The 913,995-nt window shown below is 72.7% G+C and carries 814 protein-coding genes, 8 tRNA genes, 6 rRNA genes, 26 pseudogenes and 4 riboswitches (2 of these 858 running past the window's edge); of the genes and pseudogenes, 510 read left to right on the top strand and 344 right to left on the bottom strand.

Translation table 11 applies throughout. From position 1 onward, the window contains the following. Positions 1–939 carry the 5' end (the start) of a streptophobe family protein gene (locus F8R89_RS08170; protein ID WP_151783331.1) on the bottom strand. 1,023 nt of this gene lie to the left of the window's left edge, so the window shows 939 of its 1,962 coding nt (coding positions 1–939); its start codon is at positions 937–939; the stop codon falls past the left edge of the window. 239 nt (positions 940–1,178) lie between these two features. Between F8R89_RS08170 and F8R89_RS08165 the strand changes: the two genes are divergently transcribed. Continuing rightward, entirely contained in the window at positions 1,179–3,725 is a 2,547-nt protein-coding gene (locus F8R89_RS08165; RefSeq protein WP_192806069.1) for an FHA domain-containing protein, read from the top strand. Positions 3,726–3,827: 102 nt separating this feature from the next. On the opposite strand, the gene F8R89_RS08160 is transcribed toward F8R89_RS08165, so the two are convergent. The 3 genes from F8R89_RS08160 to F8R89_RS08150 form a co-directional block, all read right to left on the bottom strand. After that, a complete protein-coding gene (locus F8R89_RS08160; protein ID WP_151783329.1) occupies positions 3,828–4,598 on the bottom strand; it encodes a transglycosylase SLT domain-containing protein in 771 nt (256 codons plus the stop codon). Between the two features lie 298 nt (positions 4,599–4,896). After that, positions 4,897–6,006, bottom strand: coding sequence for an S-adenosylmethionine:tRNA ribosyltransferase-isomerase (locus F8R89_RS08155; RefSeq protein WP_413251243.1), 1,110 nt, complete (start codon positions 6,004–6,006; stop codon positions 4,897–4,899). Further along, positions 6,003–6,701: an SDR family NAD(P)-dependent oxidoreductase gene (locus F8R89_RS08150; RefSeq protein WP_151783328.1), complete on the bottom strand. Its 699-nt coding sequence runs from the start codon at positions 6,699–6,701 to the stop codon at positions 6,003–6,005. The genes F8R89_RS08155 and F8R89_RS08150 overlap by 4 nt, the downstream gene beginning before the upstream one ends. Positions 6,702–6,919: 218 nt before the next feature. On the opposite strand from F8R89_RS08150, the gene F8R89_RS08145 reads away from it, so the two are divergent. The 3 genes from F8R89_RS08145 (at position 6,920) to chpE (ending at position 9,111) form a co-directional block, all read left to right on the top strand. Continuing rightward, on the top strand, positions 6,920–8,065 hold the full coding sequence (locus F8R89_RS08145) for a GAF domain-containing sensor histidine kinase (protein ID WP_151783327.1): 1,146 nt from the start codon (positions 6,920–6,922) through the stop codon (positions 8,063–8,065). Continuing rightward, positions 8,058–8,699 carry a response regulator gene (locus F8R89_RS08140; RefSeq protein WP_151783326.1) on the top strand — a complete coding sequence of 214 codons (642 nt, stop codon included), beginning with the start codon at positions 8,058–8,060 and terminating at the stop codon, positions 8,697–8,699. The genes F8R89_RS08145 and F8R89_RS08140 overlap by 8 nt, the downstream gene beginning before the upstream one ends. A gap of 169 nt (positions 8,700–8,868) precedes the next feature. Continuing rightward, a complete protein-coding gene (gene chpE, locus F8R89_RS08135; protein WP_055621323.1) occupies positions 8,869–9,111 on the top strand; it encodes a chaplin ChpE in 243 nt (80 codons plus the stop codon). A 146-nt stretch (positions 9,112–9,257) separates the two neighbouring features. Here the strand turns inward: chpE and F8R89_RS08130 are convergent, their stop codons facing one another. Next, on the bottom strand, positions 9,258–10,040 hold the full coding sequence (locus F8R89_RS08130; protein ID WP_151783325.1) for a hypothetical protein: 783 nt from the start codon (positions 10,038–10,040) through the stop codon (positions 9,258–9,260). A gap of 137 nt (positions 10,041–10,177) precedes the next feature. Here F8R89_RS08130 and F8R89_RS08125 point away from each other — a divergent pair, with 137 nt between their 5' ends. The 3 genes from F8R89_RS08125 to F8R89_RS08115 all read left to right on the top strand — a co-directional run bounded on the left by F8R89_RS08125 (position 10,178) and on the right by F8R89_RS08115 (position 12,564). After that, positions 10,178–10,975, top strand: coding sequence for an ABC transporter ATP-binding protein (locus F8R89_RS08125; protein ID WP_151783324.1), 798 nt, complete (start codon positions 10,178–10,180; stop codon positions 10,973–10,975). A gap of 59 nt (positions 10,976–11,034) precedes the next feature. Then, on the top strand, positions 11,035–11,466 hold the full coding sequence (locus F8R89_RS08120) for an NfeD family protein (protein ID WP_192806068.1): 432 nt from the start codon (positions 11,035–11,037) through the stop codon (positions 11,464–11,466). 141 nt (positions 11,467–11,607) lie between these two features. Further along, positions 11,608–12,564: an SPFH domain-containing protein gene (locus F8R89_RS08115; protein WP_151783323.1), complete on the top strand. Its 957-nt coding sequence runs from the start codon at positions 11,608–11,610 to the stop codon at positions 12,562–12,564. 88 nt (positions 12,565–12,652) lie between these two features. Here F8R89_RS08115 and F8R89_RS08110 read toward each other — a convergent pair whose 3' ends face one another. The 3 genes from F8R89_RS08110 to F8R89_RS08100 all read right to left on the bottom strand — a co-directional run bounded on the left by F8R89_RS08110 (position 12,653) and on the right by F8R89_RS08100 (position 14,670). Beyond that, positions 12,653–13,159 (bottom strand): HNH endonuclease, encoded by a 507-nt coding sequence (locus tag F8R89_RS08110; protein WP_151783322.1) that lies wholly within the window; start codon positions 13,157–13,159, stop codon positions 12,653–12,655. Positions 13,160–13,304: 145 nt separating this feature from the next. Beyond that, complete coding sequence (locus tag F8R89_RS08105) at positions 13,305–13,844, bottom strand: YbhB/YbcL family Raf kinase inhibitor-like protein (RefSeq protein WP_151783321.1); 540 nt, start codon at positions 13,842–13,844, stop codon at positions 13,305–13,307. A gap of 43 nt (positions 13,845–13,887) precedes the next feature. Then, positions 13,888–14,670 carry a sporulation protein gene (locus F8R89_RS08100; RefSeq protein WP_151783320.1) on the bottom strand — a complete coding sequence of 261 codons (783 nt, stop codon included), beginning with the start codon at positions 14,668–14,670 and terminating at the stop codon, positions 13,888–13,890. A 201-nt stretch (positions 14,671–14,871) separates the two neighbouring features. Between F8R89_RS08100 and F8R89_RS08095 the strand changes: the two genes are divergently transcribed. The 6 genes from F8R89_RS08095 (at position 14,872) to F8R89_RS36130 (ending at position 23,108) form a co-directional block, all read left to right on the top strand. Continuing rightward, on the top strand, positions 14,872–15,486 hold the full coding sequence (locus F8R89_RS08095) for a DNA-3-methyladenine glycosylase (RefSeq protein ID WP_151783319.1): 615 nt from the start codon (positions 14,872–14,874) through the stop codon (positions 15,484–15,486). A 522-nt stretch (positions 15,487–16,008) separates the two neighbouring features. Further along, a 16S ribosomal RNA gene (locus tag F8R89_RS08085) occupies positions 16,009–17,534 on the top strand. Positions 17,535–17,844: 310 nt separating this feature from the next. Then, a 23S ribosomal RNA gene (locus tag F8R89_RS08080) occupies positions 17,845–20,968 on the top strand. A 106-nt stretch (positions 20,969–21,074) separates the two neighbouring features. After that, positions 21,075–21,191 (top strand): 5S ribosomal RNA (rrf, locus tag F8R89_RS08075). The 16S, 23S and 5S rRNA genes sit together here, the layout of an rRNA operon. A 160-nt stretch (positions 21,192–21,351) precedes the next feature. Beyond that, positions 21,352–22,476, top strand: coding sequence for a hypothetical protein (locus F8R89_RS36135; protein ID WP_192806418.1), 1,125 nt, complete (start codon positions 21,352–21,354; stop codon positions 22,474–22,476). Next, positions 22,368–23,108, top strand: a complete 741-nt coding sequence (locus F8R89_RS36130; RefSeq protein ID WP_192806347.1) for a tetratricopeptide repeat protein — start codon at positions 22,368–22,370, stop codon at positions 23,106–23,108. Before F8R89_RS36135 ends, F8R89_RS36130 begins: the two co-directional genes overlap by 109 nt. Positions 23,109–23,176: 68 nt before the next feature. Here the strand turns inward: F8R89_RS36130 and F8R89_RS08065 are convergent, their stop codons facing one another. After that, on the bottom strand, positions 23,177–24,469 hold the full coding sequence (locus F8R89_RS08065; protein ID WP_151783318.1) for a DUF1015 family protein: 1,293 nt from the start codon (positions 24,467–24,469) through the stop codon (positions 23,177–23,179). Between the two features lie 72 nt (positions 24,470–24,541). Between F8R89_RS08065 and F8R89_RS08060 the strand changes: the two genes are divergently transcribed. The 4 genes from F8R89_RS08060 to F8R89_RS08045 all read left to right on the top strand — a co-directional run bounded on the left by F8R89_RS08060 (position 24,542) and on the right by F8R89_RS08045 (position 28,623). Next, positions 24,542–25,570, top strand: a complete 1,029-nt coding sequence (locus F8R89_RS08060) for an HAD hydrolase-like protein (protein ID WP_151783317.1) — start codon at positions 24,542–24,544, stop codon at positions 25,568–25,570. A gap of 43 nt (positions 25,571–25,613) precedes the next feature. Further along, complete coding sequence (locus F8R89_RS08055) at positions 25,614–26,657, top strand: FecCD family ABC transporter permease (RefSeq protein ID WP_151783316.1); 1,044 nt, start codon at positions 25,614–25,616, stop codon at positions 26,655–26,657. A gap of 71 nt (positions 26,658–26,728) precedes the next feature. After that, the gene (locus F8R89_RS08050; RefSeq protein ID WP_225994621.1) at positions 26,729–27,748 is read left to right on the top strand and encodes a FecCD family ABC transporter permease; all 1,020 of its coding nucleotides are present in this window, start codon (positions 26,729–26,731) and stop codon (positions 27,746–27,748) included. Next, positions 27,745–28,623 carry an ABC transporter ATP-binding protein gene (locus F8R89_RS08045; protein WP_151783314.1) on the top strand — a complete coding sequence of 293 codons (879 nt, stop codon included), beginning with the start codon at positions 27,745–27,747 and terminating at the stop codon, positions 28,621–28,623. The genes F8R89_RS08050 and F8R89_RS08045 overlap by 4 nt, the downstream gene beginning before the upstream one ends. A 9-nt stretch (positions 28,624–28,632) precedes the next feature. On the opposite strand, the gene F8R89_RS08040 is transcribed toward F8R89_RS08045, so the two are convergent. Then, positions 28,633–28,980 carry a sterol-binding protein gene (locus F8R89_RS08040; protein ID WP_151783313.1) on the bottom strand — a complete coding sequence of 116 codons (348 nt, stop codon included), beginning with the start codon at positions 28,978–28,980 and terminating at the stop codon, positions 28,633–28,635. 42 nt (positions 28,981–29,022) lie between these two features. Here F8R89_RS08040 and F8R89_RS08035 point away from each other — a divergent pair, with 42 nt between their 5' ends. From F8R89_RS08035 to F8R89_RS08010, 6 genes are all read left to right on the top strand, one after another. Beyond that, positions 29,023–29,361, top strand: coding sequence for a hypothetical protein (locus F8R89_RS08035; RefSeq protein ID WP_225994347.1), 339 nt, complete (start codon positions 29,023–29,025; stop codon positions 29,359–29,361). A 7-nt stretch (positions 29,362–29,368) separates the two neighbouring features. Beyond that, complete coding sequence (locus tag F8R89_RS08030) at positions 29,369–30,184, top strand: TlyA family RNA methyltransferase (protein WP_151783312.1); 816 nt, start codon at positions 29,369–29,371, stop codon at positions 30,182–30,184. Then, positions 30,181–31,086 carry an NAD kinase gene (locus F8R89_RS08025; RefSeq protein ID WP_151783311.1) on the top strand — a complete coding sequence of 302 codons (906 nt, stop codon included), beginning with the start codon at positions 30,181–30,183 and terminating at the stop codon, positions 31,084–31,086. The genes F8R89_RS08030 and F8R89_RS08025 overlap by 4 nt, the downstream gene beginning before the upstream one ends. A 138-nt stretch (positions 31,087–31,224) precedes the next feature. Next, positions 31,225–32,943: a DNA repair protein RecN gene (gene recN / locus F8R89_RS08020; protein WP_151788032.1), complete on the top strand. Its 1,719-nt coding sequence runs from the start codon at positions 31,225–31,227 to the stop codon at positions 32,941–32,943. Positions 32,944–32,989: 46 nt separating this feature from the next. Beyond that, positions 32,990–33,754: a hypothetical protein gene (locus F8R89_RS08015; RefSeq protein ID WP_151783310.1), complete on the top strand. Its 765-nt coding sequence runs from the start codon at positions 32,990–32,992 to the stop codon at positions 33,752–33,754. A gap of 576 nt (positions 33,755–34,330) precedes the next feature. Next, entirely contained in the window at positions 34,331–35,467 is a 1,137-nt protein-coding gene (locus tag F8R89_RS08010; protein WP_151783309.1) for a glycosyltransferase family 4 protein, read from the top strand. A 12-nt stretch (positions 35,468–35,479) separates the two neighbouring features. Here F8R89_RS08010 and F8R89_RS08005 read toward each other — a convergent pair whose 3' ends face one another. From F8R89_RS08005 to F8R89_RS07995, 3 genes are all read right to left on the bottom strand, one after another. Next, a complete protein-coding gene (locus F8R89_RS08005; RefSeq protein WP_151783308.1) occupies positions 35,480–37,156 on the bottom strand; it encodes a PucR family transcriptional regulator in 1,677 nt (558 codons plus the stop codon). A 66-nt stretch (positions 37,157–37,222) separates the two neighbouring features. Then, a complete protein-coding gene (locus F8R89_RS08000; protein WP_151783307.1) occupies positions 37,223–38,602 on the bottom strand; it encodes an FAD-binding oxidoreductase in 1,380 nt (459 codons plus the stop codon). Between the two features lie 67 nt (positions 38,603–38,669). Further along, a complete protein-coding gene (locus F8R89_RS07995; RefSeq protein WP_151788031.1) occupies positions 38,670–40,472 on the bottom strand; it encodes a glycoside hydrolase family 15 protein in 1,803 nt (600 codons plus the stop codon). 501 nt (positions 40,473–40,973) lie between these two features. On the opposite strand from F8R89_RS07995, the gene F8R89_RS07990 reads away from it, so the two are divergent. The 12 genes from F8R89_RS07990 to F8R89_RS07935 all read left to right on the top strand — a co-directional run bounded on the left by F8R89_RS07990 (position 40,974) and on the right by F8R89_RS07935 (position 54,714). After that, positions 40,974–42,641 (top strand): CTP synthase, encoded by a 1,668-nt coding sequence (locus tag F8R89_RS07990; protein ID WP_151783306.1) that lies wholly within the window; start codon positions 40,974–40,976, stop codon positions 42,639–42,641. Between the two features lie 83 nt (positions 42,642–42,724). After that, entirely contained in the window at positions 42,725–43,351 is a 627-nt protein-coding gene (locus tag F8R89_RS07985) for an NUDIX domain-containing protein (RefSeq protein WP_151783305.1), read from the top strand. Positions 43,352–43,529: 178 nt separating this feature from the next. Then, positions 43,530–45,626: a tetratricopeptide repeat protein gene (locus tag F8R89_RS07980; protein ID WP_151783304.1), complete on the top strand. Its 2,097-nt coding sequence runs from the start codon at positions 43,530–43,532 to the stop codon at positions 45,624–45,626. Positions 45,627–45,761: 135 nt separating this feature from the next. Next, positions 45,762–46,886, top strand: a complete 1,125-nt coding sequence (ald, locus tag F8R89_RS07975) for an alanine dehydrogenase (protein WP_179199280.1) — start codon at positions 45,762–45,764, stop codon at positions 46,884–46,886. A 399-nt stretch (positions 46,887–47,285) separates the two neighbouring features. After that, positions 47,286–48,422 (top strand): ParA family protein, encoded by a 1,137-nt coding sequence (locus tag F8R89_RS07970; RefSeq protein ID WP_151783303.1) that lies wholly within the window; start codon positions 47,286–47,288, stop codon positions 48,420–48,422. Beyond that, the gene (locus F8R89_RS07965; RefSeq protein ID WP_151783302.1) at positions 48,407–48,991 is read left to right on the top strand and encodes a hypothetical protein; all 585 of its coding nucleotides are present in this window, start codon (positions 48,407–48,409) and stop codon (positions 48,989–48,991) included. Before F8R89_RS07970 ends, F8R89_RS07965 begins: the two co-directional genes overlap by 16 nt. 18 nt (positions 48,992–49,009) lie before the next feature. Beyond that, positions 49,010–50,164, top strand: a complete 1,155-nt coding sequence (locus F8R89_RS07960) for a segregation and condensation protein A (RefSeq protein WP_151783301.1) — start codon at positions 49,010–49,012, stop codon at positions 50,162–50,164. After that, the gene (gene scpB / locus F8R89_RS07955) at positions 50,161–50,811 is read left to right on the top strand and encodes an SMC-Scp complex subunit ScpB (RefSeq protein WP_151783300.1); all 651 of its coding nucleotides are present in this window, start codon (positions 50,161–50,163) and stop codon (positions 50,809–50,811) included. The genes F8R89_RS07960 and scpB overlap by 4 nt, the downstream gene beginning before the upstream one ends. Further along, complete coding sequence (locus F8R89_RS07950) at positions 50,811–51,926, top strand: pseudouridine synthase (protein ID WP_151783299.1); 1,116 nt, start codon at positions 50,811–50,813, stop codon at positions 51,924–51,926. The genes scpB and F8R89_RS07950 overlap by 1 nt, the downstream gene beginning before the upstream one ends. A 278-nt stretch (positions 51,927–52,204) precedes the next feature. Next, complete coding sequence (locus F8R89_RS07945; RefSeq protein ID WP_151783298.1) at positions 52,205–52,942, top strand: NUDIX hydrolase; 738 nt, start codon at positions 52,205–52,207, stop codon at positions 52,940–52,942. Beyond that, complete coding sequence (locus tag F8R89_RS07940) at positions 52,939–53,961, top strand: ADP-ribosylglycohydrolase family protein (protein WP_151783297.1); 1,023 nt, start codon at positions 52,939–52,941, stop codon at positions 53,959–53,961. The genes F8R89_RS07945 and F8R89_RS07940 overlap by 4 nt, the downstream gene beginning before the upstream one ends. Before the next feature lie 3 nt (positions 53,962–53,964). After that, on the top strand, positions 53,965–54,714 hold the full coding sequence (locus F8R89_RS07935; RefSeq protein ID WP_151783296.1) for a DNA polymerase beta superfamily protein: 750 nt from the start codon (positions 53,965–53,967) through the stop codon (positions 54,712–54,714). Here F8R89_RS07935 and F8R89_RS07930 read toward each other — a convergent pair. Beyond that, positions 54,640–55,383 carry a DNA polymerase beta superfamily protein gene (locus F8R89_RS07930; RefSeq protein ID WP_151783295.1) on the bottom strand — a complete coding sequence of 248 codons (744 nt, stop codon included), beginning with the start codon at positions 55,381–55,383 and terminating at the stop codon, positions 54,640–54,642. The genes F8R89_RS07935 and F8R89_RS07930 overlap by 75 nt on opposite strands. 22 nt (positions 55,384–55,405) lie before the next feature. Beyond that, the gene (locus tag F8R89_RS07925; protein WP_151783294.1) at positions 55,406–55,831 is read right to left on the bottom strand and encodes a Rieske (2Fe-2S) protein; all 426 of its coding nucleotides are present in this window, start codon (positions 55,829–55,831) and stop codon (positions 55,406–55,408) included. Between the two features lie 247 nt (positions 55,832–56,078). On the opposite strand from F8R89_RS07925, the gene aroH reads away from it, so the two are divergent. From aroH to der, 5 genes are all read left to right on the top strand, one after another. Further along, the gene (gene aroH / locus F8R89_RS07920; RefSeq protein ID WP_151783293.1) at positions 56,079–56,441 is read left to right on the top strand and encodes a chorismate mutase; all 363 of its coding nucleotides are present in this window, start codon (positions 56,079–56,081) and stop codon (positions 56,439–56,441) included. Next, complete coding sequence (locus F8R89_RS07915) at positions 56,438–57,523, top strand: prephenate dehydrogenase (protein ID WP_151783292.1); 1,086 nt, start codon at positions 56,438–56,440, stop codon at positions 57,521–57,523. The genes aroH and F8R89_RS07915 overlap by 4 nt, the downstream gene beginning before the upstream one ends. Positions 57,524–57,653: 130 nt before the next feature. Beyond that, on the top strand, positions 57,654–58,340 hold the full coding sequence (gene cmk, locus F8R89_RS07910; RefSeq protein ID WP_151783291.1) for a (d)CMP kinase: 687 nt from the start codon (positions 57,654–57,656) through the stop codon (positions 58,338–58,340). A 53-nt stretch (positions 58,341–58,393) separates the two neighbouring features. Beyond that, positions 58,394–58,981: a lysophospholipid acyltransferase family protein gene (locus tag F8R89_RS07905; RefSeq protein ID WP_225994620.1), complete on the top strand. Its 588-nt coding sequence runs from the start codon at positions 58,394–58,396 to the stop codon at positions 58,979–58,981. A gap of 75 nt (positions 58,982–59,056) precedes the next feature. Then, positions 59,057–60,535 (top strand): ribosome biogenesis GTPase Der, encoded by a 1,479-nt coding sequence (gene der / locus F8R89_RS07900; protein ID WP_151783289.1) that lies wholly within the window; start codon positions 59,057–59,059, stop codon positions 60,533–60,535. Between the two features lie 50 nt (positions 60,536–60,585). Here the strand turns inward: der and F8R89_RS07895 are convergent, their stop codons facing one another. Then, positions 60,586–60,936, bottom strand: a complete 351-nt coding sequence (locus F8R89_RS07895; RefSeq protein WP_151783288.1) for a hypothetical protein — start codon at positions 60,934–60,936, stop codon at positions 60,586–60,588. Between the two features lie 73 nt (positions 60,937–61,009). Further along, positions 61,010–61,792 carry a hypothetical protein gene (locus F8R89_RS07890; RefSeq protein ID WP_151783287.1) on the bottom strand — a complete coding sequence of 261 codons (783 nt, stop codon included), beginning with the start codon at positions 61,790–61,792 and terminating at the stop codon, positions 61,010–61,012. A gap of 545 nt (positions 61,793–62,337) precedes the next feature. Here F8R89_RS07890 and F8R89_RS07885 point away from each other — a divergent pair. Together F8R89_RS07885 and F8R89_RS37335 are read left to right on the top strand one after the other, a co-directional pair. Next, positions 62,338–63,000, top strand: coding sequence for a transglycosylase family protein (locus F8R89_RS07885; protein WP_151783286.1), 663 nt, complete (start codon positions 62,338–62,340; stop codon positions 62,998–63,000). 110 nt (positions 63,001–63,110) lie between these two features. Then, on the top strand, positions 63,111–63,995 hold the full coding sequence (locus F8R89_RS37335; RefSeq protein WP_413251242.1) for a transglycosylase family protein: 885 nt from the start codon (positions 63,111–63,113) through the stop codon (positions 63,993–63,995). Here the strand turns inward: F8R89_RS37335 and F8R89_RS07875 are convergent. From F8R89_RS07875 to F8R89_RS07865, 3 genes are read right to left on the bottom strand one after another with little or no spacing between them, the layout of a single operon-like run. Then, positions 63,925–64,605 (bottom strand): ATP-binding cassette domain-containing protein, encoded by a 681-nt coding sequence (locus F8R89_RS07875; protein WP_151783285.1) that lies wholly within the window; start codon positions 64,603–64,605, stop codon positions 63,925–63,927. The two genes, F8R89_RS37335 and F8R89_RS07875, sit on opposite strands and share 71 nt — an antisense overlap. Next, a complete protein-coding gene (locus tag F8R89_RS07870; protein ID WP_151783284.1) occupies positions 64,602–67,625 on the bottom strand; it encodes an ABC transporter permease subunit in 3,024 nt (1,007 codons plus the stop codon). Before F8R89_RS07870 ends, F8R89_RS07875 begins: the two co-directional genes overlap by 4 nt. Then, the gene (locus tag F8R89_RS07865) at positions 67,625–68,101 is read right to left on the bottom strand and encodes a hypothetical protein (RefSeq protein WP_151783283.1); all 477 of its coding nucleotides are present in this window, start codon (positions 68,099–68,101) and stop codon (positions 67,625–67,627) included. The genes F8R89_RS07870 and F8R89_RS07865 overlap by 1 nt, the downstream gene beginning before the upstream one ends. Positions 68,102–68,256: 155 nt before the next feature. Between F8R89_RS07865 and F8R89_RS07860 the strand changes: the two genes are divergently transcribed. Both F8R89_RS07860 and F8R89_RS07855 read left to right on the top strand, forming a co-directional pair. Then, positions 68,257–68,808, top strand: coding sequence for a hypothetical protein (locus F8R89_RS07860; RefSeq protein ID WP_151783282.1), 552 nt, complete (start codon positions 68,257–68,259; stop codon positions 68,806–68,808). Further along, positions 68,783–70,075: an ABC transporter substrate-binding protein gene (locus F8R89_RS07855; protein ID WP_151783281.1), complete on the top strand. Its 1,293-nt coding sequence runs from the start codon at positions 68,783–68,785 to the stop codon at positions 70,073–70,075. Before F8R89_RS07860 ends, F8R89_RS07855 begins: the two co-directional genes overlap by 26 nt. Before the next feature lie 429 nt (positions 70,076–70,504). Here the strand turns inward: F8R89_RS07855 and ctaD are convergent, their stop codons facing one another. Further along, positions 70,505–72,190 carry a cytochrome c oxidase subunit I gene (gene ctaD / locus F8R89_RS07845; RefSeq protein ID WP_151783280.1) on the bottom strand — a complete coding sequence of 562 codons (1,686 nt, stop codon included), beginning with the start codon at positions 72,188–72,190 and terminating at the stop codon, positions 70,505–70,507. A 469-nt stretch (positions 72,191–72,659) separates the two neighbouring features. Between ctaD and F8R89_RS07840 the strand changes: the two genes are divergently transcribed. Continuing rightward, entirely contained in the window at positions 72,660–72,875 is a 216-nt protein-coding gene (locus F8R89_RS07840; protein ID WP_062670700.1) for an I78 family peptidase inhibitor, read from the top strand. Between the two features lie 102 nt (positions 72,876–72,977). Here F8R89_RS07840 and F8R89_RS07835 read toward each other — a convergent pair whose 3' ends face one another. Further along, the gene (locus F8R89_RS07835; protein ID WP_151783279.1) at positions 72,978–74,000 is read right to left on the bottom strand and encodes a phosphatase PAP2 family protein; all 1,023 of its coding nucleotides are present in this window, start codon (positions 73,998–74,000) and stop codon (positions 72,978–72,980) included. 454 nt (positions 74,001–74,454) lie between these two features. Here F8R89_RS07835 and F8R89_RS07830 point away from each other — a divergent pair, with 454 nt between their 5' ends. Continuing rightward, a complete protein-coding gene (locus F8R89_RS07830) occupies positions 74,455–76,059 on the top strand; it encodes an MFS transporter (RefSeq protein WP_151783278.1) in 1,605 nt (534 codons plus the stop codon). A gap of 135 nt (positions 76,060–76,194) precedes the next feature. Then, positions 76,195–77,385, top strand: a complete 1,191-nt coding sequence (locus tag F8R89_RS07825) for an acyl-CoA dehydrogenase family protein (protein ID WP_151783277.1) — start codon at positions 76,195–76,197, stop codon at positions 77,383–77,385. Positions 77,386–77,421: 36 nt separating this feature from the next. Here F8R89_RS07825 and F8R89_RS07820 read toward each other — a convergent pair whose 3' ends face one another. Continuing rightward, positions 77,422–77,859 carry a cell division protein SepF gene (locus F8R89_RS07820; protein WP_151783276.1) on the bottom strand — a complete coding sequence of 146 codons (438 nt, stop codon included), beginning with the start codon at positions 77,857–77,859 and terminating at the stop codon, positions 77,422–77,424. A gap of 313 nt (positions 77,860–78,172) precedes the next feature. Between F8R89_RS07820 and F8R89_RS07815 the strand changes: the two genes are divergently transcribed. From F8R89_RS07815 to F8R89_RS07805, 3 genes are all read left to right on the top strand, one after another. Next, positions 78,173–79,411 carry a DUF5685 family protein gene (locus F8R89_RS07815; protein WP_192806067.1) on the top strand — a complete coding sequence of 413 codons (1,239 nt, stop codon included), beginning with the start codon at positions 78,173–78,175 and terminating at the stop codon, positions 79,409–79,411. 519 nt (positions 79,412–79,930) lie between these two features. Next, entirely contained in the window at positions 79,931–80,836 is a 906-nt protein-coding gene (locus F8R89_RS07810; protein ID WP_151783275.1) for a S1 family peptidase, read from the top strand. Positions 80,837–81,238: 402 nt separating this feature from the next. Next, positions 81,239–82,321 (top strand): S1 family peptidase, encoded by a 1,083-nt coding sequence (locus tag F8R89_RS07805; RefSeq protein ID WP_151783274.1) that lies wholly within the window; start codon positions 81,239–81,241, stop codon positions 82,319–82,321. A gap of 58 nt (positions 82,322–82,379) precedes the next feature. Here F8R89_RS07805 and F8R89_RS07800 read toward each other — a convergent pair whose 3' ends face one another. Further along, positions 82,380–83,423, bottom strand: coding sequence for a DUF3533 domain-containing protein (locus F8R89_RS07800; RefSeq protein ID WP_151783273.1), 1,044 nt, complete (start codon positions 83,421–83,423; stop codon positions 82,380–82,382). A gap of 156 nt (positions 83,424–83,579) precedes the next feature. Between F8R89_RS07800 and F8R89_RS07795 the strand changes: the two genes are divergently transcribed. Together F8R89_RS07795 and F8R89_RS07790 are read left to right on the top strand one after the other, a co-directional pair. Further along, positions 83,580–87,089, top strand: coding sequence for a DNA polymerase III subunit alpha (locus F8R89_RS07795; RefSeq protein WP_151783272.1), 3,510 nt, complete (start codon positions 83,580–83,582; stop codon positions 87,087–87,089). Then, positions 87,086–88,060, top strand: a complete 975-nt coding sequence (locus tag F8R89_RS07790) for a DNA polymerase thumb domain-containing protein (protein WP_151783271.1) — start codon at positions 87,086–87,088, stop codon at positions 88,058–88,060. Before F8R89_RS07795 ends, F8R89_RS07790 begins: the two co-directional genes overlap by 4 nt. 2 nt (positions 88,061–88,062) lie before the next feature. Here F8R89_RS07790 and F8R89_RS07785 read toward each other — a convergent pair whose 3' ends face one another. Next, complete coding sequence (locus F8R89_RS07785) at positions 88,063–88,437, bottom strand: cupin domain-containing protein (RefSeq protein ID WP_151788029.1); 375 nt, start codon at positions 88,435–88,437, stop codon at positions 88,063–88,065. Positions 88,438–88,521: 84 nt separating this feature from the next. On the opposite strand from F8R89_RS07785, the gene F8R89_RS07780 reads away from it, so the two are divergent. Continuing rightward, positions 88,522–88,968, top strand: coding sequence for a MarR family winged helix-turn-helix transcriptional regulator (locus F8R89_RS07780; RefSeq protein ID WP_151783270.1), 447 nt, complete (start codon positions 88,522–88,524; stop codon positions 88,966–88,968). A 178-nt stretch (positions 88,969–89,146) separates the two neighbouring features. After that, positions 89,147–90,013 carry an esterase/lipase family protein gene (locus F8R89_RS07775; RefSeq protein ID WP_151783269.1) on the top strand — a complete coding sequence of 289 codons (867 nt, stop codon included), beginning with the start codon at positions 89,147–89,149 and terminating at the stop codon, positions 90,011–90,013. Between the two features lie 74 nt (positions 90,014–90,087). Here the strand turns inward: F8R89_RS07775 and F8R89_RS07770 are convergent, their stop codons facing one another. Further along, positions 90,088–91,119, bottom strand: a complete 1,032-nt coding sequence (locus tag F8R89_RS07770; protein WP_151783268.1) for a lytic polysaccharide monooxygenase — start codon at positions 91,117–91,119, stop codon at positions 90,088–90,090. A 164-nt stretch (positions 91,120–91,283) separates the two neighbouring features. Here F8R89_RS07770 and F8R89_RS07765 point away from each other — a divergent pair, with 164 nt between their 5' ends. After that, positions 91,284–91,733, top strand: a complete 450-nt coding sequence (locus F8R89_RS07765; RefSeq protein ID WP_151783267.1) for a GNAT family N-acetyltransferase — start codon at positions 91,284–91,286, stop codon at positions 91,731–91,733. Between the two features lie 28 nt (positions 91,734–91,761). Here the strand turns inward: F8R89_RS07765 and F8R89_RS37090 are convergent, their stop codons facing one another. Next, positions 91,762–91,896 (bottom strand): hypothetical protein, encoded by a 135-nt coding sequence (locus F8R89_RS37090; protein WP_151783266.1) that lies wholly within the window; start codon positions 91,894–91,896, stop codon positions 91,762–91,764. 145 nt (positions 91,897–92,041) lie between these two features. Here F8R89_RS37090 and F8R89_RS07755 point away from each other — a divergent pair, with 145 nt between their 5' ends. Then, a complete protein-coding gene (locus tag F8R89_RS07755; protein ID WP_151783265.1) occupies positions 92,042–92,656 on the top strand; it encodes a class I SAM-dependent methyltransferase in 615 nt (204 codons plus the stop codon). Positions 92,657–92,660: 4 nt separating this feature from the next. Here the strand turns inward: F8R89_RS07755 and F8R89_RS07750 are convergent, their stop codons facing one another. Both F8R89_RS07750 and F8R89_RS07745 read right to left on the bottom strand, forming a co-directional pair. Continuing rightward, complete coding sequence (locus tag F8R89_RS07750; RefSeq protein WP_151783264.1) at positions 92,661–93,164, bottom strand: DUF402 domain-containing protein; 504 nt, start codon at positions 93,162–93,164, stop codon at positions 92,661–92,663. After that, positions 93,145–94,074 carry a GNAT family N-acetyltransferase gene (locus F8R89_RS07745; protein ID WP_151783263.1) on the bottom strand — a complete coding sequence of 310 codons (930 nt, stop codon included), beginning with the start codon at positions 94,072–94,074 and terminating at the stop codon, positions 93,145–93,147. Before F8R89_RS07745 ends, F8R89_RS07750 begins: the two co-directional genes overlap by 20 nt. Before the next feature lie 70 nt (positions 94,075–94,144). Here F8R89_RS07745 and F8R89_RS07740 point away from each other — a divergent pair, with 70 nt between their 5' ends. Beyond that, entirely contained in the window at positions 94,145–94,516 is a 372-nt protein-coding gene (locus F8R89_RS07740; protein WP_192806066.1) for a GntR family transcriptional regulator, read from the top strand. Here the strand turns inward: F8R89_RS07740 and F8R89_RS07735 are convergent. Further along, complete coding sequence (locus tag F8R89_RS07735) at positions 94,504–95,289, bottom strand: DUF72 domain-containing protein (protein WP_151783262.1); 786 nt, start codon at positions 95,287–95,289, stop codon at positions 94,504–94,506. The genes F8R89_RS07740 and F8R89_RS07735 overlap by 13 nt on opposite strands. A gap of 21 nt (positions 95,290–95,310) precedes the next feature. Continuing rightward, a complete protein-coding gene (locus tag F8R89_RS07730; protein ID WP_151783261.1) occupies positions 95,311–96,405 on the bottom strand; it encodes a DUF5925 domain-containing protein in 1,095 nt (364 codons plus the stop codon). 131 nt (positions 96,406–96,536) lie between these two features. On the opposite strand from F8R89_RS07730, the gene F8R89_RS07725 reads away from it, so the two are divergent. Further along, entirely contained in the window at positions 96,537–97,949 is a 1,413-nt protein-coding gene (locus tag F8R89_RS07725; RefSeq protein ID WP_151783260.1) for a GH39 family glycosyl hydrolase, read from the top strand. A gap of 24 nt (positions 97,950–97,973) precedes the next feature. On the opposite strand, the gene F8R89_RS07720 is transcribed toward F8R89_RS07725, so the two are convergent. From F8R89_RS07720 to F8R89_RS07690, 7 genes are all read right to left on the bottom strand, one after another. Continuing rightward, entirely contained in the window at positions 97,974–101,795 is a 3,822-nt protein-coding gene (locus F8R89_RS07720; protein ID WP_151783259.1) for a lipopolysaccharide biosynthesis protein, read from the bottom strand. Beyond that, positions 101,788–102,588 carry a polysaccharide deacetylase family protein gene (locus tag F8R89_RS07715; RefSeq protein WP_151783258.1) on the bottom strand — a complete coding sequence of 267 codons (801 nt, stop codon included), beginning with the start codon at positions 102,586–102,588 and terminating at the stop codon, positions 101,788–101,790. Before F8R89_RS07715 ends, F8R89_RS07720 begins: the two co-directional genes overlap by 8 nt. Further along, on the bottom strand, positions 102,585–103,589 hold the full coding sequence (locus tag F8R89_RS07710) for a glycosyltransferase family 2 protein (RefSeq protein WP_151783257.1): 1,005 nt from the start codon (positions 103,587–103,589) through the stop codon (positions 102,585–102,587). The genes F8R89_RS07715 and F8R89_RS07710 overlap by 4 nt, the downstream gene beginning before the upstream one ends. Next, entirely contained in the window at positions 103,586–104,428 is an 843-nt protein-coding gene (locus F8R89_RS07705; RefSeq protein ID WP_151783256.1) for a glycosyltransferase family 2 protein, read from the bottom strand. Before F8R89_RS07705 ends, F8R89_RS07710 begins: the two co-directional genes overlap by 4 nt. 371 nt (positions 104,429–104,799) lie before the next feature. Beyond that, the gene (locus F8R89_RS07700) at positions 104,800–105,897 is read right to left on the bottom strand and encodes a GNAT family N-acetyltransferase (protein ID WP_151783255.1); all 1,098 of its coding nucleotides are present in this window, start codon (positions 105,895–105,897) and stop codon (positions 104,800–104,802) included. Between the two features lies 1 nt (position 105,898). Next, complete coding sequence (locus tag F8R89_RS07695; RefSeq protein WP_225994346.1) at positions 105,899–106,324, bottom strand: hypothetical protein; 426 nt, start codon at positions 106,322–106,324, stop codon at positions 105,899–105,901. A gap of 175 nt (positions 106,325–106,499) precedes the next feature. Further along, positions 106,500–107,708: a S8 family peptidase gene (locus tag F8R89_RS07690; RefSeq protein WP_151783254.1), complete on the bottom strand. Its 1,209-nt coding sequence runs from the start codon at positions 107,706–107,708 to the stop codon at positions 106,500–106,502. 313 nt (positions 107,709–108,021) lie between these two features. On the opposite strand from F8R89_RS07690, the gene F8R89_RS07685 reads away from it, so the two are divergent. Further along, positions 108,022–108,831, top strand: a complete 810-nt coding sequence (locus F8R89_RS07685; protein ID WP_151783253.1) for an SGNH/GDSL hydrolase family protein — start codon at positions 108,022–108,024, stop codon at positions 108,829–108,831. 14 nt (positions 108,832–108,845) lie between these two features. On the opposite strand, the gene F8R89_RS07680 is transcribed toward F8R89_RS07685, so the two are convergent. The 4 genes from F8R89_RS07680 to F8R89_RS07665 all read right to left on the bottom strand — a co-directional run bounded on the left by F8R89_RS07680 (position 108,846) and on the right by F8R89_RS07665 (position 115,301). Beyond that, complete coding sequence (locus F8R89_RS07680; RefSeq protein ID WP_413251241.1) at positions 108,846–110,387, bottom strand: serine/threonine-protein kinase; 1,542 nt, start codon at positions 110,385–110,387, stop codon at positions 108,846–108,848. 120 nt (positions 110,388–110,507) lie between these two features. Then, complete coding sequence (locus F8R89_RS07675; RefSeq protein WP_151783252.1) at positions 110,508–112,166, bottom strand: nickel transporter; 1,659 nt, start codon at positions 112,164–112,166, stop codon at positions 110,508–110,510. Then, on the bottom strand, positions 112,163–113,650 hold the full coding sequence (locus F8R89_RS07670) for a tetratricopeptide repeat protein (RefSeq protein ID WP_151783251.1): 1,488 nt from the start codon (positions 113,648–113,650) through the stop codon (positions 112,163–112,165). The genes F8R89_RS07675 and F8R89_RS07670 overlap by 4 nt, the downstream gene beginning before the upstream one ends. A gap of 115 nt (positions 113,651–113,765) precedes the next feature. Continuing rightward, positions 113,766–115,301: a DUF4331 domain-containing protein gene (locus tag F8R89_RS07665; protein WP_151783250.1), complete on the bottom strand. Its 1,536-nt coding sequence runs from the start codon at positions 115,299–115,301 to the stop codon at positions 113,766–113,768. A gap of 209 nt (positions 115,302–115,510) precedes the next feature. On the opposite strand from F8R89_RS07665, the gene F8R89_RS07660 reads away from it, so the two are divergent. From F8R89_RS07660 to F8R89_RS07650, 3 genes are all read left to right on the top strand, one after another. Next, positions 115,511–116,053 (top strand): sigma-70 family RNA polymerase sigma factor, encoded by a 543-nt coding sequence (locus tag F8R89_RS07660; RefSeq protein ID WP_062670759.1) that lies wholly within the window; start codon positions 115,511–115,513, stop codon positions 116,051–116,053. Next, on the top strand, positions 116,050–116,862 hold the full coding sequence (locus tag F8R89_RS07655; RefSeq protein WP_151783249.1) for an anti-sigma factor domain-containing protein: 813 nt from the start codon (positions 116,050–116,052) through the stop codon (positions 116,860–116,862). Before F8R89_RS07660 ends, F8R89_RS07655 begins: the two co-directional genes overlap by 4 nt. A gap of 126 nt (positions 116,863–116,988) precedes the next feature. Continuing rightward, positions 116,989–117,258 carry a hypothetical protein gene (locus F8R89_RS07650; protein WP_151783248.1) on the top strand — a complete coding sequence of 90 codons (270 nt, stop codon included), beginning with the start codon at positions 116,989–116,991 and terminating at the stop codon, positions 117,256–117,258. Positions 117,259–117,505: 247 nt separating this feature from the next. Here the strand turns inward: F8R89_RS07650 and F8R89_RS07645 are convergent, their stop codons facing one another. After that, positions 117,506–118,288: an ABC transporter permease gene (locus F8R89_RS07645; RefSeq protein WP_151783247.1), complete on the bottom strand. Its 783-nt coding sequence runs from the start codon at positions 118,286–118,288 to the stop codon at positions 117,506–117,508. Beyond that, positions 118,285–119,223, bottom strand: a complete 939-nt coding sequence (locus F8R89_RS07640) for an ATP-binding cassette domain-containing protein (protein ID WP_151783246.1) — start codon at positions 119,221–119,223, stop codon at positions 118,285–118,287. Before F8R89_RS07640 ends, F8R89_RS07645 begins: the two co-directional genes overlap by 4 nt. Positions 119,224–119,286: 63 nt before the next feature. Here F8R89_RS07640 and F8R89_RS07635 point away from each other — a divergent pair, with 63 nt between their 5' ends. Further along, entirely contained in the window at positions 119,287–120,000 is a 714-nt protein-coding gene (locus F8R89_RS07635) for a TetR/AcrR family transcriptional regulator (protein ID WP_151783245.1), read from the top strand. Positions 120,001–120,004: 4 nt separating this feature from the next. Here the strand turns inward: F8R89_RS07635 and F8R89_RS07630 are convergent, their stop codons facing one another. From F8R89_RS07630 to hmgA, 3 genes are read right to left on the bottom strand one after another with little or no spacing between them, the layout of a single operon-like run. Next, a complete protein-coding gene (locus F8R89_RS07630; protein ID WP_151783244.1) occupies positions 120,005–121,147 on the bottom strand; it encodes a type ISP restriction/modification enzyme in 1,143 nt (380 codons plus the stop codon). 26 nt (positions 121,148–121,173) lie between these two features. Further along, positions 121,174–121,923: a GntR family transcriptional regulator gene (locus tag F8R89_RS07625; protein ID WP_151783243.1), complete on the bottom strand. Its 750-nt coding sequence runs from the start codon at positions 121,921–121,923 to the stop codon at positions 121,174–121,176. Between the two features lie 27 nt (positions 121,924–121,950). After that, on the bottom strand, positions 121,951–123,267 hold the full coding sequence (hmgA, locus tag F8R89_RS07620; RefSeq protein WP_151783242.1) for a homogentisate 1,2-dioxygenase: 1,317 nt from the start codon (positions 123,265–123,267) through the stop codon (positions 121,951–121,953). 183 nt (positions 123,268–123,450) lie between these two features. Between hmgA and F8R89_RS07615 the strand changes: the two genes are divergently transcribed. The 10 genes from F8R89_RS07615 to F8R89_RS07570 all read left to right on the top strand — a co-directional run bounded on the left by F8R89_RS07615 (position 123,451) and on the right by F8R89_RS07570 (position 135,969). Next, positions 123,451–123,975, top strand: coding sequence for a hypothetical protein (locus F8R89_RS07615; protein ID WP_151783241.1), 525 nt, complete (start codon positions 123,451–123,453; stop codon positions 123,973–123,975). Positions 123,976–124,040: 65 nt separating this feature from the next. After that, the gene (locus F8R89_RS07610; RefSeq protein ID WP_151783240.1) at positions 124,041–124,646 is read left to right on the top strand and encodes a TetR/AcrR family transcriptional regulator; all 606 of its coding nucleotides are present in this window, start codon (positions 124,041–124,043) and stop codon (positions 124,644–124,646) included. A 560-nt stretch (positions 124,647–125,206) separates the two neighbouring features. Further along, positions 125,207–127,459 (top strand): molybdopterin oxidoreductase family protein, encoded by a 2,253-nt coding sequence (locus tag F8R89_RS07605; RefSeq protein ID WP_151783239.1) that lies wholly within the window; start codon positions 125,207–125,209, stop codon positions 127,457–127,459. 99 nt (positions 127,460–127,558) lie between these two features. Beyond that, positions 127,559–128,983 carry a CitMHS family transporter gene (locus F8R89_RS07600; protein ID WP_383656859.1) on the top strand — a complete coding sequence of 475 codons (1,425 nt, stop codon included), beginning with the start codon at positions 127,559–127,561 and terminating at the stop codon, positions 128,981–128,983. A 24-nt stretch (positions 128,984–129,007) separates the two neighbouring features. Beyond that, on the top strand, positions 129,008–130,246 hold the full coding sequence (locus F8R89_RS07595; protein WP_151783237.1) for an MFS transporter: 1,239 nt from the start codon (positions 129,008–129,010) through the stop codon (positions 130,244–130,246). Positions 130,247–130,345: 99 nt separating this feature from the next. Beyond that, positions 130,346–130,960, top strand: coding sequence for a hypothetical protein (locus F8R89_RS07590; RefSeq protein WP_151783236.1), 615 nt, complete (start codon positions 130,346–130,348; stop codon positions 130,958–130,960). Beyond that, complete coding sequence (locus F8R89_RS07585; RefSeq protein WP_225994345.1) at positions 130,950–131,726, top strand: class F sortase; 777 nt, start codon at positions 130,950–130,952, stop codon at positions 131,724–131,726. The genes F8R89_RS07590 and F8R89_RS07585 overlap by 11 nt, the downstream gene beginning before the upstream one ends. A gap of 198 nt (positions 131,727–131,924) precedes the next feature. Next, positions 131,925–133,262, top strand: a complete 1,338-nt coding sequence (locus F8R89_RS07580) for an ABC transporter ATP-binding protein (protein WP_151783235.1) — start codon at positions 131,925–131,927, stop codon at positions 133,260–133,262. Positions 133,263–133,409: 147 nt separating this feature from the next. Beyond that, on the top strand, positions 133,410–134,798 hold the full coding sequence (locus tag F8R89_RS07575; protein ID WP_151783234.1) for an aldehyde dehydrogenase family protein: 1,389 nt from the start codon (positions 133,410–133,412) through the stop codon (positions 134,796–134,798). An 88-nt stretch (positions 134,799–134,886) separates the two neighbouring features. Next, positions 134,887–135,969 carry a Zn-dependent alcohol dehydrogenase gene (locus F8R89_RS07570; RefSeq protein ID WP_151783233.1) on the top strand — a complete coding sequence of 361 codons (1,083 nt, stop codon included), beginning with the start codon at positions 134,887–134,889 and terminating at the stop codon, positions 135,967–135,969. A gap of 24 nt (positions 135,970–135,993) precedes the next feature. Here the strand turns inward: F8R89_RS07570 and F8R89_RS07565 are convergent, their stop codons facing one another. The 3 genes from F8R89_RS07565 to F8R89_RS07555 all read right to left on the bottom strand — a co-directional run bounded on the left by F8R89_RS07565 (position 135,994) and on the right by F8R89_RS07555 (position 138,439). Further along, on the bottom strand, positions 135,994–136,944 hold the full coding sequence (locus F8R89_RS07565; RefSeq protein WP_151783232.1) for a DMT family transporter: 951 nt from the start codon (positions 136,942–136,944) through the stop codon (positions 135,994–135,996). A gap of 89 nt (positions 136,945–137,033) precedes the next feature. Continuing rightward, positions 137,034–137,744, bottom strand: a complete 711-nt coding sequence (locus tag F8R89_RS07560; protein WP_151783231.1) for an ArsR/SmtB family transcription factor — start codon at positions 137,742–137,744, stop codon at positions 137,034–137,036. Between the two features lie 53 nt (positions 137,745–137,797). Next, complete coding sequence (locus tag F8R89_RS07555) at positions 137,798–138,439, bottom strand: TetR/AcrR family transcriptional regulator (RefSeq protein WP_151783230.1); 642 nt, start codon at positions 138,437–138,439, stop codon at positions 137,798–137,800. 66 nt (positions 138,440–138,505) lie between these two features. Between F8R89_RS07555 and F8R89_RS07550 the strand changes: the two genes are divergently transcribed. From F8R89_RS07550 to F8R89_RS07540, 3 genes are all read left to right on the top strand, one after another. Further along, on the top strand, positions 138,506–139,657 hold the full coding sequence (locus F8R89_RS07550) for an acyl-CoA dehydrogenase family protein (protein ID WP_151783229.1): 1,152 nt from the start codon (positions 138,506–138,508) through the stop codon (positions 139,655–139,657). 89 nt (positions 139,658–139,746) lie between these two features. Beyond that, positions 139,747–139,995 carry a YiaA/YiaB family inner membrane protein gene (locus F8R89_RS07545; protein WP_151783228.1) on the top strand — a complete coding sequence of 83 codons (249 nt, stop codon included), beginning with the start codon at positions 139,747–139,749 and terminating at the stop codon, positions 139,993–139,995. A gap of 86 nt (positions 139,996–140,081) precedes the next feature. Next, positions 140,082–140,705: a TetR/AcrR family transcriptional regulator gene (locus tag F8R89_RS07540; protein WP_151783227.1), complete on the top strand. Its 624-nt coding sequence runs from the start codon at positions 140,082–140,084 to the stop codon at positions 140,703–140,705. Between the two features lie 19 nt (positions 140,706–140,724). On the opposite strand, the gene F8R89_RS07535 is transcribed toward F8R89_RS07540, so the two are convergent. Continuing rightward, positions 140,725–141,186, bottom strand: a complete 462-nt coding sequence (locus F8R89_RS07535) for a MaoC family dehydratase (RefSeq protein ID WP_151783226.1) — start codon at positions 141,184–141,186, stop codon at positions 140,725–140,727. Positions 141,187–141,304: 118 nt separating this feature from the next. Here F8R89_RS07535 and soxR point away from each other — a divergent pair, with 118 nt between their 5' ends. Then, positions 141,305–141,796, top strand: a complete 492-nt coding sequence (gene soxR / locus F8R89_RS07530; protein WP_108706126.1) for a redox-sensitive transcriptional activator SoxR — start codon at positions 141,305–141,307, stop codon at positions 141,794–141,796. 7 nt (positions 141,797–141,803) lie between these two features. On the opposite strand, the gene F8R89_RS07525 is transcribed toward soxR, so the two are convergent. Further along, the gene (locus tag F8R89_RS07525) at positions 141,804–142,532 is read right to left on the bottom strand and encodes a 3-keto-5-aminohexanoate cleavage protein (RefSeq protein ID WP_151783225.1); all 729 of its coding nucleotides are present in this window, start codon (positions 142,530–142,532) and stop codon (positions 141,804–141,806) included. A 122-nt stretch (positions 142,533–142,654) separates the two neighbouring features. Beyond that, on the bottom strand, positions 142,655–143,260 hold the full coding sequence (locus F8R89_RS07520) for a hypothetical protein (RefSeq protein ID WP_151783224.1): 606 nt from the start codon (positions 143,258–143,260) through the stop codon (positions 142,655–142,657). A gap of 233 nt (positions 143,261–143,493) precedes the next feature. Here F8R89_RS07520 and F8R89_RS07510 point away from each other — a divergent pair, with 233 nt between their 5' ends. Then, positions 143,494–146,292: a penicillin acylase family protein gene (locus F8R89_RS07510; protein WP_151783223.1), complete on the top strand. Its 2,799-nt coding sequence runs from the start codon at positions 143,494–143,496 to the stop codon at positions 146,290–146,292. Positions 146,293–146,336: 44 nt separating this feature from the next. Here F8R89_RS07510 and F8R89_RS07505 read toward each other — a convergent pair whose 3' ends face one another. After that, on the bottom strand, positions 146,337–147,575 hold the full coding sequence (locus F8R89_RS07505) for an exo-beta-N-acetylmuramidase NamZ domain-containing protein (RefSeq protein WP_151783222.1): 1,239 nt from the start codon (positions 147,573–147,575) through the stop codon (positions 146,337–146,339). Positions 147,576–147,711: 136 nt separating this feature from the next. Here F8R89_RS07505 and F8R89_RS07500 point away from each other — a divergent pair, with 136 nt between their 5' ends. The 3 genes from F8R89_RS07500 to F8R89_RS07490 are packed head-to-tail and all read left to right on the top strand — an operon-like array spanning position 147,712 to position 150,779. Beyond that, the gene (locus F8R89_RS07500) at positions 147,712–148,485 is read left to right on the top strand and encodes an SDR family oxidoreductase (RefSeq protein WP_151783221.1); all 774 of its coding nucleotides are present in this window, start codon (positions 147,712–147,714) and stop codon (positions 148,483–148,485) included. Further along, a complete protein-coding gene (locus F8R89_RS07495; RefSeq protein WP_151783220.1) occupies positions 148,482–150,146 on the top strand; it encodes a class I adenylate-forming enzyme family protein in 1,665 nt (554 codons plus the stop codon). The genes F8R89_RS07500 and F8R89_RS07495 overlap by 4 nt, the downstream gene beginning before the upstream one ends. 39 nt (positions 150,147–150,185) lie before the next feature. Further along, positions 150,186–150,779: a TetR/AcrR family transcriptional regulator gene (locus tag F8R89_RS07490; protein WP_151783219.1), complete on the top strand. Its 594-nt coding sequence runs from the start codon at positions 150,186–150,188 to the stop codon at positions 150,777–150,779. Positions 150,780–150,823: 44 nt separating this feature from the next. Here the strand turns inward: F8R89_RS07490 and F8R89_RS07485 are convergent, their stop codons facing one another. The 3 genes from F8R89_RS07485 to F8R89_RS07475 all read right to left on the bottom strand — a co-directional run bounded on the left by F8R89_RS07485 (position 150,824) and on the right by F8R89_RS07475 (position 153,540). Continuing rightward, entirely contained in the window at positions 150,824–152,038 is a 1,215-nt protein-coding gene (locus F8R89_RS07485) for an acyl-CoA dehydrogenase family protein (protein ID WP_151783218.1), read from the bottom strand. 5 nt (positions 152,039–152,043) lie between these two features. Beyond that, positions 152,044–153,078, bottom strand: coding sequence for a phosphotransferase family protein (locus F8R89_RS07480; RefSeq protein WP_151783217.1), 1,035 nt, complete (start codon positions 153,076–153,078; stop codon positions 152,044–152,046). 165 nt (positions 153,079–153,243) lie between these two features. Beyond that, positions 153,244–153,540 (bottom strand): hypothetical protein, encoded by a 297-nt coding sequence (locus tag F8R89_RS07475; RefSeq protein WP_151783216.1) that lies wholly within the window; start codon positions 153,538–153,540, stop codon positions 153,244–153,246. A gap of 113 nt (positions 153,541–153,653) precedes the next feature. On the opposite strand from F8R89_RS07475, the gene F8R89_RS07470 reads away from it, so the two are divergent. Next, positions 153,654–154,628, top strand: a complete 975-nt coding sequence (locus tag F8R89_RS07470) for an NADP-dependent oxidoreductase (protein ID WP_151783215.1) — start codon at positions 153,654–153,656, stop codon at positions 154,626–154,628. 214 nt (positions 154,629–154,842) lie between these two features. On the opposite strand, the gene F8R89_RS07465 is transcribed toward F8R89_RS07470, so the two are convergent. The 4 genes from F8R89_RS07465 to F8R89_RS07450 all read right to left on the bottom strand — a co-directional run bounded on the left by F8R89_RS07465 (position 154,843) and on the right by F8R89_RS07450 (position 157,108). Beyond that, a complete protein-coding gene (locus F8R89_RS07465; protein ID WP_151783214.1) occupies positions 154,843–155,175 on the bottom strand; it encodes a DUF202 domain-containing protein in 333 nt (110 codons plus the stop codon). Further along, complete coding sequence (locus F8R89_RS07460) at positions 155,172–155,564, bottom strand: YidH family protein (protein ID WP_151783213.1); 393 nt, start codon at positions 155,562–155,564, stop codon at positions 155,172–155,174. Before F8R89_RS07460 ends, F8R89_RS07465 begins: the two co-directional genes overlap by 4 nt. Before the next feature lie 70 nt (positions 155,565–155,634). Beyond that, entirely contained in the window at positions 155,635–156,150 is a 516-nt protein-coding gene (locus tag F8R89_RS07455) for an NUDIX hydrolase (protein WP_151783212.1), read from the bottom strand. Positions 156,151–156,205: 55 nt separating this feature from the next. Further along, positions 156,206–157,108 (bottom strand): DMT family transporter, encoded by a 903-nt coding sequence (locus F8R89_RS07450; RefSeq protein WP_151783211.1) that lies wholly within the window; start codon positions 157,106–157,108, stop codon positions 156,206–156,208. A gap of 308 nt (positions 157,109–157,416) precedes the next feature. Here F8R89_RS07450 and F8R89_RS07445 point away from each other — a divergent pair, with 308 nt between their 5' ends. The 4 genes from F8R89_RS07445 (at position 157,417) to F8R89_RS07430 (ending at position 161,425) form a co-directional block, all read left to right on the top strand. Further along, a complete protein-coding gene (locus tag F8R89_RS07445) occupies positions 157,417–158,367 on the top strand; it encodes a hypothetical protein (protein ID WP_151783210.1) in 951 nt (316 codons plus the stop codon). A gap of 62 nt (positions 158,368–158,429) precedes the next feature. Beyond that, a complete protein-coding gene (locus F8R89_RS07440; RefSeq protein WP_151783209.1) occupies positions 158,430–159,977 on the top strand; it encodes an APC family permease in 1,548 nt (515 codons plus the stop codon). A gap of 91 nt (positions 159,978–160,068) precedes the next feature. Then, positions 160,069–160,818 carry a molybdopterin-dependent oxidoreductase gene (locus F8R89_RS07435; RefSeq protein WP_151783208.1) on the top strand — a complete coding sequence of 250 codons (750 nt, stop codon included), beginning with the start codon at positions 160,069–160,071 and terminating at the stop codon, positions 160,816–160,818. Next, positions 160,802–161,425 carry a cytochrome b/b6 domain-containing protein gene (locus F8R89_RS07430; protein ID WP_151783207.1) on the top strand — a complete coding sequence of 208 codons (624 nt, stop codon included), beginning with the start codon at positions 160,802–160,804 and terminating at the stop codon, positions 161,423–161,425. The genes F8R89_RS07435 and F8R89_RS07430 overlap by 17 nt, the downstream gene beginning before the upstream one ends. Here the strand turns inward: F8R89_RS07430 and F8R89_RS37085 are convergent. The 3 genes from F8R89_RS37085 to F8R89_RS07415 all read right to left on the bottom strand — a co-directional run bounded on the left by F8R89_RS37085 (position 161,411) and on the right by F8R89_RS07415 (position 164,701). Then, positions 161,411–162,478, bottom strand: a complete 1,068-nt coding sequence (locus F8R89_RS37085) for a hypothetical protein (RefSeq protein ID WP_151783206.1) — start codon at positions 162,476–162,478, stop codon at positions 161,411–161,413. The two genes, F8R89_RS07430 and F8R89_RS37085, sit on opposite strands and share 15 nt — an antisense overlap. Before the next feature lie 269 nt (positions 162,479–162,747). Next, entirely contained in the window at positions 162,748–164,145 is a 1,398-nt protein-coding gene (locus F8R89_RS07420) for a GntP family permease (protein WP_151783205.1), read from the bottom strand. A 37-nt stretch (positions 164,146–164,182) separates the two neighbouring features. Beyond that, complete coding sequence (locus tag F8R89_RS07415) at positions 164,183–164,701, bottom strand: gluconokinase (protein WP_151783204.1); 519 nt, start codon at positions 164,699–164,701, stop codon at positions 164,183–164,185. A gap of 134 nt (positions 164,702–164,835) precedes the next feature. Here F8R89_RS07415 and F8R89_RS07410 point away from each other — a divergent pair, with 134 nt between their 5' ends. Further along, positions 164,836–165,537: a FadR/GntR family transcriptional regulator gene (locus tag F8R89_RS07410; RefSeq protein WP_151783203.1), complete on the top strand. Its 702-nt coding sequence runs from the start codon at positions 164,836–164,838 to the stop codon at positions 165,535–165,537. A 7-nt stretch (positions 165,538–165,544) separates the two neighbouring features. Here the strand turns inward: F8R89_RS07410 and F8R89_RS07405 are convergent, their stop codons facing one another. Together F8R89_RS07405 and F8R89_RS07400 are read right to left on the bottom strand one after the other, a co-directional pair. Next, a complete protein-coding gene (locus tag F8R89_RS07405; protein WP_192806064.1) occupies positions 165,545–165,964 on the bottom strand; it encodes a YchJ family metal-binding protein in 420 nt (139 codons plus the stop codon). An 80-nt stretch (positions 165,965–166,044) separates the two neighbouring features. After that, positions 166,045–166,129: transfer RNA gene (locus F8R89_RS07400), tRNA-Leu, on the bottom strand. A 189-nt stretch (positions 166,130–166,318) separates the two neighbouring features. On the opposite strand from F8R89_RS07400, the gene F8R89_RS07395 reads away from it, so the two are divergent. The 3 genes from F8R89_RS07395 to F8R89_RS07385 all read left to right on the top strand — a co-directional run bounded on the left by F8R89_RS07395 (position 166,319) and on the right by F8R89_RS07385 (position 169,068). After that, positions 166,319–167,644, top strand: coding sequence for a M20/M25/M40 family metallo-hydrolase (locus F8R89_RS07395; RefSeq protein ID WP_151783201.1), 1,326 nt, complete (start codon positions 166,319–166,321; stop codon positions 167,642–167,644). 128 nt (positions 167,645–167,772) lie between these two features. Continuing rightward, entirely contained in the window at positions 167,773–168,006 is a 234-nt protein-coding gene (gene chpH / locus F8R89_RS07390; RefSeq protein WP_086866356.1) for a chaplin ChpH, read from the top strand. Between the two features lie 144 nt (positions 168,007–168,150). Continuing rightward, entirely contained in the window at positions 168,151–169,068 is a 918-nt protein-coding gene (locus F8R89_RS07385) for a chaplin (protein WP_151783200.1), read from the top strand. 81 nt (positions 169,069–169,149) lie between these two features. Here the strand turns inward: F8R89_RS07385 and F8R89_RS07380 are convergent, their stop codons facing one another. Next, complete coding sequence (locus tag F8R89_RS07380) at positions 169,150–169,338, bottom strand: DUF5703 family protein (protein ID WP_005485166.1); 189 nt, start codon at positions 169,336–169,338, stop codon at positions 169,150–169,152. A 47-nt stretch (positions 169,339–169,385) separates the two neighbouring features. On the opposite strand from F8R89_RS07380, the gene F8R89_RS07375 reads away from it, so the two are divergent. Then, positions 169,386–170,111, top strand: a complete 726-nt coding sequence (locus F8R89_RS07375; protein WP_151783199.1) for a hypothetical protein — start codon at positions 169,386–169,388, stop codon at positions 170,109–170,111. 94 nt (positions 170,112–170,205) lie between these two features. Here F8R89_RS07375 and F8R89_RS07370 read toward each other — a convergent pair whose 3' ends face one another. Together F8R89_RS07370 and F8R89_RS07365 are read right to left on the bottom strand one after the other, a co-directional pair. After that, entirely contained in the window at positions 170,206–172,371 is a 2,166-nt protein-coding gene (locus tag F8R89_RS07370; protein ID WP_192806063.1) for a helix-hairpin-helix domain-containing protein, read from the bottom strand. Continuing rightward, a complete protein-coding gene (locus F8R89_RS07365) occupies positions 172,368–173,351 on the bottom strand; it encodes an aldo/keto reductase (protein ID WP_151783197.1) in 984 nt (327 codons plus the stop codon). The genes F8R89_RS07370 and F8R89_RS07365 overlap by 4 nt, the downstream gene beginning before the upstream one ends. A gap of 175 nt (positions 173,352–173,526) precedes the next feature. On the opposite strand from F8R89_RS07365, the gene F8R89_RS07360 reads away from it, so the two are divergent. Both F8R89_RS07360 and F8R89_RS07355 read left to right on the top strand, forming a co-directional pair. Further along, positions 173,527–174,582, top strand: a complete 1,056-nt coding sequence (locus F8R89_RS07360; protein ID WP_151783196.1) for an LLM class F420-dependent oxidoreductase — start codon at positions 173,527–173,529, stop codon at positions 174,580–174,582. A 243-nt stretch (positions 174,583–174,825) separates the two neighbouring features. Beyond that, a complete protein-coding gene (locus tag F8R89_RS07355; RefSeq protein WP_151783195.1) occupies positions 174,826–175,614 on the top strand; it encodes a ferritin-like domain-containing protein in 789 nt (262 codons plus the stop codon). A 51-nt stretch (positions 175,615–175,665) separates the two neighbouring features. Here F8R89_RS07355 and corA read toward each other — a convergent pair whose 3' ends face one another. Continuing rightward, on the bottom strand, positions 175,666–176,667 hold the full coding sequence (gene corA / locus F8R89_RS07350; RefSeq protein ID WP_151783194.1) for a magnesium/cobalt transporter CorA: 1,002 nt from the start codon (positions 176,665–176,667) through the stop codon (positions 175,666–175,668). 62 nt (positions 176,668–176,729) lie between these two features. On the opposite strand from corA, the gene F8R89_RS07345 reads away from it, so the two are divergent. The 4 genes from F8R89_RS07345 to mshC all read left to right on the top strand — a co-directional run bounded on the left by F8R89_RS07345 (position 176,730) and on the right by mshC (position 180,244). Continuing rightward, positions 176,730–177,428, top strand: coding sequence for a histidine phosphatase family protein (locus F8R89_RS07345; protein WP_151783193.1), 699 nt, complete (start codon positions 176,730–176,732; stop codon positions 177,426–177,428). Between the two features lie 99 nt (positions 177,429–177,527). Next, positions 177,528–178,118, top strand: a complete 591-nt coding sequence (locus tag F8R89_RS07340; protein ID WP_062670871.1) for a DUF3090 domain-containing protein — start codon at positions 177,528–177,530, stop codon at positions 178,116–178,118. Then, the gene (locus F8R89_RS07335) at positions 178,082–178,900 is read left to right on the top strand and encodes an SCO1664 family protein (protein WP_151783192.1); all 819 of its coding nucleotides are present in this window, start codon (positions 178,082–178,084) and stop codon (positions 178,898–178,900) included. The genes F8R89_RS07340 and F8R89_RS07335 overlap by 37 nt, the downstream gene beginning before the upstream one ends. A gap of 114 nt (positions 178,901–179,014) precedes the next feature. Then, a complete protein-coding gene (gene mshC, locus F8R89_RS07330; RefSeq protein WP_151783191.1) occupies positions 179,015–180,244 on the top strand; it encodes a cysteine--1-D-myo-inosityl 2-amino-2-deoxy-alpha-D-glucopyranoside ligase in 1,230 nt (409 codons plus the stop codon). An 85-nt stretch (positions 180,245–180,329) separates the two neighbouring features. Here the strand turns inward: mshC and F8R89_RS07325 are convergent, their stop codons facing one another. The 6 genes and pseudogenes from F8R89_RS07325 to F8R89_RS07300 form a co-directional block, all read right to left on the bottom strand. Beyond that, complete coding sequence (locus tag F8R89_RS07325; RefSeq protein ID WP_151783190.1) at positions 180,330–181,328, bottom strand: PAC2 family protein; 999 nt, start codon at positions 181,326–181,328, stop codon at positions 180,330–180,332. Positions 181,329–181,470: 142 nt separating this feature from the next. Continuing rightward, positions 181,471–181,914: pseudogene (locus tag F8R89_RS07320) on the bottom strand (FadR/GntR family transcriptional regulator); the annotation flags it as partial. A 252-nt stretch (positions 181,915–182,166) separates the two neighbouring features. Beyond that, entirely contained in the window at positions 182,167–183,783 is a 1,617-nt protein-coding gene (locus F8R89_RS07315) for a glycerol-3-phosphate dehydrogenase/oxidase (RefSeq protein WP_151783189.1), read from the bottom strand. A 48-nt stretch (positions 183,784–183,831) separates the two neighbouring features. Then, positions 183,832–185,373: a glycerol kinase GlpK gene (gene glpK, locus F8R89_RS07310; protein WP_151783188.1), complete on the bottom strand. Its 1,542-nt coding sequence runs from the start codon at positions 185,371–185,373 to the stop codon at positions 183,832–183,834. 95 nt (positions 185,374–185,468) lie between these two features. Then, positions 185,469–186,263 carry an MIP/aquaporin family protein gene (locus F8R89_RS07305; RefSeq protein WP_151783187.1) on the bottom strand — a complete coding sequence of 265 codons (795 nt, stop codon included), beginning with the start codon at positions 186,261–186,263 and terminating at the stop codon, positions 185,469–185,471. A 410-nt stretch (positions 186,264–186,673) separates the two neighbouring features. Beyond that, positions 186,674–187,447: an IclR family transcriptional regulator gene (locus F8R89_RS07300; protein WP_151783186.1), complete on the bottom strand. Its 774-nt coding sequence runs from the start codon at positions 187,445–187,447 to the stop codon at positions 186,674–186,676. 296 nt (positions 187,448–187,743) lie between these two features. On the opposite strand from F8R89_RS07300, the gene metH reads away from it, so the two are divergent. From metH to F8R89_RS07280, 4 genes are all read left to right on the top strand, one after another. Further along, on the top strand, positions 187,744–191,265 hold the full coding sequence (gene metH / locus F8R89_RS07295) for a methionine synthase (RefSeq protein ID WP_151783185.1): 3,522 nt from the start codon (positions 187,744–187,746) through the stop codon (positions 191,263–191,265). A 150-nt stretch (positions 191,266–191,415) separates the two neighbouring features. Next, positions 191,416–192,111: an HAD family hydrolase gene (locus F8R89_RS07290; protein ID WP_151783184.1), complete on the top strand. Its 696-nt coding sequence runs from the start codon at positions 191,416–191,418 to the stop codon at positions 192,109–192,111. 458 nt (positions 192,112–192,569) lie between these two features. After that, on the top strand, positions 192,570–194,174 hold the full coding sequence (locus tag F8R89_RS07285; RefSeq protein WP_151783183.1) for an ABC transporter substrate-binding protein: 1,605 nt from the start codon (positions 192,570–192,572) through the stop codon (positions 194,172–194,174). Positions 194,175–194,267: 93 nt separating this feature from the next. Next, positions 194,268–195,851: an ABC transporter substrate-binding protein gene (locus tag F8R89_RS07280; RefSeq protein WP_151783182.1), complete on the top strand. Its 1,584-nt coding sequence runs from the start codon at positions 194,268–194,270 to the stop codon at positions 195,849–195,851. 77 nt (positions 195,852–195,928) lie between these two features. Here the strand turns inward: F8R89_RS07280 and F8R89_RS07275 are convergent, their stop codons facing one another. After that, positions 195,929–196,600 (bottom strand): response regulator, encoded by a 672-nt coding sequence (locus tag F8R89_RS07275; protein ID WP_151783181.1) that lies wholly within the window; start codon positions 196,598–196,600, stop codon positions 195,929–195,931. 14 nt (positions 196,601–196,614) lie between these two features. Further along, the gene (locus F8R89_RS07270) at positions 196,615–197,634 is read right to left on the bottom strand and encodes a RecB family exonuclease (protein WP_151783180.1); all 1,020 of its coding nucleotides are present in this window, start codon (positions 197,632–197,634) and stop codon (positions 196,615–196,617) included. A 174-nt stretch (positions 197,635–197,808) separates the two neighbouring features. Here F8R89_RS07270 and F8R89_RS07265 point away from each other — a divergent pair, with 174 nt between their 5' ends. From F8R89_RS07265 to F8R89_RS07255, 3 genes are all read left to right on the top strand, one after another. Further along, complete coding sequence (locus F8R89_RS07265) at positions 197,809–199,269, top strand: site-2 protease family protein (RefSeq protein ID WP_151783179.1); 1,461 nt, start codon at positions 197,809–197,811, stop codon at positions 199,267–199,269. Between the two features lie 52 nt (positions 199,270–199,321). After that, a complete protein-coding gene (locus F8R89_RS07260; protein WP_055622871.1) occupies positions 199,322–200,224 on the top strand; it encodes a tRNA (adenine-N1)-methyltransferase in 903 nt (300 codons plus the stop codon). 230 nt (positions 200,225–200,454) lie between these two features. Next, entirely contained in the window at positions 200,455–201,033 is a 579-nt protein-coding gene (locus F8R89_RS07255) for a hypothetical protein (protein ID WP_151783178.1), read from the top strand. A 57-nt stretch (positions 201,034–201,090) separates the two neighbouring features. Here F8R89_RS07255 and F8R89_RS07250 read toward each other — a convergent pair whose 3' ends face one another. Then, complete coding sequence (locus tag F8R89_RS07250; protein ID WP_151783177.1) at positions 201,091–201,396, bottom strand: ferredoxin; 306 nt, start codon at positions 201,394–201,396, stop codon at positions 201,091–201,093. 245 nt (positions 201,397–201,641) lie between these two features. On the opposite strand from F8R89_RS07250, the gene arc reads away from it, so the two are divergent. The 6 genes from arc (at position 201,642) to prcA (ending at position 207,828) form a co-directional block, all read left to right on the top strand. Continuing rightward, entirely contained in the window at positions 201,642–203,408 is a 1,767-nt protein-coding gene (gene arc / locus F8R89_RS07240; protein ID WP_151783176.1) for a proteasome ATPase, read from the top strand. Positions 203,409–203,650: 242 nt separating this feature from the next. After that, the gene (gene dop, locus F8R89_RS07235) at positions 203,651–205,162 is read left to right on the top strand and encodes a depupylase/deamidase Dop (RefSeq protein WP_192806062.1); all 1,512 of its coding nucleotides are present in this window, start codon (positions 203,651–203,653) and stop codon (positions 205,160–205,162) included. A 199-nt stretch (positions 205,163–205,361) separates the two neighbouring features. Continuing rightward, positions 205,362–205,580, top strand: coding sequence for a ubiquitin-like protein Pup (locus tag F8R89_RS07230; RefSeq protein WP_151783175.1), 219 nt, complete (start codon positions 205,362–205,364; stop codon positions 205,578–205,580). Between the two features lie 32 nt (positions 205,581–205,612). Then, positions 205,613–206,206: an endonuclease VII domain-containing protein gene (locus F8R89_RS07225; RefSeq protein WP_151783174.1), complete on the top strand. Its 594-nt coding sequence runs from the start codon at positions 205,613–205,615 to the stop codon at positions 206,204–206,206. Next, the gene (prcB, locus tag F8R89_RS07220) at positions 206,158–207,003 is read left to right on the top strand and encodes a proteasome subunit beta (protein WP_086872523.1); all 846 of its coding nucleotides are present in this window, start codon (positions 206,158–206,160) and stop codon (positions 207,001–207,003) included. Before F8R89_RS07225 ends, prcB begins: the two co-directional genes overlap by 49 nt. Positions 207,004–207,063: 60 nt before the next feature. After that, positions 207,064–207,828 carry a proteasome subunit alpha gene (gene prcA / locus F8R89_RS07215; protein ID WP_151783173.1) on the top strand — a complete coding sequence of 255 codons (765 nt, stop codon included), beginning with the start codon at positions 207,064–207,066 and terminating at the stop codon, positions 207,826–207,828. A 73-nt stretch (positions 207,829–207,901) separates the two neighbouring features. Here the strand turns inward: prcA and F8R89_RS07210 are convergent, their stop codons facing one another. Further along, positions 207,902–208,918 (bottom strand): LacI family DNA-binding transcriptional regulator, encoded by a 1,017-nt coding sequence (locus F8R89_RS07210; RefSeq protein ID WP_192806061.1) that lies wholly within the window; start codon positions 208,916–208,918, stop codon positions 207,902–207,904. 100 nt (positions 208,919–209,018) lie between these two features. Here F8R89_RS07210 and F8R89_RS07205 point away from each other — a divergent pair, with 100 nt between their 5' ends. The 11 genes from F8R89_RS07205 to F8R89_RS07150 all read left to right on the top strand — a co-directional run bounded on the left by F8R89_RS07205 (position 209,019) and on the right by F8R89_RS07150 (position 220,599). After that, positions 209,019–210,278, top strand: a complete 1,260-nt coding sequence (locus F8R89_RS07205; RefSeq protein ID WP_151783171.1) for an MFS transporter — start codon at positions 209,019–209,021, stop codon at positions 210,276–210,278. Between the two features lie 9 nt (positions 210,279–210,287). Continuing rightward, positions 210,288–211,649 (top strand): Pup--protein ligase, encoded by a 1,362-nt coding sequence (gene pafA / locus F8R89_RS07200; protein WP_055622880.1) that lies wholly within the window; start codon positions 210,288–210,290, stop codon positions 211,647–211,649. A gap of 132 nt (positions 211,650–211,781) precedes the next feature. Beyond that, on the top strand, positions 211,782–212,783 hold the full coding sequence (locus F8R89_RS07195) for an FKBP-type peptidyl-prolyl cis-trans isomerase (RefSeq protein WP_151783170.1): 1,002 nt from the start codon (positions 211,782–211,784) through the stop codon (positions 212,781–212,783). Between the two features lie 64 nt (positions 212,784–212,847). Beyond that, a complete protein-coding gene (locus F8R89_RS07190; RefSeq protein ID WP_094055282.1) occupies positions 212,848–213,219 on the top strand; it encodes an FKBP-type peptidyl-prolyl cis-trans isomerase in 372 nt (123 codons plus the stop codon). 156 nt (positions 213,220–213,375) lie between these two features. Further along, positions 213,376–214,329 carry a helix-turn-helix transcriptional regulator gene (locus F8R89_RS07185; protein ID WP_151783169.1) on the top strand — a complete coding sequence of 318 codons (954 nt, stop codon included), beginning with the start codon at positions 213,376–213,378 and terminating at the stop codon, positions 214,327–214,329. A gap of 19 nt (positions 214,330–214,348) precedes the next feature. Continuing rightward, positions 214,349–215,365, top strand: a complete 1,017-nt coding sequence (locus tag F8R89_RS07180) for a helix-turn-helix transcriptional regulator (protein WP_151783168.1) — start codon at positions 214,349–214,351, stop codon at positions 215,363–215,365. 67 nt (positions 215,366–215,432) lie between these two features. After that, positions 215,433–215,723, top strand: a complete 291-nt coding sequence (locus tag F8R89_RS07175; RefSeq protein ID WP_151783167.1) for a hypothetical protein — start codon at positions 215,433–215,435, stop codon at positions 215,721–215,723. A 182-nt stretch (positions 215,724–215,905) separates the two neighbouring features. Then, the gene (locus tag F8R89_RS07165) at positions 215,906–216,100 is read left to right on the top strand and encodes a hypothetical protein (protein WP_151783166.1); all 195 of its coding nucleotides are present in this window, start codon (positions 215,906–215,908) and stop codon (positions 216,098–216,100) included. A 257-nt stretch (positions 216,101–216,357) separates the two neighbouring features. Then, a complete protein-coding gene (tatA, locus tag F8R89_RS07160; protein WP_151783165.1) occupies positions 216,358–216,648 on the top strand; it encodes a Sec-independent protein translocase subunit TatA in 291 nt (96 codons plus the stop codon). 92 nt (positions 216,649–216,740) lie between these two features. Next, positions 216,741–217,631 (top strand): twin-arginine translocase subunit TatC, encoded by an 891-nt coding sequence (gene tatC, locus F8R89_RS07155; RefSeq protein WP_151788023.1) that lies wholly within the window; start codon positions 216,741–216,743, stop codon positions 217,629–217,631. Between the two features lie 115 nt (positions 217,632–217,746). Further along, on the top strand, positions 217,747–220,599 hold the full coding sequence (locus F8R89_RS07150) for a DEAD/DEAH box helicase (protein ID WP_151783164.1): 2,853 nt from the start codon (positions 217,747–217,749) through the stop codon (positions 220,597–220,599). Positions 220,600–220,646: 47 nt separating this feature from the next. Here the strand turns inward: F8R89_RS07150 and helR are convergent, their stop codons facing one another. After that, a complete protein-coding gene (gene helR / locus F8R89_RS07145) occupies positions 220,647–222,830 on the bottom strand; it encodes an RNA polymerase recycling motor ATPase HelR (protein ID WP_151783163.1) in 2,184 nt (727 codons plus the stop codon). 581 nt (positions 222,831–223,411) lie between these two features. Here helR and F8R89_RS07140 point away from each other — a divergent pair. From F8R89_RS07140 to F8R89_RS07120, 5 genes are all read left to right on the top strand, one after another. Beyond that, on the top strand, positions 223,412–225,007 hold the full coding sequence (locus F8R89_RS07140; RefSeq protein ID WP_151783162.1) for a sensor histidine kinase: 1,596 nt from the start codon (positions 223,412–223,414) through the stop codon (positions 225,005–225,007). Continuing rightward, on the top strand, positions 225,004–225,411 hold the full coding sequence (locus tag F8R89_RS07135) for a roadblock/LC7 domain-containing protein (protein WP_062672133.1): 408 nt from the start codon (positions 225,004–225,006) through the stop codon (positions 225,409–225,411). Before F8R89_RS07140 ends, F8R89_RS07135 begins: the two co-directional genes overlap by 4 nt. Beyond that, a complete protein-coding gene (locus F8R89_RS07130; RefSeq protein ID WP_151783161.1) occupies positions 225,408–225,809 on the top strand; it encodes a DUF742 domain-containing protein in 402 nt (133 codons plus the stop codon). The genes F8R89_RS07135 and F8R89_RS07130 overlap by 4 nt, the downstream gene beginning before the upstream one ends. Continuing rightward, positions 225,790–226,410 (top strand): GTP-binding protein, encoded by a 621-nt coding sequence (locus tag F8R89_RS07125; RefSeq protein ID WP_151783160.1) that lies wholly within the window; start codon positions 225,790–225,792, stop codon positions 226,408–226,410. Before F8R89_RS07130 ends, F8R89_RS07125 begins: the two co-directional genes overlap by 20 nt. 133 nt (positions 226,411–226,543) lie before the next feature. After that, complete coding sequence (locus F8R89_RS07120) at positions 226,544–227,965, top strand: cytochrome P450 (protein WP_151783159.1); 1,422 nt, start codon at positions 226,544–226,546, stop codon at positions 227,963–227,965. Positions 227,966–227,982: 17 nt separating this feature from the next. Here the strand turns inward: F8R89_RS07120 and F8R89_RS07115 are convergent, their stop codons facing one another. The 4 genes from F8R89_RS07115 to F8R89_RS07100 form a co-directional block, all read right to left on the bottom strand. After that, a complete protein-coding gene (locus tag F8R89_RS07115) occupies positions 227,983–228,927 on the bottom strand; it encodes an RluA family pseudouridine synthase (protein WP_151783158.1) in 945 nt (314 codons plus the stop codon). A 21-nt stretch (positions 228,928–228,948) separates the two neighbouring features. Continuing rightward, positions 228,949–229,974, bottom strand: a complete 1,026-nt coding sequence (locus F8R89_RS07110; RefSeq protein ID WP_151783157.1) for a terpene synthase family protein — start codon at positions 229,972–229,974, stop codon at positions 228,949–228,951. A gap of 555 nt (positions 229,975–230,529) precedes the next feature. Beyond that, complete coding sequence (locus F8R89_RS07105) at positions 230,530–231,375, bottom strand: siderophore-interacting protein (protein ID WP_151783156.1); 846 nt, start codon at positions 231,373–231,375, stop codon at positions 230,530–230,532. A 174-nt stretch (positions 231,376–231,549) separates the two neighbouring features. Further along, entirely contained in the window at positions 231,550–232,455 is a 906-nt protein-coding gene (locus F8R89_RS07100) for a 5'-3' exonuclease (RefSeq protein ID WP_151788022.1), read from the bottom strand. A 208-nt stretch (positions 232,456–232,663) separates the two neighbouring features. Between F8R89_RS07100 and F8R89_RS07095 the strand changes: the two genes are divergently transcribed. The 4 genes from F8R89_RS07095 (at position 232,664) to F8R89_RS07080 (ending at position 237,357) form a co-directional block, all read left to right on the top strand. Beyond that, positions 232,664–233,740 (top strand): quaternary amine ABC transporter ATP-binding protein, encoded by a 1,077-nt coding sequence (locus F8R89_RS07095; protein ID WP_151783155.1) that lies wholly within the window; start codon positions 232,664–232,666, stop codon positions 233,738–233,740. Beyond that, positions 233,733–235,559 carry an ABC transporter permease/substrate binding protein gene (locus tag F8R89_RS07090; protein ID WP_151783154.1) on the top strand — a complete coding sequence of 609 codons (1,827 nt, stop codon included), beginning with the start codon at positions 233,733–233,735 and terminating at the stop codon, positions 235,557–235,559. The genes F8R89_RS07095 and F8R89_RS07090 overlap by 8 nt, the downstream gene beginning before the upstream one ends. A 509-nt stretch (positions 235,560–236,068) precedes the next feature. Then, entirely contained in the window at positions 236,069–236,638 is a 570-nt protein-coding gene (locus F8R89_RS07085; protein WP_151783153.1) for a helix-turn-helix domain-containing protein, read from the top strand. Next, entirely contained in the window at positions 236,638–237,357 is a 720-nt protein-coding gene (locus F8R89_RS07080; RefSeq protein ID WP_151783152.1) for a helical backbone metal receptor, read from the top strand. Before F8R89_RS07085 ends, F8R89_RS07080 begins: the two co-directional genes overlap by 1 nt. Here the strand turns inward: F8R89_RS07080 and F8R89_RS07075 are convergent. Then, positions 237,269–238,396, bottom strand: a complete 1,128-nt coding sequence (locus F8R89_RS07075) for a TDT family transporter (protein ID WP_151783151.1) — start codon at positions 238,394–238,396, stop codon at positions 237,269–237,271. The genes F8R89_RS07080 and F8R89_RS07075 overlap by 89 nt on opposite strands. Before the next feature lie 70 nt (positions 238,397–238,466). Between F8R89_RS07075 and F8R89_RS07070 the strand changes: the two genes are divergently transcribed. Beyond that, on the top strand, positions 238,467–239,390 hold the full coding sequence (locus F8R89_RS07070; protein WP_151783150.1) for a LysR family transcriptional regulator: 924 nt from the start codon (positions 238,467–238,469) through the stop codon (positions 239,388–239,390). A 105-nt stretch (positions 239,391–239,495) separates the two neighbouring features. Here the strand turns inward: F8R89_RS07070 and F8R89_RS07065 are convergent, their stop codons facing one another. From F8R89_RS07065 to F8R89_RS07055, 3 genes are all read right to left on the bottom strand, one after another. Beyond that, positions 239,496–240,167, bottom strand: coding sequence for a gamma-glutamyl-gamma-aminobutyrate hydrolase family protein (locus F8R89_RS07065; protein WP_192806345.1), 672 nt, complete (start codon positions 240,165–240,167; stop codon positions 239,496–239,498). A 33-nt stretch (positions 240,168–240,200) separates the two neighbouring features. Further along, on the bottom strand, positions 240,201–241,646 hold the full coding sequence (eat, locus tag F8R89_RS07060; RefSeq protein ID WP_151783148.1) for an ethanolamine permease: 1,446 nt from the start codon (positions 241,644–241,646) through the stop codon (positions 240,201–240,203). Between the two features lie 221 nt (positions 241,647–241,867). Next, entirely contained in the window at positions 241,868–242,614 is a 747-nt protein-coding gene (locus F8R89_RS07055) for a FadR/GntR family transcriptional regulator (protein WP_151783147.1), read from the bottom strand. Positions 242,615–242,700: 86 nt separating this feature from the next. On the opposite strand from F8R89_RS07055, the gene F8R89_RS07050 reads away from it, so the two are divergent. From F8R89_RS07050 to F8R89_RS07040, 3 genes are read left to right on the top strand one after another with little or no spacing between them, the layout of a single operon-like run. Beyond that, positions 242,701–244,059, top strand: coding sequence for a glutamine synthetase family protein (locus F8R89_RS07050; RefSeq protein ID WP_151783146.1), 1,359 nt, complete (start codon positions 242,701–242,703; stop codon positions 244,057–244,059). Positions 244,060–244,067: 8 nt separating this feature from the next. Continuing rightward, positions 244,068–245,441, top strand: coding sequence for an aldehyde dehydrogenase family protein (locus F8R89_RS07045; RefSeq protein WP_151783145.1), 1,374 nt, complete (start codon positions 244,068–244,070; stop codon positions 245,439–245,441). After that, positions 245,438–246,220, top strand: coding sequence for a 3-oxoacyl-ACP reductase (locus tag F8R89_RS07040; RefSeq protein WP_151783144.1), 783 nt, complete (start codon positions 245,438–245,440; stop codon positions 246,218–246,220). The genes F8R89_RS07045 and F8R89_RS07040 overlap by 4 nt, the downstream gene beginning before the upstream one ends. Positions 246,221–246,237: 17 nt before the next feature. Here F8R89_RS07040 and F8R89_RS07035 read toward each other — a convergent pair whose 3' ends face one another. Next, entirely contained in the window at positions 246,238–247,440 is a 1,203-nt protein-coding gene (locus tag F8R89_RS07035; protein WP_151783143.1) for an amino acid deaminase/aldolase, read from the bottom strand. A 1,099-nt stretch (positions 247,441–248,539) separates the two neighbouring features. Here F8R89_RS07035 and F8R89_RS36620 point away from each other — a divergent pair. Together F8R89_RS36620 and mycP are read left to right on the top strand one after the other, a co-directional pair. Next, positions 248,540–250,096 carry a hypothetical protein gene (locus F8R89_RS36620; protein ID WP_225994344.1) on the top strand — a complete coding sequence of 519 codons (1,557 nt, stop codon included), beginning with the start codon at positions 248,540–248,542 and terminating at the stop codon, positions 250,094–250,096. Next, complete coding sequence (mycP, locus tag F8R89_RS07025; protein WP_151783142.1) at positions 250,093–251,349, top strand: type VII secretion-associated serine protease mycosin; 1,257 nt, start codon at positions 250,093–250,095, stop codon at positions 251,347–251,349. The genes F8R89_RS36620 and mycP overlap by 4 nt, the downstream gene beginning before the upstream one ends. Before the next feature lie 3 nt (positions 251,350–251,352). On the opposite strand, the gene F8R89_RS07020 is transcribed toward mycP, so the two are convergent. Continuing rightward, positions 251,353–252,288, bottom strand: a complete 936-nt coding sequence (locus F8R89_RS07020; protein ID WP_151783141.1) for a serine hydrolase — start codon at positions 252,286–252,288, stop codon at positions 251,353–251,355. Positions 252,289–252,437: 149 nt separating this feature from the next. On the opposite strand from F8R89_RS07020, the gene F8R89_RS07015 reads away from it, so the two are divergent. Next, the gene (locus F8R89_RS07015; RefSeq protein WP_151783140.1) at positions 252,438–253,166 is read left to right on the top strand and encodes an SseB family protein; all 729 of its coding nucleotides are present in this window, start codon (positions 252,438–252,440) and stop codon (positions 253,164–253,166) included. Positions 253,167–253,183: 17 nt separating this feature from the next. Here the strand turns inward: F8R89_RS07015 and F8R89_RS07010 are convergent, their stop codons facing one another. Then, positions 253,184–253,561, bottom strand: a complete 378-nt coding sequence (locus F8R89_RS07010; protein ID WP_062671993.1) for a DUF1844 domain-containing protein — start codon at positions 253,559–253,561, stop codon at positions 253,184–253,186. 335 nt (positions 253,562–253,896) lie between these two features. On the opposite strand from F8R89_RS07010, the pseudogene infC reads away from it, so the two are divergent. The 10 genes and pseudogenes from infC (at position 253,897) to F8R89_RS06955 (ending at position 264,793) form a co-directional block, all read left to right on the top strand. Further along, a pseudogene (gene infC / locus F8R89_RS07000) lies at positions 253,897–254,578 on the top strand (translation initiation factor IF-3). 109 nt (positions 254,579–254,687) lie between these two features. Then, entirely contained in the window at positions 254,688–254,882 is a 195-nt protein-coding gene (rpmI, locus tag F8R89_RS06995) for a 50S ribosomal protein L35 (protein WP_004933563.1), read from the top strand. Between the two features lie 102 nt (positions 254,883–254,984). Beyond that, positions 254,985–255,368 (top strand): 50S ribosomal protein L20, encoded by a 384-nt coding sequence (rplT, locus tag F8R89_RS06990; protein WP_006141703.1) that lies wholly within the window; start codon positions 254,985–254,987, stop codon positions 255,366–255,368. 185 nt (positions 255,369–255,553) lie between these two features. After that, positions 255,554–256,402: a TrmH family RNA methyltransferase gene (locus F8R89_RS06985; RefSeq protein WP_151783139.1), complete on the top strand. Its 849-nt coding sequence runs from the start codon at positions 255,554–255,556 to the stop codon at positions 256,400–256,402. Between the two features lie 53 nt (positions 256,403–256,455). Continuing rightward, positions 256,456–257,580, top strand: a complete 1,125-nt coding sequence (locus F8R89_RS06980; RefSeq protein ID WP_151783138.1) for an ATP-binding protein — start codon at positions 256,456–256,458, stop codon at positions 257,578–257,580. A 146-nt stretch (positions 257,581–257,726) separates the two neighbouring features. After that, complete coding sequence (gene pheS, locus F8R89_RS06975; protein WP_151783137.1) at positions 257,727–258,848, top strand: phenylalanine--tRNA ligase subunit alpha; 1,122 nt, start codon at positions 257,727–257,729, stop codon at positions 258,846–258,848. Then, entirely contained in the window at positions 258,848–261,361 is a 2,514-nt protein-coding gene (gene pheT / locus F8R89_RS06970; RefSeq protein WP_151783136.1) for a phenylalanine--tRNA ligase subunit beta, read from the top strand. Before pheS ends, pheT begins: the two co-directional genes overlap by 1 nt. Positions 261,362–261,536: 175 nt before the next feature. Then, positions 261,537–262,559 carry a PP2C family protein-serine/threonine phosphatase gene (locus F8R89_RS06965; RefSeq protein ID WP_151783135.1) on the top strand — a complete coding sequence of 341 codons (1,023 nt, stop codon included), beginning with the start codon at positions 261,537–261,539 and terminating at the stop codon, positions 262,557–262,559. Positions 262,560–262,812: 253 nt separating this feature from the next. Continuing rightward, positions 262,813–264,153 (top strand): transcriptional regulator, encoded by a 1,341-nt coding sequence (locus tag F8R89_RS06960; protein ID WP_151783134.1) that lies wholly within the window; start codon positions 262,813–262,815, stop codon positions 264,151–264,153. Between the two features lie 76 nt (positions 264,154–264,229). Next, entirely contained in the window at positions 264,230–264,793 is a 564-nt protein-coding gene (locus F8R89_RS06955; protein ID WP_151783133.1) for an NUDIX hydrolase, read from the top strand. A gap of 7 nt (positions 264,794–264,800) precedes the next feature. Here F8R89_RS06955 and F8R89_RS06950 read toward each other — a convergent pair whose 3' ends face one another. Next, on the bottom strand, positions 264,801–265,058 hold the full coding sequence (locus tag F8R89_RS06950; protein ID WP_151783132.1) for a hypothetical protein: 258 nt from the start codon (positions 265,056–265,058) through the stop codon (positions 264,801–264,803). A gap of 192 nt (positions 265,059–265,250) precedes the next feature. Next, complete coding sequence (locus F8R89_RS06945; RefSeq protein ID WP_318841293.1) at positions 265,251–266,123, bottom strand: 3-hydroxybutyryl-CoA dehydrogenase; 873 nt, start codon at positions 266,121–266,123, stop codon at positions 265,251–265,253. Positions 266,124–266,323: 200 nt separating this feature from the next. Here F8R89_RS06945 and F8R89_RS06940 point away from each other — a divergent pair, with 200 nt between their 5' ends. Further along, positions 266,324–267,586, top strand: a complete 1,263-nt coding sequence (locus F8R89_RS06940) for a glycoside hydrolase family 10 protein (RefSeq protein ID WP_151783131.1) — start codon at positions 266,324–266,326, stop codon at positions 267,584–267,586. Between the two features lie 37 nt (positions 267,587–267,623). On the opposite strand, the gene F8R89_RS06935 is transcribed toward F8R89_RS06940, so the two are convergent. Both F8R89_RS06935 and F8R89_RS06930 read right to left on the bottom strand, forming a co-directional pair. Beyond that, on the bottom strand, positions 267,624–267,824 hold the full coding sequence (locus F8R89_RS06935; protein ID WP_151783130.1) for a DUF1918 domain-containing protein: 201 nt from the start codon (positions 267,822–267,824) through the stop codon (positions 267,624–267,626). A 94-nt stretch (positions 267,825–267,918) separates the two neighbouring features. Further along, positions 267,919–268,863: a DMT family transporter gene (locus F8R89_RS06930; RefSeq protein WP_151783129.1), complete on the bottom strand. Its 945-nt coding sequence runs from the start codon at positions 268,861–268,863 to the stop codon at positions 267,919–267,921. Here F8R89_RS06930 and F8R89_RS06925 point away from each other — a divergent pair. The 3 genes from F8R89_RS06925 (at position 268,862) to F8R89_RS06915 (ending at position 271,529) form a co-directional block, all read left to right on the top strand. Then, positions 268,862–270,304: a PLP-dependent aminotransferase family protein gene (locus tag F8R89_RS06925; RefSeq protein ID WP_151783128.1), complete on the top strand. Its 1,443-nt coding sequence runs from the start codon at positions 268,862–268,864 to the stop codon at positions 270,302–270,304. The genes F8R89_RS06930 and F8R89_RS06925 overlap by 2 nt on opposite strands. A 75-nt stretch (positions 270,305–270,379) precedes the next feature. Then, on the top strand, positions 270,380–270,814 hold the full coding sequence (locus F8R89_RS06920) for a GNAT family N-acetyltransferase (RefSeq protein ID WP_151783127.1): 435 nt from the start codon (positions 270,380–270,382) through the stop codon (positions 270,812–270,814). A 121-nt stretch (positions 270,815–270,935) separates the two neighbouring features. Continuing rightward, the gene (locus F8R89_RS06915; protein ID WP_151783126.1) at positions 270,936–271,529 is read left to right on the top strand and encodes a histidine phosphatase family protein; all 594 of its coding nucleotides are present in this window, start codon (positions 270,936–270,938) and stop codon (positions 271,527–271,529) included. On the opposite strand, the gene F8R89_RS06910 is transcribed toward F8R89_RS06915, so the two are convergent. Continuing rightward, positions 271,511–271,954 carry a DUF6314 family protein gene (locus F8R89_RS06910; RefSeq protein WP_151783125.1) on the bottom strand — a complete coding sequence of 148 codons (444 nt, stop codon included), beginning with the start codon at positions 271,952–271,954 and terminating at the stop codon, positions 271,511–271,513. The genes F8R89_RS06915 and F8R89_RS06910 overlap by 19 nt on opposite strands. A 122-nt stretch (positions 271,955–272,076) precedes the next feature. Between F8R89_RS06910 and F8R89_RS06905 the strand changes: the two genes are divergently transcribed. Then, positions 272,077–272,556, top strand: coding sequence for a RidA family protein (locus F8R89_RS06905; protein ID WP_225994343.1), 480 nt, complete (start codon positions 272,077–272,079; stop codon positions 272,554–272,556). Here F8R89_RS06905 and F8R89_RS06900 read toward each other — a convergent pair. Beyond that, positions 272,510–273,250 carry an MBL fold metallo-hydrolase gene (locus F8R89_RS06900; protein ID WP_225994342.1) on the bottom strand — a complete coding sequence of 247 codons (741 nt, stop codon included), beginning with the start codon at positions 273,248–273,250 and terminating at the stop codon, positions 272,510–272,512. The two genes, F8R89_RS06905 and F8R89_RS06900, sit on opposite strands and share 47 nt — an antisense overlap. Positions 273,251–273,524: 274 nt before the next feature. On the opposite strand from F8R89_RS06900, the gene F8R89_RS06895 reads away from it, so the two are divergent. The 6 genes from F8R89_RS06895 to F8R89_RS06870 all read left to right on the top strand — a co-directional run bounded on the left by F8R89_RS06895 (position 273,525) and on the right by F8R89_RS06870 (position 278,927). Next, complete coding sequence (locus tag F8R89_RS06895) at positions 273,525–273,923, top strand: MerR family transcriptional regulator (RefSeq protein ID WP_225994341.1); 399 nt, start codon at positions 273,525–273,527, stop codon at positions 273,921–273,923. Positions 273,924–274,063: 140 nt separating this feature from the next. Beyond that, a complete protein-coding gene (gene argC / locus F8R89_RS06890; RefSeq protein WP_151783123.1) occupies positions 274,064–275,092 on the top strand; it encodes an N-acetyl-gamma-glutamyl-phosphate reductase in 1,029 nt (342 codons plus the stop codon). Then, entirely contained in the window at positions 275,089–276,264 is a 1,176-nt protein-coding gene (gene argJ / locus F8R89_RS06885; RefSeq protein ID WP_151783122.1) for a bifunctional glutamate N-acetyltransferase/amino-acid acetyltransferase ArgJ, read from the top strand. Before argC ends, argJ begins: the two co-directional genes overlap by 4 nt. Next, the gene (gene argB / locus F8R89_RS06880) at positions 276,261–277,172 is read left to right on the top strand and encodes an acetylglutamate kinase (RefSeq protein ID WP_151783121.1); all 912 of its coding nucleotides are present in this window, start codon (positions 276,261–276,263) and stop codon (positions 277,170–277,172) included. Before argJ ends, argB begins: the two co-directional genes overlap by 4 nt. Beyond that, on the top strand, positions 277,169–278,365 hold the full coding sequence (locus F8R89_RS06875) for an acetylornithine transaminase (protein ID WP_151783120.1): 1,197 nt from the start codon (positions 277,169–277,171) through the stop codon (positions 278,363–278,365). Before argB ends, F8R89_RS06875 begins: the two co-directional genes overlap by 4 nt. Before the next feature lie 7 nt (positions 278,366–278,372). Continuing rightward, positions 278,373–278,927 carry an arginine repressor gene (locus F8R89_RS06870; protein ID WP_151783119.1) on the top strand — a complete coding sequence of 185 codons (555 nt, stop codon included), beginning with the start codon at positions 278,373–278,375 and terminating at the stop codon, positions 278,925–278,927. 17 nt (positions 278,928–278,944) lie between these two features. On the opposite strand, the gene F8R89_RS06865 is transcribed toward F8R89_RS06870, so the two are convergent. From F8R89_RS06865 to F8R89_RS06840, 6 genes and pseudogenes are all read right to left on the bottom strand, one after another. After that, entirely contained in the window at positions 278,945–279,685 is a 741-nt protein-coding gene (locus F8R89_RS06865; protein ID WP_225994340.1) for an FAD:protein FMN transferase, read from the bottom strand. A 55-nt stretch (positions 279,686–279,740) separates the two neighbouring features. After that, positions 279,741–280,514, bottom strand: a complete 774-nt coding sequence (locus tag F8R89_RS06860; protein WP_151783118.1) for an FMN-binding protein — start codon at positions 280,512–280,514, stop codon at positions 279,741–279,743. A gap of 46 nt (positions 280,515–280,560) precedes the next feature. Then, the gene (locus tag F8R89_RS06855; RefSeq protein ID WP_192806060.1) at positions 280,561–281,943 is read right to left on the bottom strand and encodes a ferric reductase-like transmembrane domain-containing protein; all 1,383 of its coding nucleotides are present in this window, start codon (positions 281,941–281,943) and stop codon (positions 280,561–280,563) included. A gap of 90 nt (positions 281,944–282,033) precedes the next feature. Then, positions 282,034–282,738: a L,D-transpeptidase family protein gene (locus F8R89_RS06850; protein ID WP_151783117.1), complete on the bottom strand. Its 705-nt coding sequence runs from the start codon at positions 282,736–282,738 to the stop codon at positions 282,034–282,036. A 3-nt stretch (positions 282,739–282,741) separates the two neighbouring features. Further along, positions 282,742–283,329 carry a pyridoxamine 5'-phosphate oxidase family protein gene (locus tag F8R89_RS06845; RefSeq protein ID WP_151783116.1) on the bottom strand — a complete coding sequence of 196 codons (588 nt, stop codon included), beginning with the start codon at positions 283,327–283,329 and terminating at the stop codon, positions 282,742–282,744. Positions 283,330–283,480: 151 nt separating this feature from the next. After that, a pseudogene (locus tag F8R89_RS06840) lies at positions 283,481–283,915 on the bottom strand (hypothetical protein); the annotation flags it as partial. A gap of 279 nt (positions 283,916–284,194) precedes the next feature. Between F8R89_RS06840 and argH the strand changes: the two are divergent. The 4 genes from argH to F8R89_RS06820 all read left to right on the top strand — a co-directional run bounded on the left by argH (position 284,195) and on the right by F8R89_RS06820 (position 288,837). Then, positions 284,195–285,625 (top strand): argininosuccinate lyase, encoded by a 1,431-nt coding sequence (gene argH / locus F8R89_RS06835; protein WP_151783114.1) that lies wholly within the window; start codon positions 284,195–284,197, stop codon positions 285,623–285,625. Between the two features lie 76 nt (positions 285,626–285,701). Further along, a complete protein-coding gene (locus tag F8R89_RS06830; protein WP_151783113.1) occupies positions 285,702–286,673 on the top strand; it encodes an aldo/keto reductase in 972 nt (323 codons plus the stop codon). 83 nt (positions 286,674–286,756) lie between these two features. Then, entirely contained in the window at positions 286,757–287,308 is a 552-nt protein-coding gene (locus F8R89_RS06825; protein WP_151783112.1) for a TetR/AcrR family transcriptional regulator, read from the top strand. Then, positions 287,305–288,837, top strand: a complete 1,533-nt coding sequence (locus tag F8R89_RS06820; protein ID WP_151783111.1) for an MFS transporter — start codon at positions 287,305–287,307, stop codon at positions 288,835–288,837. Before F8R89_RS06825 ends, F8R89_RS06820 begins: the two co-directional genes overlap by 4 nt. A gap of 10 nt (positions 288,838–288,847) precedes the next feature. On the opposite strand, the gene F8R89_RS06815 is transcribed toward F8R89_RS06820, so the two are convergent. Next, a complete protein-coding gene (locus F8R89_RS06815) occupies positions 288,848–289,522 on the bottom strand; it encodes a lysophospholipid acyltransferase family protein (protein WP_151788016.1) in 675 nt (224 codons plus the stop codon). Positions 289,523–289,886: 364 nt separating this feature from the next. On the opposite strand from F8R89_RS06815, the gene F8R89_RS06810 reads away from it, so the two are divergent. The 3 genes from F8R89_RS06810 to F8R89_RS06800 all read left to right on the top strand — a co-directional run bounded on the left by F8R89_RS06810 (position 289,887) and on the right by F8R89_RS06800 (position 292,201). Then, a complete protein-coding gene (locus F8R89_RS06810; protein ID WP_151783110.1) occupies positions 289,887–291,074 on the top strand; it encodes a glycerophosphodiester phosphodiesterase in 1,188 nt (395 codons plus the stop codon). A gap of 74 nt (positions 291,075–291,148) precedes the next feature. Next, positions 291,149–291,658, top strand: a complete 510-nt coding sequence (locus F8R89_RS06805; RefSeq protein WP_151783109.1) for an RNA polymerase sigma factor — start codon at positions 291,149–291,151, stop codon at positions 291,656–291,658. A gap of 45 nt (positions 291,659–291,703) precedes the next feature. Beyond that, positions 291,704–292,201 (top strand): GNAT family N-acetyltransferase, encoded by a 498-nt coding sequence (locus tag F8R89_RS06800; RefSeq protein ID WP_151788015.1) that lies wholly within the window; start codon positions 291,704–291,706, stop codon positions 292,199–292,201. Here the strand turns inward: F8R89_RS06800 and F8R89_RS06795 are convergent. Further along, positions 292,191–292,607 (bottom strand): hypothetical protein, encoded by a 417-nt coding sequence (locus F8R89_RS06795; RefSeq protein WP_151783108.1) that lies wholly within the window; start codon positions 292,605–292,607, stop codon positions 292,191–292,193. The two genes, F8R89_RS06800 and F8R89_RS06795, sit on opposite strands and share 11 nt — an antisense overlap. A 1-nt stretch (position 292,608) precedes the next feature. Then, positions 292,609–292,968: a hypothetical protein gene (locus tag F8R89_RS06790; RefSeq protein WP_151783107.1), complete on the bottom strand. Its 360-nt coding sequence runs from the start codon at positions 292,966–292,968 to the stop codon at positions 292,609–292,611. A gap of 71 nt (positions 292,969–293,039) precedes the next feature. Here F8R89_RS06790 and F8R89_RS06785 point away from each other — a divergent pair, with 71 nt between their 5' ends. The 9 genes from F8R89_RS06785 to F8R89_RS06745 all read left to right on the top strand — a co-directional run bounded on the left by F8R89_RS06785 (position 293,040) and on the right by F8R89_RS06745 (position 305,280). Continuing rightward, positions 293,040–293,687, top strand: a complete 648-nt coding sequence (locus F8R89_RS06785) for an HAD-IA family hydrolase (protein WP_151783106.1) — start codon at positions 293,040–293,042, stop codon at positions 293,685–293,687. Between the two features lie 368 nt (positions 293,688–294,055). Beyond that, the gene (locus tag F8R89_RS06780) at positions 294,056–295,093 is read left to right on the top strand and encodes a methionine ABC transporter ATP-binding protein (protein ID WP_151783105.1); all 1,038 of its coding nucleotides are present in this window, start codon (positions 294,056–294,058) and stop codon (positions 295,091–295,093) included. After that, positions 295,090–295,815 (top strand): methionine ABC transporter permease, encoded by a 726-nt coding sequence (locus F8R89_RS06775; RefSeq protein WP_151783104.1) that lies wholly within the window; start codon positions 295,090–295,092, stop codon positions 295,813–295,815. The genes F8R89_RS06780 and F8R89_RS06775 overlap by 4 nt, the downstream gene beginning before the upstream one ends. Before the next feature lie 75 nt (positions 295,816–295,890). Continuing rightward, complete coding sequence (locus F8R89_RS06770) at positions 295,891–296,724, top strand: MetQ/NlpA family ABC transporter substrate-binding protein (RefSeq protein ID WP_151783103.1); 834 nt, start codon at positions 295,891–295,893, stop codon at positions 296,722–296,724. Between the two features lie 161 nt (positions 296,725–296,885). Further along, positions 296,886–297,524 (top strand): GNAT family N-acetyltransferase, encoded by a 639-nt coding sequence (locus F8R89_RS06765; protein WP_151783102.1) that lies wholly within the window; start codon positions 296,886–296,888, stop codon positions 297,522–297,524. A gap of 115 nt (positions 297,525–297,639) precedes the next feature. Further along, positions 297,640–298,851 carry a precorrin-6y C5,15-methyltransferase (decarboxylating) subunit CbiE gene (gene cbiE, locus F8R89_RS06760; RefSeq protein WP_151783101.1) on the top strand — a complete coding sequence of 404 codons (1,212 nt, stop codon included), beginning with the start codon at positions 297,640–297,642 and terminating at the stop codon, positions 298,849–298,851. A gap of 368 nt (positions 298,852–299,219) precedes the next feature. Beyond that, positions 299,220–302,984 (top strand): nicotinate-nucleotide--dimethylbenzimidazole phosphoribosyltransferase, encoded by a 3,765-nt coding sequence (gene cobT, locus F8R89_RS06755; RefSeq protein ID WP_151783100.1) that lies wholly within the window; start codon positions 299,220–299,222, stop codon positions 302,982–302,984. A gap of 160 nt (positions 302,985–303,144) precedes the next feature. Beyond that, entirely contained in the window at positions 303,145–304,398 is a 1,254-nt protein-coding gene (gene cobA, locus F8R89_RS06750; RefSeq protein WP_151783099.1) for a uroporphyrinogen-III C-methyltransferase, read from the top strand. 63 nt (positions 304,399–304,461) lie between these two features. Beyond that, entirely contained in the window at positions 304,462–305,280 is an 819-nt protein-coding gene (locus F8R89_RS06745; protein WP_151783098.1) for a TrmH family RNA methyltransferase, read from the top strand. Positions 305,281–305,283: 3 nt separating this feature from the next. On the opposite strand, the gene F8R89_RS06740 is transcribed toward F8R89_RS06745, so the two are convergent. Continuing rightward, positions 305,284–306,690 (bottom strand): serine/threonine-protein kinase, encoded by a 1,407-nt coding sequence (locus F8R89_RS06740; protein WP_192806343.1) that lies wholly within the window; start codon positions 306,688–306,690, stop codon positions 305,284–305,286. 613 nt (positions 306,691–307,303) lie between these two features. On the opposite strand from F8R89_RS06740, the gene F8R89_RS06735 reads away from it, so the two are divergent. The 3 genes and pseudogenes from F8R89_RS06735 (at position 307,304) to F8R89_RS06725 (ending at position 309,013) form a co-directional block, all read left to right on the top strand. Further along, a complete protein-coding gene (locus F8R89_RS06735) occupies positions 307,304–307,501 on the top strand; it encodes a hypothetical protein (RefSeq protein WP_151783096.1) in 198 nt (65 codons plus the stop codon). 202 nt (positions 307,502–307,703) lie between these two features. Then, positions 307,704–308,644 (top strand): annotated as a pseudogene (locus F8R89_RS06730) (phosphotransferase family protein). Between the two features lie 81 nt (positions 308,645–308,725). Beyond that, on the top strand, positions 308,726–309,013 hold the full coding sequence (locus F8R89_RS06725; protein WP_151783095.1) for a zf-TFIIB domain-containing protein: 288 nt from the start codon (positions 308,726–308,728) through the stop codon (positions 309,011–309,013). A gap of 53 nt (positions 309,014–309,066) precedes the next feature. Here the strand turns inward: F8R89_RS06725 and F8R89_RS06720 are convergent. The 5 genes from F8R89_RS06720 to F8R89_RS06700 all read right to left on the bottom strand — a co-directional run bounded on the left by F8R89_RS06720 (position 309,067) and on the right by F8R89_RS06700 (position 309,541). Further along, a tRNA-Val gene (locus F8R89_RS06720) sits at positions 309,067–309,138 on the bottom strand. A 33-nt stretch (positions 309,139–309,171) separates the two neighbouring features. Further along, positions 309,172–309,243 (bottom strand) — tRNA-Val (locus F8R89_RS06715). 40 nt (positions 309,244–309,283) lie between these two features. Further along, positions 309,284–309,355, bottom strand: a tRNA-Val gene (locus tag F8R89_RS06710). Between the two features lies 1 nt (position 309,356). Beyond that, positions 309,357–309,430: transfer RNA gene (locus F8R89_RS06705), tRNA-Cys, on the bottom strand. 38 nt (positions 309,431–309,468) lie between these two features. Beyond that, positions 309,469–309,541: transfer RNA gene (locus F8R89_RS06700), tRNA-Gly, on the bottom strand. A gap of 179 nt (positions 309,542–309,720) precedes the next feature. Here F8R89_RS06700 and F8R89_RS06695 point away from each other — a divergent pair. The 3 genes from F8R89_RS06695 to F8R89_RS06685 are packed head-to-tail and all read left to right on the top strand — an operon-like array spanning position 309,721 to position 312,459. Then, a complete protein-coding gene (locus F8R89_RS06695; RefSeq protein WP_192806059.1) occupies positions 309,721–310,767 on the top strand; it encodes a chorismate-binding protein in 1,047 nt (348 codons plus the stop codon). Continuing rightward, positions 310,764–311,585, top strand: a complete 822-nt coding sequence (locus F8R89_RS06690; RefSeq protein WP_151783093.1) for an aminotransferase class IV — start codon at positions 310,764–310,766, stop codon at positions 311,583–311,585. The genes F8R89_RS06695 and F8R89_RS06690 overlap by 4 nt, the downstream gene beginning before the upstream one ends. A 49-nt stretch (positions 311,586–311,634) precedes the next feature. Then, positions 311,635–312,459 carry a GNAT family N-acetyltransferase gene (locus tag F8R89_RS06685; protein ID WP_151783092.1) on the top strand — a complete coding sequence of 275 codons (825 nt, stop codon included), beginning with the start codon at positions 311,635–311,637 and terminating at the stop codon, positions 312,457–312,459. A gap of 6 nt (positions 312,460–312,465) precedes the next feature. On the opposite strand, the gene F8R89_RS06680 is transcribed toward F8R89_RS06685, so the two are convergent. Continuing rightward, on the bottom strand, positions 312,466–312,990 hold the full coding sequence (locus F8R89_RS06680; protein ID WP_192806058.1) for a DsbA family protein: 525 nt from the start codon (positions 312,988–312,990) through the stop codon (positions 312,466–312,468). A gap of 179 nt (positions 312,991–313,169) precedes the next feature. Between F8R89_RS06680 and F8R89_RS06675 the strand changes: the two genes are divergently transcribed. Together F8R89_RS06675 and F8R89_RS06670 are read left to right on the top strand one after the other, a co-directional pair. Continuing rightward, the gene (locus tag F8R89_RS06675; RefSeq protein WP_151783090.1) at positions 313,170–313,613 is read left to right on the top strand and encodes a hypothetical protein; all 444 of its coding nucleotides are present in this window, start codon (positions 313,170–313,172) and stop codon (positions 313,611–313,613) included. Positions 313,614–313,742: 129 nt separating this feature from the next. Then, entirely contained in the window at positions 313,743–313,922 is a 180-nt protein-coding gene (locus F8R89_RS06670) for a hypothetical protein (protein WP_151783089.1), read from the top strand. Positions 313,923–313,983: 61 nt separating this feature from the next. Here F8R89_RS06670 and F8R89_RS06665 read toward each other — a convergent pair whose 3' ends face one another. Together F8R89_RS06665 and F8R89_RS06660 are read right to left on the bottom strand one after the other, a co-directional pair. Then, positions 313,984–314,544 carry a CGNR zinc finger domain-containing protein gene (locus tag F8R89_RS06665; RefSeq protein WP_151783088.1) on the bottom strand — a complete coding sequence of 187 codons (561 nt, stop codon included), beginning with the start codon at positions 314,542–314,544 and terminating at the stop codon, positions 313,984–313,986. Positions 314,545–314,867: 323 nt separating this feature from the next. Then, positions 314,868–315,281 carry an SsgA family sporulation/cell division regulator gene (locus F8R89_RS06660; RefSeq protein ID WP_004002642.1) on the bottom strand — a complete coding sequence of 138 codons (414 nt, stop codon included), beginning with the start codon at positions 315,279–315,281 and terminating at the stop codon, positions 314,868–314,870. 191 nt (positions 315,282–315,472) lie between these two features. Between F8R89_RS06660 and F8R89_RS06655 the strand changes: the two genes are divergently transcribed. Together F8R89_RS06655 and F8R89_RS06650 are read left to right on the top strand one after the other, a co-directional pair. Beyond that, complete coding sequence (locus F8R89_RS06655; protein ID WP_151783087.1) at positions 315,473–315,931, top strand: TIGR02611 family protein; 459 nt, start codon at positions 315,473–315,475, stop codon at positions 315,929–315,931. Positions 315,932–316,015: 84 nt separating this feature from the next. Then, positions 316,016–316,087: transfer RNA gene (locus tag F8R89_RS06650), tRNA-Val, on the top strand. A gap of 310 nt (positions 316,088–316,397) precedes the next feature. Here the strand turns inward: F8R89_RS06650 and F8R89_RS06640 are convergent. Next, positions 316,398–318,782, bottom strand: coding sequence for an SCO7613 C-terminal domain-containing membrane protein (locus F8R89_RS06640; RefSeq protein ID WP_192806057.1), 2,385 nt, complete (start codon positions 318,780–318,782; stop codon positions 316,398–316,400). A gap of 104 nt (positions 318,783–318,886) precedes the next feature. Here F8R89_RS06640 and F8R89_RS06635 point away from each other — a divergent pair, with 104 nt between their 5' ends. Both F8R89_RS06635 and F8R89_RS06630 read left to right on the top strand, forming a co-directional pair. Then, positions 318,887–319,345, top strand: a complete 459-nt coding sequence (locus F8R89_RS06635) for an SRPBCC family protein (protein WP_151783085.1) — start codon at positions 318,887–318,889, stop codon at positions 319,343–319,345. Positions 319,346–319,384: 39 nt separating this feature from the next. After that, positions 319,385–319,459, top strand: a tRNA-Val gene (locus F8R89_RS06630). A 226-nt stretch (positions 319,460–319,685) separates the two neighbouring features. Here the strand turns inward: F8R89_RS06630 and F8R89_RS06625 are convergent. Both F8R89_RS06625 and F8R89_RS06620 read right to left on the bottom strand, forming a co-directional pair. After that, entirely contained in the window at positions 319,686–320,414 is a 729-nt protein-coding gene (locus F8R89_RS06625) for a hypothetical protein (protein WP_151783084.1), read from the bottom strand. Positions 320,415–320,591: 177 nt separating this feature from the next. After that, on the bottom strand, positions 320,592–321,317 hold the full coding sequence (locus F8R89_RS06620) for a 3'-5' exonuclease (RefSeq protein WP_151788014.1): 726 nt from the start codon (positions 321,315–321,317) through the stop codon (positions 320,592–320,594). Positions 321,318–321,484: 167 nt separating this feature from the next. Between F8R89_RS06620 and F8R89_RS06615 the strand changes: the two genes are divergently transcribed. From F8R89_RS06615 to thrS, 3 genes are all read left to right on the top strand, one after another. Further along, a complete protein-coding gene (locus F8R89_RS06615; protein WP_151783083.1) occupies positions 321,485–322,051 on the top strand; it encodes a DUF4365 domain-containing protein in 567 nt (188 codons plus the stop codon). Continuing rightward, positions 322,048–323,277, top strand: coding sequence for a hypothetical protein (locus tag F8R89_RS06610; protein ID WP_151783082.1), 1,230 nt, complete (start codon positions 322,048–322,050; stop codon positions 323,275–323,277). Before F8R89_RS06615 ends, F8R89_RS06610 begins: the two co-directional genes overlap by 4 nt. Before the next feature lie 126 nt (positions 323,278–323,403). Beyond that, positions 323,404–325,380, top strand: a complete 1,977-nt coding sequence (thrS, locus tag F8R89_RS06605; RefSeq protein WP_151783081.1) for a threonine--tRNA ligase — start codon at positions 323,404–323,406, stop codon at positions 325,378–325,380. A gap of 29 nt (positions 325,381–325,409) precedes the next feature. Here thrS and F8R89_RS06600 read toward each other — a convergent pair whose 3' ends face one another. Then, positions 325,410–326,069 (bottom strand): potassium channel family protein, encoded by a 660-nt coding sequence (locus F8R89_RS06600; protein ID WP_151783080.1) that lies wholly within the window; start codon positions 326,067–326,069, stop codon positions 325,410–325,412. Positions 326,070–326,147: 78 nt separating this feature from the next. Between F8R89_RS06600 and F8R89_RS06595 the strand changes: the two genes are divergently transcribed. After that, positions 326,148–326,696 carry an HIT family protein gene (locus tag F8R89_RS06595; RefSeq protein WP_108705995.1) on the top strand — a complete coding sequence of 183 codons (549 nt, stop codon included), beginning with the start codon at positions 326,148–326,150 and terminating at the stop codon, positions 326,694–326,696. A 51-nt stretch (positions 326,697–326,747) separates the two neighbouring features. Here the strand turns inward: F8R89_RS06595 and F8R89_RS06590 are convergent, their stop codons facing one another. Beyond that, on the bottom strand, positions 326,748–328,409 hold the full coding sequence (locus F8R89_RS06590; protein WP_151783079.1) for a hypothetical protein: 1,662 nt from the start codon (positions 328,407–328,409) through the stop codon (positions 326,748–326,750). Between the two features lie 240 nt (positions 328,410–328,649). Continuing rightward, positions 328,650–330,848 (bottom strand): elongation factor G-like protein EF-G2, encoded by a 2,199-nt coding sequence (locus F8R89_RS06585; protein ID WP_151783078.1) that lies wholly within the window; start codon positions 330,846–330,848, stop codon positions 328,650–328,652. 304 nt (positions 330,849–331,152) lie between these two features. Between F8R89_RS06585 and pgsA the strand changes: the two genes are divergently transcribed. The 15 genes from pgsA to relA all read left to right on the top strand — a co-directional run bounded on the left by pgsA (position 331,153) and on the right by relA (position 346,919). Then, on the top strand, positions 331,153–331,839 hold the full coding sequence (pgsA, locus tag F8R89_RS06580) for a phosphatidylinositol phosphate synthase (RefSeq protein ID WP_151783077.1): 687 nt from the start codon (positions 331,153–331,155) through the stop codon (positions 331,837–331,839). Continuing rightward, on the top strand, positions 331,836–332,744 hold the full coding sequence (locus tag F8R89_RS06575) for a phosphatidylinositol mannoside acyltransferase (protein WP_151783076.1): 909 nt from the start codon (positions 331,836–331,838) through the stop codon (positions 332,742–332,744). Before pgsA ends, F8R89_RS06575 begins: the two co-directional genes overlap by 4 nt. After that, the gene (locus F8R89_RS06570; RefSeq protein WP_151783075.1) at positions 332,741–333,919 is read left to right on the top strand and encodes a glycosyltransferase family 4 protein; all 1,179 of its coding nucleotides are present in this window, start codon (positions 332,741–332,743) and stop codon (positions 333,917–333,919) included. Before F8R89_RS06575 ends, F8R89_RS06570 begins: the two co-directional genes overlap by 4 nt. A 664-nt stretch (positions 333,920–334,583) precedes the next feature. After that, positions 334,584–335,126 (top strand): hypothetical protein, encoded by a 543-nt coding sequence (locus tag F8R89_RS06565; protein WP_151783074.1) that lies wholly within the window; start codon positions 334,584–334,586, stop codon positions 335,124–335,126. Between the two features lie 128 nt (positions 335,127–335,254). Beyond that, positions 335,255–336,160: a pyridoxal 5'-phosphate synthase lyase subunit PdxS gene (pdxS, locus tag F8R89_RS06560; RefSeq protein WP_062674254.1), complete on the top strand. Its 906-nt coding sequence runs from the start codon at positions 335,255–335,257 to the stop codon at positions 336,158–336,160. Beyond that, a complete protein-coding gene (gene pdxT / locus F8R89_RS06555; protein ID WP_151783073.1) occupies positions 336,160–336,765 on the top strand; it encodes a pyridoxal 5'-phosphate synthase glutaminase subunit PdxT in 606 nt (201 codons plus the stop codon). The genes pdxS and pdxT overlap by 1 nt, the downstream gene beginning before the upstream one ends. 48 nt (positions 336,766–336,813) lie before the next feature. Further along, positions 336,814–337,566 carry a YebC/PmpR family DNA-binding transcriptional regulator gene (locus F8R89_RS06550; protein WP_151783072.1) on the top strand — a complete coding sequence of 251 codons (753 nt, stop codon included), beginning with the start codon at positions 336,814–336,816 and terminating at the stop codon, positions 337,564–337,566. A 118-nt stretch (positions 337,567–337,684) separates the two neighbouring features. Then, complete coding sequence (ruvC, locus tag F8R89_RS06545; protein ID WP_062674259.1) at positions 337,685–338,224, top strand: crossover junction endodeoxyribonuclease RuvC; 540 nt, start codon at positions 337,685–337,687, stop codon at positions 338,222–338,224. Then, on the top strand, positions 338,221–338,826 hold the full coding sequence (gene ruvA, locus F8R89_RS06540) for a Holliday junction branch migration protein RuvA (RefSeq protein ID WP_151783071.1): 606 nt from the start codon (positions 338,221–338,223) through the stop codon (positions 338,824–338,826). The genes ruvC and ruvA overlap by 4 nt, the downstream gene beginning before the upstream one ends. 73 nt (positions 338,827–338,899) lie before the next feature. Next, a complete protein-coding gene (gene ruvB / locus F8R89_RS06535; RefSeq protein WP_151783070.1) occupies positions 338,900–339,973 on the top strand; it encodes a Holliday junction branch migration DNA helicase RuvB in 1,074 nt (357 codons plus the stop codon). 175 nt (positions 339,974–340,148) lie between these two features. After that, positions 340,149–340,637, top strand: coding sequence for a preprotein translocase subunit YajC (gene yajC, locus F8R89_RS06530; RefSeq protein WP_151783069.1), 489 nt, complete (start codon positions 340,149–340,151; stop codon positions 340,635–340,637). 131 nt (positions 340,638–340,768) lie between these two features. After that, complete coding sequence (gene secD / locus F8R89_RS06525) at positions 340,769–342,487, top strand: protein translocase subunit SecD (protein ID WP_151783068.1); 1,719 nt, start codon at positions 340,769–340,771, stop codon at positions 342,485–342,487. A 1-nt stretch (position 342,488) separates the two neighbouring features. After that, positions 342,489–343,613: a protein translocase subunit SecF gene (gene secF, locus F8R89_RS06520; RefSeq protein WP_151783067.1), complete on the top strand. Its 1,125-nt coding sequence runs from the start codon at positions 342,489–342,491 to the stop codon at positions 343,611–343,613. Then, entirely contained in the window at positions 343,610–344,149 is a 540-nt protein-coding gene (locus F8R89_RS06515; RefSeq protein WP_151783066.1) for an adenine phosphoribosyltransferase, read from the top strand. Before secF ends, F8R89_RS06515 begins: the two co-directional genes overlap by 4 nt. Positions 344,150–344,387: 238 nt before the next feature. Then, a complete protein-coding gene (gene relA, locus F8R89_RS06505) occupies positions 344,388–346,919 on the top strand; it encodes a GTP pyrophosphokinase (protein ID WP_151783064.1) in 2,532 nt (843 codons plus the stop codon). 76 nt (positions 346,920–346,995) lie between these two features. Here relA and F8R89_RS06500 read toward each other — a convergent pair whose 3' ends face one another. Together F8R89_RS06500 and F8R89_RS06495 are read right to left on the bottom strand one after the other, a co-directional pair. After that, positions 346,996–348,225: a DUF349 domain-containing protein gene (locus F8R89_RS06500; protein WP_151783063.1), complete on the bottom strand. Its 1,230-nt coding sequence runs from the start codon at positions 348,223–348,225 to the stop codon at positions 346,996–346,998. A gap of 135 nt (positions 348,226–348,360) precedes the next feature. Beyond that, positions 348,361–349,185 carry a peptidylprolyl isomerase gene (locus F8R89_RS06495; RefSeq protein WP_151783062.1) on the bottom strand — a complete coding sequence of 275 codons (825 nt, stop codon included), beginning with the start codon at positions 349,183–349,185 and terminating at the stop codon, positions 348,361–348,363. 180 nt (positions 349,186–349,365) lie between these two features. On the opposite strand from F8R89_RS06495, the gene F8R89_RS06490 reads away from it, so the two are divergent. From F8R89_RS06490 to F8R89_RS06440, 11 genes are all read left to right on the top strand, one after another. Then, positions 349,366–350,079, top strand: a complete 714-nt coding sequence (locus F8R89_RS06490) for an MBL fold metallo-hydrolase (RefSeq protein WP_151783061.1) — start codon at positions 349,366–349,368, stop codon at positions 350,077–350,079. Positions 350,080–350,090: 11 nt separating this feature from the next. Continuing rightward, positions 350,091–351,353 carry a histidine--tRNA ligase gene (gene hisS, locus F8R89_RS06485; RefSeq protein WP_151783060.1) on the top strand — a complete coding sequence of 421 codons (1,263 nt, stop codon included), beginning with the start codon at positions 350,091–350,093 and terminating at the stop codon, positions 351,351–351,353. A gap of 197 nt (positions 351,354–351,550) precedes the next feature. Further along, positions 351,551–352,207, top strand: coding sequence for a vitamin K epoxide reductase family protein (locus tag F8R89_RS06480; protein ID WP_062674283.1), 657 nt, complete (start codon positions 351,551–351,553; stop codon positions 352,205–352,207). 43 nt (positions 352,208–352,250) lie between these two features. Next, complete coding sequence (locus F8R89_RS06475) at positions 352,251–353,606, top strand: replication-associated recombination protein A (RefSeq protein WP_151783059.1); 1,356 nt, start codon at positions 352,251–352,253, stop codon at positions 353,604–353,606. A 290-nt stretch (positions 353,607–353,896) separates the two neighbouring features. Then, on the top strand, positions 353,897–354,511 hold the full coding sequence (rpsD, locus tag F8R89_RS06470) for a 30S ribosomal protein S4 (protein WP_062674288.1): 615 nt from the start codon (positions 353,897–353,899) through the stop codon (positions 354,509–354,511). Positions 354,512–354,722: 211 nt separating this feature from the next. Continuing rightward, positions 354,723–355,166 (top strand): DUF948 domain-containing protein, encoded by a 444-nt coding sequence (locus F8R89_RS06465; RefSeq protein ID WP_192806056.1) that lies wholly within the window; start codon positions 354,723–354,725, stop codon positions 355,164–355,166. Positions 355,167–355,174: 8 nt separating this feature from the next. Further along, positions 355,175–355,525, top strand: a complete 351-nt coding sequence (locus F8R89_RS06460; protein WP_062674292.1) for a hypothetical protein — start codon at positions 355,175–355,177, stop codon at positions 355,523–355,525. Further along, entirely contained in the window at positions 355,525–358,197 is a 2,673-nt protein-coding gene (gene alaS, locus F8R89_RS06455) for an alanine--tRNA ligase (RefSeq protein ID WP_151783057.1), read from the top strand. Before F8R89_RS06460 ends, alaS begins: the two co-directional genes overlap by 1 nt. Positions 358,198–358,232: 35 nt before the next feature. Next, on the top strand, positions 358,233–358,697 hold the full coding sequence (ruvX, locus tag F8R89_RS06450) for a Holliday junction resolvase RuvX (RefSeq protein WP_055623832.1): 465 nt from the start codon (positions 358,233–358,235) through the stop codon (positions 358,695–358,697). Between the two features lie 542 nt (positions 358,698–359,239). After that, positions 359,240–360,985: an endolytic transglycosylase MltG gene (mltG, locus tag F8R89_RS06445; RefSeq protein WP_151783056.1), complete on the top strand. Its 1,746-nt coding sequence runs from the start codon at positions 359,240–359,242 to the stop codon at positions 360,983–360,985. Positions 360,986–361,013: 28 nt separating this feature from the next. Beyond that, the gene (locus F8R89_RS06440) at positions 361,014–361,850 is read left to right on the top strand and encodes a shikimate dehydrogenase (RefSeq protein WP_151788013.1); all 837 of its coding nucleotides are present in this window, start codon (positions 361,014–361,016) and stop codon (positions 361,848–361,850) included. Here the strand turns inward: F8R89_RS06440 and F8R89_RS06435 are convergent. Next, positions 361,847–362,656, bottom strand: a complete 810-nt coding sequence (locus tag F8R89_RS06435; protein ID WP_225994338.1) for a LysR family transcriptional regulator — start codon at positions 362,654–362,656, stop codon at positions 361,847–361,849. The genes F8R89_RS06440 and F8R89_RS06435 overlap by 4 nt on opposite strands. A 47-nt stretch (positions 362,657–362,703) precedes the next feature. On the opposite strand from F8R89_RS06435, the gene F8R89_RS06430 reads away from it, so the two are divergent. The 8 genes and pseudogenes from F8R89_RS06430 (at position 362,704) to nusB (ending at position 370,243) form a co-directional block, all read left to right on the top strand. Then, complete coding sequence (locus F8R89_RS06430) at positions 362,704–363,435, top strand: SDR family oxidoreductase (RefSeq protein WP_151783055.1); 732 nt, start codon at positions 362,704–362,706, stop codon at positions 363,433–363,435. Positions 363,436–363,802: 367 nt separating this feature from the next. Further along, a complete protein-coding gene (gene aroC, locus F8R89_RS06425; protein ID WP_151783054.1) occupies positions 363,803–364,987 on the top strand; it encodes a chorismate synthase in 1,185 nt (394 codons plus the stop codon). Continuing rightward, a complete protein-coding gene (locus F8R89_RS06420) occupies positions 364,984–365,502 on the top strand; it encodes a shikimate kinase (RefSeq protein ID WP_151783053.1) in 519 nt (172 codons plus the stop codon). Before aroC ends, F8R89_RS06420 begins: the two co-directional genes overlap by 4 nt. Further along, entirely contained in the window at positions 365,499–366,590 is a 1,092-nt protein-coding gene (aroB, locus tag F8R89_RS06415) for a 3-dehydroquinate synthase (protein WP_151783052.1), read from the top strand. Before F8R89_RS06420 ends, aroB begins: the two co-directional genes overlap by 4 nt. A 167-nt stretch (positions 366,591–366,757) precedes the next feature. Continuing rightward, positions 366,758–367,603 carry a Pro-rich N-terminal domain-containing protein gene (locus tag F8R89_RS06410; RefSeq protein ID WP_151783051.1) on the top strand — a complete coding sequence of 282 codons (846 nt, stop codon included), beginning with the start codon at positions 366,758–366,760 and terminating at the stop codon, positions 367,601–367,603. Positions 367,604–368,083: 480 nt separating this feature from the next. Further along, positions 368,084–369,188, top strand: a pseudogene (locus F8R89_RS06405) (aminopeptidase P family protein). A gap of 51 nt (positions 369,189–369,239) precedes the next feature. After that, positions 369,240–369,806 (top strand): elongation factor P, encoded by a 567-nt coding sequence (gene efp, locus F8R89_RS06400; protein WP_030048852.1) that lies wholly within the window; start codon positions 369,240–369,242, stop codon positions 369,804–369,806. A 2-nt stretch (positions 369,807–369,808) separates the two neighbouring features. After that, positions 369,809–370,243 carry a transcription antitermination factor NusB gene (gene nusB, locus F8R89_RS06395; protein WP_055623771.1) on the top strand — a complete coding sequence of 145 codons (435 nt, stop codon included), beginning with the start codon at positions 369,809–369,811 and terminating at the stop codon, positions 370,241–370,243. Between the two features lie 212 nt (positions 370,244–370,455). Here nusB and bldD read toward each other — a convergent pair whose 3' ends face one another. Then, positions 370,456–370,959 (bottom strand): transcriptional regulator BldD, encoded by a 504-nt coding sequence (gene bldD / locus F8R89_RS06390; RefSeq protein ID WP_004002691.1) that lies wholly within the window; start codon positions 370,957–370,959, stop codon positions 370,456–370,458. Between the two features lie 253 nt (positions 370,960–371,212). On the opposite strand from bldD, the gene pyrR reads away from it, so the two are divergent. The 14 genes from pyrR to F8R89_RS06320 all read left to right on the top strand — a co-directional run bounded on the left by pyrR (position 371,213) and on the right by F8R89_RS06320 (position 387,795). Continuing rightward, positions 371,213–371,785: a bifunctional pyr operon transcriptional regulator/uracil phosphoribosyltransferase PyrR gene (gene pyrR, locus F8R89_RS06385; RefSeq protein WP_108705968.1), complete on the top strand. Its 573-nt coding sequence runs from the start codon at positions 371,213–371,215 to the stop codon at positions 371,783–371,785. Between the two features lie 99 nt (positions 371,786–371,884). Continuing rightward, a complete protein-coding gene (locus F8R89_RS06380; RefSeq protein WP_062674313.1) occupies positions 371,885–372,862 on the top strand; it encodes an aspartate carbamoyltransferase catalytic subunit in 978 nt (325 codons plus the stop codon). 5 nt (positions 372,863–372,867) lie between these two features. After that, positions 372,868–374,154 (top strand): dihydroorotase, encoded by a 1,287-nt coding sequence (locus F8R89_RS06375; RefSeq protein WP_151783050.1) that lies wholly within the window; start codon positions 372,868–372,870, stop codon positions 374,152–374,154. Further along, entirely contained in the window at positions 374,151–374,732 is a 582-nt protein-coding gene (locus F8R89_RS06370) for a hypothetical protein (protein WP_151783049.1), read from the top strand. The genes F8R89_RS06375 and F8R89_RS06370 overlap by 4 nt, the downstream gene beginning before the upstream one ends. Beyond that, complete coding sequence (carA, locus tag F8R89_RS06365) at positions 374,729–375,871, top strand: glutamine-hydrolyzing carbamoyl-phosphate synthase small subunit (RefSeq protein WP_151783048.1); 1,143 nt, start codon at positions 374,729–374,731, stop codon at positions 375,869–375,871. The genes F8R89_RS06370 and carA overlap by 4 nt, the downstream gene beginning before the upstream one ends. Continuing rightward, the gene (gene carB / locus F8R89_RS06360; protein WP_151783047.1) at positions 375,864–379,172 is read left to right on the top strand and encodes a carbamoyl-phosphate synthase large subunit; all 3,309 of its coding nucleotides are present in this window, start codon (positions 375,864–375,866) and stop codon (positions 379,170–379,172) included. The genes carA and carB overlap by 8 nt, the downstream gene beginning before the upstream one ends. Positions 379,173–379,224: 52 nt before the next feature. Beyond that, positions 379,225–380,331: a quinone-dependent dihydroorotate dehydrogenase gene (locus F8R89_RS06355; protein ID WP_151783046.1), complete on the top strand. Its 1,107-nt coding sequence runs from the start codon at positions 379,225–379,227 to the stop codon at positions 380,329–380,331. After that, on the top strand, positions 380,328–381,167 hold the full coding sequence (gene pyrF, locus F8R89_RS06350; RefSeq protein WP_151783045.1) for an orotidine-5'-phosphate decarboxylase: 840 nt from the start codon (positions 380,328–380,330) through the stop codon (positions 381,165–381,167). Before F8R89_RS06355 ends, pyrF begins: the two co-directional genes overlap by 4 nt. A gap of 287 nt (positions 381,168–381,454) precedes the next feature. After that, positions 381,455–381,778 (top strand): integration host factor, encoded by a 324-nt coding sequence (locus F8R89_RS06345; protein WP_003977346.1) that lies wholly within the window; start codon positions 381,455–381,457, stop codon positions 381,776–381,778. A 60-nt stretch (positions 381,779–381,838) separates the two neighbouring features. Beyond that, a complete protein-coding gene (gene gmk / locus F8R89_RS06340) occupies positions 381,839–382,432 on the top strand; it encodes a guanylate kinase (protein ID WP_151783044.1) in 594 nt (197 codons plus the stop codon). A 50-nt stretch (positions 382,433–382,482) separates the two neighbouring features. Next, positions 382,483–382,755 (top strand): DNA-directed RNA polymerase subunit omega, encoded by a 273-nt coding sequence (gene rpoZ, locus F8R89_RS06335; protein ID WP_003988945.1) that lies wholly within the window; start codon positions 382,483–382,485, stop codon positions 382,753–382,755. Between the two features lie 105 nt (positions 382,756–382,860). Then, positions 382,861–384,072: a bifunctional phosphopantothenoylcysteine decarboxylase/phosphopantothenate--cysteine ligase CoaBC gene (gene coaBC / locus F8R89_RS06330; RefSeq protein ID WP_192806055.1), complete on the top strand. Its 1,212-nt coding sequence runs from the start codon at positions 382,861–382,863 to the stop codon at positions 384,070–384,072. 231 nt (positions 384,073–384,303) lie between these two features. Beyond that, a complete protein-coding gene (gene metK, locus F8R89_RS06325) occupies positions 384,304–385,512 on the top strand; it encodes a methionine adenosyltransferase (RefSeq protein WP_151783042.1) in 1,209 nt (402 codons plus the stop codon). A 132-nt stretch (positions 385,513–385,644) separates the two neighbouring features. Further along, positions 385,645–387,795 carry a primosomal protein N' gene (locus F8R89_RS06320; RefSeq protein ID WP_151783041.1) on the top strand — a complete coding sequence of 717 codons (2,151 nt, stop codon included), beginning with the start codon at positions 385,645–385,647 and terminating at the stop codon, positions 387,793–387,795. A gap of 645 nt (positions 387,796–388,440) precedes the next feature. Here the strand turns inward: F8R89_RS06320 and F8R89_RS06315 are convergent. Continuing rightward, entirely contained in the window at positions 388,441–388,983 is a 543-nt protein-coding gene (locus F8R89_RS06315) for a hypothetical protein (protein WP_151783040.1), read from the bottom strand. A 281-nt stretch (positions 388,984–389,264) separates the two neighbouring features. On the opposite strand from F8R89_RS06315, the gene fmt reads away from it, so the two are divergent. Both fmt and F8R89_RS06305 read left to right on the top strand, forming a co-directional pair. Next, positions 389,265–390,197 carry a methionyl-tRNA formyltransferase gene (gene fmt, locus F8R89_RS06310; RefSeq protein ID WP_151783039.1) on the top strand — a complete coding sequence of 311 codons (933 nt, stop codon included), beginning with the start codon at positions 389,265–389,267 and terminating at the stop codon, positions 390,195–390,197. Between the two features lie 74 nt (positions 390,198–390,271). Beyond that, complete coding sequence (locus F8R89_RS06305; RefSeq protein ID WP_151783038.1) at positions 390,272–391,690, top strand: RsmB/NOP family class I SAM-dependent RNA methyltransferase; 1,419 nt, start codon at positions 390,272–390,274, stop codon at positions 391,688–391,690. A gap of 29 nt (positions 391,691–391,719) precedes the next feature. On the opposite strand, the gene F8R89_RS06300 is transcribed toward F8R89_RS06305, so the two are convergent. Next, positions 391,720–393,825: an MMPL family transporter gene (locus F8R89_RS06300; RefSeq protein ID WP_151783037.1), complete on the bottom strand. Its 2,106-nt coding sequence runs from the start codon at positions 393,823–393,825 to the stop codon at positions 391,720–391,722. A 134-nt stretch (positions 393,826–393,959) separates the two neighbouring features. On the opposite strand from F8R89_RS06300, the gene rpe reads away from it, so the two are divergent. The 9 genes from rpe to F8R89_RS06255 all read left to right on the top strand — a co-directional run bounded on the left by rpe (position 393,960) and on the right by F8R89_RS06255 (position 403,999). Beyond that, the gene (gene rpe / locus F8R89_RS06295) at positions 393,960–394,646 is read left to right on the top strand and encodes a ribulose-phosphate 3-epimerase (protein WP_151783036.1); all 687 of its coding nucleotides are present in this window, start codon (positions 393,960–393,962) and stop codon (positions 394,644–394,646) included. Between the two features lie 79 nt (positions 394,647–394,725). After that, the gene (locus tag F8R89_RS06290; protein WP_062674343.1) at positions 394,726–395,769 is read left to right on the top strand and encodes a sugar-binding transcriptional regulator; all 1,044 of its coding nucleotides are present in this window, start codon (positions 394,726–394,728) and stop codon (positions 395,767–395,769) included. Positions 395,770–395,841: 72 nt separating this feature from the next. Further along, positions 395,842–396,159, top strand: a complete 318-nt coding sequence (locus F8R89_RS06285; RefSeq protein WP_151783035.1) for a barstar family protein — start codon at positions 395,842–395,844, stop codon at positions 396,157–396,159. Positions 396,160–396,287: 128 nt separating this feature from the next. Further along, positions 396,288–397,730 carry a GuaB1 family IMP dehydrogenase-related protein gene (locus F8R89_RS06280; protein WP_192806342.1) on the top strand — a complete coding sequence of 481 codons (1,443 nt, stop codon included), beginning with the start codon at positions 396,288–396,290 and terminating at the stop codon, positions 397,728–397,730. 305 nt (positions 397,731–398,035) lie between these two features. Continuing rightward, on the top strand, positions 398,036–399,508 hold the full coding sequence (locus F8R89_RS06275; protein WP_151783033.1) for an amino acid permease: 1,473 nt from the start codon (positions 398,036–398,038) through the stop codon (positions 399,506–399,508). A 10-nt stretch (positions 399,509–399,518) separates the two neighbouring features. After that, on the top strand, positions 399,519–399,971 hold the full coding sequence (locus tag F8R89_RS06270) for an Lrp/AsnC family transcriptional regulator (protein ID WP_151783032.1): 453 nt from the start codon (positions 399,519–399,521) through the stop codon (positions 399,969–399,971). 124 nt (positions 399,972–400,095) lie between these two features. Continuing rightward, positions 400,096–401,286 carry an MFS transporter gene (locus F8R89_RS06265; protein ID WP_151783031.1) on the top strand — a complete coding sequence of 397 codons (1,191 nt, stop codon included), beginning with the start codon at positions 400,096–400,098 and terminating at the stop codon, positions 401,284–401,286. Positions 401,287–401,466: 180 nt separating this feature from the next. Next, on the top strand, positions 401,467–402,255 hold the full coding sequence (locus F8R89_RS06260; RefSeq protein WP_151783030.1) for a carbon-nitrogen hydrolase family protein: 789 nt from the start codon (positions 401,467–401,469) through the stop codon (positions 402,253–402,255). A gap of 43 nt (positions 402,256–402,298) precedes the next feature. After that, the gene (locus F8R89_RS06255) at positions 402,299–403,999 is read left to right on the top strand and encodes a flavin monoamine oxidase family protein (RefSeq protein WP_151783029.1); all 1,701 of its coding nucleotides are present in this window, start codon (positions 402,299–402,301) and stop codon (positions 403,997–403,999) included. Positions 404,000–404,006: 7 nt separating this feature from the next. On the opposite strand, the gene F8R89_RS06250 is transcribed toward F8R89_RS06255, so the two are convergent. Further along, positions 404,007–404,936, bottom strand: a complete 930-nt coding sequence (locus tag F8R89_RS06250; RefSeq protein WP_151783028.1) for an LLM class F420-dependent oxidoreductase — start codon at positions 404,934–404,936, stop codon at positions 404,007–404,009. 80 nt (positions 404,937–405,016) lie between these two features. Further along, entirely contained in the window at positions 405,017–405,703 is a 687-nt protein-coding gene (locus tag F8R89_RS06245) for a DUF5995 family protein (protein WP_151783027.1), read from the bottom strand. 134 nt (positions 405,704–405,837) lie between these two features. Between F8R89_RS06245 and F8R89_RS06240 the strand changes: the two are divergent. Continuing rightward, positions 405,838–406,569 (top strand): annotated as a pseudogene (locus F8R89_RS06240) (glycoside hydrolase family 6 protein); the annotation flags it as partial. On the opposite strand, the gene F8R89_RS06235 reads toward F8R89_RS06240, so the two are convergent. Next, positions 406,551–407,957, bottom strand: coding sequence for a uracil-xanthine permease family protein (locus F8R89_RS06235; RefSeq protein ID WP_151783026.1), 1,407 nt, complete (start codon positions 407,955–407,957; stop codon positions 406,551–406,553). The pseudogene F8R89_RS06240 and the gene F8R89_RS06235 sit on opposite strands and share 19 nt — an antisense overlap. A 144-nt stretch (positions 407,958–408,101) precedes the next feature. On the opposite strand from F8R89_RS06235, the gene F8R89_RS06230 reads away from it, so the two are divergent. Continuing rightward, complete coding sequence (locus F8R89_RS06230; protein WP_151783025.1) at positions 408,102–408,560, top strand: acyl-CoA thioesterase; 459 nt, start codon at positions 408,102–408,104, stop codon at positions 408,558–408,560. Here the strand turns inward: F8R89_RS06230 and F8R89_RS06225 are convergent. After that, positions 408,520–409,740, bottom strand: coding sequence for an MFS transporter (locus tag F8R89_RS06225; RefSeq protein WP_151783024.1), 1,221 nt, complete (start codon positions 409,738–409,740; stop codon positions 408,520–408,522). The genes F8R89_RS06230 and F8R89_RS06225 overlap by 41 nt on opposite strands. A gap of 132 nt (positions 409,741–409,872) precedes the next feature. Between F8R89_RS06225 and F8R89_RS06220 the strand changes: the two genes are divergently transcribed. Continuing rightward, positions 409,873–411,054, top strand: a complete 1,182-nt coding sequence (locus F8R89_RS06220; protein WP_151783023.1) for an ROK family transcriptional regulator — start codon at positions 409,873–409,875, stop codon at positions 411,052–411,054. A 9-nt stretch (positions 411,055–411,063) separates the two neighbouring features. Here the strand turns inward: F8R89_RS06220 and F8R89_RS06215 are convergent, their stop codons facing one another. Beyond that, positions 411,064–411,807 (bottom strand): SDR family oxidoreductase, encoded by a 744-nt coding sequence (locus tag F8R89_RS06215; protein WP_151783022.1) that lies wholly within the window; start codon positions 411,805–411,807, stop codon positions 411,064–411,066. A 398-nt stretch (positions 411,808–412,205) separates the two neighbouring features. Then, positions 412,206–412,336, top strand: a riboswitch (FMN riboswitch). A gap of 146 nt (positions 412,337–412,482) precedes the next feature. On the opposite strand from F8R89_RS06215, the gene F8R89_RS06210 reads away from it, so the two are divergent. From F8R89_RS06210 to F8R89_RS06170, 9 genes are all read left to right on the top strand, one after another. Then, on the top strand, positions 412,483–413,100 hold the full coding sequence (locus tag F8R89_RS06210) for a riboflavin synthase (protein ID WP_151783021.1): 618 nt from the start codon (positions 412,483–412,485) through the stop codon (positions 413,098–413,100). Continuing rightward, positions 413,097–413,738 carry a nicotinamide mononucleotide transporter family protein gene (locus tag F8R89_RS06205; protein WP_151783020.1) on the top strand — a complete coding sequence of 214 codons (642 nt, stop codon included), beginning with the start codon at positions 413,097–413,099 and terminating at the stop codon, positions 413,736–413,738. The genes F8R89_RS06210 and F8R89_RS06205 overlap by 4 nt, the downstream gene beginning before the upstream one ends. Beyond that, a complete protein-coding gene (locus F8R89_RS06200; protein ID WP_151783019.1) occupies positions 413,735–415,099 on the top strand; it encodes a bifunctional 3,4-dihydroxy-2-butanone-4-phosphate synthase/GTP cyclohydrolase II in 1,365 nt (454 codons plus the stop codon). Before F8R89_RS06205 ends, F8R89_RS06200 begins: the two co-directional genes overlap by 4 nt. Positions 415,100–415,142: 43 nt before the next feature. Next, positions 415,143–415,628, top strand: a complete 486-nt coding sequence (gene ribH, locus F8R89_RS06195; protein WP_004002733.1) for a 6,7-dimethyl-8-ribityllumazine synthase — start codon at positions 415,143–415,145, stop codon at positions 415,626–415,628. Between the two features lie 34 nt (positions 415,629–415,662). Beyond that, entirely contained in the window at positions 415,663–415,935 is a 273-nt protein-coding gene (locus tag F8R89_RS06190) for a phosphoribosyl-ATP diphosphatase (protein WP_003988914.1), read from the top strand. 48 nt (positions 415,936–415,983) lie between these two features. Beyond that, positions 415,984–416,835: an ATP phosphoribosyltransferase gene (hisG, locus tag F8R89_RS06185; protein WP_151783018.1), complete on the top strand. Its 852-nt coding sequence runs from the start codon at positions 415,984–415,986 to the stop codon at positions 416,833–416,835. A gap of 32 nt (positions 416,836–416,867) precedes the next feature. Next, complete coding sequence (locus F8R89_RS06180; protein WP_151788011.1) at positions 416,868–417,323, top strand: PH domain-containing protein; 456 nt, start codon at positions 416,868–416,870, stop codon at positions 417,321–417,323. A gap of 222 nt (positions 417,324–417,545) precedes the next feature. Then, positions 417,546–418,871, top strand: coding sequence for a hemolysin family protein (locus F8R89_RS06175; RefSeq protein WP_151783017.1), 1,326 nt, complete (start codon positions 417,546–417,548; stop codon positions 418,869–418,871). Continuing rightward, positions 418,868–419,956, top strand: coding sequence for a hemolysin family protein (locus F8R89_RS06170; RefSeq protein ID WP_151783016.1), 1,089 nt, complete (start codon positions 418,868–418,870; stop codon positions 419,954–419,956). The genes F8R89_RS06175 and F8R89_RS06170 overlap by 4 nt, the downstream gene beginning before the upstream one ends. A 24-nt stretch (positions 419,957–419,980) precedes the next feature. Here the strand turns inward: F8R89_RS06170 and F8R89_RS06165 are convergent, their stop codons facing one another. Next, positions 419,981–421,840, bottom strand: a complete 1,860-nt coding sequence (locus F8R89_RS06165; protein WP_151783015.1) for an AAA family ATPase — start codon at positions 421,838–421,840, stop codon at positions 419,981–419,983. A 429-nt stretch (positions 421,841–422,269) separates the two neighbouring features. After that, positions 422,270–422,956, bottom strand: a complete 687-nt coding sequence (locus F8R89_RS06160) for a uridine kinase (RefSeq protein WP_151783014.1) — start codon at positions 422,954–422,956, stop codon at positions 422,270–422,272. Positions 422,957–423,151: 195 nt separating this feature from the next. Here F8R89_RS06160 and F8R89_RS06155 point away from each other — a divergent pair, with 195 nt between their 5' ends. The 5 genes from F8R89_RS06155 to F8R89_RS06135 all read left to right on the top strand — a co-directional run bounded on the left by F8R89_RS06155 (position 423,152) and on the right by F8R89_RS06135 (position 428,346). Beyond that, on the top strand, positions 423,152–424,105 hold the full coding sequence (locus tag F8R89_RS06155) for a hypothetical protein (RefSeq protein WP_192806054.1): 954 nt from the start codon (positions 423,152–423,154) through the stop codon (positions 424,103–424,105). Positions 424,106–424,230: 125 nt separating this feature from the next. Continuing rightward, positions 424,231–425,685 (top strand): amino acid permease, encoded by a 1,455-nt coding sequence (locus F8R89_RS06150; protein ID WP_192806341.1) that lies wholly within the window; start codon positions 424,231–424,233, stop codon positions 425,683–425,685. Positions 425,686–425,918: 233 nt separating this feature from the next. Continuing rightward, a complete protein-coding gene (locus tag F8R89_RS06145; RefSeq protein WP_151783012.1) occupies positions 425,919–427,295 on the top strand; it encodes a peptidase C39 family protein in 1,377 nt (458 codons plus the stop codon). 103 nt (positions 427,296–427,398) lie between these two features. After that, a complete protein-coding gene (locus tag F8R89_RS06140) occupies positions 427,399–427,539 on the top strand; it encodes an SCO1431 family membrane protein (protein WP_107115766.1) in 141 nt (46 codons plus the stop codon). 147 nt (positions 427,540–427,686) lie between these two features. Next, positions 427,687–428,346 carry a TetR/AcrR family transcriptional regulator gene (locus F8R89_RS06135; protein WP_151783011.1) on the top strand — a complete coding sequence of 220 codons (660 nt, stop codon included), beginning with the start codon at positions 427,687–427,689 and terminating at the stop codon, positions 428,344–428,346. Positions 428,347–428,428: 82 nt separating this feature from the next. Here the strand turns inward: F8R89_RS06135 and F8R89_RS06130 are convergent, their stop codons facing one another. Beyond that, a complete protein-coding gene (locus F8R89_RS06130) occupies positions 428,429–429,667 on the bottom strand; it encodes a glycoside hydrolase family 18 protein (RefSeq protein WP_151783010.1) in 1,239 nt (412 codons plus the stop codon). Positions 429,668–430,001: 334 nt separating this feature from the next. Here F8R89_RS06130 and F8R89_RS06125 point away from each other — a divergent pair, with 334 nt between their 5' ends. Continuing rightward, on the top strand, positions 430,002–431,174 hold the full coding sequence (locus F8R89_RS06125) for an acyl-CoA dehydrogenase family protein (protein ID WP_151783009.1): 1,173 nt from the start codon (positions 430,002–430,004) through the stop codon (positions 431,172–431,174). A 425-nt stretch (positions 431,175–431,599) separates the two neighbouring features. Here F8R89_RS06125 and F8R89_RS06115 read toward each other — a convergent pair whose 3' ends face one another. Next, positions 431,600–432,037, bottom strand: a complete 438-nt coding sequence (locus F8R89_RS06115) for a hypothetical protein (RefSeq protein WP_151783007.1) — start codon at positions 432,035–432,037, stop codon at positions 431,600–431,602. 266 nt (positions 432,038–432,303) lie between these two features. On the opposite strand from F8R89_RS06115, the gene F8R89_RS06110 reads away from it, so the two are divergent. From F8R89_RS06110 to fxsA, 4 genes are all read left to right on the top strand, one after another. After that, a complete protein-coding gene (locus F8R89_RS06110) occupies positions 432,304–432,744 on the top strand; it encodes an Lrp/AsnC family transcriptional regulator (RefSeq protein WP_004002750.1) in 441 nt (146 codons plus the stop codon). Between the two features lie 57 nt (positions 432,745–432,801). Then, positions 432,802–434,406 carry an amidohydrolase gene (locus tag F8R89_RS06105; protein ID WP_151783006.1) on the top strand — a complete coding sequence of 535 codons (1,605 nt, stop codon included), beginning with the start codon at positions 432,802–432,804 and terminating at the stop codon, positions 434,404–434,406. Positions 434,407–434,953: 547 nt separating this feature from the next. Continuing rightward, on the top strand, positions 434,954–435,769 hold the full coding sequence (locus tag F8R89_RS06100; protein WP_151783005.1) for a polyprenol monophosphomannose synthase: 816 nt from the start codon (positions 434,954–434,956) through the stop codon (positions 435,767–435,769). A gap of 67 nt (positions 435,770–435,836) precedes the next feature. Next, complete coding sequence (fxsA, locus tag F8R89_RS06095; protein ID WP_151783004.1) at positions 435,837–436,391, top strand: FxsA family membrane protein; 555 nt, start codon at positions 435,837–435,839, stop codon at positions 436,389–436,391. Between the two features lie 83 nt (positions 436,392–436,474). Here fxsA and F8R89_RS06090 read toward each other — a convergent pair whose 3' ends face one another. From F8R89_RS06090 to F8R89_RS06075, 4 genes are all read right to left on the bottom strand, one after another. Then, positions 436,475–436,849, bottom strand: coding sequence for an RNA polymerase-binding protein RbpA (locus tag F8R89_RS06090; RefSeq protein ID WP_003977404.1), 375 nt, complete (start codon positions 436,847–436,849; stop codon positions 436,475–436,477). A 278-nt stretch (positions 436,850–437,127) separates the two neighbouring features. Continuing rightward, complete coding sequence (locus tag F8R89_RS06085; protein ID WP_151783003.1) at positions 437,128–438,486, bottom strand: MFS transporter; 1,359 nt, start codon at positions 438,484–438,486, stop codon at positions 437,128–437,130. Positions 438,487–438,540: 54 nt separating this feature from the next. After that, entirely contained in the window at positions 438,541–439,311 is a 771-nt protein-coding gene (locus tag F8R89_RS06080) for a glycerophosphodiester phosphodiesterase (protein ID WP_151783002.1), read from the bottom strand. Next, positions 439,308–439,961, bottom strand: coding sequence for a YczE/YyaS/YitT family protein (locus F8R89_RS06075; RefSeq protein WP_151788009.1), 654 nt, complete (start codon positions 439,959–439,961; stop codon positions 439,308–439,310). Before F8R89_RS06075 ends, F8R89_RS06080 begins: the two co-directional genes overlap by 4 nt. Before the next feature lie 99 nt (positions 439,962–440,060). On the opposite strand from F8R89_RS06075, the gene F8R89_RS06070 reads away from it, so the two are divergent. Then, on the top strand, positions 440,061–441,560 hold the full coding sequence (locus F8R89_RS06070) for a PLP-dependent aminotransferase family protein (RefSeq protein ID WP_151783001.1): 1,500 nt from the start codon (positions 440,061–440,063) through the stop codon (positions 441,558–441,560). 27 nt (positions 441,561–441,587) lie between these two features. On the opposite strand, the gene F8R89_RS06065 is transcribed toward F8R89_RS06070, so the two are convergent. Both F8R89_RS06065 and F8R89_RS06060 read right to left on the bottom strand, forming a co-directional pair. Beyond that, positions 441,588–443,228 carry a hypothetical protein gene (locus tag F8R89_RS06065; RefSeq protein ID WP_151783000.1) on the bottom strand — a complete coding sequence of 547 codons (1,641 nt, stop codon included), beginning with the start codon at positions 443,226–443,228 and terminating at the stop codon, positions 441,588–441,590. Between the two features lie 41 nt (positions 443,229–443,269). Beyond that, complete coding sequence (locus F8R89_RS06060) at positions 443,270–443,464, bottom strand: hypothetical protein (protein ID WP_004002760.1); 195 nt, start codon at positions 443,462–443,464, stop codon at positions 443,270–443,272. Between the two features lie 311 nt (positions 443,465–443,775). Here F8R89_RS06060 and F8R89_RS06055 point away from each other — a divergent pair, with 311 nt between their 5' ends. After that, complete coding sequence (locus tag F8R89_RS06055; protein WP_151782999.1) at positions 443,776–444,168, top strand: ankyrin repeat domain-containing protein; 393 nt, start codon at positions 443,776–443,778, stop codon at positions 444,166–444,168. Positions 444,169–444,468: 300 nt separating this feature from the next. After that, a complete protein-coding gene (locus tag F8R89_RS06050; protein ID WP_151782998.1) occupies positions 444,469–445,887 on the top strand; it encodes a HEAT repeat domain-containing protein in 1,419 nt (472 codons plus the stop codon). A gap of 783 nt (positions 445,888–446,670) precedes the next feature. On the opposite strand, the gene F8R89_RS06045 is transcribed toward F8R89_RS06050, so the two are convergent. Genes F8R89_RS06045 through F8R89_RS06025 form a run of 5 tightly spaced genes read right to left on the bottom strand, consistent with a single transcriptional unit; the run spans position 446,671 to position 451,089 of the window. Continuing rightward, the gene (locus F8R89_RS06045; RefSeq protein WP_151782997.1) at positions 446,671–447,537 is read right to left on the bottom strand and encodes a biotin-dependent carboxyltransferase family protein; all 867 of its coding nucleotides are present in this window, start codon (positions 447,535–447,537) and stop codon (positions 446,671–446,673) included. After that, positions 447,534–448,151, bottom strand: a complete 618-nt coding sequence (locus F8R89_RS06040; protein WP_151782996.1) for a 5-oxoprolinase subunit B family protein — start codon at positions 448,149–448,151, stop codon at positions 447,534–447,536. Before F8R89_RS06040 ends, F8R89_RS06045 begins: the two co-directional genes overlap by 4 nt. Further along, positions 448,148–448,906: a LamB/YcsF family protein gene (locus F8R89_RS06035; RefSeq protein WP_151782995.1), complete on the bottom strand. Its 759-nt coding sequence runs from the start codon at positions 448,904–448,906 to the stop codon at positions 448,148–448,150. The genes F8R89_RS06040 and F8R89_RS06035 overlap by 4 nt, the downstream gene beginning before the upstream one ends. Before the next feature lie 27 nt (positions 448,907–448,933). After that, positions 448,934–449,773, bottom strand: coding sequence for a putative hydro-lyase (locus tag F8R89_RS06030; RefSeq protein ID WP_151782994.1), 840 nt, complete (start codon positions 449,771–449,773; stop codon positions 448,934–448,936). Then, positions 449,770–451,089 (bottom strand): MFS transporter, encoded by a 1,320-nt coding sequence (locus F8R89_RS06025; RefSeq protein WP_151782993.1) that lies wholly within the window; start codon positions 451,087–451,089, stop codon positions 449,770–449,772. The genes F8R89_RS06030 and F8R89_RS06025 overlap by 4 nt, the downstream gene beginning before the upstream one ends. A 233-nt stretch (positions 451,090–451,322) precedes the next feature. On the opposite strand from F8R89_RS06025, the gene F8R89_RS06020 reads away from it, so the two are divergent. From F8R89_RS06020 to F8R89_RS06005, 4 genes are all read left to right on the top strand, one after another. Beyond that, on the top strand, positions 451,323–452,027 hold the full coding sequence (locus F8R89_RS06020; RefSeq protein WP_151782992.1) for a GntR family transcriptional regulator: 705 nt from the start codon (positions 451,323–451,325) through the stop codon (positions 452,025–452,027). A gap of 276 nt (positions 452,028–452,303) precedes the next feature. Next, positions 452,304–453,830: a hypothetical protein gene (locus F8R89_RS06015; RefSeq protein WP_151782991.1), complete on the top strand. Its 1,527-nt coding sequence runs from the start codon at positions 452,304–452,306 to the stop codon at positions 453,828–453,830. 82 nt (positions 453,831–453,912) lie between these two features. After that, a complete protein-coding gene (locus F8R89_RS06010; protein WP_151782990.1) occupies positions 453,913–454,794 on the top strand; it encodes a hypothetical protein in 882 nt (293 codons plus the stop codon). Positions 454,795–454,841: 47 nt separating this feature from the next. After that, positions 454,842–459,503, top strand: coding sequence for a hypothetical protein (locus tag F8R89_RS06005; RefSeq protein WP_151782989.1), 4,662 nt, complete (start codon positions 454,842–454,844; stop codon positions 459,501–459,503). 154 nt (positions 459,504–459,657) lie between these two features. Here the strand turns inward: F8R89_RS06005 and F8R89_RS06000 are convergent, their stop codons facing one another. Continuing rightward, positions 459,658–460,182, bottom strand: coding sequence for a hypothetical protein (locus F8R89_RS06000; protein WP_225994337.1), 525 nt, complete (start codon positions 460,180–460,182; stop codon positions 459,658–459,660). Positions 460,183–460,602: 420 nt separating this feature from the next. Here F8R89_RS06000 and F8R89_RS05995 point away from each other — a divergent pair, with 420 nt between their 5' ends. Genes F8R89_RS05995 through F8R89_RS05975 form a run of 5 tightly spaced genes read left to right on the top strand, consistent with a single transcriptional unit; the run spans position 460,603 to position 468,579 of the window. Continuing rightward, positions 460,603–463,479 (top strand): nitrate- and nitrite sensing domain-containing protein, encoded by a 2,877-nt coding sequence (locus F8R89_RS05995; RefSeq protein ID WP_151782987.1) that lies wholly within the window; start codon positions 460,603–460,605, stop codon positions 463,477–463,479. Next, entirely contained in the window at positions 463,476–463,913 is a 438-nt protein-coding gene (locus tag F8R89_RS05990; protein WP_151782986.1) for a roadblock/LC7 domain-containing protein, read from the top strand. The genes F8R89_RS05995 and F8R89_RS05990 overlap by 4 nt, the downstream gene beginning before the upstream one ends. A 9-nt stretch (positions 463,914–463,922) precedes the next feature. Beyond that, positions 463,923–464,318, top strand: a complete 396-nt coding sequence (locus tag F8R89_RS05985; protein WP_151782985.1) for a DUF742 domain-containing protein — start codon at positions 463,923–463,925, stop codon at positions 464,316–464,318. 24 nt (positions 464,319–464,342) lie between these two features. Continuing rightward, positions 464,343–467,993 carry a hydantoinase B/oxoprolinase family protein gene (locus tag F8R89_RS05980; protein WP_151782984.1) on the top strand — a complete coding sequence of 1,217 codons (3,651 nt, stop codon included), beginning with the start codon at positions 464,343–464,345 and terminating at the stop codon, positions 467,991–467,993. After that, positions 467,974–468,579 (top strand): GTP-binding protein, encoded by a 606-nt coding sequence (locus F8R89_RS05975; protein ID WP_151782983.1) that lies wholly within the window; start codon positions 467,974–467,976, stop codon positions 468,577–468,579. Before F8R89_RS05980 ends, F8R89_RS05975 begins: the two co-directional genes overlap by 20 nt. A gap of 186 nt (positions 468,580–468,765) precedes the next feature. Here the strand turns inward: F8R89_RS05975 and glpK (F8R89_RS05970) are convergent, their stop codons facing one another. From glpK (F8R89_RS05970) to F8R89_RS05955, 4 genes and pseudogenes are all read right to left on the bottom strand, one after another. Next, positions 468,766–470,277 (bottom strand): glycerol kinase GlpK, encoded by a 1,512-nt coding sequence (gene glpK / locus F8R89_RS05970; RefSeq protein ID WP_151782982.1) that lies wholly within the window; start codon positions 470,275–470,277, stop codon positions 468,766–468,768. Positions 470,278–470,299: 22 nt separating this feature from the next. Continuing rightward, entirely contained in the window at positions 470,300–471,025 is a 726-nt protein-coding gene (locus tag F8R89_RS05965; RefSeq protein WP_151782981.1) for an MIP/aquaporin family protein, read from the bottom strand. A gap of 575 nt (positions 471,026–471,600) precedes the next feature. Further along, a pseudogene (locus tag F8R89_RS05960) lies at positions 471,601–472,413 on the bottom strand (beta-ketoacyl synthase N-terminal-like domain-containing protein). Continuing rightward, positions 472,410–472,836 (bottom strand): annotated as a pseudogene (locus tag F8R89_RS05955) (Zn-ribbon domain-containing OB-fold protein). Before F8R89_RS05955 ends, F8R89_RS05960 begins: the two co-directional pseudogenes overlap by 4 nt. 212 nt (positions 472,837–473,048) lie before the next feature. Between F8R89_RS05955 and F8R89_RS05950 the strand changes: the two are divergent. Then, complete coding sequence (locus F8R89_RS05950; protein ID WP_151782980.1) at positions 473,049–473,585, top strand: NUDIX domain-containing protein; 537 nt, start codon at positions 473,049–473,051, stop codon at positions 473,583–473,585. Here the strand turns inward: F8R89_RS05950 and F8R89_RS05945 are convergent. After that, positions 473,576–475,951 (bottom strand): TIM-barrel domain-containing protein, encoded by a 2,376-nt coding sequence (locus F8R89_RS05945; RefSeq protein WP_151782979.1) that lies wholly within the window; start codon positions 475,949–475,951, stop codon positions 473,576–473,578. The genes F8R89_RS05950 and F8R89_RS05945 overlap by 10 nt on opposite strands. Positions 475,952–476,162: 211 nt before the next feature. Here F8R89_RS05945 and F8R89_RS05940 point away from each other — a divergent pair, with 211 nt between their 5' ends. Continuing rightward, positions 476,163–478,130, top strand: a complete 1,968-nt coding sequence (locus F8R89_RS05940) for an acetoacetate--CoA ligase (protein ID WP_151782978.1) — start codon at positions 476,163–476,165, stop codon at positions 478,128–478,130. Positions 478,131–478,244: 114 nt separating this feature from the next. After that, positions 478,245–479,147 (top strand): hypothetical protein, encoded by a 903-nt coding sequence (locus F8R89_RS05935; RefSeq protein ID WP_151782977.1) that lies wholly within the window; start codon positions 478,245–478,247, stop codon positions 479,145–479,147. A gap of 60 nt (positions 479,148–479,207) precedes the next feature. Here the strand turns inward: F8R89_RS05935 and ptsP are convergent, their stop codons facing one another. Together ptsP and F8R89_RS05925 are read right to left on the bottom strand one after the other, a co-directional pair. Beyond that, positions 479,208–480,878: a phosphoenolpyruvate--protein phosphotransferase gene (ptsP, locus tag F8R89_RS05930; RefSeq protein WP_151782976.1), complete on the bottom strand. Its 1,671-nt coding sequence runs from the start codon at positions 480,876–480,878 to the stop codon at positions 479,208–479,210. Between the two features lie 86 nt (positions 480,879–480,964). After that, a complete protein-coding gene (locus F8R89_RS05925; protein WP_151782975.1) occupies positions 480,965–481,414 on the bottom strand; it encodes a PTS glucose transporter subunit IIA in 450 nt (149 codons plus the stop codon). A 548-nt stretch (positions 481,415–481,962) separates the two neighbouring features. On the opposite strand from F8R89_RS05925, the gene F8R89_RS05915 reads away from it, so the two are divergent. The 14 genes and pseudogenes from F8R89_RS05915 to F8R89_RS37330 form a co-directional block, all read left to right on the top strand. After that, a 16S ribosomal RNA gene (locus tag F8R89_RS05915) occupies positions 481,963–483,485 on the top strand. A gap of 307 nt (positions 483,486–483,792) precedes the next feature. Continuing rightward, positions 483,793–486,936, top strand: a 23S ribosomal RNA gene (locus F8R89_RS05910). Positions 486,937–487,020: 84 nt separating this feature from the next. After that, positions 487,021–487,137, top strand: a 5S ribosomal RNA gene (gene rrf, locus F8R89_RS05905). A gap of 110 nt (positions 487,138–487,247) precedes the next feature. After that, positions 487,248–487,859, top strand: coding sequence for a CDP-alcohol phosphatidyltransferase family protein (locus F8R89_RS05900; protein ID WP_062674484.1), 612 nt, complete (start codon positions 487,248–487,250; stop codon positions 487,857–487,859). A 114-nt stretch (positions 487,860–487,973) separates the two neighbouring features. Beyond that, positions 487,974–490,469 carry a mannose-1-phosphate guanyltransferase gene (locus tag F8R89_RS05895; RefSeq protein WP_151782974.1) on the top strand — a complete coding sequence of 832 codons (2,496 nt, stop codon included), beginning with the start codon at positions 487,974–487,976 and terminating at the stop codon, positions 490,467–490,469. Between the two features lie 98 nt (positions 490,470–490,567). Further along, entirely contained in the window at positions 490,568–491,479 is a 912-nt protein-coding gene (locus F8R89_RS05890) for a DUF881 domain-containing protein (protein ID WP_151782973.1), read from the top strand. Further along, complete coding sequence (locus tag F8R89_RS05885) at positions 491,476–491,808, top strand: small basic family protein (protein WP_003988855.1); 333 nt, start codon at positions 491,476–491,478, stop codon at positions 491,806–491,808. The genes F8R89_RS05890 and F8R89_RS05885 overlap by 4 nt, the downstream gene beginning before the upstream one ends. Before the next feature lie 5 nt (positions 491,809–491,813). Continuing rightward, positions 491,814–492,656 carry a DUF881 domain-containing protein gene (locus tag F8R89_RS05880; protein ID WP_151782972.1) on the top strand — a complete coding sequence of 281 codons (843 nt, stop codon included), beginning with the start codon at positions 491,814–491,816 and terminating at the stop codon, positions 492,654–492,656. Positions 492,657–493,080: 424 nt separating this feature from the next. Further along, positions 493,081–493,617 carry an FHA domain-containing protein gene (locus F8R89_RS37225; protein ID WP_283289697.1) on the top strand — a complete coding sequence of 179 codons (537 nt, stop codon included), beginning with the start codon at positions 493,081–493,083 and terminating at the stop codon, positions 493,615–493,617. A 39-nt stretch (positions 493,618–493,656) separates the two neighbouring features. Beyond that, positions 493,657–494,394, top strand: coding sequence for a MerR family transcriptional regulator (locus tag F8R89_RS05870; protein WP_151782970.1), 738 nt, complete (start codon positions 493,657–493,659; stop codon positions 494,392–494,394). Between the two features lie 85 nt (positions 494,395–494,479). Then, entirely contained in the window at positions 494,480–494,953 is a 474-nt protein-coding gene (locus F8R89_RS05865) for a bifunctional nuclease family protein (protein WP_004002801.1), read from the top strand. A gap of 424 nt (positions 494,954–495,377) precedes the next feature. Beyond that, positions 495,378–495,880: pseudogene (locus F8R89_RS05860) on the top strand (MerR family transcriptional regulator). 44 nt (positions 495,881–495,924) lie between these two features. Next, positions 495,925–496,994, top strand: a pseudogene (locus F8R89_RS05855) (DNA polymerase IV); the annotation flags it as partial. A gap of 163 nt (positions 496,995–497,157) precedes the next feature. Further along, a pseudogene (locus F8R89_RS37330) lies at positions 497,158–497,463 on the top strand (DNA polymerase IV); the annotation flags it as partial. A gap of 680 nt (positions 497,464–498,143) precedes the next feature. Here the strand turns inward: F8R89_RS37330 and F8R89_RS05845 are convergent. After that, positions 498,144–498,495: pseudogene (locus tag F8R89_RS05845) on the bottom strand (PRC-barrel domain-containing protein); the annotation flags it as partial. Positions 498,496–498,608: 113 nt separating this feature from the next. Then, positions 498,609–498,704, top strand: a riboswitch (glycine riboswitch). 173 nt (positions 498,705–498,877) lie between these two features. On the opposite strand from F8R89_RS05845, the pseudogene gcvP reads away from it, so the two are divergent. Continuing rightward, positions 498,878–501,760 (top strand): annotated as a pseudogene (gcvP, locus tag F8R89_RS05840) (aminomethyl-transferring glycine dehydrogenase). Between the two features lie 217 nt (positions 501,761–501,977). On the opposite strand, the gene F8R89_RS05835 reads toward gcvP, so the two are convergent. Next, entirely contained in the window at positions 501,978–502,184 is a 207-nt protein-coding gene (locus tag F8R89_RS05835) for a DUF5999 family protein (RefSeq protein ID WP_151782969.1), read from the bottom strand. Positions 502,185–502,515: 331 nt separating this feature from the next. Then, the gene (locus F8R89_RS05830; RefSeq protein WP_151782968.1) at positions 502,516–503,118 is read right to left on the bottom strand and encodes a hypothetical protein; all 603 of its coding nucleotides are present in this window, start codon (positions 503,116–503,118) and stop codon (positions 502,516–502,518) included. Between the two features lie 557 nt (positions 503,119–503,675). Between F8R89_RS05830 and F8R89_RS05825 the strand changes: the two genes are divergently transcribed. After that, positions 503,676–505,193 carry a glutamate-cysteine ligase family protein gene (locus F8R89_RS05825; protein WP_151782967.1) on the top strand — a complete coding sequence of 506 codons (1,518 nt, stop codon included), beginning with the start codon at positions 503,676–503,678 and terminating at the stop codon, positions 505,191–505,193. Positions 505,194–505,223: 30 nt separating this feature from the next. On the opposite strand, the gene F8R89_RS05820 is transcribed toward F8R89_RS05825, so the two are convergent. Continuing rightward, positions 505,224–506,996 carry a substrate-binding and VWA domain-containing protein gene (locus F8R89_RS05820; protein WP_151782966.1) on the bottom strand — a complete coding sequence of 591 codons (1,773 nt, stop codon included), beginning with the start codon at positions 506,994–506,996 and terminating at the stop codon, positions 505,224–505,226. 208 nt (positions 506,997–507,204) lie between these two features. Here F8R89_RS05820 and F8R89_RS05815 point away from each other — a divergent pair, with 208 nt between their 5' ends. Beyond that, positions 507,205–508,005, top strand: coding sequence for a CPBP family intramembrane glutamic endopeptidase (locus F8R89_RS05815; protein ID WP_151782965.1), 801 nt, complete (start codon positions 507,205–507,207; stop codon positions 508,003–508,005). A gap of 95 nt (positions 508,006–508,100) precedes the next feature. On the opposite strand, the gene F8R89_RS05810 is transcribed toward F8R89_RS05815, so the two are convergent. Further along, entirely contained in the window at positions 508,101–508,910 is an 810-nt protein-coding gene (locus tag F8R89_RS05810) for a PhzF family phenazine biosynthesis protein (RefSeq protein WP_151782964.1), read from the bottom strand. Positions 508,911–508,980: 70 nt separating this feature from the next. Beyond that, positions 508,981–510,348 carry a tetratricopeptide repeat protein gene (locus tag F8R89_RS05805; RefSeq protein ID WP_151782963.1) on the bottom strand — a complete coding sequence of 456 codons (1,368 nt, stop codon included), beginning with the start codon at positions 510,346–510,348 and terminating at the stop codon, positions 508,981–508,983. A 140-nt stretch (positions 510,349–510,488) separates the two neighbouring features. On the opposite strand from F8R89_RS05805, the gene F8R89_RS05800 reads away from it, so the two are divergent. The 4 genes from F8R89_RS05800 (at position 510,489) to F8R89_RS05785 (ending at position 514,120) form a co-directional block, all read left to right on the top strand. Further along, complete coding sequence (locus F8R89_RS05800; protein ID WP_151782962.1) at positions 510,489–511,103, top strand: PadR family transcriptional regulator; 615 nt, start codon at positions 510,489–510,491, stop codon at positions 511,101–511,103. 277 nt (positions 511,104–511,380) lie between these two features. Then, positions 511,381–511,911: a Clp protease N-terminal domain-containing protein gene (locus F8R89_RS05795; RefSeq protein WP_151782961.1), complete on the top strand. Its 531-nt coding sequence runs from the start codon at positions 511,381–511,383 to the stop codon at positions 511,909–511,911. Between the two features lie 84 nt (positions 511,912–511,995). Next, positions 511,996–513,000 (top strand): EamA family transporter, encoded by a 1,005-nt coding sequence (locus F8R89_RS05790; RefSeq protein WP_151782960.1) that lies wholly within the window; start codon positions 511,996–511,998, stop codon positions 512,998–513,000. 172 nt (positions 513,001–513,172) lie between these two features. Next, positions 513,173–514,120, top strand: a complete 948-nt coding sequence (locus F8R89_RS05785; RefSeq protein ID WP_151782959.1) for a DMT family transporter — start codon at positions 513,173–513,175, stop codon at positions 514,118–514,120. 46 nt (positions 514,121–514,166) lie between these two features. Here the strand turns inward: F8R89_RS05785 and F8R89_RS05780 are convergent, their stop codons facing one another. Further along, positions 514,167–514,850 (bottom strand): pyridoxamine 5'-phosphate oxidase family protein, encoded by a 684-nt coding sequence (locus F8R89_RS05780; protein ID WP_151782958.1) that lies wholly within the window; start codon positions 514,848–514,850, stop codon positions 514,167–514,169. Positions 514,851–514,885: 35 nt separating this feature from the next. Here F8R89_RS05780 and F8R89_RS05775 point away from each other — a divergent pair, with 35 nt between their 5' ends. Next, the gene (locus tag F8R89_RS05775; RefSeq protein ID WP_151782957.1) at positions 514,886–516,217 is read left to right on the top strand and encodes an aminotransferase class I/II-fold pyridoxal phosphate-dependent enzyme; all 1,332 of its coding nucleotides are present in this window, start codon (positions 514,886–514,888) and stop codon (positions 516,215–516,217) included. Positions 516,218–516,720: 503 nt separating this feature from the next. On the opposite strand, the gene F8R89_RS05770 is transcribed toward F8R89_RS05775, so the two are convergent. Next, positions 516,721–517,656 carry a DMT family transporter gene (locus F8R89_RS05770; RefSeq protein ID WP_192806053.1) on the bottom strand — a complete coding sequence of 312 codons (936 nt, stop codon included), beginning with the start codon at positions 517,654–517,656 and terminating at the stop codon, positions 516,721–516,723. Between the two features lie 74 nt (positions 517,657–517,730). Between F8R89_RS05770 and F8R89_RS05765 the strand changes: the two genes are divergently transcribed. Next, entirely contained in the window at positions 517,731–518,630 is a 900-nt protein-coding gene (locus F8R89_RS05765) for a LysR family transcriptional regulator (RefSeq protein WP_151782955.1), read from the top strand. 22 nt (positions 518,631–518,652) lie between these two features. On the opposite strand, the gene F8R89_RS05760 is transcribed toward F8R89_RS05765, so the two are convergent. Continuing rightward, positions 518,653–519,120 (bottom strand): pyridoxamine 5'-phosphate oxidase family protein, encoded by a 468-nt coding sequence (locus tag F8R89_RS05760; RefSeq protein WP_151782954.1) that lies wholly within the window; start codon positions 519,118–519,120, stop codon positions 518,653–518,655. A 130-nt stretch (positions 519,121–519,250) separates the two neighbouring features. Here F8R89_RS05760 and F8R89_RS05755 point away from each other — a divergent pair. Then, positions 519,251–519,601: pseudogene (locus F8R89_RS05755) on the top strand (isochorismatase family protein); the annotation flags it as partial. Here the strand turns inward: F8R89_RS05755 and F8R89_RS05750 are convergent. Next, the gene (locus F8R89_RS05750) at positions 519,588–520,031 is read right to left on the bottom strand and encodes a Rieske (2Fe-2S) protein (RefSeq protein ID WP_151782953.1); all 444 of its coding nucleotides are present in this window, start codon (positions 520,029–520,031) and stop codon (positions 519,588–519,590) included. The pseudogene F8R89_RS05755 and the gene F8R89_RS05750 overlap by 14 nt on opposite strands. A gap of 231 nt (positions 520,032–520,262) precedes the next feature. Here F8R89_RS05750 and F8R89_RS05745 point away from each other — a divergent pair, with 231 nt between their 5' ends. The 6 genes and pseudogenes from F8R89_RS05745 to ung all read left to right on the top strand — a co-directional run bounded on the left by F8R89_RS05745 (position 520,263) and on the right by ung (position 525,674). Beyond that, positions 520,263–521,027, top strand: a complete 765-nt coding sequence (locus tag F8R89_RS05745; RefSeq protein WP_151782952.1) for a HipA family kinase — start codon at positions 520,263–520,265, stop codon at positions 521,025–521,027. Continuing rightward, a complete protein-coding gene (locus F8R89_RS05740) occupies positions 521,024–521,473 on the top strand; it encodes a DUF3037 domain-containing protein (protein ID WP_151782951.1) in 450 nt (149 codons plus the stop codon). Before F8R89_RS05745 ends, F8R89_RS05740 begins: the two co-directional genes overlap by 4 nt. A 126-nt stretch (positions 521,474–521,599) precedes the next feature. Beyond that, positions 521,600–522,274 (top strand): annotated as a pseudogene (locus tag F8R89_RS05735) (SDR family oxidoreductase); the annotation flags it as partial. A gap of 18 nt (positions 522,275–522,292) precedes the next feature. Then, entirely contained in the window at positions 522,293–523,054 is a 762-nt protein-coding gene (locus F8R89_RS05730; RefSeq protein ID WP_151782950.1) for an SDR family oxidoreductase, read from the top strand. A gap of 213 nt (positions 523,055–523,267) precedes the next feature. Next, positions 523,268–524,848: an ABC transporter substrate-binding protein gene (locus F8R89_RS05725; RefSeq protein WP_151782949.1), complete on the top strand. Its 1,581-nt coding sequence runs from the start codon at positions 523,268–523,270 to the stop codon at positions 524,846–524,848. Between the two features lie 142 nt (positions 524,849–524,990). Next, positions 524,991–525,674: a uracil-DNA glycosylase gene (gene ung, locus F8R89_RS05720; RefSeq protein ID WP_151782948.1), complete on the top strand. Its 684-nt coding sequence runs from the start codon at positions 524,991–524,993 to the stop codon at positions 525,672–525,674. A gap of 17 nt (positions 525,675–525,691) precedes the next feature. Here ung and F8R89_RS05715 read toward each other — a convergent pair whose 3' ends face one another. The 4 genes from F8R89_RS05715 to F8R89_RS05700 form a co-directional block, all read right to left on the bottom strand. Further along, positions 525,692–526,174 (bottom strand): hypothetical protein, encoded by a 483-nt coding sequence (locus tag F8R89_RS05715; protein ID WP_151782947.1) that lies wholly within the window; start codon positions 526,172–526,174, stop codon positions 525,692–525,694. A gap of 125 nt (positions 526,175–526,299) precedes the next feature. Continuing rightward, the gene (locus F8R89_RS05710) at positions 526,300–526,782 is read right to left on the bottom strand and encodes a hypothetical protein (RefSeq protein WP_151782946.1); all 483 of its coding nucleotides are present in this window, start codon (positions 526,780–526,782) and stop codon (positions 526,300–526,302) included. A gap of 112 nt (positions 526,783–526,894) precedes the next feature. Next, positions 526,895–527,407: a DinB family protein gene (locus F8R89_RS05705; RefSeq protein ID WP_151782945.1), complete on the bottom strand. Its 513-nt coding sequence runs from the start codon at positions 527,405–527,407 to the stop codon at positions 526,895–526,897. A gap of 53 nt (positions 527,408–527,460) precedes the next feature. Beyond that, a complete protein-coding gene (locus F8R89_RS05700; protein ID WP_151782944.1) occupies positions 527,461–528,051 on the bottom strand; it encodes a TetR/AcrR family transcriptional regulator in 591 nt (196 codons plus the stop codon). 94 nt (positions 528,052–528,145) lie between these two features. Between F8R89_RS05700 and F8R89_RS05695 the strand changes: the two genes are divergently transcribed. Both F8R89_RS05695 and F8R89_RS05690 read left to right on the top strand, forming a co-directional pair. After that, positions 528,146–529,372: an FAD-dependent monooxygenase gene (locus tag F8R89_RS05695; protein ID WP_151782943.1), complete on the top strand. Its 1,227-nt coding sequence runs from the start codon at positions 528,146–528,148 to the stop codon at positions 529,370–529,372. Further along, on the top strand, positions 529,344–530,249 hold the full coding sequence (locus F8R89_RS05690) for a Gfo/Idh/MocA family protein (protein ID WP_151782942.1): 906 nt from the start codon (positions 529,344–529,346) through the stop codon (positions 530,247–530,249). The genes F8R89_RS05695 and F8R89_RS05690 overlap by 29 nt, the downstream gene beginning before the upstream one ends. Here F8R89_RS05690 and lnt (F8R89_RS05685) read toward each other — a convergent pair. The 3 genes from lnt (F8R89_RS05685) to F8R89_RS05675 form a co-directional block, all read right to left on the bottom strand. After that, a complete protein-coding gene (gene lnt, locus F8R89_RS05685; RefSeq protein WP_151782941.1) occupies positions 530,173–531,744 on the bottom strand; it encodes an apolipoprotein N-acyltransferase in 1,572 nt (523 codons plus the stop codon). The two genes, F8R89_RS05690 and lnt (F8R89_RS05685), sit on opposite strands and share 77 nt — an antisense overlap. 72 nt (positions 531,745–531,816) lie before the next feature. Further along, a complete protein-coding gene (locus tag F8R89_RS05680; RefSeq protein ID WP_151782940.1) occupies positions 531,817–532,299 on the bottom strand; it encodes a nuclear transport factor 2 family protein in 483 nt (160 codons plus the stop codon). Between the two features lie 63 nt (positions 532,300–532,362). After that, positions 532,363–533,019: an NADPH-dependent F420 reductase gene (locus F8R89_RS05675; RefSeq protein WP_151782939.1), complete on the bottom strand. Its 657-nt coding sequence runs from the start codon at positions 533,017–533,019 to the stop codon at positions 532,363–532,365. A gap of 113 nt (positions 533,020–533,132) precedes the next feature. On the opposite strand from F8R89_RS05675, the gene F8R89_RS05670 reads away from it, so the two are divergent. Further along, entirely contained in the window at positions 533,133–533,522 is a 390-nt protein-coding gene (locus F8R89_RS05670; RefSeq protein ID WP_151782938.1) for a winged helix-turn-helix transcriptional regulator, read from the top strand. 96 nt (positions 533,523–533,618) lie between these two features. Further along, positions 533,619–534,131, top strand: coding sequence for a hypothetical protein (locus F8R89_RS05665; RefSeq protein ID WP_225994335.1), 513 nt, complete (start codon positions 533,619–533,621; stop codon positions 534,129–534,131). Between the two features lie 13 nt (positions 534,132–534,144). Here F8R89_RS05665 and F8R89_RS05660 read toward each other — a convergent pair whose 3' ends face one another. The 3 genes from F8R89_RS05660 to F8R89_RS05650 all read right to left on the bottom strand — a co-directional run bounded on the left by F8R89_RS05660 (position 534,145) and on the right by F8R89_RS05650 (position 535,927). Beyond that, positions 534,145–534,324: a hypothetical protein gene (locus F8R89_RS05660; RefSeq protein ID WP_151782936.1), complete on the bottom strand. Its 180-nt coding sequence runs from the start codon at positions 534,322–534,324 to the stop codon at positions 534,145–534,147. A gap of 114 nt (positions 534,325–534,438) precedes the next feature. Further along, positions 534,439–535,314 (bottom strand): undecaprenyl-diphosphate phosphatase, encoded by an 876-nt coding sequence (locus tag F8R89_RS05655; protein ID WP_151782935.1) that lies wholly within the window; start codon positions 535,312–535,314, stop codon positions 534,439–534,441. A 142-nt stretch (positions 535,315–535,456) separates the two neighbouring features. Further along, positions 535,457–535,927 (bottom strand): winged helix-turn-helix transcriptional regulator, encoded by a 471-nt coding sequence (locus F8R89_RS05650; protein ID WP_151782934.1) that lies wholly within the window; start codon positions 535,925–535,927, stop codon positions 535,457–535,459. A 249-nt stretch (positions 535,928–536,176) separates the two neighbouring features. On the opposite strand from F8R89_RS05650, the gene F8R89_RS05645 reads away from it, so the two are divergent. Next, complete coding sequence (locus F8R89_RS05645; RefSeq protein ID WP_151782933.1) at positions 536,177–537,346, top strand: thiolase family protein; 1,170 nt, start codon at positions 536,177–536,179, stop codon at positions 537,344–537,346. 13 nt (positions 537,347–537,359) lie between these two features. On the opposite strand, the gene F8R89_RS05640 is transcribed toward F8R89_RS05645, so the two are convergent. Continuing rightward, complete coding sequence (locus tag F8R89_RS05640; RefSeq protein ID WP_151782932.1) at positions 537,360–538,142, bottom strand: TVP38/TMEM64 family protein; 783 nt, start codon at positions 538,140–538,142, stop codon at positions 537,360–537,362. Positions 538,143–538,190: 48 nt separating this feature from the next. Between F8R89_RS05640 and F8R89_RS05635 the strand changes: the two genes are divergently transcribed. From F8R89_RS05635 to F8R89_RS05625, 3 genes are all read left to right on the top strand, one after another. Beyond that, entirely contained in the window at positions 538,191–538,913 is a 723-nt protein-coding gene (locus F8R89_RS05635) for a DNA alkylation repair protein (protein ID WP_151782931.1), read from the top strand. Between the two features lie 275 nt (positions 538,914–539,188). After that, a complete protein-coding gene (gene tuf / locus F8R89_RS05630) occupies positions 539,189–540,358 on the top strand; it encodes an elongation factor Tu (protein ID WP_151782930.1) in 1,170 nt (389 codons plus the stop codon). 169 nt (positions 540,359–540,527) lie between these two features. After that, complete coding sequence (locus F8R89_RS05625; RefSeq protein WP_413251288.1) at positions 540,528–541,319, top strand: spermidine synthase; 792 nt, start codon at positions 540,528–540,530, stop codon at positions 541,317–541,319. A 35-nt stretch (positions 541,320–541,354) separates the two neighbouring features. Here F8R89_RS05625 and F8R89_RS05620 read toward each other — a convergent pair whose 3' ends face one another. Continuing rightward, complete coding sequence (locus F8R89_RS05620; RefSeq protein ID WP_151782928.1) at positions 541,355–542,656, bottom strand: MFS transporter; 1,302 nt, start codon at positions 542,654–542,656, stop codon at positions 541,355–541,357. A 152-nt stretch (positions 542,657–542,808) separates the two neighbouring features. On the opposite strand from F8R89_RS05620, the gene F8R89_RS05615 reads away from it, so the two are divergent. Together F8R89_RS05615 and F8R89_RS05610 are read left to right on the top strand one after the other, a co-directional pair. After that, entirely contained in the window at positions 542,809–543,261 is a 453-nt protein-coding gene (locus F8R89_RS05615) for a DUF4442 domain-containing protein (protein WP_192806052.1), read from the top strand. Between the two features lie 171 nt (positions 543,262–543,432). After that, positions 543,433–544,083 (top strand): DedA family protein, encoded by a 651-nt coding sequence (locus F8R89_RS05610; protein WP_151782927.1) that lies wholly within the window; start codon positions 543,433–543,435, stop codon positions 544,081–544,083. Between the two features lie 34 nt (positions 544,084–544,117). Here F8R89_RS05610 and F8R89_RS05605 read toward each other — a convergent pair whose 3' ends face one another. Continuing rightward, the gene (locus F8R89_RS05605) at positions 544,118–544,654 is read right to left on the bottom strand and encodes a gamma carbonic anhydrase family protein (protein ID WP_151782926.1); all 537 of its coding nucleotides are present in this window, start codon (positions 544,652–544,654) and stop codon (positions 544,118–544,120) included. Between the two features lie 115 nt (positions 544,655–544,769). Between F8R89_RS05605 and F8R89_RS05600 the strand changes: the two genes are divergently transcribed. After that, on the top strand, positions 544,770–545,567 hold the full coding sequence (locus F8R89_RS05600) for an acyltransferase (RefSeq protein WP_151782925.1): 798 nt from the start codon (positions 544,770–544,772) through the stop codon (positions 545,565–545,567). Between the two features lie 466 nt (positions 545,568–546,033). On the opposite strand, the gene F8R89_RS05595 is transcribed toward F8R89_RS05600, so the two are convergent. Further along, positions 546,034–546,891 (bottom strand): DMT family transporter, encoded by an 858-nt coding sequence (locus tag F8R89_RS05595; RefSeq protein ID WP_151782924.1) that lies wholly within the window; start codon positions 546,889–546,891, stop codon positions 546,034–546,036. Positions 546,892–546,994: 103 nt separating this feature from the next. Here F8R89_RS05595 and F8R89_RS05590 point away from each other — a divergent pair, with 103 nt between their 5' ends. Continuing rightward, entirely contained in the window at positions 546,995–547,567 is a 573-nt protein-coding gene (locus tag F8R89_RS05590; protein WP_151782923.1) for a helix-turn-helix domain-containing protein, read from the top strand. A 43-nt stretch (positions 547,568–547,610) separates the two neighbouring features. After that, on the top strand, positions 547,611–548,174 hold the full coding sequence (locus F8R89_RS05585; protein ID WP_151782922.1) for a YbaK/EbsC family protein: 564 nt from the start codon (positions 547,611–547,613) through the stop codon (positions 548,172–548,174). Positions 548,175–548,185: 11 nt separating this feature from the next. Here F8R89_RS05585 and F8R89_RS05580 read toward each other — a convergent pair whose 3' ends face one another. Then, positions 548,186–549,244, bottom strand: a complete 1,059-nt coding sequence (locus F8R89_RS05580) for a cation diffusion facilitator family transporter (protein ID WP_225994334.1) — start codon at positions 549,242–549,244, stop codon at positions 548,186–548,188. Positions 549,245–549,306: 62 nt separating this feature from the next. On the opposite strand from F8R89_RS05580, the gene F8R89_RS05575 reads away from it, so the two are divergent. Continuing rightward, positions 549,307–549,666: an ArsR/SmtB family transcription factor gene (locus F8R89_RS05575; protein ID WP_192806051.1), complete on the top strand. Its 360-nt coding sequence runs from the start codon at positions 549,307–549,309 to the stop codon at positions 549,664–549,666. Between the two features lie 17 nt (positions 549,667–549,683). Here the strand turns inward: F8R89_RS05575 and F8R89_RS05570 are convergent, their stop codons facing one another. Then, a complete protein-coding gene (locus F8R89_RS05570; protein ID WP_151782919.1) occupies positions 549,684–550,907 on the bottom strand; it encodes a 4-hydroxybenzoate 3-monooxygenase in 1,224 nt (407 codons plus the stop codon). 58 nt (positions 550,908–550,965) lie between these two features. After that, positions 550,966–551,373 (bottom strand): CoA-binding protein, encoded by a 408-nt coding sequence (locus tag F8R89_RS05565; protein WP_151782918.1) that lies wholly within the window; start codon positions 551,371–551,373, stop codon positions 550,966–550,968. A 304-nt stretch (positions 551,374–551,677) separates the two neighbouring features. Here F8R89_RS05565 and F8R89_RS05560 point away from each other — a divergent pair, with 304 nt between their 5' ends. From F8R89_RS05560 to F8R89_RS05535, 6 genes are all read left to right on the top strand, one after another. Beyond that, positions 551,678–552,397 (top strand): hypothetical protein, encoded by a 720-nt coding sequence (locus tag F8R89_RS05560; protein WP_151788006.1) that lies wholly within the window; start codon positions 551,678–551,680, stop codon positions 552,395–552,397. Further along, on the top strand, positions 552,394–552,936 hold the full coding sequence (locus F8R89_RS05555; protein ID WP_151782917.1) for a SixA phosphatase family protein: 543 nt from the start codon (positions 552,394–552,396) through the stop codon (positions 552,934–552,936). Before F8R89_RS05560 ends, F8R89_RS05555 begins: the two co-directional genes overlap by 4 nt. A gap of 108 nt (positions 552,937–553,044) precedes the next feature. Beyond that, positions 553,045–553,671 (top strand): YigZ family protein, encoded by a 627-nt coding sequence (locus F8R89_RS05550; protein WP_151782916.1) that lies wholly within the window; start codon positions 553,045–553,047, stop codon positions 553,669–553,671. A gap of 138 nt (positions 553,672–553,809) precedes the next feature. Then, positions 553,810–554,967 carry an FUSC family protein gene (locus F8R89_RS05545; RefSeq protein ID WP_151782915.1) on the top strand — a complete coding sequence of 386 codons (1,158 nt, stop codon included), beginning with the start codon at positions 553,810–553,812 and terminating at the stop codon, positions 554,965–554,967. Positions 554,968–555,099: 132 nt separating this feature from the next. Next, positions 555,100–556,263 (top strand): exonuclease SbcCD subunit D, encoded by a 1,164-nt coding sequence (locus tag F8R89_RS05540; RefSeq protein WP_151782914.1) that lies wholly within the window; start codon positions 555,100–555,102, stop codon positions 556,261–556,263. Further along, complete coding sequence (locus F8R89_RS05535) at positions 556,260–559,280, top strand: AAA family ATPase (RefSeq protein ID WP_151782913.1); 3,021 nt, start codon at positions 556,260–556,262, stop codon at positions 559,278–559,280. The genes F8R89_RS05540 and F8R89_RS05535 overlap by 4 nt, the downstream gene beginning before the upstream one ends. On the opposite strand, the gene F8R89_RS05530 is transcribed toward F8R89_RS05535, so the two are convergent. Further along, positions 559,274–559,720 carry an Lrp/AsnC family transcriptional regulator gene (locus F8R89_RS05530; protein ID WP_151782912.1) on the bottom strand — a complete coding sequence of 149 codons (447 nt, stop codon included), beginning with the start codon at positions 559,718–559,720 and terminating at the stop codon, positions 559,274–559,276. The two genes, F8R89_RS05535 and F8R89_RS05530, sit on opposite strands and share 7 nt — an antisense overlap. 133 nt (positions 559,721–559,853) lie before the next feature. Between F8R89_RS05530 and F8R89_RS05525 the strand changes: the two genes are divergently transcribed. From F8R89_RS05525 to F8R89_RS05515, 3 genes are read left to right on the top strand one after another with little or no spacing between them, the layout of a single operon-like run. Further along, on the top strand, positions 559,854–560,336 hold the full coding sequence (locus F8R89_RS05525) for a rhodanese-like domain-containing protein (protein WP_151782911.1): 483 nt from the start codon (positions 559,854–559,856) through the stop codon (positions 560,334–560,336). Positions 560,337–560,392: 56 nt separating this feature from the next. After that, positions 560,393–560,905, top strand: coding sequence for an immunity 21 family protein (locus F8R89_RS05520; RefSeq protein ID WP_151782910.1), 513 nt, complete (start codon positions 560,393–560,395; stop codon positions 560,903–560,905). Positions 560,906–560,963: 58 nt separating this feature from the next. Next, positions 560,964–561,797, top strand: coding sequence for an SDR family oxidoreductase (locus F8R89_RS05515; protein ID WP_151782909.1), 834 nt, complete (start codon positions 560,964–560,966; stop codon positions 561,795–561,797). A gap of 9 nt (positions 561,798–561,806) precedes the next feature. Here F8R89_RS05515 and F8R89_RS05510 read toward each other — a convergent pair whose 3' ends face one another. Next, positions 561,807–563,492 carry a DUF885 domain-containing protein gene (locus F8R89_RS05510; protein WP_151782908.1) on the bottom strand — a complete coding sequence of 562 codons (1,686 nt, stop codon included), beginning with the start codon at positions 563,490–563,492 and terminating at the stop codon, positions 561,807–561,809. Positions 563,493–563,570: 78 nt separating this feature from the next. Further along, entirely contained in the window at positions 563,571–564,062 is a 492-nt protein-coding gene (locus tag F8R89_RS05505; protein ID WP_151782907.1) for an Lrp/AsnC family transcriptional regulator, read from the bottom strand. Between the two features lie 93 nt (positions 564,063–564,155). On the opposite strand from F8R89_RS05505, the gene F8R89_RS05500 reads away from it, so the two are divergent. Beyond that, positions 564,156–565,373, top strand: coding sequence for a trans-sulfuration enzyme family protein (locus F8R89_RS05500; RefSeq protein WP_225994617.1), 1,218 nt, complete (start codon positions 564,156–564,158; stop codon positions 565,371–565,373). 74 nt (positions 565,374–565,447) lie between these two features. On the opposite strand, the gene F8R89_RS05495 is transcribed toward F8R89_RS05500, so the two are convergent. From F8R89_RS05495 to F8R89_RS05475, 5 genes and pseudogenes are all read right to left on the bottom strand, one after another. Then, positions 565,448–566,908: a GNAT family N-acetyltransferase gene (locus F8R89_RS05495; RefSeq protein WP_151782906.1), complete on the bottom strand. Its 1,461-nt coding sequence runs from the start codon at positions 566,906–566,908 to the stop codon at positions 565,448–565,450. A gap of 120 nt (positions 566,909–567,028) precedes the next feature. Continuing rightward, positions 567,029–569,683 (bottom strand): DUF6493 family protein, encoded by a 2,655-nt coding sequence (locus F8R89_RS05490; protein WP_151782905.1) that lies wholly within the window; start codon positions 569,681–569,683, stop codon positions 567,029–567,031. Further along, positions 569,680–571,086 (bottom strand): SWIM zinc finger family protein, encoded by a 1,407-nt coding sequence (locus F8R89_RS05485; RefSeq protein WP_151782904.1) that lies wholly within the window; start codon positions 571,084–571,086, stop codon positions 569,680–569,682. Before F8R89_RS05485 ends, F8R89_RS05490 begins: the two co-directional genes overlap by 4 nt. 175 nt (positions 571,087–571,261) lie before the next feature. After that, positions 571,262–571,441 (bottom strand): annotated as a pseudogene (locus tag F8R89_RS05480) (alkaline phosphatase); the annotation flags it as partial. 2 nt (positions 571,442–571,443) lie between these two features. Then, positions 571,444–572,910, bottom strand: coding sequence for a PLP-dependent aminotransferase family protein (locus tag F8R89_RS05475; protein ID WP_151782903.1), 1,467 nt, complete (start codon positions 572,908–572,910; stop codon positions 571,444–571,446). On the opposite strand from F8R89_RS05475, the pseudogene F8R89_RS05470 reads away from it, so the two are divergent. Continuing rightward, positions 572,901–573,746: pseudogene (locus tag F8R89_RS05470) on the top strand (DMT family transporter); the annotation flags it as partial. The gene F8R89_RS05475 and the pseudogene F8R89_RS05470 overlap by 10 nt on opposite strands. A 90-nt stretch (positions 573,747–573,836) precedes the next feature. Here F8R89_RS05470 and F8R89_RS05465 read toward each other — a convergent pair. Continuing rightward, positions 573,837–574,667: an alpha/beta fold hydrolase gene (locus F8R89_RS05465; protein WP_151782902.1), complete on the bottom strand. Its 831-nt coding sequence runs from the start codon at positions 574,665–574,667 to the stop codon at positions 573,837–573,839. Positions 574,668–574,858: 191 nt separating this feature from the next. Between F8R89_RS05465 and F8R89_RS05460 the strand changes: the two genes are divergently transcribed. Both F8R89_RS05460 and F8R89_RS05455 read left to right on the top strand, forming a co-directional pair. After that, positions 574,859–575,743, top strand: coding sequence for an RNA polymerase sigma-70 factor (locus tag F8R89_RS05460; protein ID WP_151782901.1), 885 nt, complete (start codon positions 574,859–574,861; stop codon positions 575,741–575,743). Between the two features lie 178 nt (positions 575,744–575,921). Continuing rightward, the gene (locus tag F8R89_RS05455) at positions 575,922–576,683 is read left to right on the top strand and encodes a GntR family transcriptional regulator (RefSeq protein WP_151782900.1); all 762 of its coding nucleotides are present in this window, start codon (positions 575,922–575,924) and stop codon (positions 576,681–576,683) included. Positions 576,684–576,735: 52 nt separating this feature from the next. Here the strand turns inward: F8R89_RS05455 and F8R89_RS05450 are convergent, their stop codons facing one another. The 3 genes from F8R89_RS05450 to F8R89_RS05440 form a co-directional block, all read right to left on the bottom strand. Continuing rightward, entirely contained in the window at positions 576,736–577,893 is a 1,158-nt protein-coding gene (locus F8R89_RS05450; RefSeq protein WP_151782899.1) for an ROK family transcriptional regulator, read from the bottom strand. A 113-nt stretch (positions 577,894–578,006) separates the two neighbouring features. Beyond that, entirely contained in the window at positions 578,007–578,669 is a 663-nt protein-coding gene (locus tag F8R89_RS05445) for a response regulator transcription factor (RefSeq protein ID WP_151782898.1), read from the bottom strand. Between the two features lie 14 nt (positions 578,670–578,683). Continuing rightward, on the bottom strand, positions 578,684–579,832 hold the full coding sequence (locus F8R89_RS05440; RefSeq protein WP_151782897.1) for a histidine kinase: 1,149 nt from the start codon (positions 579,830–579,832) through the stop codon (positions 578,684–578,686). Positions 579,833–579,940: 108 nt separating this feature from the next. Between F8R89_RS05440 and F8R89_RS05435 the strand changes: the two genes are divergently transcribed. The 3 genes from F8R89_RS05435 to F8R89_RS05425 are packed head-to-tail and all read left to right on the top strand — an operon-like array spanning position 579,941 to position 582,026. Continuing rightward, positions 579,941–580,861, top strand: a complete 921-nt coding sequence (locus tag F8R89_RS05435; protein WP_151782896.1) for an ABC transporter ATP-binding protein — start codon at positions 579,941–579,943, stop codon at positions 580,859–580,861. Between the two features lie 2 nt (positions 580,862–580,863). After that, positions 580,864–581,571 carry an ABC transporter permease gene (locus F8R89_RS05430; RefSeq protein ID WP_151782895.1) on the top strand — a complete coding sequence of 236 codons (708 nt, stop codon included), beginning with the start codon at positions 580,864–580,866 and terminating at the stop codon, positions 581,569–581,571. 41 nt (positions 581,572–581,612) lie between these two features. After that, the gene (locus F8R89_RS05425; RefSeq protein WP_151782894.1) at positions 581,613–582,026 is read left to right on the top strand and encodes a hypothetical protein; all 414 of its coding nucleotides are present in this window, start codon (positions 581,613–581,615) and stop codon (positions 582,024–582,026) included. A 4-nt stretch (positions 582,027–582,030) separates the two neighbouring features. On the opposite strand, the gene mug is transcribed toward F8R89_RS05425, so the two are convergent. Further along, positions 582,031–582,576, bottom strand: a complete 546-nt coding sequence (gene mug / locus F8R89_RS05420; protein ID WP_151782893.1) for a G/U mismatch-specific DNA glycosylase — start codon at positions 582,574–582,576, stop codon at positions 582,031–582,033. Between the two features lie 13 nt (positions 582,577–582,589). Next, positions 582,590–584,032 (bottom strand): adenylosuccinate lyase, encoded by a 1,443-nt coding sequence (purB, locus tag F8R89_RS05415; protein WP_151782892.1) that lies wholly within the window; start codon positions 584,030–584,032, stop codon positions 582,590–582,592. A 310-nt stretch (positions 584,033–584,342) separates the two neighbouring features. On the opposite strand from purB, the gene F8R89_RS05410 reads away from it, so the two are divergent. Then, positions 584,343–585,113, top strand: coding sequence for a hypothetical protein (locus F8R89_RS05410; protein ID WP_151782891.1), 771 nt, complete (start codon positions 584,343–584,345; stop codon positions 585,111–585,113). 66 nt (positions 585,114–585,179) lie between these two features. Here F8R89_RS05410 and F8R89_RS05405 read toward each other — a convergent pair whose 3' ends face one another. The 6 genes from F8R89_RS05405 to F8R89_RS05380 all read right to left on the bottom strand — a co-directional run bounded on the left by F8R89_RS05405 (position 585,180) and on the right by F8R89_RS05380 (position 592,455). Then, positions 585,180–585,962 carry an SGNH/GDSL hydrolase family protein gene (locus F8R89_RS05405; protein ID WP_151782890.1) on the bottom strand — a complete coding sequence of 261 codons (783 nt, stop codon included), beginning with the start codon at positions 585,960–585,962 and terminating at the stop codon, positions 585,180–585,182. Between the two features lie 71 nt (positions 585,963–586,033). After that, the gene (locus F8R89_RS05400) at positions 586,034–587,047 is read right to left on the bottom strand and encodes a hemolysin family protein (RefSeq protein ID WP_151782889.1); all 1,014 of its coding nucleotides are present in this window, start codon (positions 587,045–587,047) and stop codon (positions 586,034–586,036) included. After that, the gene (locus tag F8R89_RS05395) at positions 587,044–588,387 is read right to left on the bottom strand and encodes a hemolysin family protein (protein ID WP_151782888.1); all 1,344 of its coding nucleotides are present in this window, start codon (positions 588,385–588,387) and stop codon (positions 587,044–587,046) included. Before F8R89_RS05395 ends, F8R89_RS05400 begins: the two co-directional genes overlap by 4 nt. Before the next feature lie 143 nt (positions 588,388–588,530). Next, the gene (locus F8R89_RS05390; protein WP_151782887.1) at positions 588,531–588,956 is read right to left on the bottom strand and encodes a GNAT family N-acetyltransferase; all 426 of its coding nucleotides are present in this window, start codon (positions 588,954–588,956) and stop codon (positions 588,531–588,533) included. A gap of 76 nt (positions 588,957–589,032) precedes the next feature. After that, positions 589,033–591,606 (bottom strand): ABC transporter permease, encoded by a 2,574-nt coding sequence (locus F8R89_RS05385; RefSeq protein WP_151782886.1) that lies wholly within the window; start codon positions 591,604–591,606, stop codon positions 589,033–589,035. Positions 591,607–591,609: 3 nt separating this feature from the next. Continuing rightward, positions 591,610–592,455, bottom strand: a complete 846-nt coding sequence (locus tag F8R89_RS05380; RefSeq protein ID WP_151782885.1) for an ABC transporter ATP-binding protein — start codon at positions 592,453–592,455, stop codon at positions 591,610–591,612. A 212-nt stretch (positions 592,456–592,667) separates the two neighbouring features. Between F8R89_RS05380 and F8R89_RS05375 the strand changes: the two genes are divergently transcribed. Together F8R89_RS05375 and F8R89_RS05370 are read left to right on the top strand one after the other, a co-directional pair. After that, on the top strand, positions 592,668–592,907 hold the full coding sequence (locus F8R89_RS05375; protein ID WP_151782884.1) for a toxin-antitoxin system HicB family antitoxin: 240 nt from the start codon (positions 592,668–592,670) through the stop codon (positions 592,905–592,907). A gap of 4 nt (positions 592,908–592,911) precedes the next feature. After that, a complete protein-coding gene (locus F8R89_RS05370) occupies positions 592,912–593,286 on the top strand; it encodes a fic family toxin-antitoxin system, toxin component (protein WP_151782883.1) in 375 nt (124 codons plus the stop codon). Positions 593,287–593,291: 5 nt separating this feature from the next. Here F8R89_RS05370 and F8R89_RS05365 read toward each other — a convergent pair whose 3' ends face one another. From F8R89_RS05365 to bioB, 4 genes are all read right to left on the bottom strand, one after another. After that, entirely contained in the window at positions 593,292–593,993 is a 702-nt protein-coding gene (locus tag F8R89_RS05365; protein ID WP_151782882.1) for a class I SAM-dependent methyltransferase, read from the bottom strand. Between the two features lie 797 nt (positions 593,994–594,790). Beyond that, a complete protein-coding gene (gene bioD / locus F8R89_RS05360) occupies positions 594,791–595,507 on the bottom strand; it encodes a dethiobiotin synthase (RefSeq protein ID WP_151782881.1) in 717 nt (238 codons plus the stop codon). A 1-nt stretch (position 595,508) separates the two neighbouring features. Then, entirely contained in the window at positions 595,509–596,798 is a 1,290-nt protein-coding gene (locus F8R89_RS05355; protein WP_151782880.1) for an adenosylmethionine--8-amino-7-oxononanoate transaminase, read from the bottom strand. Then, on the bottom strand, positions 596,791–597,996 hold the full coding sequence (bioB, locus tag F8R89_RS05350) for a biotin synthase BioB (protein WP_151782879.1): 1,206 nt from the start codon (positions 597,994–597,996) through the stop codon (positions 596,791–596,793). The genes F8R89_RS05355 and bioB overlap by 8 nt, the downstream gene beginning before the upstream one ends. 146 nt (positions 597,997–598,142) lie before the next feature. Between bioB and F8R89_RS05345 the strand changes: the two genes are divergently transcribed. Next, the gene (locus F8R89_RS05345) at positions 598,143–599,270 is read left to right on the top strand and encodes an 8-amino-7-oxononanoate synthase (RefSeq protein ID WP_151782878.1); all 1,128 of its coding nucleotides are present in this window, start codon (positions 598,143–598,145) and stop codon (positions 599,268–599,270) included. Between the two features lie 54 nt (positions 599,271–599,324). On the opposite strand, the gene F8R89_RS05340 is transcribed toward F8R89_RS05345, so the two are convergent. After that, a complete protein-coding gene (locus F8R89_RS05340) occupies positions 599,325–599,552 on the bottom strand; it encodes a DUF397 domain-containing protein (protein WP_151782877.1) in 228 nt (75 codons plus the stop codon). A gap of 9 nt (positions 599,553–599,561) precedes the next feature. Continuing rightward, entirely contained in the window at positions 599,562–600,428 is an 867-nt protein-coding gene (locus F8R89_RS05335) for a helix-turn-helix domain-containing protein (RefSeq protein ID WP_151782876.1), read from the bottom strand. A 212-nt stretch (positions 600,429–600,640) separates the two neighbouring features. Between F8R89_RS05335 and F8R89_RS05330 the strand changes: the two genes are divergently transcribed. Continuing rightward, on the top strand, positions 600,641–601,099 hold the full coding sequence (locus tag F8R89_RS05330; protein WP_151782875.1) for an ATP-binding protein: 459 nt from the start codon (positions 600,641–600,643) through the stop codon (positions 601,097–601,099). A 171-nt stretch (positions 601,100–601,270) separates the two neighbouring features. Here F8R89_RS05330 and F8R89_RS05325 read toward each other — a convergent pair whose 3' ends face one another. Both F8R89_RS05325 and F8R89_RS05320 read right to left on the bottom strand, forming a co-directional pair. Beyond that, positions 601,271–601,744, bottom strand: coding sequence for a C40 family peptidase (locus F8R89_RS05325; RefSeq protein WP_151782874.1), 474 nt, complete (start codon positions 601,742–601,744; stop codon positions 601,271–601,273). Between the two features lie 3 nt (positions 601,745–601,747). Beyond that, positions 601,748–601,958, bottom strand: a riboswitch (cyclic di-AMP (ydaO/yuaA leader). 1,533 nt (positions 601,959–603,491) lie between these two features. Then, positions 603,492–604,508: an ABC transporter permease gene (locus tag F8R89_RS05320; protein ID WP_151782873.1), complete on the bottom strand. Its 1,017-nt coding sequence runs from the start codon at positions 604,506–604,508 to the stop codon at positions 603,492–603,494. Between the two features lie 110 nt (positions 604,509–604,618). Here F8R89_RS05320 and F8R89_RS05315 point away from each other — a divergent pair, with 110 nt between their 5' ends. From F8R89_RS05315 to F8R89_RS05285, 7 genes are all read left to right on the top strand, one after another. Further along, entirely contained in the window at positions 604,619–605,266 is a 648-nt protein-coding gene (locus F8R89_RS05315) for a TetR/AcrR family transcriptional regulator (protein ID WP_151782872.1), read from the top strand. Positions 605,267–605,382: 116 nt separating this feature from the next. Then, positions 605,383–605,685, top strand: a complete 303-nt coding sequence (locus F8R89_RS05310; protein WP_055622481.1) for an urease subunit gamma — start codon at positions 605,383–605,385, stop codon at positions 605,683–605,685. 8 nt (positions 605,686–605,693) lie between these two features. Next, positions 605,694–606,005 carry an urease subunit beta gene (locus tag F8R89_RS05305; protein WP_151782871.1) on the top strand — a complete coding sequence of 104 codons (312 nt, stop codon included), beginning with the start codon at positions 605,694–605,696 and terminating at the stop codon, positions 606,003–606,005. Further along, positions 605,998–607,719, top strand: a complete 1,722-nt coding sequence (locus F8R89_RS05300) for an urease subunit alpha (RefSeq protein WP_151782870.1) — start codon at positions 605,998–606,000, stop codon at positions 607,717–607,719. Before F8R89_RS05305 ends, F8R89_RS05300 begins: the two co-directional genes overlap by 8 nt. A 12-nt stretch (positions 607,720–607,731) precedes the next feature. Next, complete coding sequence (locus F8R89_RS05295; protein ID WP_151782869.1) at positions 607,732–608,406, top strand: urease accessory protein UreF; 675 nt, start codon at positions 607,732–607,734, stop codon at positions 608,404–608,406. A gap of 37 nt (positions 608,407–608,443) precedes the next feature. Then, entirely contained in the window at positions 608,444–609,121 is a 678-nt protein-coding gene (gene ureG / locus F8R89_RS05290) for an urease accessory protein UreG (RefSeq protein WP_151782868.1), read from the top strand. After that, positions 609,109–609,891: an urease accessory protein UreD gene (locus tag F8R89_RS05285; RefSeq protein WP_151782867.1), complete on the top strand. Its 783-nt coding sequence runs from the start codon at positions 609,109–609,111 to the stop codon at positions 609,889–609,891. Before ureG ends, F8R89_RS05285 begins: the two co-directional genes overlap by 13 nt. Here F8R89_RS05285 and F8R89_RS05280 read toward each other — a convergent pair. The 6 genes from F8R89_RS05280 to F8R89_RS05255 all read right to left on the bottom strand — a co-directional run bounded on the left by F8R89_RS05280 (position 609,884) and on the right by F8R89_RS05255 (position 617,477). After that, positions 609,884–610,609 (bottom strand): lysophospholipid acyltransferase family protein, encoded by a 726-nt coding sequence (locus tag F8R89_RS05280; RefSeq protein ID WP_151782866.1) that lies wholly within the window; start codon positions 610,607–610,609, stop codon positions 609,884–609,886. The two genes, F8R89_RS05285 and F8R89_RS05280, sit on opposite strands and share 8 nt — an antisense overlap. Positions 610,610–610,895: 286 nt before the next feature. Then, on the bottom strand, positions 610,896–612,122 hold the full coding sequence (locus F8R89_RS05275) for a PP2C family protein-serine/threonine phosphatase (RefSeq protein ID WP_151782865.1): 1,227 nt from the start codon (positions 612,120–612,122) through the stop codon (positions 610,896–610,898). Positions 612,123–612,209: 87 nt separating this feature from the next. Then, positions 612,210–614,669: a SpoIIE family protein phosphatase gene (locus tag F8R89_RS05270; RefSeq protein WP_151782864.1), complete on the bottom strand. Its 2,460-nt coding sequence runs from the start codon at positions 614,667–614,669 to the stop codon at positions 612,210–612,212. Between the two features lie 154 nt (positions 614,670–614,823). Next, positions 614,824–616,041, bottom strand: coding sequence for an ornithine--oxo-acid transaminase (rocD, locus tag F8R89_RS05265; protein ID WP_151782863.1), 1,218 nt, complete (start codon positions 616,039–616,041; stop codon positions 614,824–614,826). Then, positions 616,038–616,850, bottom strand: coding sequence for a dimethylargininase (gene ddaH / locus F8R89_RS05260; RefSeq protein ID WP_151782862.1), 813 nt, complete (start codon positions 616,848–616,850; stop codon positions 616,038–616,040). Before ddaH ends, rocD begins: the two co-directional genes overlap by 4 nt. Positions 616,851–616,964: 114 nt before the next feature. Further along, positions 616,965–617,477: an Lrp/AsnC family transcriptional regulator gene (locus F8R89_RS05255; RefSeq protein WP_151782861.1), complete on the bottom strand. Its 513-nt coding sequence runs from the start codon at positions 617,475–617,477 to the stop codon at positions 616,965–616,967. An 87-nt stretch (positions 617,478–617,564) separates the two neighbouring features. Between F8R89_RS05255 and F8R89_RS05250 the strand changes: the two genes are divergently transcribed. The 4 genes from F8R89_RS05250 to F8R89_RS05235 are packed head-to-tail and all read left to right on the top strand — an operon-like array spanning position 617,565 to position 621,649. After that, positions 617,565–618,314, top strand: a complete 750-nt coding sequence (locus F8R89_RS05250; RefSeq protein ID WP_151782860.1) for a LytR/AlgR family response regulator transcription factor — start codon at positions 617,565–617,567, stop codon at positions 618,312–618,314. 2 nt (positions 618,315–618,316) lie between these two features. After that, the gene (locus F8R89_RS05245; protein ID WP_151782859.1) at positions 618,317–618,682 is read left to right on the top strand and encodes a hypothetical protein; all 366 of its coding nucleotides are present in this window, start codon (positions 618,317–618,319) and stop codon (positions 618,680–618,682) included. Positions 618,683–618,719: 37 nt separating this feature from the next. Continuing rightward, positions 618,720–620,432, top strand: coding sequence for a cation acetate symporter (locus F8R89_RS05240; protein ID WP_151782858.1), 1,713 nt, complete (start codon positions 618,720–618,722; stop codon positions 620,430–620,432). Further along, positions 620,429–621,649: a sensor histidine kinase gene (locus F8R89_RS05235; RefSeq protein ID WP_151782857.1), complete on the top strand. Its 1,221-nt coding sequence runs from the start codon at positions 620,429–620,431 to the stop codon at positions 621,647–621,649. Before F8R89_RS05240 ends, F8R89_RS05235 begins: the two co-directional genes overlap by 4 nt. A gap of 3 nt (positions 621,650–621,652) precedes the next feature. Here F8R89_RS05235 and F8R89_RS05230 read toward each other — a convergent pair whose 3' ends face one another. From F8R89_RS05230 to F8R89_RS05210, 5 genes are all read right to left on the bottom strand, one after another. Then, positions 621,653–621,823, bottom strand: a complete 171-nt coding sequence (locus F8R89_RS05230) for a hypothetical protein (RefSeq protein ID WP_151782856.1) — start codon at positions 621,821–621,823, stop codon at positions 621,653–621,655. A 45-nt stretch (positions 621,824–621,868) separates the two neighbouring features. Continuing rightward, positions 621,869–622,819: a cytochrome c oxidase assembly protein gene (locus F8R89_RS05225; RefSeq protein WP_151782855.1), complete on the bottom strand. Its 951-nt coding sequence runs from the start codon at positions 622,817–622,819 to the stop codon at positions 621,869–621,871. Between the two features lie 112 nt (positions 622,820–622,931). Next, positions 622,932–623,957, bottom strand: a complete 1,026-nt coding sequence (locus F8R89_RS05220) for a 6-phosphofructokinase (RefSeq protein ID WP_151782854.1) — start codon at positions 623,955–623,957, stop codon at positions 622,932–622,934. A gap of 166 nt (positions 623,958–624,123) precedes the next feature. Further along, positions 624,124–624,852, bottom strand: coding sequence for a type 1 glutamine amidotransferase (locus tag F8R89_RS05215; protein WP_151782853.1), 729 nt, complete (start codon positions 624,850–624,852; stop codon positions 624,124–624,126). Between the two features lie 26 nt (positions 624,853–624,878). Further along, positions 624,879–626,117 carry a MurT ligase domain-containing protein gene (locus F8R89_RS05210; protein WP_151782852.1) on the bottom strand — a complete coding sequence of 413 codons (1,239 nt, stop codon included), beginning with the start codon at positions 626,115–626,117 and terminating at the stop codon, positions 624,879–624,881. 113 nt (positions 626,118–626,230) lie between these two features. Here F8R89_RS05210 and def point away from each other — a divergent pair, with 113 nt between their 5' ends. Then, complete coding sequence (gene def, locus F8R89_RS05205; protein ID WP_151782851.1) at positions 626,231–626,776, top strand: peptide deformylase; 546 nt, start codon at positions 626,231–626,233, stop codon at positions 626,774–626,776. Positions 626,777–626,812: 36 nt separating this feature from the next. Here def and F8R89_RS05200 read toward each other — a convergent pair whose 3' ends face one another. Next, positions 626,813–627,457 (bottom strand): TetR family transcriptional regulator, encoded by a 645-nt coding sequence (locus F8R89_RS05200; protein WP_151782850.1) that lies wholly within the window; start codon positions 627,455–627,457, stop codon positions 626,813–626,815. Between the two features lie 184 nt (positions 627,458–627,641). Between F8R89_RS05200 and F8R89_RS05195 the strand changes: the two genes are divergently transcribed. Further along, positions 627,642–628,868, top strand: a complete 1,227-nt coding sequence (locus tag F8R89_RS05195; RefSeq protein WP_151782849.1) for an acyl-CoA dehydrogenase family protein — start codon at positions 627,642–627,644, stop codon at positions 628,866–628,868. Positions 628,869–628,905: 37 nt separating this feature from the next. Here F8R89_RS05195 and F8R89_RS05190 read toward each other — a convergent pair whose 3' ends face one another. The 5 genes from F8R89_RS05190 to F8R89_RS05170 form a co-directional block, all read right to left on the bottom strand. Beyond that, positions 628,906–629,142, bottom strand: coding sequence for a DUF6213 family protein (locus tag F8R89_RS05190; protein ID WP_055622335.1), 237 nt, complete (start codon positions 629,140–629,142; stop codon positions 628,906–628,908). 25 nt (positions 629,143–629,167) lie between these two features. After that, complete coding sequence (locus F8R89_RS05185) at positions 629,168–630,562, bottom strand: NADP-dependent succinic semialdehyde dehydrogenase (protein WP_151782848.1); 1,395 nt, start codon at positions 630,560–630,562, stop codon at positions 629,168–629,170. A 75-nt stretch (positions 630,563–630,637) separates the two neighbouring features. Beyond that, on the bottom strand, positions 630,638–631,111 hold the full coding sequence (locus F8R89_RS05180) for an NUDIX domain-containing protein (protein WP_151782847.1): 474 nt from the start codon (positions 631,109–631,111) through the stop codon (positions 630,638–630,640). Then, a complete protein-coding gene (locus tag F8R89_RS05175) occupies positions 631,108–632,646 on the bottom strand; it encodes an ATP-dependent DNA ligase (protein ID WP_151782846.1) in 1,539 nt (512 codons plus the stop codon). Before F8R89_RS05175 ends, F8R89_RS05180 begins: the two co-directional genes overlap by 4 nt. Before the next feature lie 239 nt (positions 632,647–632,885). Beyond that, on the bottom strand, positions 632,886–633,815 hold the full coding sequence (locus tag F8R89_RS05170) for an NAD(P)/FAD-dependent oxidoreductase (RefSeq protein ID WP_151782845.1): 930 nt from the start codon (positions 633,813–633,815) through the stop codon (positions 632,886–632,888). Between the two features lie 92 nt (positions 633,816–633,907). Here F8R89_RS05170 and F8R89_RS05165 point away from each other — a divergent pair, with 92 nt between their 5' ends. From F8R89_RS05165 to F8R89_RS05145, 5 genes are all read left to right on the top strand, one after another. Continuing rightward, a complete protein-coding gene (locus F8R89_RS05165) occupies positions 633,908–634,483 on the top strand; it encodes a helix-turn-helix domain-containing protein (RefSeq protein ID WP_151788005.1) in 576 nt (191 codons plus the stop codon). 88 nt (positions 634,484–634,571) lie between these two features. Then, positions 634,572–635,549, top strand: a complete 978-nt coding sequence (locus F8R89_RS05160; protein WP_151782844.1) for an NADPH:quinone oxidoreductase family protein — start codon at positions 634,572–634,574, stop codon at positions 635,547–635,549. Then, positions 635,546–636,727, top strand: a complete 1,182-nt coding sequence (locus F8R89_RS05155) for an acyl-CoA dehydrogenase family protein (protein WP_151782843.1) — start codon at positions 635,546–635,548, stop codon at positions 636,725–636,727. The genes F8R89_RS05160 and F8R89_RS05155 overlap by 4 nt, the downstream gene beginning before the upstream one ends. After that, positions 636,724–637,806 carry an acyl-CoA dehydrogenase family protein gene (locus F8R89_RS05150; RefSeq protein ID WP_151782842.1) on the top strand — a complete coding sequence of 361 codons (1,083 nt, stop codon included), beginning with the start codon at positions 636,724–636,726 and terminating at the stop codon, positions 637,804–637,806. The genes F8R89_RS05155 and F8R89_RS05150 overlap by 4 nt, the downstream gene beginning before the upstream one ends. Before the next feature lie 167 nt (positions 637,807–637,973). Then, entirely contained in the window at positions 637,974–638,168 is a 195-nt protein-coding gene (locus F8R89_RS05145) for a hypothetical protein (RefSeq protein WP_151782841.1), read from the top strand. A 3-nt stretch (positions 638,169–638,171) separates the two neighbouring features. Here F8R89_RS05145 and F8R89_RS05140 read toward each other — a convergent pair whose 3' ends face one another. The 6 genes from F8R89_RS05140 to F8R89_RS05115 form a co-directional block, all read right to left on the bottom strand. Next, positions 638,172–639,410, bottom strand: coding sequence for a phosphodiester glycosidase family protein (locus F8R89_RS05140; RefSeq protein ID WP_151782840.1), 1,239 nt, complete (start codon positions 639,408–639,410; stop codon positions 638,172–638,174). 72 nt (positions 639,411–639,482) lie between these two features. After that, the gene (locus F8R89_RS05135) at positions 639,483–639,845 is read right to left on the bottom strand and encodes a DUF779 domain-containing protein (RefSeq protein ID WP_192806050.1); all 363 of its coding nucleotides are present in this window, start codon (positions 639,843–639,845) and stop codon (positions 639,483–639,485) included. Positions 639,846–639,902: 57 nt separating this feature from the next. Next, the gene (locus F8R89_RS05130; protein WP_151782838.1) at positions 639,903–640,529 is read right to left on the bottom strand and encodes a DedA family protein; all 627 of its coding nucleotides are present in this window, start codon (positions 640,527–640,529) and stop codon (positions 639,903–639,905) included. A gap of 40 nt (positions 640,530–640,569) precedes the next feature. Then, a complete protein-coding gene (locus tag F8R89_RS05125; protein WP_151788004.1) occupies positions 640,570–641,832 on the bottom strand; it encodes a sugar ABC transporter permease in 1,263 nt (420 codons plus the stop codon). Positions 641,833–641,846: 14 nt separating this feature from the next. After that, a complete protein-coding gene (locus tag F8R89_RS05120) occupies positions 641,847–642,620 on the bottom strand; it encodes an ATP-binding cassette domain-containing protein (protein ID WP_151782837.1) in 774 nt (257 codons plus the stop codon). A 45-nt stretch (positions 642,621–642,665) separates the two neighbouring features. Then, entirely contained in the window at positions 642,666–643,754 is a 1,089-nt protein-coding gene (locus F8R89_RS05115) for a substrate-binding domain-containing protein (RefSeq protein WP_151782836.1), read from the bottom strand. A gap of 428 nt (positions 643,755–644,182) precedes the next feature. On the opposite strand from F8R89_RS05115, the gene F8R89_RS05110 reads away from it, so the two are divergent. The 4 genes from F8R89_RS05110 (at position 644,183) to F8R89_RS05095 (ending at position 649,353) form a co-directional block, all read left to right on the top strand. Beyond that, the gene (locus tag F8R89_RS05110) at positions 644,183–646,690 is read left to right on the top strand and encodes a SpoIIE family protein phosphatase (protein ID WP_151782835.1); all 2,508 of its coding nucleotides are present in this window, start codon (positions 644,183–644,185) and stop codon (positions 646,688–646,690) included. Between the two features lie 20 nt (positions 646,691–646,710). Beyond that, positions 646,711–647,793 carry a sugar ABC transporter substrate-binding protein gene (locus tag F8R89_RS05105; protein WP_151782834.1) on the top strand — a complete coding sequence of 361 codons (1,083 nt, stop codon included), beginning with the start codon at positions 646,711–646,713 and terminating at the stop codon, positions 647,791–647,793. 58 nt (positions 647,794–647,851) lie between these two features. Beyond that, the gene (locus tag F8R89_RS05100; RefSeq protein ID WP_151782833.1) at positions 647,852–648,037 is read left to right on the top strand and encodes a hypothetical protein; all 186 of its coding nucleotides are present in this window, start codon (positions 647,852–647,854) and stop codon (positions 648,035–648,037) included. A 92-nt stretch (positions 648,038–648,129) separates the two neighbouring features. Next, a complete protein-coding gene (locus F8R89_RS05095) occupies positions 648,130–649,353 on the top strand; it encodes a glycoside hydrolase family 88 protein (RefSeq protein WP_151782832.1) in 1,224 nt (407 codons plus the stop codon). Positions 649,354–649,369: 16 nt separating this feature from the next. Here F8R89_RS05095 and F8R89_RS05090 read toward each other — a convergent pair whose 3' ends face one another. Together F8R89_RS05090 and F8R89_RS05080 are read right to left on the bottom strand one after the other, a co-directional pair. Next, the gene (locus F8R89_RS05090) at positions 649,370–650,647 is read right to left on the bottom strand and encodes an alginate lyase family protein (RefSeq protein ID WP_151782831.1); all 1,278 of its coding nucleotides are present in this window, start codon (positions 650,645–650,647) and stop codon (positions 649,370–649,372) included. Positions 650,648–650,926: 279 nt separating this feature from the next. Further along, the gene (locus F8R89_RS05080; protein WP_151788003.1) at positions 650,927–651,673 is read right to left on the bottom strand and encodes an IclR family transcriptional regulator; all 747 of its coding nucleotides are present in this window, start codon (positions 651,671–651,673) and stop codon (positions 650,927–650,929) included. A gap of 291 nt (positions 651,674–651,964) precedes the next feature. Between F8R89_RS05080 and F8R89_RS05075 the strand changes: the two genes are divergently transcribed. Beyond that, entirely contained in the window at positions 651,965–652,807 is an 843-nt protein-coding gene (locus tag F8R89_RS05075) for an alpha/beta fold hydrolase (protein ID WP_151782829.1), read from the top strand. A 73-nt stretch (positions 652,808–652,880) separates the two neighbouring features. Beyond that, positions 652,881–653,396, top strand: a complete 516-nt coding sequence (locus F8R89_RS05070) for a sarcosine oxidase subunit gamma family protein (RefSeq protein ID WP_413251240.1) — start codon at positions 652,881–652,883, stop codon at positions 653,394–653,396. On the opposite strand, the gene F8R89_RS05065 is transcribed toward F8R89_RS05070, so the two are convergent. Then, positions 653,386–654,309, bottom strand: a complete 924-nt coding sequence (locus tag F8R89_RS05065) for a LysR family transcriptional regulator (protein WP_151782828.1) — start codon at positions 654,307–654,309, stop codon at positions 653,386–653,388. The two genes, F8R89_RS05070 and F8R89_RS05065, sit on opposite strands and share 11 nt — an antisense overlap. Before the next feature lie 227 nt (positions 654,310–654,536). Between F8R89_RS05065 and F8R89_RS05060 the strand changes: the two genes are divergently transcribed. Together F8R89_RS05060 and F8R89_RS05055 are read left to right on the top strand one after the other, a co-directional pair. Next, positions 654,537–655,736 (top strand): cysteine desulfurase-like protein, encoded by a 1,200-nt coding sequence (locus F8R89_RS05060; RefSeq protein WP_151782827.1) that lies wholly within the window; start codon positions 654,537–654,539, stop codon positions 655,734–655,736. Positions 655,737–655,839: 103 nt separating this feature from the next. Then, positions 655,840–656,115, top strand: a complete 276-nt coding sequence (locus tag F8R89_RS05055; RefSeq protein WP_151782826.1) for a hypothetical protein — start codon at positions 655,840–655,842, stop codon at positions 656,113–656,115. Between the two features lie 84 nt (positions 656,116–656,199). Here F8R89_RS05055 and F8R89_RS05050 read toward each other — a convergent pair whose 3' ends face one another. Both F8R89_RS05050 and F8R89_RS05045 read right to left on the bottom strand, forming a co-directional pair. After that, complete coding sequence (locus F8R89_RS05050; protein ID WP_151782825.1) at positions 656,200–657,180, bottom strand: DUF2804 domain-containing protein; 981 nt, start codon at positions 657,178–657,180, stop codon at positions 656,200–656,202. 48 nt (positions 657,181–657,228) lie between these two features. Beyond that, positions 657,229–657,882 (bottom strand): hypothetical protein, encoded by a 654-nt coding sequence (locus tag F8R89_RS05045; RefSeq protein ID WP_151782824.1) that lies wholly within the window; start codon positions 657,880–657,882, stop codon positions 657,229–657,231. A gap of 412 nt (positions 657,883–658,294) precedes the next feature. Here F8R89_RS05045 and F8R89_RS05040 point away from each other — a divergent pair, with 412 nt between their 5' ends. The 10 genes from F8R89_RS05040 (at position 658,295) to F8R89_RS04995 (ending at position 669,656) form a co-directional block, all read left to right on the top strand. Then, positions 658,295–659,089, top strand: a complete 795-nt coding sequence (locus F8R89_RS05040; protein ID WP_151782823.1) for a response regulator transcription factor — start codon at positions 658,295–658,297, stop codon at positions 659,087–659,089. Then, a complete protein-coding gene (locus tag F8R89_RS05035; RefSeq protein WP_151782822.1) occupies positions 659,086–660,534 on the top strand; it encodes an ATP-binding protein in 1,449 nt (482 codons plus the stop codon). The genes F8R89_RS05040 and F8R89_RS05035 overlap by 4 nt, the downstream gene beginning before the upstream one ends. A gap of 244 nt (positions 660,535–660,778) precedes the next feature. Further along, positions 660,779–661,468: a response regulator transcription factor gene (locus tag F8R89_RS05030; RefSeq protein WP_151788002.1), complete on the top strand. Its 690-nt coding sequence runs from the start codon at positions 660,779–660,781 to the stop codon at positions 661,466–661,468. Between the two features lie 113 nt (positions 661,469–661,581). Then, entirely contained in the window at positions 661,582–662,121 is a 540-nt protein-coding gene (locus F8R89_RS36125; protein ID WP_192806049.1) for a PepSY domain-containing protein, read from the top strand. A 174-nt stretch (positions 662,122–662,295) separates the two neighbouring features. After that, the gene (locus tag F8R89_RS05020) at positions 662,296–664,272 is read left to right on the top strand and encodes a WD40 repeat domain-containing protein (protein WP_225994333.1); all 1,977 of its coding nucleotides are present in this window, start codon (positions 662,296–662,298) and stop codon (positions 664,270–664,272) included. Between the two features lie 93 nt (positions 664,273–664,365). Continuing rightward, entirely contained in the window at positions 664,366–666,249 is a 1,884-nt protein-coding gene (locus F8R89_RS05015; protein WP_151782821.1) for a WD40 repeat domain-containing protein, read from the top strand. After that, positions 666,246–666,914 (top strand): GTP cyclohydrolase II, encoded by a 669-nt coding sequence (locus F8R89_RS05010; protein ID WP_151782820.1) that lies wholly within the window; start codon positions 666,246–666,248, stop codon positions 666,912–666,914. The genes F8R89_RS05015 and F8R89_RS05010 overlap by 4 nt, the downstream gene beginning before the upstream one ends. After that, complete coding sequence (locus F8R89_RS05005; protein ID WP_225994332.1) at positions 666,911–667,912, top strand: formylglycine-generating enzyme family protein; 1,002 nt, start codon at positions 666,911–666,913, stop codon at positions 667,910–667,912. Before F8R89_RS05010 ends, F8R89_RS05005 begins: the two co-directional genes overlap by 4 nt. Then, positions 667,909–668,745 carry a flavin reductase family protein gene (locus tag F8R89_RS05000; protein WP_151782819.1) on the top strand — a complete coding sequence of 279 codons (837 nt, stop codon included), beginning with the start codon at positions 667,909–667,911 and terminating at the stop codon, positions 668,743–668,745. The genes F8R89_RS05005 and F8R89_RS05000 overlap by 4 nt, the downstream gene beginning before the upstream one ends. After that, positions 668,742–669,656: a carbon-nitrogen hydrolase family protein gene (locus F8R89_RS04995; protein WP_151782818.1), complete on the top strand. Its 915-nt coding sequence runs from the start codon at positions 668,742–668,744 to the stop codon at positions 669,654–669,656. The genes F8R89_RS05000 and F8R89_RS04995 overlap by 4 nt, the downstream gene beginning before the upstream one ends. Before the next feature lie 9 nt (positions 669,657–669,665). Here F8R89_RS04995 and F8R89_RS04990 read toward each other — a convergent pair whose 3' ends face one another. Then, positions 669,666–670,895 (bottom strand): metallophosphoesterase, encoded by a 1,230-nt coding sequence (locus tag F8R89_RS04990; protein WP_151782817.1) that lies wholly within the window; start codon positions 670,893–670,895, stop codon positions 669,666–669,668. Positions 670,896–671,103: 208 nt separating this feature from the next. Here F8R89_RS04990 and F8R89_RS04985 point away from each other — a divergent pair, with 208 nt between their 5' ends. From F8R89_RS04985 to F8R89_RS04975, 3 genes are all read left to right on the top strand, one after another. Continuing rightward, positions 671,104–671,445 carry an ArsR/SmtB family transcription factor gene (locus F8R89_RS04985; RefSeq protein ID WP_151782816.1) on the top strand — a complete coding sequence of 114 codons (342 nt, stop codon included), beginning with the start codon at positions 671,104–671,106 and terminating at the stop codon, positions 671,443–671,445. Next, complete coding sequence (locus F8R89_RS04980; RefSeq protein ID WP_151782815.1) at positions 671,442–673,175, top strand: SulP family inorganic anion transporter; 1,734 nt, start codon at positions 671,442–671,444, stop codon at positions 673,173–673,175. Before F8R89_RS04985 ends, F8R89_RS04980 begins: the two co-directional genes overlap by 4 nt. Positions 673,176–673,389: 214 nt before the next feature. After that, positions 673,390–673,737, top strand: coding sequence for an ArsR/SmtB family transcription factor (locus F8R89_RS04975; protein ID WP_151782814.1), 348 nt, complete (start codon positions 673,390–673,392; stop codon positions 673,735–673,737). A gap of 95 nt (positions 673,738–673,832) precedes the next feature. Here F8R89_RS04975 and adh read toward each other — a convergent pair whose 3' ends face one another. The 5 genes from adh to xylB all read right to left on the bottom strand — a co-directional run bounded on the left by adh (position 673,833) and on the right by xylB (position 680,364). After that, on the bottom strand, positions 673,833–675,356 hold the full coding sequence (gene adh, locus F8R89_RS04970; protein ID WP_151782813.1) for an aldehyde dehydrogenase: 1,524 nt from the start codon (positions 675,354–675,356) through the stop codon (positions 673,833–673,835). 112 nt (positions 675,357–675,468) lie between these two features. Then, entirely contained in the window at positions 675,469–676,749 is a 1,281-nt protein-coding gene (locus tag F8R89_RS04965; protein WP_192806048.1) for a GAF domain-containing protein, read from the bottom strand. Positions 676,750–676,867: 118 nt separating this feature from the next. Continuing rightward, a complete protein-coding gene (locus F8R89_RS04960; protein ID WP_151782812.1) occupies positions 676,868–677,467 on the bottom strand; it encodes an N-acetylmuramoyl-L-alanine amidase in 600 nt (199 codons plus the stop codon). A 229-nt stretch (positions 677,468–677,696) separates the two neighbouring features. Further along, on the bottom strand, positions 677,697–678,905 hold the full coding sequence (locus F8R89_RS04955; RefSeq protein WP_151782811.1) for an ROK family transcriptional regulator: 1,209 nt from the start codon (positions 678,903–678,905) through the stop codon (positions 677,697–677,699). A 13-nt stretch (positions 678,906–678,918) separates the two neighbouring features. Continuing rightward, positions 678,919–680,364, bottom strand: coding sequence for a xylulokinase (xylB, locus tag F8R89_RS04950; protein WP_151782810.1), 1,446 nt, complete (start codon positions 680,362–680,364; stop codon positions 678,919–678,921). A gap of 203 nt (positions 680,365–680,567) precedes the next feature. Here xylB and xylA point away from each other — a divergent pair, with 203 nt between their 5' ends. Further along, entirely contained in the window at positions 680,568–681,734 is a 1,167-nt protein-coding gene (xylA, locus tag F8R89_RS04945; protein ID WP_151782809.1) for a xylose isomerase, read from the top strand. Positions 681,735–681,921: 187 nt separating this feature from the next. Further along, a complete protein-coding gene (locus tag F8R89_RS04940; protein WP_151782808.1) occupies positions 681,922–682,374 on the top strand; it encodes a hypothetical protein in 453 nt (150 codons plus the stop codon). On the opposite strand, the gene F8R89_RS04935 is transcribed toward F8R89_RS04940, so the two are convergent. Both F8R89_RS04935 and F8R89_RS04930 read right to left on the bottom strand, forming a co-directional pair. Beyond that, a complete protein-coding gene (locus F8R89_RS04935) occupies positions 682,375–683,715 on the bottom strand; it encodes an SWF or SNF family helicase (protein WP_151782807.1) in 1,341 nt (446 codons plus the stop codon). Beyond that, positions 683,712–686,579, bottom strand: a complete 2,868-nt coding sequence (locus F8R89_RS04930; protein ID WP_225994331.1) for a DEAD/DEAH box helicase — start codon at positions 686,577–686,579, stop codon at positions 683,712–683,714. Before F8R89_RS04930 ends, F8R89_RS04935 begins: the two co-directional genes overlap by 4 nt. A gap of 237 nt (positions 686,580–686,816) precedes the next feature. Between F8R89_RS04930 and F8R89_RS04925 the strand changes: the two genes are divergently transcribed. Then, positions 686,817–686,999 carry a hypothetical protein gene (locus F8R89_RS04925; protein WP_053751218.1) on the top strand — a complete coding sequence of 61 codons (183 nt, stop codon included), beginning with the start codon at positions 686,817–686,819 and terminating at the stop codon, positions 686,997–686,999. Between the two features lie 30 nt (positions 687,000–687,029). Here the strand turns inward: F8R89_RS04925 and F8R89_RS04920 are convergent, their stop codons facing one another. The 4 genes from F8R89_RS04920 to F8R89_RS04905 all read right to left on the bottom strand — a co-directional run bounded on the left by F8R89_RS04920 (position 687,030) and on the right by F8R89_RS04905 (position 690,811). Next, complete coding sequence (locus F8R89_RS04920; RefSeq protein ID WP_151782805.1) at positions 687,030–688,397, bottom strand: tannase/feruloyl esterase family alpha/beta hydrolase; 1,368 nt, start codon at positions 688,395–688,397, stop codon at positions 687,030–687,032. Positions 688,398–688,639: 242 nt separating this feature from the next. Then, entirely contained in the window at positions 688,640–689,509 is an 870-nt protein-coding gene (locus F8R89_RS04915) for a hypothetical protein (protein ID WP_151782804.1), read from the bottom strand. 147 nt (positions 689,510–689,656) lie between these two features. Then, positions 689,657–689,953, bottom strand: coding sequence for a hypothetical protein (locus tag F8R89_RS04910; RefSeq protein WP_151782803.1), 297 nt, complete (start codon positions 689,951–689,953; stop codon positions 689,657–689,659). 258 nt (positions 689,954–690,211) lie between these two features. Next, entirely contained in the window at positions 690,212–690,811 is a 600-nt protein-coding gene (locus tag F8R89_RS04905) for a class I SAM-dependent methyltransferase (RefSeq protein WP_151782802.1), read from the bottom strand. Positions 690,812–690,963: 152 nt separating this feature from the next. Here F8R89_RS04905 and F8R89_RS04900 point away from each other — a divergent pair, with 152 nt between their 5' ends. The 5 genes from F8R89_RS04900 to F8R89_RS04880 all read left to right on the top strand — a co-directional run bounded on the left by F8R89_RS04900 (position 690,964) and on the right by F8R89_RS04880 (position 696,010). Next, on the top strand, positions 690,964–691,737 hold the full coding sequence (locus F8R89_RS04900; protein WP_151782801.1) for an MHYT domain-containing protein: 774 nt from the start codon (positions 690,964–690,966) through the stop codon (positions 691,735–691,737). 66 nt (positions 691,738–691,803) lie between these two features. Then, positions 691,804–694,320, top strand: coding sequence for a sensor histidine kinase (locus F8R89_RS04895; RefSeq protein ID WP_151782800.1), 2,517 nt, complete (start codon positions 691,804–691,806; stop codon positions 694,318–694,320). Next, complete coding sequence (locus F8R89_RS04890; protein ID WP_151782799.1) at positions 694,317–694,754, top strand: roadblock/LC7 domain-containing protein; 438 nt, start codon at positions 694,317–694,319, stop codon at positions 694,752–694,754. The genes F8R89_RS04895 and F8R89_RS04890 overlap by 4 nt, the downstream gene beginning before the upstream one ends. A 22-nt stretch (positions 694,755–694,776) precedes the next feature. After that, on the top strand, positions 694,777–695,190 hold the full coding sequence (locus tag F8R89_RS04885; RefSeq protein WP_151782798.1) for a DUF742 domain-containing protein: 414 nt from the start codon (positions 694,777–694,779) through the stop codon (positions 695,188–695,190). Positions 695,191–695,404: 214 nt separating this feature from the next. Then, the gene (locus F8R89_RS04880; protein ID WP_151782797.1) at positions 695,405–696,010 is read left to right on the top strand and encodes a GTP-binding protein; all 606 of its coding nucleotides are present in this window, start codon (positions 695,405–695,407) and stop codon (positions 696,008–696,010) included. A gap of 24 nt (positions 696,011–696,034) precedes the next feature. Here the strand turns inward: F8R89_RS04880 and F8R89_RS04875 are convergent, their stop codons facing one another. After that, complete coding sequence (locus F8R89_RS04875; protein WP_151782796.1) at positions 696,035–696,463, bottom strand: PPOX class F420-dependent oxidoreductase; 429 nt, start codon at positions 696,461–696,463, stop codon at positions 696,035–696,037. A 97-nt stretch (positions 696,464–696,560) separates the two neighbouring features. Between F8R89_RS04875 and F8R89_RS04870 the strand changes: the two genes are divergently transcribed. Together F8R89_RS04870 and F8R89_RS04865 are read left to right on the top strand one after the other, a co-directional pair. After that, positions 696,561–696,974: a roadblock/LC7 domain-containing protein gene (locus F8R89_RS04870; RefSeq protein ID WP_151782795.1), complete on the top strand. Its 414-nt coding sequence runs from the start codon at positions 696,561–696,563 to the stop codon at positions 696,972–696,974. Between the two features lie 165 nt (positions 696,975–697,139). Further along, a complete protein-coding gene (locus tag F8R89_RS04865) occupies positions 697,140–698,042 on the top strand; it encodes a DUF6397 family protein (protein ID WP_151782794.1) in 903 nt (300 codons plus the stop codon). On the opposite strand, the gene F8R89_RS04860 is transcribed toward F8R89_RS04865, so the two are convergent. Next, positions 698,029–698,898, bottom strand: a complete 870-nt coding sequence (locus F8R89_RS04860; RefSeq protein ID WP_151782793.1) for an acyl-CoA thioesterase — start codon at positions 698,896–698,898, stop codon at positions 698,029–698,031. The genes F8R89_RS04865 and F8R89_RS04860 overlap by 14 nt on opposite strands. 19 nt (positions 698,899–698,917) lie before the next feature. After that, positions 698,918–701,431 carry a DEAD/DEAH box helicase gene (locus F8R89_RS04855; RefSeq protein ID WP_151782792.1) on the bottom strand — a complete coding sequence of 838 codons (2,514 nt, stop codon included), beginning with the start codon at positions 701,429–701,431 and terminating at the stop codon, positions 698,918–698,920. Positions 701,432–701,576: 145 nt separating this feature from the next. On the opposite strand from F8R89_RS04855, the gene F8R89_RS04850 reads away from it, so the two are divergent. Next, positions 701,577–702,371, top strand: coding sequence for a metal-dependent hydrolase (locus F8R89_RS04850; RefSeq protein ID WP_151782791.1), 795 nt, complete (start codon positions 701,577–701,579; stop codon positions 702,369–702,371). 53 nt (positions 702,372–702,424) lie between these two features. Here the strand turns inward: F8R89_RS04850 and F8R89_RS04845 are convergent, their stop codons facing one another. The 4 genes from F8R89_RS04845 to F8R89_RS04830 all read right to left on the bottom strand — a co-directional run bounded on the left by F8R89_RS04845 (position 702,425) and on the right by F8R89_RS04830 (position 707,693). Continuing rightward, positions 702,425–702,694: a type B 50S ribosomal protein L31 gene (locus tag F8R89_RS04845; RefSeq protein ID WP_151782790.1), complete on the bottom strand. Its 270-nt coding sequence runs from the start codon at positions 702,692–702,694 to the stop codon at positions 702,425–702,427. A 120-nt stretch (positions 702,695–702,814) separates the two neighbouring features. Next, positions 702,815–703,285 (bottom strand): DUF5709 domain-containing protein, encoded by a 471-nt coding sequence (locus F8R89_RS04840; protein ID WP_151782789.1) that lies wholly within the window; start codon positions 703,283–703,285, stop codon positions 702,815–702,817. Positions 703,286–703,899: 614 nt separating this feature from the next. Next, positions 703,900–705,687, bottom strand: coding sequence for an ABC transporter ATP-binding protein (locus F8R89_RS04835; protein ID WP_151782788.1), 1,788 nt, complete (start codon positions 705,685–705,687; stop codon positions 703,900–703,902). Next, on the bottom strand, positions 705,684–707,693 hold the full coding sequence (locus F8R89_RS04830) for an ABC transporter transmembrane domain-containing protein (RefSeq protein WP_151782787.1): 2,010 nt from the start codon (positions 707,691–707,693) through the stop codon (positions 705,684–705,686). Before F8R89_RS04830 ends, F8R89_RS04835 begins: the two co-directional genes overlap by 4 nt. 194 nt (positions 707,694–707,887) lie before the next feature. On the opposite strand from F8R89_RS04830, the gene F8R89_RS04825 reads away from it, so the two are divergent. After that, positions 707,888–708,631, top strand: a complete 744-nt coding sequence (locus F8R89_RS04825) for a L,D-transpeptidase family protein (protein WP_192806047.1) — start codon at positions 707,888–707,890, stop codon at positions 708,629–708,631. A 42-nt stretch (positions 708,632–708,673) separates the two neighbouring features. Here F8R89_RS04825 and F8R89_RS04820 read toward each other — a convergent pair whose 3' ends face one another. Next, on the bottom strand, positions 708,674–709,126 hold the full coding sequence (locus F8R89_RS04820) for a MarR family winged helix-turn-helix transcriptional regulator (RefSeq protein ID WP_151782786.1): 453 nt from the start codon (positions 709,124–709,126) through the stop codon (positions 708,674–708,676). 238 nt (positions 709,127–709,364) lie between these two features. Here F8R89_RS04820 and F8R89_RS04815 point away from each other — a divergent pair, with 238 nt between their 5' ends. Then, positions 709,365–711,167, top strand: coding sequence for an ABC transporter ATP-binding protein (locus tag F8R89_RS04815; RefSeq protein ID WP_151782785.1), 1,803 nt, complete (start codon positions 709,365–709,367; stop codon positions 711,165–711,167). Positions 711,168–711,210: 43 nt separating this feature from the next. Continuing rightward, positions 711,211–712,062: an endolytic transglycosylase MltG gene (gene mltG, locus F8R89_RS04810; protein WP_151782784.1), complete on the top strand. Its 852-nt coding sequence runs from the start codon at positions 711,211–711,213 to the stop codon at positions 712,060–712,062. A gap of 16 nt (positions 712,063–712,078) precedes the next feature. On the opposite strand, the gene F8R89_RS04805 is transcribed toward mltG (F8R89_RS04810), so the two are convergent. Further along, positions 712,079–713,173 carry an NAD(P)-binding domain-containing protein gene (locus tag F8R89_RS04805; protein ID WP_192806046.1) on the bottom strand — a complete coding sequence of 365 codons (1,095 nt, stop codon included), beginning with the start codon at positions 713,171–713,173 and terminating at the stop codon, positions 712,079–712,081. Positions 713,174–713,233: 60 nt separating this feature from the next. Here F8R89_RS04805 and F8R89_RS04800 point away from each other — a divergent pair, with 60 nt between their 5' ends. After that, positions 713,234–713,656, top strand: coding sequence for a secondary thiamine-phosphate synthase enzyme YjbQ (locus F8R89_RS04800; RefSeq protein WP_151782783.1), 423 nt, complete (start codon positions 713,234–713,236; stop codon positions 713,654–713,656). Between the two features lie 19 nt (positions 713,657–713,675). Here F8R89_RS04800 and F8R89_RS04795 read toward each other — a convergent pair whose 3' ends face one another. Then, positions 713,676–714,176, bottom strand: coding sequence for a hypothetical protein (locus F8R89_RS04795; RefSeq protein WP_151782782.1), 501 nt, complete (start codon positions 714,174–714,176; stop codon positions 713,676–713,678). A gap of 288 nt (positions 714,177–714,464) precedes the next feature. Between F8R89_RS04795 and F8R89_RS04790 the strand changes: the two genes are divergently transcribed. The 8 genes from F8R89_RS04790 to tgmB all read left to right on the top strand — a co-directional run bounded on the left by F8R89_RS04790 (position 714,465) and on the right by tgmB (position 722,029). Beyond that, positions 714,465–714,866, top strand: a complete 402-nt coding sequence (locus F8R89_RS04790; protein ID WP_151782781.1) for a hypothetical protein — start codon at positions 714,465–714,467, stop codon at positions 714,864–714,866. A gap of 153 nt (positions 714,867–715,019) precedes the next feature. Next, complete coding sequence (locus F8R89_RS04785; protein WP_151782780.1) at positions 715,020–715,619, top strand: DUF998 domain-containing protein; 600 nt, start codon at positions 715,020–715,022, stop codon at positions 715,617–715,619. Positions 715,620–715,718: 99 nt separating this feature from the next. After that, entirely contained in the window at positions 715,719–716,477 is a 759-nt protein-coding gene (locus F8R89_RS04780; RefSeq protein ID WP_151782779.1) for a hypothetical protein, read from the top strand. A 209-nt stretch (positions 716,478–716,686) separates the two neighbouring features. Further along, positions 716,687–717,373, top strand: a complete 687-nt coding sequence (locus F8R89_RS04775) for a sigma-70 family RNA polymerase sigma factor (RefSeq protein ID WP_151782778.1) — start codon at positions 716,687–716,689, stop codon at positions 717,371–717,373. A 229-nt stretch (positions 717,374–717,602) separates the two neighbouring features. Then, positions 717,603–719,000 carry an FAD-binding oxidoreductase gene (locus F8R89_RS04770; RefSeq protein WP_192806045.1) on the top strand — a complete coding sequence of 466 codons (1,398 nt, stop codon included), beginning with the start codon at positions 717,603–717,605 and terminating at the stop codon, positions 718,998–719,000. A 233-nt stretch (positions 719,001–719,233) separates the two neighbouring features. Continuing rightward, positions 719,234–720,712, top strand: a complete 1,479-nt coding sequence (locus F8R89_RS04765; protein WP_151782777.1) for an MFS transporter — start codon at positions 719,234–719,236, stop codon at positions 720,710–720,712. 150 nt (positions 720,713–720,862) lie between these two features. Next, a complete protein-coding gene (tgmA, locus tag F8R89_RS04760; RefSeq protein WP_151782776.1) occupies positions 720,863–721,054 on the top strand; it encodes a putative ATP-grasp-modified RiPP in 192 nt (63 codons plus the stop codon). 15 nt (positions 721,055–721,069) lie between these two features. Beyond that, positions 721,070–722,029 (top strand): ATP-grasp ribosomal peptide maturase, encoded by a 960-nt coding sequence (gene tgmB / locus F8R89_RS04755; RefSeq protein ID WP_151782775.1) that lies wholly within the window; start codon positions 721,070–721,072, stop codon positions 722,027–722,029. A 103-nt stretch (positions 722,030–722,132) separates the two neighbouring features. Here the strand turns inward: tgmB and F8R89_RS36590 are convergent, their stop codons facing one another. Continuing rightward, on the bottom strand, positions 722,133–724,070 hold the full coding sequence (locus tag F8R89_RS36590) for a C40 family peptidase (protein WP_225994330.1): 1,938 nt from the start codon (positions 724,068–724,070) through the stop codon (positions 722,133–722,135). Between the two features lie 8 nt (positions 724,071–724,078). Continuing rightward, positions 724,079–724,249: riboswitch (cyclic di-AMP (ydaO/yuaA leader) on the bottom strand. A 268-nt stretch (positions 724,250–724,517) separates the two neighbouring features. Between F8R89_RS36590 and paaA the strand changes: the two genes are divergently transcribed. From paaA to paaE, 5 genes are read left to right on the top strand one after another with little or no spacing between them, the layout of a single operon-like run. Then, positions 724,518–725,495: a 1,2-phenylacetyl-CoA epoxidase subunit PaaA gene (gene paaA, locus F8R89_RS04735; protein ID WP_151782773.1), complete on the top strand. Its 978-nt coding sequence runs from the start codon at positions 724,518–724,520 to the stop codon at positions 725,493–725,495. Further along, positions 725,492–725,785 carry a 1,2-phenylacetyl-CoA epoxidase subunit PaaB gene (paaB, locus tag F8R89_RS04730; RefSeq protein WP_055622255.1) on the top strand — a complete coding sequence of 98 codons (294 nt, stop codon included), beginning with the start codon at positions 725,492–725,494 and terminating at the stop codon, positions 725,783–725,785. The genes paaA and paaB overlap by 4 nt, the downstream gene beginning before the upstream one ends. A 10-nt stretch (positions 725,786–725,795) precedes the next feature. Beyond that, positions 725,796–726,623 (top strand): 1,2-phenylacetyl-CoA epoxidase subunit PaaC, encoded by an 828-nt coding sequence (paaC, locus tag F8R89_RS04725; protein ID WP_151782772.1) that lies wholly within the window; start codon positions 725,796–725,798, stop codon positions 726,621–726,623. Next, positions 726,617–727,126 (top strand): 1,2-phenylacetyl-CoA epoxidase subunit PaaD, encoded by a 510-nt coding sequence (paaD, locus tag F8R89_RS04720; protein ID WP_151782771.1) that lies wholly within the window; start codon positions 726,617–726,619, stop codon positions 727,124–727,126. The genes paaC and paaD overlap by 7 nt, the downstream gene beginning before the upstream one ends. Further along, a complete protein-coding gene (gene paaE, locus F8R89_RS04715; RefSeq protein ID WP_151782770.1) occupies positions 727,126–728,241 on the top strand; it encodes a 1,2-phenylacetyl-CoA epoxidase subunit PaaE in 1,116 nt (371 codons plus the stop codon). Before paaD ends, paaE begins: the two co-directional genes overlap by 1 nt. A gap of 69 nt (positions 728,242–728,310) precedes the next feature. On the opposite strand, the gene F8R89_RS04710 is transcribed toward paaE, so the two are convergent. Then, complete coding sequence (locus tag F8R89_RS04710; protein ID WP_151782769.1) at positions 728,311–728,703, bottom strand: DUF5997 family protein; 393 nt, start codon at positions 728,701–728,703, stop codon at positions 728,311–728,313. Between the two features lie 58 nt (positions 728,704–728,761). On the opposite strand from F8R89_RS04710, the gene F8R89_RS04705 reads away from it, so the two are divergent. Next, positions 728,762–729,547, top strand: a complete 786-nt coding sequence (locus F8R89_RS04705) for a LysR family substrate-binding domain-containing protein (protein ID WP_151782768.1) — start codon at positions 728,762–728,764, stop codon at positions 729,545–729,547. Between the two features lies 1 nt (position 729,548). Here F8R89_RS04705 and F8R89_RS04700 read toward each other — a convergent pair whose 3' ends face one another. Continuing rightward, positions 729,549–730,244 carry an HAD family hydrolase gene (locus F8R89_RS04700; RefSeq protein WP_151782767.1) on the bottom strand — a complete coding sequence of 232 codons (696 nt, stop codon included), beginning with the start codon at positions 730,242–730,244 and terminating at the stop codon, positions 729,549–729,551. Between the two features lie 22 nt (positions 730,245–730,266). After that, on the bottom strand, positions 730,267–730,743 hold the full coding sequence (locus F8R89_RS04695) for an Lrp/AsnC family transcriptional regulator (protein WP_151782766.1): 477 nt from the start codon (positions 730,741–730,743) through the stop codon (positions 730,267–730,269). Positions 730,744–730,982: 239 nt separating this feature from the next. Here F8R89_RS04695 and F8R89_RS04690 point away from each other — a divergent pair, with 239 nt between their 5' ends. Continuing rightward, a complete protein-coding gene (locus tag F8R89_RS04690; RefSeq protein WP_151782765.1) occupies positions 730,983–732,476 on the top strand; it encodes an FUSC family protein in 1,494 nt (497 codons plus the stop codon). Positions 732,477–732,595: 119 nt separating this feature from the next. After that, positions 732,596–733,648, top strand: coding sequence for a lactonase family protein (locus tag F8R89_RS04685; protein WP_151782764.1), 1,053 nt, complete (start codon positions 732,596–732,598; stop codon positions 733,646–733,648). Positions 733,649–733,716: 68 nt separating this feature from the next. On the opposite strand, the gene F8R89_RS04680 is transcribed toward F8R89_RS04685, so the two are convergent. The 4 genes from F8R89_RS04680 to F8R89_RS04665 form a co-directional block, all read right to left on the bottom strand. Further along, a complete protein-coding gene (locus F8R89_RS04680) occupies positions 733,717–734,640 on the bottom strand; it encodes a sirohydrochlorin chelatase (RefSeq protein ID WP_151782763.1) in 924 nt (307 codons plus the stop codon). Positions 734,641–734,760: 120 nt separating this feature from the next. Beyond that, positions 734,761–735,771, bottom strand: a complete 1,011-nt coding sequence (locus F8R89_RS04675) for an N-acetylglucosamine kinase (RefSeq protein WP_151782762.1) — start codon at positions 735,769–735,771, stop codon at positions 734,761–734,763. Then, entirely contained in the window at positions 735,768–736,445 is a 678-nt protein-coding gene (locus F8R89_RS04670; RefSeq protein ID WP_151782761.1) for a uracil-DNA glycosylase, read from the bottom strand. Before F8R89_RS04670 ends, F8R89_RS04675 begins: the two co-directional genes overlap by 4 nt. Positions 736,446–736,518: 73 nt before the next feature. Continuing rightward, entirely contained in the window at positions 736,519–737,661 is a 1,143-nt protein-coding gene (locus F8R89_RS04665; RefSeq protein ID WP_151782760.1) for a WD40/YVTN/BNR-like repeat-containing protein, read from the bottom strand. Between the two features lie 184 nt (positions 737,662–737,845). On the opposite strand from F8R89_RS04665, the gene F8R89_RS04660 reads away from it, so the two are divergent. Continuing rightward, positions 737,846–738,433 (top strand): hypothetical protein, encoded by a 588-nt coding sequence (locus tag F8R89_RS04660; protein ID WP_151782759.1) that lies wholly within the window; start codon positions 737,846–737,848, stop codon positions 738,431–738,433. Between the two features lie 45 nt (positions 738,434–738,478). On the opposite strand, the pseudogene F8R89_RS04655 reads toward F8R89_RS04660, so the two are convergent. Continuing rightward, a pseudogene (locus F8R89_RS04655) lies at positions 738,479–740,162 on the bottom strand (DNA alkylation response protein). Between the two features lie 75 nt (positions 740,163–740,237). Between F8R89_RS04655 and F8R89_RS04650 the strand changes: the two are divergent. Further along, entirely contained in the window at positions 740,238–741,050 is an 813-nt protein-coding gene (locus tag F8R89_RS04650) for a PaaX family transcriptional regulator C-terminal domain-containing protein (RefSeq protein WP_151782758.1), read from the top strand. Between the two features lie 31 nt (positions 741,051–741,081). On the opposite strand, the gene F8R89_RS04645 is transcribed toward F8R89_RS04650, so the two are convergent. After that, positions 741,082–742,161 carry an NADH:flavin oxidoreductase/NADH oxidase gene (locus F8R89_RS04645; protein ID WP_151782757.1) on the bottom strand — a complete coding sequence of 360 codons (1,080 nt, stop codon included), beginning with the start codon at positions 742,159–742,161 and terminating at the stop codon, positions 741,082–741,084. 147 nt (positions 742,162–742,308) lie between these two features. Here F8R89_RS04645 and F8R89_RS04640 point away from each other — a divergent pair, with 147 nt between their 5' ends. Then, positions 742,309–742,668 carry an ArsR/SmtB family transcription factor gene (locus F8R89_RS04640; protein WP_151782756.1) on the top strand — a complete coding sequence of 120 codons (360 nt, stop codon included), beginning with the start codon at positions 742,309–742,311 and terminating at the stop codon, positions 742,666–742,668. A gap of 60 nt (positions 742,669–742,728) precedes the next feature. Here F8R89_RS04640 and F8R89_RS04635 read toward each other — a convergent pair whose 3' ends face one another. Beyond that, a complete protein-coding gene (locus F8R89_RS04635) occupies positions 742,729–744,072 on the bottom strand; it encodes an NADP oxidoreductase (RefSeq protein ID WP_151782755.1) in 1,344 nt (447 codons plus the stop codon). A gap of 199 nt (positions 744,073–744,271) precedes the next feature. On the opposite strand from F8R89_RS04635, the gene F8R89_RS04630 reads away from it, so the two are divergent. Continuing rightward, positions 744,272–744,727 (top strand): DUF6214 family protein, encoded by a 456-nt coding sequence (locus F8R89_RS04630; protein WP_151782754.1) that lies wholly within the window; start codon positions 744,272–744,274, stop codon positions 744,725–744,727. A 22-nt stretch (positions 744,728–744,749) separates the two neighbouring features. On the opposite strand, the gene F8R89_RS04625 is transcribed toward F8R89_RS04630, so the two are convergent. Then, complete coding sequence (locus tag F8R89_RS04625; protein ID WP_151782753.1) at positions 744,750–745,433, bottom strand: DUF305 domain-containing protein; 684 nt, start codon at positions 745,431–745,433, stop codon at positions 744,750–744,752. Between the two features lie 62 nt (positions 745,434–745,495). On the opposite strand from F8R89_RS04625, the gene F8R89_RS04620 reads away from it, so the two are divergent. Beyond that, entirely contained in the window at positions 745,496–746,992 is a 1,497-nt protein-coding gene (locus F8R89_RS04620; RefSeq protein WP_151782752.1) for an LVIVD repeat-containing protein, read from the top strand. On the opposite strand, the gene F8R89_RS04615 is transcribed toward F8R89_RS04620, so the two are convergent. The 4 genes and pseudogenes from F8R89_RS04615 to F8R89_RS04600 all read right to left on the bottom strand — a co-directional run bounded on the left by F8R89_RS04615 (position 746,980) and on the right by F8R89_RS04600 (position 750,021). After that, positions 746,980–747,666 (bottom strand): TetR/AcrR family transcriptional regulator, encoded by a 687-nt coding sequence (locus tag F8R89_RS04615; protein ID WP_151782751.1) that lies wholly within the window; start codon positions 747,664–747,666, stop codon positions 746,980–746,982. The genes F8R89_RS04620 and F8R89_RS04615 overlap by 13 nt on opposite strands. Positions 747,667–747,845: 179 nt before the next feature. After that, positions 747,846–748,534 (bottom strand): annotated as a pseudogene (locus F8R89_RS04610) (HAD family hydrolase). 73 nt (positions 748,535–748,607) lie between these two features. Further along, positions 748,608–749,312, bottom strand: a complete 705-nt coding sequence (locus F8R89_RS04605) for a phosphatase PAP2 family protein (protein ID WP_151782750.1) — start codon at positions 749,310–749,312, stop codon at positions 748,608–748,610. Positions 749,313–749,478: 166 nt separating this feature from the next. Continuing rightward, complete coding sequence (locus tag F8R89_RS04600) at positions 749,479–750,021, bottom strand: DUF5134 domain-containing protein (protein ID WP_151782749.1); 543 nt, start codon at positions 750,019–750,021, stop codon at positions 749,479–749,481. Positions 750,022–750,165: 144 nt separating this feature from the next. On the opposite strand from F8R89_RS04600, the gene F8R89_RS04595 reads away from it, so the two are divergent. Next, positions 750,166–751,590 carry an FUSC family protein gene (locus F8R89_RS04595; RefSeq protein ID WP_151782748.1) on the top strand — a complete coding sequence of 475 codons (1,425 nt, stop codon included), beginning with the start codon at positions 750,166–750,168 and terminating at the stop codon, positions 751,588–751,590. Next, on the top strand, positions 751,587–752,123 hold the full coding sequence (locus F8R89_RS04590; protein WP_151782747.1) for a MarR family winged helix-turn-helix transcriptional regulator: 537 nt from the start codon (positions 751,587–751,589) through the stop codon (positions 752,121–752,123). Before F8R89_RS04595 ends, F8R89_RS04590 begins: the two co-directional genes overlap by 4 nt. A gap of 6 nt (positions 752,124–752,129) precedes the next feature. On the opposite strand, the gene F8R89_RS04585 is transcribed toward F8R89_RS04590, so the two are convergent. Beyond that, positions 752,130–752,522, bottom strand: coding sequence for a VOC family protein (locus F8R89_RS04585; RefSeq protein WP_151782746.1), 393 nt, complete (start codon positions 752,520–752,522; stop codon positions 752,130–752,132). A gap of 70 nt (positions 752,523–752,592) precedes the next feature. On the opposite strand from F8R89_RS04585, the gene F8R89_RS04580 reads away from it, so the two are divergent. After that, the gene (locus F8R89_RS04580; RefSeq protein ID WP_151782745.1) at positions 752,593–753,180 is read left to right on the top strand and encodes a GNAT family N-acetyltransferase; all 588 of its coding nucleotides are present in this window, start codon (positions 752,593–752,595) and stop codon (positions 753,178–753,180) included. Here F8R89_RS04580 and F8R89_RS04575 read toward each other — a convergent pair. Further along, positions 753,170–753,853 carry a glycerophosphodiester phosphodiesterase gene (locus F8R89_RS04575; RefSeq protein WP_151782744.1) on the bottom strand — a complete coding sequence of 228 codons (684 nt, stop codon included), beginning with the start codon at positions 753,851–753,853 and terminating at the stop codon, positions 753,170–753,172. The two genes, F8R89_RS04580 and F8R89_RS04575, sit on opposite strands and share 11 nt — an antisense overlap. Positions 753,854–754,239: 386 nt before the next feature. On the opposite strand from F8R89_RS04575, the gene F8R89_RS04570 reads away from it, so the two are divergent. The 3 genes from F8R89_RS04570 to F8R89_RS04560 are packed head-to-tail and all read left to right on the top strand — an operon-like array spanning position 754,240 to position 757,504. Beyond that, positions 754,240–755,637: a DUF6421 family protein gene (locus F8R89_RS04570; protein ID WP_151782743.1), complete on the top strand. Its 1,398-nt coding sequence runs from the start codon at positions 754,240–754,242 to the stop codon at positions 755,635–755,637. Positions 755,638–755,687: 50 nt separating this feature from the next. After that, on the top strand, positions 755,688–756,437 hold the full coding sequence (locus F8R89_RS04565; RefSeq protein ID WP_151782742.1) for an SDR family NAD(P)-dependent oxidoreductase: 750 nt from the start codon (positions 755,688–755,690) through the stop codon (positions 756,435–756,437). Further along, complete coding sequence (locus tag F8R89_RS04560; RefSeq protein ID WP_151782741.1) at positions 756,434–757,504, top strand: threonine aldolase family protein; 1,071 nt, start codon at positions 756,434–756,436, stop codon at positions 757,502–757,504. Before F8R89_RS04565 ends, F8R89_RS04560 begins: the two co-directional genes overlap by 4 nt. 68 nt (positions 757,505–757,572) lie before the next feature. On the opposite strand, the gene F8R89_RS04555 is transcribed toward F8R89_RS04560, so the two are convergent. Both F8R89_RS04555 and F8R89_RS04550 read right to left on the bottom strand, forming a co-directional pair. Further along, on the bottom strand, positions 757,573–758,307 hold the full coding sequence (locus F8R89_RS04555; protein ID WP_151782740.1) for a lysophospholipid acyltransferase family protein: 735 nt from the start codon (positions 758,305–758,307) through the stop codon (positions 757,573–757,575). A gap of 187 nt (positions 758,308–758,494) precedes the next feature. After that, positions 758,495–758,911, bottom strand: coding sequence for a DUF4395 domain-containing protein (locus F8R89_RS04550; protein WP_151782739.1), 417 nt, complete (start codon positions 758,909–758,911; stop codon positions 758,495–758,497). 76 nt (positions 758,912–758,987) lie between these two features. Here F8R89_RS04550 and F8R89_RS04545 point away from each other — a divergent pair, with 76 nt between their 5' ends. The 5 genes from F8R89_RS04545 to F8R89_RS04525 all read left to right on the top strand — a co-directional run bounded on the left by F8R89_RS04545 (position 758,988) and on the right by F8R89_RS04525 (position 763,651). Beyond that, the gene (locus tag F8R89_RS04545) at positions 758,988–759,401 is read left to right on the top strand and encodes a thioredoxin family protein (protein WP_151787995.1); all 414 of its coding nucleotides are present in this window, start codon (positions 758,988–758,990) and stop codon (positions 759,399–759,401) included. Positions 759,402–759,610: 209 nt separating this feature from the next. Further along, positions 759,611–760,120 (top strand): flavin reductase family protein, encoded by a 510-nt coding sequence (locus F8R89_RS04540; protein WP_151782738.1) that lies wholly within the window; start codon positions 759,611–759,613, stop codon positions 760,118–760,120. A gap of 242 nt (positions 760,121–760,362) precedes the next feature. Then, a complete protein-coding gene (locus F8R89_RS04535) occupies positions 760,363–761,151 on the top strand; it encodes an electron transfer flavoprotein subunit beta/FixA family protein (protein ID WP_151782737.1) in 789 nt (262 codons plus the stop codon). Between the two features lie 51 nt (positions 761,152–761,202). Continuing rightward, positions 761,203–762,165 (top strand): electron transfer flavoprotein subunit alpha/FixB family protein, encoded by a 963-nt coding sequence (locus F8R89_RS04530; protein WP_062667889.1) that lies wholly within the window; start codon positions 761,203–761,205, stop codon positions 762,163–762,165. Positions 762,166–762,352: 187 nt separating this feature from the next. Further along, positions 762,353–763,651 carry a DUF6986 family protein gene (locus tag F8R89_RS04525; RefSeq protein WP_151782736.1) on the top strand — a complete coding sequence of 433 codons (1,299 nt, stop codon included), beginning with the start codon at positions 762,353–762,355 and terminating at the stop codon, positions 763,649–763,651. Positions 763,652–763,673: 22 nt separating this feature from the next. Here F8R89_RS04525 and F8R89_RS04520 read toward each other — a convergent pair whose 3' ends face one another. Continuing rightward, positions 763,674–764,450 (bottom strand): hypothetical protein, encoded by a 777-nt coding sequence (locus F8R89_RS04520; RefSeq protein ID WP_151782735.1) that lies wholly within the window; start codon positions 764,448–764,450, stop codon positions 763,674–763,676. 5 nt (positions 764,451–764,455) lie between these two features. Beyond that, on the bottom strand, positions 764,456–765,505 hold the full coding sequence (locus F8R89_RS04515; protein WP_151782734.1) for a LacI family DNA-binding transcriptional regulator: 1,050 nt from the start codon (positions 765,503–765,505) through the stop codon (positions 764,456–764,458). A 219-nt stretch (positions 765,506–765,724) separates the two neighbouring features. Here F8R89_RS04515 and F8R89_RS04510 point away from each other — a divergent pair, with 219 nt between their 5' ends. Further along, complete coding sequence (locus F8R89_RS04510; RefSeq protein ID WP_151782733.1) at positions 765,725–766,678, top strand: ROK family protein; 954 nt, start codon at positions 765,725–765,727, stop codon at positions 766,676–766,678. Between the two features lie 19 nt (positions 766,679–766,697). Here F8R89_RS04510 and F8R89_RS04505 read toward each other — a convergent pair whose 3' ends face one another. After that, positions 766,698–768,719, bottom strand: a complete 2,022-nt coding sequence (locus F8R89_RS04505) for an NPCBM/NEW2 domain-containing protein (RefSeq protein ID WP_192806043.1) — start codon at positions 768,717–768,719, stop codon at positions 766,698–766,700. A gap of 182 nt (positions 768,720–768,901) precedes the next feature. On the opposite strand from F8R89_RS04505, the gene F8R89_RS04500 reads away from it, so the two are divergent. The 3 genes from F8R89_RS04500 to F8R89_RS04490 all read left to right on the top strand — a co-directional run bounded on the left by F8R89_RS04500 (position 768,902) and on the right by F8R89_RS04490 (position 771,445). Then, positions 768,902–769,855, top strand: a complete 954-nt coding sequence (locus F8R89_RS04500) for a TIGR01777 family oxidoreductase (protein ID WP_151782732.1) — start codon at positions 768,902–768,904, stop codon at positions 769,853–769,855. Between the two features lie 70 nt (positions 769,856–769,925). Continuing rightward, the gene (locus F8R89_RS04495; protein WP_151782731.1) at positions 769,926–770,255 is read left to right on the top strand and encodes a hypothetical protein; all 330 of its coding nucleotides are present in this window, start codon (positions 769,926–769,928) and stop codon (positions 770,253–770,255) included. A 146-nt stretch (positions 770,256–770,401) separates the two neighbouring features. Beyond that, the gene (locus F8R89_RS04490; protein WP_151782730.1) at positions 770,402–771,445 is read left to right on the top strand and encodes an NUDIX hydrolase; all 1,044 of its coding nucleotides are present in this window, start codon (positions 770,402–770,404) and stop codon (positions 771,443–771,445) included. Between the two features lie 39 nt (positions 771,446–771,484). Here F8R89_RS04490 and F8R89_RS04485 read toward each other — a convergent pair whose 3' ends face one another. After that, positions 771,485–772,840: a dipeptidase gene (locus F8R89_RS04485; protein WP_151782729.1), complete on the bottom strand. Its 1,356-nt coding sequence runs from the start codon at positions 772,838–772,840 to the stop codon at positions 771,485–771,487. Between the two features lie 133 nt (positions 772,841–772,973). Between F8R89_RS04485 and F8R89_RS04480 the strand changes: the two genes are divergently transcribed. Beyond that, positions 772,974–774,212, top strand: a complete 1,239-nt coding sequence (locus F8R89_RS04480) for a geranylgeranyl reductase family protein (protein ID WP_151782728.1) — start codon at positions 772,974–772,976, stop codon at positions 774,210–774,212. Between the two features lie 37 nt (positions 774,213–774,249). Here F8R89_RS04480 and F8R89_RS04475 read toward each other — a convergent pair whose 3' ends face one another. Then, on the bottom strand, positions 774,250–774,699 hold the full coding sequence (locus F8R89_RS04475) for a nitroreductase/quinone reductase family protein (protein WP_151782727.1): 450 nt from the start codon (positions 774,697–774,699) through the stop codon (positions 774,250–774,252). Between the two features lie 157 nt (positions 774,700–774,856). Here F8R89_RS04475 and F8R89_RS04470 point away from each other — a divergent pair, with 157 nt between their 5' ends. From F8R89_RS04470 to F8R89_RS04460, 3 genes are all read left to right on the top strand, one after another. Then, positions 774,857–775,552 (top strand): TetR/AcrR family transcriptional regulator, encoded by a 696-nt coding sequence (locus F8R89_RS04470; protein ID WP_151782726.1) that lies wholly within the window; start codon positions 774,857–774,859, stop codon positions 775,550–775,552. 85 nt (positions 775,553–775,637) lie between these two features. Beyond that, the gene (locus F8R89_RS04465; RefSeq protein WP_151782725.1) at positions 775,638–776,903 is read left to right on the top strand and encodes a sensor histidine kinase; all 1,266 of its coding nucleotides are present in this window, start codon (positions 775,638–775,640) and stop codon (positions 776,901–776,903) included. Continuing rightward, positions 776,900–777,565, top strand: a complete 666-nt coding sequence (locus tag F8R89_RS04460) for a response regulator transcription factor (RefSeq protein WP_151782724.1) — start codon at positions 776,900–776,902, stop codon at positions 777,563–777,565. Before F8R89_RS04465 ends, F8R89_RS04460 begins: the two co-directional genes overlap by 4 nt. Here the strand turns inward: F8R89_RS04460 and F8R89_RS04455 are convergent. Together F8R89_RS04455 and F8R89_RS04450 are read right to left on the bottom strand one after the other, a co-directional pair. Beyond that, positions 777,526–777,810 (bottom strand): DUF6332 family protein, encoded by a 285-nt coding sequence (locus F8R89_RS04455; RefSeq protein WP_151782723.1) that lies wholly within the window; start codon positions 777,808–777,810, stop codon positions 777,526–777,528. The two genes, F8R89_RS04460 and F8R89_RS04455, sit on opposite strands and share 40 nt — an antisense overlap. Before the next feature lie 103 nt (positions 777,811–777,913). Further along, positions 777,914–779,095: an MFS transporter gene (locus F8R89_RS04450; protein WP_225994328.1), complete on the bottom strand. Its 1,182-nt coding sequence runs from the start codon at positions 779,093–779,095 to the stop codon at positions 777,914–777,916. Positions 779,096–779,353: 258 nt separating this feature from the next. Between F8R89_RS04450 and F8R89_RS04445 the strand changes: the two genes are divergently transcribed. Together F8R89_RS04445 and F8R89_RS04440 are read left to right on the top strand one after the other, a co-directional pair. Then, positions 779,354–780,091, top strand: a complete 738-nt coding sequence (locus tag F8R89_RS04445) for a DUF3152 domain-containing protein (RefSeq protein ID WP_225994327.1) — start codon at positions 779,354–779,356, stop codon at positions 780,089–780,091. A gap of 82 nt (positions 780,092–780,173) precedes the next feature. Further along, positions 780,174–780,620: pseudogene (locus F8R89_RS04440) on the top strand (response regulator transcription factor); the annotation flags it as partial. A gap of 13 nt (positions 780,621–780,633) precedes the next feature. On the opposite strand, the gene F8R89_RS04435 reads toward F8R89_RS04440, so the two are convergent. Continuing rightward, positions 780,634–781,932: a sensor histidine kinase gene (locus tag F8R89_RS04435; protein ID WP_151782719.1), complete on the bottom strand. Its 1,299-nt coding sequence runs from the start codon at positions 781,930–781,932 to the stop codon at positions 780,634–780,636. 268 nt (positions 781,933–782,200) lie between these two features. Here F8R89_RS04435 and F8R89_RS04430 point away from each other — a divergent pair, with 268 nt between their 5' ends. The 4 genes from F8R89_RS04430 to lpdA all read left to right on the top strand — a co-directional run bounded on the left by F8R89_RS04430 (position 782,201) and on the right by lpdA (position 787,696). Next, entirely contained in the window at positions 782,201–783,364 is a 1,164-nt protein-coding gene (locus F8R89_RS04430; protein ID WP_151782718.1) for a VanZ family protein, read from the top strand. A gap of 165 nt (positions 783,365–783,529) precedes the next feature. Further along, entirely contained in the window at positions 783,530–785,008 is a 1,479-nt protein-coding gene (locus tag F8R89_RS04425; RefSeq protein ID WP_151782717.1) for a glutamate-cysteine ligase family protein, read from the top strand. A 180-nt stretch (positions 785,009–785,188) separates the two neighbouring features. Next, on the top strand, positions 785,189–786,139 hold the full coding sequence (locus tag F8R89_RS36120) for a hypothetical protein (protein WP_192806042.1): 951 nt from the start codon (positions 785,189–785,191) through the stop codon (positions 786,137–786,139). 144 nt (positions 786,140–786,283) lie between these two features. Next, positions 786,284–787,696: a dihydrolipoyl dehydrogenase gene (gene lpdA / locus F8R89_RS04415; protein WP_151787993.1), complete on the top strand. Its 1,413-nt coding sequence runs from the start codon at positions 786,284–786,286 to the stop codon at positions 787,694–787,696. Between the two features lie 20 nt (positions 787,697–787,716). Here lpdA and F8R89_RS04410 read toward each other — a convergent pair whose 3' ends face one another. After that, a complete protein-coding gene (locus F8R89_RS04410) occupies positions 787,717–789,594 on the bottom strand; it encodes a glycoside hydrolase family 5 protein (RefSeq protein WP_151787992.1) in 1,878 nt (625 codons plus the stop codon). 292 nt (positions 789,595–789,886) lie between these two features. Between F8R89_RS04410 and F8R89_RS04405 the strand changes: the two genes are divergently transcribed. Next, the gene (locus tag F8R89_RS04405; protein WP_225994326.1) at positions 789,887–791,950 is read left to right on the top strand and encodes a discoidin domain-containing protein; all 2,064 of its coding nucleotides are present in this window, start codon (positions 789,887–789,889) and stop codon (positions 791,948–791,950) included. A 19-nt stretch (positions 791,951–791,969) separates the two neighbouring features. Then, positions 791,970–792,566 carry a TetR/AcrR family transcriptional regulator gene (locus F8R89_RS04400; RefSeq protein ID WP_151782714.1) on the top strand — a complete coding sequence of 199 codons (597 nt, stop codon included), beginning with the start codon at positions 791,970–791,972 and terminating at the stop codon, positions 792,564–792,566. Between the two features lie 11 nt (positions 792,567–792,577). Here the strand turns inward: F8R89_RS04400 and F8R89_RS04395 are convergent, their stop codons facing one another. Then, entirely contained in the window at positions 792,578–793,675 is a 1,098-nt protein-coding gene (locus tag F8R89_RS04395) for an acyltransferase family protein (protein ID WP_318841278.1), read from the bottom strand. Positions 793,676–793,990: 315 nt separating this feature from the next. Between F8R89_RS04395 and F8R89_RS04390 the strand changes: the two genes are divergently transcribed. The 8 genes from F8R89_RS04390 to F8R89_RS04355 all read left to right on the top strand — a co-directional run bounded on the left by F8R89_RS04390 (position 793,991) and on the right by F8R89_RS04355 (position 803,048). Beyond that, positions 793,991–794,596, top strand: coding sequence for a hypothetical protein (locus tag F8R89_RS04390; protein ID WP_151782712.1), 606 nt, complete (start codon positions 793,991–793,993; stop codon positions 794,594–794,596). Between the two features lie 115 nt (positions 794,597–794,711). Then, on the top strand, positions 794,712–795,422 hold the full coding sequence (locus tag F8R89_RS04385; RefSeq protein ID WP_151782711.1) for a class F sortase: 711 nt from the start codon (positions 794,712–794,714) through the stop codon (positions 795,420–795,422). A 105-nt stretch (positions 795,423–795,527) separates the two neighbouring features. Further along, positions 795,528–797,426 (top strand): molecular chaperone HtpG, encoded by a 1,899-nt coding sequence (gene htpG / locus F8R89_RS04380; protein ID WP_151782710.1) that lies wholly within the window; start codon positions 795,528–795,530, stop codon positions 797,424–797,426. Positions 797,427–797,520: 94 nt separating this feature from the next. Next, positions 797,521–797,934 carry a VOC family protein gene (locus F8R89_RS04375; protein ID WP_151782709.1) on the top strand — a complete coding sequence of 138 codons (414 nt, stop codon included), beginning with the start codon at positions 797,521–797,523 and terminating at the stop codon, positions 797,932–797,934. Between the two features lie 192 nt (positions 797,935–798,126). Continuing rightward, positions 798,127–799,254 carry a GNAT family N-acetyltransferase gene (locus F8R89_RS04370; RefSeq protein WP_151782708.1) on the top strand — a complete coding sequence of 376 codons (1,128 nt, stop codon included), beginning with the start codon at positions 798,127–798,129 and terminating at the stop codon, positions 799,252–799,254. A gap of 165 nt (positions 799,255–799,419) precedes the next feature. After that, complete coding sequence (locus tag F8R89_RS04365) at positions 799,420–800,661, top strand: DegT/DnrJ/EryC1/StrS family aminotransferase (protein ID WP_151782707.1); 1,242 nt, start codon at positions 799,420–799,422, stop codon at positions 800,659–800,661. A 76-nt stretch (positions 800,662–800,737) separates the two neighbouring features. Beyond that, positions 800,738–802,453 carry a DNA polymerase/3'-5' exonuclease PolX gene (polX, locus tag F8R89_RS04360; protein ID WP_151782706.1) on the top strand — a complete coding sequence of 572 codons (1,716 nt, stop codon included), beginning with the start codon at positions 800,738–800,740 and terminating at the stop codon, positions 802,451–802,453. Between the two features lie 142 nt (positions 802,454–802,595). Continuing rightward, a complete protein-coding gene (locus F8R89_RS04355; protein WP_151782705.1) occupies positions 802,596–803,048 on the top strand; it encodes a phospholipase in 453 nt (150 codons plus the stop codon). 70 nt (positions 803,049–803,118) lie between these two features. On the opposite strand, the gene F8R89_RS04350 is transcribed toward F8R89_RS04355, so the two are convergent. Continuing rightward, on the bottom strand, positions 803,119–805,392 hold the full coding sequence (locus F8R89_RS04350) for a heavy metal translocating P-type ATPase (protein WP_151782704.1): 2,274 nt from the start codon (positions 805,390–805,392) through the stop codon (positions 803,119–803,121). A gap of 78 nt (positions 805,393–805,470) precedes the next feature. Next, positions 805,471–805,686, bottom strand: a complete 216-nt coding sequence (locus F8R89_RS04345) for a heavy-metal-associated domain-containing protein (RefSeq protein ID WP_151782703.1) — start codon at positions 805,684–805,686, stop codon at positions 805,471–805,473. 198 nt (positions 805,687–805,884) lie between these two features. Between F8R89_RS04345 and F8R89_RS04340 the strand changes: the two genes are divergently transcribed. Next, a complete protein-coding gene (locus F8R89_RS04340; RefSeq protein ID WP_151782702.1) occupies positions 805,885–806,880 on the top strand; it encodes a hypothetical protein in 996 nt (331 codons plus the stop codon). A gap of 14 nt (positions 806,881–806,894) precedes the next feature. Here F8R89_RS04340 and F8R89_RS04335 read toward each other — a convergent pair whose 3' ends face one another. The 3 genes from F8R89_RS04335 to F8R89_RS04325 form a co-directional block, all read right to left on the bottom strand. Further along, positions 806,895–807,080, bottom strand: coding sequence for a DUF1737 domain-containing protein (locus F8R89_RS04335; protein ID WP_151782701.1), 186 nt, complete (start codon positions 807,078–807,080; stop codon positions 806,895–806,897). A 139-nt stretch (positions 807,081–807,219) separates the two neighbouring features. Next, positions 807,220–809,055, bottom strand: a complete 1,836-nt coding sequence (locus F8R89_RS04330; protein ID WP_151782700.1) for a glycoside hydrolase family 15 protein — start codon at positions 809,053–809,055, stop codon at positions 807,220–807,222. 90 nt (positions 809,056–809,145) lie between these two features. Continuing rightward, entirely contained in the window at positions 809,146–809,925 is a 780-nt protein-coding gene (locus F8R89_RS04325; protein WP_151782699.1) for a DeoR/GlpR family DNA-binding transcription regulator, read from the bottom strand. Positions 809,926–810,056: 131 nt separating this feature from the next. Between F8R89_RS04325 and F8R89_RS04320 the strand changes: the two genes are divergently transcribed. Further along, a complete protein-coding gene (locus tag F8R89_RS04320) occupies positions 810,057–810,938 on the top strand; it encodes an SIS domain-containing protein (RefSeq protein WP_151782698.1) in 882 nt (293 codons plus the stop codon). Between the two features lie 56 nt (positions 810,939–810,994). Continuing rightward, positions 810,995–811,852, top strand: coding sequence for a class II fructose-bisphosphate aldolase (locus F8R89_RS04315; protein ID WP_151782697.1), 858 nt, complete (start codon positions 810,995–810,997; stop codon positions 811,850–811,852). Between the two features lie 6 nt (positions 811,853–811,858). On the opposite strand, the gene F8R89_RS04310 is transcribed toward F8R89_RS04315, so the two are convergent. Then, entirely contained in the window at positions 811,859–812,992 is a 1,134-nt protein-coding gene (locus tag F8R89_RS04310; RefSeq protein ID WP_151787991.1) for a methyltransferase, read from the bottom strand. Positions 812,993–813,083: 91 nt separating this feature from the next. Here F8R89_RS04310 and F8R89_RS04305 point away from each other — a divergent pair, with 91 nt between their 5' ends. The 4 genes from F8R89_RS04305 to F8R89_RS04290 all read left to right on the top strand — a co-directional run bounded on the left by F8R89_RS04305 (position 813,084) and on the right by F8R89_RS04290 (position 815,864). After that, positions 813,084–813,725 (top strand): alpha-ketoglutarate-dependent dioxygenase AlkB family protein, encoded by a 642-nt coding sequence (locus tag F8R89_RS04305; protein ID WP_151782696.1) that lies wholly within the window; start codon positions 813,084–813,086, stop codon positions 813,723–813,725. 36 nt (positions 813,726–813,761) lie between these two features. Continuing rightward, positions 813,762–815,006 (top strand): ROK family protein, encoded by a 1,245-nt coding sequence (locus F8R89_RS04300; protein WP_151782695.1) that lies wholly within the window; start codon positions 813,762–813,764, stop codon positions 815,004–815,006. A 10-nt stretch (positions 815,007–815,016) separates the two neighbouring features. After that, positions 815,017–815,460: an RpiB/LacA/LacB family sugar-phosphate isomerase gene (locus F8R89_RS04295; protein WP_151782694.1), complete on the top strand. Its 444-nt coding sequence runs from the start codon at positions 815,017–815,019 to the stop codon at positions 815,458–815,460. 122 nt (positions 815,461–815,582) lie between these two features. Continuing rightward, positions 815,583–815,864, top strand: coding sequence for an SHOCT domain-containing protein (locus F8R89_RS04290; protein ID WP_151782693.1), 282 nt, complete (start codon positions 815,583–815,585; stop codon positions 815,862–815,864). Between the two features lie 41 nt (positions 815,865–815,905). Here the strand turns inward: F8R89_RS04290 and F8R89_RS04285 are convergent, their stop codons facing one another. Beyond that, positions 815,906–816,448 carry an ATP-binding protein gene (locus tag F8R89_RS04285; RefSeq protein WP_151782692.1) on the bottom strand — a complete coding sequence of 181 codons (543 nt, stop codon included), beginning with the start codon at positions 816,446–816,448 and terminating at the stop codon, positions 815,906–815,908. 184 nt (positions 816,449–816,632) lie between these two features. After that, a complete protein-coding gene (locus F8R89_RS04280; RefSeq protein WP_151782691.1) occupies positions 816,633–816,956 on the bottom strand; it encodes a hypothetical protein in 324 nt (107 codons plus the stop codon). Positions 816,957–817,280: 324 nt separating this feature from the next. Here F8R89_RS04280 and F8R89_RS04275 point away from each other — a divergent pair, with 324 nt between their 5' ends. Further along, positions 817,281–818,405 (top strand): PLP-dependent cysteine synthase family protein, encoded by a 1,125-nt coding sequence (locus tag F8R89_RS04275; RefSeq protein WP_151782690.1) that lies wholly within the window; start codon positions 817,281–817,283, stop codon positions 818,403–818,405. Positions 818,406–818,424: 19 nt separating this feature from the next. Here F8R89_RS04275 and F8R89_RS04270 read toward each other — a convergent pair whose 3' ends face one another. Together F8R89_RS04270 and F8R89_RS04265 are read right to left on the bottom strand one after the other, a co-directional pair. Then, entirely contained in the window at positions 818,425–818,904 is a 480-nt protein-coding gene (locus F8R89_RS04270) for an SRPBCC family protein (RefSeq protein ID WP_151782689.1), read from the bottom strand. 60 nt (positions 818,905–818,964) lie between these two features. Next, the gene (locus tag F8R89_RS04265) at positions 818,965–819,792 is read right to left on the bottom strand and encodes a DeoR/GlpR family DNA-binding transcription regulator (protein ID WP_151782688.1); all 828 of its coding nucleotides are present in this window, start codon (positions 819,790–819,792) and stop codon (positions 818,965–818,967) included. A gap of 292 nt (positions 819,793–820,084) precedes the next feature. Between F8R89_RS04265 and F8R89_RS04260 the strand changes: the two genes are divergently transcribed. Further along, on the top strand, positions 820,085–822,412 hold the full coding sequence (locus F8R89_RS04260) for a hypothetical protein (RefSeq protein WP_151782687.1): 2,328 nt from the start codon (positions 820,085–820,087) through the stop codon (positions 822,410–822,412). Between the two features lie 24 nt (positions 822,413–822,436). On the opposite strand, the gene F8R89_RS04255 is transcribed toward F8R89_RS04260, so the two are convergent. From F8R89_RS04255 to F8R89_RS04240, 4 genes are all read right to left on the bottom strand, one after another. Beyond that, positions 822,437–824,875 (bottom strand): right-handed parallel beta-helix repeat-containing protein, encoded by a 2,439-nt coding sequence (locus tag F8R89_RS04255; protein WP_192806041.1) that lies wholly within the window; start codon positions 824,873–824,875, stop codon positions 822,437–822,439. A 109-nt stretch (positions 824,876–824,984) separates the two neighbouring features. Further along, positions 824,985–825,590, bottom strand: a complete 606-nt coding sequence (locus tag F8R89_RS04250; RefSeq protein ID WP_151782685.1) for a hypothetical protein — start codon at positions 825,588–825,590, stop codon at positions 824,985–824,987. A gap of 124 nt (positions 825,591–825,714) precedes the next feature. After that, positions 825,715–826,542: an MOSC domain-containing protein gene (locus tag F8R89_RS04245; protein WP_151782684.1), complete on the bottom strand. Its 828-nt coding sequence runs from the start codon at positions 826,540–826,542 to the stop codon at positions 825,715–825,717. Between the two features lie 42 nt (positions 826,543–826,584). Continuing rightward, the gene (locus F8R89_RS04240; RefSeq protein ID WP_151782683.1) at positions 826,585–827,022 is read right to left on the bottom strand and encodes a DUF6643 family protein; all 438 of its coding nucleotides are present in this window, start codon (positions 827,020–827,022) and stop codon (positions 826,585–826,587) included. Between the two features lie 299 nt (positions 827,023–827,321). Between F8R89_RS04240 and F8R89_RS04235 the strand changes: the two genes are divergently transcribed. Next, positions 827,322–828,617: a TerD family protein gene (locus F8R89_RS04235; RefSeq protein WP_151787990.1), complete on the top strand. Its 1,296-nt coding sequence runs from the start codon at positions 827,322–827,324 to the stop codon at positions 828,615–828,617. 19 nt (positions 828,618–828,636) lie between these two features. On the opposite strand, the gene F8R89_RS04230 is transcribed toward F8R89_RS04235, so the two are convergent. Continuing rightward, positions 828,637–829,830 (bottom strand): glycosyltransferase, encoded by a 1,194-nt coding sequence (locus F8R89_RS04230; protein ID WP_151782682.1) that lies wholly within the window; start codon positions 829,828–829,830, stop codon positions 828,637–828,639. A 39-nt stretch (positions 829,831–829,869) separates the two neighbouring features. Here F8R89_RS04230 and F8R89_RS04225 point away from each other — a divergent pair, with 39 nt between their 5' ends. Further along, the gene (locus F8R89_RS04225; RefSeq protein ID WP_151782681.1) at positions 829,870–830,655 is read left to right on the top strand and encodes a glutamate racemase; all 786 of its coding nucleotides are present in this window, start codon (positions 829,870–829,872) and stop codon (positions 830,653–830,655) included. A gap of 105 nt (positions 830,656–830,760) precedes the next feature. Next, the gene (locus F8R89_RS04220) at positions 830,761–831,303 is read left to right on the top strand and encodes a hypothetical protein (protein ID WP_151782680.1); all 543 of its coding nucleotides are present in this window, start codon (positions 830,761–830,763) and stop codon (positions 831,301–831,303) included. A 10-nt stretch (positions 831,304–831,313) separates the two neighbouring features. Here the strand turns inward: F8R89_RS04220 and F8R89_RS04215 are convergent, their stop codons facing one another. Further along, positions 831,314–832,381, bottom strand: coding sequence for an O-antigen ligase family protein (locus F8R89_RS04215; RefSeq protein ID WP_151782679.1), 1,068 nt, complete (start codon positions 832,379–832,381; stop codon positions 831,314–831,316). A gap of 249 nt (positions 832,382–832,630) precedes the next feature. On the opposite strand from F8R89_RS04215, the gene lnt (F8R89_RS04210) reads away from it, so the two are divergent. The 4 genes and pseudogenes from lnt (F8R89_RS04210) (at position 832,631) to F8R89_RS04195 (ending at position 837,780) form a co-directional block, all read left to right on the top strand. Then, the gene (lnt, locus tag F8R89_RS04210; RefSeq protein ID WP_151782678.1) at positions 832,631–834,241 is read left to right on the top strand and encodes an apolipoprotein N-acyltransferase; all 1,611 of its coding nucleotides are present in this window, start codon (positions 832,631–832,633) and stop codon (positions 834,239–834,241) included. 81 nt (positions 834,242–834,322) lie between these two features. Then, a pseudogene (locus F8R89_RS04205) lies at positions 834,323–834,793 on the top strand (NUDIX hydrolase); the annotation flags it as partial. Between the two features lie 139 nt (positions 834,794–834,932). Then, positions 834,933–835,751 carry a 3-hydroxybutyrate dehydrogenase gene (locus tag F8R89_RS04200; protein ID WP_151782676.1) on the top strand — a complete coding sequence of 273 codons (819 nt, stop codon included), beginning with the start codon at positions 834,933–834,935 and terminating at the stop codon, positions 835,749–835,751. 88 nt (positions 835,752–835,839) lie between these two features. Next, positions 835,840–837,780 (top strand): helix-turn-helix domain-containing protein, encoded by a 1,941-nt coding sequence (locus F8R89_RS04195; protein ID WP_151782675.1) that lies wholly within the window; start codon positions 835,840–835,842, stop codon positions 837,778–837,780. 57 nt (positions 837,781–837,837) lie between these two features. Here F8R89_RS04195 and F8R89_RS04190 read toward each other — a convergent pair whose 3' ends face one another. Continuing rightward, complete coding sequence (locus F8R89_RS04190) at positions 837,838–839,223, bottom strand: MFS transporter (RefSeq protein WP_151782674.1); 1,386 nt, start codon at positions 839,221–839,223, stop codon at positions 837,838–837,840. 193 nt (positions 839,224–839,416) lie between these two features. Beyond that, a complete protein-coding gene (locus F8R89_RS04185) occupies positions 839,417–842,809 on the bottom strand; it encodes a S8 family serine peptidase (RefSeq protein ID WP_225994616.1) in 3,393 nt (1,130 codons plus the stop codon). A 226-nt stretch (positions 842,810–843,035) separates the two neighbouring features. Here F8R89_RS04185 and F8R89_RS04180 point away from each other — a divergent pair, with 226 nt between their 5' ends. Both F8R89_RS04180 and uppS read left to right on the top strand, forming a co-directional pair. After that, a complete protein-coding gene (locus F8R89_RS04180) occupies positions 843,036–844,019 on the top strand; it encodes a helix-turn-helix transcriptional regulator (RefSeq protein ID WP_151782672.1) in 984 nt (327 codons plus the stop codon). Positions 844,020–844,259: 240 nt separating this feature from the next. Then, the gene (gene uppS, locus F8R89_RS04175) at positions 844,260–846,035 is read left to right on the top strand and encodes a polyprenyl diphosphate synthase (protein WP_151782671.1); all 1,776 of its coding nucleotides are present in this window, start codon (positions 844,260–844,262) and stop codon (positions 846,033–846,035) included. Positions 846,036–846,048: 13 nt separating this feature from the next. Here uppS and F8R89_RS04170 read toward each other — a convergent pair whose 3' ends face one another. Continuing rightward, complete coding sequence (locus F8R89_RS04170; RefSeq protein ID WP_151782670.1) at positions 846,049–846,840, bottom strand: thioesterase family protein; 792 nt, start codon at positions 846,838–846,840, stop codon at positions 846,049–846,051. A gap of 386 nt (positions 846,841–847,226) precedes the next feature. Between F8R89_RS04170 and F8R89_RS04165 the strand changes: the two genes are divergently transcribed. Then, positions 847,227–848,855, top strand: coding sequence for a sigma-70 family RNA polymerase sigma factor (locus F8R89_RS04165; protein ID WP_151782669.1), 1,629 nt, complete (start codon positions 847,227–847,229; stop codon positions 848,853–848,855). Positions 848,856–848,894: 39 nt separating this feature from the next. Here F8R89_RS04165 and F8R89_RS04160 read toward each other — a convergent pair whose 3' ends face one another. After that, positions 848,895–851,345 (bottom strand): SpoIIE family protein phosphatase, encoded by a 2,451-nt coding sequence (locus tag F8R89_RS04160; RefSeq protein WP_151782668.1) that lies wholly within the window; start codon positions 851,343–851,345, stop codon positions 848,895–848,897. 175 nt (positions 851,346–851,520) lie between these two features. Next, entirely contained in the window at positions 851,521–853,593 is a 2,073-nt protein-coding gene (locus tag F8R89_RS04155; protein WP_151782667.1) for a SpoIIE family protein phosphatase, read from the bottom strand. Between the two features lie 188 nt (positions 853,594–853,781). Here F8R89_RS04155 and F8R89_RS04150 point away from each other — a divergent pair, with 188 nt between their 5' ends. Continuing rightward, positions 853,782–857,156 carry a pyruvate carboxylase gene (locus F8R89_RS04150; RefSeq protein ID WP_151782666.1) on the top strand — a complete coding sequence of 1,125 codons (3,375 nt, stop codon included), beginning with the start codon at positions 853,782–853,784 and terminating at the stop codon, positions 857,154–857,156. Positions 857,157–857,240: 84 nt separating this feature from the next. Here F8R89_RS04150 and F8R89_RS04145 read toward each other — a convergent pair whose 3' ends face one another. Further along, positions 857,241–857,501, bottom strand: coding sequence for an EF-hand domain-containing protein (locus tag F8R89_RS04145; RefSeq protein ID WP_151782665.1), 261 nt, complete (start codon positions 857,499–857,501; stop codon positions 857,241–857,243). A 224-nt stretch (positions 857,502–857,725) separates the two neighbouring features. On the opposite strand from F8R89_RS04145, the pseudogene F8R89_RS04140 reads away from it, so the two are divergent. The 8 genes and pseudogenes from F8R89_RS04140 to hypA all read left to right on the top strand — a co-directional run bounded on the left by F8R89_RS04140 (position 857,726) and on the right by hypA (position 864,084). Continuing rightward, positions 857,726–859,164: pseudogene (locus F8R89_RS04140) on the top strand (hypothetical protein). A gap of 1 nt (position 859,165) precedes the next feature. Beyond that, a complete protein-coding gene (locus tag F8R89_RS04135; RefSeq protein WP_151782664.1) occupies positions 859,166–860,254 on the top strand; it encodes a hydrogenase expression protein HypE in 1,089 nt (362 codons plus the stop codon). Positions 860,255–860,313: 59 nt separating this feature from the next. After that, the gene (locus tag F8R89_RS04130; RefSeq protein ID WP_062669824.1) at positions 860,314–862,107 is read left to right on the top strand and encodes a nickel-dependent hydrogenase large subunit; all 1,794 of its coding nucleotides are present in this window, start codon (positions 860,314–860,316) and stop codon (positions 862,105–862,107) included. Then, a complete protein-coding gene (locus F8R89_RS04125) occupies positions 862,100–862,672 on the top strand; it encodes a NifU family protein (RefSeq protein ID WP_151782663.1) in 573 nt (190 codons plus the stop codon). Before F8R89_RS04130 ends, F8R89_RS04125 begins: the two co-directional genes overlap by 8 nt. Beyond that, positions 862,669–863,259, top strand: coding sequence for a DUF5947 family protein (locus tag F8R89_RS04120; RefSeq protein WP_151782662.1), 591 nt, complete (start codon positions 862,669–862,671; stop codon positions 863,257–863,259). The genes F8R89_RS04125 and F8R89_RS04120 overlap by 4 nt, the downstream gene beginning before the upstream one ends. Before the next feature lie 38 nt (positions 863,260–863,297). After that, a complete protein-coding gene (locus F8R89_RS04115; RefSeq protein ID WP_151782661.1) occupies positions 863,298–863,504 on the top strand; it encodes a hypothetical protein in 207 nt (68 codons plus the stop codon). A gap of 73 nt (positions 863,505–863,577) precedes the next feature. Then, positions 863,578–863,727 carry a hypothetical protein gene (locus F8R89_RS36115; protein WP_192806039.1) on the top strand — a complete coding sequence of 50 codons (150 nt, stop codon included), beginning with the start codon at positions 863,578–863,580 and terminating at the stop codon, positions 863,725–863,727. Positions 863,728–863,734: 7 nt separating this feature from the next. Next, positions 863,735–864,084, top strand: a pseudogene (hypA, locus tag F8R89_RS04110) (hydrogenase maturation nickel metallochaperone HypA). Between the two features lie 53 nt (positions 864,085–864,137). On the opposite strand, the pseudogene hypE reads toward hypA, so the two are convergent. The 8 genes and pseudogenes from hypE to F8R89_RS04070 all read right to left on the bottom strand — a co-directional run bounded on the left by hypE (position 864,138) and on the right by F8R89_RS04070 (position 872,703). Then, positions 864,138–865,126, bottom strand: a pseudogene (gene hypE / locus F8R89_RS04105) (hydrogenase expression/formation protein HypE). 73 nt (positions 865,127–865,199) lie between these two features. After that, positions 865,200–866,342, bottom strand: a complete 1,143-nt coding sequence (gene hypD, locus F8R89_RS04100; protein WP_151782660.1) for a hydrogenase formation protein HypD — start codon at positions 866,340–866,342, stop codon at positions 865,200–865,202. Next, complete coding sequence (locus tag F8R89_RS04095; RefSeq protein ID WP_151782659.1) at positions 866,339–866,659, bottom strand: HypC/HybG/HupF family hydrogenase formation chaperone; 321 nt, start codon at positions 866,657–866,659, stop codon at positions 866,339–866,341. The genes hypD and F8R89_RS04095 overlap by 4 nt, the downstream gene beginning before the upstream one ends. A gap of 3 nt (positions 866,660–866,662) precedes the next feature. Continuing rightward, positions 866,663–868,998: pseudogene (hypF, locus tag F8R89_RS04090) on the bottom strand (carbamoyltransferase HypF). Beyond that, entirely contained in the window at positions 868,995–869,723 is a 729-nt protein-coding gene (hypB, locus tag F8R89_RS04085) for a hydrogenase nickel incorporation protein HypB (protein ID WP_151782658.1), read from the bottom strand. The pseudogene hypF and the gene hypB overlap by 4 nt, the downstream one beginning before the upstream one ends. 52 nt (positions 869,724–869,775) lie before the next feature. Beyond that, positions 869,776–870,359, bottom strand: a pseudogene (locus F8R89_RS04080) (hydrogenase maturation protease); the annotation flags it as partial. Beyond that, complete coding sequence (locus tag F8R89_RS04075; RefSeq protein ID WP_151782657.1) at positions 870,356–872,038, bottom strand: hydrogenase maturation protein; 1,683 nt, start codon at positions 872,036–872,038, stop codon at positions 870,356–870,358. The pseudogene F8R89_RS04080 and the gene F8R89_RS04075, both read right to left, overlap by 4 nt. A gap of 152 nt (positions 872,039–872,190) precedes the next feature. Further along, positions 872,191–872,703, bottom strand: coding sequence for a hypothetical protein (locus F8R89_RS04070; protein ID WP_225994324.1), 513 nt, complete (start codon positions 872,701–872,703; stop codon positions 872,191–872,193). A 317-nt stretch (positions 872,704–873,020) separates the two neighbouring features. On the opposite strand from F8R89_RS04070, the gene F8R89_RS04065 reads away from it, so the two are divergent. Further along, complete coding sequence (locus tag F8R89_RS04065) at positions 873,021–873,884, top strand: aminoglycoside adenylyltransferase domain-containing protein (RefSeq protein WP_151782655.1); 864 nt, start codon at positions 873,021–873,023, stop codon at positions 873,882–873,884. Here F8R89_RS04065 and F8R89_RS04060 read toward each other — a convergent pair. Further along, positions 873,863–875,308, bottom strand: a complete 1,446-nt coding sequence (locus F8R89_RS04060) for a glyceraldehyde-3-phosphate dehydrogenase (protein ID WP_151782654.1) — start codon at positions 875,306–875,308, stop codon at positions 873,863–873,865. The genes F8R89_RS04065 and F8R89_RS04060 overlap by 22 nt on opposite strands. A gap of 159 nt (positions 875,309–875,467) precedes the next feature. Between F8R89_RS04060 and F8R89_RS04055 the strand changes: the two genes are divergently transcribed. Both F8R89_RS04055 and F8R89_RS04050 read left to right on the top strand, forming a co-directional pair. Further along, positions 875,468–876,427, top strand: a complete 960-nt coding sequence (locus F8R89_RS04055; protein WP_151782653.1) for a LysR family transcriptional regulator — start codon at positions 875,468–875,470, stop codon at positions 876,425–876,427. 150 nt (positions 876,428–876,577) lie between these two features. After that, complete coding sequence (locus F8R89_RS04050) at positions 876,578–878,482, top strand: collagenase (protein ID WP_151782652.1); 1,905 nt, start codon at positions 876,578–876,580, stop codon at positions 878,480–878,482. Positions 878,483–878,532: 50 nt separating this feature from the next. Here the strand turns inward: F8R89_RS04050 and F8R89_RS04045 are convergent, their stop codons facing one another. Beyond that, entirely contained in the window at positions 878,533–879,510 is a 978-nt protein-coding gene (locus tag F8R89_RS04045) for a LysR family transcriptional regulator (protein WP_151782651.1), read from the bottom strand. Positions 879,511–879,629: 119 nt separating this feature from the next. Between F8R89_RS04045 and F8R89_RS04040 the strand changes: the two genes are divergently transcribed. Then, positions 879,630–880,322 (top strand): type 1 glutamine amidotransferase domain-containing protein, encoded by a 693-nt coding sequence (locus F8R89_RS04040; RefSeq protein ID WP_151782650.1) that lies wholly within the window; start codon positions 879,630–879,632, stop codon positions 880,320–880,322. A gap of 25 nt (positions 880,323–880,347) precedes the next feature. On the opposite strand, the gene F8R89_RS04035 is transcribed toward F8R89_RS04040, so the two are convergent. Continuing rightward, positions 880,348–881,259, bottom strand: coding sequence for a peptidoglycan-binding domain-containing protein (locus F8R89_RS04035; protein ID WP_151782649.1), 912 nt, complete (start codon positions 881,257–881,259; stop codon positions 880,348–880,350). Between the two features lie 117 nt (positions 881,260–881,376). Then, on the bottom strand, positions 881,377–882,849 hold the full coding sequence (locus F8R89_RS04030) for a phosphoribosyltransferase family protein (protein WP_151782648.1): 1,473 nt from the start codon (positions 882,847–882,849) through the stop codon (positions 881,377–881,379). A gap of 197 nt (positions 882,850–883,046) precedes the next feature. Between F8R89_RS04030 and F8R89_RS04025 the strand changes: the two genes are divergently transcribed. Next, positions 883,047–883,448 carry an SseB family protein gene (locus F8R89_RS04025; RefSeq protein ID WP_151782647.1) on the top strand — a complete coding sequence of 134 codons (402 nt, stop codon included), beginning with the start codon at positions 883,047–883,049 and terminating at the stop codon, positions 883,446–883,448. 36 nt (positions 883,449–883,484) lie between these two features. On the opposite strand, the gene F8R89_RS04020 is transcribed toward F8R89_RS04025, so the two are convergent. Further along, on the bottom strand, positions 883,485–883,874 hold the full coding sequence (locus F8R89_RS04020) for a MarR family winged helix-turn-helix transcriptional regulator (protein WP_151782646.1): 390 nt from the start codon (positions 883,872–883,874) through the stop codon (positions 883,485–883,487). Positions 883,875–883,964: 90 nt separating this feature from the next. Further along, complete coding sequence (locus F8R89_RS04015; RefSeq protein ID WP_151782645.1) at positions 883,965–884,315, bottom strand: VOC family protein; 351 nt, start codon at positions 884,313–884,315, stop codon at positions 883,965–883,967. 316 nt (positions 884,316–884,631) lie between these two features. Here F8R89_RS04015 and F8R89_RS04010 point away from each other — a divergent pair, with 316 nt between their 5' ends. From F8R89_RS04010 to F8R89_RS03980, 7 genes are all read left to right on the top strand, one after another. Then, positions 884,632–884,919 (top strand): helix-turn-helix domain-containing protein, encoded by a 288-nt coding sequence (locus F8R89_RS04010; RefSeq protein WP_151782644.1) that lies wholly within the window; start codon positions 884,632–884,634, stop codon positions 884,917–884,919. A 198-nt stretch (positions 884,920–885,117) separates the two neighbouring features. Then, positions 885,118–885,576 carry a fluoride efflux transporter CrcB gene (gene crcB / locus F8R89_RS04005; protein WP_151782643.1) on the top strand — a complete coding sequence of 153 codons (459 nt, stop codon included), beginning with the start codon at positions 885,118–885,120 and terminating at the stop codon, positions 885,574–885,576. Then, the gene (locus F8R89_RS04000; protein WP_151782642.1) at positions 885,573–885,947 is read left to right on the top strand and encodes a DUF190 domain-containing protein; all 375 of its coding nucleotides are present in this window, start codon (positions 885,573–885,575) and stop codon (positions 885,945–885,947) included. The genes crcB (F8R89_RS04005) and F8R89_RS04000 overlap by 4 nt, the downstream gene beginning before the upstream one ends. Next, a complete protein-coding gene (crcB, locus tag F8R89_RS03995) occupies positions 885,944–886,318 on the top strand; it encodes a fluoride efflux transporter CrcB (protein WP_151782641.1) in 375 nt (124 codons plus the stop codon). Before F8R89_RS04000 ends, crcB (F8R89_RS03995) begins: the two co-directional genes overlap by 4 nt. Before the next feature lie 56 nt (positions 886,319–886,374). Beyond that, on the top strand, positions 886,375–887,130 hold the full coding sequence (locus F8R89_RS03990) for a FadR/GntR family transcriptional regulator (RefSeq protein WP_225994323.1): 756 nt from the start codon (positions 886,375–886,377) through the stop codon (positions 887,128–887,130). Between the two features lie 50 nt (positions 887,131–887,180). Then, positions 887,181–888,197, top strand: coding sequence for an asparaginase (locus tag F8R89_RS03985; RefSeq protein ID WP_151782640.1), 1,017 nt, complete (start codon positions 887,181–887,183; stop codon positions 888,195–888,197). Between the two features lie 56 nt (positions 888,198–888,253). Beyond that, positions 888,254–889,186, top strand: coding sequence for a glutaminase (locus F8R89_RS03980; protein WP_151782639.1), 933 nt, complete (start codon positions 888,254–888,256; stop codon positions 889,184–889,186). A gap of 10 nt (positions 889,187–889,196) precedes the next feature. On the opposite strand, the gene F8R89_RS03975 is transcribed toward F8R89_RS03980, so the two are convergent. The 3 genes from F8R89_RS03975 to F8R89_RS03965 form a co-directional block, all read right to left on the bottom strand. After that, positions 889,197–890,354: a D-alanyl-D-alanine carboxypeptidase family protein gene (locus F8R89_RS03975; RefSeq protein ID WP_151782638.1), complete on the bottom strand. Its 1,158-nt coding sequence runs from the start codon at positions 890,352–890,354 to the stop codon at positions 889,197–889,199. Between the two features lie 92 nt (positions 890,355–890,446). Next, complete coding sequence (gene rho / locus F8R89_RS03970; protein WP_151782637.1) at positions 890,447–891,586, bottom strand: transcription termination factor Rho; 1,140 nt, start codon at positions 891,584–891,586, stop codon at positions 890,447–890,449. 338 nt (positions 891,587–891,924) lie between these two features. Beyond that, on the bottom strand, positions 891,925–892,323 hold the full coding sequence (locus F8R89_RS03965) for a nuclear transport factor 2 family protein (RefSeq protein ID WP_151782636.1): 399 nt from the start codon (positions 892,321–892,323) through the stop codon (positions 891,925–891,927). Between the two features lie 71 nt (positions 892,324–892,394). Between F8R89_RS03965 and F8R89_RS03960 the strand changes: the two genes are divergently transcribed. From F8R89_RS03960 to F8R89_RS03950, 3 genes are all read left to right on the top strand, one after another. Then, positions 892,395–892,952: a PadR family transcriptional regulator gene (locus F8R89_RS03960; RefSeq protein WP_151782635.1), complete on the top strand. Its 558-nt coding sequence runs from the start codon at positions 892,395–892,397 to the stop codon at positions 892,950–892,952. A gap of 5 nt (positions 892,953–892,957) precedes the next feature. Next, positions 892,958–893,701, top strand: coding sequence for a class I SAM-dependent methyltransferase (locus tag F8R89_RS03955; protein ID WP_151782634.1), 744 nt, complete (start codon positions 892,958–892,960; stop codon positions 893,699–893,701). Between the two features lie 90 nt (positions 893,702–893,791). Further along, positions 893,792–894,583 carry a thioesterase family protein gene (locus F8R89_RS03950; protein ID WP_151782633.1) on the top strand — a complete coding sequence of 264 codons (792 nt, stop codon included), beginning with the start codon at positions 893,792–893,794 and terminating at the stop codon, positions 894,581–894,583. On the opposite strand, the gene F8R89_RS03945 is transcribed toward F8R89_RS03950, so the two are convergent. The 6 genes from F8R89_RS03945 to F8R89_RS03920 form a co-directional block, all read right to left on the bottom strand. Further along, positions 894,553–895,296, bottom strand: a complete 744-nt coding sequence (locus F8R89_RS03945; RefSeq protein ID WP_151782632.1) for a GntR family transcriptional regulator — start codon at positions 895,294–895,296, stop codon at positions 894,553–894,555. The genes F8R89_RS03950 and F8R89_RS03945 overlap by 31 nt on opposite strands. Before the next feature lie 132 nt (positions 895,297–895,428). After that, positions 895,429–896,595 (bottom strand): serine hydrolase domain-containing protein, encoded by a 1,167-nt coding sequence (locus tag F8R89_RS03940; protein ID WP_151782631.1) that lies wholly within the window; start codon positions 896,593–896,595, stop codon positions 895,429–895,431. Positions 896,596–896,725: 130 nt separating this feature from the next. Next, positions 896,726–897,694, bottom strand: coding sequence for an acetylxylan esterase (locus tag F8R89_RS03935; RefSeq protein ID WP_151782630.1), 969 nt, complete (start codon positions 897,692–897,694; stop codon positions 896,726–896,728). Positions 897,695–897,794: 100 nt separating this feature from the next. After that, positions 897,795–898,379 (bottom strand): hypothetical protein, encoded by a 585-nt coding sequence (locus tag F8R89_RS36585; protein ID WP_151782629.1) that lies wholly within the window; start codon positions 898,377–898,379, stop codon positions 897,795–897,797. Between the two features lie 39 nt (positions 898,380–898,418). After that, positions 898,419–899,192 carry a ferredoxin reductase gene (locus F8R89_RS03925; protein WP_192806038.1) on the bottom strand — a complete coding sequence of 258 codons (774 nt, stop codon included), beginning with the start codon at positions 899,190–899,192 and terminating at the stop codon, positions 898,419–898,421. Beyond that, entirely contained in the window at positions 899,185–899,790 is a 606-nt protein-coding gene (locus tag F8R89_RS03920) for a sulfite oxidase-like oxidoreductase (RefSeq protein WP_151782628.1), read from the bottom strand. The genes F8R89_RS03925 and F8R89_RS03920 overlap by 8 nt, the downstream gene beginning before the upstream one ends. Positions 899,791–900,199: 409 nt before the next feature. Between F8R89_RS03920 and F8R89_RS03915 the strand changes: the two genes are divergently transcribed. Next, on the top strand, positions 900,200–901,048 hold the full coding sequence (locus F8R89_RS03915) for a putative protein N(5)-glutamine methyltransferase (protein WP_151782627.1): 849 nt from the start codon (positions 900,200–900,202) through the stop codon (positions 901,046–901,048). Here F8R89_RS03915 and F8R89_RS03910 read toward each other — a convergent pair. Beyond that, positions 901,035–903,095, bottom strand: coding sequence for a SpoIIE family protein phosphatase (locus F8R89_RS03910; protein ID WP_192806037.1), 2,061 nt, complete (start codon positions 903,093–903,095; stop codon positions 901,035–901,037). The two genes, F8R89_RS03915 and F8R89_RS03910, sit on opposite strands and share 14 nt — an antisense overlap. 289 nt (positions 903,096–903,384) lie before the next feature. Here F8R89_RS03910 and F8R89_RS03905 point away from each other — a divergent pair, with 289 nt between their 5' ends. From F8R89_RS03905 to F8R89_RS03890, 4 genes are all read left to right on the top strand, one after another. Next, entirely contained in the window at positions 903,385–904,257 is an 873-nt protein-coding gene (locus F8R89_RS03905; RefSeq protein WP_151782625.1) for a hypothetical protein, read from the top strand. A 132-nt stretch (positions 904,258–904,389) separates the two neighbouring features. Further along, a complete protein-coding gene (locus tag F8R89_RS03900; protein ID WP_151782624.1) occupies positions 904,390–904,770 on the top strand; it encodes a hypothetical protein in 381 nt (126 codons plus the stop codon). Between the two features lie 200 nt (positions 904,771–904,970). Further along, on the top strand, positions 904,971–906,986 hold the full coding sequence (locus F8R89_RS03895; RefSeq protein WP_151782623.1) for an NADPH-dependent 2,4-dienoyl-CoA reductase: 2,016 nt from the start codon (positions 904,971–904,973) through the stop codon (positions 906,984–906,986). A 31-nt stretch (positions 906,987–907,017) separates the two neighbouring features. Beyond that, the gene (locus tag F8R89_RS03890) at positions 907,018–907,569 is read left to right on the top strand and encodes a PadR family transcriptional regulator (RefSeq protein WP_151782622.1); all 552 of its coding nucleotides are present in this window, start codon (positions 907,018–907,020) and stop codon (positions 907,567–907,569) included. Positions 907,570–907,600: 31 nt separating this feature from the next. Here the strand turns inward: F8R89_RS03890 and F8R89_RS03885 are convergent, their stop codons facing one another. Next, positions 907,601–908,143 (bottom strand): hypothetical protein, encoded by a 543-nt coding sequence (locus F8R89_RS03885; protein ID WP_151782621.1) that lies wholly within the window; start codon positions 908,141–908,143, stop codon positions 907,601–907,603. A gap of 211 nt (positions 908,144–908,354) precedes the next feature. Beyond that, positions 908,355–909,329, bottom strand: a complete 975-nt coding sequence (locus tag F8R89_RS03880; protein WP_151782620.1) for a fibronectin type III domain-containing protein — start codon at positions 909,327–909,329, stop codon at positions 908,355–908,357. A 459-nt stretch (positions 909,330–909,788) separates the two neighbouring features. Here F8R89_RS03880 and F8R89_RS03875 point away from each other — a divergent pair, with 459 nt between their 5' ends. Further along, on the top strand, positions 909,789–910,484 hold the full coding sequence (locus F8R89_RS03875; protein ID WP_151782619.1) for a glycoside hydrolase family 75 protein: 696 nt from the start codon (positions 909,789–909,791) through the stop codon (positions 910,482–910,484). Positions 910,485–910,537: 53 nt separating this feature from the next. Here the strand turns inward: F8R89_RS03875 and F8R89_RS03870 are convergent, their stop codons facing one another. The 5 genes from F8R89_RS03870 to F8R89_RS03850 form a co-directional block, all read right to left on the bottom strand. Continuing rightward, complete coding sequence (locus F8R89_RS03870; protein WP_151782618.1) at positions 910,538–910,969, bottom strand: PTS-dependent dihydroxyacetone kinase phosphotransferase subunit DhaM; 432 nt, start codon at positions 910,967–910,969, stop codon at positions 910,538–910,540. Next, positions 910,962–911,561, bottom strand: a complete 600-nt coding sequence (dhaL, locus tag F8R89_RS03865) for a dihydroxyacetone kinase subunit DhaL (RefSeq protein WP_151782617.1) — start codon at positions 911,559–911,561, stop codon at positions 910,962–910,964. The genes F8R89_RS03870 and dhaL overlap by 8 nt, the downstream gene beginning before the upstream one ends. 46 nt (positions 911,562–911,607) lie before the next feature. Further along, positions 911,608–912,600 carry a dihydroxyacetone kinase subunit DhaK gene (gene dhaK / locus F8R89_RS03860; protein WP_151782616.1) on the bottom strand — a complete coding sequence of 331 codons (993 nt, stop codon included), beginning with the start codon at positions 912,598–912,600 and terminating at the stop codon, positions 911,608–911,610. 221 nt (positions 912,601–912,821) lie between these two features. Then, positions 912,822–913,394 carry an HD domain-containing protein gene (locus tag F8R89_RS03855; protein WP_151782615.1) on the bottom strand — a complete coding sequence of 191 codons (573 nt, stop codon included), beginning with the start codon at positions 913,392–913,394 and terminating at the stop codon, positions 912,822–912,824. A 51-nt stretch (positions 913,395–913,445) separates the two neighbouring features. Beyond that, positions 913,446–913,995 carry the 3' portion of an enoyl-CoA hydratase/isomerase family protein gene (locus F8R89_RS03850; protein WP_151782614.1) on the bottom strand. 275 nt of this gene lie beyond the right edge of the window, so the window shows 550 of its 825 coding nt (coding positions 276–825); its start codon lies off the right edge, out of view; its stop codon occupies positions 913,446–913,448.

The raw sequence follows: 913,995 nt of genomic DNA, 5'->3' as shown, positions 1-913,995 counted from the left end.
GAGCAGCCGGGCCAGCGGGCCCGTCGCCCGGCCGTCGAACGGGACGAACAGGCCGAGCGGCACGCCGAGCCACACCCCGTTCGGGGCACCGAGCAGCGCGGCCCCCGCGATCCGCTTCGGATGGTCGTCGCCGATCGCCGCGTACACGGCCGCCGCGAGCCCGGCGGCGACCGCGACCAGCAGCACGGTGACGAGGGCGGACACGGCGGGCCGTACCACGCGGTGCACGGCCTCCCAGCCGCGCGGCAGCGGCGTCCGGCGCGAGGCCAGGAGGGCGATCAGCAGCACACCGGCGCACCAGGCCAGGCCGCCGAGCAGGGTCGGCGCCGTGTCCACCGTGAAGCCCACCGCGGCCTTCGCGCCGACGAGGTCGCCGATCCGGTCCGGGAGCAGCCCTCCGATGTCCCCGAGCCCCGGGACCTCGACGCTCCCGCCGGCCCCGGGCACGTCGTCGAGGCCCAGCGCACCGCCGTCGATCGTGACGACGTCGTGCCCCGCCCAGGCCAGCCCGCCCAGCATCGCCACGAACAGGGCGGCCACCGTGCCCACGCGCGCGAGGAGTTCGGACGGTGCGATCACGTCCCGCGCGGCCCGCAGGGACCGCAGGAACAGCCCCGCCAGCAGCAGCGCGCCGACCAGCCCCACGCCCAGTGGCGCGATGTCGACGGCCGTCGCCGCCTGCGCACCGGTCAGCCCGAAGGCGGACACGTCTCCGGACGGGGTGACCGAGCCACCCGCCCCGAGCGCCACCACCGCCGCGGACATCGGGCCCAGCGAGGCCGTCGCGTCCGCGCCCAGCAGGTGCAGCCCGAGGGCGGCGGTGCCCGCCATCCCGATCAGTGCCCAGCTCACGGACACGACCGCGGACAGCAGGACGTCCCCCCACGGCGGTCCGGTCCTTCCCGGCCCCGAGGTCCCGACGTTCGTGGACGCGCTCATGGCAGACCCCCCGATCCGCGGCGCGGACGGTCGCCGCGCATGTCCCCCTTGCGTGGTTCACCACTCTCCGGACTGATTTCCACCCCGTCAACGGAACCAGCCGAACCGCATATGCGTGCTCCTCACAAGGTCCGACTTTCGGTCAGGGGGCGGAGCCTGAAATAGTTCCCGACGATGTTCGACATCCCTAGACTCCCTGTGATGGGGGTAACTCGGGGGACTACTCAGTGGGGCATGGAGTGCCGGAACTCGTACTGGAATTGAATGGACGGACCTGGACGCTCGACCCGTCCAGGCCCTACACCCTGGGACGCGATCCCCAGGGAGACATCGTGCTCGACGACGCCAGGGTCTCCTGGCGGCACGCCACGATCAGCTGGAGCGGCCGCAGTTGGGTCATCGAGGACCACGGCAGCACCAACGGCACGTTCGTGCAGGGCCATCGCATCCACCACCTGGAGATCGGCCCCGGTTCGGCCGTGCATCTGGGCAACGCGACCGACGGGCCGCAGCTGACCGTGTCCGGTGGCGCGGCCTCCGCCGCCCCGCAGCAGGCACAGCAGCAGGCACAGGCGCAGGCACAGCCGCAGCAGCAGCCGTACGCCGCGCAGGGCGCGCAGCCCGGCTGGGGCCAGGCGCCCGCGCAGCCGGCGCCGCAGCAGCAGGGCGGACAGGCAGGCTGGCAGGAGCCCCGGCAGCGGGACGCGCACATCCCGCAGCAGCAGGGTGCCGGCGGTGGCGCGGGGGTGCCGCCGGTGTACGGCGACCGCAGCCCCACCACGTTCCACCAGTTCTCCATCGGCCGTGTGATGCGCATCGGCCGTGCGCTGGACAACGACCTGGTCGTCTCCGACCTCCAGGTCTCCCGGCACCACGCCGAGTTCCACTCGACGCCCGACGGCCGCATGGAGATCCGCGATCTCGGCGCCCACAACGGCACCTACGTCAACGGCCAGCCGATCGGCAAGGGCGGCTCCCAGCTGCTCGGCCCGACCGACATCGTCGGCGTCGGCCACTCCACGTTCCGTATCGTCGGCGACCGCCTCGAGGAGTTCGTCGACACCGGTGAGGTCTCGTTCTCGGCCCGCCACCTGACCGTCACGGTCGACGGCGGCAAGCAGATCCTCAAGGACGTTTCCTTCGGCGTCCCCGAGAAGTCCCTCATCGCGGTCATCGGCCCGTCCGGCTCCGGCAAGTCGACGCTGCTCAAGGCGCTCACCGGCTACCGGCCCGCCAACCAGGGCGACGTCCTCTACGACAACCGCAACCTCTACAAGCAGTTCGCCGAGCTGCGCCAGCGCATCGGTCTGGTCCCGCAGGACGACATCCTGCACAAGGAGCTGACCGTCAAGAAGGCCCTCAAGTACGCGGCCAAGCTGCGCTTCCCCGCCGACACCACGACCGCCGAGCGCGAGGCGCGGATCGATGAGGTGCTGCGCGAGCTGAAGCTGGACATCCACAAGGAGAAGAAGGTCACCTCCCTCTCCGGCGGCCAGCGCAAGCGCGTCTCGGTGGCCCTGGAGCTGCTGACCAAGCCGTCGCTGATCTTCCTCGACGAGCCGACCTCGGGCCTCGACCCGGGCATGGACCGCGATGTGATGCAGCTGCTGCGCGGCCTAGCCGACGACGGCCGTACGGTCCTCGTCGTCACGCACTCCGTGGCCGAGCTGGCGCTGTGCGACAAGCTGCTGGTGATGGCGCCGGGCGGCGCGGTCGCCTACTTCGGACCGCCGGAGGAGGCGCTCAACTTCTTCGGCTACGACACCTGGGCCGACGTCTTCTCCGCCTTCGAGAACTACCGCGACTACGACTGGGCGGGACGCTGGAAGGGCTCGCAGCACTACCAGATGTACGCCGCGGACATCGACGCGATAGCCCCGCAGTCCGTACAGATGCCGCCGATGCAGGCGATGAAGCCGCCCAAGCCGCAGGGCTGGATGTCCCAGTTCGTCACGCTGGTGCGGCGCTATGTGTCGGTGATCGTCTCCGACAAGGGCTTCCTGGCCCTCATGGTGATCCTGCCCGGGGTCCTCGGCGCGGTGAGCCTGCTGATCGACTCCGGCAAGGGGCTGCTGCCGAACCCGGCGAACCCGCAGACCGGGCGGATCATCCCGAACGGCACGGCCACGACCGTCCTGCTGATCCTCGCCGTCGGCGCCTGCTTCGCCGGCGCCGCGAACTCGGTGCGTGAGCTGATCAAGGAGCGGGTCATCTACGAGCGGGAGCGCGCGACCGGCCTGTCGCGTTCCGCGTACCTGATGTCCAAGGTGTTCGTGCTCGGCGTCATCACCGTGCTCCAGGGCCTGATGGTCGGCGTCATCGGCTTCTCCAGCCGGGAGATCCCCGAGGAGGGCCTGGTCCTGGGGAACCTGACGCTGCTCGAGCTGTCGGTGCCGATCATGGCGCTCGGCTTCACCTCGATGATGTTCGGCCTGATCATCTCGGCCCTGGTGAAGACCGCCGAGAAGACCATGCCGCTGCTGGTCATGTTCGCGATCATCCAGGTGGTGTTCACCGGCTGCCTCTTCGCGCTGAACGGCTCGATCGGCGCGAACCAGATCTCGTTCCTGATGCCGTCGCGCTGGGCGGTGGGCGCGGCCGGCGCCACGCTGGACTTCAACAAGATCAGCCCGCCCGACAAGGGCGAGAGCGGCGATCCGCTGTGGGAGCACACCGTCGGGGCCTGGACCATGGACATGCTGGCCCTGATCGCCCTCGGCGTGATCTGCGGCATCTTCGTGGCCCGCTTCCTGCGGCGGCACGAGCCGGAGGTCATGCGGAAGTAGTCCGCGCATCGGCGCGACCGGACCCGCGAGGCGAAGCGCGGCACCCCCACCGGGGTGCCGCGCTTCGGCGTGTCGCTGAGACCGAGAGGTCCGCCGAGTGCCTCAGTACGCGCTGTTGACGTTGTCGATCGAACCGTAGCGGTGCGCCGCGTAGTTGGCGGCGGCGGTCAGGTTCGCGACCGGGTCGTACTGGCTCCAGGCGGTGCCCGGGACGTGGTAGGTGTCGAAGGTCGGCTTGATGATCTGCAGCAGACCGATCGACGGGACGCCGTTGATGGCGTTGATGTCCCAGTCGTTGATGGCGTTCGGGTTGCCCGAGGACTCGCGCATGATGTTCTTGTGCAGGCCGTGGTAGGTGCCCGGGATGTCGTGCTTCTTCATGATGTCCAGGGCCTCACGGATCCAGCCGTCGAGGTTGTTCGGGTAGGTCTTCGCGGCGACCTGCTTGACCTCGACCCGCTTGGCGGACCGGCTGGCGGCCTCCTTCGCCTTGCGGGCGGCCTCGGCCTTCTTCGCCGCGGCGGCCTTCTTGGCGGCGGCCTCGGCGGCCGCCTTCTTCTTGGCCGCGGTCTCGGCGGCGGCCTTCTTCTTGGCGGCGGCGTCCGCGGCGGCCTTCTTCGCGGCGATCTCCTGCGCCTTCACCGACTTCGAGGCGAGCTGGTCGGTGACGCTGCCCTTGACGTCCTTGATCTGCTTGTCGCTGTACGCCACCTTGCCCGTGGGGGCTTCGGCCGTGGTCGTCCCGGCGTTGCCGGGGACGGTGGCGGAGACGGCGATGGCGGCGGCACCGAGCGTGGTGACTCCGGCCATGGCGATCTTGTGGCGCTTGGTGATCGGACGACTGAGGATGCGGTTCTTGGCGTTCTTGAGCATGGCAGTGGGGACCTCTCTGAGTTGCGGGAGGTCGCTCGCTGTCCGGCGGGGACACGGGTGCTTCTCTGCACAATCGCCGCGGACTGAGCCACGGCGCTGAGCGACGAGAGCAATTCTTAGCGGCCGCAAAATCGCGTGGCAAAGGTGTGACCTACGATCCTCGGTAGGAGACCCAGGAGGGGCAAAATAGGACAGTCAGGACTGTATGGGCCGCTCAAAAGGGACACAGCCACCTACTACGGACTTTCGTACGTGACCTGCGCCCTATGCGGGGGCTCACACGACGGCCGCCCCCGTCTTACGCGCAGTTGCTGACGCAACGCTCAGCGTGAGGCCCTTCCGAGGGCAGGACGAGATGGACGTCCCCGAACTCGTGCCACAGGTACCGCTCGTGCAGCGCCTGCGCGTAACCCGCCTCGATCGCGGCCCGTCCCGCGACCGCCTCCAGCATCAGCAGATGCGACGCCTCCGGCTCGTGCAGCCCGGTCAGCAGACCATCCACCACCCGCACCCCCCGCTCCGGGGTGACCACCAGGTCCGTCCAGCCCTCCCGCGCGCGGACGACGCCGTCGGCGTCCACCGCCGACTCCACGGCCCGCACGGCCGTCGTCCCGACCGCGACGACCCGGCCTGACCCCGCCCGCGCCGCCCGGATCAGCCGTGCCGAGGCCTCCGGCACCCGGAACCGCTCCGGATACGGCGGCTCGTGCGCCTCCGCCGACGCCACCCCGGTGTGCAGCGCGACCGGCGCGAACTGCACCCCCCGGCTCACCAGCTCCGCCACCAGCCCCGCCGTGAAGGGACGCGCCGCACTCGGCATCTCCGCACTGCCCGCCCCGTCGGCCGACGGCAGCGCGAACACGGTCCGGTACACGGACAGCGGTTGGTCCCGCTCCGTATAGGCGTAGCGGATGGGCCGCCCATGGGCCCGCATCACCCCGAGCACCCGCCCCGGACCGGCGGGCCCGCCCCCGTCCGTCACCGGCCGTGCCCACCAGAGCCGCCCGCCCACCGGGTCCAGGGGCTCCTCCAGCACCAGCCGCAGACCACCGGGCAGACACACCTTCGTCCCCGCAGGCCCGCCCGTACGCGCGCGCGTGGTGCCCCGCCCGTCGGGATCCCGCAGTTCCACCGCCCAGCGCCCGTCGTCCCCGCGCGTGGAGAAGTGCACCACCACGCGCGCGGGCCCGATCCGGCCGTCCACCGCGGCGGGCAGCGTCTCGGACGTGTTGACGACCAGTACGTCCCCGGCCCGCAGCAGCCCCGGCAGCTCACGGAAGACGTGATGGCTCACCTCCGTGCCCCGGGACACCAGCAGACGTACGGCGTCCCGGTCCAGCCCCGGCCCCCGCTGCTCGGCCGGCGCCCGCGCCGACAGCTCCGGCGGCACCCGCACCATGAGCGTCACCGCCGGCCCCCCACCAGGCCGGACGCCGTATACCGCCCGCCGGGCGGCCGCTCGTCCAGCAACCGCAGGAACGCCGGCACCACCGCGTCCGGCTCCGGACGCGCCTCGTCGTCGTCCGGTACGGCCGCCGCGTACAGGTCCGTGGCCATGTCCCCGGGGTCCACCGCCCACACCCGCAGCCCCGGCTCCTCCGCGCCCAGCACCGCCGCCAGCTGGTCCAGCGCGGCCTTCGACGCCCCGTACCCGCCCCAGGTCCCGTACGCCTCCACGGCAGCGTCCGAGCTGACGGCGATCACCGAGCCCGCCGCGGACGCCCGCAGCAGCGGCAGTGCCTCCTGGACGAGCCCCAGCGCGGCGACCACGTTCACCTCCAGCGCCCGCCGCAGCCCTTCGAGCGGCAGCGCGTCCAGCCGGACCAGCGGCTCGGCACCGAGCGCGCTGGCGTTGCTCACCAGCAGATCGACGCCGCCCAGCCGCCGGGCCGCCTCGACCAGCGCCACCCGGTGCTCCGCCGCCGTCACATCCCCCGGCACCGCCGTCACGCGCGTGCCGTGCCGCCGCAGCGCGGCCGCCGTCCGCTCCAGCGCCCCGGCCGTCCGCGCGTCCAGCACCAGATCCCAGCCCCGCCCGGCCAGCCCCTCGGCGAGCGCCCGCCCCAGCCCCTTCGAAGCCCCTGTGATGATCGCGACCGGCATGACAACCGTCCCCTCGTCTCCCCGACCGCCGTGGACCCGGCGGTGCCCTCACGCTAGGAACCGGCTCGCCCCGCCCGCCTCGGACGCGAGCCGCAACCACCGGGGCCGTTCGCCCTACGCCCCGAGCACGGGGGACCGCAGACCTAGGACCGCCGCCCCAGTCCGACGCCGTCACCGGCCCGATCCGCCCGTCACACCCCGCCGGTACCGTGAGGGACATGAGTCAAGGCCCCCGGTCCGGCCTCGCCGCCGTGAGCTCCGCGCTGCTGGCCATGAGCAGGCACCTCGAGGTGCGCGACGTCCTGAAGACGATCGTCGCCTCGGCCCGCGAGCTGCTCGACGCGCAGTACGCCGCGCTCGGCGTCCCCGACGACCACGGCGGCTTCGCCCAGTTCGTCGTGGACGGCGTCAGCGACGAGCAGTGGAAGGCCATCGGCCCCCTGCCGCGGCAGCACGGCATCCTCGCCGCGATGCTCCAGGAGGCCAAGGTCGAGCGCCTCGCGGACGTCCGCAAGGACCCCCGCTTCGAGGGCTGGCCCTCCGCCCACCCCGACATGTCCGACTTCCTCGGCCTGCCGATCCGCGACGGCGACGAGGTCATCGGCGCGCTCTTCCTCGCCAACAAGAACTGCCCGAAGGAGGACGGCGGCTGCGGTTTCACCGCCGACGACGAGGAACTGCTCGCCATCCTCGCCCAGCACGCGGCGATCGCCCTCACCAACGCCCGCCTCTACGAGCGCAGCCGCGAGCTGACCATCGCCGAGGAGCGCTCCCGCCTCGCCCACGAGCTGCACGACGCCGTCAGCCAGAAGCTGTTCTCCCTGCGCCTGACGGCCCAGGCCGCCACCGCCCTGATCGACCGCGACCCGGCCCGCGCCAAGGGCGAACTCCACCAGGTCGCCGCCCTCGCCGCCGAAGCCGCCGACGAGCTGCGCGCCGCGGTCGTCGAGCTGCGCCCCGCGGCCCTCGACGAGGACGGCCTCGTCGCCACCCTGCGCACCCAGATCCAGGTCCTCGACCGCGCCCACAGCGCGCGCGTGACCTTCGCCGGCCGCGGGGTGAGGGCCCTGCCCGCCGCCCAGGAGGAGGCCCTGCTGCGCGTCGCCCAGGAGGCCCTGCACAACGCCCTGCGGCACTCCGGCGCCGAGCACGTCGACGTGACGCTCGACCGGCGCGGCGCCGGAGCCGTGCTGCGCGTCACCGACGACGGCGGCGGCTTCGACCCGAGGACGGTGCGCCGCGCCGGGCGCCATCTGGGCCTGGTCTCCATGCGGGACCGGGCGAGCGGGGTCGGCGGCACGCTGACCGTGGAGTCGGCGCCCGACAAGGGCACCACGATCGAGATGGAGGTCCCCGGTGGCTGACGCAATCAGGGTGCTGCTCGTCGACGACCACCAGGTCGTCCGCCGTGGGCTGCGCACGTTCCTCGAGATCCAGGACGACATCGAGGTCGTGGGGGAGGCCGCCGACGGCGCCGAGGGAGTGGACCGCGCCGAGGAGCTGCGGCCCGACGTCGTCCTCATGGACGTCAAGATGCCGGGCATGGACGGCGTCGACGCCCTGCGCCGGCTGCGCGAGCTCGACAACCCCGCGCGCGTGCTGATCGTGACCAGCTTCACCGAACAGCGCACGGTGATCCCGGCCCTGCGCGCGGGCGCCGCCGGGTACGTCTACAAGGACATCGACCCCGAGGCGCTCGCCGGGGCCATCCGCTCGGTCCACGCCGGCCACGTCCTCCTCCAGCCGGAGGTCGCCGGTGCCCTGCTCTCCCAGGAGGAGAACGGCGGGGGACAGGGCAGGGCGGGGTCGCTGACCGAGCGGGAGCGCGAGGTGCTCGCCCTCATCGCGGACGGCCGGTCGAACCGTGAGATAGCACGGGCGCTGGTCCTGTCGGAGAAGACCGTCAAGACGCACGTCTCCAACATCCTCATGAAACTGGACCTCTCCGACCGCACCCAGGCCGCCCTGTGGGCCGTACGCCATGGCGTGACCGGCTGAAACGCTCTGCGGAAGGGGTCACGGAGGGCGAACCGGAAGGTTCCCGTCCGGGCTGAGATTCATACCGTCGTGGGAATGTCCCCCGGACGGCCGCATCCTTCCCGGATCTCCGGCGTTCTCCAGTGCGTGCTGCGGCGACTGCCGCGGCGATCGCTAGGAGGGCTTGAAAGTGAAGAACCTGAAGAAGGCAGCGGCCGTGACGATGGTGGCGGGTGGCCTGCTGGCCGCCGGTACCGGAATGGCCTCCGCCACCGACGCGCACGCCGAGGGCAAGGCCGTCGGCTCGCCGGGCATCGTCTCGGGCAACCTGATCCAGGCCCCGATCCACATCCCGGCGAACGTCTCCGGCAACAGCGTGAACGTCATCGGCGTCCTGAACCCGGCCTTCGGCAACCTGGCCGTCAACAAGTGACGCCTCGCCGAACCAGGCAGTGACCTCAGGCCTCCCGGGCGCCTCACCGGGAGGCCGATCGTCAGGCGCTGTCCACGGGCAGGGTCCCTCACGCTGACGTGAGAGGACCCTCGCCCGTACCCACCGGCCGTACCCACCGGCGGGCCTCAGCGGGCCTCGCGCTGCTCCACGGCCGCGTTGTACGCCGCCACCTGCGCCCGCCGGGCCACCCGCTCGACCGGCCGCAGGGCCTCGGCCCGTGCCCGCATCTCCGCCGAGCTCACGGCACCCCCGTGCCCGTTCTCCTGCGCCAGCGAGATCAGCAGACCCACCCGCCGCGCCAGCTCCAGCACCCGGACCGCTCGTGGCGGATACCCCGGCGCCAGGACCTCCCGGCCCCGCTCGGCCCGGGCCCGGTACGCGTCGATCGCCGCCTCGGCCACCGGCCCCGACGCGGCCACGTCCAGCTTCGCCAGCACCTCGGTCGCGTCCCGCAGCCCCTCCGCCAGCTCCCGCTCGGCCTCGCCCAGCGACGGCACATCGGCGGGCGGCGCCTCCCGCACGGGCAGCACCTGCCAGACGACCTCCACATGCACATCGCCCTCGGGCCCGGCCTCGTACACCTCCGGCACCAGCCCGAAGGCCGCCCCGTGGCAGACCACCGCCTCCTCGGCCTCCAGGGCCCGCGCGTTGAACTCGGGCGGTCCGCTCAGCCCCAGCGGATGCCCCGGCGCGGGCAGCGCCACCCGCAGCCCGGTGACCCCGAGCCGCCGAAGCCGCCCGAGGGCCAGCGTCAGCCCGACGGGCGCCGACTCACCGGGCAGCCCCTCCACCCGGTGCACGGCGTCGTCCCCGACGATCTGGAGCACAGCGTCATCGGGTGAGACAAGTCCGGCGAAAAGGGCATTGCCCCAAGCGGCGAGGCGTCCTGAGCGCGGTTCCGAAAGCATGCCACCACCCTAAGGACCGGACCGATGGAAGGATGGGCCGGACCGGTGGCGTAGATTTCCTTGAGGGGCTGCGCTCACAGGCGCACGCGACCACCGAGACGCCGAGACCGGTCACAGCAAGGGGAGACAACGCGCTCATGAGCGATGTTCTGGAGCTTCAGGACGTAACCGTGGTCCGTGAGGGCCGGGCTCTCGTGGACCAGGTCTCCTGGTCGGTCAAGGAGGGCGAGCGCTGGGTCATCCTCGGCCCGAACGGCGCCGGCAAGACCACCCTCCTGAACGTCGCCTCCAGCTACCTCTACCCGACCAAGGGCACCGCCACGATCCTCGGCGAGACCCTCGGCCGGCCCGGCACCGACGTCTTCGAGCTGCGCCCCCGCATCGGCGTCGCGGGGATCGCCCTGGCCGAGAAGCTCCCCAAGCGCCAGACCGTCCTCGAAACCGTTCTCACGGCCGCGTACGGCATGACCGCCACCTGGAACGAGGACTACGAGGAGGTCGACGAGCAGCGGGCCCGCGCCTTCCTCGACCGCCTCGGCATGACCGAGTTCACCGACCGGAAGTTCGGCACCCTCTCCGAGGGCGAGCGCAAGCGCACCCTCATCGCCCGCGCCCTCATGGCCGACCCCGAGCTGCTCCTCCTCGACGAGCCCGCCGCCGGACTCGACCTCGGCGGCCGCGAGGACCTCGTCCGCCGCCTCGGCCGCCTCGCCCGCGACCCGATCGCGCCGTCGATGCTCATGGTCACCCACCACGTCGAGGAGATCCCCCCGGGCTTCACCCACGTCCTGATGATCCGTCAGGGCAAGGTCCTCGCCGCGGGCCCCATGGAGCTCGAACTCACCTCCCGCAACCTCTCCCTCTGCTTCGGCCTCCCGCTCGTCGTCGAACAGGTCGGCGACCGCTGGACGGCCCAGGGCCTCCCCCTCTCCTGACCCCGTCCGCTCGACCGGCGCCCTGTCCGTGACAGGGCCCACGGGCCTACCATGACCATGTGGAAATCGACGCGTGGGTTTGGTGGTTGATCGGCGCGGCAGCGCTCGGCATCGGGCTCGTCATCACCGCGATGCCCGAACTCGGCATGCTGGCGGTGGGCGCCGTCGCGGCCGCCCTGGCGGCCGGTTACTTCGACGGTGACGCCGTCGCCCAGGTCGTGGCCTTCGTCGTCGTCTCCACCGCCCTCATCGCCGTCGTGCGGCCCATCGCCAACAGACACCGCTCGCAACGACCCCAACTCGCCACCGGAATCGACGCGTTGAAAGGCAAGCAGGCGGTCGTCCTGGAGCGCGTCGACACCTCCGGCGGGCGGATCAAACTCGCCGGCGAGGTCTGGTCGGCCCGCGCGCTCGAGACCGGCCGCACCTACGAAGTGGGCCAGGAAGTGGACGTCGTCGACATCGAGGGGGCCACGGCCATCGTCATGTGACCTCGTACGACGCAAGTGACGCGAAGCCCTCACGAGGCACGCGACGGTCTGTCAGACTCGTCAGCAAGATCTTCAACAGACATAAGATCTTCCGAAGTTGGCGCAGTTGCCGCAGTGGAGAAGGGGTACGGGGAAACGACGATGGAACCGGTCATCATCGTCCTGGTCATTCTGGTGGTGTTGGTCTTCATCGCCCTGATCAAGACGATCCAGGTCATCCCGCAGGCGAGCGCGGCCATCGTCGAGCGCTTCGGCCGTTACACGCGGACACTGAACGCGGGCCTCAACATCGTGGTCCCGTTCATCGACACCATCCGCAACCGCATCGACCTGCGCGAACAGGTCGTGCCGTTCCCGCCGCAGCCGGTGATCACCCAGGACAACCTGGTCGTGAACATCGACACCGTCATCTACTACCAGGTGACCGACGCCCGGGCCGCCACCTACGAGGTCGCCAGCTACATCCAGGCCATCGAGCAGCTCACCGTCACCACACTGCGCAACATCATCGGCGGCATGGACCTGGAACGCACCCTGACCTCCCGCGAGGAGATCAACGCGGCCCTGCGCGGCGTCCTCGACGAGGCCACCGGCAAGTGGGGCATCCGCGTCAACCGCGTCGAACTGAAGGCCATCGAACCGCCCACCTCCATCCAGGACTCGATGGAGAAGCAGATGCGCGCCGACCGTGACAAGCGCGCCGCGATCCTCACCGCCGAAGGTACGCGCCAGGCCGCCATCCTCACCGCCGAAGGTGAGAAGCAGTCCCAGATCCTGCGCGCCGAGGGTGAGGCCAAGGCGGCCGCCCTGCGCGCCGAGGGCGAGGCCCAGGCGGTCCGCACCGTCTTCGAGGCCATCCACGCCGGCGACCCCGACCAGAAGCTCCTCTCCTACCAGTACCTCCAGATGCTCCCGAAGATCGCCGAGGGCGACGCCAACAAGCTCTGGATCGTCCCCAGCGAGATCGGCGACGCCCTGAAGGGCCTGTCGGGCGCGATGGGCAACTTCGGCAACCTGGGCGGCGGTTCGGGCGGCGGCGGATCCACGGGCATCCCCGGCCAGGCGACGGAACGCCGAGAGAAGCCGTCGATCGACTGAGGGTTTCACCGGTACGACAAAGGGGCCCGACTTCCTCGAGGAAGCCGGGCCCTCATGCCGCTCAGCGACGCGGGAACCGCGCCCCCAGCTAGGCCGCGTCCATCCCCAGCCAGTCCGGCAGAGCCGCGAACTCGTCCACCCCCAGCGCCAGCAGCATCGCATCGGCCGGAGTCGGCTCGAACGGCTCCCGCAGCAACGGCATCCCCGCCTGCTCAGGCGTCCGGTCGGCCTTGCGGTGATTGTCCTCCGCACACGAGGCGACCGTGTTCAGCCAGGTGTCCTGCCCCCCGTGCGACCGCGGCACCACGTGGTCCACGGTCGTCGCCCTGCGGCCGCAGTACGCGCACCGGTGCCGGTCCCTGACCAGCACACCCCGCCTCGACCACGGCGCTTGTCTTCGGAACGGCACCCTCACGTACCGGCAGAGCCTGATCACCCGCGGCGCCGGTATGTCCACCGCGGCCCCGCGCATGCGCAGTTCGGGGTGGGCCTGCTCGACGACGGCCTTGTCCTGGAGCACCAGAACGACGGCTCGGTTCAACGTCACCGTCGACAGCGGCTCGAAGCTCGCGTTCAGTACCAGCGTCTCCCGCATTGCAGCCCACCTCCCGTGCACACCTGCCCACCCCCTGGCGGGCTGGGATCAACTCTGGCCGGGCACGCCGAGATGGACAACGAAATAAAAAGTGCCCGCCCCCGATCACTTCCATGACCGGGGGCGGGCAAACGTTCCATGAACGTCAGGATTCCGCGGGCACCTCGTACTCGGCGATCAGGTGCGCACGCGCGAGCGTGTGGAACCGCAGATTGAAGCCGACGGCGGCCGGGCTGGCGTCCGAGTCCGGACCGAGCTTCTCCTGGTCCACGGCGTACACCGTGAACACGTACCGGTGCGGCCCGTCCCCGGGGGGCGGCGCGGCCCCGCCGAAGTCCTTCGACCCGTAGTCGTTCCGCGCGTGCACGGCACCCTCCGGCAGCCCCTCGAACGAGCCGTTGCCCGCACCCGCCGGCAGCTCGGTCACCGACGCCGGGATGTCGAAGAGCACCCAGTGCCAGAACCCGCTTCCCGTGGGGGCGTCCGGGTCGTAACAGGTCACGGCGAAGCTCTTGGTCCCCTCCGGGAAGCCCTCCCAGCGCAGCTGCGGCGACGTGTTGCCCGCCGCGTGGACCTGGGCGTCCTTCAGGGTCCCGCCGCCCTGGACGTCCTCACTCGTGACCGTGAAGGACGGCACGGGCGGATGGAAGTCGTGGGGGAGCGGCCGCCGCTTGAGCTCGGACACTTCGATACCTCCTGACGAAACAGTGGAATCAGCGGTTCCGAGCCTAGAACCAGTTCCGCTTGCTGCCGACCTCGGACAGCCACTGGTTGAGGTACGCCGCCCAGTCGGTCCCGTGGAAGTCGTTCAGCCCCACCTGGAAGGAACGGAAGGTGTCGCTGCCCTCGCTGAACAGACCCGGCTTCTTGTCCATCTCCAGCACGACGTCCATCGCGTTCGAGTCCGCGACGAAGCTCAGCTCGACCTGGTTGAGACCGCGGTACTGCTGCGGCGGGAAGAACTCGATCTCCTGGTAGAAGGGCAGCTTCTGCCGCGTACCGCGGATGTGGCCGCGCTCCATGTCCGCGCTTTTGAAGCGGAACCCGAGCTGGATGAACGCGTCGAGGATCGCCTTCTGCGCGGGCAGCGGGTGCACGTTGATCGGGTCCAGGTCGCTGGAGTCCACGGCACGGGCGATCGCCAGCTCCGTCGACACACCGATGTTCATGCCGCGCAGCGCCTGCCCGTCGATCATGGTGACCGGCGTCTCCCACGGGATCTCCAGCCCGAACGGCACCGCGTGCACCGCACCGGCCTGCAGCTCGAACGCCCCGCCCAGCCGCACCTTCGTGAACTCGATGTCCTGCTTGTACTCCGAGTCCTGCGTCTCCACCTCGACGCGCGCCTGCAGGCCGACGGCCAGGCCCTCGATGTCCTGGTTCACGGACCCGCCCTGAATCCGCACCTCACCCTGGACGACACCGCCCGGGACGACGTTGACCTCGGTCAGCACCGTCTCGACCGAAGCACCGCCGGCCCCCAGGCTCGCGAGCAGCTTCTTGAACGCCATGACTCTCCTCAACTCAGAGTGGATCCCTGATCCCTACAAACGCGATCCGGCCGTGGCCGGTTCCGCGACCCCACCCCGACAAGGCGCGCGCTCCCCGGACCACCCCGTGGCGGCCACACCGTCTCCACTACGCTCGGACGGCATGATCGTGAGCCCCGACCGTACGCCCCCGCCCGGGCCCCGGACCGACCGGCGGCCGGTATGAACGTCGAAGACCTGGCCCACCCCGCCGAGGACGTCGCCCCCAGACTGCTCGGCGCCGTCCTCACCCACAAGACCGCCGACGGCACCGTCAGCATCGCCATCACCGAGACCGAGGCGTACTCCGGCGCGGCGGACCCCGCGTCCCACGCCTACCGGGGCATGACCGCCCGCAACGCCGTCATGTTCGGACCGGCGGGACACCTGTACGTCTACCGGTCCCACGGTCTCCACTGGTGCGCGAACGTCGTCACGGGCACCGACGGCATCGCCTCGGCCGTCCTCATCCGTGCCGGCCGCGTCATCGAGGGGGAGGAGCTGGCCCGCGAACGGCGAGGGCCGAAGGTGGAGGACGCCCGCCTGGCCCGGGGGCCCGGCAACTTCTGCCAGGCGCTCGGCATCACGGCGGCGCACGACGGCGCGGACCTCCTGACCGGCGCCTCGGTCACGCTGTCCCGCGGGGAGCCGGTGCCCGACGACCTCGTCCGAGTCGGCCCCCGGGTCGGCGTGAGCAAGGCCCACGACTGGCAGCACCGCTTCTACGTGGCCGGCGACCCGACGGTCTCGGCGTACCGGCTGAGCCCCAGGGCCAAGCCCTCCACCGGCCCGAGTTGACGCGCCTTGGCGGGTCGCGTAACGTGGCCCGAGCCGCTGAAGCGGGTACTGCGAAGTCAGCAGCCGTAGCGGCCAACCCACTACCTAGTACAACCCCTGAAACGGGGTCGATTCTGGCGTCCCCGTATGCCCGAATTCGATTCCGCGGGGTCCGATTATGAATCGGGCGGGGAATCGGCTAACGTAGTGAATGTCGAAAGGCCGACAGGCGAAAGCCAGAAGCCCTCGGCAATCCCGCCGACAGGGAATCGGATCGAAAAAGGATCTGATAGAGTCGGAAACGCAAGACCGAAGGGAATCGCCCGGAGGAAAGCCCGAGAGGGTGAGTACAAAGGAAGCGTCCGTTCCTTGAGAACTCAACAGCGTGCCAAAAGTCAACGCCAGATATGTTGATACCCCGTCTCCAGCATCTGCTGGGGCGAGGTTCCTTTGAAATAAACACAGCGAGGACGCTGTGAACATCGGGATCATTCCTCCCGATGTTCCGCTCTCGTGATGTGTGCACCCGATTACGGGTAAACATTCACGGAGAGTTTGATCCTGGCTCAGGACGAACGCTGGCGGCGTGCTTAACACATGCAAGTCGAACGATGAACCACTTCGGTGGGGATTAGTGGCGAACGGGTGAGTAACACGTGGGCAATCTGCCCTGCACTCTGGGACAAGCCCTGGAAACGGGGTCTAATACCGGATACTGATCTGCTTGGGCATCCAAGTGGTTCGAAAGCTCCGGCGGTGCAGGATGAGCCCGCGGCCTATCAGCTTGTTGGTGAGGTAACGGCTCACCAAGGCGACGACGGGTAGCCGGCCTGAGAGGGCGACCGGCCACACTGGGACTGAGACACGGCCCAGACTCCTACGGGAGGCAGCAGTGGGGAATATTGCACAATGGGCGAAAGCCTGATGCAGCGACGCCGCGTGAGGGATGACGGCCTTCGGGTTGTAAACCTCTTTCAGCAGGGAAGAAGCGAGAGTGACGGTACCTGCAGAAGAAGCGCCGGCTAACTACGTGCCAGCAGCCGCGGTAATACGTAGGGCGCAAGCGTTGTCCGGAATTATTGGGCGTAAAGAGCTCGTAGGCGGCTTGTCACGTCGGTTGTGAAAGCCCGGGGCTTAACCCCGGGTCTGCAGTCGATACGGGCAGGCTAGAGTTCGGTAGGGGAGATCGGAATTCCTGGTGTAGCGGTGAAATGCGCAGATATCAGGAGGAACACCGGTGGCGAAGGCGGATCTCTGGGCCGATACTGACGCTGAGGAGCGAAAGCGTGGGGAGCGAACAGGATTAGATACCCTGGTAGTCCACGCCGTAAACGGTGGGCACTAGGTGTGGGCAACATTCCACGTTGTCCGTGCCGCAGCTAACGCATTAAGTGCCCCGCCTGGGGAGTACGGCCGCAAGGCTAAAACTCAAAGGAATTGACGGGGGCCCGCACAAGCGGCGGAGCATGTGGCTTAATTCGACGCAACGCGAAGAACCTTACCAAGGCTTGACATACACCGGAAACGTCCAGAGATGGGCGCCCCCTTGTGGTCGGTGTACAGGTGGTGCATGGCTGTCGTCAGCTCGTGTCGTGAGATGTTGGGTTAAGTCCCGCAACGAGCGCAACCCTTGTCCCGTGTTGCCAGCAGGCCCTTGTGGTGCTGGGGACTCACGGGAGACCGCCGGGGTCAACTCGGAGGAAGGTGGGGACGACGTCAAGTCATCATGCCCCTTATGTCTTGGGCTGCACACGTGCTACAATGGCCGGTACAATGAGCTGCGATACCGCGAGGTGGAGCGAATCTCAAAAAGCCGGTCTCAGTTCGGATTGGGGTCTGCAACTCGACCCCATGAAGTCGGAGTCGCTAGTAATCGCAGATCAGCATTGCTGCGGTGAATACGTTCCCGGGCCTTGTACACACCGCCCGTCACGTCACGAAAGTCGGTAACACCCGAAGCCGGTGGCCCAACCCCTTGTGGGAGGGAGCTGTCGAAGGTGGGACTGGCGATTGGGACGAAGTCGTAACAAGGTAGCCGTACCGGAAGGTGCGGCTGGATCACCTCCTTTCTAAGGAGCACTTCTCACCAACTTCGGTTGGTCAGAGGCCAGCATGCGAGCGAACGTCTCGCACTGGTTGCTCATGGGTGGAACGTTGACTATTCGGTCCTGACCTCGGGTCGGTGGCTGCAAGTACTGCTCTTCGGAGCGTGGAACGCACGATCATCGGACAGGGATGGACCGGGCACGCTGTTGGGTGTCTGAGGGTACGGCCGCGAGGTCGCCTTCAGTTGCCGGCCCCAGTGCACTCGAGCTTCTGCTCGGGGTGATGGGTGGTTGGTCGTTGTTTGAGAACTGCACAGTGGACGCGAGCATCTGTGGCCAAGTTTTTAAGGGCGCACGGTGGATGCCTTGGCACCAGGAACCGATGAAGGACGTGGGAGGCCACGATAGTCCCCGGGGAGTCGTCAACCAGGCTTTGATCGGGGGTTTCCGAATGGGGAAACCCGGCAGTCGTCATGGGCTGTCACCCGCTGCTGAACACATAGGCAGTGTGGAGGGAACGCGGGGAAGTGAAACATCTCAGTACCCGCAGGAAGAGAAAACAACCGTGATTCCGGGAGTAGTGGCGAGCGAAACCGGATGAGGCCAAACCGTATGCGTGTGAGACCCGGCAGGGGTTGCGCATTCGGGGTTGTGGGATCTCTCTTGATCAGTCTGCCGGCTGGTCGACGAGTCAGAAACCGTTGATGTAGGCGAAGGACATGCGAAAGGTCCGGCGTAGAGGGTAAGACCCCCGTAGTCGAAACGTCAGCGGCTCGTTTGAGAGACACCCAAGTAGCACGGGGCCCGAGAAATCCCGTGTGAATCTGGCGGGACCACCCGCTAAGCCTAAATATTCCCTGGTGACCGATAGCGGATAGTACCGTGAGGGAATGGTGAAAAGTACCGCGGGAGCGGAGTGAAATAGTACCTGAAACCGTGTGCCTACAAGCCGTGGGAGCGTCGGAATGAAGACTTGTCTTCATTCTCGTGACTGCGTGCCTTTTGAAGAATGAGCCTGCGAGTTTGCGGTGTGTTGCGAGGTTAACCCGTGTGGGGAAGCCGTAGCGAAAGCGAGTCCGAATAGGGCGGTATAGTAGCGCGCTCAAGACCCGAAGCGGAGTGATCTAGCCATGGGCAGGTTGAAGCGGAGGTAAGACTTCGTGGAGGACCGAACCCACCAGGGTTGAAAACCTGGGGGATGACCTGTGGTTAGGGGTGAAAGGCCAATCAAACTCCGTGATAGCTGGTTCTCCCCGAAATGCATTTAGGTGCAGCGTCGTGTGTTTCTTGCCGGAGGTAGAGCACTGGATAGGCGATGGGCCCTACCGGGTTACTGACCTTAGCCAAACTCCGAATGCCGGTAAGTGAGAGCGCGGCAGTGAGACTGTGGGGGATAAGCTCCATGGTCGAGAGGGAAACAGCCCAGAGCATCGACTAAGGCCCCTAAGCGTACGCTAAGTGGGAAAGGATGTGGAGTCGCAGAGACAACCAGGAGGTTGGCTTAGAAGCAGCCACCCTTGAAAGAGTGCGTAATAGCTCACTGGTCTAGTGATTCCGCGCCGACAATGTAGCGGGGCTCAAGCGTACCGCCGAAGTCGTGTCATTCCAGCATGTACTCCCAACGGAGGCTGGGATGGGTAGGGGAGCGTCGTCTGCCGGGTGAAGCAGCCGCGGAAGCGAGTTGTGGACGGTTGACGAGTGAGAATGCAGGCATGAGTAGCGATTCACACGTGAGAAACGTGTGCGCCGATTGACTAAGGGTTCCTGGGTCAAGCTGATCTGCCCAGGGTAAGTCGGGACCTAAGGCGAGGCCGACAGGCGTAGTCGATGGATAACCGGTTGATATTCCGGTACCCGCTGTGAAGCGTCAAACATCGAATCCAGTGATGCTAAGCCCGTGAAGCCGCCGGCTGAGTCTTCGGACGAGGTCGGAGTGGTGGAGCCGGTGACCCGAGCTGGTAGTAGGTGAGTGATGGGGTGACGCAGGAAGGTAGTCCATCCCGGGCGGTGGTTGTCCCGGGGTAAGGGTGTAGGACGGTGTGTAGGCAAATCCGCACATCATGTGTCTGAGACCTGATGCCGAGCCGATTGTGGTGAAGTGGATGATCCTATGCTGTCGAGAAAAGCCTCTAGCGAGTTTCATGGCGGCCCGTACCCTAAACCGACTCAGGTGGTCAGGTAGAGAATACCGAGGCGTTCGGGTGAACTATGGTTAAGGAACTCGGCAAAATGCCCCCGTAACTTCGGGAGAAGGGGGGCCACACCTGGTGAGAGTACTTGCTGCTCGAGCTGGGGGTGGCCGCAGAGACCAGCGAGAAGCGACTGTTTACTAAAAACACAGGTCCGTGCGAAGCCGTAAGGCGATGTATACGGACTGACGCCTGCCCGGTGCTGGAACGTTAAGGGGACCGGTTAGTCGAGATTCGTCTCGGCGAAGCTGAGAACTTAAGCGCCAGTAAACGGCGGTGGTAACTATAACCATCCTAAGGTAGCGAAATTCCTTGTCGGGTAAGTTCCGACCTGCACGAATGGCGTAACGACTTCTCGACTGTCTCAACCATAGGCCCGGTGAAATTGCACTACGAGTAAAGATGCTCGTTTCGCGCAGCAGGACGGAAAGACCCCGGGACCTTTACTACAGTTTGATATTGGTGTTCGGTTCGGCTTGTGTAGGATAGCTGGGAGACTGTGAAGCTCGGACGCCAGTTCGGGTGGAGTCGTCGTTGAAATACCAGTCTGGTCGTGCTGGATGTCTAACCTGGGTCCGTGATCCGGATCAGGGACAGTGTCTGATGGGTAGTTTAACTGGGGCGGTTGCCTCCTAAAGGGTAACGGAGGCGCCCAAAGGTTCCCTCAGCCTGGTTGGCAATCAGGTGTTGAGTGTAAGTGCACAAGGGAGCTTGACTGTGAGACCGACGGGTCGAGCAGGGACGAAAGTCGGGACTAGTGATCCGGCGGTGGCTTGTGGAAGCGCCGTCGCTCAACGGATAAAAGGTACCCCGGGGATAACAGGCTGATCTTCCCCAAGAGTCCATATCGACGGGATGGTTTGGCACCTCGATGTCGGCTCGTCGCATCCTGGGGCTGGAGTCGGTCCCAAGGGTTGGGCTGTTCGCCCATTAAAGCGGTACGCGAGCTGGGTTTAGAACGTCGTGAGACAGTTCGGTCCCTATCCGCTGTGCGCGTAGGAGTCTTGAGAAGGGCTGTCCCTAGTACGAGAGGACCGGGACGGACGAACCTCTGGTGTGCCAGTTGTTCTGCCAAGGGCATGGCTGGTTGGCTACGTTCGGGAGGGATAACCGCTGAAAGCATCTAAGCGGGAAGCCTGCTTCGAGATGAGGACTCCCACCCACTTGATGGGGTAAGGCTCCCAGTAGACGACTGGGTTGATAGGCCGGATCTGGAAGCACAGTAATGTGTGGAGGTGACCGGTACTAATAGGCCGAGGGCTTGTCCTCAGTTGCTCGCGTCCACTGTGTTAGTTCTGAGGCAACGACCGTTGCCGGTTTCTTGAGCAGAACACATAACTACAGAGTGTGCTTGTTCGCTCGAAACCATTAGGGTTTCGGTGGTCATAGCGTGAGGGAAACGCCCGGTTACATTCCGAACCCGGAAGCTAAGCCTTACAGCGCCGATGGTACTGCAGGGGGGACCCTGTGGGAGAGTAGGACACCGCCGAACAATCTTTGGGAAGGACCCCTGGTCACCAGCGTTCAGCTGGGACCAGGGGTCCTTTCGTTTTTACAATGCTTGCGGTACCGAAGACAGGAGTCACCCATGTCCACCAACTCTCCCGACGATCGACCGGAGCGCGACCAGCGGCGACGGGACAGTGGTGACCGTGGTGAACGCGGCGGTTACCGAGGTGACCGTGGTGATCGTGGCGGCTTCCGACGGGACAACGAACGTCGTGACGACCGCAGGGACGACCGCCGCGATGACCGGGGCGACCGTGGCGGGTTCCGGCGCGACGACCGGGACCGAGGCTTCCGTCGTGACGACAACCGCGGTGGCGGCAGCGGCGGCTACGGCCGGCGTGACGACCGTCGCGATGATCGCCGTGACGATCGCAGGGACGACCGTCGGGACGGCGACCGTGGGCAGCGTCCCGGGTTCCGTCGCGACGACCGGCCGGGCGCACCGCGCCGAGACGACCGGGACCGGGACCGTGGCTTCCGTCGGGACGGGGACCGTCCGTCCTACCGGCGTGACGACCGCCGTGACGACCGTCGCGATGACAACCGTGGCGGGTACGGCCGGCGCGACGACCGTCGTGATGACCGCAGGGACGACCGCCGTGGTGACGACCGCGACCGTGGCTTCCGCAGGGACGACCGGGATCGGGACCGTGGCTTCCGTCGGGACGACGACCGGGACCGTGGGTTCCGGCGTGACGACCGCAGGGACGACCGTGGTGGCGACCGGGACCGGGGCTTCCGCCGTGACGATCGCCGCGATGACCGCCGGGACGGCGACCGCGGTGGGTTCCGCCGTGACGACCGGGACCGTGGGTTCCGACGTGACGACCGCAGGGACGACCGCGGCGGCGACCGCGATCGCGGGTTCCGCCGTGACGATCGCCGCGATGACCGGCGTGACGACCGTGGCGGTGACCGTGGTGGCTTCCGCCGGGACGACCGCCGGGACGACCGGCGGGACGACCGGCGTGACGACCGCGGTGGGTTCCGCGGGCGGGACGACCGGGGTGGCCGTGGGCCTCGCCGGGACGATCGCGGGGGCCGCCCCGGAGGGTTCCGTGGCCGGGACGACCGTAGGGACGACCGCCGTGGTGACGACCGGCGGGGCGGTGGGCGGTTCCGGGACGAGCGGGACCGTGACCGCGAGCCGATCAAGCGGCTGCCGATCCCCGAGGACGTCACCGGCGACGAGATCGACAAGGACGTGCGGCAGGAGCTCCAGAGCCTGCCGAAGACGCTCGCCGAGGACGTGGCCCGCAACCTGGTGATGGTCGCGCGGCTCATCGACGAGGACCCCGAGGGCGCGTACGGCTACTCGCGGGTCGCGCTGCGGCTGGCGTCGCGCGTCGCGGCCGTACGGGAGGCGGCGGGCTTCGCGGCGTACGCCAACCAGAAGTACGCGGAGGCCCTGGCGGAGTTCCGTGCCGCGCGGCGGATGACCGGCACCGTAGAGCTGTGGCCGCTCATGGCCGACTGCGAGCGGGGCCTCGGGCGTCCGGAGAAGGCGCTGGACATGGCCGGCGCCCCCGAGGTGCACAAGCTCGACAAGGCCGGCCAGGTGGAGATGCGGCTGGTCGCGGCCGGCGCCCGGCGTGACATGGGGCAGTTGGACGCGGCGATCGTCACGCTGCAGAGCCCGGAGCTCGCGTCCAACTCCGTGCAGCCGTGGACGGCGCGACTGCGGTACGCGTACGCGGACGCGCTGCTCGCCGCCGGGCGGCAGGGCGAGGCGCGTGAGTGGTTCGCGAAGGCCGTGGAGGCCGACAAGGACGGCAGCACGGACGCCTCGGACCGGCTCGCTGAGCTGGACGGTGTCGAGTTCGTCGACGCCTTCGACGAGTCCGAGGACGAGGGCGAGGGCGACGGCGGTGACGCGACGACGCCGGCGGACGACGAGTGAGTGACGTGTGAGAAGGGGCGGGATCCCGGCCGGGATCCCGCCCCTTCTCGCGTTACGGCCTCGCCTCCTCAGACGTCCAGTACGCGCAGGACCAGGCCCGAGGCCGGTTTCGGGCCGAACGACGTGGACTTGCGGGGCATCGTCACGCCCTGGCGGGCGAGGTCGCGGACGACGTCCTCGCGCACGGGGTGCATGAGCACCGCCGTGCCGCCGTCGCGTTCCGCCTTGCGCACGGTGGCGGCCGTGTCGTGGATGTAGGCGATACGGGCGGGGTCGTCCTCGGGGATGCGCCAGACGTGGGCCAGGAGCGTGGCGTGCAGGACGGTGGCGTCCAGGGTGCGCCAGGCCTCCGGGCGGTCGGTGGGGACCGTACGGTCGAGCAGGGCGGGGTCCGGCCGGTCGACGAGGTGGAACGCGCCGTCCCCGGCGAGCAGGTAGGCGTTGCCCTCCTGGGCCGCGTCGGCCAGGTGCTCCAGCGCGGAGTCCAGGGGCACGTCGAGGCGGCGTACGCGGAAGCGGCCGTCGAGCGCGGCGAGGGCGTCGGCCGGCGCGAGGTCGTGCAGGAGCCGGTGGATGGCCCGCACCCGCAGGGGGTAGCGGGCCGTGTCGACCAGGAGGACGAGGCCGTGGTCCCAGGGGCTGGGGGAGGGGTGCTCGTCCCGCAGCCGCAGGTAGGTGGCCCAGCGGTGGTGGCCGTCGGCGATCAGGGCCTGCCGGTGGGCCAGGTCGGCGCGGACATGGGCCTGGTCGGCGGGGTCGGTGAGCGCCCACAGGCGGTGGCGGTAGCCGTCCTCGGTGGTGGTCGCGAACAGGGGCGCGCGGGCGACCGTGCGCTCGATGAGGGCGCTGGTGTCGGTCTCCGTGCCGTCGCCGCGGTAGGTGAGCAGCAGGGGTTCGAGGTTCGCCGAGGTGGCGCGCATCAGGGCGGCGCGGTCGGCGACCACGTGCGGCATGACGTCCTCGTGCGGCAGGACGAGACCCTCGGACGGGTCCGACAGGCGCAGCGCGCCGATGACCCCGCGTTGCAGCATGCCGTCGTCGGAGCGCTGCTCGTACACGTAGAGGGCGGGCTCCGGGTCGGCTCTGAGGATGCCGTCGGACAGCCAGTGACGCAGCGTCTTCGCGGCCTGCTCGTTGCGGGCGGCGGGGCTGTCGGCCTGCGGCAGGATGAGGCGGACGATGTTGAACGGGTCCGCGTCCTGGAGGTGGTGCAGGCCGTCGGGCCGTACGACGACGTCGTACGGCGGTGATGTCACGGCCGCCAGACCGCCGACCCGGTCGGGGTCGTAGCGGAGGCCGCGGAACGGGGTGAGTTCCAGGCCGGGGCCCGCCGGTGGTTCCGGGTGACCTGCTGTGTTCATCCCGGCATCGTACGGGTGTCGGTGGCATGGGGGATGATCGGGGGAAAGCCGTCGAACGAGGAGCGATGCGGGATGAGCCAGAGCGTCAGGACGAGGCCCGAGGGCAGTGGCCGGGTGCTGAGCGAGGCGTACGACACGGCGCTGCTCGACCTCGACGGCGTGGTGTACGCCGGGGGTGACGCGATCGCGCACGCCGTGGACTCGCTGGCGGCGGCCAGGGCGGGCGGGATGCACCTGGCGTACGTCACGAACAACGCGCTGCGCACCCCGGACACCGTGGCGGCGCATCTGACGGAGCTGGGCATACCGACCGGCGCGGACGACGTGATCAACTCGGCGCAGGCCGTGGCGCGGCTGATCAGTGAGCAGGTGCCGGAGGGTTCCCGGGTGCTGGTGATCGGCGGGGAGGGGCTGCGGGTGGCGCTGCGCGAGCGCGGTCTCGTGCCGGTGGACTCGGCGGACGACGACCCGGTGGCCGTGGTGCAGGGGTACGGCGGGCCCGAGCTGCCGTGGGGCCGGTTCGCGGAGGCGTGCTACGCGATCGCGCGGGGTGTGCCGTGGTTCGCGTCGAACACGGATCTGACGATTCCGAGCGCGCGCGGCATCGCCCCGGGCAACGGCGCGGCGGTGGAGGTCGTACGGATCGCCACCGGTGCGGAGCCGCAGGTGGCGGGCAAGCCGCTGCCTCCGATGCACCGGGAGACGGTGCTGCGTACGGGTGCCGAGCGGCCGCTGGTGGTCGGGGACCGGCTGGACACGGACATCGAGGGCGCGTTCAACGGGGAGGTGGACTCGCTGCTGGTGCTGACGGGGGTGACGGACGGCGCCCAGGTGCTCGCCGCGCCGCCGCAGCACCGGCCGACGTATGTGGACGCCGATCTGCGGGGGCTGCTCACCGGGCAGCCGGAGGTCGGCGAGGAGGGGGACGGCTTCCGGTGCGGCGGGTGGACGGCCTCGGCGCGCGGCGAGCGGCTGGAACTCGAGGGTGACGGCGCGGCCTTGGACGGGCTGCGCGCCCTGTGTGCCGCGGCCTGGACGTGGGCCGGGGACGGCGCGTGCACGCTGGACGCGGAGAAGGCGCTGGCGCGGCTGGGGCTGTGACACCGAACGGGGCGTCAGTGCGAGGGTAGGCTAACCTAACTGGGTGTTGGTCGACAGTCCTCCCCAAGAGCGCGCCCGGTCGGTGCCCGTGGCACCGAGCCGCCGGGCGGCGCGTGCCGTCGGGTTGCTGGTCTCCGTCCTGATCCTGGTGGCCGTCGTGCTGACGAGCGTCGCCGTCGGGGCGAAGCAGCTGTCGCTGGGCGAGGTCTGGCACGGCCTGTTCGCGAGCACGGGCACCTATGCCGACGTCGTCGTCGACGACCGGATCTCGCGGACGGTCCTCGGGGTCCTCGCGGGTGCCGCGCTCGGGCTCGCGGGGGCCGTCCTGCAGGCCCTCACCCGTAACCCGCTCGCCGACCCGGGGCTGCTCGGCATCAACGCGGGCGCGTCCGCCGCGGTCGTCACCGCCATCACCTTCCTCGGCGTCACGAGCCTGAGCGGCTATGTGTGGTTCGCGTTCGCCGGTGCGGCAGGGGTCGGGGCGCTGGTCTGGTTCCTCGGCGGCAGCCGGGGCGCCACGCCGGTGCGGCTGGCGCTCGCGGGGACGGCGATCAGCGCGGCCCTGTACGGCTATCTGCAGGCCGTGATGATCCTGGACAACGCCGCGCTGAACAAGATGCGCTTCTGGACGGTCGGTTCGCTGACCTCGGCGACGGACTCCACCATCCGGCAGGTCCTGCCGTTCCTCATCGCCGGCATGGTCCTCGCGCTGTGCCTGGCCCGGCCGCTCAACGCCATGGAGATGGGCGACGACACCGCCCGGGCCCTCGGCGCCCGGCTGAACCGGACGCGGGTGCTGTCGATGCTCGCGGCGACCGTGCTGTGCGGTGCGGCGACCGCGGCCTGCGGGCCGATCGTGTTCGTCGGGCTGATGGTGCCGCACGTGGTGCGGTCCTTCACCGGCCCGGACCTGCGCTGGATCCTGCCGTACGCGGCCGTCCTGTCGCCCGTGCTGCTGCTCGGCGCCGATGTGATCGGCCGGGTCGTCGCGCGGCCGTCGGAGCTCCAGGTCGGGATCGTCACCGCGATCCTCGGCGGACCGGTCTTCATCTTTCTCGTACGACGGCGGAGGACGGCCCAGCTGTGAGCAGCGCATCGAAGCAGGCGGCGCGCGCCGAGGCGGACGCCCCGGCGAAGCGCCGGCGTGCCCCGCGTGCCGTGCGGACGCCGGGCGGGCTCTCCCTCCGGCTGGACGTGCGGGCGCTGACCGTGGTCGTCGTCCTGCTAGCCGCCGCGCTGGGCGCCGGCGTGCTGCTGATCGGCACCGGCGAGTTCCCGATCAGCACCCGGGACGTGATCCGGACGCTGCTCGGGGACGGCAACCCGGGGCAGGAGCTCGTCGTCAACGACATGCGGCTGCCGAGGGTCCTGGTCGCCCTGCTGGTCGGCGCCTCGCTGGGGCTGGGCGGGGCGCTGTTCCAGGCGCTGTCCCGCAACCCGCTGGGCAGCCCGGACATCCTCGGGCTCAGCCAGGGCGCCACGGCCGGGGCGCTCGTCGTGATCGTGCTGGTCTCCGGGGACGCCCGGCAGGTCACCCTCGGCGCCCTCGTCGGCGGGCTCGTGACCGGCCTGGCGATCTATCTGCTCGCCTGGAAGCGGGGCGTGCACGGCTACCGGCTGGTCCTGGTCGGCATCGGCATGTCGGCGATCATGACGGCGGTCAACGGCTATCTGCTGACCAAGGCGGACATGGTCGACGCGGCCCGTGCCGTGGTGTGGATGACCGGGTCCCTCAGCGGCCGCGACTGGGAGCAGGTGTGGCCGCTGCTCGCGCTGTGCGCGGTGCTCGTCCCGCTCGTCCTGGGCAACGGTCGGGCGCTGCGGATGATGGAGATGGGCGACGACGTGTCGTACGCCCTCGGGGTGCGGGTGGAGCGCGTACGGCTGCTGATGATGCTGGCCGCCGTGCTGCTCACCGCGGCCGCCACCGCCGCCGCCGGACCGGTCAGCTTCGTGGCGCTCACCGCCCCGCAGCTGGCCCGCCGCCTGACCCGCTCGCCCGGCCCTAACCTGCTGCCGTCGCTGTGCATGGGCGCCGCCCTCCTGGTCACCGCCGACTGGACGTCCCAGCGGGTCTTCGGCGCGGACCAGCTGCCGGTCGGCGTGGTCACGGGCGTGCTCGGCGGCGTGTACCTGCTGTGGCTGCTGGTCACCGAGCGCAGGGCGGGCCGGATATGAGCGCCGGCGGCGGCCTCGGCGGCGAGGCGACCCACGGGCCGAACAACCGAAGGAGCACAGTGAACCGTCTGTCCGCCGACAACGTCACCCTCGCCTACGACCAGCGGGTCATCGCGGAGCAGCTGTCGGTGGAGATACCCGACCACTCCTTCACCGTGATCGTCGGCCCGAACGCGTGCGGCAAGTCCACCCTGCTGCGCGCCCTGTCACGGATGCTCAGGCCGGCCGACGGGCGGGTGCTGCTGGACGGCAAGGCGATCCAGTCGATGCCGCCGAAGAAGGTCGCGCGGACCCTGGGCCTGCTGCCGCAGTCCTCGATCGCGCCCGACGGCATCACGGTCGCCGACCTCGTGGGCCGCGGCCGGTACCCGCACCAGGGCCTCCTGCGCCAGTGGTCCGCCGAGGACGAGCGGGTCGTACGGGAGTCCATGGAGCAGACCGGGGTGGCCGAGCTCGCGGACCGGTACGTCGACGAGCTGTCCGGCGGGCAGCGCCAGCGGGTGTGGATCGCCATGGCGCTGGCCCAGCAGACCCCGCTGCTGCTGCTCGACGAGCCGACGACCTATCTGGACATCCAGCACCAGATCGACGTGCTGGACCTGTGCGCGGAGCTGCACGAGGAGCAGGGGCGCACCCTCGTCGCCGTGCTCCACGACCTCAACCACGCCGCCCGGTACGCCACCCACCTCATCGCCCTGCGGGACGGGCGGGTCGTCGCCGAGGGCGCTCCGGGGGACGTCGTCACGGCCGAGCTGGTCGAGGAGGTCTTCGGGCTGCGCTGTCAGGTCATCGACGACCCGGAGACGGGTACGCCGCTGGTGGTGCCGGCGGCCCGCAGGGCCCGGGCGAAGGCGTCCGTCACGGGAGCTTCCTGAGCGGCACCGTCACAGGAGCTTCCTGAGCAGCAGCAGGTCGCGGACGCCCGCGTGCAGCCTGACCCGGCCCGCACCCCAGGCCTTGGCGAAGTGCAGCTCGCCGGCGACCAGGGCGACCAGGTCGTCGCCGGTCATGCTCAGACGGATCTGCGCCTTGTCGCGGGGCGGGCCCTGCAGGGTGTGGTCGACGTGGATCCTGCCGCCGGTCATCCGGCCGGTGAACGTCACGTCCAGGTCCGTGATGTGGCAGCTCACCGAGCGGTCCAGGGCGACGGCGGCCCGGACGTCCCCCTCGGTACGCTGCATGGACTCCGAGAGCTTCTCGAGTGCGGCGCGGCACTCCTCGATCGTGGCCATCGGGACCGACGGTACCCCAGCCGTTCGCGATAGCGTCTGGGCATGAGCGACTCCCTGCCCGAGGCCACGACACCGGCCGGCGAGACGGCCGTGGAAACCGCGGACACGGCGGAGACCACGGACGCCGTGGCGCCCGGCGGCCCGGACGGACCCGAGCACGACCCGGCGGTCCCCGCCCCGCTGGCCGTCCCGCGCACCCCCACCGGGAACGCCGACGTGGACGCCTGGCTGGAACGGCTGGGTGACGCCGACCACCTCGCGACCGACGGGCACCTCGAGGTGTACGAGGATGTACACCGAGGGCTGCGCGACGCGCTCACCGCGCTCGACGCCCGCCCGGGACCCCCGGCGCCCTCTCCGCCGTACCGAAACAGGAGCTGAACCGAACGTGGCAGGAGTCGCACGCCGCCGTCTCGACGCGGAGCTGGTCCGCCGCAAGCTGGCGCGCTCGCGCGAGCACGCCAGCCAGCTGATCGCGGCCGGGCGGGTCACCGTCGGCAAGACCGTCGCGACCAAGCCCGCCACCCAGGTGGAGACCGCGGCGGCCATCGTCGTACGCGCCGACGACAGCGACCCCGACTACGTCTCCCGGGGCGGGCACAAGCTGGCGGGCGCGCTGGCGGCGTTCGTGCCGCGCGGGCTCGTCGTGGAGGGCCGGCGGGCCCTGGACGCCGGCGCGTCCACCGGCGGTTTCACGGACGTCCTGCTGCGGGCCGGTGCCGCGCACGTCGTCGCCGTGGACGTCGGATACGGACAACTCGCCTGGACTCTGCAGAGCGATGAACGCGTCACCGTCAAGGACCGTACGAACGTACGCGAGTTGACGCTCGATGCGATCGATGGGGAGCCAGTGGATCTTGTCGTCGGAGATCTGTCCTTCATCCCGCTCGGTCTGGTACTGCCCGCCCTGGTGCGGTGCGTGAAGCCGGACGCCGATCTGGTGATGATGGTCAAGCCGCAGTTCGAGGTGGGGAAGGAACGGCTGGGGAGCGGGGGAGTCGTACGGAGTCCGCAGCTGCGGGCGGAGGCCGTGCGGACGGTGGCCGGCAAGGCGTGGGAGCTGGGGCTCGGGGTGAACGGGGTCACCGCCAGTCCGTTGCCGGGACCGTCCGGGAACGTCGAGTACTTTCTGTGGCTGCGTGCCGGGGCGCCCGCCCCGGACCCGGCCGACATCGACCGTGCAGTGGCGGAGGGGCCGCGTTGACACCGAACCGAGCTCGTACTGTTTTCCTGCTCGCCCACACCGGGCGGCCCGCGGCCATCCGCAGCGCCGAACTCGTGGTCGGCGGCCTGCTGCGCTCGGGCATCGGCGTACGGGTGCTGGAGGCCGAGGCCGAGGACCTGCCGCTGCCGGACGAGGTGGAACTCGTCAAGGAGGCGACCCCGCAGTGCCTGGACGGCTGCGAACTGCTCATCGTCCTCGGCGGTGACGGGACGCTGCTGCGCGGCGCCGAGTTCGCGCGGGCGTCCGGCGTGCCGATGCTGGGCGTCAACCTGGGGCGGGTCGGCTTCCTCGCGGAGGCCGAGCGCGACGACCTGGACAAGGTCGTCGACCGGGTCGTGACCAAGTCGTACGAGGTCGAGGAGCGGATGACCGTCGACGTCGTCGTGCACCAGAACGGCGACATCGTGCACACCGACTGGGCGCTGAACGAGGCGGCCGTGCAGAAGGTGTCCGCCGAGAAGCTGCTCGAGGTCGTGCTGGAGATCGACGGGCGGCCGGTCACCGGGTTCGGCTGCGACGGCATCGTGCTGTCGACGCCGACCGGATCGACGGCGTACGCCTTCTCGGCCGGCGGGCCCGTGGTGTGGCCGGAGGTCGAGGCGCTGCTGATGGTGCCGATCAGCGCGCACGCCCTGTTCGCCAAGCCTCTGGTGACCTCGCCGAACTCGGTGCTCGCCGTGGAGGTGCTGCCGCACATCCCGCCGGGCGTGCTGTGGTGCGACGGGCGCCGGACCGTGGAGCTGCCGCCTGGGGCGCGTGTCGAGGTGCGGCGCGGGGCGGTGCCGGTACGGCTGGCCCGGCTGCACCACGCGTCGTTCACGGACCGCCTGGTGGCGAAGTTCGCGCTACCCGTCTCCGGCTGGCGCGGGGCACCCCACTAGAGCTGGGCGAACGCCACTCGGCCGGGTGACAAGGCCGGGTCCGTACCCATTCGTCACCTGGACCTTCACAGGACTGGGACCGGGGCCCGTCGCATCCCCGGCCCCGGACCTCGTAAGGTCGTGTCCGTGTTGGAGGAGATGCGGATACGGTCGCTCGGAGTCATCGACGACGCGGTGGTCGAGCTGTCGCCCGGATTCACCGCCGTCACGGGTGAGACGGGCGCCGGCAAGACCATGGTCGTCACGAGCCTCGGGCTGCTGCTCGGCGGGCGCGCCGACGCGGCGCTGGTGCGGATCGGGGCCGAGAAGGCGGTCGTGGAGGGACGGATCACCGTTCCCCCGGACGCGTCGGCCGCCGTGCGGGCCGAGGAGGCGGGCGCCGAGCTGGACGACGGCGCGCTGCTCATCAGCCGTACCGTTTCCGCCGAAGGGCGCTCCCGGGCGCACCTCGGCGGGCGCAGCGTCCCCGTCGGGATGCTCGCCGAACTCGCCGACGAACTGGTGGCCGTGCACGGGCAGACCGACCAGCAGGGTCTGCTGAAGCTGACCCGGCAGCGGCAGGCGCTCGACCGGTACGCCGGGGACGCCGTCGCCGTTCCGCTCGCCAAGTACGGCGAGGCGTACCGGCGGCTGCGGGCGGTCGCCACGGAGCTGGAGGAGATCGTCACGCGCGCGCGTGAGCGCGCCCAGGAGGCCGATCTGCTGCGGTTCGGGCTCGACGAGATCGCCGCGGTCGAACCGCGCGCCGGTGAGGACGTCGAGCTCGCCGAGGAGGCCGAGCGGCTCGGGCACGCCGAGGCGCTGTCGTCGGCCGCCACGGCCGCGCACGCCGCCCTCGCGGGCAACCCGGAGGACCCCGAGGGCATCGACGCGGCGACGCTCGTCGCGGGCGCCCAGCGGGCCCTGGACGCCGTCCGGTCGCACGATCCGGCGCTGTCCGCGCTGGCCGAGCGGATCGGTGAGATCGGCATCCTGCTCGGCGACGTCGCCGGGGAGCTGGCCGGGTACGCCGACGACCTGGACGCCGACCCGCTGCGGCTGGCGGCCGTCGAGGAGCGGCGGGCCGCGCTGACCGGGCTGACCCGCAAGTACGGCGAGGACATCGCGGCCGTGCTCGCCTGGGCCGAGGAGAGCGGGCGCCGGCTGACCGAGCTGGACGGCGACGACGAGCGCATCGAGGAGCTGACCGCCGAGCGGGACGCGCTGCGCACCGAGCTGGGCGGGCTCGCCCAGGCCCTGACCGACGCGCGCACCGAGGCCGCCGAGCGGTTCGCGGCCGCCGTGACCGCCGAGCTGGCCTCGCTCGCCATGCCGCACGCGCGTGTGTCGTTCGCGATCCGGCAGACCGAGGACCCGGAGGGCGTGGAGGTCGGCGGGCGCACCGTCGCCTACGGCCCGTCCGGCGCGGACGAGGTGGAGCTGCTGCTCGCCCCGCACCCCGGGGCGCCGGCGCGGCCGATCGCCAAGGGCGCCTCCGGCGGTGAGCTCTCGCGCGTGATGCTCGCCGTCGAGGTGGTCTTCGCCGGCACCGACCCGGTGCCGACCTATCTGTTCGACGAGGTCGACGCGGGCGTCGGCGGCAAGGCGGCCGTGGAGATCGGCCGCAGGCTCGCCCGGCTGGCGAAGTCCGCGCAGGTGGTCGTCGTGACCCATCTGCCGCAGGTCGCCGCGTTCGCCGACCGGCAGCTGCTGGTGGAGAAGACGAACGACGGGTCCGTCACCCGGTCCGGTGTGAAGGTGCTGGAGGGCGAGGAGCGCATCAAGGAGCTGTCCCGGATGCTCGCCGGCCAGGAGGACTCCGAGACGGCCCGGGCGCACGCCGAGGAACTGCTGGAGACGGCCCGCGCGGACGTGTAGGGATCCGGCGGGGGGCGTTGTCAGTGGCCCCGCCTAGGCTGGCCGCATGATCGAACGCGCTCGCCGGGTCTCCGACTTCGCCCTGTCCGCGGCCCTCACCCGAGCCGTGGGGAGCGCGTTGCGCGCCACGTCCCCCGGTGGCCCGAGCCGTTGGGAGCGGAAGAACCACGCGGGCCGGACCGTCACGCTGCACGCCGGGCCGGCCTGCGCGCTCGCCGCCGCGCTCGGCATCGCGCGCGTGTCGCCCGCCGCCGGGTTCGCCGTGGCCGTCGCCGGAGCCTGCGGGGCGTACGACGACATCGCGGGGGCCGGTGACCCCAGGCGGGGCTTCCGGGCGCATCTGTCCGCCCTGCGGGACGGCGAAGTCACCAGCGGCCTCGTCAAATTGGCGGGGATATCGGCGGCCGGGCTGGTCGCGGGCGCCTTCCTGAAGGAGCGGCCCCTGGACCGGCTGCTCGCGGGTGTGGTCATCGCCGGGGCCGCCCACGCGGTGAACCTGGTCGACGTACGGCCGGGGCGGGCCGCCCTCGGAGTGCTGGCGCTCGGCGCTCCGGGCCTGCTGCGTGCCGGGCGGGGCGGCGGGATCGCCGCTGCCACCATGGGGGCCGCCGCGGCCGTGCTCCCCGACGACCTGGGGGAGCGGGCGATGATCGGCGACACCGGTGCCCACGCTTTGGGCGCGGCCCTCGGCGCCGCCGTCGTCGCGGGCAACGGCCGGGCCGGACTGGCCGTCCACGCCGCCGCCGTGGTCGCTGCGGCCGTGTACGGCGACAAGGTCAGCGCCATCGCGCGCGGGGCGGGCACGGTCTGAGACGGCGTCGGCGGCGGGTCGGCGCGCGGTTTGTGGCCGTGTGTGCGCCGGGCCGGCGCGCGGTCTGGGGCGGCGTCGGCAGTGGGCATGCGTGCGTGGTCCGAGGCGGTGTGCGGGCCGGGCAGGCGCGCGGTCTGGGGCGGCGTCGGCATGGGGCATGCGTACGTGGTCCGAGGCCGTGTACACACCGGGCAGGCGCGCGGTCCGAGGCGGTGTGCTCGCCGGGCAGGCGCGTGGCCTGAAAGGGCGTCAACACCGGGCCGGCGCGCGGCGGGGGCGCGAGGGCGTGATCGCCGGCGAGAGCCGATCCGGCGCACGGGATCACACCGGGTGTCGAAAAGTGCGCCACGCGCGCGTGTTCGTGGACCGTGCGCCACGCGACTCACTCGTGCAGGTGACTCCCCGCGCCGCGTTGCCCGGCCGCCGCCCTCCCGCCGGTCCCGGAACGGCCCTGCGTCCTGGCATCCTTGGCGTAAACATGTCGTACGCGTAGGGATTCAGGCGGTACACCCCCTCCGCCCGATCCTTCTGTACGTTCTTCGTGACTGCCCGACCCGAAGCAGGAGACTTGGCCACGTGACCCCCGTGAGCAGCCACTCACCGCACGGCCAGTCGTCGCTGCGCACCGTGCAGGTACTGGGCGGTGGCAACGCCGGCAGTAGCGCGCATGTGCGATCGCTGTCCTCGGGGCTGGTCGCGCGGGGCGTGCGGGTCACCGTGTGCGCCCCCGTGGAGGCGGATCACCTCTACGACTTCAGGGGCGCCGGCGCCGAACACGTGCACGTGCCCCGCAGCAGCGACCCCGCGGCGGTGGCCGCGCTGCGTGCCGCGTGCGCCGACGCGGACCTGGTGCACGCGCACGGGCTGCACGCCTCCTTCCGCAGCGTCCTCGCGCTGAGCGGCCGGCGCACACCGCTCGTCGTCACCTGGCACGACCGGGCCCACGCCGAGGGCGCCCGCGCCCATCTCGTCCGGCTGCTGGAGCGACGGGTCGTCAGGAACGCCTCCGTGGTGCTCGGCACCACCTCCGCCCTGGTCGAGCGGGCCCGCCGCACCGGTGCGCGCGACGCCCGGCTCGCCGCGGTCGCCCTGCCCCGGCCGCGCCGGACCGCCGAACGCGACGACCCCGACCGCCTCACCGCCAAGGCCCGCGCCGAACTCGGCGCCACCGGACGCCCGTTGCTGATCGCGGTCGGCGCCCTCGAACGGCACCGCGGGTACGACGTGCTGCTGGACGCCGCGCGCGCCTGGCGGGCCCTCGACCCCGCGCCGCTGGTCGTCATCGCGGGGGAGGGGCCGCTGCGGGGCGCGCTCCAGCAGCGCATCGAGGAGGAGGCCCTGCCCGTACGCCTCATCGGGCGCCGCGACGACGTCACCGACCTGCTCGCCGCCGCCGACATCGCGCTGCTGCCCAGCCGTGGGGAGGCCCGGTCCGTCCTCGCCCAGGAGGCGCTGCACGCGCGTGTACCGCTCGTCGCCACGGAGAGCGGGGGTGTGCCCGAACTCGTCGGTGACGCCGCGGAACTCGTGCCGTACGGCGACGCGCACGCCCTCGCCGCCGCCGTCGTACGGCTGCTCGGCGATCCCGCCCGGCGGGACCTGCTCCGGGAGCGCGGGGTGCGGCAGGCCGCGACCTGGCCCACCGAGGACGAGACCGTGGCCCAGGTGCTCAGCGTCTACGACGAGTTGACGCAGCCCCGGCCCATGATCTGACCCCGCCCGGCGCTACGGCACATACCGACGGGCCCGCAGCGCGAGGCTCAACGCCAGGACCGTGTGCGGGTCGTCGAGGTCGGTGCCGAGCAACTCGCCGATGCGCGCGAGCCGGTTGTAGAGCGTCTGCCGGTTCAGATGCAGTTCGCGGGCCGTCTCTGCCTTGCGGCCCGCGTGCGCCAAGTACGTCTCCAGCGTGGGCAGCAGGGGCGGCCGGGACCGCTCGTCGTGCGCCCGCAGCGGGCCGATCGCCCGGTCCACGAACGCCGCCAGGCCGGGGTGGTCCCGCAGCCGCCACAGCAGCAGGTCGATGTCCAGCCGCCGCGCGTCGTACCAGGGCACGTCCGGCAGCCCCTGCGCGGCCGTCGCCGTCTCCGCCGCGTGCCGCAGCGACGCCGAGGCCGCCGCCCAGCCGCCCGCCTCCCCGACGACCACGACCGGCGCCGGAGCGCCCGGCCGCCGCATCCCGGCCCGCTCCGCACCCGCCCGCAGCGCCGCCGCCACCCGGTCGGCCACCGCCGGTCGCTCCGACTCCGAGCGCAGCCCGAGCAGCAGCGGTACCCGGCCCTCCACCGGCCGCACCCCCAGCAGCACCGGCACGCCCACCGAGGCCAGCTCCTCGCCGACCGCGCGGGCCAGCACCGCCCAGCCGCCCCCGCTCTCCGCACCGCCACGGGACGCACCACCGGGCGCCGCCAGCCCGTCGCCGAGCCGCATCACGACCGGCAGCAGCGGACCGGAACCCGGCTTGAAACCCAGGACCCGGGCCTGCGCCGGGGCGTCCTCCGGGGTGACCCGGCCCTCCGCGAGATCGGTCAGGAAGTCGCCACGCCCCCGGGCGGCCAGCTCCTCCTCCTGCCGCGCCTGCATCAGCACCACGGCGAGGATGCCCGCCGCGCGCTCCGCCGCGATCCGATGCACCGGCGCGAGGGGCCCGCGCACCGGCAGCAGGGCGAGCCGGGCGCGCACCGACCCGGTGCCCGCGCCGCCCCCGGGCACCTCCACCAGCACCGACCCGGCCGGCGGCGGCGCCTCCTTGTGCTGCCCGCGCAGGCCCTCCCACACCTGCAGCGGGTCCGTGCCCTCGGGCCCGGCCCCCGCCGCGTACAGCAGCCGTCCGTCCGGCGTCTCCAGGAAGACCGGGTTGCCGGCGAAGTCCGCCAGGATGGCGAGCACCTGCGGCACCCCGCCCCCGCCGAGCAGGGCCTCCGTGCACCGGCGGTGCACCTCCTCCGCCCGCTGCAGCAGCGCGTAGTGCCCGTTGACGATCTCGGTGTGGATCTCCTCGGTGACCGTGACGAACGGCACCTCGCGATGGAGCTGGACCAGCGGCAGCCCCGCCGCGCGCGCGGTGTCGACCAGCGCGGCGGGCAGCCGGGTGAAGCGCGCGCCCAGCTCCACCACCAGGGCCGCGATGCCCCGGTCGGCCAGGGTGCGCACGAACGCCCGCTGGTCGGCGGGCCGGGTGCCGAGGCCGTACCCCGTGGTCAGCAGTAGTTCGCCGCCCTTGAGCAGCGAGGCGATGTTCGGCACCTCGCCCGCGTGGACCCAGCGCACCGTGCGCCCCAGCCGGTCGCCGCCCGCGAGGACCTCGGGCAGCCCGCTGCGCAGTCCGGGCAGCTCAAGGGCCCGGCGCACGGTGATCCCGGCACTGTGGGTGTCGAACGCGCTGTCCCTGCGGCTGTCCATAGCCGGACGCTACCCGCGGGCGCCCTCCGGGGGCACATCCGCACCCTGCGGCGACGCGTCCGCCCGTCAGGCCGGGGCGATGTTGTGGTTGAAGCGGAACACGTTGTCCGGGTCGTAGCGGCGTTTCAGACCGGCGAGCCGCCGCATGTTCTCGGCGCCCAGTCCGGCCGTCACCCGGTCCGTGCCCTCGTCCCCGATGAAATTGAGGTACACGTCTCCCGTGCTGTACGGCCGTGCGCCGGCGCGCACGTCCCGCACCCACTGCCTGCACCGCTCGTCGTCCGCCGGGTCCTCCCAGATGGCGAAGGGGTGGACGGCCCACGGCGCGTCCCGATAGGGCACCGGGTACTCATGCGGGCCCGCCGCGATCGCCCCGCCCTGCGGGAACAGCACATGGATGGTGGCGCTCGGCGGCAGGGCCTCGCCGCCCGCGCAAAACACGTCCAGGTAGTCGTCGGGCGCGCCCGTCAGATACTCGGCCGACCAGTAGTTCCGCATCCCCGGCGGGTCGTCGAGCATGCACTGGACGTCGGCGTACGGCATCGCCCCGACGATCTCCTGCTCGTGCGGCAGCGCCAGCAGCGGCTCGGCCAGCTTGCGCAGGTCCTCCTCGGGGCCGGCGTACGTGAGCAGCGCGCCGCACAGCAGCGAGCCGACCAGGGGCGGCGGCACGAAGTCCTCGGGCGGTGCGTGGAGATACAGCACGCCGCCGCTCGCCTCGTCGGGAGCCGCCGCGATCAGCTCGCGGTAGGTGCGGGTCACCTCGCGTCCGAACTCCGGCAGGTACAGCAGCAGGGCGATCGAGAAGTCGGGCAGCGGGTGCAGCCTGAGGGTGAGCGCGGTCGCGACGCCGAAGTTGCCGCCGCCGCCGTGCAGGCCCCAGAACAGCTCCGGGTTCTCGTCGGCGCTCGCGTGGACCCGCTCGCCGTCCGCGGTGACGAGGTCCACGCCGAGGAGGTTGTCGACGGCCAGCCCGAAGCAGCGGTCCAGCCAGCCGGTGCCGCCGCCGAGGACGAAGCCGCCGACCCCGGTCGTGGAGGCCCGGCCGCCGGTGGTGGCCAGGCCGTGCGGCTGGCACGCCCGGTCAAGGTCGCTCATCGTGGCGCCGCCCGCGATCCGCACCGCCCCGGCGGCGGGGTCCACGGAGACCGCGCGCATGTGCCGCAGATCGATGACGAGCCCGTTGTCGTTGACGGCCGAGCCGGCGACGCTGTGCCCGCCGCCGCGCACCGCGATGTTCAGGTCGAGGTCCCTGCCGAACCGGACGGCCCGCACGACGTCGTCCTCGTTGGCGCACTGCGCGATGACGGCGGGCCGCTTGTCGATCATGGCGTTGAAGACGGTACGGGCCTCGTCATAACCCGCGTCCGAAGGGGCGAACACGTCGCCGACCAGTTCCTCGCGCAGCGCGGCGAGGGCCGCGCCCGCCTTCGATGGGGAGGCCATGAGGCGCCCCCTTCCCTGCAGAGGGCTGATGGTCCCAGCTTAGGCAGGCCGCGGCCGTCCTTCCTGTTCAGCCGCCGTACGCCCCCGACGCCGTCAGACGCAGCGCGGTGTCGATCAGCGGGACGTGGCTGAAGGCCTGCGGGAAGTTGCCGACCTGGCGCTGGCGGACCGGGTCCCACTCCTCGGCCAGCAGGCCGAGGTCGTTGCGCAGCGACAGCAGCTTCTCGAACAGCTTGCGGGCCTCGTCGACGCGGCCGATCATCGCCAGGTCGTCCGCCATCCAGAACGAGCAGGCGAGGAAGGCGCCCTCGTCGCCGGGGAGGCCGTCGACGCCCTCGTCCTCGCCCTCCGTGGGGTAGCGCAGGATGAAGCCGTCGGTCGTGGACAGCTCGCGCTGGATCGCCTCGACGGTGCCGATGACCCGCTTGTCGTCCGGCGGCAGGAAGCCCACCTGCGGGATCAGCAGCAGGGCGGCGTCCAGCTCCTTCGAGCCGTACGACTGCGTGAACGTGTTGCGCTCCTTGTCGTAGCCCTTCTCGCACACGTCACGGTGGATCTCGTCGCGCAGTTCCTTCCAGCGCTCCAGCGGGCCGTCCGCGTCGCCGGACTCGATGAGCTTGATCGTCCGGTCCACGGCGACCCAGGCCATCACCTTGGAGTGCACGAAGTGGCGGCGCGGGCCGCGCACCTCCCAGATGCCCTCGTCCGGCTCGTCCCAGTGGTCCTCCAGGTAGCGGATCAGCTTCAGCTGGAGCAGGGAGGCGTAGTCGTTGCGGGCGAGGCCCGTCATGTGGGCCAGGTGCAGCGCCTCGGTGACCTCGCCGTACACGTCGAGCTGGAGCTGGTGGGCCGCGCCGTTGCCGACCCGGACCGGTGCGGAGTTCTCGTAGCCCGGCAGCCAGTCCAGCTCGGCCTCGCCGAGCTCGCGCTCACCGGCGATGCCGTACATGATCTGCAGGTTCTCGGGGTCGCCCGCGACCGCCCGCAGCAGCCACTCGCGCCAGGCACGGGCCTCCTCGCGGTACCCGGTGCGCAGCAGCGACGACAGGGTGATCGCCGCGTCGCGCAGCCACGTGTAGCGGTAGTCCCAGTTGCGCACCCCGCCGATGTCCTCGGGCAGGGAGGTCGTCGGGGCGGCGACGATGCCGCCCGTCGGGGCGTACGTGAGGGCCTTGAGGGTGATCAGCGAGCGGATGACCGCCTCGCGGTAGGGCCCGTGGTACGTACAGTGCTCGACCCACTCGCGCCAGAAGTCCTCCGTGGCCTCCAGCGACTGCTCCGGCTCGGGAAGGGCCGGCGGCTGCTTGTGCGACGGCTCCCAGGAGATCGTGAAGGCGATCCGCTCACCCGGCGCGACCGTGAAGTCCGAGTAGGTCGTCAGCGACTTGCCGTAGGTCTCGGCGTCCGAGTCGAACCAGACGGAGTCCGGCCCGGCGACGGCGACCGTACGCCCCTCGTGCTTGTGCACCCACGGCACCACCCGGCCGTACGAGAAGCGCATCCGCAGCGTCGAGCGCATCGGCACCCGGCCGGAGACGCCCTCCACGATCCGGATGAGCTGGGGCGCGCCGTCCCGCGGGGGCATGAAGTCGATCACCCGGACCGTGCCGCGCGGGGTGTCCCACTCGGACTCCAGGATCAGGGAGTCGCCCCGGTAGCCGCGCCGGGTAGCCGTCGGCGGCTGGGAGTCGGAGGCGTGCGCCGGTCCGAGCCGCCAGAAGCCGTGCTCCTCTGTGCCCAGGAGGCCGGCGAAGATGGCGTGCGAATCGAAGCGGGGCAGGCACAGCCAGTCGACCGTGCCGTCCCGGCAGACCAGCGCGGCGGTCTGCATGTCTCCGATGAGTGCGTAGTCTTCGATGCGCCCGGCCACGTGCAACTCCAGTCGAACGGCCACGTCACCCCCTCTTTCGTGCGACAAAGGGGGCTCTCGCTAGTGCGGTCAAGGGGTGGTTGTAAATCGTCGTTGAGCGGTGAAGCAAAGCAGTCGCCGTGGCCGTGAGGCAAAACGGTGGGCACTGCTCGACGATCTCTGCTCAACGAACTGACGAGCTCTCGTTGTTCCGGTGCTTACGGGCGAGGGGTGGTGCCGTGTTACCGGCCGGGCTCGGCAGCGAATGTCCGAGCAGGATACGACGCACGTAGATGATCTGCGTGCCGCTCCGGGCAACCCGGGTCGGCCGAACGGGTGAGCAGTGGGTGACCGGCCCGTGAGGGCCCGGTGAAGTGTGCCGATGTGTGCCGGGGCGTGCGCGGAGCGTGGCCGGAAGCCATCGGTCCCGGTCGCTGATACCCTGGTAGCCCGTGGACCGGTGGGCGTGAAGACCCCCGAACCGCACTTCAAGATCGCGACCACGGGAGCCCCCTCTTGGCCATGCCGCCCGCTGCTTTCCGAACCAACGCAGCCACGACGACCAAGCACATCTTCGTCACCGGGGGTGTCGCCTCCTCGCTCGGCAAGGGCCTGACGGCCTCCAGCCTCGGCATGCTCCTGAAGGCGCGCGGTCTTCGCGTCGTCATGCAGAAGCTCGACCCGTACCTCAATGTCGACCCTGGCACGATGAACCCCTTCCAGCACGGTGAGGTGTTCGTCACCAACGACGGCGCCGAGACCGACCTGGACATCGGCCACTACGAGCGCTTCCTCGACCGTGACCTGGACGGATCGGCCAACGTCACCACCGGCCAGGTCTACTCCACGGTCATCGCCAAGGAACGGCGCGGCGAGTACCTGGGCGACACCGTCCAGGTCATCCCGCACATCACCAACGAGATCAAGCACCGCATCCGCCGCATGGCGACCGACGAGGTCGACGTCGTCATCACGGAGGTCGGCGGCACGGTCGGCGACATCGAGTCGCTGCCGTTCCTGGAGACCGTCCGCCAGGTCCGCCACGAGGTCGGCCGGGACAACGTCTTCGTCGTCCACATCTCGCTCCTGCCGTACATCGGCCCCTCCGGCGAGCTGAAGACGAAGCCGACACAGCACTCGGTCGCGGCCCTGCGCAACATCGGTATCCAGCCAGACGCGATCGTGCTGCGCTGCGACCGTGAGGTCCCCACCGCGATCAAGCGGAAGATCTCGCTGATGTGCGACGTCGACGAGGCGGCCGTGGTGGCCTGCCCCGACGCGCGGTCCATCTACGACATCCCGAAGACCGTGCACGGCGAGGGACTGGACGCCTACGTCGTCCGTAAGCTCGACCTGCCGTTCCGCGACGTGGACTGGACGACCTGGGACGATCTGCTCGACCGCGTCCACAACCCGGACCACGAGGTCACCCTCGCGCTGGTCGGCAAGTACATCGACCTGCCCGACGCCTACCTCTCGGTCACCGAGGCGCTGCGCGCGGGCGGCTTCGCCAACAAGGCCCGCGTGAAGATCAAGTGGGTCACCTCGGACGACTGCAAGACGCCGGCCGGCGCCGCCGCCCAGCTCGGTGACGTCGACGGCATCTGCATCCCCGGCGGCTTCGGCGAGCGCGGGGTGAACGGCAAGGTCGGCGCGATCAAGTACGCCCGCGAGCACAAGATCCCGCTGCTGGGCCTGTGCCTGGGCCTGCAGTGCATCGTGGTCGAGGCCGCCCGCAACCTGGCCGACATCTCCGACGCCAACTCCACCGAGTTCGACCCGGCCACCTCCCACCCGGTCATCTCCACGATGGCCGAGCAGATGGACATCGTCGCCGGTGAGGGCGACATGGGCGGCACGATGCGGCTCGGCATGTACCCGGCCAAGCTGGCCGAGGGCTCCATCGTGCGCGAGGTGTACGACGGCAAGGAGTACGTCGAGGAGCGGCACCGTCACCGGTACGAGGTGAACAACGCCTACCGGGCCGAGCTGGAGAAGAAGGCGGGCATCCTGTTCTCCGGCACCTCGCCCGACGGCAAGCTCGTCGAGTACGTGGAGTACCCGCGCGAGACGCACCCCTACCTGGTGGCCACGCAGGCCCACCCGGAGCTGCGGTCGCGCCCGACGCGCCCGCACCCCCTGTTCGCCGGGCTGGTGAAGGCCGCGGTCGAGCGGAAGATTTCGAAGTAACACGAGAGTTGTACGGTGGCCGGGGCGCAAACCTTCAACGGTGGGCGCCCCGGTTTTCCTTTGCGCACGTGGAAGGGCAGGGCATGACGATCAAGGACACCCCCGAGGAGTGGGAGGTCCGGGCGACCGAGACCCCCTTCGTGGGCAACAAGACCTCCGTCCGCACCGACGACGTGGTCATGCCGGACGGCTCGGTGGTGCGGCGCGACTACCAGGTCCACCCCGGCTCGGTCGCCGTGCTCGCCCTGGACGACGACGACCGCGTCCTGCTCATCAAGCAGTACCGCCACCCCGTCCGCCACAAGCTGTGGGAGATCCCGGCCGGCCTGCTCGACGTCCCCGGCGAGAACCCGCTGCACGCCGCCCAGCGCGAGCTGTACGAGGAGGCCCACGTCAAGGCCGAGGACTGGCGGGTGCTGACCGACGTCTACACCACGCCGGGCGGCTGCGACGAGGCCGTGCGGATCTTCCTCGCCCGGCAGCTCTCCGAGGCCGAGGGCGAGCGGTTCGAGGTGGAGGACGAGGAGGCCGACATGGAGCACGCGCGCGTGCCGGTCGACGACCTGGTCCGGCGCGTCCTCGCCGGTGACGTGCACAACAACTGCCTGGTCGTGGGCGTGCTGTCGCTGGCCGCCGCACGTGGCGGCGACGGGCTGGACGCGCTGCGCCCGGCGGAGGCCCCCTGGCCCGCGCGGCCCTTCGCCTCCTGACCGGAGCACAGCACAGCACGCCACCAGCGGTGTGACGATCGGCTGATCCGATCGGGCGATGTCCCCGCCGTGCCCGCCGCACTCCGCCCGGAACGTACCAGAGCGTCAACTAGGCTCTGAGCACGCCCGAACCGGAGTCCCGGCGGGCTCGCGCGTGCGTGGGACGGGAGTGTGGCCCGTGACGGACCAGGTGGTGGACACAGGCGACGTCCGGACGTCGGCCCGGACCCCCGACGGCAGTCATTTCCTGGGCCGCACCCGCGAGTTGAAGGAACTGCGCGCCGACATCGAGCGCGCCGGCCTGGACACCCTCTCCGGCCGCAAGGCACCCCGCGCGCGCGTGCTCCTCATCGCCGGCCGCCCCGGCTCCGGCCGTACGGCACTCGCCGGGGAACTGGCCCGCCAGGTCGCCGGCCGCTACCCCGACGGGGTGCTCCGAGCCCGGCTCAGCGAACCCGACGGCACCCCCGTCCCCGTCGCCCGCACCGCCCGCGACCTGCTCACCGACCTCGACGTGCCCGCACCGCCCGGCGCCGCCGAGGACGACCTGACGGCCGCCCTGCGCGAGGCGCTGGCCGACCGCCGGGCCGTGCTGCTGCTCGACGACGCGGCCGACGCCGAGCAGGTGGACGCGCTGCTGCCGGACACCCCGGAGTGCCTGGCCGTCGTCGTCTCCGGCGGTCCGCTCACCGGCATCTCCGACGTCCGGCCCTGCACGCTCGGCGGCCTCGACACCAAGTCGGCCGTGGACCTGCTCACCCGGCTCTCCGGCTCCGTCCGCATCACCGTCGACCCGAGGGCCGCCGAAGGGCTCGTCGAGGTGTGCCAGGGGCAGCCCGCCGCGCTGACGCTGGCCGGCGGCTGGCTCGCCGCCCGCCCCCAGTCGGCCGTCTCCGACCTGGCCAAACAGCTGCGCGCCGAGGGCGAGGAGGGCACCCCGCTCGGCCGCATGCTGCGGCTCGTCCACACCTCGCTGCCCGCCCCCGCCGCCCGGATGCTGCGCCTGCTGACGCTGGCCCCCGCCGGTCTCGTCGACCCGCACGGCGCGTCCGCCCTCGCCGGCTGCTCGGTGGACGGCGCCCACACCACCCTCGAGGACCTGGCCGCCCTCGGACTGCTGCACCGCGTCGACTCGCCGCTGCCCCAGTACCGGGTACCGGGCTGTCTGCACCCGCTCCTGCAGGCCCTCAGCGAGACCCAGGACCGGCCCGGCGAGGTCCAGCTCGCCCGCGCCCGCATGCTGGAGCGGACCGTACGGCTGCTCCAGTCCTGCCGGGCGATCACCGAGACCGACAGCCCCGAGACCCGCCAGAAACTCCTCGGCGTGCCCCGCGCCCTGCGCTTCCCGAACCCCCGGGCGGCCGCCGACTGGCTGCGGCTGCGCCGGCCCGCCCTGCTGGCGTCGGCCCGGGCCGCGGTCGCCGACGGAGAGCTGGACACCCTCGCCCGACGGCTGATGTCGCAGCTGGTCAGGGCGATGGCCGCGCACTTCGGCACCCAGGCCGCCGCCGGGGACCTGTACGAGATCCACGGCCTCGTCCTCGACGTGGCCGAGCGCCGGAACCTGCCCCGGGAGAAGGCCGCGGCCCTGCTGAACCTCGGCGACCTGGACGCCCGCACCGGGCGCACCCGCGAGGCGCTGGCGCGTTTCCGGGCCGCGCTGGACGCCGGACGCGAGGCGGACGACCCGTACGCGACCGGCCGCGCGATGGAATCCGTGGGCGGCGCCCATCTGGAGCTCGGCGACTACGACCGGGCCGCCGACTGGTACGGCCGGGCCCTCGCCCAGCGCCTGGCCCGCGGGGAGCGCGCCGAGACCGCCCGGCTCTACGGCAGGACCGCCGAGGCGCACACCTACGCGGGCCGCTACGGCGAGGCCCAGCGCAACTGGCGGGCCGCGGTCGCCGTCCACCGCAAGAACGGCGACATCGCAGGTCACGCGCGTGCCCTGAGCGAGCTGGCCCGGGTCCAGGAGTACGCCGGACGGCTCGACGAGTCGCTGCGCACCTGCCAGGAGGCGGTGGAGCTGGCCCGCCGCGCCGAGGACGTACGGCTCCAGGGAGCGCTCTATCTGCGGCTCGCCGACACCCTCGACCGGCTCGGCGATCCCTCCGCCGCTGAGCTGCACCGGGGCGCCGCGCGACGGATCCTGGTGGAGGAGACCGATACGGCCGAGGAGGCCGGCGCGGCCGGGTCCGGGCCCGAGGACCAGGCCATCGAGCCGAAACACGGCGCTGACGCCTGCGAAATCCGTAGCGCTGCGAACGAAGATTGATGCAATGAAAGGCTAGACAGCGGGAACACCTTCATTAGACTGGCTCTGCCGCACCTTCTCCTGCGGTGTCTCCCGGTATGCCGCTGCATGCCTGGGATTGTGTAGCAATGCCCCACACCCCCTGAGCCAAGGACCGTGATCGACGTGAAGGTCGGCATCCCCCGCGAGGTCAAGAACAACGAGTTCCGGGTGGCCATCACCCCCGCCGGCGTGCTCGAGCTGGTGCGCAACGGCCACCAGGTCGTCATCGAGCAGGGCGCCGGCCTCGGCTCGTCGATCCCGGACAGCGAGTACGTCGCCGCGGGCGCCCAGATCCTGCCCACCGCGGACGAGGTGTGGGCCGCCGCCGACCTGCTGCTCAAGGTCAAGGAGCCCATCGCCGAGGAGTACCACCGCCTCCGCAAGGACCAGACGCTCTTCACCTACCTGCACCTGGCCGCGTCCAAGGAGTGCACGGACGCCCTCATCGAGTCCGGCACCACCGCGATCGCCTACGAGACGGTCGAGCTGCCCACCCGCGCCCTGCCGTTGCTCGCCCCCATGTCCGAGGTGGCGGGCCGGCTCGCCCCGCAGGTCGGCGCCTACCACCTGATGCGCGCCAACGGCGGCCGCGGTGTGCTGCCCGGCGGCGTCCCCGGCGTGCTCGCCGGCCGCGCCGTGGTCATCGGCGGCGGCGTCTCCGGCTGGAACGCCGCGCAGATCGCCATCGGCATGGGCTTCCACGTGACCCTGCTCGACAAGGACATCAACAAGCTCCGCGAGGCGGACAAGATCTTCGGCACGAAGATCCAGACCGTCGTCTCCAACGCCTTCGAGCTGGAGAAGGCCTGCCTCGAGGCCGACCTCGTCATCGGCGCGGTCCTCATCCCCGGCGCCAAGGCCCCGAAGCTCGTCACCAACGAGCTGGTCTCCCGGATGAAGCCGGGAAGTGTCCTTGTCGACATCGCGATCGACCAGGGCGGCTGCTTCGAGGACTCCCGTCCGACGACGCACGCCGAGCCGACCTTCCCGGTCCACAACTCGGTCTTCTACTGCGTCGCCAACATGCCCGGCGCGGTGCCCAACACCTCGACCTACGCGCTGACCAACGCCACGCTGCCGTACATCGTCGAACTGGCCAACAAGGGCTGGGTCGAGGCGCTGCGCCGTGACCCCGCGCTGGCCAAGGGCCTCAACACGCATGACGGCAAGGTCGTTTACCGCGAGGTCGCGGAGGCGCATGGCCTGGAGCACGTCGAGCTCGAGTCGCTCCTCGGCTGAGCCGGACCGGCAAGTCACTATCTGGTAAAGGCGATACGTCAACACAGGTCGTCAACCCCGCGCATCCAGCCGGACCTTGCTCGAAAAGGTCCGGCTGGATGTGTGTATGGTCACTTTGCGACGCTCGGTCAACTCGCCTCGAACGTAACCCTTCGACCGATTCGCACACCCGTGAAACCTGCTGTGCGACGGCCGTACGCCCTTGACAGCGGGATGTTTCATTGTCGACACATCTGCCCGGTCCGGTGGATTGTGTTGCTGCGGACCGCCGACACGCCATAGAGTCGCCAACCGTCGGCATGGTGCCACGCTGACCTGTCTAGAAGTTTCCTGGTCACCAAGGAGGTAAGACGACTTGTGAATGAGTCGACATTTTCTCCCGGGGGTGGTCAACCAGGAATGCCTGCACGGGACCAGGGTCCCGCGGGATTCGAGGCTGTCGGCTCCGTCGCTGTCCGAACCTTCGCAGCCCACCAGAGCCAGACCAGCCCCCACACGGCTCTGACAGCAAACAAGAGCATGGATGGCCATCACGTGAACGCCATGGCCGGCGACGGAAGTGGCGCGCCCCGCAACCACTTCGCCGACTACGACGAACTGCCCGAAGGGCACTTCTACGACCCCGACGCGGAGTACGAGCCCGACCCCGAGTACGCGGCCACTCTCGCGCCCGACGCTGCCCGGCAGCGCCGCGAGCGCATCGGCCCGACCGGACGTCCGCTGCCGTACTTCCCGATCCCGGGTCCGCTGACCGACCACGGTCCCGCGAAGATCATCGCGATGTGCAACCAGAAGGGCGGCGTCGGCAAGACGACGTCGACCATCAACCTGGGTGCCGCACTCGCCGAATACGGTCGCCGCGTGCTGCTCGTGGACTTCGACCCGCAGGGCGCGCTGTCGGTCGGACTCGGTGTGAACCCGATGGAGCTCGACCTCACCGTCTACAACCTGCTCATGGAGCGGGGCATGTCGGCCGACGAGGTGCTGCTGAAGACGGCGGTCCCCAACATGGACCTGCTGCCCAGCAACATCGACCTGTCCGCCGCCGAGGTCCAGCTCGTCAGCGAGGTCGCCCGGGAGTCCACGCTCCAGCGCGCCCTGAAGCCGCTGATGGACGACTACGACTTCATCGTCATCGACTGCCAGCCCTCGCTCGGCCTGCTCACGGTCAACGCCCTGACGGCCGCGCACAAGGTGATCGTGCCGCTCGAGTGCGAGTTCTTCGCCCTGCGCGGTGTGGCCCTGCTGACCGAGACGATCGAGAAGGTCCAGGAACGGCTGAACCCGGAGCTGGAGCTCGACGGCATCCTCGCCACGATGTACGACTCGCGCACGGTCCACAGCCGTGAGGTCCTGGCGCGGGTGGTCGAGGCGTTCGACGACCACGTCTACCACACGGTCATCGGGCGCACGGTCCGCTTCCCGGAGACCACGGTCGCCGGTGAGCCGATCACCACGTACGCCTCCAACTCCGTCGGTGCCGCCGCCTACCGCCAGCTCGCCAGGGAGGTGCTCGCCCGGTGTCACGCCGAGTGAGTCTGCCGGGGGCCGACGAACTGTTCCGCACGACAGGGGGTACGGCGCTCCAGCCGTCCACTCCCCGGCGCCCGGCCAACGGCGAGGCCCGGGTGCCGGCTCCCGCGGGGGAGAGCGACGCCGCGGCCGCCGAGGACGCGCCGCAGTCGGTGCCCGCCCAGGGCGGCGACGGCGAGGGCGCCGAGCATGTGGCGGCCGACACCGAGCAGGCCGAGGCGGGGGAGTCCCGCAGCCGGTCCGCCTCCGGTGAGCGCTCCGCACGGCGTCAGGGCGCGCAGGAAGGTTCTGCCGGGACCGCCGCGGCCAACGCCGCCGCCGCGCCGCGCAAGCGGGGGCGTGCCGCCGCACGCCGGCCCAGCGGACGCGAACGGCACGACGAGAAGATCACCGTCTACGTCTCCGCCGAGGAGCTCATGGACCTGGAGCACGCGCGTCTGGTGCTCCGCGGTGAGCACGGGCTCGCCGTCGACCGCGGGCGGATCGTCCGCGAGGCGGTGGCCGTGGTCCTGGCCGACCTGGAGTCCCGGGGCGACGCCAGCATCCTCGTACGACGGCTCCGCGGGCGGTAGCGGTAGCCTGCGGGGGCCATGACCTCGAACGACGTTCCCGCCCCGCGCGCCGGCGCCCCCGCCGGCCGCCGGCGCGCGCTGGGGCGGGGACCGGGGGCGGCGCCGCCGGCTCCTCCCGAGCCGGCACCGGAGCGCTCGCCCGGCGAGCCGGCACCGTCTCTTCCGCCCGTCGAGCCGGAACAGGCACCGGCTGTCTTCGAGGCCCCGGCAGTCACCCCACCGCCCGCGACCGCGGCCGCGCTGCAGCCCGCACCCGTGCTCGCCGCACCCGCGCCCGAGGCCCCCGCCGCACGAACCGCCGCCGCCGATCCCGGCACCGCGGCGCGGCCCGCCCCGCAGGAAGGCGCGGAGGCCGAGACCGACGGGGTCTTCAAGGTCCGGCTCGCCAACTTCGAGGGTCCCTTCGACCTGCTCCTCCAGCTGATCTCCAAGCACAAGCTGGACGTCACCGAGGTCGCCCTGTCCAAGGTGACCGACGAGTTCATGGCGCACATCCGGGCCATGGGACCGGACTGGGACCTGGACGAGACGACCGAGTTCCTGGTGGTCGCCGCCACCCTCCTCGACCTCAAGGCGGCCCGGCTGCTCCCGGCCGCCGAGGTCGAGGACGAGGCCGACCTGGCGCTCCTGGAGGCACGGGACCTGCTCTTCGCACGGCTGCTGCAGTACCGCGCGTACAAGCAGATCGCCGACATCTTCAACGCCCGGCTCGACGACGAGGCGCGCCGCTACCCCCGCACCGTCGGCCTGGAACCGCACCACGCCGAGCTGCTGCCCGAGGTCGTCATCAGCATCGGGGCGGAAGGATTCGCCAGGCTCGCGGTGAAGGCGATGCAGCCCAAGCCGAAGCCGCAGGTGTACGTCGAGCACATCCACGCGCCGCTGGTCAGCGTGCAGGAGCAGGCCGGGATCGTCGTCGCGCGGCTCAAGGAGCTGGGTGAGGCGAGCTTCCGGGACCTCGTGGCGGACACCGGCGACACCCTCACCGTCGTGGCGCGGTTCCTCGCGCTGCTGGAGCTGTACCGGGAGAAGGCCGTGGCCCTCGACCAGGAGACCGCGCTCGGCGACCTCATGGTGCGCTGGACCGGCGGGGACGGGGAGGACCAGCCGAGGGTGACCGACGAGTTCGACCGGCCGCCGGAGCCGCCCGAGCAGGAGGAGAAGAAGGCGTGAGCGAGATCACCGGGCCGCCCGCCGGGTCACGTGCCGTCGCGGACCTCGACCTCAAGCCCGCCCTGGAGGCGATGCTCATGGTCGTGGACGAGCCCGCCTCCGAGGAGCACCTGGCGAAGCTGCTGGAGCGGCCGCGGCGGCAGATCGCGGACGCGCTGCGGGAGCTCGCCGACGAGTACGCCGTACAGGGACGTGGCTTCGAGCTGCGGTTCGTCGCGGGCGGCTGGCGTTTCTACACCCGGCCCGAGTACGCGGCGGCCGTCGAGCGCCTGGTCCTGGACGGGCAGACGGCCCGCCTCACCCAGGCCGCCCTGGAGACCCTCGCGGTCGTCGCGTACCGCCAGCCGGTCAGCCGCAGCCGCGTCTCGGCCGTGCGCGGGGTGAACTGCGACGGTGTGATGCGCACCCTGCTGCAGCGCGGTCTGGTCGAGGAGGCGGGCGCGGAACCTGAAACAGGTGCGATCCTGTACAGGACGACGAACTACTTCCTGGAGCGGATGGGCCTGCGCGGTCTGGACGAGCTCCCGGAGCTCGCGCCCTTCCTCCCCGAGGCGGAGGCGATCGAGGCCGAGACACTGGAAGCGGTCCCGTCGTTCGATCCGGACGCCCCGGATTCCGAGGACGCAGACGACAAGACGGAACTTTGATGCGAAGCAGCAGCGGCAGGAACAGCAGCGGAAACAACGGCGGGAGCCGTGGTGGCAACAGCGGCGGCCGCGGCGGGAGCGGCGGTGGTCGCGGTAACCACCGCGGCGCCGGCAACAACCGCGACGACCGGCAGGGCGGTCGTCCGAAGAAGCCGCGCCCGGAGGAGCGGCGTTACGACGTAGGCCCGGGCGCCACCCAGGAGGGCCCCAAGTCGGGCCGCGGGCCCGCGGCCCGCGGAGGCGCCAAGGGCGGGCCGAAGAAGCCCCTGCAGCGGGGCCGGTCGGTCCCGGCGACGTCCCGCGAGTACGAGGCGCGCGCCGAGGAGCGCAACCGCGAGCGGTACGCGGGCAAGAAGGACGTCAAGCTGCCCAAGACGTTCCCGGGCGCCGAGCAGGAGGGCGAGCGGCTGCAGAAGGTGCTCGCCCGGGCCGGCTACGGCTCGCGGCGCGCCTGCGAGGAACTGATCGACGAGGCGCGCGTCGAGGTCAACGGCGAGATCGTCCTCGAGCAGGGCCTGCGCGTGGACCCCGAGAAGGACGAGATCAAGGTCGACGGGCTGACCGTCGCCACGCAGTCGTACCAGTTCTTCTCGCTCAACAAGCCCGCCGGTGTCGTCTCCACGATGGAGGACCCCGAGGGCCGGCAGTGCCTCGGCGACTACGTCACCAACCGGGAGACCCGGCTGTTCCACGTCGGGCGGCTCGACACCGAGACCGAGGGCGTCATCCTGCTCACCAACCACGGCGAGCTGGCCCACCGCCTCACCCACCCCAGGTACGGCGTGCGCAAGACCTATCTCGCGCACATCGTCGGCCCGATCCCGCGCGACCTGGGCAAGCAGCTCAAGGACGGCATCCAGCTGGAGGACGGCTACGCGCGCGCCGACCACTTCCGGGTCGTCGAGCAGACCGGCAAGAACTACCTGGTCGAGGTGACCCTGCACGAGGGCCGCAAGCACATCGTGCGGCGGATGCTGGCCGAGGCCGGGTTCCCCGTCGACAAGCTGGTGCGGGTCTCCTTCGGCCCGATCACCCTCGGCGACCAGAAGTCCGGCTGGCTGCGCCGCCTGTCGAACACCGAGGTCGGCATGCTGATGAAGGAAGTCGATCTGTAGACACGCGAGACACGCGTGTGTGCGTGGCGGCGGCCGGTCCGGGGTCTCCCGGGCCGGCCGCCGCGTTTTCCGGGTCCAGTGGGCCTGTGGCGGGTCGGGGGCGCGCGAGGGGTCCATGGGTGCGCCGCGGCTTCGGAGGGCCGCAGAGGGGCGCCAGAGATGCTCTGCGGGGCACTTGCGGCCGATGGGTGCCGCCCAGGGGGTTGTGGAGGTGTGTGCGGATCCTTTATGGTCAAGGTGACTAATAGTCGTACTGACCATTAAGGGGGTGGCCCGGTATGCCCGGACCCGTCGTGCCCGACGGCTACGACAAGCACGCCCACGAGCCCTTCGCCGTCACCGCCGACCTCGCCGTCCTCACCGTCCGCGACGACGCCCTGCACGTCCTGCTCGTCGAGCGCGGACAGGAGCCGTACCGCGGCCACTGGGCGCTGCCCGGCGGCTTCGTGCAGCCCGACGAGTCCGCCGAGACGGCCGCCCGGCGCGAACTCGCCGAGGAGACCGGCCTGTCGGACGTCAGCGGCCTCCACCTCGAGCAGCTGCGCACCTACAGCGAGCCGGACCGCGACCCCCGGATGCGGGTCGTCACCGTCGCCTTCACCGCCCTGCTGCCCGATCCGCCCGAACCGCACGGCGGCAGCGACGCGGCCCAGGCCCGCTGGGTCCCGTACGACGAGGCCCGGCCGCTCGCCTTCGACCACGACCGCATCCTGGCCGACGCCCACCGGCGGATCGGCGCCCAGCTGGAGTACTCCGGGCTCGCCACCGCCTTCTGCCCGCCCGAGTTCACGCTCGGCGAGCTCCAGAAGGTCTACGAGGTGGTGTGGGGCACGGCCCTGGACCGGCCCAACTTCCGGCGCAAGGTGCTCGCCACCCCCGGCTTCGTCGAACCCGTCCCCGGCGCGGCCCGGCTCACCGGCGGCCGCGGCAAACCGGCCGCGCTGTACCGCGCGGGCACCGCGACCACCCTCCACCCGCCCCTGCTCAGGCCCACCCCGGAAGGACGCCCCGCATGACCGCCACCACCGTCCGCAAGCGCGCCGCCACCGGCGCCCTCATCGGTCTCGCCCTCGGCGACGCGCTGGGCTTCCCCACGGAGTTCAACGACGTGCCGTCGATCCTCGCCAAGTGCGGGCCGTGGCGCGAGATGCCCCTGCCGACGCCGGCGATCGTCACCGACGACACCCAGATGACCCTGGCGCTGGGGAAGGGGCTGCGGACGGCGATGGACCGGGGCCTGATCGGGCCCAAACGGCTGGAGCGGCCCGTACGCGAGGAGTTCGTGGACTGGTATCAGTCGCCGGAGAACAACCGGGCGCCCGGCCGGACCTGCCTGGTCGCCTGCAACCTGCTCAAGGACGAGCGCAGGCCCTGGCAGGACGCCTCCCAGATCGGTTCCAAGGGCTGCGGCGCCAACATGCGCGTCGCCCCCCTCGGTCTCGTCCCCGGGCTCAGCGGCGAACAGCGCGCCGGCGCCGCCCAGTTGCAGTCCGGGCTCACCCACGGGCACCCCACCGCGCTCGCCGCGTCCGACCTGACCGCGCACGCCGTGCACCTCCTCGCGGGCGGCGCCGACCCGACCGGACTGGTCGGGCTGCTGCGGTCGTACGCCTACGACAACCGCACCCGGTACCACGAGCGCTGGCTCGGCGACCTGTGGACGCGCTCGCAGGACCCCACCCCCGAGCACTTCATCGCGCGCGGCTGGGACGACTGCCTGGCCGTGCTGGACCGGCTCCAGGACGCCGTCCGGTCCGTGTCGCCGGAGACCGACCCCTGCCTGGCCACCGGCGAGGGCTGGATCGCCGAGGAGGCGCTGGCCACCGGGCTGCTGTGCTTCCTGTGGTTCGTCGACGAGCCGCTGACCGCGCTGCGCCGGGCCGCCTGCACGGCCGGGGACTCCGACTCGATCGCCTGCCTGGCCGGGGCGTTCGCCGGCGCCCACCTCGGCGCGGACGCCTGGCCCGCCGACTGGGCCGACCGCATCGAGTACCGGGCCGACCTGCTGGCCCTCGGAGCGCTCTGGGACGCTTGACCGATGCTCGACGCCCTCGACCTCGACCTGGCGCCCGTCATCGCCGAACAGCCCGACCCCGTGCTGTTCGCGACCGTCTCCGGCGCCCATCTGTACGGCTTCCCGTCGCGTGACTCGGACGTCGACCTGCGCGGGGTCCACCTGCTGCCGGCCGCCGACCTCGTCGGGCTCCGGGAGCCGGACGAGACCCGCTCCCGGATGTGGGTGCGCGACGGCGTCGAGATGGACCTGGTCACCCACGACCTGCGCAAGTTCGTACGGCTCATGCTGCGCCGCAACGGCTATGTGCTGGAGCAGCTGCTCTCCCCGCTCGTCGTGCGCACCACGGACGCCCACCGCGAGCTGGCCGGGCTCGCGCCGGGCGTGCTCACCTCGCACCACGCCCACCACTACCGGGGGTTCGCCACCACGCAGTGGCGGCTGTTCGAGCGGACCGGGGAGCTCAAGCCACTGCTCTACACCTTCCGCGTGCTGCTCACCGGCATCCACCTGATGCGCAGTGGCGAGGTCGAACCCCACCTGCCGACCCTGCTGGAAGCGGTCGACGCGCCCGCGTATCTGCCCGAGCTGATCGCGGCGAAGGCCGAACGGGAGCACGGGGACGCCGGCGTCGACCACGCGCGCGTGGCGGCCGACGTGCAGCGCCTGCACGCCGTGCTCGACGAGGCGCAGGCCGCCTCAGCGCTGCCCGACGCCCCGAGCGTCCACGACGCCCTGCACGCCTTCGTCGTCCGCGTACGCCTGGAGGGCTGAGGCGCGGCGGACCCGGGCCAGGAAGTCCTCCACCCGGCGCCGGTCCGGCTCGGCCGGCAGCGGGCTGTCGCGCAGGGCCTCCTCCGCCTCCGCTGCGAGGCGGTTCATCCGGGCCTCCACCTCCGGCCAGGGCACCTCGCCGCGCTTGACCTCCAGCAGGGACGCGCGCGCGTCGCCCACGTCGAGCGTCATACGGCCGGTGCGCAGCAGGTCGCGGGCGCTCGCCAGAAGGCGGAGCAGATGCATGGCGTGCTTCCAGCGCGGGGCGCCGTGGGCGCGCACGCCCGCCTCCAGCTTGCGGCGCTGGCCGAGCGCGTACCGGGTGAACGTCTCGTACGCCCGGCGGGACAGGAACGCCTCGCGCAGGGCGAGCAGCTCGTGCCCGGTGGCGTCGACGTGCTCGACGAGCGGGGAGTGCAGGCACTCCAGGATGTTCGGGTTGGCACGCAGGGCCAGCTCGCAGAAGCGTTCCAGCTCCCAGCCGAACTGCTCGGGCAGCGGCCCCTCGACATGCGTCGGCGGCTTGTCGAAGCGCCAGAACAGAGGGGTGGGGGCGAGGAAGACGCCCCGGCGGTCGGTGTCGCTGCCGTCCGTCGCGAGACCGAAGGCGCGCGACCCCATGACACAGGAGTAGATCGTGTGGTCGCGGACCAGGGTCTCGGGGCGCATGCCCGGCAGCGTACGGGCCCGGTCACACCAGGCGGATCGAATTTCCCTCCACCACGATGTTCTCCGCGGGCAGTGGCCGGGTGGCCGGCGGATGCGCCACCGCACCGTCCGTGATCTTGAACTTGCTGCCGTGGCACGGGCAGTCGATCGTGCCGTCCGCGACGGTGGAGACCAGGCACTGCTGATGGGTGCAGACCGCCGAGAACGCCTTGAACTGTCCTTCCTCGGGCTGGGTCACCACGACCTTCTCGTCGGCGAAGATCTTGCCGCCGCCCACCGGGATGGCGTCGGTCGTGGTCAGCTCCTGGCCGGGCGTCCCGCCGGACCGGCCGGGGGAGACGTCCGACGACGAGTCGCCGCCGGAGTCGCCGCAGCCGACGGTGAGCGCCGCGGCGCCCGCCGTGCCCGTCGCGATGAGGAGGTCGCGTCGCGTCGGACGGTTGGTCATGTCGTCACTCCGGGGTGTGCGCGAAGGGAGGCGAGAAGGTCGGGGGCGACCCGCTGCCGGGCGGGAGCAGCAGCATCTTCGCATCCGAAGCACTCAAGGAGTGGTAATTCGGGAACCGCACAACAAATCGCGCATTCGTCCCGTCCCGGGCGGCGTCTCAGCGTTCGGGCGCGGTACGTGGGCGGCGTACGGGCTGACTAGGCTGGACCTGCGGAAGACGATCGGTATGTCAGCGAGGAGCAGCGCCGTGGCGGTACGAGCGGTCCGGGGGGCCGTCCAGCTGGAGCGGGACGAGGCCGGCCACATGGACGAGCGGGTCGGAGCCCTGCTCACCGCCGTCCTCGAACGCAACGACCTCAGCGCGGACGACCTGATCAGCATCTGGTTCACGGCCACCCCCGACCTGCACAGCGACTTCCCCGCGGCCGCCGCCCGCAAGCTCGGGATCGTGGACGTCCCGCTGATCTGCGCGCAGGAACTCGACATCGAGGGCGCCATGCCCCGGGTCGTCCGGATCCTCGCGCACATCGAGTCCGACCGGCCCCGCGCCGACATCGCCCACGTCTACCTCGGGGCCGCGGCCGCCCTGCGCAAGGACATCGCCCAGTGAGAACCGCACTCGTCATCGGCACCGGACTCATCGGCACCTCCGCCGCCCTCGCCCTGTCCCAGCGGGGCGTCACCGTCCACCTCGCCGACCACGACCCCGAGCAGGCCCGTACGGCCGCCGCGCTCGGCGCCGGCACCGACGAGACGCCGCACGGGCCCGTCGACCTCGCGATCGTCGCCGCGCCGCCCGCCCACGTGGCGGCCGTCCTCGCCGACGCCATGCGCCGGGGCGTAGCCCGCGGCTACCTCGACGTCGCCAGTGTCAAGGGCGGCCCGCGTCGCGACCTGGAGGCGCTGGGCCTCGACCTGTCCGCCTACCTCGGCACCCACCCCATGTCGGGCCGGGAGAAGTCCGGCCCGCTCGCCGCCACCGGCGACCTCTTCGAGGGCCGCCCCTGGGTGCTCACCCCCACCCGCGACACCGACACCGAGGTGCTGAACCTCGCCCTGGAACTGGTCTCGCACTGCCGTGCCGTCCCGGTCGTCATGGACGCCGACGCCCACGACCGCGCGGTCGCCCTCGTCTCCCACATGCCCCACCTGATGTCCAGTATGGTCGCCGCCCGCCTGGCGGGCGCCGAGGAGGCGGCCGTACGGCTGTGCGGCCAGGGCGTACGGGACGTCACGAGGATCGCCGCCTCCGACCCCCGGATGTGGATCGACATCCTCTCCGCCAACCCCGGACCGGTCGCCGACCTGCTCACGGACGTCGCCGGCGACCTGGAGGAGACCGTCCGGGCGCTGCGGGCGCTGCAGTCCTCCGACGAGGACAAGCGGCGCGAGGGTGTCTCCGGCATCGAGGACGTCCTGCGCCGCGGGAACGCGGGCCAGGTACGGGTCCCCGGCAAGCACGGCACGGCCCCGCGCGTGTACGACGTCGTGGCCGTGCTCATCGACGACCAGCCCGGACAGCTGGCGCGGATCTTCGCCGACGCCGACCGGGCCGGCGTCAACATCGAGGACGTCCGCATCGAGCACGCCACCGGGCAGCAGGCCGGTCTGGTGCAGCTCATGGTGGAGCCCAAGGCGGCCCCGGTGCTCACCGCGGCCCTGCGGGAACGGGGCTGGGCGATCCGGCAGTAGACGGCCCCGCGGCCGGCGCGGGCCTCCCGTCCGGGCGCGGCCGGACGAGTGACGCGCGCCCGGTAACCTTGTGCGGGGCGCCCTCGCGTCCCCACACTCCCGCCCCACAGCACCAGGAAGGTGTCCTCCCGTGGAAAACGGTGCCGCCAAGCCCGTGATTGTCGCCATCGACGGCCCCTCCGGCACGGGCAAGTCGAGCACCTCGAAGGCCGTCGCCGCGCAGCTCGGACTGAGCTACCTGGACACCGGCGCCCAGTACCGGGCGATCACCTGGTGGATGGTGACCAACGGCATCGACATAGAGGACCCGTCCGCGATCGCCGCCGTGGCGGGCAAGCCCGAGATCGTCTCCGGCACCGACCCGTCCGGCCCGACGATCACCGTGGACGGCGTCGACGTGGCCGGCCCGATCCGCACCCAGGAGGTCACCTCCCAGGTCAGCGCGGTCAGCGCGGTGCCCGAGGTGCGCGCCCGGATCACCGAACTGCAGCGTTCCATCGCCACCTCCGCCGAGCGCGGCATCGTCGTCGAGGGACGCGACATCGGCACCACCGTCCTCCCCGACGCCGACCTGAAGATCTTCCTCACCGCCTCCGCGGAGGCCCGCGCCGCCCGCCGCAGCGGTGAGCTCAAGGGCGCCGACGTGCACTCCACCCGCGAGGCGCTGCTCAAGCGGGACGCGGCCGACTCCAGCCGCAAGACGTCCCCGCTGGCCAAGGCGGACGACGCGGTCGAGGTGGACACCACCGAGCTCACCCTCCAGCAGGTCATCGAGTGCGTCGTCACGCTCGTCGAGGAGAAGCGGGCCGCCCAGTGACAGCAGCATCCGAGCGCGGTGCCGACATCGGGCGGCGGATCGGCGTCGGCCTGATGTACGGGCTGTGGCGGCCGCGCGTCCTGGGCGCCTGGAAGGTGCCCGCCACCGGGCCGCTGATCCTCGCGGTCAACCACAGCCACAACATCGACGGGCCGATGGTGATGGGCGTCGCGCCCCGGCCCGTGCACTTCCTGATCAAGAAGGAAGCCTTCGTCGGCCCGCTCGACCCCTTCCTGACCGGCATCGGGCAGCTGAAGGTGGACCGGCACTCCGCCGACCGCACGGCCATCACGCGGGCGCTCGACGTGCTGGCCCAGGGCGGCGTCCTCGGCATATTCCCCGAGGGCACCCGGGGCGAGGGCGACTTCGCGTCGCTGCGCGCCGGGCTCGCGTACTTCGCCGTGCGCGGCGGCGCCCCGATCGTCCCGGTCGCGGTGCTGGGAAGTTCCGAGAAGCGCGGACGGTTGGTCAAGGGGCTGCCCCCGCTGCGGCACCGCGTGGACGTCGTCTTCGGCGACCCGTTCGACGCGGGCGACGGCAGCGGACGGCGCACCCGGCGTGCACTCGACGAGGCGACGGAGCGCATCCAGAAGGAGCTCACCGCCCACCTGGAAAACGCCAGGCGACTGACCGGTCGCTAGGCGACACTGAGTAGTGGATCAGCGGGTGGAACACCGGCCGATCCACCGATCACCACGAACGAAGGTACGGACTTCATGAACGACCACATCCACTCCGAGGGCTCGGGCGAGGAGCACGACCACGGAGCGCTTGGCGACGCCGAGTACGCGGAGTTCATGGAGCTCGCCGCGGAAGAGGGCTTCGACGTCGAGGACGTCGAGGGCGCGATCGAGGCGGCCGGGCACGGCCCGCTGCCCGTGCTCGCCGTCGTCGGCCGGCCCAATGTCGGCAAGTCGACCCTCGTCAACCGGATCATCGGCCGCCGCGAGGCCGTCGTCGAGGACAAGCCCGGCGTGACCCGCGACCGCGTCACCTACGAGGCCGAGTGGGCGGGCCGCCGCTTCAAGGTCGTCGACACCGGCGGCTGGGAGCAGGACGTCCTCGGCATCGACGCCTCCGTCGCCGCCCAGGCCGAGTACGCGATCGAGGCCGCCGACGCCGTCGTGTTCGTCGTCGACGCCAAGGTCGGCGCCACCGACACCGACGAGGCGGTCGTCCGGCTGCTGCGCAAGGCCGGCAAGCCCGTCGTGCTGGCCGCCAACAAGGTGGACGGCCCCAGCGGCGAGGCCGACGCGGCCTACCTGTGGTCCCTCGGGCTCGGCGAGCCCCACCCGGTCTCCGCGCTGCACGGCCGCGGCACCGGCGACATGCTGGACGCCGTCCTGGAGGTCCTGCCCACCGCGCCCGCGCAGACCTTCGGCGGCACCGCCGTCGGCGGCCCGCGCCGCGTCGCCCTCATCGGGCGCCCCAACGTCGGCAAGTCCTCCCTGCTGAACAAGGTGGCGGGCGAGGAGCGCGTCGTCGTCAACGAACTCGCCGGCACCACCCGCGACCCGGTCGACGAGCTGATCGAACTGGGCGGCGTCACCTGGAAGTTCGTCGACACCGCGGGCATCCGCAAGCGGGTGCACCTGCAGCAGGGCGCCGACTACTACGCCTCGCTGCGCACCGCGGCCGCCGTGGAGAAGGCCGAGGTCGCGGTCATCCTGATCGACGGCTCGGAGTCCATCTCCGTCCAGGACCAGCGGATCGTGACGATGGCCGTCGAGGCCGGCCGCGCCATGGTCATCGCCTACAACAAGTGGGACACCCTCGACGAGGAGCGCCGCTACTACCTGGAGCGGGAGATCGAGACCGAGTTCGGCCAGGTCTCCTGGGCGCCCCGGGTGAACGTCTCGGCCCGCACCGGGCGGCACATGGAGAAGCTGGTCCCGGCGATCGAGACGGCGCTGGCGGGTTGGGAGACCCGGGTCCCCACCGGCCGCCTGAACGCCTTCCTCGGTGAGCTGGTCGCCGCCCACCCGCACCCGATCCGCGGCGGCAAGCAGCCCCGCATCCTCTTCGGCACCCAGGCCGGCACCAAGCCGCCGCGGTTCGTGCTGTTCGCCTCCGGCTTCATCGAGGCGGGCTACCGCCGCTTCATCGAGCGCCGGCTGCGTGAGGAGTTCGGCTTCGAGGGCACGCCGATCCATATCTCCGTGCGCGTGCGCGAGAAGCGCGGCAAGAAGAAGTGACGACATGACGGAGGGGCGGTCCCGAACGGGACCGCCCCTCCGTCATGTCGTCAGCCCCTGCGCGCCGGCGGCAGCGCCGCGGGGACATGCTGCATCCCCGCGCCCTGGGGCCCGATGTGCCCGACGCGCTGCCACTGCGGCTGCTGCCCGCCGTGGTGCCGGGCGCTGTGCGCCCCCGCGCTGTAGGCGCTGTACGAGCTGCTGAACGACCCCGGGCGGTGGCCGCCGTAGGTGCCCGTGCCGCGGTGGATGTTCCCGAAGGCGACGAACCCCAGATCCTCCTCGCCGCTGCGGTCTCCCGGCAGGGAGCGGAAGGACTTGACGTACTCGGCGTAGAGCGCGTCGTAGATCGGCGTGGGCGAGGAGCCGCCCTGATAGCGGGGAACGTCGTATGCATGCACGTATGTCCAAACGACCCGGCACCCGAAGGGATGCGGCCGGGGAGCGGATGACGGGCCCGCCGGACGGGCGCGGTCAGGTCCCCGCGAGCGGCAGCGCGGCCGCCACGAGCTGCCCGTTGGCCGCCGCCTTGTCCAGTGCGCCGCGCAGCAGGTCCTCGCGGGGCTGGCGGCCGATGGAGCCGACGGGGGCCGCGAACATCAGCACCTGCTGGTGCTTGTTGGCGGCGGCCCGCCAGCCGTCGGTCACCTGGAGCGGCTGGTGGGCCTGCCACCAGGCCACCGGCTGACCGCCGTTCGGCCCCGGCTGCAGGACGGCGTGGAGCTGGCCCATGGCCAGCAGCACGGACCAGCCGTGCAGCACGGGCGGCACCTCCGCCAGTTCCGTCGCCGGCATGAACCCCTGCTCGATCAGCAGCGGCAGGAAGTCGTCGCCCGTGCCGGTCGCGCCGGGCCGCACGATCGGGCCGGTCGGCTCGACGACCAGGGCGGGGTGCAGCTCCCCGGCGATCAGGACCAGCCCGCTGGTCACGCCCAGCACGGCCTGCTCCGGCACGACCCGCTCGGGCTCCGGGTCGACGCGGTCGCCGGTGATGGACTTCACCGCTCCGCGCAGCTGGTCCTCGGTGACCTGGACGACCTGCGAGGGCAGACAGGTGGCGTGGGCGAAGGCGAGGACGGCGGTCTCCTCGCCGATGAACAGGACGGTGCTGGTGCGCTCCTGTCCGGAGTCGCCCGGGGTGCGGCAGGACGTGCAGTCGTAGCTGCCCGGGGCGTTCCCCCCGGCGAGCAGCCGGTCGGCTTCCTCGTCGCCGATCTCGGCACGTACCTCGTCGCTGACGTCGAGCATGCGCGGCACGGATGGCTCCCTCGGGATGTGGCGTGGCGGGGCCGGGTGGCTCCCGGCCCGTGAACCGGGCTGGTCCCGGGCTCATGAAGAAGACAACGGGCGATCTGTGGCGGGAGTCACGCATCAGGGCGAACGGAATCGAACCATCCGACGCACTCGGTCACCATCGGTCCGTAATCGCCTACTCACCGTCAAGTGGAGGAAAATGTAGGGGAGTTGGTTGCGTGGGGTGCGTCACAGAGGAGCGCGGCCGATGGTCGACAAATCCCGAAATCAGGGAATGAAGTGGGTGGCCGAAAATCGCCGATACCCGAGGTAACGGCGAACTGGCCTGGAACGACGATCAGTTGGTTGAAGCCGGGCGGCCCGGCTCCTTAGATTCCTCCGCCGTGTGCAACGAGCACCGCCCGGGTACGTCCGCCAACCGGCCAGCAGCACCGGCCGGAACGCAACTCCAGCCTCCCGGCGGACGGGGCGGGGCGCCGGCCACGCGTCCCACGGCGCGTACGGCGGCGTACCGCCCGAGGAGCCCGGGTCCTCGGAGAGGGAACCATATGTCCGAATGTGCCGATACCACTCATCGCGACGTCCGCCGGACGGCGAAGGCCCCCGGCGGAAGCCGGGCCAGGACGGGAGCGGTCCTCGCCGGAGCGGCACTGCTCGCTCCGCTCGGACTGCTGGCGGCCACCGGCGACGCCACGGCGGCGGACAGCGGCGTGTGGGACCGCATCGCCCGGTGCGAGAGCGGCGGAAACTGGCACATCAACACCGGCAACGGCTACTACGGCGGGCTCCAGTTCGCCGCCTCCACCTGGCGTGCCTACGGCGGCACCGCCTACGCGCCCACGGCGGACCGCGCGTCCAGGGAGCAGCAGATCGCCGTGGCCACCAAGGTGCAGCGCGCCCAGGGTTGGAACGCCTGGCCCACCTGTTCGGCGCGGGCCGGCGCCAACGGCGGCGCACCGGCGGCCTCCTCCCCGCCCGCCGCGGCGAAGAAGACGCCCCCGTCGCCCACTCCGGCGCGCACGGCGGACCGTCAGGACGGACACCCCGCGCGCGGCTCCTCGCGGGGTGACTACACCGTCCGCGCGGGCGACACGCTGAGCGGCATCGCCGCCCGGCACGGCACCACCTGGCAGCGGCTGCACGCCGCCAACCGGGCCGTCATCGGCGACGACCCCGACCTGATCGTGCCGGGACAGCGGCTCGAACTCTGACCCGCGCACGCCTGATGAGGGCCCCGCCCGGTCCGCCGACCGGGTGGGGCCCGGCCGTTGTCGGACGCGCCGCGCCGGGGCGGCCGTAAGGAGCTGCCTAGCGTGCTCATATGAAGAACGCACCGCTGACCATCGTCCTGGCCGCCGTCCTGCTGACCGCCGTCACCCCGGGGACGTCGCAGGCCACGTACGCCCCCCGGGGGGCCTCCGCACCCCATATGTCCGGGCCTCCGCCCAAACCCGCGTCCCTGAGCTGTGCCAAGGACAACTGGCCCTGGGGCTGTGTCGCCCAGTGCGAGAGCGGCGGCGACTGGGACATCAACACCGGCAACGGCCACTACGGCGGGCTGCAGTTCTCGCAGTCCACCTGGGAGAGCTTCGGCGGGCTGAAGTTCGCCCCGCGCGCGGACCTCGCCACCCGCGACGAGCAGATCACCATCGCCGTGAAGGTGGTGGCGGTCCAGGGCTGGGGCGCCTGGCCGCAGTGCTCCCGGCGGTACGGGCTGAGCGGCCGTATGACGCTGGAGAAGCCGGCCGTCACGAAGCCCGGCAAGAACAGCAAGCCGGGCACCGAGAAGCAGGCGAAGCCCGCGAAGCCCGCCAAGAACGACAAGACGAACGACAAGACGGAGAAGGCTGAGAAGGCCGAGAAGGCGGACAAGGCCGAGAAGCCGGCCAAGGGGCAGAAGCCCGCCCAGGGTGACGGGTCGGCGCAGGGCGAGTCGAAGAAGCAGAGCAAGCCCGGCGCGTCCGGGCCGGGTTCCGGTTCCGGTACGTCGACAGCGGCCGGCAAGTCCCCGAAGACCGCCCCGGTGACCAAGCCCGGGGAGGCCACCGCCCCCGGCTGGGACACGGGCGCCGCCGGGCAGCCCGCCTACCCCGACCACCGGCTCGAGGACCTGCTCATCCCCGGCGCGCTGCTGCTCATGCCGAGGGGGTCGACCCTCCTGCCCGTGCCGCATTCCGGCGCCGGTACTCAGCGGTCTCACCACTGAAGACGACCGCTCCACGCCGCAGTTCGTGGACGACGGCCGCCCGCTCCCGCAGGGCGGGCGGCAGTCGTTGCTCGGCGACGATCACGCACGCGTCGAGCCCGGCCAGCAGGTCGTACGTCCGGGCCGCCACCGCCGGTGCCATGCCCTGCGCGGGCTCGTCCACCAGGACGACCCGCGCGCGGGCCGTCAGGGCGCGGGACAGGGCCAGCATCCGCTGCTCGCCCCCGGAGAGCGTGCCGGCGCGGCGCGCGAGGAGCGGGACGAGCGCCGGGTAGGCGTCCAGGGCCATCTCGGGGGAGGGGGAGGCGAGTTCGAGGTTCTCGCGCACGGTGAGGGAGCCGAACACCGCCCGGTGCTCGGGCACCAGGCACATCCCCCGGCGGGCCCGCTCGTACGCGGGCGTCCGGGTGACGTCGACGCCGTCCCACACGACCGCGCCCGCCGCCAGGGGCACCACCCCGGCCAGGGCCCGCAGGACGGTCGTCCGGCCGCTGCCGTTGCGTCCCAGCAGCACGGTGACGCCCGGTCCGGCGGCGGCGAGTGTGACGCCGTGCAGGGCCTCCAGGGGGCCGTGGCGCACGCGCGCGTGGCGTAGGGAGACGGTCGTCATGCGGGTGCCTCCAGGGTTTCGGCCGTGTCGAGGACCGTGCCGGGTGGGCCGGAGGCGACGATGCGGCCCGCCGCCATGACGTGCACGGTGTCGGCGAGGTCCGCGACCAGGTCGAGGTCGTGCTCCACGACGAGCAGGGCCGTGCCGTCGGCCGCGAGGGCCCGCAGGATCCGGGCGAGCGCGGCGACCTCCGCCGTGTCGAGTCCGGCGGCGGGTTCGTCGAGCAGGAGGACACGCGGGTCGCCGGCGAGCGCCCGGGCGAGTTCGACACGGCGGAGCGTGCCGGTGGGGAGCCCGGCGGCGGGCAGCGCGCGGAGGGGGCCGTCCAGCCCGAGCAGCCGCAGGGCCCGCTCCACGGCCGCCGGGTCACGGACCCGGCCCTGCTCGGCGCCCACGCGGACGTTCTCCGCCACGGTCAGCGAGGGGAAGACGGCCAGCTGCTGAAAGGTACGGGCGACACCGAGCCGGGTCCGGGCGTGGGCGGGCAGCCGCGTGACGTCACGTCCGCCCAGCAGGACCTGCCCGCGCGCGGGGTGGTGGGTGCCGGCCAGGCAGTGGAAGAGGGTGCTCTTGCCCGCCCCGTTGGGCCCCACGACCGCGGTGATCCCACCCGCCGGCACGGCAAGGCCGACGCCGTCCAGGGCGGTGAAGCCGCCGTAGTGGGCCCGCAGCCCTCGAGCTTCGAGCACGGCCCGTGCGGGGCCCTGAGCCCGGGCAGGGGGCGGGGCCGCCCCCACGGGTGCGTACGCCGCCGGACCAGCCCGCGCCTGCCTCTCGGCCGACGCGCCGGCCGCGCCTGCGGGGCGCAGCGGTCTCCGGATGCGTGCGGCCGGCTTGGCGGGTGGGGCGGTGGGTTCCCCGTGCTCGGTGGGCTCCGCGCCTGGCAACCCCTCGGGGCCGGCTTCTTCGTGTGAGGTCTCGGGACCGGCTGGCGGGCGCGGCGGGGCGCCCGACGTGTCCCGCCGGGCTGTTGGCCCCGCGACAGCGGGAGTTGTGGGTTCTCCGCTCCCAGCCGCGCCCGCGCGTGTGTCCTCCCCACGACGGCGTCCCCCGGCGGCCCCCAGCTCCGGACCCGTCCCCTGACCCGCCCGGCCCGGCACCTGCCCGGGTTCCCCGGCCGCCCGTGACGCCGTGAGCCCTGTCGGGTGGGGAGCCGGGCTCGGGGGGCCTCCTGGGGGCAGGCGCCGTCGCGTTCGGGTGCCCAGGGCCGTCAGGCGAGGGGTGCGGGTCCGAACCGGGGTGGCCGTGCGCAGCGTGTCGTGGAGCCCGCCCGGCAGGCGGCCCGCCAAGGTGGCAAGGACGCCGATCAGGGCCGCCGCGAGGCCGCCTCCGGTGCCCGCGTCGAGGCCTACGAGGAGGGCCGCGGCGGCGAGGGCGCCGAGGGTGCTGTCGGCGCCCAGCGCCATCACCGCGGCGAACCAGAGCAGGCTGCGGACCGGGTCGTAGGCGGCCGGATCGAAGGCGCGCAGGCCCATGCCGAGCATGCCGCCGCCCAGGGCCGCGAGGGCCGCGCCCGCGACGAACGCCAGCAGTTTCAGGGACGGCACCCACACGCCCGCCGCCGACGCCCCCGGCGCGTGGTCCCGTATCGCCGCGAGGGCCCGCCCGGCGCGGCCCCGGCGCAGCAGCCAGGCCGCGAGCAGCGCGACGGCCAGCAGCGCCAGTTCGAGGACGTAGTACGCGCGGTCGTCGTCGAAGCCGGCCGGGCGGTCCAGGGAGAGTCCGGAGACCGCGTAGGGCTGCGCGAACACGAAGCGGCTGACGCCCACGCCCACCGCGAACGTGACCAGCGCCGGCGCCAGCCCCCGGCGGCTGATCGCCGGCCGGCCCGTGAGGAGGCCCAGCGGGGCCACCAGGACCACGGCCACCACCAGCGCCGCCAGTTCCGGCAGCCGGGGCAGGCCGGGGAAGCGCCCCGCCGCCAGCAGGGCCGTGAACAGGGCGCCCAGACCGGCGTAGGCGGCCTGGCCGAGGGAGATCTGGCCGCCGCGGCCCGTGACGACCACGAGGGACAGCAGCACCACCGCCAGGGCCGGCACCTGCACCGACGTATGCAGGTCCGTGCCCGCGAGGCCCAGCGGGAGGAGGAAGAGGACGGCCGCCACGATCCGGACGCCCGCCGGGACCGGCCGGCGCACGGCCGCCGGGCGGGGGAGCACGGCCTCGTGGCCGCCCGGCCGGGGCAGTGCCAGGGCCGCGACCAGCAGCGCCACCACGAACAGGTTGGTGCCGACGGCCTGGACGAGCGGGGCCGCCCAGCCCGACGGGTGGAGCCGCGTCAGCTGGCTCTGCGCCACCCCGATGAGCAGCGCCGCCACCACCGCCACCGGCAGGCTCCGCATCCGCGCGGCCACCGCGACCGCCACCACCTCCATCACCAGCAGCGGCAGCCCGTACGGGTCCAGCCGCACGGCCGGCGCGAGCAGCACCCCCGTCAGCCCGGCGGTGAACGCGCCGAACGCCCAGCCGGCCGCCGCCACCCGGTCCGCGTCGACGCCCGCGAGGACCGCCAGCTCCCGGTCGTCCACGACCGCCCGCAGCTCCCGGCCGAAACGCGTCCAGCGGACGACCGCGCCCACGCCCGCCGCCAGCACCAGGGCCGCCCCGAGCTGCCCCCACGGCTCTCCCGGCAGCAGCCGCGGCGCGTCGTCCCGCGCGCCCTGGCCCCACAGCAGTGCCGCCCCGCCCACCAGCAGCACGAACACACCGATCGACGCGACCAGCGTGCGCGCCGGATCGTTGCCCGCCATCGCCATGGGCCGGAACACGAGCCGTTCCAGGACCATCCCGATGCCAGGCGCGAGGACCAGCAGCGTGAGGACCGCGCCCGCCCACAGCGGCCAGCCCCACTCGACCACGCACTGCCGCAGCACATACGCGCACACCATGGCGATCGCGCCGTGCGCGAAGTTCAGCACGCCGGTCGCCCGGTAGGTGACGACCAGGCCGATCCCGGTGAGCGCGGCGGCGGCGCCGACCGACAGACCGGCCAGCGTGAGGTCGTAGGTCAGGCCGGACATCAGTCGTCCGCTTCGGCCGGCTCACAGATCGGGCAGGGGCTCAGGTCCCCGCCGCGCACCAGCTCGGCGTCCACCGGCACGGCCTCCGCCTTCCCGGCGACCAGCGGGCAGTCCGCCCGGTGCCACAGGGTGCCCCCGGGCACCATCAGCAGCCTCCCGCTGACCGCGAGCGGCGCCGCCGCCGACGGCGCGCCCCGCTCGGAGTCGTCCGGCTCGGCGGCGACGAGCAGCCCGTACAGCTCCTCCACGCGCGCGGCCGCGAGCGCGCCCCGCCCGTGGGCGAGCAACACCGCCCCGGCGACGATCAGCGCCGCGCCGGGCACCGTGCAGGAGGCCAGATACGGCAGCTGCCGCTCGGCGAACCGCTCGCCCGAGACGCCGTACCAGCCGATGACACAGAGCACCGCGCCCGCGGCGAGCGCGGCCCAGCCGGCCCACAGGACGGGGTGCACGGTCCGCAGTCGCGTCGTCCGCATCGCTGGCTCCCACACGTCGCCTCGATGTGCATGCGCCCGCTTCGTACGCATGTGCCTGCCCATGTCAGCCAATGGCTTGCACTATGCCTCGCGCAAGCCGACCCTGAAAACACCGGGCCTCCACGGCCCGGATCGACACCCCGGTGGTGAGCCAGATGGTTCTCGGGAGCGACCTCAGGCACAGCGGCACCCGCAGGGGACGGGGGACGGCGGCCGTCGCCGCCCTGCTCCTCGCCCTCGGTCCGGCCCTCGCGGCGTGCGGCGACGACGACGGAGGCGGTGGCAGCTCCACCCCGCCGTCCCCCACCGCCGAACGGACCGGACGGTCGCCGGCGGCCACCGCACCCGCCGACCCGCAGGCGGCGACGACGGAGATCAAGCAGAACTGGCAGAAGTTCTTCGACCCGGAGACGTCCCTGGAGGAGAAGCAGGCCGTCCTGGAGAACGGCGACCGGATGGCGCCGGTCCTGCGGGCGTTCGGCGGCGACGAGCGCGGCGGCCAGGTGCAGGCGAAGGTGTCGAAGGTCGAGTTCACCTCACCGACCGAGGCGAACGTGACGTACGACCTGACGCTCAAGGGCACCACCGCCCTGCCGGACGCGTCCGGGACCGCCGTGGAGCAGGGCGGCACCTGGAAGGTGTCCGTGAAGACGCTGTGCGCGCTGGTCCGGATGAGCGGCGATGGGTCGCCGGTCCCGGGGTGCTGAGGCGGCGATCGCCGTGATGGTGCTGGCCCTCGGGACCGCCTGCGGCAGCCGGCTGCCGGAGAGCGACTTCGCCCACCGCGACCGGGACGGATCCTCCCCGCCCGCCGACCGCGCCCCGATCCGCGTCGGCATCGTCACCAGCGCCACCAGCCCCGTCGGCGGCAGCGCCTTCACCGGGCCGCGCGACGGCGCCCGGGCCTGGTTCGACCGGCTCAACGCACGCGGCGGCATCGACGGCCGCCGGGTCGAGGTACGGCTGTGCGACGACGGCGGCAGCGGCGTCGGCAACAACGAGTGCGTGCACCGCCTCGTCGACGAGGACGAGGTGGTCGCCCTCGTCGCCACCACGGCCCTCGACTACGCCGGCGCCCCGCGCGTCTCCCGCGCGCGGGTGCCCGACATCGGGGGCCAGCCCATCGGGGCCGCCTACGACACCTATCCGCACCTGTACGGCATCTACGGCAGCCTCGCGCCCCGCGACGGCACCACCGGCTGGGACGGCGTCCAGTACGGCGGCACCGAGGTCTACCGGTACTTCAAGCGCGAGCACGGCGCCCGCACGGCCGCCGTCGTGTCGTACAACCAGCCGGCGTCCGCCGCCTACGCCCGGCTCGTGGAACGCGGCCTGAAGGCCGAGGGCTACAAGGTGGTCACCGAGCAGGTCGACTTCGCGCTGCCCAACTTCCGCGCGGTGGCGGCCGACCTGAAGGAGCAGGGCGCCGACCTCGTCTTCGACGCCGTCGACGGGCACGGCAACGCCCAGTTGTGCGAGGCGATGGACGAGGTGGGCGCCTCCGTCACCGCCAAGGTCACCAACGTGCAGAACTGGACGTCCACCGTCGCCGAGGACTACAAGGACGCCCCGCGCTGCCGCAACGCCCTGTGGGCGACTGGCTCGTCCCGCAACTTCGAGGACACCGCCCACCCCGCCGTACGCGAGTTCCGGGACGCGACGAAAGGGCTCCCGGCGCACTCCCAGTGGCAGTTGGAGGGCTGGGCGGCGGCCCGCTGGTTCACCGAGGCGGCGCGGGCGTGCGCGGACCGGGGCGTCACCCGCGCGTGCGTGGACGACCACATCAACCGCGGTGAGGGGTTCACCGCGGGCGGGCTGCTGCTCCCCGTCGTGTTCGAGCGGCTGCCCGAGCCGCCGAAGAGCCGCCGGACCTGTCTGTCGGTGGCCCGCTGGGAGGACGGCCGGGGCTGGGTCTCCCAGGGAGACATGAACCGCACGTGCTTCGAGGTGCCGCAACTGCCGTACCGGCCCTGAGGGGCAACCAAACGGCGGCATCGCCGGTCCAACCGACGTAGCCCAGAGCCGAGGAGGAACCGCAGCGCATGACGACCGTGCCGCAGGCCGCGCCCCTGCGCGCCGACTGCATCGCCGACTCGGCCGGCGGGCTGACGTTCGACGTCACCGCCCCCGACGCGAACGACACGGCCCATCTCGTGCTGCGCCACCGCGAGGGGCCCGAGGAGGTCATGCTGCCGCTCGCCCCGGCGGCCCGGGGCCGGCTGCGCGCCGCCCTGCCCAGCAGCGTGGTCCTGCCGGAGGGCCACTGGGACGCGTACGCCAGCGTTACCGCGGAGAACCCGGACGCCCGGGTGGTGTCGGGCGACATGGACGTCCACCCGTCGGCGTCCCGCGTCCCCTATGTGACCCGGCAGGGCAACCTGAGCGTCGAGAGCCGGTTAGCGGTCAGGACGACGCTTGGTGGGACGGCGGCTCGGGCTGCGGCGCCTCCAGCGCGTGCTGCGGATGGTGCAGGTCGAACGCCGGGGCCTCCGAACGGATGCGCGGCAGCGTCGTGAAGTTGTGCCGGGGCGGCGGGCAGGAGGTCGCCCACTCCAGGGAGCGGCCGTACCCCCAGGGGTCGTCGACCTCGACCTTCTCGCCGTACCGGGCCGTCCTCCAGACGTTGTAGAGGAACGGCAGCGTCGACAGGCCGAGCAGGAACGCGCCGATCGTCGAGACCGTGTTGAGGGTGGTGAAGCCGTCGGCGGCGAGGTAGTCGGCGTACCGGCGGGGCATGCCCTCCGCGCCCAGCCAGTGCTGCACCAGGAACGTGGTGTGGAAGCCGACGAACAGCGTCCAGAAGTGGATCTTGCCGAGCCGTTCGTCGAGCATCTTCCCGGTGAACTTGGGCCACCAGAAGTGGAACCCCGCGAAGATCGCGAACACCACGGTGCCGAACACGACGTAGTGGAAGTGGGCGACCACGAAGTAGGTGTCGGACACATGGAAGTCCAGCGGCGGCGACGCGAGGATCACCCCGGTCAGCCCGCCGAACAGGAACGTCACCAGGAAGCCCGTCGCCCAGAGCATCGGTGTCTCGAAGGACAGCGATCCCTTGATCATGGTCCCGGTCCAGTTGAAGAACTTCACGCCGGTGGGCACCGCGATCAGGAAGCTCATGAAGGAGAAGAACGGCAGCAGCACCGCGCCCGTGACGAACATGTGGTGCGCCCACACCACGATCGACAGCCCGGTGATCGCCATCGTCGCGCCGACCAGCGTCAGATAGCCGAAGATCGGCTTCCGGCTGAAGACCGGGATGATCTCCGTGATGATGCCGAAGAACGGCAGCGCGATGATGTAGACCTCGGGATGCCCGAAGAACCAGAACAGGTGCTGCCACAGCAGCGCCCCGCCGTTGCCCGCCTCGAACACCACCGAGCCGAACCGGCGGTCCGCCTCCAGCACGAGCAGCGCGGCGGCCAGCACCGGGAACGCCATCAGGATGAGGATCGACGTGAACAGCGTGTTCCACGTGAAGATCGGCATCCGGAACATCGTCATCCCGGGCGCGCGCATCCCGATGATCGTCGTGATGAAGTTGACGGCGCCCAGGATCGTGCCGAAGCCGGCCAGGGCCAGGCCCATGATCCACAGGTCGGGTCCGATGCCGGGGGAGCGTTCGAGGCTGTTGAGCGGCGCGTAGGCGAACCAGCCGAACGACGCGGGCCCGTCCGGCGTGATCAGCGAACCCATCACGATCAGCCCGCCGAAGAGGAACAGCCAGTACGAGAACATGTTCAGCCGGGGGAAGGCCACGTCCGGGGCGCCGATCTGCAGCGGCATCAGCTCGTTGGCGAACCCGGCGAAGGTCGGCGTCGCGAACAGCAACAGCATGATCGTGCCGTGCATGGTGAAGAGCTGGTTGAACTGCTCGTTGCTCACGATCTGCGTCCCGGGCCGGGCCAGCTCGGCCCGCATCAGCAGCGCCATCAGACCGCCGGCCAGGAAGAACACGAACGACGTGATCAGGTAGAGATGGCCGATCTTCTTGTGGTCGGTCGTGGTCAGCCAGTCGACGACCACCCGGCCGCCGGGCCTGCCGCTCCGCACGGGTCGTGCCGTCGCCGGTACGGTCTGCGTCCCCATCGCTCGCTCGCCCCTTCGCTCGCCGTGCCCCGGGCCCGCTGAACCCGCGCCGCACGCGCCGACGCGAGCTCACGCCATGATGCTCGCGCCGGCGGTCGGGCGACAGAGGGCGTACGGAGGTTCTGTGGTAGAACCATGCACTTTCCGTGCGGAACCGGCAGCCGGAGCCCGCGCGAAATCCCCGGAAAAGGAGTGCCGAGGCGCTTGTGCGGGAACTCTCGCGCCCCTCTTACCGGGCCCTTCGGCGACACGCGGGAATTACGTTCGAATGCGCGCGGCGAGCCCCGGAAATCCCTCGTTCGTGTGACGGCTCTTCGTGTCCTCCACGGCCGTTCCGGTGAGCGAAACGCGTGTCGTGATGCTGTGACAGAAGCGTGACCCCGAAGGGACGGGGACGGCGGAGGAGCGTGCCGCGCCCCCTCCCGCGACCCCTGGCCCGAACCCGAGCGAAGGCCCTAGCGTGGGCCGCATGGCACCCATTCCGCATCCCCCCACCGAACCGCAGGACGACCCGGACACCTACGTCGGCCTCGATGCCGACGGGGCCGAGCGGCGCGCCCGGACCCGAGGGTGGTCCACGGTGCGCGCGCTGCCGCCGGGGGCGATCATCACGATGGAGTACCGCGCGGGACGGCTGAACTTCGAGGTGAAGGACGGCCAGGTCGTGCGGGCCTGGAAGGGCTGAGCACACCGAAGGCCCCGGCTTCCGAGGAGGGAGCCGGGGCCTTCGCCGTGCCGCGGGACGTCATGTGTGTGTACCGGACCCCGCGGACCGTGACGCGGGGTGTCAGCCGCCCGTGACCGGGCGGGCCGTGGGGGTGGCGCCGCGCGTGGTGCGCTCCGTGTGCGGCGGCCGGCGGCTCCCGGTCGGCGTCCCCGGGGCGCGCTCGGCGCGGGCGGTGTGCGGTCCGGGTGCCAGATAGACCGGCGCCCGGGGGGAGCGGGACGGATGGGCCGCCTCCCGGGCCGCGATCTCCTCCTCCGCGGCCGAGGGGCGCGAGGGCAGCAGCACCGGGGCCTCGACCGGCGTGACCGGCACGGCGCCGGCCGCCCGGCGCTCCCGCCAGCGGTCGCGCAGGTCCAGCAGCCAGGTCTCGGCGCGGGCGATCAGCGGCTCGAACCAGGGCAGGGCGAGCAGGATCAGCAGGCCGGCGGTCCAGCCGAGCACCACGTCGCTCAGCCAGTGCGTACCGAGGTAGACGGTCGACATGCCGACGCCCAGCGAGGTCACCGCCGACAGGGCGGACAGCCAGCGGCGGGCTCTCGGGGTGGAGGCCAGGTAGGCGAGGATGCCCCAGGTGACCACGGCGTTCGCGGTGTGACCGCTCGGAAATATATCGCCGCCGAGCCACATCTCGTTCGAGCCGATCGTGGTCGCGTAGTGCGGTCCGAGACGCCCCATGCCGAGCTTGGCGGCGCCCACGGTCACGTTCAGCAACAGCAGGGAGACGCCGAGGGCGAGCAGTGGACGCAGGGTGTGCTGCCGCCAGGAGCGCCAGCCCAGCCATGCGGCGACCATCACGGCGGTGGGGCCGCGCTGGCCCAGCACCACGTAGTAGTCGACGAAGGCGTGGATCTCGGCCCACTGCTGGTACGGGCGGAAGAACATGACCTGCCAGTCCAGCCGGACCAGCCACGAGGTGACGACGACGGCCCACACGATGGCCCCATAGAAGGCGAGGGCCGCCGCGAACAGCACGACCCGGTGCGGGGTCATCCGCGGCACATCGATGTGGGCCGGGCGTTCGGGCTCCCGGTCCAGCCTGGCGAAGACCCGGTCCAGACGGGTCAGCTTTGGTTCGGTACACACCCAATCGACGTTACAGCGAGTGAGCGGGGTACAACGGCGATTCCACGTCTTTGTGATGACGATGTGATGTGGCATTCCTCTCAGCGGGGCCCGCAATTCCTGTGAATCGCCAATCGGCGGGCGTTCTCTCCTTCAATTCCATTGATTGCCGCGACCCTTTGTTATTCGCGCCGTATGAATTCGCTCATCGGAGCATCGGGTGACCTTTACCCGGCGATCACCCTCCGGGGTGGGCCGGACGGGGGCCGGTACGGCCGATGGTGTGGCGTACGCCACAGAGGTGCGGCGGAGGTCTGAGAGGTCCGCCACTCGGCGCCCCCGCGGACTCGCGTACTCTGACGAGTCACTCGCCCTTCGTCGCGCGGGCCGGAGACACCGCTTGCTCCGGCCGAGTCTCGGGGAGTCCCCACCCCGTGAGCCCGCCGGGGCGAGGGAACATCTGGGAGGTACGTACATGTCCGGGACGACCACGGCCGCCGCTGCGCTGCGCCGTCGGGCGGCCGGGGCCGGTGCCAACCGCTGGGTCGTCCTCGTCGTCCTCTGCGTCAGCCTGCTGCTGGTCGCCGTCGACGCCACCGTCCTGCACGTGGCGGTGCCCGCCGTCACCGAGGACCTCCGACCCGGCGCGATAGAACTGCTCTGGATCGTCGACATCTACCCGCTCGTCTGCGCCTCGCTGCTGATCCTCTTCGGCACGCTCGGCGACCGGGTGGGCCGCAGACGCGTGCTGCTCCTGGGGTACGGCCTCTTCGGCCTCGCCTCGGGCCTGGCCGCCCTCGCCCACGATCCACAGGTGCTGATCCTCGCCCGCGCGCTGCTCGGCGTCGGCGGCGCCATGATCATGCCGGCCACCCTGTCCATCCTGCGCCAGGTCTTCCCCGACCGGCGCGAACGCGCCCTCGCCATCGGCATCTGGAGTGCCGTCGCCGCCGTGGGCGCGGCGGTCGGGCCCCTGCTCGGCGGCTTTCTGCTGGAGCACTTCTGGTGGGGCTCGGTCTTCCTCGTCAACATCCCGCTCATGCTGGTCAGCCTGCCGGTGGGACGCCTGCTGCTGCCCGAGTCGAAGGGCGACGGCCGGGGCCCCTGGGACGTCGTCGGCGCCCTGATGGCGGCGGCCGGACTCTTCGGCGTCGTGCTGGGCGTGAAGCGGCTCGGCGGCGGGGAGCCCGCCGTCAGCGCCCTCACCCTCGCACCGCTCCTGGCCGGCGCGGCCCTGCTGGTCCTCTTCGTGCGACGGCAGCGACGGCGCACGTACCCGCTGGTGGACCTCCGGATGTTCGCCCGGCCCGCGTTCAGCACGTCCGTCGGGTGCATCGTGCTGGCGATGCTCGCCCTGGTCGGCCTCGAACTGATCGCGGCGCAGTACCTCCAGCTGGTCCTCGGACTGTCCCCGCTGGAGACCGGGCTGCGGCTGCTCCCGCTGACCTTCGCCGCGATGGCGGCCGGGCTCGCGGGGGCGCGGATGCTGCGCCGGTTCGGGCCGCGGGCCATGGTGTGCTTCGGCTTCTGCCTGACGGCCGCCGCCGTGGTGCTGCTCACCTTCATGGGACGGACCGACAACTCCGCCCTCATGGTCGCCGGCTTCGTCCTGCTCGGCTTCGGACTGGAGACGACGCTCTTCGGGGCGTACGAGTCGATGCTCTCCGAGGCGCCGCAGGAGCAGTCCGGTGGCGCGGCGGCCATCGGTGAGACGTCCTACCAGCTTGGCGCCGGCATCGGCATCGCGCTGCTCGGCAGCGTCATGAACGCGGCCTACGCGCCCGGCCTCAGCCGCGTCGACGGCGTCCCCGCGTCCGCCTCCTCGTCCGCCTCCCACTCCCTGGGCGAGGCCTACGAGGTCGCCACGCAGCTCGGCGGCCGCGCGGGTCTGGCCCTGCGGCACGCGGCCCGGGACTCCTTCGTGCACGGGCTGCATGTGACGCTCCTCGTCAGCGCCGGTCTGCTGCTGCTCGGGGCCGTGATGGCGCTGCGCCTGCCCCGCGTCATGCAGTGCGAGGCCCCGCCCGTCGAGGTGCCCAAGCCGCGGGAGGCCGTGGAGCAGCCCCGCGTCTCCGCCTGACCTGGTCCGCCCGTCCCGGTGCGCACCGGACGTGCGGTCCTGGTGCGCACTGGACGTGCGGGGGAGCGCGTCGTAGCGTCGGGCCAGTCGATGATGATGAGCGGTGCTAGTTTTCGTGCTGCCGGAGGGTGTCCCATGTCCGCGTCCGTGAAGTTGCCCCCGTTCGACCCCGCCGACCCCCTCGGCATCGACGACCTGCTCGAACCCGAGGACCTGGCCGTCCGGGACACCGTGCGGCGGTGGGCGGCGGACCGGGTCCTGCCCCATGTCGCCGACTGGTACGAGAAGGGCGAACTGCCCGAAATCCGGGAGCTGGCGCGGGAGCTCGGCGGGATCGGCGCCCTCGGGATGTCCCTCACCGGCTACGGCTGCGCCGGCGCCTCCGCCGTGCAGTACGGCCTGGCCTGCCTGGAGCTGGAGGCCGCCGACTCCGGGATCCGCTCCCTCGTCTCCGTGCAGGGCTCCCTCGCGATGTACGCCATCCACCGCTTCGGCAGCGAGGAGCAGAAGCAGACCTGGCTGCCCCGGATGGCCTCCGGCGAGGTCATCGGCTGCTTCGGGCTGACTGAGCCCGACCACGGCTCCGACCCCGCCTCCATGCGCACCTACGCCAAGAAGGACGGCGCGGACTGGGTGCTCAGCGGGCGCAAGATGTGGATCACCAACGGGTCCGTCTCCGGGGTCGCCGTGGTCTGGGCGCAGACCGACGAGGGCATCCGCGGATTCGTCGTGCCGGCCGACAGCGCCGGGTTCTCCGCCCCGGAGATCAAGCACAAGCTGTCGCTGCGGGCCTCCGTCACCAGCGAGCTGGTCCTGGACGACGTACGGCTGCCGGCGGACGCCGTGCTGCCGGAGGTCGTCGGGCTGAAGGGCCCGCTCAGATGTCTCTCGCACGCCCGGTACGGGATCGTGTGGGGGGCCATGGGGGCGGCGCGGTCCTGCTTCGAGGCCGCCGTGGACTACGCGAGGACGCGGGAGCAGTTCGGCCGGCCGATCGGGGGCTTCCAGCTCACCCAGGCCAAGCTCGCCGACATGGCGCTCGAACTGCACAAGGGGATTCTGCTCGCCCACCATCTCGGGCGGCGGATGGACGCCGGCCGCCTGCGTCCCGAGCAGGTCAGCTTCGGCAAGCTCAACAACGTCCGCGAGGCCATCGACATCTGCCGTATGTCCCGGACGATCCTCGGCGCCAACGGGATCTCGCTCGAGTACCCGATCATGCGGCACGCGACCAACCTCGAGTCGGTGCTCACCTACGAGGGCACCGTCGAGATGCACCAGCTCGTGCTGGGCAAGGCGCTCACCGGGCTGGACGCCTTCCGGTGAACCCCATGAGGGGCAGGGCCGGCGAGCGGCCCTGCCTCAGCTCTGGTTGTAGAAGCCGTCCGCGCGGTGCGCCGCCGGGTCGCCGCTGACGATCTCGGTGTCGGCGGGGGACAGCAGGAACACGCGGTTGGACACGCGGTCGATCGAACCGCGCAGGCCGAAGATGAGCCCCGCCGCGAAGTCGACGACACGCTTGGCGTCGGCGGGCTCCATGGCCGTGAGGTTCATGATGACGGGGACGCCCTCCCGGAACAGCTCGCCGATGGCGCGGGCGTCCCGGAAGCTGTCCGGGGTGACCGTGCCGATCCGGCGGCCCTTCTCCTCGGCGACGTCCGTGGCCACCTTGACCCGCGGGTCGGTGACCCAGGCGTCCCCGGTTTCGGTCCCTTCGGAGTAGTCGTCGTCGTAGTAACGCTCGTCATCGTTGTCGTCAACGAGGCCCAGCCAGGCACTCGCCTTGCGCACCGATCCCATGGACGCCTCCTCTCACAGCGGTCTTTCTTTCCATTCCGCATCCCTATGGTCATCCATGATGCGGACGTCGCGCCAAGTGGATAGACGCCGCGCGGGGGGTTTGTGACGGTACTGGTGCACAGCGAATCCGTCGAGAGTCCGTGTCCCCCAAGGGGCGTGCCACAAACGGCTGCTGACTGTGAGTGAAATATGATTCTTCGCGGCGTCCGGGTGATGAGGGGTGCGTCCGGGTGAACGACGCGCCCGGGGGGAAAGGCACGGCGGCCGGTACGATGCGGCAGCCCGGCACACCGGAAAACCTCGGGGGAGCGTCATGTTCGGAATGGTCAGGCCCTGTCGGCATCGGCTCGGAGAGCGGTTCACCAGTGAATGGATGGCGCATCTGTGCGGGCTGTGCCTCGCGCTGCGCGGGGACCACGGGCAGCTGGCCCGGGTGGTCACGAACTACGACGGGCTGCTGATATCGGTCCTGACGGAGGCTCAGTCCGACCCGTCCGGAGCGCTGCGGCGTACGGCGGGGCCGTGTCCGCTGCGCGGAATGCGCACCGCGTCCGTCGCTCAGGGTGAGGGCGCCCGGCTCGCGGCCGCGGTCTCGCTGGTGCTGGCCTCGGCGAAGGTGCGCGACCATGTCGCCGACGGGGACGGGCTGCTGGCCCGCGGACCGGTGGCGCTCGCCGCGCGGCGGGTGGCCGCGGGCTGGGGCGCGGCGGGGCTGCGCTCCGGCTCCGCCGTCGGCTTCGACACGGGTGTCCTCGTCGACGCCGTCGACCGGCAGCTCGGCATCGAGACGCTCGCCGGGCCGGGCACTCCCATCCTGACCGTCACCGAGCCGACGGAGACCGCGACCGCAGCCGCCTTCGCGCACACCGCCGTCCTCGCCGGACGGCCGGGCAACGCCGGGCCGCTGGCCGAGGCGGGCCGGCTCTTCGGGCGGCTGGCGCACCTCCTGGACGCGGTGGAGGACCTGGCGGCCGACGCCGAGGCCGGTGCCTGGAACCCGCTGACCGCGACCGGGACCTCGCTCGCGGAGGCGCGGCGGCTCGCCGATGACGCCGTGCACGGGGTACGGCTGGCGCTGCGCGAGGTGGAGTTCACCGACCCCGGGCTCGCGCACCTGCTGCTCGTGCACGAACTGCGGCGCTCCGTGGACCGGGCGTTCGGCACGACTCCGGTCTGCTCCTCCCACCAGCCGGGCCCTTACGGACAGCCGCCGCAGCAGGGTTCCTATGGACAGCCGGCGCAGCAGGGTCCGTACGGCGCACAGCACAACCCGTACGCCGGGGGCGGGAATCCGTACGCCGGGGGTGGGGGCGCGCCCGGTGGAGGCGGGGGCGGCTTCGGCGGCTTCGGGGGCGGACCGGCTCCGCAGCCCCCGAAGGGACGGCGCGGCTTCTGGGCGGGCTGCGGCATGTTCTGGCTGCTGTGCTGCACCTGCAAGCTGTGCTGCGCGAAGGAGTACGAGGGCCCGTGGTCCCGCAAGAAGCGCGAGGGCTGCTGCCGCGACTGCGACTGCGACGGGTGCGACTGCTGCTGCCCTTGCGACGGTTGTTGAGAGGCGTCCAGGGCCTCGCGTTCGGATCGGGGGAAGGCGTGAGCGCCATCCGGAGGGGCTAATTCCGGCCACTCGACGGTCGGCGGAGGCGCGCGCGGGAGCGGGGCCCGGCGGGTCGATGCGCGGCGGGGCGCGTGGCGCGGGGAGTCCCGGGGGAGTGCACACCGGGTGCCGAAGCGGGGGTCGGACGGCGGGCGGCGCCCCGCCGGGACCATGGCCCGCGCCCTTCTTGTGCGGGCGCCGGGCGTCTCTCCACGCCTGTGCGGGCCACCGGGGACGCGCGGCACGCAACCCGCTCTGACCGGCGCCGATGCGGACAGCCTTGGCCAACACACATACACGGTTCAAATGTTGACGGCCGAAAGGCACCCTTGTGCCGACCGGTCGTTCGGCCGAATACTCCCCTCAGCGCTTGTCAGGGGCACGGCATGTTCGGAATCCGGACATCCGGCCTGCTGACTGCGCCTCACCGGCCCCGACCCCACGCGGGCCCCCGACTTCCCTTGGAGGGAACGAAACGTGAGGATCAAGCGCACCACTCCCCGCGGCGGCATCACCAGACGGACCCGGCTGATCGCCGTGTCCTCCGGACTCGTCGCCGCGGCGGCTTTCGCGATCCCCAACGCGACCGCCGCGGAAACCCCCACCACCTTCAGCGCGTCCCAGCTCAAGAGCGCCAGCAGTTCCGTGCTGAAGGCCGACGTCCCGGGCACCGCCTGGTCCGTCGACAGCAAGACCAACCGCGTCACGGTGACCGTCGACAGCACGGTCTCCCAGGCGGAGATAGCGAAGATCAAGGAGCAGGCCGGGTCCAACGCGGACGCGCTCACGATCAAGCGCACCCCCGGCAAGTTCCAGAAGTTCATCCAGGGCGGGGACGCCATCTACGCGAGCAGCTGGCGCTGTTCGCTCGGCTTCAACGTCCGGGACAGCAGCGGCAACGAGTACTTCCTGACCGCCGGCCACTGCACCGACGGCGCGGGAACCTGGTGGTCCAACTCCTCCCACAGCACGGTCATCGGCTCGACCGCCGGTTCCAGCTTCCCGGGCAACGACTACGGCATCGTGCGCTACACCGGCTCCGTCAGCCGGCCCGGCACGGCCAACGGCGTGGACATCACCCGCGCCGCCACGCCGAGCGTGGGCACGACCGTCATCCGGGACGGCTCGACCAGCGGGACGCACAGCGGCCGGGTCACCGCCCTCAACGCGACCGTCAACTACGGCGGCGGCGACATCGTCTCCGGCCTGATCCAGACCACGGTCTGCGCCGAGCCCGGCGACTCCGGCGGCTCGCTCTACGGCAGCAACGGCACGGCGTACGGTCTGACCTCCGGCGGCAGCGGCAACTGCACCTCCGGCGGCACGACCTTCTTCCAGCCGGTCACCGAGGCCCTGTCCGCCTACGGCGTCAGCGTCTACTGACCGTCGTGCCGGCACGGCACATGTGAGGTCCGCCCGGCATCGGGCCGAGCCCCCGCACGCGATCCGCGTGCGGGGGCTCGTTGTTGTGCCCGCACAACAGAGGGGCGATTTCAGGACAGGAGTAGACCTCACCCGCTGCTGATGCCCCGCTCGCTCGCGGTGTTTGCTGAGCGAACACGACAGGCGTGACTGTGCATGGTCAAAAGTTGGGGGGTGTGTGCGTGCGTTCTGTGCCCGTCCTGAAGTCGACCTTGTGTGCTCCTGTCGAACATAGGAATAGTGAGGCGTGTTCAACCGGCGCGGGTGTGGCTTTTGTTGTGAGTCGCCCCCGTGGCCGTACGCCTTCCGGTCCGACGAGGTCCCCACAACCTCCCGGGCCGACCCCCCACAGGAGGACGTGAGTTGAAGCACCGACGCATACCCAGGCGCCGTGTCGCCCTGGCCGGTGCGGGCATCGCCGCACTGGTCGCCGCGGGAGTGACCTTGCAGTCCGCGAACGCGAGTGAGACGCCGCAGGCGTCCGCGCCGAAGACCCTGTCGGCCGGCGCGGCCGGAAAGCTCGCCTCGACGCTCGTGGAGGACCTCGGCGCCGACGCCGCGGGCACCTACTACGACGCCGAGGCCAAGAGCCTCGTGGTGAACGTCCTCGACGAGGCCGTCGCCGGCACCGTCGAGGCGGCCGGCGCCAAGGCGCGGGTCGTCCAGAACTCGCTCGCCGAGCTCAGAAGCGCCCGTACCACCCTGCAGAAGGACGCCACCATCCCGGGCACCGCCTGGGTGACGGACCCGACCGCCAACAAGGTCGTGGTCACCGCCGACCGCACGGTCTCCAAGGCCGAGTGGGCCAAGCTCACCAAGGTCGCGGACAAGCTCGGCGCCACGGTCGAACTGAAGCGCTCGAAGGGGGAGTTCAAGCCCTTCATCGCGGGCGGTGACGCGATCACCGGAGGCGGCGGGCGGTGCTCGCTCGGCTTCAACGTCGTCAAGGGCGGCGAGCCGTTCTTCCTGACGGCCGGGCACTGCACCGAGTCCATCTCGACCTGGTCCGACTCCAGCGGTCAGCAGATCGGCACCAACGCGGACTCGAGCTTCCCGGACAACGACTACGGCCTGGTCAAGTACACGGCCGACGTCGACCACCCGAGCGAGGTGAACCTCTACAACGGTTCCGCTCAGGCCATCAGCGGTGCCGCCGAGGCCACCGTGGGCATGTCGGTCACCCGGAGCGGTTCGACCACCCAGGTGCACGAGGGCAAGGTGACCGGCCTGGACGCCACCGTGAACTACGGCAACGGCGACATCGTCAACGGCCTGATCCAGACCGACGTCTGCGCCGAGCCCGGCGACAGCGGCGGCTCGCTGTTCTCCGGCGACAAGGCGGTCGGCCTCACCTCCGGTGGCAGCGGGGACTGCACCTCCGGTGGCGAGACCTTCTTCCAGCCGGTGACCGAGGCGCTGTCCGCCACGGGTACCGAGATCGGCTGACGCCTCTCCACGAGAGCCCCGCCCCCGCTGTCGGGGGGCGGGGCTCTTCGGTGTCTCCTCACGGGGCGCCGGCGGCCTTCGCCCGGTCCGGGTCCCGCTCCCGGCCCCGCAGGACCGCCGCCAGCAGGGCGACGACCACGCCGCCGACCGCCCACGCCGACATGACCAGCAGGGAGCCCGTGGAGTCGTTGCCCCGGAAGTAGGCGATCGAGCGGGCCGCCCAGGTGCCCGCGCCCGGGGGCAGGGCGGGGCCGATGTCCTTCCAGAACGGTGGGAGCAGCGGGGGCGGCAGGGCGCCGCCGGCGCTCGGGTTGCCCAGGATCACCACGATCAGGATGGCCAGGCCGATACCGGCCAGGCCGATGAGGGACTGGAAGGCGAGGGTGGCCGCGCCGACCGCGAAGACGGTCAGGGTGCCCAGGCCCCACAGGGCGGGGACGCTGCCCGGGAGCGCGCCGAGGATCGGCCCGACGATCAGGGCGCCGCCGAGTCCCGCGACGGCGGCGACGACGGCCATCGCGAGGAGGCGGATCAGGGTGCGCCGCGGGGTGGGGCGGCGGGCGCCGGAGCTGATCGTCATGATCGACGCGCACAGATAGCCGCCCACGCACCAGCCCACGACCAGGTAGAACGCCGTGAGCCCGTTGGCGTCCTGGGGGTCGGCCGGAACCACGTCGACGGTGCGCAGGGTGCGGCCCTGCGCCCGCTCCAGGTCGGTGAAGACCGTCGTCAGGGTGAGGGCCAGGACCTTCCCGCCGGCGCTGGCGACCAGGAGGGTGTCCCGGGTGCCGGCCGGGTCGATCACCAGGGCGCCGTCGATGTCGCGGTTCAGGATCTGGGCGCGGGCGGTCTTCGCGTCGGGGAGCGCGCGGGGGTCCAGGGGGCTGCCGGGTAGCCCGGCCAGCCGGTCCACCGTCTGCCCGGCGACCGCCGGGGGCGCCACCACACCGACGGGGACGTCCTTGGGCTTCGGGTCGTGGAGCGCGCCGACGTAGGACGTGATGAAGAGCAGGCTGAGGGCGAGCACCCCGGCCACGAGCAGGGTGGCCCGGGGGGTGACGGCCTCCTTCACCTCGGCGAGGAAGGGGATGGGGTGCGTCATGCCTCCACGGTCCGTGGGCGGCGGCGTCCGCGCAGGTGGGGGAGGCCCGAACAGGTGTCGTACGGGTGTTCGATAAAGGAGGCCGGGATGGTTTATGGTGAGGGAGTAGGGAACTGATGTTCGAGGGTCGATCTCGGGCCCGCGAAGGAGGTGCGCGTGTCGGGCTTCACGCATCTGCGCACCGTCTCCGGGTTCTCCCTGCGGCACGGAGCCTCCCACCCGGAGCGGCTGGCCGAGCGGGCCGCCGAGCGGGGCATGGACGCCCTGGCCCTCACCGACCGCGACTCGCTCTCCGGTGCCGTCCGCTTCACCAAGGCCTGCGCCGCCGCCGGGGTGCGCCCCCTGTACGGCGTGGAGCTGGCGGTGGAGGAGGCCGCGCCGCGCGGGGAGGCCCCGGGCCGCCGGCGGACCCCGGTGCGCGGCGGCGCGTTCGTCGACGAGCCCGCGCAGCGGGTCACCTTCCTCGCCCGGGACGGGGCGCACGGCTGGGCCGACCTGTGCCGGCTGGTCTCCGCCGCCCACCGCGGCGACGGCCCGCCCCTGCTGTCCCGGGCGGACAACCGGGGCGACGGGCTGACCGTCCTGCTCGGACCCGCGTCCGACGTGGGCCGCGCGCTGGCCGCCGGCCGCCCCGACCGGGCGGCCCGGCTGCTCGAGCCCTGGCGGGAGGTCTACGGCGACGCCCTGCGGCTGGAGGCCGTGTGGCACGGGCGCCAGGGCACCGGGCCGGGCTCGCTGCGGCTCGCCGCCCGGACCGTGGGCTTCGCCGCCGAGCAGCGCATCCGGCCCGTGCTGAGCAACGCCGTGCGGTACGCCGACCCCGGCCTCGGACCGGTCGCCGAGGTGCTGGACGCCGCCCGGCGGCTCATGCCCGTCGACGCCCTCGGGGAACGGGACTCCGGTCAGGCCTGGCTCAAGGACCCCGAGGAGATGGAGCGGGTCGCCGAACGGGTCGTGGAGGCGGCGGGCTTCCGTCCCGGCGCGGCACGCCGGCTGCTGGAGCAGACCGCGGCGACCGCCGCCGAGTGCCGCGTCGACGCCGAGGACGACCTCGGCATCGGCACCGTCCACTTCCCCGAGCCGTATCTCGTCGGCGCCGGCCGGCGCTCCGCCCAGCGGGCGCTCGCCTCCCGGGCGGTGGCCGGCATGGTGCGGCGTGGCTACGACGGGCGGCGGGCGTACTGGGAGCGGATGCACCACGAGCTGGACATCATCGCCCACCACGGGTTCGCCTCCTACTTCCTGACGGTGGCCCAGGTCGTCGACGACGTACGGGACATGGGGATCCGGGTCGCCGCCCGGGGGTCCGGCGCGGGCTCGCTCGTCAACCACCTGCTGGGCATCGCGCACGCCGACCCCGTCGAGCACGGGCTGCTGATGGAGCGCTTCCTGTCCAAGCGGCGGCTGGTGCTGCCGGACATCGACATCGACGTGGAGTCCGCGCGGCGGCTCGAGGTGTACCGCGCGATCATCGACCGGTTCGGGAGCGAACGCGTGGCGACCGTCTCGATGCCGGAGACCTACCGGGTGCGGCACGCGATCCGGGACGTGGGCGCGGCCCTGTCCATGGACCCGGCCGACATCGACCGCATCGCCAAGTCCTTCCCGCACATCCGGGCCCGGGACGCCCGCGCGGCCCTGGACGAGCTGCCCGAGCTGCGCCGGCTGGCCGGGGAGCGGGAGCGGTACGGCAGGCTGTGGGAACTGGTGGAGGCGCTGGACGCCCTGCCGCGCGGCATCGCCATGCACCCGTGCGGGGTGCTCCTGTCCGACGCCACCCTGCACTCCCGGACGCCCGTCGTGCCGACCAGCGGCGAGAGCCTGCCCATGTCGCAGTTCGACAAGGAGGACGTGGAGGACCTCGGGCTGCTCAAGCTCGACGTGCTCGGGGTGCGGATGCAGTCGGCGATGGCGCACGCGGTCGCCGAGGTGGAGCGGGCCACCGGCGAGCGGGTCGACCTGGACGGGGTGCCCGACGGCGACCCGGCGACGTACGGGCTGATCCGGTCCACCGAGACGCTCGGCTGCTTCCAGATCGAGTCGCCGGGCCAGCGGGACCTCGTCGGACGGCTCCAGCCGGCCACCTTCCACGACCTCGTCGTGGACATCTCGCTCTTCCGGCCCGGACCGGTCGCCGCCGACATGGTGCGGCCGTTCATCGAGGCCCGGCACGGCCGGGCGCCGGTGCGCTACCCGCACCCGGACCTGGCGGAACCGCTGCGGGACACGTACGGGGTCGTCGTCTTCCACGAGCAGATCATCGACATCGTGCACCTGATGACCGGGTGCGGACGGGACGAGGCCGACCGGGTGCGGCGCGGGCTCTCCGACCCGGAGTCGCAGGCGCGGATCCGGGTGTGGTTCGCCCAGCACGCGGCCGCCAAGGGGTACGACGCGGAGACCATCGGGCGCACCTGGGAGATCGTCGAGGCGTTCGGGTCGTACGGCTTCTGCAAGGCGCACGCGGTCGCCTTCGCCGTGCCGACCTACCAGTCGGCCTGGCTGAAGGCCCACCACCCGGCCGCCTTCTACGCAGGGCTGCTCACCCACGATCCCGGGATGTACCCGAAGCGGCTGCTGCTGGCGGACGCGCGGCGGCGCGGGGTGCCGATCCTGCCGCTGGACGTGAACGTCTCCGGCGTCACCCACCGGATCGAACTGGTGTCTGATTCAGGAGGGTCCGGCGGCACCTGGGGGCTGCGGCTCGCCCTCTCCGACGTGCACGGCATCAGCGAGGCCGAGGCGGCCCGGATCGCGGCCGGGCAGCCGTACGCCTCCCTGCTCGACTTCTGGGAGCGGGCCCGCCCCAGCCGCCCGCTCGCCCAGCGGCTCGCCCAGGTCGGCGCGCTGGACGCGTTCGGCGCCAACCGGCGGGACCTGCAACTGCACCTGACCGAACTGCACCGGGGCGCCCGGGGCGGCGGCGGGGACCAGCTCCCGCTGGCCGGCGGCCGGCGGACGGCCCCGGCCGGGCTGCCCGACCTGACCTCGGAGGAACGCCTCAGCGCCGAGCTGGGAGTGCTGTCGATGGACGCCTCGCGCAATCTCATGGACGACCACCGGGAGTTCCTCCAGGAGCTGGGCGTGGTCGGCGCGCGCCGGCTGCGGGAGGCGCGGCACGGGGAGACCGTGCTGGTCGCGGGTGCCAAGGCGGCCACCCAGACCCCGCCGATCCGGTCCGGCAAGCGGGTCATCTTCAGCACGCTCGACGACGGGACGGGCCTGGTCGACCTCGCCTTCTTCGACGACTCGCACGACGCCTGCGCCCACACCGTCTTCCACTCCTGGCTGCTGCTGGTGCGGGGCGTCGTGCAGCGGCGCGGGCCGCGCAGCCTCAGCGTCGTGGGCTCCGCCGCCTGGAACCTCGCGGACCTGCTGGAGGTGCGCCGGACCGAGGGCCTGGAGGGCGTCGCCGCCCGGCTGGCCGGTGACGGCGGCCCCGACGGCGGCCCCGACGGCGAGGGGGCGGCGCGCCGCAGGCTCGCCGGGTCGGAGGGGGCGCCCGCGCCGGCCGGCTCCGCGGCCCAGGACCGCATGGAACGGCAGCGGACGATCCGCATGTCCACGGGGTACGAGATGCACCCCTGGGCCGATCTGCGTCCCGCGGGCGAAGGGCCCGCGGGTGGACGGAAGTTGTGGCACCAGAGTCCGGGGAGTGCGGGATGACCATCCTCTGCGTACGTTTCCAGCTGCCGACCGGGGACGAGACGGCCCTGCCCGGGCTGCTCGGACTGCTGGAGGACTTCACGCCCGTCGTCCAGGCGCTGCCCCCGGACCTGGCGCTGGCCGATCTGCGCGGCGCCGAACGGTACTTCGGCCGGGACGCCGTCGAGCTGGCGTCGGTGATCCGGGTGCGGGCCCTCGCCCACCACGGGGTCGACTGCGCGATCGGCGCGGGCCCGGGCCCCATGCTGGCCCGCGTGGCCCTCGGGGACGCCCGGCCCGGCGTGACCGGAGTGGCGCCCTCGGAGCCGGACTCCCTCGCGGCGTTCCTGGCCGAGCGGCCCGTCGCCGCGCTGCCCGGCGTCGGCCCGGCCACCGCCCGCACCCTCGGCGCGTACGGCCTCGACACCCTCGGCCGGGTCGCCGCCGCGCCCCTGTCCACCCTCCAGCGGCTGATCGGCGCCCGGGCCGGCCGGGAACTGCGCGAGAAGGCGGGCGGGGTCGACCGCGGCCGGGTCGTCCCGAACGCCGTGTCCCGCTCGCTGGCCGCCGAACGCCCCTTCCCCCGCGACGAACTCGACCCCGGACGGCACCGCCGCGCCCTGCTCTCCGCCGCCGAGGAACTGGGCGCCCGGCTGCGCGCCCTGGACAAGGTCTGCCGCACCCTGACCCTCACCGTGCGCTACGCGGACCGCTCGTCCACGACCCGCAGCCGCACCCTGAGCGAACCGACGGCCCACTCGGCGGCTCTGACCAGGACCGCCTACGGCCTGTACGAGGCCCTGGGATTCCAGCGCGCCCGCGTCCGGGCGGTCGCGCTGCGCGCCGAGGGCCTCGACCCGGCCGAACGGGCCTCGTACCAGCTCACCTTCGACCCGGTGGACGAGAAGGCACGCCGTGTCGAGGAGGCCGCGGACCGGGTGCGGGCGAGGTTCGGGGCGCGCGCGGTGGTGCCGGGGGCGCTGGCCGCGTGACCTCAGCGGGCCCACGGGGGCGCGATGCGCGTGCCGTCCGCGAGTTCGGCCTCCAGGCCGACGAGCGTGGTCACCCAGGTGATCGCGGGACGCGCGCCCGGGTTCTCGACGGTGAGGGTGGCGCCGGCGTTGACGATGAGCGTGTCGCCCGCGGTGACGCGGGTCGTCTCCCCGTCGAGGGTGACGCGCAGTTCGCCGTCGAGGACGTGCAGGATCTCCTCCTTGCTGACGGTGTGCGCGGGCGCGCGGGTGCCGGCGGGCACCTCGCCGCGCCAGGCGCACAGCTCCCGGCTGCCGGTGAGCGGGGTGGCGTACGAGACGAAACGGGCGCCGTGCATCTCGTGCACCACGGCGTCGGACGGACGGACGACGGGCATGACGGACTCCTCCATGATGGTCAAGCTGCTTGACTATATGGTCAAGCAGCTTGACCGATTGCGCAAGGGTGTTTCAATGCCTGCGTGCAGAACTCCGACGCCATGGCCCTGTCCGCCGCCCTGCTCGCCGCCGCGGGCGACCTCACCCGGCGCATCCACGACGGCGTGGTCGCCCGGGGCTTCGAAGGGCTGCGGCCCGCGCACGGGTTCGCGTTCGCCCGGCTCGCCCCGGACGGCGCCACGGTCACCGAGCTGGCCGCCCATCTCGGCGTCACCAAGCAGGCCGCCAGCCAGCTCGTCGACGAGATCGTGCGCAAGGGCTACGCCGAGCGGCGCCCGCACCCCGGTGACGCGCGCGCCCGGCTGGTCGTGCTCACCGAGCGGGGGTGGGCCTGCACCCGCGCCGCCGAGGAGGCGGCGGCGCAGGCCGTGGGGGTCTGGGCGGCTCGGCTGGACGAGGGGGAACTGCGGGCCCTGCTGCACGGGCTGACGCGCATCGCCTCCGACGGGCCGGTCCGTCCCGGTTGGTGACGGTCTGTCAGGGGTCCCTATCAGATCCCCGGCTACCGCTGGAAGTTTTTACCGACGCGTAACTTCCCAGTGAGTGCTACTCGCCCGTAACTTGACGAGTGAACAGCATCCTTCGTGATCCGGATCACAGGGCGTAAGGCCGTCGCACCTCCCCCCTGAGCCGCGAGGAGATCACCCGATGCTGCCCTGGAAACGAGTGCTCAGACCGCTGGCCGCACTGCTGCTGACCGCCGCGGTCGCCGTCGTCCCCGCCACCGCCGCCCAGGCCGCCCCGGCGGCGGCACCCAGCAGCGGCTGGAACGACTACTCCTGCAAGCCCTCCGCCGCCCACCCCCGCCCCGTCGTCCTGGTGCACGGCACCTTCGCCAACTCCGTCGACAACTGGCTGTTCCTAGCGCCCTATCTGACAAACCGGGGCTACTGCGTCTTCTCCCTCGACTACGGGCAGCTGCCGGGCGTGCCGCTCTTCCACGCCCTCGGGCCCATCGACAAGTCCGCCGAACAGCTGTCGGCCTTCGTCGACAAGGTGCTCGCGGCCACCGGCGCCGCCAAGGCCGACCTCGTCGGCCACTCCCAGGGCGGCATGATGCCCCGCTACTACCTCAAGTTCCTCGGCGGCGCCCCCAAGGTGAACGCCCTCGTCGGCATCGCGCCCAACAACCACGGCACCACCCTGTCCGGGCTCGCCAACCTGCTGCCGTACTTCCCCGGCGCCGGCGACCTCCTGAACGCCGCCACCCCCGCCCTCGCCCAGCAGGTCGCCGGGTCCGACTTCATGAAACGGCTCAACGCCGGCGGCGACACCGTCCCCGGGGTGCGCTACACCGTCATCGCCACCAAGTACGACGAGGTGGTCACCCCGTACCGCACCCAGTTCCTGTCCGGCTCCTCCGTGAAGAACGTCCTCATCCAGGACAAGTGCGCGATCGACCTGTCCGAACACGCCCTCGTGGGCCTCACCGACCGCATCGCCTTCCACGAGGTGGCCAACGCGCTCGACCCGGCCCATGCCACCCCGACCACCTGTGCGTCCGCGATCGGCTGACCGCGGACACACCGCCGGGGCCTGACCGGCCTGAGCCGCCGTTCAGGCCCCGGAACCCAGGGGGTGTCCCGGGGTCAGCGCCGGGCGCCCGCCGCCCGCCGGCGCACCGACGCGAACAGGACCGCCGAACCCAGCGCCAGCGTGGCCGCCCCGCCCACCGCCAGATACCCGGTGGAGGCGTCCCCTCCCGTCTCCGCCAGGTTCTCCCCGGCGCTCGCGGCCTTCGGCCGGTTCGCCGCGACGGACGGCGTCGCTCCGGCAGCGGCCGGCTCCGCCGACGTGCGGGCGTCCTGGTCCCCGTGCCCGCCGTGCTCGACCGTCGACTTCTCCGTACCGGCCTCGATCTGCTCCTCGGAGGGCGCGGAAGCGCTCGGCGCCGGCGACGACTCGGGAGCCGTCGTGGACCCGCCGCCCGCGGTGCCGCCGCTACCGCTGCCGCCGTTTCCGCCGTTTCCGCCGTTCCCGCTGTTTCCGCCGAAGGTGACGTCCGAGCAGGAGTAGAACGCCTCCGGGCTGTCCGAGCGCTGCCACACCGCGTACAGCACCTGCTTGCCCGACCGCTCGGGCAGTGTGCCGGAGAACGTGTAGAAGCCGCCCTCCGCCGCCGGGTCCACGGCGCTCGCCACCGGATGCGCCAGATCCAGGTCACCCCAGGCCAGCGGCTTCGACGGGTCGTAGCCCGGCTTGGTGACGTACACCTTGAAGGTGCCCTTGTGGGGGGCCGTGACCCGGTACTTGAAGGTGTACGACCCGCTGCTCACGCTCGTCGCCGGCCAGTCCGCGCGGGCCAGGTCGAGCCCCTTGAACTCCTCGTTGCCCGCGCTGCACAGCTTCCCGTCCGGGATCAGCTGCTGGTGCCGGCCGCCGGCGTCGCCGATGCGGATGCCGTTCCAGTCGTACAGGGCCTGGGTGCCGCCGGCCGCGACGGCCGCCTTGCACGCGGCGGACTTCGGGCTCTCCGGGCCCTCCGCGTAGCACTGCGAGACCCGGCTGACCGGGTCGCCCATCGTGCCGTGCGCCGAGGCGGGCGCGGCGGCGAGTGCGGTCAGGGCGAGCGGTGTCAGACCGAGCGCGGCGACGGCGGCGGCCTTGCGGCGTGCGGGCATGGCGGATCTCCTCAGGGGCCTGGTGCAGGGGGTGAATCCCGTGGGGGCGATCAGAAGTTAGCCCGGATGAACGCCGAAATCGCCTGCCCGAGAGGCCTGATGGCGATCTTTAGGGTCGCCTTAAGGGACCGCTCAGCCTGGGATCAGGTAGCTACCGTCGTCCCATGACGAGCGAGCAGATCCGGCCGGCCACCGCCGCCGACGTGCCGGCCGTGAAGGCGGTGACCGACGCGGCGTTCACGCCGTACATCGAGCGCATCGGGGTGGTCCCCGTGCCCATGGAGGCGGACCACACGGCGAACGTGGCCGCGGGCAAGGTGTATGTGACGGGCCGGCCCGTCACCGGGCTGGTCGTGGTCGAGGCGCACCCCGGCCACCTGTACCTGGACACCGTCGCCGTGCATCCCGACGCCCAGGGACAGGGCGTCGGGGGACGGCTGCTGCGGTTCGTCGAGGCACACGCGCGTGCGCTCGGCCTGCCCGAGGTCAGGCTGTACACGAACGCGATGATGTGGGAGAACCAGAGGATCTACCCGAAGTACGGCTACGAGCTCGTCGAGCGGCGCGTGAGCGGTCCCTACGACCGCCTGCACTACCGCAAGCGGCTCGGCTGATCCGGCCCGGTACGGCGGACGGCGTGTCTCAGCCTTCCGGCCACCAGGTGCGGGCGATGTCCTTGCGGATCTCGGGTCGTCCCGACGGGGACTGCTCCGCCTCCTCGCGGACCCTGCGGGCATCCGGCTTCTTCAGGGGCTTCTGCACGGTTGTCCGGCGCATGGCTGCCTCCTTCAGTGCAGTGCCTACCGTGTTCCGCGTTGGCACGGAGGTAGACGCGTCCGGGGAGAGTTCCTCATCGCCGCAGGTCCTGTCAGTGGCGGCCGTCACGAATCCCGTTGTCAGTGGCGGGTGTCACGCTGGGTCCATGACGAACGGTGAACAGCCCCTCAGCAGCGCGTACACGGACTGGGACGCCGCCGCCCCCACCTTCGACGACGAGCCCGACCACGGCCTGCGCGACCCCGAGGTGCGGCGGGCGTGGGCGGACCGGCTCGCCTCCTGGCTGCCCGCCCGCGCCGGCGACGTCCTCGACGTCGGCTGCGGCACCGGCAGTCTGTCGCTGCTCGCGGCCGAGCAGGGACACCGCGTGACGGGCGTGGACCTGTCCCCGGCGATGGTGGAGCGCGCCCGCGCCAAGCTCGCCGGACGTGACGCGGTGTTCCTCGTCGGTGACGCGGCGGCGCCACCGGTCGGCGAGGACCGCTTCGACGTCGTACTCGTCCGGCACGTCCTGTGGACGCAGGCGGACCCCGCGCGCGTGCTGCGGCACTGGGTGGGGCTGCTGCGGCCCGGGGGACGGCTGGTGCTGGTGGAAGGCGTGTGGGGCACGGTCAGCCCGGTCGGCATACCGGCCGACCGGCTCACCGGCCTGCTCGCTCCCCTCACCGGGGACGCCCGCGTGGAGCGGCTGTCGGACGACGCCCGGCTGTGGGGGAGGACCGTGACCGACGAGCGGTACGCGGTCGTCGCCGTCCCGTAGCCGTCTACCGCAGCAGCGACTCCAGGCCGCCCTCGCCCCTCGCGCGCGCCTCCAGCTCGTCCAGCGCGGCGACCGCCGCGGCGGCGGCCTCGGGGTCCGCCTCGGTCAGACCGCTCTCGGCGAACTCGTCCTCGTCGAGCCGGCGCACCTCGGCCCCGTCGGCCGAGCACCACAGGTCCAGGTCGAGGTCCTCCACCACCAGCTCGCCGCCGGACCGCGTGGCCGGGCGGGTGACGTCGCAGTACCAGCCCTTGCGGGCGCCCGACGCGGCGCGGACCTCCTTCACCGAGTACCAGCGGTCCCGCCAGTAGTACTCGGTGAAGACGTCGCCCGGCTCGAAGCGCACGAAGCCGAAGTCACGGACCCCGGAGCCCGCCCACGGGGCGCGGACGGCGACCCGGACGCCGTCGTCGTCCAGCAGCTCCGCCGCGTAACGGATCTTCGTACGCCCGCCCTTGACGAGCACCACGTCCAGCCGGACGGGCCGGTCAGCCGAGTTCACGGACATGCCGCACCTCCGTCGCGCGGATCTCGTACCCGAACCGGCGGTTGACTGCCAGCATGGCTGCATTGTCGCTGTCGTTGCCGGTCAGCGCCTCCTCGTACCCCGCGGCACGGGCGCGGTGCAGCGAATGGCTCTTGACCAGCCGGGCCAGGCCCCGCCCGCGGAAGGAGCGCGCGGTCCCGGTCATGGCCGTCGCGTAGCGGGCCGTGCCGTCCGTGTGCGCGAGGCTGAACGCCACGGGACGGCCGTCGGCCACCGCCACCGAGCTGAGGCCGAGGTCGAGGAGCGGATGCCGCCAGGTCTCCCGCAGCCACGCCTCGTAGTCGGTGAACTCGGCGGGCACATCGCTCGGTTCGTCCGCGGTCACCTCGGTGTCCAGCACGAACAGCGGGCGCGGGTCGTCCGCGAAGTCGGCCGCCGTGCGCAGCTCCACGCCGGGCGGCGGATCCTGGAGCGGGGGCAGCGCCCCGCCGCCCAGGTCCAGCCGCAGGAAGTGCGAGGAACGGCTGGGCCGGTAGCCGCGGCGCCCGGCGAACGCCCGGTGCCCCGGCTCGTCCAGCACCCAGGAGAACAGCCTGGTCGCACCCCGCGCCGCCAGGTGCTCCTCGGCGACCCGCACCAGCAGCCCGCCCGCGCCGCGCCCCGTACGGTCCGGCCGTACATAGATGTTGAGGTACCCCTGGCCCGGCTCCGGGCTGTCGTACGCCAGCCCGGTCTGGGCCGTGCCGATCGTCTCGCCGTCCTCCTCCGCCACCAGGGAGCGGTAGTGGGCGTCGGGGTGGGTGTGCGTCTGATGGTGCCGGACCGCGTCCTCGTTCCACAGCATGTGCGGCAGGGCGAGGCGCCGGCAGTGGACGAACCGCCCGACGTCGCCGGGGTCTTCGATACGGAGGTCGCGCACGATCACGGTCATGGCGCGCACGCTAGACGGGGACCTGCCGGGGGTGCCTCCCATTTTCCGGCGGGTACGGGACAATCGGCCTGTGACCTTGAAGATCCACATCGACGACAGTGCCGTCGCGCCGTACGAGCAGGTGCGGGCGCAGATCTCCGAGCAGGCACGGTCGGGGGTGCTTCCGGTGGGCTACCGGCTGCCCACCGTGCGCGGGCTCGCCCAGTCCCTGGGGCTGGCCGCCAACACCGTCGCCAAGGCGTACCGGGCGCTGGAGAACGACGGGGTGATCGAGACACGGGGACGCAACGGCACGTTCGTGGCGGCCGCCGGCTCCGCCGCCGAACGCGAGGCCGCGTCGGCCGCCCAGGGCTATGCCGAGCGGGTCCGCCGGCTCGGCCTCGACGAGGACGCGGCGCTCGAGGCCGTACGGGACGCGCTGCGGGCCGCCTACGAGGACTGAGCCGCCGGGCGCAGCAGGCGCTCCGGCGTCCGGGTCGGCTCCCGGCCCGCCCTGCGCGCCGCCCGCGCGAACGTCATGGCGTCCTCGACCGCCGCGCCCGTCGGGTCGTTGTTGAAGTACGCGTACACGTCCTCGCCGGCGGACCAGGTGCCGGAAAGGCGCCCCACCCAGGTCTCCAGCGCCTGCCGGCCGTAGTGCGGCCGGCGCCGGGCGCGGCCCCCGTGGAAGCGGACGTACCCCCAGTCCGCGGTGCGCCACAGCGGGGTCACCGGCCGCGACCCCACGTCGGCCCAGCACAGGGCGGCGCCCCGGGTCTCCAGGACGCCCCGCGTGAGGGGCGTCCACCAGCTGTCGTGCCGGGGCTCCACGGCGACCCGGACGCCGGCCGGGAAGCACGCCAGGCAGGCGTCCAGCAGCCCGGCGTCCGCCCGCAGCGTCGGCGGCAGCTGCAGCAGGACCGGGCCCAGCCGGCCGCCGAGGCCCTCGGCGTGGGTCATCAGCCGGCGCACCGGCTCCTCGGGGTCCTTCAGCCGCTTGATGTGGGTCAGATAGCGGCTCGCCTTCACCGCGACCACGAAGTCGTCGGGCACCCGCTCCCGCCACGCCTCGAAGTTCTCGCGCGACGGCAGCCGGTAGAAGGCGTTGTTCAGCTCGACCGTGGCGAACCGGGCCGTGTACTCCTCCAGCCACCGCCGCACGGGCACGTCCGCCGGGTACAGGACGCCCCGCCAGTCCCGGTACTGCCACCCCGAGGTGCCGACGAACAAGGTCATACACCCATCAAAACACCTGGGTCACAGATACAGCCCGGCGTCGGCGCCGTCCCGCGGGTCCGGCAGCGACGTCGGCGAGGTGCCCCGCTTCAGCGCGTACAGCTCGGCCAGGGTGGCGCCCTCGCGGCCCACGCCCTCGTCCGTGCCGAGCCAGCCGATCGCCTCCGGGCGGGTCAGCGGCCCCACCTCGATCCGGGCCAGACAGCGGCCCGGGCGGACCACGGCCGGGTGCAGCCGCTCCAGGTCCTCGTTGGTGGTGACGCCCACCAGGACGTTGCGGCCCTGGCCCAGCAGGCCGTCCGTCAGGTTCAGCAGCCGCGACAGGGCCTGCCCCGCCGTGTGCTTCGCCTCGCCCCGGATCAGTTCGTCGCAGTCCTCCAGGAGCAGCAGCCGCCAGCGGCCCTTGCCCGTCGAGTCGTCCTCGCCGATCGCGATGTCCATCAGATACCCGACGTCACCGAACAGGCGCTCCGGGTCCAGCACACAGTCCACCTGGCACCAGTCCCGCCACGAGCGGGCCAGGGTGCGCAGCGCCGACGTCTTGCCGGTGCCGGGCGGGCCGTGCAGCAGCAGGAGCCGGCCCGCGATGTCCTCCGGCGTCGTCTTCATCAGCCGGTCCATCGCGTCCGCCACCGGCGCCGTGTAGTTGGGCCGGACCTCCTCCCAGGTGCCCGCCGAGATCTGCCGGGTCGTGCGGTGCGGGCCGCGTCGCGGGGAGACGTACCAGAAACCCATGGTCACGTTCTCCGGCTGCGGTTCGGGTTCGTCGGCCGCGCCGTCCGTCGCCTCGCCCAGCACCCGCGCCGCCAGTTCCTCGCTGGTGGCGGTCACGGTGACGTCGGCGCCGCGGTTCCAGCGGGAGATCAGCAGCGTCCAGCCGTCGCCCTCCGCCAGGGTCGCGCTGCGGTCGTCGTCGCGGGCCGCGCGCAGCACCCGCGCGCCCGGCGGCAGCAGGGTCGCCCCGGACCGGACACGGTCGATGTTCGCCGCGTGCGCGTACGGCTGCTCGCCCGTCGCGAAGCGGCCGAGGAACAGCGCGTCGACGACGTCGGACGGCGAGTCGCTGTCGTCGACGTTGAGCCGGATCGGCAGAGCGTCGTGTGGGTTCGCAGACATGCGGCCATGATCCGTCACCAGGGGTCGGCGTGCACCCGGTTTCCCCGTCGCGTCCCGCCCCGTCCCGCCGGGGCACCGGGTGCCGACGAAACCTGCCCGGGCGGCGCTCACCCCCGTTACCGTTGTCCTTGATGGGACGTCATGGGTGGAATTCGGGGGCACGGCGGTGGCGGCTCACCGCGCTGCTCGGGGTGGGCGCCGCGGCTCTGGCCCTGATCGTGACCCTCCTCGGCACACTTCCCGGCAACGGCGTGGACACCGACGGCACCACACGCGACGGCGACAAGGTGCACGGCACCCTCACGGCCGCGCCGCACGCGCGCGACCCCGAGGTCGGCTGGGGGTTCACCCACACCCAGCACAGCGCCGACGAGGGCGCCCCGGCCGCCGTCGCACGCGTCGAGCGCCGGATCGCCGGCGACGGGGGACTGCCGCAGATCCAGCACCTCATGGGCTGGGGCGCCGACAACCCCGAGCCGGTGCGCGGCCGTTACGACTTCGAGGCGATGGACCGGCGCATCGACTTCGTGCGCGCCTCCGGCGGCACCCCCGTCGTCACCCTGTGCTGCGCGCCGGACTGGATGAAGGGCGGCGAGCCCGGCGTCGACGCCACCGACTGGAGCCAGGCGGCCCTGGAGACCGCGCCCGACCCCGAGCACTACGCCGACTACGCGGCCCTCGCCGCGACGGTCGCGAGGCGCTACCCGGACGTACGGCACTTCGTCGTCTGGAACGAGTTCAAGGGGTTCTGGAACGACGCCGAGGCCCGCTGGGACCAGGAGGGCTACACGAAGCTCTACAACCTGGTCTACCGGGCGCTGAAGAAGGTCGACCGGGACATCATGGTGGGCGGCCCCTACCTGGTGATGGACAGCGTCGACCCCCGCGCGCACGAGGCGTCCAAGGCGCTCACGGGCCCGTGGGGCGCCCTCGACCGGCGGACCGTCGACGCCTTCCGGTACTGGAACGAGCACAAGGCCGGCGCCGACTTCGTCGTCGTGGACGGCTCCAGCTACACCCGCGACGACGAGCTGCTGCCCGACGAGTTCACGGCCACACGGAAGTTCACCGACGTCAGCCGCTGGGTGCGCGAGCAGACCGGTGACCTGCCGCTGTGGTGGGCCGAGTACTACGTCGAGCCGGCCGACGGCGACGACGAACGCGAGGGCTGGTCCGAGGCCCGCCGGGTCGCCGTCCACGCCACCGGGCTGATCGCGCTGGCCGAGGGCGGCACCACCTCCGCGTTCTACTGGAACCCGGAGAACGAGAAGGGCACCGCCTGCGCGGGCTGCCTGTGGACACCGACCGACGCCGCGCGCGGCGGAGCCGAACTCCCCATGTACGGCCTGCTCTCCCGGTTCGGGAAGGAGTTCGGGCCGGGCACCCGGTTCGAGCGGGTGCCCGTCGACGGGGACGGTGTGCGGGTGCTGGCCACCGACGACACCGTGCTGGTCGTCAACACCCGTGACCGGCAGATCGATGTCCGGGTCGACGGCAGGAAGGTCGCCCTGCACGCCTACCAGGTCAGGTGGCTCGAGCGCTGAGCCCCCCGGCCCCGGTCGCCTGATTCACTTGATCGTCAGGAACCGCTGCACCAGCGAGGCCAGCAGCACCGCCAGCAGCGGCAGCGAGAACCAGAAACTGCTCTGCAGCCGGCTCAGCTGCCGCACGCTCGGCGGCGTCGCCACCCGCACGATCTCCCGGGCCGCCAGCAGCAGGATCAGCGCGACCGCCGCGACACCGCCGACCACCGACCACGGCGTCCACGTCACCTGCGGCCCGATCGGCCCCGGATCGGCCTTCGGCACCGCGCCCGCCGGCTGCTCGCGCAGCGCGTACATCGTCACGTCGGCGTTGACGAAGACCCGCTTCAGCTCCGGCCTGCGGTCCAGGTTCTCCAGCAGCCGCATCTGCCAGGTCGGCGAGAAGCCCACGTCCAGCCGCAGGAACTCCACCTGACCGCGGTTGACCATCAGATACGAGTTCGGACCCGCGTCCCTCAGCGCCTTCACCAGGCCCGACACCAGCACCGGGTCCGCCGGCGCCTGCGTCGGCAGATAGGAGACCTTCTCCATGTCCCGGGCGCCCCACGGCATCGCGGGCGTCACGTCCTCCACCGGGTCGCTGCTCAGCCACAGCAGCCGCAGACTCGGATCGTCGTGGGCGTACACGTACTCCATGGCGGCGACCTCGCCGGGCCGCACCCGCTCGAACGGCTCGTTGCCCCACCGGGCCACCAGGAAGCCGCCCATGAGCACCAGGCCCGCCATCAGCGCGGCCAGCGGGGCGAGGCTCACCCGGTCCCGCTCCCGCTCCTCGGCGGTGACACCGGTGCGTGGGAACAGGGCGAGGCCGGTGAGCAGGGCCGCCCCGGGCAGGGCGAACATGAAGACCCGCAGTGCCATCTCACCGCCGTACGACTGCATGCCGAAGCCGAGGAACGGCACGAAGGTCAGGACGAGCAGCGAGCGCTCCCGGTAGTGGTGGAAGCGCCGGCGCCACCAGCCCCAGCACGCGAACGCCATCACCCCGCCGGCCAGCAGGACCCGGACGTACAGCACGAGCTGGTGGGTCGAACTGCCGCCCTCGATCCGGCCGGACACGGAGGAGGTGACGTTGCCGCCGACCCCGCCGACCCCGCCGAACAGCTCGTCGAAGTGCCCCGACCAGTACGGCTCGGCGAGGAAGCCGATCCACGCGGTCACCATCACGCCGAACAGGACGGGCAGGCCGCGCAGTTCGCTCCGGCCGGCCAGCACCAGCGCCGTCACCACGCCCAGCATCACGAACGGCGTCAGCTGATGGGCCGGGACACTCGCCGCGAACAGCCCCATCACGACGGCCAGCAGCACGGCACGCTGGCGCCGGTTCGCCGGTTCCACCTCCAGTTCGCCGGGCCGGCGCCGCGACCAGATCACGCGCGGCGCGCGGAACCAGACCAGCAGCACCGCCGCGAAGGCCAGATACAGCAGATACGTGAAGCCCTGCGGGGAGAAGTAGTCCTGGCCGACCCAGCCGGCCAGCACGAACACCCAGATGCCGGTCCACCGGGCCCGCCAGCTCGCCCGCATATGGCGCACCAGCAGGAACATCGGGACCAGGTACAGCAGTTGCATGGCCGTCGGCCACCAGCGGACGACCTCGGTCAGATCGTCGACCCCGCAGGCCCGCGCGGTGAACGCGGCCACCGCGAAGAATCCCGGCCAGCTCCAGCGCGCGTCCAGATCGGGCACGGCGGAACCGGTGCGGTCGATGTAGTCGAGGAAGCCCAGGTGCTGCCAGGCCGTCGCGAATCGGGGCTCGGTCTCGATCAGCGCGGGCAGGGCGTGCAGCGACACGACCGTCGCCAGCAGGGTGACCAGCAGCAGCGCCCGGTGCTCGCGGTTCAGCCACAGCAGTGAGGCGAACACGACGGCCAGCAGGGCCGCCCCCAGCAGTGTCGGCGGCGGCAGCACCGAGATCAGCCCGAGCCCGCCCATACGGTCCAGGTCGCTCTCGCCGAGCCGCAGCGCGGGCACCCAGTACAGCAGCAGCGCCGCGACCAGCAGACAGCCCAGAACGACGCCGACCCGGGTCGGCAGCAGCCGCTCACGCCGGCCGGCCGCGAGCACCTCGGGCCGTACGGGTTCCCGCGGTGCCGGCGGTTCGGGTTCCGGCGGGGCGGCGGTCTCGTCGGGTTCCTCCACGGCGGCCGTCACCTCGCCCTTGCCCGCGTCGAACGCGTCCCCGAACGGCGCGTCCACCTCGGCGGGACCCTCCGACGCCTCCGCGCCCGGCTCCCGTCCCGGCTCGACCGGCGGCCCCGCCTCCGCCGCGCGGGCCCAGGCGGGCCGGTGCTCCGGGCGGATCCGCGGGGTGCCCGTGGGCGGGGTGCCCGGTCCCGGCCGGACGTCGGGCCGGCGTTCCAGATGGTCGAAGTCGACGTGGATGCCGAGCGCGAGGGTGTCGCTGTCCAGCGCCCAGCTCTTGCGCGCCCCCGTGGATGTCTCGCGCGCCCCCAGGTCGGCCAGATCGCCGTCGGGGGCCGCGTCCTCGGGGATCTTCGCCCCGGAGCCCCGCACCGTCCGGTACAGCCGGGGCGCGGCGATCGCCACGATCACCGAGAGCGCGGCGATCTCGGCGACCCCGGCGCCCGTCAGGCCCATCCGGGGCAGCAGGAGCAGCGTCAGACCGAGCACCAGCGCGCACAACAGCCCCTGCAGCCACGCCAGTCCGGCCGTCCGGCTCTGCGCCCGCAGGACCGCGAAGTACGTCTCCATGACGACCCGCAGCAGCCCGCCCACCGCGAACCAGCGCAACAGCGGGGTCGCCGCGTCCGCGTAGCCCGCGCCGAAGACGCCCAGGATCCAGGGCGCCCCGAAGAACAGGACCGCCGAGACCGGCAGCATGATGCGGGCCATCCGGGCCAGCGCCGCCCGGGTGTCGGCGGCCAGCCGCCCCGGCGCGTGCGAGCCCTCCACCGTCAGGGAGGCGCCCATGTTGATGGCGAGCAGGTTGACGGTGCCGCCGATGGTCGCGGTGATGTAGAAGTACGCGTTGTCCTCGGCGGAGACGCGCGCCGCCACGATCACCGGGATGAGGTAGACCACGGCCAGGGAGAACAGGGAGCCGGTGTAGTCCCCGGCCAGGAACCGGCCGACCTCCCGCAGCGACGGCGGGCGGGCGTGGTCCTCGGTCGCCGCCATGTGCCGGGGCACCAGCCGGCGGAACACCAGCCAGCCCAGCGGCAGCACCGACACCGCGATCGCCGCCACCCACGACACGAAGACGCCGGCGGTCGGGATCGCCACCGCGAACGCCACCAGCAGCCCCAGCTTGACCGCCGAGAACACGGTGTTGCCGACGGGCACCCACACCGCGCTGCGCAGCCCGGTCAGCACCCCGTCCTGAAGGGTGAGCACGTTCCAGGCGATGACGGCGGCGACGAAGAACAGCCCGTTCAGCGGCCCCTGCAGGAACCGGTACGACGGCCCCCACAGGTCCAGCGTCAGCAGGAAGACCCCGGCGGCCAGCGCCACCACCACACAGCTTCCGGCGTACGTACGGAAGATCAGGCGGCCCGTGGTGCGCCCGGCCACCGGGATGAACCGGGCGAGCGCCCCGGTCAGCGTCACCGCCGTCAGCCCGGCGAGGAACTTCATCGCGGCGATCGCCGCCGACCCCTGGCCGACAGCGGACTCGGAGTAGTAGCGGGCGGCGGCCAGCCAGAAGCCCAGCCCCAGCACCGCCGAGACACCGGTGTTGATCATCAGCGCGTAGGCGTTGCGGAACAGCTGGCTGCCGCCGCCGGAGGACCCGCCCAGTCCGGGCAGGCGGAGGCGCCGCCCCGGCCGCTCGGGCGCCGGCGCGTCGGTCGAGGCGGGCTCGGTCGTGGTCGTCGTGTCAGACACGGGTACGGATGGCCTTCCGGCGGACCTGACGGGCTCTGCGGACCACGGCGTACCCCTTGGTCAGGGCGCGGTCCCTGGCGAACGTACGGGCGACGGCACGGCCTTCGACCAGCCGGCCGAACTCCTCGACGCCGGTGGTGCGGCGCACGGTGAGCCGCGTGAGTGCGTACGGCCCCTGCCGGCGCCGGGCGAGGCCGTTGTTGACGGCGAGCGCCTGGGCGTACCCGGTCTCCCGTACCGCCTCGCGCACCCGGCGGCTGGAGTAGCCGTACGGGTACGCGAACGAGACGGGGGCGGTGCCCAGCTGGTCTGAGACGATCTCCTTGCAGAGGATCAGCTCCGAGCGCAGCCGGTCGTCGGGGAGCTGGTCCAGCTGCGGGTGCGTGTGGCTGTGGCCGCCGATCTCCACGCCGGCGGCGGCCAGTTCGCGCACCTGCTCCCAGTCCAGCATGGTGTCCAGGCCGCCGCCCATGTCGTGCGGGCCCTTCAGCCAGCCCGTGGAGACGAACACCGTGGCCGTGAAGCCGTGGGCGCGCAGTACGGGCAGGGCGTGCCGGTGCACGCCCGCGTAGCCGTCGTCGAAGGTGATCAGCACGGGCCGTTCGGGCAGCGGCTTCCCGGAGCGCCAGTGCTCGGCGAGCTCCGCCGTGCGCACCGGTGTGAGCCCCAGGTCGCCGATGAGGGCCATCTGCTCCGCGAACGCCTCCGGCGCCACCGACAGCTCCCGGGTGGCGTCGTTCGGCGCGGTGGACACCGCGTGGTACATCAGGATCGGCACCGGCGTGTCGCTCATCCCGTCCCCCCTCCGGTGTCCGGCGATCCCTCGATCCCGGCCACCGCGTACGTGGCGCCGCCCCGGCGGGCGCGGACACTTCCGACGACGTACCCACCCGCCGCCGTCAGCACCCCCGTCACGATCGCACCCGCCCGGCCCGCGCCCCCGGGCCGGGCGAGCAGCGCGTCCCGCAGGCCGCGCGCCACCCCGGCCGGCAGCACACGCGTGGTGTACCGGCGTTCGGACTCCAGTCCCTTGTCCGCGCCGACACTGCGGGCCACCAGCGCCTTCGACAGGCCCTCCGCGTAGGTGCGGGTGCGGAAGTACCGGAACCGCTCCCGCGGGCCGGGCACCCGGTGGTGGATGATCGCGCGGTCGTCGATCAGCAGCACCGCGTCGGGCCGGGCGCGGCTGAGCCGGATGCACAGCTCCGTCTCCTCACAGCCCAGCGGCAGCCGGTCCCCGTCGCGGCCGATGCCGGTCGCGAAACCACCCGCCACGTCGAACGCCGTACGGCGGAACGAGGCGTTGCCGCCGAGGACGTTGCGCACCTTCGTCCGCCCGGCGGGCAAGCCCCGGTAGGTGCAGCCCACGACCCAGTCGAACTCCTCCGGGAACCAGCCGGGCCGGCGGCCGGACGCCCAGATCGGCTCGGTGCGCCCGCCGACGGCCATGACCCGTGGGTCGTCGTAGCCGGCCGCGAAGTACCCCAGCCAGTCCCGCTCGGCCACGGCGTCGTCGTCGAGGAACGCGACGACCTCGCCCCGGGAGGCCGCGATGCCCGTGTTGCGGCCGGCCGACAGACCGCGCGGGCCCGCGTTGGCCAGCACCCGCACCTCGGGCGTCTCCTTGTACTCCTTGGCGAGCCGGTCCAGGAGCGCCGGGTTGTGGTCGACGACCAGCAGGGTCTCCAGGGCCGGATACGCCTGCGCCCGCACCGAGGCGACCGCGGCGAGGATGTCCTCCCAGCGGTCCTCGGTGTAGACGCAGATCACGACGGAGATGCCGGGACCGCTCAAGACGTCTCTCCCCGGGCCTTCGGGCGCGAGCCGACCGAGGTGAGCACGGGGGAGTGCGCGGCGGCGCTGCGGCGGCGCAGCGCGCGCCGGTTGGAGCGCTCCTTGAGGATGACCCGCAGCACCCGCAGCCCATCGCGCACGGCCCGCAGATTGCTGGTGCCGTGGATGCGGAGGTACTCGTGGCTCGGTATCTCCTGCACCTTCAGCCCGGCCTTGACGACCCGGATGTTCATCAGGGTCTCCACCTCGAAGCCGGTGCAGTCGAGGTCGATCTTGTCCAGGCAGTGCCGCCAGAACGCGTTGTATCCGTAGCAGAGATCGGTGTAGCGGGCGCCGAACTTGCGGTTGACGGCTGTGCAGAGCGCCCAGTTGCCCAGCTTGCGGATGAGCGTCATGTCGTCGGTGCCGCCGCCGTTGGCGAACCGCGACCCCTTGGCGAAGTCCGCGCCCGAGACCAGGGCGGACACATAGCTCAGGATCTCGTTGCCGTCGGCGGAGCCGTCCGCGTCGACCATGACGATGATGTCGCCGGTGGCCGCCTCGAACCCGGTGATCAGGGCGTCCCCCTTGCCCTTGCCGCGCTGGCGCACGACCTTGACCTCGGGCCACAGCTCGCGGGCCACCTCGACCGTGTCGTCGGTGGAGTTGCCGTCGACCAGGACCACTTCGTGGATCCAGTCCGGCAGGGTCTTGAAGACGTACGGAAGGTTCTCCGCCTCGTTCATGGCCGGTATCACCACGCTCACGGGCGGTGCGATGGCCAGGTGCGAGGAGACGGGCCGGTAGCCGGCCGGTGACGGATCATGGCCCGGGACCGCCGGGCGCAGCACAGAACTCATGAGTGGGTCCCTCTCGTCCGGTGGACCGCCCGCCCCTGGGCGGCCCGGTGAAGTGTCCGGTTCGAAAGGGGGGTTGTGTCACCCGAGCACGGCGACTGGCTCTCCCCGTGCGTGCGGTGAGCTGGCATGTCTGGCCGGCCACCCGGAAGTGCGGCGGCCGGTCGCGCGGCACGACTCGGTCGAAGATGCGGACACCTTCACCGAGCACCCCCCTACCGCGTCCCGCTCCGGTGCCGTCCTGCGGTCCTCGGTCCCTCCCCTGGAGCCGCGGGCCGACCGTCCGATGCGAGTGAGATGTACGACGGTATTGATGATTGCGCCTGTATGGCAAGAGCTGGAACCAGCTCTCACATTTTTGTTGGTTTCGGCCGTTACGTACGTCCCGAACGGATCCTTCCCATGCGTTTCAGGAGACGGTCCGCCGGTCCGAAGAGCTCCGGCCGTGACTGCACGGTGTTGCGCAGCGCCCGGACCGGAGCACGCCGTGCCCGGTGTCCGAACGCGATCGGGTGACGCCGGGTCACCCACCCCTCCGACACCGTCAGCTCGCGTGTCTTCAGGGAGTCCTTGTACTCCTTCTGGCCCCGGCCGAGATCCAGGTGCGCGATGCCGTCGGCGGCGGCCGCCTCGGCCATGCGCAGATGCAGCACCAGGCCCGGCGAGTACCTCGAGAACGCCGGGTCGTAGGCCGGGAACCAGCAGGCCAGGATGCGTTCGCTGCGCAGCCCGAAGTGCGCGGCGACCGGCTTGCCGTCCGCGTACAGCACGGACAGGACGCCCGCGAAGGAGTCCGAGCGGGTGTGGAACAGGTGCTCGACGAGCCGGGTGATCCACTCCTGGGCGAAGCGGTCGCTGCGTCCCGTCCTGCGGTACTGGGCCGACTTCCAGGACATCAGGGTGCGCAGCGCGGCCGGATCACGCTCGTCGTGCACGTACCGCACGCCCTCGTGGTCGCGGGCCAGCTTGCGCTCCTTGGCCAGGGTCGTGCGGGTGAACTTCGGCGCGTGCTCGCGCAGATGAGCCAGATAGGCGTCGTACCCCTGGTCGACGTCCATCACCGGTGACGGATAGCTGCCGGTGGCGGCCGGCGCGAACGCCGTCTGGCCGTCGACCAGGTGGTCGAACTCCCAGACGGCGAGCCCGCACGCCTTCAGCAGCTCCTGGGCGTCGACCGTGAACCCCGGCCGGTGCACGAGGCCCTGGGCGTCCGAGACGCCGAGGCCGATGGCCCGGCCGACGCCGGTGGCCGTCCGCTGGAACGGCAGGAACGCGGCCGGCTCCCCGCCCTCCCGGACGACGGCGATCCGCACCCCGCGCCGGCAGCGGCCCACGGCGAGCGCGAACTCCGGTGACAGGAAGGGGTTGCCCAGCTCGGGCGCGCCCTGCAGATGGGCCTTGGACTGGATGGAGGACCAGGCCGCCCGGTCGGCGGCGCTGAGCTCGCCGGGGCGGTACACGCTGATGTCCACGTCAGACCGTCCGCTCTCGGGTCATGCGGCCGCGCGGCCGCCGTACCGTGACCAGCAGGAGGATGAGCGCGCTGATCGTGGTCACCGCCACGATCCCGCCGCGTACCGACCACTGGTGCAGGGCCAGCATGGCCTGGGCCACCAGCATGTCGAGAACGACCGCGCCCGCGACCGAGGCCACCACACGGCCGAAGGGATCCAGCCCGCGCAGCGCGGCGGCGATCGCCGCGGCCGGTGCCGCGAGCAGGAAGAACAGGGTGAACGGGCCGCGCAGCGGCGAGTCGGAGCCGGCGAGCGCGAGGCCCGCGCCGATTCCCCCCACAGCCGTCGCGGCGCCCGCGAGCAGTGGCGTCAGGTCCCTCCCCGGACCCGGCCGCGCACGCTCGGCGTCGTCGGACACAGCTGGTGTGCCATGGATCGTCTGCATTGGCGACTTTGCCCCCCGAAGCGCCGGATGCCGGGCTTCAATGTGGCTCAGGGGCATATCTGCCGTCAAGATGCCGATGGCCCCTTGACAACGGTTCGTCCTCGGTGCGCACGGGGACGGCCCCCGGGGGCGTGACGCCTCCGGGGGCCGGTGGTTCAGATGATGCGGGGATGGCTCAACGGACGAGCTTCAGCAGCTTGTTCGGGGAGCCGCTGCCCGGGCTGGTGACCACGTTGGCGGTGGCGCCCGAGGTCAGCGCCGAGGCGACCGCGGCCGGCGTGGCCGAGGTGTGGCCCGCCAGGTAGACGGCGGCCGCTCCGGCGACGTGCGGGGTCGCCATCGACGTACCGGAGATGGTGTTCGTCGCGGTGTCGCTGGTGTGCCAGCCCGCCGTGATCGAGGAGCCCGGCGCGAACAGGTCCAGCACCGAGCCGTAGTTCGAGTAGCTGGCGCGGGCGTCCGTGCTGGTGGTGGCGCCGACGGTGATCGCCTGGGTGACCCGGGCCGGGGAGTACGAGGAGGCGTTGGCGCTGGAGTTGCCGGCCGCGACGGCGTAGGTCACGCCGCTGGAGATGGAGTTGCGGACGGCGGTGTCCAGGGCGGTGGAGGCGCCGCCGCCGAGGGACAGGTTGGCGACCGAGGGGCCGGAGTGGTTCGCCGTCACCCAGTCGATGCCCGCGATCACGCCGGCGGTGGTGCCGGAGCCGTTGTTGTCGAGCACCCGGACCGCGACGATCTTCGCCTTCTTGGCCACACCGTAGGTGGAGCCGGCGATGGTGGTGGCCACATGGGTGCCGTGACCGTTGCCGTCGGAGGCGGTGGTGTCGCCGTCGACGGCGTCGTAGCCGTAGGAGGCGCGGCCGCTGATCTGCTGGTGGGTGATGCGCACACCGGTGTCGATGACGTACGCGGTCACCCCGCTGCCCGCGCTGTCGGGGTAGGTGTAGGTGCCCGAGAGCGGCAGGGCGCTCTGGTCGATGCGGTCCAGGCCCCAGGGGGCGCTGCTCTGGGTGGTGTCGGCCAGGCGGACGGTCTGGTTCTGCTCGACCGACGCGACGGCCGGGTCGGCCGCGAGTCTCTTCGCCTCGGTGGCCGAGAGGGTGGCGGAGTAGCCGTTCAGCGCGGCGCCGAACGTCTTCTTCACGGAGCCGCCGTACCGCTTGACGAGGCTCTTGCCCGTGCTGGAGGAGGCCTTCAGCCCGGCGGTCTCCTTGAGCGTGACGATGTAGCTGTCCTTGACGGCGGTGGGGGAGCCGGCCGCCAGGACCGTGCCCTCGGCCGGGGCGGCCTGGGCGGGCAGCGAGCCGGTCCCGCCGACGAGGGCGGCGGCGGCCAGGGCGGATATCGCGGCGTACCGGAGCTTGGTGCTACGCAGTGGTGCCATTACGAGGGAGTCCTCCTCAAGGCGGTGCGCAGGGGTGGTGCGCGCACATGTGGGGGGTGCGTACGTCGTCGCACGCACAGCCCGGTGCGGGGAGTCCCGCGCCGGGCCGAGGTCAAGACTCCGCAAAGCCCGCCCGCCGGACAAGGGAGTTGACGACCTGTCAATGATCTTGTCATGTACGCGAAATAAAACGCCGTGGCGAAGGGGTCGCCCGGGTAGGTGATGCCCGAAAAAGTTTTGACATGAACACTTCCGCTCAACACGCGTAGTTGGTACGACGGTTACGGCAGAGATCCTGCTATAGGGAGGTTCCATGAGACGTTCCCGACTTTCCGTACACGTCGCCTCGCTCCTCCTCGCCGTCGGCACCGCCCTCACCGGGGCTGCCACGGCGCAGGCCGCCGACACCGCCGCCGCGGGCGGCTACGTGGCACTCGGCGACTCCTATTCCTCGGGCCTCGGCGCCGGCAGTTACCTCAGCAACAGTGGTGACTGCAAGCGCAGCTCGAAGGCGTACCCGGCCCTGTGGGCCGCCGCCAACGCACCCTCGTCCTTCGACTTCACGGCCTGCTCGGGCGCCAAGACGGGTGACGTCACCGCCAGTCAACTCGGCCCGCTCAGCTCCTCCACCGCACTGGTGTCCGTGTCCATCGGCGGCAACGACGCCGGGTTCGCCGACATCATGACGACCTGTGTGCTCCAGGGAGACAGCGCCTGCGTCTCACGCATCAACACCGCCAAGGCGTTCGTCGACTCGACCCTGCCGGGCCGGCTCGACACCGTCTACAACGCCATCCGCTCCCGGGCGCCCGCCGCCCGGGTCGTCGTCCTCGGCTACCCCCGCTTCTACAAGCTCGGCGCCTCGGGCTGCGTCGGCCTGTCCGAGACCAAGCGCCGGGCGCTCAACGACGCCGCGGACCACATCGACGCCGCCATCGAGAAGCGGGCCCGTGACCACGGCTTCGCCTTCGGCGACGTCCGGACCACGTTCACCGGGCACGAGCTGTGCTCCGGCAGCCCGTGGATGCACTCCGTGAGCTGGCTCAGCATCTCGGAGTCGTACCACCCGACGGCCGCGGGCCAGTCGGGTGGATACCTGGCGGCGCTCAACTCCGCCTCCTGACCGGCCAGGAGCCACTACGCGTCCGGTGAGCCGCCGGACGACGGCGAGGCCCCGCCCGTCGGGGTCTCGCTCGCACACGTCACCGAGAACGGCACCGAGGCGGACTTCGTCCGCACCGGATCGCGCACCTCGACGGCGATCTCGCTCGCGAACGTGCCGCTCTCGTCGTACGTCGTCAGGAACACCCTGTCCTGCCTGGTCCGTTCACCGCCCGCCGGGAACGACAGGGTCTTCCATCCCTCGTCCATGACGTCACCGTCCTCGGACACCCAGCGGTAGGTGACCTGCGCGGGCAGCCTGCCCACCGTGAACGTCGCCGTGAACACCGGAGCCTGGCCGCGGGGCGGCGGACAGGCGCCGGAGTAGTCCGTGTGGGAGCCTGTCAGCGACACGTGCACGGACTGCGGCGCGGCCGACGCCGACGCGCTCCGGCTGGGACTCGGCGTCGGACTCGGCTTCTCCGTGGCGGGCTCCTCCTTCGTGCCGGTCGCCGCCGTCCGCTCGCCCGTCGCCGTGGCGGTCTCCCCGCCGGCGTCCTTCCCGCCGTCGCCGCCCCGGTTCAGCAGCGCGTACGTCAGTCCCCCCACCGCGAGGGCCAGCACCACGACACCCGCGATCAGCACCGGAGCGGCACGGCGGTCACGCCCGGAGGGCACCGGAGCCGTGTCGGCCACCCGGGCGCCGGTCGGGCGGGTCGGGCCGGGCGGTGGCACCGGGGCCGTCGGGGCGGTCCCGGACGGCGCCGGGAACGCGGCGATCGTCGGGGCGTACGGGGCCGCCCCCGCACCGCCGCCGGGAAGGGTGCCCCCGGCCGCGACGAGCCGCAGGTCCTCCTGTGCCCGCGCCGCCGGCAGCCGCTCGGCAGGATCCTTGCGCAACAGCCCCTCGATCACGGGGGCCAGCGGCCCGGCGCGGCGCGGCGGCGGCAGCTCCTCGTCGACGATGGCGCGCAGGGTGCTGAGCGGAGTGTCCTGACGGAACGGGGAGTTGCCCTCCACGGCCGCGTACAGCAGCACGCCGAGCGACCACAGGTCGGACTCCGGGCCCGGCGTGCGGCCCAGCGCCCGCTCCGGCGCGAGGAACTCCGGGGAGCCGATGACCTCGCCGGTCATGGTCAGCGCCGAGCTGCCCTCGACCATGGCGATCCCGAAGTCGGTCAGCACCACCCGATCGTCGTTCGACAGCAGCACATTGGCCGGTTTCACGTCCCGGTGCAGCACACCCGCCTCGTGCGCGGCCCGCAGCGCCGACAGCACCTCGGCACCGATGCGCGCGGCCCGCTGGGGGCTCAACGGCCCGTCGGCGTCGAGCAGTTCGGCCAGTGAGATGCCCCGGACCAGCTCCATCACGATCCACGGCCGCCCGTCCTGGGTGGCAACGTCGTACACCGTGACGACGTTGCGGTCGGCGACCCGCGCCGCCGCCCACGCCTCGCGCTCCAGCCGGGCGTACATCCGCTCGACGTCCGAGGCGGCCAGCCCGGCCGGTGCGCGGACCTCCTTGACGGCGACCTCGCGGTGCAGCAGCTCGTCGCGGGCCCGCCACACGGTCCCCATGCCGCCCTCGCCGAGCGGGGAGAGCAGGCGCTAGCGGCCCGCGATCACCCGGTCAGCGCCATGGTCCTCGGACACGGGCGTCCCCCCTTCGCATCCGTGCGCATTCTCCACAAAAGTAGCTCAGCCGAGTGCGGATGCCGCCCCCTGGACGACGAGTCCGGCCCCGATCAGGACGACGAGCACCGCGGACGCCAGCGGCGCCGTACGGCGGACGAGGACCGTCACGGGATGGGTCAGCGCGCGCGGACGCCGGTCCAGCACCCGCATCGCCCCTGTACCCAGCCGGACGACGGCGAACCCGGCCGCGGTGAGCGTGAGCGCCAGCCCGGCGCCGTAGGCGACGACGAGCAGCAGCCCGAACCAGGCCTTGCCGAGGGCGGCGGCGCCGACCAGCACGACGACGGCGGACGGGCTGGGGACGAGCCCCCCGGCGAAGCCGAGCAGGATCGTGCCGCGGAGGGTGGGGGCGGTGGGGTGCGTGTGGGGGACGCCCCCGTGGGTGTGGGTGTGGGTGTGGGTGTGACCGTGGCCGTCGTGCTCGTGGTCGTGGTCGTGGGGGTGCGGGTGCGCGTGGTCGTGGGAATGGGGGGCGACCGGCGTGGCGGACGGTCGCGGGGCGGTGCCGGCGGGGGCGCCGGCCAGCACCGGCCGGCGGGCGGGGGCGTGGCGCGTCACGGACTCCCCGGCAGGGGGGTGCGGACGCGGGTGGCTGTCGTGGTCGTGCGGGTGCGTGTGGCCGGCGTCGCGCGCACGCCAGGCCCGGCGGGCCAGGGTCACGCCCGCCGCCGTCACCAGGGCGCCGCTCGCGACCCCCAGCCAGGTGATGACCGAGGGCGCCGCCGCCGAACCGGCGGTGACCAGCAGGCCCAGCGTCACCACGCCCAAGGTGTGGGTGACCGTCACCGAGGCGGCCAGCGGCAGGACGTCCCGGAGCCGGGCCCGGCCCCCGCGCGCGGTCGCCACCGCCGCCATCATCGTCTTGCCGTGCCCCGGGGCGAGCGCGTGCAGCGCGCCCAGGAAGACCGCGAGGAGCAGGGCGAGCGCCGCGAAGCCCACGGTCAGCTCACGGCGGGAGACCAGGTCGTCCAGGGCCCGCGTCCAGCGGTCGGCGCCGCGCGGCAGGACGGAGGAGGCCTCCGGGGCGTCCTCGCCGGACGCGGCGAGGGCCGGACCGCCGGGCCGCACCCGCAGGGACGCGGTCCGCGTGTCGGCCGGCGAGGACAGCAACTCCTGCGGGTAAGCGGTCAGTTCCTCGGACGGCGACTCCTTCGGCACGTCCGAGGCGGTCAGCGTCGTCCGGTCGCCGCGCGCCGTGATCTCCCGCCAGCCGGGCCCGCTCCCGCCGCCCGCGCCGGTGAACTCCACGTCGAGCGAGGCGTGTTCGGGCAGGGGTGCCGTCAGCTCGCACTCCACCCGGAGCGTGTCGAGCCCCGCCTGGCCGGGCCGCGTCCGCGCGTGACTGCCCGTCACCGTCAAGGGGACCGTGCGGCCCTCCACGGTGACCTCGCTGTCCCGCGCCGCGCTCGCGCAGCGCTCCCGGGCCCAGGCCGTCAGTCCCGCCTTCTCGATCGCGGGTCCGGCCTGGGTCGCCGGGATCTCGGCGAGGTCCTCCACGTGGTCGACGCGCAGCTTCCCCGGGGCGACGACCAGGCCGTCGTACCGGTTGACGGTGAAGTTGCCGAGGGGGTGCGCGCTCGCGGGCGGCGAGGGCACCAGGGCGAGCGCGCAGGCCGCCGTGAGGGCGGCGGCGCCCGAGGCGGTGAGCCGGCGAAGGGTCACTGGTCCGCCTCCAGGGCCTTGAGGGCCGCCCGCGCGTCGCGGGCGCCCAGCGGTGCGAAGCCCGGGTTCAGCTTCAGGGCGGCCCGCAGATGCGTGCGGGCGTCGTCCGCGCGGCCGGTGGCGCTTTCGATGATCCCGCGGTGGTACAGGAACACGGCGTTGCGGTAGCCGGTGGCCGTGGCCCGGCGGGCGTACGGCAGGGCCTCGTCGTCCTTCCCGTCGACGTGCAGCGCCCAGGCGAGGGCGTCCGCGGTGTGCACGGTGCGCCGGCGGTCCCATTCGGCGCGGGCCGCCCTCAGGGCCGCCGCCTTGTCGCCGTGGTCGGCGGCCGCCAGCGCGGTGTCGAGGTCGGCGTCCACGCCGTTGGCGCGGGCCAGGGACGTCCAGGCGTCGACCAGGGCGTACTGGTCGGCGGCGGCGGTACGGTCGCCGGCGGCCTCGTACAGCTCGCCGAGGGCGACGAGCGGGCCGGGCAGCGGGGAGCGGGCGACGACGTCCTTCAGGCCCGCGATCGCGCCCGCCCGGTCCCCGCTCGCGGCCTGTGCGCGGGCCCGTCCCTCCAGCGCGGGGACGTAGTCCTCGTCGGCGGCGAGCGCGCGGGCGTAGTGGGTGAGGGCCGTGGCGTACTCGCCCTGGTTCCAGGCGAGCTGGCCCAGCTGGGTGGCGACGTAGGCGATGTCGCCGGGCGCGGACGCCGAGGACAGCGCCTGCTCCAGCACGCGCCGGGCCGTACGGACGTCGCCGCGCAGCTCGTGGACGTACGCGTACCGGGTGAACACCGGGATGCCCGGACGCCGGTCGTCGGCGGTGTCCGCGGCCTCGGCGGCGTCGCGGTACCGGCCGAGTTCGACGAGGGCGTCCACCCGTATGCACAGGGCGCGTTCGCTGTACGGGTTCTCCTTCAGGGCCCGGTCGGCGTCCTTCAGGGCGCCCTCGAAGTCGTGGCGGGCGGCCGCGAGGGCGGCGCGGCCGGCCAGGGCCTGGTCGTTGCGGGGCGCCAGCGCGAGCGAGCGCTCGAACGCCCGCTCGGCCTGCGGATAGCGGGACGGGTCGCCCTTGGTCCGGGCCTGCTCGACATAGGCGAGGCCCAGGGTGGCCCAGCCGCCGAAGTCTCGCGGCTGGGACCGCAGATGGGACTGGAGGGCCGTGATGCCCGCGTCCAGGTCGCCGGAGGCGAGCAGACCGGGGGAGACGGCCGCCGAGGCGGGGGCGACCCGCGGGGCGGTGCCGTCGCCCCCGGCGCCGAGCGCCACCGAGCCGCCGGTGACGGCCACGGCCAGCAGGGCCGCGCACCCGGTGAGGTGCAGGGCGCGCCGGCGGGCGGCGGCGAAGCGGCGCAGCGCGGCGACCCGGCCGCCGTCCTTCGCCCCGGCCCCGTCCTCCGGTGGCCCCGCCCCCTCACCCCCGGCGGGGGCCGCCGGGTCCGGGCCGTCGCCGAGCTCGGGCGTGGGCTCCTGCGGGGTGTCGTGCGTGGGCGGGACCATGCCCTCTCCTCGATGGGTGTCGTCGACGGTGGTGGTCGGGTGGTGCGACGCGGCCCGCGCCGTGGGGGATGAGTACGTTCGCGGGCCGCGCCGGATTCAAGGCCGGTCGGGTGGGCTAGTACGCCCGGTCCCGCATCCGGCGCCACCACAGCAGGGCGCCGCCGATCAGCAGGATGCCCAGGGCGCCGGCGCCCGCCGAACCGGCGATCAGCGCCGTGTTCCCCATGCCGCCGGACGCCCCGGCCGGCTGGAGCGCGTCACCGAGCTGGCTGCGGACGTCGGTCTCGCCGTCCGTGCCCTTGGCGAGCGGCCCGCGCGAGCCCTCCGTCGGCAGGGCCACGTACGGGAAGGACTTCTCGAAGTCCTTGTCGTTCTTGTCGACCGCGTCGCCCAGGTCGTTCTTCGCGCCCAGCAGTTCGCCCTCGACGACCTGGAGGGAGGCGTCGATCACGTCGTCGGTGAGCCGGCGCCCGTTCGGGAAGCCCGCGTTGTCGCCGTCGAGCACGCCGAGCCGCTTGGGCTTGTCCGTCGGCTCGATCGACGTGTTCAGGCGCAGCATCTCCGAAGGCGTCACGTGCGGCGGCTGGTTGAGGCCCTTCACGCCCTTGAGGAAGACGTCCACCAGGTCGTTGCGCGGCTCGGCGGGCGCCGGGATCTTGTAGATCCCCTCGATGAGCTTCGGCAGCTCCGGGTTGGTGACGTTCTTCAGGAACCTGGCGTCCTCCCAGGGCGAGGACGCGTTGAACCGGTCCTTGTCCTTCAGCGGGTTGACGACCTCGTTGACCAGCGGGCTGCCCAGACGCGAGACCTGCTCGTAGTAGCCCTTGGCGTTCCTGCGCTGGGTCGTCGACCAGATGCCGACGATCGGCTGGTCCGCCGACTCGGTCAGCATGTGGTTCGGGACCTGCAGGGCTATGGAGTTGACGTTGTAGCCCTTGAGGGTGTCGTTGCCGACCTCGGAGAGGTTCCCGCCGTACAGCAGGTCGAAGACCCGCAGGTCCAGGAAGAACGGGTCGTCGGCCTGGCCCGCGAACGTCGAGGTGCCGCCGTGCAGTTCACGCACGGCCTCCCGGCGCAGCTTCGCGTAGTCGGGCATCGACGCCTTGCCGACGTTCGACGGCGCCACCGGGACGTCGTTGGCGATCTTCGTCTTCGACACGAGGTGCTGGTCCTTCAGCTTCAGCAGCTCGATGTCGTACGTCTGCGTGATGTTGAGGTCGGGGTCGTCGAGGCTCTCGACGGGTCCCGTGTTGTAGAGGAACGTCTTCTTGTTCTTCGTGTGCGTGTCGAAGGTGAAGCGGTAGAGCAGCTCGCCCTGCGCGTCCCCGTTGTTGTCGATGTGGATGTCGTACTGGGCGTCCTCCGCGAACGGGAAGAAGTTCGGTCCGCCCGCGGGCTCCTCGAACGGGATCCAGTTCGCCACGATCGTCGTCGTGTCCGGCTTGTCCGGGCTGACGAACGCGTACACGTCCGTGTTGTCGTACTGCGGTGTCCCCGAGATCAGCGGGGCCTCGCGGTGGCTGGAGGCGGAGGCCGCCCCCGGTTCCAGCGCGGTCACACCGGCGGCTGCGAGCCCGCCGGCGGCCAACGCACCGCATACGAGGGTCGCGAGTCCCCTGCGTCCCGCCCCGCTCCTGGAAGTAGGTGTCATGCCGTCCGTCCTCAGTGCCAACTTGCCTGACGCACCGGGATTCGGAGTGGGGGCGGGGCCGGATTGGTCGATCCCGAAAAGAATTTCCGTGCCCCCCGGACCCGCTTTTTCGGCTTCTCGATCCGTAACCCCATCCGGAGGTGTGTCTGTTGCGAAGACCTCGTAGGACGGGACGGCCGAGATGCGGTCTGGCTGGAGGGGGAGACGAGTTGGACGCGGACGAGCTGCTGGTGCTCGTGGCGGGCGGTGACCAGAAGGCGTTCGAAGACCTGTACGGGCTCGTCTCCGGGCCGGTCTACGGACTCGTACGGCGGGTCGTACGCGACCCCGCCCAGTCGGAGGAGGTGGCTCAGGAGGTGCTGCTCGAACTGTGGCGGTCGGCCGCGCGGTTCGACCCGCGGCGCGGCAGCGCCCTGTCCTGGGTCCTCACCCTCGCCCACCGCCGCGCCGTCGACCGGGTGCGCAGCGCCCGCGCCGCCGGCGAGCGCGAGCAGCGCGAGGCCCTGCGCTCCGGACAGCCCGCCTTCGACCATGTCGCCGAGGAGGTCGAGGCCGGCCTCGAGCGCGAGTGGGTGCGCCGCTGCCTCGAACGCCTCACCGCCCTCCAGCGTCAGTCGGTCACCCTGGCCTACTACGACGGCTACACCTACCGTGAGGTCGCCGAGCGGCTGTCCCTGCCGCTGGGCACGGTCAAGACCCGGATGCGCGACGGACTCACCCAGCTGCGCAAGTGCCTGGGAGGAGTCGCGTGAGCTTCGTCGCCCGCCTGCTGAGGCGCGAGGACCTGCACTCCCTCGCCGCCCCCTACGCCCTGGACGCCCTGGAGCGGGCCGAACGGCAGCGTTTCGAGAAGCATCTGAGCACGTGTGAGGTCTGCGCCGCCGAGGTGCGCGCGCTGACCGAGGACGCCGTCCGGCTGGCCTGGTCGACGGCCGCGCCCCCGCCGGCCGCGCTGCGCGAGCGGGTGCTGTCCGCCGTACGGACCCTGCCGCAGGAGGGCGCCGGGGCGCCGGCCCGCGCGCGGACGCCCCAGCTGCCGCCGCACGTGTGGGGCGGCCAGCCGCCGCCGCGCGGCCGTACGGCCCGGCGCCCGCTGTTCGTGCCGTTCGCCACCGCCACCGCCGCCGCGGCACTCGTCGTCGCCTCCCTGTTCGCCGTGCAGGCGAACCAGGCGCGGGACGACCTGGCCGCTCAGCGGGCCCGGGCGAGTGAGATCGCTGACGTTCTGGGCGCGCCCGACGCCCGCGCGGGCACCGGAGAGGACGCGAAGGGCCGACGGATCGGAGTTGTGGCTTCCGCATCGGAGGGGCGCGCGGTCGTCACGCTCAGCGGATACGGAGAACCCCCCGGCGGCCGTGTGCATCAGCTCTGGCTCATGCGCCCCGGCGCGCAACCGCGCTCCCTCGGGCTCTTCGACCGCGACACGCCCCTGATCGCATCCGGTCTGGACGCCTCGTCGACGTCACTCGCGGTGACCGTCGAGCCCGGCGGCGGTTCTCCGCAACCGACCAGCCAGCCCATTGTCCAACTCGCCCTGAAATCGGTCGGATTCGGAGAGTAATCGCCTACGGGTCGTCAACACCCTTACGGGGAAGGTGAATCCTGTGACCGCGATACACGCGTGCTCCACCGGGACGATAGGGTTAACCTGCCCGGGCCGGGTGGACTCGTACGGGTGGGGAGTGACATGGATCAGATAACAGTGCGCAGCAGGGCCAGGGTCCCTGCGATCACCTGCGGGAGCAGCGCGACCAGTTCGCGCCTCGACCGCCATCTCTCGGTGCTGGCGGGACCCGCCGTGCCCCAGCGGGAGGCGGCCGAGGCGACGTCACTGATGCGTGAGCTGACCACGCGGGACACCGTGCACGAGCGCAGCGACCGAACCGCGCGCGTACGCCGCGTCTCGCTCTTCGCCCCGCTGCGCAGGCTCCGTCGCTCGCTGTTCGGCGGACACTGACCCGCACGGGTCACCGCCGAGCGACATCTGCAAGGCCCGTACCCGGCCGGCCCTTCGTCCCGGTGCCGCCGCGCTGTCGCCGCCGTCATCCCCACGGCACCGCGGTGGCGTCCCGGAGTGCCACCCGGGTGCGGGCAGTTCCCCCGGAATTCCACCCCCGCGCTCCCCGGCCCCGTCCTCCCCGTGTCACGGCCCGGCCCCGTCACGGAAGGCGACGGGGCCTTCGCAGTGCCCCCCGCCGAGCCGCTCAGCCCTCGCCGCGCGCGTACCGGCGCACCGCGAGCGGCACGAACACCGCGAGCAGCACCGCGCACCACGCCAGCGAACCGGCGACCGGGTGCGCGACCGGCCAGGCCGCCCCGTCCGGCACCGGCGCGTTCCCGAACAGCTCCCGCAGCGCCGTCGTGACCGCGCTGATCGGGTTCCACTCGGCGATCGTGCGCAGCCACCCCGGCAGCCCGTCGGCCGGGATGTAGGCGTTGGACAGCAGCGGCAGCAGGAACGTCGCCCCGCCCAGCTGCCCCGCCGCCTCCTCGCTGCGCGTGAGCAGCCCCAGGAACACCCCGATCCACGTCATCGCGAACCGGAACAGCAGCAACAGCCCCAGCGCGCCGGCCGCCGCGAGCGCGGACCCCTCGATCCGCCAGCCCACCGCGAGCCCGGTCAGCAGCAGCGGCACCGTCCCCAGCGCCGTCACCACCAGGTCCGCGACCGCCTGTCCGAGCGGGGCCGCCGCCCGGCTCATCGGCAGCGTCCGGAACCGGTCCGTCACCCCGCGGTGCGTGTCCTGCGCGGCCTGGAACATGCCGGTCATGATCCCGTTCGCGGCCGTCGCCACCAGCAGACCGGGCAGCAGGAACGACCGGTACCGCTCGCCCGGCATCGCGAGGGCGCTGCCGAAGACGTACCCGAAGAACAGCAGCATGCTGATCGGCATCGTCTGGGTGAGGATCAGCAGCCCGGGGTTGTTGCGCACCCGCCGCAGCTGCCGGCCCAGCATCGCGCCGCCGTCGTACACCAGTGCGCTCATGCCGCACGCTCCTCGGTCAGGCGGAGGAAGACGTCGTCCAGGGTCGGCGGCCGCAGGCTCGCGTCCACCAGGGCCACGCCCGCCGCGTCGAGCTCCCGGACGAGACGGGGGAGGGTGAGGGTGGCGTCCCGGGTGAGCGCGCCCACGGCCCGCCGCTCGCGGTCGAGCGAGGGCTCGGCGCCGGTGAGCCGGTCCAGTACGGCTGCGGCGTCCACCATCGTGTCCACGTCGCCGACCACCACCTCGACATGCGTGCCCAGGACCGCCTTGAACTGCGCGGGCGAGCCCGTGTGCGCGATCCGCCCCCGGTCCATCAGCGCGATGTCGTCGGCGAGTTGATCCGCCTCCTCCAGATACTGCGTGGTCAGCAGGACGGCCGTGCCCTCCGCGGCCAGCTCCCGCACCGCCTCCCAGATCCGGCCCCGGCTCGCCGGATCGAGCCCGGTCGTGGGCTCGTCCAGGAAGAGCACGTCGGGACGGCGGACGAGGCTCGCCGCGAGGTCGAGGCGGCGGCGCATCCCGCCGGAGTAGGTGGACGCGGGCCGGTCGGCGGCCTCGGTGAGCCCGAAGCGCTCCAGCAGCTCGTCGGCCCGCCCCGCGGGGCCGCGCACCCGGTGCAGGCGGGCGAACAGCCGGAGGTTCTGGCGGCCCGTCAGATCCCCGTCGACGCTGGCGTACTGGCCGGTGACCCCGATGTGGCGGCGCACGGCCGCCGGATCGCGGAGCAGATCGTGCCCGGCGATCCGGGCCGAGCCGGCGTCCGGCCGCAGCAGCGTGGCGAGCAGTCGTACGGCGGTCGTCTTGCCGGCGCCGTTCGGCCCGAGGAGACCGCAGACCGTGCCCCGCGCGACGGCGAGGTCCAGCCCGCGCAGGGCCTCTACCTCCCCGAACCGTTTGCGCAGACCTTCACTAAGTACAGCGTACGTAGAAGTCATGGCCCGACCATAGCGCACTACGTACGGTGTACGTAACTAGGATGGAGGCCGAGGTGATGATCCATGGCCGGCAAGGCGTCCGTACCGAGCGTGATCTGGGCGCGACCCGAGCGGGCGGGACGCGGCCCCCGGCCCGCGTTCACCCGCGCGGACATCGCGGCGGCGGCGGTGCGCCTCGCCGACGAGGGCGGGCTCGACGCCGTCTCCATGCGGCATGTGGCCGCGGAACTCGGCTGCGGCACGATGTCGCTCTACAACTACGTCCCCCGCAAGGAGGACCTGTACGAGCTGATGATCGACGCCATCGGCGCCGAGCACGAGATCCGCGCGCCCTCGGGCGACTGGCGGGCCGACATGATCCGCAACGCGCTGGAGACCCGCGCGATCATGCACCGGCACACCTGGGCGCCCCGGCTGATGTCCGGGGTCTACGGCTTCAGCCCCAACAGCCTGCGCTATCTGGAGCACTGCCTGGACTGCCTGGAACCGCTGGACGTCCCGTACAGCGAGAAGATGGAGCTCGTCGCGCTCCTCAACGGCGTCGTGACGACCTACACGGCGAACGAGATCGCCACGTCCGAGCGCACCCGCTCCATGCCGTGGTCCGAGGAGGAGGAGAACGCCGTCCGCATCGCCTACCTGGGCGGCCAGGTCGCCACGGGCGCCTACCCGAGGCTCGCCGCCGCCTTCATGGAGAGCAGCGGCCCGATCGATCTGGAGGGCGTGTTCCGGCGGGCCCTGGAACGGGTGCTGGACGCCTTCGACCCCGCCCGCTGAGGCCTCAGATCAGCGCGAGCTGACCCTCCGGGCCCTCCTCCTGCCCCTCCAGCACCGACGCCGGCCGGCGGGCCGTGTGCGGGACCGGCAGCACGCCGGCCGTCCGCAGATCCGCCGCCGTGACCGTGGACTCCCAGTCGTCGCCCAGCGGCTCGGCTTCCGCCAGCAGGGCCAGGACCGTGATGAGTTCGAGCAGTTCCGAGGTCCACTCCCGCGGCCAGGCCGCCGGACGGATCGCGGCCAGGGTGCCCGGTTCCGGGACGGCCGTACGCGCCGCGAACCACTGCTCCAGCACCCGCTCCCCGCCCACTGTGAAGTCCCAGGCGGACGCCGGCACCGGCGACACGCGGCCCTCGCCGAGCGACAGGACCTCCTCGGCGCGGTCGTACTCCAGGGCCGGCGGCCGGGGCGGCAGGGGAGCGCGCACGTACGGGCGGCGGCCACCGGGCAGCTTGGGGCGGTCGCCGTCGCGGCGCAGCAGCCACAGGAGCCGCCGGCCCGCCCGCACCCCGCGCGCCCACAGCCCGGGGTCGTCGGTGAGCGGCACCCGCAGGTCCGGGCGGACGGCCGCGAACGTCCAGGCGAGCACGTCGAACGGCTCGACCGGGACACCGAGGCGGCCTTCGAGGTACGGCAGCAGACCCGGCGCCAGATTGGGTTCCGTGCCGTGCGGGCGCCGGTAGAGCGGGCGGACGCGGCCCGGCCGGACCAGGGGGAGCAGCGAGGTCGCCAGCAGGCCCGTCTCCGGGCTCTCCACGACGAACACCTGGCGTGCGTCCGCCACCCGCCACAGCTCCGGGCGGGCGGCGTCGATCAGCCGGTGGTCGGGGATCAGCCACTGCTCGTCGAAGGGGGCGGCCAGCACCCGCACCGGCTCCGGGCAGGGACCGGAGGCGCGCAGCAGCTTGCCGGTGCCGGTGGACTGGCCGGGCAGCTGGGCGGCCGCCGAGTGCAGGGTGCGCGAGCGGGTCGGCTCGAGCAGGGCCTCCCGGTCGGGGCCCTCGGCCTTCACGAACGCGTCCCAACGGGCCTTCAGGGACGCCGCGTCGGGGCCCGCCGGCCAGCCCCGGCCGAGCCGCGGCGGTGCGACGGACCACGGCATGAGGTCCGCCAGCGGCGGAGCGTCGTCGTGCGTCACGCCCGGCATCGTACGGCCTGGAGGCCGCCCGGGGGTCAGGTGGCCTCCAGGGTCACCGTGAAGGAGAAGCGGTCGCCGCGGTAGTGGATGACGGCCGCGTCCAGCACCCGGCCGCCCGCGTCGTAGGTCACTCCGGTGTAGTGCAGGATCGGGCTGAGCAGCGGGACCTGGAGCAGCCTCGCCGTCTCCGGGTCGGCGAGCCGGGCCTCCACGGTGTCCGTGATCCGGCTGATGTCCGCCCCGACGACGTCCCGCAGCACCTTGGTCATCGGCCAGCGCAGCAGGTCGTCCGGGTCGATGCGCGCGGCCAGTTCGGGACGGACGTAGTTGCGGGCGTGGTTGGTCGGCTCGCCCGTCGTCCCGTCGCTGCGGAGCCGGTGGTACGCCGCCACCTCGTCGAGGTCCGGGAAGTGCTCGGCGACCTCGGCCGGCACCGGGGCCGGGCCGTGCTCCAGCAGTTCGGCCGTCATGCCGGACTGCTGGGCCACGATCGCGTCCACCGAGCCGAGCAGCCGCACCGGGGCGCTCCGGCGGGCGTCCGGCTCGATGAAGGTGCCGCGCCGCCGGTGCCGGGTGATCAGTCCCTCGTCCTCCAGCTCCTTCAGGGCCTGGCGCATCGTCAGCACGCTCACGCCGTAGTGCTCCGCGAGCTGCTCCTCGGTGGGCAGGCGCAACGGGTCCTGCGGCCGGCGGCCCAGTATGGAGGCGCGCAGCGACTGCGACACCTGGTACCAGAGCGGCAGTTTGCGGTTCAGGACGATGGAGTCCGGGGCGAAGGGGGTCACGGGCTATCCGTACCTTCCGCGGATCGGTCAGCGCAACGGACGGAAGTGACGCTCCAGGCCGTCCCAGACGTCGTCGTACCGCCGCTGCAGGTGCTCGGCGCCGGCCGCCTGCGGGGTGAGCGTCACCGGCCAGCGGGTCTCGAACATGAACGCGAGACCGTCGTCGATCTTCTGCGGCCTCAGCTCGGCGGCGCTCGCGCGGTCGAACGTCTCCCGGTCCGGGCCGTGCGCGGACATCATGTTGTGCAGCGAGCCGCCGCCCGGCACGAAGCCCTCCGCCTTCGCGTCGTAGGCACCCTCGACGAGCCCCATGTACTCGCTCATCACGTTCCGGTGGAAGTACGGCGGCCGGAAGGTGTCCTCGCCGACCAGCCAGCGCGGCGCGAAGACCACGAAGTCGACGCCCGCCAGGCCGGGGGTGTCCGACGGGGACGTCAGCACGGTGAAGATCGACGGGTCGGGGTGGTCGTAGGAGATGGTGCCGATCACATTGAAACGGCGCAGATCGTAGATGTAGGGCACATGGTTGCCGTGCCAGGCGACCACGTCGAGGGGGGAGTGGTCGTAGGTCGCGGTCCACAGGTTCCCGCAGAACTTGTTCACCACCTCCACCGGGCCCTCGGTGTCCTCGTAGGCGGCCACCGGCGCCTTGAAGTCCCGCGCGTTCGCGAGGCCGTTGGCGCCGATCGGGCCCAGGTCGGGCAGCTGGAACGGCGCGCCATAGTTCTCGCACACATAGCCCCGGGCGGAGTCGTCCAGCAGCTCCACACGGAAGCGCACCCCGCGAGGGATCAGCGCGATGTGTCCCGGCTCCACATGCAGCAGCCCGAACTCGGTGCGCAGCAGCAGCCCTCCGCGCTCCGGGACGATGAGCAGCTCGCCGTCGGCGTCGCTGAACACCCGGTCCATCGAGGCGTTGGCGTGGTAGAGGTGCACGGCCATCCCGGCGCGCTGGGTCGCGTCGCCGTTGCCGCCGAGCGTCCACAGGCCGGCCAGGAAGTCGGTGCCCGGCTCCGGGTCGGGCAGCGGGTTCCAGCGCAGCCGGTTCGGGTCCGGCACCGTCTCGGTGAAGGGCGCCGTGCGGAGGGCGCCGTTGCCGGTGCGGGTGAACGCCGGGTGCTGGGCGGAGGGGCGGATGCGGTAGAGCCACGAGCGGCGGTTGTGCGCCCGCGGCTCGGTGAACGCCGAACCGCTCAGCTGCTCCGCGTACAGGCCCAGCGGGGCGCGCTGGGGGGAGTTGCGGCCCTCGGGCAGGGCGCCCGGCACCGCCTCCGAGCTGTGCTCGTTGCCGAACCCCGTCAGATAGGTCAGGCCCTCGGCGGTCTTCCGCGCGTCCCCGCTCATGCTCGCTCCCTCGCGATCCGATTCCTATGCTTCACCGTAGGATTGCGATTTCCCGTGCGCAAGAGATCGGCCCGACTCGTCCGGGAGGATCCGCGGGGCGACGGCCCGCCTACGCCGCGAGGCGGACACGGACCCGACTCAAGGTGGATCCCCGCTGTCAGACCCGTGTTCTAGTCTCCGGGCATGTCGTGGACACGGTCCCTCTCCGCGGCCCTCGCGGCCGCCCTCCTGCTGGCCGGATCGGCCGCCTGCGGCTCCGGCACGCCCGGAGGGCAGGACGGCATCGCCTCCTCGCCCGTCGGCAAGGTCCTGGACGACACGGACGGCGACGGCCGGCACTACCGCGACGTCGGGGAGAAGGACGCCCCCGGTGTCGGCATCGAGGTGCAGCCCGACCCGGCCCGCGCCGGCGACTGGGACGTCCGGCTGACCCTGCGCAACTTCCGCTTCTCGCCCGCGGGCACCAGCGGCGAGCCGGCCGCCGGGCGGGGCATGGCCCACCTCCTCGTGGACGGCCGTCTCGTCACCGAGCTGCGCACCGACCGGTACCGCATCCCCGCCTCCCTCGTCCCGCGCGGCACCCACCAGGTCACCGTCCGGCTCTACGCCGACGACGGCACGGTGTGGGCCGTGGGCGACGAGCCCGTCGAGCGGACGGCCGACATCACCGCGTCCGAGGCGGAGGCGACGGGCAGCCCGGCCCCGTGACGGGGTGCTCCGGGCGCCCGGGGGCCGATGTTCACCGGGGCGTGCGCCAGGGGCATCATGGGGGCGTGCCCCATCCCGCATCGCTCCGCCGGGCGCCCGTGCAGCGGCGCAGCGCCGAACGGCTCACCAGGATCCTGGACGCCTGCGCCGACCTCCTCGACGAGGTCGGCTACGACGACCTGAGCACCCGGGCCGTCGCCCAGCGCGCGGGCGTCCCCATCGGCTCGGTCTACCGGTTCTTCGGCAACAAACGCCAGATGGCCGACGCCCTGGCCGCACGCAACCTGGAGCGCTACAGCGCCCGTGTCACCGAGCGCCTGAAGGGGGCCGGCGGCGGAGGCTGGCAGGGCGCGCTGGACGCCCTCCTCGACGAGTACGTCGCCATGAAGCGCACCGCGCCCGGGTTCTCCCTCGTCGACTTCGGCAACCAGATCCCGGTCGGCACCCGGGGCGAGCCCAACCGCCGCGTCGCCGACCGGCTCACCGACCTGCTCGCCGGCCACCTCGGCCAGGAACCGGACGACGACCTGCGCCGGACCTTCCTCGTCGCCGTGGAGACCGCCGACACCCTGGTCCACCTCGCCTTCCGGATGGCACCGGAGGGCGACGAGCGGATCCTCGAGGAGGCGCGGGAGCTGCTGGGGGCGTATCTCGGCCGCGTCCTGGACTGACGGCTGCCCCTCAGGGCCGCCGCCCGGCTCGACGGCTCCCTGACGTGGGGCTGGCGCCGGGTGTGGGGGGTCGCCGCCGTGGGTGCGATGGCTGGCGCCGGGCGTGGGGGTTTCCCGCCGTGGGTGCGATGGCTGCTGCCCGGCTCGACGGTTCCCCGCCGTGGGTGCGGTGGCTGCTGCCCGGCCCGACGGTTCCCCGCCGTGGGTGCGGTGGCTGACGCCGGGCCCGGGGGTTTCCCGCCGTGGGTCCGTGGCTGCTGCCCGGCCCGACGGTTCCCCGCCGTGGCTCCGACGGCTCCCCGTCGTCGGCCCGACGGCCCCCGCCCGGCTCGACGGTTCCCCGTCGTGGGCTCGACGGCTGCCGCCCGGCCCAGGGGCTCCCCGTCGTCGGCCCGACGGCCCCCGCCCGGCTCGACGGCTCCCCGTCGTCGGCCCGACGGTTCCCCGTCGTCGGCCCGACGCCCACCGCCCCGCCCAAAGGCTCCCCAGCATGCGTACCGGTCGGTATGCTCGGCATACGGCGGGGCGCACCGCCGCCGTCACCCACCCCGGGAGGACCCGTGTCCCGCACCGCACTGCGCATCTGCCCCCTGTGCGAGGCCACCTGCGGCCTGACGCTCACGATCGAGGGGACCGAGGTCACCGGCGCCCGCGGCGACCGCGACGACGTCTTCAGCAAGGGGTTCATCTGCCCCAAGGGCGCCGCCTTCGGAGCCGTCGACGCCGACCCCGACCGGCTGCGCGCCCCGCTCGTGCGCCGGGACGGCGTCCTGCGCGAGGCCACCTGGGAGGAGGCCTTCGACGCCGTGGCCGCCGGCCTGCGCGCGGTCGTCGACCGGGACGGACCGGACGCCGTGGGCGTCGTGCTCGGCAACCCCAACGTGCACACCATGGCCGGCGCCCTCTACCCGCCGGTCCTCCTCGCCGGCCTGCGCACCCGCAGCCTGTTCACCGCCTCCACGGTCGACCAGATGCCCAAGCACGTCTCCAGCGGACTCCTCTACGGCGACGCCAACGCGATCCCCGTACCGGACCTCGACCACACGTCGCACCTGCTGCTGATCGGGGCCAACCCGCTGGAGTCCAACGGCAGTCTGTGCACCGCCCCCGACTTCCCCGGCCGGCTGAAGGCCCTCAAGGCGCGCGGCGGCACCCTCACCGTCGTCGACCCGCGCCGCACCCGCACCGCCCGGCTCGCCGACCGGCACATCGCCATCCGGCCCGGCACGGACGCGCTGCTCCTCGCGGCCCTCGCGCACACCCTCTTCGAGGAGGACCTCGCCGACCTGGGAGACCTCGCCCCGCACCTCCAGGGTCTCGCTGAACTCCGCGACGCGCTGCGGGACTTCACCCCCGAGGCGGTCGCCGAGGCGTGCGACGTGGACGCCGGCACCATCCGGACCCTCGCCCGTGAGCTCGCCGCCGCCCCCACCGCCGCCGTCTACGGGCGCATCGGCAGCTGCACCGTCCCGCACGGCACCCTCGCCAGCTGGCTCGTGGACGTCTGCACCCTCCTCACCGGCAACCTCGACCGTCCCGGCGGCGCCCTCTTCCCGCAGGCCGCCACCGACCGCACGCCCCGCCCCGCCGGACCGGGCCGCGGCTTCGCGCTCGGACGCTGGCGCTCCCGGGTGAGCGGCCACCCCGAGGCCAAGGGCGAACTGCCGCTCTCCGCGCTCGCCGAGGAGATCGACACCGCCACCGGCGAGGGCACGCCCGTCCGTGCCCTGATCGCCGTCGCCGCCAACCCCGTCCTCTCCGCGCCCGACGGCGACCGCCTCGACAAGGCCCTGGACTCCCTGGAGTTCATGGTCAGCGTCGACCCCTACCTCAACGAGACCTCCCGGCACGCGCACGTGGTCCTCCCGCCGCCCCCGCCGTCGCAGAGCCCGCACCACGACTTCGCCTTCAACACCCTCGCCGTGCGCAACCAGGTCCGCTACACCCGGCCCGCGGTCCCGCTGGAGCCCGGACGCATGGCCGAGACCGAGATCATGGCCCGGCTGGTCCTGGCCGCGACCGGCCTGCACGGCACCGACCCCTCCGCCGTGGACGACATGGTGATCGGGCAGACACTCGGCAAGGCCGTCACCGAACCGCACTCCCCGGTCCACGGCCGCGACCCGCGCGACCTCGCCGGCCGGCTCACCGGCGTCAACGGCCCCGAGCGGCGCCTCGACATGATGCTGCGCCTCGGCCCGTACGGCGACGGCTTCGGCGCCCGCCCGGACGGGCTCACCCTGGAGCGGCTCCTCGCGCACCCGCACGGCATCGACCTCGGGCCCCTCGCCTCCCGGCTGCCGCAGCCGCTGAAGACCGCCAGCGGCAAGGTGGAGCTGCTGCCCGGCCCCATCGCGGGCGACCTGCCCCGGCTCAGGCAGGCCCTGCGCGACCGCCCCGACGGGCTCGTCCTGGTCGGCCGCCGGCATCTGCGCTCCAACAACAGCTGGATGCACAACGTGCCCGCCCTCACCGGCGGTTCCAACCGCTGCACCCTGCACATCCACCCCGACGACGCCGAACGCCTCGGCGTCCGCGACGGGGCGCCCGTACGCCTCAAGGGCGCCGGGGGAGAGGTGACCGCGCCCGCCGAGGTCACCGACGCCGTGCGCCCCGGCGTGGTGAGCCTGCCGCACGGCTGGGGCCACGACCGCCCCGGCACCCGGCTCGGCCACGCCTCCGCCGACCCCGGCGTCAACGTCAACCAGCTCCTCGACGGCCGCGCGCTTGACCCGCTGTCCGGCAACGCGGTGCTCAACGGCGTGCCCGTCGAGGTGTCCCCGGTGGCCGAAACGATCAGCGCGCTGACCTGAGCAAAGCTCTGACCTGGAGTTCTGCGCTTATTGCTCGCATGTCAACGTCTTGTTAACGCCGTTCGGCGGGACCTAACGTCCAACGCACCGCCGGCCCTGGTGGGTCGTTCAAGGGCGAACGTTAGGTATCCACTCATGCTGACCCTTCTCGGCTTCGCCATGATCGCGACCTTCCTGGTCCTGATCATGATGAAGAAGATGTCACCGATCGCGGCACTCGTGCTGATCCCGGCCGCGTTCTGCGTCTTCGTCGGAAAGGGCGCGAAGCTCGGGGACTACGTCATCGACGGCGTCACCAGCCTCGCGCCCACCGCGGCGATGCTCATGTTCGCGATCGTCTACTTCGGGGTGATGATCGACGTCGGCCTGTTCGACCCGATCGTGCGGGGCATCCTGCGGTTCTGCAAGGCCGACCCGATGCGCATCGTCGTCGGCACGGCTGCGCTCGCCGCGGTCGTCTCGCTCGACGGCGACGGCTCGACCACCTTCATGATCACGGTCTCGGCGATGTACCCGCTGTACAAGCGCCTGAAGATGAGCCTGGTCGTGATGACCGGCGTCGCCGCGATGGCCAACGGCGTGATGAACACGCTGCCCTGGGGCGGCCCGACCGCCCGCGCCGCCACCGCGCTCAAGGTCGACGCCGGCGATGTCTTCGTCCCGATGATCCCGGCCCTCGCCGTCGGCCTGCTGGCCGTCCTCGTCCTGTCGTACGTCCTCGGGGTGCGCGAGCGCCGGCGCCTCGGGACGCTCGCCCTCGACGCGGTCCTGGTCGAGGAGAAGGAGCCGGAGACGGTCCTCGTGGGCGCGGGCGGCACCGGTTCGGTGACGGCCGACTCCCTGGCGGGCGGCGGGAGTTCCGAGAGCGCCGACGACGAGCGCTTCGCCGCGCTCGACCCCGGCCGGCCCACCCTGCGGCCCCGCCTGTACTGGTTCAACGCGCTGCTCACGGTCGCCCTGCTGACCGCCATGATCATGGAACTGCTGCCCATCCCGGTGCTGTTCCTGCTCGGCGCCGCGCTCGCGCTCTCCGTGAACTTCCCGCACATCCCGGACCAGAAGGCCCGCCTGGCCGCCCACGCCGACAACGTCCTCAACGTCTCCGGCATGGTCTTCGCCGCCGCCGTCTTCACCGGTGTCCTCCAGGGCACGGGCATGGTCGACCACATGGCCACCTGGATGGTGGACGTCATCCCCGACGGCATGGGCCCGCACATGGCCCTGGTCACCGGCGTGCTGAGCCTCCCGCTCACCTACTTCATGTCCAACGACGGCTTCTACTTCGGCGTCCTGCCCGTCCTCGCCGAGGCCGGCGCCGCCCACGGCGTCACCCCGCTGGAGATGGCCCGCGCCTCCCTGGCCGGCCAGCCGCTGCACATGTCGAGCCCGCTCGTCCCGGCCGTCTACGTCCTCGTCGGCATGGCCAAGGTCGAGTTCGGCGACCACACCCGGTTCGTGGTCAAGTGGGCCGCGCTCACCTGCCTCGTCGTCCTCGCGGCCGGCGTCCTCTTCGGCACCGTCTGACCCGCTCCACGGAGGATTCCGCTCATGGCGCCCGGTGGGAACCGCGGCTGGCTGCTCCGCCTCGTCATCGCCTTCAGCTTCGCACAGGGGGCGGTGTCGATGGCCCGGCCCGCCGTCTCCTACCGGGCCCTCGCGCTCGGCGCCGACGAGCGGGCGGTCGGCGTGATCGCCGGGGTGTACGCCCTGCTCCCGCTGTTCGCCGCGGTCCCGCTGGGCCGCCGCACCGACCACGGACGCTGCGCCCCGCTGCTGCCCGCCGGCGTCGTGCTGATCTCCGGCGGCTGCGCGCTGAGCGGCCTGGCCGGCTCGCTGGGGGCGATGGCCGTCTGGAGCGGCGTGATGGGCCTCGGCCACCTCTGCTTCGTCATCGGAGCGCAGTCCCTCGTCGCCCGGCAGTCCGCCCCGCACGAACAGGACCGCAACTTCGGGCACTTCACCATCGGCGCCTCCCTCGGCCAGCTCGTCGGGCCGATCGCGGCGGGCGCGCTGATCGGCGGCCCGGACCGGGCGCACGGCAGCGCGCTCGCCCTGCTGGTGGCGGGCGCCGGATGCGCGGTCGCCCTCTCCTCGCTGTGGCGCACAGAGAGCCGTACGGCCGCCGAGTCCCGCAAGGCGCCGGGCGACCGGGTGTCCGTCGGGCGCATCCTGCGCTCCCGGGGCGTCCCCGGCGGCATCTTCGTCAGCCTCTCCGTGCTCTCCGCCACCGACATCCTCACCGCCTACCTCCCGGTGGTCGGCGAGCACCGGGGCATCGCGCCCTCCGTGGTCGGGGTCCTGCTCAGTCTGCGCGCCGTGGCGACCATCGCCTGCCGGCTGGTCCTGACGCCCCTGCTGCGGCTGCTCGGGCGCACGGCGCTGCTGACGGTCACCTGTCTGCTCGGCGGCCTGCTGTGCGCGGGCGTGGCGCTGCCGGTGCCGGTGTGGGCGCTCGCGGCGATGCTGACGGTGCTGGGTTTCTGCCTCGGCGTCGGCCAGCCGCTCTCCATGACGACCGTGGTCCAGGCGGCCCCCGAGGGCGCCCGCTCCACCGCCCTCGCGCTGCGGCTGACCGGCAACCGCCTCGGGCAGGTCGCCGCCCCGGCGTCGGCGGGCCTGGTCGCGGGACTGGCCGGGGTGGCGGCGCCGTTCATGATGCTGGGCGCGCTGCTGCTGGTCTCGGCGGGGACGGCCCTGCGCTCGCCCGAGCGGCCGTCCGGGGAGGCGGGGGACGACGGCGCGCGACGCGGACCGAGAGCCGTATTGCGTCGAAAGAGTGGTATCTGATGGGCCGTAAGGCCCTGCTTCCATGATCTTGACGGCAGATGTGAAAGAGAGTCAGAGACGAGCGATTTGTACGAAAATCGTCTGACTCGGAGGACTCGCATGCCCACCACGCCTCTTCGACGCCGAGCCGCGCGCATCGCCGCCGTCACGGCGCTCACCGCCGCGCTGACCCCGCTCACCGGGCTGCCGTCCGCCGGAGCCGTCGCTCCGATGGCCCCCGGGGACAACGGCACTGTCAAGATCCACACGGCGCCGTGGGACGGGGTCGGACGCACGCGCGTCGGCGACGCCATCGACGAGCCCAGGGTCTGCCGCTTCTACCTCGACCTGGCGAACTTCGAGACGGTCGGGACCGTGACCTGGAACATCGTGACCGATCCGACGGTCCCGAGCGGGGCCACGCTCAACGGCGCCGTGACCCTGGTCAACGGCATCGGGCACAGCGAGGACCTGACCCTTCCGGACGGCCAGTACCGGCTGACCTGGGAGTTCCGGGGCGCCACCGCCCAGAACCGGGAGAAGACGTTCACCGTCGACTGCCGGGCCTCCATGTCCACCCCCTCGCCCGCCCCGCAGGGCGGACCGGCCGCCGGGGGTGGCGGGATCGCCCGTGACCAGGCCTTCACCACGGTCGCCGGCGCCGCCGCCGTCGGCCTGACCGCCGTGGGCGGGGTGATGTGGTTCCGGCTCCGTCGCCGTTCGCATGGCGCGTAGAAGGCGCCGGCCCTGGTACCGCAGGCGCGCGTACCGGCTCGCCAGGACGGCGGTCCTGACCGTCGTCCTGGTGATGGCCGGCGACCGGATCGTCCACCGGGAGGGCCACGGAGCCGGCACCGCCGCGCCGGCTCCGCAGCCCCGGGCCGTCGAGGCCGGTGACGCGCGCCCCGGTGTCACCGGCCCCGCCACCACCCCGCCCCCGTCCCCCTCCGCGAGCGCCCGGACCACCGCCGCTGCCGCCACCCCGGCCCCGCGTCCGGCCCGCACGTCCGCGGCGCCGCGCACGCTGCCCCGCTCCCGGGCGACCCGTATCGTCATCCCCTACATCGGCGTCGACGCCGACCTCATGGACCTGGGCCTGGACAGCGAGCGCCGGCTGACCACACCGCCCGAGGACAAGCCCGAACTGGCCGGCTGGTACACGGACGGGCCGTCCCCCGGCGAGCCCGGCACCGCCATCGCCGTCGGCCATCTGGACACGAACACCGGCCCCGCCGTCTTCGGCGGCCTCGGCGAGCTCGAGCGCGGCAAGCGGGTCGAGGTCCGGCGCGCCGACGGGCGTACCGCCGTCTACACGGTCGACGCCGTCAAGGCGTACGAGAAGGACAAGTTCCCCAACCGGCTGGTGTACGGCACGCGCGACCGTCCCGAGCTGCGGCTCATCACCTGCGGCGGCAACTACGACCGCAGGACCGGCTACTCGGGCAACGTGGTCGTCTTCGCGCACCTCACCGGCACCCGCGAGCCCGCGCGCAAAGGCTGAACGGAAGTCCCGCGCAAGGCCGAACGGAGCCCCGCGCAAGGGCTGAACGGCAGCGTCCGCTTTCTCACGTGCTGGACCGCGCCGCCCGATCCCGCCCGTTCCCTTCCCCCGGCCGCACACATTCCGTTAACTTCCGTGACTCACACGCCCCGTACGACCCGCACGAGGCGAACCAGTGAGCCGCCGGGGGCAGCCGCCATGACACGCGCCATCTCTCTGCACGCCGTGAGCAAGTCGTACACGCGGGGCGCCCGCGTCGTCGACCGGCTCTCGCTCGACATCCGGCCCGGTGAGTTCCTCGTCCTCCTCGGGCCCTCCGGCTGCGGCAAGTCCACCGTGCTCCGCATGATCGCCGGCCTGGAGGAGATCGACGAAGGCGAACTGCTCCTGGACGGCGAGCACGCCAACGACCTGCTGCCCGCCGACCGGCGGATGGCCATGGTCTTCCAGAACTTCGCGCTCTACCCGAGCATGACCAGCCGCGACAACATCGGTTTCCCGCTGCGCATCGAGGCGCCCGGCGACGACCCCCGCCCACGGGTCGAGGCCACCGCCCGGATGCTCGGCATCGAGGAACTGCTCGACCGGTTCCCCGGTCAGCTCTCCGGCGGGGAGCGCCAGCGTGTCGCCATGGGCCGGGCCATCGCCCGCCGCCCCACGGCGTTCCTGATGGACGAACCGCTGTCCAACCTGGACGCCAAGCTCCGCAACCACCTGCGCGCCGAGATATCCGGCCTGACCCGCACCCTCGGCGTCACCACGGTCTACGTCACCCACGACCAGGCCGAGGCCATGTCGCTCGGCGACCGGGTCGCCGTACTGCGCGGCGGCGTCCTCCAGCAGGTCGGCACCCCGCGCACGGTGTACGCCCTGCCCCGCAACGTCTTCGTCGCCGCCTTCATCGGCACCCCGCGCATCAACCTGCTGCGCGGCGTCGTCCGCGCCCCGCTCGACGGCGCCATGACCATCAGCCTCGGCAAGCAGTTCCTGCGGCTGCCCGAACCCCTCAGCCTGGACCACCAGTTGCTCCGGGTCCAGCAGGGCCGCGAGGTCATCGTGGGCCTGCGCTCGGAGGCCGTGCGGATCGGCGACCGGGCCGCCGCACGGCCCGGCGAGACCCACATCACGGGTCTGGTCGAGCATGTGGAGTTCCAGGGGCACGAGATGCTCGTCCACTTCAACACCGGTTCCCGGCCCGCCGTCGTCCCCGACCTGGAGGCGCCGCGCCCCGTCCCGCCGGGCCGGCGCCGCCGCCGCGAGGGCGGCACCGTGCTGGAGCGGCTGCGCGGCCGGGTGGACGCCCTGCGGGCCGGCCCGGTGGTGACCGTGGAGGAGCCCGACGGTCCGGCCGAGGAGCCGGCCCCGCCCGAGGGGCGTCTCCCGGGCGACCTCATCGTGCGCACCACCCCCGACCTCGCGCTGCGGCACGGGATGCAGGTGCCGCTGCTCGTGGACATCGCCCATCTGTTCGTCTTCGACCAGCACGGCGACCGGATCTGCCCGGCCCCGGCGCGGCTGCCTGACCTGGAGGAGTGACGGCGCGAGGGTGGCTCCCGGCCGGGCCGATCCCCTGGGTCCCTGGCGCACTAAAACTATCGCCGCTAGTTTATGAACCGGACGACCACAGCCGGAACGACGAACGCGGCGGCGGCCGGTCGACGGCCCGCCCCGGGAGGAACCGCCATGAAGGCACACGACGGCATGTACATCGACGGAGCCTGGCGCCCCGCCGCCGGCCAGGACGTCATCGAGGTGGTGAACCCGGCCGACGAGCAGGTCCTCGCCACGGTCCCGGCCGGCACCGCCGCCGACGTCGACGCCGCCGTACGGGCTGCCCGGGCCGCGCTGCCGGGCTGGGCCGCCACCCCGCCCGCCGAGCGCGCCGCCCGGCTGACCGCGCTGCGGGACGTCCTGGACGCCCGCCGGGACGAGATCGCCACGACGGTGACCGCCGAGCTGGGCGCCCCGCTGAAGTTCTCCCAGGCCGTCCACGCGGCCGTGCCGATCGCGGTGGCCGGCTCGTACGCGGAGCTCGCGGGCACGTACGCGTTCGAGGAGAAGGTCGGCAACTCGACCGTGTACCACGAGCCGATCGGCGTGGTCGGTGCCATCACGCCCTGGAACTACCCGCTCCACCAGATCGTCGCCAAGGCCGCCCCGGCGCTGGCCGCGGGCTGCACGATCGTCCTGAAGCCCGCCGAGAACACCCCGCTGGTCGCCCAGCTCTTCGCCGAGGCGGTGCACGAGGCCGGGGTCCCGGCGGGCGTCTTCAACCTGGTCACCGGGCTCGGCCCGGTCGCCGGGCAGGCCCTCGCCGAGCACCCGGGCGTCGACCTGGTCTCCTTCACCGGCTCCACGGCCGTCGGACGGCGGATCGCCTCGGTGGCCGGCGCCGCCGTCAAGAAGGTCGCCCTGGAGCTCGGCGGCAAGTCCGCCAACGTCGTCCTGCCGGGCGCCGACCTGGCCAAGGCGGTCAACGTCGGGGTCGCCAACGTGATGTCCAACTCCGGCCAGACCTGCAGCGCCTGGACCCGCATGCTGGTCCACCGCGACCAGTACGACGAGGCCGTCGAGCTGGCCGCGCAGGCCGCCGCGAAGTACGGCGAGCGCATCGGCCCCGTGGTCAGCGCCCGGCAGCAGGAGCGCGTGCTCGGCTACATCGAGAAGGGCGTCGCCGAAGGGGCCCGGCTGGTCGCGGGCGGCCCCGAGGCGCCGCGGGAGAAGGGCTACTTCGTCAGCCCGACCGTCTTCGCCGACGTCGCCCCCGACATGACGATCGCCCAGGAGGAGATCTTCGGGCCGGTCCTGTCGATCCTGCGGTACGAGGACGAGGAGGACGCCCTGCGGATCGCCAACGGGACCGTGTACGGTCTCGCCGGAGCCGTGTGGGCCGCGGACGAGGAGCGGGCGGTGGCCTTCGCGCGCCGGATGGACACCGGCCAGGTCGACATCAACGGGGGCCGGTTCAACCCGCTGGCCCCCTTCGGCGGCTACAAGCAGTCCGGCGTCGGCCGGGAACTCGGCGCCCACGGCCTCGCCGAGTACCTCCAGACCAAGTCCCTGCAGTTCTGAGGCCCGCAGTTCCGAGGTCCCGCAGTTCCGGGGTCCAGCAGTCCTGAGGCCCGCCACCCGTCCTTCGCGCACCGAGGAGTCGTCCGTCATGGCCGTCCGCGCCGTCGTCCTGCCCGCCGTCGGGGCCCCGCTCGAGGTCACCGAGATCGTCCTGCCCGACCCCGGACCCGGTCAGGTCCGCGTCCGGCTCGCCGCCGCCGGCGTCTGCCACTCCGACCTGTCCCTGTCCGACGGGACGATGCGCGTCCCCGTCCCCGCCGTGCTCGGCCACGAGGGCGCGGGCACCGTCGTCGCCGTCGGCGAGGGGGTGGCCGGCGTCGCGCCCGGCGATCGGGTCGTCCTGAACTGGGCCCCCTCCTGCGGGAGTTGCCACGCCTGCGGCCTCGGCGAGGTGTGGTTGTGCGCCAACGCGCTCAACGGCGCCGCGAACGTCCACGCCCGCACCGCCGACGGCACCGAGCTCCACCCCGGCCTGAACGTGGCCGCGTTCGCCGAGGAGACCGTCGTCCCGGTGAACTGCGTCCTGCCGCTGCCGGACGGTGTGCCGCTCACCGACGCCGCCCTGCTGGGCTGCGCCGTCCTCACCGGCTACGGCGCCGTGCACCACTCGGCGCGGGTCCGGGCCGGCGAGAGCGTCGCCGTGTTCGGCGTCGGCGGCGTCGGCCTGGCCGCGCTCCAGTCGGCACGCATCGCGGGCGCCGGGCGGATCGTGGCCGTCGACGTCTCCCCGGCGAAGGAGGAGCTGGCGCGCGCGGCGGGCGCCACCGACTACGTCGTCGCGTCCGACACCACCGCCCGGGAGATCCGGGGCCTGACCGGGAAGCAGGGCGTGGACGTCGCCGTGGAGTGCGTGGGCCGCGCCGCCACGATCCGCGCCGCCTGGGACTCCACCCGGCGCGGCGGCCGGACCACGGTCGTCGGCATCGGCGGCAAGGACCAGCAGGTCACCTTCAACGCCCTGGAGATCTTCCACTGGGGCCGCACCCTCGCCGGCTGCGTCTACGGCAACTCCGACCCGGCGCGGGACGTCCCCGTCCTCGCCGCACACGTCCGCGAGGGCCGCCTCGACCTCGGCGCCCTGGTCACCGAACGGATCGCCCTGGACGGCATCCCGGCCGCCTTCGAGAACATGCTCGCCGGCAAGGGAGGCCGCGCCCTGGTCGTCTTCTGACCGGCCCCGGCGCCCAGTGTCCGGTCACAGCGACTCGTGGGTCCGCCCGGTGCGCGGCGTCTTCGCCACCACCCGGGCGGACCGCCCGCCCGACCGCGACACGGCGACCCCGGCCAGGCACAGCACCCCGCCCGCCAGCGTGAACAGCCCCGGCACCTCGTCCAGCACCAGCCACGACATCAGCACCACCAGCGCGGGCACCGCGTACGTCGTCGCGCCCATCCGGCTGGCGGTCGTACGGGCCAGGGCGTACGCCCAGGTGGTGAAGGCCAGCGCGAGCGAGAACACCCCCAGGTAGACCATGTGGAGCGTGGCCGGCAGCGAGGCGTGCGCCACGTCCGTGACCAGCTGCCCGGCGAACGGCAGGCACAGCACGGCGCCCACCAGACACCCGTACGTCGTCACCTGGAGGGCGCTCGCGTGCCCCAGCGCGGGCTTCTGCGCCACGACCCCGCCCGCGTACCCGACGGCGGCCAGCAGGCACAGGCCCACGCCCAGCACCGAGGAGCCGCCCCCGCCGGACATCGACACGCCCACGGTCACCGCCCCGGCGAAGGAGACCGCCATCCCGGCCAGCAGCCGCGGCGGCATCGGGTCCCCGAGCAGCCGGGCGCCCAGCAGGGCGATGAGCAGGGGCCCGACGTTCACCACGAGGGCCGCCGTGCCGGCGTCGACCTCCTGCTCGCCCCAGTTCAGCACCACGCTGTAGAGGCCGAACCAGAGCAGGCCCGACACCGCGACGCCGGGCCAGGCCGCCCGGGGCGGCGGCCCCTCCCGCCGGATCAGGCACAGCGCGCCCAGAACCGCGGCGCCGACGAGCAGCCGTCCGAGCGCGAGCGCGCCCGGCGAGTACTCCTCGCCCGCGCGGCGGATCGACACGAACGCCGAGGCCCACAGCACGACGGTGACGGTGGCGGCGCCCGCGGCGAGCAGCCCGGTACGGCGGGACGGAGAGGCGGGGGAGGAGGTCATCATGCTCCGAGCGTCGGAAGGGGGCGGGTGGGGACCGGTGGATCGTGGACCGGGAACGGGGCCCGGCGAAAGTGGTTTTCGGACGGCGGCCGTCAGCGCAGGGAGCCCGCCTCGACGCCGAGCAGGCCGAGGAACGCCCGCTCACCGGCGGCGGTCACCTTCACGGCCCGCTCCGAGCCGATCCGTACGCACCACCCGGTGTCCAGCGCGTGCCGGCACAGGGCGGCGCCCGCGACCCCGGCGAGATGCGGCCGGCGTTCGGTCCAGTCGAGGCAGGCGCGGGCCAGCGGGCGCCGCCCGGTCCGCTCCAGCGGGATGCCGGCGGCGCCGAACCAGCCGACGCCCGCGTCGGTCAGGGCGAACCCGGTGTCCTGGCGCAGCAGCCCGCGCGCGGTCAGCGCGTCGGTGAGCGCGATGCCGAGCCGCCCGGCGAGATGGTCGTAGCAGGTGCGGGCGCGGGCCATCGCCGAGTGGGCGCCGGCCTCCCGCAGGTTCCGTGGCGCGGGCCGGGCGCCCGGGCTCACCTGCGCCACCAGGTCCTCCACCAGCTGCGCGGTCCGCGCGTCGGCCAGCCGTACGTACCGGTGCCGCCCCTGCCGTTCCTCGGCGAGGAGTCCGCCCGCGACGAGCTTGCCGAGGTGCTCGCTGAGGGTCGACGGGGCGACCCCGGCGTGCCGGGCCAGCTCCCCGGCGGTCCAGGCCCGCCCGTCGAGCAGGGCCAGCAGACAGGCCGCCCGTGTCTCGTCGGCGATGAGCGCGGCGAGCCGGGCGAGCCGCGGTGCCTGGGGTTCCCTGGAGGTCATGCCTCCCAGGATGGGGCACGGACGTTTCGGTCCGCGCCGAAGAGTGCCCCGCCTCAGCCCTGGCCGGTCAGACGCGTGTACTGCGCGGCCAGCCCGTCCAGCAGGGCGGCGAGCCCCGTCTCGAAGGCCCGCTCGTCGACCTTCTCCTGCTGCTCGGCGAGGAGGTGCGCCTGGCCGAGGTGGGGGTAGTCGGCGGGGTCGTACGCGCTGGCGTCGTCCACGAAGCCGCCCGCGAACGAGCCGAGCGCCGAGCCCATGATGAAGTACCGCATCAGCGCGCCGATGGAGGTGGCCTGCGACGCGGGCCAGCCCGCCTCGACCATCGCGCCGTACACGGCGTCCGCGAGCCGCAGCGCGGCCGGGCGGCGGCCGGGCCCGCGCGCCAGCACCGGGACGATGTTGGGGTGGTCGCGCAGGGCCGCCCGGTAGGAGACGGCCCAGTCGTGCAGCGCGGTCCGCCAGTCGCGGCCGTCCTCGAACATCGACAGATCGACCTGGGCGCTCACCGAGTCGGCGACCGCCTCCAGGATCTCGTCCTTGGTGCGGAAGTGGTTGTAGAGGGAGGGACCGCTGACGCCCAGTTCGGCGGCGAGCCGGCGCGTGGAGAGAGCCGCCAGGCCCTCCGTGTCCACGAGTTCGCGGGCCGTCGCGACGATCCGGTCGTAGCTGAGGAGGGGCTTGCGCGGTCGGGCCATGGCGCACATAGTAGGGCTGCCCGATGGAAACTAGCAGTGTTAGTTTAATGGTGAGGTGTCCGCCGCATGAACCTGGAGCTCAGCGAGGAGCAGGCCGCCGTCCGCCGGTTGGCCCGGGACTTCGTCGCCCGTGAGATCGCCCCGCACGCCGTCGCCTGGGACCGCGCCGAGGAGGTCGACCGCGCGATCGTCAAGAAGCTCGGCGAGGTCGGCTTCCTGGGCCTGACCATCGACGAGGAGTACGGCGGCTCGGGCGGCGACCATCTCGCGTACTGCCTGGTCACCGAGGAGCTGGGCCGGGGTGACTCGTCCGTGCGCGGCATCGTCTCCGTCTCGCTGGGCCTGGTCGCCAAGACGATCGCGGCCTGGGGGAGCGAGGAGCAGAAGCGGCGCTGGCTGCCCGGGCTCACCGCGGGCGAGCTGGTCGGCTGCTTCGGCCTCACCGAGCCCGGCACCGGCTCCGACGCGGGCGGCCTCGCCACCCGGGCCGTACGCGACGGCGACGACTACGTCATCTCCGGCACCAAGATGTTCATCACCAACGGCACCTGGGCGGACGTCGTGCTGCTCTTCGCCCGCTCCACGGACGCGCCCGGCCACAAGGGCGTCTCCGCCTTCCTCGTGCCCACGGACACGCCCGGCCTGACCCGCCACACCGTCCACGGCAAGCTCGGCCTGCGCGGCCAGGCCACCGCCGAACTCGTCCTCGACGGGGTGCGGGTGCCCGCGTCGGCGCGGGTGGGCGAGGAGGGCAAGGGGTTCTCCGTCGCCATGTCGGCGCTGGCCAAGGGCCGGATGTCGGTCGCCGCGGGCTGTGTGGGCATCGCCCAGGCCGCGCTCGACGCCGCCGTGGGCTACGCGGGGGAGCGCGAGCAGTTCGGCAAGCCCATCGCAGGGCACCAGCTGGTCCAGGAGCTGATCAGCGACATCGCCGTCGACGTGGACGCGGCCCGGCTGCTGACCTGGCGGGTCGCCGACCTGATCGACCGGGGGCAGCCGTTCGCCGTGGAGTCCTCCAAGGCCAAGCTGTTCGCCTCCGAGGCCGCCGTCCGCGCCGCCAACAACGCCCTGCAGGTCTTCGGCGGCTACGGCTACATCGACGAGTACCCGGTGGGCAAGCTGCTGCGCGACGCCCGCGTGATGACCCTCTACGAGGGCACCAGCCAGATCCAGAAGCTGGTCATCGGCCGGGCGCTCACCGGGGTGTCCGCGTTCTGAGCACCGGCCCGGAGGTTCCGGGGTTTCTGAGTACGGGCTGAGTACCCCGACGGATACCGGAGCGGCCGCGGCGGCCCGAGCATGGGCCCATGAGTGACACATCGGGCAAGCCCCAGAACACCGCGGCCTTCTACGGCCAGGCCGTCGCCTCCTTCGCGGTCGCCATGGCCGCGACCGCGATCGGCATCTTCAAGCTGAACGCCGACGCCTGGGTCCGGGCCTTCCTGGCGATCGCCGTGCTGTACCTCGTCACCTCCGCGTTCACCCTCGCCAAGGTGATCCGGGACCGCCAGGACGCGACGGCACCGCCCGCCTACCCGCCCTTCCCCAAGCACTGAGGGTCCGGGGCCGCCCCGCGCGCTAAGCGCCCGCTCACCTGGGGCGGTATGGTGGAGCCTCGGTCAGCGAGAGGGGCGAGTGAGCGATGAGTACGGCGGAGGACACGGCCGGCGGCGAGACGTCGGCGTGGGGTGAGGTCACGCCCGACGCGGCCCGGCGGCTGCTGATCGCCGCCGTGGAGGCCTTCGCCGAGCGCGGCTACCACGCCACCACGACCCGCGACATCGCGGGCCGCGCCGGGATGAGCCCCGCGGCGCTCTACATCCACTACAAGACCAAGGAGGAGCTCCTCCACCGGATCAGCCGCATCGGCCACGAGAAGGCGCTGGAGATCCTGCGCACGGCGGCCCGGGGCGAGGGCACCCCGGCCCAGCGGCTCGCCGACGCGGTGGGCTCCTTCGTCCGCTGGCACGCCGGCGGGCGCACCACCGCCCGCGTCGTGCAGTACGAACTCGACTCGCTGGGCCCCGACGCCCGCGCCGAGATCCTCGCCCTGCGCCGCCAGTGCGACGCCGAGGTGCGCGGGATCATCGAGGACGGCGTGGCGGCCGGCGACTTCGACGTCCTGGACGTCAAGGGCACCACCCTCGCCGTGCTGTCCCTGTGCATCGACGTGGCCCGCTGGTTCAACGTGTCCGGCCCCTGGACGCCGGACGAGGTCGGCGCGCTGTACGCCGACCTCGTGCTGCGGATGGTCGGGGCGAAGTAGCCCCGGCCGAAGGGCTGTTCTAGAGGTAGTACCGGGACACCGACTCGGCCACGCAGACCGGCTTGTCCCCGCCCTCGCGCTCCACGGTGAAGGCGACGCTGACCTGCACCCCGCCCGGCACGTCCGTGACGTCCGTGATGACGGCGGTGGCGCGCAGCCGCGAGCCCACCGGGACCGGGGCGGGGAAACGCACCTTGTTGGTGCCGTAGTTGACGCCCATCCTCACGCCCTCCACGGAGATCAGCTGCGGGCCGAACAGCGGCAGCAGCGACAGCGTGAGATAGCCGTGGGCGATCGTCGTCCCGAACGGGCCGGCGGCGGCCTTCTCCGGGTCCACGTGGATCCACTGGTGGTCCCCGGTGGCCTCGGCGAAGGTGTCGATCCGCTTCTGGTCGACCTCCAGCCAGTCCGTGTACCCCAGCTGCTCGCCCACCGCCGCCTTCAGGTCGTCGGCGCCGGTGAAGATCCTCGGCTCTGCCATGTCCAGGCCTCTCGCGTCACATGTCTCGGAACGGCACTCTAAGCAACTGCTTAGCATGCTAGGCCGGGGGATGCCTGTCAACGGACCGGGGGAGTGACACGGTGGGTAGGTTGGGGGCGTGCCCCAGATCCCCGAGAAGATCCACGAGCTCACGGTCGGGCAGCTGTCCGCCCGCAGCGGTGCCGCGGTGTCCGCCCTGCACTTCTACGAGTCCAAGGGCCTCATCACCAGCCGCCGCACCTCCGGGAACCAGCGCCGCTACACCCGTGACACCCTGCGCCGCGTCGCCTTCGTCCGGGCCGCGCAGCGCGTCGGCATCCCGCTGGCCACGATCCGCGAGGCGCTCGCCGAACTCCCCGAAGAACGCACGCCCACCCGGGAGGACTGGGCGCGGCTGTCGGAGGCATGGCGCTCGGAGCTCGACGAACGCATCAGCCGGCTCAACCGTCTGCGCGACCACCTGACCGACTGCATCGGCTGTGGCTGTCTCTCCCTCGACGGCTGCGTGCTGTCCAACCCCGACGACATCACGGGTGAACGGCTGACGGGCTCGCGCCTGCTGGCCGAGCAGCGGGGGAACGGGCGACGGCAGGACGCCGGGCGCTCCTGACCGCACGTCACCCCGTGCGCGGGCCGCCCGGCAGCCACTTCAGCGCCTCACTCACCAACGCGGCGTTGGACGCGGCCCGTTCGCCGTCCGGCAGGAACAGCGTGTCCTCCAGGCCGATACGGGTCGCCAGTCCCAGCCGGCCCGCCAGCCGCAGCACCGGCCACGCGCCCCCGTCCTCCCCGTGCAGCAGCACCGGACGGCCGTGGGCGGGCCCCAGCTCGGCGAGCAGCGCGCGGGCCGTCGTCACCGCGGCGTCCGGGTCCGGGTCGGTCACCTCCGCCAGCACCCGCAGCACCCTCGGACCCAGCGGGGACGCGGCGAACCGGGCCGCGCCGTCCGTGCCGGACCAGATGCCCGCCTCCACGCCCACGCCCCGCTCCAGCAGCGCGGCGGCCACTTCCTCGGCGCCCGGCTCGTGCCAGTTGACCGAGGCGTGGTCGGGCAGGACCGTCCATGCGCGGACGCGCGCCACCCGCGCCGCCGGGTCCGGTTCCGCCCAGGCGCCGGTCGTCACCCCGACCGGCACCCGCACCCGGTCCCGCAGCGCGGTGAGCACCGGGGCCAGCACCCGTCCGGACAGACTGTCCCGCCCGCAGGGGGACTTGGGGTGGACGTGCACATCCGTGGCCCCGGCGGCGACCGCCTCGGCGGCCGACTCCACGAGGGCCGACGGCGTGAGCGGTACGGCCGTGCCGTCGCCCGCTCCCCGTGAACCGTTCAGACAGACCTGGACCATGTCACCGATGGTGCCATGCGGCACCGACAGCGTGAGGACGCGGCAGCGCGTCCCGAGGGAGGGGGTGCGGCATCCCCGGCGCACCCCCGACGTGCTTGAGTCACCCCCGCAGGGGCGTCCCCCTATGCGGACATGAGCAACCGGCGTCCGCGGCGCGCCGTCGCCAGTGCCTCCGGTGTGAGAACCGGACGCGGCACCACGATGCCGCAGTCCGTGCACACCGGGCCCGACGACGGTTCATGGGCCAGGTCGTACTTCCAGACCAGCCGGTCCCCGTCGCACACCGGGCAGGTCGAGCCCGGCGCGCGCTCCAGCGCGGAGATCAGCTTGCGCAGCACGTCGGCCAGCGGCTCCCGCGGGTGCACCCGGGGGTCGTCGCACCAGGCGACGCCGAACCCGCCCCAGGTCAGCCGGTGCCAGTCGTCCACGCTGCCCGGCCTGCGCAGCCCGTCGTGCTTCTCCTTCTTGCGCCGCTCGGCGAACGCCACCTCGTAGGCCAGCCAGACCGAACGCGCCTCTTCCAGCTCCTCCAACGCGGCCACGAGCCGCGCCGGCTCAGGAGAGCGGTCCTCCGGACCGAATCCCGCCCGGGAGCACAAGTGGTCCCAGGTCGCCCTGTGCCCGTACGGAGCGAACCGCTCCAGGCACTTGCGCAGTGAATAACGCCGCAGTGCCAGGTCGCACCGCGGATCGCGCACCTGTCTCGCCAGACTCCGGAAACCTGCCATCGCCCTGCACCTCCGTCACACCTGCACCTGTACTTCGGTCACTTCGGCGACACCGCGCCTCCTTCCCGCGCGGCGTTGACGAATAGACGTATCGACACGCGATTCGGCTCCCTCCGATGTCCGGCGACTTCCCCAGCGAGCCCTGACGACTCGGAAACCTGACGCATGTTCATCTTCAATCCCGGGGATACCGCCGGTAACGTCCCGGCCCACCCTCGTCGGTAGGAGCTGCCATGCCACGGCGTACCCCACGCAACGCCCCAGCCGCACTGAGAACTCCCGGCGGATTCCCCGGGTTCCTGAAGGCCGCATCCGTATGCACGTTGATTGCCGGACTTTTGTCACCCCTTTCCCCGGCGGTGACCGCCGCCCGGGCCGCCGCCGCCGAGCCGGCCGCCGTGACCGACCACTGCGGCGGACGCTGCTCCGACATCCTCCCGCCGGGTCAGAACGGCAACGCGACCCTGGCCCAGATCCTGCTCAACCAGGCCTTCGGCACCCTGCCCGAGCACGCCTCCGACCAGCTCGGCCCCTACGCCGCCCTGGCCAAGGGCCATACGGGACTCACCGACGCCACCGTCAACACCTTCTTCAACGACGCCTCGTTCGGCGTCCCCTCCGACCAGGTCGCCTCCACCCTGAAGCCCGCCGGACGCACCGACGTGACGATCGTCCGGGACAAGAAGACGGGCGTGCCCCACATCACCGGGACCACCCGCTACGGCACCGAGTTCGGCGCGGGCTACGCGGCAGCCCAGGACCGGCTGTGGCTGATGGACGTGTTCCGGCACGTCGGACGCGGTCAGTTGACCTCCTTCGCCGGCGGAGCCCCGTCCAACCAGGGCCTCGAGCAGCAGTTCTGGCGCAGCGCGCCCTACACCGAGGCCGAACTGCAGGCGCAGATCGACAGTGCCGTCGCCAAGGGCGGCGACCGCGGCCGGCAGGCCCTCGCCGACGCCACGGCCTACCTCGACGGCGTCAACAGCTACATCGACGCCTCCGACAGCGGCCGCTACTTCCCCGGCGAGTACGTCCTGACCGGCCACAAGGACGCGATCACCAACGCCGGCACCATCGAGCACTTCAAGCTCACGGACCTGGTCGCGCTCGCCTCCGTCATCGGCGCCCTGTTCGGCTCGGGAGGCGGCGGCGAGGTCGACAACGCGCTCTCCCTGCTGGCCGCCCAGGAGAAGTACGGCGTCGTCGAGGGCACCCGGCTGTGGGAGTCGTTCCGGCAGCGCAACGACCCCGAGGCCGCCGTCACCGTCCACGGCAAGAGCTTCCCGTACGCCACGAAGCCCGCCGACCCGCAGGGCACGGCCCTGCCCGACGCCGGCTCGGTGACCGACGAGCCACTGGTGTACGACCGGACCGGCAGCGCGGCCGGCGCCGCCGCGGGCGGTGCCTCCGCGAAGGCCGGAGCCGCCGCCCTCGGCTCGGCCCGGCGCGGCATGTCCAACGCGCTCGTCGTCAGCGGCGAGCACACCGCGAGCGGCCGTCCGATCGCCGTCTTCGGGCCGCAGACCGGCTACTTCGCGCCCCAGCTGCTGCTGCTCCAGGAGATCCAGGGCCCGGGCATCAGCGCGCGCGGCGCCTCCTTCGCCGGCCTGAGCATGTACGTCGAGCTGGGGCGCGGCCAGGACTACGCGTGGAGCGCCACGACCTCCGGCCAGGACATCATCGACACCTACGCCGTCGAGCTGTGCCAGGACGACCACCACTACCTGTACCGCGGCACCTGCACCGCGATGGACAAGGTCGAGCAGAAGAACGCCTGGAAGCCGACGACCGCCGACGGCACCGCCGCGGGCTCGTACACGATGCGGGTGTGGCGCACGAAGTACGGACCGGTGACGCACCGGGCGACCGTCGGCGGCAAGAAGGTCGCCTACACCAGCCTGCGCTCGTCGTACTTGCACGAGGTCGACTCGATCATCGGCTTCCAGATGCTGAACGACCCCGACTACGTCAAGGGCCCGGCGGACTTCCAGCGGGCCACGCAGCACATCAACTACACCTTCAACTGGTTCTACGCGGACTCCGCGCACACCGCCTACTACAACAGCGGCGACAACCCGGTCCGCGCGGCCGGCGTCGACGCGGACTTCCCGGTCTGGGCGCGCCCGGCCCACGAGTGGCGGGGCTGGGACCCGGCGGGGAACACCGCGCAGTACACCCCGGCGTCCGAGCACCCCAACTCCGTCGACCAGGACTACTACATCTCCTGGAACAACAAGCAGGCCGCCGACTACAGCGCCGCGCCCTGGGGCGACGGCTCCGTCCACCGGGGCGACCTGCTCGACGACCGGGTGCGCGCGCTGGTCGCGAAGGGCGGGGTGACCCGGGCCGCGCTGGTGAAGGCGATGGCCGACGCGGGCCTGGCCGACCTGCGTGCCGAGGACGTGCTGCCCGGCCTGCTGAGGGTCGTCACGAGTACCCCGGTGACCGACTCCACGGCGGCAGCGGCGGTGAGCAAACTCCAGGCGTGGGTGGCGGCGGGCGCCCGGCGCACCGAGACCTCCGCCGGCTCCAAGAAGTACGCCGACGCCGACGCGATCCGCATCCTCGACGCCTGGTGGCCACGGCTGGTGAAGGCCCAGTTCGAACCCGGCCTCGGCAGCACCCTGTTCACGGCGATGCAGCGCAACCTGCCCGTCGACGAGGCACCGTCCGCCGGGCACGGCCCCACCGGATCGCACGCCGGGAGCTCCTTCCAGTACGGCTGGTGGAGCTATGTCGACAAGGACATCCGGGCGGTGCTCGGTGAGCCGGTCCGGGGCCCGCTCGACCGCGCCTACTGCGGCGGCGGCAGCCTCAGCGCCTGCCGGGACCTGCTGATCAGCACCCTGAAGGAGGCGGCCGGCCGTACGGCGGCCCAGGTCTACCCCGGCGACGACCAGTGCGCGGCGGGCGATCAGTGGTGCGCCGACGCGATCGTCCAGCGCACCCTGGGCGGCATCAAGCACGGGAAGATCAGCTGGCAGAACCGGCCGACCTACCAGCAGGTCGTGGAGTTCGCCTCGCACCGGTGACCGGCGGGGTGCCGGCGCGGGGGCCGCGACCCCCGCGCCGGTCCTCACCGGTACAGCAGATACTCCTGGCGGACCCGGCGGAACGCCGCCAGCTCCCGCTGCCAGCCCGCCACCACCTCGTCGGTGTCCGCGCCCGCGTCGATCATCGTGCGCACCTGGGTGGACCCGGTGAGCTTGTCGATCCAGTTGTCCGAGCGCCAGGCGAAGCCGCTCCACGTCCGCTTCGCCGTCACCAGCAGCGCGACGCCGGTGCGCACCGGGTCGAACGCGGCGCGGTCGTGCACATGGAGCTGCACGCCGCCGATGGTCTGCCCCTGGAACTTGGAGAAGGTCGGCGCGAAGTACGCCTCCCTGAACCGCACGCCGGGCAGGTCCAGTTCGTTGACGGCCGCCGCCCAGCGCCCGTCGACGCCGTCCGCGCCGAGGAGTTCGAACGGGCGGGTGGTGCCGCGCCCCTCCGACAGGTTGGTGCCCTCGAACAGACAGGTGCCCGCGTACACCAGCGCGGTGTCCGGGGTGGGCATGTTCGGGCTCGGCGGCACCCAGGGCAGCCCCGAGGCGTCGTAGAAGTCCGCGCGCTTCCAGCCCGTCATCCGCACGGTCTCCAGCGGGACGGGGGTGTCCAGGAACTCCCCGTTGAACAGCAGCGCCAGCTCGGCGACGGTCATGCCGTGCGCCTGTGCGATGGGCTTGCGGCCGACGAAGGTGGCGAACTCCTCGTGCAGGACGGGCCCGAGGGCGGCCCGGCCGGTCAGCGGGTTGGGCCGGTCCAGTACGACGAAACGTTTCCCGGCGAGCTGGGCCGCCTCCATGCAGTCGTACAGCGTCCAGATGTACGTGTAGAAGCGGGCGCCGGCGTCCTGGATGTCGAAGACGACCGTGTCGACGCCGGACGCGGTGAAGACGTCGGCCAGCGGCCGGCCGCTCTTGAGGTAGGTGTCGTACACCGGCAGCCCGGTGGCCGGGTCGTCGTAGCGGCCCTCCGAGCCGCCCGCCTGCGCGGTGCCGCGGAAGCCGTGCTCGGGGCCGAAGACGGCCGTCAGGTCCACCCGGTCGTCGCCGTGCATGACGTCCACGATGTGGCGGACGTCCCGGGTCACTCCGGTGGGGTTGGTGACGATCCCGACCTTCTGCCCCGCCAGCGGCGCGTAGCCGTCCGCCGCGAGCCGTTCGAAGCCGGTGCGCAGGCGTGTGGGGCGCGGTGCCGCCGAGGCCGGGGAGGAGACCGAGGCCGCCGTGGCCGCCGTGGTCGCTGCGAGGAGAGCTCGTCTGGAGAGGCGCATGGGGTGCACCGTATTGCCCGTACGGAGCGCAGGGAAGGTGCCGGAAGCGGGTGGCGCAAGCGCTTGTCCAGGTCTTCCCTGGCACATACCGACCGGTTAGTCTGGCCACGCCAGGAGCCGCAGTCGAAGGAGACCGATGGTGCAAGCCGTGCAGGACGCCGCAGTCGTCGTCACCGGGGCCGGAGGGGGCATCGGGGCCGCGCTGGCCCGGCGGTTCGCGGCCGCCGGGGCCCGGGTCGCCGTCAACGACCTGGACGCCGCGAAGGCCCGGACGGTCGCGGAGGAGATCGGCGGACTCGCCGTCCCCGGCGACGCCTCCGCCATCGTCTCCGAGGCCCGCGACGCGCTCGGCGGCACGATCGACGTCTGGTGCGCGAACGCGGGCGTCGCCTTCGGCGGGGACGAACCCGGCGCACCCCTGGACGAACAGGCGTGGGCGACGTCCTGGGACGTCAACGTCATGGCCCACGTACGGGCCGCCCAGGCCCTGCTGCCCGCCTGGCTGGAACGCGGCAGCGGACGCTTCGTCTCCACCATCTCCGCCGCCGGGCTGCTCACCATGATCGGCGCCGCCCCCTACGCCGTCACCAAGCACGGCGCCCTCGCCTTCGCCGAATACCTGTCCCTGACCTACCGGCACCGGGGCGTCAAGGTCCACGCCATCTGCCCGCAGGGGGTGCGCACCGACATGCTCGACGCCACCGGCAGCGCCGGCGACCTGGTCCTCAGGCCCACCGCCATCGCCCCCGAGGACGTGGCGGACGCCCTCTTCAAGGGCATGGAGGAGGACCGCTTCCTGATCCTGCCGCACCCCGAGGTCGCCGGGTACTACGAGACGCGGGCCGCCGCCCCCGACCGCTGGCTGGCCGGGATGAACCACCTCCAGCAGCGCTGGGAGGAGACCCGATGACCTCCTCGCGCTACGCCGCCAAGCCCTGGCTGGCCCTGCTCAGCGACGCCCAGCGCGCCCCCGTCGCGCCGGACGACTCCCTCGTGCACGGCCTGCGCCGCGCCGCCGCCGAGACCCCCGACCGGGTCTGCCTCGCCTACTTCGACGCGCGTCTGACGTACCGCGAGGTCGACGAGCTCAGCGACTCGGTCGCCGGGCACCTCGCCGCCCGCGGCCTTCGGCGCGGCGACCGCGTGGCGATCCTGCTGCAGAACTCCCCGCACTTCGTGCTCGCCCTGCTCGGCGCCTGGAAGGCGGGCGCGATCGTCGTCCCCGTCAACCCGATGTACAAGTCCGGCGAGGTCGGCCACGTCCTGGCGGACGGCGAGGTCGCCGCCCTCGTCTGCTCCGGCCGCGCCTGGGAGGCGTACCTGCGCGACACGGCGGCCGACTCCCCGGTGCGGATCGTGCTCACCGCCTGCGAGGCCGACCTCCAGACCCGCGACGACCCCCGGGTGATCGGCCTCGACCGCCTCCCCACACCCGCCGGCACCGACGACCTGACGGCCGTGGCCCGCGCCGGGCACCCCGCGCCCGAGGGCCGCGACCCCGGCCCGTCGGACATCGCGCTGATCAGCTACACCTCGGGCACCAGCGGCACCCCGAAGGGCGCCACCAACACCCACCGCAACATCCTGTACAACGCCGAACGGCAGCGGACCGGCCTCGAACTGCCCGACCCGCCCGTCTACTTCGCGCTCGCGCCGCTGTTCCACATCACCGGCATGGTCTGCCAGCTCGCCGCCTGCCTGGTCAGCGGGGGCACCCTCGTGCTCGCGTACCGCTTCGAGGCGGGCGTCGTCCTCGACGCGTTCGCCGAGCACCGGCCGCACTACACCGTCGGCCCCTCCACCGCCTTCATGGCGCTGGCCGCCCACCCGGACGTCACCCGCGACCACTTCGCCTCGTTCAGGATGATCTCCTCCGGCGGCGCCCCGCTGCCGCCCGCCCTGGTGGAGAGGTTCCGGGCCGCCCTCGGGCCGTACATCCGCAACGGCTACGGCCTCACCGAGTGCACCGCCCCCTGCGCCTCCGTGCCGCCCGGCCTCGAAGCCCCCGTCGACCCGGCCTCCGGGACGCTCGCCGTGGGCCTGCCCGGCCCCGAGACGGTCGTCCGGATCGTCGACGACCGGGGCGAGGAGGTGCCCTTCAGCGAACAGGGCGAGATCGTCGTCCGCGGACCGCAGGTGATCCCCGGCTACTGGCGGCGGCCCGACGCCACCGCCGAGACCTTCCCGGACGGCGAACTGCGCACCGGCGACATCGGGTTCATGGACGCCGACGGCTGGCTCTACGTCGTCGACCGCAAGAAGGACATGATCAACGCGTCCGGCTTCAAGGTCTGGCCGCGCGAGGTCGAGGACGTCCTGCACACCCACCCCGCCGTCCGCGAGGCCGCCGTGGTCGGAGTGCCCGACGGCTACCGCGGCGAGACCGTCAAGGCGTACATCAGCCTCCGTCCGGGCGCGGACACCGACCCCGGCGAACTCGTCTCCCACTGCAAGGAGAGACTGGCCGCCTACAAATATCCGCGCCAGGTGGAGATCCTGCCCGACTTGCCCAAGACGGCGAGTGGGAAGATCCTCCGTCGGGAACTGCGTTCCCGTACTCACGACGGATAGACAGCAAGCGGACATCTCGGAAGGGCAGGTGGCGGCACAGTGGCCAGGACGACGGACGGTGACGGTACGCCCGTCCCGCAGCGGCTGCTCGCCGCCGCCACCCGGCTCTTCGCGGAGCAGGGCTACGACCGCACCTCGGTGCAGGAGATCGTGGAGGCGGCCGGCGTCACCAAAGGGGCGCTCTACCACTACTTCGGCTCCAAGGACGACCTCCTGCACGAGGTGTACGCGCGGGTGCTGCGCGTGCAGCAGGAGCGCCTGGACGCCTACGCGGACGCCGACGAGCCCGTCGAGAAGCGGCTGCGCGGCGCCGCCGCCGACGTGGTCGTGACGACCATCGAGAACCTCGACGACGCGTCGATCTTCTTCCGCTCGATGCACCACCTGAGCCCGGAGAAGAACAAACTGGTGCGCGCCGAGCGCCGGCGCTACCACGAACGCTTCCGCGCGCTCATCGAGGAGGGCCAGCGCACCGGCGTCTTCTCCACGGCGACCCCGGCCGACCTCGTCGTCGACTACCACTTCGGCTCGGTCCACCACCTGTCCACGTGGTACCGGCCCGACGGGCCGCTCAGCCCGCAGGAGGTCGCCGACCACCTCGCCGACCTGCTGCTGCGCGCCCTGCGTCCCTGACGGCCTCGTGTGTGCGAGGGCCGGGGCCCCCGCACACACGCCCGCTACAGGTACTTCTTCAGCTCCCGCCGGGCCAGCGACCGCTGGTGCACCTCGTCCGGCCCGTCGGCGATCATCAGCGTCCGCGCCGACGCGTACAGCTCCGCGAGCGGGAAGTCCTGGCTGACGCCGCCCGCGCCGTACAGCTGGATCGCCCGGTCGATGATGTCGACGACCGCGCGCGGGGTGGCGATCTTGATGGCCTGGATCTCGGTGTGCGCGCCCCGGTTGCCGACGGTGTCCATCAGCCAGGCCGTCTTCAGCACCAGCAGGCGCAGCTGCTCGACGGTCACCCGGGCGTCGGCGATCCAGTTGTGCACCACGCCCTGCTGGGCGAGCGCCTTGCCGAACGCCTGACGTGACACCGCGCGCCGGCACATCAGCTCGATCGCCCGCTCGGCCATGCCGATCAGCCGCATGCAGTGGTGGATACGGCCGGGGCCGAGCCGGGCCTGCGCGATGGCGAAGCCGCCGCCCTCCTCGCCGACCAGGTTGCCCACGGGCACGCGCGCGTGGTCGAAGACGACCTCGGCGTGGCCGCCGTGGGAGTGGTCCTCGTACCCGAACACCCGCATCGCACGCCGGACCGTGACGCCCGGGGTGTCCCGGGGGACCAGGACCATGGACTGCTGACGGCGGATGTCCGGGCCGTCCGGGTCCGTCTTGCCCATCACGATGAAGATCGCGCAGTCGGGGTTCATCGCGCCGGAGATGTACCACTTGCGGCCGGTGATGACGTACTCGTCGCCGTCCCGCTCGATCCGGGTGGTGATGTTGGTGGCGTCCGACGAGGCCACCTCCGGCTCGGTCATCGCGAACGCCGAGCGGATCTCCCCCGCGAGCAGCGGCTCCAGCCACTGCTTCTTCTGCCGCTCGTCGCCGAACTGGGCCAGCACCTCCATGTTCCCGGTGTCCGGCGCCGCGCAGTTCGTCGCCGTGGGCGCCAGATGCGGGGAGCGGCCGGTGATCTCGGCGAGCGGCGCGTACTGGAGGTTGGTGAGCCCGGCCCCGTACGCGGCGTCGGGCAGGAACAGGTTCCACAGGCCCTGCCGGCGCGCCTCGGCCTTCAGCTCCTCCACCACGGCCGGGGTGTCCCACGGCGAGGGCAGCAGGGCGCGCTGCTCCTCGGCCACCGCCTCGGCCGGGTAGACGTGCTCGTCCATGAAGGCGAGCAGTTTGGCGCGGAGTTCCTCGGTGCGCGCGTCGAACGCGAAGTCCATGTCCGTCAGCCTTCCTGGATGCCGTCGCGGAGCGTGGTCAGACCGTGCTGGATGAAGACCGGGACGAGGTCGCCGATGCGGTCGAAGCCGCGGCCCACCGTCTGGCCCAGGGTGTAGCGGTAGTGGATGCCCTCCAGGATCACGGCGAGCTTGAACCAGGCGAACGCCGTGTACCAGGCGACCGCGGAGACGTCCCGGCCCGACCGCTCGGCGTACCGCTGGATCAGCTCGGTGGGCGCGGGGTGGCCGGCCGCCTCGGCGGTCGTGGAGACGGGGGAGTCGGGCGTCCCCAGCGGCATGCTGTACATCACCAGCAGGCCCAGGTCGGTCAGCGGGTCGCCGAGGGTGGACATCTCCCAGTCGAGGATGGCCCTGATCCGGTCGTCCGGGCCGATCAGCACGTTGTCCAGGCGGTAGTCGCCGTGGATCACGGTCGGCGCGGGGGAGTCCGGCAGCCGGCGGCCGAGCGTCGCGTGCAGTTCGTCGATCCCGGCCAGGTCGCGGTTGCGGGAGGCGTCCAGCTGCTTGCCCCAGCGGCGCAGCTGCCGGTCCAGGAAGCCCTCGGGGCGCCCGAAGTCCTCCAGGCCCACGGAGGCGGGGTCCACCGCGTGCAGTCCGACGAGGGTGTCCACCAGGGACAGCACGGCGTCCCGGGTGCGCCGCGGCCCGAGCGGGGCCAGCTGGTCCGCGGTGCGGTACGGGGTGCCCTCGACGAACTCCATCACGTAGAACGGCGCCCCGAGCACCTCCTCGTCCTCGCACAGCAGCAGCGGCCGGGGAACCGGCACGCTGGTCGGGTGCAGGGCGCTGATCACGCGGTGCTCGCGCCTCATGTCGTGCGCGGTGGCCAGGACGTGGCCCAGCGGGGGGCGGCGCACGACCCAGCGGGAGGTGCCGTCCGAGACGGTGTAGGTCAGGTTGGACCGTCCGCCCTCGATGAGCCGGCCGGTCAGCGGACCCTGCGCCAGACCGGGCAGCTCGCGCTCGAGCAGGCCGCGCAGCCGGTCGAGATCGAGTCCGGGCGGATGGTCGGGGCTCATCGGTGCTCCTCGGGACGCGTGAACGTGACCCGACTTATGATGCCGACCAGTCGGTATGTAGTCCAGAGGGGCGCCCGAACGTGATCGGACCCACGATAGGGCGGCGGCTCCCGGGCGGAGCGCCGGGGAGCCGTCCGGAGGCGCGTCCCGCCGGGGCCGGTGGGCTCAGTGGTCGTCCCAGTGCCCGTCGTGCGCCGCGTGCCGGTGCCCGTCGTGCAGATAGTCGACGTGATCGCCGTGCAGGACGCTCTCGTGCCCGCAGCCCTCGCCGTGCCGGTGGCCGTGGTCGTCGTGGGCGACGTGCGCCTCGTTGACGCACTCGTCCCAGTGGCCCGCGTGCTCGCGGTGCAGATGCCCGTCGTGCGCGTAGTCGGTGTGGTCGCCGTGCGGCACCGGGGTGTGCCCGCAGTCGGGGCCGTGGACATGCGTGTGGGCGGAGTGTTCGAGGTGCTGGGTGGTCATGGTGCTCACCTTCGCCGGGGGCTGGATCCGTCGGCGCCCAGGCTGCCACGCGAACGGCGCATATCAGGGCATTCCGCTTGCGCGGCGTCCTGCCGCCCCGGAGGGTCGGACCCATGAAGGCCATCAGCTACTCACGCTACGGCGGGCCCGACGTGCTCGCCTACGGGGAGGTCGACGACCCCCGCGTCGGCGCCGACTCCGTCCTGGTCAAGGTGCGGGCGGCGGCGGTGAACCCCGTGGACCTGATGTGCCGCGAGGGTCACCTGGACCAGCTGATCGAGCCCGTCTTCCCGGTGGTGCCGGGCTGGGACGTGTCCGGGGTCGTCGTCCAGCCCGGACCGGCCGTCCCGGAGTTCGCCGTCGGCGACGAGGTCATCGGCTACGTACGCCAGGACGTCCTCGAGCACGGCACCTTCGCCGAGTACGTCGCCGCGCCCGTGCGCACCCTCGCGCGCAAGCCCCGCAACCTCACCTGGGAGGAGGCGGCGGGCCTGCCCCTCGCCGGGCTGACCGCCTACCAGGCGCTGACGAAGACACTCCAGGTCAGACGGGACGAGACCGTCCTCGTCCACGGGGCGTCCGGCGCGGTCGGCTCCCTCGCCGTCCAGCTCGCCCGGCACGCGGGCGCCCGCGTGATCGGCACGGCGAGCGCCCACAACCACGACTTCGTGCGCGGACTCGGCGGCGAGCCGGTCGAGTACGGAGAGGGGCTGGCGGAGCGGGTGCGCGGTCTCGCGCCGGAAGGGGTGACCGCGGCCTTCGACACGGTCGGCGGCGAGGCCCTGAAGGTCTCCGCCAACCTGCTGGCCCCCGAGGGACGCCTGCTCTCGATCGCCGACCCGGACGTCGTCGACTACGGCGGCCGCTACCACTTCACCCGCCCCGACCCCGAGGACCTCCTCCGTCTCACGGAACTGGCCGAACAGGGCGTCGTCTCGGTCCGCGTCGCCCGCACGCTCCCCTTGGAGGAGACGGCCGAGGCCCACCGCCTCGGCGAGGAGGGCGGCACCAACGGCAAGATCGTGGTCACCGTGGACTGGCAGTCGGAGGACCCGATCCCGCCGGGCCTGTGGGAGAAGGAGGACTGAGGCCCGAGGACATGGCTGCTTGCAGTCGTGCCGCTGGGGGCGCGTGGCACGGGCGCAGCCGTGGCCGCCGGGCCCGTCATCTCCACCCAGCTGCGGGCAGTCGTGCCGCCGGGGCGGCACGGGTGGGCGCGGCGGCATCCGCCGGCGCGGCCAGCCGTCCAAGCCGTCCCCAGCCACCGACGGCCTCGGGGGACCCCCTGGGCAGCCCCTCGGCTCACAGCAGCAACCCCACCCCGCACACCGCCAGCGCCACCGTCACCAGCACCGTGGCCGTCGCATGACGCGGGGCCAGCGCCCCGGGCTCGGCGGACGCGGCCAGCAGCCGGATCCGCCGATGGGCGAGCGCCAGGAACCCCAGCCACAGCACACAGCACAGGGCCCCGCCGACCGCCCCGCCCACCGACACCCCACCCCGCAGCGCGCTCTTCGCGGCGAGCACGGCCACCACGGTCGCCGCCAACGTCGTCCGCCGCCACGCCAGCCGCGTCCGCTCGGGCTGCAGCCCCGGATCCCGTACGGCCGTGCCCGCCGCCGGCCCGGCACTCACGTGTCCCACCCGACGAGCACCACGAACACCATCGCCACGGCCACCAGCGCGACCACGACCCCGAGCAGCGCCGGGAACCGGGACACCGGAAGGTCCTCGCCCCGCCGCATGGCCCGCTCGCAGCGCACCCAGTGGTTGACGGCCCGCAGCGCGCACAGCACCCCGGCCGCGAGCAGCGCCAGCGCGAGCCCGACGCGCCAGCCCCAGCGCAGGTCGGGCAGGAACTGGTCCACCGCGAAGCCACCGCCGACCAGCGCGAGCGCGGTCCGCAGCCAGGCGAGGAAGGTGCGCTCGTTGGCCAGCGAGAACCGGTAGTCGGGCGTCCCGCCCTCCCGCCGGACCTGCTCCGGCGCGAACCACAGCCGGACGTTGCGCACGAACTCGATCACACGCCCGACCCTAACCGGGCCCGGCCGGACGAGCCCGGCCGGTGCCGCCCGCCCCTCAGCCGCCCACGCCTCAGCCACCCGCCCGGTGCGCCCGCAGCCGCTCGTACGCCGCCATCCCGTCCGGCACCCACGGCCACTCCGGCAGCCGGCGCTCCAGCTCCCCGTCGGTCAGGAAGCCATGCCAGGCGACCTCCTCCACCTGCGGTTCCACCGGCAGTGTGCAGCGCACCTCGTACACCGCCGACCACCAGGTCTGCCCGGCGCCGTCGTCGTAGAGGAACTTGAAGAGGAACACCGGCCGCGGCAGCCCGCTGACGCCGAGTTCCTCCTCGGCCTCGCGCAGCGCCGCGTCGTCGTACGACTCGCCCGCGCCGACGACCCCGCCGACGAACATGTCGTAGTGCGAGGGGAAGACCAGCTTGGTGGGGGTGCGCCGGTGCACGAAGAGCCGGTTCTCGGCGTCCCGGGCCTCGATGAAGACGCAGCGGTGCCGCAGCCCCCGGGCGTACGCCTCACCCCGCGGGGCCTGCCCGACCACCCGGTCCCGCTCGTCGACGATGTCGAGGATCTCGTCAGCAGCACTCATAGGGCCCCATCCAAGCAGGAGGGGGCCCTGTGCACGCGATCGGCAGGTGCTGCGGTCAGCTCAGCGGAGCCGGGACCACGGCCGTGGTGCGCTTGGCCTGCTGGGCGCCGCAGGGCATGGCCTGGTGGGTGCCGAGCAGGATGATGCCGACGACGATGCCCGCGAGGCCCGCGGACTCCCAGGCCAGCGCGCCCGGGTCGGTGCGCAGCCGGTCGCCGAGGAAGCCGACCCCGCACAGGATGCCGGCCAGCGGCTGGGCCGCGGTCAGCGCGGGCAGCGACATGCGCAGGGACGCCGTCTCGAAGGCGCTCTGGACGAGCACCAGCCCGGTCAGCCCGAGCGCGACGATGGCGTACGGCTGCCAGCTGGTCATCACCGAGGTGAGGCCGCCGTCCGCGAACCGCTCCCCGGTCATCCGCGTCAGCGCGTCCTGCACGCCGTACAGCAGGCCCGCGGCCGTGGCGAGCAGGGCCGGGCCGGCGTTGAGCCGTGAGCGCTTGGCGTACCCCGTCAGCAGCAGGGCCGCCCCCACCATGACGCCGATGATCAGCCACTGCCGGAACGAGTCGCCGCCGGCCGAGCCGCCCTGGGGCTGCCCCGCCATGATGAACGCCGTCACACCGCCCGCGAGGAGCGCGAGGCCGGCCCAGCCCTGGCGGCCCAGGGGCTGCTTGGTCTGGCGGCGCGAGAGCATCAGCGCGAAGAGCAGGTTCGTGGCCAGGAGCGGTTCCACGAGGGAGACCTCGCCCTGGCCCAGCGCCATCGCGCCGAGGGCCATGCCGACCACCATGAGACCGATGCCGCCGAGCCACCGGGGGACCTTCATCAGGTCGAGCAGCAGCCGCGGGGAGAGGTAGTCGTTGAGCGGTGCCCGCTGGGCGACGTTCTGCTGGAGCACGAAGCCGAAACCCAGACAGGAGGCGGCGGCGATGGCGAGTATGAGGATCTGGAGCGACACGCTGCGTACCTCGATCATCCTGCCGGGGGAGTGGGACGGGGTGCGTAAAGGCCGACTGTAGCGACCTCAGGCCCGGCATGCGCGTCCTACGAGTGTGCGCCACCGAGTACCCCGTTGCCATGACCTACGCCACACAGACTCAACAATTCGTGGCAATTCGGACACCCCATGAACAACAACTGCCCCATGGATCACGGAAGTTGACGCGTGTAACACCCGGGTGGCCCTTGACGAGAACCCTTGGCGGAGGGTTTGCTGTGCGTGACCACCTGATGACACCCACGACGTGCTCCCAGGACCCAGAACCGGTGTCCCCACCCCCACCCCCTCTCGCCCGCGGCCGCAAGCGCTCCGGCCACACCTTCGACGCGGCACTGGACGACGCCGACCTCGCCGCCGCCCGCACCGCCCTCTCCCAGGGGCGCTGGCAGACCGTCCGCTCCCTCCTCGCCCGAACGGGCGACGACTGGGACCGCAGAGGGCACCGCGTCACCGTGCTCGCCGCCGAGCCGTACTGCGCCGCCTGGACCCGCGACTGGCTGCTGGCCGAGCCCGACTCCGGCGACGCGGGCGTCCTGCTCGCCCTCGCCCAGGTACGGCTCGCCCTGCGCGGCAAGGAGAAGCCGCCCCGCGCCCGTGACGCCTGCCACCGGGCCGCCGCGCTCCTGCCCGCCGACCCCACCCCCTGGCTGGGCCTGCTCATGCTGGAGAGCGCTCTCGGCACCGAGGCGGAGATGTGGCACTGCTTCTCCGAGATCCGCGCCCGGTACGCCGACCACCACCACGCCCACCACCTCGTGGTCGCCCGGCTCGCCGAACAGCGCACCGCGTCCGGCGCCGACCCGATGCACGCCGTGTACGACTTCGCCCTCGACGCCGCGCAGCGCGCCCCCGCCGACTCGCCGCTCGCCGTCCTGCCGGTCGTCGCCCACACCGAGCGCTTCCGCGTCCTCGCGTCGGCCGGACACGAACCCCGCGACGCGGCCGCCTCCGGGCACTGGACCGGCCGCCGCGCCCGGCAGGTGATGCGGTCCGCGTTCGACTGGTGGCTGGAGTGGGAGCAGGAGGGCCACCCCCGCCGGCTGATCGACCTGAACTTCCTCGCCCACGCCAAGGTCTGCGAGGGCCGCGGCGCCGAGGCCGCCGCCCTGTTCCACCGCATCGGCGACCACGCCACCCCGTCACCGTGGTCCTACCCGGACCGCGACCCGTACTCCGCCTTCCGCGCCGCCCGCGACACCGCGCTCGGCACGGCCTGAGACGGCGGCCCCCCACCAGGACTCACCCAGCGCCACCCGACCCGACGAAGGACGGACATTCGATGACGACGGGCAGTTCCAGCACCAGCAGCGCCACCGCCGGCGACGGCGGGATCAGTACGTTCAAGGGGCAGGACCGCGCGCTGCGCGCCGACCGCCTGGGCACCACGGGCCTGCTGCTGTCCGTGCTCGCGGCGACCGCGCCCCTCATGGTCGTCGCGGGTGTCATGCCCACGACCTTCGGGGTGATGGGTGTGGTCGGGCAGCCGCTGCTCTTCGTGATCCTCGGCCTCGTCCTCGCCCTCTTCAGCGTCGGCTACGCCGAGATGAGCCGGCACGTCCACAACGCGGGCGCCTTCTACGCCTACATCTCCCGCGGCCTCGGCGGCACCGCCGGCGCCGGCGCCGCGATGGTCGCGCTCGTCGCCTACAACGCCCTCCAGGTCGGCATCTACGGCATCTTCGGCTTCGAGGTCTCCGGGCTGTTCGCCACCTACCTCGACCTGGAGATCTCCTGGTGGATACCGGCCCTGCTTTCGGCGCTCGCCGTCGGCGCGCTCGGCTGGCTGAAGATCGACCTGAACGCGCGCGTGCTCGGCGTCCTGCTCGTCATCGAGGTCGTCCTCGTCGTCATCTTCGACGTCGCCGCGATCTCAGGGCCCGCGAAGGAGGGACTGTCGCTGCACGCCTTCAACCCCGACACCCTCACCGGCGCCGGCATCGGCACCGCCCTGTGCTTCTGCGTCGCCGCCTTCCTCGGCTTCGAGCAGGCCCCCGTCTACGCCGAGGAGACCAGCCGCCCGCACGTCCTCGTGCCCCGCGTGATGTACCTGGCCATCGGCGGCATCGCCGTGTTCTACACGATCAGCTGCTGGGCGTACACCGTCGCCACCGGGCCCTCCGCCGTCGTCGGCACCGCCCAGGAGCAGAGCGCCGGCATGCTCTTCTTCCTCACCGAGGACCTCATCGGCGCGACCTTCACCGACGTCCTGCACGTGCTCTTCGTGACCGGCATGTTCGCCGCCATGCTCAGCTTCCACAACGTCGTCGCCCGCTACGCCTTCGCCATGGGCCGCGAGGGCCTGCTGCCCGCCGCCTTCGGCCGCACCAGCGGTGCCAGCGGCGCCCCCGGCACCGGCTCGCTCCTGCAGACCGGCGTCTCGGTCGTCGCCGTCGCCGCCTTCGCGCTCACCGACGACAAGCCGGCCGGCGACCCCACCGCACCCGTCCTGCACCTGTTCACCTGGATGGGCAGCCTCGGCGCGCTGGGCGTCACCGCCCTGATGGCCGCCGCCTCGGTCTCCGTGATCGCCTTCTTCGTCCGGCGCGGTGCCGCCGCGGCCCAGTTCTGGCGGCTCGCCGCCTCCGCGCTGTCCGTCCTGGCGCTGCTCTTCATCGTCGTCTACACGGTCAAGGACTTCGACGTCCTGATCGGCGCGGGCCCGGGCTCCGCCCTGAGCTGGGTCCTGCCCTCGGTCATCGCGCTCGCGCTGGCCGCCGGTGTCGTCCAGGGCCTGCTGCTGCGCTCGCGCGCCCCCGAACGGCACGCCCGCATCGGCCTGGGCAACGAGGCGTTCCAGCTCGACAAGGCCGCCGAGGACACCCCGTGACCGGTGGCCCCCGCCCACCACACGTGACGGAAGTCTGACGAGCACCCGCGATCCCTGGCACCGCCCGGGCCGCGGGTGTTCGAATGAGGGGGTGAACCCCGAACAGCCCGGCGCCCCCGAGCCACCGGAGGACGAGGAGCAGGGCCGGCCCGTCGGCCGCCGCGTCCTCCTCGGCACCCTCGGTCTCGGCGCCCTCGGCGTGGTCACCGCGCCCACCCTGCAACGCGGCCTGGAGTCCTTCCTCGCCGGAGCGTCCGACAAGGACCCCACCGGCCTGACCGGCCTGCTCCCCAACGGCGGCGGCTTCCGCTACTACTCGGTCACCTCCTCCGTCCCCCGCAAGAGCGCCACCGACTACCGCCTGACCGTCGACGGCCTCGTCGACCGCCCCGGCTCCTACACCCTGTCCGACCTGCGGTCCCTCCCGCAGACCCGGCTCGTCCGCGACGTCCAGTGCGTCACCGGCTGGCGGGTCCCCGGCACCCCCTTCGAGGGCGTACGGCTGTCCCGGCTGCTCGACGCCGCCGGCGTCCGCCCCGGCGCGGGCGCCGTGCGCTTCACCTGCTTCGACGGCGCCTACTCCGAGAGCCTCACCCTCGACCAGGCCCGCCGCTCCGACGTCCTGGTCGCCCTGCGGATGAAGGACCAGGACCTCGGCCACGCCCACGGCGGCCCCGTGCGCCTCTACGTCGCCCCCATGTACTTCTACAAGTCCGCCAAGTGGCTCTCCGGCATCACCGTCACCCGGGACGTACGGCCGGGCTACTGGGAGGAACGGGGCTACGACGTCGACGCCTGGGTCGGCCGCTCGAACGGACGCGACGATGACCCCACGAGTTGACACGCCCCGCCCGGCCACGGAGGTCCGCCGCTTCACCCCGGCCGCCCGCCGGGTGCACCGGGCCACCGCCGCGCTGATGGGCGTGTGCGTGGCGACGGCCGCCTGCCTCTACATCCCGCAGTTCGCCGAACTGGTGGGCCGCCGCGAACTCGTCGTCCGCGTCCACGAGTGGGCCGGCCTCGCCCTGCCCGTGCCCGCCCTGGCCGGACTGGTCTCCGCCGCCTTCCGCCGCGACCTGGGCCTTCTCAACCGCTTCGGCCCGCACGACCGGACCTGGCTGCGGGCCGTCCTGCGGCGCGACCGGCGCCCCGGCTCCCGTCCGGCGGGCAAGTTCAACGCCGGGCAGAAGGTCTACGCCTCCTGGCTCGCCGGGGCGACGCTGGTGATGCTCGGCACCGGCCTGCTGATGTGGTTCACCCACCTCACGCCACTGCGCTGGCGCACCAGCGCCACCTTCGTGCACGACTGGCTCGCGCTCACCCTCGGCATCGTCCTCGCCGGTCACATCGGCATGGCCCTGGCCGACCCGGAAGCCCGCCACGGCCTGCGCAGGGGCACCGTCAGCCGGGAATGGGCGGAGCGGGAGCACTCCCTATGGCGCCCCTGACCAGGTGAGCGACAGGACCCCGGCCGAAGGCTCCGGGTCCTGGACGGCTCCGGGGTCGGGTTCCTGTTCCGGCTCCGGGTCGGGCGGCACGTCCGGCGCGGCGACCGTGAACGCCCGCGGCAGACGCACCTCACCGGAGCCGTACCGGACGGACACGTCCACCGGGCCCGGGCCGAGCGCCGGGACCACGACGGACAGGACGACGGCGCCGCCGGACCGGGGACCGAGCACCGGGACACCCGGCACCTGCCGGCCCCCGACCGTCACCGTCGCGGCCCGCGGCAGTTCGGCCGGGTCGAAGTAGACGTCCGCCAGCTCGACGCCGATCACCTCGCCGGGCCGCGCGGTGCCGTCGCCGCCCGTGTCCACGCCCGCGATCCGGTACCCGCACGCCGGGGCCCCGCCCGCGGGCGTCCGCAGCCGCACGGTGGCGCCGGGGTGGCGGCGGTGGAAGTCGAGCAGCCCGCCCAGCACCGCGTAGGCGGCACGGCCCTTGCAGGACTGCGCCCTCCCGGCCAGGGCCGCGTGCTCCCGGCCGGCCTGCTCCCAGTCGCCGCCCTCGCCCTGCACGGCGAGACAGGCTGAGGCGAGGGCCCGCAGCAGCCTCCACTCGTCGCCGTCCGCCGCCCCGTCCAGCGCGGTGGCGCAGGTGGCGGGGTCCCGGAGCCGGTCGTACACGCTCGCCGGGTCGGCGGCACCGTCGAGGTCGGGCGAGCCGGGGCCGGGCGGCAGCCAGGCGGGTGCCACGACGGGCTCGCGACGCTCCGGCGGGGTGGACGGGCCCGCGGACCGGCGCGGTGCCCCACCCGCGACGCCACCGGGCACGCCGGTGAGCGCGGGGGCGCCGATGTGCCCGTCGGGGCGCTTGGGGGCGGTGGGGGAAGGGGAGGCCGTCACCGGACCGGTGGAGGGCCCGGCGGTCACCGCCGGTCCGCCCCCGCTCCCGCCGTCCGCGCGGTCGGCGGCCTCCAGGCCGGTGAAGGCGGCGGCGGCCACCGCCACCGCGCCGACGAACAGCAGCCCCGAGATGCGCATCCCGAGGGAAACCGCCATGAGACCCCCCGATGTCCGTGCCCCCGACGGCCGCGGCGGCCTTCGGGGAATCACCACATCATCGGGCTCTTCGCGCTCCTGGGGAAGTCGTGAAGGCGTCGACAGGGCGCCGGCCAGGCGTCCGCGGGGCACCCTGAGGGCATCTTCCGGGCATCCGGGACACGATCGCGCGCGCCGCGCACCGGGACGCGAACGGCCCACCCGCTCCTCGACGCCCAGGACGGTGTCCGGAGCTGCCGAGGAGCGGGTGGGCCGTCACCGCCGTACCCCTACAACACGAGGGACAGCAGCAGGACCGCGCCACCGGCGACCACGGAGATGATCGTCTCCATGACGGACCAGGTCTTGATGGTCTGGCCGACGTTCAGCCCGAAGTACTCCTTCACCAGCCAGAACCCGGCGTCGTTGACATGGCTGAAGAACAGCGAGCCGGCGCCGATGGCCAGGACCAGCAGAGCCGTGTGCGTGGTCGACATGTCGGCCGCGAGCGGGGCGACCAGACCGGCCGCGGAGACCGTCGCCACGGTCGCCGAGCCCGTCGCCAGCCGGATCGCCACCGCGATCAGCCAGGCGAGCAGCAGCGCGGGGATCGACCAGTCCTTGGAGATGTCGAGGACCATCTGGCCCACGCCGGTGTCGATCAGCGTCTGCTTGAAGCCACCGCCCGCGCCGACGATCAGCAGGATGCCCGCGATCGGGGCGAGGCCCTTCTCGACGAGCGGCGAGATCCGCTCCTTGCCGAACCCGGCCGGCGCCAGCAGCGTGAAGATGCCGACCAGCACGGAGGCGAGCAGGGCGATCAGCGGCGAGCCGACGACGTCGAAGACGCGCTGCACGGTGTTCGCGGGGTCGTCCACGACGATGTCGACCAGCGCCTTGGACAGCATCAGCACGACCGGCAGCAGGATCGTCGCCAGGGTGGCGCCGAAGCCGGGAAGCCTCTTCAGGTCCTCCGAGGCGCGCTGCGGGATCATCCGCTCCGGTGCCGGCACGTCCACCCAGCGGGCGGCGAACTTCGAGAACACCGGACCGGCGATGATCACGGTCGGTATCGCGACCAGGACGCCGAGCGCCAGCGTGACGCCCAGGTTGGCGCCGACCGCGTCGATCGCGACCAGCGGGCCGGGGTGCGGCGGGACCAGACCGTGCATCACGGACAGACCGGCCAGCGCCGGGATGCCGATGCGCATCAGCGAGTAGTTGCCCCGCTTGGCGACCATCAGCACGACCGGGATCAGCAGGACGACGCCGACCTCGAAGAACAGCGGCAGTCCGATCACGGACGCGATCAGCACCATCGCCCAGGGCATCGAGCGGCCGCCCGCCTTGGCGAGGATGGTGTCGACGATCTGGTCGGCGCCGCCGGAGTCCGCGAGCATCTTGCCGAGGATGGCGCCGAGGGCGATCAGCACGCCGACGCCCGCGACCGTCGAGCCGAGGCCGGTGGTGAAGCTGGCGATGACCTTGTCCAGCGGTGCGCCGGCGACGGCGCCGAGCACCAGCGACCCGAGGGTCAGGGACAGGAAGGCGTGGAGCTTGAACTTGGTGATGAGCAGCACGATGACGGCGATGCCCACCAGGACGGCGACACCGAGCTGAGCGTGTCCCGCCGAGGTGATGGGCTCGACGGGGTCCGCTGCCAGCATCTCGACGCTGAGTCTGGTCACGGGGTTTCCCTTGCAGGTACGGGGGTGGGGAGGGGAGTTACACGGTCGGCTCGGGGAGCGCCGTCAGGGCCGTGACGGCCCGTTCGGTGATCTCCTCGGGGGTGCCGGCCACGTCCACGGCGACGCCCGCCTCGTCCTCCGCGAGCGGCTGGAGGGTGGCGAACTGGGAGTCGAGCAGCGCGGTCGGCATGAAGTGCCCCTGCCGGTGCGACATCCGGTCCTCGATCACCGCGCGGTCACCCGCGAGGTGCACGAACACGACGTCCGGTGCGGCGGCCCGCAACCGGTCGCGGTACGAGCGCTTCAGCGCGGAGCAGCTGACCACTCCGCCGAGCCCGGCCCGGCGGTGCGCCCAGGCGCCGATGGCGTCGAGCCACGGCCACCTGTCGTCGTCGTCGAGCGGCGTGCCGGCCGACATCTTGGCGATGTTGGCCGCGGAGTGGAAGTCGTCGCCCTCGGCGTAGGGAACGCCGAGGCGGGCCGCGAGCAGGGGACCGATGGTGGTCTTCCCGGTGCCCGCGACGCCCATGACCACGACGACATGGGGGGTGTTCATCGCTGCCTCACTGTCTGTCCTCGTCGACACGTGATGTCGACGGACACTGAAACCCATTAGGTACGACGAATCAAGAGTCTGTGACATATAAGTCTGACTTTTTGTTCCCGTGATCCGGCCCGTACGCTGAGTGCATGAGCACAACGGGCCGGGGGCTGCACGGCCGAGTACTGGACTCCCTCGGCCCCGCGATCACCGCGGGCGAGTACCCGCCGGGCAGCGTCCTGCGCACGGACGAACTCGCCCAGCGCTTCGACGTCTCACGCTCCGTGATGCGCGAGGCGGTACGCGTCCTGGAGTCGATGCACCTGGTCGAGTCCCGCCGCCGCGTCGGCGTCACGGTCCGCCCCAAGGCCGAGTGGAACGTCTACGACCCGCAGGTCATCCGCTGGCGGCTGGCCGGCGCCGACCGCCCGCACCAACTGCGCTCGCTCACCGTGCTGCGCTCCGCCGTCGAACCGGTCGCGGCGGGCCTCGCCGCCAAGCACGCCACCGCCGAGCAGTGCGCCGAACTCACCGAGTGTGCCCTCGGCATGGTCTCCCACTCACGCGGCCACCAGCTGGAGGGCTACCTCCTGCACGACATCGCCTTCCACCGCGTCATCCTCAACGCCTCGGGCAACGAGATGTTCGCCCGGCTCGGCGACGTCGTCGCCGAGGTCCTGGCCGGCCGCACCCATCACGAGGTCATGTTCGAGGACCCCGACCCGGCGGCGGTCACCCTGCACGTCCAGGTCGCCGAGGCGGTCCGCGCGGGCGACGCCGTCCGCGCCGAGCACCTCACCCGCGAGATCACGGTCGGCGCCCTCCAGGAGCTCGACATCCTGGCCCCCTGAGCGGGCCTCAGCTCAGGAACTCGCCGTCCACGTACACCCAGGCGCCGTCCACCCGCTCGAACCGGCTGCGCTCGTGCAGCGACCCGCCGCGGAACGACGCCCGGAAGGTCACCGTGCCCGTGGAGTGGAACGCCGAGCCGTCCTCCGTCCCGAGGATCTCCAGCCCCGTCCACCACATCCCCGGATCCAGCTCCAGCCGCCCCGGACGCGTCCGCGGATGCCAGGTGCGCAGCAGATACGGCGCCTCGCCCCGCACGAACGCGCTGTACCGCGACCGCATCAGCGCCTCGGCGGTCGGCGCGGCCGCCGCCCCGGAGTGGAACCGCCCGCAGCACGCCTCGTAGGAGCCGGGCAGCCCGCACGGGCACCCGGCCGGGGGCTTGGACACGGAGGAGGAACGGACGGCACGTCGGGACATGGCCCCCATTGTGCCGGTGCCCTCCCGGCCACGAGGAATCCGCCCCACAACGACGAACAGCCCCTCACCAGGAGGGGCTGTCCGATCTGTGTCCGAGGGGGGACTTGAACCCCCACGCCCGATAAAGGGCACTAGCACCTCAAGCTAGCGCGTCTGCCATTCCGCCACCCGGACAAGGTGTCTGTCGCGCGGGTCTCCCTCGCGGCGACAGAGAAAACACTACCAGGCTTTCGAAGGGTCCCCGATCACCCCCCGGGGCGGCGTGAACGGCGTGTGACGAGGTGCGGCCGGTCTTGGGCCGTGCCGGGCGGAGAGAGAGGATGAGGGGGACCCACCAGCAGTGACACCGCGGGAGGAAGCAGCGTGAGCGACACGGACACGACCAGGAGCGTCACCGGCGAGGACGAGGTCGTGGACCTCTGCCGCGAGCTGATCCGCATCGACACCAGCAACTACGGGGACCACTCCGGCCCCGGCGAGCGCGCGGCGGCCGAGTACGTCGCCGAGAAGCTCGCCGAGGTGGGCCTGGAGCCGAAGATCTTCGAGTCGCACCCGGGCCGCGCCTCCACCGTGGCGCGCATCGAGGGCGAGGACCCCTCCCGGCCAGCCCTGCTCATCCACGGGCACACCGACGTCGTCCCGGCCAACGCCGACGACTGGACCCACCACCCGTTCTCCGGCGAGATCGCCGACGGCTGTGTGTGGGGGCGCGGCGCCGTCGACATGAAGGACATGGACGCCATGACCCTCGCCGTCGTCCGCGACCGGCTGCGCAGCGGCCGCAAGCCCCCGCGGGACATCGTGCTCGCGTTCCTCGCCGACGAGGAGGCCGGCGGCACCTACGGCGCCCGGTTCCTCGTCGACAAGCACCCCGACCTCTTCGAGGGCGTCACGGAGGCCATCAGCGAGGTCGGCGGGTTCTCGTTCACGGTGAGCGAGGAACGGCGGCTCTACCTGATCCAGACGGCCGAGAAGGGCATGCACTGGATGAAGCTGACCGTGGCCGGCACCGCGGGGCACGGCTCGATGATCCACCGGGACAACGCGATCACCGAGCTGTCGGAGGCCGTCGCCCGCCTCGGCCGCCACAAGTTCCCCGTCCGCGTCACCAAGACCACCCGCGCCTTCCTCGACGAACTGGGCGACGCCCTCGGCACCGAGCTCGACCCCGAGAACATGGAGGGCACCCTCGCCAAGCTGGGCGGCATCGCCAAGCTCATCGGGGCCACCCTCAGCAACACGGCCAACCCGACCCAGCTGAACGCCGGCTACAAGGTCAACGTCATCCCCGGCGAGGCCACCGCGCACGTCGACGGCCGCTTCCTGCCCGGATACGAGGAGGAGTTCCTGGCCGACCTCGACCGCATCCTCGGACCGAACGTGCGGCGCGAGGACGTGCACGCCGACAAGGCCGTCGAGACCGGCTTCGACGGCGCCCTGGTGGCCGCGATGCAGTCCGCGCTGGTCGCCGAGGACCCGGCGGCCAAGGCCATCCCGTACATGCTCTCCGGCGGCACCGACGCCAAGTCCTTCGACGACCTCGGCATCCGCGGCTTCGGTTTCGCCCCGCTGAAGCTCCCCCCGGAGCTGGACTTCGCGGGCATGTTCCACGGCGTCGACGAGCGTGTACCCGTCGACGGGCTGCGGTTCGGCGTGCGGGTCCTCGACCGGTTCATCGACGCGTCGTAATTCGACCAGGCGTACTGGATGTGCTCTGGACGGGTGAACACGCTCATAGGGTCGTAGCTCTATTAACCGCTCCTCGTTACAGGTGATGCGATCAGCAAGTGAGATCGCATTGCCAACAAGGAGGAACAATGATCAAGAAGGTCGTCGCTGCTGCGGCTGCCACCGGTGGGCTGGTTCTCGCGGGCGCGGGCCTGGCCGTTGCCGACTCGGGTGCGCAGGGTGCCGCCGTGCACTCCCCGGGCATCGTGTCCGGCAACGTCATCCAGGCCCCGATTCACATCCCCGTGAACGTCTGCGGCAACACGGTCTCCGTGATCGGGCTGCTGAACCCCGCCTTCGGCAACACCTGCACCAACAAGTGACGTTGTGTCTCGCCCTGTGACCAGGGCTGAGCCGTCGGCCCCGGGGCGCGTGCCATGCGCTCCGGGGCCGACCGGCCTTTACGGAACGTCGGCCGATCTCCCGACGTGTCTTCTCGGAACAAGGTCGAAGGCAGGTATTCAGCAATGCGACAGGTCACCCGCAAGGGCCTGATGACCGTGGCGGCGGCGACCGGGGTCATCGCGGCCGCGGGCGGCGCCGCCCACGCCACCGGCTCGGGTGCGCACGGCTCCTCGTCCCACTCGCCCGGCGTGCTGTCGGGCAACTCGGTGCAGGTGCCGGTGGACGTCCCGGTCAACGTCTGCGGCAACACCGTCGACGTGGTGGGCGTCCTCAACCCCGCGATGGGCAACAGCTGCGCCAACAAGGGTGGCACGGGCGCCAAGGCGGACGGGCACGCCAGTCACTCGCCGGGCGTCGGCTCCGGCAACAGCGTCCAGGTCCCGGTCCACGTGCCGGTCAACGTGTGCGGCAACACGATCGACGTCATCGGCGTCGGCAACGCGGCCGAGGGCAACGACTGCGTCAACGGCGGCGGCCACCAGACCCCGCCCGGCTCGCCCGAGCAGCCGGGCAACCCCGGTAACCCGGGCAACCCCGGTAACCCGGGCAACCCGGGCAACCCGGGGAATCCCGGCAACCCCGGTGAGCCGGGGAACCCGGGTGAGCCCGGCAATCCTGGTGAGCCCGGTAACCCGGGGAACCCCGGTGAGCCCGGCAACCCCGGTGAGCCGGGGAACCCCGGTGAGCCGGGGAACCCCGGTGAGCCCGGTAACCCGGGAGAGCCCGGCAACCCCGGTGAGCCCGGTAACCCGGGAGAGCCCGGGAACCCCGGTGAGCCCGGCACCCCCGACGAGCCGAGCACCCCGGGCGGTGGCTCGCACGGCAACGAGCCGGGCGCCCACTTCGTCACCCAGCCCCAGGGCGACGCCCAGCTCGCCCACACCGGCAGCGACGTCCCGATGGGTCTCGTCCTGCCGGTCGGCGCCGGCGCGCTGCTCGCGGGCGCGGTGCTCTACCGCAAGGCCCGTCAGTCCGCCTAGGACGTGACGCACGGCACGAGGACAGCGGGCCCCGCACACGCGGGGCCCGCTTCTGTTCCGTCCGCCCGGTCCCCGTCCCAGCTACCAGGTGGCCCGCACCTGGCGGATGATCCGGCGCCGCAACCGCACCCGGCGGCTGCCGTCGCGCAGCAGACTCAGGCGGTCCAACTCCCAGTGTCCGTACTCGGCATGGTCCGTCAGCAGACGTGTGGCGTCCTTGCGGGAGACCCCGCGCGGCACGTACACGTCGACAAATTCGTATTCCGGCATCGCATCTATTGTGCGGGCTGGGGCCCGGTACGGATAGCGTCTGCACTATGTCTGATGCTGTGCAGCCCACCGCTGCCGAGGTACGCGCCGCAGCCGAGGCGGTCAAGACCGCGCTCGACCGCCACCTGGCCGCCGTCGAACGCCGGTCGGGTGAGGACGACCCGGCCGTCTACGAGGCGTTCAACGAGCTGGCCGCCGCCGCCGAGGTCTACGACGAGCTGCTCTACGACCGCTACGACGAGGTCACCCCGTTCGAGATCCCCGGCGCCGAGGACGCGCTGCCCCCGTACACGGGCCCCGAGGAGCCGAACGCGGTCAGCGTGCTGATCCGGCGCGACTACTCCGTGGTGGAGCCGCAGCGGCTGAGGGCGCAGGCCGAGCGCATCGAGGCCGCGGAGTACGACGACGGCTCCGACGGCGAGGCCTCGGGCACCGTCCACGGTGCGCTGGGGCTGCTGTTCGGCGAGTTCGAACCGGACGAGATCGCGTCCCGGCACAAGGAGTTCGGGCTGGAGGAGGGCGACTCGACGCTCTGGGTGATCGCCTCGGACGAACAGGCCGACCCCGGCGAGTGGCTGGAGGCCCCCTTCGAGGGCGCCGACCCGCAGCGCGTGATCTGCCGCTTCGACGTCAGCACCGTCTTCGACGACGACCTGGACGACGTCGACGAGACGGAGGACCCCGACGAGGACGCCGACGACGACCTCGAGGAGGAACTCGACACCGACCCCGACGGGGACGAGATCGAGCCCTTGGACGCGGACCGGCGCTGAGCCGCACCCGCGCCGGGCGACGGCACCGACGACGGCGGCGGTCACGGAGGAACCCCTCCGTGACCGCCGCCGTCGTCGTGAGCGGACCGTCGGATCAGGCGGTCGTCGGCACCTGCGGCCGCAGCAGCGCCGCAAGCCGGGTCGTGCGCGGCTTCGCCGGGACCTCGGCGACGGCCCGCGGCAGGGCCTGCTCCACGCCGTGCACGACGGACAGATGGCGGTCGGCGCGGCTGAAGGCCGTGTAGACCCAGGGACGGCTCAGGGCCTGGACGGCGTCACCGGGCAGGACCACGACCGCCGCCGGCCAGCGGCCGCCCGCCGCCTGGTGCGCGGTGAGCGCCCAGCCGTGCCGCACGGACTGCTCCACCCGCTCCCTCGGCACGAGCACGGCCTCTCCCGCGCAGGCCAGCCGCAGCCCTTCGGCGTCGGCCCCGACGACCTGCCCCGGCACCGTACGGCCCGGCGCGGGGGAGTAGGCGACGCGGTCCCCGGGGTCGAAGCCGCCGAAGCGGCCCGGGCCGGGGTTGAGGCGTGCCTTGAGCGCGGCGTTGAGCGCGCGCGTACCGGCCGCGCCCCCGTGTCCCGGAGTGATCACCTGGGTGTCCTCCGGAGGGACGCCGATGGCCCGCGGCACCGAGTCCGCGACGAGCTGCACGGTGCGGTGCACGGCCTCGCCCGCGTCCCGCACGGGCACGATCACGACCTCCTTGCCGGGGGCCTCCACCTGGGTCAGCTCGCCGATGCCGATGCCGGAGACCAGCTCGCCCAGCGGGCCGGGGTCCGGGCGCCGCGAGGCGATCTGCGGGCAGACCTTCGCCGCCAGCAGATCGGCGAACACCCGGCCCGGGCCCGCCGACCACAGCACCCCGGGGTCGCCGGCCAGGACCAGCCGGGCCCCGTCGGGCAGCGACTCGGCCAGTAGGGCCGCCGTCTCGACGTCCAGCAGCGGCGCGTCCAGCACGACGAGCAGGTCCAGGTCGAGGGCGCCGTCCGTGTCCCGGCCGGGGCCCTCCGCGCCGGACAGCAGACCGGCGACGGTCGCCACGGTCGGCCCGGCCTCCGCGTCCGGCCCGTCGGACAGGGCGGGCAGGGCGGCGAAGCGGTCGCGGCCGGCCGGGGTGTGCGCGGCGGCCCAGGCCCGCAGCCCCAGCACCCCCGCCGCACGCAGCAGGGCCGCCGGCTCGGCCAGCGACGCCTCCCCGCCGGTGTGCAGGACGAGTCCGTGCGCGGCGACCGCGCGGATCAGCTCGGCGGCGGAACCCGCGCCGCCCGCCGCGCGCTCCCAGTCCTCGGCCGCACCGTCCTGCTTGGGCACGGAGTTGATCAGCCGGGCCAGTCCGTCGGCGAGGCTCTCCTCGGCGAGGGCGTACCGCTCCAGGCCGACGAGGACCCGGACCGGCCGCTCCTCCTCCCCGCCGTCCTCGCCCGCCTCGCCCGCCTCACCGCTCGCGGCGGCCGGGGCGCCGGGCGGCGCGTCCAGGGCGTCCTGGAACGCCAGGGCCTCGCCCTCGGCCAGGGCGTCCTGCACGGCCGCGTCAGGGTCGGGCACGCCCTGCCGGGCCAGCGCGGCCGTCAGCGCCGGCAGCTCCAGCGCCGTGTGCCCGGCGAGCGCCGCCTGCTCCAGCAGCCAGCCGGTGACCGCGCGCCCGCGCCGCTCGTCGTCCGGCGCGCACGCGGCGCCGAGCAGCGCCCGCGCGAACCCGTCGGCCTGCTCGGGCCGTACGCCGGGAACCCGCAGCAGCTGCCACGGGTCCTCCCGCAGCGCCCGCGCGGCACTCTCGCCGAGGGCCGCCGCCACCTGCGGGGCGAGCCCTTCCGGGGCGCCGCCCTCGGCCAGCACACCCCGCACCGCCTCGACGCTCTCCGGCGCGGGCGCGGCGGGCGCACCCGGCTCGGCCACGGGCTCGGGGCGGCGCACCGGCTCGGGCGCCGGGCGGCGCGGCGGCTCCGGCTCGCTGAAGACGGTGGCCGCGGGCTTGGCGCCGCTCTCCACGGCCCGCACCGCGGCCAGCAGGTCCGCGGCCTTCCCGCTGAGCTTGGCCCCGGCGGCGACGGGCCCCTGCCTCTCGGCCTTGCGCCGCTCGATCCGCTCCCGCTCCAGGCGCTGGGCGGCGAGCTCGGCCTCGGCCTCCGACAACTGCTTCGCCGCGTCCTCCCCGGACGCGGCGGTGCCGGCCGGCTCGTCCCCGGCCGGCTGGTCCCCGGCCGCCGGCGTCCCCGGCTCGGCGTCCTCCGTGGTCTCGGGCGGCTCCGTGCTCACAGCGTGCTCCAGTCGTGATCGGGATAGCGGTGCACGGGCGCGGAGACGTCGTCGAGCGCCCGGCAGATCTCGTCAGGAAGACTAAGGTCCTCCACTGACAACGCGGCCGTGAGCTGCTGCGCGGTGCGCGCGCCTATGACGGGGGCGGTCACGCCGGGCCGGTCGCGCACCCAGGCGAGGGCGACCTGGAGCGGGGAGACGGCCAGCCCGTCGGCGGCCGTCTGCACGGCGTCCACGATGCGGCTCGCCGTGTCGTCGAGGTACGGGGCGACGAACGGGGCCAGGTGCTCCGAGCCGCCGCGCGAGTCCGGCGGCGTCCCATTGCGGTACTTGCCGGTCAGCACGCCCCGGCCCAGCGGCGACGACGGCAGCAGGCCGACCCCCAGGTCCAGCGCGGCGGGCAGCACCTCGCGCTCCACGCCCCGCTGGAGCAGCGAGTACTCCAGCTGTGTGCTCGCCAGCCGGGTCCGGGTGCCCGGCGCCGCGAGCTGCCAGGTGGCCGCCTTGGCGAGCTGCCAGCCGCAGAAGTTGGAGACGCCGACGTACCGGGCGCGGCCGCTGGACACCGCCAGGTCGAGCGCGTGCAGCGTCTCGTCGAGCGGGGTGTGCGGGTCGTAGGCGTGGATGTGCCAGATGTCGACGTACTCGGTGCCGAGGCGGGCCAGCGAGGCGTCCAGCGCGGAGAGCAGATGGCCGCGCGAGCCGTCGAACCGGCGGTCGGGGTCGGGGACGCTGCCCGCCTTCGTGGAGATGACCAGGTCCCGGCGCGGGACGAGCCCCTCCATGAGCCGGCCCAGCAGATACTCCGCCTCCCCGTCGCCGTACACGTCGGCCGTGTCCACGAGGGTGCCGCCGGCCTCCCAGAACGTCTTCAGGAGGTCCGCCGCGTCGTGCTCGTCGGTGTCCCTTCCCCAGGTGAGCGTGCCGAGCCCGATCCGGGACACGCGCAGGCCGGTGCGGCCGAGATGCCTCTGCTCCATGAACGCCGAGATTACTGGCCAGAACCTGACCTGTGGGGGCCTGTGGATGACCAGTTTCGGCGAGGTCGGCGGCGCCGGCCGGGCGACGCCCGCCCCACCGCCCTCCCCGTGAGAGGCCCCCCGCGCTAAGGTCTGGCCCACACAGGACGTTACTGATCGGTAAGAGGAGTCGGCCATGCAGCTCGGGATCAACCTCGGCTACTGGGGTGCCGGAATGGACGCGGACAATCTCGCCGTCGCGCAGGAGGCCGACCGGCTCGGGTACGCCGTGTGCTGGGCCGCCGAGGCGTACGGCTCGGACGCGGCCACCGTGCTCAGCTGGGTCGCCGCCCAGACCGAGCGCATCGACGTCGGCTCCGCGATCTTCCAGATCCCGGCCCGTCAGCCCGCGATGACCGCGATGACCGCCGCGACCCTGGACTCCCTGTCCGGCGGCCGCTTCCGCCTCGGCCTCGGCGTGTCCGGACCGCAGGTCTCCGAGGGCTGGTACGGCGTCAAGTTCGACAAGCCGCTCGCCCGCACCCGCGAGTACGTGGAGATCGTCCGCCGCGCCATGACCCGCGAGCGCCTCAGCTACGAGGGCGAGCACTGGACGCTGCCGCTGCCCGGCGGCCCCGGCAAGCCGATCAAGCTGACCGTGCACCCGCAGCGCGAGCACATCCCGCTCTACATCGCCGCGATCGGCCCGAAGAACCTGGAGCAGACCGGCGAGATCGCCGACGGCGCCCTGCTCATCTTCCCCTCCGCGGACCACCTGGAGGACACCACCATCCGGCATCTGCGCGCGGGCCGCGAGAAGGCCGGCAAGACCCTCGACGGCTTCGACGTCTGCCCGACGCTGCCGCTCGCCGTCGGCGACGACAAGGACGTGGCGTCCCTCGCCGACACCTTCCGCCCCTACACCGCGCTGTACGTCGGCGGCATGGGCAGCCCCAAGCAGAACTTCTACAACCAGCTCGCCCAGCGCATGGGCTACGAGAAGGAAGCCGCCGACATCCAGGCCAAGTACCTCTCGGGCGACAAGCAGGGCGCCGCGGCCGCCGTACCGCAGGAGCTGATCGACCGGACCACGCTGCTCGGCTCCGTCGACCGCATCGCCGACCGGATGAAGGCCTACGCCGCCGCCGGCGTCACCACGCTGTCCCTCGCCCCGGCCGGCTTCACCCTCGACGAGCGGCTGCGCTCGCTGCGCGCCGGTGTCGAGGCCCTGGAGCGCGCCGGCCTCGCCTGACCCTCCGGCCCCGGGAGCCGGTCCCGGACATTCCTACGGCCGTGGTGGGGGCTCGGGGGTCTTCCCCGCCACGGCCGTCACGGAGAACAACGGGCGCGGACCCCGCGGGGTTACGCCTCCGTCGTGCCCCGCGTGTCATCCGTTCGGCCCAGTTGTCCGACACAGCTGTTGCAGCACCCCTCTCACCGCATTTGACTCGTTCTTCGCGGGATTCCTGCGGCGTCCTGAGAGAGGTGCCCCACGATGCTTTCGGCCAAGAGTCTGTTCCAGGAGATCCTCGACAACGACGAGTCGTTCCGGCTGTTCTGCTCCATCGCGGCCAGCGGGGAGTCCCAGGGCGGCTGGGAGAACGCGCGCATCGCCGCGCTCGTCCCCCCGAGCGAACAAGCCCTCGCCCCCAAGATCACCCGGCACGGCGCCGACGAGGACAAGCACGGGCGGATCTTCAACGCCCTGCTGAAGAAGCGCGGCCTCGAACCCGTGCCCGTCCCGCCCGAGACCGACTACACGATGCTCCTCGAACGGCACGGCATCGGCCTCGCCCACGACAAGCTCAAGAGCGACCGGCCGCTCACCGTGCAAGACATCGTCACCTACCTCGCGCACAGCCGGGTCACCGAGCAGCGGGCCTCCGAGCAGATGGACCTGTTGCGCAAGCACTTCGCCGACCACCCCGACATCGGCCGCGCGGTGCGGATGATCTCCGGCGACGAGGACAACCACCTCGCCTACTGCCACGAGGAACTCCTGCGCTACGCCGCCCGGGGCCACGGCCGGACCATCCAGCGCACCCTGCGCGAGTGCGCGCTCGCCGAGATCCGCATCTACCGGGACGTCAGCCTCGCGGTCATGGACCACATGGGCCGCGTCCTGGGCTGGTCCCGGCCCAAGGCCGCCGTCCTCGCCGCGGGCATCCACGCGGTCTACGCCTGGGAACGGATCGCGGGCTGGCGCCGCATGGTGTCCCTGTCGATGCCGGAACGCCGCGACGCCCTCGGCGGCCCGGCCACCTCGGCCCCCGAGTTCGCCTGACCGCCCGGGTCCGCTCGTTCCCCTGCCCCGGCGGCAGGACGAGTCAGCTGTCTACAACCACCCCCGCCGCTTGAACGTCCGGTACAGCAGGAGTTCCAGGGCGGCCATGATCGCGAGCAGCGCCGGGTACGACCACTCCCAGGTCAGCTCGGGCATGTGCTCGAAGTTCATGCCGTAGATCCCCGCGAGCAGCGTGGGGAGCGCGGCCATGGCCGCCCACGCGGAGATCTTGCGCATGTCGTCGTTCTGCCGCACCCCCGTCTGCGCCAGATGGGCCGACAGGACGTCGGAGACCAGCCGGTCCAGGCCCTCCACGGACTCGTTCACGCGCGTGAGGTGGTCGCTGACGTCCCGGAAGAACGGCTGCGCCTCGTCGCGCACGAACGGCACCTCCGTGCCGGCCGGCCCGGTCCGGGCGAGCCGGGTCAGGGGCTGCGCCAGCGGGCCCGTCGCCCTGCGGAACTCCAGGACCTGCCGTTTGAAGGCGTAGATGCGCGAGGCCGTGTTCCGTGAACCGCTCGTCTCCGGCGAGAACACCTCCGCCTCCAGTTCCTCCAGGTCGACGCCCAGCTCCACGGCGACCTCGAGATAGTGGTCGACCACTGCGTCGGCGACCCCGTACAGCACCGCCGTCGGGCCGTGCCGCAGCATCTCCGGGTCCCGCTCCAGACGCCTGCGGATCGACCCGAGCGGCGTCTCGTCGCCGTGCCGGACCGTCACCACGAAGGAGTCGCCGATGAACAGCATCACCTCACCCGCGGTGACCACATCGCTCTTCGGCTCGTAGGCGACCGGCTTGAGGACCATGAACAGCGAGTCGTCGTACACCTCCATCTTCGGCCGCTGGTGCGCCTTCAGCGCGTCCTCCACGGCCAGCGGATGCAGTCCGAACTCCTCGGCGACCTTGCCGAACTCGTCCTCGGCCGGCTCGTGCAGGCCGATCCACACGAAGGCGTCGTCCTGCAGACGGCAGAAGTCCAGGGCGTCGGAGAAGTCCCGAGGGGGCCCCTCCGCACGACGCCCGTCACGGTAGATGGCGCAGTCGACGATCACAGAGTGTGTTCTCCCGTCATCCGGTCCCGAGTCCGTCCGCCCCTGTGCCTAGGCTGGACGACATGCCCACGCTGATCCTGGTCCGCCACGGACGTTCCACCGCCAACACCGAAGGCGTGCTCGCCGGCTGGACGCCCGGCGTCGCCCTCGACGAACGCGGGACCCGGCAGGCCGCCTCGCTGCCCGCCCGGCTCGCCGCCCTGCCGATCGCCGAGGTCGTCAGCAGCCCGCTGCAGCGCTGCCAGGAGACGATCCGCCCCCTCCTGGACGCCCGCCCCGGCCTCACCGCGCACACCGAGGAGCGCATCGGCGAGTGCCACTACGGCGACTGGTCCGGCCGCAAGCTCGCCGACCTCAAGGACGAGCCGCTGATGGACGTCGTCCAGGCGCACCCGTCCGCCGCGGCGTTCCCCGGCGGCGAGTCGATGCGGGCCATGCAGAGCCGCGCCGCCGAGGCCGTCCGCGAGTGGAACGCGCGCGTGGAGCGCGACCACGGCGCCGACGCTGTGTACGTCATGTGCTCGCACGGCGACATCATCAAGTCGCTCGTCGCGGACGCACTCGGTCTTCATCTCGACCTCTTCCAGAGGATCTCCGTGGAACCGTGTTCCATCACCGCGATCCGTTACACCCGTCTGAGGCCGTTCCTCGTCCGCCTCGGGGACACCGGCGACTTCGCGTCCCTCGCCCCCCGCGAGGAGCCCGCCGCCGCTGACGCGGCCGGTGACGCCGCCGTCGGGGGCGGCGCGGGCGCACCGTGATCGTCCGGCGCAGTAGGGTGAAGCGGTCGAAGCAGCGCCGCCCGCACCACCCGTGACTTCCACGAACCGCCGTACTCACGACCCCCATGGAGACAGGACGTGTCCCGTCAGGTGTTCCTCTACGACCCCCCGGACCGTTTCGTGGCCGGCACGGTCGGACTGCCCGGACGCCGTACGTTCTTCCTCCAGGCCACCGCCGGCCCCCGCGTGACCAGCGTGGCCCTGGAGAAGACGCAGGTCGCCGCCCTCGCCGAGCGCATGGACGAACTGCTGGACGAGGTCGTACGGCGCAGCGGGGGCAGCGCGGCCGTCCCCGCCGTGGCCCCCAGCGAGATCGCCGACACCGACCCGCTGGAGACCCCCGTCGAGGAGGAGTTCCGCGTCGGCACCATGGCCCTGGCCTGGGACGGCGAGGAACAGCGCATGATCGTCGAGGCGCAGGCCCTGGTGGAGCTCGACGCCGAGACCGAGGAGGACCTCGCCGAGGCCGAGGAGCGCCTCCTCCAGGACGAGGAGAACGGCCCGCCGATGCTGCGGGTCCGGCTCACCGGCGCGCAGGCGAGGGCCTTCGCCAAACGCGCCCTGGACGTCGTCAACGCCGGGCGGCCGCCGTGCCCGCTGTGCAGCCTCCCGCTCGACCCGGAAGGACACGTATGTCCGCGCCAGAACGGATACCGCCGCGGAGCGTGACCCCCGTGGACCTGCTCACCGAGGGTGAGCTGACCGTGCGCGGCCGCATCCGCGAGGCGTCCAACGCCGCCCTCCTGTGCACCGTCGCCCTGGACGGACGTGAGGCGTCCTGCGTGTACAAACCGGTCGCCGGCGAGCAGCCGCTGTGGGACTTCCCCGACGGCACCCTCGCCGAGCGCGAGGTCGCCGCCTACGAGGTCTCCGAGGCGACCGGCTGGGGGCTCGTCCCGCCGACCGTGCTGCGGGACGGGCCGTACGGCGAGGGCATGGTCCAGCTGTGGATCGACGTGGCCCCCGACGCGGAACTCCTCGCCCTCGTGGACGGCGAGGAGCCGGAGCCCGGCTGGAAGGCGATCGGCTTCGCCGAGGTCGGCGAGGGCCGCACCGCGCTCCTCGTGCACGCCGACGACGCACGGCTGCGACGGCTCGCCGTCCTGGACGCCGTGATCAACAACGCCGACCGCAAGGGCGGGCACCTGCTGCCCACCGCGGACGGCCGGCTCCACGGCATCGACCACGGCGTCACCTTCCACGTCGACGACAAGCTGCGCACCCTGCTGTGGGGCTGGGCGGGGGAGCCGCTCACCGACGACGCCCTGCGCGTCCTGCGCACCCTGGACGGCGGCCTCGAGGAGGGCGGCGCACTCGCGGCCCGCCTCGCGCGGCTGATCACCCCCGCCGAGCTGGACGCCACCCGCGCGCGGGTCGCCACCCTGCTGAGCACCGGCGTCCACCCCGAGCCCGGCGGCGAGTGGCCGGCCATCCCCTGGCCCCCCGTGTAGGACCGCACGGCGGCCGGCCATGCACACCGGCCGCCACCCGCGCAAGAACGCCTTACCGGCCATCCGGCCCGATCCGGTTCGTATACGGAACTCCAGTCCGGTTAGGCTCATGACATGCATGCCTGGCCCGCTTCTGAGGTCCCCGCCCTGCCTGGTCAGGGCCGCGACCTGAGGATCCACGACACCGCGACCGGCGGACTCGTCACCCTCGACCCCGGTCCCGTCGCCCGTATCTACGTCTGCGGCATCACCCCGTACGACGCCACCCACCTGGGGCACGCGGCGACCTACAACGCGTTCGACCTCGTACAGCGCGTGTGGCTCGACACCAAGCGCCAGGTCCACTACGTCCAGAACGTCACCGACGTCGACGACCCCCTCCTGGAGCGGGCCGAACGCGACTCGGTCGACTGGGTGGCCCTCGCCGAGCAGGAGACCGCCCTCTTCCGGGAGGACATGACCGCCCTGCGGATGCTGCCGCCCCGGCACTACATCGGCGCCGTCGAGGCCATACCGGGCATCGTCCCGCTGGTCGAACGGCTCCGGGAGGCCGGCGCCGCCTACGAGCTCGAGGGCGACATCTACTTCTCCGTCGAGTCCGACCCGCACTTCGGCCAGGTCTCCCACCTGGACGCCGCCGCCATGCGGCTGCTGTCCGCCGAGCGCGGCGGCGACCCGGACCGGCCGGGCAAGAAGACCCCCCTCGACCCGATGCTGTGGATGGCGGCCCGGCCCGGCGAGCCCAGCTGGGACGGCGGCTCCCTCGGCCGGGGCCGCCCCGGCTGGCACATCGAGTGCGTCGCCATCGCCCTCGACCACCTCGGCATGGGCTTCGACGTCCAGGGCGGCGGCTCCGACCTCGCCTTCCCGCACCACGAGATGGGCGCTTCCCACGCCCAGGTGCTGACCGGCGAGTTCCCCATGGCCAAGGCGTACGTCCACGCCGGCATGGTCGCCCTGCACGGCGAGAAGATGTCCAAGTCCAAGGGCAACCTCGTCTTCGTCTCCCAGCTGCGCCGCGACGGCGTCGACCCGGCCGCGATCCGGCTCGCCCTGCTCGCCCACCACTACCGGGCCGACTGGGAGTACACCGACGACGTGCTCCGGGACGCCGTCGCCCGCCTGGACCGCTGGCGCGCCGCCGTCTCCCGGCCCGACGGACCGTCCGCCGACGCGCTCGTCGAGGAGATCCGCGACGCCCTCGCCGACGACCTGGACGCGCCCACCGCGCTCGCCGCCGTCGACCGCTGGGCCGCCGCCCAGGAGGAGCACGGCGGCACGGACACCGCCGCCCCCGGCGTCGTCTCCCGCGCCGTGGACGCGCTCATGGGCGTGGCCCTGTAGCCGGCCGGAACACGAACGAGGGCGGTGCGCCGGTGCGCACCGCCCTCGTTCGTTCCTGCGTGGCTTCCCGTCCGGCCACCAGTCGTCAGTCCTCCGACGACTCGCCGTCCTCGTCCGTGCCCTTGCCGCCGGACCGCGGCGGCTTCGGCGGACGCGTCCGGCCACCGGGGCCCTCCCGCCGGTACGGCGGTCCCGAGGGGCCGTCCTGGCCGTCGGTGGCGTGCCCGCCCGCCGTCGGCCCGCCGCCGTCCCGGCGGCGCAGATAGCGCTCGAACTCGCGGGCGATCGCCTCGCCCGACGCCTCCGGGAGCTCCGCGGTGTCCCGGGCTTCCTCCAGCGTCTGCACGTACTCGGCGACCTCGCTGTCCTCCGCGGCCAGCTGGTCCACGCCGACCTGCCAGGCGCGCGCGTCCTCGGGCAGCTCGCCCAGCGGGATCCGCACGTCGATCAGGTCCTCGAGGCGGTTCAGCAGCGCCAGCGTCGCCTTCGGGTTCGGCGGCTGCGACACGTAGTGCGGGACCGCCGCCCACAGCGACACCGCCGGCACCCCGGCGTGCGTGCAGGCCTCCTGGAGGATGCCGACGATGCCCGTCGGGCCCTCGTACTTGGTCTCCTCCAGATCCATCCGGCGGGCCAGGTCCGGGTCGGAGGTGGTCCCGCTGATCGGGACCGGACGGGTGTGCGGGGTGTCCCCGAGCAGGGCGCCCAGGATGACCACCAGCTCCACGCCCAGTTCGTGCGCGAAGCCGAGCAGCTCGTTGCAGAACGAGCGCCAGCGCATGGACGGTTCGATACCGCGGACCAGCACGAGGTCGCGCGGCTTGTCACCGCCGACCCGGACCACGGACAGCCGGGTCGTCGGCCACGTGATCTTGCGCACTCCGGCGTCCATCCACACCGTGGGCCGGTTCACCTGGAAGTCGTAGTAGTCCTCGGCGTCCAGCGCCGCGAACACCTCGCCCTTCCACTCCCTGTCCAGATGCGCGACCGCGGTGGAGGCGGCGTCGCCGGCATCGTTCCAGCCCTCGAACGCGGCCACCATGACCGGGTCGATCAGCTCGGGAACCCCCTCGAGCTCGATCACCCAGCGCCTCCTTCCGACGTGCCCTCGCCTGACGAACCAACCTTACGGCGTGCGGCGGGGGCGCCCGCAGCCCCCTCGCACGGGGGATGCCGGATCACTGCCCCGATCCCCACCCGGGAACACCCCCGGCAGAGATCCGACGTCACAGCGCCGAGCGCAGCCACTGCTCCACGCTCGCGATGCGCACGGTCGCCCACGACCGCGCCGTCTCCGCGTCCCGGTCCCGCAGCGCCGCCAGGATCGCCCGGTGCTCGTACAGGGTCCGGCGGACCGCGTCCTCCTGGGTCAGCCCCCGCCGGATACGGGCCCGTGCCGTCGGCCCCGGCAGACCGTCGAGCAGCGAACACAGCACCGAGTTGCCCGCGCAGGCGACGACGGCCCGGTGGAACTCCAGGTCGCTCGGCACGAGTTCCTCCACCGACGGGTCGTCACCGAGCCGGTCCAGCCCCTCGGCCAGCGCGTCGAGCCGCTCCTCGTCGATCCGGGCCGCCGCCATCGCCGTGGCCGCCGGTTCCAGGATGCGGCGCACCGCCAGGAACTCCAGCACCGTGTCGTCGCGGTGGAAGTCGACGACGAAGCTCAGCGCGACGGGACGTATGTGACCGGCCTGGACGCGCAGTCGCTGCTGGAGGCCGCAGGGCACCCGAGACGATCATGCCCCGTACGCGGTCCGGGCAGCGCGAAGGGGCGGCCCCGTCGGCACGGAGCCGCCCCCTCGGTGGTGGCCGGCCCCGGTGCGGAAGGGGCCGCCCTCGTACGGTCCGGCACGGTCAGGGGAGTGGCCGGACCCCGCGCGGCGGACGGCTCATCCGGCGAAAACCGCCCACCGCGCGCGAGGTCACTTCTTGTCGAGCACGTCCTGCACCTTCGCCCGGACGTCGTCCGTGGCCAGGCCCCGGATCGTCAGCGTCGTCCGGCGGCGCAGCACGTCGTCCGCCGTCTCCGCCCACTCGTTGTCCCGGGCGTAGACGACCTGCGCCCAGATCTCCGGGGCGTCCGGGTGGACCCGCTCGCCCAGCTCCGGATTCTCGTTGGCGATACGGGCGATGTCGAAGGCCAGCGAGCCGTAGTGCGTGGCCAGGTGGCGGGCGGTGTCCGCCGCCATGCGCGGGCCCGGCGCCGGACGGTCCGTCAGCAGCCGGTGGGCGACCGCGCGCGGGTTCGCGATGCCCGGCAGCGGCAGCTTCCTCGGCAGCGCCGAGACGGGCTCGAAGTCGTCGCCCAGCGGCGCGCCCGGCAGCGCCTCCAGCTTCTTCATCACGGTCCGGCCGATGTGCCGGAACGTCGTCCACTTGCCGCCCGCCACGGACAGCATCCCGCCGCGTCCCTCGGTCACGACCGTCTCGCGCTTGGCCTTCGCCGTGTCACCGGGGCCGCCCGGCAGCACCCGCAGGCCCGCGAAGGCGTACGTGATCAGGTCGCGGTCCAGCTGCTGGTCGCGGACGGAGAAGGCCGCCTCGTCCAGGATCTGGGCTATGTCCTTGTCGTTGACGGCGACGTCCGCGGGGTCGCCCTCGTACGCCTCGTCCGTGGTGCCCAGCAGCAGCATGTCCTCCCACGGCAGGGCGAACGTGATGCGGTACTTGTCGATCGGGGTCGCCAGCGCCGCCTTCCAGGGCGCGGTCCGCTTCAGGACCAGGTGCGCGCCCTTGGACAGCCGGATCGACGGGGCCGCGTTCGGGTCCTCCATCCGGCGCAGGTGGTCGACCCAGGGGCCGGTGGCGTTCAGCACGAGCCGGGCGTTGACCCCGAACTCGTCGCCGGACAGCCGGTCCCGCAGGTCGGCGCCGGTCACCCGGCCCCGCGTGAAGCGCAGCCCGGTGACCTCGGCGTGGTTGAGCACGACCGCGCCGGACTCGACGGCCGCGCGGACCGTCATGAGCGCCATGCGCGCGTCGTTCATCTGGTCGTCGCCGTACACGGCCACGGCCTTCAGGTTCTCGGTGCGCAGCTCCGGCACGTCCTGCGCCGCCTTGGCGGGGGACAGGAGGTGGCCGACGCCGTCACCGAACGCGGAGAGCGCGGAGTAGGCGAAGACGCCCGCCCCGAGCTTCGCGGCGCCGTGCGGCCCGCCCTTGTACACGGGCAGGTAGAACGTGAGCGGGTTCGCCAGGTGGGGGGCCACCTGGCGGGAGACCGCACGGCGCTCGAAGTGGTTCTCCGCCACCAGCTTCACCGCGCCGGTCTGCAGGTAGCGCAGACCGCCGTGGAGGAGCTTGGAGGAGGCGGAGGAGGTGGCGCCGGCGAAGTCGCCGGCGTCGACCAGGGCCACCCTGAGGCCGGACTGCGCGGCGTGCCAGGCGGTGGAGATGCCCAGGATGCCGCCGCCGATCACGAGGAGGTCGTACGACGCCTTGGAGAGCTGCTCCCGGGTCTCGGCGCGGCTCGGGTGGGAGCCGGAGGCCGGGTGCGTACCGAGGGCAGGCACGGACTGCAGGGTGGTCTGACTGGTCATGTCGGGTTCTTGCTCCTCATCAGAGTTCGAGGGCGGGCGAGAAGCGGGTCAGCTCTCGTCGTCCTCGATCCAGCCCATGGTCCGCTCGACGGCCTTGAGCCAGTTCTTGTACTCACGGTCGCGGGTCTCCGCGTCCATGCGGGGGGTCCACTCGGCGGCCCGGCGCCAGTTGGCGCGCAGGTCGTCGGTGCTGTTCCAGAAGCCGACGGCGAGACCGGCGGCGTAGGCGGCGCCGAGGCAGGTCGTCTCGGCGACCATCGGGCGCACCACGGGCGCGTCCAGGACGTCCGCGAGCTGCTGCATCAGCAGGTTGTTCGCGGTCATGCCGCCGTCGACCTTGAGGGTGACGAGCTCGACGCCGGAGTCCTTGACCATGGCGTCGGCGATCTCCCGCGTCTGCCAGGCGGTGGCCTCCAGGACGGCACGGGCGAGGTGCGCCTTGGTGACGTACCGGGTCAGGCCGGCGATCACACCGCGGGCGTCGGAGCGCCAGTGCGGGGCGAACAGGCCGGAGAAGGCCGGCACGAAGTAGGCGCCGCCGTTGTCCTCGACGGAGAGCGCGAGCGTCTCGATCTCGGCGGCGGTGGAGATCAGGCCCATCTGGTCCCGCATCCACTGCACCAGCGAACCGGTGACGGCGATCGAGCCCTCCAGGGCGTACACCGTGTCCTGCTCGCCGATCTTGTAGCCGACGGTGGTCAGCAGCCCGGCGTAGGAGTTGATGATCTTGTCGCCGGTGTTCATCACCATGAAGGTGCCGGTGCCGTACGTCGACTTGGTCTCGCCCTCGGCGAAGCAGGTCTGGCCGAACAGGGCCGCCTGCTGGTCGCCGAGCGCGGAGGCCACCGGGATGCCGCCGAGCAGGTCGCCCAGCTTGCCGCCGGTGATCTCGCCGTAGACCTCGGCGGAGGAGCGGATCTCGGGCAGGATCTGCAGCGGGACGCCGATGGACTCGGCGATCTTCGCGTCCCACTCCATGGTGTGCAGGTTCATCAGCATGGTGCGGGAGGCGTTGGTGACGTCGGTGACGTGCTTGCCGCCGTCGACACCGCCGGTCAGGTTCCAGATGACCCAGGTGTCCATGGTGCCGAAGAGGATGTCGCCGGCCTCGGCGCGCTCCTTCAGGCCCTCGACGTTGTCCAGCAGCCAGCGGGCCTTCGGACCGGCGAAGTAGGAGGCCAGGGGCAGACCGGTCTCGCGGCGGAAGCGGTCCTGCCCGACGTTGCGGCCGAGCTCGCGGCACAGGGCGTCGGTGCGGGTGTCCTGCCAGACGATGGCGTTGTGGACGGGCTCACCGGTGTTCTTGTCCCACAGCACGGTGGTCTCGCGCTGGTTGGTGATGCCGATGGCCTTGATGTCGTCGCGGGTGATGCCGGCCTTCTCGATGGCTCCGGCGACGACCTCCTGGACGTTGGTCCAGATCTCGGTGGCGTCGTGCTCGACCCAGCCCGGCTTCGGGAAGATCTGCTCGTGCTCCTTCTGGTCGACGGAGACGATCCGGCCGTCGCGGTCGAAGACGATGCAGCGGGACGAGGTCGTGCCCTGGTCGATCGCGGCGATGAAGGGGCCGGCGGTGTGGGCGTCGGTCACAGTTAGCTCCTGGAAGTTCCGTGGTTATGGGGCTTTACGTACGGCGTGCGCGGAAAGTTCTGGTGCCTCTCACCCGGATGGGCGAAGCGCTGTTCCTAGGCGAACGCGACGTTGTAGATGCCTGCCGCGACGGCACCGCCGATGAGCGGTCCGACGACGGGGATCCAGGCGTAGCCCCAGTCGGAGCCCCCCTTGTTGGGCAGGGGCAGAAGGGCGTGGACGATACGCGGACCGAGGTCACGGGCCGGGTTGATGGCGTATCCGGTCGGGCCGCCGAGGGACAGACCGATGGACACGACGACGAGCGCGGTGATCAGGGCGCCCAGGGCGCCGAGGCCCTTGCCGCTGTCGTTGAGGCCCTGGGTGAGGACCGCGAGCACCAGCACGACGGTGCCGATGATCTCCGTGATCAGGTTCTGCACGACGTGGCGGATCTCGGGACCGGTGGAGAAGACGCCCAGGACGGGACCGGCGCCCTTCTCCTGCGCCTCGACGGCCTTGGCGGTCGTGGCCTGCGCGCCCGGGCCGCCGACGATCTCCTTGTCGGTGAGGTGGGCCTGGAACTGGCCGGCGTAGGCGGCCCACACCAGCACCGCGCCGATCATGGCGCCGAGGAGCTGTCCGGCGAAGTACGTCGGGACGTCGCTCCAGTCGTTGTCCTTGATCGCGATGCCGACGGTCACGGCCGGGTTGAGGTGGGCGCCGGAGAGCGGTGCCGAGGTGTAGACCGCCGTGAGCACCGCGAAGCCCCACCCGAAGGCGATGGCGAGCCAGCCGGCGTTACGGGCCTTGGAGGCCTTCAGCGTGACAGCGGCGCAGACGCCGCCGCCGAGCAGGATGAGTATGGCGGTACCGATGGTCTCGCCGATGAAGATGTCGGAGCTGGACACCCGCGACTCCTTTGTCCTTCGTCCAGGGGAAGCCGAACCCCGGGTCCCTCCGGTGGTTCGCGTTGCTCTCGGGATGAGAGCGATGCCGGCCTCTGGCGTTGTCCCACTCTAACGCGTATTGCCGGTAGGTGTTCGACAATGCCGACCGATGGACGGGAGTCTTGCCCTGGCGTCAGGGGTGCGTCAAGAGTCCTGTTCCCGAATGCTCGATCGTTATCGGCTGTGTTGATTTGTCGATACGACGTCACGTGTGCGTACGGGCGCGTAGGGAACACGCTGCGTGCCCGCGACCCGCCACGGGCAGCGCCGCGGCAGCGCGTGCGAAGGCCCGGAACGCCGCTCGGCGTCCCGGTCGTCAGCTGTCGTCAGGGGGTTCCGCCGCCGGCCGTGGCGGCGGCGGGGAGCGTGGCTCAGAAGCGACCGGCGCCCAGGTCCCGCGACACCGCGCGGGCGCAGTCCCGCACCGCGGCGATCAGCTCCGGGCGGATCTCGCGGGCCTCGCCCTCCCGGCACAGCCGCTCCACCGCGCCGGTGATGCCGACCGAGCCGACCGGCATGCGGCGCCGGTCGTGGATGGGGGCGGCGATCGACGCGACGCCCTCCCAGGTCTCCTCGACGTCGGCCGCGTACCCGCGCGCGCGGGTCAGATCGAGAAGCTGCTCGAAGTCGTCCAGCTCGCACACCGTGCGCTCGGTGAACGCCTTGCGGCCGGCCTCGATGGCCTCGCTGTGCGCCACCGGGTCGTACGCCGACAGCACCTTGCCCAGCGCCGTGGAGTGCAGCGGCTGCATGGCGCCGATCTCCAGCACCTGACGGCTGTCGTCCGGACGGAAGACGTGGTGCACGATCAGGACGCCCTGCTGGTGCAGCACGCCCAGATAAACGCTCTCGCCGCTGGAACGCGCCAGGTCGTCCGTCCACACCAGGGCGCGGGCGCGCAGCTCGTGGACGTCCAGATAGGTCGTCCCCAGGCGCAGCAGCTCGGCGCCCAGCTGGTACCGCCCGGACGCCTCGTCCTGCTCGACGAACCCCTCCTGCTGGAGGGTGCGCAGGATGCCGTGGGCCGTGCCCTTGGCGAGGCCCAGCGAGGAGGCGATGTCCGACAGGCCGAGGCGTCGCTCACCGCCCGCGAGCAGCCGCAGCATCGCGGCCGCCCGTTCGAGCGACTGGATGTTCCGTGCCATCGCCGTACTGCCTCCGTCCCCTTCGACCGTCGACCTACACGACGTCGCTGCCGTCGTTCGGCAATGTCGAACACTACCGGTCGATGTCGACCCACCGCTAATGGTCCGTCGGACTTCATCCGTCCGGACCGCGTCACACGTATACCGGGTGCCGTCCCCGGGGCCCTCCCCGTCCCGGCCCGTGGACTCCCCGACCATCGCGCCGCGCTCCCGGCTACGCTGGCGAGGTGCGCCCGCCGCGGAACCTGCCCTGCGGGCGCAAAGCCGACAGCCGTCGCACTCCAGGGAGCCCTTTCATGGCCTCGTTGCCACCGACCCCTTCCGCCGACAGCCGGACCCGTGTGTCCGCCCTCCGTCAGGCCCTCGCCACCCGAGTGGTCGTCGCCGACGGAGCGATGGGCACCATGTTGCAGGCCCAGGACCCCACACTGGACGACTTCCAGAATCTCGAGGGCTGCAACGAGATCCTGAACGTCACCCGCCCGGACATCGTGCGCTCCGTCCACGAGGCGTACTTCGACGCGGGCGTGGACTGCGTCGAGACGAACACCTTCGGCGCCAACCACGCCGCGATGGCCGAGTACGACATCCCCGAGCGCGTCTTCGAGCTGTCCGAGGCCGGCGCCCGCATCGCCCGTCGGACCGCCGACGCCTACGCCGCCCGCGACGGCCGCGACCGCTGGGTGCTGGGCTCCATCGGCCCCGGCACCAAGCTCCCCACGCTCGGCCACATCGGCTACACCACCATCCGGGACGCCTTCCAGCAGAACGCCGAGGGCCTGATCTCCGGCGGCGCCGACGCGCTGATCGTCGAGACCACCCAGGACCTGCTGCAGACCAAGGCCGCCGTGATCGGCGCCCAGCGCGCCCGCGAGCTCTCCGGCCTCGACCTGCCGATCATCGTCTCCGTCACCGTCGAGACGACCGGCACCATGCTGCTCGGCTCCGAGATCGGCGCCGCCCTGACGGCCCTGGAACCGCTCGGCATCGACATGATCGGCATGAACTGCGCCACGGGCCCCGCCGAGATGAGCGAGCACCTGCGCTACCTCTCCCGGCACTCCCGCATCCCGCTGTCCTGCATGCCGAACGCGGGCCTGCCCGTCCTCGGCAAGGACGGCGCCAGCTACCCGCTCACCGCGCCGGAACTGGCGGACGCCCACGAGACCTTCGTCCGCGACTACGGGCTGTCCCTGGTCGGCGGCTGTTGCGGCACCACCCCCGAGCACCTGCGCCAGCTCGTCGAGCGGGTCCGGGACCTGGAGCCGACCCCGCGCGACCCGCGCCCCGAGCCCGGCGCCGCCTCCCTCTACCAGACCGTGCCGTTCCGCCAGGACACCTCCTACCTGGCCATCGGCGAGCGCACCAACGCCAACGGCTCCAAGAAGTTCCGCGAGGCCATGCTGGAGGGCCGCTGGGACGACTGCGTGGAGATGGCGCGCGAGCAGATCCGCGAGGGCGCGCACATGCTCGACCTGTGCGTGGACTACGTCGGCCGTGACGGCGTCGCCGACATGGAGGAACTGGCCGGCCGCTTCGCCACCGCCTCCACACTGCCGATCGTGCTGGACTCCACCGAGGTGCCCGTCATCCAGGCCGGCCTGGAGAAGCTCGGCGGACGCGCGGTCATCAACTCCGTGAACTACGAGGACGGCGACGGCCCCGAGTCGCGGTTCGCGCGCGTCACGAAGCTGGCCCGGGAGCACGGGGCGGCCCTGATCGCGCTGACCATCGACGAGGAGGGACAGGCCCGCACCCCCGAGAAGAAGGTCGAGATCGCCGAACGGCTGATCGAGGACCTGACCGGCAACTGGGGCATCCACGAGTCCGACATCCTCATCGACACCCTGACCTTCACCATCTGCACCGGCCAGGAGGAGTCCCGCAAGGACGGCCTCGCCACCATCGAGGCCATCCGCGAGCTCAAGCGCCGCCACCCCGACGTGCAGACCACGCTCGGCCTGTCGAACATCTCCTTCGGCCTCAACCCGGCCGCCCGCATCCTGCTGAACTCCGTGTTCCTCGACGAGTGCGTGAAGGCCGGCCTGGACTCGGCGATCGTGCACGCCAGCAAGATCCTGCCCATCGCCCGCTTCAACGAGGAAGAGGTGCGCACCGCCCTCGACCTCATCTACGACCGCCGCGCCGAGGGCTACGACCCGCTGCAGAAGCTCATGGCCCTGTTCGAGGGCGCCACCGCCAAGTCCCTCAAGGCCGGCAAGGCCGAGGAGCTGGCCGCCCTGCCGCTGGAGGAACGCCTCAAGCGGCGCATCATCGACGGCGAGCGCAACGGCCTGGAGGCCGACCTCGACGCGGCCCTGCGGGACCGGCCCGCCCTGGACATCGTCAACGACACCCTGCTGGACGGCATGAAGGTCGTCGGCGAGCTGTTCGGCTCCGGACAGATGCAGCTGCCGTTCGTGCTGCAGTCCGCCGAGGTCATGAAGACCGCCGTCGCCCACCTCGAACCGCACATGGAGAAGGTCGAGGGCGACGAGGCCGGCAAGGGCACCATCGTCCTCGCCACCGTCCGCGGCGACGTCCACGACATCGGCAAGAACCTCGTCGACATCATCCTGTCCAACAACGGCTACAACGTGGTCAACCTGGGCATCAAGCAGCCCGTCTCCGCGATCCTGGAAGCCGCCGAGGAGCACCGCGCCGACGTCATCGGCATGTCCGGGCTCCTGGTGAAGTCCACCGTGATCATGAAGGAGAACCTCGAGGAGCTGAACCAGCGCGGCCTCGCCGCCGACTACCCGGTCATCCTCGGCGGTGCCGCCCTGACCCGCTCGTACGTCGAACAGGACCTGCACGAGATCTACCAGGGCGAGGTCCGCTACGCCCGCGACGCCTTCGAGGGGCTGCGCCTGATGGACGCCCTCATCGGCGTCAAGCGGGGCGTGCCCGGCGCCAAGCTGCCCGAGCTGCGGCAGCGCCGGGTGCGGGCCACCGCGCAGACCGTGGTCGAGGAGCGCCCCGAGGACGGGCACGTCCGCTCCGACGTCGCCACCGACAACCCCGTCCCCGAGCCGCCGTTCTGGGGCACCCGCGTCAGCAAGGGCATCCAGCTCAAGGAGTACGCCTCCTGGCTGGACGAGGGCGCCCTGTTCAAGGGCCAGTGGGGCCTGAAGGAGTCCCGCGCCGGAGACGGCCCGTCGTACCAGGAACTCGTCGAGACCGAGGGCCGCCCGCGGCTGCGCGGCCTGCTCGACCGGCTCCAGACCGACAACCTCCTCGAGGCGGCCGTCGTCCACGGCTACTTCCCGTGCGTCTCCAAGGACGACGACCTGATCGTCCTCGACGAGCACGGCAACGAACGCACCCGCTTCACCTTCCCGCGCCAGCGCCGCGGCCGCCGTCTGTGCCTCGCGGACTTCTTCCGCCCCCAGGAGTCCGGCGAGACCGACGTCGTCGGCTTCCAGGTCGTCACCGTCGGCTCCCGCATCGGCGAGGAGACCGCCCGGCTCTTCGAGGCCAACGCCTACCGCGACTACCTGGAGCTGCACGGCCTGTCCGTCCAGCTCGCCGAGGCCCTCGCCGAGTACTGGCACGCCCGCGTCCGCGCCGAGCTCGGCTTCGCCGGCGAGGACCCGGCCGCCATGGAGGACATGTTCTCCCTGAAGTACCGCGGCGCCCGCTTCTCGCTCGGCTACGGCGCCTGCCCCGACCTGGAGGACCGCGCCAAGATCGCCGACCTGCTGCAGCCCGAGCGGATCGGCGTCCAGCTGTCCGAGGAGTTCCAGCTCCACCCCGAGCAGTCCACGGACGCCATCGTCATCCACCACCCCGAGGCGAAGTACTTCAACGCCCGCTGACGCCGGACCCGCGCCGGTGCGCCGGTGTGCCGGAGGGCAGAACCGGCGCATCGGGCGATACGCCGACGAGCGTCGTACACTGGACGGTCCACCGCAGGCCGGTTCCCTCCGTGGGAACCGGCCTGGTCGTCCCTTCAAGGAGGTACGTGGATGACCAGCACCGTCCCCGCCCCGTCGACCCGTACGGCCGACGGCTCGGCCCTGCAGGCCGTACTCCTCGACATGGACGGCACCCTGGTGGACTCCGAGGGCTTCTGGTGGGACGTCGAGGTCGAGGTCTTCGCCTCCCTCGGGCACACCCTGGACGACACCTGGCGCCATGTCGTGGTCGGCGGGCCCATGACCCGCAGCGCCGGCTTCCTGATCGAGGCCACCGGCGCCGACATCGGCCTCGACGAGCTCACGGTGCTGCTCAACCAGGGCTTCGAGGACCGTATCGGCCACTCCCTGCCGCTGATGCCGGGAGCCGCCCGGCTGCTCGCCGAGCTGTCCGAGCACGGCATCCCCACCGCCCTCGTCTCCGCCTCGCACCGCCGCATCATCGACCGGGTGCTCACCACGCTCGGCCCGCAGCACTTCTCGCTGACCGTCGCCGGTGACGAGGTGGCCCGCACCAAGCCCCATCCCGACCCCTATCTGCTCGCCGCGGCCGGTCTCGGCGCCGACCCCGCCCGGTGCGCGGTCGTCGAGGACACGGCGACCGGCGTCGCCGCCGCCGAGGCCGCCGGCTGCCAGGTGGTGGCCGTCCCCTCGATCGCCCCCATCGCCCCGGCCGCCCGCCGCACGGTCGTTCCCACGCTCGAACACGTGGATCTGCCATTTCTGCGCGGCCTGATGACAGGCTGAGAACGACTCGTCACTGGCATGACAACCTGAATGCGCCTGCCGTTCACCGAGCGTGCTGCTTTGATGGCGCATTGCGGGCGGAGAAATTCCGCAAGTAAATTCGATCGGGCCGGACGGCCGAATTCCAACGGTCGACGAGATCGTCCAATCTGTGACGTTCGCCACTCCCTGGGGGTGCGGCGGGGTGCCCGCCTCGCGCCGCTCGCCCCCGAACAACGGTTTTGAGCGCACCCTTGTGTCCCGATTGATGGACCGGTGCGCCAATCCTTCCCGCCTCAGCCTTCCGGTGCGTCCACGCCCGATTCCACTGAGTGAACAAGCCCCAACTCCGGTCCCCTCCAACCGTCCTGTGGGCGCGGACTAATCTCATCGCGAGAACATCGCCCTTACCCCCGTGATCCACCACACCACCCTCTGCATGGTGGATACACGGAGAAGACAGCTGGAGAAACCCGAGCATGAACCGCAAGACTTTGGTGCTGCCGGTCGTCATCGGCCTGCTCGCGCCGGTTCTCGCCGCCTGTGGCGGAACCGACAGCGGCAGTGGCGGCGGCGACGGGATCGTCGTGGGCACCACGGACGTGTTCACTGCCTCGGAGGAGAGCCCCGCACCGCTCGACCCGGCCTGGGCCTACGACGTCGGCCTGTGGAACATCCTGCGCCAGACCGTGCAGACCCTGATGATCCAGCCCCGCGGCGAGGGCGAGCCCGTCCCCGAGGCCGCCGAGAGCTGCGGCTTCACGGACAGCGGCAACGAACGCTACGCCTGCACCCTGCGCAAGGACCTCAAGTTCGCCGACGGCGACACCGTCACCGCGGCCGACGTGAAGTACTCCATCGACCGCGCCCTCTCCCTGAAGGCCGACAGCGGCGTCTTCGCCCTGCTGTCCACCATCGACACCGTCGAGACGCGCGGCGACCGCGAGGTCGTCTTCCACCTCAAGACCGCCGACTCCACCTTCCCGTACAAGCTGTCCACCCCCGTCGCCGGCATCGTCGACCCGGACGTGTACGACAAGAAGGAACTGCGCAGCGGCTTCGAGGTCGACGGCTCCGGCCCCTACACCTTCAAGGCCAAGGTCGAGGACGACAAGCTCGTCTCCGCCGTGTTCACCAAGAACCCCGAGTACAAGGGGAGCCTCAAGGTGGACAACGACAAGGTCGAGCTGCGCAACTTCGACAGCGCCGACGCGATGGGCGCCGCCCTCGACAGCGGTGACATCGACGTCATGACCCGCGCCATGTCGCCCGAGCAGATCGACAAGCTGGCCGCCGACTCCGACGACGACATCGACCTCGTCGACATGTCCGGCCTCGAGATCCGCTACCTCGCCTTCAACACCAACGACGACGCCGTGCGCAGCAAGGCCGTCCGCCAGGCCATGGCCCAGGTCATCGACCGCGGCGAACTCGTCTCCAAGGTGTACGGCAGCCAGGCCGAGCCCCTGTTCTCCCTGGTCCCCGCCAGCATCACCGGGCACTCCAACTCGTTCTTCAACAAGTACGGCGAGCCCAGCGCCGCCAAGGCCGGGAACATCCTGGAGCGGGCCGGCATCACCACCCCCGTCAAGCTGACCCTGCACTACACCACCGACCACTACGGTCCGGCCACGAAGAAGGAGTTCGAGCTGCTGAAGGAGCAGCTCAACAGCAGCGGCCTGTTCGACGTCGACATCAAGGGCACCCCCTGGGACGTCTTCCGGCCCGCCGAGCAGAAGGGCAAGTACGAGGTCTACGGCATGGGCTGGTTCCCCGACTTCCCCGACGCCGACAACTACGTCGCCCCCTTCCTCGACAAGGACAACTTCCTCGGCTCGCCCTACGCCAACGCCCGGATCCGCAACAGCCTGATCCCCGAGTCGCGGCGCGCCGCCGACCGGATCGCCGCGACCGGCAGCCTCACCGAGATCCAGGACATCGTCGCCAACGACGTGCCGGTCATCCCGCTGTGGCAGGGCAAGCAGTTCGTCGCCGCCGGCGACGACATCACGGGCACGGCCTATGTGATGAACTCCTCCTCCACCCTCCAGCTCTGGGAGCTCGGCCGCGGCGTGAGCGGCTGAGCACCCGTCCGGCGCCCCCCACCCGGGGCGCCGGACCCACCCGGTTCCTCCACGGGCCCGGGTTCCTCACAACCGACGACAAGGCACTCGTAAGTGAACATGCGCAATCACTGGCCGGTGCTGCCCCTTGTGGCAGGGCTGGCCTCCGGCCTGTTGACCGGCTGCGGAACGGAATCCGGGGACGCCGGCGACAACGGGAACTCCGTGGTCGTGGGGATGTCGGACGACGTCCTCGCCACCGACCCCGCCTCCGGCTACGACCCGGGGTCGTGGCTGCTGTTCAACAACGTCTTCCAGTCGTTGCTCAGCTTCCCCAAGGGCGCCACGGAACCCCAGCCCGAGGCCGCCGAGGCATGCTCGTTCTCCGACGGCGGCGCCACCGTCTACAAGTGCACGCTCAAGGACGGCCTGAAGTTCAGCAACGGTGACGAACTCACCGCCGAGGACGTCAAGTTCTCGTTCGACCGCATGCTGAAGATCGACGACCCCGACGGCCCCGCCGTCATGTTCTCCACCCTGGACAAGGTCGAGACGCCCGACGCGCGCACCATCGTCTTCAAGCTCAACACCCCCGACGCGACCTTCCCCAGCAAGATCGCCTCCGGCGCCGGCTCCATCGTCGACAAGGACTCCTACGACGCCACCGGGCTCCGCGAGGACGGCGAAGCCGTCGGCTCCGGCCCGTACAAGCTCGCCGAGTTCAACGACGACCGGGCCGTCTTCACCGTCAACGAGAACTACAAGGGCACCGCCGAGGTCCGCAACAGCGGCGTCACCCTGAAGTTCTTCCGCGGCGACCAGCAGCGCCTCAAGCAGGCCCTGCTCGCCGAGGACGTCGACATCGCCTACCGAGGCCTCACCGCCGGCGACATCGCCGACATCGAGAAGGCCGGCACCGACTCCTCCGGCGTCGAGGTCGTCGAAGGCAGCAGCGCCGAGGTCCAGCACCTCGTCTTCAACATGGACGACCCGGTCGCCGGACAGCTCGGCGTCCGCAAGGCCATCGCCTACCTGCTCGACCGCGACGCCCTCATCCGCGACGTCCACGAGGGCACCGCCAGCCCGCTGTACTCGATCATCCCGGCCGGCATCGGCGGCCACAACACCGCCTTCTTCGACACCTACGGCGCCCGCCCCTCCCGCGCCAAGGCCGCCGCCGCCCTCCAGAGCGACGGCATCACCGCCAAGGTGAAGCTGACCCTGTGGTCCACCCCGTCCCGCTACGGCCCGGCCACCGACCAGCAGCTGAAGGCCATCGCCAAGCAGCTCAACGACAGCGGCCTCTTCCAGGCCGACGTCCGCTCCGTCGCCTTCGACCAGTACGAGAAGGACATCGCCAAGGGCAAGTACGGCGTCTACGTCAAGGGCTGGGTCCCGGACTACCCGGACGCCGACAACTTCACCGCGCCCTTCTTCGGCAAGGACAACGTCCTCAGCAACAACTACACGAACAAGCGCATCACCAACACGCTGATCCCGAGCACCGCCGCCGAGAGCGACCGCGCCGCCACCGACGACGCCTTCGGACAGCTCCAGGACATCGTCGCCCAGGAACTGCCCATCATCCCGGTCTGGCAGGGCAAGCAGTACGCCATCGTCCACGAGAACGTGTACGGCCTGGAGTACTGCCTCGACGCCTCCACCGTCTTCCGCTTCTGGGAGCTTAAGAAGGGCTGACACCGGCCCCGCACCACGACAGAGGGCGTCCCTTCCACCGAAGGGACGCCCTCTGTCGTATCCGCCCGAGCCCCGCCCTACTGGGCGCCCGGACGCACCAGCCCGCTCTCGTACGCGTACACCGCCGCCTGCACCCGGTCCCGCAGCCCCAGCTTCGTCAGCACATGCCCCACATGCGTCTTCACCGTGGTCTCGCTGACGAACAGGTCCGCCGCGATCTCCGCGTTCGACAACCCGCGCGCCACCAGCTTCAGCACCTCGACCTCACGGTCGGTCAGCGTGTGCAGGGTGTCCGGCACCGGCTCGTCCCCCGACGGCAGATGCGTGGCGTACTTGTCCAGCAGCCGGCGCGTGATGCTCGGCGCGAGCATCGCCTCACCCGCCGCGACCACCCGGATCGCCTGGACCAGCTCATGCGCGGGCGCGTCCTTCAACAGAAAGCCACTGGCCCCCGCCCGCAGCGCCTCCACCACGTACTCGTCCAGATCGAACGTGGTCAGCACCAGCACCTTCGCCGGACCGTCCCGCCCGGGCCCCGTGATCTGCCGCGTCGCCTCCACCCCGTCCATCCGGGGCATACGGATGTCCATCAGGACCACATCGGGCTGCAGGGCCCGCACCTGATCGAGGGCCTGCAGACCGTCACCGGCCTCGCCCACGACCGCGAGGTCCTGCTCGGCCTCCAGAATCATCCGGAACCCGGTGCGCAGCAGGGGCTGGTCGTCGACCAGTAGGACGCGGATGGCCACGTAAGTCTCCTTCGCTAGTCCGGCCCCATTCTGCCCTGCGTGTCCACCCCGGACCCGACCGCCCCGGACACCGGCGCCAGCGGATACGGCGGGGGAGTGCCCCCGAACTCCGGGCAGTGCTCCCGGTGATCGCACCAGCCGCACAGCTTCGTCGGCCGCGGCTGCCAGTCACCCGTCTCCGTCGCCTGCCGGATCGCCTCCCACAGCGCCAGCAGCTTGCGCTCCACCCGCTCCAGGTCCGCCACCACCGGGTCGTACGTCAGCACATCGCCACTGCCCAGGTACACCAGCTGCAGCCGGCGCGGCACCACACCCTTCAGCCGCCACACCACCAGCGCGTAGAACTTCATCTGGAACAGCGCGCCCTCCGCGTACTCCGGGCGGGGCGCCTTGCCCGTCTTGTAGTCGACGATCCGCACCTCACCCGTGGGCGCCACATCGACCCGGTCGATGATCCCGCGCAGCCGCAGCCCCGACTCCAGCTCCGCCTCCACGAACAGCTCCCGCTCGGCCGGCTCCAGCCGCGTCGGATCCTCCAGCCCGAACCAGCGCTCCACCAACTGCTCCGCCTCGGCCATCCAGGCCGCGAGCCGCTCACCCTCCGGATCGTCCGCGAACAGCTCCACGACCTCCGGCCGGCTCTCCCGCAACCGGTCCCACTGCCCCGGGATCAGCGACTTCGCCCGCGGCGCCGTCCGCTCCGCCGCCGGCGCGTCGAAGAGACGCTCCAGCACCGCGTGCACCAGCGTCCCCTTCGTCGCCGCCGCACTCGGCTTCTCCGGCAGCCGGTCGATCACCCGGAACCGGTACAGCAACGGGCACTGCATGAAGTCACTGGCCCGCGACGGAGACAGCGACGAAGGAGCCCGCACCACCCGCGCCGCCCCGGCACCCTCCACCGGCACCGCCCCACCCGTCTCCACGGACCCCGCATGAACCGCCGCCCCCGCGGGGTACTCGTCCCCCGACGGCGCCGTCGTCCGCGTGACCTCGCCGGCGCCGTCCGCCGCGGCGCCCTCCGTGCTCGTCTCCATGACCACAGACCTTACGGCCCGGCACTGACAGTGACCCAGCCCCGGGCACCGGCGGCCCCCGGGGGAGCGGCCCCTGCGGGGTGCCGGGGCGGACCGCGTGACGAGGGCCGCATACCATCGACTCGAGACCTTCCGCCCGGCAGGCGCGGACGACGCATCCAACGAGGGGACACCGTGGACGAGAGCGGCGGGAGCGGGAAGCCGCGCTCCGGGACCGACGAGCCGACCGAGCACCGCACGGATCGGCCGGCCCCCGACCCCGAACGGCCCGACGCACCCACCGGCCCCGACGACCCACAGGACCGGCAGGACCGGCAGAACAGGCCGGACCCGAGGGACGGGGACGGAACAGACGACCCCCACACCGCCCGGCCACCGCACGAGCCCCGCCCCCAGCACGACGACCGCGCCTTCGCCCACTCCACCGACGGCGGCACCGGCACCGGCCCCGGCACCAAGCCCCGCCCGCCCCGGCGCCCCCGCGACCCCCGGGGCGGCCTCCTCATGGGCCGCCCCTTCGGCGTGCCCGTCTACGTCGCCCCCAGCTGGTTCCTCGTCGCCGCCCTCATCACCTGGGTCTTCGGCGGCCAGCTCGACCGCGTCCTGCCCGAACTCGGCGCCGCCCGCTACCTCGTCTCCCTCTTCTTCGCCGTCGCCTTCTACGCCTCCGTCCTCGTCCACGAACTCGCCCACACCGTCGCCGCCCTCCGCTTCGACCTGCCCGTACGCCGCATCCAGCTCCAGTTCTTCGGCGGCGTCTCCGAGATCGAGAAGGAAGCCGAGACACCCGGCCGCGAATTCGTCCTCGCCTTCGTCGGCCCCCTGCTCTCCCTCGTCCTCTCCGGCGTCTTCTACGGCGCACTCCGCCTCGTCGAACCCGGCACCGTCCCCGGCGTCCTCCTCGCCGGCCTGATGATCTCCAACCTCATCGTCGCCGTGTTCAACCTGCTCCCCGGCCTCCCCCTCGACGGCGGCCGCATGCTCCGCGCCGTCGTCTGGAAGATCACCGGAAAGCCCATGAGCGGCACCATCGCCGCCGCCTGGGTCGGCCGCGCCCTCGCCGTCTCCGTCCTCATCGGCCTGCCCTGGCTCACCCAGTCCGGCGCCCTCGGCTCCGAAGCCGTCGACAACGTCGGCATGGACACCGTCATGGACGCCCTGCTCGCCGCCATCCTCGCCGCGATCATCTGGACCGGAGCCGGCAACAGCCTGCGCATGGCCCGCCTGCGCGAACACCTCCCCGAACTGCGCGCCCGCGCCCTCACCCGCCGCGCCGTCCCCGTCGAACCCGACACCCCCCTCTCCGAAGCCCTCCGCCGCGCCAACGCCGCCGGAGCCCGCGCCCTCGTCGTCGTCGACACCGACGGCACCCCCCTCTCCCTCGTCCGCGAAGCCGCCATCGTCGGCGTCCCCGAACACCGCCGCCCCTGGGTCGCCGTCAGCGGCCTCGCCCAGGACATCACCGAAGGCATGCGCGTCTCCGCCGAACTCTCCGGCGAGGAACTCCTCGACGCCCTGCGCGCGACCCCCGCCACCGAGTACCTCGTCGTCGAGGAGACCGGCGAGATCTACGGCGTCCTGTCCGCCGCCGACGTGGAACGCGCCTTCGTCAAGGCCATGGCCCGCCCCAGCTGACCACCCGCCGCCCGTGGTCAGCGACCCCCCGAAACGCCGGTAGGCTGTTCACATGTCCGAACCGACCGGTGCCGCCCGCAGGCGCGGGCCCTTCAAGGTCGGGGACCAGGTTCAGCTGACCGACCCCAAGGGCCGCCACTACACGTTCACGCTCGAAGAGGGAAAGAACTTCCACACCCACAAGGGTTCCTTCCCCCACGACGAGCTGATCGGCGCTCCCGAGGGCAGCGTTGTCCGCACCACCGGTAACGTCGCCTACCTCGCGCTGCGCCCCCTGCTCCCCGACTACGTCCTGTCCATGCCCCGCGGGGCGGCCGTCGTCTACCCGAAGGACGCGGGGCAGATCCTCGCCTTCGCCGACATCTTCCCCGGCGCCCGCGTCGTCGAGGCCGGCGTCGGCTCCGGCTCGCTCAGCAGCTTCCTCCTGCGCGCCATCGGCGACCACGGCATGCTGCACTCCTACGAGCGCCGCGAGGACTTCGCCGACATCGCCCGGCAGAACGTCGAACGCTACTTCGGCGGCCCCCACCCCGCCTGGCAGCTCACCGTCGGCGACCTCCAGGACAACCTCAGCGACACCGACGTCGACCGCGTCATCCTCGACATGCTCGCCCCCTGGGAATGCCTCGAAGCCGTCTCCAAGGCACTCGTCCCCGGCGGCATCGTCTGCTGCTACGTCGCCACCACCACCCAGCTCGCCCGGACCGTCGAGTCCATCCGCGAGATCGGCTGCTTCAACGAGCCGACCGCCTGGGAGACGATGATCCGCAACTGGCACATCGAGGGCCTCGCCGTCCGCCCCGACCACCGCATGATCGGGCACACCGGCTTCCTCCTCACCGCCCGCCGCCTCGCCGACGGCGTCGAGCCGCCCATGCGCCGCCGCCGCCCCGCCAAGGGCGCCTACGGCGAGGACTACGAAGGCCCCAACGCCGACCGAGGCGCCGGCCGCTGACCCGAGGCCCGCACCACCGACAACGCGAAGGCGCTGGGGTGGAGTTCCCGGAACCACCCGGGAACTCCACCCCAGCGCCTTTTCGTTCGCCGCCCACCCCGTCGGCCCCTCGCAGACCCGGCCCCACGGGAAACCCCACCAAGTACCCACCCCGCCGTTCCCCCGCACTGTGACGTGTGGCACGATGCTGGCCACCCCCACCGGCACAGCCCTCACAGGAGACGCTCCTAGTGCAGCAGACCGCGGTCCCGGAACTGGCACACACCCACACCCGGCCCATCCACTGGGTGGCCACCGCCACAGCGCTGGCCGGCGTCGTGGCGCTCTCCAGCGTCCTCCAGCCCGACTCGGCGACCGCCGCCCAGCCGACCCCCGACGACGCCAGGAACGCCCCCGCGGCCGCCGCGCCCCCCGACGCCGCCAAGGCCGACTTCCCGCTCACCTGCGGACCGGTCAAAGCCCTCGTCGTCAAGAAGGCCACCGGAGACCTCGACGGCGACCACCGCCCCGAGACCGTCGCCGTCGTCCACTGCGACTCACCCATGGGCACCCCGCCCGACGGCGTCTACGTCCTCACCCAGGCCGCCGGCACCGCCGAGCCCCGCATCGTCGCCACCCTCATCGACCCCAAGGACAGCATCACCGTCCGTGACATCGCCGTACGCGACGGAGCCGTCACCGCGCACCTCTACGGCTACTCGTCACCGGACGTGCCCCGCTGCTGCCCCGACGTGAACGACAGCGCGAAGTGGCAGTGGAAGAACGGCTCGTTCGTACGCTCGACACCCGCCGCCGCACACAGCGTCTGAACCCCGTCACGGAACGTGTGAGGAATCAGACAGCGACAACGCCCCGTACGCGCAAGGTCACTCGGCGTCCGGACCGAACACTTCGACCTTGTCCAGAACACGACGTACATGGATGCACTCGCCCGGACACTCCCGCGCCGAGTCCACCACATCCGTGAGAAGCGGCAGCGGCACGGGCGTTGCCGCCCCCTCCGCCTGCAACAGCTCGTCGTCGGCGCCCTTCACGTACGCCAGACCATCGATGTCCAGCTCGAACACCTCAGGCGCATACTGGGCACAGATGCCGTCACCCGTGCACAACGCCTGATCGATCCAGACCTCCAGCGGCTCACCCTCGACCCCGGCCGCCTGTTCCACGCTCATCTCTCCCACCGCTTCCCCCGCCGAGCCGCACGGGAATCCGGCCAGCTCCGACGGGTGTTGAACACCTCGACACTACCCCCGCCTGGGTTCCAATCATGTTCGGTGGGTATTCCCCTGGCGTGAGGGAGAGCGCAAGGGTGAAGATCGGACACACCCCGACCGTCTTTGTGATCTAGGGGTTTCAATCGACACCCACCCAGGTAGGGTCTGGAAGCGTCCAGCTCCCCTTGGAGGAGGTGAGGACCGTGGCAGCCCACGACGACGACATGAACCGCGGCATCCGCCCGGGACGAGGGTCCGACGACCCGGCCGGGCAGATCGCCTACCTTGAGCAGGAGATCGCCGTCCTGCGACGCAAGCTCGCCGACTCTCCGCGGCACACGAGGATCCTCGAAGAGCGGATCGTCGAACTGCAGACCAATCTGGCCGGCGTGTCCGCCCAGAACGAGCGACTCGCGAACACGCTCCGTGAGGCCCGCGACCAGATCGTGGCCCTCAAGGAGGAGGTCGACCGGCTTGCCCAGCCACCGGCCGGCTTCGGTGTCTTCCTGCAGGCCAACGAGGACGGCACCGCCGACATCTTCACCGGAGGCCGCAAACTCCGCGTGAACGTCAGCCCCAGCGTCGAACTCGACGACCTCCGGCGCGGCCAGGAGGTCATGCTCAACGAAGCGCTCAACGTGGTCGAGGCCATGGAGTTCGAGAGCGTCGGCGACATCGTCACCCTCAAGGAGATCCTCGAGGACGGCGAACGCGCACTCGTCCTCGGGCACACCGACGAAGAGCGCGTCGTACGCCTCGCCGAACCACTGCGCGGCGTCAACATCCGTCCCGGCGACGCCCTCCTGCTCGAACCCCGATCCGGCTACGTCTACGAGATCGTCCCCAAGAGCGAGGTCGAAGAACTCGTCCTCGAAGAAGTCCCCGACATCGGCTACGAACAGATCGGCGGCCTGGGCGGCCAGATCGAGGCCATCCGCGACGCCGTCGAACTGCCCTACCTCTACCCGGACCTGTTCAAGGAGCACGAACTGCGCCCACCCAAGGGCGTCCTGCTCTACGGACCCCCCGGATGCGGAAAGACACTCATCGCCAAGGCCGTCGCCAACTCGCTGGCCAAGAAGGTCGCCGAAGTCACCGGCCAGGCCGCCGGCAAGAGCTTCTTCCTCAACATCAAGGGACCCGAGCTCCTCAACAAATACGTCGGCGAGACCGAGCGGCAGATCCGCCTCGTCTTCCAGCGCGCCCGGGAAAAGGCCTCCGAGGGCACACCCGTCATCGTCTTCTTCGACGAGATGGAATCCCTCTTCCGCACCCGCGGCTCCGGCGTCAGCTCGGACGTGGAGAACACCATCGTCCCGCAGCTCCTCGCCGAGATCGACGGCGTCGAAGGCCTGCAGAACGTGGTCGTCATCGGCGCCTCCAACCGCGAGGACATGATCGACCCCGCCATCCTGCGCCCCGGCCGGCTCGACGTGAAGATCAAGATCGAGCGCCCCGACGCCGAGGCCGCCAAGGACATCTTCGGCAAGTACCTCACCGAACGCCTCCCGCTCCACTCCGAAGACCTCGGAGAACACGGCGGCGACAAGTCGATGACGGTCCAGAGCATGATCCAGACCGCCGTCGAGCAGATGTACGCCGAATCCGAGGAGAACCGCTTCCTGGAAGTCACCTACGCCAACGGCGACAAGGAAGTCCTCTACTTCAAGGACTTCAACTCCGGCGCCATGATCGAGAACATCGTCGGCCGCGCCAAGAAGATGGCGATCAAGGACTTCCTCGAGCACAACCAGAAGGGCCTCCGCGTCTCCCACCTCCTCCAGGCCTGCGTGGACGAGTTCAAGGAGAACGAGGACCTGCCCAACACCACCAACCCCGACGACTGGGCCCGCATCTCCGGAAAGAAGGGCGAACGGATCGTCTACATCCGCACCCTCATCACCGGAAAGCAGGGCGCGGACACCGGACGCTCCATCGACACGGTGGCGAACACCGGTCAGTACCTGTAAAAGGCAGGGCGGCTGCGGGCTCCCCACCGGGAACCCGCAGCCGACTGTTTTTCCGGCCACGCCGGACCGAAGGCGACCAACGCAATGACGCAAATGATCTCCCCACCAGCGCAAAGGCGTTCTAGGCTCTTCCATACCGCGCAGTCGCGCAGTGCGGGGACGGGCACCGCACACGCCACCGAGCGCCAGCGGTATCTGCGCGGCGCCCACGACCGAGGGCGCCGCCGGGCAAGGAGGGCCGCATGACCGTACGGCGAGTAATGGGCATCGAGACCGAGTACGGAATCTCCGTCCCCGGCCACCCCAACGCCAATGCCATGCTCACCTCATCCCAGATCGTCAACGCCTACGCGGCGGCGATGCACCGGGCCCGCCGGGCCCGCTGGGACTTCGAGGAGGAGAACCCCCTGCGCGACGCGCGAGGCTTCGACCTTGCCCGCGAGGCCGCCGACTCCACCCAGCTCACCGACGAGGACATCGGCCTCGCCAACGTCATCCTCACCAACGGCGCACGGCTCTACGTCGACCACGCCCACCCCGAATACAGCGCCCCCGAGGTCACCAACCCCCGCGACGCCGTCCTCTGGGACAAGGCCGGCGAACGCATCATGGCCGAGGCCGCCGAACGCGCCGCCCAGCTGCCCGGCGCCCAGCCCATCCACCTCTACAAGAACAACACCGACAACAAGGGCGCCTCCTACGGCACGCACGAGAACTACCTGATGAAACGGGAAACCCCCTTCTCGGACATCGTGCGCCACCTCACCCCCTTCTTCGTCTCCCGCCAGGTCGTCACCGGCGCCGGACGCGTCGGCATCGGCCAGGACGGCCACGAACACGGCTTCCAGATCAGCCAGCGCGCCGACTACTTCGAAGTCGAGGTCGGCCTCGAGACGACACTCAAACGGCCCATCATCAACACCCGCGACGAACCCCACGCCGACGCCGAGAAATACCGCCGCCTCCACGTCATCATCGGCGACGCCAACCTCTCCGAGATCTCCACCTACCTCAAACTCGGCACGACCGCCCTCGTCCTGTCCATGATCGAGGACGGCTTCATCGCCGTCGACCTCGCCGTCGACCAGCCCGTCCGCACCCTCCACCAGGTCTCCCACGACCCCACACTGCAGCGCCTCATCACGCTGCGCAGCGGACGCACCCTCACCGCGGTCCAGCTCCAGATGGAGTACTACGAGCTGTCCCGCAAGTACATCGAGGAACGCTACGGAGCCGACGCCGACGACCAGACCAAGGACGTCCTCACCCGCTGGGAGGACACCCTCAACCGGCTCGAGAACGACCCCATGAGCCTCGCCGGCGAACTCGACTGGATCGCCAAACGCGAACTCATGGAGGGCTACCGGCGCCGCGACGGCCTCGACTGGGACGCCGCCAAGCTCCACCTCCTCGACCTCCAGTACGCCGACGTACGGCCCGACAAGGGCCTCTACAACCGCCTCGCCGAGCGCGGCCGCATCAAGCGCCTTCTCGACGAGGACACCGTCCAGCGGGCCAAGACGACGCCGCCCGAGGACACCCGCGCCTACTTCCGCGGCCGCTGCCTGGAGCAGTACGCCGACGACGTTGCCGCGGCCTCCTGGGACTCCGTCATCTTCGACCTCCCCGGACGCGACTCCCTCCAGCGCGTCCCAACCCTCGAACCACTTCGCGGAACGCGAAATCACGTCAAGGAGCTCCTGGACCGCTGCCGCACCGCGGAAGACCTGGTCAGGGTCCTGTCGGGCCACTGAGGGGTACACGGACCGGGCCGGTTCCGCACCGGCCCGGCAGGGTGGAAAACCCGGCGGCCGGGAATCATCGAGATGGCCCCCGTACGTTGAGGAAACTGCGGGGCCGATGTCGGACCCGGCTTGTAGGGTCTGATCATCACCGATCGGCAGGAAAGCCGACCTGTCGACCATGTCGGGCGAACTGAGCGGGGTGAGGGATATGGCAACCAAGGACACCGGCGGCGGACAGCAGAAGGCCACGCGCTCCACCGAGGAGGTCGAGGAGCAGTCCGCGGACACACAGGCCGCGGAAGACCTCAAGGAGCGCCAGGAAAAGCTGAGCGACGACGTCGACTCGGTCCTGGACGAGATCGACGATGTCTTGGAAGAGAACGCAGAGGATTTCGTTCGATCGTTTGTTCAAAAGGGCGGCCAGTAGCCTTCGAAGTGAAGGCTACGGGGGACTTCAAAGTGGCAAATGAAGAGGGTGTGAAGCGCTGCGTACGGTGCGGCGAGGAGAAGCCGTACGCAGCCTTCGCTCGTAAGCGATCCACCCTGGACGGTCTTCAGCGGCACTGCCGGGACTGCGCATCGGACTATCACCGGGCACGTCAGAAGAGTCTGGGTCGGAAGGTGCGTCCCCAGGTGGAGGTGCCCGAAGGGCACAAGCTCTGCTTGAGGTGCGGCGAGGTGAAGCCGTGGAGCGAATGGCACCGCAATGCCACAGCGTCCGACGGGCTGTCCACGCGCTGCAAGGCGTGCCGGGCCATCGAAGGCCGGGAAGGTCATCTGATGCGCCACTACGGCCTCACCCAAGCCGAGCGTGACGCCATGGTCGCAGCGCAGAAGGGGCTGTGCGTCATCTGCCTAAGGTCCCCCGCGATCCATGTGGATCACTGCCACAAGACGGGTAAGGTCCGTGGCGTACTGTGCTTCAACTGCAATTCGGCCATCGGCAAGTTGGGGGACGACCCCGACGCCGTCCGCCGGGCCGCCGCTTACTTGGAAGGAATCGCGTGGAAGCCAACACTCGTAGCACCGGGCGTCTACCAGCTGCCTTCCTGACGCCTGGGTCGTCCTCGTTCATGGACTTTCTCGCCGAGCACCAGCCCGAGCTGCTGCCCGGCAAGCGTCAACTTCCGCCCACGCAGGGTGTGATCGAGGCGCCGCACGGCACCACGATCGTCGCCGTGACGTTCCCGGGCGGTGTGGTCCTCGCCGGTGACCGGCGGGCCACGATGGGCAATGTCATCGCGCAGCGGGACATCGAGAAGGTGTTCCCGGCCGACGAGTACTCGGCGGTGGGTATCGCCGGCACGGCGGGTCTGGCCGTGGAGATGGTGAAGCTCTTCCAGCTGGAGCTGGAGCACTTCGAGAAGGTCGAGGGCGCGCAGCTGTCGCTGGAGGGAAAGGCGAACCGGCTGTCGACGATGATCCGTTCGAATCTGGGCATGGCGATGCAGGGTCTGGCCGTGGTGCCGTTGTTCGCCGGGTACGACGTGGATCGTGAGCGGGGCCGGATCTTCTCGTACGACGTCACGGGCGGGCGTTCGGAGGAGCACGGTTACGCGGCCACGGGTTCGGGTTCGATCTTCGCGCGGGGTGCGATGAAGAAGCTGTTCCGTGAGGATCTGAGCGAGGCCGAGGCCACGACGCTGGTGGTGCAGGCCCTGTACGACGCGGCTGACGACGACTCGGCGACCGGTGGTCCCGATGTCGCGCGCCGGATCTATCCGATCGTCACGGTGATCACCGAGGACGGTTTCCGTCGGCTCGGCGACGAGGAGTCCTCCGAGATCGCGCGTTCCATCCTGGAGCGGCGTCTGGAGCAGCCCGACGGTCCGCGGGCTTCGCTGCTGTAGCGGCGTGGCCGGTTGTTTCCAGGTGATCGTGTGACTTCGACAGAAAGGGACGGATAACCGGTGTCGACGCCGTTCTATGTGTCACCCCAGCAGGCGATGGCGGACCGGGCGGAGTATGCCCGGAAGGGCATCGCGCGTGGTCGCAGCCTTGTCGTGCTGCAGTATGCCGACGGCATTGTGTTCGTCGGTGAGAACCCGTCCCGTGCGCTGCACAAGTTCAGTGAGATCTATGACCGGATCGGTTTCGCGGCCGCCGGTAAGTACAACGAGTACGAGAATCTGCGGATCGGTGGTGTGCGGTATGCCGATCTGCGGGGTTACACCTATGACCGTGATGATGTGACGGCGCGGGGTCTGGCGAACGTGTACGCGCAGACGCTGGGCACGATCTTCTCGTCGGCGGCGGAGAAGCCGTACGAGGTGGAGCTGGTCGTGGCGGAGGTGGGTGAGACTCCGGAGGGTGATCAGATCTATCGGTTGCCGCATGACGGTTCGATCGTGGACGAGCACGGTTCGGTCGCGGTCGGTGGTAACGCGGAGTTGATCAGCAGCTATCTGGATCAGCGGCATCAGGACGGGATGAGTCTGGCGGAGGCGTTGCAGCTGGCCGTGCAAGCGTTGTCGCGGGAGTCGAACGGTTCGCAGCGGGAGATTCCGGCGGAGCGGCTGGAGGTGGCGGTGCTGGATCGTACGCGTCCGCAGTCGCGGAAGTTCAAGCGGATCGTGGGCCGTCAGCTGGACCGTCTGCTGGAGGCGGGTGGCGCGGCGACGGAGGCGGAGAGCGCGGACGAGTCGGAGGGTTCGTCCGGCGGTTCGGAGAAGTAGTCCGCCTTCAACCAAGACCCTGCTTGTGTGCCCCGGTCGCTGTGCGGCCGGGGCCTCGGCGTTCCCGGGGCGGTCAGGAGGCTCTGGGGGGTGCTGTGGAGCCGCGGACGACGAGCTGGACGGGGATGTCGTCCTTGTCGGGTGTGCGGCCTTCGAGGACGGCGAGGAGGGCCTGCATGCCGCGTTCGCCGAAGAGTTCGGCGTCGAGGCGGACGGTGGTGAGTTCGGGGTCGATGGCGGTGGCGAGGGCGAGGTCGTCGAGGCCGGTGACGGAGATGTCGTCGGGGACGCGGAGTCCGAGGCGGCGGATGGCCTTGTAGGCGCCGGCGGCGAGTTTGTCGTCGTCGCAGACGATGGCGGTGGGGTGGGGGTGGGCTGCGGCGAGGGCGTCGGCGGTGGCGGTGCGGGCGGCGTCGATGGCGATGGGGGCGTGTGCGGTGCGCAGGGTGGTGCCGGGTGCGGTGGCGAGGCGGGTGGTGAGTTCGCGGGCGCGGACGTCGAAGGTCCAGGAGGGGATGTCGGCGGCGAGGTGCAGGAAGTGGCGGTGGCCGAGGCCGAGGAGGTGGTCGGTGACCTGGCGGACGCCGTCGGCGATGTCGAGGTTGACGGTGGTGGCGCCGTGGCTGCCGGCGGGGTCGCTGTCGAGCATGACGAGGGGGAGCTGGTCGCCGCGGATGGTGGTGAGGGCGTCGGCGGCCATGGAGGAGGCGATGACGCCGTCGAGGGCGGCCTGGGCGGAGGCGAAGGGGTCGCGGGCGGGGCCGATGCCTTCGGGGGAGGGGTAGAGGACGACGCCGAAGCCGTGGTGTGCGGCGATGCGGGCGGCTCCGGTGTAGACGCCGGCGAAGAATTCGGTGGTGAGGGCGGGGACCACCAGGAGGACGGTGCGGGTGTGGCCGAGGCGGAGGTTGCGGGCGGCGAGGTTGGGCCGGTAGCCGAGGCGGCGGGCGGCTTCGCGGACGCGTTCGGCGGTGGTGGGGGAGACGCGGCCGCGCCATTTGTCGCCGAGGACGAGTGAGACGGCTGCCTGGGAGACTCCCGCGGCCTGGGCGACGTCCCGGCTGGTGGGGCGGGTGCTGCCTGTTGCCACGGTGGGCCTGCTCTTTCGTCTGGACTGCGGACAGCGCACATGGTACGTATGACGAGCGACGTTATACGTAAAACTAACGGGGTGGAGGGCGGTGCGGCCGATGGCCGGGGCTTATCTGGAGGTCCTCAGGGCGAGGCACGCCGCCCGGCTGCTGGTGGGCACGCTGGTGGGCCGGCTGCCGAACGCGGTGGCGGCGCTCGCGATCGTGCTGTTCGTTCGCGCGGAGGGCGGTTCGTACAGTCTGGCCGGGGGACTGGCGGCGGCGTACGGGGTGGCCAACGCGGTGGGCCAGCCGGTGCTGGGGCGGCTGGTGGACCTGTTCGGGCAGCCGCGAGTGCAGCTGCCGGCGGCCGTCGCGTCGGCGGTGGCGACGGCGGTGTTCGCCTTCGTGGGGATCGACGCGCTGGGGGCGGCGTACGCGGCCGTGGTGCTGGCGGGTCTGTTCACTCCGCCGCTGGAGGGCGGGCTGCGGGCCCTGTGGTCGTCGGTGCTGCCCAAGGAGGGGCAGGTGCACACGGCGTACGCGATGGACGCGGTGGCGCAGGAGGTCATGTTCACGCTGGGCCCGTTGCTGCTGACGCTGGGGGCGGCGCTGTGGTCGGCGCAGGTCGCCCTGGTGCTGCTGAACGTGGTCGGGGTGCTGGGGGCGCTGTCGGTGGTGGTGTCGCCGCCGTCGCGCGCGTGGCGTTCGGAGCCGCGCGAGGCGCACTGGCTGGGGGCGTTGCGGTCGCCGGGGCTGCTGGCGCTGCTGGGGGCGTTCCTGTTCGTCGGGATGGCGATGGGCTCGATCGCGGTGGCGGCGGTGTCGTACGCGGACGATCACGGTGGGGACGTGGTGTACGGCTGGCTGATGGCCGGGCTGGGGCTGGGCGCGCTGCTGGGTGGTGTGGTGTACGGGGCGCGGCAGTGGGGTGGTGAGCCGGCGCGGCGGCTGCGGACACTGGTGGCGTTCCTGGCGGTGTGTTACCTGCCGCTGATGCTGATGCCGGGTGTGGTGGCGATGACGGGGCTGGCGGTGCTGGCGGGGGTGTTCCTGGCGCCGTCGATCGCGTGTGCGTTCGTGCTGGTGGACCGGCACGCTCCGCGGGGCACGGTGACGGAGGCGTTCTCCTGGCTGGTGACGACGTTCACGGTGGGCGCGTCGGTCGGTACGGGTGTGGCGGGGCCGGTGGTGCAGGCGGGCGGGGCCCTGTGGGGGTTCGCGGTGCCGGGTGCGGCGGGGGCCGTGTCGTTGCTGGTTCTGATGGCCACGGGGCGGGTCCTCGCAGCTCCCGCGCGGGGTGCGGTCGTTGCGGCTTCATCGGAAAATGATCCGAACCGTGCTGTCGAACCCCGTTTCAGCTCAGGGGATCGGGCGTAATGTTCAGTCATGGACCGCCGCATTTTCGGGCTGGAGAACGAGTACGGCGTCACGTGTACGTTCAGGGGACAGCGCCGCCTGTCTCCCGACGAGGTGGCGCGGTACCTCTTCCGCCGTGTCGTGTCATGGGGCCGCAGCAGCAATGTCTTTCTGCGAAACGGCGCCCGCCTCTATCTCGACGTGGGCTCACATCCGGAATACGCGACACCCGAATGTGACAACGTGACCGAGCTGGTCACCCACGACAAGGCCGGCGAGCGCATTCTCGAAGGACTCCTGGTAGACGCGGAACGACGCCTGCACGAGGAGGGAATCGCAGGCGACGTCTACCTCTTCAAGAACAACACGGACTCCGCCGGGAACTCGTACGGCTGCCATGAGAACTATCTGGTGGCACGCCATGGCGAGTTCTCCCGGCTCGCGGACATCCTCATCCCGTTCCTGGTGACCCGGCAGCTGTTGTGCGGCGCCGGGAAGGTGCTGCAGACGCCGCGTGGTGCGGTGTACTGCGTGAGCCAGCGGGCGGAGCACATCTGGGAGGGCGTCTCGTCGGCGACGACGCGTTCCCGGCCGATCATCAACACGCGGGACGAGCCGCACGCGGATGCGGAGCGCTACCGGCGTCTGCACGTCATCGTGGGCGACTCGAACATGTCCGAGACGACGATGCTGCTGAAGGTCGGCGCGACCGATCTGGTGCTGCGCATGATCGAGGCGGGCACGGTGATGCGGGACCTGACCCTGGAGAACCCGATCCGGGCGATCCGCGAGGTCAGCCATGACATCACGGGCCGGCGCAAGGTGCGTCTGGCCAGTGGCCGGGAGGCGTCGGCGCTGGAGGTGCAGCGCGAGTACTACGAGAAGGCCGTGGACTTTTGTGAGCGCCGCGGTATCCGCACGGGCACGGTCGAGCAGGTCCTGGAGCTGTGGGGCCGGACGCTGGACGCGATCGAGACGGAGGATCTCGACCGGATCGGCACCGAGATCGACTGGGTCATGAAGTACAAGCTCATCGAGCGGTACCGGGCCAAGCACAACATGACGATGTCGCATCCGCGGGTCGCGCAGATAGACCTCGCGTACCACGACATCCACCGGCGCCGCGGGTTGTACTACCTGCTGGAGAAGAAGGGGCAAGCGACCCGGATCTGCAACGACTTGAAGATCTTCGAGGGCAAGTCGGTGCCGCCGCAGACCACTCGGGCCCGGTTGCGGGGTGACTTCATCCGCCGGGCGCAGGAGCAGCGCCGGGACTTCACGGTCGACTGGGTGCATCTGAAGCTGAACGACCAGGCGCAGCGCACGGTGTTGTGCAAGGACCCGTTCCGTTCGGTGGACGACCGGGTGGAGAAGCTGATCGCCGGTATGTGAGGCCGGTGCGTGCCGGCCGTACCCGCCGGAACGCAACACGGGCGCCGTACGTTTCCCGTACGGCGCCCGTCGCACGCCGTAGAGTTGCGCGCACGCCTGTCCACAAGATCGACTGATTACGAGGCCCCCACCGTGCGCCGACGCTCCCTTCTCATCGCCGTACCCGCAGGAATGGTCACGCTCGCCGCTTGCGGTGACGACAAGGACTCGGGGGGCGAGGCGAGTGACAGTGTGTCGCCGTCGGCGCCGGAGCAGTCGGCCGCGCCGTCGCCGAAGATCGTGGACGGTCCGCTGCCGGCGATCACCGCGGGGACGAAGTTCGGTGAGAAGCCGACGGTCGCCAAGGGCAAGGGTGAGCCGTCGAAGGACCTGGCGGTGCGCACGGTCATCGCGGGCAACGGCAAGACGGTCGCGGAGAACGACTATCTCCAGGCGAACTACCTGGGGCAGATCTGGGCGACCGGCAAGGTCTTCGACAACTCGTACGACCGCAAGACGCCGCTGCTGATCCAGCTGTCGCAGGGCCGCATCATCGACGGCTGGCGGTACGCGCTGACCGGCAAGAAGGTCGGCAGCCGGGTCGAGATGGCGGTGCCGCCGACCTGGGGGTACGGCAAGGACGGCAACGAGCAGGCGGGGATCAAGGGTACCGACACCCTGGTGTTCGTGGTCGACATCGAGGACTCGTTCAACGCGTCGAGCTCAGCGAAGGGCAAGAAGGTCCCCCAGACCGACGCGAACCTGCCGAAGGTGGGGACGAACACGGACGGCAAGGAGCCCTCCCTCACGGTTCCGAAGACGGACCCGCCGAAGAAGCTCGTGTCGAACTACATCCTGGAGGGTGACGGCGACGAGGTCGCCGCCGAGAACACCGTCCTGGTGCAGTACGTGGGCGTGCAGTGGTCGAACGGCAAGAAGTTCGACGCGTCGTACGACGCGAAGCAGCTGGTGTCGTTCCCGCTGGCGCAGGTCGTCAAGGGCTGGTCGCAGGGCCTGACCGGCAAGAAGGTGGGTAGCCGGGTGCTCATCGTCATCCCGCCGGAGCTGGGATACGGAGACCAGCCGCCGCAGGGCAGCGGCATCGAGAAGAACGCCACGCTGGTGTTCAGCGTGGACATCCTCGCCAAGATGTGACGGCCGCCCTGGGGATGAAAGACTGACCGTGTTGTCTTTCCACGAAAAGCATGGAGCGTAAGACGTGAGCATCGACAAGCCCGAGATCGACTTCCCGGGCGGCGAGCCCCCGGCGGACCTCGAGATCAAGGACATCTGGGAGGGCGACGGTCCGGTCGCGGAGGCGGGTCAGACCGTCACCGTGCACTACGTGGGTGTGGCCTTCAGCACGGGCGAGGAGTTCGACGCCAGCTGGAACCGCGGCACGCCGTTCCGCTTCCCGCTGGGTGGCGGCCGGGTCATCAAGGGCTGGGACCAGGGCGTGCAGGGCATGAAGGTCGGTGGCCGCCGTCAGCTGACGATCCCGGCGCACCTGGCCTACGGCAACCAGAGCCCGACGCCGGCGATCAAGCCCGGTGAGACGCTGATCTTCGTGGTCGACCTGCTCGGCGTCTGAGCGTCGCCTCCGGTCGCCGCCTGTGATCGGTGGGCGACCGAAGCCGACTACCTGGGGTCCATGCCTGTCCGGGCATGGGCCCTCGGCTTTTGCGGCGCCCCCGCGGGGCGGTACGGTCATCGGTCGTAAGCACCATAGGGAAGGCGAAGGGCGTCGATGGCCATTGCCAAGGCCGAGCGGCTCATGAATCTGGCGCTGTGTCTGCTCGGGACGCGGCGGCCACTGAGCAAGCGCGAGCTGCGTGAGTCCCTCGAGGCCTACCTGGAAGCGGGCTCCGACGACTCCTTCAACCGGATGTTCGAGCGCGACAAGGACGATCTGCGCGAGCTGGGCCTGGTCATCGAGACCGTGGAGAACCTGGACGGCGAGGTCGGCTACCTGGCCCGTCGTGACAGCAACCGGCTGCCGCCGATCACCCTGGACGCCGAGGAGGCCGCCGCGCTGGGGCTGGCCGCGAAGGTGTGGCAGCAGGCCCGGCTGGCGGGCGCGGCGAGCGGCGCCCTGCAGAAGCTGCGCGCGGCCGGCCTGCCGGAGGACGTCGACCCCTACGAGCCGCACAGCGCCCTGGAGCCCCGGATCCCGGTGCACGAGGCGGCCTTCGAGCCGCTGATGCTGGCCTGCCGGGACCGGCGGCCGGTCATGTTCGACTACCGCAAGGCCACCGCGGCGCACCCGGAGCCCCGGCATGTGGAGCCGTGGGCGCTGGAGTGCTGGCGCGGCCACTGGTATCTGGCGGGCTGGGACCGCGACCGGGGCGCCGAGCGGGTGTTCCGGCTGTCCCGGATCACGGGGAGGGTGCGCAGCCGCGGCGGCCGTTTCACCGCCGAGGTGCCCGACGTGGTGACCGTGCGGGAGACCGTGGCGAGCTGGGCGGGGGAGATCGCCGACCGGTCCGCGCTGATCCGGCTGCGCGCGGGCTCCGGGTACCCCCTTCGGGCGAAGGCCACCTCTGTCCGGGAACTCGGGGACGGCTGGGACGAGTTGGAGATTCCGTACGGCCACGGGCTGGACGCCTGGCTGGTGGAGTTCGGACCGGACGTGGTGGTGCTCGAGCCCGCCGAGCTGCGGGCCGATGTGGTGGACCGGCTGCGTGCCGTGGCCAAGGGCTGAGGGGGAGCGGAGCAAGACAGTGGCAGGCAAACCGGTCAGGCCCACGAGCGCCATCGATCAGACGCGGCGGATGCTCTCCCTGGTGACCTATCTGAGGGAGCGGCCCGGCGCGCGTGTCGAGGATGTCGCCCGTGCCTTCGGCATCTCCGAGGACGAGCTGGTCTCCGACCTCGACGTGCTGCCCATGTGCGGCACCAGTTTCCGCGGTGGTGATCTGCTCGACATCGACACCGACGGCGAGCGCATCTGGTGGCACAACCCGGACGACGTCGCCGAGCCGCTGCGGCTCGCCGCCGACGAGGCGACGGCGCTGCTGGTGGCCGCGCGTGCGGTGGCCACGCTGCCGGGGCTGCGCGAGAGCGACCGGCAGGCGCTGCTGCGGGCCACCGCGAAGGTGGAGACGGCGGCCGGCGAGGCGGCCGTCTCCAGTGCCCGGCTGTCGGTGACGTTCGAGTCCGAGGGCGGGGTCTTCGCCGACGTCGACCGGGCGATCTCCGAGCGGCGCCGGCTGTGGATCCGCTACTACTCGCCGGCCCGGGACGAGGTGACCGAGCGGGAGATCGACCCGATCCGGCTGGTCAGCGTCGGCCACACCTATGTGGAGGCGTGGTGCCGGCGCTCCGAGGCGCGGCGCACCTTCCGGCTGGACCGGGTCGCCGAGATCAAGATCCTCGACGAGCCGTCCGCGCCGCCTGAGGTGGAGCTGCGGGACCTGTCCGAGGGGCTGGTGCAGCCCGCGGCGGAGGACCCGGAGGTCGTGGTCGAGGTCGGCCCGGGCGGCCGGTGGGTCGCCGAGTACTACCCGCACGACAGCGCCGATGAGCTTCCCGACGGCGGGCTGCGTATCACCTTGCGTACGCCCGACCCGGCGTCCCTGCGGCGGCTGGCGCTGCGGCTCGGCGGGGACGGCCGGATCGTGTCGCCGCCCGAGCTGGCCGACAGCGCCCGGCGGGCGGCCCGCGAGGCGCTGGCGGCGTACGACGGGATGGAGATACGGGGCCCGGGCGCGGCCCACGCGGTGCACGACGGACAGTAGGGGCGAAGCGGCCCGGCGGTCGGCCGGGCCGGTGGCACGGCAGCAGGCGACAGGCGGGAGCGGGACTTTGAGCGAGTCGGCGACGTCCGGGGTGCGGGCAGTGACGGTGGCATCCGCTTTCGCCGGGATGAGAAGCGTGACCCCGGTGATGTTCCGGGCGGGCTGCCCGGACTGCCGTGGCCGGTTCGAACTCGCCGCGCAGGCCCTGAGACTCGTCATCGGCGCCAGCAGCCGTACGACGTTCTACTCGTTCACGTGCCCCGCCTGCGGGGCCGGCGTCCGCAAGCCGGCGGGGGAGCGGATCGTGGAACTGCTCACCGGCGGCGGCGTCAGCACCCTGCGGCTGCACACCCCCTGAGGGGGTGTCTTGCCGATCGGGCCGGGCTCTCGGTGTCTGGCACCGCGCCTCGCGGCGTTGTCGTCGGTCGCCGATGCGCCGCATCGACTCCCTCCTCCGCCTTGCGATGCACGGCACCAGACACCGAGAGCTGATCCGGCCCGATCGACAAGACACCCCCTGACACGGTCTAGGCTCGGCTCATGTTCTGGCCGATGTTCGCGGTAGCTGTGGGTTTCGTGGGTCTCGCCGTTCTCGGTGTGCTCGCCGTGCGGGTGTTCGTGGAGGCGCGGCGCCTCGGTCTTCAGGTGACGGAGTCGGCCCGGCGGATCAACAGGGCGGCGGAGGACCTGGAACGGGCCTCGGTCGGTGTGGCCCGTGCGGCGGACTCCCTGTAGGGCGTGCAAGGAATCGGTGTGAGTGCCGAGTCGTGTACGTTTTGCACCGCTTCGCCCTGTCGTCGGGTTGTGGGTGGCAGGTACGCTGCAGACTTGCGGCCCGGGAGCGAGGCGCGGGCACGCGACTGGGAGCATGCACAGGGATTGTCCTGCGTTCACCCCCGAGCGTTACGATCGCTGGCAGCACGGTGGTCGGATGTATGTCCGACCGGCCGGGTATTCGGACCATGTCGCCTCGGTGAAGAAGGTATACAGCTATGGGTAGGCTCGGCCCCACCGAGATCATCCTGATCCTCGTCGTCATCATCCTGCTGTTCGGTGCGAAGAAGCTCCCGGACATGGCCCGCTCCCTCGGCAAGTCGGCCCGCATCCTCAAGAGCGAGGCCAAGGCGATGAAGGAGGACGACAAGTCCGCCGCCCCCGCCGACCCGCCGAACAACACCACCGGCGACCAGCAGCCCCCCGCCCAGCGCGTCATCCAGGCTTCCCCCGGCGACGTGAACAGCTCGCGCCCGGTCAACGAGCCGACGGACACCACGCAGCGCTGACGCAGGGCCGGTGAACTCCGGCCCGCCGCACGAGATGGGAACGTGGGTTGCTGAAGTCTGCCCGCAAACAGGAGAAGGACCCCGAGGGGCGGATGCCGCTCGCCGAGCACCTTCGCGAGCTCCGCAACCGGCTCGCGAAGGGCATGCTGGCCATCACGGTCGTCACCATCGTGGCCGCGTTCTACAACCAGCAGTTGATGGAGTTCCTCTCCGACCCCGTGCCGAAGTGTGAGCGGGGGCTCGGCGAGACCACGGGCGGCGGCTGCGCGGTCGTCGCGTACACCGATCTGCTCTCTCCCTTCACGACCACGGTGAAGGTGAGCCTCATGGCGGGCATCGTCCTGTCGACCCCGTTCTGGCTGTACCAGCTGTGGGCGTTCATCGCCCCGGGTCTGCACAAGCACGAGCGCAAGTACACGTACTACTTCGTGGCGGCCGCGGTCCCGCTGTTCCTCGGCGGTGCCTGGCTCGCGTACACGATCATGCCGGTCAGCATGCGTGTGCTGCTCGGCATCACGCCCGAGGGCTCGGCGAACATCCTGCCGATGGACAAGATCCTCGACTTCAGCGTCCGGATGGTCCTCGTCTTCGGCGCGGCCTTCGAACTGCCGCTGTTGCTGATCATGCTGAACTTCACCGGCGTGGTCACGGGCAGCCGGATGCTCGGCTGGTGGCGCGGTGTCGTCATGGGCGTCTTCATCTTCGGCGCGGTCGCCACGCCCACCACCGACCCGGTCGGCATGATCGCCCTCGCCGGGCCGATCGTGATCCTTTACTTCATCGCCGTCGGGATCGCCCTCCTGAACGACCGCCGCCGCCATCGCGACGACCCCGACGCGGCCCTCGACGACGACGAGGCCTCCGACCTCGACCTGACCCCCGAGAGCATCGGCGAGGTCGAGCGCGTCTCCCCGGGCCGCGCCCTGCCGGAGCAGGCCACCTCGGAGAGGGACAGGATCAACGGCTACGACGACGTGACCTGACCGTCGGCCACCACCCAGCGCACACGGCCGGGGCGCCCACAGGGCGTACCCGGCCGCTCGCGCTCCGCGGTCGCGCGCCGGGCGGACGCCGGGGCGCCGGCCGCTGATACGGATAATGATCGTCCCGTTGTCAGTGGCGCCCGGTACGCTCGAAAGCACGATGACAGAGGACCTCTCACCGGCCGAGCGGTACGCGGCAGCACGCAGGCGCGCTGCCGAGCAGGCCACCGCGCTCGCCTCCTTCCGCGAGATGTACGACTTCGGCCTCGACCCCTTCCAGATCGAGGCGTGCCAGGCGCTCGAGGAGGGCAAGGGCGTCCTGGTGGCCGCGCCCACCGGCTCGGGCAAGACGATCGTCGGCGAGTTCGCCGTCCACCTCGCCCTGCTGCAGGGCAAGAAGTGCTTCTACACCACGCCGATCAAGGCGCTGTCCAACCAGAAGTACGCCGACCTGTGCCGCCGCTACGGGGACGACAAGGTCGGCCTGCTCACCGGTGACAACAGCATCAACTCCGACGCCCCGATCGTCGTGATGACGACCGAGGTCCTGCGGAACATGCTGTACGCCGGGTCGCCGACCCTCCTCGGTCTCGGCTACGTCGTCATGGACGAGGTGCATTACCTCTCCGACCGCTTCCGCGGCGCCGTCTGGGAGGAAGTGATCATCCACCTCCCCGAGTCGGTCACGCTGGTGTCACTGTCGGCGACCGTCTCCAACGCCGAGGAGTTCGGCGACTGGCTCGACACCGTCCGCGGCGACACCGAGGTGATCGTCTCCGAGCACCGGCCCGTGCCGCTGTTCCAGCACGTGCTCGCCGGACGCCGGATGTACGACCTGTTCGAGGAGGGCGAGGGCAACCGCAAGGCCGTCAACCCGGACCTGACCCGGCTGGCGCGCATGGAGGCCACCCGGCCCTCCTACCAGGACCGCAGACGCGGCCGCGCCATGCGCGAGGCCGACCGCGAGCGGGAGCGCCGCCAGCGCTCCCGCGTCTGGACCCCGGGCCGCCCCGAAGTCATCGAACGGCTCGACGCCGAGGGCCTGCTGCCCGCCATCACGTTCATCTTCAGCCGCGCCGGCTGCGAGGCCGCCGTCCAGCAGTGCCTGTACGCGGGGCTGCGGCTCAACGACGACGAGGCCCGGGAGCGGGTGCGCGCCCTGGTCGAGGAGCGCACCGCCGCCATCCCCACCGAGGACCTGCACGTCCTCGGGTACTACGAGTGGCTGGAGGGCCTGGAGCGCGGTATAGCCGCCCACCACGCCGGGATGCTCCCCACGTTCAAGGAGGTCGTCGAGGAGCTGTTCGTCCGCGGCCTCGTCAAGGCCGTCTTCGCCACCGAGACCCTCGCCCTCGGCATCAACATGCCGGCCCGCTCGGTGGTCCTGGAGAAGCTCGTCAAGTGGAACGGCGAGCAGCACGCCGACATCACCCCCGGCGAGTACACGCAGCTCACCGGCCGTGCGGGCCGCCGCGGCATCGATGTCGAGGGGCACGCCGTGGTGCTGTGGCAGCGCGGCATGAGCCCCGAGCACCTCGCGGGTCTCGCCGGCACCCGGACCTATCCGCTGCGCTCCAGCTTCAAGCCGTCGTACAACATGGCGGTCAACCTGGTCGAGCAGTTCGGCCGGCACCGCTCGCGCGAGCTGCTGGAGACGTCGTTCGCCCAGTTCCAGGCCGACAAGTCGGTCGTCGGCATCTCCCGTCAGGTGCAGCGCAACGAGGAAGGGCTCTCCGGCTACAAGGAGTCCATGACCTGCCACCTCGGCGACTTCGACGAGTACGCGCGGCTGCGCCGCGAACTCAAGGACCGTGAGACCGAGTTGGCGCGGCAGGGCGCCGCCCAGCGCCGCGCGGAGTCCGCGGTCGCGCTGGAACGCCTCAAGCCGGGGGACGTCATCCACGTGCCGACGGGCAAGTACGCGGGCCTCGCCCTCGTGCTGGACCCCGGGCTGCCGGCCGGCCGGTCCAACGGGCACCGCGGCTTCGACCACCACGACGGCCCGCGCCCCCTGGTCCTCACCGCGGAACGGCAGGTCAAGCGGCTGGCGTCCATCGACTTCCCGGTGCCCGTGGAGGCGCTGGAGCGGATGCGCATCCCGAAGTCCTTCAACCCGCGCTCCCCGCAGTCGCGCCGGGACCTCGCGTCCGCGCTGCGCACCAAGGCCGGGCACATCGCGCCGGAGCGCCACCGCAAGCAGCGCTCGCAGGCCGCCGACGACCGGGAGATCGCCCGGCTGCGCAAGGCGATCCGCGCGCACCCCTGCCACGGCTGCCAGGACCGCGAGGACCACGCCCGCTGGGCCGAGCGCTACCACCGCCTGCTGCGCGACACCTCGCAGCTGGAGCGCCGGATCGAGGGCCGCACGAACACCATCGCGCGCACCTTCGACCGGATCGTCGCCCTGCTCACCGAGATGGACTACCTGCGCGGCGACGAGGTCACCGAGCACGGCAAGCGGCTCGCCCGGCTCTACGGCGAACTCGACCTGCTGGCCAGCGAATGCCTGCGTGAGCGGGTCTGGGAGGGCCTGGACCCGGCCGAACTGGCCGCGTGCGTCTCTGCGCTGGTCTACGAGTCCCGCGTCGGGGACGACGCGATGGCCCCGAAGCTGCCGTCCGGCAAGGCGAAGGCCGCGCTCGGCGAGATGGTCCGCATCTGGGGGCGCCTGGACGCCCTGGAGGAGGACTTCCGGATCACCCAGTCCGAGGGCGTCGGCCAGCGCGAACCCGATCTCGGCTTCGCCTGGGCCGCCTACATGTGGGCCAACGGCAAGGGCCTGGACGAGGTGCTGCGCGAGGCGGAGATGCCGGCGGGGGACTTCGTGCGCTGGTGCAAGCACGTGATCGACGTGCTCGGGCAGATCGCGGCGGCCTCCCCGGTGGAGGGTTCGACCGTGGCGAAGAACGCGCGCAAGGCCGTGGAGGGACTGCTGCGCGGCGTCGTCGCCTACTCGTCGGTGAGCTGAGCGGACGCCCGGGGCCCGCGCCGGTCCGGCGCGGGCCCCAGGCGTCGTCACCGCAGGACGACGAGGTGCCGGGTGGCCCGGGTCATCGCCACATAGTGGTCCACGGCGGCCTGGACGCCCTCACCGAACCGCTCGGGCCGCACCAGCACGACCAGGTCGAACTCGAGTCCCTTCGTCAGCTCCGGCGGAAGGGACCGCACCCGCTCGCCCGACGGGAAGCCGGGGGCGCCGATGACACAGGCGACCCCGTCGGCGTTGTCGGCCAGCCAGGCGTCCACGACCGCGTCCAGGTCCGCGACCCGGCCGTGCACGACGGGGAAGCCTCCGCTGCGGATGGACGTCGGCACGTTGGCGTCCGGGAGCACGGCCCGGATCACCGGCTCCGCCTCCGCCATGATCTCCCGCGGTGTGCGGTAGTTGACGGTCAGGGAGGCCTCCTCGACCCGGTCCAGGCCGACCCGTTCCAGACGTTCCCGCCAGGACTCGGTGAAGCCCTGCCGGGCCTGGGCGCGGTCACCGACGATGGTGAAGCTCCGGGACGGGCAGCGCCGCAGCAGCATCTGCCACTCGGCGTCGGTGAGTTCCTGCGCCTCGTCGACCACGATGTGCGCGAACGGTCCCGCCAGCTGATCCGGGTCCGGTTCGTCGAGCTCCGTCTCGTCGACCAGGCTGACCTGGGCGTCCTGGCCGCGCAGCATCCGCACCAGGCCCTCGCCGTCGTCGCCGTCCGCGCCCGAGTCCGCGACGGCGTCGATCAGGTTGTCCACGACCCGTGTCATCCGCTCCCGCTGCGCCGCCAGCGTCCGTGCGTGCCGCCGACGGCGCCGGGCCGCCTCCGGGTCGCCGAGCCGCTGCCGGGCCGCGTCCAGGAACGGAAGGTCGGACACCGTCCAGGCGTCCGGCCGCTCGCGCTGGAGCAGCCGTACCTCGTCCGGGGTGAGCCAGGGGGCGCACAGCCGCAGATACGCGGGGACCGTCCACAGGTCGCCGACCAGGTCGGCGGCCTCGAGCAGGGGCCACGCCCGGTCGAAGGCCGTCCGCAGTTCCCGGTGCCGCTCCAGGGCCCGGCGCAGCATCTGCGCGGGGATCTCGGCGTCGTCGCCGGAGGCGTCCTCCTCGTGCCGGTCGGTCAGGAGGGTGAGCAGTTCCTCCCAGACCTGCTCGCGGGCCTCGTTGTGCGGGGTGCCGGGTTCCGCCGCGTCGAACGCCGCCGCCCAGTCGCCCGCGCTCAGCCGGATCCCGGACCAGGGGGTCGTCACCGTCATGCCCTCGGTGGGCGGTTCCTCGTAGAAGCGCACGGCCTTCTCGATCGCCCGCACCAGGTCCGCGGACGACTTCAGCCGGGCCACCTCCGGGTCCGTCTCGACGCCGGCGGTGGCGCCCTCGGCGACGAGGTCGCGCAGCACGCAGGTCTGCACGCCGTCCTCGCCGAGGCTGGGGAGCACGTCGGAGACGTACGCCAGATAGGGCCGGTGCGGGCCGACGAACAGCACCCCGCCCCTGCGGTGCCCGAGGCGCGGGTCGGCGTGCAGGAGGTACGCCGAGCGGTGCAGGGCGACCACGGTCTTGCCGGTGCCCGGCCCGCCGTCGACGACGAGCGCGCCCCGGGACCCGGCGCGGATGATGGCGTCCTGGTCGGCCTGGATGGTGCCGAGAACATCCCGCATCCGGGACGAGCGGTTCCCGGCGAGGCTCGCGACGAACGCGGACTGGTCGTCGAGCGCGGCGTGCCCGGACAGGCCGTCCGGGGTGAACACCTCGTCCCAGTAGTCGCTGATCCGGCCGCCGGTCCACCGGTAGCGGCGGCGGCTGGCCAGGCCCATCGGGCGGGCGTGGGTGGCGCCGAAGAACGGCTCGGCGGCGGGGGAGCGCCAGTCGATCATCAGCCGGCGGCCCGTGCTGTCGGTCAGGCCGAGCCGCCCCACGTACACGGGCCGCGGGTCGTCCGCGAAGACCATCCGGCCCAGGCACAGGTCCAGGCCGAAGCGGCGCAGGGTGCGCAGCCGGGCGGTGAGGCGGTGGATCTCGGTGTCCCGGTCCATGGCCTGGCGGCCCAGGCCGCCCTCCGCCCTGCGTTCGGCGGCGAGCCGCTCGGTGAGGTCAGCCGTCGTCTCCTCGAGGCAGCGGGCGATGGCGGCGAAGTGCCGGTCGTCGTCGGCGATCAGGGCGGGGTCGGCCTTGGCCCGCCGACGGTCGTCGAGGGCGAACGCGGTGGTGGGGAGGGGGTGCAAGCGGGGTCTCCGATCAGAGGCCGAGGTGCCGGGAAGAGGTGTGTTTCCTGGTCGGACCGGAGATTGTGCGCCATCGAGGGGGCCTTGCCGCAAGGCCCCCTGTGCGCTATATGTTGAGAGTGGCAAGGAGTGCGTGACTCTTTGCCTTTCGTGTTTCTCGCCGCCCTTCGTGTTTCTCGCTCCTTGCGGCGGGCGCGTGTTCGGTTCGTCTCGCGTGCCACATCCGTTTGGCGCGCCTCGCCCGCCCCGTCTGCCTCTCGCCCGCTCGCGTCGCCCGGGGACGGCCCCTCTCACCCGTCACGGTGAGTCGCGTTCGCACGTCCGTACGCCATGACACTGCGTGTTCGAACGCATGCCCAGCGTGCAAAAGAGCCGAGGGTACTCCTGTCGTACGGGCCATTTCAGGTGCTTGCTGAATATGACACGGCGATGATCCGGTCGGACTAAGCTCGCCCGCAGCGCACCGAGTTGAGGTGTATTCGTGCGCTTGTTCCCTATAGCTCGGGAAAGTCCGACATACCCATGACGTACCCCCCTGCAAGCCCCCAGTACACCCACCCGATTCATTTCAGAGGGCCCACATGGTGAGCGTTCAATCCCCGCCCCGTCGGCGTGAACTCCCTTACGCGCGCGTGCTTCTGCTGCCGGCCATAGCGATGGCCGCGGCCACCGGAGCCGCCGTCGCCGTCGTGGCGGAACCGGCCCGGACGGCCGTCGGCGTGTGCGGTGCCGTGGCCCTGACGCTCGTACTGGCCTGCGCCGCCGAGGCGGTGCGCCGCGGACGCGCCCTGCGGGACGCACAGGTCGAGCACGCCCGTCACACCGCGTATCTGGAACGGCGCGTCGCCGCCCACGAGGAGGAGATGGTCCGCCTCGCCACGGAGATCACACCGGCCGCCATCCACCGGCTGCGGTGCGGCGCCTCACCGTACGAGGTGATGCGGGACCTGGCGGAAATCGACCCGTCGTACGCGGAACTCCCACCTGTGCAGATCGAGTTCGTGCGCCGCATGATCGACCTCGTCGACCACGAGGAAGCCCTCCGCGACTCCGCGCAGCGCTCGTTCGTCAGCATCGCCCGCCGCGTCCAGTCCATCGTCCACCAGCAGGCCGTCGAACTGCGGGAGATGGAGGAGGACCACGGCCGCAACCCCGAGGTCTTCGACGACCTCCTGCGCATCGACCACGGCACCATGCTGATCGGCCGCCTCGCCGACTCCATCTCCGTGCTCGGCGGCGGCCGCCCCGGACGCCAGTGGCCCGACCCCGTCCCGCTGTACAGCGTGCTGCGCGGCGCCATGTCGCGCATCCTCGAGTACCGGCGCATCAGCCTGGACTCCATCGCCAAGGTCAACATCGCCGGCATCTCCGTCGAGCCCGTCATCCACGCCGCCGCCGAACTCCTCGACAACGCCACGCGCTACTCGCCGCCGCAGACCAAGGTGCACGTCACCGCCACCGAGGTGCAGACCGGCGTCGCCATCGAGATCGAGGACGCCGGCGTCAGCCTCAGCGAGGAGGCCCGCGCCCGGGTCGAGGGCATGCTCGAACGGGCCAAGCAGGGCACCGACCTCCAGGAGCTCGGCGAGTCCCCGCGCCTCGGCCTCGCCGTCGTGGGACGCCTGTGCACCGCGTACAACATGCAGGTCTCGCTGCGGTCCTCGGCGTACGGCGGTGTCCGCGCCGTCCTCGTCGTGCCGCGCGACATGATGACCACCGAACCGGCTCCCGGTCTCGCCCACGGCATCGGCGCCGGCTCCGCCCCCAAGGCGGAGGGCCCCGACGTTCTCGAAGGCCCCAAGCGCGCCCCCAAGAAGCGCCGCCCCACCAGCCCCAAGATCCCCGCCGCCGTCTCCATGGAGGACGACGTCCCCGTCGTCACGGAGTGGACCCCGAACGGGCTGCCCCAGCGCCGCAGCCGGGTGAAGACCCCGCTCAGCAAGCGGATCGCCGAGCAGGCGGCCATCGAGCAGGCGGAGCGGGAGGGCCGTCCGACCATCTGGTCGACGCGCGCGCCCGAGCCCGAGCCCGCGGTGCCGGCGGAGGACGAGCCCGTGCCCGGCGCCTGGGTGGAGGCGTTCTGGAACGGACTCAAGGACAAGCCGGACCCGCTCACACTCCAACCGCGAACCCAACCGGCCCACCCCGAGGCCGATGACGAGGGGGACCTCAAGTGATCCAGCAGCGTGCCAACTTCGACTGGATGCTCAAGGAGCTCTACGACGGCGTACCAGGCATCCAGATGATCGTCGTGCTGTCCGCCGACGGTCTGCGCATCGCCCGCTACGGCGGCGAACCCGACACCGCCGACCGGGTCGCCGCGGCCTGCGCCGGACTGCAGAGCCTGGCCAGCGCGGTCGCCCAGGAGATCCCGAAGAGCGACGGCAAGATGAAGATGGTCCTGATCGAGATCAACGGCGGATACTTCTATCTGATGGCCGCCGGCGCCAACGCGTATCTCGCGGTCCTCTCCGACACGTTCGCCGAGCCCGGCCTGATGAGCAACCGCATGTCCGACCTCGTGGCCCGCATCGGCGCCCATCTCACGAGTCCGCCCCGGCGGAACGGGCAGACCGTATGACGCCTCCGAAACGCCAGCGGCGAGAATCCCAGGAGCACTTACCGCCACCGCCCGCCCCCGCCGGGAAGCAGAAGAACCCCGAACGGCTGTTCGTCGTGGCCGGCCCGGACGGTGGAGAGCGGGACGGGGACCTCGACCTCGTCACGCTGATCGTGGCGCGCGCCGACCCCCCGCCGTCGGCCACACCGGAACAGTCGGCACTGCTCCGCCTGTGTACCGCCCCCCTGTCCGTGGCCGAGCTCTCGGCCTACCTCAACCTGCCGTTCAGCATGATGACGGTCGTCCTCACCGACATGCTCACGGCCGGGCTGGTGACCGCCCGCGCTCCGATCGTGCGCCAGGCCGTCGCTGACCGTTCAATCCTCGAAGCGGTGATGCATGGACTTCAAAAGCTCTGACGTCGTCCCTGGTCCACGGACCGAGGACCAGTTGCCGCACACGGCCGAGGCCGCGGTCAAGATCGTGATCGTGGGTGGCTTCGGTGTCGGCAAGACGACCATGGTCGGGTCGGTCAGCGAGATCAAACCGCTGACCACCGAGGAGACCATGACGCAGGCCGGTATCGGCGTCGACGACAACTACGGCTCGGACACCAAGACGGCCACCACCGTCGCCATGGACTTCGGCCGCATCAGCATCACGGAACAGCTCGTGCTGTACCTGTTCGGCACGCCGGGCCAGGAGCGCTTCTGGTTCCTGTGGAACGGACTGTTCGAAGGCGCGCTGGGTGCGGTCGTCCTGGTCGACACCCGGCGCCTGGAGGTCAGCTTCGACGTCATAGGTCGGCTCGAGGAGCGCGGTGTGCCGTTCGTCGTGGCCGTCAACACCTTCCCGGACGCGCCCCGTTACGCCGTCTCCGAACTGCGCACGGCCCTCGACCTGGCCGAGGAGATCCCCATCGTCGAGTGCGACGTCCGGCGCCGGGCCTCCAGCCGGGACGTCCTGATGACCCTCATGCACTTCCTGCACGCGCTGGCGACGGCGAAGGCGCCTGTGTGAGCCACGCACCGGTCGCGCCGTGCCACCGGTGCCGACCGGATCCTCCCCCTTACCTCCCGCAACCGGACCACCTCGTTTCGGAGCCCCCATCGTGACGTCTGAATCCCTTTTCCCACCCGGTATGGACGATCCCATGGCCACCCCGCCCCCGGGCTGCCCCGCACACGGCATCGGCCCCGGCGGGCTGCGCCGGCTGTACGGGCCCGAGGCGGAGGACCTGGGAGCCGTGTACGAGAAACTGCGCGCCGAACGCGGACCCGTGGCCCCGGTGCTGCTGCACGACGACGTGCCCGTCTGGGTGGTGCTCGGCCACGCGGAGAACCTCCACATGGTGCGCAGCCCTTCGCAGTTCTGCCGCGACACCCGGCTGTGGTCGGCCCTGCAGGACGGCACGGTCAAGCCCGACCATCCGATGATGCCGCACTTCGCCTGGCAGCCCATCTGCGTCCACGCCGAGGGCGACGAGCACCTGCGGCTGCGGGGCGCGGTCACCGGCGCCATCTCCACCATCGACCACCGCGGGATCCGCCGGTACATCAACCGTGCCACCCAGCACCTGGTGAACCAGTTCTGCGAGGCCGGAGGCGCCGACCTGGTCAGCCAGTTCGCCGAGCACCTGCCGATGATGGTGATGTGCGAGATCCTCGGCATGCCGGACGAGTACAACGACCGGATCGTGCAGGCCGCCCGTGACATGCCCAAGGGCAGCGAGACGGCCATCGCCAGCAACGCGTACCTGATGGACGTGCTGATGCGGCTGACCGCCCGCCGGCGCGCCGAGCCCGCGGACGACTTCACCAGCCATCTGATCAACCACCCGGCGCGGCTGACCGACGACGAGGTCAGCCAGCATCTGCGGATCATCCTGGTCGCCGCCTACGAGGCGACCGCCAACCTGATCGCCAACGTGCTGCGGGTGGTGCTCACCGACCCCCGGTTCCGCGCGCAGCTCAAGGGCGGGCAGATGACGGTCCCCGAGGCGGTCGAGCAGTCCCTGTGGGACGAGCCGCCGTTCAGCACGGTCCTTCCGTACGTCGCCAAGCACGACACGGAGCTGGGCGGGGAGCACATCAGCAAGGGCGACGCCCTCATCATGGGGATCGCGCCCGGCAACGTCGACCCCCGGGTCCGGCCCGACCTCTCCGCCCATATGCAGGGCAACCGGTCCCATCTCGCCTTCGGCGGGGGCCCGCACGAGTGCCCGGGGCAGGACATCGGCCGTGCCATCGCCGACGTCGGCGTCGACGCGCTGCTGACCCGGCTGCCCGATGTGCAGCTCGCCTGTCCCGAGGACGAGCTGCGCTGGTGGTCGTCCATCTCGAACCGGCATCTGGTCGAGCTGCCCGTGAAGTTCGCGCCCAAGCCGCAGCAGGACGTGATGGCCCGGCCCGCGCACCCCCTGGCCTCGCCGCGCGTCAGCACCTGGCAGGTCGGCACACCGGAACGGCCGAGGATCCCGGCGCCCGCCGCGGCACCGGCACCGGCGGCGCCGCCCGAGCCGGCCGCCCGGCCCGGTCCGCTGGGCCGCTTCCTGCGTTGGTGGCGTGGCGAGTGACCCCGCCGGGCACCGGGTCAGCCGGAGGCCCAGTCGTCGTACGACGACCAGGACTCCAGGGCACGCGAGCTGACGAACCGGTGCCGGCGTCCGGTCATCGGGTCGGTGAACTCCAGCGTCCGCGCCAGCAGTTGGAGCGGGCGCCGGAAGTCACCGGGCGGGACCGGGGCGGTCACCACCGGGTAGAGCGGGTCGCCCAGGATCGGCACCCCCAGGGCGTTCATGTGCACGCGCAGCTGATGCGTCTGGCCGGTGCGGGGGGTGAGGCGGTAGCGGGCGCGTCCGTCGCGGTGTTCCACCAGCTCGATCCGGCTGATCGCATTGGGTTCGCCCGCCACCTCCCGGGCCGCCAGTACCCCGCGCTCCTTCACGATGCGGCTGCGCACGGTGCGGGGCAGGCCGAGGCCGGGGTCGTACGGGGCCACCGCCTCGTACTCCTTCGCCACCCGCCGGTCGCGGAACAGCGACTGGTAGGCGCCGCGCTCCTCGGGCCGGACCGTGAACAGCACCAGTCCCGCGGTGAGCCGGTCCAGCCGGTGCGCCGGGCTGAGCGTCGGTACGCCGAGGTCCCGCCGCAGCCGGGCGAGCGCCGTCTCGGCGACGTGGCTGCCGCGGGGCGTGGTGGCCAGGAAGTGGGGCTTGTCGGCGATCACCAGATGCTCGTCCCGGTGGACGACCTCGATCGGGAAGGGCACCGTCTCCTCGTCGGCGAGCTCCCGGTGGAACCAGACGTACATCCCCGGGGCGTACGGGGTGCCGCGGGTGACCGGGTGTCCGGTGGCGTCCACGATCCGGCCCGCGTCGAGCATGCCGTCGATGACGGCGGCCCCGGCGGCGAGGCGCTCCACGAGATGGTCCCGGACGGTCGCCCAGCCGTCCGCGGCGGGCAGCCGTACGCGCACCGGGTCCACCCCGCGGAGCTGTGGCAGGGGAGAGGGTGGGGGCGGCGTACGGCGTCTCATCGCCGCCCAGCCTACGAGAGGCTAGTGGGACACCGGTGCCAGGTTCGTCGGGTGGAGCTGACCCGACTCGTCCGGGCTCAGGGCGTCGGCCGTGTGGGGGGAGTAACGGCCGTTGCTCCGGCTCCAGTCGTAGCTGCCGCGTATCCACGTGAGCATGGCCGTCGCATAGCGGTGCAGCTTCTCGGACTGGGCGCCGGTGAGCCCGAGCCGGGAGGAGAACAGCGGGATGGTCCGGGCCTGTTCGTGGAGCCGGGCGACCGAGGACTGCACGAGGGCGACGGCCATCGGGATGGCCTCCTGCCGGGAGCAGTCGCGCTGCCGCATGAGGCAGTGCACGAGGTTCGGGTCCCCGCGCGCGTCGTCGTTCTCCAGGGACATGATCTCGTTGATGAGTTTGACGGCGTCGACGGCCGCCCGGCGCATCGCGTCCAGGTGGCTGCTGTGCCAGACGAGCGGCGGGATCTCGAAGTGCCCCAGCCGCTCGGCGAGATCGAGGGAGGGGATCAGTCCCAGGGTGCGGTGTCCTATCCGCATCCGGGTGGCGAAGTCCTGGGGAACCCAGGTGCGCCGGTCGATCTCCTCGGTCAGGTTGCCCACCAGGTAGTCGACCCAGTTGTGCGCGGCGCGCTGCCGCCACTCCTCGGACATGCCGGCCCTGGTGCGGCGCCAGATGTCCGCGAAGGCCGCCACCAGGGGCGGCTCGTCGTCCGGGTGGGACCGTGTGCCGTCACTGAGGAGCGCGACGAGCCGCTGGCAGACGTCGACGGCCTCGTCGGCCTCACATCCCTCAGGTACGTCGAAGAGGTCGTCGAACAGGAAGAACCAGCCCATCGTGTCGAAGGCCAGATCGAGATCCTCGCCGACGGCGTCCGGGTAGCTGTAGGCGGCCAGGTCCGCCACCGCCGAGAACCGGTAGCGGCGCGCGGCCGTATCGCCGACCACGAGTCCACGGCGGCGCATCCACTCCAGATGCCGCTCCCTGGCGGCGGCGAGACCGGGGTTCAGCCGGGACGGAATGGGTAAGTTTATGGCGACGTTCTGGGGCATGAGCCTCTCCCGGAATCAGGGGTCCACGGACGAGGTCGGTCCCTCCGCGCGGGCGGCTCGCCCACGACGCCAGGGCACCGTCGCGGGACGGAGCCCAAGGCAACCAGGCGGGGACAGTGCCCTTCACGACGCCCCCCGAGTGGCGGAGTCGACCAAGTCCAGGAACTACGCGCTGTGCTTCCCTACGCTGCTGCCGCGGTGTGGCTGACTCGTGCACGGATGAGGCCCGCGGACGGAACCGGCCGAACGGGGCATCGTCGATCACGTACGGGGTGGTGCCGTCAGCCAGGACCTACGAGGCGCCCGCCGGACGGTGCAGGTGATCGGCGGCCACCACGCCACGACCGCGGCGTCGGCGACGCGGTCGTGGATCACCTCCACCTTCCTTCGCCGCCGTGCGTTTCGTCAACTGTTCAAACTGGTGGAGCCGTTCCCGGGGCTCACGGGAACCCTGCTTCGCACCATGCGACGATTTCCGGCCGCCGAACAGGGCGTGCGCTCCGGCGCGTGGGACGTGTCCGGCGGCCGAAGTGCGCGCTGCCGCCCGCCGTCGGGCTACGCCACCGGCGCAGCCCCCTCCTGTTCCGCCTCGATCCGGGCGTTCCAATCCCGCTTCGACGCCTGCCAGCCGTCCTCGTTGTGGCCGAGGCGCCAGTAGCCGGAGATCGACAGGTCCTCGCGGGGGACGCCCCGCTCCACGCGGAGCAGGTGGCGCAGTTGCTTCACGAAGTGCGCCTCGCCGTGGACGAAGGCGTGGACGCGGCCCTCGGGGAAGGGGAGGGAGCGTACGGCGTCGAGCAGGGCCTCGCCGACCGGGCGGGAGCCGCGGTGCAGCCAGACGACCTCGGCGTCGGAGTCGATCTTCTGCTCCTCCTCGGGGCCGGAGACCTCCACGAAGGCGTGGGCGGCGGCGCCGTCGGGCAGCGACTCCAGGGCGCGGGCGATGGCGGGCAGGGCGCTCTCGTCGCCGGCGAGCAGATGCCAGTCGGCCGCCGGGTCGGGGGCGTACGCACCGCCGGGGCCCATGAACCGCACCGTGTCACCGGGCCGGGCGCGCATCGCCCAGGGGCCCGCGAGGCCCTCGTCGCCGTGGATGACGAAGTCCAGCGTCAGCTGACGGTGTTCGGGGTCCCAGGACCGCACGGTGTACGTCCGGGTGACCGGCCACTGCTCGCGCGGAAGGTCCTCGCGGATGCGCTCCAGGTCGAAGGGCTCGGGATACGTGACGCCCTCGGGGCAGAAGAGGATCTTGAGGTAGTGGTCCGTGCAGGTGTCCGCCGCGAAGTCGGCGAGGCCGTCGCCGCCCAGGACGACGCGCTGCATGTGCGGGGTCAGCCGTTCGGTACGGACGACCTGCGCGGAGCGGACCTTCCGCGGCTTGCGGGCAGGGCGTTCTGCCATGACGGCCTCCTCTGCTGAGCTTAGGTTTACCTAAGTTAGCACCCCGGCCGCGTCACGTGGGGTAGTCCTGTGGCGTGTACGTGCCGCCGCGTTCCACCGGGACGGCCGGGTGCGGGACGAATGCCCCCATCCCGGCCGTCCCATGCGTCCGGGTGGCCGCGCGCGGCGTACCGCTCACTCGGCCAGCGTCGTCAGCAGCCGCTGCAGCGAACCGCCGAGCCCCCAGCGCGCCGCCAGTGCCTCCAGCGCCTCCGCGTCGCGCGGGGCGCGCGGCACGGCGACCTCGACGTCCGGCAGCGGGACGTCGGCCGCGACCCGCACCACCGTCGGCGCGACCTCCACATACGGCCGGGACTCGTCCAGCCGCCTGCGCTGCGACGGCGTCAGCTTCGCCTTCGGGTCGTCGACCGCCGCCATGATCCCGGCCAGGTCGCCGAACTCCGCGAGCAGCTTCGCCGCCGTCTTCTCACCGATCCCCGGCACGCCCGGCAGGCCGTCGCTCGGGTCGCCCCGCAGCAGCGCGAGATCCGCGTACCCCCGGCCGTCCACACCGTACTTCTCGCGCAGCCACGCCTCGTCGGTGACCTGCAGGGTGCCGACGCCCTTCAGCGGGTACAGCACGCGCACGCCGCGCGCGTCGTCCACCAGCTGGTACAGGTCGCGGTCGCCGGTGACGATGTCGACCGGGCCCTTCGCGCGCGCGGTGAACGTGCCGATCACGTCGTCCGCCTCGTACCCCTCGACGCCGACGCGGGCGATGCCGAGCGCGTCAAGGACCGCCTCGATCACCGGCACCTGCGGCGACAGCGTGTCCGGGACCTCCTCCTGGTCGGGACCCGTCTCGCGCTCCTCGGCGACGCGGTGCGCCTTGTAGGAGGGGATCAGGTCGACCCGCCACTGCGGTCGCCAGTCGGCGTCCATGCAGGCCACCAGCTCGTCCGGGCGATGGTCCTTGACGAGGCGGTCGATGAAGTCGAGGAGCCCGCGCACGGCGTTCACCGGGGTGCCGTCGGGGGCCTTCACGGAGTCCGGGACGCCGAAGTAGGCACGGAAGTAAAGCGAGGCGGTATCGAGGAGCATCAGTCGTCCGGTCACGCACGCATCATGCCGCACGGCACCGACAGCGGCCCGCGCGTGAGCGTCCGGGCACGCACCGTGGCGGCCGTGTGTGCTGGGCCACTTGTGCGTTTGTGGTCGGAGAACCAGGGCAGGGGCGGCCCCGGGGTGCTCCCTGCGCAACTGTTGCGCAGGCCGCTCCGTTCATCTGCCGTCGAGACAAGAGGTACGCGTGTCATCCAGGCTTGAGGCCGACCATCTGTTCAAGGTGTTCGGCAGACGACCGGACGAGGCTGTCGAAAGGCTCCGCCAGGGAGCCGACCGGGAGGAACTGCGCGCCGAGGGCACCACCGCCGCCGTGATCGACGCCTCCTTCACGGTCGAACCCGGCCAGATCTTCGTCGTCATGGGCCTGTCCGGCTCCGGCAAGTCCACCTTGCTGCGCATGCTGAACGGCTTGCTCGAGCCGACCGCGGGCCACGTCCGCTTCGACGGGCAGGACCTCACGGCGCTCGGCGACCGCGAGCTGCGCGACGTCCGCGCCCACAAGATCAGCATGGTGTTCCAGCACTTCGCTCTCTTCCCGCACCGCAGCGTCCTGGAGAACGCCGCCTACGGCCTGGCCGTGCAGGGGGTACCCCGCGCCGAGCGGGAGAAACGCGCCGCCGAGGCGCTCGAGCTGTGCGGCCTCGGCGGCTGGGAGAAGTCCTGGCCCGACGAGCTGTCCGGCGGCATGCAGCAGCGCGTGGGCCTCGCCCGCGCCCTCGCCACCGACGCCGACCTGCTCCTCATGGACGAGTCGTTCAGCGCGCTCGACCCGCTGATCCGCCGTGACATGCAGGACCAGCTGCTCCAGCTGCAGAAGACCCTGAAGAAGACCATCGTCTTCATCACCCACGACCTCAACGAGGCCATGAGGCTCGGCGACCGCATCGCCGTCATGCGCGACGGCCGCATCGTCCAGACCGGCACCGCCGAGGACATCCTGCTGCGCCCCGCGAACGACTACGTCGCCTCCTTCATCCAGGACGTCGACCGCTCCCGCGTGCTCACCGCGAGCGCGCTCATGGACACCGGCGTCACCGCGGACGCCCCGCTGTGCGCGTGCGAGACCGCGACCCCCGACACGACGTTCGCCGAGCTGTGCGCGATCAGCGCCCGGCTGACGCACCGCGTCTCGGTCGTGGACGACGCCGGCCGCCTCGTCGGCGTCGTACCGCGCCGCCGGCTCCTCGGCTTCCTCGGCGACGAGAGCGCCGATCCCTCGCCCTGCGACAACCCCGAGGGGAAGGTGACCGCCCGTGCCTAGGCTGCGTCTCGGCGACTGGGTCGACTCCGGAGTCGACTGGCTCGTCGCCCACATGGGCTGGCTCTTCGACGCCGTGAAGGCCGTCGTCGAAGGCATGTACGACGGTGTGAACACCGTCCTGACCGCCCCCGAGCCCCTGCTGCTCGCGGGCATCCTCGCCGTGCTGGCGTGGTGGCTGCGCGGCCTCGTCGCGGGCGTCCTCGCCTTCGCCGGGTTCGCCCTGATCGACTCGCTCGACCTGTGGGACCGGGCGATGTCCACGCTCGCCCTGGTGCTGGTCGCGACCGTCATCGCCCTGGTGATCTCGGTCCCGCTGGGCATCTGGGCGGCCCGGTCCCGGACGGTCAGCGCGGTGCTGCGGCCCGTCCTGGACCTGCTCCAGACGATGCCGTCGATGGTGCTGCTCATCCCGGCGATCCTGTTCTTCGGGCTGGGCACCGCCGCCGGTGTCATCGCCACCCTGATCTTCGCGCTCGCCCCCGGCGTCCGCATGACCGAGCTGGGCATCCGGCAGGTCGACGGCGAGCTGGTGGAGGCCGCCGAGGCCTTCGGCACCTCACCCCGCGACACCCTGCTGCGCGTGCAGCTGCCGCTGGCCCTGCCCACGATCATGGCGGGCATCAACCAGGTCATCATGCTGAGCCTGTCGATGGTCGTCATCGCCGGCATGGTCGGCACCGGCGGCCTGGGCGGCGCGGTCAACGAGGCCATCGGCCAGCTCGACATCGGCTTCGGCTTCGAGGCGGGCGTCGGCATCGTCGTCCTCGCCATCTACCTCGACCGCATCACCGGCGCGCTCGGCACGCAGATCTCCCCGCTCGGCCGCCGCAGCGCCGCCAAGGCCCGCGCGACCGGCACCCGCACCGCGTGGACCTACCGGCCGCGCCCGGTCGTCGCCGTGGCCGGCATCGCCGTGCTCGCCCTCGTCGCGGGCGGCATGGGCGTCTTCCGCCCCTCCTCCGGCACCACCGAGGCGTCCGCCACGAACATCGGCGAGGGCCAGAAGATCAAGCTCGGCTACATCCCCTGGGACGAGGGCATCGCCTCCACGTTCCTGTGGAAGGAGCTGCTGGAGCGGCGCGGCTTCGATGTCACGACCACCCAGTACGCCGCCGGGCCGCTCTACACCGGCCTCGCCACCGGGCAGATCGACTTCCAGACCGACTCCTGGCTGCCCGTCACGCACGAGGAGTACTGGAAGAAGTACGGCGACAAGCTCGACGACCTGGGCTCCTGGTACGGCCCGACCTCGCTGGAGCTGTCCGTCCCGTCGTACATGAAGGACGTGAAGTCGCTGGCGGACCTGAAGAACAAGTCCGCCGATTTCAAGGGCAAGATCGTCGGCATCGAGCCGAGCGCCGGGATGATGGGCCTGCTCAAGGACAAGGTCCTCAAGGAGTACGGCCTGGAGGGTTCGTACGACGTGGTGGACGGCTCCACGCCCGCGATGCTCGCCGAGCTCAAGCGGGCGTACGCCAAGAAGGAGCCCATCGTCGTCACGCTCTGGTCGCCGCACTGGGCGTACAGCGACTACGACCTGAAGAAGCTCGAGGACCCCAAGGGCGCCTGGGGCAGCGGCGACGACGTCCACACCCTGGCCCGCAAGGGGTTCGCCGACGACAACCCCGAGGTCGGCGCGTGGCTGAAGGACTTCTCCATGACGGAGAAGCAGCTCACCGGCCTGGAGTCGGAGATCACCAAGGCCGGCAAGGGCAAGGAGCAGGACGCCGTGCGCGCCTGGCTGGACCGCAACCCGGGGCTGGTCGACAAGTGGGCCCCGGTCGGCGGATCGGAGCACACGAGCCAGGCGGCCGGGTGACCTGACGGACCCGACCGCCGCCCCCGAGGGGTGGGTCACGCCGTACGTTCTTCCCCTCCGTACGGCGCGCCCACCCCTCGGGGTTCTCCGTCTCCGGAGCGGCACCGCCCCTACGGTAAGGATCCGGCCAACCACATACGGCGATCGTCGGCGCCGGACCGGGGTGCGTGAACCGCCCGCGCGGCGGGGCCACTTCGACGGCCGGCGGGCGGTTCGGGAGCAGGCCGCCGGTTCCGGAGCCCCGGGAACACCGGAGCCGGCGGGGGCATTGAACAAGGCAGCGGGGCGTGGCCGGCCGGGCCCTGCGCCCGGGCCCGTGAGGCGTCCGGCGGCCGGTCGCGCTGGCGCGATCCGGCGGGTCGCGCTCCCCCCTGATGTGTCGTCGATGTGACGGCCGCATGAAACGGTTTGCCGAACCTGCGTAGGGTGCAGAGAACCCAGCAGAAGGCGGGCGCCGGACGGCCGGCGCGAGACGGACGGACCGGCGGGCGAAGGAGGGAGCCGAAGCGATGGGCGACCACAAAGAACAGCCCCTCCGGGTGGGCGCGGCGGTGCGCCGGCGCCGACGTGCCCTGAATCTGACGCTCGCCGTCGTGGCCGAGCGCAGCGGCCTGTCCGTGCCCTTCCTGAGCCAGGTCGAGAACGACCGGGCGCGGCCCAGCCAGAGCTCCCTGGAGAAGGTCGCCGACGCACTGCGCACGACCGCCGTGGAACTCCTCGCCGCCGCCGACCCGGCGTGCAGCGTCGACGTGGTCCGCGCCGACACCGCCGACCTGGCACCGGAGCCGCGGACCCGGTCCCTGGTGCGCGGCCACCACCAGATGCACGCCTCCGAGTACACCGGCGACCATGACGCGGGGCGGGAACTCCAGCACCGCAACGACCAGTTGCTGTACGTCGCCGACGGCGCCGTGGAGATCGAGGCCGAGGGCCGCGCCTACCGTCTGGGCCGCGGCGACACCCTGTACCTGACCGGCGGGGTGCGCCACCGGTGGCGGGCGACCGTGCCGGAGACCCGGATCGTCGTCGTCGCCGTGGCGGAGCACATCGAGGCGGTCCGGGACCGGCCGCGCCGCTGATGCGCGTCGTCTCCCTGGTGCCGTCGCTGACGGAGGCCGTCGCCGTGTCGGCACCCGGCGTCCTCGTCGGCGCCACCGACTGGTGCACGCACCCCCATGATCTGGACGTCGCCCGGATCGGCGGCACCAAGAGCCCCGCGCTCGACCGGATCACCGCCCTCGCCCCCGACCTGGTGGTCGCCAACGAGGAGGAGAACCGCCCCGTCGACCTCGACGCGCTGCGCGCCGCGGGCGTCGGCGTCCTGCTCACCGAGGTGCGGGACGTCCCCGCGTCCTTCCGTGAGCTGACGCGGGTGCTGGAGGCGTGCGGGGTGCGGACCCGCCCGCGCTGGCTGGACGAGGCGGAGGCCGCCTGGGCGTCCCCGCCCCGGCTCCCGCGCCGGGTGACGGCCGTCGTGCCGGTGTGGCGGCGGCCCTGGATGGTGCTGGGCCGCGACACCTTCGCCGGGGACGTCCTGGCCCGCCTCGGCGTGGACCACCTGTACGCCGGTGACCCGGACCGCTACCCGCGCGTCCCGCTGGACGACCTGCGCGCGGCGGCCCCCGATGTCGTCGTCCTGGCGGACGAGCCGTACCGCTTCACGGCCGGCGACGGACCCGAGGCGTTCGCCCCGCTGCCCTGCGCGCTCGTCAGCGGACGGCACCTGACGTGGTACGGACCCTCACTGGCCGAGGCGCCACGGGTGCTGTCCGGGGCGCTGCGAGCAGCGCTCCGCTGACCAGCCCGCGCGCGGTGCGGACGAAGGCGACGGCCCACGCGGCGACCAGCAGGCCGTACAGGCCCACGGCGAGCCCGTCGTAGACGAACAGCCCGGTGTGCCGGGCGAGCGCCGCCGCGCCCGTGACACAGGTGCCGACCGGGAACGTGAACGCCCACCAGGTCATCGCGAAGCCCATGCCGTGCCGCCGGGCCCGTACGACGTGCGCGGCGGCCAGCCCCAGCCACAGCAGCGCGAAACCCATCACGGGCACGCCGTACAGCACGGCGAGCACACCGAGGCCCTCGCCGTACGGGGCGGGCAGCGCGCCCGGCGCGGCGTCCGCGAAGGCGCCGACGGCGGTCGTCGACTGCCCGAGCGGGCCCAGCACGAGGAACAGCGACGGCGTCAGCGCGAGCGGCAGCGGACCGCCGGTGATCAGCCGGGCGAACACGAGCGGCAGCATCAGCGAGGTGGCGAGCAGACTCAGCCCGAACATCGCCACGCAGCCCAGCAGCAGGGTCTGGCGGGCCTGCCCCGGCGGCAGACGCGGCACGAGGAGCGGGCCGGTCGCAGCCGCCACCATCGGGGCGACCAGCGGCAGCAGCCACACGGGCGTCGCCTGCGCCGCGTCGGCCCGGTGCCGTACGGCCATCAGGTACGGGACGGCGACGGCCGCCGCCAGCCCGGTCGCCGTACCGGCGGTGAACAGCACGGTGTCCACGGCGAGCGCCGCCCCGTCGCCGATCCAGTCGCGGCCGGCGGTGAGGGCACCGCCGCCGACGGCGAGCAGGGCCATCGACAGGCAGCCGTAGAACGGGGCCACCGACGGGTCGAGGAGATGGGCGCGGGCCTGGTCGCGGTGGTGCGCCCAATGCAGGGCGCGGGCCGCGAGGAGGGCGAGGAGCAGCAGCAGCGACAGCGCCCAGACGGCCGCGCAGACGGTGCGCAGGCCCGGGACGCGGGGCACGGGCAGCGCCGCGCCCGCGGTGGCGACGGCGGCGGTGCCCATGACGGCGGCGTACCAGTGGGGTCCGAGGTGACGGACGGCGGTGACCATGACCCGAGTGTCGGGGCGTGGATCTCCGCCCACCAGGGAGTCTCTGCCTATGGCGACATAAACTGACCTTATGAGCGAGCAGGCGGGGGAGACGTACCGCGCCGGGTCCGTGGCGCACCGCGTCCCCGACCTGGGCGCGATGGAACTGCTGCTGGCGGTGGCGCGGCTGGGCAGTCTGGGCGGGGCGGCACGGGAGCTGGGCATCACGCAGCCGGCGGCGAGCAGCAGGATCCGGTCCATGGAACGGCAGTTGGGGGTCGCGCTCGTCGACCGGTCGCCGCGCGGCTCACGGCTGACCGACGCCGGGGCGCTGGTGACGGACTGGGCGCGGCGGGTCGTGGAGGCGGCGCAGGCGTTCGACGCGGGGGCGCAGGCTCTGCGGGTACGGCGGGACTCGCGGCTGCGGGTCGCGGCGAGCATGACCATCGCGGAGTACCTGCTGCCGGGCTGGCTGCTCGCGCTGCGCGCCCAGCGGCCGGACACGGCGGTGTCGCTGCACGCCGGGAACTCGGCGGCCGTCGCGGATCGGTTGCTGTCCGACGAGGCGGACCTGGGGTTCGTCGAGGGGCTGACCGTGCCGACCGGGCTGGACTCGGTGGTCATCGCCCACGACAACCTGATCGTGGTGACCGCGCCCGGACACGCCTGGTCGCGGCGGCGCCGGCCGCTGGACGCGGCGGAGCTGGCGGCGACGCCGCTGATCCTGCGGGAGAAGGGCTCGGGCACCCGGCAGGTCCTGGACGCGGCGCTGGGCGGCCTGGCCCGGCCGCTGATCGAACTGTCCTCCACGACGGCGGTCAAGGCCGCCGCCGTCGGCGGCGCCGGCCCCGCTGTCCTCAGCGAACTCGCGGTCGGCGAGGAACTGTCCATGCGCCGCCTCGTCGCCATCCCCCTCGCCGGTGTCTCCCTGGCCCGAGACCTCCGAGCGGTCTGGCCCACGGGCCACCGGCCGGTGGGGCCGGCACGGGAGTTGCTGTCGCTGACGCGGGGGTGAGGGGGGGCTCCGCCGGGGGGCTGGGGACTTACGGCTCGGGGTGGATGAGGGGGTTCCGTTGGGGGGCTTACGGCTCGGGGTGGATGAGGGGGTTCCTCCCGCCCGTCAGCCGCCCGCCGCCTTCACCAGAGCCCGCATCACCCGTACGTCGTCCCCCATCTCCGGGTGCCACTGCACGCCCAGAGCCCAGGAGGGGGACGGGAGTTCCAGTGCCTCGACCGTGCCGTCGGGCGCGTGGGCCGCGGGGATCAGGCCCTTGCCGAGGCGGTCGACGGCCTGGTGGTGGTAGGTCGGGACCGTCGTCTCCTCCGGGACCGCGGCGGCGTACAGGGTGCCCGGTACCGGCTTGACGGGGTGGCCGCCGAAGACGCCGACGACCTCCGCGTGCCCGTCGAGGTGCTGGACGAGTGTCCCGCCGAGGGCGACGTTCAGGAGCTGCATGCCCCGGCAGATCCCGAGCAGCGGGACCCCGGCCGCCAGGGCCGCGTCGATCAGGGCCAGCTCCCACACGTCCCGGTCCGGCGCCGGCGGCCCCGTGCGGGGGTCGCGTTCGGCGCCGTAGCGGATCGGGTCGACGTCCGGGCCGCCCGCGACGACCAGCCCGTCGAGCCGGGCCACGGCGGCCGCCGCGTGCTCCGGGTCGTCGGGCGGCAGCATGGCGGCCAGGCCGCCCGCCCGCTGCACCAGCCGTGGGTAGCCCACCGGCAGCAGGGCCGCCTCCAGCTCCCACACGCCCCAGCGGGCCCCCGCCTCCAGATAGGTGCTGACCCCGATCAACGGCCTGCTCACGACCGCTCCTTCCCGCTGTGCTCAGTCCCGCGTCAACTCTGCCTCGGCCGCCGCCAGCGCCGCGAACTCCTCCTCCGGCGCCTTCGCCACCAGATGCTTGCGGCTGTACAGCCCGAAGTAGGCCACCGCCACGGCGTACACCGCGAGCGCGATGAACGCGGCCGTCACGTCCACCAGGAACGTCGCCACCAGCGCCGCGCAGGCGAGGACCAGCGCGACGGACGAGGTCAGCACCCCGCCCGGTGTCCGGTACGGCCGCGGCAGTCCGGGCTCGCGGCGGCGCAGCACGATGTGCGACAGGGACATCAGCGCGTAGGAGATCGTCGCGCCGAAGACGGCGATGTTCAGCATCCGGGCGCCGTTGCCGGACGCCGCCGCGAGCAGGAAGCCGATGCTGCCGGGCACGATGAGGCCCAGGTAGGGGGCCTTGCGGCGGCTGGTCAGGGAGAGGAAGCGGGGCAGGTATCCCGCGCGGGACAGCGCGAAGAGCTGGCGCGAGCCCGCGTAGATCAGGGAGAAGAAGGACGCCACCAGCCCGGCCAGCCCCGCGTAGTTGACGATCCGGCTCAGCACGGTCGCCTCGCCGTCCGGCTGGAGTGCCTCGACCAGCGGGTTGCCCGCGTCCTGGATGGCGGACGAGCCGCGCGCCCCGGCCGCCGCGAAGAAGGTCACCACGGCCAGGACCACCAGCACGCCCATCGACCAGCGGATCGCCCGCGGCAGCGTACGGGCCGGCTCCTTGGTCTCCTCGGCGGCCAGCGGCACGCCCTCCACGCCCAGGAAGAACCACATGCCGAACGGGAACGCCGCCCAGATCCCGAGCAGCCCGAACGGCAGCCAGCTGCTCGACCCGGCCGCCGAGGTGTCCACCGGGATGTCGTCCAGCGCGCCGAAGGAGAACTCGGGCAGCGCCGACAGGGCGAACACGACCAGCGCCGCCACCGCGATGCCGGTGACGACGAAACTGAACCGCAGCGCCTCGCCGACGCCCCACAGATGGATGCCGAGGAAGATCGCGAAGCACACCAGGTACAGCGGCCAGCCCGACTCCAGGCCGAACAGGCCGAGCGACTCGACGTAGTCGCCGATGAAGATGACGATGGCGGCGGGCGCGAGGACGTACTCGATGAGGATGGCCGTACCGGTGAGGAAGCCGCCCCACGGGCCGAGCGCTCGGCGGGCGAAGCCGTAGCCGCCGCCCGCCGTCGGCAGGATCGAGGACAGCTCGGCGAGCGCGAACACCATGCACGCGTACATGGCGCCCATGAGCACCATGGCGATCGCCAGGCCGCCGAAGCCGCCCTCGGCCAGGCCGAAGTTCCAGCCCGAGTAGTCACCGGAGACGACGTAGGCGACGCCGAGACCGGTCAGCAGCACCCAGCCGGCGCTGCCGCGGCGCAGCGCTCTGCGGCTGAGATAGTCGTCCGCCTCCGCGGCGGACGGTGTGTCGGTGGATTCCTGGGACATGTGCGGACTCCCCACGGGGCGACGGGCACGGGCTGTTCCGGGCACGGTGGGGTCGACGACCGGGCTCCGGCGCAATGGAATGGATCCATACCTTTGCGGTCGCCGTCCGGGGAAGGCAAGCCCTCTGCGTTAATCGCCCGTAAAACCTTCCCCGGCCGCCCACGGTCACGCACCCGTCTTCGGTCCCGCGACCCCGGCCCCCGCCTCCTGCCCCGCGTCGCTCAGCCCAGGAAGCCGCGCAGCAGCGCCGCCGTGCCCGCGCAGTGCTCGCGCATGATCTCCCGCGCCTGCTCGGCGTCGCCCTCGATCACGGCCTCCACCAGCGCGGTGTGCTGACGCTGCGAGTGCTCCAGGTTGCGCACCAGCAGCGGGATGCAGTCCAGCAGGTCGTTGACGCTCGCGCGGACGGCCGCGTACTGCGCGGTCAGCGTCGGGGATCCGGACAGCTCGGCCAGCGTCAGATGCAGCAGCGTGTCCAGCCGCCGGTACTCGCCCAGCGGCGCGTCGTGCGTACGGGCCAGCGCCTCGCGCAGCCGGTCCGCCTGCCTCTCGTCCAGCCCGTGCGAGGCGCACAGCCCGGCCGCGCCGACCTCCAGCACCTCGCGGAAGCGCAGCGCGTCCTCCACGTCGACGTCCTTCAGCCGGCGCCGCAGCTCCTCCTCGCCGGGCGTCTCGGTGCGCGGCAGCACGAAGGTGCCGCCGTAGCGGCCGCGCCGCGACTCGACCAGCCCCTGGTCCTGGAGGACCTTCAGCACCTCGCGCAGCGTCACCCGGCTGATCCCCAGCCGCTCCGCCAGCTCCCGCTCCGCCGGCAGCCGCTCCCCGCCCGGCACCAGGCCGAGCCGGACCACCTGGAGGATCTGCTCCAGGGCCTCCTCGAAGCCGTTGCCGGCCCGCACCGGCCGCAGGACCGACGTCAGCCGGTCGGCGGCCCCGGGCGCCCCGTGCCCCGTGTCCGTCCGCGACATGTCACCGGACCCCCTTCCCAATCAATGGTCCTGCGCAATACCTTATGGCTCCCGGCTGACCGAAGTAGCCGAATGGAGGCTCTCCCGTGGCAGACCGCACACCCCCGCTGAGCGTCGAGGAGCTGCGCGCCCTCGTCGCGGGCGGTGAGATCGACACTGTCGTCCTGGCCTTCCCCGACATGCAAGGCCGGCTCCAGGGCAAGCGGTTCGCCGCCCGCTTCTTCCTCGACGAGGTCCTGCACCACGGCACCGAGGGCTGCAACTACCTGCTCGCCGTCGACACCGAGATGAACACCGTCGACGGCTACGCCATGTCCTCCTGGGACCGCGGCTACGGCGACTTCGCCATGCACCCCGACCTCACCACCCTGCGCCGCGTCCCCTGGAACGACGGCACCGCCATGCTGATCGCCGACCTCGCGTGGGAGGACGGCTCCCCCGTGGCCGCCGCGCCCCGCCAGATCCTCCGCCGCCAGCTGGAGCGCCTCGCCGAGCACGGCTACACGGCGAACGTCGGCACCGAGCTGGAGTTCATCGTCTTCAAGGACACCTACGAGCAGGCGTGGGACGCCGGCTACCGGGGCCTCACCCCGGCGAACCAGTACAACATCGACTACTCGGTGCTGGGCACCGGCCGCATCGAGCCGCTGCTGCGCCGCATCCGCAACGAGATGGCCGCCGCAGGCCTCACCGTCGAGTCCGCCAAGGGCGAGTGCAACCCCGGCCAGCACGAGATCGTCTTCCGCTACGACGAGGCCCTGGTCACCTGCGACCAGCACGCCGTGTACAAGACCGGCGCCAAGGAGATCGCCGCCCAGGAGGGCGTCTCGATCACCTTCATGGCCAAGTACAACGAGCGCGAGGGCAACTCCTGCCACATCCACCTCTCGCTCACCGACGCCGACGGCGACAGCGTCATGGCCGGGCCCGACGGCATGTCGGAGGTCATGCGGCACTTCCTGGCGGGCCAGCTCGCCGCCCTGCGTGACTTCTCGCTGCTGTACGCACCCAACATCAACTCCTACAAGCGGTTCGCCGCGGGCTCCTTCGCGCCGACCGCCGTCGCCTGGGGCCGCGACAACCGCACCTGCGCCCTGCGCGTCGTCGGCCACGGCCGCTCCCTGCGCTTCGAGAACCGGCTCCCCGGCGGCGACGTCAACCCGCACCTCGCCGTCGCCGGACTCGTCGCCGCCGGCCTGTACGGCATCGAGCAGAAGCTGGAACTGCCCGAACCCTGCCCCGGCAACGCCTACACCGCCGACTACGAGCACGTCCCCACCACGCTCCGCGAGGCCGCCGAACTCTGGGAGAACAGCCCCATCGCCAAGGCCGCATTCGGCGACGAGGTCGTCGCCCACTACCGCAACATGGCGCGCGTCGAACTCGACGCCTTCGACGCCGCGGTGACCGACTGGGAGCTGCGCCGCTCCTTCGAACGCATGTGAGGCCCTTCGTGTCGTCCGAGCACCTTCTGGAAGTCCTGAACCCCGCGACCGAGGAGGTCGTCGCCGCCGTCGCCGGGGCGAGCCCGGCCGACGTCGACGCGGCCGTCACCCACGCCACCAGGGCACAGCGGATCTGGGCCGCCCTGCCCCCCGCCGACCGCGCCCGGCTGCTGCGCCGCTTCGCGGCCACCGTCGACGAGCACCTGGAAGAACTGGCCCGCCTGGAGGTCCGCGAGGCCGGCCACCTCGTCGGCAACGCCCGCTGGGAGGCCGGCAACGTCCGCGACCTGCTCGACTACGCGGCCGGGGGAGTGGAGCGGCTCACCGGCCGGCAGATCCCGGTGCCCGGCGGCCTGAACGTCACGATCCTCGAACCGCTCGGCGTCGTCGGCGTGATCGCGCCCTGGAACTTCCCCATGCCGATCGCCGCCTGGGGCACGGCACCGGCCCTCGCGGCCGGCAACGCCGTCCTCCTCAAGCCCGCCGAGACCACCCCGCTCACCGCGCTGCGCCTCGCCGAACTCGCCCTGGAGGCCGGGCTCCCCGAGCACCTCTTCCAGGTCCTGCCCGGCCGCGGCGACATCACGGGAGACGCCCTGGTCCGGCACCCCGGAGTCGCCAAGATCGTCTTCACCGGCTCCACCCGGACCGGGACGCGCGTCGCGGCCCTCGGCGCCGAGCAGGTCAAACCCGTCACCCTCGAACTCGGCGGCAAGAGCCCCAACATCGTCTTCGCCGACGCCGACCTGGAGACCGCCGTCGACCCCTTCTCCTTCCTGGACAACTCCGGCCAGGACTGCTGCGCCCGCACCCGCGTCCTGGTCCAGGAGTCCGTCTACGACGAGGTCCGCGAGCGTCTCGCCGAGGCGCTGGCCGCCGTGGTGGTGGGTGACCCGGCCGACGAGAAGACCCAGATGGGCCCGCTGATCTCCCGGCAGCACCTCGACCGCGTACGCGGCTACGTGCCGGACGACGCCCCGGCCCTGCGCGGCAGCGCCCCCGAGGGCCCCGGCTTCTGGTTCCCGCCCACGGTCCTCACCGGGCAGAGCCCCGACTCGGCCGCCGCCTGCGAGGAGATCTTCGGCCCCGTCGCCGTCCTGCTGCCCTTCACCGACGAGCAGGACGCGATCCGCCTCGCCAACGGCACCCCCTACGGCCTCTCCGGCTCCCTCTGGACCCGTGACATCGGCCGCGCCCTGCGCGTCGCACAGGCCGTCCGCGCCGGCAACCTGTCCGTCAACTCCCACTCCAGCGTCCGCTACTGGACCCCGTTCGGCGGGTTCAAACAGTCCGGCGTCGGCCGTGAACTGGGACCGGACGCCCTGACCGCCTTCACCGAGACCAAGAACGTCTTCATCAGCACGGAGGGCCCCGCACAGTGACCGAAGCAATCGTGTGCCGTCGCCTCGTCGGCCGGACGGCCGTCATCACCGGAGCCGGCAGCGGCATCGGCCTCGCCACCGCCCGCCGGCTCGCCTCCGAAGGCGCGCACGTCGTCTGCGGCGACGTCGACGAGCAGCGCGGCAAGGCCGCCGCCGTGGAGGTCGGCGGGACGTTCGTGAAGGTCGACGTCACCGACGCCGATCAGGTCGAGGCGCTGTTCAAGACCGCGTACGACACCTACGGCAGCGTCGACATCGCCTTCAACAACGCCGGCATCTCACCGCCCGACGACGACTCCATCCTGGAGACCGGCCTGGAGGCGTGGAAGCGGGTCCAGGAGGTCAACCTGACCTCCGTCTACCTGTGCTGCAAGGCCGCCATCCCCTACATGCGGCGCCAGGGCAGGGGCTCCATCATCAACACGGCGTCCTTCGTCGCCCGGATGGGCGCCGCCACCTCCCAGATCTCCTACACGGCCTCCAAGGGCGGCGTCCTCGCGATGTCCCGGGAGCTGGGTGTGCAGTTCGCCCGGGACGGCATCCGGGTCAACGCCCTGTGCCCGGGGCCGGTCAACACCCCGCTGCTGCAGGAGCTGTTCGCCAAGGACCCCGAGCGGGCCGCGCGGCGCCTCGTCCACATCCCGGTCGGCCGGTTCGCCGAGGCCGGGGAGATCGCCGCCGCCGTCGCGTTCCTGGCCAGCGACGACTCGTCCTTCGTGAACGCCACCGACTTCCTGGTCGACGGCGGGATCTCCGGGGCGTACGTCACCCCGCTGTAGGCGCGCGCCCCGCCCGGCTACAGGAACGTGTGGCCCTCGCCCCGGTACGTCGGCACGGTCTCCATCACCGTGTCGCCCCGGACGAGGTGCAGCGCGTCGAACCGCTCGCACAGCTCCCCGGCCTTGGCGTGCCGGAACCACACCTTGTCGCCGATCAGCAGGTCGTCGGCCGGGGAGCCGAGCAGCGGGGTCTGCACCTCGCCGGGGCCCTCCTGCGGGTCGTAGCGCAGGCCCTCGGGCAGATACGGCACCGGCAGCCGGTCCGGGCCCGCGACGCCGGACGCGGGGTAGCCGCCGCCGAGCACGGTCACCACGCCGACGCCCGGCCGCCGCACCACCGGCTGGGCGAACAGCGCGGCCGGACGCCCGCTGAAGGACGTGTAGTTGTCGAACAGACGCGGCACGTACAGCCCGGACCCGGCGCCGATCTCGGTGACGGACTCCTCGGCGGCCGTGAACTGCACACTGCCGGTCCCGCCGCCGTTGACGAACCGGAGCTCCGGCACCACGGCCCGGACGGCCCGCACCACCGCGGCCCGCCGCTCCGCCAGCTCCCGGCGGGCCGTGGCCTGCATCAGCCGCACGGCACGCGAGCGCAGCGGACGCCCCGACACCGAGTCCCCGACGCCGGCGACATGCCCCTCGTACGCCATGATCCCGACCACCTCGAAGCCCGGCCGGCGGGCCACCGCGCGGGCCATGTCGGCGACCTGGGCGGGGGAGTGCAGCGGCGACCTGCGGGCACCGACCCGCACCCGGCCGCCGAACAGCCGCAGCGAGGTGTCCAACTCCAGGCACACCCGCACCACTTCACGGCCGCCCGAGCGGGACTCGTCGATCAGCCGCAGCTGCGCCGGGTCGTCGATCATCACGGTGACCGCCGCCGCGAGCTTGGGATCACTGGTCAGCTCGGCGAAGCGGGCACGGTCGGCGGAGGGATAGGCCAGCAGGACGTCGTCGAAACCGGAGCGCGCCAGCCACAGGGACTCGGCGAGGGTGAACGACATGATCCCCGCGAAGCCGTCCCTCGCGAGGACGCGTTCGAGCAGCGCCCGGCAGCGCACGGACTTGCTCGCGACCCGGATCGGCTTGCCGCCGGCCCGGCGGAGCATGTCGTCCGCGTTGGCGTCGAAGGCGTCCAGATCCACGATCGCGAGAGGGGCGTCGAGATGGGCGGTGGCCCGGTCGTAACGGGCCCGGTCGGCGGCGCGCGCAGTCATGAACGAAGCCTGCCAGACCGGATTACCGCAGGGTAGGGGGACGTTCCGGGCAGATGCACACGGGGTCGCGGACTGGTTCCCTCCCGCCCCGCATCAACCCGTAGAGTGACGCGCACGCAAGGGGAACGCCACCGGTCGCGCACCGCGCCGGGATGACGCTCCCCGGGTGCGGGTATGCGTGCCTGGTCGGGACAGTCCACCGGGCGGGCCGGCACCGGGGACGACGGCCCGTGGACGAGGACGGGCCCGGACACGAGGAAACGGGGGGTGCATGAGCACGGAAGCGCGCCGCGCCCCCATCCCACCGCGCCCCACCACCCCGCCACCCCCGGCGACCCCGCCCCGCCCGACGGAACCCCCGTCCCCACCGGACGACCCCCCGCCGCCCGGCGACAACACCCCACCCCCACCCCCCGCCTCCGCCCGCTTCCCGGACACCCCACCGCCGCCCCCGCGGAGCCCGCTCCACCAGCCCCCGACGACCGCCGGCGCGGAGCCTCGCGCCACGACACCGCCGACCGGCCACCCGAGCGCGTCTGCGGCCACCTCCGGCGTCGGTACGCCGCCGTCCCCGGGCCCCGAGCGCCGGGATGCCTCGTCGGCCAGCGGCTACCCGAGTGCGCCCGCGCGGCCTGCGTCCGCCTCCGGCACGCCGTCGCCTGCCGGTTCCGAGCGCCGGGACGCCCCGCCGGCCGGCGGTTACCCGAGTGGGCCCGCGCCGTCTCCGTCCGCCTCCTCCGGCACCGGTACGCCGTCGTCTGTGGGCCCCGAGCGCCGGGATGCCTCGCCGGCCGGCGGTTACCCGAGCGCGCCTGCGCGGCCTGCGTCCGCCTCCGGTACGCCGTCGCCTGCCGGTACCGAGCGCCGGGACGCCTCGCCGGCCAGCGGCTACCCGAGTGCGCCTGCGTCGTCTCCGTCCGCCTCCGCCGGCACCGGTACACCGTCGTCAGGGGGCCCCGAGCGCCGGGACGGCAACGCGGCGACCGGCTACCCGAGTACCGCCGCGCGCCGGGACGCTTCGTCGGCCGGCGGCTACCCGAGCGCACCCGCGCAGTCTCCGTCCCACCCCGACCCGTCCCGCCGTAGCGCCGGTGTCCCGTTGCCCGCCGAGGCCACGGGCCGGGACGCCTCGCCGGCCGCCGGACACCGAGGTCCGTCCGCGCAGGCGCCGTCCGGCACGTCCCGCCGTGGCGCCGACACGACGACTCCCGCTGCGCCCGAGCGCCGGGACCCCTTGCCGACCGGCCCCTACGAGGGCACGCCCGCGCAGTCCGCGGCATCCGGCGCCGGCATCCCCTCGCCCGCAGGGACCGACCGCCGGGGCGGCGACGCGGCGAGCGGCTACCCGAGTACGGCCGCCCGTCGGGACGCTTCGCGGAACGCCGGGTACCACAGCGCGCCCGCGCAGTCCCCGTCCGGCACCCCCCGCCGTAGCGCCGACACGACGACGCCTGCCGGTGCCGAGCGCCGGGACACCCCGCCGGCCGGCGGTTACCCGAGTGCGCCCGCCCGCCCGGACGCTCCGTCCGCGCCCGCCCGCCCCACCACGGCACCTCCCGCCCCCGGCCACGCCCCCCGCCCCCCGGCGCCCCGGCAGCCCGAGTCGGCCGCCTCGCCTCGTCGTGCACCGGCCGAGACGTCCGCCGAGACCACCTTCCGGCTGCGGCCCGTGCCCAGCGAACCGGCCGCCGGAGGCACCGGCGCGCCGCCCGTGCCGCCGCGCAGCCCGTCGGCCTCGCCCCCGCCGCCGCGCACCTCCTCCGCCTCGACCGGGGCGCCGTTCGCGCCCGACCCCTCGCTCTCGTGGAACGCGCCGACGCCGCCGCCCCCCGGCCGGCCCGTCGTGTCGTTCGGGGAGCCCGAGGGATACGACGAGCGGGCCCGGCCCCGCCCCCTCGGGCTGCGGATCCGGCCCAGGATGGCGCTGGCAGCCGCCTGTGTCGTCCTCGGTCTCGGACTCATCGGCGGCGCCCTGACCGGGAGCTGGCTGGTCGGGGAGCCCGGGGACGACGGAGCGCAGGGCACCTTCGCCGCGGCCGGGACCCTGTGGCACAGCATCCCCGTCGACCAGTTGTTCCCGCCCACCGTCGACGGCAAGGGCGCCGGCCCCGGCGGCGCGGACCGGACCTGGACGCGGATCGCCGTGGCCCCCGACACCGGCTGCGCGAACGCCTTCGACCCGCTGCTGCGCAAGGCCCTCTCCCCGGCCGGCTGCCGCCGCCTGCTGCGCGCCACCTACATCGACGCCACCCAGAGCCATGTCACCACCGTCGGCCTGCTGTTCACCAAGGCCGACGCGGCGACCATGCGCGCGCTCGACGCCCGCTTCACCCGGGACGGCCTCGACCGCCGCGCCGACCTGGTCCCGCGCCCCTACGCTCCCAAGGGCACCCTGGCCGCCGGCTTCGGCGACGCGCAGCGGGCCGCCTGGACCGTCTCCGTGCTCACCGACGCGCCCGTCGTCGTCTACGCCGTCTCCGGCTGGGCCGACGACCGCGTGGTCGCCCGGCCCGAGCCCGCCGAGCAGGCCATGGCCGCCGGCGCCACCTCCGCCGTGGCCCAGGCCGGACTCGGCCACGAGGCGCGCGGCCTCGCCGACCGCGTCGAGCGCACCCTGCGCAGAAACGTCGGCCCGTCCGCGGAGCCCTCGTCATGACCGCCCCCGCCCCAGCCGCCGTGAACAAACCGGCGCCCACCGCCGTGACCAGAAGCGTGAAGACCTTCCCGACCCGGCGCCCGGCCCGCCGCACCACCGCCCCCCTCGCGGCCCTGCTCGGCGCCTGCCTGGCCGTCCTGCCCGCCACCACCGCGCACGCCGACTCCATACGGGCCCAGCAGTGGGCCCTGGAGGCCATGCACACCCAGGAGGCCTGGCGCACCACCAAGGGCGCCGGCGTCACCGTCGCCGTCCTCGACACCGGCGTCGACGACGACCACCCCGACCTCAAGGACAACGTCCTCACCGGCAAGGACATGGTCGGCTTCGGCGCCGAGCGCGGCGACCGCCCCTGGGCCCGGCACGGCACCGCGATGGCCGGCATCATCGCCGGTCACGGACATGGCCAGGGCAACGGCGACGGCGTCCTGGGCATCGCCCCGGAAGCGAAGATCCTCCCGGTGCGCGTCATCCTCGAGGACGGCGACCCGGCCCGCGCCAAGGCCCGCAACACCCGTGGCAACGCCCTCGCCGAGGGCATCCGCTGGGCCGCCGACCACGGCGCCGACGTCATCAACCTCTCGCTCGGCGACGACTCCAAGTCCGCCCACCCCGAGGCCGGCGAGGACGAGGCCGTCCAGTACGCGCTGCGCAAGGGCGCCGTCGTCGTCGCCTCGGCGGGCAACGGCGGCGAGAAGGGCGACCACATCTCCTACCCGGCCGCCTACCCGGGCGTCATCGCCGCGACCGCCGTCGACCGCTACGGCACCCGCGCCTCCTTCTCCACCCGCCGCTGGTACGCCACCGTCAGCGCGCCCGGCGACAAGGTCGTCATCGCCGACCCCGACCGCAAGTACTACGAGGGCTGGGGCACCAGCGCGGCAGCCGCCTTCGTCTCCGGCGCGGTCGCCCTGATCAAGGCCGCCCACCCGTCGCTCACCCCGGCCCAGATCAAGAGGCTCCTGGAGGACACCGCCCGCAACGCCCCAGCCTCCGGCCGCGACGACTCCCGCGGCTACGGCTTCGTCGACCCGGCCGCGGCCCTCACCGAGGCCGCCCGGACGAAGCCGCAGCAGCTCAAGCCGGTCGCGCACAGCGAGGAGTACTTCGGCGCGGGCCCCGACGCGGCCACCTCCGACGACGGCCCGGCCGGCTGGACGGCCTGGCTCGCGGGCGGCACCGGAGTCGTCCTGCTCGGCGCGGCCGTCGCGATCTGGCGCGGGCGGCGCGGCAGGTTCGGCCTCGGCGCGTAGCGCTCACGCGGAGCCGCCGCTCCCGGAGAACACCGACACCGCGGCCACCGCCGCCGCCTCCACCACGGAGATCCCGCCCGCCTGGGTCGTATGGCCGTCCGACAGCACGGCCACCAGCAGCTCACGGTCCCCGGACGTCACCCGCCCGACGCTGTTGACGTCCCACAGCCCGGTGGCCGTCCGCGGCAGCCAGCCGTTCTTCAGTGCCCATCCGGAGCCGTCGGCCGCCGCCGACACACCCCAGCGCTGCCCCTCCGCGATCCGGCCCATCAGCTCCCGCACATACGTCCGTGACGCCGGGCGCAGCTCCGAGTCGTCCCCGAACACCTGCCGCAGCAGCCGCAACCGGTCGGCGGCCGTGGTGCGGGTCAGCCCCCACAGCATGCCGTCGCCACCCTCGGTCCCCGTGAGGCCGAACCGCTCGTTCGCGGCGTCGAGCCCGGCGGCCCCGCCGATCGCCCGCCACAGCCGGGACGCGGAGGCGTTGTCGCTGTGCCCGATCATCGCGGCCGCGTCCGCCCGTTCCCCGGCCGTCAGCCCCCGCCCCGCGTCCTGGGCGCGCAGCAGCAGCGCGCACAGGATGTCGACCTTGACGACGCTCGCCGTGTCGAAGGCGCCCTTCCCGTACGTGGCGCTCTCGCCGGACGCCAGGTCCAGCATCCCGACCGACAGCCGGGCCCCGTCCGGGACGTCGACCGCCCGCAGGGCACGCGCCAGCACCGCGTCACGGTCCACCGTCGGCCGTGCCACCCGCTCCACCGAAGCCTCCTCACCCGCCGGCGGCTCGGCGGACCCGGACACCGGCGCGGACGACGACGATACGGTCCCGCCCGCCCGGTGCGTCCGGGACGACCCGCAGAACGTGCCGCCGAGGACGACGGCGGCGGCGAGAGCCCCGCACAGCAGCGGGCGGGCACGGCGGGACGCGGAGGACTCCATGGCCGCGATCGTGGGCGCCCCACCTGAGCGGGCCGTTAGCCGTACGTCAGAGCCTTGTAAGAAAAGCCGGCACCGCCGAGCCGTGCGTCACACGGGGGTTTCCGGGCCCGCACAAGCGCAGCAGCATCCCCCCGATAGGGTCGGTGACCGTGGCGAACAAGAACATTCCCGACTCCCCCTTCTCCGACGACGACGGCACAGCCGACCCCGCGCTGAGCGCCGCGCTCGCCGCCTGGGCCGAGGACCGCTCCGCCGAGGGCCCGGTCCTGTCGGCGCTCAGGGAGGCCCGCCTGCTCGTCCCGGTCGTGGCCGTGCTCGGCGAGGTGGAGGAGGACGAGAACGGGCTGCGCCGGGAGAAGACGAGCGACATGGCCGTCCCGACCCTGAAGGCCGGGAACCGCACCGCGCTGCCCGCGTTCACCTCCACCGAGTCCCTCGCCCGCTGGGACCCGGCCGCCCGCCCGGTCGCGGTGCCGCTGCGCTCGGCCCTGGAGGCCGCCGCGCACGAGAAGGCGGACACGATCGTCCTGGACCTGGCCGGTCCGGTGCCCTTCGAGGTGACCGGCCGCTCCCTGCTGGCGCTGGCCGAGGGCCGCACGAGCACGGACCCGCTGGCCGACCCGGCCGTACGGGACGCCGTCCGGGCCGTCGTGGCCGCCGAGCCCGCCGTGCTGCGCGCCCACCTGGGTCCGGGCCGGGCCGACGGCACCCTGGCCCTCGTGATCGACGCGGCCGAGCCCGCGGAGGCGGCGCGGTCGGTCGCCGCGCGGCTGGCCGCCGACGAGACGCTGAGGGCCCGCCTGGTGCGCGGCCTCGACCTGGCACTGCTGCCGGCCGGGACCATGCCGCCGGGCGAGCCCCTGTACGTACGCGGATGACCTGAGGGCGGTACGGCTCAGCCGTAGACGGCGCCGGTGTACTTCTCGCCGGGGCCCTTGCCCGGCTCGTCGGGGACGACGGACGCCTCGCGGAAGGCGAGCTGCAGCGACTTCAGGCCGTCGCGCAGCGGGGCGGCGTGGAAGGAGCTGATCTCGGTCGTGCTCGCGTCCAGCAGGCCGGCGAGGGCGTGGATCAGCTTGCGGGCCTCGTCGAGGTCCTTGTACTTGTCGCCCTCCTCGGTCAGACCGAGCTTCACGGCGGCCGCGCTCATCAGGTTGACCGCGACCGTCACGATCACCTCGACCGCCGGCACCTCGGCGATGTCGCGGGTCATGGCGTCGAAGTCGGTGGAGCCGGAGGTCTCGGGGCTGTCCGAGGGGGAGGTGTCACTCATGCCCCACACGATAGGCCCCGGTGCGGGCCGGTTCGCGCCGCCCCCGGGTTGCTGCTAACCTTGTGTAACGACCGGCTGGAGACTCATGTCACCAGCCCACAAGTGGAGGCTCCGATCTCCCACCTGACCGTCCCCCGGGACGGCGGGTCACCCCGGTCAGGCGGCCACCATCGTTCCGTACGGACGATGGAGCCGCCCGAATCGCGCCCCGCGGCATCGCGGCGGTGCTCCGGAAGTGCTTGGAGCCCCGCCTGTGATCGTCCGGGGCATTTTTTGTGCTTCGGCGCGGTTAGGTCTGTCTAACAGAGACATACGCGACGGTCCGCCAGACCGCCGTGTGGTGCTAACCGAGGAGGATCCATCAGCGCCGAGCCCCGCATCAACGACCGGATTCGCGTTCCCGAGGTGCGACTTGTCGGTCCCAGTGGCGAGCAGGTGGGCATCGTCCCGCTGGCCAAGGCACTGGAGCTTGCGCAGGAGTACGACCTGGACCTGGTCGAGGTCGCGGCGAACGCCCGTCCGCCCGTGTGCAAGCTCATGGACTACGGGAAGTTCAAGTACGAGTCGGCCATGAAGGCCCGTGAGGCGCGTAAGAACCAGGCGCACACGGTCATCAAGGAGATGAAGCTCCGGCCGAAGATCGACCCGCACGACTATGACACCAAGAAGGGTCACGTCGTCCGGTTCCTCAAGCAGGGCGACAAGGTCAAGATCACGATCATGTTCCGTGGTCGCGAGCAGTCCCGGCCCGAGCTGGGCTACCGACTGCTGCAGCGTCTCGCGGAGGACGTCCAGGACCTCGGTTTCGTCGAGTCGAACCCGAAGCAGGACGGCCGAAACATGATCATGGTTCTCGGTCCGCACAAGAAGAAGACCGAGGCGATGGCCGAGGCCCGCCAGGCGCAGGAAGCCCGCAAGGCGGACGCGAAGGCCAACCCCGGCAAGTCGCAGAACGCCGCGGAGACCGAGAACGCCGTGGAGTCCGAGGCTCCTGCCGAGGCCTCCGCCGAGGCGTGATCCCGGGGGACACCGTCCCCAGGACATAACCGACAAACGAGCGACGCTCCACCGTGCCCGGTTTCACGACCGGGCATCGGAGCGCCACCCACGAGGAGAGAACGGCGCTATGCCGAAGAACAAGTCGCACAGCGGTGCCAGCAAGCGCTTCAAGGTCACCGGCTCCGGCAAGGTGCTCCGTGAGCGCGCCGGCAAGCGCCACCTGCTCGAGCACAAGTCGTCCCGCGTGACGCGTCGCCTCACCGGCAACGCCGAGATGGCCCCGGGCGACGCCGCGAAGATCAAGAAGCTTCTCGGCAAGTGACGTTCGCGGCGCTCCGCCTGAGCGCCGTACGTCTGGACCGGGACCCCATCGATTCCGGGCCGTGTGAGTCCAACCACGGCCCCGCTACAAGGAGTTAAACAAGTGGCACGCGTCAAGCGGGCAGTCAACGCCCACAAGAAGCGCCGGGCGATCCTCGAGCAGGCCTCCGGCTACCGCGGTCAGCGTTCGCGCCTGTACCGCAAGGCCAAGGAGCAGGTCACCCACTCGCTGGTCTACAACTACAACGACCGCAAGAAGCGCAAGGGTGACTTCCGCCAGCTGTGGATCCAGCGCATCAACGCCGCTGCCCGCGCGAACGGCATCACGTACAACCGCTTCATCCAGGGTCTGAAGGCCGCGAACGTCGAGGTCGACCGCAAGATCCTGGCCGAGCTGGCCGTCAACGACGCCAACGCGTTCGCCGCGCTCGTCGAGGTCGCCCAGAAGGCGCTCCCGAGCGACGTCAACGCCCCCAAGGCGGCCTGACGCCGCGCTGGCTCTGAGCCGACGTGACCGGACCCGCAGGCTGTGACGCCTGCGGGTCCTGTCGTTGCCGTCCGGTCCTGTCGGTCCTCGGGTGCCGGCACGTCGTGGCCGGTCGCGCAGTTCCCCGCGCCCCTGAGGGGCGCGCCCGTACCCGGCGTCGACTACTTGTGAAGGTGAAGAAACGCATGCGCCCCCCAGCCCCCGAGCTGATCTCCCCCCGTTCGCAGCGCGTGCTCGCCGCACGGCGTCTGGCGAAGCGGAACTTCCGGGGCAAGGAGCGGCTGTTCCTGGCCGAGGGGCCGCAGGCCGTGCGGGAGGCCGCCGCGCACGACGACACGCTCGTCGAACTGTTCGCCACCGTCGAGGCGGCCGAGCGGTACGCCGACATCATCGGCGAGGCACGGACCGCCGGCGCCCGGGTGCACCTGGCCGACGAGCAGGTCATCGCCGACATCTCGACCACGGTGACGCCCCAGGGGCTCGTCGGCGTCTGCCGGTTCGTCGACACCCCCTTCGAGGACATCCTCGCCGCCCGGCCCAAGCTGGTCGCCGTCCTCGCCCACGTCCGCGACCCCGGGAACGCCGGGACCGTGCTGCGCTGCGCCGACGCCGCGGGCGCCGAGGCCGTCGTCCTCACCGACGCCTCCGTCGACCTCTACAACCCCAAGGCCGTACGGGCCTCCGTCGGCTCCCTGTTCCATCTGCCGGTCGCCGTCGGCGTACCCGTGGAGCGGGCCGTGGCCGGACTCAAGGACGCCGGGGTGCGGGTCCTCGCCGCCGACGGCGCGGGCGCCCACGACCTCGACGCCGAACTCGACGAGGACACCATGGGCGGGCCCACCGCCTGGGTGTTCGGCAACGAGGCATGGGGGCTCCCGGAGGAGACCCGCGCGCTGGCGGACGCCGTCGTGCGCGTCCCCATCCACGGAAAGGCCGAGAGTCTGAACCTCGCCACCGCCGCGGCCGTATGTCTCTACGCGTCGGCCCGTGCACAGCGCGCCTCCGGAGGGTGCCGCTCCGTCACCGAGAGCTAGTAGGGTGACCAGCTCGGGGGCCCCTCAGCCGTCGTGAGAGGTGGGGTACGGGGATGAGTGTCGGCACGAGCAGCGCACCGGGGACACCACAGGTGCGGACGCCTGCCGAGGACACCGCCGGGCTCGGCATCGACCCGGACGACCTGCCCGACGGCCTCGTCGTCGCCGACGAGCACGGGCACGTGATCTGCTTCAACGCCGCCGCCGAACGCATCACCGCCGTCCCGGCGGTCGCCGCCCTCGGGCAGCGCCTGGAGACCGCCCTGCCGCTCGAGGACCTGGAGGGCCGGCGCTGGTGGCAGCTGACCGACCCCTACGGCGGCCTCGCCATCCGCCGCAGGCAGCCCGAGCGCAATCTGCTGCTGCCCGGCGGCCGCGAGGTGCTGGTCGCCGCCCGCTACGTCCGCGCCGAACCGGCCGGCCCCGTCCGCCGGGTCGTCGTCTCGCTGCGCGACACCGAGGCCCGCCGCCGCACCGAGCGCAGCCACGCCGAGCTGATCGCGACCGTCGCGCACGAGCTGCGCTCGCCGCTGACCTCCGTCAAGGGCTTCACCGCGACCCTGCTCGCCAAGTGGGCACGCTTCACCGACGACCAGAAGCGGCTCATGCTGGAGACCGTCGACGCCGACGCCGACCGGGTCACCCGGCTCATCGCCGAACTGCTCGACATCTCCCGGATCGACAGCGGCCGCCTCGAGGTGCGCCGCCAGCCCGTCGACATCGGCGCGGCCGTCGGACGGCACATCCAGGCGTACGTCGCCGCCGGGCAGCCCGCCGACCGGTTCCTGCTCCGCGTCGAGCAGCCGCTGCCCGCCCTGTGGGCCGACCCCGACAAGATCGACCAGGTGCTCAGCAACCTCATCGAAAATGCCGTGCGCCACGGCGACGGAACGGTCACCATCGACATCACGGCCTCGCCGTCCCCCCGCGAGGGAGAGGACACCGGCACGTCGGTCACCGTGAGCGACGAAGGCCCCGGCATCCCGGAGGAGTCCATGAACCGCGTCTTCACCCGCTTCTGGCGGGGCAGCAAGCGCGGTGGCACCGGCCTCGGGCTCTACATCGTCAAGGGCATCGTCGAAGCCCACGGCGGCACCATCACGGTCGGGCGCGCCCCCGGGGGCGGCGCACGGTTCCGATTTACGTTGCCCGTGGCGGCACCGGCCTACCTCACCTGAGAGCCGGACCGGCCCCCACGGGCGCATTCGCTCACCTCAACCCCGTTAGACTCGGCCTTTGGCACCTTTGTGTCCCCATGACCGAGACGAGATGTCCGCGAGTCGGTACGGGGCCATCCGCCAGCCAACCGGAAGCACGGGAAGAGATGTCGGCACCGAACAAGTCGTACGACCCTGTCGAGGTCGAGGCACTGAAACCAGAAGAGATCGAGCGCATGCGGGACGAGGCGCTCGCCGCCTTCGCCGCCGCGGACTCCCTCGACGCGCTCCAGGAGGCCAAGACCGCCCACACCGGCGGCGCCTCCCCGCTGGCCCTCGCCAACCGCGAGATCGGCGCCCTGCCCCCGCACGCCAAGGCCGACGCCGGGAAGCGCGTGGGCCAGGCCCGCGGCGCGGTGAACAAGGCGCTCGCCGCCCGCCAGGCCGAGCTGGAGGCCGAGCGCGACCAGCGCGTGCTGGTCGAGGAGGCCGTGGACGTCACGCTGCCCCACGACCGCGTGCCGGCCGGCGCCCGCCACCCGCTCACCACCCTGTCGGAGCGCATCGAGGACATCTTCGTGGCCATGGGCTACGAGGTCGCCGAGGGCCCGCAGGTCGAGGCGGAGTGGTTCAACTTCGACGCCCTGAACATCGGCCCGGACCACCCGGCCCGCGGCGAGGCCGACACGTTCTTCGTGCAGGGCCCCGACGGCGGCGCCGACTCCGGCGTGGTGCTGCGCACCCACACCTCGCCCGTGCAGATCCGCTCCCTGCTCGACCGCGAGCTGCCGGTGTACGTGATCTGCCCCGGCCGCGTGTACCGCACCGACGAGCTGGACGCCACGCACACCCCGGTCTTCCACCAGGTCGAGCTGCTCGCCGTGGACGAGGGCCTGACGATGTCGGACCTCAAGGGCACCCTGGACCACATGGTCCAGTCGCTGTTCGGCGAGGGTATGAAGACCCGGCTGCGGCCCAACTTCTTCCCCTTCACCGAGCCGAGCGCCGAGATGGACATGCTCTGCTACGTCTGCAAGGGCGCGTCGGTGGGCAACCCCGACCGGCCCTGCCGCACCTGCTCGTCCGAGGGCTGGATCGAGCTCGGCGGCTGCGGCATGGTCAACCCGCGGGTGCTCACCGCCTGCGGCGTCGACCCGGAGAAGTACAGCGGCTTCGCCTTCGGGTTCGGCATCGAGCGGATGCTGATGTTCCGCCACAACGTCGAGGACATGCGAGACATGGTCGAGGGTGACGTCCGGTTCACCCGGCCGTTCGGGATGGAGATCTGATGCGGGTCCCGCTTTCTTGGCTGCGGGAGTACGTCGACCTGCCGGCCACCGAGACCGGCCGCGACGTGCAGGCCAAGCTCATTTCGGCCGGCCTGGAGGTCGAAACCGTCGAACAGCTCGGCGCCGACCTCAAGGGCCCGCTGGTCGTCGGCCAGGTGCTGACCATCGAGGAGCTGGAGGGCTTCAAGAAGCCGATCCGCTTCTGCACCGTCGACGTCGGCCAGGCCAACGGCACCGGTGAGCCCCAGGAGATCGTCTGCGGCGCCCGGAACTTCGCGGTCGGCGACAAGGTCGTCGTGGTCCTCCCCGGCGCCACGCTGCCCGGCGGCTTCTCCATCAGCGCCCGCAAGACCTACGGCAAGGTCTCGCACGGCATGATCTGCTCCAGCGACGAGCTGGGCATGGGCGACGACGGCACCCACGGCATCATCGTGCTGCCGCCGGAGACCGAGGTCGGCAAGGACGCCATCGAGCTGCTCGAACTCGTCGACGAGGTTCTGGACATCGCCGTCACCGCCAACCGCGGCGACTGCCTGTCCATCCGCGGCGTCGCCCGCGAGACCGCCATCGCCTACGGCCTGCCGCTGCGCGACCCGGCGCTGCTCGACGTGCCCGGCCCCAACGCCTTCGGCTACCCCGTGAAGGTCTCGGACCCCCTCGGCTGCGACCGCTTCACCGCCCGCACCGTGACCGGTGTGAGCCCCGAGGCGCGCTCGCCGATCTGGCTCCAGCGCCGGCTGCAGAAGGTCGGCATGCGCCCGATCTCGCTCGCCGTCGACATCACCAACTACGTGATGATGGAGCTCGGCCAGCCGCTGCACGCCTACGACCGGAGCCGCGTCCAGGGCACCATCGGCGTGCGCCGGGCCGAGGAGGGCGAGAAGCTCGTCACCCTCGACGGCGTCGAGCGCACCCTCCACTCCGAGGACCTGGTCATCACCGACGAGCGCGGCCCCATCGGCCTCGCCGGAGTGATGGGCGGCGCCAACACGGAGATCGCCGACCACGACGACGTCGAGAACGCGTCCACCGAGATCGTCATCGAGGCCGCCCACTTCGACCAGGTGTCGATCGCCCGGACGGCCCGTCGGCACAAGCTGTCCTCCGAGGCGTCCCGGCGCTTCGAGCGCGGCGTCGACCCGGCCGCCGCCGCGGCGGCCGCGCAGCGCACCGTCGACCTGCTGGTGCTGCTCGCGGGCGGCACCGCCGAGGCCGGTGTCACCGAGGTCGTCACGCCGTCCGCGCCGCACACCATCACGGCCCCCGCCGACCACCCCGACAAGGTCGCGGGCGTCGAGTACGGCCGCGAGACCGTCGTACGCCGGCTGCAGCAGATCGGCTGCGACGTGTACGGGCAGGACGAGCTGATCGTCACCGTGCCGTCCTGGCGGCCCGACCTGCTGGAGCCGAACGACCTCGCCGAGGAGGTCATCCGGCTGGAGGGCTACGAGAACCTGCCCTCCACGCTGCCGAAGCCGCCGTCCGGCCGCGGTCTCACCGCCCGCCAGCGGCTGCACCGCCGGGTCGGCCGCGCGCTGGCCGGCGCCGGCTTCGTCGAGGCGCCGAACTACCCGTTCGTCAGCGAGCAGATCTTCGACCAGCTCGGCCTGGAGGCCGACGACCCGGCCCGCCGGGTGGTCAAGCTCGTCAACCCGCTCAACGACGAGGAGCCCGCGCTGCGCACGTCGCTGCTGCCGGGTCTGCTCGCCGCGCTGCGGCGCAACGACGGACGCGGCACGCACGACCTCGCGCTGTTCGAGACCGGCCTGGTCTTCCAGCCGCGCGACGGGCAGGCCGCGGCCGGGCACCTGCCGGTGGACCGGCGCCCGACCGACGAGGAGCTCGCCGCGCTGGACGCCGTGCTGCCCGAGCAGCCCCGGCACGTGGCCGCCGTCCTCGCCGGTGCCCGCGAGCAGGCCGGCTGGTGGGGCCCCGGGCGTCCCGCCGGATGGGCCGACGCCGTCGAGGCCGCGCGTCTCGTCGCCCGTGAGGCGGGGGCCGCGCTGACGGTCCGCTCCGGGCAGTACGGGCCGTGGCACCCGGGCCGCTGCGCCGACCTGGTGATCACCGTGGACGGGGCGGAGCGGGTCATCGGTCACGCCGGTGAGCTGCACCCGCGGGTCGTGAAGGCGCTGGGTCTGCCCGCGCGCACCTGCGCGATGGAGCTGGACCTGGACGCCCTGGAGCAGGTCGGCGACGACACGCCCCAGGCGCCCAGCATCTCGACGTTCCCCGTCGCCACGCAGGACGTCGCCCTCGTCGTCGACAAGCCGGTCCCGGCCGCCGAGGTCGAGGCCGCGCTGCGCGAAGGCGCCGGTGAACTGCTGGAGGCCATCCGGCTGTTCGACGTGTACGAGAACGAGGAGCAGCTCGGCGACGGCAAGAAGTCGCTGGCGTACGCCCTGCGTTTCCGCGCCGGCGACCGGACACTGACCGTGGACGAGGCGTCGGCCGCGCGGGACGCCGCGGTGGCCCTCGCGGGCGAGCGGACCGGAGCGGTGCTGCGGGGTTAGAGCCCCGGGGCGGCCCCCTCGCGTCCCCGGTGGACGCCAGGGGGTCACCTCACTCGATAGGGTGATCTCCCCGGGCGATCTCGTCGTTCCGGGGCATCTGCCGACAGAATCGGACCGGCCTTTCGAGGCCGGTCCGATTCTGCGTCGTCAGGGCCTTTCCTGGGGGGCCATCGGCATGTTCCGCATCAAGGCTCGGCTTCCCCGCGCAGCGCCCGCCGTAGGGCTCCCCGCGGCCTGGGGCGCCACGGTGCTCGCCTACGAACTCACCTGTCCGGCCGCGCACCGCGAAGGACTGTGCGCCCGCGTCGTCTCCGGCGCCGTCCTCCTCGCCGTGGGCGCCGGCCTCCTCCTGCACTCCCGGCGCACCCTGCAGCGGGAACTGCGCCGGGCCCGGACCGTCGCCGGCGCCGCGCAGAGCGTGCTGCTGCGCCCGCCGCCCGCCCGCGTCGCCGGGGTGCGGGTCGCCGCCGCCCAGCTGTCCGCCGACCGGGGCGCCCGGGTCGGCGGCGACCTGTACGAGGTCGCCGCCACCGACCACGGCGTACGCGTGCTCATCGGGGACGTCCGCGGGCACGGCATCGGCGCCCTGGGCACCGTGGCGGCCGTCCTCGGCAGCTTCCGCGAGGCCGCTCACGACGAGCCCGACCTCGGCGGGGTGCTGCGCCGGCTCGACCGGGCCATGGCCCGGCACCTGGGCGAGCGGCCCCACGACGAACCCGTGGAGGACTTCGTCACCGCGCTGCTCCTGGAGATCCGCCCGGACGGCGAACTCGTCGCCCTCAACTGCGGGCACCCCTGGCCCTTTCTGCTGGGCGACGGCGGCGTCGAGCCCCTGGCACGGGCCGACCCGCTCCCTCCCGTCGGCCCGTTCCCGCTCCCGGGCGACCTGGTCCCCGTGCGGTGCGGCGCGTTCCTGCCGGGCGACGTGCTCGTCCTGTACACGGACGGTGTCGAGGACGCACGGGACGCCGCCGGCCGGTTCTTTCCGCTCCCCACGATCCTGGCCGGACTGGCGGGACGTCCTCCGGCCGCTCCCGAGACCACGCTGCGCCTCCTGTTCTCCGCGCTCCTGCGGCACACCCGGGGCCGCCCGGCGGACGACGTCGCCCTCGTCGTCCTGGCCAACGACCGGGCGCGCGTGACCTGCGGCCCCCTCGTGGCACGGACCTCCGACACGGGCGGCTCCGCCGCACCCTGACCGGCCGTCGGCGCGCCGTCCGCCCCGCCACGGAGTGTCGGGCAGGCAGCCGGGCGGACGGCGCGGAAGCGGGCCGCCGCACTGTACGAGGGGGAGCCGGCGGCCCGGCCGGCCTCTTGCGAGGCATTTCAGTCAACCGGTACGAAACTCTCCGCGACAGCGCGCGCACCCTACGGATTCGCGCACTCCGTTCACACCCCGTGTGAACCGGTTCGCACTAGTCTGTCGGCACCGAGCCACCCGGGGGGCATCCATGCAGCCCAACACTCTGCTCGACGCGATCCTCGACGAGGCGGGGATCTCGCACGCGGGGCTGGCCGCACATGTGAACCAGGCGGGACGGGCGCGCGGGCTCGCCCTGAGATACGAACACACGGCCGTCGCACGGTGGTTGAAGGGACAGCGGCCCCGCGGCCAGGTCCCGGACCTGATCTGCGAGGTGCTCGCCGCGCGGCTGCACCGCACGGTCACCCTCGACGACATCGGGCTCGGCGTGCCGGGCGAGCAGTCGGCCGCGCACACCACCTCGCTGTCCGGCTTCGTCGAGCGGGCCACCGCGCTGTGGCGCTCCGACGAGCAGCAGCGCCCGCACATCCTGGGCGCCCCCGCGGTCACCGGCACGCCCGCCGTCATGCCCGTGTGGGAGTGGGAGAACCCGCCCGAGGACGTCGACGTGTCACGGGGCGGGCGGCACCGGGTCACCGCCGCCGACATCGAGATGCTGCGGTCCGCGCGCGCCCACTACGAGCAGATGTACCGCAAGGCGGGCGGCATGGCGACACGCACCCGGATCGTCGGCTTCCTCAACGCCGAGGCCGCCCCACTGCTGCGCGGCAGCTACACCGACGCGACGGGCCGTCAGCTGCACCGCGCCACCGGCGGACTGGTCGCCATCGCCGGGATCTGCGCCTACGACTCGGACGCGCACGGGCTGGCACAGCGCTACTTCCACCAGGCGCTGCGGCTGGCCAAGGCCAGCGGGGACCGGGGACTGGGCGCCTATGTGATCGCGCTGCTCGTCAACCAGGCGCTGTTCATGCGGGAGTTCCGGCAGGCGGTCGCCTTCGCCGAGGCCGCGCTGCGGGCCGCCGGCAAGCACATCACCCCGGCGCTCGCCTCGGATCTGTACGCGATGCAGGCGAAGGCGTACGCCCACCTCGGGGACGGCACGAGCGCGTTGTCCTGCATCCGGCGTGCCGAGCAGGCCGCCGAACGCATCCGGCGCGGCTACGAACCCGACGAGACGGGCTATGTCCAGCCCGGCCTCGTCAACGTCCAGGTGGCGGAGGCACTGCTGAGCCTCGGGGAGGTCGCGGCCGCGCGGGAGCACGCTGCGGCGGCCGTGGACAACCCCGCGCACGACCGGGGCCGGGTGCACCGGCTGGCCATGCTCAGCACGATCGAGCTGCGCCAGGGCAACGCGGACAAGGCGGTGGCCATCGCCGTGCAGATGGCCGAGCAGGCGCGCGGAATGGAGTCGCAGCGGCTGCGCGACAGACTCCGGGCGGTGCGCGAACACCTGGTGCGCAGCGGTTGCGCGGGGACCTTCGAGGCCGCGGCACTCATCGACGGGGCGCTGCGCGTACCGCTCTAGACCTCGCCCGCTCTCCGGAACAACTTCGGGTCGCTGCTGCGATATTGCCACTTACTCGACGGAAGGTGGCAGAACCGTGCAGTGGACGAAACAGAACGAACAAACTGTGTATGAAAACCGCTGGTTCACCGTCAACCTGGCAGACGTGGAGCTGCCCGACGGCCGGCACCTGGACCACTTCCTCATACGGCTGCGGCCGGTCGCGGTGGCCACCGTGGTCAACGAGGCCAACGAGGTCCTCCTGCTGTGGCGCCATCGCTTCATCACCGACAGCTGGGGGTGGGAACTCGCGGCGGGCGTCGTCGAGGACGGTGAGGACATCGCCCGCGCGGCCGCCCGGGAACTGGAGGAGGAGACCGGCTGGCGGCCGGGACCCCTGCACCACCTGATGAGCGTGGAGCCCTCCAACGGGCTCACCGACGCCCGGCACCACATCTACTGGGCCGAGGAGGGAGAGTACGTCGGGCATCCGGTGGACGACTTCGAGTCGGACCGCCGGGAGTGGGTCCCCCTCAAGCTCGTTCCCGACATGGTCGCCCGGGGGGAGGTCCCGGCCGCCAACATGGCGGCCGCGTTACTGCTGCTGCACCATCTCCGGCTGGGGCAGGACGTCCTCGGCCGGCGCGCGGGCCTGCCCTAGAACGCCCTCAGCGTCCGACGGCCTGCCAGACCGCCACGATCAGGGCGCCCACGGCGACGAGGGCGGCGACCGCGGGCAGCGGCCAGCGCGCGTGTTCCAGCGTCGTGATCCGGGAGTCCAGCTCGTCCAGCTCCTTGGCGCTCTCCTCGGTGCGGTGTGTCAGCAGAGTCAGCCCGCCCTCCACGCGGGCGTAGGCGACGTCGAGCCGGCGTCGTAACTCTGCGAGTTCCCCCTGAACGGCGGGATGCTCGGGATCGGCGGTCACGTGTCCGCTCCTTTCCGCAGTGGTCTTCCATCCCTGGCATGCGCAGCAAAGTGAACTCGCCTGGTGGACGCGTGGGGAGCGTGTGCGAACGGCATATGCGGGCCCGGCGCGCACACCGGGTGCGAACGCCGCGAGCCCGGCACCTTTTCGGTGCCGGGCTCACGCGTGCGGCCGGAATCTGACCGTCGGTAATCAGCCGTAGGCGTAGAAGCCCGAGCCGGTCTTCCGGCCCAGCCGGCCCGCGTCGACCATGCGCTGCAGCAGCGGGGGAGCGGCGTACAGCGGCTCCTTGTACTCGTCGTACATGCTCTGCGCCACGGACGCGACGGTGTCCAGGCCGATCAGGTCGGACAGCTTCAGCGGGCCCATCGGGTGGGCGCAGCCCATCTCCATGCCGTTGTCGATGTCCTCACGGCTGGCGATGCCGGTCTCGAACATCCGGATCGCGGAGAGCAGATACGGGATGAGGAGGGCGTTCACCACGAAGCCCGAGCGGTCCTGGGCGCGGATGGCGTGCTTGCCGAGCAGCTTCTCGGCGAAGTTCTGCGCGCGGGCGATCGTGCCCTCGGAGGTGGTGAGCGCGGGGATCAGCTCGACGAGCTTCTGCACCGGCGCCGGGTTGAAGAAGTGGACGCCGATGACCTGGTCGGGGCGTGAGGTGGCGACGGCCAGCTTCACCAGCGGGATCGAGGAGGTGTTGGAGGCGAGGATCGCGTCCGGCCGGGTCACGACCTGGTCGAGCACCTGGAAGATCTCCGTCTTCACCTGCTCGTTCTCGACGACGGCCTCGATCACCAGGTCCCGGTCGGAGAACTCGCCGAGGTCGGTGGTGAAGGACAGCCGGGCCACGGTGGCGTCCCGCTCCTCCTCGCTGATCTTGCCGCGCTCGGCGGCCTTGGCCAGGGAGTTGAGCAGCCGGGTGCGGCCGATCTCCAGGGCCTCGCCGGTGGTCTCGGCGACCTTCACGTCCAGGCCGGAGCGGGCGCAGACCTCGGCGATGCCCGCCCCCATCTGGCCGCAGCCCACGACACCGACGCGTGCAATATCTCCGGAGATGCCGGTCACATCGTCCCCTTCGCTGATCCACGACTGCGGCAGGTCCGCCGTTGTTCGGCGCCTGCTCCAAAAGGGCACGTTACCTTCGGCGCAGCTTGATCGATCGTTCGGGTGCCTCATGAAAGGCTGACGCCGGACCGGTCCCGTTCGTCCGGATCGGTCCCGATACGGGGGTCCTTGGCCGCGTCACCACGGGAGGTACGAAGACGATGCTGCACCGGAAGTCACCGCTGTCACGACGGGCGTTCACGGTCACCGCCCTGTCGGCCCTCGTGGCGTCGGGCGGCGCCCTGTCGGCGGGGACCGCCGTCGCGGACGGGCCCGGCCGTGACCGACGCCACGCCGGCCAGGAGATGCGCGGGATGTGGCTGGCCACCGTGGCGAACCGCGACTGGCCGTCCCGGCAGGGCCTGACCGCACGGCAGCAGCGCACCGAACTCCTCGCCCATCTGGACACGGCGGTGAAGCGCCGCCTCAACACGGTGATCTTCCAGGTGCGGCCCACGGCGGACGCCCTGTGGCCGTCACCGCACGAGCCCTGGTCGCAGGTCCTCACCGGCACCCAGGGCCGCGACCCCGGCTGGGACCCGCTGGGCACCGCCGTCACCGAGGCCCACAAGCGCGGACTGCAGCTGCACGCCTGGTTCAACCCGTACCGCGTCGCCAACCACGGCGACCTCGGTCGGCTCCTCGCCTCCCATCCCGCCCGGCAGAACCCGGACTGGGTGGTGCCGTACGGCGGCCGGCTCTACTACAACCCCGGGCTGCCGGAGGTCCGGGCGTTCGTGCAGCGGGCCATGCTCGACGCCGTCGAGCGGTACGCGGTCGACGGCGTTCACTTCGACGACTACTTCTACCCGTACCCGGTCGCTGGGCAGTCCTTCGACGACGACGACGCCTACGACGCGTACGGCGGTGCCTTCCCGGTCCGGGCGGCGTGGCGGCGGGACAACATCGACAAGCTGATCAAGGAGATGGCGGCGGCCGTCGAACGGATCAGGCCCACCACGCAGTTCGGGGTGAGCCCCTTCGGGGTGTGGCGCAACGCCGCCACCGACTCCCGGGGCTCCGACACCCGCGCCGGCGTGCAGACGTACGACGATCTGCACGCGGACACCCGGACCTGGGTGCGCGAGGGCTGGATCGACTACATCTGCCCGCAGCTCTACTGGAACATCGGGCTGGCCGCCGCCGACTACGCGAAGCTCGTGCCGTGGTGGGCGTCGGTGGCGAAGGGCAGCAGGACGCGGCTGTACCTCGGGGAGGCGCTGTACAAGGCGGGCGACCCGGCGCAGCCCGCCGCCTGGCAGGACCCGGCGGAGCTGTCACGGCATCTGACGCTCGCCAAGAAGCACGCACAGGTGCGCGGTCATGTCTTCTTCGCCGCCAAGGAGGTCGCGGCGGACCCGATCGGGGCCGTCTCCCGCGTGGTCGCCGACCACTACGGGCAGACCGTGGCACCCCCGGTGTGACCGGCCCGGCCGGCTCGCGCCGGGCCGGCGCACACGGTCAGTGGGACATCTCCTCGTGACGGTGGCGGATCTCGGTGTCGGGGCCGGGGGAGCACAGCCCCTCGTGCCCGTCCTCGAAGCGGACGCGGTACGGGGGATTCCCCTCCGAGCCCAGGACCTCGACGATCTCGCCGGCCTTGTCGTGCTGTCCGACCACCCTGCCGTGCTGGACAAGCTGGTCGCCCACGGTTGCGCGCATAGGTTGGGCCTCCTCAGCAGATGCGGGAGCAGCGGTCCGTGGCCTTGAGTCTACGGCGCCAGGCGGGGACGGGAGGCGGGCCGGAACGGACCCGTCAGCCACGTGCCCGCTGGGTCACGGCGATACAGACGAGCACCGCCGCGGCCGTGAGGGGGGCGGCCACCGTCAGGTGCTCGCCCAGCAGGAGCACCGACCACACCAGTGTGAGCAGGGGCTGGGCCAGTTGCAACTGGCTGGCCTTCGGGATGCCGATGGCGGCCATCCCCCGGTACCAGACGACCAGCCCGAGGAACTGGGAGCCCGCCGCCACCCACAGCAGCCCGGTCACGCCGTGCCAGGTCCACTGCACCGGCTCGTGCGCCAGCGCCACCGCGGCGGCCGGCAGGCCCACCGGCAGGCACAGCACCAGCGCCCAGGCGATCACCTGCCAGCCCGGCATGGTCCGGGCCAGCCGGCCGCCCTCGGTGTAACCGGCCGCGCACACCAGCAGCGCCCCGAACAGGTACAGGTCGGCCGTGGTGAGGGCGCCGCCGCTCTGCTGGACGGTGAAGGCGACCACGGCGGCGGCGCCCGCGAGCGCCGCCAGCCAGAAGGTGCGCGACGGCCGGGTCCCGACCCGCAGCGCGGAGAACAGGGCCGTCGTCAGCGGCAGCAGACCGACGACCACGGCGGCGTGCGCGGTGGTGGACGACTGGAGCGCGAGCGTGGTGAGCAACGGGAACCCGAGGACCGTGCCCGCGGCGACCACCGCGAGCGCCGCCCAGTCGCGGCGGGCGGGGAGCGGCACGCGCAGCGCCAGCAGACAGCCGCCCGCGATCAGCGCGGCCAGCACGCTGCGCACGGCCACCAGCGACCAAGGGCCGAACCCCTCCAGGCCCCAGGCGGTGGCGGGGAAGGTCAGGGAGAAGGCCGCGACCCCGAGGCCGGCCTGCAGCGTGCCGCGGACGACCGGGGTGGTGGGAGCGGCGGGAGCGACCGGCGCGGCGGGGCCGCTGACTGCTATCGGGCTCGGCGCGGTAGCGCTATTCTCAGTCCTCATGCAAGAGCGTAGCAGTGTGGGCGAGCTGGCGAATCAGTTGCGACAGGAGCTTGACCGCTACTCTCCTGGTGGAAAGCTGCCATCGAGCAGAGCCCTGGTGGAACGCTTCCGGGTGAGCCCGGTGACCGTCTCCCGGGCCCTCGCCCAGCTGGCCGCCGAGGGACTCGTCGTCACCCGGCCCGGCGCCGGCGCCTTCCGCGCCGAACGGCCCGCGCCGGCCGCCGCCACCGGGGACACCTCCTGGCAGGAGGTGACGCTCAGCGCGGACAGCGCCACCGATCTCGTGCCGCGCTCGGTGGACGCCTCCGGGGTGCTGGTGTCGCTGGCCGCCCCCTCGCACGGCGTGATCGAGTTCAACGGCGGCTATCTGCACCCCTCGCTCCAGCCCGAACGCGCCATGGCCGCCGCGCTGTCCCGCGCCGGACGGCGGCCCGGCGCCTGGGGGCGCCCGCCGATGGAGGGCCTGCCCGAGCTGCGCGAGTGGTTCGCGCGCGGCATCGGCGGGCCGGGCGGCACGGTCACGGCCGCCGAAGTGCTGATCACCGCGGGCGGCCAGTCCGCCCTGACGACGGCCCTGAAGGCCCTCGCGCCTCCCGGGGCCCCGGTCCTCGTCGAGTCGCCCACCTACCCGGGCATGCTGGCGATCGCCCGCGCCGCAGGACTGCGCCCCGTCCCGGTGCCGGTCGACGCGGACGGTGTACGGCCCGCCCTGCTCGCGGACGCCTTCCGGGCCACCGGCGCCCGGGTGTTCGTGTGCCAGCCCCTGTTCCAGAACCCGACCGGCGCCCTGCTCGCGCCCGAGCGGCGCGGTGAGGTGCTGCGCATCGCGCGCGCGGCCGGCGCCTTCGTCGTCGAGGACGACTTCGTACGGCGGCTGGTGCACGAGGACGCCGGGCCGCTGCCGCGTCCGCTGGCCGCCGACGACCCCGACGGCGTCGTCGTCCACGTGTGCTCGCTGACCAAGGCGACCTCGCCGAGCTTCCGGGTGAGCGCGCTCGCCGCCCGGGGCCCGGTGCTGGAGCGGCTGCGCGCGATCCAGGTCGTCGACAGCTTCTTCGTGCCGCGGCCGCTGCAGGAGGCGGCGGTCGAACTGGTCGGCTCGCCCGCCTGGCCCCGGCATCTGCGCGCCGTCGCCGCCGAACTGCGGGCACGCCGGGACACCATGACCGCCGCCCTGCGCCTGTCCCTGCCCGAACTCGCCCTCCCGCACATCCCCTCCGGCGGCTACCACCTGTGGCCGCGCCTGCCCGACGGCACCGACGAGGCCGCCCTGACCACCGCCGCCCTGCGCGCCGGAGTCGCGATCACCCCGGGCCGCCCCTACTTCAGCGCCGAACCCCCGGCCCCGCACATCCGGTTGAGCTTCGCGGCCGTGGCCGGCGCGGGGGAGATCACCGAGGGCGTACGGCGCCTGCGGGCCGCCTGCGACGAGGTGCTGTGACCGCCGGGCGCCGGCCGCGTCCCACCTGATGAAAAACGCTCGACGCGGCCTCACGGCCCCTGCGAGTCTCGGCGCATGACCGACACCCCGCCCCTCGCCGAGGGCTACGAGATCTCCACCGACGCCGCCCGCCTCGACCGCGAGCGGGTGCACCGCTGGCTGTCCACCGACGCCTACTGGGCGCTCGGCCGGCCCCGGGAGAAGCAGGAGGCGGCGATCGACGGCTCGCTGAACTTCGGGGTGTACGACACGGCGTCGGGGGAGCAGGCCGCGTACGCCCGGGTCGTCACCGACCGCGCCACCTTCGCCTGGCTCTGCGACGTCTACGTCGACCCGTCGGTGCGCGGCAAGGGCATCGGGACCGCCCTCGTCGGGGCCGTGCGCGAGCACCTGCGCCCGTACGGCGTCCGGCGCGTCCTGCTCGCCACGCACGACGCCCACGGGGTGTACGCCAAGCTCGGGTTCGCGGAGCTGGAGACCCCGGGGCACTGGATGGCGCTGTACCTGTAAGGGCCCTTTTCACATGGGTCCGCCCGGATGATCCCGACCACACAGTGAGGGAGCGTCCACGGTCGGTGACATGGGCACGCTCCCTCTTGACCTGGTCACCGTCCCGTCACACCATCACCGCATGTCGCTTCGGGTCACGTTCGTCGCCGCCGCGCGCAGCTCCTCGCTGCTCGCCGAGCGCTTCCAGGACGACCGGCCGCTCGACCAGGCCGGCTGGGACGAGGTGCAACACGTCGCCCGCGACCTGCTGCCGCTGGCGGCCGCCGACCTGCGCTACTGCTCGCCCACCCCGCGCAGCCGCGCCACCGGCGACGCCCTCGGTTACGCCCCGCTGGTCCAGCTGGCCCTGCGGGACTGCGACATGGGCCGCTGGCGCGGGCTCACGCTGGGCGAGGCGATGGCCCGGGAGCCCGACGCGGTGGACGCCTGGCTCGCCGACCCGCGCGGCACCCCGCACGGCGGCGAGTCGCTGATCGCGTTCATCTCCCGGGTCGGCGGCTGGCTCGACACCCGGCCCGTCGAGGACGGCGACCGGATCGTGGCGGTGGCCGAGCCGTCCGTGATCCGGGCCGCGCTGGTCTACGCCCTGAAGGTGCCGCCGTCGACGTACTGGAACATCGATGTCAGACCGCTGTCGGCGACCACCGTCATCGGGCACGCCGGCCGCTGGAACCTGCGCCTGGAGGGCACCTCGGCTCAGACCACGCGCGCGTAGTCCGTGGTGAGGACCAGGTCCTTGGCGGGTCCGCGCACGCGCCACACGGTCCGCCAGTGGTCGGCGTCCCGGACCGTGAAGTCGCCCCGGTAGAGGTCCGCCGAGCAGGGATGGTCCGCGATGTGGCGGCCGGTGCGCAGATCCAGGTCGTGGAACGGGCGGCCGTCGGCGAACCGCACATCGGCCGTGCCGGGTGCGCCGCCGGGCAGGAAGCGCAGGGTGCGCTCCGCGGGCCGGGGCACCCCGCGCCAGACGAACTCGCCGGACTCGTGGTGCAGCAGTCCGCCCTCCTCCAGGGGGCCGAAGACCGTCGTACCGGTGAACGCGCCCTCGTCACCGCTCGCGAGATCGCACACGGAACGCGTGACCCGCCAGTCGCCGGCCAGATAGCCCAGTACCTCCGGCACCGGCCAGAACTCGCCCATCCCGTCCCTCTCTTCCGGCACATCGGGCCCCGCGGAACCCGTCGACGCTCTTCGTTCCCCCTCATCTTCCCTGCACGGCGCCGTGATGGACGTGCCCCTGCCGGTCACCTAGCGTGCGGCGCATGACAGAGCGACGTGCGATCCTCAGCGGCTCGACCTTCGAGGAGCAGATCGGCTATGCCCGTGCCGTGGTCGACGGCGACCGGGTGCATGTGTCCGGGACGACCGGGTTCGACTACACCACCATGACGATCTCCGACGATGTGGTGGAGCAGGCCGAACAGTGCCTGCGCAACATCGGGGCCGCACTGGCCGAGGCGGGGTGCACCTTCGCCGACGTGGTGCGTGTGCGCTACCTCCTGCCGGACCGCGAGGACTTCGAGCCCTGCTGGCCGGTCCTGCGCCGCCGTTTCGGCGACGTCCAGCCGGCCGCGACGATGCTCGTGTGCGGTCTCGCCGACCCGAGGATGAGGATCGAGATAGAGGTGTCCGCGCGGCGACGCGCCCCGCTGCACGGTGGTGCGGCGAGCGATCACTCGGTGACGCCCGTCGACATCAGGTCGGCAGCTGCCGGGCCGCCCGGTGGTCGTGTGTCGGGATGATCGTGACCCGGTCCTTGACGGCGTGCAGGCGGTGCAGGGTCCGGAAGGTCTCGTCCCGGTCCTCGTCGGCGAGCCTGCCGGGATAGCCGGCCTTCTGCCGGATGAGGTCGATCTGGGCGGTGTGCCAGGCGGCGTCGCCGGCGAGCAGCACCCAGCCCGCTGCCGTGTGCGCCAGTACCCCGACGCTGCCAGGGGTGTGTCCCGCGAGGTCGACGAGCACGACGGAACCGTCCCCGAAGAGGTCGTGGCCGGCGGCGAAGGTGAGGATCGGCGGGCCGTCCAGTTCGTACGGGACGATGTCCCGGCCGCGCAGAGCCCCCCGGACGCCCCCCACGGGCGCGATCGGGCCTCGCGCGACCCAGTCGTGTTCGCGGCGGTGCAGGAGTACCGGCAGTTCGGGGAGATCGAGGAGCCCACACACGTGGTCCCAGTGCGCGTGCGTCGGCAGCGCGAAGTCCAGGTCGGGACCCGGCCGCTCATGCAGCGCGGTGACGGTGGCGACGGTGTCCGCCGGGGGCCGCACCGCGACCCGCAGGACCGGCGGCAGTTCCGCGATGGCGCGGCTGCCGACGTCCAGGCAGACACCCGGATCCACGATGAACGTCGCCTCCGGATGGGTGATCACGAACGACAGCAGCGAGTTCGCGATGCGCCGCGGGTGCCGCAGCCCCTCCACGATCAGCGCGGTGGGCACGGACCGCGGCACCTGTCTCAGCGCGGACACCGTGACCGACACGGCCGTGTCCGGTAACCCCGCGTCGGTCAAGCCGCGCAGAAACCGCTCGTCGCGGCGTCGGGGACGCACAAGACCCGCGGCCAGGCTCGCGACCGCGCCACAGCACGCGGCCGGCGTCGGTGATCTCACAGCGTCGGACATGGCGGCCCTGTCCCTCTCACGATCGGGTGGTGGGTTCGATGGCGGGACGGTATTACTTCAGGCCGACCTGAAGTAAAGGAGTGTGCTGTCCGTGGCGGAGTTGAAGATCGGCGATGCGGCCGCCCTGCTCGGGGTGGCCACCCATGTCCTCCGGCACTGGGAGGACCTCGGACTGCTCACCCCGCGCCGGCTGCCCTCCGGGCATCGCGTCTACGACGACCAGACCGTGGGCCGGGCCCGCCTCATCCAGATCGCCCGGCGGTCCGGGCTGTCACTCGCCGAGATCGGTGAACTCGTGGCGGGGGAACGGGCGGACCGCATCGGCCTGATCGACGCGAAGCGCGCCCGGATCGCCGAACACATCGCGGACCTCGAACTGGCCGACCGGTTCCTGGCCCACCTGGTGCACTGCGTGCACCCGGTCGTCTCCGACTGCCCGGAGTGTTCCGCCCTGGTGGAGCGGGGCGCGCGATCGGCGATCACCCGGTGATCAGCATGGGGACGCGTGCGGCACGGCAGTGGTGAACGCGCGCTTCTTCGCGTCTGTCTCTCGCGCCGCCGCCCGCCCGTGAATGGATTGCATAAAACTGCGGCGAAACGTATAGTCATGCCATCAAGGAGGAGGCATCCATGGCGGTACGTGCGGCAGTGGCCGGAGCGAGCGGATACGCGGGCGGGGAACTGCTGCGTCTGCTCCTGGTGCACCCCGAGGTCGAGATCGGCGTCCTGACCGGCAACAGCAACGCGGGACAGCGCCTCGGGGCGCTCCAGCCGCACCTGCTGCCGCTCGCCGACCGGGTGCTGGCCCCGACCACGCCCGAGGCGCTGGCCGGGCACGACGTCGTCTTCCTCGCCCTGCCGCACGGGCAGTCCGCCGCCGTCGCCGAGCAGCTCGGCCCCGACGTGCTCGTCGTCGACATGGGAGCCGACTTCCGGCTGAAGGACGCCGGTGACTGGGAGCGGTTCTACGGCTCCCCGCACGCCGGGACCTGGCCGTACGGACTGCCCGAGCTGCCGGGCGGCCGCGCCGCGCTGGAGGGTTCCCGGCGTATCGCGGTCCCCGGCTGCTACCCGACCGCCGTCTCACTGGCCCTCTTCCCCGCCTACGAGGCCGGCCTCGCCGAACCGGAGGCCGTGATCGTCGCCGCCTCCGGCACGTCCGGTGCCGGCAAGGCGCCCAAGCCGCACCTGCTGGGCAGCGAGGTCATGGGCTCCATGACGCCGTACGGCGTCGGCGGCGGGCACCGGCACACCCCCGAGATGATCCAGAACCTCAGCGCGGCCGCGGGGGAGCGGGTCTCCGTCTCCTTCACGCCGACCCTCGCGCCGATGCCCCGCGGCATCCTCGCCACGTGCAGCGCCCGCGCCAAGGACGGCGTCGGCGCCGGGGCGGTGCGCGCCGCCTACGAGAAGGCGTTCGCCGACGAGCCGTTCGTCCACCTCCTCCCCGAGGGGCAGTGGCCCGCCACCGCCTCCGTCCACGGTTCCAACGCCGTGCAGGTGCAGGTCGCGTACGACGAGGCCGCGGGCCGCGTCATCGCGATCAGCGCCATCGACAACCTCACCAAGGGCACCGCGGGCGGTGCCGTCCAGAGCATGAACATCGCCCTGGGGCTCGACGAGAGCACCGGGCTTTCCACGATCGGAGTCGCGCCGTGAGTGTGACGGCAGCCAAGGGATTCACGGCGGCGGGGATCGCCGCCGGGATCAAGGAGAACGGCAACCCGGACCTGGCCCTCGTGGTCAACACCGGGCCGCGCCGAGCCGCCGCGGGCGTGTTCACCTCCAACCGCGTCAAGGCCGCGCCCGTGCTGTGGTCCGAGCAGGTCCTCAAGGGCGGCCAGGTGTCGGCCGTCGTCCTCAACTCCGGTGGCGCCAACGCCTGTACGGGACCGAAGGGCTTCCAGGACACCCACGCCACCGCCGAGAAGGCGGCCGAGGTGCTCGGCCGGGGCGCCATCGAGATCGCCGTGTGCTCGACCGGTCTGATCGGCGTCCTGCTGCCCATGGACAAGCTGCTCCCGGGCATCGAGACGGCCGCCGGGCAGCTCTCCGAGCACGGCGGCGAGAAGGCCGCCATCGCCATCAAGACCACCGACACCGTCCACAAGACGTCCGTGGTGACCTGGGGGTCCCCCCGGACGGAGTCTGGGGGAGGCTGGACCGTCGGCGGCATGGCCAAGGGCGCCGGCATGCTCGCCCCCGGCCTCGCCACCATGCTGGTCGTCCTCACCACGGACGCCGACCTCGACGACGCGACGCTGGACAAGGCGCTGCGGGCCGCCACCCGGGTCACCTTCGACCGGGTCGACTCCGACGGCTGCATGTCCACCAACGACACCGTCCTGCTGCTCTCCTCCGGCGCGTCCGGCGTCACCCCGGCCTACGAGGAGTTCGCCGAGGCGGTCCGGCAGGTCTGCGACGACCTCGGGCAGCAGCTCATCCGGGACGCCGAGGGCGCCAGCAAGGACATCAGGATCGAGGTCGTCAACGCCGCGTCCGAGGACGACGCCGTCGAGGTGGGCCGCACCATCGCCCGCAACAACCTCCTCAAGTGCGCTGTCCACGGCGAGGACCCCAACTGGGGCCGGGTACTGTCCGCGATCGGCACGACGAAGGCCGCCTTCGAGCCGGACCGGCTCAACGTCGCCATCAACGGCGTCTGGGTCTGCAAGAACGGCGGCGTCGGCGAGGACCGGGAGAAGGTCGACATGCGCTACCGCGAGGTGCACATCGTCGCCGACCTCGCGGCCGGCTCCGAGACCGCCACGATCTGGACCAACGACCTCACCGCGGACTACGTCCACGAGAACAGCGCCTACTCGTCATGAGCAACACGACGCGGAAGCACACCGCGCTCCCCAAGGCCCAGATCCTCATCGAGGCGCTGCCCTGGCTCGTCCGCCACAACGGCAGAACCGTCGTCATCAAATTCGGCGGCAACGCCATGGTCGACGAGGACCTGAAGGCCGCGTTCGCCCAGGACGTCGTGTTCCTGCACCACGCCGGGCTCAAGCCGGTCGTCGTGCACGGCGGCGGCCCGCAGATCAGCGCCGCCCTCGACAAGCACGGCATCGTCAGCGAGTTCAAGGCCGGGCTCAGGGTGACCACCGAGGACGCCATGGACGTCGTACGGATGGTGCTCGCCGGGCAGGTCCAGCGCGAGCTGGTCAACCTGCTCAACCAGCACGGTCCGCTCGCCGTCGGTCTGACCGGCGAGGACGCGCACACCATCACCGCCACCAAGCACCGGCCCGAGATCGACGGCGAACCGGTCGACATCGGGCGGGTGGGCGAGATCACCGAGATCGACACGGGCGCGATCGAGGCCCTGCTCGCCGACGGCCGCATCCCGGTCGTCTCCTCCATCGCCCGCAGTCAGGACGACGGGCATGTCTACAACGTCAATGCTGATACGGCGGCTGCGGCACTCGCGGCTGCGCTGGGAGCGGAGACTCTCATGGTCCTCACGGACGTCGAGGGCCTCTACGAGGACTGGCCGCACAGCGACGAGGTGATCAGCCGCCTCACCGCCTCCCAGCTGGAGAAACTGCTGCCCGAACTCAGCTCGGGCATGGTGCCGAAGATGGAGGGCTGCCTGCACGCCGTACGCAACGGCGTCACCACCGCCCGCGTCATCGACGGCCGGGTCCAGCACTCGATCCTGCTGGAGATCTTCACCGATGAGGGAATCGGCACGATGGTCGTGCCGGACGCGCCGGAGGGGGACGCGCAGTGACCGCCAACCAGGAGTACGCCCAGCGGTGGCAGGGCTCGCTCATGAACAACTACGGCACCCCGCGGCTCCCCCTGGTGCGCGGCGAGGGCCTGAAGGTCTGGGACGCCGAGGGCACCCGGTACCTCGACTGGGTCGGCGGCATCGCCACCAACGCGCTCGGCCACGCCCACCCGGCGATCGTCGAGGCCGTGAGCCGGCAGATCGCCTCCCTCGGCCACATCTCCAACTTCTTCATGGCGGAGCCGACCGTCGCCCTCGCCGAACGGCTGCTCCAGCTGTTCGGCCGGGAGGGCAGGGTCTTCTTCTGCAACTCCGGCGCCGAGGCCAACGAGGCCGCGTTCAAGGTGGGCCGGCTCACCGGCCGCACTCATGTCGTCGCCACCGACGGCGGCTTCCACGGCCGCACCATGGGCGCCCTCGCGCTGACCGGCCAGCCCGGCAAGCGCGACCCCTTCCTGCCGCTGCCCGGCGACGTCACCCACGTCCCCTACGGCGACGCGCAGGCCCTGGCCGCGGCCGTCACCGACGAGACGGCCCTCGTCATCATCGAGCCCATCCAGGGCGAGAACGGCGTCGTCGTCCCGCCGGCCGGCTATCTGAAGGCGGCGCGGGCCATCACCGCCGCCACGGGCGCGCTGCTCGTCCTCGACGAGGTGCAGACCGGCATCGGCCGCACCGGGCACTGGTTCGCCTACCAGGCCCACGAAGGCGTCCTCCCGGACGTCGTCACCCTCGCCAAGCAGCTCGGCGGCGGACTGCCGCTCGGCGCCACGGTCGCCTTCGGGCGGGCCGCGGACCTGCTCAGGCCCGGTCAGCACGGCACGACCTTCGGCGGCAACCCGGTCGCCTGCGCGGCCGGCCTCGCCGTCCTGGACACCATCGCGGACGACGGACTGCTGGAGAACGTCAAGCGCCAGAGCGAGAAACTGCGCGACGGCGTCGAGGCCCTCGGCCACCCGATGATCGACCATGTCCGGGGCGCGGGACTGCTCCTCGGTATCGTGCTCACCGGGCCGCACGCCGCCGGTGTGCAGCAGGCGGCCCAGGACGCCGGTTTCCTGGTGAACGCGCCCGCCCCCGATGTCGTACGGCTGATGCCGCCGCTGAACCTGGGCGACGACGAAGTGGAAGCGCTTCTTCAGGCCCTGCCGGGCATCCTGGACGTGGCCGCAGGGGACGGATCCGGAGAATGAGACGACGATGAGCCAGGCGCAGGACCACGGGCACAACGGCGCGAACGGGGCCGCGGGCCCCGCCGTGCCGCAGACCCGCACCGCACGTCACCGCCGGATCGTGGACATCCTCAACCGGCAGCCGGTGCGGTCGCAGAGTCAGCTGGCGAAGCTGCTCGCCGACGACGGGCTGAGCGTCACCCAGGCGACGCTCTCCCGCGACCTCGACGAGCTGAACGCCGTCAAGATCCGCAACAACGACGGCGACCTCATCTACGCGGTGCCCAGCGAGGGCGGCTTCCGTACGCCCCGCGCCCCGCTCGGGGAGTCCGCCAAGGAGGAGCGGATGCGGCGGCTCTCCCAGGAACTGCTGATCTCCGCGGAGGCCTCGGCGAACCTCGTGGTCCTGCGCACCCCTCCGGGGGCGGCCCAGTTCCTGGCGTCGGCCATCGACCAGGCCGAACTGCACGACATCCTCGGCACGATCGCCGGCGACGACACCCTGATGCTGATCAGCCGGAACCCCACGGGCGGCCAGGCGCTCGCCGACCACCTGCTGAGGCTCGCCCAGAACACCCACTGAGCGGGGGCGGGCCCGCCTCAGCCCAGGCGGGCCGCCAGCCCTCCCGTGCAGCGCACCTCGTCGCCCGCGGTGATCAGCAGCGCCTCCACGTCCGGCAGCGACTCCAGCCAGGCCAGACCCTCCCGCGACCCCATCGCGAAGGCCGCCGTCGCCCAGCAGTCCGCCCAGGTCAGCCGGGGGGCGGTCACCGTCACGGCCACCAGGTCCGTGACCGCCGAGCGGCCCGTGCGCGGATCGACGATATGGGCGCCCCGCTCGGCCGTGCCGGAGGTGGCCACCGCCAGCTCGTCCAGTCCGGCCGCCGAGACGACCGCGGCGAGCCCTCCGGGACGCAGCGGGTCGGCCACGCCCACCCGCCACGGGCGCCGGGGACCCGGCGTCCCGAGCAGCTGCACATCGCCGCCGCCGTTCACGCTCACCCCGGTCACCCCGGGGACCGCGGTGAGACTCCGCGCCGCGCGCTCGACCGACCAGCCCTTGACGACGCCGGTCGGGTCCACGCTCCCCGCGTACGACGTGCTGAACCAGCCGCCGCTCGACCGCTCGGCCTCGGCGCCCAGTTCGAGCACCTCGGCCACCTCCGGATCGCAGTCGTCCAGCGTGATCTCCCCGCGCGCCAGCCGGGAGACCTGGCTGTCGTCGCGGTACGTGCTGAACACCTCGTCGACCCGGTGCAGCCCGGCGACCGCCTCGTCCAGGGCCGACCGGACGGCGTCGGGATCCCCGCCGCGGACGTCGAAGGAGACGACCGTCCCCATGACCTCCTCCGCACGACGTACCGCGGCGGGAGCTGGTGTCGGTTCCACCACCGTGTCAGCCACCGGCCTGGTCCAGGGCCGACTGCAGGGACTCCTTGTATCCGGCGCTGGTGTAGGTCGCCCCGGACACGGCGTCGATGTCGGCGCTGCCGGCCGCCACGGCCGCCTGGTTGAGCTTCGGCACCGCGTTCGCGGTGATGTTGGTGCTCTGCCCGCCGCTCGGCGCCTTCACGGCCTCCGCCTTGGTGATCTTCCCGCCGCTGACCGTGACACGGACCTGGACCGCCCCGTACTGGGTCTGCGCGACGGCGCCGGTGACGGTACGGGCCTGTGCCGCGCCCCCGCCGGAGTCCTGGCCGCCCGACCCCTGCCCGGCGCCCGCGGCCGCGTTCGCCTTGTCGATCGCCGACTGCAGGGACTGCTTGTACCCGGCGCTGGTGTAGGTCGCCCCGGACACGGCGTCGATGTCGGCGCTCTGGGCCGCCACCGCCGCCTGGTTGAGCTTGGGCACCGCGTTCGCGGTGACCTGGTCGCTCTGGCCGCCCTTGGGTGCCTGGACGGCCTCCGCCTTCGTGATCTTCCCGTTGGCCACGGTCAGCCGGACCTGGACCGCGCCGTACTGGGTGCGCGCCGCGTCACCGGTGACCGTGCCCGCTCCGGCGGCCTGCGCACCGCCCTGCGGCGAGGCCGCCACCGGGGGTGCCGCGCCGCCGGCCGCCTGGGCGGACGCCGGGTCGGTCGCCGGCTTCAGCGACAGCAGCAGCACGATCCCCGACACGGTGGCCGCACCGGCCAGCACGAAACGCCGGATGGGGTGGCTCTTCCTCATGGCTTTCCACAGCTCCTGGAGTGGTGATGACTCGAAGTCCGGTCGCTCACATCTCGAACGACTCGTGGTGGATGCGGCGGGCGGGCACTCCGGCGCCGCGCAGCGCCTCGTACACGGACTGCGCGAACCCGGGCGGGCCGCAGAGGAAGACGTCGTGCTGGTCGATGTCCGGCAGCTTCTGCCGCAGCCGCTCCGCCGAGATGTCCGGACGCTCACCGTCCGGGCTGTTGACCGCGTACATCAGCCGGGCACCGCGCTCGTCGGCGATGGCCGACAGCTCGTCCCACAGCGCCAGGTCCTGGGTGCTGTTGGCCCGGTAGAGCAGGGTGATGTCGCCGGAGGCGCCCGGCAGCGTCTCGAACAGGGCCCGCATCGGCGTGATGCCGACCCCGCCGGCCACCAGCAGCACCTTGCCCCGGCTGCGGCGCTGGGCCGTCAGGGCGCCGTAGGGGCCCTCCGCCCACACCTTGGTGCCGGGCCTCAGTTCGCGCAGCCGGGACGTGTGGTCGCCGATCGCCTTGACCGTGATCCGCAGCATGTCCGGGCGGGGCGCCGCCGACAGCGAGTAGGGGTGCGAGCTGAACCGCATGCCCGGCGCCTTGAACCGCCAGCGGAAGAAATGCCCGGCCTCCGCGCCCATCCGGTGCAGCTTGCGCCCGCCGATCAGCACCGACACGATGCCGGGCGTCTCCTCGATGACGGCCTCGACGTACATCCGGTGCCGCAGGTTCAGGCGGACCGGGGTGATGACCCGGTACCAGAGCACCAGCGCGGTGACCGCCCCGTACAGGCCGTACCAGAAGGTCTTCGCGGTGGGCTCGACGGCGAACTCGTTGCCGGTGGTGATCTGGTGCCAGAACGTCAGGAACACCGCCGCGTACGTCAGCAGGTGCACGTGGTACCAGGTGTCGTACGGGACGCGGCGCCGGATGCCGCCGACGGAGATGAACGCGATGACGAACAGCAGCCCGGTACCGATGGCCGCCTTGCCCATGTCGGGCAGCGTGTTGACGGAGTCGATCGTCTGCTGGACGACGTCACCGAGGGTCCGGCCGCTCTGCAGGGCGTAGGCCCACATCGTCAGGAAGACGTGCGCGACGACCAGGCAGACCGTGTACCGGCCGCTCATGGCGTGCCAGCGGGCGACCCGGTCCGAGCCCACCCGCCGCTCCAGCGCGGGCACCCGCGCCATCTGCAGGACGACCAGCGCCATCAGATAGCCGGCGAGCAGACCGGTGATGCGCCCGGCGGCGAGGATCTTCGCCGTGTTGTCCGCGAGGGACGGCGTGTTGTCCCACCACAGCCACAGCACCGCCGCCGCGCCCGCCCACAGGGCGACGACCAGCGGGACGGCCGGGGAGCGGCGCGGACGGATGCGGCGCATCGTCTGGCGGCGGGCGGCACGGCCGCCTGCGAGCGTGGTGGTCACGGTTCCTCCGGGGACGGGAGCAAGGGGGTTGACGTGGTCCCTTGGCCCAGAGATACGTGCGGGGAGGCCCGTGTGTTCAGCGGTTCCCGGTCAGTACCGGGTGATCGCGGTGGAGCCGGACGCGGTGCCGATCGCGATGTGCGGCTTGCGTCCGGGATCGGCCCATTCGAGGATGCTCCTCATCGCGTCCCGGGGCACCGACACACAACCCGCCGTCGCCCCGCGCCCGTTGACGTGGAGGAAGATCCCGGCGCCGCGTCCCTTCACCGGGCGGGTGTAGTTGAAGCCGATGACGAGGGCGTGCGCGTAGCGGGAGCCGTAGGTGATCAGGTGCTCCGACTCGGCGGGCCGGCAGTCGGGGGCGAGCGGCTGGCTCCAGCGGTTGTACGCGGCCGAGTCGTTGTCCTGGCACCACCAGGAGTCCTCGCGCACCCGGCGGTAGGTGTACGCCGTCCCGGGCGGCGCGGCCTCGATGCCGAAGGCGTACGGCAGCCGGAACAGCCCGGTCGGCGTCGTGTTCGTGCCCTGCTTCCGGCCCGTCCCCTGGACCAGGCCCTTGGCCCCGAACCGCGCCGGCGCCGAACCCGCCCGCACCCAGCGCCCGTCGGCCCGGTCCCACCAGGTCACCGTCCCCTCGGTGGAGCCGGTCCCGGGCGCCACGGCGGTGATCAGCTGGGTGCCGCCCCCGGTGTCGGCCATCCGGCCGGGCAGCGGGTCCGGCGCCCGGCCCGGCGTGGCACCGAGCGTGAGGAGGGAGACGGAGACGGACACGAGGGCGAGGGCGGCACGGCGCATGCCTCAGAAGCTAGAGGGGGGCAGCGGCAACGGCAGCCCGGGAAGTCCGTCCATGCTGGTCGCGATGTACTCCTTCTTGGTGAAGTACGCGTCCAGCGACGCGTCGTCCTCGCGGGCGAAGCGCCTGGCGTGCAGATCGCGGTCCTCGTCGTACGTCATCAGGGGGACGGCGTACCCGCAGGTGTCCCGGACGAGCTCGGCGTGGACGACGATGACGGCCCGCAGGCCGTGCTGGGCCGGGTCGATGCCGGAGAAGTGCCCGAGGAGTCCGGTGAAGCGCGGGTCGTCGCGGAAGACGGCCTCGCCGCGGCCGTGCACGCGCACGATGTTCGGCGGGCCCTGGAAGGCGCACCACATGAGGGTGATCCGGCCGTTCTCCCGCAGGTGCGCGACCGTCTCGGCGTTGGAGCCGGCGAAGTCCAGGTAGGCCACGGTGTGTTCGTCGAGGACCGCGAACGAGCCCTTCAGGCCCTTGGGGGAGAGGTTGACGGTGCCGTCGGCCGCGAGCGGCGCGGTGGCGGTGAAGAAGAGCGGCTGCTCCTCGATGAACGTGCGGAGCCTGCCGTCGATGCGTTCATAAGTTTTGCCCACGTCAATCGATTATGGGCGCTGTTCGTTCGGCTGTCTAAGGATTTCCCGTGCCGCCGCCGCGCCGCCGCCGTACGGCCGTCCCGGTGTCACCGCGGCCGCCCCGGCCGGCGTGCCAACGGGGCGGCCACGGCTGCCTGTCACGTCACCGGGTGAGCGTGCAGGCGGCGAACGCCTCCAGCCCGTCGGGCTTCGCTGCCGCGCGGCCGATGGCGGTCTCGATGCGGTTGAGCGCGGCGACGCGCTTGTCCTTGAGTGGGCCGAGGATGGCGTTCTGGACGAAGTTGGGGCCGCCCTGGCCGACGGTGTCGGCCAGGCGCTGGTTGGCCTCGGCGATCTGGGTCTGGAGCTGGGCGAGGGTGCGGTCGACCTCGGCCTGGGCGGAGGCGGGGACCGCGGGCAGTTCGCCGGTGACGTCGGGGCAGCTGATCGTGCCCGGACCGGCCAGCGTGCGGACGGGCTCGGCGCCCTGCCCGGACTCGCCGGCCAGGGCGAAACCGGCGATCACCGTGCCGGACAGCGCCACCGCGGCGGCGCCGCCGACGAACGCGACACGACGCTTGTGGTACTTCGGAAGAGCCCTGGACATACGGATGCCTCACTCGGGTTCGTTGTGCCGTCGGGGAGGAACGCGGCGCCTGCGCTCGCCGGGAGATACGAGTAAGCGGTTACCCGTGTTCAAACAGAGACCCGCGCGTTCCGATCGCGCGCGGCTCACCCCGACTCGGATTGACGAATCATGCAGACCTCTGCATACTCATGCATGCCGATACGTGGTGAGCCATCCGGCGCCCACCAGCGTGGCGACGGCCCCTCGTGCACGCCACGGGTGGCGCCGCCACACCCAGACCCCCGAGGAGCACAGCGAGTGAGCAGCAACAGCGGTGACGTCCGGCTCTGGGGCGGCCGTTTCGCCGACGGTCCCGCCGAGGCCCTGGCCAAGCTGTCCGCCTCCGTCCACTTCGACTGGCGGCTGGCGCCCTACGACATCGCCGGGTCCCGTGCGCACGCGCGCGTGCTCCACACGGCGGGGCTGCTCACCGAGGACGAGCTGACCCGGATGCTCGCCGGCCTCGACCAGCTGGAGGCGGACGTCGCCGACGGCTCGTTCACGGGCACGGTCGCCGACGAGGACGTGCACACGGCCCTGGAGCGGGGCCTGCTGGAGCGGCTCGGCCCCGACCTCGGCGGCAAGCTGCGCGCGGGCCGGTCCCGCAACGACCAGGTCGCCACCCTCTTCCGGATGTACCTGCGCGACCACGCCCGGATCATCGGCGGTCTGATCGCCGACCTCCAGGACGCGCTGATCGGGCTCGCCGAAGCGCACCCGGACGTGGCGATGCCCGGCCGCACCCACCTCCAGCACGCCCAGCCGGTGCTCTTCGCCCACCACGTCCTCGCCCACGTCCAGTCCCTGTCCCGGGACGCCGAACGGCTGCGGCAGTGGGACGAGCGGACGGCCGTCTCGCCGTACGGCTCGGGCGCGCTCGCGGGCTCCTCGCTCGGTCTGGACCCGGAGGCGGTGGCCAAGGACCTCGGCTTCGAGCACGGGTCGGCCGGCAACTCCATCGACGGCACGGCCTCCCGTGACTTCGCCGCCGAGTTCGCCTTCATCACCGCGATGATCGGCGTGAACCTCTCCCGGATCGCCGAGGAGGTCATCATCTGGAACACGAAGGAGTTCTCCTTCGTGACCCTGCACGACGCCTTCTCCACGGGCTCGTCGATCATGCCGCAGAAGAAGAACCCGGACATCGCCGAACTCGCCCGGGGCAAGAGCGGCCGTCTGATCGGCAACCTCACGGGTCTGATGGCCACGCTCAAGGCGCTCCCGCTGGCCTACAACCGGGACCTGCAGGAGGACAAGGAGCCGGTGTTCGACTCCTGCGACCAGCTGGAGGTCCTGCTCCCCGCCTTCACCGGCATGATGGCCACCCTCACGGTCAACCGTGAGCGCATGGAGGAACTGGCCCCGGCCGGCTTCTCCCTGGCCACCGACATCGCCGAGTGGCTGGTCAAGCAGGGCGTACCCTTCCGGGTCGCCCACGAGGTCGCCGGTGAGTGCGTGAAGGCCGCCGAGGCCGAGGGCAAGGAGCTCGACGAGCTGACGGACGACCAGTTCGCGAAGATCTCCGCGCATCTGACGCCCGAGGTGCGGACCGTGCTGAACGTGCCCGGGGCCCTGGCCTCCCGCAACGGCCGCGGCGGCACCGCCCCGAGCGCGGTCGCCGTCCAGCTCGCCGAGGTCAAGGCCGACGTGGCGGCCCAGCACACCTGGGCCACGGCCAAGAACGGCTGAGGCCCGCCCCGTGGGCCGGGGCGTCGCGGGTTACGTTGGTCGGGCAGCGGTACGAGCCGACCGAACGGAGCCCGCGATGCCCTTCGCCCGACTGGCGACAGCGACGACCCCGACCTGCCACATCGGACTCGGCCTCGCCGCCGTCGGCCGCCCCGGCTACATCAACCTCGGCCGGGACGAGGACCTCGGAGCCGACCGCAGCGTCGAGGCGCTGCGCGCCCGCACCCATGAACTTCTCGACGCCGCCTACGCCCAGGGCGTGCGCTATGTCGACGCCGCCCGCTCCTACGGCCGTTCGGAGGAGTTCCTCGCGTCCTGGCTCGCCGCCCGCCCCGACGTCGACGACGTCGTCGTCGGCAGCAAGTGGGGCTACACCTACACCGCGGACTGGACGACGGACGCCGAGCGGCACGAGGTCAAGGACCACGGCCTGGTCACCTTCGAGCGCCAGCGCGCCGAGACCGCAGCGCTGCTCGGTGACCGCCTCGACCTCTACCAGATCCACTCGGTCACCCCGGACAGCCCCGCGCTCACCGACAAGGAGCTGCACGCGCGGCTCGCCGAGACCGCCGCCGAGGGCGTGACCATCGGGTTCTCCACGAGCGGCCCGGCCCAGGCGGACGCCGTGCGCGCCGCCCTCGCCGTGACGGTCGACGGCGAACCCCTCTTCCGTACCGTCCAGTCGACGTACAACGTCCTGGAGACCTCGGTGGGACCGGCTCTCGCCGAGGCGCACGACGCCGGGCTGACGGTGATCGTCAAGGAGGGCATGGCCAACGGGCGGCTCGCCGGCCCGGCCGCGCCCGAGGCGCTGCGGGCCGTGGCCGCCGAGACCTCCCAGGGCTGCGACGCGGTCGCCCTCGCGTTCGTCCTGCGCCAGCCGTGGGCCGGTGTCGTCCTGTCCGGCGCCGCGACCACCGCGCAGCTGGCGTCCAACCTGCACGCCGCCGTGGTCGACCTGGACGAGGAGCGGCTGGCCCGGCTCACGGACCTCGCGGAGGAGCCGGCCGCGTACTGGGAGACGCGCGCCCGCCTGCCCTGGCACTGATCTTCTTACGCCCTCGTCCCCGGTGATGAGCGGCGCATGCCCTGGATGAGACATCACTGTCTCACATGGGTTACTCTCGTATCATGGCTGTCGATCGTGAACACGTGCTGCGCAGTGCCGCCGCCCTGCTGACCCGCAAGGCCACCGCGACCATGGACGAGGTCGCCAAGGCCGCCGGGATCAGTCGCGCCACCCTGCACCGGCAGTTCACGGGCCGTGACGCGCTCGTCCGCGCCCTGGAGGCGCTGGGCATCGCCGAGTGCGAGGCCGCGCTGGACGCGGCCGGCCTCGACAGCGGCCCCGCGTCCGACGCCGTACGCCGGCTCGTCCACGCGATCGAGCCCGCCGCGGGACTCCTCGCCTTCCTCTACACCGAGAACCAGCTCTACGAGGGCGAGGACGTCAACCCCGGCTGGACCGCGATCGACGAGCGCATCTCCGCCCTGTTCCGGCGCGGCCAGCTCGCCGGGGAGTTCCGCATCGACCTGACCCCGGCCTGGCTCACCGAGGCGCTGTTCGGCCTGATGGCCTCCGGCGCCTGGATGGTGCAGAGCGGCAAGGGAGCCCCCCGGGACTTCCACCACATGATCGTCGGGCTGCTGCTCGGCGGCGCGCTCCGGAGAGAGGAATCATGACCAGCACCCTGCGGCCGGCGGAGACGACCGAGGCGGTGACCGCGCGCCCGGGCCGTTGGCTCGCGCTGTCCGTCCTCGTCCTCGCCGTGCTGCTGGTGGCCGTCGACGCGACCGTCCTCGCTCTCGCGACGCCCTACATCAGCGAGGACCTCAAGCCCTCCGGCACCCAGCTCCTGTGGATCGGCGACGTCTACTCGTTCGTGATCGCGGGCCTGCTCGTGTCGATGGGCAGCCTCGGCGACCGCATCGGCCGCAAGCGGATCCTGCTCGTCGGCGCCACGGCGTTCGGCGCGCTGTCCGTCCTCAACGCCTACGCCACGAGCCCCGAGATGCTGATCGCCGCCCGGGCCCTGCTCGGCGTCGCGGGCGCCACCCTGATGCCGGCGACCCTCGCCCTCATCCGCAACCTCTTCCACGACCCGCGCGAGCGCAGCCTCGCCATCGGCATCTGGGGCGCCACGGCCTCCGCGGGCACCGCCGTCGGCCCGATAGCCGGCGGATTCCTGCTCGAACACTTCTGGTGGGGATCGGTCTTCCTGATCAACCTGCCCGTGATGGTGGTCCTGGTCCTCGTCGGCATCCGGCTGCTGCCCGAGTCCCGCGACCCGGCCCCGGGCCCCTGGGACCTGCCCAGCGTCCTGCTGTCCCTGCTCGGCATGGTCGGTGTCGTCTACGCGGTCAAGGAGGCCGCCGCGCACGGCTTCACCTGGCTCACGCTCGCCGCGGGCCTCGCGGGCGCGGGCGCCCTGTACGGCTTCGTCCGGCGCCAGTTCACCCTGCCGGCGCCGCTGCTCGACATGCGGCTGTTCCGCCACCGGGGCTTCAGCGGCGCGGTCCTGGCCGACCTGCTCACCATCCTCGGCCTGTCCGGGCTGGTGTTCTTCCTGTCGCAGTTCCTCCAGCTGGTGCAGGGCAGGGGACCGCTCGAAGCGGGTCTGGCCGAACTGCCCGCCGCGATCGGCGCGGTGGTCGCCGGTCTGGTCGCGGGCCGGGCGGCCCGCCGCTTCTCGGTCCGGGCCGTCGTCTCGGCCGGCCTCGCGTCGATCGGCGTGGCGCTCGCCGTGCTCACGGTGATCGACGCCGGCACGGGCTACCCCCTGCTGGGGGCGGCCCTCCTCGTGGTGGGCGTCGGCGCGGGCTTCTCCTTCACCGTGACGTCCGACGTGATCCTGTCCTCCGTACCGAAGGAGCAGGCGGGCGCCGCGTCGGCGGTGTCGGAGACGGCGTACGAACTCGGCGCCGCCCTCGGTATCGCGGTGCTCGGCTCGATCGTCACCGGCGTCTACCGGGGCTTCACCGGCCCGGCCGGCACCCCGGCCGAGGCCCACGAGTCCCTCGGCGGCGCGGTGGAGGCGGCGGCGGGCCTGCCCGCCCGGACCTCCGAGGCGATGCTGGACGCGGCCCGCGGCGCCTTCGTCGACGGCCTCGCCCTGGCGGCGGGCGCCGGAGCGGCCGTCCTGCTGGCGGCGGCGGTGGCGGCCTGGTTCCTGCTGCGCGGTCAGCGGCTGGACGACACGGCGTCCCGCTGAGCCACGAGGGTCAGGCCGCTTCCTTGGCCTTGCTGGCGTACATGTCCACGTACTCCTGGCCGGACAGCCGCATGACCTCGGCCATCACGGAGTCGGTCACCGCGCGCAGCACATAGCGGTCGCGGTCCATCCCCTCGTACCGGGAGAACTCCATCGCCTCGCCGAAGCGCACGGTCACCTTGCCCGGGCGGGGCATGCCGGCGCCGTTCGGCTGGATCTTGTCCGTGCCGATCATGGCGAACGGCACGACCGGCGCGCCCGTCATCAGCGTGAGGCGGGCGATGCCGGTGCGGCCCCGGTACAGGCGCCCGTCGGGGGAGCGGGTGCCCTCGGGGTAGATGCCGAAGACCTTGCCCTCCTCCAGGATCCGGCGCCCGGTCATCAGCGCGGCGACGCCGCCCCGGCCGCCGTCGCGGTCCACCGGGATCATGCCGACGCCCGTGAAGAACCAGGCCATGAGGCGGCCCTTGAAGCCCTTGCCGGTGACGTACTCGTCCTTGCCGATGAAGTAGACCTGCCGGTCGCACACCAGCGGAAGGATCATCGAGTCGATGAACGTGAGGTGGTTGCCGGCCAGGATGACCGGGCCGTCGCCCGGGATGTGCTCCGCGCCCTCCACCTGTGGGCGGAACATCAGGCGCATGATCGGTCCGAGCACTGCCTTGATGAGCGCGAAGCGGGACAACGGGCCCTCCGGTGTCAAGGGATTCATCTGTGTCTGTGCAGGTGAGGACGATACTCGCGGTGACCGCGATCCCGCACATCGGGTACGCCGACTTCACCCAGGTCTTACTCGCCGTTGACCTGCGTTCACCTGCGGTGACGCGGCGCCGGTGTGCCGTAACGCGGCCGCAACGGTGTGACGGACGTCGCTCGGGCGACGCATCCCGGGTTCCCCGTCCGGGCGTGGCGAATCCGATGCTCCGTCACCTCGCCGCCCCCACACGCCATCCGGTGTCACCGGCGTGTTCGGCCAGGGGTCTCCCATCTGTCATGCACGCGCACCTACGATCGGCCCGCACCGACGCATCGAGGCAGGAAGGGCGCTCATGGGAACCCAGGACAACGAGCAGACCGCCACCACCGGACGGCGGACTCTTCTCGGCGCGGCCGTACTCGGGGCGGGAGGCGTCCTCGGGCTCTCCGGTCAGGCGGCCGCCGCCGGCGGCGGGCACGGGGGCGGGGGACACGGGGGCGACGGGCACGGCCGTGGTCTGAAGAGCCTGCCGAAGCCGACGATCATCGGGCACCGCGGCGCCAGCGGCTACCGGCCCGAGCACACCCTCGGCTCCTACCAGCTGGCCCTCGACCTCGGCGCCGACATCGTCGAGGCCGGCGACCTCGTCCCCACCCGCGACGGGCACCTCGTCTGCCGGCACGAACCGGAGATCGGCGGCACCACCGATGTCGCGAACCACCCCGAGTTCGCGGGCCGCCGGAAGACCAAGTCGCTCGACGGAGTGCCCACGACCGGCTGGTTCACCGAGGACTTCACGCTGGCCGAGCTGAAGACCCTGCGGGCGACCGAGCGCATCCCGGCCAACCGCCCGCACAACACCCTCTACGACGGGCGCTGGGAGATCCCCACCTTCGAGGAGGTCCTCGCCTGGCAGGACGAGCAGACCCGGAAGAAGGGCCGCCAGGTCTGGATCTACCCCGAGCTCAAGCACCCCACCTACTTCCGTGAACAGGGACTCGGCCTGGAGGAGCGGGTCGCCAAGGTGCTGCGCCGGCACGGCAAGGACCGCGAGGACTCGCCCGTCATCCTCCAGTCCTTCGAGCCCACCAGCATCCGGCGCATGGACCGGCTCGTCGGCAACCCGCTCGTCGTCCTGCTCTCCGGCGCGGACACCCGCCCCTGGGACTTCGAGACGACGGGCGACCCGCGCACCACCGCCGACCTGATCACCCCGGCCGGGCTGCGGGAGATCGCCTCCTACGCCCAGGGCATCGGCCCCACCCTGGACCTGGTCATCCCCAAGGACGCCGCCGGCAGGCTGACCAGCCCGACCACCCTGGTCCGGGACGCGCACAGGGCCGGTCTCCTCCTGCACCCCTACACGATGCGCAACGAGAACCCCTTCCTGCCCGCCGAGTTCCGCAAGGGCACCGACCCGGACGCCTACGGCGACGTCTTCGGCGCCTACCGCGTGTACTTCGCAACCGGGATCGACGGCGTCTTCACCGACAACCCCGACACCGGCCTGCTCGCCCGCCAGGACCTCGTCAACCGCTGAGGCGCGGGCCCCGGTTGGGGTGAGCCGCGGCCGGCCGGGCAACCCCGCGCCCGGCCGGCCGCGTCGTGCCGCACATGAGGGACGACCTGGTGACCACCCTGCGCCCACTGCTCGCCGCCGAGGCCCGGGCCGAGGCCTCCGCCTCCGGGGCCGAGCCCGCCGACCTGGAACAGGCGGTGTGGCTGCGCCTCCTGGAACACCTCGACGCCGACGGCCCGCCCGCCGACCCGCACGCCTGGCTGCGCCGCGCCGTCCGCGCGGAGTCCCGCCGCAGCCGCCGTACGGCCCGGCACGAACGGCCCTACGAGCGCGAGCCCGCCGCCGACGCCGACCGGCACGACCCCGAGGGCCTGGCGCTCGCCGCCGCCCACCGCCGCGCCCTGCGCGACGCGGTCCGCCGGCTGCCCGGCCGGTGCCCCCGTCTGCTGGAGGCGCTGCTCTCCCCGCACGACCCGACCTACCGCGAGATCGCGGGGGAGTTGGGTATCTCACAGGGCAGTCTCGGCCCGGAACGTTCCAGATGCCTGGGATGTCTCCGGCGATTGCTCGCGCCGGAGGTTGCGGCCCGCGGTGCGCGGGGATAGGAGTGAGGGACTACCGGTGATCAGGTGAGCGGGAGGCGTGCGCACATGGGCATGAGCGTGACCATCTCTGCGGCGACCGAGCAGGACGCTGAGCAGATCTTCAGGCTGCAGTACCTGTGCTTCCAGAGCGAAGCCGCGCTGTACGGCAACTACCGCATCGCCCCGCTGATCCAGAGCCTGGACTCGGTCCGGGCCGAGGTCGCCGCGGACTGCGTCTTCGTGGCCCGCCTCGGCGAGGAGGTCGTCGGCTCGGTCCGCGGCCATGTCACCGAGGACGGCGCAGCCGCCATCGGCAAGCTCTGCGTCCACCCCCGTCTCCAGGGCCACGGCATCGGCGCCCGTCTGCTGCGGGCGGCCGAGGCCGCCCTCGCCGAGCAGCGCGGCGCGAAGCGGTTCCGTCTGGAGGCCGGCCACCGCAGCGAGGGCAACCTCCGCCTCTACCGCAAGGTCGGCTACGCCACGGTCGGCACCGCCCAGGGCGCCGACGGCGTCCCGATGATCGTCCTGGAGAAGGAGGCGGGCGCCTTCGCCACTACGGCGTGACGGCGCGGGCCCCGCGGAGCCAGTACAGGGCCGACAGCGGCAGCAGCACCGGGATGAAGAGATAGCCCATGCCGTAGTCGGACCAGACCGTCGCGTCGGGGAACGCCGAGGGCTCCACCAGGGTCCAGGTGCCGACGACGAGGACGCCCACGAGCTCGGCGGCGCAGCACACCAGCGCCGCCCTGCGGGCCCGCTCCCCGCCCCGCACCAGCGTGTACGTGATGAAGCCGTACACCACACCGGCCACCGCCGACAGCGTGTAGGCGAGCGGGGCCCGGCCGAAGTCCGTCGCGATCTGGTACGCCGAGCGCGACACCGCGCCGACCACCATCACCCCGTACAGCCAGACCAGCAGCACGCCGGGCCCGCTGATCAGACGGGCCGGCCTTTCCTCGGTCGTGGCCATCTCAGCCTCCCCAGATGTCATAGAGCCGCACCTCCAGCACGGCCAGCACCACGCCGCCCGCGGCGACCGTGACCGAGCCCCACTTGGAGCGCTCCGCCAGCGACATGAAGCCCGCCGCCGGCACGCACGCGAACGCGCCCAGCAGATACGCCACGAAGATCGTCGTGCCCTGCTCCGGCTTCTCGCCCCGCGCCAGCAGCACGATCCCGACGATCAGCTGCACCAGCGCCAGCACCGTCACGACGGCCATGCCGATGAAGTGCCAGTCCTTCGTCGGCTGGTCACGGGAGGCGGCCCAGCCGCACCACGCGGCGAGCAGCAGCGCGGCGACACCGGTCACCAGCATCAGGGCAGCGAACATGCCGGTGAGCCTATTACGGGCCAAAAGGCCTGATGCGGCCGCCCCCGGACAGCGGCCGTAGGGTCGGGGGCATGAAGATCCGTGCACAAGCCCTCCTGTTCGACAACGACGGCACCCTCGTCTCCTCCCTCGCCTCCGTGGACCGCTGCTGGACGCGCTGGGCCGCGGAGTACGGCGTCACGGAGGCGTTCGGCGGGATCGAGCTGCACGGCCGCCCGGCCGTCGAGATAGTCGCCGACCTGCTGCCCGCGGCACGCGTCCCCGAGGCGCTCGCCCGGATCGAGGCGCTGGAGGTCGAGGACGTCCCGAACGACGGCGTCCACCTGCTGCCCGGCACCCGGGCCCTCCTCGACGCGCTGCCCGCCGACCGCTGGGCCGTCGTCACCTCCGCCACCCGCCGGCTCGCCGAGGCCCGGCTCGACGCCGTCGGCATCCTGCCCAAGACGATGGTGACCGCCGACGACATCACGCGCGGCAAGCCCGACCCCGAGCCCTATCTGCTCGCCGCCCGTGAGCTGGGCGTCGACCCGGCCGGCTGCGTCGTCTTCGAGGACGCCCCCGCGGGTCTCGCGGCCGGCCGGGCCGCCGGTATGACCACCGTGGCGTTGACCACAACCCACCGGGCCGACGAGCTCGACGCCGACCTCGTCGTGAAGGACCTGTCGGCCTTGTCCGCGCTGGCCGGCGACGGGTTCGTGGAGATCTCGGCCCGCGTCTGACCCTGTCCGCCGCTGTCCACCATGCGGACGGCGGCGGCCGGTAAGGACCATACGTCTGCTTTACTGATCGCATGACCACCACGAGCAGCCGCATTCCCGCGACCGAGGCGCCCCTGACGCCCGGTGCTCGTTGTATGTGTCGAATGTGCGCCTTCTAGAGGGCCCCCGCACCATCCGAGCCTCGCGCCCCGAAGCGAGCCCGCTCAGGTCCGCCCGCCCCGGGTTCCAGGACTGAGCCACGCCCCCGCGCACACGTTCTCCGCGTTCCCCCTTGCACGGAACCGTGCTGCGTCCGGCTGCCTTCGACCACGTATGCCCCGTGCCCGGCGACCACGACGCGCCGCGCACTCGACAGTGACGGAACTCCAGTGATCACCACTTCGGGCCTCACCAAGGTCTACCGCTCGCGCGGCCGAGAGGTCACCGCCCTCGACGGCGTCGACCTGCATGTCCGCGAGGGCGAGGTGTACGGCGTCATCGGCCAGTCCGGCGCCGGCAAGTCCTCGCTCATCCGCTGCGTCAACCTGCTCGAACGCCCCACCTCCGGCACCGTGACCGTCGCCGGTCAGGACCTCACCGCCCTGGCCGGACGCGGCCCCCGGGCCGGCAAGGAGCTGCGGCGGGCGCGCAGCCGGATCGGCATGGTCTTCCAGCACTTCAACCTGCTGTCCTCGCGGACCGTCCAGGACAACGTCGAGCTGCCGCTCGAGATCCTCGGCAAGTCGGGGAAGGAACGTTCCGCCAAGGCGCTGGAACTGCTCGACCTCGTCGGCCTCGCCGACAAGGCGAAGTCCTACCCCGCCCAGCTCTCCGGCGGCCAGAAGCAGCGCGTCGGCATCGCCCGCGCCCTGGCCGGCGACCCCAAGGTGCTGCTCTCCGACGAGGCCACCAGCGCCCTCGACCCGGAGACCACCCGCTCGATCCTCCAGCTGCTGCGCGACCTCAACCGGCAGCTGGGCCTGACCGTCCTGCTCATCACCCACGAGATGGACGTCGTGAAGTCGATCTGCGACTCCGCCGCCCTGATGGAGCGCGGCCGGATCGTCGAGTCCGGCACCGTCGGCGAACTGCTCGCCACCCCCGGCTCCGAACTGGCCTCCGCCCTCTTCCCGGTGGGCGGCGAGGCCTCCGCCGACGACCGCACCGTCGTCGACGTCACCTTCCACGGCGAGGCCGCCACCCAGCCGGTCATCTCCCAGCTCTCGCGCACCTACAACATCGACATATCGATCCTGGGCGCCGCCATCGACACCGTCGGCGGCCTCCAGGTCGGCCGGATGCGCATCGAACTGCCCGGCCGCTACGAGGACAACGTCGTGCCGATCGGCTTCCTGCGCGAACAGGGACTCCAGATCGACGTCCTGGGCCAGGAGCCCGTACTGCTGAAGGAAGGTGCCCGGTCGTGACCTGGTCCGAGATGCAGCCCCTGCTGGAGCAGGCGTGTTGGGACACCCTCTACATGGTCGGCTGGTCCACCCTCATCGCGGTGGCCGGCGGACTCCCGCTCGGCATCCTGCTCGTCCTCACCGACCGCGGCGGACTCCTCCAGAACGTCCTCGCCAACAAGGTCATCGGGCAGATCGTGAACGTCGCCCGCTCGATGCCCTTCATCATCCTGATGGTGGCCCTGATGAGCTTCACCCGCTGGGTCACCGGCACGACCATCGGCCGCGAGGCCGCCATCGTGCCGCTCGCCATCGGCGCCATCCCGTTCTTCGCACGCCTGGTCGAGACGGCCGTCCGCGAGGTGGACGGCGGACTCGTCGAGGCCGTGCAGGCGATGGGCGGCAACACCTGGACCGTGGTCCGCAAGGTCCTCGTCCCCGAGTCGCTGCCGTCCCTCATCGCCAGCACCACGACCACGATCGTCGCCCTCATCGGCTACTCGGCCATGGCCGGCACGGTCGGCGCCGGCGGCCTCGGCGACATCGCCATCCGCTACGGCTTCCAGCGCTTCGAGAGCGAACTGATGTGGATCACGGTGGCGATCCTCGCCGTCGTCATCTCCGTCATCCAGGCCGCCGGCGACTACGCGGCCCGCTCCCTGCACCACCGTGGCGGCCGCTCCGGACCCGCGCCGAAGCTGCGCCTGCTGAAGGCCACCACCGCCACGAGCGAGACCGTCTAGATCCCGCTCGCACACCCCCCGAACTCCCCGGGCACCCATGCCGGGGTCGCACCACCCCTAGGAAAGGCACTTTTCGTGCGTAACACCGCCAAGATCACCACCGCCGCCCTCGCCGTCGGAGCCCTCACCCTCGGACTCTCCGCCTGCGGCTCGGACAACGACTCCGCCTCCGACGCGAACGCCCCGCTGAAGGTCGCCGCCACGCCGACCCCGCAGGGCGAGATCCTCACCTACATCAAGGACAACCTCGCGAAGAAGGCCGGCCTCGAACTCGAGGTCAAGGAGTTCACCGACTACGTGACGCCGAACACGGCCGTCCAGCAGGGCGAGGTCGACGCCAACTACTTCCAGCACAAGCCGTACCTGGACGACTTCAACAAGAAGAACGGCACCGACATCGTCGCCGTGCCGAACGCCACGGTGCACCTGGAGCCCCTCGGCGTCTACTCCAAGGGCGTCAAGAAGCTCGCGGACCTGAAGAAGGGCGCCACCGTCGCCCTCCCGAACGACACCACCAACGAGGCCCGCGCGCTCAAGCTGCTGGAGGCCAACGGCCTGATCGAGCTCAAGGCGGGCGTCGGCTACGAGGCGACCCCCAAGGACGTCGCCTCCAACCCGAAGAACCTGAACTTCAAGGAGCTGGAGGCCGCCCAGCTGCCCCGCTCCCTCGCCGACGTCGACGCCGCCGTGATCAACGGCAACTACGCGCTCGAGGCCGACCTCAGCCCCGCCAAGGACGCCCTCGCCGCCGAGTCCCCGAAGGACAACCCGTACGGCAACTTCCTCGCCGTGAAGAAGGGCAACGAGGACGACCCGCGCGTCGAGAAGCTCGCGAAGCTGCTCACCTCGCCCGAGGTCAAGAAGTTCATCGAGGACAAGTACGACGGCGCCGTCGTCGCCGCGTTCTGAGCCGACCACCCGTCATCTGACGGGGCGTTCGACGCGTATCGCCCACCACGGGGTCCGCGCCTTCACCGGGTGCGGACCCCGTGGTGCGTGAAGTGCTTTCATGCTGCATGCTGGGCAGTTCGCAGGCCCTGAAGGCATTTCCGACGGTTACGGAGCGGCGCATGACTGGCACCTTCCCCACCATCTCCATCAGCACGGAGCGGTTGGTGCTGCGTCCCCTCGACGAGGACGACGTGCCCGCACTCGCCGAGATGATGAACGACGAACAGGTCGGCGCCTGGACGAACGTGCCCCAGCCGTTCACCGAGGACCGCGCCCGCACCTGGATCACCGAGTTCGCCCCCGCCGAACGGGAGGCAGGCCGCGGACTCGACCTCGCCGTCACCGAGTTCCTCACCCAGCGCCTGGTCGGCATCGTCCAACTCGCCAAGACCAACTGGCACGTACGCGCCACCGAACTCTCCTACATCGTCGCCCCCTGGGCCCGCGGCGAGGGCTACGCCTCCGAAGCCGCCCTCGCCACCGCCCAATGGCTGTTCGCCGACCAGAAGTTCGAGCGCATCGAGCTGCGCACGGCCGCCGACAACACCGCCTCCCAGCAGGTCGCCCAGAAGATCGGCTGCATCAGCGAAGGCGTCCTGCGCAACGCCTGCATAGCCCGCGTGCGCACCGAGGACGGCACCTGGACCGACGTGCGCACCGACTTCATCGTCTGGAGCCTCCTGCCCGAGGACCTCGACGGCGCCGGGGACCACCTGGCCGGATCCGGCGGCTTCACCTCCTACGGCGAGTGGAACTGACCCCGACCCCGCCCCCCGGGCCCCGGCGGCGGCCCCGCCGCGACCAGGTACCCTCACGAGGCCCGGTCCTCGGGCTCCCCATGACGACCTGCGCGCACCCAGGAGACTGACGACGATGGCCGACCGCGTCACGGTGATCGGCTGGGACGGCTCGCCGCTGACCGCCGCGGCACGCTCCGCCCTCGGTGCGGCCACCCTCGTGGCCGGCGCCGCCCACCATCTGGCGCTCCCCGAGGTGCCGCCCGCCGCCGAGCGCATCCGCCTGGGCAGCGTCGCCCTCGCCGCCCGCCGCATCGCGGGTCACCGTGGCACCGCGGTCGTGCTCGCCGACGGCGACCCCGGCTTCTTCGGCGTCGTACGCACCCTGCGCGCCCCCGAGTTCGGCCTCGAGGTCGAGGTCGTCCCCGCCGTCTCCTCCGTCGCCTCGGCCTTCGCCCGCGCCGGGATGCCCTGGGACGACGCACAGGTGGTCGTGGCACATCCACGCACCCTGCGACGCGCGGTGAATGTGTGCCGCGCCCACACCAAGGTCGCCGTGCTGACCTCGCCCGGCGCCGGCCCCGCCGAACTCGGCCTGCTCCTGGAAGGCGTCCACCGCACCTTCGTGATCTGCGAGGAACTGGGCACCGACCGCGAGCAGGTCACCGTCGTCACCTCCGACAAGGCCGCCGACCACACCTGGCGCGACCCCAACGTCGTGATCGTCGCCGGCGGCACCGCCCCCGCGCCCGACGGCCTCGGCTGGATCGCGGGCCGCGACCCGTCCACCGGACCGCGGGGCTGGACCCTGCCCGCCCAGTCCTACGGCGGCCTCATGGGCGAGGGCGAGCTCGAACCGCTGCGCGCCGCCCAGCTCGCCCGGCTCGGCCCCCGCGTCGGCGACCTCGTCTGGGACATCGGCTGCGGCAGCGGCGCCTTCGCCACCGAGGCCGCACGGGCCGGCGCGGCCGTCATCGCCGTCGACAGCGACCCGCGCGCGTGCGAGCGCACCGAGGCCAACGCGCGCGCCTTCGGCGTCCAGACCCAGATCGTCCACGGCACCGCCCCGCACGTCCTGGAGGACCTCCCCGAGCCGGACGTCGTCCGCGTCGGCGGCGGGGGAGCGGCCGTCGTCTCCGCCGTGGCCGACCGGCGCCCGCAGCGCATCGTCACCCACGCCGCGACCCGCGACGCCGCCGAACTCATCGGCCGCGGCCTCACGGAGCACGGTTACGACGTCGAGTGCGCCCTGCTGCAGTCCGTCGAACTCGACACGCGGGCTTGGACGGAGCGCGAACGGAGCGTCGCGTTCCTGCTCAGCGGGGTACTGCCCGATCGCTCGGTGTGACCGTCCGACCATCCCCGTGATCCTGTTGTCGTACCGCTCGCGGTAGGCTGGCCGACTGTCGTACCGCATGCGGGCGCCCGGCAGTTCGTCGGCCAATGTCCGGAAAAACGCTCCCGGTTCGGGGCGGGTGTGGTACGGCGAAACCGGAGGACGCGCAACGTGGCGCAGTCCACAGCGGCCCGTCGCGGATCAGCCTGTCGCGACGGCCGAACGGCCAGGACAATGCCACTCAATGGCTTTGTCGCCTTTTTTGGGCGGGTCGTTCGTGCCGCTGGGCTCGGACGCTCGTTCTTCATAGCGGGGGCGGTCGGTGCGCCGTCCCCGGTGAGCAGGACGTGGAAGCACTAACCGATGGGCGAGGGGTACGCATGACCGACACCGGCCAGGTCCCGGGCGAGGGACTGCCGGAGAGCGCAGGCATGGTGGAGCAGCCGGGCGTCCCCGCGGCGCCGGATGCGTACAGCTACCTCTCCGAGACTCCCGCCGAGGAAGAAGACCTGCTCCTGCCCGGTTCCCAGGGCGCCTGGGGCAACGAGGTCGCCCCGCCCGCGCCGGAGCCGGTCGTCGAGGCCGTGCACGAGCCCGACGCGCACGAGCTCTACGGCCGCGACAGCGGCTCCGTCGACCTCACCGGCGTACGGCTGCCCGGGCCCTCGGTGCCCACGGCCCCCACGACGCCGATCCCGCCGATCACCCCCCGGCGCCCCCTGCACCTGGGCCCGCCGATCCCGGACGCCTCCGCGAGCCCGGTCCGTTCGCTGGCCGACCGGGGTGCCGTCGGCATGCCGGCCCGGCAGCCGGGCCCGGCCGTCCCCGAGCACGCCGAGGCGCAGGCCCCGGCGCAGGCCGCCGCCTGGGGGGCGCCCGCCCCCGCGCCGGTCGGCACCGAGGCCCAGGCTGCCGAAACGGTTGTCCCGGTCGCCGAGCCCGTCGGCGCCGCGCAGGCGGTCGTCGCGCGCGTCGACACGGAGGCCGGTGCCGTCTCGGGCGTCGCGCAGACGCAGGAGGCCGGTGCGGTCGCGCAGGCCGCCGAGGCCCAGGCGCCCGTCGCACAGGACGAGACGTACGGCGCCCCCGAGCCGTCGCCCGAGCACGCCGCGGCCGCCCTCCCCGGCCAGGCGGGTGCCCCGGCGCCGGTCGCGCACGAGGCCGCTGCCGCTCCCACCGGCGGGGTCCCGCAGGACACCGCCGAGCCCCAGGACACCGTCGAGCCCCAGGCCGTCGCCGCCGCCCCGCAGGACGCGCGGCCCGGTGAGCCCGCGCAGCCCCCGGCCGCTCCCGAGGTTGCCGAGGCTCCCGAGGTCCCGCGGAGCGCCGGGATGCCGGCCCCCGAGGTCGCGCCCGTCGCCGAGGCGCCGGCCCCCGAGGCCGTCACGCCCGAGGCCGTCCTGCCGGAGGCCGTGGGGCCCGAGCAGGCCCCGGCCGTCGCCGACGCGGTGCCGGCCGAGCAGCACGCCCCGGTGCAGGACGCCCCCGTGCAGGAAGCCCAGGCCCCGGTCGCCGAGGCCCCCGAGGCCGCCCCGGGGACCGTCGAAGTCCCCGGCGCCGAGGCCCCCGAGGCACAGCCCCAGCCCGAACCGGCCCACACCCTCGAGCCCGTCCCCGCGCACGTCCCGGAGCCCGTGGCCGAGTCGCACGCCGAGGCGCACGCCCCCGAGCCCGCCCAGGTGCTCCCGCCCCAGGCCCCGGCTCCCGAGGCCACCCCCGCCGACGTACCGGACGTTCCGGACGCACCCGAACCGGCCGAGCCGCAGGCCGCCGCCACCGCCGTACCGGAGCAGCCCGAGCCGGAAGCCGTCGCGGTCCCCGAACCGGCCGTCCAGGCCCCCGCCGCCGAGGAGGCCCCCGTGCCACCGAGCGAGCCCGCCCCGGCCGAGCAGCCGGCCCAGCAGCCCGACGCCGTGGCGGCCCCGGCCGGGCAGCCGCTGCCCGAGACCCCCGAGGCCGTCCCCGCCGAAGCAGTCGACCCGCTCGCGGCGGCCGCCGCCCCCGAGCCGGTGACGCTCGAGCAGTACGCCGCCGAGCAGTACGCGGCCGAGCAGTACGTCGCCGAACCGGCGGGCCCGCAGCTCAGTCCGGCCGCCGGGCCCGACGACGCCGTGGCCGTGATGCCCGGTGCCGTCCCCCAGGAGCCCGCGGCGGGCCAGCCCCTCGGCCAGTTCGTCCCGGTCGAGGGCACCGTGCCGACCACCCCGCACCTCGCGCCCACCCCGCCCCAGCCGCTCGTCCTCCCCACCGAGGAGCCCCCGGCGCCCGCCGCCGAGGTGCCCGCCCCCCGCGAGGCCGACCCCGGGCTCGTCCAGCACGCCGACGACCTGGACACCCGGGCCGCCGACGAGGAGGCGCCGGCGGACGAGGCGCAGGACGCCCCGGCCCAGGAGGAGCCGCAGCGGCCCGGCGGCCCCGCCGCACCCGCGTACGACGACGCCGAGCGCGAGGCCGTCCTCAAGGTGATGCGCGAGCGCCGCGACATCCGCAACGGCTTCCGCAGCGACCCCATCCCGCACGAGGTGCTCCTCCGGGTCCTGGAGGCCGCCCACACGGCGCCCTCCGTCGGCCACTCCCAGCCCTGGGACTTCGTCGTCATCCGCTCGTCGGAGACCCGGCGCACCATGCACGAACTGGCCATGCGCCAGCGCGAGGCGTACGCCAAGTCGCTGCCCAAGGGCCGTGCGAAGCAGTTCAAGGAACTGAAGATCGAGGCCATCCTCGACACCCCGGTGAACATCGTCGTCACCGCCGACCCCACCCGCGGCGGCCGCCACACCCTCGGCCGGCACACCCAGCCGCAGATGGCGCCGTACTCCGCCGCCCTCGCCGTCGAGAACCTCTGGCTCGCCGCCCGCGCCGAGGGCCTCGGCGTCGGCTGGGTCAGCTTCTTCGACGAGCGCGAGATGGTCCGCGCCCTCGGCCTGCCCGAGCACCTGGAGGTCATCGCCTACCTGTGCGTCGGGTACGTCGACGAGTTCCCGGACGAGCCCGAGCTGCTCCAGGCGGGCTGGTCCAAGCGCCGCCCGCTGTCCTGGGTCGTCCACGAGGAGACGTACGGCCGCCGCGCCCTGCCCGGCGAGGAGCCGCACGACCTGCTCGCCGAGACCGTCTCCCAGATCCGCCCGCTGGACGCCAAGGCGCTCGGCGAGGCGTGGGAGCGGCAGAAGCGCATGACCAAGCCGGCCGGCGCGCTCGGCATGCTGGAGATCATCTCCGCCCAGCTGTCGGGTCTGTCGCGGCAGTGCCCGCCCCCGATCCCGGAGCCCGCGGCCGTCGCGATCTTCGCCGGTGACCATGGTGTGCACGCCCAGGGCGTCACCCCGTGGCCGCAGGAGGTCACGACCCAGATGGTGGCCAACTTCCTCGGCGGCGGCGCCGTCTGCAACGCCTTCGCCGCCCAGGTCGGCGCCGAGGTCTGCGTCGTCGACGTGGGCGTGGCCGCCGACCTCCCGGCCACCCCGGGCCTGCTGCCCCGCAAGGTCCGCGCCGGCACCGCCGACATGACGACCGGCCCCGCGATGACCCGCGAGGAGGCCAAGCAGGCCATCGAGGTCGGCATCGAGACCGCCCGCGACCTGGTGGCGGCCGGCAACAAGGCGCTGCTGACCGGTGAGATGGGCATCGCCAACACCACCGCGTCCGCCGCGCTGATCTCCCTCTACACCGGCACCGACCCGGCCGAGGTCACCGGCCGCGGCACCGGCATCAACGACGAGACGCTGGCCCGCAAGACCGAGGTCGTCCGGCGCGCCCTGGAATTCCACCAGCCCGACCCGGCCGACCCGATCGGAGTCCTCGCCGCGATCGGCGGTCTGGAGCACGCCGCGCTGGTCGGTCTGCTGCTCGGCGGCGCCTCCCTGCGCACGCCGGTGATCCTCGACGGCGTGAGCGCCGGCGCCGCCGCCCTGGTGGCCCGCGCGATCGCCCCCGAGGTCCTGGCCGCCTGCATCGCGGGTCACCGCAGCGCCGAACCCGGGCATGTGGCCGCCCTGAACAAGCTGGGTCTGCGCCCCCTGGTCGACCTCGACCTGCGGCTCGGCGAGGGCACGGGCGCGCTTCTGGCCCTCCCGCTGGTCCAGAGCACGGCCCGGGCGATGCACGAGGTCGCGACGTTCGACTCGGCGGGAGTCACCGAGAAGTAGTCGTGTGCCCGGGGACCCGGAGCCGTGCGCTCCGGGTCCCCGGCATGTGCGCGCGAGGGCGCCCAGCCCTCGGACACCCGTACCGCCGCCGGCGTCCGCAGCATAAAATCCGCACGTCAGGGCACCGTCCCGCCCCCAGCCCCAAGGGAGCCGCACCCTCATGGCCGAACACCCCGCCTATCCCGTAGGCCTGCGCCTCACCGGTCGCCGGGTCGTCGTCCTCGGCGGTGGCCAGGTCGCCCAGCGCCGCCTCCCGGCGCTCGTCGCGGCGGGCGCCGACATCCGGCTGGTGTCCCCGGAGGCGACCCCGTCGGTCGAGGCGATGGCGGACGCGGGGGAGATCGCCTGGCACCGGCGCCGCTACGAGGAGGGCGACCTCGCGGACGCCTGGTACGCCCTGATCGCCACCAGCGACCCGGAGGCCAACACGGCCGCCTCCGCCGAGGCCGAACGGCACCGCGTGTGGTGCGTCCGCTCCGACGACGCCGACGCGGCGACGGCCTGGACGCCGGCCACCGGCCACAGCGAGGGTGTCACCGTCGCCGTCCTCACCACCGACGCACGCGGCCGCGACCCCCGGCACACCGCCGCCGTCCGGGACGCGGTCGTCGAGGGCCTGCGCGACGGCACCCTGGTCGCCCCGCACCACCGCACCCGCAAGCCCGGTGTCGCCCTCGTCGGCGGCGGCCCCGGCGACCCGGACCTGATCACCGTGCGCGGCCGCCGGCTGCTGGCCGAGGCGGACGTGGTCATCGCCGACCACCTCGGCCCGCGCGGCCTCCTCGCCGAACTGCCGCCGAGCGTCGAGGTGATCGACGCGGCGAAGCTGCCGTACGGCAGGTTCATGGCCCAGGAGGCCATCAACGAGGCGCTGATCGAGCACGCCCGGCAGGGCAGGTCGGTGGTGCGGCTCAAGGGCGGCGACCCGTTCGTCTACGGCCGTGGCATGGAGGAGGTCATCGCGCTCGCGGAGGCCGGCATCCCGTGCACGGTCGTGCCCGGCATCTCCAGCTCGATCTCCGTGCCGGGCGCCGCCGGCATCCCGGTGACGCACCGGGGCGTCGCCCACGAGTTCACCGTGGTCAGCGGCCATGTAGCCCCCGACGACGAGCGGTCCCTGGTGGACTGGCCGTCGCTCGCGAAGCTCACCGGCACGCTGGTGATCCTCATGGGCGTCGGCACCCTCGCCAAGGTCGCCGAGACGCTCATCGCGCACGGCAAGTCCCCGGACACCCCGGTGGCCCTGGTCCAGGAGGGCACCACGGCCGGGCAGCGCCGGGTCGACGCGACGCTCGCCACGGCCGGCGCCGCGGTGATCGAGCACGAGGTGAAGCCGCCCGCCGTCATCGTCATCGGCGAGGTCGTGAAGGCGGGCCCCGCACCCTCGGATCCCGCGAAGACCCCCCACGCGTAACCGCGGATATCAGTCCCGCCCCGCACCGTAGGCACCCCACCCAGGACAAGGCAGTATCACTCCGTGGCCGATCTCATCACCGTCGACGACCCCGACGACCCGCGTCTGCGCGACTACACGGGCCTGACCGACGTCGACCTGCGCCGGCGCCGCGAACCCGCCGAGGGCCTGTTCATCGCCGAGGGCGAGAAGGTCATCAGACGGGCCAAGGAAGCCGGCTACGAGATGCGCTCGATGCTGCTGTCGGCCAAGTGGATCGACGTGATGCGCGACGTCATCGACGAACTCCCGGCACCCGTCTACGCGGTCAGCCCCGACCTCGCCGAACAGGTCACCGGCTACCACGTGCACCGCGGCGCGCTGGCGTCCATGCAGCGCAAGCCGCTGCCCAGCGCCACCGACCTGCTGCACACCGCCCGCCGGGTCGTGGTCATGGAATCGGTCAACGACCACACCAACATCGGCGCGATCTTCCGCTCCGCCGCGGCCCTCGGCATGGACGCCGTCCTGCTCTCCCCGGACTGCGCCGACCCGCTGTACCGCCGAAGCGTCAAGGTCTCGATGGGCGCCGTCTTCTCCGTGCCGTACGCCCGTCTGGAACCCTGGCCCAAGGCGCTGGAGACCGTCCGCGAGGCCGGCTTCTCCCTGCTCGCCCTCACCCCGGACGAGAAGGCGAAGACCCTCGACCAGGCCGCCCCGCACCGGATGGACCGGGTGGCCCTGATGCTCGGCGCCGAGGGCGGCGGCCTGTCCAGGCAGGCCCTGGCCGCCGCCGACGAATGGGTCCGCATCCCCATGTCGCACGGCGTCGACTCCCTCAACGTGGGCGCCGCGGCCGCCGTCGCCTTCTACGCCGTGGCCACGGGCCGCCCCGAGGCCTGACGGCTACTCCGGGATCTGGAACTCGGACGAGTACCGCCCGTCCATCGTCTTGTGGTCCGGCGCCACCCGCTGTTCCTGCGCGGGACGCCCGCCGCCGGTGCCGCCGAGGCCTCGGTCCGGGCCCTGGCAGCCCTGGGCGGCCGCGATGCCGAGCGCCACGAGCAGCGTCACCACGACGAACACGAACAGCCGCTGCCGCAGCAGTTGCGGATTGGCGGGCCGGCGCCCGGTCCCCGTGTTCCGCGGAGCCGTACGGCCCGTGCCGCCGCGCGTCGCGGGCCGGCCGCCCTTGCGGGGGGTGCCGCGCGGCGCGGGCGTCGGCCGGGACCCCGCACGGGACGCGGAACCTCCACCGGTGCGCGGCGCGGAACCCCCGCCGGTCCGCGGCGAGGAACCGTCCCGGGGAGGCCCGGGCACCCGGCCCGCTCCGCCGCCGCGCGGTCCGGCCGCGCCCCGGGGCGGGGGAGTGCCGGGTGAGCGCCGCTGCACCCGCTGCGGCTCCGGATACGTGTCGGCGAGCCGTCCGGTGACCCGGTCCGCCTCGGCGGCGCGCTGCGCCGGCGGGCGTACGTCCCCGAGCCCCTGCGCCTCCCGGGCGGCGATCTCCTTCAGACGCAGCGACAGCTGCAGGGTGCTGGGCCGCTCCTCGGGGTCCTTCGCCAGGCAGGCGCGCACCAGCGGCGCGAGGGCGTCCGGCACCCCGTGCAGCTGCGCCTCCTCGTGCACGACGCGGTACAGCATCACCTCGGAACTGCCGTGCCCGAACGGCGAGTCGCCCATCGACGCGTACGCGAGCGTGGCGCCCAGGGAGAAGACGTCCGTGGCCGGGGTGACGGCGGCGCCGCGCACCTGCTCCGGTGCGAGGAAGCCCGGCGAGCCGACCGCCGTGCCGACATGGGTGAGGGTCGAGGCGCCCGTGGCCCAGGCGATGCCGAAGTCGATGATCCGCGGCCCCTTCGGCGACAGCAGGATGTTGGACGGCTTCAGATCCCGGTGCACGACCCCGGCCTCGTGGACGGCGACCAGCCCCTCGGACAGGGCGGCCCCCACGGCGGCGACCTCCGCGGCCCCCAGCGGGCCCTCGTCGGCGACCTTGTCGTGCAGGGAGGGGCCGGGCACGTACTGCGTGGCGAACCAGGGGCGCTCCGCCTCCAGATCGGCGGCCACCAGCCGGGCCGTGCACCCGCCCCGGATCCGCCGCGCCGCCGAGACCTCCCGCGCGAACCTGGAGCGGAACTCCTGGTCCTCTGCCAGGTCGGGCCGGATCACCTTGAGCGCGACCCGCTGCCCCTTCTTGTCGGAGCCCAGGTACACGACGCCCATTCCGCCCGCGCCCAGCCGTCTGTGAAGCCTGAACGATCCGACGACGCGCGGGTCCTCGCGCCTCAGGCGCATCATCGCCATGTTCATCCCCGCTGCCCGGTCCGTGTGACGTGCCACAGCTTACGTTTCCACGGGCCGCCGCGCGCAGAGGCCGCGCCCTCTCGGCCCGGTGGATTGTCGGGCACGGACCACGAAGGTGAAAGCCGGTCAGAGAGCTGACACACAAAGCGACTTCACCACCCCGATCGGGTCAACCCGTAAAGAGGAAAGGGAGGTTGGGTCCACGTCGACTCATGACGTGACGAGGAGGACAGGGGAGCGGGACGCCGGCCCCACCCCGCCGTCGGCGGCGGACGGGGAGGGACGCGACCCGAAGATCGCGGGCCCGTCGGCCGGCGCCGAGTGAGAGAAGTCACCCGGTGGGGCCTGCCCGCACCCCGGGGGACACCTGGGAGAAAACGGGCGGACCGGACGTCCCCTCCGGGAAGACCCCGAGACCCGCACGCCGGTCTCCACCCAGGGGAGTACGCCGCCCACGGGCGCTCATCCTCCGGGAGGCCCGCCAATCGGTACGAGGGCATGACGTGCGGAACGGGACGCGCCCCTAGATTTGAGGTCAAGCGGCGGGTGCAGCACTCGTCCCCCGAGGTCAGACGCCCGCCGCTGCAGACGACATCCGACACAGGTCAGGAGAGGGACCATGGCCCAGACGGCACCGCGGGCACTGCTCCGCACCCAGGCGCGCCTCCTGCCGCGCCCCCGCCGCCAGGGCCGCCGCCACCCGCTGGTGGCGACGCTCATGGCCCTTCCCCTGGCGGCCCTGCTCCTCCTCGTCTTCGACGGGTGGGAGACGGTGGCCACACAGGCGTCGTCCGTGGGTGTGATGCTGGGGCGCTGAGCGGCGACCCCAGGCCCGGAAGAGCGGTCCGGGCGGGGACATCCATCCATGAAACCCCGTGGGGACGGGGGTGCGGCGGACGGCACAGATGCCGGCGCAGCTGGGGAGCTGCGCCGGCATTGCTCTGTCCGGCACCGGCTCTGTCCGGGCCGGCGGCGTACGCGTACGCTCGCCCCAGCCGACCCGCCTGCGAGGGACCCAAGTGACCGCCCCTTCCCTGTTGCCCGACCTCGCCGCGCACGCCGAGGCCACGGCCCACTCCCTCGCCCCGGACTGCGGCTCCTGCACGGCCGTCACCCTCGCCGACCGCCCCGACGCCACGGTCGTCCGGCACGCCGGCACCGTGGCCAAGGCCCACCCCCCGGACAGCACCCCGGCCGACCTGGTCCCCCGCCTCGCCGTCGCCGCCCGGCTCCCCGGCCTCCTCCTGGCCCCGCTCACCCCGGGCCCACCGATCTGCGCGGCCGCCTCGTCACCTGCTGGCCGTACGGCCGCCCCGTGGACCCCGCCGATCCCGACGCGGCGCCCTGGGAACAGGCGGCCACGCTGCTCGCGGGCCTGCACCGCACCCCCGTCCCGGCCGGCTTGCCCGCGATGCGGGGACCGGTGAAGGCCGCCCACGCCTTGACGCGGCTCCGCTCCACCGCCGCCCCGGGCACGGCGGCCACCGCGGTCCTGCGCGCCTGGGACACCCTCCCGGCCTGGGCCCGCGCCGACGCCCCGCACCAGGCGCCGGACGCCCTGTGTCACGGCGACTTCCACCTCGGCCAGCTCGTCCGGCATCCGGCGCCCGACGGCCCGTGGCTGCTGATCGACGTCGACGACCTCGGCACCGGCGTGCCCGCCTGGGACCTGGCCCGCCCCGCCGCCTGGTACGCCTGCGGCCTGCTCCCGCCCGACGAGTGGAGCCGCTTCCTGACCGCCTACCGGGCCGCCGGCGGCACCGCCGTCCCCGGCGAGGGCGACCCCTGGCCCGCGCTGGACGTCCCGGCCCGCGCCCTCACCGTGCAGACGGCGGCCAGGGCGATCACCAAGGCGGAGGAGGAAAGACGCCCGCTGGACGAGGTCGAACAGTGCCTGGTGGACGCCTGTGACCGAATGGTGCCTGTCCCGCCCGAGTTGACCCGGACTTCCCCGACGTAGGGTGCAACCGACCGCAGCCGGGCAGAGTCTGTCCTGGCGAGACGCGAAGCAGGACCGACCGGCAGGGAGTTGAGCCGAACGATGCAGTGTCCGAAGTGCCATGCGCCGATGCACACCTACAACCGCAACGGCGTCCAGATCGAGCAGTGCAGCGGCTGCCGCGGGATCTTCCTGGACTACGGCGAGCTGGAGGCCCTGACCCGCCTGGAGTCCCAGTGGACCCAGCCGGCGCCGCCGCCCCCGGCCGCCCCGCAGGCCTACCCGGCCGCCCCGCAGGCCCCGGCGTGGGGTGCCCCGCACGGCGGTCACGGCGCCCACTACGGCCACCGCCGCCACAAGAGCTTCGGCCACATGCTGTTCTCCAGCTGAGCCGCCGGACCACGAAGAAGCCCCCCGGTCGTCGACCGGGGGGCTTCGGGGTGTGGACGATACTGGGATTGAACCAGTGACCTCTTCCGTGTCAGGGAAGCGCTCTCCCGCTGAGCTAATCGTCCTCGGGACCACGACCGGGGGCCGTGGGCACTGCGTGCGCGATACTGGGATTGAACCAGTGACCTCTTCCGTGTCAGGGAAGCGCTCTCCCGCTGAGCTAATCGCGCGGGGTTCGGATCTTCGCAGACCCAGGATCCGGAGATCCAGTGGACGATACTGGGATTGAACCAGTGACCTCTTCCGTGTCAGGGAAGCGCTCTCCCGCTGAGCTAATCGTCCTTGGAGGTGGAGACGGGATTTGAACCCGTGTAGACGGCTTTGCAGGCCGTTGCCTCGCCTCTCGGCCACTCCACCAGGAGTGAGGGGCTCGGGAAGATCCCCTTGTTCCTTCGAGCGGACGACGAGGCTCGAACTCGCGACCTCAACCTTGGCAAGGTTGCGCTCTACCAACTGAGCTACGTCCGCTTGTCGTTTCCGTCCCGCTCGCGCGGCCCGGCGACGAGTTGAACTCTAGCGGATTCCGGGGCCAGCACAAAAACGCGTTTGCGCAGCGTGCTGCGCCTCACCTGCTCGGCGAGCCGGGGGACCGTCCCGAGAGGACAGGGCCAGCTCACCGCGGGGGCACCGGCCATAGACTCGACGGCGTGCACGACCTCCCGCCTCTCGCCCGTTTCGGCGACCGCGTCGCCACCGGTCTCCTGGACGTCACCAGTGACCCCGCGGCCCTCGACTCCAGCGGCTTCTGGGCCGTCTGCGCCGACTTCGAGGGTGCCCTGACCTGCGCCCGCTTCCGCGACGTACGGCGGGAGGAGGTGCCCGCGCCGGTGCCGGGCGCCTGGGCCGGACCGGCGGCCGGTGACTGGACGTCATCTCTCGACCGCGCCGCGTACACGGCCGGGGTGCGGCGCATCCGCGAGCACATCGCGGCCGGCGAGGTCTACCAGGCCAACCTCTGCCGCGTACTGAGCGCGCCCGTCGCGGCGGACGCCGACGTCGACGCGCTGACCGCGCTCCTCGCGCGTGGCAACCCGGCGCCGTATGCCGGAACGATTCGGCTGCCCGGGCACGGCGTGGAGATCGCCACCGCCTCGCCCGAGCTGTTCCTGCGCCGCGACGGGCGTGTCGTGGAGTCCGGGCCGATCAAGGGCACCGGCCGCACCGAGGCGGACCTCCTGGAGAAGGACTACGCCGAGAACGTGATGATCGTCGACCTGGTGCGCAACGACATCGGCCGGGTCTGCGCCACCGGCTCGGTGTCCGTCCCCGACCTGTGCGCCGTCGAGAAGCACCCGGGGCTCGTGCACCTGGTCTCCACCGTCCGCGGTGAACTGCGCCCCGGCGCCGGCTGGCCCGAACTCCTCGACGCCGCCTTCCCGCCCGGCTCCGTCACCGGCGCGCCCAAGTCCAGCGCGCTGCGGATCATCGACGCGCTGGAGACGGCGCCGCGCGGACCGTACTGCGGAGGGATCGGCTGGGTCGACGCCGACCGCGGCACCGGCGAGCTGGCCGTCGGCATACGGACCTTCTGGATCGACCGGGACGCGGGCGCGCTGCGTTTCGGCACCGGCGCCGGGATCACCTGGGGATCGGACCCCGAGGGGGAGTGGCGGGAGACCGAGCTGAAGGCGTCCCGGCTGCTCGCGGTAGCGTCGGGCGCGTACGAGGTGAGTGGAGAGGGACTGCAACCGTGAAGATCTGGCTCGACGGCGGGCTGAAGGACATCGAGACCGCCCGCGTCTCCGTCTTCGACCACGGTCTCACCGTGGGCGACGGCATCTTCGAGACCGTGAAGGCGGTGGACGGACGGCTGTTCGCGCTGACCCGGCACCTCGACCGGCTGACGCGCTCGGCGCTGGGGCTCGGCCTGCCCGCCCCCGACCACGACGAGGTCCGCCGCGCCTGCGCCGCCGTCCTCGAGGCCAACCCGATGCCGCTCGGCCGGCTGCGCATCACCTACACCGGCGGGCAGGGCCCGCTCGGCTCCGACCGCGGCGAGCACGGCCCCACGCTCGTCGTCGCCCTCGGCGAGACCAGCCGCCGCCCCGACAGCACGGCCGTGATCACGGTCCCCTGGACGCGCAACGAGCGGGGCGCGCTCACCGGCCTGAAGACCACCTCGTACGCCGAGAACGTCGTCGCGCTCGCCCGCGCCCACGAACGCGGCGCGTCCGAGGCGCTGTTCGCCAACACAGTCGGGCAGCTCTGCGAGGGCACCGGCTCCAACGTCTTCGTCGTCCTGGACGGCGAGATCCACACCCCGCCGGTCGCCTCGGGCTGCCTCGCCGGCATCACCCGCGCCCTCACCGTCGAGTGGACCGGCGCCAAGGAGACCGACCTGCCGCTGGACGTGCTGGAGCGGGCCGACGAGGTCTTCCTCACCTCCACCCTGCGGGACGTCCAGGCCGTGCACCGCGTCGACGACCGCGAACTGCCGGGCGCGCCGGGACCGGTGACCGCCAAGGCCATGCGGATCTTCGAGGAGCGCTCCGGCGACGACCTGGACCCGTGACCGGGAATTCGGCTGCCGGTGACGCGGCCCGCTGGGTAGAACTCACCTGATGACCACGACCCTGCGGCCGACCGAGCCGCTTCAGCACCACGCCGACGGGACCCGTTCGCGCCGCTACCAGGTGTGTGTGAACGGGCGCCCGGTGGGCGTCCTCCTGCTGGGCACGCACCCCGTCTTCGGCGAGGGCGTGGCCCGGATGACGGAACTGCGCATCGAGGAGGCCGACCGGCGGCGCGGCCGGGCCACCGTCGCCGCCCTCGCCGCGGAGGAGGTGGCGCGCGGCTGGGGCTGCCACCGCATCGAGGTGACCGTCCCCGGGGACGCCGTCCCGGCGCTGCGCCTGGTCACCGCCCTCGGCTACCTGCTGCGCAACCGGGGCATGGCCAAGGCCCTCGGCGCCACCCCGCCCCCGCTCCCCGCGGGCATCCACGCGCGGCCCATGACCGGGCCCGAGTACGCGGCGTGGCTGGTCAAGAGCGACGAGGACTACGTCCGCAGCTGGGTCGAGCGCGGCGTCCCCGAGGACGAGGCCCGGGTCAAGTCCCAGCTCGACCACGAGGCACTCCTGCCCCAGGGGCTCGCCACGCCGGGCACCACCATCGACGTCCTGGAGCACGAGGGGACACCGGTGGGCACCGTCTGGGTCGGCACCCGGCAGGGCCGCGCCTATGTGTACGACGTCGAGACGCGTCCCGAGCACCGGGGCCGGGGCCACGGCCGCTCGCTGATGCTCCAGGCCGAGCGCCGGGCGATCGCCGACGGGCACCGGTTGATCGGCCTCAACGTCTTCGCGGGCAACACGGCGGCCGAGCGGCTGTACGACTCGCTCGGCTACGAGACGACCGTGTACGCCCTGTACAAGGCGCTGCTGTAGCGGCCGTCAGGCCCCCGCCTGCTCCGCCAGCAGCCGGTCCACGATCTCCTCGACACGCTCGCGCAGCCCCTCCTGGCTCTTGCCGCCGTCGAGGCGCTCACCGTCGATCACATAGGTGGGGGTGCCGGTCACACCGATCGCCTTGCCCTCGGCCTGGTCGGCGTCGACGATCAGGATGTGCCGCCCGTCGATCAGCGCGGTGTCGAACTCCTCCGCGTCCAGGCCGAGTTCGCGGGCCACCTCGATCAGGAAGGGTTCGCCCTGGCGGTCCAGCTCCTCGACCCGGCCGAGCACGGCCTCGACGTACGGCCAGCCCTGCCCCTGCTCCAGGGCCTCCTCGGCGGCCTGCGCGGCGGCGAAGGCGTGCTTGTGCTTCTCCAGCGGGAAGTGCCGCAGCCGCAGCTCCAGGCGGTCGCCGTAGCGGGCGCGCAGGGCGCGCAGATCGTCCAGGGCGCCCCGGCAGTCGGGGCACTGGAGCTCGCACCAGAAGTCGAGGACGACGGCGGCGCGGTCGGGGGAGGAGTCGTTCATGGTCCCCAGTCTCCCAGTCCCGGCCGGGGCGGCCCAATCCGGCCCGCGACCGGCACCTGCGGAGGAGACGACCCGGAGATCTCCCTGATGTCGGCCCGAGCCGTGGCCGCGCCGGGTGGCGACGGTGCAGGATGGAAGGGACGAAAGCCCTGTCGGACGCAGCCCGCCTGGAGGACCGGATGATTGCCGAGACCGTCTGTTCCGCCGTCGCCGCGGCCGGCCTGGGCATCGCGGCGGTCACGGCGTACCGCAAGCGTTTCCTCGCGGCCACGCGCATCGCGGCGTACGCGCTGGTGCCCCTGGGGCTGGTGATGACCGGCGTGGTGGAGTGGCTGGCCGACACCGCCTTCAGCCCGACGGCCTGGGCGGGCTTCGGGGTCCTCGGGCTGGCCTGGGTGCTGTTCGCGAGCACGCGCGCGGTGGAGCGCCGCAGAGGCGGCACCCGCAAGGAGCGCAAGGAGGCCCGTGCGGCCGAGGGCCGCGAGGCGGTGGCTCCGGCGGCCTCCGCGCCCTCGCTGGGGGAGGGGTCCACGCCGTCGAAGCGGCCCGCGAAGGCCCCGCGCGCCGAGCCCGCCGACGACTTCAGCGACATCGAGGCCATCCTGAAGAAGCACGGCATCTGACCCGGCCCACCAGGGCGGAAGCGACACAGTGGGTCGCCGCGCCGCCCTGAAACGATCACGATTCGGACCGGACCTCACGGATAACGGCGAACACCCGCTCATTCCGGGCGCGTTGATCGCGAAGCGGGGATGATCTGCGCCATCATCACCCGCGAGATGCTGGACACGACACAGAGCGAGGCCGCGCCACCTCAGGACGAGCCTCGCGGGTGCCTCTTCGCCCTTTCCCAGCCACCGCTGATGATCTTCCTTGCGGTGATCGGGTGTCTGCTGCTCATGGGCGCGCTGCACGATCTGCTGCTGCTCTGAGCCGTACCCGCGGTCCCCGGCGCCACCCGCCGGGGCCCGCGTCGACACTCCGTCCGGCGTCTCAGCCGGTGGCCTCCTTGCGGCGCGCCCGGTAGGCGGCCACATGCAGGCGGTTGCCGCAGGTCCGGCTGTCGCAGTACCGGCGGGAACGGTTGCGCGAGAGGTCCACGAAGGCGTGCCGGCAGTCCGGGGCCTCGCAGCGCCGCAGCCGCTCCTGCTCCCCGGCCACCACGAAGAAGGCCAGCGCCATGCCGCAGTCCGCCGCGAGATGGTCCGCGACCGAGGCGCCGGGCGCGAAGTAGTGCACGTGCCAGCCGTGGCCGTCGTGGTCGGTCAGGCGCGGAGTGGTCCCCGCGGCCGCCACCAGTTCGTTGATCAGCCCGGCCGCGGCCCTCGGATCGGCCGCCGCGAAGATCGACGCGAACCGTCCGCGCACCTTGCGCACCGCCGACAGGTCGAACTCGGACAGCACCCCGACATCGCTGATGTCGTGCCTTCGCACGAAGTCGGCGAGGGCCGTGATGTCCGACAGCCCGTCCTCGGCGCCGTCCTCGTCCGGCGCGGTGTTCACCAGATCCACCACGACATCGAGTGCGCACCGGGCGTCATGGGTGATCAGCACGTTCTGCTCCCTGGCCTGGGGGTGGGCGTGGGCGCCCGCCGATGCTGGCCGATGGTAGTGGCTCACCCAGCCGGCACACCGCCGTCGTCCGCACATGGCTTCGAATACAACGCCCGGGGAGCGCTCACGGTTCCCACGGCGGCGGACGGGCCGTCCGGCGGCCCAGGGCGCCGCACGGCGGCCCCGGACGACTCGCGGGCCCGAACACACCGGCGCCGCCCTCGCGACAGCGAGGACGGCGCCGGTGGCCTGCCTATGCGGTTGTCCTGGCCCGAGCCGTCACCCCGAGTCGACGGCGCCGGGCGGCTTGCGGGGATCTCGCCCTAGCTTTCCGCCAGGATGTGCGAGAGCTCCTGGTCGAGGTCGAAGTGACGGTGTTCCGTACCGGGGGGCACGGCGGCGTCCGTCCGCTTCAGGAAGGACTCCAGGGCTCGCGCGGGGGCCTCGAGCAGTGCCTCGCCCTCGGGAGAGCTCAGGGCGATGCAGACGACCCCCTGACCATGACTGCGCGACGGCCAGACACGGACGTCGCCGGTACCGGTGGGCCGGTGGAGGCCCTCGGCGAGGAGGTCGCGGGCGAACACCCACTCGACGGTCTCCTCGGCTCCGGTGTGGAAGGTGGCGTGCACGGCGTAGGGGTCGGCCGTGTCGTACCGCAGGCCTGCGGGGACAGGCAGGGAGGACTCGCTCGACACAACGAGGCGCAGGTGCAGCTCGCAGCTGACCGTGGTGTTCATAAGCGCCAGGGCCTTTCGCTCAGTGTGCGCTCGGGGATTCGCACGTCGGCGAAATCGACATGCCACCTACGGTGCCGTTGTAAACCCCTCTGAGTGTTTTGCGTGGGATTACGTAACTCTTCCGGCCGAGAACCCGTTCGTGCGGTACGACCATCTCGGTGACCGGATTCGGTCCGGTAGGGTTTGGCCGTATGAATACGGGGAGTGACGAGACGGGTGGCGCCGTCGTGGCGTCCGAAGGGGCGCAGGTGGGCAAGGCGCGGGACGACGGAGAGCGGGCCCTGGGCTCCCGGGCGCCCGAGTTCGTCAAGGCGCGGCGCCTGCTGCACCTGAGCTGGCAGGTGGGCGTCTTCATCATCGGCCTGGCGGTCGTCGTCGCCGGCATCATCATGCTGCCGCTGCCCGGGCCCGGCTGGGTCGTGATCTTCGGCGGCATGGCCATCTGGGCGACCGAGTTCGTCTGGGCCCAGCTGGTGCTGCGCTGGACCAAGCGCAAGGTCACCGAGGCGGCGCAGAAGGCCCTCGACCCGAGGGTGCGCCGGCGCAACATCGTCCTGACCTCGATCGGCCTGGTGATCATCGCCGTACTGGTGGGGATCTACGTGTGGAAGTTCGGCGTCGTCATGCCGTGGAAGATCGAGGACCAGTGAGCGCGCGGGGCGCGGAGGCCCTGCGGGCCGGTCCGGGGCGGTCACCCGCACCCCCTGACATGGGGTAATGTTCTTCCTGCGCCGGGGCGATTAGCTCAGTGGGAGAGCGCTTCGTTCACACCGAAGAGGTCACTGGTTCGAACCCAGTATCGCCCACCCGGATCCGACGGCCCGCCTGTGAGACCACAGGCGGGCCGTCGGCGTGTGCGGGCACGGTCGCCGCGGACGGTGACGATCCGTTACCTGCGGTGGGGTGCCGGCGACCGGGCCGAAAAGGATCAACAGGGCCATCACGCTCTTCCGGAAGAAGTATCCGAAGATCAGGTCAAGACGGACTTTCAGCCGTACCGGACTTCCCGAAGAACTCCAACACCCGCGTCTCCAAAGGGAATCCGCCGGACCTCTTCCGGAATGCCATCGGATTCCCCCGCGAATAGGGCGTGATGAATGCGCCGCCGGTCCCGGGTCAGCGCATGGTGCCCAGGAAGTCCCGCATCCGCCGGGCGTCCCGCAGACGCTGCTCGTACGTCGCCCCCACGGCCAGCAGCAGGAGTCCGGCGAGCGCCGGGGGCACCCAGCGCGGCAGCGCGTCGGTCACCTGGGCGATGTACGGGGCGAGTTCGTGCAGGGCGTCCAGGGCGAGCACCGTGCCGCCCAGCAGGAGCGGCGCCTGGAGGTGGTGACGGGCGCCCAGCAGCGTGACCGCCAGCGCGGCCAGGCCCAGCAGCAGGGGGCGCGCCCAGTGCGTGTCGCCCCAGGCGGCCAGCAGGCTCGGCAGCAGCGTCGCCGCGAGCCCCGGACCGTACGCCGTCCAGGAGGAGACCCGCGCGTCGCGGTGCCTGCCGAGGGCGCCGACGGCCAGGGCCGGGACCGTGACCGGCAGCGTGTACGCCTCCGGGGTGCCGACGTCCCACGCCGCCAGGCGCACCCAGGCGGCCAGCACGAACAGCGCGGTGCCCGCGAAGGCGACCGGACGGCGGCCCGGGCGCAGGGCGGTCCCGGACGCGATCACCCCGCACAGCGCCAGCACGAGGGCCAGCATCGGCAGGTCGCCGGAGACGGCGGCGAGACCGAAGGCGAGCAGTGCGGCCGCCGCACCCGTGACCTCGACCGGGACCGTCGCCCGCGCGGTGTCCCCGAGCCGGGCCGCGAGCAGGGCCGCCGCCACCGGCACCGCCAGGACCAGCACGGCCGTGTCCTGCGGCCGCCAGTCGGCGGCGGCACCCGACGCGCAGGCGAGGGCGGTGGCGTACACGAGGGCGGCCGGGGCCGTGACCGGCGCGAGACGCGGAGTCCAGGACGCCGCCGCGAAGAGCGCGGTCAGGACGGCCGTCACGGTCAGGGTCGCTCCCTGGCCGGCCAGGGACAGCAGGACGAGGGGCAGGGTGGTCAGCGGCGCCAGCACCGTCGCGGTCAGGTGGAGGGGCGAGGACCGGTCGGGCGTCCGCGGCCAGGTCGCCGCCGCGAGCGCACCGGCGGTGAGGCACCCCAGTGCCGCCAGGCCCACGGCGTACGGGACGTCCAGCACCGACGGCAGCACCAGCGCCGTCGCCCACCCGAGGCCCAGCGCACCGGTCAGGGCCCGTGCACGCCCCACCGCCTCGCGCGCCAGGACCAGGACGCCGGCGACCGCCAGCAGGACGACCGGGACCGTCCCGGAGTACGGGGGCCACGGCAGGTCGGCGGTCACCGCCGCGCGCGTGCTCGCCGGCGCCCCCGACCACACCCGCTCGATCCAGGCGGCCGGACCCATGAGGGCGACCGCCACCAGCGGCAGCGTCCACAGCAGGGCCAGGCCCTGGATGGCGGCCGAGGCGTGGACCAGGCCCTGGCGCACCGCCCGCGGCAGCCGGGCCGACCGGGTCACGGCGAGCAGGGCGATCCCGCAGGCCAGATACGCCGGGACCGTCCACAGGGCGGGCAGCACGGGCCGGACCGCACCGCCGGCCGCCGCGACCACGAGGAGTCCGGCGGCGACCGCCAGACCGCCTGCCTGCCGCTCGGCCGACGGATGCCGGGCCGCCGTCAGCGCGACGGCCGCCGCGAGGAGGAGGAGCGCCGCCGCACGGGCGGCGGCGCTCGGGCCGGTGGCCGTCCACGACAGCCAGCCGGCGGCCCACGCCCCCGCGACGCCCAGGCCGGATGCGCCGACGACGGCGGTCTGCCGGACCGGCCCGGCCGGTCCCCGCAGCGCCACCGCCACATCGCAGGCCGCCGTCACCAGCAGGGCCAGGGTGACTCCGTACGGACCCGCGTCGACGGCCACCGCGCCCAGGACGAGCGGCAGTTGGGCGGCCATCAGGGCCGCGGGCCGAGGCAGGCGCAGCGCCGAGGCGCGCGGCAGCAGACCGTACGCCGCCCACAGGGCCGCGAGCACCGCCGCGGCGACCGCGGTGTATCCCGTGGCGCCCGTGCCGGGCAGCGCGGCCTCGTGCAGCGCGTACGCGTCGAGCACGGTCAGCGCGAGCCCGAGGCCCGCCACCGACTCGGCCGTCGAGCGCAGCCCCCGCTTCAGCAGCGGCACCGGCGCGGCGAGCACCGCCACCGTGACGGCGCCCAGCACCAGGGCACGTCCGGCGATGCCGAGTTCACCCCAGCTGACCAGGGTGAACGCGATCGCCGCGACAGTCAGCAGGACACCGCCGAGCAGCAGCAGGACGTTCTGCACCCGGGGCGCCGAGGCCTCCGGGCGGGGCGGTGCGACGGATGCGGGGGCAGGCGGTGCGGCCGCGTGGAGGGCCGTGACCAGCCAGGCCCGCCGGTGCAGCAACTGGGCCCGGCGGGCGTCCAGTCGGCGCAGCTCCAGATCCAGGAGCCGCAACTCCTCGGCCGGTGGCGGAATGTGCGTCATGACGGGAGTGTGGTCCGGGTCACGCCCGCCCGGCATGAGTGCCGGTACTCAGACGACGTACTCAGATAACGTGCGGACCCGCCCGGGCGGGGCACACTGCGCGCATGGACTGGAGCCACTACCGCTTCCGCAGCCTGTGGGAACTCCCCGCGCCGCCCGCCGTCGTCCACGAGGTGCTGGAGCACGCCGAGGACTACCCGCGCTGGTGGCCGCAGGTCCGCGAGGTGCGCCGCATCGACGCCACCACCGGCGTGATCACCGTACGGTCGCTGCTGCCCTACGACCTGACGTTCACCGCCCGCGAGGTGCGGCGCGACCGCGCCGCCGGCGTCCTGGAGATCGCCCTCTCCGGGGACCTCGACGGCTGGGCGCGCTGGACCGTCACCCCGCACGGCGCCGGGTGCCTGGCCCGCTACGACCAGGTCGTCGACGTGAACAAGCCGCTGCTGCGCCGGTTCGCCGTGCCGGGCCGGCCGCTGTTCCGCGCCAACCACCGGCTGATGATGCGCGCGGGCCGCCGCGGCCTGCTGGCGTTCCTGGCCGAACGTCGCGAAGCGGTTTGAAGGAACCGCGCGGGGACCTGTATGGTTCAGTGCGTTCCCGGGCGATTAGCTCAGTGGGAGAGCGCTTCGTTCACACCGAAGAGGTCACTGGTTCGAACCCAGTATCGCCCACCAGTGAGAAGTTCATTGGCACCTGGTACCCGGAAGGGGCCGTCCACACGGACGGCCCCTTCTGCTGTGTGGCCGGTACTCCGGGGTATCTAGGCCCGCACCCGTGCGCCGCGGTGGATGTCCGCGAGCGCGGCCCGGGGCGCGTCACTGCCGACCGCGGTCCGTGTGACCGCTTCTTGCATCGCCCTGATCGCGCGGTGCCCAGCACCGGCATCCGGGGCCCTATGCGTCAGCACGTCGCGTCGGCCGCACGCTCGACGGGGATCCGGTCCAGGAGAGTGGCCCGCTCGATGGGACTGTCCAGGGTCGGCTTCTGGCTTCCCTCACGGGGCACGACATTACTCAGCACCGAACTGGCGTCCTCGTGCACCAGGTACACGTAGATCCAGTAGTGCTTGTTCTTGGGCTTCGGCACGCCGACGGAGAAATGCTTGGTCGCCCATGAATCGCCGGTGGACGCGACAGCCTTTTCCAGACCGAACAGCCGTGACGTGTCGGGGGTTCCGTTCGCGTCGTTGAGGATGGCGGTCCAGATGTCGAAGTGATCCGGGATCCAGCCGGTGCCCGAGACGGCGATCTTGCATTCGATCGATGCATGGTGGCCCGGCTCGATGCTCTTCTTGAGGCGGGCGACCGTCTTTTCCCACGACGACTTAGTGGACGCCGCCGAAGGGCTGTTGCCCGGGACGCTGTTGGGTCTGTCGGGCCACGTGAACCCCACGAGCACAGCCGCGATCAGGGCGGTGAGCCCGAGCGTCAGGTTGCGGGCGACTGCCGACCCGTTGAACGGAACGTACGTGCACAGAGCCCACACGACGCCGACTCCCAAAGCGGTGATCCCCGCTGGGAGCACCCATTCAGGCGTGTCGACGATGACGCTGAGTGCAGTGGAGCCGATGCCGACAATGTTCAGGGTGATGTTCGAAATAAGGAGTGTGCGCTCCAAGTTGGTTGCCATGCAGCATGATTAGCGCACTCTGGGATAGTGCATGCGGTCGCCCGCAATCGGTGACAATTCTGAGACATATGCGAATCGATCACCCTATGGGGCATCGGTATTGTTTTCGAATGAGAGCTCCCTCCCTTCATCGGGGAGAAAGCCGGTCCGCGTCGAGCGGGCCGGCTTTTCCGCTGTTCAGGCCGCCGCCGGCAGGTCCGGGCGCAGGGGCCAGGACGGGTCCACCGACTCCTCCGTGCCGCTGCGCGCGAACCACGCCTGCAGGCCGCGCGCCTGTGCCGCGTGCCACACCGCCTGCAGGGTGTGCAGCTCCGCCGGGGAGAGCCGTTCCAGGCGGGCCGCGAAGCGGCGGGCCACCGCGCGGACGACCTCCAGCGACGCCAGCGCGTCGGCCGCCGCGTCGTGCGCGTCCTCCAGCTCGACCTCGTAGTGCGCGCACAGGTCGGTCAGGGTGCGGCGCCCCTTGCGGTAGCGGTCGAGGTGCTTGTCGAGGACGCGCGGGTCGAGCACCGTCAGCGACGCGCTCTCGAACCAGCGGGACAGCGACGAGGCACGGTGCCGCCGCAACTCGCGGTCCAGCAGCGTCAGATCGAACGGCGCGTTCATCACCACCAGCGGCCGGCCCGCCGTGGCCTGCACCGCCAGCTCCTCGGCTATCTCCTGCATCACCGGCGCCGGCCAGCGGCCGTTGCGCTGGAGGTGATCCTCCGTCAGGCCGTGCACCGCGGTCGCCGCCTCCGGCACCGGGACACCCGGGTTCACCAGCCATCGCGTCACCCGGGGCCGGGTCCCCGGGGCGTCCTGCACCACGACGGCCGCCGAGACGATCCGGTCGGTCTCGACGTCCACGCCTGTCGTCTCCGTGTCGAATGCCGCCAGCGGGCCTTCGTACCAGCACCCCATACCGCTCAACCCCTTGTCCATCCATGGCAGCTGACGTCCCGTCTTCTGCCCGTTTGGTGATACCCGGGCCGTTTGCGGCGTACGCCGGAAGGACACAACAGGAGTGCGGGTCTTTGCAGTTCAGCGGCCCGCCACGGGGATTCACTCTGCCTGGAAGGCTGTTCGTCATGGCGATTGCGCAGCCCGAGCGGGGCGGGCTGCTGCCCGAACGGACGGGCCCCCCTCGCGGTTCACTCGCCACCACCGCGTGCATGGAGACACTGCAGGTGGGCTATCTGCACGCGGTCGCCGCGGCGGCGGGATGCTCGCTGTCCCAGCCGTTCCCGGACAACGGCATCGACTGGCACGTCAGCCACAGCGCGCCCGGCCACACCGTCGACGACGAGGTCACCATCAAGGTGCAGCTGAAGGCGACGTACCAGGTGGCGCCCGATCCGCCCGGCCGCCACTTCTCCTTCACGCTCGACAACGCCCATCTGGCGAAGCTCGCCCGCACCCCGGTCTCGGTGCACAAGATCCTCGTCGTGATGATCGTGCCCCGCTCCCAGGAGCAGTGGCTGCGCGCCGGACACGACCGGCTCGACCTGCGGCACTGCTGCTACTGGGTCAACCTCGCCGGCCACGCGATCACCGGCCGGCGCCGCACCACCGTGCGGATACCGACCTCCCGCATCTTCGACGACCGGGCGCTCTGCGAGATCATGACGCGGGTCGGGACCGGAGGCAGACCATGACGCACCGCCCGCTCCAGGAGCCCGCCCGCCCGGTCCGGCCCCACCCCGTCGACGCCGCCTGGGACCGGGCCCCCGTGCCCGGCGACGTCGACCCCGCCGTCCTCGGCGTCCTGCTGCGCCGGCACGGCTGGCAGCGGCGCGGGGGAGCGGCCGGCCGCTACGGGCGCTGGACCCCGCCCGGACCGGCCGGCGGCGGCACCAGCCTGCTCGTCCCGGAGTCCCGGGCCTTCCCCGACAGCGACGACCTGCTCGCCGAGGCGCTGACCGCGCTGTCCCGCAGCGGCACCCCCGCCGCCCGCGAGGTGCTGGTCTGCCTCGCCGTACCCAGCGACGAGATCCGCTGGTGGCGGGACGCGCCGGCGGGCCCGGCCGGGGCGGCGCCCTGGACCGCCGAGGAGGAACTGCGCACCGCCGCCCGCCGCACCCTGCTCGCCGCCGCCCTCGCCACCCGCGCCCGGGCCGGATACCACGGCGCCCGGCACCGCCGCGCGGCCGCCGGCCTGCTGGACGACGTTCTCGTCGGCTCCGCGCCCGACGGCCGCGGCCTCACCGCCTTCGTGCCCGTCGCCACCGGCCGCCCCCTCGCCGTACGCCTCCACCACGCGCTGTACGCGGCCCGCGAGGCCGTCGACTACCAGCGGGCCACCGGCGGCATGGACGCCTTCGACGGAGCCGTCGAGGCGGGCGTCAGCCGGGAACTGGTCGAAGGACTGATCGCCCTGGTGCGCGGCACCGAGGGCGCGCGCGTCGCCGTGGCGTGGGCGCCCGCCGCGGGCGTACCCGAGGACTGCGCGGCCGACGGCGAGCCCGTCGAGTTCTCGCCCGGCGACCTGCCCGTCCTGAGGGCGGCCGCGGCCCGCTATCTGCGCGAGGAGCCGTCCGTGCCGGCGCTGATCACCGGCGCCGTCGTGCGGATGCGCCGGACCGGCACCCGCGGCGAGGGCACCGTCCGGCTGCGCGTCCTCGCGGGCGCCGAGGTCGCCCACGTCCGGCTGACCCTGGACGAGGAGGCGTACCGCATCGCCGGGCGCGCGCACCTCGTCGGGCTGCCGGTGCGGGTGCGCGGCCGGCTGGAGAGCCGGGGCGGCTTCCGCAGGCTGGCCGGGGCCTCCGAGGTGGTCCCGGTGCAGGTCGACGACGCCGAGCGGGACCGGCTGATGAAGGCGCTCCAGGAGGATCTGGACTTCTTCGAAGAGGTGTGCGCGGGGGAGGACGGCGGCGACTGACGGCGGCCGGAGACGGCGGGGGCCGCGATATCCGTTTCGCGATCGGCGGTCGCGGGTCGGTACGATCGCAGTCATGCGCGCGCTCCTGGTATGGCGCCGCACCCCACCTTCAGTCAGGAGAGACCGGTGTCAGACGTCCGTGTGATCATCCAACGCGATTCCGAGCGGGAAGAGCGCGTGGTGACGACGGGCACTACGGCCGCCGACCTCTTCGCCGGCGAGCGCTCCGTCATCGCCGCGCGCGTGGGCGGCGAGCTCAGGGACCTGTCGTACGTGCTCTCCGACGGCGACGAGGTCGAGGGCGTCGAGATCTCCTCCGAGGACGGCCTGAACATCCTGCGCCACTCCACCGCGCACGTGATGGCCCAGGCGGTGCAGGAGCTCTTCCCCGAGGCCAAGCTGGGCATCGGCCCGCCCGTGAAGGACGGCTTCTACTACGACTTCGACGTCGAGAAGCCGTTCACCCCCGAGGATCTCAAGGCCATCGAGAAGAAGATGCAGGAGATCCAGAAGCGGGGCCAGAGGTTCGCGCGCCGCGTCGTCACCGACGAGGACGCCCGCGAGGAGCTGGCCGACGAGCCGTACAAGCTGGAGCTGATCGGCCTCAAGGGCTCCGCGTCGCACGACGACGGCGCGGACGTCGAGGTCGGCGCCGGCGAGCTGACGATCTACGACAACCTCGACGCCAAGACCGGCGAACTGTGCTGGAAGGACCTCTGCCGCGGTCCCCACCTGCCCACCACCCGGAACATCCCGGCGTTCAAGCTCATGCGCAACGCGGCCGCCTACTGGCGCGGCAGCGAGAAGAACCCGATGCTCCAGCGCATCTACGGCACCGCCTGGCCCTCCAAGGACGAGCTGAAGGCGCACCTGGAGTTCCTCGCCGAGGCCGAGAAGCGCGACCACCGCAAGCTCGGCAGCGAGCTCGACCTGTTCTCGATCCCCGAGCAGATCGGCTCCGGCCTCGCCGTCTTCCACCCCAAGGGCGGCATCATCCGCCGGGTCATGGAGGACTACTCGCGCCGCCGGCACGAGGAGGAGGGCTACGAGTTCGTCTACACCCCGCACGCGACGAAGGGGAAGCTCTTCGAGACCTCGGGCCACCTGGACTGGTACGCCGACGGCATGTACCCGCCCATGCAGCTCGACGAGGGCGTGGACTACTACCTCAAGCCCATGAACTGCCCGATGCACAACCTGATCTTCGACGCGCGCGGGCGTTCCTACCGTGAGCTGCCGCTGCGCCTCTTCGAGTTCGGGACCGTGTACCGGTACGAGAAGTCGGGCGTCGTGCACGGCCTCACCCGTGCCCGCGGCTTCACCCAGGACGACGCGCACATCTACTGCACCCGCGAGCAGATGTCCGAGGAGCTCGACAAGACCCTCACCTTCGTCCTGAACCTGCTGCGCGACTACGGCCTGACCGACTTCTACCTGGAGCTGTCCACCAAGGACCCGGAGAAGTTCGTCGGCACCGACGAGGCGTGGGAGGAGGCCACCGAGACGCTGCGCCAGGTCGCCGAGAAGCAGAACCTGGAACTGGTCGCGGACCCGGGCGGCGCCGCCTTCTACGGCCCGAAGATCTCCGTCCAGGCCAAGGACGCCATCGGCCGAACCTGGCAGATGTCGACGATCCAGCTCGACTTCAACCTGCCGGAGCGCTTCGACCTGGAGTACACCTCCGCCGACGGCTCCAAGCAGCGTCCCGTCATGATCCACCGTGCGCTGTTCGGCTCGATCGAGCGGTTCTTCGCGGTGCTCCTGGAGCACTACGCGGGCGCCTTCCCGGCGTGGCTGGCCCCGGTGCAGGCGCTCGGCATCCCGATCGGCGACGCGCACATCGAGTACCTGGAGAAGTTCGCCGCCGCCGCGAAGAAGCAGGGGCTGCGCGTCGAGGTCGACTCCTCCTCGGACCGGATGCAGAAGAAGATCCGCAACGCCCAGAAGCAGAAGGTGCCCTTCATGGTCATCGCGGGCGACGAGGACATGGCGAACAACGCCGTCTCCTTCCGCTACCGCGACGGCTCCCAGGAGAACGGCATCCCGTTCGACGAGGCCATCGCCAAGATCGCGAAGGTCGTCGAGGAGCGGGCGCAGGTCTGATCCACCGGCTCCAGGAGGCCCCCGGAAGCTCAGCTCTCCGGGGGCCTCTTGTCGCTCTCGCGGGTGAAGACCTGCAGCAGCCACGAGGAGAACGACCCGGTCACCGCGCCCAACAGGGCCAGCCCGCCCGCCATCATGCCGATCGCGATCGTCCGGCCTCCGAAGGTCACCGGTGTGATGTCGCCGTAGCCGACGGTGCTGAGGGTCGCCGCCGTCCACCACACGGCGTCGCCGAAGGTCCGCATGGTGGCGCCGGGCGCCCCGCGTTCCAGATGGAAGACGGCCAGGGCGCCGGCGAAGCCGAGGAGCAGCGTGGACAGGCTCGCGTAGGCGATCACACGGGCGTGCAGGGACAGCCGGGGCTCCCCCTGCCGGCGCTGGATGACGTCGTAGAGCGGCACGATCCGCAGGGGGCGCAGCAACGGCAGCAGGACCACGACCGTGTGCAGGAAGTGGGTCCTCACGAAGTGCGGGAAGCGCTCCCCGCTGAGCTTCCGGCGCACCACGAAGTCGGCGGCGAACAGCAGCCACAGCGCGACCATCGTGTACACGCACAGGTCCTTCCAGAACTGCGGCATGCTCACCGCGAGGACGCGGGCCGCGTAGGCGGCCAGGAAGAGCAGCGACGCCAGGAACAGCGGGATCTCGGTGCGCTGCTCCCAGCGGGCGGAGGGGCTGTCGTCGTCCACGCGCCCAGCTTGGCCGGTGCCCGCCGCCCCCGCGCCCCGGCGACACGCCGGGAACGGTCGAAGCCATATGCTGCACGCATGACGAGTGAGCCGGAGCAGCAGTGGGGAGTGGGCATCCAGGACGCGTTCCAGCGCCTGTGGACGCCCCATCGGATGGCCTACATCCAGGGTGAGAACAAGCCGACCGGTCCCGGAGCGGACGACGGCTGCCCCTTCTGCTCGATCCCGGCCAAATCCGACGAGGACGGGCTGGTCGTCCGGCGCGGCGAGCAGGTGTACGCGGTCCTCAACCTGTACCCGTACAACGGCGGGCACCTCATGGTCGTGCCCTACCGCCATGTTGCCGACTACACCGACCTCACCGAGCCGGAGACCGCCGAGCTGGGGGCGCTGACCAAGCAGGCGATGACGGCCCTGCGCACCGCGTCGGGTGCCCACGGCTTCAACATCGGCATGAACCAGGGCACGGTCGCCGGTGCCGGGATCGCCGCCCACCTCCACCAGCACATCGTGCCGCGCTGGGGCGGGGACACGAACTTCATGCCGGTCGTCGGGCACACGCGCGTGCTGCCGCAGCTCCTCGCCGACACCCGCAAGATGCTGGCGGAGGCCTGGCCGACCGCCTGACCGCGGGGGAGGGGCCGGCCCGGCCCCTCCGTCGGCTCGTCGCCGCAGCGCCTACGCGTCGTAGACGTCCGCCTTGCGCGGTGAGGGGTCCTGCACGGCCGTGCTGAGGAACGCCGAGCGGGCACCGAACTTCTCGGTGTCCACGCCGTTCTCCGCGAGGACCCTGATCGCCGAGGCGTGCACGGCCCGCAGCACCGGGGTGGCGGCGCGCAGGGCGTCGTCGGCCATGAAGCGGTGCCGCCACGGCTGATCGGCCCAGGCGTGCCGCAGCCCGAACGGCTCGGGCAGGGCGATCGTCCCGCCCAGCCAGTTCAGCGCCGGGGGATACCAGGAGAGCGGCGCCCGCACCGCCAGCCGCACCACCTCGTCGGTGCCGACCAGCGGCAGCTTCACCGAGCGGGTCTCCCACGGCTTCAGCGACTTGGCGACCTCCTTCTTCGGCGCCTCCGGCTTCTCCTGGAAGAGCCCGTTGACCGGGCCGAGGGCGTGGCCCGTCACCTCGATGCGCAGCGTCTCGTGCAGCACGGTCACCGTGATCAGCATGGTGATGATCAGCTGGCCGTCCCACAGCGTCCACTGGACGCCCAGATAGTGCCGGTCACCGCTGCCGAACTGCTGCTTGTTGCAGATCTCCTGTATCGCGTGCGGCTTCACCTGGTACGCCTCGACGTCCGTGCCCTCCGGCCGGGACACCGCCGAGGCGCCCTCGGCGATCGGCGTGACGATCCAGTGGCGTATCGAGGGCTTGGGGAAACCGCCCGAGTTCAGCGGGCCGCGCTCGAGCATGCTCAGCTGGTCGTGGATCGCGCGGATCACGTCCCAGCTGCGGAACGGGTGGATCTCACGGTCGGCGTCGGCGGGCACCAGCTCCTCGGCCAGCTGCCAGCTGCCCCAGCGGGTGCCCATGCCGAGTATGCCCTTGGGGCCGGCGTAGAAGACCGAGTTGGACTGCTGCTCGGCGCTGAGCTTGGCCAGCGCCTGGCGCAGATGCTCGGCCTGCGTCTCGTTGGGACTGGCCGGCACCGCCTCCGGCACCTTCGCGCCGACGCTGCTGCCCGCGAGCAGGCTGTCCCAGCGCTCCCGCAGGTCCCGCGCGGTGCGCTCGCACACCTGCTTCGCCCAGAACCAGCCCAGGACCGGCATCACCACGGAGGCGCGCGCGTACCACGCCCAGAGGCCGGTGAACGGCATCTTCAGCAGGAACAGCACGGCCAGCGCGCCCATCGCGACGAGGAGCACGGAGCCGAGCGCCCCGCCCCGCTTGGCGTCCCGCTTCACGATGGTGGTGCGCAGCGTGAAGACGAGCAGCCACACCAGGAGGCCGGGCAGGAACAGCAGACCGCAGACGACCATGATCGTGCTGAGGGTGCGGTCCCGGGCCTTGCGGATGTTGTTCGCGGCCAGGCAGTGCTCGACCACGACCTGCGGCTCGGTGCCGAAGGACTGGATCAGCGGCTTGCGGCCGTCGCCGAGCATGCGGTCGACCACGGCCCGCGAGAACGCCTCACCGAGATTGGGCCGGAAGATCTTCGCCCAGCCGCGGCCCGCCTTGACGTCCGTCTTGTGCCACTCGTTGTCGGCCTTCTTGATGTCCTCGTACGGGTTGTCGCGATAGGCCGCCGAGGCCAGCGCGAAGGTCGCCGTCTGCCCCTCACCGGCCGTGCGCGGCACCTGCGGACCGAAGATGTCCGCGTAACCGCCTTCAACGGTCATTCCCGCCCCCACTCGCCGCACTGTCGCTCCTGCGGCCTTCCCGACTTCCGTACGGCGCACACCTGTTGATCGGACGCCGATCGATGATCAGCGTATCCCCAGCCACCGACATCCGTCGGCGGACGGCCGAAGCCGCCCGCCGACGGGGAGGGGAGCGCTCCACGTGGCGTCCGGAAGGCTCCGGCGCGTTTTCGTGGCGCTCCGGCGCGCGTGGAGCGACCGGGCGGCGCCCGGCGCGCGCTAGGACGCCACCCGCGCCTCCTCCCTGACCCGCTCCGCGATCTGCTGCGGCATCGGCTCGTGCCGCGCGTACCGCCGGCTGAACCGGGCCGTGCCGTGCGACAGCGACCGCAGATCGATGGCGTACCGGCCGATCTCGATCTCGGGTACCTCGGCCTTGATCAGCGTGCGCCCGCCGCTGGTCTGCTCGGTGCCGAGGACACGGCCCCGCCGTCCGGACAGGTCGCTCATCACGGCCCCGACGTAGTCGTCGCCGACCAGCACGGACACCTCCGCCACCGGCTCCAGCAGATGGATCTTCGTCTCGCCCGCGGCCTCGCGCAGCGCGAGCGCGCCGGCCGTCTGGAAGGCCGCGTCGGAGGAGTCGACCGAGTGCGCCTTGCCGTCGAGCAGGGTGACCCGGACGTCGACCAGCGGATGACCGGCCGCGACCCCCTTCGCCGCCTGGGCGCGCACGCCCTTCTCCACGGACGGGATGAACTGGCGCGGCACCGCGCCGCCGACGACCTTGTCCACGAACTCGATGCCCGAACCGCCGGGCAGCGGCTCGACCTCGATCTCGCAGACGGCGTACTGCCCGTGCCCGCCGGACTGCTTCACATGCCGGCCGCGGCCCGCCGCCTTGCCCGCGAACGTCTCCCGCAGCGACACCTTGTACGGCACGACGTCGACCTGCACCCCGTACCGGCTGCGCAGCCGTTCCAGTGCGACGTCGGCGTGGGCCTCGCCCAGCGCCCACAGCACCACCTGGTGGGTGGCCTGGTTCTGCTCCAGGCGCATCGTCGGGTCCTCGGCGACCAGGCGGGCCAGGCCCTGCGACAGCTTGTCCTCGTCGGCCTTGCTGTGCGCCTGGATGGCCAGCGGCAGCAGCGGGTCCGGCATCTGCCAGGGCTCCATCAGCAGCGGGTCGTCCTTCGACGACAGGGTGTCCCCGGTCTCCGCGCGGCTCAGCTTGGCCACGCACGCGAGGTCGCCCGCGATGCAGTGGCTGAGGGTGCGCTGCTGCTTGCCGAAGGGCGCCGACAGCGCGCCGACGCGCTCGTCGACGTCGTGGTCCTCGTGACCGCGGTCCTCCATGCCGTGCCCGGACACGTGCACCGTCTCGTCGGGCCGCAGCGTGCCGGAGAAGACGCGCACCAGCGAGATCCGGCCGACGTAGGGGTCCGACGCGGTCTTCACGACCTCGGCGACCAGCGGACTGTCCGGGTCGCACGGCTTCAGCTCGCGCGGCCGGCCGTCGAGCGTGGTCACCGCGGGCGCCGGCCGCTCCAGCGGGGTCGGGAAGCCGCGGGTGATCAGCTCCAGCACCTCGACGGTGCCGAGACCCTGCCGGGCGCCCTCGGCGGCCGGGGCGGCGGCCAGGACGGGGAAGAACGTGCCCCGCGCGATGGCCCGCTCCAGATCCCCGATGAGCGTCTTCACGTCGATCTGCTCACCGCCGAGATAGCGGTCCATGAGGGTCTCGTCCTCGCTCTCCGCGATGACCCCCTCGATCAGCCGGTTGCGCGCCTCCTCGATCAGCGGCAGCTCGTCGCCGCCCGGTTCGGACTCCTTGCGCTCCCCGGTGGAGTAGTCGAAGAGCTTCTGCGTCAGCAGGCCGATCAGACCGGTCACGGGCGCGTGCCCGTCCGGGCCGGGCTCCCCGTGCAGCGGCAGATACAGCGGGAGCACGGCGTCGGGGTCGTCGCCGCCGAACGCCTCCGCGCAGATCCGCGTCATCTCCTCGTAGTTCGCCCGCGCCGCCTCCAGATGCGTCACGACGATCGCGCGCGGCATGCCGACGGCCGCGCACTCGTCCCACACCATGCGGGTGGAGCCGTCGACGCCGTCCGAGGCCGAGACGACGAAGAGGGCCGCGTCCGCCGCGCGCAGACCGGCCCTGAGTTCCCCGACGAAGTCGGCGTAGCCGGGGGTGTCCAGCAGATTGATCTTGATGCCGTCCCATTCGACGGGCACCAGGGAGAGCTGTACCGAGCGGTGCTGCCGGTGCTCGATCTCGTCGTAGTCGGAGACGGTGCCGCCGTCCTCGACGCGGCCCGCCCGGTTCACCGCCCCCGCCGTCAGCGCGAGGGCCTCGACCAGAGTCGTCTTGCCCGAACCGCTGTGGCCGACCAGCACCACATTCCGTACGGACGTGGGGTGGTCGGCCGCCGTAGCCCTGCCGGCGGCTCCGGGGTGTGCGTTCGCCTTGTCGCCCATGCTCCTGCCTCCCGTGCACGGTGAGGTCACTGTGGGCGCGGACGTACGGTCCCTCTCCCGGGCCCGGGCCCGGAAGGCGCCCCCAGCGACGGCGGCTGCGACGACGCCCGCGGTCCTTCGAGCTTTCCACTCACCGCACGGCCCGTCCATACGACGGACGGGACCGCGCCCGCCGCCCCGTCCCGGCGGGCCACGGGCACCGACGACGAGTGCCCGGCGGCCGCCCGCACGCGCGCGTGGCTACGATGGGCCAGCCGGTGGCCAGCAAGGGCCGCGCGGCGCCACACCGACCCTCGGGAAGGCCATGCTGAACAAGTACGCGCGTGCTTTCTTCACGCGTGTTCTCACGCCGTTCGCCTCATTTCTGATCAGAAGGGGCGTCAGCCCCGACACCGTCACCCTGATCGGGACCGCCGGCGTGGTCGCGGGCGCGCTGGTCTTCTACCCCATGGGCGAGTTCTTCTGGGGCACGGTCGTGATCACGCTGTTCGTGTTCTCCGACCTCGTCGACGGCAACATGGCGCGCCAGCTCGGCCGCTCCAGCCGCTGGGGCGCCTTCCTCGACTCCACCCTGGACCGGGTCGCCGACGGCGCGATCTTCGGCGGCTTCGCCCTCTGGTACGCCGGGGGCGGCGACGACATCGTGCTGTGCGCGGTGTCGATCTTCTGCCTGGCCAGCGGCCAGGTCGTGTCGTACACCAAGGCCCGCGGCGAGTCGATCGGCCTGCCGGTCGCCGTCAACGGTCTGGTCGAGCGGGCCGAGCGCCTGGTGATCTCGCTGGTCGCGGCCGGTTTCGCCGGACTGCACAAGTTCGGCGTGCCCGGCATCCAGTACCTGCTGCCGGTGGCGCTGTGGGTCGTCGCGGTGGGCAGCCTCGTCACGCTGGTCCAGCGGGTCGTCACCGTCCGCCGGGAGTCCGCCGAGGCCGAGGCCGCCGAGGCGCCGGACAAGCCGGAGAGCGCCTCGCACGGGAGCGAGGCCGCCACGTGAGCGCCCAGGACCGGCTCACCGACGCGCTGTACGGGCTCGGCTGGGGCACCGTGAAGAAGCTCCCCGAGCCGGCCGCCGTGCGCCTCGGCCGCACCATCGCCGACCTGGCGTGGAAGAAGCGGGGCAAGGGCGTCCAGCGGCTGGAGAGCAACTACGCGCGCGTGGTGCCCGACGCGAGCCCGGAACGCCTGGCGGAGCTCTCGCGCGCGGGCATGCGCTCGTACCTGCGCTACTGGATGGAGTCCTTCCGGCTGCCCGCCTGGAGCGAGGACCGGGTGCGCGAGGGGTTCGCGCCCAAGGACGTCCACCATCTCACCGACGGGCTGGCCGCCGGGAAGGGCGTGATACTGGCCCTGCCCCACCTGGCCAACTGGGACCTGGCCGGTGCGTGGGTCACCACCGAACTGAAGACACCGTTCACGACGGTCGCCGAGCGCCTCAAGCCCGAGACGCTCTACGACCGCTTCGTCGCGTACCGCGAGGGCCTCGGCATGGAGGTCCTGCCGCACAGCGGCGGCAGCGCCTTCGGCACCCTGGCGCGCCGGCTACGCGACGGCGGCCTGGTCTGCCTGGTCGCCGACCGCGACCTGTCCTCCTCCGGCGTCGAGGTCGACTTCTTCGGCGCGACCGCCCGGATGCCCGCCGGACCGGCGCTGCTCGCCCAGCAGACCGGGGCGCTGCTGCTGCCCGTGACGCTCTGGTACGACGACTCGTCCGTGATGCAGGGCCGCGTCCACCCGCCGGTCGAGGTGCCCGAGTCAGGCAATCGCGCCGAGAAGACGTCTGTCATGACACAGGCGCTGGCCGACGCCTTCGCCACGGGTATCGCGGAACATCCGGAGGACTGGCACATGCTCCAGCGCTTGTGGCTCGCCGACCTGGATCCCACGAAGGGGACCTCGTGAGAATCGGCATCGTCTGCCCCTACTCCTGGGACGTGCCCGGAGGCGTCCAGTTCCACATCCGGGACCTCGCCGAGTACTTCATCCGGCAGGGGCACGAGGTGTCCGTGCTGGCGCCGGCCGACGACGACACCCCGCTGCCTCCGTACGTCGTCTCGGCGGGCCGGGCCGTCCCGGTGCCGTACAACGGCTCGGTCGCCCGGCTGAACTTCGGCTTCCTCTCCGCCGCGCGGGTGCGCCGCTGGCTGCACGACGGACGCTTCGACGTCGTCCACATCCACGAGCCGACGTCGCCGTCCCTCGGCCTGCTCACCTGCTGGGCGGCCTCGGGGCCGATCGTCGCCACCTTCCACACGTCCAACCCGCGCTCGCGCGCGATGATCGCGGCGTACGCGATCCTCCAGGCCGCCCTGGAGAAGATCAGCGCCCGGATCGCGGTGAGCGAGTACGCCCGCCGGACGCTGGTGGAGCACCTGGGCGGTGACGCGGTCGTCATCCCCAACGGCGTCGACGTCGACTTCTTCGCCCGGGCCGAGCCCAACCCCGACTGGCAGGGCGACACCATCGGCTTCATCGGCCGCATCGACGAGCCCCGCAAGGGCCTCCCGGTGCTGATGCGGGCCCTGCCGAAGATCCTCGCCGCCCGCCCGGAGGCCCGGCTCCTCGTGGCCGGCCGGGGCGACGAGGAGGAGGCGGTCGAAGACCTGCCCGCCGAACTGCGCTCCCGTGTCGAGTTCCTCGGCATGGTCAGCGACGAGGACAAGGCCAGGCTGCTGCGCAGCGTCGACCTGTACGTGGCGCCCAACACCGGCGGTGAGAGCTTCGGCATCATCCTGGTCGAGGCCCTGTCGGCGGGCGCGCCCGTCCTCGCCTCCGACCTCGACGCCTTCGCCCAGGTCCTGGACCAGGGCGCGGCCGGCGAACTCTTCGCCAACGAGGACGCGGACGCCCTCGCCGACGCCGCCGTACGCCTCCTGGCCGACCCCGCCCGCCGCGCCGAACTCCGCGAACGGGGAAGCGCCCACGTCCGCCGCTTCGACTGGTCGACGGTCGGCGCGGACATCATGTCGGTCTACGAAACGGTCACAGCGGGCGCGGCAGCGGTGGCCACCGACGACACCTCGGGCACGGGGCCGGTGGGCGGCCTCAGGGCACGGTTGGGGCTGGCGCGGGACTGAGGGTGCGGTTGGGGCTGGCGCCCTGCTGAGGGTTTCCGGGAAGCCGGGCCCGCCTGCGGGCAGAGCCCCACCCTGTGTGTGGGCCGCCGCCGGCCGCGGGAGCCCCGCGCGTAGGCGGCGTCGATGTGCCGCCGACGCGGAAGCCGCAGGCGCCGTCCCCCACACACATGGTGGGGCTGCGAGGGAGTGGCCGGGGTTCCTGGCACCGCCGGAGGCGCCCCGCGCGGGACAGCGGCGATGCCTGCGCGGACTGGTGGCAGGGCTCCCGAAGTCGCCGGGGCAGCCTCCCACCGTCGGCGGGGGCGGCTGGCGCGGGTCTCCCCTGCGCCGCCTGAGTCGCGGGGGAGCCTCCGCGCGGGTGGATCCTCGTGCGCCGGCCGGCTCGGGGCGGCCCCGACGGCCTCCCGGGAGTCGCAGGCCATGCCGCACGCGCGGGGCAGACCCACAGGCGCCGTCCCCCGGGGTTGCCCCAGGGCCTGGGCCAGGGGCTCCTGGCGCCCGCGCAGGGGGCACCGGCCCTCGCCCCGCAGGGACCGCACAAGATGGCCGACCCCCGGAAGTCGCCGAGGGAGCCCGCGCAGGGGCCCTCGGTGCCGCCGGCGCCGCGTGGAACCGTCCGCCCCCGAGCCCCGAACCGCCGGAGGCACCCCGCTAGTCTGCGGCCGTGACCGCGACACTCATCTGGATCCTCGTCGTCCTCGTGGCGATCGGCCTCTACCTCAGCTGGACCGCCGGCCGGCTGGACCGGCTGCACGCCCGGATCGACGCGGCCCGGGCCGCGCTCGACGCCCAGTTGCTGCGCCGCGCCTCCGTCGCCCAGGAGCTGGCCACCTCCGGCGTCCTGGACCCGGCCGCCTCGATCGTGCTGTACGAGGCCGCGCACGCGGCCCGGCAGGCCGAGGAGGAGCAGCGCGAGGTCGCCGAGAGCGAGCTGAGCCAGGCCCTGCGCGCCGTGTTCGCCGAGAGCCAGCAGGTGGAGGCGGTCCGCGAGGCGCCCGGCGGCGAGGCGGCGGCCCGCGAGCTGACCGAGGCGGTCCGCCGGGTGCCGATGGCCCGCCGCTTCCACAACGACGCCGTCCGCGCCGCCCGCGCCCTGCGCCGGCACCGCAAGGTCCGCTGGTTCCGCCTGGCCGGCCACGCCCCCTTCCCGCTGGCCTTCGAGATGGACGACGAGCCGCCCGCCGCCCTGGTCGAACGGGCCTCCTGACCGGAGCGCGCCACCGGCGGGCACGGAAAACGAGCCACCGGCTCCTCATTGGCCCTTGCTGTGGACTGGTCCGCTGCCGTTTCCTCGATGCTCGCAGCAACCCTTCTCCACCCGTTGTGAGGTCACCCGTGTCCATCTCCGAAAACCAGGCTCCCGAGACCGGCACCGCCCGTGTGAAGCGCGGCATGGCCGAGCAGCTCAAGGGCGGCGTGATCATGGACGTCGTCACCCCGGAGCAGGCGAAGATCGCCGAGGACGCGGGCGCGGTCGCCGTCATGGCCCTGGAGCGGGTGCCCGCCGACATCCGCAAGGACGGCGGCGTGGCCCGGATGTCCGACCCGGACATGATCGAGGGCATCATCGACGCCGTCTCGATCCCCGTCATGGCCAAGTCCCGCATCGGCCACTTCGTCGAGGCCCAGGTCCTGCAGTCCCTCGGCGTCGACTACATCGACGAGTCCGAGGTGCTCACCCCGGCCGACGAGGTCAACCACTCCGACAAGTGGGCCTTCACCACCCCGTTCGTCTGCGGTGCCACCAACCTCGGTGAGGCCCTGCGCCGGATCGCCGAGGGCGCGGCCATGATCCGCTCCAAGGGCGAGGCCGGCACCGGCAACGTCGTCGAGGCCGTCCGTCACCTGCGCCAGATCAAGAACGAGATCGCCCGGCTGCGCGGCTACGACAACAACGAGCTGTACGCCGCCGCCAAGGAGCTGCGCGCCCCGTACGAGCTGGTCAAGGAGGTCGCCGAGCTCGGCAAGCTCCCGGTCGTGCTGTTCTCCGCCGGTGGCGTCGCCACCCCCGCCGACGCCGCCCTGATGCGCCAGCTCGGCGCCGAGGGCGTCTTCGTCGGCTCCGGCATCTTCAAGTCCGGCGACCCGGCCAAGCGCGCCGCCGCCATCGTGAAGGCCACCACCTTCTACGACGACCCCAAGATCATCGCGGACGCGTCCCGCAACCTCGGCGAGGCCATGGTCGGCATCAACTGCGACACCCTGCCCGAGACCGAGCGCTACGCGAACCGGGGCTGGTGATGACCTCACCCGTCATCGGAGTGCTCGCGCTCCAGGGCGACGTGCGCGAGCACCTCGTCGCCCTGGCCGCGGCCGACGCCGTGGCCAGGCCGGTGCGCCGCCCCGAGGAACTGGCCGAGGTCGACGGCCTGGTCATCCCCGGCGGGGAGTCCACCACGATCTCCAAGCTGGCCGTGCTCTTCGGGCTGATGGAACCGCTCCGCGCGCGCGTGCGCGCCGGCATGCCCGTCTACGGCACCTGCGCCGGCATGATCATGCTCGCCGACAAGATCCTCGACCCGCGCTCGGGCCAGGAGACCGTCGGCGGCATCGACATGATCGTCCGCCGCAACGCCTTCGGGCGCCAGAACGAGTCGTTCGAGGCGGCCGTCGACGTCAAGGAGATCCCGGGCGATCCGGTGGAGGGCGTCTTCATCCGGGCCCCCTGGGTGGAGTCCGTCGGCGCCGGCGCCGAGGTGCTCGCCGAGCACGACGGCCACATCGTGGCCGTCCGCCAGGGCAACGCGCTGGCCACGTCGTTCCACCCGGAGCTGACCGGCGACCACCGCGTCCACGGGCTGTTCGTCGAGATGGTGCGCGCGTACCGGACGTCCGAGTCCTTGTAGGATTCCTGCGTTCGTTGCAGAGATGGGTTACGCGAAGGAGACAGGCAGATGTCCGGCCACTCTAAATGGGCCACGACGAAGCACAAGAAGGCCGTCATCGATGCCAAGCGCGGCAAGCTCTTCGCGAAGCTGATCAAGAACATCGAGGTCGCGGCCCGCATGGGCGGCGCCGACATCGACGGCAACCCGACGCTGTACGACGCCATCCAGAAGGCGAAGAAGCAGTCGGTCCCGAACAAGAACATCGACTCCGCGGTCAAGCGCGGCGCGGGCCTGGAGGCCGGCGGCGCCGACTACGAGACGATCATGTACGAGGGCTACGGACCGAACGGCGTCGCGGTGCTCATCGAGTGCCTCACCGACAACCGCAACCGCGCCGCCTCCGACGTCCGGGTCGCGATGACCCGCAACGGCGGGTCCATGGCCGACCCGGGCTCGGTGTCCTACCTGTTCAACCGCAAGGGCGTGGTGATCGTCCCCAAGGGCGAGCTGACCGAGGACGACGTCCTCGCCGCCGTCCTCGACGCGGGCGCCGAGGAGGTCAACGACCTCGGCGAGTCCTTCGAGGTGATCAGCGAGGCCACCGACCTGGTCGCGGTCCGCACCGCCCTCCAGGACGCCGGCATCGACTACGAGTCCGCCGACGCCAACTTCGTTCCGACCATGCAGGTCGAGCTGGACGAGGAGGGCGCCAAGAAGATCTTCAAGCTGATCGACGCGCTCGAGGACAGCGACGACGTGCAGAACGTCTTCGCCAACTTCGACGTCAGCGACGAGATCATGGAGAAGGTCGACGCCTGACGCGGACGCGAGCCGCACGCGCACGTGCTCAACGGGCCGACGGGACACACCCGTCGGCCCGTCGCATTGTCAGCGGCACCCGATAGCCTGCACAAACAGGTGAGCGAAGGGAGGGGCGGTGCGCGTACTCGGGGTGGACCCCGGACTGACCCGCTGCGGTGTGGGCGTCGTCGAGGGGGTCGCGGGCCGGCCGCTGACCATGCTGGGCGTCGGAGTCGTCCGTACCCCCGCGGACGCCGAGCTGGGCCACCGCCTGGTCGCCGTCGAGCAGGGCATCGAGCAGTGGCTGGACGAGCACCGGCCCGAATTCGTCGCCGTGGAGCGCGTGTTCAGCCAGCACAACGTCCGGACCGTCATGGGCACCGCCCAGGCCAGCGCCGTCGCCATGCTCTGCGCCGCCCGCCGCGGCATCCCCGTCGCCCTGCACACGCCCAGCGAGGTCAAGGCCGCCGTCACCGGCTCGGGTCGCGCCGACAAGGCACAGGTCGGCGCCATGGTCACCCGGCTCCTGCGGCTCAGCGCCCCGCCCAAGCCGGCCGACGCCGCCGACGCCCTGGCCCTCGCCATCTGCCACATCTGGCGCGCCCCCGCGCAGAACAGGCTCCAGCAGGCCGTCGCCCTGCACACCGCCACCGCATCGAAAGGCCGTACGGCATGATCGCCTTCGTCAGCGGCACCGTCGCCGCCCTCGCCCCGGACACCGCGGTCGTCGAGGTCGGCGGCGTCGGCATGGCCGTCCAGTGCACCCCGAACACGCTCTCCACGCTGCGCGTCGGGCAGCCCGCCAAGCTGCACACGTCCCTCGTGGTGCGCGAGGACTCCCTGACGCTCTACGGCTTCGCCGACGACGACGAGCGGGGGACCTTCGAGCTGCTGCAGACCGCGAGCGGCGTCGGCCCCCGCCTCGCCCAGGCCATGCTCGCCGTGCACACGCCCGACGCGCTGCGCCGGGCCGTGGCCACCGCCGACGAGAAGGCCCTCACCGCCGTCCCCGGCATCGGCAAGAAGGGCGCCCAGAAGCTCCTCCTGGAGCTCAAGGACCGCCTCGGCGAACCGATCGGCGCGCCCGCCGTCGGCGCCCCCGTCACCCAGGGCTGGCGCGACCAACTGCACGCCGCCCTGATCGGCCTCGGCTACGCGACCCGCGAGGCCGACGAGGCCGTGAGCGCCGTCGCCCCGCAGGCCGAGGCCGCCGAGGGCGCCCCGGAGGTCGGCCGCCTGCTCAAGGCGGCGCTGCAGACGCTGAACAGAGCGCGCTGACCGCCCCACCCGACGACACCGGCGTACGGCAGACCCGCGTACGCCCTCCACCGCGACCCGCGAGGCACACGCAATGAACTGGGACGACGACACCACCGGCACCCCCGCCCCCGAGCGGCTGGTGGGCTCGGTCGCCGACCGCGAGGACCAGGCCGTCGAGGCCGCGCTGCGCCCGAAGGACCTGGACGAGTTCATCGGCCAGGAGAAGGTCCGCGAACAGCTCGACCTGGTGCTGCGCGCCGCCCGCGCGCGCGGCGCCACCGCCGACCACGTGCTGCTCTCCGGTGCCCCCGGCCTCGGCAAGACCACCCTCTCCATGATCATCGCGGCCGAGATGGGCGCCCCCATCCGCATCACCTCCGGCCCCGCCATCCAGCATGCCGGCGACCTCGCCGCGATCCTCTCCTCCCTCCAGGAGGGGGAGGTCCTCTTCCTCGACGAGATCCACCGCATGTCCCGGCCCGCCGAGGAGATGCTGTACATGGCCATGGAGGACTTCCGCGTCGACGTGATCGTCGGCAAGGGTCCCGGCGCCACCGCGATCCCGCTGGAGCTGCCGCCGTTCACCCTGGTCGGCGCCACCACCCGGGCCGGCCTGCTGCCGCCCCCGCTGCGCGACCGCTTCGGCTTCACCGCGCACATGGAGTTCTACGAGCCCGCCGAGCTGGAGCGCGTCATCCACCGCTCGGCCAGCCTGCTCGACGTCGAGATCGGCGCCGACGGCGCCGCCGAGATCGCGGGACGCTCCCGCGGCACGCCCCGGATCGCCAACCGCCTGCTGCGCCGCGTCCGGGACTACGCGCAGGTCAAGGCGGACGGCATCATCACCCAGGACATCGCGGCGGCCGCCCTCGCCGTCTACGAGGTGGACACCCGCGGCCTGGACCGGCTCGACCGCGCCGTGCTGGAGGCGCTGCTGAAGCTCTTCGCCGGGGGACCGGTGGGCCTGTCCACGCTGGCCGTCGCCGTGGGGGAGGAACGTGAGACCGTGGAGGAGGTGGCCGAACCCTTCCTCGTCCGGGAGGGGCTGCTCGCCCGCACACCGCGCGGCCGGGTGGCCACACCCGCGGCATGGTCGCATCTCGGCCTCACCCCGCCCCGCACGTCGCCCGCCGGAAACGGACAAGGGGACCTGTTCGGGGCGTGACGCCCCGGTCACGGCGAGCTTGGTGGCCGGAGCAGGAACCCCGGTGCCATGCTGAGCGTTGTTCCCTGCGCGGAGACTCGCTTAGACTCCGCCGATGCCGCCCTTGTCGGCGGCAGACAATCCCCCAACCATCAGGCCGCTCACCATCGCGGTCGTGTGAAGGAAGTTCCGACCCGTGAGTCTCGTGACCCTCCTCCCGTTCATCGTGCTCATCGGGGCCATGTTCCTGATGACCCGGTCGGCCAAGAAGAAGCAGCAGCAGGCCGCCGACATGCGGAACCAGATGCAGCCCGGATCCGGTGTCCGCACCATCGGTGGCATGTACGGCACCGTCAAGGAGGTCAACGACGACACCGTCCTCCTCGACGCGGGCCCGGGCGTGGAGCTTCTCTTCGCCAAGAACGCCATCGGTGCCGTCCTCTCCGACGACGAGTACAACCGCATCGTCCACGGCATCGAGCACGACCTGAAGTCCGACGTCGTCCCCGACGACGCCTCCTCCCTCACCGACGAGCCCGCTGCCGCCGCCTCCGACGAGAAGTCCGTCGACCTCGGCAAGAAGGACGAGACCGACGAGACCGAGGAGCCGTCCGAGATCGTGGCCGCCGAGGCCAAGACGGAGGACGCGCCGAAGAAGTCCGAGGGCGACGCCGACGCGAAGTAGCCGCGTTCCGGGGCGCGCGGGCGAGGCCTGCGCGCCCTCGGGCGTGCGGAGCTCGCACGGTATCCCGACACCATGTCATGGCTGCCCGCCCGTAGACCGGTGCGAGGCGGCCCGAGAGGGAGTACGAGAAGGTGGCAGCACCTAAGAAGGGCCGTAAGGCGAGCGCCCAGAGCAAGCCAGGGCGCTCGCTGGCCCTCATCCTGATCGCCATCGCGGCGCTCACCGGAGGGATGTTCGCCTCGGGGCACACCACTCCGCGACTCGGCATCGACCTGGCCGGCGGCACGAGCATCACGCTGCGTGCGGAAGCCGAACCCGGCCAGGAATCCGCGATCAACAAGACCAACATGGACACCGCGGTCCAGATCATGGAGCGCCGCGTCAACGGTCTTGGTGTCTCGGAGGCCGAGGTACAGACCCAGGGCGACAAGAACATCATCGTCAACATCCCCAAGGGCACGAACTCCAAGCAGGCCCGGGATCAGGTCGGTACCACCGCCAAGCTCTACTTCCGCCCCGTCCTCCAGCGCGAGGCCTCCGGCGGCGCGGCGCAGCCGGAGCCCAGCGCGTCCCCCAGCGGCTCCCCGAGCGCGTCCCCCAGCGGCTCCTCGAAGGCGACGGACCCGGAGAAGTCCACCGGCTCCGCCACCCCCTCCGCGACGGCCACCACCCAGGGCCGTGCCGTCACCGACGGCCTGAAGGCGGACGACTCGCCCTCCCCGAAGGCCGGCGACGACGGTGACGCCGCCAAGCTCCAGGCCGCGTACACCGCGCTCGACTGCTCCAAGCCCGCCCAGCGCGCCAAGGCCGGCAAGGACGCCAAGCCCGCCGACACCACGGTCGCCTGCGGCAAGGACGGCGACGTCTGGACGAAGTTCCTGCTCGGCCCGGTCGCGGTCGACGGCACCGAGGTCAAGGACGCCAAGGCCTCCTTCGACACCACGCGCGCCGCCGGCTGGCAGGTCGACATGACCTTCACCGGCAGCGGCTCCAAGAAGTTCTCGAACATCACCGGCGAGCTGTCCAAGCAGAGCTCCCCGCAGAACGAGTTCGCGATCGTCCTCGACGACGAGGTGGTCTCCCACCCGTACGTCCAGCAGGCCATCACCGGCGGCAACGCGCAGATCTCCGGCAGCTTCACGCAGGAGGAGGCCAAGAGCCTCGCCAACATGCTGTCCTACGGTGCCCTGCCGCTCACGTTCAGCGAGGACAGCGTCACCACGGTGACCGCCGCCCTCGGTGGCGAGCAGCTCCACGCCGGCCTCATCGCCGGCGCCATCGGCCTCGCGCTCGTCGTGATCTACCTGCTGGTCTACTACCGCGGCCTGTCGGTCATCGCGATCCTCTCGCTGCTGGTCTCCGCGGCCCTGACCTACACGATCATGGCGCTGCTCGGCCCCACCATCGGCTTCGCGCTGAACCTGCCGGCCGTCTGCGGCGCCATCGTCGCCATCGGCATCACGGCGGACTCGTTCATCGTGTACTTCGAACGCGTCCGTGACGAGATCCGGGAAGGCCGCACCCTGCGCCCCGCCGTCGAGCGTGCCTGGCCGCGCGCCCGGCGCACCATCCTGGTCTCCGACTTCGTGTCGTTCCTCGCCGCCGCGGTGCTCTTCATCGTCACCGTCGGCAAGGTGCAGGGCTTCGCGTTCACGCTGGGCCTGACCACCCTGCTCGACGTGGTCGTGGTGTTCCTCTTCACCAAGCCGCTGCTGACGCTCCTGGCCCGCACGAAGTTCTACGGAGGCGGCCACCCGTGGTCCGGCCTCGATCCCAAGCGACTGGGCGCCCGGCCTCCGCTGCGCCGCACCCGCCGCCCCTCCGCCCCCATCGAGACGAAGGAGGCGTGAGATGTCGAAGCTCGGCAACCTCGGCGCCCGACTGCACCGTGGCGAGGTCGGCTACGACTTCGTCCGCAACCGCAAGATCTGGTACGGCATCTCGATCCTGATCACCATCACGGCCATCGTCGGCCTGGCGGTGCGCGGCCTGAACATGGGCATCGAGTTCCAGGGCGGCGCGGTCTTCAACACCCCGAAGACCAGCGTCTCGGTGGCCCAGGCCCAGGAGTACGCGGAAGAGGCCTCCGGCCACGACGCGATCGTCCAGAAGCTCGGCGGCGGCGACAAGGCCACGCTGCGCATCCAGGTCGCGGGCATCGACACCAAGCAGGCCGACAAGGTCTCGGCGGAGCTCGCGGACAAGCTCGGCGTCTCCGAGAACGACGTCACCGGTGAGCTGGTCGGCCCGAGCTGGGGCGAGCAGATCGCCAACAAGGCCTGGCAGGGCCTCGGCATCTTCCTGTTCCTGGTCGTGATCTACCTGGCGATCGCGTTCGAGTGGCGGATGGCCGTCGCCGCGTTCGTCGCCCTGATCCACGACATCACCATCACCGTCGGCATCTACGCCCTCGTCGGCTTCGAGGTCACGCCCGGCACGGTGATCGGTCTGCTGACCATCCTCGGTTACTCGCTCTACGACACGGTCGTCGTCTTCGACAGCCTCAAGGAGCAGACGAAGGACATCACCAAGCAGACCCGCTGGACGTACAGCGAGATCGCCAACCGGTCGATCAACGGCACCCTGGTCCGCTCCATCAACACCACGGTGGTCGCGCTGCTGCCGGTGGCGGGCCTGCTGTTCATCGGCGGCGGCTTCCTCGGCGCCGGCATGCTCAACGACATCTCCCTGTCGCTGTTCGTCGGCCTCGCGGCCGGCGCGTACTCGTCGATCTTCATCGCCACGCCGCTCGTCGCCGACCTCAAGGAGCGCGAGCCGCAGATGAAGGCCCTCAAGAAGCGGGTGCTCGCCAAGCGCGCCCAGACCGCCGCCCAGGGCCCGGCCACGGACGTCGAGACCGACGACGAGGTGTACGACGACGGACCGGAGGACGCCGCCGCGGCGGTCGTCGGCCCGCGCAACCAGCCCGCGTCCCGCAACCGCGGCCGCAACCGCCCCTCGGGGAAGCGCCGATGACCGACATCAGCGAGCTGCTGCTGAGCCGTATCCGGGACGTGGCGGACTACCCGGAGCCGGGCGTGATGTTCAAGGACATCACCCCGCTCCTGGCGGACCCGGCGGCCTTCACGGCCCTCACCGACGCGCTCGCCGAGGTGGCCACCCGGACCGGGGCCACCAAGGTCGTCGGTCTGGAGGCCCGCGGCTTCATCCTCGGAGCGCCGGTCGCCGTCCGGGCCGGCGTCGGCTTCGTCCCCGTGCGCAAGGCCGGCAAGCTCCCTGGGGCGACGCTCAGCCAGGCGTACGACCTGGAGTACGGCTCGGCCGAGATCGAGATCCACGCCGAGGACCTGAGCGCGAGCGACCGCGTCCTCGTCGTCGACGACGTCCTGGCGACCGGCGGCACCGCCGAGGCCTCGATCCAGCTGATCCGCCGGGCCGGCGCCGAGGTGTCCGGCCTCGCCGTCCTGATGGAGCTGGGCTTTCTCCCCGGCCGGTCCCGTGTGGAGCCGGCGCTGGCGGGAGCCCCGCTGACCTCGCTCCTCACGGTCTGACCCCCGCGCGGCCCCCGATGCCCCGTGTCCGCCCCGGCGGGCCCGGGGCATCGCCGTGCGACGACCGAGGTCATGAGCAGGGCCTGTGACCGGCGTCCCGGAATCCACCGGAGACCTCTCGCGTTTCCGGGGTAGACGGCCCTCACATCGGCCTGAAGGCGATCCTGCGGCGCAGGCTCGCTACCATGGGGTCTCCGGAGCCTGACCGGGGGACCCGGATCGCGCACGAGGAGTCCTCTTGCCAGACGAGGCCCAGCACCTGACCGCCGCCAAGCCCGAGTCCGCCTCGGCCGCGGCGGCGAAGCCCGCGCCGAGCGCACCGCACGCCAAGAACGACTCGCGCGGGACGGTCGAGCACGCCCAGTCCGCCCCGGTCGACAAGCCGGCCGAGCAGGCGCGCCCCAAGCCGGCCCCGCCCGAGCGCTCCACCCCGCCGGTCCGCCCGAACACCGGCCAGCCCGCGCGCTCCGGCTCCTCCAACCGCGTCCGGGCCCGCCTCGCCCGCCTCGGCGTCCAGCGCTCCAACCCGTACAACCCGGTCCTGGAGCCCCTGCTGCGCATAGTCCGCGGCAACGACCCAAAGATCGAGACCTCCACCCTCCGCCAGATCGAGAAGGCGTACCAGGTCGCCGAGCGCTGGCATCGCGGCCAGAAGCGCAAGAGCGGCGACCCGTACATCACGCACCCGCTGGCGGTCACCACCATCCTCGCCGAGCTCGGCATGGACCCGGCCACCCTCATGGCGGGCCTGCTGCACGACACCGTCGAGGACACCGAGTACGGCCTGGACCAGCTGCGCCGTGACTTCGGCGACTCCGTCGCCCTCCTCGTCGACGGCGTCACCAAGCTGGACAAGGTCAAGTTCGGCGAGGCCGCGCAGGCCGAGACCGTCCGCAAGATGGTCGTCGCCATGGCCAAGGACCCGCGCGTCCTGGTCATCAAGCTCGCCGACCGCCTGCACAACATGCGCACCATGCGCTACCTCAAGCGCGAGAAGCAGGAGAAGAAGGCGCGCGAGACCCTCGAGATCTACGCGCCGCTCGCCCACCGCCTGGGCATGAACACCATCAAGTGGGAGCTGGAGGACCTCGCCTTCGCGATCCTCTACCCCAAGATGTACGACGAGATCGTACGGCTGGTGGCCGAGCGTGCCCCGAAGCGCGACGAGTACCTGGCCATAGTGACCGACGAGGTGCAGCAGGACCTGCGCGCCGCCCGCATCAAGGCGACCGTCACCGGCCGCCCGAAGCACTACTACAGCGTCTACCAGAAGATGATCGTCCGCGGCCGTGACTTCGCGGAGATCTACGACCTGGTGGGCATCCGTGTCCTCGTCGACACGGTCCGCGACTGCTACGCCGCCCTCGGCACCGTGCACGCGCGATGGAACCCGGTCCCCGGCCGGTTCAAGGACTACATCGCGATGCCCAAGTTCAACATGTACCAGTCGCTGCACACGACGGTCATCGGCCCCAACGGCAAGCCGGTCGAACTCCAGATCCGCACGTTCGACATGCACCGCCGCGCCGAGTACGGCATCGCCGCGCACTGGAAGTACAAGCAGGAGGCCGTCGCCGGCGCCTCCAAGATCCGTACCGACGCCCCGAAGACGTCCGGCAAGGGCAAGGACGACCACCTCAACGACATGGCGTGGCTGCGCCAGCTGCTGGACTGGCAGAAGGAGACCGAGGACCCGGGCGAGTTCCTGGAGTCCCTGCGCTTCGACCTGTCCCGCAACGAGGTCTTCGTCTTCACGCCGAAGGGCGACGTCATAGCGCTGCCGGCCGGGGCCACCCCCGTCGACTTCGCGTACGCCGTCCACACCGAGGTGGGCCACCGCACCATAGGGGCACGGGTCAACGGCAGGCTCGTACCGCTCGAGTCCACCCTGGACAACGGCGACCTGGTCGAGGTCTTCACCTCCAAGGCGGCCGGCGCGGGCCCCTCCCGCGACTGGCTCGGCTTCGTGAAGTCGCCGCGCGCCCGGAACAAGATCCGGGCCTGGTTCTCCAAGGAGCGCCGCGACGAGGCGATCGAGCAGGGCAAGGACGCCATCGTGCGGGCCATGCGCAAGCAGAACCTGCCGATCCAGCGCATCCTCACCGGCGACTCGCTCGTCACGCTCGCGCACGAGATGCGCTACGCGGACATCTCCGCGCTGTACGCGGCGATCGGCGAGGGCCATGTCTCGGCGCAGAACATCGTGCAGAAGCTGGTCCAGGCGCTCGGCGGCGAGGAGGCGGCCACCGAGGAGATCGACGAGTCGGTCCCGCCGACCCGCAGCCGTCGCAAGCGCCGCTCCAGCGCCGACCCGGGCGTCATCGTCAAGGGCGTCGAGGACGTGTGGGTCAAGCTGGCCCGCTGCTGCACACCGGTGCCCGGCGACCCGATCATCGGCTTCGTGACCCGTGGCAGCGGGGTGTCGGTGCACCGCAGCGACTGCGTGAACGTCGACTCGCTGTCCCGGGAGCCCGAGCGCATCCTCGACGTCGAGTGGGCGCCGACGCAGTCCTCGGTCTTCCTGGTCGCCATCCAGGTCGAGGCGCTGGACCGCTCCCGGCTGCTGTCGGACGTCACCCGCGTCCTGTCGGACCAGCACGTCAACATCCTGTCGGCGGCCGTCCAGACCTCCCGCGACCGCGTCGCCACCTCCCGCTTCACCTTCGAGATGGGCGACCCGAAGCACCTGGGCCACGTCCTGAAGGCCGTCAGGGGAGTGGAGGGCGTCTACGACGTCTACCGCGTGACGTCGGCGCGCAACCGGTCGTAGCAGCCGGCGGAAGACACGAGAGGGGCTCCCGTACATCGCGTACGGGAGCCCCTCTCGTGTCGGTCCGGGCGGCTGATCAGCCGCCGAACTCCTGCAGACCCTTCAGGGCCGTGTCCAGCAGCGCCTGACGGCCCTCCAGCTCACGCTCCAGCTTGTCGGCCTTCGCGTTGTTGCCCTGGGCGCGGGCCTGCTCGATCTGGCCCTTCAGCTTGTCCACGGCGGCCTGGAGCTGACCGGTCAGCCCCTCGGCGCGCACGCGCGCCTCCGGGTTGGTCCGGCGCCACTCGGCCTCCTCGGCCTCCTGGATGGCCCGCTCCACGGCGTGCATCCGGCCCTCGACCTTCGGGCGGGCGTCGCGCGGCACATGGCCGATGGCCTCCCAGCGCTCGTTGATCGAGCGGAAGGCGGCGCGCGTGCCCTTCAGGTCGCCGATGGGGAGCAGCTTCTCGGCCTCCTCGGCCAGCTCCTCCTTCAGCTTGAGGTTCTCCGCCTGCTCGGCGTCGCGCTCGGCGAACACCGAGCTGCGGGCGGCGAAGAAGACGTCCTGGGCGCCGCGGAAGCGGTTCCACAGGTCGTCCTCGTGCTCCCGCTGGGCCCGTCCGGCGGCCTTCCACTCGGCCATCAGGTCGCGGTAGCGCGCGGCTGTCGGACCCCAGTCCGTCGAACCGGACAGCGACTCCGCCTCGGCGACCAGCCGCTCCTTGATCCGGCGGGCCTCCTCGCGCTGCGCGTCCAGCTGCGCGAAGTGCGCCTTGCGCCGCTTGGAGAAGGCCGACCGGGCGTGCGAGAAGCGGTGCCACAGCTCGTCGTCCGACTTGCGGTCCAGGCGCGGCAGGCTCTTCCATGTGTCGACCAGGGCCCGCAGCCGCTCACCGGCGGCCCGCCACTGGTCGGACTGCGCCAGCTCCTCCGCCTCGACGACCAGCGCCTCCTTGCGGTGGCGCGCCTCGTCGGACTGCTTCGCCCGCTGCTGCTTGCGCTCCTCGCGGCGCTTGTCGACCAGCTCCACGAGCTTGTCGAGCCGCACCCGCAGGGCGTCCAGGTCGCCCACCGCGTGGTGCGCGTCGACCTGCTCGCGGATGTGGTCGATCGCCGCCTGGGCGTCCTTCGCCGACAGGTCGGTGGTCTTCACTCGCTTCTCGAGGAGGCCGATCTCGACAACCAGGCCCTCGTACTTGCGCTCGAAATAGGCCAGCGCCTCTTCAGGAGAGCCTGCCTGCCAGGAACCGACGACCTGCTCGCCGTCGGCCGTACGCACGTACACGGTCCCCGTCTCGTCGACGCGGCCCCACGGGTCGCTGCTCACAGCGCCTCCTCCACATGATGCCTGCGAGGGGCTGGTGTCCCCCCGGGCATCGTCCACAGTTTCGTCACGGCCAACATAGGCGACCGGCGGGTTGCCTGTCCGCATCCCGCGCGACCGAAATTACGCAGTTGGGGCTCAGGATTTCGTGACCGTCGCCTTGTCGATCACGACCGTCGCGTTCGGTGCGCCGTCCCCGGCCCCGGTGCTCTCACCGGCCTTCGCGATCTTCTCCAGCACCTTCATGCCCGATTCGGAAACGGTACCGAACGGTGTGTAGCTGGGCGGAAGCTGACTGTCCTGGTAGACGAGGAAGAACTGGCTGCCGCCGGTGTGCTTCTGGCCGGTGTTGGCCATCGCCACGGTGCCCGCGGGATACACGTTGTCCTTGAGGCTCTTGTCCTTCAGATTCTCGTCCGGAATCGTGTAGCCGGGGCCGCCGGTGCCGGTGCCCGTCGGGTCGCCGCACTGCAGCACGTAGATGCCGTTGGTGGTGAGCCGGTGGCACTTGGAGTGGTCGAAGTAGCCCTTGCCGGCGAGGAAGTCGAACGAGTTGACGGTGTGCGGCGCGGCCGACGCCTTCAGATCGATGTCTATGTCACCGCACGTCGTCGCCAGCTTCATCGTGTACTTCGCCGACTTGTCGACGGTGAGCTCCGGCTCCTTCTTCCAGGTCGCCGTCTTCACCTTGCCCCCGGCGGGCTTCTCGCACGGGTCCGGCGCCTTGCTCGGCGCGCTCTCGGTCGGGGTGACCTCCGCGCCCGCGTTCTGCTTGGTGTCGTCGTCGCCCTTGAGGACACCCGTCGTGTACAGCGCGACGCTGCCGATGACGACCACCGCGAGCACCGACGCGATCACCGAGTTGCGCATGCGCGCCTTGCGACGGGCGTCCGTGCGCCGCTGCTGCTGCCGCAAGAACTTCTCCCGGGCGAGCTGACGCCGCCGCTGTTCCTGGCTGACCACCGGGTTCTCTCCTCATGCGTCGTATGTGTCGACCGGTACACATGTGCTCAGTGAGTCGACCGTCTGCGTGTGACCCGTACCGTATATGGGTTCGCTGAGTGTTCGGCAGCGCCGGTAGGCTCTGACCACAGGCGGAGTCCGCCGACAAACCACTCGTGTCGACACAAACGAAGGACGAACGTGCTCATTGCCGGGTTCCCCGCCGGGGCCTGGGGGACGAACTGTTATCTCGTCGCCCCCGCCCCCGGTGAGGAGTGCGTGATCATCGACCCGGGCCACGAAGCGGCCCCCGGAGTCGAGGAAGCACTGAAGAAGCATCGGCTCAAGCCCGTCGCCGTCGTCCTCACCCACGGCCACCTCGACCATGTGGCCTCGGTCGTCCCGGTGTGCGGTGCGCACGACGTACCGGCCTGGATCCACCCCGAGGACCGGTACATGATGAGCGACCCCGAGAAGGCGCTCGGCCGGTCCATCGGCGCGCAGCTGATGGGCGAGCTGACCGTCGGGGAACCGGACGACGTCAAGGAGCTGACCGACGGTGCCACGCTGGAGCTGGCGGGGATGGAGCTCACCGTCGCCCACGCGCCGGGCCATACCAAGGGGTCGGTGACCTTCGGCCTGCCCGAGGCGGCGGACATCCCGCCGATCCTCTTCTCGGGCGACCTGCTGTTCGCCGGCTCCATCGGACGCACCGACCTGCCCGGCGGTGACATGGCCGAGATCCTCGACTCGCTGGCCCGCGTGTGCCTGCCGCTCGACGACTCGACCGTGGTCCTGTCCGGCCACGGCCCCCAGACGACCATCGGCCAGGAGCGCGCCACCAACCCGTATCTGCGGCAGGTGGCCGCCGGCCCGGGAGCGGACGCCGAGCGCGCTCCCCGACGAGGAATGTGACGAGACCTTCCGTGAGCACCTTCAAGGCCCCCAAGGGCACGTACGACCTGCTGCCGCCCGACTCCGCGAAGTTCCTCGCCGTGCGCGAGGCGATCGCCACGCCCCTGCGCAACTCCGGCTACGGCTACATCGAGACGCCCGGCTTCGAGAGCGTCGAGCTGTTCGCGCGCGGTGTCGGCGAGTCCACCGACATCGTGACCAAGGAGATGTACGCCTTCGAGACCAAGGGCGGCGACCGGCTCGCCCTGCGCCCCGAGGGCACGGCCTCCGTGCTGCGCGCCGCCCTGGAGGCCAACCTGCACAAGGCGGGCAACCTCCCGGTCAAGCTCTGGTACTCCGGCTCCTACTACCGCTACGAGCGCCCCCAGAAGGGCCGCTACCGCCACTTCTCCCAGGTGGGCGCCGAGGCGATCGGCGCCGAGGACCCCGCGCTGGACGCCGAGCTGATCATCCTGGCCGACCAGGCGTACCGGTCCCTGGGCCTGCGGAACTTCCGCATCCTGCTGAACTCCCTGGGCGACAAGGAGTGCCGCCCGGTGTACCGCGCCGCGCTCCAGGACTTCCTGCGCGGCCTGGACCTCGACGAGGACACCCTCGCGCGCGCCGAGATCAACCCGCTGCGCGTGCTCGACGACAAGCGCGAGTCGGTCCAGAAGCAGCTCGGCGACGCCCCGCTGCTGCGCGACTACCTGTGCGACGCCTGCAAGGCGTACCACGAGGAGGTCCGCGAGCTGATCACGGCCGCGGGCGTCGTCTTCGAGGACGACCCCAAGCTGGTGCGCGGCCTGGACTACTACACCCGCACCACCTTCGAGTTCGTGCACGACGGTCTGGGCTCCCAGTCCGCGGTGGGCGGCGGCGGCCGCTACGACGGCCTGTCCGAGATGATCGGCGGCCCCGCGCTGCCGTCCGTCGGCTGGGCCCTCGGCGTCGACCGCACGGTCCTCGCCCTGGAGGCGGAGGGTGTCGAGCTCGAACTGCCCTCCACGACCAGCGTGTTCGCGGTGCCGCTCGGCGAGGAGGCCCGCCGGGTGCTGTTCACCAAGGTCACCGAGCTGCGCAAGCTCGGCATCGCGGCGGACTTCTCCTACGGCGGCAAGGGCCTCAAGGGCGCCATGAAGAACGCCAACCGCAGCGGCGCCCGCTACACGATCGTCGCCGGTGAGCGCGACCTCGCCGAGGGCGTCGTCCAGCTCAAGGACATGGAGTCCGGCGAGCAGATCGCCGTCGGCGTCAACGAGATCGTCGCCGAACTGGAATCCCGTCTGGGCTGATTCCACGGGCCGTCGCGGAAGAGGGGGACCGGCCCGGTCCCCCTCTTCCGCGCTGTTCCGGGGGTGTCCGGAACCGAACGCATGGCTCCGTTCCCCCGTACTTCCTTATGCGCAGCGAACGGTGGGGACGCGTACGTGTGCGGCACAATGTGCCCTGTCCGGGGAAACTCCAAGTCTCAAGTGACGGAATCGGCGTGATGAGCAAGACGACAGTCAAAGACGTCTCCACCGAGCCCGAGTCGGAGCCCGCACCGTCCGCCGCGCGGTCGGTCGGCGGCAGCCGGGCCCTCGCCCTGCTGCTGGTGATCACCGGCGCCGCGGGCCTGCTCGCCGCCTGGGTCATCACGATCGACAAGTTCAAGCTGCTCGAGGCCAAGGTCGAGGGGAAGACGTTCACCCCCGGATGCAGCCTGAACCCGGTCGTCTCCTGCGGCAGCGTCATGGAGTCCAAGCAGGCCGCGGTCTTCGGCTTCCCCAACCCCATGCTCGGCCTCGTCGCCTACGGCATCGTGATCTGCGTCGGCATGAGCCTGCTCGGCCGCGCCCGCTTCCCGCGCTGGTACTGGCTGACCTTCAACGCCGGCACGTTGTTCGGCGTCGTCTTCTGCGCCTGGCTGATGTTCCAGTCGCTGTACCGGATCAACGCGCTGTGCCTGTGGTGCAGCCTCGCGTGGGTCGCCACGATCGTCATGTTCTGGTACGTGACCTCGTTCAACGTGCGCAACGGCCTGCTCCCCGCGCCGAACTGGCTGAAGAGTTTCTTCGGCGAGTTCACCTGGGTCATGCCCGTCCTGCACATCGGGATCATCGGCATGCTGATCCTGACCCGCTGGTGGGACTTCTGGACGAGCTGACAGCCCTGAAGGGATTGTCAGTGCGGTGATTTAGGGTTTCCTCGTGGAGCCCGATCTGTTCACCGCCGCAGCCGAAGAACGCCAGGAGAAGGACCCGACGAGCAGTCCCCTGGCGGTCCGCATGCGCCCGCGCACCCTCGACGAGGTCGTGGGCCAGCAGCACCTGCTCAAGCCGGGCTCCCCCCTGCGCAGACTCGTCGGCGAGGGCGCCGGGGGCCCGGCCGGGCCCTCCTCGGTGATCCTCTGGGGCCCGCCTGGCACCGGCAAGACCACCCTCGCCTACGTCGTCTCCAAGGCCACCAACAAGCGCTTCGTCGAGCTGTCCGCCATCACCGCCGGGGTGAAGGAGGTCCGCGCGGTCATCGACGGCGCCCGCCGCGCCACCGGAGGCTACGGCCAGGAGACCGTCCTCTTCCTCGACGAGATCCACCGCTTCAGCAAGGCTCAGCAGGACTCCCTCCTGCCCGCCGTGGAGAACCGCTGGGTGACTCTGATCGCGGCCACCACCGAGAACCCCTACTTCTCGGTCATCTCCCCCCTGCTCTCCCGCTCCCTGCTGCTCACGCTCGAACCCCTCACCGACGACGACATCCGCGGCCTGCTCCGCCGCGCGCTCGGCGACGAGCGCGGCCTGAAGGACGCCGTCGCCCTCCCCGAGGACACCGAGGACCACCTGCTGCGCATCGCCGGCGGCGACGCCCGCCGCGCCCTGACCGCGCTGGAGGCCGCGGCCGGGGCCGCCCTCGACCAGGGCGAGAGCGAGATCAGCCTCCAGACCCTGGAGCAGACCGTCGACCGGGCCGCCGTGAAGTACGACCGCGACGGCGACCAGCACTACGACGTGGCCAGCGCCCTGATCAAGTCGATCCGAGGCTCCGACGTGGACGCCGCCCTGCACTACCTGGCCCGGATGATCGAGGCCGGCGAGGACCCCCGTTTCATCGCCCGGCGCCTGATGATCTCCGCCAGCGAGGACATCGGGCTCGCCGACCCCAACGCCCTGCCGATCGCCGTGGCCGCCGCCCAGGCCGTCGCCATGATCGGCTTCCCGGAGGCCGCCCTCACGCTCAGCCACGCCACCATCGCCCTCGCGCTCGCCCCGAAGTCCAACGCGGCGACGACCGCCATCGGCGCCGCCCTGGACGACGTGCGCAAGGGCCTGGCCGGCGCCGTGCCGCCCCACCTGCGCGACGGGCACTACAAGGGCGCCGCCAAGCTCGGGCACGCCCAGGGGTACGTGTACCCGCACGACCTGGCCGAGGGCATCGCCGAGCAGCAGTACGCGCCCGACGCCCTCAAGGACCGCGAGTACTACACCCCGACCCGGCACGGCGCCGAGGCGCGGTACGCGGACGCCGTGGAGTGGACCAGGAAGCACCTCGGTCGCAAGCGGTCCTGAGCACCCTGTAAACTGCCTCGAAGCGCTGTGTCCCGTGCAGTCAGAACGGGACGGTCAGCCGGAACCCCCAGCGGGTTCCAGGAGCGTCGCGCACCGATCGAATGGTGTCGCGGGCAGCCCACCACCCTCCGTCGCAGACGGGACCGGTCGGTGGGCCACTCGCGTGCTGCACGTTGTGCCCAGACCAGGGAGCGGCTGCCCACCCCGTCCGCGAGGGCGAGGAGGGTTTCCCCGGCTGCGGATGCGACCTCCCACAACCCTGACGAGCCGAACACCAGAAATGAGAGATCGTGGCGAACCAGTCCCGCCCCAAGGTCAAGAAGTCGCGTGCCCTCGGCATCGCGCTGACCCCGAAGGCCGTCAAGTACTTCGAGGCCCGTCCCTACCCGCCGGGTGAGCACGGCCGCGGCCGCAAGCAGAACTCGGACTACAAGGTCCGTCTGCTGGAGAAGCAGCGTCTGCGCGCGCAGTACGACGTGTCCGAGCGCCAGCTCGTCCGCGCCTACGAGCGTGCCTCCAAGGTTCAGGGCAAGACCGGTGAGGCCCTGATCATCGAGCTCGAGCGCCGTCTCGACGCCCTGGTCCTGCGTTCGGGCATCGCCCGCACGATCTACCAGGCCCGTCAGATGGTCGTCCACGGCCACATCGAGGTCAACGGCCAGAAGGTCGACAAGCCCTCCTTCCGCGTCAAGCCCGACGACGTCGTGATGGTCCGTGAGCGCAGCCGCGAGAAGACCCTCTTCTCCATCGCCCGCGAGGGTGGCTTCGCCCCCGAGGGTGAGACCCCGCGCTACCTCCAGGTGAACCTCAAGGCCCTGGCGTTCCGCCTGGACCGCGAGCCGAACCGCAAGGAGATCCCGGTGATCTGCGACGAGCAGCTCGTCGTCGAGTACTACGCCCGCTGATCACTCGGCGGCCGTAGAACCCAGCGCACCGGAGCCCGTCGTCTCCCCACCTTCCCGGTGGGGCGGCGGCGGGCTTTCGCGTCCGCGGCGACGCGGCCGTGCGCGGAGGGTAATCCGGTACGGCGGCACATCACCGGCGCGATAGGCTCGGTGCACGACTTTTTCGATGCAGACCGATGCAGAGGCACGTATCAGGGAGCGGGTGCACACAGTGTCCGGTGGAGAGGTTGCCGGGATTCTGGTGGCGGTCTTCTGGGCGATCCTGGTCTCCTTCCTCGCCGTGGCGCTGGCGAGGCTGGCCCAGACGCTCAAGGCGACCACCAAGCTGGTCGCGGACGTGACCGACCAGGCCGTGCCGCTCCTCGCAGACGCCTCCTCGGCGGTGCGCTCCGCGCAGACCCAGATCGACCGGGTCGACGCGATCGCCTCCGACGTGCAGGAGGTCACGTCGAACGCCTCCGCGCTGTCGACCACCGTCGCCTCCACCTTCGGCGGCCCCCTCGTCAAGGTCGCGGCCTTCGGCTACGGCGTGCGCCGGGCCCTCGGCCGCAAGGACGGCGAGCCCGCCCCCAAGGCCCCCAGGCGCACCGTGATCGTCGGCCGTACCGTGCCGACCGCGCGGCGCGAGAAGCGAAACCGCGGGAAGAGGGACTGAGACCCAGCATGTTCCGCCGTACGTTCTGGTTCGGCACGGGCGTCGCCGCCGGTGTCTGGGCCACCACCAAGGTCAACCGGAAGCTGAAGCAGCTGACCCCCGAGAGCCTCGCCGCGACCGCGGCGAACAAGGCGCTCGAGGCCGGTCACCGCATCAAGGACCGTGCCGTGGGCTTCGCCCTCGACGTCCGGGACAACATGGCCCAGCGGGAGGCCGAGCTCCAGGAGGCCCTGGGCATCGACGAGCGCCCCGAACTCCCCGCATCCCGGCGGTACACCGCCATCGAGAACCACAAGCAGCCGAAGTCGTACGTCATCGACAGCACGACGTACACGAACAACCGGAATGAGGACCACTGATGGAGTCGGCCGAGATTCGCCGCCGCTGGCTGAGCTTCTTCGAGGAGCGCGGGCACACCGTCGTCCCTTCGGCGTCGCTCATCGCGGACGACCCGACTCTGCTCCTCGTCCCGGCCGGCATGGTGCCCTTCAAGCCCTACTTCCTGGGTGAGGTCAAGCCGCCCTTCTCGCGCGCCACCAGCGTGCAGAAGTGCGTGCGCACGCCCGACATCGAAGAGGTCGGCAAGACCACCCGCCACGGCACGTTCTTCCAGATGTGCGGCAACTTCTCCTTCGGTGACTACTTCAAGGAAGGCGCCATCACCTACGCCTGGGAGCTGCTCACCACGCCCCAGGACAAGGGTGGTTACGGCCTGGATCCGGAGAAGCTCTGGATCACCGTCTACAAGGACGACGACGAGGCCGAGCGCATCTGGCACGAGGTCGTCGGCGTGCCGAAGGAGCGCATCCAGCGCCTCGGCATGAAGGACAACTACTGGTCGATGGGCGTCCCCGGACCCTGCGGCCCCTGCTCCGAGATCAACTACGACCGTGGCCCCGAGTTCGGCGTCGAGGGCGGCCCCGCCGTCAACGACGAGCGGTACGTGGAGATCTGGAACCTCGTCTTCATGCAGTACGAGCGCGGCGAGGGCATCGGCAAGGACAACTTCGAGATCCTCGGCGAGCTGCCGAGCAAGAACATCGACACCGGCCTCGGCCTGGAGCGCCTCGCCATGATTCTGCAGGGCGTGCAGAACATGTACGAGATCGACACCTCCATGGCCGTCATCAAGAAGGCCACCGAGCTGACCGGCGTGGCCTACGGCGACGCCCACGACTCGGACGTCTCCCTGCGCGTGGTCACCGACCACATGCGCACCTCCGTCATGCTCATCGGCGACGGCGTCACCCCCGGCAACGAGGGCCGCGGCTACGTGCTGCGCCGCATCATGCGCCGCGCCATCCGGAACATGCGCCTGCTCGGCGCCACCGGCCCGGTCGTCCTGGACCTCATCGACACCGTCATCGCGATGATGGGCCAGCAGTACCCCGAGCTGGTCACCGACCGCGAGCGGATCGAGAAGGTCGCAGTCGCCGAGGAGAACGCCTTCCTCAAGACGCTGAAGGCCGGCACCAACATCCTCGACACCGCCGTCAGCGAGACCAAGGCCTCCGGCGGCAAGGTCCTCGCCGGCGACAAGGCGTTCCTGCTCCACGACACCTGGGGCTTCCCGATCGACCTCACCCTGGAGATGGCCGCCGAGCAGGGCCTCTCCGTGGACGAGGAGGGCTTCCGCCGCCTGATGAAGGAGCAGCGGGAGCGCGCCAAGGCCGACGCCCAGGCCAAGAAGACCGGCCACGCCGGCGCGGGCGCCTACCGCGAGATCGCCGACAGGACCGGTGCGACCGACTTCATCGGCTACACCGACACCGAGGGCGAGTCCACCGTCGTCGGCATCCTCGTCGAGGGCGTCTCCTCGCCGGCCGCCTCCGAGGGCGACGAGGTCGAGATCGTCCTCGACCGCACCCCGTTCTACGCCGAGGGCGGCGGCCAGATCGGCGACACCGGCCGCATCAGGACCGACACCGGTGCCGTCATCGAGATCCGCGACTGCCAGAAGCCCGTCCCGGGCGTCTACGTCCACAAGGGCGTCGTCCAGGTCGGCGAGGTCACCGTCGGTGCCCGCGCCCACGCCGCCATCGACGCCCGCCGCCGTACGGCCATCGCCCGCGCCCACTCGGCCACGCACCTCACCCACCAGGCGCTGCGCGACGCCCTCGGCCCGACGGCCGCCCAGGCCGGTTCCGAGAACCAGCCCGGCCGCTTCCGCTTCGACTTCGGCTCGCCGTCCGCCGTCCCGACGGCCGTGATGACCGACGTCGAGCAGAAGATCAACGAGGTGCTGGCCCGCGACCTCGACGTGCGCGCCGACGTCATGGGCATCGACGAGGCGAAGAAGCAGGGCGCCATCGCCGAGTTCGGCGAGAAGTACGGCGAGCGGGTCCGCGTGGTCACGATCGGCGACTTCTCCAAGGAGCTGTGCGGCGGCACGCACGTCCACAACACCGCCCAGCTCGGCCTGGTCAAGCTGCTCGGCGAGTCGTCCATCGGCTCCGGCGTCCGCCGGATCGAGGCCCTCGTCGGCGTCGACGCCTACAACTTCCTGGCCCGTGAGCACACGGTCGTCGCCCAGCTCCAGGAGCTGATCAAGGGACGTCCCGAGGAGCTCCCGGAGAAGGTCTCCGCCATGCTCGGCAAGCTGAAGGACGCCGAGAAGGAGATCGAGAAGTTCCGCGCCGAGAAGGTGCTCCAGGCCGCCGCCGGGCTCGCCGAGTCCGCCAAGGACATCCGCGGCGTCGCGGTCGTCACCGGCCAGGTCCCCGACGGCACCACCGCCGACGACCTGCGCAAGCTCGTCCTCGACGTCCGCGGCCGCATCCAGGGCGGACGCGCCGCCGTGGTCGCGCTGTTCACCGTGACCAACGGCAAGCCGCTGACGGTCATCGCCACCAACGAGGCCGCCCGCGAGCGCGGCCTCAAGGCCGGTGAGCTCGTCCGTACGGCCGCCAAGACCCTCGGTGGCGGCGGTGGCGGCAAGCCGGACGTGGCCCAGGGCGGCGGTCAGAACCCGGCCGCGATCGGCGAGGCCGTCGACGCGGTCGAGCGCCTCGTGGCGGACACCGCCAAGTGAGCTCCGACACACAGGCGAGCGGCGACGGCCGGGGCATGCGCCGCGGCCGCCGTCTCGCCGTCGACGTGGGCGACGCCCGGATCGGTGTCGCCTCGTGCGACCCGGACGGCATCCTCGCCACCCCCGTGGAGACGGTGCCGGGCCGGGACGTCCCGGCCGCCCAGCGCCGGCTGCGGCAGCTCGTCGAGGAGTACGAGCCGATCGAGGTCGTCGTCGGGCTGCCCCGTTCCCTCAAGGGCGGCGAGGGCCCGGCCGCGGTGAAGGTCCGGGGCTTCGCCCAGGAACTCGCCCGCATGATCGCGCCCGTTCCGGTCAGACTCGTCGATGAGAGGATGACGACGGTGACGGCCAGTCAGGGACTGCGCGCCTCGGGCGTGAAGTCCAAGAAGGGCCGTTCGGTCATCGACCAGGCGGCCGCGGTGATCATCCTGCAACAGGCGCTCGAATCCGAACGGGTGTCAGGCAAAGCACCCGGCGAGGGCGTCGAAGTGGTTATCTGATCGCGATACGGTAACGTTCCGCGCGATACGGCGGCGGTCGAACAGCCGCTGTACTTACGGAGACCGGACGGCATCTGAGCCCGATCGCTCAGGGACCGACCGTCTCGCGGTACCAGGGACCGGTCACCCGCCCCGGCCGGCTGGCCGGACCCGCCGATCACGGCGGTGCGAGGTGACCGGCCCCGGTCACCGCGTGGAGGAGGTGCGATCGGTGACCACGCTTCAGGTGCGTGGACGGACCCACACGGGCCGGGCCGGGCAGGCCGGCCCGTGGCCCGTGCGTGGCCCGGTGCCGGTCGGACCACGAGTTCTAGGGGCGCACATCCACCAGGCAATGCTGCGGCGAGCCGTGTCCGGACGCGCGGGGCGCACGGACACGTCTGTCATGAACGGTGCTACGGCACCAGGCCCCGACTCCGTCGGGCGACACCACGGGGCCCACCTGCCGCGACGGGCCGACGGCCACGGCCACCTCACCCGAGAGGAGGAAGGCACGCACGGCCTCGCCCCCCACGGCGCATTCCGGCGTGCCGACCGCTCCGATGACTGAATACGGGCGGGGCGACGGCTCCGATCGCTGGCAGGACGATCCGCTGAACGGGGACGGCGGATGGAACGCCCAGCAGGGTGATCAGCAGGGCTACGGGCAGCAGCAGTACGCCGATCCGCAGCACCAGCAGTACGGGCAGCAGCAGTACCCGCAGCAGCAGTACGACCCGCAGCAGTACGCCGACCAGCAGTACTACGCCCAGCAGGCGCAGCAGCAGTACGGCGAGTGGAACGACGGGCAGCAGCACACCGGGTACGGCCAGCAGCAGTACCCGCAGCAACAGCAGTACACCGACCAGGGACAGCAGCAGGGTCACGGGCAGCACCAGGGCCACGGGCAGCAGTCGTACGACGGGGGCTGGTCCACCGGCGGGCACCAGCAGCCCTCGTACGGCGACGCGGCGGACCCGTACGGACAGCAGCAGGCCGCCTACGGGGGAGGCCAGTCCGACTACTACGGCACCCAGGACTCCTATCCGCCCCCGCAGCCGCCCACCCGGCGCGCCGCCACGCCCGCGCCCGAGCCCGAGCCGGACACCGGCTGGGACCCGGGCCCCGACCAGGGCGAACACGCCTTCTTCGCGGGCGGCGACCAGGACGATGACGACGACACCGACGAGCGTGACGGCCGCTCGGGGCGCGGCGGCAAGAAACCGAAGAAACGTCGCAGCGGACCGGCCTGCCTGGTCCTCACCCTGATCTTCGCGGGCGCGGTCGGCGGCGTCGGCTACTTCGGCTACCAGTTCTACCAGGACCGTTTCGGCCCGGCGCCGGACTACGCCGGCGACGGCAACGGCCAGCAGGTCACCGTCGTCATTCCCAAGGGCGCGGGCGGCTGGGTCATCGGCCAGAAGCTCAAGGCGGCCGGGGTCGTCGAGAGCGTCGACGCCTTCGTCTCCGCGCAGAACGACAATCCGGAGGGCCGCTCCATCCAGGACGGCGTCTACACGATGCAGAAGCAGATGTCGGCGGCCAGCGCCGTCGAGCTGATGCTGAGCCCCAAGAGCCGGTCCAACCTGATCATCGCCGAGGGCTCCCGGAACGTCGCCGTGTACGCGCTGATCGACAAGCGGCTCGGGGTCCCGGACGGCACCACGGCCGAGGTCGCGAAGAAGCAGTACAAGAAGCTCGGCCTGCCCGACTGGGCGCTGGACCACCCCAATGTGAAGGACCCGCTGGAAGGGTTCCTCTACCCGTCCAGCTACGCGGCGAGCAAGGGCCAGAAGCCGGCGACCGTGCTGAAGGAGATGGTCACCCGGGCCACGGAGAAGTACGAGCAGATGGGGCTGGAGAAGAAGGCCGCCGGCCTCGGGCTCGACAACCCGTGGGAGGTGCTCACCGTGGCGAGCCTGGCCCAGGCCGAGGGCACCAGCCACGACGACTACCGCAAGATGGCCGAGGTCGTCTACAACCGCCTGAAGCGGGGGAACCCCGAGACCTACGGGTCCCTGGAGTTCGACTCCACGTACAACTACATCAAGAACCAGAGCAAGATCGACCTGAGCATCGCCGAGCTGCGGCGGTACAACAACCCGTACAACACGTACTTCGTCAAGGGTCTGCCGCCCGGCCCCATCGACAACCCGGGTGAGGAGGCGCTCAAGGGCGCGCTGAACCCGACGAAGGACGGCTGGTACTACTTCATCTCGCTGGACGGCAAGACCAGCAAGTTCACCAAGACGCTGAAGGACCACGAGAAGCTGGTCGACGAGTTCAACGCGTCGAGGAAGAAGAGCTAGGGATCACGCAGAAGTGAACGACTCCGCGATGGCCGCGACGGACAGGCGGTGCCGGGCGGCGGTGCTCGGTTCCCCCATCGGGCACTCCCTGTCCCCGGTCCTGCACCGGGCCGCCTACGCCGAACTGGGGCTCACCGGCTGGTCGTACGACCGCTTCGAGGTCGACGAGGCCGCCCTGCCCGGCTTCCTCGCCGAGCTCGGTCCCGAGTGGGCCGGGCTGTCGCTGACCATGCCGCTGAAGCGGGCCGTCATCCCGCTGCTCGACGAGATCAGCGAGACGGCCGCCTCGGTCGAGGCCGTCAACACCGTCGTCGTCACCGAGGACGGCCGCCGCGTCGGTGACAACACCGACATCCCCGGCATGGTCGCCGCCCTGCGCGAACGCGGCATCGAGGAGGTCGGCTCGGCCGCCGTGCTCGGCGCCGGCGCCACCGCGTCCTCGGCGCTCGCCGCGCTGGCCCGCGTCTGCACCGGCGAGGTCGTGGCGTACGTCCGCAGCGAGGCCCGCGCCTCCGAGATGCGGCAGTGGGGCGAGCGGCTCGGCATCGAGGTCCATACGGCCGACTGGGCCGACGCCGCCGAGGCGCTGCGCGCCCCGCTGGTGATCGCGACGACCCCGGCCGGCACCACCGACGCCCTCGCCCACGCCGTGCCCGAGCGTCCCGCCACCCTGTTCGACGTGCTCTACGACCCCTGGCCCACCGCGCTCGCGGCCCGCTGGTCGATGTTCGGCGGGGCCGTCGTCAGCGGCCTCGACCTGCTGGTGCACCAGGCGGTGCTCCAGGTGGAGCAGATGACCGGCCGCGCCCCGGCGCCGCTGGAGGCGGTGCGCACAGCGGGCGAGCGGGCTCTCGCGGCCGGCTAGGTCGTATCCGCGAAGTCCCGTCGTCCGCCCGCCACGGTGGCGGCCGCGCGGACGAAGGCGGCCAGGGCCGGGGAGGTGGCGTGCTCGGGCCAGGCGAGGGCGAGCGTGGTGGGCTCGGCGTCATCGACCGGGACGGCCACTAGGTCGTCGCGGAGCTGCCCGCGGATGGAGCACGGGAGGACGGCGACCATGCGGCCCAGGGCGATCAGGTGCAGAAGCTGCCCCAGGTCGTGGATCTCGGGTCCGTGACCCTCGGATGCGCCCGGCCAGCGCGGCAGAGGCTCCCCTGCGATGTCGTCCAGGCGGACCCGGGTACGGCCCGCGAGGCGATGCGACCTCGGCACCACGAGGAGTTGCGTCTCGGTGAGGAGGTCCTGGGTGTCCAGGCCGGTGAGGTCGTGGTGGGGGAGGTGGAGCAGGGCGGCGTCGGCACGGCCCTCCCGCAGGAGGTTCTCCCGCTCGCCGAGGCTGCACACCAGCTCGACCGGCAGCGCGTCCGGCTCGGCCTGATAGGCGTCGAGGATCGCGGGCAGCAGGCCACCGTCGCCGCCCGGCTTGATGACCAGGACCAGACACGGGTCGGCGCGGCCCGCCCGCCGGGTGCGGTGCGCCGCGGCCGACACGGCGTCGAGCACCGTACGGCTCTCGCGGAGCAGGACGGCACCCGCCTCGGTCAGTGCGACCCGGCGACCGCCGCGTTCCAGCAGGGCCACGCCCAGTCGCCGTTCGAGCTGCTGGATGGCGCGGGAGAGCGGCGAGCTCGCGGACCTCCAGTCGTTCCATACCCGCACGGTATCGCCGCGCACCTGATCGGTGTTGGAACTCCCGGCCGCCCCCGTGGTGGGCTGGACGCATGACAGAAACCACGATTGCCCTGGTCACCGGGGCCAACAAGGGCATCGGACGCGAGGTCGCGGCCCGGCTCGCCTCGCTCGGCACGCAGGTCCTGCTGGCCTCGCGCGACCCGCGGCGCGGTGCGGCCGCCGCTGCCGAGCTGGGTGACCGGGTGCACCCGGTCACCCTGGACGTCACGGACCGGGCGAGCGTCCTGTCCGCCGCCCGCTGGATCGAGGAGCGCTTCGGCCGGCTGGACATCCTGGTCAACAACGCCGGCATCTCCGGCGACCTCGCCGCCCAGAGCCCCGGCGGTGCCGAACTGCCCGCCGTACGCGAGGTGTTCGAGACCAACGTGTTCGGCGTGATCAGCGTGACCACCGCGATGCTGCCGCTGCTCGCCCGCTCCCGCGCCGCCCGGATCGTCAATGTCAGCAGTGGACTGGGCTCCCTCACCCGGATGACCGACCCCGAGGACTACTTCACGACCCGGCCCGCGATGGCCGCGTACGTCCCGTCGAAGACCGCGCTCAACTCGCTCACCGTGCAGTACGCCAAGGAACTGCGCGGCCGCGGCATCCTGGTCAACGCCGCCGATCCCGGGCCGTGCGCGACCGACTTCACCACCGCGTTCCCCGGCCTCACCCGCACCGCGGCCGACGGCGCGGCCGTGATCGTCCGGCTCGCCACGCTGCCCGACGACGGGCCGACCGGCGGCTTCTTCGACGAGCACGGCCCGGTCCCCTGGTGAGTGCCTGTCCGGAACCGGGTACGAGCTAGGATCCGCTGAGTTCCGCAGGGGCGGAGCGGATTTCACAGGGAAGCACGACACCGTGTCCGCAGGCGTGCCGCTCGCGTCCGTCAAGAGCGAGATGAGCGGCGCCGTCTTCTTCGGCTCCTATGCTCCGCCGCGGGGCCAGGGCGAGCCCTCCGCCTGACCCGCCCCGGCCGCCAGGCGTCCACCGGACGTCCGCCAGATGGACCGGCGGCCGGTGGCCGGTCCCGGACGTGGGAGGATCGGAGGTGGCGGGCCCGGGCCGCGCACCTGGCCGCCGTCGCGGTACGCGCTGACACGCGTACCCAGTGCAGTACCAGGGCGCGAGCATCGAGGAGCACCGTTGAGCAGGTTGCGCTGGCTGACCGCGGGGGAGTCCCACGGCCCCGCACTCGTCGCGACGCTGGAGGGCCTTCCCGCCGGCGTGCCGATCACCACGGAGATGGTGGCGGACCACCTGGCCCGGCGCCGCCTCGGCTATGGACGCGGCGCGCGCATGAAGTTCGAGCGTGACGAGGTCACCTTCCTCGGCGGCGTCCGGCACGGCCTCACGCTCGGCTCCCCGGTCGCGATCATGGTCGGCAACACCGAGTGGCCCAAGTGGGAGCAGGTCATGGCGGCCGACCCCGTCGACCCCGAGATCCTGGCCGGGCTCGCCCGGAACGCCCCGCTGACCCGGCCCCGCCCCGGCCACGCCGACCTCGCCGGTATGCAGAAGTACGGCTTCGACGAGGCCCGGCCGATCCTGGAGCGGGCCTCGGCCCGGGAGACGGCCGCCCGGGTGGCGCTGGGCGCGGTGGCTCGGTCGTACCTCAAGGAGACGACCGGCATCGAGATCGTCAGCCATGTCGTCGAGCTCTGCTCCGTCAAGGCCCCGCAGGGCGTCTACCCGACCCCGGCCGACGTCGAGCGGCTGGACGCCGACCCGCTGCGCTGCCTGGACGCCGACACCTCCAAGGCGATGGTCGCGGAGGTCGACCAGGCCCACAAGGACGGCGACACCCTCGGCGGCGTCGTCGAGGTGCTCGCCTACGACGTGCCGGTGGGCCTCGGCTCGCACGTGCACTGGGACCGCAAGCTGGACGCCCGGCTCGCCGGTGCCCTCATGGGCATCCAGGCCATCAAGGGCGTCGAGCTCGGCGACGGCTTCGAGCTGGCCCGTGTGCCGGGCTCCAAGGCGCACGACGAGATCGTCAGGACCGAGGACGGCATCCGGCGCACCTCCGGCCGCTCCGGCGGCACCGAGGGCGGTCTCACCACCGGTGAGCTGCTGCGGGTCCGCGCCGCGATGAAGCCGATCGCCACGGTGCCGCGCGCCCTGAAGACCGTCGACGTCACCACCGGCGAGGCCGCCCAGGCCCACCACCAGCGCTCCGACGTCTCCGCGGTCCCGGCCGCCGGCATCGTCGCCGAGGCCATGGTGGCGCTCGTCCTCGCGGACGCGGTCGCGGAGAAGTTCGGCGGCGACTCGGTCGCCGAGACGCGCCGCAACGTCCGCTCGTACCTCGACCACCTGGCGATCCGATGAGCGGGGCGCCCGTGGTGGTGCTGGTCGGGCCGATGGGAGTGGGCAAGTCCACCGTCGGCGGGCTGATGGCCGGGAGGCTCGGCGTCGGCTACCGCGACACCGACGACGACATCGTGGCCGAGCAGGGCCGGAGCATCTCCGAGATCTTCGTCGACGACGGCGAGGCCGTCTTCCGGGAGATCGAGAAGCAGGCCGTGCGCCGGGCGCTCGAGGAGCACGACGGCGTCCTGGCGCTCGGCGGCGGGGCGATCCTCGACGCCGGCACCCGGGCCCTGCTCGCCGGGCAGTGGGTCGTCTACCTCTCGATGGACGTCGAGGAGGCCGTGAAGCGCACCGGCCTCAACGCCGCCCGCCCGCTGCTCGCGGTCAACCCGCGCAAGCAGTGGCGCGAGCTCATGGAGGCCCGCCGCCATCTGTACGAGGAGGTCGCGACGGCCGTCGTGGCCACCGACGGCCGTACCCCCGAAGAAGTGACCCGAGCCGCGCTGGACGCACTGGAGTTGAAGGACGCATGACCGAGGCAGTGACGCGGATCCAGGTCGGCGGGAGCGCGGGCAGCGACCCGTACGAGGTCCTGGTGGGCCGTCAGCTCCTCGGTGAGCTGGGCGGGTTGATCGGCGACCGGGTCAAGCGGGTCGCGGTGATCCACCCGGAGGCGCTGGCCCAGACCGGTGAGGCGCTGCGGGCCGACCTGGCCGACCAGGGCTTCGAGACGGTCGCCATCCAGGTCCCGAACGCGGAGGAGGCCAAGACCGCCGAGGTGGCCGCCTACTGCTGGAAGGCCCTCGGCCAGTCCGGCTTCACCCGCTCCGACGTCGTCGTCGGCGTCGGCGGCGGCGCCACGACGGACCTCGCCGGCTTCGTCGCAGCCACCTGGCTGCGCGGGGTGCGCTGGATCGCCGTCCCGACGACCGTGCTGGCCATGGTGGACGCGGCGGTCGGCGGCAAGACCGGCATCAACACCGCCGAGGGCAAGAACCTCGTCGGCGCCTTCCATCCGCCCGCCGGGGTCCTGTGCGACCTTGCGGCGCTGGACTCCCTGCCCGTGAACGACTACGTCTCCGGGCTCGCCGAGATCATCAAAGCGGGCTTCATCGCCGACCCGGCGATCCTGGACCTCATCGAGGCGGACCCGCAGGCCGCGCGCACCCCGGCCGGCCCGCACACCGCCGAGCTGATCGAGCGCTCGATCCGGGTCAAGGCGGAGGTCGTCTCCTCGGACCTGAAGGAGTCGGGCCTGCGGGAGATCCTCAACTACGGCCACACGCTCGGCCACGCCATCGAGAAGAACGAGCGTTACAAGTGGCGGCACGGTGCCGCGGTCGCCGTCGGCATGCACTTCGCCGCCGAACTCGGGCGCCTCGCGGGCCGGTTGGACGACGCGACCGCCGACCGGCACCGCGCGATCCTCGAATCGGTCGGACTGCCGCTGCACTACCGCTACGACCAGTGGCCCAAGCTGCTGGAGACCATGAAGGTCGACAAGAAGTCCCGCGGCGACCTGCTGCGCTTCATCGTCCTGGACGGCCTCGCCAAGCCGACCGTCCTGGAGGGACCCGACCCGGCCGTCCTGCTCGCCGCGTACGGCGAAGTCGGCCAGTAAGTCCACGCACGCACGATTGTGTCCGATTCGCCTGTGGCGACGGGCACTTCGGACCGCCCCCGGCCGTTCACCAAACGACGGCCGGGGGCGGTACCGTTCGGTAGGGAGCGGGGCAGGCCCCGCTGCCAGCGCCAATGGCCATGGACGACGAGACGGAGTGGCACCGGATGCAGCACGCAGTGGGTTCTCCGCTGCCGCCGCCCCACCAGCCGGGGCACGGCTGGTCGCCGGCCGCGCACCACCCCGGAGCGCAGGGAGCACCGCAGGGGCCCGCCCCCGTGCCCCCGCCGCCCTCCGCGCCGGGCTTCGCACCCCCGGGACCCGCGGCGCCCGCCCCGCAGCACGGCGGCTACGGCCCCCCGGCGCCCGAGAGCACCGGCCATGTCCCGCTGCCGCCCGGCGGCCCCGTCGCCATGCCGAGCGCCCCGCCCGCCGCGACGGCCCCCGACCCGACGTCCACGACCCTCGCGGTCCTGCTCATCGGCCCGGCCGGAGCGGGCAAGACGAGCGTCGCCAAGTACTGGGCGGACCACCGCAGGGTGCCCACCGCGCACATCAGCCTCGACGACGTCCGCGAATGGGTCCGCTCGGGCTTCGCCGACCCCCAGTCCGGCTGGAACGACCACTCCGAGGCCCAGTACCGCCTCGCCCGCCGCACCTGCGGCTTCGCCGCGCGCAACTTCCTGGCCAACGGGATCTCCTGCATCCTCGACGACGCGGTCTTCCCCGACCGGCCGGTCGTCGGCCTCGGCGGCTGGAAGCGGCATGTGGGCCCCGGCCTTCTGCCGGTCGTCCTCCTCCCGGGCCTGGAGATCGTCCTGGAGCGCAACGCCGAACGCTCGGGCAACCGCCGCCTCACCGACGAGGAGGTCGCCCGCATCCACGGTCGCATGGCCGGCTGGTACGGCTCGGGCCTCCCCATCATCGACAACTCCCAACTGGACGTCCCCCAGACAGCCCACCTCCTCGACGAGGTCCTCTCCCGCTCCCTGGCCAGCCCTCCGCCCTGGTAGCCCTCGCGCAAGGGCCACAACGCCTCGCACCCCCGGGCCCGAGGCCACCCACAGAGGACCACCACCCACCCCCTCAGGGGCGCGGGGAACTGCGCGCCCAACCCCCACGGGCCTGAGGCCGACGAACGAGACCGGCCACCCACCTCCCTCCAGGGGCGCGGGGAACTGCGCGAGAAGTCCCCACCGGCGGAAAGCCGACAGTCGACGCCCGCCACCTTGCAGGGGCGCGGGGAACTGCGCGCTCTACCCCCACCGGCCCGAGGCCGACGAACAAGGCCGACCACCCACCCCCCCAGAGGCGCGGGGAACTGCGCGACCACCCCCCACCGGCGGGAAGCCGACAAACAACGCCCGCCACCCACCCAGGGGCGCGGGAAACTGCGCAAAAACCCCAAATCAACCCGCACCCGGCACAGCCCCCCACCCCCACTCAGCCGCCCCCAACCGGCGCCAACCGAGCGGAGCTCATACGCTCGGGTCATGTCAGAGGTGTACGCCACCCGCCGCTCCCGCCTGAGGGACCGCTGCCAAGCCAGCGGCAGCGCCACCGCGCTGATCTCCCGCCCCGCCAACGTCCGCTACCTCGCGGGCGCCGCCCCGCGGGCGCCGTGCTGCTCCTCGGCAGGACCGACGACCTGCTCGTGTGCGCCGAGCCACCCGACGAGCGCCCCCACGAGGGCCGCCCGACGAGACGCTGCTGATCCACACCCTTCCCCGCCCCGGCGGGGACGCCGCCGTCGCCGCCGCGGACCTCGCCGCGGCCCAGGGCGCCGACTCCCTCGCCGTGGAGGAGCACCACCTCACCGTCGCCCGGCACCAGGCCCTCCACGCGGCCGCGCCGCGGCTCCGTCTCGCCGGCCTCGGCACCGCCGTCGAACAGCTCCGCGTCGTCAAGGACGAGGAGGAGATCTCCTGTCTCCGGATCGGCGCCGAGATCGCCGACCAGGCCCTCGGCGAACTCCTCGAGTCCATCCTCGTCGGCCGTACCGAACGCCACCTCGCCCTGGAGCTCGAGCGCCGCCTCGTCGACCACGGCGCCGACGGCCCCGCCTTCCCCACGGCCGTCGCCACCGGCCCCCACTCCGGCCGCCGGGCGCACCGGCCCACCGACCGCCGGGTCGAGGAGGGCGATTTCCTCTCCGTCTGCCTGGGCGCGACGTACCGCGGCTACCGCTGCGAGATCGGCCGTACCTTCGTGATCGGCACGTCCCCCGCGGACTGGCAGATCGAGCTGTACGACCTCGTCTTCGCCGCTCAGCGGGCCGGACGGGAAAGTCTGACGCCGGGCGCCGCCTACCGTGACGTGGACCGGGCCGCCCGCCAGGTGCTGGACTCCGCCGGGCACCACGAGGGCCTGCCGTCGCTCATGGGCCACGGTGTCGGACTCGAAATCGACGAGGACCCGCAGTTGGCCCCCGCGGCCATGGGTAAACTGGACGCTTGCGTGCCGGTCACCGTCGAACCGGGGGTCCACCTCCCGGGCCGGGGCGGCGTCCGGATCGATGACACGCTCGTCGTCCGCCCCGAGGCGGACGGCGGACCCGAGCTACTCACCATCACGACCAAGGAGCTGCTCGCCCTGTAGGCAGGTGCGTGCGCCGGGGTCGTCCACGTCAGTCCAGGAGATTCCGCAACCGTGGCTTCCACGAACGACCTCAAGAACGGCATGGTGCTCAAGCTCGAAGGCGGCCAGCTCTGGTCCGTCGTCGAGTTCCAGCACGTCAAGCCCGGCAAGGGCCCGGCCTTCGTGCGCACCAAGCTCAAGAACGTGCTGTCCGGGAAGGTCGTCGACAAGACCTTCAACGCCGGCGTGAAGGTCGAGACGGCCACCGTCGACAAGCGCGACATGCAGTTCTCCTACATGGACGGCGACTACTTCGTCTTCATGGACATGGAGACCTACGACCAGCTCATGGTCGACCGCAAGGCCGTCGGCGACGCCGCCAACTTCCTGATCGAGGGCTTCACCGCCACCGTCGCGCAGCACGAGGGCGAGGTGCTCTTCGTCGAGCTGCCGGCCGCCGTCGAGCTCGTCATCCAGGAGACCGAGCCGGGTGTCCAGGGCGACCGCTCCACCGGTGGCACCAAGCCCGCCACCCTGGAGACCGGCCACCAGATCCAGGTCCCGCTCTTCATCACCACCGGTGAGAAGATCAAGGTCGACACCCGCACGAGCGACTACCTCGGCCGGGTGAACAGCTAACCGTGGCTGCCCGCAACACGGCCCGTAAGCGCGCCTTCCAGATCCTCTTCGAGGGCGACCAGCGCGGCGTCGGCGTCCTCACCGTCCTCGCGGACTGGGTCCGGCTCTCCCGGGAGGACACCCGGCAGCCGCCGGTCAGCGAGTACACGATGCAGCTGGTCGAGGGGTACGCGGAGCGCGCCCGGCGGATCGACGAGCTGATCGCGCAGTACTCGGTCGGCTGGACGCTCGACCGTATGCCGGTGGTGGACCGGAACATCCTGCGCCTCGGCGCGTACGAACTGATCTGGGTCGACGAGACGCCGGACGCGGTCGTGCTGGATGAGATGGTCCAGCTGGCGAAGGAGTTCTCCACGGACGAGTCGCCGTCGTTCGTGAACGGCCTGCTCGGCCGGTTCAAGGATCTGAAGCCCTCGCTGCGCCGCGAGGACGCGTAGGCTCCCGCATCAGGCGAACACGCCGAAGGGCCCGCAGCACGCACGCTGCGGGCCCTTCGGCATGTCCCGGACACTCGGGGGCTCCTAGGGGTCCCCGGGCTGCTCGGACGGCCCTCCAGGGCCGCAGAAAGCCGCCGGGGCGCCCGGAACCGTTCGGTTCCGGCCACCCCGGCGGCACGTTTCTGCTGAGAGGACCCAACCCGGGGACGTGCTCAGCTCTCCTCGGCGTGGGAGACCGCGCGGCGCGCGTCCGCGTCGAGGACACCCCAGCTGATCAGCTGCTCGGTGAGCACCGAGGGGGACTGGTCGTAGATGACGGCGAGTGTGCGCAGGTCGTCCTGGCGGATCGACAGCACCTTGCCGTTGTAGTCACCGCGCTGCGACTGGATCGTCGCCGCGTACCGCTGGAGCGGACCCGCCTTCTCGGCCGGCACGTGGGCCAGCCGCTCCAGGTCCAGGACCAGCTTCGGCGGCGGCTCGGCGGCCCCGCCCGGGGTCGTCCCCGGCAGCAGTTCCTGCACCGGCACGCCGTAGAAATCCGCCAGCTCTGCGAGCCGCTGCACGGTCACGGCGCGGTCGCCGCGCTCGTACGAACCGACCACGACGGCCTTCCAGCGTCCCTGGGACTTCTCCTCGACACCGTGGAGGGAAAGGCCCTGCTGGGTGCGGATGGCCCGGAGCTTGGCCCCGAGCTGTTTGGCGTATTCGCTGGACATATGGCTCCCCGGCACTGGGTCGACGCGACTGGCTTGGCTTCCATGCCGCGCGGTTGGTAACTCACTGTGAGGTTACGCAGCGTTACTCTCGTGCGTCAAGCCGAATGGTCCACACCGACGCTTCCGCTTCCGCCGTGGCCGATTGGGCCAGGGGGGTGACAGGGGGTGTACTCGCGGCCTGCTACGGTGGATGGCGCAAACCAGACGTCCTTTAAGGTCCGTCCCGTGAGGCGGAGAAGGAGGTCCCTTTCGTATGGACAGGCAGCAGGACACCTCGACGTCCGACGCCCGGCCCGTGCTTGAAGGCCCTGACATCGCGCGGGTGTTGACCCGCATCGCCCACGAGATCGTCGAACGCGCCAAGGGCGCCGACGATGTGGTGCTCCTCGGCATCCCCACCCGGGGCGTCTTCCTCGCCCGGCGGCTCGCCGCCAAGCTGGAGGAGATCACCGAGCGCAAGATCCCGGTCGGTTCGCTCGACATCACCATGTACCGGGACGATCTGCGCATGCACCCGCCGCGTGCGCTGGCCCGCACCGAGATCCCCGGTGACGGCCTCGACGGCCGCCTCGTCGTCCTCGTCGACGACGTGCTCTTCTCCGGCCGCACCATCCGCGCCGCCCTCGACGCCCTGAACGACATCGGCCGCCCGCGCGCGGTCCAGCTCGCCGTTCTCGTCGACCGCGGTCACCGCGAGCTTCCCATCAGGGCCGACTACGTCGGCAAGAACCTCCCCACGTCGTTGCGGGAGACGGTCAAGGTCCAGCTCGCCGAGGAGGACGGTCGCGACACCGTGCTGCTCGGTGCCAAGCAGACCCCCCAGTAGCGCCGGACGGCGTGCGGCGCCGCCGTACGCCCGCTCAGTGCGCCCAGGCGCACCCGTCTGCCCGAAATCCTTCATGAACTGCCTTACGGAGCCTGACAGATGCAGCGTCATCTCATCTCGGCCGCCGACCTCACCCGCGACGACGCCGTCCTGATCCTCGACACCGCCGAGGAGATGGCCCGGGTCGCCGACCGGCCGATCAAGAAGCTGCCGACCCTGCGCGGCCGCACCGTCGTCAACCTCTTCTTCGAGGACTCCACGCGCACGCGTATCTCCTTCGAGGCCGCGGAGAAGCGCCTGTCCGCGGACGTCATCAACTTCAGCGCCAAGGGCTCCAGCGTGTCCAAGGGCGAGTCCCTCAAGGACACCGCCCAGACCCTGGAGGCCATGGGCGTGGACGCCGTCGTCATCCGGCACGGGGCCTCCGGCGCGCCGTACCGCCTGGCCACCTCCGGCTGGATCGACGCCCACGTCATCAACGCCGGCGACGGAACCCACCAGCACCCCACCCAGGCCCTGCTGGACGCCTTCACGATGCGGCGCCGGCTCGTCGGCCGGGACGCCGGGCTCGGCCGCGACCTCGACGGGCGGCGCATCACCATCGTCGGCGACGTCCTGCACAGCCGGGTCGCCCGCTCCAACGTCGACCTGCTGCACACGCTCGGCGCCGAGGTCACCCTGGTCGCCCCGCCCACCCTGGTGCCGGTCGGCGTCGAGACCTGGCCCTGCGAGGTGTCGTACGACCTCGACGCCGTGCTCCCGAAGTCCGACGCCGTGATGATGCTGCGCGTCCAGCGTGAGCGCATGAACGCCGCCTTCTTCCCGACCGAGCGCGAGTACTCGCGGCGCTACGGCCTCGACGGCGACCGCATGGCCCGGATGCCGGAGCACGCCATCGTGATGCACCCCGGCCCGATGGTCCGCGGCATGGAGATCACCGCCGAGGTCGCCGACTCCGACCGCTGCACCGTCGTCGAGCAGGTCGCAAACGGAGTCTCCATCCGCATGGCCGTCCTCTACCTGCTGCTCGGCGGCAACGAGCCCGCCGTCACCCACACGCGTACCGAGGAGAAGTGAAGACGATGAGCAAGACCCTGATCCGTGGTGCGAAGGTGCTCGGCGGCGAACCGCAGGACGTGCTGATCGACGGCGGGATCATCGCCGAGGTCGGCACCGGGCTGAGCGCCGAGGGCGCCGAGGTCGTCGAGGCCGCCGGCAAGGTCCTCCTGCCGGGACTGGTCGACCTGCACACCCACCTGCGCGAGCCCGGCCGCGAGGACTCCGAGACCGTCCTCACCGGTACCCGCGCGGCGGCCTCCGGCGGCTACACGGCCGTCTTCGCCATGGCCAACACCTTCCCCGTCGCCGACACCGCCGGCGTGGTCGAGCAGGTCTACCGGCTCGGCCAGGAGCACGGCTACTGCGACGTACAGCCCATCGGCGCCGTCACCGTCGGCCTGGAGGGCCGCAAGCTCGCCGAGCTCGGCGCCATGCACGAGTCCGCCGCCGGCGTCACCGTCTTCTCCGACGACGGCAAGTGCGTCGACGACGCCGTGATCATGCGCCGCGCCCTGGAGTACGTGAAGGCCTTCGGCGGCGTCGTCGCCCAGCACGCGCAGGAGCCCCGGCTCACCGAGGGCGCCCAGATGAACGAGGGCGTCGTCTCCGCCGAGCTCGGCCTCGGCGGCTGGCCGGCGGTGGCCGAGGAGTCGATCATCGCCCGGGACGTCCTGCTCGCCGAGCACGTCGGCTCCCGCGTCCACATCTGCCACCTGTCGACCGCCGGGTCCGTCGAGATCGTCCGCTGGGCCAAGTCCCGCGGTATCGACGTCACCGCCGAGGTCACCCCGCACCACCTGCTCCTCACCGACGAGCTGGTGCGCACCTACAACCCGGTCTACAAGGTGAACCCGCCGCTGCGCACCGAGCGCGACGTGCTCGCCCTGCGCGAGGCGCTCGCCGACGGCACGATCGACATCGTCGCCACCGACCACGCCCCGCACCCGCACGAGGACAAGGACTGCGAGTGGGCCGCCGCCGCCATGGGGATGGTCGGCCTGGAGACCGCGTTGTCAGTGGTGCAGGAGACCATGGTGGACACCGGGCTCCTCACCTGGGCCGGGGTCGCCGAGCGCATGTCCGTCAAGCCCGCCGAGATCGGGCGGGCCAAGGGCCACGGCCGGCCCGTCTCGGCTGGTGAGCCCGCCAACCTCACGCTCGTCGACACGGCATACCGTGGGTCCGTGGACCCCGCGGGCTTCGCCTCGCGCAGCCGGAACACCCCGTACGAGGGGCGTGAGCTGCCGGGCCGTGTCACCCACACCTGGCTCCGGGGCAAGGCCACGCTCGTCGACGGGAAGCTCACGTGACACCTGCAACACTCCTCGCGGCCGGACTCGCGGCGGACCAGAAGTCGGCCGAGGTCACCGACTGGGCCGCCCGCGTCGGCTGGGTCGTCGGACTCGCCCTCTTCGTGGCGCTCGTCTACTGGCTGATGCGCGAGGGCTGGAAATGGCGCGGCACGCTCCAGAGCGACCTGCCCGCGCTGCCCAGCGCGCCGGACGACCCGGGCCCGGCGAGACTGAGCATGAGCGGCCGCTACCACGGCTCCACCACCGCCGGTCAGTGGCTCGACCGCATCGTGGCGCACGGCCTGGGCACCCGCAGCCGGGCCGAGCTCACGCTGACGGACGCGGGACTCGACGTCGTACGCCCCGGCGCGGCCGACTTCTTCGTCCCCGCGGACCGGCTGCGCGGCGCCCGGCTCGACAAGGGCATCGCCGGCAAGGTCCTCACCGAGGGCGGCCTGCTCGTGGTGACCTGGGCGCACGGCGACCGGCTGATCGACTCCGGGTTCCGCTCGGACCACGCGGCGGAACACACCGCGTGGGTCGAGGCCCTCAACTCCATGACCAACGACACCAGCACGGAAGGCGCCGAACGATGACCACCTCCACAAGGGGAGCCGACAAGGTTCCCGCGGTACTCGTCCTGGAGGACGGCCGGACCTTCCGCGGCCGTGCCTACGGGGCCGTGGGGGTGACCTTCGGCGAGGCCGTGTTCTCCACCGGCATGACCGGCTACCAGGAGACCCTGACCGACCCGTCGTACCACCGCCAGGTGGTCGTGATGACCGCCCCGCACGTCGGCAACACCGGCGTGAACGACGAGGACCCCGAGAGCAGGCGGATCTGGGTCGCCGGATACGTCGTCCGCGACCCCGCCCGCACCCCGTCCAACTGGCGCTCCCGCCGCTCCCTGGACGACGAGCTGCGCGCCCAGGGCGTCGTCGGCATCTCCGGCATCGACACGCGCGCCCTCACCCGCCATCTGCGCGAGCGCGGCGCCATGCGCGTCGGCATCTTCTCCGGCAACGCCCTGCCCGACGAGGGCACCATGCTCGCCGAGGTCCGCCAGGCCCCCGAGATGGAGGGCGCCGACCTCGCCGCCGAGGTCGCCACCAAGGAGGCGTACGTCGTCCCCGCGATCGGTGAGAAGAAGTTCACCGTCGCCGCCGTCGACCTCGGCATCAAGGGCATGACCCCGCACCGGATGGCCGAGCGCGGCATCGAGGTGCACGTCCTGCCCGCCACCGCCACCGTCGACGACGTGTACGCGGTGAACCCCGACGGAGTCTTCTTCTCCAACGGACCCGGCGACCCGGCCACCGCCGACCACGCCGTCTCCGTGATGCGGGGCGTCCTGGAGCGCTCCACCCCGCTGTTCGGGATCTGCTTCGGCAACCAGATCCTCGGCCGCGCCCTCGGCTTCGGCACCTACAAGCTGAAGTACGGCCACCGCGGCATCAACCAGCCCGTGCAGGACCGCACCACCGGCAAGGTCGAGGTCACCGCGCACAACCACGGCTTCGCCGTCGACGCCCCGCTCGACCAGGCGTCCGACACCCCCTACGGCCGTGCCGAGGTCTCCCACGTCTGCCTGAACGACAACGTGGTGGAGGGCCTGCAGCTCCTGGACCGCCCGGCCTTCAGCGTCCAGTACCACCCCGAAGCGGCCGCCGGCCCGCACGACGCCGCCTATCTGTTCGACCGCTTCGTTTCCCTGATGGAGGGCCAGCGTGCCTAAGCGCACCGATATCCAGTCCGTCCTGGTCATCGGCTCCGGCCCGATCGTCATCGGTCAGGCCGCCGAGTTCGACTACTCCGGCACGCAGGCGTGCCGCGTGCTCAAGGCCGAGGGCCTGCGCGTCGTCCTGGTGAACTCCAACCCGGCGACGATCATGACCGACCCGGAGATCGCCGACGCCACGTACGTCGAGCCGATCACCCCGGAGTTCGTCGAGAAGATCATCGCCAAGGAGCGCCCGGACGCGCTGCTGCCGACCCTGGGCGGCCAGACCGCCCTCAACACGGCCATCTCGCTGCACGAGGCCGGCACGCTCGAGAAGTACGGCGTCGAACTGATCGGCGCCAACGTCGAGGCCATCAACAAGGGCGAGGACCGCGACCTGTTCAAGGAGGTCGTCGAGGAGGTCCGCAAGAAGATCGGCCACGGCGAGTCCGCCCGCTCGGTGATCTGCCACTCCATGGACGACGTGCTGGCCGGCGTCGACACCCTCGGCGGCTACCCGGTCGTCGTCCGCCCCTCCTTCACCATGGGCGGCGCCGGCTCCGGCTTCGCGCACGACGAGGAGGAGCTGCGCCGCATCGCCGGACAGGGCCTGACGCTCTCCCCGACCACCGAGGTGCTCCTGGAGGAGTCCATCCTCGGCTGGAAGGAGTACGAGCTGGAGCTGATGCGCGACAAGCACGACAACGTCGTGGTCGTCTGCTCCATCGAGAACTTCGACCCGATGGGCGTGCACACCGGCGACTCCATCACCGTCGCCCCCGCGATGACGCTCACCGACCGCGAGTACCAGATCCTGCGGGACGTCGGCATCGCCGTGATCCGCGAGGTCGGCGTCGACACCGGCGGCTGCAACATCCAGTTCGCGGTGAACCCCGAGGACGGCCGGGTCATCGTCATCGAGATGAACCCGCGCGTGTCCCGCTCCTCGGCGCTCGCCTCCAAGGCGACCGGCTTCCCCATCGCCAAGATCGCCGCCAAGCTGGCCGTCGGCTACACGCTGGACGAGATCCCGAACGACATCACGCAGGAGACCCCGGCCTCCTTCGAGCCGACGCTCGACTACGTGGTCGTGAAGGCCCCCCGGTTCGCCTTCGAGAAGTTCCCGAGCGCCGACTCCACCCTCACCACCACCATGAAGTCGGTCGGCGAGGCCATGGCCATCGGCCGCAACTTCACCGAGGCCTTCCAGAAGGCGCTGCGCTCGCTGGAGAAGAAGGGCAGCCAGTTCACCTTCGTCGGCGAGCCCGGCGACAAGGACGAGCTGCTGCGCGAGGCGGTCCGGCCCACCGACGGCCGTATCAACGCGGTCATGGGAGCCATCCGCGCGGGCGCCACCCCCGAGGAGGTCTTCGACGCCACGAAGATCGACCCGTGGTTCGTCGACCAGCTCTTCCTCATCAAGGAGATCGCCGACGAGCTGGGCGCGGCCCCCGAGCTCACCCCGGACCTGCTGTCCGAGGCCAAGCGGCACGGCTTCTCCGACGTGCAGATCGCCGAGATCCGCGGCCTGCGCGAGGACGTCGTCCGCGAGGTGCGGCACGCGCTGGGCATCCGCCCGGTCTACAAGACGGTCGACACCTGCGCCGCCGAGTTCGCCGCGAAGACCCCGTACTTCTACTCGTCCTACGACGAGGAGACCGAGGTCGCGCCGCGCGAGAAGCCGGCCGTCATCATCCTGGGCTCCGGCCCCAACCGCATCGGCCAGGGCATCGAGTTCGACTACTCCTGCGTCCACGCCTCCTTCGCGCTGAGCGACGCCGGCTACGAGACCGTGATGGTCAACTGCAACCCGGAGACCGTCTCCACGGACTACGACACCTCCGACCGGCTGTACTTCGAGCCGCTGACGCTGGAGGACGTGCTGGAGATCGTCCACGCGGAGCGGCAGGCCGGCCCGGTCGCCGGTGTCGTGGTCCAGCTCGGCGGCCAGACCCCGCTGGGTCTGTCGCAGGCCCTGAAGGACAACGGCGTGCCGATCGTCGGCACGTCCCCCGAGGCCATCCACGCCGCCGAGGACCGCGGGGCGTTCGGCCGCGTCCTCGCCGAGGCGGGCCTGCCCGCCCCGAAGCACGGCACCGCCACCACCTTCGCCGGGGCCAAGGCCATCGCCGACGAGATCGGCTACCCGGTCCTGGTGCGCCCGTCGTACGTCCTCGGCGGACGCGGCATGGAGATCGTCTACGACGAGACCCGGCTGGAGTCCTACATCGCCGAGTCCACCGAGATCAGCCCCTCCCGGCCGGTCCTGGTCGACCGGTTCCTCGACGACGCCATCGAGATCGACGTCGACGCCCTGTACGACGGCGAGGAGCTGTACCTCGGCGGCGTCATGGAGCACATCGAGGAGGCCGGCATCCACTCCGGCGACTCGGCGTGCGCGCTGCCGCCGATCACGCTGGGCGGCTTCGACATCAAGCGGCTGCGCGCCTCCACCGAGGCCATCGCCAAGGGCGTCGGGGTGCGCGGCCTGATCAACATCCAGTTCGCGATGGCCGGGGACATCCTGTACGTCCTGGAGGCCAACCCGCGCGCGTCCCGTACGGTCCCCTTCACCTCGAAGGCGACCGCGGTGCCGCTGGCCAAGGCCGCCGCCCGGATCTCGCTGGGCGCGACCATCGCCGAGCTGCGCGCCGAGGGCCTGCTGCCGAGGAGCGGCGACGGCGGCGAGCTGCCGCTCGACGCGCCGATCTCCGTCAAGGAGGCCGTCATGCCGTGGTCGCGCTTCCGCGACATCCACGGCCGCGGCGTCGACACCGTCCTCGGCCCGGAGATGCGCTCCACCGGCGAGGTCATGGGCATCGACAGCGTCTTCGGCACGGCGTACGCCAAGTCGCAGGCCGGCGCGTACGGCCCGCTGCCCACGAAGGGCCGCGCGTTCATCTCGGTCGCCAACCGCGACAAGCGCTCGATGATCTTCCCGGCGCGCGAGCTGGTCGCCCACGGCTTCGAGCTGATGGCCACCTCCGGCACCGCCGAGGTCCTCAAGCGCAACGGCATCAACGCCACCGTCGTGCGCAAGCAGTCCGAGGGCACCGGCCCGAACGGCGAGAAGACCATCGTCCAGCTCATCCACGACGGCGAGGTCGACCTCATCGTCAACACCCCGTACGGCACGGGCGGCCGCCTCGACGGCTACGAGATCCGTACGGCGGCCGTGGCGCGCTCGGTGCCGTGCCTGACGACGGTCCAGGCGCTCGCCGCCGCCGTCCAGGGCATCGACGCCCTCAACCACGGGGACGTGGGCGTCCGATCGCTCCAGGAACACGCCGAACACCTGACCGCGGCCCGCGACTAGCAGCCGACGAGGGGGACACCGGAAACGGTGTCCCCCTCTTCATGAGGGAATCATGTACAAGATCTTCTTCACCTGCTTCTTCCAGCGGATGGACCCGGAGCAGGCCCACCACCTGGCCTTCCGCTGGATCCGTCTCGTTGCCCGGATCCCCGTGCTGCGCACCTTCGTCGCCGCCGCGCTCGCCCCCCGCTACAAGGAGCTGCGCACGGAGGCCCTCGGGCTGCGCATGCACGGCCCCTTCGGGCTCGCCGCGGGCTTCGACAAGAACGCCGTCGCGATCGACGGCATGACGATGCTCGGCTTCGACCACGTCGAGATCGGCACCGTCACGGGGGAGCCCCAGCCGGGCAACCCGAAGAAGCGCCTGTTCCGGCTGGTGCCGGACCGCGCGCTGATCAACCGCATGGGGTTCAACAACGACGGCTCGCTGGCCGTGGCGGCCCGTCTGGCGTCCCGTACGCCGGTCTTCCGGACCGTCGTGGGCGTCAACATCGGCAAGACCAAGGTCGTGCCCGAGGCCGAGGCCGCCGCCGACTACGTGAAGTCGGCCGAGCGGCTGGCGCCGTACGCCGACTACCTGGTCGTCAACGTCTCGTCGCCCAACACCCCCGGGCTGCGCAATCTGCAGGCCACCGAGTCGCTGCGGCCCCTGCTGACGGCCGTCCGCGAGGCCGCCGACCGGGTGGTGACCACCCGCCGGGTGCCGCTGCTCGTCAAGATCGCGCCGGACCTCGCCGACGAGGACGTCGACGCCGTGGCCGACCTCGCCGTCGAGCTGGGCCTGGACGGCATCATCGCCACGAACACCACCATCGCGCGCGAGGGACTCGGCCTGACGTCCGACCCCGCGCTGGTCGGGGAGACGGGCGGGCTCTCCGGAGCGCCGCTGAAGGCACGCTCCCTGGAGGTGCTCAGGCGCCTCTACGCGCGCGTGGGGGACCGGATCACCCTGGTGGGCGTCGGCGGCATCGAGAACGCCGAGGACGCCTGGCAGCGCATCCTCGCGGGCGCCACCCTGATCCAGGGCTACAGCGCCTTCGTCTACGAGGGCCCCTTCTGGGCCCGCGCCCTCCACAAGGGGCTCGCCGCACGCCTGCGCACCAGCCCCTACGCCACCCTCGCCGACGCGGTCGGCGCCGACGTGAGGAAGACGGTATGACCGAGCCCTTCGGCAGTCGACTGCGCCGTGCGATGGACGAGCGCGGCCCCCTGTGTGTGGGCATCGACCCGCACGCCTCCCTGCTCGCCGAGTGGGGCCTGAACGACGACGTGGCCGGCCTGGAGCGGTTCAGCCGTACGGTCGTCGAGGCGACGGCCGACCGGGTCGCCGTGCTCAAGCCGCAGAGCGCGTTCTTCGAGCGCTTCGGCTCCCGCGGGGTCGCCGTGCTGGAGAAGTCGGTGGAGGAGGCGCGCGCGGCCGGCGCGCTCGTCGTCATGGACGCCAAGCGCGGCGACATCGGCTCCACGATGGCCGCGTACGCGGAGACCTTCCTGCGCAAGGACTCGCCGCTGTTCTCCGACGCGCTGACGGTCTCGCCGTACCTCGGCTACGGGTCGCTGTCCCCGGCGGTGGCGCTGGCGCGGGAGAGCGGCACCGGTCTGTTCGTGCTCGCCCTCACCTCCAACCCGGAGGGCGGCGAGGTCCAGCACGCGGTCCGCGCGGACGGCCGGGACGTCGCCGCGACGATGCTCGCCCACCTCGCCGCCGAGAACGCGGGGGAGGAGCCGCTGGGCTCCTTCGGGGCGGTCGTCGGCGCCACGCTCGGTGACCTGTCGTCCTACGACCTCGCCATCAACGGCCCGCTGCTCGCCCCCGGCATCGGCGCCCAGGGGGCCACGCCCGCGGATCTCCCCAGGGTGTTCGGCGCGGCGGTGCGCGACGTCGTCCCGAACGTCAGCCGGGGGGTGCTGCGGCACGGCCCCGACGTCGTGACCCTGCGTGACGCCGCGTCACGCTTCGCCGACGAGGTCCGCGAGGCGGTCGCGGGCGCCTGAGGGCAGGTGACGGTGTCCAGGTCGGCCGCGGGGTCCTCCCGTGAGGGGCCCGCGGCCGACTTGAGTCTGGATACATCCTCAAATCCAGGGCAGTATGTCTTAAATGTCCGGCCTGACGGAGGCTGACCAGGACTTTTCCGCTGTTCTCGCTGACTCTTGCGGACTTGCCCGCTAGTCTCCGACGAGAGTCAGTGGGCAAGCGTGTTGCTCGTGGCTCCCCAGGTGTGGGGCGACTAGGTTCCTCACCGGTCCGTATCCGACAGTTCGACATCCGAGGTGACGTAGGCGTGGCTCTTCCGCCCCTTACCCCTGAACAGCGCGCAGCCGCGCTCGAAAAGGCCGCCGCGGCTCGCCGGGAGCGGGCCGAGGTCAAGAATCGACTCAAGCACTCCGGCGCCTCCCTTCACGAGGTCATCAAGCAGGGCCAGGAGAACGACGTCATCGGCAAGATGAAGGTCTCCGCACTGCTCGAGTCCCTGCCGGGCGTGGGCAAGGTCCGCGCCAAGCAGATCATGGAGCGACTCGGCATCTCCGAGAGCCGCCGCGTGCGGGGCCTCGGCTCCAACCAGATCGCCTCCCTTGAGCGTGAGTTCGGCAGCACCGGCTCCTGAGTCCCGGCTCCCCGGGACCTCGGGTCCCGGGCGGTCCGCGATTGCTGGAATAATCGCCGCATGGCTGTAACACCCCGGGGGACGACCCCCGAGCCCCCGGACGCACGTCCGCGGCTGACCGTGCTCTCCGGCCCCTCCGGGGTCGGCAAGAGCACGGTCGTCGCTCATATGCGCAAAGAACACCCCGAGGTCTGGCTCTCCGTGTCGGCGACGACGCGCAAGCCCCGCCCCGGCGAGCAGCACGGAGTCCACTACTTCTTCGTCACCGACGAGGAGATGGACAAGCTGATCGCCAACGGCGAGCTGCTGGAGTGGGCCGAGTTCGCGGGCAACCGCTACGGCACACCGCGCGCGGCCGTGCTGGAGCGGCTCGACGCGGGCGAGCCGGTGCTCCTGGAGATCGACCTCCAGGGCGCGCGGCAGGTCCGCGAGTCCATGCCCGACGCCCAGCTGGTGTTCCTGGCCCCTCCCTCCTGGGAGGAGCTGGTGCGCCGGCTCACCGGGCGGGGCACCGAGCCGCCCGAGGTGATCGAGCGCCGGCTGGAAGCGGCGAAGATCGAGCTGGCGGCCGAGCCCGAGTTCGATGTGACCTTGGTCAACACCTCCGTCGAGGACGTGGCGCGCGAGCTGCTAGCCTTGATGGACGTTGTGTGATCGTGTCCGATCGCATGACTGAATCTTTCCCATCCATCGGAAGGTAGAGCGTGTCCTCTTCCATCTCCGCGCCCGAGGGCATCATCAACCCGCCGATCGACGAGCTCCTCGAGGCCACCGACTCGAAGTACAGCCTCGTGATCTACGCGGCCAAGCGGGCCCGCCAGATCAACGCGTACTACTCGCAGCTCGGCGAGGGCCTCCTCGAGTACGTCGGTCCGCTCGTCGACACGCACGTCCACGAGAAGCCGCTCTCGATCGCCCTCCGGGAGATCAACGCGGGTCTGCTGACGTCCGAGGCCGTCGAGGGCCCGGCGCAGTAAGTACGATCTTCAGCTTGACGCTGACTTTTCCACAGGCCCGGCGGCAGGTCCGCCGGGCCTGTGGTGTGTAGTGGAGTCGTACGCAGCCGAGTGCGGGGAGAGACGGTGGACAAGCCGAAGGTCGTTCTGGGGGTCAGCGGCGGCATCGCCGCCTACAAGGCCTGTGAGCTGCTGCGCAGACTCACCGAGTCCGGCCACGACGTACGCGTCGTGCCGACCGCCTCCGCCCTGCACTTCGTCGGCGCCGCCACCTGGTCCGCTCTCTCCGGCAACCCGGTCTCCACGGAGGTCTGGGACGACGTCCACGAGGTGCCGCACGTCCGCATCGGCCAGCACGCCGACCTCGTCGTCGTCGCCCCCGCCACGGCCGACATGCTGGCCAAGGCCGCCCACGGCCTCGCCGACGACCTGCTGACCAACACCCTGCTCACCGCCCGGTGTCCGGTCGTCTTCGCCCCCGCCATGCACACCGAGATGTGGGAACACCCGGCCACCCAGGAGAACGTGGCGACCCTGCGCCGGCGCGGAGCCGTCGTCATCGAGCCCGCCGTCGGCCGTCTCACCGGCGTCGACACCGGCAAGGGCCGGCTGCCCGACCCCGGGGAGATCTTCGAGGTCTGCCGCCGGGTGCTGACCCGGGGCGTCACCGAGCCCGACCTCGCCGGCCGGCATGTCGTGGTGAGCGCGGGCGGCACCCGCGAGCCCCTCGACCCCGTCCGCTTCCTCGGCAACCGCTCCTCCGGCAAGCAGGGCTACGCCCTCGCCCGCACCGCCGCCGCGCGCGGCGCCCGGGTCACCCTGGTCGCCGCCAACACCCAGATGCCCGACCCGGCCGGTGTCGACGTGGTGCGGGTCGGCACCGCCGTGCAACTGCGGGAGGCGGTCGTGAAGGCCGCGGCGGACGCGGACGCGGTGGTCATGGCCGCGGCCGTCGCCGACTTCCGCCCGGCCACGTACGCCACCGGGAAGATCAAGAAGAAGGACGGCCAGGAGCCCGAACCGATCGTGCTGGTGCGCAACCCGGACATCCTGGCCGAGATCGCGGGCGACCGGCCCCGGGAGGGCCAGGTCGTCGTCGGCTTCGCCGCCGAGACGGACGACGTCCTCGCCAACGGCCGCCGCAAGCTGGAGCGCAAGGGCTGCGACCTCCTCGTGGTCAACGAGGTGGGCGAGCGCAAGACGTTCGGCTCCGAGGAGAACGAGGCGGTCGTCCTGGGCGCCGACGGCACCGAGACGCCCGTGCCGCACGGTCCGAAGGAAGCCCTCGCCGACATCGTCTGGGATCTCGTGGCGCGTCGTCTGGACGGTGCCGTCTGACCCACCCGGAAGGGTGTCCGGCACCCGCCCGATTCGGGCGTGGCGCCTCTGGCCACCGCCGTGTGCGATTGGCAGAATGCCCGTGCCGCAGGTCACAGCCCTCCCGAGAGGCGAGACAGGGGGGTCCGTGACCGGGCACGACAGATAAACTGTCCACGGACGACGCCGGGCGCAGCCCCCGTCCCGTCCACCAATGATCAGCCAGCAGCCGCTGCAACCCCAGGGAGCGTTGTGTCCCGTCGCCTGTTCACCTCGGAGTCCGTGACCGAGGGTCACCCCGACAAGATCGCTGACCAGATCAGCGACACCATTCTCGACGCGCTGCTGCGCGAGGACCCCTCGTCCCGCGTCGCCGTCGAGACGCTGATCACGACCGGCCTGGTGCACGTGGCCGGAGAGGTCACGACCAAGACGTACGCGGACATCGCGACGCTGGTCCGCAGCAAGATCCTCGAGATCGGCTACGACTCCTCGAAGAAGGGCTTCGACGGCGCCTCCTGCGGTGTCTCCGTCTCCATCGGCTCGCAGTCGCCCGACATCGCGCAGGGCGTCGACGCGGCCTACGAGGCCCGCGTCGAGGGCGACGAGGACGAACTGGACCGCCAGGGCGCCGGTGACCAGGGCCTGATGTTCGGCTACGCCACCGACGAGACGCCGACCCTGATGCCGCTGCCGATCTTCCTGGCGCACCGGCTGTCCAAGCGCCTCTCCGAGGTCCGCAAGAACGGCACCATCCCCTACCTGCGCCCCGACGGCAAGACGCAGGTCACCATCGAGTACGACGGCGACAAGGCCGTCCGCCTCGACACCGTGGTCGTCTCCTCGCAGCACGCGTCGGACATCGACCTGGACTCGCTGCTGGCTCCCGACATCCAGGAGTTCGTGGTCGAGCCCGAGCTGAAGGCCCTCCTCGACGACGGCATCAAGCTCGACACCGAGAACTACCGCCTGCTGGTCAACCCCACCGGCCGCTTCGAGATCGGCGGCCCGATGGGTGACGCCGGCCTCACCGGCCGCAAGATCATCATCGACACCTACGGCGGCATGGCCCGCCACGGCGGCGGCGCCTTCTCCGGCAAGGACCCGTCCAAGGTGGACCGCTCGGCCGCCTACGCGATGCGCTGGGTCGCCAAGAACGTCGTGGCGGCCGGTCTGGCCTCCCGCTGCGAGGTGCAGGTCGCGTACGCGATCGGCAAGGCCGAGCCCGTCGGCCTGTTCGTCGAGACCTTCGGCACCGCCAAGATCGACGCCGAGCGGATCGAGAAGGCCATCGACGACGTCTTCGACCTCCGTCCGGCCGCGATCATCCGCGACCTGGACCTGCTCCGCCCGATCTACGCCAAGACGGCGGCGTACGGCCACTTCGGCCGTGAGCTTCCCGAGTTCACCTGGGAGCGCACGGACCGCGTGGACGCGCTCCGCGAGGCCGCCGGGCTGTAGTCAGGCCCGTAGGTACGTCACACCGAGGCCCGGTGCCCTTCTCTGGGGGCCGGGCCTCGGCGTGTGCGCGGGGCGGCCCCCAGAGGGCGGGGGCGGCGCCGGATGTCAGTGGCGTTTGGTAGGAATGCAGGCGTGAGCAGCGAGGACGAGCAGCCGGGAGGCGGCACCGACGGGGCGCCGCCCGAGCAGCTTGCCCTCATCCGCGAGAGCGTGCGCAAGGCCAAGGTGCCCCGCGCCAAGCCGCGGACCTGGCGCGGCGCCAAGCTCGCCGAGGAACTGCCCGTGGCGCGGGTGCTGGTCGACAAGGGCGTGCTGCACCTCGACCGCTACTTCGACTACGCCGTGCCCGAGGAGCTGGACGAACAGGCACAGCCCGGGGTCCGGGTCCGGGTGCGGTTCGGCGCCGGGGCCCACAACGTGCGCGAGGGGCGCCGCGAGGGCGGCGGGCTGCGGGACGGGTACATCGTCGAGCGCCTCGCCGAGAGCGACTACCAGGGGCCGCTGGCCGCGCTCGCCCAGGTGGTCTCGCCGGAGCGCGTCCTCGACCCCGAGCTGCTCGCCCTCGCCCGTGCCGTCGCCGACCGGTACGCCGGCAGCCTCGCCGACGTCCTGCAACTGGCCGTTCCGCCCCGGCACGCCCGCGCCGAGGCGCGCACCCTTCCGCCGCCCCCACCGCCGCCGTCGGCACCGGACCCGGGTCCCTGGCAGCGGTACGAGCACGGGCCGCGCTTCCTGGAGGCGCTGGCGTCCGGGCTGTCGCCGCGCGCGGTGTGGACCGCGCTGCCGGGGCCGCAGTGGGCCCAGGAGATCGCCCTGGCCGTCCGGGCGACCCTGGCGTCTGGGCGCGGCGCGCTGGTCGTCGTGCCGTCCGGCCGCTCGGCCGCACGGGTGGACGCCGCGCTCACCGAGACGCTGGGGGAGGGGCAGCACGCGCTGCTCACCGCCGACGCGGGCCAGGAGCGCCGCTATCTGGAGTGGCTGGCCGTGCGGCGCGGTTCCGTCCGGGCCGTGGTCGGTACCCGGGCCGCGATGTTCGCCCCCGTGCGGGACCTCGGGCTCGTGGTGATCTGGGACGACGGCGACTCCAGCCACAGCGACGACAACGCCCCGTTCCCGCATGTGCGGGAGGTGCTGGAGCTGCGTGCCGCGGGCGGCAAGTGCGGTTTCCTGCTGGGGAGTTGGGGCTGCACCGTGGAGGCGGCCCAGCTCGTCCGCAGCGAGTGGGCCGTCCCGCTCGTCGCGGACCGCGAGCGTGCCCGGCGGCTCACCCCGCTGGTGCGGACCGTCGGCGACGGGGACCTCGCCCGTGACGAGGCCGCCCGCGCCGCCCGGCTGCCGTCCCTGGCCTGGAAGGCCGCCCGGGAAGGGCTGCGGCACGGCCCCGTGCTCGTCCAGGTCCCCCGACGCGGGTACGTCCCCCGGCTCGCCTGCGACCGGTGCCGGGAGCCGGCCCGGTGCCGGCACTGCGCGGGACCCCTGGAGGCGAGCGGAGCCGGCGGGGCCCTGTCGTGCGCCTGGTGCGGGCAGGGCAGCCCCGACTGGCACTGCCCCGAGTGCGGCGGGTTCCGGCTGCGGGCCCAGGTCGTCGGTGCGCGCCGGACCGCCGAGGAGCTGGGGCGGGCGTTCCCGGCCGTCCCCGTGCGCACCTCGGGGCGGGAGCATGTGCTGGACACCGTGCCGGGGGCGCCCGCGCTGGTCGTGAGCACACCGGGCGCGGAGCCGGTCGCCGAGGGCGGGTACGCGGCGGCGCTGCTGCTCGACGGCTGGGCGATGCTCGGCCGGGCGGACCTGCGGTCCGGTGAGGAGGCGCTGCGGCGCTGGATCACCGCCTCGGCTCTGGTCCGGCCGCAGGAGGCGGGCGGCACCGTGGTGATCGTCGCCGAGGCCACGCTCCGCCCGGTGCAGGCGCTGGTGCGCTGGGACCCGGTGGGGTTCGCCGTCCGGGAACTCGCCGAGCGCGCCGAACTGGGCTTCCCGCCCGTGTCCCGGATGGCGGCGGTCTCCGGACCGCCGGACGCCCTCGCGGAGTTCCTCGCAGGCGTGCGGCTGCCGGGCGACGCGGAGGTGCTGGGACCGGTACCCGTACCGGTCACCCCGGCAGGCCGCCCCCGCCGCCCCGGCGGCCCCCCGCCGGGCGAACAGTGGGACCGCGCCCTGATCCGGGTGCCCCCCGGCAGCGGTGCGGCCCTGGCGACGGCCCTGAAGTCGGCCCGGGCGGCCCGGATGGCCCGGGGCGGCGGCGAGACGGTGCTGGTGCGGATCGATCCGTTGGACATCGGCTGAGGGACGACCGCGAGGTACGGGCGCCGGGGGTGGGCCGGCCGGGGCGATCGTGCCGGCGCGGGTCGATCCGTCGGACGTCATGGCGACGGGGGCGGGCTGCTGCGCGCGCCCGGTGAGACGGCGGAGGCGCCCGGCATGGGTGGGATCGTGCTCGTGAGGCTCGCCCCGTCAGGCATCGGCTCGGCGACGAGCTGTCGGGCCGGGGGCCGGTGACGGGGGCTGCCGGGCACAGCCATCGGCCCCCGCCGAAGCCCGCGGAGGGAGGCGCCGGGCGCAGGAGCCGGACAGCGCTCGCGCGGGGCGGGCCGCTGCCGTCGGATGAGCGAACCACCGGCGCCTACGGCCCCCCATGCCCCCGCCCAGGCACGGGTGGGATCGCGCTCGTGAGGCTCGCCCCGTCAGGCATCGGCTCGGCGACGAGCTGTCGGGCCGGGGGCCGGTGACGGGGGCTGCCGGGCGCAGGCGTCGGCCCCCGGCGAAACCCGCAGAGGGGGCGCTGGGCTCAGGAGGCCGGACAGCGCTCGCGCGGGGCGGGCCGCTGCCGTCGGATGAGCGAACCACCGGCGCCTACGGCCCCCCATGCCCCCGGCCAGGGAATGGTCTGCCCTCCCGGGTGCGCTCCGGGAGGGCAGAGTCGAGGGGGTGTCAGCCGTTGCGGGGGCCCGGGAAGGCCGTGGGGCGGGCCTCGTCGCGGAGGGCGGGGCTGCCGGCCGTCGGCTGGGTCGGCATCGAGCGGGCGGCGGGGACCGTCGGCACCGTCGGCAGGGCGGTGGAGACGTTGACCGTGCGGGTGCCGGCCGGCTCGGACGTGCGCTCCGCCTCGGCCGCGGCCTGGGCGGCGGCGCGGCGTGCGCCGTAGCGGCGGTGGACGGCCTGCTTGGTGACGCCGAGGGCGGAACCGACCGCGTCCCAGGAGAAGCCCAGCGAGCGGTCGAAGTCGACGGCCGCCGTGACCAGCGTCTCGACACTGTCCCGCAGCTCCTGGGCGAGGCGGACCGTCGGCGCGGGGGCGCGCCCGTAGACGACGAAGCCCGTGGACGGGCCGGAGCGGCGCGGGCGGTAGACGTTGCCCAGCTGGGCGGTGAGGGTACGCAGTGCGTCCACCTGCCGGCGGACCCGCTCGATGTCCCGCACCAGCAAGTGCAGGCTGGCCCGAGCCTGGGCGTCGTGGGTTGCGTGGTCGGCCATGAACAAGCCTCTCGAACCGGCGTGAAAGGGGCGGGCCGCCATGTCGGCGTCTGCGGCCCGATGGGGTCAACTCTTTCTTGACCAACGCGGCAGCGCGCCGCTGGTCACGCTGTGGGGGCGTGTGGGCATATGCCTACGCCCGGTGGAGGGGTGCGCGCCGCGGGCGACGGCAGGTGGGACGGGGTCCCGAACGGCCGGTGCTCCGGCGTGAGTCAGAGGCCCCCGCACCCATAGACTGGTGCGTCGCCCAGCCGCCCCCGCCCGAGAGGCCCCGCCCACCCATGAAGCTCGTCTTCGCCGGCACCCCCGAGGTCGCCGTTCCCGCTCTGGACGCTCTGATCGCCTCCGGGCGGCACGAGGTGGCCGCCGTCGTCACCCGGCCCGACGCGCAGGCCGGACGCGGACGGCGGATGGTCGCGAGCCCGGTGGCCGAGCGGGCCGCCGAGGCCGGGATCGAGGTGCTCAAGCCCGCCAAGCCGCGCGATCCGGAGTTCCTGGAGCGGCTGCGGGAGATCGCGCCCGACTGCTGCCCCGTCGTCGCGTACGGCGCCCTGCTGCCGCGCGTCGCCCTCGACATCCCCGCCCACGGCTGGGTCAACCTGCACTTCTCGCTGCTGCCCGCCTGGCGCGGCGCCGCCCCCGTGCAGCACGCCATCATGGCCGGCGACGAGATCACCGGCGCCTCCACCTTCCTCATCGAGGAGGGCCTGGACTCCGGGCCGGTCTACGGGACGGTCACCGAGGAGATCCGGCCCACCGACACCAGCGGCGACCTGCTCACCCGTCTCGCCTTCGCGGGCGCGGGGCTGCTCGCCGCCACCATGGACGGCATCGAGGACGGCACCCTGAAGGCCGTGCCGCAGCCCGCCGACGGCGTCAGCCTCGCCCCCAAGGTCAACGTCGAGGACGCCCACGTCGACTGGACCGCCCCCTCCCTGCGCGTCGACCGGGTCGTGCGCGGGTGCACGCCCGCGCCGGGCGCCTGGACCACGTTCCGCGGCGAGCGCCTGAAGCTTGTCCAGGTGCAGCCGGTGCCGGGCCGGGACGACCTCGCGCCGGGCGAGCTCGCCGCCGGGAAGAACAACGTGTACGTCGGAACCGGCTCGTACGCCGTCGAGCTGCTGTGGGTGCAGGCGCAGGGCAAGAAGCCCATGCGGGCGGCGGACTGGGCGCGCGGCGCGCGTATCGCCGCGGGCGAGCGGGTCGGGGCCTGACCGCGGCACACCGGGGCCCTGCCGGGACGTAGGCTGGGCGTATCTCTCGTCCAGCAATCCGGAGCACCTTTTTCGTGAGCGACACCTCTCGTCGGCCCCGCAGGCCCGGCAAGCCCTACCGTCGGCCCCAGAAGGACCCCGTCCGCATCCTCGCCTTCGAGGCGCTGCGCGCCGTGGACGAGCGGGACGCGTACGCCAACCTCGTGCTGCCGCCGCTGCTCCGCAAGGCGCGCGAGAAGGGCGACTTCGACGGCCGGGACGCCGCGCTCGCGACCGAGCTGGTCTACGGGACGCTGCGCCGGCAGGGCACGTACGACGCGGTCATCTCCGCCTGTGTGGACCGGCCGCTGCGTGAGGTGGACCCGCCGGTGCTCGACGTGCTGAGCCTCGGCACCCACCAGCTCCTCGGGACGCGCATCCCGACGCACGCGGCCGTGTCCGCCTCGGTGGAGCTGGCCCGGGTCGTGCTCGGTGACGGGCGTGCCAAGTTCGTCAACGCCGTGCTGCGCAAGGTCGCCCAGGACGACCTGGACGGATGGATCGAGCGGGTCGCCCCGCCCTACGACGACGACCCCGAGGACCACCTCTCCGTCGTGCACTCGCACCCGCGCTGGGTCGTCTCCGCGCTGTGGGACTCGCTCGGCGGCGGCCGGGCCGGGATCGAGCGACTGCTGGAGGCCGACAACGAGCGCCCCGAGGTGACGCTGGTCGCGCGGCCGGGCCGGGCCACGACCGAGGAGCTGCTGGCCGAGGAGGCCGCCGTGCCGGGCCGCTGGTCCCCGTACGCCGTGCGGCTCGCCGAGGGTGGGGAGCCCGGCGCGATCGAGGCAGTGCGCGAGGGGCGCGCGGGCGTGCAGGACGAGGGCAGTCAGCTCGTCGCGCTCGCGGTGGCCAACGCGCCGCTGGAGGGCCCCGACCGGCGCTGGCTCGACGGGTGCGCGGGACCCGGTGGCAAGGCGGCGCTGCTCGGCGCGGTGGCCGCCGAGCGCGGCGCGATGCTGGTGGCCTCCGAGAAGCAGCCGCACCGGGCCGGGCTCGTGGCCCGCGCGCTGGCCGGCAACCCGGGGCCCTACCAGGTGATCGCCGCCGACGGGACGCGGCCCGCGTGGCGGCCGGGCAGCTTCGACCGGGTGCTGGTGGACGTGCCGTGCACGGGTCTGGGCGCGCTGCGGCGCCGGCCCGAGGCGCGGTGGCGCCGGAGGCCCGAGGACCTCGACGGGTTCGGTCCGTTGCAGCGGGGTCTGCTGCGCAGCGCGCTGGACGCCGTACGGGTGGGCGGGATCGTCGGATACGCCACCTGCTCCCCGCACCTCGCGGAGACCCGGGCCGTCGTGGACGACGTCCTCAAGCAGCGCACCGGCGTCGAACTGATCGACGCGCGCGGTCTGCTGCCGGGCGTGCCCGAGCTGGGGGAGGGCCCCGACGTGCAGTTGTGGCCCCATGTGCACGGCACGGACGCGATGTATCTGGCGCTGATGCGGCGCGTGGCCTGACGCTCGCAGGCCTGACCGGGACTCGCGCGTCACTCGCGCGCGGGCGCCGCCGGTTCCAGGCGGTTCGGCCACCACACGGCCGGGCCCACGTCCAGGAACAGGGACGTCACCAGGACCGACCGCACGATGAACGTGTCCAGGAGCACGCCCAGGGCCACCGTGAAGCCGATCTCGGCGAAGGCGACCATCGGCAGCGTGCCGAGGGCGGCGAAGGTGCCCGCGAGGACCAGACCGGCCGAGGTGATGACCGCGCCCGTCGCGGCGAGGCCCGTGACCACGCCCGGGCGGGTGCCCTGGTGGGTGGCCTCCTCGCGGATGCGCGTGGTGAGGAAGATGTTGTAGTCGATGCCCAGGGCCACGAGGAAGACGAAGACGAACAGCGGGAAGTCCGTCGCCTCGCCCGCGTAGTCGAAGACGTGGCGGAACGCCAGCGCGCTGATGCCGAGGGCGGCGGTGAACGACAGGATCACCGTCCCGACCAGCAGCAGCGGCGCGATGAGCGCCCGCAGCAGGACGCTCAGGATCAGCAGGACCACGACCAGCACCAGCGGGATGATCAGGATGTTGTCGTGGGTGGTCGCCCGGTCCGCGTCCAGCAGCGCCGCCGTGCCGCCCCCCACCTTCGCGTCGGCGTCCGGCACCGCGTGCACGGCGTCCCGGACCCGCTCGACGGTCTGTTTGGCGGCCTCGCTGTCGGCCGGGGAGCTCATCGTCGCCTCGAAGAGCACCTTGCCGTCCCAGGACGGTTTCGTGCCCGGCGGCAGGCCCAGCGACGTGGGCACGACACCCTCGGTCTCCGCGACCGCGCGGCCCACCCGCACGGCCTGCGCCTTGTTGCTGACGATGACCAGCGGGTCGCCGCTGCCCGCCGGGAAGTACCGGGCCGAGACCTGCTGGCCGGCGATCGAGTCCGGCTTGTCCGTGAACGCGTCGGCGTTGCTCAGGCCCTCCGCGCGCAGCTGGATGAGGCCGAGCGAGCAGATCGCGAGCGCGACGGCCGTGGCCACCCAGGTCGCCCGCGGCCGGTGGGAGATACGGCGGCCGAGCCGCGCCCAGACGCCCCGGTCGTCGGGGTTCTCCGAGCCGAGCCGCGGGATCACGGGCCAGAAGATCCAGCGGCCGAAGACGACCAGCAGCGCCGGGAACAGGCTCATCATCGCGAGCAGAGCCACCGCGACACCGATCGCCGCCACCGGGCCGAGCCCGCTGGTGGAGTTCATCTCGGCCGCGAGCAGCACCAGCATGCTCACCACGACGGTCGCGCCGGACGCGATCACCGCCGGGCCGGCCCGGTGCAGGGCGCGCGCCATCGCCTCGTGGCGGTCGTCGTGGCGGCGCAGTTCCTCCCGGTAGCGGGCGACGAGCAGCAGGGCGTAGTCCGTCCCGGCCCCGAACACCAGCACCGTCAGGATGCCCGCGCTCTGCCCGTTCACGGTGAGGCCCCCGTGCCGCGCGAGCAGGTAGATGAGGGCCTGCGCGGTGAACAGGGCGACGATCACGGAGACCAGCGGGACCAGCAGCAGGGACGGACTGCGATACGTGATCAGCAGCATCACGATGACGACCGCCATCGCCGCGAACAGCAGCGTGGAGTCGATCCCCTCGAACGCCTCGGCGAAGTCCGCTGACGTGCCGCCGGGGCCCGTGATGTGCACGGCGAGCCCGGCGCCGCCGTCACCGACGACGTCCCGGATGGAGTCGACCGCCGACGAGATGCGCTGCCAGCCGTCCTCGTCCATGGTGATCGGCACCAGGACCTGGGCCGCGCGCGGGTCGGTCTCCCGGTCGAAAACCGGCCCGCGGGTCTCGGCGCCCCGGATGCCGTGGGCGGTCAGCCGCTTGAGCTCGGCCACGTCCTCGGCGATGTCCGCCCGGTCCCGGGCCGTCAGGCCGCCGTCACGGGCGTAGACCACGACCGCCGGGATCTGCTCCGGGCGGAAGTTCTCGGCCAGGTGCAGGACCTGCGTGGACTCGGCGGAGCCCGGCAGCCAGGACGCCGCGTCGTTGTCCTGCGCGTCCGTCAGCTTCTGGGCCAGCGGTGCCGTCACGAACAGCACCACCAGCCAGAGGACCAGCACGACCCACTTCGCCCGCCGCCCGCACACCAGGTGTGCCACGCCTCGCGTCCCCGTCATGGGCACCCCCGCAGCCGTCCGACGACCCGGTCGGCCGCCCAGCATGGCACGCGCGGCCCGCCGTCGGCATACGACGATCGTCTGAGGTCTGGACCGGGGGTAACAATCGCGCCGGGGCATGGCAGGCTTGGGTCATGGCCGCGCAGATCAACCCCAGCATCCTGTCCGCCGATTTCGCCCGCCTCGCGGACGAGGCGAAGGCGGTCGACGGAGCCGACTACCTCCACGTCGACGTCATGGACAACCATTTCGTCCCGAACCTCACGCTCGGCGTGCCGGTCGTGGAGTCACTGGCCCGTGCGACGGACACCCCGCTGGACTGCCATCTGATGATCGAGGCGCCCGATCGCTGGGCACCGCAGTACGTCGAGGCAGGCGCATCCTCCGTCACCTTCCATGTCGAGGCCGCCGCCGCCCCCGTGCGGCTGGCCCGGGAGATCAGGGCCAAGGGCGCCCGTGCCTCCATGGCGCTCAAGCCGGCCACGCCCATCGAGCCCTACGAGGACCTGCTCCCCGAGCTCGACATGCTGCTGGTCATGACCGTCGAACCCGGCTTCGGCGGGCAGGCGTTCCTGGACATCATGCTTCCGAAGATCCGCCGCACCCGCGAGTTGATCAGCAAGCACGGTCTGCAGCTGTGGCTCCAGGTCGACGGCGGCGTGTCGGAGTCCACGATCGAGCGATGCGCCGAGGCCGGCGCCGACGTGTTCGTCGCCGGGTCGGCGGTCTACGGGGCCGACGACCCGGCGGAAGCGGTCCGCGCGCTGCGGGCCCGGGCCGACGAGGCCACCAGGACGGCCGGCTGGGCGTGCGGCCACTGAACCAAGGGAACGTGAACGCCCGCCCATCGGGGCGGATCAAGTGCGCCGGATCTGCAAGGATGAACGGCGAATCCAGAGTGTGAACAGCAGTGAGGAGATCGCCGTGTCGGGTATGTCGGCGGGCCGGTCAGCCATGCGGATGGGACCCGCTGAGCTGGTGCAGGCGGCGGCCATGGCCCGCCGCTTCTACCTCGAGGGGAAGTCCAAGATCCAGATCGCGGAGGAGTTCGGCGTCAGCCGCTTCAAGGTGGCCCGGGTCCTGGAGACCGCTCTCGAACGGGATCTGGTGCGCATCGAGATCCGCGTGCCGGCCGAACTGGACGCCGAGCGCTCGGACGCGCTGCGCGCCCGGTACGGCCTGCGGCACGCCGTGGTCGTGGAGTCCCCGGCCGACGCCGAGGAGACGCCCGACCCGGAGAACCTGGGAGAGGTGGCCGCCGACCTGCTCGGCGAGCTGGTCGACGAGGGAGACGTGCTGGGCCTGGCCTGGGGCCGGTCCACCATCCACATGGCGGCCGCCCTCAGCCGGCTGCCCCCGTGCACGGTGGTCCAGCTGACGGGCGTGTACGACGCCGGGACCGCCGAGCGCGGCTCGGTGGAGGCCGTCCGGCGGGCCGCGCAGGTCTCCGGCGGCGACGCGCACCCCATCTACGCGCCGATGCTGCTGCCGGACGCGGCCACCGCGAAGGCGCTGCGGCACCAGACGGGGATCGCCCGGGCCTTCGAGTACTTCGACAAGGTCACGGTCGCCTGCGTCTCCATCGGCTCCTGGGAGCCGGGCATCTCGACGGTGCACGACATGCTCAGCGACGAGGAGCGCGCGCACTACGCCTCGCTCGGCGTCGCCGCCGAGATGTCCGCGCACCTCTTCGACGCCCAGGGCCGCCGGGTCGGCCGGGACCTCGGCGAGCGGTGCATCACCGTCAAGGCCGACCAGCTCCGCCGTATCCCCGAGGTCGTCGCGATCGCGGGCGGCGCGCGCAAGGCGGCCGCGATCGACGCGGTGCTGCGCTCGGGGCTCGTCACCAGCCTGGTGACGGACACCTCCGCGGCGGACGTCCTGATGACGGCCGGCCCGGCGCCGAAGCCCGCGCTCAGCAGGTCGGACCCGGACGGGAACTGACGACACGTCGGACGAGGGGGCGGCCCGGTGCCGCCCCCTCTCCGCATCGACGAACATCGGAGCGGCACGCGTATGACGGAGCTCGTGGTCACCCTGGACCTCGACGGGGTCACCGACAAGGCGGCGCTGATGGACCGCTGCGCCGAGGCCCTGCGGCTGCCGGACTGGTTCGGGCGCAACTGGGACGCGCTGGCGGACTCCCTGTCCGACCGCACCGTCTGGCCCGAGGACGCCCGCGAGCGGGGCCTGTGGGTCGTCGTACGGAACTGGCGGGGCTACGCGGACGCGCGGCCCGAGGAGTGGCGGGTGGCGCGGGACGTCCTCGCCGAGGCGACGGACCGCACCCCGGACCTCACCGTGCTGCTCGACCTCGGAGGTTCCTCCAAGTAGGGGGCTGACCTGCTTGGACGATGTGACCGTTCAGGGCGTTCCGGTCAGCATGGGACAATGAAGTACGTGCTCTTCCCCCTGGCTGTCCTGTCCGGGGGCCACCTCTGATCGACTGGGATGTGCAGCACGTGCGTTTCCTCAACGACATCCAGCCCGCGTACGACCTGACGTACGACGACGTCTTCATGGTCCCGAGCCGCAGCGCGGTCGGCTCGCGGCAGGGCGTGGACCTCAGCTCCCCGGACGGCACGGGCACCACCATCCCGCTGGTCGTCGCCAACATGACCGCCATCGCCGGCCGCCGCATGGCCGAGACGGTGGCCCGGCGCGGCGGCCTGGTCGTCATCCCGCAGGACATCCCGATCGAGGTCGTCACGGACGTCGTGTCCTGGGTGAAGAGCCGCCACCACGTGCTCGACACCCCGATCGTGCTGGCCCCCCACCAGACCGTCGCCGACGCCCTGGCCCTGCTGCCCAAGCGCGCCCACAACGCCGGTGTGGTCGTCGACGAGGACCGGCGGCCGGTCGGCGTCGTCACCGACAGCGACCTGTCCGGCGTGGACCGCTTCACGCAGCTCGAGGTCGTCATGTCCCGCGACCTGCTGCTCCTGGACGCGGACATCGACCCGCGCGAGGCCTTCAACAAGCTCGACGCGCACAACCGTCGCTACGCCCCCGCCGTCGACGCCGACGGCCGTCTCGCGGGCATCCTCACCCGCAAGGGCGCCCTTCGCGCCACCCTGTACACCCCGGCCGTCGACGCCGACGGCAAGCTGCGCGTCGCGGCCGCCGTGGGCATCAACGGCGATGTGGCCGGGAAGGCCAAGCAGCTGCTCGACGCGGGTGTGGACACCCTGGTCATCGACACCGCGCACGGGCACCAGGAGTCGATGATCGCCGCCATCAGGACCGTGCGGGCGCTCGACCCGCGGGTGCCGATCGTCGCGGGCAACATCGTCGCCGCCGAGGGCGTGCGCGATCTGATCGAGGCCGGCGCGGACATCATCAAGGTCGGGGTCGGCCCCGGCGCCATGTGCACCACCCGCATGATGACCGGCGTCGGCCGCCCGCAGTTCTCCGCCGTCATGGAGTGCGCGGCCGAGGCGAGGAAGTACGGCAAGCACGTGTGGGCCGACGGCGGTGTCCGGCACCCCCGCGACGTCGCCATGGCGCTCGCCGCAGGCGCGTCCAACGTGATGATCGGGTCCTGGTTCGCCGGCACCTTCGAGTCGCCGGGTGACCTGCAGCAGGACTCCAGCGGGCGGCTCTACAAGGAGTCGTTCGGCATGGCGTCCGCGCGGGCCGTGGCCAACCGCACGTCGGAGGAGTCGGCGTACGACCGGGCCCGCAAGGCGCTGTTCGAGGAGGGCATCTCCACCTCGCGGATGTTCCTGGACCCGGACCGGCCCGGGGTGGAGGACCTGATCGACTCGATCATCGCGGGCGTGCGGTCCTCCTGCACCTACGCGGGTGCCGCCTCGCTGGAGGAGTTCACCGAGAAGGCCGTCGTCGGCGTGCAGAGCGCGGCCGGGTACGCGGAGGGCAAGCCGCTGCACGCCAGCTGGAGCTGACGTCTCGTCACGTACGGCCCCCGTTCTCCCGCACGCCGGGAGGGCGGGGGCCGTCTCGTGCACCGCTCCCGGTTCCTCGCCGTGTGCAACGGTCGAAAGGCCCGCTGCAACGAAACCCCACCGAGTCGCCGGAGACGCAATGATCTTGCGGGTATGCGCAAGGTTGCTGCATTTCACCCGCAACGTCGATCCTCGTAGGCTGTCGCCTCGAACGTGGCGTGGCAGGGACCCCGCTCGGTGGGTCCCCGCCCTCAGGGGATGCCGCCGGTCCCTGCCCGTCTGACCGGCAGCGAAGGAGCCAGCGCGTGCTCGACCAAGGCGCACCCCCGCAGGACAGAGACCGGACGGCAGCCGCCGCCCCACGTGGGACCGGCGCGCGCCTGATGCGCCGCAAGCCCGTGGAACACCTGGTCGCCGAGGGTGGCCAGGGCGAGGGAGGGTCCCTGCGGCGCTCCCTCGGGCTGTGGCAGCTCACCATGATCAGCATCGGTGCCACCCTCGGCACCGGCATCTTCGTCGTCCTCGGCGACGCGGTCCCGGAGGCCGGCCCCGCGGTCACCCTGGCCTTCGTGATCGCCGGTCTCACGGCCCTCTTCTCGGCCCTGTCCTACGCCGAACTGGCGGGCAGCATCCCCGTCGCGGGCTCCTCGTACTCGTACGCATACGCAACGATGGGCGAGCTGGTCGCCTGGATCTGCGGCTGGTGTCTGGTCCTGGAGTACGGGGTCTCGGTGGCCGCCGTCGCCGTCGGCTGGGGCGAGTACCTCAACGAACTGCTCGACGGGACGATAGGCGTCACCATCCCGTCCGTGCTCTCCTCCGCCCCCGGCGAGGGCGGTGTCATCAACCTGCCCGCGCTGGTCGTCGTCCTGCTGGCGATGGTGTTCCTGCTCGGCGGCGTCCGCGAGTCCGCCCGCGCCAACACGATCATGGTCGCGGTCAAGATCGTCGCGCTGGTGCTGTTCTGCGCGGTCGGCTTCACCGGCTTCAGGTCCGGCAACTACGCCGACTTCATGCCGCTCGGCATGGCCGGGGTCAGCGCGGCCGGCGCCACCCTGTTCTTCTCCTACATCGGATTCGACGCCGCCTCCACCGCGGGCGAGGAGGCCAAGGACCCCAAGAAGGACCTGCCGCGCGCGATCATGCTCTCGCTGATCATCGTCACCGCGCTGTACGTCCTCGTCGCCGGGGTCGCCGTCGGCGCCTGGCACTGGACCAAGTTCGAGGGCTCCCAGGCCTCCCTCGCCGCGATCATGAACGACGTCAGCGGCCAGACCTTCTGGGGCACCCTGCTCGCCCTCGGCGCGGTCATCTCCATCGCCAGCGTGGTCCTCACCGTCCTCTACGGCCAGACCCGCGTCCTGTTCGCCATGTCCCGCGACGGCCTCGTCCCCAAGGCCCTCGGCAAGGTCCACCCGAAGACCGGCGCCCCCCGCCTCAACACGGTGATCGTGTCGCTGTTCTGCGGTGCGCTGGCCGCCCTCATCCCGCTGGGCAAGCTGGTCGACGCCACCAGCATCGGCACGCTGTTCGCCTTCGCGCTGGTCAACATCGCGGTGATCGTGCTGCGCCGGAAGCGGCCGGAGCTGGAGCGCACGTTCCGGGTGCCGTTCGGGCCGGTGCTGCCGGCGCTCGGCTTCCTGTTCTGCGTGTACAACATGGCCAGCCTCGACACCGTCACCTGGGTCGTCTTCGGGTGCTGGATGGCCGCCGGACTCGTGTTCTACTTCCTGTACGGGTATCGCCGGTCCCGTCTCGCCGTACCTGAAGTGAAGTGAACCGCCCGCAGTGCTGAACGATCTCGACGAACGCATCGTGCACGCCCTCGCCGAGGACGCCCGCCGCTCCTACGCCGACATCGGGGCCCTGGTCGGCCTGTCCGCGCCCGCCGTGAAGCGGCGCGTGGACCGGCTGCGGGCCACCGGGGCCATCACCGGCTTCACGGTCCGCGTCGACCCCTCCGCCCTCGGCTGGGAGACCGAGGGGTTCGTCGAGATCTACTGCCGGCACAACACCTCGCCGGAGACGATCCGGCGAGGTCTGGAGCCGTACCAGGAGGTCGTGGCCGCGTCGACCGTCACCGGCGACGCGGACGCGGTCGTGCAGGTCTTCGCCTCCGACATGCGGCACTTCGAACGGGTCCTGGAGCGGATCGCCGGGGAGCCGTTCGTGGAGCGCACCAAGTCGGTGCTGGTGCTCTCCCCGCTGCTGCGCCGCTTCTCCTCCGGCTCACCCGCCTGAGAGCCGCCCCGGCGCCTATCATCGGTGTCATGACCTGGCGACATTGATCCACCAGCCGTGCCTCCCGAGGTCCGCCCCGGACGCCGCACCCCCGGTGTCCGAGACGTCCCTGCGGGAAGGCCCCATGACACTCTCACCGACGCGTGTGCCCACGACCGGCGTACGGCGCCTGACGGCCACGCTGTACGGCTACGCGTTCCTCGACGACTTCGTCCTGCTCTACCCGGTGTACGCGCTGCTCTTCGCCGACACCGGCCTGCCGCTGTGGCAGATCTCCTCGCTCTTCGCCCTGTGGTCGCTCACCGCCGTGCTCCTGGAGGTGCCCTCGGGCGTCTGGGCCGACACGGTCTCCCGGCGCCGGCTGCTGTGGATCGGCCCGCTGCTCACCGCCGCCGGCTTCGCGCTGTGGGTGACCGCGCCGTCGTACGCCGCCTTCGCCGCCGGCTTCGTGCTGTGGGGCGCGGGCGGGGCGCTCGGCTCCGGCGCGCTGGAGGCCCTCGTCTACGACGAACTGGACCGGCGCGGCGCCGCCGGCCGGTACGCGCGCGTCATGGGCCGCGCCCGTGCCGCGCGTCTGCTGGGCACCGTCGCCTCCCTCGGCCTCGCGGGCCCTGTGCTCGCCCTGGGCGGCTACCCGGCCGTCGGTGGCGCCAGCGTCCTGGCGTGCCTGGTCACCGCCGCGGTGGCCACCCTGTTCCCCGAGCGGCACGAACGGCCGGCCGGCGGCCACGGCGGCTGGGCCGCGACCCTGCGGTCCGGGCTCGCCGAGGTGCGTGACGACCGGGCCGTGCGCGGCGCGCTGCTGCTCGTCCCGGCGGTCGCGGCCGTGTGGGGCGCGCTGGACGAGTACGTCCCGCTGCTGGTCCGCGACCTCGGGGTCGCCGAGTCGGCCGTGCCGTACCTGGTCATGCTGGTCTGGGCGGCCGTCACCGTCGGGAGCCTGCTGGCCGGACCGGCCGAACGCCTCGGCACCAGGGGGCTGGCGGCGCTGCTCGCGGGCGCGGCCCTCGCGCTGGCCGTCGGCGCGGCGTCCCGCACCCTGGCCGGGATCGTCCTGGTCGGTGTCGCCTTCGCCGGCTTCCAGCTGGCCGAGGTGCTCGCCGACGTCCGCCTCCAGCACCGGATCGACGAGTCCCGCCGGGCCACGCTCACCTCGGTGGCGAGCCTGGGCACCGAGCTCGCCACGATCGCCGCGTTCGGCGTGTACGCCCTGCTCGGCACGGACCTCGCCCACGGCACCGTCTTCGCGGTCCTCGCGGTGCCGTACCTGGTGACGGCGGCCGCGCTGACCAGGGCCCGGACCGCCCCGGCGTGACGCGTGAAGGGCGCGGGGGACGACCCCCGCGCCCGGTCCCGCAACGAATCGCCGCGAAGCCGTCCTCGAACGCAACGAACCGCTCACCGGCGCGCAACGGCTCCTCCTTGTCCCTGCCGGGCGGCCGACCGTACCTTCTTCATGGCCCCACAACCACCCCTTTCGCCCCGGTGAGGACACATGCGCACCGCCCTGCTCCAGAGCTCCGGCCGCCCCGGCTCCACCGTCGAGAACCTCAAGGTCCTCGACGAGGCCGCGGGCCGCGCCGCCGCCGCGGGCGCCGGGCTGCTGGTGACGCCGGAGATGTTCCTCACCGGGTACGCGATCGGCGACGACATCGCCCGGCTCGCCGAGCCCGCCGACGGCGCGTACGCCGACGCTGTCGCCGAGAGCGCCGTACGCCACGGACTCGCGATCGCCTACGGCTACCCCGAGCGGGCCGGCGACACCGTGTACAACTCCGCGCAGGTGATCTCCGCCGACGGCACCCGGCTCGCCGGCTACCGCAAGACGCACCTCTTCGGCTGCTTCGAGCGCGACCACTTCACGCCGGGGGACCGGCAGGTCGTCCAGACCGAGGTCGACGGCGTCCGGGTCGGCATCCTGATCTGCTACGACGTCGAGTTCCCGGAGAACGTCCGCGCCCACGCGCTGGCCGGCACCGAGCTGCTGATCGTCCCGACCGCGCAGATGCACCCGTTCCAGTTCGTCGCCGAGTCGATGATCCCGGTGCGGGCCTTCGAGAACCAGATGTACGTCGCGTACGTCAACCGGGTCGGTCAGGAAGGGGAGTTCGAGTTCGTCGGCCTCTCCACGCTCGCCGGCCCCGACGGCATCGCCCGCACCCGCGCGGGCCGCGCCGAGGACCTCGTCCTCGCCGACGTCGACCCCGCCCTCGTCGCCGCCTCCCGCGAGGCCAACCCGTATCTGCAGGACCGCCGCCCCGGCCTGTACGGGTCCCTCGTCTGAACCTCCCCGCTCTTCCCCCGCAGTCGCAAGGAGTCCGTACCCCATGACGTCCACCGTGCCCAACGCCGTCGAGCACGCCGACGAGCAGCAGCCGCCGATCACCATGTTCGGCCCGGACTTCCCCTACGCGTACGACGACTTCCTGAACCACCCGGCCGGCCTCGGCCAGATACCCGCCACCGAGCACGGCACCGAGGTCGCCGTCATCGGCGGCGGCCTGTCCGGCATCGTCGCCGCCTACGAGCTGATGAAGATGGGCCTCAGGCCCGTCGTCTACGAGGCCGACCAGATCGGCGGCCGGCTGCGTACCGTCGGCTTCGACGGCCCCAGCACCGAGGGCCTGACCGCCGAGATGGGCGCGATGCGCTTCCCGCCGTCCTCCACGGCCCTCCAGCACTACATCGACCTGGTGGGCCTGGAGACCCGGCCCTTCCCCAACCCCCTGGCGGAGGCGACCCCCTCGACCGTCGTCGACCTCAAGGGAGAGTCGCACTACGCGGAGACGATCGACGACCTGCCGCAGGTCTACCGCGACGTCGCCGCCGCCTGGAACAAGTGCCTGGAGGAGGGCGCCGACTTCTCCGACATGAACCAGGCCATGCGCGAGCGGGACGTGCCGCGCATCCGCGAGATCTGGTCCAGGCTCGTCGAGAAGCTCGACAACCAGACCTTCTACGGCTTCCTCTGCGACTCCGACGCCTTCCGGTCCTTCCGGCACCGCGAGATCTTCGGCCAGGTCGGCTTCGGCACCGGCGGCTGGGACACCGACTTCCCGAACTCCATCCTGGAGATCCTGCGTGTCGTCTACACCGAGGCCGACGACCACCACCGCGGCATCGTCGGCGGCTCCCAGCAGCTGCCGCTGCGCCTGTGGGAACGCGAGCCGCAGAAGATCGTCCACTGGCCGTACGGGACGTCCCTGAAGTCCCTGCACGTCGACGGCGCCCCGCGCCCGGCCGTGACCCGGCTGCACCGAGCCGCCGGCAACCGGATCACCGTGACCGACGCGACCGGCGACATCCGCACCTACCGGGCGGCGATCTTCACGGCCCAGTCCTGGATGCTGCTCTCCAAGATCGACTGCGACGACTCGCTCTTCCCGATCGACCACTGGACCGCGATCGAGCGCACCCACTACATGGAGTCCAGCAAGCTCTTTGTTCCGGTGGACCGGCCGTTCTGGCTGGACAAGGACGAGGAGACCGGCCGGGACGTCATGTCGATGACGCTCACCGACCGCATGACCCGAGGCACCTACCTCCTCGACGACGGCCCGGACAAGCCCGCCGTCATCTGCCTCTCCTACACCTGGTGCGACGACAGCCTGAAGTGGCTGCCGCTGTCCGCGCGGGAGCGGATGGAGGTCATGCTGAAGTCGCTCGGCGAGATCTACCCGAAGGTCGACATCAGGAAGCACATCATCGGCAACCCGGTGACGGTCTCCTGGGAGAACGAGCCCTACTTCATGGGCGCGTTCAAGGCCAACCTGCCCGGCCACTACCGCTACCAGCGGCGCCTGTTCACCCACTTCATGCAGGACCGGCTGCCCGAGGACAAGCGGGGCATCTTCCTCGCCGGAGACGACATCTCCTGGACCGCCGGCTGGGCCGAGGGCGCCGTCCAGACCGCGCTGAACGCGGTGTGGGGCGTCATGCACCACCTGGGCGGCACCACGGACACCACCAACCCGGGTCCGGGTGACGTCTACGACGAGATCGCGCCGGTCGAGCTGCCCGAGGACTGACCCCGGCTCAGAGCCCGGCGGCCCGTACTTTCTCGTACACCTGCGCGGCCGCGTCCTTGAGCTCCTCGGCGTCGCGCGTGTTCGTCTGGAGGTCGAGCAGGACCTCGTCGACGCCGACCTCGGTGTACGCGGCGAGGTCCGCCACGATCTGGTCGGCGCTGCCCTGGAAGGGCTGGCGGTCGGCGCCGTCGTAGGGCGTCGCGGAGTACAGGGCGTTCACGCGGGGCACCCGCTCGATCGGCCGGGTCCGCCCGCGCTCGGCGGCGAGCTCCTGCAGCCGCCGCCATCCGGCGGCGTACGCGTCGACGTCCATGGCGACCGGGATCCAGCCGTCGCCGAGGTCGACGACCCGCCCGAGGGCCCGGTCGCCGGCCGCCGCCACCAGGACCGGGATGGGGCTGGCGGGCTTGGGGCCGATCACGGCCGCGTCGATCTTCGCCGTACGGCCCTCGAAGGACACCGGGTCCGGGCCCCACACGGCCCGGCAGACCTTGATGACCTCCTCCAGGAGGCCGCCGCGCCGGTTGTGCGGTCCGATGGCCGCCGCGGCGAACTCGTCGGTCGACCAGCCCGTGCCCAGTCCCAGGACGACCCGGCCGCCGCTCGCCGCGTCCAGCGTGGCGAAGGCCTTCGCGAGCTGGACCGCGCCGTGCAGCGGGGCGACCATCACCCCGGTGCCGAGCCGGACCCGTTCGGTGACCGCCGCGGCCAGGGTCAGCGTGACCAGGGGGTGGGCCATCCCGCGGTACCAGTCCGGCCAGGGCAGCCCCGGCACGTCGTACAGGCCCTGGGTGGGCGACTCGGGGACCAGCAGCCGCTCGTAGACCCAGACGCTGTCGTAGCCGGTCCGCTCGGCGGCGCGGGCCACGTCCGTCACGTCCTTGCTCAGGTCGTACTGCCGCAGCTGGGGAAGACCGAGTCCGAGGCGGATGGCCATGGCGGAGAGCTCCTTCGCGATCGGCGGACCCCCACCGGCCAACGTACTGAAGGCCCGGGGAACCGCCACTCGGCGGCCGCTCAGTCGCGCAGCGGGGTCAGCAGCATGCGCCCGGCCAGTCCCACGGCCGCGTCCAGCCGCTCGGTGAACTCCCCGGCCAGGTCGGGGAGCCGGCGCAGCGCCCACAGGGCACGCGCCGCCGCCCAGGTGGCGTCCCGCGCCCGCTCCAGGCTCCAGGAGCCGAGCAGATGGGTGAGCGGGTCCGCGATCCGGAACAGGTCGGGACCCGGCATCAGCTCCTCGCGGATCTGCTCCTCCAGCGAGATGAGCAGATCGCCCACCCGGTCGAACTCGTCCTCCAGGTCGGTGGGTTCGCAGCCGAGGCTACGGCAGGCGTCCACCACGGCGAGCGCGAGATCGTGCCCGATGTGCGCATTGATGCCCGCGAGCGCGAACTGCAGCGGCCGTACGCCCGGATGGCGGCGCATCTGGAACAGGGGCCGCCAGCAGGCGGGCGGACGCAGGCCCTCCTCCGCCGTCTCCACCGCCGTGAGATACCGTTCCGCGAACCGAACGTCCAGGGTGATCGCGGCGCGCGCGTCGGGGAACAGCCCCGCGTCGATGTGCCGGTCGACCGCCTCGGTGACGGTGAGGTAGACGCGGTTGAAGACGGCGACCCCGTCGCGCCCGGGCAGCCTCGCGTCGAGGGCGCGCATACGGGAGAGGACGGCGTCCACGGGTGTGGTGAATTGTTCGCATTGCGCCATGGGGGCAGAGTCCCAGCTTTAGGGTGACCGCAGTGACGGCGGGCCCGGCGCTTCCCCAGAACGGGGGAACGCGCCCGCCGTGGGGGAGGGGGGAGCAGGACGGTGCCAGGCACACGCGCCCAGCGACTGGCGTCACGCCGGGCACCATCACCGCCCGGGTCCGCGCGGTCACCTCGGCCGGCGCGGCACAGGGCCGCACCCCGGTGGTCGTGCCGTACGTGATCCCGGACCGTGACTGCGGCGGGTACTCCGAGGGCGGGGCGCCCGACCTGGCCGCGTACGACGCGTGGATCGACCGGTTCGCCGCCGGGCTGGGCTCCGGTGACGTCGTCGTCGTCCTGGAGCCGGACTCCGTCGCCCAGTCCGAGTGCCTCTCCGCGGGCCAGCGGGCCGCGCGCTTCGCGTCCCTGGCCCGGGCCGGCCGGGTCATCAAGTCCGCCAACCCCCGGGCCCGTGTGTACTACGACGCCGGGCACTCCGGCTGGCACGCTCCGGCCACGCAGGCGGGATGGCTGCGGCAGGCGGGCGCCGCCTCGGCCGCGTCCTCCGACGGCGTCTTCAGCAACGTCTCCAACTTCCACACCACGGCCGCCGAGATCGCCTACGACCGGCGGGTCCTCGACGCGCTCGGCGGCGGCCCGGGCCTGGGCGCCGTCATCGACACCAGCCGCAATGGCGCCGGTGCCCCGGCGGACGGCGAGTGGTGCGACCCGTCGGGCCGCAAGCTGGGCCGGGCACCCACCCTGGCCACGGGTGAGGCCCGGATCGACGGCTATCTGTGGGTGAAGCTGCCGGGGGAATCGGACGGCTGCAAGGGGGAGCCCGGCACCTTCACCGCCTCCTACGCCTACGAGCTGGCGCGCTGAGGCCCCTCGCCGGAGCTTCCCTCGTCGTACGACGACGTGCCCTCGTCGAGCAGCGGCTGCTGCGTCTTGAGGTGGGCGGGGGCGAACGCCCGCAGCGCGTGGTAGCCGGTGATGACGACCAGCGTGCCGAGCGCGATACCGCTCAGCTCGAAGGTGTCGGTGATCTTCAGCGTGACGTTGCCGACTCCGATGATGATGCCCGCCGCGGCCGGCACCAGGTTCAGCGGATTGCGCAGGTCGACCTTGGCGTTGATCCAGATCTGCGCGCCGAGCAGGCCGATCATGCCGTACAGGATGACGGTGATGCCGCCGAGGACACCGCCGGGGACGGCGGCCACCACCGCGCCGAACTTGGGGCAGAGCCCGAAGAGGAGGGCGAAGCCGGCGGCAGCCCAGTAGGCGGCGGTCGAGTAGACGCGGGTCGCGGCCATCACGCCGATGTTCTCGGAGTACGTGGTGTTGGGCGGGCCGCCGACGGCGGTGGACAGCATCGAGGCGGCGCCGTCCGCGGAGATCGCGGTGCCCAGCTTGTCGTCGAGGTTGTCACCGGTCATCTCGCCGACGGCCTTGACGTGTCCGGCGTTCTCGGCGACCAGGGCGATGACCACGGGCAGGGCCACGAGGATCGCGGACCACTGGAACGACGGGCCGTGCAGCTCGGGCAGGCCGATCCAGTCCGCCTTCGACACTCCGGACAGGTCGAGCCGCCAGTGGTCGGTGAGCTTGCCGCTCGCGTCGACCGAGTGGATACGGCCGAACACCCGGTCGAACACCCAGGACAGGGCGTACCCGAGGACCAGGCCCAGGAAGATCGCGATACGGGACCAGAAACCGCGCAGGCAGACCACGGCCAGACCGGTGAACAGCATCACCAGCAGGGCCGTCCACTGGTCCTGCGGCCAGTAGGTGGAGGCCGTGACGGGGGCGAGGTTGAAGCCGATCAGCATGACCACCGCGCCGGTCACGATCGGCGGCATCGCGACATGGATGATGCGCGCCCCGAACCGCTGCACGGCGAGGCCGACCAGGAACAGCGCCGCGCCGACCACGAGGACCGCGCCGGTCACGACCGCGCTCGACCCGCCGTCCGCCCGGATGACGGCCGCGACGCCCACGAAGGACAGCGAGCAGCCGAGGTAGCTGGGCACCCGGCCGCGCGTGGCCAGCAGGAAGATCACCGTGGCGACGCCGGACATCATGATCGCCAGGTTGGGGTCGAGCCCCATGAGAACCGGTGCCACGAAGCTGGCGCCGAACATCGCGACCACGTGCTGGGCGCCGAGCCCGACCGTGCGCGGCCAGGACAGCCGCTCGTCCGGGCGGACCACCGCGCCGGGCGCCGGAGTGCGTCCGTCTCCGTGCAGTTTCCAGCGGACGCCGAGATCCATGGTGCGGTTTCGCTTTCGTCGTGCGAGCGGGGGTCCGGACCATTGTCGGGTACACCGACCGGGCCGCCGACCCGGGGCCACCTCGGGTTCTGAGCGTCCGCTTAGGATGGGTGGGTTCCGCACGTACGTCCCAGGAGTCCCGCCGTGACCGCCGAAGCCCTGCCCCTGTCCGCCCCGTCCCACGGCCGGCTCGTGCCCGTCACCGTGCACTTCGACGACCTCGACGCGCTCGGGCTGCTGCACAACGCCCGCTACCCGCTGATGGTCGAGCGGGCGTGGACCGAGCTGTGGCAGGAGCACGGATTCCGCTTCGAGGGCGACTGGGTGGCCGCCGGCGACGCCTGCAACGCCGTCAAGGAACTGCGCATCACCTACGAGGCGCCGGTCACCAAGCCCGGCGCCTACGCGGTGCACCTCTGGCTGGAGCGGCTGGGCACCACCGGGCTGACGTACGGGTTCCGCTTCTGCTCGTCCGACGGCTCCGTGACCTACGCGCACGGCAGCCGGGTGCTGGTCCGGCTCGACGCCCGGACGCTGCGCCCGGCGCCGTGGAGCGAGGAGTTCAGGGCCGCGGGCCGGGAACTGCTGCGTCCGGCCGGCTGACCTTCGGGCGGTCGCGGTCGGCGGTGCGCAGGACGCCCGCGAACACCGCCAGACCCGAGGCGAGCAGGGTGACCAGGCAGAACGACACCACCAGGCTGGTGAGCTGGGCGAGCCCGCCGATCGCGCTGGGGGCGACCAGGCCCGAGGTGTAGGTGATGGTCGCGACGCCCGCGATGGCCAGCGAGGGGTTCGAGCCGCTGCGGCCCGCCGCCGCGAAGCACAGCGGCACGACCACCGCGATCCCGAGCCCCAGCAGCGCGAACCCGGTCATCGCCAGGGCCGGGGCGTCCGAGACGACGACCAGCAGCCCGCCGAGCGTCGCGAGGACACCGCTGGCCCGGACCGTGCGCACCGAGCCGAAGCGGTCCACCACCCGGTCGCCGGCGATCCGGGCGATCGCCATCGTGAGCGTGAAGCCCGTGGTGCACGCGGCCGCCAGGCCGGCCGAGGTGTCCAACTGGTCCCGCAGATACACCGCCGACCAGTCCAGGCTCGCACCCTCCGCGAAGACCGCGCAGAACCCGACCGCCCCGATGAGCAGGGCGGACCGGGGCGGCAGCGCGAACCGCGGCGGCGGGTCCTCGTCCTCGGCGGGCTGCAGGTCCAGCACCCACCGGCAGGCCGCCACCCCGAGCACGGTCAGCACCGCCGCCGCGAGCGCGTGGTGCAGCCGCGCGTCCGAGCCCAGGTGCGCCGCGAGCGTGCCGGCCGCCGAGCCGATCAGGGCGCCGGCGCTCCACATGCCGTGCAGCCCGGACATGATCGAACGGCCCAGGCGGCCCTCCACCTCGACACCGAGGGCGTTCATCGCCACGTCCGCCATGCCCGCCGTGGCCCCGAACGCGAACAGGGCCAGGCACAGGGCCGGCAGGTTGGGCGCCAGCGAGGGCAGGGTGAGGGCGAGCGTCCACAGCGCCATCAGCCCGCGCAGCGCGTTGCGGGCGCCGAAGCGGTGGGTGACGCGGCCCGCGAGCGGCATCGCGAGGGAGGCGCCGAGCGCGGGGAACGCCAGCGCGAGACCGAGCTGGCCGGCGCTGACCCCGGCGTGGTCCTGGATCCAGGGCACCCGTGTCGCGAACGACCCGGTGACGGCGCCGTGCGCGGCGAAGACGGCGGCCACGGCGTACCGGGCGCGCCTGACCTCCCGCAGGTCGTAGACCTTCCCAGCGGTCCCACTCATGAAGTGACCCCCTCCTGACCCTCGCCTCCGCGCGGTCCGGGCGTAAACTATCAGGAACCCTGCCTGATAGATAGAGTGCCGGGACGCCGCCCGCCACCGCGCGCGGCCCCGCCGATCTGGAAGGATCCCGGCATGCCCGCATCCCCGAGCACCGCCCGGGCCATCAACGACCGGCTCGCCCTGCGCCTGCTGCAGCGCGAAGGCCCGCTGACGGCCGGACAGTTGAAGCAGCTCACCGGGCTGTCCCGGCCGACCGTCGCCGACCTCGTCGAGCGCCTCACGGACGCCGGCCTGATCACCGTCGTCGGCGAGGCGGGAGAACAGCGCCGCGGCCCGAACGCCCGGCTCTACGGCATCGTCGCCGACCGGGCCCATCTCGCCGCGCTGGACGTGCGTACCGAGGGCGTCTCCGTCGCCGTGTCCGACCTGATCGGCACCGTGCTCGCCGAGGCGTCCGTGCCCATCGGCGACGACACCGGGACGGGCCCCGCCGTGGAGCGGGCCGTCGCCCTCGTCGAGCGGGCCGTGAAGGAGGCCGGCGCGGACCGGCCGCACACCGTGGGCATCGGCGCCCCCGGCCTGATCGACCCGGCCAGTGGCGACCTGCGCGACTCCTCCGGCCTGCCCCCATGGCACCGGGGCCTCGTCGCGACCCTCCAGGAGCGGTTCCCCGAGGCCCGCGTCAGCGTCGAGAACGAGACCAACCTCGCCGCCCTCGCCGAACAGCGCGACGGCGCGGCCCGCGACCGCGACACCTTCGTCCTGCTGTGGCTCGGGCACGGCACCGGCGCCGCCGTCGTCCTCGACGGGGCGCTGCGCCGCGGCGCGTCCGGCGGCACCGGCGAGATCGGCTTCCTGCCGGTGCCGGGCACCACGGGACTGCCGTCGGCGACCGACTGCGCGGGGGGCTTCCACTCGCTGGCGGGCTCGGCGGCGATCGCACGGCTGGCGGCGGAGCACGGCCTCCCGGCCGCGGACGCCCACGCGCCGGCCGCCGCCCGGCTGGTGGAGGAGGCGGTGGCGCGTCCCGGCGACGCCCAGCCGTTCCTCGACGCCCTGGCGGACCGGATCGCGCTGGGCGTGGCCTCGGTCGTCGCCGTCCTCGACCCCGGCTGCGTGGTCCTCGGCGGCGAGGTCGGACAGGCCGGCGGCCCGCCGCTCGCCGCCCTGGTCGAGGAACGGGTACGGCGGATGTCGCCCCTGCCGGTCGAGGTCCGCCCGAGCGCCCTCGGCGGCACGGCGGTCCTGCGCGGAGCCCTCCTGACGGCCCGCGACCGGGCCCAGGAGGTCCTGTTCGCGCCACCGGGACGCTGACGGGGGCCGTCAGTGACCGAAGCGCCGGTCCAGGTACTCCTCGAACGTCCCCTTGCCCACCGCGTGCCCGGGCGCGAGGTGCCCGCCGGAGCGGAAGGCGCGGTACGCCCGGCCCCACAGCGGCACGCTCACGACGAGGCGCCTGCGGCCGGTGGCCTTCAGGTAGGAGCGGGCCAGCGAGTCGAACGTCCGCACCTCCGGGCCGCCCATGTCCGTGACGCGTCCGGCGGGCTCGCCCCCGGCCAGTCCGGCCAGCCGCTCCGCGACCTCGGCGACCTCGATCGGCTGGTCCTTCACCCGGGCCGGCAGCAGCACCACCGGCAGCCTGGCGAGGGCACCCAGCATCCGCGCGAGCAGATCGTGGAACTGCGTCGCGCGCAGCACGGTCCAGCCCAGCCCCGACTCCTCGACCAGCCGCTCCACGGCGAGCTTGCTGCGGTAGTAGCCGAACGGCACCCGGTCCACGCCGACGATCGAGATGTAGACCAGGTGGCGCACCCCGGCCTCGCGCGCGGCGGCGATCAGATGCCGCGCCGCGTCCTCGTCGCCGCCGTTCGGTGAGCTCGCGCAGTGCACGACGGTGTCCACGCCGGCCATCGCGGTGTCCAGCCCGGACCCGCCCTTGCGCAGGTCGACGGCGTACGGCTGCGCGTGCCGGCTGAGCACCCGCACCTCGTGCCCGTCCGCCCGCAGCCGCTCGGTGACGTGCCGGCCGAGCGTTCCGGTCCCGCCGGTCACCAGCATCGTGGTCATCGTGTTCAGCCCCTTCGCGACGCGGACACTCCCGGTTCGGAGCATCCCTCGCAGTACCCGACGGAGCATCCCGGGGAGATGTGACATCCGAGGGGGCAAGACACCCCCCAGGGGTGCGCTTGGGGAGACCCGGCGGCGGGCAAGGGCCGTCGTCACCGCCGCCGGGCGCTCTCATGGGTGCGGCGGGGCACCGGTCCCCGCCGCGCACCGCTGACAGTAGAGAGGACTAGACCACAGCGTCAATAGGTATGGACCACTCGCAAGACTCCGGCGGTGCGGGCGAGTTGAGGGCATCGCCGCCCGCCCGAGACGTCCAGGGAAGCGTCCTGTGAGCCACCCCACACCCTTCGCCCGTATGGACGCCCATCGGTCGTGGCACACTGGCCATGTACCACAAGCAGCGCACTCCGGGGTCGGTGAAAGTCCGAACCGGCGGTTACAGTCCGCGACCCGGTCGCCTCCAGCGACCGGTTGACCAGGTGAAATTCCTGGACCGACGGTTAAAGTCCGGATGGGAGGCAGTGCGCGGCGGGCGAGCCTCGTGCGCGCCGCCGTACCGGTTCGTCCATGGGGCGGACCCTCGTCCGGCGTCGCCCCCGGTGCTCTCGCTCGTACATTCCGCCGTCATCGGCAGCCCCGGAGTCCGTGCCCCTATGAGGCAGGAGGACCCGGGAAGTGTTCACCGGAATCGTCGAAGAGCTGGGCCACGTCACGGCCGTCGAGACCCTCGGCGACGCCTGTCGCTTCCGACTGCGCGGCCCCGTCGTCACCGTCGGCGCCAAGCACGGCGACTCCATCGCGGTCAACGGCGTCTGCCTGACGGTCGTCGACCACGAGGGCGACGAGTTCACCGCCGACGTCATGGCCGAGACCCTCAAGCGCTCCAGCCTGGGCGCCCTGAGCGTGGGCTCCCGCGTCAACCTGGAGCGGCCCACCGCCGTGGGCGACCGCCTCGGCGGGCACATCGTGCAGGGACACGTCGACGGCACCGGCCAGGTCGTCGAGCGCACCCCCTCCGAGCACTGGGAGATCGTGAAGATCTCCCTGCCCGCGGACCTCTCGCGCTACGTCGTGGAGAAGGGCTCCATCACGGTCGACGGCATCAGCCTCACCGTCGTCGAGGCCGGAGCCGACCACTTCACCGTCAGCCTCATCCCGACCACCCTCGACCTGACCACGCTCGGCCACAAGCAGCCCGGCGACCCGGTCAACCTCGAGGTCGACGTCATCGCCAAGTACGTCGAGCGGATGCTGGGCGACCGCCTCTCCTCCGAAGGGACGGCCACCCGGTGAACTCGCTGAACTCCGAGGCGTTCACGCTGTTCGGCCAGCACATCCTCTGGTCGGACATGATCGGCAACCTCTTCGGCCTGGCCGCCCTCGCCCTCGGCTGGCGGCGCTCCCTGTGGACCTGGCCCGTGCAGTTCCTGGCCGGGCTGATCCTCTTCGGCGCCTTCTTCGGGCACCTCACCGGCAGCGCGGGCAAGCAGGCCGTCGTCATGGTCGTCGCCCTGTACGGCTGGTGGCAGTGGCAGCGCGGCAAGGGCAGCGGCGAGGACGGCCACATCGCCGTCCGGTTCGCCACCTGGCCCGAGCGCGCGGCCATGCTCGGCGCCGCCGCCGTCGGCACCGTCGGCGTCGCGCTGCTGTTCAAGGCGTACCCGACGCTGTCCTGGGACCCCTGGCCCGACGCCTACATCTTCGTCGGCACCGTCGTCGCCATGTACGCCCAGGCGCGCGGCATGGTCGAGTTCTGGTTCGCCTGGCTCCTCGTCGACCTGGTCGGCGTCCCCCTCAACTTCGCCAACGGCTACGCCTTCTCCGGCTTCGTCTACGTCATCTACGGCGCACTCGTCCTGTGGGGCATGCGCGACTGGTGGCTGCGCTCCCGCAACGACGCGCGGCCCGTCCTGGAAGGAGCGCCGGCATGACCGCGGCACCGATTCTGTACAGCGCCGAGAGCGCCGAGGACCTCACGCTCGACCCGATCGAGCGGGCCGTCGCCGACATCGCGGCCGGCCGCCCCGTCGTGGTCGTCGACGACGAGGACCGCGAGAACGAGGGCGACCTCGTCATCGCCGCCGAACACGCGACCCCCGAGATCGTCGCCTTCATGATGAGCGAGTGCCGCGGACTGATCTGCGCGCCCATGGAGCCCGACGAGCTCGACCGGCTCGAACTGCCGCAGATGGTGGCGGACAACACCGAGTCGATGAAGACGGCGTTCACCGTCTCCGTCGACGCCTCCGGCGAGCACGGCGTGACCACCGGCATCTCCGCCTCCGACCGGTCCACCACCCTCCAGCTCCTCGCGAGCGGCACGGCACAGCCCTCGGACCTCGTCCGCCCCGGGCACATCTTCCCGCTGCGCGCCCGGCCCGGCGGCGTCCTCGTCCGCAACGGGCACACCGAGGCCGCCGTCGACCTCGCCCGGCTCGCCGGACTGCGCCCGGCCGGCGCCATCGTGGAGATCGCCGGCGAGGACGGCGAGATGCTGCGGCTGCCCGAGCTGATCCCGTTCGCCCGCAAGCACGGCCTGACGATCGTCTCCATCGCCGACCTCGTCGCCTACCGCCGCCGGTCCGAGCACCCGGAGCCCGTGGAGCCCACCGCCCCCGACGAGGACCGGCTCGCCGCCGACTCCACCGTCCGGCGCGAGGCCGAGGTCCATCTCCCCACCGCCCACGGCACGTTCACGGCCTACGGCTACCGCTCCACCGTCGACGGCGTCGAACACGTCGCCCTCGTCCACGGCGAGATCGGCGACGGCGAGGACGTCGTGGTCCGCGTCCACTCCGAATGCCTCACCGGTGACGTCTTCGGCTCCCAGCGCTGCGACTGCGGCCCCCAGTTGGAGGCCGCGCTCGACCGCATCCAGGACGAGGGCCGCGGCGTCGTCGTCTACCTGCGCGGCCACGAGGGCCGGGGCATCGGCCTGATGTCCAAACTGCGCGCCTACGAACTGCAGGAGCGCGGCCGCGACACCCTCGACGCCAACCTCGAACTCGGCCTGCCCGCCGACGCCCGCGACTACGGCGCCGGCGCGCGCATCCTCGCCGACCTCGGCGTGCGCAGCGTGCGTCTGCTGACCAACAACCCCGACAAGTCCGACGCGCTGCTCGCCCACGGCATCCGGGTCAGCGAGCGCGAGCCGATGCCCGTCCAGGCGGGCGAGCACAATCTGCGGTACCTGCGCACCAAGCGCGACCGGATGGGGCACGACCTGCCCTGGCTCGACCCCGAGCCCGCGGTCCCGGCCCCGTCCGCCCTGTCCACCTGCACCCCCCAGTAAGACCACACCGACCAGTAAGACCACACCGAGGAGACACGAGAACGTGAGCGGCAAGGGCGCACCGGAGCTGTCCGTACGCAATGTGGGTGACCTGCGGGTCGCCGTCATCGCGGCACAGTGGCACGAGAAGGTGATGGACGGACTGGTCGACGGCGCGCTGCGCGCCCTGCACGACCTGGGGATCGACGAGCCGACCCTGCTCAGGGTCCCCGGCAGCTGGGAGCTCCCGGTCGTCGCCAAGGTCCTCGCGGGCCGCGGCTACGACGCGATCGTGGCCCTGGGGGTCGTCATCCGCGGCGGCACCCCCCACTTCGAGTACGTGTGCCAGGGCGTGACCCAGGGACTCACCCAGGTGTCGGTCGACACCGGCGTGCCCGTCGGGTTCGGCGTGCTGACCTGCGACACCGAGGAGCAGGCCCTCGACCGGGCCGGCATCGAGGGCTCCAGCGAGGACAAGGGGCACGAGGCGGTGACCGCGGCCGTGGCCACGGCCGCGACCCTGCGCTCAGTATCCGAACCCTGGCGCTGACGAACGGCACATGTGGCATAGGCTGAGCGTCACCATGTCCAAGAAGACGTTCGAGGAGCTCTTCACCGAGCTCCAGCACAAGGCCGCCCAGGGCGATCCCGCCACCTCCCGCACCGCCGAACTCGTCGAGAAGGGCGTCCACGCCATCGGCAAGAAGGTCGTCGAGGAGGCCGCCGAGGTCTGGATGGCCGCCGAGTACGAGGGCAAGGAAGCCGCCGCCGAGGAGATCTCGCAGCTGCTCTACCACGTCCAGGTGATGATGGTGGCCCGCGGGATCTCCCTGGACGACGTCTACGCCCACCTCTGAGCACCACCACTCCACCCCACCGCCAAGCGAACGAAGGAAGCCGACCTCATGCTGCGCATCGCCGTCCCCAACAAGGGTTCACTCTCCGGCCCTGCGGCGGACATGCTGCATGAGGCCGGCTACCAGCAGCGGCGGGAGTCCAAGGAACTGCGGATCGTCGACCCGGTCAACGAGGTCGAGTTCTTCTACCTCCGCCCCCGGGACATCGCGATCTACGTCGCCTCCGGCCAGCTCGACATCGGCATCACCGGCCGCGACCTGCTGATCGACTCCGGCGCCGACGCCGAGGAGATCCTGCCCCTCGGCTTCGCCCGCTCCACGTTCCGCTTCGCCACCAAGCCGGGCACCGTCGGCGGCGACCTCGCGGACCTCAAGGGCAAGACGATCGCCACCTCCTACGAGGGCATCGTCGCCAAGTACCTCGCCGACCACGGCGTCGACGCCTCCGTCGTGCACCTCGACGGCGCCGTCGAGACCGCCATCCAGCTCGGTGTCGCCCAGGTCATCGCCGACGTCGTCGAGACGGGCACCTCGCTGCGCAACGCCGGCCTGGAGGTCGTCGGCGACCCGATCATGAAGTCCGAGGCCGCCGTCATCCGCCGTACCGGCGCCGACGCCGAGGACCCCAAGGTGCAGCAGTTCCTGCGCCGCCTCCAGGGCGTCCTCGTCGCCCGGACGTACGTGATGATGGACTACGACTGCCGCGTCGAGCAGCTGGAGAAGGCCGTCGCCCTCACGCCCGGCCTGGAGTCGCCGACCGTCTCGCCGCTGCACAACGAGGGCTGGGTCGCCGTCCGCGCCATGGTCCCCGCCCGCGAGGCCCAGCGGATCATGGACGACCTGTACGACATCGGCGCCCGCGCCATCCTGACCACCGCCATCCACGCCTGCCGCCTCTGACGCCCACCGAGATGTCCTCCGAGAGCCCCGTCATGTCCGAGCCGCCCACCCTCCCCGTCACCTTCCGGCCGGGGCGCACCCGCGCCATCCTGCTCAGCGCGGGCGTCGCGATCTTCGTCGTCATCACGGCGGTCGCGCTGCTGCTGGACAAGCTCGGCCCGGGGGAGCGGCTCAGCTTCATCCTCACCGGCGCCCTCATGTTCGGCGTGCTCGCCCAGCTGGCACGCGTCCGCGTGGTCGCCGACGAGTCCGGCGTCACCGTGGTGAACATCGCATCCCGCCGCCGGCTGGCCTGGGCGGAGATCGTCCGGGTGAACCTGCGGCCCGGCGACCCCTGGGTGTTCCTCGACCTCAGCGACGGCACCAGCCTGCCCGCGCTGGGCATCCAGCCCGGTATCGCCAAGGAGAAGGCCATCGCCGACGCCCGCGCCCTGCGCGCCCTCGCCGAGGCCCGCGCCGTCCAGGACCATGAGGGCCGTAACGGCTGACCGACCCCGCCGGGGCTCGTTCGGGGGCGCTCGCCCTGCCGCAAGTGCCCCGGTCTTGATTAATCTGGTGGCGGAGGCGTTTTCACGACGCCTCCGCCTCTCGTGGGTCCGACCGGTCCTTCGAAGGCCCCTGCTACCCGAGGAGTGATTCCCTCCAGCGATGGACGGATCGTCCTGTAGTACCTGCGCCGCCCGCCCCCGACATACCGGGGCGGCGGCATCATGAGTACCCCCCTGCTGCTCCTGGCAGCCGCGTTCCTCCTCATCCTCGCCAACGGCTTCTTCGTGGCCGCCGAGTTCGGCCTGGTCACCGTCGAGGCCACGGAGGCCGAGAAGGCCGCCGCCGAGGGCGACCGACGGGCCCACCGGGTCGTCGCCTCCCTCCGGGAACTGTCCTTCCAGCTCTCCGGCACCCAGCTCGGCATCACCATCACCTCCCTGGTCGTCGGCATGCTCGCCGAACCCGCCCTGGCCCAGCTCCTGGGCGGCCCGTTCGGCGCGATCGGCGTCCCCGAGGGAGCCGTGTCGGGCGTCGCCGTGGTCGTCGGCATGCTGCTGGCCTCGGCCGTGCAGATGGTGATCGGCGAACTCGTGCCGAAGAACTGGGCGGTGTCGCGGCCCCTGCAGGTCGCGCGCTTCGTCGCCGGACCCCAGCACGTCTTCGCCCGGCTGTTCCGCCCGGTGATCGCCGCGCTGAACTCCGTCGCCAACCGGCTCGTCCGGGCCATGGGCATCGAGCCCGCCGAAGAGCTGGCGTCCGCCCGCACCCCCGGCGAGCTGGTCTCCCTGGCCCGCCACTCCGCCCAGGCCGGCGCCCTGGAGCAGGACACCGCGGACCTGTTCGTCCGCACCCTGTCCCTCGGCGAGCTGACCGCGCAGCACGTGATGACCCCCCGGGTGAAGGTCAGCGCGCTCCAGTCGTCGGCCACGGCCGAGGACGTGGTGAACCTCACCCGCGCCACCGGCCTGTCCCGCTTCCCGGTCTACCGGGAGCGGATCGACGAGATCGTCGGCATGGTCCATCTCAAGGACGCGCTCGCGGTCCGTTCGAGCGACCGGCTGCGCACTCCTGTCGGCCGGATCGCCCAGCCGGCCCTGCTGGTCCCCGAGACCCTGCCGGTCCAGCCGCTCCTCGCCCGGCTGCGCAGCGAGCAGCCCATCGCCGTCGTCGTCGACGAGTACGGCGGCACGGCCGGCGTGGTGACGCTGGAGGACATCGTCGAGGAACTCGTCGGCGAGGTCCGCGACGAGCACGACGGGCAGGACCTGCCCGAACTCGCCGCGGCCCCGCCCGAGGACGGCCGGCCCGCCTGGGACGCCGACGGCAGCTGCCGGGTCGACATCCTCCAGCGGATAGGGCTCGACGTGCCCGAGGGCCCGTACGAGACCGTCGCCGGCCTGGTCGCCGACCTGCTCGGACGCATCCCGGCCGTCGGCGACAAGGCGGAGCTGCCCGGCTGGCGGCTGTCCGTGCGCCGGGTCGGGCACTACCGGGCCGAACGGGTCCGGCTGGTGCGCACCGGCGCCGTGGTGGAGGTCGCCCGATGAGCGTCCTCCAACTCCTCTTCGCCGCCCTGCTCGTGCTCGCCAACGGCTTCTTCGTCGGCGCCGAGTTCGCCCTGGTCTCGGTCCGCCGCAGCCAGGTCGAACCGCTCGGCACGGCCCGCGCCCGCCAGGTGCTGTACGGCCTGGAGCATCTGCCGCGGATGATGGCCGCCGCCCAGTTCGGCATCACCGTCTGCTCCCTGACGCTCGGGGCGGTCGCCGAGCCGACGGTGGCGCATCTCCTCGAGCCGGTGTTCGAGTGGGTGCGTCTGCCGGACGGCATGATCCATCCGCTGACGTACGTCATCGCGCTCGCCGCGGTCGTCTTCTTCCACCTGGTCATCGGTGAGATGGTGCCGAAGAACCTGGCCATGGCGGCACCGGAGAAGGTCGCGCTGTGGCTGAGCCCGGGCCTGGTGTACTTCGCCCGCTTCTGCCGGCCGATCACCGTCGCCCTCGGCGCGGTCGCGCAGGCGATCCTGCGGCTGTTCCGCGTGGAGCCGAAGGACGAGGTCGAGGCGGTGTTCACCAGCGAGCAGCTCAACCGGCTCGTGGAGGACTCCGGCCAGGCCGGGCTCCTCGACCCCGAGGAGCAGGAGCGCCTGGAGGACGCCCTGGAGCTGGGGTCGCGCCCGGTGACGGACGTCCTGCTGCGGCGCGAGTCGCTGGTCACCGTCAGCCCCTCGGTCACCCCCGGCCAGATCGTCGCGCTCACCGCCCGCACCGGCTACTCCCGGTTCCCGGTCGCGGCCGAGAACGGCGCCTTCATGGGCTATCTGCATGTGAAGGACGTCCTGGACGCGGAGGAGTCCGAACGGGCGGTGCCGCAGCACCTGTGGCGCCCGATGACGACCCTGCGCTCCGAACTGCCTCTGGACGACGCCCTGACGGTGATGCGCCGGGCCGCCACCCATCTGGCTCAGGTGGCCGACGCGTCGGGCCGGGTCCTCGGCCTGGTCGCCCTGGAGGACGTGCTGGAGCTGCTGGTGGGCGAGGTCCGCGACCCGGCCCACCGGGAGCTCCCGGAGGTACGGGTGACCGGCCCCCGGATCGGCACGGGCGAACCGGAGGGAGCCCTGGCCGGCTGAGCCGGCCGTACGCCGCGGGACCCGTCAGCGCGCCGACGGGTCCTGCGGCCCCCGCCCCGACAGCACCTCGCCGTACGCCTGCATCAGATCGGGCAGCCGCAGCGTCGCCAGCTCCTCCCGGGTCAGTGCGCCCGGGTAGGCCGACAGCCGCAGATCCCGGTAGGCGCAGCTCTTCTCGTACAGCGTGCGCAGGAACCGCCCGTTGCCGAGTTCGTCGATCCACCCCTGGTCGACCACGTGCCCGGCGATGGACCGCAGCTCGTCCAGCGCCTCCTCGTCCCACAGGTCGCCGTTCTCGGCGGCGAGCACCTCGCCGATCGCGGTCAGCTCCAGCGGGCGGTACGAGGGGAAGTCGACGCGGGTGGTGAACCGGGAGGACAGCCCGGGGTTGGCGGCCAGCAGCCGGTCCATGCCCTCGGGATAGCCGGCGAGGATCACGACCAGGTGGTCCCGGTTGTCCTCGGCCCGCTTCAGCAGGACCTGCAGGGCCTCGTCGCCGTAGGCGTCGCCCTTGCCGTAGCCCGTGTTGGACAGCGCGTACGCCTCGTCCACGAACAGCACCCCGCCGAGCGCGGAGTCGATGAGCTCGTTGGCCTTCACCGCGGTCTGCCCCAGGTACTCGCCGACCAGGTCGGCCCGCTGGGCCTCCACGAGGTGGTCGCCGCCGAGCAGCCCGAGCGCGTAGAAGACCCGGCCCAGGATGCGGGCGACCGTGGTCTTGCCGGTGCCGGAGGGACCGGAGAAGACGAAGTGCCGCTTGGGCGGCTGCACCGGCAGACCCTGGCCGGCCCGCAGCCGTGCCATGTTCAGCTGCGCGGACAGCGCCTTGACCTGCCGCTTGACGGGCTCCAGCCCCACCATGCGCTCGAGTTCGGTGAGCGCCTCCTCGAGCAACGCGGGATCGGTCGGCCCGGCGGGCAGGGGCTGCGACGACACGGCCGCCTTCTCCCGCACCGCGGGGTCCGCCACCGACGGCAGCGGACCGGCCGGCGGCTCGGGGTCCGGCAGCCTCAGATCGCGTCCCTCGACGCCGAACAGCGGGTCGAGCCCGTCGGTGCCGTCGACGTCCTGCCCGAACCCGGCGAGCGTGATCGCGGCCAGGTCGGCGTTGTCGTCGTACCCGTCGCCCTCGGCGATGGCGGCGAGCCTTGCGGAGGTGTCCATGAAGGCCGGGTCGACCCGGTGCACCGCCCGGTACAGGGGGAGCGCCGCCGCCGACCGGCCGGTGCCCTCGTGCGCGCGGGCCAGCCAGTACCGCAGCTCCTTGCGCTGCGGCTGCTCGCTGCGGCACCGCATCAGCGCGGCCGACAGCAGCGGCTCGGCCTGCCCGTACATCTCCAGCCGCACCCGCGCCATGCCGCCGAACAGGCCGGCCTCGATGCCGAGCATCGGATCGTCGAGGAGGGGGTCGGTGTGCCGGACGAGCTGCTCCCAGTCCTTGACCAGATAGGCCCGGCAGGCGTGCAGGAAGCGGACCTGGTGGTCGGTGTCCACGGGCGGCAGTCCGGCGAGCGCGCGGTCCAACTCGGGGACGTGCCGTCCGTCCAGCCAGTGGGAGGCGTGGGCCAGCAGCAGATCGCGCGGGCTCTCCAGCACCGGCTGCACCCACCAGCCCAGCCAGTACCAGGAGTTGAGCGTACGGCGATGCCGGGCGCGCTGCTCCCCGAAGCGGTCCCGGTGCCGGAACATCCGCAGCAGCGCGGTCGTCGTGTCGACCCGCAGCGCGTGCAGGCCGAGCCAGCCGTCGGCCATCCCGGGATCGATCCGCACCGCAGTGCGGAACTCCTCCTCCGCCTGCGGATACGCCCCCATCGTGTACGCGTCCACACCTCGCAGCCAGGCGAGGTCGGCCGGGGCCTCGGGGCCCCGCGTGCCGAAGTCCATCACGTCCCCCACAAACCGTGCCCCCGTCGGTTGGCCGACCGCTCGCCCCCGGCCGCCGGTATCGAACCGCCGTACCGCGGACCGGAGTTGCCACGGTGCGCAGAGCAGCCGTCCGTAGGTCGCACCAGGGGCATCGTACCTGCGAGGGCGTGGCGCGCCCCAGGGTGCCGCACAGGCCGTCGGGGGAGGTGGGAGCACATCGGGGGAGTGCGCGGCGGTGACCGTCGGTGATCGGATCGCCCCTCTCGGCGCCCGCGAAACGGCGTCAGGGCAGAACGAAGCCCCCGATCACGGGGGAACAATCGGGGGCTTCGCGTCTGGAGAGCGGTTGCTCATGACCGCACATTCAGAACGTAAGACCTGTACGGCCCTTGGGTCAAGCGGAGTTGGGGCACTCCGGGAAGTCGCCGAGGAGCCCTCTTCACAAGTTCAGCACATTGCAGATGGGTCGTCACGGTGCGTGACGGAGTGGTCCGTTCCAGGTGTCGCAGCAGGCCCGGGAGTCACCTCATATCCCGTCGTCCCCTGCTTTTTCCGCCGGACCAGGAGGTCCGCGAAGGGCCGGGACGGGTCCGCGGCGAAGTGCGCGCGTTCCGCCGGGACCCAGCCGTCCCAGAACTCCCGCTGCTCCTCCCCGTCGCGGGCCCGGCCGCGGGCCCAGGACTCCTCGGCCGGCAGTTCCATCCACAGCAGCCGGGCGAGATACGGCCGCAGGGCGCGCCGGCCCGCGCCCACCCCCTCGACGACGACCACCGGCGCGGGCGGCAGGGCGACCGGGGGACCGAAGCGCCGCGCGCGCCAGTCGTAGGGCGTGTAGCGGGCGGTCCCCCCGCGGGTGAACGGCTCGATCACCTGGGCGGTCAGGCGCGCGGTCCAGTCGAACAGCTCGTCGTGGCTGGCGATGTCGTCGAGGTGCAGGACCGGGGCGTCCCCGAGGGCGCGCGCCAACTCCGCGGCGAACGTGGACTTTCCGGAGCCGGCGTGCCCGTCGACGGCGATCAGGCGGACCGGACCGCAGGAGGGGGGCAGCCGGCGGAGCCGGGAGGCGAGCTCGTGAATCGTTCGTCCCGAAGTCGAAGTCGGAGGGAGTGCTGGGGGCGCGTCGCGTCCGCACATTCTAGTGCGCGGCCGGAACCGTATCCGGACCGTGATGGGAAAACGTGTCGCTTTGAACTACTCCATGTTTTCTCCATTGCCGTCGAAAAACTCCGGCCACCACGGGTGAAATCCATGTTCCGGAGACGGGCGGTGCTGAGTAGGGTGCCAGGTGCGCAACGGTGAGGTGTCACAACGGGGGATGGGCCGGGACAGATGACCGCTGGGTTATTCGAGGGGCAGTACGTGTGGCATCCGGCGGCCGACGACCGGGTGCTCGCGCGGGTTTGCGTCGAGGTGCGCGCCGGTCGATATCTGGGCGCCCGCGAGGCATTGGCGGAAACCCGCGGCGACTTCGCGCTGCGGGCCCACCGCTCACTGGTGCTCGCCTCGGAGGCCGCCGACTCCGACCTCGTGGAGCGCTGGCTGGCCGAGGAGCCCGGCCCGGAGGCGAAGCTGCTGTGGGCGCGGGTCGCCGTGGTGCGGGCCCTGCGCGCGGCCGACGCCCACGACCCGCGCGCCGAGGCGCTGGAGCGGATCGCGCTGGCCGCCTGCGACCGGGCCGCGCGGGCCGACCCCGCCGACCCCACGCCCTGGGTGGCCAAGCTGGCGATGGCCCGTCTGCACCGGCTGCGCGACACGGCCCCGAGGGGCCTGCTCACCGCGCCGCCCGGGCCCTGGCGCCTGTTCGCGCACGTGCTGTCGCTGGACCCCTGGCACCGCGAGGCCCACCACCGCTTCCTCGCCTGCTTCCTCCCCCGCCACGGCGGCTCGCTGACCGCCGCCTGGGACGTGGCCGCATTCCTCGGCCAGCGGGCCCCGGCCGGCTCGGCCCTGGGACTGCTGCCCCTGGTCGCCCTCGTCGCCTGCTACGACCCCAGCCGGCTGCTCGCCGACCGCGTCTGGGAGCAGCCCCAGTGGCGCGCCACGGCGGTCGCCCTGCACCGCGACTGGCTGCCCACGGTGGCCGACTACGCCTTCACCCCGGTCCTGGACCTCGCGTACCTCGCGCACGCCCTGGTCATGGCCCGGCGCGCGGAGGAGGCGCGGACGGCGTTCACGGCCATGGGGCCGTACGCCTCGCGCATGCCCTGGGCCGTCTTCGGCGACCCGGCCGACGAGCTGTCCCGGGCGCGCCGCGCCTGCGGTCTGCCCGTCCCCGGCGCCTGACGGCACCTCCACCCCCCACCAAGAGGAAGGTCACAACCGTGTCCTCACGGATACCGGCCGCGCGTGCCCGGGCGCGCGCGGCAGCGGATCCGATCGCGCTGGACGACGACGCGACCCTGCACGCGATGGGTTATCCGAGGAAACTCACACGTCGTTTTCAGGCGTTCGACAATTTCGCCATCTCCTTCACCGTCATCAATGTGGTCGCCGGAATCTTCTCCGGTTTTGGATTCGGCCTCTCCGCGGGCGGTCCCGCGATTCTCGTCTTCGGCTGGATCGGCGTGTCCGTCATGGTGCTCTTCGTGGGGGCATCGATGGCGGAGGTCGCCTCGGCCTATCCGACGAGCGGCGCCCTGTATTTCTCCGCGGGGAAACTCGCCCGCCGGCACAAAGGCGCGTGGTCCTGGTACACGGGCTGGCTCAACTTCGTCGGCCAGGTCGGCGGTACGGCCGCCACCGGGTACGCCGCCGCCACCTTTCTGCAGGCGCTGATCACCCTGCAGTGGCCCGGCTACGAGCCGACCGGCCATCGGACGGTGCTGCTCACGGCGCTGATCATCGTGGTCCAGGGCCTCGCCAACACGTACACCGTGCGGCTGGTCGCCGTGCTGAACCGGATCTCCGTGTGGTGGCTGCTGTGCGGGCTGGTCGTCATCGTGACCGCCCTCGTCGCCGTGCCCGACCGGCACCAGCCGGCCTCGTTCGTCACGCATTTCGCGAACGACACCGGTTTCACGAGCGGCCTTTACGGCGGCATGCTCGGGCTGCTGGTCACCAGCTGGACCTTCACCGGCTTCGACGGCAGCTTCCACATGTCCGAGGAAACGGTCCGGGCGACCGTCAACGCACCGAAAGGGATCACGCGTTCGATAGCTTCCTCGGCGCTGGCCGGTCTCGTCCTGATGTGCGCCCTCGTCCTCAGCATGCGGGACCACGACCGGGTGGCCGCCGCCGACGCCCCCGCCGTACGCGTCCTGATCGACGGGGTCGGCCTGGCCGCAGCGAAGGCGCTGCTCCTCATCGTGATCGGCGCGATGCTGTTCTGCGGACTGGCCAACCTCACCAGCAACGCCCGGCAGATCTTCGCCTTCTCGCGGGACGGCGCGATGCCGGGGTCGCGCTGGTGGCACTCGGTCTCCCCGCGCACCCGCGCCCCGGTCAACGCGGTCTGGCTCGCCGTCGGCTGCTCGCTGGTGCTGGTCCTGCCCGGCTGGTGGTCGCACACCGCGTTCACCGCCGTCGTCAGCGTCAACGTCGTCGGGCTCTTCCTCGCCTACGGCATTCCGATCCTGCTGCGGCTGCGGCTCGGTGACGCCTTCGAGCCCGGCCCCTGGCACCTGGGCCGCTGGGGCCGCCCGGTCGGGACGGTCGCGGTGACCTGGATCGCGCTCAGCAGCGTCCTGTTCATGCTGCCGCACGCCGCGCCGGTCACGGTGACCTCGTTCAACTACGCCCCGGTCGTCCTCGCCGCCGTCCTGGGCGTGGCCACGCTGTGGTGGTTCACCTCGGCGCGGCGCCGCTTCCACGGCCCGGTCAGCTACGGCCGCCCGGACGAGGTCGCCGCCATGGACCTCGTCTGAGGGCGTGTGCCGCGTACGCCGTCCCGGTGTACGCGGCACACCGGACGCCCGCCCCAGGGTGCGCACGCCGAGAGTGGTCCTGCGGACAACCGCAGGTCATGCCAGTGGTCGAGACCAATATTGGCAGGCGCGCCCGGGGCCGAAGTGCTGGCAGACGCCGCCCGGGACGGCCATAGTTGGCGCACACCCGTGCACCGGCCCCACCCGACTCGACACCTGGGGGTCTCCCGCCCATGAGCACAGCCGAACAACCGTCCCGCAGAATCGTTCTGGCGGCAGCGGTGGCCGCAGCCGTCACCGGCCCCGCGGGCTCCGCGGCCGCCGCCGGCACCGCCACCGAGGCCGGCGCCCACCCCGACCGCACCGACCGCGCCGCCGCCCGCCAGGTCGACTACCGCGCCTGGACCTCGTACACGGACTGGCGCGGCGGCACCGCCGCGGGCACCCGCGCCGTCGCGGGCTCCCGCCCCGGCCTGGAGATCGGCACACCGAAGGGCACGACCGAGTACACGGACCCGCACACCGGGGTGAAGGCCCGCTGGGAGTACGCGACCTGGACGTCCCCCGTCCACCGCCTCGCCGTCCCGGCGACCGAGGTGATCGCCTCCTGGAACGCGCACACGCCCGCCGGGAGCTGGCTCCAGATCGAACTCAAGGGCACCTACTCCGACGGCACGGCGACCCCCTGGTACGTGATGGGCCGCTGGGCGGCCGGCGACCAGGACATCCGGCGCACCTCGGTCGACGACCAGGGCGACGGCCGCAGCAGCATCTGGACGGACACCTTCGCGATCGACGACCCGGCGACCGGGCTGCGCCTCGCCTCGTACCGGCTGCGGCTGACCCTGTACCGCAAGCCCGGCACCAAGGTCACCCCGAAGGTCTGGCGGGCCGGCGCGATGGGCTCCGACGTCCCCGACCGCTTCACCGTCCCGGCCTCGAAGCCCGGACTCGCCCGCGAGCTGACCGTCCCGCGCTACTCGCAGGAACTGCACGTCGGCCAGTACCCGGAGTACGACAACGGCGGCGAGGCCTGGTGCAGCCCCACCTCCTCGCAGATGATCATCGAGTACTGGGGCGGCAGGCTCACCCGCGAGCAGCTGTCCTGGGTGGACCCGGCGTACGGCGACCCGCAGGTCTGCCACGCCGCCCGCTTCACCTACGACCACCAGTACGAGGGCTGCGGGAACTGGCCGTTCAACGCCGCCTACGCGGCCACCTTCGACGGCCTCCAGGGCGTGGTCACCCGGCTCGGCTCGCTGACCGACCTGGAGACGCTGATCGCCGCCGGCATTCCGGCCATAACGTCCCAGTCCTTCCTCAAGGAGGAGCTGACCGGGGCGGGGTACGGCACCGCCGGGCACCTCATGACCGTCGTCGGGTTCACCGCCGACGGCGACGTGATCGCCAACGACCCCAACTCGCCGACCAACGAGGCGGTGCGCCGGGTCTACAAGCGGCGCGAGTGGGAGAACATCTGGCTGAGGACCAAGCGCTACAACGCGAGCGGCAAGGTCGTCTCGGGCACCGGTGGCGTCTGCTACCTCTACTTCCCGGCGCGGCCGACGGCCCGCCAGCGCGCGGCGCTGGCCGCGGTGGGCGTGCGCTGACCTCGCCGCACGCGACCATGACAGGGCTCCGGGCGACCGGGGCCCTGTCGCTGTGAGCAAGCTCTCGGCCGCAGGGGGCGTCGGCGGTGGCAAGGTGGGGCATATGACCGCGCACTCCACCTCGGCGGGCCGCGTCCGCACCGGCGGACCCCGGGAAGACGGCCCCAAGATCCTCGAACACCTCATGGGCTGGACCCTCGTCGTGGTGCTCGCGATGCTCGTCACTCAGCTCGGACTGCTGTGAGCTGACCCACATCGAGCCACCGGGCCGGACATATACCGACCCGGCCGTGAGCGGACCCGTCAGCCTCGATCACACTCGAACAAGCAGCTGGCGCCCGTCTGCCATACTGCCGGATGTCCCGCCGCCCGTTGGATAACAGGGTCGAAATTGAATATTAGTCAGCAGCGCGACGCGGCCCGTCCCCGGGCCCGCGGCACCGAACGCTCCATGGCGCGCCGTGCCGAACTCATCGCCATCGGGCGGAAGCTGTTCGCCGACACGTCCTACGACGCGCTCTCCATGGACGACATCGCCCGGCAGGCCCATGTGGCCAAGGGGCTCATCTACTACTACTTCCAGTCCAAGCGCGGCTACTACCTCGCGATCATCCAGGACTCCGTGGCCGACCTCGTCACCTACGCGGCGAGCGGCGGCGAACTGGAGGCCGTCGACCGGGTGCACCGCACCATCGACAGCTATCTGCGCTACGCCGAGCACAACCAGGCCGCCTACCGCACCATCGTCAGCGGCGGCGTCGGCTTCGACACCGAGGTGCACTCCGTCCGGGACGGCGTGCGCGAGGCGATCGTCGCCACCATCGCGGAGGGCGCGTACGGCCGCACCGACATCGCCCCGCTCGCCCGCATGGGCCTGCTGGCCTGGGTGTGCAGCGTGGAGGGCGCGACCCTCGACTGGATCGACCGCCCCGAACTGCCCCGCGACACCATGCGCGAGCTGCTGGTGAAGACCCTGGGCGGCGCCCTGCGCGCCATCGAGGAACTCGACCCCACCTACCCCGCCCCGCAGGCGGCCCGCCGCGAGGGCTGACCCGCACGACAAGGGGCGGAGGCTCGTGGTCCTCCGCCCCCGGTCCCCCGTAGGACCGGTCACCTGTCCTGTGCCGGACCGGTCACCGGATGGCCTTGATCAGCTCACCGTCGGTCGTGTCACCGCTCAGCTCCCAGAAGAAGGTGCCGCCGAGGCCCTCCTGGTCCTTGTACGTCATCTTCGTCCCGACGGTCGCCGGGGTGTCGTAGCTCCACCACTGGTCACCGCACTTGGCGTACGCCGTGCCGCCCACCGTGCCGGTCGCCGGGCACTTCGCCTTCAGCACCTTGTAGTCCTCGATGCCCGCCTCGTAGGTGCCGGGCGCCGCGCCCGTCGCGGTGCCGCCGGGTTCCGCCTGGGTGACGCCGGTCCAGCCGCGGCCGTAGAAGCCGATGCCGAGCAGCAGCTTGGACGACGGGACGCCGAGGCCCTTGAGCTTCGCGATGGTCGCCGAGGTGTGGAAGTCCGCCTTGGGGATGCCGGAGTACGAGGTCAGCGCCGAGTGCGGAGCCGTGGGGCCGGCCGCGTCCCAGGCGCCGAAGAAGTCGTACGTCATCGGGTTGTACCAGTCGACGTACTGGGCGGCGCCCGCGTAGTCCGCCGCGTCGATCTTGCCGCCGCTGGTGGCGTCCGCGGTGATCGCCGCGGTGACCAGGTTGCCGGAGCCGAACTTGGCGCGGACCGCCGACATGAGGTTCCTGAACGCGTCCCGGCCGCTCGTGTCACATGTGGCACCGCAGGCGTTCGGGTACTCCCAGTCGATGTCGATGCCGTCGAAGACGTCGGCCCACTTCGAGTTCTCGACCAGGTCGTAGCAGGACTGCGCGAACGCGGCCGGGTTGCGCGCGGCCTCGCCGAAGCCGGCCGACCAGGTCCAGCCGCCGAAGGACCACAGGACCTTCAGGCCGGGGTGCTTCTTCTTGAGCTCGCGCAGCTGGTTGAACGTCCCGCGCAGCGGCTGGTCCCAGGTGTCGGCGACGCCGTCCACCGACTCGTCCGCGGTGTAGGCGCGCTCGGTCGCGGCGTAGGAGTCGCCCATCGCGCACTTGCCGCCGGTGACGTTGCCGAAGGCGTAGTTGATGTGGGTCAGCCTGTCCGCCGAACCGGACGTCTCGATGTTCTTGACGTAGTACGCGCGGTCGTACGTGCCCCATTCGGTGAAGTAGCCGACGGCCTTCGAGCCGGCGGAGACCTTCGGGGCGGCGGCGGGCTCGGCGGTGGCCGGGGCGGCGCCGGCGAGCAGTCCGGCGCCGAGGACCGCCGCGCAGGCGGCCGACACGAGCGCGAGGAGCCGGGAACGTGGGGGGTGCGGAATGTGCATCGGGGTGCATCCTCCGTGGGGGGAGAGGGGAGCTGAGCCGATTGGCATGAACGCGATGATGAACCGCCCCGTCACGGTAGGAGGACTAGACCAGTACGTCAATGGTTCGGACCAATCAGGGCGCCATAACGTGCTGGAAACGTTGTGGAGTGAGCGGTCGTTAACTGGTGACGGCATGCGTCCGATCGGGCATACTCACTGCGCACAGCCGCTGGTCAGCAGCCTCCGAGACCCGGAGTCGGCGAGCATCGGACTGGGCCCAGGAAGACCCGGCGGAGCCGCCGCACCCAAGGCGACACGTCCGCCGACGTGCCCGACAGGGAGGATCGTCGCCATGCCCGACCGCGCCCCGCAGACGGTGGACCGTCAACTGCCCACGGACGAGGCCCGGGACCTGATCTCGCTCGTCCGCGACATCGCGCAGCGCGAGATCGCCCCGAGGGCGGCCGAGGAGGAGGACGCGGGACGCTTCCCGCGCGAGGTCTTCACCCTGCTCTCCGAGTCCGGCCTGCTCGGCCTCCCGTACGACAGCGAGTACGGCGGCGGCGACCAGCCCTACGAGGTCTATCTCCAGGTCCTGGAGGAGCTCGCCGCGGCCCGCCTCACCGTCGGCCTCGGCGTCAGTGTGCACACCCTGGCCTCCTACGCGCTCGCCACCTACGGCAGCAAGGAGCAGCAGGTCGAGCACCTGCCCGCGATGCTCGGCGGCGGCCTGCTCGGCGCCTACTGCCTGTCCGAGCCGGCGTCCGGGTCCGACGCGGCCTCCCTGCGCACCCGGGCGGTCCGCGACGGCGACGGCTGGGTGATCACCGGCACCAAGGCGTGGATCACGCACGGCGGCATCGCCGACTTCTACACCGTCATGGCCCGCACCGGCGAGGAGGGCCCGCGCGGCATCAGCGCGTTCCTGGTGCCCGGCGACGCCGACGGGGTGAGCGCGGCACCGCCCGAGAAGAAGATGGGCATGAAGGGCTCACCCACCGCCCAGGTCCACTTCGACGGCGTCCGGGTCGGCGACGACCGGCGCCTCGGCGAGGAGGGCCAGGGCTTCGCCATCGCCCTGTCCGCGCTCGACTCGGGACGGCTCGGCATCGCGGCCTGCGCGATCGGCGTGGCCCAGGCGGCGCTGGACGAGGCGGTCACGTACGCCACCGAGCGCCGCCAGTTCGGCAGGCCGATCGCCGACTTCCAGGGCCTGCGCTTTCTGCTCGCCGACATGGCCACCCAGATCGAGGCCGGGCGCGCGCTGTACCTGGCGGCGGCCCGGCTGAAGGACGCGGGCCGGCCGTTCGCCAAGCAGGCGGCCATGGCGAAGCTGCACTGCACCGACACCGCCATGAAGGTCACCACCGACGCCGTCCAGGTCCTCGGCGGCTACGGCTACACCGCGGACTTCCCGGCCGAGCGGTACATGCGCGAGGCCAAGGTCCTGCAGATCGTCGAGGGCACCAACCAGATCCAGCGGATGGTCATCGCCCGTCACCTAGCGGGTCCCGAGTCACGCTGAACTGACCACGCTTGACCTGCGGCGCCGCGAGCCGGATCCACTCCGGGTCGTGGTGCCCGGGCAGCGTCCGGCCGCGGTCCGCCCACATGCGCATCAGATCGCGGTAGATGGGCGGGTCCGGCTGCGGCGGCGCCGACGGCTGAAGCGTTCCTGCGGGACGCGGCACGAAGACGCGCCGCTGGGGCCCGGTCGCGGAGTAGGTGGAGGGCATACCCGGGCAACGCGGAGGTCGCCGGACAAGTCACCGCTGCCGTGAATCGGGCGTGAGTTCGTGGACACACCCACGCAGTGCGGGACGGCGTGCCGGATCAACACGCCTGCGGGCTGCGGTGGTTGACGGAGTCTCACGCGCAACTCCCGCACCACGGCGGGCCGTACACGGCCATGGTGCGGGGGCGGCGAGGATCAGGCGCGGGCGCGCTCGCTCAGGCGGCGTGGCGCCGCACGACCGGCACCCGCATGGGCCGCGAGCCCGGGCCGCCGACGTGCGAGAAGGGCTGGGTCCGCCAGTCGAGTCCCTGAGGGAGCGTCAACAGCAGGGCGGTGTCCTGCTCCTGGGGCTCCGCCGACTCGTCCGCGGAGCGGGCCTCGGAGGCGAGGCGGCCGGTCCCGGCACAGACGGTGAGACCGAACGGGTTCCACGGCGAGGCGCACAGCGCGTGCTCCGGCAGGACCTCCTCGTCCGCCAGCAGCGCGATGGGCTGCGCGCAGTCCGGGCAGATCACCCGGTACATCTCGAAGGTGTCGTACGCGTCGAGTTCGTCGTCCTCCAGGGCGTCGGGTTCGACGCCCTCCGGAGCGGGCTCGACCACAAGTTGCCGACGCTTGGGCGCCGTTCGACCGGGACGCTTAAGACTCTGCATGGGATTCTCCCCCTCGGGCTGGGCCGTTCAGGCGCTGCGGCCTCGACCACAGCAAGCACTTCCCTGCGGTCCACGGCGTTAATCACGGCGCCATCACGGAGCCGGCCCGATGCCTGTGGCCTTCGTCACATGCCGCCCGCAGGTGCCCACGGCGGCCGGTTTGTCCCCCGGCGGACCGGGGGCGACCCGGCGCCGACATCACGAACCGGCCATGACCTGGGCCGCCGAGGTATCCGAGGAGATCACCATCCCTGTAGGTTCATGCCATGGAGGAGCTGGACCGACAGATCGTGCAGCTGCTCGTCAAGGACGGGCGGATGAGCTACACCGACCTGGGCAAGGCCACCGGCCTGTCCACGTCGGCCGTGCACCAGCGGGTGCGCCGGCTGGAGCAGCGCGGCGTCATCCGCGGCTATGCCGCGGTCGTGGATCCGGAGGCCGTGGGTCTGCCCATGACCGCCTTCATCTCGGTGAAACCCTTCGACCCCAGCGCTCCCGACGACATCGCGGACCGGCTCGCGGGCGTGCCCGAGATCGAGGCCTGCCACAGCGTGGCCGGCGACGAGAACTACATCCTCAAGGTCCGGGTGGCCACCCCGCACGAGCTGGAGGAGCTGCTCGCCCGGCTGCGGTCGCTGGCGGGCGTCTCGACCCGGACGACCGTGGTGCTGTCCACGCCGTACGAGGCACGGCCGCCGAGGATCTGACCGGCGCCGGGGCGACCCCGGGGCGAGGACGGCCGGGCGAGGCGCGAGACTGTTCCCATGAGTGAGTCCACCGCCCAGCCGCAGACCGTCCTCCTCCGCCGGGGGGAGGTCCACAGCCCCGCCGACCCCTTCGCCACCGCGATGGTCGTGGAGCGCGGCCAGATCGCCTGGGTCGGTTCCGAGGGGGCCGCCGACGCCTTCGCGGACGGTGTGGACGAGGTCGTCGACCTGGACGGCGCGCTGGTCACCCCCGCGTTCACCGACGCGCACGTGCACACCACCGCCACCGGCCTCGCGCTGACCGGCCTCGACCTGTCCGGCGCCCCCTCCCTGGAGGCCGCCCTCGCCCTGGTGCGGGACTTCGCCGCCGCCCGCCCCGGCGACCGCGTCCTGCTCGGGCACGGCTGGGACGCCGCCCGCTGGCCCGGCGGCCGTCCCCCGACACGCGCGGAACTCGACGGGGCCACCGGCGGCCGTCCGCTGTACCTCTCCCGGATCGACGTCCACTCGGCGGTCGTCACGACGGCCCTGCTGGAGATGACGCCGGGCGCCGCCGGCGCGCCCGACGCCCCGCTCGTCGCCGACGCCCACCACGCCGTCCGCGCCACCGCGCTGGCCGCCCTCACCGGCGCCCAGCGCACCGATGCCCAGCGGGCCGCCCTCGCGCACGCCGCGTCCCTCGGCATCGGCACCGTCCACGAGTGCGGCGGACCCGACATCTCCTCCGAGGACGACTTCACGGGCCTGCTCCGCCTCGCCGCGCAGGAGCCCGGGCCCCGCGTGGTGGGCTACTGGGCCGAACAGGACGTCGACAAGGCACGCGAGCTCGGCGCCGCCGGCGCGGCCGGCGACCTGTTCGTCGACGGCGCCCTCGGCTCCCACACCGCCTGCCTGCACGAGCCCTACCGCGACGCCGGGCACACCGGCGCCGCCTACCTGGACGCGGGCGCCGTCGCCGCCCACGTCGTCGCCTGCACCGAGGCGGGCCTCCAGGCGGGCTTCCACGCGATCGGGGACGCCGCCGTGGCCGCCGTGGTCGACGGGATTCGCGCCGCCGCCGACAAGGTCGGCCTCGCCCGGATCCGCGCCGCCCGCCACCGGATCGAGCACGCCGAGATGCTCACCCCCGAGACGGTCGCCGCCTTCGCCGAACTCGGGCTGACCGCCTCCGTACAGCCCGCCTTCGACGCCCTGTGGGGCGGCGAGGACGGGATGTACGCCCAGCGCCTGGGCGCCGAACGCGCCCGTACCCTCAACCCGTTCGCGGCCCTGCTGCGGGCCGGTGTGCCGCTCGCGTTCGGCTCGGACAGCCCCGTCACCCCCCTGGACCCCTGGGGCACGGTCCGCGCCGCCGCCTTCCACCGCACTCCGGAGCACCGGGTGTCCGTGCGCGCCGCGTTCACGGCGCACACGCGGGGCGGCTGGCGGGCCGTCGGCCGGGACGACGCGGGCGTCCTGGTGCCGGGCGCGCCCGCGGACTACGCGGTGTGGCGCACCGGCGCACTGGTCGTCCAGACGCCCGACGACCGGGTCGCGCGCTGGTCGACCGACCCGCGCTCCGGCACTCCCGGCCTTCCCGACCTCTCCCCGGGCCGTGACCTGCCGGTCTGTCTGCGCACGGTGATCGGCGGACGCACGGTCTTCGTACGGCCGGGCGAGTGATCTACCGGGGTGGCGCGCGCGGGCGCGGTCCGCGCCGCTGCCTCGTACGACCTGGGAATCCTCGGCGCTGACCTGGGACGCTTCCGAAAAGCCGCAGGTCGCACGCCTGTTGACAGGCGGAGGTCCGGGGCCGGTAGGTTCGGCGGCGTCCACCACCGGACGCCCGAGCAGACCACCGGGGAACTTCCGGGAAACGGTCGCAACGCCGCTGGGTCAGGGACGGTGTGCCGCACCGGCGCACCGCCACTGGGAGCCAGGCTCAGCGCCGGCGCGGCGACGACGGATCGTTCCGGCCTGCCGGGGAGGTGTGACCCGGGTGGGGCCCGGGCGCTCAGTAGACAACGGCTTCAGGTCGACCCGCAGCCGGCGGGTCCCAGGTCGGCCCGAAGGGCGCCGGGCCCCCATCCGCAGACGTCCGCGCACCGCCGTCCGCCGCGCGAAGGCCCCCCCGCGCGGACATCCCACGGCGCCGACGCCCGTGCTGTCACGTCGGCGCAGGCCGCGCCCACTATGGTGGTCCTCTGCGGACGGACATGAAGGGGCAGCAGTGAACGACGGCGACGGGACCCTCGCGGCACAGGACCGGGGGAGACAGTTCGGGCCGCTCGGCACGGCATTGGTGATCATCCCGACCTACAACGAGGCGGAGAACATCAAGAGCATCGTCGGCCGGGTCCGCGAAGCGGTCCCCGACGCGCACGTGCTCGTGGCCGACGACAACAGCCCCGACGGCACGGGCAAGCTGGCGGACGAGCTGGCCGCCCAGGACGACCATGTCCAGGTCCTGCACCGCAAGGGCAAGGAGGGCCTGGGCGCGGCCTACCTCGCGGGCTTCCGCTGGGGCCTGGAGCACGGCTACGGCGTGCTGATCGAGATGGACGCCGACGGCTCCCACCAGCCCGAGGAGCTGCCGCGTCTGCTGACCGCCCTCAAGGGGGCCGATCTGGTGCTCGGGTCGCGCTGGGTGCCGGGCGGCCGGGTGGTGAACTGGCCCAAGTCCCGCGAATTCATCTCGCGCGGCGGCAGCCTCTACTCCCGTCTCGCCCTGGACCTGCCCCTGCGGGACATCACCGGCGGCTACCGCGCCTTCCGCCGCGAGACCCTGGAAGGGCTCGGCCTGGACGACGTCGCGTCCCAGGGCTACTGCTTCCAGGTCGACCTGGCCCGCCGTGCCGTCAAGGCCGGCTACCACGTCGTCGAGGTCCCGATCACCTTCGTGGAGCGCGAGCTCGGCGACTCCAAGATGAGCCGCGACATCCTGGTCGAGGCGCTGTGGCGGGTCACCACCTGGGGCGCGCAGGAGCGGGCGGGCAAGCTCCTCAACCGGGCGAAGACGTCGGCACCCAAGGGCAAGCAGGCATAGGGCACGGGCGGCGGCCCCGGGCCGCCCTCTTATACCGCTCTGAACCGGGCCCAGGCACACTGGACGCATGACGACTGGCGCACCGACCCCCACCTCACCCTCCCGGCCCCGGCGCTCCCGTCTGCGCGGCTTCCTGCCGCTGGCCGTCGCCGCGTGGCTGGTGCTGGAGATCTGGCTGCTGACGGTGGTCGCCGGCGAGGCCGGCGGGCTCACGGTCTTCCTGCTGCTCGTCGCCGGGCTGGTCCTCGGCTCCGTGGTCGTGAAGCGGGCGGGCCGGCGCGCCTTCCAGGCGCTCAACGAGGCGCTCCAGCGCGGCGGCACCCCGGAGCGCGGCGGCGGCAACGGGCTGATGATGCTGGGCGGCCTGCTGATCATGCTGCCGGGCCTGATCTCGGACGCGGTCGGGCTGCTCCTGCTGATCCCGCCGGTACAGAAGGTGGTGAGCCGCTACGCGGAGCGCACCTTCGACCGCAAGCTGCGCGAGGCGGGGGCCGGGTCGTTTGGCGACGCCTTCCAGCAGGCGCGCATGCACCGCCCCGACGGCAAGGTCGTCCAGGGCGAGGTCATCCGCGAGCGCCCCGGGGACGAGCCCGAGGAGCCCCGCCCGCCGCTGACGCGGTAGCGCGTCCCTTTCACCAGGACAACGCACAAAACCGCAGGTGCCTCAGGGCACCTGCGGTGTATGTGCGCTCGTAGCCGGGTCCGCTAGGCGGACTTGCGGCTGTCCCGGGGATGAACGGCGATGTTCATCGCCCCTGAACGGAGAACGGCGAGACGCTCCTCGAGGACCTCTTCGAGTTCCTCGCGGGTACGCCGCTCCATCAACATGTCCCAATGCGTACGCGCGGGCTTGGCCTTCTTCTCCTCAGGGCCGTCGCCGTCGACGAGGAGTGCCTGGGCTCCGCAGACCTTGCACTCCCACTCCGGCGGAATCTCCGCCTCGACCGAGAAGGGCATCTCGAACCGGTGCCCCTTCTCGCATGCGTACTCCACGGCCTGGCGCGGGGCCAGGTCGATGCCGCGGTCCGTCTCGTAGCTGGTCACCACGAGGCGCGTGCCGCGAAGAGCTCGCTCACTCATGAATCGTGCCTCCCGGGCTTGTCGCCCACAGGACAGGTGTCGCTGTCGTCGTCATCCGGTCAACGTCCGGTCGGCGGTAAAGATTCCCGTTCCGAGTCACGTTCCGGGTCATGCGTCGCCGTCGTAGCCGCAGCCTTGCTGACCAATGTCGTACCCACCGGCGCCCGGTTTGTCACATCTGTGAGGAGATGTGACCCAGCGTTTCGGCATCTTTGACGCGCAGTAACGGTACGCCTGGTAGGCCAAACGCGTACACTACCGCCCTTTCACTCCGAACGCTAAATCGTGGGCGGTACGCGGTTGCCCGCGTCGCTGATCGCCCGCCGTACGGGTACCCGCGCGAGCAGGATGAATCCGATCACGAAGAAGGCCACCAGTGAGATGATCGCGTCCCGGTAGCTCCCGGTGAGCTGGTAGGTCAGACCGAACAGCAGCGGGCCCAGCCAGCTCATGCCCCGGTCGCTCATCTCGTACGCCGAGAAGTACTCGGCCTCCTTGCCGGGCGGCACCAGATGGGAGAACAGGGACCGCGACAGAGCCTGGCTTCCGCCCAGCACCAGGCCGATCCCGGCCGCCAGCACGAAGAACCACACCGGGGCCCCGGCCGGCAGGAAGTACCCGGCCGCCAGCGTGAGTGTCCAGGCGACCAGGGATCCGAGGATGGTCCGCTTCGCCCCGTGGATCCGGGCCAGACGCCCCATGGCCAGCGCGCCGGCGACCGCGAGGACCTGGACCAGCAGCACGGCCCCGATGAGCGTGGACTGGCTCAGCCCCAGTTCCTTGGAGCCGTAGACCGACGCCTGGGTGATCACCGTCTGGATGCCGTCGTTGTAGACCAGATAGGCCAGCAGGAAGGCGAGCGTCAGCGGGTGGCGGCGCATGTCCCGCAGGGTCGCGGCGAGCTGCCGGAACCCGGCGCCGGTGCCCTGCCCGGCGGCCCGCTCGGCGCTCGGTCCCCGGTCGCGCAGCCGCAGCAGCGGGACCAGCGCGAATCCGCCCCACCACAGACCGGCCGAGGCGAGGCAGATACGGACCGCCATGCCCTCGGAGACCCCGAACGCGTCGTGCCCCAGATACAGGGCGAGGTTCACGACCAGCATCAGGGAGCCCGCCGCGTAGCCGAACGCCCAGCCGCGGGAGGAGACCGCGTCCCGCTCCTCGGGGGCCGCGATCTGCGGCAGATAGGAGTTGTAGAGCATCATCGCGACGGACTGCGCGGCGTTCGCCACCACGAGCAGGAGACCGCCGAGCAGATAGCGGTCCCCGTTCAGCAGGAACATCGCCGTGGTCGCCGCCGCGCCCGTGTAGGCCGCGGCCGCCAGGAGCGGCTTCTTGCGCCCCGTACGGTCGGCCGCCGCCCCGACCAGCGGCATCACCAGGACGGCCACGACGACCGACAGGGACACCGAGTACGCGAAGAACGACCCTGCGCGCACCGGGATGCCCAGTGGGTGGACGAAGCCGTCCGCGTCCGCCGCCGCCTCGGCGACCGATGTCAGATACGGGCCGAGGAACACGGTGAGCACGCTCGTCGAGTAGACGGAGCACGCCCAGTCGTAGAAGTACCAGCCGCGCTGTTCGCGGCGCCGTCCGGCGGCCTCGTCGGCCGCCCCTGTGCCCACGGTCTCGATGCCCACCCCGTGCCCTCGCTTCCCCGTGGAGATCAGCGCGAGGGCTGAGCCGGGACGGGGTCAGACCCAGACGCCCCGGTCCTCCATGACCTTGCGCAACGTGTCGATGTGATCGGTCATGATGCCATCCACTCCCAAGTCCAGGAGCCGGTGCATCCGCTCCGGATCGTTGATCGTCCACACGTGCACCTGCAGACCACGCGCGTGGGCCGTCCGCACGAAGCGGTGGTCGACCACCTGGATGCCGGACTGGGCCTCGGGAACCTGGGCCGCCACGGCCGAGCGGCGCAGCGCCGCGGGCACGCCCCAGGAGCGCAGCCGCAGATTGAGCACCCCCCGCGTCCCGTACGACGTCGCCAGACGCGGGCCCGCCAGCCGCTGGGCGCGGACCACACGTGCCTCGGAGAAGGAACCGACGCAGACGCGGTCCCAGGCGTTCGCGCGCTCGATCAGCTCCAGGAAGGGGTGGAGCGCGGGCTCCGCCTTCAGGTCGACGTTCCAGCGCACCCCGGGGAACGTCTCCAGCAGCTCCTCGAACAGCGGCACCGGCTCCTGGCCCGCCACCCGGGCCTGCCGCACCTCCGCCCACGGCAGGTCCGCGATCCGGCCCGCGCCGTCCGTCACCCGGTCCAGCGTGGCGTCGTGGAAGGCGACGAGCCGGCCGTCGCGTGTGGTGTGGACGTCGGTCTCGATGTACCGGTAGCCCTGCTCCACGGCCCGCCGGAACTGCAGCGCCGTGTTCTCCAGGCCGTCCGCCGTGCCGCCCCGGTGGGCGAAGGGGATCGGGCCGGGGTGGTCGAGATAGGGGTGGCGTATCCGTGTGGTGCTCACGGACGCAGTATCGCCCCTTCGGGTTGCCCGCCGGCAACGACCGTGCTGCCGCCGGACGCGGGCGGGACGGCGAACACCCGCAGGAACAGCTGGGCGAGCGGGCCGATGGACAGCGCGTACAGGATCGTGCCGGCGCCGACGGTCCCGCCCAGCGCGAAACCGGTCGCGACGACCGCGACCTCGACGGCCGTGCGCATCAGCCGGATGGAACGGCCGGTCCGCCGGTGCAGGCCGGTCATCAGGCCGTCGCGCGGGCCGGGACCGAAGCGGGCGGCGATGTAGAGGCCGGTCGCCACACCGTTCAGGACGATGCCGGCCACGAGGAGCGGGATCCGCGCGGCGAGGCTGTGCGTCTCGGGGAGCAGTGCGAGGGTGCCGTCCATGGCCAGCCCGACCGCGAACACGTTGGAGACGGTGCCGAGGCCGGGGCGCTGGCGCAGCGGGATCCACAGCAGCAGCACGATCGCGCCGACGATGATCGAGACGACCCCGATGGTGAGTCCGGTGCGCTCGGCGAGACCCTGGTGGAGGACGCCCCAGGGCTCCAGGCCGAGACCCGCGCCGACCAGCAGCGCCGAGCTCACCCCGTACAGGGCGAGGCCCGCGTACAGCTGGGACAGCCGTCGTACGAGATGCCGCTGCCTGGACAATGTCGCCCCCTGGTGGTGGTCGTGGCCTGCCACATGACACCCTGTGGCTTGGGATGCAACGCCATCCATGGCCAATTCGAAGTAGGTGGACTGGAAATCATGGCGCAGTGGACTTCCGCGGTGGGTGCCGCGCAGCTCGCCCGACTCCTCACCTCGCAGCAGGACCGCCCCGCAGGACCCGGTACCCGGCGTCCGCCCGCGTACCGGGCGCTGGCCGACGGTATCCGGCTGCTCGTCCTCGAGGGCCGCGTCCCCGTCGCCGCCCGGCTGCCCGCCGAGCGGGAGCTCGCCCTCGCCCTGTCCGTGAGCCGGACGACCGTGGCCGCCGCCTATGAGGCGCTGCGCGGCGAGGGCTTCCTGGAGTCGCGGCGCGGCGCCGGCAGCTGGACGGCCGTGCCCGCCGGCAACCCGCTGCCCGCGCGCGGGCTGGAGCCGCTGCCCCCCGAGGCGCTCGGCTCCATCATCGACCTGGGCTGCGCGGCGCTGCCCGCCCCCGAGCCCTGGCTGACCCGCGCCGTCCAGGGCGCCCTGGAGGAACTGCCGCCGTACGCCCACACCCACGGCGACTATCCCGCCGGGCTGCCCGCGATGCGGGCGATGATCGCCGACCGGTACACGGCGCGCGGCATCCCGACCATGCCCGAGCAGATCATGGTGACGACCGGGGCGATGGGCGCGATCGACGCGATCTGCCAGATGTTCGGCGGGCGCGGCGAGCGGATCGCGGTCGAGTCGCCCTCCTACGCCAACATCCTCCAGCTGATGAGGGAGGCCGGCGCCCGGCTCGTGCCCGTCGCCATGGCGGAGGGGCTGGCCGGCTGGGACATGGACCGGTGGCGGCAGGTCCTGCGGGACGCGGCGCCACGCCTCGCCTACGTCGTCGCCGACTTCCACAACCCGACCGGCGCCCTCGCCGACGAGGACCAGCGCCGGCGGCTGGTGGACGCGGCCCGGTCCGCGGGGACCGTGCTGGTCGCCGACGAGACCATGAGCGAGCTGTGGCTCGACCCGGAACTGGAGATGCCCCGGCCCGTATGCGCGTTCGACCCCGCCGGATCGACCGTCATCACCGTCGGCTCGGCCAGCAAGGCCTTCTGGGCCGGTATGCGCATCGGCTGGGTGCGGGCCGCCCCCGACGTCATCCGCAGCCTCGTGGCCGCGCGCGCCTACGCCGACATGGGCACGCCCGTGCTGGAACAGCTCGCCGTGAACTGGCTGTTCGGCACCGGCGGCTGGGAGCAGGCCGTGGAGGCGCGGCGCGGGCAGGCCCGGGAGAACCGGGACGCGCTGGTGGCCGCCGTCCGCCGCGAACTGCCCGGGTGGGAGTTCGAGGTCCCGCGCGGCGGCCTCACCCTGTGGGTCCGCACGGGCGGCCTCTCGGGGTCGCGGCTCGCGGAGGCGGGGGAGCGCGTCGGCGTCAGGGTGCCGTCCGGGCCCCGCTTCGGCGTGGACGGCGCCTTCGAGGGCTACGTCCGGCTGCCGTTCACCGTGGGCGGCGCGGTCGCCGAGGAGGCCGCGACCCGCCTGGCCGCGGCGGCCAGGCTCGTGGAGAGCGGGGTCACCGGCGGGGGCGAGTCGGTGCGGCCCTTCGTGGCCTGACCGGTCGCGCCCGTTCGGGGCGTCGTTTCAGGACGTCTCGGCCACCACGGCCTCGACCGGGACCGGCTCCGGCTCCGCTTCCGGCTCGGCCTTCGTCAGCAGGGCCGACGGCTCCGCCTCCATCGGGGTGGTGCGCTCCGGCAGCAGATCCAGCACGGCCTGCCGGTGCGCCTCGCTCGTCGCGTCGTCGTACGGGTCCGGGGTGGCCGGCACCTGCAGGCGGTGGACCCGGCCGGTGCCCAGGCGGGCGTAGCCGCGTCCGGGCGGGGTCTCGGCGACCGGCGTGGTGTGCGGGGGAGCGCCGAGGACGGACTCGAGCTGCTCCGCCGTCGCCGGGCCCAGCACGACACGCGCGCGCGTGTGCTGGCGTACGGCGTCGCCGAGGGCGTCCAGCGCGTCCCACTGCTCGGCCACGACCACCGTGATCCCCGCGGCGCGGCCGTGCCGCAGGGGCACCTGGAGGAGGGACTGGGGGTCCTTGCGGCCGTCGGCGGCGGCCAGGTGTGTGAAGACGGTCGGGCGGTCCAGGAGGACCCACAGCGGGCGCTTGGTGTCCTCGGGCGGCGGGTTGCCGGCCTGCCGGGCCCGGTTGACGGCGATCAGGCGCCGTTCCGTCTCGGTCGCCACCCATTCGATGCTGGCCACCGCCCCGGCCAGCCCGCACTCGACGGCCAGGACGCCGTCCCGGCCGGTCAGGCAGGCGTACTCGCCGGTGCCGCCGCCCTCCACGATGACCACGTCACCGTGCTGGAGGGCCTGGAGCGCGATCGAGCGCAGCAGGGTGGACGTGCCGCTGCCGGGCTGGCCGACGGCGAGCAGATGCGGCTCGGTGGACCGCAGACCGGTGCGCCACACCACCGGCGGGACGTCGCGCTGCTGGGCGCCGTGGGTGAGCGGCAGCGTGCGGCGGACCAGGGTGGCGTCGGTGAAGCCCAGCACGGTCTCGCCCGGCGCCGTGACGAAGCGCTGGGCGGCGATGTCCGTGGGCAGCGGGGCGAGCGCCGAGACCGTCAGCTCGTTGCCCTCCTCGTCCCAGTCGAAGTGGTACTCGCGGCCCCGGCCCGCCTTGGAGGTCAGCACGTGCTCGATCCGGGTACGGGCCTGTGCCTCCCCGTCGGTGAAGTAGGCCGGGTAGCGGATCAGCAGCCGGGCCACCCGGCCCGTGCCGTCGAACTCGTACTCGGGCAGGGCCTTCTCCCAGTCGCCGCCGTGGGAGTACAGCGGCTCGGGGTCGTCGGGAGCGGAGAAGTACGGGACGAGCGCCTCGTACAGCGCCTTCAGCCGCTCCGTCCGGGACGGGTCGGGCCCTTCGGGAGCCGCCGGCCGGCGGTCCCTGCCCTGCCAGGCTGCCGCCGCCATCACGGTGATGACGGCGAGCAGCGGCCCGTACGGGACCAGCGCCACGACCAGGATCACCGAGGCCACCAGGAAGAGCAGCGGACCGCGTCTGTCCTTGGGGGTCTCGGCCCATCTGCGCCGTCCGGCGGCAGCCAGCCGGCGCAGACCGCGGGTGATCGTGATCAGCGGGTGGAGGACGTCGGAGGCGCTGTCGCCCGCCGTCCGGGCCAGCTCCCGGCTACGGGCGAACTGCGTCCGGGCCAGCTCTCGGCTCCGGACGAACTGTGCGCTGCCGGTGCTCAGGATGCGGGGGAGGGGGCGGCGGGCCACTGCTGTCTCCTACGAGTGCGTACGGGCGGGAGGGGGCGGCGTCAGAACTGGATGCCGCCCAGGAGGCTCGCCAGGCTCTCGCCGCCTGCCTTGATGCTCGGGGCGATGGCCGTGCTTGCCAGATAGAAGCCGAACAGGGCCGAGATCAGGGCGTGCGACGCCTTCAGCCCGTCCTTGCGGAAGAAGATGAAGACGACGATGCCGAGCAGTACGACGCCTGAGATGGAGAGGATCATCTGAGTGCTCCTGGTTTGTGGGGACAGTCACCATGAGTTCTTCCAGGCTCACAGAATGTATCCATACTATAAAAGGTGCAACTGGGTGAAATTCGGCGGATTTCCCCCGGTCGGCGGAGTGTCCTTGGCCGGATGAGCCGGGCTCCCGCGCCCCACTGTGTCTGCGATGATCTTTGCCGCGGACGCATCGGGTCATGTGCCGCGCGAGCCAGTACGCTGGCGAATCACCCGTACGGCCGCGCTCCGCTCGCCGGCCGTACCCTGCTCCCCGCAGAACCCAGTCCCCGTGCACGCAGGAAGGCGGTCCGGTCATGAGCGAAGCCCCCGACCCCGAGGTCGTGGAGCTGGCGACCAAGATCTTCGATCTGGCCCGGCAGGGGGAGACCGAGCAGCTCGTGGCGTACGTCGACGCGGGCGTTCCGGCCAACCTCACCAACGACCGCGGCGACTCCCTCGTGATGCTCGCCGCCTACCACGGGCACGCGGACGCGGTGCGCGCGCTCCTCGCGCGGGGGGCCGAGGCCGACCGCGTCAACGACCGAGGCCAGACACCACTCGCCGGGGCGGTCTTCAAGGGCGAGACCGAGGTGATCAAGGCCCTCGTCGAGGCGGGGGCCGACCCGGCGGCGGGCACGCCGTCCGCCGTCGACACCGCCCGGATGTTCGGCAAGGCCGAGCTGCTCGAGCTGTTCGGCGCGCACTGATCCGACGGTTCTGACCAGCGCGGACACGGAAAACGGGGGAGGCGGTACAGGGCCGCCGTAATTTCGGTCGCGGCAGACGGAAGTGCCGAGTCATCATGACGTCGTGATTCACGGACGCGAGGGCTGGGCAGGTGTTGCCGCACCGCGCGGGCCGTGATCGGTCCGCATGGGCCACCGACGAGAGGCAGAGGAAGATGGTCTACAGCAAGCAGGAAACGGCGGGCGCCCCGACGTGTTGTCACGCGGCCAGGTGAAGCAAGAACCCCGGTTGCGTCGACGCTTGATGTGAGGCTGTTTCCCATGTTCGAACCGGTCATAGCGCCCAGCGGTACGCTGCTCGGCCTGCTCCAGCGGGGCCGCGGCGACGGAACGCTGCACGCGCTCACCGCCCCGCGCTCCGAGGCGCTCGCGGCCCTCGACCAGTGCGTGCTGCACGATCCCCGGCACGACTGGCAGGTGGAGAACCGCTCCCTCTACTACGCCCGGCTCTACCTCGACCTGAACGGTGAGCTCGACACGATCGAGGCCCACCTGTTCGACGCCGAGGACACCCTCGACACCGAGGAGTCACGCACCGGGCTCGCCCTGGCCGTCCTGGGCCATCTCGCGTCCTACGGCCGGCGGGACGCCCTCGAACTGCTCCGCAGGTACGCCGCCTCGGGCACCAACTGGGCCTGGGCCCTGGACGAACTGGCGCTCAGGGACGACGACGCGGGCCTGCGCGCCCTCGCCGCCCCCGTCCTGGCGCGCTTCCCGGCCGACCCGGAGGGCGACGCCGAGCTGGCCGTCGCCGTCCGCGACGCCTTCGAGCCACGGCCCTGGCGGCTGTGGGCCGACGATCCCCGCCCGTCGATCGCCACGCGCGTGCGTGCCGCGCACGAGACGGGCTGCTTCGACCGCTGGCAGCGGCAGATGAACCCCACCGGGCCCCGCCCTGGATGGAGCGTGCAGGCGGTCTTCGACTGGGCCCAGCAGGGCCTCGACCGCGGCGCCGCGCTGCACGTGCCCGCCGCCCGGTGCCTGTCGGCCGTCGCCGGGCCCGAGGACCGGCCGGAGATCCTCGCGGCGGCCCGGGAGGGCGGCGACGGGGCCCGCTGCACCGCTTTGCGCTACCTCGCCGACATGGGCGACCCCGATGTGCTCGACCTCGTGGAGGCCGCCGTCGTCACCGGGTCACCGGTCGTCGTGGAGGCCGCCCTCGACGCCTTCGAACGCATGCGCGGCGTCGCGGCCGTCGACCGGGCGCGCGGCTGGGCCCGGCGGCCCGACGTGCTGGGTGCCGCCGCCGGACGCGTGCTCGCCTGCCGGGGCGGCGCCCAGGACAAGGACCTCGTCCTCGCGGCCCTGCGGGAGGCCGTACGGGGGGATGGCCCCGACGCCTCCACGCTGTGGACCCTCGTCGACGGCACCGGACGCCTCGGCATCGCGTGTGCCGCTCCCGTCCTGCGCCACATCTACCGGGAGACCGCCTCCTCCCATCTGCGCGGCCGCACCGCCCGCGCCCTCGCCGCCACCGACCCCTCCTTCCCGGCCGGCTTCGCCGTCGAATGCCTCTGGGACTGCGAGGAGAACACCCGCGAACTCGCCGCCCGGCACGCCGAGACCGGCGACACCCGCGTCGTCGAGCGCCTGCGCCGCCTGGCCGCCGATCCGGCGGAGGAGGACGAGGTACAGACGGCGGTACGCAGCCGGATCGGGCCGGATGCGGCTATGGGCTGAGGTGGGTCAGGCGGGGCGAGGCGGGGCCGGTGGGGACCCCTGCGGGGGGCCTGTCTTCGGGCCCACGTGTTTGGGTGGTCGCCGCACCCTGCCGGCGGGGTGCCCCTGTGGGGGCGACTGACTGGTCCGGGGCTGCGGGCATTCGGGCGCTGGGGGGGGGGCGTGGTTCCCGCGCGGCGCTTGCTGCCGGGGTGGCGGACGGTCCGCGTCGGGTCGATGGTCTTCCGGTATGCGCGGATCGCGCCGCTGGGCGGACCGCGTCGAGACCTGGCACCTTCCTGGCACCTGGCGCGCCGGTGGGTGGTCGGGGACGCCGGGCAAGCCCCATGGGTGGTGGGACGGCACACCCGTCGATCTGTGCCCGGTGCAGTCCGGTCGGCCGTGGTCGGGGCGGCGCGCTGTGCCTGTTTGCGTCCCGCCCCTGGCTGCTGTGAGGCGCCAGCGGTGGCCCAGCCCTCGTAGGGCTGAGCGGCGGCGTGCTGGGGTGAGCGGATCGTTGTGCCCGGAGGGGGCCTGCGGGCAGTCCGGCGCGCCGGGGCATTGTCGCTGGCCGGGGCCGCACGCTCTGCCTGGCTCGGGGCGGCTGAGCGCGTCTGGGGCGCGGCGCCGCGGGCCGTCGGCAACGAGGACCCAGCCTCGGCAGGGCTGAGCGGCGGCATGCCAGGCTGAAGCAGGTCGGCGTGCCCCCGAGTCGCCGCTGGGCCAGATCGTGCGTTCCGTAGGGCGGCTGGTGCGGCTGCGGCGGGGCGTCGGCAACGAGAGCTCAGCCCCCCCCGGCAGGGGTTAGCGGCCCGTCGGGATGAAGCGGATCGGGGTGCCCGGTGGGGCCTGGGCGGCGGCGGGAAGGTCGGGGGTGCGGACCACCGCTATCACCGGGTAGCCGCCCGTCGTCGGGTGGTCGGCGAGGAAGACGACGGGACGGCCGTCGGGCGGGACCTGGATCGCGCCCAGGACCATGCCCTCGCTGGGGAGTTCACGGGTGACCGCCCGGTCCAGGGCCGGGCCCTCGGTGCGCAGGCCGATGCGGTTGCTCGCGGGGGAGACCCGGTAGGGGCGGGACGTGAAGACCCGGATCGCCTCCGGGGAGAACCAGTCCGCGCGCGGGCCGAGCGTGACCCGCAGGACGAGTTCCGCCGGGGGCGCCGGCTGGGGAGCGACGTCCACGCGCGCGTGTGGCCCCGCAGGGCGGCCCAGGGGCAGTACCGCGCCGTCCGTGAGGGGCGGCGGGCCCAGGCCGGAGAGCAGGTCCGTGGAGCGGCTGCCGAGCACCGGCTCGACGGCGAAGCCCCCGGAGACGGCCACATAGGTGCGTACGCCCGCCGTGGCGGGACCGACGTCCAGCAGGGCGCCCGCCGGCACCCGCACGGGAGCGCCCCACGCGACCGGACGTCCGTCCACCGTGACCCGGCAGGGCGCACCTGTCGCCGCGACCGTGACCGTCGAACGGGGCCGCAGGGTGCAGCCGTTGAGCGTCGTCTCCAGGACGGCGGTGTCGACGGGGTTGCCGACCAGCCGGTTGCCGAGCGCCGCCGCGGGCGGGTCCAGGGCACCCGAGCGCGGCACACCCAGATGCGCGTGGCCGGGGCGGCCGAGGTCCTGCACGGTGGTCAGGGCGCCGGCGCGGACGACGGAGAGCGCGTGGTCGGTCATGAGCCGTCCACCGGGACGAACCGCACGCGCGTACCCGGCGCCAGCAGCGCCGCCGGCACGCGCGTGTGGTCCCACAGCACGGCGTCCGTGGTGCCGATCAACTGCCAGCCGCCCGGCGAGGAACGCGGGTACACGCCCGTGTACGGGCCCGCCAGGGCCACCGCGCCCGCCGGGACGGCCGTGCGCGGGGTCGCCCGGCGCGGGACGTCGTACCGCTCAGGCAGCCCGGTCAGATAGCCGAACCCGGGCGCGAACCCGCAGAAGGCGACGCTGAATTCGGTCCCCGCGTGGATACGGGCCACGTCGTCCGGTGACACCCCCCAGTGCGCGGCGACGTCGGCCAGGTCGGGTCCGTCGTAGCGCACGGGGAGCTGGACGACGTCACGCGCGTGTGCCGGGGCGGGGGGCACGTCGGACACGGCGAGTTCGGCGGCGAGGCGGTCCGGGTCGGCCAGGCCGTCGAGCAGGACCGTACGGGCGGCGGGGACGATCTCCCGTACCGCCAGGAGGCCTTCGGCACGGCGGCGCAGCAACTCCGCGTGCAGGGCGCGGGCCTCCTCGCCCGAGGACACCTCCACCAGCAGTGCGTCGTCGCCGACGGGCAGCGTCCTCATGCGAACGCCTCCACCCGGACGCCCGACTCCTCCAGCCGTTCCCGTACCCGGCGGGCCAGTTCGACGGCACCGGGGGTGTCGCCGTGCAGGCACAGCGAGCGCGCGCGTACCTCGACGCGCGTCCCCGCGTGGGAGGTGACCTCGCCGGTGCGGGCCAGCCCCAGCGACCGTTCCACGACGGCCTCCGGGTCGGTGACCACGGCACCGTCCCGGCCGCGCGGCACGAGCGTGCCCTCCGCGGTGTACGCCCGGTCCGCGAACGCCTCGGTGACCGCGGGCAGTCCGGCCTTGACCGCCAGCTCCAGCAGCCGTGAACCGGGCAGGCCGAGCACGGGCAGCGTGGCGTCGGCGAGGAGCACGCCGTCGACGACGGCGCCCGCCTGCTCCTCGTCGCGCACGACCCGGTTGTAGAGGGCGCCGTGCGGTTTCACGTACGTCACGCGCGCGCCGGCGGCCCGCGCGAAGACCTCCAGGGCGCCGATCTGGTACGCCACTTCGGCCGCCAGCTCGGCGGGCGGCACGTCCATCGCGCGCCGCCCGAACCCCGCGAGGTCCCGGTAGGAGACCTGGGCGCCGATCCGCACCCCGCGCGCGGCCGCCTGCTCGCACACGCGCCGCATGGTGGCCGCGTCCCCGGCGTGGAAGCCGCAGGCCACGTTGGCACTGGTGACGACCGACAACAGCCGTTCGTCGTCGGTGAGCTGCCAGCGGCCGAAGCCCTCGCCCAAGTCGGCGTTGAGATCGATCGAGGTCATGAGTCGGTCGTTTCCCCGGTCCGGAGGTCAGGCGACGATGCGGTACTGCTCGTCGCGGGCGTCGGTCAGGAACATCTGACCCGGTGCGTGCGTGAGGGCGAACGGCGGGCGCGAGGCCATCACCGCGGCCTGCGGAGTCACCCCGCAGGCCCAGAACATCGGGATGTCGTCGGGCTCCAGGTCCACCGGATCACCGAAGTCGGGGCGGCCCAGGTCCGCGATGCCGAGCGCCGAAGGGTCGCCGCAGTGCACGGGAGCGCCGTGCACCGCCGGGAGCAGTCCCGTCTCCCGCAGCGCGGCCGCCACATGCTGCGGCGGCACCGGGCGCATCGACACCACCATCGGCCCGCGCAGCCGCCCCGCGGGACGGCACGGACGACCGGTGACGTACATCGGGACGTTGCGGCCCTGTTCGACATGGCGGATCGGGACGCCGGCCTCACCGAGCGCCGACTCGAACGTGAAGCTGCACCCGATCAGGAACGACACCAGATCGCTCCGCCAGTGGGCGCGCACGTCCGTAGGCTCCTCCACCAGTTCCCCGTCCCGCCAGACCCGGTAGCGCGGCAGGTCGGTGCGCAGATCCGCGCCGTCCGCGAGGACCGTCGTCCAGGAACCGGCGTCCGTGACGTCGAGCACCGGACAGGGCTTCGGATTGCGCTGGCAGAACAACAGCATGTCGTAGGCCCAGTCGGCGGGCACCGAGATGAGATTGGCCTGTGTGTGGCCGGCCGCGACCCCCGCGGTGGGGCCCGCCAGCCCGGCCCGGAAGCGGGCGCGGGCCTCCGCGGGGCTCCACGCGCGCGCGTGCGGGTCGAGGTGGACCACCGGCGAGTCGTCGACACCGGGCGAGGCGGTGCTGTTCATACGAGCTCCTTCCCGCGCGTCTCCGGCAGCCCGAGCAGGGCCAGTGCCGCGATGCCGTAGCCGATCGCACCGAACACCAGCGCGCCGCCCACTCCCCAGCTGTCGGCGAGGAAGCCCACCATGGTGGGGAACACGGCACCGACCGCGCGACCCGTGTTGTACGTGAAGCCCTGCCCGGTGCCGCGCACGGCCGTCGGGTACAGCTCGCTCAGATACGAGCCGAAGCCGCTGAAGATGGCCGACATGCAGAACCCGAGCGGGAAACCGAGCACCAGCAGCAGGGTGTTGGCGCCGGCCGGGATGTTCGCGTACGCCAGGATGCAGACGGCGGACAGGAGCGCGAACAGCCAGATGTTGCGGCGGCGGCCCAGCAGGTCCGTGAGATAACCGCCGGTCAGATACCCGGCGAAGGCACCCGAGATGAGGAACGTCAGATACCCGCCGGTGCCGACGACGGACAGCTCCCGCTCGGTCTTCAGATAGGTCGGCACCCAGGTGGCCAGCGTGTAGTAGCCGCCCTGGACGCCCGTGGAGAGCAGGCCCGCGAAGAGCGTGACCCGCAGCAGTCCCGGCTTGAAGATCGCGGTGAACGAGCCCTTCTCCGCGCTCTGTTCGCGTACGGCGACGGCCTCGGGGGCGTCGTGCACCCGGCGGCGCATCCAGATGACGAGCAGCGCGGGCAGGGCGCCCGTCCAGAACATCACCCGCCATGCCAGATCGCCGCCGACGAACGAGAACACCAGGGTGTACGTGACCGCCGCGAGGGCCCAGCCGACGGCCCAGGAGCTCTGGATGGCCCCGAGGGTCCGGCCGCGGTGCCGCGCGCTCGCGTACTCGGCGACCAGGATGGCGCCGACCGCCCACTCGCCGCCGAAGCCGAGCCCCTGGAGGGCGCGGAAGACCAGCAGCCACTCGTAGCTGGGTGCGAAGCCGCAGGCCAGGGTGAACACCGCGTAGGTGACGACGGTGACCATCAGGGCCTTGACCCGGCCGATCCGGTCGGCCAGCACGCCCGCGAGGGCGCCGCCTATCGCGGAGACGACCAGCGTGACGGTGGTGAAGAGACCGGTCTGGCCGCTGTCCAGACCGAAGTACGCGGCGAGCGCCACCATGCTGAGCGGCAGAGTGAAGTAGTCGTAGGAATCCAGGGCATAGCCGCCGAAAGCGCCCGCGAAGGCGCGGCGCCCGCGCGGCCCCAGGGCGCGCAGCCAGCCGAACGCGCCGTCACCGCCCGCCTGCGCGGCGGCGGATGCGGACGGGTGCGGGGCGTCCGGGGGAGCGGTCTTCGAGGTCTGCGGTGGAGGGGTAGTGCTCATGGGCACCTCGCAGTGAAGGGAGGGGTGGGGAGGGGACGGGGTGGTGCCGGGGTGCGTGTGGGGGGATGGGAGGAGCCGGCGGGTGAGGGGGCGGGAAGGGGCGGGGAGCGGGGGTGCGGAGGGCGGGGATGTGCCTTCCTGAACCGGACGGTGTGCAGCAAGGTAGAGGATCGTTGAACGATCCTTCAATACCCCTGTTGTCTCGCCCTCCTGGCTGCGGTTGAATTCCGGGCATGGCAGAGCAGCTGGGCGGACTGGCCGACGACCGTGCCCTCCTGGGGCGGACGAGTACGGCGGAGCGGGTCTCGGACATCCTCAGGAGCCGTATCTCCGAAGGCTTCTTCCCGCCCGGGACCCGGCTGTCGGAGGACAGCATCGGCGGGGCGCTCGGTGTGTCCCGCAACACACTGCGCGAGGCGTTCCGCCTGCTCACCCATGAGCGCCTCCTCGTGCACGAGTTGAACCGCGGGGTGTTCGTCCGGGTCCTCACCGTGGAGGACGTGGAGGACATCTACCGCACCCGGCGCCTCGTCGAGTGCGCGGTCGTCCGCGGGCTCGGCGAGCCGCCGTACCCCTTGGACGGGCCCGCCGAGGCCGTCGCCGAAGGGCAGCGGGCCGTACGCGAAGGTGACTGGAAAGCGCTGGGGACGGCCAACATCCACTTCCACCGCGAACTGGTGGCGCTGGCCGGCAGCGAACGCACCGACGAGCTGATGCGCAGTGTCTTCGCCGAGCTGCGGCTCGCCTTCCACGTCGTCGACGACCCCCGCCGCCTGCACGAGCCCTACCTCGCCCGCAACCAGGAACTCCTGCAGGCGCTGGAGGCCGGCGACACGGCCCGGGCCGAGCGGATCCTCGCCGTCTACCTCGACGACTCCCTGGAACGCGTGGTCGAGGTGTACCGGCGTCGGGTGGGGGAGGGGGAGATCGTCCCCTGAGACGGCCCGCGCGCGGCGGAGGCGATCCGGTGCCGGGGGCGGCCCGCGCGCCTGGCGGAGGTGGCTCGCGCCCGGTCCGAGGGGCGATCCCGTGCCGGAGGCGGCCCGCGCGCCCGGTGGAGGCGGCTCGAGCCCGGTCCGAGGGGCGATCCCGTGCCGGAGGCGGCCCGCGCGCCCGGCGGACGTGGCTCGCGCCCGGCGGAGGGGGCCCGCGCCCGCCGGAGGCGATCCGTGCCGTTTGGATCGATGTCAGACCTAGGACCTAGTCTGTGCACCGTGACTTCGCCTGCATCGACGGACCGCGTTCCGCCCCAGCTCAGCGCGGGGCCGCGCCCCGCGCCGGGCCCGGCCGCCGACGAGGGCCTGGCGCGGCGGCTGCGCGCGCTCGCCTGCACCGCGCCGCTGCACGACCTCGACGCCCGCAAGGCCAATCTGGCCGGCGAGTACTCGGTGTACGGCATGGCCGAGGTGGCGCTCGCCGCCATCGACCTGGTCACCCTCAACATGGACTTCGACACGGGCGCCGACCACGACCAGATAGTCGCCCGCCTCATCCCCCGCATCGCCGCCCAGGCCCCGCAACGCCCCGTCGCCGAGCACGAGCGGGTGGCCCGCTGGGTCCTGGAGAACCTGATCAACGTCGGCAGCGTCGACCGCGGCTTCCGGGCCGTCTACGGCACGTTCACGCCGGACGGCAGCTACGTCCGCCGCGACTACGACTTCAAGCTGATCGAGGAGGTCCCGGGCCCGGGCGGCACCGTGTACCTCCGCACGACCGACGAGGCCGTCAACGTCCTGGTCGGCGCCCTGGACACGGACGTCACCAGCGCGCAGATCGCCGCCGAGGTCAAGCTGGAGGTGCTGATCAGCCGGGGGCGCCTCGCGGACGCCCAGCTGGCCGCCGAGCAGGCCAGGTACCGCACCGTGCAGTACTCCGAGACGCTGCGCCGCGCCCTGGACGCCACCCGTCGCAACGTCCGGGCGGTCGACTGGCTGAACGCCGTCCCGGACATGATCGCGGAGGCCCTCGACCACGTCGCCGACCGGTACCGCCACGAGAACGCGATCCTCACCAACATCCGCAAGGCCCGTGACGAGACCGAGGACCCGGAGCACAAGCGCCGCGCGGCCGAGCTCGTCGACATCGTCAAGGACTGCATCCGGCGCCACACCCAGCTCCAGTCCCGGCTGCTGGAGGCCGGGCCGCTGTTCCGCGCCGAGCAGGACCGGCAGGCCTTCGCCACCCCCCTGACCACGTCGGGCATCGACCTGTACGGGCATCTCGTCGCGCCCGTCCTGCCGTTGCCGCTGGAGCGGGCCGTCCGCGTCACGGACGCCTTCTTCGCGCACGGCACCGGTCTGCGCACACCGGTGTCGGTGCGGCTCGGCGACCTCGTCGACATCCTGCTCACCCCGCCCGTGGAACGGGAGCACCTGGGCGCCGAGATGCCCGAGCCGGACCTCATCGCGACCCCGGACGACAGCCGGTTCAGCGAGGAGCAGCTCGCCGCCGCCATGGAGCTGCTCGACCTGCCCGCCGACGCGCCCCGCCGCCTCTCCGGCCTGCTGGCCGAGGCGCGCCGGCAGGACCCCGAACTGCCGTATCTGGTCGCCCTGCTGGCCGTGCACGCCGCCAGCCCTCCGGTGGGCACCGCCTACCGGCAGGGCGAGGAGAAGCTGCTCTTCGCCGTGGACGACGGGACGGAGCTCGACGACCCCGAGTTCGGCGGCGCCGACCTCATCGTCGGCACGGCACTGCTCGACGCGGCCGGGATGGCCGCCGACCGGACGGAAGCCGCATGATCCGGCCGCCGCGCGGCGCCGGGCACCACCAGCACCGAGCGCACCGCATGACCTCGCACCACCGCCACAAGGAGCCGCAACCGTGACCGAGCACGTCGATCGGAGTGAGCCGGAGGCCGCCGTACCGCAGGCGCCCGCCGCCGTCACCCCCGCCGACGCCGCCGACGCGGCGCGGCTCGTCTCCTTCGGACTGCAGCCCAAGCTCCAGCCCGCCCGCGACCAGGAGTACACCGAACTGCTGCGCCGCTACCGCGAGGACCCGTCGTTCGCGCGGCTCGCCGACGCCGTGGCCACCGGACTCGGCCTCGTCGTGCTGGAGGTGTCCCCGCGCGCGGGCATGGCGGTCACCGCCGCCGAGGACTCGGTGTTCGCCGTACGCATGAGCGACTACGCCCGCCGGACGTCCGCCGACGGCGGCGACCGCTTCCTGCACGGGCTGGCCCATCTCGCCGTCGCCGCGATGGCGTTCCCGCGCCCCGAGGACCTCGCCGACGACGGCTACATCGGGCGCGTCACCGTCAACGGCGTCGACGCCTTCGTCCGCCAGGCCTGCCGCCGCCTGGAGGAGCGCGCCGAGGAGCAGGGCGAGAACACCGACCCCGCCACGGACGCCCCCGGCCTCGAGGCCGCCTGGCGCATCTGGATCAGACGCAGCGCCGCCGGCGCCACCAAGGACGCGCGCCGGCTCGCCGGCTCCACCACCGGCATCGTCGGCAAGGCGGTCGCGTTCCTCACCGACTCCGGCTTCCTCCAGCGGACCGGCGACGACCACGGCGGCACCTACCGCACCACGGCCCGCTACCAGCTCCAGGTCCGTGACATGGCGGGCAGCGCCGCCATGACCGAGCTGCTGGACCTGGGCGTCGTCCCGGTCACCGACGGCACACCCACCCTGCTGCCCGCCGAGGACACCGACGCCCTGGACCTGGTGGCCGACGCCGGTCTGCCGTTCCACTCGGCCTGAGCCCCCACCGACCTCCCCCACCTGCCGAAGACTTACGAGAGTCCGCCATGTACGAGCTGTCCCGGGTCCGCCTCTACTCCATCGGACCGGCCGGAGCGCGCTACGCCGACACCGTGCTCGACCTGCGCGGCGTCGGCGAGCCCGTGCCCGACCCCGCGCCCACCCAGGCGGAGTTCTTCGAGGAGGAGCCGGTCGGCCCGCCGCGCCGGCCCGCCCCCGCGGGCGTGCTCTTCCTGGAGAACGGCGGCGGCAAGTCGGTCCTGCTCAAGCTGATCTTCTCGGTGATGCTCCCCGGTCACCGCAACACCCTGGGCGGCGCCAGCTCCGGCGTGCTGCGCAAGTTCCTGCTCGCCGACGACTGCGGGCACGTCGCCCTGGAGTGGCAGCACACCCTGACCGGTGAGTGCGTGGTGGTCGGCAAGGTCAGCGAGTGGCGCGGCCGCCAGGTCTCCAACGACCCGCGGAAGTTCGCGGAGGCCTGGTACTCCTTCCGCCCCGGCCCCGGCCTCAGCCTGGACAACCTCCCCGTCGCCGAGTCCACCGCCGTACGGCCGCCGGTCGAGGGGCAGTCCGGCGCACAGGGCCGCCGGCGCACCATGAAGGGCTTCCGGGACGCGCTCACCGAGGCGGGCAAGGCGTACCCGCACCTGGAGGTCCACTGGGAGGACATCCACGACCGCTGGATCGAGCACCTCGGCGACCTGGGCCTCGACCCCGAACTCTTCCGCTACCAGCGGGAGATGAACGCCGACGAGGGTGAGGCCGCCGGCCTCTTCGCGGTCAAGAAGGACTCCGACTTCACCGACCTGCTGCTGCGGGCCGTGACCGACACCCGCGACACCGACGGTCTCGCCGACCTGGTCAGCGGGTTCGGCAACAAGCTCGGCCGGCGCGCCGAACTGATCGCCGAACGGGACTTCACCGCCGGGTCCGTCGACCTGCTCGGCCGGATCGTCGAGGCCGCCGAGACCCGCGCACGCGCGCGCGACATCCACGCCGGCGCCGAGCGCCGCACCCGCGCCCTCGCCCGGCGCCTCACCGCGCGGGGCACACGGGAACGGGTCCGCGCCGCCGACCTCGCCCAGCGCGTCACCGCGGCCGCCCACGCCGTCACGCACGCCGAGGGCGCGCGCGAGCGCAGTGCGCTGATCGCCGCGGAACTCGCCTACCGGCACGCCTCGTTGGCGCTCGCCGCCGCCGAGAAGTCCGCCGCCGCGCAGAAGCGCGAGCTCGCCGACGCCCGCACCCTGCACTCCGCCTGGCAGGCCGCCGAAGCCGTCCTGCGGCACCGCGCCGCCGCCGACCGGGTGGCACGCGTGGCCGCCGCCATCCAGGAGGCCGAACGCGACGCGGCCCCCGCGCTGGCCGCCCGCGCCAAGGCCGCCGTCGATCTCGTCCGCGCCCTGCACGCGGCAGCCGAGCGCGCCGAGGCACAGGCCAACGAGGGCGAGGAGCGGTCCGCCGCGCTCCAGGAGGCCGGCGAGTCCGCCCACCGGGACTCCACGGCCGCCGCCACCGAAGCCCAGCGCGCCCGCAGCGAGGCCGGGCATCTGCGGCAGCGGCTGACCGAGGTCGAGCAGGAGACCGCCGAGGCCGTCCGCGCCGGCTGGCTCGACGACAGCGCCCCCGACGCCGACCCGGCCCGTGCCGCCCTCGCCGCGAGCGATGCCGAGAAGTCCGCCGTCGCCGCCTGGGACACCGCCCGAGAGGCCTCCCGGCGGGCCTCGGAGCACGCGCGTGAGGCGGCCTCCGCGGAGTCCCGTGCCGAACTGACGGCGGCCCGCGCGGCCGACGCGGCCTCGGCGGCGGAGCGCGCCTACGACGCCGAGCGCCGGCTCGCCGAGAGCCTCGCGTCGGAGGAGCGCCTGGTCGAACTGCTCGGCCTGGCCGGTGACGCGGGTCCCAGGCGCGGCTCGGTTCCCGCTCCGCGCACCGGCGACCAGGCCGGCGCCCGGGCGCGGACCGACGTGGGCGGGGCCGTGGAGGGCGCGCTCACGCCCGAGGACCTCGACCGGTTCGCCGACGAACTGCGCGAACTCCTCGACGACGCCGTCTCCTCCGCCGAGCGGCAGCTCTTCGACCTGCGGACGGCCGCCGCCGACGACGCCCGCATCCTCGGCGCGCTCGGCGACGGCGGGCTGCTCCCGCCCGGCCCCGACGTCCTGGCCACCGTGGAGTTCCTCGGCGAGCAGGGCATCCCCGCGCTGCCCGGCTGGCGCTACCTCGCCCAGGCCGTCGACCCCGCCGATCACGCGCGCGTGCTCGCCGCCCGCCCCGAACTCGTCGACGGCGTGATCATCACCGACCCCGGCACCCACGCCCGGGCCCGCGAGGCGCTCGCCGACGCCGCACTGCTGCCCCGCTCCACCGTCGCCGTCGGCACGGCGGCCGCCCTGCTCGCCCCCACCCCGGCCGCCGACGCGCCGGACACTGACGTCTTCCTCGTGCCGCCGAACCCGGCCATGCACGACGAGCACGCCGCCGATGAGGAACGGCAGGCGCTGCGGGCCCGCGCCACCGAGCGGGACGAGGAGATCCGCGGCCTCGCCGCCCGCCTCGGCAAGGACCGGGAGCTGGCGGCACGCCTGGCCTCCTGGCGCACCGGCTGCCCGGCCGGACGGCTCCTGGAGCTGGCCGAGGCCGCTCGGGAAGCGCGCGTGTTCGCCGAGGAGTCGGAAGCGGAACTCGCCGAGGCGCGGACCGTGCGCGCCGAAGCCGACGAGGCAGCGGCCGAGGCCGCGGCGGTCCGCGACGAACGCCAGGAGGCCGCGCAGAAGGCGCGGCGCGCCGCCGACGCCCTCGCCGGACTCGCCTTCCGGCTGCGCGAGCGGGCCGGCTGGCAGGTCAGACTGCGGGAACTCGCCGACGAGGCCGCCGAGTCCGAGGCCCGCGCCCAGTCCTGTCTGGAGCGCGCCCGCGCCGCCGACGAGGACCGGCGTGCCGCCCAGCGCGCCGCCGACGACGCGCGCCGCACCGCACGGGCCCTGCGCGCCGAGCGCGCCGAGATCGCCGGCGCCCCCGACGACGTACCGGACACCGACGCGGACACCCCGAAGGCGTCCCTGCCGGCGCTCCGCGAGGCGTACCGGGCGGCCTCCCAGGTGTACGAGAAGGTCGGTGTGGGCGCCGACCTGCGCGCCGAGCAGGCCCGCGCGGAGAGCGACGAGAGCGCGGCCCGCACCGAGCTGGACCGGCTGAGCAACAAGGTCCGCACCCGCGCCGAACAGCTCCTCGAGTCACCGGACGGCTCCGACGGGCCGTCCCGGCAGGCGGCCGCCTCGCGCGCCGAGGAACTGGTCCAGCTCCTGGAGACCCGCATGTCCGCCGCCAGCGAGCAACTGGGCCGGCTGCGCGGCGAGGCCGAGCGCCACGCCCCGCAGGAGGGCGACGCGCACACCGAGCTGCCGGAGGAGCTGCAGCCGCGCGACGCCGAGCACGCCCAGGCCCTGCTGCGGACGGCCACCGGTGAACTCGCCGCCCACAGCGACGCGTTGGCGCAGGCCCGTGACGCGCACACGGAACTCCTCGAAGCCCACCGTGCCGCCGAGGACGCGGCCGGAGGGTTCGACGAGATCGCCGCGATGCTGCGCGACCTGCTGCGTGAGCACGGCTCGGACGAGGAGCAGGAGGAGGTCGAGCCGTACCCCGGCAGCCTGGAGGAGGCCCGGCGGTCGGCGGCCGAGGCCCGTCGCTCCCTGCGGGGCTGCGCCGCCGACCTCTCCGCCGCCGAGGCCGCCGTGCGCGAGGCGAGCGACGTCCTCGTCCGGCACGCCAACTCCACCCGCTACGAACAGGTCCGCACCCCGGCCCGTCAGCAGATCCGTGAGCTGCCCGCCTCCGCGCTGCCCGAGCACGCGCAGAAGTGGGCGGACGCCTTCGCGCCCCGGCTGCGCGTCCTCACCGACGAACTGGCCCAGCTGGAGCGCAACCGCGACTCGATCGTCGACCGGCTCCGCGGCCTCGTGGAGTCGGCCCTGGCGACCCTGCGGTCCGCCCAGCGGCTGTCCCGGCTGCCCGAGGGACTGGGGGAGTGGTCCGGGCAGGAGTTCCTGCGCATCCGTTTCGAGGAGCCCGACCAGGCCACCCTCACCGAACGGCTGGGCGAGGTCATCGACGACGCCACCCGGGCCGCCGTGAAGAAGAACTCCGACCTCCGGCGGGACGGCATGTCCCTGCTGCTGCGCGGAGTGGCCGCCGCCCTCCAGCCGAAGGGCGTCGCCGTCGAGATCCTCAAGCCGGACGCCGTGCTGCGCGCCGAGCGGGTGCCCGTCGGACAGATGGGCGACGTGTTCTCCGGTGGGCAGCTGCTCACGGCCGCCATCGCCCTGTACTGCACGATGGCAGCGCTGCGGTCCAACGACCGGGGCCGGGACAAGCACCGGCACGCCGGCACGCTGTTCCTGGACAACCCCATCGGGCGGGCCAACGCCACCTATCTGCTGGAGCTCCAGCGCGCCGTGTCCGACGCGCTCGGCGTCCAACTGCTCTACACCACCGGTCTGTTCGACACGACCGCCCTCGCGGAGTTCCCGCTCGTGATCCGGCTGCGCAACGACGCCGACCTCAGGGCCGGCCTGAAGTACATCAGCGTGGAGGAGCACCTGCGTCCCGGACTGCCGCAGCAGCAGGCGGGCGAGGCAGGGCACAGCGAGATCACGGCCACCCGGATGTTCAAGCGGCCCGCGCCCGTGGACCCGCAGGGGGTCTGACGGCCGGCCGTCGCAGCGGCCGGAGGCGGGGCGCGACGGCTGCCCCGCAGTGGCTGGATCAGCGGTGCGACGGCTGCCCCGCGCCGACCGGGGTCACGGGTGTCCCGCTTCGGCCGGGGTCAGGGGCGCGACAGCTGCCCGGCTTCGGCCGGAGTCAGGGGTGCGACAGCTGCCCGGCTCCGGCCCGCCGGCGTATCCGCGTCCGGGCCCGCTCGGCCGACCGCGCCGCGCGTCGCGCCGCGCGCCGCTCACGCCGCAGGGCCCGCGCCGTGCTGCTGGGTGTCGACACCACACCGTGCCGCTGGTTCCAGACCTGGCGGGTGACCCAGACGTCGAGGGCGGCCCAGGTCGCCACGACGACGCTGACCACACTGCTGATGACCATGGGGAAGGCCAGCCAGGACCCCGCGAGCGTGCACAGGAACGCCACCATCGCCTGGATCAGCGTCACCGAGACGACGAGCACCGCCCGCACCGCCGCCGTCCGCACCGGATCGGGCATACGCCGCCGCGGCTCCGGGTCCTCGACCCACAGCGGCCGGTAGGACGCCCGCTCGTCGCGCGCGGCACGCTCGGCACGCCCGCCCCCGGTCACCGGAATGTCGCGAGCCGGCACATCGGGTCCGCTCCGCACCGCAGCGCTGCCCCGGGACGCCTCGCGCTGCTCCGCCGTACCCATCACCGTGTCACTCCCCACCGTCCGCGGACCGCTCGCCCGCATCCCAAGTCCCAGCCCCTGAGCGACTGCCCGGCTTGCGCCGCTTTACGCCGCCGGGGGGCTGGACGCGGCTCTCGTGGTCCCATCCGCCCCCATTTCCCGTAGAGAAGGACGATCAGCACCCCTGGAAGATTCCCGCCGAAGAGAGATTTCCGGCCAACTGGCCGAGCGGGTGGGCCGGAACGCTTCACCGGGGTGCACGATGTTTGCGGGAGGTAATTCCCGTCATGACCGGACAACTCCCCATGTCTCGTCACCAGTGCGGAAGTTCAGGCTCCGGATGTCTCTTCGAGTTACCAGTGCGTCGGTAGTAGGCTCGCGCCCATTGTTGACGCACAGGTGTGCCCCCTGGCCGGCAGGGGGACCGAGCTGGGGGAGGCCATGCGCTTTCGCGGGAAGTCGATCCGCCGGAAAATGGTGGCGCTGCTTCTCGTGCCGCTGGTGTCCCTGACCGCGATCTGGGGATTCGCCACGGTACTCACCGGGCGAGAGGTGGCCCAGCTGTTCACGGTGTCCTCCCTCGTCGAGAAGATCGGCTACTCCACCGAGGACGCCGTCCGCGTCGTCCAGCAGGAGCGACGCCAGGCCCTCGTCTACCTCGCCGACCGCCGCGCCTCCGACGCGCTGTCCGCCCTCCGGGAGAGCCGGAAGGCCACCGACACCGCCATCGCCGAGATCCGCCGGAACGCCCGGGACCCCGACGTCCGCGACGGCATGGACGCGAACGACACCGAACACCTCACGGCCGTGCTGGACGCCTTCGACGGCATCGGCCCCCTGCGGCGCAGCGTCGAGGACGGCACGGTGAAACGCGCCGAGGCGCTCCACCAGTACAACCTCCTCGTCGAACCCTGCTACGCCCTCCTCGCCTCCCTCGACGGCATCGACAACGTCGCCATGGACAAGGAGGCCCGCGCCCTCCTCAACGTCACACGCGCCCGTGAACTGCTGTCCCGCGAGGACGCGTTGCTCAGCTCCGCCCTCGTGGTCGGCCGGCTCACCCGCGACGAGATCCGCGACGTCTCGGACCTCATCGCCCAGCGCACCCTGATGTACGACCTGAGCCTGACCGACCTGCCCTCGGCCGAACGCGAACGCTTCCAGCACTTCTGGAAGAACGGCTCCACGGCACCGCTCCGGGTCGCCGAGCAGTCCGTCATCTTCTCCCAGCCGGGACGCCCCAGCACCGTGGACGCCCAGGACTGGGACACCGCCGCCGGCGGTGTGCTCGACGAGCTCGGCAAACTGAACGACGAGGCCGGCGACCGCTACCAGGACCGCGTCCGCCCCGTCGCGATGGGCGTCATCCTCAAAGCCGTCGTCGCCGGCGTCCTCGGACTGCTCGCCGTGCTGTTCTCGCTCTTCCTGTCCGTACGGATCGGCCGCGGCCTCGTCCGGGACCTGCGCCAGCTCCGCCTCGACGCCCACGAGGCCTCCGGCGTCCGGCTGCCCAGCGTGATGCGCAGGCTGTCCGCCGGTGAACAGGTCGACATCGAGACCGAGGTGCCGCGTCTCGCCTACGACAAGAACGAGATCGGCGAGGTCGGCCAGGCCCTCAACACCCTCCAGCGAGCCGCCGTGGAGGCCGCCGTCAAACAGGCCGAACTGCGCGCCGGCGTCTCCGAGGTCTTCGTCAACCTCGCCCGCCGCAGCCAGGTCCTCCTGCACAAGCAGCTCACCCTCCTCGACACCATGGAACGCCGGACCGAGGACACCGACGAACTCGCCGACCTGTTCCGTCTGGACCACCTGACCACGCGCATGCGCCGCCACGCCGAGGGACTGGTGATCCTCTCCGGCGCCGCCCCGTCCCGGCAGTGGCGCAAACCCGTCCAGCTCATGGACGTCGTACGCGCCGCGGTCGCCGAGGTCGAGGACTACGAGCGCATCGAGGTACGCCGGCTGCCCCGCGTCGCCGTCACCGGGCCGGCCGTCGCCGACCTCACCCATCTGGTCGCCGAACTCCTCGAGAACGCCACGGTGTTCTCCCCGCCCCACACCGCGGTCCAGGTCCTCGGCGAGCGGGTCGCCAACGGCTTCACCCTGGAGATCCACGACCGCGGCCTGGGCATGGCCGCCGACGCCCTGCTCGACGCCAATCTCCGGCTCGCCGAGACCCCCGAGTTCGAGCTGTCCGACACCGACCGCCTCGGTCTCTTCGTGGTCAGCCGGCTCGCCCAGCGGCAGAACGTCCGCGTCTCCCTGCAGCCCTCGCCGTACGGCGGCACCACCGCCGTCGTCTTCATCCCGGACGCCCTCCTCACCGACGACGTCCCGGACACCAACGGCATCGGCTTCCGCCTCGACCGGCCCACCCCCTCGAAGGAGGTCGAACTGGAGGAGTCGCGACGCGCCGCGCTCTCGAAGGTGCCGGCCCGTACGCCGGGGCTGCCGGCCGCGCTCCTCGACGGCCCTGTCGAACTCGAGGCCCCCGTCGACCTCGACGCCCTGAGCGACTTCCCGGACCCCCTCGACGAGGAGGACGGAGAGCAAGGCGGCCTCTTCCACCCGCGCCGCGCGTTCGGCCGCTCCGAGGACGACACCACGAGGCGCCGCGGCGATCTGGGCCCGGTCGCCGGGGTCCCCGACGCCGCGGACGACGACCCGAACGCCCCGGTCCCGCTGCCACGACGCGGCGCCCCCAAACTGGTCAGCTCCCACGGACGGCCCGTCACCGACCACCGGACCCGCCTGGAGAAGACCGACGCGGAACCCTCGTACCGCCCGAGCCGCGCGCAGTCCGACGGTCTCGCCCCGCTGCCCACCCGGCGCCGCGGCACGGGCCCCCGGGGCGGTATCGCCGACGCGGCGCGACCCCAGCGCTCCGGCGACCCCGCCGGGCCCGGACGGACGGCCGGATCCGGCCGCTCCGACGCACCGGACACCGCCAGGCCCGACGCCGTCGGCCCGCACGAGCCCGCCGCCCTGACCGGGCGCGCCCGCCGCCCCGAGATCGCGGCCGGCGGACCCGACGACACCACCCCGGACCCCAGCACGGCCCCGCAGCCGCCCGCACCCGGCACGGGCGCGCTGCCCCGGCGGGTCCGGCAGGCCAGCCTGGCACCCCAGCTCAAGAAAGCACCCGCACCCCGTCCCACGGCGCCGGACCCCGGCGAACGCGACGCGGACGAGGTACGCAGCCGTATGGCCTCGCTCCAGCGCGGCTGGCAGCGCGGGCGTAAGGAGAACGCCGCGGGCGACGACACCGCCCCGGGCGGCACAGCACCACAGGGAACGAACAAGGGGGACGGTCGATGACCGCACCAAAGGCGACCGACCACGCCGCGACCACCCAGAACGGCGAGCTCAACTGGCTCCTCGACGACCTGGTGGACCGCGTCGCCAGCATCCGCAAGGCCGTCGTGCTCTCCGGGGACGGCCTGGCGACCGGCGTGTCCAAGGACCTGACCCGTGAGGACAGCGAGCACCTGGCCGCCGTCGCCTCCGGGTTCCACAGCCTCGCCAAGGGCGTGGGCCGGCACTTCGAGGCGGGCAGCGTCCGACAGACCGTCGTCGAACTCGACGAGGCCTTCCTGTTCGTCACCGCCGCCGGTGACGGCAGCTGTCTCGCGGTGCTCTCGGACGCGGACTCCGACGTCGGCCAGGTCGCCTACGAGATGACACTCCTCGTGAAGCGGGTCGGCGTGCATCTGGGGACCGCACCGCGCACCGATCTGTCCTCGGGCGGGTAGTGGGAAGGCATGAGCGCTGACGGTCAGGGAAGAAGCCACTGGTTCGACGACGAGGCCGGACCGGTCGTCCGCCCCTACGCGATGACACGCGGCCGCACCACGAGTGCGGCCCAGCACCGCCTCGACCTGATCGCGGTGGTCGTCACCGAACCGCACGCGGACGATCCGGAAGCCGACTCGACGCTGTCCCCGGAACACGTGGAGATCGTCGGACTGTGCCGTGAGACCCCGCAGTCCGTCGCCGAACTCTCCGCCGAGCTCGACCTGCCCGTCGGAGTGGTACGGGTCCTCGTCGGCGACCTCGTGGACGGCGAATTCGTCCATGTGAACCGCCCTGTCCCACCGGCCGAGATGGTCGACGAGAGTATTCTGCGCGACGTGATCGACGGCCTGCGGGCGCTGTGAGCGGCGCGGAAGCGGGGTAGTGACGTGACAGCCTGGCAGTTCTGGGTCGACCGGGGCGGCACCTTCACGGACATCGTCGCGCGCCGCCCGGACGGCCGGCTGCTCACCCACAAACTGCTGTCGGAGAACCCGGCCCGCTACGCGGACGCGGCCGTCGCGGGCGTCCGGGAACTCCTCGGCGACTCCACCGCCCCCGTCGAAGCCGTCCGCATGGGCACCACCGTCGCCACGAACGCCCTCCTCGAACGCAAGGGCGAGCGGACCCTCCTGGTGATCACCCGCGGCTTCCGTGACGCCCTGCGCATCGCCTACCAGAACCGGCCGCACATCTTCGCCCGCCGCATCGACCTCCCGGAACTGCTGTACGAACGGGTGGTCGAGGTCGACGAACGCATCGCGGCGGACGGGACCGTCCTGCGCGCCCCCGACCTGGAGGCCCTCACCGGCCCGCTCCAGGAGGCGTACGACGACGGCATCCGGGCCGTCGCCGTCGTCTGCCTGCACAGCCATCTGCACCCCGGGCACGAACAGGACATCGGCCGGCTCGCCGCCCGTATCGGCTTCCAACAGATCTCGCTGTCCAGCGAGGTCAGCCCCCTGATGAAGCTCGTGCCCCGCGGGGACACCGCCGTCGTCGACGCCTACCTCTCGCCGGTCCTGCGCCGCTACGTCCAGCACGTCGCCGAGGAACTCGACGGCGTACGGCTGATGTTCATGCAGTCCAACGGCGGTCTCGCCGAAGCGGGACAGTTCCGCGGCAAGGACGCCATCCTCTCCGGTCCCGCGGGCGGCATCGTCGGCATGGCGCGGATGTCGCAGCTCGCCGGCCACCACCGGGTCATCGGCTTCGACATGGGCGGCACCTCCACGGACGTGTCCCACTTCGCCGGCGACTACGAGCGCGTCTTCACCACACAGATCGCCGGCGTCCGGCTGCGCGCGCCCATGCTGGACATCCACACCGTCGCGGCCGGCGGCGGATCGGTGCTGCACTTCGACGGGTCGCGCTACCGCGTAGGGCCGGACTCGGCGGGCGCGGACCCGGGGCCCGCCTGCTACCGGGGCGGCGGCCCGCTCACCGTCACCGACGCCAACGTCATGCTCGGCCGCATCCAGCCCGCGCACTTCCCCGCCGTCTTCGGCCCCCGGGGCGACCAGCCCCTCGACGCCGGCCTCGTCCGCGAACGCTTCACCGCGCTCGCCGCCGAGATCCGTGACCGCACCGGCGACGACCGCACCCCGGAGCAGGTCGCCGAGGGCTACCTGCGGATCGCGGTCGCCAACATCGCCAACGCCGTGAAGCGGATCTCCGTCCAGAAGGGGCACGACGTCACCCGCTACGCCCTCACCACCTTCGGCGGCGCCGGCGGCCAGCACGCGTGCAAGGTGGCGGACTCCCTCGGCATCCGTACCGTCCTCGTGCCTCCCATGGCCGGTGTCCTGTCCGCGCTCGGCATCGGCCTCGCCGACACCACGGCGATGCGGGAACAGTCCGTCGAAGCACCCCTGGAACCGGCGTCGATGGGCGGAGTCCTGAAGACCGCGGACGACCTGGAGGCGGCCGCCGGCACCGAACTCCTCGACGAGGACGTCCCCGCCGACCGCATCCGGGTCACCCGCCGCGCCCAGCTGCGCTACGACGGCACCGACACCACCCTCACCGTCGAACTCACCGAGCCCGACACCATGCGGCGAGCCTTCGAAGAACGTCATCGCGCCACGTACTCCTTCACGCTCGACCGCCCGATCGTCGTCGAAGCCCTCTCCGTCGAAGCCACCGGCCTCACCGAACCCCCCGATCTCTCCGCTCTCACGCCCCCCGGCACCGCCCGCGAGGACAGCCCGGAGGACCCGCGCACCGTCCGCCTCCACACCGGCGGCACCTGGCGCGACGTCCCCCTGCACCGCCGGGAGCGACTGGCCCCCGGCGCATCCGTCACCGGCCCGGCGATCATCGCCGAGTCCGGTGCGACGACCGTCGTCGACGACGGCTGGCGAGCCGGGACGTCCGACGACGGGCATCTGGTCATGGAACGCGTGGCGGTCACGGAGAGTTCCGAACTCGACACGAAAGCCGATCCGGTTCTGCTGGAGGTCCTCAACAACCTCTTCATGTCGATCGCCGAGCAGATGGGCGCCCGCCTGGAGTCCACGGCCCAGTCCGTCAACATCAAGGAGCGCCTGGACTTCTCCTGCGCGCTCTTCGACCCGGACGGAAACCTGGTGGCCAACGCCCCGCACATCCCCGTCCACCTGGGCTCCATGGGCACCAGCGTCAAAGAGGTCATCCACCGCCGCGGTGACCGGATGCGCCCGGGCGACACCTACGCCGTCAACGACCCGTACCACGGCGGCACCCACCTGCCCGACGTCACCGTGATCACCCCGGTCTTCGGCACCGACCCCCGGACGGACACGGAGGGTGAGCAGAGCATCCTCTTCTACGTCGCCTCACGCGGCCACCACGCGGAGATCGGCGGCATCGCGCCCGGATCCATGCCCGCGAACAGCCGCACCATCGACGAGGAGGGCGTCCTCTTCGACAACTGGCTGCTCGCCGAGGACGGCCGCTTCCGCGAGGAGGAGACCCACCGCCTGCTCACCGAGGCGCCCCACCCCTCCCGCAACCCCGCCACCAACCTCGCCGACCTGCGGGCCCAGATCGCGGCCAACCGCAAGGGCGCCGACGAGGTCGCCCGCATGATCGACGACTTCGGCCTCGACGTCGTCCAGGCCTATATGCGGCACGTCCAGGACAACGCCGAGGAAGCGGTCCGCCGCGTCATCGACGCCCTGGACGACGGCGAGTACGCCTACGAGACCGACTCCGGCGCCGTCATCCGCGTCCGCGTGCGCGTGGACCGCGCCCAGCGCGCCGCCACCGTCGACTTCACCGGCACCTCTCCGCAGCTGACCAGCAACTTCAACGCCCCCTTCGCCGTCGTCAACGCCGCGGTCCTGTACGTCTTCCGCACCCTGGTCGCCGACGACATCCCCCTCAACGACGGCTGCCTGCGCCCCCTGCGCATCGTCGTGCCGCCCGGCTCCCTGCTCGCCCCGCAGCCCCCGGCCGCCGTCGTCGCGGGCAACGTGGAGACGTCCCAGGCGATTACCGGTGCCCTCTACGCCGCCCTCGGCGTCCAGGCGGAGGGCTCAGGAACCATGAACAACGTCACCTTCGGCAACGCGCGCCACCAGTACTACGAGACCGTGGCCTCTGGTTCCGGCGCGGGCGACGGCTTCCCCGGTGCCCCCGTCGTCCAGACCCACATGACCAACTCCCGCCTCACCGACCCCGAGGTGCTGGAGTGGCGGCTGCCCGTACGGCTCGACGAGTTCGCGGTCCGGCACGGCAGCGGCGGCGCCGGACGGTGGCGCGGCGGCGACGGCGCGGTACGCCGCATCCGCTTCCTCGAACCCATGACCGTGTCGACACTGTCCCAGCACCGCAGGGTGCCGCCGTACGGCATGGCGGGCGGCGCACCCGGCGCCCTGGGCGCCAACCGCGTCGAACACGCGGACGGCACGGTGACCACGCTGGCCGGAAGCGACTCGGCCGACGTCGGCCCCGGCGACGTACTCGTCATCGAAACCCCCGGCGGCGGAGGCTACGGCCCACCGTCGCGCGACCCCCATCAAGCAGGAGAAGAGATCGATGATCTTCGGGCGTTCTGAGCGCGGGAAGCCTCCGGTCGAGCCCGTCACGCTCAAGATCCTCGTGGCCGGCGGCTTCGGCGTGGGGAAGACCACGCTCGTCGGCGCGGTCAGCGAGATACGGCCGCTGCGCACCGAGGAGCTGCTCACCGAGGCCGGACGGCCGATCGACGACACGAGCGGTGTCGAGGGCAAGCGCACCACCACCGTGGCAATGGACTTCGGGCGCATTACCCTGCGCGAGGACCTGGTGCTGTACCTCTTCGGCACGCCCGGTCAGGAGCGGTTCTGGTTCATGTGGGACGAGTTGTCCGAGGGAGCGCTCGGCGCCGTCGTCCTGGCCGACACCCGCCGCCTCCAGGACTGCTTCGCGGCCGTCGACTACTTCGAGCGGCGCGGCATCCCGTTCGTCGTCGGCGTCAACTGCTTCGAGGGGGCCGCCCGTTATCCCGCGGAGACGGTACGGCAGGCCCTGGACCTCGACCCGGACGTACCGCTGCTCCTGTGCGACGCCCGGGACCGCGAGTCGGTCAAGGAGGTCCTGATCGGCGTCGTTCAGCACGCCATGGCGTTCCAGGCGGAGCGCCGCCAGGCCGTGACCACCTGACAGCGGGACGAGCTGCCGAGGGCCACGACCCGTACCCCCGCCGACCGGGGTACGGGCCGCGGCCCGTGGGCCCACGCGCCTGTGGGTTCGCGCGGCCCGCACACGCGTGTGCCCCCTTCCGGGATCCTTACACCGAGACCGGCCCCCCCCCACGAGGAGGGGGACCGGTCCCGGTGGCGAAGGGGCTCAGCTCTGGCCGTCCTCCTCCCAGCCGAAGCTCTTCTCCACCGCCTTGCGCCAGTTGTGGTACTCGCGGTCGCGTTCCTCGGCCGACATGGACGGCGTCCACTCCGTGTCCTTCGCCCAGTGCGCCTTGAGCTCGTCCAGGTCGTTCCACACGCCGGTCGCCAGCCCGGCCGCGTACGCGGCGCCGAGGCAGGTCGTCTCGGAGATCTTCGGCCGGATCACCGGCACGTCCAGCACATCGGCCTGGTGCTGCATGAGCAGATTGTTCTTCGTCATGCCGCCGTCGACCTTCAGGCTGGTGATGTGCACACCGGAGTCCTGGACCATGGCGTCCACCACCTCGCGCGTCTGCCAGCTTGTCGCCTCCAGGACGGCACGGGCCAGATGCGCCTTGGTGACGTACCGGGTCAGGCCGGTGACGACACCGCGCGCGTCGGAACGCCAGTACGGCGCGAAGAGGCCGGAGAAGGCCGGCACGATGTACGCGCCGCCGTTGTCCTCGACGCTGGCCGCCAGCGGTTCGATGTCGTCGGCGGTCCGGATGATGCCGAGCTGGTCGCGGAACCACTGGACGAGGGCGCCCGTGATGGCGATCGCGCCCTCCAGGCAGTACACCGGGGCCTCGCTGCCGATCTTGTAGCCCATCGTCGTCAGCAGCCCGCTCTTCGACGGCACCGGACGGTTGCCGGTGTTGAGCAGCAGGAAGCTGCCGGTGCCGTAGGTGTTCTTCGCGCTGCCCACGTCGTAGCAGGCCTGCCCGAACACGGCGGCCTGCTGGTCGCCGAGCGCCGAGGCGACCGGCACCCCGGCGAGCTGACCGACAGCGGTGCCGTACACCTCGGCGGACGACTTGATCTCCGGCAGCATCGCCTCCGGCACGTTCATGGCCGACAGGATCGACGGATCCCACTGGAGGGTCTGCAGGTTCATCAGCATGGTGCGCCCGGCGTTCGTCACGTCGGTGACGTGCTTCCCGCCGTCGGTGCCGCCGGTGAGGTTGTAGATCAACCACGAGTCGATCGTGCCGAAGGCGATCTCCCCGCGTTCGGCCCGGTCCCGCAGACCGGGCACGTTGTCCAGCAGCCATGCCGCCTTGGGGCCGGAGAAGTAGCTGGCCAGCGGCAGCCCGGTCTGCTCACGGAAGCGGTCCTGCCCCTCCGCGCCGCCCAGCTGGGCGCACAACTGGGCCGTGCGCGTGTCCTGCCACACGATGGCGTTGTGCACCGGCTTGCCCGTCGCGCGGTCCCACAGGACGGTCGTCTCGCGCTGGTTGGTGATGCCGAGCGCGCTGAGCTGGTCGGCCTTCAGCCCCGCCTTGGCGATCGCACCGGCGACCACCGCCTGCACCTTGGACCAGATCTCGGTCGCGTCGTGCTCCACCCAGCCGGGCTTGGGGAAGATCTGCCGGTGCTCGCGCTGGTCGACGGCGACGATGGCACCGTCCTGGTTGAAGACGATGCAGCGGCTGGAGGTCGTGCCTTGATCGATTGCGGCGACGAACTTGTCCGTCATGACGTCCCCTTCGTCGTATCCGTCAGAAGGCTGCGTTGAAGATGAGGCCCGCCAGCGCCCCGCCGATCAGCGGTCCGACCACCGGAATCCACGCGTAGCCCCAGTCCGACGACCCCTTGTTGGGGATCGGCAGCAGGGAGTGGATGATGCGAGGGCCGAGGTCACGGGCCGGGTTGATCGCGTATCCCGTGGGACCGCCGAGGGACAGACCGATGCCGACCACCAGGAACGACACGATCAGGATCCCGGTCCCCGACAGGGCGAGTCCCTTGGTCAGGCCGAACGCCAGGAGCGGCAGCACCAGCCCGATGGTCGCGATGATCTCGGTGATGAGGTTCGCCACGGGATGCCGGATCGCCGGCGCCGTGGAGAAGATCCCCAGCGTCGGCTGTGCGATGTCCTTGTCGGCGTTGGCCTGGAACTGCGCGAAGTAGACCAGCCAGCACAGCACCGCCCCCAGCATCGCGCCCACCATCTGGCCCGCGATGTACAGGGGGACCTTGTCCCATTCGCCCGTGTCGATGGCGATTCCCAAGGTCACGGCCGGATTGAGATGCCCGCCGGACAGCGGCGCCGCGGTGTACGCGCCCGCCATGACGGCGAAGCCCCATCCGAACGCGATGACGATCCAGCCACCGTCTTTCGCCTTCGAATAGTTGAGGACGACAGCGGCGACCACTCCGGCGCCGAACAGGATCAGAATCGCGGTGCCTATGACCTCACCGACGAAGATGTCTCCATTGCTCATGGCGGCTCCTAGGCCTGGCCGGGACGATCGGCCCCGGTTTCTCCGTGCGGGGTGCGTTCCCTCGGCGACTTCAGCCGAAGGCGGGGCGTGTCCCGCGCCCCACCCGGCGTCCGTGACGAGCGTGCCGTCGCAACCGAGTCGCCGGAGGGGGAGGGCCTGATACGGGCGCAACCGCGCGGCGCGCTGCGTGGATACGCCGACAAATATGGGGCGATGTCGGCTGACACCGGGAAGTGTTCACCGGCGTCCGGGGGGCGTCAAGGTCGCGGACGCCGACGGTTGGGGGACGTGCCGACGACTCACGGACCGTCACCGGTCCGGCCCGTGGCACGCCCGCTCGGATGCGGGACGAACGACGCGGCCCTGCACGGACCGACAGGCAGGCCAGCTCCTGCCGAGCCGGGCAGTGGCCACTGACCATGGCTCACATGGGGTCGGGCGGATGGCCTCCGCCGACCTCGTGACAGAAGAATCTCACCGTCTGCCCGGGTCCGCCACCGCCCGCCCGCGCGGCTGACCGTGGGCTTCGTGGCCCCACGTCCACGCCGCCGGCCGGTGGCAGCCTTCCCGGCCCCTCACCGCACGGCGACCACCGCGGACCCGTGCCCGAACAGGCCCTGGTTCGCGGCCAGGCCCACGCGGGCGCCGGGGACCTGCCGGTCGCCGGTGACTCCGCGTAACGGCCAGGTCAGCTCGCACGCCTACGGCGTCCCCGGCGCCGTGCCGGCGGGCGAAGTCCATGCCCGCCAGTACCAGCGCGGCCCCGCCGTCGGAGGTTGCGCAGATGTCGAGCAGCGGCAGCGGATCGGCGACCACGGCCGACGCGGCGACCTCCTTGCGGTAGCGGGCGTAGGGATTCCGAGCACCCAGGGCGGCGTTCTTCACCTTGACCTGCGCGAAGTCCTCCAGCATGTCCCCGTGCACCGTCATCCGCCGACGCGAGTACAGCCCGAAGTACGTCGGATTCGTCGCCCCCAGGATGCGGAAGCGTAGCCAGTCCGGTCGTCCGGCCGATCCCCGCCCGGGGGCCGCAGGAACCCCTTGCGAGCCGCGTCGGCCCCCACCACCAGCACCACGTCCGCCAGTCCCGCGAGGATCTGCGCCCGCGCGGTGGCGATGGCCTGCGCTCCCGAGGCGCAGGCCGCGTAGACACTCGTGACACGGGTGCCCTGCCAGCGGAGCGCCTTCGCGAACGTCGCCCCGGCGGCATGCCGCGGATAGCCGCCACGCACCGTGTCGGCGCCGACGATCGATCCGACGTCCCGCCGCTCCAGTCCCGCGTCCGCGAGCGCTGCGCGGGCCGCCTTCACGCCGTACTCGACGAAGCCGCGCCCCCACTTGCCCCACGGATGCATGCCCGCACCGAGCACCACCACGTCCCGCGTCATGCCTCCACCCCCGTAGGCCGCCACTGCCAGGTCGTCCAGGTCGTCTCCGTGTCCTCGTACAGCACACCGGCGACGGCGCCCGCACCTTCATGCCCACCGCCGGATCGGCGACGGTGATCCCGGGAGCCGCCTGCCCCGGTACCACGAGACGCTCGGCCGGAAGCTCCACAGCGATCAACGTGCACGGACCCATGGAAGTTCCGGACCGGTCACACAGGGTGACGGAGGACGGTTCCGGCTGTCGGTGTACGACCAGACGCGCCCGCGGGACGACAGCGGCACCCCCACCAGCCGGCCGCCGCCGCAACGGGGGTTGCGGCAGTGGGTGTCCTCCCGGGGGAAGAAGACCGTCGAGCAGGCGGGACACCGCGTGCCGAGCAGCCGGAAGCCGTCTCCGTCGCCGGTGAACCACCCGGCGACCACGGGCGTGCGCGTACGTGGCATGAGCCCTTCCGATGCCACATCTGACGGGCCATCAGAAGTGTGCCAGAGGGGGCCGCCGGACGGCTGGGGACCGGACGCCGACCCTTTGGCGGAGGGCCCTGTTCCAGCCCTGAAGCTCCCAAATCGCCCCCCGCGCAGCCATATCCCGGCCCCCGGAAGACGGCCTTCCACTGATCGGATACAGTCCGCGCGTGTCCGAATCTCAGCACTCCGACCCCAACTCCGCAGCGAACTCCCACTGTTCGAGCTGCGGCGCGCCCTACGGAGAGGGCGTCTCCGGCTGGCCGCGCACCTGCTCCGCGTGCGGCACCGTGGCCTACCGCAACCCGCTGCCCGTGGCCATCGCGCTCCAGCCCGTGTACGACACCAAGGGAACCGCCTTGGTCGTCATCACCCGAAGCATCGCCCCCGCGCGCGGAGGTGTCGCCCTGCCCGGCGGCTACATCGACGACCGGGAGGACTGGCGCCAGGCCGTCGTCCGCGAACTCAAGGAGGAGACCGGCCTCGACGCCGCCGCACGCGATGTGCGGCTCGCCGACGCGATGAGCTCGCCCGACGGGCATCTGCTGCTCTTCGGCCTGCTCCCCGAACGCCCCGCCGACCGCCTGCCGGCCTCCGCCGCGACCGACGAGACCGAGGGATGGCAGCTCCTGCGCAGGCCGGAGGAGCTCGCCTTCCCCCTGCACACGCTGGCCGTCCAGGCGTTCTTCGAGGGCCGCTACATCTGAGCCCGGCGTCCGCCGAGCCCGCGCACCCGCACCGGACGGGGCGACGCGATGGCCCCGTCCTCGTGCTCCAGCTCGACGACCAGTTTCTCGCCGTCCCAGCGAGTGACGTAGCGCTCGATCACCGGCTCCTCCCAGCCGTCTCCCGGATCCGGCACCACCAGCCCGCCCCCGGTCCGCCCGGGGGCGGGAGCCCACACCTCCAGCTCCAGCCCGCCGTCGTCCCCCCGCACGGGGACGACGGCGCCCGAACGCGCCAGCACCGGGATCCGTGCCAAGGGCGCGTCGACGCACACCTCCCCGGGGCCCTCATAGGCCCGCTCCGTCGCCGTGTCGTACCAGCGCCCCCGCGGCAGCCGCACCGCCCGCCGCTCGACACCCCGCTCCAGCACCGGCGCGACCAGCAGACAGTCACCGAGCAGAAAGGCGTCCTCACAGTCGCGCAGCCGCCGGTCGTCGGGCGCCGACCACCACAGCGGACGGACATAGGGCGCGCCCGTGCGCCCCGCCAGGTGTGCCAGCGTCACGAAGTACGGCAGCAGCCGGCGACGCTCGACGAGCGCCACGCGCGCGTGCTCCAGCACCTGGGGGCCGAACTCCCACGGCTCCCGGCGTCCCGCCCGCAGACTCGCGTGCGTACGGAACAGCGGCAGATAGGCGGCCATCTGGAACCAGCGCAGATACAGCTCCGGCGACGGAGAACCGTCGAACCCGCCCACGTCGGGCCCCGAGAACGGCACCCCGCACAGACCGAGCCCCACGACCAGCGACAGCGACGCGCGCAACCCGGGCCACCCCGTGGCCACATCGCCGGACCACGCCCCTCCATAACGCTGCATCCCCGCCCAGCCGGACCGCGAGAACACGAAAGGCCGCTGCTCGGGAGCCAGGTCCAGCAGGCCCTCGTAGCCGGCCCTGGCCATGGTCAGGCCGTACACGTTGTGCGCCTCCCGGTGGTCCCCGCCGCGGCCCTCCAGGCCGTGCCGGGCCGAACGGGGCAGCGTCGTCTCCCCGAACGCCGCGAACGAGGTCGGCTCGTTCATGTCGTGCCAGAAGCCCGCGAAGCCCTGCCCGAGCCGCTCCGCGTACAGCGCACCCCACCACCGGCGCACACGCGCGTGCGTGAAGTCCGGGAACACCACCTCACCCGGCCAGGCGACGCCCCGCACCACACGGCCCGCGGCGTCGCGCACGAACACGTCCTCGGCGCTCCCGCCGTCGTACACGGCCTGTCCGGGCTCCGCGACGACCGCCGGGTCCACGATCGACACCAGGCGCACACCGTCCCCGCGCAGGTCCTCGGCGAGCTCCGGCAGCTTCCCGAACGCCTCCTGGTCGACGGAGAACACCCGGTGTCCGTCGTAGTGGTCGATGTCCAGATGGACCGCGTCCAGCGGAAGCCCCCGCTCCACGTAGCCCGAGACGATCCGGCGCGCCTCGTGCGCACTCCCGAAGCCCCACCGCGCGTGATGGTGCCCCAGCGCCCACGAGGGGGGCGGTGCGGGCGCACCCGTGAGCGACGCCCAGACGAGCAGCACGCGCGCGGGGGTGCCCACCATGACCCAGCACCGCAGGGGCCCGCCCTGCATCCGCAGCTCGCTCGCGCCCGGACGGTCGTGCCCGGAGCCGGCGCCCTCCTCGCCCTCGCGCAACGTCACCGTGCCGTCCCACGACGTGTCGTGGAACACCAGATGCGTCGCCGCGTCCGCCACCACCACCTGCACCGGCATCGTGATGTACAGCGGATCGTCGGCGGGCCCGAACGCACGACCCGGATCCGTGTTCCACAACCGGTACGTGCCACCCCTCAGCCGCGGCCCCGACGCCCGCCCGCCCAGCCCGAAGAACCGGGCGTCCGCGGCGACCTCCGACCGCTGCATCCACCGCGCCACCCCACCCCCGACCGGCTCCCACCACCGCGGCGGCTCATCCCGGCGCACCAGCACCCCACCGGGCGTCTGCACCTCCACCGCGCCGTGCCGCGAGATCACCACGGTCACGCGCTCGGCCACCACCCGCCAGCCGCCCTCCGTGTCCGGCTCCAGCACCGCCCGGGCGTCCGGCTCAGGAGATCCCGCGAGCGCGTACGACGGCTCGGGGGATGCCCCGTCCCACCCCCAGAAGACCGCCCCGTTCACCGCGACGATCACGCTCAGCTCGGAACGGCTGAACCGGATGACCCCGCCTCCAGGGCCGGGCCGCACCTCCTGCACGGTGCCCGGCACCCGGGCGCGCTCGGGACCCCTCGGCGGCAACCCGGCGGCATCGGCACGCCGCGTACGCCACGCCGCCCGCAGGGTGCGCACGGCATGGGCGGCCCCCGCAGCACCCACCGCCCTCATCGAACGCACCAGGTCACGACCGTTCATGCTGCTCAGCCTGCCATTGAGGACCCACGCGCGGGGGGTCGTTCAACTGCCGTTCACTCGTGCCCGGACCACATCTTCACGACACGGACTATGTGGGGCGCACCCTGGTGCCGAAGTCGATCACATGGCATCGTCCGTGTCATCCGCGTCACGCGCACACCCCGCCGTGCGCGGCCGACGCACACGACGCGCAGAGTCCGGGAGCCACCCCATGACGATCGAGAACCCCCAGCCGCTCTGGCAGCCAGATCCGCAGCGCATCGCCGACGCCCAGATCACCAGGTTCCAGGCCTGGGCCGCCGAGCACCACGGCGCCCCGGCCGACGGAGGCTACGCAGCCCTGCACCGCTGGTCGGTCGACGAGCTGGAGACCTTCTGGAAAGCCGTCACGGAGTGGTTCGACGTCCGTTTCACGAGCCCCTACACGCGCGTGCTGGGCGACCGCCCGATGCCCGGCGCCCAGTGGTTCCCCGGCGCGACCCTCAACTACGCGGAACACGCCCTGCGCGCCGCCGCCACCCGGGCCGACGAACCCGCGCTCCTGCACGTCGACGAGACCCACGAACCCCAACCCGTCACCTGGGCCGAGCTGCGCCGCCAGGTCGGCTCCCTCGCCGCCGAACTGCGCGCCCTCGGCGTACGCCCCGGAGACCGCGTCAGCGGCTACCTCCCGAACATCCCGCAGGCCGTCGTCGCCCTCCTCGCCACCGCCGCCGTCGGAGGCGTCTGGACCTCCTGCGCCCCCGACTTCGGCGCCCGCAGCGTCCTCGACCGCTTCCAGCAGATCGAACCGGTCGTCCTGTTCACCGTCGACGGCTACCGCTACGGCGGCAAGGAGCACGACCGCCGCGACGTCGTCGCCGAACTGCGCCGCGAACTGCCGACCCTGCGCGCGGTGGTGCACATCCCGCTCCTCGGCACGGACGCACCCGAGGGCGCCCTGGAGTGGCCGGCCCTCATCGCGGGCGACCAGGAACCCGTCTTCGAGCAGGTGCCCTTCGACCACCCCCTGTGGGTGCTCTACTCCTCCGGCACCACCGGCCTGCCCAAGGCCATCGTCCAGTCCCAGGGCGGCATCCTCGTCGAACACCTCAAGCAGCTCGGCCTGCACTGCGACCTCGGCCCCGACGACCGGTTCTTCTGGTACACCTCGACGGGCTGGATGATGTGGAACTTCCTCGTCTCCGGCCTCCTCACCGGCACCACGGTCGTCCTCTACGACGGCAGCCCCGGCTACCCGGACACGGGCGCCCAGTGGCGGATCGCCGAACGCACCGGAGCCACCCTCTACGGCACCTCGGCCGCCTACGTCATGGCCTGCCGCAAGGCCGGCGTCCACCCCGGCCGGGACTTCGACCTCTCGAAGGTCCAGTGCGTCGCCACCACCGGCTCGCCCCTGCCGCCCGACGGCTTCCGCTGGCTCCACGACGAGGTCCGCGACGACCTGTGGATCGCCTCCGTCAGCGGCGGCACGGACGTGTGCTCCTGCTTCGCCGGGGCCGTCCCCACCCTGCCCGTCCACATCGGCGAACTCCAGGCCCCCAGCCTCGGCACCGACCTCCAGTCCTGGGACCCCAGCGGCCGGCCCCTCGTGGACGAGGTCGGCGAACTCGTCGTCACCAACCCCATGCCGTCCATGCCGGTCTACTTCTGGAACGACCCGGAAGGCACCCGGTACCACGACAGCTACTTCGACACCTACCCCGGCGTATGGCGCCACGGCGACTGGATCACCGTCACCTCACGCGGATCCGTCGTCATCCACGGCCGCTCCGACTCGACCCTGAACCGCCAGGGCGTCCGCATGGGATCCGCCGACATCTACGAGGCGGTGGAGCGCCTGCCCGAGATCAAGGAATCCCTGGTCATCGGCATCGAACAGCCCGACGGCGGCTACTGGATGCCCCTGTTCGTCCACCTGGCGCCCGGCGCCGTCCTCGACGACGCCCTGCTCGGCCGCATCAAGCAGACCATCCGCGAACAGCTCTCCCCGCGCCACATCCCGGACGAGATCATCGAGGTCCCCGGCGTCCCCCACACCCTCACCGGCAAGCGCATCGAGGTCCCGGTCAAGCGCCTCATGCAGGGCACCCCGTTGGACAAGGCGGTCAACCCGGGCTCCATCGACAACCTCGACCTCCTCCACTTCTACGAGGACCTGGCCCGCAAGCGCTCCTGACCACCCCGGCCACGGCCTCCCCGGCCAAAGGGGAGTCCGCGGCCCGGTCCCGTTGTCAGTGCCCCTGGTTACTGTGAGTGAGCATTGATCGCCGCACTGCTCACAGGGGGAACGATGACGGACACCGACCGCCGCACCATGCGACACGTCCTGCGTCGCGAGATCGCCGGCACGATCGGCCTGCTCACCGACGAACACGACTTCCGGGTCATGCGCCGGTACCGCAGCTTCACCTTCGACGACCACACGACCTACCTCGAACAGGTCGAAGACCTGCTCCGCACCCGGGCGGCCCAGGGCACCCACACCACGATCGCCCTCTTCGACCCGGAGGACTACGCCGCCTTCTGCACCGGCACCGGCCTCGAACCCGACACCCCGGCCAGCCGCACCCGCTTCACCGCCGAACTCGCGACGACAGGCCCCACCGTCCCCTACGACGGCCGCCCGCTGAAGGAACTCGTCCCGGTCCTCGTCGACGAAGCCGTCCGGCAGGCCACCTGGGAGTACGCCGCGACGCTCCTGGCGCGCCTCGGCCCCTGCGTCACCTGCGGCGAGGACATCGGCCGCGCGGCCTTCACACGAGCCTCCCGCCTCGTCACCCGCGTCCTCGACACCGCCCCACCCGGCAACCGCCACCTCGTGTGCAGCGTGACGGGCACCCCGGAGACCCTCCTCGCCGTCCTCCACGCCGACCAGCAACCCGACGGCACCCACCACCTCGACGAAGCCGAACTACTGGAATTCACCACCGTCCTCGCCCTCGGCCTCGCCACCCGCAGCCCCGGCGGACTGGTCATGCGCACCAGCGCCCCAGGCACCACCGACTGTATCTACGGCTGGCGCCTGCGCGCCGACCAGGGCGACGGCCTCGTCCCTCTCACCGCCGGTGAGGTCTTCGACGCCTACTGCACCGACGTGGAGTCCGGCGACCTCATCTCCCCGGAATCCGGCGTCGACTACTGCGTGCCGCCCGACCTCGGGGACGACGGGGCACCGCCGGCACACCGGCACTGACGCGAACGGGGCGCCCCACCCACAGGTGGAGCGCCCCGGCACACCGCCGAACGCGACCGGCTACTCGCCCGACAGCACAGCCTGAGCGGCGCTGCGCGCCTCGTCGGCGCTGTCCGTCGCACGCGCCGCGGCGGCCGCACGCTCGCACTGGGCCAGCGTGTACTTCGCCAGCGTGGCCCGCACGTACGGGATCGACGCAGACCCCATCGACAGGGAGGTCACCCCCAGACCGGTCAGCACACACGCCAGGAGCGGATCCGACGCCGCCTCACCGCACACGCCACAGCTCTTGCCCTCGGCCTTCGCCGCCTCTGCGGACAGCGCGACCAGGTCGAGCAGCGCAGGCTGCCACGGGTCCTGAAGGCGCGACACCGCACCCACCTGACGGTCCGCGGCGAACGTGTACTGCGCGAGGTCGTTCGTCCCCAGCGACAGGAACTCGACCTCCTGCAGGATGGACCGCGCCCGCAACGCGGCCGACGGGATCTCGACCATCGCGCCGAATTTGGCGCGCAGCCCCGCCTCACGGCACGCGTTCGCGAACGCCTTGGCGTCGGCGCGGTCGGCCACCATCGGGGCCATGACCTCGAGGTACACCGGCAGACCCTCGGCAGCCTTGGCCAGCGCCGTCAACTGCGTCCGCAGCACGTCGGGGTGGTCCAGCAGCGTCCGCAGCCCGCGCACGCCCAGCGCCGGGTTGGGCTCGTCGGCCGGCGTCAGGAAGTCCAGCGGCTTGTCCGCGCCCGCGTCCAGGACACGGACGACGACCCGCCCCTCGGGGAAGGCCTCCAGCACCTGGCGGTAGGCCGCGACCTGCTTCTCCTCCGACGGCGCCTGCTTGCTGTCGTCGAGGAAGAGGAACTCCGTGCGGAACAGACCCACACCCTCGGCGCCGGCCTCCACGGCCGCCGGCACGTCGGACGGCCCGCCCACGTTGGCCAGCAGCGGCACCTTGTGCCCGTCCGCCGTGGCGCCCGGCCCGGTCGAAGCGGCCAGCGCGGCCTTGCGCTCGGCGGCCGCGGCCTCCAGCTCGGCCCGCTTCTGCGCGCTCGGTTCCACGAAGACGTCGCCGGTGCTGCCGTCCACCGCGACGACCGTGCCCTCGGCCAGCTCACCGGCGCCCGGCAGCGCGACCACGGCGGGCACACCGAGCGCCCGCGCCAGGATCGCGCTGTGGCTGGTCGGCCCACCCTCCTCGGTCACGAACCCGAGGACCAGCGTCGGGTCCAGCAGCGCCGTGTCGGCCGGCGCGAGATCACGGGCCACCAGCACGTACGGCTCGTCACTGTCCGGGACACCCGGCATCGGGACACCCAGCAGCCGCGCGACGATACGGTTCCGCACGTCATCGAGGTCCGCCACACGCCCCGCCAGGTACTCACCGGCACCGGCCAGCAGCTCGCGGTACGCGGCGAAGGCGTCGTACACGGCACGCTCTGCCGTGCTGCCGACGGCGATCCTGCGCTCCACGTCGGCCATCAGCTCGGGGTCTTGGGCCATCATGGCCTGGGCCTCGAGCACGGCCTGGGCCTCGCCGCCCGCAAGGTTGCCGCGTGCCATCAGATCGGCGGCCACCGCCTCCACGGCCTTGCGAGCGCGCCCCTGTTCACGCTCGGCGTCCTCCGGCGGGATCTGCTTGGCCGGCGGTTCCAGGACCGCCGTCCCCATGTGCCGTACCTCGCCGATCGCCACACCGTGGCTCACGCCGACGCCTCGCAGCGTTGTCTCCATCTCACCCGTCTCCGTTGACGCGGCGGGCCCCGCCGCCGCGGTGGTTGTGATCGGTGCCTGTGCGCCGCCGTACGACGGCGGTGATGTCACTTCCAGGTGAAGAGACTGTCGCCGGCCTTCACTTCGCCGCTCTCACGGAGCTCGGACAGCGCCTCGGCCGTGGCCTCGAGCGCGACGACCGGGCACACCGGGGACTTGCCGGCGGCCTCGACGGCGGACGGGTCCCAGCGGACGACGGCCTGGCCGCGGGCCACGGTGTCGCCCTTGCTCACCAGCAGTTCGAAGCCCTCACCGTTCAGCTGCACGGTGTCGATGCCGAGGTGGGTGAGGACGCCGTGACCCTGGTCGTCGACGACGACGAACGCGTGCGGGTGAAGCGAGACGACGACTCCGTCCACCGGAGACACGGCCTCGGACGGCTCACGGACGGGGTCGATCGCGGTGCCCGGGCCGACCATGGCCCCGGAGAAGACCGGATCCGGTACGGACGCCAGTCCTACGGCGCGTCCGGCGAGCGGGGACGTCACGGTGGTCATGGGAAGCCTCCCAGGAGTGGAGATCCATAGGGCCGTCTCTGCCTGTGCGGGACGGCACTGTTGAGCAGGGTATGTCACATGAAGTGCCGATTCCGCGTGAGCACTCCAGAGTGGTCTAGACCATACAGCAAACCGATTTGCACCCGCTCGTCGGCCGCGTGTACAGTCGTACTCCTGCTTGGGGGTGACCGACGCCGCTGTGTGTCGTGACCCGGCAGCACCCAAACTTGTCAGATCCTATCTTCGGATCCCTTTCTGCATGCCTGCGGAATGGTGGTCAGGAGGACGGAAAAACACTGATAGAGTTTGGAACACCGAAGGGAAGCGCCCGGAGGAAAGCCCGAGAGGGTGAGTACAAAGGAAGCGTCCGTTCCTTGAGAACTCAACAGCGTGCCAAAAGTCAACGCCAGATATGTTGATACCCCGTCTCCAGCATCTGCTGGGGCGAGGTTCCTTTGAAATAAACACAGCGAGGACGCTGTGAACGTCGGGATCATTCCTCCCGATGTTCCGCTCTCGTGATGTGTGCACCCGATTACGGGTAAACATTCACGGAGAGTTTGATCCTGGCTCAGGACGAACGCTGGCGGCGTGCTTAACACATGCAAGTCGAACGATGAACCACTTCGGTGGGGATTAGTGGCGAACGGGTGAGTAACACGTGGGCAATCTGCCCTGCACTCTGGGACAAGCCCTGGAAACGGGGTCTAATACCGGATACTGATCTACTTGGGCATCCAAGTGGTTCGAAAGCTCCGGCGGTGCAGGATGAGCCCGCGGCCTATCAGCTTGTTGGTGAGGTAATGGCTCACCAAGGCGACGACGGGTAGCCGGCCTGAGAGGGCGACCGGCCACACTGGGACTGAGACACGGCCCAGACTCCTACGGGAGGCAGCAGTGGGGAATATTGCACAATGGGCGAAAGCCTGATGCAGCGACGCCGCGTGAGGGATGACGGCCTTCGGGTTGTAAACCTCTTTCAGCAGGGAAGAAGCGAGAGTGACGGTACCTGCAGAAGAAGCGCCGGCTAACTACGTGCCAGCAGCCGCGGTAATACGTAGGGCGCAAGCGTTGTCCGGAATTATTGGGCGTAAAGAGCTCGTAGGCGGCTTGTCACGTCGGTTGTGAAAGCCCGGGGCTTAACCCCGGGTCTGCAGTCGATACGGGCAGGCTAGAGTTCGGTAGGGGAGATCGGAATTCCTGGTGTAGCGGTGAAATGCGCAGATATCAGGAGGAACACCGGTGGCGAAGGCGGATCTCTGGGCCGATACTGACGCTGAGGAGCGAAAGCGTGGGGAGCGAACAGGATTAGATACCCTGGTAGTCCACGCCGTAAACGGTGGGCACTAGGTGTGGGCAACATTCCACGTTGTCCGTGCCGCAGCTAACGCATTAAGTGCCCCGCCTGGGGAGTACGGCCGCAAGGCTAAAACTCAAAGGAATTGACGGGGGCCCGCACAAGCGGCGGAGCATGTGGCTTAATTCGACGCAACGCGAAGAACCTTACCAGGCTTGACATACACCGGAAACGTCCAGAGATGGGCGCCCCCTTGTGGTCGGTGTACAGGTGGTGCATGGCTGTCGTCAGCTCGTGTCGTGAGATGTTGGGTTAAGTCCCGCAACGAGCGCAACCCTTGTCCCGTGTTGCCAGCAGGCCCTTGTGGTGCTGGGGACTCACGGGAGACCGCCGGGTCAACTCGGAGGAAGGTGGGGACGACGTCAAGTCATCATGCCCCTTATGTCTTGGGCTGCACACGTGCTACAATGGCCGGTACAATGAGCTGCGATACCGCGAGGTGGAGCGAATCTCAAAAAGCCGGTCTCAGTTCGGATTGGGGTCTGCAACTCGACCCCATGAAGTCGGAGTCGCTAGTAATCGCAGATCAGCATTGCTGCGGTGAATACGTTCCCGGCCTTGTACACACCGCCCGTCACGTCACGAAAGTCGGTAACACCCGAAGCCGGTGGCCCAACCCCTTGTGGGAGGGAGCTGTCGAAGGTGGGACTGGCGATTGGGACGAAGTCGTAACAAGGTAGCCGTACCGGAAGGTGCGGCTGGATCACCTCCTTTCTAAGGAGCACTTCTCACCAACTTCGGTTGGTCAGAGGCCAGTACATCAGCGAATGTCTGATGCTGGTTGCTCATGGGTGGAACGTTGACTACTCGGCACGGTCCAGGATGGACCAGGCGCTAGTACTGCTCTTCGGAGCGTGGAACGCTGATCTGGTCGACTGACTGTGTCGGGCACGCTGTTGGTGTCTGAGGGTACGGCCGCGAGGTCGCCTTCAGTGCCGGCCCCAGTGCACTCGAGCTTCGGTTCGGGGTGATGGGTGGTTGGTCGTTGTTTGAGAACTGCACAGTGGACGCGAGCATCTGTGGCCAAGTTTTTAAGGGCGCACGGTGGATGCCTTGGCACCAGGAACCGATGAAGGACGTGGGAGGCCACGATAGTCCCCGGGGAGTCGTCAACCAGGCTTTGATCCGGGGGTTTCCGAATGGGGAAACCCGGCAGTCGTCATGGGCTGTCACCCGCTGCTGAACACATAGGCAGTGTGGAGGGAACGCGGGAAGTGAAACATCTCAGTACCCGCAGGAAGAGAAAACAACCGTGATTCCGGGAGTAGTGGCGAGCGAAACCGGATGAGGCCAAACCGTATGCGTGTGAGACCCGGCAGGGGTTGCGTATTCGGGGTTGTGGGATCTCTCTTGATCAGTCTGCCGGCTGGTCGACGAGTCAGAAACCGTTGATGTAGGCGAAGGACATGCGAAAGGTCCGGCGTAGAGGGTAAGACCCCCGTAGTCGAAACGTCAGCGGCTCGTTTGGGAGACACCCAAGTAGCACGGGGCCCGAGAAATCCCGTGTGAATCTGGCGGGACCACCCGCTAAGCCTAAATATTCCCTGGTGACCGATAGCGGATAGTACCGTGAGGGAATGGTGAAAAGTACCGCGGGAGCGGAGTGAAATAGTACCTGAAACCGTGTGCCTACAAGCCGTGGGAGCGTCGGGCAAGCACTTGTGCTTGCCTCGTGACTGCGTGCCTTTTGAAGAATGAGCCTGCGAGTTTGCGGTGTGTTGCGAGGTTAACCCGTGTGGGGAAGCCGTAGCGAAAGCGAGTCCGAATAGGGCGATATAGTAGCGCGCTCAAGACCCGAAGCGGAGTGATCTAGCCATGGGCAGGTTGAAGCGGAGGTAAGACTTCGTGGAGGACCGAACCCACCAGGGTTGAAAACCTGGGGGATGACCTGTGGTTAGGGGTGAAAGGCCAATCAAACTCCGTGATAGCTGGTTCTCCCCGAAATGCATTTAGGTGCAGCGTCGTGTGTTTCTTGCCGGAGGTAGAGCACTGGATAGGCGATGGGCCCTACCGGGTTACTGACCTTAGCCAAACTCCGAATGCCGGTAAGTGAGAGCGCGGCAGTGAGACTGTGGGGGATAAGCTCCATGGTCGAGAGGGAAACAGCCCAGAGCATCGACTAAGGCCCCTAAGCGTACGCTAAGTGGGAAAGGATGTGGAGTCGCAGAGACAACCAGGAGGTTGGCTTAGAAGCAGCCACCCTTGAAAGAGTGCGTAATAGCTCACTGGTCTAGTGATTCCGCGCCGACAATGTAGCGGGGCTCAAGCGTACCGCCGAAGTCGTGTCATTCCAGCATGTACTCCCAACGGAGGCTGGGATGGGTAGGGGAGCGTCGTCTGCCGGGTGAAGCAGCCGCGGAAGCGAGTTGTGGACGGTTGACGAGTGAGAATGCAGGCATGAGTAGCGATTCACACGTGAGAAACGTGTGCGCCGATTGACTAAGGGTTCCTGGGTCAAGCTGATCTGCCCAGGGTAAGTCGGGACCTAAGGCGAGGCCGACAGGCGTAGTCGATGGATAACCGGTTGATATTCCGGTACCCGCTGTGAAGCGTCAAACATCGAATCCAGTGATGCTAAGCCCGTGAAGCCGCCGGCTGAGTCTTCGGACGAGGTCGGAGTGGTGGAGCCGGTGACCCGAGCTGGTAGTAGGTGAGTGATGGGGTGACGCAGGAAGGTAGTCCATCCCGGCGGTGGTTGTCCCGGGGTAAGGGTGTAGGACGTCAGGTAGGCAAATCCGCCTGACACATAGTCTGAGACCTGATGCCGAGCCGATTGTGGTGAAGTGGATGATCCTATGCTGTCGAGAAAAGCCTCTAGCGAGTTTCATGGCGGCCCGTACCCTAAACCGACTCAGGTGGTCAGGTAGAGAATACCGAGGCGTTCGGGTGAACTATGGTTAAGGAACTCGGCAAAATGCCCCCGTAACTTCGGGAGAAGGGGGGCCATCACTGGTGATCCAATTTACTTGGTGAGCTGGGGGTGGCCGCAGAGACCAGCGAGAAGCGACTGTTTACTAAAAACACAGGTCCGTGCGAAGCCGTAAGGCGATGTATACGGACTGACGCCTGCCCGGTGCTGGAACGTTAAGGGGACCGGTTAGTCGAGATTCGTCTCGGCGAAGCTGAGAACTTAAGCGCCAGTAAACGGCGGTGGTAACTATAACCATCCTAAGGTAGCGAAATTCCTTGTCGGGTAAGTTCCGACCTGCACGAATGGCGTAACGACTTCTCGACTGTCTCAACCATAGGCCCGTTGAAATTGCACTACGAGTAAAGATGCTCGTTTCGCGCAGCAGGACGGAAAGACCCCGGGACCTTTACTACAGTTTGATATTGGTGTTCGGTTCGGCTTGTGTAGGATAGCTGGGAGACTGTGAAGCTCGGACGCCAGTTCGGGTGGAGTCGTCGTTGAAATACCAGTCTGGTCGTGCTGGATGTCTAACCTGGGTCCGTGATCCGGATCAGGACAGTGTCTGATGGGTAGTTTAACTGGGCGGTTGCCTCCTAAAGGGTAACGGAGGCGCCCAAAGGTTCCCTCAGCCTGGTTGGCAATCAGGTGTTGAGTGTAAGTGCACAAGGGAGCTTGACTGTGAGACCGACGGGTCGAGCAGGGACGAAAGTCGGGACTAGTGATCCTGCGGTGGCTTGTGGAAGCGCCGTGCTCAACGGATAAAAGGTACCCCGGGATAACAGCTGATCTTCCCAAGAGTCACATCGCCCAAGATCTTCCCCAAGAGTCCATATCGACGGGATGGTTTGGCACCTCGATGTCGGCTCGTCGCATCCTGGGGCTGGAGTCGGTCCCAAGGGTTGGGCTGTTCGCCCATTAAAGCGGTACGCGAGCTGGGTTTAGAACGTCGTGAGACAGTTCGGTCCCTATCCGCTGTGCGCGTAGGAGTCTTGAGAAGGGCTGTCCCTAGTACGAGAGGACCGGGACGGACGAACCTCTGGTGTGCCAGTTGTTCTGCCAAGGGCATGGCTGGTTGGCTACGTTCGGGAGGGATAACCGCTGAAAGCATCTAAGCGGGAAGCCTGCTTCGAGATGAGGACTCCCACCCACTTGATGGGGTAAGGCTCCCAGTAGACGACTGGGTTGATAGGCCGGATCTGGAAGCACAGTAATGTGTGGAGGTGACCGGTACTAATAGGCCGAGGGCTTGTCCTCAGTTGCTCGCGTCCACTGTGTTGGTTCTGAAACCACGAACAACCCCATGTGCCACACATGGTGCGGTTGATTGTTTCATAGTGTTTCGGTGGTCATAGCGTGAGGGAAACGCCCGGTTACATTCCGAACCCGGAAGCTAAGCCTTACAGCGCCGATGGTACTGCAGGGGGGACCCTGTGGGAGAGTAGGACACCGCCGAACTCCTTTTAGAGCTCCGGCTCTTGGGCAAAACAGCCCGAGAGCCGGAGCTTTTTTGTGTTGAGGTAGGGTCGGGGAGCATCGTCGGTTCGTTCACCACAGGAGGCCCCCGGGTGGAGGTCCAGGAGACCCGTGTCCAGACAGACCGGGTCCTCACCATCCCCAACATCCTCAGCATGGCGCGGCTCGTCGGCGTGCCGCTGTTCCTGTGGCTGATTCTGCGGCCCGAGTTCGGTGGGCCCAAGAGTGACGGCTGGGCGCTTCTGGTGCTGGCCCTGAGCGGTGTCAGTGACTACCTGGACGGCAAGCTCGCCAGGCGTTGGAACCAGATCAGCAGCCTCGGCCGGCTTCTCGACCCGGCGGCCGACCGACTCTACATTCTTTCCACTTTGGTCGGCCTCACCTGGCGGGAGATTCTGCCGCTGTGGTTGACCGGTGTACTGCTTGCGCGTGAGCTGGTTCTGCTGGTCATGGTGGGCATCCTCCGACGGCACGGCTATCCGCCGCCGCAGGTGAACTTCCTGGGGAAGGCGGCCACCTTCAACCTGATGTACGCGTTCCCGTTGCTGCTGCTCAGTGACGGTAGTGGTTGGATCTCGTCACTCGCTGCTATTTTCGGATGGGCGTTCGCCGGATGGGGTACAACGCTCTATTGGTGGGCAGGAGTCCTCTACGTGGTACAAGTCCGCCGCCTCGTTCGCGCGGACGCCGCCATGGCCGATTGAACTCACCGATTGCAGCGGGCGTAGCGGCTCGATGGCCCGCGCGGGAAAAGTGCGGGACAATCTGGACGGGTGAAGTCGGCTAGACCGTCGTCTCTGGAGGAGGACGCTTCCGACATGAAGGCCGTCGTGATGGCCGGGGGCGAAGGCACACGCCTTCGCCCCATGACCTCGAGCATGCCCAAGCCGCTCCTGCCGGTGGCCAACCGGCCGATCATGGAGCACGTGCTGCGGCTGCTCAAAAGGCATGGGCTGAATGAGACCGTCGTTACCGTTCAGTTCTTGGCCTCTCTCGTCAAGAACTACTTCGGTGATGGCGAAGAGCTCGGTATGGAGCTCACGTATGCCAATGAGGAGAAGCCACTCGGTACCGCCGGAAGCGTCAAGAACGCAGAGGAAGCACTGAAGGACGACGCCTTCCTCGTCATTTCCGGCGATGCCCTGACGGACTTCGACCTCACCGAGCTCATCAACTTCCACAAGGAAAAGGGCTCGATGGTCACCGTCTGTCTGACGCGTGTGCCGAATCCGCTGGAATTCGGTATCACGATCGTCGACGAGGAGGGCCGCGTCGAGCGCTTCCTGGAGAAGCCGACCTGGGGCCAGGTCTTCTCGGACACCGTGAACACCGGTATCTACGTCATGGAGCCCGAGGTATTCGATTACGTCGAAGCCGATGTGCCCGTGGACTGGTCGGGTGACGTCTTCCCTCAGCTGATGAAGGAGGGCAAGCCCATCTACGGCTATGTCGCGGAGGGCTACTGGGAGGACGTCGGTACGCACGAGAGCTATGTGAAGGCCCAGGCAGACGTTCTGGAGGGCAAGGTCGACGTCGAGCTCGACGGCTTCGAGATCTCTCCCGGTGTGTGGGTGGCCGAGGGTGCCGAGGTGCACCCCGACGCCGTGCTGCGCGGGCCGGCGTACATCGGTGACTACGCCAAGGTCGAGGCCGGTGCCGAGATCCGGGAGCACACCGTCGTCGGCTCCAACGTCGTCGTCAAGAGCGGTGCCTTCCTGCACAAGGCCGTCGTGCACGACAACGTGTACGTCGGGCCGCACTCCAATCTCCGGGGCTGTGTCGTCGGCAAGAACACCGACATCATGCGTGCCGCGCGGATCGAGGACGGCGCGGTCATCGGTGACGAGTGCCTGATCGGTGAAGAATCGATCGTTCAGGGCAATGTGCGGGTGTACCCGTTCAAGACCATCGAGGCCGGTGCCTTCGTCAACAACTCGGTGATCTGGGAGTCCAGAGGCCAGGCGCATCTCTTCGGTGCCCGCGGTGTCTCCGGCATCCTGAACGTCGAGATCACGCCCGAGCTCGCGGTGCGGCTGGCGGGTGCGTACGCCACCACCCTGAAGAAGGGGGCCACCGTCACGACGGCCCGTGACCACTCGCGTGGTGCGCGGGCGCTGAAGCGGGCGGTGATCTCCGCGCTGCAGGCCAGCGCCATCGACGTACGGGACCTGGAGAACGTGCCGCTGCCGGTCGCGCGGCAGCAGACCGCGCGCGGCAGTGCCGGCGGCATCATGATCCGCACGACGCCCGGGGTGCCGGACTCGGTGGACATCATGTTCTTCGACGGGCAGGGCGCCGACCTGTCGCAGGCCAGTCAGCGCAAGCTGGACCGGGTCTTCGCACGGCAGGAGTACCGGCGCGCGTTCCCGGGCGAGATCGGCGACCTGCACTTCCCTGCGAGCGTCTTCGACTCCTACACCGGGTCGCTGCTGCGGAACGTCGACACGACCGGGATCGCCGAGTCCGGGCTCAAGGTCGTCGTGGACGCGTCCAACGGAAGCGCCGGTCTGGTGCTGCCCAGCCTGCTCGGCAAGCTGGGCGTGGACTCGCTGACGATCAACCCCGGTCTCGACGAGTCCCGGCCCACCGAGTCCGCCGACACCCGGCGGTCGGGTCTCGTGCGGCTGGGCGAGATAGTGGCGTCGGCGCGGGCCGCGTTCGGTGTGCGGTTCGACCCCGTCGGCGAGCGACTGTCGCTGGTCGACGAGAAGGGGCGGATCGTCGAGGACGACCGGGCCCTGCTCGTCATGCTCGACCTGGTGGCCGCGGAGCGGCGGAGCGGGCGCGTGGCCCTGCCGGTGACGACCACGAGGATCGCTGAGCAGGTGGCCGCCTATCACGGGACGCAGGTCGAGTGGACGACGACGTCGCCCGACGACCTGACCCGCGTGGGCGGCGACGAGGCGACGATCTTCGGTGGTGACGGCCGCGGCGGCTTCATCATCCCGGAGTTCAGCAGTGTCTTCGACGGCACCGCCGCCTTCGTGCGGCTGATCGGTCTGGTGGCGCGTACGCAGCTCACGCTCAGCCAGATCGACGCGCGGATCCCGCGGGCGCACGTCCTCAAGCGGGACCTCGCGACCCCGTGGGCCGTCAAGGGGCTCGTGATGCGTCGGGTCGTCGAGGCCGCCGGGGATCGCTTTGTCGATACGACCGACGGTGTGCGGGTCGTGGAGACGGACGGCCGCTGGGTGATGGTGCTGCCCGACCCGGCCGAGGCGGTCACCCATCTGTGGGCCGAGGGCCCGGACGACGCGTCCGCCCAGGCGCTGCTCGACGAGTGGGCGGCGGTCGTGGACAGCGCCGGACGCTGAGTCCCGCGTAAGCACGCGTGCCGGACAGGTACCCCTGAAAGGGGCCTGTCCGGCACACGCGGTGGGGCCATTCGGAGTATCGGCGGCGACGTGCGACGATGTGCGGCATGCCGCAGCCCCCCGTTCGGAGCACACCCACGCGCCCGCCGCGTCCGGACGCGTCCATGTCGCTGCTCACCAACGTCATGGACCACAGTCTCGACGACGGCTACGCGCAGGCCGCCGCCCGCAAGAAGGCCGCCGGTGAGGGAGGGCTGCCCAAGACGCTGCGGGCCAAGCTGGGGCTCGCCGTGGGCCTCGTGCTCGCGGCGCTCGTGGTGACCGTGGGAGCAGCGCAGGCGCGCGTGGCGGCGCCCGTCGTGGCCAAGGAGCGTGAAGAGCTCGTCGACCGCGTCGAGAAGGAGACCGAGGCGGCGGACGAGCTGGAGAAGACGGTCGACGAGCTGCGCGCCGACGTGAGCGCGCGGCAGCGCGAGGCGCTCAAGTCGGCCGGTCACGGCGAGCAGGCCGACCTGGTGAGCATCCTGTCCGGTGCCGTCGAGGTGACGGGGCCGGGCGTGAAGCTGGTCGTGGACGACGCCAAGGAGGCGGGCGACGCCGCCGGGGGAGACGCGCGCGGGTCGTCCGGGTTCTCGGACACAGGGCGGGTGCGCGACCGCGACATGCAGCGCGTCGTCAACGGACTCTGGGAGTCCGGCGCGGAGGCCGTCTCGATCAACGGGCAACGGCTGACCGCCCTGTCCGCGATCAGGGCCGCGGGGGACGCGATACTGGTCGACAACAGGCCGCTGGTGCCGCCGTACACGGTGCTCGCGGTGGGGGACGGGGAGCGGCTGAGCCGCGCCTTCCAGGACAGCGCCGACGGCCTGTACCTGAACGCCCTGCAGGAGAACTTCGGCATCCGGACCAGCATCTCCGCGCAGGAGGACCTCCGCCTGCCCGCGGCTCCGAGCGTGATCGTCCGTACAGCACAGCCGAACACCGAGACAACTGAGAAGGGCACATCGTGATCGCCGTACTGGGCCTCGTCGTGGGCGTCGTGGCCGGCCTGTTGGTCCGGCCCGAGGTTCCGGCGGTCGTCGAGCCGTATCTGCCGATCGCCGTCGTGGCGGCTCTCGACGCCGTCTTCGGTGGTCTGCGGGCCATGCTCGACGGCATCTTCGACGACAAGGTCTTCGTCGTGTCGTTCCTGTCGAACGTGGTCGTGGCCGCGTTGATCGTGTTCCTGGGCGACAAGTTGGGCGTGGGCGCGCAGCTGTCCACCGGCGTCGTCGTCGTGCTCGGCATCCGGATCTTCTCCAACGCCGCCGCGATCCGCCGGCACGTCTTCCGGGCGTGACGCCGATGAGCAACCAGGACGGCACCCCGGAGAACCGGCTGCGCGAGGAGTTGCCCGAGGAGGTGCACACCGACCCCGAAGAGGCTCCTGAGGCCCCTGAGGAGGACGGTGACCGCCCGGCGGAGCTGACCGGCCGGCAGCGGCTGGTGAAGGGCCTGTGGCCGCCGCGGGTGAGCCGCGCCCAACTCATCGTGGCGCTGCTGCTGTTCGGGCTCGGCTTCGGTCTCGCGGTCCAGGTCGCCTCGAACAGCGACGGCGACAGCGCGCTGCGCGGAGCACGCCAGGAAGATCTTGTCCGCATCCTCGATGAACTCGATGACCGCACTCAGCGTCTTGAGGACGAGAAGCAAGGTCTCGAGAAGCAGCGGGACGAACTGGAGAACAGTTCCGACCAGGCCGAGGAGGCCCGCAGGCAGACCGTCGAGAAGGAGAAGCAACTCGGCATCCTGGCGGGCACCGTGGCCGCTGAGGGACCTGGCATCACGATCACCATCGACGACACGAAGGGGACGGTCGAGGCGGACATGCTGCTCGACGCGATCCAGGAGCTGCGCGCGGCCGGGGCGGAGGCGATGCAGGTGAACGGTGTCCGCATCGTCGCCGGCACCTATCTGTCCGACGCGGGCAACACCGTGAGCGTCGACGGGAACAAGATCAACGCCCCGTATCGTTTCAAGGTCATCGGCAAACCGCAGGATCTGGAGCCGGCCCTCAACATCCCGGGAGGCGTGGTCCAGACACTGGAGAAGGAGCAGGCCACCGTGACCATCGAGCGGTCTGACAAGATCGTTGTGGACGCCTTGCGAGCGGCGAAGCGGCCTGACTACGCTCGGTCGTCCTCCCGGTGATCCGGCGGTGCATGGGGGACTTCCGGCAAGGGCATGAGGTTGCGGGGGGTCGGCGCACCGATTGGGTGGTGCGTGGTGGAAACTGTCTGGCGGAGACGGACGTTGTGAAGATGTCCGGGTCGGCCAGTAGGTTCAGTCAGGGTTCGTCCTGCCCCACGGGCGGGTCTGTTTCGGTCAAGGGGAATCGCCCGTGAAGTTGTTTGGGAAGCTGTTCGGCAAGAGTGCGCGAGACGAGAACGCGACCACTCGTCACCGCGCACAAGGGGACGAGGAAGGGCAGCGCCCTCTGTTCAGGGACCAGGTGCCTGGACCGGGCGGCGACATTTCCGGAGGTCAGGGCGCGCCGTCGGTTGACCCTGGCCAGTCCGGCGACATAGGTTTCGGGCAACCGTCAACCTCGAGTACGGGTGGAGGGTTTTCCCCGATGTCGGCCCTGGTGTGTACGAGGTGCGGTAACCGCAACGCGGAGAACAGCCGCTTCTGTTCCAACTGCGGCGCGCCGCTGCGTGCCGGCGGGGCGCCCGAGCGCCCGTCCGAGACGACGTCGACGATCTCCATCTCGGGCATCGAGGCCTACGACGCCGAGACCACGGGGCAGACGCAGATTCCCGCGCTCTCCCCTGAGGCACAGGCCGCCGTCGACGCGCTGCCGGTGGGTTCCGCGCTCCTGGTGGTGCGCCGTGGACCGAACTCGGGCAGCCGCTTCCTGCTGGACGGTGAGCTGACCACGGCCGGGCGGCACCCGCAGAGCGACATCTTCCTGGACGACGTGACGGTCTCGCGTCGGCACGTGGAGTTCCGCCGCGCCCAGGACGGCTCGTTCACGGTGGCCGACGTCGGCAGCCTCAACGGCACGTACGTCAACCGCGAGCGGATCGACCAGGTCGCCCTGAACAACGGCGACGAGGTGCAGATCGGCAAGTACCGGCTGGTCTTCTACGCGAGCCAGCGGGGCTTCTGACCTCCCCCGGACCCGTCCGGGGAGACCCAGGGAAGGTCCATGCTGAAAACACCGAGCGGCGGTGCCGGGAACGGCGCCGCCGCCACGGACGGTCGGCCGATGAGCATCGGCACGGTGCTGACCGTGCTCCGCGAGGAGTTCCCTGACGTCACGATCTCCAAGATCCGTTTCCTGGAGTCGGAAGGGCTGGTCGAGCCGCGCCGGACGCCCTCGGGCTATCGCAAATTCGGCCAGCAGGACGTCGAGCGGCTGCGCCACGTCCTGCGGATGCAGCGGGACCACTATCTGCCGCTGAAGGTGATCCGCGAGCATCTGGACGCCATGGAGCGCGGTGAGGCGGCGGCCCTGCCAGCGCTGTGCCGGCAGCGTGACGGCGACGGGGTCCTGGAGCCGGTCGAGGAGCGTACGGCGGCCCGCCTCGGGAGGGCGCAGCTGCTGGCCGCGGCGGGGATCGCCGAGCAGCAGCTCGCCGAGTGGGAGTCGTACGGGCTGATCACCCCCCTGCCGGACGGCGCCTACGACGCGGAGGCGGTGACCGTGGCGACGCTCGTGGCCGAGCTGGGCCGCTTCGGCATCGAGCCGCGGCACCTGCGGGTGATGAAGGCCGCCGCCGACCGTGAGGCCGGACTCGTGGAGCAGGTCGTCGCGCCGCTGAAGCGGCACCGCAACCCGCAGACCAGGGCTCATGCCGAGGCCAGGGCCAAGGAACTGGCCGGGCTCACCGTCCGGCTGCACGCAGCGCTGATGCAGACGGCGCTGGGCGTGCGGCTGCCCTGAGCGGCGTATGCACGGATCGGCCGGATCGGCCACCCGTTCCGGGCCCGACTACCCAAACGTCCCGAGCACGGCCTAGGGTTGCTGTGTGAACGAGCTCGATGTCGTAGGTGTCCGGGTCGAAATGCCCTCCAACCAACCGATCGTGCTCCTGCGTGAAGTGGGAGGCGACCGCTACCTCCCCATCTGGATCGGGCCCGGGGAGGCGACGGCGATCGCCTTCGCCCAGCAGGGCATGGCCCCCGCCCGACCGCTGACCCACGATCTGTTCAAGGACGTGCTCGAGGCGGTCGGCCAGGAGCTCACCGAAGTACGCATCACCGATCTGCGGGAGGGCGTCTTCTACGCCGAGCTGGTCTTCGCCAGCGGGGTCGAGGTGAGCGCCCGTCCGTCCGATGCCATAGCGCTGGCCCTGCGCACCGGAACGCCGATCTATGGCAGCGACGGTGTGCTGGACGACGCGGGGATCGCGATCCCGGACGAGCAGGAGGACGAGGTGGAGAAGTTCCGCGAGTTCCTCGACCAGATCTCGCCGGAGGACTTCGGCACCAGCAGTCAGTGAGACGGCGTGGGCGGCCCGCCCGGCCTGGTCCGGAGCGCGCGGCCCACGGCCCGTCCCGGCCCGGATTCCGGGCATGTGCCACGGGCGAGGGAGGGTGTCATGGGGCCCGGTTCGGGCGCATTCGGCTAGCCTTTCCCCGCGGCGGGGGCACGGGAAACCACTCGTAGGGTGATTATCACTCGGCGTGCCGAGTGTGGCGATCGTTGACGCACCCCCGGTGACTGCCTACCGTCGAGAAGGCAGGTCAAGGACGGAGGTCGGCGTGAGAAGCAGCGGCGGCGGTACGGCTGGGGGTGCACCCGAGCGCGGCCTCGGGGCGAGCGGCCCGTACCCGCTTCACGGCGGCGCTGGCCAGGGCGGTGCGGCCGATCACGCCCCGCCACGACCGGCGGCCGTGCCGAGCAGCGGCGGAGGGGCGGCGTCCATGGCATCCGAGCAGATCGGGTACCGGGGTCCGACGGCGTGCGCGGCCGCCGGGATCACGTACCGGCAACTGGACTACTGGGCCCGTACCGGGCTCGTCGAGCCCAGTGTGCGGCCGGCGCGTACGGGTCGGGGACGCAGCGCCTGTACAGCTTCCGGGACGTCGTCGTCCTCAAGATCGTGAAGCGTTTCCTGGACACCGGTGTGTCCCTGCAGAACATCCGGACCGCCGTCCAGCATCTGCGCGAGCAGGGCTTCCGGGATCTGGAGCGGCTGACCCTGATGAGCGATGGCGCCACCGTGTACGAGTGCACGTCGCCGGACGAGGTCCACGCGCTGCTCCAGGGCGGCCAGGGGATCTTCGGGATCGCCGTCGGGGTGGTGTGGCGGGACGTCGAGAGCGCGCTGTCGCAGCTGCACGGGGAGCGGATCGACACCGGGGAGACGCTGGTCGGGCACAACCCGGCCGATGAGCTGGCGCGGCGGCGCAACCGCGCGGTCTGAGGCGCGCAGCGGCGTTGTCAGTGCCGTAGGGCAGCATCGGAACTGTGAGAAACGCGCCCACCATCCTGCACCTCGACATGGATGCCTTCTACGCGTCGGTGGAGCAGGCGTCCAAGCCGAGCCTGCGGGGGAAGGCCGTCATCGTGGGCGGGCTGGGGCCGCGCGGGTGGTCGCCACGGCCTCGTACGAGGCGCGGATCTTCGGGGTGCACTCCGCCATGCCGATGGCCCAGGCGCGGCGGCTCGCGCCCAACGCCGCGTATCTCGTGCCGCGCTTCTCGATCTACCGGGATGTCAGCGAGCGCGTGATGGGGCTGCTGCGGGAGCTGTCGCCGCTGGTGGAGCCGTTGAGCCTGGACGAGGCGTTCGTGGATCTGGAGGCCGGGGGAGTGGCCTGGGACGCGAGTCCGCCCGGCTGGTGGGGGTGAAGCTGCGCTCCGACATACGGGCCGCCACCGGGCTGGCGGGGTCGGTGGGGCTCGCGGCGTCCAAGATGGTCGCGAAGATCGCCTCGGAGCAGGCCAAGCCGGATGGATTGGTGCTGATCGAGCCGGGGACCGAGCGGGCGTTGCTCGGGCCGATGTCCGTGCGGGTGCTGCCCGGGTGGGGCCGGCCACCGGGGACCATCTGCGGCGGGCCGGGATCCACACCGTCGAGGAGATCGCCGAGGCGGGTGAGGACGAGCTGGTGCGGCTGCTGGGGAAGGCGCACGGGCACGCCCTGTACGCGATGGCGCTGGCCCACGACGAGCGGCCCGTGGTGGCGGAGCGCGAGGCGAAGTCCGTCTCGGTCGAGGACACGTACGACGTGGACATCCATGACCGGGTGCGGGTGGGGCTGGAGGTGCAGCGGCTGGCCGATCGGTGTGTGGGGGCGGTTGCGGAAGCCGGTCTTTCGGGGCGGACGATCGTGCTGAAGGTGCGGCGGTACGACTTCTCGACGTTGACGCGGTCGGAGACGTTGCGGGGGCCGACGGATGATCCGGCGGTGGTGCGGGAGGCTGCGGCGCGGTTGCTGGAGGGGGTGGATACGACCGGAGGTGTGCGGTTGCTGGGGTCGGGGTGAGTGGGCTGGCCGACTACACGCAGGAGGATCTGTTCGCGCAGGCGGCGGGGGGCGGTTGCGGTTGCGGGGGGCGGTGTCGAGGAGGGGGCGGGGGTTGTGGGGGACGGGAGTGAAGGAGAGGGGGATTCTGGGGGTGGGGCTGGAGCTGGGGCCGGGGCTGGGGCTGGGGCTGGGGCTGGGCGTGAGGGCGCCGCAGTCACTCCTGATGCGTCCGTGGCGGCCGAGGCTGGTGACGGGGATGCCGAGGGGCAGGGGCAGGCGGCGGCCGAGCGGCGGTGGCATGCGGGGCACGATGTGCGGCATGCCGAGTATGGGCCCGGGTGGGTGCAAGGGAGTGGGGTCGGGCGGGTGACGGTGCGGTTCGAGACGCCGGAGTCCGGGCCGGGGCGGGTGCGGACGTTTCGGGTCGATGATCCGGCGTTGGAGGTGGCGGAGCCGTTGCCGTTGGTTTCGGGTGGGGGGGAAGCGGTGGGTTCTGGTGTGCGGGGGGAGGCGTCGCCGCCTGTGGTGCGGGGGTAGGGGGTGCGGGGTGCTTGTGCTGGGCTGCGGTGCCGGTGCCGGTGCCGGTGACGGTGACGGTGCTTGGGCGGGGCCCGGGTTGGAGTGCGGGGCGGAGGGGCGCGGCCGCGCTTGCGGGTGCCGCTGCGCCCACCCGTGCCGCCCCAGCGGCACGACTGCCCGCAGCTGAGGCGGCACGGGTGCCCGCAGTTGGGGGGGGTGGTGCCCGGAGCTATGGCGGGGTGGTGCCTGTGCAGTCGCCGTCCGCCGGCTCCGACTGAGCAGCGGCACGGCGGCCCGCATGGTCATCGGCGTCGCGGTCGCGGGTACCGGTGCCATCGCCCCCCTGGGGAGTTGGTCGTCGGCGCGGCTGGGGTGGGTGGTGTGTGGCTGCGGCACGGTTGGGATCCGCTACGGCGAGTCGGGTGGGCGCAGCCTATGGAGGGGCCGTGCCCGCGCAGTGGGCGAGCGGAGCGCCAGTACGGCTGGGGCGGGGGCCCGGGGGGTGGAGGGCGGGGCGGAGAGCGCGGCGGCGTTTGGGGGTGCCGCTGTGCCACCCGTGCCGCCCCAGCGGCACGACTGCCCGCAGTTGGGATGGGGCGGCCGGGCGCAGCTTCGGAGGGGGAGTGTGCGCAGCTGCGGGGAGGGCTCGGGGCGCGGTGGGTCAGGGGTGGGGGGTTTTGTCGTCGGGGGTGTTTGTGGGCCAGGGTGCCGAAGTCGTGGTCGGGGGGTGGGGGGCCTGGAGACACGTCGAGGCCGTAGTGGTGGTAGAGCTGGAGTTCCTGTTCGGGGGAGAGGTGGCGGCCTACACCGAAGTCGGGGGCGTCCTTGATGAGGGCGCGGTCGAAGGGACGTGCAGGTGCCGTCCACCAGTTCGCTGGGCTCCAGGGGGACGAAGGCGTCGCGGGAGAAGAGTCCGGTGCGTATCGCCGCCCATTCGGGTATACCGGTCGCGTCGTCCAGGTACACCTCGTCGATGGTGCCGATCTTGGTGCCGTTGCGGTCGAAGGCCTTGCGGCCGATCAGGTTGCGCGGATCGATGTCGGTCTGCACGGTCCCTCCACTTGGTCGCAAGTCATCCGTCAGCACTACGAAAAGCCAGATCCGTGACGGCGGCCACTCGAAGGTTCGTGCGGCGACCCCGCTGGTAGGCTGGAACCGGCTGCTGACCCCGTGCGGGAGAGTCCTCCGGAGATCACCGGAGGCGCCGAAGGAGCAAATCCTCCCCGGAATCTCTCAGGCACACGTACCGCACGGACGAGGTCACTCTGAAAGCAGGGCGGGTGTCGACGGCTCCCGCTCTCACCGACGGTGAAAGCCGGGACCCTCGGGCGCCCGGTGAAGCTCTCAGGTTGAGATGACAGAGGGGGAGGCCGTCCGGGTACCCGTGCCGTGGTGCCCCACGAAGGTCGCGTCAGACCAGGAGGCCTCCGCAATGACCGCCCACCGCATTCCGCTCTCCGAGCTCGAGCAAGGGATTCCCTTCGAGCAGCGTCACATCGGTCCCGATTCCGAGGCGCGGGCCAAGATGCTCGCCCACGTCGGCTATGGCTCGCTCGACGAGCTGACCGCCGCCGCGTGCCGGACGTGATCAAGAACGCGGACGCGCTCGACCTGCCGGCGCCGGACCGAGGCCGAGGTGCTGGCCGAGCTGCGCTCCCTCGCCGACCGGAACCAGGTCCTGGACTCGATGGTCGGCCTCGGCTACTACGGGACGTTCACCCCGCCGGTCATCCTGCGCAACGTCATGGAGAACCCGGCCTGGTACACGGCCTACACGCCGTACCAGCCGGAGATCTCCCAGGGCCGGCTGGAGGCCCTGCTGAATTTCCAGACGATGGTCGCCGACCTCACCGGGCTGCCGACCTCCGGCGCCTCGCTGCTGGACGAGGGCACCGCCGCCGCCGAGGCGATGGCCCTGTCGCTGCGCATGGGCAAGAACAAGAAGGGCCTCTTCCTGGTCGACGCGGACGCCCTTCCGCAGACCATCGCCGTGATCCAGACCCGTGCCGAGCCCACGGGCGTGGAGGTCGTGGTCGCCGACCTCGGCGACGGCATCCCGGCCGAGATCGCCGAGCGTGAGATCAACGGCGTGCTCCTGCAGTACCCGGGCGCCTCCGGTGCCGTACGGGACCTCACGCCCGTCATCGAGCAGGCCCATGAGCTCGGCGCCCTGGTGACCGTCGCCGCCGACCTGCTGGCGCTGACCCTGCTGAAGTCGCCCGGCGAGCTCGGCGCGGACATCGCGGTGGGCACCACGCAGCGGTTCGGTGTGCCGATGGGCTTCGGCGGGCCGCACGCCGGTTACATGGCGGTGCGCGAGAAGTTCGCGCGCAGCCTGCCGGGCCGCCTCGTGGGCGTGTCCGTGGACGCCGACGGCAACAAGGCGTACCGGCTCGCTCTGCAGACCCGCGAGCAGCACATCCGCCGGGAGAAGGCGACCAGCAACATCTGCACCGCCCAGGTGCTGCTCGCCGTGATGGCCGGCATGTACGCCGTCTACCACGGCCCCGACGGTCTCAAGGGCATCGCCGCCCGCACCCACCGCTACGCCTCGATCCTCGCCGCGGGCCTGTCGGCCGGCGGGGTCGAGGTCGTGCACGGTTCGTTCTTCGACACGGTGACGGCCCGCGTGCCCGGGAAGGCCGCCGACGTCGTCGCCGCCGCCCGCGACCACGGGGTGAACCTGCGCCTCGTCGACGCCGACCACGTGTCCGTCGCCTGCGACGAGACGACCACCCGGTCCCAGGTCTCCTCCGTGTGGAAGGCGTTCGGCGTCGAGGGCCGTATCGACGCGCTGGACGCGGCGGCCGGGGACGCGCTCCCCGAGGCGCTGCTGCGCGGCGACGAGTACCTGACGCACCCGGTCTTCCACCAGCACCGCTCCGAGACCGCGATGCTGCGCTACCTGCGCCGGCTCGCCGACCGCGACTACGCGCTCGACCGCGGCATGATCCCGCTGGGCTCCTGCACGATGAAGCTCAACGCGACGACCGAGATGGAGCCGGTGACCTGGCCGGAGTTCGGCCAGCTGCACCCGTTCGCGCCCGCCGAGCAGGCGGAGGGCTACCTCACCCTCATCCGCGAGCTGGAGGAGCGTCTCGCCGAGGTCACCGGCTACGACAAGGTCTCCCTCCAGCCGAACGCCGGTTCGCAGGGCGAGCTGGCCGGTCTGCTCGCCGTGCGCGGCTACCACCGGGCCAACGGCGACGACCAGCGGACCGTCTGCCTGATCCCGTCCTCCGCGCACGGCACGAACGCCGCCAGCGCCGTGATGGCCGGGATGAAGGTCGTCGTCGTGAAGACCGCCGAGGACGGCGAGATCGACGTCGAGGACCTGCGGGCGAAGATCGAGAAGCACCGTGACGAGCTCGCCGTGCTGATGATCACCTACCCGTCCACGCACGGTGTGTTCGAGGAGCACGTCGCCGACATCTGCGCGCAGGTGCACGAGGCCGGCGGCCAGGTGTACGTCGACGGCGCCAACCTCAACGCGCTGGTGGGGCTGGCGAAGCCCGGCCACTTCGGCGGCGACGTCTCGCACCTGAACCTGCACAAGACCTTCTGCATCCCGCACGGCGGCGGCGGTCCGGGCGTCGGCCCGGTCGGCGTGCGCGCGCACCTCGCGCCGTACCTGCCGAACCACCCGCTGCAGCCCGCGGCCGGGCCCGAGACGGGCGTCGGCCCGATCTCGGCCGCTCCCTGGGGTTCCGCCGGCATCCTGCCCATCTCGTGGGCGTACGTCCGCCTCATGGGCGGCGAGGGCCTGAAGCGGGCCACGCAGGTGGCCGTGCTCAGCGCCAACTACATCGCCAAGCGCCTCGAGCCGCACTACCCGGTGCTGTACACCGGTCCGGGCGGGCTGGTCGCGCACGAGTGCATCATCGACCTGCGGCCGCTGACCAAGGCGACCGGCGTCAGCGTGGACGACGTGGCCAAGCGCCTCATCGACTACGGCTTCCACGCGCCGACGATGTCCTTCCCGGTGGCCGGCACGCTGATGATCGAGCCGACCGAGTCCGAGGACCTGACCGAGCTGGACCGGTTCTGCGACGCGATGATCGCCATCCGCGCGGAGATCGAGAAGGTCGGCTCGGGCGAGTGGCCCGCCGAGGACAACCCGCTGCGCAACGCCCCGCACACCGCCGGTGCGCTCGGCGGCGCGTGGGAGCACGCGTACAGCCGCGAGGAGGCCGTGTTCCCGGCCGGGGTGTCGGCCGCCGACAAGTACTGGCCGCCGGTGCGCCGGATCGACCAGGCCTTCGGCGACCGGAACCTGGTGTGCTCGTGCCCGCCGATGGACGCGTACGAGGGCTGACCGTCCCCTGATGTGAAGGGCTCCGCCCCCGGCTGTACCGGCCGGGGGCGGAGCCCTTTCGGTCGGCTGCCGACTTCCTTGTGACGGCTGGGCGTTCAGGGCGCTACCGTGCGTGAGCATGCCCGGACACACGTGGGGGCCGGCTCGCAGTCGGAGTCTGCGACCGGCCCCTGGAAGAACTCCGGGCGTACGGCGGGCGCCGCCCGGTACCGCGGGACTACGCGGCGGTGACCACCCTGGCGGCGCCCAGCGGACGGTGCGGGGCGATGATCTGGCCGTCCGGCAGGAGTTCACCGGTGTCCTCGAAGAGGAGGACGCCGTTGCACAGCAGGCTCCAGCCCTGCTCCGGGTGGTGCGCCACGAGTCGGGCGGATTCCCGGTCGGCGGAGTCGGCTGACGGGCACGGTGGTTGGTGCTGGCACATGGAAGGGATCTTTCGCTCTGTCGTGACGGATGTGATGGCTGGTGTGGCTGTGTCGCGGCGTGAAGCTTCGCTCATGGCCGCCCCCCGTTGTCGAGTCGGTCGGAACCCAGTGTTGCCCTACGGCCGGTAATCCGCAGGGATTTGGCAGCACCGCTTCTCACTCGTTCAGGACGCGTCACCCGCGCGGGCGGTTCATCCCCACCGCACTGTCCCTTCGGGTGGTTTCACCTGGCCTGATGGGGCTAGTCCCGGGTGGCCCTCGAACGCCGTGCACCCCGCCACCAGGAGTGGTGACGGGGTGCACGGGCCTCGGATCTCGCGCCTCGGCCGGTCAGGCCGGCGAACCGAGCAGGGGTGGCAGGGGTGGCAGCGGGGTCGGCGTGGCCCGCAGGGTGAGGACGGGCAGCAGGTCGGCCACCCGGTGCGGGACGTGGGAGGCGATGCCGGGAGGCGCCGGCGCCAGCGGGATGAGGACGTCCGCGGGGTCGGGGTGGCCGGAGGCGGCGTCGGCGGTGCTGTCGGCGTGCAGCCACAGGGTGAGCATGTAGAGGCCGGGGAACGACAGCAGACGCGGCTGGTACGGCTGCGGCAGCGTCTCGGCCTGGCGCAGCGCGCGCTCGGTCGACGTGATGTAGGGGCCCTCGAAGAAGTGCGAGAAGGTCCAGCCGTCGGGGGTCAGCCGGGTCTCGGCCGCGGCCACCGCGCGTTCGCCGGACCGGATCAGAAAACGCCAGCCGGCCAGCCGGGTCGCGGACAGGCCTCCCGGCGTGAGCTCGTCCAGGACATGGACCGGCAGCGGGAGTTCGGGCGTGGTGGGCCCCTGCGCGGCGCGCAGGGAGGGAGTTCGGGCCTCGCTGACGGCGGTGGGGGAACCGAGCGCGGTCAGGACGGAGCGCAGGGCGGGCGCGGGAGCCGGGGGAACGTGCAGCGGCATGGTGGGTCGCCTCTCATTCGACAGGCACGATGGCGCGAGGGCGGGGCAGGGCGGACAGCGCTGTCTGCTCGGGGGGAGGCCAGAGATGCCGGGGAGCCGGGGTCCTGAAGCGCGGGGGATGTCGGGCCTGCCGTACGTCACCTGGACGACAGGTACGGGGACCGCGGGTGCCGACCCTCTGCCTGATAGCGCAGTTTATACGACGACTGTTCAGATGATGTTTCGTCTAGCCGATCCTGGTGTACACGGCAAGGGTGCATTCGGTCGGCGATATGCGGGAGAAAATCCCCATTGCCGGCCGGAGGTGTGGTGATGACCTCGAAAAACGTCCGGGGCGCGGTCGGCCAATTGTCGTCGGCGTTTTTCACGAGTTCGTGAACCCGCGGAAACCGCGCTGTGCCGCTTGCCCGGTGAATGTGCCACCGGTCACATCGGAACAGACTAGCGGGCCACACGCCCGGGCGGGCACGTTATCGATCGCCTTGGCTGGGCATCATCCCACCTGACCCGCGAGACCGGCGGCCGATCCTCGGCCCGCCCATCCGAGGAGGACATCGATGGGGGAGAAGGTCGTGGCAGGTCGGTTCGACCTGTCCGATCGTCAGCACTACCGCGACAAGCTGCGGCAGTGCCTGACGGGGCTGGAGCGGCTGCTGGAGGAGCGGCGGTTCGACCGTCCCAGGAATCTGCTGGGGCTGGAGATCGAGTTGAATCTCGCCGGCGCCGACGGTATGCCGAAAATGTTGAACGGACAGGTGCTGGAGCGCATCGCCAGCCGGGACTTCCAGACGGAACTCGCGATGTTCAACCTGGAGGTCAACATAGCCCCGCACCGACTGGAGGGCCGCGTTTTCGACCAGCTCGGCGAGGAACTCCGTACGTCGCTGGCATATGCCGACCGAAAAGCGGGAGAGGTCGACGCGGGAATCGTGATGATCGGCATTCTGCCGACCCTCGACCGTGACGACCTGGTCTCCTCGAACCTCTCCGAGGTGGACCGCTACGCGCTCCTCAACGAGCAGATCGTGGCGGCGCGCGGCGAGGACTTCACGCTCGACATCGATGGCGTGGAACGCCTGACGTGCACCTCGAAGTCGATCGCGCCCGAAGCGGCCTGCACCTCCGTGCAGCTGCATCTCCAGGTCACCCCGGGCCGCTTCGCCGACGTCTGGAACGCCGCCCAGGCGGTCGCCGCCGCACAGATCGCGGTCGGCGCCAACTCGCCGTTCCTCTTCGGCCGCGAGCTGTGGCGCGAGTCCCGCCCGCCCCTGTTCCAGCAGTCCACCGACACCCGCCCGCCCGAGCTCCAGGCGCAAGGCGTACGGCCGCGCACCTGGTTCGGGGAGCGCTGGATCACCTCGGCGTACGACCTCTTCGAGGAGAACCTGCGCTACTTCCCAGCCCTGCTGCCGATCTGCGACGACGAGGACCCGCTCGAGGTGCTGGACGCCGGCGGCACCCCCACCCTCTCCGAGCTCGTCCTGCACAACGGCACCGTCTACCGCTGGAACCGGCCCGTCTACGACATCGCCGACGGCGTACCGCACCTGCGTGTGGAGAACCGCGTCCTGCCCGCCGGACCCACCGTCACCGACATCATCGCCAACGCGGCCTTCTACTACGGAGTCGTCCGCGCCCTCGCCGAGGAGACGCGGCCCGTCTGGACCCGGATGCCCTTCGAAGCGGCCGCCGCCAACTTCGACGCCGCGTGCAAGGACGGCATCGACGCCCGGCTGCGCTGGCCGCGCCGCGGACGGCACGGCGCCATGGCCGAGGTCGACGCCGTCAGCCTCGTCCGCGACGAGCTGCTGCCGCTGGCGGCGTCCGGGCTGGACGCGTGGGGGGTCGAACCGGCCGACCGCGACTTCTACCTGGGCGTCATCGAGGAGCGCTGCCGCCGGCGCACCAACGGCGCGTCCTGGCAGGCGGCCACCTTCCACCGGGCCCTGGAGGCCGGGCTGAGCCGGGACGCCGCGCTGGCCGCGACCACCCGGCGCTACCGGGAGCTGATGCACCGCGGCGAGCCCGTGCACACCTGGCCGGTGGGCCTGCCGGAGCCGGTGCCGGCGGTGTGAGGACCGCCCGGCGGGGCGGGCGGTTCGCCGTCAGCCCCGCCGGTCCGGGGACGCCGCCTTCACGATCGCCTTCAGGATGGCCGTCTCCATCTGGGCCGGGTCCGTCACCTCGTGCCCCGAGCCGCCGGTGGCCTTCGCGATCCGGTCGGCCTCCTCGCGGTCGGCGTCCGGGCCCACCGCGATCATGATGAGCGGAAGCGGGCGCTTGGGATCGGCGAGTTCCTCCAGCCGTGCGAGGAGACCGGCCCGTGAGACGCTGCCCGGGTCCTCGTTGACGCCGTCCGTGAGGACGACCACCGCGTTGAACCTGCCCTTCGCGTAGGACCTGGTCGCCTCCCGGTACGCGGCGAGCGTCGTGTCGTACAGGCCCGTCGCGCCGTCCTTCACCGGCTTCAGCTTTCCGAACGCCGTCTCCAGGCGGTCGCGTTGGGTGACGTCGCCCTCGCTGTCCCCCAGGCGCCCGGCCGGTACGCGCACGCGGTAGTCCTTGGCGCCGTCCAGCGCGGTGGAGAAGTCCCACAGGCCGATCTCGTCGTCCGCCGTGAATGTGTCCAGCGCGCGGCGCAGCGACGCCTTGGTGACGTCCATACGGGACCGCTCGGTCGCAGGCACCCGCTCCGCCATGGACGCGGAGGCGTCCACGACCATGGTGATCCGCGCGCTGCGCACGGTGATCTCCCAGACGCCGAGCGACTCCTGGAGCGCGACCCCCGTCGCCGGACGGTCCACGGGCTTCGCGTACGGCTGGGAGGGGCTGCCGCCGGCCCGCTCGACCAAGCCGTCGGGCACCCGCTCGTCGGACGTGCGGAAGCCGTGGCGCTCCAGCAGGCGCTGCTGCTCCGGGTCGTCGAGATAGCTCATGAACCGGATCGCCGCCCGGCTCTCGTCGGTCGTCAGCCCGGTCTGGTCGAGCAGCGCGTACGGGTAGTCGAGCCGCGGCGCCCCGTCCTCCGGGTAGAAGAAGTCCAGGTCACGGGCGTCCTCGGTGGCCGCGTTGTAGCGGAAGGCGGCCTGCTCGCTGAGGATCACCGCCTGGTTGCGCCGGGGGTTGGCCGACTCGGTGTCCGAGGTGTCGCGCGGCAGCGTCTCCAGGACCTGCCCGTCGCCGTCGGTGACCCGTTCCGACAGCGCCTTCATCAGGCCCGCCGCGCGGGTGTCGCCGCCCTTCGCGGCGCCCGCGGCCGCGCTCACCCGGGTCAGCGCGAGCAGCCCGGCCGCGCTCCGCGCAGGGTCGGCCGCCCCGAGCCGCACGGGACCGCCGCCCAGGGTGGCCGCGGCCAGCTCCGTCCAGGTGTACGTCCGGTCCGGCCAGCCCAGCGACTTCGCGGCGGCCGGGGCCATCGCGACCCCGACCGGCGAGGTGGCGACATGGCCGATCGTGGAGACCTCGGCGCTGCCGCCGTTCGCCGTGAGCCGCTGCACCCAGGCTTGCGAGTCCGGCACCCACACCTCGGCGCCGGGGTCCTCGTCCGCCGTCAGCGCCGTGGCGACCTGGTGCGGCTCCCGGGCGATCACGGTCACGGCCACGCACCGCCCGTCCGAGGTGAGACCGGCACGCCGGGCACGTTCGGCGGCCGTCTGCAGCGCGGGCGCCACCTCGGGGGCGGCCAGCAGCCTCAGCCGTACCGCGTCGTCCTGGCACGACGTGCCGAAGGAGAGCAGGCCCTGCGCGACCGCGGCGGCCGTACCGCCGGCCACCGTCAGCGCCACGGCCGTCACCAGCGCCAGCCGGCGACGGAAGGCGCGCCGACGGGGGTCGCCGCTGCCCGCTCCATACTGATCGGGCAAGCTGTGACGTCCCATGACGGTGGTGCCCCTCCCTGTCGCCCCGCCCGCTCCCGCGCCGCACTCCGCCGTGCGGCGGGCGGAGGGGCGGTGCGGGCGGTGCGCCCCGTACGGAACCGGAACCCCGTCCCCCGACGGCGGGCCCCGCACGGTCCTCGTTGCTTTTTTCGAGACCCTAGCGGGGCGGCGATCAGGATGAGACGGGATTAGCCAACTGGAGGCAGGTGTGCAGGGCGAGGCAGATCCCCTGGCCGATTCCTTTCCGCGCGAGCGGCCGGCACGGCGGATCCTCCGTGACGAGACGCTGCTCGTCCTCGCGCTCTCGCTCGGCGCGAGCGGGGTGTCCGCCCTGATCAGTTTCATCGGGTCCGTGACGAAGCCGGGCGGCCTCAAGGACCAGGCGGCCACGCTCAACGCCTCGGCGGCGCCCGGGCGTCCCTGGCTGGACCTGGCCTGGCAGCTGTTCGGGATCGCCAGCGCGCTGGTGCCCGTCGCGCTGGTCGCGCACCTCCTCATGCGGGAGGGGCGGAGCATGCGGACGATCGGCTTCGACCGCGGGCGGCCCTGGTTCGACCTGGGCCGGGGCGCGGGGATCGCGGCGGTGATCGGCAGCACCGGGATCGCGTTCTACCTCGCCGTCCGTGAACTCGGCTTCAACCTGACGGTGGTGCCCGAGGCGCTGCCGGACGTGTGGTGGAAGTACCCGGTGCTGATCCTGTCGGCCGCGCAGAACGCCGTCCTGGAAGAGGTCATCGTCGTCGGGTATCTGCTGCGGCGGCTGGGGCAGCTGGGCTGGACGCCCGGCGCCGCGCTGGTGGCCAGCTCCGTGCTGCGCGGCTCCTACCACCTCTACCAGGGCATCGGCGGCTTCCTCGGCAACATGGTGATGGGCGTCGTCTTCGTCCTCCTCTACCGGCGCTGGGGGCGGGTGGGCCCGCTGGTCGTCGCCCATACCCTGCTCGACATCGGGGCGTTCGTCGGATACGCCCTGCTGGCGGGCCGCGTCGACTGGCTGCCGACGGCCTGACCCGGCGGGCGCGTCGGGAGACGTAACGAGGGGGTACGGCGAAAGGGGGCGTACGAACGGCTCGTACGCCCCCTTTCGCCGTACCCGGCGGCTCCTCAGGCGTGCAGCTCGCCCTCGATGACCGTGACCGCGCGTCCGCTCAGCAGGGTGCGGTCGCCGCGCAGTTCGACACGGACGTGGCCGGGGCGCATGGACGCCTGGAGACCCGTCAGCTCGGTGCTGCCGAGGCGCTCGGACCAGAACGGCGCGAGCGCGGTGTGGGCGCTCCCGGTGACGGCGTCCTCGTCGACGCCGACGTTCGGGAAGAAGCCGCGGCTGACGAAGTCGTGGCCCAGGGCGGGGTCCTCGGCGCGGGCGGTGGCGATGACCCCGCGCTCGGAGTGCGCGCCGAGCGCGCGGAAGTCGGGGGCCAGGGCGCGGACCGTCTTCTCGTCGGCGAGTTCGACCAGCAGGTCGCCGACGTACGGGCCGGTGTCGAAGGCGATCAGCGGCTCGGCGCCGAGGGCCTCGGCGAGCCCGTCGGGCAGCGGCACGGGGGTCAGCGGGGCGGTCGGGAAGTCCAGCGTGATCGAACCGTCCGCGCGGGGCGTGGCGACGAGGACGCCGCTGCGGGTGGCGAACCGCACGGGGCCCTCGTGGGTGCGGGTGCTGTGCACGACGTGGGCCGTGGCGAGGGTGGCGTGACCGCACATGGCCACCTCGGCGGCGGGCGTGAACCAGCGCAGCGCCCAGTCGGCCTCCCCGCCCTCGGGCAGTCGGTGCGCGAACGCCGTCTCGGGATGGTTGACCTCCCTGGCCACGTCCTGCAGCCAGGCGTCCGCCGGGAAGGCGTCGAGGAGGAGGACCCCCGCCGGGTTGCCGGAGAAGGGGCGGTCGGTGAAGGCGTCGACGATTCGAATGCGCATGTCGCCGACGGTAGGCGGTGCCGGGAGCGGAGGGCCAAGGCCAATCGGGGGGTGCTGGACCGGTGTCCGCTCAGAAGGGCGGTTCGGTGGAGCGGTCGCCGGCGCGGGGTATGACGACCGGCTCGCCTGGCGGGGGCTGCCGCAGGACGCGCAGGGCCTCCTCGACGCGACCGAGCTCGACCAGGCGCTCCGCGCGGGGCAAGGCGTTCGCGTCCGGGTGCCGTTCCAGCATGGCGACGGCGTCTTCGGTGCGGCCGGCGGCGGCGAGCAGGCCGGCGAGGCCGCGGGCCGCGTACCAGGTGTCCCCTTCGGGGTGGCTCCGAGCCAGTTCGGTCGCTTCGTCGAGCAGACCGTGACCGGCCATCAGGCCGAGCCGGAACTGCAGGATCTGCCACTCCTCCTCGCCGCCGCGGCGCGCCTTGAGGACGTCGAGGTGGTGCAGCCCCTCCTCGGCCCGGCCGTGCTCGGCATACAGGTCGCAGAGCCGGTCGACGACCCAGTCCTCGGCGCCGCCGGGCCGGTCGGCGAGCTCGCGCACCACCGCGATCGCCTCGTCGCTCCGCCCGCACCGGACCAGGAGTTCGGACAACGGGACCGCCACATGCCACAGGCCGTCGGGCCGGCCGGCGAAGTCCCGGTAGGCGGCGATCGCCTCTTCCACGTCGCCGCGCTCCTCCAGCACCTCGGCCAGACGCCGCACGGCGTGCCCGTGGTACTCCGAGGCCGCGTACGCGCGCAGTTCCTCGATCCGGCCGTGCCGGGCCAGCAGGTCGGCCAGCGCGTCGCGGTCGTTGACCGACGTGCTGTCCCGGCGGCCCAGCAGGGCGATCGCCTCGTCGGTCCTGCCCTGCCGCTCCCGGACCGCGGCGAGCAGGTCGATCGCGTTCCACGGCTCGAGGCGGACGTTCGTACAGTCCGGGTCCTCACAGGCGGGGGCCGCCGACGCGATCCGGTCCTCCAGCAGCGCCGCGGTCTCCTCGTCCATCCCGGCCGCGCCGGCGGCGTCGACCAGGGCCTCGGCGAGGAACCAGTCCTCGATCCCGGACCGCAGCAGCGCGAACGCCTCGGCGCCCCGGCCGTGACGGGTCAGCAGGCCGGCGAAGAAGTGCAGGACCAGCCTGTTCCCGCGCTCCACGTACGGCCGGCACAGGGCGACCGCCTCCTCGGCCCGGCCCCAGTCCTCCAGCAGCTCGGCCCGCGCCCGGACCGCCGGCCACCAGCCCGTCGCCACATAGGGGGCGAGGACTTCCGATGCCCGCTCCTGCTGCCGCCGCTCACCCAGCCGCCGCGCCCACTCCCGCGCGCAGAACCACTCCCCGCGTGCGGCCTGCACCTCCACCTCCCGCTCATGGCCGCGGGCGAGCAGCCGGGTGACCAGGGAGGAAGGGATGAAGCCCGCGGAGGACCGGGCCCGGCGTTCGAGATCAGCAGCGTCCACAGCGCCGCACACTAGACGCCGCCTCTGACAGAGCTCCCGGTCGGGCAGTTCGGAAAGGCTTGTCGGTCGACTGTTTCCGATATATCGTTGAGGCATCGCGACAGATCAAAGATGGATGAACGATGGATGGAGTGATGGGGATGCGTTCCCATGGATTCGAGCGTGGACACGGTGGTCACGGAGGCCGCGGCCGAGGCGGGTTCGAAGGGCGCCGTGGCGCCTTCGGGCCGTTCGGGCCGGGCGGTCAGGGCTTCGGCGGACCTGGATTCGGCCCCGGCCCGTGGGGGCCCCGGGGTCGTGGCGGGCCTCGGGGGAGGGCGCGGCGCGGTGACGTACGGGCGTCGATCCTCGCCCTGCTGAAGGACCGCCCGATGCACGGCTACGAGATGATCCAGGAGATTGCCGAGCGCAGCGGCGGGGCGTGGAAGCCCAGCCCCGGCTCGGTGTACCCGACCCTTCAACTGCTGGAGGACGAGGGTCTGATCGTCAGTGAGAGCGAGGGCGGCAAGAAGCTGTTCTCCCTGACCGAGGCGGGCCGTGAGGCGGCCGAGGCGGGCCCGGAGGCCCCGTGGGAAGAGGCTTCCCGAGGGGTCGACTGGGAGGCGCTGGGGGAGATCCGGCAGGCCGGGTTCGGCCTGATGGAGGCATTCGGTCAGGTCTGGAAGACCGGCACCAAGGAGCAGCGCGAGAAGGCGCTCGCCGTCATCGGCGAGGCCCGCAAGAAGCTGTATCTGATCCTCGCCGACGAGGACTGAGCCCGGCCGTCATCACGAGCGCCCCGCGGAGCGATCCGCGGGGCGCTTCGCCATGTCCCGGCGCCGTTCAGGCCACATAGTGATGAACCGTCAGGTCTCGTTCGCGGCGGGGGCGCGCGGAAGCCGTTTGGCAAGGCGGCGCGCGCCGCTCCGCCGTGTTCCGTCTGATCTCCTCCGCAAGGAGGAGATTCCGGCCCCGCGTGTCCACTTCCCGTGGGACGCCGACATGGTTCCCCCCGTGGATGCCGAGCCGCGAAATAGTTGATGGGGTGAACATGTGCAGCCCCGTATCCCCCGGCAGTCCACCCAGGAACAGGACTCCCGGCGCCAGGACACCGCCCGGCTCAGCGACGAGCTGGCGGCGGTGGTCTCCGGCGCCCGCCGCCGGGCGGTCCGGGACCGGGACCGGCACGTCGACACGGCCCATCTGCTGCACTCGCTCCTCGAACAGGACCCCGACGTCCATGCCGTCCTCGGTGACGGACCGCAGGTCGCCCGTCTGCTCGGCTACCTCGTCCAGCGCAGCATCGGCTACGGCCTGCGCTGGCAGGGCAGTGTGGAGGACTCGGGGGCCGCGCCCGTCGTACCGGACGACGACGGCCTCTCCCCGCTCGCCGCGAAGGCCCTGCACGACTGCCGTCTGGGCGCGGCCCGCCGCGGCGACCCGCTGGCCCGGGGTGCCGATCTGCTTGGGGCGCTCGTCCGGGACCCGGGGGCCCGTGCCGTGGAGGTGCTGGGCCGTGCCGGCGTCGACGTGGACGGGTTGCGCGCCCGGCTCGACAAGGAGCCCGGCGCGTTCACGACCTGAGGGCCACCCCGGGCGCGTCCCCCGTGTCCAGCCAACGAGACAGGTGTCACCGGGGATGACGCTCATGTCAACGCCTGTCATCATGTGCCGGTGCGCACGTCTGAGAGCGGCCTGACCGGCCGCGGCAAAGGGATCGGGCTCGGTCTGGCGATCGGCTCCGCGATCGCCTTCGGTGGGTCCGGTGTGGCGGCGAAGCCGCTGATCGAGGCGGGGCTGGACCCGCTCCACGTGGTGTGGCTGCGGGTGGCCGGCGCGGCCCTCGTGATGCTGCCGCTGGCCGTCCGTCATCGGGCCCTGGTCCGGCGGCGGCCCGCCCTGCTCGCCGGGTTCGGACTGCTGGGCGTGGCCGGTGTGCAGGCGTTCTACTTCGCCTCGATCTCCCGTATCCCGGTCGGGGTCGCGCTGCTCGTCGAGTACCTGGCGCCGGCGCTCGTCCTCGGCTGGGTCCGGTTCGTGCAGCGGCGGCCCGTCACGCGTGCCGCCGCCGTGGGCGTGGTCCTCGCCGTGGGCGGGCTCGCCTGTGTCGTCGAGGTCTGGGCGGGGCTCGGTTTCGACGCCCTCGGCCTGCTCCTCGCGCTCGGCGCCGCCTGCTGCCAGGTCGGCTACTTCGTCCTGTCCGACCAGGGCAGCGACTCCGGCGCCGACGCCCCCGACCCGCTCGGGGTCATCGCGTACGGCCTCCTGGTCGGCGCCGCCGTGCTCACCGTCGTCGCCCGCCCGTGGACGATGGACTGGGGCGTGCTCGGTGGCACCGCGCACATGGACGGCACGCCGGTACCGGCCGTGCTGCTGTTGGCCTGGATCGTCCTGCTCGCCACCGTCGTCGCCTACGTCACCGGCGTGGTCTCGGTACGGCGGCTCTCGCCGCAGGTCGCCGGGGTCGTCGCCTGCCTGGAGGCGGTCATCGCGACCGTGCTGGCCTGGTTCCTGCTGGGCGAGCACCTGTCCGCCCCGCAGATCGTCGGCGGTGTCGTCGTCCTGGCCGGCGCCTTCATCGCGCAGTCGTCGGCACCCGCGAAGGGGGCGCCCGCTCCGGTGGCGTCCGGCGGGGTCGAATCCGAGTTGTCCGAGCCGGAAAACGTCGCCTAAGGTGCGCCATCATGCCGATGACACGCGTTCTTCCGCCTCCGGCCGCCTGAGGCGGGCCCTCCGGATCGTCCGCCCGGTTGTGCCGGGCGGTGCCGTGCTGCCCGCAGACGCGTCCCCGGGACCCCGCTGAGCCGGGTCCTCCACCGTTTCGGAAGTCTGCGGAGAACCACTCGTGTCGAACACCGCTCTGTCCGGCCTGCCCGTCGGGCGTGGCCTGCTCTTCCTGACCGTCGCCGGTGCCGCCTGGGGCACTGCGGGCGCCGCCGCCTCCCTGGTCTACCGGGCCAGTGACATGGGGCCGGTCACGTTGTCCTTCTGGCGCTGCGCGGTCGGCTTCCTGCTGCTGCTCGCCGTCCACGCGATGCGTCCGCGCACCCGTGCGGCCGGCCCCGCGCCGCTGCGGCGCAAGGTGCTGCGGGCCGGGGCCACGGGCCTGGGCCTCGCCGTCTTCCAGACCGCCTACTTCGCCGCCGTCGAGGCGACGGGTCTCGCCGTGGGCACCGTCGTCACGCTCGGCGCCGGTCCCGTGTTCATCGCGCTCGGCGCCCGGCTGATGCTGGGCGAGCGGCTGGGGCGCGGGGGAGTGGCGGCCGTGGCCGGCGCGCTCACCGGGCTCGGTGTGATGGCGCTCGGCGACTCCGGGGCGACCGTACGGCCCGCCGGTGTGCTGCTGGCGCTGCTGTCGGCGGCCGGATACTCCGTGATGACGCTGCTCACCCGCAAGTGGGGCCGGGACGGCGGGGCCGACGCCGCCTCCACGTCCGTGTGGGCCTTCGCGGTGACCAGTGTGTGCCTGCTGCCGTTCGCGCTGGCGGAGGGGCTCGTGCCGCACGCGGCCGAGCCCGCCCGGGTCGGCTGGCTCCTGCTGTACATCGCGGCGGTGCCGACGGCGCTCGCGTACGCGCTCTACTTCGCGGGCGCGGCCGCCGTACGCTCGGCCACCGTGTCCGTGATCATGCTGCTCGAACCGGTCAGCGCGGCGGTGCTCGCGGTGCTCCTGCTCGGTGAGCAGCTCACGGCGGCGACCTGCCTGGGCACCCTGCTGATGCTCGGGTCCGTCGTCGGGCTCGCGCTGGCGGAGGCACGGGGAGCCCGGCGGGACCGCCCGCGTCCGGCGTGAGCCGCGGGGGCCCCGCCATCGCGCGGGGCCCCGTCCGGCGCGGTGCTCAGGAGGTGCCGAGGTAGTCCGGGACGGTGGTGCCGGGGGCGAGGGCGGCGTCGCCGACGGGGGTGTCGTAGCCCTTGCGCAGGGGGACCACGCCCGCCCAGTGCGGGAGGGCCAGGTCCTCGGGCTCGTCGTTGACACCGCCGGTGCGGAGCTTGGCGGAGACCTCGTCCAGGTCGAGGCGGATCACCGCGGTGGCCGCCAGCTCCTTCTTGTTCGCGGGCCGCGAGTCGGCGGACCGGCCGGGCACGACGTGGTCGACCAGGGCGTCCAGGGCGATCCGCTTCTCCTCGGGGTCCGTCACCTGGTGGGCGGTGCCGTGCACCACGACCGAGCGGTAGTTGATCGAGTGGTGGAAGGCGGAGCGGGCCAGGATCAGGGCGTCCACATGCGTGACCGTCAGGCAGACGGGCAGCCCGGGGTCCGGCTCGCCGGTCATCCGCAGCGGGCGGGAGCCCGTCGAGCCGTGGACGTAGAGCGTCTCGCCGACGCGGGCGAACAGCGTGGGCAGCACGACCGGGGCGCCGTCGCGGACGAACCCGAGATGGCACACGTACGCCTCGTCGAGTATCGCGTGCACCAACTCCCTGTCGTAGGACGCCCGCTCCGCGGAGCGGGTGGGGGCGGTGCGGTCCGTCGGCGTGTAGGCGCCGGGCGGCGGGGTCGGCTGCTGGGTCACCTGCATGGCGCTCTCCATTGCACTAGTGCATAATGTTGTTTGTGCTAGGAGAATATCGGATCGAAGGGCGGCGCGCGACGGATATCGCGTCGAGCGTCGAGCGCGGCGTGGGTACGGGCGAGCTGGAGCCCGGTCAACTGCTCCCGCCCATGCGGGAGCTGGCGGCCGGTCTCGGGGTGAACCCCAACACGGTCGCCGCCGCCTACCGCATCCTGCGGGAGCGCGGGGTCATCGAGACCGCGGGCCGGCGGGGCAGCCGGGTACGGCCCAGGCCCGCCACGACCGGCCGCGAGTACACCGGGGCCGAGGTGCCCGAGGGCGTCCGGGACGTGGCGAGCGGCAACCCCGACCCGGCGCTGCTGCCGTCGCTCGCGCGGGCGTTCGCGGCCGCCGGCGAACAGGGGGACCGGGAGTCCGTCCTCTACGGCGCCGACCCCGTGGAGCCGGAACTGGCACGCCTCGCACGGGCCGCCCTCGACGCCGACGGCGTGCCGTCCGGTCCGTCGGCCGTCCTGTCCGGCTCCCTGGACGCCATCGAACGGGTCCTGGCGGCCCACCTCAAGCCCGGCGACACCGTCGCCGTCGAGGATCCCGGATGGCGCGCCCTGCTCGATCTGGTCCCGGCGCTCGGTCTGCGGCTCGCCCCTGTGGGCGTCGACGACGAGGGGCCGCTGCCCGAGGACGTGCGGCGCGTCCTCGCCTCGAGTGCGCGGGCCCTCATCGTCACCGACCGCATGCAGAATCCCACCGGTGCCGTGGTGAGCGCTTCCCGCGCGCGTGCCCTGCGCTCGGTGCTGCGGGACCACCCCGACGTCCTGCTGATCGAGGACGACCACGGGCACGGGATCGTCGACCTGCCCCTGCACCCCCTCGCTGGCGGGACCCGGCACTGGGCGTTCGTCCGCTCGGTCGCCAAGGCGTACGGACCGGACCTGCGCCTCGCCGTGCTCACCGGCGACGACGTCACCGTGGACCGGGTGCGCGGCCGGCAGCGCCTCGGCGCCGGCTGGGTCAGCAGGCTGCTGCAGCGGGCGGTGGTACGGCTGTGGACCGACGGCGGACACGACCCGGCGGCCGTGGCGGCGGCGTACGGCGAGCGGCGCGACCTGCTGCTGCGGGCGCTGGCCGAGCGGGGCGTCGAGGGTCACGGGCGCAGCGGCCTGAACGTCTGGGTGCAGGTGCCCGACGAGACCGGGGCCGTGTCCCGGCTGCTGCACGCGGGCTGGGCGGTCGCCCCGGGAGCCCGCTTCCGCACGGCGGCGCCGCCCGGCATCAGGATCACCACGTCCACCCTGCGCCCGGAGGAGGCCGGACCCCTGGCGGACGCGGTGGCGGCGGCGCTGGGCCGGGCGCCGGTGCGGAGCTACGTCTGAGTTCTTCGGGGGCGCCCGGCCCCGTACGGCCGGGTGCCCTGTCCCGCAGGGTCGAATGCCTCGCACGTACCGTCGGGGTGCTTTGCTGCGCAGGGTCAGGTGCCCCGCGTAGTCGGGTGCTTGGCCGCGCAGGGTCGGGTGTCCCGGCTCGTATGGCGGGGTGCCTCGTCCCGAGGGTCGGGTGCTTCGCCTGCGCAGGTGGGTGCCTGGGCGCGCAGGCTCGGGTGCCCCGCCCTGTACGGCCGGGTGCTTCGCCGCGCAGGATCGGGTGCCTCGCCCGCGCAGCCGGGTGCCTCACCTCGCAGGGGCGGGTGCCGCGTCCCGCAGGGTCGGGGCCGCACCCCGTACGGCCAGGCGCCCGCCCCGCAAGGTCAGGGTCAGTTGCCCCGCCCGCCCACGCACCCCGCGCGCACAGCCACGTACCCCGCCCAGCACAGCCACGCACCCCGCCCCGCACAGCCACGCACCTCGCCCCGCCGGGTCAAGCACCCCGCCCCGCAGGATCAAGCGCCCCGCTTCACCTGTGTCAGCGCCGCGCCCGCCAAAACGATCAGCGCTCCGACCGGCGTCGACCAGGCGAGGGACTCGCCCAGGACGGCCACGCCCGCCGCCGTGGCGATGACCGGGATGAAGTACGTGACCATCTGGGCCGTCGTCGGACCGACCTCGGCGACCAGCCCGTACTGGATCAGCACCGCGAGCCCCGTGCCGAGCGCGCCCAGGGCGACCACCGCGAAGAGGGGGAGCAGCGCGAACCGGCTTGGCAGGGACGTGAACAGCGGGGTGACGATGGCCAGTTGCACCGTGGCCAGCAGCAACTGGGCGCCGGTCAGCGCCAGGTGCGAGGAGCCGTTCCCGGCGAGGGTGCGGCGGACGTAGATCCAGCCGATCGGGTAGCTCAGCGAGGCCAGCAGGGCCATCGCCGTCCCCTTGGCGTCCAGCCCGTCGAAGCCCTGCCAGGCGCCCAGCACCGTCAGCACGCCGACGAAACCGATCCCCAGCCCGGCGACCCGCACCCGCGTGGGCCGGTCCTCGGAGAGGGCGACCATCGACAGGGCCATGCCCCACAGCGGCGAGGTGGCGTTGCAGATGCCGGCGAGCGTCGACGGGATCGTCAGCTCGGAGTACGCGAACAGCGAGAACGGCAGCGCGTTCAGCAGGAACGCGGCCACCGCCAGATGCCCCCACGTCCGCGCCCCGCGCGGCAGCCGCTCCCGCTTGACCGCCATGGCCGCCGCCAGTACCGCCGTCCCGAACACCAGCCGGCCCAGCGTGACCTGGAAGGGGGCGTACCCGTCGGTGCCCACCTTGATCAGCAGGAAGCTGAAGCCCCAGATCAGCGAGAGGGCGGCGAACCGCAGACGCCAGTCGAGGCGGGTGCGGGAGCGCGGGAGGTCCGGGGCCGCGGCCGGGGTGCGCGGGGTGGTGGCGGTGGTCATGGCCCTACGATGCGGCACAAGGATCTCGTAGCACAAGCGAGATTTACCGCACGATATCTCGTAGCATCGCTTACATGTTGAACCTGGAGCGCCTGCGCACCCTCGACGCCCTCGCCCGGCACGGCTCGGTGAGTGGTGCGGCCGAGGGACTGCACATCACGACCTCCGCCGTCTCCCAGCAGATGTCCAAGCTCGAACGCGAGGTCGGCCAGCGGCTCCTCGCCAAGAACGGCCGGGGCGTGCGGCTCACCGACGCCGGGCGGCTGCTCGCCGAGCACGCGGCGCGCATCCTGTCCCAGGTCGAACTGGCCCAGTCCGACCTGGAGGCGCAGCGCGGGCAGGTGGTCGGCGAACTGCGGCTCGTCGCCTTCCCCACCGCCCTGCGCGGGCTCTTCCCCGCCGCGCTCACCTCGCTGCGCGCCGAACACCCGGCGCTGCGCGTGCGGTCACGGGAGCTGGAGCCCGAGGGCGGGGTCGCCGCGGTGCTCCGCGGGGACGCCGATCTCGCCGTCGTCCTCGACTGGTACAACAAGCCCCTGCCGATGCCCGAGGGGCTGGCGAAGGCGTCCATCCTCAAGGACCGCGTCGAGATCGCCATGCCCGAGGGGCATCCGCTGGCCGAGCGCGCCGAGGTGACGATGGAGGACTTCGCGGACGACGAATGGGTCGCCTGGCCCGAGGGCGAGTTCTGTCACGAGTGGCTGCTTTATACCCTGCGCACCGAGGGCATCGAGCCCCGTATCGCCCACCGCGCCGAGGAGCACCACACCCAACTGGCCCTCGTCGCCGCCGGACTGGGCGTCTGCGTGGCCCCCCGGCTCGGCCGCGACCCCATGCCGCCCGGCGTGCGGGCGGTGCCGGTCCGCGAGAGCGTCCACCGGCACATCTACGCCGTCTGGCGCGCGGACGCGGACCGCCGCCCGTCGATCCGGGCGGCGGTGCAGGCCCTGCGCTCGGCGGCGGAGTCCGTCTGAGAAGCCCGCTAAGGGCTGTTCCTTAGGCCGCCCCCAGCTTCCGGAAGTCCCAGGACACGACCTTCTCCGGGGTCAGCCTGATCCAGGCGTGCCGCCCGTCGTGCGGCATCTCCTCGATGCCGAAGTTCTTGCGGGCGAACAGCGTCTCCGGCACGTCGAGTTCGGCGCACAGCTCGCCCACGCGCGGGGCCTCGCCCACGAAGTCGACGGTGCCGGACAGCTCCACCCCGCGCAGCTGCTCGTACTCCTCGCCGGTGTCGATCACGATCGCCACCCGCGGATCGCGGCGCAGATCGGCCCACCGCTTGCTGCGGACCACCGAGTACAGCCACAGCGACGTGCCGTCCCACGCGAACCACAGGGCGCTCACATGCGGAAAGCCGTCGGCGGACACCGTGGCGACCCGGCAGGTGCGCTGTTCGGTGAGGAACGCGTCCAGCTCGCCCGGCGACATCATGATCTTCCGGCCCCGGCGCTGAGTGACGGTCATACGGCCCCCTCTTCTCCCACGTCGTGCCAGAGGAGAGATCCTCTGACATCACGTCAGAAAAGGATGAGTCGTCCTCCGCCCCCACGCAACGGTGGTTGCCGCAGCACGCCGAGCTCAGCGATCTTCCGACGCGGTCCGTGTGGCGGCGCCGATCGAGGTCGCCGAACTGGACCTCGTCGTCCGCCGCATGCACGGCCTGCCCCCGATCCAGGGCACCGACGCCGACGCCCTGCTGCGCGACCTCGGCTGCCGCACGCTCGTCGTCGCCGGTGTCCCGGCCGACGTGGCCGTGCCCAACGCCGTCCTCGACGCCGTGAACCGGGGCTATGTCGTGGTCGTGCCGCGGGACGCCATCGCCGGGGTGCGCTCCTCGTCCACCCCCGCGATGATCGCCCCCACCCTCGCGCTCGTCGCCGGCGTCGTCACCACGGACGAGGTGGTGGACCGGCCGGCGCGGGCGCCGCGCGTCAGGCCAGCGTGATCGAGTCGCCGGACACGCTGACCTTCTTCTCCTCCAGCGGCTGGGTCGCCGGGCCCTTCTTCACACTGCCGTCCAGGACGGAGAACTGGCTGCCGTGACAGGCGCAGGACAGCGTGTCCTCCTTGAGGTCCGTCATCGGGCACTTCTGGTGGGTGCAGATCGTCGAGAACGCCTTGAAGTCACCGGCCGCGGGCTGCGAGACGACCACCTTCTCGGCGTCGAAGACCTTGCCGCCGCCCTCCGGGATGTCCGCCGTCTTCGCGAGGGCGGCACCGCCGCCCGCCGCCGCTCCCTGCTCCGTGGACGAGCCCGACGCCTCGTCCTCGGATCCGCACGCGGTCAGCGCGACGGCGAGCCCCGCCGCACCCACCGCCGCCACGACGGTACGGCGGCTCGGGCCCGGCTTCGGCTGAACTGATTCGCTGGTCATGCTGACGTTTCCTTCCGGTCACTCGTGATCTGCCGAGAGGTACGGTCCCTGAGGACCCCCTGTTCAGACGCTGCGGAAATCCTGTCGTGCCGGACCTAGGGCGCGGGTAAAGGGGAGCTGTCGGTCCGCTGTCGACCCCTGTCGGTCCGCTGTCGAGCGCTCCTGGCCCGCTATCGGCGCGGCGGCGCACCGGGCCCCGGACCCGCGCGCCGGCGCCAGTAACCTGGGGCGATGCTCAAGGAAGTCATCGCGACCCGCTACATCACGCCCCTGCGCGAGGGCGGCTCGCTGCCGGGACTCGTCGAGGCCGACGACTTCGGGACCTACGTCATGAAGTTCACCGGGGCCGGACAGGGCCGCAAGACACTCGTCGCGGAGGTCGTCTGCGGCGAACTCGCCCGCCGGCTCGGCCTGCGGGTGCCCCGGCTGGTCACGGTGGAACTCGACCCGGTGCTGGGGCTCGGCGAACCCGAGCAGCAGGTGCAGGACCTGCTCCGCTCCAGCGGGGGCACCAACCTCGGCATGGACTTCCTCTCCGGCGCGCTGGGCTTCGACCCGCTCGCCTTCGAGGTGAGCCCCGAGGAGGCGGGCCGCGTCCTGTGGTTCGACGCGCTGGTGAACAACGTCGACCGCTCCTGGCGCAACCCCAACCTGCTGATGTGGCAGGGCGAACTGTGGCTCATCGACCACGGCGCCACGATGATCTGGCACCACAACTGGCCCGGCGCCGACGCCTCCGCCGCCCGCCCCTACGACGCCTCGGACCACGCACTGGCCCGGTTCGCGCCGGACGTGGCGGCCGCCGCGGCCGACCTCGCGCCCCGCGTCACCGAGGACCTGCTGACGGAGGTCACCGCGGAGATCCCGGAGACCTGGCTGGCCGGCGAGCCCGGCTTCGACACCGCCGACGACCTGCGGCGGGCCTATGTGCGGCCGCTGCTCGCGCGCGCGGCCGCCGTCCACGAGCGCATCACCGGGATCGAGGAGGTCGCGTGAGCGAGCGGCACATCCACATGGCGGGCCACGTCGTCGAGCGCCACATCATCCGCGGCGGCGAGGCCAACGAACGGGACGTCTTCGAGTACGCCCTGCTGCGGGTCGTCCCCCGGGTCGAGCGGGGCGAGTGCGTCAACGCCGGCGTCCTCGTCTACTGCCGGGCCCGCGGCTACCTGGGCGCCCGCACCCACCTCGACGAGCGGCGGCTGCTCGCCCTGGACCCGGACGCCGACGTGGCGGGCGTACGGGCCACCCTCGACGCGGTCGAGCGGGTCTGCGGCACCGCCGAGGATGCGGGGCAGGCCGCCGGCGACGACGCGGGACGCCGTTTCCGCTGGCTGATCGCGCCCCGCTCGACCGTCGTGCAGCCGGGGCCCGTGCACACCGGGCTCACACTCGACCCGGCGGCCGAGACCGAACGGCTGCTCGACCGGCTGGTGCGGTGACGGGACGGGTAATGGATCACATGCGCGCGGTGGCCGTTGACACCGCGTGCCAGGACTTCTAGCGTCACGTGCATCGAAGGTACTAAGCGGTCGCTCACCCGAGGAGAGTCACTGATGTCCACCACTGAGCAGCGGGTCGCCGTCATCGACCTCGACGAGGCCGCCTGCAAGGACACCGTGGAGAAGATCACCGCGGCCGGCGGCAAGGCCCTCGCGGTCGGCTGCGACGTGTCGGACGAGGCACAGGTCGAGGCGGCGGTCGCCCGCATCACCGAGGAGCTGGGCGCCCCGACGATCCTCGTCAACAACGCCGGTGTGCTCCGGGACAACCTGCTGTTCAAGATGAGCGTCTCCGACTGGGACACCGTCATGAACGTGCACCTGCGCGGCGCCTTCCTGATGTCGAAGGCCTGCCAGAAGCACATGGTGGACGCGGGCTTCGGCCGGATCGTCAACCTCTCGTCGTCCTCCGCGCTCGGCAACCGCGGCCAGGTCAACTACTCCGCCGCCAAGGCCGGTCTGCAGGGCTTCACCAAGACCCTCGCCAAGGAGCTCGGCAAGTTCGGCGTCACCGCCAACGCGGTCGCCCCCGGCTTCATCGCCACCGAGATGACCAAGGCCACCGCCGACCGGGTCGGCATGGGCTTCGAGGACTTCAAGGCCGCCGCCGCCACCCAGATCCCGGTGGCCCGCGTCGGTGAGCCCGAGGACATCGCCAACGCCATCGCCTTCTTCACCGGCGAGGCCGCCGGCTTCGTCTCCGGCCAGGTGCTGTACGTGGCCGGCGGACCGCTCGACTAGGACCGGGGAGACACCGACATGACTGAACTGCCCGCACTCTCCGGCAAGGTCGCCCTCATCACGGGCGCCAGCCGAGGCATCGGCTACGGCGTCGCGGAGGCGCTCGTCGCCCGCGGCGACCGCGTCGTCATCACCGGCCGCAACGAGGACGCCCTCAAGGAGGCCGTCGAGCAACTCGGCGCCGACCGGGCCGTGTACGTGGCCGGCAAGGCACATGATGAGGCCCACCAGGCCGTCGCCGTCGAGCGCGCCATGGAGGCCTTCGGCCGGATCGACTTCCTCGTCAACAACGCCGGTACGAACCCGGTGTTCGGGCCGATCGCCGACCTCGACCTCGGGGTCGCGCGCAAGGTGTTCGAGACCAACGTGATCTCGGCGCTCGGCTTCGCGCAGAAGACCTGGCATGCCTGGCAGAAGGAGAACGGCGGCGCGATCGTCAACATCGCCTCCGTCGCCGGCATCGCGCCCTCGCCGTTCATCGCCGCCTACGGCGTCAGCAAGGCCGCGCTGATCAACCTCACCCAGCAGCTCGCGCACGAGTTCGCGCCTCGGGTGCGGGTCAACGCCATCGCGCCGGCCGTGGTGAAGACGAAGTTCGCCCAGGCCCTGTACGAGGGCCGCGAGGAGGAGGCCGCCGCGGCCTACCCGCTGGCCCGCCTCGGTGTGCCGTCGGACATCGGCGGCGCCGCCGCGTTCCTCACCTCCGAACAGTCCGACTGGGTCACCGGGCAGACGCTCGTCGTCGACGGCGGCATCTTCCTCAACGCCGGCGTGGGCTGATCCCACACCGCTCCGGCACGGTCATCCGCCGGTACGACAAGGGCGCCGCTGTACGACAGGGGCGCCCTTTTCGGCGTATCGCACGATCGGTGACTCCCTGACAACGTAGTCAAACCAGATGCGCGAAAGTGCTCCCAAGACGAGAGGTTCACAGGCCGTGAGCCTGCGGTATGTTTTGCCGACCCTTGGTATGGCAGATCGAGGAGCGTGCGCGTGTTCAAGCGGATCCGACGCCTGCGGCAGGTGGCGGCCATCGCGTCCATAACGTCCCTGGTGGCTGGATGCGGGGTTCTCTCGTCCGACTCCTCGGAGGAGCAGGGCCCGATCATCGTGGGGACGACGGCCGCCCCCAGCACCCTCGATCCCGCTGCGGCCTGGGACAGTTCCTGGGAGTTGTTCCGCAACATCTACCAGACGCTGCTCAGTTACCCCTCCGGGGCGAGCGCGCCCGAACCGGACGCGGCGGAGGAGTGCCGTTTCACGGACGGCTCCAACAAGAAGTTCCAGTGCGAACTGCGCGAGGGCCTGAAGTTCTCCGACGGGCACAAGCTCGACGCGGAGGCCGTGAAGTACTCGATCGACCGCATCCGGAAGATCAACGTCAACGGCGGCCCGGCCGGTCTGCTCGGCAGCCTCGACCGCGTCCAGGTGCTCAACGACCGCGAGGTCGTCTTCCACCTCAACAAGGCCGACGCGACCTTCCCGTTCGTGCTCGCCACCCCCGCCATGTCGATCGTGGACCCCGAGGAGTACCCGGCCGGCAAGCTGCGCGAGGAGCGCTCGATCGTCGGGTCGGGCCCCTACAACCTCCAGTCGTACGACGAGGGCAAGCAGGCCGAACTCGTCAAGAACGACACCTACAACGGGTACGCCGAGCGGAAGAACGACGCGGTCACCATCCGCTACTTCCAGGACTCGCCCACCATGGTCGGCGCGCTGCGCGACAAGGAGCTCGACGTCGCCTTCCGCGGTCTCGAAGCCGACGACATCGTCGACCTCCAGGCCGACGACAAGGACGAGCTCCAGATCACCGAGGGCTTCGGCACCGAGATCAACTACCTGGTGTTCAACCCGAAGGACCCCACGGCCGGCAAGACCGCCGTCCGCAAGGCCATAGCCCAGCTCGTCGACCGCCCGGCCATCGCCCACAAGGTCTACAAGGACACCGTCGAGCCGCTGTACTCGATGGTCCCCAAGGGCCTGACCGGCCACACCACCGGCTTCTTCGACGACTTCGGCGACCCCAGCAAGGCCAAGGCCCGCAAGATCCTCACCGAGGAGGGCATCACGACCCCCGTGGCGCTCACCCTCTGGTACACCAGCGACCGCTACGGCTCCGCCACCAAGGCCGAGTTCACGGAGCTGAAGCGCCAGCTGGAGAAGTCCGGGCTGTTCAGGATCACGCTCAAGAGCCGCCCGTGGAAGACGTACGTCTCCGGCTACCAGAAGGGTGAGTACCCGGTGTTCGGGCGCGGCTGGTTCCCCGACTTCCCCGACGCCGACAACTTCATCGCGCCCTTCGTCGGCGACCAGAACGCCCTCGGCACGCCCTATGTGACGCCGAAGATCACCGAGACGCTGCTGCCCAGCTCCCGCGCCCAGAGCGACCGGGCCAACGTCGTCAAGGACTTCGAGGAGGCCCAGAGCATCCTCGTCGACGACGCGCGGCTGCTGCCGCTGTGGCAGGGCCGCCAGTACGTGGCCTCCAGCACCGAGATCTCCGGTTCCGAGCGGGCCCTCGACCCGTCGACGATCATGATGATGGGCGAGCTGTACCGCAAGACGAGCTGGTAGTCACGCCCTTCACCGGAGCACCGGCCGGGACGTCCGGTCCGCGAGGCGATTGTCAGTGGGCGCCTGTAGGTTCGGAGAACCGACAGCGGCCACCGGCCGCGTGGACCGCACACCGTCCACCGCACACCGTAAGGAAGTTGACGTGACCGACATCGCCATGCTGCCCGAGTCCTGGCGCGGGGTTCTGGGTGACGAACTGCAGCAGCCCTACTTCAAGGAGCTGACGGAGTTCGTCGAGGAGGAGCGGGCGAAGGGTCCCGTCTACCCGCCGCGCGAGGAGGTCTTCGCCGCCCTCGACGCGACGCCGTACGACAAGGTCAAGGTGCTCGTCCTCGGCCAGGACCCGTACCACGGCGAGGGCCAGGGCCACGGGCTGTGCTTCTCGGTCCGCCCCGGGGTGAAGACCCCGCCGTCCCTGCGCAACATCTACAAGGAGATGCAGGAGGAGCTCGGCCTCCCCATCCCCGACAACGGCTATCTGATGCCCTGGGCCCAGCAGGGCGTCCTGCTGCTCAACGCCGTGCTCACGGTCCGCGCCGGCGAGGCCAACTCGCACAAGGGCAAGGGCTGGGAGAAGTTCACCGACGCCGTGATCCGGGCCGTGGCGAGCCGCCCCGACCCCGCGGTATTCGTCCTGTGGGGGAACTACGCGCAGAAGAAGCTCCCCCTCATCGACGAGACACGGCACGTGGTCGTCAAGGGCGCCCACCCCTCGCCGCTGTCGGCGCGGAAGTTCTTCGGCTCCCGTCCCTTCACCCAGATCAACGAGGCCGTGGCCCTGCAGGGTCACGAGGCGATCGACTGGCGCATCCCGGACCTGGGCTGATCCGCCGCGGCCGCCGGCTACGGGGTGCCGCCCAGGCGCCGCTCCAGCCGGCGGATCTCCGCCCGCACCCCGTCCCCGTAGCTGTCGTCCCCCAGCGCTCCCGCCGCGCCCCGCGCCCGGCGCAGATGGGCCCGTGCCGCCTCGGCGCGGTCGAGCTTGACGTAGTCGGCCGCCAGGTTCAGATGCAGCGAGGGGTACAGGGCCTTCAGCGCGGGGGCGCTTCCACAGGACCCGGGGGAGCCCGCGTCCCCGGCGCTCTCCGCCTCGGTCAACGCCCGCAGGTCCCACGCCAGTTCGTCGACGGGGTCGTCGTGGGTGTCGGCCAGGTAGTGGGCCAGGGTGCAGCGGTGCAGCGGGTCGCCGTCCGCGCCCAGCTCGGTCCACAGGTCGAGCAGGCGGCGCCGGGCCTCCTCGCGGTCACCGGCGTGGTGCAGCAGGACGACCTGCCCGATCCGTGTCAGCACGGCATCGGATGCCGTGCGCTCCTGTCGCTCCGTCACCGCGTCCTCCGGGCCCTCGTCGGCTGGGTCCCCGCCGACGCTAGCCGCCCGTGCCGGCGATCCCGGTCAGGCGGCCCCGTGCCGGGTCCGTCCGGGCGGCCGGCGGGTGCCGTCGCCGGTCCGGCTCACCGGCCGTACGCCTGGTCGCAGATCCGCGCCTCCTGGCTGTCCGGCCGCCAGCCGCCGTACTTCCGGCCGAGCGCGCACACGTCGGCGTTCGCTCCGGCCTCGCCGGGGAGCTGCCGTGCGACGTCCGGCACGGTGACGCGCGGTTCCCGTGGCGTGTCGGCGCCGGGGTGGTGCGGGGCCCGCCGCTGCGGCTGCGGGCGGGGGGCCGCCGGGGCCGGCCGGGAGGTGTGCGACGGTGCCGGCGGCGCGGCGGACCTCGCCGGATCCGGGCGACGGGAGGGGCCGATGAGCGCCAGCGCCTCGGAGGCCGGCGCCTGGACGACCTCGGGCCGGGTGTGCCCGGTCGGGTGGAGCGGGGCGGGCCGCGCGGGTGTCGCCCGGGGTGCGGGGGCCGCCGGGGCCTGGACCGTCGTACAGCCCGTGAGGGCCGAGACGGCCGCGGTGACCAGAAGGGTCGCGGTGGTCGTCGATCGATGCACTCGCTCCACTCTGGTGGGTGCCGGGGCCGGCCGGAGCGCGGACAGGCGCAGGTTGCTCCGCACGGGTGATCTCCGGCCCCATACGGGCGGCCCCGGCCTCCTCAGGGTGACGTCACTCGCCGGTCGCGCCGTCGATCCGCTCGCGCAGCAGGTCGGCGTGGCCGTTGTGCCGGGCGTACTCCTCGATCATGTGCGTGTAGATCCAGCGCAGGTTGTAGCGCTCGCCGGTGCGGGCGTGGGCGCCCTCCGAGATGTCGTCCAGGCCGAAGCGCGCCGCGTGCTCCCGGGCCCGGTCGATCTCCGCCTGCCAGCCCTCGTAGGCGTCCTTCCAGGAGTCGGCGGGGGAGAAGTGGAACTCGCCGTCGGGGTCGGCGTCGCTGTAGTAGACCGGGCCCGCGTCCTCGGCGGCGAGGACCCGCCGGAACCAGCTGCGCTCCACCTCCGTCATGTGCCGGACCAGCCCCATCAGGGTCAGCTCGGACGGCTCGGCGGAGGCGGTGCGCAGCTGCTCCTCGGTCAGGCCCTCGCACTTCCACGCCAGGGTCTGCCGGTGGTAGCCCAGCCAGCCCTCCAGCATGGTGCGCTCGTCGGCGGTGGTGGACGGTTCACGGCGTTCGGTCGTCATCGGAGCATGATCGCCCAACTCGGCTTCGGTGGCCAGGAGTTTCCCGGACGGGGTCAGGCGCCGGACATCCCGGCGAGCAGTTCGCGCAGTCCCGCCCGGACCTCGTCCAGGCTCGGCACCTCGGAGCTGAAGGAGCCGGCCACACAGCTGAACATCAGTCCGTCCGCCCAGGCGACGAGGGACAGCACATGCCGGTCGGGGGCCGGTGAGCCCGCCGCGGTCAGCAGCGCGCCGAGCTGGTCGCGGAAGCGGCGGCCGGTCGCGTCGAAGTACGTGCGCAGCTCGGGCCGGCGCGTGGCCTCCAGGGCCAGTTCGTAGCGGGCCAGTGTCAGCTCGCGGTTGCGGGTCAGCGAGCGGTGGGTCGCGAGGGCCAGTCCCTCGGCCAGGGCGTCGAGGCCGTCGCGCGGGTCCGGCATCTCCTCCAGTGCCAGCACCCGCGCCTCGCGCTCGGCGAGCCGGCGCACCGCCAGTTCCAGCAGGGCCTGCCGGGTGCGGGCCACGTTGGACGTCGAGCCCTGCGGCAGCCCCGCCGCCTCGTCGACCGCCCGATGGGTGAGCCCGCGCATGCCCCGCTCGGCCAGCAGCGCGAGGGCGGTGTCGGCGACGAGATCGGCGCGGGCGGCGGACGGGGTGCGTACGGACATGAAGGTCAACCTACCGGGTTCACTACGTCTGTAGTACGGTCGAGGAGCGGGCAACTACACCTGTAGTCAGAGGGACGTCACCTTTGGAGGAGCCATGGCACCCACGAGGCGGGCCGTCGTGATCGGCGGCGGCATCGGCGGTCTGACAGCGGCCGCCGCACTGCACCAGAAGGGCTGGGCCGTCACCGTCCTGGAGCGGGCCCCCAGCCTGGAACCGGTCGGCGCCGCCATCTCCCTGGCGCCCAACGCCCTGCGCGCCCTCGACGTCATCGGCGCCGGAGACGAGATCCGCGACCTCGCCGCCTGGCAGGGCGACGGCGGCCTGCGCACCCCGTCCGGACGCTGGCTCGCGCGCACCGACGCCGACGCCGTGGCCCGGCGCTTCGGCGGCCCCCTCGTCCTGCTGCACCGGGCCACCCTCGTCACCAGCCTCGCCGCACGGCTCCCGGCGACCGCCGTACGCACGGGGACCGCCGCCACGGTCACCGACCCCGGCGACGCCGGACGCCCCGCCCGCGTCGGCACCCCGGACGGCGAGCTGGAGGCCGAGCTGGTCGTGGCCGCCGACGGCATCCGGTCCGCCGTCCGGGGCGTGCTCTTCCCCGGACACCCCGGCACCGTCTACTCCGGCTTCACCACCTGGCGGCTCGTGATCCTCGTGCCCGGCGCCGACTTCGCCTCCCACGAGACCTGGGGCCCGGGCCGTATCTGGGGCTCCCATCCGCTGAAGGACGGACGCGTGTACGCCTACGCCGCCGCCGTCACCCCGCCCGGCGGGCACGCCCCCGACGACGAGCGTGCCGAACTGCTGCGCCGCTACGGCGACTGGCACGCCCCGGTCCCCGCGATCCTCGACGCGGCCCGGCCCGACGACGTCCTGCGGCACGACGTGCACCACATCGCCGAGCCCCTGCCCGCCCACCACCGCGGCCGGGTCGCCCTCGTCGGGGACGCCGCCCACGCCATGCCGCCGACCCTGGGGCAGGGCGGCAACCAGGCCGTCGAGGACGCGGTCGTCCTCGCCCATCACGCCGACGACCTCGCCGCCTACACCGCCGCCCGCCTTCCGCGGACGACGGCCATCGCCCGCCAGGCCGTCCGGGCCGCGCGGCTCAACATGATGACCGGCAGGGTCCCGGTCGCCGTACGGAACACAGCGCTGGCCGCCGTGTCCAAGGCGGCGCCACTGCTGTTCCTGAAGGGCTTCGAGGGCATCGCCGACTGGCGGCCACCACAGGCGCCGTATGCTGCCCCGAAGACCCCGGACGGCAACCACCCAAGGAGCACACCCCGTGAAGGTCGGCTGCATCGGACTCGGTGACATCGCGCAGAAGGCCTACCTGCCGGTGCTCGGGGTCCAGCCGGGGGTCGAGCTGCACCTCCAGACCCGTACGCCCGCCACGCTCACCCGCGTCGCCGACGGCCTGCACCTCCCGGACGACCGGCGCCACGCCGACCTGGACTCGCTGCTGTCCGCCGGGCTCGACGCCGCGTTCGTGCACGCCTCGACCGTGGCGCACCCGGAGATCGTGACCCGGCTGCTGGAGGCCGGGGTGCCGACCTATGTCGACAAGCCGCTCGCCTACCGGCTGGCCGACTCCGAGCGGCTGGTGGCACTCGCCGAGGAACGCGGCGTGAGCCTCGCCGTCGGCTTCAACCGGCGCTACGCCCCCGGCTACGCGCAGTGCGCCGACCACCCGCGCGAGCTGATCCTCATGCAGAAGAACCGCGTCGGGCTCCCCGAGGAACCGCGCGCGATGATCCTCGACGACTTCATCCACGTCGTGGACACCCTGCGCTTCCTGGTGCCCGGACCGGTCGACGACGTGACCGTGCGCGCCCGCACCGAGGGCGGGCTGCTCCACCACGTCGTGCTGCAGCTCTCCGGTGACGGCTTCACCGCGCTCGGCGTCATGAACCGGCTCAGCGGCTCCACCGAGGAGATCCTGGAGGTCTCCGGGCAGGACACCAAGCGGCAGGTCCTGAACCTCGCCGAGGTCGTCGACCACAAGGGCCAGCCGACCGTGCGGCGGCGCGGCGACTGGGTGCCGGTCGCCCGCCAGCGCGGCATCGAGCAGGTCGCGCTGGCCTTCCTCGACGCCGTGCGGGCCGGCAAGGTGCTCAGCGCCAGGGACGCCCTGGCGACTCACGAACTGTGTGAGCGGGTGGTACGGGCGGTTCAGGAGCAGGCCGCCTGAACCGGGGCCGCAGACCGCGCGTCGCCTCGCCCAGACACCACAGGGCGACGATCAGCACCGCCGCGTGCAGCGGCCAGTCGCCGAACCGGACGTACGGCGTGACACCGTCGGCCAGCGGCACCTCGTAGACGGCGCTCGCGCTCTCGCTCGTCCCCAGCCAGGACCCGACGCGCTCCCCGCCCGGGCCGTACACGGCGGACACCCCGGTCAGCGTCGCGTGCACCATGGGCCGGCCCGTCTCGGCGGCCCGCAGCGCGGCCAGCGAGGCGTGCTGCTCGGGCGCCCAGCTCTGCTGGAACGTCGACGTCGCCGACTGGGCGATCAGCACCTCGGCGCCGTCGTCCGCGAGATGGCGGCTCATGTCGGCGAAGGCGGACTCGAAGCAGACCATCGGGCCGACGCGCAGCCCGTGCCCGGCGTCCATCACCACCTGCTCGGTGCCCTGCCTGCGGTCCTCACCGGCCGCCTTGCCGACCGAGGTCGCCCAGCCCAGCAGGGAGCGCAGCGGGATGTACTCGCCGAACGGCACCAGCCGCATCTTGTCGTAGCGGTCACCGGTCGGTCCGTCGGGGCCGACCAGGACCGAGCTCTTGTAGATGCCGGGCCGGTCGGAGCGCCGCGCGTCCACGTTCACCAGGACGTCCGCGCCGGTCTCACGGGACAGGGCCGCGAGCCGGCGCGCCAGGTCCGGCCGGTCCGCCAGGTCGAAACCGACGCTGCTCTCGCCCCACACGACCAGATCGACGTCCTGCCCCGCGAGTTCGCGGGTCAGCCGCTCCTCACGGTCGAACCGCGCGTCCGGGCCCTTCACGACGCCCGGCTGCACGACCGCGATCCGCACCCGCTGGTCGACGTTCGGGCGCGGCGCCCACATCCAGGCCGCCGACGTGCCCACGGCCGCCACGGTCAGCCCGGCCACCGCCGGGACACGCGCCGCACGCTCCGTCAGCAGCACGGAGAGCGCCACGTTGACCGCGACCACCAGATAGCTGATCAGCCACACCCCGCCCACCGAGGCGAGCCGCAGCGCCGGACGCACCTCCCACTGGCTGGCGCCGAGCACGCCCCACGGCCCGCCGAGACCCTGCCAGGAACGCACCAGCTCGATCAGCAGCCAGCCCGACGGCACCAGCACGAGCGCCGCCGTGGCCCGCGGCGAAGCCTGACCCGTGCCGAGCAGACGGTGCACCAGCCAGCCCCACGGTGCCCACAACGCGCCCAGCAGCGCGGCGATGACGAACGTGAAGACGTGCAGGTTCGGCAGCAGCCAGTGGTGCATCGCCAGCATGAAGCCGAACCCGCCCCACCAGCCGTCGTGCGCCGCCCGCCGGCCGGTCGGCGCACCGCGCAGCAACGCGATCCACGGGATCAGCGCGACATACGCGAACCACCAGAGCGAGGGCTGGGGAAAGGCGAGCACGGGCAGGGCGCCGAGGAGGGCGGCGATGGCCGAGCGCCGCCACGGTGAGGCGAGCCAGCGACTGATCGTCTTCATGCAGCGCCTCCTACCCCGTGGTCCCTCCAGTGTGCGCACAGGACCGGCGGCCGGACAGCCGGCCGCCGCCGGTCAGGCGGTCCCGGCCGGCGCGGTCCGGCCGGGCGGGCGGCGCCACTTCTCCTCGACGACCACTTCGCGCAGACGCCAGCCGTCGTCGGTGCGCACCAGTGCGAAGGCGTACCGGCCGCCGCTGACGAAGTCCGGCGGCCCGGCTTCCTCGCCCCCGGCCAGCCGCATCGGGTTCACATAGTCCGCGCCCACCCGAGCGGTGTCCCCGACGTCCTGCTCGAGGACGTCGAAGCGCACCCGGCGGTTGACGATCAGATGCTGCCGTACCGAGAAGGCCCCCATGCTCTCGGCCAACCACCCGGCGACCGTCCCGGCGTCCCCCTCGACACCCCCGGCCGAGCGGTAGTCGGCGCGGCCGGCCGGGGCGAACAGTCCGCGGTACGCCTCCCAGTCGCCGTCGTCCACGGCCACCGCGTACGCGGTGACCAGCTCGTCGACGGCCAGCCGGTCCCTGAGGGTGGCGATCTCCCCACGCTGCGTCATCGGCTCAGTGTTGGGCATGGGACGCGATGCGCCAAGAGGGCGGACGCGGATATCCGGTGCGTACTACGCCTCGGGGAGGGCGGGGGAGGCGACCACGGGCACCGCCGAGTTGGGGTCGACACCGGCGAAGGCCAGAGCGATGACGAACCCCGCCACCTCCTCCAACTGACGGACCCGGTCCAGCGTTCCCAGCGTCGCCGGGGTCCCGCCCACGTCCCGCACGAGGTCGCCGACCACCTTCAGGGCCGCCGGGTCGTCCCCGCACATCGCCACCGTCACCGGGGACCCGGTGGTGCCGGGCGAGGGGGTCCACCGGTCGGCGGGGAAGAGGTGGAACGCCTTCACGACCCGGGCGCCCGGCGCGAGACGCGCGATCCGCTCCGCCGCCGAGTCGCCGGGGCCGACGAGGAGCGTGCCGACACCGTGGGCCACGGCGTTCGTGGGGTCGATGAGCGGCGTCCCGTCGAGCGTGCCGTCCGGGGCGCCCGCCAGCCGCAGCATGTCCTCCACCCCGTCCCACGTCACGGCGAGCAGCACCGCGTCCCGCCCGTCGACCGCTTCGCGCGGCGCGACGGCCTCGGCCGCGCCGCCCAGTCGCCGGCTGATGCGCTCGGCCTTCGCCCGCGACCGCCCGGCCAGCGCCACCCCGTGCCCTGCCCGTGTCCAGCCCGTGGCCAGGGCCGTCGCGAGGGTCCCCGTTCCCAGAATCCCGATACGCATGAACTCGCCTCTCTCGTCGGTCAGCGGCCTTGCGGCCTTCTCGCCGCCGACGGACGCTAGGCGAGCCCACGCACACCGATCGGTGCGTGAGCGCGGGGGATGATGGCCTCGCCATGACGGAACAAGACGCCCACTGCCAGGAGTTCGTCGCCGACTGCCGGGTGCGCGCGGCCACGGACCTGTTCACCCACACCTGGGACCCGGTGGTCCTGGCGGCGCTCGGCGAGGGACGGCGCCGGCGTCACGCGCTGCGCACGGCGATCGGCGGCATCAGCGACAAGGCGCTCACCGAGGCCCTGCACCGCCTGCTCGCCACCGGCCTGATCGAACGCCACGCCCACCCGGAAGTGCCGCCCCGCGTCGAGTACGCCCTGACCGCCCTGGGCCGCAGCCTGGTCGAGGGCCCGATGGCAGCACTGGGCCGCTGGGCCCTGGAACACGGGGAGGAACTGCTGGAGGCCCGGGAGCGGGGGGTCGGAGAGGGGGCCTGGGAGGGGCGGTGAACCGTCAATTCCGTTGAGAGGGCCGATCCGGGGGTGGATCATGGGGGCCGTGACGCATGTGGCCCCCGTGGCGCCTCCCCCGACCCCTGGCGAGGTGTGTGCGCCCCCGCGTACGCCGTGCCCGTCGGCGGGCTCGTCGGGATCGGTTTCGCGACGCACCCCGACAGCGGTCACGATCTGGTGCTGGCCGTCTCCCACAGTGCGCACGGCCTGTTCGACGCCGTGACGGGTGAGAGGCTCGCCCAGGACGACGACCCGGACCCCGAGGACGCCCTGCCGGACGAGGCGTCCGGCCTCTCCTGCCCCGGACTGGGCCCGATCGCCGGGAGCCGGGTGCGTGTCGCCGGGTTGTTCGGCGGCGGGCTGCGCACCACGACCGAGGACGGCTGGAGTCTGGAGGTGGCGGGTCCGGTGCGGTCCGGCGAGGGTGTGCTGCTGTCGCGGGCCGGGCGGGAGGGCGAGCGGTGGATCCACGACACCGCCCGCACCGAGCTGCGGGCGGCCGGCTTCTCGCCCTCCGGGCTGACGCTGGCCGTGGCGACGAGCAGTGACCTGGCCCTGTGGACACGACGGCCGCTGAAGCACGCTATGACGGTCCATCAGTCCTGAGCTTCTCGCCCCTTCAAGCGGCCTTGACGACCTCGGCGCGGATGGCGGCCGCCCACTCGACCACCAGCAGCTCGTACTCCTCGCGCTCCTGGGCCGAGAGCGAGCCGCCCGCGCGCATCCACAGGGCACGGATCGCCTCGTTCACCTCGGCGGCGGAGCGCACGGAACCAGGCTGTAAGGGACTGGGGGACATGGTGTCAAGCCTAGGGGTTGGCACTGACCGTGCGCTACCGGACGGCTACACGCCACGTATGGCTTTGGTCACGAATACGACCAAAAACGTTTGCTCACCGCCGAGTCGGACGGCTCAGCCCGACGACTCCGCCGCGTGCGGGCTGAGGACGCCGGCCGCGACCAGGGCGATGATGACGAGGCCGAGCGCCACCCGGTAGTAGACGAAGGGCATGAAGCTCTTGGTCGAGATGAACTTCATGAACCATGCGATGACCGCGTATCCGGAGGCGAAGGCGATCACCGTGGCGAAGAGCGTCGGGCCCCAGGCGACATGATCGCTCTCCAGCGCGTCCTTGAGCTCGAAGAGGCCCGAGGCGAGGACGGCGGGGATCGCGAGCAGGAACGAGTAGCGGGCCGCCGACTCCCGCTGGTAGCCCATGAACAGGCCGCCGCTGATGGTGGCGCCCGAGCGGGACACGCCGGGGATGAGCGCCATGGCCTGGCAGAAGCCGTAGACGAGACCGTCCTTGACGTTCAGGTCCTCCAGCGACTTGCGCTGCTTGGCGGCGCGGTGCCGGCCGCCGGACTCGTCGCGGGCCGCCAGCCGGTCGGCGATGCCGATGACGATGCCGACCACGATCAGCATGGTCGCCGTGACCCGCAGATCACGGAACGGGCCCTCGATCTGGTCCTTGAGCGTCAGGCCGAGGACACCGATCGGGATCGAGCCGACGATGACCAGCCAGCCCATCTGGGCGTCGTGGTCGCGCCGCATCTCCTTGTTCGTCAGCGACTTCACCCACGCCAGGATGATCCGCCCGATGTCCTTGCGGAAGTAGATCAGGACCGCCGCCTCGGTGCCGATCTGGGTGATCGCGGTGAAGGCCGCGCCGGGGTCCTCCCAGCCCGAGAACGCCGCGGTCAGCCGTAGATGGGCGCTGGAGGACACGGGGAGGAATTCGGTCAGCCCCTGGACGAGTCCGAGGATGAGGGATTCAAACCAAGACATGACGTTACGGCGTCCAAGTGCTGATCGTGGCAGGGGATGCGCGGGGACCCGCGTCGTCGGCGCGGTGATCGCGGCTGTCGAGGGGCAGCGTAGCGCCCTCGGGTGAACCCCCTGCCACAGGGGCTCGGCGTGCTGGGGGCCGTCAGGCGGCGGTCGGGCCCGACACCGACCAGCCCGCTGCCTGGGGGTGCGCGGTGAGGTCCTCGTGCCGGACCGTCTCACCGCATGCCTGGCAGGTGACGACCGGAAGCAGTTCGTTGCCGCAGCTGTGCTCGATCACCATGGGGCGGTCGTCGTCCTGGCGCAGATGCCGGTCACCCCAGGCCATGAGCGTCATCAGGACCGGCTCCAGCTCGAGGCCGGCCTGCGTGGGCCGGTACTGGAACCGCTGCGGCCGCTCGCTGTACGCGCGCTTGGTGAGGATCCCGGCGTCGACGAGGCGGCGCAGCCGGGTGGAGAGGACGTCGCGCGGGGCGCCGATGTTGCGGACGAGCTGGTCGAAGCGGCCGTTGCCGAGGCAGACCTCGCGCAGGACGAGCAGGGAGTACTTCTCGCCGACGAGGGCCAGCGTGTCGGCGATCGAGCAGGGGCGGGGGTCCTTGGTGGCGGCCATGCCGGTCAGTCTAGGGAGTCGAGCGTCCGGTTTTCCAACCTTGCGGCTCAGATGGCTCAGATGGCTCAGACGGCTCAGACGGCTAAGACGGCTCAGAGGGGCGCGGCGCCCGTGGGTTTGAATTTCCAACCTACGGCGCTATGGTGAGTCCAGATTTCCTACTCGCCGGTAATCGTGCTCGCCGGTAATTGTGCTCACCGGCGATCATGCTCACCGGTAATCGGCTCGCGCGCCAAGGAGGCCCGCACCATGCGAGACGCAGTCATCGTCGAAGCCGTACGCACCCCGATCGGCAAGGGCAAGCCGAACGGCTCCCTCGCGCACGTCCACCCCGTCGAACTCCTCGCCCACACCCTGCGCAGCCTCGTCGAGCGCTCCGGGGTGGATCCGGCGCTGATCGACGACGTCATCGGCGGCACCGTCGACCAGGTCGGCGAGCAGGCCATGAACACCACCCGCTACGCCGCCCTGTCCGCGGGGTTCCCCGAGACGGTCCCGGCGACCACCGTCGACCGTCAGTGCGGCTCGTCCCAGCAGGCCGTGCACTTCGCCGCCCAGGGCGTCCTTTCCGGCGCGTACGACCTCGTCGTGGCCTGCGGGGTCGAGTCGATGAGCCGGGTGCCGATGTGGTCGAACGTGCCGCCCGGCAAGGACCCCTTCGGCCCCGGCATCGCCGCCCGCTACCCCGATGGGCTCGTCCCGCAGGGCATCAGCGCCGAACTGATCGCCGCGAAGTGGTCCCTCACCCGCGAGCAGATGGACGCGTTCGCCGTCTCCTCCCACCACCGGGCCGCCGCGGCCTGGCAGAACGGCCTGTTCGACGCCGAGGTCGCGCCCCTCGACGGCGTCGCGCGCGACGAGTGCGTCCGGCCCGGCAGCACGCCCGAGATCCTCGCCGGACTCAAGCCCGCCTACCACGACCCGGTGTTCGCCGAGCGCTTCCCGCAGATCGAGTGGAACGTCACCGCGGGCAACGCCAGCCCCATCAACGACGGCGCCTCGGCCGTGCTCATCACGTCCTCGGAGACGGCGGCCCGCCTCGGCCTGCGGCCCCTCGCCCGGCTGCACAGCTTCGCCGTCACCGGCTCCGACCCCGTCCTCATGCTGACCGGCGTGATCCCGGCGACCGAGAAGGTGCTGCGCCGCGCGCACCTGTCGATCGACGACATCGACCTGTTCGAGGTGAACGAGGCGTTCGCCAGCGTCGTGCTCGCCTGGCGGCAGGAGACCGGCGCGGACCTCGCCAAGGTCAACGTGCACGGCGGCGCGATCGCGCTCGGCCACCCGCTCGGCGCCAGCGGGACCCGGCTCACGACGACCCTGGTGCACGCCATGCGGGAGCGCGGCGCCCGTTACGCCCTGCAGACCATGTGCGAGGCCGGCGGACTCGCCAACGCGATGGTCCTCGAGGCCGTGTGAGCGACGGCGGCGCTCAGCGGCCGCGCAGGTGGTGGCGCTTGCGCCAGGCCACCACCACGCCGGCCAGCGCCGGTACGGCGATGCAGGCCAGCGCGATCAGGAAGGCGGGCGACGTCGGCGTGGAGGCACGGGCGCCGGCCACGACGTACGCGGCGGTGTTCGGGATCGAGCCGAGCGCCGTCGCCAGCAGGAACGGGACGTACCCCATGCGGGAGACGGAGGCGGCGTAGTTCGCGGCCCAGAACGGCACACCCGGGAAGAGCCGCACCGCCAGCATCGAGCGGAAGCCGTGCCGGCTGAACTGGCCGTCCGCCGCCTTCAGCACCCGGCCGCGCAGCAGCGGCCGCAGCGCGTCCTGGCCCAGCAGCCGGCCGAGCCCGAAGGCGATCCCGGCCCCCAGCACCGTGCCCGCGATCGCCGCGCCCAGACCCAGCTGGGAGCCGAACAGCGCGCCCGCCGCCAGGTTCAGCAGGGGACGCGGCACGAACGCCACCGTGACCAGGCCGTACGCCACCGCGAACAGCACGATCGCCGCCGCGCCCCCGAGGTGCGCCGGCCAGCCGTCCGACAGGAGTCTCTGCGGCTCGAAGAGCAGCACGCAGCACCCGGCAGCGGCCAGCAGGAGCACGAGCGCGGACAGCCGTGACCACGGCGAGAGCAGCGCTCTGCCGCAGCGCGCGGCCAGGCCGGCGGGCGCGGGCGTGAGCGAGGGGACGGGGACGGTGAGCTCCGTGGTGACGGCCCGGGGAGAGACCGTCGCGGTGCCCCCAGAGCGGGTGGTGGCATCGTCGAGCATTCGGCGACAGTAACCGAAGGGGACATGTGATCGCCGTATGGTCGTCATATGAGCACGACTGGCGCGGAAGCGGCGGACGTCCCGCACAGCGAGGTGGCCGACACGGTGATGGAGCGGCTGACCAGCACCTATGCCGCCGCCGCGGACCCGGAGCGGGCCGCCGCCATGCGGGCGTACATGAAGGACGTCGCCCCGTTCCTCGGCATCCCGTCGCCGGAGCGCCGCGCCCTGTCGCGCTCCGTCGTCCAGGGCACCCCGCGCCCCGGCGAACGCGACTGCGCCGCCGTCGCGCTGCGCTGCTGGCGGCTGCCGGAGCGGGAGTACCAGTACTTCGCCGTCGACTATCTGCGCCGGCATGGGACGCGTCTGTCCTCCGGGTTCCTGCCGGTGGCCCGGCAGTTGGTGTCCACGGTGTCCTGGTGGGACACCGTCGACGCGCTCGCCGCGCACGTCGTGGGAGGGCTCGTCGAGGCGGATGCCTCGCTGGCCGAGGACATGGACGCCTGGATCGAGGACGACGACCTGTGGGTCGTCCGCACCGCCCTCCTGCACCAGCTCCGCTACAGGGAACGCACCGACGCCGGGCGCCTGTTCGCCTACTGCCTGCGCCAGTCCGGGCACCCCGGCTTCTTCGTCCGCAAGGCCATCGGCTGGTGCCTGCGGGAGTACGCCAAGACCGACCCCGGGGCCGTACGGGACTTCCTGGCGCGCGAGGGCGGGCGGTTCGCCCCGCTGTCCGTGCGTGAGGCGCTGAAGAACATCGGCGCCTGAAGGCCCTGCGCGGGCGGCGGAAAACCATTCGACGCCGGGGGCGGCCTCGGCGATGATCGACGTCATGTTCCGGTACGCCTTCGTTCTCGCCGCATCCGCAGTCGCGGATACGCCGAAGGCTGCCGTCCTCGTCTTCCTGGCCGCCGTCGACGGCGCCCGAAGCTGACCCTCTCCGGAACGTCCGGCGGACCCCGCAGGGGGAGGGTCGGCGGTTCCACGGGGTCCCCGCTCTTCCCACGGAGACGTCCTGAGACGTCAGACTTCGGAGTACACCCATGTCCAAGACGGCGTACGTGCGTACCAAGCCGCATCTGAACATCGGCACGATGGGACACGTCGACCACGGCAAGACCACGCTGACTGCCGCCATCACCAAGGTCCTGGCCGAGCGCGGCTCCGGCACCTTCGTGCCGTTCGACCGCATCGACCGGGCGCCGGAGGAGGCGGCCCGCGGCATCACGATCAACATCGCGCACGTCGAGTACGAGACCGACACCCGTCACTACGCGCACGTCGACATGCCGGGCCACGCCGACTACGTGAAGAACATGGTCACCGGCGCGGCCCAGCTCGACGGGGCGATCCTCGTCGTCTCCGCCCTCGACGGCATCATGCCGCAGACCGCGGAACACGTGCTGCTCGCCCGGCAGGTGGGCGTCGACCACATCGTCGTCGCCCTCAACAAGGCCGACGCCGGCGACCCGGAGCTGCTCGACCTCGTCGAGCTGGAGGTCCGGGACCTGCTCAGCGAGCACGGCTACGGCGGCGACGCCGCGCCCGTCGTACGGGTCTCGGGGCTCAAGGCGCTGGAGGGCGACCCCCAGTGGACGGCGGCCGTCGAGGCGCTGCTCGACGCGGTGGACACCTATGTGCCCATGCCGGAGCGGTACGTCGACGCGCCGTTCCTGCTGCCCGTCGAGAACGTCCTGACCATCACCGGCCGGGGGACCGTGGTCACCGGCGCCGTGGAGCGGGGGACCGTCCGCGTCGGCGACCGGGTCGAGGTGCTCGGGGCCGGCGTGGAGACCGTCGTGACCGGCCTGGAGACCTTCGGCAAGCCGATGGACGAGGCCCAGGCCGGGGACAACGTGGCGCTGCTGCTGCGGGGCGTCCCCCGGGACGCCGTCCGGCGCGGGCACGTGGTGGCCGCGCCGGGCAGCGTGGAGCCCCGCAGCCGCTTCACGGCGCAGGTGTACGTCCTGTCGACCCGGGAGGGCGGTCGCTCGACGCCGCTGTCCACCGGCTACCGGCCGCAGTTCTACATCCGCACCGCGGACGTGGTGGGGGACGTCGACCTCGGTGAGGCGGCCGTCGCGCGGCCCGGTGAGACCGTGACGATGACGGTCGAGCTGGGGCGCGAGGTGCCGCTGGAGCCCGGTCTCGGGTTCGCCATCCGTGAGGGTGGCCGGACCGTCGGGGCCGGGACGGTGACCGCCGTCGTATGACGGACCGGGGGCCGTGCGACCGGGACTGCCTGGCGCACGGCCCCCGTGCCGGTGACGGGACCGGGGCGCACGGCCCCCGTGCCGGTGGCGGGACGGGGGCGCCCACAATGGGGGAGTGAACGACTCCAGACCCGTCGCCGGTGCCACCGGGCACGGCTTCGCCAAGCTCATGCCCGACGTCGACCGCGAACGGGCCTGGCTGCTCACCGTCGACGGCGCCCCGCAGTCGTACGTCGATCTCGACGCGCCCACGCACCTGGAGTTCGAGTACGTGCGCCGGGTCGGGCACGCGCTGGACGTCGTGGCGGAGCCGGGGCGCGCCCTGGACGTGGTGCATCTCGGGGGTGGGGCGCTCACCCTGCCCCGGTACGTCGCCGCCACCCGGCCGGGCTCCCGGCAGCACGTCGTGGAACTCGACGGCGCGCTGCTGGACCTCGTCCTGGAGCATCTGCCGACGCCCGCGGGCGCCGACATCACCGCGCACGCCGCCGACGCGCGGGCCTGGCTCGACGCCGCCCCGGCGCAGTCCGCCGACGTGCTCGTCGCGGACGTGTTCCGGGGCTCCCGGGTGCCCGCGCACATCACGTCCGTCGAGTACGCCCGCGCCGCCGCCCGGGTGCTCCGGGGCGACGGGGTCTACCTCGCGAACCTCGCCGACGCCGCGCCGTTCGCCTTCCTGCGCTCCCAACTGGCCAACCTGGCCACCGTCTTCGAGGAGCTCGCGCTGATCGCCGAACCGGCCGTGCTGCGCGGGCGGCGCTTCGGGAACGCGGTCCTGGTCGCCGCGCACCGGCCCGTGGACACGGCCGCCCTGGCCCGGCTGACCGCGGGCGACGCGTTCCCCGCGCGCGTGGAGCACGGCGCCGGGGTGCGGGCCTTCATGGGGGCGGCGCGTCCGGTGCGCGACGAGGACGCCGTCCCGTCACCCGAGCCGCCCGAGGGGGCGTTCGGCATCGGCTGACCGTCCGCGAGCCATGCGATCAGGGGCCGGTGCCGTCAGCCGATCCCTTCGGCCGGGGCCTCCGTGCCCGCCGGGGCGCCGGTGCCGCCCGACGTCACGGGCTTGCCGCGGCGGCGCAGATTGCGGACGTCCGGCACGCACAGGACCGCGGCGGTGACCAGCACGATCAGCGCGGCGCAGCCCCACAGCGCCGGCGTGCGCCCGAACGCCGTCTCCGCCGGGCCGGCGAGGGCCGTCGCCAGCGGGACCATGGCGACCGAGCCGAACCAGTCGTAGGCCGAGACGCGGGACAGCTTGTCCTCCGGTATCTCCTGGTGCAGCGCGGTCATCCAGGAGACGCCGAACACCTCCAGCGTCACGCCGGTCAGGAACATCACCGCGCACAGCGCGCCCACCGGGACCGGCACGGCGAGCGCGGCGGACGGCAGGGCCAGCGGGAAGACGCACAGGGTGCCGGCGAGGAGGAGGCGGCGCGGCTGCCAGCGCGTCATGAGCAGCGCGCCGGCCACGGTGCCCGCGCCGAAGAACCCCAAGGCCACGCCCCACGGGCCGGCCCCGCCGAGGTGGTCCCGGGCGACGAGCGGACCGTAGACCGCGTCGGCCGCGGCGACCACGGCGTTGGCGACGGAGAACTGGACGACCACACCCCACAGCCACGGCCGTCCCACGAACTCCCGCCAGCCCTCGCGCAGATCCGCGAGCATGCCGCCGCCGGGCGCGCGCGGCGCCACCCGGCTGACGTCCAGCAGGGCCCGCATCGCCCCGGCCACCGCGAAGGCGGCGGCGTCCGCCGCCAGCACCCAGCCCGGCCCCAGCGCCGCCACCATGGCACCGCCGAGCGCCGCGCCGCCGACGGCCGCGCCCTGCATCGCCATCCGGAACACCGCGAACGCCCGGCCCGCCTGCTCCCCGCGCACCGACGACAGCAGCATGCCCTCGGCGGCCGGGCTGAAGAACGCCTGGCCGGTGCCGCCGAGCGCGGTCAGCAGCATCATCTGCCACAGCTCGGCCTCGCCGGTGAGGACCAGCGCGGCGAAGACCGCCTGCGACACACAGTTGAGGGCGTTGGCCGCGACCATCACCCGGTGCCGGGGGAGCCGGTCCGCGACGGCGCCGCCGATCAGCAGGAAGAGCACCAGGGGCAGGGTCCGGGAGGCGGCGACCAGGCCCACGTCACCGCCGTCGCCGCCCGCCTCCAGGACGGCGAAGGCCGCGGCGATCAGCGCGCCGTTGCTGCCGAGGTTGGTGACGAACGCCGAGGCGGTCAGCAGGCTGTAGTTGCGGCCGGCCCAGGCGGGTCGGCGCGAGCGGCGGGAAGCGGGGGCGGCGCGGGTCACCGGCCGACTATCGCCGTCCGGCCCCCGGTTTGCCAAGCCGATGCGCAGGTCACGGCCGGGAACGGGCGCTCGGGACGCCGTGCCCGGTTCCGGGTGAGGGGTGCGTCACGGACGTCTGTCCCCCGCCCTTACTCGCGAGTAACGTGACGGCCATGAGCGCAGACCAGCTGTCCGTCGGCGAACTGCTCGTCGCCGCCGTGCCCATGGCCCGGACCCTGCACCTCGAGTTCGTGGAGATCACCCCCGAGCGGGCCGTGGTGCTCCTGCCGGACCAGAGCGCGTTCCACCACCACGTGGGCGGGCCGCACGCCGGTGCCCTGTTCGCGCTCGGCGAGGCCGCGGGCGGGGCCCTCGTGCTGTCCGCGTTCGGGGACCAGCTGGCCCGCGCCGTGCCGCTCGCGGTCGGCGCCGAGATCGCCTACCGCCGGCTCGCCATGGGAGCGGTGACGGCCACCGCGACCCTCGGCCGCCCGGCCGCCGACGTCGTCGCGCAGCTGGACGCGGGCGAGCGGCCCGAGTTCCCGGTGACGATCGAGATCCGGCGCGCGGACGGCGCTCTGACCGGCGAGATGACGGCGACCTGGACCCTGCGGTCGAACGGCTGAGCGACGCCGCCGCGAACGGCCGACCGGCTCGCGTGCCTGTCATGAGTCGGTGCGGACGCAACCCGGGCGCCGCCCGGGACGTCCAACAGAGCGGGTAGGCTTCCCCGATGCGCGCCCACCGCACAGCGGGCGCCCGGGAACGCAGGGTCAGGCACACGAGAGGAAGCGGCGTTGCACGTCCAGGAATGGCTCGAAACGGTGCCCCCGCTGGCGATCTACCTTCTGGTCGGCCTGGTCATCGGACTGGAGAGCCTGGGCATCCCGCTGCCCGGCGAGATCATCCTGGTGTCGTCCGCCCTGCTCGCCTCGCAGCACGGTGAGATCGACCCGTTCGTGCTCGGCGCCTGCGCGAGCGCCGGCGCGGTCATCGGTGACTCCATCGGCTACGCCATCGGCCGCAAGGGAGGCAGGCCGCTGCTGGCCTGGCTGGGCGCGAAGTTCCCCAGGCACTTCAGCGAGGGGCATGTCGCGACCGCCGAGCGGTCCTTCCAGAAGTGGGGGATGTGGGCGGTCTTCTTCGGCCGGTTCGTCGCCCTCCTGCGCATCTTCGCCGGACCCCTCGCGGGCGTCCTGCGCATGCCGTACTGGAAGTTCCTGATCGCGAACGTGCTCGGCGGCATCGTTTGGGCCGGCGGCACGACCGCCGTCATCTACTACGTCGGCGTGGTCGCCGAGTCCTGGCTGAAGCGCTTCTCCTGGCTGGGGCTGGTCGCGGCGGTCCTGATCGGCCTCGCCTCGTTCCTGATCGTCAAGCGCAAGGCCGCCAAGGCGGGGGCCGCACACCAGGAAGCCGAGCCCGCGCCGGTCCCCGCGGGCGACTGAGCGCCCCCGGCCCGGCGCGGCGGGCGCGGCGGACTCAGCCGCGCCCTTCGTGCTCCTCGCGGTGCGCCTTGGCGAGCTCGGCGTACATCGTGCCGTTGAGCGTGACCCCCTGCCGCTCCTCCTCGGTGAGCGGCCGCTTCACCTTCGCCGGCACGCCCGCCACCAGCGACCCCGGCGGCACGACCATCCCCTGCGGCACCAGCGCCTGCGCGGCGACCAGCGAGCCCGCCCCGATGACCGCGCCGTTCAGCACGGTCGCGCCCATCCCGACGAGACAGTCGTCCTCGACGGTCGCGCCGTGCACGACCGCGTTGTGCCCGACCGACACCCGCGCGCCCACGCGCACCGGGAAACCCGGGTCGGCGTGGAGCGTGCAGTTGTCCTGGATGTTGGCCCGCTCCCCGACGGAGATCGACTCGACGTCGCCGCGCACCACCGCGCCGTACCAGACGCTGGCGCCCGCCTCCAGGGTGACGTCCCCGATCACGGACGCCGTCGGCGCCACGAACGCGGACCCGTCGATCCTCGGCTCCCGTCCCGCGATCCCCATGACCAGCGCCTTGTCCGTCATCGCCCTCTCCTCACCGTGAACGTCGTCGACACCGCGCACCGTACGCCACCTGGTAGGGCGAAGATCACAGGCCCTCGGCCTCATCACGGCCGCGAACGCTCAGTACCGTGAGGCCGTGCCCAAGCGCAAGAACACGTTCTCATCCTGGCGACGCCGACTGGCGCAGCGCGCCGTCCACGCGGGCTGGGCGTGGGCGCAGCGCACGGGCTCGGTGACCGCGGAGCATCCGGGCCGCTTCCGGTTCGGCTCCCTCGGCGAGGCCACCCGGCTGGCCTTCCCGCTCGGCACGGTCTTCGGCGAACCGTGGATCCACCTCGGCTCGCACTGCATCGTCGGCGAGCAGGTCACCCTGACGGCAGGGCTGATGCCCGACCTCGACCTCGGCCCGGACCCGATCCTGCGCATCGGCGACGGCGTCGTCCTCGGCCGCGGCAGCCACGTCATCGCCGACACGACGGTGACCATCGGCAGCGACTGCTACTTCGGCCCGTACGTCTACGTCACCTCCACCAACCACTCCTACGACGACCCGCACGAGCCCATCGGCCGGCAGTGGCCGCGCATGGAGCCGGTCGAGATCGGCCCCGGATGCTGGATCGGCACCGGCGCGGTGATCCTGCCGGGCGCGACGATCGGGCGGAACGTGGTGGTCGCCGCCGGCGCGGTCGTCCGCGGCACGGTGCCGGACCACTCCGTGGTCGCGGGCGCGCCGGCCCGGGTCGTACGGCGCTGGACCTCCGAGGACGGCTGGCAGCCACCGCTGCGGACCCCGGCGCCCGTACCGATACCGGACGGTGTGACCCCCGGCCAGCTCCAGGCACTGGCGGACCTCGACGAGGAGACGGTGGCCCGGCTGGCGGAACTGGACGAGCGGACGACCGCGGAACTGGCGGAGCCGGCCACCGAGTCATGACGGGGGCGCCGGCGGGTCAGCGGCACGTTGCCCGCGGGCGCGGGCGCGGGCCCGGCACGGCACGGCCGGTGCCGGTTGGCCTGGGGCCGGCAGGGCTGTGCTCGCCGGTGCGCCGCGCGGGGCCGGTGCGGTAGGCCTGCGGCCGGCAGGATCGTGCTGCGCAGGTGGGCCAGACGTGGCCGGCGCGGTGGTCCTGCGGCGGCAGCGTGTGCCTATGTGGGCGGGCCTGGCTGGGGTGTTCGGGGCGGGCTGCGGCGGGTGGGACCGTGCTGGCGGGGGTGAGCCTGGTACGGCTCGTCGGGGGAGGTTGCGGGCGGCGGGGCCGTGCTCGTGGGGATGCGCCTGGCACGCCGCCGACAGCACCGCACGCGAGGATGCGCCCGGCACAGCCGACACGGATCAGTCCGCGGCGGCAGCACGCGCCCACGTCGGCGCGCTCGGTACGGCCCGGCGCGGCCCGCCCCGGTCAGCCCGCCGCCAGCAGTACCGTTCCCACCAGGGCCAGCCCCGCCCCCGCCGCCTGTAGGCCGGCCAGGCGTTCCCGTAGTACGCCGCGTGCCGCCAGGGCGGTCACCACCGGGTAGAGCGAGGCGAGTACGGCGGCCACGGTCACCGGGCCGTGGTGTGCGGCGACCACATAGGTGCCGTTCGCCGCGACATCGGCGAGACCGACGAAGGCGAGCGCGGGGAGCGAGTGCCAGGGGAAGGCGCCGTCCGGGAGGGCGGGTGCCCCCCGCCGCACCGAGACGTACAGCGCGAGGCCGCCGGCGCCGACGTTGACGACGCGCTGTACGAAGAGCGCGAGGAACAGCCCGGTGATGGTGGTCGACGCCTCCGCGACCAGGACGAAGACCGTGCCGAAGCCGAAGGCCGCGACCAGCGTGAGCAGGATCGCCCGCCGCTGCACCGGAGCGCCCCGCAGCTGCGGCCCGCCCGCCAGGACCACTCCGAGCACCGCCACCGCGATCCCCGCCGTCTGCACCAGACCGGGCCGCTCGCCCAGGAAGAGGCCCGCCCCGACCGGGACGGCCACGCCCACCGTGCCGAGCGGGGAGACCACGCCCATGGGGCCGAGCGCGAGCGCCTTGTAGAAGCAGAGGAGGGCCACGGGGCCCACCAAGCCGGCCGCGACCGCCCACCACAACCGCGGCCCCGCCTCGCTCCACGCACCCGTGGCCAGGACGATCACGCCGAGCACGGCCGCCGCGATGGCCTGCGAGACGACGACCACCGTCAGCGCGGGGGTGCGCCGGGTCAGCACGCCTCCGCCGAAGTCCGCCAGACCCCAGAGCAGACTGGTGGCCAGGGCGAAGAGTGCTGTCACAAGAGCCTCGCAGTACAGTTCCGTGCACGATCGGGTGCACCCCACGGTAGTGCTGTCCAGTGGACCCTGTCATCTAAAATATTGGACTCCGCAAGGACGGAATGTGTCGGACCTCGACCTGCTGACCCAGTCCCTGGCACGCAACGTCAAGCATTGGCGGACGGTGCGCGGCTTCACGCTGGACGTGCTCGCGTCCCGGGCCGGCGTCAGCCGCGGCATGCTCATCCAGATCGAGCAGGCCCGCACCAACCCCAGCCTCGGCACGGTCGTCAAGATCGGCGACGCCCTCGGCGTCAGCATCACCACGCTCCTCGACTACGAGCGGGGCCCGAAGGTGCGGGTCGTCCCGGCCGACCAGGTCGTCCGGCTGTGGCACACCGACGCCGGCAGTCACAGCCGGCTCCTCGCCGGGGCGGAGGCCCCCGGCCCGATGGAGATGTGGCACTGGCGGATGATGCCGGGCGAGAGCAGCAGCTCGGACGCGCACCCCGTGGGCACCGTCGAGATCGTGCACGTCACGGCCGGCGAACTGACCCTCACCGTCGACGGCGTGGACCACCGCGTCCCGGCCGGCGCGAGCGCCACCTTCGAGGCCGACGCCCCGCACGTGTACGGCAACCAGGGCGACGTCCCGGCCGAGTGGATGCTCGCCGTCTCCGTCCCGCCCGCACGCTGAGACGTCCCTCCGACGGCGGCCGGGCGCCTGTTAGCGTGCGGCCATGGACGCACCCATCGGACAGTTCGACACCGCCACACCCGCTCCCGAGTGCCTCGACGCCCTGATCGGCCCGGTCGCCGACGCCGTACGGAACTGGCACGGCAGCGTCCCCGCCGAGCAGATCGTCTACGTCGACACCGACCCGCAGTGGGCCGACACCGCCGTCTTCGTCGAGCACTACGGGCAGGAACTCCTCGAGACGTCCGCGAACTGCGTGGTCGTCGCCGGGAAGCGCGGCGGTGAGACCACGCTCGCGGCCTGCCTGGTCCTGTCCACCACCCGCGCCGACGTGAACGGCGTCGTCCGCCGTACGCTCGGCGCCCGCAAGGCGTCCTTCGCCTCCATGGACACCGCCACCGGCGAGACCGGCATGGAGTACGGCGGCATCACCCCGATCGGCCTGCCCGCCTCCTGGCCCCTGCTCGTCGACCCGGCCGTCGTCGACCTGCCGTACGTGCTGGTCGGCAGCGGCCGCCGGCGCGGCAAGCTGCTGGTCCCCGGCAAGGCGTTCGCCGAACTGCCCAACGCCGTCGTCCTGGAGGGGCTCGGCGTCGCCGCGGGCTGAGGCGCGATGTCTCACGCCGTCATGTGGTGCGCGAGCACATGGTGCGGGTCCTCCTCGCCCGTCACCGGCGCCGGATCGGCGTGCACCAGCGCCGCCGTGAGCCGGGGGACGGCGTGCAGCAGCGCGTGCTCGGCGTCCACCGCGATCGCGTGCGCCTGACGCACCGTCGCCTCGCCGTCCACGACCACGGCCACCTCGGCGCGCAGCCGGTGCCCGATCCAGCGCAGCCGCAGCTCGCCGACACCCCGGACGCCGGGGACGTCCCGCAGGGCCCGCTCAACCCGGTCCACCAGGGCCGGGTCCACGGCGTCCATCACCCGCCGGAACACCTCGCGCGCCGCGTCCCGCAGCACCAGCACGATCGCGGCCGTGATCGCGAGCCCCACGACCGGGTCCGCCCACCGCCACCCCACGGCGGCGCCGCCCGCGCCCGCCAGCACCGCCAGCGAGGTGAACCCGTCGGTGCGGGCGTGCAGCCCGTCGGCGACCAGCGCCGCCGAGCCGATCGCCCGCCCGACCCGGACGCGGTACCGGGCCACCCACTCGTTCCCGGCGAAGCCGATGAGCGCCGCCACCGCCACCACCGGGACATGCTGCATGGGGCGCGGCTCCAGCAGGCGGGCCACGGCCGTCCAGCCCGCGAAGACCGCGGACGCGGCGATGGTGAGCACGATGACCAGGCCCGCCAGATCCTCGGCCCGGCCGTACCCGTAGGTGAAGCGGCGGGTCGCCGCGCGCCGGCCCAGGACGAAGGCGATCCCGAGGGGGACGGCCGTCAGCGCGTCCGCGGTGTTGTGCACCGTGTCGCCGAGCAGCGCGACGGACCCGGAGACCGCGACCACGACCGCCTGCGCCAGCGCCGTCACCCCGAGGACCAGCAAGGAGACCCACAGGGCCCGCATCCCGCGCGCCGAGGACTCCAGGGCGGAGTCCAGCTTGTCGGCGGTCTCGTGGGAGTGCGGGCGCAGGAGGTGGGCGAGGCGGTGCCGGAGGGGCGCCCGGGTGTGCGGGCCCCCTTGCTTCCCTGGATGCCGGTGTCCGTCCTGCCCCTGCGGGTGACCCTCGCTCACGGCGATCCCCTTCCGATGCGCGGAGGTGGACGGCCGGCCGCCCACGGAGCCATTATGTGCGTATGAGCGCACGCATGCACCTGTCATCTGCGCACGGTGCGCATCCGCGCAGTCCGGGCGAGGAGCAGTTCGCCCTGGCCGCCGAACTCCTTGCCCTGCTCGGGGACCGCACCCGGCTCACCCTGCTGCACGCCCTCACCGCCGGGGAGGCGGACGTCACGACGCTCACCGAGGCGTGCGGAGCGGCCAGGCCCGCCGTCAGCCAGCATCTCGCCCGGCTGCGGCTCGCCGGTCTGGTGGACACGCGCAAGGAGGGGCGGCGGGTGATCTACTCCCTGCGCGACAGCCATCTGCGCCGCCTCGTCGACGAGGCCCTGAACGTGGCGGACCACCGGCTCAGCGACCGCCCGCCGCACGACTGAGGCGGCACGCGGAACCTTCAGGGTGTGACGGGCCGCCCGAGGTACTGCTCGGCGAACGCCCGCGCCGCCACCGGCGAGTCGAAGACGCGGCGCAGCCGGGCCAGGGTGGTGCCCGCGCGGTACGGGTCGCCCGAAGAGACACCGTGGTACACCTCGGACAGCCAGTGCGAGAACTCCTGGTAGTCCCAGACCCGTTCGAGGCAGGCGGCGGAGTAGGAGTCCAGCCCGGAGGAGTCGCCCGTCGTGAGCCGGGCGACCAGCCCGTCGCCGAGCAGGAAGGCGTCGTGCAGCGCGAGATTCATGCCCTTGGCGGCTATGGGCGCGGTCAGATGGGCCGCGTCGCCCGCCAGCAGCAGCCGCCCGAACACCATAGGCTCCACCACGTAGTTGTGCATCTCCAGGACGCGCTTGTCCACCAGCCGCCCTTCCGTCAGCGGCGGCGCGCCCTCCGCGCCGAGCCGCTCCTGGAGCTCCGCCCACACCCTGTCCTCGGGCCAGTTCTCCGGATCGTCGTCCGGCGGGCACTGGAGGTAGTAGCGGGTCACGTCGGCACTGCGCGGCATATGGCCGGCGAACCCGCGCGGATGCATGCCGAACACGACCGAGTCCGCCGACGGCGGCGCCTCGGCGAGCAGGGCCAGCCACCCGATGCCGTAGTCGCCGCGGGACGTCCGCACGCTCCCCGCCGGCAGCGCGGCCCGCGTCACCCCGCGCGCCCCGTCGCACCCGGCGACGAAGTCGCACCGCACCACCTCGCGCCGCCCGGTCGTCGGGCAGACGTACGACACCGAGGGCCGGTCGCCGTCCACGTCGTGCACCTCGACGTCCCGCACGCCGAAGCGGATCGCGCCGCCGCGTACGTCCGCGTACTCCCGGACCAGGTCCGTCACGAGGAACTGCTGCGGATACACCCAGTGATGAGTGCCCGTCAGCTCCGTGTACGCGAACCGGTGGCGGCGCCCGTCGAACCGGAACTCGCACTCCGTGTGCCGCTGGGCCCGCTCCAGCAAGGTGTCCGCGAGGCCGCGGCGCTCCAGCCCACGGACGGCCCCCTCCTCCAGGACGCCGGCGCGCGGCCGCTCTTCGATGAACGCACGCGTCTCCGTCTCGAGGACCAGGCAGTCGACGGAGGCGGCCCGCAGGATGTTGCCGACGGTCAGCCCGGCCGGGCCGGCACCCACGATGACGACCGGGAACCGTTGCGGGGCAGGGGAGTTGGTGTGGGGGGAGGTCGAAGTCACCCGAGCATTATGGAGGGGCCCCGCAGGGGCGGGGCAGGGGTGCGCGGCCGGGCGCCGGTCAGCCCAGGCGGGGTATCTCGATCGCCGGGCAGCGGTCCATGACCATGTCCAGGCCCGCCGCGCGCGTGCGGTCGTACGCGTCCTCGTCGATGACGCCGAGCTGGAACCAGACCGCCTTCGCGCCCTTGGCGACCGCCTCGTCGGCGACCGCGCCGGCCAGGTCGCTGTTCACGAAGACGTCGACCACGTCCACGTCGAAGGGGATGTCCGCCAGCGACGCGTAGCCCTGCTCCCCGTGGACCGTCTCGGCCTTCGGGTGGACCGGCACGATCCGCTTGCCGTGGCGCCGCAGCACGTCGGCGACGCCGTACGCCGCCCGCCCCCGGTTGGACGACAGACCCACGATGGCCCAGGTGTCGCCGAGTTCGCCGAGGATCCTGCGGACCGTCGCGTCGTCTCCGTACACCGCGGCCTCCTTCTGTGTCGTCGTCCCACTGCCTTCCCCAGCCACAACGGACGACGGGCCGTGACGATTCCCGCCGCAGGCACGCACCGAACGCCTGTCCGGGTGGTCCGGTGCGCAGTACCGTGCGGGCAGTCCGCACGGCAGGGGGTGGCGATGCCCGGGTACGACAGGTGTCACGCGCGCGTGGGCGGGCCGTGGACCCATGGCTGACCCGCCCGGCCCCGACGACCCCGGCGCGCGGCACGCCGAGGGGCAAGCGCGCCGGACGGCTGCGGACGGCCGCTCGGGCGCCTACGCTCGCTCCGTGCTGCGCATCATCGACGCCCGAACCGGCCAGCCCGTCGACGCCGCGCCCGCCCGGCGGGGCCTGACCCGAGTAGAGGCGCATACGGAGGGCTTCGACGTCACCGCCCTGCGGGTCCTGCTCGTCGCGGACCTCCTCGTACGCGCCCTGGAGATCGGGGGCACCCCCGTGTGGGCGCTGCTCGACGAGGAGCGGCAGCGGGCCGAGCTGCGGGCCGGAGCCGCCGCGCTCGGCATCCGGCCGTTCGAGGAAGGCCGGGACGCCGCGTCGGGGCTGGGCGAGACACAGGTCCTGCACGTCGTGCGCGAGGGCGGCGCGGAACCCGACGGCGTGCGGGTGGCCGTGGCCGCCGTGGAGGCGTCCGCACCGCCCGAGGACACCGACCCCGCCGTCCTGCGCCTCGCGCTGCTGGGCACGCGCCGGGGCGTCCCCGTGGCCCTCGGCACCGGCACGCTCGACGCGGCCCACGCCACCCTGGCGCGCTGGCGCGGCGCCGTCGCCCACTGGGCCACCAGCCCGTCGAGACCCGTCCCCGACGAGGTGCGCGCGGCGCTGCGCACCGCCTGGGAGGACGACCTGGACGTCCCCGGGGTGCTCGGCGTCCTGCGCCGCGTGGAGAGCGCGCCCGAGGTCCCGGACGGCGCCCGCTTCGAGACGTTCGCCCACGCGGACCGCCTGCTCGGCCTCGAACTCACCCGTGACCTGGGAAACCCGCGATGACCCCGCACATCGGGGCGGGCCCGCTGCGCCGGCTCGTCGTCCTGCGGCACGCGAAGTCCGCCTGGCCGGACGAGCTCCCCGACCACGAACGGCCGCTCGCCGCGCGCGGGCGCAGGGACGCGCCGGTCGCCGGGCGGCTGCTCGCCGAGACCGACTGCCTGCCGGACCTCGCCCTGTGCTCCACCGCCCTGCGCGCCCGGCAGACCTGGGACCTGGCGTGCGCCCAGTGGGGGACGCCCCCTCCGGTGCGCCACGACCGGCGCCTGTACGCGGCGGGCGCCGCCGACCTGCTGGACGTCGTCCACGAGGTGTCCCCGGAGGTCGGGACCCTGCTGCTGGTCGGGCACAACCCCGGTCTCGAGGAGCTCGTCCTCGGCCTCGCCGGGGACGGCCTGGACGACCTGCTGGACGAGGTCGGCACGAAGTTCCCGACCGCGGCGGCGGCCGTCCTGGCCTGGCACGGCCCCGGCTGGCGCGACCTGACGCCGGGCACGGCCCTGCTGACGGACGTCATGGTGGCGCGGGGACGGAAAGGCTGACCGGGCGGGCACACGCGCGTGCCGGCGCTGACCCCACAGGCACGCACGCACGCACGCGCGTGCCGGGCCCGGGAGAGGTGCCTCCCAGGGGCGGCTTAGGCTGGCCGGATGCAGGACGAGTACCGCACCGTCGCCCGCGCGGGTGTGCACGAGACCGAGATCAACCGCTCGCGCTTCCTCTGCGCGCTCGCGCCGGCCGCCACCGAGCAGGAGGCCCAGGACTTCGTCGCCCGTGTCCGCAAGGAGCACGCGGACGCCACCCACAACTGCTGGGCCTACGTCATCGGAGCCGACGCCTCCGTCCAGAAGGCCAGCGACGACGGCGAGCCCGGCGGCACCGCCGGGGTCCCCATGCTCCAGATGCTGCTGCGCCGCGACATGCGGTACGTCGTCGCCGTCGTCACCCGCTACTACGGCGGCGTCAAGCTCGGCGCGGGCGGGCTGATCCGGGCCTACGGCGGAGCGGTCGGCGAGGCGCTGGACGCCGTGGGCACGCTCACCCGGCGCCGGTTCCGGCTCGCCACCGTCACCGTCGACCACCAGCGCGCGGGCAAGGTGCAGAACGACCTGAGGTCCACCGGCCGCGAGGTCCGCGACGTGCGGTACGCGGAGGACGTCACCCTCGAGATCGCCCTGCCCGACGCCGACGTGGACGCGTTCCGGGCCTGGCTCGCCGACGTGACCGCCGGTACGGCCGTCCTCGAGCTCGGCGGAGAGGCGTACGGGGACGCCTGACCGGGACGGCCTCCCCGCGCGGGGGACACACGCCTGACCGGCGCGCCCGCACACGCGCGTGACACCGGCCACAGCGCGCGCCGATCCGTCCGTGATCCGCATTCATTCCGGCATATGTGGCACCTGCAGGGCATGGGGATGAGTGAGACCGCCGTGCGCGCCCGGCGTGGCGCCCGCGGCCTGGGAGAGTCGGTCCGGCGGGCGTGGACCGGGCCGGGACCGGAACGGGACGTGGCGATCCAGGCCGGCAAGGCGGCCCTGGCGGCCTGTGTGGCGTGGGCGGTGGCCGGGTGGTGGCTGAAGGCGCCGAACGCCTTCGTCGCGCCGTGGGTGGCCATCGTGCTCGTGGAGTCGACGGTGTTCCGGTCGATCGCGCACGGGCTGCAACAGCTCGCGGCCATCGCCACGGGGACCGTCGTCGCCACCGGTGTCGCCCTGCTGCTGGACTCCCCGACCCTGGCCATGGCCCTGGTGCTCCCGGTCGTGGTCCTGCTGGGCAACTGGGGACGGCTCGGCAGTCAGGGGATCTACGCCGCCACGGGCGCGCTGTTCGTGCTGACGAGCGGCCCCGTGACGCTCATGGGGTCGGCCACCCGGATCGCCGAGGCCTGTTTCGGCGCGGTCGTCGGCATCGCCGTCAACGCGCTCATCCGTCCCCCCGTGTACCTGCGCGGCACGCGCGTGGCGCTGGAGGAGGCGGCCGACGAGGCCCGGCGCATCCTGGAGGCCGTGGCGGACCGGCTGGCCGACGGTGAGTGGGACGCCGAGCCGGCGCGGCAGCTGCACGAGCGGGCGCTGCGGCTGTACCGGCTCGTCGACCATGCCCGCTCCGCGGTCGGCTGGAGCCGCGAGAGCCTGCGGATCAACCCGCGCCGCCGCAAGCTGGGGGAGGAGCCGCCCGGCCAGGAGTACGACGACGCGGTGACCGTCCTCGACTACGTCGCCGTCCACACCTCCGGCGTCACCCGCGCGGTGCTGGAGTCCAGCGACGGCGGACGGCCGCAGCCCCGGCCGGGCCCGGCGGTCAGCGAGGCGTACGCCGGCTTCCTGCGCGGCAGCGCCCGCGCGATCTGCCTGTATCCGCAGAGCCGGTTCGCCCCGGGCGGTTACGACGCGAAGGTGGACGAGGAGTTGCGCGAGGTCGTCGACGACATGCGGACCACCCTGGACGCCCTGCACCGCAGGCTGCCCGACGGCGTGCTGGAGGACCCCGACGCCCTGGCCACCTACGGCACCCTGCTGACCCAGGCCCGCCGCCTCGCGGACCAACTGGTCACCGAGGAGTGCGTTTCCTGACATGTCTGAAATGCCGTACGCGGTACAGCTCGTGAGTGACGGGCGCGCATGGGGGTGCGGGAACGTGCGAGACCGGGCGATACGGGAGTAACCGCCTGCGTTGTCGGACCCGGCCGATAGGCTCGGGGGATCATGAGACTGCTGCACACCTCCGACTGGCACCTCGGCCGCGCGTTCCACCGGGTCACCATGCTCGGCGCCCAGGCCGAGTTCATCGGGCACCTCGTCACGACCGCGCGCGAACGCGAGGTGGACGCGGTGGTCGTGTCGGGGGACGTGTACGACCGGGCGGTGCCGCCGCTCGCCGCCGTCGAGCTGTTCGACGACGCATTGCACCGGCTCGCCGACCTGGGCGTGCCCACGGTGATGATCTCCGGCAACCACGACTCGGCGCGCCGACTGGGCGTCGGCGCGGGACTCATGGGCCGCGCCGGGATCCATCTGCGCACCGACCCGGCGACCTGCGCCACCCCCGTCGTACTGACGGACGGCTTCGGCGACGTCGCGTTCTACGGGCTGCCCTATCTGGAGCCCGCCCTCGTCAAGGACGGCTTCGGCGTCGAGAAGGCCGATCACGAGGCCGTGCTCGCCGCCGCCATGCGGCAGGTCCGCGCCGACCTCGCCACGCGCCCGCCCGGCACCCGCTCCGTCGTCCTCGCCCACGCCTTCGTCACCGGCGGCGAGCCCAGCGACAGCGAACGGGACATCACCGTAGGCGGCGTGGCCGCGGTGCCCGCCGGCGTCTTCGACGGCGTCGACTACGTGGCGCTCGGGCATCTGCACGGCTGCCAGACGATCTCCGAGCGCGTCCGCTACTCGGGATCCCCGCTGCCGTACTCGTTCTCCGAGGCCGGCCACCGCAAGAGCATGTGGCTCGTCGACCTGGACGCCGACGGCGGCGTCACGGCCGAACGGATCGACTGCCCGGTCCCGCGCCCGCTGGCCCGCATCCGGGGGACGCTCGAGGACCTGCTCGCCGACCCCGCCCTGCGCGGACACGAGGAGTCCTGGGTCGAGGCGACCCTCACCGACGCGGTGCGCCCCGCCGACCCCATGGCCCGCCTCACCGAACGCTTCCCCCACACCCTCAGCCTCGTCTTCGACCCCGAGCGGACCCCCGGCGAGCCCGCGGTGTCCTACGCGCGCCGGCTGGCCGGACGCGGCGACCAGGAGATCGCGGAGGACTTCGTGACCCACGTGCGCGGCACCGGGCCCGACCCCGACGAACAGGCCGTGCTGCGGGACGCGTTCGACGCCGTGCGCGCCGACCAGGCCGTGCGGGAGGTGGCCCGGTGAGGCTGCACCGCCTGGACCTGACGGCCTTCGGGCCCTTCGGCGGCACCCAGACCGTCGACTTCGACTCCCTGTCCCACGCCGGACTCTTCCTGCTGCACGGACCCACCGGCGCCGGCAAGACCTCCGTCCTCGACGCCGTCTGCTACGCGCTCTACGGCTCCGTGCCGGGCGCCCGGCAGAGCGGCCAGGGCCTCACCCTGCGCAGCGACCACGCGGCGGCCGGCACCCGCACCGAGGTCCGCCTCGAACTCACCGTCGCCGGACGCCGGCTGGAGATCACCCGCCAGCCCCCGTGGGAGCGCCCGAAGAAGCGCGGGTCGGGCACCACGCTCGACAAGGCCCAGACCTGGCTGCGCGAACACGACCCCCGCGCGGGGACCTGGAAGGACCTCAGCCGCTCCCACCAGGAGATCGGCGAGGAGATCACGCAGCTGCTCGGCATGAGCCGCGAGCAGTTCTGCCAGGTCGTGCTCCTGCCGCAGGGCGACTTCGCCCGCTTCCTGCGCGCCGACGCCGAGGCGCGGGGCAAGCTGCTGGGCCGCCTCTTCGACACCCACCGCTTCGCCGAGGTCGAGAAGCGCCTCGCCGAACGGCGCCGCACCACCGAGGCCCGCGTCCGCGACGGCGACGCGGCACTGCTGGCCGACGCCCACCGCATGCAGCAGGCGGCCGGCGGTGCCATGGAGCTGCCCGACCTCACCCCCGGTGAACCCGGCCTCGCCGAGGCGGTCCTCGGCGCCGCCGCCGTCGCCCGCAGCACCGCCCGCGAGGAACTCACCATCGCCCGGTGCCGCCTGAAGGCCGCCGAGGACGCCCAGGTGGACGCCGACCGCGCGCTGGCCGACGTCCGCGAAGTGGCACGGCTCCAGCGGAGGTTCGCCGAAGCGCAGGAGCGCGCCCAGGCCCTCGCGGCACGGGCCGACGCGCACCGCGAGGCGCGGGCCCGCATGGAGCGGGGCCGCAAGGCCGAGGCGGTGGCCCCGGCGCTCCAGCTGCGCGACGCGGCCGACGCCGAGCACCGCAGGGCGGCCGCCGCGCAGGCACACGCGCGTGACCTCCTGCGGGACGCCCTCGGTGCCGACACCCACCTGCGGACCGCGTTCGACGACGGCGGCGCGGCCGGATTCGCCGGCGCGGCACGCCGGGCCGCCGAGGAACTGGGCGGCCTGGAGTCGGCCCGCCGCGGCGAGCGCCGGCTGGCCGAACTCGTCGCCGAACGCGACGAACTGGACCGCCAGGAGCAGGCCGACGACGACGTCCGCACCGAGGCGGAGACCTGGCTCGCCGGCTGGGAGGAGACCCGCACCCGCCTCCAGTCGGCGATCGAGTCCGCCCAGGAGGCCGCGCACCGCGCCGACCAGCTCGCCGCGCAGCGCGAACCGGCCCGCCGGCGGCTCGCCGCCGCCCGCCTGCGCGACCAGCTCGCCGACGACACGGAGACCGCCGCCGCCCGCGCCGCCGAGGCCCAGGAGCGGGCCCTTGCCGCCAAGAAGCACTGGCTGGACGTCAGGGAGCGCCGCCTCAACGGCATCGCCGCCGAACTGGCCGCCCAGCTGCGGGACGGCGAGGCGTGCGCGGTGTGCGGCGCCACCGAACACCCCGCGCCCGCCCGCAAGGACGCCGGCCACGTCGACCGCGAGGCCGAGGAACACGCGCTGACCGCCACCCGGGAGGCGGAGGAGCGTCTCGCCGAGGCCGAGCAGCGCCTCGGCACCGTCCGCGAGGCGCTGGCCGCCGCCACCGCCGAGGCCGGCGACCTGCCGACCGACCGCCTGGCCGAAGCCGCCGACGACGTGGAACGGCAGTACGTCCTGGCCCGCCGGGACGCCTCGGCGCTGCACGCGGCGCACGAGGAACTGCGCCGCGCCGAGGCGGAACACGAGCGGCGCACCGCCGACCGGCAGCAGGCGGCCGTCCGTGCCGCGGCCCGGATCGGGCACCGCGAGCGGCTGGACCGCGAGCAGACCGGACTGGAGGCGGAACTCACCCAGGCCCGCGGCACCGCGACCAGCGTGGCCGCGCGCGCCACCCAACTGGAGCGGCAGGTGGCGCTCCTCACCGACGCCGCCGACACCGCGCGCGCCGCCGAGGACACCGCCCGGCGCCTCAAGGACGCCGACGCCCGCCTGGCCGACGCCGCCTTCCAGGCCGGCTTCGACACCCCGCAGGACGCGGCCGCCGCCCTCCTCGACGACGCGGCCCACCGCGAGCTGCAACGGCGCCTGGACGCCTGGCAGTCCGAGGAGTCCGCCGTCCGCGCGGTCCTCGCGGAGGCCGACACCGTGGCCGCCGCCCGGCGCCCCGCCGCCGACCTGGCGGCCGCGGAGCGCGCCGCCGAGGCCGCGGCCCGGCGGACCCGCGACGCGGCCTCCGCCCGGGACGCCGCCGCCCGCCGCTGCACCGAACTCGACCGGCTCTCCACACGCGCGGCGAGCGCCGTACGCCAACTCGCCCCGCTGCGCACCGAGTACGAGCGGGTGGCCCGCCTCGCCGCCCTCACCGCCGGCACCTCCGCGGACAACGCACGCCGGATGCGGCTGGAGTCGTACGTGCTGGCCGCCCGGCTGGAACAGGTCGCCGCCGCCGCGACCGTCCGGCTCCAGCGGATGTCGTCCGGCCGCTACACCCTCGTCCACTCCGACGACCGCACCGGCCGCGGCCGCAGCGGACTCGGCCTGCACGTCGTCGACGCCTGGACCGGCCGGGAACGCGACACGGCGACCCTGTCGGGCGGCGAGACCTTCTTCGCCTCCCTCGCGCTCGCCCTCGGCCTCGCCGACGTCGTCACCGACGAGGCGGGCGGTGTGCGCCTCGACACCCTCTTCATCGACGAGGGCTTCGGCAGCCTCGACGACCAGACCCTCGACGAGGTCCTGGACGTCCTCGACTCACTCCGCGAACGCGACCGCAGCGTCGGCATCGTCAGCCATGTCGCCGACCTGCGCCGCCGCATCCACGCCCAGCTGGAGGTCGTCAAGGACCGGACGGGGTCGGTGCTGCGGCAGCGCGGTCACTGACCGACCGGGCGTCGGGGCAGCGGCGAGGAGTACACCACGCTAGTCGTCACCGAACCCAGCGCGCCGATCCGGCCCGAGACCTCCTCCAGGTGCCGCATGGAGCGGGCCATGACCTTGATGACGAAGCAGTCGTCGCCGGTGACGTGGTGCGCCTCCAGGATCTCCGGGGTCGCGGCGACCAGGTCGTGGAAGGGCTTGTAGTTGCCGTGCGGGTAGCGCAGGCGGACGAAGGCCAGGATCGGCAGCCCCAGCCGCTCGGGATCGACGACGGCCGCGTACCCCTGGATGACGCCCGCCTCCTCCAGGCGGCGCACCCGCTCGGTGACCGCGCTCGCGGACATGGAGACGGCACGGGCGAGGTCGGCGTAGCTGGCTCGGCCGTCCCGCTGGAGGACGTCGAGGATGCGCCAGTCGGTGGCGTCCGGGGAATACGCGGTCATGGGCGAGGAATAGCAGGGGATTCACCGGCGGATCAAGCGGAGTGCCGGGGAACGGTCCTTCAGGGAGACGGTCGGCGTCCGTAGATTTCCGATCAGCCGATCAAGGCCGCCGATCCACTCGAAGGGCACGCCCATGACCGCCGCCGTCCCCGCCGTGAACCCCGTCCTGCGGGTCGCCCCCGCCGCGCCCGCCGTGGCCGCCGCCCACTTCCGGGCGAGCCTCGCCTTCCACGCGGACGTGTCCGACGTCGCCGCCGCACTCGCGGCCGGCACCGACCCCGGGTTCGTCGTCCTCGACTCCCGGTCCACGGCGTCCTGGGACCAGGGGCACGTCCCGAACGCCGTGCACCTGCCCACCGCGCTCATCCCGGAGCGGGCCGGGGACCTCCTCGACCCGGCCGTGCCCGTGGTGACGTACTGCTGGGGACCCGGCTGCGACGGCGCGACCCGCGCCGCGCTCGCCCTCGCCGAACTCGGCTACCAGGTCAAGGAGATGCTCGGCGGATTCGAGTACTGGCTGCGCGAGGGCTTCGAGTTCGAGACCTGGCAGGGCAGGGAACGGCGGCCCGCCGACCCGCTCACCGCACCCACCGGTGACGAGAACTGCGGTTGCTGAGACGCCAGTTGGACCCCTCTCACCGCTCACAGGCCCGGCGTGTAGGTTCTCCTGGCATGGTGACTTTCGCGGAACCGGGAACGCTGGAGTGGATCGAGTCGGGCGGAGGCCCGCTGATAGCCGTGCCGGAGACGGTGCTTCCGTTCTGGGCCGGCGCCGACGGCGACGAGACCGCCTCGGACTACGACCGGTCCTGCGAGGTCGACGCCCCCGTCGGCCTCCTGCCGGTCGGCGACGGAGCGGCACTGGTCCTCGGCGACGAACCCGCGGCCACGGCCTATCTCCCGGACCACGGCGTCTTCGTCCGGTGGTGCGCGGCCGACTCCGAGGCGAACCTGCTCGCCGGGGTCCCCGCCGCGCTGGCCACGGCGGTCTGGGAGCGCGAGGTCACCTGGAAGGTGCCCGGCCCGGTGGTGCTGTTCGACTCGGCCTGGCCGGGACGGGAGACGGCACGGACCGCGCACCTGCGGGTCGGCCTCACCCCGGGCCGGTACGCGGTCCGCGCCGCGCACGCCCGGCCCGGCCCCGAGACCTGGATGATCCTGGTCCAGCTGCGGCGGCTGCCGTAGCGGACGCCCGCCGATAAGCGGGTGCGCGGCCAGGGAACGGCACGCATGATGATCTGTCATGCCACGACTTCCGCATCCCGGCCCCGACGAACTGCGCCGTGATCCCCTGCCGTTGCGCGGCCGCACCGCCCTGGTGACCGGCGCCAGCCGGCGCGGCGGCATCGGGCACGCCGTCGCCCGCCGGCTCGCCGCGTACGGCGCGAGCGTCTATCTGCACCACCACGTCCCGCACGACGCAGCGATGCCCTGGGGCGCCGACCGCCCCGAGGACGTCATGGCGTCCGTGCGGGAGGCGCTCGGCGACCCCGGCGCACGGGTCGCCTCCGGCCCGGGCGACCTCTCCGACCCGGCCGCGCCCGCCGAACTCGTCGCCACGGCGGCCTCCGCGCTCGGCGGACGCCTCGACATCCTCGTCGCCAACCACGCCCTCAGCGGCAGCGACGGCACGCTCGACGAGATCGACGCGGCGATGCTCGACGCGCACTGGGCGGTCGACACCCGCTCGGTGCTCCTCCTCGTGCAGGCCCACGCCCGGCTCCGGCCGGCCGGGCCCGGGGGACGCGTCGTCATGATGACCTCGGGGCAGGACATGGCGGGCGGTATGCCCGGCGAGATCGCCTACGCCCTGCAGAAGGGCGCCCTCGCCTCCATCACCCGCTCCCTGGCGGACCCGCTCGCCGCGCGCGGGATCACCGTGAACACCGTCAACCCCGGACCCGTCGACACCGACTACCTCACCGGTGACGCGTACGACGCCGTCGCGGCCCGCTTCCCCGCCGGGCGGTGGGGGATGCCCGACGACCCCGCCCGACTCATCGCGTGGCTCACCACGGACGAGGCGGGCTGGATCACCGGCGAGGTCATCAACTCCGAAGGCGGCTTCCGCCGTTGACCCTCGGCTCTAGAGCGCGGCCAGCTCCTCCACCAGGTCGTCCAGGCCCAGCGAACCCTGGGACAGGGCCGCCATGTGCCACGCCTTGAGGTCGAAGGCGTCGCCGTGCCGCTGCCGCGCCTTCTCCCGGCCCTGCAGCCAGGCGCGTTCGCCCAGCTTGTAGCCGATGGCCTGGCCCGGGATGGTCAGATACCGGGTCAGCTCGCTCTCCACGAAGTCCGCCGGACGGCTGCTGTGCGTGCCGAAGAACTCCTGCGCCAGGTCGGGCGTCCAGCGCTCACCCGGGTGGAACGGCGAGTCCGCCGGGATCTCCAGCTCCAGATGCATGCCGATGTCCACGATGACCCGCGCGGCCCGCATCATCTGCGCGTCCAGGTAGCCGAGCCGGTGCTCCGGGTCCGTGAGGAAGCCCAGCTCGTCCATCAGCCGCTCCGCGTACAGCGCCCAGCCCTCGGCGTTGGCACTGACCATGCCGATGGTGGCCTGGTAGCGGGAGAGGTTCCCGGCGACGTACACCCACTGCGCGAGCTGGAGGTGATGGCCGGGCACGCCCTCGTGGTACCAGGTGGAGACCAGGTCGTAGACGGGGAAGCGGGTCTGGCCCATCGTCGGCAGCCAGGTGCGGCCCGGCCGGGAGAAGTCCTCCGACGGAGGGGTGTAGTACGGGGCCGCGGCGCCGCCGGGCGGGGCGATGCACGACTCCACCCTCCGCACCGGCTCGGCCAGTTCGAAGTGGGTGCCGTCCAGCTTCTCGATGGCCTCGTCCATCAGGCCCTGCAGCCAGTCGCGGACCTCGTCGACGCCCTCGATGTGCTTGCCGTGCTCGTCGAGGTGCGCCAGCGCCACCCACGGGGTCGCCGCGCCCGGCAGGACGCGCTCGGCCTCCTTCTTCATCTCGCCGAGCAGCCGGTGGTACTCGGACCAGCCGTAGGCGTACGCCTCGTCCAGGTCCAGGTCGATGCCGTTGAAGTAGCGCGCCCAGCGGGCGTAGCGCTCACGGCCCACCGTGTTCGGCGCGCCCTCGATCGCGGGCGTGTACACGTCCCGCATCCAGTCCCGCAGGTCGGCCACGGCCCCCGTCGCCGCCCGGGCCGCCTCGTCCAGCTCCGCGCGCAGCGCCTCGGGGCCGGCGGTGAACTCCTCGAACCAGCCGCGCCCGCCCTCCGGTCCGGCCCACTCGGTGAGCTGCTCGACGAACGTGGCGGTCGGCCGCGGCGCCGCGTACAGCTTCCGCTCCAGGCCGAGTTCGAGGGACTCCCGGTAGCCCGCGTAGGCCGCCGGCACCGCGCGCAGCCGCTCGGCGATCGCCGCCCAGTCCTCGTCGGTCTCGCTCGGCGTCACCGTGAAGATCTCGCGCACCGAGTGGGCGGGCGTGGCCATGTTGCCGACCGAGCGCAGACCCTCGTCGGCGTCGTGCACGGCGAGTTCCGCGGTGAGCCGCTCGCGCAGCAGCCGCGCGCACCGGCGCTCGATGTCGCTGTCCGCGCCGGGCCTGCGCTCGGCCTCGTCGAGCCGGGCGAGCGTGGCGCGCTGGAGCCCGGCGAGTGCCTCCTGGCCGGCCGGGGACAGGTCGGGCAGCCTGCTGCTGCTCTCCTTCACGCCCAGGTAGGTACCGGTGAGCGGGTCGAGGGCGATGAGCTCGTCGACGTACGCGTCGGCGACCTCACGGGGCAGTGGGGTGTTGGTGTCGGACATGCCGCCATCCTCGTACGGCGGTCGCCCCCGCGTCAGCCCGGATGACAGCGGCGGCGCCCGCCACCCGCCCGATTTCGCTCAGGGCGTGCCCCTCGGCGCGCCGGGTGGCAACAGCGGCCCGCAGTCCCACTGCTGGAAGATCAGCCGCGTCTCCACCCGCGCCACCTCGCGGTGCGCGGTGAACTCGTCCAGGACCAGGCGCTGCAGATCCGACATGTCCGCGACCGCGACATGGACCAGGTAGTCGTCCGGACCGGTCAGGTGGAAGACGCTCCGCGACTCCGGCAGCGCCCGGATCCGCTCCACGAACGGCCCCACCAGCTCCCGGCGGTGCGGCCGGACCTGCACGGACAGCAGGGCCTCCAGGCCGCGGCCCAGCTTGGCGGGGTCCAGCCGGAGCTGGTGCCCGAGGATCACACCCGAGCGCCGCAAGCGCGTCACCCGGTCCAGGCACGTCGACGGCGCCACCCCGACCTGCGCGGCGAGGTCCCGGTAGGTGGCCCGTGCGTCGTTCTGCAGAAGCCGCAGCAGATGCAGATCGACCGGATCGAGTACGACTGATTCCGCCATTGGCCGAACGTAACACGGGATTCGGCCGCATGGATCCGGTCACTGTTCACCCTTCCGCTCATGGACCCTTCGAGCAGGGAGGCGTACGAGCGCATGTCCGGGTACGACGACGCACGCACCGCAGCAAGAGCACTCGCGACCGAGGCCGTGCACGCCGGCCGCGACGACCTCGCCCGGCAGGGTCTGCACGCCCCGCCGATCGATCTGTCCACCACCTACCCCTCCTACGACAGCCGGGCCGAGGCCGCCCGCATCGACGCGTTCGCCGCCACCGGCGCCGAGCCGGACGGGCCGCCCGTCTACGGCCGCCTCGGCAACCCGACCGTCGCCCGCTTCGAGACCGCCCTCGCCCGGCTGGAGGGGACCGACGCGGCGGTCGCCTTCGCCAGCGGCATGGCCGCACTGAGCGCGGTGCTCCTCGTCCGGGCCTCCATGGGGCTGCGCCACGTCGTCGCCGTACGCCCGCTGTACGGCTGCAGCGACCACCTGCTGACCGCCGGGCTGCTCGGCTCCGAGGTGACCTGGACCGACCCCGCGGGCATCGCGGACGCGCTGCGCCCGGACACCGGTCTGGTGATCGTGGAGACCCCGGCCAACCCGACGCTCGCCGAGGTCGATCTGCGGGCCGTCGCCCATGCCTGCGGCTCGGTGCCGCTGCTCGTCGACAACACGTTCGCCACGCCCGTCCTGCAGCGTCCCGCCGAGCACGGCGCCCGGCTCGTACTGCACAGTGCCACCAAGTACCTCGGCGGACACGGAGACGTGATGGCGGGCGTCGTGGCCTGCGACGAGGAGCTCGCCGGGCGGCTGCGGCAGGTGCGCTTCGCCACCGGCGGCGTCCTGCACCCGCTCGCCGGCTATCTGCTGCTGCGGGGCCTCGCCACCCTGCCGGTGCGGGTCCGCGCCGCGTCGGAGAACGCCGCCGAACTGGCCCGCCGGCTCTCCGCCGATCCGCGGGTCGCCCAGGTCCACTACCCGCGCATCGGCGGCGCCATGATCGCCTTCGAGGTCGACGGCGACCCGCACGAGGTCATCGGCGGCGTCCGCCTGATCACCCCGGCGGTGAGCCTCGGCAGCGTCGACACCCTCATCCAGCACCCGGCGTCCATCAGTCACCGCATCGTCGACGCGGACGACCGCCGGGGCGCCGGTGTGAGCGACCGGCTGCTGCGGATGTCCGTGGGCCTCGAGGACGTCGACGACCTGTGGGCCGACCTCGACCGGGCGCTGGGCGCGATGCAGACGGGCGCCGCCGCCGGGTCCGCGGACGAAGGCGCCGCCGGCACGCCGGCCCCGGCCGGCGCCCACTGACCCCGGCACGGGCCCCGCTCTCGTCGTCCTGACGGGGGGAGAGCGGGGCCCGTGCCGGTTTCCTCAGCGGCGCGTCACCGTGCCGAGGTGTCGCCGCGTTCCCCGGTGCCCGAGAGGTGCGGGGCGGCCGGCCGCGGAGCGTCCAGCCGGGCGGTGATCACCAGGGTGCCCTCCTCGATCTGGTAGTCGAGGGGGAGGCCCAGCGACCGCATCGCCGCGACCATGCCCGTGTTGGACGCCTGCGTCACGGCGTAGACGCTCTCGCAGTTCGCCTCGGCGGCCATCGCCACCAGCCGGGACAGCAGTTCACCGCCGATCCCGCGCCGCTGCCAGTCGTCCTCGACGAGCAGCGCGACCTCCGTCTCGTCGCCGTCCCAGAGCAGATGACCGAGACCGACGATGCGGCCGGACGCCGTCTGCACGGCGAGGGTGCGGCCGTAGCGGGGGCTCAGCAGGTGGTTCAGATAGCGGTCCGCGTCCCCGACCGGCCCGTGGTAGCGCATCGAGAGCGTCCGTGCCGAGCAGCGCTCGTGCATCTCCCTGGCGGCCCGGAGGTCGCCGGTGTCGGCCCGGCGCACGGTGATCGCGTCGCCCTCGGGGAGCGTCAGGACGTCGTGACCGGCCGGGACACGCGGACCGAGCCGGGCGTCCAGCTCCACCAGCGCCCGCGCCCGCGCGAACTCGGTCGGAGTGAACGGCAGATACGGCCGCTCCACCGTGATCACCCCGCCCTCCGGCGCCCGCAGCCGCATGACGGTCTCCTCCAGGACACCCTCCACCGGCACCGGCGACGGTCCCCGGCCTCCCGTGGCGGGTGTGCCCGGACGCTGCCGGATGGTGCACCGGCCCAGCAACTGCCTGAGCGCCAGAGGCAGTTCCGCCGCGTCCAGCGCGGTCCGGGTGGCGAGGCCCAGGACGCGGGTCGGCGCGTCGACCAGGTCGTGGGTGTCGGCCCGTTCGATCCAGGTCCGGGTGCCCCCGGCCGCCGCGACCGCGCCGACCAGGCCGTCCCCGTCCACGTCACCGGGGGCCCGCAGCAGGAACTCGTCCACCGTGCCCTCGGCGAGCGGATGCGTCTGGAGGCTCAGGATGTCCACGCCGAGCCCCGCCAGGGCCGTGCACAGCGCGGCCAGGGAGCCCGGCTCGTCCTTCACCGTCGTCCGCATCCGCCACAGGACGCTCTCCGTACGCCGCCGCGTCACGGCCTCGGCCGGGTCGCTGTCCGGCTCGGACTGCCCGGCGCCCTCGGGTGAGCGCGGCCGGGCACCGGTATCGCTGGACGGCGGTGCGTGACCGTGGCGGCGTGTCCAGCGTGCCCGCACCCCCGTCGCCACCAGCAGCGTCGCCGCCACGGCCGCCAGTGCCGTGGCGACGGGGAGGGACGAGGCACCGGATCCGTGTGCCAGCAGATGGGTCACGACGCCGGTCACGGCCGCCGTCGTCAGCAGGGCGGCGAGGCGTACGGCGTCACGTCGGCCCGCGTGGACCGGGCGGCCGTTCTTCGCTCGCGTCACATCACATATGTCTCGGCTCATGCAGCCACTGTGAAGGAACGGTGTTGCGTGATCACGAACGTTATGTGACCGGGCGGTAAAGACCCACTTTGTCCCTGTTTCTACTTTTCTCTTGTCAAAGACCGGTCGGGCGGCGGGAGTTCAGGCGGCCAGGTCGGTCGTCAGCGCCGTGTGCAGCCTCCGTGCCTGTCCCACCAGCCGGGACGATCCCCGGCGGTCGGCGGTGCCCGCCAGATGCGGCACCTCCCCGCGCGCCCCGGTCCGCTCGGCGCACTCCGCTGCGGCGGACAGCAGATCCGCGAGCCCCCGCGCCGGAGCCGTCGGCGCGCCCGTCGCCATGTCCGCCAGCAGTACCGGCAGGGTGTGCCGCAACGTCTCCCAGACGGTGCCGTACGCGCCCGTGGACATCGCCGTGCGGACCGAGTCGACGAGCCGCGACGGCTTCACCACCCCGCGCCGGGCCAGGTCGCCCAGGTCCGCGCCCAGTCCGGCCGCGTCCAGCTGGCCCCGCGACGCCAGCACCAGCAGGGCGTCGACCGCCGCAAGGCGGTCCTGCGGATGCCGTGCGCCGAGCCCGTGCGCCACGGCGAGACGCACCGCATCCCCGGCCTGCCCGCCCGACTCGGCGAGCAGCGGCAGGATCGCCGCCTCCCCCCGGCTGTCGTGGATCGCCGTGAACGAGACGTCGCGCAGCAACCGGACCGCCACCAGCTCCCGCCCCTCGGGAAGCACCGCGAGCCAGTGCGGCCGGATGTCGTTGTGCCAGTGGTAGCAGGACCAGCGCGCGGTGTCGCCGCTCACCGGCAGGCCCAGGGTGCGGAACCCGTCCGGGAGGCCGTCCAGGAACTCGGGTATCCCGTCCGCCTGGACCAGGACACGGTCCTCTGGTGTCCCGCGCCTGATCACCGGCGTGGGGGGCGCCGAGGCCAGCCACTCGGCCAGTCGCGTCCCCTCCGCCGTACCCAGCGCGGCCGCCCGCTCCGCCACCGCGCCGGCCCGTGCCCGGTCGCCGCGCCGGACCCGGAGCAGCGCCTGCGTGAAGTCGGCCTGGGACGCCCGCGCGCCGAGACGCCGGTACTCCTCGAGTCGGGCCACCAGGTCCTCCGGCTCCAGCAGCCCCGTGCCCCAGGTCGGCGTGGAGAGCAGGAACGGCAGAGGCTCGGTGCGGAACCGGAAGGCCAGCTCCCAGATCCGGGTCTCGAAGGCCCGGATGAGCGGGGCGTGACCGCACTGGTCGCTCGCGGTCCTCAGGACGACGGCGCTGCGGAGGGCGGTGGTGGGGACCGCGCCGGCCACCGTGGCCAGGAGCAGTTCCAGCGCGTGCGACGGGCCGACCAGTCCGTAGGGGCCGGTGAACGAGGACTCCACCGGGTGGCGCTGCGCGTCCGACCGGTGCCACCAGCGCTGGGCCAGCACGGGTTCCAGCGCCTCCAGCAGCCCCTTCCGGTCCCGGTGCGCCTCGCGCACCAGCCCGTCGACAGTCCGCTCGAACGCCGCCACGTCACCGCCGGCCGCCAGCAGCGCCCCCACCTCCTCGGCGAGTTCCGTCGCCGACGCGGGCGCCGGGGCCACCCGCACCGGCTGCGGAGCGGGCGGCAGCACCTCCTCGTAGGCGAGCGGCTCCGCCGCGTCCAGGGAGACCCCGAGGACGTCCGCGGCCCGCCGGCGCAGCGCCGGACTCAACTGCTCCGCCGCCGACCGCAGTTCGTCGCGGACCGTGTCCGATCCGATCCCGCGCCGGTGCCGTTCGACCAGCTTCAGCGCCCGCTCCTGCACGTCCGAGTCCTCGTGCCCGAACGCCTGGGCGACGGCGGGCAGCAGCTCGCCGGCCGTCGACGCGTCACGGGCCAGGACCTTGCCGAGCAGGATCAACTGGGCGCGGACCAGCTTCTTCTCGGTACGGAACAGCACGGCACCCGACATCTCGGCCAGCCGGCGCGCGGGCAGCTCGCCGTCCAGAGCCAGTGACGCCAGCACCGACTGGGCGTGCGCGGCCACCACGGACGGCCCGTCGGACGCCAGGGCCAGCCAGTCGGCGACACGCTCCCGCTCCTCGTCACGCGTCAGCGTGAACGCCTGCAGCATGCGCAGGAACGCCCGGTGATCGGCGGCCGGCCCGCCCCGCAGCAGCCTGGCCACGCAGGCGTCCACCGTCGCCGCGCGGTCCAGCGCACCCTCGGCGGTGAGCCGGGCGAGCGCCCCGCTCCAGCCGTCCTCCCCCTCGTCCGACCCCCAGAAGAGCCGGCCCCCGATGTCGGCGGTCTCGAACAGCGCGGCCACCAGCTCCGTCAGATGCGGGTCCTTGCGCAGCCGGTCCAGGATCGTGTCCCCGCGCTGCCACACATGACCGATGTGATCCACCCAGCCCTGCACGTACGCCTCGGTCGTCGGCACCGGGCACCCGGCCAGCCGGACGAGCCCCGCCATCAGCTCGTACGACACCCGGGAGGTGACCGGCCGGGCCGCCAGACGGTGCGCCACATCCGCGAGCCAGGCCGGGGGCCGGTCGCCCAGCAGGTCGATCAGCACCCCCGGGGAGGCGGACGACCAGCGCATGTCGGAGGCCGCGATCCAGGCCGCCACCCCGGCCGCCCCGGTCTGGCACGCCGCACCCGCCGCGTGGAGCGCCGGATAGACCCGGCGTGCCTCCGCGGACCACGGCTCGGCCCGCAGCTCCTTGCGCACCGCCCGCAACTCGGGGAACTCGGCCCGCCGTTCGGCGTCCGTCATCCCGTCGAGGAGGCTCACCACCTCCGCCGAACGCCCCGCCCGTACCGCTTCCACCAGCGAACTCATCGCGTCCCCCCGGCCTTCGTCATGTCGCGCTCCTCGACGGAGGCGCCTCGCCGTACCATCCGGACCGCCAGCGCATGCTTGCACGGCCCGCGCCCGCCCCGGTACTTGGCCCACCACAGACAGCTGCAGCTGAGCTCCCCGGACGCGTCACGCACCCGGTGCACATGTCCGTCCTCGGCCGTCACCGTGCCGATCCCGCCCTGGAAGGCGACCGCCCCCGCCGCGACCAGGGCCCGTGCCGCCCGCAGCCTCGGGTTGTGACGCTCCGCCCGCTCGGCGTCGTACGGCAGCTCCCGGTGGAAGTACGCCGCCTCCGCCGTGTCGTAGCCGACCCGGCCGGAGGTGCCGAGACGGACCAGGGCCGCCCGGACCCGGTCGGCGGTGAGTCCGGAGGCGGCCGCCAGGTCGGCGACATCGATCCGGGGCTCCCACGCCAGGAGCACCGCGACCAGTTCCGCGTCCTCGGCGGCCTCGTCGGTGGCGAGCGCGTCGAGGACGCCGCCCTCCCCGGAGAAGCCGCGCGCGGCGTCCGGCGACAGGGTCAGGGTCAGCCGCATCCCGGGGAGGACCGCCTCCCACGCGCTCGCCGTGCCGGCCGAACCGCCGTTCAGTGCCGGGCCGTACACCCGCAGCGCGGTGGCGTGCCGCAGCACCCGCTGGAGCGCGGCCAGCCGCTCCGGGCCGGGCAGGCACACCGCCCCCGGCACCGCACGGGTGGTCGGCCGCAGGCTCTTCCCGGCGGGCACGACCCAGCGCGCCCCGCCCGACGCGCCGCGCGCGCCTCCGCGCGGGAGCGAACGCAGGAACCGCACCGCCTCGGCCGCCGGCAGCTCCGCCCGCAGATCGAAGCCGGCCGCCATGACCTGGGCCTCCGCGAAGCCGCGCAGCCAGCGGTCCGGCAGGGGCACCTTCTTCTCCACGACCGGGCCGTCGACCGTGGTCACCGCCAGCTCCTCCGGGCCGACGCGCAGATGGAGCGGGTCGTCCACGCCGATCCGCGACAGCGCCTCCCGCAGCGGGTTGTTGACGTCGACGTTCGTGGTGCCGTGCCCCACCTCGCCGCCGTCCAGGCCCGGTTCCAGCACGTCCAGACGGGCGTACACCCCGCAGCAGCCGGAGAAGGACTCGAAGCGCAGCCGGTCCCCGTTGCCCGTCACCACCGGGTCCAGGGAGGCGGCCAGCTGCCGCTGGTAGTAGCGGGTGGCCGCCACGTCCGCCACCGCGAGCAGCCCGGCGGAGGCCACCTGAGGAGACGTCAGGAAGCCGGTGAAGAACCGGGGATGGTCCTCGACACCGGCGGGTGTCGCACCCCGGGAGGTCTCGAGTCCCAAGTGCTGTCCGTCCGCCGCGGAGCGCAGCGCGGAGGGTCGGCGATAGGCCACGGCCTGGAGAGATCGCGTCATGGGAAAGACCGTAGGGGCGACCACTGACAATCGCCCCGACCTGCGAAGACGCCCCCGGCGAAGGGGTGTCGCGGACTCCGGCGGGCCACCGTCCCGGCGGTGTCGTGCGTCCGGACGTCGTGCCGCGCGCCGGGGGATGACGCCGGCGCGCGACACACCGTCCAGGGTAGAGGAGTCACCGACCGACGCGGCCCGGCCGCAGCAGCTTGGTGAACAGCACGGTGCCGTCCGACTCGCGCCGCCGCACGGTCAGTTCACCGCTGCCGCCGTCGACGCCGACCTCGCCGAAGAACGGGTAGCCACCGGCCGGCCCGACGTCGGACACCGCCGGCGCCTTCGCGAAGACCCGCTCCGGGATCAGGACCCACGTCCGCCCCGCCCGGCCGCCTCCGCCATCGCCCGCACCCCCGCCCGTATCCGACCCGGCGGCAGATGCGCGTACCCCAGCACGAGACGCACCCCCTCCTCCTCGCCGCCCCCGGCACGCGCGTGCGTGTAGTGCGTCAGCGGGTGCACGGCCACCCCGGCCGCCGTCACGCGTGCGAGGAACCGCTCCTCGGGGCCGAACCGCGCGGGCAGCGCGGCGATGGCGTGCAGGCCCGCCGCGATCCCGGTGACGCGTGCGCCGGGGAAGTGCTCGTCGAGCGCCGCGACGAGCGTGTCGCGGCGCTCCCGGTACGCCCGCTGGCAGCGGCGCAGCTGCCGGTCGTAGTCGCCGCGCTCCACGAACCGGGCGAACACCGCCTGGTCGAGCGTGGGATGACCGAGGTCCATGGTCCGCTTGCGCTCGGCGACCTCCCCGGCCAGCGCCTGCGGCACCAGGAGCCAGCCGAGCCGCAGCCCCGGTGCGAGGGACTTGCTGACCGACCCGGCGTAGGCGACGCGTTCCGGGTCGAGTCCCTGGAGCGCGCCCACGGGCGCCCGGTCGTACCGGAAGTCGCCGTCGTAGTCGTCCTCGAGCACGAACCCGTCCACGGACCGCGCCCAGTCGAGCAGTTCGGCACGCCGGCGCGCGGAACAGGCGATGCCGGTCGGGAACTGGTGCGCGGGTGTCGTGACGACGCACCGCACGCCCGACGCCCGCAGCGGGCCCATCGCCGGGCCCTCGCCGTCCAGGGGCAGTGGCACCGCCCGCACCCCGGCGGCGGCGTACAGGGCGGCGTGCTGCGGGCTGCCCGGGTCCTCGACGCCGACCTCGTGGATGCCGCGCGCGTGCAGGACGAAGCCGAGCACCGCCATCGCCTGCGACACCCCTGACAGCACCACGATCCGCTCGGGATCGGCGACCACGCCCCGGCGGCGCGCCAGGAGCGCGGCCAGCGCGGAGCGCAGCCGGGGCAGCCCGCGCGGGTCCGGGTAACCCAGATCGTCGTGCGGAAGTTCGGTCAGGACGGCGCGCTGCGCCGCCGCCCACGCGGTCCGGGGGAACAGCGACACGTCCGGCGTTCCGGGTACGAAGCCGGCCCGTGCTCCGGCGGGGCGGGGCGCGTGGTCCCGCGCGCGGGGCGGCGCGGCCCGCGCGGCACCCCCCACCCAGGTCCCGGCGCCCCGGCCGCTGCGCAGATACCCCTCCGCCGTCAGCTGCTCGTACGCCTCGGTGATCAGCCCGCGCGACACCCCGAGGTCGGCGGCGAGATCCCGGCTCGACGGAAGCCGCGTCCCCGGAGCCAGCCGTCCCGACCGGACCGCCTCGCGCAGGGCCTCCCGCAGCGACCGCCCACGCGCGCGTGCGGGTGCCGCGACCGCGGGCAGCAGCACCTCCCAGGCGGCCGACGCGGCGTCCCCTGCCGTGTCCGGCCCGGAATTGGTCTCCGATGACGTCATGGAAGTGGACCTTAAACCGGGCCGCCGCGGTTCCTAGCGTCACTGCCATGAACGCCACCACCACGCGCGGCGCGCTGCTCGCCGCGCTCGCCTGCGTCCTCGTCGGAGGATCCTTCACCGCCAACAGCCTGCTCGGCGACTACCCGTACGCCGGCGGTCAGTTCCTGCGCTACGCGCTCGCCTGCCTGCTGCTGGTCCCGTTCGCCGGACGCGGCGCCGGCGCGCGGCTGCGCACGCTCACGGTCCGTCAGTGGGTGCGGCTCGGGGTGCTCGCCGCCGCCGGCATGCTCGGGTTCAACCTGGCCGTCCTCGCCGCCGAGCGCACGGCGGAACCCGCCGTCCCCGGTGTGTTCGTCGGCTGCGCCCCCGTGGCCGTGGCCGTCCTCGCCCCGCTCCTGGACGGCCGCCGCCCGCAACGCGCCGTGCTGTACGGCGCCGCCCTCGTCGCGGTCGGCGCGCTCACCGTGCAGGGCTGGGGCCGCACCGACGGCACCGGCATCGCCTTCTCGGTGTGCGCGCTGGCCGGCGAGGTGGGCTTCGCCGTCCTCGCCGTACCCGTGCTGCGGCCGCTCGGGCCGCGCCTGCTGTCCGCGACGGTCTGCGGGGTGGCCGCCGTCCAGGCCGCGCTGGCCGGCCTGCTCGCGGACGGCGGCGCGTGGCTGCGCCGGCCCGACGCGACCGAGACCGCCGCACTGCTGTGGCAGGCGGCGATCGTCACGGTCGTCGGCTTCGTGTGCTGGTACATGGGCATGCAGCGCATCGGCGCCGAGCGGGCCACGCTCTTCTCCGGCCTCATCCCGGTGGCCGCCGCCTGCACCGCCCCGCTGGCCGGGACCGGCTCCTACGGCGCCGTACAGGCCCTCGGGAGCGCCCTGGTCGGCGCCGGGGTCGCCCTGGGCTCCGGCGCGCTCCGGCCGCGCCGCGGGTCAGCGGCTGCCGTCGAGGATGACGCGCGCGACCAGGGCCGGGTCGTCGTTCATGGGGCAGTGGCCGCAGCCGGGCAGCCGGACGAGCCGCGCCTTGGGGATGACCCGCTTGGCGCGCACGCCCTGACGGGGGATGAGCAGCCGGTCCCGGCTGCCCCAGGCCACGGTCACCGGGATCTCGGGGATGTCGTCCAGGAACTGGACGGCCCGGCCGGACCGCAGGGTCTGGTCGAAGCCGGTGGCGCCGGCCAGCGCGAGCGTCTCGGCGACCACGGCCTCCGGTGAGCGGCGGCCCGGGCGGGCGTAGATGGTGCTGGTCAGCGCCGTACGGCCGGCCGCCGACCGGGACAGCCGCTCGACCAGCGGCAGCGGCATCCGCCGGGAGATGTGCCGCATCGCCAGCAGGACACCGAAGGCGTAGCGCCGCTCGGCCGGGGTCCAGAAACCGGCGGGGGACAGGGCGGTGACGGACCGGGCGAGCTTCTCGCGGCCGAGCTCCAGGGCGATCAGTCCGCCCAGCGAGTTGCCCGCGACATGCGGACGGTCCAGTTCCAGGGCCTCGCAGAAGGCGCCGAACACGGCCGTCGTCGTGGCCAGGTCGTAGGCGAGCCCGTCCGGCAGGCCGGGGGAGGTCCCGAAGCCGGGCAGGTCCACCGTGACGACCTCGCGCTCGGTCGCGAGGATGTCGAGCACCGGGTCCCAGACCTGCCGGTGGTGACCGATGCCGTGCAGCAGGAGCAGCGGCTCGCCGCGGCCCACGCGCGCGTAGTCGACGGTCACGTCGCGCGGCCCGAGGGGCGACGCGACCTGGAAGGAGACGGTGGCGGACATGACGGTGCTCCTACTCTGAACCCGGCTGGACACGCCGACGGACGGCCGTAGACAGCTTGTCAGCAATTGCTACCGACGGGTAGACCCCTGCTACCGGTGAGTAGTTCCGGCGGCCGCCGCCGGGGGGACATCACAGGGCGGCCGTCCGAATCGCCTGGACACGTCCCACCGTGCCGGGATGGGATGGTGCCGTGACCACCGATGCCGAGACCGATGTCTTCGAAGAGCACCGCCCCGTCCTCCTCGGGGTCGCCTACCGCATGCTCGGCCGTGTCGCCGACGCGGAGGACGTGGTCCAGGAGGCCTGGCTGCGCTGGTCCCGGGCCGAGCGGTCCGAGGTGCGCGAACCACGCGCCTACCTGGTGCGTGTCACCACCCGTCTGGCCATCGACCGGCTGCGCCAGGTCAAGGCGCGCGGCGAGAGCTATGTCGGCCCCTGGCTGCCGGAGCCGTACGTCACCGACTTCGGCGACCGCGTCCCGGACACCGCCGAACGGGCCGTCCTCGCCGACTCCGTGTCCCTCGCCGTCCTGATCGTCCTAGAGTCCCTGTCGCCGCTGGAGCGGGCGGTGTTCGTCCTCCGGGAGGCCTTCGGCTACCCGTACGCCGAGATCGCCGCCATGCTCGACCGGGGCGAGGCGGCGGTGCGTCAGCTCGCCGGGCGCGCCCGCCGGCACGTGGAGGAACGGCGGCCCCGCTACACGGTCGACCCGGCCGAGCGGCGCGACCTGACCGAACGGTTCCTCGCCGCGGCCGCCGGCGGCGACCTGGAGGGGCTCATGTCGCTGCTCGCCCCGGACGTCCGGCTCATCGGCGACAGCGGAGGCAAGGCCAAGGCGCCGCTGCGGGTCCTGGAGAGCGCCGACCACGTGGGCCGTTTCCTCGCCGGCGTCGCGCAGAAGGGCATCGCCGACGCGAGCCTCCGGTACCTGGAGATCAACGGCGGTCCCGCGCTGCTGGTCCTGACCGGCGGCAAGCCCGACAGCGTCGTCCAGGTGGAGGCCCGGGACGGGCGGATCCAGGCGGTCTACGTCATCCGCAACCCCGACAAGCTCAAGGCCCTCACCGGCGTCTGACAGAGGGCCGACAGTCGGCCGGCAGGCCACGTGTTGGCGTGATCACAGCCCGTGAGCGGTCCGGGTGATTGGTATTGACCAAGGGTGAGGGCCGTCCTATGGTCGCTGACAAGTGCAACAACCTTTAATAAACAAGGCGCTGAAACGCCGCCGGGCCACGGCGATTGCGGAGGACAGGGTGGGGACCACGCAGCTGGAAACGGTGCCGGAACCGAAGTACTGGCACCTGAGGACCGTGCTCAGCGAGGCACTTGAATCGGAGTTCTCGGTGGGCGAGATCCTGCCCAACGAACGCGACCTGGCGGCCCGCTTCGGCGTCGCCAGGGCCACGCTCCGCCAGGCACTGGAACAGCTCGAACTCGAAGGCAGGCTGCAACGCCGGCGCGGCGTCGGCACGACCGTCGCACCGCCGCGCGTGGGCGTCGCCGTGGGCACCGAGCAGCACGCCTGGCCGGGAGCCGCCGAGGACGGCTGGCAGGCCACGGACTGCGCCCTCGCGGCGCCGCCCGCCACGATCGCCGACACCCTGGTCACCGGCGCCGGCGAGCCCGTGCACACCGTGCGCCGCTCCCGGGTGACGCACGGTCAGCCGGTCGCCGCCGAACTGCTCTACGTCCCGCAGTCCTCGGTGCCCGACCTGTCCGCCATCGACGCCCCGTCGGGCGCCGCACGCGCGCGTGCCGTGCTGCGCGAACTGCAGCGACTGGAGCTGGAGGGCCGGGAGAGCGCCGTCGAACTGGGCTCGGCCCGCGCCGACGACGCCAGGGAACTCGACCGGCTGCCGGGCGCGCCCGTGCTCGTCGTGACGACGCGTTACCTCGCGCACGGCAGGACCGCCGCGCTCTCCGTCGCCACCTACCGCGCCGACACCTGCCGGCTCACCTTCGGCGACACCGGAGGCGTGGAGATCCACGAGGACCCGGAGCGCCGGGCCTCCTGACCGTGCGATAGCCCGCGTCCCGGACCACCCCGGCCCCGGGACGCGGGCACGCTCACCGGCGGCCCGTGACCGTCCCCTCCACCGCGAACAGCTGCTCCTCCACATGGTCGAGGGCGAGCCGCAGCGCACCCGTCGCCACGGCGGCCTCACCGAGCAGGGACAGGGCCACGTTCGGCGGACGCAGGCAGTAGCGGGACAACTCACGCCGCAGCGGCTCCAGGACACCGTCCAGACCGGCCGCCCAGCCCCCCACCACGACCAGCTCCGGGTCCAGGGCGAGGACCAGGGCGGCCACGTCGTGCACGAGCCGCTGGATGAACCGCTCGACGGCCTCCAGCGCGCGCGGATCGCCCTCACGGGCCTGGGCGAACACCGCCGCCACGGCCCGCTCGTCGAGCGGCCGCAACGGTTCGTCCGTCGTCGACAGCAGCGTCTCCGGCGTCGCCTCACGGCCCAGCATGTGCAGCGCGCCGATCTCCCCGGCCGCGCCGCCGAACCCGCGGTGCAGTTTCCCGCCGATCAGCGAACCGGCACCGGGACTCAGCCCCGCCAGCACGAACACCACGTCGTCGGACTCGGTCGCCGACCCCTTCCAGTGCTCGGCGACGGCCGCCGCGTTGGCGTCGTTCTCCACCAGCACCGGGCACTTGAAGGACCGGCTCAGCCGCTCGCCCAGCCGCAGCCCGGTCCAGCCGGGCAGCGCCGCCCCCAGCCGCACGGTGCCGTCGGCCTCCACGATGCCCGGCGTCGCCACCCCCACGGCCCGCAGCGAGCCGCGTGCGACCCCGGCCCGGCGCAGCAGCTCCACGACCGCCGTGCGGACCTTCTCCAGGCGCTCGTCGGCGTCGGCCGCCTCGTCGACGTCCTTGGTGGTGGCGCCCATCACCCGGCCGTCCAGGTCGGCGAGCAGCGCGGCGACCCGGTGCGCGCCGATGTCCAGGCCCAGCAGATGACCCGCCTCGGCCCGGAACCGGAACCGCCGCGCGGGCCGGCCCTGCCGCCGGGCGACACTGTCGTCGGCCGCCTTCTCGACGACCAGCCCCGCTTCGATCAGCCCCTCGACGACCCCCTCGACGGTGGGCCGGGACAGCCCCGTCACCCGGGTGATCTCCGTCAGCGTGGCGGCATCCGTGGCACGCAGCGCGTGCAGCACCACCGCGGAGTTGATCCTTCGCAGCAGCGAGGGATCCCCACCGGTCAGCTGCCCCAAAGGTCCGTCCTCCCAGCTCGTGCGCGTGTGGGGCGGATGCTACTCGTCGGGCGCCCACCCCTGCGAGTGCCGGGCGTCACACCGAACGCGGGCCGCCCGCCGCCCCGGTCGTCTCACCCCGGCGCGACGAACCCCGACTCGTACGCCGTGATCACCGCCTGTGTGCGGTCGCGCGCCCCCAGCTTCGCCAGCACCGCGCTCACATGCGACTTGACCGTCTCGGTGCCCACGACGAGCCGCTCGGCGATCTCGGCGTTCGACAGCCCACGCGTCATCAGCCGCAGAACCTCGGCCTCCCGGTCCGTCAGCCGGGCCCGCTCCAGCACCGCGCGCGCCGCACGGTTGCCGCCGTCGTCCCCGTAGCGCGCCGCCAACCGCCGTACCGAGGCGGGGAACAGCAGCGACTCGCCCGCGGCGACCAGCCGCACCGCGTGCACGATCTCCGCCGGGCGGGCCCGCTTCAGCAGGAAGCCGTCCGCTCCGGCGCGCAGCGCCTCGTAGACGTACTCGTCGTTCTCGAAGGTGGTGATCACGACGATCTTCGGCGGCTCGGCGACCGTGCGCAGCACCGCGCGCGTGGCCTCGATGCCGTCCAGCAGCGGCATCCGTACGTCCATCGCGACGACGTCCGGGCGCAGCCGGCGCACCAGCGGGATCACCGCCGCCCCGTCGGCGGCCTCCCCGACGACCTCGATGTCGCCCTGCGCCTCCAGTACGGCCCGCAGGCCCGCCCGTACGAGGGGTTCGTCGTCGACGAGGAGCACGCTGACCGGCATGCCGACAGGCTAGATCACCTCACCGGCAGCTCCACCCGCACCCGCCAGTCGTCCCCGACGGGCCCGGCGCTTGCGTGGCCGCCCAGCAGGGCGGCGCGCTCGCGTATGCCCCGCAGACCGCTGCCTCGTCCCGGCTCCGGTGGCTCGGCGGGCAGGGGATTGCGTACGTCGAGACGGAGGACGGCGCCCTCGACGCTGACACGGACCCGGGCCGGCACGGGCCCCGCGTGCCGCAGCACATTCGTCAGCGACTCCTGCAGGATGCGGTAGCCCTCCCGGGAGACCGGCCCCGGCACGCCCTCCAGAGGCCCCGCCAGATCCGCGTCCACCTCGGCGCCGGACGCCCGTGCCGACTCCAGCAGACGGCCGGCGTCCGTCAGCGTCGGCCGGGAGCCGGCGGGTGTACCGGACTCCCGCAGGACGCCCAGGACGCGCTCCAGGTCCTCCAGGGCGGCCCGTCCCGTCTCCTCGATGGCGTCCAACGCCCGCCGCGTGAACGCCGGATCGTCCGCCGCGCGGGCCGCGCCGGCCTGGAGGACGGCCACGGTCAGCGCGTGCCCGATCGAGTCGTGCAGCTCCCGGGCGATCCGGGTGCGCTCCAGCAGCTGATCGGTGCGCTCCTCCAGGGCGGCCAGCCGCTCGGCGGGGGACGGCCCGAGTAGTCGCACCGCCAGGGCCGTGATCAGCCGGCCCGCGCCCCACACGGTCGCCGCCAGCACCGCGAGCAGTACGGGCACCAGCGCGATCCGCCACGCGAGCACCGGACCGAACGGCGGCACGACCCCGCCCCCCGACACCAGATCCGAGACGGCGAACAGCAGTTGGGCGATCAGCACGATCGAGGCACACCCGAGGACGAACCGTGCCTGCAGCCACAGCACGAGCCGCCACCGGTCCGCCCAGGTCGCGGACGGGGCGACGACGATCCCCGCACTGTCGCTGTCATGGCGCTGCCCGGTCAGCAACAGCCGGGCCTGCAGCCCTTCGACCGTGCGCATGGCCGGCACCAGCCCCGCGGGGACGAGCGCGACGGCGGCCACCAGCCAGATCCACCACTCCTCCCTGATGAAGATCAGCATCGCCGGCCACACGACGGTCACGAACAGGTGCAGCAGCCGTGTGTACGTCACCGCCCGGCCGAACGGGCGCAGCAGACGGACCATCGCGCCATCGTGCCAGGCACCACCGACAACGGACCTCCCCCGCACGGGGGAGACGCTCTCCACCCGCGGGGGAGGCCCCGGCCCGCCCTCACCGGTCAGGCTGAGGCCATGACCAGCATCGAAGTCCAGGCCCTCACCAAGGAGTACGGCGGCAGGCGCGCCGTGGACGACCTGACCTTCACCGTCCTCCCCGGCCGTGTCACCGGCTTCCTCGGCCCCAATGGCGCCGGGAAGTCCACCACCCTGCGGCTCGTGCTCGGCCTCGACCGGCCCACGTCCGGGACGGCCACGGTCGGCGGCCGCCCCTACGCCACCCTCAAGGAACCCCTGCGCACGGTCGGTGCCCTGCTCGACGCCGGGGCGGCGCACGGCTCCCGCACCGGACGCGACCATCTGCGCGTCCTCGCCGCGAGCAACCGCATCCCGGTGTCCCGGGCCGACGAGGTGCTGGCGCGGACGGGACTCACCTCGGTGGCGCGGCGCAGGGTGAGGACGTACTCCCTGGGGATGCGCCAGCGGCTCGGCATCGCGGCGGCGCTCCTCGGCGACCCCGAGGTCGTACTGCTCGACGAGCCGTCCAACGGCCTCGACCCGGAGGGCATCGTCTGGATCCGCACACTGCTGCGCCGCCTCGCGGAGGAGGGCCGTACGGTCCTCGTCTCCAGCCATCTCATGAACGAGACCGCGACGTTCGCCGACCACCTGGTGGTCCTGGGCCGCGGCCGGCTGCTGGCCGACACCCCGATGCGGGACTTCATCACCGCGCGCGTGGAGCCACGCGTCCGGATCCGCAGCAGTGACGCCGAGGCACTGGAGTCGCTGCTCGCCCGGCACGGCCTCGACGCCGACCGGCACGAGGACGGGCACTGGACGGTCCGCCACGCGCAGGTGGACGACGTCGGCCGCCTCGCCTCCCAGGCGGGCGTCCCGCTCCTCGAACTCGCCGCCGAGGAGGGCACGCTGGAGGAGGCGTATCTGGATCTCACCTCGGAGGCGACCGAGTTCACCGCACAACCGCAGGAGGTCTGACCATGGCGAACGCACCCGTACTCCACTCGGAATGGCTCAAGATCCGTACGCTGCGGTCCCTTCCGGCCGCGCTGGCCGCGCTGTTCGTGGTGACCACGGCGTTCTCCGCGCTCGCGGGCGCCGACACGGGCGAGGACCCGGACTCCGACCCGCTGTTCACGGCACTGTCCGGGGTGCTGCCCGGCCAGATCGCCGCCGTCTCCTTCGGTGCCCTGGCCATGGCGGCCGAGTACCACGGGGGAGCCCTGCGGCTGTCGCTGGCCGCGGTCCCGCGCCGCGGGCGCTGGTTCGCCGCGAAGCTGACGGCCGTCGCCGTGCCGGTCCTCCTCACCGGGCTCGTGACCGCCGCGGCGGCCCTCGCCGTCGCCCGCATGGACGGCCTGACCGGCCCGGAGCAGGCACGCGCGGTCGTCGGATGCGGCCTCTACCTCATGCTCATGGCCCTGTTCGCGGCCGGTCTGACGGCCGTGTTCCGCAGCGGGCCGGCCACGCTGTCCGTCCTGATCCCGTTCATCCTCGTGGTGTCGTTCGTCGTCGGCGACGCGGTGGGCACCGTGGCCGACTTCCTCCCGGACAAGGCGGGTCAGACCGTTCTCCACCGGGCGTACGACGGTTCCCTCGGACTGTGGTCCGGGCTCGCCGTGACCGCGCTGTGGACGGCCGTCGCCCTCCTCGCGGGGGCGTGGAGCGTACGGCGCAGGGACACCTGACGCCACGCCAATTGTCAGTGGGGACGGCGATACTGCACCCCATGGACGTCGTGAACGACCTGGCCCTGACCGACTCGTTGTGCGCCCGGCGGTTCCCCGCCGCGCGCGACGGGACGGGTCCCGCCCCGGGCGGCCCCGGCTACTTTCTCGTGGTCCTGGAGGCCGCCGGCGGCGGTACGCCCGCCGACCTGTACGCCCACGAGGCGGCGCTGACAGAGCGGTTCGAGGAGCGCTGGGGGGAGGGGGCGCGGTGGGGGAGCGTGACGCTGCTGGAACGAGCGGCCCGGGGCGAGGAGATACCCGAGCCCTGGGCCGAGCTCGGCCTGCGCGCGGACGACCTGAGGACCTGGCGGGAGCCGGGCACCGGCCGCTGGATCAGCCTCGCCGTCGCCGACCGGGACCCGGACGCCGACCCCGCACTCCTGCTGATGGTGACCGACCGGGACCCGCCCTGACGGCTCACTCCCGCGCGGCCACCCGCAGCCGGGCGAACTCCTCCGCCATCGTCGCCGCCGTCCAATGCGCGTTCAGCCCGCTCGGGTTGGGCAGCACCCACACCCGCGTCCGCCCGATCGTCCGCTCCTGCGGACCCACCCGCGCCCCGCGGTCGTCGAACGCCGCCCGGTAGGCGGTCACTCCGACGACGGCGAGCCAGCGCGGCCGCAGCGCCTCCACCTTGGCGGTCAGCAGCCGGCCGCCCTCCCGGTACTCCTCGGCGCTCAGCTCGTCGGCCCGCGCGGTCGCCCGCGCGACGACATTCGTGATGCCCAGCCCGTACGACGGCAACTCGTCCTGTTCCGACGGCTTCAGCAGCCGCGGCGTGAAGCCGGACAGGTGCAGCACCGGCCAGAAGCGGTTCCCGGGGCGGGCGAAGTGATGGCCGGTCGCGGCCGTCATCAGACCGGGGTTGATCCCGCAGAACAGCACACGCAGGCCGTCCGCGACCACGTCGGGGACGAGGCGGTCGCGGGCGGCCTCCAACTGCTCGGCGGTGAAGCGCGGCATGCGGTGCGTCCGGTCAGAGGATCGCGCCGGGCGTGTAGCCCGCGGCCTCCGGACGCTGCTTCACGATCTCCTCGATCCGGCTCACGACCACACCGACCTGCGCGGCGGCGGCACCCGTGAAGGACAGCTTGTCGGCCATCAGCGCGTCCAGCTCCGCCCGGTCCAGCGGGATGCGCTCGTCGGCGGCCAGCTTGTCGAGCAGTTCGTTGCGTTCGGCGCCCTGCTCCCGCATCGCCAGCGCGGACGCGACGGCGTGCTCCTTGATCGCCTCGTGCGCGACCTCACGGCCCACACCGGCGCGCACGGCGCCCATGAGCACCTTGGTGGTGGCGAGGAACGGCAGGTAGCGGTCCAGTTCACGGGCGACGACGGCCGGGAAGGCACCGAACTCGTCGAGGACCGTCAGGAACGTCTCCAGGAGGCCGTCCAGCGCGAAGAAGGCGTCCGGCAGGGCGACCCGGCGGACCACCGAGCAGGAGACGTCGCCCTCGTTCCACTGGTCGCCCGCCAGCTCGCCGGTCATCGAGGCGTAGCCGCGCAGGATCACCATCAGGCCGTTGACCCGCTCGCAGGACCGGGTGTTCATCTTGTGCGGCATCGCGGAGGAGCCGACCTGGCCCGGCTTGAAGCCCTCGGTCACCAGCTCGTGCCCCGCCATCAGCCGGATCGTCTTGGCCAGCGAGGACGGCGCCCCGGCCAGCTGCACCAGCGCGGTCACCACCTCGTAGTCCAGCGAGCGCGGGTAGACCTGGCCGACCGACGTGAACGCCTGCGAGAAGCCCAGGTGCGCGGCGATCCGGTCCTCCAGCTCGGCGAGCTTCACCGGGTCCCCGCCGAGCAGGTCGAGCATGTCCTGGGCGGTGCCCACCGGGCCCTTGATGCCGCGCAGCGGGTAGCGGCCCAGCAGCTCCTCGACCCGGCCGTACGCCACGAGCAGCTCGTCGGCGGCGGTCGCGAAGCGCTTGCCCAGGGTGGTGGCCTGGGCGGCGACGTTGTGCGAGCGGCCGGCCATGACCAGCTCGGCGTACTCACCGGCCAGCTTGCCGAGACGGGCCAGCACGGCCACCGTACGGTCGCGCATCAGCTCCAGCGAGAGGCGGATCTGCAGCTGCTCGACGTTCTCCGTGAGGTCACGGGAGGTCATGCCCTTGTGCACGTGCTCGTGCCCGGCGAGCGCGTTGAACTCCTCGATCCGCGCCTTCACGTCGTGCCGGGTGACCTTCTCGCGCTCGGCGATCGACGCCAGGTCCACGGTGTCGAGGACCCGCTCGTAGTCGGCGATCGCCTCGTCCGGCACCTCGATGCCGAGGTCCTTCTGGGCCCGCAGCACGGCGAGCCAGAGCTGACGCTCCAGCTTCACCTTCTGCTCGGGGGACCAGAGCGTGGCGAGCTCGGTGGAGGCGTAGCGTCCGGCGAGGACGTTCGGGATGCGGGGCTTGGCGGGCGCAGAAGTCACGTGCACGGAGTTTACCCGGCGCCCCCCGCGCCCCGGGCGCCGCTCCGCCCGAGCGCCCCAGGTCAGGGGCGCGGCCCGGGTGCCGGCCCCCGGCGGACGGCCGTGGCGGGTCGATCGGGTGAATTCCCCGCCGGTGGCCGCGTCCCGGTTTCCCGGGGCCTTCACAACTCGTTCATAGTCTGCAGGTCGTGGCGAGTTCGCAGCTGCGCGTCACCCCTTCTGCCACGACCTCTCGAATTCCGGCGAGCGCCGCATTCGTGTCGATGACCGACGTCGGCCTCCCTTTCCGTCCGAAAGAAAGACAACGAGAATGCGACAGGCTCTGACCAGGGGATTGATCGTGGCCGCCGCCGCGACGAGCGCCCTGTCCCTGTACGGCACCAGCGCGTCCGCGGCCCCGCGTGTACAGGGCACCGTGGTGAAATCCGCCGTCGTCCTGCCGGCCCACGCGAAAGCGTCGGACTCCCACGGGCTGGATCAGCTGGACGACAAACTCGGCGCGATGGACGAGCAGCTCGACGGCGTGGACAAGAGGCTGGACGAGCTCGATCTCCCGGGCGCCGCCCCGTCCGGTGAGGGCACCGCCTCCTACGGCTCCGACGAGCCCTCCAGCGCGAGCTACGGCTCAGACGAGCCGTCCGGCGCGAGCTACGGAAGCGACGAACCGTCCGGTGCGAGCTACGGCACGGACGAGCCGTCCGGTGCGGGCTACGGGGACGAGCCGAGCGGCTACGGCTCCGACGAGCCGTCCGAGCCCACCGGACACGGCTACGGCTACGGCTCCGGTTACGGCTACGGCGAGGAGCCGGACAAGACGGACGAGCCCAGCGGATACGGCTACGGCTACGGGTACGGCGACGAGCCCGAGTCCCCCGAGCCGACCCCCACCCGGCCCGCCCCCTCGCCCACGCCCCACGAGCCCGGTCCGGCGCCCTCGCAGACCCCGCCCGCCGGGCCGGAGCGGCCGCACCTGCCCGAGACCGGCGCCGGAGGCATCGTCGGCGGCGTCGCCGCCAGCGGCGCCCTGCTGATCGCCGGCACCATGCTCTACCGGCGCAGCCGGGCCGCGTCGCGCGGCTAGAAGGCCCGGAACGGGAACGCCCCTGCCGCACCAGGCGGCAGGGGCGTCCTCACGTGCACGCGGTGGCTACGCGGCCGGCCCGTCGTACGGCAGCAGCTCCGGGCGCTTCGCCGGCCGTCCGTCGCCCGAGGACCGTCCGGTCAGACGCCGCCCTATCCAGGGCAGCAGGTGCCGGCGCGCGAAGCGCACGTCCGCGACCCGCCGGGCGACCCAGCGCGGCGGCACCGACGCCGGCAGCGGCGTACGCCACTCGGTGTCGGCCGGGTCGTAGCCGAGCGCCTGCCACACGGCCTCCGCGACCCGGCGGTGTCCCTCGCCCGTCAGATGCAGCCGGTCCACGTCCCACATCCGCGGGTCGCCCAGCGACGGCGCCCCGTACAGGTCGACGACGATCGCGCCGTGGCGCTCCGCCAGCTCGTCCACACAGGCGAACAGCTCCTCCATGCGGGGCCGGAACCGCTCCAGGACCGGTCCCTGCCGCCCCGGGCTGCGCATGAGCACCAGCTGCTCACAGGCCGGGGCCAGCTTCTCCACGGCCTCCTCGAGCAGGCCCCGCACCCGGCCCATGTCGCACTTGGGCCGCAGGGTGTCGTTGAGCCCGCCGACGAGTGTGATCACGTCGGCTCCCATGGCGGCGGCCACGTCGACCTGCTCGTCGACGATCTGCCCGATCAGCTTGCCGCGCACGGCGAGGTTCGCGTACCGGAAGCCGGGGTTCTGGGCGGCCATCCGGCCGGCGAGGAGGTCGGCCCAGCCTCGGTACGAACCGTCCGGGAGAAGGTCCGACATGCCCTCGGTGAAGGAGTCGCCGACGGCGACCAGGCTGCTGTGAGTGGGATTCGTCTGCATGGCGACGGAAATGGTATCCCGAGCTCCATACCCAGCGGTCGGTCGGCCCGGGAACCGCCCTCAGGCCCCCGTCAGGCGCGCTGTCCGAACAGCTCCCGCAGCACGTCCTCCATGGTCACCAGCCCGGCGAGCCGTCCGTCGTCGCCGAGGACGGCCGCGAGGTGGGTGCGGCTGCCCCGCATCGCCGTGAGCACGTCGTCCAGCGGGGTGCTCTCGCGGACGCGCGCGATGGGCCGCATGTCCCGGATCTGGAACGGCACGTCCCGCGGGGAGGCGTCCAGCGCGTCCTTGACGTGGAGGTAGCCGACGATACGGCGGCCCGCGTCGACGACCGGGAAGCGCGAGAAACCCGACTCGGCCGACAGCCGCTCCAGCTCCTCCGGGGTGACGCCCACATGCGCGTAGACGACCCGCTCCAGCGGGAGCACCACGTCGCGCACGGGCCGGCGGCCCAGCTCCAGCGCGTCGTGCAGACGCTCGCGCGCCCGCTCGTCGATGAGACCGGCCTCGCCCGAGTCGCGCACCATCCGCGCCAGCTCGGAGTCCGAGAAGGTCGCCGTGACCTCGTCCTTGGTCTCCACGCGCAGCAGCCGCAGCAGCCCGTTGGCGAACGCGTTGACCGTGAAGATCACCGGTCGCAGCGCACGGGACAGCGTGACCAGCGGCGGGCCCAGCAGCAGGGCGCTGCGCACCGGCTCGGCCAGGGCGATGTTCTTCGGCACCATCTCGCCGAGGAGCATGTGCAGATAGGTGGCCAGCGTCAGCGCGATCACGAAGGAGACCGCGTGACCGGCGCCCTCGGGGACGCCCACCGCGTGGAACACGGGCTCCAGGAGATGCGCGATGGCCGGCTCCGCGACGATGCCGAGCACCAGGGTGCACAGGGTGATGCCGAGCTGCGCGGCGGCCAGCAGCGCGGACACGTGCTGCAGCCCCCACATGACGCTCTTGGCGCGGCGGTCGCCCTGCTCGGCGTAGGGCTCGACCTGGGAGCGGCGCACCGAGATCAGGGCGAACTCGGCGCCCACGAAGAAGGCGTTGACGACCAGCGTCAGCAGGCCGATGAACAGCTGTACGGCGGTCATCGACCGTCCTCCTGCGTCTCGTGCTCCGCCGGTTCGTCGAGCGGGGCGTGCAACAGCACCCGCGCGGCCCTGCGGCCGGCGGCGTCCACCACGTCGAGCCGCCACCCGGCGACCTCGACCTCGTCGCCCACGGCGGGGATCCGGCCGAGTTCGGTGGCGACGAGACCGGCCAGGGTCTCGTAGGGGCCCTCGGGCACCTTCAGGCCCACGCGCGCGAGCTGGTCGGTGCGCGCCGAGCCGTCGGCCGAGTACAGCGCGCGGCCGCGTTCGTCGCTGCCGGCGGGGGCGATGTCGGGCGTCTCGTGCGGGTCGTGCTCGTCACGGACCTCGCCGACGACCTCCTCGACGATGTCCTCCAGGGTGGCGACGCCCGCCGTGCCGCCGTACTCGTCGATGACCACGGCCATGGTGCGCTTGCCGGAGAGGCGGTCGAGGAGCCGGTCCACGGTGAGGGTGGCGGGGACCAGCAGGGGCTCGCGCATCAGCTCGGACACCGGGGTGCGCGGCCGTTCCTCGGCGGGCACCGCGAGGATGTCCTTGATGTGGGCGGTGCCCACCACGGAGTCGAGGTTGCCGCGGTAGACCGGGAAGCGGGAGAGGCCGGTCGCGCGGGTCGCGTTCGCCACGTCCTCGCAGGTGGCCTGTTCCTCGAGGGCGACGACCTGCACGCGCGGGGTCATCACGTTCTCCGCGGTCAGGTCGGCCAGGTTCAGCGTCCGGACGAACAGCTCGGCGGTGTCCGCCTCCAGGGCGCCCTCCCGGGCGGAGTGCCGGGCCAGCGCGGCCAGCTCCTGGGGGCCGCGCGCGGCGGCCAGCTCCTCGGTGGGCTCGACGCCGAGGCGGCGCACGATGCGGTTCGCCGTGTTGTTCAGATGCGTGATGAAGGGCCGGAAGATTGCGCTGAACCAGCGCTGGGCGCTGCCCACGCGTTTGGCGACGGCGAGCGGGGAGGAGATCGCCCAGTTCTTGGGGACGAGTTCGCCGACGACCATCAGGACGACCGTCGACAGGGCCGTACCGACGACCAGCGCGACCGACCGCGCCGTGGAGCCGGAGATCCCCATCGACTCCAGGGGGCCCGCGAGCAGGGCGGCGATGGACGGTTCGGCGAGCATGCCGACGACCAGGTTGGTCACGGTGATGCCGAGCTGCGCGCCGGACAGCTGGAAGGTCAGGTTCCGTACGGCCTTCAGGGCGCCGGCCGCGCCGCGCTCGCCGCGCTCCGCCGCCCGCTCCAGCTCGCTGCGCTCGACGGTCGTCAGGGAGAACTCGGCCGCGACGAACGCGCCGCACGCCAGCGACAGCAGGATCGCCACCAGAAGGAGGAGCACTTCGGTCATCGGGTCACCTCCGTCCCATGGTCGGACAGGGTGGGAACGAATGCGCGATGTCTACAGCTGGGAGGCTCGCCCATGGGCGGAGGCTCACACCTTTCACTGGAGGACCGAAGAGGAACCCCAATAGTAAAGGATCGGCAAAGCGGTCAGTCGGTGAGGTGCTTGACCCACCGCCGCCATTGGTCCTCGGGCGTGTACCCCGCCGCGCGCCAGGCATGATGCGCACGGGTGTTCCGTTCCAGGACCATCGCGTCGCCGCGCCGCCCGCCGAGCCGTACGAACCGCTCCTCCGCGGCGGCCAGCAGCGCGGAACCGATTCCCTGGCGGCGCCGGTCCGGGTGCACCGCCAGCCGGTACAAATGGCAGCGCCAGCCGTCGAAGCCCGCGATCACCGTGCCGGCCAGCTCGCCGTCCAGCTCGGCCAGGATCAGCGCCTCGGGGTCGCGGGCGACGAGCCGCTCCACGCCGTCCCGGTCGTCGCTGATGCTGGTGCCCTCGGCGGCCGACTTCCAGAAGGCCAGCACGGCGTCCAGGTCACGGGCCGTGGCGGAACGCAGTCGAAGATCACTCATGAACCGATCCCACCACCGGTCACGGGGCGCCGCAGAGGTTTCCGGCATGTGGACGCCCCGTCCGGCTCCCGGCCCGTCACTCGTGCGCGATGGCGGCCAGCACGTTCATGCGCGAGGCGCGCAGTGCGGGGAGCAGCGCCGCCACGACCCCCACCACCGCCGAGCCGATCACCACGGCGACGATCGTGCCCCAGGGGATCGCCAGCGCCGTCATGCCCTGCAACGCCAGCACTCGCTGCGCGCACACGCCCCACACCAGCCCCAGACCGAGCCCGAGGACCGCGCCGAACACGGCGATCACCACCGACTCCAGCCGGATCATCCGGCGCAACTGACGCCGGGACAGCCCGATGGCCCGCAGCAGCCCGATCTCCCGGGTCCGCTCCACGACCGACAGGGCGAGCGTGTTGACCACCCCGAGCACCGCGATGACGATCGCCAGGCCCAGCAGCGCGTACACCAGGTACAGCAGCACGGCGATCTGGTCGTGCACCAGGTCCTTGTAGTCGGCGACGTCCCGGACCTGCACCTGCGGATACGGGTCGAGGGTCCTCTCCAGAGCGGCCCGCAGCGCGTCCGTGTCCGTGCCGGGCGCGGCGTTCACGTAGACGGCCGCGTCCTGGCCGCCCGGCGCGTACCTCTCCAGCGTGGCCAGCCCGAGGAAGACGCCCCCCTGCGCCCCGAACCCGTCGACGGAGTCCTGGTCGGTGAGGGCGCCCACCGTCAGCCGGGCGCGGCGGCCGTCCCGGAACTCGACGGGCAGCACGCTGCCGACCCGCACCCCGTGGTCCCGGGCGAAGTCGCGGTCCATCCCGAGGTGCCCGTCCGCCAGCGCGGCCGCGGAGTCCCCGCGCGCGTAGGTCAGGTGGGCGACCTCGTCGAGCCGGGGCTCGTAGCCGGCGGCGGTGGTCCGCACCCGGTCCCCGTCGGGCAGGCGCAGCGCGATCGTCGTGAGCTGGGAGCGGACGGTCAGCCCGACGCCCTCGGTGGCCCGGATCCGGTCGGCGATCTCCCGGGGGAACGGCACGAAGTTGCTGTCCTGCGCCACGAAGTCGGCCCCTAGGGTCTTGTCGATCTGCCGGTCGAACGACGTCGACATCGACGCGCTCGCCACCGACATCCCGCCGACCAGGGCGAGGCCCACCATCAGCGCGGCGGCGGTGGCGCCCGTGCGGCGCGGGTTGCGCAGCGCGTTGCGCTGGCTCATCCGGCCGACCGGCCCGAACAGCGCGGGGAAGGCGCCGCCGAGCACCCGGATGACGGGACGCACCAGCAGCGGCCCCGCGACGACCGTGGCGACGAGGGTCAGGAGCACGCCGGCGCCGAGCAGGGACGCGGCGGTGGACGTCCGCGAGGACACGGCGGCGCCCGCCAGCGCCGCCGCCCCCACCGCCCCGACGGCCGAGCCCGCGACCGCGCGCAGCCGCAGCGGGCGCCCCACGTCCGCGATCTCCGCGGCCGCGAGGGCCGCCATCGGCGACACCCCGGCCGCCCGCCGGGCCGGGAGGTAGGCGGCGACGAAGGTGACGCCCAGCCCGACGACGTACGCGGCGACCGGGGTGCCCCAGCCGATCACCATCTCGCCGGTCCTGATGCGCATGCCCAGCAGCCCCATCAGCTCGATGAGCCCCACGGCCAGGCCGATGCCGGCCGCCAGCCCCGCCGTCGAGCCGGCCAGCCCCAGCAGCAGTGCCTCGGCCAGGACCGAGCGCCGCACCTGGCGGCGCTCCGCGCCGAGCGCCCGCAACAGCCCCAGCTCACGGGTGCGCTGGGCGATCAGCATGGAGAACGTGTTGACGATCAGGAACACACCGACGAGGACGGCGACCGCGGCGAAACCGAGCATGACGTACTTGATGACGTCGAGGAACGTGCCCAGTCGCTCGACGTCCGACTTCGCCTGCTCGTCGGCGGTCCGCAACTCGTAGGAGGCGGCGTCCGCGCCCAGGGCCCCGGCCGCCCGCCGCTTCAGCTCCGGCTCGGTGACGCCGTCGGCCGCGTCGAGCGCGATGGAGGTCGCCGCGTCCGCGTCGCCGAGCAGCCTCGTCTGCGCGGTGGCCGTGTCGAAGAAGACCAGCGCGGCACCGGGGTTGGTCGTGGTGAACGTGGCGATGCCGACCACGTGGACGGGGAACGAGCCGCGCGGGCCGACGACGGTGAGCCGGTCGCCCAGGCCGACGTCCGCCCGGTCCGCGGTGTCCGCGTCGAGCAGCACCTGCCCGTCGCCCTTCGGGGCGTGCCCGGAGGTGAGTTCCACCGGGCTGCGCTCGGTCGGGTTCCAGACGGCGGCCAGCGTCGGCGCCCCGGAGCTCGGGCTGACCTGGTGGCGGTCGGCGTCGACGACGGTGATGCCGTCCACGTCGACCTCCGCGTGGGCCGCCGCGACACCGTCCACCCCGGCGAGGCGCCCGGCCAGCGCGGCCGGCAGGGTCGGGGTGCGCCCGGACGAGATCGTCTCGTCGAAGGACTCCTTGGGGCTGACGGTGACGTCGGCGGCCGTCGACGCGAACAGACGGTCGAAGGTGCGGCCGACGGTGTCCGAGAAGATGAGACTGCCGACGACGAACGCCACCGACAGGAGCACCGCCAGGGCGGACAGCGCGAGCCGTCCCTTGTGGGCGAGGAAGCTCCTGAGGGTCGCCTTGAGCACCGGTCAGCCCTTCTCGAGCGCCGGGCCCTCCCCGGCCTCGACGCCCGGTGCGCGCCCGCCCTCCTCGGAGGCCCCGCGGATCACGTCGAAGCGTTTCATCCGCTCCAGCACGGCCTCCGCCGTGGGATGCCGCATCTCGTCGACGATCCGCCCGTCCCCGAGGAACAGCACCAGATCGGCGTGGGCGGCGGCCCCCGGATCATGGGTGACCATGACGACCGTCTGCCCCAGCCGGTCGACCGCCTCGCGCAGGAACCCGAGCACCTCCAGGCCGGCCCGCGAGTCCAGGTTGCCGGTGGGCTCGTCGGCGAAGATCAGCTCCGGCCGGGAGGCGAGCGCGCGGGCGCAGGCGACGCGCTGCTGCTGACCGCCGGAGAGCTGGGAGGGCCGGTGCCGCAGCCGGTCGCGCAGCCCGAGCGTGTCGATGACCTGGGCCAGCCACGCCTCGTCCGGTCTGCGCCCCGCGATGTCCATGGGCAGCGTGATGTTCTCCGCCGCCGTCAGCGTCGGGATGAGGTTGAACGACTGGAACATGAACCCGATCCGGTCCCGCCGCAGCCGCGTCAGCTCACGGTCCTTCAGCCCCGTGATCTCGGTGTCGCCGAGCCAGACGCGCCCCGCCGAGACGTCGTCCAGGCCCGCCAGGCAGTGCATCAGCGTGGACTTCCCCGACCCCGAGGGCCCCATCACCGCCGTGAACCGGCCACGCGCGATGTCCACGTCCACCGCGTCGAGGGCGAGCACGGCGGTCTCACCTGAGCCGTACGCCTTGGTCAGCCCGCGGGCGCGGGCCGCCACGCCTTCGGCCGGCGCGGGACCGGGGACGTGCTGCGCAGCTGCTGTGGTCAAGGCCGCCTCCTCCGGGGGACGCACCGACGGCCGCCGGGACGCCGCCTCTCTCGTCGCCGCCGAGCCTAATGTGATCCACCGCACACCGGGTATCCTCCTGCGGTCCCGCGCCGTCTCCGACCCAGGTGGGGGACCCCGGACCGGTGTAAGGGGCACCCGATGCCGCCGGGAGGGCGCTTGCCGTGCTAGCACCCGCGCGCTAGCTTCGAGGTATGGCGAAGACCCAGCTGAACGTGAGAGTGGACGAGGGCACGGCCCGCGCCGCCCGCGAACGCGCCCTGGCCCGCGGGATGAGCGTGAACCGCTACATCGAGGAGCTGGTCCGCCAGGACACCGGCGAGGTCGGCCACACCTTCGTGGAGGCCGCGGCCGACTTCATGAAGCAGTACGAGTCGGTGTTCGCCGAGGAGTTCGGCACCGACCGCGAGGGTTCGCGCGAAGGGCGCCACTGAGCCGTTGAGCCCGCTGACCATCGATCTCGCCTGGCTGCTCATGGTCGCCGAGAAGCGCACCCCGGGCGACCCCACGGTCACCGACTGGGGTGCCCTCGTCGCCGCCGTCGCCCGCCATCAGGCCGAGATATTCGACGTCCCCGTCTACGACAGCCCCCAGGCCCGCGCGGCCTCCCTGCTGCAACTGCTCATGCACGTCCCCGCGTTGGAGCGTTCGAACGCGATGTTCGCCTCCGCGGTCGCCTACGCCTACCTGGTGGCCAGCGGCCTCAAGGTCGCGACCTCGCCCGAGCAGGTGCGCGACCTCGCCCGCCTGGTGCACAGCGGCGAGGCGTCCGTACGGGACATCGCGCGGGAACTGGAGAGCTGGAGCCTCTGACCGGCTCACCGGCCCGGTGACGTCTTGGCGTCCACCGGGCGCCACGCCGTGCCCAGCGCACAGTACGACGAGGGCAGGGCGGGCCCGTTCTCCGGCATCATCACCTGCCGGTACGGGCCGAGTTCGAGGCCCGCCTCCCGCAGCGCCGCCACGGGGTCACGCGAGACCTGGCAGCCGCCGCTGACCAGCGGCCACACCGTACGGTCGAGCACGCGCTGGGTGCGCAGCATCGCCGGCCCGCCGCCCCGGCCGTGCTCGAAGAACCGCACGCTCCCGCCGGGCCGCAGCACCCGGCGCACCTCGGACAGCGCCCGCGGCACGTCCCGCACACTGCACAGCACCAGCGACAGCACGACGGCGTCGAAGCCCTCGCTCTTGACCGGCAGCGCCTCCGCCGTGCCCGGCACCACGTCCACCGGCACCTCGGCGCGCAGCGCGGCCTCCACCGCCAACCGCCGCAGCGACCGCTCCGGTTCGATGGCGACCACCTCGGAGACCGTGGCCGGGTAGTGGGCGAAGTTCAGGCCGTTGCCCGCGCCGATCTCCAGCACCCGGCCCGACAGCCCGTCCAGCAGCCGCTCCCGGATCAGGGCCATGCCCATCCGGGTCTCGGCGCCGACGCTCAGCCGGGCGTAGCAGCGGGCGAACACCGGATGGTGCACGGCGTCGCGTGGACGAACGCCCGCACGGGCGGATCGCAGGGCCATCGGACCTCCCGGGCAGAACGGGACTCACCCCCGATTCTCCCCCGAACGACACCACGGCACCCCCCCCCACGGCGCCTTCACCGCCGTGAGCCGGTACCCCGGGCACGCGTCCTTCGGTGCGTTCCGCGTGCGCCCTCCGCCGCGAGCAGTCCGCTCCGCGCACCTCGTAGCGGGTGTCCGCACCGCGCTGGGCGTGAGCCGGTACCCCGGGCACGCATCCTTCGGCGCGCTTCCGCACGCGCCCTCCGCGGCGAGCCGCCGCCTTGCGGACCCCGACGCGCGTATCCGCACCGCACCCGTGCCGCGAGCCGCTACCCTGCGCCCCGGCCGGGAGGCATCTGCCGTGCGTACCCGCCACGTGTATCCCCTCGCGCCTCGCCGCGAGCCGCTACCCCACGCCCCGGCCGTGAGATTCCGCCCCGCGTCTGCGCAGCACGTACCCGCCGTGTGTATTTCCCCGCGCCCTGGCCGCGAGCATCCGCCCCCCGCGCCCCCGCCTCCGCCGCGCCTCGGCAGCCCGCACCCGCCGCGTGTCTCCCGCCGCGAGCCGCCGCCCCTCAGGGGCGTATCCGCTCACCACTCGCCGTCGCGAGCTTCCACCCGGCACGCCTCAGCGCGTAGCCGTCCCGCGCGCCCCTCCGCCGGTTTCCGTCCCGCGTGCCCCTCCGCCAGTTCCCGCCTCACGCACACGCAGCCGCGAGCTACCGCCCCGCGCACCCCCCGACGCGTATCCGCTCCGAGCCCCGCGCCGCCAGCATCCGCCCCGCCCCCCGGCGCCCCGCCCCCCCCGCCACGCCTCAAAACCCCGCCCGCTCCCGGAACCCCTCCGTGTCCCAGCGGCCGAACAAGCGAGGTGCCAGCCAGTCCGGGGCGGACGCGCGGAAGCCGGCGGGTGGCAGGCCGCCCGCGCCCGCGGGTACCGCCCCCAGCAGTGGAACCTCCGACACCTCCGGGAGATCCGCCACGTTGCAGCGGGACGCCAGGTCCGGTTCGCCGGGCCAGCTGCCGATCACCACGCCGACCGGGTCGAGGCCCCTGCGCCGCAGCTCACGGGCCGTCAGCTCCGTCGTGTTGAGGGTGCCGAGACCGGCCGACGCCACCACCAGCACGGGGGCCGCCATCAGCTCGGCCGCGTCGGCCAGGGTGCCGCCGGCCTCGTCGAAGCGGACGAGCAGCCCGCCCGCCCCCTCCACCAGCACCAGGTCGTGCTCGGCCGCCAGCTTCGCGGCGGCCTCGGCGACCTCCGCCGGACGGACCGGCGCCCGGCCCGCCCGCCGCGCGGCCGTCGCCGGAGCCAACGGCTCCGGATAGCGGGCGAGTTCGGCCGTGGTGACCGGACCGGCCAGCCGCGCCACCTCCGCCGCGTCCCCGTCCTCGTCCGGGCCCACGCCCGTCTGCGCGGGCTTGAGCACGGCGACCGTACGGCCCGAGGCGAGCGCCGCCGCGGCCACCGCGGCGGTGACGACCGTCTTGCCCACCTCGGTGCCCGTGCCCGTGATCACCAGTACCGTCATCTCAGCCCTCTCGTGCGGCCGCGCACACCGCGCGGGCGATCCGTGCGACGTCCGCGTCGCCCGTGACGTACGGCGGCATCGTGTAGACGAGGTCGCGGAACGGCCGCAGCCACACGCCCTCGCGCACGGCGGCCGCCGTCGCCGCCCGCACGTCCACCTCGTGGTCCAACTGCACGACACCGATCGCGCCCAGCACCCGTACGTCCTTGACGCCCGGCAGGTCCGCCGCGGCCGCCAGACCGGACCGCAGCCCCGCCTCGATCCGCCCGACCTCGGCCCGCCAGTCCTGGCCCAGCAGCAGCTCGATCGACGCGCAGGCGACCGCCGCCGCCAGCGGGTTGCCCATGAAGGTCGGGCCGTGGGCGAGCACCGGCACCTCGCCGCGCGAGATGCCGTCCGCCACGCGAGCCGTGCACAGCGTCGCCGCCATGGTCATGTATCCGCCGGTCAGGGCCTTGCCCACACACATGACGTCCGGCGTCACCGCCGCGTGCTCCGCCGCGAACAGGGCGCCCGTACGCCCGAAGCCGGTCGCGATCTCGTCGAACACGAGCAGCACGTCGTGCGCGTCGCACGCCTCCCGCAGCACCCGCAGATACGCGGGGGAGTGGAACCGCATCCCGCCCGCGCCCTGCACCACCGGCTCGACGATGACGGCCGCCAGGTCGTCCGCGTGCCGCCCGATCAGCGACCGCAGCCGCTCGGCGTACTCCTCGTCGTACTCGGCGGGCGGCGCGTCGGCGAACACCTGGCGCGGGAGCACGCCCGCCCACAGCTCGTGCATCCCGCCCTCGGGGTCGCACACCGACATCGGCTGCCAGGTGTCGCCGTGATAGCCGCCGCGCCAGGTCAGCAGGCGTCGCTTGCCGGGCCGGCCCAGCGAACGCCAGTACTGCAGACACATCTTGACGGCGACCTCGACCGACACCGACCCGGAGTCGGCCAGGAAGACATGCTCCAGACCCTCGGGCGACATGTCGACGAGGAGCTTCGCCAGCCGTACGGCGGGCTCGTGCGTGAGCCCGCCGAACATGACGTGGCTCATCCGCGCCAGCTGCTCGTGCGCGGCCTCGTTGAGGACCGGGTGGTTGTAGCCGTGGATGGCCGACCACCACGACGACATGCCGTCGACCAGCTCGCCCGAGCCGTCGGCGAGCCGCAGCCGCACCCCGCTCGCCGACTCCACGACGAGCGGCTCGGCGCGGCCCGGCATCGGACCGTACGGATGCCAGACGTGCCGCCGGTCGAGGTCCAGCAGCTCGGGCACGCTCAGGCCGGGCAGCTCAGGCATTGGGCGCGAGATCCGTCCCGGCGCCCCGCCGGCGCACGGCGACCAGATCGGTGCGCGGCTCACCGGCCGGCGCGGCGGGCTCCGCGGCGGCCGTACCGCACACCCCGCCGTCCGCGTGCGAGCCGCACCCCGCGCCCTCGTGGGACCCGCAGCCCGCGGTCCCGTGCGATCCGCAGCCGGCCCCGGCCGCGTTCGCCCGGTGCTCCGGCAGGGTCACCTCGTCGGCGCCCTCCACCTCGAACCCGGCGTCCGCGATCATCTCCAGGTCGGCCTTGCCCGCCTGGCCCTCACTGGTGAGGTAGTCGCCGAGGAAGATCGAGTTGGCCAGGTGCAGCGCGAGGGGCTGCAGGGTGCGCAGATGCACCTCACGGCCGCCGGCGATGCGCACCTCGACGTCCGGGCACACGAACCGCACCATCGCGAGGATCCGCAGACAGCGCTGCGGGGTGAGGTTCCACTCCTTGGCCAGCGGGGTGCCCTCGAACGGGATCAGGAAGTTGACCGGCACCGAGTCCGGGTCCAGCTCGCGCAGCGCGTAGACGACGTCGACCAGGTCCTCGTCGCTCTCGCCCATGCCCGCGATCAGCCCGGAGCAGGCGGACAGACCGGCCGCGTGCGCCTTGTTCACCGTGTCCACCCGATCGGCGTACGTGTGGGTGGTCGTGATGTCCCCGTACGTGGACTCCGAGGTGTTGAGGTTGTGGTTGTAGGCGTCCGCGCCGGCCTCGCGCAGCCGCTCCGCCTGCCCGTCCGAGAGCAGCCCGAGACAGGCGCACACCTCGACGCCCTCGTTCCCGTCCTTGATGGCCTTGATGGTCTCGGAGACCCGGTCCACGTCCCGGTCCGTCGGGCCGCGCCCGGACGCCACCAGGCACACCCGCTTGGCGCCACCCGCCAACCCGGCTGCCGCGGCCTGCGAGGCCTCGTCCGGCTTCAGCCAGGTGTACTTGAGGATCCCGGCGGTGGAGCCCAGCCGCTGCGAACAGTAGGAGCAGTCCTCCGGGCACAGGCCCGACTTGAGGTTGACCAGATAGTTCAGTTTCACCCGCCGGCCGAACCACTTCCGGCGCACCTTCCCGGCCGCGGCCACCACGTCGAGCAGGTCGTCGTCGGAAGTGGCGAGAACGGCGAGTGCTTCCTCGCGGGTCGGCAGCTCGCGCCGAAGCCCCTTGTCCACCAGCGTGTTCAGCAGGTCCATGGGAGGTGATCCTGACGTACGGAGGGGGCCCGAGCCAAGGTGAGTTTGCACAACCCTGTCGATTCGATGTGTGGGTATTGCCACACCGTGGGCGGCGGTCCCGGCCGCTAGTGTCTGTGCACTGCCTACAAAAGCCCGGAGGAGCCATGGCGTTCGGCTGGATCGACGAACAGGCGGACCAGCGCCGCCGCGCCGGACTGGTACGGACCCTGCGCCCCCGGCCCGCCGACTCCCCGCTCCTCGACCTCGCGAGCAACGACTACCTGGGCCTGGCCCGGCACCCCGAGGTCGTCGAGGGCGCCGCGCGCGCCGCGCGGACCTGGGGCGGCGGAGCGACCGGCTCCCGCCTCGTCACCGGTACGACGGAACTGCACGCGGAGCTGGAGCGGGAACTGGCCGACTTCTGCGGCGCCGAGGCGGCGCTCGTCTTCTCGTCCGGCTACGCGGCCAACCTCGCCGCCGTCACCGCGCTGGCGCCGCACGGCTCCCTGATCGTGTCGGACGCGGGCAACCACGCCTCGCTCATCGACGGCTGCCGGCTGGCCCGGGGCGCCACGCAGGTCGCCGCCCACGCCGACCCGGACGCCGTGCGCAAGGCGCTGCGCACCCACGACGGCCCCGCGGTGGTCGTCTCCGACACCGTCTTCTCGGTCGACGGCGACGCCGCCCCGCTGGCCGCCGACGCGCAGGCGTGCCGGGAGCACGGCGCCGGGCTGGTCGTGGACGACGCGCACGGCCTCGGCGTGCTCGGGGACGGCGGCCGGGGCGCCCCGCACGCGGCCGGTCTCGCGGGCGCGGAGGACGTCGTCGTGACCGTCACGCTGTCCAAGTCGCTCGGCAGCCAGGGCGGTGCCGTGCTCGGCCCGGCCCGGGTGATCGACCATCTGGTCAATGCCGCGCGGACGTTCATCTTCGACACGGGACTGGCCCCCGCGCCGGCGGGTGCCGCGCTGGCGGCCCTGCGGCTGCTGCGCCGCGAGCCGGAACGGGCGGCGCGGGCCCGCGCGGTGGCGGGCGAACTGCACACCCGGCTGATGGCCGCGGGTCTGGAGGCGGTGCGTCCGGACGCCGCGGTCGTCTCCGTGCGGGCTCCGTCCCCGGAGGGGGCCGTGCGGTGGGCGGCCGAGTGCCGTGCGGCGGGTCTCGCCGTGGGCTGCTTCCGTCCGCCTTCCGTGCCGGACGGCATCTCACGGCTGCGGCTGACCGCCCGCGCGGACCTCTCCGAGGGGCAGATCGAACGCGCTGTACGGGTCATCGGTACGACACGACCATGAGTCGGCGTGACACGGCCGGGCGGTACCGGAGCGGGCAGGAACGATCAGAAACGGTCAGGTCTGAAGCGCGGCCGTGAAACACGCCCAGCTCTCGGGGGAGAAGAGCAGCGCGGGTCCCGCGGGGTCCTTGGAGTCGCGCACGGCCAGTAAGCCGGTCCAGGGACCGGAGCGCGGCCGGGCCGTCTCGACGCAGTTGTTCGCCCCCGTGCTGTGACTGCTGCGCAGCCAGCGGGCGTCCGGTAGTTCGGTGCTCGACCTGAGGTTCCGAGGCAGTGCGGTCATGGTGCCTCCTTACGCGCCGCCACCTATCGCGGCGATGAGATCCAGCGATTCCTCGGGCGAAAGGGCGTGGAGCCGAAGGGTGTCGAAGGCCTCCGTGTAGGCCTGGAGGTCTTCTTTCCGTTCCAGATAGAGGCTACTCGTCAAGTGGTCGAGAACAACCACGTCCAGATCAGAAGTGCTCGAAAATGAGAAGATAACGAAAGGCCCAGTGATGCCGACATGCTCACCGGCCGTGAACGGCAGCACCTGCAGGCTGACTTGGGGCAGCCGGGCCGCCTCCAGCAGCCGCTCCAGCTGGCGCCGCATCACCTCGGGCCCGCCGATCTCCCGGCGCAGCACCGCCTCGTCCAGCACCGCGCTGAGCCGCAACGGCGGTTCGGCGCGCAGCACTTCCTGCCGGGCCAGCCGGACCGCGACCAGCGCGTCGAGCCGTTCGTCGGTGCCGTCGTCCGTCCCGCCCGTCGCCGCCCGGGTCACCGCCCGCGCGTACTCGGGTGTCTGCAACAGCCCCGGCACCACGGAGGTCTCCAGCGTGCGCATCGCGCTCGCCTGGGACTCCAGACTGATGAAGTCCCGGTACGTCGGCGGCAGGACCCCGCGGTAGGCGTGCCACCAGTGGTGCCGGCCCGCCGCGTCGGACCCGGCCAGCGCCAGCAGCACCTCCCGCAGCCGGGCGTCCCGCACGTCGTAGGCGTCGAGGAGTAATCGCACATCGGCCGGTTTCACCCCGCTGGCGCCCGTCTCGATACGGCTCACCTTGGACTGGTGCCAGCCCACCAGGCGGGCCGCCTCGCCACTGGTGAGCCCGGTCCCGGTGCGCAACGCACGCAGTTCCGCGCCCAGTTTCCGGCGGCGGACCGCCGGGCCGTGCTGCATGGGCACCTCCTTACTCCGACCGGGCCGCCCAAATACGGTCTGCCGTCGCAGAGTTCACCGCTTCGAGCGACAGATATATGCATATCTTGGTGGATCGCCACCCGCGACCGTCGCGGTGATGGCAGTCTGGCGGCGAAGCACAGTCCGGGACCGTACTCGAACCTTCCGCTCCGTGTCGGACTGCGGTCCCGTCGGAAAGGGACGACGTCGCCATGGCAGACCATCTGGAAGCATCCGTCACTCTGCCGAGCGATCCCGCCTCGGTCTCCACGGCACGGACCTACGTCATCACCACGCTCGCCGAGTGGGGGCTGCCATCGGACACGGACGCGGCGGACACCATCCGGCTCATCGTCTCCGAACTCGCCACGAACGCCGTCCAGCACACCCTCGGGCAGTCGCCCACCTTCACGGTGGACCTCGAACTCGACCGGGACGAACACCTGCGCATCGGGGTGACCGACAGTCATCCGCGGTTCCCCAAACGGCTGCCGGCCGCCGTCCAGCAGGACAACGGCCGGGGCATGGTGATCATTCGCTGGCTGACCGCCGAGTGCGGCGGCCGGCTGCGGGTGTGGCCGACCCGGGAGGGCGGCAAGACGGTCTCCATCGAGCTGCCGTGGACCGTACCGGCCTCGCCGGTCGCGGTCGCGACGCCGCAGGAGCCGTAGGAACCGCACAAGCGCCGCGTGGTGCCGCACCGGGCGCCGCGCGGCGCGCTCCGCCCCCGTCGGCCCCGGGAGGCCCCGGAGGCGCCGGAGGGCCCGGCCCGTGCCGGGAGCCTTCCGCGCTCCGGGAGGGCGCCGGCGGGGGTGGGGGCGCCCTGCGCGCCCCCAGGGGGGTCACTTGACCCGGCCGTACCAGACGCTCCTGGTCCAGATCTTCTGCAGCCGGACCACGTCACCGCTCTTGGGGGAGTGCCAGATCCTGCCCTTACCGGCGTAGATGCCCACGTGGTAGACGTACGACCCCGAGTGGAAGAACACCAGGTCACCGGCCTTGCGGCTGGAGGCGGAGATGTGGCGGGTCTTGTTGTACTGCTGGGCCGCCGTGCGGGGCAGCTTCTTGCCGGCCTTCTTGAACGAGTACAGCGTCAGCCCGGAGCAGTCGAACCGGTTCGGGCCGGTGGCGCCCCACGCGTACGGCGACCCCTTCTTCGAGGCCGCGATCTGAAGTGCCTTCGTCGCCGGCGTGGCGGCCTCCGCCTCCGAGGCGAGACCGGGCGTCACGATCGAGCCGCCCACCGCGGCGAGAGTGAGGGCCGAGGCCGTACCGGCCCTGGCCATGAGCGACGGGACACGATTGAGCGCAGTCATGCGCAACCCTTCGTCAGCCGCCTGTGAAGGATGACCTGTCGGATTCGGGCTGGCGAAGTTGCCCGGCCGCGGTGTCGCGGCTTCACCCCAAGGGTTGCTCGGTTCGAACGAACATCCGTACCGGCGACCCGTCTTGCTCGGGTCCTCCACTCCTGCCGATCCACTCCTGTCGACCGGTCATCCGCGCGGCGGCAGGACTCGGCGTCCGCCCGGATCGCCCCGCCGCTGCGGCGGGGTCTTGTCGTCAGTCAGGGATCTTGGCGCACGGAAGAACGAAAATCCCAACGGAACCGGGGATTTGTGGTGTTACTCACCACTCACCCGTTCGGGTGGACGCTACTGCGTTCGAGGAAGTGGCCAGATGCCCGACGAGCCCCGGACCAGCGGCGGAAGGCTCGAACGGGCCCGCGCGTCCGGCCCGTGACGCAAGCCGTACGAGCGCGTGGACGGAGTGCGGAATACGCCGATGGGGGGTACGCCATTCGGTCCGTTTCGGCGCGGCGCCGGACGTCACGGCGGCGGTCCGCGCGCCCGCGACGCGGCTGGGACGCCGTCAACTGTCGGAGCGCGACGACGCCCTGACGCGAGCCGTGGCGGCGCGACCGTGTACGGGACGTGCGGCGCACACCGCGCGTGCGGGCGTGCCGCACCGCCCGCTCCGACGACGCGTCAGCGCCGGCGCGAGCGCCCCGCAGACCGGAGCCCCGGCTGCGCACCCCCAGCAGGGTGACCGCTGCGCCCGCCGCCAGGCCCTCGCCGCGCACGCACAGGTGGGTGGGCGGCGCCGACCGGCCCCGACGGCGCGTCAGCGACGGCACGTCCCGCAGATCGGGCGCCGTGCCGACGGACGCCCGGCCTAGGTAACGGTTGGTCAGCGCGCGCGTCGGCGGGGGAGTGGGGGACAGCTCGGGTGGTGACACCGTCCGTGTCCCGACCGGGGCGGCCGGGGCGGGCCTGTTCCGCTTTCGGGCGGGCGAACGAGTGTCAGCCGGGGAGCAGGGGGCGACTCGGTTGGTGGGCCGTGTGTTCCCGAAGGGGGTCCGGGCGCGCTGCGGCGGGGACGTACGGCCTGTTCGGTGGTTCCGTCGAACCGGGTTACCCGGCCGGGGCGGGCCGGAGGGCCGGCGGCGTCTCGGTGTCGGGTGTGTGCGCCATGGGGCGGGTGAACGCGCGTCAGCAGGCAGAGTGGGAGGCAACTCGGTCGGCAGGCCGTGCGTCCCCGTCCGATACAGCGGGGGTGCAGGGCCGGTCAGGTGGTTCGGCCGACCGGGGCGGGCCGGGCGGGCCTGTGCGCCTTCGGGTGTGCCAACACGTGTCAGCGGGGGGAAGCAGGGGGCGACTCGGTCGGCGGACCGTGCGTTCCCGACGGGAGTCCGGGCGACGCGGCGGCCGTGCGTCCCCGTCCGCTGCGGCGGGGGTGTACGGCCGGTTCGGTGGTCTTGTCGGACGGGGCTACCCGATGGGGGGTCGGCGAGGCGCCGCCGCCTTCGGGTGCGCGAACGCGCGTCAGTCGGGGGTGTAGGCAACTCGGGTGGCGGCACTTCCCAGTCGGAGCCCGGAGCCCGGAGCCCGGAGCCCGGAGCCCGGAGCCCGGAGCCCGGAGCCCGGAGCCCGGAGCCCGGAGCCCGGAGCCCGAACGCACCGAGCCCGAACGCACCGAGCCCGGAGCCCGAACGCACCGAGGCCATGCGTCCCCGTCCGCTACAGCGGGGACGCACGGCCGGTTCGGTGGTGCTGTCGGGTGGGGTTACCCGACGGGGGCGGGGTGGCGGGTCTGCGTCGGCTTCGGGGCGGGTGTGTTCGTCCTCAGGTGGGCGCCCAGGAGGACCGCGCCGAGGCCCAGGGCGGCCCACCAGGTCAGGGTGAGGGCGGGGCCCACCGCCGCGGCGCCGTCGAAGAAGGACACCGAGCGCAGCAGGGTCGTGCCCGCGCCCGGCGGCAGCCACTGGCCGATCGTGCCGACCGGCTCCGGCAGCATCCGCGGGGCCGACGCCGCCCCCGAGAACGGGTTGCCGATCAGCATGACGGTCGCGGCCATGAGCCCGACGCCGGCCGGTCCGATCAGGGCGGCCAGCCCGGCGACGGCGGCGCTCACCGCCAGGCTCATCAGCGCGAACACCCCGGCCTCCGCCCACCAGTCGCCGGTGATGACACCCAGCCAGCTGTGCGCCAGCGCGGCGGCGATCAGGCCGGTCAGGGCCGCCGTGCCCACGAGGGCGCTCGCGGCGCCCGGGCCGCGCAGCCCCAGCAGTGTGACCGCGGCGCCCGCCGCCATGCCCGCGAGGGCGAGCGGCAGCACGCTGGAGGTCAGGGCCGCCCCGCGCGGGTCCTTCGCGGGCGCCGGTACCACGTCGACCGTCTCCACCCGCGTCCCCTCGGCGGCCGCCTGCCCGGCCACCGCCTGCTGGAGCAGCTGGGCCACGGCCGGGCTCGCGGCGGACGCGGTCAGCAGCCGGGGGCCCTGGGGCGTCACGACGACCGCGCCGTACACGTCCCGGTCCTCGATGGCGTCGCGGGCGGCCGGCTCGTCGGCGTAGCGGTGCACCTCGAACGCGCCCTCGTGTGCGGACAGCTGCCGCTCCACCTGTGTCACGGCCGACGCCGGGCCCGCCACGCCGAGCGGGAGGTCGCGCGGCGCGGTGCGGGCGGCCGGCCAGGCGAACGCCCACAGGGCGAGGGCGGCCACGACGGGGACGAGCACGACCACCGCGACCAGGCGCCGGGACACGGCGTTCCTGGGCGGTGTGGCGGACGGCGAGGACATGGGATCTCCCCCTGATCGTAAAAAGAAGGATCGTTCGTTTTTCGATAGGTCCACCGTGCTCACAGCCCCCCGTGCTTGTCAAGAATGAATGTTCGTTTTACTTTGGGGACATGGCCCGCGTATCCCAGGAGCACCTCGACGCCCGCCGCCGCCAGATCCTCGACGGCGCCGCCCTCTGCTTCGCCCGCAACGGCTTCCACGCCACCTCGATGCAGGACGTGCTCAAGGAGGTCGACCTCTCGGCGGGGGCCGTGTACCGCTACTTCAAGGGCAAGGAGGAGCTGATCGGCGCGATCGTCGCCGAGGTGCTCGGCTCGGTCCGCGCGGCGTTCGAGGAGGCCGCCCGGCAGAGCCCGCCCCCGCCGCCGGACGAGCTCGTCGCCCAGGTCCTGGGCCGCACCCTCGCCGAGCGCGCGTCCCTGGTCGTCGACGGCAGGCCCGCCTTCCCCCGGCTCGTCGTCCAGGTGTGGACGGAGACCCTGCGCAACGAGGAACTGGCCGCCGTCCTGCGCGAGGGCTACGGTTCGGTGCGCGCCGCATGGGCGCGGATCGTCGAGAGCTACCAGGACAGCGGGATGATGCGGACGGACGTGGACCCGGATCACGTCGCCCGCACGATGATCGCCTCCGTGCTCGGTTTCATCGCCCAGCAGTCCCTGTTCGGACCCGCGCCCGTCGACGTCCTGCGGCAGGGCCTGCGCGCCCTCATGAGCATGCGCTCCGAGGAGGAACCCCCGGCCGGCCCGGCGCGGGGTTAACGCGCCCGAAACGCGGTCCAACTAGCCTGCCGACCCACGCCACCGGGCCCTTCGCCCGACGGCGTCGGCAACCGGACCCCGCACGGTCCGGAGCGAGGACTGTGAGGTGGGACGCCGTGCAACTGACCCCGCACGAGCAGGAGAGGCTGCTCATCCACGTGGCGGCCGACGTCGCCGAGAGGCGCCGGGCCCGCGGGCTCCGGCTGAACCACCCCGAGGCCGTCGCCCTCATCACGGCGCACATCCTCGAGGGCGCCCGCGACGGCCGTACGGTCGCCGAGTTGATGTCCTCCGGCCGGACCCTGCTCACCAGGGACGACGTCATGGAGGGCATCCCCGAGATGATCCACGACGTCCAGGTCGAGGCGACCTTCCCCGACGGCACCAAGCTCGTCACCGTCCACGACCCGATCGTCTGAGGGCGGCCATGATTCCCGGAGAAGTCCTGTTCGCCGAGGGCCCGATCGCATACAACGAGGGCCGCGAGATCACCCGGCTGACCGTCCTCAACGCCGCCGACCGGCCCGTCCAGGTCGGCTCCCACTACCACTTCGCCGAGGCCAACCCCGGCCTGCGCTTCGACCGTGCCGCGGCCCGCGGCAAGCGGCTGAACGTCGCGGCCGGCACCGCCGTGCGCTTCGAGCCCGGCATCCCCGTCGACGTCGAACTCGTCCCCCTCGCCGGCGCCCGTGTGGTGCCCGGCCTGCGGGGCGAGACCGGAGGTGCCCTCGATGCCTGAGATCTCCCGCGCCGCCTACGCCGACCTGTTCGGGCCGACCACCGGTGACCGCATCCGGCTCGCCGACACCGATCTGCTGATCGAGATCGAGGAGGATCGTTCCGGCGGCCCCGGACGCGCCGGTGACGAGGCCGTGTTCGGCGGCGGCAAGGTCGTCCGCGAGTCCATGGGCCAGTCCCGGGCCACCCGCGCCGACGGCACCCCGGACACCGTCGTCACCGGCGTCGTGATCGTCGACCACTGGGGGATCGTCAAGGCCGACCTCGGCATCCGCGACGGCCGGATCACCGGCATCGGCAAGGCCGGCAACCCCGACACCATGGACGGGGTGCACCCGGACCTCGTCATCGGCCCGGAGACCGAGATCATCGCGGGCAACGGACGCATCCTCACCGCCGGAGCCATCGACGCCCACGTCCACTTCATCTGCCCCCAGATCGCCGACGAGGCGCTCGCCTCGGGCATCACCACGCTCGTCGGCGGCGGCACCGGCCCGGCCGAGGGCTCCAAGGCCACCACCGTCACCCCGGGCCCCTGGCATCTGGCCCGGATGCTGGAGGCGATGGAGGGACACCCCGTCAACTTCGGCCTGCTGGGCAAGGGGAACACCGTCTCGCACGAGGCGATGCTCTCCCAGATCCGCGGCGGCGCCCTCGGCCTCAAACTGCACGAGGACTGGGGCTCCACCCCGGCCGTCATCGACGCCTCGCTGACCGTCGCCGACCGGACCGGCGTCCAGATCGCCATCCACACGGACACCCTGAACGAGGCCGGTTTCGTCGGGGACACCCTCGCGGCGATCGCCGGCCGCGGCATCCACGCGTACCACACCGAGGGCGCGGGCGGCGGGCACGCGCCCGACATCATGACCGTCGTCTCCGAGCCGCACGTGCTGCCGAGCTCCACGAACCCGACCCGGCCGTTCACCGTCAACACCGCCGAGGAACACCTCGACATGCTGATGGTGTGCCACCACCTCAACGCGGCCGTGCCCGAGGACCTGGCCTTCGCGGAGTCCCGGATCCGGCCGTCGACCATCGGCGCCGAGGACATCCTCCACGACCTGGGCGCCATCTCCATCATCTCCTCGGACTCCCAGGCCATGGGACGCGTCGGCGAGGTCGTCCTGCGCACCTGGCAGACCGCCCATGTGATGAAGCGGCGCCGCGGCCCGCTGCCAGGAGACGGACGCGCCGACAACCACCGGGTGCGCCGGTACGTGGCGAAGTACACGATCAACCCGGCGCTCGCGCAGGGCCTCGGCCGTGAGATCGGCTCCGTGGAGACCGGCAAACTCGCCGACCTGGTGCTGTGGGAGCCGGCGTTCTTCGGCGTCAAGCCGCACCTCGTCATCAAGGGCGGGCAGATCGCCTACGCGCAGATGGGCGACGCCAACGCGTCCATCCCGACGCCCCAGCCGATCCTGCCCCGCCCGATGTTCGGCGCGATCGGCCGGGCACCGGCCGCGAACTCGGTCAACTTCGTGGCACCGCTGGCCATCGAGGACGGGCTGCCGGAACGGCTCGGGCTCGGCAAGCGGTTCGTGGCCATCGAGTCGACGCGCGCGGTCACCAAGGCCGACATGCGGGAGAACGACGCGCGGCCCGAGGTGCGCGTCGACCCGGACAGCTTCACCGTGCACATCGACGGGGAGCTGGTGGAGGCCACGCCCGCCGCCGAACTGCCGATGGCCCAGCGCTACTTCCTCTTCTGAGGGCGGCCGGCGATGACACGGGCCACCCTTCTCGTCCTGGCCGACGGCCGCTTCCCCGCCGGAGGACACGCCCACTCCGGCGGCGCCGAGGCGGCCGTCCGGGCCGGGCGGATCACCGACACCGCGAGCCTGGAGGACTTCTGCCGGGGCCGGCTGCACACGGCCGGCCTGGTGGCGGCCGCGCTCGCGGCGGCGGCCGCGGCCGGCCTCGACCCGGTCGCCCTGGACGCGGCGGCGGACGCCCGTACGCCGTCACCGGCGCTGCGGGCCACCGCCCGCAAGCTGGGCCGGCAGCTGCTGCGGGCGGCCCGCGCGACCTGGCCGTCCCCCGAACTCGACGCCCTCGCCGTCCGGTTCCCGAAAGGCGCGCACCAGCCCGTGGTCCTCGGGACCGTCGCCCGGGCCGCCGGGCTCGGACCACTCGACGCGGCGCACTGCGCGGCCTACGAGTCGGTGAGCGGGCCCGCCACGGCGGTGGTACGGCTGCTCGGCCTCGACCCCTTCGGGGCCACCGCCGTACTGGCCCGGCTCGCCCCGGAGCTGGACCGCGTCGCCGACCGCGCGGTGGAGGCGGCCCGGCACGCGGCCCGCGACGGCACCGACGCGCTGCCCGCCGCCTCCGCGCCCCTGCTGGAGATCTCGGCGGAGGCCCACGCCGCCTGGCCGGTACGCCTCTTCGCGTCCTGACCCTGTTCCCTCCCCTCCACCCCAGGAGCCGTGTCCCATGCACCTCGACCACACCCACGACGGCCCCGCCGCCCTCAGCGCGGACGCCCGCCGCCCCGACGGAACCCGCCGTGCCCTGCGCATCGGCCTCGGCGGTCCCGTCGGCTCGGGCAAGACCGCCACGGTCGCCGCCCTGTGCCGGGCGCTGCGCGAGGAGCTGTCCCTCGCCGTCGTCACCAACGACATCTACACCCGCGAGGACGCCGAGTTCCTGCTGCGCGAGGCCGTGCTGCCCCCGGAGCGGATCGCGGCCGTGGAGACGGGCGCCTGCCCGCACACCGCGATCCGCGACGACATCTCCGCGAACCTGGAGGCGGTCGAGGACCTGGAGGACGAGGTCGGCCCGCTCGACCTGATCCTCGTGGAGTCCGGCGGGGACAACCTCACCGCGACCTTCTCCAAAGGGCTCGTGGACGCCCAGATCTTCGTGATCGACGTGGCGGGCGGGGACGACATCCCCCGCAAGGGCGGCCCCGGCGTCACCACCGCCGACCTCCTCGTCGTCAACAAGACCGACCTCGCCCCGTACGTCGGCGCCGACCTGGCACGGATGGCGGCCGACGCCAAGGCGCAGCGGGCCGAACTGCCGGTCGTCCTGCAGTCGCTCAGGGGCGAGCCGGGCGTGCGCGACGTCGCCGACTGGGTGCGCTCCCGGCTGGCCGCGTGGACGGCGTGACCGCCGGGGTACGGGCCCGCGCCCGGATCGTCGCCCGCCCGGACGGGCGGGGCGGCACCGCCCTGCCCGTCCTCGACGGCGACGGGCCCCTCGCGCCGCGCCGGACCCGGAGCACCTGCGGCGAGGCGCACGTGCTGCTCGTGGGGGCGATGAGCGGCCCGCTCGGCGGCGACCACTTCACGGTCGACGCCGAGGTGCTTCCCGGCGCCCGGCTGCGCGCCGGATCGGCGGCGGCCACCCTCGCGCTGCCGGGGCAGGGCAAGGCCGGGGCCCGCTACGACGTCCGTCTCTCGGTGGCCGACGGCGCCGAACTGCACTGGCTGCCCGAGCCGTTGATCTCCGCGTGCGGCAGCGACCTGACCGTGACGACCGAGGTCGAGGTGGGCGCCACGGGACGGCTCGTGCTGCGCGAGGAGCAGGTGCTCGGCCGGGTGGGGGAGGAGCCGGGGCGGCTGGCGAGCCGGCTGCGGGTGAGGGTCGCGGGACGGCTCGTCCTCGATCAGGAACTGGCCTGCGGGCCGGGCGCGCCGGGCGGCTGGGACGGCCCGGCCGGACTCGGCGGTCACCGAGCCGTCGGGCAACTCCTCGTCGTACGGCCCGAGTTCGCGAGCGATCCGGTCGCGCCCCGGACGCTGGGGGAGAGCGCCGCAGTGCTGCCCCTGGCGGGACCGGCGGTGCTCGTGAGCGCGGTCGCGGCGGACGCGCGACGGCTGCGCTCGACGCTCGACGAGGCCCTGACCCTCCTCGGTACGGCCGCTCCGGTCACCTGAGCGGGAGGCGGGGGAACCGGCGGCCCTGCTCCGCCTTGGCTGCGGCCTCCTCGGCCTTCGCGACGGCCGCGTACTGGTCGACGTACTCCTGCTCGGACAGCGACAGGATGGCGTACATGATCTCGTCGGTCACGGCCCGCAGGATCGCCTTCTCGTTCTCCATCCCGGCGTAGCGGGAGAAGTCCAGCGGCTTGCCGAAGCGGATGGTCACCGGGTGGATGTTCGGGATGACCTTGCCCGGCGGCTGCGCCTCGAACGTGCCGATCATCGCGCACGGGACCACGGGCACCCCGGCCTTGAGCGCCATCACGGCGACCCCGACCTTGCCCTTGTAGAGCCGGCCGTCGTGCGAGCGGGTGCCCTCCGGGTAGATGCCGAGGAGTTCGTCCTTGCGCAGCACCCCGAGGCCCTCGCGGATCGCCGCCTGGCCGGCCTCCTTGCCCGTGCGGTCGACCGGGATCTGCCCGGCGCTGCGGAAGAAGGCCGCGGTCAGCCGGCCCTTGATGCCGGGGCCGGTGAAGTACTCCTTCTTGGCGAGGAACGTGATGCGCCGCTTGAGGATCGCGGGCATCAGGAAGTGGTCGGAGAACGACAGGTGGTTGCCGGCGATGATGGCCGCGCCCGTCGGCGGCACATGCTCCAGACCTTCGATACGCGGCCGGAAGACCAGCCGCAGGAGAGGGCCCAACAACACGTATTTGAGGACGTAGTAGAACAAAGGGGCGCTCCTCACTCGGGCGGATCAGCTCGGGCCGCCATGTTCTGGCAGGTCAGCCAGCGTGCCGTGGGGGTGTCAGTGTAGGCGCAGGGTCCGGCCGCCGGAACCGGCGCGGACCGCGGGCGTCCCGACACCTGACGGCAGGTCAGGCCGACGGTGTGCGGCGGGTGTTGCGGGTGGGGAGGACCGCCGGACCAGCCTCGTCCCCGCAGCCGGTGCGCGGCAAGCCGGTCTCCGGGTTTGGCGTGATCACGGCCACCAGAACCCTCCCGGCCGTACGCCCGTGTCACAGCCGCACGATGACCAGGGCCGTGTCGTCCGTCGCGCCGCCCGGCGGCAGCAGCTCCAGCAGGACGGCGTCCGCCAGCTCCTCCGGGGCGGCGGTGCGGTGCTCGACCAGCGCGTGCGCGAGCCGGCCGAGACCGACGTCGATGTCCTCCCGCCGCCGCTCTATCAGACCGTCCGTGTACAGCGCGAGCGTCGCGCCCTCGTCGTAGGTCGTGGCCGCCTGCGGCCGGCGGATCGGGTCGGGGCGGGCGTCGAGCGGTGTGTCGGTGGCCTGGTCGAGGAACTCCACCCGGCCGTCGGCGTGCACCAGGACCGGCGGGGGGTGACCGGCGCTGCTGTACGCGATCGTCCGGGCGTCGAAGTCGATGAACGTCGTGACCGCGGTGGCCGATTCGGCCCCGTCGACGACGTGCGCGTACCGCCCGAGCACGTCCAGCGCCTGCGCCGGGCCCGCGGCCACCCGCGACGAGGCGCTCAGCGCGCTGCGCAGCTGCCCCATGACGCCGGCCGCCCGCAGGCCGTGCCCGACGACGTCCCCCACGGACACCCCGATGCGGTGCCCGCCGACCAGGTCGACCAGGTCGTACCAGTCCCCGCACACGTTGAGCGCCCCCACCGCCGGCCGGTAGCGCACCGCCGTGCGGTGGTCGCCCACCTGCCGGCTCGCGGGCAGCATCGCCTCCTGCAGCGCCAGCGCCACCTCGCGCTCGCGGGCGTGGGCCTGCCGCAGCCGCTCGTTGAGCTCCTGGAGCTCCCGGGCCCGCGTGTACAGCTCGGCCTCCAGGACGCGGGCCCGGCTGTCGACGCCCGCGCCGCCCCGCACCCGGATGAGCTCGGTGACCTCCTCCACCCGGTGCAGCACGAACGCGACCTTCCCGTCCGGCCCGGTCACGGGGGCGTTGATCGGGCTCCAGTACCGCTCCTCCCAGTGGCCCGGGTTGCCCGCGTCCTCCACGTCGTAGCGCTGGAGCGCCATGGCGTCGCGCTCGCCGGTCTCCGCCACGCGCAGCATGGACGCCCGCACGTTGCGCATGCCGGTCGCGGCGGGGTTGTCGGGGTTGTCCGGGAACACGTCGAAGATGTAGCGGCCGACGAGCTGCTCCCGGCTGCGCCCGGACAGCCGCTGGAAGTCCTCGTTGGCGTCGACGTAGACCAGATCGGTGTCCAGCAGGGCCACCATGCCGGGCAGCGCCTGGAAGACCGCCTCGTAGTCGACCTCGTCCATGGCATCCGCCTCACGCCGTGATCCGACCAGTTTCGCACGCTATGGGTCATCTGTACCGCCGTCCTGCGCGGAGGGCGATCGGGCAGGTCAGGGCGGGGCGTCCGTCAGGGACTGCTCGGCCCAGATGATCTTGCCCTCGGGGACGAACCGGGTGCCCCACTGCTGGGTGAACTGCGACACCAGCAGCAGCCCGCGTCCCCCTTCGTCGGTGGTGCGGGGGTGCCGCAGATGCGGGGCGGTCGCACCGCCGTCGTAGACCTCGCAGAAGAGCGCCCGTTCCTTGATCAGACGCAGTCGGATGGGACCGGTGGCGTACCGGATGGCGTTGGTGACCAGCTCGCTGACCACGAGCTCCGTCGTGAACGCCAGGTCGTCGAGGCCCCAGTCCGTCAGCTGCCGGGTCGCCGTCCGGCGGGCGTCGGCCACCCCGGCCGGGTCGGCGGCCAGGTCCCACTCGGCGACCTGCCCGTCGCCGAGCACCCGCGTCCGCGCGAGCAGCAGCGCCACGTCGTCGTACGGCCGGTCCGGCACCAGCGCGTCCACCACCGCCCGGCACTGCAGATCGAGGGACTCCGCCCGCTTCTCCAGGGCCAGCCGCAGCCGCTGCCGTTCGGCGTCCACGGCCCACCGCGCCCCGGCGGCCAGCAGCCCGTCGGTGTACAGGGCCAGCGTGCTGCCCGCCGCCAGCGCCAGTTCCACCGCCTCGAACGGCGGGCCGCCCACCCCCAGCGGCGGTCCCTGCGGCAGGTCGACGAACGTGACGTGCCCGTCCGGCATCACCACCGCGGGCGCCGGATGCCCCGCGGCGGCCATCGTGCACGTCCCGTCCACCGGGTCGTACACCACGTACACACAGCCCGCCCCGACCCCGAGCGTGTTGTCGGCCCCGGCCGAGCCCGGGTCGACGCCCTCCTCCCGCGCGGACCGTGCCACCAGGTCGTCGAGATGCGCCAGCACCTCGTCCGGCGGCAGATCCAGCGCCGCCAGCGTCCGTACGGCGGTCCGCAGCCGCCCCATCGCCGCCGCCGCGTCGATGCCGTGTCCCGTGGCCTCGCCCACCACGAGGGCGACCCGCGCGCCCGACAGCGGGATGACGTCGTACCAGTCGCCGCCCAGCCCGGTCAGCTCGTCGGCCGGGCGGTAGCAGGCGGACACCTCCAGGGCGTCCTGCTCGGGCAGATGGTGCGGCAGCAGGCTGCGCTGGAGGACCAGCGCCGCGTCGCGTTCCCGGCTGTAGCGGCGGGCGTTGTCGATGCAGACCGCCGCCCGGGACACGAGGTCCTCGGCGAGGCTGAGGTCGTCCGGCTCGAAGGGCTCCTGGCGGTGCCGCCGGAAGAACGTGGTCAGGCCGAGGGTCACGCCCCGTGCGCGGATCGGCACGATCATCGCGCTCTGCAGCCCCAGCTCCAGGAAGATGGCGGCCCCTCCGCCGCGCGCGTGCTCCGCCCACGCCTCACCCAGCGGGTCCAGGCGCGGCTCCCGCCAGGACCGCTCCGTCCGGAGCGTGCGGATCGGCGGCGACCCGGACGGATAGGTGACCACCTCGCCGATGCCGACGATCGCCTCCGGCGCCCGCCGGCTCACCGACCGGTACCCGGCGCGCCGCAGCGGCACCCGGTCCCTGCCGGTCAGCGGCTCGTCCGACGGCTCACCGCCGCTCAGCACCGACTCCACCAGATCCACGGCGACGACGTCGGCGAGACCCGGCACGGCCACGTCGGCCAGTTCCTGTGCGGTACGGGTGACGTCCAGCGTGCGGCCGATGCGCTCGCCGGCCCGGTCGAGCAGGGCCAGGCGCTGACGGGTGCGGTGCCGGTCGGTGACGTCCTCGACCGTGTAGTACACGCCCATGGGGTTGCCGTGCCCGTCGTCGAGCCGGGTGAACGACATCATGTGCGCGGTCTCCCGCAGCGGCGCGGAGCGGACCTGCCCCACGTGCTCGTAACCGACGACGGGCTCACCGGTCAGGAGCACCCGGCGGATCTGCGCCTCGATGTTCTCGGCGTCCAGACCGGGCTGGATGTCCCCGAGCCGCAGCCCCAGCCTGCTGCTCGGCGGTCCGCCGCCGAACTGGGTGAGTGCCGGGTTGGACCAGACGAACCGCAGGTCGGTGTCGACGACGGCTATGCCGACGGGGGAGCGGGTCACCATCTGCTCCAGCACCTGCCGGCTCATGTCCCAGCCCGGCGCCCCCGCCAGCTCCGACAGGAGCAGCAGCCGCCGCGAGGGCCCGCCGTCGTCCAGGGCCGGCGTGATCCGGGCCATGAGGCGCAGCGCGGTGCCGTCGGCGTGTACCGCCGTGAGCAGCCCGGCCCAGCCGCCGTCGCCGCGGCACCGGTCCATCATCTCCGGCACCCGGCCCGCGTCGTCCGCGGCCAGCACCGCCGCGACACCGTGCCCCACGACCCGGGCGGCGGGGTACCCCAGCAGCCGTTCCGCCTCCCGGGTCCAGCCGGTCACCACGCCCCGGGCGTCGAGCAGCACGGGCACGGCGTCCGCCACGTCGAACCCCTGCCGGGCCACGCTCCGCTCGTCCTTCGAACCCACGGCCGACCTCTCTGTCGCTGAGAGCGGTCTACCACCACTTGTCCCCATCTTCGCCCTTCCCGGCCCCCGTGCCTCTCCGCGGGGGCCGGGAGTGTGGGAACGACACCGTACGGCCGCCCCGGGCCCACCGGACGGCCGTACGGATCGTGGACGGTCAGGCCAGGACCTTCTCCAGGGCGGCGAGCGCGCCCGTCAGCTCGTCCGCCGTGATCGTCAGCGGCGGGGCCAGCCGGATCGTGGAGCCGTGGGTGTCCTTGACCAGCACGCCCTGCGCCATCAGCCGCTCGCTGATCTCCCGGCCGGTGCCGAACGCCGGGTCGATGTCGACGCCTGCCCACAGCCCGCGCGCCCGGAACCCGACGACGCCCTTGCCGACGAGCGCCGTCAGACCGCCCCGCAGGACCACGCCGAGCTCGGCGGCCCGGCGCTGGAACTCACCCGTCTCCAGCAGGTCCACCACCGCCGTGCCGACCGCGGCCGCCAGCGGGTTGCCGCCGAACGTCGAGCCGTGCTCGCCCGGCCGCAGCACCCCGAGCACGTCCCGGCGCCCCACCACCGCCGAGACCGGCACGATGCCGCCGCCCAGCGCCTTGCCCAGCAGCAGCACGTCCGGCACGACCGACTCGTGCTCCACGGCCAGCGTGCGCCCGGTGCGGCCGAGGCCCGACTGGATCTCGTCCGCGATGAACAGGCAGCCCGCCCGGCTCGTCAGCTCGCGCACCCCGGCCAGATAGCCGTCGTCCGGGATGACGACGCCGGCCTCGCCCTGGATGGGTTCGAGCAGCACCGCCGCGGTCGTCTCGTCGACCGCCGCCTCCAGCGCCGCCAGGTCGTTGTACGGCACGATGCGGAAGCCCGGCGTGAACGGCCCGAAGCCCGCCCGTGCCGTCTCGTCCGTGGAGAACGACACGATCGTCGTCGTCCGGCCGTGGAAGTTGTCCGCCGCGACCACGATCGTCGCCCGGTCGGCGGGGACGCCCTTCACCTCGTACGCCCACTTGCGGGCCACCTTGATGCCGCTCTCCACGGCCTCGGCGCCCGTGTTCATCGGCAGGACCATGTCCTGACCGGTCAGCGCGGCCAGGCGTTCCGCGAAACCGGCGAGCCGGTCGTTGTGGAAGGCGCGGGAGGTCAGCGTCAGCCGGTCCAGCTGGCGGTGCGCGGCCTCGATCAGCGCCGGATGGCGGTGACCGAAGTTCAGGGCCGAGTAGCCGGCGAGCATGTCGAGGTAGCGGCGGCCCTCCACGTCCTCGACCCAGCTGCCCTCGGCGCTCGCGACGACGACGGGCAGCGGATGGTAGTTGTGCGCCAGGACCGGCTCCTCGGCGCGGATCAGATCGGCGGACGAACGGGTCTGCGCGGGCGCGGTCATGAGCGGATCTCCTGAGTGCAGCATTTGATGCCACCGCCGGCCTTGCGGAACTCCGACAGGTCGACGGGGACGGGGACATAGCCGCGGTCGTCCAGCCGGGCCGCCAGGGCCTCGGCCTGCGGCGCGATGAAGACGTGACGGCCGTCGGACACCGAGTTCAGCCCGAACGCGGACGCGTCCTCCCGGGTGGCGAGCACCGCGTCCGGGTAGAGCCGCGCGAGCACCGCACGGCTGCCGGCCGAGAACGCCTCCGGGTAGTAGACGATGTTGTCGTCGTCCAGCACGAACAGCGCGGTGTCCAGGTGGTAGAAGTACGGGTCCACCAGCGTCAGGCTGATCACCGGGTGGCCGAAGAACTCCTGCACCTCGCGGTGCGCCTCCCGGGTCGTGCGGAAACCGGTCCCGGCGAGCACGTGGCGGCCCGTCCAGACCAGGTCGCCCTCGCCCTCGCACACCGACTCCGGGCGGTGGACGTCGAAGCCCGCCGCCTGGAACCACTGGTCGTAGTGGGTGGACTCCGGGCGCCGCTCGGGCGCGTGGAAGAGGGACCCGAAGACACGGCCGCCGACGACGACCGCCGAGTTCGCGGCGAACACCATGTCGGGGAGACCGGCGACCGGCTCCACGACGTCGACCGCGTGGCCGTGCGAACGGTAGGCGCTGATCAGCGCGTGCCACTGCTCCTGCGCCAGATCGACGTCGACCCGGACGTCCGGACGCATCCAGGGGTTGATCGCGTACTGCACGGCGAAGTGTCTGGGTTCGCAGACGAGGAAGCGCCGCCGCCGCGGCACACGGGTCTCGGGCACGAAGGGGTCCCTCCGCTTCCTACGGTGTCGATGAGGATTGACTCCACGGTAGAAACCGACGCCGACGAGCGACAAGAAACGGGAAGTGCGTGTTCGCGCAGCGATGCTGCGTCTTCACCCGGGTTCACGCACGACTGATGCGTCGACGGGCGCCGGCTGGCTGGCGCCCGCCTCCGGGCTCTCCGGGATGAGGTGGGACAGCACCATGACACTGATCGTCTTGCGGATGAACGGCTCCACGCGGATGCGTTCCAGCACCTCCTCGAAGTGCTCCACGTCCCGCGCCCGTACGTGCAGCAGCGCGTCCGCGCCCCCCGTCACCGTCATCGCCGCCGTGATCTCCGGATGGTTGCGGACGACCTCCGCCAGGCGCCGCGGCGGTGCCGCGCCCTCGCAGTACACCTCGACGTACGCCTCCGTCCGCCAGCCCAGCGCCGACGGCCGGACCGTCGCCGTGAACCCGGTGATCACCCCTGTCTCCCGCAGCCGGTCCACGCGCCGCTTGACGGCCGTCGCCGACAGCCCGACGCTCATGCCGATCTCGGCGAAACTCGTCCGGGCGTTCGCCATCAGTGCGGTGATGATCTTCCGGTCGAGTTCGTCGAAAGAAGCCGCGCCGCTGTTCATGAGGGCACTGTAAGCGCCGGGCACCCAGCGCGAACGTCCCGTCCCGGCCCGTGTCCACGAGCGCCGGTTGCTCCTACACTCCCGTTCATGCTGCGCGCCCTGGCTGTCGACGACGAACGCCCCTCGCTGGAGGAACTGCTGTACCTCCTGAACGCGGACCCGCGGATCGGCAGCGCGGAGGGCGCGGGCGATGCCACCGAGGCGCTGCGCCGCATCAACCGCGCGCTGGAGTCGGGCCCCGGCGGAGCGGAGGCCATCGACGTCGTCTTCCTCGACATCAACATGCCCGGCCTCGACGGCCTCGACCTGGCCCGGCTGCTCACCGGCTTCGCCGAACCGCCGCTCATCGTGTTCGTCACCGCCCACGAGGACTTCGCCGTCCAGGCCTTCGACCTGAAGGCCGTCGACTACGTGCTCAAACCCGTCCGCAAGGAACGCCTCGCGGAAGCCGTCCGCCGGGCCGCCGAACAGCGCGGCGCCACCCCTCGGATACCCGTGAGCGAACCCGACCCCGACCACCTCCCCGTCGAACTCGGCGGCGTCACCCGCTTCGTCCCCGTCGACGACATCACCCACGTCGAGGCGCAGGGCGACTACGCCCGCCTGCACACCGGCAGGGGCAGCCACCTCGTCCGCATCCCGCTGTCCACCCTGGAGGAACGCTGGCGCTCCCGCGGGTTCGTGCGCATCCACCGCCGCCATCTCGTCGCCCTGCGCCACATCGGCGAACTGAGGCTCGACGCGGGCAGCGTGAGCGTCGTCGTCGGCTCCGAGGAACTCCAGGTCAGCCGCCGTCACGCACGCGAGCTGCGGGACCTGCTGATGAGGAGGCCGTGACGATGCCCGGCAGCCCCGCCGACCGCCGTGTCGTCGTCACCGGCCCGCCCCGGCGCACCCGGACCCGCCGCGTCTCCGGCTACTACCGGCCGCGCACCGAGATCGACGAGCAGACCACCCTCGGCCACACCTACGTACGCTCCCTGATGCGCACCCAACTGCGCACCGCCCTCGCCGTGTTCGCCGTCCTCGGCCTGCTCGTCGCCCCGCTGCCGCTGCTGTTCGCGGCGATGCCGGACGCCCGCCACCTGGTCTGGGGGGTCCTCGGCTTCGGCCTGTACGCGCCCCTGGTGCTGCTGGCCCGCTGGTTCGTCCACCGCGCCGAACGCAACGAACGCGACTTCGTCCGCCTCGTCGAGGACCGTTGATCACCCGCGCTGACCGAGACCAGGAACCGATCCGGCCGTGAACTCCAGCTACGCCGTCCCCGCCGTCGCCCTCGTGGCCCTGGCGACCGTCCTCGTCGGCGCCTTCGGCCTGCGCATCTCCCGCACCACCTCCGACTTCTACGTCGCCTCCCGCACCGTCGGCCCCCGCCTCAACGCCGCCGCCATCAGCGGCGAGTACCTGTCCGCCGCCTCCTTCCTCGGCATCGCCGGACTCGTCCTCGTCCAGGGCCCCGACATGCTCTGGTACCCGGTCGGCTACACCGCCGGCTACCTCGTCCTGCTGCTGTTCGTCGCCGCCCCGCTGCGCCGCTCCGGCGCCTACACACTGCCCGACTTCGCCGAGGCCCGGCTCTCCTCGCAGGCGGTACGGCGGCTCGCGGGGGCCTTCGTCGTCGGCACCGGCTGGCTGTACCTGCTGCCTCAGCTCCAGGGCGCCGGACTCACCCTGACCGTCTTCACGGGCGCGCCGGACTGGCTCGGCGGACTCGTCGTCGCCGTCGTGGTCGTCGCCATCGTCGCCGCCGGCGGCATGCGCAGCATCACCTTCGTGCAGGCCTTCCAGTACTGGCTGAAGCTCACCGCGCTGCTCGTCCCCGCCCTCTTCCTCATCCTCGCCTGGCAGGGCGACGGCGCCCCCCGGCACGCCTTCGACGAACCCGCGGCCTTTCGCGAGCAGCGCGTCGTCCGCGTCGACGACACCATCACGATCAGACTGCGCGACCCCCTGACGGTCACCGTCGACGGCACGGTCGACGGCCGCGCCCACGAGGACCGGCGCGTACGGCTCGACGCCGGACCGCACCACATCAAGAACGGCACCCGGCTGACCTTCGCCCGCGGCGACGAGGTCCCCGCCCGCGACCACGGCACCGGCGGCGGCCTCTCCCCGTCGCTGGCCGAGAGCCGCGGCGAACGCCCGCTGTACGCCACGTACGGCCTGATCCTCGCCACCTTCCTCGGCACCATGGGGCTGCCGCACGTCGTCGTCCGCTTCTACACCAGCCCGCATGGCGTCGCCGCCCGCCGCACCACGGTCGCCGTGCTCGGCCTGATCGGCGCCTTCTACCTGCTGCCCCCCGTCTACGGCGCCCTCGGCCGGCTCTACGCCCCCGAGCTCACCCTCTCCGGCGACGCGGACGCCGCCGCGCTGCTGCTGCCCGGCCGCATGATCGGCGGCGTCGGCGGGGAACTGCTGGGCGCGCTCGTCGCGGGCGGCGCCTTCGCCGCGTTCCTGTCCACCGCGTCCGGCCTCACCATGGCCGTCGCGGGCGTCCTCACCCAGGACGTCCTGCCCTCCCGGGGCGTACGGCACTTCCGGCTCGGCACCGTGTTCGCCATGCTGGTGCCGCTCGCCGCGAGCGTCCTGGTCGGCGGGCTGCCCGTCGCCGACGCGGTGGGCCTCGCCTTCGCCGTGTCGGCGTCCTCGTTCTGCCCGCTGCTCGTCCTCGGCATCTGGTGGCACCGGCTCACCCCGCCCGGCGCGGCCGCCGGGATGCTCGTCGGCGGCGGGTCCGCGCTGCTCGCCGTCGCCGCCACCATGGCGGGCTTCCCCCAGGCCGGCGCGCTGCACGCGCTGCTCGCCTGGCCCGCCCTCTGGTCGGTGCCGCTCGGCTTCCTCACCATGATCCTGGTGTCCCTGGCCACCCCGGGCCGGGTGCCGCCCGGCACCGCGGCGGTCCTCGCCCGCTTCCATCTGCCCGAGGAACTGAGAGCGGAGGTCAAGGCGTGAGCGGCTTCCTCGCGGGCCTGTGCGTCGCCATCCTGCCGCTGCTCGCCGCCGGCTTCTGGCTCGGCCGGCGCACCGCCCGCCCCCAGAGCCTCGGCGACCTCGGCACCCCCGTCGAGCACGCCACCTTCGAGACCCTGCACACCGCGACCCTCGCCGCGCCCCCGCTGCGCGCCGGACTCACCGAGGAGGCCGCCCGCAAGTCCGCCCGCCGGCTGCGCTCCCTGCTCGGCACCGACGCGCTCTGCCTGACCGACCGCACCGACGTCCTGGTCTGGGACGGCGTCGGCCAGCACCACCGCACCCAGATCATGGAGCTCCTCGCCGGACCCCTGGAGTCCGGCCGCGGCGAGGCGCTGCCGCTCAGCTGCGACAGCCCCGACTGCCCGGTGCGCTGGGCGGTCGTCGCCCCGCTCACCGTCGACGACCGGGTCCACGGCGCCCTCGTCGCCTGCGCGCCCCGCGAGTCCGCCGTCCTGGTCCGGGCCGCCGGCGAGGTCGCCCGCTGGGTCTCCGTCCAACTGGAGCTGGCCGACCTCGACCGGTCCCGCACCCGGCTCATCGAGGCCGAGATCAAGGCGCTGCGCGCCCAGATATCCCCGCACTTCATCTTCAACTCGCTCGCGGTGATCGCCAGCTTCGTGCGCACCGACCCCGAGCGGGCCCGCGAGCTGCTGCTGGAGTTCGCCGACTTCACCCGGTACTCGTTCCGCCGGCACGGCGACTTCACCACCCTCGCCGACGAGCTGCACGCCATCGACCACTACCTGGCGCTCGTGCGGGCACGCTTCGGCGACCGCCTCGACGTCACCCTCCAGATCGCCCCGGAGGTCCTGCCGGTGGCCCTGCCCTTCCTGTGCCTGCAGCCGCTCGTCGAGAACGCCGTCAAGCACGGCCTGGAGGGCAAGGGGGCGTCGTCGGCGGCCGCCCGGTGCCGCATCGGGATCACCGCCCAGGACGCCGGCGCCGAGGCCCTCGTCGTGATCGAGGACGACGGCGCCGGAATGGACCCCGACGCGCTGCGCCGCATCCTCGCCGGCGAGGTCAGCCCCTCCGGGGGCATCGGCCTGTCCAACGTCGACGACCGGCTGCGGCAGGTCTACGGCGACGAGTACGGGCTCGTCATCGAGACCGCCCCGGGCGCCGGCATGAAGATCACCGCCCGGCTCCCGAAGTACCAGCCGGGGGTGCACTCCGCCGGGCGGCTCACCGCTCCCTGACGCTCACGTGCCGCGGCTGACGACCATCCCCAGCGTGATCAGGCCCAGCACCACCCACCCGAACCACAGCCAGCCGTTGCTCCCCAGCGCCACCGTGTACGCGGTCACCATCACCAGACCGCCGACCGTGAGCGCCCCCATCGCCTTGGTGGAACCGTCCGCAGAACCGGGCATCGCGACACCCTCCTAAGGTTCGGTTCCCTCCATGGTGCCCCGATATCAGTTCCCGCGTGCGTTCAATGAGGCGAGATAGGCGTTGTACGCCTCCAGCTCCTTGTCGCCGTCCCGGTCGGCGGCACGGTCCTTGCGGCGGGCCTGGCGCTGCTCCGAGCCGTACCACTGGAACAGCAGCGCGATCAGCACGAGCACCGACGGGATCTCGCTGAAGGCCCAGGCGATACCGCCGGCGGCGCCCTGGTCGGAGAGCGCGTCGATGCCGAGGGAGGCCGGCGGGTTCTTGAACGTCTCCACCATGGGGACGGACCCCATCATCAGCGCGATACCGAAGAACGCGTGGAACGGCATCCCGGCGAACAGCTCCAGCATCCGCATCAGATGCCCGGGCCGGTGCGGCCCGGGGTCCACGCCGATGATCGGCCAGAAGAACACCACGCCGACCGCGAGGAAGTGCACCATCATCGCGATGTGCCCGGTCCTCGAGCCCATGAGGAAGTCGAAGAGCGGGGTGAAGTACAGGGCGTAGAGGCTGGCGATGAACATCGGGATGGTGAACGCCGGGTGCGTCACGATCCGCATGTACCGGCTGTGCAGCAGCGCGAGCAGCAGCTCGCGCGGCCCCTTGCTGCCCCGGGCCGCGGGCGGCAGCGCGCGCAGCGCCAGGGTGACGGGCGCGCCGAGCAGGATCAGGATCGGCGACAGCATGCTGATCACCATGTGCTGCACCATGTGCACGCTGAACATGACCATGCCGTAGTCGTTCAGCCCGGTGCACATCACGAGCAGCACGGTCAGCACGCCGACGACGAACGACACGGTCCGGGCCACGGGCCACGCGTCGCCGCGCCGCCGCAGGCGCACGACCCCCCAGGCGTACAGGCCGAGCCCCACCAGACAGGCGACGAGGAAGAACGGGTCCGTGGACCACGCGAGCCCCCGCCCCAGCGTGAACGGCGGCAGATCCGTCATCGTGCCGTGCCCGCTGTGATCCATCCGACGGCTCCTGTTTCGTGGGGGTTGTGCATTTCTGTCCGCACACAGACTAGAACTGCCCCCGGCCGCGCTCGCGGCCGGGGGCAGACTCGTCAGATCCGCGCGGTGTCCCCTACAGGACGCACTCGGCTTCCTCGTAGCGGTCGCCGGGGACCGTCTTCAGTGTCTCCACGGCCTCCGCCAGCGGCACCATCTCGATGTCCGTGCCGCGCAGCGCCGTCATGTGCCCGAACTCGCCGCGGTGCACGGCCTCCACCGCGTGCCAGCCGAACCGCGTCGCCAGCACCCGGTCGTACGCGGTCGGCGTGCCGCCGCGCTGCACATGCCCGAGGATCACCGGCCGCGCCTCCTTGCCGAGGCGGTGCTCCAGCTCGATGGACAGCTGGCGGGCGATCCCGGCGAAGCGCTCGTGGCCGTAGACGTCCTTGCCGCCCTCGTCGAAGGCCATCGTGCCGGGCGCCGGCTTGGCGCCCTCCGCGGCGACGACGATCGCGAACCGCTTGCCCGCCTCGAACCGGGCCCCGACCCGCCGGGTCAGCTCGTCGATGTCGAAGGGCCGCTCGGGGACGACGATGGCGTGCGCGCCGGCCGCCATGCCGGAGTGCAGCGCGATCCAGCCGGTGTGCCGGCCCATGACCTCGACGACGAGGACGCGCTGGTGGGACTCGGCGGTGGTCTTCAGCCGGTCAAGGGCCTCGGTGGCCACGGTGACGGCGGTGTCGAAACCGAAGGTGACGTCGGTGACCGCGATGTCGTTGTCGATGGTCTTCGGCACCCCGACGACCGGCAGGCCGCTGTCCGACATCAGCCGGGCCGCCTTCAGCGTGCCCTCGCCGCCGATCGGGATGATCGCGTCCAGGCCCAGCTCCGCGAGGTGGCCCTTGGCACGCTCCACGCCGTCGCGCAGATGGGAGGGCTGGACGCGGGAGGATCCGAGGATCGTGCCGCCGCGGGCGAGGATGCCGCCCACCGCGTCGAGGTCGAGCTTGAGGTAGTCGCACTCCAGGAGGCCCTTCCAGCCGTCCCGGAAGCCGATGACCTCGTCGCCGTGGTCGACGACGGCGCGGTGCACGACGGACCGGATGACGGCGTTCAGGCCGGGGCAGTCGCCGCCGGACGTGAGGACACCAATGCGCATAGCCCGAAAACCTTCTCCACGTGGGCCGGGACCGGACCACGCTGTCCGGCTCGAATCCCCGCCACCCTAGCGGCATCGGGGGGCGGGGCCGAACCGTGCGTCCGCCTGCTGGACGGCCCCGCTCACCTGTGCGGAGAGGCCGTCAGACGGGCTGCCGCGACCTCTCTCAGGCGGGCTGCTGCGCGGCCGCGATGCGCTCGTCGCGCAGGGCCTCGTACCAGCGGTCGTCGGTCGGCGGCAGCGCGTTGACGTCGAGCGCCAGCTTCAGCAGCAGGTCCGCGATCTGCGGGTTGCGCGCGAGCACGGGGCCGTGCATGTACGTGCCGAACACGGTGTCGTTGTACGCGCCCTCCGTGCCGTCGCCCGTGCCGTTGCCGTTGCCGAAGCGGACCTGGGCCAACGGGCGGGCGGTCGGGCCGAGGTGCGTGACGCCCTGGTGGTTCTCGAACCCGGTCAGCGGCGGCAGGCCGAGGCGCGGGTCGATGTCCGCGAGCACGTCGCCGACGCACCGCGCGCCCTCGCCACGCGTGGACACCACGTCGATCAGCCCGAGACCGGGCTCGCGCTGGCCGAGGTCGTTGATGAACTCGTGGCCGAGGATCTGGTAGCCCGCGCACACCGAGAACACGATGGCGCCGTTCTCCACGGCCCGCAGCAGCCCGCCGTCCCGGCGCAGCCGCTCGGCCGCGAGCCGCTGCGGCCGGTCCTCGCCGCCGCCGATCAGGTAGATGTCACCCGAGGTCGGGATCGGCTGGTCGCTGCGCACGTCCAGGCGGGCCACCTCCAGGCCGCGCTGGCGCGCCCGGCGCTCCACCACGAGGACGTTGCCCTGGTCGCCGTAGGTGCTGAGCAGGTCCGGGTAGATCCAGACGACCCGCAGTTGGTTGTCGCTCACTTGAAGTCCCCTGAAAGTCTCTTGGCTCAGTTGCCGACGCGGCGGCGCAGGTCCTGGAACGCGGTGTAGTTGGCGATGACCTCGATCCGCCCCGGAGGGCAGGCCCGGACGGCCTCGTCGAGGGTGTCGAACACCTGGAACTGCTGGTTGGCGACCTCCAGGCGCACCGCGAGGTCGAGCCGGCGGTCACCGACGACGCAGATCGGGTGGCCGGTCAGCCGCGTGTAGTCGACGTCCCACAGCCAGGAGGTGTCGGTGCCGTCGGCGCCGCGCGCGTTCACCGAGAGGATCACCGGGGTCGGCGGCGGGTCGATCAGCGAGAACGTCTCCAGCCAGCCCGCCGGGTTCTTCGCGAGCAGCAGGCGCAGATCCCGCTCCATGAACTGCACGACGTCGTACCGGCCGGCGACGGCCTGCACGGAGTACATCCGCTCCAGGGCGACCTGCGGGGGCACGCCGAACACGGCGGCGACGGCGGCCGAGGAGGCGGCGTTGGCCTTGTTGGCGCGCCCGGGCAGCTGCAGCCGGATCGGCCAGGCCGAGCCGTGCGGGTCGAGGACGTGGTTGCCGGAGAGCGCCCAGCTCGGCGTCGGGCGGCGGAAGCCGCACTCGCCGCAGAACCAGTCGTCGCCAGGACGCTGCATCACACCGCCGCAGGACGGGCAGGACCAGGCGTCGTCCTTCCACATCTGCCCGGCGGCGACCCAGATCACGTTCGGGGAGGAGGACGCGGCCCACACGACCAGCGGGTCGTCGGCGTTGGCCACGACCACGGCCTTGGAACCGGCCAGGCCCTCACGCCAGTTCTCGGCGAGCATCCGGGTCTCGGCGGCCCGGTCCAGCTGGTCGCGCGAGAGGTTGAGCAGCGCGATGCACTTCGGGGCGGTGTCCCGCGCGACCCCGGCGAGGTACTTCTCGTCGACCTCGATCACGCCGTAGCGCGCGTCCGAGCCGCCGGCGAGCGCCGAGGTGATGCCGGCCGGCATGTTGGCGCCGAGCGCGTTGGAGACGACCGGCCCCGCGGCCCGCAGCGCCTCGGCGATCAGCCGGGTCGTCGTCGTCTTGCCGTTGGTCGCGGACACCAGGACCACGTCCAGGTGCTGCGCCAGTCTGGCGAGGAGGTCGGGGTCGAGCTTGAGCGCCACCCGGCCGCCGATCACCGAACCGCTGCCGCGCCCTGCGGCGCGTGATGCAGCCGCGACCGCCTTGCCCGCGGTCACGGCCAGCTTGGCCCGCGGCGTCAGCGGGTCCGAGTTGCCTGCCATCAGATCTCGATCCTCCTTGCGTACGCGCCGCGCCTGAAGCCCTACGGCAACGTGGTGGTGGTCAGCCTATTCGAGATCCAATCGCACTCCCGAATCGCCGTACCCTTGCGGCCATGCGCAACAGCTCCATTCCGGGCACGCGAGGGCGAGTCCGGCCCCTCACCCTGCTCGGCGACCCCGTCCTGCACACCCCCTGCGCGGAGGTCACCGCCTTCGGACCGGAACTCGCGGACCTCGTGGAGGACTTGTTCGCCACGATGTACGCGGCGCGCGGCGTGGGCCTGGCGGCCAACCAGGTGGGGGAGTCCCTGCGGGTGTTCGTCTACGACTGCCCGGACGACGACGAGGTCCGCCATCTCGGGCATGTGGTGAACCCGCGGCTGACCGAGGCGGACGGCGTGGTGGTCCGGGGCCCGGAGGGCTGTCTGTCGCTGCCGGGCCTGGAGGCGGGCACCGAGCGGTACGACCACGCGGTGGTCGAGGGGTTCACGGTGACGGGCGAGCCGGTCACCGTGCACGGCACCGGCTTCTTCGCCCGCTGCCTCCAGCACGAGTTCGACCATCTGGAGGGCCGGGTGTACGCGGACCGGCTCGGCGGGCTGCGCCACCGGCGGCTGATGCGCCAGGTGGCACGGGCGCCCTGGCACCGGTCCGGCTGAGCGCGGTCCGGCCGACCACCCGCGGGCGGTCGCCCGTCAGAAGCCGGGCCCGCCCATCTTGTCGCCCGCCGCGGCGAGCCGGCCCCACAGCAGATCCGCGAGGCTGCGTACCAACTCCGCCCGCGAGCACGGCCGCTCGCCGAGCCACCAGTCCCCGGCCGCGTGCATCATGCCGACGATGCCGTGGCCCCAGACCCGGGCCAGCTGCTGGCTGCCGGGGCCGAGGTCGAGGCGCTCCTCGATGACGGTGGCCAGTTCCTCGCCCATCCGCCGCAGCAGCGGGGCGGAGTGCTTGCCGACGTCGAAGCCCTGGTCGCCGGCGTGGCCGCCCTCCGCCGGGTGCATCAGGAACCGGTACACCTGAGGGCGTGCCTCGATGGCGGCCAGATACGTGTCGAGCGTGGACTCGACGCGCTCGCGCCGGTCGGCGGGCGCGTCCAGGGCGGCCCGCAGGGAGTCCAGCAGAGCGTCCGTGTGCCGTTTGGCGAGTGCGGCGTAGAGCCCGCCCTTGTCGCCGAAGTGCCGGTACAGGATGGGCTTGGTGATGCCGGCCTCGGCCGCGATGGCGTTCATCGAGGCCTGCGGGCCGTCCCGCAGCACCACTCTGTCGGCGGCCTCCAGCAGCTCGCGCCGACGTCGGTCGGCGGACCTCTGCTGATCCGTCCGCTGTGTGGTGTCCATGAGCTCTCCCCACCCGTACTGGTTCGGTGACGCCTGCGCAAAGTAACACTCAACCAGGCATGACCATCGAACGGGCTACGAGCGCACATCGCGGGTTGACTTTACCTACCGACCAGTAACAAACTAGGGTTACCGCTAGTAACAAAGCATGCAGCGGGCATGCGCGTACGCCGCTGGAGGGGTCATGGCCGAGTTCACCATGGAGCTCAACGACGAACAGAAGGAGGTCCGGGACTGGCTGCACGGCTTCGCGGCCGACGTGATCCGCCCCGCGGCCGCCGAATGGGACGAGCGTGAGGAGACTCCCTGGCCGGTCATCCAGGAGGCCGCGAAGGTCGGCATCTACTCGCTCGACTTCTACGCCCAGCAGTACTTCGACCAGACCGGGCTCGGCATCCCCATGGCCATGGAGGAGCTGTTCTGGGGCGACGCGGGCATCGCCCTGTCGATCGTCGGCACCGGCCTCGCGGCCGTGGGCGTCCTCGCCAACGGCACCGAGGAGCAGATCGGCACCTGGGTGCCCCAGATGTACGGCGACGCCAACGACGTCAAGCTCGCGGCGTTCTGCTCCTCCGAGCCCGACGCCGGCTCCGACGTCGCCTCCATGCGCACCCGCGCGGTCTACGACGAGGCCAAGGACGAGTGGGTGATCAACGGCACCAAGACCTGGGCGACCAACGGCGGCATCGCCAACGTCCACGTCGTCGTCGCCGTCGTCGACCCCGAGCTCGGCTCCAAGGGCCACGCCTCCTTCATCGTCCCGCCGAACACGCCGGGCCTGTCCCAGGGGCAGAAGTTCAAGAAGCACGGCATCCGCGCCTCGCACACCGCCGAGGTCATCCTGGACAACGTGCGCGTCCCCGGCTCCTGCCTGCTCGGCGGCAAGGAGAAGCTGGACGAGCGCCTCGCCCGCGCGCGTGAGCGGGCCAAGAAGGGCGGCGAGCGCGTGAAGAACGCCGCGATGGCCACCTTCGAGGCGTCCCGTCCGGCGGTCGGCGCGATGGCCGTCGGCACTGCCCGCGCCGCCTACGAGGTCGCCCTCGACTACGCGACGACGCGCGAGCAGTTCGGGCGCCCGATCATCGACAACCAGGGCGTCGCCTTCCAGCTCGCCGACATGCGCACCCAGGTCGACGCGGCGCGGCTGCTGGTGTGGCGGGCCTCCTGGATGGCGATCAACGGCAAGCCGTTCACGGCGGCCGAGGGGTCGATGTCGAAGCTGTTCGCGAGCGAGACGGCGAAGAAGGTCACCGCGCAGGCCATCCAGATCCTGGGCGGCAACGGCTACACCCGGGAGTACCCGGTGGAGCGCATGCACCGGGACTCAGCCATCTACACGATCTTCGAGGGGACGAGCGAGATCCAGCGACTGGTGATCGCCCGCACGCTGTCGGGCATGTCGATCCGATAAATCGGTCGACCGGGGGGCCCGTGCTGAGCGCGGGCCCTTACGGCGTCGTGCCGCTGCTGTGGGCGATGCAGGCCACGTCGATACGGTCCGCGAGCTTGGCCAGCTCGATGGTCAGCGCCGCGACCGTGTCCTCGTCGAGCCCGTCCGCGCCGGCCTCCACGAGGTGCAGCCACCGGCCGCCCACCGTGCGCAGCAGCTTGCTCACGTCGGCGGCGGCCACCTGCAAGGTCCCCCGGTCGTCGACGATCAGCGGCAGAGTAACTTCGCGGTTCACAGCTGGGATCGTAGTCGCGCTCCGCTCACGCGCCCTGCCAAACCGTAGTGATGTTGCAGAACTCCCGGATTCCGTGCCCGGACAGCTCACGGCCGAACCCGGACCGCTTCACCCCGCCGAACGGGAACGCCGGATGGGACGCTGTCATGCCGTTCACGTACACGCTCCCGGCCTCCAGATCCCGTACGAAACGGTCCACCTCGGCGTCGTCGCGCGTCCACACGTTCGAACTCAGGCCGAAGGGCGAGTCGTTGGCGATCAGCACCGCCTCGTCCAGGTCCGCCGCCCGGTACAGCGTCGCGACCGGCCCGAACGCCTCCTCCCGGTGGATGCGCATCTCGCGGGTGATGCCCGAGAGGACGGTCGGCGGGTAGTACCAGCCCGGCAGTTCGGGCCGGCGCAGCGCGTGCCCGCCGCACAGCGCGGTCGCCCCGCTGCGGGTCGCGTCGTCGACCAGCTCCTCCAGGTCCGTGCGCCCCTGCTCGCTGGCGAGCGGGCCGACGTCCGTGCCCTCCTGCATCGGGTCGCCGACCACCAGCGCCTTCATGCCGGCCACGAACCGCTCGGCGAAGGCGTCGTACACGTCGGTGTGCACGATGAACCGCTTCGCGGCGATGCACGACTGCCCGTTGTTCTGCACCCGCGCGGTCACCGCGACCTTCGCGGCCCGGTCCAGGTCGGCCGACGGCATCACGACGTAGGGGTCGCTGCCGCCCAGCTCCAGCACCGTCTTCTTGATCATCTCGCCGGCGGTGGAGGCGACCGCGCGGCCCGCGGGCTCGCTGCCGGTCAGGGTGGCCGCCTTGACCCGGTCGTCGCGCAGGATGTCGTCGACCATCGCGGAGCCGATCAGCAGGGTCTGGAAACAGCCCTCCGGGTACCCCGCCCGATGGAACAGGTCCTCCAGGTACAGGGCCGTCTGGGGGACGTTGGAGGCGTGCTTGAGCAGGCCCACGTTGCCCGCCATCAGCGCGGGCGCGGCGAACCGGATCACCTGCCACAGCGGGAAGTTCCACGGCATCACGGCGAGCACCGGGCCCAGCGGGCGGTAGCGGACCCGCACCCGCGAGGCACCCGAGTCCTTCACGTCCGTGTCGGCCGGCTCCTCGTCGGCCAGCAGCCCCTCGGCGCGCTCGGCGTACCACCGCATCGCCTTCGCGCACTTGGCGGCCTCCGCGCGGGCCTGGGCGACGGGCTTGCCCATCTCGGTGGTCATCGTCCGGGCGATGTCGGCCTGGTCCTCGTCGAGGAGGTCCGCGGCACGGTTCAGCAGCCGCGCCCGGTCGGCGAAGCTCGTCGTACGGTACGTGCGGAACGTGGCCTCGGCGAGCTGGAGCCGGCGCTCGACCTCCTCCTCGCCCATGGCCTCGTACGTCTTGAGCGTCTCGCCGTTCGCCGGATTGACCGTCGCGATGGGCATGAGCGACCTCCTGGGGAGCGACCTGTTGCTTCGACCTTCCCGCGCCGCGGAGGGTCCCGCAACGCGTGCTGCTGCTCAGGACGAGTGCTCCGCCAGCCGGTCGAGAAACGCGGCCTGCGCCTTGACGATCAGCTCGCGCGCCCGGTCGAGGGGGAGCCAGGCCACCCGGTCCAGCTCCGGGAACTCCTGGGTGCGGCCCGAGCGCGGCGGCCACTCCATCGTGAACGTGCCGGGCACGACGTCCGCCGGGTCCAGGTCGGCCTCGACCGCCCAGACGGTGACGGTCTTGCCGCCCGCCTGCCGGACCTCGCCCAGCGCGACGGGCTCCCCGTCCGGCGGCGGCAGCCCCAGCTCCTCCTGGAACTCCCGGCGGGCCGCGTCCCACGCCGGCTCGTCCGGCGCGTACTCGCCCTTCGGCACCGTCCACGCCCCGGCGTCCCGGCGCGCGAAGTACGGGCCACCCATGTGGCCGAGCAGCACCTCCGGGCCGGCGTCGGTGCGGCGGAACAGCAGCAGGCCGGCGCTGCGCCGCTCGCGGGCCGCGCTCACGGCCGCACCCCCGGATGCGCGGCCAGCAGGGACTCGACGGTGTCCGCCTCCTCCGGGCGCTTGTCGTCGCGGTAGCGCAGCACACGCGCGAAGCGGAGCGTCACCCCGGCCGGGTAGCGGGAGGAGCGCTGCAGACCGTCGTACGCGATCTCCACGACCAGTTCGGGGCGGACGGTCACCCCCCAGGGGTGGCTGCTCACGGCGAGCTCCTGGAGCCGTTCGGTCTGCCAGGCCAGCAGCGCGTCCGTCATGCCCTTGAACGTCTTGCCCAGCATCGCGAACCCGCCGTCCTCCGTCCGCGCCCCCAGGTGCAGGTTGGACAGCTTGCCGGTCCTGCGGCCGTGCCCCCACTCGGCGGCCAGCACCACCAGGTCCAGGGTGTGCACGGGTTTGACCTTCAGCCAGGACGCGCCGCGCCGGCCCGCGCTGTAGGGGGCGTCGAGCGCCTTGACGACGACGCCCTCGTGCCCGCGTTCCAGCGTCTCCGCGAGGAACTCCTCGGCGCGGGGCAGGTCGTCGGGACCGGACACCAGGGCGCGGCGCACCCGCATCGGCTCCGGGACCAGCCGGGCCAGCTCCGCGTGCCGCTCGGTGAACGGCAGGTCGAGCAGGTCGCGGCCGTCGACGGACAGGGCGTCGAAGAAGACGGGGGAGACGGGAACCTCACGGGCGGCCGTCCCGACGTCGACCCGGGAGCCGACGCGGCCCGCGGTCTCCTGGAAGGAGCGGGGCCGCCCGGTGGCGTCGAACGCGATGACCTCGCCGTCGAGGATGAACCGCTCGCCCCGCAACTCCCGTGCCGCCGCTACGACTTCGGGGAGCCGGTCGGTGATGTCGTCCAGGGTGCGGGTGTAGGCGCGGACGGTGTCGCCGTCGCGGTGCAGCTGGACGCGGATGCCGTCCAGTTTCTCCTCCACCGCGCAGTCGCCCAGCTTGCCGACCGCCTCGGACACCGAGGACGCGGTGTGCGCCAGCATCGGCAGCACCGGGCGGCCGACGGTGAGCCGGAAGCGGTCCAGCGACTCCGGGCCGTCCGCGAGCAGGGTCTGCGCGACGCTCTGCAGGGAGCCGGCGAGCATGACGGCCCGCCGTACGTCGGCGGGGGGTGCGCCGGTGGCCTGGGCGAGCCCCTCCACGGCCACCGCGTCGAGGGCGCCCTGGCGGACCTCGCCGGTGATCAGGCCGAGCAGGAAGCGCTGCTCGGCCTCGGTCGCCGCGCCCATCAACTCGCCGACCAGACGGGTGCGTTCGGCCTGTGAGCCGGCGCCGGACACCTTGCCGAGGGTGGTGAGTCGGGCGTCCACCTCACGGACGGTCAGGGTCGGTTCGGCGGCCGGGGGCACGGGGTGGCTCAGCACCTTCCAGCCGACGCCGAGGCGTCCCTGGGGGAGGCGGCCCGCCAGGTAGGGGATGACGAGGGGGACGTCGTCCGCCTCGGCGTCCCGGAAGAGCTCCGCGAGCAGAGCGATCTTCCGGGAGCGCGCCGAGGTGGCGGCGACCTCCTGGGACACGCGGGCGAGACGGGTCAGCAGCATGCGAACCATCCTGGGGTTTTCGGCGCCGGTTCACACCTGCACGGGTGCGGTGTGTTGGTTCGCCGCGGCGCCGTCGGGGTTTGTCGCGCAGTTCCCCGCACCCCTGGGGGGTGGTGGTTCGTGGTTCGGCTGGGGCGCCGTGGGGGCTGGCCGCGCAGTTCCCCGCGCCCCTGGGGGTGCAACGGTTCGTGGTTTGCTGCGGCGCCGTGGGGGCTGGTCGCGCAGTTCCCCGCGTCCCTTCAGCCGGCGTCCAGGTCTGTGAAGAGGAGGTCCGCGTTGAGGGTGGCTGCTGCTCGGTAGCCGGCTGAGGCGGCGTTGACGACCTGTTCGGCGAAGCCCATCGCGTTGCCGGCCGCCCAGACGCCCGGGACCGAGGTGAGGCCGGTGGCGTCCACCACCGGGTAGGAGCCGAACGGGGTCTCGTTGAGTTCGGCGCCCAGCTTCTCCAGCAGGCCCGTCTGCGGCACCGCGCGCGGGGCGACGAACAGCACCTCGCGCGCGTGCGCCGTGCCGTCGGCCAGGCGGACGCCGGTGAGCCGGTCGTCCTCGACCGTCAGTTCGGCCACCCGGCCGGGGACCACCGTCACGCCGGCCGCCGCCAGCCGGCGCACGTCGTCGGCGGTGAGGTCGGACTCGGGGACCTCGTGCAGGAAGAACGTCACGTCCTTCGACCACTGCGACACCATGATCGCCTGGTGGGCGCTCAGCGGGGTGGTCGCGAGGACGCCGAAGGCCCGGTCGCGGACCTCCCAGCCGTGGCAGTACGGGCAGTGCAGCACGTCCGCGCCGAAGCGCTCGGCGACGCCGGGGACGGCCGGCAGCTCGTCCTTGAGGCCGGTGGCGACGATCAGGCGCCGTGCGCGGACGCTCCGGCCGCCCGCCAGCCCGACCGTGAAGTCGCCGGCGTCCCCTTCCCGCGAGACGTCCACGGCCCGGTCCCGGACCAGCTCCACCCCGTACCGCGCGATCTCCTCCCGCCCGGCCGCCAGGAACTCGGCGGGCGGCATGCCGTCACGGGTCAGATAGCCCTGCATATGAGCCGCGGGCGCGTTGCGCGGCTCCCCTGCGTCCACGACCAGGGTCCGGCGCCGGGCACGGCCCAGGACGAGCGCGGCGGACAGCCCGGCCGCGCCTCCGCCGATCACGATCACTTCGTATGTCTCGGTCACGATGACCACCTCCACCTGTACCGTGCGCCGCCCGGTGCGGGATTGACAAACATGTTTGCCGAAACTGCAATGGCCGTATGACGGACGACAAGATGAGCGACGACGACGTCCTTGCCGGTGTGGGTCCCAGGCTGCGCCGGATGCGCAAGGAGCGCGAGGTGACGCTCTCGGCGCTGTCCGAGGCCACCGGCATCTCGGTGAGCACGCTCTCCCGGCTGGAGTCGGGCCTGCGCCGCCCCAGCCTGGAGCTGCTGCTGCCGATCGCCCGCGCCCATCAGGTGCCGCTGGACGAACTGGTCGGCAACCCGGCCGTCGGCGACCCGAGGGTGCGCGCCACCGAGCCGATCGAGCGCTACGGCCGCAAGCACTGGCCGCTCACCCGCCAGCCCGGCGGCCTGCAGGCGTTCAAGGTGCTCGAACCGCAGCGCAGCTGCCCGCCGGAGCCGCGCACCCACGAGGGATACGAGTGGCTGTACGTCCTGTCCGGCCGGCTGCGGCTCGTCCTGGGGGAGCACGACGTGGTGCTCGGCGCCGGGGAGGCCGCCGAGTTCGACACCCGGGTCCCGCACTGGTTCGGCTCGACGGGGGAGGGGCCCGTGGAGTTCCTGAGCCTGTTCGGGCCGCAGGGCGAGCGGATGCACGTCCGGGCGCGGCCGCGGCAGACGTGACGCGTCCGACGGTTCCCTGATCGGCAAGCGACCGCTTAGTATGCGAACCGACCCGGACAGACGACGCAGTCCCCCGTGGAGGCTCCGCATGCAGGCATGGCAAGTGCATCGCAACGGCGAACCGGGCGAGGTGATGCGGCTCGCGGACGTCGAACCGCCCACGCCCGGCGACGGCCAGGTCCTGCTGAAGGTGCGCGCCGCGAACGTCAACTTCCCCGACGCGCTGATGTGCCGGGGCCAGTACCAGGTCCGGCCCCCGCTGCCGTTCACGCCCGGCGTCGAGATCTGCGGCGAGACCGAGGACGGCCGCCGCGTCCTCGCCACCCCCGCGCTGCCGCACGGCGGATTCGCCGAGTACGCCGTCGCGGACGCCGCCGCCCTGCTGCCCGCCCCCGACGCCCTCGACGACGCCGAGGCGGCCGCCCTGCACATCGGCTACCAGACCGGCTGGTTCGGCCTGCACCGCCGCGCGGGCCTCGAAGCCGGCGAGACCCTGCTGGTCCACGCCGCCGCGGGCGGGGTCGGCAGCGCCGCCGTCCAGCTCGGCAAGGCCGCCGGCGCCCGGGTCATCGGGGTCGTGGGCGGCGCCGCCAAGGCCGCCGTGGCCCGCGAACTCGGCTGCGACGTGGTGATCGACCGGCACACCGAGGACGTCATCGCCGCCGTCAAGGAGGCGACCGGCGGCCGGGGCGCCGACGTCGTGTACGACCCCGTCGGCGGTGACGCCTACACCCAGTCCACGAAGGTCGTCGCCTTCGAGGGCCGGATCGTCGTCCTCGGCTTCGCGAGCGGCACCATCCCGGCCCCCGCCCTCAACCACGCCCTGGTGAAGAACTACTCGATCCTCGGCCTGCACTGGGGCCTGTACAACACCCGCAACCCCAAACTGGTCCGGCACTGCCACGAACAGCTCACCGAGATGGCCGCGCAGGGAGCCGTCAAGCCGCTGGTGAGCGAGCGCGTCCCGCTGGGCGGGGCCGGAGCGGCCGTCCAGCGGGTCGCCGACGGCGTCACCACCGGCCGAGTCGCCGTGCTCCCGGGACTCACCGAAGGAGGAGCGGCATGACCGACGCCGCCGAACTGCGCCGCCGCACCCAGGAGTTGCTCGCCGCGCACCCACCGGCCACCACCGGCCGCCTGGACTTCCTGCGCGCCCGCTTCGACGCGGGCCTCGCCTGGGTGCACTACCCCGAGGGCCTCGGCGGCCTGGGCCTGCCCCGCTCCCTCCAGGCCGTCGTGGACGCCGAACTGGAGGCCGCCGGAGCCCCCGACAACGAGCCCCGGCGCATCGGCATCGGCCTCGGCATGGCCGCGCCGACCATCCTCAGGTACGGCACCGACGAGCAGAAGCGGCGCTTCCTGCGGCCCCTGTGGACCGGCGAGGAGGTCTGGTGCCAGCTCTTCAGCGAGCCCGGCGCCGGCTCCGACCTGGCGGCGCTCGGCACCCGTGCCGTCCGCGAGGGCGACGACTGGGTTGTCAACGGGCAGAAGGTGTGGACGTCCAGCGCCCACATCGCCCGCTGGGCCATCCTCATCGCCCGCACCGACCCGGACGTGCCCAAGCACGCGGGCATCACGTACTTCCTGTGCGACATGACCGACCCCGGCGTCGAGGTCCGTCCGCTCCGCCAGATCACCGGCGAGGCCGAGTTCAACGAGGTCTTCCTCACCGACGTCCGCATCCCCGACAGCCGCCGCCTCGGCGAGGTCGGAGACGGCTGGCGGGTCGCCCAGACCACCCTGAACAACGAGCGCGTCGCCATCGGCGGCATGCGGCTGCCCCGCGAGGGCGGCATGATCGGCCCCCTCGCGAAGACCTGGCGCGAACGGCCCGAACTGCGCACCCACGACCTGCACCAGCGGCTGCTGAGGCTGTGGGTGGACGCCGAGGTGTCCCGGTTCACCGCCGAACGGCTGCGCCAGCAGCTCGTCGCCGGCCAGCCCGGCCCCGAGGGCGCCGGCATGAAGCTCGCCTTCGCCCGCCTCAACCAGGAGATCAGCGGCCTGGAGGTCGAACTGCGCGGCGAGGAGGGCCTGTTGTACGACGACTGGACCATGCGCCGGCCGGAGCAGGTGAACTTCACCGGCCGTGACGCCGGGTACCGCTACCTGCGCTCCAAGGGCAACAGCATCGAGGGCGGGACCAGCGAGGTCCTGCTGAACATCGTCGCCGAGCGCGTCCTGGGCCTGCCCGCCGAGCCGCGCACCGACAAGGACGTCGCCTGGAAGGACCTCGCCCGATGAGCACCCAGCCCGACCTGCTGTACACCGAGGAGGAGGAGGCGCTGCGGGCCGCCGTGCGGGACCTGCTCGCCGACCACTGCGACGCCCCCGGCGTCATCGCCCGCACCGAGTCCGGCGCGCCGCACGACGTCGCGGCCTGGAAGGCGCTCGCCGGCACCATGGGACTCGCGGGCCTCCTCATCCCCGAGGAGCTGGGCGGCCAGGGCGCCACGCACCGCGAAGCCGCCGTCGTCCTGGAGGAGCTGGGCCGGGCCGTCGCCCCGGTGCCGTATCTGACCAGCGCGGTCGTGGCCACCGAGGCCCTGCTGGAGTGCGGGGACGAGGAGCTGCTCGGCCGGCTGGCGTCCGCGACGGCCGTCGCCGCGCTCGCGCTCGCCCTGAACACCGCGGCGGGCGGCGCCTACACGGTCGTACGCCATGAAGGAGGCGCGCTGCACGGTGAGTTGACCGGCATCGCGGACGCGGCGATCGCCGACGTCCTGCTCGTCCCGGCCGACGACGGCGGGCTGTACGCCGTCGACGCCGACGCCGTGACGGTCACGCCGCGTCCGTCCCTGGACCTGACCCGGCCCGTGGCCACGGTCACCCTGGACGGCGCCCCCGGCCGTCTGCTGGGCGACGCCGAGCCCGCCGTACGACGCGCGCTGCGCGCCGGCGCCGGACTGCTCGCGTCCGAGCAACTCGGGCTCGCCGACTGGACGCTGACCGAGACGGTCCGCTATCTGAAGGAGCGCAAGCAGTTCAACCGCCCCGTCGGCGGCTTCCAGGCGCTCAAGCACCGGCTCGCCCAGCTGTGGCTGGAGGTCGTCAACCTGCGCGCCGCCGCCCGCGCGGCCGCCGACGCGCTGGCGACCGGCGAGGACACCGAGGTGACGGTCGCCGTCGCCCAGTCCTACGCGTCCCCGGTCGCCGTCCACGCCGCCGAGGAGGCCCTGCAGCTGCACGGCGGGATCGGCATGACCTGGGAGCACCCGGTCCACCTGTACCTGAAGCGGGCCAAGGCCGACTCGCTCGCCTACGGCACGGCGGGCGTCCACCGCGAGGCGCTGGCCGGACTGGTCGACCTCCAGGCTCCCTGAGGCACCGGCGCACCACCCGGCGGAAGCCCGTCCCGGTACAGGCGGGCTTCCGGCGAACATCACACGTTCGGGGGACAGGTCAGCCGCCCGGACGAACCCTCCGCTACGCCACACTTGCGCCCGAACGCCGTGAACCGGGCGTGACGGCGTGGCGGAGGAGGTTGACGATGGCCATTTCCATCTCGGTGGTACTGCTGCTGTTCATTCTGGCGGTGATCTTCGTCCGCAACGGCGGACTGAAGATCACCCACGCGCTGGTCTGCCTGCTGCTCGGCTTCTACCTGGCCAGCACCAGCATGGCGCCGACCATCCACAGCGGACTGACCGCCACGGCGGACATCGTCAGCGGTCTGAGGCCGTGAGGCTCAGGCCGTCGAGAACACCCCGATGCCGTTGGCGACCGGCCGCTCCTCCCCGTCCGACGGGTGGTTGCGCACGGAGACGGCCGGCGCGCCCGGCGCACGGGCGACCAGGGTCGAGGAACCGCCGCCGTCCAGGCTGAAGGCGCGCACCGCCCCCAACTCCCGCATGACCGCCGCCACTTCCGCGATGGTCAGCCCGGTGCGGTACGCGGGCGCGCCGTCCAGCGCGAGCAGCGTCACGCGTCGGCCGCCGTCCGCGACACCGACGGCGGTCCGCACCGCCGACGTCCGGTCGTCCAGGCCGGGCAACGGCCGTCCGCCCGCCAGCACCGGATAGCCGCCGAGCGCGAAGCGGTACGGAACCCGGGACGCCGCCGCCACCAGCCGGTGCCGTACCGTCACCCGCTCGCCCACGAAGAACTTCCGCAGCCGCCGCGCCCCCTCCTCCCGGCCCACGAGAACCGTGGTGCCCGCGGCCACCGGGCCCTCCCCGGGGGTGTCCGAGGCCGCCACGACCCGGCCGCGACGGACCGTCACCTCGTAGGTGTCCGTGCTGCACGGGGCCGCCCGGTCGGTGTCCGTGCCGCAGGTGGCCCGCACCCGGGACGCGCTGCCCCAGGCCGTCGTGAACGCCCCGATCGAGCCGACCGGCAGCGCGTACTGGTTCAGTCCACGTAACGGCAGCACACCCTCCGGAGTGCGCACGGAGCCGGTCAGGCGCAGGCGGTCCAGCCGGGCCCGCCGGTCGGCGCCCACCCCGAACACGTCCGCGGTGCTCGTGCCGGGCGGCAGCGCCGGGCCGAAGCGCTGGCCGTCCGGCACCGCGCCCTTCAGCATCCGGCCCCGCGCGATCGCCGGGCCCACGCTCGCCCCGGTCGGCCGGACGCCGGGGTGCTGGGTCTCGCTGATGTTGAAGAAGTCGCCGTTCACCCCGGCGACGGCTCCCAGCGCGGCCGCCTGCCGGGAGACCGGCGCCCGCGCGGCCACCGCACCGGGGTGCAGCAGGCCCAGCCGGACCCGCCGCTCCCGCAGGTCGACGGTGAGGACGTGCGCGTGCGCGGTGCCTCTCGCCGCCGCGATGTCGAACTCGTCGTAGACCACACCCGGCGCGATGCGCGTGCCGCGCTGCACGGCGCCGGCCGGTGCCGCACCCGTCAGGGCCGCACCGGCCAGCGCGCCGAACGCCGTGAGCAGCGTGAGCGCCGCCCGGGCCGTGCCGAATCTCCTCCGGTACAGCGTCACGATCCCCCCTGAGGTCACGTCAAAGGTGGCAGCACTCGGGGGAAGTGCACCAGACGGCGACGGCTCGCGACGTCACTGAGCGCCGACGACGCGGGAACGGATCAGGAAACGCACTCCCTCGGGTGCCTCCAGGGAGAATCCGCTGCCCCGCCCCTCGACCACGTCGACGATCAGACGGGTGTGCCGCCACGCCTCGTACTGGGCGCGTGACATCCAGAACGTCACCGGCTCCGCCACCCCCTCGACCTCCAGCTCGGCGAGCAGCACGTCGGAGCCGCCGGTGCGGAACTCGCCCTCCGGGTAGCACATGGGCGCGCTGCCGTCGCAGCAGCCGCCGGACTGGTGGAACATCAGCGGCCCGTGGGCCGCGTGCAGCCGCCGGAGCAGGTCGGCGGCCGCGGGGGTGAGCTCGACGCGCGGGGTCTCCTCATACATGCGGCCCAGCGCACCACACGCAAGGTTGCGAGGGGGTTGCGGCGCGTTCCGCCGGGCTCAGCGGTCGCGGCGCTCACGGCGGGAGCGGGCGAGGACCGGGATGGCGGGCAGCAGGGAGATCACGACGACGCCGGCGACCAGGGGGAGCAGATAGGACTCGATGTCGGGGACGGAGTGCCCGAGCGCGTAGCCGGCGAGGACGAGGCTCTGGGACCACAGCAGCCCGCCGACGATCTGCCAGAGCGTGAAGGTCCGCGCGGGCACCCCCAGCGCCCCGGCCGCCGGGTGCAGGACCGTGCGGACCAGCGGCACGAAGCGGCCGATCACCAGCGCCTTGCCGTACCCGTAGCGGGCGAGCAGGGTCTCCGCGCGGGCCGCCGCCTCGCGCACGCGCGGTCTGGAGGTGCGCGCGAGCAGCGCCCGGCCGCCGTGCCGCCCGATCAGATAGCCGACCTGGCCGCCGAGCAGGGCCCCGGCGGCCGCGCACAGCAGCACCTGCCACAGCACCAGCCCCTGGCCGGCACCGGCGGCGCACAGCACCCCGGCCGGCAGGAGCAGCGTGTCGCCGGGCAGGAAGAAGCCGAACACGAGCAGACCGGACTCGGCGAAGATCACCACCAGGACGCCGAGGGCGCCGAAGGTGGCCAGGACCGCGTCACCGTCGGTGGGGTTCACGGCCAGCACCGCCCTCACCTCCCGCCTGTCCGGCGCCGCGTTCGCGGGGTCACGCGCGGCCGTGGGCTTCCTGCGAGCGGCGGGACAGCGCGTCGATGACCACCGCCGCGAACAGCACTCCTCCGGTGATCATGAACTGGATGGCCGCGGGGGTGTCCGTGATGGCCATGCCGGAGGCGATCGACTGGATGACGAGCATGCCGAGCACCGCCGACCAGGTCGAACCCCGCCCGCCGAACAGGCTGGTCCCGCCGATCACGGCCGCCGCGATCGCGTTGAGCAGCAGGACGCCCGAGCCGGAGCTCTGGCTGACCGAGGTGATCCGCGAGGCCAGGAACAGCCCGCCGATCGCGGCCATGGTCCCGGACACGGCGAGCACCGCCGTCTGCACCCGGGTCACGTTGAGACTGGCCCGGCGGGCGGCCTCCACCCCGCCGCCGAGGGCGTACACCTGCCGTCCGTAGTGGGTGCGCCGCAGCACGATGTCGAGCCCGGCCACCACCACTAGGAAGATCAGCAGCGCGAGCGGCAGCCCCTGGAACCGGTTGAGCAGGTACGCGGCCGCGAACGCGATGACCGCGAGTCCGCCGGCCCGCGCGACGATCGCCTGGAGCGACCGGTGCGGCATCCCGGCGGCCAACCGGCGCCGCCGGTCCAGACAGGACGCCAGCAGGACGAGTCCCACCGCCAGCGCCGCCACCGCGTAGCCGACGGCGTCCTGGGTGAAGTAGTAGCCGGTCAGTTCGGCCACCAGCCCGTTGTCGTCCAGGTTGATGGTGCCGCTGGTGCCCAGGACGTAGAGCATGAGGCCGTTCCAGGTGAGCAGCCCGGCGAGCGTGACGACGAACGCCGGCACCCGGGTTCTCGCGAAGGAGTAGCCCTGGACGGCGCCCGCGACGGTGCCGGCGAGCACGGCGATGACCAGGGACAGCCACTCGGGCACCCCGTTCTGCACGTTGAGGACGGCGAAGACGGCCGCCGCGAGCCCGCTGATCGCCCCGACGGACAGATCGAGTTCGCCGAGCAGCAGGACGAAGACGATGCCGACGGCGATCAGGCCGGTGCCCACGATGTCCACGCTCAGGTTGGACAGGTTCCGGGGGGAGAGGAAGTTGTCGTTGAGGGACTGGAAGGTGATCCAGACGACGGCCAGGACGACCACCACGGGCAGCGAGCCCACCTCACCGGCCCGCAGCCGGCGGCGGGCGACGGCCACCCAGCGTCGCAGCGCGCCGGCCACGGCCTGGCCGCGGGGGCCGCGGCCGTCCCCGGCCGGGGGTGACGCGGTCCCGGTGCCCCGGTCGTCCGCCATGGTGCGGGTCCCTTTCACCACGCCGCCTCCTGGTGCGCCGGCCGGCGGGGCGTGTTCTCCGTCGCGCCGGTGATGGACGAGATGATCTGTTCCTGCGAGGCGGTGTTCACGTCGAAGAAGCCGTTGTTGCGGCCCAGCCGCAGCACGACGGCCCGGTCCGCGAGGGCTTTGACGTCGCCCATGTTGTGGCTGATGAGCAGCACGCCCATGCCCCGGTCGCGCAGCTCGTCCACGAGGTCCATGACCTCGGTGCTCTGCTGGAACCCGAGCGACGCGGTGGGTTCGTCCAGCAGGATCAGCCGCGGCTCGCCGAGGAGCGAGCGGGCGATGGCGACCGTCTGCCGCTGGCCGCTGGACAGCGAGACGACGGGGGCCCGCAGGTCGGGCAGGCCCCGGGTCAGGCGTTCCAGCAGGTGGAGGGTGCGGCGTTCCATCTCCATCTCGTCGAGGAAGCCGTACCGGCGGATCTCGCGGCCGAGGAACACGTTGCCGACGACGTCGAGGTTCCCGCACAGGGCGAGGTCCTGGTAGACGGTCGCGATGCCGAGTTCGCGGGCGTCGGCGGGGCGGCGGACCTGGACCGGGCGGCCCTCCCACTCGATGACGCCCCGGTCGGCGGGGGACACCCCGGAGATCACCTTGACCAGCGTGGACTTGCCGGCGCCGTTGTCACCGAGGAGCGCGACGACCTGGCCGGCCCGGATCTCCAGGTCGATGTCGGTCAGGACCTCCACGGCGCCGTAGCGTTTGCTCACGCCGCGCAGGGCCAGCAGTGGGGGAGAGGACACGGAGACGATCTCCTTCCCGTGCGTCCGGCCGGGCCGGACCGGTGGTCAGGTCAGTCCGGCCGTACGGCACGCGGCGGCGAGGTCGGGGACGCAGATCTGGCGGACCGTGTAGACGCCGTCCTTCACCACGGTGTCCTTGATGTTGTTCACGGTCACGGACACGGGGGCGAGCGTCACCGTCGGCACCTCGTGCCCGTCGCCGGTCGTCACCTCGTCCTCGGCGACCCGGTCCAGGTTCTCCCCGCGGGCCGCCGCCACGGCCATCTCGGCGCCCGCGGTCGCCTCCGGGAGGAACGGCTTGTAGACGGTCATGTACTGGGTGCCCCGGACGATGCGGCGGATGGCGCCGAGTTCCGCGTCCTGACCGGTGACCGGGGGCAGCGGACGGACCTGGTTCGCCCGCAGCGCGGAGATGCTGCCGGCGGCGAGTCCGTCGTTGGCGGCGTACACCCCGTCGATGTCGTCGCCGCCGAGGGCGGCGATGGCGGCGGACATGTTCTGGTTGGCCGCCTCGGGCCGCCACTGGAGGGTGTCGTAGCTCTTGCCGATCTTCACCTTGCCCCGCAGCACGGACAGGGCGCCGCGTTTGAACAGGACCGCGTTGGGGTCGGTGAGGTCGCCGTTCATCATGACGATCTGAGCACCCGGCACCTCGTCGCCCATCGCCTTGAGCAGGGCCGTGCCCTGGAGCCGGCCGACCTCCTCGCCGTCGAAGGAGACGTGCCCGGCGATCGGCCCGTCGGTGAGCCGGTCGTAGGCGATGACCGGGATGCCGGCCTCCTGCGCCTTGCGGACCGCGGAGGCCATCGCGCGGGAGTCCACCGCCACCAGCAGCAGGGCGTCGGCCCCGTTGGCGATCATCGAGTCCATCTGCTGCTGCTGCGCGGCCACGTCCGCCTTGGCGTTGGCGGCCATCACCGTGCAGTCGCCGCAGCGCTTCTCGATCTCCTTCTCCAGCAGCGGCCGGTCCTCGGTCTCCCAGCGGGTCGTGGTGTTGTCCGGCAGCAGGATCCCGATCCTCGGTCCGTTCCCGTCGCCGGAGCCGCCTCCGTTGTCCGACCCGCAGGCTCCCAGGGCGACGGCCGTGGTGGCCGCGACCAGGGCGACGGCGGTGTCCCGTATGCGAGTTCTCATACGGAAGACCTCCCGAGCGTGCCGGGGCGGCACCGCCGGGCCGGCGGTGCCGTGGCGCGTCGGCGGAACCGGTGACGGCCGGTGCGGGGCGGCGGGCGCGCCCACCCGCCGGCCGGCTCAGGCACCATGCGCCCGGCCGGGTGGAAGGCGGGCCGACCGTGCGGCCACGCGCCGGCGCCCGGCTCCCGGCCGGTGCGTGCTCCGTGGCGGCGGCATGACGACCACCTGGTCAGTCTGACACCGGCCCGGTCGATCGGCGAACGCAGTGACAGCCCTCCCACCAGCGGACGAAGAGGCCCCTACGGCAGATATGTCCGGATCATCCGGATATGCGATTCTGGTGTCCCGGGTTCCCGTGCGCCTTCCGCGTGAGGGTGCCCCCGATCTCCCCCAGCACCTCCGGCAGGGACGGGAGGAAGGTTGCGGACATGCCTCATGACGGCCGTGCCCGGACCGGAGTTCCGGAGCCGGACGCACCGGAGGCCGGCATCACGGGCACCGGTGCGGCGCTCACGGCGGGACAGGCCGCCTCGGGCGGCCGGGCGCTGACCTTCGCGGGGACGGCGCTCGCCGCCGTCTACGCGGCCGACCCGGACGAACCCGAACTGCGGCTGCTCGACTCGGCGGGGCTGGACTCCCCGGAGCACCGGCTGCCGCCCACCCTGTCCGCGACCGGCGGCTCGGCCGCCGCCCACGCCTTCCGCACCGGCCGCCCCCTCTGGCTGAACGCCGCCGCCCTGGCCTCCTATCCCGAGGGGGCACCCGCACCGCCCCCGGACAAGAGCGTCTCCCTCGGCGCGCTGCCCCTGCGCGGCACCGACGGGGGACTCGGCTGCCTCGTCGTCGTCGGCACCTCGGCGGACGGCTTCGACGCCGGACAGCAGCGCTTCCTCGAGTGCTACGCCGACAACGTCGGCCGTCTGCTCGGCGCCGAACGGGCCGGCACCGCACCCCCGCACCTGCTCGCCCGCGCCCTGCACGCCATGCGCGCCGGCTCCTTCGTCCTCGTCCCCGAGACCGGCCTGATCGACGCCGACGAGACCCTGCTCGAACTGGTCGGCACCACCCCGGAGGCCTTCGACGGCAAGGTGGACTCCCTGCTCGGGCACGCCGTCCCGGAGGACATGCCCGCGCTGATGGCCGTCCTCGAACCGACCTCGCAGGCCCCCGTCCGCCGGGAACTGGAGTTCCGGGTCCGCCGTCCCTCCGGCGAGCTGCGCTGGCTGAGCCTGAGCTGCCGGGTGCGGCCCGCCTCCGGCGACCGGCCCGAGGAGGTGCTGGGCGTGGTCACGGCCACCTCCGTGGAGCACGGCACCACCGACGACGTGTCCCGCATCCAGTGGCTGACCGCCGCCCTCGACGACGCCGTGAGCGTCCAGGACGTCGGCCGGGTCGCCGTGACCGCGCTGCGGGAGCCGCTGGGCGCCGACCGGGTGGCGCTGGCCGACATCCGGGACGACCGGCTCGTCGTCACCCTGCTCGACCCGCCCGAACCGTCGGCCTGGCCGCAGGCGTGGCGGGCGCAGTGGCGCTCGGAGTGGCCCGACGCCCCGATCAGCGCCGTGCCCACCCTGCAACTCGCCCTGCGGGACGGCCGGATGGACCTCTGGCCCGCCGGAACCCCCCTGGAACCCGCGCTCGCGGGCATCGGCTCCGGCGGTCTCGCCGTGCTGCCCCTGCCCGCCAAGGGCAGCGTCGCCGGGGTGTGCCTGGTCGGCTGGGACCGGCCGCACGAGTTCACCCCCGAGGAGAGGTCCCTGCTCACGGCCACCGCCGCGCTCGTCGGACAGGCCCTGAAACGGGCGCACGCGCACGACGCCGAGCAGGAGCTGGCGACCATGCTCCAGCGCAGCCTGCTGCCCCGGCGCCTGCCCGAGCTGCCCGGCGGCGCGGCCGTCGCCCGCTATCTGCCCGCCCGGCGCGGCCTGCAGGTCGGCGGCGACTGGTACGACGTCATCGCGCTGTCCGACGACCGGGTCGCCCTCGTCATCGGCGATGTGCAGGGGCACAGCGCGGGAGCCGCCACGATCATGGGCCAGATGCGGACGGCGGTGCGGGCCTACGCCGTCGAGGGACACCCGCCCGACGTCGTCATGGCCCACGCCAACCGCCTGCTCACCGGTATGGAGACCGACCTCTTCGCCACCTGCTGCTATGTCGAACTGGACATGGAGGAGGGCAACTTCCTCTTCGTACGGGCCGGGCATCTGGCGCCCCTGCTGCGCCACCCGGACGGCACCACCGAGGAGGTGCTGGTCGAGGGCGGGCCCCCGCTCGGCGTCCTCGCGGACGCCGAGTTCCCGATGACGGCGGTCGCGCTGGGCACCGGCACCGTGCTCGCGCTGGTCACCGACGGCCTCGTGGAGGCCGCCGACCTCCCGCTCGACGTCGGCATGGAACGCACGCGCGCCGCGCTCGCCGCCGCCGACCCGGCCGACCTGCCCCGCGCCGCCGACCAGCTGCTCGGCGACGGCGGCCCGCGCGAGGACGACGTGGCCCTGCTCCTCCTGCGCTACGACGGCATGCGGACCAAGCCGATCCGGGCCGGCTGGGTGGTGTGGCGGCTGCCCGACGCCGTGATGCACGCCCGCCGGTTCACCGCCCGCACCCTGCGCCGCTGGCACGTCGAGGACGCGGCCGACGCCGTGCTGCTCGTCGTCTCCGAACTGGTCACCAACGCCCTCGTGCACACCCAGGGCTCGGTCCGCCTCGATCTGGTCCTGCGCGGCGACCGGGTGCGCGTCTGCGTCAGCGACTCCTCGCCGCGCGCCCCCGCCAAGCCGGTCATCGTGGACTGGGAGTCGACCGGCGGCCGGGGACTGCTCCTGGTCGAGGCGGTGTCCGAGGCCACCGGATCGTTCCCGGTGGCCGGCGGCAAGCAGGTCTGGAGCGAGGTCATCGTGCCGAGCCGTGCCGCCGCCGGCCGCGCGCCCTGAACGCGACGAGGGGAGCTGGGATGCGCACCCGTACGCTGCACGCCGCCGCGGCGCTCGTCGCGGGACTGCTCACGGTGTCCCTGACCGGATGCGGCTCGGACGACAGGACCGGTGGACAGAGCTTCACCGTCGGCCTGTTGCTCCCGAACCGGGTGACCCCCCGCTGGGAGCACGCGGACAAGCCGCTGATCGAGAAGCACGTCACCCGGCGGTGCGCGGGCTGCCGGGTGGTGTACGCCAACGCCGAGGCCGACGCCTCCCGCCAGCGGGACCAGGTCACCTCCATGATCACCAAGGGGGTGAAGGTGCTGATCCTCGATCCGGCCGACAGCAAGGCGCTGCGCTCCTCGATCCAGGAGGCGCGCCGCGCCGGTGTCCCCGTCGTCGCCTACGACCGCCTCGCCGAGGGGCCCGTCTCCGGGTTCGTCAGCTTCGACGGAGCGCAGGTCGGCCGGCTCCAGGGCGAGGCGCTGCTCACGGCGATGAGGGCCCGCGGGAAGGGCCGGACCGTCGTCATGATGAACGGCGACCCGAGCAGCGCCAACGCGGGATGGTTCCGGCGCGGCGCACTGTCGGTCCTGGCCGGCGAGGCGACCATCGCCCGCTCCTACGACACCGCCGGCTGGAGCCCGGAGAGCGCCCACGCCAACATGTCCGCCGCGATCACCGCCCTCGGGGCGGACCGCATCAGCGGCGTCCTGGCCGCGAACGACGCCATCGCCGCCGGGGTGGTCTCCGCGTTCAGGAAGGCCGGGGTCGACAAGCCGCCGCCGGTCACCGGGCAGGACGCCGATCTGGAGGCCGTACGCCGCGTCGTCGCCGGCCGGCAGGCCATGACGGTGTACAAGCCGTTCGAGAAGGAGGCCGCCGCGGCCGCCGCCATGGCCGTGGCCCTCGGCCGGGGCGAGTCCCTCGACGACGTGGCGACCACCACCGTCGACAGCGCCACCCGCCGGGACATCCCGGCCATTCTGCTGACCCCGGTCGCGGTGACCGCCGGGGACGTGGAGCGGACCCTGGTGCGTCCGGGCGTCCACACCGCCGCGCAGATCTGCGTCCCGGAGCTGCGCGCCGCCTGCGCCCGCCTGGGGATCACCCGCTGAGCTGGTCGGCCGGCCGCACCGGGGGGAGCATGGAGAGAACCGTCGAGGGAGGTCGGCCATGAAGAGCGGATCCTCGTACTACGACCGCTGGCTGTACTCGCACACCCCGTCCCAGGCCGAGGGGGAACGCGACGAGCCGGCGGAACGCACGGCGGCGGAGCAGCACCCCGACGTCCCGAGGACGGAGCCGTCCCAGGCGGAGGGCGAACGCGACGACGCCAGGGGTCCCCAGTCATTCAGGTGAATGAACATCGCCCGCGTGGGTGTACAGCTCGGCGCGGCTCATGCAAGGCTCGGTCAACTCCGTTCCCCCACCGAGCAGTTGGAGGAGTCCGCATGAGTGTTTCCCGGCGCACTGTGCTGGCCACGGCGGCCGGAGCCGCGACCGCGGGTGCCTTACCGGCGCCCGCCGCGGCCGCGGAGGCGACGGCCCCCGCCCCCGACCTGCGCACACTGCGCACGGCCGCCGACTACGCGGTCGGCAAGCTCGCCGCCGTCTCGCCCGGGGTGACCGCCTTCCCGGTCGGCACCAGATTCGAGAAGTGGGTGTACTCGCAGGACGGCGACTGGGTCGGCGGCTTCTGGCCGGGCACGCTCTGGATGGCCTGGCTGTACAGCGGCGACGACGCGTTCCGCACCCGGGCCCTCGCCTCGGCCCGGAAGCTGGCACCGCGCCAGGACGACACCGGCACCCACGACCTCGGCTTCCTCTTCACGCCCTCCTGGGTCACCGCCTACCGGCTGACCGGCGACGACACCTGGCGGGCCGGCGCGCTGCGGGCGGCGGACTCCCTCATCCGCCGGTACAACCCGCGCGGGCGCTTCATCCGGGCCTGGGGCGGGCTCGACGACCCGAACAACGCGGGCCGCGTCATCATCGACACGATGATGAACCTCGACCTGCTGGCCTTCGCGACCCGGCAGACCGGCGACGGCCGCTACCTGGACATCGCCGTCGAGCACGCGCGGACCGCGCGGCGCGTCTTCCCCCGCCCGGACGGCTCGACCCCGCACGTGTACGACTTCGACCCGGCCGACGGCCGCCCCCTCGGCCCGAACACCGTGCAGGGATACAGCCCCACGTCCTGCTGGTCGCGCGGGCAGGCCTGGGGGATCTACGGGTTCACCACCATGTACCGCAGGACCGGTGACGCCGGCTTCCTCGCCACCGCGCGTGCCCTCGCCGACTACGCCGTCGGCGCCCTCACCCCGGACCATGTGCCGGTGTGGGACTTCCGCGCCCCGCAGCAGCCCCACGACGTCAAGGACGCCTCCGCCGGCGCGATCATGGCCTGCGGACTGCTCGACCTGGCCGCCGCCAGTGGACGGCAGCGGTACCGCGAGGTGGCGGTGCGGATGCTCACCGCGCTGGCGCGGACGTGCCTGACGACGCAGTCGGACCGGGCGGACGCGGTGGTGGCCCGCTGCACCCGCAACCGCCCGGCCGAGGACGGCGTCGAGATCTCCCTCCCGTACGCCGACTACTACCTGCTGGAGGGCATCCTGCGGGTCCTGCGACCCGCCGACGTCGACCGGGCGATCGACCTCTCCACGGTCTGACCCGCCGGGCCGCCGGTCAGCCCGCGATCGAGTCCAGCTGTTCCGCCGCCGGGCGCAGGGCCCACAGGTCGCCGCCCGGCGGCTCCTCGAGCAGGGGGACGGCCCTTCGGGCCAGGCGGTCCCCGGCGTCGGCCGCCGCGTGCACGACGTCCGTCGCCGCGAAGCGGTGGAACTCCAGCTCCGGATGCGGCCAGGGCGCGGCGCCGGTCGCGGCGGGCAGCAGATAGTCCACCGCCTTGAACAGGCTCTGTCCCTGGGGTCCTTCATAGGCCCACAGATCCACCCCGACATGGCGGCCGATCGCCGCCAGCCGGGTGTAGGCGACCAGATCGAACGTCGAGTAGTGCCAGCTCCGGGTGCGGGCCAGCTCCTGGGGCTGCCCGCCGTCCGGCGCGATCTGCGGCGCGATACGGCGGGCGCGCGCGTCCAGCACGGTCCGGCGGGCGAGTTCCCGGTCGCCGGTCGCGAGCGCCAGGCCCGCCACCTGCATGTCGTGGAAGGTGCCGTGGTTGTTGGTGGCCGCGGCCTCCTGCCGGCCGAAGTCGCTGTCCCGCAGCCACCGCAGGAAGTCGGTGTTCCACGTCCTCATGGCCGCGCGGTCACTCGCCGTCCAGCCGGGCGCACCGGTCTCCAGCAGCGCGACCGCGTCGAGGACGGCGGTGTAGGACTGCGAGAAGTCGATGATCCCGATCGCACGGCCGTCGTACCGGCACGGGATGAACTGCGCGTGGTCGAGGTTCGGGTTCATCCGGGTGGCCGGGTCGAGGAACCAGGTGCGCAGCACCCGCGCGGCCTTCTCCGCGTACTTCCGCTCCCCGGTGTAGTACCAGGCCAGGGAGAGGTCGTAGGACGAGTCGAACGTCTTCTCCACGTCCTGGCGGTCGGTGCCGGTGTCGACCTCGGGATTGCGCTCGCCGTCACGCTGCTCGTACGGGCAGCCCCACGGGTTGTCGGCGGTCGGGGCGGTGGTGGGCCACCAGTAGGGGGCCTGGCTCAGATAGTCGTGGACGTCGCCGCCGGGCGCGGGCCGGGGCTTGTCGACCACCGTCCACGGGCCCTGGTCCAGCCAGCTGTCGGCCCGGACACGCAACGCCCTCACCGCACGGCGAAGTTGGGGGTCGCCGTGATCGAGGCGGGCCTTGGTCCGCTGCATACGGGAGCCGTCCAGGACGACGGTGTGCGGCACGCGGGGCGTCTGCCGCTCCGGTTCCCGCGCGCTCGCGGCCGGGACGGCGCCCGTGGTGAACGCGGCCAGCGCCACCAGCAGGACACCCAGTCGGGATGTCGCTCTCATCTCCACCCTCCGAATCAGCCAACGGTCATGGTTGTGAACGACGTTCATGAGTGAGTCTGCATGAGCATGGCATGGATGGGGGTGCGAACGGAACGGGTCCTACGGCGGCCGGCTCCGGGAGGGTGGCCTGCGACAGGCGTGCCGGCGGCGCCCGACTCCCGTGTTTGCGCGGGTCGTTCGGGTTCTTCAGGGGGTTCGGGGTCCTGGTGCCCAGCGAGCACCGCAGCGCCGCGTTCCACGCCTGGGTGACGGGCCGTCTGTCCGACGGCTGAGGGCCGGTCAGCCCAGGAAACCCATCCGGTGGCTGATCTCCTCGGCGCCCTTGAGCAGCACGGGGGACATCGCGTGCATGCGCTCCTCGGTGAGCCGGTAGGCGGGACCGGACGCGCTGAGCGCGGCGATGACGTCGCCGTCCCGGTCGCGCACCGGCGCGGCCATCGCGTGCAGCCCGATCTCCAACTCCTCCCGGGTGAGCGAGTATCCGCGCTCCCGCACCCCGGCCAGGTCCCTCTCCAGCCTCGTCCGGGCCGTGATGGTGTGCGGGGTGACCTTCTCCAGTCCGGCCCGCGTCAGCAGCTCCGCGCGCTCCCCGGCGGGCAGATGCGCGAGCAGCACCTTGCCGCTCGACGTGGCGTGCAACGGCGTCGGCTGGCCCACCCAGTTGTGCGCGGTGATCGCACCCGGACCGCGCACCTGGTAGAGGTTGATCGCGTAATGCTCCCGCAGCACCGCGATGTTGACCGTCTCACCCAGTTCCTCCGCGAGCCGCTCGCAGATGGGACGCCCCTGCTGGGTGATGTCGATACGGCCCGTGACGGCACCCGCCAGCCGGACGATGCCGAAGCCGAGCCGGTACTTGCCCCGCTCGCCGGCCTGCTCGACCAGACCGCGCGCCTCCAGCGCCCCGAGGAGACGGAAGGCGGTGGACTTGTGGACGTCGATCTCGGCGGCGACCTCGCTCACCCCGGCCTCGCCACGCTGCGCGAGGATCTCCATGACGCTGATGGCGCGGTCCACCGACTGCACACCGCCGGCCTGCGACGTCCTCGTCTCCTGGTCAGGGCTGTAGTTGCTCACGGTGAGACCATACGCGCGGTAGACAACACCGTTGCCGGGAGGAGGCCGTTCCCCCGGCTACCCGAGTTGCGCGGCACGCAACCTGATGTGTCTTGTGCGACCTGTGCGTCTGGTCCGGCATGCCCGGCGTGGCGTCGACGCGGGCCGCGCACCGGCGAACGCCGCGCGCCGGTTCGATGACGAGCGGGCGCTCGGCGAGAGTGGAGGGACCGTGTCCGCCGATCTCCACCCGGGAGAGGAATGACCTCCGAGACCGACTGGCTGCCCGCCCGCACCTTCGCCGGCCCGACCGGTTCCGTCCGCTGGGACCGGCTCGGCCCCGCCGACGGCCCCCCGGTCGTCCTGCTGCACGGCACCCCGTTCTCCTCCTACGTCTGGCGGGGCGTCGCCCGCGCCCTCGCCCGCGACCACCAGGTGTTCGTCTGGGACATGCCCGGCTACGGACACTCCGAGAAGACGGCCGGGCAGGACGTGTCCCTGGCCGCCCAGGCCCGCGTCCTCACCGAACTCCTCGCCCACTGGGGCCTCGACGAACCCCTCGTCGCCGCCCACGACATCGGCGGGGCCGTGGCCCTGCGCGCCCACCTCCTGCACGGCGCCCGCTACCGCGCCCTCGCCCTGGTCGACCCGGTCGCCCTCGCCCCCTGGGGCTCGCCCTTCTTCCGTCTGGTCCGTGAACACGCGGACGTGCTCGCGCAGTTGCCGCCCGCGCTGCACGCCGCGCTCGTCCGGGCGTACATCTCCTCCACCGGGGGTCCCGGGCCGCACCCCGAGGTCCTGGACCGGCTCGTCGAGCCCTGGCTGGACGCGTCCGGGCAGGCGGCCTTCTACCGCCAGATCGCCCAGGCCGACCAGCGTCACACCGACGAGATCCAGGACCGCTACGGCGAGATCGGCATCCCCGTGCTCGTGTGCTGGGGCGAGGAGGACAACTGGATCCCGGTCGCGAAGGGCCGGGAACTCGCCGCGCTCGTGCCCGGCGCGCGGCTCGAGACGTTCGCGGGCGCCGGCCATCTCGTCCAGGAGGACGCCCCCGCGGAACTCGTGGCCGCCCTGCACTCCTTCCTCACCCACATCCCCTGACGCGTCCCGGCGTTCGAGTGAGGGTCCCGGGGGGGGGGAAGGGAAGGGCGTCCGCGAACGCGCCGGGGAGCGGTTGTTCGCGCCCGTCGGCGACCGCCTCGACCCGAAGGGCCCGGCGTCGGGGGCCGTGGGCCTGCTCCTGCACCTGCACCTTTCCGTGCAGCCTCACGCCGTCGCCCGGACCGGGGACCTGACCGCGCTGTGGCTGGGCCCGGACGAGTGGCTGCTGGTGGCCCCCGCCGGGCGGCGAACGGCGGTGGGAGCGCCGTGCCGGGACATCGCCGGGACGAGCCCGTCTCCGTCGCCGACGTCTCCGCCCAGCGGACCACGCTCCTCGTCTCCCGCCCCCGCGCCCGCCATCCGCTCGCCCACCGCTGCGCCCTCGACCTGCACACGCGGGTCTTCGGCTACGGCCGCTGCCCGCACGACGCACGGCCGCGCCCAAGTCGTCCTGGTCGCCCGCGCCCCGCACCGGACCGGCTTCTGGGCGCTGGTCCGGTCGTCGTACGCCGGACATCCGACGGACCGGCTGCTGGACGCGGCGACGGAGTATCTCCACGGCACGACCACCTCAAGCGCTACGCCCTGACGCCCCGCAGGGCCCGCGTCAGCAGCGCGACCAGCTCGTCCGCCACCGGAGGCCGGGTGCCGGGCCGGCTCACCGCCAGGACCTCCCGGCTCAGCGGCGCCGAGCCGGGCGGCAGCACCACGCGCTGCACGCCTTCGTCGCCATGTTCCCCGTCGATCAGCGTGGCCGGGATCCAGCCCACGGCGAGGCCCGCCCGGATCATCGCCAGCATGCTGTGCAGGTCCTCCGTCTCCAACGTCACCTCCGGGGAGATGCCCAGCTCACCGGCCCAGCGGTGCAGCAACCGCCGGTCGGGGCTGTGGGCCAGGCCGGACGTCCACTCCCGGTCCAGGCAGTCCTCCAAGGCGAGGGGGCGGCGGCCGGGCCGCGCGCCGGCGAGGAGGACGAGCGGTTCGTGCCCGAGCGAGGTGAGGGCCAGCTCGGCGGAGGCGGCGGGCGGGTCCTCCGGGAGATACCGGTAGGCGATGAGCAGGTCGAGGTCGCCCGATCGGACCCTGGGCAGCCCCGCGTGCGTCTCCACGATGATCAGCCGCACCCGCACGCCCCGCTCCCGTGGCCGCAGCGCGGACAGCACGCCCGGGAAGAGATGGCTCACCGCGCTCGGGTACGCGCCGACGCGCAGCTCGGTGACCTCCCGGCGGGCGATGCCGTCGGCGGCGTCACGGAACCGGGCGGTCGCCTCGAACAGCTCCCCGGCCGCACGGGCCAGCGACCGGCCGGCGCCCGTGAGGATCAGCCGGCTGCCCGGCCGACGGACCAGCAGTTCGACGTCCAGATCCCGTTCGAGGGCGGCGACGTGCTGCGACACGGCGGACGGCACATAGCCGAGCGCGGCCGCCGCCGCGGCCATGGAGCCGTGCTCGACCACGGCCAGGAACGTGGCCAGCAGCTTCAGATCCGGCTGGTCCTTCATCACGCACCGCCACCGCCTCGCAGGAGCCCTCCACCCATCATGAAACGTGAACTCTCCCTTCGCGATCCATCGCTTTACGTGTCGTGCGGCCGGATGCCAGAGTCTGGAGGTGTCCGCGACGTCCGGACTGCCGTGCGGGCGGACGACGCGACGTCGCGGACATCTCCGGCGCCCGCCGGCGCACCGCTCCGCTCCTGAGGAGCCCGACGCTTCCGAAAGCCGAGGCCATGGCCATCGACCTGACCGCTCTCCGGGCCCACTTCCCGTCCCTCCGTGGGGGGTCGGCCTTCTTCGACGGCCCGGGCGGGACCCAGACGCCGCGTCCCGTCGCCGACGCCATCGTCGCCACCCTGACGGGGCCGCTGTCCAACCGGGGCACGGTCAGCCCGTCGGAGCTCAACGCGGAGCGCGCCGTCGCGGAGTTCCGCGCCGCGTACGCCGACCTGCTCGCCGTGCCCGCGAACGGCGTCGTCCACGGGCGCAGCGCCACCCAGTTGACGTACGACTTCTCCCGGCATCTGGCCAAGGGCTGGACGGCCGGCGACGAGATCGTCCTCAGCCGTCTCGACCACGACTGCAACGTCCGCCCCTGGATCCAGGCCGCCGAGCGGGCCGGCGTGACCGTGCGCTGGATCGAACTGGACGAGGCGACCACGGAGCTGGACCTCGCGTCGTTCGAGCGCGCGCTGTCCTCCCGCACCCGGCTCGTCGCGGTGACGGCCGCCTCCAACGTGCTCGGCACCAAGCCTCCGGTCCGCCGGATCGCCGACCTGGCGCACGAGGCCGGCGCGCTGGTCCACGTGGACGGCGTGCACTACGCCGCGCACGACATGGTGGACGTCCCGGCGCTGGGCGCCGACCTGTTCGTCTGCTCGCCGTACAAATTCCTCGGCCCGCACTGCGGTGTGCTGGCCGGCGACCCCGAACTGCTGGAGACGCTGCGGCCGGACAAGCTCCTGCCGTCCTCCGACGCGGTGCCGGAGCGCTTCGAGTTCGGCACGCTGCCGTACGAGACGCTCGCGGGCGCGACGGCGGCCGTCGACTTCCTCGCCGCACTGGACCCCGCGGCCGAGGGCACGCGCCGGGAGCGGCTCGCGCACTCACTGGCCTCGCTGCACGCCCACGAGACCGTGCTGCGCGCCCGGTTGGAGGAGGGGCTGCGCGGTCTCGGCGACGCGGTGACCGTCCACACGAAGGCGGCCGACCGCACCCCGACGCTGCTGATGACACTGGAGGGACGCGACGCCCGCGCGGCGCAGGCGCATCTGGCGGCGCGTGATGTGGTGGCCCCCGCCGGGTCGTTCTACGCCCACGAGCCCTTCACCGCCCTCAAACTGCCGGACCCCGCCCTGCGCGTCGGCCTCGCGCCCTACAACACCGCCGAGGAGGTGGACCGTTTCCTGGAAGGGCTGGCGTCCTTCCTCTGACACGGCGCGCCACAGGGCAATGTGGGACATTTCTCATTAATCTCCGTAAATCGTGAGGGGTCACCCTCTCGCTTCGCATCCACCTCGCTCCACCGGAGATGAAATGCTCAAGCTTCGCAAGGCTGCCGTCATGGTCGCCGCCCTCGGCAGCGTCAGCTTCCTCGCCGCCGGCACCGCCCACGCCGACGGCCCGCAGGGCAGCGCGTACAACGTCCAGCAGAGCACCGAGTGCAAGTCGCACGACCTCAACATCGACGTCCTCGGCGTCGTCGGCCTGCTCAACGGCGTCCTCGGCAGCGGCGTCAACGGCGAGGGCGACGCGGGCGCGCAGAGCACCCACCTCGGCTCGGAGATGGGCTGCAACAACAGCGCCTTCTGAGCGAACCCTTCGCGGCAACCAGCCAGGCGACCGGTGCGAGCCGGTCGCCTGGCTGCCGCGTTTCCAGCGCCGTGTCCGTGCTCGTCACCAGCGGTTGCGTGCCTCCTCGGCCCAGCCGGTGAGCCCGTCGAGCTCCACCCAGGAGCCGTCGTCGGCCCGCGCGCGTCCGGTGAACTCGCCGAAGCACTGGTGGGTTTCACTCGCGACGATCCCCAGGTTCGTCTTCGCGGTCCGCACATGGAAGGGCCGGAACCCGGCCTCCACGCGCGGCCCGTGGATGCGCCAGGGCCGCAGCCAGTCCGTCCGGTCGTACTCCCAGGTCAGTTCCTCGCCGATCTTGTGCAGACGCCCGTCGACGAACAGGGCGTTCTCCGTCGAACCCGTACCGGCGGTCCACCGGCCGCCGAGCTGGACGGCCCGCCCCGGCCCGCACCCCGCCGCCCAGTTCCAGGAGACGGCGTACGGCCACTTGCCGCGCCCGTGGTCCAGCACCGCGAACGAGTCCGCCTCGCCGAACGCGAACTCCCGTGAGCCCAGCGTGAGACGCCCGCGCACGGGACGCCCGAGGTCCTTCACCGTGTACTGGAAGCGGCGCCGGCTCCACGGCACGACCACCCCCAGCGACTCGTGCCCCTCCACCCGCGGCACCTCCGCCTCCAGCCGGAAGCCGGGCGCGGCCGCCTCGATGCTGGTCCCCTCCGGGCGCTGCGCGAACTCCAGCGTCACCGAGCCGCCCCGGGCCGACGCCGTCCCGGCCCCGCTGCGCTCCGGCATACGGACGCCGCGCGCCAGCGGCGTCACGACGTCCTCGGCCAGTTCGGCGCCGTCGGCCCGGTCCAGCACGTAGACGCCGTGCAGTCCGGCGTAGTCGAGGGAGGAGGCGACCAGGCCGACGATGTGCGAGGGGGTGACGATGCCCCAGTACTCCCAGCGCTTGACCCGCCCCCAGCCGCGCAGGTTCGCCCGGTGCAGCGGCCGCCGCGTCCAGCCGATCGCGGCCGGGTCGAGCCGGCCGTCCGGACGGCACAGGTCGACGGGGGAGACGATCTCGCGTTCGGCGGTCATGTCAGCGGCGGCCCTTCCTTCAGGAGAGGCGGTCAGCGGCCGTCCGCCTCAGTCGTCGTCATCGTCGTCGTCATCATCATCGTCGTCGTGGTCGTCCGCGTCGTCATCGTCGTCGTCATCATCGTCGTCGTGGTCGTCATCGTCGTCCGGGGACGCGGTGCCTCCGGGCCGACCGCTCGCCGGGTCCGACGGGGAGGGGGAGTCCGCCGCGGGGGGCTCCTCGGGGGTGGGCGACTCGTCCGGCGGGGAGGGGGCGGCCGGGGCGGCCCCGCCGGGCAACTCCGTGGGCGTGATGATCGACGTGCCGTCCCCGGCGGGCTGGGTCGCGTCCGAGGTGAACGTGATGCCGTCGGTGACCATCGACATCACGAGCAGCACACCGAGGAGGACACCGCCCGCGACCGCCGCGGTGACGGCCGTCGCCTTCCGGTCGCCCAGCCGCTCCCACAGCCCCGCACGGTCCACCCGCGTGCGGTCGGCGTCCGGGTCCGGAACCGTCCGGTCCGTCTCCGGAGCGGAGGACGGGGGTTCCGGCAGCTCGGTGATGACGAACGCGTCACCGCGAGTGGTGGCGTCGAGTGGCCCGTCCGCGTCGGCCCGGCCGCCCGGACGGCCGGCGTGGACGTCCCGGCGCGGACCGGAGGGGCCCGTCGTGTCGGTGTGCGCGAACCACGAGGGTCCGGCGTCGGAGTCGCGTGACACGGTGTCCTTTCTCTCTTCCGGGAGTTGGCCGCTCCCGCCGCGCAAGGGCCGCGGTGCGGGAAGCCGCCGGCGGGCTGTGTCGCACACCGCCCGGCCGGCCCGTCCCCTCACCCTAGGGAACCGCGAGTAGGGGCCGGGCAGTGCTCTGCCAGCGGAAGGTTAAGGAACGTCCAACGTTCCGCTCCCGCCATGATCGTCACAACGTCCGGGCCCCGCCACGAGAGTGATGACACATCAAACCGGGTGAACAGCGGAAGCCCCGCGTACGTACTCGACGGTGGCGGGCCGCGCGTCGGATCCGCCGAGGGGCTGCCGTCCTCCCGTGTCCACCGGCCGCCGCTCGGCCGCCGGCGCCTCCCCGCCCCTCCGCTCGACTCCCCGCCCCTCCCCAACCCCCTTGTGAGTCTGCCGAATGCGTGTCTTGCTGATCGAGGACGACGATCGGGTGGCCGGCCCGCTGATGGAAGGACTGAGCCGCTTCGGCTTCACCGTCGACCGCGCCCGCACCGGATCGGAGGGTCTCGCCGCCGGACCCTGCGACATGGTCCTTCTGGACCTGGGCCTGCCCGACATCGACGGCATCGAGGTGTGCCGGGCGCTGCGGCTCCGCTCCCAGGTGCCCATCATCATGATCACCGCCCGGAGCGACGAGGTCGACCGGGTCCTCGGCCTGGAGATCGGCGCCGACGACTACCTGTCCAAGCCGTTCGGCGTCCGGGAGTTGATCGCCCGGATCAGGGCCGTCACCCGGCGCTCGCAGACCGCCTACGCGGCGGGCGCCCCCGCCCCGTCCGGGCCCGCGGGCGCGGCGGCCCCCGGCGCCGGTACGCCGGGCCGGCCGTCCGGCGGCCCCCAGCGGATCGGCCCGCTGACGATCGACCGCCGGACCCGCCAGGTCCACCTCGGCCAGGAACCGGTGTCCCTGTCGCCGAAGGAGTACGACCTGCTGGTCTGCCTGGCCGACGACCCCGGAGCGGTCTGCACCCGGCAGCACATCCTGGACACCGTGTGGCAGCCCAACTACTTCGGCCCCACCAAGACCCTGGACGTGCACATCGCCGCCCTGCGCCGCAAACTCGGCGACTCCGCCTGGATCGACACCATCCGCGGCGTCGGCTTCCGGCTCCAGCCGCCCGACGGCCCCACACCGCCCGCCCCCACGACCGCCGTACCCGCGTGGCAGGGGACCGGGGAGACCTTCCGGTGACCCGCAGGCTCCTGCTCAGCTACCTCAGCCTGACGATGCTCGTCCTGCTCGGCCTGGAGGTGCCCCTCGGCTACTTCTACGCCCGCGGCGAGATCTCCCGCTTCACCGGCGACGGACGCCACTCGGCGGAACTGCTCGCCCAGGCCCTGGAGGTCCGGGTCGAGCAGCGGGCCGCGTCCGACATCCCCGAACTGGTCGCCGACTTCATCGACGGGAACGGCAGCCACGTCATCGTCGTCGACGACAGGGGCAAGGTGCTCGCCGACTCCGACAAGGCCACCGCCGTCGGCACCGACCTGTCCGCCGAGCCCGACATCGCCGCCGCCCTGCGCGACCGCTCCCTGTCCACCACCCGCGAGGACCGCGTCGTCCAGGGCGACGCGTTCACCGTCACCGTGCCAGGCTCCTCCGGCTCGGTCGTCCGCTGCGTGGTCCGCGTCTCCTACCCGGTCGCCCCGGTCACCGCGAAGATCCACGGCATCTGGATGACCCTCGGTCTGATCGGCCTCGGCGTCCTGGTGGCCGTCGCCGCGATCGCCTTCGCGCTCGCCCACTGGGTCACCGGCCCCGTACGGGCCCTGGAGCGCGCCACCGCCGAACTCGCCGACGGCAGCCTCAAGGCGCCGCCCACCACCTCGCAGGGCCCGCCCGAACTGCGGCGCCTCGCCGACACGTTCACCCGCACCGCGGCGCGGCTGCAGCATCTGCTCCAGGCGCAGCGGGCGTTCGCCTCCGAGGCGTCCCACCAGCTCAAGACCCCGCTCACCGCGCTGCGGCTGCGGCTGGAGAACTTCGAGCCCTACCTGGACCCGCGCGCCCACGACAGCCTCGACGAGGCCGTCGGGGAGGTGGAACGCCTGGGCCGCATGGTGCACGGACTGCTCGCCCTGGCCCGGCTGGAGAACTCCGCGACCGCGCCGGAGGCCACCGACCTCGACGCCGTCGTCGCCGACCGCGCCGGCACCTGGACCGCGTTCGCCGCCGAGCACTATGTCGACATCGTCGTGACCGGCGACCCGGCCGGGCAGGTCTGGGCGGTCCCCGGAGCCCTCGAGCAGGTCATCGACAACCTGCTGTCCAACGCGCTGCGGGTCGCGCCGCCCGGCACCACGATCACCCTGGCCACCCGGCGCTCCGGCGACCAGCGGTCCGACACCGTCGAACTCCATGTGATCGACCAGGGCCCCGGCATGACCGAGTCCGAACGGGAGCGCGCCTTCGACCGGTTCTGGCGGGCCGCCGACTCCTACCACGAGGGCACCGGCCTCGGCCTGCCCATCGTGCGCCAGCTGACCCGGGCCGGCGGCGGCGACGTCGTCCTCGAAGCCGCGCCCGGCGGCGGACTGGACGCCGTGGTCCGGCTGCGCCCGGCGGGCGGACAGCCCACGGCGGCACCCCGCCGCCCGCGCCCGGCCGAACAGGAGGAATGGGTCTCGGTGTTCTGACCGGCCGGGCGGTTCCGGCGGCCGGAAGATTGGCCGTCCACTAACCGTTTCCTGGCCGGGCACTGGACCAACCCCGCCACTTCCGGGCATAAGGTCGGGGCATCACTCGGCGTGCGTCCCGCAGGCACTCCCTCGGTGGGCGACCGTCCGCTCCGTCAGCCCCCGGCCCGCCGAGGAGACACCCGTGCCACCAGCGACCGACCTCCCCGAGCCCCTGGACCGGACCGGCGGCGACGAACCCTCTGTGCGGTTGCTGCTGGTCGAGGAGGACGACCGGCTCGCCGGGCCCCTGACCGAAGGGCTGCGCCGGTACGGCTACACCGTGGACCGCGCCGCCACCGGCGCCACCGCGCTCGCGGCCCGCTCCACCGACCTCGTCCTGCTCGACCTGGGCCTGCCCGACATGGACGGCCTCGACGTCTGCCGCGCCCTGCGCTCCCGCTCCACCGTCCCCATCGTCGTGATCGGCGCCGACGGCGAGGAGACCGACCGCGTCGCCGGACCGGAGACCGGCGCGGACGACTACCTCGTGAAGCCGTTCGGCGTACGGGAGTTGGTGGCCCGACTCCGGGCCGTCACCCCGTCTCCCGGGCGGCGCGCTCCCTCTCCGGCCGCCCAGGTGCGGCGGATCGGCCCGCTCACCGTGGACCGGCACACCCGGCAGGCCACCCTCCACGGCCGCCGACTCCGGCTCACCCCCCAGGAGTTCGGCGTGCTCGCCTGCCTCGCCGGCGAGCCGGGGGCCGTCCGGTTCCGCCGGCAGATCATGGACGAGGTGTGGGGGCCCCACTTCTTCGGCCCCGACCGGACCCTGGACGTCCATGTGGCGGCGCTGCGCCGCCACCTCGGCGACCCGTCCTGGATCACCACCGTGCACCGGGCGGGATTCCGCCTGTCACCGCCCTGGGACAAGGAACCTCCAGCAGACGGTTAAGAGCCGACAAGAGTCCGCGAGCGCTCGGCCAACGTTGAGATCAGAGCGCTGATTCGAGGCCGCCGCCGCCCAATACTCATCGGTGTCACAACCGACGACGTGGAGGGAAAACCATGCGGAAGCGGAATGCGATAGCGGCCATCGTGGTGAGCGGAATCATGGTGGGCGGCGCTGGAATCGCCATGGGCGGCGAGGTGACGGACACGTCCTCCGCCCAGGAGTCGTCGTCCGTGCGGGTGCGCACGGACACGTCGTCCGGGCTCGGCACCCGGGCGGCCTCGGGCCAGGCGGTGAGCACCGTGGCCGGCGCCACGGAAGCGGTCATCCGCCGGCTGGGCGACGGCCGGGTCACCGCGGTGTCGCTCAGCACCCGGAACGGCAGCAGCGTCTGGAAGGTGACCATCGACCAGGGGAAGGGCCCGGTCACGGTCACCGTCGACGCCGCCACCGGCGAGATCGTCAACAGGGTGGCCGCCGCGAGCGCAGACGACTGCGCCACCTCCCCGGGGACCGGCACCGGCACCGGGTCGAACGCCGGCGACGACTTCGACGACGACGATGACGATGACGACGACCGGGACGACGACGATGACGATGACGACGACGATGACGACGACGGCCCGGTCCGCGAGGGCGTCGAGTCCAACAAGTGAGCCGGCCCCTGAGGCGGTCCTTGTGACGCGGTCTCTGTGAAGCGGCTCTGATTTCGCCGCCGGGACATCCCGGCGTCCCCGCATCTCCAGCACCCCCGGAATTCCGCGATCCGCGAACCGACGGAATTCCGGGAACACCGGAATTCCGTTCCGAGAAAGGCCGGGAAAGGCATCGTGAACCCGACGGACCGCATCGTCAGAATCCTGTACGTCGACGGCGCGGGACTCCTCGCGTCCGACACGTACGGCCGTGTTCATCTGCTCGACGAGAACCTGCGGCTCGTGGCCTCGTCGCCCTTCGTCCGCGAGGGCCGGCCGCTGTACGGGCTGACCGCCGCGGACGGCTGGGTGATCGGCAAGGACAGGATGGGCGCGGTGTTCCGGTGGTCGCTGGACACCCTCGACCTGGTCGACCGGCTCGACCCGGCGACGGTGTGCGACCGGTCGGCGTTGCTGCCGCGGGAGGAGCCGTCCCCCTGCAGCTCCCGCGGCATCGGCGTCTGGCGCGACCGTGTCTTCGTCACCAGCGGCTACCACCGGCAGATGCTCGTCCTGGACCTGCACACCTTCGAGGTGCTGGAGATCCGGCCGAACATCTGCGGCGACAGCCCCATGGAATGGGCCTGCACCGAACATCCCACCCGGCACGCCGTGTCGGACAAGCACGGGAACCTGCGGTTCGGCTCCTTCGACGACGGCGCCTTTCCCGAGCTGGTGAAACTGGACGACGGCAACATCCACCGCGTCCGCTACGACGCCCGGCACGACCGGTTCTGGGCCACCCAGGACTTCGGTGAGGGCGACAACGCCGACGTCGCCAACGGGGTCGTCGTGGTGAGCCCCACGGGGGAGAAGGAGGCCGAGCTGCTGTTCGCCCGCGACGACGTGGAGTTCGTCGCGTTCTCGCCCGACCAGACCCGCGCCTACGCGGGCGGCTTCGACGGCGAGCTGCACATCTTCGACAACACCCGGCGTGCCCTGCGCGTCGAGCGCACGGTGACCGGATTCCCGCACCAGCTCAGCGATCTGACGGTCGGTCATGCCGGCCAGGTGTACGTCCTCTGCCAGGACGGCACGATCGTCGAACTGGACGCCGCCGGGGACTTCGTGCGCGACACCGGGCACCGGCGGCAGGCGGTGTGGGACGTCCAGCCGTCCCGCGAGGACGCCCGCACCCTGTACTGCGCCACCGACTCCGGGGTGACCGTCGCCCGCGTGGAGGACTCCGCCGCCGGGCCCATGATCCGGGTCGAGGCCGAGCACACCACCGGCTGGGGCTTCACCCGGCGCGTGGCCCCGCTCGCCGGCGGCTGCGTCGGCGTCACCCGCGACCAGGTCGTCTTCCGCGCCGACCGCGACGGCACCGTCCGCTGGCATCTGCGGCTGCCCGACCTCCTCCACACGGTCGCGGTCTCCCCGGACGGCACCCGGGCCCTGGTCGCGACCAACGGAGGGGCCGTCGAACTCGACACCGCCGACGGCACCCGGCTCACCGCCCTGGACGTGGACGGCCTGCCGGTCTGGGCGACCGCCTACCTCCCCGACGGCGACCGCGTCCTCATCACCCGCAACGGCGTCATCGCCGTCCTCGACTCCGGTGACGCGAGCGTGCGCTGGCGCTTCGACCAGGGCGAATACCCCAAGCGGGCCTGGGTGCAGGACGGCCGGCTGTACGTCGTCGGGGACGGCGGCCTCAAGGAGATCGAGGTCGGCGTGGGCGTCGCCGCCCGCTGGTCCAGGCTGCTGTCCAACACCGTCGAGAACGCCGTCGTCGGCGACGGACTCGTCGTCGCCTCGTCGTACGGCATGCAGCTGGCGGCCTACGACCACGCGAGCGTGACGTTCACCGGTCTGCTGGAGGACCTGCCCGACTACCCCAAGGCGCTCGCCATGGTCCGGGACGCGGACGACACGCCCCATCTGCTGGTGGGCTGCCGCACCGGGCTGCTGTCCCTGTACCGCCTGGACCCCCGGCCGAACCCGCGCCGCGGCCGGCCCCTGTTCCGCAAGCTGCGCGACCACTGGCTGCCCCGCCGCCCCGTCCCGTACACCCTGCGGCACCACGACCACCCCGACGGCGTCGACGCGGGCCCATCGCGCGACGATCCCGCGCACGACGGCACCCGCGCGGCCGTCGGCGCCCCGGCCTGAACCGCCCGACCCGCCTGACCCGCCCGACCCGCCTCATCCGCCCGACCCGCCTGATCCGTTCCCCACGTACCGAGACCTCAGGAGGACGACCTCTTGCGCACCATCGATCTGCGGCCCGGCCCCGACGGGCACGCCGCGCCCGTCACCGACGTCGCCTTCCGCCCGGACGGCGCACGGCTGGCGACCTCCTCGTACGACGGGACCGTGCTGCTGTGGGACGTGAGCGCGCCGGGCAGGCCGCGCCCGCTGACCCGGCTGCACCACCGGCGCCTCGTCAACGCCGTCCGCTGGAACCCCGTCCGCCCCGACGTCCTCGCCACCGCGTCCGCCGACAAGACCGTCGCCGTCTGGCGCATACCCGAAGGCCCCCGGGGCGTCTCCGGCACGGGCGAGCCCGACCTGCTCACCGTCCTCGCCCGGCACACCGACGACGTCAACGCCGTCGCCTGGATGCCCGACGGGGACCGGCTGATCTGCGTCTCGGAGGACGGCCGGGCCACGCTGTGGGACACCCGCACCGGGGCCTTCGGCGGCGAGGCCGCCTCGCACGCGGCCCATTGCATGATGGTCTCCGTCAGCCGTGACGGCCTGGTCGCCACCGTCGGCGAGGACGGCATGGTCGCCGTCACCGACCCCGACCACCCCGGCCGCACCGCCGAACGCCGCGTGCCCGCCTCCGTGGAGGGCTGCGCCTGGTCGCACGAGGGCACGACGCTGGCGATCACCCGCGACGACGGCGTGGTCGAACTCCTCGCCCCCGACCTGACCGTGCTCCGCACCGTCACCGTCGCACGGACCGCGGCCCGTGCCGTCGCCTGGGCGGAGGACGACTCCTCCTTCGCCGTCGGCGCCTACGACGGCTGCCTGCACGTGTTCGACGCCGACGGCCGCCGGCTGCACCGGGTGCGCGACGCCCGGATGTGGCCGCGATCCGTCGCCGTCTCGCGGGGCCGGGCCGCCGTGGGCAGCTTCTGGAACGGCCCCCACCTCATCGACCTCGCCACGGCGACCCCGCTCGCCGAACCGGCCGCGCCCCACCACGGCCCCAACGCGTTGGCCCTCCTCGACGGTGAACTCCTCGTCGGCTGCGACTCCGGCACCGTCCTCGCCTTCGACCCCGGCACCGCCGCACCGCGGGCCCGGCTGATGCCGGTGTCCGACAGCCCTGTGCTCTCGCTCACCGCGGACGGCGAGCACTTCTACGCCGGCACCTACGCCGGGATCGTGCACCGCTGCAACGCCGCCGGTGAACTCCTCGCCGTCACGGACCCGTTGGGCGCCCCCGTGCCCTCCCTGTGCCGCACCGGCGACCGGCTCGTGGCCGGCACCTACAACGGCGCCCTGATCGGCCTGGACCCGGCCTCCCTCGCCGAGACGGGGCGTGGCGAGCCGCACGACGGTTCCGTGAAGTCGCTCGTGCCGTTCGGTGACGGCTTCGCGTCCGCCGCCACCGACCGCACCGTCGCGCTCGGCGGCCTCTACGACCGCACGGTGCTGTGGGAACACGGCAACCTGGTCAACGCCGTCGCCACCCTCGGCGGACGGGCCGTGGCGACCGCCTCCCGCGACCACACCGTCCAGGTCGGGCAGCTGGAACGCGCCGACGACGGCAGGGGCTGGGAGGTCGTCCGCCGCACGACCCTGCTCGGCCCCGACGAGTCCGTCAAGTGCGTGGCCCTGCTGGGCGATCCACGCTCCCCGGTCGTGCTCGCCGGCTCCTACGACTTCGGCCTCTACCGGTGGCGTACGGACGAGGAGGGCACCGGACTGCGCACCGGACGGCTGGTCGAGGAGTTCCGGCAGGGCGTGTCCTGCATGCTCGCGCTCGACGAGCGGCGGGTCGCGGTCGCGGGCTGGGACGGGCAGATCCTGATCGTGGAGCTCGACGCCGACGGCGAGGTAAGCGTCCGGCGCCGCTTCGACGTCGGCGCTCTCGCCGGGCAGGCCGTCCGCGACGCCTGGGCGGTGGCCAGTTGACGCCCCCGGCACACCTCGCGACACCGACGGCCACCGTGCGGGCCCGCGTTCCCGTCACCCTGGGCCGCGCGCAGGGCCGTACGGCCGAACTCGTCACATTCCAGGGGCTGTCGGACGAGGGCGAGCACGTGGCGTGCGTCTTCCCGGAGCCGGAACCGGTACCGGAGCCCGCGTCCGGGCGGGCGGCACCCCTGGTCCGGCTGCACAGCGAATGCCTCACCGGCGACGTGTTCGGCTCCACGCGCTGCGACTGCGGGCCCCAGCTCAAGGAGGCCCTGTCCCTGCTCGCCCGGCACGGCGGCGTCCTGCTCTATCTGCGGCAGGAGGGCCGTGGCATCGGCCTCTACAACAAGCTCGACGGCTACGTACTCCAGGACGAGGGCGCCGACACCTTCGAGGCCAACCGGCTCCTCGGACGCGGAGCCGACGAACGGGACTACGGGACCGCCGCCGCCATGCTGCGCGCCCTCGGCCTGCACCGTGTCCGGCTCCTCACCAACAACCCCGACAAGGTGGCCCAGTTGCGCGCCCACGGCGTCGACGTCGCCGAGAGCCTGCCCACGGCGGTCCACCGGACGCCCGACAACACCGCCTATCTGGAGGCCAAGGCCCGCAGCGGCCACCACCTGCTCCTGGACCGGCCGGACCCGGAGGTCCCCGCATGAGCCCGCATCTGAGACTGGAGGACGTGGCCGGCTCCCCGCACTTCCGGGAGCAGGCGGAGCCGGCCGACCCGCGCCGCTTCCGACCCACGCCCGAGGCCGCCGCCCGCCTCGCCGCGGCCGGACCGAGCGAACTCGCCGCCGTCGTCGAGGATCCCGAGTCACCCCTCGCCGACCGGCTCGCCGCGGGAGGCATCCTCGCCCTGACCGGCGACCCCCGCCTGACCGCCGTACCCCCGACGTGCGCGGTGCCCGGCGGGACCGTGGAGATCGGGCTGCCCGAGGAGGAACTGACCGCGACGGTCGGCCGGTGGGCGCACGTCGGCGTGGAGCGCGACTGGATCGAGAAGGAGACACCGGCGCACCAGGTCGAACTGGCCGACTACCGCATCGCGGTGCACCCGGTCACCAATGCCGAGTACCAGACGTTCCTCCACGAGACAGGCCACCCCGCCCGGCCCACCACCTGGTACCTGGGCGCCTATCCTTACGAGCGCGCCAACCACCCCGTCGCCGGGGTCCGGCCCGAGGACGCCGACGCCTACGCCGCCTGGCTCGCCCGCCGCACGGGGCTGCCGTGGCGGCTGCCCACCGAGGCCGAGTGGGAGTACGCGGCGAAGGGCCCGGAGGGGCTCACCCACCCGTGGGGCGACACCTTCGACCCGGACGCCGCGAACACCCGCGAGACGGGCGTCCACACCACCACCCCGGTCGGCGCGTTCCCCGCCGGGCGCTCCCCGTTCGGCGCCCTCGACATGGGCGGCAACGTCGAGGAGTACGTCGCCGACACCTACCGCCCCTACCCCGGCGGCCCGTTCGTCCCGGACCACCTGGTCCAGACGATGGGGGAGTACCGCGTCGCCCGCGGCGGAAGCTTCTGCCGCTACGGCGACCTCACCCGCACCCGACGCCGTCACGGCCCCTTCCCGGGCCCGCTCTACCCGGTCGGCTTCCGCCTGGCCCTGAGCGCCGGCGCACCCATGGAAGAGGCCGACGCATGACCCGAGACATCCCCGGCGACCTGTGGAAGCGGCTCACCAGCACCGTGGGCCTGGTCGTCACCGGGCACGACGGCACCACCAACGTCATGTCGGCCGAGTGGTCGTACTTCGTCAACAAGCAGCCCCTGTACGCCGCCGTGGCCCTCGGCCCGCGCACCGCGAGCCGCCGGCGCCTCGAAGCGGCCGGCGAGTTCTCGCTGACGCTGTGCGCCGAGGACCAGGCCGCGCTCGCCGACTTCGCGGGCAGCTTCTCCGTCACGGACGTCGACAAGACCAGCAGCGACCTCGTCCGCCTCGGCACTCCCGAGGTCACGGCGACCCCTTGGGTCACCGGGGGCGTCCTGGCCGTCGAATGCCGTCTGCGCCGGACGGTCCCGCTGCCCGCCCACACCCTGTACGTCGGCGAGGTGGTCGCCGCGCACCTGCCGGACGACCCGGCCCGACCCCTGGTCAAGCACGGCGGCATGCACACCCTCGGAGCCCCGGCCCCGCGCACCGCCGTCGTCGCCGCCGCGCAGCTGCGCCCCGACGGCACCCTCCGCGTGGCGGCCACCGGCCCGGCCACGGAGACCGCCCCCATGTGGCAGGTGACCCTCCAGCCACCGGACGGCCCCCCGATCCCCCTCGGCATGCACGCCCCGTCCTCGCACGGCGACCTCCTCACGGACATCCCGCTCCCCCCGGAGACCGACCGCTCCCTGCTCCCCGCCCACCACGTCCTCGTCGCACGCGGGCGGGCCACACGCGGCAGGGCCGCCGTCTCCGTGGAGGCGTCCCCGGCAGGACACCACCGCACGCCCGACGAGGCGACGCTCCCGGGAGCCGCCCGGTGAACGACGCACCGCCCCCCTTCCCGCTCCCGCCCCACCCCCTGCGCACGGCCGTCGTCCAGAACGCGGCCCGGCCCCTCGCCATCGCGGACAACGCCCGTACGGCCGCCGCGCGCACCGCCCGCGCGGCGGAGGCCGGCGCCCGCCTGGTGGTCTTCCCCGAACTGCACCTGTGCGCGTACGACCTCCAGGGGCTGGCCCGCGTCATCGCCGGCGACGGTCCGGCAGCCGGTGGGGCGGTGTCGCACGCCGACCACGTCCGGGCCGCCGATGCGGGGGTGCTGCGCGCCGATCACGCCCGACGTGTCGACGACGACCGCCTGGCCCCGCTCGCCCGCACCGCCGTGGCCCGGCACGCCACGGTGCTCATCGGGGCCGCGGTCCGCCACCCCGACGGCAGGCTCACCAACTCCCTGCTGTCGGTGGCCCCGACCGGCGACATCACCGTCGCCTACGACAAACAGCACCTCTGGCACGACGTGGAGGCGGTCCTGTTCACCCCCGGCACCGCCTGCCCGACGCTGCTGACCGTCGACGGCTGGCAGCTCGGACTGGGCGTCTGCTACGACATGTCCTTCCCCGAACACGCCCGCGCGGCGGCCCTGGCGGGCGCCCACGCGGTCGTCTACTCATCCGCCTTCGCCACCGGAACCGAATACCGGGCCGCCGTCTACTGCAGGGCCCGCGCCCTCGAGAACACGGTGTACTCGGTCTTCGCCAACCCCGTGGGCGGCCCCACCGACCGCCCCTGCGACGGCACCAGCGCCGTCCACGCCCCCGACGGCACCGCCCTCGCCGAGGCGGCCCCGTCCCAGGACACCACCGTCGTCGCGGACCTGACCCCGGACAGGCTCGCCCAAGTCCGTTCCTACCTGCGGATGCTGACGGAGCATCGGGAACCGGCGCCGCTCTGACGGCACACGCTATGCCGAGGCGTCCGAGGCCGGCTCGGGGGAGCGGAGCACGAGCAGCGTGATCTCGCTGGGGGCGAAGACCCGGAAGGGCGGGCCCCAGAAGCCGGTGCCGCGACTCGTGTAGAGGTGGGTGCGGCTGCCGTGCCGGCTGAGACCGGCGAGGGCGGGCTGGTCGAGCCGGACGAGGTGGTGGAAGGGCCAGATCTGGCCGCCGTGCGTGTGCCCGGAGAGCTGGAGGTCGACACCGGCGGCCGCCGCCCGGTCCACGAACTTCGGCTGGTGCGCCAGCAGCAGGACGGGCAGGGCGGGGTCGGCGCCCTCCAGGGCCGCCGCCACGTCGGCACGGTGACCGGCCAGGCCCGACGACTCGGCGGTGACGTCGTCGACCCCCGCGATCACGAGGGTGTCACCGCCGCGTTCCAGCAGCAGATGGCGGTTGCGCAGCGGCTCCCAGCCCAGCTCGTCCATCAGGTCGACCCAGCCCTGGGCCTCGCTGTAGTACTCGTGGTTCCCGGTGACGTACACCTTCGCCCGGGTGGCCCGCACGGTGCCGAGCGGAGCCGCCTGCGCACGGCGGCGGGCCGCGGTGCCATCCGCGATGTCACCGGTGTGGCAGACCACGTCGGCGTCGAGGCCGTTCACCGTCTCGCAGACCCGCGCCGACCAGCGGGCGCGGTCGAGGGGACCGTAGTGCGTGTCGGTGAGGAGGGCGACCCGCAGACCGTCCAGCCCGGCGCCGAGCCGGGGGAGCCGCACCTCGACCTGCCGCACGCGGGGCACACGCCGGGCCTCGGTGTACCCCCACACGAGCAGGGCGGCGGTGACGCCGAGGACGGCCCAGGTGACGATCCGCGCCCGGTCCTGCCCGTCGCCGGCACCGGCCACGATCAGGGCGATCCGCAGGGGCACGCCCAGCAGGAGCGACCAGGTGAACAGCACCCAGCTGCTCCCCAGCAGCGTGTCCCCGACGATGGCCGCGCGGTCCTGCTGCCGTCGCCCGTGACCGCGCACCATCGCGACCGGCATGGCGGCGAGACCGAGCACGAAGAGGGCGGTGCCGGTGAGGGTGACGGGCAGCGGCCAGTGCTGGCCGGTGTGCAGGAGCAGGACGCACGGCACCGCCCAGAGCAGGACGGGGGCGATCGCGGGGAGGTAGCGCATCACGCGGTGCAGCAGGCGCCTCGGCTTCGGGGCGGGCGCCTCTCCGCCGGCGGATCGGGTGTTGCTGGTGTCGGTCACGCGTCCCCTCCCACCGGGCTGCCGTCTCGCGCACTGTATCGGGCGAGCCGGAGGACGGTGATCGGCGGCAGGCTTGTCAGGACATGCAGAGTTGCCAAATTAAGCAATTGCCAACATGCTCTTCTTGCTGACGTCAGGGTGACGCGCTGCCGTACGGCCTCGCCGCTCGCCCTGGGTGCCGTCCACGTCCGCGGGAAGTCGAGGGGCCGTGTCCGTTCCGCTGTACCAGGCCAAGGCCGAGTTCTTCCGGATGCTCGGTCATCCCGTCCGCATCCGGGTGCTGGAGCTGCTCCAGGACGGGCCGATGCCCGTGCGGGACCTGCTGGCCGCGATCGAGGTCGAGGCGCCGGGCCTGTCGCAGCAGCTCGCGGTGTTGCGCCGGTCCGGCATCGTCACCTCCACCCGGCAGGGCTCCACGGTCGTCTACGCACTGGCCGGCGGTGACGTCGCCGACCTCATGAGGGCCGCGCGCCGCATCCTGACCGAGATGCTCGCCGGGAAGGGCCAACTGCTGGCCGAGCTGAAGGACGCGGAGGTCGCCGCACCATGACCTCCGGTGCCCGCCGGGTGTGGACCCGGATCGCCTCGCTGCTGCCGGACCGGGACGACCTCGGGGACGTACGACGCGACCCGCGCCGGGACCTCCTCGCGGGGCTGACCGTCGCGATCGTGGCCCTGCCGCTCGCCCTCGGCTTCGGGGTCTCCTCCGGCCTGGGCGCGGAGGCCGGCCTGGCCACCGCCGTCGTCGCGGGCGCCCTCGCCGCCGTCTTCGGCGGGTCGAACCTCCAGGTCTCCGGACCCACGGGCGCCATGACCGTCGTCCTCGTCCCGATCGTCGGCACGTACGGGCCGACCGGCGTGCTGACCGTGGGACTCATGGCCGGCGTGATGCTCATCGCGCTGGCCGTCCTGCGGGCCGGCAAGTACATGCAGTACGTGCCCGCTCCGGTGGTCGAGGGTTTCACCCTCGGCATCGCCTGCGTCATCGGCCTCCAGCAGATCCCCAACGCCCTCGGCGTGCCCGAGCCGGAGGGCGACCGGGTGCTGGTGGTCACCTGGCGGGCGGTCGAGGAGTTCGCCCACTCCCCGAACTGGACCGCCGTCGGCCTCGCGGCCGCCGTGGCCGCGCTCATGCTCGCCGGTGCCCGGTGGCGGCCGACGGTCCCCTTCTCCATCGTCGCGGTGATCGCCGCGACCGCCGTCGCCCAGCTCACGCACCTGGACGCCGCGAAGCCGATCGGCGACCTCCCGTCCGGCCTGCCCGCCCCGACCCTCGCCTTCCTGGACCCGAGCGCCCTGGGCTCCCTGCTCGCCCCCGCCGTCGCGGTCGCCGCCCTCGCCGCGCTGGAGTCCCTGCTGTCGGCGTCCGTCGCGGACGGCATGACCGTCGGGCAGCGGCACGACCCCGACCGGGAACTGTTCGGGCAGGGCCTGGCCAACATCGCCGCCCCCATGTTCGGCGGCGTCCCCGCGACCGGCGCCATCGCCCGCACCGCCGTCAACGTCCGCACGGGCGCGACCTCGCGGCTCGCCGCCCTCACCCACGCCGCCGTCCTGGCCGTCATCGTCTTCGCCGCGGCACCCCTCGTCTCCAGGATTCCGCTGGCCGCGCTGGCGGGCGTGCTGCTGGCCACCGCGATCCGCATGGTCGAGGTCGGCTCGCTGCGGGCCATGGCCCGGGCCACCCGGTCCGACGCGCTGATCCTCGTCCTCACCGCCGTCGCCACGCTGGCCCTGGACCTCGTGTACGCCGTGATCATCGGCCTCGTCGTGGCCGGCGCCCTCGCCCTGCGCGCGGTGGCCCGGCAGGCCCGCCTCGACCAGGTCCCGCTGGACCGGGGCGACCACAGCGCCGAGGAACACGCACTGCTCGCCGAGCACATCGTGGCGTACCGCATCGACGGCCCCCTGTTCTTCGCGGCGGCGCACCGCTTCCTGCTGGAACTGACCGAGGTCGCCGACGTCCGGGTGGTCATCCTGCGCATGTCGCGGGTGTCGACGATGGACGCGACCGGCGCCCTCGTCCTGAAGGACGCGGTCGAGAAACTGACCCGCCGCGGCATCCTCGTCCTGGCGTCCGGCGTACGCCCCGACCAGCGGAAGGTCCTGGACTCCGTGGGCGCGCTGGACCTGCTGCAGCCCGACGGCCGCGCGTACGACACCACCCCGGAGGCGATCCGCGCCGCCCGCGACCACCTGGAGCTGACGGGCATCCTCACCCCGGGGAGGGCGGGGAGAGAGCCGGTCCCGACCCAGGGGCCTCGCGAGGAGCCCACCTGACCGCGCACCCGCGCGCGCCTGACCGTGCACCTCTGCGGCCGCTTCTGCCCGATTGCTAATGTTGGCAATTCGAAAGGCCGTCACCCCGGGACAGCGGTGCGCCCGGGACCGCACGGAGAGTCGGCGGCGGTGCCGGCTCTGCCGACGAGGAAGACAGCATGGATACGACGAGCAGCCGGATGCCGTGCCGCTGCCGCGGGGAGGAGGCGGCCCGGTGAGCACGCCGCTGTACCAACTGAAGGCGGAGTTCTTCAAGACGCTCGGGCACCCGGCCCGCATCCGCGTCCTGGAACTGCTCAGCGAACGCGAGCACGCGGTGGCCGAGATGCTGCCCGAGGTGGGCATCGAACCCCCGCACCTCTCCCAGCAACTGGCGGTCCTGCGCCGCGCCAACCTCGTCGTGACCCGCAGGGAGGGCGCCACCGTCTACTACTCCCTGGCCACCCCCCAGGTCGCCGAACTCCTCCGCGTCGCCCGGACGATCCTCTCCGGCGTCCTGACAGGTCAGGCCGAACTCCTGGCAGACCTCCAGGCGGGCACGGAGCCGGGCCCGCCGTCCTGACGCCCGGCGCCGTATCTGCTTCTTCCATCGCTCGGGCTTCGAGCCCGAAGGGCGCCTGACCGGGAGAACCCGGGCCAGGCGCCCATCACGGGTGTCTAGAAGAAGCCGAGCTTCTTCGGGGAGTACGACACCAGGAGGTTCTTCGTCTGCTGGTAGTGCTCCAGCATCATCTTGTGCGTCTCGCGGCCGATCCCGGACCCCTTGTACCCGCCGAAAGCGGCATGTGCCGGATACGCGTGGTAGCAGTTCGTCCACACACGGCCCGCCTGGATGGCCCGGCCCGCCCGGTACGCGGTGTTGACGTCCCGGGTCCACACGCCCGCGCCCAGGCCGTACAGCGTGTCGTTGGCGATCTTGATGGCGTCGTCGAAGTCGTCGAACGACGTCACCGACACGACCGGACCGAAGATCTCCTCCTGGAAGATCCGCATGCGGTTGTCGCCCTCGAAGATGGTCGGCTGGACGTAGTAGCCGCCCTTCAACTCGCCCTCGTGCTCCAGCCGTTCGCCACCCGTGAGGACCTTCGCCCCCTCCTGCCGGCCGATGTCGAGGTAGGAAAGGATCTTCTCCAACTGGTCGTTGGACGCCTGCGCGCCGATCATCGTGTCCGTGTCCAGCGGGTGACCGGTCTTGATCTGTTCGGTCCGCGCGACCGCGGCCTCCATGAACTCCGCGTAGCTGCCGCGCTGCACCAGCGCCCGGGACGGGCACGTGCAGACCTCGCCCTGGTTGAGGGCGAACATCGTGAAGCCCTCGAGTGCTTTGTCCCGGAAGTCGTCGGCGGCCGACCAGACGTCGTCGAAGAAGATGTTCGGGGACTTCCCGCCGAGTTCCAGGGTCACCGGCGTGATGTTCTCCGACGCGTACTGCATGATCAGCCGGCCCGTGGTGGTCTCGCCGGTGAACGCCACCTTGGCCACCCGGGGGCTGGACGCCAGCGGCTTGCCCGCCTCCACGCCGAAGCCGTTGACGATGTTCACCACGCCGGGCGGCAGCAGATCGGCGACCAGGCTGAGCCAGTAGTGGATGGACGCCGGGGTCTGCTCGGCCGGCTTGAGCACCACCGCGTTGCCCGCCGCCAGCGCCGGCGCCAGCTTCCAGGTCGCCATCAGGATCGGGAAGTTCCACGGGATGATCTGCGCGACCACGCCCAACGGCTCATGGAAGTGGTACGCCACCGTGTCGTCGTCCACCTCGCCGAGCGTGCCCTCCTGCGCCCGGATCGTGCCCGCGAAGTAGCGGAAGTGGTCGATGGCCAGCGGGATGTCCGCCGCCAGCGTCTCCCGCACCGGCTTGCCGTTCTCCCAGCTCTCGGCGACGGCCAGCCGCTCCAGGTTGGCCTCCATACGATCGGCGATCTTCAGCAGGATCCCGGCCCGCTCGGCGACCGAGGCACGCCCCCACGCCGGAGCGGCCGCGTGCGCCGCGTCGAGCGCCCGCTCCACGTCCTCCGCCGTGCCCCGCGCGATCTCGGTGAACGGCTGACCGGTCACCGGCGACGGGTTCTCGAAGTACTGCCCCCGGCTCGGCGGCACGTACTCACCGCCGATGAAGTGGTCGTAACGCGCCTGGTAGGAGACGATCGCGCCGTCGGTGCCGGGCGCCGCGTAACGGGTCATCTTGCTCTGCCTCCCGAAGAACCGCTGCCCGCCGTTGGGCAGCTCGCACCGCGAGGCTAGGAGCGGCGAGGTTGCAACCAGGTTGCGTGCCCCGCCCCGGCCGCGACGCCGCTCACCACGGCGAACGGTGCTCCCGCACGGGCCCGGCGGTCAGTTCGCGCTCCAGCGCGGCCAGCCGCGACCGTACGGCGGGTGTCGGCCGGACCGCCGCCAGCGCCCGCCACACGTCCAGGTCGTCCTCGCCCCACGGTGCGTGCGCCCAGTCCGCCAGCATGTCCGGGTCGCGGCGGGCGATCAGCGCCGTCCGCAGACCGTCGGCCAGTCGGCGCCTGAGCCGTACCACCGCCGGTGCCTGCGAGCCCGGCAGCAGCGGACCGGCGTACGCCGTCGCCGCGGCGGTGACCGCGCCAGCCTCCAGCCGCCGTTCGACGACCGCCACGTCCGACTCCACCGGCACCATCAGCCGGTAGGGCCGCGAACCCAGCAACGAAGGCCCCAACGTCCGCCGCAGCCGGGCCAGTTCGGCGCGGAGGGTCACCGGCGTCACCGACTCGTCCTCGTACAGGGCGCACTGCAGCTCGTCGCCGGTCAGCCCCTCCGGGTGCCGTGCCAGCAGCACCAGGATCTCGCTGTGCCGCCGGCTCAGCCTGATCCTGCGGCCCCCGACGAGGAGCTGCGCCTCGTCCCGGCCCAGCGCCGTCAGTTCCGGTGCGCCGCCGACCGGGTCGTCCTGGGGACCCAGCAGCGCCAGATGCGACTCCGCCGCCCGCGCGACCGCCTGCACGAACCCGAGACTGTGCGGATGCGCGAGCCCGTCCCCGCCGGTGATGTCCACCGCACCGAGGACCCGCCCCGTCCGCGGGTCGTGCACGGGCGCCGCCGCACAGGTCCAGGGCTGCACCCGGCGGATGAAGTGCTCCGCCGCGAACACCTGCACCGGACGGTCGACGGCGACCGCCGTCCCCGGCGCGTTCGTCCCCACGGCGGTCTCCGCCCAGCGCGCGCCCGGCACGAAGTTCATCCGGTCCGCCTTGCGCCGGGTCGCCGGATGCCCCTCGACCCACAGCAGCCGGCCGTGCGCGTCGCACACCGCGAGCAGATGCTCGCCGTCGGCGGCGAACGTGCCCATCAGCTCCCGGAACAGCGGCATCACCCGCGCCAGCGGATGCTCCGCCCGGTAGGCGCCGAGGTCGCCGTCCGCCAGCTCCACGCTCGCCGTGCCGTCCGGTCCGACTCCGGCCCGCGCGGAACGCCGCCACGAGTCCGCCACCACGGCACGCACGGGCCTGGGCACGGTGCCCACCGCGGTGAAGGTCTCATGGGCACGACGCAGCACCCGGACATGTTCGGCAGGGTCGGTCCCCGGCTCCAGGGCCACCCACGGATCGGACACTTCGGCCTCCCCGGACGGCGTTGCGGCTGGGGACATCGTCATGCCGGGTGGGCGTGCCGACAACCTCTTCGACGGCGCTCACTCGAACGATGTCCCGGCGGCCCGGCCGTACGAACCCTCAGGCGGCCCTGACCAGCCGTATGTAGCGGGCCCAGTCCCAGTGCGGCCCGGGATCGGTGTGGTCGCTGCCCGGCACCTCGTGGTGCCCGATGATGTGCGTGCGGTCCGTGGGTATCCCGTGCCGGGCGCAGATCGCGGCGGTGAGCCGGGCGGAGGCCTCGTACATGACGTCGGTGAAGTAGGACGGTTCGTCCACCCAGCCCTCGTGCTCGATGCCGATACTGCGCTCGTTGTACTCCCAGTTCCCCGCGTGCCAGGCGATGTCGGACTCGCGGACACACTGCGAGGTGTGCCCGTCGGCGGACCGGACGACGTAGTGCGCGGACACCTTCTTCCGCCCGGCCTCGAAGAGGAACAGGGTCTTTCGGTACATGGTCTGTGTCATGTGGATGATCACCCGGTCGACCGTGCGGAGCGTCCCCGGGTGCGCGACGGAGTAGCAGGCCCTGCCGGCCGGCCGCCACTCGGCGGAGGGCTGGTCCGGCCCGGGAACATGCGCACCGGCCCGCTGCTCGGGGAGCAGGGCGTACGGGACGGCGGCGAGTGCGGTTCCCTGCAGGACGCGACGTCTGCTGGGGTGGGTGCGTACGCGCTCCATGACGTGAACCGCCTTTCGGAGGAGGAGAGAGGACCGAAGGAGAGGGGTGCGCGTCAGCGGGGATCAGGGGCCGGGCCTGGTCGGCGCGGACGGCGTGTGAATCAAGGTACGCCCCGAACCCGCAGGCAGCGGGGCCAGCCGAATTTCCGTGGAGGGTGCCCGACTTGTGGATAACTCGTTCACTCACGTGAGTGAACGCGGGCCGGGCCGCGCGCCGGCTCAGCCGGCATCAGGCCCGCTGTGCCACCGAGGCGGGGTCGTCCAGCACCGCCCGCACGACCGCGTGCGCGGCCCCCAGCAGAGGCCCTTCGGAACCCAGCCGGGACACGGACACCGGGCAGGCCGGGCCCGCGGTGCGCCGGTCCAGTTCCGACTCCAGCGACGGCAGGAGCCACGGCGCGAGCCCGGCCAGGGCGCCGCCGAGCACCACCGTGCGGGGGTCGAGCAGATTGACGGCGCCGGTCAGCGCGATGCCGAGCGCGGTGCCCGCCTCGCGCAGCGCGCCCCGTACGTCCTCGTCCCCGTCGGCGGCCCGCTCGGCCAGCAGCCCGACCCGGTCCTCGCCCGGTTCCAGCCCGGCCGCGCGCAGCACCGCCTCCTCGCCCGCGTACTGCTCGAGGCAGCCACGGCCTCCGCACGGACACGCGGGTCCTTCGGGCTGGACGGGCATGTGCCCGAGCTCGCCCGCGAACCCGCGGGTCCCGTGCAGCAGTGCTCCGTCCACGACGACGGCGGCACCGATACCGATCTCCGCCGATACGTGCAGGAAGTCCTGCGGTGTGCCGTCACCCAGCCACAGTTCGGCCAGAGCACCGAAGTTGGCCTCGTTGCCCACGGTGAGGGGGAGGTCGGTGGCGAGCAGTTCGCCGACGTCGCTGTCCCGCCAGTCGAGGTTGGGGGCTCGGACGACCGTCCGGGCGTCGCGGGCCACCAGACCCGGCACGGCCACCGCCAGACCGGCCGGCCACAACCCTTCGCCACCCGCCTCCGCGACGACCTGGTCGACGAGTTCGCCGAGTTCGGCGAGCACCGGCTCGGCGGCCCGGCCCCGGTTCGTGGCATGGCGCACGGCCCGGGCCCGCACCTCGCCGCGCAGATCGACGGCGCACACGGCGAGATGGTCGACGCCGATCTCCGCGCCGATCCCGGCCGGCCCGTGCGCGCTGACCGCGAGCGCCGACCCGGGTCGGCCGACCCGGCCGGGCCGCTCGGGGCCCAGCTCCTCCAGCAGGCCCGAGCGGATCAGCTCGTCGACGAGCGTGGACACCGCCGCGCGGGTCAGCCCGATGCGGGAGGCCACGGCCGCGCGCGAGAGCGGCCCGTCGGCGCTGACCGTGTGCATCACCCGGGCGAGATTGCGGCGGCGCATGCCCTGCTGGGTGTCGGGCAGCGCGCGCCCGGCACCCGCCGGCTGGACCTCGTGCAGCGGTGCGGTCATGCCTGCGTCTTCCTCAGTGCGCCTCGGGGCTCCGCTCCAGCAGCGGGGCCGCGTCGGAGAGTACCCCGCTGATCCGGGCCAGCGTCTCGTCGTCCCGCTCCACGGCGTCCAGCACCGGCCCGCGCGCGGTGTTCCAGCGTCGGGCGACCGCGGCCGGGTCCTCGCCGGTCAGCAGCCCGGCGGCCTGGGCGGCGGCACCCAGCGCGACCAGCTCCTTGGCCTCCGGTACCTGGACCGGGCGTCCCGACAGCCGGCGCACGGTCTGCTGCCAGGCGGTGCCCCGGGCGCCGCCGCCGATCAGCAGCAGCGGCGCCGAACGGTCCGCGTCCTCGTCCAGCACCAGGTCCAGGGCGCCGAGCAGTGCGTGCACGGCACCGTCGTAGGCGGCCTGGAGGAGCTGGCCGCCGGTCGTGTCGTGGCGCAGGCCGTGCAGCACACCCGACGCGTGTGGCAGGTTCGGGGTGCGCTCGCCGTCCAGGAAGGGCAGGAACGTCAGGCCCGAGACCGGCTCCACGGCCTCCCGGTCGCGGCCGAGGAGGGCGGCGAGCTTGTCGACGGCGAGGGTGCAGTTCAGCGTGCAGGCCAGCGGCAGCCAGTCGCCGTGCGCGTCGGCGAAGCCCGCCACCGTGCCGGTGGGGTCCGCCGGACGCCGCCGCGACACGGCGTACACGGTGCCCGACGTGCCGAGGCTCAGGACCGGCGCGCCGGGGAGCAGGCCGAGGCCCAGCGCCGCCGCCGCGTTGTCACCGGTGCCGGGCGCCACCAGGGTGCCCTTGGAGAACGGCAGGTCGTGGCTGTCGCGCACGGTGCCCGCGACCTCTCCGGGCCGCACCACACGCGGCAGCAGTGCCGGGTCCAGCCCGACGTGCTCCAGGATCTGGGGGTCGTACTGCTCCGTCCCGGACGCCCACCAGCCCGTGCCGGAGACGTCGCCGCGGTCCGTGGTGCCCTCACCGGTCAGGCGCTCGGTCAGGTAGTCGTGGGGGAGGCGCACGGCCCGGGTGGCCCGCACCGACTCCGGCTCGTGCTCGGCGAGCCACGCCCACTTCGTCACCGTGAACGAGGCCGTCGGGACGGAGCCCGTCCGGTCCGCCCAGACCTTCGCACCGCCCAGCTCCTCCGTCAGGCGCTCGGCCTGGGGCGCCGAGCGCACGTCGTTCCACAGCAGGGCCGGACGCACCGGCTCGCCCCGCTCGTCCAGCGTGACCAGGCCGTGCTGCTGGCCGCCGATCGACACGGCGGCCGCCTCGCGCGCGGGCTCGCCGCACTGACGCAGCGCCTCGCACAGCGCGTCGTACCACTGGCGGGGGTCGCTCTCGCGGCCCGCGCCCGAGGTGACGGTGTGCGGCGCCTGGCCGCTCGCGACGACCCGCCCGGTGGACACGTCGACGACCAGCGCCTTGGTGGACTGGGTGGACGTGTCCACGCCGACGACGAGCGGACCCTCGGCTGCTGACATCGGGTTCTCCCTTTTTCCGCGGCTCTGCGGCTCTCTGACCTGCTGTTTTGTGGCCGTCCGGCGCGTGGCGACCCGGAGCCGGCCCTTTCGGGGACATCGTGTCCCTTCCCAGGGACGCGTTGGCATACTAATTTGTAAACCGCCATGACGAAATAGTCGTAGCGAGTCGTTCAAGCAGTCGTCAGTAAGCAAGGAGCCGCGTCATGAGCTACCAGCCCACCCCCGAGGACAGGTTCACCTTCGGTTTGTGGACCGTCGGCTGGCAGGGACGGGACCCGTTCGGCGACGCCACCCGCAGCGCCCTCGACCCGGTCGAGACGGTGCAGCGCCTGGCCGAGCTCGGCGCCCACGGCGTCACCTTCCACGACGACGACCTGATCCCCTTCGGGTCCTCCGACACCGAGCGCGAGGCGCACATCAAGCGCTTCCGCGAGGCCCTCGACGCCACCGGCATGAAGGTGCCCATGGCGACGACCAACCTCTTCACCCACCCCGTCTTCAAGGACGGCGGCTTCACGGCCAACGACCGCGACGTGCGCCGCTACGCCCTCCGCAAGACGATCCGCAACATCGACCTGGCCGTGGAGCTCGGCGCCGAGACCTACGTCGCCTGGGGTGGCCGTGAGGGCGCCGAGTCCGGTGGCGCCAAGGACGTCCGGAACGCGCTGGACCGCATGAAGGAGGCGTTCGACCTCCTCGGCGACTACGTCACCTCCCAGGGCTACGACATCAAGTTCGCGATCGAGCCCAAGCCGAACGAGCCGCGCGGCGACATCCTGCTCCCCACCGTCGGCCACGCGCTGGCGTTCATCGAGCGCCTCGAGCGTCCCGAGCTGTACGGCGTCAACCCCGAGGTCGGCCACGAGCAGATGGCCGGACTCAACTTCCCGCACGGCATCGCCCAGGCGCTGTGGGCGGGCAAGCTGTTCCACATCGACCTCAACGGCCAGTCCGGCATCAAGTACGACCAGGACCTGCGCTTCGGCGCCGGCGACCTGCGTTCCGCCTTCTGGCTGGTCGACCTCCTGGAGAGCGCCGGTTACACCGGTCCCCGGCACTTCGACTTCAAGCCGCCGCGGACCGAGGACTTCGACGGCGTGTGGGAGTCGGCGGCGGGCTGCATGCGCAACTACCTGATCCTCAAGGAGCGCGCCACGGCCTTCCGTGCCGACCCGGAGGTCCAGGAGGCCCTGCGCGCCGCCCGTCTGGACGAGCTCGCCCAGCCGACCGCGGCGGACGGCGTCAAGGGCCTGCTCGCCGACCGTTCGGCCTTCGAGGAGTTCGACGTCGACGCGGCCGCCGCGCGCGGGATGGCGTTCGAGCGCCTCGACCAGCTCGCGATGGATCACCTGCTGGGCGCCCGCGGCTGACGTCACGCGCGCGTGCCTGTGCACCGCCCGTTCCCCGACGGGCGGTGCACAGGCGATGCCGGGTGGCCGTCCGGACGCGCATGGAACCGGCCGGATTGTTCCGGAACCGTGAGATCCGTGGCGCGGAGCCGTCCCAACTCCCGTACAGGGGTCGCGGATCAGCGGCGGGGTTGCCACCCTTGACGGTATGGCCATGCCGCCCGTACCGCCTCAGCCGCCAGGACCGCCCCCGGGTCACCCACCACCGGGCGGCTTCGGCCCGCCCGCCGACGGCTACGGCAACGGAGGCCCGCCCCCGTACGGCGGGGGAGGCCCCGGACGCCGCCGCAACCCGCTCGCCGTCCTGATCGCCGCCGTGGTCGCCGTCGCCGTCGTGGTGGTGGCCGTCCTGCTGGTCAGGGGGAACGGCGACAACAACCCCGACGACAGCTCGCCGTCCGGCGCCGACTCGAGCTCTTCGCCGCGGCCGTCCCTCAGCATCCCGAGCGAGTTGCCCAGCCGGCTGCCCAGCGAGCTGCCGACCTCGCTCCCGTCGGGGTTCCCGACCGATCTGCCGAGCGGATTCCCCAGCGACTTGCCCAGCGGGTTCCCGAGCGGCCTCGAATCGCTTCTGCCGTCCCTGGAGGACGCGTTGCCGTAGTCAGCGGCCCTCGCTCTCCTCCGCGCGGTCCGGCTGAGGACCGACGCCGTCGGCTTCCGCGGCGGCCAGTGCCGTCGCCGGATCCCGCGCGGGCGCTCCCACGGGCACCCATCGGCCCGCTTCCGCCCGGTAGGGCCACCAGCGTCCGTCCCGTCCGAGGCGTAGCTGACCGGGCGAGCCGTCCATGGTGGTCCACCGGTTCCCGTCCCGGCGCAGCGGCGGCCGTTCGTCCTCGTCCCAGGCGGCCTTCAGGGCGGCACACGCGCGTGCCAGTGTCTCGCCCTCCACCGTCCACGTCTCGTCGAGCACGCGCAGGGCGGCCTCCCCGCCGAGCCGCCACGCGCGTACGGCCACGTCCAGTCCGTCGCGTCCACGCCCCGAACCGTCGGCCAGCCGCTCGGTCACGCGTGTGTCCGACGTGCCCGCGGCGAGGCGCACCGCGTCCTGGGCGAGCGTCAACTCCGAGGCGACGGCCGGGTCTCGCGGGGCGTCCCGCAACGCTTCCGCGAGCATGCGGTGCGCCTCGACGGCTGTGGCGGCGGCCAGGACCTCCAGGGCGTCGGGGTCTACGTCCGCGTCCGGCACGGCCTCGGTGTCCAGTGAGGGCGGCGTCCCCGGTTCGGCCGGCAGTCCGGGCAGGGCGGGCAGCGGCGGCAGGATGTCGCCGGTCGAGTACGCCTCCAGGGCGTCCACCCCTGGCGGCGAGGGGGACGCGGAGGAGTCCCGTACCCCGTCGGCGGATGCCGTGTCGCCGCGGGCCTGGAGGTCGGCCAGGAGGGCTTGTTCAGCGCGCCCACGCATCAGGAACAGGACGAACGGGTCGGCGTCCAGCAGCCGTGCCACCTGGTAGCAGAGGGCGGCCGTGTGCTCGCAGTGGTCCCAGGCGTCGCAGGCGCACTCGGGCTCCAGGTCACCCATGCCGGGCAGCAGGTCGATCCCCGTCACCGAGGCGTCCTCCACCAGATGCGGGGGCATCTCACGGTCCAGGAGGGCCGCGACATGCCCCGCCCGTTCCACGGTCATGTCCAGGAAACGCTCCCACTGGCGCTCCGTCAGCGGCTCAACGAGGACGTCCGCCCGGTGCGCCGTACGGTCGCGGCCCCGCACCATGGCCGTGATGCGCCCGGGACGCACCGACACGGCACCGACGGCGCCCGCCCGCGCGAGCCTGCGGCCCGCCTTGAGCTGCTGGAGGTCGAGTGCCGACTCCTCCAACGCCGTCAGCCAGGCCTGCCCCCACCAGGTGACGGCGAAGCCCCTCCCACGCGCGGGAGGGAACGCGGCGAAGGTGCGTTCCACGTCGGAGCCGTGACCGGCCGTCGGGTCCTCGTGCCCGGTCATCCGGTGCCCCCTCGCAGTTCCACCAGATCGGCCAGCTCCGCGTCCGTCAGCTCCGTCAGGGCCGCCTCACCGGCGCCGAGCACGGCGTCCGCCAGTGCTTGTTTGCGGCCGAGCATGTCGGCGATGCGCTCCTCGATGGTGCCCTCCGTGATCAGCCGGTGCACCTGGACCGGCCGGCTCTGGCCGATCCGGTACGCGCGGTCGGTGGCCTGCGCCTCCACGGCCGGGTTCCACCAGCGGTCGTAGTGCACGACGTGCTCCGCGTGCGTGAGGTTCAGGCCGGTGCCGGCGGCCTTCAACGACAGCAGGAAGACGGGCACGTCACCGTCCTGGAAGCGCCGCACCATGCGCTCGCGTTCGGACAGGGCCGTGCCGCCGTGCAGGAACTGCGAGGCGATGCCCCGGGCCGCCAGGTGACGCTCGATCAGGCGCCCCATCCCGACGTACTGGGTGAAGACCAGCGCGCTCGCCTCCTCCGCGAGGATGGTGTCCAGCAACTCGTCGAGGAGCTCCAGCTTCCCGGACCGCCCGGCGATCCTCGGCTGCTCCTCCTTCAGGTACTGCGCCGGGTGGTTGCAGATCTGCTTCAGCCCGGTCAGCAGCTTCACGATGGCGCCGCGCCTCGCCATGTCGTCGGCACCCGCGATCGCCGCGAGGGACTCGCGGACCACGGCCTCGTACAGGCCCGTCTGCTCCACGGTGAGCGAGACCGTGCGGTCCGTCTCCGTCTTCGGCGGGAGTTCCGGCGCGATCCCCGGGTCGGACTTGCGCCGGCGCAGCAGGAACGGCCGCACCAGGCGGCTGAGGCGTTCCCCGGCGGCCGGGTCCTGACCGCCTTCGACCGCGTCCGCGTACCGTCCGCGGAACGCGCCGAGGCGGCCCAGCAGACCGGGCGTCGTCCAGTCGAGGATCGCCCACAGCTCCGAAAGGTTGTTCTCGACCGGCGTGCCCGTGAGCGCCACGCGCGCGCGTGCGCCGATGGAACGCAGCGCCCGCGCGGTCGCCGAGTACGGGTTCTTCACATGCTGGGCCTCGTCGGCGACGACCAGGCCCCAGGGCAGTGCCGCCAGCCTGGGCGCGTCCTGACGCATCGTGCCGTACGTGGTGAGCACGAACTCGCCGTCCGCCACGGAGGCGAGGTCGCGTCGCGCGCCGTGGAAGCGACGCACGCGCGTGCCGGGCGCGAACCTCTCGATCTCGCGCTGCCAGTTGCCCATCAGTGACGCCGGGCAGACCACCAGCGTCGGGCCCGCCGACGCCGGGTCGCCCTGCCGGTGCAGATGCAGCGCGATCAACGTGATCGTCTTGCCCAGACCCATGTCGTCCGCCAGACAGCAACCGAGTCCCAGGGACGTCATCCGTGCCAGCCAGCTCAGACCCCGGCGCTGGTAGTCCCGGAGCGTGGCCGCGAGGGCGGGCGGCTGATCCACCTGCTCCTGCCCTTCGGGGTCCGCGAGCCGCTCCCGCAGCGCGGTCAGCCAGCCCGTGGAGCGCACCTCCACCGGGCGGCCGTCGACCTCGATCGACCCGGTCAGGGCCGCCCCGAGCGCGTCGATGGGCGCGAGTTCGCGGCTCTCGCGCGCCTGGGCGCGCCGCACCTCCCGAGGGTCGACGAGGACCCACTGGTCGCGCAGGCGCACGACGGGACGGTTCGCCTCGGCGAGGCGGTCCAGTTCCTCGCGTGTGAGCCGCTGGTCGCCGAGGGCGAACCACCAGTCGAAGGAGAGCAGCGCGTCCGAGGACAGGAACGACGGCGCGCGGGAGGCGAGCGCGCCGGGCCCGGCCGCGTCGTCCGGCGGGCCGATCACCGCGCCGGTGGTCAGTTCGCGGGTGAGGCCCTTCGGCCAGTGCACCTCGACGCCGATCCCCGACAGCCGGTGGGCGCCGTCCCGCAGCAGGTCCGTCACCTCGTCGTCGGCGAGGTCCACGGCGTCCGGGACGGCCGCGGACAGCAGCGGCGACAGGGGAGCCCAGACCCGGGCGGCGCGGCGCAGCGCCAGCAGCGTGTCCATCCGCGCGCGGGGCTCGAACGCACCGGACCCGCTCCACACGTCCACCGCGTCCGCGACCAGCGTCGGGTCGTTCACGCTGTGCACCTGGAGGACGGCTCGGAACGACGGCGCCGGGGAGTCCTCGGAATCGCTGTCCGTCCCGTCGGCACCGGTGAGCTCCACGCGCACGGAGAGCCGTACGCCCGCGTCGTGCCCGGCTGCGACGTCGGCCGCCCAGGCGCGCAGCCCCGGCAGGTGCTGTGGTGACGTGGCCGCGTACGCGGGACCGCCCGTGACGAACGGTGCCGCGGGGGAGCGCGGCAGTGTGTCGGCGACCGCGTCCAGGAAGGCCCGGACCAGGTGCTCGGGGTCCGGCAGCCTCGGCGGTTCCTCGCCGGGCAGCGGCACCGCGTGCGCCTCGGGCGGCATCGCGGCGGCGAGGAGACGGACGCGCTCGACGTCCTCGGGGTGCAGTGGACCTGCCCGCCAGGCGTCGTGGTCCTGGGCCGAGAGGCCGGGCAGCAGCAGACCGCGGGCCACGATGTGCAGGGCCAGGACGGTCGCCGTGCCCCAGAACACGGCGGCGCGGCCGGCCTGTGGCGACGTACGCGCGCGTGCGAGCACCGGCAGCGCGGCACGGACGGGGAGCAGCAGCGCCAGCACCTTCGCCGGCTCCACGCCGTCCTCGCCGGGGACGACCACGGACACCTCCTCGACGCTGCCGTGGGGCAGACGGGGTACGGCGCCGCCGTCGGTCCGCCAGAAGGCGACGCGGCCGGCGCGGGCTGGATCGCCCGGGAGGAAGACGACGTGGCAGGACGACGGGTCGGGACAGTCGGATGACGTTGCCTTTGCCTCGGGAAGCCTCGGCACGACGGAGCAGCACTCCTCAAATTTGACTACTCGAAGACGAGTCGCCGAGAGTACACCATCCGCACGCCCAGCAGGTACGGTCATGATGTGACCCAGGTCACCAGTTCGACCACCCGGCCCCCCAACCATTAGGGGTCGTACCTCAGGGTCGTCTCAGGGGCGCGGTGCGGAACTGCCGGACGCACGGACCCGTTTTCAGGTCAGAGAGCGGCAGTGGCCGCGAAGGAGGCGACGCACATGTCGAAGAACGCGAAGATCGCCGCGGGAGGAGTGGCGGTCGGCCTCATCCTGCTGATCTGGCTGCCCTGGTGGGCGGCACTCCTGATAGTGCTGGGAGTCCCGGCCGCCGCCTACCTCACGCTCGACCCGTCACAGCGGCGCAGGCTGCGCCGCGCCACCCGCAAGGAGCTCGGTCGCTGACCGGCCCCCCGCAGGCAGCGGGCCAGACGTCTACAGCGCGCAGGAGTTGACCACGTCTCCGGCCGCCGGCTTCGCGACCGTCCGGTCCGCGGGCGGACGCACGCCACGCTCCACCCATGAGACGAGCTCGTCGAAGGCGGACCGGTAGCAGGGCAGGATCGGCCGGAGCCGGTCCGGATAGGTGTCGTACAGACCGTCCACATGCGTGCCGCCGACGACGGTGACATAGCTGTGCAGCCGGCCACGTCCGCTCCCGTCGACCATGCGCGCGTACACGTCGGAGTCGGCGGCCTTCGGCAGCAGGGTGTCCAGATCGCCGTGCAGGGTGATCAGGGGGCGGCCGATGCGTCCGGTCAGGGCGACGCGGGCCACGGCGCGGTGCACGGAGGCGGGCCGGGAGGCGTAGTCGTAGGAGGCGTCGGAGGCGCAGGGCGCCAGGATCTCCTCGACCGTGCCGCCGGCCGAGGTTCCGGGGCAGGCCGGGTCGTACGCGGGGTCGAACTCGGCGCGGTAGATCTTCTGCGTGATGCCCCAGTAGGCCCGCTCGTGATAGGGCCACAGGAACTCGGAGCCGTGCGCGAATCCGGCCGCGTACAGTTCCTCGTCGCGTGCGGAGCCGAGCATGTGTGCCACGGCGGTCGGCAGGGAGGTGAGGAGGCTGGGGCCGTCCGACGTCCACAGCGCGCCCTCCCAGTCCACGCCGCCGTCGTAGAGCTCGGGGTGGTTCTCCAGCTGCCAGCGGGTGAGATACCCGCCGTTGGAGATGCCGGTCATGTACGTCCGGCGGGGAGCGTGACCGTACCGCTGGGTGACGGCCTTTCGTGCGGCCCGCGTCAGTTCGGTGGTGCGCCGGTTCCACTCGGCGATCGCGTCACCGGGCCGCCGGCCGTCGCGGTAGAAGTCGGCGCCGCTGTTGCCCTTGTCGGTCGCCGCGTAGGCGTAGCCCCGCGCCAGCACCTGGTCGGAGATCGCCGTGTCCGTCGCGTACTGCTTGCGGGTCCCCGGGGCCCCGGTCACCACGAGGCCGCCGTTCCACCGGTCCGGCAGCCGGATCACGAACTGCGCGTCATGGTTCCAGCCGTGCGTGGCGTTGAAGCGGGAGGAGTCCGGGAAGTAGCCGTCGATCTGGATGCCGGGGACCCCCGACGGCGTCCGGGTGTCGCGGGCGGTCAGCCCCGCCTGGTCGGCCAGGTCGGTGTACGGCGTACCGGCGAGGCCCGTCGTCGTCAGATCGTCGAGACACGCGGCCTGCTGGAGGGCGGCACCCGGTACCCGCACACGATCCTGGCGGGCGCAGTGCTGCTCGCCCCCCGTCGCGGCTGAGGCGGGGCCGGGGCCGCCGAGGGCCGCGGCCAGCAGGGTGGCGGCGAGAAACGGAACGGCTCTGGACAGGCGCATGAGAGCACTCCTGGCGGAAGGGGACGAGCACATGAGGGAAACGAGGCCTCGAGGGCTGCCCCATCGTGCGGTCCCGGCTCCGCCTCATCCATGGGTCGGCACCACATGGAACGCCGCTGCCGTATGGGTCCCGACACCAGGGACCCGGCCGTGGCCGAAGCCGACGGGCGCATGCCATCGGCTCGCATCACGCCTGGACGCATGAGGCTTCACCGTGGCAGCGTCATGCGGCGTCAGCGGGCTCAGCTGGGGCGTACCGCCATCTTGTCGAGCGCCTCGAGGAGGCCCGGCAGCTCAGGTCCGCGGCCCACCGGCAGGACCTCACCCGGCTCGTCGTCCAGCAGCACGAAGGCGATGTCGTCCGTCCGGGCGACGAGGGACCAGCCGGGGCCGTCCGCCCGCAGGGTGCGCGCGTCACCGGAGGCGAAGGACGAGCGGACACGGCCCAGCGGAGGCGGGGAGTCCACGTACGCGCGTGCCTCGGCCAGGACTCGCCGGATACCGCTGTGCCCTCCCGGCGCGGCGGGCCTGTTCTCGCCCTGTTCGCCGTCCTTGCCTTGTTCGCTCTCCTCGGGTGCCGCGGCGTCGGCGGCGGTCCCCGCAGGGGCGAAGGCGCCGTCGTCGATCTGCTCGCGCCACGTCGCCCACTGGAGAGCGATCTCGTCGGCGCCCAGCCGCCGCTGGGCCGGTCCCCACACGCTCGTGTCCGGCGGGGTCAGCGGCGGGCCGTCCGCGATCTCGGGGTCCGGGTCGTGCGGCGCGGGCACGTTGGGGGCGGCGACGGCGACGGCGAGCGGCCAGCCGGGAAGGGCGGCCACGACCGTGCGCTCGTCCGGCGACAGGTCGTACTCCATCCCGCAGTCCCAGGACGCGATGGCCACGGCCACCAGGGAGACGTCGTCGATGACCACCGTCCATCGCGCGCCGTCACCGTCCTGGCCGAGCACCAGGCCGTAGCCCTCTGCGAGCGGCGCGAGTCCGAGCGCCGCGCAGGCCTCGGGATAGTCGTCGCCCAGCACGCTCGGGAACTTCGCCGGCGTCAGCAGCACCGCCGTGAGCACATAGAGCGCATCGTCCGCGGCGGCGACGGCCTCCTCGTCCGTCCCGGCCATCCCAGCCTCCCCATCGGTTCGTCCATCGGCGCGCACCCTAGTGCGCCCGCAAGCCCCTTGTCACGACTCCGAGACACCCCGGGCCTGCAGGTTTCCGGCCGCACAGGGCGAAATCGACCGCGAACGGCACCCATGGCGCGGCCCATGTCACGTCGTCGGGAGCCCCAGGAGCGCACGCGCGACGGCCTGCGGAGACTCGTCGCGCTCGCGGGCCAGCGTGAGGACGGCCCGGCAGGCCAGCTCGCTCACCCCGAAGGACAGGGCCTCCGGGGACACCCAGCCACTGGCCTCGTCGATCCGCTCCTGGTCGTCCGCCGTGCGCGCCGAGACGTACACGGCGGCGGCCTCGAACAGATTGTGCGTGCCGGACTCCTTGCCGCTGTCCTGCTCGAGACGCAGAGAGCGGAAGACTCTGGCGCACGACTCACGCAGCCTGCTCCACATGTGGACACCTTCCCCCTGGAGGACGAATGACCGTGCAGGACCAACCAGACGCGGACGAAAAGAGAGCCGCGGACGAAACGAGAGCGTGCACGAACGAAAGCTCGGGCGAAGGGACGTGACGACGGACGTCGAACGCTCATCCACCCACCCCAAAGTAGGAGTTGCGGTCGTCGCCGCATAAGGGGGCCTCGGCGCGGCGACGGTCGCCGGGCGCCGCCTCCGGGCCGGGACCGTCACGGTCCGGCCGCGCCCGAGGCGTCAGGACGTCCGTACCGCCAGGGCCAAGAAGCGGTCGTCCTCGTCGACGTACGACGTCATGCGCCACCCGGAGCCGGCCAGGAGCGGCCGCAGGTTCGCCTCGGCGCGCAGGTCGTCCGGGGTGAGCTGCCGGCCGTGCCGGGCCGCCAGCGCCGCCCGGCCGATCGGATGGAACAGCGCCAGCGTGCCGCCGGGCCGCACGACCCGGGCCAACTCGCGCAGGTCGTCCGCCGGACGCGGCAGGTGCGCGATGAGGCCCGCGGCGAACACGGCGTCCACCGCCCCCGGCCGCAGCGGCAGGGCGGCCACGTCGGCGAGCAGCAACCGCCCCTCGCGGTCGCGTCCGGCGCGCCTGGCGGCCTCCAGCATGGCCGGGGTGAGATCGACGCCCAGGACCACACCCGAGGCGCCCACGGCGGCGCGCAGGGGCGACAGCGCGCGCCCGGTGCCGCAGCCCGCGTCGAGCACACGATCACCCTCGCCCAGACCCAACTCGGCGACGGCCGCGGCGTAGGCGGGGCCGTCGTCCGGGAACCGGCTGTCCCAGCGGTCGGCGCGGGCGGTGAAGAACTCCTGCACATGTGTGTGGTCGTCGCTCATGCACCGCATGATCCCTCACCGGCACGGATGACGCCGCTGTGCACACGTTCGAACCCCATGCGGTCGTTCCGGCGCATCTCCGGGTCATATTCCAACACCTTTCGAAATGCGCCCCCTTCGTGCTCCCGTGCCCCCGCTAGCGTCCCGGGGCCATGGGACACCTGGACCACGCCGCCCTCGGCTGGCTGACCCCCGCCCTGTCGTACGCGATGGCCTGCACGGGCGCCGCGCTGGGACTGCGCTGTACCGTGCGCGCGCTCGGCGCCGGCGGCCGCTCCCGCCGCAACTGGCTTCTCACCGCGGCCTCGGCGATCGGCACCGGCATCTGGACCATGCACTTCGTGGCCATGCTGGGCTTCAGCGTCAGCGGCACCGACATCCGCTACGACGTCCCGCTCACCGTGCTGAGTCTCGTCGTCGCCATGGTCGTGGTCTGCGGTGGTGTCTTCGCCGTCGGCTACAGCAGGGACCGCACGCGCGCGTTGCTCCTCGGCGGCCTGACCACCGGGGTCGGTGTGGCGAGCATGCACTACCTGGGCATGGCCGCCGTACGGCTCCACGGTGACATCACCTACGACCCCGCCCTCGTCGGACTCTCGGTCCTGATCGCCGTCGCCGCGGCGACGGCCGCGCTGTGGGCAGCGCTCAACATCAAGTCCCCGGTCGCGGTCGCCGTCGCCTCCCTGATCATGGGCGCGGCGGTCAGCAGCATGCACTACACCGGGATGTTCGCGGTCCGCGTGGACGTCGTCCCGGCCGGTGGGGTTCTGCCCGGGGCCACGGCGATGCAGTTCATCTTCCCCCTCGCCGTCGGCCTCGGGTCCTACCTCTTCCTGACCTCCGCCTTCGTCGCGCTGTCGCCCGCCGCGGGAAAACGGGAGGCGCCCGCGCCGGCCCCGCGCCCCGTGGGACGGACCACCGGCTGACCGTGCCCACGGGGCCCGTACGGCCCACCGGAGCAGGTCCCCGAACCACTCCCGATCGAGGAGGCCATGCGTACCCCCCGTAGCAGCACCGCAGCCGACGCCGGAACCCCGTCCCCGCCTCCCGTGCGCGGACGCCGCGCGCACGCCGGACCACCGGCCGACGAAGGTCCCGAGGACCCATCGGGCGCGAGCCCCGACACCGCGTCCGCGCGCGCCCTGCGTCCCCGCACGGTCCGCGCCAAGATCGTCTGTCTGCTGATGGTCCCGGTCGTCTCGCTGCTGGCCCTGTGGGCCTTCGCCTCCGTCACGACGGCGCAGGACGTCGCCCGGCTGCGCCAGCTCCAGCGCGTGGACGACGGGATCAGGAATCCCGTCACGGCCGCCGTGGCCGCGCTCCAGGCCGAGCGCACGGCGGCCGTGCGGTACGCGACCGATCCGTCCCCCGGCCGTGCGGCGGACTTCAAGGAGCTCTCGGAGGACAGCCGTGCGGCGGTGGCGAAGCTGCGGCTCGGGAAACGCAACACCGTCGCCGACGGCGAGGAGTTCCCGACCGGGGTGGCCCCGCGGCTCACGACCTTCGTCACCGGCGCGGAGCGCCTCAGCGTGGTGCGGGACGACGTCCTCGACCGCCGCTCCGGCTGGCAGGGGGCGTACGGGCGCTACACGGAGACCATCGAGTCCGCCTTCGCCGTGCTGGGCGCGCTCACCGGCGTCCAGGACGCCGAACTCGGCTCCGACGCGCGCGTGCTGCTCGAATTCGCCCGCGCGGGAGAGGCGCTCGCCCAGGAGCAGGCGGTGCTGGACAGCGCCCGCCTCGCCGGACGCCTCGACGGCACGCGGCTGCGGCTGTTCACCGGCGCCGTCGGCACCCGCCGTACCCTCACCGCCTCCGCCGTCGCCGATCTGCGCGGCAGCCGGCGCGCGGCCTGGCAGCGGCTCGCCACCGGCGACGACTACGCGACCGTCACCGCCCTGGAGGAAACGGTCACCGCCACCCGGCCCGGCTCACCGGCTCCGGCGGCCGACGCGGGTCCAGGGGCCGGCTGGAGCGCGGCACACGCGCGCGTGCAGGGCGCGATGCGCACCATCCAGCAGGACGCCGGACGCGCGGTCGCGGAGCGCGCCGACCCGTTCACCAGGGGGCTGCTCACCCCGGCCGGCGCCGCCGTGCTCTTCGGCCTGCTCGCCGTCGTCGCCTCGCTCGTCATCTCGGTGCGCATCGGACGCGGGCTCGTCGTGGAACTGGTGACCCTGCGGGACACGGCTCTGGAGATCGCCCGGCACAAACTCCCCGAAGCCATGCGGAGGCTGCGGGCCGGCGAGGAGATCGACGTCCGCGGCGAGGCACCGCCCGGGCCGCCCGCCGAGGACGAGGCCGGTCAGGTCGGCGAGGCCCTGAACACCGTGCACCGCGCGGCGCTGCGGGCGGCCGTGGAGCGCGCCGAACTCGCCAGCGGTGTCTCGGGGATCTTCGTGAACCTCGCCCGCCGCAGCCAGGTCCTCGTGCACCGCCAGCTCACCCTGCTGGACAGCATGGAGCGGCGCAGCGACGACCCGAACGAACTGAGCGACCTTTTCCGGCTCGACCACCTCACCACCCGTATGCGGCGCCATGCGGAGAGCCTGATCATCCTCTCCGGCGCGGCCCCCGGGCGGGCGTGGCGGATGCCGGTCTCCCTCACCGACGTGGTGCGCGCGGCCGTCTCGGAGGTCGAGGACTACGCGCGCGTGGAGGTACGCCGGCTCCCCGAGGCGTCCGTCCTCGGTGCCGCCGTCGCCGACCTCACCCACCTCCTGGCCGAACTCGTCGAGAACGCGGCCCAGTTCTCGCCCCCGCACACGCGTGTGCGCATCACCGGTGAACCCGTCGGCAACGGGTACGCCGTCGAGGTCGAGGACCGGGGCCTCGGGATGGGCAAGGAGGCCCTCGCCGAGGCGAACCGGCGCATCGAGCAGTCCGAGGCGCTGGACCTGTTCGACAGCGACCGCCTCGGCCTGTTCGTGGTGAGCCGGCTCGCCTCCCGGCACGGCATCAAGGTGCACTTGAGCACCTCACCGTACGGCGGCACCACCGCCGTCGTACTGCTGCCCACCGCCCTGCTGCACGACAGCCCGGCGGAACGTTCCACCCAGGACACGGCCCACGCCGAGCGGCCCGCCGAACACGACTACGCGCGTGTGCCCGTCACCGAACGGCGCCAGGAGTCCGTCCCCACCGCCGCCGAACGCCCCGCCCTCGTGGCCCCCGCGCCGGCCGCGCCCGAGCCGACCCGCACCCCACCCCCCGGAGTCACGACCTTGCGACTTCACCGGCCCCCGGACGACCCCGGCACCACCGAGGACCTGCCCCGCCGGGTCCGGCAGGCGAGCCTCGCACCCCAACTGCGCGAACGCCACGCGGACGACACCGCCCGGACGGCACCGGCGGAGCGGCCCGACCAAGGGCGCACCCCTGAAGTCGTCAGGGACCGCATGGCCGCCTACCGCGACGGGTGGGCGCGCGGCGGCGGCCGACCACCCGGCAGTGACACCTCATCCGACCCCGCACAGCGCCACGACGGCACCGAAGGAGACCTCGCATGATCCCGGACCCGAGCATGAGGGGCGCCGGCCGGTCCGGCGAACTCGACTGGCTGCTGGACGACCTGGTCGCGCGCGTGAGCGAGGTACGGCACGCCGTCGTGCTCTCCAACGACGGGCTCGCGGTGGGCTCGTCGTCCGACCTGCGCCGCTCCGACGCCGAACATCTCGCCGCCGTCGCCTCCGGATTCCACTCCCTCGCCAAGGGCACCGGACGGCACTTCGGGGTCGGCGGAGTGCGCCAGACCATGGTCGAGATGGACGACGCCTTCCTCTTCGTGGCGGCGGCGGGCGATGGCTCCTGCATCGCCGTCCTGACCGCCGTGACCGCCGACATCGGCCTGGTGGCCTATGAGATGGCTCGGATGGTCAAACGGGTCGGCGAGCACCTGCGCACCCCGACCCGCACCACCACCCGGCCGCCCGCCGGGGGATGAGACCGAAGGGCGGCCGGCGCACATGAACGAGCAGGACCCGGACACCCGGCGCGAGCAGGGCAGTCAGTGGTACGACAACGAGGCCGGGCCCCTGGTACGGCCGTACGCGGTGACGGGCGGACGCACCAGGCCCGGCCCCACCGGGGTGACGTTCGACCTGATCGCCCTCGTCACCCTGGCCACCGCCGCACCCGGCACGGACGACGACAGCACGCTCGGGCCGGAACACCGTGCCCTGATCGAACTGTGCCGCCCGGAGACCCAGTCGGTCGCGGAACTGGCGGCGGGCGCCGACCTGCCCGTCGGCGTGGTCCGCGTGCTCCTCGGCGATCTGCTGGAACGCGGGCGGGTCACCGTCAGCCGCCCGGTCCCCCCTGCCCGTCTGCCCGACGAACGCATCCTGCGCGAGGTCATCGAGGGCCTGCGTGCGCTGTAACGCCGGACGTCGAGGGGAGAGCGGGGCGTGAGATTTCCGAACCCAGGCGGTCCGTACGGCCTCCCACGCGCACGCGTACGGACATCGAACAGGTACGAGACGGTCGCATCGGGCAAAAACCGGTCCAACCCCACGAAGAGAAGGGCCCGTTGTCATGATGCTGACTTCGCGCAGTGACGTCGACCTATGCCGGCACTCCAGAGAGAAGTGAGCGATGGTCTCCGAGCACTCCGACGCCTTCGACGGCGACAACTCCGCCCTGGCGTTGAAGATCCTTGTCGCCGGCGGGTTCGGCGTGGGCAAGACGACCCTGGTGGGCGCGGTCAGCGAGATCAAACCGCTGCGCACCGAGGAACTGCTCAGCGAGGTGGGGCAGTCGGTGGACGACACCGACGGCGTCGACCACAAGGTTACGACGACGGTCGCCATGGACTTCGGGCGCATCACCATCCGGTCAGGGCTGTCCCTCTACCTCTTCGGCACCCCCGGCCAGGACCGCTTCTGGTTCCTGTGGGACGAACTGTCCCAGGGCGCCCTGGGAGCCGTGGTCCTCGCGGACACCCGCCGGCTCGAAGACTGCTTCCCCGCCGTCGACTTCTTCGAGCACCGGCACATCCCGTTCGTCGTGGCCGTGAACTGCTTCCCCGGCGCCCGCGCGTACGGCGCCCAGGACGTCGCCCGCGCCCTTGACCTGGACCCGGGGACACCGGTGGTGATCTGCGACGCCCGGGACCGCGACTCGGGGAAGGAGGTGCTGATCCGCCTCGTCGAGTATGCCGGGCGGATGCACACCGCCCGACTGCTCGACTCCGTCGGCTGACCGACCCGCCTGCGTGCCGGCGGATCAGTCGGCGACGTCGCGCTCCGCCAGCACCTTGTCGATCGTGACGCGGACGAGGAGTTCGCCGGGCACGCCGTTGCGCGCCCCGAACTCCTCGGCCCGCTCCTCGCCCATGTAACGCGCCCCGATCCGCCCGGCCCAGTGCCGCAGCTGGTCCAGATCCTCCGACACGCGCGCGCGTCCCTGGATCACCACGAAGGCGTACGGCGGACGGTCGTCGTCCACGCACAGCGCCACCCGGCCGTCACGGACCACGTTGCGACCCTTCACGCTGGACGCGGCGGTGTTGAACACCAGCTCGTCGCCGTCCAGCACGAACCAGATCGGTGTCACGTGCGGGCTGCCGTCGGCCCGCACCGTGGAGAGTTTTCCGGTGCGGGTGCCCTGCGAGACGAACGCCCGCCATTCGTCCTCGGTCATCTTCTTCGCCATGCCTCCCATCCTCCTTGCCCGAGGGCCGGATGGTCCGGAATGGTGTCGAAGAGTTCCTCCGGTGCCGGAGGGCTCATCTACACGGGGAGACCGGACCATGGCGCAGAACCAGAAACTCGGCTGGCTGCTGGACGAGCTGACACAACGCGTCGACCATGTGCGGCACGCGCTGGTGCTGTCGAACGACGGACTGGTGACCGGAGCGAGCAAAGGGCTGAGGCAGGAGGACGCCGAGCACCTCGCCGCCGTCTCGTCCGGACTGCACAGTCTGGCCAAGGGCTCGGGACGGCACTTCGGGGCGGGTGGAGTGCGTCAGACGATGATCGAGTTCGACGACGCCGTCCTGTTCGTGACCGCCGCCGGGTCGGGCAGCTGTCTGTGCGTGCTCAGCGGCGCGGAAGGCGACATCGGCCAGATCGCCTACGAGATGACCCTGCTCGTCAACCGGGTCGGTGAACACCTCGACGTGGACGCGCGGCTGCCCGGGGCCGCCCCGCTCACAGACCTCTGACGCAGACCGCTGACACAAACCACTGACGCATACGTCTGACCTGCTGATTCGTCGACCCCGGCGAAGTTATCCACAGGCCCGCCACGACGGACGGCGGCCGGGCTACATTTCTGTCACGGCACACGCACCGAGCGTGACCGACCGACTTCACGGGGGAGACACAGCATGGCTGGCGACACCATCACGACACCGCACGAGCGTCCCTTCACGCCGAGCCGCGCGGCCCGGGACCTCGGGCTCCGGCGAAGCGACCTCGACCTCGCCGTGCACCTCGGTCTGATCCGGACCGTTCCCGACGAGGGAGGCGGCGGCCGCCGCGTCACCCGGTCCGAACTGGACCGGGTGCGCTCGGCGGAGGGATTCCCGGACGCCCTGCTGGCCCGGGTCGAGGTCGTCGGGACGGCCGAGGCCGCACGGCTCCTGGACGTCCCGGCAGGCCGGTTCACCCGCCTCGCCCGCCTGGGTCTGGTCGTCCCCGCCAAGTGGTACCTGAATCGGTACCGCGCGGTCGTCTGGCTGTACCTCGCCCAAGAGCTGAGCAGGTTCGCCGCCGACGAGGAGGACTGCCCGCTCCTCAGGGCCCGCCGCATGCCCGAGGGGCCGCGGGCCCTGCTGGACGCGGGCGTGGACCTGCGGCCGCGCAACTGGCGGGGCAGGCACCGCGGCTTCCTGCTGCGCCAGTGCGACGGCCCGTGGGAGAGGGCCGGAGCGTTCGCCGCCTTCCTCGACCCGGTCGAGATCGCGGAGGCCGTCCCCGACCCCTACGAGCGGTCCCATCTGAACCGCTTCCGGCCGGGGCCACCGGTGGCCGGCACTCCGGGATCGCCCGCCGCGCGCATCGCCGAACGGATCATGACGGCCGAGGACGCGGACGAGGTCGCTCTGCTCAGGACCGAGTTGACCACGCTCGTACAGGAGGCGCGGGAAACACGGCCCGCGCCGCGCCCCACACCACGACGGGCGACAGCCCCGCCGCGGCCCCTCGCACCCCCGTCGGGAGGGCCGAAGGCGCCACGCGGGCTGCTGGGACGGCTCCGCCGCCGGCCCGCCGCGGCTACAGCGCCCTGAACAGCCCCTCCTGGACGACCGACACCAGCAGACGGCCCTCCCGGTCGTAGATCCGGCCCCGGGCGAGTCCCCGCCCACCGGTCGCGATCGGCGACTCCTGGTCGTAGAGGAACCACTCGTCCGCCCGGAACGGCCGGTGGAACCACATGGCGTGGTCCAGCGACGCCATGTCGAAGCCCCGCGGACCCCACAGGGGCTCGACCGGGATGCGCACGGCGTCCAGGAGCGTCATGTCGCTCGCGTACGTCAGCGCGCAGGTGTGCACCAGCGGGTCGTCGCCCAGCGGCCCGACCGCGCGCATCCACACCGCGCTGCGCGGATCGGCGCCCTTGACCTCGGCCTCGGTCCACCGCAGCCGGTCGACATAGCGGATGTCGAAGGGCTGACGCCGGGCCATCCGCTCCAACTGCTCCGGCAGCGCGCCGAGATGCTCACGGATCTCGTCGGCGACCGTCGGCAGCGTCTCGGGCGCCGGGATCTCACGGGCCGGCGGCAACTGATGCTCGAAGCTTCCCTCTTCGGGCTTGTGGAAGGAGGCGGTGAGATTGAAGATCGTGCGGCCCTGCTGCACGGCGGTGACCCGGCGGGTCGTGAACGACCTGCCGTCCCGGACCCGTTCGACCTGGTACACGATCGGCACCCCGGGCCGCCCCGGGCGCAGGAAGTACGCGTGCAGCGAGTGCACGGGGCGGTCGCCCTCGGTGGTGCGTCCGGCGGCGACCAGCGCCTGGCCGGCCACCTGGCCGCCGAAGACCCGCTGCAAGGACTCCTGCGGACTGCGGCCGCGGAAGATGTTGACCTCGATCTGCTCCAGGTCGAGCAGGTCGACGAGCCTCTCGGCCGGGTTGGTCGTCATGGGTGCGTCTCTCCTGAGGTCACAGCTGGCCGACGTCGGTGACACGGACGACCGCGCGGCCCTCCGCGTCGGATGCCGTGAGGTCGACCTCCGCGCTGATGCCCCAGTCGTGGTCGTCGTTCGGGTCGTCGAAGATCTGACGCACCCGCCACAGCCGGTTCGCCGGCTCCTCCTCGATCACCAGGAGCTTCGGGCCGCGGGCGTCCGGGCCGGTGCCGAGGTCGTCGTACTCGTCCCAGTACTTGTCCATCGCCTCGCCCCACGCGTCGGCGTCCCAGCCGGACTCCCCGTCCATCTCGCCGAGTTCCTCCACCTGGTCGAGCGCGGCGAGTTCCACCCGCCGGAACATGGCGTTGCGGACGAGGACCCGGAAGGCACGGGCGTTGGTGGTGACCGGCTTGACCTCGTCGGCCTTCTCCTGGGCCTCCTCCGCCGTCATCACCTCGGGGTTGGCGAGCTGCTCCCACTCGTCGAGCAGACTGGAGTCGACCTGGCGCACCATCTCACCGAGCCACTCGATGAGGTCCTGCAGGTCCTCGGACTTCAGGTCGTCGGGGATGTTTTGGTCGAGGGCCTTGAAGGCGCTGGCGAGGTAGCGCAGCACGATGCCCTCGGTGCGGGCCAGCTCGTAGAACGACACCAACTCCGTGAAGGACATGGCCCGTTCGTACATGTCCCGCACCACCGACTTCGGCGACAGCGGGTGGTCGCCGACCCACGGGTGGCTCTTGCGGTACGTGTTGTACGCGTGGAAGAGCAGCTCCTCCAGGGGCTTGGGGTACGAGATGTCCTGGAGACGCTCCATGCGCTCCTCGTACTCCACGCCGTCCGCCTTCATCGCGGCGACGGCCTCGCCCTTCGCCTTGTTCAGCTGGGCGACGAGGATCTGCCGCGGGTCGTCCAGGGTGGACTCCACGACCGACACCATGTCCAGGGCGTACGACGGCGAATCGGGGTCCAGCAGCTCGAACGCGGCCAGCGCGAACGTCGACAGCGGCTGGTTGAGCGCGAAGTCCTGCTGCAGGTCGACCGTCAGGCGGACGATGCGGCCGGTCGCGTCCGGTTCGTCGAGCTTCTCGACGATGCCGCCGTCCAGCAGCGACCGGTAGATCGCGATCGCGCGCCGGATGTGCCGCAGCTGCTGCTTGCGGGGCTCGTGGTTGTCCTCCAGCAGGTGCCGCATCGCCTCGAACGCGTTGCCGGGCCGGGCGATCACCGAGAGCAGCATGGTGTGCGTGACCCGGAAACGGGACGTCAGCGGCTCCGGCTGCGAGGCGATCAGCTTCTCGAAGGTGTTCTCCGTCCAGCCGACGAACCCCTCCGGGGCCTTCTTGCGGACCACCTTGCGGCGCTTCTTCGGATCGTCACCGGCCTTGGCGAGGGCCTTCTCGTTCTCGATGACATGCTCGGGCGCCTGCGCCACCACGAGGCCCGCCGTGTCGAAACCGGCCCGCCCGGCGCGGCCCGCGATCTGGTGGAACTCACGGGCGCGCAGCGTACGGACCCGGCTGCCGTCGTACTTGGTCAGGGCCGTGAACAGCACCGTGCGGATCGGCACGTTGACGCCGACGCCGAGCGTGTCGGTGCCGCAGATGACCTTCAGCAGTCCGGCCTGCGCCAGCTTCTCCACCAGACGCCGGTACTTCGGCAGCATGCCGGCGTGATGGACGCCGATGCCGTGCCGGACGTACCGGGACAGGTTCCGGCCGAACTTGGTGGTGAACCGGAAGTTGCCGATCAACTCGGCGATCTGGTCCTTCTCCTCGCGCGTGCACATGTTGATGCTCATCAGCGCCTGCGCCCGCTCCACGGCCTGCGCCTGCGTGAAGTGCACGATGTAGACCGGCGCCTGCTTGGTCTCCAGCAGTTCCGTCAGCGTCTCGGTGAGCGGCGTGAGGCGGTACTCGTAGGAGAGCGGCACCGGCCGGGTCGCCGAGCGGACCACGGCGGTCGGCCGGCCCGTGCGCCGGGTCAGGTCCTCCTCGAACATCGAGACGTCGCCGAGCGTCGCCGACATCAGGATGAACTGCGCCTGCGGCAGCTCCAGGATGGGAATCTGCCAGGCCCAGCCGCGGTCCCCCTCCGCGTAGAAGTGGAACTCGTCCATCACGACCTGGCCGACGTCGGCGTGCTTGCCGTCGCGCAGCGCGATCGACGCGAGCACCTCCGCGGTGCAGCAGATCACAGGGGCGTCGGCGTTGACGGAGGCGTCGCCCGTCAGCATCCCGACGTTCTCCGTGCCGAAGATCTTGCACAGCTCGAAGAACTTCTCGGAGACGAGCGCCTTGATCGGCGCGGTGTAGAAAGTGACCTCGTCACGGGCCAGCGCCGCGAAGTGGGCGCCCGCCGCGATCATGCTCTTGCCGGAACCGGTGGGCGTCGAAACGATCACGTTCGCACCGGAGACCACCTCGATCAGCGCCTCCTCCTGATGGGGGTAGAGCGTGAGACCACGCTCCCCGGCCCACGACTCGAAGGCTTCGTAGAGGGCATCGGGGTCGGCGGTCTGCGGCAGCTGATCGATGAGGGTCACCCACCCATCTTGCCTGCCCGGTGCCCGCACACGGGAATCGGCTGCGGAGAGGAAGATCGCGAGCGCTACGCTGTGTCGCCGACCGCAGGTCAGCGGACCCGGTCAACTGGACAGCGGCACACGAGGAATGGGGCGGGCGACGGCCATGATGGGACCAGCACACTCACTGTCGGGGGCCGCCGCCTGGCTCGGTGTCGGAGCGGCCGCCGCCGCCACCGGCTACGGAATGCCGTGGCCGGTGCTCCTCACCGGTGCGCTCATCTGCGCCGGGGCCGCGCTGGCGCCGGACCTCGACCACAAGGCGGCCACCATCTCGCGGGCCTTCGGGCCGCTGTCGCGCTGGCTCTGCGAGATCGTCGACAAGCTGTCGTACGCCGTCTACAAGAGCACGAGGAAGCCGGGCGACCCCCGGCGCTCCGGCGGTCACCGCACGCTGACCCACACCTGGCTGTGGGCGGCCCTCATCGGCGGCGGCACCTCGGCCCTGGCGCTGGTGGGGGACCGCTGGGCGGTGCTGGCGATCCTCTTCGTACACCTGGTGCTGGCGATCGAGGGGCTGTTGTGGCGCGCCACGCGGGGCGCGAGCGCCGATGTCCTGGTGTGGCTGCTCGCCGCCACCAGCTCGTGGATTCTCGCGGGCATCCTGGACCAGCCGGGGCACGGCTCGAGCTGGCTGTTCGTGGAGCCGGGCCAGGAGTACCTGTGGCTGGGCCTGCCCGTCGTGCTGGGTGCCCTGGTGCACGACATCGGGGACGCGCTCACGGTGTCCGGCTGCCCGATCCTGTGGCCCATCCCGGTGGGCCGCAAGCGCTGGTACCCGCTGGGCCCGCCGAAGGCCATGCGCTTCCGGGCCGGCAGCTGGGTGGAGCTCAAGGTGCTGATGCCGGCGTTCATGGTCCTGGGCGGCGTGGGCGGCGCGGCGGCACTGAACGTGATCTGACCGGCCCACGGCCCCGTTCACCGGGCCGTGGGCCCCTTCGCCCGGGCGCCGGATCAGCCGCCCTGGCCCTGACCGGCTCCGCCGCTCCCGTAGCGCCGCTCGAACGCGGCGACGCGGCCCTCGGTGTCCACCGTGCGGGCCTTGCCCGTGTAGAAGGGGTGGCTCTCCGAGGAGATCTCGACGTCCACGACCGGGTAGGTCTCGCCGTCGTCCCACTCGATGGTCTGCTCGCTGGTCGCGGTGGACCGGGTCAGGAAGGCGTAACCGGCGGCCCGGTCACGGAAGACGACCGGGTGGTAGTCGGGGTGCTTGTCCTGCTGCATGCGTACTCCTCGTGTGGCGGCTTCGGGCCGGAGGCGGAGGGGCCGGGGTGCGGGGTGGCCCGTGAGGGCACCGGGGGACGGGGCCCGCTGGTGACCGTCCGGTGCGGACCGGGCGGGGTGTCAGCCGGACAGGGCGTCCTCGTCGACGATGTGCATGGCGGCCTCCTCCGCGGACGCGGCCGCTCCGTCGATGCCGACGTCGGTGGCGACGAGCGCGCTCTCCTCGTCCTCGTGGGCACCCTCGTCCGGGGCCACGAGCCGTCCGGATCGCGAGCCCCCGACCTCCTCGTCGAGCAGTTCCCCGTCGGTGTCCTCGGCGTCCCCCATGCCGTCGCCGTCCGGAGGGGCGAGGTCGGGCAGCTCCTCGGCGAGCCGCTGGTCGAGGGTCTCGCCGCGATGGCGCTCGGCGGCGGTGACGCCGTCGTGCTCCACCGCCCAGGGACGTTCCGGAGGGGACCAGCCGCGATCCAGGGGGTCGTCGACGCCGTCCTCCTCCAGGGTGTCCTCGGCGTCGAGAAGCCCCGTGTCCTCACGCTGCTCGTCGCTGTCGGGCTGGTAGACGTCGTCACCCCATCCGTCGGCGCTGTTCACGGGTACCTCCAGGTGGTGGGGAAGGGCCCGAGGTCACCGCGGTCCACGGCGTGGCGCCGCGACGCGGGGCACAGGCCGCACCCGGCGCGAACCGCGAGGTTCCCGGGTGCTCCCCGAACCGGTGCCGATATCCAGCCTTCCACCCCTTTTCACCCCCGCGCAACGGCACGGCGTCGGTCCGTGGCCTTCCGGGGCCGGGCCGCGGACGGCGGCCCCGGCACCAGGACGGCCGCGCTCCGTGCGACCGGCGCCGCGCGCCCCAGGGAAGAGCCGACTCCGAGCGCGGCCAACCGGGTCAGCCGCAGGCCCCGGCTCCGGGCCCTGCCGACCGTCGGGCCCGCGCCTTGTCGCCCGAGCCGCGAAGACCGGCCCCGCCGGCAGCCGACCCAGCCGGCCCACCGAAACGCTGGACCGCCCCGCCGGCAGCCGACCCAGCCGGCCCACCGAAACGCTGGACCGCCCCGCCGGCAGCCGACCCAGCCGGCCCACCGAAACGCTGGACCGCCCCGCCGGCAGCCGACCCAGCCGACCCACCGAAACGCTGGACCGCGCCCCGCTGGGACCGCGCAAGGCCAGGCCGCCTCCGCCCGGGTCACCCCGCCACGCCCACCCCCTCACCGATGCCACGACCTCCACAGCGCCGCGTAAGCCCCGTCCGCCTCCACCAGTTCCGCGTGGCTGCCGAGTTCGCTGATGCGGCCGTTCTCCACGACGGCGATCAGGTCCGCGTCGTGGGCCGTGTGCAGGCGGTGCGCGATGGCGACGACCGTGCGGCCGTCGAGGACCCGGGCCAGCGAGCGTTCCAGGTGGCGGGCGGCCCGGGGGTCGAGGAGCGAGGTCGCCTCGTCCAGGACCAGGGTGTGCGGGTCGGCCAGCACCAGGCGGGCCAGCGCGATCTGCTGTGCCTGGGCCGGCGTGAGCGCCAACCCGCCGGAGCCGACCTCGGTGTCCAGGCCATCGTCCAGCGCCCGGGCCCAGCCGTCCGCGTCCACCGCGCGGAGCGCATCCCACAGCTCGGGGTCCGTCGCGCCGGTGCGGGCCAGCAGCAGGTTGTCGCGCAGGGAGCCCACGAAGACGTGGTGCTCCTGGTTGACGAGGGCCACATGGGCGCGGACGCGTTCGGCGGGCATTCGGGACAGTTCGGCGCCGCCGAGGGTGACGCGGCCGTCCCTGGGGGCGTAGATACCGGCGAGCAGCCTGCCCAGCGTGGACTTGCCGGCGCCCGAGGGCCCGACCAGGGCGAGCCGGGTGCCGGGCGCGACCTGCAAGGAGACCCTGCGCAGCACGTCGACGCCGTCCAGGTAGCCGAAGTGCACCTTGTCCGCGTGCACGTCCCGCCCGTCCGGCGTCAGCCGGTCGTCCCCGGCGTCCGGCTCGATGTCCCGGACGCCGACCAGCCGGGCCAGGGACACCTGCGCCACCTGCAGCTCGTCGTACCAGCGCAGCATCAGCCCGACGGGGTCCACCAGCATCTGGGCGATCAGCGCGCCGGTGGTCAGCTGGCCGACCCCGATCCAGCCCTGCAGGACGAACACCCCGCCGATGAGCAGCACGGAGGACAGGACGGTCACATGGGTGATGTTGATCGCCGGGAACAGCACCGACCGCAGCCACAGCGTGTAGCGCTCCCAGGCGGTCCACTGCTTGATGCGCAGGTCGGACTGTTCGATCCGGCGTGCGCCGAGCCGATGGGCCTCCACGGTGCGCCCGGCGTCCACGGTCTCGGTCAGCGCGGCGGCCACGGCGGCGTACCCGGCGGCCTCCGAGCGGTAGGCGGCGGGCGCCCGCCGGAAGTACCAGCGGCAGCCGGCCACCAGCAGCGGCAGCGCGACGAGGACGGCCGCGGCGAGGAGCGGGGCGGTGACGACGAGCCCGCCCAGCAGCAGGGCCGCCCACACCACGCTGATCGCGAGCTGCGGCACCGCCTCGCGCATCGCGTTGCCGAGACGGTCGATGTCGGTGGTGATCCGGGACAGCAGGTCGCCCGTCCCGGCCCGTTCCAGCACGCCGGGCGGCAGTCCGACCGACCGGACGAGGAAGTCCTCGCGCAGATCGGCCAGCATCCGCTCGCCCAGCATGGCGCCGCGCAGCCGCACCTGCCGGACGAACACGGCCTGGACGGCGAGCGCGGCCACGAACAGCCCGACGGTGAGCTCCAGATGGAGGTCGCGCTCGGCGACGCCGTCCGAGACCCGTTCCACCAGTCCGCCCAGCAGCCAGGGCCCCGTCATGGAGGCGACGACCGCGATGGTGTTCACGAGGACGAGGAGCAGGAACGCACGGCGGTGCCGGCGGAACAACTCGGCCACGTAGGCGCGTACGGTCGCCGGGGCGCCGACCGGCAGGGTGCTCGCTGTCGTCGGGGCCGCCGGGTCGTAGGCCGGGGGCGCAACGCCGATCATGCCGACTCCTCGATCTCTTCCAGTTCCTTCATGACGTCGTCCAGGCCGGACCCGGCGTGGACTTCGTCCAGGCCGGACGCGGCACGGACGTCGTCCAGGCCGGACGCGGCACGTGAGGCGGCCGGAAGACGGTCACGCCCGCCCGGCACCGGCGACGGCCGGACCCCCTCCTGGCTCGTATCCCGGTCCTGGCTCGTATCCCCGTCCTGGCGCGTGTCCCGGTCCTCATCTGGTTCGCGCGTCACCACGGTCCGGTACCGGGGTTCCGAGTCCAGCAGTTCGCGGTGGACGCCGACGGCGACGACCTCGCCCTCGTGGACGAGGACCACCCGGTCTGCGCGGTCCAGGAGGAGGGGTGAGGAGGTGAACACCACCGTGGTGCGCCCCGCCCTCAACTCCCGTATGCCGTGCGCGATCCGGGCCTCCGTGTGGGAGTCGACGGCCGAGGTCGGCTCGTCGAGGACCAGGACCTCCGGGTCCGTGACCAGTGACCGGGCGAGCGCGAGCCGCTGGCGCTGGCCGCCGGACAGGGACCGTCCGCGTTCGGTGATCCGGGCGTCCATCGGATCGGCGGCGCCGAGGGACCCCTGGACCAGCGCGGCCAGGACGTCCTCGCACTGGGCGGCGGCAAGTGCCGGTTCGGTGCCGACCGCCCCCGATCGCGGTACGTCGAGGAGGTCGCGCAGGGTGCCGGAGAGCAGCACCGGGTCCTTGTCCTGCACGAGGACGGCCGTGCGGGCGATGTCGAGCGGCACCTCGTCCAGCGGCACGCCGCCCAGCAGCACCGACTCGCCTTTCCCCGAGCCCTGCTCCGAGCGCGTCCCGGAGCCCGCCCCCGAGCCCTTCTCCGACGGGTGTCCGCCGAGCCGTTCGGCCAGCCGCCCGGCCGCGTCGGGGTCCCCGCACACGACGGCCGTGAGCCGGCCGGCCGGGGCGAGCAGTCCGGTCGCCGGGTCGTACAGGTCGCCGGACGGCGGTTCGGTCACGATCAGGGTGCCGTCGGTGTCGGTGGCCCGTTCCAGGGACAGCACCTTCGCGGCCCGCCGGGCCGACGGCCGGGAGAAGGAGTACGCCATCGCGATCTCCTCGAAGTGCCGCAGCGGATAGGTGAGGATCATGACCGAGCTGTAGACGGCGACGAGTTCACCGACGCCGATACGGCCCGCACCGGCGAGGTGGACGCCGTACCAGACCACGGTGATCAGCAGCAGGCCCGGCAGGAGGACCTGGATGGCGGAGATCAGGGACCACATGCGGGCGCTGCGCACCGCCGCGTGGCGCACTTCCTGGGAGGCCGCGCGGTAGCGGTCGAGGAAGAGTTCCTCGCCGCCGATGCCCCGCAGGACGCGCAGTCCGGCGACGGTGTCGGACGCCAGTTCGGTGGCGCGGCCGGCCTTCTCGCGCTGGACATCGGCCCGACGGGTGGCGCGGGGGAGCAGGGGCAGGACGGCGAGCGCCAGTACGGGCAGGCCGACCGCGACGACCACGCCGAGCGCGGGCTGATAGACGACGAGGCCCACGCAGACGACCACGATGGTGACCGCGGCCGCCGTGAAGCGCGACAGCGCCTCGACGAACCAGCCGATCTTCTCGACGTCGCCCGTCGACACGGCGACGACCTCGCCGGCCGCGACCCGCCGGGTCAGCGCCGAGCCCAGATGGGCGGCCTTGCGGGCCAGCACCTGCTGGACGCGGGCGGCCGCGGTGATCCAGTTGGTGACCGCGGCGCGGTGCAGGAAGGCGTCGCCGAGCGCGCTGCCCGCGCAGCACAGGGCCAGCAGCCCGCCCGCCAGAGCGAGCCGGCTTCCGGACCGGTCGACGACGCCCTGCACGGCGACGCCCACGCAGAACGGCAGCGCCGACACCGACAGGAAGTGGAGCAGTCCCCAGGCGAGTGCCTTGAACTGGCCGTCCAGCTGGTTCCTGAAGAGCCACCACAGGAAGCGGGGACCGGAGCGGGCGTCGGGCACACCCGGGTCGGCGTACGGAAGGTCTTGAATCTGCATGACGTCCCAGTGGCTCGTGACAGGGAGGGGGGAGGGGAGTACCGGTGCGGGGAGGGGGCCACGCACGGCGGCAGCAAACCGTGACAGGTTGACGTCGTGCCGTGGTCGCGCGCAAACGGTTTTCCACGGCGCCGTACGGATCCGGTCCGGGCCGGCTCCCGCCCGCGACCCGGTCGCGGTGCCACCATGGAGCGATGCGCATCCGCGGTACTCGACGGGTGGCGGCCGTGACGGCGGCCGCCGCGTCCCTCCTGATGGTCCTCACCGCGTGCGACGGCGCGCGGCCCGGCGCGGGCGCGGGCGCACAGGCCGACGAAGCGACCCGCACCCCCTCGGCCGGGGCGGCGGAGGCGACGCGTGTCCCCGGCGTCGGCGACCGCTGGCACACGCGCATCCCCGCCGCGTCCGAACAGGTCGTGGCGGTCTACGGGGAAGGCGTGAACTCACCCGACGCCACTGTCGTGTTCTACGAGAAGCGGGGCTCCACCTGGGCGCGGGCGCGCAGTTGGCCCGCGCACAACGGCAAGAAGGGCTGGACCACCGACCACCACGAGGGCGACAACCGCAGCCCGGTCGGCGTCTTCACGCTGAGCGACGCGGGCGGCGTACGCGCGGACCCGGGTGCCAAGTTGCCGTACACGCGTTCGCCGGCCTTCGCGGCGCCGCGCTGGTGGGCCGAGTCGCACTGGCACGACTTCGACTACGTCATCGCCATCGACTACAACCGGATCAAGGGCACATCCCCCAACGACCCCACCCGCCCCGAGGGCCGGCACAAGGGGGGCAGCATCTGGCTGCACATGGACCACGGCAGTGGTACGTCCGCCTGTGTCAGTCTGTCCGAATCGGGGATGCGGTATCTGCTCCGCACGCTCGACCCGGCCCGGCATCCTGTGGTGGTGATGGGGGACAAGGCGGACCTGCGGCGCTCGCACTGACACGGACGGGCCGGAACGACGGCCCGCCGACGCGCCACGCGCTCAGCACCCGTGGCCGCCGGTCCCCCCGTCCACCAGGGTGTCCAGGAGGACGCCCAGGACCGACCGCTGCTCCTCCGTCAGCGGCGCGAGGATCTCCTCCGCCGCCGACCGGCGCGCCCGGTGCAGCTCGCGGAGCGCGGCGCGCCCGTCGTCGGTGAGCTCGATCCGGATGACCCGACGGTTGGTCGGGTCGGGGGCCCGGCGCACCTTCCCGTTCGCCTCCAGCGCGTCGACCAGGGTCGTCACGGCGCGCGGGACCACCTCCAGCCGTTCGGCGAGGTCGGCCATCCGCGGGGGCGCGTCATAGTGCGCCAGGGTGCGCAGAAGGCGGGACTGCGCCGGAGTGATCCCGACGCCGCACTCCTGCAGGTGCCGTTTCTGGATCCGGTGCACCCGGCGGGTGAGGCGCAGCAGCTGCTCGGCGAGCGGGCCGTCGGCATCGGGCGTGGTCATGCGGGAACAATATCAGGACGACGTTCATTGTGAACATAGGTAACAATGAGCTAAGCTCCGGCAGTCCCAGCTAGACCGCACTCCCAGCCAGACCGCAGTCCCAGCCTGGCCGCAGCCGCAGCCGCAGCCGCAGCCGCAGCCGCAGCCGCAGCCGCAGCCACAGCCTGGCCGAAGTCTCAGCCCGGCCCCAGTGTCGGCCCGCCGGCGCTCTCCGCCCGCCCACCCCCGTAGGAGCCCATTGCATCCCGACCGTGAACCCGCCTGGACCCCTCCCGCCGCAACGGCCGAGCAGCCGCGGCAGGTCCGCCGCATCCTGCGGCTCTTCCGCCCGTACCGAGGCCGCCTCGCGGTCGTCGGCGTCCTCGTCGGCGCCTCGTCGCTGGTCGGCGTCGCCACGCCGTTCCTGCTCAAGGAGATCCTCGACGTAGCGATCCCGCAGGGCCGCACCGGGCTGCTCAGCCTGCTGGCGCTCGGCATGATCCTCAGCGCGGTCCTCACCAGCGTCTTCGGCGTCCTGCAGACCCTGATCTCCACCACGGTCGGCCAGCGCGTCATGCACGACCTGCGCACCGCCGTCTACGGCCGCCTCCAGCGCATGTCGCTCGCCTTCTTCACGCGCACCCGCACCGGCGAGGTCCAGTCCCGCATCGCCAACGACATCGGCGGTATGCAGGCCACCGTCACCTCCACCGCGACCTCCCTGGTCTCCAACCTGACCAGCGTGGTCGCCACGATCATCGCGATGATCGCGCTCGACTGGCGGCTCACCGTGGTCTCGCTGCTCCTGCTGCCCGTCTTCGTCTGGATCAGCCGCCGCGTCGGCAACGAACGCAAGAAGATCACCACTCAGCGGCAGAAGCAGATGGCCGCGATGGCCGCGACCGTCACCGAGTCGCTTTCCGTCAGCGGCATCCTGCTCGGCCGGACCATGGGCCGTTCCGACTCGCTGACCAAGGCGTTCTCCGACGAGTCCGAGCAGCTGGTCGACCTCGAAGTGCGCTCCAGCATGGCCGGCCGCTGGCGCATGGCGGTCATCACCATCGTCATGGCCGCCATGCCCGCCGTCATCTACTGGACCGCCGGACTGGCGCTCCAGGTCGGAGGCCCGCAGGTCTCCATCGGCACGATCGTCGCGTTCGTCTCGCTCCAGCAGGGCCTGTTCCGGCCCGCCGTCAGCCTGCTGTCCACCGGCGTGCAGATCCAGACCTCGCTCGCGCTCTTCCAGCGCATCTTCGAGTACCTGGACCTCCCCATCGACATCACCGAGCGCGAGGACGCCGTCCACCTGGACCGCGTCAAGGGCGAGGTCCGCTTCGAGGACGCCGAGTTCCGCTACGACGGCAAGGGCGGCCCGATCCTCGACGGCATCGACGTCACCGTCCCGGCCGGCAGCAGCCTCGCGGTCGTCGGCCCCACCGGCGCCGGCAAGTCGACCCTGGGCCACCTCGTGCCACGCCTGTACGACGTGACCGGCGGCCGCGTCACCCTCGACGGGATCGACGTACGCGACCTGGACTTCGACACCCTCGCCCGGGCCGTGGGCGTCGTCTCGCAGGAGACGTACCTCTTCCACGCCTCGGTCGCCGACAACCTGCGCTTCGCCAAGCCCGACGCCACCGACGAGGAACTGCATGCGGCGGCGAAGGCGGCCCAGATCCACGACCACATCGCCGCACTGCCCGACGGCTACGACACCGTCGTCGGCGAACGCGGACACCGCTTCTCCGGCGGCGAGAAGCAGCGCCTCGCCATCGCCCGCACCATCCTGCGGGACCCGCCGGTGCTGATCCTCGACGAGGCGACCAGCGCCCTGGACACCCGTACCGAGCAAGCCGTCCAGCAGGCCATCGACGCCCTGTCGGCCAACCGCACCACGGTCACCATCGCCCACCGGCTGTCGACCATTCGGGGCGCCGACCAGATCGTGGTCCTCGACGCGGGACACGTCGCCGAACGCGGCACGCACGAGGAGCTGTTGGCGCGCGACGGCCGCTACGCCGCGTTGGTCCGCAGGGACGCACAACTGGAGCCGACGGGGTGACGATATGCCGCTTTTGTGACGTTGTGCGGGTTACCGTTCCCGCATGTATCTGAACACTCCGTCACGGAGCACCATCCGACTCACGCGCCGGGGCCGAGTCGCCCTCATCGCCGCAGGCGCCGTCGTGGCCGGCACCGCCGTGGCGGTGCCGCTGCTGATCACGGGCGAGGAGGAACCGGCGCTGCCCAGCTCCCTCGTGATCCCGGCGGGCTGGCGCGCCACCCAGGTCTACGCGGCGGTCGACAAGGCCCTCGCCCTGCCGCCCGGCAGCACCAAGAAGTCCCTGGCCAAGGCGAACCTCAAACTGCCGAACGAGGCCGACGGCAACCCCGAGGGCTACCTCTTCCCGGCGACGTATCCGCTGGAGCGCGACGGCACCCGGGTCACCCCGGAAGCACTGCTGGCCGACATGGTCACCAAGGCCGGCCAGAAGTTCAGCGGAGCACCGATCGCCGCCGGGGCCCAGCGCAACGCCATGAACGTCTACCAGGCGGTCACGATCGCCAGCCTCGTCCAGGCCGAGGCCCCCGCCAAGGCGGACATGGCCAAGGTGGCCCGGGTCGTCTTCAACCGGCTCGAGCGCGGTATGCCGCTCCAGATGGACTCCACGGTCAACTACGCGCTGAACCGTTCCTCCGGCGCCCCGAGCCAGGCGGACACCCGGATCGAGAGCCCGTACAACTCGTACCAGCGCATGGGCCTGCCGCCGACGCCGATCGCCAGCCCGGGGGCCGACGCCATGCGCGCCGCCGTCAACCCGGCCGCCGGCGACTGGCTGTACTTCGTCACCGTCAAGCCCGGCGACACCCGCTTCACGGCCGACTACGCCGAACACCAGCGCAACGTGGCCGAGGCGAACGCGGCGCGGAAGGCCAGTCCCCCGGCGGCCCGGTGACCATCCGCGCGATGCGTCACGCCGCGACCGGCTCGTCGGACAGCAGACGCCTGATGTCCCGGACCGCCGCACGGCCCGCGCGGTTGGCGCCGATGGTGCTTGCGGACGGCCCGTAGCCGACCAGATGGACACGGGGGTCGGCGACCGCGCGCGTCCCCTCCACCCGGATGCCACCGCCCGGCTCACGCAGCCGCAGCGGCGCCAGATGGTCGATGGCGGCCCGGAACCCGGTCGCCCACAGGATGACGTCCGCCTCGACGTGCCGCCCGTCCTTCCACTCCACGCCGTCCGGAACGATCCGGTCGAACATCGGCTGCCGGTCCAGGACGCCGTCGGCGATCGCCTGCCGCACCGGCTCGGTCAGCGGCAGCCCGGTCACGGAGACCACACTCTTGGGCGGCAGCCCCTGCCGGACCCGTTCCTCGACGAGCGCGACGGCCGCCCGGCCCAGGTCCTCGGTGAAGGGCCCCTCCCGGAACACCGGCGGACGCCGGGTCACCCAGGTCGTGGCAGCCGCGTAGGGCGCGAGCTCCATCAGATGCTGGGTCCCCGACGCGCCGCCGCCGACCACCACGACCCGCAGCCCCGCGAACGCCTCGGGCCCCGGGTACTGCGCGGTGTGCAACTGCCGTCCCCGGAAGGTCTCCTGGCCGGGGTAGCGCGGCCAGAACGGACGGTCCCAGGTGCCGGTCGCGTTGATCAGCGCCCGCGTCGCCCAGGTGCCGGCCGAGCTCTCCACGAGCAGCCGGCCGTCCGGGCCCTCCCGCACCGCCCGCACCTCCACCGGGCGCCGGACCCGCAGGTCGAACGTCCGCTCGTAGTCCGCGAAGTACTCGGAGATCACCTCCGACGACGGTCGCTCGGGATCGGCGCCGGTCAGTTCCATGCCCGGCAGCGCGTGCATCCCGTGCACCCTGCCGTACGTCAGTGAGGGCCAGCGGAACTGCCACGCGCCGCCGGGGCCGGGGGAGTGGTCGAGCACCACGAAGTCATGCCCGGGCTCGAACCCCGTGCGCCGCAGGTGGTACGCGCTCGACAGACCCGCCTGCCCCGCGCCGATGACCACCACGTCGACCGTCTCGACCGTCCCGACCGCCTCGATGCTGTTCACATCCCCACCAACGGCCCGACGGGCGCGGATCTTCCCGTGCGATGCGCGAGGATGGACGGCATGTCAGACGCCTTCACCACCCGAGTCCTGAACGTCGCCACCGGTTCCTCGGAACGGGTCGTGGACCTCACCCGCGACTGCGAGTCCTTCCTGCGGGAGGCGGCCGGGAGCCGCGACGGCCTGCTGAACGTGTTCGTGCCGCACGCGACGGCCGGTATCGCGATCATCGAGACCGGCGCCGGCAGCGACGACGACCTCCTCGCCGCCCTCCACTCCCTGCTGCCCGCCGACGACCGCTGGCAGCACCGTCACGGCAGCCCCGGCCACGGCCGCGACCACGTCCTCCCCGCGATCGTGCCGCCCCACGCGACGCTGCCGGTGGTCGGCGGACGGCTCGAACTCGGCACCTGGCAGTCCGTGTGCCTGGTCGACACCAACCGTGACAACCCGAACCGGCAGGTCCGGCTCAGCTTCCTGGGCTGACCCCGCGACCGGTCGCCGGTCACAGCAGGGCCGTACGCCTGTCCCGTGCGGCCGGCACGCCACGGCCCTGGAGGCGGGACAGCTCGCCCGCGCAGCGTTCCAGGGCCACCTCCATGACCTCCGGGATGTTCAGCGTGCCGGTGCCGTCCGGCGGGATCAGCCAGCGCAGCGCGCCCCAGCGGCAGTGCGGGGCGGGAACGGCGACCCACGTGCCCGCCCCGAGCAGGCGCACACCGGTGCCGACCCACACCGTCCGCGGCTCCGGCGGCAGCAGGAAGCCCACCCGGCGGCGCCGGGTGTCCAGCAGGCACGGCCCGCGGTCGAGCAGCGGCAGCTCGTCCAGCAGGTCCGCCACGCGCAGCCCCAGGTCCTCCGGGACGATCAGCACGTCCCAGAAGCGCCCGGCCGCGAGGAGGGTGACGCCGGTGGTGCCGTTCTGCCACTCGTGCTTGCACGCGCCGGGGTCCTCCGACGCCGCGGCCAGCCACTCCATCGACCTCGTCCACTCCGTCAGTGCCATGAAACAAGCCTCCCGATGTGACCGGTGAAGGCCTCAGTGGACCGGGTGACGGGTGCCGCGGCCATACGGCGGAGCGCAATTCCCCGTATGGGGCGAGCGCCCGCGCGCCAAACAGGCAGAAGGGGGGACGCACGCCCCCAGCCGGGCCGTGCGCGCCCGGCGCCGTACCGTCCCGCGCACCCCGATGGCTTGATCCCTGTGGGCCATACGGGCGACGGACTCACCCGACCGAGTGGTCGCGGTGACTTTCCGCGTACCACCGGCGCACGCCGAAGCGTTTGCTCTGGCATGGACTACAGAGACACGGCGCGGCGTGTCCTGGGCAACGATTCCGCGCCCCTGTCGTACGTCGTACCGCCCACCGGCACATCCGGTGGCCGCCCGTCGATCTACGCCGCCCTGGTCGCGGAGTGGCGGGCCAACGGCCGCGCGGTCCCCCAGCGCCTGGACACCCGGCGGGACTCCGCCGCCACCGGTCTCGGGACCGCCGTCACCTCCTGGGCGGCCGGCCGGTGGCGCGGCCCGGCCGGCGCTCCCGAACCGGAGAAGGGGGCCGAACGTTCCTTCGCGACCGTCGAACCGATCCCCGCCGTCGTCGTCCCCCGCGGGCTGCCCGGCCCGGTGAACCTGTGGGAGTGGGACGGGGCCGCGGGGCACGTCAGCGTCGTCCCTCCCGCCAAGGACGACTGAGGGCGACCGAAGAACAACTCACCACCGAGGACAACGGGCGACCGAATGACAACGGCCGGCCGAAAGGCAACTGAGCCGCGTCGCGCGCGCCGACGGTCGGCCCTCCGCGTGTACGGCGCGAAACAGGCGAACATGTCGTTTTACGGTAGTTTGATGCGACTTGTGCCTAGGTGGGCTCTACTCTCGTCGGGATCCGCGCCCGTCGTGCTGATCGGCGGCTGGCTGATCGCGGCGCACCTCGAAGGGCCCGCATACGACCCGGTCACCCAGACCATCAGCGTCCTGGCGGCCTACGGGACCCGGGGGTTCTGGGTGATGACCTCGGCGCTCGCCGCCCTCGGTCTCTGTCACCTCTGCACCGCCCTGGGACTGCGCCCCGCGGCCCTCCCCGGACGGCTCGCCCTCGGCGCCGGCGGCATCACGGCGATCGTGGTGGCGATGCTGCCACCGCCGGAGAGCGGCGGCTCCCTCAGCCATGGCACGGTCGCCGGCGTGGGGTTCGCGTTCCTCGCGGTATGGCCGGTCCTGGCCGCCGACCGCAGCGCGACGGCCCCCTGGGCACTGCGCCTCGTCCCCTCGTTCACCGCGACCGCCCTGATGCTGGGCAGCGCCGCCTGGTTCATGATCGAGATGGAGCACGACGGTGCCGCCGGGGTGGCCGAGCGCCTGGTGACGGCCATTCAGTCCGTCTGGCCGCTCATCGTCGTCGCCTCCTGCCTGTTGCACCGGCACCGGCAACCCGCCACCCAGTGATGTGTCCCGTCTCACCCGCCATGGCGTGAGTGCGCGGTGGGGGTGCCCCACGTATCCACCCCCGACGAGCGGGCCCCGGATGCGAGGATGAGGGCCGTCATGACTGCTGGGTGGGGCGTGCGCGCGATACGGGCCGCGGTGTTCGCGTCCGTCTGCGTGCTGCTCGCCGCCCTCGGTCACACCCTGATGTCCGGTGCCGCCGTGCCCTGGTGGACGCTCGTCGCCGGCGCGCTGGCGACCTGGGGCGCGGGCTGGTGCCTCGCCGGCCGGGAGCGGGGACTGCCGCTCGTCGTGTCGGTCGTGGTCGTGGCCCAGGGCGGGCTGCACGCGGTGTTCGAGGCCGTGGGGGGTGGCCCCGCGGTGGGTGACCACATGGCCGGGCACCCCATGGTGGGGGACCACATGGCCCGGCACTCCATGGCGGGGGACCACATGGCCGCGCACCCCATGGCGCGGGACCACATGTCCTTCGCCGACGTGGGCGCGGCCCACACAGGCATGCACCACCCCATGTCCATGGGCCACGACATGACTCACGACATGGGCCAAGGCATGAGTCACGGCATGCCTCATGCCATGGGCGGTGACGCGTCGCTCGGCATGTTCGCCGCACACACCCTCGCCGCTCTGCTGTGCGGCCTGTGGCTGGGACACGGCGAGCGCGCCGCCTTCCGCATCCTGCGGGCCGTCGCCGGCTGGCTGGCCGCACCGCTGTGGGTGGTCCTCTTCCTCCCCGCCCCGCCGGCCCGCCCTCGCCCCCGGCCGCGCCGACCTCGCTCCGACCGGGCGCCGCGGCTGCTGCCGCTCGTCCACTCCCTCACCTCTCGGGGGCCTCCCGCGGGGCCCGCTGTCGTCTGAGACAGCCGGTTCCCCGAGGCAGCCCCGTCCGATCGCCACAGAGAGGATCGCGGTCCGCGCCTCGGGCACACGGTCGTACCTCCGTACGGCCGTGCCCCGCCCCCCGGACAGCTCCGGTGCCGCACGCCCGACGACGTGGCGTGCACGGCCGGCGTACCCACCTGGCGTCCCTGCCGTGCCGGAGTCCGGCATACCCGAGAAGGACTCAGGTGATCACTCCCGCCCTCCCCGCCGTGCGCGAGCCCCAGGACGAGCCGACGACCCGGTGGGCGCTCGCGGCCCGTGGCGGTGACCCGGACGCCGCCGACCGCTTCGTCCGCTCCCTGCACCGGGACGTCGTGCGCTACGTGGCCCACCTCTCGGCCGACCCGCAGGCCGCCGACGACCTGGCACAGGACACGTTCCTGCGGGCGCTCGGCAGCCTGCACCGGTTCGAGGGCCGCTCGTCGGCGCGCACCTGGCTGCTGGCCATCGCGCGGCGCGCGGTGATCGACAGCCACCGGTACGCGGCCGCCCGGCCACGGCTCTGCGACACCGACGACTGGACGCGCGCGGTCGAACGCGCCCAGCCCGCCGGTCTGCCCGGCTTCGACGAAGGCGTCGCGCTGCTCGACCTGCTGGACACGCTCCCTGAGGAGCGGCGCGAGGCGTTCGTGATGACGCAGCTCGTCGGACTGCCCTACGCGGAGGCCGCCGAACGGAGCGACTGCCCCGTCGGGACGGTCCGTTCCCGCGTGGCCCGCGCCCGTGCCACGCTGGCCGCTCTCCTCACGGAAGCGGAAGCACAGGCAGAGGCCGAAGCGGAACTCGAAGCAGAAGCGGAACTCGAAGCCGAGGCAGAACTCGAAGCCGAAGCCGCAGCGCAAGCCGAGGTCATACCCGAAACCGCCGGCTGAAGGGGCCCCCGCCAACCCCCCGCCCCGCCGTCCCCGACCGGTCCTCGATCGACGTGCGGTCGTCCGAGGACCGGAGAACACTGGGAAACGGCGGGGCGGACGGCCCTGCCGACATCTGCACGAGGTGCGAACGGATCAGCGCACCGTGCGCCCCTGCTCCCGCCCGGACGCCCGGACGCCGGGTGCCGCCCATCCGTCGCTCACCGACTTCGAGCGAAGGGGTCCGGCCATGGGCGCCATCAACGCAACGGCACTCGAGGAATTGCGCGCGGGAATGCGGGGACCCGTCATCACCCCCGAGGACACCGGGTACGACGAGACCCGCAGCATCTACAACGCCATGATCGACCGGCGCCCGGCCGCGTTCGCGCAGTGCGTGGACGTCGCCGACGTCCGTACGGCGATCGGCTTCGCGCGGGACAGCGGGGTGGAACTCGCGGTGCGCGGCGGCGGGCACAGCGGACCCGGCCTGTGCCTCGTGGACGACGGGCTCGTCCTGGACCTGTCGACGATGCGTGGGGTCCGTGTCGACCCCGGCTCGATGACCGCGCAGGTGTCCGGCGGCGCACAGATCGGGGACCTCGACCACGCGGCCCACACGTTCGGCCTCGGCGTGCCGGCCGGCATCGTCTCGATGACCGGCGTGGGCGGCCTGACCCTGGGCGGCGGGCACGGGCACCTGACCCGCAAGTACGGCCTGACGATCGACAGCCTGACGTCCGCCGACGTCGTGCTCGCCGACGGCACCTTCGTCACCGCCTCCGAGGAGGACCACCCCGACCTGTTCTGGGCGTTGCGCGGCGGCGGCGGGAACTTCGGTGTGGTGACGTCGTTCACCTTCCGCACGCACCCGGTGGGCACCGTCGGCGTCGGAGTGACCGTATGGCCGGTCGACCGGACTCCCGAAGTGCTTCGCTGGTACCGGGACTTCCTGCCCGCCGCGCCTCCCGACCTCAACGGGTTCTTCACCCTGTTCACCATCCCGCCCGGCCCCCCGTTCCCCGAGACGATCCACGGACAGAAGATGTGCGGCGTCGTCTGGTGCTACACGGGCGACCCCGAGGGCGACCAGTTGGAGCGGATGCTGGCCCCGGTGAACGACCCCGCCCCGCCCGCCTTCCACTTCACCGCCCCCATGCCCTACCCGGCCCTCCAGAGCATGTTCGACGAGCTGATCCCGAAGGGCTACCAGTGGTACTGGCGCGGCGACTTCTTCGACTCGATCAGCGACGCCGCCGTCGACGTGCACCACAAGTACGGGGAAAACCTCCCCACCCCGCTGTCCCTGATGCACCTGTATCCCGTGGACGCCGCCGCCCACCAGGTCGGCGCCGACGACACGGCCTGGGCGTACCGGGACGCCATGTGGTCCGCGGTGATCGCGGGCGTCGACCCCGACCCGGCCAACGCCGGGGCGATCCGCGACTGGTCGGTCGCCTACCAGAGCGATCTGCACCCGTACTCGATGGGCGGCTCGTACATCAACTTCATCGGTGAGGGGGAGAGCACGGACCGCGTCCGGACGACCTACCGCGGGCACTACGACCGGCTCACCGCCGTCAAGCGCGCCTACGACCCGGACAACTTCTTCCACGTCAACCAGAACATCCCCCCGGCGACCGCCTGACCAGGCCCGATGCTGCCCACGCCGCGCCGAACCGGCCCGATCCGCCCGGCCCGTGATCGACTGGAGGGCCGTACGGCACCGGCGTACGGTCGAATGGTGGCGGGCAGCCAGTCCGATTCCGACCCGGCCCCCGAACCCCCGCCCACGGCGATGCGATGAGCCATTCGGAGCCGACACCCCAAGCACGGACCGCCCCGCACGACACGGACGGTGGCAAGAGCCGTGGCAACGGGATGGCACTGTTCGTGATCGCCTCCTGTCAGCTGATGGTGGTGCTCGACATCACCATCGTGAACATCGCCCTCCCGGACATCCAGCGGTCGCTGGACTTCTCGACGACGAGCCTGTCCTGGGTGGTCAACGCCTACACGCTCACCTTCGGCGGACTGCTCCTCCTGGGCGGCAGGATGGGCGACATCCTGGGCCGGCGGCGGGTGTTCGTCTTCGGTGTGCTCCTCTTCGTCCTGGCCTCGCTCCTCGGCGGGTTGTCCCAGAACGAGTGGCAACTCCTCAGCGCCCGCGCCCTCCAGGGGGTCGGCGGCGCCATCGCCTCCCCGACCTCCCTGGCGCTGATCAGCACGACCTTCCCCGAAGGGCCGCAACGCAACCGGGCGTTCGGCGTCTTCGCGGCCGTCTCGGCGGGTGGCGGTGCCATCGGGCTGCTGGCGGGCGGCATCCTCGTGGAGTGGCTCAACTGGCGCTGGGTGCTGTTCGTCAACGTGCCCATCGGCCTGCTGATCGTGCTCGCGACGCCCCGCTGGATCCGTGAGTCCGAGCGGCACGCCGGGCACTTCGACATCCTGGGCGCGATGACCTCCACGGTCGGCATGGTGCTGCTCGTCTACGGGTTCATCCGTGCCGCGCAGGAAGGATGGCGGGACGCGCTGACGCTCGGCGCGTTCGGGGCGGCCGTCGTCTTCCTGCTGCTGTTCGTCCTGGTCGAGCAGCGTTCCAGACAGCCGATCACACCCCTGCACATGTTCGCCGACCGCAACCGCGCGGGCACCTACGGCATCATGCTGAGCCTCGCCGCCGCGATCTTCGGGATGTTCTTCTTCCTGACGCTGTTCGTGCAGAACGTGCTCGACTTCAGCCCGCTCCAGGCAGGGTTGGCCTTCCTGCCGGTGAGTGCCGTCATCGCGATCGGCGCCGGGATCGCCTCCCAGCTCCTGCCCAAGTACGGTCCAAAACCGTTCATGGTGACCGGCGCGATCCTCGCCGCCGCCGGACTGGCGTGGCTGACCCTGACCGATGTGGACTCGACCTATCTGGGCAGCATCCTCGGGCCGATGCTCGTGTTCAGCCTCGGTATGGGCATGGAGTTCGTGTCCCTGACGCTGATGGCGCTGTCCAACGTGACGCCCGCGGAGACCGGGGCCGCCTCCGGACTCCTCAACGCCACCCAGCAGGTCGGCGGCTCCCTGGGCCTGTCCATCCTGGTCACCATGTACGGGACGGCCAGCAACAACGAGGCCGACAAACAGATCCCGGCCTTCCTGTCCCAGGCCACCCCGCTGGAACGGCTGCGCTTCCAGCGCACCGGGCAGCTTCCGCCACCGTTCGCCGACGAGATTCTCACCGCCGGCGTCTCCGCCGCCTTCGTCACGGCCGCGATCTTCACGGCGATCGCCGCGGTCATCGCCCTCATCGTGATCCAGGTGCGGGCCTCGGACCTCGAACGCCTCCAGGGCGGCGGCGTGCCCGCGGCATAGACCACCCTGCGAGGGACCCCAACAGGGCGTCCGCGCCGCCCCGTTGGATGTGACGACGTTCACCCCCATGTGGCAGCACGTAGTGAATGCATTACACAACAGACGCGTAAGGGACGGTAGCGCAGGCATCACGCGACCGCGGAGGTTTCGATGCGACCTTTCACCCTGAACTACGCGTTCCCCAGAGGCGCCGCCCAGGCGCTGACGCCGTACCACTTCGACCCGGCCCGGCAGTTGAACATGCTGCCCGACGGGCGCCCGGCCGTCAGCGACCCGGATCTCCTGCTCGCCGCCGGCACGACGACGTCCACGGCCGGGTCCGCCACCCACTTCGACGACTGACGAACCGGCCGGCGCATGACGGTACTGATCCTCACGTCCGAGGAGGACGTGACCGCCGACATGGTGGTGAACGAACTGCACGCGACGGGGACGCCCGTGCTGCGGCTGGACCCCGCCGACCTGCCCGGCAAGGCCGTGCTGTCCGCGGACTACGCCCACGGTGACTTCGACGGGCATCTGTCGGTCAACGGGCATGTGCTGTCGATGGGCGGACTGCGCTCCATCTGGGTGCGCAGGCCAGGGGAGCCGGCCGCCCACGCGCCGGACCCGTCGCCCTGGCTGACCGCCGAGACCCGGCAGGCCCTGTACGGCATGCTGCACTCGGCCGCCGCCCGGTGGATGAACCATCCCCGCAACGCCGACCAGGCCCGCCTCAAGCCCTGGCAGTTGCGGCTCGGTCACCTCAGCGGATTCGCCGTGCCGCCCACGGTGTTCACGACGGCCCCGCGGCTGGCGCGCGCGTTCGTCGAGCAGCACAAGGAGGTCGTCGTGAAGTCCGCGTCCGGACCGCCGCCCGGGGAGCCGCCCCTGGCGCTGCCCACCACCCTGATCGGCCCTGACGCGGACTTCTCCGCCGTGGCGGCTGGTCCCGCCCTGCTGCAGCGGTACGTCCCCAAGCAGGCGGACATCCGGCTGACCTGCGTCGGCAGCAGACTGTTCGCCGCGCGCAAGACCGCCGAGCCCGACCAGATCGACGGACGGTACGGCGACACCGGGCACTTGTGGGAGCCGGTCCCGGTGCCGGACCGTATCGGCAAGTCGGTGCACGAGTACGTCACGCTGGCCGGACTGGCGTACGCCGCCTTCGACTTCGCGGAGGACGAGGACGGCATCTGGTGGTTCCTGGAGTGCAACCAGGGAGGCCAGTTCGGCTTCGTCGAGCTGGAGACCGGGCAGCCGATCGCGGCCGCGGTCGCCGACTGGCTGGCCCTGCGGCGCCGGTCCGAGCGGCGCGGCCCGGAAGGCCGCCACTGACCTCCTCCACGACCGCCGCAGGCGTCCCCCGACGGATCCGCCCCGCTCCGCCCCACCCGGTGGAGGCGGGGCGGTCGTCGTACGGCGCCGGAGTGACGCCGACTCAGGCGGGCCGGATCGCGCTGTGGATCGCGGCCTCTCCGGCGTACTGGACGGACTCCTCGCGGACGACGGTGCCGGGGCCCGGGGCATGGATCATCATGCCGTTCCCGGAGTAGATGCCGACGTGGCCCGCGTGGTACAGCACCAGGTCTCCGGGCTCCAGGTGGGTCAGGGCGACGCCCTGCCCCGCGGTGGCCTGCTCCTGGGCGGTACGGGGGAGGGCGATACCGGCGGCCTTCCAGGCGGCCTGGGTGAGTCCGGGGCCGTCGAAGGTGGTCGGACCGGTCGTACCCCAGACACAGGGCTTGCCGATCTGCGCCCGGGCGAACTCCAGCGCCCTCAGCGCCCGACTGTCCTGCGGCGCGGTGACGGGGGCGGCAGGGGCCGGGGCGGCGGCGGGGTAGCTGCCGGTCTGCGGGGCCGCCGGGAAGCTGCCGGTCCCCGTCGGGCTCGCCGCCGGGAAGCTCCCGGTCTGGGTGACGGCCGGGAAGCCGCCGGTCTGGTCGACCATGGGGATGCCGCCGGTCTGATCGACGGCCGGGAAGCTGCCGGTCTGAGCGGCCGTAGGGTAACTGGCCGCCTGCGCAACGGCCGGGACGCTTCCCGTCTGGTCGACGGCGGGATAGGCCCCGGTCTGGGCCGCCGCCGCGGGGTAGCCCCCGGTCTGCGAGGCCGCTGCGGGGTAGCCCCCCGTCTGCGGTGCCGAAGGCAAGCCCCCGGCCTGCGGGGCCGCCGCCGGGAAGCTCCCGGTCTGGGTGACGGTCGGGAAGCCACCGGTCTGGTCGACCATCGGGAAGCTGCCGGTCTGGCTGACGCCGGGGAAGCTGCCGGTCTGAGCGACGGCAGGGAAGCTGCCGGTCTGTGCCACGGCGGGGTAACTCCCCGTCTGTTCCACCGTGGGAAAGCTCCCCGTCTGCCCGACCACCGGAAAGCCCCCCGTCTGGCCGCCCCCGGCGAACCTGGCGCCCGCCCCCGCGAACCCGGCGTCCGCCCCGGCGAACCCGGCCTCCGCGCCAGCGAACCCCTGAGGGGCACTCAACTCCGCACCCAGCCCCAGCGCGGCGTCCGCCGGAGCCGTCGTCCCCGGAGGGACCGTCGTCATGTCGGCGGGGCTCTGCGCCTCCAGGGCGTCCCACCGGCTCTGCGCCGCGGGCGGGAACGGCGCCGGGGTGGCCGAGGGGGCCTCCAGCGCCGGGGTGGTGCGGCCGGCGCGTGCGGTCAGCAGCTCACGCGCCTGCGCCAGTTTGCGCTGGCTGCGCTCCTTGCTCGCGCGCAGCGTGGACCGCTGGTCCACCTCCGGCCGCGCGGTGGCCTGCGTCGGCGTCGGCGTCGGCGCCGGCAGGGCGAGGGCGCCGCCGGACCCGAGGGCAGGCGTACCCGACGCGGGCAGCGCCGCCACAGGACCCGCGGTCAGCTCACCCAGGGCCGCGGGACGGGCCGTACCGGCCGGCAACTCGGCGACCGGCGCGCCCGATCCGGCGGTCAGCTCCAGGGGGGCGGCGCGCCCGGATATCTCCCGCGCGCCGTCGCCGCCCGACGGGCGTGCGGACCGCGCCGGGGCGGACCGCTCCGGCGCCCGGTCCTTCGGCAGTACGGCCGGAACCGTCGGGCCCAGCTTGGAGCGGGCGACGTCGAACCACTGCCGGGCGACCTCGTCGAGCGCGGCCGAGCCCCGGCCGCCGTCACCGTCGCGCCCCGAGGCCGCCGGGGCGCCCACGCGGTTGCGCGGTCCCGTCGACGAGGCGCGGGTGGCGTTGAAGGTCCCGGTGTCGGTCTCGGCCCGGTCGTAGAGCGAGCTGACCCGCCGGCTGACCTCCTCGCGGCTCGGTCCCTCGTCCGCCTGGGCGGCACCTGCCGACTGGCCGAGCAGGGCCACCGAGGTGAGGGCTGCTGCCGAGGCGAGCGCGGAGTTGCGCATACCGGTGCGTTCCGGCGCCATGGGCGACGTGCTCCTTCCGTACTCCGCCTACCGAGTTAGCTGACGGGTTCGGGCGTTCGCGTCGGAAGGTGTGCCCTACGACCCGGCCCGTCACGGCCTCGGGTCGATTCACCCCATGGTTCGGTTGGGTCCCCGGCTCCGCGGCCCCGCAGGGCACGCCGACTCGGCGGAGGGCGCTCGTCCCGGCGGGGTTCGCCGGAGTTCAACGCGCGTCCTGAGCCAGTAACTTAGCCAACTTGTGTGCCTGCAGTGAAGATTGACGTGTGAAATGTCCGATACGTTTTTGTGACCTTCGACGCTGGGAATGGCGGCGGGGCCGCGCTGCGGCGCCACGCGCTCGCGTGAACACGGACGGTAGCCGTCCGGGTGCCCCGCAAAGCTCTTGCTCCGCTCGCCGAAACACGTCACACTGGTACCGAACGAATGGTCGGTTGGGAAGCGGGAGCGATGACGACCTCACACTCCACCGAGGCGCCCCCACAAGGGCCGCTTGAGGAGCACTTCGACGCGACGATCGCGCGCGACCAGCGCATCGAGCCGCGGGACTGGATGCCGGACGGCTACCGCAGCACGCTGATCCGGCAGATCGCGCAGCACGCCCACTCCGAGATCATCGGCATGCAGCCGGAGGGGGAGTGGATCACCAAGGCGCCCTCGCTGCGCCGCAAGGCGATCCTCTTCGCGAAGGTGCAGGACGAGGCCGGTCACGGCCTGTACCTGTACTCGGCCGCCGAGACCCTGGGCGCCGACCGCGCCGACCTGACCGACCGGCTCATCGAGGGCCGCCAGAAGTACTCCTCGATCTTCAACTACCCCACGACGACCTTCGCCGACGTCGGCGTGATCGGCTGGTTCGTGGACGGCGCCGCGATCTGCAACCAGGTGCCGCTGTGCCGCAGCTCCTACGGGCCGTACGCGCGCGCGATGGTGCGGATCTGCAAGGAGGAGTCGTTCCACCAGCGGCAGGGCTACGAGCTGCTGATGACGATGATGCGCGGCACCGAGGCCCAGCGGGAGATGGTCCAGGACGCCGTGAACCGCTGGTGGTGGCCCTCCCTGATGATGTTCGGCCCGCCCGACGACTCCTCGCCCAACTCCGCCCGCTCGATGGCCTGGAAGATCAAACGGCACAGCAACGACGAGCTGCGCCAGCGCTTCGTCGACATGACGGTCCCGCAGGCCGAGAAGCTCGGCGTCACCCTGCCCGACCCCGAGCTGCGCTGGAACGCCGAGCGCGGCCACCACGACTTCGGCACGCCCGACTGGGACGAGCTGATGCGGGTCATCAAGGGCGACGGCCCGTGCAACGCACAGCGGATGGAACGACGCAGGAGCGCCCACGAAGAGGGCGCCTGGGTGCGGGAGGCGGCCACCGCCCACGCGGCCAAGCAGGCCGCCCGCGCGGAGAAGGGAGCGGTGGCATGAGCACCGGAAAGCAGGACTGGCCGCTGTACGAGGTGTTCGTCCGGGGCAAGCGCGGGCTGAACCACGTCCACGTCGGCTCGCTGCACGCCGCCGACGACCGGATGGCGCTGACCCACGCCCGGGACCTCTACACCCGGCGCAACGAAGGCGTCAGCATCTGGGTCGTGCGCTCCGAGCACATCGCCGCCTCCACCCGCGACGAGAAGGACCCGTTCTTCGAGCCCAGCGCCGACAAGGTCTACCGCCACCCGACCTTCTACGACATCCCCGACGACGTCCCCCACATCTGAAGGAGAGGGCATGAGTGACGACCACGTCTACCTGACCCTCGCCGAGGGACACGAGGACGACACCCGCTGGGCCTACGGCACCGGCTTCGAGGACCCGCTGCACGGCGTGGACACGACCGTCCCGGACGACGTCGACGCCGCCGGGCTGGCCGCCCTGTGCGTCGCGCTCGGCGACGACGCGCTGGTCTCGGCGCAGCGCCTGGGGGAGTGGGTCACCCGCGCCCCCGAGCTGGAGGAGGAGGTCGCGCTCGCCAACATCGGCCTCGACCTGCTCGGCCAGGCCCGGCTGCTGTACTCCCGCGCCGGCCAGACCGACGGCACCGGACGCGACGAGGACGCGTACGCCTACTTCCGCGACGCCGCCGACTTCCGCAACGTCCGCCTCGCCGAACTGCCCAACGGCGACTTCGCGTTCAGCATCGTGCGGCTGCTGGTGCTGTCCAGCTGGCGGCTCGCCCACTTCGAGCGGCTGGCGTCCCACCCGGACCCGGTGCTCTCGGCGATCGCCGCGAAGGGCGCCAAGGAGCTGAGCTACCACCGGCAGTACGCCGCCGAGTGGGCCGTACGCCTGGGTGACGGCACCGACGAGTCCCACCGCCGGATGCGCCGCGCGCAGGAACAGGTGGCGCCCTACCTGGGCGAGCTGTTCACCGCGTTCGACGTACGGCAGGAGGTCGTCGCGGACCTCAAGCAGGTCACCGACGCGGCCGGACTGCCCATGCCCGTGTACCGCCCGCTGCCCGGCTGCGGACGCGAGGGCGAGCACACCGAGCACCTCGCCCCGCTCCTCGCCGAGCTGCAGGGCATCGCCCGCGCGCACCCGGAGGCGACATGGTGACGACCCAGCTCGACGCCCGGCGCGCCCGGCACATCGCCGCCCAGGTGCCGGACCCCGAGCTGCCCATGCTCACCCTCGCCGACCTGGGCGTCCTGCGGGACGTCGAGACGACCGAGGACGGCACGGTCGTGGCGAGCCTGACCCCGACCTACTCGGGCTGCCCGGCGATGGCCGAGATGCGGGCGGACGTCGCGGCACGCCTGCGCGCGGCCGGATACCCGCGCGTGGAGATCCGCACCGTGCTGGACCCGCCGTGGAGCAGCGACTGGATCACCCCGGCCGGCCGCGCCAAGCTCGCCGAGCACGGCATCGCCCCGCCCGGCCCCGCGCCGCGCGGCGGCCCCGTCGCCCTCGTGCTGTCACCGACCCGGCACGCCGTGGCCTGCCCGCGCTGCGGCTCGGCGGACACCGAGGAGACCTCCCGGTTCGCCGCCACGTCCTGCAAGGCGCTCTGGCGCTGCCGCGCCTGCACAGAGCCGTTCGAGTACGTCAAGGAGATCTGATGGAAGGCCTCAGGGAAGCACAGACGGCCGCCGCGCCCCGCCCGCGCGTCCGCCGCCGTCCGGCCTTCCACCGGCTGCGGGTCGCCTCCGTGCAGCCGCTCTGCTCGGACGCGGTCGCCGTCGCCTTCGACATCCCGGAGGAGCTCGCGGAGGAGTTCGCGTTCGCTCCCGGGCAGTCGCTGACGCTGCGGCGCGAGATCGACGGGCGTGACGAGCGGCGGTCGTACTCGATCTGCTCGCCCGCGGGTGCCCGGCCGCGCATCGGCGTCCGGGTCGTGCCCGGCGGGCTGTTCTCGTCCTGGCTGGTCCACGACGTGCGGCCCGGCGACGCGGTGGAGGTGATGGCCCCGACCGGTGCCTTCACCCCCGACCTCGGCACCCCCGGCCACCATGTGCTGATCGCGGCGGGCTCCGGCATCACCCCGATGGTGTCCATCGCCGAGTCCGTCCTGGCCGCCGACGACCGTTCGACGGTCACGCTCCTCTACGGCAACCGCCGCACCGACACGGTGATGTTCGCCGACGAGCTCGCCGACCTGAAGGACCTCTACCCGGCGCGGTTCCAGCTCGCCCACGTGCTGTCCCGCGAGCCCCGCGAGGCCGAGGTGCTGTCCGGCCGTATCGACGCGGAACGGCTCGCCACGCTCGTCGAGGCCCTGGTCGACGTGCGGAGCGCCGGCCACTGGTGGCTGTGCGGGCCGCACGGCATGGTGCGGGACGCGCAGCGGGTGCTGGCGGACCTGGGCGTCCCGGACGAGCGGGTCCACCAGGAGCTGTTCTACGCCGACGACGAGCCCGTGCGCGAGGCACGGCATGTGGACGCCGGGCCGGAGGGGCCCGTCAGCCAGGTCACCATCACCCTCGACGGGCGCTCCACCACGGCGGCCCTGCCGCGGGACCGGACCCTGCTGGACGGCGCCCAGCTCACCCGGCCCGACCTGCCGTTCGCCTGCAAGGGAGGGGTCTGCGGCACCTGCCGGGCCCTCGTCACGGACGGCAAGGCGGACATGCGGCGCAACTTCGCGCTGGAGACGGCCGAGGTCGACGCCGGGTACGTGCTGACCTGCCAGTCGTACCCGGTCTCCGAGTCGCTGACCGTGGACTACGACAGCTGACGAACGCCGAAGCGCCCCGGCGCCGCCTTTCAGGCGGACACCGGGGCGCTTTCACGTGTCACGTGGCGATCAGGCGTCCTTCGCGGCCCGCTCGGCGTCCCGCTCGCGCAGCCGGGCCGCCTCCTTGCGGACCTCGGCCTGCGTGGCCCGCTCCTTGACCAGCCACTCGGGCTGCTCCTGCTTGAGGGCCTCGATCTGCTCGGTGGTCAGCGCCTCGGTGACACCGCCGCGGGCGAGCCCCGCGATGGACACGCCGAGCTTCTGCGCGACGACCGGGCGCGGGTGCGGGCCGTCGCGCCGCAGGTCGCGCAGCCACTGCGGCGGGTCGGCCTGGAGCGCGTTCAGCTCCGCGCGCGTGACCACGCCCTCCCGGAACTCGGCGGGGGTGGCTTCGAGGTACACACCCAGCTTCTTCGCCGCGGTGGCGGGCTTCATGGACTGAGTGGTGTGGTGCGACGTCATGGGGTCCAGGGTATCCACCGGGTGAACCTCCCCCGACCACGGCCGGTAACCTGGCCAGGTGACAGGCTCGGCGGCACCCTCCTCGTTCCGGCTCGCGTACGTCCCGGGAGTGACACCCGCGAAATGGGTGCGGATCTGGAACGAACGCTTCCCCGACGTCCCCCTCACCCTCCACGCGGCGACCGCCGCCGAGGCGCCCGCGCTGCTGCGGGACGGCGGCGCCGACGCCGGCTTCGTGCGCCTCCCGGTCGACCGGGAGTTCTTCAGCGCGATCCCGCTCTACACCGAGGCCACGGTGGTCGTCGTCCCCAAGGACCACGTCATCTCCGCCGTCGACGAGGTCACCCTGGAGGACCTGGCCGACGAGGTGGTCTTCCATCCCCTGGACGACGTCCTCGGCTGGGAGCGGCCGCCCGGCCGACCGGGCTTCGAACGGCCCGCGACCACCGCCGACGCCGTGGAACTGGTCGCGGCCAACGTCGGCCTGCTCGTCGTCCCCCAGTCGCTGGCCCGCCTCCATCACCGCAAGGACCTCACCTACCGCACCCTGGCCGACGCCCCGCAGTCGAACGTCGCCCTGTCATGGCCGCAGGAGGCGACCACCGACCTGGTCGAGGACTTCATCGGCGTGGTGCGCGGCCGTACCGTCAACAGCACCCGCGGCCGTACGACCTCGCAGGCCCCGGCCGCCAAGGAGCAGCCCAGGCGCAAGCGCCCCGAGACCGGGGGCGGTGCCGCCAGGGGCCGGTCCGGTGCCTCCGGCGGCCGTCGCGGCACCGCGGGCGGGGGCAAGGGCTCCAAGGGCGGCACCCCCCGCGGCGGCAAGCCGCGGCGCCGGTCCTGAGCTACGCCGGCCGCGCCGCCCCGCGCAGCCAGGCGTAGGCCGAGCCGGCCGTGAACTCCTCCTGGCCGCCGCGCACCAGCAGCCCCGCCGTGGCGAACCGCGGTGAGTCGGCCTCGGCGGCCACATAGGGGACGGCAATACACCGCATCCCGGCCGCATGTGCGGCAACCACACCCGGTGCCGCGTCCTCCAGCACCACGCAGGCCGACGGGTCCGCGCCCAGACGCCGGGCCGCCTCCAGGAAGACGTCCGGGGCGGGCTTGCCGCGGTCCACCTCGTCGGCCGAGACGACGGTCCGCAGGTGGGCGTCCAGGCCGGTGCCGGACAGGATCGCGGTGATGGCCTCGCGGGACGAACCCGAGGCGACGGCCATGGGAACGCCGTCGGCGGCCAGCAGCTCCACGAACGCGCGCATCTCGGGGTAGACGCGGATACCGGTGGCGGCGAGGTCCAGATAGTGGCGGTTCTTGGCGGCGAGCAGTTCGCCGACGCCGGCCCGCAGACCGTAGGCGTCCTTCCAGAGCGTCACGGTCTCCAGGGTGCTGATGCCTACGTACTTCTCGTGGTCCGCCCAGCCGAAGTCCGTCACCCCGTGCTCGGCGAGGAGCCGCCGGCCCGCCTCGAAGTAGAGGGGCTCGCTGTCCACGAGTGTTCCGTCGAGATCGAAGATGACCGAAGTGCCGCCGAGATCGCTCATGGCCCCAGGATGTCAAAGGTCATCAGCGGGCCGACGCCCGCCCGACCGACTCCAGCAGCGGCAGCAGCCGGTGCGGGACGCGTTCGCGCAGCGCCACCTCGGTCCGGGTGCGGACCACACCGGGCAGGCTGATCAGCTTCTGGATCACGTCCTCCAGATGCGCGTTGTCGCGGGCCACGACCCGGGTCAGCAGATCGCCGCCGCCCGTGATCGAGAACGCCTCCACGATCTCCGGTACCGCCGCCAGTTCGGCGCCCACGTCGTCGAGGTGCCCCTGCGTGACCTCGATGTGCACGAAGGCGAGCACGGGGTGGCCCAGGGCGGCCGGTGACAGCGTGGGCCCCGTCCCGGTGATCACGCCGTCCCGCTCCAGCCGGTCGAGACGGGCCTGCAGGGTGCCCCGCGCGACCCCGAGGATGCGCGCGTACTCCCGCACGCTGGTGCGCGGCTGCTCCAGCAGCAGCCGCAGGATGCGGGTGTCGAGCTCGTCCACGGGCATGGGCGCCGGCCTTTCTCGCCGTCTCTGGTCCGTTGGCCCGCCGATGGACGGGTCGGGACCGGAATGTCTGTACCAATGGCCCACCCTAAGGGAAGTCACTTGAGCCAGTCGCCCTGGTGATGCTGCAATGGGACGGTCGATGGCGCTGCGGGAACCCGCGGCGCCTTTTGCGTGCCGTCCACCAGGGCCACCACGCCACCACCGATCACGAGGGCCGAGGGGCCACGAGGGGGTTCACATTGCTGAAGAGGGTGTTCGTCGCGCCGGACCCGGGACGGGTGCGGCTGCGCTTCGCCGGCCGGGGCGTCCTCGGCATCGCGCTGGCGGTCCTGGTCTGCGGACTCGCCGGGCACACCCTCGTCGGCATGGTCACCGGCGGCATCGCCGCGCTGCTCGCCCTGTTCACGGTGGCCGACGCCACGGTGCGCGGGCAGGCCGTCACCACCGCGCTGCTGCCCCTCGCCGGTCTGCCCGTCCTCGCGGCGGCGGCCGAACTGCACGCCCACCCCCTCGCCCGCGACCTCGTCTTCCTGGCGGTCGTCGGCGCCGGCGTCTACGCCCGCCGCTGGGGGCCGCGCGGCCACAGCCTGGGCGTCTTCGCCTTCATGACCTACTTCGTGGCGCAGTTCCTGCACGCGACCCCGGACCGGCTGCCCGAGCTGTACGCCGCCGTCCTGCTGTCCGTGCTGAGCGCGGCCGCCGTGCGCTTCGGCATGTGGTGCTACGAACGCCGGATGCCCCCGGCCGCCGTCCCCGCGCCGCCGGGCGGCCGCGGACTCGCCCGGGTCACCACCCGCCAGGCCGTCCAGGCCACCGCCGGTGCCGGCTTCGCCCTGGCCGTGGGGCAGCTGGTGTCCGGAGAGCGCTGGTACTGGGCCGTCGGCGCCACCTGGTGGGTGTTCGTCAACACCACCTCGCGCGGCGAGACCCTGGTCCGGGGCTTCCGCCGGGTCCTCGGCACCGTCCTCGGCATCGGCCTCGGGTTCCTCGTCGCCGTCCCGCTGGAGGGCGCGCACCTGCCCACGGCCGCCCTGCTCGCCGTCTGCGTCTTCGGCATCTTCTACTCGGCCGCCGTCTCCTACACCTGGATGATGCTCTGCGTCACCGTGCTCGCCGAGCTGCTCTACGGCGTCCTCGGCGTCCTCGAACCCGCCCTGCTGGCGGTGCGGCTCGCCGAGACGGCCGTCGGAGCCCTCGGTGCCGTGCTCGCGGTGCTCCTCGTCCTGCCCGTCACCACCCACGCCATCACGGACGCCTGGATCCAGCGGGCCCTGCGCTGCGTGCACACGGCCACCGCCGAGGCCGCCGCCCGCCTCGCCGGCGACGACGGCGCCGACCCCGCCCAGCGGGTCGCCGAGCTGGAACAGCTCCTCGCCCGCGTACGGCTCTCGGTCGCCCCGCTCGTGCACCCGCTGAACCCCCTGCCGGCCCGCAAGCGGCGCGCCCGCCACGTCCTGGAGCTGCTGGACGACTGCGCCCGCGAGGTACGCGGCCTCGCCGCGGTCGCCGCCGACCCGGAGGCCTCGCACGACGCACGCCTCGCCGCCGCCTGCTGGCGCGTCGAGGCCGCCGTCGAGGCCCTCACCGGCGGCGCGGACGTCACCGCCCCCGCCGACCGGCCGACGGCGGCCGACCCCGCCCTCGCCCACCTGCACGGCCTGGAACGCGCCCTGGCCGAGCTCGCGCACCCCCTGCGGACCTCCGCCGCGCGGCGCCTCGTGGCGGCGGAGTAACGGCTCCCCGACGAGCCGCCCCCGGCCGCCCACCCGACCGCCGCACCCGCGCGTCGGCCGGAGCGCGGTGATCCACTGCTACCGTCGGCCGGACGGCACCCGACCGGAAGGGGACAGCGGTGGCAGACGCCGGCAAGCGGGGGAGACGGGCCTACATCGGGTCGTTCACGGCCGCCGGAGGCGCGGGCATCAGCACGGCGGCCGTGGCCGCCGACAGCGGTGCGCTGACCGTGCTGAACGGCGTACGGGACGTCCCCGACCCCTCGTACCTCGCCCTCGCGCCCGGCGGGGAGACCCTCTACGCGGTCAGCGAGACCGCCGAGGGCGCCGTGGCCGCCTACCGGGTGACCGGCGACGCCCCCGAACGGATCGGCACCCCGGTGGCCCTGGACGCCAACGGCCCCACCTACCTCGCCCTGCACGACGGGTACGCCCTGACCGCCAACTACGGTTCCGGCAGCGTCACCGCCGTCCCCGTCCGCTCCGACGGCGCGCTCGCCGACGGCCCGCTCGCCGTGCTGCGGCACACCGGCTCCGGCCCGTACACGCCCCGCCAGCAGGGCCCGCACGCCCACCAGATCCAGCCGGACCCGAGCGGCCGCTGGATCGTCAGCGTCGACCTCGGCACCGACTCGGTGCGGGTGTGCACCCTCACCGACGGCGACCTCGCCCTGCACCGCGAGATCGCCCTGCGGCCCGGCTCCGGCCCCCGCCACCTGGCCTTCCACCCGCTGCGCCCGTACGCCTACGTCGCCAACGAACTGCGGCCGACCGTCACGGTCTGCCACTGGGACGGCGACGACGGCACCCTGAAGCCGCTCACGGAGCACGACGTGCTGGTGGACGCCCCGTCCGGCGACGCCTACCCCTCGGGCATCGCCGTCTCGCCCGACGGCCGCTTCGTCTGGGTCGCCACCCGAGGCGAGGACGTCCTGTCGGCCTTCGCCGTCGAGGACGAGGAGCTGCGGCTGGTCGGCACGGTCCCGTGCGCCGGACACTGGCCGCGCGCCCTCACCGAGGCCGACGGCGTCCTGTACGTCGCGAACGAGCGGTCCGGGGACGTGGCCTGGTTCTCCGTGGACCCGGACTCCGGGCTCCCGCGCCACGAGGGGTCCGTCGCGGTGCCCGCCGCCTCCTGCGTGGTCGTCGGCGAGGCTCCCGCCACGGCGTGACCGTACGGCGAAGGGCCCGCCCCCGGTAAGGGGAGCGGGCCCTTCGGCGTCCGTGCCTCGAGGGGCGGTCAGCGCACCGGGGTGCCCTGCGCCTGCTGCGGGGCGATGCCCAGCGCCGTCGTGTACTGCGACAGGGCCAGCTTGCCGATCGCCGGGTAGGCGCCGAGCGCCTCGGCGGCGGAGCAGCCCACCTCCCGCGCGGCCTCCTCGATCAGGGCCGCGTCGATCTCCGGGCCGATCAGGTAGGGGGCCAGGGCCAGCTGCTGCGAACCGGAGGACCGCAGCTGCTCGGCGACCGCCGAGATGGAGCCCTCCTGGTCCAGGGCCGCCGCCATGACCGGCACGGCGAGGCGCGCGGCGAGCAGCATGCCGGTGATACCGGCCGCCTGCACGGCCTCCTCACCGCCGACCGAGGCCAGGATGATGCCGTCCGCGGCCGTGGCCACGGTGAACAGGCGCGCCCGGTCGGCGCGGGCCAGACCGGCCTCCGACAGACGCACGTGCAGGGCCTCGGCGAGCAGCGGGTGCGGGCCGAGCACATCGGTCAGGTCGGCCGCGACACGGCTGTCCATCACGGCCTGGCGGATCACGCGCAGCAGCGCGCTGTCCGGACCGGCGAGCAGCGGCACGACCACGGCGACGGGGCCCTCGGGCTCCTTGGCCTCCACGCCCGCGGCGAGGGCCTGCTCGTAGCGGGCGGTGCGCTCCTCGGCGGCCTTCGTGAGCACGGACTGGAGCGTGGGGAACTCCCCGTCGTCACCGTCGACGTACCCGATGCGGGCGTCGAGACCGGGCAGCTCGGAGCGGGCGATGCTCACGACCTCCTCGGCGAGGCCGCGGGTGGCGGCACTCGGTGTGCCGGGCACCGCGAGGACGAGCGCGGGCGCGCCTTCGGGAGCCGCCAGGGGCTCGGGTCGGCGGTGCCGCCCGGGCTGGCGGGGTCGCGGCATTCGTACTGGCAGGCCGGACGCGGGTCCAGTGGGGGAGCTCATGGCGCCGCATGTTACTGGTTTCCTGGGCTCCCCTGTTCGGGGAGGGTGCAGGTGAGCGGTATCCGTCCGCTTTTGTCGGATTGAGTGACGTGAAGAGGGGTGCCGGGCGACGCCGGAAGATCACTCCTCGTCGCCCTCTGTCACGGCCGGGCCTCGGGTCACGGTGAGCATCGCCCCGTCACCGGGCAGCGTCAGCCGGCCCGTCAGCAGGTCGGTCGCCAGGCACACCGACCCGTGCAGAGGGTCCCCGGCGGCCGGCACGCGCCGCGCGTGCGGCAGCCGCCGCGCCAACTCCTCGTCCAGCGGCGTGAGCAGCGCGGCGCCCAGGTTCAACAGGCCACCGGTGAGCGCGAGCCGGGGTGTCCCGGACGGCGGGCAGACGGCCGCCGCCGAATCCGCGACATGGCCCGCCGCGGCCCGCAGCACCTCCCCGGCCACCGGGTCGCCGTCGGCCGCGCAGTCCGCCACCCGAGGGGCGAAGGAGGCGAGGACGGCCGCCCGGTCCGGACGCGGATACAGCGCGCCCGGCAACTCCCGCACCGGTCCGTACTGTTCCTCGGCGGCGGCCAGCAGCGCGGCGGAACCGCCGGAGCGCCCGTCGTGCGCGCGCAGCGCCGCCTCCAGCCCGGCCCGCCCGATCCAGGCGCCGCCGCCGCAGTCGCCGAGCAGATGTCCCCAGCCGTCGGCGCGGTGCCACGCCGTCAGGTCCGTGCCCACCGCGATCAGTCCCGTCCCGGCGGCGACGACGGCTCCGGGCCGGGAGCCGAGGGCGCCCACGTAGGCGGTGACCGCGTCGGCGGCCAGCGCGACCCGTCCGATGCCGAACTCCCGCTCCAGCGCGGCCGGCAGCTCGGCGCGCATCGCGTCCCCCAGGGAGGCGAGCCCCGCCGCCCCGACGGCGGCCGCGCCGAGCCCGCCGACACCGGCCTCGGCGGTCAAGGCCCGCACCATGGGCACCAGTTGGCCCATGAGATGGTCCGGGTCGAGCCCCCGGTCCCCGGTCCGCAGGGGCTCGCGCGACTCCCGCCGGGCGAGCACACCACGTCCGGGCTCACCGACGGCGACCCGCAGCCCGGAGCCGCCGGAGTCGACCGCCAGGAAGCCGGCCGGACCGCCCCCGGCGCCGGTCACGGCAGGCGCCAGTCCACCGGCTGGCCGCCCTGCTGGATCAGCAGGTCGTTGGCCCGGCTGAACGGGCGCGAGCCGAAGAATCCGCGGTCGGCCGACATCGGCGACGGGTGGGCCGACTCCACCGACGGCAGGGTCCCCAGCAGCGGACGGCAGTTACGGGCGTCGCGGCCCCACAGGATGGACACCAGCGGCTTGCCGCGCGCGGCGAGCGCCCGGATCGCCTGCTCGGTGACCTCCTCCCAGCCCTTGCCGCGATGGGCTCCCGGCTTGCGGGGGGCCGTGGTGAGCGCCCTGTTGAGCAGCAGCACCCCCTGCCGCGTCCACGGCGTCAGATCACCGTTGGACGGCTGCGGCAGCCCCAGGTCGGAACCGAGCTCCCGGTAGATGTTGATGAGGCTGCCGGGCAGCGGGCGCACCTCGGGGGCCACCGAGAAGGACAGGCCGACCGCGTGCCCCGGGGTCGGGTAGGGGTCCTGTCCGACGATCAGGACGCGCACCTCGTCGAACGGCTGCTGGAAGGCGCGCAGGACGTTCGGTCCGGCCGGCAGATAGGTCCGTCCCGCGGCGATCTCCGCGCGCAGGAAGTCGCCCATCGCGGCGATCCGGTCGGCGACTGGTTCGAGGGCCTTCGCCCAGCCCGGTTCGACGATTTCATGCAAGGGTCGTGGAGCCACGGGCGTCACCCTACTGCCGTACGGGCGGCGCCGATCAACCGGTGGCCCGGGCCGGCCGGTGAGCCGGGCGGGCTCATCCGATCACCGCCGCCCTGACACAGAGCACGTCCGGCAGGTGCGACGCCAACTGGCGCCAGGAGTCGCCGTCGTCGGCCGACGCGAACACCTCGCCGTTGCGGTTGCCGAAGTACACGCCCGCCGGGTCGGCGTCGTCCGTGCACAGCGCGTCCCGCAGCACCGTCCCGTAGTGGTCCTCCTGCGGCAGGCCCGCCGTCAGCGGCTCCCACGTCCCGCCCGAGTCCGCCGTACGGAAGACGCGGCAGCGGCGCTCCGCCGGGACCCGGTCGGAGTCGGCCTGGATCGGGTACACGTACGCCGTCCCGCCGCGCCGGGGGTGGGCGGCGGCCGCGAAGCCGAACGTGGACGGCAGGCCCTCGCCGATGTCCGTCCAGTGGCCGCCCGCGTCGTCGCTGCGGTACACACCCCAGTGGTTCTGGAGGTACAGGCAGTCGGCGTCCTCCGCGTCCTGCGCGACCTTGTGGACGCACTGGCCGAACTCCGGGTTCGGATCGGGAAGGAACACCGCCGAGACGCCCGAGTTCGACGGAGTCCAGCTCGCGCCGCCGTCGGTGGTGCGGAAGACGCCCGCCGTGGAGACGGCGACCGTCACCGTCTTCGGGTCGCGCCGGTCCGTGACCACCGTGTGCAGGCCCTCGCCCCCGCCGCCGGGCACCCACTTCGAGCGGGTCGGGTGCTCCCACAGCGGCCGGACGAGGTCGAAGGTCTCGCCCCGGTCCTCCGAGCGGTACAGCGCGGCCGGTTCGGTGCCCGCGTACACCACGTCCGGCTCGGCGGCGGCCGGATGCAGCTGCCACACCCGCTCCAGCGACGCCCCCGTCTCCTTGGGGAACCTCACCGCCGGCCGGGCCGGCTCGGTCCAGGTGCGGCCCAGGTCGTCCGAGTGGAACACGGACGGACCCCAGTGCGAACTGTCGCCGCCGACGAGAAGCCGGGTGCGCTCGCCCCGGGTGTCGACGGCGACGCTGTACACCGCCTGCGCGTTGAAGTACGGACTCTCGTCGAACTCCCAGGTCCCCCCTCGCCTCCGGCCGATGAACAGGCCCTTGCGTGTGCCCACTGCGAGCAGTACCTCGGTCATGCCGATCACCTCCGCGACGCCTTTGTCCCAGACACCCGTCAGTCTGCACCCCGCCACTGACAGTCACCCCCGAGCGGGGTGACACCGCAGGTCGGAGCGGCGATGACGGGTCCGGCGTGACGCGTCCCACGCCCGCGTCCGAGCCGGGGCGTGAGCATCCGCGCGCCCGGACCCGTATGGGAGGGGGCGGCCCGGCACGTCCGTGCCGTGCGTCCGTGCGCTCGTGAGGAGGAAGCCGCCGATGGCGTTCCGTGGTCGCAGGGTGTGGCTGTGGCGGTGGCGGCGCAATCCGCTCAAGCGCCGCGCCGACGCCGTCGAGTCCTGGGTCCTGCTCGCCGTGTGGGCGGGCATGGCCCTCGCCGGCGTCGCCACGGCCGTGACGACCTCGGACGGCGTGGAGCGGGGCATGGCCCGTGAACGGGCCGAGTGGCGACCGGTGGTGGCCGAGCTCGGCGAGGACGCGCCGGGCCGGGCCCGTCCGCGGTCGGGCGCCTCCGGCACCGAGCGCGTCTGGGCCGAGGTCCGCTGGAGCGCACGGGACGGCTCCCCGCGCACCGGGCAGGTCCGCGTCCGCCCCGGCAGCCCGGCCGGCACCCCGGTCACCGTGTGGACGGACCCGGAGGGGCACCTGGTCGGCCGCCCCGCCACCCCCGCCGAGGCGCATACGCGGGCCACGCTGGTCGGCGGCGTCGCGGGCCTGTGCGCCGCCGCCGTCCCGTTCGTCGCGGGCCGTGCCCTGCGCACCCGCCTGGAGAGCCACCGTATCGAGTGGTGGGGCCGGGAGTGGGCCCGCTTCGGCCCGTCCTGGGGCGGACGCGCCACCTGGTGACGACCCCGACGCCTGTCGCGAAGCGGGCCCATGAGGGCGCGGCCCTCAGACGCCGTCCGGCAGGGCCCGGGCCAGGATCGCGTCGACGTCCGCGCCGTCGGGCAGCGTCCCGAACGCGTACCCCCAGTCACCGCCGAGCCGGGTCGCGCAGAACGCGTCGGCGACCGCCGCCGGGGCGTGCCGGACCAGCAGGGAGGCCTGCAGGGTCAGGGCCATCCGCTCGACCAGACGCCGGGCCCCGGCCTCGGACCCCGCGGCCAGCTCGGCCTTCAGACGGCTGACGGAGGCGTCCAGGCGGGCATCCGCCCCGCGCGCGAGGGCGAGTTCGCCGAAGAGCACGGCTCAACGCCCGCAGCACGTCGAGGGCGTTGACGTTCCCGGAGCCCTCCCAGATCGACAACAGCGGCGCCTCCCGGTAGTGGCGGGGCATGCCCGACTCCTCGACGTAGCCGTTGCCGCCGAGGCACTCCAGGGCCTCCGCGGTGAACGCCGGTCCCCGCTTGGTCACCCAGTACTTGCCGACGGCGGTGGCGATCCGGCGGAACGCCGTCTCGGTGCCGGCCGTGCCGTCGGGGTCGTCGCCGCGCACCGACCGGTCCGCGGCCCCCGCGAGCCGCAGCGTCAGCGTCGTCGCGGCCTCCGACTCCAGCGCCAGGTCGGCCAGGACGTTGCGCATCAGCGGCTGGTCGATCAGCCGGGCCCCGAACGCGCTGCGGTGGCGCACATGGTGGCCCGCCTCGACCAGCGTCTTGCGCATCAGCGTCGCCGAGGACATCACGCAGTCCAGCCGGGTGCAGTTGACCATCTCGATGATGGTCTTGACGCCCCGCCCCTCGGGTCCGACGAGCCAGGCCACCGTCCCGTCGAACTCCGGTTCCGAGGACGCGTTGGAGCGGTTGCCGAGCTTGTCCTTCAGCCGCTGGATGCGGAACGTGTTGCGGGTGCCGTCCGGCAGGACGCGCGGCACCAGGAAGCAGGACAGGCCGCCGGGTGCCTGCGCCAGCACCAGGAAGACGTCGCACATCGGGGCCGACGTGAACCACTTGTGGCCGCGCAGCGTGTACACGCCCGGCTCGGCGGACGGCCACGCCGTCGTCGTGTTCGTCCGGACGTCGGAGCCGCCCTGCTTCTCCGTCATCCCCATGCCGGCGAGCAGGCCCCGCTTCTCCGTCGGCACGCGCAGGCCGGGGTCGTACTCCCGGCTGGTCAGCAGCGGCTCGTAGACCTTGGCCAGCTCCGGCTGGCGGCGCAGCACGGGGACGGCCGCGTACGTCATAGACGTCGGGCAGCCGTGCCCGGCGTCGGTCTGCCCCCACACCAGTCCGCCCGCGGTCCGGGCGACATGTGCGCCGGGCCGGTCGTCCGCCCAGGGCGCCCCCGCCAGTCCCTCGCCGACGGCGACCCGCAGCAGGTGGTGCCAGCTCGGGTGGAAGTCGACCTCGTCGACGCGGTGGCCGTACCGGTCGTGGGTGCGCAGCTCGGGCTCGTGGCGGTTGGCCAGCTCGCCCCACTCCTGCGCCTCGGCGCTCCCGGCCCGCACACCGAGTCGCCGGACGTCCTCCTCGGCCCAGCCGGCCCCCTCGCGCCGCAGCCCCTCCAGCAGCGCGGTGTCCAGCGACGCGTCGTACGGGGCCAGGGGAGGGGGCTGGTTGGTGACGTCGTGGGTGGCGTACGGCCCGGACCGGTCCTGCGGGTCCACGGGCTGCTCCTGCGCGGGTGTCGAGACCATGACGCCAGTGTTGCAGCATTCCTGCAGCCGCAGCAATACTGTAATACCCCGCGTCGGCACGTAAGGTACCCGGTCATGGGCGAGAACACGGCAGGGCGGGGTGAGGACGTGGCACTGCGCCCGCTGTCCGCCCGGTCGGTCGTCCTGAGCCTCCTGCTGGGCCTGCACCCCCCTGAGCTGCCCGTACGGGAACTGGTGCGCGCCGTCGAGCCGTTCGGCATCGCGGGCACCACACTGCGGGCGGCGCTCAGCCGCATGGTGGCCGCGGGCGACCTGCGCCGGGCGGACACCGTCTACGCCCTGAGCGACCGGCTCCTCGCACGGCAGCGCCGGCAGGACGACGCCGTCCACCCGGAGACGCTGACCTGGGACGACGACTGGGAGATGGTCGTGGTCACCGCGACCGGACGCGACCCGGCGGACCGCGCGGAACTGCGCGCCGAACTGACCCGGCTGCGCCTCGCGGAACTGCGGGAGGGCGTCTGGCTGCGCCCCGCCAATCTATGCCGCCCCCTGCCCGACGCCCTCGACGACGTCGCCCAGCGGTACCGCTCCCGGCCCGGGACGGCCCCCCGCGACCTGGCCGCCCGCCTCTGGGACCTGGACGCCTGGGCGGCCACGGGCCACGCCCTGCTCGGCCACGTCGCCCGCGCGCAGGACCCGGCCGCGCGCTTCACCGCCTTCGCGGCGGTCGTACGGCATCTGCTGGCCGACCCGGTGCTGCCACCCGGCCTCCTCCCGGACGACTGGCCGGGCGCCGAACTGCGGGCCGCCTACGCGGGATACCGGCGGGAGGTGGCCGGCGAGGCACGCGCGCGGGGCGACGGGCAGCCGCGCGAGGCGGCACGCGCGCGTACCGAGCGGAACGCCGGCCGCGCCGCGCGATAGGCGGGGCGGCCGGCGTTCCGCTCGGCGCCGGTCAGACCGACCGGTGGTACTGGTCGGGCACGTGCACGCCGGCGCCCAGCTCGCGGGCCGCGTGACGCGCCCAGGAGGGGTTGCGCAGCAGCTCACGGCCGAGGAGGACGGCGTCCGCCTCGCCGTTCGCGAGGATCTTCTCGGCCTGCTCGGTGTCGGTGATCAGCCCCACCGCCGCGACCGGCAGGGGAGTCTCGGCCTTGACCCGCGCGGCGAACGGCACCTGGTAGCCGGGACCGACGGGGATCCGGACGTCCGGGGCGTTGCCGCCGGTGGAGACGTCGAGCAGGTCGACGCCGTGGGCGTGCAGATCGGCGGCGAAGCGGACCGTGTCGTCGTCGGTCCAGCCGTCCTCGCCCAGCCAGTCGGTCGCCGAGATCCGGAAGAACACCGGCTTGTCGTCCGGCCACACCGCACGGACGGCGTCCACCACCTGCAGGGCGAGCCGGGTGCGGTTCTCGTAGGAACCGCCGTACTCGTCGGTGCGGCGGTTGGAGTGCGGGGAGAGGAACTCGTTGATCAGGTAGCCGTGCGCGCCGTGCACCTCGGCGACGTCGAAGCCGGCCGCCAGGGCGCGGCGCGCGGCGTCCTCGAAGTGCCGTACGACGTCCTGGATCTCGGCGACGGTCAGCTCGCTCGGCACCGGGGACTCCTCGGCGAAGGCGATCGCGCTGGGCGCCACCGGCTGCCAGCCGTACGCGTCCGCTCCCAGGGCCTTGCCGCCCTCCCAGGGGCGTCCGGTCGACGCCTTGCGCCCGGCGTGGGCGAGCTGGATGCCCGGCACGGTGCCCTGGGTCCGCAGGAAGTCGGTGATCCGGCGCAGCGCCGCGACCTGCCGGTCGTTCCAGATGCCCAGGTCGTACGGGGTGATCCGGCCGTCGGGGTGGACGGCGGTGGCCTCGGTGAGGATCAGGCCCGTGCCGCCGGTCGCGCGGGCGGCGTAGTGCGCGAAGTGCCAGTCCCCGGCGGCGCCCGTGTCGGGGCCCTCCGGCGCGGCCGAGTACTGGCACATGGGTGCCATCCACACGCGGTTGGGGATCGTCAGGTCGCGCAGGGCGTAGGGCTCGAAGAGCGCGCTCACGGCGGACTCCATTCGTCACGGGGCCGGTGGTCGACTCGTACGATAGGCATCGTAGTACGGGGGATGTCAAACTACGATGGCTCTCGTACAATGACGGGAACCGAGTGAGGGAAACCGCGTCAGGGGACCCGACGAACTGGAGCCGCCGTGACCACCCCCGCCGTCAGCAGCCGCGACCTGCCGCACCCGGCGCGCGAGGAGATCCGCCTCGAAGGCGTGCTGCACGCCCTGTCCGACCCGATGCGCCTGCGGATCGTGCGCGAGCTCGCGACCGTCGGCATGGAGCTGTCGTGCTCGCACTTCGACCTGCCCGTCACCAAGTCCACGACCACGCACCACTTCCGGGTGCTGCGCGAGAGCGGTGTGATCCGGCAGATCTACCGGGGCACGGCGAAGATGAACGGCCTGCGCGCGGACGACCTGGACGTCCTCTTCCCCGGCCTGCTCGACGCCCTCCTGGACGCGGCGGGGCGGCAGGCCGCGCGGCTCGGCGAGGGCCGCGCCTGAAGGGCTCTGATCCGCGCCTGAAGGTCCCTGCCGGTCGGTGAGGGTGTCGAGGGCATCGCCCTAACGACCCCCGCTCTGCGCGGCGTTCATCAGTGACCGCCAGTCCGGCAGCTTGACCGTGCCCCGGCCGAGGGAGGCGCCCAGCTCGGCCTCCGCCCGTTCGATCGCGCGCCAGCCCTCCCATCGCACCGGGTCGATCCCGGCCGCCCGCAGGGCCGTGACCGGCTCCTCGGGCACCGGCCCGCGCTCCAGCGCGGCGGCGTCGGCCAGCAGCGAGGCGACCGTCTCCTTCGCGCACGGCCGGTTGGTGCCGATGACCCCCGTCGGCCCGCGCTTGATCCAGCCGGCCACGTACTCGCCCGGCGCCACCGCCCCGTCACGCAGCACCCGGCCGGCGCGATGCGGCACCGTGCCGGTCGCCGGGTCGAACGGCAGCCCCTCCAGCGGCACTCCGCGATAGCCCACCGACCGCAGCACCAACTGGGCCTCCACGTCCTCGAACCGGCCGGTGCCCCGCACCCCGCCGGCCCCGTCGGGTGCCGTCCGCTCGAAGCGCACCGCGCCCACCCGGCCCTCGCGGGGCAGGAGTTCGACCGGACGCAGGAAGAAGCGCAGCCGGATGCGGTGGGGGGCGGCCCGCGCCGGGGCCTCGGCCCAGTCGCGCAGCACCTCCACGTTGCGGCGCCGCGGCGCGGGCAGAGAACCGGGATCCGCGCACGCCGGGTCCATGGCCAGCTCCCGCGGGTCCACACGGACCTCGGTGTCCGGCAGTGTGCCCAGTTCGCGCAGCTCCTTGGTGGTGAAGCGGGCCTGCGACGGGCCGCGCCGGCCGACCATGCTGATATCGGAGACCCGGCTCGCGGCGAGGGCGGTGAGCGCGGCGTGCGGGATGTCGGTGGGGCTGAGTTCGGCCGCGCCGCGCGCCAGCATGCGGGTCACGTCGACGGCGACGTTGCCGACGCCGATGACCACCGCCGAGCGCGCCCCGGTCAAGAACCCGTCGGTGGCGGCGTCGGGATGGGCGCTGTACCAGGACACGAACTCGGTCGCCGACCAGCTGCCCGGCAGATCCTCGCCCGCGATCCCGAGGCGCCGGTCGGTGGCGGCGCCCACGCAGTACACCACCGCGTGGTACAGCTCGCGCAGTTGTGCGACGGGCACGCCCTCCGGGCCGACCGGGACCCCGCCGAGGAACCGCACCCGCTCGTGCTCCAGCACCGAGCGCAGCGTGTCCTGCAGGGACTTGATCTTCTCGTGGTCCGGGGCGACCCCGTACCGCACCAGGCCGTACGGGCACGGCAGCCGGTCCAGGACGTCGACGAGCGCGCCGGGGTGCTGCTGGACGAGGCCCTGCGCGGTGTAGCACCCGCTGGGACCGGAACCGACGACGGCGATCCTGAGCACGGCGGAACTCCTCGGTCATGGAAGGTCGGGAGTCGCTCTCGACTCCAGCATCGCACCGCCGCCGCTCCGCTGACAGGGTGCTGTCCCACGCGCGGGGAGCGTGTTCGTTCGTTATGGAATGTGATCATGCGGTTACGTTGCGTGTGTGCTGGAAGCATCCTTTCTTAATCTTTCCGATCGTTGTGCGACAGACGGCACCGTGTCCGTGTGGCCCGCGTGGGAAGTGCGGGACGGCGCCGGAGCCACCTCGTGGCTGGGTGTCCGGTTGGAGTTCGGTGACGGCGCACACGTGGACGCGGTCGCCGTGGTCGGCGACGGCGGCGTCTACCTGGAGGACGTCCGGGCCGTACCGGCGCTCTCGCTGGACGACCTCGCGGCGCTCGCCGACTGGATCGAGGATCCGCTCTCCGAGGCGTGCGGCGTCACGGGCCGCGGGCCCGACGGCTCCCCGGCGAGCCGGGCGCGCCCGGAGTGGCCGCTCGGCGTCGAGGGGCAGTGGCTGGTCGCGCGGGAGTACCTCAACGCCCAGGAACGGGGCGCCGACCCCGTTCTCGCCGTGATGGGCGCGACCGGGCACAGCCGGCGCCGGTCGCTGCGGCTCATCGGGCAGGCGCGCGACGCGGGCTTCCTGCCCCCGCGCCGCGCGCGCCGCTGACACGCGTCGGCGGCGCGCTCCCTCAGAGCAGGTCCCGCATCCGGGAGATCTCCGTCGTCTGCTGCGCGACGACGTCGTCCGCCATCTCCTCGACCTGGATGTTGTTGCCCTGCGCCTTCACGTCCGTGGCCATGGTGATCGCCCCGTCGTGATGGGTGATCATCAGCGTCAGGAACAGCTCGTCGAACGCCTTCCCGCGCGCGGCCCGCAACGTGGCGAGCTGGGCGTCGGTCGCCATGCCGGGCATCGGCGTGTGCGCGTGCTCGTGGCCCTCGGCCCGCGTGTCCTTGCCGTGGGTCTTCAGCCAGCCCTTCATCGCGTCGATCTCGGGACCCTGCGCGGCGGCGATCCGCGCGGCGAGCTTCTTCACCTTCGCTGACTCGGCGCGCTTCGGCACGAGTTCGGTCATCACCAGGGCCTGCTCATGGTGCTGGATCATCATGCGCGCGTAGTCGACGTCCGCGGAGTTGGGGGAGTCGTCCTCGGCGCGCTGCCGGGCGGCCTCCTCGGCGGACAGCACCTTGTTCGGTTCACCCGGTTCACCAGGCACGATCACCGAAGGCCCGCTGTACGCGGGCGACTTGGCGTCGGTGCCGGAGTCGCAGCCGGCGAGCACGGCCACGAGGGCGGCCGCGGCCAGGGCGACGCGGGCCCGGCGCGATGAAGTCGGTGTCACATGTGCCTGGTCCCCTTTTGATATGGGCATGACTGCGACGATACTCGGGCGTGCGTGAACCGTTCCAGTGAACGGCACGAGGGAGGAAAACAGTGATCCTGTTCAGAGATCCCCGAACCCGCCGCAGACACCTGGGAGTCGTGGCCGTCGCCGCCGGACTCCTGGGCGCGCTGCTCACCGCACAGCCGGCGACCGCGACCCCCGACCCCGGGGACGGGCCCGCCCAGGAGCAGAAGGTCTCCGACAGCACGCGGGCCGAGGTGCGCGAGGCGCTCAAGAACGGCAAGGCGCCCGGCCCCGACGACATCGTGCGCTCCGCCAACATCCGGCACCTGGCGAACGTCCCCAAGGACGCCCTCCAGGGCCTCAACTCCGACCTCGCCTTCCAGGGCAAGTACGCCTTCGCGGGCAACTACGACGGCTTCCGCATCTTCGACATCAGCAACCCGAAGGCCCCGAAGACCGTCGCGCAGGTCCTGTGCCCCGGCTCGCAGAACGACATCTCCGTCTCCGGCGACCTCCTCTTCCTGTCCACCGACTCCTCGCGCAGCGACAGCAGTTGCAACAGCACCACCCAGCCCGCCACCGAGAAGTCGTCGTGGGAGGGCATGAAGGTCTTCGACATCAAGGACAAGCGCAACCCGAAGTACGTGGCCGCCGTCGAGACCGCGTGCGGCTCGCACACCCACACGCTCGTTCCCGAGCGCAAGAACGTCTACATCTACGTCTCCTCGTACTCGCCCGACGCCTCCTACCCGGACTGCCGGCCGCCGCACGACGGCATCTCCGTGATCAAGGTGCCGCGCAACGCACCGCAGAAGGCGGCGGTCATCGACTTCCCGGTGCTCTTCCCCGGTGAAGGCCCCGACGGTGGCGGCAACCCCGGCATCCCGGGCCGTGTCAGCAAGACCACGGGCTGCCACGACCTCACGGTCCTGCCGTCCGAGGACCTGGCGGCCGGCGCCTGCATGGGCGACGGCATCCTGATGTCGATCAAGAACCCGGAGCGCCCGAAGGTCATCGACCAGGTCCGGGACGACGTGAACTTCGCGTTCTGGCACTCGGCGACCTTCAACCAGAAGGCGAACAAGGTCGTCTTCACCGACGAGCTCGGCGGCGGCGGCGCGGCCACCTGCAACGCGGAGATCGGGCCGAACCGCGGGGCCGACGGCATCTACGACATCGTTGGCAAGGGCGACAAGCGCAAGCTCGTCTTCCGCAGCTACTTCAAGATCCCCCGGCACCAGGCGGACACCGAGAACTGCGTGGCGCACAACGGCTCCCTGATCCCCGTCAAGGGCAAGGACATCATGGTCCAGGCCTGGTACCAGGGCGGCCTCTCGGTCTGGGACTTCACCGACTCCAAGCGCCCGAAGGAGATCGCCTACTTCGACCGCGGCCCCCTGACCACGGACACCCTGCAGGTCGCGGGCTCGTGGTCGGCGTACTACTACAACGGCTACATCTACTCGAACGAGATCGCGCGCGGCCTCGACGTCCTGAAGCTGGACGACCGCCGCACGGACCCGGCCCGCCGCGTCCACCTGCGTGAACTCAACGTCCAGACCCAGCCCGACTACTTCGACTGACCCTCGGCGCGGCCGGGGTCGCCCCCGGTAGCGAAGAACCGCGACAGATCCTGGTCGCACGTCCCGCCGGAAGCGGCTCCCGCGTCCGGCGGGACACCCATCTCCCAGTCCAGCCGGTAGCGCTTGAACAGCTCCGCCCGCAGCACCGGAACCGGCATCGGCACCCCGGGCACCAGGGCCGCGAACACCGCGCCCATCAGCAGGGCCCGCAGCATCGGATAGTCCGCGTCGACGTCCCGCGAGCCGTACCGCTCACAGGTCTCCCGCAGCAGCTCCGCCAGCCGCCGCTGCTCCGGGCACTGCACGAAGCCCTCCGCCTGCAGGATGCCCGCCATGTGCTGACGCATCAGCACCGGCCGGTCCGTCGCCAGGCCGAGGACGGCGTCGATGGCACGGGCCAGCCGCTCCCGGCCGTCCTCGGTACGGGGCTCGCGCTCCAGCGCCTCCTCCAGCGTCCGGTGCATCAGCCGGTGCACGGCCGACTGCACCAACTGCCGCTTGCCGGGGAAGTAGTACGACACCAGCCCGCGCGCCGAGCCGGCCCGGTCCGCGATGTCGCCCAGGGTGGTCGCGTCGAACCCGCGCTCACCGACCAGCTCCACCGCCGCCTGCAGAAGCCGCTCCCGGGAACGCCGCCGCAACTCTTCATTGACCGAGGCGCTGCGCGGGGACATCCTGTAACTCCTGCGTTGACTGGCTGCCAGCCAACTATACTCAGCACGTCCCGTCCGGCGCCGCCGTGCCCGGCCGGGCCATGTCGTCCGCCCTGGGCGACGCGGGGGATCGTCCAGGGCGGGCTAGGCACTGTCCGTGTTCGAGGACCGCGTCGCCCGAGTCGGGTGCGGAGTGCGTCTCAGCCCACGAGGTCGAGTACCGGCAGCAGGGCGTCCGGGCGCTCGGTCGTCGGGAGATGGTCCACGAAGTGCACCGTGCAGCCCAGGGCCGCCGCCCCACCGTCCGCACGCCGGCTGTCACCGACCATGACGACGTCCCGGGGATCGGCGCCGAGCGCCTCGCAGGCCACCGTGAACAGACGGCGATCCGGCTTCTGGACACCGTGCTCGAAGGACAGGACGTAGGCATCGATATAGGGGTCGAGTCCATGGGCCCGGAACACCGGGCGCAGATCCCAGCCGATGTTGCTGACCACCGCGACGCCCACTCCGCGATCGCGCAGCGCCCGCAGCACGTCGCCCGCGTCCGGGTAGGGCGCCCAGGCGGCCGGGGTCATGTGCCGGTCGTACAGCAGGTCGTGCAGCCGCTCGTCCGGCAGCGGCACCTGCCGGGAGAGGCCGGTGTACGCGGCCCGGTGCAGCTCCTCGCTCGTGTCGCGCGCGCCCCACACGCTGGCGACCTCCTCGGGGAGCCAGGAGGGCGGGGCCCCGCCGGGCAGCGCGCCCATCTCCTCCAGGGCCCGCGCCGCCTCCAGCAGCTCGTCCTCGGGAGGTCCCGGCGGGCCTCGGCGAGCGTGCCGCGCAGCCATGACTCGGTGGACTCGACGCGGAAGAGCGTCCCGGAGAAGTCGAACAGCACTGCGGTCATGGGGGTGAGCGTAGGTGGCCTGCTGGTGCGGTGAGACGAGTTCGCGCCAGGGGGTGGGCGGTGCCGGGGGAAGTCAGGTGTGCGCCTCGTCGGCCGGCTCCGCCCAGTCTCGTGTCCGGCGCAGGTCCACCCCCACCGCCAGCGCCACCACCAGGGCGCCCAGCAGCCAGCCCCCCAGCACGTCCGACGTCCAGTGGACGCCTAGCCAGATCCGGGTCAGGCCGACGCCGGTCACGGACACGGCCGCCACGGCGACCGCCGTGTGCCAGAGGGGCCCGGCCACCCCGTACCGGTGCAGGAGCCACAGCAGAAGGCCGCAGACGACCGTCGCCGTCATCGCGTGCCCGGACGGGTAGGCGGCGAAGTGGGCGGAGTCCACGGGGTCGGGCCAGGTGGGGCGGGGCCGGTCGACGGCGGCCTTCAGTGTCTGCTGGACCAGTGTGGCCAGCGCACATGTGACCACCAGCCATATGGCCGTCCAGCGGGCGGCCCGGCGCCACACCAGCCAGATCGCGGCCACGAAGGTCACGAACCGCATCGTCCACGGGTCCCACACCCAGTCCGTCAGGATGCGGACGACATGCGTCAGCCCCGGTTCGTCGACGGCCCAGCGGTGCGTGGTGTCCGCGACGGAGCCGTCGAACGCCATGAGCGGGTGCCAGCGGAGGGCGACCAGGGCGAGCAGCAGCGCCGAGGCGAGGGCGAGCGCACCCGCCCAGCCGGACACCGCGCGCTCGGCACTCGGGCGGGGCGGGGACGCGACGGACGGGGTGGGCATGCGGGGATCCTCGCCGACTCGTGGGGCGGACTCCAGCATCCGGGGTGGCGTCCACGGCACGCGCCGCGGGCGATCCCGGCCGCCCCAGGATGAACACCGTGGCCACCGCATACCCCCGGTGGCCCGGCGTACCCGTGCCGTTCCGTCCGGGCACCCGACAGCGCGCTCAGAGGGTCAGCAGCATCGCCAGCATGGCGATCCCCATGGACAGCCGGCAGGCGCGCGCCAGTTCCGGGCGATCGCCCCAGCCGACGCCCGGCCCGCCCGCCGTGACCGGCACCAGCCGGACGCCGGACAGCAGCACATAGCCCGTGAAGTAGGCGAGCAGCACACCCGTCAGCAGCGGGACACCCGCGTCGCCGTGCCCGCCGTGGCCACCCCCTGGCGCGGCGGCCATCACCAGGGACATGTAGACCATGGCCACGGCCCCCACGAGGTGGTGCAGATGGTGTCCGCCGGCCCGCGCCGACCACAGGGCGTGCAGGGCCGCGGCGCCGAACACGGCCGCGTAGCCGGGCCAGGTCCAGGCGGGAGGCGTGAAGACCGCGGCGGGCACCGCCATCGCGGCCATCCCGAACCCCATCAGCGCCTCACCACCCGCGGCCCGGCGCTGCTCCTCGACGGTGCTGCGCATCCGCAGCAGACAGTAGGCGCCGGTGATCGCACACAGCGCGACCAGCAGCCAGCCGGGCGAAGCCGGTCCGTGCACGCGCACCTCCCCGCTCGACGGTCCGGACAGTGCGTCGATGCCCGGGCCGGACGGGGGCCACGCGGGCGCAGAGGTGTACACGGGGAGCGTTCGGCGGAGCACCCGCATTTGATTCACGAGTAAAACACTCGCTAAAGTAATGAAGTGAGTAGTCGAATTCCGCTTCCGGTCGCCGGAGCACTGCGTCTCGGCCGGCCCCCGGAGATCTGGTTCAAGCCCGCCCTGAGCGTGGTCGCCGCCGTCGCCCCGCCCAACCTCACCCTGGTGGCGCTGGGCCGGCTCGACCTGGCGGTGTACACGATGGCCGGATCCCTGTGCGCGCTGTACGCCCACAACCGCCCCTACGCCGCCCGGGCCCGCACCCTGGCGTGGGTGCTGCTCGGCATGCTCGCCGGCCTCGCCGCCGCCCTGGTCGCCTCCTCGCTGACCGACGACGCCGTCGTGCTCGTCACCGTCGGCGCCGTGCTGGCCGCCGTCCAGAAGGTGCTGTGCGACGCCACCAGGATCGGCCCGCCCGGCCACGTCATCCTCACGTTCGTCAGCACCGCCGCCCTGTTCGGGCCCCAGACCCTCGGTCAGGTCCCCGGGCACCTCGCCCTGGGGGCCGCCGCCGGCGCCTGGTCCTGGCTGGTCGGCATGGCACCCGGCCTGCTCCGCCCCCACGGGCCGGAACGCCGGGCCACCGGGGCGGCGCTCCGCGCCGCCGCCACGTACGCGGAGTCCCGCGACGACCACGACCGTGCCCTCGCCGCCACCGCTCTGACGACCGCCCGGCACGCCCTGGCCGGCGCCGGCCGCGCCACCGACGCCCGGCGCGCCCTGAGCCGTCTCGTGGACCGCGCGGATCTCGCCCTCGCGGCCCCCGCCGACGCCGACCCGGACCTGCTGCGCGACTGGGCCCACCAGGTGCGCGGCACCCGGCCCGTGCCCCTGGTCGACGACCGCACGCTCCTCCGGGGCGAACCCGTCGTACGGGACCCGCTGTGGGCCCGAGTCCGCCCGCTGGGCCGGATCGCCGCACGCACCGCCCTGGGCTGCGCGTTCGCCGGGTACGCCTCCCTGGCGCTCGGGGTCGGCCGCCCGTACTGGGCGCTGGTGACCGCCGCCTCCCTCTACCAGGCCAGCTTCACGCTCACCTGGGGCCGGGGGATCCAGCGCGTCGTCGGCAACCTCCTCGGCGTCCTCCTCTTCGCCGCCCTCGTCCCCGTCGCGCACCTCGGCGGCCTCGCCCTCGTCCTGTGCTGCGTCGCCCTGAACTTCGGCGCCGAGGCCCTGATCGGCCGCAACTACTGGCTCGGCAGCGTGTGCGTGACGCCGATGGCCCTGCTGATCACCGAGTTCGCCGGACTCCAGGACCCCGGGCGCCTGATCGGCGAGCGGGTGCTCGACACCCTCGTCGGCGCGCTCGTCGGACTCCTCGCCGCCGTGGCCGTCCCGGACCGCGCCGGCGCGCGGGTCGTGCGGAGGGCGCGCGAGGCACCCCGTACGCTCGCCGGGACGGGACACCGCGAGGGCCCGCACCACGACCAGCGCACGGACAGCGACACGACGGAGGGCGTACGGCCATGACGGGGACGAACGGCGGGCCGACCGGGACGCGACAGGACACGGTGGCCGCCGTGGTCCGCCAGTGGCGGACCGTGCACCCCGGACTCGACACCGCCCCCATGGAGATCATCGGCCGGATCAACCGCTGTTCCGCCCTGCTCCAGCAGGCCGAGGACGCGCCGCTGCGGCGGGCCGGTCTGAGCCGGGCCGAGTTCGACCTGCTGGGCGCGCTGCGCCGCACCGGCCATGAGCTCACCCCCAGCGAGGTCGCCCGCGAGACCTTCTCCTCCGGGGCCGCCGTCACCAAGCGCCTCAAGGCGCTCACCGAGCGTGGACTGGTCGAGCGGCGCGGCGACACCCGCGACCGCCGGGTCGCCCACGTCCGCCTCACCGACGCCGGCCGGGACCTCGTGGACGGCATCCTGCCCGAGCAGCTCGCCTACGAGACGGCGGTCCTGGCCGACCTCGACGCGGACGGCCGGCAGGAACTGGCGTCCCTCCTCGGTGACCTGCTCACCCGCCTGGAGGGCCGCCTCGGCGGCCTGCGGGCCTGACCGGCGTCAGATGCCGGGCCGGTACCGCAGCGGATGCTCCGCCGGAATCTCGACCAGCACGATCGGCAGGCCGTCCGGGTCGGCGATCCACATCTCGATCAGGCCCCACGGCTCACGCCGGGGCGGCCGGACGATCTCGACGCCCTTCGCCACCAGCTCCTCGTGCGCCGCCGTCACGTCCTCGACCTGCATCCACAGCCGCACGGCCGCGGAGGGCGGCTCCTCGGAACGGCCGGAGACCTCCAGGAAGCCCCCGCCCAGGAAGTAGACGGTCCCGCGCTCGGCACCCGTCCCGAACTCCCGGTACACGGCGAGGCCCAGCTGCTCGCCGTAGAAGACCCGGGACCGCTCGGGGTCGGTGGGACGGAGGAGAGTACGGCCGCTGAGTACATGCACCATGAAGCCGCACCCTAGTGGCGGGTTACGCTCTGCGGTGCACCACCGCGCCCGAGATGGGGGAGAACGCACCATGAACACCGCCGCGCCCGACGCCCGTGCCGGACTCGTCTTCCGTGACGCCACCGACGCCGACGTGGACACGCTGGTCGCGCTGATCGAGTCGGCGTACCGGGGGGACTCCAGCCGCGCCGGCTGGACGACCGAGGCCGACATCCTCGAGGGGCAGCGCACCGACGCCGAGGGGGTGCGGGAGGTCCTGAGGACGCCCGACAGCCGGCTGCTCACCGTCGAGCGCGACGGCCGCCTCGTGGCCTGCTGCCACCTGGAGCACCGCGGGACCTACGCCTACTTCGGGATGTTCGCGGTGAGCCCGGAGCTGCAGGGCGCCGGACTCGGCAAGGTGATCATCGCGGAGGCGGAGCGGCAGGCCCGGCTGACCTGGGGCGTCACCGAGATGCACATGACGGTGATCTCGGTGCGCGAGGAGCTGATCGCCTGGTACGAGCGGCGCGGCTACCGCCGTACGGGCCGGATGACGCCGTTCCCGTACGGCGACGAGCGCTTCGGCGTGCCGCGGCGCGACGACCTCCGGTTCGAGCTGCTGGTCAAGGAGCTCGACGAGGCGGAGGGAGCCCCGGCGGGGCCGGCTACGCGGTGAAGCGGCCGGTGCGCTTGATCTCCGGGTAGTCGGTGGTCGCACCGTCCAGCTCCAGGGCCCGCACGAGCCGGAGATGGTCCTGTGTGTTGACGACCCAGCCGATGATCCTGAGGTCGGCCTTACGGGCGTGCTCGACCACCTCGAGGGTGAGGCGCCGGATGTTCAGGCAGACCGTCGCCGCGCCCACGGCCACGGCACGGTCCACGACGTCGGTGCCGTAGCGGCTGGCGATCAGCGCCGTGCGCACTCCGGGGACCAGGCGGGCGATCTCCGCGACGGCGTCGTCGTGGAACGAGGACACCTCGACGCGCGAGACGAGGTCGCGCCGGTTGATCACCTCGGCGAGCGCCCGGGCGGCGGCGACGTCCTTGATCTCGGCCTGGAGCGGCGTCCGTACCGCGTCCAGCACCTCGTCGAACACCGGCACGCGCTCGCCGCGGCCCGCGTCCAGGGTGCGCAGCTCGGCGAGGGTCTTGTCGGCGATGGCGCCGCTTCCGTCGGTCGTGCGGTCCACGTCGGTGTCGTGCATGACGACGAGGGCGCCGTCCTTGCTCAGGTGGAGGTCGAGTTCGATGACGTCGAGGCCGGCCTGCTGGGCGGCGACGAAGGAACGGAGGGTGTTCTCGGGTTCGAGACCCATGACTCCGCGGTGACCGATGGTAAGGAAGTTCAAGACTCAACTCGCTTCCGTCGACGGCGGCTCGGCGCGGCGAACCGGAGGGCACTGTTCGCGTGGCAGCCCGCAGCCTAATGGCCGCCGCGCGTGATGAACCCCACATGTGCGCGGGGTTCGCGCTGCGTGACATGGCACGGCTGGCACGCACGGCTCCCGGCGGTCACCCTGGGGTGGGCGAGTCTCGTGGGGATTGACCGTGGCTCCCTGGGTAGGAGGTGCGTATGCCCACCCGACGGCGTCCGAATCGCGTTGCCCGCGTCCGGCAGGAAAAAGTTCGGTGACCTAGGGGGAGCGCAGGATAATTTCCCGAGCCTCCTCTTGCTGGGAGGAACCTCGTATGTATACGGTCTCTTTACGCGAGGTTCTCCCGTGGAGGATGGGACATGACGGAAATTCTTGTGCAGGCGGCTTCGGGGGACCAGGTTTCTCCCGTGACCAGGGTGGTGGAGCACCCGGCATGGCCCGTGCTCAAGGATGCCGTGGAGCGGATCCGGCCATGGCAGTCCAAGGACGGGTCGATCGACTTCTCGGCCGAGGGCGCGCCCGGGCGCGGTGACGCCGAGGCCGCCGTACGGCGTGTCGTCGAGGCCGTCGAGGCGCTCTCCCCGCTCCTGCCGCACGACGACGCCTACCACCAGGCCCTGGTGAAGGACCTGACCCGCTGGGCCGAGGACGGCTTCGGGATACCGGACTTCCTCGACTCGCTGCTGGCCTTCCAGCCCGCCGCCAACCGCGCCGACGGCCTCCAGCACCTGGTCGTCTTCCCGATGTACACGCAGAACGGCAACCCCGACCGCAACCTCGAGGCGGTCGTCCTGCGCATGGTCTGGCCGGACTGGCTGGCCGAGCTGGAGCGCACCCGCTACGACAACCCGCTGTTCTGCGGCATCAAGTTCGAGGACTTCACCGCGGGCTACGACACCAACTCCGCGGTCCTCTTCCCGGAGACGATCGCTGTGCGCGAGGCGCCCGAGCGCTTCACCTGGGGCGGCATCTTCTGCGACCGCGAGGCCGCCCGCTTCCGCCGCGTCACCGACGCCGCCGTCGGCATCCTGGGCCTGGAGCTGCCCGAGGACATCGCCGCGATGGTCCACGACCAGAAGCGCTGCGAAGAGGCGTTCGTCCTGTGGGACATGGTCCACGACCGCACCCACAGCCACGGCGACCTGCCGTTCGACCCGTTCATGATCAAGCAGCGCCAGCCGTTCTGGATGTACGGCCTGGAGGAGCTGCGCTGCGACCTGACCGCCTTCAAGGAGGCCGTCAAGCTCCAGGCGGACGGCGTCCCGCAGGCCCGTGACGTGCAGTACGCCGTGCTGTTCGACCGCATGTTCCGCTTCCCGGTCACCGGTGAGCGGGTGCGCAACTACGACGGCCTCGGCGGCCAGCTGCTCTTCGCCTACCTGCACAAGCACGACGTGGTCCGCTGGACCGACAACAAGCTGCACATCGACTGGGACCGCGCCCCGCAGGTCACCAACCAGCTGTGCGCCGAGATCGAGAAGCTGTACCGCGACGGCATCGACCGCCCGAAGCTCGTCCACTGGTTCGCCGGCTACGAGCTCGTCTCGACCTACCTGGCCCCGCACCCGGGATCCAAGTGGGCCAAGGGCCCCGACGCCCTCGACCTGAGCCAGCCGCCCCGCAAACTCGTCGATGACGTGCTTCCGGACGAGTTTCCGCTGAGCATGTTCTATGAGGCCCTGTCCAAGAAGCTCAAGAACGTGATCGCCTCCACCCGGGGCATCACCGCGGACGACGCCGAGCGGATCGCCGCGTGAGCGACCGGGACACAGGCGACACGGCTCAGGCTGCCCAGGAGGCGAGGCGCATGGTGGGGAACGGTGCACTCAACGGTGCGGTGATCGCGGTGGCCGGAGCGGGCGGACCCGCCGGCCGGGCGGCGCTGCGGCGGCTCGCCGAGGCGGGCGCCACCGTCGTCGGCGCGGACAACGACCCCGAGCGCCTCGCCGAGGCCGTCGACGCGGCGCGCTACGCCTCCGGCGGGGCGACCGTGACCGGGGAGACGGTCGACCTGCTCGACCTGGACTCCACCCGTGACTGGGCGCTGCGCACCGAGAAGGAGTTCGGGCGCGTCGACGGGCTCGTCCACCTCGTCGGCGGCTGGCGCGGCAGCGAGACCTTCATCAAGACCAGCCTCGACGACTGGGACTTCCTGGAGCTGCTGCTGATCCGCACCGTGCAGCACACCTCGCTCGCCTTCTTCGAGGCGCTCCAGCGCAGCGACCGGGGGCGTTACGTGCTGATCAGCGCGGCCGGCGCCACCAAGCCGACCGCGGGCAACGCCTCGTACGCCGCCGCCAAGGCCGCCGCCGAGGCGTGGACGCTCGCGCTGGCCGACGCCTTCCGCAAGGCGGGGGGCGCCGAGGGCCCGACATCGGCGGCTGCCATCCTGGTGGTGAAGGCGCTGGTGCACGACGCGATGCGCGCCGACCGCCCCAACGCGAAGTTCGCGGGCTTCACGGACGTCCACGACCTGGCCGACGCGGTCGTGGGTGTCTGGGACCAGTCCGCCGCCGAAGTGAACGGAAAGCGCCTGTGGCTGACCGAGAAGCCGTGAACCCTCCGGAGACCGACGCCCGCCGTCATCACGACCCGGACGTCCGCGGCTTCGCCAGCGACAACTACGCCGGCGCCCACCCCGAGGTGCTCGCCGCCCTGGCCCTGGCCAACGGCGGGCACCAGGTGGCGTACGGCGAGGACGCCTACACCGAGAACCTCCAGCAGGTCGTCCGGGGGCACTTCGGTGCCACGGCGGAGGCGTTCCCGGTGTTCAACGGCACCGGTGCCAACGTCGTCGCCCTCCAGGCGGTCACCGACCGCTGGGGCGCGGTGATCTGCGCGGAGAGCGCCCACATCAACGTCGACGAGTGCGGGGCTCCCGAGCGGGTCGGCGGACTGAAGCTGCTCACGGTGCCCACCCCGGACGGCAAGCTCACCCCCGAGCTGATCGACCGGCAGGCGTACGGCTGGGACGACGAGCACCGGGCGATGCCCCAGGTCGTCTCGATCACCCAGAGCACCGAGCTCGGCACCCTCTACACCCCGGACGAGATCCGGGCGATCTGCGAGCACGCCCACGCGCACGGCATGACGGTGCACCTGGACGGCTCCCGGATAGCCAACGCCGCCGCCTCGCTGGACGTGCCCATGCGGACGTTCACCAACGCCGTCGGCGTCGACCTCCTCTCCCTCGGCGGCACCAAGAACGGTGCCGTCTTCGGTGAGGCCGTCGTCGTCATCAACCCCGACGCCGTCCGGCACATGAAGCATCTGCGCAAGCTGTCGATGCAGCTGGCGTCCAAGATGCGGTTCGTGTCGGTGCAGTTGGAGGCGCTGCTCGCCAAGGACCTGTGGCTGCGCAACGCCCGCCACTCCAACGAGATGGCCCAGCGGCTCGCGGAGGGCGTACGCGCCGTCCACGGCGTGGACATCCTGTATCCCGTGCAGGCGAACGCCGTCTTCGCGCGGCTCCCGCACGACGTGGCGGAGCGGCTGCAGAAGAAGTTCCGCTTCTACTTCTGGGACGAGTCGGCCGGCGTCGTGCGCTGGATGTGCTCCTTCGACACGCGTGAGGACGACGTCGACGCGTTCGTCGCGGCACTCAAGGAGGAGATGGCCCGCTAGGGCTCACTCAGGCAGAAAAAGGCCGGCGTCTTCACGACGCCGGCCTTTCCATGTACGGGACGGCCGTCCTAGCCCGCGGCGCTCTCCGCCGCGCGGACCTGCTCCGGGGTGGGCGCGGTGCCGCCGAGGTGGGCCGGCATCCACCAGGTGTCGTTCGCGTCCTTGGGGCGGACCGGGTAGGCGCGCTGGGCGGCCTCCAGCAGCTCCTGGACGCGCTCGCGCAGCTGGCGCGTGATGGCGCCGGCGTACTTCTCGCGGGACGCCTCGATGGCCTCGCCGACCCGGATGGTGATCGGGATGTGGCTGCGCTTGAAGTTGCGCGGGTGGCCCTTGGTCCACAGCCGCTGGGTGCCCCAGACGGCCATCGGGATCAGGGGCACGCCGGCCTCCTGGGCCAGCCGGGCGGCGCCCGACTTGAAGCTCTTCAGCGTGAACGACTGCGAGATGGTGGCCTCCGGGAAGACCCCGACGACCTCGCCGGACCGCAGCGAGTCCAGCGCGTGCGCGAAGGCCGCCTCACCCTGCTTGCGGTCCACGGGGATGTGCTTCATGCCCCGCATCAGGGGACCGGAGATCCGGTGCCGGAACACCGACTCCTTGGCCATGAAGCGCACGAGCCGCTTCTGGGGGAGCGCCGCCAGGCCGTTGAAGACGAAGTCCAGGTAGCTGATGTGGTTGCTCACCAGCACGGCACCGCCCGAGCGCGGAATGTTCTCCGACCCCTTGCAGTCGATCTTGAGGTCCCACACCTTGAACAGTGTCTGGGCGAAACCGACGACAGGACGGTAGACAAGCTCTGCCATGGACGGGGTGGACCCTTCCTTCAGTGCCTGGGAAGGAAGCTCCCAGAGTTAAGTTACGCAGCCGTAGGTTTACGGCTTGTCGCCGATCGTGCCCGAAGAACGGCCGACGGCCAAGCCCAAGTGCCCGGAAGCCGCGAGATCCTCGTCACGTCCACCCCATGATCGACCTCGTGCTTTTGATCGTTCTTTACCCGGCACGCACCGCCAGCCGCCGTATGAGCAGGTACATCTCGCACCCCAGGCAGTACCCGAAGACGGCGTTCAGGAACGCGGCCGCCAGCGCCGCGCCGGTGGCCGCCAGGCCCAGCCACTCCGGCCCCAGCGCGTAGCCGACGAGCCCGAGGGCCGCGAAGACGAGCCCGACCGCCTGGGCGAAGCGCGGCGGCTCCGGCGCCTCGAAGGCGGTCGGCGGCCCGAGCCGCGGCCGCACCACCCGGCGGAAGAGCACCCCGTACGGCGAACGCCCCACCCCGCCCGCGGCGCCGAGCGCGAACGCCAGCGTCTGCCAGGCCAGCAGCCAGGCGCTCCCGGTGATCAGGACGACCGCCAGCACCACGGTCGTCACGGCCGCCCCGAAGCGCGGCCCTCTCACGTCGATGTCCATGAATCAAGCATTCCGCGGCGGACGGGCTTGCGGGAGGCGGGAATCTTTGCAGTCCTGTGAATGCTTGAGCAGGGTGATGACCGGACTCATGGTGTGTGTGGCGGTGCTCGCGGTGGCGAGCGCCTACGGAGTGCTGCAGCGGCGGCGGAGCGGGAGGGTAAGGGTGCGCGGGCGCGACGACGGGAAGCGGCTCGGCGCGGGCGAACTGGGCGGCGAGCTCGGCGAGCGCGCGACGCTCGTGCAGTTCTCCAGCGCCTTCTGCGCCCCCTGCCGGGCCACCCGGCGGGTGCTGGGGGAGGTCGCCGGCATGGTGCCGGGCGTGCGGCACATCGAGATCGACGCCGAGGAGCACCTCGACCTCGTCCGGCGGCTCGACATCCTCAAGACGCCGACCGTGCTGGTCCTCGACGCCGACGGAGCCGTCGTGCGGCGGGCCACCGGTCAGCCCCGCAAGGCGGACGTGATCGCGGCTCTGGGCGAGGCGGTCTGAGGGGCCGTGATGCCGAGGGTGAGTCATCTCCCACATGACGGAACGCACTTGACTGCGTGGACCACCTATCGTCAGATTGACCGTATGTGTGAGGAACTCCTTCTCTTCGGACGGGCCCCCGCCGACCCGGCCCGCACCGTGGGCGCGCGCTGTCCGGGCTGTTGAAGCGCCACGGACCGCCCCGACTCCCCTCGCAGAAGGACAACTCCATGACGGCCTCTCCCGGCCTGGACTCCGCCCAGCTCGCCTCGCCCGATCTGCTCCGCTCCGTCTTCCGGCGCCATGCCGCCGGGGTGGCGGTGATCACCGCCCGCGGTGAGAGCGGACCCGTGGGCTTCACGGCGACCTCCCTCAGCTCCGTCTCCGCCGAACCGCCGATGCTCTCCTTCGGCGTCGGCGCGGGCGCCTCCAGCTGGCCGGCCATCGCCGCGACGGACCATGTCGGCGTCCACATACTCGGTGAGCACCAGCGGGACCTGGCCGCGACCTTCGCCCGCAGCGGCGCCGACCGCTTCGGCGCGCCCACCGTGTGGCGGGAGGGCCCCGAGAGGGTCCCGGTGCTCGACGGCGTGCTCGCGTGGATGGTGTGCCGGGTGGTGGCGCGCGTCCCGGCGGGCGACCACCGCATCGTGCTGGCCGAGGTCGTCCTCGGCGACCCCTCCGGGCAGGGCCGCCCCCTGCTGTACCACCAGGGCCGGTTCAACGGGCTGCGTGACTGAGGTCACCGCTGCCGTGTGACCGATCAGGCGCTCCGCGTGTTCTGCGGCGCCGTCGGATTCCGATTACGCTGCGTTGCAAAGGTCACAGTTCAAAGCGCTTGCTTAGCGGGAACGAACTGGATGTACTGACGAGTAATATTTCGCTCGGAGCGCGGGTCGCCCCGATCGGGATCGGCCGCTTGGGGCGCCTATGCTGCCTGCAAGAGGCAGCAGAGAAATGTCGACGCAGTAGGAGAGCCGGCGTGAGCTTGAGGATCGTTGTCACTGTGAAGTACGTGCCCGACGCCACTGGCGACCGGCACTTCGCCGATGACCTGACCGTCGACCGGGACGACGTGGACGGTCTGCTCTCCGAGCTCGACGAGTACGCGGTCGAACAGGCGCTGCAGATCTCCGAGAACTCCGACGACGACGTCGAGGTCACCGTCCTGACAGTGGGCCCGGAGGACGCCAAGGACGCGCTGCGCAAGGCGCTGTCCATGGGTGCCGACAAGGCCATCCACGTCGAGGACGACGACCTGCACGGCACCGACGCCATCGGCACCTCGCTGGTGCTGGCCAAGGCGATCGAGAAGGCCGGCTTCGACCTGGTCGTCTCCGGCATGGCCTCCACCGACGGCACCATGGGCGTCGTCCCGGCCCTGCTGGCCGAGCGTCTGGGCGTCCCGCAGGTCACCCTGCTGTCCGAGGTCTCCGTCGAGGACGGCACCGTCAAGGGCCGCCGGGACGGCGACGCCGCCTCCGAGCAGCTGGAGGCCTCCCTGCCGGCCGTCGTGTCCGTCACGGACCAGTCGGGCGAGGCGCGCTACCCGTCCTTCAAGGGCATCATGGCCGCCAAGAAGAAGCCGGTGGAGTCCTGGGACCTGTCGGACCTCGACATCGAGGCCGAGGAGGTCGGTCTCGAGGGTGCCTACACCGTCGTCGACGGCGCGGCCGAGCGTCCGGCCCGCACCGCCGGCACGATCGTCAAGGACGAGGGCGAGGGCGGCAAGCAGCTCGCCGAGTACCTCGCGAGCCAGAAGTTCATCTAAGGCTCGACACGCCGACCGCCCCTCAACTTCGTTTCGCAGGAGAGCAATCCCATGGCTGAAGTTCTCGTCTACGTCGACCACGTGGACGGTGCCGTCCGCAAGCCCACCCTGGAGCTGCTGACGCTGGCCCGCCGCGTCGGCGAGCCGGTCGCCGTCGCGCTGGGCAACGGCGCCGGTGACACCGCCGCCACCCTCGCCGAGCACGGCGCCGTCAAGGTCCTCACCCACGAGGCCGCCGAGTACGCCGACTACCTGGTCGTACCGAAGGTCGAGGCCCTGCAGGCCGCCGTCGAGGCCGTCTCCCCGGCCGCCGTGCTGGTCCCGTCCTCCGCGGAGGGCAAGGAGATCGCCGCCCGTCTGGCGCTGCGCATCGGCTCCGGCATCATCACCGACGCCGTCGACCTCGAGGCCGGCGACGAGGGCCCGGTGGCCACCCAGTCGGTGTTCGCCGCGTCCTTCACCACCAAGTCCCGTGTCTCCAAGGGCACCCCGGTCATCACGGTCAAGCCGAACTCGGCCGCCGTCGAGGCCGCCCCGGCCGCCGGCGCGGTCGAGGCCCTGTCGGTGACCTTCTCCGACAAGGCCACCGGCACCAAGGTCACCGCGCGCACGCCGCGTGAGTCGACCGGCCGTCCGGAGCTGACCGAGGCCGCGATCGTCGTCTCCGGCGGCCGTGGCGTCAACGGCGCCGAGAACTTCTCGATCATCGAGGCCCTCGCCGACTCCCTCGGCGCGGCCGTCGGCGCCTCGCGTGCCGCGGTGGACGCCGGCTGGTACCCGCACACCAACCAGGTCGGCCAGACCGGCAAGTCGGTCTCGCCGCAGCTGTACATCGCCTCCGGCATCTCCGGCGCGATCCAGCACCGCGCGGGCATGCAGACCTCGAAGACGATCGTGGCGATCAACAAGGACGCCGAGGCCCCGATCTTCGAGCTGGTGGACTACGGCGTCGTCGGCGACCTGTTCGACGTCGTCCCGGCCCTGACCGAGGAGATCAAGGCCCGCAAGGGCTGATCCCCACCCGGCACACCGAGGCCCCCGTGACCGTCTCCGACGGCCACGGGGGCCTCGTGCGTCGCATGATGGGCGGGGGTGCACGGACCGGCCGCCCGTGGACACGGTGTTGACCAGGAAGAAGCACTCCGGATACGGTCGTTCAACAGATTGTTGAATCCGTAGGGTCGAAGCGGAGGGTGCGGCAATGGGTCAGCAGGAGAAGGTGACGACGAGCCTCGCGGGCGCCGTCAGCGAGGAGATCGACGCCTCCCTCGCCCCCGTCGACGCCGAACTGGAGCGCCGCTACCCCGGTGACCCCGGCACCCGTCAGCCCGTCCACACGGTGTACGTCCCCGGCGACGTCTTCGCCGCCGACACCGTCCGCTCCTGGGGCGACCGGGCCCTCGCCGCGCTCGACGAACACGCCCCCGACGCCGGGTCGTTCGCCGCCGCGCTCGGCCTCTCCGACGCACTGGCCGAACCGGTGTACACGCGGGTCCGCGCCAAGCTGGAGCGCGAGCCCATCGAGGACCTGCGCGTCGACTTCGAGGACGGCTACGGCTCCCGCCCCGACGCCGAGGAGGACGAGGCCGCCGCCCGCGCGGCCCGCCTGATCGCCCAGGCGTACCGGGACGGGACGGCCGCCCCGTACATGGGCATCCGCATGAAGTGCATGGAGGCGCCCGTCCGCGCGCGGGGCATCCGCACCCTCGACATCTTCCTCACCGGCCTCATCGAGGCCGGCGGCCTGCCCGCCGGACTGGTCCTCACCCTGCCCAAGGTCACCTACGCCGAGCAGGTCACCGCCATGGCGCGGCTGCTGGAGGAGTTCGAGAAGGCGCACGGCCTGGACGCCGGCCGGATCGGCTTCGAGATCCAGATCGAGACCAGCCAGGCCATCCTCGCCGCCGACGGCACCGCCACCGTCGCCCGCATGATCCAGGCCGCCGGTGGCCGCGCCACCGGACTGCACTACGGCACCTTCGACTACAGCGCCTGCCTCGGCGTCTCCGCCGCCCACCAGGCGAGCGACCACCCGGCCGCCGACCACGCCAAGGCGGTCATGCAGGTCGCGGCGGCCGGCACCGGCGTACGCGTCTGCGACGGCTCGACGAACGTCCTGCCCGTCGGCCCCACCGAGCAGGTCCACGCGGCCTGGCGGCTCCACTACGGCCTCACCCGCCGTGCCCTCGCCCGCGCCTACTACCAGGGCTGGGACATGCACCCCGGCCACATCCCCACCCGCTACGCCGCCGTCTTCGCCTTCTACCGCGAGGGCTTCGAGCAGGCCGCCGCGCGGCTCGCCCGGTACGCCAACCGGTCCGGCGGCGACGTCATGGACGAGCCCGCCACCGCCAAGGCCCTCAGCGGCTATCTGCTGCGCGGCCTGGACTGCGGCGCCCTCGACATCGGCGAGGTGGCCCGCCTCACCGGTCTGACCCGCGCCGACCTGGAGGGCTACGCCTCACCCCGGCGCGGCGACCTGACCGCGTCCGGGAGCTGAGACCGGCGCCGCCCCGCCGGCGTCAGACCCCGGCGTACGGCTCGAGCCCCGACGCCGTCACCAGCTTCTCCCGCGCGAACACCGCCGTGCCCAGCGCGCACAGCCGCACGTCCTCGCGCACCCGCGCGCTGAACTCCTCGGGCGTGACGCCGAACAGCTCCCTCAACGCGGTCGACCCCGACAGCAGTTCGGTGAGCAGCGGGCGCTGGCCGGGGTGGGTGCGGGGCGCGCCCGTGCCGTCGTGCAGCACGCCGTGGCGGTTGACGTAGACGAAGGCGCCGGGCAGCGACGTGCCGTCCGCCAGGCCGATCCGTACGTCCGGCGCGGGCAGCCACGCGCGCGCGTAGTTGCCGTCGGGCCGGGGCACGCCCTCGCTCGCGTCGATCACCGCGAGCTGCTTCTCGTCCAGCCAGGTCACGAACAGCTCGGTGACCCGGCCGGGCGCGAGGAAGGGCGCTGCGGCCAGGTAGCCGCGGCGGCTCACATGGGCGGAGACGCCCACGGCGAGACCCGTCACCCGGGTCTTCACCAGGGGCACGGGGGAGTCGATCCCGAACGCCCGCATCTTGCGGCGCAGTTGGGCAGGGCAGGCATTGGAGCCCACCGCGAGGATGGGGGTCCGGTCGTCGTGCACCAGGCGTTCCAGCGGCAGCAGCCGGTCGCCGTCGAGGAGAGCGGAGTCGGACGGCCAGGCGCCCGGGTAGAGCAGCGGATGGTCGTGGGGCGCCTCGGCCAGGCCCAGCGCCTCCAGTGTGCGGTCGTCGTCCGCCGCCGTACCCGCCTCGGACGTACCGTCCATGCCGGTCAGTCCTCGGGCGGCAGCTCGCCCGAGCCGCGGGTGACGAGCCTGGTCGGCAGTTCGATCCGCTCGGGGGCGACCAGGGTGCCGTCCAACTGGCTGAACAGCCGCTCGGCCGCCGTACGCCCGAGGGCCGCCGCGTCCTGGGCGACCACGGTGACCCCGGGCTGCAGCAGGTCGGCGAGCTCGATGTCGTCGAAGCCGACGAGGGCGACCCGGCGGCTCTGCGCGGCCAGCACCCGGATCACGGTGACCGTCACCCGGTTGTTGCCCGTGAAGATCGCGGTGACGGGGGAGGGGCCCTTGAGCATGTCCTCCGCGGCCCGGCGCACCCGCTCGGGGTCGGTCACCCCGAGGGACATCCAGGCGTCCTCCACCGCTATTCCCGCGTCCTCCATGGCGGCCCGGTAGCCACGCAGCCGCTCGGCGGCCGTGTGGATACGGGGCATGTCGCCGATGAAGCCGATCCGCCGGTGCCCGTGGCCGATCAGATGGGCCACGCCGTCGCGGGCCCCGCCGAAGTTGTCCGACAGGACGCAGTCGGCGTCGATCTGGCCCGCCGGGCGGTCCACGAACACGGTCGCGACGCCGGCCTTCAGCTCGGGCTCCAGATAGCGGTGGTCGTCACCGGCCGGGATGACCACCAGCCCGTCCACCCGCCGGGCGCACAGCGCGAGCGCCAGCTCCTGCTCACGGTCGGGGTCCTCGGCGCTGGAGCCGTTGATGAGCAGGGCGCCGTGCGCCCGCGCCACCTCCTCCACCGCGCGGCTCAGCGGGCCGTAGAAGGGGTCCGCGAGGTCCTCCAGGACCAGGCCGATGCTCGCCGTGCGGCCCTTGCGCAGCACGCGGGCGCTGTCGTTGCGGCGGAAGCCCAGGGCGTCGATGGCCTCCTGGACGCGGCGCTCCGTCTCCGGTGTGACCCCGGGCTCCCCGTTGACCACGCGCGAGACGGTCTTCAGACCGACTCCGGCACGCGCCGCGACGTCCTTCATGGTCGGCCGGTTGCCGTAGCGGCTCTCGGGAAGTCGGTCGGAACGGCGGATGGTCTCGGGCACGATGCGGTGTCCTGTCCTGTTCTCGTCCACGGGGATGCGTCGGCCCGTGGGCTTGTATGAGGATGTGGCGTCGAGCATAGAGCCTGGACAACGTTGTCAGATCCAGGAGACACTGTCCACCGCAATCTCCGGCCTGCGCCCCCACCGCCAGACCGGCGCGTCCGATTCCCGTCGTCGTGGGCGGGAGTTCCGAATGGTTGACGGGGAGAACTGACTCAGATGCACAACGACCTCGTGGCTGCGCTCGACATCGGCGGCACCAAGATCGCCGGAGCGCTGGTGGACGGTCACGGCACGATCGCCGTTCGGGCGCAGCGCCCGACCCCGGCGCGGGAGGACGGCGAGACCGTGATGCGGGCCGTCGAGGAGGTCGTCCACGAACTCGCCGCCTCTCCTCTGTGGGGGCGGGTCTCGGCGCTCGGGATCGGCAGCGCGGGACCGGTGGACGCCTCGGCGGGCACCGTGAGCCCCGTGAACGTCCCGGGCTGGCGTGGCTACCCGCTGGTGCGCCGGGTCAGGGAGGCGACCGGCGGGCTGCCCGTCGAGCTGATCGGCGACGGCGTGGCCATCACCGCGGCCGAGCACTGGCAGGGCGCCGCGCAGGGCCACGACAACGCGCTGTGCATGGTCGTCTCCACGGGCGTCGGCGGCGGTCTGGTGCTGGGCGGCCGGCTGCACCCCGGGCCCACCGGCAACGCGGGCCACATCGGCCACATCAGCGTGGACCTCGACGGCGACCTGTGCCCGTGCGGCTCGCGCGGCTGCGTGGAGCGCATCGCGAGCGGCCCGAACATCGCCCGCCGCGCTTTGGACGGCGGCTGGCGGCCCGGACCGGACGGCGACACCTCCGCCGCCGCGGTCGCCGCCGCCGCCCGCGAGGGCGACCCGGTCGCCGTGGCCTCCTTCGAGCGGGCCGCGCGGGCCCTGGCCGCCGGGATCGCCGCCACCGCGACCCTCGTGGAGATCGACATAGCCGTGATCGGCGGCGGCGTCGGCAAGGCCGGCGACGTCCTGTTCACCCCGCTGCGCAAGGCCCTCGCCGACTACGCCACCCTGTCCTTCGTGCAGCGCCTGACCGTCGCGCCCGCCCGGATGGGCACCGACGCCGGGCTGGTCGGCGCCGCCGCGGCCGCGCTCGCCGGCCGGACGGGCGTGGCCGCGGCGGGGGTCTGACCCTCGCCCGGAGGGTGCCTCAGCAGCTCAGCCGCGCCTCGGCCCAGTCCCCGTGGTCCGAGGTGACGCCGTCGCCGCCGTCGGTGACGACGAGTCGGACCACCTGCGCGCCGGTCACGTCCGCGGTGAGCGGCCGGGCCGGCATGGCGTTGGTCAGGACGCCGGTCGAGGCGGCCTTCGTGCCGTCCGCCCAGACCTCGAAGACGACGCTGCCGTCCGCGCCCTCCTCGTCGTCCACGCCGACGTGCGCCGTCACGGTCTCGCAGGCGCCGCCCGTGTAGTAGCCGACGGTGCTCTCGGCGTGGACGCCGAGCCCGGTGCCGTACACGACCCCGCCGATGGTGATCGGGTTCCCGTCGCCCGCCGCGCTCTCGCCGTTGCTGGTGCCGCGCTCGACCGGCCCCCATCCGTTGGTGGCCGACAGCCAGGGCAGCTCGGCGAGTTCCGAGGTCCCCGCGGGCGGCGGGGTCACCACGGTCGCGGTGAGCGGCAGCGTCGTCTCTACCCGATCGCCGGCCGGTGAGCGGTGCCGCACGGTGAGGGTGAGGGCGTACGGTCCCGTGGGCGTCCCCCGGGGGACGGTGACCTCCCATCCGGTGCGCAGGGTGCGGCCCGTGGGCAGCGCGGGCGAGGCGGCCGGCGCGGTCGGCCGGAGGGACCAGCCCGCGGGCCCGGACAGGGACACGGACACCTGCCGGGCGGCCGTACGCCCGAGATCGGTGACCGTGGACGTCAGCGCGGCCTTCCGGCCCGGCTCGAACAACAGGCCGCCGTCCAGGCCGGCTTCGACCGCGGGCGGATGCTGGGCCCACCGGTCGTCGGCGGCGACGCGGACCAGGACGGTGCCGTGGGCGGGCACCGTCGCGGAGATCGTGCCCGCCGTGTTGAAGGTGCGGTGCCGCCACAGGTCGCGCAGGGTGTAGGCGCCGGCGGCGGGCAGCCCGACCTTCTCGGCGGTCGTCGTGACGCGCTGGGCGGAGTCGGCCTCGTTGAACAGCGCCACCGCGCGGCTGCCGTCCCGCATCTCCTTGGCGACGACCCAGCGCCCGCCCTCGGAGGAGACGACCCTGCCCTGCCGGCCCAGGGGGTCCTGGTCGACGGCGACGACCTCGCGGTTGCCGAGGATCTCGAGGGTCTCAGCGGAGGCGGTGCGCAGGTCGGCGCCGATGAGCAGCGGCGCCGCCATGATCGCCCACAGGGAGAAGTGCGAGCGGTACTCGGTGCCGGTCATGCCGCCGTTGCCGACCTCCAGCATGTCGGGGTCGTTCCAGTGGCCGGGGCCCGCGTGGTCCGCGAGCGGCAGGTTCTGCTTGAGGATCGACAGCATCGAACCCCAGTTGTCGCTGATGTCGCCGGTCGTGCGCCACAGATGGCCCACGTCGGCGGCCCACTCCCAGGGCTTGTTCTCGCCCCACTCGCAGATGCTGTAGACGATGGGGCGGCCGGTGGCCCGCAGCGCGTCGCGCATGGTCGTGTAGCGCTGCCGGGCGTCCACGCCCTGGTTGTTGCAGTTGTCGTACTTCAGGTAGTCGACGCCCCAGTCGGCGAACTGCCGCGCGTCGCTGTACTCGTGGCCGAGCCCGCCCGGGAAGCCGGTGCTGTCGCAGGTCTTGGTGCCGGCGCTCGTGTAGATGCCGAACTTCAGCCCTTTGGCGTGGACGTAGTCGGCGACCGCCTTGATGCCGTGCGGGAAGCGGGCCGGGTCGGGCACGAGCTTGCCGTCGGCGTCCCGGGAGGGCAGCGCCCAGCAGTCGTCCAGGTTGACGTACTGGTAGCCGGCGTCCTTGAGCCCCTTGTCGACCAGGAGGTCGGCGATGCCCTTGACCATGGCCTCGTCGAACTCGGCACGGCAGTGGGTGGAGTTCCAGTTGTTGAAGCCCATGGGCGGGGTCAGGGCGAGGCCGTCGTCCACGGCGGGAGCCGGGGGAGGGGCGCTCCCGGCGCCCGCCGCGGGGGTGGCGAGCCCGGCCGCGCAGAGCAGTGCCGCGGTGAGCGTCCCGATCAGTCTCGTCCGGATGGTGCGGGTGTGAAGGTGACGCATGGTCACGTTCCTCCGTCCCTGCAGAGTGACGTCATGTACGCGTCATGGTTGGGATCACGTTAGAACCTGTCGGACTGTGTTGGAAAGTGGTCGGACTTGAAGTCGCGTCACGAGTGTGGCAGTTACTATTTTGAACGCGTTCAAATATGGGCTAGGGTCGTCCCGTACGAGAGGGGAACCACATGAAGATCGTGATCCCCGGGGGCACCGGGCAGGTCGGCACGATCCTGAACCGCGCCCTCACGGCGGCCGGCCACGAGGTCGTCGTCCTGACCAGGCGTCCCGCCCGGCCCGGCGAGGTCGGCTGGGACGGCACGGCCCTGGGGCCGTGGGCGGCGGAGATCGACGGCAGCGACGTCGTCGTCAACCTGGCGGGTCGCAGCGTCAGTTGCCGCTACACCGCGCCCAACCTGAAGGCCATGATGGACTCGCGGGTCCGCTCGACCGAGATCGTCGGCGAGGCGATCGCGAACGCCGCCCGGCCGCCGCGCGTCTGGCTCCAGATGAGCACGGCCACCGTCTACGCCCACCGTTTCGACGCGCCTCACGACGAGGCGACCGGCGTCATCGGCGGCCGGGAACCCGACGTGCCGGGCTACTGGTCCTACAGCGTCGACATCGCCAAGGCCTGGGAGCGGGCCCTGGACGAGGCGGACACCCCGGGCACCCGCAAGGTGGCCCTGCGCTCCGCGATGGTCATGAGCCCGGACCGGGGCGGCGTGTTCGACGTCCTGCTGCGCCTGGCGCGCCTGGGGCTCGGCGGACCTGTCGCGGGCGGACGGCAGTACGTCTCCTGGATCCACGAGCACGACTTCGTCCGCGCCGCCGAGTACCTGATCACCCGGGACGACCTGTCCGGGCCGGTCAACCTCGCCGCCCCGGAGCCGCTGCCGCAGCGCGCCTTCATGAGCGCCCTGCGCTCCGCCGCGCGCGTCCCCGTCGGTCTGCCCGCGACGAGGGCGATGGCCGAGATCGGCGCCTTCGTGCTGCGCTCCGACACCGAACTGCTGCTCAAGAGCCGCCGGGTGGTCCCCGGCCGGCTGCTCGACGCGGGCTTCCGCTTCACCCACCCGGACTGGCCCGACGCGGCCCGCGAGCTCGTCGGGCGGCGCCGGGAGACCCGGCGCGCGGCCTGAGCGCGGACGTCGTCCGATCCGTCCGTGGCCTGGGCGTGACCGTCCGGCCGTTTTCGCAGTTGAACCGGCCATGAAGAAGCGCAGCATGCTCGCCATCGCCTCCCTGGCCACCGGATTCGTCGTCGCCGCCGTCACCCCGTCGCACTCGGCGGAGTTGGCGGGCCCTCCCGGGACCGGCGCCCCCGACACCGGGCTGCCCGGACTGACCGGCGGAAAGATCAAGGCCGCCGGGGTGGATGTGAGCGGCAAGAAGATCGACGGTCTCGGCACGACCGGTGCGACCAAGCTCGCGGGCGTCGACGTGGACCAGGCCCTGGAGACCTTCGGCAAGGCCGTCAACCGGGAAGCGGACCGGGCCGTGAACGACGCCCCGCACCGCACCTCCGGGAAGAAGGGCTGACAGGCCCCTCCGGCCCGCCCGCACGGCGCCGCACCCCCGCTCCCGAGCGGAGGGCGGCGCCGTCGTCATGCGCCCTCTCCTCGGAGTGGTTTCCGTGGCAGTGTGGAGCGGGCAAGCCACAGGGGGCCAACAGAAGAGGGGGAACCGTGATCGTCTGGATCAACGGCGCGTTCGGTGCGGGGAAGACCACCACCGCACGGGAGCTGATCGAGCTGATCCCGAACAGCACGCTCTTCGACCCCGAGGTCATCGGCGCGGCGCTCACCCACCTGCTGCCGCCCAAACACCTGGCCGAGGTCGGCGACTTCCAGGACCTGCCGATCTGGCGGCGCCTGGTGATCGACACCGCGGCGGCGCTGCACGCCGAGCTCGGCGGGACGCTCGTGGTCCCCATGACCCTGCTGCGCCAGGAGTACCGCGACGAGATCTTCGGTGGTCTCGCCGCCCGCCGCATCACCGTCCAGCACGTGCTCCTCGCCCCGGCGGAAACGATCCTGCGCACGCGGATAGCGGGGCGCGAGATACCGCCCGACGCCCCCGACGGCGAGATGAGCGTCCGGCAGTGGTCCTACGACCACATCGAGCCCTACCGCGCCGCGCTCGCCGCGTGGCTGCTGGCCGACGCCCACCCGGTCGACAACAGCTGTCTGACGCCGTACGAGACCGCCGTGCGGATCGCCGCGGCGGTCGGCAACGGCGAGGTGCCGGTCTGCGACATCGTGCAGACGCCGGAGCCCACCGCCGAGACCCTCGCCGCCGGGGTGCTCCTCTTCGACGAGCGGGACCGCGTCCTGCTGGTCGACCCCACGTACAAGGCCGGCTGGGAGTTCCCCGGCGGTGTCGTCGAACCCGGCGAGGCGCCCGCGCGCGGTGGTATGCGCGAGGTCACCGAGGAGACCGGGATACGGCTCCAGGACGTGCCGCGGCTCCTGGTCGTCGACTGGGAGCGGCCCGAACCGCCCCGCTACGGCGGTCTGCGGCTGCTGTTCGACGGCGGCCGGCTGGACTCCGCCGACGCCGAGCGGCTGGTGCTGCCCGGCCCCGAGCTGCGGGACTGGCGCTTCGTCACCGAGGCCGAGGCCGCCGACCTGCTGCCACCGGTGCGCTACGAACGGCTGCGCTGGGCGCTGCGCGCCCGTGAGCGCGGGGCGGCGCTGTACCTGGAGGCGGGGACCCCGGCACCGTCCTGACCGGGCGCGGGGGGCACCGGCGTGCCCCCCGCCGCCGGCTCAGCTTCCGGCGTAGTTGCGCAGGAACAGCGCCTCGGCGACCGACAGCCGCTCCAGCTCCTGCGGCGACACGCTCTCGTTGACGGCGTGGATCTGCGCCTCGGGCTCGCTCAGGCCGATCAGGAGGATCTCCGCCTCCGGGTAGAGCGAGGCCAGCGTGTTGCACAGCGGGATCGAGCCGCCCTGGCCGGCGTACTGCATCTCCTCGCCCGGGTACGCCACCGCCATCGCGTCCGCCATGGCCTGGTACGCCGGGCTGGCCGTGTCGGCGCGGAACGCCTGGCCCTGACCGACCTGCTCGGTGCTGATCCGCGCGCCCCACGGCGTGTGCGACTCCAGGTGGGCCTGGAGCAGCTTGGTGGCCTGGGCCGCGTCGACGCCCGGCGGCACCCGCAGGCTCACCAGGGCACGGGCGCTCGCCTGCACGGACGGGGTGGCGCCGACCACCGGCGGGCAGTCGATGCCGAGGACCGTCACGGCCGGGCGGGCCCAGATCCGGTCGGCGACCGTGCCGGAGCCGATCAGCTCCACGCCGTCGAGCACCTTGGCGTCCCTGCGGAACTGCGCCTCGTCGTACTGCAGTCCCTCCCAGGACGACTCGCCGGTCAGCCCGTCGACGGTCGTCGAGCCGTCCTCGGCGCGCAGCGAGTCCAGCACGCGGATCAGCGCGCCCAGCGCGTCGGGCGCGGCCCCGCCGAACTGGCCGGAGTGCAGGTTCCCGGCGAGCGTGTCGATCTGCACGCGGACCATCGTCATGCCGCGCAGCGTCGTGGTGACCGTCGGCAGACCGACCCGGAAGTTGCCCGAGTCGCCGATCACGATCGTGTCGGCCGTCAGCAGCTCCGGGTGCGCCTCGGCGTACCGCTCCAGGCCGCCCGTGCCCATCTCCTCGGAGCCCTCGGCGATCACCTTCACATGCACCGGGACGCCGCCGTTCGCCTTGAGCGCGCGCAGCGCCAGCAGGTGCATGATCACGCCGCCCTTGCAGTCGGCGGCCCCGCGCCCGTACCACCGGCCGTCGCGCTCGGTCAGCTCGAAGGGCGGGGTGTCCCACCCGGCCTCGTCCAGCGGGGGCTGCACGTCGTAGTGGGCGTACAGCAGCACGGTCTTCGCGCCCTCGGGTCCGGGCAGGTAGCCGTACACGGACTGGGTGCCGTCGGGGGTGTCCAGCAGGGCGACGTCCTCGAAGCCCTCCGCGCGCAGGGCGTCGGCGACCCAGCGGGCCGCTCCCTCGCTCTCGCTCCTCGGGAACTGGTCGAAGTCCGCCACCGACTTGAAGGCCACCAGCTCGGTGAGCTCCGCCTTCGCCCGCGGCATCAGCGAGGCGACGGTCTCGGCGACCGGAATCGACGACATGGGCACGCTCCTTGTGGGTGCGACGTTGTACGCGTGAGTGCTGTGATCCTCCCACAGTGGCCTGCGACGACGCCCGCCGTAGGATGCGGGGGACAGCATCGGGCGGCGAACAGAGCGGGAGCAGTAGGCCATCGTGAGCAGCGAGAACTCTTCGGCGGACGACGAACGGCAGGTCTGGGACGTCGTCGTGGTGGGTGCGGGTCCGGCCGGTGCCTCGGCCGCCTACGCGGCGGCGGTCGCCGGAAGGCGCGTGCTGCTGCTGGAGAAGGCCGAACTGCCCCGGTACAAGACGTGCGGCGGCGGCATCATCGGCCCCTCGCGGGACTCCCTCCCGCCCGGCTTCGAGCTCCCGCTGCGGGACCGCGTGCACGCGGTGACCTTCTCCCACAACGGCCGCTTCGCGCGCACCCGCCGCTCCCGGCAGACGCTGTTCGGGCTGATCAACCGGCCCGAGTTCGACCAGCAGCTCGTCGAGCACGCGCAGAAGGCGGGCGCCGAGCTGCGCACCGGCGTCACCGTGCAGCGCGTCGAGCAGCACGGCTCGGCCGTGCCGGACCGGCGCAGCGTCGCCCTCGTCCTGCAGGGAGGGGAGACCGTCCTCGCCCGGGCCGTGGTGGGCGCGGACGGCAGCGCCAGCCGCATAGGGGCGCATGTCGGGGTGAAGGTCGACCAGGTCGACCTCGGCCTGGAGGCGGAGATCCCGGTGCCGGAGACGGTCGCCGAGGACTGGAAGGGCCGGGTGCTCATCGACTGGGGCCCGATGCCCGGCAGTTACGGCTGGGTGTTCCCCAAGGGCGACACCCTGACGGTGGGTGTGATCTCCGCGCGTGGCGAAGGCGCCGCGACCAAGCGGTACTTGGAGGAGTTCATCGGGCGGCTCGGGCTCGCCGGGTTCGAACCGAGCATCTCCTCGGGTCATCTGACGCGCTGCCGCGCGGAGGACTCGCCGCTCTCGCGCGGGCGGGTGCTGGTGTGCGGGGACGCGGCGGGCCTGCTGGAGCCGTGGACCCGCGAGGGCATCTCCTTCGCGCTGCGTTCGGGCCGGCTCGCGGGGGAGTGGGCGGTGCGCATCGCCGAGGCGCACGACGCGGTCGACACCCGGCGCCAGGCGCTGAACTACGCGTTCGCCGTCAAGGCGGGCCTTGGTGTGGAGATGAGCGTCGGAAAGCGGATGCTGACGGTGTTCGAGCGCCGGCCCGGCATCTTCCACGCGGTGCTGACCGGGTTCCGGCCGGCCTGGAAGGCGTTCACGGACATCACCCGCGGCTCCACGACCCTCGCCGAGCTCGTCCGCACCCACCCCATGGCCCACCGCGCGCTGAGCGCGCTGGACCGCCGGCAGACGCCCGCGGACGAGCAGCCGGCCTCCTGACGCCGACCGCCCAGGTGACGCCGACCGCCCCGGGACCTCACCCGTCGACCGTGATCCGGAAGACGGGGTGGTCCGGGGCGCAGGCGACGATCTCCTCGTCGGTGGACTTCGCGGTCACGCCCTGGAAGTACTGGTTGACCTCCCAGCCCCACTTCTCCAGGTAGGTACGCAGGATCGGGAGCTTCTCCTCGTCGGGGACCTCCACCGCGGTGAACGTGCGCACCTTGCGCCCGACCCGCAGCTCACCGCCGCCGGCGACGCGCATGTTGCGCACCCACTGGGAGTGCCCGCGGGCCGAGACGAGGTACTGCACACCGTCGAGGATGTGCGGATTGACCGGGAGGCGCTGCATCTTGCCGCTCTTGCGGCCGCGCACCGACAGCTCCGCCGTGCCCACGATGCTCAGGCCGTGCCGGGCCAGCCAGCCGACGACGTTGTTGAAGCGGACGTTGAGCGGACTGCCCTTGAGGTAGTACGGCGACGACATGGTGACCCCTTTGGACGGCGGGCCGGACGGCCCGGAGACCTGACTTCGAGAGCACTGCTCTCGCTCGAGAGACAGTCTGCACGAGAACGGCGATCCAAAGCAAGAGCGGTGCTCTCGATTGTGTGCACCGCTCTGATTTCATGGAAGACTGCGCGGTATGAGCAGCAGCACCCCCCAGGGCGCCCGGGCCCGCGCACGCATGGAAGTGACCGCCGCGATCAAGGAGGAGGCCCGCAGACAGCTCGCGGAGGAGGGCGCGTCCCGGCTCTCGCTGCGCGCCGTCGCCCGGTCCCTCGGCATGGTCTCCTCCGCGCTCTACCGCTATTTCCCCAGCCGCGACGACCTGCTGACCGCCCTCATCATCGACGCCTACGACTCCCTCGGCGCGTCCGCCGAGGCGGCGAACGAGAGGATCGCGGACGCCCCGCCGCTGGAGCGGTGGACGGCGGTCGCGGAGGCCGTCCGTACCTGGGCGCTGGAGCACCCGCACGAGTACGCGCTGATCTACGGGTCGCCGGTGCCCGGCTACACCGCTCCCCTGACGACGGTCCCGGCCGCCTCCCGCGTGGGCCTGCTGTTCGTCGGCATCGTGCGCGACGCCCATCAGCGGGGCGTCCTCGCCGACGCGCCCGCACTGCCGGACGACCTGACCGCCGAGGCCGGGCGCATGGCGGCCGACCTCGCCCCCGACCTGCCCCCGGCGACGGTCGTGGCCCTCATCGCCGCCTGGGCGGAACTCTTCGGGCTGGTCGGCTTCGAGCTCTTCGGCCAGTTCAACCGGGTCGTGGAGGACCGGCCGCCGTTCTTCCGGCGCGCGGCGGCCCGCATCGCGCACGAGGTCGGCCTGCGCTGAGCGGCGGCGTACTGCACGAGGAGTACGCGTGATCACCACGCGCGGGTGACGCCGGCCCGGGGCCCTCGCGTCTAGCGTGGCCACCATGGACGAGCAGCAGGCGCACCGGCCCGGCGGTCCACCGGCGTGGTGGCGGCACGGGCCGCCGTGGTGGAACCGCTGGGACGACGACGCCGAGCGCGCTCCCCGGTGGCCCTGGCGCTCCACCGCGCTGGTCACCGTCGTCGTGCTGGCCGGGTCCTCGTTCGCCGCCCGCGGGCAGCACGACGGGCGTCAGGACCTCGACCCGTTCGCGCGGGCACTGCTGTTCGTGGCGTCGGCCCTGCTGCTGTGGCGCAAGCGGTACCCGGTGCCGGTCGTCTTCGGCACCTCGGCGGCCGCCCTGCTCTACCTGGCCGCCGGCTATCCCTACGGCCCGGTCTTCCTGACGGTCGCCGTCGCCTGCTTCAACGCCGTCGTCGCCGGGCACCGGCGGGCCGCCTGGACGGCCGTCGGGTCCCTGTGGGCGGGGCATGTCCTCGTCGGCCACTGGCTGTACCGCTGGCTGCCGCCCACCGGGGACGGGCCCGCCCCCTGGGGGCAGGAGGCGGTCGTCGCCGCCTGGGTCGCCGCCATCGTGGCGGTGTCGGAACTGGCGCGGGCCCGCCGGGAGCAGTGGGCGAGGGAACGGGCCGAACGGGCCCAGGCGGCGCGGCGGCGCGCCGACGAGGAGCGGCTGCGGATCGCCCGCGAACTGCACGACGTCCTCGCCCACAGCATCTCGGTGATCAACGTCCAGGCGGGGGTCGGCCTCGCCCTCCTGGACACCGACCCCGAGCAGGCGCGCACCGCGCTCACCACCATCAAGGCACAGAGCAAGGAGGCGCTCGGCGAGGTCCGCCAGGTCCTCGACACCCTCCGCGCGCCCGGCGCCGCCCCACGCGCCCCCGCCCCCGGCCTCGCCCGGCTGCCCGAACTCGTGGCCCAGGCGGCCGGAGCCGGGCTCACCGTCGCGGTCCAGGGCGAGCCGCCCCCGCTCCCGCCGGGCACGGACCTCGCGGCCTTCCGGATCGTCCAGGAGGCCCTCACCAACGTCGTACGCCACTCCGGATCGCGGCACGCGCGCGTGCGGTTCGAGCAGCCGGACGGGACGACGCTGCGGCTGTGCGTCGACGACGACGGGCCCGCGACCGGCGCCGACGCGGGCGGCAGCGGCAACGGGCTGGCCGGCATGCGGGAACGTGCCGCCGCGCTCGGTGGCACCATCGAGGCGGGCCCGCGCGGCGACGGCGGCTTCCGGGTCCTCGCCGTCCTGCCGCTCACGGCGTCGAAGCGCGCGAAGAACACGACCCCTCAGGAGGAGGACCGGTGATCCGCGTACTGCTCGCCGACGACCAGTCGCTCGTGCGGGCCGGTTTCCGGGCCCTGCTCGACGCGCAGCCCGACATCGAGGTGGCCGGGGAGGCCGCGGACGGCGAGGAGGCGGTGCCCGCGGTACGCGAACTGCGGCCGGACGTGGTCCTCATGGACATCCGGATGCCCGTGCTCGACGGGCTCGCCGCGACCCGCCGGATCACCGGCGACAGCGCGCTGGAGGACGTGAAAGTGGTCATGCTCACCACCTTCGAGCTCGACGAGTACGTCTTCGAGGCGATCCGCTCGGGCGCCTCGGGGTTCCTGGTGAAGGACACCGAACCGGACGAACTGCTGCGCGCGGTCCGGGCGGTGGTCGACGGGGACGCGCTGCTCTCGCCGGGCGTGACCCGGCGGCTGATCGCCGAGTTCGCCGCCCGCTCCAAGGAGCCCGCGGCCGCCGACGCCCTGGCCCGGCTGACCGAACGGGAACGCGAGGTCATGGCGCTGGTCGGCATCGGCCTGTCCAACGAGGAGATCGCCCGCCGCCTGGTGGTCAGCCCGCTCACCGCGAAGACCCACGTCAGCCGCACGATGGTGAAGCTGGGCGCCCGAGACCGGGCCCAACTGGTGGTGCTGGCCTACGAGTCCGGCCTGGTGCGGCCGGGCTGGCTGGGCTGAGCTCCGGGCCGGAAACGCATCAGCACGCTCACGACCCGGGCGACGAACAGCACCACGGCGATGGCGGCTCCCACGGCCAGGACGGCACGGCGCACACCGTCCGGCACGTCGAACACGAACACCGGTCCGACGACGGCGCCGCACACCACGGCCGCCAGGAACGCCGCGCTGCACAGCGCGTAGCCGATCTCGACCGTGATCGCGTCCCGCTCGGCCTGCCCGCGCCGTCCCCCGTGGTCGCTCATGGGGCGAGTCTCACATCGGAGGGGAGCCTGAACAAGCGACCATCGGCTGGTGGCTGGTGGCTGGTGGCTGGTGGCTGGTGGCTGGTGGACTACGGCTCGCGGCTCACACCGTGCCCGGCCGGTCCGGCACCGCGCGCCGCGTCCCGGCCCCGATGAGCGTGGCGACCGCCGCCAGCAGGGCGACGCTGGTGAGGGCGACGGGCAGGGAGAACCAGTCCGCCATGAAGCCGATGGCCGGGGGCCCGAGGAGCATGCCGCTGTAGCCGAACGTGGAGGCCAGGGCCACACCGCCCGGCCCGGCGACCGTACCGGCGCGCTCGACGGCCACCGGGAACAGGTTGGCCAGGCCGAGCCCGGTGACCGCGAAGCCCAGCAGGGCCGCCCACAGGGACGGGGCCAGGGAGCCGAGCAGCATCCCGGCCGCCGCGGTGGCGCCGCCCGCCACGACCGTCCGGCCGTGACCGAGCCGCTCCAGCAGGGTCGTACCGGTGAGCCGGCCGACGGTCATCGACAGCGCGAAGCAGGAGTAGCCGAGCGCGGCGACACCGGGTGCGGCCCCCAGGTCCTCCTCCAGGTGCAGCGCGCCCCAGTCGGCCATGGCCCCTTCGCCGTAGGCCGTGCAGCCGGCGATCAGGCCGAAGACGATCACCAGCCGACGGGTGCGGGGGTCCCGGCGGCCGGGGGTGGCGCTCGGCCGGTCGGGTGCCGCGCCGGCCGGCGGGTCGTGCCGCAGCAGGGTGCGGCCCGCCACGGCGGTCACCGCCAGTCCGACGAGGGTGAGGCCCGCCAGGTGCCGCGTGGGGGAGAGGGCCCCGGCGACCAGCCCGCCGAGCAGGGCGCCGGCCATGCCGCCGAGGCTGAACGCCGCGTGGAAGCTGGGCATGACGGGCCGGCGCAGCGCGGTCACGAGGTCGACGGCGGCGCTGTTGAAGGCCACGTTGATGCCGCCGTACGCGGCGCCGAACAGCAGGAGCACGAGGCCGAGGGCGAGGGCCGAGTGGGTCAGCGGGGGCAGGGCGACGCTGAGGCTGAGCAGGACGGCGCAGACGACGGTGACCTGGTGGCTGCCGTAGCGGCGGCACAGGCGCCCGGTGACGACCATGGTGATCACGGCCCCGGCCGAGACGCCGAGGAGGGCGAGGCCGAGCGCGCTGGCGGAGGCGCCGGTCTGCTGCTTGATGGCGGGGATACGGACGACCCAGCCGGCGAAGAGGAAGCCGTCGAGGGCGAAGAAGACGGTGATGGCGACGCGGAGACGGCTGAGCGGGCTGAGGGGGCGGCGCACGACGCTGTGCGACCGCGATTTGTTTATTTGCGGCACAAAAGCAGGCTAGGCGGGTCCCCGGCAGGGGGCAATCCCCTCCGACCTGTGGGTTCGCCCTCGGCAGGCGTCAGCATGACCGCGGTCGCGTGAGCGGGAGGTGAACCCCGGTGCTCACCTCTGGTTCACGCTCCGGCATGTGGAGTGAGCCGCATGAATCACCGTCGCCCCAAGCAGCACAGAGTGATGAAGCCGCGGTCGTGTCTCATGGGGTCCTGCGTCATGATCGTCGGGGCGTGTCTCGCGATGCTGTTCGCGCTGGTCCACGGCGGCGTCGACGGAGAGGCCACCGAAGCCGTCCAGGGAGCGGACGCCTCGCCCGGCCACCAGCGTCGCCCGGTCGCCGGCGCCTCGTCGGCACCGCGCCCCAGCCCCTCGCCTTCACGGTCCGTGCACGTGATCCGGCACGGCGCCGGAACCTTCACCCGTGCCCCCGCCGGCTCGCGGACGTTCGGGCGCGGCAAGCCCCTGCGCTATGTGGTGGAGGCCGAGGACGGCACAGAGGTCTCCGCCCGGTCCGTGGCCGCCGAGGTCGACCGCGTCCTCGGGGACCCGCGCGGCTGGACCCGCGCCGGAGCCGCCTTCCGGCGGGTCGCCGGACCGCCGTACGACTTCCGGGTGCGGCTGGCGACACCGGACACCACGGACAGGCTGTGCGGCGCGTACGGCCTGGACACCGGGGGCGAGGTCAACTGCGCGGTCGGCACGGACGTGGTGGTCAACCTCAAGCGCTGGCTGCTGCTCAGCCCGTACTACCCGGACCGGCCCGCCGAGTATCACGCCTTGATCATCAACCACGAGGTCGGCCACCGGCTCGGGTACGGGCACCGGGGCTGTCCCGGCCCCGGGCGGCCCGCGCCCGCGATGATGCAGCAGATCAAGGGCCTGCACGGCTGCGTCGCCAACGCCTGGCCCTACGACGCGGACGGCAGCCTGATCACCGGGCCTGCCGCGCCCTGAAAGACCGTCGACGGGCGACTCACGCCGCTTTAACACCACCTCACCCAGACTGTGCTCACAGCCAGGCGAGGGAGTGTGCGCGGTGCGGGTACTGGTCGTGGAGGACGAGCAGATGCTCGCGGACGCGATGGCCGAGGGACTCAGACAGGAGACCTTCGCGGTGGACGTTGTCCATGACGGCGAGGCCGCTCTGGAGCGGCTGGCGGTCAACGAGTACGACGTGATGGTGCTCGACCGGGACCTGCCGAAGCTGCACGGCGACGAGGTCTGCCGGCGCACGGCCGCGGCCGGCGCCGACGTGCGGATCCTGATGCTGACGGTGTCGACGACGGTCGCCGAGCGTGTGGCCGGCCTCAGCCTCGGCGCGGACGACTACCTGGCGAAACCGTTCGCCTTCGCCGAACTCGTCGCCCGCATCCGGGCGCTCGGCCGCAGGGTACGGCCGCCGGCACCGCCCGTCCTGGAACGCTCCGGAATCCGGCTCGACCCCCATCTGCGCGAGACCTACCGGGACGGCCGGCCGGTCCGTGATGTGACCACGGTCAGCCGTGCAGGTCGGCTGGCGCGCTGCGGCGCGGTGACGGCACGTGCGGACCGCCGGGCAGGGTGACGGTGACGGTGAGGCCGCCTTCGGACAGGGCCGTGGCGTGGACGTCACCGCCGTGGACCCGGGCCACGGCCCGCACGATCGACAGGCCCAGACCGCTCCCCTCGGCGGAACCGATCCGGTCGGTGAGCCTGCGGAAGGGCTGGAACAGCGTGGGGACCTCGGCCGGGTCGATGGCGGGCCCGGTGTTCGAGACGGTGAGCCGCGCGCCCTCCGGGACCGTGCGGGTCGTCACGTGCACGGTGCCGCCCGGCCGGTTGTAGCGCAGGGCGTTGTCCACGAGGTTGCGCGCCAGATGCTCCAGCAGGACCGGATCGCCGCGCAGCGGAGCGGGACCGAGGTCCGTGCGGAGGCTGATCCCGCCGCGTTCGGCATCGGGCGCGGCGTGCTCCAGCACGGCTTCGACGGCCGGGCGCAGATCGGCGGGCAGCCGTTCCGCCAGGTCGTTCTCGGAGCGGGCCAGGACGAGCAGGCCGTCGATGAGCCGTTCGTGGCGGGTGTTGACCGTCAGCAGGCTCTCACCCAGACGGCGTAGTTGCGGTGGGGCGTCGGGGCGGTTCATCGCCACCTCGACCAGCGTGCGGTTGAGGACCAGCGGGGTCTTGAGCTCATGGGCGGCGTTGCCGATGAAGCGGCCCTGGCCCGCGAAGGACTCGTCCAGGCGCTCCAGCATGCGGTCGAAGGAGTCGGCGAGCGTCTTGACCTCGCCCGGCGGAGCGTGCAGGGCGATCCGCTGGTGCAGGGTGTGTCCCGCCACGCGTTCTGCGATACGGCTGATGCGGCTGAGCGGACGCAGCAGGCGCCCGGCCACCAGCCAGCCGACGGCCGTGGCGGTGACCCCGACGCCCGTGACGATCAGGGCGCCCCACTTCAGCATCCACTCGACGTCACCCTGGGCGTCCTGCCGTGCGTCGGCCGAGAGCTGGCTCCAGTTCCGCCACGCCTGAGCGCGCTGCTGTGTCGTCAGCGGCGGATCGAACTTCAGGAACGGCTGGGTCGGCGGATGGTACTGCCGGTAGCGGTGGACGAGAAGCACGGTGGCCGCGAGCACGGCGGCGGCCGCGAAGAAGAACAGCAGGCCGAAGACGACGGTGAGCCGCAGGCGGAGGCTTCCCCGCTGCCCGGCGAGCCACCGGACGGCAGACCCGGCCGCTCCCGGTCGCTCGTGCCCGACGCGCACGCTCGCGCCTCCGCCGGTTCCGCGCGCCTCCTCTTCGGCCGTCGCAGAGCGCATCGGTCGTCCTCTCTCGCAGCTGGTCCCTTCAGTATCCGCGGCCGGTGTGAGCAGGGCGTGAAGCTGCTCCGGCGACCCGTGCCGCGGTCCCGCGCCGGAGAACCCGGTGTCCGGGAGCGCCGCTCACCCCCGGCTCACGTCTGCCCTGGTTGGCTCCGCACAGGTGTGCCGGCGGGCCCGGCCCACTGGCGGAGAGCGCGGGGCGTGACGCGGTCGTTCCGGTGCGTCCTCTCCGCACGGCACCGCGCGTTCCCGGAGGGCTTCACTCTTGCTCGATCTCGTCTTCGGACGGCACCTGATGTACGTCGTCCTGGTCATCCTCGTCTCGGCCGGCGTCCTGGCCATCGTCGGAGTCGCCTTGGGCCGGCATCCCCAGCGGCCGTGGGAGCACGCGGCCTGGGCGGCGTCCACGACGGCCGCCGTCTGTCTGACGCTCTGGGTCAAGACGGCTTCCACCGGCTCCACGATGTGCGTCGTCAACAAGGACGTGATGGAGCCTTTCGGAGTGGCCCAGGGGTGGATGAACCTCGCGTTGTTCGTTCCGGTCGGGTTCTTCGGTCTGCGGGCGGTGCGGCGCCCGGTCCCCCCGGTGCTGCTGGCCGTTCTGCTCAGCTGCGGGATCGAGGGGGTCCAGGCCGTCGTTCCGGCGATCGGCCGCCACTGCGACACCACCGACGTGGTCGCCAACTCCGTCGGAGCGATCGCGGGGGCCGGTCTCGGGTTCCTCTCCGTCCGCCTGTCGGGCGGACGCCTGTCCTCCCGGGGCGAGCGCCATCTGCGAGTTTCAGCCGCGGCCTGTGCGGGCTTCGCGGTGATCGCCTGCGTACCGGCGGCCGGCGTCGAGTTCAGAGTCGTCGACCACGCCGAACCGGCCAGAGCCGCGAGCGCCGAACAGCGTGCGGCGATCACCGACATCGTCCACCGGGCGCTGGGCGGTGACGTGAGGATCGTCAACGTGTCGGATGTGACGCCGTGCGGCCTGGACGGGGTGAACGAGACGGTGTCGGCCGAACTGGAGCCCGGCGGAGCGGTGCTCATGCCCTGGCCGGACCGGAGCAGCGTGGGCATCGACGTGTGGGAGCACGTCGCGGCCGGGGGAGTGCCCTCCGGACGCCGGATACCGGGTGCCGTGGGACCGGTGCACGACGCCCCGGCGGCACGGCGGGCCGCGGACCGCTATGTCGCCGCCCGCTTTCCCGGCTCGGCCGACGAGGAGCGGGCGGCGGTGGACCGGGAGGGTGAGGGATCGCGGACGACGTGGACGGTCGCCTATCCGTTCCACGATCCCCGCCTGCCGGCCATGAACGTGCTCCGTGTGACGGTCGACGGCGGCGGCCGACTGCTGTCCGTCCACCTGTCGGCCACACCGCCCGGCTCCCGGCAGGGCTCCAGGGGGGAGAAGACCGCAGCCGGCCGGGGTCTGTGCCCATGACGGGCGGACGACTCGTCGGGACACCCCCTGGTTTGTTGCCCTCCGATACAAAGCCCGGTCGAGCCCTTCGCCGCACGGCTTCCACCCCGTCGGCTGTCCGGGTGGCGTCCGAGGTGGGACTCTGGGACCGGAAAGGTGACCGCCGAGGGAACTCGGGAGGGCCCCATGGGACGCGATGTGCCGGCCCTGGTGTTCACGCGGGAGGACCGCCGCCGCTACCGGGAGAAGATGCACACCTGTCTCGACGTGCTGGCGCAGATGCTGCGCGAGTCGACGTTCGAGAGCGAGCGCCCGCGGGTCGGGCTCGAGATCGAACTCAACCTCGTCGACGACGACGGGCTGCCGGCCATGCGGAGCGCCGAGGTGCTTCAGGCCATCGCCGACCCCGCCTGGGACAGTGAGCTGGGGCGCTTCAACCTGGAGATCAACATCCCGCCCCGGGAGCTGACCACCGGCGGGCCCGGCGACTGGGAGCAGGCGATCCGCGACGCCCTCAACCACGCCGAGGACCGCGCCTCGGCGCTCGGCGCCCACCTGATCATGATCGGCATCCTGCCGACCCTCGGCGAGGCCGACGTCGGCGAGGCCGCGCTGTCCGGCGACCCGCGCTACCGGCTGCTCAACGAGCAGATCTTCGCGGCCCGCGGCGAGGACCTGCGCATCGCCGTGGACGGTCAGGAGCGCCTGTCCACGTACGCGGACACGATCACCCCCGAGGCCGCCTGTACGAGCACCCAGTTCCACCTCCAGGTCGCGCCGAAGGACTTCGCCGCCTACTGGAACGCCGCCCAGGCCATCGCCGGTGTGCAGATCGCCCTGGCCGCGAACTCCCCGTACCTCTTCGGCCGGGAGCTGTGGCGCGAGACCCGGATCCCGTTGTTCGAGCAGGCCACGGACACCCGGCCGGTGGAGATCAAGGCGCAGGGCGTCCGGCCGCGGGTGTGGTTCGGGGAGCGGTGGATCACCAGCGTCTTCGACCTGTTCGAGGAGAACGTGCGCTACTTCCCCGCCCTGCTGCCGCTGTGCGACGACGAGGACCCGCGCGCGCTGCACGAACTCGGCCAGGCCCCCGAACTGGGCGAGCTGACCCTGCACAACGGCACCATCTACCGCTGGAACCGGCCCGTCTACGCCGTCACCGACAGCGGGCCGCACCTGCGCATCGAGAACCGCGTCCTGCCCGCGGGCCCCACCGTCTCCGACACCATCGCCAACGGCGCCTTCTACTACGGCCTCACCCGCGCCCTCGTCGACGAGGACCGGCCCGTCTGGTCGCGGATGTCCTTCGCGGCGGCCGAGGAGAACCTGCACACCGCCGCCCGCGACGGCATCGACGCCCGCCTGTACTGGCCGGGCGTGGGCGAGGTCCCCGTCACCGAACTGGTCCTGCGGAGACTGCTGCCGCTGGCCCACCGGGGCCTGGAGCTGGCCGGCATGGACACCGCCTGGCGGGAGCCGCTGCTCGGCATCATCGAGCAGCGCTGTGTCACCGGGCGCAACGGCGCCCTGTGGCAGGCCGAGATGGTGCACCTGCTCGAGAAGGGCACGACCACCGACCGGCGGGAGGCCCTGCGCCGGATGACCACGTCGTACATGGACTACATGCATCTCAACGCGGCCGCGCACACCTGGCCGGTGGACTGACCGGGCCCGCCGCGGCGGGCGGTGCCCGCACAGTTCCCGCCGGATCTGCGCAGGAGCGTCACTCAGGCTGCACACAGCCCGTCCATGGTCTCGTTAGCGTTCTGGCCGTTCGGCCTCCGGCGCGAACACGACCAGGCCGCGGCTGAGCCCGATGGCGCAGGCAACCCAGGAAGACCACCGATGGACTACTGCTCCTCGTGCCGCCGGCACCTCAACGGGGCGCTCGTGTGCCCCGGGTGCGGCGCCTACGCCCCGGACATCGCTCCCTCCGTGGCGGGTCCCACCCAGCCGGCCGTGCCCGGCCCGGCCGTGCCCGGCCCGGCCGCGTCCGGCCCGGCCGCGTCCGGCCCGGCCGCGTCCGGCCCGGCCGCGTCCGGCCCGGCCGCGTCCGGCAGGCACCCGTCCGCCCGGCAGACCGGCACCGGGCCCTGGTTCGACGCCTCCTTCCACGATGGAACCGCGCGTGCCGCCGGCCCGGCGCAGGACGACGCCCCGGACGCATCCGAGGGCGTCGAGGGCTCCGAGGCCGTGACCGCCGCGCCCCAGGGCCGGGCGGCCCGGCGGCGCCGGCGGGCCCGCTGGAAGAAGAACCAGCGCCGGGCCGTGGTCGCCACCGCCGTGGCACTGGTCGGCGGCGGGCTCACCCTGACCTCCCTGGACCGCCAGTCCGGCGACCGGGCCCAGGCGGCCACCGCACCCGAACAGCCGCACACCGACCTGTCCGGGCAGCGGCAGCAGATCGAGCCGCCCAGCCCGGCGGCGACCGTCCCCGACGGCTCCGAGGCCCCGCGCGCCCACACCCCGACCGCACGGCCCACCGCCACCGACGTGGTGCGGGAACCCATGTCGTCCTCGCACACCACCCGGCGGCTCACCCGCCCGGACGCCGCCTCCACCCCGGGGGCGGACAGCTCGCAGGCGCCCCGCACCCAGCCGTCCTCCGCGCCCGCCACCACGGCACCCGCCACTGGCGGCGGCACCTCGTCCGGCGGGCAGGGGCAGACGCCAGAACCCACCCCTACGGACGAGGCGGGCTCCGGCTCCACCCAGGCACCGAACGACCCCCGGGCACCACAGGACACCACCTCGCCCGCACAGCTCTGCGTGCTCAACCTGCTCTGCCTCGGCTGACCCCCGCACCCCGCCTGAGATCACCGTCACGTGACGGTGACACCGCGAAACCGCGCGCCTGAGGTCATGCTGGAAGGAGCCGGCCGCCGTCCCGGCGCCCGGCACCGGCAGGAGCAGTTGGTGGCACTCAGGAGGGAACTCCCCATGGTCGAGCAGGACGATCGCTTCGACGTCGTGGTCCTCGGCGCCGGGCCCGGCGGCTACGTCGCCGCGATCCGCGCCGCGCAGCTGGGCAAGCGCGTCGCGGTCGTGGAGGAGAAGTACTGGGGCGGTGTCTGCCTCAACGTGGGCTGCATCCCCACCAAGGCGCTGCTGCGCAACGCCGAACTGGCGCACATCGTCACCCGCGAGGCGAAGACCTTCGGCATCAGGAGCGACGGGGAGATCAGCTTCGACTACGGCGAGGCGTTCCGGCGCAGCCGCAAGGTGGCCGACGGCCGGGTCAAGGGCGTCCACTACCTGATGAAGAAGAACAAGATCACGGAGATCGACGGCCGCGGCACGTTCCTCGACCCGCACACCCTCCAGGTGGCCGGCTCCGACGGCTCCACCCGCACCATCGGCTTCGAGCACTGCGTCATCGCCACCGGCGCCACGACCAAGCTGCTGCCCGGCACCCGGCTCAGCGACCGCGTGGTCACCTACGAGGAGCTGATCCTCACCGACGAGCTGCCCCGCTCGATCGTCATCGCCGGCGCCGGCGCGATCGGTGTCGAGTTCGCCTATGTGCTGCACAACTACGGCGTGAAGGTCACCATCGTCGAGTTCCTGGACCGGATGACCCCGCTGGAGGACGCCGAGGTCTCCGCCGAACTCGCCAAGCAGTACCGCCGGCTCGGCATCGACGTGCTCACCTCCACCCGCGTCGACGCCGTCGACGACTCCGGTGACCAGGTGCGCGTGACCGTCACCGGCAAGGACGGCGCCCAGCGGGTGCTGGAGGCCGACAAGGTCCTCCAGGCGATCGGCTTCGCCCCCAACGTCTCCGGCTACGGCCTGGAGAACACCGGCGTGCGCGTCACCGAGCGCGGCGCCATCGACGTCGACGGCCGCTGCCGTACGTCCGTCCCGCACCTCTTCGCCATCGGGGACGTGACGGCGAAGCTGATGCTCGCGCACGCCGCCGAGGCGATGGGGGTGATCGCCGCCGAGACCATCGCGGACGCCGAGACGATGGAGCTCGACTACACGATGATCCCGCGTGCCACCTACTGCCAGCCGCAGATCGCCAGCTTCGGCTGGACCGAGGAGCAGGCCCGCGAGCGGGGCTTCGACGTGAAGGTGGCGAAGTTCCCGTTCACCGCCAACGCCAAGGCGCACGGCCTCGGCGACGCCACCGGCTTCGTCAAGCTGATCAGCGACGCGAAGTACGGCGAACTCCTCGGCGGGCACCTCATCGGCCCGGACGTCACCGAGCTGCTGCCCGAACTGACCCTGGCCCAGAAGTGGGACCTCACCGTCCACGAGGTCGCCCGCAACGTCCACGCCCACCCGACCCTCGGCGAGGCGATTCAGGAAGCGGTCCACGGCCTGTCCGGGCACATGATCAACCTCTAGGACGGTCAGGACCGTTCGCGTCACGCCAGCGGACGGCAGTACAGCGCGTCCGGGGTCCGCGCCGAGCCGATCCGGCCGGTGTACGCGATCCCGGCCGCGTACTCGCCGTCGGCGCACTGCCCCTTGTAACGGCCGTACGCGAAGTCGCCGCCCTTGGGCGCCGTCCCGCGCGCGTCCCCCCGGTCGAACCAGACCGTACGGCCGCCGGTGCCGAGCATGCCGGCCGGGGCGGTCGCGCACAGGGCGGCCGAGACCGCCGCCCCGCGCACGCTGTACCCGGCGAGGAACTGCCCGTCGGCGCACTGGAGTTTGGTGTACCCGGACGCCCAGTCGCCGCCGGGCCGGACGTGCCGTTCGTCGCGGACCACCTCGTGCCCGAGGGCCGGACCGCCGAGGGCGCCCGTGGTCACGTCGGAGCACAGGCCGCGGTTCCCGGTGTGGGCGAGGCCCAGCAGCCGCTGTCCGTCGGGACAGACGGCCTTGCGGGCACCCGGGTCGAAGTCGGGCAGCGCGCGCATCCGCCGGGACTGCACGAAGTCGCCGTGATCGGGGCTGAGTTGCGACCACTCGGCGGCCGGGGGCACCGGCCCGGTGCGGCCGGCCGCCTCGACGAGCCGCCGCCAGGCCGGGGCACGCCAGTCGTCGCCGTCGTACACCCCCATCCGGTGCCCGGCCTCGTCCCAGTGGAGCAGGGCCCAGCCGTTGCCGCCGCGGTTCTGGTGCCAGCCGACGAGCGGCCAGAAGGCGAAGTCGGCGTCCGTGCGGATCAGTTGGTCCACGAAGTTCTCGAACCAGGCGCGCGGTTTCGCGGCCGTCTCCGCGCGGCCCCCGACGCCGAACTCGCTGATCCAGAGCGGGGCGGTGAAGTGCCGGTCCTGCTCGGCGGAGACGAAGAAGGCCTGGCGGTTCAGCACGGCGACGAGGTCGTCGGGGCTCAGGTCGCGGTAGCGGGGGTCGCTGGTCTCGCCGATGCCGGTGGCGCCGCTGTGCCGGGGGCCCGTGTAGTCGTAGAAGTGGGCCGAGTACACGAGCTTGCCGGAGTCGACGAGCGTGTGCGAGAGGGTCCGGGCGGGTTCCAGGGTGGGGCGCTCGTGCGCGAAGCCGTCGACGGGGATGCCGGTCCAGTTGATGCCCTCGACCACGATCAGCAGGTCCGGGTTCGCCTCCAGGAGGATGCGGTCGGCGACCCGCTGGGAGGCGGCGAACCAGTCGTGGTCGTCGCCGAGGCCCCAGTTGGGGTCGTCCCACACCGAGCGGCGCACCTCGTTGTACAGGTCGGCGCCGACCACCCGGGGGTCGTCCCGGTACCGGCGGGCCATGAACAGCCAGTCCGCCTCCCAGTCGGCCGTCGAACGGCTCGCGTTCCAGCGTTCGTTGCCGTCGACCCCGCAGCACCACCGGGTGGTGTTGGTGTGGTTGTTCAGGATCACCGCGAGCCGGGCGTCGGTGAGCGCCCGCACCACCGCGTCGTACACCTGGAGCGGGGTCTTCCCGCGCAGGCCGGGGTTGGCGGCGACGGCGTCGTCCGTCACGGGGCGGGTGTCGTGGACCATCTCGTTGGAGAAGGGCAGCCGCACGCTGTTGATGCCGATCTCCTGGAAACCGGCGATGATCTCGGCCATCGGGGCGCGGTCGAGACCGAGCGGGATCCGGCCGGAGTTCTCGCCGGCGTGGTGGTTCGCGTCGTCCTCCATGTCGCCCGAGCCGTTCCATGTGCCGCTCGCCCCGTGCCAGTTGCCGGAGCGCAGCTTGAAGCGGTCGCCGTCCGCGTCGACGATCCAGCGGCCCCGGGTGCTCAGCGGCGGCGTCCAGTCCTCCGCGACGGGTGCGGGGGAGACGGCCGTCTCGGCGGCGGGCCCCGCCGCCCGCGCCTCGGGTACGACCGTGACCGGAGCCATCAGGAGCACCGCGGCGAACGCCGCCCTCACCAAGGAACCGCGCACGGCCACCCTCCCGCCCTTGACATGACTGTGTCACGCCTGCCCGACGGGACCACGGTAGTGCAGGAACGGCCTTACGGCACCGGGTAGTTCGGCCGCCGGTGAACCCGATGAAGCCCCGTCGCTGACGTCAGTAGGTCATCCGTCCCGGACTCTTGACTCGTTCGGCGGTACTCGCGATCCTCGTCGCACATTGAACGAGGCCATGACAACGGGGCCTCGTGCCGTCGCCGACCGAGGGACGTGGGCCGTGACCAGTGCCGGACGCCCGTACCGCAGACGCAAGAACGTCACCGTCGTGTCGCTCCTCCTGCTCGTGCTGTCCCTCGCGCTCGGACCCGTGCCGAGCGCCGCGGCCGGCACCGACTGGTGGAACCCCACGGCCCGGCCCGCACCGGACTCCGGCATCGGGGTGACCGGCGAGCCGTTCACCGGCACCGACGCCCGCGGCGAGGTGCGCGGCTTCGTCGACGCCCACGACCACATCTTCGCCAACGAGGCCTTCGGCGGACGCCTGATCTGCGGCAAGCCCTTCTCCGACAAGGGCGTCGCGGACGCCCTCAAGGACTGCCCCGAGCACTACCCCGACGGCTCGCTCGCCGTCTTCGACTTCATCACCAAGGGCGGCGACGGCCGTCACGACCCCGTCGGCTGGCCCACCTTCAAGGACTGGCCGGCCCACGACTCGCTGACCCACCAGCAGAACTACTACGCCTGGATCGAACGGGCCTGGCGCGGCGGCCAGCGCGTCCTCGTCAACGACCTCGTCACCAACGGCGTGATCTGCTCCGTGTACTTCTTCAAGGACCGCTCCTGCGACGAGATGACGTCCATCCGGCTGCAGGCCAAGCTGACGTACGACCTCCAGGCGTACATCGACCGGATGTACGGCGGCCCCGGAAAGGGCTGGTTCCGGATCGTCACCGACAGCGCACAGGCCCGCCAGGTCATCCAGCAGGGCAAGCTCGCGGTCGTCCTCGGCGTCGAGACGTCCGAGCCGTTCGGCTGCAAGCAGATCCTCGACATCGCGCAGTGCGACAAGGAGGACATCGACAAGGGCCTCGACGAACTCCACGCGCTGGGCGTGCGCAGCATGTTCCTGTGCCACAAGTTCGACAACGCCCTGTGCGGCGTCCGCTTCGACTCCGGCACCCTCGGCACCGCCATCAACGTCGGCCAGTTCCTGTCCACCGGCACGTTCTGGAAGACCGAGAAGTGCACCGGCCCGCAGCACGACAACCCGATCGGCAACGCGACGGCCGCCGAGGCAGAGAAGAAGCTTCCGGCGGGCACCGACGTGCCCTCGTACAGCGCGGACGCGCAGTGCAACGTCCGCGGGCTCACCTCGCTCGGCGAATACGCCGTCCGGGGCATGATGAAACGCAAGATGATGCTCGAGGTCGACCACATGAGCGTCAAGTCCGCCGGCCGCGTCCTCGACATCTTCGAGTCCGCGTCCTACCCCGGCATCGTGTCCTCGCACAGCTGGATGGACCGGGAGTGGACCGAGCGCGTCTACGGTCTCGGGGGCTTCACCGCCCAGTACATGAACGGCTCCGAGCACTTCGTCGCCGAGGCGAAGCGCACCGAGGCGCTGCGCGACAAGTACGGCGTCGGCTACGGCTACGGCACCGACATGAACGGCGTCGGCGGCTGGCCGGCCCCGCGCGGCGCGGACGCCCCGAACAAGGTGACCTACCCCTTCCGCAGCGTCGACGGCGGCTCGGTCATCGACCGCCAGACCACCGGCGAGCGCACCTGGGACATCAACACCGACGGCGCCTCCCACTACGGGCTCGTCCCGGACTGGATCGAGGACATCCGGCGCGTCGGCGGCCAGGACACCGTGGACGACCTGTTCCGGGGTGCCGAGTCCTATCTCGGCACCTGGGCCGCCTCCGAGCGGCACGCGGCCGGCACGAACCTCGCGCGCGGGGCGAAGGCGACGGCCAGCTCCTCGGAGTGGAGCCTGTTCACCAGCTACCAGCCGGGCCGGGCCGTCGACGGCGACGGGAGCACCCGCTGGGCCAGCGACTGGAACGACGACCAGTGGCTCACCGTCGACCTCGGCTCCACCCAGCTCGTCGGACGGGTCACCCTCGACTGGGAGCGGGCGTACGGCAAGGCGTACCGCATCGACCTGTCCACCGACGGCACCACCTGGCGCACCGCCTGGTCCACGACGTCCGGCGACGGCGGCCTCGACACCGCGAAGTTCGCCGGCACACCGGCCCGCTACGTCCGCGTCCAGGGCCTGGACCGGGGCACCGACTGGGGCTACTCCCTGTACGAGGTGGGCGTCCACAGCGGCTGACACCCACGAGAGGGTCTCCATGGCACGACTGCCGTCCGCGGAGCGGCGGCGACAGCTCACCGAGGCGGCGATCAGAGCGATGGCCCGGGACGGCGTCCCCCGGACGACGACCCGGTCCATCGCCGCCGAGGCGGGTGTCTCGCTGAGCGTCTTCCACTACTGCTTCGACTCCAAGCAGGAGCTGATCGAGTCCGTCATCACCACCATCACCGGCCACTACGTGCGGCTGGTGAAGGAGGCCCTGCGCCCCCGCGCGACCCTCGAGGACACCGTCCGCGCGGGCTTCCAGGCGTACTGGGACCACGTCCGCGCCCACCCGGACGAGCACATGCTCACCTACGAGCTGACCCAGTACGCCCTGCGCCAGCCCGGCTTCGAGCATCTGGCCCGGCACCAGTACGAGCTGTACGCCGCCACCTACACCGAGCTGATCGACCAGCTGCACGACACGATGGGCCTGCGCCTGCGGGTCCCCGTCCCGGTCCTCGCCCGCTATCTGGCGGCGATGACCGACGGCCTGACCCTCAACTACCTGGTGCTCGGCGACGACGCGGCCTGGACCGGCATCCTCGACACGGTCACCGCCCACGTCGCGTCCCTGGTGCGCGAGCCCTGACCCCGTACGGCTCAGCCGCGGGCGGGCGCGCCCCGGTCCCCGTGCCGCTCCGTCGCGTCCCGCCGGAACAGCCACGCCATCCGCGGCTCCACCACCCAGCGCAGGGCGCGCCGCACGGGAGGGGTGCACAGCAGCGTCACCACGGTCGCCGCCACGGCGGTCACGACCACCGCCCCCAGCGGCGCCTGGACCCACGCCGGGTCGTACCAGCCGAAGTGCCCGGCCGCCTGCGCGACGAACCCGTGCAGCAGATAGCCGAACAGGGTGCCCGTGCCCAGCACCGTGCACCACATCCGCCGCCCCGGCACCCAGGACAGGAAAGCGGCCAACAGCACCAGCGAGCAGACGAACATCACCGGCGTCATCACCAGCCCGGCCCACGCCGGCGCGCCCAGCTCCTCGGCGCTGTCCCGGTGGTAGAACCAGCCGCCGGCCATCCGCGGCTGTGCCCAGTACGCCACCACCAGCGCGCCCGCGAACACGGGCACCGCGGCCATCCGCACCGCACGCCGCCGCACCCACCCGAAGTGCTCCGGCCGCAGCAGCAGCCCCACCACGAAGTACGGCAGGAACTGCAGGACACGCTGCAGATCCAGGTCGTCGCCGATCGACGACGACAGCGTGGCCAGCATCGCCACGCCGAGCGCCACCGGAACGGCGTACCGCAGCCGCCGCCACAACGGCGCCGTGAGCCGCCACACGAACAGCGCCGCCAGGAACCACGTCAGATACAGGGGGTCCAGCAGGCTGATCGGCCGGCCGGGCTCCCCGTCCGTCCACCGGGTGAAGAACGTGTAGGCCGTCTCGAAGACCACGTACGGCACGAGCAGCCCCGTGACCAGCCGCTTCAGCTGCTCCGGACGGGCTTCAAAGCTTCGCGAGAAATAGCCCGAGATGATGATGAAGGCCGGCATGTGGAACGCGTACACGAGCATGTACAGCGCGCTGACGGTCCGGCTGCCGTCCCGTAGCGGCTCCCACGCGTGCCCCACCGCGACCAGCACGATCGCCGCGTACTTGGCGTTGTCGAAGAACGCGTCCCGCTCCCGGGAAACCGCAGGTCGCGGCGGTGCGGCACGGTCGGGAGCGGTTGCGGTGGCCTGGCTCACCACACCGCCTCCCGGACGGCGCGCGCGGACCCCGGCCGGGGCGACGATGCTCTCGGAGGCAGGACGGGACGGTGGCTGTGCTTCGGCATCCCCCGCGTCTCACCACTTCCGGGTGATCCAAACACGCAGCGTGGGATGCCGCTGGTCACAGGGGTGCGGGCGGCCGGTCGTACGGCCGTCAGGGTGTGCGCTTAACCCATGTGATCGCTTCGAATGGTGCCCTCGGTGGACATGGCTGACGGTGGATCACGTCAAGGCCTGGCTCCAGTGGTGATGAAGCGTCAGCCGCCCAGGCCGTGACGGGAGGAACCACCTATGCGCCCTGTTCGCATGCTGCTCGCCACCGCGACGGCCACGGCCGCGCTGGCGATCGCACCCGCCGCTCACGCCGTCACCACCGGTGACTGGGACAACAACGACGACACGTCCCACAGCAAGGAGCACAAGTCCGAGGACCACGGGAAGTCCGACCACGGGAAGTCCGAGCACGGGAAGTCCGACGACCACGACCAGTCCTACAGCAAGGAGCACGACAAGGAGGGCAAGCACGACGGGCCGCGCGGCGGGGTCCACACCGGTGGCGGAGCGCTCAGCTCCGTCATGAACGGCGGCGACTGGGGCGGCGACAACCCCAAGCACGACCCGGACACCTACCGGAACAAGGAAGACCACGGCAAGGACTGGAAGTCCGAGGAGAAGGGCGACTGGGGCGGCGGTGGCCACGGGAACGACTCCTGGGGCGGCGACCACGAGGAGTCGTGGGGCGGCGGCGGTGACCACGACAAGCCGCGTGGCGGCATGCACACCGGCGGCGGCGGCCTCGCCGCCCCGGGTGTGACGACCGCCGGTCTGGCCGTCCTCGGTGTCGCGGGCGCCGGCATGTACGCGATGCGTCGCAGGAAGGCCGGGTCCGTGGCCTGAGCCACCCCCGGTCCGAGCAGGCCGTCGAGGCCGCCGCACGTGCCCCGCGCGTCGCGGCGGCCCCGCCCTTCCCCCCCGCCAGTCCGCTGCCCCGTCCCAGTGAGGTGGTTTCCCGATGGACGCCGGCCGTCCCTCCGTCCCCCAGCCCGACCCGGCCGGTCCCGACGCCCCGTCCCCGCACTCGCGGCGGACGCGACGCGTGGCCGTCGTCTTCTGGACCGCCATCGCCGCGACCATCCTCTTCACGGTGTTCACCGGCGGGCGGACCGAGGGGAGCGGGAGCGTCAGCGCTCCCCACGCCCCACCCGCCGCCGCCTCCGAGCCCGCGCGGTCCGAGTCCGCCGGACCCGACGCGCGCCCCGGCGGCAAGCACCTGGCCCGGTCCCGCCCGGTGCGGCTGCGCATCCCCAAGATCTCTGTCGACGCCCCCTTCACCGATCTCGCCATCGGCTCCGGCGGACGCCTGGAACCCCCGCCCGCCCACGACACCAACCTCGTCGGCTGGTACGCGAAGGGCGCCTCGCCCGGTGAGCGGGGGACGTCGATCATCGCCGGACACGTCGACACGGCGACCTCCGCCGCCGTCTTCGCCGAGCTGTACCAGCTGAAGAAGGGCGACCGCTTCGAGGTGCTGCGCGCCGACGGGCGCACGGCCGTCTTCGAGGTCGACGACGCGGAGACCTACGACAAGGACACCTTCCCGAGCGACCGCGTCTACCAGGACACCCCGAACGCCCAGGTCCGCCTCATCACCTGCGCGGGCGACTACGACCGTCAGGTCAGGGACTACACCGCCAACCTCGTCGTCTTCGCCCACCTCGTCTGAGCCGCCCCGGGTGACGTCCGCCGGTCCGGCTCCCCGCGCTGACCTCGTGTCCTACAGTGACTGCTGTCAGATCCGGTGAACGAACCTGTGAGGTAGTCGCGAACCATGCCGACCGAGACGTTTGAGTTCCAGGTAGAGGCCCGTCAGCTGCTCCAGCTGATGATCCACTCGGTCTACTCGAACAAGGATGTCTTCCTCCGCGAACTCGTCTCCAACGCCTCCGATGCGCTCGACAAGCTGCGCCTGGAGAAGCTGCGGGACGACACGCTCGACGCCGATGTGTCCGACCTGCACATCGACATCGACGTCGACAAGGAGGCCCGCACCCTCACCGTGCGGGACAACGGCATCGGGATGTCGTACGACGAGGTGGGGCGGCTCATCGGGACCATCGCCAACTCCGGCACCGCGACCTTCCTGAAGGAGCTGCGGGAGGCCGAGGACGAGAAGGGCGCCGAGGGGCTGATCGGCCAGTTCGGCGTCGGCTTCTACTCCGGTTTCATGGTGGCCGACGAGATGACCCTGGTGACCCGGCGGGCCGGCGAGGCCCAGGGCACCCGCTGGTCGTCGCGCGGCGAGGCCACGTACACGCTGGAGACCGTCGACGACGCCCCGCAGGGCACCTCCGTCACCCTGCACCTGAAGCCCGCCGACCCCGAGAACCAGCTCCACGACTACACCTCGCCGTGGACGATCCGGGAGATCGTCAAGCGGTACTCGGACTTCATCACCTGGCCCATCCGGATGGTCCCCGAGAGCGCCGACGGCGACGGGACGCCCGAGCCCGAGACGCTGAACTCGATGAAGGCCCTGTGGGCGCGCTCGCGCGACCAGGTGACCGACGACGAGTACCACGAGCTGTACAAGCACATCAGCCACGACTGGCGCGAACCACTGGAGACCATCCGCCTCCAGGCCGAGGGCACCTTCGAGTACCAGGCCCTGCTGTTCCTGCCGTCGCACGCCCCGTACGACCTGTTCACCCGCGACTACAAGCGCGGCGTCCAGCTGTACGTGAAGCGCGTGTTCATCATGGACGACTGCGAGGCGCTGCTCCCGCCCTACCTGCGCTTCGTCAAGGGCGTCGTGGACGCGGCCGACATCTCCCTGAACGTCTCCCGCGAGATCCTCCAGCAGGACCGGCACATCCGGATGATGCAGCGCCGGCTCACCAAGAAGGTGCTGTCCACGGTCAAGGAGATCATGACCAAGGACGCCGAGCGCTACGCCACGTTCTGGCGGGAGTTCGGCACGGTCCTCAAGGAGGGCCTGGTCACCGACGCGGAGAACAGCGAGGCCATCCTCGCCGTCGCCTCGTTCGCGACGACGCACTCCGAGGACGAGCCGACCACCCTGGCGCAGTACGTCGAACGGATGGGCGACGACCAGAAGGACATCTACTTCATCACCGGCGAGTCCCGGCAGAGCATCGAGAACTCCCCGCACATGGAGGCGTTCCGGGACAAGGGCATCGAGGTGCTGCTGCTCACCGACCCCGTCGACGAGGTGTGGGTCGACGCCGTCGGCGAGTACCAGGGCAGGAAGCTGCGGTCCGTCACCAAGGGCGAGATCGACCTGGACGCCAAGGGCGACGAGCAGGCCGACGCCGAGCGCGAGAAGCAGGCCGAGGACTATGCCGGGCTGCTCGGCTGGATGCGGGAGCGGCTGGAGGAGGACATCAAGGAGGTCCGGCTGTCGACCCGGCTGACGGTCTCGCCCGCCTGCGTCGTCTCGGACGCGCAGGACCTGACCCCGGCCCTGGAGCAGATGTACCGCGCCATGGGCCAGGAGGTGCCGCGCACCAAGCGCATCCTGGAGCTCAACGCCGACCACCCGCTGGTCAAGGGCATGAACCAGGCGTTCAAGAACGACGACGACCGCATGCGCCTCGCCGAGTCCGCCGAACTGCTGCACACGCTGGCCGTGCTCGCCGAGGGTGGCCAGGCGAAGGACCCCGCGCGGTTCGTGAAGCTGGTCGCGGAGCGCATGGAGCGCACCCTGTAGCCGGTCGCGTGCCCCGTACGGCCGTGTGCGCGGGCCGCTGTCAGTGGCCCGCGCTACGTTCCTCGGAGTCGGCTCCCTCACTCCAGGAGGAATCATGGCCTCGCGACTCAACCCCTACATCACGTTCCCCGGTGACGCCCGCCAGGCGCTGGAGTTCTACCAGCAGGTCTTCGGCGGCACCCTCGACCTCAACACCTACGCGTCGATCGGCGGCCAGAAGGACACCCCGCTGGCCGACAAGATCATGCACGGCATGCTGGAGACCCCGAGCGGCTTCACCCTCATGTGCGCCGACAACCCCACGGACGACCACCGCCCCGGCAACAACATCTCCGTGAGCCTGAGCGGCGACGACGAACCGGAGCTGCGGGGCTACTGGGAGAAGCTGTCCGACGGCGCCACGGTGAGCGTGCCGCTGGAGAAACAGATGTGGGGCGACCTGTTCGGCATGTGCACGGACCGCTTCGGCACCACCTGGATGGTGAACATCGCCGGGCAGGACGGCTGAGTGCACGCCGCCGGGCCGCCCTGGCCCGGCGGCGGCCGACCCCCAAGTACTGCTAAAGGATTCTTCACGTACCTTGACAGTGCGTGTACTGCTTCGCGACGTTTGATCCTCGCCACGAAGTTCGACATCGGGGGAGACGGTGGCGACGCGCGGCAAGCGCGTCCGGGGGGACATCTGGGGGGAGCGGTCGCCATGCGATCCACGAACGCCATCACCATTCACAGACCCGAGGACCTGAGCGGCCCGCTGCGCGAGGCGTGGCACGAGGCCATGGACGAATCACCCGAGTACGCCAACCCGTTCCTGTCACCGGAGTTCGCGCTGGGCGTCGGCCGGTACCGCGCGGGCGCGCGGGTGGCCGTGCTGCACCAGCGGGGGGAGGCCGTCGGCTTCCTCCCGTACGAACGCAACGCGCTCGGCGTGGGCCGGGCCATCGGCCTCGGGCTGTCCGACTGTCAGGCCCTGGTGCACCGGCCCGGCGTCACCTGGGACAGCCGTCGACTACTGCGCTCGTGCGGCCTGTCCGTCTTCGAGTTCGACCACCTCGTCGAGGAGCAGCGGCCGTTCGCGCCCTACGTCACCGGCACGTTCGCCTCGCCCGTGCTCGACCTCAAGCCCGCCGAGGGCGACTATCCGGCCTGGCTGCGGGCCACCTACCCGGGGCAGGCCAAGACGACGCTGAAGAAGGAGCGCAGGCTCGGCCGGGACGCCGGCGAGGTCCGGTTCGTGTACGACGAACGCGACCCGCGTGTGCTGCGCACCCTCATGCGCTGGAAGTCCGCCCAGTACCGCAGGACGGGCCGGATGGACCGGTTCTCCCGCCCGTGGATCGTCGGCCTGGTCGACCATCTCTTCCACGTCCGCGAGGAACACTTCACCGGCGTCCTGTCCGTGGTGTACGCGGGGGACCGGCCCGTCGCCGCGCACTTCGGGCCCCGTTCACGCACGGTGCTGGCCGCCTGGTTCACCGCGTACGACCCCGAGTTCGCCTACTACTCGCCCGGCCTGATGATGCATCTGCGGATGGCGTACGCGGCGGGCCGGGACGGCGTCACCGTCATGGACATGGGGCGCGGCGAGAAGGAGTACAAGGACTGGCTGAAGACCCGTGAGCTGCGCGTCGCCGAAGGGTTCGCGACGCGCCCCCACCCGGTCGCGGCGGCCCAGCGGATGTGGCGCAGACCCGTGCGCGGCCTGCGGAACACCGTCCTGGCCCATCCCGCCCTGCGCGACCCCGCCGACCGGCTGCTGAGGACCGCCGGCGGTCTGCGCACCTCTGTCACGTCACGCACGAGAGGAACCGGCTCCCGCACCGGCTGAGCGCCGGCGCCCGCCGTCCCCGATGGCCGCCCGTCCCTCCCGGACGTCGCGGTCGGGGCCCGGCACGCCCTCCTACCCCTCGCACCGCGCCCGACAGGGGGCGGACCTTCGCCGAAGCTCCCATGTCTCACGTCTCAGGTCCCACATCTCACGGAAGAGGTGACCATGCCGTACGGATCGCGGCTCGCCGCGATGATGACGCGGCGCATCGGACGCGAATGCGTCTACACGCCCTCGGCCCGACTCGCGCTCTATCTTGCGCTGCGGCGCTGGTGCCGACCGGGCGGACGCGTCCTGATGTCCCCGGTCAACGACGACGTGATCCTCTTCGTCGTCCTCGCCGCCGGACTGCGCCCCGTGCAGGCCCCCGTCTCCCGCTGGGACGGCAACATCGACCCGGACGCCGTGCCGGAGTCGACCTGGCGCGAGATCGACGCCGTGCTGACCACCAACCTGTACGGCCTGCCGGACCGTGTCATCGAGCTGCGGCGCCGCTGCGACGCGCTCGGCATCCCGCTGATCGAGGACGCCGCGCACGCCATCGGCACCCATGTGGACGGACAGCCCATCGGAACCTTCGGCACGGCCGCCGCGTTCAGCCTCTCCAAGCACGTCGCGGCGACGGCCGGTGGCTTCCTCGCCGTCGAGGACGCGCGCACCCGGCGCGAACTCGAACGGCTGCGCGACGACCTGCTCACCCCGCGCAGGCTGCGGGCCGACCTGACCGTCACTCTGCGCCCCCTGGCCCGTTCCGCGGTCCGCTCCCTCCATCTGGTGCGGCCCGTGTGGCGCACCATGCAGCGGCTCGGGCTGATGGAGCGCGACGACTTCCGGATGGCCCTGCACGCCTCCCGCCTCACGGCCAGCGCCCGCCGCGCCCCCAGCCTGGCCGCCTACGAGCCCTGGGTCCGGGTCGACCTGCACGGCTTCCGCGCCCGGCACGGCGCACTGGTCCGCGGGCAGCTGGAGCTGCGCATGGCCCTCCTCGACGGCGACCTCGCCCGCCGCCGGGACGGTGTCTCCCGGCTCGCCGGCACCACCTGGGCCAGCCCGGCGCTGCGGGAGCGGACCGCGCACGACGGCCCGCCCGCCCTCTTCCGCGTCCCCCTGCTGGTCCACGACCGTGACACGCTGGTGGACCGGCTCGTCGACCGCGGTGTGGTGACCGGGTACATCTACGACCCGCCGCTCGACGACTACGCGGGCGCCGAGTTCGTGGAGCCGTCCCCGGAGCCCTCCGCGGCCCGCTGGTTCGCCGGGCACGTCCTGCCGGCCGACCCCCTCCTGGCCCGCGGGATCGCCGCCGCCCTCACCAGGGAGCGGGTCACGCCCGCCCACCCGCCGCTCACGCCCCGCGCGGGCGAGACGGACGCCGCGCCGACCCCTCCCGCCCCCCTGGGCCAGTGACGTCCGGACCGCCGGACGGCGGCGCGCACGGCTCCCGCCCGCGCCGCCCCGGCCCGTCCGTGCCTACGCTGGAGGGGTGGCCCGGTCCAACGACGAGGTGGCCGCGCTCCTCCAGGAGTACGCGGACCTGATCTCCCTCACCGGAGGCGACGCGTTCAGGGCACGCGTCTACGAGAAGGCGGCCCGCGCCCTCGCCGCCCACCCCGCCGACGTGTCCACCCTCGACGTCCAGCGGCTCAAGGAGATCCCGAACGTCGGCAGGTCCATCGCCGAGAAGGTCGTCGAGTACTTCTCCACCGGCCGGATCGCGGCCCTGGAGGACCTGCGGGCGCGCGTCCCCGCCGGGGTGCGGCAGCTGATGGCCATCCCGACACTCGGTCCCAAGAAGGCCCTCGTCCTCCACCGGGAACTGGGCATCTCCACCGTCGACGAACTCGCCGACGCCATCGCCGAGGAGAGGCTGCGCGGTCTCAAGGGCTTCGGGCCCCGGACGGAGGAGAAGATCCTCCACGGCATCGGCCTGCTGCGCTCTTTCGGCGGCCGGGTCCGCATCGACGTCGCGCTGGACCTGGCGGAGGACGTCGTCGCCGCGCTGTCCCGGCTGCCCGGGTGCGAGCGCTGTGCCTACGCGGGCTCGCTGCGCCGCGTCCGCGAGACGATCGGCGACGTCGACATCCTGGTCGCCGCCGGCGAACCCGGCCCGGTCATGCGGGCCTTCACCGAGCTGCCCGACGTCCGTGAGGTCACCTCACAGGGCGACAAGAAGACGTCGGTCCGCACCGCCCAGGGCCTCCGGATCGATCTGCGGGTCGTCCCGCCGGACTCCTGGGGCGCGGCGCTCCAGTACTTCACCGGCTCCAAGGCGCACAACATCCGTGTCCGCGAACTGGCCGTCCGGCAGAAGCTCAAGCTCTCCGAGTACGGGCTGTTCGACGTCGGGAGCGGTGTGCGGATCGTCTCCGAGACCGAGGAGGAGGTCTACGCCCGGCTCGGGCTGCCCTGGATCCCGCCGACGCTGCGCGAGGACCGGGGCGAGATCGAGGCGGGACTGCGCGGTGAACTGCCCACGCTGCTCCAGGAGAAGGACCTCCGGGGCGATCTGCACACGCACACCGACCTGACCGACGGGCTCGCCCCGCTGGAGGACATGGCCGCGGCCGCCGCCGCGCGGGGATACGCCTACTACGCCGTCACCGACCACGGGCCGGACATGGCGATGCAGCGGATGACCGCCGAGCGCATGCTCGCCCAGCGCGAACGCGTCCGCGCGCTGGACGGGACGTACGGCGGGATGCGGCTGCTGCACGGCGTGGAGCTGAACATCGGGCCGGACGGTGAGGTCGACTGGCCCGCGGAGTTCCTGGCCGGTTTCGACGTGTGCGTGGCCTCGGTGCACTCGCACTTCGACCAGGACCGCGACGCGATGACCAGCCGTCTCGTCCGGGCCTGCGAGAACCCGCACGTGCACATCATCGGCCACCCCACCACCCGCCTGATCGGGCGGCGCCCTGGCATCGACGCCGACCTGGACGCGGTGTTCGCGGCCTGCGCGCGCACCGGCACCGTGCTGGAGATCAACTCCCATCCGGACCGGCTCGACCTGCGCGACGAGGACATCCTGCGGGCCCGGCGGCACGGGGTGCGGTTCGCCGTCGACAGTGACGCCCACGCCGTGACCCACCTGGGCAATCTGCGGTTCGGGGTGGGCACGGCCCAGCGCGGCTGGCTCACCGCGGACGACGTCGTCAACACCTGGCCGCTGGACCGGTTGCGGCGGTTCCTGGACCGGTGACGTCCGGTCCTACTACCCCTGTCAAGACCGCGAGTTGACGGTTTGTTGAGCGCTCACGGAGTAAACGACCGTTCAGGTGTCAATCATCTTGTCATGAACCTGCGGTCCGACGGGCGGGCCGCAGCCTCATGGAGGTGTGGAAATGCACCGCACACTCACCACCGCTCTCGCCGCCTCGGCCGTGTCCGTCGCGACTCTCGTCGTCCTCGCACCGGCCGCCCAGGCCGCCCCCGCGGACAAGCCCCAAGTCCTGTCCAGCTGGACGCAGACGTCCGCGTCCAGCTACAACGCCTGGGTCGCCGCCCGCTCCAACCAGTCGGCCTGGGCCGCCTACGGCTTCGACTGGTCCACCGACTACTGCTCCTCGTCCCCGGACAACCCCTTCGGCTTCCCGTTCTCCACGTCCTGTGCCCGGCACGACTTCGGCTACCGCAACTACAAGGCACAGGGCACGTTCAGCGCCAACAAGTCCCGCCTGGACAGCGCCTTCTACGAAGACCTCAAGCGCGTGTGCGCCGGCTACAGCGGCGCCTCCAAGACCGCCTGCAACAGCACGGCGTGGACCTACTACCAGGCCGTGAAGGCCTTCGGCTGAGCCACCACCGGCACCCGGCGGTGGGGCGCCGCGTCCACGGCGCCCCACCGTCCGCTCCCCACGCTCCTCGTCACCGGCCCGTTCGGTCCGCGGCCCGGAAGGACCGCAGCCGCAGGGAGTTGCCGACCACGAAGACCGAGGAGAAGGCCATCGCCGCCCCCGCGATCATCGGGTTGAGCAGTCCGGCCGCGGCCAGCGGCAGCGCGGCCACGTTGTAGGCGAACGCCCAGAACAGGTTCGACCGGATCGTGCCGAGCGTACGGCGGGCGAGCCGGATGGCGTCGGCGGCGGCGCGCAGGTCGCCGCGCACCAGGGTGAGGTCACCCGCCTCGATCGCCGCGTCCGTACCCGTGCCCATCGCGAGCCCCAGATCGGCCTGGGCCAGCGCGGCCGCGTCGTTGACGCCGTCGCCCACCATGGCGACCGAACGCCCTTCGCTCTGGAGGCGCTTGACGATGTCGGCCTTGTCCTGCGGCAGCACCTCCGCGATCACGTGCTCGGCCGCGATGCCGACCTCACGGGCGACCGCCCCGGCGACCCGCCGGTTGTCACCGGTCAGCAGCATCGGCGTCAGACCGAGGGCCCGCAGCCGCGCGACGGCCTCCCGGCTGGTCTCCTTCACGGCGTCGGCGACCTCCAGCACCGCCCGCGCCGCCCCGTCCCAGGCCACCACGATCGCCGTACGTCCGGCCGCCTCGGCGCCCTCCCGTGCCTGCCGCAGATCCTCCGGAAGCTCCATGTCCCGTTCCGCCAGCAGCCGTTCGCGGCCCACCAGAACTTTGTGTCCGTCGACCACACCCCGCACGCCGAGCCCCGGCACGTTCGCGAAGTCCTCGGGCGCGGGAAGCGAACCGTGCCGGGCCCGGGCCCCCTCGGCCACCGCGCGGGCCACCGGGTGCTCGGAGGAGTGCTCCAGCGCCCCCGCCAGCCGCAGGACGTCCTCCTGCGCGGTGCCGGCGGCGGTGTGCACGGCGAGCAGCGTCATCCGGCCGGTCGTGACCGTGCCCGTCTTGTCCAGGACGACGGTGTCGACCCGGCGCGTCGACTCCAGCACCTCGGGCCCCTTGATCAGGATGCCGAGCTGGGCGCCGCGCCCGGTGCCCACCAGCAGCGCGGTCGGCGTGGCCAGCCCCAGCGCGCAGGGGCAGGCGATGATGAGTACGGCCACGGCGGCCGTGAAGGCGGCGGCGGGTCCGGCGCCGTTGCCCAGCCAGAAGCCGAGGGTGCCCAGCGCGAGGGCGATGACGACGGGCACGAAGACGGCGGAGATCCGGTCCGCCAGCCGCTGGGCGGCGGCCTTGCCGTTCTGCGCGTCCTCCACCAGCCGCGCCATCCGCGCGAGCTGGGTGTCCGCCCCGACCCGCGTCGCCTCGACGACGAGCCGCCCGCCCGCGTTGAGCGTCGCGCCCGTGACCGGGTCTCCCACGGTCACCTCCACCGGCACGGACTCACCCGTCAGCATCGAGGCGTCCACCGCGGACGACCCCTCGACCACCGTGCCGTCGGTCGCGATCTTCTCCCCGGGACGGACCAGGAAGCGGTCGCCGACCGGCAACTCCGCGATGGGACGGGTCCGTTCGGTGCCGTCCGGACCCAGGACGGTGACGTCCTTGGCGCCCAGCTCCAGCAGGGCCTTCAGCGCGGCGCCCGCCTTGCGCCGGGAGCGGGCCTCGAAGTAGCGCCCGGCCAGGATGAAGGCGGTGACACCGGCCGCCGCCTCCAGATAGATGTTCCCCGAGCCGTCGCCGCGGGCGATCGTCAGCTCGAAGGGGTGCGTCATCCCCGGCTCGCCCGCCGTGCCCAGGAACAGCGCCCACAGCGACCACAGGAACGCGGCCGAGGTGCCGACCGAGATGAGGGTGTCCATGGTGGCGGCGCCGTGCCGCAGATTGGTGAACGCGGCCCGGTGGAACGGCCAGGCGGCATAGGTCACGACGGGCGCCGCCAGGGTGAGCGAGAGCCACTGCCAGTTCTCGAACTGCAGCGCCGGGACCATCGCCATCGCGACCACGGGCACCGCCAGGACCACCGCGGTCACCAACCGCTGCCTGAGCGGCCGCAGTCCGTCGTCCTCCTCACGGCCCTGCTCCGCCGGCGCCTCGGTCGCGGCCGGCGCGGGCTCCCGGGCGGTGTACCCGGTCGCCTCGACGGTGGCGATCAGCTCCTGGACGGTGACCCCGGCGGCGAAGCTGACCTTGGCCTTCTCGGTCGCGTAGTTGACGGTGGCGCTCACGCCCTCCATACGGTTCAGCTTCTTCTCGACGCGCGCGGCGCACGACGCGCACGTCATGCCGCCGATGACGAGTTCCACGTCACTCGTCGGGCCGGTCGCGGTGGTGGTCATCGCTGCTCCTGGTGCGGGATGTCCTGGTGCGGGACGCGGGCGGGGCCCGGTGCGTCCGGGCCCCGGGGGAGGGGCGGATCAGGCGGCGCGGCCGGTGAGCTCGTAGCCGGCGTCGTCCACGACCGCGGCGATACGGGCATCGTCCGGCTCGGCGGCACTGGTCACGGTGACATGGCCCGTGGCGAGATCGACGTCGACCCCGGTGACGCCGTCCAGCCCTCCGATGGCCTTGGTCAGCGTGGCCCGGCAGTGGCCGCAGCTCATACCGGTGACGGCGTACGTGGTGGTGGACATGCGGTCCTCCTGTGATCGGTGATGGTCGTGGGCAGGCCCGCCCTCGATACGGGGTGGGGGTACCCTTACGAGGCTCCATATATACCCCTAGGGGGTAGCGTGAGCAAGCCTGAACCCGACTTGACTTGATACCCCCCAGGGGTATGGTGAAGTGCATCGAACGACCACGACGCCGTACCTGACCCGCAGGAGACCGCCATGCATGCCGGACTGAGGATCACCGCGTTCACCGCCGCGCTGGCCGCGACCTTCGGCACCGCCTACGGCGTGGGCGAGGCCCTCGACCCCGTCATCGACGACGCCACGCCCACCGCCCGCCACGACACGCACCCGGGGGCATCCCCGGAGCCGGAGTCGGGGCCTGGGGATGGGGAGGGGGATGGGGGTCATGGCGGTCACGAGGCGGAGCCCGCCGGGGGACTGCAGATCTCCGAGGGCGGCTACACCCTCGACCTCGCCACCGCGCGGGTCGCGGCGGGCAAGCGCTCCGAGCTGAGCTTCGTCGTCCGCGACAGCGCGGGCCGCGCGGTCACCGCCTATCAGCGGGAGCACGACAAGGAGTTGCACCTCATCGTGGCCTCACGCGACCTGGGGACCTACCGCCATCTGCACCCCACCCGCGCCGCCGACGGCACCTGGAGCATCCCGGTCGACCTGCCCCGCGCCGGCGGCTACCGGGTCTTCGCCGACTTCACCCCGGCCAAGAAGGGCGCGGAGAACCTCACCCTGGGCGCGGACCTGGCGGCCTCCGGCCCGTACGAGCCCCAGCCGCTGCCCGCGCCACGGCGCACCGCGAAGGTCCACGGCTACGAGGTCCGCCTCGACGGCGCGCTGCGACCGGGCAGGGCGGGCGAGCTGCAACTGACGGTCTCCCGTGCCGGCCGCCCGGTGACCGACCTCCAGCCCTACCTGGGCGCCTACGGCCACCTGGTCGCCCTGCGCTCCGGAGACCTCGCCTACCTGCACGTCCACCCCAACGGCGAACCCGGCGACGGCACGACGAAACCCGGCCCGGACGTCTCCTTCACCGCCACGGCGCCGAGCACCGGCACCTACCGGCTCTTCCTCGACTTCAAGCACGAGGGCAAGGTCCACACGGCGGCCTTCACGGTCCGTACCGGCACCCCCGGCACCCCGGCGCCCTCGGAGGAGCCCGCCACCCCGCACGACGACACGTCCGGGCACGGGCACTGAGTCCCGCCTCCTTCTTACGGCCGCGTCGGCCAGATCAGCGCCTGGGCGACGATGACGTTCTCCCCGTTGAAGGTGACGGCGGGGCCTTCGTGCAGTTCGTAGCCAAGACCGATCGCCTCGCTCACCCGCTGGCAGAACGTGGCGTCATCGGGCCCGGTCAGGACTCGGTAGACGGGCAACCCGTCCGGTGGTGTGCTCATGGGCCAAGGATCTCAGGCAAGCTCCAGGCGCCCATGAGCACCCCCAGCTCACTTTCAGGGATGTATCTGCTCGACGAGACGGATGTTGCAGGAGGCGTGCGGCGTGCCGTTCTTCGGGAACACCCAGTCCGTGTCCCGCTCAGCCCAACGCCCGATCCAGGTTGTACGCGGCGCTGATCAGCGCCAGATGTGTGAACGCCTGGGGGAAGTTGCCCTGTTGTTCGCCGGTGTGGCTGATCTCCTCGGCGTACAGGCCCAGGTGGTTGGCGTACGTCAGCATCTTCTCGAAGGCCAGGCGGGCTTCGTCCAGTCGGCCCGCGTGGACCAGCGCCTCCACGTACCAGAAGGAGCAGATGGAGAACGTGCCCTCGGTGCCGTCCAGGCCGTCCGGGCTGATCCGCGGGTCGTACCGGTAGACCAGCGAGTCGGAGACCAATTCCCCGGCGAGGGCGTCGAGGGTGGACAGCCACTTGGGGTCGGTCGGGGCGATGAACTTCGTCAACGGCATCATCAGGACGGCCGCGTCCAGTACGTCGGTGTCCTCGTGCTGCACGAACGCCTGCCGGGACGGGGACCAGCCGTGGCTCATGATCCGCCGGTAGATGGTGTCCCGGCACCTCTGCCAGCGGATCAGGTCGGCGGGCAGCCCGCGCCGGTTCGCCATCCGGATGGCCCGCTCGATCGCCACCCAGCACATCAGCCGGGAGTACAGGAACTTCCTGCGTCCGCCGCGCGTCTCCCAGATCCCCTCGTCGGGCTGGTCCCAGTGCGCGCACACCCAGTCGACCAGTGCGCACACGTCGTCCCACTGGTCGCTGGAGATCGGCTGCGCCCACTTGTCGTACAGATAGACCGAGTCGATCAGCGCGCCGTAGATGTCGAGCTGGAGCTGGTCGGCGGCGGCGTTGCCGACCCGGACCGGCGCCGACCTCAAGTGGCCCTCCAGATGCCCGAGTTCCCGCTCGGGGATGTCCGCGCGGCCGTCGATGCCGTACATGATCTGCAACGGTCCTGAGCCCCGGCCGTCGCCCGGGGTGATGTGCCGGCTCAGGAACCGCATGAACGCCTCGGCCTCGTCGCTGAACCCCAGCCGCAGCATGGCGTACACGGCGAAGGCGGCGTCGCGCACCCAGGTGTACCGGTAGTCCCAGTTGCGCTCGCCGCCGAGCTGTTCGGGCAGGCTCGTGGTCGGCGCGGCCACGATGGCGCCGGTCGGGGAGTAGGTGAGCAGCTTCAGGGTGAGGGCCGAGCGGTGCACCATCTCCCGCCAGCGGCCCCGGTACTTGGAGGAGGCCAGCCAGCGCCGCCAGTACGCCACGGTGCCGCGCATGTCCTCCTCCGCCTCGGCCCACGCACAGCGCCGCGGGGTCACCTCGCCCCCGACCTGGTCCAGCGCGAACACCGCCCCCTCGCCCTCGGCGATCGTGAACTCGGCGTACACGTCGGGTCCGTCGACCTCCAGCGGCACGGTCGAGGTCAGCCCCAGCGACAGCTTCGCGGACTCGAACACCGCCACCCCGTCGATCATGCGCACGGTGTGCCGGTCGGAGCCGTAGCCGAAGCGCGGCGCGACACGCGTACGGAACGGGATCGACCCGCGCACGCACACCACACGCCGGATCAGCCGGTGCCGGTCCGCCTCGGCCGGCCCCACGCCGACCGGCATGAAGTCCTGGATCTCCCCGACGCCGTCCTCGGTGAAGAACCGGGTGATCAGCACGTTCGTGTCGGGGAAGTAGAACTGCTTGGTCCGCGCGGGCACCGCTGCCGCCAGCTCGAAGCACCCGCCCCGCTCGGCGTCCAGGATGGAGGCGAACACGCTGGGGGAGTCGAAGGACCCGCAGCAGTACCAGTCGATCGTGCCGTCCGTGCCCACCAGGGCCACACTGCGCAGATCACCGATCAGCCCGTGGTCGGCGATCGGCACGTACCCCTTCGCCCCGGGTGCGTCCGCCTCGATGGGAGTCGTGCTCATCGCAGCCTCCTCGGCCCGCCATGCGCTCGTTCCCCAGGGTAGAAGGAAACGGGCGGACGGGCCTGGCCGGACGGGCGCGGGCCGGGGTGATCAGACGGTGAGGACCCGCAGCCCGGCCTCCTCGAAGCCGCGTACGAGGTCCGGGTCGGCCGCCGTGTCGGTGACCAGGGTGTCCACCGTGTCCACCGCGCAGATCCGCGCGAACGCCCGCCGGCCGAGCTTGCTGGAGTCCGCCGCCACGATCACCCGCTCGGCGCGCTCACACAGCAGCCGGTTGATCGCCGCCTCCGCCTCGTCGTGCGCGGCGGCCCCGTGCGTGACGTCCAGGGCCACCACACCGAGCACCGCGACATCGAGGGTGACCTGCGACAGCACGCCGTCCGCGAGCGGCCCGATCAGCTCGTACGACTGCGCTCGCGCCACCCCGCCGGTCAGCACGATCTTGAACTGGGGCCGTACGGCGAGCTCGTTGGCGATGTTGAGCGCGTTGGTGACGATCGTCAGCGCGGGCGTGCCCGAGGTGAGGTCGCCGCGTACGGCGAGGGCGCGGGCCACCTCCGTCGTCGTCGTGCCGCCGGTCAGCCCGACGGCCTCGCCCGGCGCGAGGAGATCGGCCACCGCACCGGCGATGCGCTGCTTCTCCGAGGCGTTGCGCGCGGTCTTGTAGCGCAGCGGCAGCTCGTACGACACCCCGTGCACGACCGCGCCCCCGCGGGTGCGGACCAGCATCTGCTGGGCGGCGAGCTGATCGAGGTCGCGGCGGATCGTGGCGGCGGAGACCTCCAGCTCGGCGGCCGCGTCCTCGACGTCCAGCCGGCCCCGCTCCACCAGCAGGTCCAGCAGCGCCTTCCAGCGGGCGTCGCGCGACATCCGCCCTCCCTTCCTCGATCTCCCGCGACCCTAACGCACACTCACTCCGTCCCTTTGCTTGATTCTGCTCGAAAGCAGGCCCTATCTTGCAGGAACGAGCATTCACGCCGCATGGCCGGGAGGGTGACGGCATGACCCATGTCGAGGACGAGCTCAACAGCCAGCCGGAGTGCTGGACCCGTGCCGCGGCGGACGCCTCCGCAGCGGGCGGGAGGCTGCCGGAGGCGGGGGAGCGGGTCGCGGTCGTCGGCTGCGGCACCTCGTACTTCATGGCACAGGCGTACGCCGCGCTGCGCGAAGGGGCCGGTCAGGGCGAGACGGACGCCTTCGCCGCGTCCGAGTTCCCGGCCGGGCGCGCCTACGACCGGATCCTCGCCCTCACCCGCTCCGGCACCACCACCGAGGTCCTGGACCTGCTGGAGCGGGCGAAGGGGCGGACCCGCACCACGGCGATCACCGCCGACCCGGACACCCCCGTCATGACGGCCGCCGACGACCTCGTCGTCCTCGACTACGCCGACGAACGCTCCGTCGTGCAGACCCGGTTCGCCACCACCGCGCTCACCCTGCTCCGCGCCCACCATGGACTCCACCCCGAGGCCGCCGTCGCCGACGCCCGCGCCGCGCTGACCGACGCCCTCCCCGACGAGCTCGCCGGATGCGCGCAGTTCACCTTCCTGGGCCGCGGCTGGACGGTCGGCCTCGCCAACGAGGCCGCCCTGAAGATGCGCGAGGCGTCCCTGTCCTGGACCGAGGCGTACCCGGCGATGGAGTACCGGCACGGCCCCATCAGCGTCACCACCACCGGCACCGTGACCTGGATGTTCGGAGAGGCCCCCGAAGGACTGGCCGCACAGGTCGGCGCGACCGGCGCCCGGTGGATCGAGGGCCGGCTCGACCCGCTCGCCGAACTGGTCCGCGCCCAGCGGCTCGCCGTCGCCGTCGCCGCCGCCCGCGGCCTCGACCCCGACCGGCCGCGCCACCTCACCCGCTCGGTGATCCTCACCCCCTGACGCGCCCGTACCCGATAGCCGTCTGCCGTCCGCCGTCCGTCCAGAAAGGACAGGCCGTGCCCCTCGTGACCACCGGCGAGCTCGTCACCCGCGCCGCCGCCGACCGTTCCGCCGTCGCCGCGTTCAACGTCATCACCCTGGAGCACGTGGAGGCGGTCGTCGCCGGCGCCGAGAGCGCCGGTTCCCCCGTCGTCCTCCAGGTCAGCGAGAACGCCGTCAAGTTCCGCTATGGACGGCTCCTGCCGCTCGCCCGCGCGGCCGTCGCCGCCGCCGAACGCGCCGCCGTCCCCGTCGCCCTGCACCTGGACCACGTCCAGAGCGACGACCTGCTGCGCCAGGCGCCCGCCGCCGGGTTCAGTTCCGTGATGTACGACGCGGCCCGGCTGCCCTACCTCGACAACCTCGCCGCGACCAAGGCCGCCGCGGACTGGGCGCACGCCCAGGGCCTGTGGATCGAGGCCGAACTGGGGCGCGTCGGCGGCAAGAACGGGCAGCCGCCGCTCGACGCGCACGCCCCCGGTGCCCGCACCGACCCGGCCGAGGCGAGCGCGTTCGTCGCCGACTCCGGGGTGGACGCCCTCGCCGTCGCCATCGGCAGCTCGCACGCCATGACGACCCGAACCGCCACCCTCGACCACGCCCTGCTCAAGCGCCTGTCCGCCGCCCTGGACGTCCCCCTCGTCCTGCACGGCTCCTCCGGCGTCCCCGACGGCGAGCTGACCGAGGCGGTCGTCGGCGGCATCGCCAAGGTGAACGTCGGCACCGCCCTCAACATCGCGATGACGACCGCGATCCGCGACTTCCTCGCGGCCCACCCGGACGCCGTCGACTCACGCACCTACCTCAGCGTGGGACGGGAGGCGATGGTGCGCACGGTCGCCGACATCATCACGGTGCTGCGCCGCACCGGCTGACGGCGGCTACCGGCGGACCGCCCGCAGCACCACGAACTTCGGGTCGGAGGCGACCACTTCGCTGTTCCCGAACAGCCGCCGCAGCTTCACGTGGTAGCCGAGGTGCCGGTTGCCGACCACCCACAGCTCACCGCCCGGCCGCAGCGCCCGCCGCGCCCCCGTGAACATCCGCCAGGCCGTCGCGTCGGTGGTGGCCTGGTGGGAGTGGAACGGCGGGTTGTTCAGCACCAGGTCGACACTGCCGTCCGGCACGCCGGCCATCCCGTCGCCCACGCGGAACTCGGCGTGCCCGGGCACCCCGTTCGCCTTGAACGTGGCCTCCGCGGACGCCACCGCCTGGAAGGACTCGTCGACGAACAGCACCTCGGCCTCCGGGTTCGCCAGCGCCACCGCCGTGCCCACGACGCCGTTGCCGCAGCCGAGGTCCACCACCCGCCGCGGGCCCCGCCCGCCCGGCAGATGGGCCAGGAAGAACCGGGTGCCGATGTCGAGCCGGTCGGCGCAGAACACACCGGCGTGATTGACGACCGTGCTCCCGGAGGCCGCCCCGACCCCGGCGGGCAGCGCGTACGTGTACGGCCACGGGTTCGCGGGCCGCTCCACCGACGGCTCCGGCGTGCAGAGGATCAGCCGGGCCTTGCGCTTGGCCAAAGACGTCCGGGTCGGTCCGAGGATCCGCTCGAACAGCTCCAGCGTGGAGGTGTGGATCTCCCGCACCATGCCGGTGCCCACGACGACCGTGCCCTCGTGCACCGCGGGCGCCAGCCGCAGCAGCTGGTCCTCCAGCAGCGCCAGGCTCTTCGGCACCCGCACCAGGAGGACGTCGACGCGCTCCGGCGGAGGGTCCTGCGTGGTGAGCAGCCGGACCGCGCCGGGCCCGACGCCGTGCCGGGCGAGGTTGGCCCGGGTGGCCTCCTGGGCGAGCCACGAGTCCGTGATCTGGGTGGGCCGGTGTGCCGCCAGCGCCGTGACCAGGGCGCCCCAGCGGTCGCCGACGACCACGACCGTGCCGGAGAGCGGGACGTCCTGCTCGGCGAGGTGCGCCAGGAGGTACTCGTCGGAGGCGTCCCAGGCGCGCAGCCTGTCGCGGGGGTCCTCGGGGAAGCGGGTCAGCGCGAGATCGCCCCAGGGCGTCGTCATCCGGTCGTTCATCGTGCGTCAAGGCTAAGCGACCTCGGGCGCCCGCCCGCACCCCGGCCGTGACGGCGTGAGATGCGGGAGGATGGGGGACATGGAGGCCGAGCTGTTCCCGCGCGAGCGCGCCGTCGTCGCGCCGGGCGCGGTGCACCTGCCCGACTGGCTGGACGCCGGGGCCCAGCGCGAGCTGCTGGACGCCTGCCGTGCGTGGGCCCGCCCCCCGGCCGGACTGCGCACGGTCCGCACGCCCGGCGGCGGGACCATGACGGCCCGGCAGGTGTGCCTCGGCTGGCACTGGTATCCGTACGCCTACGCGCGGACCGTCGTCGACGGCGACGGCGCCCCGGTCAAGCCGTTCCCCGAGCGGCTCGGCACCCTGGCCCGGCGCGCGGTGCGCGACGCCCTCGGCGAGGAGGCGGAGCCGTACGACATCGCGCTGATCAACTTCTACGACTCCGACGCCCGTATGGGCATGCACCGCGACGCCGACGAGCGGTCCACGGCACCCGTGGTGTCCCTGAGCCTCGGCGACACCTGCGTCTTCCGCTTCGGCAACACCGAGTCCCGGACCCGGCCGTACACGGACGTCGAACTGCGCAGCGGCGACCTCTTCGTGTTCGGCGGCCCCTCGCGTCTCGCCTACCACGGCGTTCCCAGGGTGCACCCGGGCACGGCGCCCCCGGAGCTGGGACTCACGGGGCGGCTGAACGTCACGCTGAGAGTGAGCGGGCTGTAGACCACCGCGTATCGGGATCATGGGAGACTCGCCCTCATGAGCGGCAAGGCGGACCCCCGGCCGGCGGGGGAAGGGACCACCACCCCGAGGACGCGACTGGAGCGGGGGCGCGGTGCGCTCGGACCCGCGTTGGAGCTCGTGCACACCGGTCGCGCCCCCACGCGCGCCGTCCTCACCGCCGAACTGGGTGTCACCCGGGCGACCGCCGGGGTGGTCGCCGCCGAACTGGAGGCGCTCGGGCTGATCAGGGTCGACGCCCGGCCGGGCGCCGCTGCCGGCTCGCAGGGGCGGCCCTCGCACCGGCTGTCCGTCGCCGAGGACGGCCCGGTCGTCCTCGCCGCCCAGGTGCACGCCGACGGGTTCCGGGCGGCGCTGGTCGGCCTCGGCGGCCGGATCGTCGCCACCGCTCCGGGCTGCGAGACCGTGGACGCCGACCCGGCCAAGGTGCTCGGCTCGGTCGTCGAGGCCGGAGCGGACCTGCTGAACCAGACCGGGCGGCGCTGTGTCGGGGCCGGGCTCGCCGTCCCGTCCGCCGTCGCCGAACCGGACGGCCTCGCCCTCAACCCGCTGCACCTGGCGTGGCCGGCGGGCGCCCCCGTCCGCCGTATCTTCACCGAGTGCGTGCGCGCGGCCGGGATCACCGGACCGGCGTTCGCCGGCAACGACGTCAACCTCGCCGCGCTCGCCGAGCACCGGCACGGCGCCGGCCGGGGCGCCCGCGACCTGCTGTGCGTGGCCACCGGGCACCGGGGCGTCGGCGGCGCGCTCGTCCTGGACGGCCGTCTGCACACCGGCAGTTCGGGCCTGGCCCTGGAGGTCGGCCACCTCACCGTCAACCCCGAGGGACGGCCCTGCCACTGCGGCAGCCGGGGCTGCCTGGACGTCGAGGCCGACCCGCTGGCCCTCCTCACCGCGGCCGGCCGCGAACCCGGCCCCGTGGTGTCGCTGCTCCAGCAGGCCAACGACCTGATCCGCGGCCACTACGACGACCCGACGGTCCGCACCGCCACCGAGGCCCTCATCGACCGGCTCGGCCTCGGCCTGGCCGGCCTGGTCAACATCCTCAACCCCGACCGCATCATCCTCGGCGGCCTGCACGGCACCCTCTTCGACGCCGACCCCGGACGGCTGCGCGCGGTCGTGGCCGACCGCAGCCTGTGGGGCCAGAGCGGCGGCGTCCCGATCCTCGCGTGCAGTCTCGACCACAACAGCCTCGTCGGCGCGGCCGAGTTGGCGTGGCAGCCGGTGCTCGACGACCCGCTCGGCGCCCTCGCGGCGTAGGCTTCCCGCCATGCGGATCGCCGTCTCCTCGGACATGGACGAACCCGTCGCCCGGCTCCTCGTCGAGGAGCTGCGCGACCGGGGGCACGACGTGCTCGCGCACGGCGCGCTCAGCCCCGGCGACGACGCGCGCTGGGCCGTCTGCTCGCAGGCGGCCGCCCGTGAGGTCGCGGACGGCACGGCCGACCAGGCGGTGGTGTGCTGCTGGACCGGAACCGGCGCGTCCATCGCCGCGAACAAGGTGCCCGGCGTCCGCGCGGCCCTGTGCACCGACGCGTACACCGCGCAGGGCGCCCGCCGCTGGAACGACGCCAACGTGCTCGCCCTCAGCCTGCGTCTGACCTCGGGACCGCTGCTCAAGGAGATCCTCGACGCCTGGTTCACGACCGGGGCAGGCACCGACGCCGAGGACCGGGAGAACGTGGCGTACCTTGAAGGGCCCGGCGGGAGCTGACGGCGTACTCCCCGGGGGGTACGCGCGGTGCCGCTGGCCGTACGACGACGCGGACCCCCTCGCGGGGCGACGCTCGAGTCATCACCGCAGACCGTGCGGACCGACCCGGGAGATGACTCGAGATGCAGACCCTCGCACACTTCGCCGACGGCGGGCCCGGCCCGTGGATCCTGCTGTTCCCGCTGATCTGGGCGGCCGTCGTGATCGGCGGCGTCACACTGCTGCGCCGCACGGGGTGGCGCGGCCGCCGTGGCCCACGGCCCACCCGCCCCGACGACAGCTCGCCGATCACCGTCCTCGGCCACCGGTTCGCCTCCGGCGAGATCGACGAGGACGAGTACTGGCGCCGGCTGTCCGTCCTCAACGAGGAGTTCGGCCGCACGGGCAAGGACGGCCCCGTGTGACGCCCCGGCGTGGCGGCCCTCTGTCCCCCCTCACCGCCCGGTCAGCCGGCAACGGCCGACCGGGCGGGAGCGCGTTCCGGGCGACGAAGGTCGACCGGTGGACCGACCGCCGCGAGACGGCGCACGGGCTGCTCCACGGTGACGCGGCGCGGTGGCCGCGCGGTCGCTGACGGCGCCGCGCCGGGCGTCGGCAGCGAGAACCACACGACCTTGCCGGACTCGCCCTCCGGCCGCACGCCCCAGCTCTCGCTGAGGGCCGCGACCATCGCGAGCCCGCGCCCGCAGGTGGCGAGCGCCTCGGTGTCCCCGGGGCCGGCGGCGACCGGCAGCCGGGGGTCGTGGTCGTGCACGGACACCGTCAGGCGGTCGAGCAGCAGCTCGATCTCCACGGTGCACGTCTTGTCCGGCCGTGCGTGCTGATGGACGTTGGTCAACAGCTCGGTCACACCGAGCGCCGCGCGGTCTATCAACGGGTCCAGATGCCAGTAGCGCAACTGCGCCGATACGATTCTGCGGACCTGGCCGATCCGCGACGGCAGGGCTTGGAGCTCCACCGCGCAGTGCCTGCTTGGGTAACTGATCACGGCTGCGACTCCCCGACTGAAGAGGTCCGGAAGAACACGGAGTACGGATCCAGCAGGGTGCTTGAAGAAAACGGCCGCCTGCTGTCGTGGCCGGCGGGCTGGTTCGCAGCGTTATCGCCGGTAAACCCAGAGTGACGTGAGACCAGCGTGGCGCAGGAGGCGCGATGACGCAACTCGCGGTGACTCAGTCGTCACGCCCCGCAGCCCTCCGTACGGCCTCGATGAACCGGCGCGCGGCGGGCGGTCCGGGCTCGCCCGGAGCGGGGTCGTGATCCCCCAACGTCAGTGAGTAGCGCTTGCCGTTGAGGTCGGCGAGGGCCCGGTCGTCGGGCGCGAACCAGGGCCGGGACGCGCGGACCGCCTGCACCGGCGCGCTGTCGATCTCGCTGCCGTAGCTGGTGAGCAGCTGCACCCGGCCGTCGCTGATGCGCACCTGTCCGGCCCGGGTCAGGGAGCGCAGCCGCTTCCCGATCCGCACGCCCTTGGCCGTGAACTCGTCCTCCGCCATGCCCCGCCCCCTCGTGCGTCTCGGTGGCCGGCCCGCTCCGCGCGGGGACCGGCCCGGTCCCCGGTCGTGATCCGGTCTGCACCCCGTCGGGTGCAGTCTGCCCCCGTCCCGCGCCCCGCACCAGTGCGCGCGTGCCCCTCGCCGGGGGCGCTCGGAGCACTCGTGCGGATGCGCCCCCACCGGATGCGCCGCGAGCGCCCACCCAGGGGTGCCTTTGAGGCTCTCAAAGGTGTGTTTATGCAGGTGAGAAGCGTACGGAAGATGTTTATGCTCGAAGGGACGGCAGCGCGGTCCGCCGCTGCCGGGAGCCCGAGGAGCAGCGCCGTGAGCACCGTCCAGCAGACCCCGTCCGGCGTGACCCTCGACGTCGACCGCAGCGATCCCGCCTATCGCACCTGGCTGAAAGAAGCCGTGCGCAAGGTGCAGGCGGACGCGAACCGTTCGGCCGACACCCATCTGCTGCGCTTCCCGCTGCCCGAGCGGTGGGGCATCGACCTGTACCTCAAGGACGAGTCCACGCACCCCACCGGCAGCCTCAAGCACCGGCTGGCCCGCTCCCTGTTCCTGTACGGCCTCTGCAATGGCTGGATCCGGCCGGACCGCCCGGTGATCGAGGCGTCCAGCGGCTCGACGGCCGTCTCCGAGGCGTACTTCGCCAAGCTGATCGGCGTGCCCTTCATCGCGGTCATGCCCCGCACGACGAGCGCCGAGAAGTGCCGCCTCATCGAGTTCCACGGCGGCAGGTGCCACTTCGTGGACGACTCCCGGCGGATGTACGAGGAGTCGGCCCGTCTCGCGGTGGAGACCGGCGGCCACTACATGGACCAGTTCACCTACGCGGAACGGGCCACCGACTGGCGTGGCAACAACAACATCGCCGAGTCCATCTTCCGGCAGCTGCGCCTCGAGCGGTTCCCGGAGCCCGCGTGGATCGTCGCCACGGCCGGCACCGGCGGCACCTCCGCGACCCTCGCCCGGTACGTCCACTACATGCAGTACGACACCCGTATCTGCGTGGCCGACCCGGAGAACTCCTGTTTCTTCGAGGGCTGGACGACCGGCGACGCCCATGTCACCTGCGACTGCGGCTCCCGGATCGAGGGCATCGGCCGGCCCCGGATGGAACCGAGCTTCGTGCCCGGCGCCGTCGACCGCATGATGAAGGTGCCCGACGCCGCGAGCGTCGCCGCCGTACGCGCCCTGGAGGGGGCCATCGGCCGCAAGGCGGGCGGCTCCACGGGCACCGGCCTGTGGAGCGCGCTGAAGATCGTCGCCGAGATGGTGGCCGAGGGGCGGCGGGGCAGCGTGGTGACGCTGCTGTGCGACCCGGGGGACCGGTACCTCGACAAGTACTACTCGGACGCCTGGCTCGCCGGGCAGGGCCTCGACATCACGCCGTACGCGGCGGCCCTCGATCAGCTGCTCGCCACGGGCGTCTGGCCCGAGTGAGCCCGCGCCGGGCGCCGGTTCAGGACGCCGAGGCGGCCAGCCGCCGGTCCAGGGAGGTCACCGCGCCCCGGAACGCCCGGGCGAGACCGGGGCGCGCCAGCCGCACCGACGTCCGGAAGGGGGCCGTGCCGTCCACCGCGATCGTCCACTGGACCCGGGTGCCGGCACCGGCCGGGGCGAGCCGCCACTCCTCGACGATCGCCCGCGAGCCCGGCGCGTTCGTCAGGTCGACGCGGTAGGCGTACACCTCGGGGCGCTCGGCCGCCAGGACCGTCTCCTCGAAGCGGGTGCCGCCCATGAGCCGGATCTCGCGCCGCGCCCCGCCGTCCAGCGGCCGGGCCAGCGTCACCGCGCCGTACCACTGTGTCCACCCGGCCACGTCCTCGGCGAGCGCCGAGTACACCGCCTCCGGCGGCGCGGCCGTCTCCCGCGCGAAGACATGCCGTACGGGAGCGGCCCCGACGAAGTCGAGTCCCACTTCACGCAGCAGATGAGCCATGGACGACAACTCCCTGTGGGTGATGTTGCACCGGGCAGCGTCACCCTAGTTGGCGCTTCGTCAGATGTCTGTACCCTCATCGGGCTCGCCCGCCACCACCAGCCGCAGATGCTCCGCGATCTCCGCGCGGACGCCCGCGTCCAGCCCGGAGTCCGTGACCAGCGTGTCGACCTGCTCCAGCGTCGCGAACGAACTCAGCCCCACCACACCCCACTTGGTGTGGTCGGCGATCACCACGACCCGCCGCGCCGACTGCACCAGACGCCGGTTGGTCTCGGCCTCCGCCAGATTCGGCGTCGACAGACCCGCCTCGGCCGATATCCCGTGCACCCCGAGGAACAGCATGTCGAAGTGGAGCGCCGCGATCGCCTGGTCGGCGACCGGGCCCACCAGCGAGTCGGACGGGGTACGCACCCCGCCGGTGAGCACGACCGTGGCCGCGCCCTGCCGGGGGCCGGTCGTGCGCTGCGCGGCGTGGAAGACGTCGGCCACCCGCACCGAGTTGGTGACCACCGTCAGATCGGGGACGTCGACCAGGCGATGCGCCAGCGCGTAGGTCGTCGTGCCGCCGGACAGGGCGATCGCGCTGCCCGGCGCCACCAGCTCGGCCGCCGCCCGCGCGATGTCCTCCTTCGCCGTCAGCTCCAGCCCCGACTTGGCCTCGAAGCCCGGCTCGTGCGTGCTCGCCTCGACCACCGGGACGGCGCCGCCGTGCACCTTCTCCAGCACGCCCTGCCGGGCGAGCGCGTCGAGGTCCCGGCGCACCGTCATGTCCGACACACCGAGCTTGCGCGTCAGCTCGTTGACCCGCACCCCGCCCCGGCGCCGTACCTCGTCCAGGATCAGGGCGCGTCGCTGCTCCGCGAGGAGGTTCTGATTCTCGCTCACGTACGCTCCGGTCCTCTCGCCGCTGCCGTCCGACCTGCCCCGCCAAACCCTGTCCGACAAGGACATTCTCGCCCCTGTCCGGGCGCGGGACGACCCATCCTCGCACGGGCCGCCCCCACCCGCGCCACCGGCCGCCCCGACGCGTGCATGCCACGTTTCGGGGCGGCCGTCCACCCCGCGCCGCACACGCTCCGGGGAGATTCCGTGACGGCAGGTGTACGAGGGCCCGGGAACGGAGATCCTGTGCCCGCACGGACACACGCGAAGGCTCGTCACGGGGGAGGTGCCGGAGATGGGACGTGCACGGGAACACGCCTCCAAGCGCGACGAGGACACGGCACCGCCGGACACCTGTGCCGACGGTGAGGCCAGGATCGCCCTGGAGCTCCTCGTCCACGGCGTCGGCGGCACCACACCGCAGCAGATGCTCGACGACCCGCGGACCGAGCGGATCACCGGCGACGACACCGCCGCCGTCTTCCGCCGCGCCGACGACGTCGACGCCGAGAGCCGCCCCGGCGACTACCGGGGCCGGCCGGTCCCCGAGGCGTACGTCTGGTGCAACCTCACCTCCGGCAACAGCGCCCGCGCGTTATGGCTGCTGCTCCTGCCGTTCATGGTGGTCAACCTCGCCCACTGGATGCGCCCCGCCGCCCGCGACCGCGCCCGCACCGTCCGCCTGTACGGCCTGCTCGTCCGGCTCGCGGGCCTCATCCTGACCGTGCTGCTCGTCGCCGCCGCCTGCGAGGTCGCCCTGGACCTCACGGCCTGGCAGTGCGCCGGCACCGACGCCTGCGCCGGCCGGCACACCTGGCTGGGCTTCCTGTCGGACGGCGGCTGGTGGAGCAGACCCGGCCGCAGACTCGCCCTCGCCGCCGTCGTGCCCACGGCCCTCACCGGACTGCTCTGGTACCTCTCCCGGCGCACCTGGAGCGCCTACGAGTCCCAGCAGCCCATGTCCCAGCGGTCCGAACCCGACGAGACGGCCGGCGGCACCGCCCTGGGCCGTCCCGGCTTCTGGTACGGCCGCCGCCTCGTCGCCCGGCTGCGGGCCGCGCACACCGCCGCCGGACTGCTGACCGTGGCCGCCGCCGTCGGTTCCGCCGCGGCCCGCTTCGACCGCCGCCCGGGCGGCCCCCCGCTGCTCGACGTGCTCGGCAGGCTCCTCGACGCTGCCCTCGTCGTCGGCGTGGCCGCCGTGGTGTGGGTGGTGTGCCGCCGCGGCCGCAGCGAGAACCGGCTCGACCGCGAACTCGACGCCCACCTGGTCCGCCGCCTGCCGCTCGCCGCGCTCGCCCTGCTCGTCCTCACCCTCGTCTACGCCGGCTGGGAGCGGCCCGGCTGGCAGTCGGCGGGCCGCCTCCCCGGCGACGCCACCTTCGGTGCCCTCGCCCTGCTCCAGGGCCTGACCGCCGTCACCCTCGCCGTCGTCGCGCACCTCCTGCACCGCACGGCACCCGACCCGCGCGCCGCGATGCGCGGCCTCGGCGGACCCGCCGTCGTGATGCTGGCCTGCGCCCTCGGCGGCGTCATGTCCGGCGGCGTCTCCCAGCGCGTCGCCGACTGGCTGGACGGCACCGGCGCGTCGATCCCCGGCCCGCCCGTCGTGCTCACCTGGCAGGCGTCCGTCATCCCCCCGCTGCTGGTCCTCCTGCTGCTGCTCCTCGGCCTGCTGGCGCGGCGCGCCTGGCTGCTGCGACGCGCCGAACTCGCCGCCGTCGAGGCCGACTACGCCGACGAGCCCCACGACCTCGTGCGCACCCGCCGTATCGCGAGCACCCGCGCCATGGCCACCCTCACCGACCGCGCGCCCCTCGTCGTCGCCGTGACCGCCGTCGCGACCCTGCTGCTCGGGGCCGGAGCCCTCGTCGGCGCGCTGACCACCGGGGACACCCCGGGCGAGACCGCGGAGGGCTCGTACGCCGTCGTGCACGGCGCCGCCCAGACCGCGCAGGCCCTCGGCTCCTGGCTGATCGGCTTCGGCTTCATACTGTTCGTCACCTGGGGCCGGCGCGCCTACAAGGACGCCTCCGCCCGCCGCACCATCGGCATCCTCTGGGACGTCGGCACCTTCTGGCCGCGCGCCGCCCACCCCTTCGCGCCGCCCTGCTACGCCGAACGCGCGGTACCCGACCTGACCTGGCGGATCGCGACCTGGACCCGCGCCGAGGAGGGCCGCCGCCTGGTCCTGTCCGGGCACTCCCAGGGCAGCGTCCTCGCGGCGGCCGCGGCCTGGCAGCTCACCCCGGCCGACCGCAGACGGGTCGCGCTGCTCACCTACGGCTCCCCGCTGGAACGCCTCTACGGCCGCTGGTTCCCCGCCCACTTCGGCCCCGACGCGCTCGCCTCGCTGCACGCCGACGTGGACTGCTGGCGCAACCTGTACCGGCGCACCGACCCCATCGGCGGACCGGTCCGGCTGCCCGGCGACGAGGGCCATGCCGTGGACCGCGAGGCGCTCAGGGACCCGCTCGCCTACGGGCGCACGGCCGACCACCCGCTGCCCGCGCCGATCCACGGCCACAGCGACTACCAGGCCGACCCCGCCTTCGCGGAGGAACGGGAGCGGCTGCTCGGCCGGCTGCACCCGGAGGTGCCGGGGCAACGCCCCGAGAGCTGACCGGAGACCGGGACCCCGCCTGGATCAGGTCAGCTCGGGAAGGTCCTCGGTGTACAGCAGCGTCAGATCGTCCGTGCTGGGCTCCGGGAGCTGGGCGACCCGGCCCGCGTGCCGTTCCACCATCGCCTCGAAGGTCTGCCGGGCCGTACGGCCGTTGCCGAACGCGGGGCCCTTCGGGAGCACCGTGAAGTACTTCTGCAGCGCCTCGGCCACCCCGGGGCCCAGCCGGTACTCGTGCTCCTCGGCCTGCTGCTCCACGATCCGCAGCAGCTCCTCGGGCCCGTAGTCGCTGAAGGTGATGGTCCGTGAGAAACGGGACGCCACACCCGGGTTGACCTGGAGGAAGCGCTCCATCTCCGCGGTGTAGCCCGCGACGATCACGACGACCGCGTCCCGGTGGTCCTCCATCAGCTTCACCAGGGTGTCGATGGCCTCCTTGCCGAAGTCCCGGCCCGAGTCCTCCGGGGACAGCGCGTACGCCTCGTCGATGAACAGCACGCCGCCGCGCGCCTTCTCGAACGCCTCCTGGGTGCGGATCGCCGTGGAGCCGATGTGCTCCCCGACCAGGTCGACCCGGGACACCTCCACCAGGTGCCCCTTCTCCAGCACGCCCAGGGAGGCGAGGATCTCGCCGTAGAGACGGGCGACGGTCGTCTTGCCGGTGCCGGGGGAGCCGGTGAAGACCAGATGCCGTTTGACCGAGGCCGCCTTCAGCCCGGCCTCGCGGCGCCGCCGGCCCACCTCGATCATGTCGGTCAGCGCCCGCACCTCACGCTTGACGCTCTCCAGGCCGACCAGCGCGTCCAGTTCGCCGAGGACGTCCTGGGAGGTCCGGGACGACGGCTCGGGGTGCGGAACGGTGGCGGCCGCCTCCTCCTCGACGGCGCGTGGCACCGGGACCGAGCCGAGGAGGCCGCCGGGTGACTGGTGCGCCGTCTGCACCACGGGCTCGGCCGGGGGCTGCTGCCGCAGGCCCGCGCTCTCGTCGCTCGTGCAGTCCTCCACGTCCGGGCCCGACCCCGGCCCGTCGGCGCCACCTTCCGCGAACTCGTAACCCCCGCGCGCGCAGCGCTCGGTGCGGCACTTGCGCAGCGTCGTACGGCAGCCGTCGATCACATGGAAGCCGTAGCCGGCGCTGCCCCGGACCCGGCAGTTCAGGAAGGTGCCGCGGCCGCCCGCCGAGACGTAGAAGCCGGCCTCCGCCGGGGAGTCCACGGTGCAGCGCTCGATCGTCGGATCGGCGCCCTTGGTGACGATCACACCGGTCTGGGTGCCGTCCACCATGCAGTTGTTGAGCGTGCCGCCGCTGCCGTGGTCGCGGAACCAGGCGCCCGTCGCGGCGTCCCGGATACGGCAGTCGTCGAGCTGGGCGGTGGCGCCGTCGCTCACCGACACCGCGGTGTTGCGCACCTGGGACAGGTCGCTGTCGACGACGTCCGCGCGGGAGCCCCGGTCGAGGACGAACAGCGCGTCCGGCACGTCGTGCACCCGGCAGGAGTCCAGCACCGCGGTGGCGCCGTCGCTGACCCAGACGGCCGGGTAGTCGCCGGTGCTGTCGAAGATCTCGCACTGGTTGGCGTCGACGCGAGTGCCCGGGTCCCACACCGACAGGCCGTTGCGGCCGAACTGACGGACCGTCGTGCGGGTCAGGGTGAGCACCGAGCGCGACCGCAGGTCGACCGCGTTCTCCGGGACGTCGTGGATGCGGCAGTCCGCCAGGGTCAGCACGGCGTCCGTGTCGAGGGTGACGCCGTCGGACGTGGTGCGGTGCACGTCGCAGTCGGTGAGGTGGGCGGTGGCCCGGCCGGTGATCTGCACCCCGGAGCCCCGCACCTCGTAGATCTCGCAACCGACCGCCTCCAGCGCGGAGTTCTCCCCGGTCGCCGTCAGGCCCGAGCCGGAGGCGTGGTGCACCCGGCAGCGGTCCAGGCGGGGATGCCCGCCGCCGCGCACCGCGATGCCGGCCTGACCGGCCGCGACGACCTCGCACTCCTCGAACACCCCGCCGCCGCCGTCGAGCACGGCGATGCCGACGCCCGCCGGATTGTCGACGGTGCAGCGCCGCACCGTGGGCCGGGCGCCGCCGCGCACCTCGATCCCGGCGGCGGAGCGGGTGACGATCCGCATGCCGGACAGCTCCGGGGTGCCCTCCTCGACCAGCAGCGCGGGCGCCGCCGCGTCCTGGCCCTCCACGTGCAGGTCCAGCACCACGGCCGAGGCGCGCACCGTCAACGGCACGCCGTCCAGGGGCGCGATGCGCACCGAGCCGGGGGAGCCCTCGGGGCCGCGCAGGGTGACCGCCCGCTGCACCACGAGGTTCTCCCGGTAGGTGCCGGGGGCGACGGTGAGGACGTCTCCGTCGGCCGCGGCCTCCAGGGCGGCGGCGAGCGACGCGTACTCACCCGTGCGGCGCCGCCACCGCGAAGTGCCGGTGTGCGTCACCTGGACCGTGCCCTGTGCCATGGTGTTGACGTGCCCCCACCTCGTAGTACGCGGGTCTGCCTGCCGAAGACTTCGGCCGGTCCACCGTAGCGTGCGCGCGGACGGTGGGTTGACCAGAGCCGGAACGCGGTCAGCTGCCGGCGCCGGTCCGGCCCCAGTCAGGCCCCGCCTTGTCCCAGGCGCGGTCCCAACTCAGGTATCTGCCGCGGACCATGCGCCAGACGATCAGGCGTCTGGCGGCCTCTATCAGGGCGATCGCGAGCAGCGCGGCACCGAACCCGGCGATCACGGCGTGCGCCGACGCCGTCGCGGAGTCCAGCGGCGGGGCCACGACGCGGCCCTGCCGGTCGATCCACAGCGGGAAGCGGGTGCCCGGCTCGGGCGTGGCCAGGTCCACGGTGACCGCGCCCTGGCGCGCGGTGCCGTCCGCGGCGGTCCAGTCGGCGAGGACGCGGGCCCGCACCCCGCGTCCGGCGGTGGTCTCCGGGTCCACGTCCAGCCGGGGCCCGTCGAGTTTGCGGACGACGGTCGCCCACACCTGGTGCCGGGACGCGCGCTGCTGCCGCACGGACTCCTGGAGGGACTCCTGGGCGAGGCCGCCGACCAGGGAGCCGGCCGTGGGCGCGGCGACGACGATGAACAGCATGGCCAGGAGGGCCACCCAGCCCTCGGCCACGTCGGTCCGGCGGCGCAGCGGATTGTGCCGCCAGCGCCACAGCCCTGTGATCGCCCGCATCGTCGGTCACCCCCCTTCCGGCTCCGTCACGCCCCCGCGCGCTTCACACCCATCTCACAGCATGCCCAACGCGCGGCCCCCCGGCCCCGGTTCCCGCGATCCCGCCGGACTCGCACAGATCTTCTCAGCCGAGGATCTCGACCGGGTCACCGGCCCGGATGGTGCCCGGGCCCTGGGGGACCAGGTTCTGCCCGAAGATCAGTCCGCCGCCCGTGCGGCGGTGTCCGCCGAGGGTGTGCAGGGGTTCCTTGCCGCGGTCGCCGGTGCGCTGGTCGGTGGTGGTGACCGCGCAGCGCCCGCACATCTTGGCGACCCGGAAGGCGACCTCCCCGATGGCGACGCGGGTCCAGCCGTCCTCGGCCCAGGCGGCGGTGCCCGAGACGACGACGTTCGGCCGGAACCTGTCCATGGGCAGCGGCCCCTCGGCGGCGTGCTCCCCGCGGGCGATCAGGGAGTTGAGGGCGTCGAGGGACGCCGTGGTGGTGAGCAGCAGCGGGTAGCCGTCGGCCAGGCTCACCGTCTCGCCGGGCAGGGCGTGCTCCGGGTCGACCGGCCGGCGCGTGGCGGGGGAGTCCAGGTGCACGAGGCGCGCCTCGGTGCCGAGGTAGGCGCTGCACCAGCGGTGCGCGGCGTCGTCCTCGGCGGGGACCGTCTCCACCTTGTCGCCGAAGATCTCCATCGGCACGGTGCCCGTCGCGCGCGGCACGGGCACCGTCAGGGTGTCCATGCCGGGCGCGGACAAGCGGACGCCGCCGCCGGGCATCGGCTCGGCGGCGGCGCGCGCCAGCAGCGGGTGCCGCCGCTGTGTCACGACCTTTCCCCCAGCGTCGATCAGCGCCCAGCGCCGGTCGCCGGCCAGCCCCCAGGGCTCCACGACGGCTTCCCGGAGCTCGATGCTCCGGAACGCCTTGACCGGGTGGACGTGGATCGACTGCAGCTGTGGGTGTCCCATGGGCTCATCGTGCCAGGTGGCACCGGTGACCCGGGGGACGGATCAGTATCCGCGGTACTGCTGCTGATTGTTGTACGGATCCTGGTACTGCTGCGCGGCGGGCCGGGGAGCCGCGGGGCGCATGGCCTCGTAGCCCATGCCGCCGGGGGCCACCGGGCGAGGCTGCTGCGGAGCCTGCGGTCCGGGGTAGCCCCGCGGGGCGGCCTGCTGCGGGATGTACGCCGCGGGCGCCTGCTGCAGCGGAGCGGGCTGCGGCGTCTGCGGGTAGCCGTAGGAGGGCTGGGACGGGCCCGCCGGGAGGGCGGGGAGCGCGGACGGCAGTGCGGGCAGATGACTGGCCGGGCTGTCGTACGCGGCGGGGACCCGGATCGGGGCGATCTGCGGGGTGCCCCGCTCGGCCACGAGCGAGTCGTAGATCGGGGTGTCCGGGAAGGAGGCGGAGTAGTAGCCGCCGCCATACGTGGAGCGGGGGGAGGTCATGGCACATAAGGTAAGCCCACGATGTGCTGGTTGGGGAGACCGATAAGAGGGTTGTTTTACGGTTCCCGAGTGACGCCGGATCCCCAATGCGAGCGAACTTGGCAAAAAGGGACGGCATTCGGCGTTCGGATCAGGTAAAGGCCGAGTTCCCGGGGCGTTACCGGCGGTTGACCTCCGGTCTTGCCCTCCCCCTCTCCAGGGTTCCCGGGTGCGCGGAATAGGTTGTCCCTGAAGAACTGGACGAGCCGCCGGGAGACCCCCCGGTGCGCGAAGATCACGTGATGGGGGCGGACATGACAATGTCGAAAGGGTCCAATGTTCCGGTGCCGGCCACGGCATTGACGGTCGAATTGGGCTGGCACCCGGCGCCGGGCACCCCCGACGTGGACGCCTCGGCCCTGCTCCTCGTCGGCGGAAAGGTCCGCTCCGACGCCGACTTCGTCTTCTACAACCAACCCGCGCACGCCTCCGGAGCCGTCCGGCACGAGGGCAAGACGAACACCGGCGGGCGGATCACCGACCGCCTCGTCGTCGACCTCCCGCGCGTGGAGCCCGCGATCGAGACCGTCATCCTCGCCGCGTCCGCGGACGGCGGCGCCTTCGGCCAGGTGCCGGGCCTCTACATCGAGGTCAGGGACGCCGCGCAGGGCACCGTCGTCGCCCGCTTCGACAGCACCGGCGCCACCGTGGAGACGGCCTTCGTCCTGGGCGAGTTCTACCGTCGCCAGGGCGCCTGGAAGTTCCGCGCCGTCGGCCAGGGCTACGACACCGGCCTCGCCGGCCTCGCCACCGACTACGGCATCAGCGTCGACGAACCCCAGCAGGCCGCCGCGCCCGCCGCCCCCATGACCCCGCCCCCGCCGCCGGCCCCGCCCGTCACGATGCCCCCGCCGCCGGTGACCGTGGCCCCGCCCGCCATGCCGCCGGTCCCGCCGCCCGTCCCGCAGGCGCCCCCGGTCAGCCTGAGCAAGGTGACGCTCACCAAGTCCGCCCCGTCCGTCTCCCTCACCAAGCAGGGCGGCACCTCGGGCGCCATGCGCGTCAACCTCAACTGGCAGGTGCGCAAGCAGTTCTCCGGCTGGGCGAGCAAACTGGGCCGCCCGGTCGCCATGCACGACGACCTCGACCTCGACCTGTGCGCCCTGTACGAGCTGTCCGACGGGCGCAAGGGCGTCATCCAGGCCCTCGGCAACGCCTACGGAGCGCTGCACCAGCCGCCGTACATCCACCTCGACGGCGACGACCGCACCGGCGCCGTGGCCGGCGGCGAGAACCTCACCATCAACCTCGACCACAAGCAGGCCTTCAGCCGCATCCTGGTCTTCGTCACCATCTACCAGGGCGCCCGCTCCTTCGCCGACCTGAACGCCACCGTCACCCTCACCCCGCAGCACGGCGCCCCGATCGACTTCTCCCTCGACGAGTGCACCGTCCCCTCCACGGTGTGCGCCCTCGCCCTGATCACCCGCAACGGCGACGACCTCGTCGTCCAGCGCGAGGCCCGCTACCTGGTCCCCGAACGCGGCGTCAGCCCCCAGCGCACCGTCGACCACGCCTACGGCTGGGGCATGAACTGGACCCCCGGCCGCAAGTAGCCGACCAGGCGGATCGGGGTCAGCCCTCCTCGGGCACCGTGCCGGGACGCGTGTAGGTGCGGCCCTTCCAGGCCGCGCCGCGCCCCCGGTAGTGCTGGACAGCGGAGTCCGCCGTCATCAGCAGATAGAGGAACGCCGTCACCGGCAGCAGCGGAGCCAGCCACAACGGCTGCCGGTAATAACGGAGCATCGGCACGTACGTCCCGGTCATCACCAGCCACGCCAGGCCCCCCAGGACCGCCGTCACACCGTCCCCGGTGGCGGCGCCCCAGGCCAGACCCGCCGGCGGCACCAGATAGACCAGCGCCAGCCCGGCGATCGTCCCGAGCAGCAGCAGGGGCTGGTGCCGCAGCTGCGCGTAGGCGCTGCGCGAGACCATCCGCCACAGGTCGGCCAGCCGCGGATACGGCCGCACACTGTCGACCCGGTCCGCCAGCCCCAGCCAGATCCGGCCCCCGCCGCGCTTGACCGCGCGCGCGAGCGCCACGTCGTCGATCACGGCACCCCGGATGGCGTCCGGGATACGCGCCCGCACGGCCGTATCGGTCCGCAGCAGCACACAGCCACCCGCCGCCGCGGCCGTCCGCGCCCCCCTCCGGCCGATCCGGCGGAACGGATACAGCTGCGCGAAGAAGTACACGAACGCCGGCACCACCAGCCGCTCCCACAGGCTGTCCACCCGCAGCCGGGCCATCTGCGAGACGGCGTCGAAGCCGCCCGCGCGGGCCGCCGCCACCAGCTCCCGCAGACTGTCCGGGGCGTGCGCGATGTCCGCGTCCGTCAGGAGCAGGTACTCGGGCTCCCGCGCGCGGGCCAGCCCGATGCCATGGCGCACCGCCCAGAGCTTGCCTGTCCAGCCGGCCGGCGGTTCGCCGGGGGAGTCCACGGTCAGCGGCAGGCCGCCGTGCTCACGCGCGAGACGCCGGGCCAGCTCACCCGTGCCGTCGCCGCTGCCGTCGTCGACGAGGAAGACCTCCGCGCGCCCCGGATACTCCTGGGCGAGCAGCGACGGCAGACTCGCGGGCAGCACCGCCGCCTCGTCCCGCGCGGGCACGACCACACAGACGGACGGCCACTCCCCGGGATCCGTACGCCGCGGGAGCCTGACGTCCGTACGCCAGAAGAAGCCCTGGCACAGCAGCAGCCACAGCCAGCCGGACAGGGAGCAGACGGCGATCCACGCGAAGGCGCTCACGCGCGCAGTCTGCCCCACGACAGCCGCCCGTAAGGGCCCATCGTCTATCGTGGCCGGGTGAAGATCGCGCTGATGGACTCCGGAATCGGCCTGCTGGCGGCGACGGCCGCCGTACGGCGGCTGCGACCCGACGCGGATCTCGTCCTCTCCCTCGACCCCGACGGCATGCCCTGGGGACCGAGGACCCCCGAGGACCTCACCGGGCGTGCCCTGGCCGTCGCCGAGGCCGCCGCCGCGCACCGCCCCGACGCCCTGATCATCGGCTGCAACACCGCCACCGTGCACGCCCTGCCCACCCTGCGCGCCCGCCTCGAACCCGGCATACCGGTCGTCGGCACGGTCCCGGCGATCAAGCCGGCCGCCGCCGGCGGCGGCCCCGTCGCCATCTGGGCCACCCCCGCCACCACCGGCAGCCCCTACCAGCGCGGACTGATCAAGGACTTCGCGGACGGTGTCCCGGTCGCCGAGGTCCCCTGCTACGGACTGGCCGAGGCCGTCGAGCACGCGGACGAGACGGCCATCGACGCCGCCGTCGCCGCGGCCGCCGCGCTCACCCCCGACGACGTCACCACCGTCGTCCTGGGCTGCACCCACTACGAGCTGGTCGCCGAGCGCATCCGTGCCGCCGTGCAGCGCCCCGGCTTCCCGCCGCTCGTCCTGCACGGCTCCGCCGGGGCGGTCGCCGCGCAGGCGCTGCGCCGGCTCGGCGAGCAGCCCACCCCGGGGGCCGCTGCCACCGGCACCCTGACCGTGCTGCTCAGCGGCCGCGAGGGCACCCTGCCGGAGGCCGCCCTCACCTACGCGGAAGGCCGGCTGCTCAAGGCGACCAGCCCCGCCGGCTGACCACCCGCCGCCACCTGGAACGGTCCGGTCCGCTCTGGGCCGGTCGGAGCAGTCACGCTGTGCAGCGCGGTACCACCGCAGCGGAATCTGAGTAACCTCATAGCCATGAGGGACCACCCCCACGGCAGGAAGCCGCATCCCGATGTCTGGACCGGGCGGGCGACCAACAGGGTCCAGTGGCTGCTCGCGCTCGTCGGCGCCGCCTGTATGGCGCTCGGTATCGAGCTGGCGGTCGACTCCGCGTGGACGGGTGGCCTCGCCCCCCTCGTCATGGCCGTCGTCGGCTGCATCGCCGCCGGACTGCTCGTCCTGTTCGGCACCCTCGCCTTCGTACACGTCGCGCTGAAGGTCGACCAGGAGTGTCTGGAGGTGCGCTGCGGTCACATCGGCGTGCCCCGGCGCCGCATCCCTCTCTCCCAGGTCGTCGGCGCCGACTTCGTGCCCATGGTCACCCCGCGCCACTGGGGCGGCTGGGGCTACCGGTGGCGACCGGAGAAGGGCACCGCCGTCGTCGTACGCCGGGGTGAGGGGCTGGTCCTGCGGCTGGGGGACGGGCACTCCTTCACCGTGACCGTGGACGACGCCGAGGACGCCGTCCGGGTCATCGAGGACCGGCTGCGCGCCCGGACGGCGGGCACCGCGCTCTGACCCCGGCGGCTCACGGCACGGGATGATCGTCCCGCGCGCGTGCCGGCGCCTCACGGCTCCGGGACGACTCCAGCGTCAGGGGCCGTGCCGTCGCCAGCCCCGCCAGCAGCCCCGCGCCCACCGACACCGCCGTGAAGCTCAGCGCGTTGCCGACGGCGGCGACCGCGGCCACGGCCGTCAGCGTCGCGCCCGCCGTGAGGGCGACGGGCGTCGGCCGCCGGGTGCGCCACAGGGCGAACAGCATCCAGGAGAAGGCCGCCGCGAGCAGCAGCAGACCGACGATCCCCTGCTCCGCGGCCTGCTGCAACGGCGCCGAGTGCGGCCGTGCGTCCGCGAGCACCAGGCCGCCGGCCGTCCCGCCGGCCTCTCCGAAGCGGCCGGGACCCACACCGAGGGCCGGATGGTGGCCGGCCAGCCGCAGGGCGTCGTGCCACAGCCCGACCCGCTGCCGGGTCAGCTGCCCCTCCAGCCAGCCGCCGAGCCCGCCGGGCACCGCCCCCTCCGCGACCGCCCAGGTCAGGCCGGTCACCGCGAGCGCCGCCACGGCCAGCCCCGCGATGCCCACGCCCCGCCGCACCTGGGCGGCGGCGAGCGAGCACAGCAGGACGGCCGTACAGAGGACGAAGCCGCTGGTGGAGCCCAGCACGGCCGCCGTCACCGCGATCCCGGCGGCCAGCACGCGCAGGCCGAGGCGGGGCAGCGGTGACCGCGCCGACCAGGCCGCGCAGCAGGCGGCGCCGGCCGAGAGGGTCAGCACGGCGGCCGTCGCCCCGGCGTGGCCCAGCGGGGCGACCAGCTGAGGGCCGGGCGCCAGCCGCGGCACGGCCAGGGTGAGGGCCACCCCGGCCAGCGCGCCGGCGCAGGGTGCGGCGACCGGCAGCAGCGCGCCGCCGATCCGCCCCACCGCGTAGCCGGCCGCGACCGCGAGCACCGCCAGCAGGACGCCCTCGGGACGCCCGCCGTGGACGCCCGCCGAGATCAGCGACCAGGCGGCGCAGGCGCCCAGCACCACGACGCCCGTCGCGTCAGAAACGTTTCGTCTGTCGCTGTCCTCGTCCGGACCCGTCCCGGACGTCATCCCCGTGGAACCCACCCCGCCCCCTGAACCCGGTCCCCCGACCTGTGACGGACCCCGTCCCACCGGACCTGAACCGGATGCGACCGGGGCTGCGGCATACCGTAACGGCACACGGCCGGTTTGTGGACGTCCCGTGCACAGGCCATCCGACGCGGGGGCGGCGGAGCGGGCCGTGCGGGCGGGGGAGCGAGCCGCCCGCCGCCCTGGCCGCGCTGTCGGCCGCGCGCCCGGCCGCCGTACACTCCGGGAGTGACCGTCACCGCAACCTTCGTGGACGAGTCGGACCAGCTCAAGCCGCCGATCGCGCCCTCGCCGCGCGCGGCACGGCTCCTGCGGCTGGTTCCGGCCCTCACCGCCGCGCTCTCCGGAGTGCTGCTCTACGTCAGCTTCCCGCCCCGCACCCTCTGGTGGCTGGCCCTGCCCGCCTTCGCCGGCCTCGGCTGGGTGCTGCGCGGCCGTACCTGGAAGGCGGGACTCGGCCTCGGCTACCTGTTCGGCCTCGGCTTCCTGCTGCCGCTGCTGGTGTGGACCGGTGTGGAGGTGGGGCCGGGCCCCTGGCTCGCGCTCGTGGCCATCGAGGCGGTCTTCGTGGCACTGGTGGGCGCCGGGATCGCCGCGGTCTCGAAGCTCCCCGGCGCACCGCTCTGGGCGGCGGCCCTGTGGATCGCCGGGGAGGCGGCCCGCGCGCGGGCGCCGTTCAACGGCTTCCCCTGGGGCAAGATCGCGTTCGGCCAGGCCGACGGCGTCTTCCTGCCGCTGGCCGCCGTGGGAGGCACCCCGGTCCTCGGGTTCGCCGTCGTCCTGTGCGGCTTCGGCCTGTACGAGGTCGTACGGCTCGCCGTCGAGCACCGGCGCACCCGCGCGGTACGGCGCTCCGCCGCGGCCGTCGCCCTGCTCAGCGTGGCCGTGCCCGTCGTGGGCGCCGTGGCCGCGCGGCCCCTGGTCAGCGACGCGGCCGAGGACGGCACCGCGACCGTCGCCGTCATCCAGGGCAACGTGCCCCGCGCCGGACTCGACTTCAACGCCCAGCGCCGGGCCGTCCTCGACCACCACGCACGGGAGACCGAGCGCCTGGCGGCCGAGGTGAAGGCCGGCAAGGTCCCCCGGCCCGACTTCGTGCTGTGGCCCGAGAACTCCTCCGACATCGACCCCTTCGCCCACGCCGACGCCCGCGCCGTCATCGACACGGCCGCCAAGGCGATCGGCGTGCCCGTCTCGGTCGGCGGCGTCGTCGAGCGCGACGGCAAGCTGCTCAACGAGCAGATCCTGTGGGACCCGGAGAAGGGGCCCGTGGACACCTACGACAAGCGGCAGATCCAGCCCTTCGGCGAGTACCTGCCGCTGCGCTCCCTCGTCGGCGCCATCAACGAGGACTGGACCTCGATGGTCCGCAAGGACTTCAGCCGGGGCAGCGAACCGGGCGTCTTCACCATGGCCGGCACCAGGGTCGGCCTCGTCACCTGCTACGAGGCCGCGTTCGACTGGGCGGTGCGCTCCGAGGTCGAGGACGGCGCCCAGCTCATCTCCGTGCCCAGCAACAACGCCACCTTCGACCGCAGCGAGATGACCTACCAGCAGCTCGCCATGTCCCGGGTGCGCGCCGTCGAGCACAGCCGGACCGTCACCGTCCCGGTGACCAGCGGCGTCAGCGCGATCATCATGCCGGACGGGACCATCACCCAGCGGACCGGCATGTTCGTCGCCGACTCCCTCGTCCAGAAGGTGCCGCTGCGCTCCACCGAGACCCCCGCCACCCGGCTCGGTGTCCTGCCCGAGATCGCCCTGGTGCTGGTCGCCGCCGGCGGCCTGGGCTGGGCGATCGGCTCCGGCCTCCGCGCCCGGCGCACCCGCACCGCCTGACCGTTCGCTCTTCCACTTCGCCCCCGCTCCCGGCACCCCGGGGGCGGGGGCGGCGCCATGAGGGGCCATTAGGGTCGGGGCATGGCTACTCCTGACTTCATCCGGACGATCCGCGCCGCCGCGGGACACCAGTTGCTGTGGCTCCCCGGCGTCAGCGCCGTCGTGTTCGACGACGAGGGGCGGGTCCTGCTCGGGCAGCGGGCCGACAACCAGCAGTGGACGGTGGTCAACGGCATCCCCGACCCGGGCGAGCAGCCCGCGGCCGCCGCCGTGCGCGAGGTGTACGAGGAGACCGGCGTCCGGTGCGTCGCCGAACGGGTCGTCCTCGTCCGGTCCAGCCAGGAGGTCACCTACCCCAACGGCGACAGGTGCCAGTTCATGGACATCACCTTCCGCTGCCGGGCGCTCGGCGGTGAGGCACGGGTGAACGACGACGAGTCCCTGGAAGTCGGCTGGTTCGAGGTGGACGCCCTGCCCCGGATGAAGGAGAGCCAGCTGTTCCGGATCAAGCAGGCGCTGGCCGACGAGCCCACGTGGTTCGAACCCATGGCGGCCGTACCCATGGCAGCCGCACCCATGGCGGCCGCACCTATGGCGGCCGCACCTATGGCAGCCGAACCTATGGAATCCGACTGAAGTATGGGCCGTGGCCATATGTGGCCGGGGGAGGGCGCTGCCTAGGGTCGAGCCCATGACCCCGCCCAGCATCCCTCCCGCCCACGGCTCGACCCCGCCCTCGCCGCCCTCCCCGCTCGACCTCGGCGGGCGCACCGCCCTGGTCACCGGTGCCGCAGGCGGCATCGGGCGCGCCTGCGCGCTCCGGCTCGCGGCCGCGGGGGCCAAGGTCAGAGCGGTCGACCGGGACGCGGCCGGCCTGGACTCGCTCGCCGAACACGCCCAGGACCTCGGCGGCGCCGTCGAGCCCCAGGTCCTCGACCTCACCGACCTCGACGCCGCCGAGCAGGCCGCCGCCGGCACCGACGTCCTGGTGAACAACGCCGGGCTCCAGCTCGTGCGCCCCCTCGAGGAGTTCCCGCCGGACACCTTCCACACCGTGCTCACCGTCATGCTGGAGGCACCGTTCCGGCTCATCCGCGGAGCCCTGCCCCATATGTACGGGCAGGGGTGGGGCCGGATCGTCAACGTGTCCTCCGTCCATGGGCTGCGCGCGTCCGCGTTCAAGTCGGCCTATGTGGCCGCCAAACACGGGCTGGAGGGTCTGTCCAAGGTCGCGGCTCTGGAAGGCGCCTCCCACGGGGTCACCTCGAACTGTGTGAACCCCGGCTATGTGCGCACCCCCCTGGTCGAGAAGCAGCTCGCCGACCAGGCCAGGGCGCACGGCATCCCCGAGGAACGGGTGCTGGCCGAGGTGATGCTCCAGGACAGCGCGGTCAAGCGGCTCATCGAGCCCGAGGAGGTCGCCGAGGCGGTCGCGTACCTGTGCACCCCGCAGGCGTCCTTCGTCACCGGGACCTCGCTCGTGCTCGACGGCGGCTGGACCGCGCACTGAGCCATGGCACGGCGACGCCCGGACCGGCGGAATCCGGAGTTGTCCACAGGGCTGACGAGGTGACGGTGCGATGAGCAATCCTGTCGGCATGTCCCGCGATCACGTGCAGCCCACCGAGCGTTCCGCGGCCGGAGCGCCCCCGACCGGCGCCGAGACCCCGTATCTCGAACTGCTGGCCAGGGGCGCGTCCGCCGACGCCTACGAGCAGCCGGTGCTGCTCGCCCGTGCCGAGGGCCGGCCCACCGAGCAGATCGTCGCCCTCGAACAGGCCAAGCTGCTCGCGCTGCGCGTGCGCTCGGAGCTGGAGGGCCGGCGCAGACGCGAGGCCGAGCTGTCGGCCCTCTTCGAGACCGCCCACGACCTCGCGGGCCTGCGGGACCTCGACGCCGTCCTCCAGGCCATCGTGCAGCGCGCCCGGTCCCTGCTCGGTACGGACGTCGCCTACCTCAGCCTCAACGACCCGGCCAGGGGCGACACCTACATGCGGGTGACCGAGGGCTCGGTCGCCGCCCGCTTCCAGCAGTTGCGGCTCGGCATGGGGGAGGGCCTCGGCGGGCTCGTCGCCCAGACCGCCCGCCCCTACGTCACCGACGACTACTTCAAGGACGACCGGTTCCAGCACACCCTGGCCATCGACGCCGGGGTCCGCGACGAGGGACTGGTCGCCATCCTCGGCGTCCCGCTGACCCTGGGGCACCACGTCATCGGCGTCCTCTTCGCCGCCGACCGGCGCGCCCGGGTCTTCGAACGGGAGCAGATCGCGCTGCTCGGCTCCTTCGCCGCGCTCGCCGCGGCCGCCATCGACACGGCCAACCTGCTCTCCGAGACCCGCTCGGCCCTCGCCGATCTGGAACGGGCCAACGAGATCATCCGTGACCGCAGTGGAGTCATCGAGCGGGCGTCCGACGTCCACGACCGGCTCGCGCAGCTCGTGCTGCACGGCGGCGGGGTGCACGACGTGGCGGCCGCCGTCTCCGAAGTCCTCGACGGCACCGTCGAGTTCACCGAGGCCACCGCGGTCCCGGCCACGGCCCTGGAGGCGTCCCGCGCCGAGGGCCACGCCGTCCGGTACGGCGACGACTGGATCGCGGCCGTCGTGGCCGGCGGTGAACTGCTCGGCGCCCTCGTGCTGCGCGGCCGGCCCGGCCTCGACCGGGTCGACCAGAGCACCCTGGAACGGGCGGCGACCGTCACCTCGCTGCTGCTCCTCGCCCGGCGCTCCGCCGCCGAGGCCGAGCAGCGCGTCCGGGGCGAACTGCTCGACGACCTGCTCGACGCCCGCGACCGCGACCCGCGCCTGCTGCGCGAGCGCGCCGCCCGGCTGCGCGCCGACCTCGACGCCCGGCATGTCGTCCTCGCCGCCCGCCTCGACGCCGTCGCCGCCGACGCCGAACAGGAGGCGGACGCCCGCCGGCGCCTGTGGTCCGCGGCCTCCCATCTCGCCGCGACCCGGCACGGCCTGGCCGCCGCCCGTGACGGTGGCACCGTGCTGCTGCTGCCCCTCACCGGCGACGACACCGCGACCGCGCTGGCCCGCCGCACCGCCCGCCATCTGGGCACGGCCGTCCACGAGGCGGTCACCGTCGGCGCCTCCGCCCCGGTCGAGGACCTGGCCGCCCACCCGGACGCCGTGGCCGCCGGCTACGAGGAGGGCCGGCGCTGCCTGGAGGCCCTGCGGCTGCTCGGCCGCCCCGGGGACGGCGCCGCCGCCGAGGACTTCGGGTTCCTGGGCCTGCTCCTGGCCGGCGACCGGGACGTCACGGGCTTCGTCGGCCGGACGATCGGCCCGGTCGTCGCCTACGACGAACGCCGCGGCACCGATCTGCTGCGCACCCTCGACGCCTACTTCTCCTGCGGGATGAGCCCGGCCCGTACCAAGGACCACCTGCACGTCCATGTGAACACCGTCGCCCAGCGCCTCGAGCGCGTCGGCCGCCTCCTCGGCGACGACTGGCAGAGCCCGGCCCGCGCCCTGGAGATCCAGCTGGCGCTGCGGCTGCACCGCCTGTCCGGACCCGCACGGCGCTGACCCCCGTGCCCCTGGCGTCCGGGGTACGGGGGTCGGGCCGAGAGGGCGTCGCCCGGGTCAGCCGAGGGGCGCGCCGGCCGCCGGGGCCTTGGCGCGCACCTCACCGTCTTCGGGCTGGACGTCGGTGAGGTCCCGGTCGCGGGTCTCCTTGGCCACGACGATGGCGACCACCGTCAGCAGCGCCGCAGCGATGACGTACAGGGAGATCGGCGTGGAGCTGTCGTACTCCTTCAGCAGCGCGGTGGCGATCAGCGGAGCGGGCGCGCCCGCCGCCACCGAGGCGAACTGGGCGCCGATGGAGGCGCCGGAATAGCGCATCCGGGTCGCGAACATCTCCGAGAAGAACGCGGCCTGCGGCGCGTACATGGCGCCGTGCAGCACGAGGCCCACGGTCACCGCGAGGAGCAGGTTGCCGAAGCCGCCGGTGTCGATGAGGGAGAAGAACGGGAACATCCACAGGCCCACTCCGACCGCGCCGATCAGATAGACGGGACGGCGTCCGAGCCGGTCGGACAGCGCGCCCCAGGCCGGGATGACGGCGAAGTGGATCGCGGAGGCGATCAGCACCGCGTTCAGCGCGGTCTGCTTGGACACGCCGGCCGACGTGGTGGCGTAGACGAGGATGAACGCGGTGATGACGTAGTAGCTGATGTTCTCCGCCATGCGCGCCCCCATCGCCACAAGCACGTCCCGCCAGTGATGGCGCATCACGGCGACCAGCGGCATCTTCTCGGCGGTGGCGGTCGCGGAGCTCTTGCGGGCCTCGGCCTGCGCCAGTGCCTGCTTGAACACCGGGGATTCGTCGACAGAGAGACGAATCCACAAACCGACGATCACCAGCACGCCGGAGAGCAGGAAGGGCACGCGCCAGCCCCAGCTGCCGAAGGCGCTCTCCGACAGCACCGCCGTCAGCAGCGACAGCACACCGGTCGCCAGCAACTGCCCGGCGGGCGCCCCGGTCTGGGGCCACGACGCCCAGAAGCCGCGCCGGCGCGCGTCCCCGTGCTCGGACACCAGCAGCACGGCACCGCCCCACTCACCGCCCAGCGCGAAACCCTGCACCAGGCGCAGCACCGTCAGCAGCACCGGCGCCGCGCTGCCGACACTGGCGTGCGTCGGCAGCAGACCGATCGCGAAGGTCGCCCCGCCCATCATCAGCAGGCTGAGCACCAGCAGCTTCTTGCGGCCCAGCCGGTCGCCGTAGTGCCCGAAGACCAGCGCGCCCAGCGGCCGGGCGGCGAAGCCCACCGCGTAGGTGAGGAAGGACAGGAGGGTGCCCACCAAGGGGTCCTCCTCCGGGAAGAACAGCTTGTTGAAGACGAGGGCGGCGGCCGAACCGTACAGGAAGAAGTCGTACCACTCGATGGTGGTGCCGATGAGGGACGCGGCGACGATGCGCTTGAGGTTGTTCGGGGCGGGCGGAGCAGTCGCGGGCGACGACATCGGCACCACTTCCTGACGTTCGACGGGATGATTGCGTGTCGCCACACCGTAGGAACGGCCAGGTCAGAGGCGTATGTGGTTGGACCCCATAGTTTCGGGTCGAGCTATGCGCGCAGCCGCCATATTCATGGCTGCCGCCCGCGACCGGTGGTCGCGGGCGGCAGTCGATGACGTGTCCGGGGTGCCGCCGTGTCTACCGCCGCACGACGAACTCTCCGGCGAGCGTGCCGATTCCGACGGAGTACGTGCCCACGGTGTCCCGGCGGACGGTGAACCGCACCGTCACCTCCTCACCGGGCCGGACCGTGACGGCCTGCCGCTGCTCCGGCTCACCCGCCACCGTCAGGACCGCGGTGTACGTCCCCTTCGCCTCGCCCACGTTCTTCACGCGTGCGGACACCCGCACCGGCGCGCCGGGACGGGCCCGGGACGGCGTCACGGACAGGTCGTTCGGCGCGAAGCGGGCCTCGGGGCCGGCGACCAGGTCGTGGACGAAGATGTCGGAATGGCGGTTGGTGTCGTCGCCGACGAGGTTGGCCGACGTGCTCTCGAAGGCGACGTACCGCCCGTTCCCGCTGAGGGCGGGAAGCGCGGAGGAGCCGTCCCCGCCCGCCTTCTCGGGACCGTCCGACACCCGGATCGTGGTGCCGGCCTTCCGGTCGCGGACGAACACGTCGACCTGCCCGTTGCTGTCGCCCGGGGCGAGGTTGGAGGCGTAGCTGTAGAAGGCCACCTTCGTGCCGTCCGCGCTCAGGGAGGGCGCGAAGCCCCACTGGTCACCCGGGGTGCCGTCGCCGGCGACGTCGACCCGTTCGTTCTTCCCCGTGCGCAGGTCGTGCACGAAGAGCCGCCAGTCGTTGTCGAAGGCGACCGTGCCGCCGTCGCCGCTGATGCGCGGCGCGGTGTTCGCGCCGTCGGGTCCGTCGACCAGGGTCGTCGTGCCCGTCACACGGTCGAAGACGAAGACGTCGGCGGTGCCGTCGGTGTCGCCCGTGACGAGGTTGTCCGCGGTGCTCTGGTAGGCGATGTACCGGCCGTCGGCGCTGATGGTCTGCTCACGGGAGGGGCCGTTGCCCGGTGTGCCGTCGGCCGCCCCGGAGACCCGGACGGTGGTGCCGGTCTTCCGGTCGTGGAGGAACACGTCGGTGGTGTCGTTCGTGTCCCCGGCCACCAGGTTGTCGGCCTCACTGTTGAAGACGGCGTAGCGCCCGTCGGAGCTGAGCGACGGGGCCGAGCTCAGGCCGTTCGCCTGCGTGCCGTCGGAGGACACCGAGACCCGCTCCGTGACACCGGTCGTCCGGTCGTGCACGAAGGCGTCCGTCTCCCGGTTGGTGTCGCCCGGCACCAGGTTGCCGGCGCCGCTGCTGAACCCGACGTACCGGCCGTCCGCACTGAGGGTAGGCGTCAGGGAGAAGTCGTCGCCCTCAGTGCCGTCCGACGCCACCGACACACGTTCGGTGGTCTGCTTGTCCCGGTCGGCGACGAAGATGTCGAGCGTGCCGTTGGTGTCCCCGGACACCAGGTTGGAGGCGGGGCTGGCGAACGCGACGACCCGGCCGTCGTCGCTGAGGTCGGCCCACCAGGCGTCACTGTTCGGCTGCTTGCCCTGACTCGACAGGGACACGCGCTCGGTGGCGGACGGGCGGGGCAGCGCCAGATCGGCGTGCCGGGCGCCGGAGTGGCCGTCCACGGTCACGGACAGCGGCCGGGACCGGGAGATGCCGGGGGCGGTCGCCGCCACGCTGCGCTCACCGGCGGGCACGTCGTGGATGGTGTAGCGGCCCTTCCGGTCGGTCACCGCCGACAGCGTGTCCGGCACGTCCTGGATCGTCACGGTGGCGCCCGGCACGGTCGTCCCGGTCGGGCCGTACGTCACCGTCCCGCTGACCGTGGCCCACCGGGTGCGGGGCAGCTTCAGAGCGACCTCCGTGTAGCGGTCGGCGCGCACCCGCTGCCGGGTCGTGGTGTCCACGTATCCGAAGCGGGACAGCGCCAGTTCGTGGGTGCCGGGCGCGAGGCGGAGCGAGAAGCGGCCCGCGTCGTCCGTGGTGACCGTGCGGCCGGTGTCGGTGCGTGCGACGGTGACACCCGCCAGGGGCTTCCCGCTGCGTTCGTCGGTGACCGTGCCGCGGACCCCGCTGTGCTGGGCGGCCTCGTTCACCGCCGCGAAGGCGTCGATACGGCCGTGCCCGTACCGGGGGTTGGGCAGCGTGCCGTAGCGGTCGTCGGCGTGGGAGGTGCCGGTGAGGATGGCGAGGGCCTCGTCGACGGTCAGGTCCGGCTCGGCCTGGAGCATCAGGGCGACGGTGCCGGAGACGTGCGGGGTCGCCATCGAGGTGCCGTCGAGCGTGCCGTAACCGCCGTCGGGGAGCGCCGACAGGACGTCGACACCGGGCGCGGAGACGTCGGGGACCACATAGGTGTCGGGCCACTCCGCGGGCGGCGCACTCCAGTTGCTCTTGTGGACGACCTCGCCGCACGAGAAGTCGGCAACGTTGTCGTCGGCGTCGGTCGCGCCGACCGACACGGACTCGTAGACGTTGCCGGGGCTGGCCGAGCCCTGGAGGCACTCGTTGCCGATGGCGAAGGCCGGGAAGATGCCGGCGCGCGCGATGTTGCGGGCCGGTTCGACGAGTTCGTCCGCGTAGCCGTCGGAGCCGAGGGACATGCTGACCACGTCGGCGGGCTTCCCGGCGGGGGTGCCGTCGGCGGCGTACGGGGCGATCGCCCACTGCATGCCGGCGATGACCTGGGCGAGGCTGCCGCGGCCACCGGGGATGACGAGCCCGCCCATGAGATCGGCGCCGGGTGCCACGCCGATCCGGGTGCCGGAGGCGTCGCCGCCGGCGACGGTGCCGGCCACATGGGTGCCGTGGTACGCGCTGTCGTGCGGCACGGAACCGGGAACGGGCCGGCCGTCGGCGTCGAACTCGATCCAGCCGCCCGGGTGGGTGGGGTCGGCGGGGTCGGCGCTGGTCAGCCTGCCCGCGAGGTCGGGGTGGCCGGCGTCGATGCCGGTGTCGAGGACGGCGACGCGGACACCGGTGCCGGTGATCTTCCGGTCGGACTGCACCTTGTCGGCGCCTATCTTGGCCAGGCCCCAGGTGGTCGCCCCGGCCGTGGCACGGGCGACGGCCTTGGCGCCCTTGTCCACGGTCTCGCCGGGCGGGGTCTCCAGGGTGAAGTTGGGGATGACCCGCTCGACGGGGGAGAGCGCCGCGAGTTCGCGCAGCGTGTCCGGCGTAACCTTCACCAGCACCATGTTCTTGAGCCAGAACGTGTTGAGCACCCGGTCGCCCCGGGCCTCCACCAGGTCGGCGACCGGAGCCTGGACGGTCTCCGTGTCCCGGGCGAGCGCGCGGCGCACCTCCGCGCCGGAGGCGTCCGAGGCGAGCTTCGGGCTGCTCCCCCGCAGGACGACGGCCGCCTCGACGCGTCCGTCGCCGCGTGCTTCGGCGGCGTTCATCCGCTTGAGCAGCGTGGGGTCGATCTTCGATCGTGCGGCCGTCGTGGCGGACGCGGGAGAAGGTGAGTCCTGCGCCATCGCAGGAGCGGCGGTCAGAGCGGTGGCGCATATGCCGAGCACGGACAACAGCGATCTGTACCGGTGTTGCCCGCGGGGCGGACGGGCCGGGAACGGCATGGGGGCACTCCTTCTGCGACGCGTGTCCGCGCCGTGGGGTCGAGCCGATCACGTGGCTCGAGAACGCTGACATCCGGCCGGAACTCCTGACAAGATCGTCCGGCGGCGACTTTCCGTCAGCCGGCGGGAAGACGACAGGTGTTGAGGACAGGAAGCGAGGGCACACGCCGTGCTCGAGTCGATCGGCCTGGACGAGCGGGACGAAGCCGTGTACGACGCCCTGATCCGAAGGACCCGCGCCACCGCCGCCGACCTCGCGGCGGACTGCAACCTCCCTTTGCGCGTCACCAGCCGCGCCCTGCGGTCACTGGTCGACCTCGGTCTCGCCTCGACCGCGCAGGGACGCCCCGTCGTCTATGCCGCGCTGCCGCCCGACAGCGCCCTGGAGGCCGTACTGCGGGAGCGGGAACGGGCGTTGAACGGCGTGCGCTCCCATCTCTCGGGCCTGATGTCCCTGTACCGCGCGGGCAGCCGGTTCGCGCATCCCGGTGAACTCGTGGAGGTCATCTCGGGCCGCGACGAGGTCAACCGGAACTGGGCGCAGGTGCAGCGCGCGTCCCGCACGCAGGTACGGGGCTTCGACTGCCCGCCGTACGCCGCGGCGGCCGGCCACTCCGAACCCAACCCGGTCGAACTCGAACTGCTCGCCAGAGGCATCAAATACCGCGTGCTGTACGACAGTTCGGTCCTTGAGCTGCCGGGGTGGCTGGAGGACGTGTCGGCGGGGATACGGCTGGGGGAGCAGGCCCGTATCGCCACGGGACTGCCGACCAAGCTCGCGATATCCGACGAGCGGATCGCCATGCTTCCGCTCCTGCGCCCCGGTGACAACGCGGTGACCGCCTCGTACGTCATCCACCCGTCGCCCCTGCTCGACGCGCTGGTCGCCCTGTTCGAGGCGATGTGGGAACGGAGCGTGCAGATCAGGCCGTCGGCACCGCCCACGGCCGAGGACGTGGCCGACCGGTTGACGCCGGAGGAGGAGAAGCTGCTGACCCTGCTGGCGTCGGGAGCCACCGACAAGTCGGCGGGCCGCGCCCTGGGCTGGAGCGAACGCACGGTACAACGCCACATCACCAGGCTCCTGCGCCGCTTCGGCGCCCAGACCCGCTTCCAACTGGCGATGGAGGCGACGCGCCGGGGCTGGATCTGACGAGGCCGTCCCGGCGGACCGGCGGACCGGCGTGACGGCACCCGGGGCGCCCCGGACGCTGCCCGTACCCCCGGGCGCCGCCTGCGACCTCCCGACAACTCACCCCCACACACGCCCCGTTGACCAGCGGAAAAACCTCGGCGGGCCGCTGTCGTTGGGAACTGCGTGTCCTTCACCTTCTCAGGCCGGCGGCGGCATGCCCCGCGAACGGCTCACCGCTCGACCAGGTCCGTAGCGGCGGTGATCGGTGACGACCCGGCGCTGCGGTCGGCGTACCGGCTGTGCCGTGACCGGACCCGGCGCGAGGATCCGGCGGAGTACGCGCTGATCCAGCTCGTGCCCGCCGCGCTGCGCCCCGCCTGCTGGGCCCTGTGGGCCGCCGCCAACGCCATCGACGACCTCGCCGACGACCGCACGGCCACCGCGGGCGAGCGGGCCGCACGGACGCGGCGGTGGATCGACGCGCTCGAGCGGGAACTCACCGCCGGGACCAGTCCCGACCCCGTGCGGCGTGCCCTGGTGGACACCGCGGTGCGCTGGCGGCTGGACCTGAGCGGTCTGCGCGACGCCATGGCCGAGGTGGCGGTCGACGCGCACGGCCGCCGCTTCGCCGACTGGAGCGGCTGGCGCGCCTGGGGCCGGGGCAATCTGCTGCCCTGGTTCGAGCAGGTCCGCGACCTCTTCGACCGGGCCGGCGTGCCCGTCGCCCTGCGCCTGGACCGGCAGGAGTCCTACGAGCGGCTCCTCGACGGCATGCGTCTCACCGACATCCTCACCGACCTGTCCGCCGACCTCCCCCAGGGCGACCTCCTGCTGCCCGCCGAAGCCCTCGACCGATGCCCGGGAGCCGAGGAGGACCTGATCGGCCTGCGCTGGAGCCCGGCCGTCGCCGATCTGGTCGCCCACCTCACCGAGCTCGGCCGCGAGTGGGTGACCCAGCCCGCGCTCACCCGAGGGATGCACCCCGGCCCCGCGACGGTCGTCGCCGCCCTGGCCGACCTGCTGCTCGCCCAGCTCGACGCCGTGGACGCCGCCGGCCCCACCCTGCTGCGCGTCCGGCCCCGGCCCCCGTTCCTCACCACCGCCCGGCTGCTGGCCCCCGCCCGGGCGCGCGCCGCCCTCGCCTGGTCCCTGACCCCCGTGCAGGCACCGCCCGCACGCCGCGTCGAACCACACCTCCCGCCGGCCCCGCCCCGCCCCCTGCGCCGCCCGGTGTTCCGCGACCCGCCGCCCCACCCCAGCGGGGAGCGGCCGCCGCGCATCCCGGCCGACCGCATGCCGGAACACGTGGCCGTGATCATGGACGGCAACGGCCGCTGGGCGCAGCGCCACGGCCTGCCCCGGCACGAGGGCCACCGCGCCGGCGCCGCCGCCGTCCGCGACGTCGTGCACGGCGCGCTGGAGATCGGCCTGCGGCATCTGACGCTGTACGCCTTCTCCACCGAGAACTGGAAACGCGACCCCGAGGAGACCGGCGCCATCCTCGACCTGCTGCGCCAGGAGACGCGTACGTACCCCTTCCAGGACCTCGACGTCCGGATGCGCTGGCACGGCCGCGCCGACAGCCTCCCGCAGGACCTCGTCGACCTGCTCGACATGCGCGAGCGCGGCACCCGCGACCGCACCGGGCTGACGGTGACGACCTGCGTCAACTACGGCGGCCGGGACGAGATCGCCCGGACCGCCGCCGCCCTCGCGCGGCAGGCGCGCAGCGGCCGGCTCGACCCGGACCTGATCGGTGAGAGGGACTTCGCCGAGCACCTGCCCCGGCCGGACATGCCGGACGTCGACCTGCTGTGGCGCACCGGCGACGAGCAGCGCACGTCGAACTTCCTGCCCTGGCAGACGGCCTACGCCGAACTCCACTTCACGCCCGACTACTGGCCCGACGTCGACCGGCGCGACCTGTGGCGGGCCATCACCGAGTACACGCGCCGCCAGCGCCGGCACGGCGCCGCCGAACCCGCCCCGCCCGCACCCGCCGCACCGGCCACCGCTCCCGGCGACGGCGCCTGACGCCCGAGGCGCCTCACGCCCCGGGCTGGGGGCGGACCGTGAGGATCTGCTGCGCGGTGCCGACGGGGCCGTCGACGTCGTGCAGGACGGTGCTGGTCAGCCCCTGCCCGGAGGGGCCGAAGGAGACCGTGGTGTCGAGGCCGGTCCAGCGGCCGCGCGGCTGCCGGTGCAGATGGACGGTCAGATCGACGTTCGGGAACATCCACTCGGCGGGCGGCCGCAGGACGGCGATGCCGTTGGCGGTGTCGACCAGCGCGAGATACGAGGCGAGCGGGCTGACGGGCACCCCGGCCACCAGGTCCAGCGGTGTGGACACCCAGGCCGTCGTCCGGCCCGCCCGGGGCGGTGCGACGGGACGGACGTCCAGGGAGGCGATGTAGCCGCCGGACCACAGCTCGGACATCGGCCACCGCTCCAGCGACTCGGGCGGGGTGAGCGGTTCGGCGGTGCCGCCCGCGGCCTCGGAGGTGTCCAGGGCCAGCAGGTACCAGGCGCGGGCCCGCAGCACCGGGCGGCCGGCGATCCGTACGACGGCTTCCAGGAGCTCGATGGTGCGCCCGGGACGGACCGTCTCCACCTCGATCTCGCACTCGTCGACGGCGAGCCGGCCCAGGATGTCGTAGCTGATGCGGGACAGCACGAGACCGTCGTCCGGTGACGCCGCGCGATGCCGGTCGAGGGCGTGCACGACGAGCCCGCCGAGCGGGCTGAAGTGCTGCTCGTCGCGGTGCCAGGCGCCGCCCACGTGCGGCGTCGGCTTGTAGCGGCGGTCGTCGATGGCTTCGAAGTAGCTGTCGGGCGTCACAGCGGGTCCACTCCCCAGGGTGCGAGGCGCTGCCGGGGCGGGGCCCGGCAAGCCGGTGTGCGGTCAGGGTAGTTCGCGCCCGCCGGGGACCGCCCCGCCCGGTGCGCATATCGGAAACCGCGCTCCGCACCGCCTCATTCAGGAGATTCGACGACGTTCCCGTGCACTCCGTACCCGGTGTGATGTTCCCCATTGCGCGTCCGGGCGGCGCTCGTGAGTCTCTCGGACAGCGCGCGGCCCGAACCGTCCGACATCTTCCAGTTCCACCGAGCCCCGTGAGGAGAAACGGTCCGGCGAATTCTTCGAAGAACCGTTATCCGAGGCCCGCCGAGCGATCTCCCAGGTATCGGACACCACCGTCCGGCGTCGAGGACAGGGAAGCATTGATGAGTACAGAGCGCACGAGGGAACTGACGGCCCTGGTCACCGCCGCCCGTGACGGCGACGCGGCGGCCCAGGACGCCCTGGTCGGCGCGTACCTCCCGCTGGTCTACAACGTCGTGGGCCGGGCCCTGAACGGGTCCGTCGACGTCGACGACGTCGTGCAGGAGACCATGCTGCGCGCCCTCGACGCGCTCGACGGGCTGCGTACGCCCGAGAGCTTCCGCTCCTGGCTGGTGGCGATCGCGATGAACCAGGTGCGCGCCCACTGGCACGCCCGCCAGGCCGCGCCCGGCGGGGTGGAGGAGGCGCGCGAACTCGCCGACCCGGGCGCCGACTTCGTGGATCTGACCATGGTGCGGCTCCAGCTGTCCGGGCAGCGCCGCGAGACCGCGCGCGCCACGCGCTGGCTGGAGCCCGACGACCGGGGCCTGCTGTCGCTGTGGTGGCTGGAGTGCGCCGGTGAGCTGACCCGCGCCGAGGTGGCCCAGGCGCTGGAGCTGTCGCCGCAGCACACGGCGGTACGGGTGCAGCGGATGAAGGCGCAGCTCGAGGCCGCCCGCGTGGTGGTGCGCGCGCTGGACTCACGCCCCCGGTGCCAGGAGCTGCACGGCCTGCTCGGGTCCTGGGACGGCCGGCCCTCGGCGCTGTGGCGCAAGCGAATAGCCCGGCATGCCCGGGGATGTGCCCGTTGCTCCGGGCTGTGGAGCGGACTGATGCCTGCCGAAGGGCTCCTCGCCGGACTGGCGTTGGTGGCCGCGGCCCCCGCCCTGCTGGACCGCGTCCGCTCGGCCGCGGACCTGGTCCCGGCCGGCTCGGCCGCCGCGCTCGCCTCCGCCGGCCACGGCGGGCACCGGGCCGCGGGCAGCCGGACCGCCGCGCGCGGCGCGGCCCGCAGGCGCCGCCGCAACCGGCGCCGCGCCGTCGGAGGCGCCGTCGTCGCGGCGTGCGTGGCGGGCGGCGGACTCTGGTACTTCGATTCCGTTCCCGGCACCGGCCGCGAGGAACCGTCCGCCGCGCGCGGAGCCGGCGCCGCCGTACCGGACGAACTCGTCGAGCCCAGCCCGGTCAGCACCTCGGCGTCCCCGTCGGCGTCGGCCTCGACGTCCCCGTCGGCGTCCGCCAAGCCCTCGAAGAAGGCCACCCCCTCCCCGTCCGCGAAGAAGACGGAGAAGGCGACACCGACCACCCAGGCCCCCACCCGGGCGTCCCGCCAGGCGGCCGCCGCCTCTCAGGCGCAGGAGACCCCGTCGGGCGCCGTCGCCCAGGTCGTCGCCCTGGTGAACAAGGAGCGGGCCACCGCCGGATGCGGCCCTCTCGCCGAGGACTCCCTGCTCGACACGTCGGCGCGGAAGCACTCCGAGGACATGGCCGCCCGCGGCTTCTTCGACCACACCAACCCCGACGGCGCCGACCCCGGGCAGCGCATCACGGCCGCCGGCTACCGCTGGTCCACGTACGGCGAGAACATCGCGATGGGGCAGCAGACCCCGGAGGCCGTGATGGAGTCCTGGATGAACAGCCCCGGCCACCGCGCCAACATCCTCAACTGCTCGTTCAAGGACATCGGCGTCGGCGTCCACGAGGGCCCCGGCGGCCCGTGGTGGACCCAGAACTTCGGCGCCAAACTCTGACGGCGCGCCCGGCGACGTACGAAGACGGTTCGGCGCCGGTCACAGGCTCAGCGCGCCCCCGTTGCCGGCGAGGGGCTGTTCGGTCCAGATCGTCTTGCGGTTGGGGCCGTAGCGGGTGCCCCACCGCTCCGCCAGCTGGGCCACCAGGAACAGGCCGCGCCCGCCCTCGTCGGTGCTGCTGGCCTGGCGCAGATGCGGCGAGGTGCTGCTGGAGTCGGAGACCTCGCAGATCAGATGCCCGTCCCGGATGAGCCTCAGCTGCACGGGGCCGCCGGCGTACCGGTAGGCGTTGGTGACCAGTTCGCTCACGATGAGTTCGGTGGTGAAGGCCAGCTCCTCGTCGAGACCCCACTCGGACAGCTGGTCCCGCACCAGCGCCCGGGCGTCCCCGGCGGCCGTCGGCTCGGCCGGCAGCTCCCAGGTGGCCACGTTCCCGTCCGGCAGGACGCGGGTGCGGCCCAGCAGCAGGGTGACGTCGTCGTCGGGCCGGCCGGGCAGCATGGCGTCCTCCACCGCCTTGCAGGTGTGCTCGAGCGACGGGGACGCGCCGGCCAGCGTGCTCCGCAGCAGGGCCAGGCCCTCGTCGATGTCGCGGCCGCCGGCCGTCAGCAGGCCGTCGCTGCACAGGGCGATCAGACTGCCCTCCGCCAGTTCGCACTCGGCGCTCTCGAACGGCAGCCCGCCCAGCCCCAGCGGCGGTCCGGCGGGCACGTCGACGTCCAGCACCTCCCCGTCCGGGTCCAGCACCGTCGGCGGCGGATGCCCGGCGCGGGCCATCGCGCAGTGCCGGGAGACCGGGTCGTAGATGGCGTACAGGCAGGTGGCGCCCACGAGCTGCGGCGCGTTGGCGTCGGCCTGCCGCTGCTCGGTGGCGAGATGGTCCACCAGGTCGTCCAGCCGGGACAGCACCTCGTCGGGTGCCAGATCGAGATGGGCCAGGGTGTGCACGGCGGCCCGCAGCCGCCCCATGGTCGCGGACGCGTGCATGCCGTGCCCGACCACGTCACCGACCACCAGGGCGACGCGCAGCCCCGACAGCGGGATCACGTCGAACCAGTCGCCGCCCACCCCGGTGGAGGCCCGTGCCGGCAGATAGCGGTGCGCGGTCTCGACGGCCGGCTGCTCCGGCATCTCACCGGGCAGCAGACTGCGCTGCAGCGCCTCGGCGGCCTGGTGCTGCTGGGTGTAGCGGCGTGCGTTGTCGATGCAGACGGCGGCCCGGGCGGCGAACTCCTCCGCGAGGGTCAGATCGTCCGCCTCGAACGGCTCGGGTCGCTGCGAGCGCCACAGGCAGACCACGCCGAGCACCACACCGCGGGCGGCGAGCGGGACCACGATCAGCGAGTGGACACCGGCCTCCAGCGCCTGCCGGGCCCGTTCCGGCTCGGCGGTGATCCAGCCCGAGCCCGACTCCAGGGCGGGCAGCAGCACGGGCCGCCGCTCGGCCAGGCAGCGGTGCGGAGCGGTGTCCGGCGGGAAGAAGAACTGGTGGCCCTCGGGGTACATCAGCCGGACCCCCTCGGGCCGGACCGCGCGGGCCGCCATCCGGCGCAGCGGGCCCATGCTGTCCGCCTCCGGCTCCTCGCCGCGCGTCACCGGCTCCAGCAGATCCACCGAGAGGGCGTCGGCGAGCTCCGGCACGGCCGCCTCCGCGAGCTCGCGGGCGGTGCGGGCCACGTCCAGGGTGCTGCCGATGCGGGTCCCGGCCTGGTTCAGCAGGGCGAGCCGGCGGCGGGCCCGGTGGCGGTCGGTGACGTCCTCGACGATCTCGGTGACGCCCAGCACCCGGCCGGACGGGTCCTCCATCCGGAAGGCGGAGACGGAGATCACGGTCTCCTTGTGGGGGTCCGCGAGCAGCCGGCACCGGTGCTCCGCGAAGATCAGCGGCCGCCCGGTGTCCAGGACGGTCCGGAGTTTGCCCTCCACCCAGTCCGCGACCGGACCGAGCAGGAACTCGCCGGCGCGCCGCCCCCGGTAGGCGTCGGCCGGCAGCCCGCCGAACCGGGCGATCGCCTGGTTCACCCGCAGCACCCGCAGATCCGGTCCGAGCACCACCACCCCGATCGGCGAGCGCAGGAAGAAGCCGTCCAGCACCGCGCGGTCGATCTCCCACTGGGTGATCTCCTGGGCGAGCGAGCCGACCAGCAGCCACTCGTCCCCGCCGCCCAGCCGCTGCACCCGCCGGGCCCGGAACCCCACGTGCAGCCGGCGTCCGGAGCGGTGCAGCACCGGCAGCAGCCCGAACCAGCCGTGCTCCCGCAGACAGGAACGGGCGGCCTGAGCGACGACCCCCTCGTCACCGGTGTCGACCAGGAACTCGTGCACGGGCCGGCCCAGCGCCTCGTCCGCCCGGTACCCGAGCAGCTCGGTGGCCTTGTCGCTCCAGGCGACGACCCGCCCACGCCGGTCCAGCACGGCCGCCGCGGACCGGAGCACCGAGAACGGGTCCTCCGGACTCTCATTGAGCGACGTAGGGGATGTGTCGTGCATCGCCCACCCATCTCGCGCCGTACGCGGGACCCGGGGGCCCGGCGCACGGGCGCTGCTGCCGTTCCGTATGCCTGGCCTTGCAGCGTTCCCTCTCAGTATCAGCCGAGTGTCCACCCCGTGCTTGATCACGACCGCCGGGGTGCCTCGGTCGGGTGACGGCCGGGTCCGCGCCGTCTCACCTGGGCAGGGCCCGTGCGAGGAGCACGGCCACGTCGTCGTCGGCCGTGCCGGGCACGAGGTCCGCGAGGAGGTCGTCGCAGATCCGCTCCAGCGGCCGGCCGGGATCGCGCACCGAACGCGCCAGCCGGCCCATGCCCTGCTCCAGGTCGGTGCCCCGGCTCTCGATCAGCCCGTCGGTGTACGCCAGCAGCAGGCTCCGCGGCTCCAGACGCAGATGCTGCACCCGCCAGTCCTGCCGGCCCACACCCAGCGGCGGGCCCGCCGGTCCGTCCAGGAAGGCGACCGTGCCCCGGTCGGCGACCAGGGGCGGCGGATGCCCCGCGCTGGCGACCAGGCAGTGTCCGGAGACCGGATCGTGCACGGCGTACAGACAGGTGGCCATCTCGTTCTCCCCGAGGTCGGCCACCACGGCGTCCAGGTACCGCAGCACCTGGTCGGGGGTGGTGTCGCGGCGCGCCAGGGTCCGTACGGCGGTCCGCAGCTGGCCCATGACGGCCGCCGCGTGGATGCCGTGCCCCATCACGTCCCCGATCACCAGCGCGGTCCGCCCGCCCGGCAGCGCGATCGCGTCGAACCAGTCCCCGCCGACCTCGTGCTCGCCGGCCGGCAGATAGCGCCCGGTCAGCTCCAGCCCCCGTACGTCCGGCAGACAGGGGTCCATGAGGCTGCGCTGCAGGGTGAGCGCGGCGTCCCGCTCCCGGCTGTACATCCGGGCGTTGTCGATGTTCAGCGCCGCCCGCGCGACCAGCTCGTCGATCAGCAGCGTGTCCTGGTCGTCGAACGGCTCGCGGTCCCTCGTCCGTGACACCACCACCGCGCCGAGCACCGTCCCCCGGGCCACCAGCGGCACCAGCCGTGCCGAGCCGACCCGCGCGTACAGGTAGGCGCGCAGCGGCTCGGCCTCGGGGGCGGGGATCAGCTGCCCGATGTCGGCGAGGTACAGGTTCATGGCCCGGCCGTCCTCGATGACCCGCTCGTACACCGATCCGCGCGGGACCTGCTGGGTCATGCCGACCGCGAGCTGGTCCGCCGGCGCCAGCGGGTCGGTGAAGGACGCCGCCGCCCGGCGGACCACGCCGTGCGCGGACGCGGCGGTCTCGTCCGGCGCCACCGCCTCCTCCAGCAGCTGGACGTCCGCCGAGTCGGCCAGCCGCGGCACCAGCACCCGGACGACCTCCTCGGCCGTCTGCCGCAGATCCAGGGTCGAGCCCATCTGCGCGCCCGCCTCCGCGAGCAGCGCCAGGCGCCGCCGGGCCCGCTCGGCCTCCAGGTGGGCGCGCTGCTCGCGGGTCACGTCGATCAGCGAGGCGATCACCCCGACCCGCCGGCCGGCCGGGCCGAGCAGGGGCGCGTAGGAGCACGACCAGGTGCGCCGCCGTGCCGGGTCCGCGCCGGACGAGGTGTGCCGGTGGTCCACCACGGCCTCGCCCCGTTCCAGGACGCCCCGCATCACCGACTCCAGGGGGGCGGCGCCGGGCGCGACGTCCGTGAGGCTCCGGCCGACGTGGTCGGGGACCGGGACGCCGTCCATCCGGGCCATCGCCTCGTTGACCCGCAGGAACCGCAGGTCGGGGCCGAGCATGGCGAGCCCGACGGGGGACTGCTCGAACAGCCCCTCCAGCGCCGCCAGCGCGTCCCGCATCCCCTCCACGGCGGAGGTGTCCGCCGCGATGGCCAGGACACCGGTGCGGCCCCGGGCGTCCGGGATCGGGCAGTGCCACATCTCCATGTCGAGGAGGCGGCCGTCGCGGTGGCGGACGGGCAGCCGCGCGACCACCGCCGCGCCGGTCCGCACCGAGCCCGCCAGCCGGTCCGCGAGCCGGTGGTTCTCCTCGGGGACGAGCGCCAGCTTGGCGTCCCGCCCCAGCATCTGCTCCGGGGTGTGCCCCAGCAGGTCCTGCGCGGCCAGCGACCACTGCACGAGCAGCCCGTCGCCGTCGGCGACCCACAGCGCCAGCGGCAGCAGGTCCTCGAAGACACCCGCGTGGCCCGCCGCGGACGTGAGCGGGCCCGTCGGGTCGCCGATCGCGCCGTGCGTCGGCACACCGTGGTCAATCGCGCCGGCCATAGGGCACCTCGCTCACACCTCCCGCGACGACAGAAGGCTCAGAAACAGGGTAGGCCCGTACGGACCCGCACGTACGGGCGTGCGCACCGCCCAGCGCCCGGCGGACCCGTCAGTGGCCCGGCTCACATAGCGTGGAAACGATCGCCCCGACACCATGGGTGCTCAGTCTCCGGCCGAAGGGATCAAGAATGTTCCGCAAGGTGCTGGTCGCCAACCGCGGGGAGATCGCGATTCGCGCGTTCCGCGCAGGCTACGAGCTGGGCGCGCGCACCGTCGCCGTCTTCCCGTACGAGGACCGCAACTCCCTGCACCGGCTGAAGGCCGACGAGGCGTACGAGATAGGGCAGCCCGGGCACCCGGTGCGCGCCTACCTCTCCGTCGAGGAGATCGTCCGCGCCGCCCGCCGCGCCGGAGCGGACGCCGTCTACCCCGGCTACGGCTTCCTGTCCGAGAACCCCGACCTGGCGCGGGCCTGCGAGGAGGCCGGCATCACCTTCGTCGGCCCCAGCGCGGACATCCTGGAGCTGACCGGCAACAAGGCCCGCGCGGTCGCCGCCGCCCGCGAGGCCGGCGTCCCCGTGCTCGGCTCGTCGGCACCCTCCACCGACGTCGACGAACTCGTCCGGGCCGCCGACGGCATCGGCTTCCCGATCTTCGTCAAGGCCGTCGCCGGCGGCGGCGGGCGCGGGATGCGCCGGGTCGAGGAGCCCGGCCAGCTGCGCGAGGCCATCGAGGCGGCGTCCCGCGAGGCGGCGTCGGCGTTCGGCGACTCCACCGTCTTCCTGGAGAAGGCCGTCGTCGAGCCCCGCCACATCGAGGTGCAGATCCTCGCCGACGGCCAGGGCGAAGTGATCCACCTGTACGAGCGGGACTGCTCCGTGCAGCGCCGCCACCAGAAGGTCATCGAGCTGGCCCCCGCGCCCAACCTCGACCCGGAGCTGCGCGACCGCATCTGCGCCGACGCCGTCCGCTTCGCCCGGCAGATCGGCTACCGCAACGCGGGCACCGTGGAGTTCCTGCTCGACCGGGACGGCAACCACGTCTTCATCGAGATGAACCCGCGCATCCAGGTCGAGCACACCGTGACCGAGGAGGTCACCGACGTCGACCTGGTGCAGTCGCAGCTGCGGATCGCCGCCGGCGAGACCCTGGCCGACCTCGGCCTCGCCCAGGAGACGATCACCCTGCGCGGCGCCGCCCTCCAGTGCCGGATCACCACCGAGGACCCCGCCAACGGCTTCCGCCCGGACACCGGCCGCATCAGCGCCTACCGCTCGCCGGGCGGCTCCGGCATCCGGCTCGACGGCGGAACCACCCACGCCGGTACGGAGATCAGCGCCCACTTCGACTCCATGCTGGTCAAACTGACCTGCCGGGGCCGGGACTTCCCCACCGCCGTGGGCCGCGCCCGGCGTGCCGTGGCCGAGTTCCGCATCCGCGGCGTCGCCACCAACATCCCCTTCCTGCAGGCGGTCCTCGACGACCCCGACTTCCAGGCCGGCCGGGTCACCACGTCGTTCATCGAACAGCGCCCCCACCTGCTGACGGCCCGTCACTCGGCGGACCGCGGCACCAAGTTGCTCACCTACCTCGCCGACGTCACCGTCAACAAGCCGCACGGCGAACGCCCCGACCTGCTCGACCCGCTGACCAAGGTGCCCCCGCTCCCGGCCGCCGACCCCGCCCCGGGCTCACGGCAGAGGCTCGCCGAACTCGGCCCCGAGGGCTTCGCGCACTGGCTGCGGTCCTCGCCGACCATCGGCATCACCGACACCACGTTCCGCGACGCCCACCAGTCGCTGCTCGCCACCCGCGTGCGCACCAAGGACATGCTCGCCGTAGCCCCTGTGGTGGCCCGCACCCTGCCGCAGCTGCTGTCCCTGGAGTGCTGGGGCGGCGCGACGTACGACGTGGCGCTGCGCTTCCTCGCCGAGGACCCCTGGGAGCGGCTGGCGGCCCTGCGGGAGGCCGTGCCGAACATCTGCCTGCAGATGCTGCTGCGCGGCCGCAACACCGTCGGCTACACGCCGTACCCCACCGAGGTGACCGACGCGTTCGTGCAGGAGGCCGCGGCCACCGGCATCGACATCTTCCGCATCTTCGACGCCCTGAACGACGTCTCCCAGATGCGCCCGGCCATCGAGGCCGTACGGGAGACCGGGACCGCCGTCGCCGAGGTGGCGCTCTGCTACACCTCCGACCTGTCCGACCCGTCGGAACGCCTGTACACCCTGGACTACTACCTGCGCCTCGCCGAGCAGATCGTCGAGGCGGGCGCGCACGTCCTGGCCGTCAAGGACATGGCGGGGCTGCTGCGGGCGCCGGCCGCGGCGAAGCTGGTGTCGGCGCTGCGCCGGGAGTTCGAGCTGCCGGTGCACCTGCACACCCACGACACCGCGGGCGGCCAGCTCGCCACCTACCTCGCCGCGATCCAGGCGGGCGCCGACGCGGTCGACGGGGCCGTGGCGTCCATGGCGGGCACCACCTCCCAGCCGTCGCTGTCGGCGATCGTCGCCGCCACCGACCACTCGGAGCGGCCCACCGGCCTCGACCTCCAGGCGGTCGGCGACCTGGAGCCGTACTGGGAGAGCGTCCGCAAGGTCTACGCCCCGTTCGAGGCGGGCCTCGCCTCGCCGACCGGCCGGGTCTACCACCACGAGATCCCCGGCGGTCAGCTCTCCAACCTGCGTACCCAGGCCGTCGCCCTCGGCCTCGGCGACCGCTTCGAGGAGATCGAGGCGATGTACGCCGCCGCCGACCGCATGCTGGGCCGGCTGGTCAAGGTCACGCCCTCCTCGAAGGTCGTCGGTGACCTCGCACTCCACCTGGTGGGCGCGGGGGTCTCCCCGGCCGACTTCGAGGCGTCGCCCGACCGCTTCGACATCCCCGACTCCGTCATCGGCTTCCTGCGCGGCGAGCTGGGCACCCCGCCCGGCGGCTGGCCCGAGCCGTTCCGCACCAAGGCGCTCCAGGGCCGCGGCGAGGCCAAGCCGGTCCCGGAGCTGAGCGCCGACGACCGCGAGGGCCTGGCCAAGGACCGGCGCGCCACGCTGAACCGGCTGCTGTTCCCCGGCCCGACGCGCGAGTTCGAGACGCACCGCGACTCCTACGGCGACACCAGCGTCCTGGACAGCAAGGACTTCTTCTACGGGCTGCGCCCGGGCAAGGAGTACGCCGTCGACCTGGAGCGCGGGGTGCGGCTGCTCATCGAGCTGCAGGCGATCGGCGACGCCGACGAGCGCGGGATGCGCACCGTGATGTCCACCCTCAACGGGCAGCTGCGGCCCATCCAGGTCCGTGACCGGGCCGCCGCATCGGACGTCCCGGTGACGGAGAAGGCCGACCGGTCGAACCCCGGCCATGTCGCGGCACCGTTCGCGGGCGTCGTCACCCTCACGGTCGGCGAGGGCGACGAGGTGGAGGCCGGCGCCACGGTCGCCACCATCGAGGCCATGAAGATGGAGGCGTCCATCACCGCCGGGAAGTCCGGCCGGGTGGCGCGGCTCGCCATCGGGAGGATCCAGCAGGTGGAGGGCGGCGACCTGCTCGTCGAGATCGCCTGAGCCGACCGGCCGGCCCGCCGTTCCGACATACGGCCGTACGACCGAGCGCCCCGCGTGGAGATGACTCCGCGCGGGGCGCCGCCGTCACTGGTCCCGCCAGCCGAACCGGCGGTCGACCACCGTCGCGAACTCCTCCAGCGTCACCACCTCGTCGCCGTTCAGGTCGGCGGCGTCGAACAGCGCGGACGAGTCGTTCTCGTCCCCCAGACCCCAGGGCGGCAGATCCCCCGAGGCGGCCAGCGAAGGGCCCTTGGACCGCAGCGCGACGATGACCTCCGCGCGGGTCAGCGTCCCGCTCTCGTCGAGGTCCAGGGCCTCGAACAGCCGCCGTGCCTTGTCGCTCATGGTGCGCGTCCTCCTGTCGCGGGGCGCCGGACGGTCCCTCGCCCGTACGAAGACGTGTTCCCCCGCACGCCGGTTGCTCCCGTCGTCCGCAGGCCGTGCCCGGGCCGCAGGGCGCCTGCCGTCACCCGAATGCCACTCCCGGAGTGGGCCGGAGGGGCGAGGTCGGGTGCCCGGTGCTTCCGTGGTGGAAGGCATCCGCGTGCACCCGCACCCGAGGAGGCAGGATGGCGGACGGACCGGCCGCGAGCGCCACCACGGCGACAGCGCCGCACGAGGACTTCGAGCGGATCGGCGCCGTCGCCGACGCCGTCCTCTACGAGGGCTACCTGCTCTACCCGTACCGCCGCTCCTCCGCGAAGAACCGGGTCCGCTGGCAGTTCGGCGTGCTCTTCCCCCGCGACTGGGTCGAGGCCGACGGCCCCGTCACCCCGACCGTGTCCGGCTCCGCCGACTCCTGGTACCAGCGCACCGAGTGCCTGCTGCGGGCCCCGCGCCCCGACGCCTCGGTGCACGTGCGGCTGCGCTTCCTGCAACTGCAGCGCAAACAGGTCCAGGAGACCGGCCCCGACGGCCGGCACCGGGACGTGCCGTCCCTGCGCACCGGCGACGGCACCGTGCACCTGACGTTCGACGAGGCCGTACCCCGCGAGGCCACGCTCACCCTGCGCCTCGACGAACGGGCCGTCCAGGGCACCACGGTCCCCGTGGGCGCCCCCGGCGGCACGGACACCGAACCGCTGCCGGGGGCGCCGGGCGCGTGGTCCGCGTCCGTGAGGAGCTGCGCGGCAGCGTCACCGTCACCGCCGAGCGGATCGCCCCCGACCTGCTCCGGCTCCAGGTGCGCACCACCCACACCGGTCTCGCCCCCGGCCCGCGGACCGCGCGGGACGAGGCCCTGCGCGGCGCGTTCATCGCCACCCACACGCTGATCGGCGGCGACGGCGCCGAGTTCGTCTCCCTGATCGACCCGCCCGCCGCCCTGCGGGACGAGGCCCGCGCGTGCCGCAACGCGTTCACGTTCCCCGTCCTCGGCGACGACCCGCCCGCGGCCCGCGCCGTGCTGTCGGCGCCGATCATCCTCCCCGACCACCCGCGGGTGGCGCCGGAGAGCCCGGGCGACCTGCACGACGCGGCCGAGATCGACGAGATCCTCACCCTGCGCACCATGCTGCTGACGGACGAGGAGAAGCGCGAGGCACGCGCCACCGACCCCCGCGCCGCCGCCATCCTCGACCGGGTCGACACCATGCCGCCGGAGGTCTTCGCCCGGCTGCACGGGGCCGTCCGCTCCCTCGCCCCAGCCACCCCGGCCGCCCCGCCCGGCGACCGTCCGGCGTGGTGGCAGGAGGGCGGCGACGACGGCCTGTCCCCGGCCACCGACACCGTGCTCGTCGACGGCGTGCCCCTCGGCGGCGGCAGCCGGGTGCGGCTGCGCCCCCGGGGACGCGGCGCCGACGCGCAGGACATGTTCCTGGCCGGGCGGACGGCCGAGGTGGCCGCCGTCCTCCACGACGTGGACGGCAGCGTGCACCTCGCCGTCACCCTCGACGACGATCCCGCATCCGAACTGCACACCTGGTACGGCCGCTTCCACTACTTCCGGCCCGACGAACTCGAGCCGCTGGAGCCCGCACCGTCCGACACCCCCGCGGCGGAGGCATGACATGACGACGCACAGCAGCACCACCGAGGTCGCGGGCGAACCCGCGCGCGGCGAGGACCGGCAGGGCTTCGACGAGATCACCATCCTGTGGATCTCCGAGGGCATGAGCTGCGACGGCGACACGGTCTCCCTGACCGCCGCCGACCAGCCGTCCATCGAGGACCTGGTGCTCGGCCTGATCCCCGGGCTGCCGAAGGTCAACCTGGTCAACAAGGTGCTCTCGCCGAGCCTGGGCGGCGAGGACTTCCTCGCCCCCTACCGGGCGGCGGCGCGCGGCGACCTGGCCCCGTTCATCCTCGTCATCGAGGGGTCGGTCCCCAACCAGAACATCATCGAGGGCGACGGCTACTGGACGTCGTTCGGCAACGACCCGGAGACCGGTGAGCCGCAGACCCTGAACTCGTGGATCGACCAGCTCGCGCCGAAGGCGTGGGCGGTGGTCGCCGCCGGGACCTGCGCCACCTTCGGCGGCATCCACGCCATGGCCGGCAACCCGACCGGCTCCATGGGCCTCGCCGACTACCTGGGCTGGGACTACCGCTCGCAGGGCGGCCTCCCTGTGGTGAACGTGCCCGGCTGCCCCATCCAGCCGGAGAACTTCATGGAGACCCTGATCTGGGTCCTCTACCACGCGGCCGGTTCGGCGCCCCCGCCGCCGCTGGACCACATGCTGCGCCCGCAGTGGCTGTTCGGGAAGACCGTCCACGAGGGCTGCGACCGCGGCTCGTACTACGAGCAGGCGAGCTTCGCGAAGGACTACAACTCGCCCAAGTGCCTGGTGAAGACGGGCTGCTGGGGCCCGGTCGTCAACTGCAACGTGCCCAAGCGGGGCTGGATGGCCGGCATCGGCGGCTGCCCGAACGTCGGCGGCATCTGCATCGGCTGCACGATGCCCGGCTTCCCCGACGCCTTCATGCCGTTCATGGACGAGCCGCCCGGCGGCACCCTGTCGTCGCTCGCCATCAAGCCGTACGGCGCCGTCATCCGCCGCCTGCGCGGGGTGACCAACGAACTCGTCAACCACGAGCCCAGGTGGCGGCACAACAAGCGCAAGCTCACCAGCGGCTACGACCCGCACTGGCGGCCCTGACACCACGTCACCCCGCCCACCCCACTCACCACCACACACAGCGAGGGGCAGTACCGCAGATGACGACCACCGAGGCCCGCGCGACGGAGCGCAAGCCGCCACAGATCGTGGACATGTCCTGGGACCCGATCACCCGCATCATCGGGAACCTGGGCATCTACACGAAGATCGACTTCGCCAACCGGGAAGTCGTCGAATGCCACAGCACCTCGTCGCTGTTCCGCGGCTACTCGGTGTTCATGAAGGGCAAGGACCCCCGGGACGCCGGCTTCATCACCTCCCGCATCTGCGGGATCTGCGGCGACAACCACACCACCTGCTCCGACTACGCCCAGCAGATGGCCTACGGCGTCAAACCGCCGATGCTCGCCGAGCACATCGTCAACCTCGGCGAAGCGGCCGAGTACATGTTCGACCACACGATCTTCCAGGACAACCTGGTCTTCGTGGACTTCTGCGAGGCCATGGTCAAGGCCACCAACCCCGGGGTCCTGGCCCGCGCCGAACGCACCGCGGCGCCCCGCGGCGACATCCACGGCTACCGGACGATCGCCGACATCATGCGGGCCTTCAACCCCTTCGAGGGCGAGATCTACAAGGAGGCCCTGAAGGTCAGCCGGGTCACCCGCGAGATGTTCTGCCTGATGGAGGGCCGGCACGTCCACCCCTCCACGCTGTACCCGGGCGGCGTCGGCACGATGCCGCAGCCCACCGCGTTCACCGACTACCTCAGCCGGCTCATGCGGATCATCGACTTCATCAAGAAGGCCGTCGCCCTCAACGACGACGTCTTCGACTTCTTCTACGAGGCGCTGCCCGGCTACGAGGAGGTCGGCCGCCGCCGCGTCCTGCTCGGCTGCTGGGGCGCCTTCCAGGACCCCAAGGTCGTCGACTACCGCTACGAGACGATGAACACGTGGGGCAAGGCCATGTACGTCACCCCCGGCATCGTCGTCGACGGCGAACTCGTCACCAACAACCTCGTCGACATCAACCTCGGCCTGCGCATCATGCTCGGCAGCTCCTTCTACGAGGACTGGGTCAACGAGGACCCCTTCGTCACCCGTGACCCGCTCGGCAACCCCGTCGACATGCGCCACCCCTGGAACCAGACGACCGTCCCGGTCCCGCAGAAGCGCGACTTCGACGGCAACTACAGCTGGGTGATGAGCCCCCGCTGGCTCGACCCGCGCACCGGCGACCACCTCGCCCTGGACACCGGCGGCGGCCCGCTGGCCCGCCTGTGGTCCACCGCGCTCAGCGGCATCGTCGACACCCCGTACGTCAAGGCCACCGGCGACAGCGTCCGTATCTCCCTGCCCAAGGGCGAGAGCCTGCCGGAGACCACCCTGGAATGGCGCATCCCGAAGTGGAGCAACACCATCGAACGGGACCGCGCCCGGCCCTACTTCGTCGCCTACGCGGCCGCCATGTCGCTGCAGTTCCTCGAGGAGGCCATGGGCCTCGTCCGCTCCGGCGACACCAAGGTGTTCGAGAACTACGAGGTGCCCGACGAGGCGATCGGCTGCGGCTTCCACGAGGCGGTGCGCGGCGTCCTCTCCCACCACCTGGTGATCAAGGACAAGAAGATCGCCAACTACCACCCGTACCCGCCCACCCCGTGGAACGCCAGCCCCCGCGACATGTACGGCACACCCGGCCCGTACGAGGACGCCGTGCAGGGACAGCCGATCTTCGAGGAGAACGGCCCCGACGACTTCAAGGGCGTCGACATCATGCGCACCGTCCGCAGCTTCGACCCCTGTCTGCCGTGCGGCGTCCACATGTACGTCGGCAAGGGCAAGACGCTGACCACGATGCACTCCCCGACGTACGGGGCGAGCCATGGATGAGCCCGGCGCGGCCCGCCTGGCCGACCCGGACGTCGAGGCCCGGCTCGCCCGGCTCGACGAACTCCTGGAGGGCCTGGAGTCCACACCCGGCCCCGTCACCCGCCCCGCCACCGAGGCGGTGGGCCTGCTCACCGAGGTCTACGGCGAGGCGCTGGCCCGCGTCCTGGACCTCGCCGACACCGCCCTCGCCGCACGCCTCGCCGACGACGAGCTCCTCGGGCATCTGCTGGTGCTGCACGACATCCACCCCGAACCCGCCGAACGCCGGGCGGCCCGCGCCGTCGAGCGGCTGCGCCCCGCCGTCCGCGAACGCGGCGGGGACGTCGAGTGGGCCGGTGTGGAGGGCGGCGTCGCCCGGGTGCGGCTGACGGCGGGCGGCGGCTGTGGCTCCGGCTGCGGAGGCGGTAGCGGCGGCGGGGTCGACGTCACCGACGCCGTACGGGCCGCTGTACTCGCCGCCGCCCCGGAGCTGACGGGCGTGGAACCGGTGCCGGACCCCGCGGAGCGGCGGCCCGCCCCGGCGTTCGTACCGCTGGCCACCCTGACGCACCGGGGTGCGCCGTGACCACCGGCGGCGCCCTGGCCCGGCTCATCCGTTCCACGGCCGCCCGCGCGGCGGACGCGGAGGTGTGCGACCTGTGCGCGGCGCCGGTCGCCGAGGAGCACCCTCATCTGCACGACGCCGAGGAGGAGCGGGTGCGCTGCGTCTGCGGCCCCTGCTCGGTGCTGTTCGACCGGGGCGGCGCCGGCGAGGGCCGGTACCGGCTGGTCCCGCGCCGCCGGGTCCGGCTGCCCGAGGTCGCCACGGACGTCCTCGGCGTCCCCGTAGGGCTGGTCTTCTTCGTGCCCCGCGCCGACGGCACGGTCACCGCCGAGGGACCGAGCCCGGCCGGGGCCATGCGGTGGGAGGTGGACGCGGCGGCCTGGCGGCGCCTCGCCGGGACGTGTCCGCCGCTCGCCGGCGTGGAACCCGAGGTGGAGGCACTGCTGGTCAACACCGTGCACGGCGCCGACCACCACTGGATCGTGCCGGTCGACGACTGCTACCGCATGGTGGCCGTCGTCCGCCGCCACTGGCGCGGGCTGTCCGGCGGCGGCGCGGTCTGGCCGGCCGTCGAGCAGTTCTTCGCCGGGCTCACCGAGAGGCCGTGAGCGCGCCCCGCGGCGCGCCGACGAGGAAGGAGAACACCATGGGCAGCATCCGGGTCGGCAGGGCCCAGGCCAAGCCCGACACCCCCGGTCATGTGTCCGGCATGCACCAGGGCAACCAGGGCCGCTACCAGGACCAGACGGGTCACCACCAGGACGGCACCTCCGACGCGCGCCGCTCCACCGGGATCCACTGGAAGCGGCACGACGCCCTCGTGGACGCCATGCCGAACATCTCACCGGGATGACGGACGGCGGGGAGTGACCGCGATGAACGACCGACGGGCGCGCCGGTGCGGCGCCGGGAGCGAAGGAGCCGAAATGAGCGGAGTGCGGGTGCTGAAGGCCGAGGCCGTCCTGCTGGGCGCCCTCGCGGTGGCCCTGCTGGTGTGGGAACTGCCCAGCCTGCGGCGCGAGGCACGGATCTGGCGGATGGCGGGCGGCCTGCGCGCGGGCCGCCGCTACCCCTGAGCCGGCCGTGCACGAACTGTCGATCGCGACCGCGATCATCGAGCGGGCCGGCGAACTGGCCCGGGCCGACGGGACGGACACCGTGTCGGCGGTGACCGTCCGCGTCGGCGAACTGGCCGGTGTCGTCCCGGACGCCTTGGACTTCGCCTTCGAGGTGGCCCGCGACGGCACCGCCCTCGCCTCGGCACGGCTGGTGGTGGAGCAGGTCCCCGCGCAGGCCTGGTGCGGGCCGTGCGCCGAGGAGTTCGCCGTCGGCATGCCGCCGTTCTTCTGGTGCCCGCGCTGCGACCAGCCCTCCTCGGACCTGCGCAGCGGCCGGGACTGGAGATCACCGGGATCGAACCGGCGGTCCCCTGACACACGAGGGCCCCGGCGGTGCCGTCACGCACCGCCGGGGCCCTCGCACGCTGTCAGCAGATCCGCGGCAACTGCTCGCCCAGCGGCAGGTCCACCACCCGGGTGCCGCCGAGACCCGTCGCGACCACGACCATGCCGGGGTGCTCGGCGACGCACTCACCGATCACGACGGCCCCGGCCCCGTGCGGATGGGCCCGCATCGCCGCGAGGACCTCCTCCGCCGCCGACGGGGGCACGAACGCGACCAGCCGCCCCTCGTTCGCCACGTACAGCGGTCCAGGCCGAGGAACCCGCAGGCGTTGGCGACCGCGTCCGGCACCGGGACGGCCCGCTCACTGAGCCGCACCCCCGTCCCGGAGGCCCGGGCGATCTCGTTGAGCGACGCGGCGAGACCGCCCCGCGTGGGGTCGCGCAGCACATGGACGTCCGGGGTGACGGCCAGCATGGCCGCGACCAGGTCCGCGAGCGGCGCGCTGTCGCTGGTGACCTCGACACCGAACTCGAGGCCCTCCCGGACACTCATGATCGCCACGCCGTGCAGCCCGATCGGCCCGCTCACGATGACGACGTCACCGGGGCGAGCCCGTTGCGGCCGGATGTCCACCCCGGCGGGCACCAGACCCACCCCGGCGGTGGTGACGTACACCCCGTCGCCGTGGCCCGACTCCACCACCTTGGTGTCCCCGGTGGCGATGGTGACCCCGGCCGCCTCGGACGCGGCGCCCATGGCCCGCGCGATCCGCTCCACGACCGCCAGCTCCACGCCCTCCTCCAGGACGAACGCGGCGGACAGATAGGCCGGCCGGGCCCCGCTCATCGCCAGGTCGTTGACGGTCCCGTTCACCGCGAGGTCCCCGAGGCAGCCACCGGGGAAGAACAGCGGCCTGACCACGTACGAGTCGGTGGAGAACGCCAGCCGGGCGCCCCCGAGTTCGAGGACGGCGGAGTCGGTGAGCGCGGCCAGCGTGCTGTTGCCGTACGCGGGGGTGAAGACCTGCTCCATCAGCTCCGCCGACAGCGCGCCGCCGCCCCCGTGCCCCATCACGACGACCGGCTGGTCGCGCAGGGGAGCGGGGCAGGTCCAGGCGGCCGGGTCGACCACGTCCGTCAGAGGCTCAGGCAACGGGGTTCATCTCCTCGGCCGCGGGCCGGACCCCCTGCGGGGCGGGCGTGTTCATCCGGCGGTACAGGTAGTAGGCGGCGCAGGCGCCCTCGCTGGAGACCATCGTGGCGCCCAGCGGTGTGCGCGGCGTGCACGTGGTGCCGAAGGCCTCGCACTCGGTCGGCTTGATCAGGCCCTGCAGCACCTCGCCGCTGCGGCACTCGGCGGGCTCCTCGGTCCGGATGCCGGCCACGTCGAAGCGGTGCTCGGCGTCGTACGCCCGGAAGGCCTCGCTCAGCCGCCAGCCGCTGGACGGGATGGGCCCGATGCCCCGCCAGTTGCGGTCCGTGACCTCGAAGACCTCCTCGATCATCCGGACGGCCGCCGGGTTGCCGTCGTCGCGGACCGCGCGCGGGTAGGCGTTCTCCACCCGGTGCTCGCCCAGCTCCAGCTGCCGCACCGTGCGCCGGATGCCCTCCAGGATGTCCAGCGGCTCGAACCCGGTGACCACGATCGGCACGCCGAACCGGTCGGCGAGCCCGGGGTACTCGGCCGTCCCCATCACGCTGCACACGTGCCCGGCGGCGAGGAAGCCCTGCACCCGGCAGGACGGCGCCGTCATGATGGCCTCGATCGCCGGGGGGACCCGTACGTGCGAGACGAGCAGGCTGAAGTTGCCCAGCCCCTCACGGCGGGCCCGGTGCACGGCCATGGCGTTCGCGGGGGCGGTCGTCTCGAAGCCGATCGCGAAGAACACCACCTGCCGGTCCGGGTTGCGGCGGGCCAGCTCCAGCGCGTCGAGCGGCGAGTACACCACCCGTACGTCGCCGCCCTCGCCCTTCACCCGGAACAGGTCCCGGTCGGAGCCCGGCACCCGCAGCATGTCCCCGAACGAACAGAAGATCACCTCCGGGCGGGCGGCGATCTCCAGGGCCTTGTCGATCACGTCCAGCGGCGTCACGCACACCGGGCAGCCGGGGCCGTGGATCAACTCGACCTGTTCCGGCAGCAGTTGGTCGATGCCGTGCCGGATGATCGAGTGCGTCTGACCGCCGCACACCTCCATCAGCGCCCAGGGGCGGGTGGCGGTCGCGCGGATCTCGTCCAGCAGCCGGCGGGCCAGCTCCGGGTCGTTGAACTCGTCGATGTACTTCACCGGGCCTCACTCCCGCCGTCCTGGTGCCCCGCGGGCGCCGGTTCGCCCGCCTCGCGGGCCGCCTGCTGCCAGGCGTCCCCGAACTCCTCCTCCAGCAGCCCCAGTTCCTCGAACAGCTTCAGGGAGGCCAGGGCGGACTCCTCGTCGAGGCGCTGCAGCGCGAAGCCGACGTGCACGATGACGTACTCACCCACCCGCACGTCGGGCACGTACTCCAGGCACGCCTGCTTGCGCACCCCACCGAAGTCGATCAGCCCGGTGAGCGGGTCGGCGCCGTCCTCGATGGCCACCACCTTGCCGGGCACTGCCAGACACATGCGTCACTCCTTCGTTCGTCGGTGCGCCGCGACCACTAGCTGGCCGAGGGCCAACCCGCCGTCGTTCGGCGGGACTTCGCCGTGCCGCAGCACCGTGGAGCCGTCCGCGGCGAGCAGCCGCGCGCACTCCTCCTCCAGCAGCGCGTTGGCGAACACCCCGCCGCTCAGCGCGACCGTGCGCGCACCCGTGTCCGCACGGGCACCCCGGCACAGCTCCGCCACGGCTCGCGCGACACCCCGGTGGAAACGCGCGGCCAGCACGGGGACGGGCACCCCCGCCCGCAGGTCGGCGACGAGCGCGCGCAGCACGGGCGCGGGATCGCAGCGGCCGCCGGCCGTCCCGAAGGCGTAGGCCCCGTCGTCGGCGTCCCAGGCCGTGGTGGCCGCCGCCTCCAGCTCCAGGGCGGCCTGCGCCTCGTACTCGGCGCGATGGCAGACCCCCACCAGGGACGACACCGCGTCGAAGAGCCGGCCCATGCTGGAAGTCGCCGCGCACGCCACGTCACGCGTCAACTGACGCTCCAGCAGCGCGAGTTCGTCCGGCTCGCAGGCGGCGACACACGGCAGGTCGGGCTCCCACCGCACCCCGGCCGCCCACAGCCGGGCCAGCGCAAGCCGGCAGGGGTTGGCCACCCCGGCGTCCCCGCCGGGCAGCGGTGCCGGCGTGAGGTGGGCGAGACGCCGGTAGCCGCCGTACCCGGCGAGCAGGAACTCGCCGCCCCAGACGGTCCCGTCGTCGCCGTACCCCGTGCCGTCGAACGCGACGCCGAGCACCGGCTCGCTGCCGTCGAGCCCGTGCTCGGCCATGGCGGAGGCGACGTGCGCGTGGTGGTGCTGAACGAAGACCGGGGACCGCAAACCCAGTTGAGCGGCCTGCAACCGGGCCCACCGTGCCGAGTGGTACCCCGGGTGCCGGTCGGCGGCGACCACCTCGGGGGCCACGCCGGTCAGATGCCGCATGTGCGCCTCGGCCCGGCCCGCCGCCTCCAGGGTGGTGAGCTCGCCCATGTCCCCGATGTGCGGGCCGAACCACGCCAGGTCGCCCTCGCCCACACACAGCGCGTTCTTCAGGTCGCCGCCCACCGCGAGCGCCGGACGCAGCGTCACGGGCAGCCGCAGCGGACGCGGGACGTACCCGCGGGAGCGGCGCAGCACCTGCTCGGTGCCGTCGCTGCGCACCCGCAGCAGGGAGTCGTCGCACGGCGAGGCGATGGGCCGGTCGTGCGCGAGCCAGGCGTCCGCGAGACCCGCGAGCCGGTCAGCGCCTCGTCGTCGTCCGTGACGATCGGCTCCCCGGACCGGTTGCCACTGGTCATCACCAGCACCCGCGGCCCCGGCGGGTCGCCCGGCAGCCCGAACAGCAGGGTGTGCAGCGGGGTGTACGGCAGCATCACGCCGAGGTGCGGGCTGCCGGGGCAGACGCCGGGCGCGAGCGGCTCGTCCGCCCCGCGCCGGCGCATCAGCACGATGGGCCGGCGCGGGCCGGTCACGGCGGCCAGCTCGGCCGCCGACGGCAGCGCGACCCGCCGTACCGCGTCGGTGTCGGCGCACATCACCGCGAACGGCTTGCCGCCGCGCTCCTTGCGGGCCCGCAGCGTGTCCACGGCCCGCGCGTCGGTCGCGTCGCACGCCAGGTGGTAGCCGCCGAGGCCCTTCACCGCGACGATCCGGCCCCCCGCCAGCAGCGCCCGGGCCAGCGCCGGCGCGTCCCCGTCCCGGGCGGCCCGCACCCCGCTGCCCGGGGCCGGCTCCAGGTACAGCCGGGGCCCGCAGTCCGGGCAGGCCACCGGCTGGGCGTGGAAGCGGCGGTCGGCGGGATCGCCGTACTCCCGGGCGCACGCGGCGCACATCGGGAAGCCGTCCATGGTGGTGACGGCCCGGTCGTAGGGCAGGCCCGTGGCGATGGTGAAGCGGGGGCCGCAGTGGGTGCAGGTGACGAACGGGTGCCGGTGCCGGCGGTCCTCCGGGTCGGCCAGCTCCCGCAGACAGGCGTCGCAGGTCGCCGTGTCGGGCGGCAGATGCGTACGGCCCGGGGAGCGGTCGGTGGAGCGGATGGTGAAGGTGTCGTCGGCGCCGGTGACGGGCAGGTCCTCGACCTCGACGCCGGTGACCGCCGCCAGCGGGGGCGGCTCGGCGGCCAGCCGGTCGCACAGCCGGTCCACGCCGTCCGGCCGGCCCTCCACCTCGATGAGGACCCCGTTCGCCGTGTTGCTGACGAAGCCGGCCAGCGCCAGATCGGTGGCGAGGCGGTGCACGAACGGCCGGAACCCCACCCCCTGCACGGTGCCGCGCACGACGACCCGGCGGCGCACCGCCCCCTTGCCCACGGGCGCGGTCACGAGACGGGGCCGGCCGCGTGCGCGTGGCTGTGCGGCCGCGGCGCCAGGGGAGGCGTGTGCGCCGCGGCGCCGTCCCGGACGGCCAGCACCCGCTCCAGCACGGTGTCGACGCCCTCCCCGGTGCGGGCACAGGACCGGACCACCTCGACGCCCGGGTTGACCCGCCGTACATGCTCCTCGAACGCGGCCGCGTCGAAACCGGCCGGTTCCGCCAGGTCGGACTTGGTCAGCACCACCAGGTGGGCCGAGCCGAACGCGGTCGGGTACTTCAGCGGCTTGTCCTCGCCCTCCGTGACCGCCATGAGGACGATCCGCAGGCTCTCCCCGAGGTCGTAGGAGGCCGGGCAGACCAGGTTGCCGACGTTCTCCACGAACAGCACCGACGTGCCCTCCGGCAGCCAGGACTCGACGTGCCCGCGCAGCTGACGCGCCTCCAGATGGCACAGCCCGTCGGTGAGGAGCTGTTTCACCGGGGCGCCGGACCGCGCGAGGCGCCGGGCGTCGTTCTCGGTGGCCAGGTCGGCGGTGAGCGCGGCCACCGGGACGCCCCGCTCGACCGCCCGGGCGAGGACACGGCCCAGCAGTTCCGTCTTGCCGCTGCCGGGGCTGGACAGCAGGTTGACCACGCTCACCCCGCGCGCGGCCAGTTCCTCGCGCAGGTGCGCGGCCAGACCGTCGTTCCTCGCCAGGACGGCCTGGCCGACCTCGTCACCGGACTCACACATCGGCGCTGCTCCTCGCGGTCGGTGGGGGAGGGACCGGGGTGCCGGTCCGCTGCCGATCCTCCGCGCCGCCCGCCCCCGCGGGCCGGACCCCGGCCGGGGCGGGGGCGGTGGATTCGTCCGGGCGGCGCAACGCGGGCGTCGCCGCGGGGTCGGCGAGCAGCGCCGGGACCAGGGTGTGCAGGGCCGCCACCGCCTCCGGTACCGCCGCCCGCACGGTCGCGCTCATGCCGGGGGTGATGTCCTCGTCGCCGCGCGGCACCCGTTCGGGCTCGCAGGCCAGGACGAGGACGCGGGGGAGCGGTTCGTCGCCGAGGTGGGCGGCGAGGGCCAGGACCTTCGCCGGGTCCATGCCGTGCGCCTCCGGGGGCGGCCCCCGGCCGAGGCGTCGGGGAGCTCCGGCTCGATCAGCGACAGGGTGCCCGGGGTGTGGCCCCGGACCGCCGCGTCGACGAGGACGGCCGTGTCGTAGCCGTCGAGCAGGGTGTAGGCGAGGTCGAGCCCGCGGATCCCGAAGTCCCGCACGGTCGCCCCCGGCGGCAGGGGCCGCTCGTCCAGGGCCCGGATCACCTCCGGGCCGAACGCGTCGTCCGCGAGGAAGATGTTGCCGACGCCCGCCACCAGCAGCCGCGCGCTCACCGCGCGCCCGCCGGCAGCTTCCGCACGAAGGCCGACCGCAGGGCGTGGTAGGGGGCACGCGGGTCGAAGAAGACGGCCCGCATCCGGGCGAGTTCGTCCCGCCGGTACTCGGCGAGCGGCTGACGCTTCTCGTCGGCCTGGCGGGCCGCGGCCTTGGCCTCGATGCGCCGCTCCAGGTCCGGGGCGGCGGCGAGCGCGCCGGCCAGCCGGTCCACCTCGGCGCCGAACTCCCCCGGCGCAACGGGCACCAGACGGTCCACCAGGCCGATCCGCGCGGCGCTCGCGGCGCTCACCGGGAACGCCTCCGTGGTCAGCCGGTGCGCCGTCTCGACCCCGACCCGGCGCGGCAGCGAGTACGTCCAGAACTCGGAGCCGTACAGGCCCATCCGGCGGTAGTGCGGGTTGAGGACGGCACCGGAGCGGCACCACACCTCGTCGGCGGCGAGGGCGAGCATGACCCCGCCGGCCGCCGCGTTGCCGCCGAGGGCCGCCACCACCAGCCGGTCGGTGGTCCGCAGCACCGCCTCGACCAGGTCGTCCATGGCGTTGAGGTTCGACCAGGACTCGCCCGCGCTGTCCGGCGCCGCCTCGATGACGTTCAGGTGGATGCCGTTGGAGAAGAAGTCCCGGGCGCCGCCCAGCACCAGCAGCCGGGTCGGGCGGGTGAGGGCGTACCGGTAGGCGGCGTGCAGCCGGCGGCAGTGCTCGGTGCTCATCGCACCGCCCGGGAACGAGAACCGCAGGAAGCCGACGTCGCCGCGCTGCCGGTAGCGGATGTCGGTCCAGGTGGTGCGGTCGGCGGGCAGTTCGAGGGGCGCGGCGATCTCCGGGAGGCGCGGCTCGGCCGGCCGCTGGTAGGAGTCCAGGACGGAGGCCGCCGGGCGGCGGAACGGCGCCGGGTCGCCGGACGCCTTGCGGGGGCGCAGCTCGGGGATCCACACCGCGCCGTCCACGGTGGCCCGGCAGACCGCCCCGGCGCGGGTCGCGAGCAGTTCGCCGGGGCGTCCGCGCAGCCGGTCCTCGGGGTGCCCGCCGTGCAGGAACAGCTCATGGCCGAGGAGTTCGTCGAGGACCCCTGGCTGGGAGTCGGCGCCGCGCAGCTTGCGGACCACCGTCCGGGTGTCGTCCCGCTCCCAGTCGATACGGCGCTGGTCCTGGCGGAAGGCGTCGCGCCACAGCACCCGGATCGCGGGGTCGGTCTGGGGCTTCGGCTTGAACGATCCTTCGGCGTAGCGGCGCACGGCCTGCAGCACGGCGGCCGAGGCGGCGTCGGAGACCTCGCCACGGTACAGGTCGCTCTTGCCGGTGTCGGGCACCGGGAAGGCCTCGGCGGCCCACATGGCTCCCGCGTCCATGCCCGCCTCGGCCTGGAGCACGGTCACGCCCCAGTGGGTCACCCCGTCGGCGATCGCCCAGTCCAGGGCGGACGGTCCGCGGTCCCCCGGCGGGCCGGGGTGCACGACCAGACAGGTGTGCTCCCGCCACACGTCCTCCGGCAGGGCGGTCTTCAGCATGGGGGCGACGATCAGTTCCGGGCGGGCCGCGCGGACCGCGGTCCGGACCGCCTCGTCGCCCTGCGAGGCGAGGACGACGTCCACCCGGTGCCCTTGGTCGGACAGTTCCGCGTACACGCGCTGGGACAGGCTGTTGAACGCGCTGGCGACGAGCAAGATCTCCATGACCGGGCATGTTCGTCCCTTTGGCGAGGGGCGAGAAGGACCACGGCGGCGTTTCGCCGCCCCCCGGCCGGTCGCTTGCTCCATACGGCTCGCTTTCGTCACCGTGCCCCGCACGGGGGAGGGGCCCGTGCGGGGCACGACGGTCGCGGGCGCTAGGCGCAGAGCACCCGGGTCTCCGGGGTGAAGACCGGGCCGCCGCTGACGTTGGTCGCGTCGCTGAACTCGGCGTAGTAGTACGAGTAGAAGCCGATGTTGCCGTTGCAGCCGGAGTCGGCGGCGATCTGGAGCGTCAGCGTGACGGTCCGGCTCTGCCCGGGCGGGACGGTCGCCCCGTAGTTCGCGCCGAGGTCGGCGGGCCCGGTGCCGGCGCACGGGACACTGCCCGCGGCGGAGGCGACCGCGCAGCCGGTGAAGCCGAACTTCAGGTCGGGGCGCTGCGTGGTCAGCCAGGTGGGCTGGATCGTCTGGTACACGAACAGGACGTCGTACGACTTGTTGTTGGTGAGCGTCATCGAGAGCTGCACCGTGCCGCCGGGCGTGGTCGTCGCGGCGTCGGTGGCGAAGGTCAGGTCCGCCGGCGCGGGGTCCGCCGCGCTCGCACCGGGGGCGAGCCCGAACACGGCCAGCAGGAGGGCGAGGACGGTGGTGAGACCCAGGCGTCTCATACGTGGTGATCGCATGGCCCGGGAGGCTAGGCAGGCGGCGCGCGCACCGTCTGCCCCGCGCCGGGCACCCCGGCTGGATGTGTCCGGTATGTGGAGGAGGCGTGACGGCTGTGTGAAGCGGCGAGCGGGGCGGTGTCCGCGCAGGACAGATCGAGGACGCTGACCAGGGGCCGGGTGCGGGGGCCTGGCGCGCGCCGCCCGTCGCGCCGTACGCCGATATTGGCCGGAACGGGGACACCCGCGCGACCCGGACGCGCGGACCGGACCGGCCGTTATCGGGCAATCGCCTATTTCCGGCCGTGCGGAACACTGGGCGCATGACCCGGACACTCGTGGACCCGCACGCCGTCCCCGCCGAACTGCGGCCCTACCTCACCGAACTGGTCCGCCGCACGCACGACCTGTGCGGCACGCGCCTGGTGAGCGTCGTCGCGGTCGGCTCCGTCGCGCTCGGCGACTACCGGCACGGCCGCAGCGACACCGACGTCACCGTGGTGCTGGACGGGACACCGCCCGCCTCGCTGCTCACCGAACTCGCCGCCGCTCTCACGCACCCCGCGCTGCCCTGCCCGGCGGCCGGACTGGAACTGGTCGTGTACGACGCCGGGTTCACCGCCCGGCCGTCCGGCGACGCCGGATACCTGCTCGACCTCAACACCGGGCCGCTGCTGCCCGACCGGCTCAGCCTCGACCCGGCCGGGTCCCCGGCGTTCTGGTACGTCATCGACCGCTCCGTCGCCCACCAGGCCGGGCGGACGCTGTACGGGGCCCCGGCGCGCGAGGCGATCGCCGAGCCCGCCCGCGCCGACCTGCTCACCGCCGTCCGCGCCTCCGTCCGGGAACACAGCGCCGGCGACGGGCATCTCGCGGACAACCGCGTCCTCAACGGCTGCCGCTCGGTGCGCTACTGCCGCACCGGCCGCTGGCAGCCAAAGCGCCGGGCGGCCCGAGAGGTCGCCGCCGCCGAGGAACGCTTCCGCCCGCTCGTCGAGGCCGCCCTGCGCAGCTACGAGCGGCCCTCCCGCACGGACGCGGCCGCGCTGCCCGCCGAGGAGGTGCGGGACTTCCTGGCCTGGGTCGCCGCGCAGGTCGACGAAACGGCCGGGGCGGACACCCAGCGGAGGGCGTCCGCCCCGGCCGCGGGGCACGGGGGACCGGATCAGACGGCCGGCGCCGGGTAGGTCGGGTACTCCACCCCGGAGACGTGCTGGACCACCCGGATGACCTGGCACGAGTAGCCGAACTCGTTGTCGTACCAGAGGTACAGGATGGCGTTGTCGCCCTCCACCTTCAGCGCGCCCGCGTCCACGATCGACGCGTGCCGGGAGCCGATGAAGTCGCTGGAGACCGCGTCGGGCGCCGTGATGAAGTCGATCTGGCGGCGCAGCGGCGAGGTCAGCGACACCTCGCGCAGGTGGTCGTGCACCTCCTCGCGGGTCGTCTCCCGCTCCAGCTGCAGGTTCAGGATGGCGATGGAGACGTCCGGCACCGGCACCCGGATGGAGCTGCCGGTGATGCGGGCCTTCAGGTCGGGCAGCGCCTTGGCGACGGCGGAGGCCGCGCCGGTCTCCGTGATGACCATGTTGAGCGGCGCGGAACGGCCCCGGCGCTCGGACTTGTGGTAGTTGTCCAGCAGGTTCTGGTCGTTCGTGAACGAGTGGACGGTCTCCACGTGCCCGCGCCGCACGCCGTACTCGTCGTCCATCGCCTTCAGCGGCGGGACGATGGCGTTGGTGGTGCAGGAGGCGCAGGACAGGATCCGCTCGTCCGGCTTGATCGTGTCGTGGTTGACGCCGTGCACGATGTTCGGGACGTCGCCCTTGCCGGGCGCGGTCAGCACGACCTTGTCGACACCGGGGCGCAGGTGCTTCGACAGGCCCTCGCGGTCGCGCCACTTCCCGGTGTTGTCGATCAGGATGGCGTTCTTGATGCCGTACGCCGTGTAGTCGACCTCGGAGGGGTCGTTCGCGTAGATCACCTTGATCGCGTTGCCGTTGGCGAAGATCGTGCTGCTCGCCTCGTCCACGGTGATCGTGCCCTGGAACTGCCCGTGGATCGAGTCGCGGCGCAGCAGCGAGGCGCGCTTGACGATGTCCCGCTCACCGCCGCCGCGCACGACGATGGCCCGCAGCCGCAGGCCGTTGCCCGAGCCGGACTTCTCGATGAGCAGACGGGCGACGAGCCGGCCGATCCGGCCGAAGCCGTACAGGACGACGTCGCGTCCCTCGCCCCGCTCGATCTTGTTGGCGCCGGTGGCACCCGCGACGGCCTCGGCGGTGAACGCCTCCACCGTCAGACCCCGGTCGTCGGCCTTGTAGGCGGACGCCAGGATGCCCAGGTCGATCTGGGAGGGGCCGAGGTCGAGGGCGGCGAGGGCCTGCAGGAACGGCAGCGTCTCGGTGACCGAGAGCTCCTCGCCCGCGATCTGCCGGGCGAAGCGGTGCGTCTTCAGGATGCTGACCACCGACTTGTTCACCAAGGAGCGGCTGTGGAGGAGGACGGTGACGTCCCTCTCGCGGTGCAGCTTCCCGATGATCGGGATCATCGATTCCGCGATCTCCTCGCGGTTCTTCCAGCTGGTGAACGAGTCGTCGTTGACAGTCACGGGAGCGGGCCTATCTTTCGAGCTAGGTGGCGCTCATATGCTAACCGCAGGCTCCGATGCGTGTTCGAAGGGGGGTCCGGGCGTGATGAGATGGCCCCGTATCGCACTGTTTCGCCGGGCTACGGCGGAGCGGCGGCCCGGACGAGGAGGGTGTGACGGGTGGAGCTGGAGCTACGGCATCTGCGTGTGCTGTGCGCCATCGCGGACGCGGGCAGCGTCGGCCGGGCCGCCGCCGAGCTGGGCTACTCGCAGCCCGCGGTGAGCACCCAGCTCCGCCGGATCGAGAAGTACTTCGGCGAGCCCGTCTTCGAGCGCGGCCCGGCCGGGGTGCAGCTGACCCCGTACGGCTTCGAGGTGGTCGCGTCCGCCCGGGACGTGCTGGCCCGCGCCGACGCCATCGGCCGGCGCCCCGCCGGCGGGGCCGCCGCGGCCCGCCGGACGCTGCGGGTCGCCGCCACCAACTCGCCCATGCTGGCGGGCATGGTGTCCGGGCTGCGCGCCCGGATGCCGGACGTCTCCCTCGCGGTGAACAGCGTGTACGCGTCCTCACGGATCGTCGAGCTCCTGGAGGAGGGCGCGGCCGACGCCGGCCTCGCCGCCGACTATCCGGGGCGGGAGCTCGGGCACTCCGACGCGGTCGCGCACCGGGGGATCGTCACCGAGCCGACGTTCGTGGCGCTGCCGTCCCGGCATCCGCTCGCCCAGCGCTCCCAGGTCGCCCTCGCCGACCTGGCGGGGGAGGAGTGGTTCCTGACGCCGGACGACGGGGCCGGCTGGCCCGAGGTGTTCCACGCGGCCTGCGCGGCCGCCGGGTTCACCCCGGCGGTCGCCCACGAGTTCCTCGGCGACCACCGGCAGCTCCAGGGCATGATCGCCGACGGCCTGGGCGTGGCCGTCGTCCAGCCCACCATGCGGCCCCTCCCGCAGGTGGTCGTCAAGCCGCTGCAGGGCACACCGCTGTGGTGCCGGTACGTACTGGCCTGGCGTCCCGCGGCCGTCCCGGCGGAACTCGTCGACGCGCTGCTCCAGTCCGCCGCCGAGGCGCACCGCCAACTCGTCGCCCAGTCCCCGCACTTGAGGGCCTGGGCCGCCCGGACCTGGGGAGTCCCGGGAGCGTAGCCCCGACGGCCGTACGAGCCGCCGGACGTTATGCCCGCGCGGCCCCGACTGCTATGCCGTACGGCGTTGTTGACGCGCGGAGGCGTTGAGACAGTCCTGACACGCCTCAGCACCCCACCCCGAGGCGCATCCGTCCCTGGAGGATCCCCGATGCGCTACCGCTTCGTGCTGCCCGGACGCCTGGCGTCCGCGCTGATCGCCGCTGCCGCCCTCACGGCGGTGACCGCGACCCCCGCACCGGCCGCGCGGCCCGCCCCCCACCCCGCCGCGGCGTCCCCCGGGACCCCGGCACCGCCCCCGTCCGGGCCGTCCCCCCACGCCTCCTCCGCCCCCGCCGTCCAGGACCGGCCGGTCAGCCCCGCCCTGGTGCCGCCCCTGACACCGGCCCGCCTCCCCGCCGCCAGGACCGCCGCGCCCACCGCCTGCAGCCCGGCCGACTTCGGCAGCCGTACCGGGGAGGAACTCGCCGCCTTCGTCCGGGCGTCGACCACCGACTGCGTGAACAGCCTCTTCTCCGTCGGCGCCCCGGACGCCCGCGCCGTCTTCCGGGAGGCCCAGATGGTCACGGTCGCCGACTCCTTCACCCGCGTCGCGCGGACGTACGGCGGCGACAACACCTCCCGCATCAGCCAGCTCGTCCTCTTCCTGCGGGCCGGCTACTACGTGCAGTACAACCACCCCGACGCCACCGGCCCCTACGGCACCGCGCTCACCACCGCCACCACCCGCGGCCTGGACGCCTTCTTCGCCCGCCCCCGCTCCCGCGACGTCACCGAGGCCAACGGCGACGTGCTGCGCGAGGCCGTCGTCCTCACCGACAGCGCCGACCGGCAGGACCGCTACCTCGACGTCTACCAGCGGATCCTCGACGACTACGACCGCTCCTACGACGGTCTGCCGAGCATGCTCGCGGCCGTGAACGCCGTCCACACCCCGCTCTGGCGCGGCAACTGGAACCCCGCCTACGTCCGGGCGGTCACCGCCGACCGCTCCGTCCTGCGGACCCTGCACACGTTCGCCCTCGCCCATCTGGACCTGCTCGGCACCGACCGCGCGTATCTCACCTCCAACGCCGGGATGACCCTGGCCCGGCACGTCGAGCACCCCGAGCTGCGGACCACCGTCCGGCCGCGCGTCCGGCACCTGCTGGACACCGCCCGGATCACCGGCCCCACGGCCGCGCTCTGGGTGGGCGTCGCCACCCAGGCCGACGCCTACGACGCCGCCGACTGCGCCTACTACGGCATCTGCGACCTCGAGGGCCGGCTGATGCGCGCGGCCCTGCCGATCACCCATCGCTGCGACGCCGCCCGCACGATCCGCGCCCAGTCCCTCACCCGGGCCGACCTCGACGCGGCGTGTACCAGCCTGCTCGGCCAGGACGCCTACGTCCACGCCCTCGTCCGGGACCCGGGACCCATCCCGGGCCAGCACCTGTCCACCCTCGACCTCTACGTCTTCGCCGGGCGCGACGACTACCGCACCTACGCCGGCGCGATCTTCGGCATCAGCACCGACAACGGCGGCATGACGCTCATCGGCGACCCCGACGATCCGGCGAACGCGCCCTTCGCCGTCATGTACCGCAAGAGCGAGGACACTGGGCACGCGGCCCGCATCTGGAACCTCAACCACGAGTACACGCACTACCTGGACGCCCGGGACAACCTGAAGGGCGACTTCGCCCGGCAGACCTCGGTGCCGGACGTCTGGTGGATCGAGGGCTTCGCCGAGTACGCCTCCTACGGCTACCGGGGCCGTACGTACACGGACGCGGTCGCCGCGGCCGGCCGGCACACCTACCGGCTGAGCACCCTGTTCCAGAACACGTACGCCAACAGCGACGTCACCCGCACCTACGCCTGGGGATACCTGGCCGTGCGCTACATGGTCGAACGGCACCCGGCCGACGTGCACCGCATGCTGGAGCGGTTCCGGGCCGGTGACTACGCGGGCGGGTACGCCGTGTACGCCACCGGGATCGGCACCCGCTACGACGCCGACTTCGACGCCTGGCTGACGGAGTGCGCGGCCGGAGCGTGCGCGGCGGCCTGAGTCCCGGTCCGTGGCCGCACGGGGCGCCCCCCCCCGTGCGGCCACGGAACTCACCACGCCCCGGCGATCTCCAGCAGATGGTCGCGGACCACGGCCACATGGGGGTTCCCGGAGGACCCCGGACGCTGGACGAGGAAACCGGTGTTGATCGGCGGGTCGTCCGGGTCGTGCAGCAGCGTCAGCGCGCCGGAGGCCAGCTCGGCGGCGCACAGATAGCGGGGGAGCACGCTGAACCCCGCCCCGCCCGCGACCGCCGCCGTGACCGCGTTCAGATCCGGCATCGTCACGGCCGGCTGCCGGGTGAGCCGGCGGCCGAAGACATGACGCCAGTAACGGCGGACGATTGGCACGTCCTCGGCGTAGGCGACCAGCGGAACCCCGTTCAGGGCGGCCGGGCCGTCCGCCGCGAGCCGGGCGGGACCGCCCGTCCGCTCGGCCCAGCCGGGCGAGGCGACCAGCACGAACTCCTCGTCCATGAGGGGCACCGACGCCAGGGCGCGCCCGCGCGGCCGGTACGTCGCGATCACCAGGTCGTAGCGCCCCGCCCGCAGGTCCGTGAGGAGCGGCTCGGTCAGCCCCGGCGTCACCCGCAGCCGCACCCCCCAGTCGACCAGGGGCGCGAGGGCCGGCATCACCCGGCGGGTCAGCAGCTCGGCCGGACCGGCCAGGTGCACCGGCTCCGCCGGGTGACCGTCGTCCGCGCCGCCCGGCCCGACGACCCCGGCCAGCGCGTCCAGCGGTTCCACGATCCGGGCGGCCAGCTCGTCCGCGTACGGCACCGGGGCCACCCCGCGCGCCAGACGCTGGAACAGCTCCCGGCCCAGTTGCCGCTCCAGGGTGCGGATCTGCGCGGTGACCGTCGGCTGGGACAGGGCCAGCAGCCGGGCGGCGGCCGTGAAGGACCCGGTGCGGTACACCGCGAGAAAGGTTCTCAGCAGGTTCAGGTCCACCGGCGCCGAGGAACCCGGCGGGACCCGTACCGCCTCCTCCCCACCGGCCGGACTGGCATCGGAATCCCTATGGCTCATATGGACAAGCCTATTGGATTCGAATGGGTGGGCGCGCGTACGGTCGACGACGCCGGACAGGGACGGCCCGTCGCCCCGCCGCCCGGTGACCAGCAACTCCGTCTCCCGAGAGAGCTCCCATGTCGAAGATCCTTTTCGTGATGACCGGCGCCGACCACCTGACGCTCGCCGACGGCACCGAGCACCCCACCGGCTTCTGGGCCGAGGAGGCCGTCGCCCCCTACGAGGCGTTCAGGGCCGCGGGCCACGAGATCACCGTCGCCACGCCGGGCGGTGTCGTGCCGCCCGTCGACAAGGCGAGCCTCGCGCCCGAGTACAACGGCGGCCAGGAGGGCGCGGACCGCGTCGCCGCCGTACTCGCCTCCATGACCGAACTCGACGCGCCGCTGCGCCTCGAGGACGTGCGCCTCGACGACTACGCCGCCGTGTTCTACCCCGGCGGCCACGGTCCCATGGAGGACCTGGCCACCGACGCCGCCTCCGGCGACCTGCTCATCCGCGCGCTGCGCTCCGGCAAGCCGCTCGGCGTCGTCTGCCACGGCCCGGCCGCGCTGCTCGCCGCCACCGGTGACGGCGGCAACGCCTTCGCCGGCTACCGGGTGGCCGGGTTCACCAACGAGGAGGAGACCCAGGGCGGCCTCGCCGCCCGGCTCACCTGGCTCCTCCACGACCGGCTCACCGAGGCGGGCATCGAGGTCGACGCGGGCGAGCCGTGGGCCCCGCACGTCGTCACCGACCGCAACCTGGTCACCGGCCAGAACCCGGCGTCCTCGGCGCCCCTCGCCGCAGAGCTGGTCGAGCGCCTCGGCTGACGGCCGTCCGGCGCGGCGGCGCCCCTCAGGGCTCCGGCGTCTCGGACTCCAGCGCGGCGCGTGTCGGGGGCCCGTAGACGCCGGACTCGTCGTCGAGGACGACCCGGGTCAACTGGTAGGCGCGCACCGCGCTCTCGACGGACCCGCCGTACAGGCCGTCGGCCTCGCCCGCGTAGAGGCCGGTCCGGCGCAGGCGGAGCTGGAGTTCGACGACCTCGGGGCCCCGGTCGCCCGGGCGGAGGACCGGCGGGTCCCCCGACTGTCCGGTCGGGGAAGGGGCCTGGCCGCCTGACGGGGCCGTGCCGGACGGGCCCGCCGGCGGGGTGCCGGACCCTTCCGTCGGCGTGGGGGAGACGCCGGTGGACCGGGTGGCCGAGGGCGCGCCCCCGGACGGCCCGGACGATGCCGGGGAGGCGGTGGCGGAGGGCGCTCCTGCGGTGGCGCTGCTCCCGGACCCGGACCCGGACCCCGCCCCGGCCCCGGACGACGTGGCGTCGGGGAGGGGGGCCCGCAGGCCGCCGTCGGCGGCGCCGCCGCGCTCCGGGCCGTCGTAGCCGAACAGACCGCCGAACGACGCGCCCGTCACCGCCACCGCCAGCAGGGCACCGGCCCCGGCGATCAGCGGGGCGCGCCGGCGGCGCGGCCGCTCCGGGGCGGCCGGTGACTCCTCGTCGGCGGTGGGGGAGGGGAGAGCCGGACTCCCGGTCGGCAGCTCCCCGGCCAGGGGCGGCGTGTCCGCACCGCCGTCGTCCGCCTCGTCCAGACCCACGAACGGACGGATCCGCACCGGATCGAAGTCCTCCGCGGCCGCCACCTCCGCCGTGCGCACCTCGCGCCGGGCCTCGGCCGCCCGGTCCGCGCAGTCGCAGGCGGGGGTGCCGTCGGGCGCCCGTGCGGCACCGCAGGCCGGGCAGACGAGACGGTCGGGTTCGCTCACGTGGGGGTCCTTCTCCATACGAGCCCCAGAGTGTAGGCGTAAGTTCAACACTCAATCTCCACGCCGGGGGAGGATGGCGAAGGCCCGTCCCCGGGCGGCCGAAAGCAGCCGCACCCCTCAGGCCGGGCGGCGCGGCGAGGCCCCCGTGGCCGGCCGGCCCATGTGCCCGGCGAACCAGTCGCGGGCCAGCTCGGCCACCGTGCGCAGGGCGCCGGGCTCCTCGAAGAGATGGGTGGCGCCCGGGACGACGGCGATCCGGTGCTCGCAGTGCATCCGGTCCGCCGCCAGCCGGTTCAGGCTGAGCACCCGGCGGTCCCGGCCGCCGACGATGAGCAGCGTCGGCGCGCGCAGCCGGGTCAGCGCCGCCGGAGTCGCGAGGTCGGGCCGGCCGCCCCGCGAGACGACCGAGCGGATACCGGAACCGGACAGCGCGGCGGCCTCCAGCGCGGCCGCCGCCCCGGTGCTGGCGCCGAAGTAGGCGACGGGCAGACCGGTCTCCGCGCGCAGCCACACGGACGCGGCGTGCAGCCGCCGCGCCAGCAGCAGGATGTCGAACACGTTGTGCCGGTCGTGCGCCTCGGCGTCGGTGAGCAGGTCGAGCAGCAGGGTGGCCAGGCCCGCCCGGTGCAGCGCCGCCGCCACGTACCGGTTGCGCGGGCTGTGCCGCCCGCTGCCGCTGCCGTGCGCGAAGGCCACCGCCACCGTGGCCCCGTCCGGCACCACGAGCTGTGCGCCGAGGTGCGCCCCTGCCGCCGGCACCCGTACCTCGCGGTCCACCGTGGCGGCGGTCGCGGGTGAGTCGTCTTCGGCGGGTGGGTCGGACGCCCCGGTTCCCGTGGCCGGCGCCTGTCCCTCGGGGTCTGCCGTGGTTCCCGTGGCCGACGCCTGTACCTCCCGGTCCACCGCGGTGGCCGTCCCAGGTGTGCCGTCCCCGGCGGGCGGGTCCGGCCCCCCGGTCCGCGCGAGCAGAAAGACGACCTCCGCGTCCGGGACCTGGGCGAAGTCCCGGTACCAGGCGCCCACCGAGCCGAAGTCCCAGGGCGTGCTCGGGCACACGACCGCGTCGGCCACCTGCCGCAGCCGGGCCACCGAACGCTCGGGCGCCACGGGCACCGCGAGGACGACCCGGGCCGCGCCCTGACCGCGTACCACCCGGCAGGCGGCCTCGGCGGTGGCGCCGGTGGCGAGTCCGTCGTCCACCACCACGGCCGTACGGCCCGCCACCGGTACCGGCTTCCGCTCCCGCCGGTAGGCGCGCACCCGCCGCTCCAGCTCCGCGCGTTCGGCCGCCTCGACCGACTTCAGGGCGGACGACGTGATCCCGGCCGCGGCCATCACGTCCTGGTTGAGGACCCGGACGCCGTGCTCGCCGATCGCCCCGAACGCCCACTCCGGCCGGCCGGGCACCCCCAGCTTGCGCACCACCAGCACGTCGAGGGGCGCGCCCAGGCTCCGGGCGACCTCCGCCGCCACCGGCACCCCGCCGCGCGGCAGGCCCAGGACCACGGTGTCGCGGCCCCGCAGCTCCGGAAGCTCCGCCAGCTCCCCGGCGAGGAGCCGTCCGGCCGTCCGGCGGTCGTCGTACCGCATAGCCGCCTCCCGCACCCGCGAGGACCGGACCTCCGCCGTGCCCGTGCCTTCAGGCTACGACCGTTCCGCGCCGCCCTCAGCGCCGCGCCGCCCGCGTAGGAATGCGGCACTCCGGATCGGGTAGGCGGGCAGGACCGCGCCGAGGCCGAACCATGCCCTTGGCGGGTTGTACGACCGCCGCTACCAGGGGATTCGCCATGAACACACCCGCGCACGACAACTCCGCCACACCGGCCAGGCGCGCGCTGGACGCGCTGGCCGACAACACCGAGGACCGGGCGGCGATGGACACGCTGGCGAGCAGCGACGTCCTCGTGCCCGTGCCCGACGACGCCGGTGACGGCGACGCCATGGACCCCGGTGTCGTGGCGCTCCCGGTGATCGAACGCTCGGGCGCCGAGCCCGTGGTCCCCGTGTTCACCTCGGAGCCCGCGATGGCCGAGCTGCTGCCCACCGTCTCCCGCTACCGTCTGGTGCCGCTCGGCGCGCTGGCCTCGCAGTGGCCCGCGGACGAACTGGCCCTGTCGATAGACGCCGGGTCCGAGCACCCGCTGACCCTCACGTCCGAAGGGGTGCGCACGCTGCTGGCCCGCCCCTGAACACGCCGGAGGCCCGGCGCCGGCCCGCTCGCCGGGTCAGGCGCCGAGCATCCGGGCCAGTGCGGCACGCTGCAGGGGCAGCACCTCGGCGTGCAGGTCACGCCCCTTACGGGTCAGGGTGACGTACACGCCGCGCCGGTCCTCCGCGCAGACGGAACGCTCGACGAGGCCGTCCTTCTCCAGGCGCCCGATGAGCCGGGACAGCGCGCTCTGGCTCAGATGGACCCGCCCCACGAGGTTCTGGACCCGGCAGGCCGAGCCCGTGTCGGGGACGGAGGACACGAGGATGTCCAGCACCTCGAAGTCGCTGGCGCCCAGTCCGTGCGGATGCAGGACGCGGTCGATCTCGCACATCGTCCGGGCGTGCACCGACAGGATGTCCCGCCACCGTTCCTCGAGCCCCGCCTCGGCCGTGTTCGCTGCCATACCCGCACGGTAGCACCGTTCGGAGCATTTGTTGACCGTGCAACTAGTGCGTGCGCACGGGACGCCCGAACGCCTCCGGACGGGTGCCGATCAGGCGGTCGGATCCTGGAGCAGTCCGACGGGATTGCCGTCGGCGTCGCGCAGCGAGGCGATCAGCCGGCCGCCGCCGACGTCGTGGACGTCCTCCACCGTCTCGGCGCCCGCCTCCACCAGCGCGGCACTGGCCGCCCGGATGTCGCTCACATGCCAGTAGGGGACCGGGCCGGTCATGCCCTTCGCGTGCCCGTTGGGGTCCAGGCCGACGTCCTGCCCGGCGTCCTTGAAACCGACGTAGTACGGCTCGTCCACATACGGCTCCACGCCCAGCAGCGCGCCGAAGACGGCCTTCGCCGAGGCGAGGTCCTTGACGGGGTAGATGATCGTGCGGGCTCCGGCGGTCATGGCGTCCTCCTGCGGTGAGCTGTGCCGACGTCCCTCGTCGGTGCTCCCACGCTAGGACGCGCCGCACCGGACGGCTTCTCGATTCCTGACCGGCTGCCGGCACCACACCCCGCCTCCCTTTTCCGGCCGCCCGCCGGACCCCACCACCCCCAGCCGCCGCGTCCGGAACTCCCGTGGTGTGCGGACACGAACTCCCGTGCTGTACAAGGACGTTCGGTACCGGACAACGACTCCTGAGTCCCGGACACGGCGGTGCGCCCTGCGGGACAGTGGAAGCACGCGCCACGCCGCGGCCGGCCGGACGGAGGGGAACGACATGCTGAGGACTCCCGTCGACGAGACGCGCCTCGCCATCCTGGAGTGGCTGAGAGATCCGGTCGCGCACTTCCCCGCGCGGCGGCACGGCGACCCCGCCGAGGACGGCGTCACCGCCGCCGCCGTGGGCGCGCGGCTCGGCGTCCCCCGCGAGGTCGCCGAGACCCACCTCGCCCTCCTCGCCGGCCTCGGCCTGCTGCGCGCCCGGCGCGTCCGGCGCCGCACCCACTACCGGCGCGACGAGGTACGCATCGCCGAGGTGGCCCGCATGTTCGAAAAGGGCTGGTGAGCGGCGGGGCCCGTACGCCGTGAGCGGTGCGCGAGACGGGTGACCGGCGGGGCCGATACCCTGGTGTCCGGCCGCGATCACCTCGCGGCGCGGCGGTGGGGCCCGCCGTACCCGAACCGCGGCAGTGCGCCGCCAACGGTCCCTACTTGCAACCGCGCGGCCCGCTGCCGGGGCCCAGGCGAGTAGGAGACGACCCGTATGACCACCCAGGACACCGACCCCCTGCGCGCCCCCGCGCGGGCCGCCCGGCCGCCGGCCTGGCGGGCCCAGGTGCCGGTCGTCGCCGTCGTCGCGCTCGGCGGGGCCCTCGGCGCCACCGCCCGCTACGCGATCTCCCTGGCGTTGCCCGCCGAGCCGGGCGCGTTCCCCTGGGCGACCTTCTGGGCCAACGTCACCGGCTGTGCCGTGATCGGCGTCTTCATGGTCCTCATCCACGAGAGATGGCCGGGTCACCGTCTGCTGCGCCCCTTCTTCGGCACCGGCGTGCTCGGCGGCTTCACCACCTTCTCCACCTACGCCGTCGACATCCGCACCCTCGTCGACGACGGGCACCCGCGCACCGCGCTCGCCTACCTCGCCGCGACCCTGGCCGCGGCGCTCACCGCCGTCTGGCTCGCCTCGACGGCCACCCGCCACGCCCTGAGGAGGCCGTCATGACCGGACCGGCCGGCCGAGCCCTGCGCCTGACCGTCCTCGTCGGTGAACACGACACCTGCCACCACCGCCCGCTGTACTCGGAGATCGTGCACCGGGCCCACCGGGCCGGTCTCGCCGGCGCCAGCGTCTTCCGCGGGATCGAGGGGTTCGGCTCCTCCTCGATGATCCACACCTCGCGGCTGCTGTCGCTCAGCGAGGACCTGCCGGTGGCCGTCGTGATCGTCGACACCGAGGAACGCGTCCGCGCCTTCCTGCCGCAGCTCGACGACATCGTCACCGAGGGGCTCGTCACCCTCGACGCGTGCGAGGCCATCAGGTACACCGCCCGCACCACGTCCGGGGAACCGGGGGAAGGGGAGGCACCGGCGTGAACTGGCTCCTGGTCATCGCGGGAGCCGCCGTCGGCGCGCCCCTGCGCTACCTCACCGACCGCGCGGTGCACGCCCGCCACGACTCGGTGTTCCCGTGGGGCACCTTCACCGTCAACATCGCCGGCTGTCTCCTCCTCGGCCTGCTCACCGGCGCCGTCGCCGCCGGCGCCGCGGGCTCCTCCGTCCGGCTCCTCGTTGGCACCGGCCTGTGCGGCGCCCTCACCACGTACTCGACGTTCTCCTACGAGACCCTGCGGCTCGCCGAGACGGGTGCGGGGCGCTACGCCGTCGCGAACGTGGCGGGCAGCCTGGTCGCGGGACTCGGCGCCGTCTTCCTGGGCGTGACGATCGCCGAGGCGGTGTGGGCGTAGGAGGCCCCGGGGACCCCGCTTGACAGGGGCCACCACTCGAACGGACCATCGGTTCCGTGAACCTGTCAGACAGCCGGACAGCCGGACAGCCGCCGCGCCGGGTCAGCGCCATGGAAGCCGTGCTGGCGCACCTGCGCGACGCCATCGAACGCGGCGACTACGCCGTGGGCGACAAGCTGCCCTCCGAGGCGGAGCTGTGCCGCACCCTGGAGATCAGCCGGCCCGTACTGCGGGAGGCCCTGCGGGCCCTGCAGACCATGGGTCTGACCGTCTCCAAGACCGGCAAGGGCACCTTCGTGGTCGCCCGCAACGTCGAGGAGCCCGTGTTCGGCGACTACACCGCCGGCGACCTCATGGAGGTGCGCCGGCACGTGGAGATCCCGGTCGCCGGGTACGCGGCGCGGCGCCGCACCCCGGAGAACCTCGACCACCTCGCGCACCTGCTGGACCGCATGGAGCGGGAGACGGACACCACCGCGTGGGTCGCGATGGACACCCTCTTCCACCTCGGCGTCGCCGAGGCCGCCCAGAACCCGGTCTTCCGCCGGGTCATCGAGGAGATCCGCGACGCGCTCGCCCGCCAGTCGGCCTTCCTCAACGAGCTCGGCGGCCGCCGCGAGCAGTCCGACCGCGAGCACCGCGCGATCCTCCGCGCCCTGACCGACGGCAGCGAAGCCGGCGCCACCGAGGCCATGACCCACCACCTCGACCGCGTCGGGACCACCCTCACCGACATCGTGCGCCGCGGGCGCCCCGACGGCGCCACCCCTGCCGCCGGGCACCGGGCCCCGAACCCCAGGCCCGCCACGTGACCCCCGTGACGGCCGGACACCCCTCACCGACCCACGACCCCCAGGCAGTGATGTACACCAGCACCATGGCGGACGCACCCCTTGTCCGCGCCCCCCTGCACGCCCCCGTCGCCCACCTCATACGCAGCGGTGTCATCGAGGGCACCCACCACGGCTCCGTCGTCGTCCTCGGCCCCGACGGCGCCGTACGCTTCCAGCTCGGCGACATCGAGGCCGCCTTCTACCCGCGCTCGGCGATCAAGCCCGTCCAGGCGGTCGCCATGGTGCGCGCCGGGCTCCCGCTCGACGGAGCGCTGCTCTCCCTCGCCGCGGCCAGCCACTCCGGCGAGGAACAGCACCTCGCCGGCACCCGGCGCATCCTCGAACTCGCCGGACTCACCGAGGACGACCTGCGCAACGTCCCGGACCTGCCGTACGACCCGGTCGTACGGGACACCTGGGTGCGCGAGGGCCGTCCGCCGTCCCGGCTCGCCCAGAACTGCTCCGGCAAGCACGCGGCCATGCTGTACACCTGCCGGCTCAACGGCTGGTCCCTGGACGACTACCTCGACCCCGCCCACCCGCTCCAGCAGGCCATCGCCGAGATCGTCGAGGACCTCACCGGGCAGCGCGTCGCGCGGGTGAGCGTCGACGGCTGCGGGGCGCCCCTGTTCTCCGTGTCGCTGCACGGCCTGGCGCGCGCCGCCGCCCGCATCACCACGGCCGCGCCCGGCACCCCCGAGGCGCGCGTCGCGGACGCCATGCGCACCCACGCCGAGATGGCCTCCGGCTCGGGCCGGGACGTCGCGGCGCTCATGCGGGCGGTGCCCGGACTGCTCGCCAAGGACGGGTTCGAGGGCGTGCAGGTCGCCGCCCTCCCGGACGGGCGGGCCGTCGCCGTGAAGATCGCCGACGGGGCCGACCGGGCGCGTGTCCCGGTCGCCGCGGCGGCGCTCGCGTGGGCCGGTGTCGACCCGGCGTCGCTCACCGAGTTCCGGGGCGAGGCCCTGCTGGGCGGAGGCCGCGAGGTCGGCCGGGTGCGGCCCGTCCCCGCGCTGGAGCCCACACCGGCCCCGGCCCCGGCCTGACAGCCGGACCGGCCGCGGGACACGCGGGCGATCCCCCGGAAGGGCATGATGTGATCATGGCAGCGTCGACGTCGTCCCTGACCTTCCAGCCCGTCCTGGAGCGCATCGCCGAGGAGATCGAGCGGACCCCCGGCCGGGGCCGGCCCGCCGACTACATCCCGGCGCTCGCGGCCCGCGACCCGCGCAGCTTCGGCATGGCGGTCGCCGAGCTCGACGGCACGGTGTACGGCGTGGGGGACTGGCGCGAGCCGTTCTCCACGCAGTCCATCACCAAGGTGTTCACCCTCGCCCTGGACCTGGCCCGTGAGGACGACGCGCTGTGGGAGCACGTGGGCCGCGAGCCGTCCGGCACCCCCTTCAACTCGCTGGTGCAGCTGGAGTACGAGAACGGCATCCCGCGCAACCCGTTCATCAACGCCGGCGCCCTCGTCGTCACCGACCGCCTCCACACCCGGACCGGCGACGCGGCGGGCGAACTGCTGTCCTTCCTGCGCGCCGAGAGCGGCGACGCGAGCCTGGACTTCGACCTCGACGTGGCCGCCTCCGAGACCGGGCACGGCGACCGCAACGCCGCCCTGGCCCACCTGATGGCGTCCTACGGCAACATCGACAACCCGGTGCCGGTCCTCCTGGACGCCTACTTCCGGCAGTGCTCGATCACGGCGTCCTGCGCGGACCTCGCGCTGGCCACCCTGTTCCTGGCCCGGCACGGTGTCCGCGCCGACGGCTCCCGGCTGCTCAGCCTGAGCCAGGCCAAGCAGATCAACGCGATCATGCTGACCTGCGGCACGTACGACGCCGCGGGGGACTTCGCCTACCGGGTGGGGCTGCCCGGCAAGAGCGGGGTGGGCGGCGGCATCATCGCCGTCGTCCCCGGCCGCTGCACGCTGTGCGTGTGGAGCCCCGGGCTGGACGAGCACGGCAACTCGGTGGCCGGCGTGGCGGCCCTCGACCGGTTCACCACGCTCACCGGCGTGTCGGTCTTCTGACGCCGCCCGGTCACTCGGTCCGCCCGCGCGTCACGAGCGACACGGCACCCGCTCCCACCCCGGCCGCGCCGGCGATCGCGCACGCCTCCGCCCAGCCCGGCGTCTCCTTCCCGGGAGCCCGCGCGGCCACCACCGGCACCGCCCTGGGGCCCGGCCCGGGGCGGGACCGGCGGCCGTCGAGCGATCCGACCGGTTCGACGTGCCCGGCCGCGCCGAACCCCCAGTCGAGCAGGGCGGCCGCCTCCTCGTACACGGGGTGCCCGCCGCCCGCCCGGGGGTTGAGCACCGTCACCACGAGGGTCCGCCCGCCCCGGCCGGCGGCGGCGATCAGCGTGTTGCCCGCCTCCGTGGTGTAGCCGTTCTTGACGCCGATCGCGCCGGGGTAGCGGGCCACCCCGTCCGCCCCGGTCAGCAGCCGGTTGGTGTTGCGGATCCCGTACGGCCGGCCGCCGTCACCGGGGAACAGGGCCTCCGCCGTGCCGCAGTACCGCGCGAAGTCGGCGTTGCGCAGCCCCGCCCGGCCGAACACCGCCAGGTCGTACGCCGACGACACCTGGCCGGGCGTGTCATAGCCGTCGGGCGACAGCACCCGGGTGTCCAGGGCGCCCAGGGCCCGCGCCTTCTCCTGCATCCGCGCCGCCGTCTCCCGCCAGCCCCCGTTGAGCGCGGCCAGCACGTGGACGGCGTCGTTCCCCGAGCTGAGGAACACCCCGCGCCACAGGTCGGCGATGCGGTACGTACGGCCCTCCGCGACGCCGACCAGGCTGCTTCCGGCGCCGATGCCCGCGAGCTCCTCGGGGCGCACGGTGTGCGGGACACCGGCGGGCAGCGTGGGCAGCACCGTGAGGGCGAACAGGGTCTTGAGGGTGCTGGCCGGGGGCAGCGGACGGTGCGCCTCGTGGGCGGCGAGGACCTCGCCGGAACCGGCGTCGGCGACCAGCCAGGAGCGCGCGGAGAGCCGGGGCAGCCTCGGCGCGTCCGCGTGCGGCCGCACCTGGGTGCCGGACCGGTACAGCAGCGCGGGCGGCGGGGTCGCGCGGGGCCCGCGCGGCGGGTCGGGGTCGTGCCCGGTGAGCGCGGACGCGGAGACGGGCGCCAGCGCCAGCAGACCGGCCGCGCCGAGGGCGCAGGCGGACACGAGGATCCGGGCGGTAAATCCGATCTTCATACTGACAACGTAGGAAGGGAAGTCCGTTCCGGGCCGCTGCCCGGGCCGGGCGGGCCGCTCCGGCACCCGGACGGGCGATGCCCGCCGGTGTGTCAGCCGCCCGGCAGCGTCGGCTGGACGCGCCGCAGGAAGGTGGCGTTGTCCGGGGTCTCCCGCATCCGCTCCAGCAGCGTCTCGGTGCCGCTGTGGCCGTCGCGGCCGCGCAGGGCCCGGCGCAGGCCGCGTACCGCGGTCAACTCGGCGGGGGTGAGCAGCAGTTCCTCGCGGCGGGTGCCGGACGGGTCGATCTCGACGGCCGGGAAGACCCGGCGGGAGGCGAGCTCCCGGCTGAGCCGCAGCTCCATGTTGCCGGTGCTCTTGAGTTCCTCGAAGAAGAAGTCGTCGGCCCGGGACCCGGTCTCCACGAGGGCCGTGGCGAGGATGGTGAGCGAGCCGCCCTCCTCGGCGAGCCGCGCGGCGCCGAAGAACCGCTTCGGCCCCTGCAGAGCGGCCGCGTCGACGCCGCCGCTCAGGGTGCGGCCACCGGACGCGGCCGCGTTGTTGTGCGCCCGGCACAGCCGGGTCAGCGAGTCGAACAGCACGACGACGTCCTCACCGGCCTCCACGAGCCGCTTGGCCCGCTCGATGACCAGCTCGGCCAGCGCGATGTGCTGCCTGGGCGCCCGGTCGAACGTCGAGGCGTACACCTCGCCGCGCACGGAGCGCCGCATGTCGGTGACCTCCTCGGGGCGTTCGTCGAGGAGGACGACCATCAGCCGGCACTCCGGGTGGTTGCCGGCGACGGCCGCCGCGATCTGCTGGAGCAGCACGGTCTTGCCCGTCTTGGGCGGGGCCACGATCAGCCCGCGCTGCCCCTTGCCGACGGGGGCCATCAGATCGGCGACCCGCCCGGCCGGGCCGGACGCCGGGTGCTCCAGACGGATGCGCTCGCGGGGGTGCAGCGGGGTGAGGTCGGCGAAGCGGGGCCGCTCGCCTCCGGGGACGCGTCCGTTGACGCGGACGACGTCGGTGAGGGTGCGGCGCTCGCCGCGTTCGCCGTCGACGAGGTCGCCCTTGCGCAGGCCGTACCGGCGGATCAGCGCGGGGGAGACCTGCGGGTCGGCGGGCGAGGGGAGCAGGCTCGCGGCCCGCAGGTACCCCTTCCCGCTCGCGTCGACGTCGAGCACGCCGGTCACGGCGTGGACGGTGGTCCGCTGGGGTGCGGCCACGGGGTGTTCGAGTGTGGTGGTCATGGTGGGGTCCTTTCGGAAGGACGGCAGAAGTCATACGCGGGGGGAGGGGATGCCGCGGAGACGGGAAGGCGCGAGACGGGCCTTCGGGTGCGGCGGGGAACAGCACCTCGCCGAACGGTGCGAACCGCTGGTCACTGAGGTGGAAGAAGAAGCCGCCGGTACGCCGACCGGCGAACTCGGGAGAAAGACAGGCACCGGAGCCCACGACGGGGCGTGCACAGATGCTGACTCGACGGTAGCACGCGGATGCGCCGCGTGGCGAGAGTCCCGTGAAACGGGTGGACGGCGGCCCGCGAAAAGCCGCCGTCCTCGCGGCCCTGGGGCCGGCCGGTGAACGCCTACGCGGACCGCGCCTCGGCGTCCGCGAGGATCTGGTCGAACTGGGCCCCCATGGCCTCCGCCAGCGCCTGGGCCCCGGACAGCGGGCGGACCATGACCATGAAGTCGTCGATCAGCCCGTCCTCGTCGACGGACAGGAAGTCGCACCCGGTGATCTGCTTGTCGCCGACCCGCGCGGTGAAGACCAGCGCATGGTCGCGGCCGCCCTCGTCATGGATCTCGCGGACGTACCGGAAGTCCTCGAAGACCCGGACCACACCGCGCAGGATCGCCGCCGTGATCGCCTTGCCGGTGTACGGCTTGAACACCACCGGGCTGGTGAAGACCACGTCCTTGGCCAGCAGGGCCTCCATGGCGTCGGTGTCGCCCGCCTCGACCGCCGCACGGAACGCGTGCATCCGGATCACCTCATAGTCAATTAGTTGAGTAGGTGCGGACGACAATAATCACCCGCTGTTACGGTGTCCACATGTCCCTCAAGTACGCCGTGCTCGCCGCCCTGCTGGAGGGCGAGGCCTCCGGCTACGAGCTCTCCAAGCTCTTCGACATCTCGTTCGCGAACTTCTGGCCCGCGACCCCGCAGCAGCTCTACCGGGAACTGGAACGCCTCGCCCAGGACGGCCTCGTCGAGGCCCGGTTCGTACAGCAGGAACGACGGCCCAACAAAAGGATGTTCACCCTCACCGCGGCCGGCCGCGACGAGCTGAGCGCCTTCGCCGCACAGCCGCCCCGGAGGCCCACCGCCATCCGTGACGAGCTCCTGATCAAGGTGCAGGCCATGGACGATCCCGGAACCGCCCGCGCCCTGGTCGAGGAGCGGCGGAGCTGGGCGCGCGGCAAGCTCGACCGCTACGAACGCGTCCGTGAACGGCTCCTGGACGGGCGCACCGAGGAGGAGTACCTGGCGGAGGCGGAGCGCGTCGGGCCGTATCTCACGCTGCTGGCCGGCATCTCCTTCGAGGAGGAGAACCTGCGCTGGTGCGAGCGGGTCCTCGCGGTCCTCGGACGACGCGTCGCGGCCGGGTGACGCCGATGTTCGCTCCCGAGGGACCCAGCCTGCGCGAACTCACCGTCCAGGCCCTGTCGTCGGTCGAGCACGGCTACGACCTGCTCGCCCCCAAGTTCGACCACACGCCCTTCCGGACCCCGGACTCCGTGCTGACCGCCGTCACCACGGCCCTCGCGCGCGGCGGCCCCTACGACGACGGCCTCGACCTGTGCTGCGGCACGGGCGCGGGCCTGGGCGTCCTCGGCGAGCTGTGCCGGAGCAGCGTCACCGGCGTCGACTTCAGCGCGGGCATGCTCGGGATCGCCCGGGAGCGGGGCGAGGCGGTCCGGAACGCGGGTGCCGGGCCACGGGTGCGCTGGGTGCGCGCGGACGCCCGCGCCCTGCCGTTCACGTCCGCCTTCGACCTGGTGGTGAGCTTCGGGGCGTTCGGGCACTTCCTGCCGGGCGAACTGCCCGGTCTCTTCGGCCAGGTCCACTCCGTCCTGCGGCCGGGCGGCCGCTTCGCCTTCCCGGTGGTGGCGCCGCCGCGCCCCACGTCCCCCGCCTACTGGGCGCTGCTCGGGTTCGACGCGGTGATGCGGGTGCGGAACGCCGTGCGGCGGCCGCCGTTCGTCATGTACTACCGGACCTTCCGGCTGGCGGAGGTGCGCAGGGGCCTCGAAGACGCCGGGTTCGAGGTGACCTGGCAGCCGCTGCCCGGGTTCGGGGCGCGGGGGGACGGCAGCCCGCGGGTGCGGATGGTGGTGGCGCGACGGCCCTCCGGGTGAGCGGGTGGCGCCCGACCGGGTGAGTTGGATTTCCGAACCCTTCGCCAGCTGAGGGTTTGTTTTTCAAACTCACTTGGCTATCGTGGCCGCGTGAGCACCTCGACCGACACCGAGACCCGCGTCGACCCCGCCTGGTATTCCTGGGAGGGGGCGCACGGCGGCCATGTCGCCGCCCTCGCGCTGACCGCCGTCCGCGACCGCTTCGCCGGCGGAGCGCATCCGGTCCGCACGCTGACCACCCACTACCTCGCGCCCGTGGACGGCGCTCCGCTGCACTTCTCCGGCACCGCCCCGGCCGCCCCGGGCCGGCGCACGGCGACGTGTGTGTTCACCGGCCACCAGAACGGCCTCCCGGTCGTCCTCGGGTCCGCGCTCTTCGGCGCCCGGCGTCAGGGCGGTGTACCGCACGAGGCGCGTCCGGCGCCCCGCGTGCCCGGCCCCGCGGACTGCCCGCTGCTGCGTCTCCCGGCCGACCTCTCCCCGTTCTCGCGGCAGTTGGAGATACGTCCCGCGACCCCGGACCGCCCCCTCGCCGGCGGTGAACGGGCCGAACTCACCGCGTGGATCCGCTTCCTGGACGGCCGGCCGCTCGACGCCGCAGCGGTCGTCACCCTCACCGACGTCCTGCCGCCCGCGCTGTACGCCGTCTGGGACACCCCGCGTCCCGTTCCCACCGCCGAACTCACCGTCCACCTCACCGACGCCCTCGACGAGGGCGCCCCCGGCGGCTGGGCGCTGGTGAGGATCCGCACCGAACACGCGGGCGGCGGCTGGGCCGTCGACGACAGCGTTGTCTGGGCCGCCGACGGCCGGCTGCTCGCCCTGGGCCGCCAGTCGAGGGTCGTGCGCCCTCAGCCCGCCGCCGGGACCGTGAACTCGTAGACCAGGGCGTCCTGGTGGGCCTCCACCACCAGGTCCGTGATCTCCAGCGGGCGCCCGTACTGGTCGTGCGAGCGCCGGGTGACCCGGACCGAGGAGCCGCCCGGAAGCCGCGTGATGGCGTCGCGGTGATGCAGTGTCAGGCCCGCCCGGCGCATCCAGTCGTAGGCGCGGCGCAACTGGGCCGCACCGGAACCGTCCGCACGGTCCCGGTAGCGGGCCAGCTCCATCACCTCCGCCAGCGCCACCGCCGAGAACGTTGTCACCGCCGTGCGCCGGGCCCGTCCGTCGGCGCCGGTGGACTCGTACCGGTGCACCAGCGTCGGCCGGTGCCGGTCGATCCCCAGCGCCTCGGCGTGCTCCGGCGACGGCGGCTCCCAGACCGCCATGGTCCGGTCCACGGCGGCGGGACCCGCGGCCCGGGCGCCGATCGGGAACGCCACCGACGTCGGCGCCTCGACCGGCAGCCCCGGCAGACTGGCGTGGCTGCCGCGCCGGTCGGTGGCGACCAGGCCGCTGCGGCGCAGCACCTCCAGCGCCTGCCGTACGGTTTCCCTGCTGACTCCGAAGTGCCCTGCCAACTGGCGTTCCCCCGGCAGCCGTTCGCCGGGCGGGATGGTGCCGTCGCGCAGCTCGCCCAGCAGCTGGGTGGCGATCCGCCAGTACAGCGGCTGCGTGGTGGTGAGGGGGCGTTCGTGCGGGGTGGTGCGGACCATGCCGCGCCTCCTGATCCGGTGACGTGTGGTAGCCGTGCGGGCTCCTTGCGTCACCAGATCCAAGCATTGGTCTAAACCAGGAGGGAAGGGTGGGCCTCCATTTCGGCTGAAACCGCGTGGTCGCGCACTGACTCAGAGTGAGGCGTACACGGCGTCGACCAGGGCCGTCTTGCGGGGATCGTCGGCGATATGCGGCCCCATCCGGTTCATCACATACCCCAGCGACACCCCCGCCTCCGGGTCGGCCAGACCGCAGGATCCACCGAAGCCGTCGTGTCCGAAAGCCCGCGGGTTCGGCCCGTACGAGCCGTTCGGGCCGCTGAGCCACAACCCGAGCCCGATCTCCGTCTCATGGCCCAGCCCGGCGCCCAGGACCAGATCGAGGCACCTGCCCTGTCCCTCCCGCACCCGCTCGGCCGCCCCGGGGGAGAGGATCCGCCGGCCGCCGTACGAACCGGCACCCGCGAAGATCCCGTACAGGTCCGCGACCGCCCGCGCGGTGCCGTGCCCGTTCGCGGCGGGGATCTCGGCCGCCCGCCAGCCGGGGGTGTTCGCCTGGTCCGCGCCGATCGGCGGATTGGCCAGCGCCGCCAGTGCCAGGGGCGGCAACGCGGCGGGCGCGGCGGCGCCCTCGCCCGCCGGGCCGGCCGGGGGCTGGACCAGCTCGGCCACCCGGCCGGACTCCTTCTCCGGCAGCCCGATCGTGAAGTCGACACCGAGCGGCCCGGTCACCTCGCGCTCCAGGAACGCCGCCGGCCGCAGCCCCGACACCCGCCGTACGACCTCCCCGACCAGGAAGCCGTACGTGAGCGCGTGGTACCCGGACCGGGTGCCCGGCGCCCACCAGGGTTCCGTCGCCGCGAGCCGACGGGTCGTCAGTTCCCAGTCGTACAGCGCCTGGAGCGTGTGCGGCTCGCGCAGGCCCGACAGGCCGGCCCGGTGCGCCAGCAGATGCCGGACGAGGACCTCCTCCTTGCCCGCCGCCGCGAACTCCGGCCAGTAGGCGGCCACCGGCGCGTCCAGGTCGAGCAGTCCCCGGTCGGCCAGGATGTGCGCGCACAGCGCCGTCGGGCCCTTGGTCGTCGACCAGACGTTGACCAGTGTGTCGCGCTCCCAGGGCCGGCTCCGCGCGCCGTCCGCCCAGCCGCCCCACAGGTCCACCACCGTCTCACCGCCGACCGTGACGGCGACGGCGGCCCCCAGCTCGCCCCGCTCCCGGAAGTTCGCCTCGAACGCCGTGCGCACCGCCTCGAACCGCGGATCGCAGTGCCCGTGCACCCGCGCCGGAAGGTCCGTCATGAGCCGCCCACCCCTCGTCGGAAACCGGAGAGCCGGGGCCACGCCGGTGTGGCCCCGACCCGATCTGAACATACCGACTGGTCGGACTGTACGGAAGGGTCCCGGTACGGTGTGCCGTGAACGGAGTCCGTCAGACGCGGGAGCGCAGCCAGTCCAGCTTGACCGCCTCGTGGTACGGGCCGCCGCCCTCGTGGTCGTTGAACTCGTAGACCTCGATGGCCTTCTCCGCGTGCGCCCACGCGTTGAACGCGGCGAAGACCGTGGAGGGCGGGCAGGTCTGGTCCTCCAGCGCCGCCGAGAACAGGGCGGGTGCCCGGCCGCGCGCCGCGAAGTGGACACCGTCGAAGTACGACAGGGTGCGCAGGACGTCGGCGGTGCGTCCCCGGTGCGTCTTGAGGTAGAGCCCGATCTCCCGGTAGGGGTGACGGTCCGTCAGCGTCGTCGCGCGCGGGAAGTCGCACAGGAACGGCACGTCCGGTGCCACCGCCGTCAGGTCGGGCACCAGGCCGCCGACCGCGATCGCGATACCGCCGCCCTGGCTCTCACCCGTCACGACCGTCCGGGCGGCGTCCGTGAGCGGGTGCGCGCGGGCCGCCTCGACGGCACGGACCGCGTCGGTGAACACCCGGCGGTAGTAGTAGTTCCCGGGCGCCTCGACCCCCCGTGTCATATGACCCGGGAACGCGGGACCGGCGCCCACCGGGTCCGGGGTGTCGCCGCCCCCGCCCCAGGTGCTGCCCTGCCCCCGGGTGTCCATCGTGAAGTGCGCCCGGCCCGTGGACGCCCACAGCAGCTTCTCGTGCGGCAGCCCGCGTCCCCCGCCGTACCCGACGAACTCCACGACCAGCGGCAGCGGTTCGGCCGCCCCGGCGGGCAGCCGCAGCCAGCCCTTGACGGGGTGCCCGCCGAACCCGGCGAACGTCACGTCGTACACCTGGACCGTGGTCAGGCCGGTGTCGACCGGCTCGTAGCGGACGTCCAGATCGTGCTCGCGCGCCTCGTCCAGCGTCCTGGACCAGAAGGAGTCGAAGTCCTCGGGCTCGGCGGACGCGCTGCGGTGGGCACGCAGTTCGTCGAGCGGGAGGTCGAACAGGGCCATGGAGACCACCTTGTGCGAAGAGGGAGCGCCGACACCGCACGCTACGTCGAAGATCGGCACGCTGACCAGGGCTCGGAACCTCGACGAGGCGGGCGGCGGCTCAGACGTTGCGGCCCGTCCACGCCGGCCCGGTGGCGGCCCACGCCCGGTCCCACTCGGCCAGCCGGCGGCGCATCGCCGTATGCCGCACCAGACCGTGACCGAGAACGACGACGGCACCCGCGGCTCCCGCCGCGCACACGCCCATCGTCACCGCGTGCTGCCGGACCGCGGAGTCGTCCGGCGGCGGACGCACGCCCCGGTCGGCGGAGTCCAGCCACACATGGACCGTCTCACCGGGCCGCGTACCCGTGGGCACGCGCACCGCCGCCGTCCGGGGCCCCGTCCCCGGCTCCGACCAGCGGACCGTCACCTTCGACGACGGCTGCCGCCCGGTCTGCGGGGTGTGCAGCGCGCCCGAGACCGTGCGGACGACCATCGCCCGCACCTGCCGGCGCTCCGCACGCTGCTTCTCGGCCGCGGCCTGGGCGCCACCGTGCGCCCACCAGCCCGCGGCCACACTCACCAGCGGGGCGACCACCACCAGCAGGAGGCCCACCCCGAGCAAGGTCCACGTCTCGACGACATCCGACCGGCGCCGCAGTTCGTTGTGCCGCAGACGCCAGCCACGCACCCGGCTTCGCATGCCGTCCAGGTACCCCGAACACCGGCACCTGTTCCCGGGTCAGCCGAAGCGCTCGATCCGGATACGGTCGACCGGCTGGCCCGCGGCGACCAGCAGCCGCGACGCGTGCTCGGCGAACCCGTTGGAGCCGCACACATAGGCCTCCCACCCACCAGGAGGACGCTCGGCCAGGAGCGGCGCCACATGTGCGGCGGACATACGTCCCACGGGCACACCGGCCGGCGCGCTCCGGGTGAACACCGCCGTCGTCTCGGAGCCGTACTCCGCCGCGTAGATCAGCTCCTCGGGGCTGCGGGCCGACACCAGCAGCCGCAGCGGCACGTCCGAGCCCCGCGCGCGACGGTGCCGCACCATCGACATCAGCGGGACGACGCCGGAGCCCGCCCCGAGCAGCAGCGCCGGCCGGTCGCCGGGCCACGCGAAGAACCCGCTGACCGGGCCGCGCACCTCCACGGTGTCGCCCGGCTCGGCCACCGTGTGGAACCAGCCGGACACCTCGCCGCCGTCCACATGGTCCAGCGTCAGCTCGATGTGGCCGGAGTCGTCGGGCGCGGACGCGATCGAGTAGTGGCGCTGCGCCACATAGCCGTCCCGCGCCCGCAGCCGCACCATCAGGTGCTGGCCCGGCAGATGCCCCGGCCAGGCGGGCACGGCCAGCCGGAACGTGGCCACGCGCGGCGTCTCACGGCGGACCGCGGTGACCGTCGCGGTCCGCCACTCGGACGCCGCCCGGTCCTCCACGGCGATACGGCCGGGCACGGCGAAACGGGTCGGGGGAGTGAAGGACGGGGTCGTCCCCAGGGTCTCAGTCACCGGAGTACCGCTGCTCCTCCCAGGGGTTGCCGCGCGGATGGTAGCCGTTGCTCTCCCAGAAGCCCGGCTCGTCGTGGTCGAGGAGGCGCAGCCCCGCGATCCACTTCGCGCTCTTCCAGAAGTACAGATGGGGCACGATCAGCCGCGCCGGCCCGCCGTGCTCGGGCGCGAGCGGCCGCCCGTCGTACTCCCAGGCGATCCAGGCCCGGCCGCCGGTCACATCGGCGAGCGGGAGGTTGGTGCTGTACCCGGTGTGCGCGTAGGCGACCACATGGGTGGCGGACCCATGGGGCCGGACCACATCGAGGAAGGCGTCCAGCGAGACACCGCCGAACCGCACACCGAACTTGGACCAGCTCGTCACACAGTGGATGTCGCCCTCGTACGCGGAGGCGGGCAGGGCGTGCGCCTGCTCCCAGGTCCAGGTCCGCGGCCGCTCCACGAGGCCGTCGACGCGGAACGTCCACTCCTCAGGCGTCAGCTCGGGGGTGACCTCGGCGGAGAGGACGGGCCAGTCGTCCCCGGCGTCGTACTGGCCCGGCGGCAGGGCGGCGTTCGGGACGCGCGGGCGTCCGGTGAAGCCTCGGGTGACGTGCATGGGGTGGGGCCTCCAGGCCGCCGCGGCGACGGCCCGCTGATCCAGGAGCTCCGGAGCTCCGACGGGTTCGACAGGTGCGCGTACCACCGTACGACGTCCCGGCGGAGAACCCGCGCGCGGGAGGCCGGCCGCTCACGGGCGGTGACGGCGGACGGCCGGTACGCGTCGGGACGCGGCGTCGGGACCCGACGGGTACCGGCCCACAGCCCTCGTCGGAAACCCCCGGACCGCCCCGGACCCTTGCGGTAGGGTGTGCCGTCCAGCCGGGAGAGCCCCGGCCCTGGAACCGGGAGGTGGGACCCATCACCGCTGTGTCAGGTCGGGTGCTCACCCCTCGGAACGACGCGGGCCACCGCCGGTAGGCGACCGCCAGAGCACCCTTCGGCTTCCCGAAAGGCTCTCGGCTTCCATGCCCCCTGCGTCCCCGTCGCCCGCCTCGCCGTCACCCGCACCGCTCACCCACGACGCCGTCGTCAGCGCCCTGCGCGCCGCCGGCTGTGTGTTCGCCGAGGACGAGGCCCGGCTCCTCCTGTCCGCCGCCGGCGGCCCCGGCGAGCTGGCCGCCCTGGTGGACCGGCGCGTGAGCGGCCTCCCCCTCGAACTCGTCCTGGGCTGGGCGGAGTTCGCCGGTCTGCGGATCGCCGTCGCCCCCGGAGTCTTCGTCCCCCGACGGCGAACCGAGTTCCTCGTGCGGCAGGCCCTCGCCCACGTCCCCGGCGCCCGCGTGGTCGTCGATCTGTGCTGCGGCTCCGGCGCGGTCGGCGCCGCCCTGGCCGCCGCGCTCGACGGGGCCGAACTCCACGCCGCCGACATCGACCCGGCCGCCGTGCGCTGTGCCCGCCGCAACGTGGCGCCCTTCGGAGGCCGCGTCCACGAGGGCGACCTGTTCGCGGCGCTGCCCGCCGGGCTGCGCGGCCGGGTCGGCATCCTCGCGGCGAACGTGCCGTACGTCCCCACCGGCGAGGTGCCGCTGCTGCCCGCCGAGGCGCGCGACCACGAGCCGCTCGTCGCGCTCGACGGGGGCCCGGACGGCCTGGACGTGCTGCGCAGGGTCGCCGCGGAGGCACCGCGCTGGCTGGCGCCGGGAGGCTGCCTGCTGATCGAGACCAGTGAGCGGCAGGCGCCGGTGGCCCTGGAGACCTTCGCGGCCGGCGGGCTGTCGGCCCGCCTGCTGGTCTCCGACGAGCTGTACGCCCATGTCGTGATCGGACAGGTCCCGGGCGGGCCCGCCACCGCCGGGGAGGTCACGCGGGCGTGAGCACCCGCGCGATCAGCAGCGCCACGTCGTCGGAGTTCTCGGGCCGGTGCAGCGTCCGCAGGAGGAGGTCGCAGCACTCCTGCAGCGGGCGCTCCGGGTCGTCCAGGAGGGCGAGGAGCGCGTCGAGGCGTTCGTCCAGCGGGTGCTGGCGGGTCTCCACCAGCCCGTCGGTGTAGAAGACCAGCTGATCGCCGGGCACGAGGTCGACCGTCGTCGTGGAGAAGGCGACCCCGCCCACGCCGAGCGGCGCGCCCGTCGGCAGTTCCAGCAGCTCGGGAGGCCGGCCGGGGCGGACGCGGACCGGGGGCAGGTGCCCGGCGTTGGCGATGCGGCACTGCCGCAGCTCCGGGTCGTGGACGGCGTACACACAGGTCGCGATGGAGTGGTCGAGACCGTCGGTGATCGTGTCGAGGTGTTCCAGGAGCCGCGTCGGCTCCAGGTCGAGGGAGGCCAGGGTGTGCGTGGCGGTGCGCAGCCGGCCCATGGTGGTGGCGGCCTCGATGCCGCTGCCCATCACGTCACCGACGACCAGCGCCGTCTTGGCCCCTTCCAGCGGGATGACGTCGAACCAGTCGCCGCCGACCTCGGCGCCGGCGCCGGCCGGCTGGTAGCGGGAGGCCACCTCCAGTCCGCCGGTGACCGGCGGGTGGCTGGGCAGCATGCTGCGCTGGAGGGTCAGGGCGGTGTCGCGGGCGTTCTGGTACCAGCGGGCGTTGTCGATCTGGATCGCCGCGCGGGCGGCCAGCTCCCGGGCGAGCAGCAGGTCGTCCTCGCTGAACGGCAGCGGGTTGTGGATGCGTTTGAGGTCGAGGGCGCCGAGGACCTCGCCGCGCGCGATCAGCGGTACCGCCAGATAGGAGTGCAGCCCCGCGCGGCCGAGCTGGAGGGCGGCCTCCGGGGAGCGGGCGATGCGCGGCAGGTCCTCCTCGCGCACGTGCGCCACCATCACCGGGTCGCCCGTGCGCACGCACTCGGTGACGAGACGGTCAGGTCCGTAGTGGGCGATGTGCCCGGGGGGATCGGCGGCCTCCAGCGCGCCGGTGTCCTGCGCCGAGCGGACGGCGAGGGCCCGGATCACCGCCGCCTGGGCGGGGCCGAGGGTGCTGCGCCGGCCCTCCACGACGGCGTCCAGCAGGTCCACCGCGGCCACGTCGGCCAGTTCCGGCACGGCGACGTCCGCGAGTTCGCTGGCCGTGCGGTCCAGTTCCAGGGTCGTACCGATGCGCGTGGAGGCGTCGGCGATGAGGGCGAGCCGGCGCCGGGCCGTCTCCGCGGCGACGGCGGCCTGGTGCTGCTCGGTGATGTCGACCGCCATCCCGGCCACCCCGAGCACCGTGCCGGCCGTGTCCTCGAGCCGGTACAGCGAGACCGACCAGAAGTGGTCCACGTCGGGGTGGGCCCGGGTACGGCCCACGACCCGCCGGTTCACGACCGGCTCACCGGTCCGCAGCACCGCGCGCAGCGCCGCCTCCACGGTCCGGGCCGCCTCGGTGTCCAGCATCAGCTCGTGCGGCATGTGGCCGAGGTGCGCCTCGGCGGGAAGGCCGTTGAGCTCGGCCAGCGCGGGGTTGACGGAGACGTAGCGCAGCTCGGTGTCGAGGACGGCCAGGCCGACCGGTGCCTGGGCGATGGTGCGGGTGGACAGCGCCACGTCCCGCTCGACCTGGCGGACCGTGGACTGGTCGGCGCACAGGCCGAGGGCGTAGACGTCGCCCTGGTCGTCCAGGAGCCGCATGTTGCGGAACTCGACCAGGCGGGTGCTGCCGTCCTTGCGGCGGACGGGGAAGGCGCCGGCCCAGCCCTCGCCGGTCTCCATGACGTCGGCGAAGAGCTTGACGACCAGGTCCAGGTGCTGTTCGTGGACCATGATCCGGGCGGCGTACTCGCCGAGCGCCTCGTGCGCCGGATAGCCGAACAGCTCCTCGGCCTGGGGGCTCCACAGCACGATGCGGCCCTCGGTGTCCAGCACGACGGAGGCCACCCCGAGTACGTCCAGGAGGCCGCTCGGGCGGACCGGGCCGCGTACCGGTGCGTCGCCCCCGGCCATGGGACGTTCGCCTGGAGCCATCCCACGCACCGCCTTCGCCCGTAGTCGCGGCACGTCGTTCCCCCGTGCCGACTCCCCTTGTTCTACCGCGTCCGACCCTTTCCGGGTCCCCCTCGGTCGCCCACCTCCACCATGTCTCAACACGGTGTCGTCCGTGGCGTGAAACCACACGTGGGGCCGCCACTGTGGCGGACACGACAGCGGACATGGCTGTCATTGGTCTGTACATGACTATGTGGGGCCGCCACACTGTCCGCCGACGCGTCCCCACCCCCAAGGAGCCGCCGCCATGGCCCAACGTGCCCGGCAACGTTGTCATGCCCCTCTGACGGGCCTCGTGGCCCTCGCCTCGGTCGTCGTCCTGTCCGCCGCCACACCCGCGCAGGCGGCCGACACCTGGACGGAGGTGGGCTCCGACCGGGCCGACCCGCTCACCGAGAGCCAGGGCCTGGCCTCCATCGAGATCCCGGCGAACAGCCCCAACCGCTACACGGGTATCGGCACCATCCCCCTGTCGGTGAGAACCCGCGGCTGGAACCATGTGGGCGACCCCGACGCGTCCTACGACGGCTACTACATCGAGCCCTACCAGGCGGACTCGGGCTCCGCGAAGATGTTCCGCGTCCAGGCGCCGAACGGCGGCTGGTCCGAGTACGTCCACGCGCTCGGTCCCGGTGAGGCGCTGAACAACTCCTTCGTCGCGATCTCCCCGGGCGGGCAGTGGATGGTCTCCGGCGAGTGGGGGACCATGACCCGTCTGCTCGTCCACCCGACACCGGGCGTCAACCCGTCCACGTCCCCCTCCGCGAACCTGCCGTGGACGTCCAGCATCCGGCTGGACCGCCCGGTCCGTGATGTGCAGGGCTGCGACTTCCGGGACGCGACGACCCTGCTCTGCTCCTCCGACGACCCCGACGGCAGCCTCTTCGGGATCACCAAGCCGCTGCTCCAGATCGACCTCTCCGCCGCGCCGGGCGCCTCGGACGTGACCGGCCGGGTCACCGCCCTGCGCCAGCTCCCGTTGCGCAGCTCCTGCTCGGGCTCCTTCGAGACGGAGGGCATCGACTACGACCGCCGTACCGGCACCCTGCGCGTCATCGTCATCTCGCCCGGGTTCTGTGTGCTGACGGACAGCAAGACGTACCGGTTCACCAGGGGCTGAGCCGGGGCCGGACGGCCGCCGGGGCGTCCTCGCCGGTAGTGCGCCGGCACGTGTGGTGCTTTTCTTGGGTTGGGGTCCCGTTCCGCGGGCTACCCGTGGCACCGCGGTGTGGCCACGAGAGGAGCGATCACGATGGATCGTGAACGACTGCACGACGAAGCTGTGTCCGTCGAGATCAGCGGATGCGACAAGGACGACGCCCGGATCGTCTTCGAGGCGCTGTCCACGTGTTTCGAGTCCGACCGGGCACCGGACGAGGTGCCGCAGCAGCTCCATGAGAGCCGGCCGATGGTGTGGCTCGGCACGTTCGAGGTGACGGACACGCAGGACTGCCCGCCTCCCGCCCGGCTCTCGTCGCGCGTCGAGGCGGACGCGCAGGGCGGTTACTGGGCCATCGAACGGCTCCGGACGACCCTGGACTCCCTGTTCACCGTCCACGACCAGACGTCGGCCTCCGGCGACCAGGAGCGCGAACTCCACGTGGTCCTGGAGAGCAGGCCCGAGGCGTCGTAGAAGCACTTCGGGGCGCCCGCCCGGCGAAGTGAGGAAGCCCGCGTACCGCCGGTACGCGGGCTTCCGGCGTGCCGGGCCCCGGTCGGGGCGACGGCACCCGTGGCCGGAGTCACGCCGCCCGGGTTGTGCAACTAGTTGCATAACCCGGGCGCGGTCCTCTACAACTACGTCAGACCACACCGCGACGGAGGGCCGCCCCCATGAGCCGTTACCCGCATCTGCTGAGCCCGCTGGACCTGGGCTTCACCACGCTGCCCAACCGTGTCCTCATGGGCTCCATGCACGTGGGCCTGGAAGAGGCCGAGCGCGGCTTCGAGCGCATGGCGGCCTTCTACGCGGAGCGGGCGCGCGGCGGCGTCGGCCTCATCGTCACCGGCGGCATCGCGCCCAACGACGAGGGCCGGCCCTACGAGGGCGGCGCCAAGCTCACCACCGACGCGGAGGCCGAGCAGCACCGGACCGTCACCGACGCCGTGCACCGCGAGGGCGGCCGCATCGCCCTGCAGATCCTGCACTTCGGCCGGTACGCCTACCACCAGGACCTGGTCGCCCCGAGCCCCCTCCAGGCGCCGATCAGCCCGTTCCCGCCCCGTGAGCTCACCGACGCGGACATCGAGCGGACCATCGACGACTACGCCCGCACCGCCCGCCTCGCCCGGCAGGCCGGATACGACGGCGTGGAGATCATGGGCTCCGAGGGCTATCTGATCAACGAGTTCATCGCCACGCAGACCAACCACCGCACCGACCGCTGGGGCGGCGCGTACGAGAACCGGATGCGCTTCCCGGTGGAGATCGTGCGCCGGGTGCGCGAGGCCGTCGGCGAGGACTTCATCATCGTCTACCGGCTGTCCATGCTCGACCTCGTCCCCGGCGGCTCCACGCTGGACGAGGTCATCACCCTCGCCAAGGCCGTCGAGGCCGCCGGCGCGACCATCATCAACACCGGCATCGGCTGGCACGAGGCCCGTATCCCGACCATCGCCACGTCCGTGCCGCGCGGCGCGTACACCTGGGTCACGAAGCGCCTGATGGGCGAGGTGTCGGTCCCGCTGGTCACCACCAACCGCATCAACACCCCCGAGCTGGCGGAGGAGTTGCTGGCCGACGGCCGCGCGGACATGGTGTCCATGGCCCGCCCCATGCTCGCCGACCCCGACTTCGTCGCGAAGGCCGCGGCCGGCCGCCCCGAGGCCATCAACACCTGCATCGGCTGCAACCAGGCCTGCCTCGACCACACCTTCAGCGGCAGGATCACCTCCTGCCTCGTCAATCCGCGAGCCTGCCACGAGACCGAGCTGACGCTCGCCCCGACCCGGCTGCGCAAGCGCGTCGCGGTCGTCGGCGCCGGGCCCGCCGGGCTGGCCTGCGCGGTGAGCGCGGCCGAACGCGGCCACGACGTCACGCTGTTCGACGGCGCGGACGAGATCGGCGGACAGCTGAACGTCGCCCGCAAGGTCCCCGGCAAGCAGGAGTTCGACGAGACGCTGCGCTACTACCGGCACCAGCTCGACTGGCAGGGCGTCGACGTACGCCTGGGCACCTGGGTCTGCGCGGACGACCTCGCGGGCTTCGACGAAGTCGTCGTCGCCACCGGCGTCACCCCGCGCGTCCCGGACATCCCGGGCGTCGACCACCCGAGCGTCGTCGGCTACCTCGACGTCCTGCGCGAGGAGGTCACGGTCGGCGACCGGGTCGCCGTCCTCGGCGCGGGCGGCATCGGCTTCGACGTCGCCGAGTTCCTCACCGACGGCGGCGACAAGGCGAGCGAGGACCCCGAGACGTACTTCCGGCTCTGGGGCGTCGACATGGACTACGCCGGCCCCGGCGGCCTCGCCGCCCCCGAGCGCCCGGCGCCGCCGCGCACCGTGCACCTGCTCCAGCGCAAGACCAGCAAGGTCGGTGCCGGCCTCGGCAAGACGACCGGCTGGATCCACCGCACCGAGCTGAAGCACCGGGGCGTCACCATGGTCCCGGGCGTGCGCTACGACCGGATCGACGACGCCGGACTGCACCTCACCGTCGGCGAGGAGAGCACCGTCCTGGAGGTCGACACCGTCGTGCTCTGCACCGGCCAGGAGCCGCGCCGCGACCTGTACGAGGCGCTGGTCGCCGCGGGCCGCAGCGCGCACCTGATCGGCGGCGCGGACGTCGCCGCCGAACTCGACGCCAAGCGGGCCATCAAGCAGGGCACGGAGCTGGCGGCGAGCCTGTAGGGCCGCCGGACCGCGTCCCTAGGATGACCCCATGTCACTCCCGCACGCGATCCTCACCGCCCTGCTCGAGAAGCCGTCGTCCGGGCTGGAGCTGACCCGTCGTTTCGACAAGTCGATCGGCTACTTCTGGTCGGCGACGCATCAGCAGATCTACCGCGAGCTGGGGCGGCTGGAGAGCGGCGGGCTGATCCGGGCCCTGCCGTCCGAACAGCCCGCGCGCGGGCAGAGGAAGAGCTACGAGGTCCTGCCGGCGGGCCGCGAGGAACTGGCCCGCTGGACCGCGGCGTCCCAGGACCCGCGGCCCATGCGGGACACGCTGCTGCTGCGGATGCGTGCCGCGGCGGTCGTGGGGACCGCGGGCATCGAGGCGGATCTGCGCCGCCACCTCGATCTGCACCGGCGTCAGCTCGCCGAGTACGAGGAGATCGAGAAGCGCGACTTCCCGCCGGGCCGGGACAGCTCCCAGGACCGGCTGCGGCATCTGGTGCTGCGGGCCGGCATCGACCTGGAGACCTTCTGGACGCGGTGGCTCACGCACGCGCTGGAGGAGTTCCCCGACCTGCCGGGACCCGGGACCGCGTGAGTCCCGGGGCCGTGCGGGCGGCGGGCGGACGTCACAGGTGGCGCGGGCGCGACGACCGGCGGCGCAGGAACCAGGCGGCCCCCGCGACACCCGCGCCGACCAGGACACCGCCGCCCACCATGGTGAGCGTGCCGTAGTCGCGGCTGCCGCCGCCCATCCCGCCCATCACCCCGCGCGAGGGGGAGGGCGACGTCGTGGCCGAGATCGTGGGCCGGGCCGTCGGGGAGACTATGACCGCCTGGGTGCCGGCCCGCGTCCCGTCCGAGCAGATGACGATGACGGTGTGGGTCCCGGCGCTCACGTCCGACCACGCCGCCGACTGCAGGGCCTGCGTGCCGGTCAGGGAGACCCGGCGGCCCTGCGAGAAGTTCGACTGCCGGCTGTTGAGCAGCGAGGCGGTGCCCCAGGTGCCGTTCGACCGGGTGCACGCACTGGTCGTGACGGAGACCGTGGAGCCGGTGGTGCTCACGGAGATCCCCGATTGTGCGGTGGCCGGGACGGCGGCCGCGAACAGGGGGAGTGCGGAGGCGGCTGCCACGGTCAGGCCCGAGCGGAGAAGCGAGGAGTTGCGCATGAGTTGCCCTCCGGCGGCACGGTCGGCGGTACGTCCGTTGCGCCGCCGTAGTCGGGAACGCCCGTGCTGCCTCAGGTGCAGCCAACGCGTACGGGGACGCGGGCGCATGCGGGCTTCGGCCGGTCAGGTGACGCGGCGCCGCGTTCGGGGGACCGGGGGCCGGAACCGGTTTGGCGCCCGGCCGGCGTCGAGGGCCGTCACAGCCCGGTCGTCACGGCCCGGTCGTCACGGTCCGCTCCGCCGAGAACCCGCCCCAGGTGCCGTCCGGCAGCATGGCCCGGATCCGCACCCGGTGCCGCACCCCGGCCTCCGGGCCCAGGTAGAAGCTGTACGTGGCCGTCCCGCGCGGCGGCTTCCCGCCGAACACCAGCGAGGTGGCCGCCCGCCCGTCGACCTGGACCTGGTACTCGGTGACGGTGCCGTCGGTGCGCGGCGGTGTCCAGCGCAGATCGACGTGGTACGCCCCGTCCGCGCGCCGGGTCGTGGCCCGGAAGTCCGTCGGCGCGGTGCCGCGGCCGTCGTCGGTACCCGGTGTGCCGAGGCGTACGGCGGCCGACGCCGGGGACAGGTTGTCGGCCGCGTCCCGGGCGCGGACCGTGAAGGAGTACCGGGTGCCCGGCCGCAGCCCGGTGACCACGGTGGCCGTCTGGTTCCCGCCCACGCTGTGGATCTTCGTCCCGCCCTGGTAGACGTCGTACGACACCACGCCCCGGTCGTCGGTCGCCCGCGTCCAGGACAGCTGGACGGCCCGGCTGCCGACCGCCCGTCCCGCGGCCCGTCCGGGACGGCTGGGTGCCGTGCGGTCCGCGGCCACGGCCGCCGGGGTGGTCGCCCGGACCGTCCGGCTCGGCGGCCCGAGCCGCCCCTCCGTGTCCCGGGCCCGTACGGTGAACGCGTAGGCGTGGGAGGGCTCCAGCCGGGTGATGTCGGCCATGTGCGTGGAGGCCGGCACCTCCGCGGCCTTGGTGCCGCCCCGGTACACCTCGTAGCCGCGGATCCCCTCCGCGTCCCCCGCCGCCACGGCGTTCCACATCACATGGACGCTGGTCGCGCTGCCGGCCCGGGCCGTGACCCCGGTCGGTGCCCCCGGCGGCCGGGCGCCCTCGTCGCCGGACGCCCCCCAGCCGCAGGACGTGAGCAGGAGACCGGCGCAGAGGGCGGGAACGAGAGAGGACACGCGTCGCACGGCTCTGCCTCCCGAGGGGGACCGACGGCAATGGTCCGGACCAATATGACCCGGCTGACGCGCTCACATCAAGAGTGCGGTGCGAAGGGGTGGCCGCTGGAGACCGGTGCGGGGCGTTCCGTATGCTGAAGGTCCTCATGGCTGAACTTCCCTCGAGGGCTCGGGAGTTCATGCCCTCGGCGTGGGCCGCTGTCGTCGCTGATCCCGCGCCGGACGCGGGTGGCCCGGGGCCTGGATCCGTCAGGGAGTCAGGCCCCCGGCCGCCGGCGGCCCCCCGGGCACGCCAGACGTGTCGCCCGCCGGTGTGCACCGTACGGACCCCTCTGGTGGCAGCATGATCGGACGGCCAGCAGATTGGGCTGAGTGTTCGCCGGTGCGGTGCACGGTGCGTGACCGCCGGGTCCGATCCCCGGCCCGCCGGTGGACGCGTGTCCGTGTCCCCGACGTGAGGCCCCCAACGTGCGATCGCATGCGCTGACGCTGGCCGCGGCAGGAGCCGCCCTGCTCGCCCCGACGAGCCCGCCGACCCCGCCGCCCCCCGCCCCCGAGGAGCCGGCCGTCAGCCAGGAAGCCGACGTCAGCGCCGCCGAACTGCTGGCCAAGGTCGGCACGTGCACCCAGGTGTCCCGGGGCCGCTACCGCACCGACAGCGGCCGGCCCGCGACCGTCCCCGTCTGCGGGACCAAGGAGGCCGTGTTCTGGAAGGCCGACCTGGACATCGACTGCGACGGCCGCCCCACCGCCCGGTGCAGCGGCGCCACGGACCCGCACTTCTCCTCCGCCACCGCGTTCACCCAGTCCGACGGCCGCTATCTCAGCGCCGAGCGGCTGCCTTACATCGTGGTGCCCGCCCCCAGCGCCCTGTGGGACTACCGCGCCCACGGCGTCCGGGGCGGGTCCCTCGCCGCCGTCGTGTACCAGGGCCGGGTGCGCTACGCGGTCGTCGGCGACGTCGGCCCGGCCGACATCATCGGCGAGGCGTCGTACGCCGCCGCCGAGGCCCTCGGCATCCCCGCCGACCCCCGTGCCGGGGGCGCCCCCTCCGGCGTCACCTACATCGTCTTCAAGGACGAGGTCGTCAAACCCATCGAGGACGCGGCCGAGGCCGTACGGACCGGGGAGCGGGTCGCCAGGAAGTTCACCCGGGGGCGGTGACGGACCCGGGCGGGCCCGCCACCTGCCGTCACCCGGCTCGCCGCCCCGCCCGCTCACACCTTCCGGTACGTGTACGCGTCCGCGGCCGCCGCCTCCACCGCCGCGAGGTCGGCGCCCGTCGCCGCCGTCACGACCGCGGCCACCGCGCCCTCCACGAACGGCGCGTCCACCAGCCGGGTGTTCTCCGGCAGTTCGTCGCCCTCGGCCAGCAGCGCCTTCACGGTGAGGACCGCGCTCCCCAGATCGGTGAGGACGGCGACCCCGGCACCCCGGTCCACCGACGCCGCCGCGGCGGCGATCAGCTCGGCGCTCGTGCCCAGCTCACCGCCCTCGGTGCCGCCGGCCGGAGCCAGGGGGACGTCGGTCCCGCCGCCCGCCAGCCCCCGCGCCAGATCGGCCACCGACGCGGCCACCTGCGCGCTGTGCGAGACCAGCACGATGCCGACCAGCCGGCCTTCCTTCGCGTCACTCGTCGCGTCACTCATCGGATGCCTCCACGAGAGCCGCGACGAGCAGGGCCGACGAGGTGGCGCCGGGGTCCTGGTGCCCGATGCTGCGCTCCCCGAGATAGCTGGCCCGTCCCTTGCGCGCCTGCATCGGCGTCGTCGCCTCGGCACCCTCCCGCGCCGCCGTCGCCGCGGCGGCGAAACCGTCGCCCAGCGCCTCCACGGCGGGAACCAGGGCGTCGATCATGGTGGCGTCGCCGGGCGCGGCGCCCCCGAGCGTCATCACCGCGTCCACCCCGGTGCGCAGGGCCTGCGCGAACTGCTCGGCGTCGACCTCCGCCGCATCGCCCAGGGCCTTGCCGGTGCGGCGCAGCAGTGTGCCGTACAGCGGCCCCGACGCCCCGCCCACCGTGGAGATGAGCTGCCGCCCGGCCAGGATCAGGACCGCGCCGGGCGTCTGCGGCTGCTCCTTCTCCAGCGCGGCGGTGACGGCGGCGAACCCGCGCTGCAGATTGCTGCCGTGGTCGGCGTCGCCGATGGGGGAGTCGAGGGCGGTGAGGTGTTCGGCCTCGCGGTCCACGGAGGCGGCGGTCGCCGTCATCCAACGGCGGAAGAAGTCGGCGTCGAGCACTTGATCTCCTTGCGTGGCGGGTGGCTCGTGTTCGTGCGGCCCCGGATCACATACCCCAGCGCAGGCCCGGCGTACTGACCGGCGCGTCCCACAGCCGCAGCATCTCCTCGTCGACCTGGCACAGGGTGACCGAGGCGCCGGCCATGTCCAGCGAGGTCACGTAGTTGCCCACCAGCGTGCGCGCGACCGCGACGCCGCGCTCGGCGAGCACCCGCTGCACCTCGGCGTTGAAGCCGTACAGCTCCAGCAGGGGAGTCGCGCCCATGCCGTTGACCAGGACGAGGACCGGGTTGCGCGGCGACATGTCGTCCAGGATCGCGCCGACCGCGAAGTCCGCGATCTCGCCCGAGGTCATCATGGCCCGCCGCTCCCGGCCGGGCTCGCCGTGGATGCCGATGCCCAGCTCCAGCTCGCCCGCCGGCAGGTCGAAGGTGGGGCTGCCCTTGGCCGGTGTGGTGACCGCGCTCAGGGCGACACCGAAGCTGCGCGCGTTCTCGTTGACCTGCCGCCCGATCGACTCCACCCGCTCCAGCGGCTGGCCCTCGTCGGCGGCGGCCCCGGCGATCTTCTCCACGAACAGGGTGGCGCCCGTGCCGCGCCGGCCGGCCGTGTAGAGGCTGTCGGTCACCGCGACGTCATCGTTGACCAGCACCTTCGCGACCTGGATGCCCTCGTCCTCGGCGAGTTCGGCGGCCATGTCGAAGTTGAGGACGTCGCCCGTGTAGTTCTTCACGATGAAGAGCACACCGGCGCCGCTGTTCACGGCGGCCGCGGCCCGCACCATCTGGTCCGGCACGGGGGAGGTGAAGACCTCGCCGGGACAGGCCGCCGACAGCATGCCGGGGCCGACGAATCCGCCGTGCAGCGGCTCGTGTCCCGACCCGCCGCCGGACACCAGCCCGACCTTGCCCGCTACGGGGGCGTCCCGCCGGACGATCACCCGGTTGGCCACGTCCACGACCAGTTCCGGATGCGCGGCGGCCATCCCGCGCAGCGCGTCCGCGACCACGGTCTCCGCGACGTTGATCAGCATCTTCATGGGTACCTCCCGGGAAGCTCTCACAGGTGGCCAGGCGACCTGCGTCGGTGCTGTTCAGAGTGGGTACGGGCCAACGATCGCACGCGGGGCGCCGAGAAGTCCCGCTGTCGGAAGTATCGGTCCTGCGGGAGCGCGGGTCACCTTCGCGGGCGTGCCGGTGTCCCGGAGGGCATGAGCCGTACACCGCGTCGGGCGGGTCAGAAGGCCGGGTCCGCGCCCGGTCAGGCCCGGTACGCGGCGAGCAGCCCGCCCGGCCAGCTGGACGGCGGGGCCTTCTCCGGCTGCCGGAGCGCCTGCGCCACGACCGCGTCGCTCAGCACGGTCTCGACGTCCATGCGCGGGAACGCGGCGAGGGCCTCGGTCAGGGACTCCTCGTCGCCGGGCGGGATCAGGTCGGTCCGCCCGAAGTCGGCCAGGACGCCCTCCCGGACGAGGCGCGGCAGGTGCCCCATCCGCTCCGCGATCCCCGGTGAGGTGTGCAGCGCGATCGCCTCCCAGACGCTCTGGACGAGCGGCCGCGGCCAGTCGTGCTCCGCGAGGAACGCGCGCGCCGCGTCGGCGCCCTCCACCTCGAACCGCTGCGGCCCGTCGTAGACGCCGGCCGTGCCCGCGTCGTGGAACAGGCAGGCCACGGCGAGGGCTTCGCGTTCGAGCCCGTCGACGCCCTGCGGCCGGCCGATGTGGTCGGCGAGCAGCCACACCCGCACGCTGTGCTGGAGGACGGGTGGGGCGAGCACCTCGCTCACGTGCGCGTACGCGGCGTCCGCGACGGCTCCGGGGAAGGTGATCCGCATGGCGGGGCCTCCTGTTCTGCTGCGTGGGACGAGGCGTGACGGGCAGGGCTCTCAGGACGATGGTCCCAGGTGCCGCCCCAGGTCGCGTTCGACACCGTCCGGCCGCTGCAGCCCGGCGTCGAACAGCCGCTTGACCCGGGCGCTGTTCTCCGGGCGCCCGGAGGTCCGGAAGAACGCGGCCAGCGACGCCGCGAACTCCTCGACCGGCGGCTCGGTGACCGCGTCGACCAGGGCCTTCGCCTCCCGCACCGCCACCTTGTCGAAACCGGCGACGCGGCGCGCGAAGGCGTCCACGAACCCCTCCAGCCCGTCCTGCGGCACCACGCGGTTGACATAGCCGTACCGCGCCGCGAGGTCGGCGGGGAAGTCGTCGGCCCCCAGCAGCACCTCCAGGGCGCGTCCCCGGCCGAGCAGCCGGGCCAGCCGCCCGGAGGGGTTCCCGCCGGGCACCGAGCCGATGCCGACCTCGAAGTGCCCGAGGACGGCGCCGGGACCGGCGAACCGTACGTCGGTGGCCAGGGCGAACTCGCTGCCGGCGCCCCGCGTGCGGCCGGCGATCTCGCTGACGGTGAGGGCGGGCACCCGCGCGAGCCGGTACAGG

The sequence above is a fragment of the Streptomyces sp. SS1-1 genome, from assembly GCF_008973465.1.
Taxonomy (GTDB): domain Bacteria; phylum Actinomycetota; class Actinomycetes; order Streptomycetales; family Streptomycetaceae; genus Streptomyces.
Note: the sequence above shows the minus strand (reverse complement) of the source record. Positions and strands in the feature narration are given on the sequence as shown.

Coding starts and splice junctions, on each gene's coding strand:
- F8R89_RS06025 (WP_151782993.1), bottom strand. CDS start 451,089: ATGAGCACTACCCCTCCACCGCAGACCTCGAAGACCGCTCCCCCGGAC.
- lnt (WP_151782941.1), bottom strand. CDS start 531,744: ATGAAGACGATCAGTCGCTGGCTCGCCTCACCGTGGCGGCGCTCGGCC.
- F8R89_RS07870 (WP_151783284.1), bottom strand. CDS start 67,625: ATGTCCGGCCTGACCTACGACCTCACGCTGGCCGGTCTGTCGGTCGGC.
- F8R89_RS07485 (WP_151783218.1), bottom strand. CDS start 152,038: ATGGACTTCGCGTTCGACGCGCGCACCGAGGAACTCCGCGCCAAACTG.
- F8R89_RS04150 (WP_151782666.1), top strand. CDS start 853,782: ATGTTCCGCAAGGTGCTGGTCGCCAACCGCGGGGAGATCGCGATTCGC.
- F8R89_RS04050 (WP_151782652.1), top strand. CDS start 876,578: ATGCGCTACCGCTTCGTGCTGCCCGGACGCCTGGCGTCCGCGCTGATC.
- F8R89_RS07555 (WP_151783230.1), bottom strand. CDS start 138,439: ATGGCCCGACCGCGCAAGCCCCTCCTCAGCTACGACCGGATCGTCGCG.
- F8R89_RS04325 (WP_151782699.1), bottom strand. CDS start 809,925: ATGTCGCGCGACGCCCGCTGGAAGGCGCTGCTGGACCTGCTGGTGGAG.
- F8R89_RS07650 (WP_151783248.1), top strand. CDS start 116,989: ATGGATCAGATAACAGTGCGCAGCAGGGCCAGGGTCCCTGCGATCACC.
- F8R89_RS07120 (WP_151783159.1), top strand. CDS start 226,544: ATGGCCACCCCGCCCCCGGGCTGCCCCGCACACGGCATCGGCCCCGGC.
- paaA (WP_151782773.1), top strand. CDS start 724,518: ATGACGACCTCACACTCCACCGAGGCGCCCCCACAAGGGCCGCTTGAG.
- F8R89_RS07950 (WP_151783299.1), top strand. CDS start 50,811: ATGCGAAGCAGCAGCGGCAGGAACAGCAGCGGAAACAACGGCGGGAGC.
- F8R89_RS05250 (WP_151782860.1), top strand. CDS start 617,565: ATGCTGCGCGCCCTGGCTGTCGACGACGAACGCCCCTCGCTGGAGGAA.
- F8R89_RS07765 (WP_151783267.1), top strand. CDS start 91,284: ATGACGAGCGAGCAGATCCGGCCGGCCACCGCCGCCGACGTGCCGGCC.
- pheS (WP_151783137.1), top strand. CDS start 257,727: ATGTCGGCACCGAACAAGTCGTACGACCCTGTCGAGGTCGAGGCACTG.
- F8R89_RS04555 (WP_151782740.1), bottom strand. CDS start 758,307: ATGGCAGAGCTTGTCTACCGTCCTGTCGTCGGTTTCGCCCAGACACTG.
- F8R89_RS04605 (WP_151782750.1), bottom strand. CDS start 749,312: ATGCCCACCCCGTCCGTCGCGTCCCCGCCCCGCCCGAGTGCCGAGCGC.
- F8R89_RS07830 (WP_151783278.1), top strand. CDS start 74,455: ATGTCCGGGACGACCACGGCCGCCGCTGCGCTGCGCCGTCGGGCGGCC.
- F8R89_RS04780 (WP_151782779.1), top strand. CDS start 715,719: ATGACTGCTGGGTGGGGCGTGCGCGCGATACGGGCCGCGGTGTTCGCG.
- F8R89_RS07560 (WP_151783231.1), bottom strand. CDS start 137,744: ATGACCTCCAGGGAACCCCAGGCACCGCGGCTCGCCCGGCTCGCCGCG.
- F8R89_RS04000 (WP_151782642.1), top strand. CDS start 885,573: ATGACCGGACCGGCCGGCCGAGCCCTGCGCCTGACCGTCCTCGTCGGT.
- F8R89_RS07695 (WP_225994346.1), bottom strand. CDS start 106,324: ATGCAGACGATCCATGGCACACCAGCTGTGTCCGACGACGCCGAGCGT.
- htpG (WP_151782710.1), top strand. CDS start 795,528: ATGCCGACCGAGACGTTTGAGTTCCAGGTAGAGGCCCGTCAGCTGCTC.
- F8R89_RS06005 (WP_151782989.1), top strand. CDS start 454,842: ATGTACGAGCTGTCCCGGGTCCGCCTCTACTCCATCGGACCGGCCGGA.
- F8R89_RS05635 (WP_151782931.1), top strand. CDS start 538,191: ATGAGCACGACTGGCGCGGAAGCGGCGGACGTCCCGCACAGCGAGGTG.
- F8R89_RS08060 (WP_151783317.1), top strand. CDS start 24,542: ATGAGCCAGAGCGTCAGGACGAGGCCCGAGGGCAGTGGCCGGGTGCTG.
- F8R89_RS07455 (WP_151783212.1), bottom strand. CDS start 156,150: ATGAGTGCTGCTGACGAGATCCTCGACATCGTCGACGAGCGGGACCGG.
- F8R89_RS04870 (WP_151782795.1), top strand. CDS start 696,561: ATGGCGCAGAACCAGAAACTCGGCTGGCTGCTGGACGAGCTGACACAA.
- F8R89_RS05410 (WP_151782891.1), top strand. CDS start 584,343: ATGCGACAGGCTCTGACCAGGGGATTGATCGTGGCCGCCGCCGCGACG.
- F8R89_RS06200 (WP_151783019.1), top strand. CDS start 413,735: ATGACCGCGGCACCGATTCTGTACAGCGCCGAGAGCGCCGAGGACCTC.
- F8R89_RS04765 (WP_151782777.1), top strand. CDS start 719,234: ATGGCACTGTTCGTGATCGCCTCCTGTCAGCTGATGGTGGTGCTCGAC.
- F8R89_RS07745 (WP_151783263.1), bottom strand. CDS start 94,074: ATGACCGTGATCGTGCGCGACCTCCGTATCGAAGACCCCGGCGACGTC.
- F8R89_RS04800 (WP_151782783.1), top strand. CDS start 713,234: ATGTCAGACGCCTTCACCACCCGAGTCCTGAACGTCGCCACCGGTTCC.
- F8R89_RS05340 (WP_151782877.1), bottom strand. CDS start 599,552: ATGACCGCACTGCCTCGGAACCTCAGGTCGAGCACCGAACTACCGGAC.
- F8R89_RS05505 (WP_151782907.1), bottom strand. CDS start 564,062: ATGGCGGAATCAGTCGTACTCGATCCGGTCGATCTGCATCTGCTGCGG.
- F8R89_RS08045 (WP_151783314.1), top strand. CDS start 27,745: ATGAGCGCCGGCGGCGGCCTCGGCGGCGAGGCGACCCACGGGCCGAAC.
- F8R89_RS06430 (WP_151783055.1), top strand. CDS start 362,704: ATGACAGAAACCACGATTGCCCTGGTCACCGGGGCCAACAAGGGCATC.
- F8R89_RS05940 (WP_151782978.1), top strand. CDS start 476,163: ATGACGATCGAGAACCCCCAGCCGCTCTGGCAGCCAGATCCGCAGCGC.
- F8R89_RS07055 (WP_151783147.1), bottom strand. CDS start 242,614: ATGTCGCGGACGGACACGGGGCACGGGGCGCCCGGGGCCGCCGACCGG.
- F8R89_RS06915 (WP_151783126.1), top strand. CDS start 270,936: ATGTCGCTTCGGGTCACGTTCGTCGCCGCCGCGCGCAGCTCCTCGCTG.
- F8R89_RS04905 (WP_151782802.1), bottom strand. CDS start 690,811: ATGAGCGACGACCACACACATGTGCAGGAGTTCTTCACCGCCCGCGCC.
- F8R89_RS06180 (WP_151788011.1), top strand. CDS start 416,868: ATGTCCGAGCCGCCCACCCTCCCCGTCACCTTCCGGCCGGGGCGCACC.
- F8R89_RS07080 (WP_151783152.1), top strand. CDS start 236,638: ATGCGCGTCGTCTCCCTGGTGCCGTCGCTGACGGAGGCCGTCGCCGTG.
- crcB (WP_151782643.1), top strand. CDS start 885,118: ATGACCACCCAGGACACCGACCCCCTGCGCGCCCCCGCGCGGGCCGCC.
- F8R89_RS07860 (WP_151783282.1), top strand. CDS start 68,257: ATGGTTCTCGGGAGCGACCTCAGGCACAGCGGCACCCGCAGGGGACGG.
- F8R89_RS04895 (WP_151782800.1), top strand. CDS start 691,804: ATGCGTACCCCCCGTAGCAGCACCGCAGCCGACGCCGGAACCCCGTCC.
- F8R89_RS06155 (WP_192806054.1), top strand. CDS start 423,152: ATGACCGCTGGGTTATTCGAGGGGCAGTACGTGTGGCATCCGGCGGCC.
- F8R89_RS05060 (WP_151782827.1), top strand. CDS start 654,537: ATGGCCATCGACCTGACCGCTCTCCGGGCCCACTTCCCGTCCCTCCGT.
- ruvX (WP_055623832.1), top strand. CDS start 358,233: ATGCGCCGCGGCCGCCGTCTCGCCGTCGACGTGGGCGACGCCCGGATC.
- F8R89_RS03945 (WP_151782632.1), bottom strand. CDS start 895,296: ATGGTCCGCACCACCCCGCACGAACGCCCCCTCACCACCACGCAGCCG.
- F8R89_RS05760 (WP_151782954.1), bottom strand. CDS start 519,120: ATGACCGTCACTCAGCGCCGGGGCCGGAAGATCATGATGTCGCCGGGC.
- F8R89_RS06315 (WP_151783040.1), bottom strand. CDS start 388,983: ATGGCCGACCACGCAACCCACGACGCCCAGGCTCGGGCCAGCCTGCAC.
- secF (WP_151783067.1), top strand. CDS start 342,489: ATGTCGAAGCTCGGCAACCTCGGCGCCCGACTGCACCGTGGCGAGGTC.
- F8R89_RS06480 (WP_062674283.1), top strand. CDS start 351,551: ATGAGCAAGACGACAGTCAAAGACGTCTCCACCGAGCCCGAGTCGGAG.
- F8R89_RS07035 (WP_151783143.1), bottom strand. CDS start 247,440: ATGACTGCGCGCGCCGCCGACCGGGCCCGTTACGACCGGGCCACCGCC.
- F8R89_RS04125 (WP_151782663.1), top strand. CDS start 862,100: ATGGATGAGCCCGGCGCGGCCCGCCTGGCCGACCCGGACGTCGAGGCC.
- F8R89_RS03955 (WP_151782634.1), top strand. CDS start 892,958: ATGTTCGCTCCCGAGGGACCCAGCCTGCGCGAACTCACCGTCCAGGCC.
- F8R89_RS03920 (WP_151782628.1), bottom strand. CDS start 899,790: ATGCACGTCACCCGAGGCTTCACCGGACGCCCGCGCGTCCCGAACGCC.
- F8R89_RS05645 (WP_151782933.1), top strand. CDS start 536,177: ATGCGAGACGCAGTCATCGTCGAAGCCGTACGCACCCCGATCGGCAAG.
- F8R89_RS06420 (WP_151783053.1), top strand. CDS start 364,984: ATGAGCGGGGCGCCCGTGGTGGTGCTGGTCGGGCCGATGGGAGTGGGC.
- F8R89_RS08145 (WP_151783327.1), top strand. CDS start 6,920: ATGAGTCAAGGCCCCCGGTCCGGCCTCGCCGCCGTGAGCTCCGCGCTG.
- cobA (WP_151783099.1), top strand. CDS start 303,145: ATGGCCGAACACCCCGCCTATCCCGTAGGCCTGCGCCTCACCGGTCGC.
- F8R89_RS04165 (WP_151782669.1), top strand. CDS start 847,227: ATGAGTACAGAGCGCACGAGGGAACTGACGGCCCTGGTCACCGCCGCC.
- F8R89_RS05445 (WP_151782898.1), bottom strand. CDS start 578,669: ATGCCGGTCAGCGTGCTCCTCGTCGACGACGAACCCCTCGTACGGGCG.
- F8R89_RS05145 (WP_151782841.1), top strand. CDS start 637,974: ATGGCCATTTCCATCTCGGTGGTACTGCTGCTGTTCATTCTGGCGGTG.
- F8R89_RS05495 (WP_151782906.1), bottom strand. CDS start 566,908: ATGAGCCGAGACATATGTGATGTGACGCGAGCGAAGAACGGCCGCCCG.
- F8R89_RS05225 (WP_151782855.1), bottom strand. CDS start 622,819: ATGGATCACAGCGGGCACGGCACGATGACGGATCTGCCGCCGTTCACG.
- F8R89_RS05835 (WP_151782969.1), bottom strand. CDS start 502,184: ATGTGCCAGCACCAACCACCGTGCCCGTCAGCCGACTCCGCCGACCGG.
- F8R89_RS04290 (WP_151782693.1), top strand. CDS start 815,583: ATGCAGACCCTCGCACACTTCGCCGACGGCGGGCCCGGCCCGTGGATC.
- F8R89_RS04820 (WP_151782786.1), bottom strand. CDS start 709,126: ATGACCACGCCCGATGCCGACGGCCCGCTCGCCGAGCAGCTGCTGCGC.
- F8R89_RS04785 (WP_151782780.1), top strand. CDS start 715,020: ATGCGACTTGTGCCTAGGTGGGCTCTACTCTCGTCGGGATCCGCGCCC.
- F8R89_RS04845 (WP_151782790.1), bottom strand. CDS start 702,694: ATGCAGCAGGACAAGCACCCCGACTACCACCCGGTCGTCTTCCGTGAC.
- F8R89_RS05160 (WP_151782844.1), top strand. CDS start 634,572: ATGCAGGCATGGCAAGTGCATCGCAACGGCGAACCGGGCGAGGTGATG.
- F8R89_RS07115 (WP_151783158.1), bottom strand. CDS start 228,927: ATGAGACGCCGTACGCCGCCCCCACCCTCTCCCCTGCCACAGCTCCGC.
- F8R89_RS04530 (WP_062667889.1), top strand. CDS start 761,203: ATGGCTGAAGTTCTCGTCTACGTCGACCACGTGGACGGTGCCGTCCGC.
- F8R89_RS05305 (WP_151782871.1), top strand. CDS start 605,694: ATGATTCCCGGAGAAGTCCTGTTCGCCGAGGGCCCGATCGCATACAAC.
- F8R89_RS08040 (WP_151783313.1), bottom strand. CDS start 28,980: ATGGCCACGATCGAGGAGTGCCGCGCCGCACTCGAGAAGCTCTCGGAG.
- F8R89_RS07985 (WP_151783305.1), top strand. CDS start 42,725: ATGACGATCAAGGACACCCCCGAGGAGTGGGAGGTCCGGGCGACCGAG.
- F8R89_RS06740 (WP_192806343.1), bottom strand. CDS start 306,690: ATGAACATGGCGATGATGCGCCTGAGGCGCGAGGACCCGCGCGTCGTC.
- F8R89_RS05405 (WP_151782890.1), bottom strand. CDS start 585,962: ATGCAGACGAATCCCACTCACAGCAGCCTGGTCGCCGTCGGCGACTCC.
- F8R89_RS04830 (WP_151782787.1), bottom strand. CDS start 707,693: ATGCAGATTCAAGACCTTCCGTACGCCGACCCGGGTGTGCCCGACGCC.
- F8R89_RS07990 (WP_151783306.1), top strand. CDS start 40,974: ATGCCGCCCGCTGCTTTCCGAACCAACGCAGCCACGACGACCAAGCAC.
- F8R89_RS07125 (WP_151783160.1), top strand. CDS start 225,790: ATGGACTTCAAAAGCTCTGACGTCGTCCCTGGTCCACGGACCGAGGAC.
- F8R89_RS36125 (WP_192806049.1), top strand. CDS start 661,582: ATGCGGAAGCGGAATGCGATAGCGGCCATCGTGGTGAGCGGAATCATG.
- metH (WP_151783185.1), top strand. CDS start 187,744: ATGGCCTCGTTGCCACCGACCCCTTCCGCCGACAGCCGGACCCGTGTG.
- F8R89_RS04245 (WP_151782684.1), bottom strand. CDS start 826,542: ATGGGACACCCACAGCTGCAGTCGATCCACGTCCACCCGGTCAAGGCG.
- cbiE (WP_151783101.1), top strand. CDS start 297,640: ATGGCCGACCGCGTCACGGTGATCGGCTGGGACGGCTCGCCGCTGACC.
- F8R89_RS06590 (WP_151783079.1), bottom strand. CDS start 328,409: ATGACCGTTGAAGGCGGTTACGCGGACATCTTCGGTCCGCAGGTGCCG.
- F8R89_RS03980 (WP_151782639.1), top strand. CDS start 888,254: ATGGCAGCGTCGACGTCGTCCCTGACCTTCCAGCCCGTCCTGGAGCGC.
- F8R89_RS07345 (WP_151783193.1), top strand. CDS start 176,730: ATGCCCACGCTGATCCTGGTCCGCCACGGACGTTCCACCGCCAACACC.
- mltG (WP_151782784.1), top strand. CDS start 711,211: ATGTATCTGAACACTCCGTCACGGAGCACCATCCGACTCACGCGCCGG.
- F8R89_RS03915 (WP_151782627.1), top strand. CDS start 900,200: ATGCCCCCTGCGTCCCCGTCGCCCGCCTCGCCGTCACCCGCACCGCTC.
- F8R89_RS05705 (WP_151782945.1), bottom strand. CDS start 527,407: ATGACGACCGAACGCCGTGAACCGTCCACCACCGCCGACGAGCGCACC.
- F8R89_RS04495 (WP_151782731.1), top strand. CDS start 769,926: ATGAAGAAGCGCAGCATGCTCGCCATCGCCTCCCTGGCCACCGGATTC.
- F8R89_RS04825 (WP_192806047.1), top strand. CDS start 707,888: ATGCGCATCCGCGGTACTCGACGGGTGGCGGCCGTGACGGCGGCCGCC.
- F8R89_RS06110 (WP_004002750.1), top strand. CDS start 432,304: ATGGAGGAGCTGGACCGACAGATCGTGCAGCTGCTCGTCAAGGACGGG.
- F8R89_RS05640 (WP_151782932.1), bottom strand. CDS start 538,142: ATGCTCGACGATGCCACCACCCGCTCTGGGGGCACCGCGACGGTCTCT.
- F8R89_RS05075 (WP_151782829.1), top strand. CDS start 651,965: ATGACCTCCGAGACCGACTGGCTGCCCGCCCGCACCTTCGCCGGCCCG.
- F8R89_RS06985 (WP_151783139.1), top strand. CDS start 255,554: ATGCGCCCCCCAGCCCCCGAGCTGATCTCCCCCCGTTCGCAGCGCGTG.
- F8R89_RS04865 (WP_151782794.1), top strand. CDS start 697,140: ATGGCTGGCGACACCATCACGACACCGCACGAGCGTCCCTTCACGCCG.
- F8R89_RS06160 (WP_151783014.1), bottom strand. CDS start 422,956: ATGTGCGGACGCGACGCGCCCCCAGCACTCCCTCCGACTTCGACTTCG.
- F8R89_RS36120 (WP_192806042.1), top strand. CDS start 785,189: ATGGACTACTGCTCCTCGTGCCGCCGGCACCTCAACGGGGCGCTCGTG.
- F8R89_RS04880 (WP_151782797.1), top strand. CDS start 695,405: ATGGTCTCCGAGCACTCCGACGCCTTCGACGGCGACAACTCCGCCCTG.
- F8R89_RS07525 (WP_151783225.1), bottom strand. CDS start 142,532: ATGGTCCAGGTCTGTCTGAACGGTTCACGGGGAGCGGGCGACGGCACG.
- F8R89_RS07470 (WP_151783215.1), top strand. CDS start 153,654: ATGAAGGCCATCAGCTACTCACGCTACGGCGGGCCCGACGTGCTCGCC.
- F8R89_RS07715 (WP_151783258.1), bottom strand. CDS start 102,588: ATGAGCGACACGCCGGTGCCGATCCTGATGTACCACGCGGTGTCCACC.
- F8R89_RS06460 (WP_062674292.1), top strand. CDS start 355,175: ATGTTCCGCCGTACGTTCTGGTTCGGCACGGGCGTCGCCGCCGGTGTC.
- F8R89_RS06585 (WP_151783078.1), bottom strand. CDS start 330,848: ATGGGCGACAAGGCGAACGCACACCCCGGAGCCGCCGGCAGGGCTACG.
- F8R89_RS04250 (WP_151782685.1), bottom strand. CDS start 825,590: ATGCGGGCGATCACAGGGCTGTGGCGCTGGCGGCACAATCCGCTGCGC.
- F8R89_RS06965 (WP_151783135.1), top strand. CDS start 261,537: ATGTTCCGCATCAAGGCTCGGCTTCCCCGCGCAGCGCCCGCCGTAGGG.
- F8R89_RS07165 (WP_151783166.1), top strand. CDS start 215,906: ATGTTCTGGCCGATGTTCGCGGTAGCTGTGGGTTTCGTGGGTCTCGCC.
- F8R89_RS05695 (WP_151782943.1), top strand. CDS start 528,146: ATGGCACCCACGAGGCGGGCCGTCGTGATCGGCGGCGGCATCGGCGGT.
- F8R89_RS05810 (WP_151782964.1), bottom strand. CDS start 508,910: ATGCGCATTCGAATCGTCGACGCCTTCACCGACCGCCCCTTCTCCGGC.
- F8R89_RS04370 (WP_151782708.1), top strand. CDS start 798,127: ATGCGATCCACGAACGCCATCACCATTCACAGACCCGAGGACCTGAGC.
- dop (WP_192806062.1), top strand. CDS start 203,651: ATGACCGTACGGCGAGTAATGGGCATCGAGACCGAGTACGGAATCTCC.
- F8R89_RS04915 (WP_151782804.1), bottom strand. CDS start 689,509: ATGGCCGGGACGGACGAGGAGGCCGTCGCCGCCGCGGACGATGCGCTC.
- F8R89_RS08125 (WP_151783324.1), top strand. CDS start 10,178: ATGAGCGATGTTCTGGAGCTTCAGGACGTAACCGTGGTCCGTGAGGGC.
- F8R89_RS06380 (WP_062674313.1), top strand. CDS start 371,885: ATGCAGCGTCATCTCATCTCGGCCGCCGACCTCACCCGCGACGACGCC.
- F8R89_RS06940 (WP_151783131.1), top strand. CDS start 266,324: ATGCTGCACCGGAAGTCACCGCTGTCACGACGGGCGTTCACGGTCACC.
- F8R89_RS06640 (WP_192806057.1), bottom strand. CDS start 318,782: ATGACGCACATTCCGCCACCGGCCGAGGAGTTGCGGCTCCTGGATCTG.
- F8R89_RS07070 (WP_151783150.1), top strand. CDS start 238,467: ATGAGCGAGCAGGCGGGGGAGACGTACCGCGCCGGGTCCGTGGCGCAC.
- pgsA (WP_151783077.1), top strand. CDS start 331,153: ATGCTGAACAAGTACGCGCGTGCTTTCTTCACGCGTGTTCTCACGCCG.
- F8R89_RS06000 (WP_225994337.1), bottom strand. CDS start 460,182: ATGGGTACGGCGGAGCAGCGCGAGGCGTCCCGGGGCAGCGCTGCGGTG.
- F8R89_RS05555 (WP_151782917.1), top strand. CDS start 552,394: ATGACCCCGCACATCGGGGCGGGCCCGCTGCGCCGGCTCGTCGTCCTG.
- F8R89_RS06225 (WP_151783024.1), bottom strand. CDS start 409,740: ATGAGTGGGACCGCTGGGAAGGTCTACGACCTGCGGGAGGTCAGGCGC.
- mshC (WP_151783191.1), top strand. CDS start 179,015: ATGCATGCCTGGCCCGCTTCTGAGGTCCCCGCCCTGCCTGGTCAGGGC.
- F8R89_RS07775 (WP_151783269.1), top strand. CDS start 89,147: ATGCTGCCCTGGAAACGAGTGCTCAGACCGCTGGCCGCACTGCTGCTG.
- def (WP_151782851.1), top strand. CDS start 626,231: ATGCGCAACAGCTCCATTCCGGGCACGCGAGGGCGAGTCCGGCCCCTC.
- F8R89_RS03910 (WP_192806037.1), bottom strand. CDS start 903,095: ATGGCCGGGGGCGACGCACCGGTACGCGGCCCGGTCCGCCCGAGCGGC.
- F8R89_RS05820 (WP_151782966.1), bottom strand. CDS start 506,996: ATGGGACGTCACAGCTTGCCCGATCAGTATGGAGCGGGCAGCGGCGAC.
- F8R89_RS07705 (WP_151783256.1), bottom strand. CDS start 104,428: ATGAGTTCTGTGCTGCGCCCGGCGGTCCCGGGCCATGATCCGTCACCG.
- F8R89_RS04410 (WP_151787992.1), bottom strand. CDS start 789,594: ATGGCTCCGGTCACGGTCGTACCCGAGGCGCGGGCGGCGGGGCCCGCC.
- F8R89_RS04860 (WP_151782793.1), bottom strand. CDS start 698,898: ATGACGACCAACCCGGCCGAGAGGCTCGTCGACCTGCTCGACCTGGAG.
- F8R89_RS05550 (WP_151782916.1), top strand. CDS start 553,045: ATGCAGGACGAGTACCGCACCGTCGCCCGCGCGGGTGTGCACGAGACC.
- F8R89_RS05935 (WP_151782977.1), top strand. CDS start 478,245: ATGACGGACACCGACCGCCGCACCATGCGACACGTCCTGCGTCGCGAG.
- F8R89_RS05990 (WP_151782986.1), top strand. CDS start 463,476: ATGACCGCACCAAAGGCGACCGACCACGCCGCGACCACCCAGAACGGC.
- F8R89_RS05895 (WP_151782974.1), top strand. CDS start 487,974: ATGAAGGCCGTCGTGATGGCCGGGGGCGAAGGCACACGCCTTCGCCCC.
- F8R89_RS07680 (WP_413251241.1), bottom strand. CDS start 110,387: ATGGGGACCGTGTGGCGGGCCCGCGACGAGCTGCTGCACCGCGAGGTC.
- F8R89_RS04295 (WP_151782694.1), top strand. CDS start 815,017: ATGCGGATCGCCGTCTCCTCGGACATGGACGAACCCGTCGCCCGGCTC.
- rpe (WP_151783036.1), top strand. CDS start 393,960: ATGGCCGCGCAGATCAACCCCAGCATCCTGTCCGCCGATTTCGCCCGC.
- mycP (WP_151783142.1), top strand. CDS start 250,093: ATGACCGCCCCCGCCCCAGCCGCCGTGAACAAACCGGCGCCCACCGCC.
- F8R89_RS05945 (WP_151782979.1), bottom strand. CDS start 475,951: ATGAACGGTCGTGACCTGGTGCGTTCGATGAGGGCGGTGGGTGCTGCG.
- F8R89_RS06735 (WP_151783096.1), top strand. CDS start 307,304: ATGGCCCAGACGGCACCGCGGGCACTGCTCCGCACCCAGGCGCGCCTC.
- F8R89_RS04375 (WP_151782709.1), top strand. CDS start 797,521: ATGGCCTCGCGACTCAACCCCTACATCACGTTCCCCGGTGACGCCCGC.
- F8R89_RS07725 (WP_151783260.1), top strand. CDS start 96,537: ATGGGACGTCATGGGTGGAATTCGGGGGCACGGCGGTGGCGGCTCACC.
- F8R89_RS04155 (WP_151782667.1), bottom strand. CDS start 853,593: ATGGCCGGCGCGATTGACCACGGTGTGCCGACGCACGGCGCGATCGGC.
- F8R89_RS06125 (WP_151783009.1), top strand. CDS start 430,002: ATGCCCGACCGCGCCCCGCAGACGGTGGACCGTCAACTGCCCACGGAC.
- F8R89_RS07380 (WP_005485166.1), bottom strand. CDS start 169,338: ATGCCGGAATACGAATTTGTCGACGTGTACGTGCCGCGCGGGGTCTCC.
- F8R89_RS07800 (WP_151783273.1), bottom strand. CDS start 83,423: ATGACGCACCCCATCCCCTTCCTCGCCGAGGTGAAGGAGGCCGTCACC.
- tatC (WP_151788023.1), top strand. CDS start 216,741: ATGCCGCTCGCCGAGCACCTTCGCGAGCTCCGCAACCGGCTCGCGAAG.
- F8R89_RS04145 (WP_151782665.1), bottom strand. CDS start 857,501: ATGAGCGACAAGGCACGGCGGCTGTTCGAGGCCCTGGACCTCGACGAG.
- F8R89_RS04200 (WP_151782676.1), top strand. CDS start 834,933: ATGACCCCGCCCAGCATCCCTCCCGCCCACGGCTCGACCCCGCCCTCG.
- F8R89_RS06910 (WP_151783125.1), bottom strand. CDS start 271,954: ATGGGCGAGTTCTGGCCGGTGCCGGAGGTACTGGGCTATCTGGCCGGC.
- aroB (WP_151783052.1), top strand. CDS start 365,499: ATGACCGAGGCAGTGACGCGGATCCAGGTCGGCGGGAGCGCGGGCAGC.
- F8R89_RS06660 (WP_004002642.1), bottom strand. CDS start 315,281: ATGAACACCACGGTCAGCTGCGAGCTGCACCTGCGCCTCGTTGTGTCG.
- F8R89_RS05065 (WP_151782828.1), bottom strand. CDS start 654,309: ATGAAGGACCAGCCGGATCTGAAGCTGCTGGCCACGTTCCTGGCCGTG.
- F8R89_RS05125 (WP_151788004.1), bottom strand. CDS start 641,832: ATGGCGGACGACCGGGGCACCGGGACCGCGTCACCCCCGGCCGGGGAC.
- chpH (WP_086866356.1), top strand. CDS start 167,773: ATGATCAAGAAGGTCGTCGCTGCTGCGGCTGCCACCGGTGGGCTGGTT.
- F8R89_RS05995 (WP_151782987.1), top strand. CDS start 460,603: ATGCGCTTTCGCGGGAAGTCGATCCGCCGGAAAATGGTGGCGCTGCTT.
- F8R89_RS07875 (WP_151783285.1), bottom strand. CDS start 64,605: ATGACGACCGTCTCCCTACGCCACGCGCGCGTGCGCCACGGCCCCCTG.
- F8R89_RS05210 (WP_151782852.1), bottom strand. CDS start 626,117: ATGGCAGGCAACTCGGACCCGCTGACGCCGCGGGCCAAGCTGGCCGTG.
- F8R89_RS04260 (WP_151782687.1), top strand. CDS start 820,085: ATGGGACGTGCACGGGAACACGCCTCCAAGCGCGACGAGGACACGGCA.
- F8R89_RS07545 (WP_151783228.1), top strand. CDS start 139,747: ATGAGTGACACATCGGGCAAGCCCCAGAACACCGCGGCCTTCTACGGC.
- F8R89_RS07230 (WP_151783175.1), top strand. CDS start 205,362: ATGGCAACCAAGGACACCGGCGGCGGACAGCAGAAGGCCACGCGCTCC.
- F8R89_RS05515 (WP_151782909.1), top strand. CDS start 560,964: ATGCCACGACTTCCGCATCCCGGCCCCGACGAACTGCGCCGTGATCCC.
- F8R89_RS08015 (WP_151783310.1), top strand. CDS start 32,990: ATGATCGAACGCGCTCGCCGGGTCTCCGACTTCGCCCTGTCCGCGGCC.
- F8R89_RS07105 (WP_151783156.1), bottom strand. CDS start 231,375: ATGGCAGAACGCCCTGCCCGCAAGCCGCGGAAGGTCCGCTCCGCGCAG.
- F8R89_RS05490 (WP_151782905.1), bottom strand. CDS start 569,683: ATGAGTTCGCTGGTGGAAGCGGTACGGGCGGGGCGTTCGGCGGAGGTG.
- F8R89_RS04425 (WP_151782717.1), top strand. CDS start 783,530: ATGGGACGCGATGTGCCGGCCCTGGTGTTCACGCGGGAGGACCGCCGC.
- F8R89_RS07355 (WP_151783195.1), top strand. CDS start 174,826: ATGCTTTCGGCCAAGAGTCTGTTCCAGGAGATCCTCGACAACGACGAG.
- F8R89_RS06170 (WP_151783016.1), top strand. CDS start 418,868: ATGAGCGTCCTCCAACTCCTCTTCGCCGCCCTGCTCGTGCTCGCCAAC.
- F8R89_RS04220 (WP_151782680.1), top strand. CDS start 830,761: ATGAGGGACCACCCCCACGGCAGGAAGCCGCATCCCGATGTCTGGACC.
- F8R89_RS07970 (WP_151783303.1), top strand. CDS start 47,286: ATGCCTGCACGGGACCAGGGTCCCGCGGGATTCGAGGCTGTCGGCTCC.
- F8R89_RS06145 (WP_151783012.1), top strand. CDS start 425,919: ATGAGCACAGCCGAACAACCGTCCCGCAGAATCGTTCTGGCGGCAGCG.
- F8R89_RS05135 (WP_192806050.1), bottom strand. CDS start 639,845: ATGTATGAGGAGACCCCGCGCGTCGAGCTCACCCCCGCGGCCGCCGAC.
- F8R89_RS06150 (WP_192806341.1), top strand. CDS start 424,231: ATGGGTTATCCGAGGAAACTCACACGTCGTTTTCAGGCGTTCGACAAT.
- F8R89_RS06355 (WP_151783046.1), top strand. CDS start 379,225: ATGTACAAGATCTTCTTCACCTGCTTCTTCCAGCGGATGGACCCGGAG.
- F8R89_RS04900 (WP_151782801.1), top strand. CDS start 690,964: ATGGGACACCTGGACCACGCCGCCCTCGGCTGGCTGACCCCCGCCCTG.
- F8R89_RS07580 (WP_151783235.1), top strand. CDS start 131,925: ATGACACGCGCCATCTCTCTGCACGCCGTGAGCAAGTCGTACACGCGG.
- F8R89_RS06130 (WP_151783010.1), bottom strand. CDS start 429,667: ATGCACATTCCGCACCCCCCACGTTCCCGGCTCCTCGCGCTCGTGTCG.
- F8R89_RS07615 (WP_151783241.1), top strand. CDS start 123,451: ATGTCGTGGACACGGTCCCTCTCCGCGGCCCTCGCGGCCGCCCTCCTG.
- F8R89_RS04070 (WP_225994324.1), bottom strand. CDS start 872,703: ATGAGACGCCTGGGTCTCACCACCGTCCTCGCCCTCCTGCTGGCCGTG.
- F8R89_RS07085 (WP_151783153.1), top strand. CDS start 236,069: ATGGGCGACCACAAAGAACAGCCCCTCCGGGTGGGCGCGGCGGTGCGC.
- F8R89_RS05615 (WP_192806052.1), top strand. CDS start 542,809: ATGAGCGCAGACCAGCTGTCCGTCGGCGAACTGCTCGTCGCCGCCGTG.
- F8R89_RS07590 (WP_151783236.1), top strand. CDS start 130,346: ATGCCCACCACGCCTCTTCGACGCCGAGCCGCGCGCATCGCCGCCGTC.
- F8R89_RS04330 (WP_151782700.1), bottom strand. CDS start 809,055: ATGAGCACGACTCCCATCGAGGCGGACGCACCCGGGGCGAAGGGGTAC.
- F8R89_RS36590 (WP_225994330.1), bottom strand. CDS start 724,070: ATGGCGCCGGAACGCACCGGTATGCGCAACTCCGCGCTCGCCTCGGCA.
- ptsP (WP_151782976.1), bottom strand. CDS start 480,878: ATGGAGACAACGCTGCGAGGCGTCGGCGTGAGCCACGGTGTGGCGATC.
- F8R89_RS04615 (WP_151782751.1), bottom strand. CDS start 747,666: ATGTCCCCGCGCAGCGCCTCGGTCAATGAAGAGTTGCGGCGGCGTTCC.
- F8R89_RS08065 (WP_151783318.1), bottom strand. CDS start 24,469: ATGAACACAGCAGGTCACCCGGAACCACCGGCGGGCCCCGGCCTGGAA.
- F8R89_RS06610 (WP_151783082.1), top strand. CDS start 322,048: ATGACGCACCGCCCGCTCCAGGAGCCCGCCCGCCCGGTCCGGCCCCAC.
- F8R89_RS05315 (WP_151782872.1), top strand. CDS start 604,619: ATGGCCCGCGTATCCCAGGAGCACCTCGACGCCCGCCGCCGCCAGATC.
- bioB (WP_151782879.1), bottom strand. CDS start 597,996: ATGGACCTGCTGAACACGCTGGTGGACAAGGGGCTTCGGCGCGAGCTG.
- F8R89_RS06825 (WP_151783112.1), top strand. CDS start 286,757: ATGGCTGTCGATCGTGAACACGTGCTGCGCAGTGCCGCCGCCCTGCTG.
- F8R89_RS05530 (WP_151782912.1), bottom strand. CDS start 559,720: ATGACCGCGTATTCCCCGGACGCCACCGACTGGCGCATCCTCGACGTC.
- F8R89_RS07815 (WP_192806067.1), top strand. CDS start 78,173: ATGTTCGGAATGGTCAGGCCCTGTCGGCATCGGCTCGGAGAGCGGTTC.
- F8R89_RS06140 (WP_107115766.1), top strand. CDS start 427,399: ATGACCGCGCACTCCACCTCGGCGGGCCGCGTCCGCACCGGCGGACCC.
- F8R89_RS07300 (WP_151783186.1), bottom strand. CDS start 187,447: ATGGCACGGAACATCCAGTCGCTCGAACGGGCGGCCGCGATGCTGCGG.
- F8R89_RS04310 (WP_151787991.1), bottom strand. CDS start 812,992: ATGACGACGCCCTGGGGCGATCTCGCGCTGACCCGCTTCCCCGAGGAC.
- F8R89_RS08035 (WP_225994347.1), top strand. CDS start 29,023: ATGAGCGACTCCCTGCCCGAGGCCACGACACCGGCCGGCGAGACGGCC.
- F8R89_RS06810 (WP_151783110.1), top strand. CDS start 289,887: ATGGGAACCCAGGACAACGAGCAGACCGCCACCACCGGACGGCGGACT.
- F8R89_RS04195 (WP_151782675.1), top strand. CDS start 835,840: ATGTCCCGCGATCACGTGCAGCCCACCGAGCGTTCCGCGGCCGGAGCG.
- F8R89_RS07960 (WP_151783301.1), top strand. CDS start 49,010: ATGACCTCGAACGACGTTCCCGCCCCGCGCGCCGGCGCCCCCGCCGGC.
- F8R89_RS04850 (WP_151782791.1), top strand. CDS start 701,577: ATGATGGGACCAGCACACTCACTGTCGGGGGCCGCCGCCTGGCTCGGT.
- F8R89_RS05985 (WP_151782985.1), top strand. CDS start 463,923: ATGAGCGCTGACGGTCAGGGAAGAAGCCACTGGTTCGACGACGAGGCC.
- F8R89_RS06030 (WP_151782994.1), bottom strand. CDS start 449,773: ATGAACAGCACCGCCTCGCCCGGTGTCGACGACTCGCCGGTGGTCCAC.
- F8R89_RS05870 (WP_151782970.1), top strand. CDS start 493,657: ATGCTGAAAACACCGAGCGGCGGTGCCGGGAACGGCGCCGCCGCCACG.
- F8R89_RS04960 (WP_151782812.1), bottom strand. CDS start 677,467: ATGGAGCGCGTACGCACCCACCCCAGCAGACGTCGCGTCCTGCAGGGA.
- F8R89_RS04115 (WP_151782661.1), top strand. CDS start 863,298: ATGGGCAGCATCCGGGTCGGCAGGGCCCAGGCCAAGCCCGACACCCCC.
- F8R89_RS03960 (WP_151782635.1), top strand. CDS start 892,395: ATGTCCCTCAAGTACGCCGTGCTCGCCGCCCTGCTGGAGGGCGAGGCC.
- mltG (WP_151783056.1), top strand. CDS start 359,240: ATGACTGAATACGGGCGGGGCGACGGCTCCGATCGCTGGCAGGACGAT.
- F8R89_RS05965 (WP_151782981.1), bottom strand. CDS start 471,025: ATGAGCAATGGAGACATCTTCGTCGGTGAGGTCATAGGCACCGCGATT.
- F8R89_RS06440 (WP_151788013.1), top strand. CDS start 361,014: ATGGCCGCGACGGACAGGCGGTGCCGGGCGGCGGTGCTCGGTTCCCCC.
- F8R89_RS04340 (WP_151782702.1), top strand. CDS start 805,885: ATGCATGCCGGACTGAGGATCACCGCGTTCACCGCCGCGCTGGCCGCG.
- F8R89_RS06685 (WP_151783092.1), top strand. CDS start 311,635: ATGACCACGACCCTGCGGCCGACCGAGCCGCTTCAGCACCACGCCGAC.
- F8R89_RS07405 (WP_192806064.1), bottom strand. CDS start 165,964: ATGGGGGCCATGTCCCGACGTGCCGTCCGTTCCTCCTCCGTGTCCAAG.
- F8R89_RS05320 (WP_151782873.1), bottom strand. CDS start 604,508: ATGTCCTCGCCGTCCGCCACACCGCCCAGGAACGCCGTGTCCCGGCGC.
- mug (WP_151782893.1), bottom strand. CDS start 582,576: ATGCCGCGCTTCACCGCCGAGCAGTTGGAGGCCGCCCGCGACCGCCTC.
- F8R89_RS04435 (WP_151782719.1), bottom strand. CDS start 781,932: ATGCGCTCTGCGACGGCCGAAGAGGAGGCGCGCGGAACCGGCGGAGGC.
- F8R89_RS07905 (WP_225994620.1), top strand. CDS start 58,394: ATGTACGGGCTGTGGCGGCCGCGCGTCCTGGGCGCCTGGAAGGTGCCC.
- F8R89_RS07185 (WP_151783169.1), top strand. CDS start 213,376: ATGGCCATTGCCAAGGCCGAGCGGCTCATGAATCTGGCGCTGTGTCTG.
- F8R89_RS05050 (WP_151782825.1), bottom strand. CDS start 657,180: ATGACCGCCGAACGCGAGATCGTCTCCCCCGTCGACCTGTGCCGTCCG.
- F8R89_RS04935 (WP_151782807.1), bottom strand. CDS start 683,715: ATGACCGGGCACGAGGACCCGACGGCCGGTCACGGCTCCGACGTGGAA.
- F8R89_RS04355 (WP_151782705.1), top strand. CDS start 802,596: ATGCACCGCACACTCACCACCGCTCTCGCCGCCTCGGCCGTGTCCGTC.
- F8R89_RS07790 (WP_151783271.1), top strand. CDS start 87,086: ATGACCATCCTCTGCGTACGTTTCCAGCTGCCGACCGGGGACGAGACG.
- F8R89_RS07585 (WP_225994345.1), top strand. CDS start 130,950: ATGGCGCGTAGAAGGCGCCGGCCCTGGTACCGCAGGCGCGCGTACCGG.
- F8R89_RS04445 (WP_225994327.1), top strand. CDS start 779,354: ATGATCGTCGGGGCGTGTCTCGCGATGCTGTTCGCGCTGGTCCACGGC.
- F8R89_RS04280 (WP_151782691.1), bottom strand. CDS start 816,956: ATGGCGGAGGACGAGTTCACGGCCAAGGGCGTGCGGATCGGGAAGCGG.
- paaC (WP_151782772.1), top strand. CDS start 725,796: ATGAGTGACGACCACGTCTACCTGACCCTCGCCGAGGGACACGAGGAC.
- F8R89_RS07820 (WP_151783276.1), bottom strand. CDS start 77,859: ATGGGATCGGTGCGCAAGGCGAGTGCCTGGCTGGGCCTCGTTGACGAC.
- tgmA (WP_151782776.1), top strand. CDS start 720,863: ATGCGACCTTTCACCCTGAACTACGCGTTCCCCAGAGGCGCCGCCCAG.
- F8R89_RS07440 (WP_151783209.1), top strand. CDS start 158,430: ATGACGACGGGCAGTTCCAGCACCAGCAGCGCCACCGCCGGCGACGGC.
- F8R89_RS06870 (WP_151783119.1), top strand. CDS start 278,373: ATGAGCCAGGCGCAGGACCACGGGCACAACGGCGCGAACGGGGCCGCG.
- F8R89_RS06265 (WP_151783031.1), top strand. CDS start 400,096: ATGACACTCTCACCGACGCGTGTGCCCACGACCGGCGTACGGCGCCTG.
- F8R89_RS08160 (WP_151783329.1), bottom strand. CDS start 4,598: ATGCTCAAGAACGCCAAGAACCGCATCCTCAGTCGTCCGATCACCAAG.
- F8R89_RS07495 (WP_151783220.1), top strand. CDS start 148,482: ATGACCTCCTCGCGCTACGCCGCCAAGCCCTGGCTGGCCCTGCTCAGC.
- F8R89_RS05575 (WP_192806051.1), top strand. CDS start 549,307: ATGAGCGCACGCATGCACCTGTCATCTGCGCACGGTGCGCATCCGCGC.
- F8R89_RS04625 (WP_151782753.1), bottom strand. CDS start 745,433: ATGCCCATATCAAAAGGGGACCAGGCACATGTGACACCGACTTCATCG.
- xylA (WP_151782809.1), top strand. CDS start 680,568: ATGAGCTACCAGCCCACCCCCGAGGACAGGTTCACCTTCGGTTTGTGG.
- F8R89_RS05825 (WP_151782967.1), top strand. CDS start 503,676: ATGGGGGAGAAGGTCGTGGCAGGTCGGTTCGACCTGTCCGATCGTCAG.
- F8R89_RS05800 (WP_151782962.1), top strand. CDS start 510,489: ATGCGTTCCCATGGATTCGAGCGTGGACACGGTGGTCACGGAGGCCGC.
- F8R89_RS05335 (WP_151782876.1), bottom strand. CDS start 600,428: ATGCAGCACGGCCCGGCGGTCCGCCGCCGGAAACTGGGCGCGGAACTG.
- F8R89_RS04660 (WP_151782759.1), top strand. CDS start 737,846: ATGGCGTTCCGTGGTCGCAGGGTGTGGCTGTGGCGGTGGCGGCGCAAT.
- F8R89_RS04770 (WP_192806045.1), top strand. CDS start 717,603: ATGGGCGCCATCAACGCAACGGCACTCGAGGAATTGCGCGCGGGAATG.
- F8R89_RS07415 (WP_151783204.1), bottom strand. CDS start 164,701: ATGAACACCCCCCATGTCGTCGTGGTCATGGGCGTCGCGGGCACCGGG.
- F8R89_RS04710 (WP_151782769.1), bottom strand. CDS start 728,703: ATGACGTCGCACCACACCACTCAGTCCATGAAGCCCGCCACCGCGGCG.
- paaB (WP_055622255.1), top strand. CDS start 725,492: ATGAGCACCGGAAAGCAGGACTGGCCGCTGTACGAGGTGTTCGTCCGG.
- F8R89_RS06680 (WP_192806058.1), bottom strand. CDS start 312,990: ATGAACGACTCCTCCCCCGACCGCGCCGCCGTCGTCCTCGACTTCTGG.
- F8R89_RS03855 (WP_151782615.1), bottom strand. CDS start 913,394: ATGCGGATCACCTTCCCCGGAGCCGTCGCGGACGCCGCGTACGCGCAC.
- F8R89_RS04955 (WP_151782811.1), bottom strand. CDS start 678,905: ATGACCGCACCGCTGCACGAGGTCCAGCCGGCGGGTGCCGGGCGCGCG.
- F8R89_RS04190 (WP_151782674.1), bottom strand. CDS start 839,223: ATGTCGTCGCCCGCGACTGCTCCGCCCGCCCCGAACAACCTCAAGCGC.
- F8R89_RS07755 (WP_151783265.1), top strand. CDS start 92,042: ATGACGAACGGTGAACAGCCCCTCAGCAGCGCGTACACGGACTGGGAC.
- F8R89_RS06550 (WP_151783072.1), top strand. CDS start 336,814: ATGTCCGGCCACTCTAAATGGGCCACGACGAAGCACAAGAAGGCCGTC.
- F8R89_RS05675 (WP_151782939.1), bottom strand. CDS start 533,019: ATGCGTATCGGGATTCTGGGAACGGGGACCCTCGCGACGGCCCTGGCC.
- F8R89_RS07260 (WP_055622871.1), top strand. CDS start 199,322: ATGTCCGAACCGACCGGTGCCGCCCGCAGGCGCGGGCCCTTCAAGGTC.
- F8R89_RS03895 (WP_151782623.1), top strand. CDS start 904,971: ATGAGCCGTTACCCGCATCTGCTGAGCCCGCTGGACCTGGGCTTCACC.
- F8R89_RS04940 (WP_151782808.1), top strand. CDS start 681,922: ATGGCCATGCCGCCCGTACCGCCTCAGCCGCCAGGACCGCCCCCGGGT.
- F8R89_RS05175 (WP_151782846.1), bottom strand. CDS start 632,646: ATGCTGCTGACCCGTCTCGCCCGCGTGTCCCAGGAGGTCGCCGCCACC.
- F8R89_RS07540 (WP_151783227.1), top strand. CDS start 140,082: ATGAGTACGGCGGAGGACACGGCCGGCGGCGAGACGTCGGCGTGGGGT.
- F8R89_RS04910 (WP_151782803.1), bottom strand. CDS start 689,953: ATGTGGAGCAGGCTGCGTGAGTCGTGCGCCAGAGTCTTCCGCTCTCTG.
- F8R89_RS04890 (WP_151782799.1), top strand. CDS start 694,317: ATGATCCCGGACCCGAGCATGAGGGGCGCCGGCCGGTCCGGCGAACTC.
- F8R89_RS03890 (WP_151782622.1), top strand. CDS start 907,018: ATGTCACTCCCGCACGCGATCCTCACCGCCCTGCTCGAGAAGCCGTCG.
- F8R89_RS36585 (WP_151782629.1), bottom strand. CDS start 898,379: ATGCGAAGCCGGGTGCGTGGCTGGCGTCTGCGGCACAACGAACTGCGG.
- adh (WP_151782813.1), bottom strand. CDS start 675,356: ATGACCCGTTACGCGGCGCCCGGCACCGACGGCGCGATCGTCTCCTAC.
- ureG (WP_151782868.1), top strand. CDS start 608,444: ATGCACCTCGACCACACCCACGACGGCCCCGCCGCCCTCAGCGCGGAC.
- F8R89_RS04130 (WP_062669824.1), top strand. CDS start 860,314: ATGACGACCACCGAGGCCCGCGCGACGGAGCGCAAGCCGCCACAGATC.
- F8R89_RS06215 (WP_151783022.1), bottom strand. CDS start 411,807: ATGACCACGATGCTGGTGACCGGCGGGACCGGAACGCTCGGCCGGCAC.
- F8R89_RS04215 (WP_151782679.1), bottom strand. CDS start 832,381: ATGACGTCCGGGACGGGTCCGGACGAGGACAGCGACAGACGAAACGTT.
- F8R89_RS37335 (WP_413251242.1), top strand. CDS start 63,111: ATGAAGAACGCACCGCTGACCATCGTCCTGGCCGCCGTCCTGCTGACC.
- F8R89_RS07020 (WP_151783141.1), bottom strand. CDS start 252,288: ATGGAGTCCTCCGCGTCCCGCCGTGCCCGCCCGCTGCTGTGCGGGGCT.
- F8R89_RS04875 (WP_151782796.1), bottom strand. CDS start 696,463: ATGGCGAAGAAGATGACCGAGGACGAATGGCGGGCGTTCGTCTCGCAG.
- pheT (WP_151783136.1), top strand. CDS start 258,848: ATGCGGGTCCCGCTTTCTTGGCTGCGGGAGTACGTCGACCTGCCGGCC.
- F8R89_RS37090 (WP_151783266.1), bottom strand. CDS start 91,896: ATGCGCCGGACAACCGTGCAGAAGCCCCTGAAGAAGCCGGATGCCCGC.
- F8R89_RS06050 (WP_151782998.1), top strand. CDS start 444,469: ATGTTCGAACCGGTCATAGCGCCCAGCGGTACGCTGCTCGGCCTGCTC.
- F8R89_RS08000 (WP_151783307.1), bottom strand. CDS start 38,602: ATGGCCTCCCCATCGAAGGCGGGCGCGGCCCTCGCCGCGCTGCGCGAG.
- F8R89_RS07535 (WP_151783226.1), bottom strand. CDS start 141,186: ATGGCAGAGCCGAGGATCTTCACCGGCGCCGACGACCTGAAGGCGGCG.
- F8R89_RS06190 (WP_003988914.1), top strand. CDS start 415,663: ATGTCCAAGAAGACGTTCGAGGAGCTCTTCACCGAGCTCCAGCACAAG.
- F8R89_RS06070 (WP_151783001.1), top strand. CDS start 440,061: ATGGCGCAGTGGACTTCCGCGGTGGGTGCCGCGCAGCTCGCCCGACTC.
- F8R89_RS04520 (WP_151782735.1), bottom strand. CDS start 764,450: ATGGACGGTACGTCCGAGGCGGGTACGGCGGCGGACGACGACCGCACA.
- F8R89_RS04030 (WP_151782648.1), bottom strand. CDS start 882,849: ATGCGGTACGACGACCGCCGGACGGCCGGACGGCTCCTCGCCGGGGAG.
- F8R89_RS03905 (WP_151782625.1), top strand. CDS start 903,385: ATGGCCCAACGTGCCCGGCAACGTTGTCATGCCCCTCTGACGGGCCTC.
- F8R89_RS04390 (WP_151782712.1), top strand. CDS start 793,991: ATGCGCCCTGTTCGCATGCTGCTCGCCACCGCGACGGCCACGGCCGCG.
- F8R89_RS05155 (WP_151782843.1), top strand. CDS start 635,546: ATGACCGACGCCGCCGAACTGCGCCGCCGCACCCAGGAGTTGCTCGCC.
- F8R89_RS06055 (WP_151782999.1), top strand. CDS start 443,776: ATGAGCGAAGCCCCCGACCCCGAGGTCGTGGAGCTGGCGACCAAGATC.
- rho (WP_151782637.1), bottom strand. CDS start 891,586: ATGACCACCACACTCGAACACCCCGTGGCCGCACCCCAGCGGACCACC.
- F8R89_RS05275 (WP_151782865.1), bottom strand. CDS start 612,122: ATGGACGAGGTCGACTACGAGGCGGTCTTCCAGGCGCTGCCCGGCATG.
- F8R89_RS08005 (WP_151783308.1), bottom strand. CDS start 37,156: ATGGACAGCCGCAGGGACAGCGCGTTCGACACCCACAGTGCCGGGATC.
- carA (WP_151783048.1), top strand. CDS start 374,729: ATGACCACCTCCACAAGGGGAGCCGACAAGGTTCCCGCGGTACTCGTC.
- F8R89_RS07690 (WP_151783254.1), bottom strand. CDS start 107,708: ATGGCACCACTGCGTAGCACCAAGCTCCGGTACGCCGCGATATCCGCC.
- F8R89_RS05545 (WP_151782915.1), top strand. CDS start 553,810: ATGAGTGAGACCGCCGTGCGCGCCCGGCGTGGCGCCCGCGGCCTGGGA.
- F8R89_RS05975 (WP_151782983.1), top strand. CDS start 467,974: ATGATCTTCGGGCGTTCTGAGCGCGGGAAGCCTCCGGTCGAGCCCGTC.
- F8R89_RS05330 (WP_151782875.1), top strand. CDS start 600,641: ATGGCAGACCATCTGGAAGCATCCGTCACTCTGCCGAGCGATCCCGCC.
- F8R89_RS07375 (WP_151783199.1), top strand. CDS start 169,386: ATGTCTGATGCTGTGCAGCCCACCGCTGCCGAGGTACGCGCCGCAGCC.
- F8R89_RS04700 (WP_151782767.1), bottom strand. CDS start 730,244: ATGAGCGATCTCGGCGGCACTTCGGTCATCTTCGATCTCGACGGAACA.
- F8R89_RS04335 (WP_151782701.1), bottom strand. CDS start 807,080: ATGAGCACACCACCGGACGGGTTGCCCGTCTACCGAGTCCTGACCGGG.
- gmk (WP_151783044.1), top strand. CDS start 381,839: ATGGCTGTAACACCCCGGGGGACGACCCCCGAGCCCCCGGACGCACGT.
- F8R89_RS07130 (WP_151783161.1), top strand. CDS start 225,408: ATGACGCCTCCGAAACGCCAGCGGCGAGAATCCCAGGAGCACTTACCG.
- F8R89_RS05655 (WP_151782935.1), bottom strand. CDS start 535,314: ATGTCTTGGTTTGAATCCCTCATCCTCGGACTCGTCCAGGGGCTGACC.
- F8R89_RS07785 (WP_151788029.1), bottom strand. CDS start 88,437: ATGCCCGTCGTCCGTCCGTCCGACGCCGTGGTGCACGAGATGCACGGC.
- F8R89_RS04350 (WP_151782704.1), bottom strand. CDS start 805,392: ATGACCACCACCGCGACCGGCCCGACGAGTGACGTGGAACTCGTCATC.
- F8R89_RS06105 (WP_151783006.1), top strand. CDS start 432,802: ATGAGTGAGTCCACCGCCCAGCCGCAGACCGTCCTCCTCCGCCGGGGG.
- bldD (WP_004002691.1), bottom strand. CDS start 370,959: ATGTCCAGCGAATACGCCAAACAGCTCGGGGCCAAGCTCCGGGCCATC.
- F8R89_RS05520 (WP_151782910.1), top strand. CDS start 560,393: ATGGTGACTTTCGCGGAACCGGGAACGCTGGAGTGGATCGAGTCGGGC.
- F8R89_RS05355 (WP_151782880.1), bottom strand. CDS start 596,798: ATGCCTGAGCTGCCCGGCCTGAGCGTGCCCGAGCTGCTGGACCTCGAC.
- F8R89_RS04835 (WP_151782788.1), bottom strand. CDS start 705,687: ATGATCGGCGTTGCGCCCCCGGCCTACGACCCGGCGGCCCCGACGACA.
- F8R89_RS05700 (WP_151782944.1), bottom strand. CDS start 528,051: ATGTCCGTACGCACCCCGTCCGCCGCCCGCGCCGATCTCGTCGCCGAC.
- F8R89_RS05765 (WP_151782955.1), top strand. CDS start 517,731: ATGTTGAACCTGGAGCGCCTGCGCACCCTCGACGCCCTCGCCCGGCAC.
- F8R89_RS05890 (WP_151782973.1), top strand. CDS start 490,568: ATGTGCGGCATGCCGCAGCCCCCCGTTCGGAGCACACCCACGCGCCCG.
- F8R89_RS04695 (WP_151782766.1), bottom strand. CDS start 730,743: ATGCCCGTGGACGAGCTCGACACCCGCATCCTGCGGCTGCTGCTGGAG.
- F8R89_RS05040 (WP_151782823.1), top strand. CDS start 658,295: ATGCGTGTCTTGCTGATCGAGGACGACGATCGGGTGGCCGGCCCGCTG.
- F8R89_RS05255 (WP_151782861.1), bottom strand. CDS start 617,477: ATGAACAGCGGCGCGGCTTCTTTCGACGAACTCGACCGGAAGATCATC.
- F8R89_RS04305 (WP_151782696.1), top strand. CDS start 813,084: ATGGAGGCCGAGCTGTTCCCGCGCGAGCGCGCCGTCGTCGCGCCGGGC.
- F8R89_RS06515 (WP_151783066.1), top strand. CDS start 343,610: ATGACCGACATCAGCGAGCTGCTGCTGAGCCGTATCCGGGACGTGGCG.
- F8R89_RS05090 (WP_151782831.1), bottom strand. CDS start 650,647: ATGAGAGCGACATCCCGACTGGGTGTCCTGCTGGTGGCGCTGGCCGCG.
- F8R89_RS04550 (WP_151782739.1), bottom strand. CDS start 758,911: ATGGACATCGACGTGAGAGGGCCGCGCTTCGGGGCGGCCGTGACGACC.
- F8R89_RS05745 (WP_151782952.1), top strand. CDS start 520,263: ATGCTCAAGGAAGTCATCGCGACCCGCTACATCACGCCCCTGCGCGAG.
- ruvB (WP_151783070.1), top strand. CDS start 338,900: ATGAACTGGGACGACGACACCACCGGCACCCCCGCCCCCGAGCGGCTG.
- F8R89_RS04255 (WP_192806041.1), bottom strand. CDS start 824,875: ATGGCACAGGGCACGGTCCAGGTGACGCACACCGGCACTTCGCGGTGG.
- F8R89_RS04540 (WP_151782738.1), top strand. CDS start 759,611: ATGACGGCCTCTCCCGGCCTGGACTCCGCCCAGCTCGCCTCGCCCGAT.
- F8R89_RS07385 (WP_151783200.1), top strand. CDS start 168,151: ATGCGACAGGTCACCCGCAAGGGCCTGATGACCGTGGCGGCGGCGACC.
- F8R89_RS07635 (WP_151783245.1), top strand. CDS start 119,287: ATGGCCGGCAAGGCGTCCGTACCGAGCGTGATCTGGGCGCGACCCGAG.
- F8R89_RS05510 (WP_151782908.1), bottom strand. CDS start 563,492: ATGTCCGACACCAACACCCCACTGCCCCGTGAGGTCGCCGACGCGTAC.
- F8R89_RS06595 (WP_108705995.1), top strand. CDS start 326,148: ATGACGAGTGAGCCGGAGCAGCAGTGGGGAGTGGGCATCCAGGACGCG.
- pdxT (WP_151783073.1), top strand. CDS start 336,160: ATGACCTCACCCGTCATCGGAGTGCTCGCGCTCCAGGGCGACGTGCGC.
- F8R89_RS06960 (WP_151783134.1), top strand. CDS start 262,813: ATGCAGCCCAACACTCTGCTCGACGCGATCCTCGACGAGGCGGGGATC.
- F8R89_RS05440 (WP_151782897.1), bottom strand. CDS start 579,832: ATGGTCCGTCTGCTGCGCCCGTTCGGCCGGGCGGTGACGTACACACGG.
- F8R89_RS04345 (WP_151782703.1), bottom strand. CDS start 805,686: ATGTCCACCACCACGTACGCCGTCACCGGTATGAGCTGCGGCCACTGC.
- F8R89_RS03940 (WP_151782631.1), bottom strand. CDS start 896,595: ATGACGGACCTTCCGGCGCGGGTGCACGGGCACTGCGATCCGCGGTTC.
- F8R89_RS08100 (WP_151783320.1), bottom strand. CDS start 14,670: ATGGCGTTCAAGAAGCTGCTCGCGAGCCTGGGGGCCGGCGGTGCTTCG.
- F8R89_RS06020 (WP_151782992.1), top strand. CDS start 451,323: ATGGCAGAGCAGCTGGGCGGACTGGCCGACGACCGTGCCCTCCTGGGG.
- F8R89_RS05430 (WP_151782895.1), top strand. CDS start 580,864: ATGGCGAACGCACCCGTACTCCACTCGGAATGGCTCAAGATCCGTACG.
- F8R89_RS06375 (WP_151783050.1), top strand. CDS start 372,868: ATGAGCAAGACCCTGATCCGTGGTGCGAAGGTGCTCGGCGGCGAACCG.
- F8R89_RS06820 (WP_151783111.1), top strand. CDS start 287,305: ATGACCAGCACCCTGCGGCCGGCGGAGACGACCGAGGCGGTGACCGCG.
- F8R89_RS04240 (WP_151782683.1), bottom strand. CDS start 827,022: ATGACCTCCCCCCGCTCCACGTATGGCGGCGGCTACTACTCCGCCTCC.
- F8R89_RS37085 (WP_151783206.1), bottom strand. CDS start 162,478: ATGGCGGTTTCCCTCGGGATGCGCATCTCGGGGCTGCTGTTCGTCGGC.
- F8R89_RS04920 (WP_151782805.1), bottom strand. CDS start 688,397: ATGCGCCTGTCCAGAGCCGTTCCGTTTCTCGCCGCCACCCTGCTGGCC.
- F8R89_RS05485 (WP_151782904.1), bottom strand. CDS start 571,086: ATGACGCGATCTCTCCAGGCCGTGGCCTATCGCCGACCCTCCGCGCTG.
- F8R89_RS08110 (WP_151783322.1), bottom strand. CDS start 13,159: ATGCGGGAGACGCTGGTACTGAACGCGAGCTTCGAGCCGCTGTCGACG.
- F8R89_RS07520 (WP_151783224.1), bottom strand. CDS start 143,260: ATGGCAGGTTTCCGGAGTCTGGCGAGACAGGTGCGCGATCCGCGGTGC.
- F8R89_RS05650 (WP_151782934.1), bottom strand. CDS start 535,927: ATGGCCGCCACCAAGGACCCCCGCCCCTGCTCGATCGCCGACACGCTG.
- argB (WP_151783121.1), top strand. CDS start 276,261: ATGAGCAACACGACGCGGAAGCACACCGCGCTCCCCAAGGCCCAGATC.
- F8R89_RS06800 (WP_151788015.1), top strand. CDS start 291,704: ATGGGCATGAGCGTGACCATCTCTGCGGCGACCGAGCAGGACGCTGAG.
- F8R89_RS05300 (WP_151782870.1), top strand. CDS start 605,998: ATGCCTGAGATCTCCCGCGCCGCCTACGCCGACCTGTTCGGGCCGACC.
- F8R89_RS05425 (WP_151782894.1), top strand. CDS start 581,613: ATGGACGTCGTGAACGACCTGGCCCTGACCGACTCGTTGTGCGCCCGG.
- F8R89_RS07570 (WP_151783233.1), top strand. CDS start 134,887: ATGGCCGTCCGCGCCGTCGTCCTGCCCGCCGTCGGGGCCCCGCTCGAG.
- F8R89_RS05525 (WP_151782911.1), top strand. CDS start 559,854: ATGACCGCCGCCGTCCCCGCCGTGAACCCCGTCCTGCGGGTCGCCCCC.
- F8R89_RS05465 (WP_151782902.1), bottom strand. CDS start 574,667: ATGTCCGCCACCGTCTCCTTCCAGGTCGCGTCGCCCCTCGGGCCGCGC.
- F8R89_RS04475 (WP_151782727.1), bottom strand. CDS start 774,699: ATGTCGTCGCCGTACTACCTCAAGGGCAGTCCGCTCAACGTCCGCTTC.
- F8R89_RS06980 (WP_151783138.1), top strand. CDS start 256,456: ATGAGTGTCGGCACGAGCAGCGCACCGGGGACACCACAGGTGCGGACG.
- F8R89_RS04585 (WP_151782746.1), bottom strand. CDS start 752,522: ATGGTGCATGTACTCAGCGGCCGTACTCTCCTCCGTCCCACCGACCCC.
- pyrR (WP_108705968.1), top strand. CDS start 371,213: ATGGACAGGCAGCAGGACACCTCGACGTCCGACGCCCGGCCCGTGCTT.
- F8R89_RS07140 (WP_151783162.1), top strand. CDS start 223,412: ATGGTGAGCGTTCAATCCCCGCCCCGTCGGCGTGAACTCCCTTACGCG.
- F8R89_RS04570 (WP_151782743.1), top strand. CDS start 754,240: ATGACGGAAATTCTTGTGCAGGCGGCTTCGGGGGACCAGGTTTCTCCC.
- F8R89_RS07315 (WP_151783189.1), bottom strand. CDS start 183,783: ATGACCAGTCAGACCACCCTGCAGTCCGTGCCTGCCCTCGGTACGCAC.
- F8R89_RS05625 (WP_413251288.1), top strand. CDS start 540,528: ATGCCCGACGTCGACCGCGAACGGGCCTGGCTGCTCACCGTCGACGGC.
- F8R89_RS04510 (WP_151782733.1), top strand. CDS start 765,725: ATGCACAACGACCTCGTGGCTGCGCTCGACATCGGCGGCACCAAGATC.
- F8R89_RS06805 (WP_151783109.1), top strand. CDS start 291,149: ATGAGGGACGACCTGGTGACCACCCTGCGCCCACTGCTCGCCGCCGAG.
- F8R89_RS04485 (WP_151782729.1), bottom strand. CDS start 772,840: ATGTCGTCGATTCCGGTCGCCGAGACCGTCGCCTCGCTGATGCCGCGG.
- F8R89_RS04455 (WP_151782723.1), bottom strand. CDS start 777,810: ATGAGCGACCACGGGGGACGGCGCGGGCAGGCCGAGCGGGACGCGATC.
- F8R89_RS05540 (WP_151782914.1), top strand. CDS start 555,100: ATGAGACTGCTGCACACCTCCGACTGGCACCTCGGCCGCGCGTTCCAC.
- F8R89_RS05200 (WP_151782850.1), bottom strand. CDS start 627,457: ATGGACACCACACAGCGGACGGATCAGCAGAGGTCCGCCGACCGACGT.
- tgmB (WP_151782775.1), top strand. CDS start 721,070: ATGACGGTACTGATCCTCACGTCCGAGGAGGACGTGACCGCCGACATG.
- F8R89_RS06285 (WP_151783035.1), top strand. CDS start 395,842: ATGACGGAGCTCGTGGTCACCCTGGACCTCGACGGGGTCACCGACAAG.
- F8R89_RS06675 (WP_151783090.1), top strand. CDS start 313,170: ATGATTGCCGAGACCGTCTGTTCCGCCGTCGCCGCGGCCGGCCTGGGC.
- F8R89_RS07865 (WP_151783283.1), bottom strand. CDS start 68,101: ATGCGGACGACGCGACTGCGGACCGTGCACCCCGTCCTGTGGGCCGGC.
- F8R89_RS03900 (WP_151782624.1), top strand. CDS start 904,390: ATGGATCGTGAACGACTGCACGACGAAGCTGTGTCCGTCGAGATCAGC.
- F8R89_RS04580 (WP_151782745.1), top strand. CDS start 752,593: ATGAACACCGCCGCGCCCGACGCCCGTGCCGGACTCGTCTTCCGTGAC.
- F8R89_RS05730 (WP_151782950.1), top strand. CDS start 522,293: ATGACTGAACTGCCCGCACTCTCCGGCAAGGTCGCCCTCATCACGGGC.
- F8R89_RS07150 (WP_151783164.1), top strand. CDS start 217,747: ATGATCGTCCCGTTGTCAGTGGCGCCCGGTACGCTCGAAAGCACGATG.
- F8R89_RS07825 (WP_151783277.1), top strand. CDS start 76,195: ATGTCCGCGTCCGTGAAGTTGCCCCCGTTCGACCCCGCCGACCCCCTC.
- F8R89_RS06935 (WP_151783130.1), bottom strand. CDS start 267,824: ATGCGCGCAACCGTGGGCGACCAGCTTGTCCAGCACGGCAGGGTGGTC.
- F8R89_RS05095 (WP_151782832.1), top strand. CDS start 648,130: ATGAGTGTTTCCCGGCGCACTGTGCTGGCCACGGCGGCCGGAGCCGCG.
- F8R89_RS07110 (WP_151783157.1), bottom strand. CDS start 229,974: ATGCCCCAGAACGTCGCCATAAACTTACCCATTCCGTCCCGGCTGAAC.
- F8R89_RS07925 (WP_151783294.1), bottom strand. CDS start 55,831: ATGACCAACCGTCCGACGCGACGCGACCTCCTCATCGCGACGGGCACG.
- F8R89_RS07335 (WP_151783192.1), top strand. CDS start 178,082: ATGTCCGCGCCAGAACGGATACCGCCGCGGAGCGTGACCCCCGTGGAC.
- F8R89_RS05005 (WP_225994332.1), top strand. CDS start 666,911: ATGAGCCCGCATCTGAGACTGGAGGACGTGGCCGGCTCCCCGCACTTC.
- F8R89_RS04650 (WP_151782758.1), top strand. CDS start 740,238: ATGGGCGAGAACACGGCAGGGCGGGGTGAGGACGTGGCACTGCGCCCG.
- F8R89_RS05230 (WP_151782856.1), bottom strand. CDS start 621,823: ATGCCCGGTTCTGCGGACGGTTCCACCAAGGCGATGGGGGCGCTCACG.
- F8R89_RS04795 (WP_151782782.1), bottom strand. CDS start 714,176: ATGGCACTGACGGAGTGGACGAGGTCGATGGAGTGGCTGGCCGCGGCG.
- F8R89_RS06410 (WP_151783051.1), top strand. CDS start 366,758: ATGCAGCACGCAGTGGGTTCTCCGCTGCCGCCGCCCCACCAGCCGGGG.
- F8R89_RS06790 (WP_151783107.1), bottom strand. CDS start 292,968: ATGTTCGCTGCCCTGATGCTGGTGACCGGTGTCGCCGCGCTGCTGCTC.
- der (WP_151783289.1), top strand. CDS start 59,057: ATGAACGACCACATCCACTCCGAGGGCTCGGGCGAGGAGCACGACCAC.
- F8R89_RS03975 (WP_151782638.1), bottom strand. CDS start 890,354: ATGAAGATCGGATTTACCGCCCGGATCCTCGTGTCCGCCTGCGCCCTC.
- rocD (WP_151782863.1), bottom strand. CDS start 616,041: ATGACCGCGCCCGCGCAGACCCGTTCGTCCGCCGATCTGATCCGCGCC.
- F8R89_RS04025 (WP_151782647.1), top strand. CDS start 883,047: ATGAACACACCCGCGCACGACAACTCCGCCACACCGGCCAGGCGCGCG.
- F8R89_RS07750 (WP_151783264.1), bottom strand. CDS start 93,164: ATGTCCGTGAACTCGGCTGACCGGCCCGTCCGGCTGGACGTGGTGCTC.
- paaD (WP_151782771.1), top strand. CDS start 726,617: ATGGTGACGACCCAGCTCGACGCCCGGCGCGCCCGGCACATCGCCGCC.
- F8R89_RS03965 (WP_151782636.1), bottom strand. CDS start 892,323: ATGCACGCGTTCCGTGCGGCGGTCGAGGCGGGCGACACCGACGCCATG.
- F8R89_RS07075 (WP_151783151.1), bottom strand. CDS start 238,396: ATGGTCACCGCCGTCCGTCACCTCGGACCCCACTGGTACGCCGCCGTC.
- F8R89_RS07730 (WP_151783261.1), bottom strand. CDS start 96,405: ATGTCTGCGAACCCACACGACGCTCTGCCGATCCGGCTCAACGTCGAC.
- F8R89_RS07500 (WP_151783221.1), top strand. CDS start 147,712: ATGGTGCAAGCCGTGCAGGACGCCGCAGTCGTCGTCACCGGGGCCGGA.
- F8R89_RS07510 (WP_151783223.1), top strand. CDS start 143,494: ATGCCACGGCGTACCCCACGCAACGCCCCAGCCGCACTGAGAACTCCC.
- F8R89_RS06795 (WP_151783108.1), bottom strand. CDS start 292,607: ATGGCCACGACCGAGGAAAGGCCGGCCCGTCTGATCAGCGGGCCCGGC.
- F8R89_RS04590 (WP_151782747.1), top strand. CDS start 751,587: ATGACGGGGACGAACGGCGGGCCGACCGGGACGCGACAGGACACGGTG.
- F8R89_RS05295 (WP_151782869.1), top strand. CDS start 607,732: ATGACACGGGCCACCCTTCTCGTCCTGGCCGACGGCCGCTTCCCCGCC.
- F8R89_RS04505 (WP_192806043.1), bottom strand. CDS start 768,719: ATGCGTCACCTTCACACCCGCACCATCCGGACGAGACTGATCGGGACG.
- F8R89_RS05185 (WP_151782848.1), bottom strand. CDS start 630,562: ATGCCCATCGCGACGGTCAATCCGGCGAACGGCGAGACGCTCAAGACG.
- F8R89_RS07205 (WP_151783171.1), top strand. CDS start 209,019: ATGGCCGGGGCTTATCTGGAGGTCCTCAGGGCGAGGCACGCCGCCCGG.
- F8R89_RS07505 (WP_151783222.1), bottom strand. CDS start 147,575: ATGCGCCTCTCCAGACGAGCTCTCCTCGCAGCGACCACGGCGGCCACG.
- pyrF (WP_151783045.1), top strand. CDS start 380,328: ATGACCGAGCCCTTCGGCAGTCGACTGCGCCGTGCGATGGACGAGCGC.
- F8R89_RS06260 (WP_151783030.1), top strand. CDS start 401,467: ATGCGCACCGCCCTGCTCCAGAGCTCCGGCCGCCCCGGCTCCACCGTC.
- F8R89_RS04790 (WP_151782781.1), top strand. CDS start 714,465: ATGGACTACAGAGACACGGCGCGGCGTGTCCTGGGCAACGATTCCGCG.
- F8R89_RS07670 (WP_151783251.1), bottom strand. CDS start 113,650: ATGGTCCCGCCCACGCACGACACCCCGCAGGAGCCCACGCCCGAGCTC.
- F8R89_RS07855 (WP_151783281.1), top strand. CDS start 68,783: ATGGGTCGCCGGTCCCGGGGTGCTGAGGCGGCGATCGCCGTGATGGTG.
- tuf (WP_151782930.1), top strand. CDS start 539,189: ATGTCCAAGACGGCGTACGTGCGTACCAAGCCGCATCTGAACATCGGC.
- F8R89_RS03870 (WP_151782618.1), bottom strand. CDS start 910,969: ATGAGTGACGCGACGAGTGACGCGAAGGAAGGCCGGCTGGTCGGCATC.
- F8R89_RS04365 (WP_151782707.1), top strand. CDS start 799,420: ATGCCGTACGGATCGCGGCTCGCCGCGATGATGACGCGGCGCATCGGA.
- ruvA (WP_151783071.1), top strand. CDS start 338,221: ATGATCGCCTTCGTCAGCGGCACCGTCGCCGCCCTCGCCCCGGACACC.
- F8R89_RS06040 (WP_151782996.1), bottom strand. CDS start 448,151: ATGAGGACGCTGCCCGTCGGCGACGACGCACTGCTGGTGGAGGTGTCC.
- F8R89_RS04925 (WP_053751218.1), top strand. CDS start 686,817: ATGTCGAAGAACGCGAAGATCGCCGCGGGAGGAGTGGCGGTCGGCCTC.
- F8R89_RS06785 (WP_151783106.1), top strand. CDS start 293,040: ATGAAGATCCGTGCACAAGCCCTCCTGTTCGACAACGACGGCACCCTC.
- F8R89_RS07645 (WP_151783247.1), bottom strand. CDS start 118,288: ATGAGCGCACTGGTGTACGACGGCGGCGCGATGCTGGGCCGGCAGCTG.
- F8R89_RS05365 (WP_151782882.1), bottom strand. CDS start 593,993: ATGGCCCTGCGATCCGCCCGTGCGGGCGTTCGTCCACGCGACGCCGTG.
- F8R89_RS05680 (WP_151782940.1), bottom strand. CDS start 532,299: ATGACGCAGCGTGGGGAGATCGCCACCCTCAGGGACCGGCTGGCCGTC.
- F8R89_RS07270 (WP_151783180.1), bottom strand. CDS start 197,634: ATGGAGACGAGCACGGAGGGCGCCGCGGCGGACGGCGCCGGCGAGGTC.
- recN (WP_151788032.1), top strand. CDS start 31,225: ATGCGGATACGGTCGCTCGGAGTCATCGACGACGCGGTGGTCGAGCTG.
- hypB (WP_151782658.1), bottom strand. CDS start 869,723: ATGTGTGAGTCCGGTGACGAGGTCGGCCAGGCCGTCCTGGCGAGGAAC.
- F8R89_RS05195 (WP_151782849.1), top strand. CDS start 627,642: ATGGCCGAGTTCACCATGGAGCTCAACGACGAACAGAAGGAGGTCCGG.
- F8R89_RS04020 (WP_151782646.1), bottom strand. CDS start 883,874: ATGGCAGCGAACACGGCCGAGGCGGGGCTCGAGGAACGGTGGCGGGAC.
- F8R89_RS05400 (WP_151782889.1), bottom strand. CDS start 587,047: ATGACCGCCGTACAGCTGTTCATCGGCCTGCTGACGCTGGTCGTCAAC.
- F8R89_RS05750 (WP_151782953.1), bottom strand. CDS start 520,031: ATGACCAGCGAATCAGTTCAGCCGAAGCCGGGCCCGAGCCGCCGTACC.
- F8R89_RS06090 (WP_003977404.1), bottom strand. CDS start 436,849: ATGAGTGAGCGAGCTCTTCGCGGCACGCGCCTCGTGGTGACCAGCTAC.
- F8R89_RS07945 (WP_151783298.1), top strand. CDS start 52,205: ATGCCCGGACCCGTCGTGCCCGACGGCTACGACAAGCACGCCCACGAG.
- F8R89_RS05770 (WP_192806053.1), bottom strand. CDS start 517,656: ATGACCACCGCCACCACCCCGCGCACCCCGGCCGCGGCCCCGGACCTC.
- F8R89_RS05390 (WP_151782887.1), bottom strand. CDS start 588,956: ATGAGTGATCTTCGACTGCGTTCCGCCACGGCCCGTGACCTGGACGCC.
- F8R89_RS06235 (WP_151783026.1), bottom strand. CDS start 407,957: ATGGATCTCGGCGTCCGCTGGAAACTGCACGGAGACGGACGCACTCCG.
- F8R89_RS06655 (WP_151783087.1), top strand. CDS start 315,473: ATGAATACGGGGAGTGACGAGACGGGTGGCGCCGTCGTGGCGTCCGAA.
- F8R89_RS07360 (WP_151783196.1), top strand. CDS start 173,527: ATGCAGCTCGGGATCAACCTCGGCTACTGGGGTGCCGGAATGGACGCG.
- F8R89_RS04095 (WP_151782659.1), bottom strand. CDS start 866,659: ATGTGTCTGGCAGTGCCCGGCAAGGTGGTGGCCATCGAGGACGGCGCC.
- F8R89_RS06035 (WP_151782995.1), bottom strand. CDS start 448,906: ATGACCTCGATCGATCTCAACGCCGACTTGGGCGAGGGCTTCGGCCGC.
- F8R89_RS07410 (WP_151783203.1), top strand. CDS start 164,836: ATGAGCACAACGGGCCGGGGGCTGCACGGCCGAGTACTGGACTCCCTC.
- paaE (WP_151782770.1), top strand. CDS start 727,126: ATGGAAGGCCTCAGGGAAGCACAGACGGCCGCCGCGCCCCGCCCGCGC.
- F8R89_RS08130 (WP_151783325.1), bottom strand. CDS start 10,040: ATGCTTTCGGAACCGCGCTCAGGACGCCTCGCCGCTTGGGGCAATGCC.
- F8R89_RS07100 (WP_151788022.1), bottom strand. CDS start 232,455: ATGCTCCTCGATACCGCCTCGCTTTACTTCCGTGCCTACTTCGGCGTC.
- F8R89_RS04980 (WP_151782815.1), top strand. CDS start 671,442: ATGACCTCCGGTGCCCGCCGGGTGTGGACCCGGATCGCCTCGCTGCTG.
- F8R89_RS04235 (WP_151787990.1), top strand. CDS start 827,322: ATGTCGAAAGGGTCCAATGTTCCGGTGCCGGCCACGGCATTGACGGTC.
- F8R89_RS06115 (WP_151783007.1), bottom strand. CDS start 432,037: ATGCAGAGTCTTAAGCGTCCCGGTCGAACGGCGCCCAAGCGTCGGCAA.
- F8R89_RS04385 (WP_151782711.1), top strand. CDS start 794,712: ATGGACGCCGGCCGTCCCTCCGTCCCCCAGCCCGACCCGGCCGGTCCC.
- F8R89_RS06725 (WP_151783095.1), top strand. CDS start 308,726: ATGCAGTGTCCGAAGTGCCATGCGCCGATGCACACCTACAACCGCAAC.
- lpdA (WP_151787993.1), top strand. CDS start 786,284: ATGGTCGAGCAGGACGATCGCTTCGACGTCGTGGTCCTCGGCGCCGGG.
- F8R89_RS06860 (WP_151783118.1), bottom strand. CDS start 280,514: ATGAGGAAGAGCCACCCCATCCGGCGTTTCGTGCTGGCCGGTGCGGCC.
- F8R89_RS06635 (WP_151783085.1), top strand. CDS start 318,887: ATGGACTGGAGCCACTACCGCTTCCGCAGCCTGTGGGAACTCCCCGCG.
- F8R89_RS06620 (WP_151788014.1), bottom strand. CDS start 321,317: ATGGGGTGCTGGTACGAAGGCCCGCTGGCGGCATTCGACACGGAGACG.
- F8R89_RS06850 (WP_151783117.1), bottom strand. CDS start 282,738: ATGCGCCGTGCCGCCCTCGCCCTCGTGTCCGTCTCCGTCTCCCTCCTC.
- F8R89_RS05245 (WP_151782859.1), top strand. CDS start 618,317: ATGCCCGGCAGCCCCGCCGACCGCCGTGTCGTCGTCACCGGCCCGCCC.
- F8R89_RS06865 (WP_225994340.1), bottom strand. CDS start 279,685: ATGGGGACGGTCGTCTCCTTCGACGTCCGCGGCGGGGATCCCGACGCC.
- F8R89_RS03885 (WP_151782621.1), bottom strand. CDS start 908,143: ATGCGCAACTCCTCGCTTCTCCGCTCGGGCCTGACCGTGGCAGCCGCC.
- F8R89_RS05325 (WP_151782874.1), bottom strand. CDS start 601,744: ATGACTGCGCTCAATCGTGTCCCGTCGCTCATGGCCAGGGCCGGTACG.
- fxsA (WP_151783004.1), top strand. CDS start 435,837: ATGACGACTGGCGCACCGACCCCCACCTCACCCTCCCGGCCCCGGCGC.
- F8R89_RS04270 (WP_151782689.1), bottom strand. CDS start 818,904: ATGGCTCATCTGCTGCGTGAAGTGGGACTCGACTTCGTCGGGGCCGCT.
- glpK (WP_151782982.1), bottom strand. CDS start 470,277: ATGACGGACAAGTTCGTCGCCGCAATCGATCAAGGCACGACCTCCAGC.
- F8R89_RS05110 (WP_151782835.1), top strand. CDS start 644,183: ATGCCTCATGACGGCCGTGCCCGGACCGGAGTTCCGGAGCCGGACGCA.
- F8R89_RS07940 (WP_151783297.1), top strand. CDS start 52,939: ATGACCGCCACCACCGTCCGCAAGCGCGCCGCCACCGGCGCCCTCATC.
- F8R89_RS04680 (WP_151782763.1), bottom strand. CDS start 734,640: ATGAGCTCCCCCACTGGACCCGCGTCCGGCCTGCCAGTACGAATGCCG.
- F8R89_RS04320 (WP_151782698.1), top strand. CDS start 810,057: ATGACCCATGTCGAGGACGAGCTCAACAGCCAGCCGGAGTGCTGGACC.
- F8R89_RS04400 (WP_151782714.1), top strand. CDS start 791,970: ATGGCACGACTGCCGTCCGCGGAGCGGCGGCGACAGCTCACCGAGGCG.
- F8R89_RS07685 (WP_151783253.1), top strand. CDS start 108,022: ATGAGACGTTCCCGACTTTCCGTACACGTCGCCTCGCTCCTCCTCGCC.
- F8R89_RS07285 (WP_151783183.1), top strand. CDS start 192,570: ATGAACCGCAAGACTTTGGTGCTGCCGGTCGTCATCGGCCTGCTCGCG.
- F8R89_RS05115 (WP_151782836.1), bottom strand. CDS start 643,754: ATGAGAACTCGCATACGGGACACCGCCGTCGCCCTGGTCGCGGCCACC.
- F8R89_RS05105 (WP_151782834.1), top strand. CDS start 646,711: ATGCGCACCCGTACGCTGCACGCCGCCGCGGCGCTCGTCGCGGGACTG.
- F8R89_RS04075 (WP_151782657.1), bottom strand. CDS start 872,038: ATGGAGATCTTGCTCGTCGCCAGCGCGTTCAACAGCCTGTCCCAGCGC.
- F8R89_RS07475 (WP_151783216.1), bottom strand. CDS start 153,540: ATGACCACCCAGCACCTCGAACACTCCGCCCACACGCATGTCCACGGC.
- F8R89_RS04065 (WP_151782655.1), top strand. CDS start 873,021: ATGACCCGGACACTCGTGGACCCGCACGCCGTCCCCGCCGAACTGCGG.
- F8R89_RS04565 (WP_151782742.1), top strand. CDS start 755,688: ATGGTGGGGAACGGTGCACTCAACGGTGCGGTGATCGCGGTGGCCGGA.
- F8R89_RS04135 (WP_151782664.1), top strand. CDS start 859,166: ATGACGACGCACAGCAGCACCACCGAGGTCGCGGGCGAACCCGCGCGC.
- F8R89_RS05880 (WP_151782972.1), top strand. CDS start 491,814: ATGAGCAACCAGGACGGCACCCCGGAGAACCGGCTGCGCGAGGAGTTG.
- cobT (WP_151783100.1), top strand. CDS start 299,220: ATGACCGACACCGGCCAGGTCCCGGGCGAGGGACTGCCGGAGAGCGCA.
- F8R89_RS04545 (WP_151787995.1), top strand. CDS start 758,988: ATGACCGGACTCATGGTGTGTGTGGCGGTGCTCGCGGTGGCGAGCGCC.
- F8R89_RS04015 (WP_151782645.1), bottom strand. CDS start 884,315: ATGACCGCCGGAGCCCGCACGATCATCTACCCCGTCAAGGACCTCGCC.
- F8R89_RS07935 (WP_151783296.1), top strand. CDS start 53,965: ATGCTCGACGCCCTCGACCTCGACCTGGCGCCCGTCATCGCCGAACAG.
- F8R89_RS05670 (WP_151782938.1), top strand. CDS start 533,133: ATGACGGAACAAGACGCCCACTGCCAGGAGTTCGTCGCCGACTGCCGG.
- fmt (WP_151783039.1), top strand. CDS start 389,265: ATGAAGCTCGTCTTCGCCGGCACCCCCGAGGTCGCCGTTCCCGCTCTG.
- xylB (WP_151782810.1), bottom strand. CDS start 680,364: ATGTCAGCAGCCGAGGGTCCGCTCGTCGTCGGCGTGGACACGTCCACC.
- F8R89_RS05055 (WP_151782826.1), top strand. CDS start 655,840: ATGCTCAAGCTTCGCAAGGCTGCCGTCATGGTCGCCGCCCTCGGCAGC.
- F8R89_RS08150 (WP_151783328.1), bottom strand. CDS start 6,701: ATGCCGGTCGCGATCATCACAGGGGCTTCGAAGGGGCTGGGGCGGGCG.
- F8R89_RS06250 (WP_151783028.1), bottom strand. CDS start 404,936: ATGGCCATCCGCCTCGGACTCGGTCTTCCCCAGCTGCGGCAGTACGAC.
- F8R89_RS07430 (WP_151783207.1), top strand. CDS start 160,802: ATGACCCCACGAGTTGACACGCCCCGCCCGGCCACGGAGGTCCGCCGC.
- F8R89_RS06255 (WP_151783029.1), top strand. CDS start 402,299: ATGACGTCCACCGTGCCCAACGCCGTCGAGCACGCCGACGAGCAGCAG.
- F8R89_RS05150 (WP_151782842.1), top strand. CDS start 636,724: ATGAGCACCCAGCCCGACCTGCTGTACACCGAGGAGGAGGAGGCGCTG.
- F8R89_RS07290 (WP_151783184.1), top strand. CDS start 191,416: ATGACCAGCACCGTCCCCGCCCCGTCGACCCGTACGGCCGACGGCTCG.
- F8R89_RS06765 (WP_151783102.1), top strand. CDS start 296,886: ATGACTGGCACCTTCCCCACCATCTCCATCAGCACGGAGCGGTTGGTG.
- F8R89_RS37225 (WP_283289697.1), top strand. CDS start 493,081: ATGTCGGCCCTGGTGTGTACGAGGTGCGGTAACCGCAACGCGGAGAAC.
- F8R89_RS07010 (WP_062671993.1), bottom strand. CDS start 253,561: ATGAGTGACACCTCCCCCTCGGACAGCCCCGAGACCTCCGGCTCCACC.
- F8R89_RS05660 (WP_151782936.1), bottom strand. CDS start 534,324: ATGTCCCCCAGTCCCTTACAGCCTGGTTCCGTGCGCTCCGCCGCCGAG.
- F8R89_RS06830 (WP_151783113.1), top strand. CDS start 285,702: ATGCCCTTCGCCCGACTGGCGACAGCGACGACCCCGACCTGCCACATC.
- F8R89_RS07480 (WP_151783217.1), bottom strand. CDS start 153,078: ATGAGCCCCGACCATCCGCCCGGACTCGATCTCGACCGGCTGCGCGGC.
- hisG (WP_151783018.1), top strand. CDS start 415,984: ATGCTGCGCATCGCCGTCCCCAACAAGGGTTCACTCTCCGGCCCTGCG.
- F8R89_RS06670 (WP_151783089.1), top strand. CDS start 313,743: ATGATCTGCGCCATCATCACCCGCGAGATGCTGGACACGACACAGAGC.
- F8R89_RS05605 (WP_151782926.1), bottom strand. CDS start 544,654: ATGACGGACAAGGCGCTGGTCATGGGGATCGCGGGACGGGAGCCGAGG.
- F8R89_RS04300 (WP_151782695.1), top strand. CDS start 813,762: ATGAGCGGCAAGGCGGACCCCCGGCCGGCGGGGGAAGGGACCACCACC.
- F8R89_RS05830 (WP_151782968.1), bottom strand. CDS start 503,118: ATGCCGCTGCACGTTCCCCCGGCTCCCGCGCCCGCCCTGCGCTCCGTC.
- F8R89_RS04040 (WP_151782650.1), top strand. CDS start 879,630: ATGTCGAAGATCCTTTTCGTGATGACCGGCGCCGACCACCTGACGCTC.
- F8R89_RS07665 (WP_151783250.1), bottom strand. CDS start 115,301: ATGACACCTACTTCCAGGAGCGGGGCGGGACGCAGGGGACTCGCGACC.
- F8R89_RS07930 (WP_151783295.1), bottom strand. CDS start 55,383: ATGCGCCCCGAGACCCTGGTCCGCGACCACACGATCTACTCCTGTGTC.
- F8R89_RS07640 (WP_151783246.1), bottom strand. CDS start 119,223: ATGACTTCTACGTACGCTGTACTTAGTGAAGGTCTGCGCAAACGGTTC.
- F8R89_RS04160 (WP_151782668.1), bottom strand. CDS start 851,345: ATGCACGACACATCCCCTACGTCGCTCAATGAGAGTCCGGAGGACCCG.
- F8R89_RS07575 (WP_151783234.1), top strand. CDS start 133,410: ATGAAGGCACACGACGGCATGTACATCGACGGAGCCTGGCGCCCCGCC.
- F8R89_RS08115 (WP_151783323.1), top strand. CDS start 11,608: ATGGAACCGGTCATCATCGTCCTGGTCATTCTGGTGGTGTTGGTCTTC.
- F8R89_RS07885 (WP_151783286.1), top strand. CDS start 62,338: ATGTCCGAATGTGCCGATACCACTCATCGCGACGTCCGCCGGACGGCG.
- F8R89_RS05925 (WP_151782975.1), bottom strand. CDS start 481,414: ATGACCACCGTGACGTCCCCGCTCGCCGGACGCGCCGTAGGACTGGCG.
- F8R89_RS07735 (WP_151783262.1), bottom strand. CDS start 95,289: ATGACCTTGTTCGTCGGCACCTCGGGGTGGCAGTACCGGGACTGGCGG.
- argC (WP_151783123.1), top strand. CDS start 274,064: ATGGCGGTACGTGCGGCAGTGGCCGGAGCGAGCGGATACGCGGGCGGG.
- F8R89_RS05500 (WP_225994617.1), top strand. CDS start 564,156: ATGTCCGGGTACGACGACGCACGCACCGCAGCAAGAGCACTCGCGACC.
- F8R89_RS06925 (WP_151783128.1), top strand. CDS start 268,862: ATGCAAGAGCGTAGCAGTGTGGGCGAGCTGGCGAATCAGTTGCGACAG.
- F8R89_RS05585 (WP_151782922.1), top strand. CDS start 547,611: ATGGACGCACCCATCGGACAGTTCGACACCGCCACACCCGCTCCCGAG.
- eat (WP_151783148.1), bottom strand. CDS start 241,646: ATGTCCCAGGAATCCACCGACACACCGTCCGCCGCGGAGGCGGACGAC.
- F8R89_RS05435 (WP_151782896.1), top strand. CDS start 579,941: ATGACCAGCATCGAAGTCCAGGCCCTCACCAAGGAGTACGGCGGCAGG.
- F8R89_RS06175 (WP_151783017.1), top strand. CDS start 417,546: ATGAGTACCCCCCTGCTGCTCCTGGCAGCCGCGTTCCTCCTCATCCTC.
- F8R89_RS04465 (WP_151782725.1), top strand. CDS start 775,638: ATGGACGAGCAGCAGGCGCACCGGCCCGGCGGTCCACCGGCGTGGTGG.
- F8R89_RS07770 (WP_151783268.1), bottom strand. CDS start 91,119: ATGCCCGCACGCCGCAAGGCCGCCGCCGTCGCCGCGCTCGGTCTGACA.
- F8R89_RS07595 (WP_151783237.1), top strand. CDS start 129,008: ATGGCGCCCGGTGGGAACCGCGGCTGGCTGCTCCGCCTCGTCATCGCC.
- F8R89_RS06165 (WP_151783015.1), bottom strand. CDS start 421,840: ATGGACTTCGGCACGCGGGGCCCCGAGGCCCCGGCCGACCTCGCCTGG.
- F8R89_RS07840 (WP_062670700.1), top strand. CDS start 72,660: ATGGCACCCATTCCGCATCCCCCCACCGAACCGCAGGACGACCCGGAC.
- pafA (WP_055622880.1), top strand. CDS start 210,288: ATGGACCGCCGCATTTTCGGGCTGGAGAACGAGTACGGCGTCACGTGT.
- F8R89_RS04525 (WP_151782736.1), top strand. CDS start 762,353: ATGGGTCAGCAGGAGAAGGTGACGACGAGCCTCGCGGGCGCCGTCAGC.
- F8R89_RS06920 (WP_151783127.1), top strand. CDS start 270,380: ATGACCGACACCCCGCCCCTCGCCGAGGGCTACGAGATCTCCACCGAC.
- F8R89_RS05000 (WP_151782819.1), top strand. CDS start 667,909: ATGACCCGAGACATCCCCGGCGACCTGTGGAAGCGGCTCACCAGCACC.
- F8R89_RS07550 (WP_151783229.1), top strand. CDS start 138,506: ATGAACCTGGAGCTCAGCGAGGAGCAGGCCGCCGTCCGCCGGTTGGCC.
- F8R89_RS05100 (WP_151782833.1), top strand. CDS start 647,852: ATGAAGAGCGGATCCTCGTACTACGACCGCTGGCTGTACTCGCACACC.
- F8R89_RS03935 (WP_151782630.1), bottom strand. CDS start 897,694: ATGGCCCTGTTCGACCTCCCGCTCGACGAACTGCGTGCCCACCGCAGC.
- dhaK (WP_151782616.1), bottom strand. CDS start 912,600: ATGAAGATGCTGATCAACGTCGCGGAGACCGTGGTCGCGGACGCGCTG.
- hmgA (WP_151783242.1), bottom strand. CDS start 123,267: ATGAGCGGGGACGCGCGGAAGACCGCCGAGGGCCTGACCTATCTGACG.
- F8R89_RS07630 (WP_151783244.1), bottom strand. CDS start 121,147: ATGCCGGGCGTGACGCACGACGACGCTCCGCCGCTGGCGGACCTCATG.
- F8R89_RS06930 (WP_151783129.1), bottom strand. CDS start 268,863: ATGAGGACTGAGAATAGCGCTACCGCGCCGAGCCCGATAGCAGTCAGC.
- F8R89_RS05220 (WP_151782854.1), bottom strand. CDS start 623,957: ATGCGCATTGGTGTCCTCACGTCCGGCGGCGACTGCCCCGGCCTGAAC.
- bioD (WP_151782881.1), bottom strand. CDS start 595,507: ATGACGGTACTGGTGATCACGGGCACGGGCACCGAGGTGGGCAAGACG.
- F8R89_RS04885 (WP_151782798.1), top strand. CDS start 694,777: ATGAACGAGCAGGACCCGGACACCCGGCGCGAGCAGGGCAGTCAGTGG.
- F8R89_RS05475 (WP_151782903.1), bottom strand. CDS start 572,910: ATGACGTCATCGGAGACCAATTCCGGGCCGGACACGGCAGGGGACGCC.
- F8R89_RS05375 (WP_151782884.1), top strand. CDS start 592,668: ATGGCGAAGACCCAGCTGAACGTGAGAGTGGACGAGGGCACGGCCCGC.
- tatA (WP_151783165.1), top strand. CDS start 216,358: ATGGGTAGGCTCGGCCCCACCGAGATCATCCTGATCCTCGTCGTCATC.
- F8R89_RS06615 (WP_151783083.1), top strand. CDS start 321,485: ATGGCGATTGCGCAGCCCGAGCGGGGCGGGCTGCTGCCCGAACGGACG.
- F8R89_RS04470 (WP_151782726.1), top strand. CDS start 774,857: ATGAGCAGCAGCACCCCCCAGGGCGCCCGGGCCCGCGCACGCATGGAA.
- ctaD (WP_151783280.1), bottom strand. CDS start 72,190: ATGGGGACGCAGACCGTACCGGCGACGGCACGACCCGTGCGGAGCGGC.
- F8R89_RS05345 (WP_151782878.1), top strand. CDS start 598,143: ATGGCGTTCGGCTGGATCGACGAACAGGCGGACCAGCGCCGCCGCGCC.
- rpmI (WP_004933563.1), top strand. CDS start 254,688: ATGCCGAAGAACAAGTCGCACAGCGGTGCCAGCAAGCGCTTCAAGGTC.
- F8R89_RS06300 (WP_151783037.1), bottom strand. CDS start 393,825: ATGACGGGGACGCGAGGCGTGGCACACCTGGTGTGCGGGCGGCGGGCG.
- F8R89_RS07250 (WP_151783177.1), bottom strand. CDS start 201,396: ATGAGCGTGGAACAGGCGGCCGGGGTCGAGGGTGAGCCGCTGGAGGTC.
- F8R89_RS07565 (WP_151783232.1), bottom strand. CDS start 136,944: ATGATGACCTCCTCCCCCGCCTCTCCGTCCCGCCGTACCGGGCTGCTC.
- F8R89_RS06905 (WP_225994343.1), top strand. CDS start 272,077: ATGACAGAGCGACGTGCGATCCTCAGCGGCTCGACCTTCGAGGAGCAG.
- F8R89_RS04045 (WP_151782651.1), bottom strand. CDS start 879,510: ATGAGCCATAGGGATTCCGATGCCAGTCCGGCCGGTGGGGAGGAGGCG.
- F8R89_RS06045 (WP_151782997.1), bottom strand. CDS start 447,537: ATGACCGACCACGCGCTCTCCGTCGTCCGCGCCGGCGCCCTGACCACC.
- F8R89_RS06220 (WP_151783023.1), top strand. CDS start 409,873: ATGCCCGCATCCCCGAGCACCGCCCGGGCCATCAACGACCGGCTCGCC.
- alaS (WP_151783057.1), top strand. CDS start 355,525: ATGGAGTCGGCCGAGATTCGCCGCCGCTGGCTGAGCTTCTTCGAGGAG.
- F8R89_RS04010 (WP_151782644.1), top strand. CDS start 884,632: ATGCTGAGGACTCCCGTCGACGAGACGCGCCTCGCCATCCTGGAGTGG.
- F8R89_RS06060 (WP_004002760.1), bottom strand. CDS start 443,464: ATGATCCTCTCCATCTCAGGCGTCGTACTGCTCGGCATCGTCGTCTTC.
- F8R89_RS36115 (WP_192806039.1), top strand. CDS start 863,578: ATGAGCGGAGTGCGGGTGCTGAAGGCCGAGGCCGTCCTGCTGGGCGCC.
- F8R89_RS06245 (WP_151783027.1), bottom strand. CDS start 405,703: ATGGCGCAATGCGAACAATTCACCACACCCGTGGACGCCGTCCTCTCC.
- F8R89_RS06625 (WP_151783084.1), bottom strand. CDS start 320,414: ATGGCAACCAACTTGGAGCGCACACTCCTTATTTCGAACATCACCCTG.
- F8R89_RS05780 (WP_151782958.1), bottom strand. CDS start 514,850: ATGCAGGTGACCCAGCAGCCGACCCCGCCGCCCGGCGCCTACACGCCG.
- F8R89_RS08095 (WP_151783319.1), top strand. CDS start 14,872: ATGAACGTCGAAGACCTGGCCCACCCCGCCGAGGACGTCGCCCCCAGA.
- F8R89_RS07365 (WP_151783197.1), bottom strand. CDS start 173,351: ATGGAGCAGAGGCATCTCGGCCGCACCGGCCTGCGCGTGTCCCGGATC.
- F8R89_RS03985 (WP_151782640.1), top strand. CDS start 887,181: ATGTACACCAGCACCATGGCGGACGCACCCCTTGTCCGCGCCCCCCTG.
- F8R89_RS05165 (WP_151788005.1), top strand. CDS start 633,908: ATGAGCGACGACGACGTCCTTGCCGGTGTGGGTCCCAGGCTGCGCCGG.
- F8R89_RS05395 (WP_151782888.1), bottom strand. CDS start 588,387: ATGACCGAAGTGCTCCTCCTTCTGGTGGCGATCCTGCTGTCGCTGGCG.
- F8R89_RS04500 (WP_151782732.1), top strand. CDS start 768,902: ATGAAGATCGTGATCCCCGGGGGCACCGGGCAGGTCGGCACGATCCTG.